Source organism: Rhizobium sp. SU303, from assembly GCF_021052345.1.
Taxonomy (GTDB): Bacteria; Pseudomonadota; Alphaproteobacteria; order Rhizobiales; family Rhizobiaceae; genus Rhizobium; species Rhizobium laguerreae.
In genome coordinates this window covers 2,683,492-3,576,991 of record NZ_CP088095.1, presented here as the reverse complement: position 1 = coordinate 3,576,991, position 893,500 = coordinate 2,683,492, and the positions used below count along the sequence as shown (strand labels likewise).

Sequence of the window (893,500 nt, the reverse complement as noted above, 5' to 3'; positions counted from 1 at the left end):
GCTCAGGGCTGCGGCCCTTCGCATCACTGCCGCCATTCCTGCGAATGGCATGGTCGCCCGTGTCGGCGGCGATGAATTCGTCATCGTGCTGGTCAATTTCACCGATCTCACTGAGCTGAAGCAGATCACCGAGGATGTCCAGCGCCGGCTGCGGAAGAAGATCCGCTTCGGCCAGGAGATGCTGCAATCCGGCGCCTCGATCGGCGTTTCCTGGAGCGGCGATCGGCGGGCGCGCAACCTGCTTGCAGAATCCGACCTGGCGCTCTACCAGGCCAAGAAGCTCGGGCGCAACCGCGTCGAATTCTTCACACGGCAATTGCAGGAGGATCTGCGCTCCAAGCGTCGCCTCGCCGAAGAGCTGAAGCTCGGACTGGAGCGCGGCGAGATCCTTCCCTATTATCAGGTGCAGCTCGACGCCCGGACGCGGGAGGTCATCGGCTTCGAGGCGCTGGCGCGCTGGAAACATCCCGAGAAGGGCGTGCTCGCCCCCGGCATATTCCTGAAGATCGCTGACGAGCACGGACTTGCGGCGGAGATCGACGCGGCGATCCTCAAAAGCGTTCTCGAAGACCGGCTGTTCTGGCTGTTGCACGGCCTTGCGGTTCCGCGCATCGCCGTCAATATCTCGGCGTCGCGCCTTGCCGATCCGGCGTTGCTCGACAAGCTGAGGAAACTCGATATCCCGCCCGGCGTGATCGTCTTCGAACTGGTCGAGACGATTTTCCTCGACGACAGCGACGAAAAACTGCTCGCTCATATCGGCGATATCAAACAGATGGGCATCGACATCGAGATCGACGACTTCGGATCGGGCCATGCCTCGCTGATCGGTCTCGTCAAGCTGCGGCCGAAGCGGCTGAAGATCGACCGGCAGCTCGTCAACGAGGTCGTCACCTCCGCCGAGCAGCGGCGCGTGGTGGGTTCGATCGTGGAAATCGCCAAGGCACTCGATGTCGAGGTGATCGCCGAGGGCATCGAGACCGAGGCGCATGCCGTCGTGCTGGCGCAGCTCGGCTGCGACGGCCTGCAGGGTTATGCGTTCGGTTATCCCGCACCGGCGGCCGAGACAGACCGTCTTTTCTCATCGATGGCGAGCCGAATCGAAAAGCAGAAGGCCGCGATGGGCAGTTGAACGGCCGGTGATCCTTCCGCGGGCGACTGTCGACGCTCCCGGTTTTTTGCCGCGTCGCGGAAGTGATTTCGGACGAATGCTTCTCTCGTCTTTCAAATTGGCAAGGCGGCATCTTTTCGGCGCGGCTTTTTATTCGCATCGGCTGGAAGATAATTGAGGCCCAAGTAATTTTCTTGAGCTTGCAACGGCATTGTTTCATGGTAATGCGGAAACGAAGCTTTCTGTATTGCATCGAAAAATGATTATACGCGTCGTCAAGTCCATGAGCGCGGCTCTCCATCGTTCGCAGGTGCAATCGGGAGCTGGGGCCTGACAATTGCTTTGCCGTTGCCGGGATGGACTTGCGGGACATTCAATCTGGGAAAGTTGCATGAATTCGGAATTTGCCGTTCGTTCGATGCGGCCCGGCGAACTGGAACTCGTGCTCGAATGGGCGCGTCAGGAAGGCTGGAACCCTGGTCTCGACGATTCGCTTGCATTCAACGAGGCTGATCCGTCGGGATTTTTCGTCGGCTCCATCGGTGAAGTCCCCGTCGGCTCGATCTCGGTCGTCAAATATGGCGATATTTTCGCCTTCCTGGGCCTCTACATCGTCCATCCCGATTTTCGTGGCAAGGGTTACGGCAAGGCGATCTGGGCGGCGGGCATTGCCAGCGCGGGAGACCGCACGATAGGTCTCGACGGCGTCGCCGCACAGCAGGACAACTACCGCAAGGCCGGCTTCGAACCCGCCTATTCCACCATTCGCTATGGCGGTGTCGCTATTTCCTTGCCTGTCTCGACGCTTGTCGCGCAACCGGTGCTGGATTCACGCCTCGAAGGCCTGCAACGATATGATTCGGCGATCTTTCCGCAGCCGCGGGATGCCTTTCTCGCTGCCTGGTGCACCGCCCGCAAGGGCCGTCGTTCGGCGGTGGTGCGCAAGAGCCACAAGATCCGCGGTTACGGCACGATCCGCCGCTGCTACGAGGGCTACAAGATCGGCCCGCTCTTTGCCAACGATGCCGACAGCGCCGCGGCGCTGCTTGCCGAATTGATCCCCGAGGCGAAAGGGGCTGCGGTCTTCATCGACATTCCCGCAGAGAACCGCGAGGCGGTCGCGCTTGCCGAAGGCATCGGCCTTCAACCGGTATTCGAGACGACACGCATGTATCGCGGACCGGCGCCGGCCATCCCGCTGAAGCACGTCTTCGGCGTGACGACGCTGGAGCTTGGTTAAAGCCTTTCCTGACCAGGAAAAGGTTTTAATCCACGGGTGAGGCGGGCACGGTCGGCGACGAAGCTTTCGGACGGCCCCTTTCGGCGATCGCGATGCCGCCCAAGGTCAGTACCAGTGCGATCACATGGAAGGACTGCAGTCTCTCGCCGATCAGGGCGACGGAAAGCAGCGTTCCGAACACCGGCACGAGATTGATGAAGAGGCCGGCGCGGTTGGCGCCGATTGCCACGACGCCCTTGATATAGAGGATCTGCGCCACCAGCGATGGGAAGATCGCCGTGTAGAGAGTGATGACCCAGCCGGCCTGGTCCGGCCACTGCGCGGCACCCCGGCCGGTTTCCCAGAGGAGCAGCGGCAGCGAGGTCAGCATGGCGCCGAGCGCCGGGACCGCCATCAGCGTGCGCCAGTCGAGTGGCGGCTTCCAGCGCAGGAAGATCGTGTAGACCGAATAGGCGGCAATGGCGATCAGCATCAGCCCGTCGCCGCGGTTGAGGCTGAGTTGCAGCAGCGTTGCGAGGTCGCCATGTGCGGCGGTCAGAGCGACGCCGATCAGCGTCATGCCGAAGCCGAGACATTGCGCCAGCGAGATGCCGGTACGGAAGAACATGAAATTCAGCAGGAAGATCAGCATCGGGATGCCGGCCTGCTCGATGGCGACGTTGATGGCCGTCGTATATTGCACGGCCGAATAAAGCATGGCGTTGAAAAGGGTGTAGCCGATGACACCGTAGAAGAGGAGCAGCGGCAGGTTCTTCCTGACTACTGGCCAGTCCTTCCGCATTTGCGGTACTGAAATCACGGCGATCATTGCGACGGCGAGGAACCAGCGCAGGAAGGTCAGCATCATCGGGCTGATATGCCCGAGCGCGAGTTTGCCGGCGACGGAGTTGCCGCCCCAGCAGAGGGTGGCGATAACGAGGCAGATATAGGCCGTGGCTTGCAAGAGCGTTCTTCCCGTCTTTCCGCGATCGCCGAGCGGCGTTTTGTGACGGGAAATAGCCTGTCGGCTGCTGATTTGTCACGTAAAAAGCCCAATCTGCTGTGACAACAGGGTCGCTTTCCAAAAAACAAAGCTTTATAGATGCGCGGGTTTGAGCAGGTGCGCGGTTCCGCGCCGGTAACAGGAAGAGTTGGATGACGAACGTAGTCGTGGTCGGTTCGCAATGGGGTGACGAAGGCAAGGGCAAGATTGTCGACTGGCTTTCGGAGCGTGCGGATATCGTTGTGCGCTATCAGGGCGGACACAATGCCGGCCATACGCTCGTCATCGACGGCACGAGCTATAAGCTCTCGCTGCTGCCGTCCGGCGTCGTGCGCCCGGGCAAGATGGCCGTCATCGGCAACGGTGTCGTCGTCGATCCGCATGCGCTAATCGCCGAGATCGGCCGGCTGGAGGCGCAAGGCGTGACGGTTACGCCTGACAATCTGCGCATTGCAGACAATGCGACGCTCATCCTGTCGCTGCACCGCGAGCTCGACGCGATGCGCGAGGATGCGGCGTCGAACAGCGGCACCAAGATCGGCACGACGCGCCGCGGCATTGGCCCGGCCTATGAAGACAAGGTCGGCCGCCGCGCCATCCGCGTCATGGATCTTGCCGATCTCGATAGTCTTTCCGGCAAGGTCGACCGTATTCTGACGCATCACAATGCGCTTCGCCGCGGTCTTGGCGTTGCCGAAGTCAGCCACCAGGCGATCATGGACGAACTGACCTCGATCGCTGATCGGGTACTGCCTTTCCGTGATACGGTCTGGCTCTTCCTCGACAAGGAGCGCCGCAAGGGTGCTCGCATCCTCTTTGAAGGCGCGCAGGGCAGCCTGCTCGATATCGATCACGGCACCTATCCCTTCGTGACCTCCTCAAACACGGTGGCCGGCCAGGCGGCAGCCGGTTCCGGCATGGGACCGGGCTCGCTCGGTTATATCCTCGGCATCACCAAGGCCTATACGACGCGCGTCGGCGAAGGCCCGTTCCCGACCGAGCTCACCGACGAAATTGGCCAGTTCCTGGGCGAGAAGGGACATGAGTTCGGTACTGTGACGGGGCGTAAGCGCCGCTGCGGCTGGTTCGACGCGGCACTCGTACGCCAGTCGGTCGCCACCAACGGCATCACGGGCATCGCGCTCACCAAGCTCGACGTGCTCGACGGTCTCGAGGAATTGAAGATCTGCGTCGGCTACATGCTCGACGGCCAACAGATTGATCATCTTCCCGCAAGCCAGGGAGCGCAAGCTAGGGTGGAACCGATCTACGTCACCCTGGAGGGATGGAAGGAATCGACCGTCGGCGCCCGCAGTTGGGCGGATCTGCCGGCACAGGCGATCAAATATGTTCGCCAGGTCGAAGAGCTGATCGGGGCACCCGTCGCGCTCTTGTCCACCAGCCCGGAGCGGGATGATACGATACTTGTGACCGATCCGTTTGAGGATTAAGCTCACGGGTCACTGTGGAGGATGGTTCGGTAGGGTACCGGACTTCTTGAGAAAGTACTGATGGCGGATTTTATTGCAGTCATTCGGCGGGCCGTTGACGGCTTGGCTGAAAATACCCCCGAGATGCGGGTGAAAGTCTACGAACGTGCCCGCGGTGCAGTGCAGCGGCAGCTCGAGAACATGAAACCGCGTCCGCCGGAAGCCATGCTGCAACGCCAGCTCGAAAAGCTCGAGGCTGCCATCCGCGAGGTGGAAGGCGAACACTCCGAGGCGATGCCGCTCGATGAGCCGGTTGCGGCCGTTACCGCTTCGGAATCCTTCGAAGAACAAGCGGTTCCCCACGAAAGCGAACCAGCGTCGGCGCCGGAGACTGCTGTCGAGGAGCCGGCCTACGAAGCCTATGCGGAACCGCAGGCGGACGAGGCCACCGGCGAGCCCGATCAGGTGGAAGTCGCCGCGCCGGAGGAGGACGAGGTCGCTGCCGAGGAGCCTCTTTCCCAGGAAACACTCGTTTCGCCGGAAACATCCATTCCCGCGGAAACCCCTGTTGCCGCCGAGACACCGGTTTCGCCGGAGACAGCCGGTCCGGCCGAGACATACTGGCATCCCTCTCAGGAGGAGGAAGCGCCGGCCGAGGAATGGCATGCCGGCGAGGCGCGCGACGTCGCTGCCGAAGACGTACCGACCGAACATGACGGTTGGGAAGCGCCAGCCTCCGAGCATCGCGACGAACAAGCCGACGAAGACCGTGTCGACGAGCAGCATCCCCTGGAAGCCGACGAGATCGCGGACGAACCTGCGGCGGTGGAAAGCGAGGAGCCGGAGGCCGAGGAGGCTTACGAGCCCGACGAGCCGTTGCAGCCGATCACCCGCGGCATAGACCACGCATCCAACCGCCTGGTGGAGCCGGTCGCCGATTTCGATCGTCCGCAGGAGTTCGTCGAGCACAGCCGCGAGGAGCCGTTGCAGGCCGAAGCTGCGGCGCATTTCGACCCCGTCTGGACCGAGCCCGTTGCCGAAACGCCGGCTCCGGCGCCCAAGGATGCGGAGACCGAATGGGCGGAAGAGGAACTCCGGCAATATTCGGAGACGGCGCCGGCGCCGATTACCGCCGATGCCTCGGCGCGCGCCTTCGAGGAGGTGATATCGAGCCTCGAAAAAGTGGCACCCGCCGCCGTCATGCCGGCCGCCAAGGAAAGTTTTTCCTGGGAGACGGCCGCCTTCGACGATCTGCCGCCGATCGAGGCCGGCAACAATAAGAAGACGCCGGTTGCCTCTCACTTCGACGATGTCGATATCTTCGCCGAAGTGCACAACGGCAAGCCGGCGCCTGCTAGCGGTGCGCCGAGCGAGGACTGGCGAGAGGCGAAGGCGCTGCGCGGCTACGACCGCCGCGGCTCTGTCGCCGCTGACGACGATGACGCCAATCCGTCGATGGATATCGATCAGATTGTTGCCTCCAAGCTGCAGGGCAAGAGCTTCCGTATGGAGCCGAAGCGCCGCCGCTTCGGCATCGGCACCGTGATCACGCTCATCTTCGCACTCATCCTGATCGGTGGCGGCGCCTATGCCGGCTGGACGAACAGGGAGGCGTTGGTGGCGATGGTCGACGGGCTCGTTAGCTCGGCACCGTCGCAGGCGACCAGGAACGAGGCGGCAACGCCGCCGGATGGCTCGGCGACGCCTGCCCAGCCGGGCGCGGTGACGCCAGCCCAGCCAACCACACCAGGAGCGCAGAATACTCCAGCGGCGCCGGCGCAGCCGAACCCGCAGGTAGCGTCGGTGAACAATGACGGCGCTGCGGCCAATTCGAAATTCACCCAGCGGCTGCTGACCGATGGAACCGAGGTTGACAGTGGCCCGGCGACTGTGCCGGGAACGCCGACCGCGGAAGGAAAGTCGGTCGCCGAACAGAATGTCGCGGCAGCCGATACGCCGCCTGCCAGCGCGCAGGGCGATGCGGCACCCGCCGACACGCGGACGCCGAACGGCCCAGCGGCATCGCCGCCGCAGACCGCGCCCGTCGGGTCGTCGCAAAAGATGTTCCTCTATGAGGAGCGCATCGGCCAGAGCTCGCCGACGGCGATCGAGGGATCGGTCGTCTGGAGCGTGCAGCACGAGGCTGGCCAGGATGGCCGGCAGGAGGCGACGGTGCAGGGCAATGTCACGGTTCCGGAGCGCAATCTTTCGGCTCTCGTCACCTTCAAGCGCAATTCCGATCCGTCGCTGCCGGCAAGCCATCTCGTCGAGATCGTCTTCTCGGTGCCGCCAAATTTCGAAGGCGGCAGCATCGACAGCGTCCAGCGCATCTCGATGAAGCGCACGGAGCAGGACCGCGGTGACGCGCTGATCGCGGTTCCGGCCAAGATCACCGACGATTTCCATATGATCGCGCTCAACGATTATCCTGATGCGCGCAAGGCCAATCTCGACCTGATGTCGACCCGCAACTGGATCGATATTCCGATCACGTACCGCAACGGCCGCCGCGCGCTGCTGACGATGGAAAAGGGCGGTACGGGAACGGACGCCTTCAATACCGCGATCAAGGAATGGACTGCGCTCGGGGATGTGTCGACGAGCCAGTGACGGTTTCCCGATCTTGGCGCGGTGCCGAGGCTGCGGACAAAGATGAATGAAAAAGAAAAGGCGGGCCGCAAGGACCCGCCTTCTTCAATTGTATCACGCGACAGGTTTATGCCGTGGCTTCGACGACCCGGACGGCCTTGGCGCGTTCCAGGGCTTCCTTGCGGACGGCGTCCTGCACCTTTTCGAAGGCGCGGACCTCGATCTGGCGAACGCGTTCGCGGCTGATGTCGAATTCAGTCGAAAGGTCTTCCAGGGTCACTGGATCCTCGGCGAGGCGGCGAGCCTCGAAGATACGGCGTTCGCGCTCGTTCAGCACGCTCATCGCTTTCGCCAGCATGCGCCGGCGGGTGTCGAGCTCATCCTGTTCGATCAGCACGTCTTCCTGGCTGTCGTGGTCATCCACCAGCCAATCCTGCCATTGGCCGCCGTCACCTTCGGCTGCCTTGATCGGCGCGTTCAGCGAGGCGTCGCCGGAGAGGCGGCGGTTCATCGAAATGACCTCCTCCTCCGAGACGTTCAGCTTGGTGGCGATCTCCGAGACGTGCTCCGGCTTCAGGTCGCCGTCATCGATTGCCTGGATGCGGCCTTTCAGCCGGCGCAGGTTGAAGAACAGGCGCTTCTGGTTGGCGGTCGTGCCCATCTTCACCAGCGACCACGAACGCAGGATATATTCCTGGATAGAGGCCTTGATCCACCACATGGCATAGGTGGCGAGGCGGAAGCCGCGCTCGGCATCGAACTTCTTGACGGCCTGCATCAGGCCGACATTGCCTTCGGAGACGACTTCGCCGATCGGCAGGCCGTAACCGCGATAACCCATCGCGATCTTCGCAACGAGGCGAAGATGGCTGGTGACGAGCTTGTGGGCGGCATCACGGTCACCATGCTCGGCATAACGCTTGGCGAGCATGTATTCCTGCTGCGGCTCCAGCATCGGGAACTTGCGGATTTCGTCGAGGTAACGATTGAGACCGGCTTCACCGGCGGTAATGGACGGCAAGGTATTTCGGGCCATAGTGCACCCTCCTAAAGTGAATTCCGGTTCCCGATGGAAACGCATCCTCGCGTTAAAAAAGGCAAACCGGGACGTGCGGCTCTACTGCGAGCCCGCACTAAGTCAATATACAGATAAGTGTGGCGAAACGGCGGTTCAAGGTGCCGCTCACGCAGGTGTGAGTTGGGCAGGCGGCATTCGGAGCCCGGCTTTATCGCCGCAGCGCTTCGACCAGTTCGACCATATCATCCGGCAGCGGCACCTCGAAATGCATGATTTCGCCGGTGCGGGGATGCTCGAACTGCAGCATGAAGGCATGCAGCGCCTGGCGGCCGAAACCGTTGACGACATTGCGGATCTCTTCGGGCAGGAGATTGGCCTTGGTCTTGAAGCCTGCGCCGTAAACCGTGTCGCCCAGCAGCGGATGGCCGATATGGGCCATGTGGACACGGATCTGGTGGGTGCGGCCGGTTTCGAGGTGGCACTCCACCAGCGAGGCGAACGCGGTGGCGTCCGGCTTCTCATGGAAGCGCTCAATCACCTGGTAATGCGTGATCGCGTCGTCGGCGTCCTGACTGTCGGGGCGTTTGACGGCGCGGCGCGTGCGGTCGCCGGTGGCGCGGCCAAGCGGCGCGTCGACCATGCCCGACAGCGTGCGGGGCCGGCCCCAGACGACTGCCTGATAGGCCCGCTCCAGCGGCATGGTGCGGCCATGGTCGGCAAATTGCAGCGACAGGTGGCGATGGGCAATGTCGTTCTTGGCGACGACCATGACGCCTGTCGTGTCCTTATCTAGACGGTGGACGATGCCGGGGCGGCGCACGCCGCCGATGCCGGAGAGCGTATCGCTGCAATGGTGGATCAGCGCGTTGACCAGCGTCCCCGTCCAGTTGCCGGCGCCGGGATGGACGACGAGACCGGAAGGCTTGGAGATGACGATGACGTCGTCGTCCTCATGGAGGATATCAAGCGGGATGTCCTCGCCCTGCGGCGTCGGGTCTTCCGGCTCGGGCAGCGTGAGTTCGAAACTGTCGCCGGTGCGCACCTTGCGCTGCGGGTCGGTGACGGGTTCGCCGCGCAGAAAAACCTGGCCGTCCTTGATCAGCGCCTTGATGCGGCTGCGCGAAAATTCCTCGCCGACCTGCGCCGTCAGCCAGGCGTCCAACCGGCCTTCGGCAGTTTCATCGGCGGTCAGGACTTTTCTATTGCCGGCTGCTTGTTTAAAGGGGTCGCTCAAGACGCTTCTTCTCCGACGTATTTTTTAGAACGGGACGCACAGATGACAGCAATCGAGCCAGACGACCAGGAAGAGAAGCCCCTTGATCCGGCGATGGAAAGTGTCCGGCGCAAGATGGTCCGCCTGCAGATCGTTTCCGGCGCCATCATGTTCGTGAGCCTTATGGCGGTCTTCGGCGCGGTTGTCTACAAGGTGATGAACAGCGAGCCCAAGGAGACGGCGTCCGCTGTTACCGCCTCCGGCGTGCCTTCGGATGCGCCGCTTGTGGCAACCGTTTCCCTGCCGCTCGGCTTCAAGGTGCAGTCCACTTCGTTTTCAGCCGGGCAGATCCTGTTCTACGGCGAAACGGTCGAGGGCAAGAACAAGGCGCTGGTCTACGATCTCAGGACCGGCCGCACCGTCGCCGACGTCACTGTTGCGGGCAATTGAGGCCGGCATGGCCGCCGTCCCGATCGACATCGACAGCGCTGACGATCCGCGCGTCGCTGAATTCCGCGAGATTCGCGAGCGCGACCTGACGGGGCGAGAGAACCGCTTCATCGCCGAAGGCACCGTCGTGCTGCGCATGCTCGCCGAGGCGCATGCGGCAGGCCGCGGCTTTTTCGCCGAGAAGATCCTGCTGCTGCGCAACCGCGTCGAGGGCGTGCTGCCCATCCTGGAGCGGTTTCCGGCCGATGTGCCGATCTATGTCGCCGGCGCGGATGTGCTCGATGGCGTCGTCGGTTTCCATCTGCATCGCGGTGTTCTCGCGCTCGGCCGGCGACAGGACCGCGGGGAGGCGGCACTTCTCGACGCACTGCCGGAACGGGCGCTGGTGCTCGTCGGCTGCGGCATTTCCAATCACGACAATGCCGGCTCGATTTTCCGCAATGCGGCCGCCTTCCGGGCGGATGCGGTGCTGCTCGACGAAACCTCCTGTGATCCACTCTACCGCAAGGCGCTGCGTGTCTCGGTCGGTTCGGTGCTGAGCGTTCCGCACCGCCGCGGCGGCAAGGCGCTCGATGTACTCGTGGCGCTTGCCGAACGGGGCTTTGCCATCTGGACCCTTTCACCGCACGGCAAGACCGATATCCGCGCCATTCCGGCCTCGACGCGCATGGCGCTCGTCGTCGGCACCGAGGGCGAGGGGTTGCCGGAGGCGCTGCTTGCGCGGTTCCAGAGCGCGCGCATTCCACAGTCGGAGGAACTCGACAGCCTCAATGCCGCGACGGCGACGGGGATCGCGCTGTTTTCCATGGCCTCGGCGATGGGCCGGGTCTAACGCATATCCCTCTCAGATCGGATTGATTTCAGGGTTCTGCGTCAATTCAAACATAATGACGCGCCGCGCGTCCTATCGGACGCTCGGGGGATCGGCGAGGATCGCGGCTGCCCTGTCGGCAAGGTTGACGCGATCGTTCGGCTTCTTTTCAGCAGCTTCGACGAGGAGCGTCCGGATCGGCGAGGAGGGACCCTCGTTCAGGGCGGTCAGCGCCACCATATTGGCGGCGATCGAGGCGATCTCCTCGCGGATCGCACCATCGCGTCCGGCTACGGCCTTTGCCTTTTGCAGGCGCTCGGCCAGGGCGGAGCTGCGTTTGCGGACATCTTCGCCCATCTCAGCCGTGACGATGGCGATGTCGAGCGTGGATGTGGTCGTGTCTTCCGTCATTTCCGCCGGCAGCTCCGCGGCCATCCCGGCAAGGCCGGCGTCGCGCAGCACCCGGTTGACCTTGCGGATCTCGGCGTTGGCGGCCTTCAACTGCTCCTTCAACCTGGCGATCTCCTGCTGGCGGCGCGCGACCAGGGTTTCCTTTTCGGTGGCGGAAGCGCTCTCGCGCGCGGCCTTATCCTCCAGGCGGATCACCATATGCTGCTGCTGCGTCAGTTTCTGTTCGGCATCCTTGGCGCGCTTCTGCAGCAGGCTGACGTCCTGGCGCAGCGTGTCGCGTTCGTCGCGCAGCGCGTTGACGCGGAATTTCAAGCTCTCCGCCTCGGTCTCGCGCGCGGCCAGGTCTATCCTCAGCCCATCGGCCTGTTCACCGAGCTTGCTCAACCGCGTCCGCATCGTCGCCAGTTCGCTCTCCTTGTTGGCAGCGGACTGCTCGGCAATATGCAGATTGGTCTTCAACTGGCTGATATAGTTCTCGTCCTTGCGCAGATGCGAGCGCTGGTCGGCCGCCTCGACATGCATCTCGCCGATCTGGGCCTGCAATTCGCCGATCTCGGCGGCAAGCCTGCCGGCATCGACGGCGAGGGCGTCGTGGCGAAGCTGGAACGACAAGGATTTCTCGCGCTCACGCAGAAGGTCCTGGGTGGTGCGGGCGTTTTCGGCGGCATAGAGCGCGCGCACCATGTCTTTCTGGGCGCGGACCTCCTGCGGGCTCAGCGGCATCGTCGCTTTCAGCCGGTTCTCGGTATACCAGACGATGCGGCGGTGAACGGCGGGCGAGACCAGAAAGACGAGGAAGGCCGCGGTCAGGAAGCCCAATCCGAACAAGAGAGCATATTCGATCACGGCGCGGCCATCGGTAAGAAGGTTGATACGAGGTCAGCCGCGATGATTAAGCACGCGTGACGCGCATGGCAAGGCCGCCGGTGGGGACGGCCGCCGATTCCAGCGGCTTTGCGGCCTCAGAAGGGGTTCCAGGTCGGCGCCTGGGTGATTTTGAGATAGCCGACATTGACGCCGAGGCGAGCACCGACGCCGGTGCGGATCGGCACGACCAGCACGTCGTTGTTCTTGAGCAGCGTCATGCCGAAGCCGGCGATCACATAGGCCGAGCCGCTGACGCCGCCGAAGCGGGCATAGATGCCGTTGACGGAGGGCAGGTCGTAGACCAGCATCATCACGCGTGAGCCCTGGCCGCCGTAATCGAGGCCGAGCGAGGGGCCCTGCCAGTAGAGATTATGTTCGCCGGCGTTCTTGGTGTTCAGCTGGCCTTCGCCATAGGTAAGGCCGGCGATGAAGGCGCCGCCGCCTTCCTGTCCGAGGATATAGCCGTTCGGCAGGCCGTATTTCTGGAAGGCACTCTCTACGACCTTGGCAAGTCCGCCGCTGGCAGAGCCGAAGAAGGAGTGGCCGGCGTCGACGATTTCCTGCATCGTGTACTGGCCGTTGTCCTGGGCGGCGGCCGGCCCGGCAGTCATCAGCGAGGAGAAGATGAGGGCCGAAAGTAACCTGCAGAAGCCGATGAATCGGTGCGGAAATCGAGGGCGCATGGTGTCATCCGTTCGTCGTTTGGCTGAGAGCGGGCAACCGCTCGCGGCGATTGGTGCATTTTGCGCCGATGATCTTAACAATCGGTTTACCAAATATGGTGTCATTATGGCACCGAGTACGATCGCAAACTTCGCGCAATTTTGATGAAGCATATTCCGGGCGCAATGAAATTGCCGCCCATCAGGAGACAATGATGTCCAAGAACCCCAATCTCACCCTGTCCGGCCCGGATCTGGCCGCGCTTCTTTGCAGCCGCGTTTGCCACGATGTCATCTCGCCGGTCGGCGCGATCAATAACGGGCTGGAGCTCCTGGATGAAGGCGGCGCCGATGCCGATGCGATGGACCTGATCCGCACCAGCGCGCTCAATGCTTCCGTCCGCCTGAAATTCGCACGTCTCGCCTTCGGCGCGTCGGGTTCCGTCGGCGCCTCGATCGACACCGGCGAGGCCGAGCGTGCTGCCAAGGATTTCGCCGTCGCCGAAAAGAAGACCGAGGTGATCTGGAACGGACCGCGCGCCATCGTCGCCAAGAACCGTGTCAAGCTGCTGCTCAACCTCTTCCTCGTTGCCTATTCCGCCATTCCGCGCGGCGGCGTGCTCGAGGTAACGCTCGAAAATCCCGAGTTCGATGCGAAGTTCAAGCTCACATCCAAAGGCAAACTGATGCGCCTGCCGCCGAAGTTCGTCGAGATATCGACCGGCACTATCGAGGAAGCGATCGATGCCCATTCGATCCAGCCCTATTACACCGTGCTTCTGGCACAGGAGTGCGGAATGACGCTTGATCACAGCGCCAGCGCCGACGAACTGGTGTTCACGGCAGTGACCGCGGCAGCCTGATTTCGGAGCGCGGACCTGCGTCGGCGCTCCGTCCGGTAACGATTCGTTAGCCTGATGGACCTATTCTCCAGGGTTGTAAGAGGCCTCTTGCTGCGACGAATGCGGGGGCAAAGGAGCGGCCATGCAAAGGTTCATGATCACCGATAATTCGGACATCGTCCGCAAGGTCGGCAAGCGCATTCTCTCCGAACTCGACTTTCTCGTCAGCGAGGCCTCCAACGCCGGCGAGGCGCTGCAGCGCTGCCAGGCGGAGCTGCCGGAATATCTGATCGTCGATTCCGGCATGGAAGGCGCCCTCGACCTCATCGCTGCCATCCGTGCCATGGAGGGCGGCAAAGAGGTCAAGATCTATTACTGCGTCGTCGAGGCGGATCTGAAGAAACTCATGGCAGGCAAACGGGCCGGTGCCACCGACTTCCTGCTGAAGCCGTTCGATCGCAAGATCCTGACCGCCGTTTTCGGAAATCGCGCGATCGCCGCCTGACGGGCAGATCTCTTTCCGCCGATATCGGCATCACTGGAGCATGATGCCGTGTGCAAGCGGTTTCGGCCGCCGCACGCTATTTCCTAGATCGAAAGAACAGAGGATTTCAGGCCGATTCGGCCTGAGGTGAGGGCGGATTCTTATTGCGCAGGCAGAAACGAAAAATCCCGCCGAAAAGGCGGGATATTCGTTTATCCGATAAGGGGATCGGAAAAAAATATCAGGCGGTTTCGGCGTATTCGGCACCATCCGGCTCGCGAAGAACGTAACCACGGCCCCAGACAGTCTCGATGTAGTTGGCGCCGCCCGCGGCGTTGGCAAGCTTCTTGCGAAGCTTGCAGATGAAGACGTCGATGATCTTCAGTTCCGGCTCGTCCATGCCGCCGTAGAGGTGGTTCAGGAACATTTCCTTGGTGAGGGTGGTGCCCTTGCGGAGCGAAAGCAGCTCCAGCATCTGATATTCCTTGCCCGTCAGGTGGACGCGCTGGCCGCCGACTTCGACAGTCTTGGCATCGAGGTTGACGATCAGCTCGCCGGTCATGATGACCGACTGGGCGTGGCCCTTGGAGCGGCGGACGATGGCGTGGATGCGTGCGACGAGCTCGTCCTTGTGGAACGGCTTGGTCATGTAGTCGTCAGCGCCGAAACCGAGGCCGCGAACCTTGTCTTCGATGCCGGCCATGCCCGACAGAATAAGGATGGGCGTCTTGACCTTGGACAGCCGGAGAGTGCGAAGCACTTCATATCCGGACATGTCGGGCAGGTTTAGATCGAGAAGGATGATATCATAATCATACAGCTTGCCCAGATCGACGCCTTCTTCACCGAGATCGGTGGTATAAACATTAAAACTCTCTGATTTCAGCATCAACTCGATGCTCTGCGCCGTCGCGCTGTCATCCTCAATTAGAAGTACCCGCATAATTATCCCCTTTACCGCCGCCGAAAGGTGGTCTGGCCCCCTACACGATACCGAACACGCTACGTGATTTGAAAGCTGCCACGAAATGGTTAACAAATTCTAATTCACTCTGGCAAGGAGTATCGAATTTATTAAACAATTTTTCCATTTCTCTGTTTTCCAATAGGAATCTCAAAAGGGCCCTCCTCAACTTTCACATTAAGAAATAGCGCTAAGTGATTCATCCGACTCGCCAATGAAAAGGTTCGAACTTCATGCTGCGAAATTTACCGACCCTTAAATCATCGGGCCTATCATTAACGATGCCCGTAAACGAAAGGTTACCAGCGGTAGGTATTTGTTAATATCGCGGGAAATTTTTTAGCAAACCGTGTCAAAGCGGCGCGCAGGGCGGTTTCAAGTTGAGCCGGGGTCTCGCATCACGGGAGTAATGCGTATGAAGTCGCGAGAAAGTCTCGTTCGCCTGAAGGAATTTCAGGTGAACGAAAAACGACGTCAGTTGCAGCAGTTGCAGATGATGATGTCCGAATTCGAACGGATGACGAAGGATCTGGAGAGCCAGATCGTCGTCGAGGAAAAGAAGTCCGGTATTTCCGACCCGAATCACTTTGCTTATCCGACCTTCGCCAAGGCCGCGCGTCAGCGGGCCGACAACCTGCAGGTTTCGATCAAGGAACTGAAGATGCAGGAAGAGACGTTGGAAATGGCGCTCGAGGAGATGCAAGCGGAATATGCAAGGGCCACAGCGCTGGAAGAGCGTGACGGCGGCGCCAGAGCAAGGGCGTAACAGAAACGGCTGGGTGCCGGCTTCGGCGCCCTGGGATCGCCACTGAGAAGCCATGTATAATGGGCGCGCTGTCCGTTATACATGGCTTTTGGTGTTTGCCTTATGGCGTCGCTCCCACCGGAAACGAGATTCGTCCCCCACAGGGACGATTTATCTTATGCATGTCCTTGTCCCAAACCCGCTGTGCGCTTTTGGGCGACATGCATTAATTCACGACATCCTTCCATTCCGGATGGCGTTGCGCCTGCGCCTTGAAGAATGGGCAGAGCGGGATGATCTTCCAGCCGCCGGTCCGGGCTGCCTCCACGGCGTGGAGCGCCAGCGCCTGGCCGACACCTTTACCGCGCAGCGAATCGGGAACGCCCGTGTGATCGATGATGACCAGCTTAGGCGATGTGCGTGAATAGGTCATCTCCGCCTCGTGCCCTTCGACCTCGGCCGCATAGCGGCCGCCGGAGACGCCTTCCTCACTTCGAATGTCCATTGTCTTTCCTCATAACCGATATTGTCGTAGCGGACCGTGACATGGCGGCGCGGTCGTGCCAAGCCGTGGAGGCAATACAGGCAGGAGACAGAGTGTTCATGCAAAATGTCGGATCGATGAGAGGTTCAGGGCAATGAGTGCGCTTTCGATGGCTCGCCCCGTGCTTCTCGTGGCTGCGCCGTTCTTCCTGGCGCTCGGCCTCGTCTTGCCGCTGGTCCGTTTCGAGACGCTGTATTTCTTCGACGAAACGCCGTCGCTCATCGAAATCATCGTCTCGCTTTGGCAAGGCGGGGACGGGCTGCTGGCGGCAATCGTCGCCCTGGTTTCGATCCTGCTCCCGTTTCTGAAGATGATCGGCATCACCGTGGAGGCGATGGGGATCACCGCAGAAGCGACGGCCGCCGGGGGTGGGGCCGGCAGCCTGTTCTATCGTCGCGTCGTACCGCATCTGTCCAAGTGGTCGATGATGGATGTGCTGCTTGTCGCGATCGTCATTGCGGCGGCGAAGACGACGGGGCTGGCGGATGCCTTCACGCAGCCCGGCCTCTGGTGCTACGCGGCCTCGTCAATGATTTCGGGCCTTCTTCATTCCCTCATGGGAGATGCGTCCGGCCCGAAATAAATGTCGTCGATGCTGGGGTGTGATCAGTGACGATATTGCTGAATGCGCGTGGTGCGCAGGCCGGCAAGACCGTGGCTGTTGATCGACGACTGCCAGGACAGGAATTCTTCGACCGTGAGCGTGTAACGCTCGCAGGCCTCTTCCAAGCTCAACAAGCCACCGCGGACAGCCGCGACAACCTCTGCCTTCCGGCGAATCACCCAGCGCCGCGTATTGGGCGGCGGAAGATCCGCGATCGTCAGGGGGCTGCCATCGGGGCCGATGACATATTTTACTCGGGGACGTATCATTTCGGTCATTGGACTCTCTACACAACGCAAGACCACGAGCCCCACTCTAGCCTGCCACATTTAAAAATTGCCTAAACCCATCGTAAGACTTTGATAACAAATTTAGACGCCCGCCCTGGCCGATGATGGGGGCGGCTGCCTGCCGCCACGTCAATTTGTAGCGCCCTGCATGGGAGCCATGCGGAATAAATATTAGCTGATTTCCCGGGACGATTTTATCAGAGCTGCAACATAAGAATGAGCGCAAGACTTCGTCTCCGTTCTTCCCGCTGTATCAGTCCAGTTCGCGTTTTTGATGCTTCGTATCCTCGGGATGCGGGCAGAAACCGTCTTTGCTGATGCCCCGGCGCGAAGTTTTCGCCGCCGGCAGCAAGGCCGAGCCGAAGCTGGCCATTCGAGGATATGAAGTTGAAAAGACGTGAACGCGCAGTCGGCGACTGCGCTGAGGATGCTGCATTTTCGCCTTCGCAGGCCGATGGCACTGGGGTTTCGGCCGACGACGGCAAGGAACGGCTCGACGCGATGGCGAAGGTTGCGGGCTTCGATTTCTATCTGGTCTCGGCTTTCCCGCGGGGCGATCGCACAGCTTTCACCGAAAACCGGTTGATCAGCAATTGGCCGCAAAGCCTTGTCGGCTTTTACGAGGCTGCCGATCTCTTCTATTGCAGCAGACTGGTGACCGCGATGAAGCGGACAATTGTGCCGATCTTCTGCGAGGAGGGGTCGTTTGCGGGCAGCGCCGCCAATCAGGAAAACCGCAAACTCAACGTGCTCTTTCAGATGCACGGGCTGAAGAATACCTTCGCCTTCACGCTGCACGACGCTGACCTGAAACAATACATCTTCGCCTTCTCAGGCGGCTGTCCTATGCCCACGCGAGAGCAGGCGATGGCGCTGCTCTACCGCTCCGTGGAGCTTCTGGACAAGGTTTCGCGTAGCAGCGGCGTGGAGGATGGTCCGTTGGAGACGCTCACCCGGCGCGAAATCGAATGCCTGCGACGCTGCCTGATTCCTTAAATCGGAATCGATTTAAGGGATTAGGCAGTAATTCAAAGTGCTACAGCGTCCTTTGCGCGTCTAAAAAGACGCGCGGCGCTGTAGTCGGCGGCCGGCAAGAGCAGCAACGAGATCGCGATCATTCTCGATCTCTCGTCGCATACGGTGGTGGGTTATCTGAAGAGCGCGATGCGCAAGCTCGATTCGGTCAGCCGCATGCAGGCGGTCGCCAGAGCATTCCGGTACCGGCTGCTCTGAGGCAGCCGGCCCTTTCTCACAAAGCTAAAGCTGGGAGGCCTGTCGCGCAAAGTGTGCATCGCTTTTTGTGCGACATGCGCAAAAACAAAGACTAAAGCGCGAGGAGCGAATCTGAAAGATCGCGACGCGCTTTAGAAGCCTTTTCCGCGGGTCAGCTCCGACACGACGGTTCCGAAAATGATGCGCATGTCCATCAAGATCGAAAAATTCCCGACGTAGTAGAGATCGCTGGCGATGCGGGCGCGCGCCTTGGCCGGACGATCGGTTGGACCGCGCAGGCCGCGCATCTGAGCAAGACCCGTCATGCCGGGGCGCATCGCATGGCGCTGATGGTATTCCGGTACGAGCTCTTCGTAGAGCACGCCGCCGGCGCGCATGCCGATTGCATGGCAACGCGGACCGACGACCGACATGTGGCCCAGCAGCACGTTCAGCAGCTGCGGCAACTCATCGACATTCGTGCGGCGCAGAATGGCGCCGACGCGAGTGACGCGCGGATCGTTCATCACCGTCTGGGCAACGCCGGAGACGTCGCAGAGGTCGGTGCGCATGGAACGGAACTTATAGACCTTGATGGCCTTGCAGTTCTTGCCCCAGCGGGTCTGCTTGAAGAGCACCGGCCCTGGGCTGTCGATCTTGATCAGCAGGGCGACGAACAGGAGGAAAGGGGCGAGGACGAGGAGGGCGCTCAACGACGATACGATGTCGAACGCCCGCTTCAGGACCAGATCCATCAACGGCGCCTGCGGCGCATCGCTATGGATAACAGGGGTCTGGATCTTCAGGCTCGGCTGCTGACGGCGGCTCGGCCGGAAGGACTCTGTCGAAATGCTGTTGTTTAATTCCGTGATGCTCAAGGATCGTACTCTGTTGTCTTCGAGGGGGCGCGGCGGCAATAGGCGATCAATGGTTAACCCTGTCACCAGGGCTGCACTTAGGTCTTGGTAACCCTACTAAAACGGAAAAATGCGACAATTGTGTAATGGTGTCCAGAGAAATATCGCATCGCAGCAAATCTTTCGCATTTGCGTTAAGTTGAGGCAAGCTCATGATATTTCGTTAATAATTGGAATTTCGTCAAGGTTTTTAGGACTTTGGCGAGGGTTCGCCGGGGCTGGCGACGCGCCGTTTCGGCACGTGACCCGGGTCTCTTGAGCGTATTTCTTAACGGAACACGAGGCGAAATTTTTCTGATGAAGATATCGATCATTCTGGAAGCCGTGTCAAAATGTGACAGAATCAAGGCGGGATTGGTGGAGGGACATCGTCTGGAAAAGATGCAGACGACGCGTTCACGGCCAGAATCAGTTGGTGAGACCCGATCGCGCGAATCACTCGACAGCTCGAAATGGACACGCTTCCAGACACGTAGGGGGAGGTTATTTGGCGGGCAAAGACAGCCCGCTCAGGGGGCGCTTGTCGGAGATCGCGGATTGTCGCGGCAGGCCTCAACGCGTGGCGGCGAGGCAGAGGATTGCGTCGCCTGTCGGTATTCAGTGATATCCGCGGGTGGTTACGCCGGTTCGAGGACGCGTTTCCTGCCACCCCAGGAGATGAAGTTCGGGTTGGCGAAGTCGAAATCGGCCGCCGTTCCTGTCTTGCCGTAGGTCAGCGGCGTTCCGTCCAGCGTCACAGTCGAACCGCCAGCGGCGCGCAGCACCGCATCGCCAGCCGCGGTGTCCCATTCCATCGTGCGGGTGAAACGCGGATAGACGTCGGCCTTGCCTTCGGCGAGCAGGCAGAACTTCAGAGAGGAACCGATATTGGTGCATTTGAAGATCGCGTGGTCGGCGAGGAAGCTCCCGGTCTCCGGGCTGTTGTGGCGAAGGCTTGCAAGCGCCAGCCTGTCGTCCGGCTGTTCGCGCACCGTGATTGCGCTCCGTGCGCCAACCGTGAAATCGTCCATGACGACGAGCCTTTCGGCGTGGCCGCGTTCTCCCGAGAAGGCAAGCCCCAGCGCCGGCGCATAGACGATGCCGGCCACCGGGGCGCCGTTCTCGATATAGGCGATGTTGACGGTGAATTCCTGTCGTCCGTCGACGAATTCACGGGTGCCGTCGAGAGGGTCGACCAGGAAGAAGCCTCGGCCGGCAATGTCGGGCACCTTGCCGGCGGCGACCGATTCTTCCGCCACGACGGGTATTTCAGGATAATCTCTGGCGAGATGAGCGAGGATAATGCGTTCGGCCTCCTCGTCGGCGACCGTGACCGGACTTGCATCCGCCTTCATGGCGACAGGGAAGCCTTCGCGCAAGACCGTGATGATGGCCTTGCCGGCTTCGAGCGCCGCCTTTTCAAATGTCCTCAGCATTGTCCTTTTGCCGTTCGCCACGCGGCGAGCACCCCGCTGTCGCTCGTCCGCAAACCATCCCTGTCACAACCAGATACGCAAGTTAATATGGTGTTCCCCGTCGTGCTCCGCATCCCTCAATACGCAGCCTGATGATGCTACCATAAGTTTTCAGCCTTGTCAGACGAAGATGCGGCATCGCTGGTGAAATGGCATTCGTCAAAGGGGCTGCCTTGGGGTCTGAATTTGCTCCATCTTCCAATTCTGTGGAATAGCTTACGCAGCAAGCAGTGCAGGAAATCGACGGCGATATCTCCGGATGGTTAACCCAGTGGCGGTTTCTGGCTAAAAATAGGCCCCGCTCTGCCGTTTTTCTGTGGATTTTGGTTCAAAATGCGCCAGTTAACCCTGTTTCCGCAAGAATCTGTCGGAGTAACCCCTTTTTGTCTTCACATTTTCGACGAAACCGCTATGCATTCGGCCTATGAGGTTCCCTGAAACGGGGAACCGAAGAACCAAAAAGAGATGCAGCATGTTTCGCTCGCATCCAGGGGAAAACGACATATGGAGTATTTCGTCCAGCAGCTCTTAAACGGGCTGACGCTCGGATCCATCTATGGCCTTGTGGCTATTGGCTATACGATGGTTTACGGCATTATCGGCATGATCAATTTCGCCCATGGCGACATCTTCATGCTCGGTGGCTTCGCCGCTCTTATCGTCTTCCTCGTCCTCACATCCATCTTCGCAGGTCTCCCGGTGGCCGTTCTGCTGCTGGTGATGCTTGTCGTTGCGATGCTGATGACGAGTTTGTGGAATTGGACGATCGAGCGCGTGGCATACCGGCCCCTGCGCGGGTCCTTCCGCCTGGCGCCGCTGATTACCGCGATCGGCATGTCGATCACGCTGTCCAACTTCATCCAGGTGACGCAGGGCCCACGCAACAAGCCGATCCCGCCGATGGTGAGCTCGGTCTACCAGTTCGGCAACATCTCGGTGTCGCTGAAGCAGATCATCATCATCGTGATCACCGCAGTGCTGCTGACGATCTTCTGGTACATCGTCAATCGTACGGCACTCGGCCGCGCCCAGCGCGCCACTGAGCAGGATCGCAAGATGGCAGCGCTGCTCGGCGTCAACGTCGATCGGACGATCTCCATCACTTTCGTTATGGGTGCGGCACTCGCAGCGGTCGCCGGCACGATGTACCTGATGTATTATGGCGTTGCCTCATTCAACGACGGCTTCACGCCCGGTGTGAAGGCCTTCACGGCAGCCGTTCTCGGCGGTATCGGTTCGTTGCCCGGCGCCGTCTTCGGCGGCCTCCTTATCGGCCTTATCGAGTCGCTGTGGTCGGCATACTTCACCATCGCCTACAAGGACGTCGCGACCTTTGCGATCCTGGCTTTCGTGTTGATCTTCAAGCCGACCGGCATCCTCGGGCGGCCGGAAGTCGAGAAGGTATAACGTCATGGCAAACATCGAAAATTCTGCAGGCAAGCCCGATGCCGGACTTGTCCGCAAAGGCCTTACCGAAGCTCTTTTCGCCGCCGTCCTGTCGTTCGGTATGTTCGTTCTCTATGTCGGCCTCAAGACCGACCAGAACATCAGCAACGAGTTGATCATTGTCCAGCGCTGGGGCCTGCTTGCGATCTTCGTCGCGGTCGCCGCCATCGGCCGCTTCGCCATGGTCGTTTTCATCAGGCCGAATATCGACCGCCGCAAGCTCAGCAAGGCGCGCGAGGGCGAGCTCGACATCTCGACAGAGAAGAGCTTCTTCCACCGGCATTTCCTGAAGATCGCGCTGATCGCGCTGCTGCTTTACCCCATGGTGATCGTGGCGATCAAAGGCCCTCAGGGCTCGCTGACATATGTCGACAATTTCGGCATTCAGATCCTGATCTATGTGATGCTCGCCTGGGGGCTGAACATCGTCGTCGGTCTCGCCGGCCTGCTCGACCTTGGCTATGTCGCCTTCTATGCCGTCGGCGCTTATTCCTACGCACTGCTTTCGAGCTATTTCGGTCTGTCCTTCTGGGTGCTGCTGCCGCTTTCCGGCATCTTCGCCGCACTCTGGGGCGTCATTCTCGGCTTTCCGGTGCTGCGCCTGCGCGGCGATTACCTTGCTATCGTGACGCTTGCCTTCGGTGAAATCATTCGTCTCGTCCTCATCAACTGGACTGAAGTGACGAAGGGCACCTTCGGTATCTCAAGTATCCCGAAGGCAACACTCTTCGGCATTCCCTTCGATGCGACGGCCGGCGGCTTTGCGAAGCTCTTTAACCTGCCGATCTCCTCGGCCTATTACAAGATCTTCCTGTTCTATTTGATCCTGGCGCTCTGCATGCTGACGGCCTATGTCACCATCCGGCTGCGGCGCATGCCGATCGGACGCGCCTGGGAAGCTTTGCGCGAAGATGAGATCGCCTGCCGTTCGCTCGGCATCAACACGGTGACGACCAAGCTCACCGCCTTTGCGACGGGCGCGATGTTTGCCGGTTTTGCCGGCTCGTTCTTCGCCGCCCGCCAGGGCTTCGTCTCGCCGGAATCCTTCGTCTTCCTGGAATCGGCCGTCATTCTCGCCATTGTTGTCCTTGGCGGCATGGGGTCGTTGACCGGCATCGCGATCGCCGCCATCGTCATGGTCGGCGGCACCGAGTTGCTGCGCGAGATGAGCTTCCTAAAACTCATCTTCGGACCAGATTTTACGCCGGAACTATACCGCATGTTGATCTTCGGCCTCGCTATGGTCGTCGTCATGCTGTTCAAGCCGCGCGGCTTCGTCGGCTCGCGTGAGCCGACAGCCTTCCTCAGAGAGCGCAAGGCGATATCCGGAAGCTTCATCAAGGAGGGCCATGGTTGATGAGCCCCGTAACGACGAATACGATGTCTGACGACACTCTTCTCAAGGTCGAACACCTGTCGATGAAGTTCGGCGGCCTGATGGCCATCAACGACTTCTCCTTCGAAGCCAAGCGTGGCGATATCACCGCGCTGATCGGGCCGAACGGCGCCGGCAAGACCACCGTCTTCAACTGCATCACCGGCTTCTACAAGCCGACGATGGGCATGATCACGTTCAACCAGAAGAGCGGCAAGCAATACCTGCTGGAGCGCCTGCCGGACTTTCGCATCACCAGGGAAGCCAAGGTCGCGCGTACCTTCCAGAACATCCGGCTGTTCTCCGGCCTGACCGTTCTCGAAAACCTGCTGGTTGCCCAGCACAACAAGCTGATGAAGGCATCGGGTTATACGATCCTCGGCCTTATCGGTGTCGGCCCCTATAGGCGGGAAGCGGCAGAGGCGATCGAGCTTGCCCGTTTCTGGCTTGAGAAGGCCGACCTGATCGACCGCGCCGACGACCCCGCCGGCGATCTGCCCTACGGCGCCCAGCGGCGTCTCGAAATCGCCCGCGCCATGTGCACCGGCCCGGAGCTGCTTTGCCTGGATGAACCGGCTGCCGGCCTCAACCCACGGGAATCGGCAACGCTCAACGCGCTGCTGAAGAGCATTCGCGCCGAAACCGGGACGTCGATCCTGCTGATCGAGCACGACATGTCTGTGGTCATGGAAATCTCCGACCACGTCGTCGTCCTCGAATATGGTCAGAAGATTTCCGATGGCACACCGGATCACGTGAAGAACGATCCGCGGGTCATCGCGGCCTATCTCGGTGTCGAGGATGAAGAAGTGGAAGAGGTGATCGCAGCCGTCGAGCAGCTCGAAGGAGGCGCAAACTGATGGGCGATGAAGTAATGACGGGTCAACCGCTCCTTCAGGTGAATGGCGTCGAAACCTATTACGGCAATATCCGGGCGCTGGCTGGGGTCGATGTCCACGTCAACAAGGGCGAGATCGTCAGCCTGATCGGCGCCAACGGCGCCGGCAAGTCGACACTGATGATGACGATCTGCGGCAGCCCGCAGGCCCGCACCGGTTCGGTGGTCTTTGAGGGCCGCGACATCACCCGCATGCCGACGCATGAAATCGCCCGTCTGCGCATTGCACAGTCGCCGGAAGGCCGCCGCATCTTCCCGCGTATGACGGTTCTGGAAAATCTTCAGATGGGCGCTGGCCTCGACAATCTGAAACACTTCGCCGAAGACGTCGAGAAGATCTTCACGCTCTTCCCGCGTCTCAAGGAACGTCACGCCCAGCGGGGTGGAACACTTTCGGGCGGCGAGCAGCAGATGCTGTCGATCGGCCGCGCGCTGATGGCGCGCCCGAAGCTGCTTCTTCTCGACGAACCCTCGCTCGGTCTTGCGCCGCTGATCGTCAAGGGCATCTTCGAGGCGATCAGGAAGCTCAACGAGGCGGAGGGGCTGACCGTTTTCCTCGTCGAGCAGAACGCGTTCGCCGCCCTCAGGCTTTCTCACCGCGCCTACGTGATGGTGAACGGCAAGGTGACGATGAGCGGTTCCGGCAAGGAGCTTCTTGCCAATCCCGAGGTCCGCGCCGCCTATCTCGAAGGCGGAAGACACTAGGTCGAAAGGAGAGTTTGACATGCAGGGACTTTTCTTCGAAGCGGATGCCGGCCCCCTTGTGGCAATCCGTGTCATCGTCTTGCTCTTAGGCTTCTGGACGGCCTGGCGCGCCGGCAAAGCGGTTGCCGAGGGCTGGAGCGATTATCCGCTGGTCATCGTCTATACATTTCTGCTCGCCTGGGCGATGCAGTTCCTGCATCATGCCCTGTTCAATGGGCCGATGCTCAACGCCTTCTACTATATTCTCGACTTCGTGACGCTGCTGGTGTTCTCGACGGCCGGCTTCCGCTACCGCCGCACCAATCAGATGGTTAACAACTATTACTGGCTGTACGAGAAAACTTCCGCGTTTTCGTGGAAGGACAAACATTGACAGTCCGTTGAAACTAGGCATGAATTGCCTTCCGAGTGGAACAGCTTTCCTGGCGCAGTCAATGGTGGGTAGTGCGCTGGGCCTTGGACCGGAACCCGCCCAAAAATTGGGAGTAATAATATGAAGAAGTCTCTTCTGTCGGCAGTGGCTCTGACGGCGATGGTCGCCTTCAGCGGCAACGCGTGGGCCGACGTTCTCATCGCTGTCGCTGGTCCGCTGACTGGCCCGAACGCCGCGTTCGGCGCTCAGCTCCAGAAGGGTGCTGAACAGGCAGCCGCCGACATCAACGCGGCTGGCGGCATCAACGGCGAGCAGATCAAGATCGAGCTCGGCGACGACGTCTCCGACCCGAAGCAGGGCATTTCGGTCGCCAACAAGTTCGCTGCTGACGGCGTCAAGTTTGTCATCGGCCACTTCAACTCGGGCGTTTCGATCCCGGCTTCGGAAGTCTATGCCGAAAACGGCATCCTCGAAATCACCCCGGCCGCGACGAACCCGACCTTCACGGAGCGGGGCCTCTGGAACACGTTCCGCACCTGCGGCCGTGACGACCAGCAGGGTGCCATCGCCGGCAAATATCTTGCCGATCACTTCAAGGACGCCAAGATCGCTGTCGTTCACGACAAGACCCCCTACGGTCAGGGCCTTGCCGACGAAACCAAGAAGGCTATGAATGCCGCTGGCGTCACGGAGGTCATATACGAAGGCATCAACGTCGGCGACAAGGACTTCTCGGCCCTCATCGCCAAGATGAAGGAAGCCGGCGTCTCGATCATCTATTGGGGTGGTCTGCACACCGAAGCCGGTCTCATCATCCGCCAGGCGGCCGACCAGGGCCTGAAGGCGACGCTGGTTTCGGGCGATGGTATCGTTTCGAACGAACTGGCCTCGATCGCTGGTGACGCCGTCGCCGGTACGCTGAACACCTTCGGCCCCGATCCGACGGCGAACCCTGCGAACAAGGAACTCGTCGAAAAGTTCAAGGCCGCTGGTTTCAATCCGGAAGCCTACACGCTCTATTCCTACGCTGCGATGCAGACGATCGCTGGGGCCGCCAAGGCTGCCGGTTCGCTGGATCCTGAGGCCGTTGCCAAGGCCATGAAGGAAAAGGGCCCGTTCCCGACCGTTCTCGGCGACATTTCGTTCGACGAAAAGGGCGACCCGAAGATTCCTGGCTACATCATGTATGAATGGAAGAAGGGTCCGGACGGCAAGTACAGCTACTTCCCGCAGAGCATGTAAGCCTCGCTTCCCTTTACGGGACATGATTATCGAAGCCCGGTTCCGACCGGGCTTCTTTCTTTTGGCGGGTGTTTCAATTCCGGCCTGGCTACCGTACCGCAATCGCTCATCGATCGATCCCACGAAGACGGCACGTTACGGCGCCCGACTTCGGCACCGGAAAACGGCACGATCCGTGTGGGGCGGGGGCTTGACGTCTACGGGGCGGAACCTGATGTACGCTGGGACGGATGGAGACCGTCATGGTGCCGCCGCATCTCGGCAGCGCCACGGAAGAGATGCGGATGGCCATGGGCATGAAGGTGGTCGAGAACGTGACGGCGTTTTTCGAGGGCAGGGATGTGCCAGATCGGGTGGCTTAGCCAGCCGCCATCACCTCTTACATCTCGTACAGCACGTGCGTGGCCTTCACGGCGGCCGAGGCGCGGTTCTCGACGCCGAGCTTCACGTAAATCTGTTCGAGGTGTTTGTTCACCGTCCGCGCCGACAGTCCCAATATTTCGCCGATGTCGCGGTTGGCCTTGCCCTTGGCGATCCAGAGCAGCACTTCGGATTCGCGCTGGGTGAGCGAGAAGCGCTGGCGCAGCACCTCGTCGTCGCTGCGCTGACTGGCGGCGGTGAGGCGGAAGAGATATTCGTCAGGGCCGATTGCGCCGAGGAAGGCGAGCTGCAACGCTGCCTGGCCGGCATGGGCGATCGAGATGATGCCGTCGCGCACCGCGGCGACGCGGTCGCGCATCCAGCCGGCGATATGGCGGACGACGATTTCCATGCCGTCGTCGCTGCCCATGGCGGCATTGACCAGCCGTGTCGCTTGCGGGGTTGACCAGTGGATGGCGCCGTCGCCCTTGACTGCCAGCAGATGGCGGCCGGCTGCGTCCAGGGCGATGCGGGCGCTCTGGGCCGAGCGAGCGTTGCGCAGATGGACGCGGATGCGGGCGCGCAGTTCATCGATGTTGATCGGTTTGCTGAGATAATCGACGCCGCCGGATTCCAGCGCGTGCACGACATGCTCGGTCTCGGTCAGGCCGGTCATGAAGACGACAGGCACCTGCGCTACCGCGGCATTCGCCTTCAGCCGGCGGCAGGTCTCGAAGCCATCCATACCCGGCATCACCGCGTCGAGCAGGATAAGATCGGGCGTGATGCGCTCAACGATACCAAGTGCCGCCGTGCCCGATGTGGCGATCAGCACGGAGAAGCCGGATTGTTCGAGCGCGTCGGTCATGAAGCCGAGGGCTTCGGCGGAGTCGTCGACGAGCAGAACGATGTCGCGGGGGAGGGCCGGCTCAGCCAATGGATTCCACCTTTTCGTCGAAGTCGTGCAGGAAGGTCATGAAGCCGGCGAGATCGAAGGCGGCGACATAGGCGCGAAGTTCCTCCGTGAATGGCTGATTTGCCTCCACCTTGGCAAGGTCCGAAAGCTTGGCTTCAATGCCTCTGATATAGCCGATCTCGCCGAGCCGCAGCAATTCCTGCACATGGGCAGCACCTGGGCTCAGCATCGGCGCTTCGATCTTGACAGCAACGGCTGGCGTGGCATCGGCATAGATCCATGTCACGCCGAGATGCAGGGCGAGCTTGTCGCGCAACTGGCGGATGTCGACCGGCTTGCCGATCGCGTCATTGTGGCTGTCGTCGCTGTCGCTGAGAACGGCCGCATCACCGATATTGGCCGACAGCATCAGCACCGGCGCCGTCTGGCCGGCCTCACGCAGACGCGAGACGAGCTGCCAGCCGTTCATGCCGGGCATCAGAATATCGACGAGGAAGAGGTCCGGCATGATGCCCTCGATCAGCGTCAGACATTCGCCGCCGCCCGCCGCCGTCAGCACGATGAAATCGAGCGGCGCCAGGATCTCGCGCATCATCTCGCGGTGGTCCTCGTTATCGTCGACGACGACGACCGTGCGGCGCGGGCCGTCATAACCGACAACGCGCTTCTCCTGTGGCGCGGCGGCCACGGCACGCATGACGGCGGACAGCATCAGCCGGACGCGGAAGGTCGAGCCTTCGTCCTTTATGCTCGAAACCGAAATCTCGCCTCCAAGCGTATTGGTCAAAAGCCGGGTGATGGTGAGGCCGAGGCCGAGCCCCGGCATCGGCCGCACGCTTTCGGCCTCACCGCGCTGGAAGGGTTCGTAGATACGGGGCAGGTCTTTCTCCGTGATGCCTCGGCCGGTATCGGCAACGGTGAAGGTCGCGACCTGGCTGCGATAGCCGACATCGAAGGTGACGCTGCCTTCGTCAGTGAACTTGATGGCATTGGAGAGCAGGTTGACCAGGATCTGGCGCAGGCGCTTTTCGTCGGTGCGGACGAATTGCGGCAAGGCCGGCGCGCGCTCATGGATGAAGGCAAGCCCCTTTGCCTGCGCCTGCGGGCGGAACATATCGACGATCTGGTCGAGAAAATCCTGGATGTTGATCTCGTTGGAATAGACCTGCAGGCGGCCGGCCTCGATCTTGGAGATATCGAGCAGGCCGTCGATCAGTCCTGAAAGGTGTTCGGCGCTGCGGCGGATGACCTTGATCGAGGATTGGCGCGGCGCCGGAATGGTCTCGTCGCGTTCGAGGATCTGGGCGTAGCCGAGCACGGCGTTCAGCGGCGTGCGTAATTCATGGCTGAGCCCGACGACATAGCGGCTTTTGGCGCGATTGGCGGCCTCGGCGGTTTCCTTGGCGTTCTGCAAGGCGGCGTCGGTCTTCTTGTGGGCGGCGATTTCCTTCAGCAGCAGCGTGTTCTGGCGTGAGGATTCCTCCTCGGCAACGACGCGGCTGTCATGGGCGAGCACATAGAACCAGCAGACGACGCCTGAGATCACCGAGAAGACGAAGAAGACGATGAGGATGGTGCGATTGACGACCTCACCCGTCTCGGGCGAGGCGGAGGCGACCTGATGGGCAATCATCGCCAGGATTGCGCCGATGGCGGTCAATGCCAGCACGACGGCGATGCCGTAGCGGCCAAGGCGCGTCGTCAGCTTCCCCAGAATGGCTTCCGGCAGCAGCGCCTTGGCGACTGTGCCGACCTGCGCGTTGAAACGGGCGGCCGGCTTGCACATGTCGTGGCAGCGGCTGTCGAGCGAGCAGCAGAGCGAGCAGATCGGCGCGGCATAGGCCGGGCACCAGGCCATGTCCTCTGGTTCGAAGGGATGCTCGCAGACCGAGCAGGTGATGTTCGTCAGGTTTTTCCAGCTCTGGCGCGGCTTGCGGGCGAGATAGAACTTGCCTTTCGTTGCCCAGGCGATGACAGGCGAGGCGACGAGCGCGATGACGAGGGTAATATAGGGAGCGAGCGAGGCGGCGATCTCACCGAAGGCGCCGAAATGGGCAATCAGCGACACCGTCGCCGACAGCGTCATGGCGCCGAGGCCGACCGGGTTGATGTCGTAGAGGTGGGCGCGCTTGAACTCGATGCCGGGAGGAGCCAGCCCCAGCGGCTTGTTGATGAAGAGATCGGCGGAGATCGTGCAGAGCCAGGCCATGGCGATGATCGAGAAGATGCCGAGCGTCTCCTCCAGCAGCCGGTAGATGCCGAGTTCCATCAAAAGCAGGGCGATTGCGACGTTGAACACCAGCCAGATGACGCGGCCGGGATGGCTGTGGGTCAGCCGCGAGAAGAAGTTCGACCAGGCGAGCGAACCGGCATAGGCGTTCATCACATTGATCTTCAGCTGCGAGACGACGACGAAGGCGGCCATCAACAGCAGCGCGCCATTATGCCAGGGGACCATGTAGCCGAAGGCGGTCAGATACATCTGCGCCGGGTCGGCGGCGCGATCGAGGGGGACGCCCGAGGTGAAGGTCAGCACGACGAGGAAGGAGCCGGCAAGCAACTTCGGCGCGCCGATGATGACCCAGCCGGGCCCGGCGAGAAAGATCGCCAGGCGGTGGCGCCACTTGCGCTGCGGGTCCGGCGGCAGGAAGCGCAGGAAGTCGGCCTGTTCGCCGATCTGCGACATCAGCGCCAGGATGACGGCGGAGGCCGCGCCGAACTCCACCAGATCGAATTCGGCGGTGGTGCCGGGCGGGCCGGAGGCATGGCGGATGCCGGCGAAGGCGCGCCAGAGATCGAATTTTTCCCAGTCCAGCAGGGCGATGAAGATGAAGGGCAGGATATTCAGCACGATCCAGAAGGGCTGGGTCATCAGCTGGAACTTGCTGATCAGCCGTACGCCATGCGTCACCAGGGGGATCACCATGACGGCGCTGATGATGTAGCCGATCCAGAGCGGGATGCCGAGGGTGAGCTCCAACGCCCCGGACATGATCGAAGCCTCGATGGCAAACAGCATGAAGGTGAAGCTCGCATAGATCAGCGAGGTGATCGTCGAGCCGATATAGCCGAAGCCCGCGCCGCGCGTCAGCAGATCAATGTCGACGCCGTGGCGGATGGCGTAGCGGCTGATCGGCAGGCCGATCGCCAGCATGGCGATCGAGGCGACGATGATGGCGTAAAAGGCGTTGGTGGTGCCGTAGGAGAGGGTGATTGCGCCGCCGATTGCCTCCAGCGCCAGGAAGGAGATTGCGCCTATCGCCGTCTGCGAGATGCGCTGCGAAGAGAAATGGCGGGCGCTCTTTGCGGTGAAGCGCAGCGCGTAATCTTCCAGCGTCTGGTTGGCGACCCAGCGATTATATTCGCGTCTCACCGGAATGATGCGTTGGCGCGCTGCCATGTCTTCCTTTCCGGCATTCCGGTTGGGTTCATCGTCTCTCCGGCAGTTTTGGCGGGATGGCTGGGAAAGGCAAGAGGCAGGCACCGACTGGTTCACAGAATGGCAATATTTTTGCAATTGATCTGTCACATGAGAGCTCTAACTCTCCCGGCGTTCGTTCAACCATTTCGGGTATCGCCATGTCTGTTTTAAGCCTTTGCCGGCTGAGCACGGCCCTCGTCTGCCTCCTTTCGATCGTGCCATCGCTTGCCAGCGCCGAGCAGTCCACGGCAGCGAAAGCGCCTTATGCGGAGGCCGGAAACACCAACAAACGCGGTGATGCCTGCTTCTCGACGGCGGACACCAACGCCGCCGTTCACCTTCTCTCCGGCTTCCTCGAAATCTGGACCCCGCGCACGCCTTTCGTCGATGCGGGTGTCGAAGCCCCGGCCAAGGACAATTGCCCGGCGGTCGCCAAGACGGATTGGGATGGTATTCCCGCCAGCAAGACCGACGGCCATATCGTCAACCAGGCCGTCCATGACGCCAACATTGCCTATGTCGTCAATGCGACGCGGGCGCGGACGGCCGACCAGGCGGTAGCCGCCTATCTCGACGATCGGCGCGGCAAGAATGCCAGCATCGTCGATGGCCTCGGTCCGCTGACGGATGCCTGGAAGGCAGGCTCGAAGCAGACCACCACGATCACCGAGGTGGCGGCCGACGCGACGACGGTCAAATATGACGACAAGGGCAACAATCGCGGCGCCGGCAGCAAGCCGGACACGGAAAACAAGACCGATGCCAACCCGGACATGGGACTTGCAATCGACTTCATCAACGCCGTAAGCGGTGACGGCTCGACGGAGCCCGCAAAACGCTATTTCAAATATGGCCGTCCCTACCGCTGGAGCCAGGACGTGTCGGTGGTGCCGACGCTGGAGCCCGCCAAGAGCGGGAAGCCGGTCGAGGACGGTGGTTTCCCCAGCGGGCATACGGCGGAAGCCTGGCGGGATGGGCTCGCCATGGCCTATCTCGTACCGCAGCGCTTCCAGGAAATGATCACACGCGCCAGCGAGCTGGGTGAAGACCGCATCCTCGCCGGCATGCATTCTCCTCTCGACGTGATGGGCGGCCGGATGCTCGGCACCGCCACGGTCGTCTACAATCTGAACAAGGCCGACAATGCGGCGCTGAAGAGCGATGCTTACGTCCAAGCGCAGGCATGGCTTGTCGCCAAATCAGGCGTTGCGGATGCGGGCGCGCTTGAGGTTGCCGCCCATGCGGAACCGCTGACTGCAGATCGTTTCGCCGATCATGACGCCAATCGCGCTTACGTGCTGCAGCGCCTGAGCTATGGCCTGCCGACGATCCATGCGACCGATCGGCCGGCGCGTGTGCCGCAGGGCGCGCCGAAGCGCTTCTCGAAACGCGTCTGCCCTATCTGGACGGCGAGCAGCGCCGCGACGTGCTGAAGACGACGGAGATCGCCTCCGGCTATCCGCTGCTCGACGACGCCGAAGGTTACGGCCGTCTCAACCTGTTTGCCGCCGCCGACGGGTACGGCGCGTTCGAACAGGACGTCACCGTGACGATGGACGCGGCAAAGGGCGGTTTCAATGCGATCGATACCTGGCGGAACGACATCACCGGCAAGGGCAGGCTGGTGAAGCGCGGCGAAGGCATCCTCGGGCTGTCGGGCGCGAACAGCTATGCCGGTGGCACCGTGCTGGAAGAGGGCGCGCTCGTGGCCGGCTCGCCGTCGGCCTTCGGTACCGGCGGGCTGACGGTCAATGGCGGTTCGCTCGTTCTGGCGGCCGACAAGCCGCTGACCGTAAGCGGCGATTATCAGCAGCTCGCCAATGCCGCGGCGAAGCCGGCGCTCGGCGCGAACGGCGGAGGCACGCTGGTGGTCGAGGGCAAGGCGGCGCTGGCCGGCGACCTTAACGTGACGGTTGTCGATGGCTATGTCCTGACGCCCGGAACCAAGATCGAAATCCTGAAGGCGAGTGCCGTGACCGGCACCTTCGGCAAGTTCACCGTCTCCGGCCACAAGGCGAGCCTCTCCTACGGCCCGACATCAGTCACCTTGACGATCGACGGATAATTCCTCCGAGAGAATCGACAGGGCATCTCCCGCGGTGGGGGATGCCACCTCTCTCCCGGCCTGCTGCCTGTTTGACCCCCGCGCCTACGTCAATCGACGTATGTGTTTTCGCGCTGCAGCACCCGATAGTTCTTTAAGCAACAGTTAATCTCCGTTTCCGGTCTGTTGCGGAACAAGAAGAGGGGAGTTCAACCAGATGAATCTCAAATCCACTATTACGGGCGCAGCGCTCGGCGCCGTCATGGCGGCGTCGGCCGCCTTCGGCGGTGCAGTTGCCGCCGATGACACGATCAAGGTCGGCATTCTGCACTCGCTCTCCGGCACCATGGCCATCTCCGAGACCACGCTCAAGGACGCCATGCTGATGCTCATCGACGAGCAGAACAAGAAGGGCGGCCTTCTCGGCAAGAAGCTTGAGGCCGTCGTCGTCGACCCGGCTTCCGACTGGCCGCTGTTTGCCGAAAAGGCACGTGAGCTGATCCAGAAGGACAAGGTTGCCGCCGTCTTCGGTTGCTGGACGTCCTCGTCGCGCAAGTCCGTTCTGCCGGTTTTCGAAGAGACCAACTCGATCCTCTTCTACCCGGTCCAGTATGAAGGCGAAGAGTCCTCGCGCAACATCTTCTACACGGGTGCTGCTCCGAACCAGCAGGCCATTCCTGCTGTCGACTACCTGATGGAAAAAGAAGGCGTCAAGCGCTTCGTTCTCGAAGGTACGGACTACGTTTATCCGCGCACGACCAACAAGATTCTCGAGGCATACCTGATTTCGAAGGGTATTCCGAAAGAAGACATCATGACTAACTACACGCCGTTCGGCTTCTCCGACTGGCAGACCGAAGTTTCCAAGATCAAGGAATTCGGTTCGACCGGCAAGAAGACCGCCGTCGTCTCTACGATCAACGGCGATGCCAACGTTCCGTTCTACAAGGAACTGGGTAACAAGGGCATCAAGGCAACCGACATCCCCGTCGTCGCCTTCTCGGTCGGCGAAGAAGAGCTTGCCGGTCTCGACACCAAGCCGCTCGTCGGCCATCTCGCTGCCTGGAACTACTTCGAATCGGTCGAAAGCTCGGCCAACAAGAAGTTCATCAAGGACTGGCACGCTTTCACCAAGAACGACAAGCGCGTGACGAACGACCCGATGGAAGCTGCTTATATCGGCTTCAACGCATGGGTTAAGGCCGTCCAGGCTGCCGGCACGACCGATACCGACAAGGTTCTCGATACCATCATCGGCGTCAGCGTTCCGAACCTCTCGGGCGGCTATGCGACCGTCATGCCGAACCACCACATCACCAAGCCGGTGCTGATCGGTGAAATCCAGGCCGACGGCCAGTTCGAAATCGTTCAGCAGACACCTGCCGTCGTCGGTGACGAATGGTCAGACTTCCTGCCTGATTCCAAGGACCTGATCTCCGATTGGCGCAAGCCGATGTCCTGCGGCAACTTCAACGTTGCTACGGGCAAGTGCGGTGGCAAGGGCTCCTGAGTACGATCTCGATCCGATGATTGCCTGAAGGATTCCGTCCGGGTTTGATCCCGGGCGGAAGCTCCGTCCCAGCGATTGCGCCGCGAGGCCAACACTATCAAGGGCGAGAAAGCCGATGTATCGCGCCATAAAGATTTTCCTCATCACGGTTTGCCTGACATTTTCGGGCTTGACATTTTCGGGCGTGATGATCTCCAGCCAAGTCCAGGCTCAGGACGACATCCACGTGCTGATGGACGCGCTCGGCGTCGGCGATTTTTCGGAACGCGAAGTGGCCATCAAGGCGCTGGTCGCTTCCAAGGATCCGCATGTCAGCCAGATCCTGCAGCAGTTGAGCGACGGCCTTCTCTACGTCAATTCCGATGGCGGCCCGGTTCTCCTCCAGGGCGGTACCGATGACGAACCGACCTATTCTGATCCGATCACCGGCGAAGCCGCTGCCGATGTCGATCCGGATTTGATGACGAAGGTCAAGATCAACAACGCGCTTCGCGGCGTCATCAGCGCCGCCACCAGCCAACTGACACTGATGAGCCCGGACCGTTCCGCGCGTCTTGCCGCGGCGCGGGGCTTGCTGAAAGATGCCGATCCCGCCAATCTCGACCTGCTGAACTCGGCGCTTGCGGCCGAAAAGGACGCTGAGATCAAGAATACGATGGAAGCGGCGCGCGCAGTGCTGCTGCTCAAGACGGATGCGAGCGTCGAAGACAAGAAGGCTGCGATCGATACGATCGCGGCGCGCGGCAATCGCGATGCGCTGACCATCCTCACGACCACACTCGAAACCGCGCCCGACGACCTGAAGCCGGCGATCCAGGCGGATATCAGCTCCATCAATCGCAGCCTGGCGCTGTGGGATATCGTCCAGAACATCTGGTACGGATTGTCTCTCGGCTCGGTACTGCTGCTTGCCGCGATCGGCCTTGCCATCACCTTCGGCGTCATGGGCGTCATCAACATGGCGCATGGCGAAATGGTGATGATCGGCGCCTACACCACCTATGTGGTGCAGGAGTACATCACCTCCGCCTTTCCTGAACTTGCCGATTATTCGCTGGCCTTTGCCGTGCCTGCGGCCTTCGTCTTTACCGGCTTCGTCGGTCTGGTGATCGAGCGCGCCGTCATCCGCTATCTCTACGGCCGGCCGCTGGAAACGCTGCTCGCCACCTGGGGCGTGTCGCTCATCCTGCAGCAGGCGGTGCGCAGCATCTTCGGCCCGACCAACCGCGAGGTCCGCAATCCGACCTGGATGTCCGGCGTCTTCGATCTCGGCGGGCTCTCCATCACCTGGAACCGACTGTGGATCATCGTCTTTTCGATGGTCGTCTTTGTGGCGCTGCTCCTGCTCCTCAAGCGGTCGGCCTTCGGCCTGCAGATGCGTGCCGTTACGCAGAACCGGCGCATGGCGTCGTCGATGGGCATCCGCACCGGCTGGGTCGATGCCTTCACCTTCGCGCTCGGCTCGGGCATTGCCGGCATTGCCGGCGTGGCGCTCAGCCAGATCGACAATGTCTCGCCGAACCTCGGTCAATCCTACATCATCGACAGCTTCATGGTCGTCGTCTTCGGCGGTGTCGGCAATCTCTGGGGTACGCTGGTCGGTGCACTCTCGCTCGGCGTCGTCAACAAGTTCCTCGAGCCCTTCGCCGGCGCCGTGCTCGGCAAGATCTTGGTGCTCGTCCTCATCATTCTCTTCATCCAGAAGCGTCCCCGCGGGCTCTTCGCACTCAAAGGAAGGGCGGTGGAAGCATGATAACGGCCTTCCTTCTCCGATCACTCGATCGCAAGATCGTCATTGCCATCGCCCTCCTGCTTCTGGTCGCCGTCCTTGTGCCGGTCCTGAACCTGATGACGGGGCCGACCAATCCGCTGCACGTGCCGACTTATATCATGTCGCTGTTCGGCAAGTATCTGACCTATGCGCTGCTGGCGCTGGCGCTCGATCTCGTCTGGGGCTTCTGCGGCATCCTCTCCCTCGGCCACGGTGCCTTCTTTGCGCTCGGCGGCTATGCGATGGGCATGTATCTGATGCGCCAGATCGGCACGCGCGGCAGCTACGGAGACCCTGTTCTGCCCGACTTCATGGTGTTCCTGAACTGGAAGGATCTGCCCTGGTTCTGGTACGGCTTCAACCATTTCTGGTTTGCGGCGCTGATGGTGCTCGTCGTGCCCGGCCTGCTCGCCTTCGTCTTCGGCTGGTTTGCTTTCCGCTCACGTGTCAACGGCGTCTATCTCTCGATCATCACCCAGGCGATGACCTACGCGCTGCTGCTGGCCTTCTTCCGCAACGACATGGGCTTCGGCGGCAATAACGGCCTTACCGATTTCAAGGACATTATCGGTTTCAACGTCCAGGCTGACGGCACGCGTGCAGTCCTCTTTGCCGCAACTGCGATCTTCCTTGCTCTATCGCTGCTGCTCGCCTCGGCGATCGTGCGCTCGAAGTTCGGCAAGGTGCTGGTCGGCGTGCGCGATGCCGAAAGTCGCACGCGCTTCCTCGGTTACCGCGTCGAGCACTTCAAGCTCTTCACCTTCGTCGTCTCGGCGATGATGGCTGGTATTGCCGGTGCGCTCTACGTGCCGCAGGTCGGCATTATCAATCCCGGCGAATTCGCGCCTGCCAATTCGATCGAAGTCGTCATCTGGACCGCGGTCGGCGGGCGGGCGACGCTGATCGGCCCGATCATCGGCGCGATCCTCGTCAACGGCGGCAAGACGATCTTCACCGGCCTCTTCCCGGAGTTCTGGCTGTTTGCGCTCGGCGGCCTCTTCGTTGCCGTCACGCTGTTCCTGCCCAAGGGTGTCGTCGGCACGATCGCCCAATATCTCGGCAAGCGGAAGGTCGTCTCAAAGGCGGCACCATCGACGGCTGAGGAAGATGGCATCGAGCCGAAAATTCAGGCAGCGGAGTGAGCGCCATGATCCCCGACGTCAAACCCACCAGCGTGCTTTATCTCAACGGCGTCTCGGTCTCCTTCGACGGCTTCAAGGCGCTGAATTCGCTGTCGATCGTCATCGAACCCGGCGAACTTCGCGCCATCATCGGCCCGAACGGCGCCGGCAAGACGACGATGATGGATATCATCACCGGCAAGACCAGGCCCGATGAGGGTGAGGTGTTCTTCAACGGCACGATCGATCTTACCAAGAAGGACGAGGCCGATATCGCGCAGCTCGGCATCGGCCGCAAGTTCCAGAAGCCGACAGTCTTCGAAAGCCATACGGTCTGGGACAATCTGGAGCTGGCGCTGAACCGCCGTCGCGGTGTGTTCTCGACGCTGTTCTACCGGCTTTCGGGCGAGGACAAGACGCGCATCGAGGAGATCCTCGAAACGGTGCGGCTGACGCATCGCCGCGACGAATTCGCCGCCAATCTCTCGCACGGGCAGAAGCAATGGCTGGAGATCGGCATGCTCTTGGCGCAGGAGCCGAAGCTCCTGCTGGTCGACGAACCGGTGGCCGGCATGACCGATGCGGAGACGGCGGAAACTGCGATCCTGCTGAAGGATATCGCCAAAACCCGGTCGGTCGTCGTCGTCGAACATGACATGGGCTTCATCCGTGACCTCGGTGTCAAGGTGACCTGCCTTGCTGAGGGATCGGTACTGGCAGAGGGATCGATCGATTTTGTGAGTTCGGATCCGAAGGTCATCGAGAACTATTTGGGGCGGTGATGGATGCAACTTACAGGCTTGAACCTGACAAAAGAACGAGCTCTAAAACGAGCGGGTTTTATTGTGGGGTTTCATCATGGCTTTTCTCGGTATTCTGGTCGTGGCGATCAGCGGCGCGGTCGTCTGGTATTGGCGTTTGAAAATGGTGCGTGAGGCGGGAAACGAGATCATCGATTCCGTCGAGCGTATGCGGGGTGCTTACAAGCGCGGAAAGTTCCGCAAGCAGGCCGAGACAGCGCCGCTGGCCTCGATCGCCGAGCCGGCGATTGCCGCGGTGGCCTTCTTTTTCTGCCTTGCCAAGGAAAAGCCGATCTATTTCGACGCTGCGAAGGATGTCGTTCGCAATCGCATGAAAGGCATCATCCGTCCGGGCGATATGCAAGAAGTGCTGGTTTTCGGCGAGTGGGCGTCTAAAAACGTCACCAGTCCCGAAGATCCGATCCGACGGTTCCGGCATCTTTGGATAGAGGCGCTGGATATGCAAGAGCGTCAGCAATTGATCGGTATTGCCGAGGAAGTGGCCGAGGTTGGTGGTGAGAGAACGAAGGAACAGGAGCACGCCCTGCAAATGCTGAGGCGCATGCTGATGAACTGATGGGGAATGGGTGAACGCATGCTGACAGTCGAAAACGCAAACCTGCATTATGGCGCCGCTCAGGCGCTGCGCGGCATCTCGATCAAAGCGGAGATGGGCAAGATCACCTGCGTGCTGGGGCGTAACGGCGTGGGGAAGAGTTCTCTTCTGCGCGCCGTTACCGGCCAGCATCCGCTGTCGGCCGGCACCGTCACCTTCAATGATACCAAGCTCAACGGCCAGCCGCCCTTTGCCCGCGCCAAGCAGGGCATCGGCTATGTGCCGCAGGGGCGCGAAATCTTCCCGCTACTGACAGTCAAGGAAAATCTCGAAACGGGCTTTGCTCCGCTTGGCCGCCGCGACCGCAACATCCCCGATGACATCTTCAGTCTCTTCCCGGTGCTGAAGTCGATGTTGTCACGTCGCGGCGGCGATCTTTCCGGCGGGCAGCAGCAGCAGCTGGCGATCGGGCGGGCCATGGTGACACGGCCCAGGATTCTCGTGCTCGACGAGCCGACCGAGGGCATTCAGCCATCGATTATCAAGGATATCGGCCGGGCGATCCGCTACCTGCGCGATTCTACAGGCATGGCGATCCTGCTCGTCGAGCAATATCTCGATTTCTGCCGCGAGCTTGCCGACTATGTCTACATCATGGACCGCGGCGAAATCGTCCATGAAGGGCTTGCCGAGACGCTGGATACGCCGGAGGCCCGCCGACACCTGACTGTCTGACCGGCAGATGCCGCATTTTGCAGCAGAGCGCGCGGCGCCTGGAAAACCGTCCGCCGCCGCTGTCGGTCTGCTCGGGACGGCATAGGAATTGCTTGCTTTCCGTTATCCGCGCGCTTGAATGAAAACCAGGGGCGCGACCGAAAGGGACGATATGACGATTGCGGCGGCAGGCACGAGACCGCAAAGAGCGGAAGGGCGCGGGCATCTGGCGGCAAAGCTGTTCGATGGCCGCACGCGCATCCGTGAACTCTATCAGGAGGGGGCAGCGAAAATCCGCCTGCCCGATACCTTCGATGCCTCGATGGAAGCCGTCATCATCAATACCGCTGGCGGGCTGACGGGCGGCGATCGGATGGATTGGAGCGTGGATGCCGGCGCCGGCACACGCATCGACGTCACCACTCAGGCTTGCGAGAAGATCTACAAGGTATCGGCCGGCATCGCCGAGGTGGCAACCAGCATCAAGGTCGGAGCCCAAGCCCGCGTCGACTGGCTGCCGCAGGAAACGATCCTCTTCGACCGGGCCGCACTTTTCCGCCGGCTGGATGTCGATCTTGACGAGAGCGCCGAATTTCTGGCAGTCGAAGCCGTGCTGCTCGGCCGCAAGGCGATGGGTGAGGCGGTGGTATCAGGGCTCTTTCGTGATCGCTGGCGCATCCGCCGCTCGGGGCAACTGATCCATGCCGAGGAACTCAGACTTTCCGAAGGTGTGGCGGCGCTGGCTGCGCGGCAGGCTGTGCTCGGCGGACAGGTGGCCTTTGCGACGCTGCTTTATGCCGGGCCGCTTTCAGAAGCCTATCTTAGCAAAGTCCGGCCGCTCGTCGAAGGATCGATGGGCGGTGCGAGCGCTTGGAGTGGCAAGCTCGTCGTTCGCCTTGCCGCAGCCGACGGCTTCTCACTCAGAAAAATCCTGATCCCCGTCATTTCCGCCTTGCGCAATGGTGCGCCTGTGCCGAAAGTCTGGAATCTATGAACGTAAGCATTCGGTCAAGCAGATGGACAAGCGATGAACCTCACTCCGAGAGAAAAAGACAAGCTGTTGATTTCGATGGCGGCGATGGTGGCGCGGCGACGGCTGGAGCGCGGCGTCAAGTTGAATTACCCCGAAGCGATCGCGCTGATCAGCGACTTCGTCGTCGAAGGCGCCCGCGATGGCCGCCCGGTTGCCGAGCTGATGGAAGCCGGCGCCCATGTGATCGACCGCTCCCAGGTGATGGAGGGCATTGCCGAGATGATCCACGACGTGCAGGTGGAGGCGACGTTCCCTGATGGCACCAAGCTCGTCACCGTGCACGAGCCGATCCGGTGAGGAGATAGGGATGCTCGAGCTAAGGCCCAATTGCGAATGCTGCGACAAGGATCTGCCGCCTGATAGCACTGAGGCACGGATCTGCACCTACGAATGCACCTTCTGCGCCGATTGCGTGGACGGCGTGTTGAAGGGTGTCTGCCCGAACTGCGGCGGCAATCTAGTCGCGAGGCCTATTCGGCCGGCGGCGATGCTTGTCAAAAATCCGGCGTCGACGAAGCGTGTGCTGAAAGCCGAGGGCTGCGCGCCCAAGGCGGCTTAAGGAGGACGAGATGATTCCAGGCGAAATCATTGCCGCAAGCGGCGACATCGAGCTGAATGCCGGCGCGCCGACGGTGACGCTGGAGGTTTCCAATACGGGCGATCGGCCGGTGCAGGTCGGCAGCCACTATCATTTCGCCGAGACCAATGCGGGACTTTCCTTCGATCGCGCGGCGGCGCATGGCAAGCGGCTCGATATCCCGGCGGGAACGGCGGTGCGCTTCGAGCCGGGGCAGACGCGCTCGGTGACGCTGATCCCGCTTTCCGGCAAGCGCGAGGTTTACGGCTTCCGGCAGCTGGTGATGGGCAAGCTTTAAGAACAATAGGCTGGAGGAATGCATGCGCTTGAATATCTGCCTCGTCGGGGCGGCGATGCTGCTGACGGCAGGTGCTGCTTCTGCTGAGGATATCGATTGCAACAGTCCCAAGACGCAATCGGACATGACGTCTTGCGAGGCGGCGCGTCATGAGGCCGCCGACAAGGCTTTGAATGCGCAATACAAGAAGACCCGCGCCGTCCTGGCAGCGATCGACAAGGACCTGGATGGCGACATGAAGGGCGCGGAGCAGGCGCTGGTCAAGGCGCAGCGCGCCTGGATCGATTATCGCGATGCCGAATGCGACGCCTTCGGCTTTCAGGCCCGCGGCGGCACGATGGAGCCGATGCTGGTTGCCGGATGCCTCGCCAACATTACGGATAAACGCACGAAAGAGCTGAAAGAGCTCGAAGATATGATGAGCAACTAGGGTGATCAGGAAAATCATGATCGTCGGCAATGGCGACGTCGGAGAGGCAGAGGCTGGTGTCATCGATGCCGCCGATTTCGTCATCCGCTTCAATGATTGCCGCTCCTATGGGGCCGGCGGCAGCCGCACGGATGCCGTCGCGGTCTGCAACACCGGCAGGCCGGCAAAGGCAATGCTCGGTTCGCGTGAGTGGCGCGCCCATCCGGGCGTGGTGTCGGCTGGCGAAATCTGGAGCGTGCGCGATCCGGAAAAATTCGCCGCGATGCGGGCGCCGCTTGCCGTCTCGCATCCGGAACTCGACGATTTCTGCGACGACTATACCGCTGAGTTCAGCGCCTTCTGCGCCGCCACCGGCAAGACGCACGTCGTCATCGGCAAGTCGATTCACGATGCCGTCGATGCAGCGATTTCGGCTTTTGATCCTCAGCCATACCTGGTGCCGAGCAGCGGCATGATCGTGATCGGCGAGGTGCTGGAGAGATATGACGAGACCGAGGTGACGCTTGCTGGCTTCGGCCATGTCGGCTGGGAATGGCATCCGTTCGCCGCCGAGCGGCAGCTGGCGGACCGGTATATCGACGAGGGACGGCTTCGGCGGCTTCGGACAGACATTGCGGCATCCCGCAAAACGCCTTACATTTTGAACAAAAGGTAAGGAGACTTGTTATGGCGACATCGGCAAAGGTCACATCGAAAAATCAGATCACGCTGCCTGCAGGGTTGCGCAAGTCGTTGGACATTCATGCCGGCGACCGGATCGATTTCGTCGCGAATTCCAACGGCGTTTTCGAGGTTCGTGTGCTGAGAGAAAGTCTTGCCGACTTGATAGGAGTTCTGAAGAGCGACGAACCGGTTTCGGGCGATGACATTGAAAAATGGATCGCCGAGGCGCGCGGTGCAATGGCGACGGGATCGTGGAATGCTGGGGATTGATACGAATATCCTGCTCAGGATCTTTCTCACCGATCTTTCCGAGGGGGACCACACGCCGGACCAGTTCGCCCTGGTTCGCGATGCCGTTGTGGGGAGCCGCGAACCATTCTTCGTCAACCATGTGGTCGTTGTCGAGACGATCTGGGTGCTTCGGCAGAAGCTGAAATACAGCAAGGAGATCATTGCCGGGGTCATGACAAGGCTGCTGCACATGTCAAATGTAATGGTCCAGGACACTGCGACCGTGGAGGCATCGTTGAGCAGCTTCATCGCATATCCGGGCGATTTTTCTGACCATCTCATCGGCGAAATCAACAAGCGAAACGGCTGCCGCACGACCCTGACTTTCGACAGGGCCGCATCGAAATCTCCCAATTTTTCGGAACTCCAGAGGTAGAACCAGAATATGCCCTACAAGATCTCGCGCGCCGCCTATGCCGGCATGTTCGGACCGACCACCGGCGACAAGGTACGCCTTGCCGATACGGAGCTTTTCATCGAGATCGAGAAGGATTTCACCACCTATGGCGAGGAGGTGAAGTTCGGCGGCGGCAAGGTGATCCGCGACGGCATGGGCCAAAGCCAGGTGACGCGGGCCGATGGCGCGGTCGATACAGTCATCACCAATGCGGTGATCGTCGATCATTCGGGCATCTACAAAGCCGATATCGGCCTCAAGGATGGGCGCATCGTCGCGATCGGCAAGGCGGGTAATCCCGACATGCAGCCGGGCATCAATATCATCGTCGGCCCGGGTACGGAGGCGATCGCCGCCGAAGGCAAGATCGTCACCGCTGGCGGCATGGACAGCCATATCCATTTCATCGCGCCGCAGCAGATCGAAGAAGCGCTGATGAGCGGCATGACTTGCATGCTCGGCGGCGGCACCGGTCCTGCACACGGCACGCTCGCCACCACCTGCACGCCCGGTCCCTGGCATCTCGCGCGCATGATCGAAGCGGCCGACGCCTTTCCGATGAACCTCGCCTTTGCCGGCAAGGGCAATGCCTCGCTGCCGGGGGCGCTGACCGAAATGGTGCTGGCCGGCGCCACTTCGCTGAAGCTGCACGAGGATTGGGGCACGACACCAGGCGCCATCGACTGCTGCCTGTCGGTTGCCGATGAATACGACGTGCAGGTGATGATCCACACCGATACACTGAACGAAAGCGGCTTCGTCGAGGATACGATCGGCGCCATCAAGGGCCGCACCATCCATGCCTTCCACACGGAAGGGGCGGGCGGCGGGCATGCGCCCGACATCATCAAGATCTGCGGCCAGCCGAATGTCATTCCGTCGTCGACCAATCCGACGCGTCCCTATACGGTCAATACCATTGCCGAGCATCTCGACATGCTGATGGTCTGCCACCATTTGTCGCCGTCGATCCCCGAAGATATCGCTTTTGCCGAAAGCCGGATCCGCAAGGAAACGATCGCCGCCGAAGACATCCTGCACGACATCGGCGCCTTCTCGATCATCTCGTCCGACAGCCAGGCCATGGGCCGCGTCGGCGAGGTGGCGATCCGCACCTGGCAGACGGCCGATAAGATGAAGCGCCAGCGCGGCCGGCTGAAGGAGGAAAAGGGCGACAACGACAATTTCCGCGTCCGCCGCTATATCGCCAAATATACAATCAACCCGGCGATCGCCCATGGTCTCAGCCGTGAAATCGGCTCGGTCGAGGTCGGCAAGCGCGCCGACCTCGTGCTGTGGAATCCTGCCTTCTTCGGCGTGAAGCCCGATATGGTGCTGCTCGGGGGCTCGATCGCGGCCGCGCCGATGGGCGATCCGAACGCCTCGATCCCGACGCCGCAACCGGTGCACTACCGGCCGATGTTTGCCTCCTATGGCAAGAGCCTCACCAATTCCTCCGTCACCTTCGTCAGCCAGGCCTCGCTCGATGCCGGCCTGAAGGGCCGGCTCGGCGTCGCCAAGGAACTGGTCGCGGTGAAGAATACGCGCGGCGGCATCTCCAAAGCATCGATGATCCACAACGACCTGACACCCGAGATCGAGGTCGATCCCGAGACCTACGAGGTCAGGGCGAACGGTGAGCTGCTGACTTGCGAGCCGGCGACGGTGCTGCCGATGGCGCAGCGCTATTTCCTGTTCTAGGCCCACGTCCGATGCGTGATGGACGGCTGCGATGAGGACAGGTATCCGCTGGTTGTTGCGGATCGTATTCCTGCTCGTGCTTTCGGCGGTCTGCGGGACCCTTATTCCCCGGCCGCTGATTGCGCCGGTCAAGGCGTCGTCTGCGGCGGTGACGCATCGGATTCTGCTGCTGTCAGGCCCGATCCATACCGATATTGCCATTCCGCTCGACGCGGAAACGCGGGCTGCCTTTTCATTCCTCGACAATACCGATTTTCCGCTCGGCCATCCGAGCGCGGAGTGGCTCATTATCGGCTGGGGCGGTCGTGCCTTCTATCTGGAAACTCCGACATGGGCGGAGCTGAAGCCGCTGCCGGTGTTGCGCGCGCTGACGATCGATCGTTCCGTGCTGCATGTGGACCTTGCCGGCCCAATCACCGAGCCGCAGCCCACCGTTACGGCATTCAATGTCAGTGAGGATCAATTGGCGCAGCTGCGCGATTTTATCTCCGAGAGCTTCGTCCGTGACGGGCGCGCGGTGGTGCCGATTCCGGGTGCGGGTTACGGCGAGATCGACCGGTTCTTCGAGGCCAGGGGATACTTCAACGCCCTCTTCGGCTGCAACACCTGGACTGCCGCTGCCCTGCGCTCGGCTGGGCTTCGAACCGGCATATGGAACCCGCTTCCACAAGCATTGCGATTGTCTGTTTCTGTCTACAATTGAAGCAGCCGTCGGGCCGGTCCGCTCTTAAAGTGAATTGTGAATAGCGCTCTCCATCTGGTTGTAAAAATCGGTGGAAAAACCGGTATTTTCTTCAGCTAAGCCATTCTGGAACAGCCGCATCTGGAAGCTCAATAAATCCCTTCTATATCAATTGTTTATCTGTCTCTCCGCACTGTTCGATTCAGGGATTGGAAAGCTGCATCCCCTGCTAGAAAAATTCTGCCCACCGAAACGTCCAAAACCGTTCGAATTTTAACGAGTCAATTAAGACACCCGCAGCAATTGGGCTCTTATCAATGCCTGGAAACGCCGAGCAGGAAGGTTGATTCTCATGAGAAACTGGATTTCGCTGCAGGCCGATTTTGGCGATCTTCAATACCGTAAGAACGTCTACGTCTTCGCCCTGAAGATGGCTTTTCTTTCGGTTATTCTCTCAGGAGTCATCATCGCATTGACGATGCCATCGCTCGATCTTCTCGGGCTTCTACCGGTGACGCTCGCCCATGCAATCGGCTTCAGCGCGATCTTTTCCTGGCTGATCGGCGGTACCGTTTCCGGCATGCTGTCGCTGTTTGCCGGCTTTGCCATGCGCGACCTCGCGCTCTCGCGGGCGGAGTTCGAAAAGCTCAGCCTCACGGATACGCTTTCCGGGCTGCTCAACCGGCGCGCTTTTACCGAGGCGCTTGAGAATGCCGATGGCAACGCGTCCCTAGTGATTTTCGACGTCGACCGTTTCAAGGCGATCAATGATCGCTTCGGCCACGGTTGCGGCGATGCCGTCATCATCGCCGTTTCGTCCATGCTCACATCCGCCTTCGATGAGATGTCCGTCGTCGCACGGCTGGGTGGGGAGGAGTTTGGTGTGATCCTATCCGGCGAGCCGCTGGAGGCACGGATGGAGCGTATTGAAGGTGTCCGGGCCCGGATCGCCGGCGGCGCCATCAAGGCCGAGGGGCACGATATCCGCATCACCGTTTCCGGCGGCATTGCCGATCTCGTCGCCGGGCGCAACAAGCAGGCGGTTTATGCCTCCGCCGACCGGGCGCTCTATCTCGCCAAGGCGCTCGGGCGCAATCGCGTCGTACATGAACGGGAAGGTCTTCATCACGCCTGGCACGGGCTCGTCGAGAACGGCGTCGACGGCGAGAACAGAGGCCCGGAGAGCGACAATGTGATGCAGGCTTACGGAATATAAAAGCCGAAGCCGGACGAAAGGCCATTGGTGCTTGCATCGGGAAGAGCTATTTTGCATGGTCGTCCTCTCAGAAAAACGGACATGTCATGCAGCGCGTCACCTCCTATCTTCCCGCCGGAACCCCTTCCTCCCACCCAATCGCCCAGGTCAAGCTGCCGCATGATCTGCGCCATCTGCGCCGCAAGCTGCTGCATCTGGAAAATGGTGAGATGGTCATGCTCGATCTCAAGGATCCGGTGCTTTTCGCCAATGGCGACCTGCTGGTGCGCGACGACGGCGAACTGATCGAGATCCTCGCCGCCGACGAGAAACTCTTCGAAATCCGCGGTCGCGACCGCACCCATCTGGTCGAGCTCGCCTGGCATCTCGGCAACCGGCATCTTGCCGCGCAGATCGAGGAAGACCGCATCGTCATCCTCCGCGATCATGTCATCCGCGCCATGCTGCAGGGCCTCGGCGCCGTCGTCCTCGAGATCGACGAGCCGTTCCAGCCGGCGCGCGGCGCCTATCATTCCCAAGGCGGGCATTCGCATGGGCATGACCACGATCACAATCATGACCACGGGCATGACCACGGGCATGATCACGGCCATGACCACGATCACGAACATGGCTACGAGCATGAGCATGAGCACCGCCACGATCGCGGTCATGATCATGACCACAAGCACGACTGAGTCTTGATGACCAGGGATCGCGAGCTGCAGGCATTGCTGCGCCTGACGGCATGGCTCTCGCCGGCCTTTCCTATCGGCAGCTTTGCCTATTCGGGCGGGCTGGAGCGGGCGGTGGCCGACGGGCTCGTTACGCATGCGACCTCGCTTGCGGCCTGGATCGGCACGCTGGTCGGGAATGGTTCGGCCTGGAACGATGCGGTGCTTCTGGCCGAAAGCCACAGGCAACAGGCAGAACCCGCACGCCTTGCCGAAGTCGCTGCACTCGCCGAGGCGCTGGCCGGATCACGCGAGCGGCATCAGGAAACGATGTTGCTCGGTGAGGCTTTCCTCGCAGCGGCGCGGGCCTGGCCCGACGGGGTGTTCGAGCGGCTACCTGACAGGGTCGCGTATCCCATTGCGGTCGGGGCGGTGACGGGCGCCCATGGCATAGGGCCCGAGAAGGCGCTCGCCGCCTTCCTGCATGCCTATGTCTCACAAGCGGTTTCATCAGGTATCCGCCTCGGTGTCGCCGGGCAACGGGATGGCCTCGCCGTTCTTGCCGGTCTGGAAGACCGTATCGCGGAGGTCGCCCGGCGGGCGGCAGCCTCGACGCTCGACGATCTGGGTTCGGCGACAGTGCAGGCCGATATTGCCAGCCTGCGCCACGAGACGCAGGCGACACGGCTGTTCCGTTCGTGATTGTCCGAAATTATCGCTGCGGCTGCGTCATTTGACGGTGGCGCGGGCGGGCGGCTTCGTTATCATCGGGGTTCGATTGGAGTAAGGCACATGAAATCAAGAAACGGACCTTTGCGTGTCGGCATCGGCGGGCCGGTCGGCTCGGGCAAGACGGCGCTGACCGAAAAGCTCTGCAAGGCGATGCGCGACGATTATTCCGTCGCCGTCGTCACCAACGACATCTACACGACCGAGGATGCCGAGGCGCTGGTGCGGATGCAGGCATTGACTTCAGACCGCATCGTCGGTGTCGAGACGGGCGGCTGCCCGCATACCGCCATCCGCGAGGATGCGACAATCAATTTGCAGGCGATCGCCGGCCTCAACCAGCGGATCCCCGATCTCGACGTCGTCTTCATCGAATCCGGCGGCGACAATCTGGCAGCGACCTTTTCGCCCGATCTTGCCGATATCACCATCTATGTCATCTCCGTCTGCCAGGGCGAGGAAATCCCGCGCAAGGGAGGGCCCGGCATCACCCGGTCGGACCTGCTCGTCATCAACAAGAAGGATCTGGCGCCCTATGTCGGCGCCGATCTCGAGGTCATGGACCGGGATGCGACGCGCATGCGTGCGAGCCGCCCCTTCGTCTTCTCCGACATGAAGCGCGGTGACGGCGTGAGCTCGATCGTCAGCTTCCTCAGGGAGCAGGGCGGGCTCTAGAGCCTTTCCGGGTTAGATTGAAACATTCTGCCGGAGCAGGTTTTCGTCAGGGCAGAGGCGATTGGCGACGGGCATACCTCTTGGTACGTCCGAGCCGATCGCCTCTGATCCTGGCGCAAAGATGCCCGGCCCTTCGGGTTGGCTGAAACGGGCCGGCTGATCGACCGGCCGGCTTGGCCGTAGAGCCGGGCTACGACACGCGCCGGCCGGTCGACCATCCGACTCCGTTTGAGCCAACAGAATGCTTCAATCTAACCCGGAAAGGCTCTAAAGCGCTGCACAGTTTTGCGCGACATGCTTAGAGCCTTCGGCATCGTGTTCTGACGGTCAGATCTGCCGCAGCACTTTGACGTCGCTGATGGCGATCGCCCGGCCGCGCACCGTGACACCTTTCATCTTTAGCGTCGAGAAGGCGCGCGAAAGCGCCTCCGGCGCGAGACCGAGCTTGCGGGCAAGCAGATTTTTCGGAAAGGGCAGCCGCAGCGAAGCGCTCGCACCGTCCTCGACGCAATGGGTCAGCAGATAGTTTGCCACGCGCTGCGGCGCGGTCTGCATGCGGTCGCTTGCCAGGCATTCCATCGTTGAGATCAGATGCAGCGACAGGCTGCGCATGATCGCCTTGCCGATCCGTGGCCGCTCGTCCAGCAACAGCCGAACCTTAGGAATGTGGAAGCGCGCCAGCACGGCATGATCCATCGCCTGCGCGCCGTAACGATAAGTTTCGTCGGTATGGATCAGGCATTCGGCGAAACTGTCGCCGGGCTCACAGATGCGGATATCGGCCTGCCTGCCGTCGCCATTGTGGCAATGGAGCCTGACATAACCGCTGAGCACGCAATAGAAATAGGCCGCCTTGCCGCCCTCCTCGAAAAGAACGTCGTGCGGCTCGCAGAGGAGAAAGGTGGCGCAAGCGCGCAGGGCTTCAGCCTCGTCGTGGCCGAGCCCGGCCATGAAGTCAGCCTTGGCGAGCACAGCGGCCTCATGGCCGTTGAATGTCAGCATTCTGTTCATCTCCCGGTCTCCTGATATGGCCGGTCTTTCCAATTCCTTATGCTGCCGGGCAAAATACGGGAGGGAGACGGCGACGGAATTGATTTTGGTCAACCGTCAGACATGAACGAAAACGAAATGGGCCGGGAGATCGCTCCCGGCCCGTTCAATTCCTCGGCTTTGCTTATTCCGCCGCGAAGGGCGGCAGGCGCAGCACGTTGGTGTCGTTGCCGTTGGCGGTCTTGCGTTTGCTTTCCGGCTTTTCGATCGCGGTCAGGCGCTCCTCCAGCGAGTCGATGTCGTCGCGGTTCTCACGGGTAACGCGGGTGAGATCCTCGCGCGACAGCGGCAGCTCCTCATTGTCCTTCCTGCCGACCAGGCGGCCGAAAGCCCAGCCGAGCAGGCGGGAGAGGTCGTCCATGATCAGGAAGAAGGAGGGCACGACGACGAGCGAGAGCACGGTCGAAACGATGATACCGCCGATCACCGCGATCGCCATCGGCGCGCGGAACGAGCCACCTTCGCCGACGCCGAGCGCAGAAGGCAGCATGCCCGCCGACATGGCGATCGAGGTCATGATGATCGGACGGGCGCGCTTGCGGCCGGCTTCGACCATGGCCTCGACGCGAGGCATGCCCTGGTGGCGCATCTCGATCGCGAAATCGACGAGCAGGATTGCGTTCTTGGTGACGACACCCATCAGCATCAGGATGCCGATCATGACAGGCATCGACAGCGGATTGTTGGTGACGAGCAGGCCGGCTGCGACGCCGCCAATGGCGAGCGGCAGCGAGAACAGGATGGTGAAGGGCTGGATCACGTCCTTGAAGAGCAGGATCAGCACCGTCAGCACCAGCAGCAGGCCCATCAGCATGGCGTTGACGAAGCTCTGCTGCATCTCCGTCTGCACCTTGGTGTCGCCGCTTTCGGCAAGGTGCACCGTGGCGGGGATGTTGGCCCCATTGACGATCTCGCGGAAGCGGGCCGAAGCCGTGTCGAGCGCCACGCCCTGCGGCAGGTCGGAGCCGATCGAGACGACGCGGTTGCGGTTGTTGCGCTTGATCGAGCTTACGCCTTCCGAATAGTCGATATTGGCGACGCTTGCGAGCGGAACGGTGCCGCCGCTGGCCGTCTGGACCTTCAGCGCCCGGATGGCCGCGAGATCGCGGCGCATGTCGAGTGAAGTCTGGACACGGATCGGGATCTGGCGATCGTCGAGCGAGATCTTGGCAAGGGCTGCATCGACATCGCCGATGGTGGCGACGCGGATCGTCTCGGAGATCTGCTGCGGCGTGATGCCGAGGCGGGCAGCCTCATCCTTGCGCGGATGAACCTGCAGTTCGGGACGGGGCAGGGCGCCGTCGGCGCTGACATTGGCAAGCAGCGGATCGGCGCGGAGCTTGGATTCCAGAATGCCGACGGCGTCGTTCAGGTCCTTCTCGTTCTTGGAGAGGAAGTTGAAGGAGAGGTCGCGTTCGCCGCGGTCGTTAAGCTTCAGGATATGGACGTCGGGAATGTCGCGCAGCTTGGCGAAGACTTCCTTTTCGATATTCCATTGCGGACGTTCGCGCCCGTGGACTTCCACCTTCGGCAGCATCGGGCCAACGACCGGGATATGGCCGAGCACGTCGTTGACCATCTTCTTGATCAGCGATTGGTCGAGCTTGTCGAGGGCGAGCGTGATGGTCGCGCGGCGCAGTTCGAGTTCGCCCTTCGGTGATGCGCCGCCGAGAACGAAGACGCTATCGACACCGTTGATGTCCTTGACCCTGTCGTAGATCGCATCCGTCGTCTGCTCGGTGTCGTCAAGCCGTGCATTGGGCGGCAGTTCGACGGAGAGAACGATGCGTGAAGCGTCTTCCGGCGGCAGGAAGCTGCCGGGAACCTGCATCAGCAACATAACAGAGCCGACCAGGAAGCCGAACGCGACAATCAGCGTCGCATAACGCGTGTACCAGCGTCCGGTCGTGCCACGTATGAGACGGGTATAGCCCTTCATCAGCAGGCCGTCATTGTCGTGATGGTCTTCCATCGCGTCTTCGGGGCGCATCAGATAGGCGGCCATCATCGGTGTGATGAGGCGCGCCACCATCAGCGAGAAGAAGACGGAGAAGGCGACGGTCAAGCCGAACTGGATGAAGTATTGGCCCGGAATGCCCGGCATGAAGGAAACCGGCACGAAGACGGCGATGATTGTGAAGGTAGTGGCGATGACGGCGAGGCCGATTTCATCAGCCGCCTCGATCGCCGCTCGATAGGGGGTCTTGCCCATCTTGATGTGGCGGGCGATGTTTTCGATTTCGACGATCGCATCGTCGACGAGGATGCCGGTCGCGAGCGTCAAAGCGAGGAAGCTGACGAGGTTCAGCGAGAAGCCCATCAAGTCCATGATCCAGAAGGTCGGGATCGCGGACAGCGGAAGGGCGATCGCGGAAATCAGCGTCGCGCGCCAGTTCCTCAGGAACAGGAAGACGACGATGACGGCGAGCAGCGCGCCTTCGAGCAGCGTATGAATGGCGGCTTCGTAGTTGCCGTAGGTGAAATAAACCGAATCGTCGATCAGTTCGATCTTCACATTCGGGTTTTCGGTCCGAACCTTGTCGAGGTTCTGCGCCACGGTTTCGGCGACACTGACCTCGCTGGCGCCCTTGGAGCGGAAGACGCCAAAGGTAACGACTGGGGTATCGTTGAAGCGCGAGAAGGATTTCGGCTCCTCATAGGTGTCCTTGATGACGCCGAGATCGGATAGTTTGACGAAGCGGCCGTTCGGCAGGCCGATCGTCGTGTTGGCGAGGTCGGCGACGTTGCGGGCGTCACCGAGAACACGGATCGCCTGTTCGCTGCCGGCCACCTGGCCGCGGCCGGAGCCGAGGTCGATGTTGGTGCCGCGCAGCTGCTCGTTCACACTTGCGGCGGTGATGCCATAGGCGTTGAGCTTGTCGGGCGTGAGTTCGATGCGCACTTCGCGCTCGGCGCCGCCGTAGCGGTCGACGCGGCCGATGCCAGCTTGGCCCTGCAGCGAACGCTTGATCGTGTCGTCAACGAACCAGGAAAGTTCCTCCAGCGACATGGCGGGCGAGGAAACGGCGAAGGTCTGGATCGCCTGGCCTTCGACATCGACCTTGGAGACAATAGGTTCTTCGACGTTTGCCGGCAGATCGCTGCGGATGCGGTCGATCGCATCCTTGGTGTCCTGCACGGCCTGTTCGGTCGGCACTTCCATGCGGAACATGACGTTGGTCTGCGAACTGCCGTCGGTCACGGTCGACTGGATTTCGTCGATGCCGGTGATCGAGGCGACTGCGTCTTCGATCTCCTTCGTCACCTGCATTTCGAGTTCGGCAGGCGAAGCGCCGCTCTGCGTCACGCTGATCGAAACCAGCGGTACGTCGATGTTGGGAAAACGGGTGATCGGCAGCGAGTTGAAGGACTGCATGCCGATGAACACCAGCAGGCAGAAGGCCAGCAGCGGTGCGATGGGGTTTCGAATGGACCAGGCTGAAAAATTCATCGGATGGTCTCTTTAGTTGGAAGCCGGGAGCTGTTCACGCACCGGAGTGATGCGGTCACCGTCGCGGACATAGGCGCCCGCCTTGGCCACGACCTCGTCGCCGGTCTTCAATCCATTGACGATCTCGACATAGGCACCGTCCTGGATGCCGGTCTCGACCTTGGCGTATTTCACCACGCCATCCTCGACCCTGCGAGCAGAGGAGCCCTCGTTGCTGGTCAGCACGGCGGTCAGGGGAAGCGAGACGCCCTCAGTCTCGCGCACGATGATCTCGGCGCTGCCATACATGCCGGAGCGCGCCTTGCTGTCGTCGTCGATGGAGATATGGACGAGACCGAGGCGGGTGACCGGATCGACGGTGGGCGAGACCAGGCGCACGGCGCCGGACAGTTTCTCGCGGCTGCCGGAGAGCGAAATCGCAGCCTTCTGACCGGCCACGACTCTCACGATATCGCTTTCGGCGATTTCGGCGACGAGTTCGATATCGCCGTTACGAATGATGGTGAAGAGCGGGTCGCCGTTGCCGGCGGCGATGGCGCCGACCTTGGCGTTCTTCGCTGAGATCGTGCCCGAGACCGGCGTCTTTACATCGGTGCGTGCCAGTTTCAGATCGGCATCGGCGATCTGGCTGTCGAAGACCTTGAGATCGGCTACGGAAACTTCGATCGCCTGTTCGGCGGAAGATACGCGGGCATTGGTTGCGGCGGCCGTCGCATCGGCCTGTTCGACCTGTGCGGTGGAGACCGTACCCTTCTTGCCCATTTCCTGGGCGCGGGCCTGCTGCTGCCTTGCCTGTTCGGCGTTGGCCTGCGCCTCGATGAGCTGAGCGCGCAACTGGGCAAGGCTTGCCTCACCCTTGGCTCTCGTCGCCAGCATCTGGCTCTTCTCCAGGATCAGCGCGTCCTCGTTCAGCGTGGCGAGCGTGCTTTCCGCCTGCACCTTGTCGCCGACATCGGCTTTCAGCGTGCGGATAGAGAGGCCTTCGACCTGCGGTTGGATATAGACTTCTTCGACGGGTTTGACCGTACCCGTGCCGATTACGCGGTCGACGAGGGTTCGGTTCGTCGCCTGGGTGACAACGATCGCCGGCAGGTTCTGCTGCGGTTTTGCGACCGGCGTCTCCTGCGAAAAAGCGGCGGATGCGGCGAGAGCCGCCGCAAAAAGGGTGGAGGCGCCTAGAATTCCAATCGGCTTGCGTGCCATGCGTCTTCGTCCAATCTTATGATAAGGTTGGCCGAACTCGAGCGTCTGCCACTCAGCGCGCGATCAGGCCACTGCCCTTCCTGCATTCTCAGAGGTATCCGCCGATCCTTTGCCGTCTTCATCCCTCGCCGGCAAATTCGGCTTGTAGGTGGTATCGATTTGCTCGATCTACAAGTCCGGCAGAAAACAATTCCCCATTAGGCGATATTAATTACCATTCCGAAGTCAATCAATCACCGCAAGGTTATGTCAACATTACGAAGATTGATCACGCTCATCCCTAAGACGTTTGACGCCCGATAAATGCGACAGTTGCAAGGCATTTTTTTCGGTTGCTGGATGCAGATGATTTAAGGCCGACTGACCGGAAATCTGAATCAGCGTCTAAATCAAATAGATAGAGAATGTCGTCCGAATACCGCGGACACTTTTTGGCATCATGCTCTAGAAAAAGACGAAACGCGCGGGAAATCTCCCGCGCGTTTCGCTTCGCAATCTCGCCGAATTATTTGGAAGCGGCGTCGGTGATGTCGTGCGTCCAGGCGCCTGACGGCTCCTTGCTGATGATCTTCTGATCGAGCAGCGCCTTTGCCGTGCGCGCATAGAGCGCCTCGTCCAGCTTGCCGGAGCTGTCGCCGACCAGCTTGGCGACTTCGCCCATCATGCGCTTCTGATGGTTGTCGTCCTGGCCGCCATTGTCCATGACGATCTCGGCGGCTTCGTCGGGATTCTCGGTGGCATATTTCCAGCCCTTCATCGAAGCGCGGACGAACTTGACCATCTTCTCCTTGAAGGCCGGGTCTTTCAGCTTGTCTTCCATCGCATAGAGGCCGTCTTCGAGAAGGTCGTTGCCCATTTCAGTGTAGTTGAAGACCGTCAGTTCTTCCGGCTTGAAGCCGGCATCGATCGCCTGCCAGTATTCGTTATAGGTCATGACGGAGATGCAGTCGGCCTGCTTCTGGACGAGCGGCTGCACATCGAAGCTCTGCTTCAGCACTGTGACGCCGTTCGGCCCGCCTTCGGTCGACAGGCCGAGCTTGTTCATCCAGGCGAAGAAGGGATACTCGTTGCCGAAGAACCAGACGCCGAGCGTGTGGCCCTTGAAGTCGGCTTCGGTCTTGACCGGGCCGTCCTTGCGGCAGACCATTTCCAGGCCCGACTTCTGATAGGGCTGGGCGATGTTGACGAGCGGGACGCCCTTTTCGCGGGCAACCAGGGCACCGCCCATCCAGTCGACGATGACATCGGCGCCGCCGCCGGCGATCACCTGCTCAGGAGCGATATCGGGACCGCCCGGCTTGATCTCGACGTCGAGGCCTTCTTCCTTGTAGAAGCCCTTGTCCTTGGCGACGTAATAACCGCCGAACTGGCTCTGCGTGACCCATTTCAGCTGCAGCACCACCTTGTCGGCGGCCATCGCATGGGCCGCTGCAAGCGACATCGCGCTCGCCATCATTGCAACCATCAACTTTCTCATTTTCTTATCCTTACCCTCTGAAGTTATGCCCGGACCCGTTTCTGGAGCCCGCGCGCGCCTAGCCACCACGGATAGACGGATGCCAGAACGTCACCGCCCGTTCGGTCAGGGCGATGATGCCATAGAAGATCGAGCCGGCCAGCGCCGCGACGGCGATTTCCGCCCAGACCATGTCGACATTCATGCGGCCGATCTCGGTGGAGATACGGAAGCCCATGCCGACGATCGGTGTCCCGAAGAATTCCGCAACGATGGCACCAATCAGCGCCAGCGTCGAGTTGATCTTCAGTGCGTTGAAAATGAAGGGCATTGCCGCCGGAAGCCTGAGTTTCAACAGCGTCTGCCAATAGCCTGAGGCATAGGTGCGCATCAGGTCGCGCTCCATGCTGCCGGAGGCGGCAAGGCCGGCGACGGTATTCACCAGCATCGGGAAGAAGGTCATGATGATGACGACGGCGGCCTTTGACGGCCAGTCGAAGCCGAACCACATGACCATGACAGGGGCGACGCCGATGATCGGCAGGGCCGAAACCATGTTGCCGATCGGCAGAAGGCCGCGGCGCAGGAAGGCGATGCGGTCGGCGAGCACCGCGACGACGAAGCCACTGAGGCAGCCGACGATATAACCGATCAGCACCGCCTTGAAGATCGTCTGCCTGACGTCCGCGCCGAGGATGGGCAGCGACGCCATGAACCGCGCGCCGATGGCGCTCGGCGGCGGCAGCAGGATGAAGGGGACGCCAGCGCCACGCGTGACCGCTTCCCAGAGAATGAGGATCCAGGCGCCGAAGATCGCCGGGATCAGGAGCTGGAGCGCCGACTTGCCGAAAGTGGTGACGGGCTGCAGTTTCGACAGTTCGGTGACGCATCGCCAGGCAAGCAGCCAGCAGGCTAAGAGCAGCAGGAAGAAAGCCCGCGTCGCCGCGCCCTCGTTGCCGGAAAGAGCCGAAAGCAGCATCCAGGCGGCGCCATGCGCGCCGATAAACAGCACGGTGGCCCGATAGGCCGGCGGCTGCGGTGCGAATGACAACAGGGCAGCCGCGATGACGATGGTGAAAATGAGGCTTGCCGTGCCGTCGGTGAGGGCGCGCGCCGCGCCCTCGGCCAGGAACGGCAGGGCCGTCAGCGCCCCGACGCAGAGGAGGAGGGCGACCACGCCCTGCCAGGAGAAGGTCAGATGTCTCATGCCGGCCTCCCGCCCATGGCGCGGTCGACGATCTTCGCTGCAACGCCGACAATCGCAACCAGGATGCCCGCCAGCAGCGATCCGGCGACGAGGGCGGCCCAGATATCGATAGTCTGGCTGTAATAGGAGCCGGCCAGCAGCTTCGAACCGATGCCGGCGACGGCACCCGTCGGCAGCTCGCCGACGATGGCGCCGACGAGGCTGGCGGCGATCGCGACCTTCATCGAGGTGAAGAGGAATGGAATCGAGGCTGGAACGCGCAGCTTCCAGAAAGTCTGCATTGGGCTGGCATAATAGGTGCGCATCAAGTCGAGATGCATGATCTCAGGCGAACGTAATCCCTTCACCATGCCGACGGCGACCGGAAAGAAGGAGAGGTAGGTGGAGATCAGCGCTTTCGAGACGAGGCGGGAGGCGTCGGAATCGAGGTTCAACAGATGCGCAATGGCATTGTCGCCGGTCAGTACGTTGTAGGAGATGATAACGATCATCGGCGCGATGGCGAGGATCGGTATGGTCTGGCTCGCCACCAGCCAGGGCATCAGCGAGCGATCCATGGCGCGGTTATGGACGATCAGCACGGCGAGAAGGATGCCGAGCAGCATGCCGAAGCCGAAGCCGAGCAGGGTGGAGGAGAGCGTTACCCAGCTGTGATAGACGAGGCTGCGATTGCTCGAAAGGCTGCGCAGAAAGGTGTTCTCGTAGACGTTCTGCGCCACCTGATGCGGCGCCGGCAGGATAGGCTTTGGCTGCGCCAGCGTCTTGCCGATGAATTCGAGGGTCGTTGGTGTGGCGCCGGCGCGGCCGTCCATGTCGCGCTGGAACGGCGCGTTCATCAGGATGGCGGCGACATACCAGATGACGACGAGGGCCAGCAGGATGGTGGTGACGGGGACGATCTTATCCTTGAAGGTGTCGGGTTTCAAAAGACGCGCCCCCATCTATTGGTATGGAGTGTGCTGGACCCAGAGTGCAATCGCCCGCTCCTCATGCGTGCCCCGTCCTCAGCCCTTCGCGGACGCGATGGGCGATTTCCAGGAACTCGGGGGTGTCGCGGATGTCGAGCGGGCGTTCGGCCGGCAGGGTCGAGTCGATCACATCGGTCACGCGGCCCGGGCGCGGAGACATCACCACGATCTTGGTCGAGAGGTAGACTGCCTCGGGGATGGAATGGGTGACGAAGCAGATCGTCTTGTTGGTGCGGGTCCAGAGTTTCAGCAGCTCTTCGTTCAGATGGTCGCGGACGATCTCGTCCAGGGCGCCGAAGGGCTCATCCATCAGTAGCAGGTCGGCGTCGAAGGCGAGCGCACGGGCGATCGAGGCGCGCTGTTGCATGCCGCCGGAAAGCTGCCAGGGGAATTTCTTCTCGAAGCCCGAAAGACTGACGAGATCGAGCGCTTCGGCGATGCGCCGCGTCCGGTCGGCGCCGGAATACCCCATGATCTCCAGCGGCAGGGCGATATTGTTTTCGATGGTGCGCCAGGGATAGAGCGCCGGCGCCTGGAAGACATAGCCGTAGGCGCGGGCCTTGCGGGCTTCCTCCGGTGTCATGCCGTTGATCGAGATCTCGCCAGACGTGCTCTTCTCGAGATCGGCGATGACACGCAGGAAAGTGGTCTTGCCGCAGCCCGACGGGCCGATGAAAGAGACGAAATCGCCCTTGCGGACATCGAGATTGACATTGCTCAGTGCTTGCACCGGGCCGTCATTCGCCTGGTAGGTGAGACAGAGATCCTTGGCGGATACGACGGAGGGTGCTTGCATCAATGCGACCAGTCTTGTTTTCGCCGCGGGAACGCGGTTTGCGTGTTATCATTACCGCCGGTTTTATCGACGACACACTCCATGGAGGATGAGGATGGACGTGACATCAAAGCCCACCTGCCACATCGTTCGCCCCAATCATGCCTATGACGGGAAGCAGGGGCTCAGCTATTTCCAAGGGGTCGCGGCCGAGACGGTCGGCGCCAAGGGCATTTGCATGCACCTCCTGACGATCCCGCCGGGCGTACGCGCCAAGGCGCATCTGCACGAGGCGCACGAGACGGCGATCTACATGCTCTCCGGCGAGGCCCACACATGGTACGGAGATCGGCTCGAGCATCACGTCATCGTCCATGCCGGCGAACTTTTCTATATCCCGGCCGGCGTGCCGCACTTGCCGGCAAACCTCAGCAGCACGCCGTGCACGGCGATCATCGCCCGCACCGATCCGAACGAGCAGGAAAGCGTCGTGCTTCTGCCGGAGTTGGACGCTTTGGTGCCGGCGTGAGGTCATTGGCATAGAGGCAGCGGTCTCCGGTTGATGGCCATATCGTCATGCGCCATCGTCATACGCCGCTTGCCGGAATGCCGCTACGCGTCACCTTGCGCGGCGCGGTGATATCCTTCCACTGGGAAAGTGCCTTGCTGACAGCCGTGACCGGCTCGCGCCTGACGAATTCGCCGTGGCCCTCGCGGGTCTTGATCGCGCCTTCCTCGATTGCCACGACGCCGCGTGTCAGCGTGTAGCGGGGCAGGCCGATCACTTCCTTGCCTTCGAAGACGTTGTAGTCGATCGCCGACTGCTGGGCCCTGGACGAGATGGTCTTGGAACGTTGCGGGTCCCAGACGACGATGTCGGCATCAGCGCCGACAAGGATCGCGCCCTTCTTCGGATAGATGTTGAGGATCTTGGCGATGTTGGTCGAGGTGACGGCGACGAACTCGTTCATCGTCAGCCGCCCGGTATTGACGCCATGGGTCCAGAGCATCGGCATACGGTCTTCGAGGCCGCCGGTGCCGTTCGGGATCTTGGTGAAATCACCGATACCAAAACGCTTCTGCGCAGTGGTGAAGGCGCAATGGTCAGTGGCGACGACCTGCAGCGAGCCGGAGGCAAGCCCCGCCCAAAGCGAGTCCTGATGCTGCTTGTTGCGGAAGGGCGGCGACATCACCCGGCGGGCGGCATGATCCCAGTCGGGGTTGGAATATTCGCTCTCGTCGAGCGTCAGGTGCTGGATCAGCGGTTCACCATAGACGCGCATGCCCTTGGCACGGGCGCGGCGGATCGCCTCGTGCGCCTGTTCGCAGGAGGTGTGGACGATATAGACCGGGCAGCCGGCCATGTCGGCGATCATGATGGCGCGATTGGTGGCCTCGCCCTCCACCTCGGCCGGGCGGGAATAGGCGTGCGCCTCGGGGCCGTTATTGCCCTCGGCCAGCAGCTTTGCCGACATCGAGGCGACGACGTCGCCGTTTTCGGCGTGCACCAGCGGCAGGGCGCCGAGTTCGGCGCAGCGCTGGAAGGAGGCGAACATTTCGTCATCGTCGACCATCAGCGCGCCTTTGTAGGCCATGAAGTGCTTGAAGGTGTTGATGCCCTTGTCACGGACGATGGTCTCCATCTCCTTGAAGACCTGCTCGCTCCACCAGGTGACCGCCATGTGGAAGGAATAATCGCAATTGGCGCGGGTCGATTTGTTGTCCCACATGGTCAGCGCCTCGAGCAGCGACTGGCCAGGGGCGGGCAGGGCGAAATCGACCACCATCGTCGTGCCGCCGGAAAGGGCGGCGCGTGTGCCGCTCTCGAAATCGTCGGAAGAATAGGTGCCCATGAAGGGCATTTCGAGGTGGGTGTGCGGATCGATACCACCAGGCATGACATAACAGCCGGTGGCATCCAGCGTCTCGTCGCCCGAGAGGTTCGGACCAATCTCGATGATCTTGCCGCCGTCGATTTTCACGTCAGTCTTATAGGTCAGGTCGGCGGTGACGATGGTGCCGTTCTTGATGACTGTGGTCATGGCTGCTGTTCCTTTTCCCTGCGATCTTATTGTCTTACGGCTCCACTGCCATCGTGGGCGTGCCGTTTCTAAAGAGCGCCGCACCCTTGGCGATAAGGCTGTAGACGGCCTCCTCACTCAACTCATTCGGCTTGTCGTGCTTCTCTTCGTAATACCAGTCGGGCTGCTCAAGGACGTCAATGCCACCCACCGACAAGGACCAAATGCCGTCGCATTCGCGAAAGTAAAAATCCTTGCCGTCGATCAGCCCGGTTGACTGTACGGGTTGGCTGTCCTTGGGACGTTCGATCAGTATGCCAGGCGTGGAAGGGCCAAGTTCGATGCGAACGACACCGGGCCCGGGCCCATAGATATAGTAGGTTTGGTGGAGCGCATCTGGGTCGCGGTCATCTGACTTGGCCAGTTGAACACCAGAAGGTTCATATCGCCAAAAGCTCGATATTTGCGGAAGCTTGATCCGCTCGCCTGCCGTGTTGATGCCAATGTAGAAGATCTGCACGCCAGGGACGTCGTCCCACGGACCTTCGTTCACTGGCGTCACATTGGCGGTGGCCCACGCGAGGTCGTCGGCAGTTCGCTGAGTTTCGAACTTAAAGATATCAGGATAATCGAGATAAGTGGTTGGCAAATCTGATGCCATCACACGACAATCTCCGCCGTTTCCACTACGGCATGGAACAGCACATCGGCTCCCGCCATCGCCCATTCCTTGGAAATCTCTTCCGCCTCGTTGTGCGAGAGCCCGCCGACGCAGGGGCACATGACCATCGTTGCCGGTGCGACCTTGGCGGCCCAGCAGGCGTCGTGGCCGGCGCCGGAGATGATGTTCATGTGGCTGTAGCCGAGCCGCTCGGCGGCTTCGCGCACCGACGTGACCAGTTTCGGATCGAAGGTGATCGGTTCGAAGTGGCCAATCGCCTCGATGGAACAGCCGACGCCGAGTGCATCGGTGATCTCAGGCGCTTTCGCCTCGATCTTTGCCCGCATGCGGTCGAGTTTCTCCTTGTCGGGCGAGCGGATGTCGACGGTGAAGACCACCTTGCCCGGCAGCACGTTGCGGGAGTTTGGCGAGAAAAATACCTGGCCGACGCCGCCGACGGCGCCCGGCTGTTCGCCCATCGCCACGTCCTGGACCATTTCCAGAATGCGGGCCATGGCGAGGCCGGCATTGACGCGCAGGTTCATCGGCGTCGATCCGGTATGGGCTTCTTTGCCAGTCAGCGTGAATTCCAGCCACCAGAGGCCCTGGCAATGGGTGACGACGCCGATCTGCTTTTCCTCGGCTTCGAGGATCGGTCCCTGCTCGATGTGATATTCGAAATAGGCGTGCATCTTGCGGGCGCCGACCTCTTCGTCGCCAACCCAGCCGATGCGCTTCAATTCGTCGCCGAAAAGATTGCCCTCGGGGTCCCTGCGGCTATAGGCAAAGTCCAGGCTGTGCACGCCGGCGAAGACGCCTGACGCCAGCATGGCAGGGGCAAAACGCGCCCCTTCCTCGTTGGTCCAGTTGGTCACGACGATCGGATGTTTGGTCTTGATGCCGAGATCGTTCATCGTGCGCACGACTTCGAGGGCTGCAAGCACGCCGAGCACGCCGTCATATTTGCCGCCGGTCGGCTGGGTGTCGAGATGCGAGCCGACATAGACGGGCAGAGCATCGGGATCGGTGCCGGGGCGGGTGGCGAACATCGTGCCCATCCGGTCGACACCCAGGGTCAAACCGGCATCGTCACACCATTTTTTGAAAAGGCTGCGGCCCTGCGCATCGGCATCCGTCAAGGTCTGGCGATTGTTGCCGCCTGCAATGCCGGGGCCGATTTTCGCCATCTCCATGAGACTGTCCCAGAGACGGTCGCCATTGACGCGCATGTTCTCGCCTGGTGCTGCCACCATTTCGTATGCCCTCACCTGTTTGCGGCAGTCATGCAAAGGGCATGCCCGCCTGTTCCCGTGGTCCTTTCCTGCGCCCCCTTATTGGTTTTGTCGAGCGCCGGAAAATCGCCAGTTGCCTTTGTTTTGCATCTGGCGGATAATTTGACCGATTGGTAAACATTACAACTTCCACCGCCGGGCTCAAGACGAAAATCACGAAAATTGCCGATAAATATACGGGCAGTTGCTCAAGGAAGCGGCGGGGACCATTCCCAGCCAAAACTTGAGCGAAGAATTTGAATTTCAAGGGGAAATAACAGCCTGTGACCATACCGAGAGCAGCGAAAACCCTGAGGCGGACGCGAATCCAGGAGGAGAAAGAAGAGCAAATCCTGGAAGCGGCCCTCGACGTGTTTTCGGCAAGCGGCTTCCGCGGCTCGACCATCGACCAGATCGCCGAAGTGGCCGGCATGTCGAAACCCAATCTGCTCTATTATTTCCGCACCAAGGAAGCCATGCACCGGGCGCTGATCGACCGAGTGCTCTACACCTGGCTGGAGCCGCTGCGGGCCTTCGACGCCGAAGGCAACCCGGAGACGGAAATCCGCAGCTACATCCGCCGCAAGCTGGAGATGGCCCGCGATTTTCCGCGCGAGAGCCGGCTTTTCGCCAACGAGGTGCTGCAGGGCGCGCCCCATATCGAAGACGAGCTGAAGGGACCGCTGAAGGAATTGGTCGACGAGAAGGCGGAGGTCATCCGCGCATGGGCGAAATCAGGCAAGATCGTCAAATGCGATCCCTATCACCTGATCTTCTCCATCTGGTCGACGACGCAGCATTACGCGGATTTCGACGTTCAGGTGCGTGCCGTGCTGGGGCAGGAACATTCGGGCGAAGGGCGCTTCGAGGATGCGGCACGGTTTCTGGAACAGCTCTTCATCGGCGGCCTGCGACCGGATCCCCTGGAGGCGTGAGGGTTTACCCTCTTCTTGGAAGCGGCACCCGGGCAAGAATATCCGTCATACCTTCCATCGTATAAGGCTTCTGTAGCACGGGCGCGTCGGAGTGGCTGTTTGCCTGGGCGATGCCCTCCCCATAGCCCGTGGCAAAAACGAAGGGCACGCCTTCGGCAGCCAGCCGGTCGGCAATTCCGAAACTCGTCTCATCGCCAAGATTGACATCGAGAAGCGCCAGATCGAAGGACTGGCCTGCCAGAATTTCCATCGCCTCAGTGACACTTGGAGCCGTAGCCACGTCGGCGCCCAGGCGGCGCAGGATGTCCTCCCCATCCATGGCGATGATCAGATTGTTTTCCACCAGCAGCACGTTCAGGCCGGAAAGCGGCCGATCGTCGGGATTGCTCTTGGGTTCGGTCGTTCTGAGCGGAGCCGGATTTGACCGTTCGCTCGTCGGGCCGACGACATGTCGCGCCGGAATGGAGAAATCCGCCTCGATCCCATCCTTGACGTAGCGGACCTCGGCCTTGCCGCCGAGGTCATAGGGGATCGAGCGGCGGATGATGGTCGAACCGAAGCCATGGCGTTTGGGTTCGACGACGGGTGGACCATCCTTTTCGCGCCAGCCAATACGCAGATTGCCCTCGTCGTCGCGATGCCAGCCGAGTTGGACGGTGCCGCTGCCGGTGCCGGAAAGGCTGCCATATTTGGCGCTGTTGGTCATCAGCTCATGGAAAACAAGGGCGGCGGTGGAAAAGGCCTGCGGTTCCAGCAGCACGTCCTCGCCGCTCATCTGGATGCGTTGCGCATTTTTCCCGAGATAGGCGGCGGTCTCTGCGAGCAGTAATTGCCGAAGCGAAGCGGGCGCCCAGTGATCGCGGGTGATCTGGTCATGGGCGCGGGCGAGCGACTGGATGCGGCCCTCGAGCTGGCGAATGTAGTCGCCAAGGCCGACCGACGTTGCCTGCGACTGCCGGATAATGCCAGTGATGAGGCTCAATATGTTGCGGACGCGGTGGTTCAGCTCGGCAATCAGCAGTTCCTGGCGCTCGTTTGCCGTCTGGCGCGCCATGCTGACCTCGTCGGTGAGGCGCAACACCACTTCGATCAGTGTGACGCGGATGGTTTCGGCGACACGGCGCTCGGCGTCCGTGAAAGGAAGGGAGCGGCCGCGCACCAGTTCCGACCAGGCTTCGAAACTCTTGCGCGGCGTCAGCCTCGGGCCGTTCGGCCCGTATTCCACCGGCTTGTGTGGGTCGCCGCCCCAGCGGACGGTGCGCACCAATTCCTGACGGAAAAGCACGACATAATCGCGCGGCGAACGCGAGATCGGGATGGCGAGCATGCCTGCCACCGCATCGTCGACCTCAAGGTCCGGATAGGTTTCTGAGAGCCTGTCCACGGCATAGATTCGGCCGGCAGCGCTACGGTTGAGGTGGCGGACGAGGGCTGCGAAACTTCTCTCATCCGGCCCGATGCCGGCGAGTGCCAGCCGGCCGTTGATCCAGACGCCGATCCCGTCAGCAGGAATGGCATCGGCGAGCGCCTCAATCAGCCAGGCCGGATCGTCGAGCAGGCTCGCATTGTCTGCCACGGAGGTGAGAAGCCGGTCGGCGATGCGGCGCGCCTTGGTCTCGTAGTCGAGAGCCAGCCGCCGTTCGCGGCTTTCAAGGCGCGACGCAAACATCTGACCGAAGAGTTCGGCAGTGGAGCGGCTTTGGGCCGAAGGCAGACGCGGGCCGTAATGATGGCAGGCAAATAGGCCCCAGAGCTTACCGTCCACGACGATCGATATGGAGAGCGAAGCGCCGACGCCCATGTTTTTCAGATATTCGATGTGGATCGGCGAAACAGAACGCAATACCGACATGGAGAGGTCGAGCGGCTGGCCGTGCTCGTCGCGTTGCGGCAGGACCGGGACCGGGACGGCGTCGACATCGGCAATGATGCGGAACAGGTTGCGCAGATAAAGCGCGCGCGCCTGCACCGGAATGTCGGAAGCCGGATAGTGCAGCCCGAGAAACGAGCCGATGCCGGCCCGGGCGGCTTCCGCCACCACTTCGCCGGAACCGCCTTCGTCGAAACGATAAACCATGACCCGATCGAAGCCAGTCAAGGCGCGCGCCTGTCTTGCACCTTCGCGGAAGAAAGCCTCCAGTGTTTCCGTGTGGTCGAGGCGGGACATCATGCTGCGCATGGAGAGCGAAGCGGCGTCGCGCCGGTCATCCTGGCAGCGCTCGCCTTCGATGATGACCTCACCTCCGTTCAGGTGCAGGGCAATGTCGAACCTGTTTTGATCGGGCATCAGGGCAATGCCGAAAATGCGCTCGACGATATCGGGACCGCGCAGCGTGGTAAGCTTGTTGCGGATGGCGTGGAGTGCTTCGGGTGTGATCAGAGAGACAACGGGACGGCCAATCGCGTCGGCCTGCGCAACACCGAGGAACTCCACCAGATTTGCGGAGGCGCGCGTGACAATCCAGTCTGAGGATATCGCCAGGAGAAAGCCGAAAGGTTGAACCGATCCAAGCTGGTGGATCGGTTCACGGTCGCAATTGGTGAGATCGACAGGTTCGTGCGTGCCGCTCATGGCACGGTTTCCAGCGTGAGATGCCCGGCTTTGAGGAAGAGATCGAAGACATCGCGGGCGGCGGCGACGGCAGCGGCGTGATCCTCCAGGTTGGTCGCGTCAAGACGACCCACGAAGAGCCGCATGGCGCCCTTCGGGCCTTGGGGGGTCAGGTAGCTGCTGGGCAAATGATCAGGCACGGCCTTGGCGAGCAGCGCGCCGCCGAGCTTGGAGCCTTCCAGGACATAGGCAGCACCCCAGACCGCTGCTTCGCAATGCAAGGCGGGTTGAGGAAGGGGCGCGGGCAATCGATCGCCGAGTTCCCTAATGTCGGCAGCGAGCAGGTGAGCGCGCCTTCGTTCCGACCAGTTGGGCAGCAGGCTAGCGATCCCGGCTTCCTCAAGCGCATGTTCGACTGATGGTACGACCCGGGCATGCGCTAGCAGGAATGCCTTGTAATCCTGGGTGCGTGAGAGATTGAAACTGCCGAAGAGAGCGTCGACCGCGGCGTGGCAATCTGCAGTTTGTGCGCTGAGGGCGCTGCGAAGTGACATGCTGACCGTGTTCCGAGTGATATGGCGGTCGTCCACAACGGACGGTGAACTATCGGATATACTGCTGCATCGGGTGATTTCCAGGGAAACGTATAGGAATTACATGGGTTTCTCGTCGCTCGCAGACGCGTGGCGAGTGCTTCAGCCCATCATTGCCGGCAGTCCTGCGGCGAGCGTATCGATCGCGAGCCGCACCTTCGGCAGCATGACCGGAGAGCGCAGCCAAACGGCATGGGCATCGAAGACATTGGCCGGTTCCTGCTTCAACACCTGAATGAGCCGGCCTGCCAGCACCTCCTCGCGGACCAGCCAGCAGGGGAGCCAGGCAAGTCCGCGCCCGGCGACGGCCGCTTCGGAAATCGAAGCGAGGTCGTCGAGCCGCAGTCGCGCCTTTGGCGCCAGCCGCCGCCGGGGATCGGCTGCAGTCGGAAAGATCCAACCCTTGTCATCATCGTCCCGCCTGTAGACGATGCCCTCATGCCGGGGAATATCGAAGACGGTCTGCGGCGAACCATGCTTTTCCAGATAGGCGGGCGATGCGCAGACGGTCATGCGCTGGCGGGCGATCGCCCGGGCCATCAGATCCGGATTGTCCTTTAGCGGCCCGTTGCGGATGACAAGATCGAAGCCGTCCTCGAGCAGGTCGACGATACGGTCGTTGAAGGAAAGGTCGAGTTCGAGGTTCGGATGTTCATCGAGCAGGCGTGCCAGGATCGGCGCGATGCAATGGCGGCCGAAAAGCACCGGCATCGAGATGCGCAGGCGGCCGCGCACATCACGCCGGCCGGATTCCAGCATGGCTTCCCCGAGGCGGATTTCCTCGACCGCCCGCAGGCAGCGCTCGTAGAAGAAGCGGCCTTCCTCGGTGAGGCTCTGCATGCGTGTCGTACGGTTGAAAAGCCGCACGCCGAGACGCTGTTCCAGACGTGCGATCGTCTTGCCGACCGCCGAACGCGTGAGGTGAAGCCGCTCGGCGGCGGCCGAAAAGCCACCTGCCTCGACGGCTTCGACAAAGATCGAGATACCCTTCAGCTGTTCCATTTGTTTCCTCTTTGGAACCATTCTGGAGAATAAATATCGCAACTGGTGCGAAATATTCAACGATATGTTTTGCGCTCCCTGCAATGGACAAGGAGCAAGACAATGCAGACAACACGGCAATGGCAGATCGACGCGGTAGGGCCGGAGCGCCAGCTGACGATCGGGGAGCGGAGGCTCGAACCGGTTTCGGGAAACAGGGTTCTGGTCCGGACGGAAGCCGTCTCGCTCAATTTCCGCGATCGGTTGCTGATGGAGAGCGGCATGGGGTTGCCGCTGCAATTTCCCTTCGTGCCAGCTTCGGACATGGCAGGGGTCGTCGAGGCAGTCGGACCCGATGTCAGCCGTTTCAAGCCTGGCGATCGGGTCATCTCGACGTTTTCGCCCGACTGGATCGACGGACGCGGGCTAGGCGATGCGCGCACGCCACCTTACAAGACGCGCGGCGGCTTCTATCCCGGCGTCCTCTCCCAATATACCGTGCTGTCGGAGGAGTGGTATTCACGCGCGCCTGACACGCTCGATGCGGCGCAGGCGAGTACCTTGCCTTGCGCCGGACTGACCGCCTGGTTCGCCCTGATCGAACGCGGCGGCCTGAAGGCTGGCGACAAGGTTCTGGTGCAGGGCACCGGCGGTGTGGCGCTCTTCGGTCTGCAGATCGCCAAGGCGCATGGTGCGGAGATCTTCATCACATCAGGCAGCGCCGAGAAGCTCGGCCGCGCCGTTGCCCTTGGCGCCGATCACGCGATCAATCGCCATGAGGGCGACTGGGTTGAGCAACTCTATCAGTTGACCGGCGGCTATGGCGCCGATCACGTGCTCGAGATCGTCGGCGGCCCGCATCTCGGCCAGGCGCTGAAGGCGGTGGCGATCAATGGCCGCATTTCCGTTATCGGCGTGTTCGAGGGGTTCGAGGTTTCCGGCCCGGCCGGCCCGTTGCTGCTCAAGGCGCCTGTTGTGCAGGGCATTGCCGTCGGCCATCGCCGTGCGCTTGAAGATCTGGTGCGGGCAATCGACCAGACCGGGCTGAAGCCTGTGATCGACAAGCGTTATGCCTTCGACGAATTCCCTGAGGCGCTCAATCACCTCTATCGCGGGCCTTTCGGCAAGGTGGTCGTCGAGTTCTGACCGTCGCGATTTTCCCTTCTCCCCGCTGCAATAATTGTAGGGGGAGACGGGAGGCCATCAGGCGGCAGTGGAAACGCCCTGTTCGAAGGCGAAGCCTTCATCGGCCCAGCCGGTCATGCCGCCGATCATCAGCTTGGCCTGGAGGCCGAGATTGGCGAGGCGGAAGGCAGCCTTGTCGGCGCCGTTGCAGTGCGGGCCGGCGCAATAGACGACGAACAGCGTATCGCTTGCCCATGTCGACATGCGATGCGCCGTCATCTTGCCGTGCGGGAGGTTGATGGCTCCGGGAATGTGGGACTCTGCGAAGAGCTGCGGCGAGCGCACGTCGAGGAGAACGAAATCGACTTTGCCGGCCGCAAAGGCTGCATGCACGTCGGAGCAATCGGTTTCGAAGGCAAGCTTGGCGGCAAAGTGAGCGACGGCAGCATCCGGAGCTGCAGCAGGTATTTGGGAAACGGCGCTTGGCATCGGTTTTTCCTTTTTCTGAAGTTGCCGCCTGGTATCGCCGATGCTAGAGCTGTGCGAAATTGGCCATCATGACTGACAGCGTAAAGATCATGCCAAACTCATCGCCACAGCAGACCAAAGGACCGCTGGTCGCCGCGCTTGCCTATGACGGGCTCTGCACCTTCGAATTCGGCATCGCCTACGAAGTCTTCGGCCTGCCACGCCCGGAAATGGGCGAAGGCTGGTATCGTTTCTCGGTCTGCGGCATCGAAACGGGTCCGCTTCGCGCTGCGGGAGGGCTGACGGTCGCAGTCGACAAGGGACTGGAAGTGCTTGACGAAGCGGACCTGATCGTCGTGCCGGGTTGGCGGTCGATCGATGCAGCCGTTCCCGAGCCGCTGGCTTCAGCGCTCAAGGCCGCGCATAAACGCGGCGCAAGGATCATGTCGCTTTGCTCGGGTGTTGCGGTTCTTGCCGGGTCGGGTCTGCTGACGAACCGCAGGGCGACGACGCATTGGCGTTATGTCGCCTCGATCGCCGCGCGTTATCCCGACATTACGCTCGATGCCGACGTTCTTTACATGGACGAGGGCAGCCTGCTGACGGCGGCGGGCAGTGCTGCCGGCATCGATCTCTGCCTGCATGTGGTGCGCGGCGATTTCGGTTCGGAAGCCGCAAACAGCGTGGCAAGACGTCTCGTCGTGCCGCCGCACCGCGAAGGCGGACAGGCGCAGTTCATTCACGCGCCGGTTCCCGAGGAACGCGAGGGCATCCGCCTCGGGCCGCTGATCGAATGGATGCGCGAAAGCCTTTGCGAGGACCAGCCAATCAGCCTTCTTGCCAAAAGAGCGGGCATGAGCATGCGCACCTTCCAACGGCGTTTCGAAGCGACGACGGGCCTCAGCGTCGGCGAATGGCTGCTGAAGGAGCGGCTGCGGCATGCCCGCGATCTGCTGGAGAAGGAACTTGCTGTTTCGCTCGACGATATCGCTGCCGCCAGCGGCTTTGGAACACTGGCGACGATGCGGCATCATTTCCGCAGGCGGCTAGGGACGAGCCCCAATGCCTATCGGAAGTCATTCGGCGGTTAGAGCATCCCATGCTTGCATTTCTTTGCCATTTCACCTAAAGGGGCGCTCTCGATGTTTCTGGAAAGGGAGCGCCACGATGACGAATATCTCAGCACGCCCCGAGAGGGTTTCGGCTTAACTCGGCCAACGGGTCGATGAATGCCGGTTGAATATCGCCGTTTTTGGCGATGAAAGACCACTCATATCCAGAGTTCATTATCATGGGCAATTCCATTGGGAGCGGAAGCTCCCCGATGACGTCGTCGGCACATCCGGCACTCATCAATCGTTTCTTTTCCGATAGCGCCTGGATCGAAGGCGCCGCTTTAGATCAGCTTGACGAAATGTCCCGCCTGCCGGGCGTTCTGGAGATCGCCGCCTTTCCGGATCTGCACCCCGGCAAATATGGTGCGACCGGCGTGGCACTGTTGTCCTCTCAGTTGCACCCGCTGCTGATCGGCAACGATATCGGCTGCGGCATGTCGCTCTTCGGCCTGGATCTTCCGTTGCGCAAACTGAAGATCGACAGGGCGGCGGAGCGGCTTCGCCGGTTTGAAGCGCAGGCGATCGGAAATGCGGCGGAACTTCTCGCGGAGGCAGGCCTGTCGACCGATCTCACACCCGGTGCTCTCGGCACGATCGGCGGCGGCAATCATTTCTGCGAGTTGCAGGCTGTGGAGGATCTCGCCGGAGGCGGATCTGCCGACGGTCTCGATGATCAGGAGCTCTATCTGCTGGTTCATTCCGGTTCGCGCTCTCTTGGCGCCACCATATTCTCGGCGATGGTGGCCGCTCATTCGGGGCTCGCAGCCGGTCTTGATCCCGGTTCGGAGGCCGGCGCCGCCTGGCTTATGCGGCACGACCAGTGCGTTGCCTGGGCATCGTTGAACCGACGACTGATCGCAGAACGGGCGGCCGCAGCGCTTCATGCCGATCTGCGTCTCATCGCCGACGTACCGCACAATCTCGTTCGCCCGTCCGATCGTGGGTTTGTGCACTACAAGGGTGCGGCAGCGGTCGTAGCCGGCGAACTTGCGCCGATTGCGGGATCTCGAGCGAGCCTCAGTTATGTGGTTCGTCCGACCGCTGGCGTTGCCCGTTCGCTGGACGGCATCTCTCACGGGGCCGGTCGCAAATATGACCGCGCCACCATGCACGGGCGTGTCGGCCGCAATCGCTCCGAACGAGAACAGCTCTTGCGCAATTCCTGGGGCGGTATCGCCATCTGCGACGATCGCTCCCTTGTCGTCGAGGAGGCGGCGTCCGCATACAAGGATGCCGGGCAGGTGGTGACCGATCTGGAAAATGAGAGCCTGGTCGTGAGGCTTGCCAGCTTTCGGCCGCTTGTCACCTTCAAGAAGGCGGTTGATGAAGCGGAGGTTGAGCAGCGCCGGCGAAAACCTGAATATCGCAGGGAAGGAGGACGTGGCCATGAGCGCTATTGATCTTCTCATTACCGCAGGCAACGGCCCGGTAGAATGCCGCATGGCGCTGTCAGCGCTTCTCCGCATCCTCGAACAGGAGGCTGTTCGGCTCCGCTGCTCTTTCGAGACCAGCCTTGGCCCGATGCCGGATCAGCACGGTGCGAAGTCAGCGATCGTCAGCCTCAATGGTTTCGAGGCGGAGCAGATTGCCAGTGATTATTGCGGCACGATCCGCTTCACCTTCCGGAGCCAGGTGCGTCCGGGTCACAAACGGCAGAACTGGTACGTCTCGGTTCAACGTATCGATACCAAACCGGAAGGCGGCGAGGTGACGATCGATCCAGCCGACCTGCGTTTCGAGACACTGAGGGCCGGCGGACCGGGCGGGCAGCATCAGAATACGACCGACAGTGCGGTTCGTGTCCTGCATCGGCCGACCGGTCTCGTCGCGACGGCGCGCGACGAGCGTTCCCAGCACCGCAACAAAGCCCTAGCGCTCCGGCGCCTTGAGGCGATGCTGCGCCATATCGAGGCGGAGAAGCAGGAGGCCGCCAAATCCGGGCGCTTCATCGCCAACCGGACCATCGAGCGCGGCAACGAGGTCAAAACCTTCAAGCTGTAGTCGGGAATAGCGTGGCCCGACCACAAACAACAACGGCGCCCTTCATGAAGGGCGCCGATTTCGCTGGTCATGACCCGCCGAGGATTGCGGCGGTGTCGCGAATTTTTATTCTGCCGCCTGGCGGGCCATCGGGTTGTTCGGGTGTGTGGTCCAGTTGGCATAGTTCGGGTCGACGACGCGGCCGGTGCGTTTGTCGAGGGTGCCGGCAGGAAGCTGCTCCATGGTGATGCAGTTCTCGACCGGGCAGACGCTGACGCAGAGATTGCAGCCGACGCATTCCTCGTCCATCACTTCGAAATGGCGAGCGCCGTCGACGAAGTTGGTGATCGCCTGATGCGAGGTGTCCTCGCAGGCGATGTAGCAGCGGCCGCATTTGATGCAGGCGTCCTGGTCGATCTTCGCCTTGGCGATGTAGTTGAGGTTCAGATATTGCCAGTCGGTGACGTTGGGCACGGCGCGGCCGGTAATGTCGTCGAGACTACGGTGGCCCTTTTCGTCCATCCAGTCGGAAAGGCCCGTGATCATCTCCTGGACGATCTTGAAGCCGTAGGTCATCGCCGCCGTGCAGACCTGGACGTTGCCGGCGCCGAGAACGAGGAATTCAGCAGCGTCCCGCCAGGTGGTGATGCCGCCGATGCCCGAGATCGGCAGACCGTAAGTTTCGGGATCACGAGCGATCTCGGCCACCATGTTGAGCGCAATCGGCTTCACCGCCGGGCCGCAATAACCGCCATGGCTACCCTTGCCGCCGACCGTCGGGTTGGGGGCGAAGTTATCGAGATCGACGGAGACGATCGAATTGATCGTGTTGATCAGCGACACGGCATCGGTACCGCCGGCCTTGGCGGCGCGGGCCGGGCGGCGGATATCGCTAATGTTGGGCGTCAGCTTGGTGATAACAGGCATGCGGGTGTACTGCTTGCACCAGCGCACCACCATCTCGATATACTCAGGCACCTGGCCGACGGCCGAGCCCATGCCGCGCTCGGACATGCCGTGCGGACAGCCGAAATTGAGCTCGATGCCGTCGGCGCCGGTCTCTTCCACCAACGGCAGGATCGCCTTCCAGGCCTCTTCCTCGCAGGGAACCATGATCGAGGCGATCAGTGCCCGGTCCGGCCAGTTCATCTTCACCTGCTTCATTTCCCGCAGGTTGGTATAGAGGTCGCGGTCGGTGATGAGCTCGATATTGTTCAGACCGAGCAGGCGGCGGTCGGCGCCCCAGATCGCGCCGTAGCGCGGGCCGTTGACGTTGACGACGGGCGGGCCTTCCTCGCCCAGCGTCTTCCAGACCACGCCGCCCCAGCCGGCCTTGAAGGCGCGCTCGACATTGTAGGCCTTGTCGGTCGGCGGCGCAGACGCCAGCCAGAACGGGTTCGGGGATTTGATGCCGACGAAATTATTACGGAGATCAGCCATTGTTCATTCTCCCCTTCAAGCGACGGCGACAGCCGGAGCGGCTGCTGCGGTGAGGGCACGATGGATGGATTCAGCCGCGTCGCGACCGTGGGCGACGGCCGAAACCGTGAGATCGTCACCGCCGAAGACGCAGTCGCCGCCTGCCCAGACGCCGTCGAGCGAGGTATGGCCTTCGCCATCGACAGCGATGCGGCCGGATTCCATGCGCAGCGAACCGAGACCAGAGGCGTCAAAGCTCTGGCCGATCGCCTTGAAGATCTGGTCGGCGGCAATCACACCGGTTTCGCCGGTGCCGACGAGGCGGCCATCGAGGATTTTGGTATATTCCACTTCGATCGCGGCGACTTTGCCGTCCTGCGACAGGATCGATTTCGGCGCCAGCCAGTGGCGGATGATGACGCCCTTGGAGCTCGCCAGATCCTGTTCGAATTCGGAGGCGTTCATGTGCTCCTTGCCACGGCGGTAACAGATCGTCACCTCCTCGGCGCCGAGCAGCTTTGCCTGCACGGCAGCGTCGATCGCCGTCATGCCGCCGCCAAGGACGACGACGCGGCGGCCGATGGCGATGTCGCTTTTGTCTTCGGCCTGACGGAGTGCGGCGATGAAATCGACGGCGTCGTCGACGCCTGCAAGGTTTTCGCCCTCGATGCGCAGCGCGTTGACGCCGGCAAGGCCGATACCGAGGAAGACGCCCTCATATTGCGCCTGCAGATCGGAAAGCGAGAAATCGCGGCCGAGACGCTGCCCATGCCGAACCTCGATGCCGCCGATCGAAAGGACGTAATCGACTTCCTTCTGGGCGAAGTCGTCGACGGTCTTGTAAGTGGCGATCCCGTATTCGTTGAGACCGCCGGATTTTTCCCTGGCATCATAGATGACGACGGAATGGCCGTTCACTGCCAGGCGATGGGCGGCGGCAAGGCCGGCCGGGCCTGCGCCGACAACGGCGATCGTCTTTCCGCTCGGTTCGGCTCTGGCGTAGAACTGCCGGCCCGCCTGCATGGCGGCATCGGTCGCATAACGCTGCAGGCGGCCGATCTCGACCGGCCGCTCTTCAGCCGTGTTGCGCACACAGGCCTGTTCACAGAGTTCTTCGGTGGGACAGACGCGGGCGCACATGCCGCCGAGGATGTTCTGGTCGAAGATCGTCTTTGCCGAGCCGATTGGATTGCCGGTCGAAATCTGGCGGATGAACAGCGGAATGTCGATCGAGGTGGGACAGGCCGTCATGCATGGCGCGTCATAACAGAAATAACAGCGGTCAGCGGCGACCAGCGCCTCATGATTATCGAGGCGCGGATGAAGATCGGAAAAATTAGCCTCATACTCGGCGGGCGAAAGCCGGCCGGGATGAATCCCGGTTTCCAGTCGTTCCATTGAAGTTCCCTCATTATTGGTAAACGGCCTGTGAGGGAAAGCGTAACTCAGGTTTAAAAATTTATCAAACGGTAAAATTTTGACGATTTTTGCGTTTAATCCCGCAAGCAATCCACTGTTTTTACTGGAAGAATTTAATCGGTCTGCATCGGTGAAACGGCTGAGCGCGCGACGAGGGAAGGGCATCCGAAAAAAGATTCAAAAAAGCTGAATTTTTTTGGATGGCAGGGAACCAAAGTTTGATGTCGCCGTTATTGCGATATCCGGATGGTGATCGCATCGACCCAACATGCGCGCCCCCAACCCACTATCCGGACGTACTCACGGTCCCCTCCCGGTGAGTGAAGACAGCCGGTGCGCCGCCCTCGCACCGGCTGTTTTTCCGTTTAAGGCTGTCTCCAGGGCTTTCACACTCGCTTGAAGATCTCGAATTCGGTTTCCGGAATGGTCAGACGGTACTCGATGCGGCCGGGAACGAGGTTCAACTCCGCCTTGCCGTTGACCGACGAAGGCACGACACGCTCCAGCACTGTGCGGCCGAAGCTGTTGTCGCTGAATTCGTGGACTTCTGCCTGATCATGCAGAACTTCCGCCCAGGCGACTTCGATCGCCTTCCGGTCGTTGATCACGGCTTCGCGGCAATTGAGCGTGATGGAGGCGGCGCCGCCTGATATCGCGCCGAAGGAGGCAGAGTTGACGATGAGTTCGTGGAGGGCAAGCCCGAGATGCACGGCGGCATTCGGCGTCAGGTGAGCGTTGATGCCATAGATCGGCATGGAGCCGGCCGTCTCCGGCCAATAGGGAGCAAACTGCTTTTCGGCGAGTTCAAAGAGATAGGCGCCGCGCCAGCTCGAATCCGTAATCAGGTCCTGCGAGTTGGAAAGCGATTGCAGCCGTCCGCGGAATTTGAGGAGGAAGCTGTCGAGAGAGAGCGTGTTGCGGGCCGTCTGGGTGGCGATGCCCTGGATTATGGCGAGAAGGTTCTTCGAACGGTGTGAGAGTTCGCGCAGCAGCGATTTCAGAACTTTTTCGCGATGCCGGCTTTCGGTGACTTCAGCCATGACGGACAGAAGTCCATGTTCGCCGCGTCCGTCGGTGCGCTGGATCTTCAGTTCATAAGTGCGCCGTTCGCCGTCGACGTCGATCTCGACCTCGGCATTGTTGGGAATGCCGGTTTCCAGCACCTTGTGCTTCAGGGCCGTCAGATATCGGCCGTGCGCATCGCCAAAGAGGACAGCATCGCTGCTGCCGGGCGCAAAGAGTGCTGCAAAATGCGGAGGCAGATTTTCGGCGTAGAAAATCGACAGTCGGGCGTCCTGGCAGAGGATCGAAATCCCGGCGCTGCCGAGCGCGCGTTCCATCATTGCGGCTTTGCCTTCGAAGGTAAAAGGCATGCCGGACAATGGTTCAGTCGTATTCACTCGGCCGCCTTTCCTTGTGACATCTTGAACGTCGCTGAAGGGAGCGCCCTTCCAGACACCGCCTGCCAACTCTAGAACAAAGCGCTGCAAAAACCGTTAAAGCCACCGGAGCGTCCCGGTAGCACCGGAACGCCTGCTTTGGCGATTTGGTTCCGAAGGCCGGAAAATTGCGTCTCAGGCGGCTACTCTGGTCGATTCATTGAAAAAAAGAGCTTGGCTGATCAATGCCTTGACCATGTCGGGATTGAACGGCTTGGTGACAAGGAAAGTCGGTTCCGGGCGCTCGCCGGTCAGAAGCCGTTCCGGGAAGGCGGTGATGAAGATCACCGGCACGCTCGACGTCTTGAGGATGTCGTTGACTGCGTCGATACCGGAGCTGCCATCGGCAAGCTGGATGTCGGCCAGCACCATGCTCGGCTTGGTCTTGTTGTAGAGCGCCACGGCCTCGGCATGCGTACGGGCAATGCCGGTGACGCGATGGCCGAGGCTCTCGACCATCTGCTCGATATCCATGGCGATCAGCGGTTCGTCCTCGATGATCATGATATCGGTTGCGACCTGACGGGAAATCTCCTGCGACGCGACGTCGAGCAGCTTCATGACATCCTGTTCTTCAGTTTCCAGGATTTCGGCGATTTCTGCGACGCGGAAATTCTCCACGGAGGCGAGCAGGAAGGCCTGCCGGGCGCGTGGGGAAACCTTGGAAAGGTTCAGCGTGGCGCGCTGCTCCCAGGCGTAGGGCGAGGTCGGCTCTGGAATCTGGACGGCGGTGGAACCAAACAGTTGCGTGAACAGTTTGTAGAGTGCGACCCGGTCATTCGCCGTATCCGGGAAAATCGACAGATCGGCGATAATGGCTTCGAGAACGGCGGCGACATAAGCGTCGCCCGAAGTCTGAGTGCCGGTAAGGGCGCGGGAATAGCGACGCAGATAAGGAAGGTGCGGCGCAATCCGAGTAGAAAGTGTCATTAATGGGCTCCTGCATACAGGCCGGCATTGGCTTCAATGAGCGGTTAACGCCGCCTTGATAAAAAAGTTCCGGAACGGCAGGAACTTTTTTCGTTGCGCCGCATTATTCCAGCCGACGAAGAAAGGGCGTAGCGTTTTGACCCATGCAACGGCAAATGCCAGCGACATCGACAAGGGAACGTTCGATGTCGATGGTTGAAATCGTGTTTGATCCCATCCACGCCCCTAGAACAGGATGATTTTAGGCCGGGTCGGCCTAAAATCTGAATCCTGTTCTAAATTAGCAAGTTAGAGCATGATGTCGTCCGAAAACCGCTCCCACTTTTCGGCATCATGCTCTGGACAGACAACCGGCGAGAAGACGAATTGATGACTACACGCAAGAAAGAAGCAGCCGATCAGCGAAAGCTGGAGTTGCGGGCCAGCGACATCCTGGACCCGAACAACCAGATCGGCGTCAGGCTGCGGTCGCTCTATGCGGCTGCACAGGATGAGGCGATTCCCGATCGTTTTCTCGACCTTCTCGAAAAGCTCGACCATGCTGAAATGATGGCTTCTGCCAAGATGGCCGAATAGGATCGTCGCATGGAAGACAAATCGCAACCCAGCTTCAAGCGGGAACTGCTGGCGGCACTCCCAAGCCTTCGCGCCTTCGCGATCTCGCTCATCGGGCGGCACGATCGTGCCGACGATCTCGTCCAGGACACCATCATGAAAGCCTGGGCCAAACAGGATCATTTCGAGATGGGCACCAATATGAAGGCCTGGCTCTTTACGATCCTGCGCAACGAACTCTACAGCCAGATGCGCAAGAGCGGTCGCGAAGTGCAGGACAGCGACGGGCTGTTCACCGAATCGATGGCGATGCACCCCTCGCAATATGGCGCGCTCGATCTGCAGGACTTCAAGAAGGCGCTCGACCAGCTGCCGCCGGATCAACGCGAGGCGATCATCCTCGTCGGCGCCTCGGGTTTTTCCTACGAGGAGGCGGCCGAAATCTGCGGATGCGCCGTGGGCACCATCAAGAGCCGCGTCAACCGGGCCCGCCAGCGGCTGCAGGAGTTGCTGCAGATCTCAGGCGAGGCTGATTTCGGCCCCGACGCCACCTCGGCGCCGCTGACATCGAAGGCTTTCGCGTTCTGACAAGAGTTATATTTGGGAGGAAAGCCGGCCGCCCCTCGGGGCGCCGGCTTTTTTGCGTTGTAAGGGTGGGAGAAGGACGGGCCCCACGGGATGGGACGGCCATTCGAGGCACTACCTCTCATCCTCATTCCTGTGCTTGTCACAGGAATGAGGGAGGGGTCGGCGTCCTACCCCAATCCTGCTGATACGCAAACCCGCTTCTCCTCGTCGTTCTCAGAACGATCAGGAGAGCCAATGCCTCTTCAATCCTCGCGCTTTGACCCTACCAGATTGGCCGCGACGATTGCTGCCAAAACACCGGCGGTCAGGAGCGGCTGGGCGCGGATAAGACCGAGCCCGACCGTTGCCAGCGATTCGAGCGCCGCACGGCGTTCGCGGGTGCGGCGTGCTTCCCGGGCGTTGATGATCGACATCGCCACCAGGGCGATGATGGCGATCAGCAGCGCGCAGGCGGCCAGGAAGAGAGCCGCGCCGACCGGGCCGTAGATGCCGGCAAGCCAGATGGCGCCGGCGGTGACGGCCAGCGCGTAGGCGGTGAGAAGGAAGAGCACGGCAAGCGCAATGAAGATGCCGTTGCGCTTGGCGCGCGCAACGGTCCGGTGCACGCTTGCGCCTGTCAACAGGCTGAGGATCGGTAAGAGCATCGCGCTTCCTCAGCGCCGGGCGAGGAAGGCGATGGCAAGGCCGAAAGCGGCCGCGGCGCCGATGGTCGCTAAGGGATGCTTGCGCACGGTCTCGCGCATTTCCGTCGCGCCGCGCTCATAGCCGTGCTGCAGTTCGCGCAGCAGATCCTCGCTACGGCCAAGCAGCTCCTCATAGCCGGCACCGGCCTGGCTGCGGATTTTCTCGCCCTGGTGGCGTGAGCTCTTGCCGACGAGGCGCGTCAGTTCCGCGAGTTCGTCGCGCAACGCTACGATCTGCTCCTCGATGCCCGATTCCAAATTGTGGAAGGTGCCGTTGCGGCGGCTGCGGCCGGACTGGAAGATAGAATAGCTCATGGCTGTCTCCATTGGCTGGGGCGCGCGCAAGCCCGCCTATTTCGCACGAGGGTCACCACCGTCCGTTGCATGAATGATATCGCCCGGCATTGACCCAGATCACTGCCGACAACGTGCCGGGCGGTCAAAAGTTCCGCTCGCGCAGTGCTCAGGGGCGGGAAATGGCGCTGTGGGCGAGCACGAAGGGCGTGCCGTCTGATGGTACCTGGTTGATGCGCAGCGCGCAGCCGAACACCGAGAGCATCGTTTCGTTCGTCAGCACTTCACCGATGCTGCCGGCGGCGGCGAGGCGGCCGGATTTCATCAGCACGATGCGATCGGCAAAGAGCGCCGTCAGGTTGAGATCGTGCATGACGGCGATGACACCGCCGCCGCGTTCGCAGAAATTGCGGGCGAGCGTCATGATGGTCAACTGGTGGCTGATGTCGAGGCTCGAGACTGGCTCGTCGAGCAGCAGCCAGCAGGGCTTGCCGTCGACGATGGGCTCGGCGATCTGGCAGAGCACGCGGGCAAGCTGCACACGCTGCTGCTCGCCGCCCGAGAGTTCCTGATAGAAACGGCCTTCGAAGCCGGTCAAGTCGACGGAGGCAAGCGCTGCCGCCGCCGTCTGCTCGGCCTTGTCGGGATGCAGGTTGAGACCTGACGTCAGCCCCATACGGACGATCTCGCGCACGGTAAAGGGAAAGGAGATGGTGCTTGCCTGCGGCAGCACGCCACGAATGGCGGCAAGCTGCCAGGGTTTCAGCCCCTTCACCTCGCCGCCCCCGATGCGCACCGAGCCGCCATAGGCAAGTTCGCCGGAGATGGCTTTCATCGTCGTCGTCTTGCCGGAGCCGTTCGGCCCGGCAATCGCCGTAAGCTCGCCGGCTCTTGCGGTGAAGGAGACGTCGCCGATGATGGTTTTGCCGGAAAGGCGCACGGAGACGCCGGAAACTTCGATCATCTCAATGTCGCTCACAGGGGGCACTCACAGGGCAAGGCGCGAACGCTGCCGCAGCAGGATCCACAGGAAGAACGGTCCGCCGACCGCCGCGGTGATGATGCCGATCGGTAGTTCGGCGGGGGCGACCAGGGTGCGCGCCAGGACATCCGCAAAGATCAGCAAAGAGCCGCCGAGAAGAGCTGCGGCCGGCAGCAGGAAACGATGGTCGGGGCCGATCGCCATGCGCAGGATATGCGGCACGACGATCCCGACGAAACCGATGCCGCCGCTGACGGCGACGGATGCGCCGGTCGCCGCAGCGACACCGACGATCGCGACATTCTTCAGCCGCTGCACCGGAACGCCCATATGAAAGGCGGCGGCCTCGCCGAGCGTGATGGCATTGAGGCCGCGAGCCATGAAGGGCAGGGCGGTGAAGGACAACAAGATGATCGGGCTGGCGGCGGCGATCTTCGTCCATGTGGCGCCGGCAAGCGAGCCCATGCTCCAGAAAGTCAGGTCGCGCAGCTGCTGGTCGTTGGCCATGTAGATCAGCAGTCCCGTGATGGCGAGGGCGAGTGCGCCAAGCGCGATGCCGGCAAGCAGCATCGTCGCGACCGAGGTCTGTCCGTGACGGGTGGCGATCCTGTAGAGCAGCAGCGTCGTGACGAGGCCGCCGCCGAAGGCTGCCGCCGGCAGAGCGTAGATACCGAGTAGCGCCTCGAGTGGAGCTGCGAGGCCGCCGCCGAGCACGATCATCGCGACCGCGCCGAGGCTTGCGCCGGAAGAGACGCCGACGAGGCCGGGATCGGCCAGCGGATTGCGGAACAGGCCCTGCATCACCGTGCCGGAAACGGCCAGCGAGGCGCCGATCAGGAAACCGAGGATCGACCTGGGCAGGCGGATATCGAAGATGATGATCCGGTCACGTGTGCTGAGCGCCGCCTCGGAGCCGGCCATGTTGCTGATAACGTCGAGGATTGAGGCATCCGAGGCGCCGGTCGTTACCGAAAACAGCATCGAAAAGACCGAGCCGGCGACAAGCAGCGCGATCGCCAGCAAGGCGAGCCGCGTCCTGTCGCCCGCCTGCCTGATTTCGCGGATGTCCGCCATCGGGAATCGTCGCCTTCGTTCCATCATGGCTTGCGGCAGGGCCATGATCAGCCCCCGTAGATCGCCGTGTTGAGCTCACGCGCGGCGGCTGCGGTGCGCGGGCCGAAGCCGAGCAGGTAGACGCCATCCATTCGGATGATCGCCTTTTTCTCGCCTGCCGGCGTCAGCGCGATCGCCGGCTGAGCCAGCAGGTTCTCGTTCTTGGTGCCGGCGCCGTCGCCGCGATTCATCATCAGGATGATGTCGGGCTTGGCTTCGATGATCGCCTCGTCCGTCAGCGGCTTGTAGCCCGGGAATGCGCCGACGGCGTTGATGGCGCCGGCGAGCTTGACGATGCCATCGGCGGCGGTGCCGGTGCCCGATGCCATGATCCGGCCGTTCTGGGCGCTGAGGATGAAGAGAACGCGCTTGCGCTCGGCCTCCGGGCGCTTTTCGGCATCGGCGATCGCCGCGTCGAGATCGGCCGCGACCTTTTCTTCGAGCGCCTTCGCCTTGTCGGGCACGCCCAGCAGCGTGCCGACACGGTCGATCTTGGCGATGATGCCGTCGCGGGTAAAGGCGCTCGGCACGGTCTCGAAGGGCACGCTGGCATTCTTCAGCACAGCCAGCGCTTCCTGCGGGCCTGAACCTTCGACTGCGATGATCGCCGTCGGGTTCATGGCGAGGATGCCTTCCGGTGAGAGCGCGCGCATGTAACCGACGTTCGGCAGCTTTAGCGCCGCCTCCGGATAGATGCTCGTCGTGTCCCGGGCGATGAGCCGGCTTTCCTCGCCGAGCGCATAGACGATCTCGGTGATGTCGCCGCCGACCGAAACAAGGCGCGACGTGTCGAGCTTCTTTTCCTCGGCGTGGGCGGCGCGGATGAAGGCGAAGCCTTGGATGGTCGGCGCCGTCGGGATCAGCGGCAGCGCCATGATGGCCGCCGTCAGGGCCAGTTCCCAAGGACGGATCCGGCGCAGATTGTTACGCATCGTCATCGTAGCGATCCTTATGCGGCCACACTTGCTGCCCGCGGCAGGTTTTCCATGATCTCGCGCCACTCGGCCCGTTCGTCGGAACCTTCCTTCCGCTTGCCGAAGAACTGGATGATCATCTCGCCTTCGGCATTGTAAGCCTCCAGCGAGGTGACGTGGCCGTCCGTGGTCGGCTTGCGTACGGCCCAGGTCTCGGCGATGTGATCCTGGCGCAGATGAAGGTGAAAGGTCGGGTCCATGATATTGATCCACGGCCCCATCGGCTGCACGTTGAAGATCGGGCCGGAATGGATCTGGACGATGCCGTTATTGGCGACGAAGCACATGATCGGCAGGCCGGATTTCACCGAGGCATGCATCATGTCTGCCGTCGCGCTGTTGTCGAGCTTCCAGGCATAGTCGTCGCCGACGGTGCGCACGGCCGCCTGGCGGCCGATCTTCAGGCGCTTCAGCATGCCGAAGAACTCATGCGTATCGGTGAGCTTGCTCCAGTTGTCGCGCAGCTCGTCGCGGTTGACGTCGGCGGTCTCATCGACGGCATTTGAGGTCTCAGCCTCGACAAAATCCTGCGACTGGTCTTCCAGCTTCAACTCGGCGACGATCGCGTGATAGGCTTCGACATTCGAGCTCGGGCGCAGGTGCACCTTGTGCACGGCGTTGCCGGCCTTGTCGAAATATTGCAGGCTGAGGCGTTCTTGATCGCCATCCTTCTTGGATACGGCGAAACCATGCTCCCAGCGGCTCGGGAAGATGCGCAGATCGATATTCTCGCCGAGAACGATCGCGGCCTGCGCGCCGCTCTTGATGTTTTCGAAGACACCGATCTTCTCGTGAACGGCACTTTCGTTGCGCGACAGCGCCATTACTTCGCCGAGGCCGGCCACGTGCTCGAGAAGCTTCAGCGCACTGCCATCGATTCGGGTCACGCTGATGCCTGTTTCGGCGGCGACGAGGGCTGCCTCGGAAATCTTCAGCTGGGCGGCGATATCACGCTCGCGCATTTTCGGATTCTCGGCGCGAAACGCACGGATTTCGGCTGGCGCCGGTCTTGTCTGTTCGGTCATGTCCTACCCTACTTATTGAGAATGAGCTTGCCCTGACGGGTGATCTTCAGGCGATAGACCAAGCCGTCATGTCTTATCATGATCTCGTTCGTGCCGCGGAAAAGGTCCGCGCTTTCGACGATCCGGTGCTGCGCCGCAGGCTCGCTCTGCAGCGGCACGTGCTTAAAGTTATCTGGCTTTTCAACCATCATTTCGGTTGGCAATTCCATGAGGCCGGTGATCAGGGGTCCCCGGTTGTGATGACAATTATCTTGACTTTCATACTCATAGTTTTTTAAAGACGCAATAGGAGACTATTGCAGTCAAGTTTTTGAGATTGCTGATAGGAGGCCGCCTGGCGGCGGTTCGCGACAATGGCGGAGAAGATGATGACGGTTAGGTTTGCGGCTGTTGCAGCTGGCATGGTGATGGCGGTTTCAAGCATATGCCAGGCGCAGGACGCGGCAACCGCCAAGCTGGATGTCGAACTCAACGCTCTGGCGCCATCGCAAAAGGGCTGCATGATGACTTTCGTCGCCGAGAACAATCTCCAGACCCCGATCAACAAGATCTCCTTCGAACTCGCCTTTTTCAACGACAAGAATGCCGTCGACCGCATCACCGTGCTCGACTTCCGCGATCTGCCGCAGGGCAAGAAGCGCGTGCGCCAGTTCGATATGCCGAATGTGAAGTGCGAGACGGTCACCCGCATCATCATCAACGATACGCCGGTCTGCGACGGTCCGGCCGCCGGCGAATGCATGAAGGGTCTCGTCACCCGCTCTCAGATTTCGGTTCCCTTCGAGGGCTAAGAATACGCCGGGGATGAATCCCGGCGGGCATGTCCAGACTGTCCGAGGCATACAAATGGCAATTTCAGCGAAGTCCAGATCGAGACAGGCGCTCATCGGGGAGCCGGACTCTGGCGGCGGTCTGAACGACAACCACATACATCCCGGCCACGAGCTTTCCGACCTGTGCAACGTGCAGCGGCAGCCGGCCGGCGAGCAGGTCATCCACTACGCACGTCTGACACAGATATCTTCCTTCCCCGATCATCCGGAAACGGCCCCGGCAACGTCCGCTAATCCGCCGCCGATGGATGCGGCAGTGGAGAAGCAGGAGGATGAAAAGGCGCCGGTACGGCGACGGCTGGCGCTGACCTGCATCTGCTCGCTGATCTTTCACGCGACACTGGCGGCTGTGCTGCTGGTTGCTTTCCCCAAGGCTTCGGAGGAGGCAATCGAAGAAGCCGGTCAGGCGATGAACGTCGTTATGTATGGCGATTCCGATATCGACCAGGCTTCGGCCGGCGAGACCGAAACGACCATCCAGCAGGAAATCATTCCCGAAGAAGTGCAGCCTGACACGATCCAGCCGACGCAAACGGCGGAAGTTCAACCGGAAACCGTGCAGCCGACCGAAGTTTCGCCCTTTGAAGCGCAGGATCCTGTTCAGCAGGCGCCGGCACCGGAAGTGACGCGCGTTTCGCCCGAAACGGCCGCGGCCGTCGAGCCGGAGATTCTGGTGTCCGAGGTGCCGGCGGAGGAGTCCGTCGCGCAGCCAATGTCGACGGTCGTTCCCGAACAGCAGCAGGTGCCGCTCGACGCAGTGCCGCCATCCGAGGTACAGCCGACTGCGGTCCAGCCGAGCGAGGTGCAACCTGCGGAAACCCCGCCGGAAGTCGCGGAGACTCCACAGGAGGTGAAGCCCGTAGAAACGGCAGAAATCCAGCCGGAACCGGAACAGCCGCCCGAGGCTGTAACGCCGACGCCAAAGCCGAAAGTGGCACAGGAGAAGCCCAAGCCGGTCGAGAAGAAGCGTCCGCCGCAGAAGACCGCTGGCTACAAGGGGGAGGGGCAGCAGACGTCAACGCGTGGCGTTGCCGAAGGCAATTCATCGGCGCAATCCGACAGCAGTTCGCAGGCCGCCAACGGCAATAACGGTGTGGGGACGGCCGCGACCGCAAACTATAAAGGCAAGATCCGTAGCCGTATTCGGCGTGCGATCAGGACGCCCCGAGGTGTCGAAGGCAGCGTTGTTGTCACCTTCTCAGTCAATGGCGGCGGCGGCCTGACCTCCGCTCGTATCTCACGTGGGTCCGGCGTTCCGGAGATTGATCAGCTTGCTCTCGATGCGGTGCGTCGTGCGGCACCTTTCAGCCCCCCGCCTGGTGGGCAGGCGATGACCATGTCAGCGCCTATCGAGGTCACGCCACGATAATATGATAAAAACAATCAACTTTATACTTTACTCTAAAAATCAAGTTTAATAAGGTCCACCCGCACACGCAGGAATCGTGTGACGATCAACGAGCGAACGGGTGGCATATGGCTCGCAAGGGCAAGAAGGGTTCGAACCGGGAGGTCCGCGACAGCGCGGGCGAGGACGCTGGTCAGGCATCCCTCGGACGGTCCAGACTGGATGGCTGCAGTTTCCTTTATGTCGGTGGTCGTGACTGCCAGGTGGCGCATCTTCGCCAGATCGCCAGCAATTTCGGCGCTGAGCTCATCCACCATGATGGCGGTCTGCGCGAAGCGGTTTCCCGCATCGATACTCTGCTTCCCTCGGTCGACTGCGTCTTCTGCCCGATCGACTGTATCAGCCACGATGCCTGCCTGCGTGTGAAGACAGGCTGCAAGAAGTTCAGCAAGACCTTCATCCCGCTTCGCAATGGCAGCAAGTCCAGCCTGGAGCGTGCGCTGCAGACGATGAACGAACGAGACAATTCCCGATGAACGACCAGCGCCCCGACGGCTTCACCATGATCGGCCTGCATAAGCTCGCCGCGCAGACAGGCGAGGGCCTCGTGCCCGAACTTTACGAACTTTTCCAGCAGCATGCCGACCGCCAGCAGATCTACCGGAATGTGACGCTGTTCCCGACCTGGGAAGCGCGCATGCCTGGGGAAGCGACAACAAGACCGCTTGGCCCAGCAGCGGCAAACGGCGATAATGTTCTCGCCTTTCCCTTGCGTTCTGCAAGGGCGGGCAAGAGGAAGGCGTAGGGAGATTCCATGTATATCGCAATGAACCGCTTCAAGGTTGCAACCGGGAGCGAAGGCGATTTCGAGACGGTCTGGCGCAACCGCGATTCCAGCCTGCCCGAGGTGCCCGGTTTCGTCGAATTCCGCCTGCTGCGCGGCAAGGCCAACGAAGAAGAGGGCTATACGCTCTATTCCTCGCACACGGTCTGGAAAAGCGAAGCGGATTTTCAGAACTGGACGAAGTCCGAGAGCTTTCGCGCGGCGCACCGCAATGCCGGCGATCACAAGGCGATCTACAAGGGGCCGCCGGTCTTCGAGGGTTTCAACGTGGTCGACGGCATTTAATTGCAGTTGATGCGGCGTGACTTAGCTCTTGGTTGAATTTTTGACTTTGTATTCGCCTTGGCCCCACGCACACCCTCATTCCTGTGCCCGTCACGGGAATCCAGCGACGGCGCGTCTGCGCCGTGAATGAACCAATGCCGAGGCGGAAGAGTCTTTTGCGCCCAAGGACTTGGGCGCACTGGATTCCTGTAACAGGCACAGGAATGAGGGAGGAGAGGGCTTGAGCGGTCAGTAAAAAGCTCTCTCAAGGCCTGACGCGCAGAACCGCGCCTGCCGCAATGGCCAGCCAGCCAAGCATCATCGCCCAGCCTCCGGTCGGCGCGGCGTAGGGGAAGAGGCCGGAGCCGGAAAAGCGCAGGGTGACGAGATCGCCCGCAAAAAGCAGCGTTCCGACAATCATCAGCAAACCGGCCAGCCAGGCGGTTCTGAGCCTGACGTTGCCGAGAGCCAATGCCAGCAGCGCAGGGGCGTGGGCAAGGCACATGGCAGATGCGGATGCCGCAAGATTGGCCTCGCCGCCGCCATGGGCAGCAAGGGCGGCAAGCGCCACGCCGGCTACGCCAAACAGGCCGGCAAAGAGATAGAGCACCGGCTCCAGACGCGCGTTCAAGCTCATGGTTGTTCCTTGTTGTCGGGAGCCTTGTTCTGCATGTGATAGGCGAGCCGTTCCACCGGCGCCCAGATGAGATCGCGCAGCGCCTGGCTTGATATCGTCTCGTCCAGGGCGCGGCGGAAGCAGAGCAGCCATTCGTCGCGCTCGACAGGGCCGATCTCGGTGACGAAATGGCGGCTGCGCAGACGCGGATGGCCGTGCTTATCGGTATAGAGCGGCGGGCCGCCGAGATAACCGGTCATATATTCGTAAAATTTCTCCTCGCTGCCCACAAGGCTCGGCGGGTGCACGGCGCGGACGTTTCTCGCCTCCGGCAAGCTGTCCATCAGTTCGTAGAAACGGTGCGTCAGCGCCCGCACGGCAGGATCGCCGCCGATCGCCTGATATAACGAGGTGACCTTCTCCGTCACGAAACCATCCCCATTGCCTCAACCATTCCCCGGCCTCTTCATGCACCGGGCGGAAAATGATCGCAACTGTCATCAAGGTGCCGCGGCATTTCGCGCATAATGCCGGGACGGTAGGGTGGTGGCCGATTCTCCTTGACAAAACCGTCCGGACGGTATCTTTTATCTCTATGTCGAACGCACATCATCGCAAGAAGCAGCCCGTGCTTGTGCGCCAGCAGTTGCTGGAGGTCGCCGCGCGCCTTGCTGCCAGCGACGGCATGGCCGCCGTCACGCTCGATGCGGTTTCCGCCGCGTCCAGCGTCAGCAAGGGCGGGCTGCTGCATCACTTCCCGACGAAAAATGCGCTGCTCGATGCCCTGTTCGAGAGCCTGCTCGAAAAATTCGACGCCGATATAGAGGAACTGATGCGCGGCGATCCGCTGCCGCAGGGCCGCTTCACCCGCGCCTATCTCAGGGCGGTATCCGGTCTCAAGGAGCGTCCCGACGATTCCAGGAATTGGACGCAGGTGACGATCGCGCTTCTTGCCGAACCCCGGCTGCGTCTTCGCTGGCGCCAATGGGTGCAGGCGCGGGCCGAAGAATATATCGGCACCGATTCCTCCCTCGACGCACAAGTCGTGCGTTTCGCCGCCGATGGACTTTGGTTCGCAGATACGTTGGAAAGCCATGATATCAACGGGGTTCTGAGGCGGGATCTCATCGATCGCCTTGTCGAACTGACCGGCAGGTAATTCGAAAAGGAATCCGCCATGAGCCAGGCCGCCGTCTACGGGCTGCTGTTTGCAGCCATCGTGCTCGAGGTCATCGGCACGACCGCGCTGCAACTGTCGCAGCAGTTCACCCGCATCGGGCCGACGGCACTCGTCGTCGCCTGTTATGCGGCCGCCTTCTATTGCCTGTCGTTGACGCTGAAAAGCATCCCCGTCGGTATCGCCTATGCGATTTGGAGCGCTTTGGGAATCGTGCTGATTTCCTCGGTCGGCCTGGTGTTCTTCAAGCAGCGCCTCGACCTACCGGCAATCGTCGGGCTCGGGCTGATCATAACAGGCGTTTTGGTCGTCAATCTATTTTCTAAATCGGTTTCGCATTGATATTGCTGCGATATTGCCAGGCAGTTTTTCCGTCTTCGGCCGGTAAATTTTCCCCTTTGTCAAAATACTGACAAAGGTCTATGTGTTCCTTGGACGTGGAGGAGACGAGGCGCAGCCAGCGCCGTTTTCCAAAGCGCTTTGAATCCTGCCTTCCCGCCTATCGATACTTCCAGGTTCTACAGGAGCACATCATGGCCATTCGCACCGTCGTCTGGGGAGAGAATATCCACGAGAATACCAATGAGATCGTCCGGGGGATCTATCCCGAAGGCATGCACACGACGATCGCCAATGCGCTGAACACCGATCCAAGTATCTCGGCGACGACAGCGACGCTGCAGGAGCCGGAACACGGCCTCAGCGAAGCCCGCCTTACAGAGACCGACGTGCTGACCTGGTGGGGCCACAAGGATCACGGCGCGGTCTCCGACGTCGTCGTCGAGCGTGTCGCCAAGCGCGTCTGGGAAGGCATGGGCCTGCTGGTGCTGCATTCCGGCCATTTCTCCAAGATCTTCAAGCGGCTGATGGGCACGCCCTGCGCGCTGAAATGGCGCGAGGCGGGTGAGCGCGAGCGTCTGTGGACGATCAACCAGCGCCATCCGATCGCTGCCGGTATCGGCGAACATTTCGAGCTTGAGAACGAGGAAATGTACGGCGAGCAGTTTTCGGTGCCGGAACCGCTCGAAACGGTGTTCATCTCCTGGTTCCAGGGCGGCGAAGTGTTCCGCTCGGGCCTGACCTGGCGCCGCGGCGCCGGCAACATCTTCTATTTCCGCCCGGGCCACGAGACCTATCCGACCTATCACGACGTCAATGTTCAGAAGGTGCTGATCAACGGCGTGAAGTGGGCCTATAACCCTGAGGGGTCGTTGACGAGTATTACCGATGCTCCAAATGTCCCGGTAGAAAAAGCACTGGAGCCGATCGTCGAACGCGGCCCGAGACTGCACCAGGCCGGCGAAGCCGGTTACCGCTGAGGAGCATCCATGCGACTACTCGTTCTTGGCACGGGGGTGATGGCGAAAAACCAACTCGCCCGCTTCCCCCTCATCGACGGCGTGACGGTGGTCGGCGCCGTCGACACCGATCCCGAGCGGCTTTCGGCCTTCGCCGACAAGTTCAACATCGAAAAGCGGTTTCTTTCGCTGGAGGAGGCGATCGCCTGGGGTGAATTCGATGCGGCGACAAATGTCACCCCCGACCGCATCCATCACCCGACGACGATGGCGCTGATTGCCGCGGGCAAACATGTCTTCTGCGAAAAGCCGCTGGCGGAGAACTATGCGAAGGCGCTGGAGATGACGGAGGCGGCCGAAAGGGCCGGCGTCATCAACATGGTCAATCTCACCTATCGCAACGTCGCGCCGCTGCAGCGCGCCCGCGAGATGGTGCTCGCCGGCGAGCTCGGCACGATCAGACACGTGGAAGCCTCCTATCTCCAGAGCTGGCTGGTGTCGCGTGCCTGGGGCGACTGGCGCACGGAATCGACCTGGCTGTGGCGGCTTTCCACCGGCCACGGTTCGAACGGCGTGCTCGGCGACGTCGGCATCCATATTCTCGATTTCGCCGCCTATGGCGCGGCGACCGACATCGACCACGTCTTCGCCCGGCTGAAGACCTTCAACAAGGCGCCGGGCGGCCAGATCGGCGAATATCTGCTCGATGCCAATGACAGCTTCACCATGTCTGTCGATTTCGCCAACGGCGCGCTCGGCGTCATCCATGCCAGCCGCTGGGCGACAGGGCATCTGAACGAGTTGAAGCTGCGCATTTATGGCGAGAGGGGCAGTCTCGAGGTCATCCATCGTCCCAGCGGTTCCGAGCTGCATGGCTGCCTCGGTGAGGATGTCGAAACCGCCACCTGGACGAAGATCGAGGTTGAACCGGTGGCGACCAACTACCAGCGTTTTGCCGAGGCCGTGGCAAGCGGCATCCAGCCAGACCCGAACTTCCGCCACGCCGCCAACCTGCAGAAGGTGCTCGACCTTGCGATGGTGACCGAGCGCGAGCGGCGCGAGCTGAAGGTTTGATCCGCCCGATCAAACAGCACGACCGCCGTCCTTTCGGGGCGGCGGTTTTCGCTAGAAGAAAGGGTCCGTGGGAGCCGTACCCTTTCTTCCTGTTTATTCAATCACCTGCACCACGCGGTGGGTGCGGGGTTCGACGATCACACGGCGATCGTTGATGACCGTGTAAGCATATTTCGGATTGTCAGGCACCGGCGTCACGACGACATCCGCCGGAAGCGGCTTGCCGACGACAATCGGTTCCTGGACGACCACAGAAGCGGTCGGGGCCGGCTGCTGCTGGACATAGGTGACGACCTCGCGCGGCGGCGGATCGATCACTGCGCCGGCGACACCGCCGGCCACGCCGCCAACGGCAGCACCCACAGGGCCGCCGACGATTGCGCCGGTGATGGCGCCGCCGGCTGCACCGGTGACGGCTCCGTCAGCGAGCGCATTGGTGGCGAGCGACGACAGCGCAAGGGCGCTGGAGACAAGTAGGATCTTGTACATTTTGCTTCTCCTTTGCTGGGTTGCGCTTGGGTAACGACCGCGCCAATCCGAGGTTCCGGCAGAAGAGAGTCACGCTTTGGAAGGCCGGTTCACATTCTGTGAGGCGGCCGAAGCAGTGGTTATTCCAGCCGGCGGCGGAAGAGCCAGGCGGCGGCGCTGAGCGTAACAGTGGCGATCAGCGCCAGCGGGATTGTCTGGTTCACCACCTCGCTCAGCGGAATATCCTTGAGAAAAACGCCTTTGACGATCACCAGGAAATAGCGCAGCGGATTGATCAGTGTCACCGGCTGCAGCCACCCCGGCATGTTCTCGATCGGCGTCGCAAAGCCTGATAGCAGCATGGCCGGCACCATGAACAGGAAGGCGCCGAGGATCGCCTGCTGCTGCGTCATCGAAAGCGCCGAGATGAACAGGCCGAGGCCGGCGACCGAACCGAGATAGAAGATTGCGCTGCCGTACAGCAGAAAGAGAGAGCCTCGCAGCGGCACATCGAAGAGGAAGACGGCGGCCAGGATATAGACGGTGATATGGAAGAGGCCGATCATCATCGGCGGGATCAGCTTGCCGATCAGGATCTCGTGAATGCGCAGCGGCGAGACCATCAGCTGGTCGAAGGTGCCGAGTTCGCGCTCGCGGGCGATCGACAGGGCCGTGACGATCAGGCCGATCAGCAGCGCGATGCTAGCGATCAGGTTCGGCACCATGAACCATTGATAGGTGAGGTTCGGGTTGAACCAGTTGCGCGGCACTGTCGAGACGATGTCGGCGCCGGCACGTTTGCCGGCCGGCGTCTCGGCGGCGAGGGCGGCGCTGATCTGCGAGAGATAGCCCGCGACGATCTGCGAGGCGTTGGAGCGGCGGCCGTCGAGCACCACCTGCAGGTCGGCCGGCGCTCCCGCCTCAATATTGCGCGAAAAGTCCGGGCCGATCTCAACGGCGGCAATGGCCGTCTGGTTGTCGATCGCCACCCGGACCTCCGCCTGGTTTCCTGCAATCTCGATTTTCCGGAAGGTCGGCGAGCCATCGATGCGCTCGATCAATTCCTGGCCCCAATGGCCGCTGTCGCGGTTGAGGATCATCACGTCGACATTGCGAACTTCGAGCGTCGCCGCATAGGAGAAGACGAGAAGCTGGACGATCGGCGGGCCGATCAGAATGGCGCGGCCCTTGGGATCGCGCAGCACGGCGAGCAGTTCCTTGACGATCAGGGCGTAGAGCCTTGTCCAACCCATCTCAGCCGATCCTCTTTCTGGTGCTGCGGGCCGCAAGCACGAACATGATGGCGCCGATCGTCAGCATTACGCCGATCGCTTGGCCGAACATCGGCCAGATGTCGCCGGCCAGAAACACCGTCTGCAGGCTGGGGATCAGGTAGCGCGCCGGCACGATGAAGGTGATCCACTGGATCACGGTCGGCATGGAATTGATCTCGAAGAGGAAACCAGACAGCAGGAAAGCAGGGAGGAAGGCCGAGATCAACGCCAGCTGCGAGGCAAGGAACTGGTTCTTCGTTGCCGTCGAGATCAACAGGCCCTGGCCAAGCGCCGGGATCAGGAAAGCGGCCGACAGCGCATAAAGAGCAGCGATGGAGCCGCGGAACGGCACGCCGAAGAGAAAGACCGCAAGCAGCACGCAGAGCGTCATCGAGGTGAGGCCGAGCAGGAAATAGGGCAGGATCTTGCCGGCGAGCAGTTCGACTGCCGTCACCGGCGTCGCCATCATCGCCTCCATCGTGCCCCGCTCCCATTCGCGGGCAACGACGAGCGAGGTCAGAAGCGTGCCGACCAGCGTCATGACGATGGCGATCGAGCCGGGCACGAGGAAATTGCGGCTGGTCAGTTCGGGATTGAACCAGAAGCGCTGTTCCACCGAAATAGCGGGACTGTGGGAGGCGACATCCGCCTGCCTCTGCCGCTCCCAGTTGGCGACAGTGCCTTGGGCATAATTCTGCACGAAATTCGCCGTGTTCGGTTCGGAGCCATCGACGATCACCTGGATATCCGGCCGGTTGCCGGCGGTGTAGCGCGTGGTGAAATCGGCGGGGATGACGACGATGCCGCGCAGCTTGCCGAGCACGAGATCTTCCTCGAACAGACGCCGGTCGCGGCTGATGGCCACATCGAAATAGCGCGAGGCCTGGAAACTGGCCGACAGATCCTGCGTCAGCGGCGTCATCTCCTCGGTCACGAGGCCGATGCGGGTGCGGGTGGTATCGAGCGAGACGCCGTAGCCGAAAAGAAAAAGCAGAATCAGCGGCAGCACGAAAGCGATGAGGATGCTACTCGGATCGCGGATCGCCTGAAAGCTTTCCTTGCGCACGAGGGCCAAGAGACGCCGCATCCGGCCGGAAGAGGTGCTCATGCTGCATCCTCCTTCTCGGATTGCTGTACCAGGGCGATGAAGGCATCCTCCATTGTCGGGTCGGGCAGCTCCTTGGTCGCGACGCGGGCCTTCAATTCATCGGGCGAGCCGAGCGCGATCGAGCGGCCGCGATAGATCAGCGAGATGCGGTCGCAATATTCGGCCTCGTCCATGAAATGAGTGGTGACGAGCACCGTGACGCCCTTTTCGACCAGGGCGTTGATATGCGTCCAGAATTCGCGCCGGGTGATCGGATCGACGCCGGAGGTCGGTTCGTCGAGGAAGAGGGCGCGCGGCTCGTGCATGACGGCGCAGGCGAGCGCCAGACGCTGCTTCAGGCCAAGCGGCAGGTCCTTGGCCGGCTGGCTGACATGGCGGCCGAAATCGAAGATGCCGGCCATCAGCTCGATGCGCTCGCGCCGGTGTCTTCCGCGAAGGCCATAGACGCCGGAGAAGAATTCGAGGTTCTGCATGACTGTCAGATCGCCGTAGAGCGAGAATTTCTGCGCCATATAGCCAAGCTGGTTGCGGGCCTCGGCGGCATCGCGGCGAAGGTCGAAACCGGCAACGCGGCCTTCTCCGCCGGTCGGCTTCAACAGGCCGCAGAGCATCTTAAAGGTGGTGGATTTGCCGGCGCCGTTCGGGCCGAGCAGGCCGAAGATTTCGCCGCGGCGGATATCGAAGCTGATATTGTCGGCAGCGGTGAAATCGCCGAAGCGCTTGGTCAGCCCCTTGGCCTCGATCACCGGCCGGTCGTCCTCGCCTTTCACCGGCTCTTGCGCCTCGGCCAGCCTCGAACGGCCGCCAGGACCACCACCCAGCATGTCGATAAAGGCATCCTCGAAGCGCGGCGGGGCAGGGGTGAGCGTTGCGCCATCGCCGGCCGAGCCGATATCCGGTTTCTTGTCCCTGGCGGCGACGAGGCGGATCGCTTCGCCCTGGATCACGCCGTCGATGACGCCATCGGCCTGCAGAAGCCCCGCAAGCACCTGCCGGCGGCGCCCTGTCATGCCCGAGACGCGGAAAACCCGGTCGTTGACGCGACCGGTCATGTCATCAGGTTTTCCCGAAAAGAGCAGCTTTCCCTGGTTCAAGAGCAGCACATGGTCGCAGGCTTCAGCCTCGTCGAGGTAGGCAGTCGACCAAAGGACGCCGATGCCTTCCTTCGTCAGGTTCTCGACCATCTTCCAGAGGTCGCGGCGCGAGATCGGGTCGACGCCGACGCCCGGCTCGTCGAGCAGCAGCAGGCGCGGCTTCTTCAGAAGCGCGCAGGCAAGGCCGAGCTTCTGCTTCATGCCGCCGGAGAGCTTTCCGGCGAGCCTGCCGGTGAAACGCTTGAGGTCGGTAAAAGTGAGCAACTCGTCGAAGGCGCTTGCGCGTTCGCTCTTCGGCAGGCCCCGCAGATCGGCATAGAGATCGAGGTTTTCCTGCACCGAAAGGTCCTCATAGAGACCGAAGCGCTGCGGCATGTAGCCGATCGCCGCCTGGATGCCGGCGGGGTTCTTACGCGTGTCGAAGCCGAGAACCTCCATCGTTCCCGTGTCGGGCAGCATCAGGCCCGTCATCAGGCGGATCAGCGTCGTTTTGCCGGCGCCGTCAGGGCCGACGAGACCGGTGATTGCGCCGCCGCCGATCATGCCGGAGACGGCGTCAAGGGCGGCTGGCGCATCGCCGAAGCGCTTGGTGACGCCGTCGATCCGGACGAGCGCCTTGTCGTCCTGGCTGGCGTCGGCGGCGGTCATTGTCCACTTGCCGTCAGCGAGGGAAAACGTATCGTGACCGGCATGCCCTGACGCAGATCCGGGCCGGGCTTATCGATGACAACACGCAGGCGATAGACGAGGTCGGTCCTCAGTTCCGGCGTTTCCACCGATTTCGGAGTAAATTCGGCGACCGGCGAGATGAAGCCGATCGTGCCTTCATAGGGTTTGTCGGGCGCCGTATCGGAGGTGACCGCAACCTTCATGCCGGGATGGATGCGGCCGAGATCGGGTTCGGCGACATAGGTGCGCACCCAGACGGGTTCTGTCAGCGATAACACGAAGACGGTGTCTGCCGGCGAGACGATCGCGCCATTCTCTCTGACGCGGGAGAGGATGACGCCGTCGTTCGGCGCGCGCAGTTCGGTATCATCAAGCGAAGTGCGGGCGGAGGCAAGCGTTGCCTGAGCCGCCTTCAACTGGGCGTCGGCGGCGGCGATATCCTCGATACGGGAGCCTTCCAGCAGCAGTTTCAACGCCTCGTTGGCAGAGTCGGAGCGTGCGGCGGCCATGGCCCTTGCAGCAGTCGCCTGATCAAGGCTGGCCTCGGAGATTGTGCCCTGCGGGCGCAACTGGCGGGCTCGGTCATAGGCGAGGTTGGCATTGCGGAGATCGGCAATACTTTCGTCATAAGCGGCGCGCGCCTGGGCGATCTCTGTCGGCCGCGGACCGGCCTTCAGCTTGTCGAGCGTTGCCTGGAGGGCTGCGACATTGGCTTCGCCCGAGCGGACCGCGAATTCATAGGGTGCTGCATCGAGATTTGCGAGAACGTCTCCGCTCTTGATGACGTCGCCTTCGTCGGCATGGAGTTCGGCGAGACGGCCGCTGACACGGAAACCGAGCGAGACCTGGCGGATATCGACATTGCCGTAAAGGACGAACTCGCGGCGGGCCTCAGGCAACCAGCCGAGCTTTTCGGGCAGGCCGTACCACCAGGCGGCGGCACCCGCCGCCACGAGAAGAAGGATGGCTATGGGAAAGATGCGTTTCATGCGGCACTTCCTTTCGATGCGCCGATGGCATCGACCAGCTCTGCGGCGAGGCCGCGCACGGTTTCCACCTGTTCCGGGCCGACGCCCTCCCACTCCATCTGGGCGAGCACGGCTGCATGGGCGACGCGAAAGACGAGGATGCTGCCGAGAAGGGTGAAGGTGCGCAGGCGCACATGTTCCGAGGCGGGATCCTCATGAAGGATGGCGCCGATCAGCCGCCGGCTCATCTCAATCATCGGCCGCATGAGGCCCTGATAGACCCGTGTGAAGGCTTCTGTCGGCTCCATCTGCTCGCGGATCAGGAAGCGCGCCCAGGATTCGGACTCCTTGCCGACGAACAGCGTCACCATGGTCTGCAAAATCTCGGTCAGGAAATGGCGAGCCTCCGCTTCACCAAGCGGTTTGCCTGCAGCATCGAGCGCCAGCAGATGCGCGCCGACGCGCGCCCTCATGTCACCGACATGCGTATTGATCTGCATCATCAGATATTCGGCGGTGGCGATGTAGAGACCTTCCTTGCTGCCGAAATAATAGGGGATTGCCTGCAGGTTGACGCCGGCCGCTTCGGTCAGCTGTCGCGTCGAGGCGCCATCGAAACCATAGCGGCCGAAGACGTCGAGAGCGGCGGTCAGCATCTTCTGGCGCGCGATCTCGGCGCGGGCAGAGGCTGGTGAAGGTTGGTTATCGCGTTCCTGAGTCATGACGGGTTTATAACGCCGATGGACAAATAAGTCAATCGATTGATATATTTCGAAAGTAGATGTTATCGACCGATGCCTTTACTGAGGCAAGGCAAGAACGTGAGATCGCTCATGGCTGGATGCGTGGCCTGATGGGGGATCGATATGTGCCGTTCAGCGTTCGACAAGGCAAAGAGACCCGTGGGAACGGGTCTCTCAGGGTTCTCGGGGTGGGAAGAGGAACCAAGCCTCGGGGTCGGCTGCTAACAGGTAGCGGTATAATATCGCTAATTTTCACGACACTAATATGTCTGGTGCCGACCGGCCGCAAAACAAAAAAGCCGCCACTTTTTCGTGATCCCTGCGGCACTGTTTTGACACAAAACTGCCTTGCTCTTTCCGTATCGCCGGTTCGATGCGTATTCAGATTTATATTATCGCGCTGCTGCTCAGCGCCATCATGTGGTCGATCTCGTTCGATGCGGCGCGAGAATCCTATCATGCCGCGCAAAGCGCGGGATTGATGCCGAACCTGCACATTAACAAGAAGCTGGATCGCATTCTATAAACTGCGATGCAGCGTCCAGGTCAGCGGTACAATTGGCCGATGTTGCGTTCTCGACATCGGGCCAGCGAATGTTTTTGCTATGCGCTCGCGAGCCTTCCGAGAGAAAGTCAAATTTCGTAAAATTTGACCGATCTGCTTAAAAGCCCTGAAAATACTGATGTGTAGAGTGGTCTCATGAAAGCGACCGAAGCGTGGACAGACGCGTCGATCGTTTGGAGCCGGGCAAACCGAACGCCCGCTGATCCGCAAACGGGGACTTCAACATGCACAGAACTCTTGCCGCCATCGCCTTGACCCTGACCATCACTGCCGCTGCCGAGCCGGCATTCGCCGTCGGCCCCGCCAGCCTTGCCCGCGACCTGATGTACACCTCCGCCATCGGCCATGCGCCCGAAGTTCCGTTGACGACTCGCGCCGGTTTCGTGCGCCCAGGCGTTCCTTTCGTCCTGCGCAGCCCGGCTGCGGTCGAGGGCGAGGGCTATCGGCTCAAGACCTATTCGCAGAGCCTGACCGTTGTCGTCGGTTACGTGTTTTCGACAGCGGTCGAGGCCGTGCAGGCGGTTACGTTTCTTCGCTGATACCTAGCCAGATCTTAGGTCGATCAGGGCCTAAGTTCATCCGCACCTAAAGCGCGTCGCATGTCGTTGTCGCAAAACCATTACGCACTTTTGCGCGACATCCGCTAGGCGTCGAGTTCGCCGCGCACATCGAGATACCAGTCGACGAAGGCCTTGACGCCGATCTCCAGGGTCGTATCCGGCTTGTAGCCCGTCAGCGCGACGAGCAGATCGGGGGCCGCGAAGGTACGCGGCACATCACCTTTCTGCATCGCCAGCATCTTGCGGATGGCAGGACGGCCGAGCGCCTTTTCCACCGTTTCGACGAAATCCATCAGGCTGACCGGCTGGCCGCCGCCAATATTGACGACGCGAAAGGGCGCCTGGCGCGAGAGCGTTTCGACAGCCGTGTTTTCGAGGCGATTTCCCTCGGACGGGACGACCGCCGATAGCCTGACAATCGCCTCAATGAGATCGTCTATATAGGTGAAGTCACGGCTCATATTGCCTTCGCCGTAGATCTCGATCGGCTGGCCTTCGAGCATGTTCTTGGTGAATTTGAACAGCGCCATGTCAGGGCGGCCCCACGGGCCATAAACGGTGAAAAAGCGAAAGGCCGTGGTCGGAATCTTGTGAAGATGGGCATAACTGTGCGCCATCAGTTCCATCGATTTCTTCGTCGCCGCATAGATGGTCAGCGGCTCGTCGGCGCGATCGGTCTCGCGAAAGGGGACGGTTGCATTGGCGCCATAGATCGATGATGTCGAGGCCAGCATCAGATGGCGGATTTCGACGCGCCGCGCGATTTCCATGATATTCCACGAGCCTTCGACGTTCGAACGAAGATAGGCCTCGGGATTTTCCAGGCTGTAGCGCACGCCGGCCTGTGCGGCGAGGTGAATCAGGATGTCGGGCTTGGCCGCCAGAACAGCCGCTTCCAGCGCTGGCCGGTCCTCGAGCATTGATATGACGGGTTTGAAGGCCGGAAACTGGGAGAGTGCCGCATGGCGCATCTCCTTGAGCTTGACGTTGTAATAGGGAGTGAGGCCATCAAAGCCTGTGACGTCATGCCCCTCTTGCAGCAGGCGCCTCGCCAGATGAAAACCGATAAAGCCGGCAGTCCCTGTAATGAAGTAGCGCATTCCCACCTTTTCTCGGCTCCCTGCCGACGGCAAAGAGCCGATTCCGTATCAAGTGACCCCACTTACAAGATAAAAAGAGGCCGAGTCGATAGGCCTTTCAACGAGAAGGCCACAGCCCCGTCTCTACCGTCGGCGGCCTGTCCGCTGCTGCCTTGCCGGATGAGGGCCAGACCATCGATATCGTCTGTCGGTCAGCCGCAACTCCCGGCCGTTATGCTGCATTGCAACATGGTGGCTTGCATGTTATGGCCGGCCGGTCGTCTGCAAGCAGGTCAGGATCGATGAGAGATATAATTTATTGGATTCTCTGCGCGTTTCTGACTGTTGCCATCGCGATCGTGTTGTTACGCTATGTCACGAACTTCTGGCTTCTGTCCTTCGTCTACAGCTTTCAACTTCACCTCGGCGTCGTGTTCGTCGCTGCCAGTCTCGTCGTTCTGGCTATCAAAAGGCAGATTTACGGCTTTATCCTTCTGCTTGCCTCGATTCTTCTCATCGCTCACGGCGTCATCATGCTGCGCGAGTTCTCGCAGGGCGACAGAGGCACCGACAGGCCGCCGCTTTTTCGTCTGATGTCGTTCAACATCGCGATCGACAACTGGAAAAACTCGACTGAAATCACCGACATGGTGATCGCGTCGAATGCCGACGTCGTCAATCTGCTCGAAGCCAAGCCGCTGACGTTTCACCTGCAGCGATTGTTCAAGGCCTATCCCTACCATATCGGCTGCGATACCGGGAAGGATACATGCGATACGCTGGTGCTGTCCAAACGCCCGTTCGTCAGCCGGCAGGTCGCGAGCATGGGCAGTCTTCGAAAAAACAGGCTTGTTATAGCAAGCGTCGATTTCGACGGCGAAACTATCAATCTGCTTTCGGCGCACCTGACCAAACCATATTTCGACGATTTCCAGATGGCTGAATTGGAAGATCTCGGCAAAGCGCTTGGCTCGATCGACGGGCCTCTGGTGCTGTCAGGTGATTTCAACTCCTCGGCGATCGCCCCGAGCATCCAAGCTTTCCTGCGCGAGCAGAAGCTGAAAACGATCACGCCAGAACCGGCAACATGGCCGATCGGCGCCGGCGCGCTCGGGATCGCCATCGACCACATATTTGTGCGCGCGCCGCTTCATCTGACATCGCTGAAACGTCTCGACGACAATCTCGGCTCGAACCATTCGGGCTTGATCGCCGACTTCGTTCTCGACAAGGACGGCGAAACTTCAACGGCAAAATGACTTTACCTGTGCAAGGAAATCCTGCCGGGGCTACAGATCAGAATCTGGTTCGGCCGCCTTTTTTGTCGATCATTTGAAACCTCTTGCCGTCGGTCTTCACGTTGACGCAATCGGTCTTCCTGCTGGGGAACAGGACGCACACCTGGCCATTGGTTATCTTGTAGCCATTCTTATTGCCGTCGCGATATTCGTAGCCGTTCTTGCTTTCTTTCAGTTCGGACGTACCGGGCAGGTGCTGGCGAATTTCCGACTCGCTTGCGGTTCGCATGCTTGCCGTTTCGGCAAACGCCATTCCCGGCACCATAATTGCAAGAAATCCGGCGAGGACGGGCAAGGTACGCATCAGGGGGATATCTCCGGTCATGTCTGTCGGTACATCTATTCTACGAGAACCCCAAGAGGAAATTCAACAGCCAGGATGGTCGCGCCGGAAAGGCCCGACCATCGCTCCGGCTGCGATTTTACGTTCTTCCAAACTCATCGACGATACGAATGATGTCGTCCTCGCCGAGGTAGGAGCCCGTCTGAACTTCGATGAGCTCGAGAAGAATCTTTCCGGGGTTGGCGAGGCGGTGGACTTCGCCCAGCGGAATGTAGACGCTTTCGTTCTCGCGCAGCATACGCACGTTCTCGCCGACCGTCACCTCAGCCGTTCCCTTGACGACGATCCAGTGTTCGGAGCGATGGTGGTGTTTTTGCAGCGAAAGCTTCTTGCCCGGCGTGACGAAGATGCGCTTCACCTGGAAGCGATCGCCGTTGAAGATGGAGGTATAGCCGCCCCACGGGCGATAGGATGTCGGATGGGTTTCGGCGAATTTCGCAGTAGTGGAGGACGAGGCCAGCATTTTAACCAATTGTCCAACATTCTGGCTGTCTTTAAGCGGCCCGACATAGACGGCGTCCTCGCTGGCGATGACGGCGACATCCTCCATACCTTGGACGGCAAGATGCACGCCATGGGTCATAACGAGCGAGTTGCGGGTATTGACGACGGTGGTGTTTGCAGCGGCGACATTGCCGTTGTTGTCGCGTGCGCCTGATTTCCAGACGGCATCCCAGCTTCCCATGTCTGACCATTTGAACGGCGAGGGGACGACGGCGGCCTTGGAGGTCTTTTCCATGATCGCGTAGTCGATGGAGATATCGGGGCTCTTGGCGAAATGGTCGGCGTCGAGGCGGGTGAAATCAAGGTCGCGGCTTGCCTTCGAAACGGCTTTGCTGGCCGCCTTCAGCACATCGGGTGCATATTCCTGCAGTTCGGCGATGAGTTCCGTCACCGGGAACATGAAGATGCCCGAGTTCCAGTAGAAGCCGCCGTCGGCGAGCATCTGCTCGGCCTTCTCGAGTGCCGGCTTTTCGATAAAGCGCTTGACCTTGTGCGCACCGTTTTTGAGCGCGTCGCCGATCTCGATATAGCCGTAGCCTGTCGCCGGCTCCGTCGGGTTGATGCCGAAAGTGACGAGGCTGCCTTCGGCGGCGGCATCGCGGGCGATGCGGATGCAATCGAAATAGCTCTCATCGGCAAGGATCTCGTGATCCGAGGCGAGCATCTGGATGATGGTGCCCTTGCCGAACAGCTCGCCAGCGAGCGTTGCAGCGGCGGCCACTGCCGCGGCAGTGTTGCGGGCGACCGGTTCGAGCAGCACGGCAGCGAGAGGGACGGCGAGCGCGCGGGCCTGCTCGGCGACCAGGAAGCGGAATTCCTCATTGGTGACGACGATAGGGGCTTCATAGAGCTCCGGATTGGAAACGCGTTCGAGGGTTTCCTGAAACAGCGTCTTGTCGCCGACGAACTGGATGAATTGTTTCGGTGCGGTGGCACGGGAAAGCGGCCAGAGCCGCGTGCCTTTGCCGCCGGCCATGATCACGGGAACGATTTTCTGCGTCATAGGCGGGTTCCTTGAAAAAAGCGTGTTCGTCGCATGTTTAGCGGGCTTCTGCCCAGTCTCGTATACGTGTTAGCCCGGCGGTCAGAAGATCCAGGGCTGCTGTCTCGCTCCTGGCTTCCACGTAACAGCGCATTTCCGGCGCATTGCCGGACGGGCGGAAATGGATGATCCTACCGTCTTCCAGTGTCACGCGAAGTCCGTCGATGTCAGACTTCGTCGCCACTTCGCCGATCGGCTGCAGGAAGGCCGAAAGATTTTCATCGGTGGCACGCAGATACTGCATCAGCGCCGCGCTTGTCTCGACCGGAAAATTCTCCAGGCGGTCGGCGGCGGCAAATGGCAGATGATAGGAGGCGGCAACGGCCGAAAGCGGCTGCTTGCGGGTGGCGGCGAGCGATAGGATCGCGAGCATCGGGATAAAACAATCGCGTGTCGGCAAGGCACGCACGTTCCGGCCGTTGATATCAAAGGCGGTTGCAGTCAGCAGCCCGCCATTGGCTTCAAAGCCCATGACATGATCCTTGCCAGCCGCCACAGCCTCTACCATGCCTGAAATGACGAAGGGTGAGCCGACGCGGGTGCGCCGGACGGCGAAAGAGCCCGCGGCCTCGATGCCCGAATTGGAGGTAACCGGTGTCACCACCGTGCCGGCACCGAGGAAATTGGCTGCCACAAGGCCGAGAAGGTCACCGCGCAACGGCGTGCCGGTTTCGTCTGCGACCAGCGGGCGGTCGCCGTCGCCATCGGTAGAGACGATCGCATCGAACTTGTGCTCGGACACCCAGCGCTTCATCAGCGTGATCGTCTCGTCGGAAACGGCTTCGGTGTCGACGGGAATGAAACTCTCGGAACGTCCGAGAGCGGTGATTTCGGCGCCGTAATGGGCGAGAACATCAACCAACAGGTCGCGGGCGACGCTGCTGTGCTGGTAGACACCGATCTTCATGCCGGACAGCGCGCCTTGCGGAAGCAGGGCTGTATTGCGTTCGAAAAAGAGCTGACGGCAGATCGCTTCATGCTCCTCTGTCTCGGCTGGCGCCTGCGTCACCGCTTCACCGGTTCGCTCGATCTCGACCGCCAATGCGGTGATAGCAGCCTCGTCCGATTTGTCGATCTCACCATCCGGGCGATAGAATTTGATGCCGTTGCGGTCCGCCGGAATATGCGAGCCCGTAACCATCAGGCAGGCGGCGTTGCTCTCGAGGCCATAGAGGGCAAGGGCGGGTGTGGGGACGGTGCCGCAGTCGAATATCCGGAAGCCGAGCGCGGCAAGCGCACCGGCACAATTCCCCGAGATTTCAGGGCTTGAATCGCGAAAATCGCGGCCGATCAGAATGACGTCGCCGGCCCGCGCCTTGCCGGTCTGCAGCAGATATTTGCCGAACGCGGTGGCGTAGAGGGCGGAGGCGCGTCCCTTGAGGTCGACTGAAAGTCCGCGAAGGCCGCTGGTGCCGAATTTCATGGGAAGACATGGCTCCGATTTCACGATCAAAGTTCTACTCAGGCCGCCTGCCGGCGTAAATACCAAAGCCATCATATAGTTAAATACGGACGACGGTGCCTCGGATAGTCTCTTGCAATCTTCTCTCACCGAATTCTGGAGGTGTAGACCCATTGCCGCGCCGGCAGGCATTGCAGCGTAGATCGATTTTGTTAGAACCGTGTGTCCGTTGTTTCGTCATATGCGAAGGATTTTCCTAGATGAGCGATACATCCGTCAGTCTCGAGGAGAGCTGGAAAGCCGCGCTGGAGGGGGAGTTTTCAAGCCCCTACATGCAACAGCTCAAATCCTTCCTCGTCGCGCAGAAGCAGGTCGGCAAGCGGATTTTCCCCAAGGGCAGCGAATATTTCCGCGCCCTCGATCTGACGCCGATCTCCAACGTCAAGGCCGTCATCCTCGGCCAGGACCCGTATCATGGACTCGGGCAAGCCCATGGACTGTGTTTCAGTGTCCGTCCGGGCGTGCGCATACCGCCCTCCCTGGTCAATATCTACAAGGAGATGGAGACGGATCTTGGCATAGCGCCGGCACGTCACGGTTTTCTCGAACATTGGGCAAAGCAGGGCGTACTCCTGCTAAACAGCGTGCTGACCGTTGAGGAAGGGCAGGCGGCTGCTCATCAGGGCAAGGGGTGGGAACGCTTCACCGACGCCGTCATCCGCAAGGTCAACGATGAATGCGAATCCGTGGTCTTCATGCTGTGGGGTTCCTATGCCCAACGCAAGGCCGCCTTTGTCGATACGACGCGGCATCTCGTGCTCCGGGCGCCGCATCCCTCGCCGCTTTCGGCCCATAACGGGTTTTTTGGCTGCGGGCATTTTTCGAAGGCGAATGCCTTCCTGCAGTCGCGCGGACGTGCGCCGATCGACTGGCAATTGCCGGCCGATCCCCATGGGGCGTAGGTGTGAACGGACTTTGGCGTTCGTTCACTAAAAGAAGACAATGCGTTTTGGTCTATGGGTCTGTTCTACGGGAGTTTCAGCGCGCATCTTAGCCTCATCGAAAGCCCGCAACGGCGGGCATGAAAGGGGTTTGACATGCTCGATCAGATCAAGGGTCTGCACCACGTCACGTCGATGGCGCAGGATGCCCGCACCAACAACCAGTTTTTCACCAGTGCGCTCGGCCTGCGACGCGTCAAGAAGACGGTGAATTTCGACGCGCCCGATGTCTATCACCTTTATTATGGTGACGAGACCGGTGCGCCCGGCAGGGTCATGACCTATTTTCCGTTCCCAAAGATGGCGCAGGGCCGTCCCGGTACCGGCGAAGTTGGCACGACGGTGTTTTCCGTTCCGCAGGGCTCGCTCGGCTTCTGGAGCGATCGCTTTGCAGCGCTTGGTGTCGGCGGCCTGAAGGCCGAGGAAAGTTTCGGCGAAAAACGGCTGAACTTCTCCGGCCCGGATGGCGATGGCTTCGCGCTCGTCGAGGTAAAGGATGACGCCCGCCAGGCCTGGACACATGGCGGCATCAGCGAAGACCATGCCATTTACGGCTTCCACTCCGTCGCCATGCGGCTGAGGGACGAAGGCGCCACGGCCGAACTCTTGAAGTTCATGGGTTACGAGGTCGCCGAGGAAAGGGACGGCGTCAAGCGGCTGATCAAGCCTTCCGGCAATGGCGCGCATCTCATCGATCTCGAGACCATGCCGAACATTGCCCGCGCCCTTCCGGGTGCCGGCTCCGTCCACCATGTCGCCTTCGCCGTCGAAAACCGCGAGAAGCAACTCGAAGTGCGCAAGGCGCTGATGGACACCGGTTATCAGGTCACGCCGGTGATCGACCGCGATTATTTCTGGGCGATCTATTTCCGCACGCCGGGCGGCGTGCTGTTCGAGGTCGCGACCAGTGAGCCCGGCTTCGACCGCGACGAGGATACGGCCCATCTTGGCGAAGCCCTGAAACTGCCGCAACAGCACGCCCATCTTCGCGCGCTGCTCGAGCAGCATCTGCAGCCGCTCGAAGTGTGAGGAGAGGCGATATGACCGAAACCGGATATGTGCACCGGCTGCATGCCGGTGCACCTGATAAACCCATCCTGCTGGTGCTGCACGGCACCGGCGGCGACGAGAACCAGTTCTTCGACTTCGGCCGGCGCCTGCTGCCTGAAGCGACGATTCTCTCGCCGCGCGGCGATGTTTCCGAACATGGCGCGGCGCGCTTCTTTCGCCGCACCGGGGAGGGGGTCTACGACATGCCCGATCTCTCACGCGCGACGGAGAAGATGGCCGCCTACATCAAGGCATTCGCTGACGAGCACCAGGCTTCCCATATTCTCGGCCTGGGTTTTTCGAACGGCGCAAATATTCTTGCCAATGTCCTGATCGAGAAGGGTATCTTCGATGCCGCGGTTCTGATGCACCCGCTCATTCCGTTTCAACCCGAAGCCCAGTCGACGCTGGCGGGAAGAAAGGTGCTGATGACGGCCGGGCAACGGGATCCTATCGCGCCCGTCTCCATGACCGAGGCGCTGTCCGAACATCTGAAAAACCGAGGGGCGGAGATCAGGGTGGTCTGGCATCCCGGCGGTCACGAGATTGCGCCGCTCGAGATCAATGCGGTCCGCGATTTTCTCGGCGGTTATTGACGGCGTGCACCATCGGTCGGCGGGAAACTGGTTTGCGGGACCGGCGAATGCCGGTCCCGCATCTTTGCTGAAACAAGGATCCTATCGTCGTGATCGATAGGACATTAGGGGCGAGGAGGATATTTGCCCCTGATTGCCTTCATGTAGAAATTTCCCGGTGATTCCGCCATCGTCAACCCGACGACGACGCCCTTGGGAACGCCTTCATATTCTCGCCTCTGACCGTTGGTCAGATAGACCCGTAGATGCCGGCTGTCTTCGTCGTAGGTGATCGCCTCGATAAGTTTCGAATCAACCGCAGTTTCCACTTTGCACCCCGCAATTTTGGATCTGAGATTCCTGATCAAGAAATGTCATTCACACTCGCAACGCACCATCATTATGCTGCGCCGCGGGGGCGTCAAGCATCATCTTCTTTAACGTTCATTTTTTCCTGATGGCTATCGTTATGGTTGATTTTTACAGCTTTTTCGAAGGTGTGACCTGTGAAAATCCGATACCAGTGGCTCCTCCATTTGGGGAATATTAGCCGATAACGTCGCGAGAAACGCAATAATCGCCGGTTTAACGCCGGATTAACCATCATATAGCAAACTATAGCGTAATATTAACCGCAGCACCCTCCCGAGTATGAATGATTACATCCGCAAGGCGGAGCGTCACCTCGCCGCCGCAACGGCCAATATCGGCGTTGCCGAGTCGCAGGCGCTGCGTGCTCAGGTGAAGATCACGCAGGAGACTCTTGCGCTTTCAATCGGGAGCTACAAGGATGGACAATCATCCTTGCTTGATGCTGGATGCGCAGCGTTCGGCCGCGACCAGTCAGGCCAACCTGGCGCAGGCGGTGCAGCGATGGCGAGGGATTATGCTCCGAATGTGGCAATTGGTTCGGGTACAACTTCGGTGGGGCCGCGATCAGGCCAAATTCTTATGAACACTGAGCCTCGTGCCGTTGCAGCGATGGATAAGAGATGGATTGTTTCCGACAATCTGCCATTCGGTCGGGGCTCATAAATGGGTTCCATGTTTAACTATCTAGCGCCGTGGCGACAACAGATACCCATACTGGCTGGCAACCGTAAAAGACGCGCTCGGCTGACGTTTGCCGAAGGCGAATTCGCTGCGGTCTACGCGATGAGTGATGTTCACGGATGTTACAAGGAGCTCGTCGAGGCACATCGCCGCATCGAGGAGGATGCCGCGCGCATTCCGGGGCCGAAACTCATCGTCATGCTCGGCGATTATGTCGATCGCGGGCCTGATTCGAGCGCGGTGCTGGAATTCTTGAGCAGGACCCCGCCGCCGGGGTTTCAACGTTTCGTCCTGTGCGGCAATCATGACGCGGAGCTGGTGAAGCTCTATCGCAAACCGGCGCGCATTCTCGAATGGCTCGGCTTTGCCGGAACGGAGACGCTGCACTCATACGGTATCGATATCGAGCATCTGCTGCAGTCGGCGGCCGGAAGCGAAACAATCGCCCGCGTCATTCGCAACATGATACCCGAACGGCATATCCGATTTCTGGAATCGCTGCCGGTCATGCTGCGGATGGGAAGGATCCTCTTTGTTCATGCGGGCATCAGGCCGGGCATCGACCTCAAAAGGCAGAAGGATAGCGACCTCATGTGGATCCGTCAGCCCTTCCTGGATGAAGGGCCGCAGCTTCCTGTCCTGGTGATTCATGGGCACACCCCGGCGCGAATCCCGACATTCGGTCCGCAACGCATCGGCATCGACACCGCAGTTTCGGCGACGGGCCGGCTGACTGTGCTGACGATAAAGGGGACGCGGGTCGGAATTCTTTAAATCGGTGAGCATGATGTCGTCCGAAACGCTTACACTTTCGGCGTCATGCCCAAAACCAAACGCCGCGGATTATGCTCCGCGGCGCCAGGACGATCAGATGTTCAGGAGGCTATCTCAGGCGCCGGTCGTTTCCTGATAAAGGTTGGTGCCGATGCCGGTATAGGTAAAGCCGTGTTTGCGGACTTCGTCGCTGCGGTAGATATTGCGCAGATCGACCAGGATCGGAGCACGCATCGACTGCTTCAGGCGACTGAAATCGAGCGCGCGGAACTGGTTCCATTCGGTGACGATGACAAGCGCATCCGCACCAGCGGCCGCTTCATAGGGACCGCTCGCATATTCGATGTTCTCGATCACTTTGCGGGCGTTTTCCATGCCCTCGGGATCGTAGCCGACCACGTGCGCGCCGTTGTCCTGCAAGGTCTGGATGACTGCGATCGCAGGGCTGTCGCGCATATCGTCGGTGTTCGGCTTGAAGGTCAGGCCGAGGATCGCGATCTTCTTGCCGCGAATGTCTCCGCCGACGGCCGAAATGACTTTGCGTCCCATCGCCCGCTTGCGGTTGTCGTTGATCGAGATCGTCGTCTCGATGAGACGCATCGGCGCGTCGTAATCCTGCGCCGTCTTGGCAAGGGCAAGCGTATCCTTGGGGAAGCACGAACCGCCGTAACCCGGGCCGGCATGCAGGAACTTGGAGCCGATACGGCCGTCGAGACCGATTCCGCGCGAGACGTCCTGGACGTTTGCGTCGACCCGTTCGCAGAGATCGGCGATCTCGTTGATGAAGGTGATCTTCATCGCGAGGAAGGCATTGGCCGCATATTTGATCAGTTCGGAGGTGCGGCGGGTGGTGAAGACCAAGGGGGCCTGGTTGAGATAGAGCGGGCGGTAGACCTCGGTCATGGTTTCGCGCGCCCGGTCGTCGTTCAGGCCGACGACGATACGGTCGGGACGCTTGAAGTCTTCGATCGCCGCACCTTCACGCAGGAATTCCGGATTGGAAACGACAGCGACATCCGCCGCGGGATTGGTTTCGCGCATGATGCGCTCGACCTCGTCTCCCGTGCCGACCGGCACCGTCGACTTGGTGACGATAACGGTGAAGCCTTCCACATAGGTGGCAATCTCGCGTGCAGCGGCGTAGACATAGGAAAGGTCTGCGTGGCCGTCGCCGCGCCTGGACGGCGTGCCGACTGCGATGAACACAACATCGGCGCTGCGGACGCTTTCGCCGACATCAGTCGAAAACGACAGCCGGCCGGTGCTGGTATTTTCGGCGACCAATTGCTCCAGACCCGGCTCGTAGATCGGAATGCGGCCTTCGCGAAGGGCTTCGATCTTACTCAGATCCTTGTCGACGCAGATGACGTCGTGGCCGAAATCCGCAAAGCAAACGCCTGAAACGAGGCCGACATAGCCTGATCCAATCATCGTGATGCGCATATTTCCCTCAAATCATTAGAGTAGAACGTCATGCTGCGTCGCAGCATGACGTTCGTCATAGTTAATCTGGACGAAAAGACAATACCGAAGATCGCCTGAAACCCACATCGAAAATCGAACTCCGGGCACCGCAGCTTGCCGCGCGCTGCCCCGTCGATAGCCAAAACATAGGTTTGTGTGGGCGATATGACAAGTCGAGCGGCTCGTCAGAGCAGGCTCGACTTCAATCCGGAAACAGGATCAATCAGTCTGTGCCGCTGCCTCGGCTGTTATAGCCGGAACCAGACGTAGGGGTCTGTTCCCGATTGAATCTTGTCCCAGCGCAGATCGGTATCGCGCCAGTTCTTGATGCTGCTTTTCCTATTGTCGAGGACGAGATCGCCCTTGTCGGTTCTGACGACGAGGACCGCATGTCCTTCACCGGAGGGCGTATATGCCGTCGCGATCCGCAAAGCGCGCGACGACCAGCCCATCGCAATCAGTCGGCTGCGTTTGGTCAAAGCGAAATCTTCGCAGTCGCCACTGCGCACATTCACCTTCCAGACGTCGCCATTCAGTTCGTTGCGGGAGTCGTTCCGGCCGATCATCGTACGATTGACGGCGGTGTTGACGTCCTTCAGTTGCAGCATTTGCTTGTCCGTCATCGCAACGACCGCCAAACCATTGTTGTCGCGGCATTCGGTCGGGTTCTGGGCGCAGAACAGCACCTGGGCGAAAGGCGGAATGATCTTGCCTTTTTCAGAGATATAACTGACCGCCGAACTACCGGTCAGGCCGCGGGCAAAACCTGCGGGACCGGCGGCAAATGCCGAGCATGCATTGCCTGCTGTAAAGGCCAGTGCCAGAAGCGTAACGACTGTTTTCTTCATCTCTTAAATCCCCGTTCAGGGCAACCGATTGAGATCAGGCTTGCCTTTTTTCTCGGTCAATGGCATGGCGATCTGATGATCTGCCAAGTATTGGGCGCAGAATATCTGTCCCGTTTCTGCTGCTTGGAAGGAGCATAGCCGGGCCTTGTCTCGATTGGCTTAAACCTTTCGCGACAATTTTAAACGATGTGGAATTCTGTTACACTTTAGCACGCAAGCGCTTGATGTTCAACTTATGTTAGTACGAGTAAATTAATCTCTTCGGTTGCAATCACTTTGGTCGCCGCCTACTCTGGTAAACGAATTCACATGTTCTCCAACCTCATCAATAAGCGGGTCTTGCGAGAGGTTTTGCTTTTTGCCTTCATCGGCCTCGTTATATTGACTCTCATACCGTTCGGGAGCGTCACGCCCTTTCCCTTCGCCTTCGCCGCGATCGGGATGTTTGCCCTCGCCATCATTTCGGGACTCCTGTTCGGAGAGCCGAGACAAAGCAGATGGGTTTTCAGTATCGCTTTGTTTCTACTCGTCGTACTGGCGGGCTGGACGTTCATCCAAACCATCGAGCTGCCCTCCAATTGGTTGGCGAATCCCGCCTGGAATGCCGCGCGTGACCTGGCAGGTGCGCAGTCCGCGGCGATCTCGGTCGAACCGGCCGATACGCTCGCGTCGATCCTCTGGGTCGCCCTGCCTTTCGTCACATTTCTGACCGGGCTGCTCTTATGCGATACCGACCAGCGCGCGCGGAAAGTGCTGACAGGGCTCGGGCTTACGGCGGGCATCATCGCTGTTTTCGGCCTGCTGCAGTTTTTGCTGTTTCCCAACATCCTGATTGTCGTGGAGAAACGCGCCTACCTCGACAGCCTGACTGCGGTCTTCGTCAACCGCAATACCGCCGCGACCTTCCTCGGGCTTGGAACGCTGCTGATGCTGACCCTGGTCAGGGATATTACCCGAGCCTATTCGAACTATCCGCCCGGCGAGCCGGGCAGAAACGCGCTTCTCTTGAGATCGTGGATCTATATCCTGCTCTTATGCGCATGCTTCACCGCACTGATGCTGAGCCGCTCGCGTGCCGGGATATTTGCCACCTTTGTTGCCGCTCTCATCTATTTTCCATGGCTTGTCATCAATTGGAACGGCTCGAGGCGTCATCTGAGACCGGCGCCAAGATGGCGTTCGTTGCTGAAGCTCCTCTCGGCGATTGGTTTCGTCGTGCTGCTGCTGACGGTGTTTGCGGGCCAGGCGATTTTGCGCGCTCAAGAGCGGCGACTCGAGGATGACGATCGGTTTTGCATTCTGCCGGGCATATGGCGTGCCATCTCGGATCATTGGTTGACGGGAACGGGGCTCGGAACCTTCCGGACCGTGTTTTCCGCCTACCGCGATCCGGCTTGCGGAATTTTCGGGGTCTTCGACCGTGCGCATAATTTCTATCTCGAAGGATTTCTGGGCCTCGGAATATTGTTCCCGATTGCGACAGTCCTTGCCCTTTCGGTGCTTGCCAGAGTGTTCCAGCACGGGCTCGTCCAACGACGGCGTCTCAGGCACTATGTTCTTCTTGGCTTGGCGGCGACCGTTTTGGTCGCCCTTCATGCGGCGGTCGATTTTTCGCTGCAGATACCGGGTTTTGCGGTGTTTTACTCCGCCTTCCTGAGTGCGGTTGTCGCGATATGCCTCGGACGTAGCAATGGAAACGCGGACATGGCATATGAGCGGCCGTTAACCACGTAAAGTTTAAATGGATGGATTTTAATAAGATTTTCGGAAAAGATCGATTGTGCAGGTGCGAACGGTTGACTCTGAAACCCAAGAAATTTTATAGCGGGTGCAGCCTTCGGATTGTTGCGACGCAAGAAAAGTCGGACCGAAGTCGTTTTTCGCTTCCTAAGGGGCTCGGCGTTGCCAGCCTGCCACAGTTAGGGGAATGTTAATCGGCTTTAAGTGTTATTGATCGGGGATTGTCTTGTATTTTGTCAGATCGCGGGGCAGTAGCTTCAGGGGCGTAAACGCAGGGTATTCTATGGGTTGTTCTCGTATCGGTAGTACACGCGTCGCCATTGTTGTAGCGCTTACGACTATATTGGCAAGCTGCACCTCGTTGCCAAGATCCGGTCCTGATCACAAAGACGTTGATCGAGATGCAGCGGTGAAAGTGACAACGAAGGAACGTCGGGTCGGTATCGACTACGCCCTGGTTGATCTCAGCAAGAACGTCCTGTCGTATTTTACCGCTCCCCAGCCGACCTCGTTCAAAGGTTTTGGTGGTGGTCGAGGCGGGGCGCCCGAAATTCCGCTCGGTTACGGCGATGTCGTTTCGGTTGCCATCTTCGAAGCTCAGTCCGGCGGTCTCTTCATTCCGTCCGATGCAGGTAGCCGACCCGGCAATTACATCTCGCTGCCAGAGCAGACCATCGATAGAAACGGAACGATCACAATTCCCTATGCGGGTCGGGTTCCGGCTGCCGGTCGCCTGAAGGAGACCGTAGAGCAGGACGTTGAGGATCGCCTGGCGAGCCGCGCGATTGAGCCGCAGGTGGTTATTACGACAACGACAAGCCGCTCCAGTCAGGTTGCTGTGCTCGGTGATGTCAACAATCCCCAGCGCGTCGAGATCAGCCCGGCCGGTGAGCGTGTTCTCGATATCATTTCCGCCGCGGGCGGTTTGACGACCAACAATATCGAAACGAATGTGACGCTGCAGCGCCGCGGCAAGACGGCAACCGTCGCCTACACTACGCTGTTGAAGAACCCGGCCGAAAATATCTATGTTGCGCCGGATGATACGATCTCGATCGATCATGAGCGCCGCACCTATCTTGCGCTCGGTGCCGCAGGCGTCAGCGGTCGGTTCGATTTCGAAGAGTCCAACCTGACCCTTGGAGAGGCAATCGCCAAGGCGGGCGGCCTACGCGACGACCGCGCCGACCCGGCTCAGGTCCTGCTCTATCGTCTTGTCCCGAAGAAAACGGTTCAAGCGATGCATGTGGACACGACGAGATTTGCTGGTGAAATGGTTCCGGTGATCATTCGTGCGAATATGCGCGACCCGGCAACCCTGTTTGCTGTTCAGCAATTCAAGATGGAAGACAAGGATATTATCTATATTTCCAATTCGGACTCTGTCGAACTGGTCAAGTTCCTTGACATCGTGAACTCGGTATCATCCACTGTTTCCGGAGTGGCCGACGATGCGAACGATACCAGTAACGCGGTACAGGATCTTGGAAATTGATTGAAATAGGCGGGCTGTCATCGATCGCGAATGATCAATGACGGCGGCCTATATAGCGGATTTGATGAAGGGCGTGGTTATGGCAAGGTCTGGTGTTTATCGTAAGCTTGCATATAGCGGAATTGTCGTCGCGATGTTTGCCGGCATGAATTCAAGCGCTTTTGCGGCAGCTTGCTTGGGTCCGGCAAATCTGACTTCCGTCGATGTCAGCGGATTTACGGCTAGCCCGGCCGTTCTGCTCGACATGTCCGATCCGTTGGTTTTGTCATCGCGTGTTCGCGCGCTGGTTGGAAGCAGCAATGATGCGCTGTCGCCAGTGATCGAGCAGGCCAAGAAGGCCAGTGCCGCACAGATGGCGGCTATCGGCTCCGGTCTCGGACGGGCCGCAAACAGCTGCCAGGTGACGGATCCGCAATTCAAACTGGCGATCGAAAAGGCTGTTGCCGAGGCGGCGAGTGCCGATCCGAACCTGGCGCCGCTGCTTGCAGCCTTTGCAAAGGTCCTTGCCGAAGGCGGGACCGCGGCGCTCGGCCCGGGTGCAAGTGCCGCCGCCGCCGCATCCGGCATCGGCAATGACGGGCAAGTTGGACAAACCGGGCCTGGAGCGGACGATGGTACGCCGTTCGACGGCGCTGCGACAACAGCGGGTACGCTGAAGGTTTCGAATGCCGGCGCAGATGATTCATCGTCGACTTCAACGACGACGATCCTCAGCACCGGAGCGGGAGGGCAGTCGTCTACCGATACGACGGAGTCGACGAGTCAGAGTGTCCCGGTCATATAATAGCTGGAATTGCCCTTAGATCTTAGCGCTTGACGCATTTGTTGGAGATCGAAATTGCTATCGCCAGATAAACTTACACCGCGTATTGACCCCTCCCGCGATACCGGAAATGATGCTGATTTCATCGATTTCGACAAGCTCATCGCAATCGCCCGCCGACAGTGGCGGATGGTTGCGGCGTGCGGTTTCGCCTTTGCCATTCTCGGCATTGTGTATGTGTTGACTTCGGTGCCTGTCTACACCGCCGACACCAGCGTGCTGATCGACCGCAGCGATAGTCAGGTGATCAATCAGCTGGCGGCTTTCGGCCAGATGGACGATGACGAAGGTACTGTCCTCAGTCAGGTCGAGCTTTTGAAGTCCGACACCATCGCCTATGCTGTTGTCGATAAACTGAAACTCGTCGACAATCCGGTGTTCACGGCACCGAAAAGCTCGCTTTTTTCTGTTTCAACGTTGAAATCCTTCGTGAATTTTCGGTCATGGTTTGCCGATGACGCAGCCGTTGCACCCGATCCGGAAAGGAAACGGCGAAGCGCTGCGGAGACCGTCGCGGGCAACATCGACGTCGAACGCGTCGGTCGCTCCTATGTTCTCGATGTCAGCTATACCGCGCAGTCGCCCGATCTGGCGCGTGATATCGCGGCTGCGATCGCCGACGTCTATCTCGTCGACAAGCTCAATTCGAAATACGAGGCGACACGCCGGGCCGGCCAGTGGCTGCAGGAGCGTATCGAAGAGCTCCGGCAGCAGGCGTTGGACACCGACCTTGCGGTTCAGAAATTCCGCGGCGAGCATGGGCTTGTCGAGGCTGGATCCGGTACGCTTATCAGCGAGCAGCAGCTTTCCGAGATCAATACCCAATTGATCAATGCGCAGGCCGAGACAGCGAAGGCCGAGGCAAGATATGCGCGCGTCAAGTCGATCATCGACGCCAAGCAGACCGATGCGATCGTCACGGATGTGCTCGATAGCTCCATTTCGAACGACCTGCGCAAGAAATATCTGGAGGCTTCCAAGCTCGAGACCGAAATCGAGGCTCGGCTCGGTCCCGATCACGTCCAGGCGGTTCGGCTTCGTGCGGAAATGGAAGAATATAAAAGGCTCATGTTCGATGAGTTGAACCGCATTGCCGAGAGCTACCAAAGCGAGCTGCAGGTCGCAAAGTCGCGGGAAAATTCTTTGCGCGACAGTGTCACGCAGGCGACGGGCGTTGCCGCAACGGCTGGCGAAACGCAGGTGCAGCTTCGCGAGCTCGAGCGTACGCGCGATACCTATAAGAATCTTTATCAGAGCTTCTTGACGCGCTACCAGGAAGCAATTCAGCAGCAGAGCTTTCCGATTACCGCTGCGCGCATCATCACGACGGCGGAGACGCCGACGAAGCCGAGCGCTCCGAAGAGAGCTCTCGTCGTTGCTTTCGCTATGTTCGTGGGATGTGCATTTGGAAGCGGTATAGCTGCCTTCCGCGAATTCCGGGATCGGTTCTTCCGCACCGGCGATGATGTTCGGGACGTGCTCGATGTCGAGTCTCTCGGTGTCATGCCGCTGATTGAAAACAACGTCGACGATCCGACGCTCGTTGATCCCAGCAATCCGCGAAGCATCGCCAGGGGTGGAAAGACGACGACCTATGTCGAGGAGCATCCGCTCTCGGCATTTGCCGAGACGCTTCGAAGCGCCAAGATTGCCATCGACCTCAGTGCTGCCGATCAGCGCTGTAAGGTCATCGGTGTCGTGTCGAGCTTGCCCGGCGAGGGGAAGTCGACGACATCCATCAATTTTGCCAAGCTCCTGGCAATGCAGGGTGCGCGTTGCCTGCTTATCGATGGCGATATGCGCAATCCCGGTGCCACCCGGGCGATCGGCCGACATGCCGAGGCCGGCTTGCTCGAGGCGATCGTCGACAGCCGTCCGCTCAAGGATCTGATCCTTCTCGATCCAAAAACAAAGCTCGCATTTTTGCCGACGGTGGCACGATATCGTGTTCCGCATTCGTCGGAGCTACTCGCGTCACGCGGCATGGATCAGCTTCTTGAAACGGCGCGTCAAAGCTTCGACTATATTATCGTCGACCTGCCGCCCTTGGCGCCGGTTGTGGATGCGCGCGCTATCAATTCGAAGCTCGATGCGGTGGTTTTCGTTATCGAGTGGGGAAAGACATCGCGCAAGGTCGTGCAGTCGACCCTGCTGTCCGAGCCGGAACTCTATGCGAAATGCGTCGGTACTATCTTGACCAAGGTCGACCCGTCGCAGATGAAACTCTACCGGACATTCGGTTCGAGCGAATATTATTATAAGCGCTATTCGCGATACTATACCGAAAGCTGATGTTCCGCAGTCAGCCCGTTTCGATTACCAGGATCGCCTTCATTATCGTCACCGTCGTCTTGGTGGTGCTGGCCGGTCGAGAGCTCTACGCTTCGATAAGAACGGCCAGCATCTCGATCGTCGCCGAAAGGATCGAGCGTGGCGAGACCGTTGCGGATGATGTCGTGACCAAATATGCGTCGCGCAGTGTCGACGTCGTTGACGGACACTATTGTCGATCCGACATCGTGGCTGCCGGTGTAACCCTCGTTCTGGCGCAACTCGATCGGCAGAATGTCAATGTCAATTACGACGGCTGGGCCGCTGCGGCCTCGAGTGCGCGCCAGTATCTGCGGCATGCGCTTTCGTGCATGCCGACGAACAGTAATTTTTGGCTTCGTCTTGCTGCGGTGCAATCGACCATTGCGGAAGAGCCGTCCTCGATCGCAGCAATGATGAAGCGTTCGGTTGCGCTTGCGCCGTACGACCAGGTGATGATCCTGACGCGATTTTATTTCTGGAACGATTTCACCGATGCAACACTCGCCGCGGCAGAGCGCGCGCTCGATAGCGATCTCATGACCATGCTGAAACGGGGCGATCGTTGCAGGGTCAATGCCACGATAAGAGAGATCAGCCCACAGCTCCGCCCGATCTTCGATCGCAGCTGGACAAACGTCGGAGCGGCCGCGACGGCGCGGTTCCGACAGCGCTGCAGCAAGTAATCATCGAGGCTGGTTCTTATAGAAAGTTCCAAGCTTTTGGCCGACAGGCTGAGCGGCTACGGCTCTTTCTCTTGGCCGAATTCAACTTGCATAAAACAACGCCCGCAGTCTGCGCTGCGGGCGTTGCTTTTTGATTGGCTATTGATGATCAGACTTCTGCGTCCGCGCCAGTGATGTTGAGTGTCAGAACGCCGGCGTCGGTGTGGCCTTCGCCGTCGGAGATCTTGTAGAACTGGATGGTCTCTGTGACCTGGTCCCCCGGAGCGATATCTGCTGTCAGATCATAGGTGAATGATCCATCCGCTTTTACATGGAACGTACCATACGTGCCGGCGACGTCGGTTGTTGCGCTCGGGTCGCCGTTTACGGTCGTGGTGCCGAATAGGCGGAGGAAGAGGTGGCCATTGTCGCCGGCAATGTCGTTGTCCAGGGCGTTGCCGCTGATGGCGTCGCCTTCGGTGAAGCTGTAGTTGTCGTCGACAGCGATCGGCTTTACCTGGCTTACGCCCTGAATATTCAAGGTGAATAGACCGACATCGGTGTGACCGGCACCATCAGAGATCTTGTACGAGACCTTCTCCTGGAGCAATTCACCATTGGTGAAGCCGACTTTGGCAGCGTCGCTCAGAACATAGGTATAGCTGCCGTCCGGCTTGACGAAGAAGGTGCCGTAATCGCCCTGGATCTCGGTGACCTGGCTGTTGCCTTGCTTGGAGCCAACGCCCTGCTGATCGAAGAAACGAAGGAACAAGTTCCCATCGGATGTATCGTTCGCCAGCAGATTTCCGGAAATAGCGTCGGTTTCCAGGAATGTTGCACTATCATCTGTTGCATGGATAGCCATTACTGTCTCTCCTCGAATTGTTTCTTTGCTAGGCCAATTCTGACCTTTAGCGAGCTGGTCGATTAAGGATATCTTAATACAGAGAGTCAAGGGTGCAATTAACAGCAAGTGAACATTTTCGAGTGTGTTGTACAATAATGACACACCCGTAACACGCATAAGGCGATGAAGCGCATGGTAATTATTGCGTTAATAATAAGTGAAAATACGAAATGGTAGATTCGGACCTCTGTTTCTTCAGAGGAGAAGAATATTTATTCAGGGGCAATTTATAAGAATACGCGGAGGTGCTTATGCGCAGATGAGATGTTGATATAATCACTACGGGCTACAGCTTGAAATCCCAATCTTGCTTCGGTTCCCGCACCGGCGTCTGCTTTTTGACGAAGTAACTGATGTCATGATTTTGTAACATTTGTTTGTCAAGTAATGTTTCTATCGAAACGCAATTGGGGTAAAATAATATGCGATGCGTGGAGAATAATCTTATTTACACTAGAGATATTGGGTAACATCGTAATAACTGTGCGACGCAATTTTTGTTGCAATGCAAAATATTTAGGAAATGAAGATGTTTTGTGGGGGGACGTAAGAATTATCGCGAGATAGAACGCATTTTAGTGTTCCATTTTAGCAGGCAGAGAGAGTTCCGCGGGTAAAAGATTTTCCAGTATCTTTGGGAGATCACGGGCGTGACCGTCTACTATGTAAATTCCGCAACAGGATCCAATCAGAACAGTGGAGTGAGCGAGCAGTCGGCTTTCGCGACACTTTCCGCTGTCGAATCCTTGAGGCTAAAGCCGGGAGACAGCGTGCTGCTTGCCGCCGGAAGCGTGTTTAACGAGCAATTCGACCTGAAATACTCCGGCACTGTCAGCTCTCCGATTACAATTGGCAGTTACGGCGTTGGCGATGCGCCGGTTATTCACAGTAGCAATGACGGCATCCACGGCTCGAAGGCTTCAAACATCATCGTGGAGAACATCAAGATTGCTGATACCGGCGGTGCGGCGATATATGCGGGAAATGTCTCCAACTGGACCGTCCGCAACGTAGAGGTCGAAAATACCGGCCTTGCCGACAAGCCCGGTTCCGTCAATTTCCAGAGCAGCCAGAACATTACCATCGAGAACAGCAAGATTTCCGGGGTAAATGGAGACGGCATCTGGATGGATAAAGTGATTGGCGTTACCATCGTTAATAATCTGGTCATCAACAGCCAGGGCGCTGCGGCAGACGCCGTTCAGTTGAACGACAGCAGCAATATCCTGATCAAGGGTAACCACCTAGAGCAGACGGAGACCAATAGCGCAAAAGGCGTCCTGGTGCTTGTTCGGGCTGTAAATGCAGCAGTCGAGGACAACACCGTGATCGGCGGCGGTTTCGGGATAGGTGCCAACGCGGGCACGAATATCGCCATCCACGACAACGACATCTCGGGATACGGCGGCTATAGTTGGTCCTACGGTATCGGCCTTGGCGATCAGGGCAATGCGACAAATTACGATATCAGTGGAAACTATATTCATGACGGCGTCTGGGGCGTGTCGATCAGCGCTGCAGGTTACCCAAGTTATGCACGCACCGATATCGATATTTATGGTAATGTCTTTGACGACCTGTCGTCCTCGGCGCTGAAGGTGGACAGGCCTGCATCAGGATCTTTCCATGAAAATATCATCGACAGCACGGTGTCGACGTTGACGATGCCCGTCGCAATTGCCCTCCAGAGCACCTTCTTGATCAACGACAATAAGACCCTGGAGCAAGCGCAGGCCGAACTCGACGCCACGAGTGGCAACACCCCGTCCAACAGTGAGACGCCTACCACGCCGGTTGTGGAGCCGCCTGTCGAACCGTCAACACCGACGCAGACAAGCACTCCGGCGCCCGCGGACGAAGTGCAGGTTCCGACCGCACCCACCGTCGCCGTTCCCAGGATTGTCGCAGCCCATGACAGCCTGAAAATCTCCACGGATACGGGCAGCGCCTATCATGGCAACCTCCTCGAAAACGATAGCGCAATCAATGGAACCGTGCTGCTTCGTCGCTTCGGTGACAGTGCCGTGGATAAGCATGGCCTGACGCTGACCGGGAAATACGGCGTCATCCATGTGGAGAGCGATGGTGATTACACCTATACGGTCGATGCGGTGAAAATCGCCGGTCTCAGCGGAAAGGTCAGCGAATCCTTCCAATATAAGATTTCTGACGGCGCTTCTCACATCGATACCGACTCGCTCGGCGTGTATATTAATGTGGACGCGTTCCATAACAGCCAAGCGTCGCACCTGCTGGTTTGAATCACGCCAAATTAGAGAGCGCCGGCCCCGTGTTCAACACTTGAAAGCTTGGTGATGGAGGGGTGTCGGCGGTCGAAGGCGCGGATAAAAAATAGTTCCGCCGTTCATAGGAAAAATGAACTATAGATTGAATTTATAGTTAACTCCCCAGTAAACGTCGCTAATATGCGCGCGATACGTTCATCCATCTGCGCCGTTGTTGGGCAATTTGCGATTTTCACTTGCTTAGGTTGGTATATTTAGCGTAGCGTCAAGTCAGAATCCCTGAAGCCACTCGTTATAAATTGGAATTTTTGGTCACTTTTTGGTTGGATTCATGTAATAGGTCGTGGGCTTGCAAGCGGGTCCGGCGCCGGTGTCGGGGGTCCAAGGCAGTCGTGTCATTGATCGGGCGTGATGGACCCCGGAGTTGGAGTGTGCGCCGGCATATTTGCTTTGTGCGATGCGGTAAGAGAGGGATTACTTCGTGTTTCAGAGTTCAGCAGCTGATGTCAGCGAGCCATCCAAAGCATTAAAGAAATGCAAGGGGGGGCTTGTTTTCATTGGAATAGCAAGCGCGCTTATCAATATCCTATACCTTACAAGTTCATTTTTTATGCTTGAGGTGTATGACCGGGTCATTCCCAGCAAAAGCATACCTTCGCTGGCTGTTCTGGCAATACTTGCGTTGATGCTTTACACGTTTCAAGGAGCGTTCGAGGTTCTACGAAGCAGGATGCTGGTGCGTGTTGCCGGAGCGCTTGACGAGATGGTGAACGGGCGCGTGTTCCGGGCGCTGATCAAGGCTCCGTTGAAGGTGAAAATCGGCGGCGACGGGCTTCAGCCGTTGCGCGACTTCGATCAGATCAGAACCTTCCTGTCCGGCCAGGGCCCGACAGCGATGTTCGATCTGCCATGGTTGCCGTTCTATATCGTGATCTGCTTCCTCTTTCATCCGGCGATCGGGTACATCGCGATCGGTGGAGCGCTGGTTCTCGCCATCCTGACGTTCATGACCAATCAGGGAACGCGTACGCTCTCAAAAAAGCAGTCTGACTCCGCTAACATGCGAAATGCCTTCGCGCAGACCTCGATCCGCAACTCCGAAGTTATTCACGCCATGGGCATGGCGGGGACGATGGCCGAAATCTGGGACCGCAAGAACAGTGAATACCGGACAATCACCCGGCAGGCATCGGATATCGGCAATGGATATGCGACCTTGTCGAAGATTTTCCGTATTGCTTTGCAATCGGGAACGCTCGCGACCGGCGCGATCCTGGTCATTCAGGGGCAGGCCTCTTCGGGCATTATCATCGCCGGCTCGATATTGACCTCTCGCGCCCTGGCGCCTGTCGAAGCGGCGATCGGGAATTGGCGTGGTTTCGTTTCTGCTCAGCAGAGCTGGGCGCGGCTTTCGAGCCTGCTAAAAACCATTCCCGAGATTCCGGCCCCCCTTGCACTCGCGGCTCCTACCAAACAAGTCACTGTCGAAGGACTGGCGAGCGGGCCACCGGCGGGTCAGCGCCTGGTCATTTCGGATGTCAGCTTCGGCTTACGGGCAGGGAGCGCGCTTGGGGTCATTGGGTACAGTGCCTCGGGTAAGTCGTCGTTGGCACGGGCGATGATGGGTATCTGGCCGACCGTCAGAGGATCTATTCGTCTGGATGGCGCAGCACTCGACCAGTGGGACGGCGACGCACTTGGCCGGCATATCGGTTATCTCCCGCAGGATGTAGAGCTTTTCTCGGGAACCGTTGCGCAGAATATCTGCCGTTTTGCGAAGGAAATGTCGCCTGAGAAGGTGGTTGCCGCGGCGAGGGCGGCGCGTGTTCACGATCTCATCCTGCGTCTGCCGAATGGTTACGAAACCGAAATCGGCGAAGGCGGTGCTGCGCTTTCGGCTGGCCAGAGACAGCGTATCGCGCTGGCAAGAGCGCTTTACGGCGAGCCATTCCTCGTCGTGCTCGACGAGCCAAACTCCAATCTCGATGAAGAAGGCGAGCGGGCGCTGAGTGCCGCGATCATGAGCGTGCGGGCGCGGGGCGGCATTGTGGTCGTCATCGCACATCGATCCGGCGTTCTGGCGGTCTGCGACTTCGTGCTGATGATGCAGGACGGCCGCATGATCGCGTTCGGTCCCAAAGAGGAAGTTCTAGCGAGAGTCAGCCGGCCGGAAGCGGCGCGCACGCCGATTGCCGAGCGCGTGGCTCAGCTTAAAGTCGTGGTCGACGGCATGAATGCGGCCGAATAGGCCAGAGGGAAGATTGTGAGTAAAGATATCAGTGAATCGAAACGCTCCCTCAATAGGCACGTTGCCGTTGTCGGTGTGCTGTCGATAGCCCTCGTTTGCGGCATTGGCGGTTGGGCGGCGACGACAGAGCTTTCGAGCGCCGTCATCGGCGAGGGCGTGATCGTCGTCGACGGCGATGTCAAGAAGGTCCAGCACCTGACAGGTGGTATCGTGTCGGAATTGCTGGTTTCCGAAAACGACCATGTGACGGCCGGGCAGGTGCTGATACGGCTCGATGGGACGACGACAAGAGCGAATCTCTCGATTGTGGAAAGCACGCTCGCTCAGCTTTATGCGCGCCGCGCCCGTCTGAAGGCGGAACGAATCGGGGCAGATTCGTTCGAGGTCGAGGAAAACATCAGGGATCTGACATCCAGCACCTCCGCAGAGAAGCTTCTCGATGGCGAGCAGAAGTTGTTCGACAGTCGCAGGACGGCGCTTATCGGAATGAAGAGCCAGTTGGCATCGCGCAAGGATCAACTGGGCGAGCAGGTAAAGGGATTGGTCGTGCAGATCAATGCCACCAACGATGCCTTGGGCTTGATCGAACAGGAGCTCGAGGGCATTGATACGCTCTACAAGAAGGGGCTCGTCACGCTTCAGCGTTTGAATACGCTCAAGCGCGCCCGCGCCGATCTCCAGGGCAACAGCGGCCAGGAAATCGCAGCTAAGGCGGAGGCCGAGGGTAAGGCAATCGAGATCGATCGCCAGTCGATCCAGCTGGATGAAGATCGCCGTTCGGAGATTGCAAAAGACCTGACCGACGTCGAGGCGCAGATCGCCGAATATGAAGAACGCCGCGGAACCGCAGTCGATCAGCTACACCGTCTCGACATTACCGCACCGTTGACTGGGCGAGTTCACGAACTTTCGGTTCACACCGTCAATGGTGTTATCGATCCCGGTCAGACGTTGATGCTCGTCGTTCCCGAAAATAACGAGCTTACGGTCCAGGCGAAAGTCGCCACCCGCGATATTGATCAGGTTCATGTCGGCCAGTCAGTCGATGTGCGTTTCAGCGCTTTCGATCAACGCACGACGCCTGATGTGGCCGGTGAGATTACCTCGATCGCGCCCGATATCGTCAAGGATGAGCGCACGGGCATCAGCTACTATCCCCTGCGCGTCAAGCCGAAAGCTGAAAGCATTGCCAAATTGAAGACGATAAAACTCTATCCCGGCATGCCGGCGGAGGTCTTCATCAAGATCGGCGATCGGACCGTGATATCCTATCTGACGAAGCCGCTGACCGATCAGATGCAGCACGTATTTCGCCAGGAGTGATTGGCGGCTGTTTCACGCCGTTAAGAGCTCCGACGTTTCAAAGCTGCCGTTGTCATCTACCAGGATGGGGATTGGACGGTTTCGCATTGCTCGAACAGGCATGCGCGGCCATTTCACGAAATTGTCTCAAGCCTGCTGCAAGGTCTCCTCATGATATGTTTGCAGTTTTGGCGAGCGGTGCCGATTGAGAGGCGACCGGTCTATGGACTGGTTCTGTTTCTGGCGTGTCTGTTGATGCTTTCGGCGGTCAGGAACGGTTATGCCGATCGTCCCGTGCCGCTGAAAATAGTGGCCTTCGGAACATCCTTGACGGCGCGAGGGGGATGGCAGCCTGCCCTTGAGACGGAGCTTGCAGCCTGCTTGCAGAAGCCGGTGAAGGTCGAGAGCGTTGCAAAAAGCGGTGAAACGTCACTGTGGGCTCTGACCCAGATCGATCGCGTCGTTGCCGAGCAGCCGGATATCATCCTGATTGAGCTCTACGCCAATGATGCGACATTGCATCGGTTCGTGTCGCTTGCGCAAAGCCGAAAGAATATTGGCGACATCCTCGATCAACTCCAGCAGCGCCTTCCGCAAGCGCGGATCATCGTCATGGCCATGAATCCGTTTTCAGGATTGCGTGGGCTGATCCGTCCCTTTGTCGACAGTTATGTCTCCGCACATGAGGCGGAGGCGCAAAAACGTGGTCTGGAGTTTGTCGACCACCGGCCCAATTGGGAGCGCCTGACGCCGGATGATCTGGCCACCGCAATTCCTGATGGCGTGCATCCTCTGCCCGACATAGCCTCTAAAATCATTGCGCCTGAGCTTGTCAAACGTATCGCCGGCAACAATTGCGGAGAATGAAATTCGCTCGTAAGCGTCAGAGGCTATGACGGCTCTCGGGGTCAGACTGCCGTAATATAGTTTTTCAGGTAGGTGACCAGTGAAGCCCGACCGGCTTCCGACGAATCTTCGTGAGATGGGCTATCCAGCTCTTCGAGCAGATAGTTCCGGAGATCGTCATCGGTGTGTGCGACATAGATGCCCGGCCGGCCCACGAGCTGGCTCACCGTGGCGAGCTGATGATCGTTTCGGTGCTCGCCGAGAGCCGCCTGTCGGGGAACGAGAATGATCGGCTTTCCAAAACGCTTGGCCGTAAGCACGGTGCCAATTCCCGCATGAGAGACGATGACACTTGCATCGCGAAAGACGTTATCAAAGTCTTTGGGCTCGATATTCTTGATCCATTTCATATTCTGTGGCGTGTAGGTGCCCTTGCCGATCTGCGCCAGAACCGGTTTCGACAGTTCGTTTGCGAAGGTGTCGACAGCCTTGACGAGGCGATCAAACGGCAGTTGCGTTCCGACGGTGACAAGGATCAAAGGACAGCTCCTGCGTAATGGGGGCCATCCGGCCTCGACAGATGTTGCCATTGCGTGAGCCAGAGCGTCGCAATATGGCCGGCCAGTTTACCCGATAGGGACAGCTTCTCGACATTGGCGACGCTATCGATCCAGATCGTCCGCTTGCCCGTCAATTTGCCGGCCAGCAGGCAAAAAAGCCCGGGTGCGGCACCGGTCGAGATGATGACGTCGGGCCTGTGCTTGATGACGATGGAGAAGGCGGTGAAAAAGCACCGGATCGACATGGTAATCGAGTCGCGGCTGCAATCGGGAAGGACTAGTCCGCCGCGAATGTCGTATTTTGCAAGCAGTCCCGGGATGGTCGTTGCAAAGACGATATCGCAGCCCTCAAATGCGCCGCGCATGGCCATCAGCTGTTCCCAGTGGCCGCCTCCTGACGAGGCAGCGAGAACCTTCAATTTTTTCTCAGTCATAAACAGGCATCTCCTATATTTGACCGATGGATAAGGGCGAAAACCGTTCTGTTCGAACAGCGATTGCGTCACGATAGTTCAGTGGAAGTGTACCATTTCTGGCCCGGTTGGTTGAAGCCATGAAGTTGATAAACCGGCAATTACGCATGATGTTTTCGTCTGAAACAGCATAACGGCCAAATCTCATCCGAGCGCGCCCGCGCAAATGATCAGTGAGCGGCATTGGGTTTGTACTCCTGATATGCATGTCCGAGAATCCCGTTAACCATGCCCGCGCCGCGCAGAACATGGGTGAGGGCACGCATGCCCCAATAGGGTGAAATCAGGATCGCCGGCAGCATGGCCAGCCCAAGCATGACTCTCGTGGCGCCATAGGCCGCTCGGTAGATCCGGCGCTTCAGGTTGCCGTGCAGGACCTCGCTGACTGCGAAGGTATTGCCGAGCCGGTATTGTCTTTGCAATACCCATTTCCAGGTCATCCGGCTGGCCGGAACGATATCATGGACAAGCGCCTTGTCAGCCCAGAAGACCTGCATGCCACGGCGGATGGCTTGGTTGAAGAAAAGGTAATCCGTGCCCCCGGTGAAGCGCATCTTCTCTTCAAAACGCAGATTCCATGAACGGATCAGGGGATAGTCGAACATGACGTTGTTCGATGCCGCATAAGAAATGCGTTGACCGTCCTTGTTCTTTTTGCGCTCGAACACCCTTGCCTTGATAAAATATTCCGGCGGGTTTTCCGGATAGACCGGTTGGACGGGGCCATAGACGCAATCGGCGCGGTTTTTCTCCCGTGTCTCCAGCATCGCATCCAGCCAGCCGTCGACGGGCCATTCGTCATCGTCGAGAAAGCAGAAGAGGTCAGTGCCTGGAGGTGCCGAGTCCAGTGCGCGATTGCGTGCAAAGGGTATGCCTTGGTTTTGTTCAATGACGTAGATCAGGTCGTAGGCACCTGTTTGGCCAAAGCTCTCTACCGTGGTCCTCGCGCTGCCGGCCGCGTCATTATCCACGATCACCATGGTGAGATGATAGGGGCGAGCCGGGTGCCTGACCTGGCGCGTCATGACGTCAAGCAGCTTGGCGATCCCGTCGAGGCGCCGATAGGTCAGCACACCGACGGCAATCTTCAGCGGTGCGGCGCCTCCTTCTGTGCCGACGGATGAATGCGGAAAAGTCTCTTGCTGATTCATGACTGTCCTCTCCGCAGCATATTTCCCAAACGCTTGCGCGCCGCCATCAAGGCCACTTCGGTCGCGGCAGCATCGCCGAACGGACCGCCGGCCACTGTGTTGCGAGCTTCGCTCGGGAGCTTCAGAAGCGATGTCGTTTCGGCAATTCCGCCGGCCACGAGGCTCTTGCCGAGTGCCTGGAGGCCGTCATAGCGGCGTGCCAGTTCCAATCCTGTCGCGATCATGATCCGCGGGCGCAGTGTTTTTGCCCTGCTTGTGCCCGTATAGCGGTTCGAGGCATGAATGCGTTGAAAGGTCAGCGGTGTTTCGACGATGGCGCCGCGACCCAGATACGCGGCTGCAAACTTGATGTAATTGTCGCTGAGGACGACGTCTGTCGCGACGGACATTGGCAGTATCTGGGACAGCAGATTGCGGCGGAAGCTCAAGCCCGATGTCGGAACCGGAAGCGAGGGAAAGCCGCCCCTGCGAAGCGTATCCCGCTTGTCGAACAGCGTCACCTGCAGCTCCGCGGGAGGCTGGTCGTCTTCATTGGTCGTCACGCGGTCGAAGCACCAGTCGATCTCGTTGCGATCGTAGATCTCGGCGATGCGCGCGAGTTTGCCGGGCAAAAACGCATCATCGGCATCGAGGAGAAAGAGGATATCGCCGCTTGCGGCCGCAAAACCCGCATTGAAGCTCGATGCCTGGCCACCATTTTCCTTCAATACGGTCAGGATCCGCTCGCCATAGGAAGCAAGAATATCTTGGGAATCATCGGTGGAGCCATCGTCGACCACGATCACTTCGAAGTCGGGATAGACCTGCGACAGAACACTGTCGATGCATGGGCGCAAATACTGGCCGTAATTGAAATTGTTGATAAGCACCGATATTTTCAATGCACGACCTCCTGCGCTAGTCGACCAGAATGATTTACCGCCGGTGCGTATCGGCGAAGTCCGGCGCGGTAGCCACGCATGTAATAGTACTTCCAGATGGCCCAGAACCGCTTCTTTGATCGGGGCAACGGATAAAGGAGGGCTGCCCGAACCGCCCAGTTGGCGCTCTCGATCCAGGTTCTTAAGGGGATTCCCCCGATCCTGACACCTTTTGGAATGTCCTCGGCGAAGAGCGCTGGCATTCCATAGCCAAGACGTTCCCCACGCTTCTGTACCCAAGCCTCTGTCACGCTAGAGGCTGGAATCCAATGATGAACAATGGCCTCGGCGCACCGATAGGTTTTCACGCCGCTTCGGGATAGGCGGCTGACGATTTCCGTATCCTCTCCCATTGCGAAAAGACCTCCTGGAAGCGGCCCGATATCTTCGCGGAATCGAATATTGCTGCCAAGCAATTCGCGACGCACGGTCGTGTTCGGACCCCAAATTTTTGTCGGGTCGCATGGGCCACTGGATTCCTGGTCGGCTATGGCGAAGGTTGATCCCATGGGAATCCAGTCCAACAGCGGATCCCCATGGGGATAATGCTCCCAATTTGGAAGAATTCGGCCGCCGATAACGCCGAAATTCGGGTTTGCCTCCGCGCATGCAGCGATCGAACTCAACCAGTTCGCATCTGCCTCGACGTCGTCGTCCGTAAAAACGATCAGCGCTCCTCGAGCGATCGCCAGAGCTGCGTTCATAGCGCCTGATTTGCCTGGGCGGGTATGATTAACAACAACAATTGGAAGCTTCTTTGCATATTGATCGAGAAGCTCCTGTGTTTCGTCTTTACTGGCGTTGTTGACGGTAATCAGTTCCCATTGTTCGACTGGAAGGTTTTGCCCCAACATCGAATCCAGCATCTGTCGAAGCCGTCTGCTGGCGCCGTTGAAGGACGAAAAGATGACACTAATTCTCGGATCCGTCATCAAACCCACTCGCCTCCTGACGTGCGAAAATCCTGCCCGCTGCCTCCGCAGTTGGAGCACTTCCTGTCGATGCCGCGGTTTAGTACTTTCGTCATTTGGCACCGACCTGAGAGTAGATCGTTTTATTCATCGTAGATCGCTGCTTGAGAAATTGCCGCAGGATCCCCTGTCTCACCGACTGCGCCCAGAGCAATTTGAAGCGAACGCCGCTTGGCGGAAATCTCTTGACGACAACGCTGGCCGGCACCATCAGAAGCCATCTCAAGGCGCTAGCGATGGGCAGACCGCCAATTTTCGTTTTGCTGTCGAAGAGGTCCGGCCGAACGATAACCAAGCCCATGCCATAACGCTCGCCGCGCCGCAAAACCCAGCCTTCGTTCACATAGCCCTTCCTGACAATGTGCCGAACCCCGGGACGTCGCGAGTGAAAAGCCTTGGCTCCATTCTTCTCCAACCTGAGAGCGAAAGCAGTATCCTCGCCCATGGGGAACTGAGCGACAGTGGCATCCGGGCCGAGGCCGTCGTGAACGATATAACCGGATCCTAAAATGGAACGACGGAAGGCCGAATTCGGCCCAGATATCAATGCCGCTGAAATCGGCCCCTCGGGTAAACCGTCATTTAGCGCATAAAGAATCCCCAGATGCCCGTATTTGATGAGCCACGATGCCGGCCTTTCCTCCCATTCGGGCGTTATTAGGCCGCCGAATATGGCAAACTGTGGCTGCTGATCCGCCAAGGTGAGAAACTGCTCGATCCAATCCGGCGCGGGAATGACGTCGTCATCGGTTAAAATGACGAGTTCGCCCTCCAGATGGCGGAAGCCCGAAGTCAATGCGTGTTGTTTGCCTTGTTTTAGCTCAAAATAAACTTCCAGTGGAAGCCGCGCCTTAAAGGAATTCAAGACTGATGCAGTGTTGTCGCTGCTGTTGTTGTCGACTGCGACGATTTTCCATTCTTCCTTCGGTAGGGTCGAAGCGCATAGTGCGTCAAGCATCGTTGGCAGGGTTTTCTCGCCGTTATAAGTTGAGAACAGTATTGTGACCTTGACTTTGCTCATTTGATGCTCCGGACCTCATTTTGGTCTGATCGCTCCCCAGTGCGGATTGGGTCACGCCTTACCGATGACTTGGCCTGCCATAGAACGCTGTCGCTGCGTGGCCGCATACTGCCATAAATTGCTGATGGGCACCGTAGATTTTAAATTACTGCCTCCTCGGCAATGAATTACTGTGTCATCGTCTGAGAAACGTATCGGCGAATTCCGGCGCGATAGCCGCGCATGTAGTAATATTTCCAGATCGCCCAGAAACGTTTCTTCGATCGCGGCAAGAGATAAAGCATTGCTGCCCGGAAGGCCCATTGTGCGCTTTCGATCCAGGTCGGAAGCGGAACTCCGCTTAACCTCACCCCTCCAGGCACCTCGTCGGGAAAGAGCGCCGGCATGCCGTAGCCAAGCCGCTCGCCTCTTTTCTGTACCCAATCCTCCGTCACGCTCGATGCCGGAATCCAATGATGGACCACGGCCTCGGCGCATCGATAGGACTTGGCGCCATTGGCGGCCAGGCGAATGATGATTTCCGCATCTTCACCCATAGCAAAAATCTTTCCGGGAAGAGGACCGATATCTTCGCGGTAGCGCACGCTTGTTCCGAGCAGCTCTCGCCGGACGATCGTATTCGGGCCCCAGACTTTCGTCGGGTCACACGGTCCGCTTTGGGTGTCATCGACTATCGCAAAGGTGGATCCCATCGGAATCCATTCGATAAACCTGTCTTTTGGTTCTTTCTCCCATTCAGGGACGATTCTGCCGCCGAAGACGCCATAACTCGGATGGGCTGCGGCGCAGTCGACGATCGCTTTCAGCCAGTTCGGTTCGGCACGAACATCGTCGTCCGTAAAGACGACGAGATCCCCCTTCACCCGATCCAGGGCCATATTCAGCGCGCCGGACTTTCCCGGCTTGCGCTGCTGCAGGATGGTGATGGGAAGCTTGTCGCTATAGGTTTCCAAAAGATCAAACGTGCCGTCATTGCTATTGTTGTCGACGGCTATCAGTTCCCACCGATCATGGGGAAGCTCCTGGCGCACCAAGGAATCCAAAGTATGGCGCAGCCGGCGGCTGGCGCCATTGTAGGATGAAAAGAGCACGCTGACCAATAGATCCGACATCAGTTAACAACCCTCTTGGTGAAGTCGAAAGAGAAGAGCTTCATATTTTGACCGCCTGTGCGATGTTCGAGTGGGATCGACGCTTACGCGGGGTTCGATCGCGTCTTACCGAAAAACTCGCGCCTGTGACCCTCGCCGAGTATCCTCAGTCTACGAAGATTGCGCAACCACCGCCGCGGTTTGGTGAGTACGCCGCGGTTCAGGAAATACTGTCGCAGCAGGCTCGGTGCCTGACTATGCGATCCGCCGTGGGCGACCCGATAGACCGCCCCGCGAAAGGGAAGCTTCGTGAGCGGCGCTCCCCGTTGCGCAAGAATATCCGCTATGCGGACATGGCTGCCCAGCATCGACTTGATCCAATCGAGCGAAGCATCCTCAAAGCGTTCCGGCAGTTCGTAGAGATCGGCACGAATGATCAATGAGGTACCGCAGAGATGGCTGAAGTCGTCATGGCCAAACAGGAAGTTGCCGCCATCGTCCCAGATATAACCATGGTCGATTGTCCATCCGTTGGCGTCCCGATTTTCGGACACGTGTTGAACGATTCGCGAACTGACGAAATCGTCGTCATCGACAATCATGAAGAAGCGACTGTCGGTGGCGTTCAACATGCCGCTCAGAACGCGACGGCCTTTGTCTGCCCGGAAGGCATCAAGGAAGTCTTCCTTGCTGCCCTTTCCAAGCTCATGCAGGTCGTTCGGCGGAAAGGTGACACGCACGGCGGAGAATTTTTCCGGCAGGTCAGGCAGATCGGCGCCTTCGTTTGCCACGATGATGCCGCGCCAGTCCCCATTGGTCTGGTTGGAAATGGAAGCCACGGTCTGTGTCAGATTTGCCTTCAGCCTGCTCCAGTCGCGGGCATTGTCCTGATGTCGGACCGGGATAATGAAGGTGACAAGTGTCATCGGATTACCTCCTGATCCTGCAAGCGCGCAGCGTCTCTGTCATCCGCGCGCTCCTTGCCCGGCCTGGTGACGCGCCCACTCGATTCCATCTTCAAGCGATGTTGCCTTGTATGAAAGGTCGGTCCCGCCGGAGAAGGCATTCATGAAGCGGCGGATCTTTCCGTAGCTGTTGTCCAATACGGCATGCGGCCGGCCAAGCAGCAGTGAGCAGATATGGACATGCAGGCGATCGGTAACGATGGCGCGAGCGCGTGAAATCTGGCTGATGCCGCGCTCGAAGCGGTTGTGCGCTGCGGCGTCCAGCTTGCGCAATGCCACTTCGCTCGGCTTCAGTGCCAGGAAAGCCGAAGCTGCCCCCAACTTCTTGGCGATATCAACCTTGCGTTTCGACTCGGTGATCCAATCTTCCACGGGAATATCGGAAGGGATCTTGCGATCGGTGCCGCCAACCCGTTCCGCATCCTCTCGCAGCATGGCGAGGACGGAAATTTGCGTTGCCCTGTCCGGCAGCGGCCCGATGGCGAAGGCCATGTCGGGGCATAGCCGGACGGTGCAGTCGAAGTGCTTCTCGGAAAATTCCTTCGATTCTTCATCGCGCACGAGCAGGACGAAATTCTTATGACGCGCGATTGCGCGTGCGGATTGCTCGATGCGCTCAGGTGAACTGTAGTGGATAGACTGCGGGAACTGGACGATCTGCCGATCCGGGAAACGCTCCATGATGGCTTCGCGGAAATCCTGATGGGAAACCCAGATGTCGCCGAAATTGCCGCCGCCATGAATGAAAATCGGACCGGTCGGCACGCGCTTTTTCAGCTCATCTGCGGAGAAGTCCGCCGTTCTCGAAACATAGTCCGGGCGTTTGCCGAAGCGATCCTTCAGATAGGCCATTTCGCCCAGCCAGATTGCGGAGTCGCCGCAATTGCGGATGTCGGGGAAATCAAGGATTGCAAGCGGTTCATCGCGTGAGACATAGTCTTTCAGGCAATCATGGATCATACCATTAAGTTTTGCGATCAGCTCCGTTCTGGATTGGCTGGTCATTCTGCCTCTCTTGTTGATGTTCGTTTTAGCTTTTAGGCCGACTTGGGTATGGCCATACGTTTGGCTTTTGACAGGAACTTGACAAAGATACGCTGAACTTCGGTTTCCGGGCCATTTGGCTTCTTCATAGCGAGCCAAAGGACAAAGCTGGAACCGACATAGAGAATACCGCCGGTGATGACCAGTATGGCCAGATGGAGAGCCAAGCCCAGCTTATCGGTCGGCATGTTCAGGACATGCGACAGTCCCCAGACGCCGGCGGCCATCAATGCGACGCTGGCAAGTGCGCGGAAGTTGGCGCCGAGTTGCTGGAAGAACGGCAGGCCGATCAATCGCTTGACGAGAAGCATATTGACCGCGGTGGAAATCAAACCCGTCAACACACGCGCATAGACGACGCCTGGAAGTCCGGCAATTATCAGGCCGACGATGATGATGGGAACGCGGACCACCAGCATCTGGGCGTCGCGGATGAACAGCAACTTGGTATGACCCTTTGCCATGCCCAACGGCTGGACGAGTGAACCGAGCGTCTGCAGAGCAAAGACCGATGCGAGCGCCTGGACGATAAAGATGGCGGGAATCCATTTCTCTCCCAAGGCGAGCCGCATCATCGGATCAGCCACGACCGCCATGCCGATTCCAGCCGGAAGCGCCACTGCAGCCAAAAGCGCCTGCGCACGCTGATAGGCTGCGATTAGCCGGACCGGGTCGTTGCGTACTCTGGAAAAGCCCGGATAAATCGTCTGGTTCAACGGTGCCGTGGCCTCACGGGTCGGCAGCGTCGAAAGGGTGTTGCCGACGGTATAGTGGCCTAGCTGCGTGGCGCCCAACATCTTGCCGATCAGCAGATACTCGATCCGCCAGTTCAGCGTGTTGACGATCTGTCCTGCCGTCAGCCAAAGCGAGAACGAAAACAATTCCCGCGCATGCCGGAAGGTTATGCGCGGCCAGAACGGCAAGACGGTATAGGAAACGATGATATTGGTAATCTGATAGGCGAGGGTGCCGAGAACAAGAGCCCAATAGCTCTGGTAGATCGCAGCGATTGCCACCGTCACGACGAAGCCGACCAGCTTTTGCGATACGTTGAGAACGAATTCCTGCCAGAAGATCAGATCACGCTGGAGCATGACGCGACGTGGATTGGCCAGGCCGCTCAGGAGCAAGCTGAAACTCAAAGCCAGCATGACGCTTGTCAGCCGGGGCTCGTTATAAAATTCGGCAATTGGAAAGGCACTGGCGGCAAACAGCAAAGCCAGGATCGCGCTTCTTGTCACGCTCAGCGTCCAAACCGCGCTGAAATGAACCTCGCTCGGGTCCTCGTGGCGGATGAGCGCCTGATTGAGCGAGAGTTCGGTGACGGAACTCAGAATGATCTGGATCGTCGTTGCAATGGCAACGAGACCGAAATCGGACGGTGCGAGGTACCAGGCGAGAACGAAGGTGCTGAGCGCCGAAAGCCCGTTGACGATGGCGCGGGACAGGCTCAGCCACATGCTGCCCTGGATCAGCCGGTCGGTAACACTGCTCATGGTCGAACGGCTCCGCACGTCATAGACATTGACCGTTGAAGCGGGCTGAGCGCCCATCCAAAGTATTTCTCTCCATTGCGGGAAGAGAGGGTGTTGATGAAGTTAGAAGGGATCATGCCTTATCGCCTCGTCACGAATCGGGTTTGCCTGGTCACAGGACGCTTGCCGTTTTCTTGGAAAAATCCTGCTTCAGCCGATCCAGTTCCAGCAGCATTCTGTTGTGCGCATTTACCATGGACTCGTCGGAACTCAGTTGTCCCGGCTTCTCTGCTACCCGCTGCAGCGTCTTGACCGTCGACCCGAAGACATAATTGCCGGTGAGCTGCCGGATGCGGCGGTGGCGGAACGTTATGTTCTTCAAAAGATAGGTGTTGTTCCGTACCAGTGATGCGCCTGCTTCGACGACGTTTGACGGGCCAATCGGGTCGAAGTCGATCTCCAGATCAAGTGCACTTGCCCAATCGTACCACTTGGCTCGGTTCCCCGGCGCGATCGGTCGAATCGCCCGCCAGGGAACGCGCAGCGCGTCTGAGATAATGCAGCCATGCATCGCCTCGGAGACCACTTTATGCGATGCGCTGATTTCAGTCAGAACCTTTTCCACCGGCCAGCGCGGATCGATATAGTGAATGCCTGCGAGTTCGCAAACCTTATCCCAACTGCCGTACATGGCGCTTTCGTAGTGCGGCATGAAGGAGACCGGGTAACGCTTTTCGATGCTTTTCGCATCCCAGCAGCTGCGCGTGAGGATGCCCGAATCGCCGATGGCGTAGCTCGGATCGATGCCGAGGACCTCGGCGGTCTTCTTTCCGCGCACGAAATAGAACGTCCAGTTGCCGTCGACTTTCGGCGGGTTGGTGTAGCCGCCGTAACCCGAGCCGAAGACGATCTTCTGCATGTTCGGGTCGAAATTGTCGTAGAGGATCGAGCCGATGCCGAGAAAGAGCTGGCTTTCGTCCTCATCGAAGAAGCCGGGCAGCAGACGCTCCCAGAGCCAATGGTTCAGTTCGTCGCCAAAATTCTCGTGTTTCCCCCGGTAGGCAAACATCTTCATCGTGCTTCTCCAGTCGGCAAGTGCGTCACGATCTGCGAGACCGTCTCGTCTTCGCGTGCCATGCGTCCGTAACGCGAAATGATCTTGATGTCGCTGCGGATTATCTTTGCCGGATTTCCCGCCACGAGCGAGCGCGGCGGCACGTTCTTGGTCACCACCGAGCCCGAGCCGATGACACATTCGTCGCCGATCTCGACGCCGGGCAGAATGATGCTGCGGGCGCCGATGAAGCAGCGCTTGCCGATCCTCGTGTGGAGGTAGAGCCCGCGTGTGAGATCGTGGGTGAGAATCGCAGCCTCAAAGGCGACGTAAGTTTCCGCGCCGATATGCAATCCCTTCGGGTTGGTCTTGTCGAAACGAACGCTCAAGGAAAAGCTTGCCGTCGGATCGATGTCCATTCCCCAGAATTTCGTATAGTAGAGCCATTTGGCCGTCACAATGCTGTTCCGCAGCGGCCGAAATACATTCAGTCCCCACTTCGGCTTTTTTCCTGTCTGCACCATCAAGTCCGACCCCGGCTGGAAAATTCGTCTAGCACGGAACTGTAATAGTCCTCGAGCATCCCCGTTTGGCGACGTAAGTCGAAACGCTCGGCCACCAGAAGCGGTGCCCGCGCGCTAAAGGCTGTCCACAGAGCCTGGTCGTTGAGCAGCCTTCCGACCGCCTCCGCCATTCCCGCGACATCCCGCTCCTCCACGAGATAACCAGTTTTCCCCTCTTCGATCGCTTCGCCCACGCCTCCCGAGCGAAATGCGACGACCGGAGTACCGACGGCTTCCGCCTCTAGATTGGCGAGGCCGAAAGCTTCGGCGTGACCATTCTCGAGGGTCACGCTTCCATGAAGATAAAGCTCCGCACTGGCGAGCAGGTCTCTAATCTCAGTCTGCGACAGGTTTTCATGGATCGTGACGCTTGGCAAGGAACGACGCGCCAGTGCTTCGATTTCCTCCTTCAACGGGCCCTGGCCAACCATGACGAATTCGACCGGGGTGCCGGCGGCGGCCACCCGTGAAAGCGCATCGATCATGAAACGATGGCCCTTGTAGTCGACGAAGCGGGCAATTGAAACCACGAGCCCTTTTTTTCGCGGACGAGGCTCCATTTTGAAGAGATCGAGATCGATGCCGATATGATGGCGATAGACGCGTTCGGCACGAAAGCCGAGCGCCAGCAGCCGGTCGCGGATGAAATCGGAAACGGCGATGTTCCAGCTGTTCCAGCCGGCCATCTCGCTCCGGCCCTTGGCGAAGAAACGCACCTGATTGAAGCCGCCCGGCTTTTTCGGATCACCGCGATAGGTGGCATCGAAGCCGTGGAACGTCGTGACCAGCGGCTTGCCGGCGGCGCGCGCCAATGGGCCGATGACATACCCGTTCTTGCCAAAATGGGCATGAACGAGATCGGCTTTTCCGATCGCGGGAAAGAGGAAGGGGAGACCGATCTGCGGGATTTTCAGAAGCAGTTCACCGGCCCGTGCAACGGGCGACCGACGGATGTCATGAACCGGAACAGTGGATTTTTTTGTATGGGCCGAAGAAATTCGCGAGCCAGCAAGAATTTCAGCTTCGAAAGAACGAAACGCTACCGCCTGGTTGAGAACAAATGCCTGGCTGGCAGGCAAAAATTTTTCCACATAAATAACGGCTTTTTTCATGAATCTGTTTGCGTCTCCGTTGTCTTGCGCATCACATCGCCTCTATTGCCCGCCGGATCCCATCAACCGCACTTCTCGGCGCATTGTTTTCGTCGTAAAGATTAACGCGCTTCGTGCAAGCCGCAGCGGGATCGGTCGCTTTCTCATCGGGCTCGCCGTATTTTTCCGACATGCCCCATACCGTCACGCCTTTCAAGTCACCATGTTCGGCGGCGACAGTGATCACCTCGCTGAAAATATCGGCGTAGGATGCCGGCGTGAAGGCTTTGTCGCGGTTCAGGAAGTGACAGGACGCATCCAATTCGGTGATGAAAACGCCGACACCCATGTCCTTCAGCGCCGCGCAGAAGCGCCCCATTCCTTCCGGATCGATCCGGTCGAGGCCGGGGCGGAAATGCGCCTGCAGGCCCACTGCATTGATCGGCGTTTTTTTGGCGACGAGATCCTCGACGATTTTCAGGATGCGCGCGCGCTTCTGTTCGAACACGTCGGATTTTTTCTCCAGATGCGTTTCGTTGAGCACCAGCGTCGCGCCGGGATTGGCCTGGTGCGCCATGTCGAAACTCATACGGATATAATCGTCGCCAAGAAGGCGTCGGAAAACACAATCCCGCAGATCCGGTGCATCATACTCCAACGGTTCGTTTACCACATCCCAAGCATCGATCGAGTTCTTATAGCGAGTGACAATCTGTTTTATATGACGGTTCATCGTCGCCTGAATGGTCTTTGCGTCGGTGATATCAGACACCCAGCCCGGGACGCGATACCAGATCAGCGTATGGCCATAAACCCTCATGTTGTTTTTGCGCGCAAATGCAACCATACGGTCGGCGCTGCCGAAGCTGAAAACACCCGGTCTCTTTTCCGTCGCACTCCACTTCAGTTCGTTTCGCGGCGTTATTGAATTGACGTTGTCGATGTAGATCTCGGCAGCGATTGGATCTTTGATGTTTTGCAAATCGATTGCCGATCCGAATCGGAACGACCTCCTGTCGGCAAGGACGCGCAGGCCTGCAGCGGCAGGCACCTGTGCCAGGGCCTGGCCCGTACGGACATACAACAAAGCGAGCGGAACCGAGGCGAGGAAACGTCTTCTATTCATTCTATCTCTCACTGTTAGCTTTTTTCATGTCCGTGGTGGAATTTGAAAGGCCGGGCCCGTCGGCACCGATCCATCACGAGATTCGCGTTCAATTCAGCAGAGTAATACAACCTCAAATATACTTTCCCGGCAGGGGATATTATTGGTGTCTGCTAGACTTTTCAGAATAACCCAAGATATAAACCGCTCGGGGAGGGCGCGCGCGATGGAAGATTGGTCCAGCTATCTGATGAGCTATTTTCATATGGCATTTCAAAATGCCGTTTTTTTTATGGCGACCATTCGAAACGGTCTCTCTGCTCTCGATGACTGGCAGTTCGCGGTCCTTATTCTCGGCATCATCGGCATCATTTCCCTCCCGTTCGCAGCGCTGGTCAGAATGTCGTGGCGGTTGCGCCGATCGGAAATCGTCATTCGCTCGCTGAACGAAGAGCTTGCGCAAGTCACGCAGGACCTCAATGTCGAGCGTGTCTGGCGTCTGGCGGGTGGGGACAGCACCGAACGGCCGAGTGCGGACAGTTTGAAAGAGCTCTACAAGATAATGGCCAGACATCACGACGATGCGCGTCACATGGCGTGATCAGTCCGTGCATGGGATGAAGCCGAGGACCTAATGCCGATGTTCCTGACTTTCAGCCGGCGCTTCGGTATGGGGAGTCTCGGAGACTGATTCCGGTTGCGCGCTGTCGATCTCGACTGCGGGGTCCGGCAACGGCAGCCATCTTCTGCCGGAAAAATAATTTCGTGTACTTTTCTGGGGTCCTGAAGTTGCATCCAGCGAGAGCGTGAAGTTGTAATTCCCGGGATTGAGCACCTCGCGGGTGAAGCCGATACTGGCTCCGAAGCCGTCTTCCTTGATGTCCTTCAGATTCTTGATCGCGTTCAGGGTCTCGTGAAAATCGAGCCATTGCGGTTGCCGCAGCATGATTTCGAAAATTCGCAGAATGGCGGGATCGAGCTGGCCATTTTCATCGGTCTCGGGATTGATGATTTTCACGCGCATATTGTTGATCGTGCCGGCGGCGTCGCCGCGAACGATGACGAAGATGGAGCTCGGGAGCTGATCCTTCTCCCGCTTGCCGCTCTGCTCGAAAAAGCATTCAAATGTATCGGCGTTGAAACTCGCCGCCGCCCAATCGCTGGTTTCGATGCCGGCATTGCGCAGCGCCGCACACATTGCGGCGCCGGATATCCGCCATGTTCGCAGGAAAGTCGAGGCGGTCCGTACCACCGGCGGTTCGATGACATGCAATGGAAGCATGAAGGTGGCCGGTGGTGTGGGGCGGGGAAGGGCTTTGGGGGAGGCGGTCTGACCTCCTGGGGAAAGAGATCGAAGCCAAAATAGTGGCTAACCGTCTTTAAGTGCTTCATGTTGTTGGAAAGCAGGACCGTTCCCATGACCAGCGAGAGGGAAATCGTCAGCAGCAACCAGAAGACCACGGGAACCCGCGGTTTCCCCACCGGCTGTTTTGCATATGCGGACGACGAATTATCGGGCAAGCTTGTCTTCTCCGGCGCGCGAGAAGGGGTTTCGATCGGGCTGTCTAAATCCAGCAGTATACATTGATCCGTTAAATATCTTTGGCTTCGTGTCGGCAATTGGGCACCTTTGTGCCTCGTCATGACGAAGGGCGCTGCGGGCTCGGCGGAGGCGCTTCAACATCATTGGCATCCGGGCCAAATTGCGCCAGCTGCAATAATCCACAGGTTGTTTTTACTCTGTGCACTGCTGAAAAAAATCCTTACGAAATATTTACTTTTAGTTGCATTCTTGCTTAAACTCTCCATTATACAGCTGGGCGTGCTGATAAACGCGGGAGACTTATTCACATGAAGGCTAAATCGCCGAATTCGATTGACGTCTATGTTGGCAACCGCGTGCGCGTTCGGCGAAAGACGCTCGGGATGACCCAGAGCGGCTTGGCCGAACTTCTGGGCATTACCTTCCAGCAGATCCAGAAATACGAAAAGGGAACGAATAGAATAGGCGCCAGCCGTCTTCAGCGCATATCCGAGATTCTTCGCGTGCCCGTCGGCTTTTTCTTCGAGAACGGCGGCTCCGGGCCGATCGACGGCGCGACGAATGAATTGAACAGCTTTTTGTCCTCGAAGGAGGGGCTGGCGCTCAACAAGGCATTCATCGCCATCGAGGATCCGAATATCAGGCAAAAGCTGGTGGCGTTGGCCAAAAGCCTGGCGGTCGCGGGATTGCCTGACAGCGACAGTGAACTGCAGGATTCGGTTGTGAACAGCTAAGGACGGATCGTGCTCTACCTGCAGACATTCGGCGATCTGCGGTTGACCGAAACGAATGGCGACCCGGTTCGCTATCCGATCAAGGGCCTGTTGATGATGGCCCATCTCTATGCCGGCGCGAGCCATGAACTCAGCCGTTATGAATTGGCTCAGTTTCTATGGAATGACGTCGAATCCGAGCTGGCGAGGCTCAATCTGCGCAAACTGCTTTCCCGCATCCGCGAGACAGACGGCGGACGCGCCGAAATTCCCTTCGATTTCACCGCCACCACGGTTCGTCTCAACACGCAGGCGGTTTCCAGCGATCTGGATATTTTTCGCGCCGGCGGTTCGCCGCTGGAGCGGCTGAACGCGATCGCCGAACTGACCCAGCGTGGGTTCATCGGAAATATCAAACCAGCGACAAAGCTGATAGACGCCTGGATCAGGGCACAACGGGACGCCCAGGCGCTGCAATTGCGGCAGGCATTGCTGGATGCGTTGCCGGATGCACAAAAGCCCGGCGCTGCGCGCTCCATTTCCGGCGCCGCCCTGCAGATCCTCGAACGGGATCCGAATGACGAGCAGGTCAGAGCCTTGCTGCACCGGCTATCCGGCGGTTCGTCCCTCAGCGAGAGATTGCCGAAGGGCGACGGCCATGCCAGGGTGCAGGTGAAGCGTTCCGAGGCCGGCGGTGAGACGACCGCCGACATCGAACGCGTATCGCAGGCGCCGCTGATCCTACCTCGGCTGGTGCTGCTTCCCCCGACATCGAAACATGCCGATGCCGGGCTTGCGCTTGCCAACGCCCTGATCGAAGACGTCACGATCGAACTCTGCGCGCTCAGAAACATTTCCATCGTAGCGCCCCATACGGCCGGCCAGATCCGCCGCGACTCCGAGAAGGCTGCCGTGGTCGCCCGTCACTCGATCGCCTATCTTCTGGATACACGGCTTTCCGAAGAGGGATTGTTCGCCCAGCTGGTTTATTTTCCCACGGACGAGATCATCTGGGCTAATCGCTTTACGATGACGCCCGATATATTGCCGCGTCAGAGACGGCTGATCGCGCAGCAGTTGACCATGTCTGTCGCCCGCGAGCTGGCTGAAAACGAGGAAGAGCGCTTACGCTTCGAAGCCAATCCTGAGGCCTATCACGCCTATCTGGTCGGCTCGAGCCTGATGAGCAAATTGACATTGCCGCATATCCGCCGGGCCCGAAAAGCTTTCAAGCAGTCGCTGTCGCATAAGGCGGATTTCTCTCCGTCATTTACCGGGCTGGCGAGGACCTTCACCAGCGAGTGGCTCGTGACGGCGCAGGGAAACAATGAGCTGCTGCATCTGGCGGAGCAGAACGCGCTTCGGGCCATCGAGCGGGATCCGGCATCGGCGGCGGGCCATCGCGAGCTTGGTGTCACCAAACTCTATCTCGGCGATGTCGATGCCAGTGTCGCCGCACTTGATCTGGCCGAACAACTCAGCCCGCATTTTGCCGATGTCATCTACAGCCATGCCGACACGCTCGTGCATGCATCCCGCCCCGGCGACGCGCTCGCCAAGATCAGAAGAGCGATTTCGCTCAATCCGATCGCGCCTGATGCCTATCTCTGGTGTGCTGCGGGAGCGAGCTTCTTCCTTGAACAGTACGAGGAGGCCATCGCCTATGTTGAGGCGATGAAAGACAAAGCGCCGGCCCATCGCATCGCCGCGGCCAGTTGCGCAATGATCGGCGATCGAAAACGGGCGCTCTTCCATCGGCAACGGGCCGAAAGTATCAACCCGGTCTTCGACGTCGAGAAGTGGCTCGCCATCGTTCCCTTCAAGGAAGATTGGCAAAAAAAGCTTTATCGTGAGGGCCTGTTGAGGGCTGGTTTTTAACAATAGCTGAGGGGCATTACATGGCGAAAGCTGTCATTATAGGTATACCGGGTGAGGCGGGTCTCTGGCTTGCCGATCTCGACGCGGGTACGGTCAAGCCTCTCAATCCGACGGGGGAATTGGCGACTGCAAACGGCCTGCGCAAGGCCGGCGGCACGTTCGTGAAGAGCGTCGACCTCGCCGTCGCGGTTTCCTCGGCGCAGGTTGCCCTTTCCGGTCACGTCGACGGCTGAGCCGGTATTCTGACACACCGGTCCATATATTCCGACAGGGTCATGTCGCCGCGGGAAACCCTTTCCCGCGTCGAACCTCTTTTGGCCGGGTTCGGCATCACCAGGGTTGCGCGACATACCGGACTGGACGATATCGGAATCCCCGTCTGGTGCGCATACGCCCCGAATTCCCGCTCGATCGTGATTGCCCAGGGAAAGGGCCTGACCGATCTCGATGCCAAAGTATCCACTGTCATGGAAGCCCTCGAACGGGCGGTCGCCGGCGAACCCTCCGTCGATCTCGTCCACGGCACCTCTTCCCGTCTGCAGGCAATGGGGCACAAGACCGACGTGCTGAATTGCCTGACCGCTAGCCACAAACCCGATCTCGGACCGGACGAGGAGACGGAATGGGTTGCCGGCGTCAATATCCTCACCGGCGAGGAGGTCTATATCCCCTTTGAAGCGGTGGTGCTCGACCGCACGCGTGACGCGCGATACTGGATGTCGTCGGATGGCCTGGCCTCGGGAAACAATGTCGAGGAGGCGATCTTGCACGGCGTCCTGGAGCGTATCGAGCGTGACGCCCATGTGTTGTGGCAGGTGGGCGCGGAAGCGGATCGTTATGCCGGCTGCACCGATCCCCGCGGCTTTGAGGACGGCGCCCTGGACGGGTTGATCGACAAGATCGAAACCTCGGGATTGGCGCTCAGGCTCTTCGATATCACCAGCGACATCGGGATCCCCTGTTTCACCGCCATGCTGGGTCCTGGGGATTCCCTCCTGGGCTCCCGGGATTTTCACGGCAATAAGGACATTCGCCTCGTCGAGGTGACCGGCGGCACCGGCGCTCATCCGTCTCCCGTGCGCGCGGCCATTCGGGCGGTGACGGAAGCCGTGCAGTCCCGGATGACCTATATCAGCGGAGCCAGGGACGATATTTCTCCCGCAACGTTCTCAAGATGGCTGCCGCCGCTGATGCGGCAGGCCTTCGATGCGGTTGCCGCACCGCCCGCCGCTGCCATCGGCCGTGACGAGGCGGCAGGGTATCACCAACAGGATCTGCCGCAGTTGCTGCAGCATGTGCTCGACGCGCTGAGAAACAGGCGGATTGCTTCGGTGATCGCCGTGCGTCTCAGCGACGACACGCTTCCGTTCAGTGTCGTCAAGATTGTCATCCCCGATCTCGAAAATCCGGAGGGGGAGCGCGCCCGGCGGTTTGGAACGAGGGCGCTTGCAAGGGCGATAGGATTTTGAAGATCATTTTCGCAGGTCCCAGTCTTCCCGATGCGGCGTCGCTTGCCGGCGAGGGGATACGCGTCTTGCCGCCTGCCACGCAAGGCGATGTCCTGGCCGCGGTGGAGCAGGGTGCCAATGTCATCGGCCTGATCGACGGCGGCTTCGAATATGCCGCACCGGTCTGGCACAAGGAAATTCTCCATGCTCTGTCGCTGGGTGTCGCGGTTCTCGGGGCGGCAAGCATGGGCGCGTTGCGCGCTGCCGAATGTCATCCGTTCGGCATGATCGGAATCGGCCGCATTTTCGAAGACTATCGCACCGACCGGCTGGTCGACGATGCCGCCGTCGCGCTCACGCACGCGCCGAGCGCGCTGGGCAGCAAGCCGCTGACGGTACCGCTCGTCAATGTCAGCGCAACGCTCGATGCGATGGAGGACCGCGGACTGCTGGAAAGTCGGTTGCGCCAACAGCTCGAAGATGCCGCAAGCGCGATATTCTTCAAGAAGCGAACGTGGCGAGCGGTCGTCGAGCAATGCGCAGGGCTGGCTGAGCCGGATCGTGCGGGCCTGCTGGCGGCACTTCTGTCGAACGCCGTCGATCAAAAACGCATCGATGCCTTGGGATTATTGAAAGCCGTGCAGGACGTCCGCGACATTCGCTCAACTGCCGATCTGCCCTGGAAACTGCACGACACCTCTTTCCCCACGCGCCCTGCATTGTGAACCGAAGCCGGTAATAGTCACCGAGGGTTGTGTCACGCTTTTTTCACGGGCTGGATCACTTCCACACGCGTATCATTTCCTCAATTCATTGGAGAACTGGGGCATGGGCGTGACATCGGTTGTCAAGATAGATGCAGACCAAGGGGCGGAAGACGGTCTGGAAGAGCTCGTCGCGTTGGCGCGGATGATCGCCTATGCGCGACAGGTCGCTCAGGATGTCAAACTGCCGTTCGCGACGAATTGCCTCGACCTTGCGCTCGAGGCAGTGAAGCAGGAAGTCGGGGAGGGCTTGACCAGGGAATTGGCCGAATTGAGCTCCCCGGTTCCGCAAGTGAGCGTAAGAAGTCATTAGTACGATTAGTACGGCACGTCCGATAGGGCGCGCCGAGAACGCTCCATCACTTCAAACCCGCGATAACCCCGAAAATCAGCTTCGATTTTCGGGGTTATGTGTGTGGTTGCGCGCAGCCGAGCAGTCGTCAATCGAACGGAGCCGTTTGTTTCAATCGCGGTGAGATAACGCGCTGAAACGCGCACGCTTGGTATGTGCCCATGCTTCGGCGTTTCGGGTCAATTGTAGGTTAGGGAAGTCCGGCTCGTTTCCGGCCGTTGGCGCTTTATTCAGAAGCTGTTCAAAATCCGCCTCACGGATGGGTTTCAAGCGAGGGGTAAGCGGCTTCGCTGACGTTGCCTCCGGGCAGGGAGGCGGCGCGATTTCGCACTCAATGTCTTCTGCACGACCAGCCGATCAACGACCGACCCTTCATCTCAATGGGTCAGGTTGCGCTTCTGGGCCAGCAACAGAATGTAATCGTCGGCAATGTCTGCGATGGCCATTGCGACTTCCGCCGGATCGCATCCCTCGACCTTCGTATTTGCAATGAACTGATAGACCGCCTTCTCGATCTGCTTCCGGCAGATCATCACGCGCTCATCGTAACCAAATTCCGGAATCTGCGATGCTATATCACTCATCAGGTCGGCTCCCTCACTACTTACAGTGACCATGACACAAATTATAAGTTGAGCAAGCAAATGCTTTATGAAGGGTTAATTCGTTTGGGAGGTGCGACCATTTCGACACAGGTCAGCCATCTTACAGGCCGCACGCGTGTTGAATCAGGACATGTCAACTGCGCCGCGAGCAATCGCTTGTGTCGTATCGGGAGGCTCGTCAAAGAGGACAGGAATGTCTTAGGTCGTTGAGTTTTGTGCCGGTATTTCAATTGCGAGTCCAGGCTCATATGCCGACTTTTGAAAAGACAGACCGAATGCTGTTGGCCGACCTGTTCGGTGCAGGTCGCAGGTAGATAAGAGATACCCTTTATTTATCAATATATTACACTTCAATCCAGCGGTCGTGTTTTGCATCGGCAACTTTTCTTCTCGCGACCGTCCCAGGATTGTTGGACCATCCGCGGTGACCAATCATCACCGATGATGCAGGCATTTGCCGGGGTCGTTGAGAGCCCGGCGGGAGAAGTAGCTTTCGGTAGATCTTCTGTTCCCAAGTCGAAGGTAATGCTGATGCTCCTTGAAAATGTATGCACAATATATGAAATCGATAACTGAGTTCATCAGGATAAAATTTATCAAAAGGTAAAATCATTAATTTCAGACAATGGTTGTATTTAAAAATCAATTGTAAGACGATTAAGTTTATACATGATGGTAATCATTTGATTTGTTGTTCTTAATTGCGGCAGTGATGCTTATGAAATTCTATCGGATGGTAGTCTCGAAGTGATGATGATCTTTCTGTCTCCGCAATTTCATTGCGGATCCGGAAGCATCACCGAGGTGAATTGAGGCGATAGTCGAAATATTGACGGAATAGAACCCGAATTTTGCTCTTCAATTGCCGATGACGGGGGATTTTCTGATCGAACCGAACTCAACAGCGATAGTATCGCCATCCGCGGTGAAATCTATTTATGCCGATGCGGCGATAACGGCTGTCGCATTTGTTGCAATCAGCCAAAAAAGCAAAGTCGAGGACCCGCCGGGGTGGGTGACGGGTCCTCTGCTAAGAATGTTTGCACGTGCATAAGGATGATTACAGTAAAACTCTGTATTGTCACAGATCATTATTGGGGTAATTGCTTTTTTTATATCTTGTTCTCTTATTTGCTCTTACTATTCTGATTAATTATCAAATTCGTAATAGAAGGTAGTGAGGTAGTCGCCACGCCGATTGAAGTGATGGGTTGTTAAACCTTTAGATTTTTGAGCAGCCGGGCGAAAAACTGCCGCCGGCGCTGGCGCCACCAACAGATGTGTAGTCGGCAAGCATCAAGCCTCCTGCGACGAGGCCGCCGCAGAGCATTCGCCGGATCGATCGATCTCCGACAAGTGCCTTAACAATGCCTTCGTCCTGAAGCGTGTCCAACCGCCAACCAATGGGACAAGTGGGTCTATCTCTTCGAATTTCCTGAAATTCTTTCCCTTTTGTTCCTTGGCTGGCCAGGCTTTGGACAATGTCCTGCGTGCGGCTCTGTCGGCTTTTGAAAGGATCAATTTGAACAGGATGCCGGAAGCAAGCATTGGGCTATGATGATAAATGTGCTTGAGCGAGGTCGCGGCGCGGCGCCAATCTTTCAATGCGGCAAATTTTGAAAATGCATAAAGATTCGCCGAGGCGCGGGCGCAATTGACGACAAAAGTTGGAAGCTGTGGATTGCGGGCGATACATTGCTCCGTCACAGCCAGAAGCGATAGCGCCATTTGCGACCTGTCGGAAGACATGGCTGCTGAATGAACACGATATCCCACTAGACCCAACGGCACCGTCTCGATCTTGAAATGCTCAGCTGTACGAAGTTCGAAGTCGAAATCCTCGCATCCTCCGATACCCTGCCTGGCATAACTTGGATCGTAGCCACCGATCTTCTCAATGACTGCGCGGCGAACCATGAAGCCGCTGCCATTGCCGACGAAGCGGAATACGAGATGACGGGTGAAAATGGTGTCCCTGGCGTTCAGTGACGAACCGGATCTCATGCAATATCCCTCGGGATCGATGAGACGGTGAAGAGCATAGACCGCGCCCCAGGTGTTCGGCAGGGGATGGAGAGCCGAAAGCATTCTTTCGATATAGGTCGGATGCCACAGATCGTCGGCATCGAGGAAGGCGATATAGTCGGATTTCGATGCTTCAATCCCAGCGTTGCGGGCCGCGGCGACGCCACGGTTTTCAGTCGAGACAATCCGGATCCTTGGATCACTTGCGGCAAAATGGCGACAGATCGAGGCTGTGTCGTCCGTCGAGCCGTCGTCGACGATGACGATCTCCAGCGCCTTGTGGGTCTGGTCGATGACGGACTGGAGCGTCTGGGCAAGGTAGTCTCTGGCGTTATAGGCGGGGATCACGACGGCCACCCAAATCCCGGACATCGTTGACATATCCATCTCCGTCACCCGAGCTTCGACGTGGGAGCGGGGGGGCGGAGATCGATCCGATTCTTCATCAGCCTGGCCACAGCGGGCCGATGGCTAACGACGATGAGCGTTCTGCCGGCGTCTTCTTTCATCGCCGAAAACACCCGCATCTCGGTTTCTTCGTCGAGCGCGCTCGTCGCTTCGTCCAACAGCAGGATCTGAGGCCGGCCGGCGAGCGCGCGCGCCAGGCCTATGCGTTGCCTTTGTCCGCCCGAAAGCCGGATCGCCTCGTCGCCCAGCCATTCATCGAAGCCATACGGCAGATCGTTGATGAACTCCGTTGCGCAGGCCACATCGGCCGCCCAGCGGATATCCTGCTCCGATATATCGCGACGAAACCGGATGTTGTCGAGGACTGTGCCCTCCATCAGTTCAACGTCCTGACCCGACACGGAGAGCAGCTCCAGCCAACTGGAACGGTCAATGGTTGCGAGGTCCCTTCCGTCAATGGTGATCACGCCTTGGCTCGGCGGGTTGAGATCGAGAATCATGTTGAGGATTGTGGTTTTGCCGGAGCCGCTCGGCCCCGTCAGAGCCGTCGTTTCGCCTGCCCTGATGGAGAAGCTGAGATCGTCAACAGCCGGGGCGTTCGACCGCTCATAGGCGAACGAGACGTTGTGGAAGACAATCGCCTCCGCCAGGCGGGTGACCGGCTCTCCTTGCGAGGTCAGTTTGATGTCATCCTTCTCCGCAAGCAGCGCCAGGACGTTTTGCAGGGACGCTTCCATCTCGTAAAGACTCAGAATCTGGGAATCGAATCCTTTGATATGCGGCTGCAGCCTGTAGAGAAGGATCGTGGCCGAGAGCGCCGCCTTGAAATCCACCGGCAGGAATTCCGAGGATAGAATGATCGTCAGGATGACACCGAACGTCAGGATTTCACTCACAAGCGAGGTCGTCGCGCCCATCCAGTCCGACCGGCGCCAAGTCTGGCCGACCTCCCTGGAAAGCGCCGCGAAGAGCTGCTGGTGGCGCTTCTCGAGGCCGAAGCTTTTGACGGCCTTGGCAGTTTGGAGCGTTGTCCAGCTCAGTTGCGTCAATGCCTCCACTGCCGCCACCGCCGAGGCTCCCACGCGCCGGTAGGCGCCGGCAAAGAAGCCTAATGCGAAATTATGGAGGACGCCGAAGATGAGCCCGAGCAAAGCGATCGGCCAGGCCATCACCACCATGCCGACGCCGAAGATCACGATCGTGCCGAAATTGACCCCCAACCGCACCAGGCTGGCATGCGCCGAGGAGACCGCATAGGATTCCGTGGCGATGACGTTGATCAGGTCGCTACGCTCATAGTCCTGAAATCGCTGGAAAGGAATGGCCAGGACCTTAGCGTAGAGGCGATCCCGCATCCTGTCGCTAATCCGATGATTGATCGCGCTCGAGATGAGCGAGTTGGCGCATCCCAGAAAAATCCGCAGGAGGATGGAGCCGATGAGAATGCCGATCAGGACAGGCTTGGAAAGGCTGAGGTCGATGTTGCCGAAAAACGCCGGGAGCCATGCAATGGCGGAGCCGGAAACCGGGCCTTGCTGCCCTAGAAGAAAGACCAGGCTGACCAGAAGGGTTATCCCGATCATTTCCGAAAGGCCGGTGAGAATTCCGAGGACGATCATCACCGTCATCTTGAACCGCAGCGCCGGCACGAGTTGCCGAAGCTCGCGGAACCGAGCTGCCACGATCAGGTTGTAGGCGGTGGCCGGCTTGGCGGATGCAGGTTTTCGAAACCTATTCATTGTCGGCCACCCGCGCAGCGATGGGGCTGGGCGCTTCCCTGGCCGGCATGCCGGCGTATCGATCGCGGAAAGCTGTTCCGGCTTGCGGGATGACCGCGGCGAAGCGGGTTTTGGGTCGGGCCGGAGGCTTGCCCAGGGCGCGCCTCGCTATGCGTATGCCGTGGCGTTTTACCTGCCGCCATCCCTGCTGCATGCCATGGATGACAAGGCGTGAGGGGTATTTGCTCACCATCATCGGCGCCAGCTTTTTGAGCTGCGCATAATCGTCGTCGAGAAACGCCTTTTTGAAATACCAGGAGGCGGTGTTGAATTCGGCGGTCCGGATATCACGCTCAAAATGTGGATAGCGGGCGATGATCGGCGCCATCACCAAGGCGTGGGACTTCAGCATCCGATAGGCATTGCTGGACATGTTGCCCTTGGTGAAACGATAGCCGGTCAGAAAATCGGGTACCAGCGCGAAGGGCAGCGTTTCGGCGAGCGCCAGATAAAGTTTCAGATCCTCACACCCCTCGGCGCCGTTGTCGCGCAGGCCGGCGTCATAGCCGCCGCAGCGAAGAATCTCCGCCCGCGGCATCAAGGGCGTGCTGCCATTGCCGATGAAATTTTCCCGCAACAGCGGTTCGAAGATGTTTCCTTGATGCAGGACCGGGCGCGAATGGCCGAAAATGATGCCGTTTTCGTCAATCGCCGCATACCAATTGTAGGCAACTCCGTTTCCGTGGGGAAATTTCAGCACCGCCTCAAGCTGGAGCTCGATCTTGCTGGGATGCCACACGTCATCGGCATCGACAGGGGCTATATAGAAGCCGCGCGCCTCTTTGATGCCGTGGTTGCGCGCCCGCGCAACCCCACCATTGTCCTGGCGGAGAACACGGACACGGCGATCGGTCAGGCTGTAGTCGCGCGCAAGATCGAAGGTGCCGTCCCGCGACCCGTCGTCGACCACCAGGATTTCGAGCTTGTCGTAAGACTGGGCAGAGACGCTTCGCAATGTTTCGACAAGCGTCTTCTCGGCATTGTAAGCCGGTATGACGATGGTGACCAAGGGGGATGCTGCGGCAATCATGGCTTTGTCATCCGATAAAGGCTCCGGGCAGGCCGATGAGTTCAGGGAAGGCTTCAAGCGGGCGATCCCCGCGCACTTCGAAGCGCGGCAGAGCGAAGAAATTATCGGAGAAGGTAGCCTTTGCCGGCCGGGTCGTGAAGCCGACGCTATAGCCGGCAAGCGCCAGAATGCCCGGGACCCTGAAGTCTGTCCCGCCATAAGGAAGTGCGATCGATTCCACCGGGGCGCCCAGCCGGCTCTGCAGCGCGTCGCGCGATAATATGGCTTCGGCCAGCAGGGCTTCGTTATCAATCGCACTGGCTGGTGTGTGGGATGCGAGGTGGGAGCCGAAGCTGATGCCCTTTTGGTGCAATTCCTGAATTTGCGACCACGACATCAGCGGTGCAGGTTCTCCATGGGCGGAATCCCAATCTGACCGACCGCCGACCTTATCGGTCACGACGAACACGTCGGCGCTGAAATCATTCTCGGCAAGGATCGGGTAGGCGTTCGTCTGGAAATCCAGATAGGCGTCGTCGAAACTCAGCATCACAGGCCGGCCCTGGATCGGCTTGCCGCTGCGCAGAAGATTTGCCAGGTTCTGCGCGGTCACGCTGTAATAGCCCTGTCGCCTCAGGAACTGCATCTGCTTGCGGAAAATCTCCGGCGGCGTGCGGAAGCGCCGGAGTGCAGCGGGGCCGTCTTCTGCGATCCTGTGATACATCAGAATGGGAACCGAGGTGGTCACCTCCGTCTTCCATGCCGCCTCGCGCGCGATGCCCGCCGGTCCGCAGATAATGTGCTTTGCCACATCCGTATCCAATGGGGCTCCGTGCGCTTCGATCCACAGGGCGGGATTGGCCACGGCACCTTTCCTGAATCGGTGGATGGCGTAAAGCTCGGTGTCGATCGTCTCTTCCAGGGCGAGGCCGGCCTGCGCGGCAAAAACCCGTTTTATCGTCTCGACACCGAAAGGATGGCCCCAATCGAAACCGGTTCGGCCGGGTTCGTCCTGGCGGATATGCGCGTGGGCAGTGATCAGGTAGCCGTCCGGCTTCACTGCTGCGGCCATCTTCCGGCAGACGGCCGCAAGCATCTCCTCATCCTTCATATAGTAGAGGACTTCGGAACAGATAACGAGATCCTGCTCGGGCGGAACATCGCTTTTGACGAAATCGAGAACACGAAGCTCGACGTTACCATGGTCGCGGCACCGCTTGATCGCCCTGTCGATCGCGCGCTGGGAAATATCGGTGGCCGTCAGCCGACCGACCCTTGGCGCCAGCTTCTCGGTAAAGATTCCTTCGGCGCAGGCGAGTTCGAGGGCCTTTTCGATCCCTTCCGGGATCAGGCTCAACGTCTGCGCATATTTGACTTGCTCGTAGACCGAGATGTAATTCCATGGATCCGGGCGTTCGAACATATGCTCCCAGTATTCCTCTTCCGATTGAGTGGAAGCAGTCTCTTTTCTTTTCTCCGACCTTGGCCCGGGAGAATTTCGAAACGGCGGTGCCAGTCGATGTTCGAAATCCCGCAGGATTTCGGAAATCCGGGCGTCATTGTCCTGTTTGTCGCCGGGCGCTGTGGCAAGGAGGGCATTGCGTCCGACACGCACCAAAAACCTTTCGAGACGCCCTCGCCGCCGGCCGCTTTTGATGATCAGTCCGCCGAAGGTCCTGTAGCCGCGCAATGCCTCCATTGTCCAGGAGCTGGCATAGGCGAGTGCGTGGGGCGTTTGCAGATGCTCGTCTGCCTGCATCTCATGCATGATCAGCCTGATCTGCGCCCGGATCGAAAGATCGCCCCAGAATGGCCCGACAAAGGAGCCGACATGTTGTCCACCGGACATGGCGTGCATGACGAGCGTGTCGGCTGGTTCGGCCTTGGGGATTCGCGAAAGCGTTTCGAGCGCGACACTGACCACCTGGACATTGCCAAGCGTGAATGACCGCAAAGGGTTTGCGGCGGATATGTGCCAAGAAACGGCGTCAATGATCTTGCGCCCAGCGCCAGGCATGGAATGATCCTGAATTAGCTGGATGAGCGAAAGGAACGTCGGTCGCCATTTATCGAGAACATCGATGAGACCGTCTGCCCGATCGATAAAGAGCCCTGTCTGCAGGCCATGGAGGATTACGCCGGCAAAAAGGTTTTCGTAGCCCGCGGCGTCCGGCATGTCAGGCAGAAGCGCTGCAAGGGCTGCAATATCCAAAGTCGGATCGAGCTTGGCGGCGACGACCCAGGCGAGCATGCGCAGTTGGCTGACGGGGGGCGTGATCCAACCTGTCTCCGGCCCCCCTGCCGACAAGCCCTGCTGCATCTGCAGCGCCTGCGCTTTCGTCGTCACGCGAACGGCGTCGCGCACCAGTTTGACCGGATCGCCGGACAGCGAACCGGCCTTCATGCGATAGAATGCGAGGCATTCGTCCACATGGCAAAATTCGGCGCCTGCAAAGGCCATGCGGAGCCAGAGATCCCATTCCTCGCCGGTCTGCAAGGTTTCATCCATGCCTTCCAAATGCTCGAAAAGGCTTTTGGGAAAGACGACCGTATGGATGGCAAGGGCGCAGAAGGAGGAGAATTCGCGCTTGGCGGCATCTCCCGTCAGGATGGGAGCCTGTTCTACCCGCAGCAGCCGGCCGCCCGGAGCAACGCGACGATAATCGCAATAGGCGAGAACGGGTGGAGATGCATCCTCTGCCACCGGCTGCATGTTTTCGATGAAGGTCGGATCCAGCCAGTCGTCGGCATCCAGCATGCAGAGCAGGGGAGCGACCGCAAGGCGTGCAGCGTGGTTTCGCGCCGCGGCGGCGCCGGCATTCGGCTGACGGGCGGGGAGAATACGGCTATCCGTTCTTGCTATGCCCTCAAGCACCTCCCAGGTGCGGTCGGTCGAACCGTCATCGACCACGACCGCCTGCCAGTTCGATCGCGTCTGCTGCTGCAGGCTGGCAAGACATTCGGCAAGCGTGTCGTCTGCATTATAGGCGGGGATGAGGAATGAAATGTCAGGCGTCGCGGCGATTACCATGCGGGCCTCTTCCATCGCCGCAGAACGTATAGCGCGCCGTTTACGCTTCCGAGCATCTCCTGCTTCAGGAAGAAGTCGTGCGATGTCGTGCCTTTGCGAAGCCGTCTTCGGAGCCTTCCCGCGTAATATTTCGGAAACGAGAGCAGGATGCGCCGCAGATTGGCGTTATTTCCTGTGTTCTGATACTGGACCAGCAGTGCTGCGACATGGCCACTCATATATTGGTAAATCTGTTTGGCGAGCCCCTTCATATCCTTGCGATGAAAGTGCCAGGCTACCGCCGTCGGCTCGTAGCGGCAGACATGGCCATGATGGAGGAGCCGGTTCCAGTATTCGGAATCGCCCGAGCATCCGGCAGCGCCCATATCCAGGCGGACATCGAACAGGCCGATCTCCTCGAAGACCTTGCGACGGAAGGCCTGACTTGCGCCGGCCCCGATCGTCCAGACCGGAGCGCCGTAACGTGTATCCCGACGATAGAAGTCCTGATTGAAATCCTGCCGCAGATAGCCCCTGCCAAAACCCCAATGCTTTTCGAAGATAAATTGTGCGGGCGTTGCAAGTTCTCCGGGAAGAACCAACCCGGTTACGCAGGCGATCTCCGGCAGGTCGAACCCCTTCATCAGGTTTTCCAGCCAGCGCTCGTGGAGGACGACGTCATCGTCCGTAAACGCGACGAATTCGGTTCTCGCCGCACGAACCGCCGCGTTGCGCGCATAATCCAGCCCGACCCGGTCTTCGCGGACATAGGTTGCGCCCGATTCCTCCACCACACGACGTGTCGCATCACCGGCGGAGGCATTATCCACCACGATGATCTCGACGGGGCCGAGCGACTGTTTGGGGATCGAGGCCAGGCACCGACGTAGCTCCTCCGGCCGGTCCTTGGTGCAAATCAGAATGCTGACGTCTCGGTTGCGCACCGGCGTTTGCGCGACATGACGCGCATGCTCGAGGGTCTCGGGCCGCACGATACGCTCGGCGAGGGCGGTAGCTGTCTCGGGCATTTCTATATAGGTCTGTCCGACGGGAAGACCATCCGACAGAAAAACCACGAGCCCATCGGTGATCGGGGGCGAAACGGCATCGAGACGAGAGGAGGCGAGATCGAGATAGTGAATCGGTACGGGAAAACTCATATCCTTCAGATCGGACGGAATTGGTTCTCGCATCATACTCTCTCAATCGCACCGTGAACATACGCCGCGCGCATCCAAGACGCGAGTCTCGAAAGCCGACATGGTTTATTCCGCGGCGTGCCTCATTTGGTCCCTGAACCAGTCGAGAGTCATCGCCACGCCCTGTTCGTAGGTGATTTTGCACGACCACTCGGGCATGACATAGTGCGCATTGGTCAAGTCCGGCCGTCTGTTCGTGGGATCCTGCGGCGGTGACGGTTCGAAGACGATCGGCACGCCGCCGACAAGTCTGGAGACATATTGCGCGACTTCGAGAACCGAAATCTCGCGATCGTTGCCGACGTTCAGAGGCCCCTTATAGTCGGTTTCATTCATCCAGAAATATCGCGCGAAACCATCGACAACGTCATCGACATAGCCCCAGCTGCGAGACTGAAGGCCGTCGCCGAACACGGTAATCGGCCGGCCCGAAAGCGCCTGGGTGATGAAGTTGGAGACTGCGCGGCCATCGTCGGACCGTGTCCGCGGGCCATAGATGTTGAAGGGGCGAACGATCTTGACGTCGAGCCCCTGGGTACGCTGCATCTCGAACAGCAGCGACTCCGTGCATCGTTTGCTCTCGTCGTAGGATGAGCGAGGTCCGGTGCAGTCGACCTGGCCCTTATAGGATTCCGGCTGCGGCGACACCAGAGGATCGCCATAGACTTCGGAAGAAGATGTGAAACCGAAACGTCCGCCCTTCTTCAGCAGATCGAGAAGCCGGAACGCTCCGAGAAGATTGGCGGAAATCGTCCTCTTCGGCTCCTTCATGTACCACGGCGGCGATGCGGGGGATGCAAGGTGATAGATTTCGTCGAATTTATCCGACGTCTGCAGCGTCTCGACGTCGGCTTTCACGAAATGGAAACGGGGGTCTCTGATGTGCGCGATATTTTCGAAAAGCCCGGTCCAGAGGTTGTCAACAACGACCAGCTTCTGAATGTCCGTCCTCAGCAAAAGTCGATCACACAAGTGGGATCCGATGAAGCCAGCCCCGCCAGAAATCAATACGCTTTTCATTGCATTGCGCCTCGTGACTTGAGAAATGTGCCTGTTTATTAGCATCGCCTGTAATGCATGGCAATTATTTAGAGGAGTTCTAAGAAATACTCACTCATTAATGTTAATCGTTAAATGTAACTACTTTAAGGTGATTGTCGCTGCCGATGCCGCGCTCGATAACGAGCGACCGCGCCGGACCGGATACTACAGATGAGCGTTGCGCGATCATCACGACCTGCCCTATCTCGACTATCCGTGCCATGAGAAGTCCGCCCATCTGCGGGTACGATCGAAGGAATCCGCATGGTTTCGAGAACCTCTCCGACGCGTTCCGGATCCAGAGCTGAGGTTGCTCATCGACAAGCATGTCGCTCGGCGGCAACGGGGATCCTTGATGTGTGCTATATTTTCGAAAGGTCCAGTGTAAACATTGTCAACAACAACCAGTTTCCGGACATCGTTTCCTAAGTAGAAGTCGGTCACAGGCGATCCAATGAAGCCGGCTCTGCCAGAAATTAATACGCTTCTCACATCAATGCGCCTCATTACTTCAAGATATATTATTGTTATTACAGCGATTGAACGTTTGGTATGGGCACGAAGTCCGGGGTTGGATCGGACTTTGGTCTGAATTTCCCGCGCGCGGAAGCGATCGTCGTCGTCTTTTCAAACGCCTGGACAACGCTTTAACACATTGGATCTACCTCATTTTTCCCGAGCATAGATTCCGATTTTCGGGCCGATGCGCGCGCATCGCCCATAAGGTGTGCCAATTGTTTAGGAGATCCTAAAAAATCTAGTCGGCCATACGCAGATACATGGAATGTCACGCCTTCGTGGTGCCGCTCGGCTGTTGCTGGTGACCGCACAGGCTTCTGGCACTGGGCGGCGACGCCTGGTTTCTCGGGACCGCCAGCCCGGTTCCACCATGGCCGTTCTGGCGCTTTTGACCGGCTTCGTGCTGCGCATCAAGCCTTGACGATGAGGTCAGCCCTCTGGGGACGACGCAAGCCGGTTGGCATCGAACTGGGCGGCGACCGGAATGATATCCTCACCTGACGTCGCGATATTGACCTCACGATGAACCGTGCGCGGGGAAATGCGAGGCGCGCTCAATTCAATTATCTCGCCAGGAGTATGCAGCGCCCATTTCATCAGCGCCGCTTCGGACGTCGATCCGAGGAAATTTGCTTCTTCCCAGGAAGCGGTCATGGGCAGGGAGGCGATCATGTTCGTGCCCTGCTTGGAGGCCTGGTGTGCAACAAGGCGGGGTTCAAAGCGGGCGTAGGCCGGCAATGCAGACGCCGGTTTATCCGGAAGGACATCAATTGGGCCGATCGACGCAGTCTCTAGTTTGTCATCCACGTCTGCGTCGTGCTCCAGGGCAGGCGGCCGCATCGCCGGTATCGGAATCGAGAGAGAGGAAAGATCCGGAGCGGACCGTTTGTCATCCCGCTGGGCGGCGCCGGTCTGCAGCGCCAGCGCATTCAATGCTCGGCTTTTCGGCGTGGGCAGAAGCGCCGTCACGAGTTTATTGTCTGCGGTATCGCCCCTCGACCTGTTCGACGCGCTCACATCTTCGTCTTCTCCAGCGGTGCTGGCGATCTGGATCGAGGTGGGGCCGCCGCGCTTCTTGTGGTTCGCAACCGCCTGATTATATCCAGGCAGAGGCCGGCCGTCGGCCGGAAGATGTATCGTCTGCCCATTCGGGAATATTCGGGCGAGCTCTTGCCGGGACATGCGGGGCCAGGCCCTGACATTACCGACGTCGAGGTGCACGAAGGGCGATCCCGAGGTCGGATAATATCCGACGCCGCCGACCTGCATCTGCATCGCCAGCGCACGCAGCGTCGAAAGCTTCACGCCGGGAACGTAGAAATCCATCGCCTTGCCCAGCATGTGCTGGCTCTTCTTGGCGACGCCCGTGCTGCGCGAACGGTTGCGGAGCATGTTGTTGGTGCTCGGGGAACGATAGGCGGAGACGATATGGATGTAGTCCTTGCCGCCGCTGCGCTTGTACACCTCCCAGACCAGGTCGAGCAGCCGGGGATCCATCCGGGTCGGCTCGTTCCTCCGCCAGTCGCGCAGAAACCGATTGATCTGGGCGAGGCCCTTTGGATCGAACTTTCCGTCCCGCTTGTAGGTGATCGTGGCCCTCTCGCCCGTATGGGTAAAGAACAGCTTCAAGGCCCGATCTTCCGCCGAGGCAAATGATGCAGAACCGACAAATGCCGGCAGCGCAAACAGAGCCGGGAGAATGGTCTGCGCTGCGAAGCGTTTTGCACGCGACAGGAGCTTGGCAATTCCGCACAAGCCTCCGCTCGATAATCCTTGCACTGGGTACTTCAACACGAACAATCCCGTCCAACACCAAACACTCGACGACGGGGCGGGAATCTCCGCATCCATCAGGCTCAATAAAGCCAGCTTATGGTCAATAAATTGCTAACAAGCGGATGCGAGCCATCCAGGCGCAGCGGCACTCGAGGGCCGGCGCTGTTTTCGTCACGTTTCGGCCGACGGCGATGCCGGCCGCTTGCGTCTGCGAATGAAGTCGCGTCGCGCTCTTCCTACGAAGACACGGCAATAAAAAGGCGGCCCGCCCTCCTACTCTCGATACCGCAAAGCGTTCAGAAGAAGCACGAACGCCGGAGAGTGCTGCCGCCGGCTAGGGTAGTACAGGTGGTATCCCGCGAAAGGCTCGCACCAGTCCTCCAACACTCGCACCAGGCGTCCGTCGTCGATGTAGGGCTTGGCATAGTCTTCGAGCATGTAGGAAAGTCCGACGCCGGCGAGCGCCGCGTTCATCCGTAGCGAGCCGCTATTGAACACGGCCTGCCCGTCGACCCGGACGTTGACGGTCTTGCCGCCCTTTTCGAACTCCCAGGCATTGATCCTCTTGAATGTCGGCATCCGGATGTTGGTGCAGTTGTGCCGTGTGAGATCTTCCGGAATCTCAGGTCGCCCGTGCTTGTCGAAATATGAAGGCGACCCGACTACCGCCATTCGCAGGTCCGGGCCGATCCTCATCGCGATCATGTCCTTCTCGACTTGCTCGCCGAGGCGAACGCCGGCGTCGAACCGCTCCGCCACCGCTCGGGGAGGACTGCTGCGTCCTCAATGTGTTCGCGCCGGATCTTGACACCAACGCCAAGCGGCCCGTGATGTTTTACATCCAAGGAGGCGGATACATCAACGGTGGGGGAGGCGGCGCCGGTCTCGACGGAAGTAATCTTGCCCGATACGGCGACGTCGTGGTGGTGACGATCAATCATCGTCTAAACGCCTTCGGTTTCACCAACCTGTCCCACCTCGACCCTGAGCACTTTGGCGATGCGGCCAATGCCGGCAACCTCGACATCGTCGCCGCTCTGGAATGGGCGCGGGACAACATCACGCAATTCGGCGGCGATCCCGGCAGCGTGACCGTTTTCGGCCAGTCCGGTGGTGGATCGAAGATCATGACCCTGTTGGCGATGCCGAAGGCACAAGGTCTGTTTCATCGGGCGATCAGCATGAGCGGCGCCGCCGGCCTGAACGTCGATCCGGCTACGGCGATGGAACCCTATGTAAACGCGTTCATCAAGGAACTGGGGGTCGATCCGAAGAACCTCGCCGCCGCCCAGCAGATCCCGATGCAAACCGTGCTCGACGCCCGTATCCGCGCCGTAGCAGCCTCGTTCGAAGGCGCCCGGCCAGTCATCGACGGCAAGCATATTGTGGCCCGTCCAATGGCCCCGGAAGGCCTGGCGATGCATGCCAAGGTTCCAATGCTGTTGGGCAGCACCAAGACCGAAGCCAGCCTGTTCTTCCAGAGCGACATGCGCAACTTCACGCTAACGGAGGAGCAGATGCGGGTGCGGTTGCGGACTACGTTCAAGATCGATGACGCTAAGGTCGACGCCATTATGGCGGCTTACCGGAAGGCGTCTCCCGATATGACGCCGTCGGACATCCTGGTGGCGGTCGCCTCCGACGTTCAATTCCGTCTTCCGCTGACCGGTGCGGCGGAAACTAAGTCAGGCGCAACAGGGCAGGCCCCGGTCTACATGTATAATTTCAACTGGACGATCCCGTGGCAGAACGGCGTGCTCGGATCGCCGCATGCAGTCGACATCCCGTTCGCCTTCGGCACCGTCAATGAGGCCGGGGAGATGATCGGTCCGGGCGACGACGCGATGGAGACCTCGATGAACCTCATGTCGGCCTTCGTAAACTTTGCAAGGACAGGAAACCCAAACAACGCTCGCATGCCGGACTGGAAGCCGTACGACACAACGACCAGAACGACGATGCTCGTCGATGCAACGTGCGAGACGGCTCTGGATTGGAGAGGCGATGCCCTCAGAGAGGTCGCGACCTTGAAGATTGATCCGTTCAATCGTGCTGCGCTTTATAGATATGAGGCCTGAACAAGGAGGCGGAGAGTGATCCCCACAATCCCCAAACGCGCCCTTCTGCAAATAATGTTTCTGAGCGCCGCCGGAGTGGTCTTTCCCAAGGTGCAGGCTCTCGCAGAACGCCAGCCTCCTCGATCGTTGGTCGCGTACTTTTCCCGAACCGGGAACACGCGTGTGATCGCCAATCAGATCCGGCGAGCCCGCAATGCGACGCTCTTCGAAATCAACCCAGCCACGCCCTATCCGGAAGACTACCAGGCGACCGTCGCGCAGGCCGCCGCAGAGACGGAATCCGCTTATCGGCCACCGCTCAAGCAAATCGTCGCCGACATTCGGTTCTATGAAGAGATCTTCCTGGGGTTTCCAATCTGGGGGATGACTGCTCCGCCGGTGATCCGCTCGTTCCTTCTGGCGCATGATCTGACGGGTAGGTCTGTCGTCCCCTTCGTCACCCACGGCGGTTACGGCCTCGGCAATAGCATGGGCGTGGTCGAAGCCCACGCGCCCGAAGCTACCGTCCGTCGTGGGTTTTCGCTCGCAGCAGACCAGGAGAAACGAACTCTGGAAACTGTTTCCGCCAGGTTGGACGCCCTGCCGCCAACAGACTGACTGCATGCCGGCGCTCCAGGCAGGTGGAAAAGCTCGCGATCATATCGATGGAGAGACAGTTTTGACAAATATAAAGCCCGCCGATTGCAAGGAGGGTGGCATCGTCATCTGCTCGCCGGACTTTCTCTGGGGCTGGCGCTGATCCTCTCGCCCTTAGAACCGGAGGCGCAGACGATGAGCACTTCTACCATTGAGCAGAAACTGCAGGCACTCGAAGACGGAGCAGCCTTGAAGACCCTCGTCGACACGTTCTCCAATCTGGCGGACACAAAGGATGTCACCGCCCAGCTCCTGTTGTTCACCGAGGATGCGACTGTTTCTAGCGTATCCAGCGGCCAACCGGGTTCATCCTTCAAGGGCCGCAAGGAGATTGGCGATGCCTTTGCTGGCTACCTCGCCAACTTCGAGACCGTCTATCACATCAACGGTCAGCAGACGGTCGAGCTGAATGGGGATACCGCGACTGGAACAGCCTATTGCCTGGTGGTCCTCATTGCGGATGAAGCCGGAAAGAAGATCAAGAACACCAGCGGCGTCACCTACCATGATGAATATGTCCGTCGCGACGGCAAATGGCTGATCGCCAAACGGACCTCCAATTTTGCCTGGCGCGATCGTCAAGAGCTGGGCCAATAGTACCGCTTCCGCGAATTCGGCGTGTCCGGGTAGCCCGCGACGCCATCCGCCGCGCTCATGCCGCCCAGCCGTCGCAGCGATACAAAGCGAGTACTTGTTGAGCGCATTCCCGAGATCGCCGCAAGGATCCCGGCATCGGTTCGCGTTATCCGAGCGACATCAGAGTTGTCGCTCACCAGCTCGACTTTGCCACCAGGTTTTACGATTTAAGCTGACAAACTCGGCGAGCCTATTTTGCTTCCAACCTCAATGCCTGGTGCCTGGTTCTCTCTGGCAACAGCGTCTAGTTTTTTCAGGAAGTCGCCGAAAACGTCTTCGGAGTCGGCGGGCAATGCGAACTCTGGTAGGCCACGCAAATGTGGTCCCAAGCGCTTCAAGGTATCGCGCTCGATGATTCCTGCTGCGGTTGTTTTATACGTTTCAGACATGATGGCACAACGACGGCGCCAGTTTTAAGTTCCGCAATATTGTATTACTATTTGATAACTCGCTTGGCGAAGCCCTCAGTGCCGGGCGGACCGTGACGTGAGACATTCAGGACGACGGTCTCTCGAGGTAGACGCCAGTCCCGAGGGCGGACGTCGTTCCCTGCCACAATCATGCCAACTAACCCTCCTCCGCCACCCCCTTGTCCTGCTCCGTCCGGAGCGCCGTCGCGGCCGCCGCTGCGCTGTCCCTGGCATCGCCGCCGACTTGAACCGAAGGCGTCGCGAAATCGATGCCGTTTGCCTTGAACGCCTCGCGGATCTTCGCGTATGCCTTGCGCCGGATATAGGTCTGCATGCCCGGCACCGTCGTCATCGCGAAGCTGAGGACGATGCCGTAGTCGCCGAACTCCTCGACGCCTTTCATCTTCAGCGGCTCGATGAACAGTGGCCCGAGTTCCGGATCGGCCTTCAGCTCCTCCCCGATCTTCTTCGCGAGCTTGCGCGCCTTCTCGATGTCCGCGTCGTAGCTCACGTTCACCCGAAACTTGTCGATCACCCAGTCGCGGCTCATGTTCTCGACGGCGCCGAGCTCGCCGAACGGAACGGTGAACACCGGGCCGCGGTGATGACGCAGCCGCACCGACCGGAGGCTGAATCCCTCGACGGTTCCCTTGTAGCTCTTCGCCTGGATGTATTCACCTACACGAAAGGCGTCATCAAGCAGGTAGAAGATTCCGCTGACGACGTCCTTCACCAGCGTCTGCGATCCGAAGCCGAGCGCGACGCCGAAAATACCGGCGCCCGCAATCAGCGGCCCGATCTGGACGCCGAGTTCCGCGAGCACGATCAGGCCGGCGACAACCGCCACTATGACGGCGAGCATGTTCCGGAAGATCGGCAGGAGCGTCCGAAGCCGGCCCTGCCGGGCCGCCTGAGATGCATCGCCTGCGACACCGGACGAAACGGTGAGCCGTCTGTCTATCCACGACCTAGCGAGATGCCACGCGAGATCGGCGAGTAGTAGAACAACCACGCTCTTCAGAAGTCCGTAGGACACCGCGGCCACGACATGATTGTTGTGGACCAGGGAGTTCGGATCAAACCGCCAGACGAGGGCTAGCCATGCAGCAGCCGCCACCACTACGACGGCACGGCTGCCACGGGCAAGCAGGACGCGCTTCATGCTGTCAGGTTCGGAAGGAAACGCTTCGGCCGCCGCCCGACCGGTGAAGCGCAGCACCGTGGGCAGGGCCATCGCGTAGACGCCCAGCCAGAACAGGCCGTGCAGACCGACGCACCAGAGCGCCCAGATGACGACGAAGGCAAGGCATAGCGATATGCGCGTGGCAAGGGTCCTCCCGGACGAGGAGACGGCGCCCTCGACGGCCAAAGCGAGGAGGGCGATCGAAAAGCAGAACGAGATCGCCTCCGTAGCCGCCGGGTCGATCGACAAGGGCGGGCCAAGACTTGCGGCGGCAACCGCGACTACGGCAACTCCCGCAAAGACCTTCGCCCGCCTGCGGACGGAAGACGCCAGCACCGCCGCATCGAGAAGCGCGGAGATCGTTCGGTAGGCGACGAGCGCCAGCAGCGACACGAGGAGGACGATGCGTGGAAGGGCGGGCCAGTCGAATGCGAAGAAGACCGCGCCCATGGCCACCGCGAAGACGCCGATCGCCAGCAGGCGTTCCTGCAGTCCTTCAGCGCGTCGTCTCGACCGCGCGAACATCCGCTCGGCGAGAAGTCCGACCGCCGTCAGCCCAAGGAAGACGACGAACACCGGCAGCTTTCCGTGGGACAGGGCGTCCGCCCTCGTGCGAGAGGCTGCCGCCATGAACTCGCCGGGAATCCTTGGAATTACCTGAACGACGCCATCAATCCGGCTCCGTGTGGCCGCCTCCCATGTCGCCAGCCCGGCGTCCACTTCCTCGACGGCTATCGACGACGGGCCGGGCGCTTTCTCCAGCCATGACCGAACCTCCGGATCCTGCAGCAGCCGCACGAGATCGTCGACCTTCTGGGGTCGTGGAGCCTCCTGAGCGTGAGCAGAGGCGGACATCGTCAGGGCCAGAAATAGCCCGATCCATTTCATACACTTGTCCCCTTCCGGCTGTTTTTCGACTGAGAAGACCGGTCTCTAGTCCGACTTCAGGTCGACGTCCAGCCGGTTGCGGCGCTCCGAGCTCGTGGAGCGCCTTGTCGAGCCCGCCGGCGCGGAGCAGGTTCCAGTCCGCGTTCAGCGTCTTCTACGAAACCCGCATCACGCCGGGCGGCTGCCACGTTCCTTTACCCGCAGGCAGGATCGAAGGCGCTTCCGTCTTCGGCCAGTACAGGCGCATCACCAGATAGATCGTGCCGTCCGGGGCCGGAAGCCAGTTGGCTTCCTTGTCCGCTCCGGGGCTGTCTTTCTGGATATAGAGGGTGAGCGAGCCGTCCGCGTTCTTCTTCATCCCCGGCAACATCGGAGAGTTGATGAGGTAGCGATTGATCGGGTTCTTGACCAGGAACTGGCTCTTGCCGTCGTACATGGTCACGGACCAGAAAGAATTCACTGGTGGCGACTGGCCGGGCGGGAAGGTCAGTACGTACTTGTGCTTGCTGCCGTCGAGCGGCTCACCGGTCGAGTCCGTCCGGGTATAAGGGTACATCGCCTCGACTGCATCGTTGGCATAGAGGCCGGCCTTGGCGGCACCAGCGCGCATCAACCAATCGCCGTCGTAGAAGGCCTCGTCGCCAAAGAACGCGCCAACGTTCCAGCCGTTGATGTTTTTGTTTCCGCTGGTCAGCCACTTGTCGACCTTGCCATCCCCCTGTTTCATCCCGATCAGCAACTCGGCCTTGTGTTCGAGCGGCAGATCGTTGAACTCGAAGGTCTTGCCAGGACCAATGCCGATCCTTGCAAGCTTCGCTCGGATCTCCTTGTCCCTTGACGTCTCCGGGACGAACTGCAGAGCCACGTCGAGATATTCGAAGAAGTTTTTCTTGATGCCGGCTGTGGTGGCGGGAAAGAACTCGATCGTCGGTGCAGCGGGCGGGGCGGGTTGCTTGAGGAAGGCTGAAAGCGGTTGCGCCTTGTAGCCGGCCTGCACTTTTTCCACGTTCGCCATATCTTCGGCGTCGATAAGCTGGGTCCGGAAGTTCGCGAATACGAACGGAGTGCTCGAGGTGAAGACCTGCTTAATGCCGTCGGGCTCCTCCCCATTCCAGTCGGGTCCGACCACGAGATAGGAGCCCGGCTCTGTTCCCGTAGCGCGCGAGCCGATATAGCCGAAATTGTAGGTGTTGCCGTCGATGAGCTGGACCGAGTAATAGCGTTCCTTCTCGACCGTCGGTACCGAGATGACCATCGGCTCAGCACGCAAGTCCAGCCAAAGGATCGAGTAGGGCGTGTCGCTGTTCGGCGTGATGATTGCCGTGTCCGCCGGGCTGGCGACCTGATGCATGTTGTTGATCTCGTTGAACGGCGCCTTGAACTGTCCGGAGTTCCTGTCCACGGCGAACTCGTTCATCACCGCATAGTTCATCACCAGCGGCAGGCCGTAGATGAAGCCTTCTTCAGCGATGTCCTTGGCCTCCAGCAGACTGGGCCATTCGGCCTTGTTCTGCGCAAGCACCGGGGTGGACTTCGCCGTTGCGGCGACGAGTGCGGCCATCGTAGCAGAGCGGAGTAGATCGCGTTTCGTAAGCATTTGAACGTCCTTTCGGTTCGCGGCGTGCGATCAGGCACGCGCAGGTGGCAGGAGAAGGGGTCATGCGGCTGCGGACATCGAGCGGTCCCAACCAAAGGCGGTGTTATGCGCCTACTTCGGAAACAGGAAGGTCAGCCCGACCCGGACGCCGAGCCCTTCGGGGCCGTCGTCAGGAGCCGCCGCCCAGTATCGAAGTCCGGCCGTCAGGCTGATCGGCTGCTCGTTCACCTTGACCAGCTTGGAGACGGTCAGATTGATCGGCACCGACCAATCGTGCGCCTTCCAGTCGTATGTGGATTCCGTGTTCAGTGCGAACGTCCAGGCAGTCGGCGTCGTGTAGGAGAGGAATGGCTGCATGTACGTGCTGCTGATGTCGTTGCGATCCTCGTTGCCGGCGAACGACCAGATGTGGTTGGCCAGTACGCCATAGGTCCAGGGGCCGTCCTGCTTCAGCGCGACGATGGTCGGCCCTGCGCCCCATTTCTCGCCGCCGAGCAGATCGTCCGTCGCGGTCGGGATCAGGAAGACAGGTCCCGCCCCCCAGATCAGGCCGCCATCGGTCGGCTTGGCAGGCGACAGGAAGAAGCTCTGAACGACGTCGCCGAGACCGAACTGCGACCCGGATTGCCCGGCGATGTCGTTCTGGTAGGTCACGGGAAGGATCGTGCGGGAGATCAGATTCCAGTCTGCGTTCAGCGAGAAGGGGATCACGGGCTGGATGTTCAGCGTCGCCTTGTCGCCATCGAGCGGACCGTAGCCATGGTCATAATTCAACTGGAAGGGAACGCTGATGAGCGAGGCGATCGGGTTCGAAAGCTTCTTGGCGAGATCGGAGCTGGAATCCTGACCATAGGCCGGCGCCCCCAAGCCGAGGGTCGCGGCGACGGCGAGCGTCAGGGACCTCTTCAGCGGCAGGGTGCGGGTCGATGCGGTCTTGGCCATTTGCTCTGTCTCCATCCGATGCCGAGGCTGGCGGCGAGCCTCGGGTCATGCGCCGGGAGAATGGCGGAACGAGCGGGAAGAAGAAACGTATGTTACTGTAGCGTACGGGCTTCACGGGCCGTATGAAGCGTCGGAGACCCGGAACTCGGCTTCGATGTCAGTCGCGCTCGGCACTGGCAGTCCAGCCCGTCGAAGCGCTGCGATCATGCGCATGCTGTCCTTCGGCGACAGGTTTCTCTTCCGGTTCTCGACCACGATGTTGGGCAGATAGTCGGGGCGCATGTTCATGAACACCTCGCCCTCGCGCTTCGCTTCCGCCAACAGCCCCGCCTCGGAGTAGATGACCGCCGCAACGCCATGGAAGAGCGGAAATTTCTGCAGGTCGGCTTTACGGATCAGCCGCACCGCCACCTCATGATCGTCGAGCATGCAGGCGATCAGCGCGCGTGTCCCGAAGTAATATCCGGCGCCGCCCGGATTGAGCTCGATCGCACGATCCAGCAGTTCCGCGCCGCGCTTCCATTGCCCCGAGAACGCGACGCGCGTTCCGAGTTCCCCGAGGAACTCCGTGTCGTTCGGGTTGGCGACGAGCGCCGCTTCGCCGACTTCGAAGGCTTCTTTCGTCTCGTTGTTGAAGAATAGAGCCGTCATGAGCGCCTGCAGGGCGCGCGTGTTGTCGGGTTCGAGCGAGACCGCCCGCCGCGCCGAACCCAGCGCTCGCTCCATCGCAGGACCCTTGTCACTCTGTGGATTGAACTCGAACCGGCCCTCGTCGAGATGGATGAACGAGAGCATCGACCAAGCGGTCGCGTAGCCTGGGAAACGCGCCACGGCGTTCTGAAGACAGTCGCGCGCGATCAGATGCGTTTCCGGGTTCAGCTCCTCGCGGTAGGCGTAGAAGCGCAGCGTGCAGTCATGGACGCCGACATCGTCCGGCGGCGGGTTGGCCGCCAACGATTTCGCGATGATGCCGTAAGGCTGGGCGATCGCCGTCGCCACCTTGCTCGCGACATCCGTCTGAATAACGAAGAGCTCGTGCGTGTCCAGGTTCTCGTCGTAGTGCTGCGACCACAGGATGGATCCTTCGGAGGTGTCGAGGAGACGCACGGTCACGCGGATCTTGTCGCCCGCGACGCGGACCCCGCCCGCGAGAAGGTAGTGCGCGCCAAGTCCCTCGCGCACCTGAGACGCCTGGACGCCTGGAGGCAGTGCCTTCGATGTCTCGCGGCCGAAGACGGTGATCTCCTTGAAGCGGGGAAGGGCGGTTAGAAGCTCCTCGGTCAGCCCGGCGGCATAGCGTGCAGCCTGGGGGCCGTCGCCAAGATCCGCGAAAGGTGCGATTACAAGGGTCGGCTCGCCCGGAACCTGCCCGGCGGAACGACCGGTGGCCGGCCCCGTCAGAACTCCCGCGTAGTAGCCAAGCGCCGCGCAGACGAATGCCACGAGCGCGGCCAGCATGGGCCAGGCGCGTCGCCGCCACGCGAAAACCCGGGGCTCGACGACCTCTTCGATCGGCGCATCCCCGGTCGCTTTTGTCGGCGCGTCATTCCACGTAAAGGTCGGCACGTAGCCGCCCTTAGGGATGTCGATGCGGATCGGATCGCGTTGGCCTGCAACGAGATAGTAGCGTTCGATGACCCGGCGAAGACGTCCGGCCTCGATGCGGACGACCGGATCCTCCTGAGAGAAGCCTGCGCTTCGGTTGAACACTTCGATGGCGATCGAATACGCCTTGAGACGCTGTGCCCGGCCTGCAAGCGTCTCCTCGGTGACATATTTCAGGAAGGCAGCGCCGCGTCCGGCGCTGGGAAACTCGCGGCTCGACAGAATCCGTTCAAGCTGCGCCCTGACCTCCTCATGGGTCGGACAGGGGCGCTCGGCCTGATCGTCAGGCAAAGGCACCGAGGTCTGCATTGCATCCTTCCCCTCGTCACACAGATGCGCGACAGTTAAAGCTTGTATTAAAATCCCCTTATGCAACCTAACCCCCGAGGAGCCCTTCGTCTACCTGAAAGAAGTTTCAAGGTGGATCGCCATGGGCCGGGCAACCGGTTGGGGACGATGACGGCGATGAACGGGCATGACGAAGAGCGTGCCAGGCGTGGCCGAACTCAAGCGGGCGCCTCCTGCTATCGTTGCTTCCGGCACGCCGGGTCGGCCGGCATCGCAGCGCAGTTCTTGACCGCGATCTTCTGCGTGTCACCGTCTTGTCCGGTCAGACCGCCGACATGATTGGCGTAGTTGCTGCGAGTATCGGCGTCGAGCACGGCGACGGGGGCGGTCAGTACGAGGCCCGCGGCGCTTCCGGCCGCCGCCGCCACATGCGTCGTCCCTGCAAGGATCGTGTCGCCGAGGCCGACCCGGCTGTCGGTCAGCGTCTGCCCTTCGGACAGCCGCGCGCCGATGAGCTGGACGACTTGCGGCGATTCCGCGAACTTGCTGTGATTGAGGTCGTCGCTGACCTTGATCTTGGTCAGATCGATCACCGAGATCTTGTAGTCGGCGAGTTCGGCCTTGTACGGCGCGGTTTCCGGATCGATCGAACCGAGCCGCGGGATGTTGCCCCAGACCCGCCGCGAGAAGGCAAGCGCCTTGTCGTCTTGCGAGACGAAGAGCGTGAACTGCGGATGAGGGTCGCCCATGTCCTCGATCTGAGACCGGAAGACGTCCACGTCGACGTCCGGAGCGGCCAGCATGACGTTCTTGAACTTCGCCGGAAGACCGTCATTGCGGATCGCCATCTGCCGGAGCGCTTCCAGCGCCAGCCAGTTGCCCATCGAGTGGGCCAGCACGTTGACTTCCTTCACGGTCCCGTCTTTGGCGAGATACTGGAACAGCGTCTCGAGCGCGTTGCGCGTATAGTTGGTGCTCTCGCGGTCATAACCGTAGGCGAGCAGGCTGCCGCGCGATGGCCAGGTCACGAGGACCGGCGTGCTGTGGACATTGGAATCGTGGACGATCTGAGCGAAGCGGTAGACGCTATCCTCGAAGCGGTTGTTGAAGCCATGGATGAAGACCAGGACGCTTTGGTCGCGGTTCCTTTTGACCGAGGCGTTCAGCCAGTCTTTCGCACCCTCGAGACTGAGCTCATCGGCCTTCAGCGTGGCGAAGTCGGTCTTCGGATTGGAAGGCAGCTTCCTTGGCCAAGCGACGTCGCCCTCCTTGCGGACCTTGGGCAGTGAAACCCTCATCTGCGCAAAGGACGGCGTCCGGGCGCGCTCGCCCGTAAACATCTCGCCCGGAACAGTCGATCGGGCGCGCGTGGTCGCGACGAGCATGTCGACGCGACTGGTACCCGGCGCGGTGTCCGCAACGGGGGACAGCACGCCCTTCGGATGTCCGCCGCAGCCAGCAAGCACGACCAGCGCGAGGCATGGAAGAAGTCGCCGGATACGACCAGCAGTCAACGAAGCAAACAAGCTCAAGTCCCCTGTTGAAATCGATTCGCCGTGCTCGATGCTCACGGCGATCATCGAGCGCTATCGTGGGCAGACGTCCCAGAAACCCGTCTTCTTGGTGCTATCGGTATAGTACCAGCACATGCCGGACTTCGGCGGCGTCCCGGCGACCGAGGCCGCCGCGGCGCCCGCGATGAAGCCGATGGCGGCTCCAGCCGCGATCGCACCCCCGGCGGGCCAATAGCGGCGAGGATTCACGACGACGACGCCGCGCCTGACGGGCGCGCGAGGGACCACGACGGCGCCGCGATTGCCAACGGCCGCACATCCTCTGGCTCCGCAGCCGACCACCGCACGGCGGGCTTCGGCCGAGGTCGGAGCGAGCATTGGTGCGGCCACCATCATCAGGATGGCCGCAGCCGTCGCGAGGTTTTGAATGTACTTGATGAGGTTCATGAGTGCGGTCCTGGTTAAGGGCATAATCGAAACTTCGCCTAGCGAATTCCTGATTGGCCGGACCATGCCTCAATCATCGCGATTCCCTTCGTATGTTACTGTACGTTACGGCCTAGCGACGACGACCGGGAAGGGCACGCCGAGACGGATCGCCTTCGAGAAGTCGGGCGACAATCCATCCGCCCGCGCCCGCACGTCGATCTTGGCAATCTCCCGCAGGCGGTCGAGCGGCATCGACGTGTCGACGGCTCCCCGGTCATAGGCGTAGTCGGGAAGATAACCGTTGACGATCAGCCGCCAGTCGAACGGCACCTTGTCTCCTGCGACCCGCATTAGCTTGGCGACGGTCGTCGTGCAGTTCGTCGTGATCGAGTTGTAGAACTGTGGGGTCCGGGCGAGCGCATTTGCCTCCGCGACGTACTCGAGCAGCAGGTTGCGCGCCTGCTCGGGACTGGCTCTCAGCCGGTAGATTTGGACGTCCTCACCACGCACGTTGGAGCGGACGCCGACGACGTCACGTTCGTCCGCCGCAACAACCACCAGCGGGTCGTTCTTGAAGAGATCGGCAAGGGGAGAAAACCCGCCCCCGACCTTGTGGCGCACCTCGATCGACCAGGCGAGCTGTTCGCCGCCTTCGAAGCCAAAGCTGAAGATGACATGCGCGATCTTCGGCCCCGCCCAGTATGACATGAACAGGTCGACCGTCCTAACCTTGCTGACATCGTAGGTTCGCGTCGTCCAGCGCTCCGTAAAGTCGGAATTGCTTCGCCACTCGAAGTCCCGGACATCGGTCAAGGTCAGCGAATTTCCCTCGACACGACCCGTGACCTGGCGGGCGACATCCGGCGCCCATGCGGCGTCGGCTTCCGGCTTGATCGAGTTCCACCACAAGAGAACCAGCGCGAAGACGGCCGCGAACGAAAGGAGGGCTCTGATGCGCTGCCGGCTGGCAAGCGCCGCCACAGTGAAGAGACCGTAGACGAGGAAGACGCCAGTGCCGATCGCCCGCCCGCCATCAGGCAGGGGTAGGCGATACCATAGGGCGAGGGAACTCCAGGCTGTCAAAGCCGCCACGATAACGGCGACCGGGAGGATGAGGACGATCGCCATCGGTCGAGGCATGTTGTTCCTTTTCTGTAGCCCCCGTGCCGCCACGACGGCGAGATCGCGACTTTATCGGGCGGCTGGGAATGGAACGACCTTGGCAAAGTCCAGCATGGTGTGGATTTCCGCGGCGAGGCCGTCCATGAGTTCCAGCGCCTCGGCATAACGTGCATCCCGCTCCGGAGCCGTAGACGACTTCCAGTCCCGCACGAGCTGGTCGGCGATGGAAAAGTCGTTGCACAGTTCCCGGAAGCTTTCACTGCGGGAGGCAAGCGCTTCGATCTCAAGCGTCTGCTCGGGAAACCTGCGCTTGGCGAACTCCGTGTCGTATTCCATTGCATCGGCTCCCGGCCAGGCGACGCGGGGGGCGCATATCGCGTCGTCGTCGTAAAGATGACACAGAACCGGGCCGGCACCATGTAGGTTACAGTAACACACCGTGAGTTTCTTGCGGTCGGCGGCGCATGTGTGGTCCATTCGGTCATCGGCCCGGTGGCGGGCCAGCCATGCGAGGACCTTACCGTGAAACCCATCCTGATCTCCGTCACAGCGCTGCTGATGTCGACCGGACTGGCGAGCGCAGCCGAGCCGATCGTCGGAAACTGGAAGACGACGCTCGGCGACACCGCCGCGATCGAGCCGTGCGGCGGCGGTTTCTGCATCACGCTGAAGAGCGGCAAGCATACCGGCGAGAAGATCGGCGCGTTCGAAGGCAGCGGCGGCAGCTATTCCGGCAAGATCACCGATCCCGACGCGAAGAAGACCTACAACGGCACCATCAGCGTTTCCGGCGACACGGTCACCCTCAAAGGCTGCGTGATGAAGGTCGTCTGCGAGTCGCAGAAATGGTCACGCCAATAGTCTGCGGGGACAATCGGATACGGTAACATACGGGTGCTTCCGGCGTGATCGGTTATCCCTTTCGCAGGGAATCATTTCCGGCGATCGCCGGAGCCATGAAAGATCGGGGCTGCTGCATGATTGAAATGAAAAGCGTCTATTGCGGGTTGGCTCTGGCCCTGGCGGCGGCACCCGCGGCCGCCGCAGACATGTCGGGACCTCGATCGGTTATCGCCGACAGCGGATGGAAGTTCCAGGTCACGATCGACGGCTGGCTGGCAGGTTTGAATGGCGACATCGGCGTGCGCGGTCTCCCGGCGGCGGCGGTCGACGTCTCGCCTCTGGACGTGCTCGAGGATCTGGACGGCGTGTTCGCAGGATCCTTTCAAGCAGCAGGCGATAGCTGGCTTCTCTATACGGATGTCATGTGGGCCAAGATTTCGACCGACGCCGACTTCGGCCCCTTCGGCGGAACGGCCGACTTCGAGCAGACGCAGATCGTGGCGACGGCCCTTGTCGGCTACGAGCTGCCGATCAACGTGGCGAACATGCAGCTCTACGCGACAGGCGGACTTCGCTACCAGCACAACAAGGTGGAACTCGGGATCGATCCCGTGTTCTTTCCGGCGATCGACCGCAGCGGTTCGCAAAGCTGGGCCGATCCCATCGTCGGGCTCACCATGCATTATGATATCACCAACAAATGGTTCGTGGACGTCATGGCCGACGTCGGCGGCTTCGGCGTCGCTTCCGACATCACGCTGCAGGGCACCGCGACGGTCGGCTACAACTGGACGGACAGCCTCGCTTCGTCTTTCGGCTACAAGGCCCTCTACACCGACTACGAGGACGGTGGCTTCCAGTACGACGCCACCCAGCACGGCGTCTTCACGCGACTGGCGGTGAAGTTCTAGGCGGAGTCCGGCTGCGGTCCGCCGCAAGCTACGGCCGTGTAACCGTAACATACTTCCTTTCGCGCCGCCGAATGCACACAGATTGGCGACCTCATGAAAAACGACCGACGGGGCGGTCGACAAGGAGAAAGCAATGAAACGCGCGACGAGACAGGTTTACGCTACTGCTGCGGTGCTACTGATGGGCTGGGGGGCCGCATACGCCGAAGCACCGAAGACGAAGATGTCCACGCCGATACCGGATTCGATCGTCACGCCGGAGAGCGTCGACACCAGGATTGGCAAGCTGAATTTTTTTGACGGCTTTCCGGACGACGCCACTTCGGAGAAGATCTATGACAATCTCGATTTCATGCGCGGCGTCGATGCTTTTCTCAATGCCATGCCCGGCGCTTCGGTCGAAGCCCTTCGGGTTGGACTGGCCGGCCAGGGCGCCGACAACAACCAAACCATTCTGATATTCGAAAATCTCATGGATTCGCATTCGCTGTTCCTGACCGGCAACACCGAAAGCATCTACAATCTCATGTGGCTCGACACTAAGGCGGGTCCGCTGGTCATCGAAACGCCGCCCAACATCCTCGGCATGATCGACAACCACTGGTTCGAATATGTCGGCGATGTCGGCAATGCCGGCCCGGACAAGGGCAAGGGTGGAAAATACCTGCTCTTGCCGCCGGGCTACGACGGCGTGGTCCCCGAGGGTTATCACGTATTGCGGTCCTCGACCTACGGGAACCTGTTCTTCTGGCGCGGCTTCCTCGAAAACGGCAGCACGACGACGGCAGTCGAAAACACCAGGAAATTCGCCAAAGTCTATCCGCTTTCGGAAGCCGGCAATCCGCCGCCGATGAAGATCGTCAACGTCTCAGGCAAGGAGTTCAACACGATCCATGCCAATAATTTCCATTTCTACGAGGAAGTGAACGACATCGTTCAGTACGAGCCAAACGAAGCCTATCATCCGGAGGTGCTGGGACAGCTCGCCGCTATCGGCATCGTAAAGGGCAAGCCCTTCGCGCCAGATGCGCGGATGAAGAAGATCCTCACCGAAGCCGTGGCCGTCGGCAATGCGACGGCGCGCACCATCACCTTCAAGACGCGAATGAAGGACGCCTATTATTATCCGAACAGTGCCTGGTTCACCGGCTTTGTCGGCGGCAGCTACGAGTTTCTGCTGCAGCCCGGCGTTCGCTATCTGGATGCCCGCGTCCTGTTCCACTACTACGCGACGGGGATCACGCCGGCGATGGCGATAAAGCGCGTTGGCATCGGTTCGCAATATGCCGGCGCCACGACCGACAAGGACGGCAAGCCGTTCGACGGCGGCAAGACCTATAAAATTCACCTGCCGCCAAACATTCCCGCAAAGGAATTCTGGTCGTTTGTGGCGTATGACAACCAGACGCGTTCGATGTTGCAGACGGATCGGCAATTCCCCAGCATCGGAAGCGACAAGAAAGACATCGTGATCAACGCGGACTCGTCGGTCGACGTCTGGTTCGGTCCGACGGCGCCGAAAGGCCATGAGGCCAACTGGGTCCAGACAGTGCCCGGCAAGGGTTGGAACGTACTTCTTCGCCTCTATGGGCCCCTTGAGCCATGGTTCGACAAGACCTGGAAGCCAGGCGAGTTCGAACCGGTCGAGTGACGCTAGAATATGCGATGAACTCCAATGCCGATCCGACTGGTACGTCGGATCGGCATCGGCCGGAAGCATGAGTGCGCCGCCGGCATCAGCCACGGCGCCTTGAGCCTTCTGGCTCATGCGCCATAGCAACGATCAGCAGGACTGGGGGAGGCGGAGCTTGACGTCAAGATCAGGGCCGTCGGCACCATGGATCTACCTGGCTCTCCTCGCAGCTCAGACCGCCGCGGCCCTGACCCTGTTCTGGATCGTGTTTCCCATCTTTCATGGCTTGGTCACCCACCTCGGGGAGCAGCAGATGCTCGCTCTCTCAGACCAGGTCGGGATTGTTGCCAGCACCGCACTGCTCCATTGCTGTTACTGGACACGGTTGAAATGGGTGCCGGTCACGTCGCCGTTTCACAGTGTCTTTGCGGCGCATCTGCTCTTCTTCGCCAGCCGGGTGAGCTTCTTCTTCGGCGGCGCGCTCTTTTCGGCCATTTTCTTCAGGCATCTGCCGGAACTCGACGCCTTTCCGCCATTCGCCCAAGCGTTCGTGAAGAGCCTGTATGTCGCGGCGACGCTGTTCGGACTCTTCTGCTACTCGCTCGAACTGGATCGCTTCGGGAAGGCGATGGAGGATCGGCCGCCAGAGCGCAGCGAGTAGCTTCCACATCCATCGCTGCGGCGACGCGTTGAACGCCGTCTCCTACGGTCCGTGTAACCGTAACATACTTCCCTTCTCACCCCCGAAAGCGCACCAGATGCGTGCGGAGAGTTTCTCCGACGATCAATCGTTCACTATGGGGGTAGCATGTCGACGAGAACCAGACTGTTAGGAGGGGCGCTGGTCGCGTTCCTGGCGCTCAGCGGTGCGGCCCGTGCCGACACCATCAGCTTCGCCGACGCGGTGAGCACGCTCGCCAACGACTGCGGATCCGACATCAAGAAGTTCTGCAAGGGCCTGAACCTCGGGAGCGGCCGCATCCAGAACTGCCTCGAATCCCATGCCGCAAAAGTCTCGCCGACTTGCACTTCGACACTGGCGAGCGTCACCGCCTCGATCGAGCAGCGCCTTGCCGCCCAATCGTCGTTCACCGCGATCTGCAAGCACTACGTCGCGCAGTTCTGCAGCGGCGTGGTGGGCGAGGGAAACATTCTTTCCTGCCTGAACAAGGCGACGCGCGTGAACGAAGGCCAGTGCGGCCAGGCCATCATCGACGCCGGCTGGCGGTGAAACGATGTTGAAGGGACACAGGATCATGAAGAGCTTTCGACTTGCAACGATATTTGCCGCCGGACTGCTGCTGGCACCCGGCCACCCGTTCGCACAAGAACTGAGCGGTTCGCAGGTGGTGCGCACGCTCGACAGATTGCAGGGCGGAGCTCCGGCCGTCGACCTCGCATTGCTTATGGAAGAAGCGGCGGCGAGTGCAGGCAAGGGCGTCGCCGCGCTTCCCGACTGGCAGAAACTTTCGAAGCTGTCGCAGCTCATCGTCGAGATCGACTTCGAGAACGACTCCATCGCCATCGAACCGAAATCCTACCGCACCGTCGGCATGATCGCCGACGCCCTGCATCATCCGAACCTGCGGCGCTACAAGTTCCTTGTCGTCGGACACACGAGCTCGACGGGCGACGCCAAGCACAATCTGGACCTCAGCCAGAAGCGGGCGAACGCAATCACGGAGGCGCTGTCGACGACCTTCGCCATCGCCCCGGATCGTCTGTTCGCGATCGGCGTCGGCGAGGAGTGGCTCGTGGATCCGTCGAACCCGCAGGCCGCCGACAATCGGCGCGTCCAGCTCGTGAACCTCGGTCTCGTGAAGTAGCAAAAAGGAGAATTCTCCATGAAACGCCATATACGGATTGGCACTCTCGCCGTAGCCTGCCTCGTGTCGTTCGCAGGAGCGGCGCAGGCCGAAGACGCGATCACGGCACCCGCCGCCAAGACCATTGGAGCGACCACGGCCACGAAGATGGTGCCGTCGCTCGCCGTCCTCAATTCCGGCGGGGCGACGCTGGTCGATGGCAAGCTGACGATGACGGGCGTCACCCCGAACTCCATCGTGTTCGCCGACCGTCCCGTACGATCGGCCGGACATGTGCTCACGACCGAGTTCATCAAGGAATGGGACGAGGGCAAGGACAGCTTCGCGGTCGACCCGCCGAACGCGACGATCTCGGTCATGAGCAGCGATGGCATCGCTGTCGAAGACGCGGTCGTGGTCCTGACCAAGCCAAAGCTGGATGGCGGCACGCTGACCTTTGACGTCCAGGTTCTCGAGGGCGAACTCGCAAAGGCCAATGGCCCGGCTTCGCTTTTCATCGACATGTTCGTGGCGCGCGCCGGAATGGGGCGCGTCGGCGTGGTTGGCGTGGGTGCGGTCGGCTTCCACGGGGGGTGGTATGCGCACCCGGCGGCCCGCTACGGCGCTGCGGTCGCGACGGGCGCGGCCATCGGTGCCGCGGCGGCCTCCGCGCCATACTACTATCACCCCCCTTGCGGCTACTATCCGTATCCGCCCTGCTACTGAAGTCGGGAGCGGCACATTGCAATGGAACAGGGGGGGAAGCAGTCGAGGCAGATGGAAGTCGGCTGCGGGCGTTCTTGCCGCCGTCCTCCTGGCGTATCTGCTCGTCTGCTACCTGGTCATGCCGGAGCTTTGGATCTTCCGCGACCGGAGCACCGTTGCCGATCTCAGCCGGATGGTCACCACGACCGACGACGACATTCCGGGCGACCCGATCAACGTCGGGGTCGTCGGCCCGAAGCAGCAGGTGATCAAGGCCTTCGCCGCCTCGGGCTGGGATCCCGCCGACAGGATAACGTTGCTCTCCTCGGTTGAAATCGGCCTGAGCGTGGCGCTTGATCGGCCGGATCTCGATGCACCCGTCAGCCCGCTGTTCTTCGACGGCCGGAAGCAGGATCTGGCTTTCGAAAAGCCTGTCGGGCGTAGCGCGGACGAGCGCCACCACATACGCCTCTGGCGCACGGCGACCGTCGGCGCCGACGGCCAGCCGCTGTGGCTGGGCTCCGCCAGCTTCGACCGCGGCGTCGGTGTCAGCCACGACACCGGGCAGATCACCCACCATATCGGCCCCGATCTCGATGCCGAGCGCGAACTGGTGATCGGCGACCTCAAGGCCGCCGGAGAGATCTCCATGACCTACGAGCGCACGGGCGTCGGTGCGACAAAAAATGGTCGCAACGGCGGCGGCGATCCGTACTTCACCGACGGTCGAATCCTTGTAGGGGTGCTGAGATCGACCGAAAAGCAATAGGATCGGCGGCAGCTGGACAAGGACGAGGGGAGCGACCGCATTGATGAGACTGCGGTCTTCGCCAAGCCACGCTGCTTCCTGCACGATGCTTTCACGAAGGGCTCGAGGAGGTCAGTTGAGCTGCTCTCGTGATGGCCGGTGGGGCACGCGGCGGCCATACTGGAAAAACTTCCTCGCCTGCACGTGAGCTTGCAGTCCGATAGAACCTGCCGACGACGCCAAGTGGGTCTACCTTGTTCGCAACAAGCGGAATGCGACCGACATCCAATCTGAGTGCGAATCGCTGAAAAGCTACCCCGATTTTGGCCTCCGTTGCCGACGGACTGCCGTTCTCCGAGGGATGAAATTTCTGATTCACGATAGCGCGAGACGGCCCGAGAAATACGCCAAGTAGATTGGAACCACTGCCGAACCCTTTCGGCTCAAAAGTGTTACCTATGTCTTAGGTACGTTCCGTTACCTATGTGTCGGGAATGGACAATGGAGAACTGGCGCACCGGACGAGATGAAACTGAGAACTGCTACATCATTGTTTTTCCGATAGAACCTTGATTGCGGCTTTCTGGGCATCTGGGACCGTTGGCCTGTTCGCTTTTTTATCGGTCGAGCGGAACCGACCTTCGGCGCGCGCGTTTGCGGGCTAGGATGACAAAGTCGGCGGACGACGAGGTTTGCCTCGGGTCGAAGTGGCAGCGCGATCCGAAATGCGACCCGCGCAGTAGTCATCGACCCGACACTCATGTCCGAGTGCTGGCGCAAAGCCATCCAAAAGAGGCATATGCATGCGTTCGTTCTCTATTTCGTCAGATGGGCAACTCGCGATAACGGCGAGCGAGACTTCCTCGAAAAATGATTTCGACTATTTGATAGGTAAGTGGAACATCAGAAATCGTACATTGAAAGAACAGCTGGCCGGCAGCGACGAATGGGAGGAATTTGACGCGACCCAGGAACTCCGCCCCGTATTGCTGGGGCTGGGCAATTTCGACATTTTCCATACGGAATTTGACGGAAAGCCATTCGAAGGCCTCACCGTGCGATTATTCGATCCGCAGACGCGTCTGTGGACGATCTACTGGGCTGACAGCAACGCAGTGAAACTCGACGGCGGAAAGGTTGGCTCGTTCGACGGCGACGAAGGTGAATTCTTTGGCCGTGAGGTTGTCGCCGGCAAAGACGTTATCGTGAAATTCCATTGGGATAAGCGCGACCCGAACGCCCCGATTTATAGCCGGGCGTTCTCCGCTGATGCAGGCCGAACCTGGGAATGGAATTGGTGCTCGAACTTTTCGCGACGGTGATCGACTAAGTTGGCTCAAACGATCTCGCCCTATTCGAGTCGGGACGATCGTATTCCATATCGCGGAGCGCATGCGGGCCTACTTGGATTTAAGACCGAGCGCTCATTGATCAGATTGGCGTCCAATTTCGGCGAATTTCCTTCGGATCGCTCCAGACAACCGACTGACCAGTTTTGGGCGAAACAGACGTTCGCAGGAATCGGAAGGCCCTTTCGCCCATACGAGTTCGAATCCTCGCCGGTGAAATGGCGCACCCGACAGGATTCGAACCTGTGACCTTTGGAATCGGAATCCAACACTCTATCCAGCTGAGCTACGGGTGCATGCCTAAGGCGGTTTGAATCGCCTGTCCGATGGGTGGTTCTTAGCCTAGCTTGCGGCTGGCTTCAATCGGGAAATTCTCAGAAATACGGGTGCTTGCGCTTTCCAGGGTGTTTTTATCCGTCAGCCTGGGACCGTTGCATAAAAACTCCGCCGGCCTTGCGGGCGGCGGAGCGTGATTGTTGCGGGCTGTCGTTTGGCGGCAGTCAGATCTGCATGGCGCCGGGGCCGGGGATGGCTTTCGGCGGCACCTTGCCGAGGATGATCATGCCGAGGACTTCGTCCTTGGTCACATCCTCGGTGCGGGCGTGGCCGACGACCTGGCCGTTCTTCATCACCGAGACGCGGTCGGCGAGGTCGAAGACGTCGTGGATGTCGTGGCTGATGAGGAAGATGCCGATGCCTTCCTTCTTCAGCTGCTTGATGAGCTCGCCCACCTGCGCCGTCTCCTGGGGGCCGAGCGCTGCCGTCGGCTCGTCCATGATCAGGATGCGGGCGTTGAAGAGGATCGCACGGGCGATCGCCACCGATTGCCGCTGGCCGCCCGAAAGCGCCTTCACCGGCTCCTTGAAGCGCTTGAAGTTGGGGTTGAGCCGCCCCATCACCTCGCGGGCCGAGGCTTCCATCGCGACGTCGTCGAGCGTGCCCCAGCGGGTCTTCAGCTCGCGGCCGAGATAGAGGTTGGCGGCGGCGTCGACATTGTCGGCGACGGCGAGCGTCTGGTAGATCGTCTCAATGCCGTATTTCTTGGCGTCGCGCGGATTGCGGATGTCGGCCGGTTCGCCGTTGATCAGGATCTCGCCGCCATCGCGCTTGTAAGCGCCGGAGAGGATTTTGATCAGCGTCGATTTGCCGGCGCCGTTGTGGCCGAGCAGGGCCACGACTTCGCCGGGGTAGAGATCCACAGAGGCATTGTCCACGGCGTGAATGCCGCCGAAGGAGATCGAGATGTTTTTCAGTTCCACGAGGGGAGTGCGTTGATCAGCCATGTCTTGGGCTCCTCTCACTTGGCACGGGCGCGGTAGACGGTGTCGAGCCAGACCGCCACGACGAGGACGGTGCCGACGACGACGCTCTGCAGCGGCGTGTCGACATGCGCGAGAACCATGCCCGATTGCAGGGACTGCATGACGAGCGCGCCGAGCATGGCGCCGGCGATGGTGCCGGTGCCGCCTGCCAGCGACGTCCCGCCGATGACGGCGGCGGCGATGGTGTAGAGCTCGTCGAGCGTACCCTGCGAGTTCGTTGCGGCGTTGAGGCGGGCGGTGGAGATCGCCGCTGCAATGGCAGCAAGAATGCCCATCAGCGCGAAGATGCGCACGGTGACCCAGCGCGTCTTGATGCCGGCGAGCTCGGCCGCCTCGGGGTTGCCGCCGATCGCGAAGACGTAGCGGCCGAAACGCAGCCTCGTCGCGATGAAGGTCATGATGATGCCGACGACGATTGCGATCAGCACCGGCACGGCGATGCCGTAGGGAATATCCAGGCCGGTTTCGGGCCAGGGAATATTGTTGGTCTCGGCATATTTCTTGGCGATGTTGATTGGCCAGTAATAGCTGTTGGCGACCCAAACGGCGCCGAGGATCAGCACGCAGCTCAAGGTGGCGAGGAAATATTCAGCCCACATCGGCCGGCGCGGAAAGCCGAAGCGGCGGCGCTGCCGGCGCGAGCCGACGATGCTGGCTACGACGAAGAGGCAGGCGGCGATGCCGACAATCCAGCTCCAGGTAGCGCCGATCGAGCCCTCGGCGCCGCCGCCCATAATGCGGAAGGTCTGGTCCATGGGGGCAACCGTCTGGCCGCTGGTGACGAGCCAGGTGGCGCCACGCCAGACGAGCAGTCCGCCGAGGGTGACGATGAAGGAGGGGACGTTGAGGAAGGCGATGATAATGCCCTGGAAGGCGCCGATCAGGCAGCCTGCCGCCACGCCGACCAGCAGCGTGATCGCCCAGGTGAAGGGACTGTCGAAGCCGATATATTCCGGCAGGATCTTGGACTGCGTCACGCCCATGATCATGCCGCAGAGGCCGAGCACGGATCCCACGGAAAGGTCGATGTTGCGGGTGACGATGATCAGCACCATGCCCGTGGTCATAATGGCGATATCGGTCGTCTGAACCGAGAGGTTCCAGAGATTGCGCGGGGTCAGGAAGAGGCCGCCGGTGATGATGTGGAAGCCGATCCAGATGATGATGAGCGCGCCGATCATGCCGAGCAGACGCGTGTCGATCTCGGTGGCGCGGAAGAAGCGGGTCACCGGACTGGCTTCCGCCGTTCGCGGCCCGCTTGATGTCGTTGATTTTACCATTTCGGCCATGGGTTTGCCGTTCCCCAACTTTTGTTTGGACGGATGCGCCGGCGTGCCAGAAACTGCGGCGTCATGCGTCTGTTCTTCAACTGGCCATCGCGGAGCTTCCGGAAACTGGGTCGCGTGGCGTCGCGACGCTTCCGGCAGGGAATGAAAACCCGCGATGGCGCGGCGAGGCGGAGAAATTTCGTCGATCGAATTCTCATCCGCATCCGGCGCCGCAACGGTGTTCCGCTGCGGCGCCGGCAATTTCAGTGCAGAGCTTGCTTACTTGCAGGCAGCGACTGTGTCGGCCTTCACGCCCTGGCAGGCTTCAGCCTTGGAGATCCAGCCGGCGTCGATGACGAGGTTCAGATTCTCCTTGGTGATTGCAAGCGGCTTCAGGAAGACTGACTGCATTTCCACGCCCTTCGGGCCGCCCTTGAAAGCCAGGGCGCCGTCGATCTTGCTCATGTCCTTGCCGCCGGCGAGGTCGAGAGCGATTTCGGCGGCGCGCTGGCCGAGTTCGCGGCTGTCCTTCCAGACAGAAACCGTCTGCGTGCCGAGCGCGATGCGGTTGAGTGCTGCCTTGTCGCCATCCTGGCCGGAAACCGGAACGGAGCCGGCGAGGCCCTGGGCGTCGAGCGCTGCGATCGCGCCGCCGGCAGTGCCGTCGTTTGAGGCGACGACGGCGTCAACCTTGTTGTTGTTGGCGGTCAGGAACTGCTCCATGTTACGCTGAGCGTTCTCCGGCAGCCAGCCGTCGGTATAGGCTTCGCCGACATTCTTGATCTTGCCGGCGTCGATCGCGGCCTTCAGCACTTCCTGCTGGCCCGAGAACAGGAAGTCGGCGTTCGGATCGGAAGACGAGCCCTTGATGAAGACGTAGTTGCCTTCCGGCTTGGCCTTGAAGACGCCTTCAGCCTGCAGGCGGCCGACTTCCTTGTTGTCGAAGGTGATGTAGAAAGCGGCCGGGTTTTCGATCAGGCGGTCGTAGCCGACGACAGGGATGCCTTCGGCGGCGGCCTTTTCGATCGCCGGGGCGATGGCGTCGGAATCCTGTGCGAGAATGATCAGCGCATTGGCGCCCTGCGAAATCAGCGATTCGACGTCGGTCAGCTGCTTGGCGGCAGAAGACTGCGCGTCAGCGGAAATATACTTGGCGCCCTTGGCTTCGAGAGCCTTCTTGATGGCGGCTTCGTCGGTCTTCCAGCGTTCTTCCTGGAAATTCGACCAGGAAACGCCGACGACGAGATCGGCGGCCATGGCGGCAGTATGCACGGAAACGAGAATGGCGGCACCCGCCATCAGTTTCAAAATAGACTTCATAATGTCCTCCCGAGTGAGTTGCGACCGGCCCAGCCCATGCTTCCTCCGGCCACCGCGATAAGCCTGTCCAGAAAGGTTCGGATTTTTTTCTCGACAGTCGAGAAATTTAGTGTCAGAGATTTTTTCAACTGTCAACACTGCACTGCCAGCTTAATTTCCTTGCGAAACACCGGCTGGAGATGCAGTGGAAAACAAAGGGAAGAGCAAGCAGGAGGAGAGGGCGGCATTCATGCTGACCAAGTCGAGCACGGAGCTGGTCCGGCAGAGAAACAGCGTGCTCGTGCTGTCCGTGCTGCGTCGCCACGGTGCGCTCGCGCATACTGAAATATCCGATTTCACCAGGCTTTCGTCGGCCACCATTTCGGCGATCACCACTGAGCTGGAAAAAGCCCAGATCATCGAAAAATCGGAACAGCAGCCGGCAAGCGGCCGCGGCCGGCCGCGTGTGCTGCTGCGCCAGCGGCGCGATTGCGGCTATCTCATCGTCGTCATCATCTCCTCGGATGCCGTGCAATATTCGCTGGTCGATTATGCCGGCAAGCTGATCGATCGCTTCAGCGAGGAGCGTTCGCATGATCCGGCAGGTGCCGTCCGCTTCGTCGCGGCGGTGCGGGCCGGGCTTTTGCGGATTCTCGATCGTTCGAAGATCAGCCAAGAAAAGGTGCTGCTGATCTCGATCAGCAGCAAGGGACTGGTTAATTCGACCGAGCCGGTTCTCGTATGGTCACCGATCTTCGGCAGCGAGCAGATCGATTTCGAATCAGCACTCCGGCCGGAATGGCAGGCCAAGGTGATCCTCGACAACGAGACGCTGCTGGTTGCAGCCGCGCTCGGCGCGCGTGAAGAGATCGTGAAGGGCGCCGATTTCCGCTCGCTCGCCGCCCTTTCGCTCGGCCACAGCGTCGGGCTCGGCATCGTCAGGCGCGGGAACCAGACAGGCCAGGAGATATCGGCACCCAATTTCGGGCACATGCTGCACATGGCCAATGGCGGGCTCTGTCGCTGCGGCACGCGTGGCTGCATCGAGGCCTATGCCGGTTTCTACGCGATCCTGCGCAGCGCCTTCGAGGTGCCGCTCGATACGATCCCGGCAAAGTTCGTGCCGGTGGCGGAACTGGACAAGATTGCCGCAAAGGCGCGCCAGGGCCAGCGGGTCCCCGCCTTCGCCTTCCGCCAGGCGGGACTGGCGCTCGGCAACGGGCTGTCGCGCATGCTGAGCCTGACGGAGCGCATGCCGATCGCCATCACCGGGCCGGGCACGCGTTATTACGACCTTCTTCAGCAAGGGATCGAAGAGGGGCTCGGGCAGTCGCATATCGTGCGCATGGAAGGCATGCCCGAGATCAGGGTAGTGGCCGACGAGCAGATCCTCGTCTTCGAAGGACATCTGAACCGGGCGCTATCCGTCATCGACGAGGATATCGTTGTCTCGGGCGTTCAGGGAATCCAGGCATCGGCGACTATTCAGGAATCGGATTGAGGGTTTCTCTCAATCAAGCATGTGGCTTTAAAGGGCGCGCCGCGACGCCCACAAAAAGATCCGCAAAACGCGAAATGGCCGGGCAGGCGCCCGGCCATCTCCTGCATGGCTTCCGGTCGGGAGAGGGCCGTCAGCCGATCTTGATGAGCTTGCCTTCCTTGACGGAGAGGACCGCGGCATCGGCGAGTGCCAGCGCTGCGAGACCATCGGCGCCTGATGGAGAGATCTTCGAACCCTTCTCGATCGCGGCGATGAAGCCGGCGATCTCGTTGGCATAGGCTTCGGTGTAGCGGGTCATGAAGAAATCGTGCAGCGGCGGGCGGGTATAGCCATCGCCGTTTGCCACCTCGATCGAAACGGGACGTTGGTTCTCGGCCGAGACGAGGCCCTTGGAACCATGCACTTCGATGCGCTGGTCATAGCCATAGGTGGCGCGGCGGGAATTGGAGATGACGGCCTGCTTGCCGGATTTCGTCTGCAGGATCACCGAGACGCTGTCATAGTCGCCGGCTGCGCCGATCGCCTTGTCGACGAGCACGGCGGCGGTCGCCAGCACCGAGACCGGCTCCTCGCCGAGCAGGAAGCGGGCCATGTCGAAATCGTGAATCGTCATGTCGCGGAAGATGCCACCCGAGCGCTTGATGTAATCCACCGGCGGGGCGCCGGGATCGCGCGAGGTGATCGTCACCATCTCGACATCGCCGATCTTGCCTTCGTCGATGACCTTGCGGACAGCCATGAAATGCGGATCGAAGCGGCGGTTGAAGCCGACCATCAGCTTGGCGCCGGTCTCTTCCACCACCTTGATGCAGGCCTTGACACGGGCGACGTCGAGATCGATCGGCTTTTCGCAGAAGATCGCCTTGCCGGCGCGGGCGAAGCGTTCGATCAGGTCAGCATGGGTATCCGTCGGCGTGCAGATGACGACGGCGTCGATGTCCTTGGCTGTCTCGATTGCCTCGATGGTGCGGACCTCGCAGCCATAGGCGGAGGCGATGGCTTCGGCTGCCTGCGGAAAGGCGTCGGCGACCGCGACGAGCTTTGCATTGGCGTCGCCGCTGACAGCCTTCGCATGAACCTTGCCGATGCGGCCGGCGCCAAGAAGACCAAATCTCACTGTCATTCCAACCTCCCTTGAATTCGGAACAAATAAACCGAATAGTCAAATTTCTGGAATTTTCATTCCACCTTCTCTGCGTCGCGTCAAGGCCTCGGATCTTTCACATTTGCAAGATTCGAACCAGAGCATTTCCGGCTCGGATTGAAGCGTTCTTCCGGAGCCGGCCTCTCGAACATTCGATACAGTTTGAGCCAACAGAATACTTTAATCTGGCCAGGAAAGGCTTTAGAGACAAGCGCGGCACAGGCCGAGGGCAGTGCGACATATCCGACCGCGGGGTAAAGATGCAGCTGATCGATCCGAACCATCCGGCATACCGGCGCCTCTGGGTGCGAGTTGCCATCGTTGCCGTCTGCTTCGGCTGGGCCGTGGTCGAGTTCGTCACCGGCGATCCGTTCTGGGGCGTGCTCGCGGGCGGGGCGGGCGCTTATTCCTTCTACATATTGTTCTGGACCTTCAAGCCGCAGCCACCGGCCACCGAGCCGGCCGCGCAGCCTGACGCCGAAGAAGAAGAAGGGCCTGCGGCGACCGCTGAAAAGCCTTCCAAGGACGGGCAGGCGGAATAATCAGGGGGCGATTCGGCGCTGCGCTTCGTCGCATTGTCGCGAAGGCAGGCAACACCGTCGGGGGTGATTGGCGCGGGCATGCTGGCCGGCGGTGCGGGTGTCTATTCCTTCTATATGCTGATCTGGGCCTTCGATCCGAAGCCGCCGGAGACGGCGGCAGTCGTCACACCCGATGACGCAGACGGGGGACGAGCCGGCAGTTAACGAAGAGAAGAAGGCCGAAGAATCGAAGCGCGCCGCGATCTTCCGATGCGCGCCACGCTTGATGTCTTTGCTTGATACGATCGCAAAACCGACGCACAGCTTCGCGTGCAGCCAGCCCGATCCCCGGCGCATTCCCGTCCTGTCAGAGTGACAGTTCCTTGGCTTGCGCGTCGATCTTTTCGCAGGCATTCCCGAATGGATCGTGCATCGGTACCAGCGGCGAGACGCCGAGCAGGAGAAGCGCTTTCAAATGTGACCAGCCACCTCCCAGCAATGGCGCAAAGGATGCCATCACGATGCGTTCCTTGCCATAGAGGCGCTCGTACTCTGGAAAATTGCAGAAGTTCTCGTGATTGCTGTTCTTCAGATGGAAGGACTCGGTCTCAGCACCTTCGGCAAGGATAACTTCGTGCGTATCGAGCATGATGGCATAGTACTCGATGGATACGTTGGCGGCGGGAGTGACCCATGCAATCGACTTGCCGTTCACGAGGTCCTTCACCTGGATCAGAATGCCATTCAGGTACAGCGCATGGCCAGGCGACAGATAGAGATCCGAATGGGGTGTTTGCCCGTCCAGTGCGTGGCGGGAAACCCGGATCGGCACGACGTCCTTGTGCCAGCGCGCGCCGCTCTTCTTGAAGCTTTGGCGGCCGACCCACTTTACCGGACGGGTGCTGCCGTCAGGAAGGGCAACGCGATCGCCGATGCGCAGATCCTCGACGGGCTTCTCACCGCAATCCGTGAGGATCGCCGTTCCCCGCAGGAAGCAATTTGGGCCGCTCCCGCTGCCGCCGCCACCTCCGCCACTACCACCACCTGAGCCACCGCTCCCGCCAGAGCCTCCGTGTCCACCGGAGCCGCCCCGTCCCCAAAGCCGCCCCAGCGCGTTGGCCGGAGAGGTGGTAATTGCTGTGGCCAAGGCGGCCACGCCGGCAAGACGAGCTCCGGCGGCTGCGGCTACACCTAGAAAATGTCTGCGCGCAGTGTTGCGTGGCAGCTTCGGATCTTCCGTAGATGACATGTCGGCGGTCTCCTGAAAATATTTGCACCGCCCTATGTTACAAGAGGTTGTACCGCATTCAATTTCGCTAAATAGCTACGGCCTACCAAAAAGGGAGTAGGCATGGTCTACGGGGGTCCCGAAATACGCTATTGCCGGTAGCAAAAAGCGGGAGATTTATCTGCTACCCGAGCGCGAAAGAATCAAACTGAGCACCATGGGCACCGGTTGAAGCGCAGGAAAAACAGCCCATATAGAGCTCGCGAATCGAGCCGGAAACGGCGGCTCTTCCAAAGCTTCGGAACGTTTGCCTGCGTTCGCGAGAAAGCTTCAGCTGTGCGGCAGGCGGCGCATCGCCTCGTCGATCAGCAGATTGGCGATCATCATGCGCCTGTTGGCATTGTCGCGGAAAAGCTCCGCGACGCCATCAGGATGATTGGCCTTGGCAAAGGCGCGCCGCTTCTCGTTCAGCGTCTGTTGGGTATCGGCGGCAGCGATCGCCAGTTCCGCAGCGATCTCTTCCGGAGCGATGCGGGCGAGATGGTCCGGCATGACGGGCTCGGGTGGAGGCGCAGCCGCCGGTTCCTCCGCGATCGCGGCGGCGGGATCGAGCTCCAGATTGTCGAAATAGGCCTGGCCGACGCGTTGCGAGGCGGCCGAGACACCTTCCATGACATCAAAGGCAAGCCCGGTCGCAAGGCCCGGCACCCGATGGGCCGCCCGCGCCTCGGCGTCTTCGGCCGTCTCGTCCTCCGCCTTCAGTCGCTCGAGGACTGATTGAAATACCGACTGCCCGAACAGCATCCCGCCTTCCTTTCGAAGCGCGCATTAAAAGAGAGCAAGATGGCGCAGGGCTTGCGGCTGTCGTCAGCCGGCCTGCTTGCGGCTCTCCTCGAGGATGATGTCGTAGAGCAGCCTTGCACTCGGCGGCAGCGCCCGTTCCCTCGCCGTGATCATGCTGTAGGGCTTGACGTTGATGTCGAAATCGATCGGCAGCATGCGCACATCAGAGGCGTTCGAGCCCTGGCTGGCAAGGAACTGGGCGACGTCGACGGCGACGGGAGCAATCGCATCGGTTTCGCAGATGATGGCGCAGGTGAGCAACAGCGAGGAGGTGTTGACGATGTTCTCCGGCAACGCCACGCCGCGCGACAGGAAGACGTCCTCGATCGTGCGGCGCAGCAGCGTGCCGGGCGGCTGGAACACCCAGTCGTAATCCCTGACGTCGGCGAGGCTGCTCGTCTTCTGCTTCATAAGCGGATGGCTGCTGCGCACGATCAGGCAGGCCCGCTCGATGCCGATCTCTGTCACCTCGAACAGGCGCGGATTGAGATCATCGGGAATGCGGCCGATGATGAAGTCATGGCGGGCGGCGAGCAGCTCGCGGGCAAGCACGTTGCTCGTCTCCACCTGGATGTTGATCTCGATGCCGGGATAGGCCTTGCGCACCTTGTTGATTGCCGGAACGACGAGGCTCATGGCCGGCGCCGTTACCGCGCCGATGAAGACCGAGCCGCCTTTGCCGCTTTTCAATTCACCGATCTCGCGACTCGCCTCGCGCAGCTCCAGGAGGATCTTCCGAGCCCTGCGGGCAAGCGCTGCGCCGAAGGTCGTCAGCACCACGCCGCGGGCCACCCGCTCATAGAGCGACGTCTTGGTAATCGATTCCATTTCGGACAACATGCGCGATGCGGCGGGCTGCGAAATGTTCAGAACGTCGGCTGCGGCGGAAATCTGTCCGCTATCTTCGATTGCGACGATCATGCGCAGGTGATTCAGCTTAAGTCCTGCACGTAAAAGGCTGTCATCGCCGAAATTATCGCTGTGGATATCGACGTGATCCATTGAAAATGGCTCGGAAACAATCGTCATGGTTGCAGCCTCCTCACTGCGCTCCATCAAAAGTAATACTTTTTAACGATATACCAAAATTGTTATGCATATTACCACTTATTCTATTTGACAGTTATAGGAATCCATACCAGTTTGCCGCCGTGTGCTGGTTGGCACTCAACACGTGTGAGATCGTGGAGGAGACCTACTTCGTTTCTCACCATCTGAAGTAACTATCCAATACGGAACCTGCCACAGTTTCGGGGCGGGCGATTTTTCGTCCGCCGTCTATTAACAAGGGAGAGAGAAATGAAATCCATTATCTCATTGATGGCTGCGGCTGCCTTCGGCGTCGCTTCGTTCGTTATGCCTGCCATGGCGCAGGACAAGGGGCTTGTCGGTATCGCAATGCCGACGAAGTCTTCGGCTCGCTGGATCGACGACGGCAACAACATCGTCAAGCAGCTCGAGGCCGCCGGCTACAAGACCGACCTGCAGTATGCTGACGACGATATTCCGAACCAGCTTTCGCAGATCGAAAACATGGTCACCAAGGGTGCCAAGGTTCTCGTCATCGCTTCGATCGACGGAACGACGCTTTCCGACGTTCTCCAGAAGGCTCATGACGCCAACATCAAGGTCATCGCCTATGACCGTCTGATCCGCGACTCGGCCAACGTCGACTACTATGCGACGTTCGACAATTTCCAGGTCGGCGTTCTGCAGGCTGGTTCCATCGTTGACGCCCTCGGCCTCAAGGATGGCAAGGGTCCGTTCAACATCGAACTGTTCGGCGGCTCGCCGGACGACAACAACGCCTTCTTCTTCTATGATGGCGCAATGTCCGTTCTGCAGCCCTACATCGACAGCGGCAAGCTCGTCGTGAAGTCCGGCCAGACCGGCATGGACAAGGTCGGCACGCTGCGTTGGGACGCTGCAACGGCCCAAGCCCGCATGGACAACCTGCTCTCGGCCCACTACACCGACGCCAAGGTCGATGCGGTCCTGTCTCCCTATGACGGTCTGTCGATCGGCATCATCTCGTCGCTGAAGGGCGTCGGCTACGGCACTCCGGACCAGCCGCTCCCGGTTGTTTCCGGTCAGGACGCCGAAGTTCCGTCGGTCAAGTCGATCATTGCTGGCGAACAGCACTCGACGGTCTTCAAGGACACCCGCGAACTCGCCAAGGTCACTGTTGCCATGGTCGATGCCGTCATGTCCGGCAAGGAGCCCGAGGTCAACGATACGAAGACCTACGATAACGGCGTCAAGATCGTTCCGTCCTATCTGCTGAAGCCGGTTGCTGTCGACAAGACCAACTACAAGCAGATCCTCGTCGACGGCGGTTACTACACCGAAGACAAGCTGAAGTAATGAGAGGGACCGGAACCCGTGCTTGCGGGTTCCGGTCTTCGATTTTATGATTGCCCGGCCGCTCGACGGCCGGAGGCGCTGGAACTTTGACTATGGACAATACCATCCTCGAAATGCGGAGCATCACCAAGACGTTCCCGGGCGTCAAGGCGCTGGAGAATGTGAACCTCAAGGTTCGCCAGGGTGAGATCCACGCGTTGGTAGGCGAAAACGGGGCCGGTAAATCGACCCTGATGAAAGTGCTATCGGGCGTCTATCCGACAGGAAGCTATGAAGGCGACATCGTCTATGAAGGCGAGACGCGCAACTTCAAGGTCCTGAAGGACTCCGAAGAAATCGGCATCGTCATCATCCACCAGGAGCTGGCGCTCGTGCCGCTGCTGTCGATCGGCGAAAACATCTTCCTCGGCAACGAGAATGCCAAGAACGGCGTCATCAGCTGGGAAGAGACTTTCAACCGCACGAAGAAGCTGCTCACCAAGGTGGGCCTACGGGAATCTCCGAACACGCTGGTCACCGATATCGGCGTCGGCAAGCAGCAGCTCGTCGAGATCGCCAAGGCACTGTCGAAGAGCGTGAAGCTGCTCATCCTCGACGAGCCTACCGCTTCGCTCAATGAGAAGGACTCGGACGCGCTGCTCAATCTGCTGATCGAGTTCCGCAATCAGGGCATCACTTCGATCATCATCTCCCACAAGCTGAACGAGATCCGTAAGGTCGCCGACCAGATCACTGTCCTGCGCGACGGCATGACCGTCAAGACGCTCGACTGTCACACGGACGAGATCAGCGAAGACATCATCATCAAGAACATGGTGGGCCGAGATCTGGCCGACCGTTATCCGCCGCGCTCCGTGCCGATCGGCGAGACGATCTTCGAAGTGAAGAACTGGAACGCCTATCACCAGCAGCACCGCGACCGCCAAGTGCTGCACGACATCAATGTCACCGTCCGCAAGGGCGAGGTCGTGGGTATTGCCGGCCTCATGGGCGCCGGCCGCACCGAATTCGCCATGAGCGTCTTCGGCAAATCCTACGGCCACAAGATCAGCGGCGAGGTCTTCGTCGATGGCAAGGCTGTCGACGTCAGCACCGTGCGCAAGGCGATCGACGCCGGTCTTGCCTATGTCACCGAGGACCGCAAGCAGCTCGGTCTCGTGCTCAACGACACTATCCTGCACAACACGACGCTTGCCAATCTCAACGGGATTTCGAGCAATAGCGTCATCGACGACATCAAGGAGATGAAGGTCGCGACCGATTACCGGTCGAAGCTGCGCATCCGCTCCTCCGGCGTCTTCCAGGAAACGGTCAATCTTTCGGGCGGCAACCAGCAGAAGGTGGTGCTGTCGAAGTGGCTGTTTTCCGATCCCGATATTTTGATCCTCGACGAGCCGACCCGCGGCATCGACGTTGGCGCAAAGTACGAAATCTATACTATCATCAACCAGCTTGCCGCCGATGGAAAGGGCGTTCTGATGATCTCGTCGGAAATGCCCGAACTGCTTGGCACATGTGACCGCATCTACGTGATGAACGAAGGACGCATCGTCGCCGAATTGCCGAAGGGAGAAGCAAGCCAGGAAACCATCATGCGCGCTATCATGCGCTCAGGGGAGAAGAGACAATGACTCCGGTCAACCCGACAACCGAGCATAGCAACGTCGTTTCCGTTGCCGATTATATACGCGGCAATATTCGTGAATACGGCATGCTCATCGCGCTTGTCGCGATCATGGTGTTCTTCCAGTTCTATACCGGCGGCATTCTCTTCAAGCCGGTCAACCTAACGAACCTTGTCCTGCAGAACTCCTTCATCGTCATCATGGCGCTCGGCATGCTGCTCGTCATCGTCGCCGGCCATATCGACCTGTCGGTCGGCTCGATCGTCGCTTTCATCGGCGCTCTCGCGGCGATCTTGACCGTGACATTGGGCATGAATTTCTGGGTTGCCGGCGTGATCTGCCTCATCGTCGGCGGCATCATCGGCGCGGCGCAGGGCTATTTCATCGCCTATCACCGCATCCCGTCATTCATCGTCACGCTTGCCGGCATGCTCGTTTTCCGCGGCCTGACGCTGACTGTGCTCGGCGGCAAGAACATCGGTCCATTTCCGAAGGAATTCCAGCTCGTTAGCACCGGCTTTATCCCTGACTTCCTGTCGTTTCTCGGCCCTTGGTCCTTCAGCGGTCCTTGGATGCAGGTCAATTCGTTCCTTTTCGACTTCACTACCATGAGCTGGGCGCCTGTTGACGTCAGCATCGTGACGGCGACATGGACGATCAATAATGTCGCTGCTCTCGTTCTTGGCATCCTCGGTGCGGCAGCACTCATCTTTGCTGCGGCCCGTCGGCGCGCGTCGAAGATTAGCCATGGCGTCGACGTCGAGCCGGCGAACTTCTTCATCGCGCAAAACGCCATCCTAGCCTTTGTCATCATATTCCTGGCTTTCCAGCTCGCGACCTACAAGGGCCTCCCGAACGTCCTGGTCGTCATGCTGATTCTCATCGGTCTTTACTCGTTCGTCACGCGGCGCACGACGATCGGTCGCCGCGTCTATGCGATGGGCGGCAATTCCAAGGCAACCAAGCTTTCGGGCATCAATACCGAGCGGCTGAGCTTCTATACCTTCGTCAACATGGGCGTGCTCGCAGGCCTTGCCGGCATGATCGTCGCGCTTCGTCTGAACTCGGCAACACCGAAGGCCGGCGTCGGTTTCGAACTCGACGTCATTGCGGCTTGCTTCATCGGCGGCGCCTCGGCGTCCGGCGGCGTCGGCAAGATCACCGGTGCGGTCATCGGCGCGTTCATTATGGGCGTCATGAATAACGGTATGTCGATCGTCGGGCTCGGCATCGACTTCCAGCAGATGGTGAAGGGCCTCGTGCTTCTCGCCGCAGTGTTCTTCGACGTTTACAACAAGAACAAGGGCTGAGCGCCTCAAGGCGCCAGTCAGGCATTCGCAGTCCTATGAATGATGGATTTCGGCTCCTGATGGAGCCGGACAGGCGGAGCTTTTTCCTGTCTTCGCCGAAACGAGAAGGATCGAAGACGTGCTTATTTCACAGATCAAGGGTGCAAACGGAGAGATCATCGTCGCCGTGCGTGAGCAGGGCGGCGCTGCAAGGTCGGTCAAGAACGCCGTCAGCGTCTATGCGTTGGCGATGAAAGCCGCAGACGGCGGCAAGTCTCTTGCCTCGATCATCGAAGCGTATGGCTACGGCGATGCCGTCGATCTTGAGAAGGCCTATGCGGAAGGCCGTTTCCTTCCGCCGATCACCCATCCAGATGCCGCGCACCTGCATCTGACCGGCACCGGCCTGACGCATTTGGGCTCGGCGGCAACGCGCGATTCCATGCACAAGAAGACCACCGAAGCCGCCGAGGAAACCCTGACGGACTCGATGAAGATGTTCAAGATGGGCCTCGAGAACGGTAAGCCGAAGGCCGGCGAAAAGGGCGTCCAGCCCGAATGGTTCTACAAGGGCAACGGCTACGGAGCCGCAGCCCCCGGCGCGCCGCTCATCTCGCCCTCCTTCGCGCTCGACGGCGGCGAGGAGCCGGAGATGGCCGGCATCTACGTGATCGCCAAGGACGGCTCGCCCTTCCGCATCGGCTTTGCGCTGTCGAACGAATTTTCCGATCACGTCACCGAACGGATCAACTATCTCTATCTCGCCCACTCGAAGCTGCGCCCGGCAAGCTTCGGTCCGGAAATCCGCGTCGGCGCGGCGCCGGACGATATTCGCGGCACCTCGCGCATCAAGCGCGGTGACAAGGTGATCTTCGAAAAACCATTCCTATCAGGTGAGGCGAACATGTCGCACACCTTCGCCAATCTGGAATATCACCATTTCAAGTATGGCATCTTCCGTGTTCCAGGCGATGTGCATGTCCATATGTTCGGCACGGCGACCCTTTCCTTTGCCGACGGCGTCAAGACCGAAGAGGGCGACGTCTTCGAGATCGAAGTCGCCGAATTCGGCCTGGCGCTCCGCAATCCGCTGAAGGTGGCCGCCGAGGAAGAGGTCGCCGTCAGGCAGCTCTGAATTCAGGATCTGGCCGCAGTCGGCGGCCGGCTCTTTGCTCGTAAACGGTAAAGGAGGCTTGTTAAGCCCATGACCATTTATCAAAATCTGATCGCCGGCGAATGGGTCGGCTCGAACGCGACGAAGAACATCAACCCGTCGGATACGAATGAGGTCGTCGGCCTCTATGCCGACGGCAGCGCAGATGACACGAGAAACGCCATTGCCGCCGCCAAGGCCGCCTTCCCGGCCTGGTCGCGCTCCGGCATCTGGGAGCGCCACGTCATCCTGAAGAAGACGGGCGACGAGATCATGGCGCGCAAGGACGAGCTCGGCGCGCTGCTTGCGCGCGAAGAAGGCAAGACGCTGCCGGAAGCGACCGGCGAGGTGATCCGCGCGTCGCAGATCTTCGAATTCTTCGCCGGTGAGGCGCTGAGGCTGGCCGGTGAGGTTCTCCCGTCGGTTCGCCCGAATATCGGCGTCGAGATCACACGCGAGGCGCTCGGCGTCATCGGCATCATCACCCCGTGGAATTTCCCGATCGCCATTCCCGCCTGGAAGATCGCGCCGGCGCTCTGCTACGGCGACACCATCGTCTTCAAGCCGGCCGAACTGGTGCCTGGCTGTTCCTGGGCGATCGTCGATATTCTCAACCGCGCCGGCCTGCCGAAGGGCGTGCTGAACCTCGTCATGGGCAAAGGCTCGGTCGTCGGCCAGGCCATGCTCGAAAGCCCCGACGTTCACGGCATCACGTTTACCGGTTCCACCGGCACCGGCAGACGCGTCGCTGCCGCCTCCATCGAGCATAACCGCAAGTTCCAGCTGGAAATGGGCGGCAAGAACCCGATGGTCGTGCTTGACGATGCCGACCTCAACGTCGCCGTCGAGGCCGCCGCCAATTCCGGCTTCTTCTCGACCGGCCAGCGCTGCACCGCCTCCTCGCGGCTGATCGTCACCGAAGGCATCCACGACAAGTTCGTCGCAGCACTCACCGACAAGCTGAAGACGCTCGTCGTCGACAACGCGCTGAAGGCCGGCACTCATATCGGCCCTGTCGTCGATGAGCGGCAGCTGAAGACCGATACCGACTATATCGAGATCGGCAAGTCGGAGGGCGCCAAACTCGCCTTCGGCGGCGAGGTGATCTCGCGCGACACGCCCGGCTTCTACCTGCAGCCGACGCTGTTTACCGAAGCGACCAACCAGATGCGCATTTCGCGCGAGGAGATCTTCGGGCCTGTGGTGTCGGTAATCCGGGCGAAGGACTACGACGAGGCGCTTGCCGTTGCCAACGACACGCCGTTCGGGCTCTCCGCCGGCATCGCCACGACCAGCCTGAAATATGCCACGCACTTCAAGCGCAATTCCGAGGCCGGCATGGTGATGGTCAACCTGCCGACGGCAGGCGTCGATTTCCACGTGCCGTTCGGCGGCCGCAAGGGCTCGTCCTACGGCCCGCGCGAGCAGGGCAAGTACGCCGCCGAATTCTACACAACCGTCAAGACCGCCTACACCCTGGCTTGAGACAAGTGCGATAACCCGGGCCGTACGGGGCGGTCCGGCGATATCCTGAAGGATAGAGACGATGAAAAAGAAAGCGGAATGGCCGCGCAGGCTGAGGTCGCAGGAATGGTACGGCGGTACGAGCCGCGACGTGATTTATCACCGCGGCTGGCTTAAGAACCAGGGTTATCCGCACGACCTGTTCGACGGCCGGCCGGTGATCGGCATCCTCAACACCTGGTCGGATATGACCCCGTGCAACGGGCATCTCAGAGAACTCGCCGAGAAGGTGAAGGCGGGCGTATGGGAGGCTGGCGGCTTCCCGCTTGAGGTGCCGGTGTTCTCGGCATCCGAAAACACGTTCCGCCCGACCGCGATGATGTACCGCAATCTTGCCGCGCTGGCGGTGGAAGAGGCGATCCGCGGCCAGCCGATGGATGGCTGCGTACTGCTGGTTGGCTGCGACAAGACCACGCCGTCGCTTATCATGGGGGCAGCTTCCTGCGACCTGCCCTCGATCGTCGTCACAGGCGGACCGATGCTGAACGGCTATTTCCGCGGTGAACGCGTCGGCTCGGGCACGCATCTGTGGAAGTTTTCCGAAATGGTGAAGGCCGGCGAGATGACGCAGGCCGAATTCCTCGAGGCAGAAGCCTCGATGAGCCGTTCGTCGGGCACCTGTAACACCATGGGCACCGCCTCCACCATGGCTTCCATGGCTGAGGCGCTCGGCATGGCGCTGTCCGGCAATGCCGCTATCCCGGGCGTCGATTCCCGCCGCAAGGTTATGGCGCAGCTTACCGGCCGGCGTATCGTGCAGATGGTCAAGGACGACCTGAAGCCTTCCGAGATCATGACGAAGCAAGCCTTCGAGAACGCCATCCGCACCAACGCGGCCATCGGCGGATCGACCAATGCCGTCATCCACCTGCTCGCCATCGCCGGCCGTGTCGGCATCGATCTTTCGCTTGATGACTGGGACCGCTGCGGCCGTGATGTCCCGACCATCGTCAACCTGATGCCGTCGGGCAAGTACCTGATGGAGGAGTTCTTCTATGCCGGCGGCCTGCCGGTGGTGCTGAAGCGCCTCGGCGAGGCGGGCCTCCTGCACAAGGATGCGCTGACGGTATCCGGCGAAACCGTCTGGGACGAGGTCAAGGACGTCGTCAACTGGAACGAGGACGTTATCCTGCCGGCCGAAAAGGCGCTGACAGCTTCGGGCGGCATCGTCGTGCTGCGCGGCAATCTCGCGCCGAAAGGCGCGGTGTTGAAGCCTTCGGCGGCTTCGCCGCATCTGCTGGTGCACCGGGGCAGGGCGGTCGTGTTCGAGGACATCGACGACTACAAGGCCAAGATCAACGACGACAGCCTCGACATCGACGAAACCTGCATCATGGTCATGAAGAACTGTGGGCCGAAGGGCTATCCCGGTATGGCCGAGGTCGGCAACATGGGGCTGCCGCCGAAGGTGCTCAAGAAGGGCATTCTCGATATGGTGCGCATTTCCGACGCCCGCATGTCCGGAACGGCCTATGGAACCGTCGTGCTGCACACCTCGCCGGAAGCGGCTGTCGGCGGGCCGCTCGCGGTCGTGAAAAACGGCGACATGATCGAATTGGACGTGCCGAACCGTCGTCTGCATCTCGACATTTCCGAGGAGGAACTGGCACGGCGGCTCGCCGAATGGCAGCCGAACCATGATTTGCCCACATCCGGCTATGCCTTCCTGCATCAGCAGCACGTCGAAGGGGCAGATACCGGCGCCGACCTCGACTTCCTCAAGGGATGTCGCGGAAATGCGGTCGGTAAGGACAGCCACTAGCGCGGCTCAATCCATAACGAGAAAAAGGCGGGGCATGACCCCGCCTTTTTCTTTGCACTTGTTGAATACGGAAATGGCTCTATATTCCGTATAGATGTACAGGAGATATAGTCATGTCCAAGATGGTCGGTGCGGCGGAGTTCAAGGCGAAATGCCTGAACCTTATCGATCAGATGGGGAAGGACGACGAATCAATCGTCATCACCAAGCGCGGCAGGCCAGTTGCCGTGCTTTCGCCGGTACATGATACCAGCGGACGCAGGAGTGTTATCGGCGCGATGAAGGGCAGCGTATTGCGTTATGACGATCCGCTGTCTCCGGCTGCTGAAGCGGAAGATTGGGACGCCGTTCGTTGATCGTCATCGACACACATATCCTCGTCTGGGCAATGCAGGACGATGCGCGCCTCGGTTCACAAGCCCGGCGCATCATCGACGAGATGACGGAGAAAAGCCAGATTCTGGTTTCGGCGATTACACCTTGGGAAATCGCGTTGCTTGTGCAGAAGGGACGCCTGGCGCTCGGCGACGATGTCGGTCGATGGATCGATAGCGCATTGTCTCTGCCCGGTATCCAGCTCGCACCGATTGAGCCTCCCATCGCAATAGACAGCGTTCGGCTGCCTGGCGAGTTTCATGCCGATCCCGCCGACCGCATCATTGCTGCCACAGCCCGCTTTCATCGCGTCCCGTTACTGACGGCCGACCAGGCGATCCTCAGTTACGGCGCGCGCGGGCACCTCCAGGTTCTTGCAGCGGGATAGGCTTTGGTTGGGGCCGAAATACACCAAGCGTCGCCGCAGACAAGCTTATGCCTGCGGCCTTAAAATTGAGTTAGTGACAAGCGGCAGTTATGGCATGCGCCGCGTGCCAGAAGCAGGCGGAATTTCGGCACCGCCGGTCTCTATATTCAAGTCCAACATGTTTGGTTCGCGCCGACCTCGCAGCTATTCTATCGGCCCCACCGCAGGGCGCGGTAAAGCTGTCTTTATGCTCCGCTCAGCTCTGACTCTGGCTCTGCATCTGTCCGCCGTCCTCGACCTTCACGGTGACCGACAGCGTTTCGCCCGGTGTGCCGATGCGCATGCCCGAAATCGGCGCGGCATCACGATAGCAGAGGCCGGAGGCGACTCTGATGTAACGGGCATCCGGGCAGATCTCATTGGCGGGATCGAAGCCGACCCAGCCGAGGCCGGGAATATGCGCCTCTGCCCAGGCATGGGTCGCCGCCTGTTCGATCTTTTCCTCCATCATCAGATAACCGGAGATGTAACGCGCCGGCACCTGCAGCGCGCGGGCTGCGGCAATGAAGATGTGCGCGTGGTCCTGGCAGACGCCGCTCCTCCTCTCCAACGCCTGTTCGGCCGTTGTCTCGGTGTTGCTGGTGCCGGGCTTATAATCGACCGTCTCGTGGATCGCCGCCATCAGCGCATGCATGCGGGCAAGCTCGTTGTCGCCGCTGACGCCCTTGATCAGTTCCTTCACCAGCTTGCCGCCCTTGGTCAGCGGCGTGTCGCGCAGGAAGAGCCAAAGCGGGCAGAAGCCGGTATGCGGACCGGTGACGCCGTTATTGTCCTCCGTCTCGACTTCGCCTTCGGCCAGGATGCGCGTTACGTCCTGCTCGCCTTCCAGCGAGACCAGATTGACATGATTGCCGTACTGGTCGTCATATTCTACTTCCGGCGTGGCACCTTCGACTTTCAGAGACCAGCCGAGCACTTTCTGAGCTGATGTCGTCGGTGGCGTCAACCGCAGCCGTTGCAGCGAGAATTGCGCCGGTTCGTCGTAGCGGTATTCGGTGAGGTGGCTGATCTTCAGTCTCATATTGTTATCCGCTTATACATAGAACCGGTAGCCGTCGGAAATTTCCGCGCCGAGCTTGTTGTTGCGCGCGACGAAATCCTCCAGGAACTCGTGCAGCCCCTGATCCATGATATCCCGGATCGCCCTTGTCTGCAGCGTGGTGCGGATTGAATCCGCGGTATCGTGGGCAGGCAGCCGCTCCTCGTAATCCTGGGCGAGATAGCCGAGATTGCTGACGATCTTCTCGTAGCAATAGGCAAGCGAGCGCGGCATCTGGACATTGAGGGTCAGGAAGTCGGCGATGTTCATCGCCCGGTATTCCCCGTCATAGGCCCAACTATAGGCGCGGTGCGCCGAGACCGAGCGCAGGATCGATTCCCACTGGACATTGTCGAGGGAGGAACCAACTGATGAAACCGAGGGCAGCAGCACGTAATATTTCACGTCGAGGATGCGGCTGGTATTGTCGGCCCGCTCGATGAAGGTACCGATGCGGGCAAAATTATAGAGCTCGTTGCGCAGTGTCGAGCCATGGAAGGCACCGCGGATGAGGCCGGCGCGGCGCTTGATGACATCGATCACCTCTGGCATTTCGGCCGCCTTGACGCGCTTTTCGAGCAGCGACTTCAAATCGATCCAGCATTCGTTGGTGGCTTCCCAGGTCTCACGCGTCAGCGCCGTGCGCACCATGCGGGCATTGTTGCGGCCGGAATCGATGCAAGACATGACGCTCGACGGATTGGTGCGATCGCGCAGGAGATAATCGATCGCGTCGGCGTTGGTCAGCTTGTTGTGGCCTTCGTCATAAGCCTCGCGCACGCCCGCGCTTTGCAGCACGCCATCCCAATTGTCATCGCCAGTGCTGCTGCGTGTCAGCGACATGCGCAGCCCGGCATCGATCAGGCGGGCTATATTTTCGGCGCGCTCGATGTAACGAAACATCCAGTAGAGGCCGTTTGCTGTTCTTCCGAGCATCAGTCCTCCAATACCCAAGTGTCTTTGGTGCCGCCGCCCTGGCTGGAATTGACCACCAGCGAGCCCTGCTTCAGCGCCACGCGGGTGAGCCCGCCCGGAATGATCTGTACCTTGTCGGATACAAGCACATAGGGGCGAAGGTCGACATGGCGCGGCGCGATGCCCTTGTTGACGAGGATCGGCACGGTGGAGAGCGACAGCGTTGGCTGGGCGATGTAATTGTTCGGCTTGGCTTTCAGCTTCTCAGCGAAATCGGCGCGCTCCTTCTTCGATGCCGTCGGGCCGACCAGCATGCCGTAGCCGCCGGAGCCGTGCACCTCCTTGACGACGAGGTCTTCCAGGTGTTCCAGCACATATTTCAGGCTGTCGGCTTCCGAGCAGCGCCAGGTCGGCACGTTTTCGAGCAGCGCCTTGCGGCCGGTATAGAATTCGACGATCTCGGGCATATAGGAATAGATCGCCTTGTCGTCGCAAATGCCGGTGCCCGGCGCATTGGCGATGGTGATGTTGCCGGAGCGGTAAACATCCATGATGCCGGGAACGCCGAGCGCGGAATCGGACCGGAAGGTCAGGGGATCGAGGAAGTCGTCGTCGACGCGGCGGTAGAGCACGTCGATCGCTTCGTAACCGCGTGTCGTCCTCATCTTCACCTTGCCGTCGATGACGCGCAGATCCGCGCCCTCGACCAGCTCGACGCCCATCATGTCGGCGAGGAACGAATGCTCGTAATAGGCGGAATTGTAGATGCCCGGCGTCAGCACGGCGACACGCGGTTTGCCCTTGCAGCCGGGAGGCGCCAGCGAGGCGAGGCTTTGACGCAGCAGATAGGGATAATCCTCGACACGCTGCACCTTGTTCTCGTGAAAGAGCTCAGGGAACATCTGCATCATGGTTTCCCGGTTTTCCAGCATGTAGCTGACGCCGGAGGGTGTGCGGGCATTATCCTCCAGCACGTAAAACTGGTCTTCGCCGGTGCGCACGATGTCGGTGCCGACGATGTGGGTATAGACGCCGCCGGGCGGCCGGAAGCCGATCATTTCGGGGATGAAGGTGACGTTGTTCTCGATCAGTTCACGCGGAACGCGGCCGGCGCGGATGATCTCCTGCTTATGGTAGATATCGTCGAGAAAGGCGTTAAGCGCGATCACCCGCTGCTCGATGCCTTGGGCGAGCTTGCGCCATTCGCGTGCGGAGATGATGCGGGGAATGATGTCGAAGGGGATGAGTTTTTCGGAACTGTCGGCATGGCCGTAGACTGCGAAGGTGATGCCGGTCTTCCGGAAGATGTTTTCCGCATCGCGGGATTTGGCAATCAGATGCGCCCGGTCTTGGCTGTTGTACCACTCGAAGTATTTGTCGTAAGGCGGGCGAGGGCTTTCGTCCCCGGTAATCATTTCATCAAATGCCAAAAGCGCGGCTCCCCTTTTTCTTCATTTGAATACAACGCAAATGGCAATGCAAGAACCATGCGCAGTTCGGGAAAAGATTTTGCGCTGCGGGAAACGGGTGAAAATCTGGGCATTTAAAGTGATGCGCTGCGGCATGGCGGATATTCATCCAAGGTGTCTGCGCAAAATCTGAGCATGTGACCGCTTTTCGTTCGGCCTACTGCATAATTTCACACTTAAATCGACTCCGCTTTAAGGGTGAAATTATGCAGCAATCAAAGTGCTACAACGTCCTTTGCGCCTCTCGAAGAGACGCGCGGCGTTGTAGGCGGTCGAATATGGTCATGCGCGGGTAACAGCTGGCGACCGCCACTGGTGACCACTGCCATCAGCGAAATTTCAGATAAGCATCAACGCTTCGCCTTTGACGGCGACGGCTGGGTGGGGCTATCAGCACGGCAACCTCTTCTCTCCCGAGCCGCTCCATGTCCCTCGATCGCCTAGCCCCCGCCGTCTTCGTCCTGCTCTGGTCCACGGGCTGGGTGGTGGCGAAATACGCCTCGCTGCATTCCGAACCCTTCACCTTTCTTTCGATACGCTACGCGCTGTCGGCGGCGGCCTTCTTGGCGCTCTGCCTTGTGGTGCAGGCGCAATGGCCGAGCCGGGGGACGGCGCTGCGCGCCGTCTATTCCGGCTTCTTCCTGCATGGTTTCTATCTCGCCGGTCTCTGGTGGGCGATCGCCAATGGCGTGCCGGCCGGCATATCGGGCATCATCGCGGCGCTGCAGCCGCTGTTGACGGCGATCGCCGCTCCCTTCCTCATCGGCGAGCGGCTGCAGCAGGCTCAGAAACTCGGCCTTGCCCTCGGCTTCATCGGCATTGCCATCGCCATTTCGCCGAAGCTGCTCGATCCGGCGACCGCCGACCTCACGCATGCCGCCCTGCCGCTGGCGATCAACCTCGTCGCCATGGCGTCCGTCACCTACGGCACGCTCTATCAGAAGAAACACCTGCAATCCGGCGACCTCAGAACCATCGCGACTTTGCAATATATCGGCGCGCTGATCCTCACCCTGCCGCTTTCGCTGATCTTCGAGCATCAGCATTTCGACGGCGCTGCGCAGGCCTATGGCGCGCTGGCCTGGTCGGTCTTCGGCCTGTCGATGGGCGGCGTCGGACTGCTGCTCTATCTGATCCGCCGGGGTCAGGTGTCACGCGCCGCCTCGCTGATGTACCTGATGCCGCCGGCGGTTGCTCTCGAAGCCTTCATCGCCTTCGGGGAACCGCTGACCCTGCCGCTGATCGTCGGCACCGTGGTCGTCGTGACAGGCGTCTATCTCACGAACCGCAAGGCGTTCAGCGAGCAAAGGCCTGCGGAGGCGTGATAATAAAAAGGCCGGAGATATCCCCGGCCTTTCTGCTTTTCAATCGTTCGGCGATCAGGCGCGTTCGCGGCGCTGGCCGCCACCGCTGCGGGAGCCGGAGCCACCGCGACGGTTGCCACTGTTGCCGTCGCGGCGCGGTTCGCCGGCCTGGGCCTGCTGCGGGCCGCGGTCCTCGCCATGCTTGCGGGCCGGGCGGCCGTGGGCATGGCGGCTGTTGCCGCGGTGATGACCGCTCGGCTCACCGTTGGCATGGGCGCCGTGATGGGCCGGACGCTGCGGCTTTGCAGAGGCGCGGAAATCGGAGGTCGAGGCCAGATCGTTGTCGGGGCCGAGATCCGGGGTCGCTTCACCGCGGCGCTGACCGCGGAAGTCCTCGTTGCGGCTGGTCGGGCGCTCCGGACGCGGACGACGCTCCTCGCCGCTGGCGCGGACTTCGCTGCCTTCACCTTCGCGGCGCGGGCGGCGTTCCTGACGGCTGCCGCGATGCTCGGAGCGGTTCTGGTCGCCACGGCCTTCGCCACGACCCTGGCCTTCGCGACCCTGGCCGCCATTGCGATTGCGGTTGTTGCCGTTGCCGTTGGCGCGACGGGGTCCGCCGCTGACGTTTGCCGGCGCTTCGCCGCTTGCGACAGTGATGTCGATGCCCATCAGGCGTTCGATATCACGCAGCAGTTTGGCTTCGTCAGGGGCGCAGAAGGCGATGGCGATACCGTCGCGACCGGCACGCGCCGTACGGCCGATGCGATGGACATAGGCGTCAGGCACTTCAGGCAGGTCGTAGTTGTAGACGTGGCTGACGGCCGGAATGTCGATGCCGCGGGCGGCGACGTCGGTGGCGATCAGCGTCTTGATGCTGCCGTCGCGGAAGGCCTTCAGCGCCCGCTCGCGCTGACCCTGGCTCTTGTTGCCGTGGATCGAGGCGACGGAATAGCCGATGTTTTCGAGATGCTTCATCAGCTTCTCGGCACCGTGCTTGGTGCGCAGGAAGACCATGGCGCGGCCATCGGGGTTTTCGGTCAGCGACTTGCGGAGCAGCTCCGTCTTGTCGTTCTTGCCGGCGACGAAATGAACGTACTGCTCGACCTTGTCGGCAGCCTTACCTGGAGGCGTGACTTCGACCTTGACGGGATCGACGAGATATTCGCCGGCGAGATCGGCAATCGCCTTCGGCATGGTGGCCGAGAAGAGCATGGTCTGGCGCTTTTTCGGCACCATCTTGGCGATCTTGCGAAGATCATGCACGAAGCCGAGGTCGAGCATCTGATCAGCTTCGTCGAGCACGAGATAGCGAACCGCAGTCAGCGTGATCGCGCGGCGATTGATGAGGTCGAGCAGGCGGCCGGGCGTGGCGACGAGAATGTCGGTGCCCTTTTCAAGCTGAAGCTGCTGCTTGTTGATCGAGACGCCGCCGACGACGACATTGATGCGCAGCGACGACTTGCGGATGAACTTCTTCAGGCTCTCGGCGATCTGGTTCACCAGTTCGCGGGTCGGCGCAAGGATCAGCGTGCGCGTCGTGCGGTTGTCGGGGCGCCGTTCGTCGGCAAGCAGCTTTTCGATCAGCGGCAGGCCGAAAGCAGCCGTCTTGCCAGTGCCGGTCTGGGCAAGGCCGATCAGGTCGCGGCCTTCAAGGAGGAGAGGAATGGCATGTTCCTGGATCGGCGTCGGCGTTTCGATGCCGAGCTGGAACAAAGTAGCGACGATCGGCTTGGAGACACCAAGCGATTCAAAATTAGTCAAGGTATAACCTTTCGGGGCGCCACAATGACTATCGCCGGAACGCACCATGCGATCCGGTTTCATTCTGGCGTCAAGAACCCCGCGTGAAGTGGGAACTTGTGAGTTGGAAAAAGCTTTCCAGCGCTTCTGGCCGCTCATGGGAGTGCGGCGCTCTATCGAAATGCGCTTTTGTCCCTTCTTCCTGCATCTGTATTTTTCAGCAGGGGCACGCTCACGCGGCGGCCGGAAGGGTGAAAGCTGACCCGCATTTGGGCTAGTTCGCGTGGAAAGTCAAGTGCGGTGCACAAGAAAGCCTCAGCCTTGGTCAGGTGAGGGCATGACGAGGACGAAGCTTTGCGATGCGGTTTCTGCGCCGTTGACGAGGATGGCGATGCGATGTTCGCCTGGATAATAGCGCCGCGTCGTGATCGGCCGCATGGCGTGGCGACGCTCAATTGTATGGCTTTGCCCCGGAGCGAGCATTATCGCCTTGCACTTGAAGACCTTGGGTGAGAGCGAACCGTCGCTCTTCACATGGTGAACGGCGTAGTCGATCATCAGCGACTGCGCTCGCTCGCCTGCATTCGTCACGCGGATTTCGAAATCCAGCCCTTCGCCGAACATCACCTCGGCGTTTACGAGCCGCAGTTCGCACTCGAGCGAATCGCTGGCGGCGAAGCCGAAATTGGCGAGCGCCTGTGCGTGGCCGTTCTTCAGCAGCGTGCGCGAGGCATGTTTCAGCACCCACCGGCGTTCGGGCGAAGCGCCTTCGATATGACTGGCGATGAAGGCGGCGACCAGATCCGGATGGTCCTTGGCGACGTCGTTCAGGCTGTTGGCCACGGAGCGGCGCACATAATCCTCCGGATCATCCATCAGCGCGGTCAGAATGGGCAGGATAGGCGCCGGATTCTTCACGAGCTGCGGCAGACGCATCGCCCAGGGCAGGCGCGGCCGCGTTCCCTCGCTCGCCAGCCGGCGCACATGCTGATCGGGATCGTCGAGCCAGCCGGAAATGATGGCCAGCGCGCGCTGCTGGTCGCGGTGGATAAAGGGACGGATGCCGTATTCGGCTGTGAAATGCGGCGTCAGCGCCTTCAGGAGATCGAGACCGAGATCAAAATGATCGGGGCCGCGTGCGGCGATGAACTGATTGACCGGCAGCAGCATCCAGCCGGAGAGCCCCGGCCTGTCGGCGGCAGGCAGGCTCGCCTTCAGAATGGCTGCGGCCTCCCGGAAATCACCGGGAAGGGTGGCAAACAGCGCGTTACGGATCAGGGCCGAGCGCTCCATCAGCTCCAGCGCTCCGAGGCCGTCGGTCGCCAGCATCACGAAGCGGTTTCTGTCGAAGATCGGCGCGTTGGCGGCAATGCGATCGGCCATATCGGCGACCAATGTTTCATGCAGCAAGTTCTTGAGCGGTTCCGGCATGCTGGTCCTTCCTCTTTATGCGACCGCCGCATGCCGGCCGCATAAAGGCAGCATGGTCTGCGAAACATCTGGCGATTTGCTATCGGAGAATAGAGTGATCGCACCCACTCGAGCAATCGTGTGCAGATAGTGGGGGTGTGCGTGTAGCGCGAGCTTTAGCGTACCGGTGCCGTCGATTTCCTTGGAATAAGGGTTGGGGCCGAGATCCGAATACGCTCGTCGGCAGGGCTGTTGTCACCGGCAAGAAGATCAAGGGCGTTTGACGCAATTTGCTCGAACGGCACCCGCAACGTCGTCAGCGGCGTGGGGAGGTGGCTGACAATCGGAATGTCGTTGTAGCCTACGATCGAGATGTCCTGCGGCACGGAAAGGCCAAGTTTCGTCAGTCCCGACAAGGCGCCTATGGCGGTATTGTCGTTGACGGCGAAAATAGCGGTTGGGCGCGGACTAAGGTGCATTAGGGTTTCGACGGCTACCGCACCGGACTCGATGCCGAATGTCGAGGGAATGATGTATGAGGGATCTGCATTCAATCCAGCTTCTTGCAAGGCGTGGCGGAAACCCTCCACGCGGCCTCGCGAACTGGAGGCATAGGATGGACCGGCAATGACACCAATCTTGCGATGGCCGAGATCGAGGAGATGGCGGGCCGCGAGGTACCCGCCGAGCCTGTCGTCGCCGACCGACGAGAGGCTGTGGCCATCCGTCCTGAGCGCCAGGACATAGGGAATACCGCGTTTTGCCAGCTCGTCCGGAAAGTCATCGTCTTCCCGCGCCGTCGAAAGAATCAGTCCATCGACACCGCGCTTCAGCAGAGACTCGGCCGCAAGCCGGTCCGCCTTTGGCTTGTCGTCGGTCGTTGCGACGATCGCGAAGCGGCCACTACGGCTGCAGGCCTTGGCCAGTGCTTCATAAAGCATGGCCATGACCGTATCTGTCAGCCTGGGTACGATCACCCCGATTGTCATTGTGTTGCCGCGCCTCAGGCTCGCTGCGGAAATGTCCCGAACGTATCCCAGCTCTTCGGCAACCTTGCGCACGCGACGCGCGGTCTCGCTGTCGGATCGCGGAAGCCTTTCGTCGAGAATGCGGGACACGGTAGACTTGGAGACACCGGCTGCGGCAGCGACGCCGTGAATAGTGACGCGGGTCTGCCCCGGAACTTCATCCGTCTTTGAATTCATTGAGCCTTGTCCATTCGAGTCGACATTAAGCCGCCGCTCTCCAGCATGCCTCAAAAAAGATATTGACTCCAGAGAATTCGAGAACGATAGTGGGAACGTTCCCGTAAACGATCCTATACCGATCACGAGCCAATCGCGATCGCACGAAGGAGGAGACCAATATGCAACCGATGGATATGCGCGGGTTGAGCCCGGCCCCCGTTACCGCTTTCACCCGCGACGGTGAAGTTGATCACAAAGCCAACGCCAAACTCGCCAAATGGCTGGTCTCGATGGAAGGCGTCAAAAGCCTCGTCATCCTCGGCCATGCCGGCGAGGGCACCTTCCTCACGGAAGAGGAGCGCCTTGCTCTCATCCGCACTTATGTCGAAGCGGTCGACGGTGCCGTTCCGATCATTGCCGGGATTACTGGTGAAGGCACGAGGGTCGCCGCTGAAGAGGCCAGGAAATGCAAGGCGGCTGGTGCCACCGGCGCGCTCGTCTATCCGAACCACGGCTGGCTGCGTTTCGGCTTTCAGAAAGGAGCGCCTCAGGATCGCTACAAGGCAATCTGGCAGGAGTCTGGCCTCCAGTGCATCCTGTTCCAGTATCCCGACGCCACCAAGGCATCATACGATCTGGATACACAGCTTGCGATTGCCACACAGGAAGGCGTCGTCGCCACCAAGAACGGCGTGCGCAATATGAAGCGCTGGTATGTCGAAATTCCGGAGCTGAAGAAAGCCAATCCAAAGCTGCAGGTTCTGAGCTGCCATGATGAATGGCTGCTGCCAACCATGTTCGATGTCGACGGTCTGCTCGTCGGTTATGGCAATATCGCGCCCGAGCTGCTGATCGACCTGATCAAAGCTGGCAAGGCGCAGGACTATCCGGAAGCGCGCAAGATCTTCGAGCGCCTTCTTCCGGTGACGCGTGCCGTCTATCATCGCGGCTCTCATATGGAAGGCACCGTGGCCCTGAAACTCGGCCTCGTGCACCGCGGTATCCTTGACCACGCTACGATCCGCGAGCCGCTGAAGAACCTTGGCGAAAAGGCCGAAGCAGAGATCTTTGCTGCCTTCGACGCCGCCGGTATTGGCCGCGTTGGCCAGATGCTGGCTGCCGAGTGACCTCTTTGACGCCCCTGCGCAGGTCGCGGGGGCGCATTTCGAAAGGAGGAGGAAACCATGGAAACCGCCGAGGCAGACTTGAACGTCTTTGAAGGCCATTGCTCCGACAGGACGAACTGACGCGCAGTAGCAATCATCAAGCAGGAGCGCCCCTGGCCGGGAGAGTGGTAGGCCACGGGGCGAGAAGGAGGAACCAATGAATGTCATGCAGCCTATGCCGGCTGAGACGGCGAATGTCGCTGATCATCAGGCCGAAATCAGCGCTCGTCTGGAGCGCCTTCCCATCACCCGCGAGGTATTCTGGGCGCGCAATATTGTCGGCGCCGCAACGTTCTTCGACGGCTACACGGTCATCGCCATCGCTTATGCCATGCCCGTCCTTGTTCGCGAGTGGGGCCTGACGCCCTCACAGACCGGCATGATCCTGTCGATGGGCTATCTGGGACAGTTGATCGGTGCGATCCTGTTTGGCTGGCTCGCCGAGAAGATCGGCCGGCTGAAAGTTCTCCTATTCACCATCCTGCTCTTCGTCAGCATGGATGTCGCATGCCTGTTTGCTGCCGGGGCCGGCATGATGATGGCCTTCCGTTTCGTCCAGGGGATCGGCACCGGCGGCGAGGTTCCGGTCGCCAGCGCCTATATCAATGAGTTGATCGGGTCGAAGGGGCGCGGCAAGTTCTTCCTCCTCTATGAGGTCATGTTCCTGCTGGGCCTCGTCGGCGCCGGGCTGATCGGCTACTTCATGGTACCGGTTTACGGCTGGAAGGCGATGTTCGTCGTCGGTCTCGTTCCCGCAATCATCATGGTTCCTCTGCGCTGGTTCCTCAAGGAATCACCGCGTTGGTTAGCTGCCAACGGCCGCTATGGCGAAGCAAACGCTATCGTCACCCGCATGGAAGAAAGTGCTCGTGCGGCCGGCAAGGAATTGCCCGAACCGAAGCTCATCCAGGCGCCGGTCCACCGCAAGTCGGACTGGCGCGAACTCTTCCAGGGCGTCTACTTGAAGAGGACGCTTTCCATCTGGGCCATGTGGTTTACCGCCTATACGGTTGCCAACGGTACGATCACCTGGCTGCCGACCCTGTATCGACAGGTCTTCAACCTGCCGCTTCAAACCAGCATCTTCTATGGTTTCCTGACGTCGGTCGGCGGCGTGATTGCTGCTGTCATCTGTGCGCTGCTCATCGACAAAGTGGGACGCAAGCGCTGGTACACGGGGGCGCTGCTTCTCGCTCCCCTGCCGCTGCTGGTTCTCGCATGGCTCGGCGCGACCTCTCCCATCCAGGTTTTGGTTCTAGCCGGCCTCGCTTATGCGATCGTCCAGACCGTCACATTCTCCCTTTACCTGTACTCTGCCGAGATCTACCCGACACGCCTCAGGGCATTGGGAACCGGAACCGGCAGCGCCTGGCTTCGCCTGGGATCATCGGCCGGCCCGATCCTCGTCGGTACGGTGATGTCTTCCATGGGCATCCAGTATGTCTTTGCGAGCTTCGCAGCCATTCTGATCGTTGGTGCAATCATCACGATGTTGTTTGCGATAGAAACCAAGGACCGCGTACTGGAGGAACTTTCTCCGTAACGGTTGAAAATACGGTCTGATCGGCTTTGATCTGGCGGATGAAAATCCGCCAGTTTCATTTGGTCGTCGCTGAGGGCACTGGGTCGGCGCCGCCGGGAGGTCAAGCGGCGCCGGATGCGGTTTCTGTTATCGCTGGCAGACTTTGACGCGATAGGGATTGCCCCAATCGTCGTGCAACCATTCGAAGTGGCAATAGTCCGGCCGGTAATAGGTCCGGTAAACGGGGTAGGGGCGGTAAGCGGGATAGGCCGGGTAGGCGGGACGGGCGGCCTCCGACAGCAGCGCGCCGCCGACGACGCCGGCAGCAAGGCCGCCCCAGAAGGCATCGCGCGGACGGGCATCGGCGGTGGTGGCGGTGGCGAGCGAGGCGCCGGCAAAGGTCAGCGCAATCAGGCCCGTCGCCATGGTCTTATGAAGAACGGACATGGTATTTTCCTTTCATGGGCATGGCTTCCATAAAGCCATGCCGCAGACTCGGCCCGGATCGCGGCGGCGCAATGGCCGCGCAAGCAGTTTCGGCATTAAATTTTCGTCATGATTTCAACGGATCCCCGATGTCGAAAGGATTTATCGCGGGCGACCTTTCAGTCTCGTGCAAGCCGGGGCTGGTAATCCCGAAATGTCTTCAGCTTGGTAAGCCGGCTCGTAAAATTCGGCTGTCGAAATTTATGGTTAAAACCTTGTTAAAAGCCTTGGCGTTATAGTTTTTGTAGTCGATATTTCATTTATTACGGGAGCGATATTTTTTGAAATCAGCCGGGGAACTTCTGGAGTTGGCTTGCCGCCGGATCGCTGATCTGGATACCCCGGCCTATGTCAAGAACAGCGAGCTGCGTTATATCGCCGTCAACGAGGCCTATGCCCGCTTTCTAGGCCGCGAGATCTCCGATTTCATCGGCAGGCGCAGCCGCGAACTCCTCGACCGTCCCGAGGAAGAGGAACGCGAGGACAAGGAACGCCGCGCGCTGGTGTTCGGCACCGAGGAAAACGCCATCTGCTTCGATGCGGCGGGCCTCAGTCATGAACGCATCCAGATCGAAAGCTTCTCACCATCGCCGGATCGGGCCTACGTGCTCGGCATGTTCGAAGTGCGCGAACCGACGCGCCAGGCGATGGGCGACCCTGGGATCGCTGGCGACCCTCGGATGACTAGCGACACCGGTGTCGCCGCCGATTTCGCCCGCGTGCGCGAGGCGCTGGAACAGCTCGACCAGCCGATCGGCATCTTTGCCGAAGATGGCCGGCCACTGGTCGTCAACGCCGCCTATCGCAACGGCGCAAAGCCTGCGGCTGTCAGCGACACGGCCTGGCACGAGAGCGTCAATGAGCTCGACCTGCTGCGGACCATCCTGGAGGACCTCCCGGTCGCAGCCTTCGTGCGCGATGACAAGCATCGCCTCGTCTACGCCAATCAATATTACGAGACCTTCAGCGGCCATAGCCGTTCCCGGGTCCTTGGGATGACCGAACACGAAATGTTCGGTCCGGACGGGGGCGAGGCGATCTACCAGGAAAACCTGCTGGCGTTGCAGGGAGGCAGGTCGAAGGAGATCGAAAGCCTGCTGCCGAGCAAGGACGGCCATATCTATTCCGTCCTCTCGCGCGTCAATCGCGTCGTGACAGCGGATGGTCGGCCCTATGTCGTCGGCTCCTTTTCGGACATCTCGCCACTCAAGGAACGAGAGAAGGCGCTGATCGAGGCGCAGAAACACAAAGAGGTGCTGCACCGGGATATCGAGAATATCCTACGCTCGTTGCCGGTCGGCGTGCTGATCCTCGATAACGACCACCGGATCCTCTACGTCAACGACGAGTTCTACGGCATCTGGGAGCTGCCACTCGACGATCCCTTCGACGGCCGGCCCTTCATCGACGTCATCCGCCGCAATTATGAGCTCGGTCGCTACGACGGCACGCAGACGCCCGAGGAGATCTACGATTTCCGCAAGCACCTGTTCGAGACCGAGGAGCCCGAGCCGATCGAGCTCGGTTGGGCGGGCGGCAAATCCGTCATCTTCGATAGCCGCCGTATCTCAAACGACCGGATCCTGCTGACCTATGCCGACATTACGGCCGTGCGTGAGCGGGAAAATGAAGTCCACGAGGCCCGTGCCGCGCTGGAACATCTCGGCGAGTTGTTGCGCGACGCGACGCATGCCATGCCGCAGGGTCTAGCCATCGTTCAGGACGGCATTATCAAGATGTCCAATGAGGCGCTTTCTGACATCCTGCAGATTCCGGCTACCTATCTCGAGCCTGGCGAGGGCTGGATTGGCATGTTCGAATTTTGCGCGGCGCGTGGCGATTTCCATGATGCGGCGGCCGAAATCCTGCAGGGCTGGCGCGACAATATCGCGGCCAGGCTGCCGATTTCCACAGTCTTCCATGTCGGCGGCGAGCGCTGGGTGAACATGGATGCGACGGTCAGCAAGGGTCAGCACTGGGTGGCGCTCTTCACCGACGTCACCGAGCTCAAGAGCCGCGAGGAGGAACTGCGCCAGCTGCTGTCGCGCGCCGAAGCCGCCGACCGCGCCAAATCCGAATTCCTCGCCAATATGAGCCATGAGATTCGCACACCGATGAACGGCGTGCTTGGGATGGCGGAACTGCTTGCCAAGACCAACCTCGATACGCGCCAGAAGACCTTCGTCGATATCATCGTCAAGTCGGGCAATGCGCTGCTGACGATCATCAACGATATCCTCGACTTCTCGAAGATCGATGCCGGGCAGATGAAGCTGCGCAAGGCCGCGTTCGATATTACCGAAGCGGTGGAGGATGTGGCGACACTCTTGTCCTCGCACGCTGCCGAGAAGAACATCGAACTCCTGGTGCGGGCCGCACCCGATCTGCCCGCCGCCGTGATCGGCGACGCCGGGCGTTTCCGCCAGATCGTCACCAATCTCGTCGGCAACGCCGTCAAGTTCACCGAGCGCGGACATGTCTTCGTCGATGTCGGCTTCCAGCCGGCTGCCGGCGGCGAGATCATGGCGTGCATCCGCATCGAGGATACCGGCATCGGCATCCCGCCGGAGAAGCTCGAATCGGTCTTTGATAAATTCTCGCAGGTGGACGCCTCGTCGACCCGGCGGCATGAGGGGACCGGCCTTGGTCTTGCGATCACCGCCGGGCTCGTCGACCTTTTCGGCGGTTATCTCAACGTCGAAAGCGAATGGGGAAAGGGTTCCGTCTTCACCATCAACCTGCCGTTTGCGGTGGCGGCTGCCCGCCTTGAGCCGAAGCCGTTGCCGATCAACGTGCAGGGTGCGCGCATCCTCGTCGTCGACGACAATGAGGTGAACCGGCGAATCCTCACCGAACAGCTGTCTCTCTGGGGCTTCGACGGCGTGGCCGCCGAAGGCGGCGGCACCGGACTTGCGATTCTGGAGGCGGCGGCCGGTCTCGGCATTACCGTCGATGCCGTCGTGCTCGACTATCACATGCCCGATATGAACGGCGCCGATGTCGCGCGTCGGCTACGAGCCGATCCCCGCTTCGTCGAACTGCCGATCATCTTCCTGACGTCGATGGATATTTCCGGCACGGAAAAGGAATTCGCGGCGCTGAATGGCCACGCGCATCTGATGAAGCCGGCGCGCGCCAACGTGCTGCGCAACACCGTCGTCGAGGTGGTGCGCGCCAGCCGCGTCAAGCAGGCATCCGAGGCCGAGATTGCCCGGCTGCAGACGGAAGTGGCCGCGCCCGCGCCTGCGCCGCAGAAGCGAGCCGCTGAATTCTTCGACGTGCTCGTTGCCGAGGACAACGAGGTCAACCAGATCGTCTTCACCCAGATCCTGCAAGGCACGGGTCTTTCCTTCCTCGTCGTCGACAATGGCGAGGAAGCAGTCGCCGCCTGGGAGCGGCATGCGCCGCGGATCATCATGATGGACGTCTCAATGCCCGTCATGAACGGCCATCAGGCGACCCGGGCGATCCGCGAACGGGAAAAGGGGCAGGGGCACCGGGTGCCGATCATCGGCGTTACCGCCCATGCGCTCGAAAGCGACCGCGAACTCTGCCTCGATGCCGGCATGGACGACTACATGTCGAAGCCGATCAGCCCCGAACTGCTCGAGGAAAAAATCCGCCAGTGGCTTGGAACAAGTGAGCAGCAGCCAGGGCGCACCAGCTACTGATCTGTACGCTGATCGGGTGACGCCTTGGCGCCGCAGAGCATTTCGCGCTTGCCGGCAAAGCCCTTGCGGCGCTCGACGGCAAAGCCTGCGGCGATGAGGTTGCGGCGCACGAAGCCAGCCGCCGCATAGGTGGCGAAGGTGCCACCGGCTGCGCTTTTCTCGCAGACGAGCCGCATCAGTTGCTCCGACCACATATCGCTGTTGCGCGACGGGGCGAAGCCGTCGAGATACCAGGCGTCGAAACCGGGCGTGGCTGCGGCCACGCCCTCCAAGGCATGGCCGCAGACCACGCTGAGCATCGTCTGGGCATCGAGATCGAGCTCAACGATGCCATCAGGCGCTTGCGGCCACGCCGCCGTCAGCGCCTCGCGTTCGGCATCGATCTCCGGCCAGTGCGACAGCGCCCGGCCGATTTCTTCGCCGCGCATCGGGTGGAGTTCGAAGGAGGTGAAATGCAGGTACTGGCCGTCTGAACGGTGGAGCTTCCATTGCCGCCAGGTTTCGGCGAAGTTCAGGCCGGTGCCGAATCCGAGTTCTCCGATCCGGAATCTCTGCCGCCCGTTCCAGCGCTCCGGCAGGCCGTTGCCGGCGAGAAAAACATGGCCGCATTCCAGCCGCCCGTCGGTCTGGCAATAAAAATGATCGCCAAAGGCTGTCGAATAGGGCATATCGCCGTCGCGCCATTCCAGCGGCTGCGGGGCGCCTGCGCCAATCTGATCGGGGGTCACGTCTGTCATGGAAAAAGCCGATAATCCTGCGCCGGTCTCACGTCAATCGTCCTCGGAATTGCTGATCGTCGGCGGCGGCATCATGGGTCTCTGGGCGGCCGTCCATGCGGATCGCCGGGGCATCCGGACTCTTATCAGTGACGCCGGCAGATTGGGCGAAGGTGCAAGCGGCGGCCTGCTCGGCGCGCTGATGCCGCATATGCCGGACCGGTGGTCGGAGAAGAAGCAGTTTCAGTTCGATGCGCTGGTCTCGCTCGAAACCGAGATCGCCGCGCTCGAAGTCGAGACCGGGCTTTCCGCCGGTTATAACAGGTCTGGACGGGTGATCCCGCTGCCGAAGCCGCATCTCAACACAATAGCGCGCGGCCATTTCGAGGACGCTGAACAGCACTGGCGGGTGGGCGAGCGCCGCTTCCACTGGCATGTGCTCGACAGGCCACCGGTCAACGGCTGGATCGAGGCGTCTGCCGGTGAGAGCGGCTTCGTGCACGATACGCTCGCCGCCCGCGTTGCGCCCCGCTTGCTGATCGCAGCGCTTATCGCCTTCCTGCGGCGGGCGAAACATGTTCGTATCCTGGAGCAAGCGACGGTTGCCGGCCTCGATCCTGATCGCGGCACGGCCGAAATCAACGGCGAAACGATCGCTTTCAGTCACTGCATCCTGGCCGCCGGCCATCAGTCCTTTCCGTTGCTGCAGGGCCTGACGCCGGGGCTGAAACAGCCGCTCGGCCAGCCGGTCAAGGGGCAGGCGGCACTATTGAAAGCCGATATCGACCCGGCCCTGCCGACGATCTTTCTCGACGGGCTCTATGTCGTCGCGCACGAGGGCGGGCACGCGGCAATCGGCAGCACCAGCGAGAACCGTTTTGACGATCCCAGCTCGACCGACGCCCAGCTCGACGCGCTGATCGAGGCGGCGCGCACCATCGTGCCAACCCTTCGTGATGCCCCCGTTGTCGAGCGCTGGGCTGGGCTTCGTCCGAAGGCGATCGACCGGGATCCGATGATCGGCCGCCATCCCGACCACCGGCGTCTGATCGCGCTCACCGGCGGCTTCAAGGTCAGCTTCGGCCTCGCCCACCGGCTGGCGGAGGCGGCGATATGTATCGCAGGCGATGAGTCTCACGGATTTTTGCTGCCGGAAAGCTTCGCAATTTCAAGCCACATCGCGGCGGCTTCACGTTAAACGTGAATTAGACGCCGCTGCGTTTCGTTATTCTGTCATGCAAATCACCTATCTGCTTGCGCATCGACAGCGCCGGATCTGAACGGCGCTCACTTCCTTGATGGAGGAAATTGCATGCGCTATGCCATTTGCTTCACGCCTCCGGCGAGCGACCCGTTGTCGCTCGTGGCCGCCAATTGGCTTGGCCGAAACGTGTTTTCGGGCGATATGATGGAGCCTCCGGCAGTTCGTGGCCTCGGTATTCACGAGATCGCCTTCCATACCGCCGTGCCGCGGCGCTACGGCTTTCACGGTGTTTTGAAGGCGCCCTTTCATCTGTCCCACGACATGCCCGAATCGCAACTCCTGCGCGATCTTATGCGTTTTTCCGGGACCTTTGTTCCCTTTCAGATTCCGCGTATCGAAGTCGCCCGGCTCGGCAATTTCTACAGCCTGCTGCCGAGCACTCCCTCCGAGCAGATCCAGTATCTCGCCTCGGCGATCGTGCAGGAATTCGATCGTTTTCGCGCACCGCTCAGCGAGGCCGAGATCGAACGCAGCGATCCGGACGGGCTGTCGGCGACGCAATTTTCCAATCTGCATCGCTGGGGCAATCCCTATGTGATGGAGGAGTTCCGCTTCCATATGCCGGTGACGGGCCCCGTCAACGCGATCGACATGCCGCGCATCGAGCCGGTGTTGCGGACGATCTTCGAGCCTGTCCTCTGCGAACCTGTCATGGTTTCCAACATTGCCCTGATGATCGAAGAGGGCACCGGCGGTCCTTTCCGCGTTCATTCGCTGCATCCGATGGGCAAGGTCAGCGCGCGCAAAATCGCTTGAAGGTGCTGATGAGCTAAAGGCTTGTGCCGTAAAGGCAAAATCCGGCGGAGCAGTTTCCGTCTCGACATTCCGGCTGCGGATGCTACCGTTCCCCGTCTTTTCAGAAGGTGATTTGATGGTATCCGAGACTTATCCGCGTAATCTCGTCGGTTACGGGCGTCTGACGCCCGATCCGAAATGGCCGGACGAGGCACGCGTCGCCGTGCAGTTCGTCATCAACTACGAGGAGGGCGGCGAAAGCTCGATCCTCGACGGCGATCCGGCTTCGGAAAACCTGTTGTCGGAAATCGTCGGTGCGGCCGCCTGGCCAGGGCAGCGCAACCTCAACATGGAATCGATCTACGAATATGGTTCGCGTGCCGGCTTCTGGCGGCTCTGGAGGATGTTCACCGATCTCAAGGTGCAGGCAACCGTCTACGGCGTGACACTGGCGATGGCCCGCAACCCCGAGGCCGTCGCTGCAATGAAGGAGGCCGGCTGGGAGATCGCCAGCCACGGTTACCGCTGGCTGGAATACAAGGATTTTCCAGAGGATCTGGAGCGCAAACATATCCTCGAAGCGGTGCGCCTGCACACCGAGCTTACCGGCGAGCGGCCCTATGGCCTCTATCAGGGCAAGCCTTCCGACAATACGCTTCGGCTGGTGCAGGAGGAGGGCGGTTTCCTCTATTCCTCCGATTCCTATGCCGATGACCTGCCCTATTGGGTGAAGGGCGTCGACGGGAAACCCTTCCTGATCATCCCCTATACGCTCGAAACCAACGACATGCGTTTTGCAACGCCGCAGGGCTTCAATGCCGGCGATCAGTTCTTCACCTATCTGAAGGACGCCTTCGACACGCTTTATGAGGAAGGCAAGGCGGGCAGCCCGAAGATGATGTCGGTCGGCTTGCATTGCCGCCTCGTCGGACGTCCCGGCCGGGCGGCAGCGCTGAAGCGCTTCATCGAATATGTGCTGAAGCATGACAAGGTCTGGATTCCGCGCCGCATCGAGATCGCCGAGCATTGGCACAAGCACCATCAGCCGGAAGCGCTCTGATGATGTCGCGCGAGGATTTCGTCTCCCGCTTCGGCGGTGTCTTTGAACATTCGCCTTTCATCGCCGAGCGCGCCTATGACACCGGCCACGTGACGGAGCCGCTGACGGCGACCGGCGTGCATGCGTCGCTAACCGCTGTCTTCCGGGCGGCAAGCCCGCAGGAGCGCCTCGGCGTGCTCAGCGCCCATCCTGACCTTGCCGGGCGCCTCGCGATAGCAGGTGAACTCACTGAAGACAGCCGGAAGGAGCAGTCCGGCGCCGGTCTCGACCGCCTGAGCCCGGCCGAACATGCCCGCTTCACCGAACTCAATTCGGCCTATGTCGAAAAATTCGGCTTTCCCTTCATCATCGCCGTCAGAGGGCTCGGCAAGGACGATATCCTGTCGGCCTTCGAAACACGGATCGGCAATGGCAGGGACGAAGAATTTGCGACCGCGACGGCGCAAGTCGAGCGGATCGCGCTGCTGCGCCTGACGACGATGCTGCCGGAGGCTGAATGAACGAGCGGCGCGCGATCGACTATCTCAATGAGATGTATGAGGCGGCATCCGAAGCGCTGTCTTTCGTCGGTGGAATGGATGGGGCGGCGTTTGCCGGGGACAAGCTCACTTTCAAGGCGGTCACCTTTTGCCACTTCACCATCGGTGCCGCGGCATCCCGTCTGCTCGTGACTCATCCGGAATTTGCGACCGAACATCCCGATCTGCCGTGGACGAAAATCTGCGGCACGGGCAACCGTATCCTCGACGGTGTCTTCGACCTCGATCCTTCCGACATCTGGGAGGCGACGTATCGCACGCTGCCGGAGCTTCTTTCCGCGATCGATGCCATCCGTCACTGGCATGCCGAAGGTGAGTGAGCGATTGCCCCCACATCTCGACATCCGTCCGCTTGCGAGATCCGCCTTTGCTCCCTTCGGCGAGGTGATCGAAGCCGACCCCGCCTCGATGCGGCTCATCAATGGCGGCACGACGGAGCGTTTCCATGCGCTCGCCGCCACCGAGGCGACGGGCGAGGGTGCGCGCGTCATCATCAACCTCTTTCGCGGCCAGCCGCGCAACTTCCCCTATGAAGTCACCATGATGGAGCGCCATCCTTTCGGCAGCCAGAGTTTCTCGCCGGTCTCGGGCCGTCCTTTTCTCGTCGTCGTCTCCGAGGACGAGAACGGCCGACCGGGCAGGCCCCAGGTGTTTCTGGCGCGCGGCGACCAGGGCGTGAACTATCGCCGCAACGTCTGGCATCATCCGCTGATGGCGCTCGGCCAAGCCTCAGATTTCCTGGTCGTCGATCGTGACGGGCCGGGCAATAATCTGGAAGAATACTTCTTCGAAACCCCTTATATCATCAAAGAGCCAGCCCCATGACCGGACTGACCACACATGTTCTCGACACCGCTCTCGGCAAGCCGGCCGAAGGCTTGAGGATCGATCTTTTCCAGCTTGACGGCGAGATCCGCAGGCATCTGAAGACGGTGGAGACCAATGCCGACGGCCGGGTTGACGGCGGCCCCATCCTCATTGGCGAAAATTTTCGGACCGGCACCTATGAACTGGTCTTCCACGCCGGCGATTATCTGAGGGCCAGCGGCACGCCGCTGCCGCATCCCGCCTTCCTCGATCTCGTGCCGATCCGCTTCGGCATTGCCGATGTCTCGGCGCATTACCATGTGCCGTTGCTGATTTCACCCTATGGCTATTCCACCTATCGAGGCAGCTAGAGATGCGTTTTGCAGCAATCGCCGACATTCACGGCAACCATCTGGCGCTTGAGGCGGTGCTCGCGGATATTCGTGCGCAGGAGATCAATGAGATCGTCAATCTCGGTGATTTCTTCAGCGGCCCGCTCGAGGCCGGCAAGACGGCAGATTTGCTGATGCCGCTTAGCCTGACGTCGGTCCGTGGCAATCACGACCGCTATCTGATCGAACAGGACCCGGCGGCAATGCATGCTTCGGATGCGGCCGCCTACGGCCAATTGTCGTCGTCTCAACTTGGTTGGATCCGAAACCTGCCGTTCGATACCATCTATCGCGAAGAGGTCTATCTCTGCCACGCGACGCCGAAGGACGACAATCTCTACTGGCTGGAATCGGTGTCGCCGGAGGGCTTCGTCTTCCTGAAGCCGATCGAAGCGATCGAGGCGCTGGCCGAAGGCATCGACCTGCCGCTGATCCTCTGCGGCCACAGCCACATCCCCCGCGCTGTGCGCCTCTCCGATGGCCGCCTGATCGTCAATCCAGGCAGCGTCGGCTGCCCGGCCTATGACGACGAGCTGCCCTATTACCACAAGGTGGAAGCCGGCCATCCGCTGGCGAGCTATGCCGTTCTGGAAAAGGCGGCGGCCGGATGGACATGGCAGTTCCGAACCGTCGCCTATGACCATATGGCGACGTCGGCACTGGCCGCCGAAAGGGGCCGTGCCGACTGGGCAGGCGCGCTGGCAGCGGGTTGGGTGAGATAGAGCATGATGCCGAAAAACGTGTGCGGTTTTCGGGCGACATCATGCTCTAACTATTTAATTTAGAACAGGATTCAGATTTTAGGCCGAACCGGCCTAAAATCATCCTGTTCTAGTCCAGACCCGCTTGTGCGGCGATCAGTCCTTCTTTGGTGCCGGCTTCGGTGCTGGAGGGATGATCGTTTGTGTCGGAGTTGCCGGCTTTGCCGGGGCTGCAGCGGGCGTTGCCGGTCTTGCCGGTTTTGCGCCATCGAGATTTCCAAGAAGGGATGAGATGGCATCGTCGCCCTCGAAGCCGGCTTCCTTCAGCAATTTGTCGAGGATCGGTTTGTTCGCCTGGTAGGAGAGGAGCTGGCCAGCCAGTCCTTCGCCGAGCCCGATGCCGTTTCCGCCGGCCGGTCCGTTTCCGCGGCCGAGCATGCCGCCGGTGTCGAATATCCTGATATCGGAGATCTTCTCGATCGGCTTGACCGCTTCGGCGAGCGCCTGCGGTATGATGCGGATCCGTTCTCGGGTGATCTCGAACTCGATGATAGCAGAGCTCAACTTGTTGCGAGCGTCGTTGAGCAATGCCTCGCTCTCGGCCGCGGCTTTGCCGGTTTCGAGAATGCCCTTGGCCTTGATGATCGCGGCATCCGCCTCGGCGGTGGCGAGCGTCTTGATGGCTTCGGCCTGGTCGCTTGCCGCCTGCTTTTCGGCTTCGGCGCCGACGGTGACGGCCGTCGCTTCCGTCTCGGCCTTCTTGCGTGCGTCGATGACGGCAATCTGCTTTTCGCGTTCGGCAATCTCGATCGCCTTGGCGGTGCCGACCTTTTCTTCTGCCGCTATCGCCAGCGCGCGGGCCGTTTCCGCAGCCGCCTTCGCTTCGGATTCTTCCCGGCTCTTGTTGGCAACGGCGATGGCGCTTTCCTGTGCCACGATCTGGAGGTCACGCTTGGCCTCGGTTTCGCGTTGCTGGACGGCGCGGGCGGCGTCGATGTTGGCGCTTTCGCGAGCCTGCTTGGCAGATGCCTCGCGTTCGGCGATCGCCTGTTCGGAAGCGATGCGGGCTTCCTCCTCGGCGCGTTTTGCGGCCTGCTCCTGCTGCGCGGTTTCAGCGCGTGTCGCCGCGGATTTGTTGGCGATGTCCCGTTCCTGGCTGAGTTCGGCTTCCCGCTTGGTCCGCTCGATGGTCAGCGATTGCTGGCGGGCCTCGAGATCTTTCTGGGCGATGGCGACTTCGGTGTCGCGGACGATCTCGTTTCGCTCTTTCTTGCGTCCCTCGGTGATGCGGGTCAATGCCGCTAGGCCCTGCGCGTCGAAGAAGTTGTTGGCGTTGAAATGCTTGATATCGGTCTGGTCGAGGCGTGTCAGCGACACGGATTCAAGTTCGAGGCCGTTCGACTGGAGATCGGCGCCGACAGCCTCCTGCACGGCCTTGACGAAATCCATGCGCTGTTCCTGCAGCGCGTCGAGGTTCATCGTGGCGGCCACCGAGCGAAGGCCGTCGACGAATTTCGCCTCGATCAGGATGCGGAGAGCCTCGGCGTCGTTGGTGCGGTTGCCGAGCGTCTGAGCTGCAAGCGCAATCGAGGAGGCATCGGGTTTCACGCGCACATAGAATTCGGCGCCGATGTCGACGCGCATGCGGTCCTTGGTGATCAGTGCATCGCCTTCGCCGCGGCGAACCTCAAGCCGCAGTGTCTTCAGGTTAACCCGGGCGGTCGAGTGGAAGATCGGCAGGACGACCGAACCGCCGTCGAGCACGACCTTCTGGCCGCCGAGACCGGTGCGCACATAGGCCTCATCGCGGCTGGAGCGCGTGTAAAGAGAGGCGAGGACAAAACCGATGCCGAAGATCAGAACAATCCCAATGCCGGCTGGTAGTATAACGTCGTACATCATTGCTGCTCCCTCAAAGATTGATTGTCCGAACCGGTGGGGTCGACCGGCGCGGGAATGGCGATAAACACATTTGCCTTGTGATCGACGAGAAGAACCGAAGCGCCGATCGCGAGCGGACCTTCGCCCTTGGCGGCTCGGGCTCGAAGCACATGCCAGTTTCCATGCTGATCCTTGACGCGGACGCGGCCCGGCAATCCCTGATCGAGCGGGCCGATCGAGACCTCGGCTGTCCGGCCGAGCAAGGCGTCGAGATCGACCGCATAGGTTTCGTCGTGCGGTACGATCCGCGCCACGGTTCTGCTCGATGCCCTGACCATGGGGATAGTTGCGAGCGCGGCAGGTATGACGGCTATCAAGCTTGGCAGCGGCGCCCAGAAGGCATTGGCGACCGCCTGCAACGCAAAGCCCGTCATCGCGAAGAAGCCGAGCGTCAGCATCATGAGGATCAGCAGCGGAACACCGCCGAGATTGAGCCAGGAAAGGTAAGCCAGGATGCCGTCATGGCCATGAACCTCCGGCTTTCCCAGAAATTCCGTCATCGAAAAACCCATGACCATCGCGAGCATCTCAATCGCGGTCAGGCCGACAAGGATCGCTGCGGCGATGGCAAAGGGCGCACATTCAGGGGAGAAAAGGAGTGCCATCGCGTTATCGGTTATCCGCCTTGAAGCGTGCGAGCCGGGCTTCGATTGCCTGTTCGCGGTGCAGTCGGTCGAGTTCGTCCAATTCGGAACTGTGGCCATGCTCGCCAGCGGGAACTCCGGTCAGCCGCGAGACGGCTGCGGCTGCGCGGGCAGCATCTGCACCCGGTGCGGGCTGGCTGTGACCGGTCGCTGCCTGTTCGGGATGCCGGGCGATGCTGCGCTTGAAATCGGCAAGGCGAGCGTCCGCCTCGCGGCGCGTGGCGAGCACGGCCTGCAAGGCTTTCTGGCCTTCGTCCACCTGTTCCCTGGCATCGGCCAGCGCCTTATCGAGCGCTGCGATCTGGGATTCGAGATCGATCTGGCGGGCAACGCCGGCCTTTGCCAGGTCATCCCGCCCGGAGGAGACAGCGAGGCGGATCTTCTGGTCGAGCGCGTTCAGGTCTTCGACAATTTCGTCCCTGCGGCTCTGGATGCGATATTCCTCGGCGCGCGCCTTGCCGAGATCGGTGCGGGCCTCATCCGCCGCCGCGTCGATCTCGCGGATCGCCTGTTCGATGACGGCGATCTTGTTGACCCCTTCCGCCTTGTCGATGGCCGCATTCGCGATGCCCGCGATCAGACGGCCCATACGTGAGAGAATGCCTTCGTTCGTCATGTTTTCCTCCATCCGAGCGGAATTCGGCGTAACGCCGATGTGAATCTCGTAACGGTCCTGGCCCGCAACGAGGTAGGCCGGAAAAATACTCTCCCATCCCCGTGAATAACCCGCGACATCGAAGGGCACGGCAACGCGTCCGTGCACCGTGGCGATCGTCAGGTCCGAGGGGCCTTTAATGGCGAAGAGCTTGTCATCGAGCGGCAGATGCGGCGGATCGGCGGTCACGCCGCGATTGGCGGCGAAATCGCGAAGGCCGAGCGTGACCAGCCTTGCCGGCAAGCCCGTCTGCTCGCGAACGGTTTCATAGGCAAGGTCATGCAGCACGACGAGATTGGCGCCCGTCCTGTCGGAGACGAGGCCGGTCAGGATTTCGATCATCCCGAGATAGGCGGCAATGGTGTCGTCCAGCGCCTGCCGGGCACTGTCGTCAGGCGCCAGCGTGTAGCGCAGCAGCGATGGATGCGGTGTCTTGCCTGTGGTAGCCATAGGCAAAACATAAAGCACCGCTTTTGTGCTTTCAAGACGCGGCGCTAAAAATACAACCTAGTCTTAACGCGCAGTTAGAAAGACCGAGGGCAGCGTCCAGTATCGAGATATTTAGAGAGCCGTTGCTGCGTCCGTCGCTGGTGGCAGGTCACTGCCGCCCGTCGATGATCGACGAATTCACGTCGTTGATGTCGCGCTTGCCGCAGAGCGCCATGGTGATGTCCATCTCCTTGCGGATGATGCCGAGCGCCAGCGATACGCCTTCCTTGCCCATGGCGCCGAGGCCGTAGAGGAAGGGGCGACCAATATAGGTGCCCTTGGCGCCGAGCGCCACGGCCTTCAGCACGTCCTGGCCGGAGCGGATGCCGCCGTCGAGATGGACCTCGATACGGTCGCTGACGGCGTCGACGATCTTCGGCAGCATGCTGATCGATGAGGGGGCGCCGTCAAGCTGACGCCCGCCATGATTGGAGACGACAATCGCGTCGGCGCCGGTGTCGGCGGCCGCCTTCGCATCCTCCGGATCGAGTATGCCCTTGATGATCAGCGGGCCGCCCCATTGTTCCTTGATCCAGGCGACATCCGCCCAGGAAAGCCGCGGATCGAACTGCTCATGTGTCCACGCGGCCAGCGAAGCGATACTGGTGACATTTTTCGCATGGCCAACGATATTGCCGAAGTTGCGCCGCTTGGTCTGCAGCATGTCCAGGCACCAGAAAGGCCGGGTCGCCATCTGCCAGACATGTTTCGGGGTGAATTTCGGCGGCGCCGACAGGCCGTTGCGCAGGTCCTTATGCCGCTGGCCGAGGATCTGCAGATCGGCAGTCAACACCAGCGCCGAACATTTGGCCGCCTTGGCGCGGTTGATGAGGTTGAGGACAAAATCCTTGTCCCTCATCACATAGAGCTGGAACCAGAAAGGGCGCGTCGTCACCGAAGCGACGTCCTCGATCGAGCAGATGCTCATCGTCGAGAGTGTGAAGGGAACGCCGAACTCCTCGGCGGCGCGTGCCGCCAGCATCTCGCCATCGGCATGCTGCATACCGGTCAGGCCGGTTGGCGCCAGCGCCACGGGCATCGACACTTTCTGGCCGATCATCGTCGTTGCCAGCGTGCGGTTGGTCATGTCGACCATCACCCGCTGGCGCAGCTTGATCTGGCTGAAATCGCTCTCGTTGGCTGCATAGGTCGATTCCGTCCACGCACCCGAATCCGCATAGTCGAAAAACATCTTCGGCACACGGCGCCGTGCCAGCTTTTTCAGGTCGGCGATGGTGAGCGGGGTGGCCATGAATTGAACCTTCACATCTGAATGCGGCCATCGGCCATAACATGAATTTCGCAGGAGCGTTACGGGAAATTGGGGCCGCGCCGGGCTGCCTTCACGGTCTGAATCCGAGAGTAACAGGGCGTGTCAGCAAAGCTGCGCCTTTAACGCAACACCGGCCACATAGGTCTCGGCGATCGCCCGGTCGTCGCCCATCGTCTGCAGCAGGAAAAGCTCCTCGGGCAACGTCTTCACGACTTCCATCTTCAGCGCCATGGCGGGTGTCGCCGTTGCATCGAGAACGACGAGATCGGCCTCGGTGCCGGGTTCCAGCGTACCGATCCGGTCTGCCAGCGATAGGGCCTCGGCATTGCCGCGCGTCATCAGGTAATAGCTTTCCAGTGGGTTCAGCCGTTCGCCGAGCAACTGCTGGATCTTGTAGGCCTCGTCCATCGTCCGCAGCATCGAATAGCTGGAGCCGCCGCCGATATCGGTCGCCACGCCGATACGGACCGGCTTTTCCCGCCGCGCCAGTGCCTTCAGCGGAAACAGGCCTGAGCCGAGGAAGAGGTTCGAGGTCGGGCAGTGGACGGCGACGGCGCCCGTCTCGCTCATGACGTCGGCCTCGCGCTCGGACAGGTGGATGGCGTGGCCGAAGAGGCTTTTCGGACCGAGCAGGCCGTAGTGGGCGTAGATGTCGGTATAGTCGAGCGCGTCGGGATAGAGCTCGCAGGTGAATTTGATCTCGTCGTGGTTTTCCGAAAGATGCGTCTGGATGTGCAGGTCGGGAAATTCACGGGCAAGGGCTGATGTCGCTTCCATCTGCGCCGGTGTCGAGGTGATGGCGAAGCGCGGGGTGATGGCGACGTGGTTGCGGCCCTTGCCGTGCCAGTCCGATATCACCTGGCGGGTCTCGTCATAGCCCATCTCGGGCGTGTCGAGCAGGCCCTGCGGGGCATTGCGGTCCATCATCACCTTGCCGCCGACCATGCGCATATTGCGCCTCATCGCCTCGGCGAAGAAGGCGTCGGCCGAGGTCTTGTGCACGGAGCAATAGGCGACCGCCGTCGTCGTGCCGTGGCGGATCAACTCGTCGTAGAAATGCGTGGCGATCCTTTCTGCATGCGCGCTTTCGACGAAACGGCATTCCTCGGGAAAGGTATAGGTATTCAGCCATTCGAGCAGGTTGGCGGCGTAGGAGGCAATCACCTGCATCTGCGGAAAATGCAGGTGCATATCGATGAAGCCCGGCATGATCAGATGCGGGCGGTGGTCGATCTCGGCCGTGTCCGCGGCTGCTTTTGCCTTGACGTCGGTATAGGGGCCGATTGCCGTGATCAGCCCATCTTCGACCAGCAGGCCGCCATCCTCTTCGTAAAGATAGCTTTGCCTGTCGGCGAGGCTTAGCGGCGCGCGATGGAAGGAAAGCAGGCGGCCGCGCAGGAGTGTCGTCGTCATTGTTTCTTGCCTTCGACTGCGCTCTCGAACCAGGCGACCAGCAGCTTGCGTTCGTCCGGCGTGATGTCGGTGATGTTGCCGGGCGGCATGGCATGGCTGCGGCCCGCCTGTATATAGATCTCGCGGGCGTGGGCGGCGATTTCCGCGTCGTTTTCGAGCATCACGCCATTGGGCGGCCGCACGATACCCTCATAGACCGGCTCGGCCGCGTGGCACATGGAACAGCGCGTCGAGACCAGTTGCTTGACGGCAGGGAAATGCGGATCGCCGGCGAATTGCTGGAAGGCGGGCGCGACCGCCGCCGCATCGGTTTCGCCCGTCAGCAGCTTCGGCACGGTCGAAAGCCACATGATCAGGATGAAGAGAATGACGGTGACGATCCAGGTCCAGGTCGGCCGGCCCTTCCTGGCATGCGTCGTGTTGAACCAGTGGCGGATGGTGACGCCCATCAGGAAGACCAGAGCCGCGATCACCCAGTTGAACTGCGTACCGAAAGACAGCGGATAATGGTTCGACAGCATGAAGAAGATGACGGGCAGTGTCAGGTAGTTGTTGTGCAGCGAACGCTGCTTGGCGACCTGCCCGTATTTGGGATCGGGAACCCGTCCGGCGATGAGGTCGGCGACGACGATCTTCTGGTTCGGAATGATGATCATGAAGACGTTGGCCGACATGATCGTCGCGGTGAAGGCGCCGAGATGAAGGAAGGCGGCGCGGCCGGTGAAAAGCTGCGTATAGCCCCAGGCCATGAAGACGAGCACGATATAGAGCACCGCCATCAGTCCCCAGGTGTTCCGCCCAAGCGGCGACTTGCAGAGCAGATCGTAGACGACCCAGCCGACGCCGAGCGATGCCAGCGAGATCAGGATCGCAGTCGGTGGGCTGATGTCGAGCACATGCCGGTCGATCAGGAAGAGATCGGCGCCGCCGTAATAGACGATGCATAGCATCAGGAAGCCGGATATCCAGGTGAAATAGCTCTCATATTTGAACCAGGTCAGGTGCTCCGGCATCTGGGCGGGCGCCACCAGATATTTCTGGATATGATAGAAGCCGCCGCCATGGACCTGCCATTCCTCGCCATAGGCGCCGGGTGGCAGATGTGGGCGTTTCACCAGTCCGAGATCGAGCGCGATGAAATAGAAGGATGATCCGATCCAGGCGATCGCGGTAATGACATGGAACCAACGCGCCGCGAAGGCGAGCCATTCCCATGCTATGGCATATTCATACATCGAGTTCCCCTATCTTCCTCCGACTCGTGACATTGCGGAAATTTTGGCGGGGAGGGAAGAGGAGATTGAAAGACTGCACATGCGCACTGATTTCTGCAACGGTGGCAAGGCCGAAGGAGCAATGGAATGATTACCGCGCTCTACAGCGATCAGTTCATCGCCGAAAACGCGCGGATGGACCGGCGGCTTGCCGCGCTCATTCTGTCGCGCGGTAACCGCATCGGCTATATCGCCTCCGGTCCGGAGCCGCAGCGGGAGTTTTTCAACGAGAAACGGCGGTATTATCGCAGCTACGGGCTTTCCCTCGATCTCTTCTTCGATCTCGACGTGCTTTCCGGTGACGAAGAGATCGGCCGGCTGTTTTCCTGTAGCGCCATTCATCTCACCGGCGGCCACACCGGCGATTTTCTGAGACGGCTGCGCCAAAGCGGAATGCTGGAGAAGCTACGCGCATGGGCGCGTGATGACGGCATCGTCGTCGGAACCAGTGCCGGGGCGATTTTGATGACGCCGACAATCGCCGTCGACGCGCTCTTTTCCGGCAGTTCCCCCGATGCGGTGCGTGATGGCGCGGCTCTCGGTCTGGTACCCTTCGAGTTCTTTCCGCATCTGAACGATGATCCCGGCTATCTCTCCGCGCTGCTTCGCTACAGCGAGACGACGGTAACCCCTATTCTCGCATGCCGGGACGGCGAAGGTCTCATCCTCGGCAAAGGGCTCGTTGAGATCTTCGGCGCTCCGCTGATGATTTCCGGCGGTTTTGCCGAAGCTTCCGATGGCGACCGCATCGCCGATCTGCTGTCGCGTGCCTAAAAGCTGCCGAGAAGGCTGTGCATTATCTCTGCCTTATGCTTGATCTGCTAATTCAGCAGACCTTGAACTGCGACGACTCGATTACAGTTATTTTGCAGGCCGCCGGAATAAAATAAGAACCGTTAGATCATCGGCGGCGCATTCATCGACGGAGAAGATGCCCATGCGCAGCATTCTGACGTGTGTGATGATTGCGTATGCGTCGTTGGCGATGGCTCACGACGCACCCTCGGGGTGGAGTTATGACCCCTATTGTTGCAACGGCAACAGTCATAATGGCGATTGCCAAATGATCCCTTCGAAAAGCGTGACGGTGACGCCAGGCGGATATCGAGTGACGCTGATGCCGGGCGACCACCGGCTGGTCACGCATGCTCATGTCTTCCTGCTGCCGATGACGAAGGCGATGCAATCCGGCGATAACGACTATCATCTCTGTCTGTTCCCGAACGAGGATACGCCGCGCTGTTTCTATGCGCCGGAAATGGGATTTTGAAGCCGAGCCAAAGGACCGGACCCGGCTCACGAACCGGGTCCGACATGTCGTTGTCCGAAAATGGCTGCACATTTTAGGTGACATGCATCAATTTCCGGCTGCCTTCATCTCTTCGAGGATCCAGTTGCGGAAGGCCTTGATCTTGGGCACGTTGCGACGGTTTTCCGGGTAGACGAGCCAGTAAGCCTTTCCGTCGCTGCGGGTCAGTTCGAAGGGTTGATAGAGCCGGCCGAGCGCTATCTCGGCCGCATAGAAGGCCGGATGAAGGATGGCGACGCCATGGCCGGCGATCGCGGCATCGGCTTCCACTGCCTGAGAGCCAAGCTGGTTGCGCGGGCGCCGATCGAGATCCGTCTCCGTGACGCCGGCAGCCTCGAACCATTGTTTCCACCAGATGTCGCCGGCGTCGAAGAGATCGAAGTTCAGGAGATCGCGCGGCTCCCTGATGCCGCCTGCCGCCTCCGCCAGTTTGGGGCTCAGCATCGGCGTGAATTCCAGGCCCATCAGCCGGTGCAGCGCCAGCCCCGGCCAGTTGCCGTCGCCCCAGCGGATGCCGACATCGATCTGCTCACGGGCGAAGTCGATGATATCCGAACTCGCCTGAAAGCGCACCGCGATGGCCGGATGTTTCAAGTGGAAGGAGCCAAGGCGCGGCGCCAGCCACTTCGAGGCGAAGGTATGGGTCGAACTGATGGCGAGCGTGCCTTCGACGCTGTCGCGCGCCGTCGCCATCGCGTCGTGCAGCACGGCGAAAGCTTCGGTTACCTTCGGCGCCAGCCGCTCGCCGGTGTCTGTCAGTGCGATCTGGCGGGGACGGCGCAGGAAGAGCGGCTCGCCAACATTCTCCTCCAGCAGCTTGATCTGGTAGCTGACGGCGGTCTGCGTCATGCCGAGCTCATCGCCCGCCTTGGTGAAACTTCCGAGCCGAGCAGCGGCCTCGAAGACGCGCAACGCATTCAGCGGGAATTGTTTCGACAGTTTCATGGATAAGTTCTCTTGATGCAGGCAGACGGTCGTTCGATTGGAATTGCAGCATTTTTTGCCGCAAACTGCAACTCATACCATCAAACCATCGAGGTGATGTCATGGATTGCTATGCTATCGAACAGAACCCACCGCAGCCGACCATCGGAATTTTCCGGCGCATCGGCGGCCGGCTGGCGCGGATCTGGCGGATGCCCAGCCTTGATCTCGATACGGCGCCCGATCGCGTCAAGCGCGATCTCGGTTTCCTCGACGGGCGCGATCCCTATTACGAAGACGAGCGCATGCGGTAGGCGACAAGCGCCGTCAGGATCTCGGCGGCGGTCATGGCGGCAATCACCTCCGGGCGCTTGTCTCTGACCGCCGCGCCGCCGATCGGCAGCGTCAGCCGCTCCATCCAGCCGCGCTCGCCGCCGCCTTCGCGGGAAAGCCAACTGGCGAAGGTGGCGCGCTTGGTCGCAGAGCCGATCATACCGGCATAGGCGAGATCCGTTCTTTCAAGCGCTTCACGGGCGATGAGGAAATCCAGCGCGTGATCGTGCGTCAGGATGACGACCGCGCCGCCAGCCGGAATATCCTTCACCAGCGCTTCGGGCATCGGCATGAGCCGCGTCTTCGTCTCGGGAGGCAGGTTGGCAAGTTCCTCCTGCCGCGTCTCGACGACCGTCACCGACAGCGGCAGCGGCGCAAGGGCCGTTGCCAGCGCCCGGCCGACATGGCCGGCGCCGAAGAGATAGACCTCCGGCAGGCGCTCGATCTCACTGGTTAGCCTGGCCTCGATTTCTTCGGCAACCGTCCGCGTCACCCGGCGAAACCGCAATTGCGTGCGTCCGCCGCAGCACTGACCGATGTCAGGCCCGAGCGGGATATCCATCTCCGGCATCCCACCGGTTCCCGTGAGCATGTCCCGCGCATTCGCGATCGCCATGAACTCGAACTGCCCGCCGCCGATCGTTCCCCACAATGCGGTTTGCGATACCAGCATGAAGGTCCCGGCCTCGCGTGGGGTCGAGCCCTGCGTGCCGGTGATATCGACGAGGATGCAGTCCGGATGGGCGGCAAGGAAGCGGCGAATGTCGGTCATCGGTGGATGGCCGATGGGTTGGTGGGTGTGTCACCCCCCTCTGTCCTGCCGGACATCTCCCCCACAAGGGGGGAGATCGGTATGAGGCAGCGGCCTCCTGGAACAGAGAAGTCGTAGCGTAGAGTCTGACTTTGGTGATGTAGCTGCAGGGTGGTAAGGCGCAGAGCATTCCGTCTTGCTGATCTCCCCCCTTGTGGGGGAGATGTCCGGCAGGACAGAGGGGGGTATCGCTCACCCCAAGCTCTCTGCCCGTCCTGCTCAGCCGACAAACCAGCCGGACGCGTTCCCATCTGCTACACCCGCTTCATCCGCTCGACCGCCATCAGCACCCGCTCCGGCGTCGCCGGGGCGTCGAGCCTCGGGCAGACTTTGTAGTTGGCGACGCTTGCCACGGCCATCGACAGCGCTTCCAGCACCGAGATCGCCAGCATCAAGGGTGGTTCGCCGACGGCCTTGGAGCGGCCGATGGTGGCCTCGGCGTTCTCGGACCATTCGGCAAGGCGCACGTTGAAGATCTTCGGGCGGTCGGAAGCGAGCGGGATCTTGTAGGTCGACGGGGCATGGGTGCGCAGCCGGGCCTTGTCGTCCCACCAGAGCTCTTCCGTCGTCAGCCAGCCCAGGCCTTGGACGAAGGCACCTTCGACCTGGCCCATATCGATCGCCGGATTCAGGGAGCGGCCGACATCGTGGAGGATGTCGGTGCGGTCGATCAGATATTCGCCCGTCAGCGTGTCGATCGAAACCTCGGTGCAGGAGGCGCCGTAGGCGAAATAATAGAAGGGCGTGCCGCGGCCGGCTTTGCGGTCCCAGTGGATCTTCGGCGTCTTGTAGAAGCCGGCCGCGGAAAGCTGGACGCGGGCGAAATAGGCCTGCTTGATGAAATCGGGGAAGGCGATCTCGAACTCGCCGACGCGCACGCGGTTCGGCAGGAAGACGACGTCGGCAGGCCCAACATCCCATTTCTCGGCTGCAAAGGCGACCAGCCGTTCCTTGATCTGGCGGGCGGCGTCATAGGCGGCCATGCCGTTCAAGTCCGAGCCGGAGGAGGCGGCAGTGGCTGAGGTGTTTGGCACCTTGGCTGTCGTCGTCGCGGTGATCTTTACCCTGTGGATATCGACCTGGAAGCTGTCGGCCAGCACCTGCGCCACCTTGGTATAGAGGCCCTGGCCCATTTCGGTGCCGCCATGGTTCAGGTGGATCGAACCGTCCTGGTAGATGTGGACGAGGGCGCCTGCTTGGTTGAAGGCGGTCATGGTGAAAGAGATGCCGAATTTCACCGGCGTCAGCGCGATGCCCTTTCTTATGTAGCGGCTGTCGCGGTTGAAGGCGATGATGGCGTTGCGCCGCGCCCGGTATTCGGCCGTTTCCTCCAGTTCCTCGACGATGCGGGCAATGATGTTGTCCTCGACCTCCTGATGGTAGGGGGTGAGCGTACGCCCGGAGCCCGGCTGACCGTAGAAATTCAGCTTGCGGACATCGAGCGGGTCCTTGCCGACGGCATAGGCAATCTCCTCGATGAAGCGTTCGGCGCCGAGCATGCCCTGCGGCCCGCCGAAACCGCGGAAGGCGGTGTTGGAGACGGTGTGGGTCTTTAGCGGCTTCGAGGTCAGATGCACATGCGGATAGAAATAGCTGGAATCGGCATGGAAGAGGGCCCGGTCGGTCACCGGCCCGGAGAGGTCGGAGGAGAAACCGCAGCGCGCCGCATAGGTGGCGTCGACCGCATGGATGCGGCCTTCGGCGTCGAAGCCGAGCTCATAATCGACGAGGAAATCATGGCGCTTGCCGGTGGCGCTCATATCCTCGTCGCGATCAGGGCGGAATTTGATTGCGCGGCCGAGCTTCTTGGCGGCGATGGCCGCAAGTGCTGCGAACTGATTGCCCTGCGTTTCCTTGCCACCGAAGCCGCCGCCCATACGGCGCACATTGACGGTCACGGCGTTCGAAGGAATATCGAGCACATGGCCGACGATATGCTGGATCTCGCTCGGATGCTGCGTCGAGGACCAGACGGTGACCTCGTCGTCTTCGCCGGGGATCGCCACAGCGATATGGCCTTCGAGGTAGAAATGTTCCTGTCCGCCGATGCGCATCTGACCTTTCAGACGCATGGCGGCATTGCTCATTTCCGTGTCCGGCTCGCCGCGCCGCAGCGTCATCGGGGTGATGACCAGCGGGCTGCCATTGGCGAGCGCGCCGTCGATATCGCTCCAATGCGGCAGGTCGCGATAGTCGATCTTCGCCAGCAGCGCGGCGCGGCGGGCGGCATCACGCGTCTCGGCGATAACGGCAAAGATCGGCTGGCCATGAAACTGAACTAAAGTTTCGGCCAGCAGCGGCTCGTCATGGCTGCCGTTGGAGCTGACGTCGTTGACGCCCGGCACGTCCTTGCCGGTGAAGACCCAGACGACGCCGGGATGCGCGGCGACCGCGGAAAGGTCCATGCCGAGGATTTCGGCATGCGCCCGGCCGGAGAGGCCGAGGGCGCCATGCAGCAGACCTGCGGGTTCGGGTATATCGTCGATATAATCAGCGGTTCCGGTGACATGCTTATGCGCTGAATCATGCCGTAGCGAGCCGTGCATCGTGCCTGCGATGATAGGCTTGCGGTCTTCGAAGGTGGATTTGTCCATTAGCGGTGTCCTCCGCGAAGGGAGCGATGGGATGCAGTTACGCCGCACGCCCTCATTCCTGTGCCTGTCACAGGAATCCAGCCACCGCGCGTCTGCACGGTGAATGACTCATATGACGCGGAGGAAAGGTCTCCCGCGCCCGAAGACTCGGGCGCACTGGATTCCTGTGACAAGCACAGGAATGAGGGAGGGGAGGAGAACGCGACTGTTCCCATCAAAGCTTGCAGTCTGGGAGCGGAGGTCGATCTCTCCATCACGCCACCTCCTCAAACCGCTTCAGCTCCGCCGGCGCTCCAACCGTTTCCAGATAGAACCGCGTCAGTAGGTTCTTCGCCGTCAGTTGTCGGTATTCCGCCGAGGCGCGCCAATCGGTCAGCGGCTGGTAGTCGGCGTCGAAGGCGGGGCGGACCGCGTCGATCGTCGCTTCCGTCCATGGTTTGCCGATCAGCGCCGCCTCCACCGTGCGGGCGCGTTTCGGCGTTGCCGCCATGCCGCCGAAGGCGATGCGGATGTCGGTAACGATTTCGGCCTCGTCGAGCGTCAGCAGGAAGGCGCCGAGCACGGCAGTGATGTCCTCGTCGCGGCGCTTGGTGATCTTGTAGGCGGCAAAGCGGCTGGCGGCTGTCGGATAGGGCACGAAGACGCTCTCGACGAATTCGCCGGGTTTTCGGTCCTGCTTGCCATAGGCGATGAAGAAATCCTCGAGCGGCATTCTACGCTGGCCTTCCACGGACCGCAGCATAAGCGTCGCGCCGAGCGCGATCAGCGGCGGCGGGCTGTCGCCGATCGGCGAGCCGTTGGCGATGTTGCCGCCGATCGTGCCCATGTTGCGCACCTGGTCGCCGCCGATGCGGTCGATTAGTCGCCCAATCGCCGGGATTTTCTTGGAGATCGCCTCGAAGGCCTTGGTATAGCTGACGCCGGCGCCGATGGTGACGCCATCCTCGCCTTTCGTGACCGACTGCAATTCGCTCAAATGACTGATGAAGACGACCGGGCTCAGCCTGCGCATCTGCTTCGTCACCCAGAGGCCGACGTCCGTCGCGCCGGCGACGATAATTGCGTCGGGTTCCTGCGAGAGGACTTCTGCCAGTGCCTGCATCGAAGCCGGCACGATCAGCCGGTTTTCGCCATTCGCGATCCTGATCGTACCACTCGCCTGCATTGCCCAAAGCCGCGCGACGATTTCAGAGCGCGTCCGTTCCAGCGGATCGAAGAGCGTGCTCGGCCGCATCAGGCTCACCTGCTCGGCAGCCTTGACGATCGGCTCATAGCCCGTGCAGCGACAGAGATTGCCCTGCAGCGCCTTTTCGATTTCCTGGCGGCTCGGCTTTTCCTTGGCGAGCCAGAGGCCGTAAAGCGACATGACGAAGCCCGGGGTACAGAAGCCGCATTGCGAGCCATGACAATCGACCAATGCCTGCTGCACCGGATGCAGCGCGCCGTCCCTGCCGGCCAGATGCTCGACCGTTACCACATGGGTGGCGTGCAGCGAGCCCATGAAACGGATGCAGGCATTGACGGATTCATAGGCGAGCTTGCCGTCCGCCAGCCGGCCAACGAGTACGGTGCAGGCGCCGCAATCACCTTCCGCGCATCCTTCCTTGGTGCCCGTCAGTCGCCGCTTCAGCCGCAGAAAATCGAGAAGCGTCTCGGTCGGACCGACATCGGTGAGCGTGATGTCCTCGCCATTCAGGATGAAGCGGATGCTGTCGTTCATGATATTCCCGGTTGTTTTTCCAAATGGTTAAGCCGCCGTCCAGCCACCGTCAATCGAGATATGCGTTCCGGTCACCTGCCGGGCCGCATCGCTGGCAAGGTAGAGTGACAGCGCGCCGATTTCCTCGGCCTTGACGAATTCATGCGTCGGCTGCGCCTTGAGGATGACTTCGCTCTTTACCTGTTCCTCGGTCATGCCGCGGGCCTTGGCGGTGTCCGGGATCTGCTTCTCGACGAGCGGCGTCAGCACGTAGCCGGGGCAGATGGCGTTCACGCTCACGCCGAACTCGGCAAGCTCGAGTGCTGCCGTCTTCGTCAGGCCTAATATACCATGTTTTGCCGCGACATAGGCGGATTTGAACGGGGAGGCGACGAGCCCGTGGGCCGAGGCGATGTTGATGATGCGGCCGTGCTTCCTAGCCTTCATCAGCGGGATCGCGGCGCGCATGGTATGAAAGGAACTCGACAGATTGATCGCGATGATCTGATCCCATTTCTCGATCGGGAAATCCTCGATCTTCTCGACGTGCTGGATGCCGGCATTGTTGACCAGGACATCGACGCCGCCGAAGGTCTTCGCTGCCGTTTCGATCAGGTCGGCGATCTCGGCCGGCTTCGTCATGTCGGCCGGATGATAGATCGCCCGGCCTTTGGACAATGATTCAAGTCGGTCAACGATCGCGTTGATTTCATCAGCCTTTCCGAAACCATTGATGACGACGTTGTCGCCCGTTTCGGCGAAGGCAGTGGCGATCGCAAGGCCGATGCCGCTGGTGGAGCCGGTGACGACGACTGTTCTGCTCATGCTGTTCTCCCTGAAATCGCGATGCTGCGTTGCAGCGTTGACTGCGAGGTTATGCCCAAAGCCGGCGGGCTGGCAATTCCGCTTTATTCGCTTTTCTCGCCCGCATCCGTGTCCTATTGATTTGCTTCGACAATTGACATGCTGAGGGAGGGTTTGCATGAGCGGTTATGTTCTGGCGATCGATCAGGGAACGACGTCGACGCGGGCGATCGTCTTCGATGGCGACATGCATGTCGCCGGCAAGGGCCAGAAGGAATTCACCCAGATCTATCCGCGCTCAGGCTGGGTCGAGCACGATCCCGAGGAGATCTGGGATTCGGTCGTCTCCACCGTCAAGGCGGCGCTTCGCGATGCCGGGATCGAGGCTAGGGATATTGCCGCACTCGGCATCACCAACCAGCGCGAAACCGTCGTCGTCTGGGAGCGCGAAACGGGCCGCCCGATCCAGAATGCCATCGTCTGGCAGGACCGGCGCACGGCAAGCTATTGCGACAATCTGAAAAGGCAGGATCTCGAGCGGCTGTTCACGAAGAAGACCGGCCTCATCCTCGATCCCTATTTTTCCGGCACCAAGCTCTCCTGGATGCTCGCCAACGTGAAGGGCGCGCGGGCGCGCGCTGCCAGGGGCGATCTTTGCTTCGGCACGATCGACACCTTCCTGATCTGGCAGCTGACGGGTGGCACGAGCTTCGTCACCGATGCCACTAACGCCTCGCGCACGCTGATGTACAACATTGCCGAAAACGCGTGGGACGAGGATCTGCTCGAAATTCTGAGGGTCCCCGCCGCCATGCTGCCGGAGGTCAAGGATTGCGCAGCCGATTTCGGCACAGTCGATCCTGATATTTTCGGTGCTGCTATCCCGATTCTCGGCGTGGCCGGCGACCAGCAGGCAGCGACCATCGGCCAGGCGTGTTTTAGGCCGGGCATGATGAAATCGACCTACGGCACCGGCTGTTTCGCGCTGCTCAATACCGGCGCCGACATGGTGCGGTCCAAAAACCGGCTGTTGACCACCATCGCCTACCGCCTGAACGGCGAGACCACCTATGCGCTGGAAGGTTCGATCTTTATCGCCGGCGCCGCGGTGCAATGGCTGCGAGACGGGCTCGGCATCATCGGCAGCGCCGCCGAGACCAATGCCCTTGCCGAAAGGGCCGATCCGACCCAGGAGGTCTATCTCGTGCCCGCCTTCACCGGCCTCGGCGCACCGCATTGGGATGCTGCGGCGCGCGGCGCGATCTTCGGGCTGACGCGCAATAGCGGGCCGGCGGAACTCTCCCGGGCGGCACTGGAAGCTGTCTGCTACCAGACCCGCGACCTGCTCGACGCCATGCAAAAGGACTGGAAGAACGGCGCCGAGGACACAGTGCTGCGCGTAGATGGCGGCATGGTCGCCTCTAACTGGACGATGCAGCGCCTTGCCGACCTGCTCGATGCCCCGGTCGACCGCCCGGTCATTCTTGAGACGACGGCGCTGGGAGCCGCCTGGCTCGCCGGCAGCCGGGCAGGGGTGTGGCCCGACCGCGACGGTTTTTCGGCGACCTGGAAACGCGATCGGCGGTTCGAGCCCGCGATGGACGAGAAGGTGCGGGCGGCAAAGCTCAAGGGTTGGAAGAATGCGGTCAAGCGGACGCTGAGCGAGGGGTAAGGGGGCGGATGGAGCCGCGATATAACTCCGCTCGTTTCTGCGAGATACTCGGCTATTTCTGCAGCCACGGCGTTGCCGTGCTCGAGAAGATCACGAATTTCGCATCAATAATTTTTTGATGCGGCCTGTCGGGTAAGCGGTTACTCCTTCGTCATTTGGAAAGAGGAGTGAGCAATGCTTTATGCAATCCTTTGTTACGCCCATGAGGAAACCGTCTTCGCCTGGACCAAGGAGGAGGAGGCTGCCGTCATGGAGAAACTCTACGCCGTGCAGGAGCCGCTTGCCGCATCCGGCAAACTCGGCCCTGTCGGCCGGCTGATGCCGACCACGGCTGCGACCACAGTGCGCAAGGGCAAGGACGAGCCCTTGGTCATCGATGGGCCTTTTGCGGAAACGAAAGAGGCGCTTCTCGGCTTCTATGTGGTCGACTTTGAAACGCTCGACGAGGCGATCGCCTTCTCGAAGCAGCTTTCATCCGTCAATCCAGGTTCCACCTCTTACGAAATTCGGCCTTTCTACGTCTTCAGGCCGGGAGATGCTTCATCATGACAGACATTGCCTGGATCGACCACGCACTTGCCTCGGCCCGGCCAAAGGCCGTCGGCGCACTGCTGCGCTATTTCCGCAATCTCGATACAGCGGAAGAGGCGTTTCAGGAGGCGTGCCTGAGGGCGATCCGGACATGGCCGGAGAAAGGGCCGCCGCGTGATCCGACAGCCTGGCTCATCTTCGTCGGCCGCAACAGCGGCATCGACGCGGTGCGCAAGCGGGCAAAGATCCAGGCTCTGCCGGATGAAGACGTCATTTCCGATACCGAGGATGCCGAAAGCGATATCGCCGAGCGGCTGGATGATTCCAATTATCGCGACGATATTCTGCGGCTGCTGTTCATCTGCTGCCATCCCGATCTGCCGGCAACCCAGCAGATCGCGCTGGCGCTGCGCATCGTCTCCGGCCTTTCAGTACCGCAGATCGCGCGTGCCTTCCTGGTTTCCGAAAGCGCCATGGAACAGCGCATCACCCGGGCCAAGGCGCGCGTCGCCAAGGCTGGCGTGCCTTTCGAAACGCCGAGCCCGCAGGAAAGAGCCGAACGGCTCTCGATCGTCAGCACGATGATTTACCTGATCTTCAACGAGGGCTACAGCCAGGCCGATCCCAGGCATGAGGCGGCTGCCTTCAGCGACGAAGCGATCCGGCTGGCGCGCTTGATGCTGCATATCTTCCCATCCGAACCGGAGCTGATGGGGCTACTTGCGCTCATGCTCCTGCAGATCTCGCGCCGGCCGGCGCGCTTCAATGCCGGAGACGAGATCGTGCTGCTCGAAGATCAGGACCGGTTGCTCTGGAACCAACCGCTCATCAATGAGGCGTTGGCGCTGCTCGACAAGGCGCTGCGCCATCGCAAGCCCGCTCCTTATCAGATTCAGGCAGCGATTGCCGCCGTTCACTCCCGCGCAAAACGCGCCGAGGATACCGATTGGGTGGAGATCGATCTGCTCTATCGCGCGCTCGAGCGTCTCCAGCCGTCGCCTGTCATAACGCTGAACCGGGCCGTCGTCGTCTCCAAGCTCCAGGGTGCGCAGGATGCGCTCGACCTCATTGATCCGCTTGGCGAAAAACTCGGCGGCTATTTCTACTATCACGGCTTACGAGGCGGACTGCTGAAGCAGCTTGGCTTGACCAGCCAGGCGCGCGAGGCCTTCGACCGCGCCATTGCACTGGCCCATTCGGCGGCTGAGGCAGCCCATATCCGCCGGCAGATCGACAAGATGCAGGAAGAAGCCACGCAGCCGGTCGCAAAATAAAATTGGAAAAGTCCGGCGCGTTGTCGGATCGACGAACTCTGACACGTCCTTGTAACAACCTGACAGGAAACAGGTTTCATTCAAATGGAGAGATGTCGAAATGACCGCCAGCACGCAACATGAACTCGTTCTCGTTCGCGAATTCGATGCCCCGCGCGAGAAGATCTATAAGGCATGGACTGATCCTGATCTGCTGAAGCAGTGGTTCGTGCCGCGTCCCTGGGGTGTGACCGAAGCAACGCTCGACGTCCGCCCCGGCGGTTCCAGCGTCGTCGTCATGCATGACCCCGAGGGCAATCAATACCCGAACCGTGGCGTCTATCTCGAAATCGTCGAGAACGAGAAGATCGTCTTCACCGATGCCTATACCAGCGCCTGGGTGCCGGCCGAGAAACCTTTCTTCACGGGCCTCATCCTGCTCGAAGATCTCGGCAACGGTCGCACGAAATATACGGCCAAGGCGCTGCACTGGCGCGCCGAGGACAAGGAAGCGCACGAGAAGATGGGCTTCCACGAAGGATGGGGTAAGGCTGCGGACCAACTGGCGGAGCTGCTGGCGAAGATGTGAGCGGCGCGGTGAGGCGGCGCGGCGAGACCGCGTCGTCCTGACGCTTCAAGCAAGGTTTGAGGCGGTTCGAAAGATGATTCCGCCGGTGCTTCGAAGTCGTTGAATTCAGATTCGAATTGGTCTTCGATCGGTCTTTCAGATCGCCAAAGACCGCTATCGAGATTCTCGAACATTCCGTTCCAGAATTTGTATTTGCGCTGCATCCCCGGCATCCTTATCTCAGCCGAGAATTCAACAGGATGCCGATGATGGAACTGGGGCTTTACACATTCGCCGACGTCAATCCCAACCCTTCCCGCAGCAAGGGCGCGGAAGCGGCCGAACGGCTGAAGCATCTTATCGAGGAAATCGAGCTTGCCGATCAGGTGGGGCTCGACGTCTTCGGGCTCGGCGAACATCATCGGCCGGACTATGCAGCGTCTGCTCCGGCGGTCGTGCTGGCGGCGGCTGCCGTCAAGACCAGGAATATCCGGCTGACCAGTGCGGTCACTGTGCTCTCCTCCGATGATCCGGTGCGTGTCTTCCAGCAGTTTTCGACGCTCGATCTGATCTCCAGCGGTAGGGCCGAAATCATGGCGGGGCGTGGCTCCTTCATCGAGTCCTTCCCGCTGTTCGGCTATAATCTCGAAGACTACGACCAGCTTTTCGAGGAGAAGCTCGATCTGCTGCTGGCGCTGCGCGACAGCGAGGTTGTGGAGTGGAAGGGCGAGCTTCGCACGCCGCTCAATGGGCGCGGCGTCTATCCCAGGCCGCTGCAGAATACGTTGCCGCTCTGGGTCGCGGTCGGCGGTACGCCGCAGTCGGTGGCGCGCGCCGGCGCGCTGGGCCTGCCGGTGGCGCTGGCGATCATCGGCGGCGAGCCTCGCCGTTTTGCGCCGCTGTTCGATCTCTACCGCGAGGCCGCGCGCCGGGCAGGGCAGGATCAGTCAAAGTTGAAGACCAGCATCAACGTCCACGGCTTCATCGCCGACACGACGGCGGCAGCCGCCGACCAATTCTACGGGCCGCAGGCGGAGGTGATGAACCGCATCGGCCGCGAGCGCGGCTGGGGGCCGACCAACCGGGCGCATTTCGACATGTCGCGCGGGCCGAACGGCGCGCTCTTCGTCGGTGATCCCGAAGTGGTCGCCGAAAAGATCATCGCCCATCATGGGCTCTTCAAGAATGACCGCTTCCTGCTGCAGATGGCCATCGGCCTGATGCCGCATGCCGAGATCATGCGCGGCATCGAGCTTTACGGCACGAAAGTCGCGCCGATCGTCAGAAAGGCGTTGACTGATAGCAGCGAAGAGGCGAAAGCCACGGCTTCGAGCGCATAACGCCGAAAATCGGAATCGATTTTGGAAACGGAGTATGCGCAGATTCGAAAGTGACAGAGCGTCCTTAGGGCTTCCTGTTGGAGGCGCGGCGCTCTAAGGCGGCCGCTGCCGCCCTGCGCAAGGCCGGAACAGACGAATGGTTATCGCAAACGACGACGAACTGACAAAGCTCAAGGAGATCGGCCGCATCTGCGCAAACGCCATTCAGGTGATGGCGGCGGCGATGGAGCCCGGCATGACGACGCTGGAGCTCGACCTGATCGGCCGCAAGGTGCTGGAGGAATCCGGCGCGCGCTCGGCGCCGGAGTTCTGCTACCAGTTTCCCGGCGCCACCTGCATCAGCATCAACGAAGAAATCGCCCACGGTATTCCCGGTCCGCGCGTCATCCGCGCCGGCGACCTGATCAATATCGACGTCTCGGCGGAAAAGGATGGCTTCTTCGCCGATACCGGCGCCTCCTTCGCGGTGCCGCCGGTCAAGCCGAAGATCGAACGGCTCTGCCGCGACGGCAAGCGGGCGCTCTGGGTCGGGCTCAACCAGGTGAAATCGGGCGAGCCGCTCGCCAAGATCGGCACCGCCGTCGGCGCCTTTGCACAGAAGAACCGCTATACGCTGGTCGCCAATCTGGCGAGCCACGGCGTCGGCCGCTCGCTGCATGAGGAGCCGGCCGAGCTCTCGACCTGGCCGGACCCTTCGGAAAAACGGATGATGACGGAAGGTCTCGTCTTCACCGTCGAGCCGTTTCTCTCGCTCGGCGCGACATGGGCCGAAGGCGGCGACGATGCCTGGACGCTCTATGCCGATCCGAAGGCGCCGACCGTGCAATACGAACACACGGTGGTCGCGACGCGCAACGGGCCGGTGATTTTGACCTTGCCGGACGAGCGGGCGTAAGGCTGGGACCGATGTTATTCCGGCTGGGTGGGAGTACCCGCCTCGCCCTTCGAGGCCCCTGCGGGGCACTCAGGGTGAGGCTCTCTTGGAGGCTTCACGCGTTGGCAGCAGAAGCCGTGCATTCTCCACACCTTTGCGGCATCCTCAAACGCACCTCACCCTGAGGTGCGAAGCCCGCAGGGCATAGCCTCGAAGGGTCCTGCCGCAACGCCGCTTCTTGCCTGCCTCCTGGCACGAACGCTCGCCCCACCATTCGACTCTCGTCCTCAGCCCCGCGTTCCCGGCCTGCCGCCCTGCAGGATTTCGGTGGCGGCGCGTTCGAGGATGCCGGCGATGCGGGCGGCTTCGGGTTTCGACCAGGGATAGCGCATCCTGAGCGCCGAGCGCAGCAGCATGCGGGCGGCGCGGATATCGCCGCCGTCTTGCATGAAGTCGCCGTCATCGCCATCGTCGGCGCCGTGACGGTCGGTTTCGAAGACACGTTTCACATGGGCCATCTTCTCGCCAATGCGTTCCAGCTTGGCGAACGTATGCAGGATCATGGCGCGATTTTCCTCGATGCGGCTGCGGCCGGCTTCGGTGATGCGATAGAGCTTCTTGGCGCCCTCGGCTTCGACCTCGGCAAGGCCGGTTTCCTCGAGATAGGTGAGCGCGGGATAGATGACGCCGGGGCTCGGTACATAGAAACCGCCGGAACGCTCCTCCAGTATCTTTATCAATTCGTAGCCGTGGCGCGGTTGCTCAGCGAGCAGCGCCAGGATGACGAGCTGCAGGTCGCCCGCCGCGAATTTGCGGCCCATGCGGAAGTCTCCGCCGAACATGCCCCCTTTAAAACCTCTCATGGTTCTTCCTTTCATCGTTAGACGTATCGTTAGCTATGTCGTAAAACATATATCGTACGATAATAGGTTTCAAGTGCGACCGAAAATTTTTGGTGTTTCGGGAAATTGATCGATCGATCAGAATTACTTGATTGTGATACCGGTGCTGCGGCGCGATAAGCGCTGCATGCTCGTGCGCACCGGTCACTCCCCGCCGAATCTTGTCTCCACCGCCGCTGCCGGCGCCATTGCCATGGCCGCCGCCATGGGCTTCGGGCGCTTCTCCTACACGCCGATCCTGCCCGGCATGATCAGCGGCGTGCCGCTTTCGGCAGCGGATGCAGGTTTTATCGCATCGGCGAATTTCGTCGGTTATCTCGTCGGCGCCGTGCTGGCCGCCTATGGCTGGGTGGCGGGGCGGGAGCGGCTGGTGGCGCTGCTGTCGCTGCTGGCAACGGCGATCCTGCTTGCCGCCATGGCCGCCACTGATTCCGTCGCGATCTTCGCGGTCATCCGCTTTCTGGCTGGTGTCGCCAGCGCTTTTGCGATGGTCTTCACCTCGTCGATCGTGCTCAGCCACGGGGCTGCCGCCGGCAACGATCATGTGCAGGCGGCGCATTTCGGCGGGCCGGGGGCGGGCATCGCGCTGTCCTCGGTCATGGTGTTTCTGATCGGTCTCGGCTTTCACGACGAGCCGGGCGGCTGGCGCGCCGACTGGATCGGCGGGGCGCTTTATTGCGCGGCAAGCCTCGTCGTCGTTTTCCTGCTGCTGCCGTCGGCGCCGGCGCAATCGGCGCAGTCAGGCAAGGAGCCGGCGCTGGTCTGGAACCGGCCGATGGTGCTGCTGACGCTGTCCTACGGGTTGTTCGGCTTCGGCTACGTCATCACCGCGACCTTCCTCGTCACCATCGCACGTCTTTCTGCAACGGGACCCTTCGTCGAATTCCTCTGCTGGTTCATTGCCGGCCTGACGGCTGCTGTGGCGCTGTTTGCCTGGAAGCCGCTGGTCAAGCCGCTCGGGCTTGGCGGCGTCTATGTCGCAGCCCTTCTGGTCGAGGCCGCCGGCGTGCTTGCGACCGTGGCGCTGCCGCCTTCCGTTGCACCGCTGATCGGCGGCGCGTTGTTCGGCGCGACGTTCCTGGCAATCACCGCCTACGGGCTGCAGATCGGCCGCAAGCTTTCGCCTGAGAGCCCGCGGCGGATCCTGGCGATGATGACGGCCGCCTTCGGTGTCGGCCAGATCGTCGGGCCTGTTGTTGCCGGCTGGATCGCCGAGCGCACGGGCAGCTTCACCATGCCCACGATGATCGCCGCCGTGGCACTTGTCGCCTGCGCAACGCTGGTGATGCCCGTGATCAAGAAAATCGCTTAACCGGTTACATCTCCGTAACAATCGGCTGAACCCATTGCTGCTTCCTTGGAACTGCCTTAGTTTCCGGCACAATCAGTGTTGACGACACGCCCGAGACTCACAGTTCAGGAAAGCAAAGCCCCCGTGTTTCATTCGTTTTTCCCCCGACCGAAGCTGTTTTTTACGTCCGCGGTCGTATGGACGCTCGCCTGCGTTTTCTTTTGGTATTTCGCGGGCATTGGCCTTTTGACCAATCTTGGCTTTCCTCCGCTGCCGGAGGATGCGCAGCCGGTCGGAGCCGCGTTCTTTGTCGCACCCGCCAATCTGTCATTTTATCTATTTTTCATACTTTGCTCCGCTTTGTTCTGCGGTGTATGGCACGTCCTCGCCCACGCGCACCCTTGGAAAATATGGTCGGTCTGGGGATCGGCGCTGATCATTTTCATTACGTATTTCGGCGTTCAGATGGATGTGGCAATTAATGTTTGGCGAGGGCCTTTCTTTGACCTTCTTCAAAATGCACTTGCCGGAAAACCGGGTATCACCAATGAGAATTTCTATTATTTGATCTTGAAGTTCTTGGAGATCGGTACGGTGGGCGTGATTGTGTCCGTGGTGTCTGCATTTCTCATCAACCACTATGTGTTGAGATGGCGCGTGGCGATGAACGATTTCTACATGTCGAAGTGGCAGAAACTTCGTCATATCGAAGGAGCGTCGCAACGTGTCCAGGAAGACACGATGCGGTTTGCAAACATCATCGAAGGCCTCGGCGTCAGCCTCATCGGCTCGGTCATGACGCTTATCGTCTTCCTGCCAATCCTGTCAGCGTTATCGGCCCATGTAACCGATCTTCCAATCCTTGGCGCGGTTCCGAATTCCCTCGTCTGGCTCGCGCTTGGTTGGTCGGTTTTAGGCACCGTTCTCCTGGCTGTTGTCGGCGTAAAACTGCCAGGATTGAATTTTCGCAACCAACGTGTTGAGGCGGCTTATCGCAAAGAACTCGTCTACGGCGAAGATCATGAAGATAGAGCCCAACCGGTAACCGTCGCCGAGTTGTTCTCGAACGTCAGGCGAAACTATTTCCGTATGTATTTTCACTATCTTTATTTCAATGTTGCACGTTATTCATACGGGCAGCTTGATGCGATATTTCTTTATTTCGTTTTGGTGCCGACTTTCGTCGCGCATAAGATCACGCTTGGGATATGGCAGCAGATTGCTACGGCTTTTGGCCAGGTCAGCAATTCGTTCCAATACCTCGTCAGTTCCTGGACGACGATCATCGAACTACTCTCCATCCACAAACGCCTCCAGGCCTTCGAAGCGGCAATCGACGACGAACCGCTGCCTGAGATCGACCAGCGCTATCTGGAGCGTGAGGCGGGTGTTGTTCACGCCGACGGCTGATGGAGCGGGGCTTGCCCAGATGGAGAAGGGCAGGTTGGGGATTTTAATGTGGTAGGTTGAAAAGGTCTCGCGTGCGGCCCCCTCATCCGCCTGCCGGCACCTTCTTCCCGCCGGGGAGAAGAGACTTGCCGCAACGTCTCGATTCCCTCTTCTCCCCAGCGGGGAGAAGGTGCCCGATAGGGCGGATGAGGGGCGACACGGCACGCCGTCTCATCCAATCGGACCTAGAAACACCTTGCAGTCTTGGTAGCCGCCGCCGTCAGAGGCCTGACGTCTGCAATTTCCCGCGTGCCTCGATCATCGGGATCGCTTCCGAATAGCCGACGCAGGCCACATCCGTTCGGTGGCAGACGTCGCTGACCAGTCGGTCGAGGGCGCGCCAGTAGGCGCCGCCGTTCATTTCGACGAAGTGGAAGCCGAGCTGCAGCGGGATGCGGGCGCCGGTATATTGCTTGTCGAAAGCCTCGTTGAAGGCGGCATAGGCGCGCTCCTCGAATTCCGCGGAATCGGCCGTATCCTCCTCACCCTTGGAATGGCGGACGAAGAGATTGTAGTCCATGCCGATGATCGGCTTGTCGTTCGGGCCTTCGGGGATCAGCGGCAGGCCGAAGCGGATGATGCCGTCTTCCTCGACAGGCATTGCCGGTCCCTTGGTGACGAGGCTCGCATCATAGGTGAAGCCCGCCTTCTTTTCGGCGGTGATCATATCGGCGCCAGCCGTCGCGGAGAGGTAGGGCGCGCGAAAGCCCTTAATGCCGTGATCGACCAGATCCTGCCAGCCGGTCGGTTCTTCGAGATCGACGCTCTTCCAGGCGTTTTTCAATGTCGCATGAAAGGTGGCGTACTCGGCCGACCAGTCGGCCTCGCTCCAGAGGCGGCCGTCGAAATGGCCGCAGGCATGGCTCGATATGTCATGTCCTTCGAGATGGGCGTGCCAGATATTGCCGAGGCGCTCGCGGATCTCGTCGTCGCTCTGGGCGAAGCCGACATTGGATTTTCCGCGTTTCTGGTGCGGCGCCTGATAGGCCTTTTTCGCCGCCTCGTTCATCAGGAAAGTGCAGGAGAGAAAATAGGTGAAGTGGGCGCCGTTTTTCGCCGCCATCTCGCGGCTCTTCAGCCACAGCGCGTTGTCGTGGGCGCCGTCGAAGGAAATGATGACGAGCTGTTTCGGCCGGTCGGCCGCCTCTGCAATTGCCGGAACGAGGAGCGAAACAGAAAGGCAGGCGGAGAAGAGGGAACGAGACATGGGCACCGCGACAATTTGTTCGCGGTTTCCCTCCGACAGAATTGCGGCGAAGCTGCGGTCGCGCTGGCATTTTTTCGCGCCAGCCGGTAAGCCATGACAAACGGCACGGAAGGGATCCGCAATGACATTGCTTATCGTCGGCATCATACTTTTCCTCGGGGTGCATCTGGTGCGGGTGCTGGTGCCGGACTTTCGCCGTTCGATGATCGCAAGCCTCGGCGAGAAGGGCTGGCGGGCGGCCTATTCGATTGCCAGCATCGCCACGCTGATCCTGTTGATCTACGGCTTCGGGCAGGCGCGGCAGGTGACCGGAACGCTTTACAATCCACCGGTCTGGATGGCGCATATAGCAATCACGCTGATGCTGATCGCTATGATCTGTCTCGTCGCCTCGCTGCTGCCGGCGGGGCATATCGCGACCAAGACCAAACATCCGATGGTGCTGTCGGTGAAGATCTGGGCACTGGCGCACCTGCTCGCCAATGGCGAGACGTCGTCGGTTCTGCTGTTTGCCGCCTTTCTCGCCTGGGGCGTTATCCTGCGCATTTCCTTGAAGCGGCGGCAGCGGGCGGGCGAGATCACGCTCCGACCGTTCGTCTCGGCCAAATACGACCTCTATGCCATCATCATCGGCATCGTCGTCTGGGCGCTGATCATCTGGAAGCTGCACGAATGGTTGATCGGCGTTTCGCCGCTCGTCATCTGACGAATCTTTCACATCCCCCTTACAACGGCTGCAAAATGGAGTAGAAGGCCCGACAATATGCGTTTTGCATGGTGTATGGGTATTCCGCGGCCGGAGACGAGAATGGCATTCAACGACGACAGCTTCATCCGTGAAGTCAATGAGGAATTGCGGTCTGACCAGATGAAGGGCGTCTGGCGCCGGTTCGGCCGCTATATCGTCGTCGTCGCCATCCTGATCGTCGTCGGTACCGCCGGCAAGGTTCTCTACGACTATTGGGACGACAACCGCTCCTCCGGCACCGGCGACCAGTTTCTGGCGGCAATGAAGCTAGCCGACGAGAACAAGAACGACGAGGCGCTGGCCGCGCTCGACAAGCTTGAGAAGGAAGGCCATGGTGCCTACCCGGTGCTGGCGCGCATGCGGGCCGCGACCGTTCAGGTGCAGAAGGGTGATACTGCCGCGGCAATCGCCGCCTTCAACGAGATCGGCAAGGACAATGCCATTCCGGCTGCCGTGCGCGATGCCGCCAAGATGCGCGCCGGCTGGCTGCTCATCGAGAATGGCACTTACGAACAGGTTTCGGCGGCGATCGAGGAAATGGCCGTTCCGGGCAACGCCTTCCGTCATTCGGCGCGCGAGGCACTCGGCCTTGCCGCTTACAAAGCCGGCAACATGGCGCAGGCGCGGCAGTGGTTCCAGTCGATCGTCGACGATACCGACAGCCCACGCAATGTTGCCAATCGCGCCCATATGATGCTTGATCTGATTACCGCATCCGGCAAGGCGCCCGCCGCTCAGGGCTGATCGCGTTAAGGACAAGATATGAGTTTCACGGTCGCGATCGTCGGTCGTCCGAATGTCGGCAAGTCGACACTTTTCAACCGGCTGGTAGGCAAGAAGCTGGCGCTTGTCGATGACACGCCGGGTGTTACCCGCGACCGCCGGCCGGGCGATGCGCGGCTGATGGGCCTGACCTTCACGATCATCGACACGGCTGGTCTGGAAGAGGCCGACGCGGAAAGCCTGCAGGGCCGGATGCGGGCGCAGACCGAAGCGGCGATCGACGAGGCGGATCTTTCGCTTTTCGTCGTCGACGCCAAGAGCGGATTGACGCCCGTCGATACCGACCTTGCCGAAATGCTGCGCCGGCGCGGCAAGCCGGTGGTGCTTGTCGCCAACAAATCCGAAGCGCGCGGCTCCGACAGCGGCTTCTATGACGCCTATACGCTCGGCCTCGGCGAGCCGACGCCGATTTCGGCAGAACACGGGCAGGGCATGCTCGACCTGCGCGATGCGATCGTCGCGGCGATCGGCGAGGACCGTGCCTATCCCGAGAAAGAGGATGTGGCGGTTACCGACGTCGACATTCCGCAATCATCAGACGAGGGCGACGAGGACGAAGAGCCGACCTATGACGAGACGAAGCCGCTCAGAGTGGCGATCGTCGGCCGGCCGAATGCCGGCAAGTCGACGCTGATCAATCGCTTCCTCGGCGAGGACCGGCTTTTGACCGGGCCGGAGGCAGGCATCACTCGCGATTCCATCTCGGTCGAATGGGATTGGCGCGGCCGCACCATCAAGATGTTCGATACGGCCGGCATGCGCCGCAAGGCGCGGGTGATCGAGAAGCTGGAGAAGCTTTCGGTCGCCGACGCATTGCGCGCCATCCGCTTCGCCGAAACCGTCGTTATCGTCTTCGATGCGACGATCCCCTTCGAGAAGCAGGACCTGCAGATCGTCGACCTGGTGTTGCGCGAGGGGCGTGCCGCCGTGCTCGCCTTCAACAAGTGGGACATGATCGAAGATCGGCAGGCGGTGCTTGCGGATCTGCGCGAAAAGACCGACCGGCTGCTGCCGCAGGCGCGGGGCATTCGTGCCGTGCCGATTTCCGGCCAGACCGGCTGGGGGCTCGACAAGCTCATGCAGTCGATCATCGATACCGACAAGGTCTGGAACAAGCGCATCTCGACGGCGCGGCTCAACCGCTGGCTGGAGACGCAGCAGATCCAGCATCCGCCACCGGCCGTTTCCGGCCGCCGCATCAAGCTGAAATATATGACGCAGGTGAAGGCCCGTCCGCCGGCTTTCATGATCTCCTGCACCCGGTCGGATGCGCTGCCGGAATCCTATACGCGCTATCTGATCAATGGCTTGCGCGCGGATTTCGACATGCCGAGCGTGCCGATCCGCATCCATTTCCGCTCGCCTGACAATCCGTTCGAAGGCAAGAAGAGGCGGACGTAGGGTTCAGGGGCTTCGTAGTGGGAACACCCCCTCTGCCCTGCCGGGCATCTCCTCCACAAGGGGGAGATCGGATGGGCGTTAAGGCTTCCCAAAACAACTACACTTGGCCATTGGAATATCGACAGAGAGGGACGAAGCGTTCGCCTCCTGCTGATCTCGGGGAGATGCCCGGCAGGGCAGAGGGGGTACCACAAGCACTCTGATACCCAGTCCGGTTAGCAGCTAAGCCACGCTTCGATTCAGCGCCTCACGCAGCGCCACGATTTCGGCCTGGAGGCGCGTGAGGTCGACTGCGTCGCGACCGCTGGCAGCGGCGATGCAACCCGGGATGCCGATCGCCTTTTCTTTCAGGCCAATGCCTTCTTCGCTCAAGCGGACGATGACGACGCGTTCGTCGTCCTTGCTGCGTTCGCGTCTGACATAACCTGCGGTTTCCAGGCGTTTGAGCAAAGGGGTCAGCGTGCTCGATTCCAGGAAGAGCTTTTCACCGAGGCCACCGACGGTCTGGCCGTCCTGCTCCCAGAGAGAAACCATCGCCAGATATTGCGGATAGGTGAGACCCAACGTATCGAGCAGCGGTTTGTAGACGCGGTTCAGTGCGTGGCTTGCCGTATAGACGGCGAAGCAGATGAAATTTTCGAGCTTCAGCTGATCCTGCATGGGGTATCTCCAGAACTGATGGAAGTTATATCGTGCAATAAATAATCGTAAGCGATTTTTATGCATGGCTGCTATGCGCAAATTTAAATTGTCCTATAAATAATCGTGCGCGATATAAAAACGATATTCAGGACGAACATCGAACCCGAGAGGACAAGACAATGTCGACCATCAAGACCGCAGTTTCCGCAGCAGCACTCCTGGCAGCTTCCTCCGTCGGCGCGCTTGCCGATTCGGTACTCGAACCGACAACGCAGAAATTCATCGACGGGCTTGCCGGCGGTAAGCCGATCTACACGCTGTCGCCGGCCGATGCCCGCAATGTTCTGGCGGGCGCGCAGAAGGGCGACGTGAAGAAGCTTGCCGCCCAGGAAGAGGACAGGGTCATCAAGGCCGGTCCGACAGGCAGCATCAAGCTGCGCATCCTCCGCCCGGAACATGCCAAGGGCACGCTGCCGGTCATTCTCTATTTCCATGGCGGCGGCTGGGTGTTGGGCGATGCCGATACACATGACCGGCTGGTGCGCGAGATCGCCAACGGCGCCGATGCCGCCGTCGTCTTCGTTGACTACGAGCGCTCGCCGGAAGCCCGCTATCCCGTTGCCATCGAGCAGGCCTATGCCGCGACCAAATATGTCGCCGAACATGCCAAGGAGTTCAAGGTCGATGCCTCCAGGCTCGCTGTCGCAGGCGACAGCGTCGGCGGCAACATGGCGGCGGTGGTAACGCTGCTTGCCAAGGAGCGTGGCGGTCCTGCCATCGACCAGCAGGTGCTGTTCTACCCCGTCACCGACGCCAATTTCAACAATGGTTCCTACAATGAGTTCGCTGATGGCCCGTGGTTGACGAAGGAAGCGATGAAGTGGTTCTGGAACGCCTATCTACCCGATGAAGCCAAGCGCAACGAGCCGACGGCCTCACCGCTGCAGGCGTCGCTGGAGCAGTTGAACGGGTTGCCGCCGGCGCTGGTCATCGTCGACGAGAACGACGTGCTGCGTGACGAAGGCGAGGCCTATGCCCGCAAGCTCAGCCAGGCCGGTGTCCGCGTCACGTCGATGCGCTACAATGGCACGATCCACGATTTCGTGCTGCTGAACGCCATTGCCGAAACGCCTGCCACGCGCAGCGCGATTGCGGTCGCCAATGACACGCTTCGCAGCGCTCTTCACAAGTAAAAACCAATCAGTCTGCGGATGGGACAGGCCCGGCGGTTTCGCCGGGCTTTCTGCTTCTTGGAAGCGACTTGGTGGCAAATTGCCAGGCTCTCTTCCATTTCGGCGTGATGACGCCGTTGGCGGCGCGAATATTGTTGATGAACTGCAGCGTCGCAGCTTCCCAGGAATATTGCATGGCGAGCTCGCGCGCCTTGTCTCGGGAGGCGGAAAGGGCGGCAAGGCATGCGGCCTGCAGATTCTGGTCGAGCGCCCCGACTTCGCTATCCTCGCCGATGATGTCGAGCGGGCCGGTGACCGGATAGGCTGCGACCGGCACGCCTGATGCCAGCGCTTCAAGGATGGTGTTGCCGAAGGTGTCGGTGAGCGAGGGAAAGACGAAGACGTCGGCCTGAGCATAGGTTTTCGCCAGATCCTCGCCGAACTGTACGCCGGTGAAGAAGACGTCCGGATATTGCTTCTCGAGTTCGGCGCGCGCCGGGCCGTCGCCGACGACGACTTTGGAACCCGGCAGGTCGAGATCCAGGAAGGCCGGCAGGTTCTTTTCCAACGCCACGCGACCGACCGTCATGAAGATCGGACGAGGGAGGCCGAAGGGCTCGTCTTCAAGCGGCATGGGGTGGAACTGCGTGGCATCAATGCCGCGGGTCCAGGGCATCAGATTCTTGATGCCGCGCGCCGATAGCTCGCGGGCAAGGCTCGGTGTCGCCACCATACAGCCGGCGCCGCCATTGTGGAACCAGCGCACGAAGGCGTAGAGCCAGCTCTGCGGGATCGGCAAGCGGGCGGAAACATACTCCGGAAAGCGGGTGTGATAGCTGGTCGAGAAGGGCATGCGCTTGCGCAGGCACCAGCGGCGGGCGGTCAGCCCCAGTGGGCCTTCGGTGGCGATATGCACGTAGGAGGGATTGTGCTTTTCGATCTCGCGGGCGATGCGGCGGTAATTGGCGATCGACAGGCGGATCTCAGGATAGGTCGGGCAGGGGATGCTGTTGAAGCGCTCCGGCGTCACCATGGAAACCTCGACGCCCATCTTCGCCAGTTCGCGGTTGGTGTTCTCGATCGAGCGCACGACGCCGTTGACCTGCGGGTGCCAGGCATCGGTGACGATCACCAGCCTCTCAGGCAGGTTCCCGGCGGCTGCGGCATTGGCCCAGCTCTCGCCGCTATAAGTGTTTGTCGGACGTTGCAGCATGTCACGATTTCCATCCGCGTCGCAGTGATATGCCAACGCTCAACCCCTCAGCGGGGTTCCGGAACGGCGATTCCCGCTTGCTTATTTTGAGGCATGACCATGATGGAAATATTACAGCCCATATTGCAAGGATTGCAGGGCTTTCGGCGGCCTGATCGCCCCGATTATGTCAGTGGCTGGCAGTTTCTCATTTGAAAGAAGAAGGTCACGGCGCCGGTCGTGGACCGGCGCCGCCTGGGAGGTCAAGCTGCAGCGGAAGCCGAGCTTGCGGTCGGAACTTCCGAGATCGTCTTCAGAACCTGCGAAGCGATCTGGTAGGGGCAGCCCTGCGAGTTCGGGCGGCGATCTTCCAGATAGCCCTTGTAGTCGTTCTTGACGAAGGAGTGCGGCACGCGGATCGAGGCACCACGGTCGGCAACGCCGTAGGAGAACTTGTTCCACGGAGCTGTCTCGTGCTTGCCGGTCAGGCGCTTGTCGTTGTCAGGACCGTAGACGTTGATGTGGTCCATCAGGTTCTTTTCGAACTGCGCCATCAGCGCTTCGAAATAGGCCTTGCCGCCGACTTCGCGCATGTACTTGGTCGAGAAGTTGCAATGCATGCCCGAGCCGTTCCAGTCGGTGTCGCCGAGCGGCTTGCAGTGATACTCGATGTCGATGCCGTACTTTTCGGTCAGGCGCTGCAGGAGGTAGCGTGCCATCCAGATCTGGTCGGCGGCCTTCTTGGAGCCCTTGCCGAAAATCTGGAATTCCCACTGGCCCTTGGCCACTTCGGCATTGATGCCTTCGTGGTTGATGCCGGCAGCGAGGCAAAGGTCGAGATGCTCTTCGACGATTTCGCGGGCAACGTCGCCGACGTTCGAATAGCCGACGCCGGTGTAGTAGGGGCCCTGCGGAGCGGGGTAGCCCTGCTCAGGGAAGCCGAGCGGACGGCCGTTCTGGTAGAAGAAATATTCCTGCTCGAAGCCGAACCAGGCATCTTCGTCGTCGAGGATGGTTGCACGAGCGTTGCTCGAATGCGGCGTGACGCCATCCGGCATCATGACTTCGCACATGACGAGAGCGCCGTTGGTGCGGGCCGGATCGGGATAAATGGCGACGGGCTTCAGCACGCAGTCAGAGCTGCGGCCCTCGGCCTGCATGGTCGACGAACCGTCGAAGCCCCACAGCGGAAGCTGTTCCAGCGTCGGGAATTCATCGAATTCCTTGATCTGCGTCTTGCCACGCAGGTTCGGTACTGGTGTGTACCCATCGAGCCAAATGTACTCGAGCTTAAATTTTGTCATCGCGACTCTCTCAATGCTACGAAGGTGAGCAAATCCGGAGGTGATCTCGGCGCGCAAGCGCATCCGACCGCCAGGGATGACGCTTTAAAAGCACGTAGCGTGCCAGTTTTGGCGCCACGCGAAAGAAAAATCGCGAATCAGCGTGTCGTCCGATTTTTTCCCTTTTGGAAAATCGGGCTGTTTTTAACGCTCACTGGCGGTATCGCCCATCAAATCGCACTTTTTTCCATGTGGAACCGGATGAAAATTGCGGCGTTAGGCTGAAATGATGAAGTGTTAAACAAATTATCGGAAGCTTTTAGCCGAGACAGCATGCCGACCGATTACAATTGCAACATTGCCCTTATTTTATGCAATTTGCATAAACTATGTGCATTATGCTATATAGATGGTCCTGAAATGTTGATGCGCCGAACTGAATGGAGGCGATCTCATGCCCACCGGTTTCCATCGTGAATCCGCAACGATCTACCAGTTTCCAGTTAAGGCGATACGAAACGCCAACCGGTTCGAACGCGCCAGGCTGATGGAGCGCGAGGCCGCAGGCGTCTGCGATGCTGCGCTCGACAGCTGCTGGTACCATGACGAGGCAGTTCGCGATTCCGATCGGCCGACGAAGTCCTGATTTCCCCTGGCAGCGGGCAACCGATGCCGAAAGCGGGGAGCGCTCGCACATGGCGTTCATACTGCGTCAGCATGTGCGGCCTAAAGGCATGTCTCGCTAAGCGAATCTGAAAGATCGCGCCGCTCTAGCCGCCATCCAATCCAAGCTTTTCCCTTGGGACCAATGCACCATGTTCGCTGACGACGCGGGCAGCGACCTTTGTTGCGAAGCGGGCGGCGGCTGGTGCATCGCCAGCTTCGAGATATCGTGCGAGAAAGGCGCCATTAAAGCTGTCGCCGGCGCTGGTCGTGTCGATCACCTTCTCCACTTTTTCAGCCGGAACGAAGGTTTGCTCGCCGGCAAAATTCAGCGTGACACCGTCAGAGCCGTTCTTGACGACGATATGAATGGCGCCGAGTGCGCGATAGCGGTGGATCGTTGCCTCGATGGAATCATCGCCGAAATGGGCCGCCTCGTCGTCGAAGCTCGGCATGACAAGCACGGAGGAGCGAGCGCCTTCGCTGATCGTCGTGTGCATGACGTCGTAGCTGGACCAGAGCCGCGGGCGGATGTTCGGATCGAAGACGACGAGCTTGCCGGCGGCCTTGGCGCGGCGGACTTCGGCAAGCAAAGTCTCGGCATCCTCATGCGGCAGGATGGCAAGGGTGATACCGGAGAAATAGACGACGTCAGCGCTCTCCACCGCCTCGCGCAGGCGGTCGGGATCGGCTGCCAGGCTGCGGGCGGCGGCGCTGTCGCGCCAGTAGCTGAAGGAGCGTTCGCCGTTCTTCAGGTTGATCATGTAGAGGCCGGGCGTCCTGCCCCTGATGCGGCGGATGAGGCTGGTGCCGATGCCCGCCTTGTCGATGAAGGCTAGCATCTCATCCGACATGGCGTCGTCACCGAGGGCGGTGAAGTAGTCGACCGACCAGTCGGCGGCAAGGCAGGCACGGGCGTACCAGGCGGTGTTGAAGGTATCGCCGGCAAAGCCCTTGCGCAGCAGACCATCGCCTGCCTGCGAGAGTTCCACCATGCATTCACCAATCGATAGAAACCGTCTGCTCACCTTGTCCTCCCGGCACTAGAGCGCCGCGCGTCCAAGGACGCGCTAAGGACGCTCTATCACTTTGAATTGGCGCCTAACCCCGAAAATCGATTCCGATTTTCGGGGTTAGGCGCTGGTCCTCATTCGCTGATACGCGGAGAGCATGAAGGTGGCAAGCGCCGATAATAAGGAAGATGGAACCCTCACTTTCATGGGCGAGATGAAGGCCGCTTGCGCGGCCCTCGTTCTGCTCATGGCCTGTCCATGTGATAACAGGCGGCCTTCTGGCCGGGGCGGACCTCCTCGGTCGGCGGCATTTCGGTGCGACAGATGTCAGTCGCCTTCCAGCAGCGCGGTGAGAAGACGCAGCCTTTCGGCGGGTTAAGCGGCGAAGGCGGGTCACCCTGCAGACGGATGCGGGTGCGCAGGCGCGCAAGCTTCGGATCCGGGATCGGCGCGGCGGAAAAGAGCGCCTGCGTATAGGGATGAGCGGGATGATCGAAGACGGTGGCACAACTGCCTGCTTCCACCACCCTGCCGAGATAGAGCACCAGCACATCGTCGGAGATCAGCCGTACGACGGAGAGGTCGTGGCTGATGAAGATCAGCGTCAGGCCGAATTCCTTGCGGAGCTTGCGCAGAAGCGTGATGACCTGGCCCTGGATTGAGACGTCGAGGGCCGAAACCGGCTCATCGCAGATGATGAGCTTCGGTTTGGTAACGACCGCGCGGGCGATGCCGATGCGTTGCGCCTGGCCGCCGGAGAATTCGTGCGGATAGCGGTTGATCATTTCCGGCACCAGGCCGACGGCGGTCATGATATCGCGGACACGCTCGGTGCGCTCGGCTCTTGATAGCTTCGGCTCGAAGACGGTGAGCGGCTCGGCGATGATGTCGCCGACTGTCATGCGCGGGTCGAGCGAGGCGATCGGATCCTGGAAGATGATCTGCATGTCGCGCCGCGCAGCGCGCATTTCCTCGTCCGACAGGTCGAGCAGGTTGCGGCCCTGCCAGAGGATACGGCCCTTCTGCGATTTCAACAGCCGCAAGATGGAGCGGCCGAGCGTGGATTTGCCGCAGCCGGATTCGCCGACAATGCCGAGCGTGCGGCCTTCGCTGAGGTCGAAGCTGACATTGTTGACGGCGGTCAGGAAGATCGGCGGCTTGAAGAGGCCTTTCGCCGGCAGTTCGAATTGAGTCGTCAGGTTCTCGACCCTTAGAAGCGATCGTTCAGCCATGGTTCAGCAGCTCCTCGCGACGCGGGAAGGGGTGGTAGCAGGCGGCGCAGTGATGCGGCGCCAGCGTTTCGAGCAATGGCGGACGGTCGATGCAATCGTCCTGGACCTGGGAACAGCGCGGCGAGAAATTGCAGCCCTTCGGCAAGTGCTGCAGGTTCGGCGGACGCCCGGGGATGACGACGAGGTCGTCGACATCCTGGTCCGGCCGCGGGATCGAGGCATGCAGTGCCGCGGTATAGGGATGGGCCGGATTGTCGAAGAGCTCATCGACCGGCGCCTCCTCGACGATGCGGCCCGCATACATGACGGCGACACGGTCGGCGAGGCCGGCGACGACGCCGAGATCGTGGGTGATCATGATCAGCGCCGTGTTCATCTCCGCCGTCAGATCATTGAAAAGATCGAGGATCTGCGCCTGGATGGTGACGTCGAGCGCGGTCGTCGGCTCGTCGGCGATCAACAGTTTCGGCCGGGTGAGCAGCGCCATGGCGATGATGATGCGCTGGCGCATGCCGCCGGAGAGCTCGTGCGGATAGAGATGAAAGCGCCGTGTCGGGTCGGGGATGCCGACGCGTTTCAGCATGTCGAGGGCAGCAGTGGATGCGGCGCGCGCCGTCAGCCTGCCGTGCACCTCGAGCTGTTCCGTCAGCTGCCGGGAAATCTTCAGCGATGGATTGAGGGCGGTCATCGGATCCTGGAAGACCATGGCCATGTCCTTGCCGCGGATCTGGTCGAGTTCGCGCGGTTTCAGCGCCAGCACGTCCTTGCCTTCGAGCAGCGCCTGTCCCGTCGTTTTGCCGTTCTTGGCGAGCAGCCCCATGATGCCGAGGAAGGTCTGGCTCTTGCCGGAACCGGATTCGCCGACGATAGCGATGCGCTCGCCTCGCTTGACCGTCAGGTTCATGTTCGAGACCGCCTTCACCTCTCCATCCGGTGTCTTGAAGGTGATCGAATAGTCTTTGAGTTCGAGAAGGGTATCTTTTTGTGTTTCCTGGGACATTCTTAGCGATCCTTCGGGTCGAACGCGTCGCGCAGGCCGTCGCCGATGAAGAGCAGGCTGAGCAACAGGGCGACGAGGAAGCTTGCCGGGAAGACCAGCAGCCACGGCATGCTTTCCATGGCATCGGTTCCCTCGGCGATCAACGTACCGAGCGAGGTCAGCGGTTCCTGCACGCCGAAGCCGAGATAGGAAAGGAAGCTTTCGGTGGCGATGATTTCAGGCACCGTCAACGCTGCGAAGATGACCACGGGTCCGACGAGGTTCGGGATGATGTGTTTGATGATGATCTTGAACGGCCGCTGCCCGGATGCGCGGGCCGCTTCGATGAATTCGCGATGCTTGATCGACAGCGTCTGGCCGCGCACGATGCGGGCCATGGTCAGCCATTCCAGCGCGCCGATGGCGGCAAAGAGCAGATAGACGTTGCGGCCGAAGATCACCATCAGCAGGATGACGAAGAGGATATAGGGAAGCGCGTACATGATATCGACGAAGCGCATCATGATCGCATCCAGCCTGCCGCCAATATAGCCCGATACCGCGCCGTAGAGCACACCGATGAAGACGGAGACGACAGTCGCCGTCAGCGCCACGGCAAGCGAGACGCGGGTGCCGTAAAGGACGCGGGCGAGGAGGTCGCGGCCGTTCGGGTCGGTGCCGAAATAGTGGCCGGTTTCGATTGAGGGCGGTATGCGGAAGGCCGCCCAATCGGGATCCTCATAGTTGAACGGAATGAACCAGGGGCCGATAAAGGCCGCGAGGATCAGCAGCGTCAGGACGACGATCGACAGGACGGCGGCCTTGTTGCGCCCGAGGCGGCGCAAGGCATCCTTGGTGAGCGAGCGGCTTTCGGGTGCAAGGCCTTCCGCCTCCAGCAATTCCTGGGCAAGCAGTTCGCGCTTTGCGGGGTTGAGGATCATCTGTTTCTCACTTTCGGATCGAGCCACGCATAAGCGATGTCGACGAGAAGGTTCAGAACGACGATCAGCACCATATAGAAGATGACCGTGCCGAGAACCATGCCGTAATCGCGGTTGAGCGCCGCGTTGATGAAGTAGCGGCCGATGCCGGGCAATCCGAAGATGCTCTCGACAACAAGCGAGCCGGTGAGAAGGTAACTAGCCGCCGGTCCGAGATAGGAGACCACAGGCATTAGTGCGGGTTTCAGCGCATGGCGCATCACGGTCAGCCGCGGGCCAATGCCCTTGGCCTTGGCGGTGCGGATGAAGTTCTGGTTCATCACCTCGATCATCGAGCCGCGGGTGATGCGCGAAATGCGCCCTGCATGCGGCAGAGCCAGAACGACGATCGGCAGGATCAGGAACTTGATCGATCCGTCACCCCAGCCGCCGACCGGAAGCCAGGCGAGATGGATGCCGAAGACGAGCTGCAGTATGGGGGCGATCAGGAAGTTCGGCAGGACGACGCCAATCAGGATGAGGGCGCCGAGAATGTAATCCGGCGTCTTGTTCTGATAGAGCGCTCCAAAACAGCCGACGGCGACGCCGACGATGATGGCGAGCAGAAAGGCTGCGGTGCCGATCGTGAAAGTGTAGGGCAGACCGATCATGATCTGCTGGGCGACGGTGAAATCTTCGCTGGCGAAGGAGGGGCCGAGATCGCCCCGGAGCAGGTCACCGACATAGATCAGGTATTGCTGGATGAGCGGCTTGTCGAGGTTGTAGTGAGCCGCAAGGTTTTTCAGGATCACCGGCGGCAATGGCCTTTCGCCATCGAAAGGGCCGCCGGGGGCAAGGCGCAAAACAAAAAAGCAGGCTGTGACGGCGATCCACAGAACGGGGATCGTCGACAGGAGGCGACGGAGTGCGTATTTGATCATGATCGTGGGCCGGTCCTTTCCGCAGTGCGCGGAAAGGACCGTTTTCCCTTACTCTTTCATCGACAGCCAGCGGGTGCGGTGGATGTCCTGGATATTGTCGACGAAGCCTTCGATCTTCGGCGAGACGACATTCTTCGAGACGTAGTAATAGATCGGCAGGGCGGCGGATTCATCGAGCGCCAGCTGCTCGGCCTTTTTGAAGATCGCGGCACGCTTGGCGAGATCCGTCTCCGCGTTGCCTTCCTTGATCATCTTGTCGTACTCGGGATTGGACCAGCGGCCGTAGTTCATCTGCACGCCTGTCACCAGGAGGTTCAGGAAGTTGTCCGGGTCGTTGTAGTCGGCGAGCCAGCCGGCGCGGCCGATTTCGACCTGGCCACGCTGCATCTGGTCGTAATGCACCTTGGTTTCGGCGTTGACAAGCTCGACATTGACGCCGAGCGGCTTCCACATGGAAGCGATCGCGACGGCGATGCGCTTATGGTTGTCGTTGGTGTTGTAGCTGAGCACGGCGTGCAGCGGCTTGTCCGGGCCGAAGCCGGCTTCGGTCAGAAGCTTCTTGGCTTCGGCGACCTTCTCGTTATAGGGCAGGTCCTTCCAGCTGACATAGGCCGGCTCGCCGTAATTTGCCGTGCCCGGCGGCACCCAGGAATAGGCCGGCAGTTCGCCGGTGCCGAGGATCTGTGGGCCGATCACTTCACGGTTGATCGCCATGGAGAGAGCCTGGCGGACGCGCTTGTCGCTGAAGGGCGGCTTCTGCGAGTTGACGACGTAATAGTAGAGGCCGGAGAAGGGGGCGACATGCGCCTGGCCCGGCAGGTTCTTCTTCATCCACTCGTACTGGTCGGTCGGGAAGTCGGTGAGGATGTCGAACTCGCCTGCGCGGTAGCGCTTCAGCGCGGCTTCCTGATCCTCGAGCACGAAGAACTTCGCGCCGTCGATCTTCAGGTCCTTGGTGTCGTACCACTGATCGTTCTTGACCGTCGTGACATGCGAGCCGGGAACCCATTCGACCGGCTTGTAGGGCCCGTTGGTGACGATGTTGCCGATCTTGACCCAATCCTGACCCTTTGCCTCGACGACATGCTTCGGCAGCGGGTAGGCGGTGTAGTGCATCAGCGCATTGATGAAATAGGGGGTGGCGTTTTCAAGCGTGATCTCGAGCGTCTTGTCGTCAATCGCCTTGACGCCGAGCTGGTTGAGATCGGTTATCTCACCCTTGTTGATCTTTTCCGCATTCTTGATGGTGAATTGCAGATAGGCATAATCGGCGGCATTCTTCGGGTCGACGAGGCGCTGGAAGGCGAAGACGAAGTCTCCTGCCGTGACCGGCTGGCCATCGGACCACTTGATGCCGTCGCGAAGCTTGAAGGTGTAGACCTTGCCATCAGGCGAAATCGTCCAGCTTTCAGCCTGGCCGGGGATCGGATTATCCTTGGCGTCCTCGGTGACGAGGCCTTCGAAAATGTCGCCGGCGATACGGTTCTCCCAGTCGCCGGAAAGCTTCTGCGGATCGAGCGACTGCGGGTCGCCACCATTGTGAATGTTGAGCGTGGCCGCATGGGCCGAAAACGCCAGCAATGTGCCAAGCATTGCAGAGGCGAGAAATTTTTTCGCGAAATGGTTCATGGTGGGTCCACCTTTCTAGGCTTTTCGCCTTTATTAGACATTTGTTCCCGGTGTTTGACCTCTTACGTGCAGGTCAGCGCGCACATTATCGCAAAGGCTTTGCGTTGCAACCCCAAATCCGGCGGGTGGGAACGGGTTGTGGACAAGCCTATATACGTCTCCCCCTTGTCATATCGCGACGACGCGTCGCGGCGTTTCGCAAAGCCTTCATAACCGCTTCACATGGTTGTCTTTTGTTTCGTCCGCTTTAGTGTGGCGAGCGCAAACGAGGCAGGAGATATAGCCGATGGCATTGCAGGCAGGCGAGAGTGCGGACTGGTGGCGTGGCGCGGTGATCTATCAGGTCTATCCGCGCTCTTTTCAGGACACCAATAGCGACGGTCTCGGCGATCTCAGGGGCATCACCCGCCGGCTGCCGCATATTGCCAGCCTCGGCGTCGACGCGATCTGGCTCTCGCCTTTCTTCAAGTCGCCGATGGCCGACATGGGCTACGACGTTTCCGATTATTGCGACGTCGATCCGATCTTCGGGACGCTCGCCGATTTCGACGAGATGATGGCCGAAGCGCACAGGCTCGGCATCAAGGTCGTCATCGACCAGGTGATCTCGCATACCTCCGACCGGCATCCCTGGTTCGTCGAGAGCCGGTCGAGCCGGACCAATCCCAAGGCGGACTGGTATGTCTGGGCCGACCCGAAGCCTGACGGTACGGCGCCGAATAACTGGCTGTCGATTTTCGGTGGCCCGGGCTGGGAGTGGGATGGCGTGCGCCGGCAATATTACCAGCACAATTTCCTGACCTCGCAGCCGGACCTCAACTTCCACAGCAAGGCGGTGCAGGATGCGGTGCTGGAGACGGTGAAGTTCTGGCTCGATCGCGGCGTCGACGGCTTCCGCCTGGACACGGTCAACTATTATTTCTGCGACAAGCTGCTCAGGAGCAATCCGCCGCACGAGCCCGACGAGGATGATGCAGGCCTCGATGCGCCCGATACCAATCCCTACGGCATGCAGAACCATCTTTATGACAAGACGCAGCCGGAAAATGTCGATTTCCTCAAACGCTTCCGGGTGCTGCTCGATCAGTACGAGGATCGCACGACTGTCGGCGAGGTCGGCGATGGAGCGCGTTCGCTGAAGACGGTTGGCGCCTATACGAGCGGCGGCGACAAGCTGCACATGTGCTACACATTCGATCTGCTCGGACCGGATTTCACCGCCGAGCATATCCGCGGCTGCGTCGAAGCTTTCCAGAAGGCGGTCACGGACGGCTGGGTCTGCTGGGCTTTTTCCAACCACGACGTCATGCGCCATGTCAGCCGGTTTGCGCTGACGGAGGAAGAGCGCCCTGTCATCGCCAAGCTGGCGATCTCCGTGCTTGCGGCGCTGCGCGGCTCGATCTGCCTCTATCAGGGCGAGGAGCTCGGTCTGCCCGAGGCGGAGCTCGCCTTCGAGGATCTGCGCGATCCCTACGGCATCCGCTTCTGGCCGGCCTTCAAGGGCCGCGACGGATGCCGCACGCCGATGCCCTGGGAAGCCGGCAAGGTGCATGCAGGCTTCACCTCGGCGGAGAAAAGCTGGCTGCCGGTGCCCTACGAGCAGGCTGCACTTTCGGTGGATACGCAGGAGACGAGCGATGGCTCGGTGCTGCATCACTACCGCAGGACGCTCGCATTCCGGAAGAGGCAGCTGGCGCTGATCGACGGCGACATGACCTTCATCGGCACCAACCAGGATCTGCTCGCCTTCACTCGCGAAAAGAACGGCGAAAAGCTGCTCTTCGTTTTCAACCTGACGCGCAAGCCGGCGGAATTTCGCCTGCCCGATGGAATGGTGCTTGGGGAAGCGGTTGAGATGCCGGGCTTCGAGGCGGCGGCTGGCGCGGGGCTCGTGAAGCTTGCGGCGCTGGATGGGTTTTGTGCGCGGGTTTGACGTTCGACTGCTGTGTCTTTGAAGGCGACCGTCGAGGTTGTCCGCCGCGGCGCCAGCCCTTTTTCAATCGCATCACCCGATCAGCGTGAACTTGTCCACGTCCACCATACCGCGGTCGGATATTTTCAGGTGCGGGATGACCGGCAGTGGCAGGAAGGCGAGTTGGAGGAAGGGTTCTTCCAGCGTGGCGCCCAGCGCCAAGGCGGCTTTGCGCAGTTGGTGGAGCGTATCGCGGACCGTCTCGTAGGGCTCGAGGCTCATCAAGCCGGCGATGGGCAGGGCGATTTCGCCGGTGACCTTGCCGTCTTCGACGACGACGAAGCCGCCCTTGATCTCGCCGAGGCGGTTTGCGGCGCGTGCCATGTCGTCCTCGCTGACACCGACCACGCAGATATTGTGGCTGTCATGGCCGACGGTCGAGGCGATCGCACCCTTCTTCAGGCCAAAACCCTGGACGAAGCCGTTGGCATGGTTGCCGTTCTTGCCGTGGCGTTCGATGACCGCGACCTTGATGATATCGCTGGCAAGATCGACCGTCGTCTCGTTGCCCCTGACGGGCAGGCGGTAGCGGCGATGCTCGGTGATGATCTTGCCCGGTATGACGCCGATGACAGGCGTTTCGCCCTCGGCGACAGGGACGCCGAAATGGGCGGCATTGACGGGCCGGGCTTTGACGCTGTCGAGGCCGATCGGGGCAACCGGTCTGCGCGAGGAAAAGAGCGCATCGGTGACGCGGCGGCCGGCCGAGAAAACCATGTCGGCGCGGCAGTTTTCCAGACTGTCGAGCACCACCAGATCGGCGCGCCAGCCCGGCGCGACCAGGCCACGGTCTTTGAGGCGGAAGGCGCGGGCGGCCGAAATCGAGGCGGCGCGGTAGATCGCCAGGGGCTCGACGCCACTTGCGATCGCCGTGCGGATCATGTGATCGAGATGACCCTGTTCGGCGATATCGAGCGGATTGCGGTCGTCGGTGCAAAGCGCGAGGAAGGGTGAAAGCCGCTCGGTGATAATGGGTATCAGCGCCGCGAGATCCTTGGAGACCGAACCCTCGCGCACGAGGATATGCATGCCCTTGCGGATCTTCTCCAAGGCTTCGCCGGCGGTCGTGCATTCGTGCTCGGTGCGGATGCCGGCCGAGAGGTAACCGTTGAGGTCGTTGCCTGAGAGCAGCGGCGCATGACCGTCGATATGGCCGCCCTGGAAGGCGTCGAGCTTGGCCATGCAGACGGGATCCTTGTGGATCACGCCGGGGAAATTCATGAATTCGGCAAGTCCGATCACCTTCGGATGGTGGCGGAAGGGCAGGAGGCACTCGATCGGCAGATCGGCACCGGAGGTTTCAAGATGCGTCGCCGGCACACAGGAGGAGAGCTGGACGCGGATGTCCATGATCGTCTCCAGCGCGGATTCGAGAAAGAACTCGATGCCGGCGGTTCCAAGCACATTGGCGATTTCGTGAGGATCGCAGATGGCGGTGGTGACGCCGTAGGGCAGAACGCAGCGGTCGAATTCATGCGGGGTCACCAGCGAAGATTCGATGTGCAGATGCGTGTCGATGAAGCCCGGAACGACGATCCTGCCCGAAATATCGATCTCGGTTTCGCCCTCATAATTGCCTGAGGTGCCGACGATGCGATCGGCGCCGATGGCAATGTCGGATCGGACGAGGTCACCGGTGACGAGGTCGAAGAAGCGGCCGCCCTTCAGCACGATATCAGCCGGCACGCGGCCGACACCCTGGTCGATCAGACGTTCGAGCTTGGTGGTCATGAATTGCTACCTCTTCGACTGTTTTCTGCAGGTGATCAAGAACGAATGCTGGAAAACATTTGGGTTGTATTTCCGGCTGCTATTGCCTCGCTGGCAGCAGTGCTAGTGAAGCGAGAATATAGATGTCCGTTTCCAACTCAAGGTCATGATATGAAAGCGATTATTTCGGCAGCTTGCGCGGCTGCCTTTTTGTTGAGCGGCTGTGTCAACAACTCAGCTGTACTCACGACCGACAAAGATGGAAAGGTCAGTCGGATCATTCTCGGAAAGTCGACTGGAAGTGTTGCTTCCGATGAAGACCTTAAGCGCGTTGTGGTCGCCAGTTTCTACGCGCGAATTTCAAACCCAAAACCCAGTTGGACTTATCGTCAACCGATGGTGCTCATTAAACATCCAACACTGGAAAGTTACCTGCCTAAGGACAATGAGAAGCCCGACTGATCGGCAACCATTCCCAAAATGCAAATCGAGCGCCGTGGGGCGCCCGATCCTCGTTTATAAAAGCTGTCGATTACTCTGCGGCGACGATCTTGCCGGCTTCCCATTTGTAGAGCGAGAAGCTCTGCGAGGTGAGATCGCCGGTCTCGCCGTAGGTGACCTTGCCGATGGCGGTGGGGATCTCTTCGCCGCCTTTCAGCGCAGTCGCGACGGCTTCCGCATCCTCGGCGCTGCCGGCCTTCTCAATGCCGGCCTTCAACACTTCGACGGCGGCATAAGCGTTTAGCGTGAAGGCTTCGGCGGGGATGTTCTTGGCGGCGAGCGCGTCGGCTGCGGCTTTGGAATCCGGGCTCTTGGTGGCGTCCGAAGCGTTGGTGAAGATCGTGCCTGCTGCCGCATCCGTGCCGATTGCCCAGAATTCGGTGTTGGAGAGTCCGTCGCCGCCGATGATCGTCGCGTTGGCGGCGAGGTCATGCAGCTGGCGGGCCAGCAGGCCGCCTTCCGGGTGGTAGCCGCCGAAATAGACCACGTCGACCTTCTCGGACTTGATGCGAGTAGTGAGCGCACTGAAATCCTTGTCACCAGGCGTGATCGCGTCGTTGATGACTTCGGTGATGCCGCCGGCGTTCAGCGTCGCCTTGAAGGCATCGGCGAGGCCCTTACCGTAGGCGCCCTTGTCGTTGACGATGGCGACGCGCTTGTCCTTGAAATTCTTCAGCACATATTTGGCGGCGACTTCGGCCTGCTGATCGTCGCGGCCGCAGGTGCGCAGCACGTTGGTCAGACCGCGCTTGGTCAAGTCGGGGGCCGTCGCGGTCGGAGTGACCATCAGCACGCCGTTTTCAGCAAGCACGTCCGAAACGGGAATGGCGACGCCCGATGTCACCGGGCCGACGACGAAGCGGATGCCGTCGCCGACGACCTTGTTGGCGGCGGAAACGCCCTGTTTCGGTTCGCCGGCATCGTCGGCCAGTTCGAGGACGACCTTCTCGCCAAGAATTCCGCCCTTCTTGTTGATCTCGTCGACGGCTGTCTGAGCGCCGTTCTTCACTTGGTCGCCGTAGGCGGCGACGGGGCCGGTCAGCGGCGCGATCAGGCCGATGGTGATATCGGCATGGGCAAGCGGGGCAAAGGCGAGCGACGCGACGAGGGTCGCCGTCAATGTTTTGAGGGTCATTGTCTGTCTCCTTGGATGGGGTCATTCGACCCGCGATGAGGTGCCGCGCCGGATTTTCCGGATCGTTCAACAGCCCCCAGGCCGTGCCAAGGACGATCGATATCGGCGCGATCGATGCGCCCTCCGGCCATATTTGGCTCGAATGGGTGCAACGGCAAGATTTTTAAGAATTTTGGTGAGATTCCGCAAGTTGATAACAAAATGAAACGAAAATCGAGCCGATCCGGCGCGAAATAATCCAAAATCGTCGATCGTGGCGCCGTCTGCAGATTTCCGGAGGGTGCTTTACCCGCGTCTGCGCGGTGCCGATGAACCTGCCGAATTTCGCGAAACTCTTCGTCTTTCTGAATAGTCGAATTCGGTTTCGAGATTAACACTTGATTCTACCAATTAGAGTAGAATCATTGTTCGTGCATATATTGCTGCGATGCAAAAGAACGGTCGATAATAAACAGAGAGATATTTCAGGAACAGAGATCTGGATGCTCAAGCGTATCGAAGCCAGACAGGTGCGCAACGGAATGTTTGTGGAGGCGATCGAGGGTGCATGGCAGGACCCTCTTCTGTCCAAGCGAAGATTTCTGCTGCGCCGTGAAGTCGATGCCCTGAAGCTTCGCAAGAGCGGCATTGAAGGTGTTATCATCAACACCAGCAGAGGCCTCGACATCGACGGTCTGCCAGGCGGCAATATCGAGATCGACACGAAGGCGGCACGCGAGACCATCCAGAAATCCGTGCAGGTCCTGGAAAGCGTTTTCGGCCGGCTCCAGCATGGCGATGGTATCAGCTTCGATCAGGTGGCGCCGGTGATTTCCTCGGTCTCCAAGTCGATGGATGACAATCCCACTGTCTTTCTGAGCGTTACGCGTCTGAAAACCAAGGACGAAGTGACGTTTCTGCATTCGCTTTCGGTGAGTGCGCTGATGATCCTTTTCGGCCGTCATCTCGGACTTGACGAGACGACCGTGCAGATGCTCGGCACGGCAGGATTGCTGCACGACGTCGGCAAGCTGGAAATTCCGCTCGAGATACTCAACAAGGAAGGGCGCCTGGACGAGAACGAGATCAAGATGATCCGCGATCATCCGGAAAAGGGGCACGCAATCCTGTCACGCCAGGAAGGCATGTCGGAGATCGTTCTCGACGTCTGCCTCAACCATCATGAGCGTATCGACGGCAAGGGCTACCCCCGCAGGCTTTCCGAAGCGCAGGTCAGCTTCCATGCGCGTCTTGCTGCGATTTGCGACGTCTATGACGCCATGACCTCCGTGCGGCCGTACAAGGCGCCATGGAGTGCGAGCCAGGCACTGAAATGGATGCTTGGCAGTGAAGGGCAATTCGATCGCCGGCTCCTGAAGAAATTCGCCCTCTGCCTTTCGGTGGCCGCCGTGACCTGAGGCCTATCGGTCTCCCCAACAAAGGGCCTGCGTGGATTTACAGCGCCGCGCGTCTATTCAGATGCGCGGCGCTGTAACGCTTTGAATTGCTGCATAATTTTGTCCTTAAATCGAATCCGATTTAAGGAATTATCCGCCGCAGGCCCTGATGCCGGAAGTCTTTAGAGCTTTCTCAAATGTTGTTCTGGAGGATCGTCCGCAGCTTGCCGAAGAGCTCGTCGATGTGGTGCTTCTCGATGATCAGCGGCGGGGAGAGCGCGATGATATCGCCGGTGGTGCGGATCAGCAGGCCGCTTTCATAGGCTTTCAGGAAAGCGGTGAAGGCGCGCTTGGTGGGCTCGCCGGCGATCGGGTCGAGCTCGATGGCGCCGATCAGGCCGGTGTTCCTGATGTCGATGACATTGGGGCAGTCCTTCAGCGAATGCAGCGCGTCGGCCCAATAGTCGGAAAGCTCGGCGGCGCGTGTCAGCAGCCCCTCTTCCTTGTAGGTGTCGAGCGTGGCGAGGGCGGCGGCGGAGGCAATCGGGTTGCCGGAATAGGTATAGCCGTGGAAGAACTCGATCATGTGCTCCGGGCCGTTCATGAAGGCATCATGAATCTCGGAGGTGACAAAGACGGCGCCCATCGGAATGACGCCGTTGGTCAGTCCCTTGGCGGCGGTGATCATGTCGGGCTTGACGTCGTAATATTGCGCGGCAAAGGGGGCGCCGAGGCGGCCGAAGCCGGTGATGACCTCGTCGAAGATCAGAAGGATGCCGTGTTTGGTGCAAATCTCGCGCAGCTTCTGCAGGTAGCCCTTCGGTGGGATCAAGACGCCGGTGGAGCCCGCCACCGGCTCGACGATGACGGCAGCGACGGTGGAGGCGTCATGCAGGGTGACGATCCGCTCGAGCTCGGTGGCGATGTCGCCGCCATGCTCGGGCTCGCCGCGGGTAAAGTTGTTCTTGCCGGGCTGGTGGGTGTGCGGCATGTGATCGACGCCGGTCAGAAGCGTGCCGAACATCTTGCGGTTGGTGACGATGCCGCCGACGGAGATGCCGCCGAAATTGACGCCGTGATAGCCACGCTCGCGGCCGATCAGGCGGAAGCGTGATCCATTGCCCTTCACGCGGTGATAGGCAAGCGCCACCTTGAGCGCCGTCTCGACGGATTCGGAACCGGAGTTGGTGTAGAGGACGTGGTTCAGGCCTTCAGGGGCAATGTCGACCAGGCGGTTCGCCAGTTCGAAGGCCTTGGGATGGCCGAGCTGGAAGGCCGGCGCGTAATCGAGTTCGCCGGCCTGCTCGCGGATCGCCTCGGTGATCTTCGGGCGGCAGTGGCCGGCATTGACGCACCAGAGGCCAGCCGTGCCGTCCAGCACCTGACGACCGTCATGGGTCGTATAGTACATGTCCTTGGCGCCGACGAACAAACGCGGCTCCTTCTTGAACTGGCGATTTGCCGTAAACGGCATCCAGAAGGCGCGAAGATCGTTCGGTGCATTGAGGCGATTGGACATGCTGTTCTCCTGGCCGCTGACGGCCCTTTCCCGGGGCTTCACGCCCATATTTTTACTGCCCGGTCAAATTATCAGGGCTTCCCAAGGCGTCAACGGGAAAAGTCCCCAGAGCCCCTCCTGACAGGAGGCTCAACTTGCTTGGTACGATCCGGAAATATCCAGGGTCAGGCACTGCAGGCCGCCCGTCATCAATCCTTCGCCTCGGCTTGTTACAAAAACCGATGGCTCGCAGGGCGCAATTGCATTTCATCAATTCACTGAAATCAAACGATATTTCGATCGGAGATACTGATGTCTGACCGCCAGAAGACAAGGGCGCGCCCCACGCGGCGCCATACATTCGCGCCAAGTTACGGCGCCATTCTCGAAGAGGGCGTTCGCCGCCGCAGCGTGCTCAATGGCTTTCTCGCAGCGATGGGCGCTGCGGCACTTTCGCCGGCGCTCGGAACCGCGCATGCCGAGGCTGCCGGCTCCAGCCTGACATTTCCGGAACTCAGGCGCGTGCGCGATACCGCCGACCACTGGCCGGAGGGCTATGAGCGCCAGATCCTGGCACGTTGGGGCGATGCACTTTTCTCCGACAGCCCGGAATTCGACATTGCAACGCTGGATGGTAAGGCGGCCGAGCGACAGTTCGGCTACAACAACGACTTCACGCAGTTTCTGCCGCTGCCCTGGGGCGAGAAGAGCTCCGACCATGGGCTGATGGTGGTCAGCCATGAATATGCAACGCCTTTCCTGATGTTTCCCGGCCTGACGGACGAAAACTATCGCGAGAAGCTGACGGATAACCAGATCCGCGCCATCATGGCCGCCCTCGGCGTCTCGATCTTCGAAGTGAAGAAGACGGACGGCAAATGGGCGATCGTCAAGGACGGCAAATACAATCGCCGCGTCCACATGAGCACCGAAATCGACATCTCCGGTCCCGCCGCCGGCGACGACCGTCTGAAGACCAAGGCCGATCCGACCGGCACCGTCGTCTTCGGCACGATCTCGAATTGCAACGGCGGCATCACGCCCTGGGGCACGATGCTTTCAGGCGAGGAAGGCGCGATGGATGTCTTCGCCGGCGACTACAAGAAATTGCCGAACCAGGAGCTGGTCGAGCGCCAGGGCTGGGACGAGGACGAGAACGATATCTACTCCATCAGCCGCGTCGAGCCGCGCTTCAAGTTCGAGGAAGAGCCGAACGAATGGATGCGCTTCGATTGGGTGGTCGAGATCGATCCGTTCGATCCTTCTGCAAAGCCGGTCAAGCGCACCTCGCTCGGCCGCATGACGCATGAGGGCGCCCAGTGTTGCGTCGCCCCTGACGGCCGCGTGGTGGTCTTCATGGGCGACGACGACGATTTCGAATATATCTACCGCTTCGTCACTCGCGATCCCTGGAACCCGAACGACCGCGCCGCCAACAGGGACCTGCTCGACCACGGCACCCTCTCGGTCGCCAAGTTCGAAAGCGACGGCACGATGCGCTGGATCCCGCTCATTGCCGGCGAGGGGCTACTGACTGCGGAAGCCGGCTTCAAGAGCCAGGCCGACGTCGTGCTGGCGACGCGCGCTGCTGCCGATCTCGTCGGCGCCACGCCGATGGACGGACCGGAAGGCTTCATCGCGCATCTCGGCACCGACAAGCTTTATGTCGCCATGACCGAGAACGAAGATCGGCTGCCCAAGGTTGAGGGCGGCGACGAGAAGGAGATGGTCAACATTGCCAATCCGCGCAGCCCCAATCCGCACGGTCACCTGCTGGAACTCGCAGCACCTGGCGGTCCCGAAAAGCCGGATTATACAGCTGAAAGCTTCAAGTGGGACGTCTTCATCCTCTGCGGCGATCCCGCCAAGCCCGAGGATCAGGCGATGTTTCATCCTGCGACGACCTCCGCCGGCTGGTTCACAGACCCCGACAATCTCGCCGTCGATCCGGCCGGACGCCTCTGGGTCACCACCGACGGCCCGCCGCCGGAAGGCATAACCGATTCCGTCTATGTGATGGATACCGAAGGCCCGGGCCGGGCACTTCCGAAGCTGTTCTATATTGCGCCCGTCGGCTCGGAAGCCTGTTCGCCGACTTTCACCCCTGACGGCAGCAGCGTCTTTCTTTCCATCCAGCATCCGGGCGAACTGCGGATGGCCGACAACGAGGATGCGACCTCGATGGAGGATGCCGGCACCGACTGGCCGGATTTCAAACCCGGCATGCCCGCCCGCCCGTCGCTGGTGATGCTGAGCCGCGTCAACAACGATGTGGTCGGCAGTTAAAGCAACTCCGGCAAAGTGCGCGGCAGTTTTACGTCTAGAATTGCACCAAAACAAAAAACCGATAGCGAGACGGGCGTTCCTGCGCGACCGGCTGTCATTCTAAAAGCACGACCGGCAAATCGCAAATTTGCCGGTCGTGCCATAAGGTTCAGGTGCTGAAATATCGTTGCCAAGCCTCCGGGAACATCCCCTTGCAGCACGACATCGGCCGACATCATGTCAGCGCTATCATCAGGCGGCGGACCTATTCCTGTTCTGCACGAGGTAGATATCTTCGAGCGTTGCCAGGATTTTCATGACCGGCTCGGAGGTGCTCGAATAGTAGATGGTTTGTGCGTCCCGGCGGGTCTTGACCAGCTTTTGAGCGCGCAGTTTCGAGAGGTGCTGAGAAAGAGCCGACTGGCTGAGCCCGACCTGCGTCGCAAGCACGCCGACGGCCACTTCGCCCTTCACGAGGCTGCACAGGATCAGCAATCTTTTCGGGTTGGCCATGGCCGATAATAAAGCTGCCGCCACATTCGTGTGATCGGCCAAATCAGAGGTTTCCATATGTTGTCTTCCTAATGCGAAACGTACATCAAGTGGGTTGACGCAGAGCGCCAGCCGGGATTTTGACTGACACCAAAAGCTATCAACTAGGCTCGAAGATTGTATATACCTAAATTTAAGGTATCGAGTATGCTACTTTAGACATGTTTGAACAAATGTGATCGGCATCCACAGCGAGGGTTTCGAACTCGTATCGCAGAAGGAAGTCGCCGGAAATCATGTCGAAACCTGAGGAATCGATACCACAAATGCGCCAAGGACTCGATTCCGGCGCCTTTAGCCTGATAGCGAGGGCTTCGGCGATATCGGGATGGCGTTCTACTAAATCTCGCACTGTCTCTGCCGCCTCGGCGGCGATCGCCTCATTCGCGGCCGACTGGATTACGAGATCATTCCCATCAAGCAGGTAGGCGCGGCCGAATCCGCCATTGAGGCTGGCCTGCTCCGGCTTGAGACGGAAGAACAGGAAATCAGGAAAGTCGATATAAAGCGCCGCCTTGCTGTGGCGATCGAGAAAACGCGTGCGGATACGCTCATGGATTGCATTGCCACGCTCGACGAGTTCTGCCAGGCATTGGGTCGTCAAACGGGGATAAGCGAGGGGGTCGCCCTTGCCGGGTTCACCGGTCAGGAGCGAAGCGCGCGGGTCCTTGGCGAGCGCTTTGGTGTGGGCCGACAGCTTCGAAACGAGGATCACGGGCGTTCCGTCGATGTCGGTAGCGACCAGCACGCGACTGGCGAAGGGAAAGCCGGTCTCGGGGTCGAGAACGGCGATCGCAGCATAGCGGGCGGAGCGCAACAACACGCGGGCGAGCTTGCGGGCATCGTCGTCGGTTTCGCGTAAGGGCGAGGGCTGATCTTTCATATCCGCTTTGTGACAAAGCGGATGGAAAACATCAAGCTTCCTCCTTGCGGCGATGGCGGGTGAGGCCGGCAACGATATCCTGAGCCGAGATGGTGCCGACGATCGCGCCGTTCTCGACGATCCCGATACTGCCCGGCTGGCGGGCAAGGGCATCGAGAATATCGATGAGCGGGGTCGCGGCGCGGGCCGTGGCGCTGACGCTCATGCCGGCGGCAGTCTGGCCGAGGCCTGGCTGCATGACGTCGGCGGCCGTCAGCATGTTGATCGGATTGAGGTTCTGCACGAAATCGGCGACATACTGGTCTGCGGGGTTCTTGACGATATCGTGCGGCGTCCCGCACTGGATGATGCGGCCGCTCTCCATGATGGCAATGCGATTGCCGATGCGGAAGGCCTCGTCGAGATCGTGGCTGACGAAGAGGATGGTCTTTTTCAGCCGCCGCTGGAATTCCAGGAGCTCATCCTGCAGGCGGGTGCGGATCAGTGGGTCGAGCGCGGAGAAAGGCTCGTCCATGAGCAGGATCGGGGCGCCGGTGGCAAAGGCGCGGGCAAGGCCGACACGCTGCTGCATGCCGCCGGAAAGCTCGTTGACCTTGCGATCGGCCCATTTCGTCAGGTTGACGAGTTCAAGCTGCTCGCCGACGCGAAGCTTGCGTTCGGCTTCCGGCATGCCGGCGAGCTCGAGACCGAAGCCGACATTGTCGGCGACGGTGCGCCAGGGCAGGAGGGCGAATTGCTGGAACACCATGGAGACGGTGTGGGAGCGCAGGTCGCGCAAGGCCTTGGCATTGCATCTATAGGGGTTGACGGGGCCGGTGGCCGCCGAGACCGCGACATCGCCACGCACCACGGGAGCGAGCCCGTTGACGGCGCGCAGCAGCGTCGACTTGCCGGAGCCGGAAAGACCCATCAGCACCAGGATCTCGCCTTCCTCGATCGTGAGCGAGGCGTTGGCCACGCCGAGCACAAGACCGGTCGCGGCGCCGATCTCGTCGCGCGTTTTGCCCTGGTCGACCATGGCAAGGGCTGCTTCCGGCCGATCGCCAAAGACGATGCTGACATTGTTAAAGCTTACCGCGGTCATGCAGCGCCTCCTTCACCCGCGGTGCGGAACATCCGGTCCAGAATGATTGCCAGGATGACGATGCAGAAGCCCGCCTCGAAGCCCTTGGCGATATTGACGGTGTTCAGCGCACGGACGACGGGCACGCCAAGCCCGGGAGCGCCGACGAGGGCGGCGATGACGACCATCGACAGCGACAACATGATGGTCTGGGTGAGACCCGCCATGATCTGCGGCGTGGCGAAGGGAAGCTCGATCTTGCGCAGCACCTGTATCGGCGTCGCGCCGAAAGCCACGGCGGCTTCGACGAGGGAGGGCGGCGTCGAGATGATGCCGAGACGCGTCAGCCGGATCGGGGCGGGGATTGCGAAGATGACGGTCGCGATCAGGCCCGGCACCATGCCGAGGCCGAACAGGATGAGCGCCGGGATCAGATAGACGAAAGTCGGTATGGTCTGCATGAGATCGAGCACCGGGCGCATGGCAGCATAGACCCAAGGGCGGCGGGCGGCGGCAATGCCGAGCGGAATACCGATCACCATACAGACGAAGGTGGCGGCGAGCACGAGAGCGAGCGTCTCCGTCGTTTCTTTCCAATAGTCCTGGTTCACGATCAGCAGCAGCCCGAGACAGGTGAAGACGGCAACCGCGATCGACCGGCGCAGCCAAAAGGCGATGCCGGTGATGGCAGCGATGACGATCAGCGGATGAGGCTTCTGCAGCACGAAGAGCAGGCCGTCTATCGCGCTCGACAGCAGGAAGGCGATCTGGTTGAAGAACCATTCGCCGTTCGAGGTCAGCCAATCCACGAAGGACTTGGCCCAGGGGCCAACGGGAATCTTAAATTCGGTGATCCAATTCAAGGGCGCGCCTATCCAAAAAACAACAATCGGACAAAAATGAAACGGGGCGGCGAGCCGCCCCGTTCATATCATTAGAGGCCGAGGCCGGTCTTGGCGGCCGCGAGGGCTTCGCCGCTGCCGTCGCGGGTCTTGACGCCCGCAAGCCAGGGTTCGAGCGCTGCGGGGTTCGCCTTCAGCCATTCGGAAGCCGCAGCTTCCGGCTCCTTGCCATCGTTAAGGATCTTGCCCATGATCTGGTTCTCCATGTCGAGGGAGAACTTCAAGTTCTTCAACATCATGCCGACATTCGGGCATTCGTCGAGATAACCGGCACGCACGTTGGTGAAGACCTTGGCACCGCCGAAGTCAGGGCCGAAGACGTTGTCGCCGCCTGTGAGGTAGGTCAGCTTGAAGTTGGTGTTCATCGGATGGGGTTCCCAGCCGAGGAAGACAACGGGCTTGCCCGCTTTGTCTGCACGAGCGACCTGGGCGAGCATGCCCTGTTCGGAGGACTCGACGACTTCCAGATCCTTCAGGCCGAACTCGTTCTTCTCGATCATGTCCATGACGAGGCGGTTGCCGTCATTGCCGGGCTCGATGCCATAGATCTTGCCGTCGAGATCGTCCTTATGGGCGGCGATGTCCTTGAAGTCCTTGATGCCGAGCTCGGCTCCCTTGGCGTTGGTGGCAAGCGTATACTTGGCGCCGACGAGGTTGGGGCCGAAGGATTCAACCGACTTGTCATCGATATAGGGCCGGACGTCCTTTTCCTGTGTCGGCATCCAGTTGCCGAGGAAGACATCGATATCCTTGTTCTTCAGCGAGGTATAGGTGACCGGCACCGAGAGAACCTTGACGTCGGTCTGATAGCCGATGCTCTTCAAGACGACGGATGCGGTGGCGGTGGTGGCGGTGATATCCGTCCAGCCGACGTCCGAGAAACGAACGGTGGAGCAGCTGTCGGGATCGGCAGCGAAGGCGGCGGTCGCAACGGAGAGGGCGGCGACGGCAGTTGCGGTAACGAGTTTGAACGTGCTTGTTGTTTTCATTTTAGACTCCCAGTCTTTAAGTTCCCAAGCCAACCATCAATAACCGAGTTTGACAAGCGACCTCAGTGCGTTTGCGCCGTATCGACCCATGCGATTGCGACGTCTGCGGACTTTTTGGCAATGCCTTGTTTTCGGGGCTTTCAGCGGTTTCGAGCCGGATTCCTGTGATTATCGCTCACTCAGGGCTTTTCTTTGCCATTCCGAGCTTTCAATAAGCCGATCAAGGAGAAATCGGATGGCAAAACTCTATTTCAACTACTCGACGATGAACGCCGGCAAGTCGACGATGCTGCTGCAGGCCTCCTATAATTACCAGGAGCGCGGCATGCGCACGGTGCAGCTGATCGCCGCCTTCGACGAGCGCGCGGGCCGAGGCGTCATCGGCTCGCGGATCGGCCTGGAGGCCAGCGCCATTCCCTTCGAGCCGCATGAGGATCTGTTCCGGTTGGTTGCGACGCTGAGCGGCGAAGGAGCACCGATTTCCTGCATCTTCGTCGACGAGGCGCATTTCATGACGCCTGTCCATGTCTGGCAGCTTGCCCGCGTCGTCGACAGGCTCGGCATCCCTGTGATGGTCTACGGGCTGAGAACCGATTTCCAGGGCAAGCTGTTTCCTGCCTCGCAGGAACTGCTGGCGATCGCCGATGAAATGCGCGAAGTGCGCACGATCTGCCATTGCGGGCGTAAGGCGACGATGGTTGTGCGGCTCGACGCGGAAGGAAAAGTATTGCACGAAGGCGCGCAGATCGATGTCGGCGGCAACGAGAAATATGTCTCGCTCTGCCGCAGGCATTGGGACGACGCGATGAACGGTGCCTGGATCGCCGAGCCGGTCTGAAGCCGGCGCCTGTTTTCTTTGGCGTTGTAAGCGGCTAGCTTGAGGTCAGGAGATTCCCTGGAGAGATCAGCTGCGCAAAATCCCGCCATTCGACAGCCAGTATGAAGCCGCAGGTAGCCTTGCCGAAAGGATTGCGGCCGAGGGAGCCTATTGCGTGGCCGCGATCGGCGCCTTCAGCGGTGACGAAACACGATCGGCCGACGAGGTCTTCCTCGAGCAGAATGCCCGCTTCCAGGCCTATATCGCCGATGCTGCGGCGCTCGACGCCCAACTGGCCGAACTGGTCTTTTGCCTCGATCGGTTGACGGCCGAGGTTTCAGCCGATCTCGACAGTTTCCGGGGGTTGACGCTGCGCGAGAAGATGGCCGGCTGGGTGTCGCGCCAACGGATGTGGCGCATGTATACCGAACGTGTGCGCGAAGCGCCCGTCATCGAGCGGCTGCTCGACCTTTTGACGAAATCGGACGCGCTCGCGGGGCTGATCGCCGGCCAGCGCGCCGCACTCACCGAACGGCACAAGGCCGCCGAACTCAGCCTTGTCGATATCGTCGAGCAGAGGCGTCGGCTGGTCGTTTCCATCGATATCGCCCGCCTTAAGATGAAGGAGCTCAATGCCAAGGCGCTGACGACGCAGGGCCGGATCGGCGTCTATGGCAACAGGGCGCATTGGGAGCAGATGGAGGCGGAGCGGCGGGCGCTGAAGGCGGAGGCCGAGCGGATTTCCGCCGGGGAGCACGAGATGCGCGACGACAGCCAGAGGCGTGAGCGCTTCATCGGCCTGTTCCAAGCCTTTGTCGATTCGCTGAACGGCCGGATCGCCGCCGGCAACGTGCTGCTGCGCAAGCTGTTGATCGACGTGGAAGAACGGCTGATCATCTACCAGGCGCAGGTCGATACCGACCGACCGGGCATGAAAGTGAGGATCAAGCCGGAACTCTTTCCGGATATCGCCGCGCCGATCAGACTGTTCGAGAAGGGCATGCTGGTCGCCCAGGATCTGGAGCGGCGCAAGAGCCGCGCCAATCTCGAATTCGCCAGAAGGTTTCCGACCTATGCCGAACCGCCGCCGGAAACATCTGGAGCGCCTCTGATCGACACGGCGCGCAGGTCCTTCCGTTTCAGCCTACCTTTCCTGCGCTCCTGACCAGCAGGGGCGCGGGCAGTATCCCTCTTGCACAATGCTTTCATTCCGAAAAATCGAGGGGGCTCGTGTTGTGCTCGGCCCATCGAGCGCATATGTGGGATGCAGCGGGGCGGCAAAGTCCCGATGTTCGCCTCGCCTGACAGGAGACGACGATGCTTGACCGGATAGCCGGTTTTTTCAGGCTGATCGGCCAAACGATCGGCCGCTGGGCCCGCCTGTTTTCCGCCTGGGCTTTTTGGCCCTTTCTTGCCGCGCACGGCTGGTATCAGCGCCGGAGCTGGATGATCCGGCTGCCGGTCATCGCTTTCGTGGCGCTGCTGGTCGTGCTCTACGGTTATTTCTTTTGGCAGACGCAGGTCTGGTCGAATTTCAACACCGCATTCGTCGACCAGTACCGGCTTTCCGAACGCAAGGTTGCCGCCGGGCAGGAAGTGCCGGTCGCCGAGGGCGCCAATACGACGGTGCCGAAGACATGTCAGCGCTCGGCGATCGTCGACGTCGCGGCCGATCTGACCGATTTCAATGTCAACCAGAACGCATGGATCTCCTCCATGCTGCTCTACAAGATGGGCTTCTTCGGCATCGACTGGGATCATACGCCCTTCCTCGACAACAAGGCCTCTTTCCAGCGCGGTATCAACCAGGCGGTCCGGCGGACTTCGGCGGAGCTTGTCGATACGCTCGGGCGTGTGCGCGGCACCTCGGGCATCAACAACGACCTGCAGAGCGCGCGCGGCAATCTGCAGTTCGACGAAAACAGCTGGTATTTCGGCCTCAACCCCTTCGGGCCAAAGACGCCGACGCCCTCCTATTACCGCTCGGCGATAGGCAGCCTGCGCAAGTTCAACACCGATCTCGCCCTCTGCAACGTCGTTTTCGACGGCCGCGCCGACAATCTGATGCAGTTCATCGACCGCATCGCCAACGATCTCGGCGGCACCTCCGACATGCTCGCCGAGCGCTCGGAAAACCACAATCGCGGCTGGTTCGATACCCGTGCCGACGACCGGTTCTGGTTCGCCTATGGCCAGCTCTATGCCTACTACGCCATCCTTGCCGCCGCGCAGGCGGATTTCTCGCAGGTGGTGCAGGAACGCAATCTCGGCGCGATCTGGGGCAGCACGACGCGGCAGTTCCAGGCCGCACTGCGCATCCAGCCTGCGATCATCTCGAACGGCCGCGAGGACGGCTGGATCATGCCGAGCCATCTCGCCACCATGGGCTTCTATATTCTCAGGGTGCGCTCGAACCTCGTCGAGATCCGCTCGGTGCTTGACCGCTAAAACGTCCGGGGGTCAGCGGGGTATCGTGTTGTCCTCGAAGCCGACGACGCGCAGTTTCTCGACGAATTCATAGGTGATGCCGACGATGCCGCCGCCGCTTTCATCGTTTCGGAAGCGGCCGACGCTACGCACCAGCTTGTAGCCGCCAAGCCGGTTGTCGACGCGATAAACGAAATGGAAGCCGACGCCGTGACGGCTCGCCTCTTCGAAGGTTTGGGCGATCAGGCTGCGGTCCTCCTCGTGGATGCGCGACATCAGCTCTGTCAGGTTGACAGGGCCGTCGCTGTAGGAGAGGCCGAAGATCGCATGGACATCCTCGCTTGCAAAGAAATGTCCTGTCTCGATGTCGATGCGCCAGAAGCCGAAAAGACGATAGGCAGCAAGCATCTGGACGACTTCCGCATCGGTGATGCCGATGTGGGCGCGGGATTGTTCTGTCTTGTCAATAACGGGCTGTTCGAAGTGAAGAGGCACGATTCCCCCAGATCACCGGACGACGTGCCGACTCTCTTCTGATGCCTCAGTTGATCAGCTTCAATCGAATTGCCTTAGCTACCAACTGGGTCCGGTTGACGCAATCGAGTTTTTTGATCGCGTTCGTCATATAGGCGTTCACAGTATGGTCCGAGAGCGTCAGGATCTGACCGATTTCGATCGAGGTCTTGCCTTGGGCAGTCCAGCGCACAACTTCTAGTTCGCGAGTCGACAGCGCGTTATGCGCGCATTCCTCGTTACGTTTGACTGCATTGTATGCATTCAGTGCATGGAGAATGATCATTGCCAGCTCGTTGATTTCGCTCTGGCCGAGTGCGGCGCGCTCGCCGCAGAACCAGAAGACCAGGCGCTGGCCGTCGGCTGCAATGGTCGGCATGGCAACGCCTGCCGGTATGGCATGGCGCAGCATCAGGGCATGCAGTTCGGCGGAGAAAGCCTGACCATTGGAGGCGTCGTTGAGGTGCCATGCCGGCGGCACGGCAGACTCCCTCAGCCTTACGCCGAAAGGGCAGTCGCGCATCATGTGGGCACGGTCGAAATCCCTGACATAGGCGGCCGGAAGCGAGCTCTCGATCAGCAGGGGTTTCAAGAGAAGGTCTTCCGGGGAGGGGGCGTGCATCAGTGTTGCATGCGACAATCCGAAGGATGTGGAGACCCTGCCAAGCGCCTGCGCAAACAGGCTGCGCGTTCGTGCGGTCGAAAGTTCTGCCGAAAGCAATGACTGTCTTTCAGAGGTAGTCATGTAAGACATTTGTACGCCCCCGGCAGCCCAATGTTAACGCTATCAAATACAGAAAATCGGCGGGATGCTAGCCCCAATTGACGTAACGCAAGCCGATTCATTCGAATTGTGAATAATTAGCCACGGTAGTGCGCGCGCCGGTTGAGTTTCGACTTGCAAAAATAGCGTTGCGGTATCTCTGAGTTCTTTCACTGCGGCATAGGGATGGTCTCGCCCAGCCGGGCAAGGAGAGAATCACTTGGGAGAGTTTTGCGGAAGAACTCGGCTCTCTCCGGCACGGGCGCAAAGGTGGTGGACCGCTCTGCCTGCAGCGCTTTGCGCTGGAGCGGGTGAACTGCGTGAACGCGGCCGCAGCGGGTCGCTGTTTCAGCCTGATTGCGGTCAGAGAGCAGCGATAAGAAGGATGGCGGCAGGCGGCGAAATCCGACTTGCTGGCAGTCAATCCAATTGCTAAGCGTATGCTCAGTACAGCTGAGGCAATTTAATCGTGCGCTTTGCAATTTCCTTTTTGGTGAAGTGTCTGTTTTCCAGATTATTACTTGTTTTTCTCCTTTTGACCTTGCCGATCGGAGCGGCAACCTCGCAGGCTGCCGGGGAGAAGAAGGCGGCACAGCCGCCGATGAGCTTCATCCTCGTGCGCAGTCTTCTCTGCCAGGAAAACTGTCCGGAATGGATATCGGCGGAGGGGCGCATAACGTCCGATACGCCCGCGCGGCTGAGAAAAATGCTCAAGAAGATCGGCGGCCGTAAATTGCCTGTCGTTTTCCGTTCTGAGGGTGGGGACGTCGATGCCGCCTACGCGATGGGCCGGATGATCCGCAAGTCCGGGCTGGAAACGGCGGTCGGCGGCACGCGGCTGAAGGGATGCCCCGTTGGGGACACGCGCTGCCAAGCCGCTATTGCAAAGGACGGTCCGTCGGGCGGCTACACTTATTCGGCTGGTGCATACTGTTTTTCCGCGTGTCCACTGGCGTTAGCGGGCGGTGTGTCGCGTGTCTCGTCGCAATGGGCCTTCATCGGCGTGCACCAGATCACGACCGTCTACAACAAGGTGCGAGTTTCCTATCGCATTGAATACAAGATCGTGAATGGCAAGAAGAAGGAAATCTCCCGCAAGGAGGTCGGACGCAAGGTGGCGGGGCAGAGCAGTTCCACCGAACTTGGAAAGAAGGCTACCGCTGCTTTGACGGCCTATTTGAAGGAAATGGGCGTCAGCGAAGAAGTGATCGGTCTGATGATGAGCGCCACGCCTGACAACATCAATATCGTACCGGCTACGGAGGCACTTCGAACAGGTCTCATCACGGACATGTTGTCCTACAATGAGTGGCCGGGCATGCCGCTCTGCGCCCCAGATGCAGCGGCCGAGGCTGTCTGTCACAGCCATCCGGTAGCCGAAGCCCCTGTGATGGCCAAGGCGCCTGTATCTCAGGCGCCCGTGCAGGATGCGGCCACAGAGACAAGCGAGAAACTACCGAAAACCCAGCCGATGGACTTCCTCCTGATGTCCAATGGCAACTGCCGGGAAGAGTGCACGCAGTGGATTTCTGCGGATGGAGACATCACGCCGGATACGCCGGCTCGGCTGAAGGCGATGTTGACGACGCTCGGCGAAAGAAAGCTGCCGATCGTCCTTCAGTCTAATGGCGGGGACATGGATGCGGCATTCGTGATGGGGCGTATGATCCGTGCTGCAGGTCTGGAGACCTCGATTGGCAGAACGCAGTTGCCGAATTGTCCAAAGCTGGATCCGCGTTGCAAAGCCAGCATCGCCAAAAGCGGACCGACCGCGGGAGAAGTCTTTGCCGGCCGTGCGTATTGCCTTTCAAGCTGTACTCTTGTCCTGATGAGCGGAACGCCGCGGATTGTCGGATATTCCTCGATCGGCCTCGTCAGGCCCACGACGGCTGAATATACGAGATTCTTCGCTTATTTCGACGAGATGGGCGTGAGCGCCGAGACATACGAGACGATGATGTTCGCGACATCAATTGAGCGAGGGACTATACTTCGTTCCCAGGCGCTCAAGTTTGGCATCGTCAATGGTATCATCCCTTATGATGAAAAGCCCGGCTTGCATGTCTGTGGGCCGGAGGCGAAGGAAAGCCTTCGATGCCCGAGAAAAGCTGAGGCAGAGACCGTTCCTGTTGCGGCTTCGGTCAATTGATCTCAGGACGCCAAAGAGCGTAGCTCGGCGTTTTTGCGCTGGGCTGCTGCTTGTTTAAGCTCCGAAGGCGCCTCGTGTTGCCCGTTTAGCGGCCGCAAGGCGTGGCGCTATTCACACCCCGCCGATATTTCGCTATCTCGATGAAGAGAAAAGCAACGACTCCGCTCCCGCGGAGCTCGGATGGGGAAACATCCATGCCATCAATCAAATCCGATATCGAAATCGCGCGCGCCGCGGCCAAGAAGCCGATCTTCGAAATCGGGGCGAAACTGGGCATTCCGGTCGAGCAGCTCGCTCCCTATGGTCACGACAAGGCGAAGGTCAGCGCCGAGTTCATCGCCGCGCAGGCGGGCAAGAAGGACGGCAAGCTGATCCTCGTCACGGCGATCAATCCCACACCGGCGGGCGAGGGCAAGACGACCACCACCGTCGGGCTCGGCGACGGGCTGAACAGGATCGGCAAGAAGGCCATTGTCTGCATCCGCGAGGCCTCGCTCGGTCCCTGCTTCGGCGTCAAGGGCGGGGCGGCCGGCGGCGGTTATGCGCAGGTCGTGCCGATGGAAGACATCAACCTGCATTTCACCGGCGATTTCCATGCGATCACATCGGCGCACAATCTGCTGGCGGCTATGGTCGACAACCACATTTACTGGGGCAACGAAGAGAATATCGACATCCGCCGCATCACCTGGCGGCGGGTCATGGACATGAACGACCGGGCGCTCAGAAGCATGGTCTCATCGCTCGGCGGCGTCGCCAACGGTTTCCCGCGCCAGGGCGGGTTCGACATCACCGTCGCCTCCGAGGTGATGGCGATCCTCTGCCTCGCCACCGACCTCAAGGATCTGGAGCAGCGCCTCGGCGACATCATCATCGGCTATCGTTTCGACAGGACACCAGTGCATGCGCGCGACCTGAAGGCCGACGGCGCCATGGCGGTGCTGTTGAAAGATGCGATGCAGCCGAACCTGGTGCAGACGCTGGAGAACAATCCGGCCTTCGTGCATGGCGGGCCTTTCGCCAATATCGCCCATGGCTGCAATTCGGTGACGGCGACGAAGACGGCGCTGAAGCTCGGCGACTATGTGGTGACGGAAGCAGGGTTCGGCGCCGATCTCGGAGCGGAAAAATTCTTCGACATCAAGTGCCGCAAGGCGGGGCTGAAGCCGGATGCGGCGGTGATCGTCGCGACCGTCCGGGCGCTGAAGATGAATGGCGGGGTGAAGAAGGAAGATCTCGGCACGGAGGATGTCGCGGCGCTGAAGAAGGGCTGTGCCAATCTTGGCCGGCACGTCGCCAATGTGCGCCGTTTCGGCGTGCCCGTCGTCGTGGCGATCAACCATTTCGTCTCGGATACCGACGCCGAGATCGCGGCAGTCAAGGAATTCGTCTCGAGGCTTGGCGCCGAGGCGATCCTCTGCCGTCACTGGGCGCTGGGTTCGGCCGGCATCGAGGAATTGGCGCACAAGGTGGTGGAACTGGCAGAATCCGGGCAGGCGAAATTCCAGCCGCTTTACGGCGACGATCTTTCGCTGTTCGAGAAGATCGAGATCGTCGCCTCGAAAATCTATCACGCCGGCGAGGTGACGGCCGACAAGGCGGTGCGCGACCAGTTACAGACATGGGAAGAGCAGGGCTACGGCAAGCTGCCGATCTGCATGGCGAAGACGCAATATTCATTCTCCACCGATCCGAACCTGCGCGGCGCGCCGGAAGGTCACATCGTCACCGTGCGAGAGGTGCGGCTTTCGGCGGGAGCGGGCTTCGTCGTCGCCATCACCGGCGAGATCATGACAATGCCCGGCCTGCCGAAATCGCCGTCGGCGGAACGGATTTTCCTGAACGACCAGGGGTATATCGAGGGATTGTTCTGATCTTCAGAGCGCTTGCCGAGGTGGGGAGTGTTTGGAGCTTAATCTAGTACGCGGAGCAAATTGGCGGCAGGTCGCAAGAGCCGTAATGAATTATCCCGTTTTGATTGTCTTACTCATGTTGACGCCAGTGACGCGAAAGCCGGTACCCTCGTAGACATGTTTTGCGCGCTTGTTATCCTCGGCAACACGCAACCTTATCTGCTCGAACCCCGTCCGCGCCAGTTCAGTTTCCAGCACATATAATGCCTGTTTGCCGAACCCTTTTCCCTGATGTGCAGCGAAGATATAGAAATCTTTGATGAATGCAGAGCGGCTTGCCAAATCCGGTCGGTACCAAAGATAACCCACGACGCTCTCAGCTTCCGGCGTTCGGTTTACGACACAGAACATGACCTCGCCGGGAGTATTGATGCCATGTGGCAGGTCGTTCGCGATTTCCTGTTTGGCCCGTGCCAAGGCCTGAGTGCCTGAAAGACCGTAGTTGGCCGAAATCTCGGTCGCATAATCAGTGATGAAATAATCGAGGTAAGCCGGATATTCGCTATCACGCATGGGTCTGAATGAGATCATCGTACTTCCTGGTTGTGAGCCTACGTCCCAGCTGCATGCTAGGTAAAAAGAGATTTCCCAATCGAGATAATTGCTAGCAGTGTCAAATCTCAGGAAGCGCGGCGGCGAGATCGGCGAGCGACGGAATCTTTTGATTCCGTTGGTCTAGACCCAAGCAATTGCCGAGCCATGTGAAGAAGGAGATCCGGAGTTTCCGAGTCATGATGGGCGCTCCGCCGGTTCTTCGCATTCAAGTCTAGTGGTTGAATGGCCTGATTCAAGCGGGAATCGCAAACCACTGAAATGATTAGTGACAGTAGCGATAGCCGCCCTTCCTCTCGATCACGTCGAGGTGGAAGTGGGTCTCGTGGGCGGCGTCGCTTTCGGGGTCGAGGACGGTGGTGAAGTAGAGGCAGCCGGCGGCGCTGACGGTGCGCTGGAAGGCGCCGGTGAGGGTCGAATCCTCGCGACGGGAACGGACGACGACATCCTCGCCCTTTTCGAAATGGAAGCTCGCAATATCGATGGCGTTGCCGCGGGCATGCTCGGAGATCTTGCCGGTTCCAGCGCCGTTGCGCAGGCGGCACATATAGGAGGTTGCCTGGTTGACGGTGGTGATGCGGCCCTGCTCCGGCAGGGCGGCGGAAGCTGCCGGGATCACGCTGTCCTTCATCCAGCGAGCAAGGGCAAGCGCTGCCGGGCAGCGGATCGTCGCCTCCGGCTTCAGTCTCATGCCTGGAAGGGCTTCGGAGACGATGATCGGCTTGTCGATGCCGCAGCCATTACCATCGTCGATGCGCGGCGCTTCTTTGAAGACGACGCCCAGGGACTGGAGTGCAGCCGTGCATTCGGCATGCTCGGCATCGCTTTCGGGTTCGATCGTCAGGTGTTGCTCTTCCAGTGTCTGTTCGCCGGGCGGCTTACCTTCTTCCGTCGGCGGCTGCGAGCTTTCAGGGCTGCCCGGCGGCCGTGGCGGACCTTGCATCGGTTCTGACGGCTCGGGCTTTGACGGTGCGGCCTGCGGCGCTGGCGGCGGGTGCGGTACCGGTGCCTGCCGATCCTTTAGATCGGGTTTCGGCTGAGGGGCCGGGACCTCTTCGGGCGCGGGCGGCTCCACCTCCGAGGACGGGGAGGTGGGGCTGGTCGCCTGTCCGGCATCTGGCCGAGGTTCGGGCACCGGGCCTCGCGGGGGCAGGCGGGCGCCGGCAAGAAAGACGGTTGCGGCGAGAAGGATCGCCAATGTCGAAAGTTTTCTCAACGCGTCCGATTCCTCATATCCGTGGCTAAAGACAACGCATGAGGGCGTTTTTCGTTGCAATTGTGCAACGTCACTGAAGTTCGCTAAAACTTGATGCATATATTCAACATAAACCGGCGACTTATGTTGACAGCGCTCCTCATGTTTTTTATGCGGCAAAAAGAAGGCGGAGTTCCACTTCGTCTTCATCCGCAAAAGCCCAGCCAGCCCCTCGAGCGTGCGAAACGCCACGACCAGCCAGCCCGGTAATCATCATGAGAGGGTAGGTTATGATCGTCCGGCATTGGCGTTCGGTTCTATTGGTCTGCACGGCAGCCACAGTTGTTCTTCCCGTTTCGCAGTCTTTCGCGCAAAGCGCTCCGGCAACAGCGCCGCAAGCCACGACGGAGGACAGCACCGTCCTGCAAAAGATCGTCGTCAAGGGCAAACGAGTGGCGCCGGGCAGCGTCGCCGACACGCCGCTTGCCACCGAGATCACCGCGAAGCAGCTCGAAGAAAAGCAGGTCACCAATTTTGACGATATCGGCCGCAGCATCGATGCAGGCGTAAATTATTCGCGTGGTGACGCAGGCTTCAACCTGCGCGGCCTTTCCGGCGCTCGCATCCTGACCACCATTGACGGCATTCCGATCCCGTATATTTCGAACAGCTCGCGCCAGGGTGCCTTTGCGCCGGCCAACGCCAACGGCGGCGGCGACACCTTCGATTTCGATTCACTGTCCTCGCTCGATATCGTGCGCGGCGCGGATTCGAGCAAGGGCGGTTCCGGCATGCTCGGCGGCGCCATTGTTCTCAATACGCTGGAGCCGGAGGATCTCATTCCTGAAGGCCGGGATTGGGGTGCGATCGTCAAGTCGACCTATGACAGCGAAGACCGCAGCATTTCCGGCTCGGCCGCCGCTGCCAAGAAGATCGGCAACACGTCGATCCTCTTTCAGGGCGGCTACCGCAAGGGCCATGAACGCGACAATATGGGCACCAACGACAGCTACGGTGCTTTTCGCACCGAGGCGAATCCGGCTGATTTCGATCAGAACAACCTGCTCTTCAAACTACGCCAGGAGCTGGAAGGCGGCCATCGCATCGGCTTGACAGCGGAACGATTCCGCCGCGATCTTAAGACCGACCTGCGCCAACTCCAGGGAGGCACCAGTCCTCGCAACTTCATGATCGACAATTATGACGGTCGCGAACTGCGTGACCGCGATCGCGTATCGCTCGATTATGATTATGAAGCGCAGTCCTCCGACGCGTTCTTCAGCAGTGCGCGTGCCACGCTCTATTGGCTGGATTTGAAGAAGGAAGCCGGCAGCAGGGGCCGTACGACCGCCAATGTGGCCTATGGACGTAACAACGAGATTGAAAACGAAACCTGGGGCTTCAGTGGCACGGCAACGAAGGATTTCGAATATTCCGGTCTCAGCCACTCCGTTCGGGTGGGCCTCGACGTTGGCGTTTCGAGCTGGAGCCAGTATAGCTGGGCACTTTGCCCGACGCCCACAACGTGCCCGGCGCTAAATAACCAGGCGGAAGTGCCCAATGTCGACAGCCAGAATCTTGGGCTTGTTGTCGAAGACAAGATCGAAATCGGCAATACCGGCTTCGCGCTGACACCCGGTTTCCGCTTTGACTGGTTCAACTACAATCCCTCGACCGGCGGGAGTTTCGCAAGCAATACCGGGCTTACCCGTTTCGGGGACCTGAACGACCGAACGGAAGCCGGCCTGTCACCGAAGATTCTTGCGACATACGACCTGACACCTGACGTGCAGCTCTACATGCAGCTGGCCGTTGGCTTCCGCGCACCCACCGTGGACGAACTCTACAGCCGCTTCTACAACCCGACGGGCCGCTACGCCCAGCTCGGCAATCCCGATCTGGAACCCGAAATCGGCCGCGGCGTCGAAATCGGCGCTAATTTTGACACGGGCGATTTTACCGGTCGGGTCGCGGCCTTCCATACCCGCTACCAGAACTTTATCGAGACAGTGGCGACGAGGGATGTGACCGGCTTCACGGAGTTCAATTACACGAACGTAGCAGCTGCAACGATCTCGGGTATCGAAGCCAGCGCAGCCAAAACGTTCAACAACGGCGTCAACCTGCACGCTTCACTTGCCTATGCTTACGGTAGGAATGAAGAAACCACACAGCGCCTGCGCTCAGTAGCGCCGTTCAAGGCAATCGTCGGCGGCGGCTGGAGCAATGAAACTTTCGGCTTCGATCTGTCTTCGACGCTTTCGGCTGGCATGCTAACCGACCATCTCGATACCGTCGGCTCGCCTCCCGACACGACCTTCGATGCGCCCGGTTATGGTATCGTCGATCTGACGGCATGGTGGACGCCGGAGCAGATGAAGGGCCTGCGTATCCAGGGGGGTGTCTACAACATCTTTGATCAGGAACATTACAACGCACTGGCCGTGCGCGAGGTCAATCTGAGCTCGGCGACGGCGTCCCAGCCGCAGGAGTGGTATTCGGAGCCGGGTCGTACGTTCAAGGTCTCGATCACCAAGACTTTCTGATCGCGATCACGCCTTCAAGGCTGGGGAGGGGCGGCTTTCGGGCCGCCCTTTTTCAATCCCGCATTCGCCTCTTGCGCAATCGCTGATCTCAGGCTAACAATTTTTCATGATCAAGTCCTTGAACATTGCTGTTTGGTGGTGGGTTCGCTAAGGCGGCCTCGACCAATCGTGTCCAAAGACGACGAGTGAGCCGCCCGAAACTTCGAGGCGGCTTTTTTTGTTTTATGGCCGCCTGTCGTCCGGGCCCCGATAACGGAGTGGAACAATGGTAACGATCCTGCGGGATGATGGTGCGGAAATCTACGAGACCAAGGGCGGCATATCCGTCACGCGGCAGCGGCGGGCGATCCCCTACGGCGATGCGGTCTCTTCCTATGTCGACAAGCTCGACGAGCGCCGCGGCGCGGTGTTTTCGTCGAACTACGAATATCCGGGCCGCTATACGCGCTGGGATACCGCTGTCGTCGATCCGCCGCTCGGCATCTCTTCCTTCGGGCGCGACGTCTGGATCGAGGCCTATAATGAACGCGGCGAGGTGATCCTCGGCTTCGTGACCGAGCGGCTGAAGACTGTGTCCGACATCGTGCTCGGCGCTTCCTCGGCCCGCCGCCTCGACCTCACCGTCAAGACGCCGGACCGGGTGTTCACCGAGGAAGAACGTTCGAAGATGCCGACGGTCTTCACCGTGCTGCGCGCCGTTACCGACCTGTTTTATTCGCAGGCGGATGCGAGCCTCGGCTTCTACGGCGCCTTCGGATACGACATCGCCTTCCAGTTCGACGCGATCGATCTGAAGCTGACACGACCCTCCGACCAGCGCGACATGGTGCTCTACCTGCCGGACGAGATCCTCGTCGTCGACAACTACGCCGCCAAGGCCTGGGTCGATCGTTACGACTTCGAAAAAGACGGCGTGACGACCGAGGGCAAGGCCCAAGATATCTCAGCGGAGCCCTTCAAACACACGGATGCCATTCCGCCGAAGAGCGATCACCGGCCGGGCGAATATGCCGAGCTCGTCACCAAGGCGAAGGAAAGTTTCCGCAAGGGCGACCTTTTCGAAGTCGTGCCCGGGCAGAAATTCATGGAGCGCTGCGACAGCAAGCCGTCCGACATTTCAAAGCGGCTGAAGGCGATCAATCCGTCGCCCTATTCCTTCTTCATCAATCTCGGCCATCAGGAATATCTGGTCGGCGCCTCGCCCGAAATGTTCGTGCGTGTTTCCGGCCGTCGCATCGAGACCTGCCCGATTTCGGGCACGATCAAGCGCGGCGACGACCCGATCGCCGACAGCGAGCAGATCCTGAAGCTCCTGAATTCCAAGAAGGACGAGTCCGAGCTCACCATGTGCTCGGATGTCGACCGCAACGACAAAAGCCGGGTCTGCGAGCCGGGTTCGGTCAAGGTGATCGGCCGCCGGCAGATCGAGATGTATTCGCGCCTTATCCACACGGTCGACCATATCGAAGGGCGGCTGCGCGACGACATGGACGCTTTCGACGGGTTCCTCAGCCACGCCTGGGCCGTCACCGTCACCGGCGCCCCGAAGCTCTGGGCGATGCGCTTCATCGAGAGCCATGAAAAGAGCCCACGCGCATGGTATGGTGGAGCGATCGGCATGGTCGGCTTCAACGGCGACATGAACACCGGCCTGACGCTGCGCACCGTGCGCATCAAGGACGGTATCGCCGAGGTGCGCGCCGGTGCGACGCTGCTCAACGATTCCATTCCTGACGAAGAAGAAGCCGAAACAGAACTGAAGGCCTCTGCCATGCTTTCCGCCATCCGAGACGCCAAGACGGGCAATTCCGGCAGGATCCAGCGCGACGTTGCGAGCGTCGGCAAGGGCGTCAGCATCCTGCTCGTCGATCACGAAGACAGCTTCGTCCACACGCTCGCCAATTACTTCCGCCAGACGGGGGCGACGGTTTCGACCGTGCGTACGCCGGTGCCGGAGGAAATCTTCGACCGGCTGAACCCGGACCTCGTCGTGCTGTCGCCCGGACCCGGAACGCCCAAGGATTTCGACTGCAAGGCGACGATCAAGAAGGCGCGGGCGCGCAACCTGCCGATCTTCGGCGTCTGCCTCGGTCTGCAGGCTCTGGCGGAAGCCTATGGCGGGGAACTGCGCCATCTGGCGCTGCCGATGCACGGCAAGCCCTCGCGCATCCGCGTGCTGGAGCCGGGCATCGTCTTCTCCGGCCTTGCCAAGGAGGTGACGGTCGGCCGCTACCACTCGATCTTCGCCGACCCCTCGACGCTGCCGCGCGAGTTCATCATCACGGCGGAAAGCGACGACGGCACAATCATGGGCATCGAACACGCCAAGGAACCGATCGCCGCGGTGCAGTTCCATCCGGAGTCGATCATGACGCTCGGCGGCGATGCCGGGATGCGGATGATCGAAAATGTCGTGGCGCATCTGGCGCGCAAGGTGAAGACGAAGGCTGCCTAAGGATTTCGCCGGTTATTTGGCCTGCCCTTTCCCCGACTGCGGGGAGGGGCAGGCCGTTTTCGAAAGGCCGGTTGACTTCTTCAGGCAAATCAGAACATTTCAGGAACGATCAATCGGGATATTCGACGTGGCCAATGCTGAAAAGTTCATCGTTCTTCCCTATCGCAAGAACCGCGGCAATCTCGTCCCCGGTGAAATGCGCCAGGCATCGAACTCCGTCAGCGCGGAGAAAATCGCCTCGGCGATGTCGGAGCGTTTCGTCGGCGTGGCGGCTTATGCCGTGATCGTCGATGAGGAAACCGGGGATATGTCCTCGCCGCGGCTGCTTGCAAAATACGGTGAGATTGCCGATCTCAACGCCGCCTGAGGCGCAGTTTTCACTATGGAGACGTCGCTCTACTTGCCGGTTAAAGCTTTCCTGGAGGCGGCGGATTATGTCGTAAAGGGTGAGGTCGGCGGGTGCGATCTCGTGGGCCTCAGCGATGCCGAGCCGCCGGTCGTGGTGGTCTGCGAACTCAAGCTCTCCTTCAACCTCGAACTGCTTCTCCAGGCGGTCGACCGCGCGGCGATGAGCGATGAGGTCTGGATCGCGGCCCGCGTCTCCGCCAAGGGTCGGGGGCGGGAGACCGACAAACGCTATCGCGATCTCTGCCGCAGGCTCGGCATCGGCATGCTCGGCGTCTCCGATGCCGGCGAGGTCAGCATCATCGTCAGTTCCGTCTCGCCGATGCCGCGAACCAATCCCAAGCGGCGCACGCGCCTCGTCAAGGAGCATCAGCGCCGCCACGGCGATCCCGCCGTCGGCGGCAGCACGCGGGCGCCAATCATGACCGCCTATCGTCAGCAGGTGCTGCTCTGCGCCGCCGCAATCGAGCGTGGGGTCGGGCGGCCGCGGGATATGAAGGCTCAGGTGCCCAATGCCGGCCGAATCCTGCTGGACAACGTCTACGGATGGTTCGAACGCAAGGAGAAGGGCGTCTACGCCCTGACGCCTGCAGGGCAGGCGGCGCTCTTGCGCTGGCCGCAGACTATTCTCTCCGAGCCTGCTCCTTGAGCCACGCGAAAGGGGAACCTCATTGCCCTTTGACAAATCCGCCGTCTTCCCCCATATCACCTTCAACTGAACCGCCTGCGCGACATTCGCGTGGGCGGTTTTGCGTTTCAACGGCTTGAATTCTGCAATTCATTCGCAACCGCAGGGGAACGATATGAGTGACAACGGCGATCTTACGGTTCGCAAGCTGGCGATGTGGGGGATTCCGCTGTCGCTCGGCGTCATGGGGCTGAAGATGGTGGCCTGGTGGGTCACCGGGTCGGTGGCGCTGCTGTCGGACGGGCTCGAATCGTCGGTCAACGTCGTTGCCGCCTTCATCGCCTTCTTCGTCATCCGCTATGCGCAGAAGCCGGCTGACCACGACCATCCCTTCGGTCATCACAAGGCGGAATACCTGTCTGCCGTCACCGAGGGCGTACTGATCGTCGTCGCTGCCCTGCTGATCGTCAACGAGGCGGTTGGCTATCTCGCCGAGCCACGCATGCTGGACGCACCTGTGCTCGGCCTTGCGATCAACTTCGCGGCCGGTGTCATCAATGCGATCTGGGCGCGGCTGCTGATCCGGGCCGGGCGAAAACACCGCTCGGCGGCGCTGACGGCGGACGGCCAGCATATCATGTCCGATGTGGTGACCTCGGTCGGCGTGCTCGTCGGCCTGCTGCTGGCGCTGGCGACCGGTTATGCGATCTTCGACCCGGTGCTTGCCATCCTCGTTGCCGTCAACATTCTCTATCAGGGCTGGAAGGTGATCTCGCAGTCGATCGGCGGGCTGATGGATCATGCGGTCGAACCGCAGGAGGAGGAAGCGATCAAACAGGCGATTGCCACCCACGCGGAGGGCTCGATCGGCGTGCATGACCTGAAAACGAGGCGGGCAGGCACCGTCACCTTCATCGATTTCCACATGGTGGTGCCTGGCGGGATGTCGGTGCGGCAGGCGCATGATATATGCGACCGCCTTGAGGATGCCATCAGGGCGGTGCACGAGGGCGCCACTATCGCAATTCATGTGGAGCCGGAGGGCGAAAAGGCTCACGGCATCCGCGTCAAAGTTGTCAAGGAGACATGATGCCGAGTACCGATGTTTCCAGCCTGTCGATGCTGGGTCAGCAGACCGAAACCGCGCAATCGCCGGAGGAGGCAATGCTTGAGAAAGTGCCGTCCAACCATGCCGACACCGATTACGTCGTGCGCTTCACCGCGCCGGAATTCACTTCGCTCTGCCCGATGACCGGGCAACCGGATTTCGCTCATATCGTCATCGACTACATTCCGGGCGAATGGCTGGTGGAATCGAAGTCGCTGAAGCTCTTCCTGCATTCCTTCCGCAATCACGGCGCTTTCCACGAGGATTGCTCGATCTACATCGCCAAGCGCATCGTCGAGTTGCTCGATCCCAGGTGGCTCAGGATCGGCGCCTACTGGTATCCGCGCGGAGGCATCCCGATCGACGTCTTCTGGCAGACGGGCAAGCCGCCGGAAGGCGTGTGGCTGCCGGAACAGGGCGTTGCCACCTACCGCGGCCGTGGGTGAGCTGCGTTCGGGCGCAGCCCGAGCAATCGATCCAGTGAATCGATTGCAGCAGCGAACGCCCTGAGCCGAAGCGAAGGGCCGGGCGACGATGCAGCAATATCAACCGCTGCCCATCTCTACCCCGCTAGATCTCACACATCCGTAACATCGTCGCCGGACGAGTCGTCGGTGGAATCGCTGCCGCCGTCGTAATCGGCCTGCTGCAGGTTGGCATCGTTATCATCGCCTGTGCTGTCGGAGGCTTGGCGGGTGTCATCGTTGCCGTAATAGTTGTTGATGACGGTTTCCTCGGTCGGTGCGCTGGCATTGCCGAGGGGATTGGCGCCGAACGGCGAACCCAAGCCGAGCGAGGACATGTGGTTGCCGAAGATGCCGCTCAGCGAATTGGCAAGCAGCATGCCGCCGGCCACGCCCGCTGCCGTGCCGAGCGCGCCGTGCAGGAAGCTGCCGCCTGCCGACGGCGCAGAGGCCTGCTGGGTCCAGGGGCCGGTCGGCTGTTGCGGCGGCTGGCGGAAATCGCGGTCGTAGCCGCGGGACTGCTGGCCCCAGGGACCTGCGTTGGAGGGGCCTGGATTGGAGGGAACTGGGGCCGGCTGCTGCGCCTGGGTATTGCCGAAAATCGAGCTCAGGAAGCCGCCGCCCTGTTCGGCTTGGCGGTGTTCGCTCTCGCCGGCTTCCAACTGCCGGACACGCTCTTCGAGATCCTTGATATGATTGGCGGCCGCCTCCAGCCCCTTTTCCTGAACGATGACGGCCTGGGCCAGATAATAGGTGGCGGAGGGCTGTTCGCGCGTCGCCTGGTCGATCAGGGCTTCGGCGTCGCGGTCGCGCGGTGTGGCCGCGGCGGTGCGTACGCGGTCGAAGAGGGCGGTCAGCAATTGGCGTTCTTCGGGTGACATGTCCTGCCTCCTAATGATCTGATGCGGTATTTGCCGCGTGAGGTTGAGGTAGGAACCGATTTAGGCTTTTCAAAGCCTTTCGCCGTTACAATTCAGTAAGGCTTGCAGAACGGCGTGCGGCTTCTTAAGGATATCTCCATCGCTTCGGTGCCTTGTGTTTTTCCCGCATTGTTTTAGGCATTGAGTCGCACTATGTGCGAGGAACCCGAATTCATCTCCAAGAGGTTCGAATGAACGACGAAGACCAGGACGACAAGACGAAGGAACTGCCGCTCGGCAAGGAAACGGAGGCGAATCTTTTCAAGTCGCGTTCGATCTTCATCTACGGACCGATCAATCAGGAATTGGCGCAGAAGGTCTGCTCGCAGCTTGTGGCGCTTGCCGCGGCCAGCGACGAGGACATCCGCATCTATGTCAATTCGCCCGGCGGCCACGTCGAATCCGGCGATTCCATTCATGACATGATCAAGTTCATCAAGCCGAAGGTCTGGATGATCGGTACCGGCTGGGTCGCATCGGCCGGCGCGCTGATCTATGTCGCCACTCCGAAGGAACGGCGCCTGTGCCTGCCGAACACGCGCTTCCTGCTGCATCAGCCCTCCGGCGGCACGCGCGGCATGGCATCCGACATCGAAATCCAGGCACGCGAGATCATCAAGATGAACGAGCGCCTGAACAGGATCATGGCGGAGGCCACTGGCCAGCCGCTCGACAAGATCGACAAGGATACGGATCGCGACTACTGGCTTTCGGCCGAGGAGGCGAAGGATTATGGCCTCGTTTCACGGATCGTCACATCGCAGGCCGATATCTAAGTTTTATCAGCCAAAGCTGCCAAGAACCCGCCCTTGCCTGCCCATCGCAGGTGAGGGCGTTCTGTTTTTGGATAGCGCTTGAACGGAGATGGGTTCCTATCGACAAGGTCTGAACGGAAAGCACTGAATCCGGACTTGCGCCCGCGGCAACCATCATGCTCCATGCGCCATTCGCGCAGCTCGAGTCCCGCCATGCTCAAAGATTTTTCCGTCCAAGCCCTGTTCATGGGGTTGCTGACCGCCTTCGTCGGTTCCGCCAGTTCCTTCGCCGTCGTGCTGCACGGGCTTGAGGCGGTTGGCGCCACGGATGCGCAGGCGGCATCCGGGCTGATGGCATTGTCGATCTCCATGGGCATCTGCGCGATCGTGCTGAGTGCCGTGACGCGATTACCGATCAGTATTGCCTGGTCGACGCCGGGCGCCGCGCTGCTGGCAAGCACCGGGGCGATCGAGGGCGGCTTCAATGCTGCGGTCGGGGCATTCCTGGTCTGTGCTGCGCTGATCATTGTCGCTGGGCTGTTCAAGCCGCTCGGCCGGGCGGTTGCCGCCATTCCCGCGCCGCTTGCCAATGCGATGCTTTCCGGCGTGCTGATCGGCCTCTGCTTCGCGCCGGTGAAGGCAATCGGCTTCAATCCGCTGTTCGGGCTGCCGATCGTTCTCGCCTGGATCGTTGTCGGCGCCTTCAAGCGGCTCTGGGCGGTGCCGGCAGCACTCGCGGCCTTCGTGCTGGTGCTTGTCTTCGGCGTCGATATTCCCGAGGGCGCATTCGCCTCGCTCGAACGATCGCTGGTGCCGACGGCCGAAGTCGTCCGGCCGGTGTTCAACCTTGCTGCTTTCATCTCGATCGCGCTGCCGCTCTTCATCGTCACCATGGCCTCGCAGAACATTCCCGGCGTCGCGGTGCTGAAGGTCAATCACTACGATCCGAAGCCCGGTCCGCTCTTTGCCGTCACCGGCTTCTTCTCGCTGCTCTCGGCGCCGTTCGGCGGCCACGCGGTCAATCTGGCGGCGATCACTGCGGCGATGTGCGCGGGCCAAGATGCCCATGCCGATCCGAAGCGTCGCTACTGGGCATCACTGATCGCCGGCGTCGGTTATATCATTCTCGGGCTGCTCGCCGGCGCGGTGACGGCCTTCGTCGCGCTCGCGCCCTCCATCCTGATCGAGGCGGTGGCGGGGCTGGCGCTGGTCGGCGCCTTCTCGTCCTCGGCAATGTCGGCTTTCCAGGCGCCGGACTCGCGCGAGGCGGCGGCAATCACCTTCCTCGTCACCGCCTCCGGCGTTTCTTTCGGCGGTATTTCCGGCGCCTTCTGGGGCCTGATCGCCGGTGGGCTGATGCTCGCGCTGTCGCGGCTGGTGAAGATTTGGAAAGACCGAGCCCAGTCGAGGTAGCGGAAGGTCGTTCTGCTCTCCAAATGCCGGATCCTGGCGCTTTCAGGCAACTCCGCCGGCAATAAGCGGGCAGCTCGTCGAATGTTGGCTACGACCAAAGGCCGGGCAAGGACTTGCCAGCGTCACCGCCCGAGGTTATAAGCGCGGTCATGAAGACCACTGGCGCCAGAATTTCTGACACGATTGCACGCGGCCGCATCGCCCTGCGTGACGTCTCGCGCGCCCTGACCTCGCTTCTTCTCCTCGGCCTTACGCGCGGTTGCCGGGTCCTTTGAGGAGCGCCCGGCGGCCGAAAGCCCGCCCGGCCATCGCTCCTCGCGACTCACTTTCAAAATTGACCTAACGACCGACAAGGTCCGCATTTGTTTATCGCCAAGGCCGACGTGATCGGCTAAGAGCGGGCAAATGCCGGGACGAGGAGACGATACGATGGACGCGAAGACGCAATCCCCCCGAGATAAGATGGCCTCCAAGAGCGAGATGAGCCCCGCAAAAGGCATGCCAGACGCCGCGGTGAAATACCGGGCCTATCCGCAGGTGAACATTCCCGACCGCACATGGCCGACGAAGACCATTACCAAAGCGCCGGTCTGGTGCTCGGTCGACCTGCGCGACGGCAACCAGGCGCTCGTCGACCCGATGGGCCACGATCGCAAGGCGCGCATGTTCCATTTGCTGATCGAGATGGGCTTCAAGGAAATCGAGATCGGTTTCCCCTCGGCTTCGCAGACCGATTTCGACTTTGCCCGCTGGTGCGTGGAGGAGGGCAATGTGCCCGACGACGTCTCCCTGCAGGTGTTGGTACAGTGCCGCCCGGAACTCATCACCCGCACCTTCGAAGCGCTGGAAGGCGCAATCCGGCCGATCGTGCATTTCTACAACTCCACCAGCGAGTTGCAGCGCCGCGTCGTCTTCGCCAAGGATGTGCAGGGCATCAAGCAGATCGCCGTCGATGCCGCCAAGATGATCACCGATATGGCCACGAAGGCTGGCGGCGGTTACCGTTTCGAATATTCCCCGGAGAGCTTTACCGGCACGGAACTCGATGTGGCGCTGGAGATCTGCAACGCCGTCATCGAGGTCGTCAAGCCGACGCCCGATAACAAGCTGATCATCAACCTGCCGTCCACCGTCGAGATGGCGACGCCGAACGTCTATGCCGACCAGATCGAATGGATGTGCCGCAACCTCGACAATCGCGAGAACCTGATCGTTTCGCTGCATCCGCATAACGATCGCGGCACCGGCATTGCTGCCGCCGAACTGGCACTGCTGGCAGGTGCCGACCGCGTCGAAGGCACGCTGTTCGGCAACGGCGAGCGTACCGGCAATGTCGACATGGTGACGATGGCGCTGAACATGTTCACGCAAGGCGTCGATCCCGAGATCGACTGCTCGAATATCGAGCGCATCAAGGAAGTGTTCGAATATTCGAACCAGATGGCGATCGGCGAACGTCATCCCTATGTCGGCGAACTGGTCTATACGGCCTTTTCCGGATCGCATCAGGACGCGATCAACAAGGGCATGAAGGCAGCACAGGTCGCTAACCATCCGGTGTGGGAGGTCCCGTACCTGCCGATCGATCCGCGCGATGTCGGTCGTTCCTATGAGGCGATCATCCGCATCAACTCTCAGTCCGGCAAAGGCGGCATCGCCTATATCCTGCAGCAGGATTACGGGCTGAACCTGCCGCGCAACCTGCAGGTGGAATTCCGCGAGGATATCCAGCGCATCACCGACGTAGAGGGCAAGGAGCTTCCGTCCCGGCGCATCTACGACCGCTTCATCGAGCGCTACGTGACGCAGCCGGAGGGCCGCCTGCGCTTCATCGACCATCACACCTATCCCGACACCGAGCACAAGGGCCAGCGGATCGTCGCAGCCGAGATTACCGACAATGGGGAGATCAAGCGCATCGAAGGGCGCGGCAACGGTCCGATCGACGGCTTCATCAATGCGCTGTCGCATTATCTCGGCATCGAGATGTCGGTCGAGGACTATTCCGAGCATTCGCTCCAGCATGGCTCGAACGCGGCGGCGATCTCCTATGTCGAGACCTCCTATCCCGGCGGCAAACTCTTCGGCGCCGGCATCAATACCAACATCGTCGCGGCATCGCTCGAAGCGATCGTCTCGGCCGCTAACCGCGTGCTCGACGTGAAGGCCGGCAAGGCCTGATTTCGGAAGGCCTCAGGCCGCCACCGCAATCTGCATAATTCCTTAAATGGGAATCGATTAAGGATAAAATTATGCAGGATTCAAAGTGTTACAGCGTCCTATGCGCGTCTGAAAAGACGCGCGGCGCTGCAGCGCGGCGCGGTAGCGATCCAATCTGACCACGTGCCGCCGTTGACTTCTCGTAACTGACAACAAAGAAACTGTCGCTCTGGACGCATTTAATCTTGAGCCAGTTCGCCGCGCTACCGGCGCTCTTCCGGGCCCGACAGCCCCTGCGGCGAGGCAGGTTTTCCGCTTATGGGGCTTATGCCGAATGTGGCCTTGGCAGCTTGCCCCGCGCGTTGGAAGAAACGAATTTCTGTGGCGATGCTTTCGCGGAACGGATCGGTTTGGTTGAAGTAGTCGCGGTCCAGACCGAGCTTTGCACCGTCTGCATCGCCCTCGTAGTAGGTGCCGAAGAAATGATCCCAGATCGGGAAATAATTGGCGAAATTCTTGTCGTGATGTTCCCGCACTCGGGAGTGATGGATGAAGTGGTCGCGTGGTGACTGGATCACGTATTTGCCAAACCAGCCATGCCAGGGAATGGCACTGTGCTTGACCAGACCAATGGCGCCAAAGGTGATGGTCACGAAGGCAAATTCGGCCGTTGGCAGGCCGACAAGCAGCGCCGGAACGACCATGATGGCCATGTTTATGGCCTTCTCCAGCGGATGCTCCCGCGACGAAGTCAGCGCGTTGAACTCTTCGGCTGCGTGGTGAAATTCGTGCAGTCGCCATAGTACGGGCAGCCGGTGCATCAACCGATGCTGCCAGTAGCTCAAGAAGTCTGTCAGCACTAGGAACAAGAGAACATGTGCCCAGCCTGGCAGCCTCGCGGCAAGGTCCAGGTGGGGGGCATCCTGAGCCGCGCGGGTGATGGCATAGGACAGACCAAATGATGCGAGCGCCGCGAATAGCGTAATCATTCCCGTCGCCTGAAGGACGAAATAGACGATGTCGGTGATTGTGGATTTGCTGCGTTCGAAGAAAACCCGACGGAACCCGGAATTGCCGAACCCCACATAGGTGAGTTCCACCGCGAAAACCGTCAGAACCAGGCCTATGGAAATGGCGAAACTGAGCGCCATTGCCCTACCATTCAGATAGTAAGTGTTATAAAAAAAGCTTCCAAGCTTGTGCAGGCAGTACTCGACTAACTCCATGCCGCTGCTCCAAAACACGAACTCGTACAGCTTAGTTCTGACGATGCGCTTTTGCCAGATTGCTCAAAGGACGATCAGGGCGTCCTTTTGATGTATTACCAGCGGTGGAAGTGCAGTCCCGGGAGGCATGCTGGAGGGTCGAGGAGTATTATGAAAAGTTGAAAGTAATGCATGGGCGGTAGGAGCCTTCGGACCTACGCGGTGCTAGGCAGACGGAGTCGCCGCTTCGATCCCACGCTCGATCTTTTTCGTCAGAACGAACAAGAAGTTTCCAAGAGCCTCTGCGAACTCCACGGATTGAGCGGCCTGCGCCGGCGCGACGTGAGGTTCGTCCGCATCAGCATGCCGGGGACGATTTGATCCAAGGCGGACCGCGTGTGCCCACTCTCCCATACCCTTTGTCAAACCGCGTCCGCCACCGCTTTGTCGATCCGAGAGTACAAGCTGCCAACCGGGTAACCGACCTCTTTCAACATTGCGTCAACAGCGCTCCCTGCCACCATTGCCGCAGCGTCAGGAGCGCTCAATGTCTGATACGCTTGTTGAAGATAGGTTCTTACGCGGTCCGGCAAGTCCTCGTGCGCAGTCTTCGGCGCTGGAAAAATCCCGGTGACATCAAATTGCTTTCCGTTCCACCGGCCAGACACCGTGCTGATGGCACCACAAGCGGTACAGCAGTAAGCGGCCCAATTTGACGTCTGGCCGCCATCATTTCTAACCGTCCCCCTGAGCTGGCCCAAACCCTAAATAGATGTGGGGAGGCCACCCCACAGTGCGGACAGCGAGGTACCCGATTCAGCTGGGCACCCATCATTGACGCATTGCTATTGTCGCGCTCAGTATGCATGCCGGGCTCCTCAGAGGACCCCCGCCGCATCTCTGCGACGGGGGTTCCTGTTACTTCTTCCGGTAGAACATGTCGTAGATCGTCAGCAAAAGGGCGAGGATACCTGCGACCCCTGAAGCGATTCCGACGGCCTGGTTGATGTCCATGGCCTATCCTTTCGAAGCGCCGAAAGGATAGTCTTGCGCGGTGTTGTCTCCATACCGCTCGGCATCATGCTCCGGCAATCAGATCGCGGTGGCGATCTCCATGGCGAGCTGGCCGAGCGTTGCTTCGGCGGAGGGGCCGGCGAGCACATAGGAGGTGCCGGCATTGTGCCAGGTCACGAGGCCGATCTCGTCCTTGATCGTTTCCTTGAAGTCGTCGGTCTCCGGCGGCTGTGCGTCCTTGCGGAAGCAAATGGAGATGATGTCGCCATCGGAATTAGAATAGACGAGCTGTCCGACAGGGCGGCTATCGCCAAGGATGACGCGTGCACCCTGGAAGGTCCAGGCTTCGGCGCTCAGATCCGGCACGCGGAAGGGCACGCCGATCGCCGTCGTCAGCCAGCTGGAGATTTCCTCGGCCTGCGAGGCGGGCACTTCGACGAGATGACGGGGCTGGCGGATCAGCAGGCGTTGATAGGCGGTGACGTCGCCCAGCCAGTCGCTGGTATTGGCCGGTGCCGCATTGGTGGTAGCCGTGCTGGCAATCTCGTCGGCATCCGGCGCGGTGCCGACGAAATAGCCGATACCGCAACCGACGACAAAGAGGATGAGCGCGGCGGCCAGTGCCTGCGGGCCGCTCGGCGCCAGTTTCACTTGCGGGCGCGTGGCGCGCTGGGCGATCGGCGTTTTCGGCGGCTGCGTGCTCTTGATCGAGCGGACGAGGGCGAGCGGTACAGGCTCCTTCAGGATATCGTCGAGGCGGCGGCGGCCGAAATCAGCCCCGTGACGCAGCTTCTCATGCAGTCGGCGTGCATTCTCGTCGCTTGCCAGACGCTGCTCCAGTTCTTGCCGCTGTTCGGGCGAGACTTCGCCGTCGAGAAGAGCGGTGAGCTGGGCTTCGAGCGGCAATTTCCTAAGATCGAGCAAATTCAGAACCTGTGGATGGGGTGGGTGCCGCCAAGCCCGGCGAAATGCAGCCTCGCGGTCGCGAGCTGCGAGACGACGTTTGCCACCGGAATACCCATGATGTCGGCCGCCTGCTGGTAGCTGTGGCCTTCGACGTCGACCAGCAGGAACATGCTGGAAACGCCATCCGGCATATCGGAAATCATGTGATGGATGGTGTCGGGATCGACCGCGGCCGAGCGATCGCGCGCGGCCTCGCGAATATCGGTGACGTTGCCGCGGACGGAAGCCTTCGGCTTGCGCTTGCGGTTGTCGTCGGTCCATTGCTGGCGGGCAAGCGTGTAGATCCAGCTTTCCAGCCGGCCTTCGCCGCTCCATTGATGACCTTTGGAGACGGCGCGCTGACAGACGGTCTGAACGAGTTCATCGGCCACGGCAACCTCGCCCGCGAGCGTGATCGCGAAGCGGCGAAGGCGGGGCAGGAGGCCGACGAGATCACGCCGGAGATCGATGGTCGTTGCGGGCTGACGCATTGTCTATCCAAGAAGCATTCACAATGGTTTCGCGGACGAAGGGTTCGCCGTCGGGCGCGAAACCGACTCTATCGACGCCGTCGATGCATGCGCTTTATGAAACAAGTCTCCTGCACTTCGCAAGCATCCGGTCGTCTTCATCCCTCTTTCCCAAGGGATTTTCGTATTGTGGCCTGCAAAGCTTGCGTCAATATGTCTTGTAGCCGTTCAAGCTTTGCAGCAGGGAGCGATAGGCCCAGGTGCCTTCGCCGCCGCGATCACGGATTTCGACAAGCTGGACGCGAGCACCCTGGATGTCTCCCTGTTCCACCAGCGCCATGCCCATATAGGAGCGGGCGAGGATATAATTCTCATCCGCCTGCAGCGCCTTGCGGTAGTAGGACATGCCGAGCTCCATGCGGCCGGCCTTGCGGTTGGCGTAGCCGAGATAGTTCAGGACGCGTGGGTCGTTCTGGTTGCGAGCGAGATTGAGCACGGTGATGGCGTTGTCATACTGGCCGGCATAGGCAAACTCGCGGGCGAACTGATAGAGATCGTCGTCGTTGAAGCTGCTCTTCTTCGGGGTGACACATTCCTTCTTGGCCTTGTCCCAGACCTTGCCGCCGGTGCAGGTCTTGGTCGTCTGGGTCTTCGGCGGCGGATTGGTGTCATCGTTGCTGTCGCCGGCCGCGAAAGCGGCCGTGGCGATGCCGAAGGCAAAGCCGGCGGCGAGCGAAAGTCTGGACAGGTGGCGGAAAGAAAAAGTCATCGGCGCGCTCCGTTCTCAGGCAATGCAGTTGCTCGGATTGTACGCTTACCACTAAAAATACCAAGAGGGTAAGCAACCTCTGCGGCAAATGTTGCGACGGTGGACTGATGTCCTCGCAGATCGATTCAAGTGCTGCACTAAAAGAGTCTGGAACTGGAGCTAAGACGCGAAAATATCGGCGCTTTCCGGCATCACCGCGTCGCCAGCCCTGTTGAGGCTGAAGCGCTCGCCGCTGAGCTCCCAGGCACCGGGAGAGCCATCGATGGAGAAGAGGTTGTAGGCGGCGGGCGGCTTGATGCTGCCCGGTCCCTGCGAGGCAGAGGCGATACCGACGACTGGCACCGGCTGCATCTGGCCGCGCAGCCAATTTAGCGTGTTCAGGTGCGTATGTCCGTGCAGCACGAGTTCGGCGCCGCCCGTCGAAATCACGGCGGCGAAGCGGCGGATGCCGATCATCCGTTTATAGAAGGCCGTGGCGCCGCGGATCGGCGGGTGATGGATCATGACGACGCGGAAGAGACCGGCTTCGCCAGCCGCACGCAGTATGTTGACAGTATCGCGGGCCTGTCGCGCGCCGAAAAAGCCAGAGGCGGCGAAGGGAGGGGTGGCGACCGCCGTCGAACAGCCGACAATCGCGATTTTGCCGCGAACGCGCAGATAAGGAAAGATATGGCGGTCGTCCTGCCATTGCGGTGGAGCGAGATCGCCGCGGACATAATCGTACCAGGCGCGCATCGACTTCTCGTAGGAGCCGGGTACATAGGCATCGTGATTGCCGGGAACGACCGACGTGTCTGCAGGATCGCCGAGCGCGCGCAGCCAGGCGGCGGCCGAGCGGATCTCGATGCCGCTCGCCAGATTGACGAGGTCCCCGGTGACGGCCAGGTGATCTGCCTGATGGGCGCGGATGTCGTCGAGCAGCAGATCCAACGTGCTGCCGAAAAGGTGCTTGCGTCGATTTCGATGCCAGTTCACAAAGCCTGTTATGCGTTTTGAAAACAGCTCTTGAATGGAAAGACTGGGCAACGGCCCGAGGTGGACGTCGGAAATATGCGCGAGCTTGAACATTCTACGAGACATAGACCAGCTTATTGACAAATCAAACACATCCGGCGCGATGAAGAGCTGAAACGGAACGATGGTGGATAAAGAGAAGCGGCCCCCTCACATCAGGCTGGCGTTGCGCCTCCTGCATGTCTATTTCTCCTTTGCCCGCGGCATGACCGTGGGTGTCAGGGCCGCCTGCTTCGATGCGGACGGTCGTATTTTCCTGGTGCGCCACAGCTATATCGGCGGCTGGCATATGCCCGGCGGCGGACTGGAGCGCAACGAGACGGCCGAAGAAGCGCTGGTCAAGGAGCTGCGCGAGGAGGGCAACCTCAGGATCATCGGCAAACCGGAGTTGGTTCAGGTCTATTTCAACACCACGACCACAAAGCGTGACCATGTCGTGTTCTACCGGGCGACAGTCGAGCAGACCGCGCCGCGGCCGCCGGACTGGGAGATCTCCGACAGCGGCTTCTTCTCCCTCGACAGCCTGCCCGAGGGCACGACCGATGCCACCCATCGCCGTCTTGCCGAGCTTCGGGGCGAGCAGGAGCCCGACCATCGCTGGTAAGTTCAGGCCCCGGCAAGCCCGCTGCATAATTTACTCTTAAATCGGAATCGATTCTAAGAGTAAATTATGCAGCAATTTAAAGTTCTACAGCGTCCTTTGCGCGTCTGAAAAGACGCGCTGCGCTGTAGCGCGGCCATGCGGGCTGTCGAGATCGAGGGTCGGGCCGACGGGGACGATGCCGGTCGGGTTGATCGTCTTGTGGCTGCGGTAATAGTGCTGCTTGATATGTGTCAGATTCACCGTCTCGGCAACGCCAGGCATCTGGTAGAGATCGCGGAGGTAGCCTGGCAGGTTGCGGTAATCCGCGATGCGGCGGATGTTGCATTTGAAGTGGCCGACATAGACGGGGTCGAAACGCACCAGCGTGGTGAACAGGCGCCAGTCGGCCTCGGTTTGCCTGCTGCCGAAGAGATAGCGGTTTTTGCCTAGACGTTCATCGAGCATCTCGAGCGTTTCGAACAGCTTGGCCACATTTTCCGCATAGGCTTCCTGGGTGGTGGCAAAGCCTGCCTTGTAGACGCCGTTGTTGACGGTGTCGTAGACGGTGGTGTTCAGCGCATCGATTTCGGCGCGAAGGTCCTCGGGATAGAAGTCGGCTGTCGAGCCGGTCAGCCCGTCGAAGGAGCCGTTGAACATGCGAATGATCTCGGCGGATTCGTTGTTGACGATCGTGCCGGTCTTCTTGTCCCAGAGCACGGGAACGGTGACGCGGCCGGAGTAGTGTGGATCGGCCCTGACATAGACCTGCCAAAGCGCGGACGCGCCGAAGAGGTGGTCGCCGGTGGCGCCGTCGCCGACCTTGAACTCCCAGCCGTTCTCGAGCATCAGTGGATCGACGACGGAAACCGAGATCAGCTCTTCGAGCTTCTTCAGCTTGCGGAAGATCAGCGTGCGGTGCGCCCAGGGGCAGGCGAGCGAGACATAGAGATGGTAACGCCCGGCCTCGGCCTTGAAGCCGCCGCTGCCGGAAGGGCCGGCCCCACCGTCCGATGTCACCCAGTTGCGGAACTGCGAGGGCTGCCGCTTGAAATGGCCCTTGCTCTCCTTCGTGTCGTACCAGGCGTCACGCCAGACGCCGTCCACCAGCATTCCCATGATCTTCATTCCCTTGATTGCGTGTTGGAGCGGAAGATATCGCAGATGGCAGGGCTTTACAGGCGGCAAAGATTGAACAGTGCGTCACATCGTTCGGGCACCGCATAATTCAAAGTGTTGCAGCGTCCTTTTTGGCTCTCGAAAAGATGCGCCGCGGTGTGGTCGTGCATTTTGCGTTGGACGACGGAAATTTTTCCTGCTATCGGCCTTTTCACGATTTTGGGACACTGCCTGATGTTCATTTCCAGAAACCCGCGACGACGCTGATGCTCCCGAACGCCCAAGGCGTGTTCGAGACCCATCAATCTGTCCATCCGGTTTCTGTCATCATGTACAAGCACGATCTCGTCTACCTCACTGAAGACGCGTCTCATGACGCCGCCATCGAACACATCAACGAAGAAGCCTTCGGTCCCGGCCGCTTCACCCGCGCTGCCGCGCGCATCCGTGAGCAGGGGCCTCATGATCTGTCGCTTTCCTTCATCTGCACCGATAATGGTGAGACGATCGCCTCCGTGCGCATGACGCCGGTGCTGGCCGGCACGGTGAAGGGACATCTGCTCGGTCCGCTCGCCGTCCGCCCCTCCCACAAGAACAAGGGCATCGGCCGGGAGTTGGTGCGGATTGCGGTGGAGGCGGCAAGACGCAAAGGCTCGGAAGCCGTCATCCTCGTCGGCGATCCACCCTATTACGGCCCGCTCGGCTTCGAGAAGGTTGCCTATAACGCGCTGTCTTTTCCAGGCCCGGTCGATCCCCATCGTGTGCTCGTCGTTCCGATCGCCGAGGGCGTGCATGAGCGGCTGAAAGGCACGATCGCCTGGCGCGAATGATCTTGCGACAGCCGCTACAGGCTTTTCCGGAGAAGCTGTGCGTGCCGCCTTCCGTGTCACCTTGCCGTCGGTATCGCGGATGAGGACCGCGAGCGGCCAACGATCCGAGGGCCGACATCGCTGGTGTTGAAGGCCGAGAGCGCATCGGTGATCACCGCAAGTTCCTCCGGCGTGGGCGAGGCGGTGAGCTCGAATTCCGGCATGAGATTAGCGCCCTTCTCGCCACCACATGGCGCCGAAGGCGAGCAGCAGGATGCCGACGCCGGCGAAACCGGCAAAGAGCGGCAGCGTGTTAATGCCCTTCAAGACCGTCTCGTTGGTCATGCGGATCATCATGCGATCGTTGTCGGAGACGCGGACCTGGCCGCGCACCGGCAGGATCGGCGGCACGGAGATCGCGCCATTTGCATTGGAGACGCGGGCAACGAGACCCTTGCTTCTGTCGGCGACCGGCTGCAGTACATCGGTCGTCGAGATCATCGCCTTGAATTCCGGTGCGTCGACGGCGCCGATATGGACAAGCGTCGACAGCCTGCCGTTGCGGATTTCGAAAAGGCCGATTTCGTCCATCCTCTTCTCGGCCTTGTAGAGCCCGGGTTCGGACTGGGTGAGCGGCAGAGTTTCGGTCTTGCCGGAGGGATAGCGCACGGTGGCATTGCCGGGATTGTCGCCGATCGTCTGGCGGGTGACTTCAAGGGTTCGGCCGGAGGCGCGCGCCGTCAGCGCTTCTTCCTCGAGCGCCGGCTCCTTCATCAGCCAATGGGCGATACGGCGATAGAGCGAAACGTTCGGACCGCCGCCTTCGAAGCCGCGCGCCCAGAGCCAGCCCTGATCGGAAAGCAGCATGGCGACGCGACCCTGACCGGCGCGGTTCAGCACCAGCAGCGGGTGGTTGTCGGCGCCGAGCATGATCGTCTCGCCCTGCGGCCGGTCGACATCGACACTACGGAACCACCGGCCCCAATGCGGCGGGTCCTCACTCGAACCGTCCAGGCCGCGCGTGACGGGATGTTTGCGGCCTTCCTCGGAGAGGCGGGGATAAAAGGCCTTCTCGATCATCTCTCCGGTGGGCGTCGCCGGCAGAACCGAGGAAAGCGGCGTCAAGGCAATGGAATCGGGGCCGGCATGCTCGGGACCGGCGGCGATCAGCAGCGCGCCGCCATTGTCGACATATTGCGCGATGTAATCGTAATAGAGCAGCGGCAGCACGCCGCGGTGCTGGTAGCGGTCGAAGATGATCAGGTCGAAATCCTTGATCTTGTCGACGAAGAGCTCGCGCGTCGGGAAGGCGATCAGCGACAGCTCGTTGATCGGCGTGCCGTCCTGTTTTTCCGGCGGACGCAAGATGGTGAAGTGGACGAGATCGACCGAGGCATCGGATTTCAGCAGGTTGCGCCAAGCGCGCTCGCCGGCATGCGGCTCGCCGGAGACGAGCAGGACGCGGAGGTTCTGGCGGATGCCGTCGATAACGTGGACGGCGCGGTTGTTGGCGGTGGTGACTTCACCTGGAAGTGCTGCGACCGAGAATTCGAGCACGTTGCTGCCGCCACCCGGCACTTTGAAGGAGAACGGCGTATCCTGCCCGGGCGTCGCCTGCAGGGTGGCGATCTCGTCACCATTCAGCTTCACCGTGACATCGGCCGTGCCGCCGGGGCTCGGGCCGTCGTCGAAGACGCGCAAGATTACCTGCTGCTCCTCGTTGACGATGCCGAAGCGCGGCCCCTTGATGACTTCGATGCGGCGATCGAATTCGTTGGCCTTGCCGGTGACGAGGCCATGGATCGGCGCGTCGAAACCAAGCGCCTGATTGGCGGCCGGAACATCATGGACTTCACCGTCGGTCAGCATGATGGCGCCGCCGATGCGGGCGGGCGGGACATCGGCGACGTTGGCCGACAGCGCGTCGAACAGGCGCGTCGACGGAACATCGGAATTGACGTCGCCTTCGACATCGACGAAGCGGGGCTCTATCTGGGGGAAACGGGCGAGCTGTCCTTTCAGGGCCGCAAGCGCCTCGTCGGTCATCTTGACGCGATCGGGCGTCTGCTGGCTCTGGCTTCGATCGACAAGAACGGGGACGATCGTCGACAGCTGATCCCGGTCTTCCTGCAGCAGCACAGGATTGGCAAGGGCGGCCAGCATGGCGAGCGCTGCCAGCGTTCTGATCCAGGCGCCGCGAATGCCGCGCAAGATCGCGAAGACGGCGATGATGGCGCTGACGGCGGCCAATGCAGCCAGAACCGACCAGGGCAGGAAGGGCGAAAAGTCGAATGTCATCTCATTGTCCTAACCGTTCGAGGAGGTCGGGAACATGGACCTGGTCGGTCTTGTAGTTGCCGGTCAGCATGTACATCATGATGTTGACGCCGGAACGGTAGGCATATTCGCGCTGCGTTTCATCCGACGGCACAGTCGGCAGTATCGGTACGCCGTTCTCGTCGATTGCCCACGCGCCGGCGAAATCATTGCCGGTGATCAGGATCGGCGACACGCCGTCGGCCGTCGCCGCCGATTTTTCGCTCGGCCCCTGACCGCCTTGCCGGGCCTCGATCCAGAGAGGGCTGCCGGCATAACGACCGGGAAAGCTCGACAGGAGATAGAAGGATTTCGTCAGCACGTGATCTGATGGTACCGGCTCAAGCGCCGGAATGTCCAGATTGGCGAGGATTGCCTGCAGCCTCTCACCGTTGGCGCTGACATTGCCGCCATTGTCCAATGCGCTGATCTGATCGCGCGTATCAAAAAGCACGGTGCCGCCATTGCGCATATAGGCATCGATACGGCTGATCGCCGCCGACGATGGCATCGGCGCGGTTGCCGAAACCGGCCAGTAGATGATCGGATAGAACGAGAGCTCGTCTTTGGTGAGGTCGATGCCGACGGGCGGTGCCGGCTCCAGCGTCGTGCGAAACGTCAGGAACTGGGTTAGTCCCTCGAGACCGCGCTCGGATATATTGTCCACATCCTGTTCGCCGGTGACGACATAGGCGAGATGGGTGTTGTCAAGCCTCTGCAGGATGAGGTCGTCGCCGGGCTTGGAGTCGTCGGCATGAAGCGTGCCGGGTTGCATTAGAAAGCCGGCGCCGGCGGCGACCGCGATCATCGCGGCGGTGCGGACAGCCGGGCGCAATCGCGAGAATGCACCATTCATGAAGAGGACGATCAGGCTGTCGGCCAAGAGCAGCAGGAAGGCCGCGAGAAAGAGCGCGGGTTTTGCCGACCAGCTTTCGCCGCCGACCAGGCCTTCGCGCACGGCATTGGTTCCTGTTGTGTCGAGTGGTTTCAGTTCGGCGTTCTCGGGCAGCACGTTCAAAGAGGTGAAACCATCCTCCGAACCGTAGAGCCCCGGAGGGTTGTCGAAATTTGCCGTCGGTTCGACTCCGGCCTGTGGAATGAGCGGCCGCGCCGATCCCGTCTCGGAGACGAGCGTGCCCTTGGCCGTCAGCATGCGGAATGGCGGCAGAGTTTCGGAGACACGCGCATTGCCGCGCGCCTCCGATGTCACGCCGCCCGAGCGCGATATCTGCAGGAGGTGACGCAGCATGTCGACGAAAGTGCCGGAGATCGGCAGATCGGACCAGGTTGCTTCCGCGGTAACGTGAAACAGGACGATCTGGCCGGAGGCGAGCTGCTTCATCGTGACGAGCGGCGTGCCGTCAGCCAAGCTTGCCCAGGTGCGTTCGGCAAGATCGGGCGTCGGTTCGGCAAGCACCTGCCGCTTGACGACGACATCGGCCGGACGCGCTATGCCGGCGAAAGGCCCGATACTCGGAAATTCGGCAAGCGACTGCGGCTCGCTCCAGGACAAGGTGCCGCCCAGCGCCCGTTCTCCCTGACGCAGGATGACAGGGATCAGCGGATCATCCGCAGGGGCTGCCGCCATGCGGGGGCCGGCAAAACGCAGGAGCATGCCGCCATTCGATATCCAGCGCGTCAAAGGCTCGTAGGTCTCCTCCGGCAGCCGGCCGATATCGGCCATGATAATGATCGAGGGATTGCTGGCGAGAAGTTTTGGTATTGCGACCGAAAGATCGGAATCGGCAGGTTGGATCAGATCCGCATAAGGTTGCAGCGCCCGCTGGATGTAATAGAGCGGCGAGAGCAGCGGCTGGAACTCGTCCCCTCCTTCACCCGACAGCAAGACGACGCGGCGGCGCTTGAATGCGTCGTCGAGAAGGTGGACGGCGCCTGCCGTCGCGCCATTATCGACGCTGACGCGCGCAAAATCGTTGCGCATCTCGAAGGGGGCGGTGATCGAACTGGTCGCAACGCTCTGGCCGGGGCGGAAATCCGCCCTGCCATTGGCGATCGAGCGACCCTGGGTATCGACGGCATTCAGCGCTACCGATGCGGCCTGCGCACTGTTGAGCCGCGTGACCTTGACGGTCATGGCATCCGCCGCATTGTTGGCCGCCGTAATCGCCACTGTCCGCGCGGCATCGCCCTCGATCAGGCGCAGATCGGCGGGTTGGAGTTCGGCGAGCCTGCGCACCGTCGCGTCGTCGGGCTTGGCGGCGGCGCCGTCGGTCAGGAAGGCGAGGGTACCGGGCTTGATGCCGTTCAGCGCGGCGCGCAGCGCCTGGAAGGCGCGTTCGCGGTCCGGCACAAGCGGTCGTGGCTCGGCGGCGCGCAGCTTGTCGCGGGCGGCAGCGGCGGTGCCGGGCACGGCGTCGTTGGTCGGATCGGCGGTGAAGGCGATCGACACTGGCGTGCCGGCGGATTCGGCATCGTCTATCAATGCGTCGGCGGTCTGGATGCGGCGCTCCCAGTCGGGTGCCGCGGCCCAGCTGTTGTCGACGAAGAGGACGAGTGGGCCACCTGATGCGAGTGAACTGGTGCGTGGATTGAAAACCGGATCGGCGATCGCAAGGATGATGGCGGCAGCGAGCAGCATGCGCAGCAGCGTCAGCCACCACGGGCTTTGCGCCGGCGTCTCCTCGCGCTTCAGCACGGAGGCTAGAATTTTCAGCGGCGGAAAGACTTCGGTCTTCGGACGTGGCGGCGTCAGCCGCAGCAGCCACCAGATGATGGGCAAGGCAAGGAGCGCGCCGAGAATGGCGGGATAGGCGAAAGCGAAGGGAAGGGCGTTCATAGCTGCCCTCCATGCGTTGCCTTGGCCGGCATGCCGGACAGATACATGTGCACCGCGACCAGCGCCTCCGACGCAAGGTGATCGGTGCGGTGGCTCGCGAAGGTCCAGCCGAGATGGCGCAGCGACTGGCCGAGGCTGTCCCTGCGGGCGAGATAGGCGGTGCGATAGGCCTCGCGGATATGTTCGGCGCGGCCGGAGATAAGCTTGGCGCCGCTCTCGGGATCGGTGAATTCGGTGCGGCCGCTATAGGGGAATATCTCCTCGGCCGGATCTGATATCTCGACCACGTGGCCGCGCAGGCCACGGCGGGCAAGCGGGCCGAGCCGTTCCATGATTGCCGGCGCATCGTCGAGGAAATCGCCGATAAGGACGAGGTCGCTCCAGCCGCGGATCATCGCCGTTTCCGGCAGGCCGCCGGTCAGCGGCGTGTGCATGAGAGCGGCTGCGAGGCGTTCGGCGGCGTTACGGGCGGAGGCGGGTTCCATGATGCCGGGGCAGCCGATGCGCTCGCCGGAGCGGGCGAGGATTTCGGCAAGCGCCAGCATGATGACCAGCGCGCGGCTTTCCTTGGAGACGCTGCCATAGCTCGACTTGTACATCATCGAGGGCGACATGTCGCACCAGAGCCAGATCGTATGCGCTGCCTCCCATTCGCGCTCGCGCACATAGGTATGATCGTCGCGGGCGGAGCGACGCCAATCGATGCGCGACAGGCTCTCGCCCTCGGCATAGGGACGGAACTGCCAGAAATTCTCGCCGATGCCGCGCTTGCGGCGGCCATGCCAGCCGGCGATCACCGTGTTGGCGATGCGCTTGGCTTCCACCAGGCAGTCCGGTACCAGGGCGGCCCGCTGCCTTGCGCGGGAAAGGGCATCGCTGCCGGGTGTCGGATTGACGATCTGTCCGATAGATGCCACGCGTCCGGCTTCCTTATCCCTTTGCCTGCTTGACCAGTCCGGCGATGACATCACGCACCGACATGCCTTCGGCGCGGGCGGCGAAAGTCAGCGCCATGCGGTGCTGAAGAATGGGTTCGGCGAGCGCGAAGATATCGTCCAGAGACGGGGCGAGACGGCCTTCGTAGAGCGCGCGGGCACGCGCGCAGAGCATCATCGCCTGGCCGGCGCGCGGGCCGGGGCCCCAGGCGACATTCTTTTCGGTCGAGGCATTGCCCTGTCCTGGGCGGGCGGAACGCACCAGCGCCAGGATGGCATCGACGACCGTGTCGCTCACCGGCATCTGGCGCACCAGGGTCTGGATCTCGAGCAGCCTCTGTGCATCGATGATGGCTTCCGGCCGGGTTTCGCCCAGGCCCGTCGTCTCAAGCAGGATCTGGCGCTCGGCGGCGAGTTCAGGGTAATTGACGTCGACCTGCAGCAGGAAGCGGTCGAGCTGGGCTTCGGGCAGGGGATAGGTGCCTTCCTGCTCGAGCGGGTTCTGGGTGGCAAGCACATGGAAGGGCGCCGGCAGGTCATAACGCTGGCCGGCGATCGTGATATGGTATTCCTGCATGGATTGCAGGAGGGCCGACTGGGTACGCGGCGAGGCACGGTTGATCTCGTCGGCCATCAGGAGCTGGGCGAAGACCGGGCCCTTGACGAAACGGAAGGAGCGGCGTCCACTGTCGTCCTGGTCCATCACCTCGGAGCCGAGAATATCCGAGGGCATCAGATCAGGCGTGAACTGGATGCGGTTGGCGGCAAGGCCGAGCACCTCGCCGAGCGTCGTCACCAGTCTGGTCTTGGCAAGGCCGGGAACGCCGACGAGCAGGGCATGGCCGCCTGACAGCACGGCGAGAATGGTGTTCTCGACGACGCTTTCCTGGCCGAAGATTACTTTCGAGACTTCACCGCGGATGGCGGCGATATCGGAGAGCGCCTTTTCGGCGGCGGCGACGATCGCCTTTTCATCGAGGCTGGCTTCGGTCTTCATCATACCCATGCGTATCTCCAACGGCTGAAATCATTCGGCAGCGAATCGGCGGACTTATACATGTGCCTCATGCCCGATAGAGTTATGGAGATGTGACGGGCTGACAAGTTCGTTGCGAATGACTATCTCGTGACTTTACTTCGTTAAGGACAAACCGGGACGGAAGAATGGCAGCCGAGGAAATCAGCGGACAGGCGGATGCGGCGGGACTTGCCGCACTGATTTCGCGCGCGTCTCAGGAAAATGCCGGAAAAAAACGAGGATTACCGCCGGTCGAGCGGTGGAATCCGCCTTTCTGCGGCGATATCGACATGGAAATCCGGGCGGACGGTACCTGGTTCTACATGGGCACGCCGATTGGCCGACCGGCGCTGGTGCGGCTGTTCTCGACGGTTTTAAGAAAAGACGACGACCAGAAGACCTATCTCGTAACTCCTGTGGAAAAGGTCGGTATTAGGGTCGTCGACGCGCCTTTCATCGCCGTGGAGGTGAGCGTGACGGAGCGGCAAGGCCAACAGGTGCTGACCTTCCGCACCAATGTCGGCGATGTCGTGGAGGCGGGAGGAGAGCATCGGCTGTGCTTTGCCATTGCAGGCGAGAATGCCGAATTGAAACCCTATCTGCATGTGCGCGGGCGGCTGGAGGCGCTGGTGTCGCGTGCGGTGATGTATGAACTGGTGGCGCTCGGCGAGACGCTCGAGGTCGAGGGACAGGCGATGTTCGCCGTCCGCTCCGCCGGAGAAGTCTTTGCGATGATGCCGGCCGATGAACTGGATGCGCTTTCCCGATGAATGATGCAATTACCCAACGTTATCCGCTGTTTTCCGCAGCCGAATTCCGCCGCCGCGCGCTCAACCAGAATGGTGGGCCGGTCGATCATGCCTGGCGCGATCACGGGGACCACATCCTCAATCCCGATATCGTCGCCGAGGTCGAGACCTTCGAGCTGCGCGACGCCGCCGTGCTCGTGCCCGTCGTCGACGACGGCGAGGAAGCGCATGTGATCTTCACCAAGCGCACGGCGACGCTGCGCAAACATTCCGGGCAGATCGCCTTTCCCGGCGGCTCGATCGATCCCGCCGATATCTCGCCCGAAATGGCGGCGATCCGAGAAACGGAAGAAGAGATCGGCCTGGCCGGTTCCTTCGTCGAAACCGTCGGGCGGCTGCCGAATTACCTTGCCTCGACGGGCTTCCGCATTACGCCGGTGCTCGGCGTCGTCTCGCCGGGCTTTGCGCTGACGCTGAACCCGACCGAGGTGGACGACGTGTTCGAGGTGCCGCTTTCCTTCCTGATGGATCCTGCCAATCACACCCGCGACAGACGTGTCATCGACGGCGTCGACCGGCATTTCTACCGCGTGCCCTTTGAAACCAGAATGATCTGGGGCATCACCGCGGGCATCGTCCGCACGCTTTACGAAAGGCTTTATGCATGACCGGCATCGCCGACCAAGCATGGTTCCGCGACCCGGCCCTCGGCCGGATCTTGGCACTTCTCAATGCCGATGGCGGGGAAGGGCGGGTGGTTGGCGGAGCGGTGCGCAACAGCCTGATGGGCCTGCCGGTCAATGATGTCGACATAGCCACGACACTCAGACCGGAGGCGGTGATGGAGCGGGCGGCGGCGGACGGCATCAAGGCAGTCCCAACCGGCCTGGAGCACGGCACGGTGACGCTCGTCATCGACGGCAAGCCCTTCGAGGTGACGACCCTTCGCACCGACGTCGAGACCGACGGACGCCATGCCAAGGTTGCCTTCAGCACCGACTGGAAGGCAGACGCCGAACGGCGGGATCTGACGATCAACGCGCTTTATGCCGATGCAAAGGGCGAGGTGGTGGATCTCGTTGGCGGGCTTGCCGACATTGAGACGCGCAACATCCGCTTCATCGGCGACGCTGCAAGGCGTATTGCCGAGGATCATTTGCGTATCCTGCGCTTCTTCCGCTTCTTTGCCTATTACGGTTCCGGGAGGCCGGATGCCGAGGGGCTGAAGGCGTGTTCCCTCGCGCGCTCGAAACTGACGACGCTTTCGGCAGAACGCGTCTGGTCTGAACTGCGAAAGCTGCTAGGTGCTGCCGATCCTGGCCGGGCGCTGCTCTGGATGCGGCAGGTGGCGGTGCTGACGGAAATCCTGCCGGAATCGGAACGATGGGGGATCGATGCGATCCCGTCGCTGATCACCACCGAAAAGGCGCTCGGCTGGACGCCCGATCCGTTGCTGCGCCTTGCGGCGATCGTGCCGCCCGATGCGGCGCGTATGGAGGCGCTTGCCGCCCGGCTCAAACTCTCGAATGCGGAAGCGGCCACTCTCAAGGCCTGGGCCATGGCAGCGCCTGTCAATGACGACATGTCGTCGGCGGCCTTCGAACGGCTGCTTTACCGCAACGGCGCTGACGGCATCACGACACGGCTGAAGCTCGCGCTTGCGGTTGCGCGCGGCAAGGCTGAAGGCGATTTCGACGAAATGGCGCGGTCGGCTCGGCTTATCAAGCTGCTGGACAGGGCAATGCACTGGAAGAAGCCACAGTTTCCGCTGAACGGCGGCGACGTGATTGCGGCAGGAATCGCGTCCGGCCCGCGCGTCGGCGAACTGCTTGCCGGCCTGGAAAACCAGTGGGTGGAGGAAAACTTCGTTGCCGACCGGGCGGCGCTGCTCGCCCGGCTGCAGGAACGCGTGCAATAATCAGGCGGCGGTCGCTTCGTCGCGAATGCGAGCCTTGATATTATCCACCATGTTCTCGCGGATCGTGGTCTCGCCGTGAGCATTTTTCAGGTGCTCGACGGCACGGCGGACCACCTCGGCGTCGCTATCTGCCCGTGTATGCCAGGCGCAGCCCGGAACGAGAGTGCCGCATTCGAAAAGTCGCATGGTCTTCTCCTCTGTTCGAAACACAACGACGATCGCGATCTTACGCGATTTATGAATGTGCGGGGGGAGGGAAGGTTCCGGCCGGCAATCGACATGCCGGCCAGTAAAGGCCGTGTCAGTCGGGCATCGCCCATGCTTTGTAGGTCTCCAAGAGGTGGCCGGGCATGTTGCTGTTGGCGGCCGCTGCTTCATTCTGCAGCTGTTCCGGCGACTTTCCGCTGGCCAGTTGCAGCTTGACCTGCTCGATGAAGCAGGACAGCGGCAGATCCGAGCCGCTCTTGGTCCGCAGTTTCTCGGCAATGCGCGTCAGAAACTCGGATGTGTCGATCGTGCGGGATGTTTCCTGGACATCCGTGGACGCTGGCGAGCCACTTTGTATCGTCATGACAATCCTCCTCCGATTGTTACGCACATACATATAAAGTTAGGACGCACTGAGTTTTCGTGAAGGTCTATCACCTCGAATTTATCGATGAGATATCACAGTTTCATGGCCAGCGGACGACGGGGGGCAACGAAGAGAGAATGGATTCGACGTTGCCGCCGGTCTTCAGGCCGAAGATCGTGCCGCGATCATACAGCAGATTAAATTCGACGTAGCGGCCTCGGCGGATCAATTGTTCGTCGCGATCGGCCTCTGTCCACAATTTATCGAAGTTGGAGCGGACGATTTTCGGATAGACCATGGCGAAAGCCCGGCCGACATCACGCGTGAAGGCGAAATCGGCGTCCCAGCCGCCAACTTCCTCGCTTGAATGCAGCCAGTCATAGAAGATGCCGCCGATGCCGCGGGCCTCGTTGCGGTGTTTCAGGAAGAAATATTCGTCGCACCACGCCTTGTACGCATCGTAATCGGCGACGGCATGATTGCGGCAGGCGATCTCCATGGCCTTGTGGAAGAGCTGACTGTCCTCGTCTTCCTGCGTGCGGCGGCGCGACAACACCGGCGTCAGGTCGGCCCCGCCGCCGAACCAGCGGCTGGTGGTGACGACCATGCGGGTATTCATGTGCACCGCCGGAACGTTGGGGTTGACAGGATGGGCAATCAGCGAGATGCCGGAGGCCCAGAAACGCGGATCATCCTTGGCGCCGGGTATCTGGGCGCGGAAATCCGAGGCGAATTCGCCGTACACGGTGGAGGTATGGACGCCGACCTTTTCGAAGACGCGGCCTTCCATCATCGACATCCGGCCACCGCCGCCGGCGCCATTTTCGCGCGACCAGTCCTTGGCGACGAAGCGGCCGGGCTCCTGATCGGAGAGCGGCCCTTCCAACTCATCCTCGATGGCCTCGAAGGAGGCGCAGATCGTATCGCGCAACCCCTCGAACCAATTGCGGGCGGCAGCCTTCTTCTGTTCGATATCGTCAGGCAAGCCGATCGGCAGTTCCGGTCTTTCCATTTACGCCTCCGACGGTCGACATCTCCTTCGGAGGCGACTCGCTCATTCTTGATTGCCCGCCATGATTAGCAGTTGGTGCTGCATCTCGCCAAGCCAAGGCAGGCACTGGGCGCTTCCAAGATTCGACTCGCAAATCGAGAATTTCGATATTACCTTTTCCGAGGAGGTAGGTGTGATGAAAAAAGTTCCAGGGCCTCCGTCTTTCGACGGCCTGAAGCGCAGGATAGCGAGACATCGGGCGGAAAATCCGCCGAGCAAGAAGGACCATTTCGTGCGTGAGACATATTGCCTCGGCCTCATGGATGCACGCGCCAAGGCGCGCGAATGGTTCGACGAATATCCGAAAGCCGCTTACTGGACCGAAGTGGAAAGCTGGCGCCAGCTCGACGGCGACCAGATCGAATTCACCATGCGCCGCCTGCCTTCGGCTGATTGACCGTCACTTCGCAGCGGTGCGCACGCGGCTTTCGATCAGCAGGCCGCTTTCATCCATGATCGGATGCGCCACGGACACGATGTGGGCGTTGAGGCGCTTCAGGTCGCGCAACATGTCGAGATGCAGCGAACTCGTCTGAAGGCTGTCGGCGCGGCCGTCACGAAGGCGTTCGAGGTGGCGCTCGGCCGATTGTTTTTCCATCCGGCGCACCTCGACTTTTACCTCCATCATCTGACGCGCGAGATTGAAATCGCGGGTGACGAAGATCGTCTGGGCGACGCGCAGATTGTCGATCGTCAGATCGAACAGCTTGCGCAGTTCCTGATGACCGTCCTCGGAAAATTTTAAACCGAGAGAGATTTTCTTCGCCACCTGCTCCGCCAGGCCCTTCTCGATGATGTCGCCCATATGTTCGAGATTGATCGCGTAATCGATGACGACGATCGAGCGGCGGGCATTCTCGTCGCTGAGACCCTCGCGGCCGAGCTTCGAGAGATAGACCTTCACCGCCTGCTGCAGCCGGTCGACGCGCTCTTCGAGGGCGGATATCTCGGCAAGCTTCGATGCGTCGTTACGCTCGAAAGCTTCGGAGACCCGGATCAGCATGCGCTCGATCAGGTCGCCGACGCCAAGCACTTCGCGGGTGGCGCTGGCAAGGGCCACGACCGGCGTCGAAAGCTCCTGCGCATCCAGATATTTCGGGGCGCTGTCGGGCTCGGCCTGATCCGGCACCAGCCTGGCCATCAGGGCGGCGAGCGGGCGGGAGAATGGCCAGGCCAGCGCCGCCAGCAGAAGGTTGAAGGCAAGATGCGCGTCGACCGGCAGCTTGGCGGGACCAAAGGGCAGCATTTGGATGAGTTCCGCGCCATATCCCGCCAGCGGCAGGGCGATGAGGCAGCCAAGCGTGCGGACGGCGAGATTGCCGAGAGTGACGCGCCGAGCCGAAACCGGGCCGGACAATGTCGCGACGACAGGCGGTATTGCGCCGCCGAGATTGGCGCCGAGCACGAGCACGATGACGAGTTCGGCGGAGACCACGCCGGCCGAGGCGAGCGACAGGATGAGCACCACCACCGCAAGGCTCGACGAGGACGCGAAGGCAAGCGCTGCCGAGACGATCATGGCCACAGGCAGGGCGCCGTCCAGCAGGCCGATGAAGGCGGCAAGGGCGGGAGAGGCGCGCATCGGTTCCGTCGCAAGGCCAAGGAGGTGCAGCGACAACAGCATCAGCCCGATGCCGATCAGCGCTGTGCCGCCGCCCTGGCTGGCGCTGGAACGGCCGCGGCAAAGCACGATCCCGGCAAGGATCAGAAGCGGAGAGAGCCATTCGATGCCCGTTGCCACGATCCAGGCGGTGATCGCGGTGCCGACATTGGCGCCGAGCAACACGATCTGCGCCATGCGCGGCTTGATCAGGTCACGCTCGACGAAGGAGGCCGTCATCAGTGCCGTTGCCGTGGAGCTCTGCAGCGCGATGGTTGCGACGAGGCCTGACAGGAAAGAACGAAGGCTGCCGCGTGTGCCGGTCGCCAGACCTGTTCTCAGGCGGGCGCCGAAGGCCCTGGACACGCCATCCTTTACCTGCGCGAGGCCGAACAGCAGCAGAGCCACGGCGCCGAACAGATTGATCATGATGATTGTAGAGTCCATTTTGTTGTTTTTATTCTTCTTTCACAGATCTGGAGGAATGCATTTTTCCTCACACGGCCATTCCAACTTGTTGGAATCATGGAAGCCAATGCTGAATTTTTGATTGCCCGGCTAATAAATATACGCCGGTTTGACAGAGAGACAACGCTATTTTGCGACATATTCTGGAGCGGATCGGCAATTCCGCGGGCCTTGCTCCGCCAGCGCCGGTGTCCGTCAGGCCCAGACGGTTTGGCGCATCGCCTCGCCGACGATCATGGCGGCCGAGACGGCGACGTTGATCGACCGCTGGCCTTCGATCATCGGGATCAGGATGCGGGCGTCGGCGCTCTCATGCACCTGGTCCGGCACGCCGGCGCTTTCTCGACCGAAGAGCAGGACATCGTCCGGGCGGAAAGCAAGATCGGTGTAGCGCTCCGCAGCCTTTGTCGAGGCGAGGATCAGGCGGCGGCCGGTGCTCAGACGCCACGCCTCGAAGCGGTCCCAGTTGACATGGCGGGTGAGGGCGGCGGCGGCGATATAGTCCATGCCGGCCCGTTTCAGGTTGCGGTCGGAGATGTCGAAGCCGGCGGGTTCGATCAGATCGACCGCGAAGCCAAGGCAGGCGGCAAGACGCAGGATGTCGCCGGTATTGCCTGCTATATCCGGCTGATAGAGTGCCAGTCTGAGTGAAGTCATGATGCGCCGTTTTCCTGCTTTCGCCGCTCAAGGCCTAATGCAACTGTGATTTCGGCGCAACAGGGCGCGTTTTTGGCACAACAGGGCTGGAAAATTCCTCGTTTTCGCGTTATCGGTGCATATCTTCAATCGCCAGCAAGGAGCGCCAGAATGAATATTTTGCTGTATGTGCGCCTCCCGGCCGTGATGCCAAGCGGTGCGATTTTCCGCCGATAGTGCGGGTTTCTTCCCTGAATTTCCTTTTTTGATCCATTGTGCGGCTGTCTCAGCCTCGCCCCTTGAACGTTCGGTTCCCATATGTGCTTGCATGGCGCTGGGATGGCGCGAAGCCGGGAGCCGGAACGCTGACGTTTCGGAGCAATTTCATGTTTGGCTGGTTCGAACAGCGACTCAATCCCTTTCCCAGCGAGGACCCTGTCGCCCCGCCGAAAGGTCTCTTTGCCTTTTGCTGGCATTACAGCAAGCCGGCTGCGCCCTGGCTCGGCCTGATGGCCGTGCTGACCGCGCTGATCGCTATCGGCGAAGTGGCGCTCTTCCAGTTCCTCGGCGACATCGTCGACTGGCTGACCAATGCCGACCGCGCCACATTCCTGGAGAGAGAAGGCCACAAGCTTTTCTGGATGGCGGCGCTGGTGCTGATCGGCCTGCCTGTGGTAGCCGGGCTCGATTCGCTCATCATGCATCAGATGATGCTCGGCAATTATCCGATGATCGCACGCTGGCAGATGCACCGCTTCCTGCTGCGCCACAGCATGTCGTTCTTTGCCAACGAGTTTGCCGGGCGTGTCGCCACCAAGGTGATGCAGACCTCGCTTGCCGTACGTGAAACGGTGATGAAGATCCTCGACGTCTTCGTCTATGTCGTCACCTACTTCCTGACGATGATCATCGTGATTGCGGCGGCGGACTGGCGGCTGATGATCCCGATCCTCGTCTGGCTCGCGGTCTATATCAGCATCGTCGCCTATTTCGTGCCGCGGCTTCGCAAGATCGCGGCGGCGCAGGCGGATGCGCGTTCGATGATGACGGGCCGCGTGGTCGACAGCTATACGAATATCGCGACGGTCAAGCTGTTTTCGCATGCGGGCCGCGAGGAGGTCTATGCCAAGGAGGGCATGGACGAGTTCCTGCAGACCGTGCACAAGCAGATGCGCAAGGTGACGCTCTTCCACATCAGCGTCTATGTGAACAACTGCGTTGCGCTCTTCGTCATCTCGGGCCTGTCGATCTGGTTCTGGCTGAACGGGGCGATCTCGGTCGGTGCCATCGCCATCGCTATCGGTCTTGCCATGCGCGTCAACGGCATGTCGCAATGGATCATGTGGGAAGTCTCGGCGCTGTTCGAGAATATCGGTACGGTCTATGACGGCATGGAGATGATGAGCAAACAGCACGACATCGTCGACAAGCCGGGCGCACCCACCCTGACGGCGAAGAAGGGCGCGATCCACTACGACCGCATCCGCTTCCACTACGGCAAGAGCAAGGGCGTCATCGACAACCTGTCGCTCGACATCAAGGCAGGCGAGAAGGTCGGTCTGGTCGGCCGTTCCGGTGCCGGCAAGACGACGCTGATGAACCTGCTGCTGCGCTTTTACGATCTGGAGACCGGCCGCATCACCATCGACGGGCAGGATATCGCCGGCGTCTCGCAGGAAAGCCTGCGTTCGCTGATCGGCGTGGTGACGCAGGACACCTCGCTGCTGCATCGCTCGATCCGCGACAACATCGCCTATGGTCGTCCCGAAGCAACGGACGACGAGGTGATCGAGGCCGCCAAACGCGCCAATGCCTGGGAGTTCATCGAAGGCCTCGTCGACATGCAGGGCCGCGCGGGGCTCGACGCGCAGGTCGGCGAACGCGGCGTCAAACTGTCAGGCGGCCAGCGGCAGCGCGTCGCGATCGCCCGCGTCTTCCTGAAGGACGCGCCGATCCTGGTGCTCGACGAGGCGACCTCGGCGCTCGATTCGGAAGTCGAGGCGGCGATCCAGGAAAACCTCTTCGCCTTGATGGAGGGCAAGACGGTGATCGCCATCGCCCACCGGCTTTCGACGCTGACGGAGATGGACCGGCTGATCGTGCTCGACAAGGGCCGGATCATCGAGGCCGGCTCGCACAGCGAACTGATCGAAGCAGGCGGTATCTATGCCGACCTCTGGAACCGCCAGTCCGGCGGCTTCCTCTCCGATCACGCCGACGAAGCGGAAGTGGCGGCGGAATAACATAAATGAGGCCCTCTCGGCGAAAGCGGAGAGGGCCTCTTGAATACTGAGGGTGGTTTCCAGCTGCTGGGGCCCGAGCGCGTTTGCGTTCTATCCGCTCAAAGGCTGTCGGCCCAATCGATCACGCGGTGATGTTCGACGACGATCATGGTGTTGGCGGCTGCGATCGCGCGCAGTGCGACGAGACGACGCTGCTCTTCCTGGTCCAGCCAGGCGGTAATGGCCTCGGCGACGATCTCGTCGCGCGGCAACCCTAGGGCGAATGCCAGGGCATCCAGCCTTTCTGCAAGCGGAAGCGGAACATGCACATCGAGCATTTTCGTTTCCATGGAAGTGGTCTCCGGTAAAGCGCGATCGTAACGTGAGATTGTGACCGGTTCGGGGGCATTCAATGGGTATGCCGCCGATGTTACCATTAATTACCAAAATATAAGGTTTCGGTCGCTTTTCATTCCCTTTGCCGGTCCGGTTATTCCGCCTATATCGCTTCTATGTTCTTAAGCCCCATCCTCCGCCGGTTCGAAACCTGGATCGATCCGTTCCGCCCACGCGCCAATCTCCAGCCGCCGCGCTCGACGCTCGGATTCATCTGGTTCTATATCGGCCAGGCGAGGACGCCGTTCATCGCCATGCTTGTTCTCGGCGGCGCGTCGGCGGCGATCGAGGCAGCGCTCTTCTGGTTCGTCGGGCGGCTCGTCGATATCCTCGGCAGCATCACGCCGGGGGCCGGCTGGAGCGGCCTTCTGGCTGCCCATGGCGGTGAGCTGTTCGGCATGCTCGCCCTCATCGGGCTCGTGCGCTTCGTCATCGCCTTCCTGATCGCGCTCGTCGACCAGCAGGTGATCACGCCGGGCTTCTACAATCTCGCGCGCTGGCAATCCTATCTCCACGTCTCCAGGCAGTCATTGTCGTTTTTCCAGAGCGATTTTTCCGGACGCATCGTCACCAAGGTCTGGTCGGCCGGGCAGGCCACCGGCGATCTCGTCACCTCGCTGATGGAAAGCGTCTGGTTCGTCGGCATCTATGCCGTAACGACGCTCGTGCTCGTCGCCCGGTTGGACTTTTCCCTTGCCGCCGTCGTGCTGTTCTGGCTTGGCGCATTCAGCCTGCTGGCGCGCCACTTTGTCCCGCGGATCCGCCATCATTCCCGCGAAACGGCGGAAGCCGGATCGATGCTAAACGGCAGGATGGTCGACTCCTACAGCAACATGCAGACGCTGAAGCTGTTTGCACGCGACGAGGAGAGCGACCGCTACATGCGGCAGGGCTTCGATATCTATCAGGATACGGTGCTGCGCTTCACGCGGTTCATCACCGGCGTCAGGGCCTCGATGGCGCTGCTTTCCGGCCTGATGATCGTGACGATGGCGGGCCTGAGCGTCGATCTCTGGCTGCGCGGCCTCATCAGCTCGGGTGCGGTGGCGTTTTCGCTGGCGCTGGTGCTCAGGCTGAATTTCCTGCTCGGACGGTTGATGACGCAATTCAACGGTATCATGCGCAACCTCGGCACCATCCAGAACGCCGCCGAGCTGATCTCCCAACCTCTGGGGCTCGTCGACCGGACCGATGCGAAGACCTTGGTGATCCGGCAGCCCGGCATCCGTTTCGACAATGTTTCCTTCCGCTACGGCAAGGGCCACCAGCCGGTCGTCGAGAATTTCTCGCTGACCATCCGCCCGGGCGAAAAGGTCGGGATCGTCGGCCGTTCGGGCGCCGGGAAATCGACGCTGATGAACCTGCTGCTGCGCCTCTACGATATTCAGGATGGCCGCATTCTCGTCGACGGTCAGGATATCGCAGCCGTGACGCAGGAATCCCTCAGGATGCAGATCGGCGTCGTCAGCCAGGACACCTCGCTGCTGCATCGTTCGGTGCGCGACAACATCCTGTTCGGACGGCCGGATGCCGGCGAGGAGGGGCTGGTCGAGGCGGCCAGGCGCGCCGAAGCCATCGAGTTCATCGAACGCCTGCAGGATCAGCAGGGCCGCAGAGGTTTCGATGCGCATGTCGGCGAACGCGGGGTCAAACTGTCCGGCGGGCAGCGGCAGCGTATCGCCATTGCCCGCGTCATGCTGAAGGACGCGCCGATCCTCGTTCTCGACGAAGCGACGTCGGCGCTCGATTCGGAAGTGGAGGAAGCGATCCAGTCCAATCTCCACCGGATCATGGAAGGCAAGACGGTGCTTGCGATCGCCCATCGGCTGTCGACGATCGCCGCGCTCGATCGGCTGATCGTCGTCGATCTCGGACGGATCATCGAGGAAGGCAGCCATGACGCACTGCTTCGCCACGGCGGGCTCTATGCCGAGCTTTGGGCGCGCCAGTCCGGCGGCTTCCTTGCTACGGATGAGGATGCAGGCTCAAGGGTCGACGACGAATTCCGCCATGAGGCCAAAATGATTTGATCCGAAGCCGTTCTCGATGCGGCGGACCGATTTAAGCCGCAGCGGCGCGCGGGTAAAGATATGATCGATCGGAATACCGAAGGCGCCGGCGCGGATCGGCCATGTCGCGGGCTCCAGCGATGCCGTGCCCAAGCCTTGAGTGCGCATGAGATACTGCATGTCGGGCGCGAGAATCGACGTATTGAAATCACCGGCCAGAACGAGCGGTCCCGAAAGGGTAGGGATGACCTCCGCGAGATCCCAGACCTCCAGGCCGTGGAACTCGTCGTAATAAGGTTTGGTCAGGTGCGCGGCGAGGAAATTGACCTTCTGGCCATCGAAATCGATCGTCGAGATCGTCAACCGGTTGCGCCAGAGCAGGCCGAGATTGCGGATGCGGGGTTCGATCAGCGGACGCTTCGACAGCACCAGCGTATCGCATTGCTCCATGCCGACGCCGCAGCCGATATAATAGGGATAAGTCTTCAACAACCGCGGCAGTTCCGACAGCAGCGGTTCGGCCTCCAGGATGTTGACGACGTCGGCGCCTGAGGCGATGACCATGTCGGCGATGTGAGGGCCGTTTGCGAAATTATCGTTCTCGATGTTGAAGGACATCAGCCTGAAGAGGGCCGGGCGGCTCTCTTCGACTGAGGGTTCGACGAATTCGCGCATCATCGCAATGCCATGGACTGCAAGGACCGCCGATACCGCGAGCGTCAGCAGGCCATACCAGTGTCGCTTGACGAGAAGGGCTGCGACCGAAGCCACCGCGCCGGCAACCGCCAGATGGACCTGGAAGCTGTAAAAAAAGGACAGCAGATAAAAATCGGTGACGTATCGCAGGGAGATGATGGCGAGAACAAGCGTCGTAAGGACGCTGAATACGCAAAAAATCGTGTCTCTCATCCGCTCCGGTCCGGCTCGCTGGCGTGGCTTGGACTGCGCCTATCACGAGGGCATTTTTGTTGCAATGCAACATAACGGCAAGCGCGTGTTTGCCTTAAAAAATTCATCCGAAATTTCCCGCGACATTGTGCCCTCATCCCCTTGCCAAGGCTGGACATAATTTGCGATCAAGCATAGAACGCGCCGGATTGCTGGGGAATCTATGGCCGAATTGTGTCTAGAGAGATTCGCCGGCAGAGGGGGCAGGGCGGAATTCCGCGAAAATTGCGCAGAGGATGTTAGCCGTGAGCGAACACGAAACGACAAGCGAGGGCACGGGCGAACCCACTCGCCGTGATTTCCTTTATCTCACCACTGGTATGGCGGGCGCCGTTGGCGCCGTCGCGGTCGCTTGGCCGTTCATCGATCAGATGCGTCCTGACGCTTCGACGCTCGCTCTCGCCTCGATCGAAGTCGACGTTGCCAGCCTGGAACCCGGCATGTCGCTGACGGTCAAATGGCGCGGCAAGCCGATCTTCATCCGCAATCGCACCCCGGAAGAAGTGACGGCCGCAGCCGATGTTCCGCTGTCGGATCTCAAGGACCCGATTGCGCGCAATGCAAACCTTCCCGCCGACGCTCAGGCAACGGGTGTTGACCGTTCGGGCGGCAAGGACAAGGAAAACTGGATCGTCATGATCGGCACCTGCACGCATCTCGGCTGCGTACCGCTCGGCCAGGCCGGCGAATACAATGGTTGGTTCTGTCCCTGCCATGGCTCGGTCTACGACACGGCCGGCCGCATTCGCAAAGGTCCTGCGTCCGAGAACCTGGCGATCCCGACCTTTTCATTTGTGTCCGATACCAAAATCAAGATCGGTTGAGGGGAGACTGATATATGAGTGGCCATTCCAGCTACGAGCCATCAACCGGCCTCGAGAAATGGGTCGATGCGCGCCTTCCGCTGCCGCGCATGGTCTATGATAGTTTCGTCGCCTATCCGGTTCCGCGTAACCTGAACTATGCCTATACTTTTGGCGCAATGCTCTCCGTCATGCTGATCCTTCAGATATTGACGGGTGTGGTTCTCGCCATGCACTATGCCGCCGAGACGACGATTGCCTTCAATTCCGTTGAAAAGATCATGCGCGACGTCAATCATGGCTGGCTGCTGCGCTATATGCATGCCAACGGCGCGTCTTTCTTCTTCGTCGCGGTCTACCTGCACATTGCCCGCGGCCTCTACTACGGCTCCTACAAGGCGCCGCGAGAAATTCTCTGGATTCTCGGTGTGGTCATTTATCTCCTGATGATGGCGACCGGTTTCATGGGTTACGTTCTGCCCTGGGGCCAGATGTCCTTCTGGGGTGCGACCGTCATCACCGGCTTCTTCTCGGCCTTTCCCCTGATTGGCGAATGGTTGCAGCAGTTCCTACTCGGCGGCTTTGCCGTCGAACAGCCGACGCTGAACCGCTTCTTCTCGCTGCATTACCTGCTGCCCTTCATGATCGCCGGCGTCGTCGTCCTGCACATCTGGGCGCTGCATGTCGTCGGCCAGACGAACCCGACGGGCGTCGAGGTCAAGACGAAGACGGACACGGTGCGCTTCACGCCCTATGCGACGATGAAGGATGCTCTCGGTGTATCGGTCTTCCTGCTGGTCTATGCCTATTTCGTCTTCTACATGCCGAACTTCCTCGGCCATGCCGACAACTACATCCCGGCCGACCCGTTGAAGACGCCGGCCCACATCGTTCCGGAATGGTACTTCCTGCCGTTCTACGCGATGCTGCGTTCGATCACCTTCAACGTCGGCCCGATCGATTCCAAGCTCGGGGGCGTGCTGGTGATGTTCGGTGCGATCATCGTGCTGTTCTTCCTGCCCTGGCTCGACACTTCCAAGGTTCGCTCCGCGGTCTATCGTCCCTGGTACAAGGTGTTCTACTGGCTGTTCGTGATCAACGCGATCATCCTCGGCTGGCTCGGATCGCAGCCGGCGGAAGGTGACTTCGTCTGGATCTCTCAGGTCTGCACGCTCCTCTACTTCGCATTCTTCCTGGTTGCCATGCCGGTGCTCGGCCTCCTCGAGACACCGCGCCGCATCCCGAACTCGATCACCGAAGCGGTGCTCGAGAAGCGCAACAAGACAGCTGCCGCCAGTGCAGCGGCCAATGCGTAAGCGCGCGACGGAAGGGAACAGAAACATGAAAACGCTTGTTGCAAGCATTCTCTCGCTCGCTGTCGTTGCCGGTCTCAGCGGCGCGGCCCTGGCCGAGGAGGCGCCCGCCAACGGTGCGGCTCCGGCCCATCACGCGGAAGGTGAGACGCCGCATTATCCGCTGAAGCATCCGAAGGAGGAGGAATGGTCTTTCGCCGGTCCGTTCGGCCATTACGACAAGGGCCAGCTCCAGCGCGGCCTCAAGGTCTACACGGAAGTCTGTGCAGCCTGTCATTCGATGAAGCTCGTGCCTTTCCGCACGCTCCACGAGCTCGGCTATTCCGAGGCGCAGGTGAAGGCCTTCGCCGCGAACTATGAGGTCCAGGATGGTCCCGACGCCAGCGGCGAGATGTTTACCCGCAAGGCGGTTCCTTCCGATTACTTCCCGTCGCCTTTCCCCAATGCTGAAGCCGCGGCTGCTTCCAACAATGGCGCGGCTCCGCCCGATTTTTCGCTGATTGCCAAGGCCCGCTCAGTCGAGCGCGGCTTTCCGCAGTTCGTTTTCGACATTTTCACGCAATATCAGGAAAGCGGCCCGGACTATATCCACGCACTGCTGACCGGCTATGAAGAGCCGCCGGCCGGTTTCCAGGTGCCGCAGGGGGGACATTATAACCCTTATTTCAATGCTGCCGCCGTCCTTGCCATGCCAAAGCCGCTCTCTGACGGCCAGGTGACCTATGACGACGGCGCGCCGGCGACGGTCGACCAGTATTCGAAGGACGTCACCGCCTTCCTGATGTGGGCAGCGGAGCCGCATCTCGAGGAGCGCAAGCGCACGGGCTTCATGGTCATGATCTTCCTGGCGATCTTCACGGTGCTGATCTACCTGACGAAGCGCTCGATCTACGCCAATAAGGAACATTGAGCGGTTCCCGCCGGATTTCGAAAGGCGGCCTACGGGCCGCCTTTTTTGTTGGTTCCGCCCCTGGCAATTGCTAGGGTGCGGCCAGTTTCATGCGTTCGCAGATATGGATTTTCCATGAACAATACGACTTCGGAGCTCGCAGCCAGCATCCGCTCCATTCCTGACTATCCCAAGCCCGGCATCATCTTCCGCGACATCACAACGTTGCTCGGCAACCCTCGGGCTTTCCGCCGGGCGGTCGACGAACTCGTGCAGCCCTATGCCGGCACGAAGATCGACAAGATCGCCGGCATGGAGGCGCGCGGCTTCATCCTCGGCGGCGCGGTGGCGCACCAGCTTTCCTCAGGCTTCGTACCGATCCGCAAGAAGGGCAAGCTGCCGCACGAGACCGTGCGCATCGCCTACAGCCTGGAATATGGCGTCGACGAGATGGAGATGCATCGCGATGCTGTCCAGCCCGGCGAGAAGGTGATCCTGGTCGACGACCTGATCGCCACCGGCGGTACCGCGGTCGGCGCGACGAAGCTATTACGCCAGATCGGTGCGGAAGTGGTCGGCGCCTGTTTCGTCATCGACCTGCCGGATCTTGGCGGCCGCAGGAAGCTGGAAGAGCTCGGCGTCGTCGTGCATACGCTGGTCGAATTCTCCGGCCACTGAGCCCTCGTCCTGCTGCTGCCTGGGGCGTCAGTCGAATTCGAGCACGCTGCTTTCGAAGCGGATAACGGCATCACCGTTTTGATTGACACCCTCGCAGAGGATGGTGTTGAGGTGCCATCCCGGCCGCGACGCGAGCGCCCGGCTGGAGAGGAAGGCGACGGAATAGGTGACGACGTCGCCGGCAAAGACCGGCCGCAGCCATTGCAGTTTCTGGAAACCCGGCGAAGGGCCGAGGTTCGGCGACGTCAGGCTGTTTTGCGCGAGTGCGACGCTCTGCCTTTTCCAAAAAGCGAGGAAGGTCCGCATCCAGGCGGCGGTGGTGTGCCAGCCCGAGGCGCAGAGATCCCCGAAAAGGGTGTCCTTGGCGGCTTCTTTGTCGACGTGGAAACGCTGCGGATCGTAGCGCGTTGCGAAACGGATGATGTTTTCCTCGGTAAAAGTGTAGTTGCCGATCTCGGCCTTCTCCCCAACCGCGTAAAGCTCGGACATCCTCATGCTGATGTCTCCGGGTTTATGCCGATATCGGCTGGCCGGGCGCGCATGCCGAACATGACCGAATTCTCCGAGACGCAGACGAGTTCGCCGCGCTGGTTTTCCACCTCGTGGCGAAACTTGACGATGCCGATGCCGGGGCGCGATCGCATCGGCCGGGCTTCAAGCACGATCGAGTGGCCGGACAGCGTGTCGCCGGCAAGCACCGGCTTTCGCCATTCCATCAGATCGACGCCGGGCGCACCTTCGCAAAGCGAGTTCAGCACGTAGCTGTCGGCCATCATGCGCATGAACATCGAAGAGGTATGCCAGCCGGAGGCGGCAAGGCCGCCGAGAATGCTGGCGCGGCCGGCAGCCTCATCGAGATGAATCGGTTGCGGGTCGAATTCGCTTGCGAACTCAATGATTTCCTCGGTGGTCACCGGCTTCGGGCCAAGCGCGAAGCGGCGGCCGGGCTGGAAATCCTCGAAGGAAAGCTTTTCTGCCGACATTCGCTCCTCCCGCCATATGCAGCGCACAATGCTTACAATAGCATCCGCGCGGGCTCAATGATTCCGGGGAGATAAACCGGCATGACTGAACTAAGGTCGATACTCGACGAGGCCGTGCGCCAGGAGCTGATTTCGCCGGAGACGGGCGGGCGTCTTCTGCCGTTCCTGACGGAGCGCGGGGTCGCCGTCATCGGGGGTGGGGTCGCTGAGGCACAGCCGGCAATGGCGGCGGAGGGGCAGGCCTGGTCGGATACCGAGACGCCACGCTTCGTGCGCGGCTTCCACGACGTGCTGATCACTATCGGCGTCGTGGTGGCGCTCGGCGGCCTCTGGGGGCTTGCCGCACTCTATGCCGTGCTGCCTGCGATCATCGTGCTTTCGGAAATCCTGGTGCGCCGCCAGCGGCTTGCCTTGCCAGCCGTCAGCCTGACGATTGCGCTGCTCTGCTGGACATTCCTGCTGATGTCCTTCTTCTTCAAGCCGGGAACATCAGCCTTCAATGATATCGGGGCGGAGGCGACGCAGTTCATCGCCGGCTTCCCGATCATTCTCGGCCTCTATTATGCCCGGTACCGCGTGCCGCTGTCGCTGGCGCTCTGCATCACCTCGGCCCTTGCGCTGGTGCTCACCCTGCTATTGCGTCTCATGCAATGGGCGAGCGGCGATCCGCAATTCTTCTCCAACCATCCCCTCCTGCTCGCGGTGGTCTTCCTCGTTTGCGCGCTCGGGCTGTTTGCAACGGCGCTGTATTTCGACCTCGGGGACCGGTTGCGCCGGACGACACGCTCCGATATCGCCTTCTGGCTTCACCTCGGCGCGGCACCGGCTCTGCTCTTCAGCGTAAGGCTGCTGATGTCGTTCGACGGCAATTTGCTCGATGTTGCCCAGGCGGTGTCGATCAAGACGCCCATAATCGTTATCAGCGTGGTGGTGTTGATGCTGATCGGCCTTGTCATCGATCGGCGCGCCTTCGTCACGTCAGGCCTGCTGTCGCTCGGTTTTGCAATCTACGGCATTTTCCGGCAGGGGAATGCGACGGTTGACACCTATATCTTCACGACGCTGATCGTCGTCGGAGCGATCGTGCTCATCATCGGAACAGGCTGGATGCCGCTGCGCCGCATCGTGCTGCGGGCGCTGCCGGCCGCCATTTCGCAAAGGCTGCCGCCGGCCGTCTTAGGGGTAACCCCGTAAATCTTACGATTTCGCCCAAACCGCTGAGCGATTTGGGCGAAATGAATTGATCGGGATAGCGGCAATTTCCGTTCAGGTGTTGAAGCGGAAATGGATGACGTCGCCGTCCTGGACGACGTATTCCTTGCCTTCGTCGCGCGCCTTGCCGGCATCCTTGGCGCCGACTTCGCCGTTGTATTTGATGTAGTCATCATAGGCGATGGTGTTGGCACGGATGAAGCCGCGCTCGAAATCCGAATGGATGACGCCGGCCGCCTGCGGCGCCTTGGTGCCGCGCTCGATCGTCCAGGCGCGCGTTTCCTTCGGGCCGACGGTAAAATAGGTGATGAGGTGGAGCAGCTTGTAGCCGGCACGGATCAGCCGGTCGAGGCCCGCCTCGTCAAGGTCGAGGGCGGCGAGGAATTCCTTGGCTTCCTCTTCGGGAAGCTGGGCAACCTCCGCTTCGATCGCCGCCGAGATGACGACGGTTTCGGCACCCTGTTCCTTCGCCATGACGGCAACGGCTTCGGTGAATTCATTGCCGGTCGAGGCATCGCCTTCGGCGACGTTGCAGACGTAGAGCACCGGATGCGAGGTCAGAAGGTTGAGGCTCTTGAGGATGACGATTTCTTCCGCATCGAGCGTCGACAGCAGCGTGCGCACCGGCTTGCCTTCGTTGAGCAGCTTCAGCGACGCTTCCATGATCGGCAGCATCGCCACCGATTCCTTGTCCTTGCCTGTGGCGCGCTTGCGCGTCTGCTCGGTGCGGCGCTCCAGGCTTTCGAGGTCGGCAAGCATCAGCTCGGTCTCGATCGTCTCGGCATCGGCGACCGGGTTGATGCGGCCCTCGACATGAGTGATGTCGCTGTCTTCGAAGCAGCGCAGCACATGGACGATGGCATCGACCTCGCGGATATTGGCGAGGAACTGGTTGCCGAGGCCTTCGCCCTTCGAGGCGCCGCGCACCAGGCCGGCGATATCGACGAAGGAGATGCGGGTCGGGATCAGTTCCTTCGACTTGGCGATGTCGGCAAGCTTGCGCATGCGCGGATCGGGAACGGCGACTTCGCCGGTGTTCGGCTCGATGGTGCAGAAGGGGTAGTTCGCCGCCTGTGCCGCCGCCGTCTTGGTGAGCGCGTTGAAGAGGGTCGATTTGCCGACATTCGGCAGCCCGACGATACCGCATTTGAAGCCCATGGCTAAAACCTGCTGTTCTTGAATTCCTTGCTGGTGCCTATGGGATAAAGGAGCAATATGGTCAAGTCTTAGAGAGCTTTTAGCGTCGCTCACTTGCCGACGGATCGGTGCTGGCCTATTCTTGAAAGCGACGGAGATTTCGACGTATTGCTGATTTCACCAGAATGCCGGCCGCTGTTCGCATAGACGCAGTTGACCTTTCGGTGACGATGCCGGCGACCAGCTCCTGCCCGTTTGAGGTCGGGAGCCGCACCGGCTAACCGTCAAAAATTCGTCATCGACAATGATTAGATGGTTTTGAAGATTTCTGACCCCATGTCATCAACGGGTGGGTTTTTCCGATGAGTGACAATGACATTGCCCTGAAACCGAAGACCAAAGTGAAGCTCAAGCTGGACAGGCCGAAGCTCTACAAGGTCATTCTCGTCAATGACGATTATACGCCGCGCGAACTGGTGATCATGATCCTGAAGGCCGTCTTCCGCATGAGCGAGGAGACCGGCTACCGGGTGATGATGACGGCGCACAAGCTCGGTTCCTGCGTGGTCGTGGTCTGCGTCAGGGACATCGCCGAGACCAAGGCCAAGGAAGGCATCGACCTTGCCAAGGGCATGGGCTTTCCACTGATGTTCACCACCGAACCGGAGGAATAGGCGCTTTCCGAGGGCCGCCCCGAATATGGAGTGAGGGCCGGCGGATCTGATAGCCGGTCTTTTCCTGCACGAAACCGCAATTCTCATAGAAGCGCAACGTTGCCGGATTCTTGGAGCCGGTAAGCAGCATCACCTTGTAGCATCCGGCGTTCCAGGCCTCGGCGACCGCGTGGCCGATGACGGTGCGGGCATAACCGCGCTTGCGATGATCGGCATGGGTGACGACGTTTTCGATGAGCGCATAGGGCGCGCCGTTCCGTGTCAGGTTCGGCACGACGACGCTTGTGACGGTGGCGACGGCGACCTCACCCGCAAAACCGATGAAGACGGTCATGCCGGGCTGGGCCAGGATGGCGGAAAAGCCTTCTTCGGCAATGGCCTCGTCAAGAACCGGATCGGTGGGGTTCAGGTGACGGTAAAGTGTCATGAGGCCGGCGAGATCGCCGCGGGCAGCCGGGCGGATGATGACGTCTTGATCCGGCATCGGTCTCAATCGCCCTTTTTGCCGAACATCTTCTTCAGCATGTCGGCCATCGGGCCGGTGGCCGGCAGCTTCGGTTGATTGTGGTTGCGGGCCTGATGGATATGCGACTGGCCGGCCGGCTTCTTCTCGGCGTCCTTCTTTTCCTTCGCCGGTTTCTCCTCCTCGGCTTTGCCGCCGAGCGCCAGCGCGATCTTGTTCATCAGCTGCGAATCCTCGTTTCGCACCAGCATATCGGCATTGTCGGCGAGCGTGTCGAGAAGCGGCTCCAGCCAAGTCTTGTCGGCCTTGGCGAAATCGCCGAGTACATGGTTCTGCACCATTTCCTTGACGCCGGGATGGCCGATGCCGAGGCGCAGCCGCCGGTATTCCCTGCCGCAATGGACGTCGAGCGACTTGATGCCGTTGTGGCCGTTGTGGCCGCCGCCGGTCTTCAGTCGTGCCTTGCCCTGGGGAAGGTCGAGCTCGTCGTAGATGGCCACGAGATCGGCCGGCTGGAGCTTGTAGAAACGCATCGCCTCGCCGACGGACTCGCCGGAAAGGTTCATGAAGGTCTGCGGCTTCATCAGCAGCACTTTCTCGCCACCGACCTCGCCCTCGGCGATCTCGGCCCTGAACTTCTTCGACCAGGGCGAAAAGCTGTGGCGCCGATGGATGGCGTCGACGGCCATGAAGCCGATATTGTGGCGGTTGCCGACGTATTTGCCGCCGGGATTGCCGAGACCCGCGATGATCAGCATGGCCTGTTTTTCCTCGCTAAAGCATGTCGCGCAAAGTGTGCAGCGGTTTTGCGACAATCACATCCGTAAAAACAAAGACCTAAACCGCGACGAGCAAATCTGAAAGATCGCGACGCGCTTTAGAACTTCCGCCGTTCACCACCGCGAAATGAAAGCAAAGTCAAGCGGAAAGGGCAGATATCTTCGGAGTCAGTCCGACAGGTTCATGCCGTATTTCAGGAAGATCTGCTTCTGGTCGCCATCGGCGATCAGCTTGTCGAGGGCAGCCTGCATCCTGGCGAGCAGATCGCCCGGAAAGTTCTTCTCGCAGGCGATGCCCATTGGCTGGGCGGAGAGCACGGTCACCAATTCCACCGGCTGGTCTGCCTTCAGCTTTTCGAAATAGAGTTCGGAGATCGGCATCATGTCGATGCGCCCGCCAAGCAGCTTGCGCAGCGTCGCGTTGAAGTCGCTGGCGACATCGAGCTTGGTGAAGCCCTTTTCCTTCAGGATCGTCTCGGTGTAATCCTCGCGCTGGGTACCGATCGTATATTTCTTCGCTTCGTCCAGATTGCCGGCGGTGACGCCCGAGCCCTTTCGCGTGATCAGGATATTGCGGTCGATGAGCAGCGGTTCGACCCATTTGAACAATGGATCGCGCGTGCTGTTGTGGGCAGTCGCGAAGACGCAGGTCATCGGCGCCGTGCGAGCAAGGCCATAGGCGCGCGCCCAGGGCATGACCTCGATCGTGTAGTCGACGCCGATCGCGGCCATCACCTTTTCGACCTGCTCGACGGTAGCGCCCTTGATCTCCTTGCCTTCGCGATAGTTGAAGGGTGCATAGTCCTCGGTCGTGAACGTCACCGTTTGCGCATGGGCGGTGCAGGGCAGCGCCAGGCATGCGAGAAGCAGGAGCTTTTTCATCCGTTCATCTCCTTGGTTCTTCGTTCACGAGGCGCGTGCGATGGCCGATTGCGAGGCCGTCAGTTCCTCGATCAGCGTGGCGGCGTGCTGCGGACGATGGAAGAGATAGCCCTGGCCATAGTCAAGCCCCATCTGATGGAGCGTGCGGCATTCCTCTTCGGTCTCGATACCCTCGGCAATGACGGTGCAGTTCATCTTGTGGGAAAGTGTGGTGATGCCTTCGATCAGCATGCGGCTCTTCTGGCGCACGTCGTCGTCGCCGTCGTTGATCGCGCGGGTGAAGGACTGGTCGATCTTGATGATGTCGACAGGGAAGCGGTTGAGGTAGCTCAGCGACGAATAGCCCGTGCCGAAATCGTCAAGCGCGATGCGGCAGCCGAAGCGACGAAGTTCCGTGACGATCAAGCGGATCTGTGGGTTGTCGTGCATCAGCACGGCTTCGGTGATCTCGACGACGATGCGCTCGGGACGGATGCCGTGGCGACCGACGATGGCGGCAAGACGGGCCGGCAGCGCCGGCTCGAACTGCAGCGGCGAGAAGTTGATGGCGAGATAGGTATCCTGCATGCCTGGTATGCGGGAAATCTTGGCGAGGTTGGCGACCGCCTTTTCCATGATGACGTTGCCGACGCGGACGATCTTTGCCGTTTCCTCGGCGACGCTGATGATCTCGGCCGGCGGTATCAAGCCCTTCTGCGGATGGTTGAGGCGCATCAGCGCCTCGAAACCGGCAATGCCGCGGCCGTTCAAGGTGACGATCGGTTGCAGGAAGGCTTCGAACCAGTTGTCGACGAGGCCGGCTTCGATATTGGCCTCGATTTCGGCCCGGCTGCGGGCACGGTCGAGCATGGCATTGTCGAAGAGCTGCGCGCCGTTCTTGCCGTCGCGTTTCTTGGCATACATCGCCATGTCGGATTTTTGCAGCAGCTCGGCCGCGGTTGCAGCATGATGCGGATAGATGGCGATGCCGACGGAAGCGCTCAGATGCATGTCGGGGGCGAATGGCGTTTCGAAGATCGAGGCGATCTGCTCGCACATCACCTTGGCGCGGGTTTCGGCGTCCTTGGCCGGCAGCAGGATGGCAAATTCGTCGCCGCCGAGACGGGCCGCCTCGTCGGAGGGGGCAAGATGGATCTTCAGGCGCTCGACGAGCTCGACCAGCGCCGTGTCACCGGCGGCATGGCCCATATTGTCGTTGATCCACTTGAAACGGTCGAGATCGACGAAGAGACAGGCGAGTTCCTGGCCGGCGGCATCGGCGGCGGCGATCTTGTTGTCGAGGACGGCTTCGAAGCCCTGGCGGTTGAGAAGCCCGGTCAGGTGATCGGTGATCGCCTGGCGGTGGTTGCGGTCCTCGGACGCCTTGAGTTCGGTCACATCGGTCATGACGGATAGCGAGAGGCGGTCCTGAGCGCCAGCTCCCGCCTCGGATTCCATGATGAGGACGTCCATGGTGCGGCCATCCAGGCAAACGAACTTGACGGTGACGGTCATGCCGCTTTCGGCTTGGCGGCGCTTGACGAATTTGTCGCGGGTCGCGGGGGTGACGAGATTGGCGAAGTTGCGGCCGATGACGGCGGCGCGGTTATAACCTGTGGCGAGCAGCCAATAATCGCTGACGGCGGTGATGCGGTCTTCCTCGTCGAGTGAGAAGAGCATGGCGGGGGTCAGATTGTAGATATCGGTGGCGCGGCGGTGGGCGAGCTTCAGCTCCTTTTCCTCGCTTTCGAGCTTGGTCTGCATCTCGTTGAAGCTATGGGCGAGCCGTCCCATCTCGTCGTTCGACTGCCAGTCGACATGATGGCGGGAGCCCAACTGGCGGGTGGCCTCGATTGCCGCCGTCAGCCGCATCAGCGGCTGGATGACGAAGAAGCGGTTGCCGATCAGCGCCGTGCCGAAAACGGTCAGCACCGCGAAGATGAAGATCGAGATGAAGACGACCTCTTCCTGCTTCAGGCCGGAAAACAGGCTGAGCGCGGGATAATAGACGCTGATGCTGCCGAGGTTCTTCGGACCGTCGACGGTGTTGTAGATGATGGCGCGTGACACCTGCACCAGCTTGCCGTCGAAGGAGCGCGGAATGGTGGACTGGCTGACGTCGAGCTGGCCCGACTGGTCACGCACTTCGACCTTGACGATGGCGCCCTGGGAAACGACCGTCGCGCTGATCTGGGTGACGCTGTCCTCATCAAGGTCCCATAGGGGTTTGGCCAGCGCCTGGGCATTGGCGACAAGAAGAACAGAGATATGGTCGCGTATTTCCTTGTCGGCCCGTTCCGAGGAAAGAAAAAGGAAGAGAACAAAGAGGGGAGCGACAAACACAAGCAGCGCTCCGCAAACTATCGCAAAAAATCTGTTCTCAACGGAATTGTTCATGGTTCCGTCTACTCCCCGGGCCGGCCGTATTTGCTGTCGCGCGTTGAGGCGGGCTTCTTCGCAGCTGACGGAGCATGCTTTCACGAATTTGTTAAATGTTGCTGAAACGGGGCGTTTCCAGGCAATGAAAAGCCCGCTTTCCAGGGGAAAGCGGGCCATATGCTTTACAAATTGGTCGAAGCGATCAGGCTTCGGCTTCGCCTTCCGCGGCGCTCTCATCAATGCCGGCAGCCGGAGCGATGATCGTCGCGATCGTGAAGTCGCGGTCGATGACCGGGGTGACACCCTTCGGCAAGGTGACTTCCGCGATATGGATGCTGTCGCCGATCTTCTTGCCGCTGAGGTCAATGTTGAAGAATTCAGGGATCGCATCGGCCGGGCAATGAACTTCGACTTCATGGCGAACGATGTTCAGAACGCCGCCGACCTTGAGGCCCGGGGATTTCTCTTCGTTGATGAAGTGAACGGGGATTTCGACGGTCACCTGGGTGTTGCCGGAGACGCGCAGGAAATCGACATGCATCGTGAAGTCACGGACCGGATCGAGCTGGTAGTCCTTCGGCAGAACCTTGTGCTTCTTGCCGTCGACGTCGATCGTCGCCACGGTAGTCATGAAACTACCGGCGTGAATGCGCTTCGTCACCTCATTGGTGTTGAGAGCGATGGCAATGGGGGCCAGCTTGTCACCATAGATGACAGCGGGAATCAAACCGTTGCGGCGAAGTTCACGGGCGGACCCCTTACCAACCCGTTCGCGCGCCTCGGCCTTGAGCTCGTAAGTTTCCTGGCTCATGGCTATTCCTTTCGAGGTTATTTGGAGAGTTCGGCGGCGGGCAAAAGCCTTGTTCCGACGAACCGGAGGCGGTATGACCCGACCTCATCCGCGTTGCCTCCAAGGGTGTCTACACGGACCGGTGGCCTATATTATAAGTCGATCGGAAACGCAAGTTGCGGATTTGGGTTGTTTTTTGCCCATATACACGCTTTCGCCAAGGTTTAACCATCGAAAACGAAGAGCCATTCGACTTCCTGCGACGGGAAGGCTGCCTGCAGGTGCAGGGCTTCCTCTTCGGTAGGCCGGGACCGCGCTCGGGCATCGAGGCGATCGTCAACGGCGAAGTGCCGGCCGTACAGCAGGAAACTTGCGCCGGTCGTGAAGAAATCCGCGGTCGCGTGACGTAGCTGAGGTTGACATCGGTGCGCTTCGCATCTTTGGATGGCCCGCATTCAAAAAAGCGGCTGAGGAGAAATCGGACTATGCGTCTCAAACTTGTCACGGCAACGAGCTTGCTGGCACTTTGCCTTGTCACCACGGCCCAGAGTGCCGAGATCAATCAGGATGGCGCCAATGCGGTCAAGGACACGCTGACGAAGCTGCTTCCCGAGGATCTGGCGAAGAGCGGTATGATCACCGTCAATCCGGCGGGGGCGCGATACGAGATCATCTACGATCTGGCGAAGCTGCTTGCCAAAGCCGATCCGGCGACATTCGCGATTAACGGGCTGACGCCGTTCTCGATGTTCGCCACGCCGCTCGACAGCGGGCTCTGGAACATCGAGGGTGACAACAACCTCAACGTTTCCGGCCATTTCAAAGGCCCCGACCAGAAGCCGACGGATTTTTCCTACTCCATCGCTTCGCTTGTCTACACCGGCGTCTTCGATCCGGCGATCAGCTATCTGCGCTCCGGCACCTTCACCGGCAAGGACATCAAGGTCACCAGCAAGTCCGACACCGAGGAAGTCCATGCCAGCATCGCCGCGATCGACCAAAAGCTGAGTTCGACGGACAGCGCAGGCGGCAACGAGCGTATCGATTTTGCGGGCAGCGGCTCGATGTCCACTTTCGTCGAACAGGTTTCCGGCCTGCAAATGCCACCCGTTGAAATCCGTGCCGACTCGATCGATTTCGAGGCCAAGGTGAACGGCCTGCCGGCCAAGCAGATCCGCGAGATCGTCCTTTTCGTTCTCGACCATCTCGAGGAGAAGGAGCTAAGCCCGGAGAACAGCGACAAGATAAAGGGAATGCTCAAGCAGGCCTTCCCGATTCTTGCCTCGTTCAGCGAGACGATCGGGGTCAACAATCTGACCATCAGCAGCCAGATGGGCAATGGAGGCGCCAAGGCATTCGACTACAATGTGGCCGTCGACGGGCCGAGTGACGCCATGCGTTTCGGCTTCGGCATGAATGCCCAGGACATCAGCCTCGACACGCCCCTGATGCCGGCAAGCTATTCGCCTTTCCTGCCGACCAGCTTCGAGTTGCAACTCGCCATGCCGAATCTGGATTTCGCAAGCTTCGGCGACGCCTTGATGGCGGTGGATTTCAGCAGCGCCGAGGCGCCTGAGACGAGTGGCGAGGAGATGGCGAAGAAGTTCTTCCGCGACGGCCGGCTCGCCGTCGAGTTTCCGAAGGTCAGTGCCAAATCGGATGTCTACGACATCGACATGACCGGCAAAATCGAGGGGCGGGTCGACACCGAGAAGGATTATTCGATGGAGGCGACGATCCTTGCCCGTGATCTCGACAAGACGATTGCCGCGGTTCAGGAGCTTGCCAAGACGGATCCCGATCTTAGCCAGGTCTCCTTCGGCATCATGATGGTAAAAGGTTTCGCCAAGACCGATGCAGATGGCCGCTCGCGCTGGGACATCAGTGTCAGCCGCGATGGTGCAGTCGTCGTCAACGGCCAGCAGATCAAGGGGCCGGATGGTCCGGATCAGGATCAGGGGCTGGAGACTGAGCAGGAACCGGATCAGGGGCAGGATACGGTACCTGCGCCACCGCAACAGCCTTAAGCATTATCACTTGGTATCCGAAATGAAAGGAAGCCGGCCTTGTGCCGGCTTTTGTGCGTTACGTCACAAGCTTCGCCGAAACCAACGATCGGGGCGGCCGCTTGCGAACGCGGCTCCGCCACAATCAACGGCCAGCAATTCATGCGGCTCGGAGGGTATGCCCAATAATAGCTTGGTCCATCTAATGCAGAAATTGAAAGAGCCGGTCGAATGCCGGCTCTCTTTAATCGAAGAGGCTGGAGACGGACTCTTCCTGAGCTGTTCGGCTGATGGCTTCGCCGATCAGAGGGGCCGTGGTCACGATGCGGATATTGTGCGCCGAGAGAACTGCCGTGGTCGGCTGGATCGAATCCGTGATGACGAGTTCGCGAAGCTTCGAGGAGGTGACGCGGGTGACTGCGCCGCCCGAGAGAACGCCGTGGGTGATATAGGCGGTGACGCTGGATGCGCCCTTGGCCAGCATCGCGTCGGCCGCGTTGCAGAGCGTGCCGCCGGAATCGACGATGTCGTCGATCAGCAGGCAGTCCTTGCCGGTGATGTCGCCGATGATGTTCATGACTTCGGATTCACCCGGCCGCTCGCGACGCTTGTCGACGATGGCCAGAAGACAGTCCAGCCGCTTGGCAAGCGCGCGGGCACGCACCACACCACCGACGTCAGGCGAGACGACCACGACGTTGCTGAGGTCATAATGGCTCTTGATGTCGCGCGTCAGCACGGGCATAGCGAAGAGATTGTCGGTCGGAATATCGAAGAAGCCCTGGATCTGCCCGGCATGGAGATCGAGCGTCATGACACGGTCGGCGCCGGCTTCGGTAATGAGGTTTGCGACCAGCTTGGCGGAGATCGGCGTGCGGCCGGAGGCGCGGCGGTCCTGGCGGGCATAGCCGAAATAGGGAAGGACGGCGGTGATGCGGCGGGCTGACGAACGACGCATGGCGTCGATCATGATCAGCAGTTCCATCAGGTGGTCGTTTGCGGGAAAAGCGGTGGGCTGTACAAGGAAAACGTCCTCGCCGCGCACATTTTCCTGGATTTCCACGAAGATTTCCTGATCGGCAAACCTTCGAACACTGGCTTTCCCCAAGGGAACATTGAGATAGTTGCAGATCGCTTCGGCGAGTTGCCGGTTCGAATTGCCCGCGAAAACCTTCATTTTGGTCCGCCTGTTACGCGCTGATAGCCGCGCTTTTTAGTCAGCTTCCCCGTGAATGCAAGGGCAAAGGCGCCACAGGCTTCCATATTTGCAAAAAGTTTGTGACTAACCGCCCTGAGCCTGCCGCCAGGAAGAGAATTCTGCGATGGTTTTCGAGGCGATCTGTTGCATCACCGAGGCCGGAACGCCCGCCCATGGATCGGCCGCGGCCGTCGGCACGCTTTCCTGTCCCTGGATGCGGTGCAGGCGGCCCCCGCCGCTGTCGAGAATGTCCCAGACATAGACCACGGTGACCTTGCCGTCGTCGCTGAAGGCGGAGAGGTAGCCCTTGAGGATGTAGTCGCTGCTCGCGTCGTTCGAACTCTTGATGGAAAGGCCGTGCGCGCGCGCTTCGGCACCGAGCTGGCGCGAGAGCGGTGTCACGGCCTGCACCGGCGCGCCGATGATCGGTAGGAAGCGCACGGTATTGCCGCGGGCGGAGGAGGAACTGGGGGGGAGGGCGGCGGTCTGCTGCGGCTGTTGCGCCTCGGCCGGCGGAGCCGGCTGTGCGGCAAGCTCACCACTGGCCGCCGGCGGGGGCAGCGATTGTCCGTCGATCGGGGCCGAGGCGGCCGGTGAGGAGCCGCTTCTCGACAGGGCGTCTGCCTGTTCCTGCATCGTCGTCGGCGCCGCGCCGGTGCCGGGTCGATAGGCCCGCTGCGACTGATCATAGGCTGGATGGTAGCCGCCCTGCTGCGAGCTTCCCGAGAAGCTCGGCTGGCGGGTGCCTGCCAAGCGCTCGGCTTCGCTCTGCGTCACCGGGCTCGACGGGGCGCCCCCGGAGGAATTGCCGATGTCGACCTGCGGCGTCAGCGCATCGGTCGTGTTGCAGGCTGTCAGCAAAGCCATGACGAACAGGAGCGTGGGCACAATCGCAGCTCGCGTCATCCCTTGGTCCGTCCTTCCCGCAATCGCAATCAGCCCCACCCGAATTTATGCGGGTGGGGACGGTCGTCTGTCAATTCCGGATTCTCACCGGTCAGAGCCCGATGAAATCGAGCGGATGGCGGGATAGCGCGCGCGGCGCATCCGCAGTCGTCAGATAGGTCTGGCCGAGCGTCATCGCCGTGCCCGTATCGGAATCGGCGATGATCATGTGCACGAAGAGCGACATGTTCGGCTCGATCGGCTGCGGATTGCCGACATGGAACATCTGATGCTCCATCCAGGAGGGCGAGAAGCGGGCGCCGAGCGAATAACCACAGGCATTCAGCCGGTGGCGGGCCAGGCCGCGCTCGTCGATGATCCTGGCATGCATGTCGAAGACATCGCCGAAGGTCTGGCCGGGCTTCAGCACGGTCTCGATCGCTTCGATTGTTTCGCGGCAGGCGTTGTATAGCTCGCGGTGGCGATGCGTCGGCTCGCCGATGACGATCGTGCGCATCATGGCGGCATGGTAATGCGCATAGGCGCCGGCCCATTCGAGCGTCAGTTGGTCGTTGGCGTCGAGCTTGCGGCGGCCGGCCTTGTAGCGGCAAAGCAGGGCGTCGGCGCCGGAGCCGATGATGAACTCGTTGGCGGGGTAGTCGCCGCCGCCGGAAAAGATCGCGCCCTGCATGGCGGCGAGGATATCGGCCTCGTCGGCGCCGGGTTTTGTCAGCCGGATCGCGGCATCGAGCGCATCGTCGGCGAGAACGGCGGCACGCTCGACATAGGCGACCTCCGTCGGGCTCTTGATCAGGCGCAGGCGGCTGACGAGGTAGGAGGCGTCGACGATCTGGCCGAAGGTGGTCAATTGCGCGTCGAGCAGCCGGGCGACGCGGCCGGTCATGCCGTGCGTATCATATTCGATGCCGATGCGGGCGCCGAGCAGGTCCATCTCGACCAGCAGGTTCTTCAGGTCGAGCGTCGGGTCGGCATTGACCCGGTCGACCCAGATATGGATGTCCTCGAGGATCGAGGTATGCCTGGCCTGGCGAAGATCGGCCGAGCGGGTGATCAGCGCCATGGTGCCGTCGCTCTTGACGACCAGCGTCTGGAAGAAGCAGTAGCCGAAGGTGTCGTAGCCCGTCAGCCAGTACATGCTTTCCTGGGCGAAGAGCAGCAAGGCGTCGAGCTTTTCTTCCTTCATCTTCTCGGTGAGGCGCGCAAGCCGGCTTGCGAATTCGGCCTTTTCGAAGTGCAGTGCCATTCTGCTCAAGTCTCCCTGATTGATATCGCGGAAATCTGGCGGCCGTAATCCGGCTCCTTGCGATGTGTCGTCCTGCGGTAGGAAAAGAAGCGCTCGTTGTCCGGATAGGTGCAGAGGCCGAGGCTTTCCGCACGCACGCCGGCTTTCGTCAACCGGTCGACGGTCAGCGCCGGCAGGTCGAACATGGCGTGGCCGGGCGTTGCGGAAGGCACGAAAAAGCGCTGGTCCTCCGGGTTTTCGGCGACGAAACGCTCGACGAACTCAGGGCCGACCTCATAGCTCGCCTGGCTGATTGAGGGGCCGAGGCAAGCGACGATGCGAGCGCGGTCCGCACCTAGTGCCTCCATGGCGGCGATGGTGTTTTCGAGCACGCCCGTCAGCGCGCCCTTCCAGCCGGCGTGGGCAGCACCGATGACGCGATTGTCCGGGTCGGCAAACAGGATGGGTCCGCAATCGGCGGCGAGCACGCCAAGCGCAATGCCAGGGGTGCGCGTTACCATCGCATCCGCATCGGGGCGGGCGCCGTCGTAATCGGCGCCGATCGTCACGACATCGGGGGAATGGACCTGATGCACGGTTGCCAGCCGCTCGACCGGCAAGCCGAACCAAGCGGCGACGCGACGGCGGTTTTCCAGGACCTTGTCGCGTTCGTCGCTGGAGCCGAGGCCGACGTTAAGGCCACGATACAGCCCCTCCGAAACGCCGCCGGCCCGAGTGAAATATCCGTGCCGGATCGTGGCGCCCGTCGCTTCGTTCAGCAGCGCGCTTTCGATCGGTGCGGGAGAGGCCGCGTCCTGCATCTGTGATTCCGGGGTTTTCGAGGGGTTTGTTATTATCCCAAGCGCATCGCATATGCGGCGCGCTTCAAGTTCTTGTTTCGGGCGGATGTTGAACCAGCCGCGTGCGCCCTGTCAATCCACCGGACGAAAGGGCATGAGATCGAGGGCGGGATAGGAGACCGCCATCACCTTGAAGAGTTCGCCCATCCGGCCTTCACCGGCGCCGGCGAGCCTTTCGACCGCCGCCTGGATGACCTGCTGGGTCTGCGGCTCGCGATCGCGGCCGAGGGCGGTTGCGCGCTCGATGATGCCGAGGCCGGTCAGGAAATCACCCTGATGCAGGGCGCCGTTCAGATGGAGGCCGGCCGCAAGCGCCGTTTCGGCGAGCTGCTGGAAGTCGACATGGCTCGTCAGATCGGCTTCGCCGGGATGGGCGAGCGGCGGGTCGAATTCATGCATGCGCACGGCCTGCAGCGTATCGCCGAAGCCGGTGACGAGATGGCCGTAGTCGATTGTAAGCGCCGTGCCGCCGAAGGCGCGCAGCCGCTCGCAGATCGCCATCATCACCGCCTGGCGGGCAGGCGAGATCTCAAAGAGGGTGCCGACCGGCACGTTCTGCACCGGTTCGGGCAGCAAGGTAGGATCGAGGCCGGCGACGCCGGCGGCGAAAGTCAGCTCGCCATCGGCGTCGATACCGACCATGCGCTCACGGAACCCCGTCGGCATGCGGACGAACTGGCGGATCGGGATGGCGTCGAAGAGTTCGTTGGCGGCAATCAGCGTGAAGCCGGGTGGCACTTCGTCGAAGCCATCGTGCCAGGTGATCTTCTCGCCGTGGGGTTCGAGCGTCTGGCTCTGGATGTCGCGCAGGCGCTCGCTGGTTTCGACGAGATGCACGGTCATGGCGTCGAAAAGCGGTGGAGCGATGCGGGAGATGACGCGCAGCATGTCTGATATCATGGTGCCGCGGCCGGGGCCGATCTCGACGAGGCGGACGTCTGTCGGTGTGCCGTGGCGCTGCCACGCATGGACGATGAACACGCCGATCATCTCGCCGAAGATCTGGCTGACCTCCGGCGCGGTGACGAAATCACCGGAACGGCCGAAGGGCTCGCGGGTGCGGTAATAGCCGTGTTCGGGGTCTGCGAGGCAGAGCGAGAAGTAATCGGTGACGCTGATCGGGCCGTTGGCCTGGATGATCGCCTTGATCTTTTCGCCTAGAGCGGTGGTCATGTCGCGCGTCCTGCCGTTTCAGAGCTGCAGCGCAGCCTGGCGGCGGGCCCGCAGCATCGCCCAGAGGCCAAGCAGGATCATCGGGGAGGAGAGCACCATGCCCATGGTCAGCCAGTTCGTGCCGAGGAGGTAACCGAGCTGGGCATCAGGCTCGCGGAAGAATTCGACGAAGATGCGCGACAAAGCATAACCGCAAACGAAGACGCCTGTAATGAAGCCGGGGCTTTTCAGCGCGCGCATGCCATAGACGAAGGCGGCCAGCACCAGGAGCAGAACGATGCCTTCGAGGCCAGCTTCGTAAAGCTGGCTCGGATGGCGGGCGAAGGGACCACCGGTCGGGAAGGCCACGGCCCAGGGCACGTCGGTCAACCGGCCCCAGAGCTCGCCATTGATGAAATTGGCGATGCGGCCGAAGAACAGACCGAAGGGAACGACGGCGGCGACGATGTCGAACAGGCTCCAGACCGGGATGGCGTTGCGGCGGGCAAAGAGGATCATGGCGATCGTCGTGCCGGTCAGGCCGCCGTGGAAGGACATGCCGCCATTCCAGATCTCGAGCGCACGGACGGGACTGCGCAGGACGGCGGGGAGATCATAGAAGAAAATATAGCCGAGACGACCGCCGAGGACGACGCCAAGCGCTGCCCAGACGATGAAATCGTCGAGCTGCGTCTTTGATATCGGCGAGACGTTGCCGGGCCAGAGACTGTCATTGGCGGCGATGCGGCGTGCATAGGCCCAGCCGAGCAGGATGCCGGCGACGTAAGCGAGACCGTACCAGTGAATCGCCAGCGGACCGATCGAAAAGGCGATCGGATCGATATCCGGGAAAGGCATGATGGCAAGGAGATCGGCTGCTGTCGGCAAGATTTTCCACCTGTTGAGTTGCGCGGAACATGCCGCTGCGATCCCGGACGGTCAAGTCCATTGTTCGTGATGGCCCATTCCCGGCCGGTTCCGGCAAGCTTATCCCGTGTAAAGCGCTTGCATCGTCGATGGCGAAGCCCTACCTCAATCCTCGAGGCCCTGAAGGGCTGAATTTCACCTCATGCGAAGGGAGAAAAACGCCATGACGACCGGAACGAACCGCATCATGGACGAATTCGCCAAGCTGATGACCGATGCGGCCGGTGCCGCCCAGGGCGTCCGCAAGGAGATCGAAACCGCCTTCAACGCCCAGGCCGAGCGTTGGCTGAACAGCATGGACATCGTCAAGCGCGAGGAGTTCGAGGCCGTGCGCGAGATGGCGATCAAGGCACGCGACGAGAACGAGGCGCTTGCCGCCCGCATCGCAGCACTCGAGGCGCAGCTTGCCGGCGAGGGCGCTTAAGTCCCGATACGACACAGATGCGGCGTTGCCTTCATGCCACACGCCGCATCTTCCGTAAAAAAACCAGGTGAGTTTTCCACCTGTGGACACTGCCAAAAAAGCCAATTCGCAGAGTCGCTTATTCTCCCTTCTGAATTGAATTTCGAAGAGCCTTTCCACAGTGGCCGGTCCTATTTTCCGTTCAGGGGGCTGGCAGGGGACCAGGGGCGCTATACACTGATTTTAAATGATGATTCGAAGCGACGTGGTAAGCTCCGGGCAGGTTATCTGCGTTAAGTCTGGCAGCGGTTCAACGATCATCCGAGTGGTGGTTCCGGTATTTTGCGTGTGTCTTTCTTGTGTTCGTACACCAAGTTAGGTCGCATTCGTTCCGGTCAAGAAGGTGCTGCATGAACCTGATGGAATTGGAAGTCGAGCGTCAGTCGAACCCGGTCGATATGATCGAGTACGTTGCCTCCAACAACGACTGGTCGTTCGAACGGTCCGGCGAGGACGAGATCGCTATGACGGTCGAGGGCCGCTGGACGGACTACCACGTCTCCTTCTCCTGGATGGAGGAATTCGAGGCGCTGCACCTTGGCTGCGCCTTCGATATCAAAGTTCCCGACATCAGGGTCAACGAGGTGGTCAAGCTGCTCTCGGCGATCAACGGGCAGGTGCTGATGGGTCATTTCGACCTCTGGCGCCAGGAAGATGTCGTCATTTTCCGCCAATCGCTGCTGCTTGCCGGCGGTGCGGAGCCTACCAATCGCCAGGTGGAGGTGCTGCTTTCCAGCGCGCTTGACACCTGCGAAGCTTACTTCCAGGCATTCCAGTTCGTCGTCTGGTCCGGCATGGAAGCGACGAAGGCGATGGAAGCCGTGCTGTTTGAAACGGTCGGCGAGGCTTGAGATGCCGACGAAGGCTTTCTCCTCGACACATCCCGTCATTCTGATCGGTGCCGGAAACATGGGCGGGGCGATGCTCTCCGGCTGGCTGAAAAGCGGCGTTCCGGGCTCGGCCGTCATCGTTGTCGATCCGGGCCCGTCGCCGGCGATGCTTTCGACGATCAACGAGGCTGGCGCGACCCATCTGACCGCGCTTCCTACGGATTTGAAGGCAAGCGTGCTGTTTCTGGCGGTCAAGCCGCAGGTGATGGAGACGGTGCTGCCGGCGGTGAAGAGTGCCGTCGGGCCGGACACGGTCGTCGTCTCGGTCGCGGCCGGCAAGACGCTCGGTTTCCTCGAGAAGCATCTCGGCAAGGCCGCCATGGTGCGGGCCATGCCGAACACGCCAGCCATGGTCGGGCGCGGCGTTACCGGTGCTTTTGCGAATTCAGGGGTCAGCGATCCGCAGCGCGAACGCGTCCATGCCCTTCTGCACGTCTCGGGGCCGGTCGAATGGGTGCCGGCGGAAGCCGATATCGATGCCGTGACGGCGCTTTCGGGCAGCGGTCCGGCTTATGTATTCTATCTCGTCGAATGTATGGCGGAGGCAGGCCGTAAACTCGGCCTGCAGGCGGACCTCGCCATGCGTCTTGCGCGGGAAACAGTCGCGGGGGCTGGTGAACTCATGCACCAGTCCCCCGACGACGCTTCGCGGCTGCGGGAGAATGTGACCTCTCCCGGCGGCACGACGGCGGCGGCGCTCGCCGTGCTGATGGCCGAAGACGGCATGCAGCCCTTGTTCGACGCAGCCCTTGCGGCGGCGCGCAAGCGGGCCGAGGAACTGGCTGGCTGACGGAGACCATATGGCGGAACAGATCACCTACGCCGATTTCGAGCGTGTCGATATCCGCGTCGGCACGATCATCGAAGCCAGTCCCTTTCCGGAGGCGCGCAAGCCGGCGTTCAAACTCCTGATCGATTTCGGTCCCGACATCGGCAATAAGAAATCCTCAGCACAGATCACCGTGCATTATACGACGGAAAGCCTGATCGGCCGGCAGGTGCTCGGCGTCGTCAATTTCCCGCCGCGCCAGATCGGGCCGTTCCGCTCGGAAGTGCTGACGCTGGGTTTCGAAGATGAGAACGGCGCGATCGTGCTTGCTGCAGTCGGACAGCCGGTGCCGAACGGCAGAAGAATGATGTGAGCGCGAGCTTACACTTAAAGCGCGTCGCGTCGAATCGGATTCATGCCACGCGCTTTAAGTCTTTGTTTTATGCAAGTCGTTATCCCAAAACCGCTGCGCACTTTTGGGCGACATGCATTAGTTGTTCCGGGCTTCGCCCGACGTGGCAGGATCGGATCCTCCACGAGGTCTGATCTCCTGCAGGAATGGATTGCTTCGCCGCTCGTCGCCGATGCGGCTGCCGGGGCCGTGGCCGCAGATGAAGCCGACGTCGTCGCCGAGCGGCAATACCTTGTCGCGGATCGAATCGAGAAGCTGCTGATGATTGCCGCCGGGCAGGTCGGTGCGGCCGATCGAGCCGTTGAAAAGCACGTCTCCGAGATGGGCAAAATTCTGCGCACGGTTGAAATAGATGACGTGGCCGGGGGCATGGCCGGGCGTGTGATAGACTTCGAATTCATGGGCGCCGAAAGAGATCTTGTCGCCATCCTTCAGCCAGCGGTCGGGCACGACGTCGCGCAATCCTGATATGCCGTATTTTTCAGCCTGCGTTTCGATCCGTTGCAGCAGCGGCAGATCGTCCTGATGCGGGCCGACCACGTCGATGCCGAGGGCCTCCTTCAATTCACTGGCGCCGCCCGCATGGTCGAGATGGCCGTGTGTCAACCAGATTTCCTTGATGGTCAGGCCGTTCTGGGCAATCGCCTGCAGGATGAGCGGCACGTCGCCGCCGGGATCGACGACGACGCCTTCCTTGGTATCGGGATCGAAGAAGATGGTGCAGTTCTGCTGGAAGGGTGTCACCGGAATGATGCCGGCCTGGAGCATGCCCATATGTGCCTCGCTTCGTGTCTCTGTTGCTTCGGGTATAGTCCGAAACCACGGCAAGGACAGCCGGAATCTTCCGCCATGGCGGCCTGCCTCACGGCAAAAAGACGGACTGAAACAAGAGTTTATGCCTCTCTTCGCCATTGTCGTAGAGCGGAAAAATCGATTTTTCTTCAATTCTTCAAGGCACTTGGATGAAATCTCCCACAAGCGGCGTTTCGCTGGGCGGAGTGCCGGGGAACATCGTGGAACCCCGCGCGTTGTCAGCCCATCGAAACCAAGGAGACGCTCATATGACCTTGAAGAGAAACATTCTGTTGGCTGGAGCCGTGCTCCTGGCGAGCGGCGGTCTTGCGCAGGCGGAGATGATGGCGACAACGGTCAATGATCTCAACGTTCGCGCCGGCCCAGGCCCGCAATATCCCTCGGTCGGCCTTGCCACCCGCGGCTCGACCGCGGTCCTCGACGGCTGCATCGAAGGCAGCCGCTGGTGCCGCGTCGACGTCAACGGCATGCGCGGCTGGGTCTATGCCGATTATCTGCAGGTCGATCATGGCGGCACCTCTGTTATCGTCGAACAGCACCGCGCCGAGATCGGCGTTCCCAGCGTGACTTACGAATCGACCGCGAGTGTCGTTCCGGCCGATCCGCAGCCGGCACCGGGCGACGAGTTGCTCGGCCCCGTCGGTGCGGTCGAGACCATCACCCCACCGGAGACAGTCCGCACCTACATCGAGACCAATCCGGGTGAGACGGTGCAGCTCGGCGGTGACGTCGTCGTCGGCGCGGAAGTGCCTGCCGATGTCACCTTCCAGTCGATCCCGGATTACGAGTATCGCTATACCAGGATCAACGACCGGCCGGTGCTGGTCGATCCCGGTACACGCTGGATCGTCTACGTCTATCAGTGACGTGATCGACAGAAACGAGGCGAGGCGGACGTCGGACCGCCTCGTTCCGGGGCGGTTCTCCCTGCCTTAATCCCGCATCGGTTGATTTTTCTTAACGCTTTCCTCCGAAATATGATAGTATACTAATATGCCGAAGGTTCGGCATGGATCGGCGGTCGGGGAGATCGCCAGAGGAGGAAATCATGGAAGCGCTACTTCCGCTCATCACCCAATTGATTGCCGGTGCAATCGGCGGCAACGCCGCGAGCGCCGCTTTGAAGCAGCAGGCGATCAATGTTGTCGCCCGTACGATCGCGGGTGCGATCGGCGGCGTTGCTGGCGGTATGCTGCTCAGCATGGTCGGTGGGGAAGCGGCTATGACCGGCCTGATCGCCGACGGCATCGGCGGCTTGATCGGCGGCGGCATTCTCTCGACGCTCGCCGGACTGGTCATGGCACGCGCGCATAGATAAAAGGCCCGACGGGTCTGTATCTACAGCGCCGCGCGTCTTTTCGAGAGCCGCAAAGGACGCTGTAGCACTTTGAACTGCTGCATCCTTAAATCGATTCCGATTTAAGGAATTATGCGATAGCCGGACCGATTGCGTGAGGTCTTATTCGGCGGCGACCACCGCCGGATAGACTTCCTTCATGTGGTCGTTCATCCGTGTTTCGAGATCGTCGACGGCGTGAAGCGATACGGGCCGATTTCGGAAACCGGGTTGATGACGTCTGGCGGGTGATACCGTTCCGAAAGCAATCCGGGGTCGGCGTGTGAATGACGCCATCCTTGATGAAGAAGATGTTGGCGCCGGTCGCCTCAGTGACCTGACCGAGATAATCGAGCATCATTGCATCGGCGTAGCCCTTGGCTTCGGCGGCGTGCTCGGAAATGGTGCTGATCGTGTAGAGACCGGCAGCCTTGGAGGCGCAGGGCGCCGTCTTCGGATCGGGACGGCGGTATTCGGCGATATCGAGGCGGATGCCCATCAGCTTTTCGGTCGGGTTGAAATAGCTGCCCCATTGCCAGATGGCGATGGTGACGTTGATGCGGTTGGCCTGCGCCCCCGTCCAGCTGATTCAAAGGAATCGAAGCCATCCCCAAACTCCTCCGGCGCTTCAAGCACCATGCCTGTTGATTGTTGTCCCCATTACGTTTTATCCACAGACGCAAGGGGAAATCGCGTATTGCGTCGGAGTGCCGGACGGGCCTTGTTTTCTGGGGAAATGCCAGGGAAATGAGAGGCCGTGCGGGGCTCCCGCAGAGTTCGCGGAAGCTAATAGCGACGCAAATTTATGTCAATAAAGCTGACGTATTTTTGCGAAAGCTTCCGGCAGCGCGCGGAAAAGAAAGGAAATGCGAGTGTCACGACAGACCGGCCCGAAAGCAGGCAAGCCAGAGCCGCTAGCCACGCCGATGGAAGATACTGATATCATCGATTTCGAGATCATCGAGCTGTTCTTCTTCGCCTATCGCGACTTCGTTTCCGATCCTGACGCTATCCTCGAAAAGAGCGGCTTCGGCCGGGCGCATCACCGCGTCGTGCATTTCGTCAACCGCAATCCCGGCATGACGGTAGCCGATCTTCTCGAAACGCTGAAGATCACCAAGCAGAGCCTTGCAAGGGTGCTGAAACAGCTGATCGACTCAGGCTATATTCGCCAGGTGGCAGGTCCTGAAGACCGGCGGCAGCGCAAGCTCTATCCGACGAAATCGGGACGAGAGCTGGCGCTTGCCCTTGCCGAGCCGCAATCGCGCCGCATTGAGCGGGCATTCGAAGGGGCTTCTGCGGAGGTGCGGGAGGGCGTAAAAGCTTTCCTCAGCGGCATGCGGGACAGACAGAAGGCGGATTGAATGGCGGTCAAGACAGATATTTCCGACGATGCGGCGCACTTGCTGGTGGTCGATGACGACTCCCGCATCCGCGCGCTGCTCAATCGCTATCTCGCCGAGAACGGCTTCCGCGTCACCGTCGCCGCCGACGGCGCCGAGGCGCAGCGCAAGCTTGCGGGTCTCGACTTCGACCTGATCATCATGGATGTGATGATGCCCGGTGAATCCGGCATCGAGGTTACCCGCGGGCTTCGCGCCATCAAGAACGTCCCGATCATCATGCTGACGGCGCTGGCAGAATCGGGCAACCGCATCGAAGGCCTCGAGGCGGGCGCCGACGACTATCTTTCCAAGCCCTTCGACCCGCGCGAACTGGTGCTGCGCATCAACAACATCCTGCGCCGCAACGCCGGCGGCGAGGGTCCGAAGATCGAACAGGTGATGTTCGGCCCCTACACCTTCTCGCTGACCCGCAAGGAGCTGAAGAAAGCCAGCGAGGTGATCCGGCTCACCGACCGCGAGCAGGAGATCATGCTGCTCTTTGCGCGGCGTGCCGGCGACACGATCCCCCGCCATGAACTGATCGGCAACGATGCCGAAGTCGGCGAGCGGACGATCGACGTGCAGATCAACCGGCTGAGGCGTAAGATCGAGGACGATCCCGCCAATCCCGTCTGGCTGCAGACCGTGCGCGGCATCGGATACAGGCTGAGCATCGACTAAACTCAAGGTTCGGGACCGGCGCTGATGGTGACGATCGACAGCTTGCGGCGGGAAGACCGCACTTCTGCGCCGGGCTGGCGCTCGATCGTCCGCTGGCTGCGCCGGCGGCTGCCGACCGGACTTTACGCGCGCTCGCTGCTGATCATCATCATTCCGATGGTGCTCCTGCAATCCGTCGTCGCCGCCGTTTTCATGGAGCGCCACTGGCAAATGGTAACGGAGCGGCTGTCGCTTGCGGTCACCCGTGACATCGCCGCGATCATCGAGATCATCGAGACCTATCCGCAGAATTCGGACTATAGCGAGATCATCCGCATCGCCCGCGACCAGCTCAGCCTGCAGATCTCGATCGAGCCGGACGGCGACCTGCCGCCGCCGCGCGTCAAGCCGTTCTTCTCGATCCTCGACGGCATCCTCAGCGACGAGATCACCGACGAGATCCATCGGCCTTTCTGGATCGACACGGTCGGCAACTCGAACCTCGTCGAGATCCGCATCAAACTCGACAACAAGATCCTGCGGGTGCTGACCAAGCGCAGCCAGACCTATGCCTCGAACACGCATATCTTCATCGTCTGGATGGTCGGCACCTCGCTCGTGCTGATCGGCATCTCGATCCTCTTCCTGCGCGGGCAGATCCGGCCGATCCTGACCTTGGCACGCGCGGCCGAAAGCTTCGGCAAGGGGCAGAAGCCCGATAATTTCTATCCGCGGGGCGCTGACGAGGTCAGGCGCGCCGGCCTTGCCTTCATTCTGATGCGCGAGCGAATCGAACGACAGATCGAGCAGCGCACCGCGATGCTCTCCGGCGTCAGTCATGATCTGCGCACCATCCTCACCCGCTTCAAGCTGCAGCTGGCGCTGGCCGGCGACAATCCCGACCTGCATGGCCTCAACGACGACGTCAACGACATGCAGACCATGCTGGAGGCCTATATGGCCTTTGCACGCGGCGAGGTCGAAGAGGATGTCGGCGAGCTGAGACTCAGTGAGATCTTCGCGAAGCTGGAATCCGATTTCGCCCTGCACGGTAAAAAATTCAGCTATTCGATCGAAGGCGATGACGATATTTCCGTCAGGCCGAACGCCTTCATGCGTCTCGTCACCAACCTTGCCTCGAATGCGCGCCGGTATGCCGATAGGCTCGACATCGAGGCCAAGCACAATGCCAAATGGCTGACCGTCATCTTCGACGATGACGGGCCAGGGATTCCCGAAAAGAACCGTGAGGACGTGTTCAAGCCGTTCTTCCGGCTGGATACGGCGCGCAATCTCGATGCATCAGGCACCGGGCTCGGCCTCGCGATCGCCCGCGACATCGCCCGCAGCCACGGCGGTAACGTCACGCTCAGTGACAGCCCGCTCGGCGGACTGAGGGCAACGATCCGCATCCCGGCTTAGCCACGGGCGGCCGTCAGCTTCACGGCTTTGCGTGCATCGAAATCGTCCAGGTGTTCGACGATCCAGCGCCAGAGCGATACGACCTGCATGAGGAGGTCGTGTCCGAGCGGCGTCAACTCATATTCGACGCGCGGCGGCACTTGGGGATAAAGCGTGCGGATGACGAGGCCATCCCTTTCGAGGGTGCGCAGCGTCTGCGTCAGCACTTTCTGGCTGATGCCCTCGACCCGCTCCAAAAGGCGCGAGAATCGCAGGGGTGCGCCGGCATCGGAGAGCACATGCAGAATGCGCAGCGGCCATTTCGCCGCCGCCCGTTCGATCAGTTCACGGGCCCGCCCATCCTGTTCGTCCGTCATGCTGTTGCAGAAATCGAACATGTCGCTGCTCACGTCAGTTACCTCAAGGTGTGTATAGATCGTCTGGGTACCTTCTTTCGATCGGATACAATAGACCATACATGAACCGGGAACCAAAGAAGGAGGGTTTCCGATGTTCAGAGTCTGGTTGATAACAGGGAGTTCGCGCGGTCTCGGCCGGGCGCTGGCGGAGGCGGTATTGGCCGCCGGCGACAATCTGGTGGCGACAGCGCGCGACCCCGGCCAGCTTGCCGATCTTTCCGAACGGTATGGCGATCAGGTGCTGACGCTGGCGCTTGACGTGACCGACGAGCCGGCGGCAGCGGCGGCAGTCAAGGCGGGTGTGAAGCGGTTCGGGCGCATTGACGTTCTTGTCAACAATGCCGGCTACGGCAATGTCGGCTCGATCGAGGATACCAGCCTTACCGATTTCCGGGCCCAGATCGAGACCAACCTCTTCGGCACGATCATCATGACCAAGGCAGTCATCGCCTTGATGCGCGGGCAGGGAGCGGGACACATCATCCAGTTCTCATCCGTCGGCGGCCGGATCGGACCTGCCGGGCGCGGCGCCTATTCGGCGGCGAAATTCGGTGTCGAGGGTTTTTCCGAGGTGCTGGCGAAGGAGGTCGCGCCATTCGGGATCAAGGTGACGGTGATCGAGCCCGGCGGCTTCAGGACCGATTTCGCCGGCTCCTCGACGGTGCTTGCCGAAGGGCGGCAGGACTATGCGGAGACGGTCGGCGCCACGGTGCGCTTCCAGCGTGAATATGATGGGCGCCAGCCTGGCGATCCTGCCAAAGCAGCTGCGGTCGTCATCCACGTCGCCGGTCTCGACGAACCGCCATTCCGGCTGCTGCTCGGCAGCGATGCGGTCCACAATGTCGAAAAGGCGGATGCGGCGCGTATCGAAGCCGATCGGATGTGGCGCACCGTCAGCGTCTCGACCGATTTTGATGCAGAGGCCGAGTCGCTGCCCTGGAAAAAGAAGGCCGGTTGACCCAGGCAAAACAAAAGCGCCGCTGAAAAGCGGCGCTTTGCATCAGGGATATTCGACGATTCAGCCGGCGGTGCAGAAGTGGCTGCGACCGTCATTGCCGATATAAGTGCCGCTGCGCGGATCGAAGGTGCGGTAGCGGTAGGAGCAGTAACGCTGCCATTGCGGCGACCAGGGCTCCACCGCCGTGCGGACCGGCTCGTAATATTGCGGCTGATCGACATAGACGCGGCGGGGCGCGCGATAGACCGGAGCGGGCTCGTAGTAATCCGGCTCGTAGGCCGGGTCGATGTAGCGGCGCTCGTCGTAAACCGGACCGTTATTGGCGTTGGCGATGGCCGAACCGACGATCAGGCCGGTGGCAAGGCCGACGGCGCCGCCAACCCAGGCATCGTTGTTGCCGTGATCACGGCGCCAGTGGCGGTCGCGGGCCGACGCTTCACCGATGGCGGAAAGCGTGAGCGCGGCAGCGGTAGCCGTCAGCAGAAGGGTCTTGGCGAGCCTGTTCATAAGTATAAATCCTAATCCCGGGAACCGAACGCCGGTCCCTTTCTCGATGGTCACAGTCGTACAGATTTTTAGCTGAACGAAGGCTGAACGACAAAACCCGGCATTGCTGCCGGGCTTCAACTCGAATTCGCCAGCCTTGTTAAGGGTTCAGCCCGCAATCTGCAGATTGACGGCCTTCGGGCCCTTGCCGCGGCGATCCGGCTCCGTGTCGAAGCTTACCTTCTGGTTTTCCGTCAGACCGGCCAGGCCGGAGGCCTGAACGGCAGAAATGTGAACGAAGATATCGGCGCCGCCCCGGTCCGGCTTGATGAAGCCGAAGCCTTTGTCGGTATTGAAGAATTTTACAGTGCCAGTCTCTGCCATGCCTCAGGTCCTTTTCTCTCTGCCCGCCATCCACACGGGCAGCATCATAGCATTGCCTCCCGGCGGGAGGTGTTGGCAGGCAATTCTTGAAATTTGAGAAAAAGGTCCCCTCTACCTCGGCCTGTTCCAGGCAGGACTTTCGCCCGCCATTTTCGGAACCGGCTGACCGGGATATTAGCGTTCCCGGCGCGCAAATACTTAAGGACTTCCCATGCTCGCAAAATGCCCGAACGCGCTGAGAGTGCTGCGTTTAAAGGATTTTGGCAAGCAAAAGTTTTTTAACGTGTCGTTCCTGGCACACCCCTGCCGATATCCAATTTGCGCAAAAACGCGAAAATTTCCTTCGCCGATAGGGAATGATTAACGTTTTATATCGTCTGCAATATAAGTTCCGAGCAGATTTTCCCAAAAATGCAACGTGAACGCGTCTCCCGCGGCAGATGAATTTTTTTTCCGACGGGTGACTCACCCATATTTGGACGCGTGTTCACGTGGCTGGCAGGCGTCGGCGGGTCAATCCCGGCACGAGTTCGACCACAAGCATAGCGATAAACATCAGCGCGCAACCTGCATAACCTGTTACCGGCATCGTTTCGCCGAGCAGTAGGGCTGCAAGCGAGGCACCGAAGAGCGCTTCGGAAGAAAGAAAGATCGCGGCCTGCGAGGGCGTCGTGTAGCGCTGGCCGATCACCTGCAGCACGAAAGCCACGCCCGAGGAGAAGATGCCGACATAAAGGATCTCCGGCGCCGCGGCCTGTATTGCCGAAAGGCTGACAGGTTCGACGGCTACGGCAACGGCCAGCGCACAGACTGCGGTGACGGCAAATTGCGTGGCGGACAGCGCGAGCGGCCTTCCGGTCTCGGAAACGGTCGTGCCGGCAAGGGTGATCTGAATCGCCCAGAAGACGGCGCAGATGACGGTCAGCAGATCGCCAGGTGTCAGCGCCGAGAGACGGCCGCCGGACAGGAGATAGATGCCGGTGACCGCCATCAGCGCCCCCGGCCAGATGATCCAATGCGGGGCACGGCGCAGGAAGAACACGGCGATAACAGGCACGAAAACGACGTAGAGGCCGGTGATGAAGCTGGAATTCGTCACCGTCGTCGTCTGTAGGCCGACCTGCTGCGTGGCTGCGCCGCCGAAAAGGGCAAGGCCGATCAGGATATAGAGCTTCGCATGGCGCGCGCTGGTCTTCTCCTTTGCCTTGCGCGCTTCAAAAAGGACGAAGGGCAGCACGGCCAGGGTGGCGACGGCAAAGCGCAGACCGATAAACCAGAAGGGGCCGATCGCCTTCATCGCCGTCGACTGCGCGACGAAGCCGCCGCCCCAGATGGCAGCTGCAAGCAATAGGAGGAGGTTCGCCTGAACGCGCGTCATGTCGTCCTCGATGGGAAGGAGATGTGCCCGAGCGGTTAGCAGTTGTGTTTGCTTTCGGCAAGGGTGAAGACTTGGTGCCGGTTGACGGAGGTGAAGACATGCGAGGCGAAGAACCAAGCCGGCCGGCGGTGCGGCGGTAGCTGAGACAGCAGGCTATTCCGGCACGCCGCTCGTCAGGAAACTCGGCCTCGCAGAGGGGCAGGCAGCCGCTCTTCTCGGCATTCCCGAATCGATCGGCGAAATCAATGGTTTCGACGGTTTTGCTTCGGTCGTCCACACGCTTCCCGAGACGCCTCAACGTGCATTCGACTATGTGCATCTGTTTACGACAGAACGTGCGGCGCTGGAGGCCATCGCGCCCGCGCTTTTTCGCGACCTGAGACCGGACGGTATGGTCTGGATCTCCTGGCCGAAGAAGAGTTCACGGGTTTCGACTGACATCACCGAGGACGTGCTGCGGGAGGTTCTGCTCCCAACTGGCCTAGTCGACGTCAAGGTCTGCGCCGTCGACGAGATCTGGTCCGGGTTGAAATTCGTCATCCGCAAGGAGCTGCGCGGCGCGTTGTGAAGTCTCAGCCGTTACGGGCTTGTGCCCTGGATATCCTGAGCAGCGCGCCGTCGTCCTCGTCCGTCACCATCAGTAGCGCGCCGTCAGGGGCGACGACGACGTCGCGGATGCGGCCGTATTCGCCCTCGAACAGGCGCTCTTCGGTGACGAAGGCGCCGCCGTCGTCGCGCTGCATGCGCGAGAGCAGTTGGAACTTCAGCGCCGCGACGAGGAAATTGCCGTCCCATTCCGGGAACATGGCGCCACGATAGACGACGAGAGCGCCTGGTGCGATCGAAGGATCCCAGTAATGAAGCGGCTGTTCCAGCCCGTCCTTGGCGGTGCCTTCGCCGATCTCGGCACCCGAATAGTCGCGGCCATAGGTGATGATCGGCCAGCCGTAATTCTTGCCGGCCTCGGGCTGGTTGATCTCGTCGCCGCCGCGCGCGCCGTGTTCGACAGTATAGAGCTTGCCATCCTTGGCGTCGAAGGTGATGCCCTGCGGATTGCGGTGGCCTTTCGACCAGATTTCCGGCAGCGCCTTGCCTCCGTCCTTGAATGGATTGCCGGCAGGGATGCTGCCGTCGGCATTGATGTGGATGATCGAGCCGGCATCGTCCTGCCAGTTCTGCGAGCGGTCGCGGTTGCCGCGATCACCGACGCTGATGAACAGCGTACCGTCTGCGGCAATCGCGATGCGCGAGCCGTACTGGATATTGCCCGAGGTGAAGCGCCGCATGCTGAAAATAGGCGTCACGGCGTCGAGTGTCTTCTCGTCCGTGGAAAGCGTGGCGCTGAAGGCTTCGGTGCCGGAGCCCCGGCTGTTGGCGATGGCGGCGGTGAAATAGAGTTTGCGAGATGTCGCAAAGTCCGGCGCGAGCGCCACGTCCATCAGGCCGCCCTGGCCACGGGAACTGACCTTGGGCACGCCCCCAATCGGCTCGGAGACCTTGCCGTCGCGGACGATGCGGATGCGGCCCGGCCGCTCGGTGACGAGATAGGCGCCATCGGGCAACACCTCGACTGCCCAGGGATGTTCGAGGCCGTCGGCGAGCTTGTCGACACGGACGGCGAGTTCCTGCGTGTTGACGGTCTCGGCCGCATCAGCGGACACCGTGCTGAACAGGACCAGCGCTGCTGCGAAATGGAAGGCGGATATTCTCTTCATGTTGCTCCCCGTCGTTTCTCTATGCGGAACGTGGAGCGGGTAGGGAAGGGCTTCAACCTCATTCGACCTGCAATAACGGCTTTGTGTTTAGCGGTTGAACCGAGCCCGTCGCCTGGTCGTCGACCAATTCCGCCTCGAGGATGTAGCGCAACGGCCCGCGTTCGGTGGCATTGAAGGGCCAGCAAGTGGTCAGCACCAGGCGGCGGCCATCGGAGGAGGGATCGATGCCGTTGGCATCCCACGGGGCGATGCGGCCCTCGCCGGCCTTGAAGGTCAATAGCTTGCCGTCGCGGCGGGTGACCTCGATCGTATCGCCGGGCCTTATATATTGTAGCCAGCGGAAATGCGTGTCGCGATGGGCGGCGATGACGGAGGTGCCTTCGTCGCCCGGCTGTGGCGTGTTGACGAGCCAGGCCGGACCGAAGGCTAGAGCCTCGCCAGAGGCGCCGGAGAGCACGATCGCCTCCTTGCCGAGGCGCGGGGCACGCACCTTGGCCTCCGTGGTGAAATCCGCCCAGGGCCAGGGTTTTGTCTCTTTCCCCTGCAGCTCCGCGGCGAAGGCACGTTTCAGCAGGATCTGGGAGAGCTCCGCTTTCGCCTTGAGCAGGAAACCGTCGCCGATCAGCGCCAAGCCATAAAAGGCAAGGCCGGCGATGGCAAAGGCGATCGCCTTTTCGATCGAGGAAAGACGCCAGAGGAAGAAACCCTTCCGCTGGCGCGGCTTCGGGATGTCGTGGGCCGTGGCGGCGGCCATGGCGAGTTCCAGATAGGTCGGAAGCGGCTCGAATTCGGCCGCTTCCCTGTTCTGGCTTGCAGAGAGCCTAGAGACCATTTCGCTTGGCTCCAATTGCGATAATGCCCTTGAGGCGTCGCCGCCAGACGGCCAAACCGCTTGCCGCCGTCAGCGCCAGGAGCAGCATGGTTAGCCCACGGATGATCTGCTCGTCGGCGCGCGTTGCCGTCTGCGGCAGGTTCACGGTCGTGCTCTTTTGCGCGATCATGGTGGCCGCCTTGGCGGTCGGGGCTGCGGCCATCATGTTTGCGATCTCAGGTGATGCGGCGAGATCCTGTGTTTCGACTGCAGCCTGCTCCGGTCCGGCGTTTCCTGCCGGCGTAGCCGAGCCATGGCGTTCTGCGCCGCCAAGAGGGGCAACGTTTTCACCGAAGACCTTATCAAAGTCCCAACCATCCGGCAGGTTGAGCGGCAGCTTGGCCGAGCCGAGCGGCTGATCGGCCGGGCGCGACGGGGTGACATCGACGGCAACCAGGCTGGTGACGCGGGAGACGAGATGGTGGGCGAGCGCCACCGTCTCAATATCCTTGTCGAGCACGGCCGGATCCTGACGCTCATAGGCACGGGCCTCGAAATCGTCGATCTTGCGGCGCGCCCAGAGCTTGGAAATGCCGCTGCCGTCGGCGGCATTGGCGATATCCATCTCGACGCGCCAGGGCTGGTCGCCTGTCTTGCCGATGATCTGCAGCTTGCCGGCGGGCTTCTCTTCAGGCAACTCCGCGGTCAGCACGACGGGTTCGCCGCTATAGAGATCCGGCATCGGGTTCGGCGTGATATTCTCTGCTTCGATGCCTTCGAAGGTGGCAGTGATATCGGTCATGGCTGGGTTCTGCAGCTTGGCGAAAAGCTCGCCCATGCGGCTTGCCACCTGGTCGGTCGAGCCGATCGCCGTGAAGGTGCCGCGGCCGATCTCGGCAGCCTTGGTCATGAAATAGGTGTTCGGCGCCGAGCCGATGCCGACGGTGAAGACGCGAGAATCGCCGCGGTTTGCGGTGATTTCCTGGAAGAGCTGCTGTTCGTTGCCGATCGCGCCATCCGTCAAGAACACGACCTGGCGCAGCGCTCCGCTTGCGACCGGTCCCTGGTTGCGCAGCGCAGCCTGCAAGGCAGGCAGCATTTCCGTGCCGCCGTCGGCGGTCAGGCCTCTGACATAGGCGATCGCCTTTTCGCGATTGTCAGGGGTGGCAGTGACGAGACCCTTGAAATAGTCAGTCATCGTATCGTCGAAACGGATGACGTTGAAGCGGTCGTCGGGGTTCAGCTTGGAGATGGCGAGCGCCAGGCTCTGCCTCGCCTGCTCGATCGACGGGCCGGACATGGAGCCGGAATTGTCGATGACGAAGATGACCTCGCGTTTTGCCGGCGGTGCTGCCGCATCCGGGGCCGTGGGTGGGGTGACGAAGGCGAGCAGATAGGTCTTACCATCAATCACTTCGCGGAAGAGGCCGGCGCTCGGCATCTTTCCGGGAGCGGCCTTCCAGGTGAGTTCGAAATCCTTATCGGCGGGAACGGTGTCCGCCTTCAGGCTGATCGTCCTCGCCTGGTCGCCATCCTGGCTGATATCGACCGCGTGGAAGGACGATTTGACATCGCCGAGCGGGAAACCAGCCCGGAGGTCGACGGTCAGCGAAACCGGGTTGATCCTGGCGTTCTCACGCGGATCGAGCACGGGGGCTTGGATCTTGTCGCGGTTTTCCACCGGGTCGCGCGGCGTGGCGAAACCGGCGCCATTGTTGAACTCGACCGTCTGGACGATCGGCGCCGGATTGTAGCGCGGAGCGACGACCATCGGGAAGCGCAGCGAGAACTCGCCGCCCGACTGGTGGATGGTCTGCTGGTATTCGATCTGGACAACGATGGTTTCGCCGGGACCGATATTGGCGACCTGGTTGGTGAAGATGTTCGGCCGCTGCTGTTCGAGCAACGCCGTCTTCTTGCCCTCGGCCTTGGCCTGCTCGTAGATCTCGCGGGCTTCCTGGCGCGGCTTGATCTGACCTTCGATGAAGCGTTCGCCGATCTGCATTTTCAGCGCGTCGACGGCGGAATTGTCCGGCAGCGGGAAGACGTAGGTGCCTTCGACCCAACCCTGGCTCGGATTCTGGAAGCGCTGCGTAACCTTCACCCTGGCGATCGGGCCGGAGACATCGATGGCGACATCGGTCTTCAGCCGCGGCGCTTCGACATAGAAGCCCGGCTCCTTCGACGGAAAGAGCAGCGAGCCGCTATTGACGTCGTTCGGCCGGACAAGCGCTGCGAGCTGAGCGGATGCCTGCGGCGTCTCGGCGGCGCGGGCGGCGGAGGCAAGCCCCAGGATCGCGGCGATGCAGGCGGCAAAGGCGGTGACGGCAACAAGGACTGAAACGGAAATTCGGCGCGCACGAATGCGCCCTATGATAAACTCATCTTCCAGAAACATTGGCATACCCTCAATAACCAATTTCGGATACTGGATGATGCGGCTTCGATCTCGGCGCGCTCGCGACCGAATTGCGGCGTGGCGCGGCATTTGTTGCGGCTTATTCGTGGCAATGGCCGAATTCGACGATGCCACTGATTTCAGGGGATAAATCCGGGTGACTTCGGAGATTGAATCAAAATCTGCGCATGGCGTTTCGACCGCGTGACGCAAGCCTCTTCGAAGGGTACTGCATGCCGGGCGGGTGGCGCGGCGAACCGATCAATAAGAATCATGCCACCATGACGCCTTTCCGCTTGAAATGCCGTCATACATTGGACATAGAGCTAACCGCAGAACTCCGGTCCCGGCTTTCTGCCCGTTTCAACCATTAGGACCGTTATCATGGCTTTCCTTGCCGATGCTCTTTCCCGTGTGAAGCCTTCAGCCACCATCGCCGTCTCCCAGAAAGCGCGCGAGCTGAAAGCAAAAGGACGTGACGTCATCGGCCTTGGCGCGGGTGAACCGGATTTCGATACGCCCGATAATATCAAGACGGCCGCCATCGACGCGATCAACCGCGGCGAGACGAAGTACACGCCGGTTTCCGGCATTCCCGAGCTGCGCAAGGCGATCGCCGCCAAGTTCAAGCGCGAGAATGGCCTCGACTATTCCTGGGAGCAGACGATCGTCGGCACCGGCGGCAAGCAGATCCTTTTCAACGCCTTCATGGCGACGCTGAACCCCGGCGACGAAGTCGTCATCCCGGCGCCTTATTGGGTTTCCTATCCTGAGATGGTGGCGCTGTGCGGCGGCACGCCGGTTTTCGTTTCGGCCACCCAGGAGCACAACTTCAAGCTCCAGGCCGCCGATCTTGAAAAGGCGATCACGCCGAAGACCAAGTGGTTCATCTTCAACTCGCCGTCCAACCCGACGGGGGCAGCCTATACGCAGGACGAACTGAAGGCGCTGACGGATGTGCTGATGAAGCATCCGCAGGTCTGGGTGCTGACCGACGACATGTACGAGCACCTGACCTATGGCGACTTCAAGTTCGTCACGCCTGTGGAAGTCGAGCCGAAGCTCTACGACCGCACGCTGACGATGAACGGCGTCTCCAAGGCCTATGCGATGACCGGCTGGCGCATCGGCTATGCGGCCGGTCCGATCCAGCTCATCAAGGCCATGGACATGATCCAGGGTCAGCAGACCTCGGGTGCGACCTCGATCGCCCAGTGGGCGGCTGTCGAAGCGCTGAACGGCACGCAGGACTTCATCCCCGCGAACAAGAAGATCTTCGAGGGCCGTCGCGATCTCGTCGTTTCCATGCTGAACCAGGCCAAGGGCATTGTCTGCCCGGTGCCGGAAGGCGCCTTCTATGTCTATCCGTCCTGCGCCGGCCTGATCGGCAAGACGGCGCCGTCGGGCAAGGTGATCGAAACGGACGAGGATTTCGTTTCCGAGCTTCTGGAAACGGAAGGTGTTGCCGTCGTTCACGGTTCGGCCTTCGGTCTCGGCCCGAACTTCCGCATCTCCTACGCGACTTCGGAAGAGCTGCTCGAGGAGGCCTGCCGCCGCATCCAGCGCTTCTGCGGCGCCTGCAAGTAAGCGGTTCTTAAAAACACCAATCGAAGGCGACGTTGACGATGTAGCTGCATGTAGCTACATTTGCCCTTCATGAAGACCGTTTCGATCCGTGATGCGAAGAACCGCCTGACCGAACTCGCTCGTGAGGTCGAGGAAGGTGAAACCATTGTCGTGACACGCAACGGCCGGCCGGTGTTCGATCTCGTGCCACATCAAAAACGCGGCGGTTTGAACCTGGAGGCCGGCGAAGCCTATCTTCGTTCCAAGGGTATCACGCGGACGGAGATGTATATCGCCGACGACTTCGACGATCCTTTGCCGGAAGATTTCCTTCTCAAGCCGCTGCCGTGATTATGCGCGTGCTGCTCGATACGCATATGGTCATCGCTATCGTCCAGCGAAAGCTGGCGGACCGTTTTCCTGATGTCCAGCGTGTGCTTTTGCACGCTGCGACCGAAGGTTTCGTCAGCGTCGCGAGCCTTTGGGAAATTGCGATCAAGACACGACTTGGCAAGTTGCAGCCGGGACTAACCCTGGACGTTATTCCAGCCTACCTGCAGGGCACCGGCCTGACGATCCTGTCCATCGATATCCCGCACGTCATCACCGCCGCCGACCCCGACCCGGAGACGCGTGATCCCTTCGATCGCCTGCTGCTTGCGCAATGCAAGGTCGAGGGGCTGCAGCTTGCGACAGTCGACCGGCTGCTCGTTGATCATCCATTGGCGCTGCGGCTCTAAGTTCGCGTTCCGATTCAACATGCTGCACATCTGAATCCGCTTTGCCTCGCAAGTCGTTGAAATCCGATTCAAAACGTGACGCAGAGCGACGGTTCGGCTGGTGATCTGCGGTTGCGGGTTGGCATCAAACCAACTAGATATCCGGCATCAGTTTAAGTCGCCGCTTCGGGAGGCCGGGATTTTGCAGCAGAGTGCCGTGATCGTCTGTTCGGATGTCAACATGCTGCCGGCCGCCTGCTGCACCCTGCTTTCCGTCAACCGCAATCTCTCAAATTCCACTGTGGAGTTCCTGCTTCTCGGCATCGACCTCAAGCCGAACGAGATCGCCGAGGTCGGAAATTTCGCACGGCTGCACGGCATGGCAATCAAGGTGCTGCCCTACAATACGCCGGATACGGCGCTGCAGGCGCGGGGCCGCTGGTCGGGCGCGACGCTGGCGCGGCTCTACATGGATCTGCACATTCCCGATCATGTCGAGCGGCTGCTCTATCTCGATGCCGATGTGCTTGCGGTTGCGCCGGTCGACGACCTCTTCGCCATGGATTTGCAGGGCAAGGCGCTTGCCGCCATAGACGATTATGTCATGGCCTTTCCCGAGAAGGCCGGCGCACGGCAGCGGAAGATCGGCATGCGCGAGGGCGGGCGCTATTTCAATGCCGGCGTGCTGCTGTTCGACTGGTCGGCCTGCCGGTCGAGGGGGCTTTTTGCCAGGACACGGGAGATTTTCGACGAGCGGTCGCATCTTTTCGAGAATAACGACCAGGATGCGCTGAACGTCACTTTCGATGGCGACTGGCTGGTGCTCGATCCGCGCTGGAACACGCAGACCGGCCTCCTGCCTTTCGTCGGCCGGCCGGCGATCATCCATTTCACCGGCCGGAAAAAACCGTGGCAGGCGACTGTGCCGTGGGTGCATCGCCGAATGGCCAAGCGTTATGCCGAGGATCTCGCCAATACGCCATGGGCCTCCTTCTGCAGGCAGCCGTCGATGACGGGCCGGATCGCGGGGTTTCTTTCGCATTTGGGAAAGCGGATCGGCGGGCTGGCGCGGCTGGCGCGGACACGCGCTTATTTCAGCAACAGCTAGTGGGACGGCAGAGCGCATCGTCCTTGGAAAGTGCATGTGAGCCGATATGGAAGCAATCCCCAGCGACACGCAGACCATGGCCGCCCCGGATAGCGGCTTCAATTTTCTAACGCCGGATGCGTGGAAGGCGCTGTTGTCGCACTATTCCCACGTCGTGCTGGTGGCAAACAGCGAAGCCGTCGACTTCAAACGGCTGCGAAGCGAATTGCCGGAGACGGCGCTCTACGTCTTCTTCAACAATGTCTATAAGGTGCTCGACGAACCCTTCGCCGGCCATGCGGTGCTGTTTGCCCGCAGCGGCGTGATGGGCGCCAATATCGTCCACCGGCGCGAGGCGGCGGATGTCCTGCGCTTCTTTGCCGGCGACGATTTTTTGGGTGTCGTCAACATTCGCGTGTCCCCAGAGGAAAACTTCAGCGAAGAGGGCCGCTTCGAAGGCGCTGAAACCCGTCACCTTGATCTGACGAAAATGCTCGTCGACCTCTATCCGGTGGGCAAGATCGCGACGAGTGGTTTTGCGGTGGCGCTGTGGCTCGCCGAGTTGCAACTGCCGGGCAAGATCCTGCTTGCCGGTTTTTCGGCGAAGAGGAGCGAGAAGTGGAAGGTCTTCGACGTGCACGACTGGACGTTCGAGCAGATCTTCCTGCGTCTCTTTGCCCGGATGGGCACGATCTCGATGATGGGCGGCGTGGATGCCAGCCCCTATGCGGCAATTGCCAGACGGTTTCCACAGGTGCCGCCGATCGAGATCGCGATGACGGCGGCCGAAGTCCTGTCGGAACGGCTCCACAACGCAAATAGCCAGATCGACAGGCTCATGTCCGTCACCAAATCCATCCGCGCCATCGAGGGTTTCTTCCGGCGCTTCAAGCCGAAAACCCGCAAGCAGCGTTTCCTCGAAAAGTCGAAGGAGTGACTGTCGAAAGCTCCGCTCAAAAGGCGGGCTGTCAAGCCGCTCTGTGAGTTGACGCTACGTGCGCGGATCACTGCTATCCGTTCCCCTGTCGGGAAGACGCAGCCTTCAAAGCCCCAGCGTCGTCAGCATGACGAAGGTGGCGAAGAGGATGAAATGCGTCATGCCCTCGATGGCGTTGGTCTCGCCGTCGTTGAGATTGATCGCCGCAGCAATCAGCGTGATCGCCACCATCACCGTCTGTACCGGGGTCATCGCCATGATGAAGGGTTGGCCGGTATAGAGCGCGATCGCCTCCATGACGGGCACCGTCAGAATGACCGTCGACAGCGAGGCGCCCATGGCGATGTTGACCGTCGCCTGCATGCGGTTCCTGAGTGCCGCCCTCAATGCGGTCAGGATCTCGGGGGCGGCCGAAATCGCTGCGACGACGACGGCGGTCACGGCGATCGGCGCGCCGCTGTCGCGCAGGCCTTCGGTCATGAAGGCCGCCATGAACTCCGCCAGCAGGCCGATGATGACGACGCCGACGAGAATGGTGGCGATCGAGATCGCCGCCGACTCGTCGGGGCCATGCGTATCCGGGCTTTCTTTCTTCCGTTCGGAGCGCGGATAGCTGTAGCTGAAGAAATAGCTGTGCTGGCCGACCTGCATGCGCAGGAAAAGGCCATAAAGCGCGATCATTGCGACGATGGTGAAGGCGGAATAATAGTGCCATTTGTCGCTGGGCACGAACTCCGGCACGATCATCGAAATGCCCATGGCGGTGAGGATCATAACGCCGTAGGTCTTGCCGGAATTGTCGTTATAGGGCTGTTCGCCGTGCTTGAGGCCGCCGAGCAGGGCGGCCAGGCCGAGAATGCCGTTGATATCGAGCATCAGGGCCGAGTAGATCGTGTCGCGCACCAGCGTCGGCGAACTCTCGCCGCCCATCATGATGGCGAGGATGATGACTTCGACGGCGACGGCCGAGAGCGTCAGGATCATCGTGCCATAGGGGTCGCCGACCTTGACGGCGAGTAGCTCGGCATGATGGGCCACGCGGATCGAGGCGAGCACGATGGTGCCGACCAGGCCAGCGGCGGCAATCAGTGCGACGCCGCGCCCCATCTCGATCACCGCATGTTCCAAGAAATAGGCGATCGCTGCAACGACAAGTGCGGCGACCAGAAACTTTTCCTCTTTAAAGCGTGACGCGATCCCCAAGCCTCAGCTCCTGTCCCGATTCATGCCTTCTATCTAAGTCGCTGATTTCGCATATCAAGAAAGCCCCGGTCGAGTGCCATTTGCAGTCTTCGACGTTTAATGGAATACTGAACGTCATCGGGGCCGGAAAGCAGATCGCGGCGTCCTCGAATTCTCGTCAAGCGGCCGCGATGATCCGGATCTTTTCCGGAAGCGTGCGAATGCGCAACAAGAAGATGAGGAGACGGATGCATGATCAAGGTGGTCTACGAAGTCGTGCCGCATGACGGCGGCTGGGCCTACAGGCTGGGAGGTGTCTATTCAGAGGCATTCCCGACCCATGCCGACGCGCTCGAAGCTGCGCGCATCGTCGCGGCCGAACAGCAGGTCGGCGGCGATTCCGCCGAGATCAGTTGGCAGGACGAGAACGGCAAGTGGCATGAAGAATATGCCGAAGGCGGCGACCGGCCGGAAACCGAGGTGGTGGACGGCCAGTGGAAGGATCGCACGGCCGAGGCCTCGCAAGGCATCGGCAGCTAACCATCTCCCGCCAATGCCCGTGCGACGATCGCATCGACGAATTCGCGCTTATGCGCAGTATAGCCGTCGCCGTCCATCCGGAATTCGGCTGCCAGCCTGCATTTGAGTGCGGCATAATCAGCCGCCGCCTGCGGATGCGCGATGAGATAATCCCGGAAAGCCAGCCTGTTTCGATGCGTGCCGTTACCTTCAGGGCAAAGGTAGACCCGTTCCGCCGGCACCAAACCTTTCGATAGAAAAGCCCAGACATCGTCGTCATAGCGATTGCCGCGCGGCTCATAGCCTTCGGCCAGAAGCACGCGTGTGGCGTCCTCGATATGCACGAGGCCGGGAAGAACGATGTCGATATCGATAAGCGGTTTGGCGATCATGCCTGGTATGGACGTGCTGCCGATGTGATCGATGGAGAGCGCCTGCGGCAGCAAAGCCAGAAGCCTGCCGCGGATGCGCTGGAAGACTTGCGGCCATTGCGGATCATAGGGCACGAGCTCAACCGGATTGTGCGTTGCCATCTCGTTCCCGCCAGGTCGAATATCGATGATAGTCCTGCAGCCCCTTGACCAGCGCGTCGAAAGTGGCGCGGCAGCGCGGCGAAGACTTCAGACTCTCATGCATCGCCACCCAGGTGCCGAGCGGTATGGCGAAGGCATCAGGCAGGACGTGCACCAGATCAGGGTCCTCGCGGGCAAGTCCGATCTGGCAGATGCCAATGCCGACGCCAGCGCGGATCGCCGAAAGCTGGGCAAGATTGCTGTCGGTCCTGTAGGAGAATTTGATGCCGGGCACCGCGTAACGTTTCATCACCATGCGGACATAGGCCGTCTGCCGGTCGAAGCCGATGAGCCGGTGGTTTACGAGGTCAGCCAGGGTTTGCGGCATGCCGTGTCGTTCGAGATAGCGGCGATGGGCATGGAAGCCGAGCGGGATATCACCGATGCGGCGCACAACGAGTGCAGCCTGCTGCGGCTCGGCCATGCGCACGGCGATATCGGCCTCGCGGTTTACCAGGTCCTCGATTGTATCGGATGCCGAGAGCTCGATCTGCAGTTCGGGATAGGTCTCCTGCAGCGGGCCGAGAATCCCGGGCAGCACTTCGACGGCGATGACCTCGCTGGCGCTGACCCTGACCGTTCCCGCCACGCGCTCGCGCTGGCCGGATGCGGTGCGTAAAAGGGCGGCGGTGGTTGCCGCCAGCGTTTCGGCGTAGGGCTTCAGCGCCAATGCGGCGTCGGTCGGCAGCAGCCCGTTCGGTGAGCGGGTGAAGAGTTCGGCGCCGATTGCCAGTTCCAGTGCGTCGACATGGCGGCCTATGGTTGGCTGGGTTAGCCCCAGTTCGCGGGCGGCCGCCGAAAGCGACCCCTGCTGAAGCACGGTAAGAAAACTGCGGTAGAAATCCCAGCTCGGCTCCATTATCATGCATTTTTGTATAACAGATGTATTTCTTTCGTCAATTTCGTTTATGCCATGCTGATGGCATGATCCTCTCATCCGATCGAAGGAGATGATTGTCATGAGCAGCGAAATGAAGATGACGGCCCTTATTCTCGGCGCGACAGGCGGTATCGGCGGCGCGGTTGCCCGCAAGCTGCTTGCGCGCGGCTGGCGCGTCCGGGCGCTGAACCGTGACGCCGCCAAGGCGTCGAGGAGCGAGCCGGCTTTCGAATGGGTGCAGGGCGATGCGATGAATGCGGGCGACGTCCTGAGGGCGGCCGAAGGGGTCGGCCTGATCGTCCATGCCGTCAATCCGCCCGGCTATCGCGACTGGGAAACGCTGGTGCTGCCGATGCTCGACAATACCATCGCCGCTGCTCGCGCTGTCGGCGTGCGCATCGTGCTGCCGGGCAACGTCTATAATTTCGGTCCCGACGCCCTGCCGGCGCCGATGGAAGAAAGCCCGCAGCATCCGGTGACTAAGAAGGGGACGATCCGGGTCGAAATGGAGAGGCGGCTGAAGGAGGCGTCACAGTCCGGCGCCGGCGTCATCATCGTCAGGGCGGGGGATTTCTTCGGCCCAGGCACGACGGCCAACAGCTGGTTTTCGTCCGGTCTCGTGACCCCGGGCAAGCCGGTCGGCACGATCAGGAACCCGGGTCGGCGCGGTGTCGGTCATCAATGGACCTAACTGCCAGACATGGCGGAAACCATCGCCCAGCTCATCGAGCGGGCCGATCGGCTGCCGTCCTTCGCCGTCTATCATATGGAGGGCTTCTGGGATGCGGACGGCATGCAGATGGCCGAAGCGTTCAAGCGCGTTGCCGGCGGTAAGGCAAAGATCGGCAACTTCCCCTGGTGGATCGTGCCGCTGGCCGCTCCTTTCGTTCCCGTGATGCGGGAGATCAAGGAGATGCGCTATCTCTGGAAGGTGCCGGTGCGGATGAGGAACGACAAGCTTACGGCCGAACTCGGCAAAGAGCCGCAGACGCCGATCGAGGAGGCGGTCAGGGCTTCGCTCGTCGCGCTCGGCTGCCTGCCCGAACCGCATCGTGACACGGCGGCTGCCTTCATCGGGCATAGGTCGCAGAACGCGGGTTAGCTCTCGAGTTCGGCCAGTGCGATCCGGGCGACCGTCAGGGCCGTTTCTGCCTGCTGAATATTCGGATCGCCGAGGAACCAAGCGGCGGAAAGACCGGAATAGGCGGCGATCCATTGCAGCAGCCGCTTCGGCTCCAGCTTCGCCTCCGCTGAGACGATGGCCAACTGGCGGCGGAAACGGGCGGGATCGGTGATGACAGGCAGTTCTTCGTTGGCGAAGATATTGGCGAAATCGAAGCCGCGCTCACCATGGAGCCGCTTCGGATCGATCGCCAGCCAGCCGCGTGCCTCGAAATCGAGGATATTGTCGTGGTGGATGTCGCCGTGGAGGATGGTGACATCACGCTGATCGGCAAGGAGAACATCGGCGATCGCAGAGCAATCGGCAAGCGTGCCGCCATGCTTGCCTGCTGCCGGCTCCAGATCGCGGAACCAGCTGGTAAGGGGGATGGGGTCGGGAAGCGGTTTTTCGCGCGGCGCATGCAGCCTTGCCGCCGTCCCGCAAAGGATGCGGCTTGCCTCGTCGTCCTCGCCGCTCATCGCCATGGCAAGCAGCGAGCGTTTTCCCGTCGCCCTTTCAAGCAGCACGGCATCACCCTCATGGGCATAGACATAGGCTGCGCCGTCGCCGTCCCACCACTGCATCAGAAGCGCGCCGTATCGTTCGTCGATATCGGCCGCCACTTTCAGCATGGCAGGCCTGTCCTGCCAGAGGACCGGCAGGAGGCGGCTGGAGTGGGTGATGATAGGCTCGCCGTCTGATATCAGCGACCAGCGATCAAGATAGGGAGCAAACATGGCGGCACCCTACAAAAACCCGTCGAAGATGGAAATCCCGCCTTTCGGCGGGATTCGCGTTGGCGTGTGAAAGGTCAGGCGACCTTTTCGAGAATGGGATAGTCGATATAGCCCTTGCCGGTGCCGCCATAGAAGGTCGACTGGTCGGGCGTGTTGAGCGGCAGGTTGTGTTCCAGGCGCTCGACGAGATCGGGATTGGCGATGAAGGGCTTGCCGAAGGCGATGAGATCGGCGCGGCCGCTTTCGATGGCGTCGATCGCCAGATCGCGATCGTAACCATTGTTGACCATCCAGTCAGCCTTGCCGCCGGCCTTTTCATAAGTCTGGCACAGCGCCTTGTAATCGAAGGAGGGATTGTCGCCCTGCTTGTAGTCGCGGTCGCCGCCGGTCTGGCCTTCGATGACATGGATATAGGCTAGCTCGTATTTGGCCAATCCTTCGACGACATGGGCGAAGGTCGCCTGCGGATTGGAATCGTAGCTTTCGCCTGATGGCGTCACCGGCGAGATGCGGATTGCGGTGCGGCCGGCGCCGATTTCCTTGACCACGGCATCGACGACTTCAAAGGTCAGACGGGTGCGGTTTTCGATCGAGCCGCCATATTGGTCGGTGCGGTCGTTGATACCGTCGCGGATGAACTGGTCGAGCAGGTAGCCGTTGGCACCGTGGATCTCGACACCGTCGAAGCCGGCGTCGATCGCCGCACGGGCGGCCTTGCGGTAATCCTCGATGATGCCGGGGATTTCGGCGGTGTCGAGCGCGCGCGGCTCAGAGGTGTCGGCAAAGCTGCCGGTGCCGTCGGCATTGACCAGATAGGTCTTGGCCTTGGCGATGCGGCTGGTCGAGGAAACCGGTTTGCCGTCGTTCGGCTGCAGCGTCGTGTGCGAGATACGGCCAACATGCCACATCTGGACGACGATTTTGCCGCCGGCTGCGTGAACGGCATCGGTGACGCGCTTCCAGCCGTCGAGAGCCTCTTTGCTGTAGAGACCAGGCACGTTGGCATAACCCTGGCCCTGGTGGGTGATCGCGGTTGCTTCGGTGATGATCAGGCCAGCGGTAGCGCGCTGACGGTAGTATTCGACGTTGAGGTCGTTGGGGATTGCGCCCGGCGAGCGGTTGCGGGTGAGCGGCGCCATGACGATGCGGTTCTTGACTGAAATGTCGCCGACTTTCGTGGGTTCGAAAAGCTTGGCCATGATAGTCCTTTCTTTTGCGGGAGGATCACTCGGCAGGGGCGAGGGCGGCCCGGCCCCTGGCGGAGAGATAGGTGAGCGCCGTCGCGCCGAGGCCGATCAGGGCCATCAAGGCCGCGGCGAGCGGAACGCGGGTGAGATCGAAGCCGGCGTCGATGACCAGGCCGCCCACCCAGGCGCCGAGCGCATTGCCGGTATTGAAGGCGCCAATGTTGATCGTCGAGACCAGGTTTGGTGCGTCCTTGCCGAAGCCGACGACGCCGACCTGAAGCGCCGGCACGGCGGCAAAGCTTGCCATTGCCCAAAGGAAGAGGGTGATTTCAGCCGGGATGAAGAAGCGGCTCGTATAGCTGAAGGCGATCGAAGTGATGGCGATCGCGGCGAAGACGCCGGCAAGCGTTGCGCCAAGCCGCCAGTCGGCAAGCTTGCCGCCGACGAGGTTGCCGATGGTCAGCCCGAGGCCGATCAGGAACAGCGTCCAGGTGACGCCTTCCGGCGACACGCCGGTGACGTCGCGCAGCAGCGGCGCGATATAGGTGAAGAGGGCGAACATCGAGGCGGCGAAGAAGACGGTGGTGGAGAGCGCAAGCCAAAGGCCGCCATTCCTGAGTGCTGCGATCTCGCGCAGGATGCTGCCGTTTTCTTGCTGCTTGTCCCTGGGCAGGATGGCGATCAGGCCGAGAATGGTGACGATACCGACAACGGTGACGACGCCGAAGGTGGCGCGCCAGCCGTAAGCCTGGCCGATCGCGGTGCCGAGCGGCACGCCGAGAACATTGGCAAGTGTCAGGCCGGTAAACATCAGCGCGACGGCGCGTGCCTTGCGGTCTTCGGCAACGAGGCCGGCGGCGACCACGGAGCCGATGCCGAAGAAGGCGCCGTGGCAAAGTGCTGTCACGACGCGAGCAATCATCAGCACCCAGTAGTCGCTCGCCAGAGCGCAAAGCAGGTTGCCGGCGATGAAGAAGGCCATCAGCGCAATCAGGGCGGTGCGGCGCTTCAGCTTCGCGGTCGAAATGGCCATCACAGGTGCGCCGATCGCGACCGCCAGGGCATAACCGGTCACCAGCCATCCGGCCTGCGGGATGCTGACCGAGAGATCGGCGGCGACCTCCGGCAACAGACCCATGATGACGAATTCGGTGGTGCCTATCGCAAACGAGCTCAAGGCAAGAACGAGGAGGGCGAGGGGCATTCTAAAGGTCCTGCGTCAGTTGCTTGAGGAATGCCGCGATGGTTTCTTCGTTGCGCTTGTAAAAGATCCACTGGCCGACGCGTTTGGTGGTGACGAGGCCGGCGCGATGCAGCGTGCCGAGGTGGGCCGAGACCGTCGACTGCGACAGGCCGCAGCGCTCGAACTGGCTGGCGCAGACGCCCATTTCGAAAGGATGCTCCTGCGAGGGGAAATGCTCCTCGGGATTTTTCAACCAATTCAGAATGTCCATCCGGGTGGGATGGGCGAGCGCCTTGATAATTTCGTCTTTGTCCATCGTCTTTCGCCGAACTATAAATCGTGTCTGGCCGATATATCGATCGTCAGACTTCGATATGCAAATCACGGAGGCGTGAGGCGATGGGTTTTATTGAATGAGCAAAATTTGGGCAAAAAAAGAGGGCCACCGGAAAACCAGGGCCCTTATAATTGTGAAGGTCAAAAAACCTCCAGAGGGGAACAGCTAATGCGGTGGTACTGGGAGAGAAACCACAAGATGCATCAGCTGAAAGGGATATGGTGCTTCCTTGAGCAGGTTTCAATGCTTTTTTGTGCATGTCTGCTATGCGCCGCACAAATTTTTTGCGGTGCGGCATTTCACTGAGGAAGAAAGGCAAAAAAAGAGGGCCACTGGAAAACCAGGGCCCTTATAAGTGTGAAGGTCAAAAACCTCCAGAGGGGAACAGCTAATGCGGTGGAACTGGGAGGAAAAGCCACCATGTGCATCAGCTATGAGCGATATGGTGGTTTAATGTGCAAACGGCAACCCTCATTTGTGCATGCCAGTCATGCGTGTTCTGCATAGTCGGCAATTTATCAATAAAACCAGGCTCAAAAGTTCCAGTTTCTGGCCTTGCTGACGATGAAATCGCGGAAGGCTTTCAGCTTGGCGGCGTTCTTAATCTCGTCGGGATAGCAGAAATAGGTGTCGAAGGAAGGGACGTCGGCATTGATTGCCAGCTGAATCAGGCCTGGGTCGCGGCCGACGATGTAATCCGGCAGGCAGGCGACGCCGATGCCGAGCAGGGCGGCGCGCTTGATCGAGGTCTGGCTGTTGATCTGCAGATGCGGAATACGCTTGTTGTCGGACGAGCGGCCGGCGACCTCAAGCCAGTTGACATCGAGCAGGTAACTCGGCGCCGGCTCGCCGAAGGTGATGATGCGGTGATTGTCGAGATCCTCGACCTTCTGCGGCTCGCCGTGGCGATTGATGTAGGACGGGGCCGCATAGACGTGCATGTGCACGGTGAAGAGTTTGCGCTGGATGAGGTCCGATTGCTGCGGCTGGCGCAGGCGGATCGCGCAGTCGGCATGACGCATGTTCACATCCACTTCCTCATTGTCGAGGATCAGCTGGATCTGCACATCGGGATAGAGCTGCAGGAATTCCTGGATCTTGTCGGTCAGCCAGCCCTGGCCGAGGCCGACCGTCGTCGTGACGCGCAGCTTGCCGGATGGCGTCTCGGTCGTCTCGGTGAGCTGCATCTTCACGGTTTCGAGCTTCAGCAGCACGTCATGGGCGGTGCGGTAAAGCAGCTCGCCCTGTTCCGTCAGAATCAGGCCGCGTGCATGGCGGTGAAACAGCTTGGTGCCGACATCCTGCTCCAGCGCGCTGACCTGGCGGCTGATGGCGGATTGGGACAGATGCAGTTTATCCGCCGCATGCGTGAACGAACCCGCCTCGGCAGCTGCGTGAAAAATACGCAGCTTGTCCCAATCCAATGGCATTCCCCCACCCCTCATGCCGATCTTACTCCGCGGCCACGGCGACGGGCATATGGCCCGTCAGATATCGCTCTGCTTCAAGTGCAGCCATGCACCCCAGCCCGGCGGCAGTGATCGCCTGGCGGAACGTATCATCCGTCACGTCGCCCGCGGCATAAACGCCGTCCAGGCTGGTCGCAGTCGAATCCGGCGCGGTCCAGAGATAACCATTGTCCTTGAGCTTCAGCTTGTCCTTGAAGAGCTCGGTTGCCGGCGCATGGCCAATAGCGACGAAGACGCCATCGATCACCATCTCCGTGATCGTGCCGGTTCTGACGTCGCGCAGGCGCGCTCCGGATACGGATTGCGGCATCGGCGGCTTGGCCGGCGTGCCGGTAATCTCAGCCACTTCGGTATTCCACAGAACCTTGATATTGTCCTTGGAGAACAGGCGTTCCTGCAGGATTTTCTCGGCGCGGAAGAAGTCGCGGCGATGCACTAATGTGACCGACTTGGCGATGTTGGAGAGATAGAGCGCCTCCTCGACGGCGCTGTTGCCGCCGCCAACCACGATCACATCCTTGTTGCGATAGAAGAAACCGTCGCAAGTGGCGCATGCCGAAACGCCGAAGCCCTGGAAATGCTGTTCGCTCTCGATGCCGAGCCACTTGGCCTTGGCGCCGGTGGCGATGATCAGCGTATCGGCGGTCCAGACCTGGCCGCTGTCGGTGCGGGCGACGAAAGGACGCTGGTTCATGTCGACTTCGGTGACGAGATCGTTGACGATCTCAGCGCCGACATGTTTTGCCTGCTGCAGCATCTGCTCCATCAGCCAGGGACCCTGGATCGGATCGGCAAAGCCCGGATAGTTCTCGACATCGGTGGTGATCATCAGCTGGCCGCCCTGTTCGAGACCGGCGATCAAAACCGGTTTCAGCATGGCGCGCGCGGCATAGACCGCGGCGGTATAGCCTGCGGGTCCGGAACCGATGATGAGCACCTTGGTATGGCGGGCGGGCATGTCATTTCCTTTCGACTGGCAGGAGGGCGGCGGCTAGATAGCGATTGCGGCCGTTTCGCGTCCCTGCGCCATTTATGAACGTCCAATGCTTTTATTCAAGGGCAGCCTTGCGTTACCAACAAGGCAAATCGCCCGGATGTGCAAGAATCCGTCATCGGCGTGAAACTTTCTTGCGTATTCCGCGGCTTTATATAGAAGCTCCCCGCGGAGAATTAAAGAAAGGCAATGATGTGGGTCGTGCGGAACTCGACGTCATCGATATAAAGATCCTCCGGGAGCTGCAGGCCGACGGCCGCATGACCAATGTGGAGCTTGCCGATCGCGTCGGCATCTCGGCGCCGCCTTGCCTGCGCCGGGTGCGCAAGCTCGAGGAAGCCGGCATCATCGAGGGCTATCACGCGATGCTGAACAGCCCGAAGCTCGGATTCGACCTCGTCGCTTTCTGCATGGTCGGCCTCAAGCATCAGTCGGAAGGCAATCTCAAAGCCTTCGCCGCCGCCACGGCCGAATGGCCGCTGGTGCGCCAGGCCTGGATGGTTTCCGGCGACAGCGATTTCCTGCTGCATTGCGTGGCGGAGAACCTCACCCGTTTCCAGGATTTCGTCATCGAGGTGCTGACGGCGAACGAACATGTCGATACCGTGCGCACCATGCTGACGATCCGGCAGGTGAAGAAGCTGGGACTGGTGGAGGTCTAACACCACCTCGGCAGAGCAAACGTTATCGCCAATTACTTGCGCGATATATAGCCGCCCCGATTGATTCCGTGGCGCTGGAGTTTGTCGTAAAACGTCTTTCTCGGAATGCCGAGCGCCTCGATGGTGCGGCGGACGTCGCCGTCATTGGCCGACAGCGCATCGCGGATGATCTCCGCCTCGTAGCGCTCCAGCCGTTCGGGAAGCGTCGCATCCATCGGCTGCGGAGGGACTGCTGCCGTTCCTCCGCCTTCCACGCCAAGTACCACGCGTTCGGCATAATGCGAGAGTTCGCGGACATTGCCCGGCCATGGGTGCGAGGCGAGATGCCGCCGCACATCCGGTGAAAGCGGCGGGGCATCGCGGCGGAAGCGCTCCGCGGCGCGAGCGGCGAAGTGGGAAAACAGCAGCGGAATATCGTCGCGGCGTTCTCTCAGCGGCGGAATGGAGATCGTCACGACATTCAGCCTGTAATAGAGATCCTCACGAAAATCGCCGCGCACCGAGGGATCCCCAAGGTCGATCTTGGCAGCCGCGACGACGCGAAGATCGACCGGACGCACCTCATTGGTGCCAAGCGGCGTGATCTCGCGCATCTCCAGCACCCTCAGCATCTTGACCTGGGTGGCGGCCGGCATGCTTTCGATCTCGTCGAGGAAAAGCGTACCGCCGCTTGCATGTTCGATGCGGCCCGTGCGGCGCTTCTGGGCGCCGGTAAAGGCGCCGGCCTCGTGGCCGAACAGTTCGCTTTCGATGACGGTTTCGGGCAGGGCGCCACAGTTCAGCGCTACAAAATTGCCTCTCCGGCGGTGGCTCCACTGATGCAGGAGCTGGGCAACCACTTCCTTGCCGCTGCCCGTTTCGCCGGCGACGAGCACGTCCACGTCGGTATCGGCGATATGGCGAAGAATGTTTCTGAGGTTTTCCATGACAGGCGTCTGGCCGATCAGCGGCAAATTCTCCTGCGCATCTTCGGCTGCTTTCCGCAGCATGCGGTTTTCCAGAACAAGCCGCCGCTTCTCGCTTGCGCGACGCACGCTCTGCACGAGCCGATCGGCTGCGAAGGGCTTGGCGATGAAATCATAGGCGCCATCCTGGATCGCCTGAACCGCCATGGGAATATCGCCGTGGCCGGTCATCAGGATCACCGGCAGGTCGACATCCATGCCCTGCAGCGTGGCGAAGAGTTGCAGTCCGTCGATTTCCGGCATGCGGATATCGGTGACGACGGGGCCGGCAAAGTCCGCCGGCAGATCCGCCAGCGCGGGTTTCGCACCGTCATAGGCGGAAACGGAAAATCCGGCGAGTTCGAGCGTCTGGGCGGTGGCGCGGCGAAGGTCCTTGTCGTCGTCGATCAGCGCAACAGGCATCAGTGTGTTCATGACCTCAAGCCCTCCTCAGCTGAACGATGAACCGGGTACCGCCGCTGTCGCTTAAAACCTCCATCCGGCCGCCATAGTCGCCGATGATATCCTTGGAGATCACCAGGCCGAGGCCGAGGCCGCTTTCCTTCGAGGTGTTGAACGGCGTGAACAAGCCCTTGCGGATTTCCGGCGGGATGCCGGGACCGTTGTCGGCGACCGTCACCGTTACCATCCCTGCATCGGTGGATGTTCTGACCTCGACGCGACCCTCTCCGGCCTTCGGCGCCACCGCCTCGAGGGCGTTTTGAAGCAGGTTGATGAGCACCTGCTCGAGACGAATCCGGTTTCCCATCACCTGCAGTTCGTCGGGCGGCAGGTCGATGTCGAGCGTATCCATGCGGCCGGCAAACCGGCTGCGCAACAGCATCACCGCGCCCTCGATGACGTCCTTCAATCCGGTTGGTTCGGCGCTGCCTCGGCCTTTGCGGGCAAAGGTCTTCAGCTCCTCGGTGATCGAACCTATGCGCTCCGTCAGCGCCGCGATGCTTTCGAGATTTTCGCCGGCAGGCGCCGTCTGGCCGCGATCGAGGAAGGTGCGGGCGTTATCCGCATAGGCACGAATGGTTGCCACCGGCTGGTTGATCTCATGGGCGACGCCGGCGGCCACCTGACCCAGGATGGCCAGCCGGTTGGCCTGCACCAGATCCTGCTGCACTGCCTGCAGCTTCTGCTCCGTGCTCTTATGGCCGATGATTTCGGCCTGCAATCGGTCCCGCGCCTGGCTGAGATCCAGTGTCCGCTCGACTACCCGCCGTTCCAGTTCCTCCCGCGCCCGCTGTTCGCTGGAGATTCGCAGGGTGATCACATGGCGACGGCGCAACAGGAAGGCTGCTCCGGCCAGCAGCGGCAGGAGTATCAGCAATGCCAGCATGCGGGCTTCACGAATCCCCGCATCGACGGATGGTCCGAGCGCCACGAGATGCTGCAAATGCCAACCGGTCGCCGGCACCGACGTTGCGACATCGAGAAACCTGGTTTTTCCCGCGTCGCCCGGCATGACGATCTCGACGACATCGAGCCCGTCACCGAGGTTTCGGACCATGTCGAGCGGCAGGGGTTGAAGCGGCGCGTCGCCGAATTGAAGGCTTTCGCGGATCGCCGTCAACCGGTCCTCGGCGATCCGGCCGATCGTCATGAACCGCCATGACGGAATACTGGTGATGAGGACAATGCCGCGCTCGTCAACGACGTAGGATGGGGTGTTTGAGGCATTCCAATCTGCCTCGACGTCGTCGAATTCAACCTTGACCACGACGACGCCCAGCAGGCCATTGCTGCCCGAAATCCGCTGAGAGATATAGAGGCCCGGTTTCTTGCTGACCGTGCCGAGCGCGAAGTGCTCGGCCTGTCCTCGTTCCACCGCACCCTGAAAATACTCCCGGAAACGATAGTCATTGCCGACGAAGCTCGTCGGTTCGCGCCAGTTGCTGGCCGAAACCGCCATGCCATCCTTGTCGATGACATAGATGACGGCAGCCTTCGTGCCCGCCGCCAAATTTTCCAGCTTCTGACTGAGCCGCTCGAAAGCGCCGGCATCGTTTCCCGCCAGTGCGGCGGCGAGTGCCGCGTCCTGCGACAGCACGAAGGGAAGCGCCCGGTATTTTTCGAGAACCGTGCGCAGCAAAGCCGCATTCAGCCTCGCATCCATGCGGGCCTGTTCCTCGAGAGCAGCCTCCGCCCGGTGCCGGCCGATCTCGCCGCTGGCCCAGAGGCTTGCGACGACAGCGAGGAGGGCGAACATGGCATAGACCCACCACATCCGGCGGATGCGGTGTTGCAGGGGCAGGGAAGGCCACAATTTCTGCGACATGGACATGGCGGATTTGTGCATTTTTCTGCACGAAACGCAAATGGATTTGTGCGGATTTCCGCATTGCTTAATGAGCTGTTAGCGGTCCCGTAAATTTTTCCTTAATAAATACAATATGTTGGTCTGTCGGCGCAAAACTGGCACGGCGATTGCGAAAGAGATGGCAACAACGGCTGAGCTGTTGGACTTGAAGCGAACGGCTCGGGAGGCCGGAGTTCGTTCCGGACGAGCCATTAGGAGGACATCATGATCGCAGCACCACTCGATGCAGTCGCAGACAGCAAGGGCAAAAAGCCCTTTTATACCCATCTTTACGTTCAGGTTCTCGTGGCCATCGCCGCGGGTATCCTTCTCGGCCATTTCTATCCCGAATTCGGCACCCAGCTGAAGCCGCTCGGCGATGCCTTCATCAAGCTCGTCAAGATGATCATCGCCCCCGTCATCTTCCTGACGGTTGCAACCGGTATTGCCGGCATGAGCGACCTGCAGAAGGTCGGCCGCGTCGCCGGCAAGGCGATGCTCTACTTCCTGACATTCTCGACATTGGCGCTCATCATTGGCCTGATCGTCGCCAATGTCGTCCAGCCCGGCGCCGGCATGAACATCGATCCTGCCTCGCTGGATCCGGCCGCCGTCGCCGGCTACGCCGCAAAGGCGCATGAGCAGAGCATCGTCGGTTTCCTGACCAACATCATCCCGACGACGATCGTCGGCGCTTTTGCCGATGGCGACATTCTGCAGGTGCTGTTCTTCTCGGTGCTCTTCGGCATCGCGCTCGCCATGGTCGGCGAAAAGAGCGAACCGGTAGTCAACTTCCTCAATGCCCTGACGGCGCCCGTGTTCAAGCTCGTCGCCATCCTCATGAAGGCTGCTCCGATCGGCGCCTTCGGCGCCATGGCGTTCACCATCGGCAAGTACGGCGTCGGATCGATCGCCAACCTCGCCATGCTGATCGGCACCTTCTACATCACCTCTCTGCTCTTCGTCCTCGTCGTTCTCGGCGCTGTCGCCCGCTACAATGGCTTCTCGATCGTGGCGCTGCTGCGCTACATCAAGGAAGAACTGCTGCTGGTCCTCGGCACCTCGTCTTCGGAGGCCGCCCTTCCGGGGCTGATGAACAAGATGGAAAAGGCCGGCTGCAAGCGCTCGGTCGTCGGCCTCGTCATCCCCACAGGCTATTCCTTCAATCTTGACGGCACCAACATCTACATGACGCTGGCTGCCTTGTTCATTGCTCAGGCAACCGGCATCCATCTCTCCTGGGGTGATCAGATCCTGCTGCTGCTGGTGGCGATGCTGAGCTCGAAGGGTGCCGCAGGCATCACCGGCGCCGGTTTCATCACGCTTGCTGCAACGCTATCCGTCGTCCCATCCGTGCCGGTCGCCGGCATGGCGCTCATCCTCGGCATCGACCGCTTCATGTCGGAATGCCGGGCGCTGACCAACCTCGTCGGCAATGCGGTCGCGACGATCGTCGTCGCACGTTGGGAAAACGAACTGGATACGGCGCAGCTCGCCGCGGCACTGGGCGGCCAGACCGGAGAGGATATTTCGGCTGCCGGGCTCCAGCCGGCCGAATAACCAGCCGCTATTCATTATCCTTAGAATACCTGCAGCGGCCCGTTATCCAACGGGCTGTTTCTCTTTTCTGCTTCAGCCGCGATTGTCGCCGAGAAGGCTGTTGTAAACGGCGCCGATCGCGCTCGCTTCCTTCTCCAGCGCAAAATTCGTCCTGACATGCCGCAGCGCATTCTCGCCATAGGCGACCGCCAGAGCGGGGTCGGCGATATAGGGCGCGATTGCCCGCGTCAGCGCCTCGCCATCGCCGGCGGCGACGACCGAGCCCGTCTCGCCCGTGACGATGAGTTCGGCATAGGCGCCGGCGTCCGATGCCACCACCGCGGTGCGCGAGGCCATCGCTTCGAGCGGCGTCAGGCCGAAACCCTCGTTGCGAGAAGGGGCGACGTAAAGCGTCAGGCGGCGATACCAGACCTTGATGTCAGGCACTTCGCCGAGGAAGAGGATACGGTCGCTGAGCCCGGCGGCCGCGACATCCGCCTTGAGTTTGTCGCCAAATGCCGTGTGTTCGGCCGTCACCCGGCCGGAGACGACCGCCGTCCACTCGGGGTGCTGCGGCAGCAGTTCGATCATCGCCTGGACGAAAAGATCAGTGCCCTTCTGATGGCGCACACGGCCGAAGCAGCCGATGAGATAGCGGCCCGGCAGGCCGGTGGCGGCGATGCCGTCCTCCGCCGTTTCCGGCGGATGGAACAGAGCAAGGTCGACGCCGTGCTGGATCACCGTGTGCGGTATCTCCAGGAACGAGCCGGATCGATCGCTGGTCGCGATGACAGCGTCCATGCGACGGATCAGCCATTTCGTATAGGCGGTGTGCCGGCGTTGCGCGGCCGAGGTGAAGAGAAGCTTCAGCGGCATGCGCAACAGATGACGCAGCAGGATGCCGACAGCCATCTCGTTGTTGCGGCGAGCGTGCCAGACACGCTGGCGCCGGCGCGCCGGTGGGCGCCAGAGGCCGAGGAGCTGCCGTCCCTTAAGTTTCGGCAGGTCCTCCGGCAGGCCGGGGCCGAGTGTCGCGATCTTGATACCGAGCCGGATCTGGCATGGGATGAGCTGAACGATAGTTGACGTGACGCCGGAGAGCCGGCGCTTGAAATTGGGCGCAATGATCTCGACGTCACGGATATCAGGCAAGGGAGGGGTCTCGCGGCTGGCGGGCGATCAGCCCCAGGAAACCTGGAGGATTTCGTAGGCCTTGGAGCCACCCGGCGCATTGACCTCGATGGAATCGCCGACTTCCTTTCCGATCAGCGCACGGGCGATCGGCGAGGAGATGGAGATGCGGCCGGCCTTGACGTCGGCTTCCTGGTCGCCGACGATCTGATAGGTCTTTTCTTCGTCGGTGTCCTCGTCGATGAGCTTCACCTTAGCGCCGAACTTGATCTTGTCGCCCGACATCTTGGTGAGGTCGATGACCTCGGCGCGCGCCGTCAAGTCTTCCAGCTCGCTGATGCGGCCTTCATTATGGCTCTGGGCTTCCTTGGCGGCGTGGTATTCGGCGTTTTCGGAAAGGTCGCCATGGGCACGGGCTTCGGCGATCGCCTCGATGATTCGGGGACGCTCTTCCTGCTGACGCCAGCGCAGTTCTTCCTGCAGCTTGACGAAACCGCCCGGTGTCATCGGTACCTTTTCAACCATTTTTCTGTCCTTCAATCCTTGTATCCGCATAATCAGCGGCGAACACAAAAGAAAACAGGTCCCGAAGGGGAGCTTCGGAACCGTGCCACAATCTTAGTCGGACGCTTATAGCAGATCGCCAAGCCCGATTTCCAGAAAATTCGCATGAAAGAAACGCGGCCTGCTCCAACATCCGGTGATGCAGCTTGAAAATGGGCGGAAATCGGATCGTTCCGATTGACTCTGCATGCCGGAACATATAGTGAACATACTAATGAAGAAGTCGCTAACAGAACGCTTGGCCATCCTTTCCGATGCCGCGAAATATGACGCTTCCTGCGCTTCCAGCGGCACGGTGAAACGTGATTCCCGGGCAAGCGGCGGGCTCGGTTCGACCGAGGGATCCGGCATCTGTCATGCCTATGCCCCGGACGGGCGGTGCATTTCGCTTTTGAAAATACTGCTGACCAATTTCTGCATCTACGACTGCGCCTATTGCGTCAATCGCTCGTCGAGCAATGTCGAACGGGCGCGCTTTACGCCCGAGGAGGTCATCTGGCTGACGCTGGAATTTTACCGCCGCAACTATATCGAAGGCCTGTTCCTTTCCTCCGGCATCATTCGTTCATCCGATTACACGATGGAAGAGATGGTCCGCATCGTCCGCGAACTGCGTGTGACCCATAATTTCCGCGGCTATATCCATCTGAAGTCGATCCCCGAGGCGTCGCCGCGTCTGATCGAGGAGGCGGGGCTTCATGCCGACAGGCTGTCGCTCAATATCGAGTTGCCGACGGATAACGGTATCACCCGTTTTGCGCCGGAAAAGAAGCCTGCCAATATCCGGCGATCGATGGGGGATCTGCGGCTGAAGATCGAGGCCGCCGGCGAACCGACGCTGCAGACGAAGAAGCGTCAGCGTTTCGTGCCTGCCGGCCAGAGCACACAGATGATCGTCGGCGCCGATGGCGCGAACGATGCGACGATCCTTGCGACCAGCGGTCGGCTTTACAGCAGCTACGGGCTGAAGCGCGTCTACTATTCCGCCTTCAGCCCGATCCCGGACTCGTCGAAAAACCTGCCGCTGATCAAGCCGCCGTTGATGCGGGAACACCGGCTCTATCAGGCCGACTGGCTCTATCGATCCTACGGTTTCGGCATCGACGAGATCACCGCAAACCAGGCGGATGGCATGCTCGATCTCACCCTCGACCCCAAGCTTGCCTGGGCGCTCGCCAACCGAGCCGAATTTCCCGTCGATATCAACAGGGCCGAGCGTGAACGGTTGCTGCGTGTGCCCGGTCTCGGCACCAAGACAGTCAAAGCGATCGTTTCGGCCCGCCGTTTTCGCCGGTTGCGGCTCGATGATCTCCAGCGGCTCGGCGTTTCGATCAAGAAGGTTCAGTCCTTCATCTCGGCGGAAGGCTGGTCGCCGCGGCGATTGATCGAGCGCCCCGACCTTCGCGCCATGTTCGAACCGCAACCCGAACAATTGTCGTTGCTGTGATGCGCCGGGTCGTGCTTTCAGGACGCGGGGAGCTTGCCGAATGGCGTGACGCCGCGCGCGCTTTCGCGGTCGCCGGCATCCTGCCGGAGGAGATCGAGTGGCGCGAAAAACGCGCTGAGCCGGGTTTTGCGTTTCAACACGACGCCATGCCGCCTCCGTCTGCCGCAGCACGCAAGCCGATGAAAGTGCCGCCCGCCTTCATCGAGCTGGCGGAGACAGTTCTCTGCCATTCCGACCCGGCGCGCTTTTCCCTGCTTTACCGTCTGCTCTGGCGGCTGCAGCTGGACCGGCAGCTGCTTGAAGTGGCCTCCGACGAGGATGTCGCCCGTGCCAGGCTGATGGCGAAAAACGTTCGACGCGACGCGCACAAGATGACGGCCTTCGTCCGCTTCAAGGAGGTTGGTGCGGTGTCGGAGGGCCGTCGAAAATTCCTCGCCTGGTTCGAGCCGGATCACCATATCGTCGGGCGCACAGCACCCTTCTTTCAACGGCGATTCACCGACATGGACTGGCTGATCGCGACGCCCAAGGGATCGGCCGCCTGGGACGGCGAGCGGCTGACGATGAGCGACGAACCGTGTGAAAAACCCAATCTCACCGATGCCACCGATGACCTCTGGCGCACCTACTACGCCAGCATTTTCAATCCGGCGCGCTTGAAGCTGAAGGCGATGCAGGCGGAGATGCCGAAAAAATATTGGAAGAACCTGCCGGAAGCCGATCTCATCCCTGGGCTGATCGCATCGGCGGAGAGCAAGGTGCGGGCCATGGCTGCACGGGAGGCGACCCAGTCGTTGCCCTTTCACGATCGCCTGCAGGAAGCCGCGCGCAGCATTCCAGCTGAACCCGAAGCGCCGGCGGGCACGCTGGAAGCACTGCGCGCGGAAGCTGCCACCTGCACCCGTTGTCCGCTTCATGCGAAGGCGACGCAAACCGTATTCGGGGAGGGGCTGCGCGATGCAGAGGTGATGTTTGTCGGCGAGCAGCCGGGCGACCAGGAGGATATATCAGGGCGCCCCTTCGTCGGTCCCGCCGGCAGGCTTCTGGACCAGGTGATCACCGAAGCGGGCATCGACCGCTCAACGCTTTACGTCACCAATGCCGTCAAGCATTTCAAATATGAGCCGCGCGGCAAGCGTCGCATCCATCAGAAGCCCAATATGGGCGAGGTGAAGCATTGCCGCTGGTGGCTCAATCTGGAGATGGCGCTGATCAAGCCGAAGCTGGTCGTTGCGATGGGGGCGACGGCGCTTTCGGCGCTGACCGATACGAAGCAGCGGCTGCAGGATGTCAGGGGGAAAGCGATCGCGATCGACGAGAAGCGAACGCTCTTCGTGACGGTGCATCCATCCTATTTGCTGCGTATTCCCGACGAGCGACTGAAAGCGGAAGAACTGGCGCGATTTCGCGAAGATATGCTGACAATTCAGCGGCTTATGCTGACGGCTGCATAAACTGATTCCGAAGCCTCGGCGATGCCCAATGGCAAGGCTAGCGCCATCGCTGATCGAGCGATGGCGCTGCCCTATCTCAGGCGAAGTAGCTCTGCAGCGGCCGCACTTCGAGATTGCCGGCCTTCAGCGCCTTGATTGCCTGGGCGGCTGCCTCGGCGCCTGCCATCGTCGTGTAGTAGGGCACCTTCTGCATCAGCGTCGCACGGCGCAGCGACTTGGAGTCCGAGATCGCCTTGTTGCCATCGGTGGTGTTGATGACGAGCTGGACCTGGCGGTTGCGGATCGCGTCCTCGATGTGCGGACGGCCTTCCAGCACCTTGTTGATCTTGGTGGCGGTGATACCGTTTTCGGCGAGGAAGCGGGCGGTGCCGCCGGTCGCCAGCACTTTGAAGCCCTGTTCGACGAGGATGCGGATCGCCGGCAGCACGCGCGGCTTGTCGGCGTCGCGCACGGAGACGAAGACGGTGCCGTCACGCGGCAACTCGACGCCGGCGCCGAGCTGCGACTTGGCGAAGGCCAGTGCAAAATCGGTATCGAGGCCGATGACTTCACCGGTCGAGCGCATTTCCGGGCCGAGCAGCGTGTCGACGCCGGGGAAACGGGCGAAGGGGAAGACGGCTTCCTTGACGGCGATGTGCTTCAGCTTGCGCGGATCGGGCTTTTCGCCGTAGGCGGCGAAGGTCGCATCGAGTTTTTCGCCGGCCATGACGCGGGCAGCGATCTTGGCGATCGGCGCGCCGATGGTCTTGGCGACGAAGGGCACGGTACGCGAGGCGCGCGGATTGACTTCGAGAACGTAGACGGTGCCGTCCTTGATGGCGAACTGGACGTTCATCAGGCCGCCGACGTTGAGGGCCTTGGCCATCGCCTTGGCCTGGCGCTCCAGCTCGTCGAGCATCTCGTTGGAGAGCGTGCGCGGCGGCAGCGAGCAGGCGCTGTCGCCGGAATGGATGCCGGCTTCCTCGATATGCTCCATGATGCCGGCGACATAGACGTCGGTGCCGTCGGAGAGGCAGTCGACATCGACTTCGATGGCGTGGCTGAGATAGCTGTCGAAGAGCAGCGGGTTCTTGCCGAGCAGAGTGTTGATCTGGCCGGTCTTGTCGTTGGGATAGCGCTGCTTGATATCCTCAGGCACCAGTTCAGGCACGGTATCGAGCAGGTAGCTCTGCAACTGGCCTTCCGAATGCAGGATCTGCATGGCGCGGCCGCCGAGCACGTAAGAGGGACGCACGACCAGCGGGAAGCCGATTTCGGTGGCGACCATGCGGGCCTGCTCGACCGAATAGGCGATGCCGTTGTTCGGCTGGTTGAGGTCGAGCTTCATCAACAGCTTCTGGAAGCGGTCGCGGTCCTCGGCAAGGTCGATCATGTCAGGCGCGGTGCCGAGGATCGGGATGCCGTTCTTTTCCAGCGCCTCGGCAAGCTTCAGCGGCGTCTGGCCGCCGAACTGGACGATCACGCCGACGACTTCGCCCTTTTCCTGTTCTGCCCGCAGGATCTCGATCACGTCCTCGGCCGTCAGCGGCTCGAAATAGAGGCGGTCCGAGGTATCGTAATCGGTCGAGACGGTTTCCGGGTTGCAGTTGATCATGATCGCTTCATAACCCGCATCCTTCAGCGCGAAGGCGGCGTGGCAGCAGCAATAGTCGAACTCGATGCCCTGGCCGATACGGTTCGGGCCACCGCCAAGGATGACGACCTTCTTACGGTCGGAGACTTCAGCCTCGGAGCGGGCGGCGCCGACGAAAGGCGTCTCATAGGTCGAATACATATAGGCGGTCGGCGAGGCGAATTCGGCCGCACAGGTGTCGATGCGCTTGAAGACGGGGCGGACGTTCAGCTTGTTACGGAATTCGGCGACTTCCTTCGGGCGTTTGCCGGTCAGCGTCGCCAGGCGCGCGTCGGAAAAACCCATGGCCTTCAACATGCGCAGGTTGGCGGCATCATCAGGCAGGCCGTGCTCGCGGATCCGGGCTTCCATCTCGACGATATTCTTGAGTTCGGCGATGAACCAGGGATCGATCTTGCAGCCTTCGTGGACTTCAGCTTCGCTCATGCCCTGGCGTAGCGCCTGGGCGACCATACGCAGGCGATCGGGCGTCGGTGTGCCGATTGCGGCGCGGATGGCGTTCTGGCTGGATTCGCCCTCTTCAAAGCCTGGGATCTCGATCTCGTCGAGGCCCGTCAGGCCGGTTTCCAAGCCACGCAGTGCCTTCTGCAGCGATTCGGCGAAGGTGCGACCGATCGCCATGACTTCACCGACCGATTTCATCGCGGTCGTCAGCACCGGCGAGGCGCCGGGGAATTTCTCGAAGGCGAAACGTGGGATCTTGGTGACGACGTAGTCGATCGACGGTTCGAAGGAGGCAGGCGTTGCGCCGCCGGTGATGTCGTTATCCAGTTCGTCGAGCGTATAGCCGATCGCAAGCTTGGCGGCGATCTTGGCAATCGGGAAGCCGGTGGCCTTGGAGGCGAGCGCCGACGAGCGCGACACGCGTGGGTTCATTTCGATGACGACGAGGCGGCCGTCTTTCGGATTGACGGCGAACTGGACGTTCGAGCCGCCGGTCTCGACCCCGATCTCGCGTAGCACCGCGATCGAGGCGTTGCGCATGATCTGGTATTCCTTGTCTGTCAGCGTCAGGGCCGGGGCGACGGTGATCGAATCGCCGGTATGGACGCCCATCGGGTCGATGTTTTCGATCGAGCAGATGATGATGCAGTTGTCCGCCTTGTCGCGGACGACCTCCATTTCATATTCCTTCCAGCCGAGCACCGATTCCTCGACCAGGACTTCGGTGGTCGGCGAGGCATCGAGGCCGCCGCCGACGATCTCGAAAAATTCCGAGCGGTTGTAGGCGATGCCGCCGCCGGTGCCGCCGAGCGTGAAGGAGGGACGGATGATGGCGGGCAGGCCGACATGGTCGATCGCCTGGGCGGCAATCGCCATGGCATGGCTCATGTAACGCTGCTTGCGGTCGCTCTCGCCGAGGTTCCACTGGTTTTCCAGCTCGTCCAGCGCCTTGTCGAGGTCGGATCCCGAGAGGCTTTCACGCAGCTTGACGCGCTCGGCCTCGTGCGTCTTGCGGTCGAGGTCCTTGATGTCGGTGGCATTCGCCAGCATCGAACGGGGGGTCTCAAGGCCGATGCGGGCCATAGCCTCGCGGAACAGCGCGCGGTCTTCGGCCATGTCGATGGCGGCGGGCTTGGCGCCGATCATCTCGACATTGTAGCGGTCGAGCACGCCCATGCGCTTCAGCGAAAGTGCGGTGTTCAGCGCCGTCTGGCCGCCCATGGTCGGCAGCAGCGCATCCGGACGCTCCTTGGCGATGATCTTGGCGACAACCTCGGGGGTAATCGGTTCGACATAGGTGGCGTCGGCAAGGCCCGGATCGGTCATGATCGTCGCCGGGTTGGAGTTGACGAGGATGACGCGGTAGCCTTCCTCCTTCAGCGCCTTGCAGGCCTGGGTGCCGGAATAGTCGAACTCGCAAGCCTGGCCGATGACGATCGGTCCCGCGCCGATGATAAGGATCGATTTGATGTCTTGGCGCTTCGGCATGAGTGCTTCCGTTTTCTGGCTGCGCAGAAAGCCGGCCAGGGTGGGAGATCACCGGGTCGGGTCGCGCATGCTGGGTCTTTTCAGGCTAGAAGCGGCTTATAGGCAAATGTATTTGCAAACGGAACCCCATAAATCGCGGAATCGACAGGAATCCAACACGGCGCGGAAGACTATTTCCCAACAGACACGACCGCCACCCGGATTTCGCCGCCGCCCTGCTTCCGGAAGAGCGAAAGCAGGAGTCCCGTCAAGCGTTTGGCGCGTCTTCTTTACGTGAAGCGGCGGCGCACTTCCTCGGCATTGCTGCGGCTGACCGGGATTGCCGTTCCGTCGCGAGTGAGGATCAGCAGCCTGCCATTCTCGCGTTTCAGGCTTTCGACATGGGAATCGGCCACCCAGTGCGAGCGATGGACGCGAAGGCCCGGCGCCGCGGCGGTTTCCTTCAGCGCATCGGCGAAACGCAAGAGCACCAGTTCGCGCCCGCGGCTGGTCACCACCTCGGTATAGTGGTCCTGGACGGAAAGGCGCAGCAGCGAGCCACGATTCTCAGGCTTCAGCCGGTCCAGGATCGAGGCTGCGGAGTTGGTTTCCGGAGGGACTGCGGCTTCGGCGATTTTCTGGCTCATCGCCATGTAGGTCAAAAGGCAGAAGAGGGCGCAGAGCGGCACCGCAAAAAGCGCGCGGTGCAGGCCGCTTTCGAGTGTGGTCGCTTCGCCGGTGAAGGCATAGTCGACGAGGCCGATGGCAAAACCGATCGGCAGGGCGGCTATGAGCGAGCCCGCCATCATGCGGGCGAACATCGAAACGATCACTCCCTGCAGCAGTCTTTCGGCCGTGACTGCGCAGAGAATGGCGATCGTCCAGGCAACGGCATGCAGGGTCAGCCAGTAGGCGAGGCGTTCGCCGAAGGCCATGCTTTCCATCGTGCCGTAGGGACCGGTGAAGGCAAAGAGCAGGACGATCGCGGCAAAGGTTCCCCAGAAGCGCCGGGAGTGGAGAAAGACCTGCAATTCGCGAAGCGTGGATTGCAAGAAGAGGTAAATCACGAAGTTTTCCTGCCGTTCGCGCGGTTCGGATTGAGGCGGATGAAGTCTTGGCGGAAACAGGGATCGAATTCAACCGGATGTCGCTCATGATCCTCGAACCGCTCCTCGGCGCCCCGCTCGCCGTTCAGATCCATGTCACTGCTGTTACGCCGGCGGCACTTCTCGGCGCCTATATCCTGCTGCGCCCCAAGGGCACGCCGCTACACCGTCTGCTCGGCAGGATCTGGATGGCGCTGATGGTTGTCACGGCGATATCGAGCTTCTTCATTCATGAACTCGATCTCTCCTACGGGTTCAGCCCGATCCATCTTCTGTCGATCGCAACGTTGTTCGGCAGCTGGAATGCGATCGCGGCGGCTCGCCGCGGCGATATCCGTCTGCATAAGCGCATCGTCGCCGGCCTTTATTTCGGCGGCATCGTGCTTGCCGGCCTGTTCACTTTCCTGCCCGGCCGGATCATGCATGCGGTCGTCTTCACCGGCGCGGAACGGCCGGCTGCCCTTGCCGCGGCGGTGATTGGCTCGATCCTGGTCGCGATCGTGCTGCGCTGCCGACGCGGGCGCCTGATTGCCCGATGAAGTCGCTGGAATTCCGGCCGCCGACGGATATATAACTCCTTGAGCGCAAGCACAGGCATTGCCGGGGAGAGCGAAGATGGAATGGAGAGGCCGGCGTCAGTCCGACAATATTGAAGATCGCCGTGGCGGTCCGACCGGCGGCGGTTTCGGCCGCGGCGGTGGCTTCAACTTTCCTTCCGGCGGCGGCGTTCGCCGCGCCGGCGGCGGCCTCAGCATCGGCACGATCATCTTCCTCGTCGTCATCTATTTCATCTTCAAGATGATGGGCATCGATCTGCTGCAGGTGCTCGATACCGGCGGCACGACGAGCGGCCCCGGCTACGAGCAGAGCCAGTCCGGCGGAACACGCACACCCGCCAACGACGAGATGACCGCATTCATGCGCACCGTTCTTGCCGAGACCGAGGATACCTGGCAGGGCATCTTCCAGGCGCAGGGCCAAAATTACGAAGAGCCGAGTCTCGTGCTGTTTTCCGGCGCGACGGCCTCGGCCTGCGGCTCCGCGTCATCGGCGACAGGTCCGTTCTACTGCCCGAGCGACCACAAGGTCTATCTCGATACAGAATTCTTCCAGGAGCTTTCCGACCGCTTCGGCGCGTCCGGCGATTTCGCCGAGGCCTATGTCGTCGCCCATGAGGTCGGCCATCACGTGCAGAACCTGCTCGGCATCCTGCCGAAGTTCAACCAGGCCCGCCAGCGCATGAGCGAGGCCGACGCCAACAAGATGTCGGTGCGCGTCGAGCTGCAGGCCGATTGCTTTGCGGGCATCTGGGGCAAATATACCCAGCAGAAGGGCCTGCTCGAGTCAGGCGATCTGGAGGAAGCGCTGAACGCAGCCCAGCAGATCGGCGACGATTCGCTGCAGAAGCGGTCACAGGGTTATGTCGTCCCGGAAAGCTTCAACCACGGTACCTCGGAGCAGCGGGTCAAATGGTTCAAGCGCGGCTTCGACAGCGGCCAGTTGTCGGCCTGCGATACGTTCTCGGGACCGGTTTGAGGAGAGATGAAGGGGCGCGGCACAAAGCACATCGCAGCCCCTTCCACTCCTTGCTTACTTCTCGCTGTCCATATGCTGCAGCATATGCTCGGGATAACGCCCACCCGCGGCCGCATCTTTCGGCACGGCGCGTTCGATGACGGCGAAATCTTCCGGAGACAGGTCGACGGCGCGTGAGCCGAGCGCTTCCGTCAGTCGGTCGCGGCGGCGAGCGCCGATGATCGGGACGATATCCTTGCCCTTGGCGGCGACCCAGGCGATGGCGATCTGGGCGACCGAGACGCTCTTTGCCTGGGCGATCTCGCGCAGCTTCTCCACCAGAGCGAGGTTCTGCTCGACATTGCCTTCCTGGAAGCGCGGGCTGTAGGCGCGGAAATCGCCGGCCGTTCCGCCCTGGCCCTTCTGCCAGTGGCCGCTGATCAGGCCGCGCGAGAGCACGCCGTAGGCGGTGATCGAAATGCCGAGTTCGCGTGTCGTCGGCAGGATCTTCTCCTCGATACCGCGCGAGATCAGCGAATATTCGATCTGCAGGTCGACGATCGGGGCGACAGCGGCGGCGCGGCGGATCGTGTCGGCGCCAACTTCCGACAGGCCGATATGCCTGACATAACCCGCCTTGACCATGTCGGCGATGGCGCCGACCGTGTCCTCGATCGGCACGTTCGGATCGAGGCGGGCGGGACGGTAGATGTCGATATAGTCGACGCCGAGGCGCTGCAGCGTATAGCTGAGGAAGTTCTTCACCGCGACCGGGCGGGCGTCGATGCCGCTCCAGCCGCCGACGGGATCGCGCAGGCCGCCGAACTTGACGCTGATGACGGCGTCCTCGCGCCTGCGGCCTTTCAACGCCTCGCCGATCAGCATTTCGTTATGGCCCATGCCGTAGAAATCGCCGGTGTCGAGCAGGTTGATGCCGGCATCGAGCGCGGCATGGATCGTCGCGATGCTTTCTGCGCGATCTGAGGGGCCGTACATGCCCGACATGCCCATGCAGCCGAGACCGATGGCCGAGACATCGGGTCCGGTCTTTCCCAAACGATAGGTCTGCATAGTTTTCTCCTATTTCTGCTCAGCGCGGTGCGATCGAGCATCCGCGCCGGGCGGCGTTGCCGGACGCCGTTTTACCGCTTTCGCATTCGGGCGATAATCGGACGACGTCGAACAGGCTGTGCGGGGAAATGCACAATGACCGGTCTTGTCTTCTGATCTGGATGCCGTCGCGGCGATTGCAAGGGGATGCATTGCCCGCGATCCGCTGGGCGGCTCTCGATCTTCTGGGAGCTGGAATGGCGGCAAGCGCCCACCGGTTGAGGCCTCTCATAAATTTCCCGTTGAACATTATCAAAAACTTTGAAATGTTCACGGATTGTTTCGGTTTCTTTTCTGAGCTATGTCACTTTCTCGGCGACGAGATCGTCTTTTCAGAACCAACCGCTGTAGAGATGCCTCATGCTTGACCCGAAATTCGTTCGCCGCGGCCTTTTCCTGGTCTTCATCATCCTTTTCCTCGACATTATCGGCATCGCCATCATCATGCCGGTGCTGCCCGCCTATCTGGAGCAGTTGACCGGCGGCAGCGTCAGCGACGCGGCGATCGACGGCGGCTGGCTGATGCTCGTCTATGCCGGCATGCAATTCCTGTTCGCGCCGCTGCTCGGAAACCTGTCCGACCGTTTCGGCCGCCGGCCGATCCTGTTGCTTTCGGTGCTGACCTTCGCGATCGACAATTTCATCTGCGGCATCGCCACCAGCTTCTGGATGCTGTTCGTCGGCCGCGTGCTTGCCGGTATCAGTGGCGGCAGTTTCGCCACCTGCTCGGCCTATATCGCCGATATCAGCACGGAGGAGAACCGGGCGAAAAATTTCGGGCTGATCGGCATCGCCTTCGGCGTCGGCTTCACCATCGGCCCCGTCGTCGGCGGTGTCCTCGGCGAATTCGGCCCGCGTGTGCCGTTCCTCGGCGCGGCTGCGCTGTCGCTTTTGAATTTCATCGCCGCCTGCTTCCTGCTGCCGGAAACGCTGGAGGCGAAGAACCGCCGCCGGTTCGAGTGGAAACGCGCCAATCCACTCGGCGCGTTGCGCCAGATGCGCCATTATCCCGGCATCGGCTGGGTCAGCCTCGTCATGTTCCTGTTCTTCCTGGCGCATGCCGTCTATCCCTCGGTCTGGGCGTTCGTCTCGACCTATCGCTATAGCTGGAGCGAGGGACAGATCGGTCTGTCGCTCGGCATTTACGGCATCGGTGCTGCGCTCGTCATGGGGCTGGTTCTGCCGCGGATCGTGCCGGTGCTCGGCGAATGGAAGACTGCGCTTCTCGGCCTCTGCTTTTCAGCTGCGGGACTGACCGGCTATGCCTTCGCCTGGGAGGGCTGGGTGGTTTACGTCGTCATCGTCGCGACGGTCATCGAAAACGTCGCCGACCCGCCGCTGCGCAGCATCGCTGCCGGCAAGGTGCCGCCTTCGGCGCAGGGCGAGCTGCAGGGCGCGCTGACCAGCCTCAGCAGCATCACCACCATTGTCGGGCCACTGATCTTCACGCAGATGTTTTCCTATTTCACGCGGCCTGAGGCGCCCGTCACTTTTGCCGGCGCGCCGTATCTCACGGCCGCCGTGCTCATCCTTCTGGCCGCCGGGGTATTCCTCACAAGGGTTCGGGTGAGGGAGCCGGCCGAGGCGCTGGAAGCCACGGGCTGATCGATCAGAAATGGTGATGCGATGATGAATTTTTCATCACCTGCCTCATTTGGGGTAGTTCTTTGCAGGGCTTTGATCTAAGCCCGGATGATATTTCGCCGCAAGCTGCGGCGACGCATATTTCAATCACAGGACTGGTGTCATGGACACGCCGATCGACGCGCGCAGGCTTGCGCCGACAACCGATAATCGTTGGGGTGCACATTTCCGTGCCACGCTGGCGCTCGGCATTCCGCTGATCGGCGCCCAGCTCGCTCAGCTCGGCATCCACACCACCGATGTGATGATCGTCGGACGTCTCGGCGCCGAGCAGCTGGCGGCGATGGTGCTGTCGGCCCAGTTCCTCTTCACGATCCTCATCTTCGGTTCGGGCTTTGCCATCGCCGTCATTCCGCTGGTAGCGCAGGCCTATGGCCGCGGCGACCTCGTCTCGGTGCGCCGGTCGCTGCGCATGGGCCTGTGGGTGGTGATCGCATACTGGGTCATCATGCAGCCGGCCTTCTTCAATGCGGAACAGATCCTGCTTTTTGCGCAGCAGAAGCCCGAGGTGGCCAAGCTCGCCCACGGCTATATCATGATCGGTCAGTTCGGCGTACTGCCGGCGCTGCTCTTCAACGTCATGCGCTCGCTTGTCAGTGCAATCGGCAAGGCAGGCGTCATCCTCAACGTCACCATCGTCACGCTGGTGATGAATGCGATCTTCGCCTATGCCCTGGTGCTAGGTCATTTCGGCTTTCCGGCAATGGGGCTCGAAGGGGCGGCGATCGTTTCGGTCGTCGTGCAGACAGCCGGCTTCCTCTTCATCCTGGCTTTCGTGCAGCGGCGGGAAGAGACGCGGCGCTACGAGATCTTCGTGCGATTCTGGAAACCCGACTGGCACGCGCTGCTGGAGGTCATCCGGCTCGGTTTCCCGATCAGCGTCACCATCCTCGCCGAGGTCAGTCTGTTCACGGTGGCCTCGCTGCTGATGGGCTATATCGGCACCATCGAGCTCGCCGCCCACGGCATAGCCCTGCAATGGGCCTCGATCGCCTTCATGATCCCACTCGGCCTCAGCCAGGCGGCAACGGTGCGCGTCGGTGTCGCGCATGGGCAGGGCGATTATCAGGGGCTGGTGCGCGCTTCGATCACCGTGCTCGTCCTCGCCTGCGCCATTTCGGCGGTGGGCAGCGTGCTTTTTGCCTCCATGCCGCAATTCCTCGGCAGCTGGTTCCTCGACGTCAACTCGCCCGAGGCGCCGGAGGTGCTTGCCTATGCCGGACCGCTGATCGTCGTTGCCGGGCTTTTCCAGCTCGTCGATGGGCTGCAGGTGATTGCCAATGGATTGCTGCGCGGCCTCAAGGACGCACGCGTGCCGATGATCATGGCGTTGATCGCCTACTGGCCGATCGGCTTCTTCCTCGCCTGGGCCTTTGCCTTGCCGCTCGGTTTCGGCGGCATCGGCATCTGGTTCGGCTTCCTCGTCGGGCTGGCGGCGGCCGCCGTCATGCTCTGCGCACGCTTCTACCTTCTCCTTCGCCGCGAAGGAGTGACGGCCGGCGCCTAGAACGGGATGATTTTAGGCCGAGTCGCTTAAAATCATCCCGTTCTAAACCAAATAGTTAGAGCATGATGTCGTCCGAAAACCGCTGACACTTTTCGGCATCATGCTCTACAGCGGTTCAGCTTTTAACGGAAGCGCAGGACCGCTCTAGCCTTTTGTTTTTACGCAATTCCGGACGGAAAACCGCTTCGCACTTTTCCTGGAATTGCTCTAGCCGGCCGTTTTACCCTCAAGCCGCGACAGGTTTGTAGCTGGCAATATCGGCACGAATGCCGAGACGCGAAAACATTTCCTGCGGATCGAAATTTGCGGCCTTATGAGCGGCCGCCACGGCTGCCCGCGCGCGCTCGACGACTTCGGTATTTTCCCATTCGGCAATCGTGACGAAATTGAATTCGCCCGGACCGGCGACCTGCTCCAGCACCCTGTGATCGATGAAACCGTCCTGCGCTTCCAACACTTTGTGGGTCATCATCACTTTGACGAGAAATTCCTCGCGTGCCGCCGCCGGCACGATGAACTTGTCTACTCGAAAGAAAGCTCCGCTCATCCAGTTTTCTCCTGCATCAGATGTCTGCAGGCAGATCTGTAATTCCTCAAGTTAAGCTGAGGTCAATATGCGGATAAAGAAAAAGGCCCGTTGAACGGGCCTTCCTCGGAAATGGGCATTTTTTGAAATCAGCGTTCGGCGAGCGCCGGTTCGCCCTTCTTCTCACGCACCATGTTGATGAAGCGACGGAAGAGATAGTGGCTGTCCTGCGGGCCAGGAGAGGCTTCCGGATGATGCTGGACCGAGAAGACCTGCTTGCCGAGGACGCGCAGGCCGCAATTGGTGCCGTCGAAGAGCGAAATATGAGTCTCTTCAACGCCATCCGGCAGCGACTTCGAGTCGACCGCGAAGCCGTGGTTCATCGAGACGATCTCGACCTTGCCGGTCGTATGGTCCTTGACGGGGTGGTTGGCGCCGTGATGGCCCTGATGCATCTTCTCGGTCTTCGCGCCAAGTGCCAAGCCCAGCATCTGGTGGCCGAGGCAGATGCCGAAGACCGGGATATCGGTCTTGATCAGTGTCTTGATCACAGGCACGGCATAGTCGCCGGTTGCCGCCGGATCGCCAGGGCCGTTCGACAGGAAGATGCCGTCCGGCTGCATGGCGAGCACGTCTTCGGCGCTCGTTGCGGCCGGCACGACGGTCACCTTGCAGTCGAGGCCGGCAAACAGGCGCAGGATGTTGCGCTTGACGCCGTAATCGAGGCAGACGACGTGGTATTTCGCGTCCGTCGCCTTGAGCTCACCGTAACCTTCATTCCAGACCCACGGCGTTTCGGTCCATTGCGAGGACTGGCCCGACGAGGCGATCTTGGCGAGGTCGAGACCTTCGAGGCCGCTCCAGGCTTTGGCTTCGGCCTTCAGCGCCTCGATGTCGAAGACGCCGTTCGGATCGTGGGCGATCACCGCGTTCGGAGCGCCGTTCTCACGGATCCAGGCGGTCAGCGCGCGCGTGTCGATACCGCAGAGACCGATGACGCCGCGGGCCTTCAGCCATTGGTCGAGGTGCTTGGCGGCGCGGTAGTTCGAGGGCTCAGTGATGTCGGCCTTGAAGATTACGCCGACGGCGCCGTGGCGGGCGGCCGGCGTCAGATCCTCGATGTCTTCATCATTGGTGCCGATATTGCCGATATGCGGGAAGGTGAAGGTGACGATCTGGCCTAGATAGGAGGGGTCCGTCAGGATCTCCTCATAGCCGGTCAGCGCTGTGTTGAAGACCACTTCGGCCGGCACCTTGCCGGTGGCGCCGATGCCCTTGCCTTCGATGACCGTGCCGTCGGCAAGAACGAGCAGGGCGGTCGGCTTTTCGATTGTCCAGGGTGCTGTCGCGGTCATCTTCATCCCGTTTCCGGCGATCGGTGCGCGCGTTGCCGCGGCTGGCCGCCTTTTGATCTCGCAGGCGTGTGGACGCGGCAATGCCTCGCGCTTCAGGCCTGATCACGAATTTTGGTGCAGGTGGCGGTAAATAGCCACGCAATCGCTTGCGGTCAATCTTTGTAGCCGAGATTGCTGCCGTTTTCCTGCGCTTTATCGCACAGACCGCGCAATTTATTTGATCCCCCGCATCAGCGTGGTTTATGAAGCGGCATCAAAACAGGAGTGAAGACCATGCTGCGCGATCAACTCGCCACCCAGCTGAAAGAGGCGATGAAGGCCAAGAATGCGGAGCGGCTTTCCACCGTCCGGCTGATTCAGGCCGCGGTCAAGGACCGCGATATCGCCAATCGCGGCACCGGCAAGGAGCAGGCGAGCGACGACGAGATCCTGCAGATTCTCGCCAAGATGGTGAAGCAGCGCGACGAATCGGCCAAGATCTACGAGGAGAATTCCCGCCCGGAGCTTGCCGCCAAGGAGCGTGCCGAAATCACCGTCATCCAGGATTTCATGCCGAAGCAGCTTTCGGACAGTGAAGTGCGCGCCAACGTCTCGGCGATCATCGCCGAGACGGGTGCCGCGGGCGCCAAGGACATGGGCAAGGTGATGGCGGCGCTGAAGGAGCGTTATGCCGGCCAGATGGATTTCGCCAAGGCGTCGGCGACCGTCAAGGAACTGTTGAACGGATAAGCCTCAGATAACCCGTCTTGCCTGCGGTTCGTCACGGACCGCAGGCCCGAGCACCGCTTCGGCGGCGGCATCGATGATGGCGAATTTCGCCGCCTGATAATTCCAATATTCGCAGATGAAGCGGCCCGACAGCCAGAAGTCGCCCTTGCGGGAGGGTTCCGTCCAGCCGATGCTCTCCATGGTCGCTGCCTGCATCAGAAGCCGCTTCAGGTGGGTATTGGAGATCATGAACTGTTCGCGGATTTCCCGGAGCGACAGAGGGCCGAGAACGACGCGGTCGGCTGTCCTTGGAAATTCGGGAAGGCGCGAGATCATATAGTCCATCACCAGCCCGCCGGAATTCGCCCAGTTGAAGAGGTTGAAGGTGGCGCCCGGGCTGCGCACCGCTTCACTCCCGATGATCGCTCTTGCGATCAGCGGCTGGATCGCTGCCATCATCGCCGAGGGGTCGGCGGTGATCTTATCGGCGCGCTCGCCGCCGTCGAGGCTGTCGAGGATCATCATATGGGCGACGAGCCATCGGGTGAAATGCTGCTCGGCGATTTCGGTGGGCTCCAGGTAGCGTGTGCGCTTGTCGGGGCCGGGAACCGGCCGCAGGAAGCGGTAGGCCAGCATTTCCTGCATGAAGGCCGCGGCTGTGTTGCGGCTGGCGATATTGTTCCTGACCGCAAAATCGATGAAGCGGCCGGAATAGAGGCCGCCGCTCCTCCCGTCGTCGGAATAACCGTAATGAAGCGCGAAGCCGGCATGGGCCATCAGCCAGCGCTGTTGCGCGGCGAAGATCGAAGCTATGCGCGGGCTCTCGCGATAGATGGCGAGCATCTGATCGGCGCAATGCAGGATGGCAGCGAGAAAGCGATCGTCAGCTGCAAGATTATCCGCGGTAAAAGCCATTTGGAGAGGTCCAGGGAATTCGGCGCATACATCTTTCATGCAAGCGCCGCCTGTCAACGGTTTTATCGATAAGCGGTTAATTTCAAAGGGAGAGTTGTCGCAGGGAGAGCCAAAAATTTAAGAAGGCAGGAGCTGGGGGCGCTCCTGCCTTCTTGCTCTTTGCTTCCACCGGCACGCAGGGCCGAAGCCCAAGCCGGAGGGTATTTGCAAAGGCACCCTTGCGAAGCGGCGCCGGGGGTAGGGATGGTGCTTCGCTCGGGGATCGCTTTGTTGAGATCGAACCTATTGCGGTGCGGCGGCTTATTCAAATTACAAAAAAATAATAATTGCCGGAACAGGCGATTTGGGAGGCGTAGAAGCGGACTCTCGGCAGGTGGTGCGGAGGATGATGAGGCGCAGTCGAAAGAGGTAGCAAATCGTTGTTCCCAAACGTTTTTCCTCGGATCTGGCAGAGGCTTCCGCTGTTGCGGAAGTCATGGATGTCGCGCAATTCCGGCTCTGCGACGACAATAATGTCGCACCCTGTCGCAGGGGGCGATAACGCGTTTTTGATTGGATAACCGGCGCCGCTGATAACGCGCGGATAGCCTGTGAATAGCGGGTTTTCATAACAAGTTTCGTGGCATGGAGCGGCAAAGCAGCTTATATGGAGGTTGGCCAAGAGGTATCGATGCGCTTTTCCAACACCTTTCTCGATGATATTCGCGACCGCGTTCCGATTTCGAACGTGATTGCGCGCCGCGTGAGCTGGGACAAACGCAAGACCAATGTGTCGCGCGGCGATTACTGGGCCTGCTGCCCGTTCCACGGCGAGAAATCGCCGAGCTTCCACTGCGAGGACCGCAAAGGCCGTTATCATTGCTTCGGCTGCGGCGTCACCGGTGACCATTTCCGCTTTCTCACCGAGCTGGAGGGCCTGAGTTTCCCCGAGGCGGTGCAGCAGATCGCCGATATGGCCGGCGTGCCGATGCCGCTTGCCGATCCTGTGATGGAGAAGCGCGAGAAGGAGCGCGGGTCGCTGATCGACGTCATGGAAATGGCGACACAGTTTTTCCAGGATCAGCTGCAGACGGCGAATGGGGCGAGGGCGCGCGCCTATCTGCGCGACCGCGGACTGACGGGGCGCACCATCGAGACCTTCCGTCTCGGCTATGCGCCCGACAGCCGCAATGCGCTGAAGGAATTCCTCGCCGGCAAGGGTGTCTCCAAGGAGCAGATCGAGGCGTGCGGTCTGGTCGTCCATGAAAACGTGCCGGTTTCCTACGATCGTTTCCGCGACCGCATCATGTTCCCGATCCTTTCGTCGCGGGAAAAGGTGATCGCCTTCGGCGGCCGCGCCATGGCGGCCGATGCGCCGGCGAAATATCTGAACTCCAACGAGACGGAGCTCTTCCACAAAGGCAATGTCCTTTACAATTTCGCCCGTGCGCGGCGGGCGATCCAGGGACCGGGCCGCGGCGATCCTCAAGATGATAATGCGACCGGCACCATCATCGCCGTCGAAGGCTATATGGACGTGATCGCGCTACATCAGGCGGGCATCGAGAATGCCGTTGCGCCGCTTGGCACGGCGCTCACCGAAAACCAGCTCGAGCTGCTCTGGAAGATGGTGCCGCAACCGGTGCTCTGCTTCGACGGCGACGGCGCCGGCATCCGCGCGGCCAATCGCGCTGCCGAACTGGCGTTGCCGCATCTGAAGCCCGGCCGTTCCGTTCGCTTCGCGCTTCTGCCCGACGGCAAGGATCCCGACGATCTCGTGCGCGATGACGGGCGGGCGCCCTTCGACAAGGTGATGAGCCAGGCAAAGCCGCTTTCCGAGATGCTGTGGAGCCGGGAGGTCAACACCGGCAAGTTCGACACGCCGGAGGCGCGCGCCGAGCTCGAGGCGCGGCTGAAGCAACTGGTCGCCGTCATCGCCGACGAGAATGTCCGCCGTCACTATCAGCAGGATATTCGCGATCGGCTGAACGCCTTCTTCCAGCCGCAGTTCCAGAATCGCAACAATGGCGATCGCCGCGGCGGCTTCAACGGCAATGGCAATTACCGGACGGGCCGCGACAATGCGGGCAAGGCCGGGCCGAAAAGCCCGAGTGTCATTTCAGAAAGGCTCGCCCGCTCGGGTCCCGTGCGCGGCCACCAGAACAATACGGCGCTGCGCGAATGCGTGCTGGCGTTGACCGTCGTCAATCACCCCTCGCTGATGATCGACGATTATGACGAGATCGCCGCGATCGAATATGACAGCCGCGAGCTGCAGCGGCTCTGGTCGGCGATGCTGGGAGCTGCGGCTTCCGTCGCCGGCCCGCATCTGACGCGCGAATATCTGACCGAAAGGCTGGAATTCGAAGGCTTCGGCCCGCTCATCAAGAGCCTCGACCAGCAGGTGCGCAATGCCCGGCTGTGGATCGCGACCGAGGAGGCGGCGATGGAGGATGCGCGTGAGGGATACCGCCAGGCACTGGCCTCCCACAAGCGGGCGAAGGCGCTGCGCCGGCAGAAGATCGAACTCGAGCGTGAGATCGCGCTGGCGACCGAAGCCGGCGACGGCGAGGCGATCGTTCAGCTGATGCGAGCGCAGCAGGAAGTGCATTTCGAAGGGGTGCGCCTTGAGAACCAGGAGGCGATCATCGATGGCTTCGGCGTGCTTTCCGGCCGTGTCAAAGGGGCGGCGAACCACTGATGTCGCTGACCGAACGAAACGAACCGGGCTTTTCCGCTTCCGGCGCGCTGTTTTCTTCCGGCCGCTCGCCGCTCGATATCCTCAAGCAGGTCTACGGCTATTCCTCCTTCCGCGGCAAGCAGCAGCAGGTGGTCGAGCATGTGGTTTCCGGCGGCGACGCGGTCGTGCTCTTTCCCACAGGCGCCGGCAAATCGCTGTGCTTCCAGATCCCGGCGCTCTGCCGCGATGGCGTCGGCATCGTCGTTTCACCGCTGATCGCGCTGATGCGCGATCAGGTGGAGGCGATGAAGCAGCTCGGCATCCGCGCCGCAGCACTCAACTCGTCGCTGTCGCGCGAGGAGTTCGTCGAGGTTCGCCGCGCGCTTTCGGCGGGCCAGCTCGACCTTCTCTACGTGACGCCCGAGCGCATTTTGACCGATGGTTTCCGCGAGCTGATCGCCAACGAGAAGATCGCGCTATTTGCGATTGACGAGGCCCATTGCGTCTCGCAGTGGGGCCATGATTTCCGGCCGGAATATCGCGAACTCGGGCGGCTCGGCGAGCAATATCCCGGTGTGCCCAGAGTGGCGCTGACGGCGACGGCCGATCCGCATACGCGCGACGACATGATCGAGCGGCTGGGTTTGGATTCTGCCGAAATCTTCACCACCAGCTTCGACCGCCCGAACATCGCCTACGAGATCGTCGAGCGTGATCAGCCACGCCAGCAGCTGCTGCGGTTCCTGTCCGGCCACAAGGGCGACAGCGGCATCGTCTATTGCCTGTCGCGCGCCAAGGTCGAGGATACGGCCGAATGGTTGAACGGGCAGGGCATTCGCGCCCGTGCCTATCATGCCGGTATGGACAGGGCGGTTCGTGACGCCAATCAGGATGCCTTCCTGAAAGAAGAGAACCTTTGCCTGGTCGCCACCGTCGCCTTCGGCATGGGCATCGACAAACCGAACGTGCGTTATGTCGCCCATCTCGACCTGCCGGGCTCGGTAGAAGCCTATTATCAGGAGACTGGGCGCGCCGGCCGTGACGGCCTGCCGTCCGAGGTCTGGATGGCCTATGGCATGGCCGACGTGATCCAGCGCGGCCGGATGATTGACGAGGGCAGTGCCGCCGCGGAGATCAAGCGGGTCGAACGCGCCAAGCTCAACGCATTGCTGGCGATCTGCGAGACCGCCTCCTGCCGCCGCCAGGCGATCCTTGCTCATTTCGGCGAGGCGCATGCCGGACAATGCGGCAATTGCGACACCTGCCTGAAGCCGGTCGAGACCTGGGAGGGCACGGAGGCGGCGATCAAGGCGCTTGCCGCCGTCTACCGCACCGGCGAGCGTTTCGGCGCTGGCCATGTCGTCGACGTGCTCCTTGGCAACGTCAACGAAAAGACCGAGCGTTTCGGCCACACCGAGATGCCGGTTTTCGGGGCCGGCAAGGATATTTCGGCACGCGTCTGGCAGTCGGTCTTGCGCCAGTTGCTTGCCATGGGGCTGATCCGTGTCGACCACGAGGCCTTCGGGGCGCTGAAGCTCGAGCCGGAGGCGCGCGCCGTCTTCAAACACGAGCGGCGAGTGTTCTTCCGCAAGGACCGGCCGGCCTCGGAACGGCGCACGAAAAAGGCAGAGCGCAGCGAACGCAAATCGGGACTATCAGGCGCCGACGGCAGTCTCTTCGAGGCACTGCGGGCCGAGCGCATGGCGATCGCGAAATCGCTCGGCGTACCGCCCTATGTCGTCTTTCCCGATACCACGCTGATAGCTTTCGCCACCGAGAAGCCGCGCAGCCGCAAGGAACTGCTCGCCATATCAGGCGTCGGGCAGGCGAAGCTGGAGCGTTACGGCGATGCCTTCCTCGAGATCATCGTTTGCGCAGGACAAGGGTTAACAGGCCCGCCTGATCCTTGAGATCGGGCGAGGGGGCATGGTAGTGCTGCCTCTACAGCGCCGCGCGTCTTTCAGACGCGCAAAGGACGCTGTAGCACTTTGAATTGCTGCATAATTTCTCCTGAAATCGATACTGATTTCAGGAATTATGCAGTAGGGAGGAGCGCCGATGGCCCAGAATATCTACGACCGACCGGAATTCTTCGCCGGATATAGCGGCATGAGGCGATCCGTGCACGGGCTCGACGGAGCATCGGAGTGGCCGGCGGTGCGCGCGTTGCTGCCCGATCTTGCCGGCAAGCGCGTCGTCGATCTCGGTTGCGGCTTCGGCTGGTTTTCGCGTTTTGCCGTGGGCCAGGGTGCTGCAAGTGTGCTTGCGCTCGACATCTCGGAAAAGATGATCGCCAGAGCGAAGGCCGATACGGCGGAAGCAGCGATCACCTACGAGATCGCCGATCTCGAGCATCTCACACTTGCTCAAGCTTCCTTCGATTTCGCCTATAGCTCGCTGGCGCTGCATTATATCGAGGATTTTGCCGGTCTCGCCGCGACGGTCTATCGCGCGCTTTTGCCGGGATCGCAATTCGTCTTCACCATCGAGCATCCGATCTTCATGGCGCCGACCAATCCCGCCTGGGCAGCCGATGCCGAGGGGCGGCGCATCTGGCCGCTCGACCGTTATTCCGTCGAAGGTCTGCGCACCACCGACTGGCTTGCCAAGGGTGTGGTCAAGCAGCACCGCAAGCTCGGCACGACGCTCAACACATTGATCGCGGCCGGCTTTACCATTCGCCATGTCGAGGAGTGGAGCCCGAACGAAGATGAGCTCCACGACAATCCAGATTGGGCGGAGGAGATGGACCGGCCGATGTTCCTGCTGATCTCGGTCCAGCGCTGAGAAGACAAGCCGGCGGCAATATGCTAACCCGGCGGGCAAAACGAAATCTCTGGGAAAGGCCGTCCATGACCTCGCAATTTCTCTCCCATCTCAGCAACGAGATCTCAGCGCTGAAGGATGCCGGCCTCTACAAATCCGAGCGCGTCATCAGCTCCAAGCAGGCGGGCGAGATCGCGATTTCCACCGGCGAGCGGGTGCTGAATTTCTGCGCCAACAACTATCTCGGCCTTGCCGACAACGAGGAACTAGCCGAGGCAGGCAAGCAGGCGCTCGATCGATACGGCTACGGCATGGCCTCGGTGCGCTTCATCTGCGGAACGCAGGAAGAGCATAAGCAGCTCGAAGCGCGCATCTCCTCCTTCCTCGGCATGGAAGACACGATCCTCTATTCCTCCTGCTTCGACGCCAATGGCGGTCTCTTCGAAACGCTGCTGTCGGAAGAGGACGCGATCATCTCGGACGCGCTGAACCACGCCTCGATCATCGACGGCGTCAGGCTTTCGAAGGCTAAGCGCTTCCGCTACGCCAACAACGATATGGCAGCACTCGAAGAGGAACTGAAAAAGGCCGAAGGCAACCGCTTCAAGCTGGTCGCCACCGACGGTGTCTTCTCGATGGACGGGATCATCGCCAATTTGGGCGGCGTCTGCGATCTCGCCGAGAAATATGGCGCGATGGTCATGGTCGATGACAGCCATGCCGTCGGCTTCGTCGGCAAGAATGGCCGCGGTTCGCCGGAATATTGCGGTGTCGAGGGCCGGATCGACATCATCACCGGCACGCTCGGCAAGGCGCTTGGCGGCGCCTCGGGTGGCTATACCTCCGCCAAGGCTGAGGTCGTCGAATGGCTGCGGCAGCGCTCGCGGCCCTATCTGTTCTCGAACACGCTGGCGCCCGTCATCGCCGCTGCCTCGCTCAAGGTGTTCGACCTCATCGAAAACGGCGATGCCTTGCGCAAGCGCCTTTCCGACAATGCCGATCTGTTCCGCGCCGAAATGACCAAGCTCGGCTTCAAGCTTGCCGGCGAAGGCCATCCGATCATTCCCGTCATGCTTGATGATGCCAAGCTCGCCCAGGATATGGCAAGCCTGATGCTGAAGAAGGGGATCTATGTGATCGGCTTCTCCTTCCCCGTCGTGCCAAAAGGCCAGGCCCGCATCCGCACGCAGATGTCGGCGGCGCATTCGCGGGCGGATGTGGAGCGGGCAATCGCGGCCTTTGCCGAGGCAGGGCGGGAATTGGGTGTGATTTGAGTTTGACGGCGTGCCGTGCCACCCCCTCATCCGCCCTATCGGGCACCTTCTCCCCGCTGGGGAGAAGAGGGAGTAGCGAAGTCGAGCACCAAGCAAGGGTTGGGACAAGTATGTCGAACATGATGAAGGCGCTGGTCAAAGCGAAACCGGAGGTTGGGCTCTGGATGGAGAATGTGCCGGTGCCCGAGGTCGGGCCGAACGATGTGCTGATCCGGGTGAAGAAATCGGCGATCTGCGGCACCGACGTCCATATCTGGAACTGGGATCAGTGGGCGCAGAAGACCATTCCGGTACCAATGGTGGTCGGCCATGAATTCTCCGGCGAAATCGCCGAGATCGGCTCGGCGGTCACCCGCTATCATATCGGCGAGCGGGTCTCCGGCGAGGGGCATATCGTCTGCGGCAAGTGCCGCAACTGCCGGGCGGGCAGGGGCCATCTCTGCCGAAATACGCTCGGCGTCGGCGTCAACCGGCCGGGTTCGTTCGGCGAGTTCGTCTGCATTCCGGAAAGCAATGTCGTGCCGATCCCGGATGATATTTCCGACGAGATCGCCGCGATCTTCGATCCGTTCGGCAATGCCGTGCACACCGCGCTTTCCTTCGATCTGGTCGGCGAGGACGTGCTCGTCACCGGGGCCGGGCCGATCGGTATCATGGGCGCGCTCGTCGCCAAGCGATCCGGCGCCCGCAAGGTCGTCATCACCGATATCAATCCGCGCCGGCTGGAGCTGGCGCGCAAGCTCGGCATCGACTACGTCGTCGACGCATCGAAGGAAAACCTCGCCGACGTGATGAAGGCGATCGGCATGACGGAGGGATTCGACGTCGGGCTGGAAATGTCGGGGGCCGCACCTGCCTTCCGCGATATGATCGACAAGATGAACAATGGCGGCAAGATCGCCATTCTCGGCATCGCGCCGGCGGGCTTCGAAATCGACTGGAACAAGGTGATCTTCAAGATGCTCAATCTCAAGGGCATCTACGGCCGCGAGATGTTCGAGACCTGGTACAAGATGATCGCCTTCGTCCAGGGCGGTCTCGATCTCGCGCCCATCATCACCCACCGGATCGGCATCGACGATTTTCGCGACGGCTTCGAGGCGATGCGGTCGGGCAATTCCGGCAAGGTCGTGATGGACTGGATGTGAGGAGACGACATGCTCTATGAAGGTAGCTGCCATTGCGGCAACGTGGCTTTCGAGGTCGAAGGCGAATTCACCGAGGCGCTCGATTGCAATTGTTCGCTTTGCCGCAGGCGCGGCGGACTTCTCGCCTTCGTGCCGCGCGAGAAGCTGGCGCTGAAAACGCCGGAGGGCAATCTCTCGACTTATACTTTCAACCGACATGTCATTCGGCATCACTTCTGCGCCCATTGCGGGATCGCGCCGTTCGGCGAGGCCGTGGGTCCGAACGGCGCGGCGATGGCTTCGATCAATCTGCGCTGCATTCCCGCGGTCGATATCGGCGCGCTGACGGTGAAGCCGTATGACGGCGCGGCGCGTTAGCCGATATCCGTCAGGCAATGGCGAATAGATCCTTCGCACAACTGCGAAAATGGCAGAAATGACTGGTACGGCGGGCAAAATATTTGCTGCCCTTGTCTTTTGTTCGCCGCATCTTAAATAAGGGTTCGCAATCGCTGCCGCGGTTCAAAGCCTGTGGATAAGGCTTTTTCCGTATTTTTGTGGGCTTTTTTTCTGGAAAAGCTTGACGAGAACAAAAAATGTGGGAATCACCGTTCGACTTGTTGAATGGTGAACTGGGTCAAGGCGGATCGCGCAACCATGGCCGGAAATCCAAGAGCAAGAAAGCTTTGCTGTCCGGTGCCGGTAATCGTGGTTAATCAGGCTTTAAATGTCATCCCGTTAGGTGGGCAAAGGTGATTCGAGGGCGGCGCGTGCGGCGCGTCAGGCCCTGAGACAGCCCGTTCACCGTAGCGAGATTGGATAGCGTCAGGAAGGCGACGATATAAATGGCAACCAAGGTCAAAGAGAACGAAGACGCGGAAGTCGAACGCGACAGCGCAAGCGACGGCCCTCTTCTCGATCTTTCCGACGACGCGGTCAAGAAGATGATCAAGGCCGCCAAGAAGCGCGGCTATGTGACCATGGACGAGCTCAACGCGGTCCTGCCGTCCGAAGAAGTGACGTCCGAGCAGATCGAAGACACGATGTCGATGCTGTCCGACATGGGCATCAATGTCATCGAAGACGAGGAAGCCGAGGAAGCCGGTGCTTCCGGCGGCAGCGATGACGACGACGCCGGCGGCGACGAGGAGAGCGAAGGCGGCGAACTCGCGCCTTCGAGCGGCACGGCGCTGGCGACCGCCAAGAAAAAAGAACCGACCGACCGTACCGACGATCCGGTTCGCATGTACCTGCGCGAGATGGGCTCGGTGGAGCTTCTTTCCCGCGAGGGCGAAATCGCGATCGCCAAGCGTATCGAGGCCGGCCGCGAGACGATGATTGCGGGTCTCTGCGAGAGCCCGCTGACCTTCCAGGCGCTGATCATCTGGCGCGACGAGCTCAACGAGGGCACGACGCTGCTGCGCGAGATCATCGATCTCGAAACCACCTATTCCGGCCCTGAAGCCAAGGCTGCGCCGCAGTTCCAGAGCCCGGAGAAGATCGAAGCCGATCGCAAGCTCGCAGAAGAGAAGGAAAAGACCCGTCGCGCCCGCTCCGGCGACGACGACATCACCGATGTCGGCGGCGAAGGCCTGCCTCCCGAAGAGGAGGAAGAGGACGAGGACGAATCCAACCTTTCGCTTGCGGCGATGGAAGCCGAGCTTCGCCCGCAGGTGATGGAGACGCTCGATACGATCGCCGAGACCTACAAGAAGCTGCGCAAGCTGCAGGACCAGCAGGTCGAGCAGCGGCTGTCGGCTTCCGGCACGCTGTCCACTGCCCAAGAGCGCCGTTACAAGGAACTCAAAGATGAGCTCATCAAAGCCGTCAAATCTCTGTCCTTGAACCAGAACCGCATCGACGCCCTCGTCGAGCAGCTCTACGACATCAACAAGCGCCTCGTTTCCAACGAGGGCCGCCTGCTGCGTCTGGCCGAATCCTACGGCGTCAAGCGCGACTCCTTCCTGGAGCAGTACCAGGGCGCCGAACTCGATCCGAACTGGATGAAGTCGATCGGCAATCTGGCCGCCCGCGGCTGGAAGGAATTCGCCAGGGGCGAAAACACGACGATCCGCGACATTCGCCAGGAAATCCAGAATCTGGCGACCGAAACCGGTATCTCGATCTCGGAATTCCGCCGCATCGTGCATATGGTGCAGAAGGGCGAGCGCGAAGCGCGCATCGCCAAGAAGGAAATGGTCGAAGCGAACCTTCGCCTGGTCATCTCCATCGCCAAGAAGTACACGAACCGCGGCCTGCAGTTCCTCGACCTCATTCAGGAAGGCAATATCGGCCTGATGAAAGCGGTCGACAAGTTCGAATACCGCCGCGGCTACAAGTTCTCGACCTATGCGACATGGTGGATTCGTCAGGCGATCACCCGTTCGATCGCCGACCAGGCCCGCACGATCCGCATTCCGGTGCACATGATCGAGACGATCAACAAGATCGTCCGCACGTCGCGCCAGATGCTGCACGAGATCGGCCGCGAGCCGACACCGGAAGAACTGGCCGAAAAGCTTGCCATGCCACTCGAAAAGGTCCGCAAGGTCCTGAAGATCGCCAAGGAGCCGATCTCGCTCGAAACCCCTGTCGGTGACGAAGAGGATTCGCATCTCGGCGATTTCATCGAGGACAAGAACGCGCTGCTGCCGATCGACGCCGCCATCCAGGCGAACCTGCGCGAGACGACCACCCGTGTTCTCGCCTCGCTGACGCCGCGCGAAGAACGTGTGCTGCGCATGCGCTTCGGCATCGGCATGAACACCGACCACACGCTTGAAGAAGTTGGCCAGCAGTTCTCGGTCACCCGTGAACGTATCCGCCAGATCGAGGCGAAGGCGCTGCGCAAGCTGAAGCATCCGAGCCGCTCCAGAAAGCTGAGAAGCTTCCTCGACAGCTAAGACTTCGGCCACGTCGTTCTGATTGGAAAAGCCGGGCTTCATGCCCGGCTTTTCCTTTTGTGATTAATACCAATGAGCCCGGCATCTTTCTTGTCCCTCCATGGTGACAAGCCTATAATCCGGCCACGGGGGAAGGCATCGATCGCAACGCGCGAGCGAGGGTCGACGTATGCCTGCGTGGACCACTCCTCCGCTAGATCCGGATAATTTCAGGCCTGACGGGCCTAAAATCTGAATCTGGATCCACATCAAAGCAATAGAGTATATGCGTTGTCCGAAAACGGCTGACACTTTTCGGCATCATGCTCTGGGAGGTGCGACATGACCACTTACATTCTTTTGATCAATTGGACGGACCAGGGCATCCGCAATGTGCGCGACTCAGCAAAACGGCTCGATGCCGCGAAGAAATTGCTCACCGGCGTCGGAGGCTCCATCAACCAATTCTACCTGACGATGGGCGGGCATGACATGGTCGCCGTCTGCGAGGCGCCCGATGACGCCGTCATGGCGCATTTTACGCTCTCATTGGCGATGGGCGGCAATGTCCGCACGGAGACGCTGAAGGCATTCCCGGAAGCCGCCTACCGGGATCTCATCGGCTCACTCGGGTAGCCGAGGGCCGAAGATCGTCGATCTTAGATGTTGCGGAGCACTCGCTGCGCTGGCAATGTCGCGGCAGGCTCCGGCCCGACTTTGGAGAAGGTCAGCGGTAACAATGTCGAGGTGAAGGGCGGTGCCTTCCACATCCAGTTTTAATGCGAGCTCGATGCCCGCTCCGGCAAGGTCCTGTCCTTTGCCTTCCTTGTCGGCGATGCCATTCCGCGAGATGAATGGCAGGAGCACAATCTGGTGGCGGACGATGGAGCGGCCGACCAATAACCCTCATCGCTGCTCGATCACGCGGTTTTTTTCTTTTGTGGCTTGATGCTGCCGGTTTTAGAGGCCACATCGCTGCTGTGACAGAAGAAGACGTAGAACCGGCGGAAGCGCAGCACGAAACGGGAAAGCAGCGGCCTGAAATCCGCTGGGGCGTCGTCGCGTCCGTTGCTGCCCATATTCCTATCGTTGCTCTTCTCATTTTCGGGCTGCCGAAGATCGAGCCGAAGCCTGCCGAAGACGAGAGCGTGAAGGTGGAACTCGTCCCGCCGCCGGAGGAGAAAAAACCGGAGCCTAAGCCCAAGCCACCGGAGCCGAAGCCGCCGGAAGAGGCCAAGAAGGAACCTCCGCCACCGCCGCCACCACCTCCGCCACCGCCTCCGCCGGCCAGCAAGACTCCCGAGCAAGCTAAGCCGAGGCCCATGCCGACTCTGAGCCCTGTCATCGAGTTTGGCGACAGGAATAGTGGCCCCAAAAAGTCGTTGGCGGGAAATTCTCCTCAGGGCGAAACCAAACCCGCAACAACTCCGCCGCAGCACGATGCCGAACCGGCGCAGATGCCGACAAAGACTGCTGCAGAAAAACCAAAAACTGAGGAGCCTCCGTCAAAACCGGTGCCGGACGACGTGAAGCTTCCTGAGGTCGCGACGACTGACGTTTCCCCAGAGCGAAATGGGCCACCGACAGACGTCTCTGGCGAAGCCAATACAAGCATCGAGGAGGCCAAGCCGCCGGAGCAGCAGACGGCTGAGAAACCGAAAGTGATAGCTAAGGACGATCTGCCCAAGGCAAAAACTCTGTTTTCACGGACGGAAGATGGCAGTTTGTTTGCGCAAACTGCGGTCAGTGGTCTTCCGCGCAAAGAGCGAGTGGCCACGCTTTGCACCACCGAGCTTCAGGGCCAACTCGTTCACGGTTCGCCGCCTTATTTCCCGTCCGCATTGCCTAGTTTTGGATTGCGAACCGGTACCATCCTTGATGTAAGAGATGCCGCCTTTGGCACATTCAAGGGCTGGTACCAGGTTCGTTTCCGTTGCGAGGTGGATGAGGAAGCGACGAAAGTCGTGTCATTTGCCCACGAAGTTGGTGGATTGATCCCCCGTAGTCAGTATGCGAAATATGAAATTCGTGACTAGCCCTAGCGATCCTGGATTGCGTCTCATTCGGGAAAAAGCCACGCGCAAGGAACCGCACCTAGCCTCTTTTCATGGCCGTGATGATTCCGGTGAAGAAGAGGACAGATGATATGTCGAACGAGATCGAGCGTTTCTTTGAGCATCAGGACGAAGCCGTCAGTGCGCTGTTCCTGGAAAACAAGGGCGACGAGCTGACCGATATTCTGGTGGCTGCTCTGGAAGAGGCTTTTGAAATACTTCTCGAAGCCGCACCCGCCGAAACCGTTCATTGAGGTCGCAGACAGCTCGCTCAGTCTGCCAATGTGTGCTGAGCGATCGCGTCGCTTGCGCTGTCCCGTCTTGTCGGGATAATGCGCCAGCATCAATGGCCTAGATATCATGTCGATTTTCCAAGAGGATCAACCGCCGCCGGCGAGCGCGCTCGATGCCCGTCTGGCCGGTTACCGGTTCGAACGCGATGCGCTCGGCCGCTCCGCCGCAAGTGTCTTCCGGCTGGAAGCTCCGGGATTGCGGACGCTTTATCTGAAGGTCGAAGAGGTCGGTCCTTTCGGCGAACTCGCTGACGAGGCCGCCAGGCTTCGCTGGGTCAAGGCTTCCGGTCTGCCCTGTCCCGATATCATTGCAGAGGACAGCGACGGTGCGCGCAACCGGTTGCTGATCAGCGCGCTGCCTGGGAGTGATCTCGCCAGTGCATCAGTGCTGACGCCGCTTGCGCGGGTTGAACTGCTGGCTGCGGCGCTTCATGACCTGCATCGCCTGCCGATCGCATCCTGCCCCTTCGATCACCGGCTGGAGACACGTATCGCGACGGCAAAAGCGCGGATGCAGGCCGGTATCGTCGACGAGACCGATTTCGATGAGACGCGGCTTGGAAAAAGTGCGGAGGCTCTGTTTGCCGAACTCGAAAGCGGGAGGCCTGGCCGCGAGGATCTCGTCGTCACCCATGGTGATGCCTGCCTGCCGAATTTCACCGCATCGGAAGAGGGATTTTCGGGCTATATCGACTGCAGCCGTCTCGGCGTCGCCGACCGCTATCAGGATATCGCGCTCGCCTGCCGCAGCATTGCCCACAATTTCGGCGAGGCGCTGGTGCAGCCCTTCCTTGATCGCTACGGCATGCCGGCCGCGGATCCGGCAAGGCTCGCCTACTACCAGTTGCTCGACGAGTTCTTCTAAGCAGCCGGTTTAGCCGCAACGATTGCGTCATCTCACGGCGGCTGGCAGAGTATCCGGCGATCGGACCTGCGGGCAGATAATGGCGAAAAACCAGTTCAGGATGTTGCGCTCGGCGCTATCAGGCGTCGAAGCGGTGGAGGCGGCAACGCATCACAGCTTTGCGCGCCATACGCATGAGCAGTTCGGCATCGGCCTGATATCCGCCGGGGCACAGTCGTCGCTCAGCGGCCGCGGCATGGTGGAGGCTGAGGCCGGCGACATCATCACGGTCAATCCGAACGAGGTGCATGACGGCGCGCCGATCGGCGAGGGCCGGTCGTGGCGCATCCTCTATTTCGATCCCGCCATCGTCACCGGTCTGTCGCGAGAGATCAGCGAAGACGGGGCAGGACGATCGGAAATTCCGCATCCCGTCATCCGCAATGCGGCGATCGCCGCCCGTTTCGAAGCGCTGTTTCGCGCGGTGACCGGCGATGGAGCGGCGGACGAGTTGCTGCATGAGGAACTGCTTCTGCAACTCGTCGCCGATGTCATGCGCGAGCGCTGCGGTGCCGAAGAGCGGCCACTGGTGCCGGCGTCGATCTGCGCGGCACGAGACCTGATCGACGACGATCCGCTTGCCGCCGTTTCGCTTGCCGATCTCTCCAGGGAAAGCGGACTCAGCCGCTTCCAGGTTCTGCGCGGTTTTGCCAAGGCGACCGGATTGACGCCGCACGCCTATCTCGTCCAAGCCCGCATTCATATCGCCCGCCGGCTGATCGCTCAGGGCATGCCGCTTGCGGAAGCGGCCTTTGCCAGCGGCTTTGCCGATCAGAGCCACATGACGCGCGTCTTCGTGCGCAAATACGGTCTGTCGCCGCGCCTCTATGCCGGCGCCTTTCTCTGAGCAGCTGCTTTGCACCTGTGCAATTTCGTTCAAGACCCTGATCCATCCCTGCTGTTTTCTCGGCGCATTCAACAGGAGACGCTGAATGTCGAGGCAGGTTCAAGGTTATGTCTATCTGGCGCTGGCGATGCTGACGGTCGGAAGCACTGTGATCGCAAGCAAGCTGATCGCGTCGGGTCTGCCGCCGTTCAGCGCCACCGCATTGCGCTTCGCCATCGCCTTTCCTGTCCTTCTCCTGCTGATGTGGGCGACCGGCGCGCGGCTGCCGAGGTTTTCCCGGCATGACCGCCTCATCCTTGTCATTCAGGCCGGGGCCGGCAGCGTCGGTTATACGACGCTGCTGATCTCCGGCCTCAGCCTGACCTCGGCGGCCGATGCCGGCGTCATCATCGGCACGCTGCCGGTGGTGTCGGCCGCAATCTCCATCCTGCTGCTGCGCGAACGGCCGCAGCGTGCGCTGCTTCTTGCCGTGGCGCTCGCAACGGCGGGCGTGCTTTCGATCGCCTTCACGCCGGATGCGGCCGGAGGGGCGCTCTCCGGCAATGCGCTGATCTTCCTGGCCGTCGTCTGCGAGGGGCTGTTCATCCTGCTGAACAAAAGGCTGAAGACGGAGATTGCGCCGCTTGCGCAGTCGACGCTGATGGCCGGCATCGGCTTTATCGTTGCCGCCATCCCGGCTATTTTCGAAGTGCCTTTCGCAGATGGTATTTCGGCAAGCGCTGTCGCCGCCGTCGTCTATTATGCGCTGGTGCCGACCGTCGGCGGATTTCTGCTGTGGTATGCGGGGGCAGAAAGGGTGAGTGGCACGGAGGCCGCGCTCTTCACCGCGCTGGCGCCGGTTTCCGCCGTCATGCTTGCCTTCATCATTCTTGGCGAGCCGGTCGGGCTCAGCCAGATCGCGGGTATCGCCTGCGTGCTTGCGGCCGTGCTCGGGCTTGCCTTTGCCGGGAGCCGTTCAGTGAAACTTGCCGGAGGGAGATAGACCATGCAGTTCAGCCATTCCGATGCCATGTGGCAGGCCTTTCCGGAGCTTCGCGCCGGCGCGCTCCATGCCAACGGCATCCATGCAGATGCCGATGTCGAGGCGGCAATCGTAAGCTTCAGCGCGATCGCCGAGGCCCGGCTGGTCAAAGCGCAGGAAGGCGAATTCCCCGAAATCCAGGCTTGGCGGCGCGGCTTTTCCCGCATGGGGCTGAAGCCGACGCAATATCGCTGCGCTTCCGAGGCGCTGCTGCGCCGCTTCCGCCAGGAACATGCGCTGCCGCGCCTGCATCCGCTCATCGATCTCTGCAATGCGATTTCGCTCGCCTTCGCCATTCCGGTCGCCGTCTTCGACGTCGAAAGGATCGATGGCGATCTCGAAGTCCGGCGAGCCAAGGGTGACGAGACCTATCTGACTTTCGCCGGCGAAATCGAGCATCCGGAGGCGAACGAAGTGATCTTCGCAGACGATGAGCACAGGGCACATGCGCGGCGCTGGACGAACCGGCAGAGCGGGCTTTCGGCGGTGCGGCAGACGACGCGCTCGGTGCTGATCGTTGTCGAGGCCCTGCACGTCTCGGCCGGCGACGACATCGCCCGCCTGGTCGAAACAGCTGCTGATGCGCTTGTACGTCACTGGCCGGTGGTGGCGAAAACGGCGATACTCAGTCCGGTATCACCGCGTTTCGAATTCTAAGGTTGACCCCAGGTGTCGTCAGATCAGTAGGTTCGAGGCCTTGGGCCGGCGGCATGTCCGCCCTATCTCCATGGGACCGATACCTTCCGGAGACGAACCCCCATGTCAGAAAAAATGTCAGACAAGTCGATCAAGATTCCGGGGCCGGATCATCCGATCACGGTCGAGCACAATCCTTCCCGCGTCGTCGTCACGCTCGGCGGCAAGACGATTGCCGATACGCGCGATGCGCTGACGCTGTGCGAGGCCTCCTATCCGCCGGTGCAGTATATTCCGCGCAGGGACGTGGACATGTCGCTGCTTCAACGCACCGACCATAGCAGCCATTGCCCCTATAAGGGCGACGCCTCCTATTACAGCATCATTCCGGGCGGGGAGCGCTCGAAGAATGCCGTCTGGACCTACGAGGCGCCGAATGCCGCGGTCAGCAGTATCAAGGATCATCTCGCCTTCTATCCCGACCGCGTCGACGGTATCGAGGAAATGGCCTCTCCGGAAGCCGGCGCCTTCTGACGCGGCACATGACATTGAAACCCTTTCCGGCGGAACATGTTGTCCGCCGGACCGTTAGGTTCATCTAGCGGGGGATATGCCGTGCCGAAATTCTACTTTCAACTTTTCGATCGTGATGGCGCCGGGACGACCGAGACGGCATATGATTTTGAATCCGTCGAAGCAGCGAAAGCGGAGGCGCGGCGCGTGTTGGCGGAGATGGCCACAGAAGGCTTGCCGGCTGCACCTTTGAATATGATGTCGGTGGAACTCTTCGATGAAAGCCGTAGGCCGCTTGCGGAAATCCGGCTCATTCTCGAAGAAATTCCGAAATAGCCGTGATCGGCTTGCCGGCTGCGATCCCTGTCGATCCAGGCCAAAGCAATCAAAAGACTATGTCAAATTTAATTGCCGGCTATGAAGGCGGGTCTTAGCGTCGCGCCAATCGACCGAGTCGGATTGATGCGTAGGAGTGACCGTCGGCAGCCCTTAAACGGCAGCCGCTATCGTAAGACGTCGAGCCATTCATTGCTGAAGACGAGGCTCGCAACCGTGACCGGATCGCCGCTTTCGTCGCGAACGGTGATGGCGATGGTCATGCGATCACCCGCCGGCAATTCGTCGCGGGCCACATCCAGAAGGATGCGGGTCAGCTCTTTCGGAATGTCTTCACGAGATTTGAGCTCGGTACCGTGCTCGTCGCGCGTGGGACCTTCGCCGTTGTGTAGATCGAAATAGTAGCGAGCCATGTTTTTTCCTGCGGGTCACAGGGAGAAATCACAGATGAAGACAATTGTTCCCGAGGCTAGGCATTGATTCTTATAGAAAATACAGGTCGCATCGAAATGGTCCGGAACTCTTGCGATATCGGCGGGCAAGACCGTGATTGAACCCCTGCTGCTGAATCTTGGCAGCCGCGATGTGCTGTCGGCCGAAGAGGAAAGCCATCTCAGAGCGATCATCGTCAAAGACAGGTATTTTGCTGCCGGGGAGGATCTCGTCTCCGAAGGGAGCCGACCGGGCTACAGCACACTGCTGCTCGATGGTTTTGCGGCGCGCTATAAGGTGATGGCCGATGGCAGCCGCCAGATCACCGCGCTGCATGTCGCCGGCGATTTCGTCGATCTGCATGCTTTCCCGATCAAAAAGATGGATCACGGCATCGTCGCGCTGTCGTCCTGTCATGTTGCGTTCGCCGATCACGCCGATCTCAAGGCGATCACCGAGCGCATGCCGCATCTGACGCGGCTGCTCTGGCTCGATACGCTGGTCGATGGCGCCATCCACCGCGAGTGGATCGTCGCCATGGGCCGGCGCTCCAAGCGCGCCCATATCGCCCATCTCGTCTGCGAACTCTTCGTGCGGCTGCAGGTGGTGAAGCGGACGCGGGGGGCAAGCTTCCAGTTTCCGTTGACGCAGATCGAGATGGCCGACGTGCTCGGCGTCTCCGTCGTCCACCTGAACAAGACTTTGCAGGCGCTGAGGCGCGAGGGCGTGTTCACCTGGGAGAACCGGACGATCACCATCGTCGACTGGGAACGCCTGCAGGAAATCGCCGAATTCGATCCTGGCTATCTCAGCATCTTCAGGGAACCACGCTAAGAACGAGGTATCACACAATCCGCTGACACCAGCTCATTGCGATTGACAATTCGACCATTCGGGCAGAACACCGCCTCGACCTTCTTAAAACTCCTATAAGGCTGGCGCGACCGTAGCCGGCCGGTGACATCGCAATGGACATATCCCAAGGACCGGGGAGCGTTCTTCGCCACCCCGGCTATCTGAACTTCGCCGCCTCCCGCGTTTTTTCCTCGCTTTCCTTCCAGTCCATTGGCATCGCCATGGGGTGGATGATCTACGACCAGACGCACAGCGCCTTTGCGCTCGGCCTCGTCGGCTTGTGCCAGTTTCTGCCGATGGCGGTGCTGACCTTCGTCGTCGGCCATGTCGCCGACCGGTTCGACCGGCGGCGCATCGGGCTCGTCTGCCAGTTGATCGAAGCGTTGACGGCGCTGGTGCTGGCGGTTGCCACCTGGCAGCAATGGCTGACACCGGCCGGCATCCTTGCCGCAGTCACCGTGCTCGGCGCCGTTGTCGCCTTCGAGCGCCCAACCATGGCGGCCCTGCTGCCGAACATCGTGCCGGCCTCGATGTTGCAGAAGGCGGTCGCAACCTCGACCTCGTTGATGCAGACGGCGATGATCATCGGCCCCTCGCTCGGCGGCCTGCTTTATGGCCTCCACCCCGTCGCGCCTTTCGCTATATCCGCGCTGCTCTTTGCCGTTGCAAGCTTCAACGTCATCTCGATCCGCATGCAATGGAGCCCTGCCAAGCGCGAGCCGGTGACGCTCGCCTCGGTCTTTGCCGGCGTCTCCTTCATCCGCAGCCGGCCGGTGATGCTCGGGACGATCTCGCTCGATCTCTTCGCGGTGCTGCTCGGCGGCGCGACGGCGCTGCTGCCGATGTTCGCCAGCGATATCCTGCATGCCGGTCCATGGGGCCTCGGTTTTCTCCGCGCGGCCCCGGCGGTCGGCGCGCTTGCCATGTCGATCATGCTCGCCCGCCGGCCACTGAGCAGCAATGTCGGGCGCAAGATGCTGGCCGCCGTCGCCGTGTTCGGCGTCGCCACCATCGTCTTCTCGCTCTCCACCAATATCGCGCTGTCCGTGCTGGCACTGTTCGTCATCGGCGCGTCCGATACGGTGAGCGTCGTCGTGCGCAGTTCGCTGGTGCAGCTTCTGACGCCGGACGAAATGCGTGGTCGTGTCAGTGCCGTCAACTCGCTGTTCATCGGCACCTCCAACCAGCTCGGCGAATTTGAATCCGGCATGATGGCGGCAGCCCTCGGGCCGGTCGCCACAGGCGTCGTCGGCGGGCTCGGCACGATCGTCGTCGTGCTCCTGTGGATGCGGCTCTTCCCCGATCTCACCAAGGTCAAGACGCTGCAGGGCTAACACATGCATGACGCGTTGAAAGCGGTGACCGCTCCCGTTAGGTTCGGCCCGAAACATCATTCGGCGGAGCCGCGCGTGACGACAAATTTTCTATCCTATGTGCTTGCGGCGGTTTTCACGTCGGTGCCGGCGGTGGCGCTGGCCGAGTGGCAGGCGGTCGAAGAGGTGCGGCCCTATTCGATATCAGGCACGTCGGGGGCCGGGCTCTATGCATCGATCGGCGAGCGTGGGCCGAAGGCGGGCGGCTTCGGCCGGGCAATCGCGCATACGACGTTCAAGCTGACCTGGACCAGGAAATACGAACCGCAGGGCAATGCCTGCGTGATCGTGACCAACCGGCCGAAGCTCATCATCACCTATACGCTGCCGAAACCATCTGCTGCGCTGCCGGCCGCCGTGAAGAGCAGCTGGGAGGCCTTCATATCAGGTGTGCAGGCGCATGAGCGGGTGCATGGCGAGACCATCAAGGAGATGGTCAAGGAGATCGAGGCGACGAGCATCGGCCTCACCGTTGCCGACGATCCCGATTGCAAGAAGATCAGAATCGAGCTGACACGCCGCCTTGGCGAGATCTCCCAAAGACAACGCCAGCGCGGCCGCGACTTCGACAAGATCGAAATGGGTGATGGCGGCAATATCCAGCAGCTCATCCTCAAGCTGGTCAATGGACCATAATAGGGCCGAAGCGGATAACGGGCGACCTTCTCAAGGCCGAGCCCAGAAGCTCGGGTGCGGCTATCAGGTTGCAGCCAAATGCATGGGTGTCACCTTTGGGAGCGGGTGCTTCGTCGCTATCAATCCTCGGTGAGTGCGTTCAGATCGCGGACAAGGGCTATCAGTTGCGGCAGCAACTCTATTCGATACCGCGGCGAGGGCAGCGAAGCGGGCCAGGCGTTTTTCGGGCCGCAATAGACGGCATGCATGCCGGCGTTGTCTGCTCCAAGAATATCGGCCTCGGGATTGTCGCCGACGAAGAGACAGTTGTCGACCGGCAGGTCGAGACGGCCAGCAGCCAGCTCGAAAATTTCCCGCGCCGGTTTGCGAAGGCCGATATCTCCTGAAATGACCACCAGGTCGAGCCCTTCGTTCAGTCCCGCCGCCGCGATTTTCGGTAGCTGAACATTGCCTTCGCCATTGCTGACGACGCCGATTAGAACGCCGTATTGCTTCAGCGCCGAAATGGTCTGTTTTGCCCCTGACATGGGAACAGCCATGCCGGGATACACTGTCTCGAAGTCGTGGAAGAGGGCTGCAGCAAGCTCGCCTGGAAGACCGAATGTCTCCGCCAAGCGCGGATAAAGATCGCGCTTTCTGACCAGCCCGGCTTTCTCCAACCGCAGGAATTCAGCAATGTAGCGCTGTTCCTCGACACCGTGCTCGCCAAGACGAAATCGCTGATACTGGAGCGGCAGGAAGGTGAGGACGGTAGCGGTCTTGTCGATGAGGGTCTCGTCAAGATCAAAAAGGACCGCTCTAATCATGGTGTCCCGCCCGATGCTCACTCGAAGGATTGCTCTGCAAAGCCGGTAAAGCGGAAAACCGGATCGGGGTCAAACCTCACGAATCGAATGGACGATCGACAGCGGCGCAAATCCGAGATGAAAAGGCGGTTGAGCGCTTCGTCCCTGGACCTGCCTGGCCGCCGTCCTATCTCCTCCGCGATAACAAGGCGCAGAGACGCAAAGGAGGAGCGAGATGTCCTATGTCGATGGTTTCGTCGTGGCGGTTCCGAAGGGGAATATCGAGGCCTACAAGGAATTCTCGACCTTCGCCGGCTCGATCTGGAAGGAATATGGCGCTCTCGAATATGTGGAATGTATCGGCGACGACGTGCCCTATGGCGAGTTGACCTCCTTTCCCCGCGCCGTGCAGGCGAAGGAGGACGAGGTGGTGGTGTTTTCCTGGATCGTCTACGGCTCGCGCCAGGAGCGCGACGATATCAATGCCAAGGTGATGGCCGATCCCAGGCTCAAGGGCGACCAGTGGCAGATGCCGTTCGACGGCAAGCGGATGATCTATGGCGGCTTCGAGACGCTGCTCAGGCTCTGATCGCCCGGGCAAGCTTGACTTTGCCCCGCGCGAGCTTGACTTGCGGCAAGCGGCGCGCCAACTCGCGAGAGATGTTATCTCGAAGCGGAGAGCGCCTTGCCCCAGACGATCCTCACCTTGTCCACACGCGGACAGGGCCTTTACGAGTTCACCCACCAAGCGGAGGCCTTCGTCAGCGCGTCGGCGCAAGAGGAGGGGCTTCTCACGGTCTTCGTGCGCCACACATCCTGCTCGCTGCTGATCCAGGAAAATGCCGATCCCGATGTGCGCACCGATCTTCTCTCCTTCTTCCGCCGCCTCGTGCCGCCGGCCTCCGATCCCGAGATGGGCTGGGTCGTGCACAGGGCCGAGGGGCCGGACGACATGCCGGCGCATATCAAGGCGGCGCTGACGCAGGTCTCGATCGGCATTCCCGTCGCCAGGGGGCGGTTGATGCTCGGCACCTGGCAGGGGCTCTATCTCTTTGAACATCGAGACCGGCCGCACCGGCGCGAAATCGTGCTGCATCTCAGCGATTGAAAGAGTTAATCGTTGTGAATGCAAACTGAATGCCCGGTTCGAACGCCATTCAGTTTGCTGGGTCTACTGTCGAGACAATCCCTGAAGGGAGAGCTTGGAATTCAATCGACGGAGACATCCCATGACGCATTTCCTGACCAAGGCTTCGCTTGCGGCTTTGCTCGCCCTCTGCACTATTCCGGCCACTGTTTCCACGGCGGCCGCCGCCGGACCGCAGACGAACTTCGTCGTCGAGGCGCAGTATCATCGCCCGATCCGCGGCTGCTCGCCGATGCACGCGGTGCGCAAGGCGCGTGATTTCGGCCTGCGGAGAGCCCATATCACCCGCATGTCGCCGCGCGTTGTCGTCGTCGCAGGACGCGACCGCCGCGGCTGGGACAGGATCACCTTCGCGAATGTCCGCGGCTGCCCGCTGATCCGGCGCTGAGGACTGCGGCCGGAGGCGCCGATGCGGCGCTTCCGGTCCGTTTTTGCCTTGACGGTGACACTTTCAGCCGTCTCTTCTCTGACCTGTATGAGTGATTCCCAAATGACGCTTCGGCGTCATGCGGAGTAATGGGAGGGCGGCTCGACCGGCCCGACTTTCAAACGAAAAGGTTTTTCGATGATGCAGTTTCTGGCAAAGGCGGGTCTTGCCGTCATGCTGACAGCCGGTACTCTTGCCGGTACGGTGGCCCCGGCCGCAGCGCAGTTGAATATCATTATTGGCGAGCCGGACCGTGGTCCGCCGCAGGATTACCGCCGTCCGCCTCCGCCGCGAGGCTACGGCCGCCCGTCGCGCGGCTGCAATCCGCAGCTTGCCGAAAACCTCGCCCGGGATTACGGCTTGCGCCGCGCCCGGGTTGTCGACATCACCCCGCGCCGCGTGATCGTCCAGGGCTGGACGCGTCGCGGTCCCGATGAAATGAGCTTCGGCAATGTGCGGGGTTGCCCCGCCCTGCGCCGCCGCTAATCAATGGAAGAAAACGCCGCCCCGTCTCCCCGATGCGGCGGCTAAGAACCGCCTTTGCCCGTCTCCCCGGATCGGCAAGGGCGGTTTTCTTTTTGAAAATCTTTTTACAGCGCCGCGCATCTGAAAAGACGCGCGGCACTTTCATTTTATTGCTCGATCGCGAAGGTCACGGTGACGCTGACATTGTAATTATTCTCGCCGCCCTGGACGGGAACGGCAGCGTCGGAGGCCTCCTTCATCATCGTGGCGCGATAGACCGGCTGCGGCATTGCGCGCGGCACATTCTCGTTGATCTCGAGAATGCGGCCGAGCTTGACGCCGGCGGCTTCACTCAGCGTCTTCGCCCTCTTGACGGCATCGGCGACGGCGGCCTTGCGTGCCTCTTCGATCGCGGCGTCCGGCTTGTCGTTGGTGAACTGGATTTCGCCGCCCTGGTTGATGCCGAGGCTGACGGACTGGTCGATCACCGCGCCGAGCTTGGCGAGATCGCGCAGCCTGACGGTGACCGAATTGATGGTCTGGTAGCCGATCAGCTGCGGCTGCTGCTGTTGGCCGTCGACCGGCTGCGGATAATTGTATTGCGGCTGGATGGAAAAGCCCGAGGTCTGGAGGTCGCGCTCGGCGATGCCGCCGCTCTTCAGCGCGGCAAGCACGTCGTTCATCGCCTTGTTATTCTCATCGAGCGCTTCGCGGGCGGTTTTCGCCTGCTTGACGACGGCGAGATTGACGACAGCCATATCGGGAGCGACGGAGGATTCGCCATCGCCGGTCACCGAAATCACCGGCTCTCGCGGCTTTGCCTCCTGCGCGAAGGCGGGCGCTGCGGCGGCAAGCGGCAGCGCCAGAAGGGCGGTCATCAGGACAGTTTTGGTATAAATCGGCGCCATGTTTTCATTCCTTGGTTGTCGTTTCCCGGAACAGCTTTCTGTCGGTTGATTGTGAAGCTATTGCGGCGGAAAAGACAGGCGCATGCGTAGCGAGAGAAAAATCTAAGGGGCGCCTGCGTTGGAGCTTGAACCCGGAGGCCGTCCGCCGACCTTAAAAGCCGAAACGGCTGGATCGGAACCGACGGCTCACTATTATCTGGCGATCATCGACGACGAGGAAGCAATGTTCGAAACGCTCGATCCCGTCCCGTCCGAGATCGCCACCGCGATTTCCAATGGCCTGAACGCCTTCAACGAGAGCGCTGAGATCAGACGCGAGGCTTTTGCCATCGTCTGGCGGGAAAACGGAAGGCTTGTCGCCGCAATAACGGCGTCCGTTTCCTTCTCGGTTCTTTTCATCGGCAATCTGTGGGTCGAAAAATCGCTGCGCCTGAGCGGCATCGGCCGGAAACTGATGGCGGCGGCGGAAGAAGAAGGACGCCGCCGCGCCGCCGTCACGGCCTGTGTCGACACACTCTCGACCCAGGCCCCGGACTTTTACCCGAGGCTCGGATATGTCGAATTCGGCAGGATCAGCGGACATGCCGGAGGCCGGCCCGTTGACCGGATCTGGTTCCGGAAGGAATTTTCCGCCGCAACTTGATCAGAAGCCGCTGGCGGCTTCCCATCAGATATCAACTGGAATGACATTGGAGGACATAATCGCGGGAGCAGACGAGTCTGTTGACTCGCCAATTGTCCTACTAGGCGCCGAAATCGTCCATGAACGATGGGTGGATGGCGGGCTTGCGCTCCTCGCGTGCGTTCCGAATACGTTGGGGAACAGCGCCGAGACCGGCGACGAAACGGGTGAGGAGATTGCGGTGGAAAAGTTTCTGTATGGCACTCATGGCAGTTCACTCATTCTTTTTTTTGTTAGCCGGCAGCATATATTTTGCCCAGGCTGCCATAACAATGGGCAATTTTGCATGACAGTTATGTGACAGTGCATGGCTTGAGGGTGGCTGGCCTAAAAGGTGATCACATTGGCGTTAGAAACGCTCGTCGAGGGCGGTCGGCTGCTATAAATCCTCGTCTGTGGTCGCCGTGGCGTGGTAGATTGCCCGCTTGGGGTAAAACCATGCCCTCCGAAGGAGAAGCTCAGATGAACCGATTTTTCGCATTTATCGCGACCGGAACGCTGATCAGCCTTGCTACGATCATTTCGGGTTGCACTTCGTCCGGAAGCGTCGACCAGACGTCGTCGATCGGCGGCGGTTATGGCGGTTATTATGAGCGTCAGCCGCTTAATCCCGCGTGTGGGGGTGGATTTAGACCTAGCGACGGGCGGTCTTGCAGTTATTAGGTGGCGCGATACTTGTCACGACCACTTTGGCGCATATGTTCTCTAATCGTATAGCTCTGCGAGTGCGTCTTTAGCGTTACAGCTATTTGTTGAGTTGGGCTGTATCCTCTGGCGTGTTGTAAGGCATGGGGTAAACGAAAATGAAGCTAACGATCGCCACCACTTTTCTAGCACTTGTCGCAACGACCGCGTTTGCGGCGGATGCCGTAGAGGACATCCCGGCCGCACCTGTTGCGGCTGCGCCGGCTTTCACCTGGTCAGGTCCTTATCTCGGTATCGATGGCGGCGCCAGCTGGCTAAACGGTGACTTCAGCGTCGGCGGGGCCAGCGATTCTCAGGATTTCAACGGCGGCGTCTTCGGTGGTTTTGTGGGTTACAATTTCCAGTTCGACAACAACTTCGTTGTCGGTATCGAGGGCAACCTCGAACACAACTGGAACGAAGAGGAAGCGCTGGGGGCGGACGTTGGGACCGATTGGGCCGGCGCTGTTCGTGGCCGTGTCGGCTACGCCTTCGACAGAGCGTTGCTTTACGGCGCAGCTGGTTGGACCGCGACGCGCGGATACGTGGACGCGCCGGGGTTTGACAAAGAAACGGAAACCTTCAACGGTTACACCGTCGGCGCTGGCGTCGACTTTGCCATCACCAACAACATCTTCGCCCGCGGCGAGTATCGGTATAATGACTTCGGCGAGAAAGACATTCTCGGCGTTGATGTCGACCTCGACCAGCACGAACTCAAGTTCGGAATCGGCGTGAAGTTCTAAGAACTGTCTGTCGGATCAGCAGGACGAAGGCCCCGCCGAAAAAGCGGGGCTTTTGCGTTTCATGACAATGCCAACAAAATCCTTCGATTAAGCCTGACTGCAAGAGTTGGTTGAAAAGCGCTCGGTCAAAGGTTTAAGCTCCAGACAACTGGGGATACACTAATGGTAACCGTGCGTCGCTCGATCTTGAGCGCCTTCTTTTCCGCTGCCCTTGCTTCCACATGCCTTGCCGATGCCCCGACGTCGTCGGGTACCGGTTTCGCAGTAACCCCGGATGGCTGGCTGCTAACAAACGCGCACGTCGCCCAGGGATGCAAGCGCATCGAAATAAAGGGCAGGGGTGACGCCGCTGATCCCCGGATTGACGCCACGAACGATCTAGCTCTGGTCAGGATCGAAGCAGCGAAGCCGTTGCAACCACTTGTCTGTCGCCATAGCAGATGTTGAACGGATGCTATCGGAGACACTTGCCGCATCATTCTGACGAACCGAGCAGCGGTTCAGAGCCGGCTTTCTAAAAATGATGCATCCTTGCTGGGAGAGAACCGCGGAAGATTTTCGGTAGAGTCTCGACGACGAGTAGCTGCATCCGTCGCTCCATCCGCGACCCCGTAGTCAACGCGTGGGCTCAAGCGGTGTTCTTCAAACTCTGGAACGTAGCGTCAAAATTGCGGATTCGCCTGCGGCTACATGGGGACAACTGCAAAAATGGTGGGCCCGGAGGGCCGGGACGAAGCCTGCAATTCAACTGTTTAGGAGCACGGTTAGCCCGTTGCCTTCGCGTTATGTTCCAACCGGGTTGGCTAACCAACCCCGGCTGTTCCTTTCCTCACTGTCCCTAGAGCCCACGCAATCCACAACCTCTGATAAATTTTGGGCTTGATGGAATCGGTTTTTACTGCGCGTCTTAGTTTCGTTGTCCATCAGAACGCAAATGGAGACGCCACGATGCCGCAGGACACAATAAACGTTGATGGCTGGCTAGAACTATTCAAGGATACCCAGTTAACGGTTTGGTTTGTAGAACAGCCGCAAGCCAAACTGCAGGGCCAATGGGTTGGTCACCATATCTACGATTCAATCGAGGCCGCTGTTAAAGCGGTGAGCGACGATGCCGGCAATCACTTCGGGTATGACATGTTCGTCCATGCGCCTGGCGGGGACAAACACGTATCGCAGAGAGAACTCGCCGCGCTGATTGGGATCTACCGGCGTGAAGAAACGAGCCGCCAGTGACCAACGTTCTGTACCACTACTGCTCCACTCATTCGTTCGAAGCGATTGTGCGTCACAGCAGCATCAGGATGTCGTCCTTGACAATGTCGAACGACACCAGGAAGGGAAGTGGTTGACCCGCGTCCTGAGTGAGCTTTGCGATCGAACGCCGGTGGTGAAGTTCCGAAAAGCTGAAGTATTCGACTATGCCGACGCGATCTTGAACAACGTTGACGGCCTTGGGTTCTGCCTCTCGGAGAGCGAGGATATGTTGAGTCAATGGCGGGGTTATGCCGATGACGGACGTGCTTTGCATCGGTTTTGATCGCGAGGTGCTTTCGGAATACGGCGGCCGGCTAGACGCTGAAGGTGTCAGAGCCTTTCAAATGTTCAAAGTCGAATATGATTTCGAACTGCAAATCGAAGCACTGAGGCCAGTCTTCAGTGAAATCGTTCCAGCTGTTGAAAACGACCGCTTAAGACCCGTATTTCAGAGCTTGATCGAAAGTGACGAGGAGTTTGCCGCACGCCGAACCGAATATCAAAAGAATCTTCCAGAGATCATGATGAAGATGATTGCGCTCGTTAGCCCCATGTATCGGATGAAAAATCCAGCGTTTAGGGAGGAAGTCGAGCATCGCTTGGTAGTGCCTGTGCTCCATGCGTCAGATAAGGACCTTGAATATCGGGCGGCGAGCGATCGTTTGGTGCCATTCAGAACGATAAATTTGGAGCGACAGAAAAAGGCAATAGTTTCTGTGACCGTTGGCCCCAAGAACATCACCACGAGCGACGTGGTGCGTGGCTTCCTACGCCACATGAACTACCCTGAAGTTGAGGTGAAGCGCTCCGAAGCTACCTATCGGTAACCCGGAACGACGTTAGCTAAAAAGCCACAATCGAGCGATCTTCCATTCTCGAACCCGATCTCCTCGAAGCTCAAATCGCGCAGGTGAAGGTGATGGCTATCACCGACCAGTCTTCGGCAGATGAAGCCCAAAGCCCTTGAAATCAAACCTGTTGAGGATCCGCAGTCCTTTCGGGACAGCTTTAGCGCATGGGCGAACCCATCAATAAAGACTTGCTTATGGGCTTATCAAACCCGGCGAGGTCGCAGAAATCTCGCACGGCTGCTTCAAACCATGCTGGGGCGGTAGGTGAGATCTTAATTTCCAGGACGAGTTCATCAAGGTCACAAGCGAAGATATTCCCCATTGGGGGCACAATTTTATAGTGATCTTCATGCGACTTCGGTTGCCACATCAATTTGGGCTGGCCATTCCATAACATCCAGACTTGTTCATCACCGATCGAGGTATCCCAATGAAGGAGACGCACTTCGCGTTCATGCGCAAAGCTCAATCGTTTAGAGATGATCGGTGTGAATGCGTTTTCGAGATCGAGCAAGTCCTTCTCATAATCGATGTAGTTGACTAAGCCGCACATGATATCGCCGCTAGCGCTCGAAAGTGCGCCGCTGATCCTGCTGAGGTTACTGACGATCGCTATTCCAAAACTGTCTTCAGCGTATAGCTTCCACATCGCCGCGGATTCATATTCCGATTGATGCCAGCAATTGATGAAATACTCTTTGGTGGACCGCAAGACGTGACGGATTAACTCGTTTTGGCCGGAAATATGTCGCTGAAGCTTACTCGCCAGAGGTTCGTTTTCATCGTGGCTATAGCGAGCGCGTTGTATCCTCTGCCGGATATCAGAAGGCAGGGTATCGATAGACCAATCACGATGAGCGAAATTGCCAGCCGGAAGCGCCCCTTCATATGGATCATCGCGGCTGAGATGATAGACGTTCGAAAAGAACAGAGCTTTGGTTGTGATAAGAGAAACAAACTTCGGAAAATTAGTGTAGCGCCATAATTTGGCATCGCGGGGTGGCTGTTTGAAGATGGGGTGTTCTGTGATCGGCATGGCATCTCAACGATTCTGACAATCAACCTTATCAAGACGCTCAAACCGAGTTCATGCAAGCGGGCTAAATTGGACGTGGTCGAGGATGCCTCCATCAATCGGCCGGCCATCCTCGAATCGGATCTCCTCAAGGTCCTTAAGCAGAGCCGCGCGCTGTGCGCGGCTCATTGCCGATCGCCCGGCATATTCGCTGCGATCAATGATGCCACCGACCTGGCCACGCTTGAGCTGCAGCACCTTGCCGATCGTTGCATAGGAATAGCCGATCAGCCAAAGAACGCAGGCCACATATTTCGCCCGGTCTTGGTGATGTCCGGACATGGCTAATGCCGCACTCCCATCTAAGGCTCGCTTCCGCTATCGATCGCATAGAGCACCTGCTCGTAGCCCGACAGAGTTCCGATGGTCAGAGATCCGCCTAAGCTGATGCCGGCGCCGATAAGGCCGGTTGCTACACTAGCGGCAGCCCCGACCGGGATGGCGAGCACCGTGCCCACAAGCCAAGGAGCTGCAACCGCCGCAACAAGGGCGACGACAAGGCCGGCGATCGCGCGCAAAGCACCCTTGCCCGGCACCTTGACGATGACAACGGAGAAACCTGGCTTCACGCGCACGCGCGCCCAATTCCGCTGTTCGATCACATGGCCGGCAATTGAGACATGCAGCCGCGGCGGCTCCAGCCCGCAGCAAGCGATAATCTCTTCAACCGACAGGCCTGCCGGCACCGCGATATGCTCGCGTTTCTGTCGCAGCGGTGAACGACGGATATAGACGTCAATCACCTCGTCCGGGAGCAGCACTTCCCCGTTGTCGATCGTGACGAGCTGGTTCACCCCGCGACCTCCTGACCATCCGGCAGGCTCATCGGCAGCGAAGGATTCGACCGGCCGGCCGAGCTTGTCCGGCCAGGTGCAGAGCCTTTCGACGGTAACGCCATGCTCGGTAATCGTGGTGAGATCACAGTGACCGCCCACGAAATGTAAGGGTGTGGACATCCCGAACATGACCGCCCTTTTTGTGCGGGCGATAGCCATGAAGCTTGCTCCGAACCGGGCGAAGAAATCGGGCTTGGCGACTTCGGAGGGCGAGATCCCATGACGCGCCAAATCTTCGTGGGTAAGGCCGATGCCGTTTTGAACGTCATTGCCCGGGTGGACGAGCTTGAAAGGAGGGCAAACACCTTCCCGATCATGGCAAAATAGCAGCCAGTGTTGCGGACCTGCGGCCTTGGAAAATCCATGGCTTGGAAACCGTCGGTCGGACGTTTCTCGCTTGACGTGGCCGATGTTCAATTTCGACCGGGGCCAGGTGGTGATCAGGACAAAGAAAGGCGACAAAGAGCTGGTCTTGCCGATCACGCCGATGCTGCTGGAGATCCTTGCGCCGCTCGATCGAACGACGGATTTCGTTCTGATGAACGCCTATGGCAATCCATACAGCGAGAAGTCCCTTACCGGCATGATGGCGCACTGGACAAAGATGGCGGGCATGGCAGCCGGATGCACTTTGCACGGGCTCCGAAAATCTCTTGGCAAGCTGCTTGCCGAGGGAGGCGCCAGCACTCGCCAGTTGATGGAAACCCTCGGACATGACGATATCGAGCGTGCGGAACTCTACAGCCGGGAGGCCTCACAGGCGATTCTGGCCAAAGACGGGATGAGCAAGGTGACACGACTTGTGCAGGGCAAAAAGAGGCGTGGCTAACCGTCCGGCTAACCCTACCGGCTAACCGCCATTTAAAGCCTTGAAAGGTAAAGAAAAATGGTGGGCCCGGAGGGACTCGAACCCCCAACCAAGCGGTTATGAGCCGCCGGCTCTAACCATTGAGCTACAGGCCCTGGCGTCGGGTGTCCGGCGCTTGGGTGCCGGGGCAATGGTTCCCGCAGCACGGTTTCCGCTCTAACGCAAATCCGGGGGAGCCACAAGCGGTGAGCGCAAGCATCTGTGGACGATGCATATTTCGTGGGCAGCCACTGGAACCTTCTCGCGCGGGCTACACTTATCCAAGTCACATTCCGCATGAAGAGGGCGATCGCAGATGGTGGCTTCGAACAGTGCCGTGGTGCTCATCGTGGAGGATGAACCGCTGATCCGGTTCAATATTCTCGATGTGCTGGAAGAGGTCGGTCATGTGGCGCTGGAAGCGGCGAATGCCGACGAAGCTCTGGTGGTGCTGAAGGGCAGGCAGGATGTCGATATCCTGTTCACCGACGTCAATATGGCCGGTTCGATGGACGGTCTCCAGCTTGCCAATCGGGTGAGGGCGATGCGACCGAATATCGGCATCATCATCACCTCGGGCATGGTGCGGCTCGATCCGATGGCGCTGCCCGCCAATACCGCCTTCCTGCCGAAGCCCTACATGCACGATACGCTGGTTTCGACGATCGATTCTCTGATGACGTAACGGCAAACCCTGATGACAGGACAGGGGCGCGCAGCCGCAAAACGGGGACTGTTTTTGCGGCTGCGCGAGAGGCGCCGGGAGACATGCTCGTCTTCAGGCGGGGCGGAGGGGAACCACACCCTCAGCTGAAGCTGCTCTTCAGCGCCTCGTTCTCGTGATGGGCCTTCTTCTCGTAGATCGTGAACAGCGCCATCGAAAGGAGATAGGAGAGGAAGGGATCCCCTATCTGCGTGGCGATGTCGCGGGATGCGAGAACATGGCGCTCGAGAGCGCCGATATCCTTCTGTATTGCGGTCTGCGTGGCGGTTTCAGCGAGGCGATTCATGCTGCCATCTCCAGGAATTGGGTCACGACCGAGCGGGCCGGCACGTGCCTGACATAAAGGGGTAGGGTGAGGCCGAGGGCGGCGCGCATCTTGCGCAGCACCCGGTCCGAGACTTCGAAGGCGCCGCAGCAGACGGGGTATTTGCCGTAGCCGTCTGCACGGCCGAGTTCTTCCACTTCGGCGCCGGCGCGCTTGTAGACGCGCTTGAGATAGGGCTCGTAGTTGGAAATCATCGTATGGATGCCGTGATCGAGCGCGCATTCGCAAAGCGCAAGCAGCATCATGGAGAAGGCGCGGCCGGCGTCGATACCGGGGAAATCCTTGGCGATCGCCTCCTCGTCGATGCACATGCGCGTGCCTTCCCAGATGCCGGGGGCAATCAGATTGGCGGCATCGGGAAACGTCTCGCGGAAGACGTCGTAGAGAAGGGTCGGTCCTGTCGTCGGCATCAGGCGCATGCCGCCATAGAGGCGGGTGCGGCTGTCGTTGCACCAGACGAGGTAAGCTGGGGCGAGCGAATCGTAGCTGTCGCGTTCGTAAGGGCCGATGACGGGAACGTCCCAGCCGAGCGTATCGGCGAAGACCTTCTTGCGCAGGCGAAACATCTGGTCGAGTACGGCAGCGTATTTCTGATACTCATGTGCCTGAATGATAACGAACATTTTGCCCTCCAGCGTTTTCAAGTTCGTGGAAAGCAGAATGGTTCAAGCGGGCCGGTTCGGAAATTCCCTCAGATGGGCCCCCTCAGATGAGGGGGGCGCATATCGCGCAAAAGTGTGCAGCGGTTTTGCGACAACGCCATGCGCTAGGGATTGATGATGCGCAATTGCACGGCCCGCGAAGCGGCGGCCGAGATCGTGGCGCAGCCGAGTTTGAAGCGGGCGGTCTTCAGATAATCGCGCGTGGTGTGCTCCGATATGCCGAGGATCACCGAAATATCCTTGTAATCCTTGCCCAGCGCCGTCCAGTGCAGACATTCGATCTCGCGCGGCGACAATGCCGGCACCGGATCGTTTTCACCATGCAGCTCGTAGACGGCCTTGCGGTGGATGAGATGGGCGATCTCGATCCATTCGTTGCGGCAGCGGCGGACGAGTTCGGCCCATTCTTCCGCCGGTATGCGGGCATTCAGCGACAAGAGCGCGCGGCGCTGCGCCTTGTCGGCAACGGGAATGGAGTAGCCGTTGCCGCCGATACCGTGCTTCTGGGCATCGACCAGCATGGCATAGGCCTCCGGCGTCGGCTCGACCTCGCTCCAATCGAAGGGCAGCTGGCGTTCGAAGCCCTGCTTGACGATCGGATCGACCTTCACATAGCTGTTCAGGAGGTAGCGGGAGACCCAGGCATCCGGGTAGGTGGTGCGCACGAAGGGCGAATCGATCTTGGCCGCGATCGTCTGGGCGAGATGGTAGGTGACGAAATCCAGGCCATATTCCGCCTGGAGAATGCGGATGGCGGCATCCACATTGGCCGCAGCCTTGATCTGTTCGAAAGCGGACTCGAACTTTTCGCTGTAGGTATTCTCAATCATTTCCACTGCCCCAATCCCCTCAATCCTACCGCGAGCGCTGTCATAAATACAAGGCATCCCCACATATGCGGGGAATGACAATCCGGGTCCCATCTGCTAGCGCCTTTCATGAGGAGACCTCATATGGACAGCAAGAGACCATTCGCGATTGCCGAATGCCAACAGGCCGCCAAGGGCCTGAAATCCAGCTGGCAGGACATGGCAGGCTCCGAAGCGCTGATTCGCGCGCTCGTTGCCGAACGCAACGGCGACACGCCGCTGGCGCTGTTCTGGACCGAGGTTCACCGGGCGCTCTGCCAGGAAACCAACGCCTTCTGATAATCGGCTTCCCCGAAGGGCTCAGGCTTTTCTCCTTGGCTAAACAGCGCACCACCCGGGCGCGGCAGCAAGGAAGTCCCGCCGCCTTTCTATATAATTATCGATGAACACGTCTTCATTCTTGTCGCGATTCGATTCTACGATGAAAGCGTCGGACGATAGCGTTTTCGGATATATGGTTAATAAACCCGCACGATTTCATCGATTTGTGCCAAAACGGGTTGACGAAGAATTTGCGGCAGGAGCAATGATGTTTGTGGAAACGGTTACACACCTGTGCCGCTACTGGCTGCAGAGTGTCTCGACTGTCATCACCGATGTAGTGGAATGGAATGACTGAAAAGCGCGTGCATCTGGTTTTCAAGACCCATCTCGATATCGGCTTTACCGACCATGCCGAGAAAGTCCGCCGGCAATATCACGAGCGCTTCATTCCGCAGGCGATCGAAACCGCCAAGCATTTTCATGCCGAAAATCCCGACGAGCCGAAATTCATCTGGACGACGGGCGCCTGGCTGATCTGGGACCATCTGAATTCGCGCTCGGCGGGAGAGGTGGCAGCGCTGGAACAGGCGATCGAGCGCGGGCTGATCCGCTGGCACGGCCTGCCGTTCACCACGCATACGGAGCTGATGTCGCCTGACCTTTTCCGGGCCGGGCTTTCCTATTCGCAGGAGCTCGACCGGCGCTTCGGCAAGACGACAATCGCGGCGAAGATGACCGATGTGCCCGGCCATACGCTCGGCATGGTGCCGCTGCTTTCCGAAGCGGGCATCCGCTTCCTGCATCTCGGCGTCAATACGGCCTCACCGCCGCCCGATGTGCCCGACATCTTCCGCTGGCGGACGCCCGGCGGCGAGGAAGTGGTCGTCATGTACCAGCGCTCCTATGGCGAGACCTGTTTCCCCGACGGTTTCGAGGACGGGCTGAGTTTTGCCCATACCAACGACAATATGGGGCCGCAGAGCGTGCCGCAGACGGCCGAGGCCTATCGCGAATTACGCGCCCGCGAGCCGGATGCGGTCATCCGCGCGGCGACGCTCGAGGATTACGGCGCCATTCTCTGGAGCGAGCGCGAGCGTTTCCCTGTCATCGAGCTGGAACTCGGCGACAGCTGGATCCATGGCAGCGGCAGCGATCCGGTGAAGACGGCGCGGTTCCTCGCGCTGCAGCGGCTCTACGACCGCTTCGCGGCGGATGGGCTCGACGCGCGGCGTCTCGCCTTCGGGCGCGGACTGGCGATGGTGGCCGAGCATACCTGCGGCGTCGATATCAAATCCTATCTGCGCGACGACAAGGCGTGGTCGCGGGCCGATTTCGAGGCCGCGCGCCGATCCGATTATCGCTTTGCCTATACCGAAGCCTCATGGGACGAGCAGCGCGCCTATCTCGACCAGGCGGTCTCGGAACTCGACGAGACGGACCGGAAGGCGGCCCAGGCCGTGCTTGCCGAATTCACTACCCCTGCCGTGATCGAGGGCGGTGGACGGGAGCTCCGTCTGCAGACCGGTGGCTGGTCGATCGCGCTCGACGGTGCGAGCGGCGATGTGGCCGAAATCACCTCGCCCTCCGGCCGGACGATCTCCGGCCGCGACGGCTCGCTGATCGCCTATCGATATGAGAGCTACGATGCCGGCGACGTTACCAGGCACATGGAAACCTACCTGACCCATCGCCAGGAATGGGCGGTGCTCGACCATGACAAGCCGGGGCTTGCCCGGTCGGGGGCAGCACTTTCTAAGGTTTTTCTGCCGAAGCTGGAAGCGACTGATGGGGCGGACATCCTTCTGTCGATGCCGGCCGAGGCCGTGCAGAAATACGGCGCGCCGCCGCATGTGATGCTGCATTTCACCGCCGAGGGCGATCGTCTCGACCTGCGTCTGACGTTGCATGACAAGCCGGCCAACCGCATGCCGGAGGCAAGCTTCCTCTCCTTCACGCCTGATGGTGCGGGGGACTGGAATTTCCGCAAGATGGGCCTCTGGCACCAATCCGGGAATATTGCGACGAGCGGCGGCGGGCAATTACAGGCGGTGACATCAGCACGCGGTGATCTTGCCGAGGGTCCGCTGACGATCGAAACCTTCGATGCGCCGCTGGTTGCGCCGCAAAGCTCAGATTTCATGACGTTTTGCAGGACGCTGCCGGACTTTGCCGCCGGCATCCGCTTCAATCTGCACAACAATAAGTGGGGAACCAATTTCCCGATGTGGTGGCAGGGAGATTTTCAGGCGCGCTTCCGGCTCAGCCTGAGCTGAGCCGGCACCAGGGAAGGGTCAGCCGACCTTTGTCGAAGGATTGACCCAGTCCTGACGTGGCGCTTCGGGCCGCTGCGGTTTCGGACGAAACTTCACCAGCACCTCGCGACCATCGACAGAGGCCTGCGTGCGCTCCAGCGCCTCGCGTTCGGCAACTGCCTGGCGCCAGTGCTCGTCGTCGCGGCCATCAGGCCGGCCCTGTTCTTCCCAGATCGCGTAAGCTCTTTTGCTGATCCATTCGTGGCGGCTGTCGCTCATCGATCCATTCCATTCAGTGTTATTCGGCAATTCTGTCCTGCAGGATCGGCGGCCGGCGCTTGGCTGCCATCAGCAGGTCGAGTTCGATCGAGGAGGGCCCGAAACGGGTGAACAGACTTTCTGCCTGCTCGCCGCGCAGGCCATATTTGGTGGCGAATTCATCAAGGCTATAGGGACGGCCGCGCAGGATCCTGCTTCGGCGCTCCGGTTCACGGATTTGCGTCATTGGTGGTAACCCCAGTGTGTTTTGCGAATCGTGAGAACAAAACAGATTACAGCCATAAAAGTTCCGTGATTTTTCAGGGTTTTTTCGCCTCGCCGTGCCATTCCGGAGCGATCTCGGGCGAGTGGCATAGATTTTTAAGGCTGGCGTGCTCGGAGAAAATTTCGTCTAAAACACGCAAGAATATCAGCGTGTTATGGAATTCGCTTCCATGGTGGCGGATAAATGGGCTTTACCCCGGCGCGTTACTCTATAGAATCAATAGTGTTATTCGGTTCGCAGGGGGCAGCAAAACGTTCCGTTCCCCGCGTTGGCGCGACCGATACCGGAGGACTTTGGCTTCAACCCATCAAGAGGAGACAGACATGATGAATGCACTGCCGCCACTTCATGACGGCCACGCGCCGTTCAACCTCCAGCAGCTGTTTCGCGAAGCGCTCTACGCCTTCGAGGAATGGGACAGCGAATTGACCGAACCGATCGTGACCCACGAAGGACGGGTCATCCCCATCAGCTTCGTTTTCGAAGCCATGCGCGAATGCACCGACATCGTGCCGATGAACATCGTCGGCGCCGTCACCGAACGGCTGACCAAGCCGTGGGAGGGCGAAGGCCCGCTCGACCAGATGACCTTCTCGACGGCGGCGCGTGTCATGCGCGTTTTGGTGCGCAAGCGCCTTCACGTCACTGGGGCTGCGGATCTCGTCGCCGTTTCGGCCCACGCGTCCGAAGACCAGGGCCGCGACTGACAAAGTGAGGATCGCGGCCATGGCTGCGATCCTTTTCCGCTTTTTGGCGGAACCTCGCTTATTCCCAGCCGTTTAATTCGGCAGGCACAGCCCGCCACTACAGCGCCCTTTTCGACAGTCGCAAAGGGCGCTGTAGCACTTCGAATTGCTGCATAATCTATCCTTAAATCGATCCCGATTTAAGAATTATGCAGTGGTGACGGGCGAGGAATGAAGCACCATGCTAAAATCTATTGTTCATGAAATCATCGGTACACCCAGGCGTGAGCCTGACCTTCCGCAATCGCTCGAGCAGTTTCGCGACAGGAAACGGGTGCTGATCATCTTTGCCGATGCGCAAGATGACCGCGCGCTGATCCAGGACGAATGGCTGCGCAAGGCGCATATGCGCTTGATCGAGGAAGACGTCGAGGTGTTCAGCATCGCCGGCGGCGGCGCGTTTGCGCTGTTCGACGATGACTGGGAACTCGATGCCGACGATATTCGCGATCGGCTGCAGGGACCGCCGTCCGGCGAGTTTGGGCTGATCCTGATCGGACGCGACGGAACCGTCAAGCTGCGCTCGAGCGAGCCGATGAGCGCCGAGGATATCTTCGCTGCCTTCGAGATGTTGCCGAAGAAGACGCCTTGGTAGCGTTTCGAGAGTTCGCTTGAAGCAGGGCGCGGTGGATCATCTGCGTCCCCGTGTCTTTTGCATGTTCAGAGTTCGAAGGCTTCCTTGAGGCCCAGGCTCTTGCGTTCGCGCAGGTCGAGGTCGGCCTCGATATGGGCGATGTGATGCAGCATCAGCTGGCAGGCGCGGTCGAGTTCGTCGGCTTCGATCGCCGAGATGATGTCACCATGTTCGGAATGGCCGCAGCTCGATGCGGTCGACTGGCCGTAGAGCGCAATCACCAGAGACGAGCGGGCGACAAGCTCTTCCATGAAGCGCTGCATGATTGAGTTCCCCGATATGGCCGCCAGCATCAAATGAAAATCGCCCGATGCCTTGATTTCGGCGCGGCGCGCCGTCTGGCCACGCTCGCTCATCAGGCGGCCTTCTTCCAGCAGAAGCTGTCGCAGATGGGTAATGTCATCAGGCGTGATCCGCGCCGCTGCCTCGCGCAAAATGCCGGGTTCAACCAGCCGGCGGGCGGAAAAGATCTGGCGAGCCTCATCAGGCGAGGGATAGGCGACGAAGGCGCCGCGGTTCTTCTCGACGCTGACAAGACCTTCATAGGACAGCGCCTGCAGGGCGGCGCGGGCAAGCGTGCGGCTAACGTTGAAGAGATTGCCGACATCGCTTTCCGAAAGCTTGGTGCCGGGCGAGAGCCTGCGCTCGACGATCGCTTCGCGAATGGCATCGCGGATCTGTTGCGCGCCTGTTTCGGCGGAGTCTTCGGCCTGCTGAGCCTTGGCGGCGGATTTCATGAAATTTATTTCCTGATGGTCGGCAAACCATACCCGGCTTCGCGGCAAAAGTTAAACAGAATTTGTGCCCGAAATGGCGGCAAGATTGTATACGATGTTTTGCACAAATTGCGCACGATAGCCTAAATCATGTGCAGATAGCGTTGCGCCTCTAATTTGCTCTCTCAATTACGATTTTGATAAAATCCTTATTTCGCAATGGCTTCCTGCAAGCAACGGAGTCTGGCACGGCAGATGCATCGTCTTTTCCGAACAGGGGAAGGCATGATGTCGAAAGCGGCAGAGATCGATATAATATCCGTTTCGAAGGTCTATGGCGCGACGACGGCGGTCCATGCGATCAGCCTGAAGATTCCGGCCGGCTCCTATTGCTGCTTCCTCGGCCCGTCGGGCTGCGGCAAGACTTCGACGCTGCGCATGATCGCCGGCCATGAGAGCATCTCGTCGGGCGATATCAGGCTCGGCAATGTCGTCGTCACCGATTTTCCGCCGGCCAGGCGCGGCACGGCGATGATGTTCCAGTCCTACGCGCTTTTCCCGCATCTCGATTTGATCGACAACGTCGCCTTCAGCCTGAAGATGAAGGGTGTCGATAAGCAAGAGCGGCAGGCCAAGGCGCTCGAGATGCTGAAGCTGATGCAGATGGAGGCCTATGCCACCAGGCGTCCGGCCCAGCTTTCCGGCGGCCAGCAACAGCGCGTGGCGCTAGCGCGCGCGTTGATCACCGATCCGGAAGCGCTGCTGCTCGACGAGCCGCTGTCGGCGCTCGATCCGTTCCTGAAGATCCGCATGCGTGCCGAACTCAAGAAACTCCAGAAGTCGCTCGGCATCACCTTCGTGCACGTCACCCACAGCCAGGAAGAGGCAATGGCGCTCGCCGACGTTATCGTCATCATGAATGACGGCCGGATCGAGCAGGCGGCAGCCCCGCGCGAGGTCTTCGAGCGGCCGGCGACGGCCTTCGTCGCGCGGTTCATGGGCGACCACAACGTGCTGTCCGGCCGGGTGACCTCGAGCGAGAACGGCGTGCTCGTCATGACCGTGCCGGAAGGCCAGAGCTTTTCCGTGCGCGGGACGGGCAGGGAAGTCGGAGAGCCCGTCGATATCGGTATCCGCACCGACCGCGTGCGCCTGCAGGTGGCGACCGAATGGACGCTCGGCTTCGACGGCATCGTCTCCAACATCGAATATCGCGGCTCTTCCGTGAAGATCACCGTTATCGGCGCCGGCAGCGACGACTTCACCGTCATTGCCGACGACGGCGAATATTTCGCCCGACCGGTCGCCGTCGGCGACACCGTCTCGCTCAGCTGGGCGCTCGAGGATGCCGTGCTTCTCGGCCGCTCTTCCGCATGAGCCATCACCATCAAGAACACTGAACCTTCCATATCCAAGAAAAGGGGAACTGACATGACGACTGAAACGACATCGACCAAGGCGGAGAAGGGGCTTTCCCGCCGCGCGCTGCTGAAGACGGGTGCTGCCGCCGTCGGCGCCATCGCCGGCTCCGGCGCCATCACCGGCTTTCCCACCATCTGGGCGCAGACGAACATCACGCTTCGCCAGTTCGGCACCGGCGTTTCGAACATCAATGCCATCGCCGAGAAGTGCAAGGCCGATCTCGGCATCACGCTGGAGATGACGGCGACCGATTCCGACGCCGCCGCCCAGCGCGCCGTCACCCAGCCCGACAGCTACGACATCGCCGACATCGAATACTGGATCGCCAAGAAGGTGTTCCCGACCGGCGTCATGCAGCCGATGGACGTCAAGAAGCTGAAATATTACGACAAGATCGTGCCGCTGTTCATCAACGGCAAGCTGAAGGCAGACAGCGTCATCGCCCAAGGCACGGCGCCGCACACGGTCGGCTTCGTCGAAGCGCAGGATTCCAAGAAGTTCGCCAAGGAGGCGACGCAGTGGATGACGATGGTTCCGACCATCTACAATGCCGACACGCTCGGTATTCGCCCCGATCTCGTGGGCCGCGACATCACCAGCTGGGCCGACATCATGGATCCGAAGTTCAAGGGCAAGACCTCGATCCTCAACATTCCGTCGATCGGCATCATGGATGCCGCGATGATCATGGAAGCCATGGGCAACATCAAATATGCCGACAAGGGCAACATGACCAAGGAAGAGATCGACAAGACGATCGAATTCCTGATCAAGGCCAAGGGCGACGGCCAGTTCCGCGCCTTCTGGAAGAGCTTCGACGAGTCGGTGAACCTGATGGCGTCGGGCGAAGTCGTCATCCAGTCCATGTGGTCGCCGGCCGTCGCCGCCGTCCGCTCCAAGGGCATCGCCTGCAAGTATCAGCCGCTCAAGGAAGGCTATCGCGCCTGGGGCGGCGGTCTCGGCCTTGCTTCGCACCTCAAGGGCGCGCAGCTCGACGCCGCCTATGAATACATCAACTGGTACACATCGGGCTGGGTCGGTGGCTATCTCAACCGCCAGGGTTACTATTCCGCCTGCATGGACACCGCCAAGAACTTTATGACGGCGGACGAGTGGGGCTACTGGATCGAGGGCAAGGCTGCAACCGGCGACATCATGTCGCCTGAGGGCAAGGTCATGGAGAAGGCCGGCGCCGTTCGCGACGGCGGCTCCTTCGAAGCCCGCATGGGTGCGGTCGCCTGCTGGAACTCGGTGATGGACGAAGACCGCTACATGGTCCGCCGCTGGAACGAGTTCATCGCGGCCTAAGGCCAAGTAGGCGTTTATCGCCTTCCCCTCAACCCTCCCCACAAGGGGGAGGGAGCCCGGCGAGGGTGCGGCAAAACTCTCCCTCCCCCTTGTGGGGAGGGTTGGGGAGGGGTCTTTGATGATCCCTCCTTTCATTACTTCGACGAACGAAAGGGTAAGGGATGGCGACCATCGCAGCGGAAACGGAGGAGGATGGCCAGGGCGCGCGCGGCGGGCGCGGACTGAGGCTTTCCCCATCTGCGATATCCTATCTCCAGGCGACGCCGCTGTTCGTCATTCTTGGCTTGTTCTTCCTGCTGCCGATCGCGATGATCGCGGTCGTCAGCTTCTGGGACTACGACTTTGCCGGTCTCTATCCCGATTTCCTGACGATGAACTACACCGACACGCTCGGTTCGTGGGTGACGTGGAAGATCTATCTCAACACGCTGAAATTCACCGCGATCGTCTGGGCGCTGACGCTCGTCATCGGTTTCTGGGTCGCCTATTTCCTGGCCTTCCACATCCGCAAGACATCGACGCAGATGATCCTCTTCCTTGTCTGCACCGTGCCGTTCATGACGTCGAACATCATCCGCATGATCTCGTGGATCCCGGTGCTCGGGCGCAACGGCCTCGTCAATTCGACGCTGATCAAGATGGGCATCATCCCGCAGCCGATCGAATGGCTGCTCTATTCCGATTTCGCCGTCGTGCTCGCCATGGTGCATCTCTATACGCTGTTCATGGTGACGCCGATCTTCAACACGCTGATGCGCATCGACCGGTCGCTGTTCGAGGCGGCGCGCGATGCCGGCGCGTCGGGCTGGCAGGTGCTGTGGAATGTCGTCATCCCGCTCGCCAAACCCGGCATGGCGATCGGCACGATCTTCGTCGTCACGCTCGTCATGGCTGACTTTTCTACGGTGCAGGTGATGTCCGGCGGCCAGAGCGCCTCGGTGGCGCTGATGATGAAGAACCAGATGTCGCTGCTGCAATATCCGGCCGCTGCCGCCAATGCCGTGGTGCTGCTCGCCGTCGTGCTGTTGATGGTCGCGGCCATCCTGCGCGTCGTCGACATCCGCAAGGAGCTTTGAGATGAGCCACGAAAAACGCGGCCTGGAATTCTACCTGCTGGCGCTCTTCTTCGTCATCTTCGTGTTGTTTCTCTACGGCCCGCTTTCGGCAATCCTGATCCTCTCCTTCCAGGGGCCGGACGGCGGCCTGACCTTCCCGATGAACGGCGTTTCCACGCACTGGTTCTTCAACCTGTTCGAGAAGCAGGCGGTCGGCGATTTCGGCGCTTCTTTCCGGCGCTCCTTCACCCTCGGGCTGATGGTGATGGCGGTGACCGTCGTCGTCTCGCTGCTCGCCGGCCTTGCCTTCCGCCGCCGTTTCCGCGGTTCGACCGCGCTGTTCTATGCCACGGTCGCAAGTCTCGTCGTGCCGTCGATCATCATCTCGCTCGGCATCGGTGTCGTCTTTCAGGAGGGAGGGCTGAAACCCGCCTGGTATTCGTCGGCCTTCGGTGCCCATCTGACCTGGACGCTGCCCTTCGGCGTGCTGATCATGTTTGCCGTCTTCAACCGTTTCTCGCCGGCCTATGAAGAGGCGGCGCGCGACCTTGGCGCCAGCTCCTGGCAGACGTTCCGCCATGTCGTGCTGCCGATGATCGCGCCGAGCCTCGTCGGCGTCGGCCTGTTCGGCTTCACGCTCTCCTATGACGAATTCGCCCGCACGCTGATGACATCAGGCACCTACAACACGTTGCCGCTCGAAATCTACGGCATGACGACCAATGTCACGACGCCGGTGCTCTATGCGCTCGGCACGGTGACGACGCTGTTTTCCTTCACCATCATTCTCGTAGCGCTCGGCATCATGACGATGCTCAGCCGGCGGCAGGCAAAGATTAACTGACATGCGCATCCTCATCGTCAATCCGAACACCACGGCCTCCATGACCGAGAAGGCCGCCACCGCCGCGCGTGCTGTGGCGGCATCCGGCACGGAGATCATCGCGGCCACTTCGCGCATGGGGCCGGTTTCCATCGAGGGACACTACGACGGGGCCTTAGCGATCCCCGGCCTGCTCGCCGAACTCAAGGAGCGGCAGACGGCGGGCTATGACGCGGCTGTTATCGCCTGTTTCGACGATACCGGGCTCGAAGCGGCGCGAACCTTTGCCGATGTGCCGATCCTCGGGCTTTGCGAATCCGCCGTGGTGACGGCGGGCTTCCTGGCGCAGCGCTTCACCGTGGTGACGACGCTGGAGCGCTCGCGGGTGCTGATCGACAATCTGGTGCGCCGCTACGGCATGGGCGACCGTGCCAAGGTGCGCGCTTCCGACATCCCGGTGCTGGAGCTGGAAGATGCAGGCTCGGGCGCGATCGGCAAGCTCAGAGCCGAGATCGAGCGGGCGCTTTTGGAAGACGGCGCCGAGGCGATCGTGCTCGGCTGTGCCGGCATGACCGATCTGGCGCGAGAACTGCAGGAAATCTACGGCGTGCCGGTCGTCGATGGCGTCGCGGCCGCCGTCAAGCAGGCCGAAACGCTGGTGTCGCTCGGACTTTCCACCAGCAAGCGCGGCTCCTACGCCTCGCCACTGCCGAAACCTTTTACCGGGGCGATGAGCGGCTTCTCGCCGATCCTGAAGGTCGGCTGAATCGATGTCCGTTTCCTTCGATTTCAAGCAGCTCAGCGAGCGTGAACGCTACAAGCTGATGATCGGCACGATCATTCCGCGGCCGATCGCGTTGGTGACGACGGTCGACGAGAACGGCCGGATCAATGCGGCGCCCTTCAGTTTCTTCAACTGCCTTTCGGCCGACCCGCCGATCCTTGCGATCGGAGTCGAGAACAATGCCGACATGTCGTTCAAGGACACCGGCCACAATATCCGCATGACCGAGGTGTTCACGGTCAATATCGTCTCCTTCGCGATCGCCGAGGCGATGCATGTCTGCGGCGCCAGATATCCGCGCGGTGTCGACGAGTTGAAGGAGGCGGGCCTCACGGCGATGCCGGGCGAGAAGGTGGCCTCGCCCTTCATCGCCGAGGCGCCGGCCGCCTTTGAATGCCGGCGGCATGTAACGCTGGAGCTCGGCCGCTCGCGGCAGATCGTCATGGGCGAGATCGTTTACGCGCATTACCGCGACGGGGTGGTCGATCCGGAGAGGCTGCATGTCGATCCGGCTGCGGTCGATGCCATTGCAAGGCTTGGCGGCGATAGCTGCGCCACCATCCGCGACCGTTTCGAGATGATGACACCGAAGCTTTGACATAGAGCATTTCCGTTTTCTTCGAGTCTCGAAAATGCGCTATCTCTTTGTCTTCGCGCAATTCCGGACGCAGAACCGCTGCGCAGTTTTGTTGGAATTGCTCCAGGGATAGCCCCAAGTTTTTGCTTTACTTTTTTGCTCCCCGCGAGAATGGTCTGCACGGATCATCGCGCAAGAGGAACGCTCATCATGACAATCGAGGACGATCTCAGCCGGATCGTGGAGCAGGAGAAAGTGCTGAGCTTCGACGCCTTCGACCTGACGACGGCATGGCAGCTCGGCAAACTCCTGCAGGAACTCGCCACCGAGCGCGGCCTCGGCATTGCGATCGACGTGACCCTGCATTCGATGCCCGTTTTCTATGCGGCACTTCCAGGTGTGACGCCTGATAACGTCAATTGGGTCCGGCGCAAGCGCAACATGGTGCTGCGTTATTTCCGCAGCAGCTATGCCTCCGGCCTGAAGCTGCAGAAGGACGGTAAGACGGTCGAGGATAACGGACTTTGCGGCGCCGACTATGCGCCGCATGGCGGCAGTTTCCCGATCAACGTCAAAGGCACCGGCTGCATCGGCGCCGTCACCGTCTCCGGCCTGCCGCAGCGCGACGACCACAATCTCGCGGTCGAGGCGCTGGCACTGATGCTGGCCAAGGATCTGGATTCGCTGCGGCTCGCCTGAGATGGCTGCAATTTCCGGCAAGCGCCGCATGGGTGATGGCTACGAGCCGCATGTCGATGATATCGATGGAAGGCTGATCTATTCGCTTCCCGTCGATTCCGGCCATGTCAGCCTGTCGTTCGAATATGAGATCGAGGCCGGCGATCTGGCTGTGCTGCTCGATGACGCCTATCGCCGGGCGGTCCTGCATTGGGTTCTTCACACCAAGCTTCAGCGCACGATCACCGGCATGGCCGTGGAGATATCGCAAGCCGATTTTCGTGCGCTCTTGTCGGAGATATTCCATTCGCCGATCGACGACGTGGAGCGGATGATCGAGGCCGTGAACCGCCAGCACAATATTCGTTTGCAATATTATATTCGTGTGGATCTGGCGCAGGAGCGCTGACGATGCTTTTCGCTCGTCATGCTCGGCCTTGTGCCGAGCATCTGCCGCGCTATCCGTAGATCCTCGGCACAAGGCTGAGAATGACGTCTCTTGCCGGTGAGGCCGTTCGCCTCAGAGCTTGCCGCCAGCCTCAGTGATGCCCTTCGTCAGGCTGCCCGTCGCCGGGAAAAGCGGGATGAGACAGGCCTGCAGCGCGTGGTAGATATCGCCCTTACCGGGGAAGAGAGAGTGAGAGGGAACGAGATCCTCCGTCAGCTCCTCATGCCAGCCGCCGTTCTTGTGGTCGATGAAGGCGCGCTCGATCACGTTCCAGATCTTGCGGTAGCTCTCTTCATGGAAATCACTCGGCAGGTGCTCGTTGAGGAAATGTGCGGCAGCCGCACCTTCGCAGGCTGGCCACCAGAGCTTGTTGCGCTTGGCGGGCTTGTCGTCCCAATCGAGCGTATAGAAGAAGCCGCCCTTGTCGTTGTCCCAGCCGAGCGCCATGGATTGCGCAAAGAGGGCCTTCGCCGCATCCGGCATCCATTCGATCCGTTTGCCGCCGAGCGCCCAGAGCTGCAGGATGAGGCGGGCCCATTCCAGCCAGTGGCCGGGCGTTGTGCCGGCCGGGCGGAACATTTCGTTCGGATGATAGTAAGTCTTGTCGAGGTTCCATTCGGCGTCGAAATGCTCGGCGACGCGCCAGTCGACCGAACCGGCCAAACGGCGGATGACGAGATCGGCGATGCTTTCGGCCTTGGTGAGGTACTGCCTGTCGCCGGTGGCTTCGAAGGCGGCCATCAGCGCTTCGGTCAGGTGCATGTTGGAGTTCTGGCCGCGATAGGCGCCGCCATCGAGCGGCTGCCAGTCGGCGGTGAATTCCTCGGCGATCGCGCCGTGCTTGGCTTCCCAGAACTTCGTGTTGAGGATCTCGGTGATATCGGCCAGCATGCCGTCGGCCAGCGGATGGCCGATCGTCTTTGCCGATGAGGCGGCGAGCAGCACGAAAGCATGGCCATAGCCCTGCTTGTTGGAATCGACAGGACCGTCATTGTTGAGCGACCAGAAATAGCCGCCATTTTTCCGGTCGCGGTGGTGGTTCCAGATATAGTCCATGCCGTGGCCGACGACATCGGCTGCACCTGGGCGGCCGAGCAGAGCACCGATCGAGAAGCAATGCACGGCGCGCGCCGCAATATGGATGCCGCGAACCTGGCTCTCGGCATCGAGAGGCCTGCCTTCGTCGTCGAGATCGTAGAAGCCGCCCTTGGGGTTGACCGAATTGTGCTGGAAGAAATCGAAGAGACCGTTCGCCTGGGTCAGCAGCCAGCTGCGGTGATAGGTGCGGGTCGTCCAGTTTCCAAGCACGGCGTTGCCTGTTGCGGGTGCCATGATGCTCCTCCGATTTCGTGCACAAAGCGTGGTAAACGCCTATATAGGCGTCGTGCGAGTCTGTCATCCGGCGAGATTTGCAAAGCACGAAATCGACAGGCATATATTGACATAAAGATATCTTTATGTGATTTGGAAGTCTGGTCTTACGACGTCAAGGAGCCCTCCCGTGTTTGACAATCTCTTTGGTCCGGAAACGGGCAAACGTGACGGCAGTGAAGTTTTCGCAGCTTTGAGACAAGCCGCGAGCGAACGCATCCTTGTTCTGGACGGCGCCATGGGCACGCAGATCCAGGGGCTTGGCTATGATGAAGACCAGTTCCGCGGGACGCGCTTCTTCGGCTGCGCCTGTCACCAGAAGGGCAATAACGACCTTCTGATCCTGACCCAGCCGGACGCGATCGAAGAGATCCATTACAGATACGCCAAGGCCGGCGCCGATATTCTAGAGACCAATACCTTCTCCTCGACCCGCATCGCGCAGGCCGATTACGAGATGGAAGGTGCGGTCTATGACCTCAACAAGGAAGGCGCCGAAATCGTGCGCCGGGCGGCACAGCGCGCCGAGCGCGAGGACGGCCGCCGCCGCTTCGTCGCCGGCGCCATCGGGCCGACCAACCGCACTGCCTCGATCTCGCCCGACGTCAACAATCCGGGTTTCCGCGCCGTCACCTTCGACGATCTGCGCACCGCTTATGGCGAGCAGATCGACGGGCTGATCGACGGTGGCGCCGACATCATCCTCATCGAGACGATCTTCGACACGCTGAACGCCAAGGCTGCGATCTTCGCCTGCGAGGAGCGCTTCGAGGCCAAGGGCGTGCGCCTGCCGGTGATGATCTCCGGCACGATCACCGATCTTTCAGGCCGCACGCTGTCCGGCCAGACGCCGTCGGCCTTCTGGAACTCGGTGCGCCATGCCAATCCCTTCACGATCGGGCTCAACTGCGCGCTCGGTGCCAATGCGATGCGCCCGCACCTGCAGGAGCTGTCGGGTGTTGCCGACACCTTCATCTGCGCCTATCCGAATGCCGGCCTGCCGAACGAGTTCGGCCAGTATGACGAAACGCCGGAGCTGATGGCGGCGCAGATCGACGGCTTCGCCCGCGAGGGCCTCGTCAATATCGTCGGCGGCTGCTGCGGGTCGACGCCCGAGCATATCAAGGCGATCGCCGAGACCGTTGCCAAGTACAAGCCACGGCCGATTCCCGAGCATCGCCCCTTCATGTCGCTGTCGGGTCTCGAACCCTTCGAACTGACCAAGGACATTCCCTTCGTCAATGTCGGCGAGCGCACCAACGTCACCGGCTCGGCCCGCTTCCGCAAACTGATCACCAACGCCGATTTCACCGCAGCGCTCGATGTCGCCCGCGACCAGGTCGAGAACGGCGCGCAGGTGATTGACATCAACATGGACGAAGGCCTGATCGATTCCGAAAAGGCGATGGTCGAGTTCCTCAACCTCATCGCCGCCGAGCCTGACATCGCCCGCGTGCCTGTCATGATCGACTCGTCGAAGTTCTCGATCATCGAATCCGGCCTGAAGCGCGTCCAGGGCAAGCCGATCGTCAACTCGATCTCGCTGAAGGAAGGCGAGGAGAATTTCCTCGCCCAGGCGCGGCTGCTGCACAATTATGGTGCCGCCGTCGTCGTCATGGCCTTCGACGAGACGGGGCAGGCGGACAGCTACGAGCGCAAGGTGGATATCTGCACTCGTGCCTACAAGCTGCTGACCGAGAAGATCGGCTACCCGCCCGAGGATATCATCTTCGACCCGAACATCTTCGCGGTCGCGACCGGCATCGAAGAGCACAATAATTACGGCGTCGATTTCATCGAGGCGACGCGGACGATCCGCGAGCGCATGCCGCTGGTGCATATTTCGGGCGGTGTGTCGAACCTGTCCTTCTCGTTCCGCGGCAATGAGCCGGTGCGCGAGGCGATGCATGCCGTGTTCCTCTATCACGCCATCCAGGCGGGCATGGACATGGGCATCGTCAATGCCGGCCAGCTTGCCGTCTACGACAATATCGATCCCGAGCTGCGCGAGGCCTGCGAGGACGTGGTGCTGAACCGTCGTCCTGATGGTACCGAGCGGCTGCTCGAAGTGGCGGAGAAATTCCGTGGCGGCGCGGCACGCGAAGGCCGCGTCCAGGATCTTTCCTGGCGCGAATGGAGCGTCGAGAAGCGTCTCGAGCATGCGCTGGTCAACGGCATCACCGAATATATCGAGACCGATACCGAGGAGGCGCGCCTGCAGGCCGCCCGGCCACTGCACGTCATCGAAGGGCCGCTGATGGCCGGCATGAACGTCGTCGGTGACCTCTTCGGCTCGGGCAAGATGTTCCTGCCGCAGGTGGTCAAGTCGGCACGCGTGATGAAGCAGGCGGTTGCCGTGCTGCTGCCCTACATGGAAGAGGAAAAGCGCCTCAACGGCGGCGACCAGCGCCGGTCGGCAGGCAAGATTCTGATGGCGACGGTCAAGGGCGACGTGCACGATATCGGCAAGAACATCGTCGGCGTCGTGCTTGCCTGCAACAATTACGAGATCGTCGACCTCGGCGTCATGGTGCCGGCGACGAAGATTCTCGAGACGGCCATTGCCGAGAAGGTCGACGTCATCGGCCTCTCCGGCCTGATCACGCCGTCGCTCGACGAGATGGTGCATGTTGCTGCCGAGATGGAGCGGCAGGGCTTCGAGATCCCGCTATTGATCGGCGGGGCGACGACCAGCCGCGTGCATACGGCCGTGAAGATCCATCCCGGCTACAACAAGGGGCAGACGGTTTACGTGACCGATGCGAGCCGCGCCGTCGGCGTTGTCTCGGCTCTGCTGTCGCCGGATAGCCGCCAGGGCTATGTCGACGATATCCGCGCCGAATATGCCAAGGTGGCGGCTGCCCATGCGCGTAGCGAGGCAGAGAAGGTGCGGCTGCCGTTGCCGCGAGCCCGCGAGAATGCCCACAAGGTCGACTGGTCTGCCTACCAGCCGAAGAAGCCGCAATTCTTCGGCACGCGGGTGTTCGAGGATTACGATCTGGCCGAGCTTGCCAAATATATCGACTGGACGCCGTTCTTCCAGACCTGGGAATTGCGCGGCCGTTATCCTGCCATTCTCGAAGACGAGAAGCAGGGCGAGGCGGCGCGCGCGCTCTGGGCCGATGCGCAGGCGATGCTGAAGAAGATCATCGACGAGAAGTGGTTCCGCCCGCGCGCCGTCATCGGCTTCTGGCCGGCCGGCGCGGTCGGCGACGATATCCGGCTGTTCACGGACGAGGGCCGCAGCCAAGAACTGGCTACTTTCTACACGTTGCGTCAGCAGCTTTCGAAGCGGGACGGGCGGCCGAACGTGGCACTTTCCGATTTCGTGGCGCCGGTTTCAAGCGGCGTTGAGGATTATGTCGGCGGCTTCGTGGTGACGGCCGGCATCGAGGAAATCGCCATCGCCGAGCGTTTCGAGCGGGCGAACGACGATTATTCCTCAATCCTCGTCAAGGCGCTGGCCGACCGCTTCGCCGAAGCTTTTGCCGAGCGTATGCATGAGCGGGTGCGCCGCGAATACTGGGGCTATGCCAAGGACGAGACGCTCAGCAAAGAGGACCTCATCACCGAAGCCTATGCCGGCATTCGCCCGGCGCCCGGTTATCCCGCCCAGCCCGACCACACCGAAAAGGCAACACTCTTCAAGCTGCTCGATGCTGAAAAAGCGGCCGGCGTGAAGCTGACGGAGAGCTATGCGATGTGGCCCGGTTCCTCGGTCTCGGGCCTCTATATCGGCCACCCCGACTCCTATTATTTCGGTGTCGCCAAGGTGGAGCGCGATCAGGTGGAAGACTATGCGGCCCGCAAGGGCATGCAGGTTTCCGAGGTCGAGCGCTGGCTCGGACCGGTGTTGAACTATGTGCCGCGCAAGGCCGAAACCGAGATAGAGGATGCGGCGTAACCAGCCGTTTGGCGTCGTCCGCTGATAAAGTGATTCAAGAAACGAGGAAGCCGGAAAGTGATTCACTTTCCGGCTTCATGTTTTTGAAAATAAATGTGAAAATCATATCGCTGAACTTAACCTGGAGCAGGTCGCACAAAGTGTGCTGCGGTTTTGCGGTAACGACATGCATAAAAACAAAGACCTAAAGCGCGAGGAGCGAATACGAAGGGTGCGGCACGCTTTAGCGGCGAACGGGATCACTTTTCCTGGCTTTGGCGAGATCAAGAAACCTCGCCTTGATCGTTGCAAAAAGTCCAGGCGGAATGAAGCCATAAGCGAGTATTCCTCCGCTGCCGGGCACTGGCGAAAGTCCGCCATTCGGCCATTCATCGATATTGTATTCCGAGATGATAACCCAACTCGGCTCATCATCCAGACCGATTGCCTGCTTCACCTTCGGCGGGATTTCGATTCCGACCGTTTCGCCTGAAGGCGGGGTGTGCGTGATCGGCAACAGAACGACGTAGCGGGCATTGGCGAGGCTATCGCTTGCCGCGACGAGACAGGCTGGTCTGTCCTTGCCCTGGTCGCGACCCGCCAATGCTTCGCGCGACCAGAGGTAATCGTAGCGCACGACCAAGCCCGACCTCGGTTCGGGAAGCGACGCCATGCGATGTTATTTCAGCAATTCATCGAGAGGAGCGTGGACAGGATCCATCTCTGCGCGCTCAATGGCATCGATGACGACAGAAAGGGCATCGGCGGTTTTGTGCGTCCGTTGCGCGGCGGCCTTCAGCCAATCATAGTGTTCCGCGGACATGAGGATGAATTCACGACGGCCATGCCGGGTGATCTCGACAGGTTCACGTTGCGCCTGATGCTGGAATTCGCCGAATTTACGCTGAAATTCCAGAGCCGTGGTCTGAGCCATCTTACCCGTTCCAACTTACGATATCCGAATTATACGTATAATTCGGATAAATTCAAGCCTCTCACGTCACCGCGATCGTCAGCTCCGCGACAAAGTCATAGGCATCGCCGCGATAGAGCGAGCGGGTGAATTCGACGGCGCGGCCGGAGCCGAGATAGGAGATACGCTCGATCGACAGGCCGGCCGCACCGACGGAGACGCCGAGAAGCTGGGCGTCGGCTTCCTTCATATTGGTCGCGGAGATGCGCTGCACGGCGCGCACCGGGCGGACCTGAAGGCGTTCGAGTTCGGCATAGAGCGAATTGGTGACGGCCGAGGGATCGGGCAGGAATTCGCCGGAGACACTGGCATTCTCGATCGCCAGCGGCTGGTCGTCGGCGATGCGCAGGCGGGAAAGGCGCGAAACCTTGACGTCGGTACCGAGGCCAAGGATCATCATCTCGTCGGGCGAGGGGGTGTGGACGCCTTTGTGCAGCCATTCGGAGCGGGAGGACATGCCGCGGCGCGCCATGTCTTCGGTGAAGGAAGTGAGCTGCGACAGGCGCTGCTCAACCTTGGAGACCGGCTTGGCGACGAAGGTGCCTGAACCGTGACGGCGCACCAGCAGGCCATCGGCGACGAGTTCGTCGATCGCCTTGCGCACGGTGACTCGACTGACGGCGGCGAATTCGGCGATGTCGCGTTCGGGGGGCAACGCATCGCCGTGACCAAGCGTGCCGGCGCGCACGGCTCCTTCGAGCGTGCGGCGCAGCTTGACGTAGAGCGGACCTGTGCCGGCTGCCTGCAGGCGCTCCAGGGAAAGGAGGGTAGCGAGGTCGTCGGTCATGCCGCACCTCTCTGCCTGTCGTTTAAGAGCTTGACCGCAAGTTCCACCGCGCCTTGCAGGGCATCGCCTTTCGGTCTGGCAAGCAGCGACCGGTAGCGTTCGGAAAGCCACGGCTCGTAGGCTTCGGCAAGACCGCCGAGCAGGCAGATCGATGGGCATTCGGGCCAGAGCAGTGCTTCGAGACTTTCGCCGATCGCCGTTGCCGCATCCGTGACGATGCCGGCCGCGACGGCATCGTCCTTGGCGGCATGTTGGAAGACAACAGGCGCGTAACGGGCAAAATCCTTCGGCCTTGCCGAATGGGCGAATTCGACGATGCGCTCGGGATCGTTGCCGTATTCTGTCATGACCGCGTCGGTGATCGGCGAGGCCGGGTGCACCCCGTCATGGGCAAGCAGTGATCGTTCCAGGAGGTCGCGGCCGAGGCGGGCACCGCTTGCCTGGTCGCCGACAACGAAACCCCAGCCGCCGATGCCGTTCAGCCGGCCGTCCTTGCGGGCATTATAGACCGAGCCTGTTCCGAAGGCGCCAACGATGCCGTCGGCATCTCCGAGCGCGCCCTGCAGGGCGATCAGCGCATCCGTGACGACGCGGCCCTCGGCAAAGGGCAGGGCCTTTTCGATCCGCCTGCCGTAATCGCCGACATTGGCGCCTGCGACGCCGACGACGGCTGCGACGGAGGGAAGGGTTTCAGCGGCAAGCCCAGCATCGCTTAGCGCCTGCCGGGCGGATTCGACGATGTTGAGAAGAGAGTTTTCCAGATCCGACAGGATGTTGGCAGGGCCTGATTTGCCGCGGCCGATGACATTGCCGTTCCTGTCCGCGACTGCGGCCCGGCAGCTCGTTCCGCCGCCGTCTATGCCGATTGCAAGCTCCGTCATCGGGCCTCCGAATATGCCGTTCCCTATGTTTTTTAATACAATACCAAAAAAATACCATTTACCAAGTGGGAATGACACAGAAAATCAATCTTTTTATCATATTGATTTTGCTTGATTAAATTTTTTAATGAGTTTTATCGGGCCGAAAAGTTAAATTCGGCTGGACAATTGGTATTTTTTTGGCATTAATTCGGCAAAAGGGAACAGCACTTCGAAGCCCACGAAAACCGGCAGTTAAACCAAGCCGGAACCGCTTCGAGGATGATCGAGATGACAACCCGCCGGCCCGTCAAGCTGGTGGTGAAGGTCAGGCATCCATCGGCTTTCCCCATCATTTCGCCACCTGGTGCAGTCGCCGGGAAGGCGCGCAGTTCGGCCGCAGGCGTCCGCCTTCGTGTCCGTTGAGCTTTCGGGACCGGCATTGCTGGCGGTCCTCCAAGGGGCATTGGGTGTTACCTCAAACACGCCAATTGCTTGTTTCAGATCGAAGACAGCGCCTAGCGGCGCTTTAAAACAGGAGAGGGAAATGAAAAACACTGCTCTGAAAAGCTTGCTGCTTGCCTCCAGTCTGCTGACTTCAGCGGGCCTCGTCCATGCCGCCGACGTCACGCTGACGGTGGAAAGCTGGCGTAACGACGATCTGCAGATCTGGCAGGAAAAGATCATCCCGGCCTTCGAAGCCAAGAACCCGGGCATCAAGATCGTCTTCTCGCCGACCGCGCCGACCGAATACAACGCCTCGCTGAACGCCAAGCTTGATGCCGGCTCCGCAGGCGATATCATCACCTGCCGTCCGTTCGATGCCTCGCTCGAACTCTTCAACAAGAAGCAGCTCGCCGACATCACCAGCCTGCCTGGCATGGAGAACTTCTCGCCGGTCGCCAAGGCCGCCTGGAGCACCGACGACGGCAAGTCCACCTTCTGCGTGCCTATGGCTTCGGTCATTCACGGCTTCATCTACAACAAGGATGCCTTCGACAAGCTCGGCATCTCCGTGCCGAAGACGCAGGACGAGTTCTACGCAGCGCTCGACAAGATCAAGGCCGACGGCACCTACATTCCGCTCGCCATGGGCACGAAGGACCTCTGGGAAGCCGCTACCATGGGCTATCAGAACATCGGCCCGAACTACTGGAAGGGTGAGGACGGCCGCGCCGCTCTGATCGCCGGCAAGCAGAAGCTGACCGATGCCGAATGGGTCAAGCCCTATGAAGAGCTTGCCAAGTGGAAGCCCTATCTCGGCGACGGCTTCGAGGCCCAGACCTACTCCGACAGCCAGAACCTGTTCACGCTCGGCCGCGCGGCGATCTATCCTGCCGGTTCGTGGGAAATCGCGCTGTTCAACAGCCAGGCCCAGTTCAAGATGGGCGCCTTCCCGCCGCCGGTTCCGAAGGCAGGCGACACGGGCTACATCTCCGACCATCCGGATATCGGTGTTGCCCTGAACGCAAAGAGCACCCATGCCGAGGAAGCCAAGAAGTTCCTCAGCTGGGTCGCTTCGCCGGAGTTCGCTGATATCTACGCCAACTCGTTGCCGGGCTTCTTCAGCCTGAACTCCACCCCGGTCAAGATGTCCGATCCGCTCGCTCAGGAATTCGTTTCCTGGCGCGGCCCGTACAAGTCGACGGTGCGCTCGACCTACCAGATCCTGTCGCGTGGCACGCCGAACCTCGAAAACGAGACCTGGGTCGAATCGGCCAACGTGATCAACGGCACGGATACGCCTGCGGTTGCCGCCAAGAAGCTGCAGGACGGCCTCGACAGCTGGTACAAGCCGGCCAAGTGATAGCGTGTGGAGGGGCGGCGTTTGCCGCCCCTCATCCGGCCTGCCGGCCATCTTCTCCCACTCAGAGGAGAAGGAGACTCGCAGCGACCTCCCAGCCCGACTTGGCATCAAAGCAGGGCACGTTCCTTCTCCCGGCAGCCGGAGAGACGGTCAGGGGTGAGGCGCAATGTTTCCATCTGCGCTGCACCTTGCGGCCAGTCGACAAGAACAGGCAAAAGCCATGAGCGAAACCGACAACACGGTCGATATCGTCCCGATCAGGCGCCCGGTGCGCTGGCATATCTTCGTCTTCATGCTGCCAGCCCTGATCGTCTATTCTGCCGTCATGGTGCTGCCGCTCATCGAAACGCTCAGGCTTTCGCTCTACAATACGGTCGACGGGCAGCCGGCCTTCGTCGGACTGGCGAATTTCAAGGTGCTGTTCGGCGATGCGCGCTGGGCGCGCGATTTCTGGAATGCGCTGGTCAACAACCTGATCTTCTTTGCCATCCACATGTGCGTGCAGAACCCGATCGGTGTGGCGCTTGCCGCCCTGCTTTCGGTGCCGAAGCTCCGCGGCGTCGCCTTCTACCGCACGGCGATGTTCCTGCCGACGCTACTCTCCTTCGTCATCGTCGGCTTCATCTGGAAGCTCATCCTTTCGCCGATCTGGGGCGTGGCGCCCTGGATGCTCGATCTCATCGGCTTGAAATTCCTGTTCGCGCCCTGGCTCGGCAAGGCCGGTTCGGCGCTGATCGCGGTGTCGCTGATCTCGAATTGGCAATATATCGGCATTCCGATGATGCTGATCTATGCCGCACTGCTCAGCATCCCCGAAGAGGTGATCGAGGCGGCCGAATGCGACGGCATTACCGGTTGGGCTCAGTTCTGGAAAATCAAGCTGCCGCTCATTCTGCCGGCGATCGGCATCATCTCGATCCTGACCTTCGTCGGCAATTTCAACGCCTTCGACCTGATCTATACTGTGCAGGGGGCGCTGGCCGGGCCTGACATGTCGACCGACATTCTCGGCACGCTGCTCTACCGCACCTTCTTCGGTTTCCAGCTTCAGCTCGGCGACCGCTCGATGGGCGCGACGATTGCCACGGTGATGTTCCTCATCATCCTCGCCGGCGTCTCGCTTTATCTCTTCGTCATCCAGCGGCGCATGCGTCGCTACCAGTTCTGAGGAGCGCGCATGTCCAAGGCACGCACATCTCCCATCCGCACCGGCCTCGTACATCTGGCGCTGAGCGCCTATACGCTGGTCGCGTTGTTTCCGGTGTTCCTGACCATCGTCAACTCGTTCAAGGATCGTGCTTCGATCTTCCGCGAGCCGCTGATGATCCCGACGCCGTCGACCTTCAGTCTGGTCGGCTATCAGACGGTGCTCGGGCAGGGCGATTTCGCCACCTATTTCCAGAACAGCTTTATCGTCACGATCGTCTCGATCCTGCTGGTGTTGCTCTTCGGCGCCATGGCGGCCTTTGCGCTTTCCGAATACCGTTTCCGCGGCAATATGCTGCTCGGGCTCTACATGGCGATCGGCATCATGATCCCGATCCGTCTCGGCACGGTGGCGATCCTGCAGGGCATGGTGGCGGCCGGCCTCGTCAATACGCTGACGGCGCTGATCCTGGTCTATACCGCGCAGGGCATACCGCTGGCGATCTTCATCCTGTCGGAATTCTTGCGCACGGTTTCGGACGATCTGAAGAATGCCGGCCGCATCGACGGGCTTTCCGAATATGCGATCTTCTTTCGCCTGGTGCTGCCGCTGGTGCGCCCGGCCATGGCGACGGTCGCGGTGTTCACCATAATCCCGATCTGGAACGATCTCTGGTTCCCGCTGATCCTGGCGCCCTCCGAGGCGACCAAGACGGTGACGCTCGGCTCGCAGATCTTCATCGGCCAGTTCGTCACCAACTGGAATGCGGTGCTGGCGGCGCTGTCGCTGGCGATCCTGCCGATCCTCGTCCTCTATGTCATCTTCTCGCGGCAGCTGATCCGCGGCATCACGTCAGGAGCCGTCAAGTGACCGAAAAACCGATCCGCGTGCTCGTTGCCGGCCTCGGCAATATGGGCCGCAGCCATGCGCTCGCCTATCATAACAATCCAGGCTTCGAGATCGTCGGTCTCGTCAACCGCTCGACGCCGCAATTGGAGCCTGAGCTGCAGGACTATACGATCCATCCCGACTTCACGACGGCGCTGGCCAAGCTGAAGCCGGACCTCTGCTCGATCAACACCTATTCCGACAGCCATGCCGATTATGCGGTCGCCGCCTTCGAGGCGGGCTGTGATGTCTTCGTGGAAAAGCCGCTGGCGACCACCGTCGCCGACGCCGAGCGCGTCGTCGCGGCAGCCAGGAAGGCGGGGCGCAAGCTGGTGATCGGTTATATCCTTCGCCATCATCCTTCCTGGATGAAGCTGATCGAGGAGGCGCGCAAGCTCGGCCCGCCTTACGTCTTCCGCATGAACCTCAACCAGCAGTCCAGCGGCCCGACCTGGGCGACGCACAAGTCGCTGATGCGCACGACCTCGCCGATCGTCGATTGCGGCGTGCATTATGTCGACGTCATGTGCCAGATCACCGATGCGAGGGCCGTCGAGGTACGCGGCATGGGACTGCGCATGTCCCACGAGATCGCTGCCGACATGTATAATTACGGTCACCTGCAGGTGCTGTTCGAGGACGGTTCCGTCGGCTGGTACGAGGCCGGCTGGGGCCCGATGATCTCGGAAACAGCCTTCTTCGTGAAAGATGTGATGTCGCCGAAGGGGGCGGTGTCGATCGTCATGGATCCGAACGCGAGGTCCGACGATATCGACACGCACACCAAGACCTCGGTGATCCGTCTGCACACGGCCGAGACCGGCCCGGACGGCAAGTTCATCCGGCCCGACCAGGACATGACGATGGAAGGAGAGCCCGGTCATCAGGAACTCTGCAACCTGGAACAGGCCTTCATGCTGAGGGCGATCCGCGAGGATCTGGACCTCGACCGCCATATGGCGGATGCGGTGGCGTCGCTGCGCATCTGCCTTGCCGCCGACGAGAGCGTGCGCACCGGCCAGCCGGTCAGATTATAAGGAAAGACCCGTGGGATCGCTTCAACTCAAATCCATCCGCAAGACCTATGGCACGCATGAGGTGCTGAAAGGCATCGACCTTGAGGTCAAGGACGGCGAATTCGTCATCTTCGTCGGGCCGTCGGGCTGCGGGAAATCGACGCTGCTGCGCAGCATCGCCGGCCTCGAAGACGTCACGTCAGGCGCCGTCGTCATCAATGGCCGCGATGAGACCCTGACGCCGCCGGCCAAGCGCGGCATCGCCATGGTGTTTCAGTCCTACGCGCTCTATCCGCATCTGACGGTCAAGGACAATATGGGACTTGGTCTCAAGCAGGCCGGCACCGCCAAGGATGAGATCGATAGGCGTGTCGGCAAGGCATCCGGCATGCTCTCGTTGCAACCCTATCTGGCGCGCCGGCCGGCCGAGCTCTCCGGCGGCCAGCGCCAGCGCGTCGCCATCGGCCGCGCCATCGTGCGCGAACCGGAACTCTTCCTGTTCGACGAGCCGCTGTCGAACCTCGATGCGGCGCTGCGCGTCCAGACCCGCCTCGAAATCGCCCGGCTGCACCGCAGCCTGAAGGCAACGATGATCTATGTCACCCATGACCAGGTCGAGGCGATGACGCTTGCCGACAAGATCGTGGTGCTGAATGCCGGCGCGATCGAGCAGATCGGTTCGCCGATGGAACTCTACAAACGACCGGCCAATGTCTTCGTCGCCGGCTTCATAGGCTCGCCGCAGATGAATTTCATTGCGGCAGAGAAGGTCGGCGACCACAGCGCCAAGACGATCGGCGTGCGTCCCGAACACCTGACGCTGTCGCGCGACCAGGGGACCTGGGCTGCGAAGGTCGTGCATGTCGAGCATCTCGGCGCCGACACGATCATCTATCTGGAATCCGACCAGTGCGGCCTGCTGACCGCACGTCTGTTTGGCGAGCATCAGTACGAGCCGGACGAGATCGTCTATGCAACGCCGGACCAGGCCCACGTCCATCGTTTCGACGTCGACGACCAGGCGATCCGCTGAGCGCGTGACAGAACGGAAAAGCCCCGCCAGCCAACCCGACGGGGTATTCGTTTACAGTCGGCGTGCGCGGGTTTGATCAGTCGAGCACCGGCCGCATGAAGCTGCGTTCATAGCTGACGATACTGCGGTTGCGTTTGTCGAGTTCGAAAGCCGCCTGACATTCCGGATCGCTTGCCATGCGTGTGCGATAGTCCTCGTAGGCGGCAAGGCTCGGGAAGGAAAACAGCGCAACGGCAATATTGTTGGCGCCTTCGGATGGCAGGAAATAACCGTGATGGGTGCCGCCCATCCTGTTGACGATCGGAATCCAGAGCCGGGCATATTGCTCGAATTCGGCAAGCTTGTACGGATCGATCACATAGCGCAGGTGGCAGGTAATCATTGAAATATCCCATTTCTTAAAGTGCCAGGCAGAGGGCTACCGGGCTCATTTGGTTTGCTCAACTTCTGGCACCGGCCTCGGAGAGTTCAAGTGCCTTATGGTGATGGCTGCATCACGATTGCTGACAGGTCGGACAACCTGAAATGAAAAAGGCGCCGTTTCGCGGCGCCCTTTGCCTCAGCAGTATTGGCGAAATCAGTCGCGGATGATCAGCAGGTCGGCTGCCATGAAGCGCAGGGTTACGGTTTCGCCGGCCTGCGGCGGGGTGATGCCGGGGCTGTTGAACATGTCGAAGGAGATGACGTTGCCCCCAACATTCATGCGGGTGCGAATGACCGACCCCAGGAAGTGGGCCGAAACGACCTGGCCGGTCAGCGCCGTGTCGCTCTTGACGCTGTTGGAGAGCGAGCCGGCTTCCGGACGCAGGGCCAGCGAGATGGTTTCGCCAGTCTTGTGAGCGGCCACCGACTGCTTCAGCGTGATGCCCTGATCACCGATCTGGATGCGGTTGGTGTCGGGATCGACGACCTTGGCTTCGATGAGGTTCAGCGTGCCGACGAAGGAGGCGACGAAGCGCGTCGCCGGCGTGTTGTAGATCTCGAAGGGCGAACCGATCTGGTCAGCCTTGCCGGCATTCATGACGACGATGCGGTCGGAGATCGACAGGGCTTCTTCCTGATCATGGGTGACGAAGACCGTGGTGATGCCGAGCTGCTGCTGGATCTGGCGAATTTCCTCGCGCAGCGACACACGGATCTTGGCGTCGAGCGCGGAGAGCGGCTCGTCAAGCAACAGCACCTGCGGCTTGACGGCAAGCGCGCGGGCAAGGGCGACACGCTGCTGCTGGCCGCCCGATAGTTGATAGGGGAAGCGGTCGGCCAGATGATCGAGTTTGATCAGGCCGAGCATTTCCTTGACGCGGGCGTCGATCTCAGGCTTCGGGGCGCCGGCGACCTTGAGGCCGAAGGCGACATTGTCGTGCACGGTCATGTTGGGGAACAATGCATAAGCCTGGAAGACCATGCCGATGTTGCGCTGGTTCGGCTTCAGCGAGCTCTGATCCTTGCCATTGATGGTCAGCGTGCCGCCGGTCGGCGTTTCGAAGCCGGCGATCATGCGCAGGACGGTCGTCTTACCGCAGCCTGACGGGCCGAGAAAAGAGACGAACTCACCCTTTTCGATCGTCATGTTGAAGTTCTTGACGACCTGCACCGGGCCGAAGGATTTCTGAATGTTGGTCAGTGTGAGAAAGGACATGAACCAGTTACCTTAAGCCTTTGCCGGGCGGGCTTTGCCGACGCGGGAAACGAGGTTGAGCAGGCCCATGCTGAGCCAGGTGATCGAGAAGGCGATGACGGCGAGCGCCGAAGGCTCATAGGCCTTGTTGGCACCGACGAGCTGCAGGTAGGGACCGAAGGCCGGACGGTTGAGCAGTGCGGCGAAGGTGAATTCACCCATGACGATCGCGAGCGTGATAAAGGCGCCTGAGAGCACGCCGCTCATGACGTTGGGGAAAATGCACTTGAACATGATGGTCGTCCAGCTGGCGCCAAGACTTTCGGCTGCCTCCGTCAGGGTGCGGACGTCGATGGCGCGCATGGCGGTATCGACGGCGCGGTACATGTAGGGCAGGGACAGGGTGATATAGGAGAAGACCAGCAGGATGTTGGTGCCAGTCGTTGAACCCGTCAGCGGCAGGTAGGACGACGAATTGTACATCCTGAGGTAACCGAAGACGATGACGATCGCCGGAATGACAAGCGGCAGCAGCGTGATGAATTCGACGACGGGGCGCATCTGCGGCAGGCGCAGCCGCACCCAATAGGCCGTTGGCACGACGAGCAGCATGCCGAAGACGATGGTCAGCAGCGCCATCAGCATGGAATAGCCGAAGGTCTCGCGGAACTGAATGTCCGAGAAGACCGATTGATAGGCGTCGAGGCTGTATTCGCCGCGGCGCATGCGCAGCGAAAACTCGATTGTGCCGATCAGCGGGATGATGAAGTAGGACGCGCCGAGAATGATGGCGATCCAGGCTCCGAGACGTTGAGCTTTCATTTCTGCCACCGTTCGGCGCGCATGCGCAGCAGGAGGTAAAGGACGTTGGAGACGCCGGTGATGACGATCATGCCGAGCGCGATGGCGTAACCGAGGTTGGCATTATGCAGAACATCGCCGCGGATCTGCGCATAAAGCAGGATCGGCACGATGTTCAGCGAGCTGCCGGTCAGCGCAAAGGCTGTGGCGATGGCGCCGAAGGCATTGGCGAAGAGCAGCAGCGTCGTGCCGAGCAGGCTTGGCCAGAGGATCGGCAGCGCGACCATCGTCCAGTACTGACGGTTGGTGGCCCCGAGAATCTGCGATGCTTCGCGCCATTCCTTCTTCATGCCGTCGAGAGCCGGCGTCAGGATCAGCACCATCAGCGGAATCTGGAAATACATGTAGGTGATGGTGAGGCCGAAGAAGGACAGCAGGTTGAAGCCGGTGCCGTAGAGATTGAAGCCGAACCATTCGCGCAGGAAGATCGTCACAAGGCCGGTGCGGCCGAGCGTTGCGAGGAAGGCGAAGGCGAGCGGCACGCCGGCGAAATTCGAGGCGACGCCGGAGAAGGTCAGCAGTGTCGAGCGCACGGAGGCGGGCAGGCCGCCGAGCACGACCGCCCAGGCAAGGAAAAACCCGATCAACGCGCCGCCGAGGGCGGAGGCGACCGAGACGCGGATACTGATCCAGTAAGCGCTCATGATTGATGGCGTAAAAAGATCGCCGATATTCTTCAGCGTGAAATCGCCCTCGGGCGTCAGGAACGCGCCCACCACGAGATAAAGCGTGGGGATGATCAGGAATAGCAGGGAGAAAATAATGAAGGGTGCGATGCCCAGCCAGTCGATCACGCGGTCTTTGTTGATCAAGGGGGCACTGCTCGCCATCGGCGTTGAAACGGTGCTCATGGAAAAGCTCATCCTGGGGCGTCGGAGTGAGAAGACCTCCCCGCCTTGCGGCGGGGAGGCAGGATCAAACTTTACTGAACGTTGGCGCCGACGACGGAATCCCAGTTCTTGGTGATGGTTTCCTTGCCGGCGGCCTGCTCTTCCAGCGTCGGGAAGACAGCCTTTTCATAGGCTGCTGCCGGCGGCAGCTTGTCGAGCAGTTCCTTCGGGATCTTGTTGTTCTTGGCAAGATCGTTGAAGCGGATCGGGTGGCAATAGCCCTTCAGCCAGCCGAGCTGACCTTCGTCGGAATAGAGATATTCCATCCAGAGCTTGGCAGCGTTCGGGTGCGGAGCGAAGGCGGAAATCGCCTGAACGTAGACGCCGGCTACGACGCCGGTCTTCGGAACGACGACCTCGAACGGAGGATTGCCCTTCAGGCCTTCTCCCCACGAGAGGGCGTTGTAGTCCCACGCGATGACGATTGGCGTGGAGCCCTGCGCGAAGGGAGCAGCCTTGCCGACGACCGGCACGAAATTGCCGCTCTTGTTCAGTTCGGCGAAGAACTTCAGGCCCTCTTCGCCTGCCTTGGCAGCGTCGCCGCCGGATGCGGAAAGACCAGCGGCATAGACGCCCTGGACAGCCTGGTTGGCGCTGCGCGGATCGCCTGCGAGGGCGACGCTGTTTGCATAGTCGCTCTTCTTCAGGTCGGCCCAGTCAGTCGGCGATTCCTTGACGAGATCCTTGTTCACCAGGAGCGCGAGAACGCCGTAATAGTCGCCGTACCAGTAGCCTTCAGCATCCTTGGCGCTGTCAGGAATGGAATCCCAGGTGGAGACCTTATAAGGCTGGATCAGGCCGTCTTTCTTGGCAGACGGGCCGAAAGAGAGGCCGACGTCGATGACGTCAGGAGCCTGCGGGCCGGTGTTGCCCTTGTTGGCCTTGATGGCTTCGATTTCGTCGCCCGAACTTGCATCCGGGTTCAGTTCGTTGACCTCGAGGCCGTACTTGGCCTTGAAGCCGGCAATGACCTCGCCATAGCCGCACCAGCTGTGCGGCAGAGCGATCGTCGTCAGGCTTCCTTCTTTTTTGGCGGCGGCGATAAGTTCAGCGCTCGGCTCGGCGGAGGCAATCGCGGTCGAGGCCACGATCATCGCAGTAGAAAGCGACAGAAGTTGAGAAATGTTAGAGATCACTGTTGTTCTCCTTCGGGTTTTCAGTGTCTGGCGATGCTGTTAATGAGATTACATGAAGCTTGTGTGACAGTTCGGTGACGTTAATTCTGCTGTGAATAGCAGGGGTTGCGACAAATGCTTTATTTGCGACAACGCCGTCTGTTTCCGCGAAAAATCCGTCATTGTTTTTCTTCTGTTTTAGTCTTGTCCTCCTAACCCGGTTTGCGGAAAAGCCTGGTCTGCTCGAACAGGCCTTCCAGTGTCTTCATGCGCTCCTTCGTCTCGTCCCAGGTCGAATTCTGCACGGCCTCGATCAGCGCTTCGACGATGAAAAGGGTGACGACGCAGGAATCCCAGGCCGACGGCGCCTCGATCCGGACGCGGAAGGCATGCTTGGCGAGCTTGGCCGCGGGCGAACCCCACTGGTCGGTGAAGACGATGATTTCGGCGCCGCGCTTGCGGGCGGCGGTCGCAAGGCTCACCATCTCCTGCTCATAGCGGCGGATGTCGAAGATGATCAGGATGTCGCCGGCATTCATGTTGAGGACATATTGCGGCCAGCTGCTGGAATTCGACGATAGCAGCGTCGTTGCCGGCCGGATCACCTGCATATGCGTGAAAAAATATTCGGCAAGCGCGCCGGTGATGCGGCCGCCAACGAAATAAAGGCCGCGCTTGCGGTCGGAGAGCAACGCGGCGACGCTGTCGAACGTCGCGGTGTCGAGATCGGTCAGCGTCTGGCGCAGATTGCCCATGATGGCATCGGCGAAACGGTTGAGAATATGGGTGCCTGGTGCGTTCTGCGCCCAGCGGTCGTGCTTGGCGATCGGGTTCGAGATCGTCGCTTCGACTTCCTGATGCAGATGCGCCTGAAAGTCCGGATAGCCCTTGAAGCCAAGCTTCTGCACCATGCGCACGACGGTCGGCGTCGAGACGCCGGCATTCTCGGCAATCGTGGTGATGCTGCCGAGGCCGGAAACCGGATAATTGTCGAGAAGGCTTTCGGCCAACTGCTTCTCGGCACGCGTCAACACCCCCAAATGCGAGTGTATGACGTCCGAAACCGTCTTCGACGCAACTGTCACGTAACTATGCTCCCCGGGATGGTCTGGCGCCACTTTCCCACTCAAAGTTAACAACGCTGTCACAATCCATGTCAACCAGTGTCATGAAAAGAAATTTTCAGCCCATGCTTGACACTGACCGAAACCTGAAGAATTCTTTTCTTCATCAAGAATTTGTTAAGGGATAGGAGTGGCGCCTTTGGTGCTGGCCCGGCCGAAAATCCTCAGCGAAGCGGACGGCGACTGCGTCGGGATCGAGCGCATCCAGGGCCGGAGCCCGGTACTTCTTATCTGTGAGCACGCTTCGAATGCGCTTCCAGCCGTTTTCGGCGATCTCGGCCTGCCCAGCGAAGCGCTCTCCAGTCACATCGCCTGGGACCCGGGCGCGCTGGCGGTCGCCCGCATCCTATCGGAAGTGCTTGACGCGACGCTCGCTTACCAGCGGTTCTCGCGGCTTATCTATGACTGCAACCGGCCGCCCAGTTCACCCGGCGCCATGCCGGAGACCAGCGAAATCTACGACATTCCCGGCAATAAGAATTTGAGCCCCGAAGAACGGCTTGCGCGCACCGATGCGCTCTATGTGCCTTTCCACGACGCCATTCGCGGGCTGATCCGCGATCGCCGGGCGAAAGGGCAGGACAGCATCATCGTGACGATGCACAGCTTCACGCCGGTCTATCATGGCCGCGAACGCGCGGTCGAGCTCGGCATATTGCACGATGAGGATAGCCGGCTCGCCGACCTGATGCTGAGGGCAGCGGCAGAGGCGCCGCTTTACAGGACGGAACGCAACGAGCCCTACGGACCCGAGGACGGCGTGACCCACACGCTGATCCTGCACGGGCTTTCGAACGGCTTGCGCAATGTGATGATCGAGGTCCGCAACGACCTCATCGCAGACGATAGCGGCCAAGGGGTCATGGCTGACTATCTAAAAGGGCTGCTCCAGCAAAGCTTGGACGCCTGATAAAAAGAAGACCCGAGGGAGCAGTTTATCTGCGGACGTCCGCATGGCGAAAATGCCACGGACAATTGGCACTGAATCGGCCCGCAATCCCGCGGCCGGTCGTGAACAGGGGGAAGTCATGTCGGACTATACCGAACTGGACAAGAAGCAGGATGTGCACATCCTGCATTCCATGGGCTATGCCCAGGAACTCGAACGGCGCATGAGTTCATTTTCGAATTTCGCCGTCTCATTTTCCATCATCTGCATTCTCTCCGGCGGCATCAATTCGCTGGCCCAGGCGACCTCCGGTGCCGGCGGTGCCGCAATCGGCATCGGTTGGCCGCTCGGCTGCTTCATCTCGCTCGTCTTCGCCGTCGCCATGGCGCAGATCAGCTCGGCCTATCCGACGGCCGGCGGTCTCTATCACTGGGGTTCGATCCTCGGCAACCGTTTCACCGGCTGGCTGACCGCCTGGTTCAACCTGCTCGGTCTCGTCACCGTGCTTGGCGCCATCAATGTCGGTACCTACTATTTCTTCATGGGTTCGTTCGGCACGACCTATCTCGGGCTGACCGACTCGACGACGGTGCGCATCATCTTCCTCGTGATCATCACCGGCGCGCAAGCGCTCGTGAACCACATGGGCATCGGCCTGACCGCGAAGCTGACCGATTTCTCGGGGTATCTGATCTTCGCGACATCGATCGCGCTAGCGCTCGTCTGCCTCGCCGCGGCGCCCTCCTACGAGTTCGGCCGCCTCTTCACCTTTGCCAATTATTCCGGCGAAGTCGGCGGCAATGTCTGGCCGACCACCTCAAGCGCCTGGGTCTTCCTTCTCGGCCTGCTGCTGCCGATCTATACCATCACCGGCTATGACGCCTCGGCGCATACGTCGGAAGAGACAGTCAAGGCTGCCGAATCTGTTCCGCGCGGCATGGTCGCGTCGGTGCTCTGGTCGGCGCTTTTCGGCTACATCATGCTGTGCGCCTTCGTTCTCATGCTGCCGAACATGGACGATGCCGCAAAGCAGGGCTGGAACGTGTTCTTCTGGGCGATGGACAGCCAAGTGAACCCGATCGTCAAGGACATTCTCTATTTTGCCATCCTGGTCAGCCAGTGGCTGTGCGGCCTTGCGACCGTCACCTCGGTCTCGCGCATGATCTTTGCCTTCTCGCGTGACGGCGGTCTGCCGGCATCGAAGGCGCTGTCGAAGGTCAGCCCGCAGTATCGCACGCCGGTGGCCGCGATCTGGACCGGCTCGATCCTGTCGGTTCTGTTCGTCTGGGGCTCTTCGCTCGCTACGATCGGTGACACGCCGGTCTATACGATCGTCGTGTCGTGCACGGTCATCTTCCTGTTCTTCTCCTTCGCGATCCCGATCACCCTCGGTCTCTTTGCCTGGGGCACGTCGAAGTGGGACAAGATGGGTCCGTGGAACCTCGGCGAAGGCGCCTTCAAGCTCTTTGCTGTGCTGACTGTCATCGCGATGATCCTGATCTTCATCCTCGGCATCCAGCCGCCGAATGAATGGGCGCTCTACATCACCGTCGGTTTCCTGGTGCTGACGGCAATCGTCTGGTTCGGCTTCGAAAGCCGCCGCTTCAAGGGGCCGCCGATCGGTGCCGAAGTGGCAAAGCGCCAGGCCGAGATCGCGGCCGCCGAAGCCGCCGTCGGCGAAAGCGGCGAAAACTAAGCATCGAGCTTCCCTCTCAAATGGCGGGGCCGCATCCTGCGGCCCCATCACCGGTTCAACGAAAAGGCATCAGGCCGCAAAGTCCGGCCGAGCGCATGCGATTTCGTTGCCCCGTTTTTCAATCCTAATTCAGGCGGATCAATCATGAGCAGCAGCTACACAATCGAAGATCTCAGGAAGGATGTTGCCGAAGGGCGCATCGATACGGTTCTGGCTTGCCAGGTGGATATGCAGGGCCGGCTGATGGGCAAGCGTTTCCAGGCGGAATACTTCGTCGAGAGCGCCTGGAAGGAAACGCACAGCTGCAACTATCTGATTGCTACCGATATGGAGATGGAGACCGTCTCCGGCTACAAGGCGACAAGTTGGGAGAAGGGCTACGGCGACTATACGATGAAGCCGGATCTTGCGACGCTGCGCCGTATTCCTTGGCTCGAAGGCACCGCGCTGGTGCTCTGCGATATGCTTGACCATCATACGCACGAGGAGGTCGCCCACTCGCCGCGCGCGATCCTGAAGAAGCAGGTCAAGCGCCTCGAGGATATGGGCATGAAGGCCTACATGGCCTCCGAGCTCGAATTCTTCCTGTTCGACCAGACCTACGAGGCGGCGCAGGCTTCCGGCTACCGCAACCTCAAGCTCGCCAGCGCCTATAACGAGGACTACCACATCTTCCAGACCACCAAGGAAGAAGAGGTGATGCGGGCGATCCGCACCGGGCTGCAGGGCGCCGGCATTCCGGTCGAGAACTCCAAGGGCGAGGCTTCGGCCGGCCAGGAGGAGATCAACGTGCGCTACGCCGATGCGCTCGCCATGGCCGACCGGCACGCGATCATCAAGAACGGCTGCAAGGAGATCGCCTGGTCGAAGGGCAAAGCCATCACCTTCCTGGCCAAGTGGAATTACAATGCCGCCGGCAGTTCCTCGCATATTCATCAGTCGCTCTGGAGCCTGGAGGAAAAGCCGCTATTCTTCGACCATACCGGCAAATACGGCATGTCGCCGCTGATGCACAATTACGTCGCCGGGCTTCTCGCCCATGCGAGCGAGATCACCTATTTCCTGGCGCCCTACATCAATTCCTACAAGCGTTTCATGGCCGGCACATTCGCGCCGACCAAGGCGATCTGGAGCAAGGACAACCGCACCGCCGGCTACCGGCTCTGCGGCGAGGAGACCAAGGGAATTCGTATCGAGTGCCGCGTCGGCGGCTCCGATCTCAATCCCTATCTCGCCTTCGCCGCGCTGCTCGCCGCCGGCATTGACGGGATCGAAAACAAGCTTGAGCTCGAAGCGCCCTTCGTCGGCGACGCCTATGGCGGCAAGGGCGTTCGCGAGATCCCGCGCACGCTACGCGCGGCGGCGACTGAAATGACGGAATCGGCGATGCTGCGCAAAGCCTTTGGCGACGACGTGATCGACCATTACACCCGCGCTGCCGAATGGGAGCAGGAAGAATACGACCGCCGCATCACCGATTGGGAAGTGGCGCGCGGTTTCGAAAGAGCTTAATAGGCATTTGCGGGCTGCTTGCCCCTCACCCTAACCCTCTCCCCGTAAAAACGGGGAGAGGGTACGTGGCAAACGCAGCGTCGATGTTGGGGAAAGCCGGTGCGGCATATCCCCTTCGCCCCGTTTATGGGGAGAAGGTGCCGGCAGGCGGATGAGGGGCCACGGCCTCACTCAAATTTTGAAGAATACGAGGACAGGAACAGATCATGGCAATGATCCAATGTATTTCACCGGTTGACGGGTCGGTCTATGCCGAGCGCGCAGCCCTTTCTCTCGATGCCGCCAAGGATGTGGTGGCGCGCGCTCGCAAGGCGCAGAAAGCCTGGGCGAAACGGCCGCTCGAAGAGCGTGTGCAACTGGTGCTGAAGGGTGCTGCGCGGCTGAACGAGATGTCCGATGTCGTCGTGCCGGAGCTTGCCTGGCAGATGGGCCGGCCGGTCAAGTATGGCGGCGAATACAAGGGCTTCAACGAGCGTTCCAACTATGTCGCCTCGATCGCGGCGGATGCGATGGCGCCTGTTGTCGTCGAGGAGAGCGATCGTTTCGAGCGGCGCATCGAGCGCGAAGCGCATGGCGTCGTCTTCGTCGTCGCACCATGGAACTATCCCTACATGACGGCGATCAACACGATCGCGCCGGCGCTGATGGCCGGCAATACGGTGGTGCTGAAACATGCCTCGCAGACGCTGCTGGTCGGTGAGCGGCTGGTGCAGGCCTTCACCGAGGCCGGCGTTCCCGAAGATGTGTTCCAGAACGTCTTCCTCGATCACGAAACGACGTCGGCGCTGATTGCCGCCGGCAGCTTCAATTTCGTCAACTTCACCGGATCGGTCGAAGGCGGGCGGTCGATGGAGCGGGCCGCCGCCGGCACATTCACCGGCCTTGGCCTCGAACTCGGCGGCAAGGATCCGGGTTATGTCATGGAGGACGCCGATCTCGAGGCGGCCGTCGACACGCTGATGGACGGCGCGACCTACAATTCCGGCCAGTGCTGCTGCGGCATCGAGCGCATCTACGTGCATGAATCGCTCTATGACGCCTTCGTCGAGAAGTCGGTTGCCTGGGTGTCGAACTACAAGCTCGGTAATCCGCTCGATCCCGATACGTCACTCGGGCCGATGGCGCATAAGCGCTTCGCCAAGGTGGTGCGCGAGCAGATCGCCGATGCGGTTTCGAAGGGCGCCAAAGCGCTTGTCGATCCCAAGCTTTTCCCCCAGGATGACGGCGGCGCCTATCTCGCACCTGAGATTCTCGTCGATGTCGACCACTCGATGGCCTTCATGCGCGAGGAGACTTTCGGTCCGGCAGTCGGCATCATGAAGGTGAAGAGCGACGAGGAGGCACTCGCCTTGATGAACGACAGCCAGTACGGGCTGACGGCCTCGCTCTGGACCAGGGATGCCGAGCGAGCAGGGCGGCTCGGCCGCGAGATCGAAACCGGCACCGTTTTCATGAACCGTGCAGACTATCTCGACCCGGCGCTGTGCTGGACCGGCGTCAAGGAGACCGGCCGCGGCGGCTCGTTGTCGATCATCGGCTTCCACAATCTGACGCGTCCGAAATCCTTCCATCTGAAGAAAGTCACAGCATGAGCAGCAACATCACCGCAAACTGGAGCTATCCGACATCGGTTAAGCTCGGCCGGGGCCGCATCGCGGAACTGGCCGACGCCTGCAAGAGCCTCGGCATCAAGAAGCCGCTGCTCGTCACCGACCGCGGCCTTGCCTCGATGGCAATCACCAAGACGGCGCTCGATATTCTCGAAGATGCCGGTCTCGGCCGGGCGATCTTTGCCGATGTCGACCCGAACCCGAACGAGAAGAACCTTGAAGCCGGCGTTAGGGCTTTCAAGGACGGCGGTCATGACGGCGTCGTCGCCTTCGGCGGTGGCTCCGGCCTCGATCTCGGCAAGTGCGTCGCCTTCATGGCCGGCCAGGCGCGGCCGGTCTGGGACTTCGAAGATATCGGCGACTGGTGGACGCGTGCGAGCCTCGAGGGCATCGCCCCGATCGTCGCGGTGCCGACAACGGCAGGCACCGGTTCGGAAGTCGGGCGCGCCAGCGTCATCACCAATTCCGAAACTCATGTGAAGAAGATCATCTTCCATCCGAAGTTCCTGCCTGGCGTCGTCATCTCCGATCCGGAACTGACGGTCGGTATGCCGAAGATCATCACGGCCGGCACCGGCATGGATGCCTTCGCCCATTGCCTGGAGGCCTATTCCTCGCCCTTCTATCACCCGATGTCAGCCGGCATCGCGCTCGAAGGCATGCGGCTCGTCAAGGAATTCCTGCCGCGCGCCTATAGAGAAGGCACGGATCTGGAAGCCCGCGCCAACATGATGGCCGCCGCCGCCATGGGGGCGGTCGCCTTCCAGAAGGGGCTCGGCGCCATTCACGCGCTGTCGCACCCGATCGGCGCCGTCTACAACACCCATCACGGCATGACCAACGCGGTGGTGATGCCGGCGGTGCTGCGCTTCAACCGCAAGGCGATCGAGGAGAAGATCGGCCGTGCCGCGGCCTATCTCGGCATTTCGGGCGGTTTCGACGGGTTTTACGATTATGTGCTGAAGCTCCGCTCCGAACTGGGCGTGCCGGAGACGCTGTCGGCGATGGGAATCGCTGACGACCGCATCGACGAATTGTCGGCCATGGCGATCGAAGATCCGAGTGCTGGCGGCAACCCGGTTGCAATGACACTCGAAAATACCAAGGCCCTTTTCAGGGATTGTTTCTGACAACATAAGAGCGGACCTACAGACTGGCCTGGAAAACCTTGGTTTTCCAGGCTTTTTTCGTTTCGGTGGCATCCCTATTTTTAGGGATGTGAAAAATACCGGCTGCAATTTCGCCGCGCGTGTTTCGAATTTGTTAACCATGATTAGAAAGGATGCATTAACCGCACGATGCTCCGACGGTGCGTAAAAGAGCGATTCCAGCTCGCACCATCCCTTCTGAGGACCGAACATGCCTGTCATCACATTCGCAAATACCAAGGGCGGCGCCGGCAAAACGACCGCTGTTCTGCTGCTCGCGACCGAGCTTGCCCGCAAAGGTTATCGCGTCACCATTCTCGACGCCGATCCGCAGCACTGGATTTCACGCTGGCACGAAATATCAGGTCATGTGCCCAATGTTTCGGTGATCGATTTCGTGACGACTGCGTCGCTGCCGCTGCATATCAGCGAGAACAAGCACAATACCGACTATTTCATCGTCGACCTGCCGGGTGCGCGCAATCCGCTGCTCGCCACCGCCGTCGGGCTTTCCGACCATGTGTTGATCCCGATCCAGGGCTGTGCGATGGATGCGCGCGGCGGCGCGCAGGTGCTCGAACTGCTGCAGTATCTGGATGAGAAGGCGGGCATCAAGATCGGCCATTCGGTGGTGCTCACCCGCGTCAACTCGATGGTGACGACGCGGGCGCTGCAAGTCGTCAAGTCGCTGCTCAGCGAGCGGCATGTGCCGGTGCTCGATACCGCTATCATCGAACGCTCCGCCTTCCGCGACATCTTCGACTGTGGCGGCACGCTGCACACCATCGATCCTACACGCGTCAGCAATCTCGACAAGGCCCGGGAAAACGCTGCCTGTTTTGCCGAAGAAATAATGCGCAAGCTGCCGGCGAGGCTGACGGCATCCGCCCGCATGGCGACGGCAGCCTGACAGTTTCCGCATCCTCGAACGAAGTGCGTCCGGTTCGCTCCGCGACGCATTTCGTTTTTAGGCGCTTGCCGTGCGGCTGCCATCATTGAGAGAATGAGCCAGAAGATCGGAAAGACGCCTTTTGACTTCGGCCAATTCGTCCGACATGCGATTGCGTTGTCGCGGCAGGCCTATATCGACCACCTCTAGAATGCGTCCCGGCCAGGGGCGCATCACGACGACGCGATCCGCCAAAAAGGCTGCCTCTTCGATATCGTGCGTGACGAGCAGCATCGTCGTGGCATTCACGCGCCATAGATCAATCAGATGATCCTGGAGTTCGACACGCGTCATCGCATCGAGTGCGGAGAAGGGCTCGTCCAATAGGAGAACCGCCGGCTTCGTCACGAGTGCTCGCGCCAAGGCCACGCGTTGCGCCTGCCCGCCGGACAGCTCCTTTATCCAGCGCTTCTCGTACCCGCGAAGGCCAATCTTCTCCAGGGCCGCCGATACCTGCTCATCCCGTTCGCTGCTTGCCAGATGGCGCAGGCCGAAACCGATATTGTCCGCGACTGTCAGCCATGGAAAGAGCCGGGGCTCCTGGAAGACGATATTCACGAGCGAGTCCGGCTCTGTCAGCAGCCGTCCCTCCAGGCTGATTTCGCCTTGTGTAGGGGCTTCGAGGCCCGACAACAGTCTCAGAAGGGTGCTCTTGCCGCAACCCGATCCCCCGATGACCGCGACCAACTCTCCCTTGCCGATACTGAGGCAGAAGTCTTGCAGAGCATGTGTTGCGTTGGGATAGATCTTGGATAGGGAGTGGATGTCAAGCATGTCAGATCCCGCTCGCATGGGTGTCGCGCCAGCGCAGGAACGGCGCGCTCGCAATCAGAAGCAGGCTATCGGTCGCCTTGCCGACAACGGCAAAGATCAAAATTGCCGCCAGGATCTGATCCGGCTTTCCGAGTTGCTGACCATCCACCAGAAGATATCCCAGGCCTTCGGATGCGCCCATGAATTCGGCCGCAACGACGAACATCCAACCGAGGCCCAGCCCTGCGCGCAGGGCAAGGATAAAGTCCGGAAGGACCGCCGGCAGCAGGATCAGACGAATGAGCTCGAAGCCCGAAAGCCGAAAGACGCGACCGACCTCTACGATGCGCCTGTCGACGCCGACGACGGCGCCATAGACTCCTAGATAGACCGGGAAGAAGACGCCAACGGCAATCAGGGCGACTTTGGAGGCTTCGAAAATACCGAACCACAGGATGAACAGCGGCACCCAGGCAATGGAGGGAATGGCTCTCAGAGCCTGCAGGGTCGGATCCAGCAGACGTGCAAGCGGTTTGGAGTACCCGGTCAGCGCCCCAAGAGCGGTCCCCGCCAGGGACCCGAAGGCGAAGCCGATCGCCACTCTGCGCAGCGTCGCGCCGACATGCGTTGCCAGATCGCCGGAGGCGGCCAGCGCATAGACCGTATAGAGAATTTTCGAGGGCGGGGGCATCAAACGACCTCCGACTATTCCCGCGCGAACGAGGATTTCCCAGGCGGCAAACAACGCAACCGGAAACACGATTCCGACAATCGGGCGATCGAAAGACGAAACCCGGCGCTGCCGGGTCTCCCTTCCTGTTTCCGCATTGTGCCATGACAGCGCGATGTGCACCAATGACATGGGAACGCTCTTTCTATCTTCACTGGCCGAGAGCGGCCGAGGCGTAGCTGGGATCGACCAGCGCCGATACGGTCTTGACGACATCGACATCCGTCTTGATGACTTCGGCCTTTTGCAAAGCGAGACCCGCTGCTTCGATCGTCTCGCGCTGTGCATTGCCGATCACGGAATAGGTGAGGTTCGTGCGCTCCAGCTGGCGCTCTATCACCGTGTCGGGCAGCTTGGTGGCTGCAACGAGGGCGGCTTTGAGATTGGTCGGATCTTTCAGAGCTTCAATGCGCGCCTTCTCGTAGGAAGCAAGCACGCGTTTGACGAGATCAGGATGCGCGCTAGCAAACTCTTCGCGCACGTTAAGCACGCCCCAGCTGTTGTTTTCCGGCTTGCGATAGAACAGCACATCGCCATCTTCAATCTCGGCGGAGGCCATGATCGGATCGAGGCCGGCCCAAGCGTCGACGTCGCCCCGCTTCAGCGCAAGGCGGCCGTCCGCGTGCTGTAACAGAACAAGCGAAACGTCCTTTTCAGTCAGACCTGCATCGGCGAGGGCGCGCACCAGGAAAATGTGCGGGTCGGTGCCGCCCGTCACGGCGATGGATTTGCCCTTGAGGTCTTGGACCTTGGCGATGCCGGTATCCTTGCGTGTTACGAGCGCAGTCCATTCCGGACGCGAATACACATAGATGGATTTGATCGGGTTGCCGTTGACGCGGCCGATCAAAGCAGCCGCACCCGCCGTCGAGCCAAAATCGAGGGAGCCGGCATTCAGGAATTCCAGGGCTTTGTTGGAGCCTGCGGACTGGACCCAGGTTATCTTGATCCCATCCTTTTCAAATTCCTTTTCCAGGATGCCTTCATCCTTCAGAATGAGGCTGACCGGGTTGTAGGTTGCCCAGTCCACGCGAATTTCCGAGACATCAGCAGCCTGCGCCGTGCCGGCTGCAACCAAACCCGCCAAAACGCTTAAAGCCAATCGAACAAGCGATTTCATACGACCTCCAAATGTTAGGAAGTGAAATCTACAGATTTAATAGCTTTTGGCGTGCTTTCGAGTTCCAAACTTTGGTACGGAAGAGCAATTTTGAACTGCCATCGCGGGCTGCGCTAGATTGTTGTGTCAAAGTGCGGGGCAGCACGATCCCGCTGCGTGTTGGTCAGGCCCGCCGCGTGACACTGTTGTCTGTTCGCATTGCGGTCATTCCGCCTGAAGACGCGAGGGTATGTTCAGTCGACGAATTCGACCGTCACTCCCGGCTTGACCATCTTGGCAAGCTCGGTGGCATCCCAGTTGGTCAGCCGGATGCAGCCGTGGCTCTGAGTGCGGCCGATCTTCGAGGGCTCGGGCGTGCCATGGATGCCGTAGGTCGGCCTGGAAAGCGCCATCCAGACGGTGCCGACGGGACCGTTCGGGCCGGGCGGAATGTTGAGGATCTTGTCATTGGCGCCCTGCTGGAAATTGATCTTCGGATTGTAGGTGTAGCCGGGATTGAAGGCGACGCGCTCGACGTTGACCGTGCCTGACGGAGAGGGGGTATCGGTGGAGCCGATCGACGCCGGATAGGCAGCGAGGAGATTGCCGGCGCCGTCATAAGCGAAGACCTGCTTGCGGCCCTTGTCGGCGATGATACGGGCGACCGCGCCGCTCTTCGGCTCGCCCGGATTGACGACCTTGATGACGGTGCCGGGAACGGTGAAGTCAGCGCCGGGGTTCATCTCCTTGAGGAAAGCCTCATCCATATGGAAACGCTCGGCGAGCATCTCGGTGGTCGAGGTGTAAGCCAGCGACGGCAGCAGCGCCTTATGCGAATAGTCTTCCGGAATCGCGGCGACGAAGGGGCCGGCCGCATCGGCAGGCGTGATTGTATAGCTGACGACGGGCAGCCCGCCGGTCATGCGCAGCTCTTCCAGAATGGCGTCTGTGTTGTTCGGGTCGAGCTTCGAGCCGGTCATCTGATCGTAGGCTAAGATCGCCTTGGTGACGTTCGAACCCATATGGCCGTCGATGACGCCGGGGGAGGCGCCGGCGCGGTCGAGGAAGACCTGCAAAGCGACGATCTCCGGCTTCGATTTGTTGTTCAGCGTGATGACAGGTTCATCGGGTGCGGCCTTCGGCTGATCGGCGGGCGGGATCTGCTGGTCGGGATCGATCGAGGCATAATCGTCGCCGGGCTGCGGATTGCCGATGCTGTTATCCTCGGGATAGGGCTGGTCACCGAGCGGCTGGCGCTCGATCGCGGCATCTCGCGGTATGCCGCCGGTGACAGCGCCGCGCTCGGAATAACGCGTATCGCCATAGGGATTGTTGTCGGAATAATAGGGGTCGTTGCCGTACTGGTCGTTATAGACCTCGCGCGGGCCGGGCCGCGGAGGATAGTAGCCGCGGGCGCGCATCTCGGTGGCGACGACGTTGCCATAGTCGTCGATCAAGACGCGATTGCCGCTACGGTCGCGGGCGTAGATATAGCCGGCTGGAACATAGTCGAGGATTTCACCGCTCGGCGTCACAAGCACGATATCGCTCTGGCGGCGATCGCGGAACTGCTGCGCGCTTGCCTGCGGCGCTGTAGCCGCAAGAGCAGCCAGGACGGCCGCGAGACAAAATGCCGACTTCAAAAAGCGATCCACGTATCATACCTCGATCAGTGACTGGCAGACACACACCTGCGAATTTTGACGCTAGTGTGGAATTTATGAAAGCGTGCTGAACAAAATATGAAAATCACTAAGATTTCCTTTTACTCATAAACGTTTGCGTCCTTGTGTCAGTTCCGCAAACTTCACGGTTGCTGCAAAAACGCAAGATGCGGGCGACGTCGATTGACGAATGGCCGCGCGAAACCTAACGCTAGCGCATCATGCTTTCCAAAAAGCGAAATCGATTTACGGAAAGCATGATGCGCGGATTCAAAGTGTTAGAGCGTCGCTTGTGGCGTCCGGAAGGACGCACGGCGCTAAAGAGCCGATAATCCCTGAGGAGACCGTGATGATCGAATTTGCCGCCGCAAGCGGGCCGCGCCTGATGCTGGACGAAACATCGGTGCTGGATATCGGCGGATGCATCGTCGAAGGCGTCGACATCGCGCCGAAACGCGCCATTCCCGATGACGGCGACCTGCGAATCGATCACTCGCTCGAGGGCTTCCTGTTCACCTGCGGGCCGGACCATATCCGCCACCGCCAGCCGATCCCCGGCCGGGACGACGGCAAGGTCTATCCGCTGCACGGATCGGCCTCCGGTCATGCGGCAAAGGTGCTGTGGACGAAGTTCGAGAACCGCAATGCCGAATGCCGTGCCGATATCGACATTGTGACCGTCGAGGGACTGCCGCAGCGCATCGAGCGGCTGTGGCGGATCGATGGGGCGACCGGCGAGGTGCGGCTCGAGGACCGGGTCGTCAATACGAGCGATCGGACGGTGCCGACCTTCCTGATGTACCACATGAACACCGGCGGCAAATGGCTGGACGAGGGCACGCGGCTCGAAGGCCGGATGCTGGAAAATGGCGGCTTCCCCTGGACGTTCGGCGAGGAGCCGGGCGGCATCTTCTGCGTCGCGGCGCCGGCGACGGAGGAGGGGTTCGCGGAGGTCCGCCTCGGACCGATCGCCGCAATCGGCGGCAGGACGCTGCGGGTGCGTTTCCGCGCCGACACACTGCCCCATCTGCAGGTCTGGCGGAACCAGAAGGCGCCGGCCCATATCATCGGTATCGAGCCGGTTTCGCATCGGTGGATATCGCGCGACGAGCTTGAGGCAACTGGTGAGTTCAACATGCTGGCGCCCGGCGAGAGCCGCAGCTATGCGCTGACCTTTACCTTCCTGTGAGCGAAGTGTTGTTGACGCTGGCAGACCTCCGTCGTAGACCTTCAGCCCACGATTTTTGAGGAGACAAGACGATGGATATTCGCCAGATCGACGATGAATATTCGGTTTCGGGCCAAATCACGCTCGAGGAGCTCGACGAGATCAAGGCGCTGGGGTTCAAATCGATCGTCTGCCACCGCCCCGACCATGAAAGTCCCGACCAGACGTCGTTCTCCGTTATCGAGGCGCGCGCCAAGGAGCTCGGCCTGAATATCGCCCATGTGCCTGTCGGGCCGATGGGCGTGACCGAGGAAGCCGTGCAGGGCATGGTCGACGCGCTCGACGAATTCCCGCGGCCGATGCTCGGCTATTGCCGTTCCGGCGCACGCTCGACGGCGATCTACCAAAAGACCCACCATATCCGCAATTGAGCGCCCGCTCCGGGCGCCATTTCCGGCGTTGAACCTCAGCGCCACCACCTTCCATTCACTCAGGAGACTATGATGAGCATCAAGCGTATCGACGTCGGCTCGCGCATGAGCGGCGCCGTCATTCACGGCAATACAGTCTATCTCGCAGGCCAGGTCGGCGAGGGCGAAAGCGTCACCGATCAGTGCAAGTCCTCGCTTGCCGAAGTCGACCGCCTGCTGGCTGCGTCAGGCAGCAGCAAGTCGAAGATCCTGCAGACGATCATCTACCTCGCCGACATCGCCGATTTCGCCGAGATGAACGCCGTCTGGGAAGGCTGGATCGATCCGGCTAATCCGCCGGCTCGCGCCACCAGCGAAGCCAAGCTCGCAGCTCCGAAATACAAGGTCGAGTTCATCGTCACGGCTGCGATCTGATTTGGGGACACGGATGTCGACGAGGCGCCTGCTGATGTTTTGTTTTGCCGGTAGCCTTGCGGCTTCCGTGGCTTCCGCGGAAGAACTTCCGCCAATCCCCAAAGGTCAGGGGCTTGGCGTGGCCTCAGTGAGCATGGTCATCGCATTGACTTGCGACATCCATTATAAGCGTCCACAGGTCGTCAGTGACGCGAAAGCTCTTTTTCTGAAGTTTGCCCGAAAGGAACTCAAAGACCCGGAATCTGCCACAGAACGGGCCTTTAGTACTGCTCGCCGGGGTGTCACGCGGCAGTCAACCAAACAATATACCAAAGCAAGCTGCGATCAGCTGGGCAGAATGCTGAGGCGCGAACTCGCCCGCTGAGGTTCACGCTGCCTCAAATGCTGCTTTTCAATCAGGATTTCTCGCGGATTTGCGTCAGTGTCCGTGCGGGCGTGATTGCTTCGGGATCGAGCTTGATTTCGATAATCGCCGGCTTGCCGCTTTCGCGCGCTCGCTCGAACGCCAGGGCGAAATCCTCGGTCTTTTCCACTGTCTCGCCGTGGCCGCCATAGGCGCGGGCAAGGGCTGCGAAGTCGGGATTGGTCAGATCGGTGCTGCTGACGCGGCCGGGATACTCGCGCTCCTGATGCATGCGGATCGTGCCGTAGATGCCATTGTTGACGACGACTGCGATGATCGGCAGGCCGTAGCGGATGGCGGTGGCGAATTCCTGGCCGTGCATCAGGAAGCAGCCGTCGCCGGCAAAGCAGATGACCTCGCGCTCGGGAAAGAGCCGCTTGGCGGCGACGGCGGCCGGCAGGCCGTAACCCATCGAGCCGGAGGTGGGGGCGGCTTGGGTGTTGAAGCGGCGAAAACGATGGAAGCGGTGCACCCAGGTGGCGTAGTTGCCCGCGCCATTGGTGAAGATCGCGTCCTGCCCGGTATTGGCCTCCAGCCATTCCATGATCGGCCCCATATGGACGGCGCCCGGTCCGCTCGAGGGCGGCTTCGACCAGGCGAGATAGGCCTGGTGCAGGCGCGCGGTGCGCTCGGTCCAGTGTGGTTCGGCCGGCGCTTCCAGATCGGCGAGTGCCGCGACGAAATCGGCAGGTGCCGCGCAGATGGCAAGATCCGGACGATAGATGCGGCCAAGCTCGGAAGCGTCGGGATAGATATGCACCAGCGATTGCTGGGGGTAGGGGACATCGATCAGCGTATAGGACGAGGACGGCATTTCCGACATGCGGCTGCCGAGCAGGATCAGCAGGTCGCTCTCCTTGATCTCCTTTGCCAGCGCCGGATTGATGCCGATGCCGACATCGCCGGCGTAGCAGGGATGGAGATGATCGAACAACATCTGCCGGCGGAAGGAGCAGCCGACGGGCAGTTGGAAACGCTCGGCGAAACTTTGAAAATCGGCGACGGCATCGGCGTCCCAGCGCGTGCCGCCAAGGATCACCATCGGCCGCTCGGCCTTCAGCAAGCGGAGATAGAAATCGTCGATCTGGCGGCGGCCGGGATGGGCCTCGACGTTGGCATAGTGCCTGGCGCGGGGTGCCTCGACCTCATCGCGCAGCATGTCCTCCGGCAGCGTCAGCACGACAGGGCCGGGCCGGCCGGAGGTTGCGACCGCAAAGGCGCGGGTGACGAACTCGGGAATACGGGCGGCATCGTCGATCTCGCCCACCCATTTGGCGAATTCGGTGAAGGCGCGGCGGAACTCGACCTCCTGGAAGGCCTCGCGCTCACGCGCTTCCCGCTGTACCTGGCCGATGAACAGGATCATCGGGATCGAGTCCTGCTTGGCGATATGCAGGCCGGCGGAGGCGTTGGTGGCCCCGGGGCCACGGGTCACCATGCAGATACCAGGTTCGCCGGTCAGCCGGCCCCAGCAATCCGCCATCATCGCCGCTCCGCCCTCCTGGCGGCAGACGAGGACGTCGATATCGCTGTCGCGCAACGCGTCGAGCACGGCGAGGAAGCTCTCGCCGGGCACACAGGAGAGCCGCTTGACGCCATTCGCCTTCAGCGCCTCGACGATCAGTTCCCCGCCCGTCTTCTTCATGACAATGCCTTCTTCATGACGATGCCTTCCTCTCGCGCTCGGCGAGTTCCGCCAGAATTTCTGCCTGGTGTTCGCCGAGACGCGGGCTCGGCGTGATATAACGCAGCGGCGTCTCCGACAGCACCACAGGCGTCCTGACACCGGGGATCACGGTGCCGGCTGAATCCGCAAGGTCGATACGCAGGCCGCGAGCCTGTACCTGCGGATGGGCGAACATTTCCTCGATCGTGTTGATTGCGCCTGATGGAACCGCATTGTCTTCACAGGCCTTCAGCAGATCCGCCTTCTGCCATTTCAGCGTTTCGGTGGAGACGAGGCGGCGCACTTCGCCGCGATTGCCGACGCGGGCCTTGTTGGTGGCGAAACGCTCGTCGCCGGCGATGGCCTCCAGGCCGAGGATGGTGCAGAGGCGACGGAACTGGCCGTCGTTTCCGACCGCGAGAATGAGGTAACCATCCGCCGTCGGCACGACCTCATAGGGCGAGATATTGGGATGGGCATTGCCGAGGCGGGTCGGCGCCTCGCCGGAGACAAGGTAATTCATGTTCTGATTGGCGAGCACGGCCGATTGCACGTCGAGCAGAGCCATGTCGACTAACTGGCCTTCACCGGTCTTCAGGGCATGGATCAGAGCGGCTTCGATCGCCGAGACTGCATAGATGCCGGTGAAGATATCGGCGATGGCGACACCTGCCTTCATCGGCTGGCCGTCCGGCTCCCCGGTAATCGACATGAAGCCGGACATGCCCTGGACGATGTAATCGTAGCCGGCGAGGCTGGCATAAGGGCCGTTCTGGCCGAAGCCGGTGATCGAGCAATAGACGAGCTTCGGGTTGACCTTGCGCAGGCTGTCATAATCGAGCCCGTATTTGACGAGGCCGCCGAGCTTGAAATTCTCGATGACCACATCGGCGGTGGAGACGAGGCGCCGGACGAGATCCTGACCTTCGGCGCTCTTCAGGTCGGCTGTGACGGAGCGCTTGCCGCGATTGGCGGCGTGGTAATAGGCAGCTGAGAGATTCTCGCCGTCGGCGCCCTCGACGAATGGTGGTCCCCATTGGCGCGTATCGTCGCCGCCGTCGGGATTTTCGACCTTGATAACGTCGGCACCGAGATCGGCAAGCATCTGTCCCGCCCAAGGGCCGGCGAGCACACGGGCAAGCTCGATCACCCGGATGCCTGCCAGCGGCGGTTTTTTCGTCACGGTCTCGGTCATGTTCCTCCGGGCTCTCATTCTTGGATCTAGGGCGCCAGCGTCGCCTCTGATGTACCGGATACCGGTTTCGATGCAAAGCGGCGCTCGCGCCAGACAATGTAGAAGCCCGACGCCATGATAATCATGATGCCGAGCCATTTGATCGCATCCGGAAAGTCGCCAAAGACCAGCCAGGCGAAGATCGTCGCCGAGACGATCTCGAAATATTGCAGCGGTGCGAGCGTCGAGGCTGGTGCTGCGCGATAGGCATAGACGCCGAGGATGCCCGATATCGCGGCCATGGCGCCAACGCCGGCGACATAGAACCAGGCGCGGCCATCCGGCATGACCGGGTCGAAGAGATCGGAGCCGGTTCCCTGGCCCAGGAAAAGCAGGATGGCGCAGAAGAGCAGGCCCCAGATGCTCATCTGCAACTGCATCGCCCAAGGGTCTTCCCTGTGCGAGAGGACGCGGGTCATCAGCACGAAGATGGCGATGCAGAGCGCGCTGACGACAGGCAGAAGCGCGATGTAGCCGACTTCTTCGAAACTCGGCTGAATGATCAGCATCGCCCCGAAGAAGCCGACGCCGCAGGCGCTATAGCGCCGCCAGCCGATCGTCTCCTTCAGGAAAATGCTGCCGAGGATCGTCAGAATGATGGGCTCGACAAAGAAGATCGCAATCGCGTCGGCGACCGCCATGTATTTCAGCGTGGTGACGAAGGAGATCATCGAGACGGTGATGATCGCGCCGCGGATGGCATGGAACAGGTTCTGGCGCCAGGAAAAATCGGCGAAGCTGCGCCGCCATATCACAATCGGCAGCATGCAGACCGCCTGCACGGCGAAGCGGCCGGCAGTGATCTCCGCAGACGGGACGGTGACGATGGCAAGCTTGGCGAAAATATCGATGAGCGGCGAGAACATCACCGAAATAAACATCAGCACAAGCCCCATCGTCACGTCGGAGGCGGACGAAACGGGGCGGGCGGAGGTGCTGTTCATGATGAAATCCCTGTACTCAGGATATTGGTCACTCAGGATATTGGTCACTCAGGATATTGGTCACTCAGGATATTGGTCGCTCAGGATTTTGCGGCGGCCCCGTCGCACCAATCGGCGAAGGCTGTGATCGCCGCATCCGCGCCAAGCTCATTCAGTGTTTCGTGCCGCATGTCCTGATATATCTCAGTGCTGATACGGGAGAAGCCTTGACCTTTCAAATGGTTTGACAGCCAGAGCACGGCTTTTCCACGCTCGGTCGCCGGGTCTTCTCCGCCGCCGACGAGATGGATCGGCATGTCCCGCGGCAGCCGGTCGAGGTGGATTTTCTGTAGCGCGCGGAAGGTCAGTTCGAAGAGATCGAGCCATAGAGAGACCGAGGCGTCGAAGCCGCAGAGCGGATCGGCGGCATATTTGTCGACTTCATCAGGAACACGCGACAGCCAGTCGAACTCGGTGCGGCGGCTAGGAATGGATTTGCCCCAAGCGCCGAAGGTGAGCTTCGGCAGCAAACCGCTTGGCACGTCGGAGCCCTTCAGCATGCGCTCGGCAAGCAGGACCGCCTGGGCGGCGCGGCCGGCAAGGCCGACGGCGAAATTCGAATTCCAGACGGCGACGGCATCGAAGTCCGCCGGAGCCGTGACGGCAGCGTTGAGCGCGATGAGGCCGCCCATCGAATGGCCGAAAAGGATCACTGGCAGACCGGGATGGCGGGAGGCCGCATGGCTGCGCATGGCGATGACGTCGCCGATCACCCTTTCGATACCACCGCGCCGGGCGAAGCGGCCGACCGGTGCATCGGGTGCTGTCGTCTCGCCGTGGCCGCGGTGATCATGGGCGTAGACGTGATAGCCGCGCGCCGCCATCGTCTCGGCAAAGACGCCGTATCGTTTCGAATGTTCGGCCAAGCCATGCGATATCAACAGGATGCCGCGTGGAGGGGTGATGGCCTCAGCATGGTGATAGGCCAGCGACGCCCCTGGCACGGCGAGCCTTTGCGTTTCAGAAAACATGTGGGTCCTCCCGGCGACAACAGACCAGATCGCCGGGTAATTGCAACATCGGCATTTGATTATCTGATAACAATTTGCGCCCTTGTTGCGATTCAGGGTTGCGGCCTTTTGATTTTGGTGCTTATTTGTTCCTGTATTGTTCTTTTTTGGGGGTTGAAATGAGCAGCATGCAGTTGCGTACCTTGACGTTCGCCGTGTCGATGATTGTTGCCGGTGCCGCCGTGGCGCAGGAGGCTGGCGGACGTACCCGCTTCATTCTAGCGGCGAGCTGGCAGCCGGCCTTTTGCCAGACGAACCAGAAGAAGGCCGAGTGTGCGAGCCAGACCGGCGAGCGCCCCGACGCGACGAACTTTTCGTTGCACGGACTTTGGCCGATGCGGCAGGATTACTGCGGCGTAAGCGCCGAGCAGAAGGCCGCCGACAAGGATGGCGACTGGAACAAGCTGCCGGAGGTCACGCTTGCGGCCGAGACGAAGACGGCGCTCGCAAAGGCGATGCCCGGCACGCAATCCGGCCTGGAACGGCATGAATGGGTGAAGCATGGCACCTGCACGAAGATGAGCGCCGACGACTATTTCGGCGTCGGCATGCATCTCGTGGGCGCACTCAACGCGTCGGCCGTGCGCGATCTCTTCGCTGCCAATATCGGCAAGCCGGTCAAGGCCGACGCGATCAAGGCGGCTTTCGACAAGAGCTTCGGGCCGGGTGCCGGCGACCGCGTCAAGATGAGCTGCCGGCGGGCCGGCAATGTCAGGATGATCAGCGAACTGACGATCGGGCTTTCGGAAGCCGCCGGGGCGGCATCGGCGAAAAGTGCCGGCCTTGCCGATCTGATCCAGGGTGCTGGAAAAACGTCGTTCGGTTGTGACGAGGGCGTCGTCGACGCTGCGGGCTTTTGACCGGAAATCCTGAGTAAACCGGGTTTCGGCGTTGCCCGCAGGCGCTGTTTCGCCTACATAGCGGCACAATCGAAGTTTCCCGCCCGGAGCAGCGCAGCATGGCACGTCAGTTCATCTATCATATGTCCGGCCTCAACAAGGCCTATGGCAACAAGAAGATCCTGGAGAATATCCACCTTTCGTTCTACCCGGATGCCAAGATCGGTATCCTTGGTCCGAACGGCGCGGGTAAATCCACCGTGCTGCGCATCATCGCAGGTCAGGACAAGGAGTACACCGGCGAAGCTTGGCTCGCCGAAGGTGCGACGGTCGGCTATCTGGAGCAGGAGCCGCATCTCGATCCCAACAAGACGGTGTTCGAGAATGTCATGGAAGGCGTTGCCTCGAAGACGGCTGTCCTCGACCGCTACAATGAATTGATGATGAACTATTCCGACGAGACGGCGGAAGAGGGCGCCAAGCTTCAGGACGTCATCGACAGCCAGAACCTCTGGGATCTGGAAAGCCAGGTCGAGATGGCGATGGAAGCCTTGCGCTGCCCGCCGCGCGACGCCGAAGTCACCAGCCTTTCCGGTGGTGAGCGCCGCCGTGTCGCGCTCTGCCGCCTGCTGCTTTCGCAGCCGGATCTGCTGCTGCTCGACGAACCGACCAACCATCTGGACGCCGAAACCATTGCCTGGCTCGAAAAGCATCTGCGCGACTATCCGGGCGCCGTGATGATGATTACCCACGATCGCTACTTCCTGGACAACGTCACCGGATGGATCCTCGAACTGGACCGCGGCCGTGGCATTCCTTACGAAGGGAACTATTCGGCCTACCTGCAGGCGAAAGCCAAGCGCATGCTGCAGGAAAGCCGCGAAGACGCATCGCGCCAGAAGGCGATCAGCCGCGAACAGGAGTGGATCGCTTCCAGCCCGAAGGCCCGTCAGGCCAAATCCAAGGCGCGTATCAAGTCCTACGAGCAGCTGGTGGATGCCGCCGAAAAGCAGCGTCCCGGCGACGCGCAGATCATCATCCCGGTCAGCGAGCGCCTCGGTCAGGTGGTCATCGAGATGGACGGCATCACCAAGGGCTTCGAGGGCCGCACGCTGATCAACGACCTGTCGATCAAGCTGCCGCCGGGCGGCATCGTCGGCATCATCGGCCCGAACGGCGCCGGCAAGACGACGCTATTCAGGATGATCACCGGCCAGGAAACGCCGGATAGCGGGTCGATCCGCATCGGCGAGACTGTGCATCTCGGTTATGTCGACCAGAGCCGTGACACCCTTGCGGCTGACAAGACGGTCTGGGAGGAAATCTCCGGCGGCGCCGAAATCATCAAGCTCGGCAAGTTCGACATGAACTCCCGTGCCTATTGCGGCGCCTTCAACTTCAAGGGCGGCGACCAGCAGCAGAAGGTCGGCAATCTCTCCGGTGGTCAGCGCAACCGTGTTCACCTTGCCAAGATGCTGAAGGCCGGCGGCAACGTTCTGCTGCTCGACGAACCGACCAACGACCTCGATACGGAAACGCTGGGTGCCTTGGAAAACGCGCTGGAAAACTTCGCCGGCTGCGCCATCATCATCAGCCACGATCGCATGTTCCTCGACCGTCTGGCGACGCATATCCTCGCTTTCGAAGGCGACGGCCACGTCGAATGGTTTGAAGGCAACTTCGAGGATTATGAACAGGACAAGGTTCGCCGTCTCGGCCCCGACGCCCTCAACCCGGGCAGCCAGGCTCACAAGCGCCTGACACGCTGATTTCACTCATTTTTGCTTGCGGAAGCCCCGGTTCGGCCGGGGCTTTTTCATGTCGCGCCTTGTCGCAATCTGAGCAGCCAATTTCGCGGAGAGTGCGAATTGCCGCTTGCCACCGCTTTTCAATTCACATAAAGATATCTTTATATCTTGATTGGATCGAAGATGAGCGAACCCTTGAAGCTTGGACTGGATGCGCTGGTGGACGTCTTGAAGGCGGCCGGCGAGCCCACGCGCCTGCGTCTTCTGGCGCTTCTTGACGGCGGCGACCTGACGGTGACCGATCTTACCGAAATCCTCGGCCAATCCCAACCGCGCATCTCCCGCCACCTGAAGCTGCTTGGCGAGGCCGAACTGATCGAACGCTACCAGGAAGGGGCCTGGGCCTATTTCCGCCTCAAGCAGGACGGCAAGGCGGCCCTGCTGGTGCGGGCGCTGCTGAAGCATGTCTCCGAGAACGATCCGACCATCCTTCGCGACGGCGAGCGGCTTTCGCAGGTCAAGCGCCAGCGCGCCGAGCGGGCGCAGGCCTATTTCAGCCGCAATGCGGCTGAATGGGACGAGCTTCGCCGCCTGCATGCCGCCGACGAGGAAGTCGACGCCGCCGTCATCCGGCTGCTCGGCAACCAGCCGATCGATTCGCTGCTCGACCTCGGTACCGGCACCGGCCGCATCCTCGAACTCTTGTCCGGGCTCTACCGCCGCGCGACCGGCGTCGATGCCAGCCGCGACATGCTGAGCGTGGCCCGCGCCAATCTCGACAAGTCCCGCATCACCAAGGCCACCGTGCGCCACGCCGATATCCTGAACCTGCCTTTCGAGGGGCAGGATTTCGATCTGGTGACGATCCATCAGGTGCTGCATTTCTTCGATCAGCCAGAGATTGCGATCGCGGAAGCGGCGCGCATGCTCCGGCCGGGCGGCCGGCTCGTGGTCATCGACCTTGCGCCGCACACGCTCGAATATCTCCGCGACGAGCATGCACATGTCCGCCTCGGCTTTTCGCACCAGGCGATGTCCGATTGGTTGCGCAAGGCCGGGCTCGACGTCGAGCAGGTCGTCGATCTTCATCCGGGTCAGCAAAGCGGGCAGGGATTGACGGTCACCGTCTGGCTCGCGCGCGATCCGAGGCGCCTCATGGCTTCGCAGACAAGCGAAGGCGCCGAACCTACATTTGCCGGGAGGGTATGACATGGCTTTGAAAAACGAAGCACGCGGCCGCAACGACATTAGAGTCTCTTTCGAATTCTTCCCGCCTAAATCGGAGGAAATGGAAGGCCAGCTTTGGCACGCCGTTAGCCAGTTGCAGGACTGGGATCCGGATTTCGTTTCGGTGACCTATGGCGCCGGCGGCACCACCAAGGCGCCGACACTCTCCACCGTCACCCGCTTCCTTTCGCAGACGCCGCTTGCCACCGCTTCGCATCTCACTTGCGTTGGCGCGACGAAGGAGGAGACCCATCAGGTGGTCGACACCTTCCGCAAGGCCGGGGTGACGCATTTCGTTGCGCTGCGCGGCGATGCGCCCGGCGGCGCGGGCGCGCCCTACCAGCCACATCCCGGCGGTTATGCCAATGCTGCGGAGCTGGTGGCCGGCCTGAAGGAAATTGGCGATTTCGAGATTTCGGTTTCCGCCTATCCGGAAAAACACCCGGAAAGCCGTGATACGGCGGCCGATATAGACATGCTGAAGCGCAAGGCCGACAATGGCGCCGACCGGGCACTGACGCAGTTCTTCTTCGACAACGACAATTTCGAGCGCTACCTGGAGCGGGTGCGCGGCGCCGGCATCTCGATCCCCGTCGTGCCCGGTATCATGCCGATCCAGAACCTGACGCAGCTCAAGCGCTTCGCTGGAGCCTGCGGCACCATCATCCCCGCCTTCCTCGACGAGCGCTTTGCGGGCTTCGACGACAAGCCCGAGGAGCGGGCGAAGGTCGCAGCCGAAGTCGCCGCTGAACAGATCGAAGATCTCGTCCGGCGCGGCATCCATGATTTCCATCTCTATACGATGAACCGTGCTCCGCTGGTTTCCGCCGTGCTCGACAATCTCGGCTTCTCCCGCCGGCAAACAAAAAATGCTGGCGCAGCCGCCTGATCTTTGCGCGTCTGAAAGACGCGCGGCGCTGTAAAAGTGAAAAGCGCATGTCGGGCGGGACATGCGCTTTTTCGTTGGCGGATTGATCAGTTGTTCGGGAGTTTAGGCACTATCAGTCATTACACTTTCGTCGGCCAGCTCAGATGAAGAGCATGGACAAGACGAAAGCAAACGCTGCACTGACCAACAGAACATTCAAGGATTGCGTGAGTCCCATGTCTGTCTCCTCGCGTTAACCGGCCAATAATATGTCTGAAATATGTCGGTTGGGAAGCAGATCTTATGCTGCGCTGCAGAAGGGTTCAGTGGATAAGTCGAATAGCGTTTCGGCAAACATTTGAAATTATTTGTTAATTTGCAACAAATTTTTGTTCACAGATTTTAACATGCCGTTAAATCGGGCGATTGCGCATTTACCTATGCGCCCAAAACATGGCGGGATCGCAACCGGTTGAAAACATGTGGAATTCGCAACCGGTTTCAGGCGGCCTTGGCCAGCAGGCGATAGGCGCGGCCGTCGAGAATGACCAGGCCGAAACCGATTAGCGCCATGCCGGCGAACTCGCCAAGCGCCAGCCTTTCGCCAAGGAAGAGCACGCCGAGAAGGATAGCGCTCGGCGGCACCAGCAGGGTGACGAGCGAGGTATTGGTGGCGCCGGCCGCGGCCATGATCCGGAAATAGAGGATGTAGCCGAAGGCGGTCGACAGTAGCGCCAGTGCCAGAATGGCGAGCAAGGCATCGAGCGGCGGTGCTGCAAGCGCCCAGGGACGGTCGGCTAGCAGCGACAGCGGCAGCGCAATCAGCGAAGAGGCGGTCAACTGGCCGGCTGCGGTAACAGGGGCGGGAACATTCTTGAAGCGTTTTCCGTAAGTGGCGGCGAAACCATAGGAGATTGCGGCAAGCACGGGAAGAAGCAGCGCCCAGAGCGGGGCCTGGCCACCGGCCGAAATGCCGGGGCCGATCAGCACGATCGTTCCGGCCAGGCCGACGAGGCAGCCGGCGATCTTTGCCGGCGACAGCTTCTCGTCTGAGGTGAAGTAATTGGCGATCAGCACGGTCCAGATCGGCGTTGTCGCATTCAGGATCGCCGCCAGACCGGCGCCGATGCGGGTCTGGCCGAAGAAGATCAGCGCATGCGGCAGGGCATTGTTGATGAGGCCGAGGATCAGGAACTCACGCCAGCGGGCCTTGAGGATCGCATAGAAGTCGAAACGGCCGGCGATATAGATATGCAGCGCCAGCGCCGCGAGCAGCAGCCTGAAGAAAACGAGGGTCAGCGGCGGCACGTGGTGGACGGCAATACGGGCAAAGAAGAAGGAGCCGCCCCAGATCAGGCCGAGCAGGACCAGCAGAGCCCAGGTCCAGGCATTCATTCTGCTGTCCATGCCGATTCCTCCACCGCAAGCCGTTTTGCCGAAAACGGTTTTCGGTTTCATGCTTTAGCGCAGGTGGCGGATCGCGCCACCCGTTTCTTGCGAAGCGGGCGGCGGTAAAATGTCAGTGGGGATTAGAGGGCGTTGAGAAGGGCAGGCGTCGCCCAGCCGTCGGCCGGCATGCCGAGGCGCTTCTGTTCCTTCTGGATCGCGACTCGCGTGCCGGAGCCGAGGATGCCGTCGATCTCGCCGACATCATGGCCGAGCGACTGCAGCTTGGTCTGCAGCGCCTTCATCTGGTCGCTGGCAAGCCCCTGTTCCGGCACGCCCTTGAGGTACGGCTCGGCGCCCGAAAGGCGCGTTCCGAAATAGGCGGCCGAGGTCGTGTAGATGAACGACTTGTTCCATTCGAGATAGATCTTGAAATTGGGATAGGCGATGAAAGCCGGTCCCATGCGGCCCTGCGGCAGCACGAGGTCGCCTTCGAGATCGCCGAAAGCTGTATTGCCGTCGCGCGGCTTGACGCCGAGTGCGAACCATTCGGCGGCCTTCATCGTGCCGCCAAGACCGGATTTCTCGAAGGGCAGGTTATTGGGCAGGGTCACTTCCTGCAGCCAGGGCTGGCCGCGCTCGAAGCCGAGATGCTGGATGAATTTCGCTGCCGTCAGGATGGCGTCCGGGCTGCTCTGTTTCAGGCGGACATGGCCGTCACCGTCGCCATCCATGCCATAGGCAATGATGTCGCGCGGCAGCATCTGCACCTGGCCGATCTCGCCGGCCCAGGCGCCGGTATTGGTGGCGGGGTCGAGGTCGCCATGCTGGACCATCTCGATAAGGGCGATCAGCTGCGGACGGAAGAGTTCCGGGCGGCGGCAATCATGCGACAGCGTCACCAGGGCGTTGCGGGTGTTGAAATCGCCCTGGACGGCGCCGAAATCGGTTTCCATCGCCCAGAAGGCGGTGATGACGCCCGGGGGGACGCCGAACTCCTGCTCGGCGCGGGCAAAGACGTCGGCATATTGCTTCATCTTCTGCCGGCCGATGTCGAGGCGGGCCTGGCTGACGGTGCGCTGGGAGAATTCGAGGAAGGTTTGCTTGAAGACGCCTTGGGCGCGATCCCGGCTCAGGACCTTGGGGTCGATGTCGGCGCCGGCGAAGGCCTCGTCGGCGGCTGCCGCACTGGCGCCGGCTGCGACAGCATCTTTCTTCACGCCTTCGAGGAAGGCGGACAGATCGCCGCCGCAGGGCGCTGCCGGGACTGCGCCCGGCGCCTGCTGGGCGACCGCGCCGCCTGCGAGGGCGAGGGCAAACAGAAGGGCGAGTGCAGAGCGGCTTGCGAGCGAGCGGTGCATGGATGCGGTCCTTATATCAATCAGATTGCCGTCGCTTTCACAGACGAATGTGACGGAAGCAAGAAACATCGCAAGACGTTACTAAGAATTTCTATCCTTGGAAACGGCCGCTACCCAATTGTTCCAGTTCTTTGCGCTGCCGGCAAAGACGTTGATATCGGTCGGCCCACTGATACCGGGAATAACGCCGGTTGAGGTGTATTGCCAGAAGGCCCAGCGGCGGTCGGAGTAGGTCACCTCGGGGTGTTTTGCCACCGAACGGACCCAGAAATGATAATCCTGGAAGTAGCCGGCGAGATTTTCGCGGTGGAAATCGACCGAGGTGTAGATGATCGGGCGCTTGCCGTAATAGGCCTCCAGCCGATCCATGAAACGCTGCATTTCGGCGCGCACCGTTTCAGCGTCGGGACGGTAGCGGCAGGTCTTCGATTCGGCGTTCCATTCGACGTCGAGCACCGGTGGCAGGCGCATGGCCTGCTTCGGCACGTTGCGGATGAACCAGTCGGCCTGCTGATCGGCGGAGGAGCAGAAATAGTAGAAATGATAGGGAGCGTGCGGGATGCCGGCGGCGCCAGCCTCTCGCCAGTATTCGTCGAAGCGCGAATCGACCCTGTCCTTGCCTTCGGTGGCCTTGATGAAGGCGAAGGCGACGCCGGAATTCTTCACCGTGCCCCAGTCGATATCGCCCTGCCATTTGGAAATATCGATGCCGTGCACCGGATTCTGTTGCGGATGCTTCGCTCCGAAATTCTGGGGATCGGTGTCCTTGAAGCGCGTTTTCGGCTTGATCGAGGCCGTTTCGAGGTAGTCATAACCGGAGGAACTGCAGCCGGCCAAAAGGACGGCCAAGGGCAAAACGCAAAACAAAAGCCGGCGCATGGGCGTCCCGTCGTAGCTCGAATGATCTCTTTGCCCCACAACCTGACCTTCGAAAAAGACGAGTCAGCAGAGGATAACCCTCTTTTCACCATATCAACGTAAAAAATCGGTTAGTTTCAAGCGAATTATGAGCGCTTGCTGATAATAGCTGCCCGCCAGGCATAACCGCCGCCGACGGTATCGAACAACAATGTCGCGTTGTTTTCATGGGCTTGCGCTTCCAGGACCTCACGCAGATCGGGGCGCGGGGTGACGTGGAATTTCGCAAGCCAGGACTGCAGCATGCGCCGGAACCAGCCCGGCAAGCCTTCCTGCTGGCCGAAATCGACGATGTGTAGCTGGCCGCCGGGATTGAGGGCGGCGATCGATGCATCGACGGCGCGCTCCCAGTCCGGGATCATCGACAGGGCATAGGAAATCAGGATGCGATCGAAGCCGCTGACGCCGAATTCACGCGGTGTGAACGCCGTGGCGTCGGCGACGCGGAATTCCGGGATCGTCGCCTTGGTGGCAAAGGTCTTGTGCGCCGAAATCAGCATCTCCTGGGAAATGTCGAGGCCGAACAGCTTGGCGGTCGGGAAATGTCTGTGGGCGAAAGCCATGTTGCGCCCCGTGCCGCAGCCGACTTCAAGCAGCGTGCCGCCTTCGGGCACGTCGAGATTGAGGATCGTGCTGTCGCGGCCGAGAAGATAATATTTGCGGGTCAGGTCGTAGATATGGCGCTGGTAGCGGTACATGCCATCCATGAGGCTGGCATGTTCATCGCTCTGTCCTGCCGTCTCGGTGCCGACCTTGCTCACGCCTTCTTCCCGTAAATGTGGAAGCCGCCGTAGATTGCCGAGCGATCGAGCGCAGTCAGTTCACGCGACTTCTCTTCGAAGTAATCCCATTGGTCGCGGATCGCCGGAGCCAGGCGGCCTTCGATGATGCTTTTTTCGGCGGCGGTGCGGAAGATCACGCGGGCGCCTTCGCGCGCCGTGCGGGTGATTTCCGTCCAGACGTCGTTCAACTGCTCGTCCGTCATCCAGTCCTGTGCGTCGAGCAGGATGTAGCGGTCGCGTGAGGCGGCCGGCTCGCGGGCCAGAAGCTCGGTGAAGCTTGCGTGGTGAACGTTGACGCGATCGACATTGGCGCGGATTACTTGATAGTGCTCCGACTTCAGATAGGTCGGCAGCGGGCCTTCCTCTTCGGTGCCGTAGCGGCGGCCGAAGGCCTGCCAGGCAAAATAGTTGTCGCTCATCGGGAAATGACAAGCGAGCTTTTCCAAGCGGTGCTTCAGCACTGGCGCGATCGAATGATCGGCGGCAAGGCTTGCAAGTTCGTCATATTGCTGCGGCGGAATGCCGAGGCCGAAGAGCGAGCTCTTGCGGCCGGTGATCCAGCGCACGACCGGCTTTTCGAAGAGCGGCGCGATCTGCTCGTCGAAGAACTGGCGCTGCTCGCGGATCGAGCGGGTCTTGGTCATCTCGCGCAGCTTGACGCCATGCAGGCGGGCAAGAAGGTGGGCGGCGCCGATGAAGCGACCGAGCAGACCCGTTTCGTAAATGTTGCGGTCGAAGACTGTGACGCGGCGACGGCCGAACTTACGGCCGTTCCAGTAGCTGCGGGTCGCCTCATCGAGACGGGCGGCGAGATGCTGGTCGTAGGCGCGGCTGTTCGACTTCTCGTTCGGCATTGCCAGGAAGCGGACGAGATCGGCATGGCCGGGAAGGTGCTTGAAGGCGGCAAGCTTCAGGCGGTTCAGCGCGATGTGGTGCGGGTTGAGATCGACGACGTCGATCGAGGCCGGCGCTTTGGAGAGATAGGCGAGCATGTTGCAGCCGCCGGAGCCGATGGTAACGATGCGATGGTTTGGCTTGAGCTCCATCGCCTGCATGTCGAGATCCGGATCCTCCCAGATCTGCGGATAGACGAGGCCGGAGAAGAGAAGGCCGAAGAGACGCTCGGAAAAGCCATCCTTCGAAAAAGCCTTATGGCGGAGAAGGGCGTCTTTGAGTTTCCGGTTCTTGCGGAAGCCGGCATCCGGTGCAAATTCTGACATGAGTCTGTCACCTTTTTAGCGTTCAGGGCGTGTAGCGCGCCACTGCTACAGTTTGATGACGTGGGCTGTGGGCGCGCGCCGTTCGAAAACATCAAGCTCCTCGGAAAGTGATCGAGGCGACGGATCTTCTTCGCGCCGCCCCCTTTCCGGCAGACGGAATTCCTGCTTCTCTCCGGGCATTCGGAGGAATGCCATGCGATTTGTCCTGCGTGTCTTGAAGACGCTTGCTCTCCTTCTCGTTCTCTTCGTCGTTGCCGGCGCCGCCTGGTTGTTCGTCAGGCCGCCGGAGCTCCTGCGTGTCGGGGACGGCTATGCCGCCAAGATTGTCTGTTCCAACGTCTTCATCGCCGGGCGCAACGCCGAGGACGTGCTGGAGGACGATGTGCAGGCGCCGGGAAATCCGCTGCTGCGGCTTGTGCGCGTCAGTGTCGACCGTGACAATGGCCGAGTGACGGCTCGCTTCATGGGGCTGTTTGCATCGAGTTATGCGCTCTATCGCGGCGGGCTCGGCTGCACGAGTGTGCCGGATGGCGATTTCGAGGCGGCGGCGAATGCCGTGCCTTTCGACGCGCCGGCCAAGATGGAAACGAACCCTGCGTTATGGCCGCAGGGCGAGGGCGTCGGCGATCCCGACACGAAGGTTGCCGCTGTGCTGGCCGATGCCGGGCTTGCCGGCCCGGCCATGCGGGCGGTCGTGGTGGTGCGGGATGGTCGCATCGTCGCGGAAGCCTATGCCCCCGGATTCTCGGCGAAGACGCCGCTGATCGGCTGGTCGATGACGAAGACTGTGAATGCGGCGATCCTCGGTCGCCTGATGCTCGACGGCAAGATCTCCTTCGACGACGATCATCTGCTGGCGCAGTGGAAGCACGATGCGCGCGCCAAAATAAAGGTTTCCGACCTGCTTGGCATGGAAAGCGGCCTTGCCTTCAACGAGAATTATGGCGATGTCGCCGACGTAACGCGCATGCTCTATCTCGATCCCGACATGGTATCGCTGCCAGCCAATGCGCCGATGGAGGCAGCACCCGGCCAGCGCTTCCGCTATTCGAGCGGCACGGCCGTGCTGCTCTCGCGCATCTGGATGGACAGGGTCGGCAATGCTCAGGCGGCTTTTTCTTATCCGCACGAGGCGTTGTTTGCCCCGCTCGGCATGACGAGCGCCGTGTTCGAACTCGATGCGCGCGGCACGTTCGCCGGAAGCTCCTATCTTTATGCGACTGCACATGACTGGGCGCGCTTCGGGCAGTTTCTGCTGCAGGATGGCGTGTGGAACGGCCAGCGCCTATTGCCGGAGGGTTTTGTCGGCGCCATGCGCACCCCGACGGCTGCTTCGAACGGCCGGTACACTCAGGGCCAGGCCTGGCTCGCCCCCGGCGGCGGCTCGAGCGCCGCGTTTGGGCTGCCGGAGGATACGTTCTGGCTGACGGGGCATGACGGGCAGAGCATGGCGATCGTGCCGTCCGCCAATCTGGTCGTCGTCCGGCTCGGACTGACGCCGAGTTGGTTCGGCTACCAGCCGCGGACGATGCTGAAGGCGATCCTGGCGGCCCTGCCGCAATCGGGGGCGCCGGAACAGCAGGCCGGATCGCAACGGCAAGCCCAGCCGCAGCCATAGGCTTCGAGCGCCGCTCCAGTCATCTCTTTTCAGTAATTGCCGGGTTTCAGTAGTTACCGTGGGCGATGTCGGTCATGCCCTTGCGCTTGGCGTCGTAATAATAGCCGCGGGCGTAGAGGCGAACGGCATCGTCTTCCTTGCTGTCGGAGACGAGCCAAGCGCCGCGCAGATATTTCGCGGCATATTTGATGTTGGTTTCGGCATCGAAGAGGCCGCCCGGGGCACCGTCATAGCCCATCGACTTGGCGGTGTTGTACTTGATCTGCATGAGGCCGAAATAACCGCGCTTGTTGTAAGCCTTCGCATTGTAGCGGCTCTCGCGGTGGACGACGCGATGGAGCAGCGTCTCGGGAATTTCGTAGATTTTCGAATATTTCTGAATGAGCTTGGTGACAAAGCTCTTCTCGACCGTTGGCGCATCGTCTTTGTCGTCGTCGCTGAACATCGGGGGGGCGGTCGGCGGATCGATCGGCCCGGATTCGTCGAAACCGTAATCCATGCTGGCACGCGGCGTGGTGTCGACTGCGGCAAGTGCTGCAAGCGCGCTGTTTTGCGGTGTCGCGGCAAAGGCAAGCTGCGTCGTCGGCTGTGCCGGCGTTCCCGGACGCGGCGTCGGTACCACGGACTGAATCGCCGTCATCTCGGGCGTCAGCGGGATCTGCGCATAGGCTGCCGGCTGCATGCCTGCCTGTATGGTAAGATCGCCAGGCTGAGAGGTCGTCACGACCGGCATCGCCGTTGCGGTCAGGGAGGGGGATGTCTGTGGAATGGTGGCGCCTGCAACCGACTGACCGGCTGTGCCTTCGGCTGTCGGGATCGCGGCGAGTGTTGCATCTTCGCCGGGTTTCGGCATCGGCACGACGGTCTGGGCGGCTGTCAGTTCGGCCTGGGACGTGTATTCGACGCTCGTACATCCCGTCATCACGCCGCAGAGTATCGTCGAGACGATAAGACTGCGTTTCAGGCCGGATAATCCGATCGCTACCATTCCGCCACTTTCGTGAAATCGCGCCGCCCCGGCAGCGTATAAAAGTTACCAAAAGCCTTAAGCCTTGGTGACCCCATTAACCTATTCGTGACATTCCGGCAACCACGGAATATTTCGGAATATTTCTACGCTGCAATACGGCGATACCCGGCCGTTACGGCGCCTGCAGCGATCAGCAGAGTGCCTCCGGTTCGGTTTACGGCGCGCTGGATGCTCGCCTTGCGAATCAGGCCGCGCGCGCTATGGGCGAGAAAGGCATAGGTGGAAGCGTTGAGGATTGCGAGCACGAGGAAGGTGGCTTCCATGATCGCCATCTGCCCGAGGAAGGGCAGGGCCGGATTGAGGAACTGCGGCACGAAGGCGACGAAGAAGATGATGCTCTTCGGATTGAGGGCGGTGACGACATAGGCGTGGAGGAAAATCTTGAGCGACTTCTCCTCCGGCAGGTTGTCGTTGTCGGCAATCGGTTCGCCGATGATGGGAGCCCGCCAGAGCTTGATTCCCAGCCAGATCAGGTAGGCGCCGCCGATCCACTTCAAGACGGTGAAGAGGGTCGCGGAGGCGGCCAGGACGGCGCCGAGACCGAAGAGAGAGGCCGTCATCGCTGTGAAGTCACCAAGCGCCACGCCGCCCACCGTCGCGAACGCCGTCCGGCGCCCATGACCGAGCGCATAGGAAACGACGAGCAGTATCGTCGGCCCCGGTATGGCCAGCATGATGGCGGATGCGGCCGCAAAAGCGAGCCAAGCTTCAAGTGACATGGTGTCTCCTCCTATTCCTCAGGAACAAGCAAAGACATCATATTAACCATCCGTCAATCACGCTTCTTTGTATTTCTGGCCTATATTGTCCATGACTTCGGCAAACCATGCCGTCGAAAGGTCAAAAGCCTTGCCGCCCTTGATGCGCGGGAATTCTATAGTGCGCAATTTACCGTTCTGGCCTTCATCATGGCCGGTGACGCCGGAGACTTTATTGAGCGCGCTTTCGACGGCGAGATCGACCATGCTCTGGATCAGTCTGAGGTCATCGCCGTTGGCCGGCGCCGAGCGGGCGAAATAACCTGATTTCTGCACCAGGGAACGCTCGGCGTCGAGCAGATTGGCGAACTGCTTCTGGAACCAGGCGCCGACATTGATCGTGTCGATTTTCACATGGCCGAAAGCATCGCGCTTGACGGTCTCGCCGGCGGCTTCGCGCTCGGCGACGATGGCGTCGAGGCAGGCGCCTTCCGAGACGAAGACTGTGGCGTGGCCGTTGCGGTCCATGCTTTCCTTCAGCCGGGCGGCCTCGGCGTCGAGGTCGAAGGCCATCTCAGGCAGGTAGACGGCGTCGATACTCTTCAGGTGCGCGTCCATCATCAGGCCGTCGACATACTGGTTGCGGCTGGTGCGCTGCAGATAGGCGCGGGCGGTGGCGGCCGTCAGCCAACCGCAATGGCGGCCCATGACTTCATGGATGACGAGGGTGCGGGGGGCGGCGGTCTGCTCGTTGCCGACATTGTCGAAGAAATGCGCGCCGACTTCGGCGGCCGTCCAGGCGCCGAGCGACTGGCGGATCGGCACGACGTCGTTGTCGACAGTCTTCGGCAGGCCGACGACGGTGAGATCGTAGCCGTTGGCGGCGAGGTAGGCGGCAAGGTCGGCGGCCGTGGTGTTGGTGTCGTCGCCGCCGATCGTGTGGAGAATGGTGATGCCGTCATTGGCGAGGCGTTCGGCGGCGACCCGCAGCGGATTCTCGCCTTCCTTGACCAGGCCGCGCTTGACGCAGTCGGCGGCATTGGTGAGCTTGACGCGGCTGTTGCCGATCGGCGAGCCACCGTAGCGGTGCAGCAGCGGCGCCTTTTCGCGCATCGCGCGGCTGATCTCGATGCTGTCGCCGAGGAGCACACCCTGGTAGCCCGACTTGTAAGCGACGATTTCGAGTTCGGGCGCGACGTCGCTATAGCGTTCGATAAGGCCGCCGACGGCGGACGAAAGACAGGGCGCCAGGCCTCCGGCGGTCAGCATTGCGACTTTCTGTTTGGCCATGATTCCTCCTAGGTGTTTCGGTGCGGCAGCGTTAGCTAGCGCATGGATGCGGCAGGGGAAGGGCCCTGTAAAGTAAAGAATTTACGAAAAATGCGCGTTTCTGCCGTGTTAGACCGCAAAGGCGAGGCGAAGTGCTGATATAATCGTTTCAACCCGGTCTGCTTGTCGAGAACTGCCCGTGGAAATTTCCGCCGCGCGTTCCGGAATCCACGTGCCCGGGCAATGCCGGCGACCGCCGTCCATGCCCTCACGCGAGATGAAAGCGGGCGTGATGAATCGTTTGTTGCGGTGCGACAATTACCAAATCGTGAAAACTGTGTTCGGCCCTACGACGAATAGTCGCCTTGCAAAGGCTGCGATTCTTTGGTCAAGCTGTTTCTCTATAAGTTGACAAGTGTGTGAGATTTTCGATGTCCTTCTGGGAAAAACTGTTGAATGCCATTGGCAATACTGCAGGCAATGCGCTGTCTGCGGTGGTCGAGGCTATCCGCACGGTTTTTGAAGGCGATCCCGAGACCCGGCGTAAGGTGGCTTTCTCGGTGGCGATCATCGCGCTGTCGGCCAAGATGGCCAAGGCTGACGGCATCGTCAGCGAGAAGGAGGTCGAAGCCTTTCGCGAAATCTTCGAGTTTCCGCAGGATCAGGCGAAGAATGTCGCCAGGCTCTACAATCTCGCGCGCCAGGACGTCGCCGGCTACGAAGCCTATGCCGAACGGCTCTCGACGCTCTGCGTAACCTGTGCGGCCAATTGCCCGGTGCTGGAAGACGTGCTCGACGGCCTCTTCCACATCGCCAAGGCCGACGGGCTGATCCATGAGAAGGAACTGAATTTCCTGCGCCATATCGGCGAGATCTTCCAGATGAGCGAGATCCGCTTCGAGCAGATCGCCGCCCGCCACGTCTCGTCCGGCGGCGATCCCTACAAGGTTCTCGGCGTCTCGCCTTCCGATGATTTCCCGACCATCCGCCGCCGTTACCACGGCCTCGTCAGCGAACATCATCCCGACCGGCTGATTTCGCGCGGCGTGCCGAAGGAATTCCATGTGATCGCCAATGAGCGCATGGCGGCGCTGAACGCGGCCTATGAGGCGATCGAGAAGGAACGCCGCGCCGCATGACCTCTTTCGAGGCCGACTGCAGAAGCGCCCGCGTGCAGCCTTCGCCGAACCATGGCGAACGGGCGGACGGGCGCCGTCCCGATATGATCCTGCTGCACTATACCGGCATGCCGACGGCAGATGGTGCGCTCGACTGGCTCTGTCGCGCCGAAAGCCAGGTTTCCAGCCATTATTTCGTGCATGAGAATGGCGAGGTCGTGCAGCTCGTGCCGGAAATGCGGCGTGCCTGGCATGCGGGAAAAAGCAGCTGGCACGGCGAGACCGATATCAATTCGCTGTCGATCGGCATCGAGATCGCCAATGCCGGCCATCCGGGCGGGCTTCCTGATTATCCGAAAGAACAGATCGCCGCGGTGATCGAATTGTGTCGCGACTGTGTCAAACGTTGGTCGATCACACCTGAACGGGTCCTCGGGCATTCCGATGTCGCTCCGATCCGCAAGGTCGATCCGGGCGAGAAATTCCCCTGGGCCGCGCTCCACCAAGCGGGCATTGGGCACTGGGTCGAGCCGGCAACGATCACCGGTGGGCGCTTCTTCCAACGCGGCGATACCGGTCAACCTGTGGAAGCGCTGCAGTCGATGCTGTCTCTCTATGGTTACAGCGCTGAAATTACGGGTGAATTCTCGGAAAAAACGGCGGGCGACGTCGAAGCTTTCCAGCGCCATTTTCGGCCCGAACGGGTGGATGGTATCGCCGATTTCTCGACGATCGACACGTTGCACCGGCTGCTGTCGGCGCTGCCGCGTTATTCCTGATTCCTCGGCAATTACTGAAACGCCGAATTTCGCACTGCAGCGCGAAATTCCGCCTGCCACATCATTTCCCTATTATCTCCTCATTGCGATGGTCTAAGAACGTCCGCCAAGCGGTGCTCGGGGTTGTTTTCGAGTTAAACCACGGGCGTTATGTGAAACGATAAGAATTACCGTGAATCCCGATCGATCCTTGATCTGGTATTCATTATGACGGCGAGGCGCGCAGTCCGGAAATTCTTTGGGTCGGAGTGTTCAAGACTACATGAGAAAACTGATTGTTGTTGCTGCAACATGCGTTGGCATGGTGCTGGCGGGAAATAGCTTTGCCTTTGCGAATGATTGGGGCGTGCGAGCCGATGCGCCGGTGAAGAAAGTCGAGCGTCCTTCGAAGAAGACAGAGCGTCCGTTGAAGAAAGCGGACCGTTCGGTCAAGCCGGTGAAGCGTCCGCTCAAGACGGCGGAACGCCCGCTGAAGACGGTCGAGCGCCAGAGCGGTTATCCCGTCGCCGATGTTTCCGGCAATTCCTATTCCGCACTGATCAGCAAATATGCGAGCCAATATGATGTACCGGTTGCGCTTGCGACCGCGGTCATCCGCATCGAAAGCAATTTCAATCCGAATGCGCGCGGCAGCCACGGTGAAATCGGCCTGATGCAGATAAAGCCTGCAACCGCCCGCATGATGGGCTATTCCGGCAGCGCCAAGGGCCTGTTCGATCCGGAAACCAACATCAAGTACGGCATGAAATATCTGGCTGCCGCCCATGATCTCGGTGGTGGCGAGACCTGTAACACAATCCTCAAATACAATGCCGGCCATGGCGCCACGCGCATGAACCCGGTGTCCAAGTCCTATTGCGGCAAGGTTCTGGCAATGCTCTGAGCCTGAAGCGCTTATCCCTGACAAGGGTTGGATGATTCAAGACGATTGCCATGGTATCGCTGGAATTTAGCGAGGTGCGATATGGCAGTCGATTTCAGGTTTATCGTTATCGGCCGCGGCATGATGGGTGCCGCGGCCGCAAAATATCTAGCACGCCAGACGGATGGCGTCGCCGTCATCGGCCCGGACGAGCCTGATGATCGCAAGGCGCATCAGGGCGTCTTCGCCAGTCATTACGACGAGGGGCGTATCACTCGTACCATCGATCCCGACCGCAATTGGGCGCTGCTCGCCAACCGTTCGATCAGCCGTTATGGCGAGATCGCCCGCGACAGCGGCATCGATTTCTATCGCGAGGTCGGCTGCGTCGTCGTCGCGCCGACCGGGGGCGATTATCTCGAGAAAACCCGACAGGCCGCCATTTCGCTCGGCGTCGAGACCAGCCTGCTCGACGAGCAGGGGCTGAAAGCCGCCTTTCCCTTCTTCGCCTTTCCCGATGGGGGCGCGGGCGTCTTCGAGGCGAGGGGGGCCGGCCACATCAGTCCGCGCAAGCTTGTGAAAGCCCAATCGTTGCTGGCGGAAAAGGCTGGTGCGGCCGTCATCCGCGATCATGTCGTTTCGATCCGCAGCGAAGGTGGGTCGGCTGTCGTCGAGACATCAGGTGGCCTGACCCATCGTGCTGAAAAGGTGCTGCTGGCAGCTGGCGGATTTTCCATTGCGGAGAATCTGTTGCCGCAACCTGTTGCTATGACGGTTTATGCCCGGACCGTGACGCTTTTCGAGGTAAGCGAGGCCGACGCGGCGCGCCTGGCCACGATGCCGTCGCTCATTCTCCGGGCGCCCGGCATCGATATCTATCTGCTGCCGCCGATCCGGTATCCCGACGGCAAATTCTACCTGAAGATCGGCGGCGATCCTGACGATCTGGCGCTCAGCGACGATACGGAAATGCGCGCCTGGTTCAAGACCGAGGGGCGCGATACGGTGCACGCGCATCTCAAACGCATCGTGGACGGTCTCGTGCCCGATATGGTGCCGCTTTCAATTTCGACGGCCGCCTGCGTCGTGTCGCATACGGAAAGCGGCTATCCGATGATTGGCTATAGCTCATCGCCCGAGATCGCGGTGCTGACGGGCTGCGCCGGCACCTCGGCCAAGAGCTCGGACGAAATCGGTCGGCTTGGGGCCGAGCTGCTTTTGTCAGGCGGAATCAGCGAACAGGGCTATTCCACGGATTTCACACCACAATTTCGGTAAGTAAATTTTGATTTCGATAGCAATTGCGATCTCTCTCGTTTATGGGAGCCCTGCCAGTTGGCTGGGCAGCCGCGCTTTACCAATGCCGAAAGGCGGTAGGGTGAGGAAAGTCCGGGCTCCACGGAAACACGGTGCCGGATAACGTCCGGCGAGGGCGACCTCAGGGAAAGTGCCACAGAAAGCAAACCGCCTGTCATGACAGGTAAGGGTGAAAGGGTGGGGTAAGAGCCCACCGCATCTCCGGCAACGGAAATGGCACGGTAAACCCCACCGGGAGCAAGACCGAATAGGGATGACGCGGTAGGCCGAAAGGCCTTCCGGCTGGTTTCCAGGCCAGTCATCCGGGTGGGTTGCGTGAGGCAGCGTGCGAACGCTGTCCCAGAGGAATGGCTGCCACGTTCCGGTTCACGCCGGAGCCATACAGAACCCGGCTTACAGGCCAACTGGCGATTATCATCTTGACCGCGCGGCAGCTGGATTTTCAGCGTAAGTCGCTGAAACCGGCTGTTTTCAAGCAGATGTTTATGCATCCATTGGATGGATTTTTCCTGTAGGGATACCAATGCGTGTCAATTGTAAGATGACGCCGCTAACCCTTTGTTAAACTTAACGGCTTATAAATTTTTGATCATGCGTCTATTGCAAAATGGGCGTATCCCATTGACGCCCATATGGTCCCATGCTATCCCAAATGCGCACTGCACCAGGGCAATTATCTGCCCATTTATCGCAAAGCAAAGGCGTCTTCCTCTCCGGAAGCGTCGGAGGGGTTTTCGCTCATCCGGCTTGCGAAGCTGTGCCTGATATTGGGAGTTTCGGGCGTCTTTTGGTCGTCCGGATCCCTGCGGGAACGGATGTTTCGTGTCATGAGCCGCTTCCTTTCGAACGCGACCAACAGGATCGACGCCAAGGGCAGGGTTTCCGTGCCGTCGGCTTTCCGTTCCGTGCTGGCGCAGCGCAATGTCCAGGAGCTCTACTGCTTCCAGGACTTTGTGTTTCCGGCGATCAGTATCGGCGGTCCGGATCTTCTCGAAAGATTCGAACGGCAGATTGCTGCGGAGGATCCGTTTTCGCCGGATGCGAACGAGATGTCGCTTCTTATTCATGGAGGCGGGGTCTTCATGAAGCTCGACGCCGAGGGGCGGCTGATGGTCACGGATTTCATTCGTGGCTTTACCGGCATCTCGGACGAAGTGACCTTCGTCGGTCGGGCGGATCATTTTCAGCTCTGGCAGCCGCAGGCTTTTGTGGCCGCGCAGGCGCAGGCACGGGGGGAGCGCAAGCTGGCGGGCAAGCGTTCCTGAAAGAACGAGGGAACGGAATGGTGGCGAATCCTGGCGGAGGTTCAACTGATGCCGGTGGCGGACCGGTTCGTCACATTCCTGTTCTTCTCGCTGAAGTCCTTGCTGCATTGGCGCCCGCGCCCGGCAAACTCATCCTCGACGGTACGTTCGGTGCCGGCGGTTATAGTTCAGCCATTCTTGCTGCCGGCGCCGAGGTGATCGCGCTCGATCGCGATCCGACGGCGATTGCGGCCGGCCAAGCGATGGTTGCCGCCTATGGCGGTCGTCTCAGGCTCGTTCATTCGCAATTCTCGCATCTTGCCGATCATGCGCCGCAAGGCGGGCTCGACGGCGTCGTGCTCGATATCGGCGTCTCCTCCATGCAGATCGACGAGGCCGAACGTGGCTTCTCCTTCCAGAAGAACGGGCCGCTCGATATGCGCATGTCGGCCGAAGGCGTTTCGGCCGCCGATGTCGTCAACCGCGCCAAAGTCGCCGATCTCATCCGCATCTTCCATTTTCTCGGCGAGGAAAGCCAGGCGCCGCGCATCGCCCATGCGATCGAGAAGCGACGCGAGGAAAAACCGTTCGAAACGACACGCGATCTCGCCGGTCTCATCGAACTCGTCACGCCGCGCAAGATGAAGGACAAGATCCATCCTGCAACGCGCGTCTTCCAGGCCTTGCGCATCTTCGTCAACAACGAGCTCGGCGAACTGGCGCAGGCGCTGTTTGCGGCGGAAACGGTACTGAAGCCCGGCGGGCGGCTTGTCGTCGTCACCTTTCATTCGCTCGAAGACCGCATCGTCAAGAAGTTCTTCTCCGATCGCGCCGGCAAGGCTTCGGGTTCGCGGCATCTGCCGGTCGCGCATGAGCGGGCGGCAACCTTTGCGGCGATCGGCAAGCCAATGGTTTCTGCAAGCGAGGCGGAGGCGGAGATCAATCCGCGCGCCCGCTCCGCGAAGCTGCGCGCCGGTCTGAGGACGGACGCCGCCGCCGAAGCCGCGGATATGTCGCTCTTCGGGTTTCCCAATCTTGCCAGTCTCGGAAAGCTTGGAGGTTGATATGCTGAAAACGTTCGATCTCGTGCTCATCGGCGTCATGACGGCCACCGCCACCGTGACCTACACGATCAAGCACCGCGCCGAATTGAAGGTCGAGGAGGTTCATCGCCTCGAAGCAGAGATCAAGCTTGAGAAGGACACGATTGACCTTCTCAAGGCCGACTGGGCGCTGCAATCGCAGCCGAACCGGCTGGAGCGTCTGGTCAAGGCCTATAATGAAGAATTGAAGCTGCAGCCGACGGAATCGACGGCGCTCGTGCATGCCAAGGAATTGCCGATGCTGAAATCTGAGGTTCCCGTGCCTGACGTGACGGAGGCTAAGGTCAGCGCCAAGGGCGCGACCGTGGCCAGCGCCAAGAGCGCGACCGAGGCCAGCGCCAAGAGCGCGACCGTGGCCACCGCCAAAGGCGCGCCAGGCACCAAGGGCGCGCAAGCCACCGCCAAGGCGCAGCCCATTCCGATGCCTGCGCCGCGCGGCGAGGCTGAGGATGCAGACCAGATCGAAACCGGATCGGTGGAGGAATAATGTCGTTCCTTTCCCGCATCATGGTTCTGAAGAGCCAAGCGCATTTCTCCGCCGGCGTCTATAACCGGTTTGGCGGTCCATCCCCCGCCGGCCTGGCGATCGAGGGATCGCGCAAGAAGAAATCAGGGCAGGCAAAAAGCCGGGTCGGCCTGCTGATCCTTGGCTTCATGGGCGTCTACGCCGTCATCGGCGGCCGTCTCGTCGAATATGCGATGAAGGACCAGGAGGTCGTCTCCAGCATCCTGCCGCCCGACCGGCTGATGGCATCGCGCCCCGACATTCTCGACCGCAACGGCGAGGTGCTGGCCACCGACATCCGCACCGTCTCGCTGTTTGCCGAACCGAACAAGATCGTCGATGCCGACGAGGCGGTCGAGAAGCTTGCAACGGTGCTGCCCGAACTCGACGTCAGAGACACTTATAAGAAGCTCTCGGTCAAGACCTCGCATTTCGCCTGGCTGCGCCGGCAACTGACGCCGAAGCAGCAGAGCCAGATCCTGGCGCTCGGCATTCCCGGCATCGGCTTCCGGCCAGAGAAGCGCCGCTTCTATCCGGGCGGGGCGACCGCCGCGCATATCCTCGGTTACGTCAACATCGACAACCGCGGTGTCGCCGGCATGGAGAAATTTATCGACGACCAGGGGCTTGCCGATCTCGCTTCCGTCGGCATGACCAGCGACCAGCCGCTCGAGCCGGTACGACTGTCGATCGACCTGCGCGTGCAGAACATTGTCCGGGACGCGGTCGTCAACGCCGTCAACAACTTCCAGGCCAAAGGCGCCGGTGCCGCGGTCATCGACGTGCATACGGGAGAAGTGCTGGCGATGGCATCGGCGCCGGATTTCGATCCGAACGATCCGCAGGAAGGCGCCAAGGAGGGTTGGCTCAACCGGATGACCAACGGCACCTTCGAAATGGGTTCGACCTTCAAGACCTTTTCGCTGGCCATGGCGCTCGACAGCGGCAAGGTGAAGATGACCGACAGTTTCGATGCCAGCAAATCGATCTATATCGGCGGCTTCACCATCCACGATTTTCACGGGCAGCGCCGCTGGCTGACCGTGCCTGAGATTTTCCAGTATTCTTCGAATATCGGTACGGCGCGCGTCATCGATATGGTCGGCATCGATGCGCAGAAGGACTATCTCACCAAGTTCGGCCTCTTGACGAAGATGCAGACCGAGTTGCCTGAAGTGAAGATGCCGAGCCAGCCGCGCGTCTGGAAGAAGATCAATTCGATCACGATTTCCTTCGGCCATGGCGTCTCGACGACGGCGCTGCAGACAGGAGTGGCTGCCGCCGCTCTCGTCAACGGCGGCAAACTGATCGAGCCGACATTCCTGCCGCGTACACGCGAACAGGCCGATGAGATCGCCACGCAGGTGATCAAGAAGACCACCAGCGACGAGATCCGCTATCTCCTCGACTTCAACGGCTACAAGGGATCCGGGCGTGTCGCCCGCGTCCCGGGCTTTTCCGTCGGCAGTAAGACCGGTACGGCGGACAAGGTGGTGAACGGCCGTTATTCGTCAACCCTGAATTTCAATTCCTTCATCGCCGCATTCCCCATGAACGATCCCAAATATGCCGTGATCACTTTCTGCGACGAGCCGAAGACCGGCGAGAAAGCCTATGGCGGAACGATCTCCGCCGGTACCGCCGGCCCGATCGCCCGCGAGATCATCAGGCGTGCGGCCCCTATTCTCGGCATCGAACCGAAATTCGGGGAGGGCGGATCGGCCTTGCTGGTGTCTTATTGAGTGTGAATGAATATCGACGCCGATTCGCGAGGGGTGAACCGGCTTCAAGAGAGAAAAGTGCATTCGATGAAATTGCGAGACCTGGCCGGAGATCAGTTTCCGGAACTTGAAGCACAGCTCGAAGGCCCGGCAGGCCTGCTTGATATTTCAGGCCTGTCTTCGGATAGCCGCAAGGTGGCGCCGGGCAATGTCTTCGTCGCGGTCGCCGGCACCAGGGCGGACGGCGCGGGCTTCATCGTGGATGCCGCCGGCCGCGGTGCTGCCGTCGCGATCGCCTCCCAAGCCGTCGATGCTTCGATCCCCGTGCTTGCGGTCAAGGAGCCGCGCCGTTTCCTTTCCATCGCCGCCGCACGTTTCCACGACAGGCAGCCCGACACCATGGTCGCCGTCACCGGCACCGCGGGCAAAACCTCCGTCGCTTCTTTCACCCGGCAGATCTGGGCGCATGCCGGCCATGCGGCCGCGATGATCGGCACGACCGGCGTCGTCTCGCCGACGCGAAACGAATATGGCTCGTTGACGACGCCCGATCCGGTGTCGCTGCATCAGCTGCTGGCGGAACTTGCCGGAGAAGGCGTGACACATGCCGCCATGGAGGCGTCGAGCCACGGTCTCGACCAGTGCCGGCTTGATGGGGTCAGGCTTGCCGCCGCCGCCTTCACCAATCTCGGCCGCGACCACATGGATTATCATCCGACCGTCGAGGCCTACATGGCCGCCAAGATGCGGCTTTTCGATACGCTGCTGCCGAAGGGATCGCCGGCGGTGATTTTTGCCGACGATCCGTGGTCGGCGCAGGCGATCAAGGCCGCGACCCATGCCGGTCACGACATTCGTACCGTCGGGCGAAAGGGCGATTACCTCTCGTTGAAGCGCGTCGAGCACTTCCGCCACAAGCAGATGGCCGAGATCCATATCGGCGGCGAGATCTTCGAGGTGGACATTCCGCTGGCCGGCGATTTTCAGGTGGCCAACGCTTTGGTTGCTGCAGGGCTTGCCATGTCGACCGGCGTTGAGGCGAAGGTTGCTATGGCCGCGCTCGAGAAGCTCGTCGGCGCGTCCGGCCGTCTCGAACTCGTCGGCCATACGAAAGACGGCGCGCTCGCCTATGTCGACTACGCCCACAAGCCGGATGCGCTGGAAAACGTGCTGGGCTCGGTCAGACCCTTCACCACCGGCCGTGTCATTGTCGTTTTCGGCTGCGGCGGCGACCGTGACCGCGGCAAACGGCCGATCATGGGCGAAATCGCCTGTCGTCTTGCCGACGTCGTTATCGTCACCGACGATAACCCGCGTTCTGAGGAACCGGCCTCGATCCGCGCGGAGATCATGGCGGCAGCAAACTGCGCGGCGGAAATCGCCGATCGCGCCATGGCGATCCGCGAGGCTGTCGACATGCTGAGATCCGGCGATACGCTGATCGTCGCCGGCAAGGGGCACGAGGAAGGGCAGACGGTCGGCGGCGTCACCCTACCGTTCTCCGATCATGCGGAGGTGCGCAAGGCCTTGGAGGAGTTGAAATCTTGAGCTGGCTCTGGACGACGGAAGACATGATCGCAGCGATGGCGGGGCGCCCTTTCGGCACGCTGCCCGAAGGCATCACCGGCATTTCCATCGACAGCCGCTCGATTACTCCAGGCGCAGCCTTCTTTGCGATCAAGGGCGACCGCGTCGACGGCCACGACTACGCCTCGATGGCGATGGCGAACGGCGCCTCCCTTCTCGTCGTCAGCGAGGCGAGACTTCCGGCCATGGGTCGCCTGACGGTGCCGATGATCGTCGTGGAAGACGTGCTCGCGGCACTTGGCCGGCTCGGCCTTGCCTCGCGTGAGCGCTCGCAGGCCCAGATCATCGCAGTGACAGGATCGGTCGGCAAGACGACCACCAAGGAAATGCTGCGGCATGTGCTGGCGCCCTCCGGCAAGGTGCACGCCTCCGTCGCCTCCTTCAACAATCATTGGGGTGTGCCGCTGACGCTGGCGCGCATGCCTGAGGATACGGATTATGGCGTCTTCGAAGTCGGGATGAACCATCCCGGCGAGATCCGGCCGCTGGTGGCGATGATCCGTCCCGATGTCGCCATCATCACGACGATCGCGCCGGCGCATCTCGGCAATTTCAAGAACATCAAGGAAATCGCCGCTGCCAAGGCCGAGATCTTCGAGGGGCTCGAACCCCGCGGCCATGTCGTGCTCAACCGCGACAACGACCAGTTCAATTTTCTCGACCGCACGGCGCAGTCGCTCGGCATCGAGCATATCCATTCCTTCGGCCAGCATGCCAAGGCCGAATTCCGGCTCGCGGAATTCAACGGTTCTGACGAGAATTCGACGCTGTGGCTGACGATCGGCGGCGAGACGCTGGAGGTCGCGCTCGGCGCTCCAGGCCGCCATATCGCCGAGAATGCGCTCGCAGCGCTGGGCGTCGTCAAGATCGTTGGCGCCGATATGCAGAAGGCGATCGAAGCGCTTGCGACGCTGAAGCCGGAAAAGGGCAGGGGCAAGCGCCACCGGCTTGTCATCGGCGGCGGCAGCTTCACGCTGATCGACGAGAGCTACAATGCCAATCCGGCCTCGATGCGCGCGGCGATCGCGCTGCTGGCGGCCTCCGAGCCGACCGGCCGCGGACGCCGTATCGCCGTGCTCGGCGACATGCTTGAGATGGGCGAGTATGCGCAAAAGGTCCATACCGACCTTGCCGTGCCGCTGCTTGCGGCCGGCATCGAGCATGTCTGGCTCGCCGGAGGCGAGATGGCTGCGCTCAAGGAATCGCTGCCGGAAAGCGTCCATGTCGAATATCGCGAGAACACGGACGAATTGACGGATTATGTATTGAACTCGGTCGCGCCAGGCGACGTGTTGATGGTGAAATCGTCTCTGGGCATCGGTTTCGGCAAGATCGTCGCCGCGCTCCTTGACAAGTTCCCGCCATTTGCCGACACGCAACGCGAATTTTGATCGGGTAAACAAGGGGCCCTGAATGCTGATCTGGCTTGTCGAACTGTCGGAATATTTCAAATTTCTGAATCTGTTCAGATATATTACCTTCCGCACGGGGGCTGCTCTCTTCACCTCAGCGCTGATCGTCTTCCTGTTCGGGCCGACGATCATCAATTCGCTGCGCATCCGGCAGGGCAAGGGCCAGCCGATCCGCGCCGATGGGCCGCAGACACATTTCAAGAAGGCCGGCACTCCGACCATGGGCGGGCTGATGATCCTCGCCGGCATCGTCGGCGCGTCGCTGCTCTGGGCCGATCTTTCCAACGTCTATGTGGTCGCCACGTTGCTGGTGACGCTGGGCTTCGGCGCGATCGGCTTCTACGATGATTATCTCAAGGTCACGAAGCAGAGCCATATGGGCTTTTCCGGCAAGGCACGTCTTGGCATCGAATTCGTCATCGCCGGGATCGCCGTCTATTTCATGATGCGCACCGCCCTTGCCTCGGGGATTGCGGGTTCGACCTTCGGCTCCTCGATCGCCTTTCCCTTCTTCAAAGACTTCATGATCAATATCGGCATCATGTTCGTCGTCTTCGGCGGCTTCGTGATCGTTGGCGCCGGCAATGCCGTCAATCTGACTGACGGTCTCGACGGGCTTGCCATCGTGCCGGTGATGATCGCCGCCGCCTCCTTCGGCGTCATCGCCTATCTCGCCGGCAATGTGGTGTTTGCCAATTACCTGCAGATCAATTTCGTGCCCGGTACCGGCGAGCTCGCCGTCGTGCTCGGCGCCGTCATCGGCGCTGGCCTCGGCTTCCTCTGGTTCAATGCACCGCCGGCTGCCATCTTCATGGGCGACACGGGGTCGCTGGCACTCGGCGGCACGATCGGCACCGTCGCTGTCGCCACCAAGCACGAGATCGTCATGGCGATCATCGGCGGCCTCTTCGTCATCGAGACGCTGTCGGTTATCATCCAGGTCGGCTTCTTCAAGATGACCGGCCGGCGTGTCTTCCTGATGGCGCCGATCCATCATCACTTCGAGAAGAAGGGCTGGACCGAGAGCCAGGTGGTGATCCGCTTCTGGATCGTCGCCGTCGGCCTTGCCATGCTCGGCCTTTCGACGCTGAAGCTCCGGTGAGGCGGCGATGATCCCGGTCACGACACTCAAGGACAGGAAGGTCGCGCTCTTCGGGCTCGGCGGCTCCGGCTTCGCTACCGCCCGGGCGCTGATATCAGGCGGTGCCGATGTGACCGCCTGGGACGACAACCCCGACAGTGTCACCAAGGCCGCTGCCGAAGGCATCAGGACGGAAGACCTGCACAACATCGACTGGAGCCAGCAGGCGCTGTTCGTGCTGTCGCCCGGCGTGCCGCTCACCCATCCGAAGCCGCACTGGACCGTCGATCTGGCGCGGGCCGCCGGCGTCGATATCGTTGGCGACGTCGAACTCTTCGTGCGCGAGCGCCGCGCCCACGCGCCGGATTGCCCCTTCATCGCCATAACCGGGACCAACGGCAAGTCGACCACGACGGCGCTGATCGCCCATATCCTGAAATCATCAGGCTACGACACGCAGCTCGGCGGCAATATCGGCACGGCCGTGCTGACGCTCGATCCGCCGAAGGCCGAGCGTTATTATGTCGTCGAATGCTCCTCCTACCAGATCGATCTGGCGCCGACGCTGGACCCGTCTGCCGGCATCCTGCTCAACCTGACGCCCGATCATCTCGACCGTCACGGCACCATGCAGCATTATGCCGATATCAAGGAAAGGCTGGTCGCCGGCAGCGATGTCGCGATCGTCGGCGTCGACGACAGCCTTTCGGCACTGATTGCCGATCGTGTCGAGCGGGCAGGCGTCAAGGTGGTCCGTATTTCGCGCCGCAACGTGCTGGCCGATGGCATCTATGCCGAAGGCACCAAACTCATCCAGGCCGCCGGCGGCGCCATGCTGCCTTTCGCCGATCTCGACGGCATCCAGACGCTGCGCGGCAGCCATAATGCGCAGAATGCTGCAGCCTCCGTCGCCGCCTGCCTCGCCGTCGGGATTTCCGCCGACGACATCCGCACCGGTCTTGCCTCGTTTCCCGGATTGAAGCACCGCATGCAGCCGGTCGGGCAGCGTGGCCGCGTCGTTTTCGTCAACGATTCCAAGGCGACCAATGCCGATGCCGCGGCACCGGCTCTTTCGAGCTATGATCGCATCTATTGGATCGCCGGCGGCTTGCCGAAGGCTGGCGGGATCACGACGCTTGCTCCCTATTTTCCGCGCATCGCCAAGGCCTATCTGATCGGTGAGGCGGCGGCGGAATTCGCCGCGACGCTCGGCGAGGCCGTGCCTTACGAGATCTCGGGCACGCTGGAGCGCGCCGTCGCGCATGCGGCCGCCGATGCCGAACGCGACGAGAGCGCTGCTTCGGCCGTGATGTTATCCCCGGCTTGCGCAAGCTTCGACCAGTATAAGAACTTCGAAGTCAGGGGCGAAGCCTTCGTCGGCCACGTGGCAGCGCTTGACGGGATTACGATGCTGATCGGTCCGGCAACAGGAGAGAAATGACATGGTAAGCCGCGCGGAACGTGGGCCTCTGGCCGATTGGTTCTGGACCATCGACCGCTTCTTCCTGGCGATGTTCATCTTCCTGATGGGCATCGGCTTCATGCTGTCGTTTGCGGCATCGCCTGCGGTTGCCGAGCGCATCGGGCTCGAGCCCTTCCATTTCGTCAAGCGCCATGCGGCCTTCATGATCCCCTCGATCGCTGTCATGCTCGGGCTGTCGTTCCTGACGCCGCGCCAGGTGCGGCGCACTGCGATCCTGATCCTTATCGTCTCAGTCGCGATGATGGTGCTGGTGCTGTTCGTCGGGCAGGAGGTCAAGGGTGGCAGACGCTGGATCTGGATCGCCGGCCTTTCCGTCCAGCCGTCGGAATTCATGAAGCCTGCCTTCGTCGTGGTTTGTGCCTGGCTTTTCGCCGAACATGCGCGCCAGCCGGAGATTCCCGGCAATCTCTTTGCCATCATTCTGTTCGGCATCGTCGCGGCCCTTCTCGTCGCGCAGCCGGACCTCGGCCAGACCATCCTGACCACGGCCGTCTGGGGCGGGATGTTCTTCATGGCCGGCATGCCATGGATCTGGATCGTGCTGCTCGGTATCGGCGGCGCCGGCGGCCTGCTCAGCGCCTATTACGTCTTTCCGCACGTCGCCGGCCGAATAGACAAATTCATGACAGGCGAGGGTGATACTTTCCAGATCGATACCGCGCGCGAGGCAATCATCCGCGGCAGCTGGTTCGGCCAGGGACCGGGCGAAGGCATCGTCAAGCGCATCATCCCGGATGCGCATACCGACTTCATCTTCTCGGTCGCGGCCGAGGAATTCGGCATCGTGTTCTGCATGGCGCTCGTCGCGCTGTTTACAGTGCTGGTGCTGCGCGGCCTCTCGCATGCCTATCGCGAGCGCAACGACTTCAACCGCTTCGCCGTCGCCGGCCTGGTGCTGCAGTTGGGCATCCAGTCGATCATCAATATCGGCGTCAATCTCGAACTGCTGCCGGCAAAGGGTATGACGCTGCCGCTGATTTCCTATGGCGGCTCGTCTATGGTGGCGATCTGCGTCACCGCCGGCTTCATTCTGGCGCTGACGCGCCATCGACCGGAAAAACGCGCACAGGACCGGAGCCTCTTTCGCGTCCCGCACGGTTTGCCGGCGGAGTAGAAGACCATGAGCAATGGCATCGTGCTGCTTGCCGCCGGGGGGACCGGCGGCCATGTGTTCCCGGCGGAGGCGCTGGCCTTCAAGCTGAAGGAGCGCGGCTATTCGGTGCATCTCGTCACGGATAGCCGGGCGGAGCGTTATGCCGGCAAGTTCCCGGCCGAGGAAATCCATGTCGTGCCGTCGGCGACGATCGGCTCGAAGAACCCGCTCGCCGTCGCCCGCTCGCTATGGACGCTCTGGAGCGGCATGCGGGCGGCAAAGAAGCTGATCCAGCGGCTGCAGCCGGTCGTCGTCGTCGGTTTCGGCGGTTATCCCACCGTGCCGCCGCTGCTTGCCGCCACCCGGCTCGGCGTGCCCTCGATGATCCACGAGCAGAATGCGGTGATGGGGCGCGCCAACAAGGCCTTGGCAACCCGCGTGCAGGCCATTGCCGGCGGTTTCCTGCCGGAGGGGAGCGGTGCCTTTCCGGACAAGACGGTGACGACAGGCAATCCAGTCCGACCGGCGATCATCGCCGCAGCCGAGGTGCCTTACACGCCGTCGCATGCGGGCGACGCTTTCAATCTCGTCGTCTTCGGCGGCAGCCAGGGTGCGCAATATTTCTCTAAGACGCTGCCGACGGCGATCAGTCTGCTCGACGATGCGCTTCGCGTGCGTCTGCGCATCACTCAGCAGGTGCGTCCCGAGGACATGGAGATGGTCAGCGGCTGCGTCGCCAAGCTGGAGATGGATGCCGATATCGCCCCCTTCTTCACCGACATGGCCGAGAGGCTGGCGAGGGCGCATCTCGTCATCTGCCGTTCGGGCGCCTCGACGGTTTCGGAAATCTCCGTCATCGGCAGGCCTGCCATCCTTGTGCCTTACCCGCACGCTCTCGATCACGACCAGGCGGCGAATGCGGCGGCACTCGCTGCGGCCGGTGGGGCGAAGGTAATCGCCCAGTCGGAGCTTTCGCCGGAGAAGATCGCGGCGATCCTGACGGCTGTCATGAACGATCCGGAAAAGCTTGCGCATATGGCGGCGGCGGCGAAACTCGCCGGGAAACCCGACGCTGCGAACTTGCTTGCCGACATGGTTGAGGCTATTGCCGCCAGACGGACAATAGCGGAATTCAAGAGGACACGCGCATGAAACTGCCGAAGACGATCGGTCTCGTCCATTTCATCGGCATCGGCGGCATCGGCATGAGCGGCATTGCCGAGGTGCTGCACAATCTCGGCCACAAGGTGCAGGGATCTGACCAGGCCGACAGCGCCAACGTCCAGCGCCTGCGCGAAAAGGGCATCGAGGTTTTCGTCGGTCACCGGGCCGAAAACCTGGGTGAGGCCGAAGTCGTCGTCGTCTCGACGGCGATCAAGAAGAGCAATCCGGAGCTCATCGCCGCGCGCGAAAAGTTGCTGCCGGTGGTGCGCCGCGCCGAAATGCTGGCCGAGCTGATGCGTTTCCGCAATGCGATCGCCATCGGCGGCACGCATGGCAAGACGACGACCACCTCGCTGGTCGCCACACTGCTCGAAGCCGGTGGGCTCGACCCGACCGTCATCAACGGCGGGATCATCAACGCCTACGGCACCAATGCCCGCATGGGCGAGGGCGAGTGGATGGTGGTCGAGGCCGACGAATCGGACGGCACCTTCCTGAAGCTTCCGGCCGACGTCGCGGTCATCACCAATATCGACCCGGAACATCTTGACCATTACGGCAATTTCGACGCCGTGCGCGCCGCCTTCCGGCAGTTCGTCGAGAACGTGCCGTTCTACGGCTTCGGCGTCATGTGTCTCGACCATCCCGAGGTGCAGTCGCTGGTCGGCCGCATCGAGGATCGCAAGATCATCACCTATGGCGAGAACCCGCAGGCCGACGTGCGCTTCAAGAATGTGCGCATCGACGGCACGCGCTCGATCTTCGACGTCGAAATCCGCCGCCGCCGCACCGGCCAGGTAATCGAGCTCAAGGGGCTGGTCATGCCGATGCCGGGACGGCATAATATTTCCAACGCGACGGCGGCGATTGCCGTTGCCAACCGGCTCGGCATATCGAGCGCCGATATCGCCAAGGGGCTTGCCTCCTTCGGTGGCGTCAAGCGCCGTTTCACACTGACCGGCGAGTGGAACGACGTGCAGATCTTCGACGATTACGGCCACCATCCCGTCGAGATCAAGGCGGTGCTGCGCGCCGCTCGAGAATCCTGCAAGGGGCGTGTCATCGCCGTCCACCAGCCGCATCGCTTTAGCCGTCTTGCGAGCCTGTTCGAGGAATTCGCCGCCTGCTTCAACGATGCCGACAGCATCTTCCTGGCACCCGTCTATGCGGCGGGGGAGGATCCGATCGAGGGTATCGATTCCGTGTCGCTGGTCTCGCGCATAAAATCCGGCGGCCATCGCGACGCCCGCTTTCTAACTTCGGCGGAGCTTCTGCCGCAGATGGTCGCGGAGGTTGCAAAGCCTGGCGATTTCGTGGTTCTGTTGGGGGCTGGGAGCATTACATCCTGGGCAGCGGCACTGCCCAAGCAACTGGAAGGCCTATCGGGAAAGTCCGTATGAAACAGGTGAATGGGGAAAAGCTTCTCGCGTCTCTCGGAGACGGTGTAAAGGATATCCGCGGTCGTATCACGCCGGATGCCCCGATGGACCGTGTCACCTGGTTCAGGGCCGGTGGCCTGGCCGAGCTGATGTTCCAGCCGCATGATATCGACGATCTCGTCGCCTTCCTGAAGATATTGCCGGAAGAGGTGCCGCTGACGGTGGTCGGCGTCGGCTCCAACATCCTGGTGCGCGACGGCGGCATTCCCGGCGTCGTGCTGCGCCTGTCGGCCAAGGGGTTCGGCTTCGTCGAGCTTGCCGGCGAAAACCGGATTCTCGCCGGCGCCATCTGCCCTGATAAACATGTGGCGGCGATGGCGATGGACAACGGCATCGGCGGCTTCCATTTCTTCTACGGAATTCCGGGCGGCATCGGTGGCGCGGCGCGCATGAATGCCGGGGCCAACGGTGTGGAGACGCGGGAGCGGCTGATCGAAGTCAATGCGGTCGATCGCAAGGGCAACAAGCATGTGCTCTCCAATGCCGAGATGGGCTATTCCTATCGGTATTCGGCAGCGCCCGCCGATCTGATCTTCACCTCCGTGCTGTTCGAGGGCTATCCGGAAGACCGCGCCCAGATCCGCGCCGAGATGGACGCCGTGCGCAATCACCGCGAGACGGTGCAGCCGGTGCGCGAAAAGACCGGCGGCTCGACCTTCAAGAACCCGGCCGGTCATTCGGCCTGGAAACTGGTCGACGAGGCAGGCTGCCGCGGTCTCGTCATCGGCGGAGCACAGATGTCGTCGCTGCACTGCAACTTCATGATCAACATGGGGCAGGCGACCGGCTACGATCTCGAATATCTCGGCGAACAGGTGCGCCGCGAGGTCTTCGAAAAAAACGGCATCAAGCTCGAATGGGAAATCAAACGCCTCGGCGTCTTCATGCCCGGCCGTGAAGTGCGTCCGTTCCACGGTGTGACGAGCGAATAATGGTTTACGTCACCGCAAGCTTCAGGCCTTCGCGCGGCGTGACGAGGGGCGACCAGCCGAGCACGTCGCGGGCACGGGATATATCGACCTGCAGGGAACCACAAAGACGCTGGTAGACGGCGCTCTTTCCCGTGATTCTCGCGCCCATCTGCAACAGGGCGGGGGGGAAGGGGAGCAGCATCGGTTTGACACCCAGCCCTGCGGCAATCCCTTCGATAAGCCCGGGAGTTGAAAGGTCTTCTCCATCGCCTGCGAGAAAGGTCTCGCCGGCAGCACCCGGATGCTTCATCCCAGTGATGATCAGATCGACGAGATTTGGAAGCGCGACCAGTGTCCGGCGGTTCTTCAGCGACGCGAAGGGGAGCGGTATCTTCTTGCGGACAAGTCCGACGAGCAGGGCGAAGTTGCCCCGCGCGCCGGGTCCATAAACGAGCGGCGGGCGAATGACCACGACTTCCATGCCTGTTCGGGCGGCGATTTCATGCAGCCCGATTTCAGTTTCCAGCTTCGAAATGCCATAGGGATCGATCGGCATTGGCGTATCGTCGTGCCGGAAGGGCCGATCGTTCTCCTCGCCATTGACCTTGATGCTGCTGATGAAGACGAACCTTTTTACGCCCGCGCGGGCGGCCTGCTCGGCGAGGTTCAACGTGGCGGCGGTGTTGATCCGACGAAAATCCGCGAGCGGATCGGCTGCGCGGTCGTTCATGATGTGAACACGAGCGGCGAGATGGACGATGACATCAATACCCTCGAGAACCGCTGTCCAGTCGCTTTCGCTGGATATTTCGGCGGGGAAATGCCGCACAGATGTCGGGAAGCTGGCGGCTGCAGACCGCGTCGTTACCGCAAGCTCGCATATCCGCTCTCCATGCAGTCTCTCGACGAGAGGCCTCCCGACAAAGCCGGCCGCGCCGGTAATGAGGCATCGCATGATCTGTTCCCCGTTTTACCATGAGTGTTCCGGTTAACCGGAAGTGCTCACGGCATCAATAAAAAAGCCGCGACGTTAGCCGTCGCGGCCTGTTATTCACTTGCTGCTCGAGGTTCAGACTTCCTCGCGGCCCGACAGCCGGATGCAAACCAGCGAGATCACGGCGGAGGCGGCGAGATAGTAGCCGACATAGTCGAGGCTGTAATGGGTGGCGAGCCAGGTGGCGATATAAGGGGCGAGCGAGGCGCCGAAGATGCCGCCGAGGTTGAAGGTCATCGAGGCGCCGGTATAGCGCACCATGGTCGGGAAGGGCGCGGCAAGGGCAGCGCCGATCGGACCATAGGTGAAGCCCATCAAGGCGAGGCCGATGATCGAGCACAGGAAAGCGCCTGTGAGACCGCTGGTCAACAGCGTCGCGTAGAAGAAGCCGAAGATGGCGATGGCAATCGTCGTCAGCGTCAGGATGGTGCGGCGCGAATAGAGATCGGAGAGCCAGCCGGAGAGCGGGATCGTCAGGCCGAAGAAGACGACGCCGACAAGCTGGACGACCAGAAACTGCTCGCGGGAATAGCCGAGCCCGCCTTTCTCCAAGGGTGTCGTGCCCCAGGAGAGCGTGAAGACCGTCATCAGGTAGAACAGCACGAAGGTCGCCACGGCGATGAAGGTGCCGAGAATCAGGCTGCGCAGATGACCGCGGAAGACCACCTCGATCGGCACGGCGACGCGCTCGTGCTTTTCGACGGCTTTGCGGAATTCCGGCGTCTCGGCGATCTTCAGGCGGACATAGAGGCCGACGGCGACAAGGGCGAGGCTGGCGATGAAGGGAATGCGCCATCCGTAGTCGAGGAAGTCCTCGTTGCTCATCGTTTCCGTCAGGATGAGGAAGAAGCCGGAGGAGAGGATGAAGCCGATCGGCGCGCCGAGCTGCGGGAACATGGCGTACCAGCTGCGCTTGCCGGGAGGAGCGTTTTCGGTGGCAAGCAGAACGGCGCCGCCCCATTCGCCGCCGAGGCCGAGGCCCTGGCCGAAGCGGCAAAGCGCCAGCAACAAGGGTGCTGCGATGCCGATCGCATCATAGCCGGGCAGCATGCCGATCAGGACGGTCGAAAGCCCCATCGTCATCAGTGCGGCGACGAGCGTCGCTTTGCGGCCGATGCGATCGCCGAAATGGCCAAAAATCACGGCGCCGATGGGGCGGGCGAAGAAGGCGATCGAGAAGGTGACGAGCGACTGCAGCGTTGCGGCGTTCGAATCACTTGCCGGGAAAAAGAGATGCGGGAAGACGAGGACGGCTGCCGTCGCGTAGACGTAGAAGTCGAAGAATTCGATGGTGGTGCCGACAAGACTGGCGATGAGAACGCGAGCCGGGGAATTGACTTGCGCACTGTTCGAGGCAGGAGTCGGCGATGCGGAGATCGCGTCTATCATTTTCATTCCAATCAGTATTTTTATGAAGCGCCTTGGGAGGCGGGCGGGTCTTAACCCAATTTCAGGTCAGAGAAAACGTCTCCTCGCGTCGCACTCGAACCCGTTTCTCGATCCTTGCGTGAAGCTTGCCACGGCAATGTCCGCCAGCTTGACCGGAATCAAATTGTAGCGGATTTGTTTAAACTCTTGGTTGAGGTTTAGGAGGCGCGCATGCAAAAGAGTCTAGTTGCCGAGTTTCTCGGCACGTTCTGGCTGGTCTTCGGCGGATGCGGCAGTGCCGTGCTGGCCGCGGCCTACCCCGAGCTGGGCATTGGTTTCGCCGGCGTGGCCTTTGCGTTCGGCCTGACCGTGCTCACAATGGCCTATGCCGTGGGCGGTATTTCGGGCGGTCATTTCAATCCCGCCGTCTCCCTCGGCCTTACGGTTGCCGGACGGTTTCCGGCGGCGCGCCTCGTTCCCTATATTGTCGCGCAGGTTGTCGGCGCCATCGCCGCGGCGGCGCTGCTCTATCTCATCGCCAGCGGCAAGGCGGGTTTCGAACTCGGCGGCTTTGCCGCCAACGGATATGCCGATCATTCTCCGGGCGGTTATTCACTGCTCTCGGCGCTGCTGATCGAAGTGCTGCTGACCATGTTCTTCCTGATCATCATCTTGGGGTCGACCAGCAGTCGGGTGCCCGCCGGCTTCGCGCCGCTGGCGATCGGCCTCGGGCTGACGCTGATCCATCTCGTTTCTATCCCTGTGACGAATACCTCGGTCAATCCGGCGCGTTCCACCGGCCAGGCGCTTTTCGTCGGCGGCTGGGCGCTGCAGCAGCTCTGGCTGTTCTGGATTGCGCCGCTTGCGGGTGGCGCGCTCGGCGGGCTCGTGTGGAAGTTCCTAGACGACGCCGACTGACTGCAAGAAGCTAATCTATCCCATTGAACCCGCGCGGTTTTTCCGTGCGGGTTTTCCTGTTTTCACGGATCGGCGGCATCTTCGATCCGGCAATCCCGAAGAAGAGAAGGTTAAAAAATCAAAGGTGCGGCGATACGAAGTTAACGAAAGTAAACACTTCATTAACCATAATGATGCTCTAATGCACCCAGGTCGGACAAAGGCCCGAAACGACGCAGACAGCTTCGCGCAAGCGTCGATTTCGAGAATGGAAGTTATTTTTTTGGGGGTGTTGATGAGTCGCAAGCATGTCGCTGTCCTGATGGGCGGATTTTCCTCGGAAAGGCCTGTCAGCCTTTCCTCGGGAAAGGCTTGCGCAGAAGCCCTCGAGGCGGAGGGCTTCGACGTGACGCGCATCGATGTGGCGCGCGACGTTTCCGAGAAACTCGCCGCGCTGAAGCCCGATGTCGTCTTCAATGCGCTTCACGGCCCGTTCGGCGAGGACGGCACCATTCAGGGCATCCTCGAATATCTCGAAATCCCCTATACGCATTCGGGCGTGCTTGCCTCGGCGCTGGCGATGGACAAGGACAAGGCGAAGCGTGTCGCTGCCGCCGCCGGCATTGCTGTTGCCGAATCGCAGGTAGTCAACCGTTTCGCCTTTCCCTCGACGCATCCGATGAAGCCGCCTTATGTGGTGAAGCCTGTCCGCGAGGGGTCGAGCTTCGGCGTCGTCATCGTCACGGAAGATCAGGCGCATCCGCCACAGATCGTCAGCTCGCCTGAATGGCGTTACGGGGAAGAGGTGATCGTCGAGCGCTATGTTTACGGTCGCGAACTCACCTGCGGCGTCATGGGTGAAACTCCCCTCGGTGTCACGGAAGTGGTACCGCAGGGACACAATTTTTATGATTACGACTCCAAGTACGCGGCAGGCGGTTCAAAACACGTCATCCCCGCGAAAATTTCACCGAATATTTACCAAAAAATACAAACATTGTCCCTAAGGGCGCATCAGACAATCGGTTGTCGCGGCGTCAGTCGGTCCGACTTTCGTTACGACGATCGTTTCTCCGAAGACGGCGAAATTATCTGGCTGGAGGTCAATACCCAGCCAGGCATGACTCCAACCTCGCTCGTGCCCGAAATGGCCGGTCATGCCGGCTATTCATTTGGTCAGTTTCTCCGGTGGATGGTGGAGGACGCGTCTTGTTTGCGTTGACAGTCAAGAGGATTGGGCGCCCCAGCCATCATGCCGTGCTTCCGATCATGGAAGCCGAAGAGCGGTTCGTGCTGCCACGTCCGCTGCGCCGGGTCACGCGCTTCCTGATCAGCCTCTGCAGCGGCCGCATCTACATTCCTGTTCATACGGGCACGGTCTCGGCGCTCGCTTTCTTCGGCGCGACGGGGCTTTACGGCATGTCGCTCGGCGGCCACACGGAAGCCGTGGCGCAGGCGACGACGACGGCCGCGGGTTTTGCGATCGAGGACGTGAAGGTCTCCGGAAATTCGGAGACCTCCGAAATCGAGATCCTGCAACTGATCGGCCTTGACGGCACGACCTCGCTGGTCGCCCTCGACGTCGATGCCGCCCGCAGGAAGATCGCGCATCTTCCCTGGGTCGAAAATGTCGAGGTCCGCAAGATTTATCCGAAGACGATCGAGGTGAAGCTCAAGGAGCGCCAGGCCTATGCGATCTGGCAGCACGGGCAGGAGCTTTCCCTGATCGAGAAGAACGGCAGCGTCATTGCGCCGCTACGCGACAACAAGTTTTCGGCGCTGCCGCTCGTCGTCGGCCGCGATGCCGAAACGGCGGCGGCTTCGCTCGACGAAGCCTTCTCGAAGTGGCCCGACGTGAAGGCCCGCGTGAAGGCCTATGTCTGGATATCCGGCCGTCGCTGGGACCTGCACATGGACAACGGCGTCGTCGTCAAGCTGCCGGAAGACGGTATCGACCAGGCACTGGCGACACTTTCGAAGTTCGACAAGGAGCATCAGCTCCTGGAGCGGGACATTGCCGCAGTCGATCTCAGGCTGGCCGACAGAACCGCGATCCAGCTGACGCCGGAGGCGGCGATCCGCAGGCAGACGGCAGTGACGGAGCGTACGAAAGAATTGAAGAAGGCGGGGCAGAATATATGAGCTTGTTCGGTTCATCCCATTTCGGATTGCCGCGCCTGAAGCCGCTTTCGTCGAAGCGGTCACATGTCGTTTCGGTGCTCGACATCGGTTCGACCAAGGTTGTCTGCATGATCGGCCGCCTGACGCCGCGCGAGGAAAGCCAGATCCTGCCGGGCCGCACGCACAATATCGAGATCATCGGCATCGGCCACCAGCGTTCCCGTGGCATCAAGACCGGCGTCATCGCCGATCTCGACGCGCTGGAAGGCGTCATCCGTCTCGCCGTCGACGCGGCCGAGCGCATGGCGGGGCTGACCGTCGAAAGCCTGATCGTCAACCTGACGGCCGGCCGTCTCGGCAGCGATATCTACACTGCGACAATCGATCTTGGCGGCCAGGAAGTCGAGCTCAACGATCTGAAGAAGGTGCTGTCGGCCGCCTGCCAGCAGTCGCTGCGCCAGGACCGTTCGGTGCTGCATTCGCTGGCGACCGGCTTCTCGCTCGACGGCGAGCGCGGCATCCGCGATCCGTTGGCGATGTATGGCGATGCACTCGGCGTCGACATGCATGTGGTGACGGCGGAGCGCTCGGCGCTGAAGAACCTCGAGCTTAGCGTCAACCGCGCGCATCTCTCGGTGGAGGGCATCGTTGCGACGCCCTATGCATCGGGCCTTGCGGCTCTCGTCGACGACGAGGTCGAGCTCGGCTGCGCGGCGATCGACATGGGCGGCGGCACGACGACGATCTCGGTCTTTGCCGAGGGTAAGCTCGTTCACACGGATGCCGTCGGCCTCGGCGGCCATCACGTCACCACCGACCTGGCGCGCGGCCTTTCGACCCGCATCGAGGATGCGGAGCGGCTGAAGGTCGTGCATGCCTCGGCCCTTTCGAACTCCTCCGACGAGCGCGAGCTGATCTCGATCCCGCCGATCGGCGAGGACGATCGCGACCAGCCGTCGCAGGTGCCGCGGGCACTCGTCTCGCGCATCGTGTCGGCCCGCATCGAGGAGACGATGGAACTGATCCGCGACCGTATCCAGCGCTCCGGTTTCAGCCCGATCGTCGGTAAGCGCGTTGTGCTGACCGGCGGGGCGAGCCAGCTGACCGGCCTTGCCGACGTGGCGCGGCGCATCCTTGCCCGCAACGTCCGCATCGGCCGCCCGATGGGCGTCTCGGGGCTGCCGACGGCGGCCAAGGGCCCGGCCTTTTCGACGGCCGTCGGCCTGATGATCTATCCGCAGGTCGCGGACATGGAGACACATGCGTCACAGAGCGGTCTGCTCATGTCGCTTGGGGGAAATAACAGCCGCATAGCCCGCATGGGCCAGTGGCTGAAGGAAAGCTTCTGAAATTGCGTAATTGGCCGGCGTGGCGATGCGGCCAGAGAGAGAAGGAACAGGTACCATGACCATCAAGCTGCAAAAGCCTGACATCACAGAGCTGAAGCCGCGCATCACCGTGTTCGGCGTTGGCGGCGGTGGCGGCAATGCCGTCAACAACATGATTACCGCCGGCCTCCAGGGCGTCGACTTCGTCGTCGCCAACACGGATGCGCAGGCGCTGACGATGACGAAGGCCGAGCGCATCATTCAGCTCGGCGTCAACGTCACCGAAGGCCTCGGTGCCGGCTCGCAGCCGGAAGTCGGCCGCGCGGCCGCCGAGGAGTGCATCGACGAGATCGTCGATCACCTGAACGGCACGCATATGTGTTTCGTCACGGCCGGCATGGGCGGCGGCACCGGCACAGGTGCTGCCCCGGTTGTCGCACAGGCGGCCCGCAACAAGGGCATCCTGACGGTCGGCGTCGTCACCAAGCCGTTCCATTTCGAAGGCGGGCGCCGCATGCGCCTGGCCGAGATGGGCATCCAGGAACTGCAGAAGTCTGTCGATACGCTGATCGTCATTCCGAATCAGAACCTCTTCCGCATTGCCAACGACAAGACGACCTTCGCCGATGCCTTCGCCATGGCTGACCAGGTTCTCTATTCGGGCGTTGCCTGCATTACCGACCTGATGGTCAAGGAAGGCCTCATCAACCTCGACTTCGCCGACGTCCGCTCGGTGATGCGCGAGATGGGCCGCGCGATGATGGGCACCGGCGAAGCTTCCGGCTCCGGCCGCGCGCTGCAGGCCGCAGAGGCTGCGATCGCCAACCCGCTGCTCGACGAAACCTCGATGAAGGGCGCCCAGGGCCTGCTGATCTCCATCACCGGCGGTCGCGACCTCACCCTCTTCGAAGTCGACGAAGCCGCGACCCGCATCCGCGAGGAAGTCGATCCTGACGCCAACATCATCCTCGGCGCCACCTTCGACGAATCGCTCGAAGGCATCATCCGCGTCTCGGTCGTCGCAACCGGCATCGACCGGGCGATGAACGAAGCCGCCGAGCGCAACTTCCAGCCGGCAGCAAGGCCCGCTATCCGTCCCTCCGCGGCTGTTGCTCCGGCAGCGGCCGCAGTTCAGCCTGCCCCCGTGATGCAGGCACCGAAGGCCATGGATCCGATCGCGCAGACCATCCGCGAAGCCGAGATGGAACGCGAGCTCGAAATTCCGGCCCCGCGTGCTGTCCCACCGCTGCAGCAGCCGGCGGCACAGCAGGAAACCTTCCGTCCGCAGAGCAAGATCTTCGCGCCTGCACCGGAAGCTCCGGTTATGCGTCCTGCACCGGTTCAGCAGCAGGCTCCGGCGCCCGCCATCAGCCAGCCCGTCATCAGCCAGCCGGTGCAACAGCAGCCCGTCCGGCAGGTGCCGATCATCCGTCAGGCGCCAGAACCGATGCGCATGCCGAAGGTCGAGGATTTCCCGCCCGTCGTTCAGGCCGAACTCGATCACCGTGCGCAGCCGGCTTCCGCGCATGCGGCGGAAGAGCGTGGTCCGATGGGCCTGCTTAAGCGAATCACCAATTCGCTTGGCCGCCGCGACGACGACGCCGTTGCCGCCGATATGACCGCAGCACCGCCGGCCGCTTCGCAGCAGCGCCGTCCGCTGTCGCCGGAGGCAAGCCTCTACGCACCGCGTCGCGGCAATCTCGACGACCAGGGCCGCGCGGTTCCGCAGGCCCGGATGATGCAGGAAGACGACCAGCTGGAAATCCCGGCATTCCTGCGTCGCCAGTCGAACTGAGGCCGTGTTTCGGCACCTCTCATGCCCGGGATCAAGGTCCCGGGCATTGCTGTTTTTCAGCCTGCGATTCGCGAGCAATTTCAATCGCGTGACTTCGTAACAAAGCGAAAGAAACAGTGATTTGGATTGGAGCGTCGGCGCACGTAAGTATGGTGCAACGAAACTGCCCCAGGAGACCTTTCTACAGGCTCCGGCTGCAGAATAAACGATGACCGCGCCGATCGGACAGACCGCCGGTGCGGAAGAATAAAGGCAGAATTTATGGCAATTGGCTTGCTGGGTTTTCAAACGACGGTATCGCGTCCCGTAACGCTTTCGGGCATCGGGGTCCATTCGGGCGCCGACGTTTCGATCACCCTGAACCCGGCCGAATCGGGCACCGGCGTCGTATTCCAGCGCCTGCATGACAATGGCGACATCACCGAACTCAAGGCCGTTTCCTCGCAGGTCGGCAATACCGACCTCTGCACCGTACTCGGCTTCTCGCCTGCCCATTCGGTCGCGACGATCGAGCATGTCATGGCCGCCGTCTATGCGCTCGGCCTCGACAATGTGGTGATCGAGGTGCAGGGCTCCGAAATGCCGATCATGGACGGCAGCTCGCTGCCCTTCGTCGAGGCGATCGAGCAGGTCGGTCTCGTCTCGCTCGGCGTCAAGCGCCGCTATATCCGTATCACCAAGCCGGTGCGAATCGAGCATGGCGGCTCCTGGAGCGAATTCCGCCCCTATGACGGCACGCGCTTCGAAGTCGAGATCGATTTCGACTGCCCGCTGATCGGCCGGCAGAAGTGGGCCGGCGACATGACCGCCGCCGTCTTCAAGGCCGAGCTTTCCCGCGCCCGCACCTTCGGCTTCATGCGCGATGTCGAGCGTCTCTGGGCGTCGGGCCACGCGCTCGGCTCCTCACTCGAAAACTCCGTCGTCATCTCGGACGACAACACCGTCATCAACGTCGAAGGACTGCGTTACGCCAAGGACGAATTCGTCCGCCACAAGACGCTCGATGCCGTCGGTGATCTGTCGCTTGCCGGCGCCCAGTTCATCGGCTGCTACCGTTCCTATCGCGGCGGTCACAAGATGAATGCCAATGCGCTGAAGGCGCTGCTCGCCGATCCCTCCGCCTACGAGGTTGTGGAGACGTCGACGCCGCGCCAGCGCGTCGCTGCCCGCGAACTGATCGCCGTCAGCGCTTCGGAATTCGCTCCCTGGTCGGCATGACCTCCAGCATATTCTCAAGACCAGGCCGCCTCTTTCCCGGAGGCGGTTTTTTTATGTCCGACCGCGTCTGCGGCGATATGCCGATGCTTGGCCGCCACAGGTCGGGAAGAAGTTGAAAAGCCGGTCATTTCTGCGGCTGCTGCCACAAAAATGCGTTAATGCCTTATCATTGCGTTGCTCTTGATGCACATTTGTGGCTAGAAACGCCAGCGAGGCGTGGCTGCCGTGGAGAGAGCGGCAGCAGTGGGGTTCTTTCGAATGGGTTATGCAGGATCTGAAGGTATGATGAAGACAGCGCGTGCTTTGTTCGCATCGCTTCTGGTGCTCAGCGCAGGCGCCTTGATCTCCGGTTGCCAGTCGGACCCCGATATCGACATCACCAAGCTCGGCCTCGAAACCGATCCGCCCGACGTGCTCTACACGCAAGGCCTTGCCAATATGAAGGCCGGCAACATGGCGGAAGCGGGGCGCAAGTTCGACGCGATCGACCGCGAGAACCCGTTCTCCGAATGGGCGCGCAAGGCGCTTGTGATGAGCACCTTCGTCAAATACCGCCAAGGCCGCCTGGACGATGCGCTTGCTTCCGGCAACCGCTACATGTCGCAATATCCGAAATCCCAGGATGCCGCCTATGTGCAGTATCTCATCGGTCTCACCTATTCCAAGCAGATCGTCGACGTGACGCAGGACCAGCGTGCCTCGGCCAAGACGATCGAGGCGATGCAGGCCGTCATCGACAACTATCCGAACTCCGAATATGTCGACGACGCACAGGCCAAGATCCGCTTTGCGCGCGACCAGCTCGCCGGCAAGGAAATGCAGATCGGCCGCTATTACATGGAGCGGAAGGAATATCTCGCCGCGATCTCGCGCTTCCGCATCGTCGTCGAGAAATATCCGAATACGAACCAGATCGAAGAGGCCTTAGCGCGTCTCGTCGAAGCTTATTACGCGATGGGCATCGTCGACGAGGCGCAGACAGCCGCTGCCGTTCTCGGTCACAATTATCCTGACAGCCAGTGGTATGCTGATTCCTACAAGCTGCTGCAGAGCGGCGGTGCCGAGCCGCGTGAAAACAAGGGCTCGTGGATCGCCGCAGCGGGCAAGAAACTTCTTCTCGGTTCCTGAGGCCAATGCTGATCCAGCTTTCGATCCGCGATATCGTCCTGATCGAGCGGCTGGATCTTGCCTTCGAGACCGGCCTCTCCGTGCTGACGGGCGAGACCGGGGCGGGCAAATCCATCCTGCTCGACAGCCTGTCGCTGGCGCTCGGCGGGCGCGGCGACGGCGGCCTGGTGCGCCATGGCGAGGACAAGGGCCAGGTGACGGCGGTGTTCGACGTCGGCATGGAACACGGCGCCCGCACCCTCCTGCGCGAAAACGGCATCGACGACGAGGGCGACCTGATCTTCCGCCGCCAGCAATCGGCGGATGGGCGCACCAAGGCCTATGTCAACGACCAGCCGGTCAGCGTGCAGCTGATGCGCCAGGCCGGTCAGATGCTGGTCGAAATCCACGGACAGCACGACGATCGCGCCCTTGTCGACACCAATGCCCACCGCACGCTGCTCGATGCCTTCGCCGGCCTCACCGACGAGGTTTCGGAGGTCTCCCGGCTCTATCGCCTGTGGCGCGACAGCGAGCGGACGCTGAAGAAGCACCGCGAGAAGGTGGAAAGCGCGGCGCGCGAAGCCGATTACCTGCGCTCTTCCGTCGAGGAGCTCGAGAAGCTCTCGCCGCAGGATGGCGAGGAGGAAGAGCTCGCCGATCGCCGCCAGAAGATGATGAAAGCCGAGCGAATCGCCGGCGATATCGCCGAGGCGTCCGAATTCCTGAACGGCAATGCCTCGCCGGTGCCCCATATCGCCTCGCTGGTTCGCCGGCTGGAGCGCAAGAGCCATGAGGCCCCAGGACTGCTCGAAGACACCGTGACGCTGCTCGACGCCGCGCTGGACCAGCTTTCCAACGCGCAGATGGAAGTCGAGGCGGCACTGCGCAAGACCGAATACGATCCAAGGGAGCTGGAGCGAGTGGAAGAGCGGCTTTTCGCGCTCAGGGCCGCCTCGCGTAAATATTCGGTGCCCGTCACCGAGCTGCCGGCGCTTGCTGTGCGCATGATCGCCGATCTTGCCGATCTCGACGCGGGCGAGGAGCGGCTTGCGCGGCTCGAAGCCGAGGTTGGCCTGGCTCGGGAAAATTACGATGCGGCGGCGCGCTCGCTGTCCGACAAGCGCCATCATGCCGGCACCGCACTGGCTGGGGCCGTCATGGCCGAGCTGCCGGCGCTGAAGCTCGAACGCGCCCGTTTCATGGTCGAGATCACCACGGATGCGGGCGAGGCGCTGGCCGAAGGCATCGACGTCGTCGAGTTCCATGTCCAGACCAATCCCGGCACGCGGCCGGGCTCGATCATGAAGGTCGCCTCGGGCGGCGAACTCTCGCGTTTCCTGCTGGCGCTGAAAGTGGCGCTCGCCGATCGAGGCTCGGCCCCGACGCTCGTCTTCGACGAAATCGATACCGGCGTCGGCGGCGCGGTGGCCGATGCGATCGGCCAGCGGCTGAAGCGGCTGTCGGAGCGGGTGCAGGTGCTGTCGGTCACGCATGCGCCGCAGGTCGCGGCGCGGGCGGCGACGCATCTCTTGATTTCCAAGGGACCGTCGGCCGACGGTTCGGAAAAGATCGCCACCCGCGTCGCGACGATGGCGCAGAAGGACCGCACCGAGGAGATCGCCCGTATGCTAGCCGGGGCTTCGGTCACCGAAGAGGCGAGGGCGGCGGCGAAGCGGCTGCTGGCCGGCAACGGCTGATTTTTCTTCCGATGCTCTTCCCGCCCGGGCCGGCGGGATGACAATCATCCTGCGGCGCGATATGGGCTCAAACTTCCCGATCGGCGACGAGCTCATGCCATGAGGCTTTTCCATTTCAGCGACGATGCCGGTATTGCGGCGTTCGAGCCACGCCCGGTTCGCGTCCCGTCTGCCCGTGCGCCCGGCCGAGAATGGCTGAACGGTCCACTCGTCTGGGCAATCGATGCCGATCATGATTTCATGTATCTCTTTCCGCGCGATTGCCCCCGCATCCTGCTCTGGGCGACAGCCGATACGTCGGAGGCCGAACGGCGGCGCTGGCTCGGCGACTGGCGGGCCGTCGCTTATGTCGAGCGCCATTGGCTGGAAAGGCTCGAAGCGGAGACGATCCACCGTTACGAGATGCCGGCCGAGAGCTTCGAGGATCTGGATGATGCGGGCATGTGGGTGGCCCGCAGACGCGTCATTCCCCTGGAGAGGACCGCCATTTCGCGGCTCGACCAGGAGTTTTCGCCGCGCAGGGTAGAGCTTCGGGTGGTCGATAGCCTGCGGCCGTTGAAGGGCCTCGGGAACACCAGCCTGCATGTCAGCGGCATCCGGCTGCGCAACGCCAGGGATTGGGAATAGGCCGGGTAGACCAATCTTCCCGATGCAGGATATCCAGCCTCTCTTTTCATCCGGCAATTTTGCTCTAAAAACAATCCAGATTTTCTGGCCAGATTCTCTGGAGTGATGTTCCATGTCCACCGAAGGTTTCACCGTCGACACGTTGACGATCGAAGAGGCCGCCGCCGAGCTCGAGCGGCTGGCAAAGGAGATTGCGCACCACGATGCGCTCTACCACGGTAAGGACCGGCCGGAGATTTCGGATGCCGATTACGACGCACTGAAGCGCCGCAACGATGCGCTGGAAGTGCGGTTTCCCGAGTTGATCCGCGAGGACAGCCCATCGCGGCATGTCGGTGCGGCGCCCTCCGTCACTTTTTCGCCCGTCGTTCATGCGCGGCCGATGCTGTCGCTCGACAACACCTTCTCGCAGGAGGATGTGCAGGATTTCGTCGCGGGCGTCTATCGCTTCCTCGGCCGGCTGCCGGATCAATCGATCGCCTTTACTGCAGAGCCGAAGATCGACGGCCTGTCGATGTCTATCCGTTACGAGAACGGCAGGCTGGTGACGGCAGCGACGCGCGGCGACGGCACGACGGGGGAGAATGTCACCGCCAATATCCGCACCATCGCCGAGATCCCCAACGAGCTGCCGAAAGGTGTTCCCGCTGTCGTCGAGATTCGCGGCGAGGTCTACATGGCCAAGAGCGACTTCCTGGCGCTGAACCGGCAGATGGAGGCGGAGGGCAAGCAGACCTATGTCAATCCGCGCAATACCGCCGCCGGGTCGCTGCGCCAGCTCGACGCCAAGGTGACGGCGAGCCGCAAGCTGAAGTTCTTCGCTTACGCCTGGGGTGAGATGTCGGAGATGCCTGAAGATACGCAATTTGGGATGGTGCAGACCTTCAAGGACTGGGGTTTTCCCATCAATCCGCTGATGAAACGGCTGAACTCGGTCGCCGACATCCTGTCGCATTATGACGAGATCGGCCTCGATCGCCCGGATCTCGATTACGACATCGACGGCGTCGTCTACAAGGTCGACAGCCTCGAGCTGCAGGCCCGCCTCGGCTTCCGCTCGCGCTCGCCGCGCTGGGCGACGGCGCACAAGTTTCCTGCCGAGCAGGCTTTCACGATCGTCGAGAATATCGACATTCAGGTCGGCCGCACCGGCGCCCTGACACCCGTCGCGCGATTGACGCCGATCACCGTCGGTGGCGTGGTCGTCACCAATGCGACGCTGCACAACGCGGATTACATCAGGGGCATCGGCAATAGTGGCGAGCGCATCCGCGACGACGAGCACGATATTCGCATCGGCGATACCGTCATCGTGCAGCGCGCAGGTGATGTGATCCCGCAGGTGCTCGACGTCGTCATGGAGAAGCGGCCGGCCGAGGCCAGGCCCTATGAATTTCCGAAGACCTGCCCGGTCTGCGGTTCGCATGCCGTGCGTGAAAGACATGAGAAGACCGGCAAGCTCGATTCGGTCACCCGCTGCACCGGCGGCTTCATTTGCAGGGCGCAGGCGACAGAGCATCTGAAGCACTTCGTTTCGCGAAACGCCTTCGATATCGAAGGGCTCGGTTCGAAGCAGATCGATTTCTTCTTCGAAAACGAGGACGCGTCGCTGCAGATCCGCACCGCGCCCGATATCTTCACGCTGGAGAAGCGTCAGCAGCAATCGCTGACCAAGCTGGAGAATATCGACGGCTTCGGCAAGGTCAGCGTCGGCAAGCTCTATGCGGCGATCACCGAACGGCGCAGCATTGCGCTCCACCGCTTCATCTACGCGCTCGGCATCCGTCATGTCGGCGAGACCACGGCGAAGCTCTTGGCGCGCTCCTACGGCACCTACGCGGCCTTTGAAACCGCAATGCGCGAGGCCGAGGCGCTTTCCGGCGACGCCTGGAACGATCTCAACGCCATCGAGGGTATCGGCGAGGTCGTGGCGCGGGCTATCGTCGAATTCTACAAGGAGCCGCGCAATGTCGAGGTGATCACCCGGCTGCTTGAGGAAGTGACGCCCGAGGAGGCCGAACAACCGAAGACGGCAGGCAGCCCGGTCGCCGGCAAGACTGTGGTTTTCACCGGCTCGCTGGAAAAGTTTACCCGCGACGAGGCAAAGGCGAGGGCGGAAAGTCTTGGCGCCAAGGTGGCGGGATCGGTCTCGAAGAAGACCGACATCGTCGTCGCTGGCCCCGGCGCCGGCTCCAAACTCGACAAGGCGCGCGAACTCGGCGTGCAGACGATGGACGAGGACGAATGGCTGGCCCTGATCAGCGGGTGAGGCCGCTGATTGACGTGTTCCCAATTTGGGAATAGATTGACCCATGCAGATCATTGCGAAATCGACGCTTCGAGCATTCTGGGAGCGCCACCCACAGGCAAGGACCTCGCTTAGCGTCTGGTATTCGACCGTCAGCAGGGCGGAATGGACCGGTCCGTCGGATATCAAGACGATGTTCGGAGCAAATGTGGATTTCGTAGGCGACAACAGGATTATTTTCGATATCGGCGGCAACAAATATCGGCTGATCGTGCATGTCGCCTATCGATACCGGCGGGTCCTCATCAAGTTTGTCGGTACACATGCGGAATATGACAGGATCGATCCGGAGACAGTGGGATGAACAATATCAGACCAATCAAGACGGCCGCGGACCTTGAATGGGCAATCGGCGAGATCACGCCTTATTTCGACAATCCGCCGGAGCAAGGAACGGCGGAGGCCGATCGTTTCGATGTGCTTGCGGATTTGATCGAGGCCTATGAGAACCGGCATTTTACGGCGGAGGAACTGACGCCGATCGATTTTCTCAGTGGTTTCATGGAGATGACAGGCCGCAAACAGAGCGACCTTGCCGAAGTGCTAGGCTCTCGTTCGCGTGCTTCGGAAATTCTCAATCGCAAACGTGCGCTGACCGTCGAAATGATCTTCAAGCTGCAGGAAGCCTGGGGTGTTCCGCCAGAGTGCCTTGTGAGACCCTATACGCTCGCCGTCGCCTGACTGTGGCTCGGGAGGCTGGCGGCGAGCCGCCAGCCTCCCGCTCGCTCATAGCCTGAGCCGCGCCATCGTATAGGCGTCGACATACTCGCCTGATCGAAAGCCGAAGGCCTTCAGCAGGCCTTCCTGCTCGAAGCCGAATTTCCGGTAGAGGCCGATGGCGACATCGTTATCGGTGTAGACAGTCAGTTCCAGCCGTTTGATATCGAGCCAGTCGTCGGCAGCATCGACCATCGCCCCGAGCAGGATCCGTCCGAAGCCGCGGCCGGTGAAATCGTCATGCACGCCCATGCCGATGCTGGCGACGTGCTGCCTACGGCCGGAGAGGCGGTTAAGGCCGCCATTGCCGACGATCCTGCCATCCAGGGTGACGACGAGGTTGAGCGCGCCTGGCGACGGATTCTCCATATACTTGCGAACCTCCTCGACCCGCTGGTAGGGCGGCCGCAAGGTGCCGGCCCGGTAGCCGGGCAGATTTATGAGATCGGTGATCTCCTCCGCATCGGACAGGCGAACGGCGCGCACGAGAACGCCATCCGGCAGGCGCGCTCGGCCACGAGGTTCATTCTCTTCGTTTTCAGACATTCATGCTCTCCGTTTGTTTCAGGAGGAGAGCCGGCTTTACGAAAACCCTGCTCGCCTCGGCAGGGTTTTCGGGATGATCGGATCGCTGCTAACGCGCCATCGCTCCCGCATACCCTGCAAGGGTCGTGGTGTGATGGATAAGCGCTGCCATGGTTACGGAACCGATCATGGCAGCAAGTTTCGATATGGGGGTTAAAAAGTCAACCGGGCATCGTGTCGAATTTGCGCGGCCGGAAGCGGGGCGGTATTCCTGTTCCCGACGAAACGATTCGGACTGCGGCATTGAAAACCATCGCGATTGACTTCGAGACGGCGAACGAACAGCGCGGCAGCGCCTGTTCTGTCGGCCTTGCCTGGATCGAGGACGGCAGGGTGACGCGCGTCGAGGAGCGGCTGATCCGGCCGCGGGACATGCGTTTTTCCGGGATGAACATTGCCATCCACGGCATCCGGCCGGAGCATGTCGAGGACGCGCCCGAGTTTCCCGAGGTAATGGATGAGTTCGAGGAGGATTTTCGGGGCGCGACGATGATCGCGCACAATGCCGCCTTCGATTTCAGCGTCTGGCGGGCAAGCCTCGATCTCTACCGGCAGTCCTATCCGGAGCTTACCTATCTCTGCAGCCTGAAGATGGCGCAACGGATCTGGCCGCATTTCCTCTCGCACCGGCTGAACCTGATCGCCGAGCATCTCGGCCTGCGTTTCGTGCACCACAACGCCGCCGAAGATGCCGCCGTCTGCGCAGCGGCCGCAATCGAGATGGCTAGGGCCGTCAAGGCCCATGCCGTCCACGCCATACCGGCATTGATCGGCATGAGACCCGGCCGGCTGACGGCGCGGGCCTACGAGCCCTGCACCTGCCGAAAAGGCTGATCCCTTTCTGCAAACGTCGTTTTCTTGCAAAGCATGGGTGCATGCTTATCTAGAATGCGGATTATTCAGGGAGCCGCCATGTCCAGACTGCGCAATCTTCTCCTCGCCGCCTTCTCTTTTGCCGCCGTTTCCGCAGGTGCTGCCTCGGCCCAAGTCGTCGGCAAGGTCGGGGTCGACTGGATCGGCAACGACATCATCGTCGAGGCGGTCTCCGACCCCGAGGTCAAGGGCGTGACCTGCCACGTCACCTATTTCGACCGCAGCCTGATCGACCGGTTCAAGAACGGCAATTGGTTCGAGGATCCGTCCAACAATTCCATTGCCTGCCGGCAGACGGGGCCGATCGAGATCGGCAATGTCGACCTGTCCAAGGATGGCAGCGAGGTGTTCCGGCAAGGCATGTCGCTGATATGGAAGACGTTGGTCGTCAACCGTATCTACGACAAGACCAACGACACGCTGATCTATCTCGCCCATTCGCGCGAACTGACCGACGGTTCGGCGAAGATGTCGATCTCGACCATTCCGCTCTATGGGCAGAGCGTCGTCTGGAAGAATGGGAAGCCATGAAGGCCGGGATTCCGGGATCTCTCGCTATCGAGATTAAAGACCCCGCCCCAAACCCCTCCCCACAAGGGGGAGGGGCTTAACTTACCGCACCAGCTTTCCTAATTTTCGATGTTTCGGTAGGAGCGGGGCGGGGCCTCGGGTTAGTCCCTCCCCCTTGTGGGGAGGGGTTGGGAGGGTTTTACCCCAAGTCCGAAATCATGCCCGTTTTGCTCGCCACACCAAACAAAAAGGCCCGGACGAGCCGGGCCTTCGAATTCCAGATATGAGTATTCCTCAGGCCGCCTGTGTCAGCTCGTCGGCAATGACCGTGTCGAGGTTCAAGAAGCAGACCATGGTCTTTTCGAGCGCGACGATGCCGCGGCAGAAGGCGCGCTGGGCCTCCGGGATGATTTCCGGCGGCGGCTGCAGGTCTTCGCCCTTGATGGTCATCATGTCGGAAACCTGCTCGACCAGCAGGCCGACCAGCTTGCCGGCGATGTCGGTGACGATGATCGCCGAGCGCTCGGAGGGCTCGGTCATCTTCATCCCGAGGCGGCAGGCCATGTCGATAACGGGGATCACGGCGCCGCGCAGGTTGATGAGACCCAAGACGTAGGGCGGGGTGTGCGGCATCGGCGTCACCGGCGCCCAGCCGCGGATTTCGCGGATGGCCATGATGTCGATGCAGAATTCCTGATCGCCCAGATGGAACGAAACGATTTCGAGATAAGCGCCCGACTGCTTGATGGCGTTATTATTGTTCATGGTCAGAATTCTTCCCAGTTGTCCCCAGCGGGAGAGGCGATGTAGAACCGCTGTTAAATATAGATGTGTCGGCTTAAGTCTTTCCTAACGATATGTATTTTCGGATTGGCCGTCGCTCTAGAGGTAAGCTTTTCAAACACATGCATTTTTGATCCGTGCAGATTCGTGAGGGCGGATTTCGTTGCCGTGGCAGTTTCTACCGGTGAGACAATTCAACACGGGTTCGAAAACATATTCTTGAATTGCGCGCCTCCGCTCGAGGCTATAATCACGCCAGCAGGGGCGGGCCGCGCGTCTCCGCCCGGATCGAGGATCATGCCAATGAAGACATTCCGCATCGCCGTCTGGGTCGGTGTCCTGATACTTGCCGGGTTTCTCGGAGCGGTCACGCTCAACCTGACGAAGTCGAAGGATGTGGTGGCGGAACCTCCCTTCGGCGTACCCTTCACCCTGGTCTCCCAGAACGGACAGCCGATCACCGAGGAGGCGCTGCGCGGCAAGCCGACGGCGCTGTTCTTCGGCTTCACCCATTGCCCGGAAGTCTGCCCGACGACGCTTTTCGAGCTGAACGGCTGGATGGAGAAGGTCGATCCGAAGGGCGATAAGCTGCAGGCCTATTTCGTGACCGTCGATCCGGAGCGCGACACGCCCGAGATCATGAACGAATACGTCTCCAATGTTTCCAAGCGCATCACCGGCATTTCAGGCGCGCCTGACAAGATCGCCGAGGTGGTCAAGGGGTTCCGCGTCTACGCCAAGAAAGTGCCGGTCGACGAGAAGGATCCGAATGGCGACTATACGATGGATCACACCGCCTCGGTCTTCCTGCTCGATTCGGCCGGGCGGTTTTCTGGAACGATCGCCTATGGCGAAAACCCAGACACGGCGGTAAAGAAGCTGGAGAATCTCGTCAGCAAGGGGTGACAGCTTCAGCGTGATGGGGCGTTGGCTCGATCGGCGGCGGGCAACGGAAACGGGAAAGACCGCCTATCGTGAGTGAAATCCGCCTTTACGTGACGACGACCGAAGCCAAGGCCGAAGAGATCCTCGACCTTCTGAGCGCGGTCTTCGGTGAAGAAGACTTTGCCATCGGCACCACCGAGATCGATGAGAAGAAGGATATCTGGGAAGCCTCGATCTACATGATGGCCGAGGACGAGGCCGAGGTGCAATCCCGCGTCGAGGACGCATTGAAGGCCTCTTTCCCCGATGTCCGGCTGGAGCGGGAAGTCATCCCGGAGATCGACTGGGTGGTGAAATCGCTGGAGGGGCTGAACCCTGTCCGGGCAGGGCGTTTCCTGGTGCATGGTTCGCATGACCGCGATAAAGTCCGTTTCGGCGACATCGCCATCGAGATCGATGCCGGCCAGGCCTTCGGCACCGGCCATCACGGCACGACGGCCGGCTGCCTCGAAGTGATCGATAGCGTGGTGCGCTCGCGCCCGGTCCGCAACGCGCTCGATCTCGGCACCGGCAGCGGCGTGCTGGCGATTGCGGTGCGCAAGCTCAGGAACATACCGGTGCTGGCGACCGACATCGATCCGATCGCGACGAGGGTGGCGGCCGAGAACGTGCGCCGCAACGGCATCGCCTCGGGCATCGTCACCAGGACCGCGCCGGGCTTTCATTCGACGGCCTTTTCCGAGCACGGTCCCTTCGATCTCATCATCGCCAACATTCTCGCCCGGCCGCTGATCCGCATGGCGCCGAAGCTTGCGACGCATCTTGCGCCTGGCGGATCGGTCATTCTCTCCGGCATCCTTGCCGGGCAACGCTGGAAGGTGATTGCCGCCTATAGTGGCGCGAGGCTTCGCCATGTCAGAACCATCTGGCGCAACGGCTGGGTGACTATTCATCTCGATCGGCCGTGAGGGCGAGAGTTGGGGAGGCGAATGCGGTGTACTCTTCTCCCCAGCGGGAAGAAGTGCCGGAGCGATAGCGAGGCGATGAGGGGGTGAGCGGCGAAGCCGCGAATACGCTGAGCACAGCGAAGGGCAATGAATGGCGTGCTGTGTAGGCCCCATCATCCGACCCTTCGGGCCACCTTCTCCCCGAGGGGAGAAGAGGGAGCAAGCTGCGACCGGATCATTCCACAGGATAGCGTACCTCCCAAGCCTTGTTGAAGATAAGAAAAAGGCGGTGCCGATGGCACCGCCTTCGACCGGTCTATCCGGTCAATGCCCGCGAGCTCAAGGGGAGGAGCGCTCAAGCGGGCTCTACTGCATTCCAATAGGCCGGTCCGGGAGGGAGGAGACGGACTGGCTTTCAGGCTTAGAACGCGTAGCTGGGGGCGCCCTTGTGGCGCGTGGCGCGCTGGCCGGCGCCGAGCAGCTTGAGGCTGTCCTCGTTCTGCGGACGGCGGGCGCCGATCACGTGACGCACGGTCTGGCGTTCGCCAGCCTGCACCGGGCTGCTATATGCGAAGCGCGAGAGAGAGGCGGTCATTTCAAGAATTCCTTTATTTACCGGTTCATCGCGAACCGTTCGATGACGCCTATATAGCTATTCTGAAATGCGGAGGCAGAGGGTTTTGCTCATGGGAGCCATGCGGCCAATGCATAAAGCGTGCCAAATTAACTTTTGGCGTCACAGTTCCGTCAAAATGTTGAGCGGTCCCAGGGGTTTCGACTCGTATTGTCGCTTTTTCTCCCCATCGATTGAAATTTCGCTAACATGGCCGGCATCCCATTAACCGGATTCGTCTCAATCATTCGGGTTTCCAGCATGTTCCAGTCTTTCGAGGTTACCTCCACGCCGCAATTCGGCAGGGATCGTGTATCAGCGCTGCGCGCTAGTTTCGATTCGCTCGGCATCGACGCCTTCCTCGTGCCGCGCGCCGATGAATTCAACGGCGAATATGTCCCCGCATGTTCGGAGCGCTTGGCGTGGCTGACGGGCTTTACCGGCTCGGCCGGCATTGCGCTGATCCTGCGCACGCAGGCGATCGTCTTCGTCGACGGACGTTATGTGACGCAGCTTGCCGAACAGGTCGACGGTTCGGTCTTTTCGGGTGGCGATCTCGTCAACGAGCCGCCGCATGTCTGGCTTGCCGCAAACGGAGCCAAGGGCCTGCGGCTCGGCATCGACCCCTGGCTGCATGCCGGGGCCGAGGTGCGCCGTCTGGAAAGGGCGCTGTCGGAGATCGGCGGCACGCTGGTCTTCCTGCCGCACAATCCGCTCGACAGGCTTTGGGCTGACCGGCCGGCCGAGCCACTCGGCGCGGTCAGCGTCCAGAACGTCGCGCAGGCCGGCGTGCTGGCGAGAGAGAAGATCGCGGCGATCGCCGCCGATCTTTCGAATAAGAACCTTGCGGCGGTGTTGATCGCCGATCCCTCTTCGATCGCCTGGACCTTCAATATCCGCGGCGCCGATGTGCCGCACACGCCGCATCCGCTGGCACGCGCCATCATCCATGCCGACGGCGGGGCCGAGATCTTCCTCGACAAGCGCAAGACCGGCATCGAGCCGGAGGCCTATCTCGCGCAGATCTGCACGCAGCTGCCGCCATCGGCGCTGGAAGAAAAGCTCGCCACCGTTTCCAGGGATGGCGGCCGCGTGCTGATAGACCCTGACATCGCCGCCTATGCGCTGGCCGAGATCATCCGCAAGGCGGGCGGCGAAGTGGTGGAGGGCGCCGATCCCGCCAAGCTGCCGCGCGCAGTGAAGAACGACGTCGAAATCAACGGCTCGGCGGCCGCGCATCTGCAGGACGGGGCGGCGATGGTGGAATTCCTTTATTGGCTGTCGCAGACGAAACCCGGCACGGTGAGCGAGATCGCTGCTGCCGAGCATCTCGAAGCGGCGCGCGCCCGCGTCGGCCAGAGCATGCAAAACCCGCTGAAGGACATTTCCTTCGATACGATTTCAGGCGCCGGCGAACATGCGGCGATCATGCATTACCGCGTGACGACCGAGACGAACCGGATGATCCAAGCCGGCGAACTCTTCCTGATCGATTCCGGCGCGCAATATATCAACGGGACGACCGACATCACCCGCACCGTTGGCATCGGCACTGTTTCGGAAGAGCATCGGCGCTTCTTCACACTGGTGCTGAAGGGGATGATCGGGATCAGCACGGCGCGTTTCCCGAAGGGCACGCGCGGCTGCGATCTCGATCCGCTGGCGCGCATCGCGCTGTGGCGGGCCGGCGCCGATTTTGCTCACGGCACAGGCCACGGCGTCGGCTCCTACCTCTCGGTGCATGAGGGGCCGCAGCGCATCTCCAGGCTTTCGACGCAGGAACTGCTACCGGGCATGATCCTTTCGAACGAGCCTGGCTATTACCGGCCCGGCAGCTTCGGCATCCGCATCGAGAACCTGATCTATGTGCGCGGCGCCGAAGAGATCGAGGGCGGCGATGCGCCGATGCTCGGATTCGAGACGCTGACCTTCTGCCCGATCGACCGCAGTCTCGTCATTCCCGAGCTTCTGACCCATGACGAGCTGCACTGGTTCAACGACTATCATCGCCGCACATGTGAGGCGCTGATGCCGCTCATCCACGATCACGATGTCAGGGCGTGGCTCGAAAACGCGACGCTGCCGCTGGAATATTGAGAAAGCGGCGTTACAGCCTTGGCCACGCGTAACACCTTGAATTTCTGCGCCGGCTTTCGGGCCGGTGCTCAGGCGCCGATCGAGTGGCGCCAGGTCATCACGACGATCCAGGCGGCGACCAGCATCCATGTATGGCTGAAGCGCAGGCCGATGAAGAGGGCGACGATCAGCGCCAACTTCGATTCCCAGCCACCGATGAAGAAAGCGGGCGCGACCAGCGTCGTCAACACGGCGGCCGGCACGGCATTCAGCGCCGCCTCCATGCGCGGGGGAATGCTCTTCATTCGGGTGATGAGGATATAGCCGCCGATGCGGGTGGCGAAGGTGGCGGCTGCTGCGGCGAGGATGACGAGCGCCATGTGAAGATCGAATTCCATGGCTCAGACCTCGTGCACTTCGGATTGAATGGCGTCGGCTTCCAGATCCTGCGCTTGCGGCGGCAGCGGCAACAGGGCGGCGAGCACGATGCCAACGGCGGCACCGAGGCTGACATGCCAGGGCGAGCCGACATAGCGGTAGGCGAGCACGGAAGCCACTGCGCTGACGAGCGCCACGGGCAGGAAATTGTCTCGCTTGCGGAAGCCGAGGACGATGCCGAGGAAATAAGCCGGTAGCAGGATGTCGAGGCCGATGGCCTTGGGATCGCCGATGAAGCCGCCGAGCATGCCGCCGGCGATGCTGATCAGCACCCAGGGAATGTAGATGATGATGGCGAAGCCGAAATACCAGGCGAAGGTCAGTTGCCGGCCGGCCTCGGCGCGCTTGACGGCCTCGGCGAATTGCGGATCGACAAGCAGGAAAAAGGTGAAGAATTTCTGCACCGGCGTGAAATGGCCGATGTAACGCGCCAGCGCCGCCGAATAGAGCACGTGGCGGAAATTGACGGCGAGGATCGACAGCACGATCAGCCAGGCGTGGACATTATGACCGAAGAGTTCGATGCCGACCATCTGGCTGGCGCCGGCGTAGACGGTGGCACTCATGAAGGCGGCTTCGGAGAGCGACATGCCGTTTTCGATCGCAAGCGCTCCGAAGAGAGCGCCAAAGGGTGCCGATGCCAGCGCAACGGCGGAGCCGCCCCGCAAACCTTCAACAAAGTCGGCGCGATTCATGTGATCTTTCCTTTTGGAATTCAGGTTTCCCCTTATGGTCTACGGCCTGCGACGGCAATTGAATTTCATTGATTGACCAATCGATTTCGCTGAACCATCAAAGTCCCGATCGCATTCGGCAAAGAGGCAACCATGAAGAAGATCGAATTTTCGAAGGAAGAAAAGGCTGAGATCGTTTCGCGCATCCGCGCTTATTTCGATCGGGAGCTGGATCCCATCGGCGCTTTGCCGGCTGAATTCCTGCTTGACTTCTTCGTCGAGGAGATCGGCCCGTACGTCTACAATCGAGGGCTGAGAGATGCCCAAGCCGCCCTGTTGAAGCGAATGGAAGACATGGCCGAAGATATCCATCTGCTTGAGAGGGAGGAAAAAATTTTAGCGCCTTAGAATCAAACCAGAGCCTTCACTTAACGCCAAATTATTTCTGCGCCGATATGGTCGTGACGCTTTCGTTCACCGGGTTGCGTGTTTTTTGGCCGTGATTGTTTCTGCTATCGATGAACCTCGATCCGCCAAGCTCGGCAAGGCGTTGATGTTTACGGTCTGGCTTACGCTGGCATCTGCGCTTTGCTGGTCCGAAACGGTCTGGCGTGACGAGGTTCGTGCATTGTCACTCGCCCTCCAGGGGGATAATTTCATCGATATGCTTCGCCAGATGCATGGCGAGGGTCATCCTGCTCTTTGGTATATTCTACTGCGCGCCGCCTATGTCGTGGTCGGCTCACCTGTCGTCCTGAAGGTCGTCGCCCTGACGATTGCGGCGGCGGCGGTCTATCTGCTCATTTTCAGGCTGAAATTGCCGCTTTCCAGCATGCTGCTGTCGCTGTTCAGCAGCTTTTCGATTTTCGACTACGCCGCGATGTCGCGAAATTACGGCATCAGCATGCTGGTGATTTTTCTTATCGTCCTGAATTGGGAGAAAGGAACACGCAACGGGTTATTGCTCGGCCTGTTGTTTGCCTTGCTGGCAAATACCAACGTCCATTCGGTCGTGCTCGTCGGCGGCTTCCTCGCCTATTGGTTTTTCGATCTGCTTCTGGCGCGACCACGGCGTCCTTTGACGGGATATCGGCCCTTTGCGACAGCTGCCGCCATTGCCGCGGTTGGAATTATTCTATGTTTCGTAACGGTCTATCCAACCTTCAATGATACGGGACAGAACGATCTCAGCGGCAAGAATTTCGCTTTGCTTGCCCTCGGTGCGCTTGCCGTGCCCAGTTCTCATTTTATGGAATTCTATCCCAACCGCGTCCTTGAATTGGTCGTGGCATATCCGTTGGCCTCCCATATTTTCGTAGCGTTGATGTCCGTGCTCATCTACGCCAGCCTGTTGGCGCTGGCGAACCGGCGGCCGGCGATGATCGCAGCCGGACTGGTTCTGTTAGGGCTTTCGCTGCTTTTTACGCTTGTCTATCCGGGCGGATACAGACATCAGGCGCTCTGGCTGGTTTTCATGATCGCGATCGTCGCCTTGACCAGACATACTCAGCACGAGGGGGCGGGCGCTGCCGGCATCGAGGCTGCTGGCGGCATCGTAAGGTTCGGGCGCCTGTGCTTCCTGATATTGCTGGCGCTACAGGTCGTGTCCGGTATCGAAAAGGTCAATCGGGCCTTCATAGCCGAAATACCCCTGAGCCGAAGCAAGGATTTCGGTGCGTTCATGCAATCGCGCCCTGATCTGAAGGACGCGGTCATCATGGCGGATCCCGACTATCTCGTGGAAGCCTTGCCCTATTACGTCTCCAATCGTACCTATCTCCTGCGGGAGGAGCGGTTCGGCGCCATCGTGCGATATACCCGGAACGCGAGGCTTTCGCTCAGCCTTGCTGATATTCTGCAAACGGCACGTCGATTGCAGCAGAGTGAGCATGTGCCCGTTGTCATTCTTCTTTCGCAACGGCTTGATCAGATTGCTGCGCCCGTCTCCCTGCGTGAAAGCTACGTTTGGCGGTTGTCTCTGACGCCGGAAGACATTTCTGCTTTCCAGAGCGCGACAAGCCTTATCAAGCGCTTCGGCCCGGTTGCCGGAAGCGATGAGACGTTCGACGCCTACGTATTGAAATAAGACGCCGGTCAGCAGCTTATCCGCGCAACACCTCCACGCTGTCGCGGCGGGCATCCTCGATGAAGCGCTGGTCCCTGAAGAACGCGCCGGCGCGTCTCAGCCCTCGCGCTTCATCCGTTCTCTGCGTGCGATTTCGGCTTGCGAAGGCTCGGGCATTCCGAAGCTGCCGGTTTCGACCGCGCCGGCGCGCTCGTAGACGCTCATGATGACGCCGGTCGTCGATACCGAGTTGGCCGTGAGCTTCAGTGCCTCCGGCCTGGCGCCCTTGCCGAACAAGCGCTTCCCGGGGCCAAGGATGAGCGGGAAGGTCAGGAGCCGGAGTTCATCGATCAGGTCGTGCGCCAGCAGGGTTTGCAGCAGGCCGCTGCTGCCCTGCGTCAGGAGGTCGGGACCGTCCTGCTGCTTCAGCCGGGCGATTTCGGCGGCGGCATCGCCGCGCAGCGCAACGGAATTTTCCCAGGTGAGCGGCTCGGCGGAAGTGGTCGCGACATATTTGGTCGCGGCATTGAAGGCTTTTCCGATGGGATCGTCTTTGCCGACGAAGGGCCAGTGCGCCGCAAAGATCTCGTAGGTCTTGCGGCCGAGCACCAGCGCGAAGGGGTCGGTAAAAATCCCGTCCATGAAACCGCCCATCGACTCGTCCCAGTAATTGACGGTCCAGCCGCCAAGGGTGAAGCCGCCGGTCGGATCCTCCTGCGGCGCGCCCGGCGCTTGCATGACGCCATCCAAGCTCACGAAGGCTGCGGTAACAAGCTTTCTCATCTCTCAACTCCCATGATTGGTGTGTTCAGAGCCAAGGACGAATGGACCTGTGCCGATCCGACATCCGCCACATTGCCTTTTGTCGCTGATCTCAATCAGCCGGCCACGACCTTGGCGCTGTCGATGATCGCGATGCCATGCGCCCGCATTTCCTCTATGGCGGCGGCGGCGCCTTGGGGCGTGATGCCGCGGCTTGCGTCCTCGATGAAGCGCACGCGGACACCGGGCATCATTTCCAGTGCGTCGAGCGCGGAGAACTTGACGCAATAGTCGGTCGCCAGCCCGCAGACGTCGAGGTCGGTGACGCCCTGATCCTCGAGGAAATCGGAAAGGCCGGTCGAGGCATCGCGGTCATTGTCGCGGAAGGCCGAATAACTATCGATATCAGGATCCTCGCCCTTCTGCTGGATCAGGTCGATCTCTTCGGATTTGAGCTCGGGGTGCAGTTCGGCATCGAGCGTACCCTGAATGCAGTGATCGGGCCACATCATCTGCGGCTTGCCCGACAGTTCGCCCATCTCGAAGGGGGCGGCACCGGGATGGGCGGAGGCGAAGCTGCCGTGGCCCGGCGGATGCCAGTCCTGCGAGGCGACGATCAGATCGTATTTGCCGCTGTCGATCAGTCTGTTTGCGACGGGAACAACCTTGTCGCCCTCCGGCACCGGTAGATTGCCGCCCGGACAGAAGCCGTTTTGAATGTCGACGAGCAGCAGCGCTTTCATCAAGGCCAATCCCTTCGCTTTATTGCAGTGTAAGACGCCAAGCACACTGAATGGATCAACTAGTGGATTTCCAGGCGCGGACGCGCAAGTGTTAATTCTGGCACTAGCGGTAGTAAGTCGCCAAAACAGAGCGCTCTAATACGATCATTGCGAGAGTTGACGGGGCGATCGGTGTCTGAGCGCGACTAAATCCATGCCGATGTTGACCCGAAATTGCCGTAACGCAGTGCGGACGAGCTATGGGCGGAGTGCCCGGGTTTGCGTGGCTGCGACATTTCATCTGCTTTCTGCGAGAGGTGACGTCAGGCCGACCTTGCTCCGGGTCATGAATTCTGCCTTTCTTACCCTTGGAAGCAAGCCGGAAGCGAAACCATGTCAGAGCCGGATCCCGACGAAAAGATCGATGCGACGTTTCGCAACGGCTCGCTGACGGCGGCCGGGATCATCCTTGGCTTCTCGCTCAATTTCATCAGTGTCTGGGTTTCCAATCCCAATGACTGGAGCCGCATCGATATCCTGCCGATGCTGTTCCTGACCGTGGGCATCGCCGTCCAGGTGAAGGTCTTTGCCGATCTGCTGGCGCGGGACTCCCTGTTTGCCGCCAACTATGACCGATCTCGCCGGCTCTTTCTGATCGGGTTGGGAATCGTCGCCGCGGGAATGGGTATTGCGCTCGTCAACGATATTCTCGGGCTCGGAAGGATGCGGATGCTCGGGTGAGCGTTTTCGCGTCGTCCTGACGCGAGGTCACACGCGCTCGACAAATCCGTCCAGCACCCGTTTCTGTCCCGCCCGGTCGAACTCGATCGTCAGCTTGTTGCCTTCGATGCCGGTGATGTTGCCGTTGCCGAATTTCAGGTGGAACACGCGATCGCCGAGGGTGAATCTCGACGGTTCCGACGAGGTCGATTTCGCCACCAGTTCGCCTTCGATCGTGCGCCCCTTCGGGCCGCTTTCGCCATAGCCGATGCGTTCGACGGCGTGGCCGGAGCGGGTGCCCCAATTGTCGCGTGTGGCGTCGGTCTTGTTGGCCTGGGCGCGTTTCCAGCCGGGAGTGGAATAGGAGTTGGCGAAGGGTTCGGCCTTGTCGAAGCGGGACTGGCCGTAGCCGCCGCGGCCATACCCGCCGTAGCTCTGCTCCATTTCGGCGACCTCGACATGGGTTTCCGGCAGTTCGTCGAGGAAACGTGAGGGCAGGGTCGATTGCCAGAGGCCATGGATGCGGCGGTTGGAGACGAACCAGATGTGGCAGCGGTGCTTGGCGCGGGTGATGCCGACATAGGCGAGGCGGCGTTCCTCCTCCAGGCCGGCGCGGCCGCTCTCATCCAGCGAGCGCTGGTGCGGGAAGAGGCCTTCCTCCCAGCCTGGCAGGAAGACGGTGTCGAATTCCAGGCCCTTGGCCGAGTGCAGCGTCATGATCGAGACGGCGTCGAGGTTCTCGTTGGTCTCGGCATCCATCACCAGGGAGACGTGTTCGAGGAAGCCGCGCATCGACTCGAAGCTTTCCATCGAGCGGATCAGTTCCTTGAGGTTTTCGAGGCGGCCGGGGGCTTCAGCGCTCTTGTCGTTCTTCCACATGTCGGTATAGCCGGACTCTTCGAGGATCTGCTCGGCAAGTTCGGTATGCGGCGTGTTTTCAAGCAGTTCCTGCCATCGGCGGAAAGATTGAATCACGTCGAAGAGGGCTTTTCGCGCCTTCGGCTTCAGCTCGTCCGTCTCGATGATGTCGACTGCTGCCGCAAGCATCGGGATATCCCGGGCACGGGCATAGTCGTGCAGCGCCCGCACCGTCGTGTCGCCGAGGCCGCGCTTCGGGGTGTTGATGATGCGTTCGAAAGCGAGGTCGTCAGAGGCTTGAGCAACCAGGCGGAAATAGGCCATGGCATCGCGGATTTCGAGGCGCTCATAGAAGCGCGGGCCGCCGATGACGCGATAGTTGAGGCCGAGGGTGACGAAGCGGTCTTCGAATTCGCGCATCTGGAAGGAGGCGCGCACGAGGATCGCCATGTCGTTCAAGAGATGCTTGCCGCGCTGGAGCTGCTCGATCTCCTCGCCGATGGCGCGGGCTTCCTCCTCCGAATCCCAGGAGGCATGGACCTGCACCTTGACGTCGTCCGGATCGGAGCGGTCGGTGAACAGCGTCTTGCCGAGGCGGCCCTCATTATGGGCGATCAGATGGGCGGCGGCCCCGAGGATATGTTCGGTCGAGCGGTAGTTGCGCTCGAGCTTGATCACCTTGGCGCCGGGGAAATCCTTTTCGAAGCGCAGGATATTGTCGACCTCCGCGCCGCGCCAGCCATAGATCGACTGATCGTCGTCGCCGACGCAGCAGACGTTCTGCGGCTCGCCCTTGGGGCGCTGGGCGAGAAGCCTGAGCCACATGTACTGGGCCGTGTTAGTATCCTGATACTCGTCGACGAGGATATAGCGGAAGCGGCCGTGATATTCCTTCAAGAGATCCGGGTTCTTGCGGAAGATCGCGATCGGATGCATCAGCAGGTCGCCGAAGTCGCAGGCGTTCAGCGTCGTCAAGCGCGCCTGATAGGCAAAATAGAGATCGCGGCCGCGGCCATTGGCAAAGGCGCGGGCGTCGCCTTCGGGGATATCGGCGGGGCCGAGGCCTTTGTTCTTCCAGGTGTCGATCATGCCGGCGAACTGCTTGGCCGGCCAGCGTTTATCGTCGAGGCCTTCGGCCTGGATGATCTGCTTGATCAGGCGGACGACGTCGTCAGTATCGAGAATGGTGAAATCGGAGCGCAGGCCGACAAGCTCGCCGTGGCGGCGCAGAAGTTTGACGCCGATCGAATGGAAGGTGCCGAGCCAGGGCATGCCTTCGACGGCGCCACCGACCAGCAACGCGATACGCTCCTTCATCTCGCGGGCCGCCTTGTTGGTGAAGGTGACGGCGAGGATCTGCGAGGGGAAGGCGCGGCCGGTATTGAGGATATGGGCGATGCGGGTCGTCAGTACACGGGTCTTGCCGGTGCCGGCGCCGGCGAGCACGAGGACCGGGCCTTCCAACGTTTCGACGGCTTCGGTCTGCTCGGGGTTCAGCCCGGCGAGATAATCCGGCCGCTTGCCGCCGTCGCGAGCCGCCATGGCGCGGGCGGCGATACCGCCACCGGCGGCGGACGCCCTTTCGGCGGGCGTGGCAGGCGGCTGCGGCTTGCGCGCCATCTCGCCCGGCTCTTCGTCGAAGAAGGGCATATCGTCGAAACTATTGCTCATGGCGCGTAATGTAGTGATTCGGGAAGGAAAGACCAGAAAAGATGTTCTGCTTTCATTCCCGAGCCGGCGCTATTCCAAGCGGTATGTTGCGGGCGGCAATGCCGCGGCCGAGCCCGGCTGTGGTCGCCATGCGGGCGGGCGGAGCTAAAATTTCGATCGCGGCGTGTCGGAACTGGTGCCGGTGGGGCGTCCTTGGGTCATCGGACAGCAGTCCGGATCAACACCCATCAACAAGGAGGCCGTTTCATGCCGAAGGTCGTTTCAAATCTCTGGTTCGCCGAGGAAGCGCGCGAAGCCGTCGAATTCTACGTGTCTGTTATCCCGGACTCCAGGATCGGCCGCACCACCATATTGCCGGCGGAAACGCCGAGCGGGCCTCCCGGCAGCGTCGAGCTGATCGAGTTCACGCTCGCCGACCAGGCCTTCCTGGCCATGAAGGCCGGCCCGCTCGATAGTTTCAACCATTCCTTCTCGATTGCGATTCTCGTGGAAAACCAAGCCGAGATCGATCGGATATGGGAGGCATTCCTCGCCAATGGCGGCACGCCGGAGGCGTGCGGCTGGCTGAAGGACCACTGGGGCCTTTCCTGGCAGATCGTGCCGCGCGTGCTTTCCGAGATGATCGCCGACAGCGATCGCGAGCGGGCCAAGCGCGTAACCGAAGTGATGCTCGGCATGGTCAAAATCGATGTCGCTGCGCTCCAGGATGCGTTCAACGGCTGAGAGGCCTGCGGAGACATGATAGCAATATCCGGCGCATGATCGTCATGCGCCCATTTCTCTAAGAATATCCCAAATTTTCGAGCGTCATATGGTCCGTCGCACATCGATATTCACCGATCGAAGCGGGCTCGCCGCCTGCCGATCGCTGATTTTCGAGATCGAATCACGGGCGACATTGCACACCTTTTTCATCTTTCTGTCACGTCGTGAAATGTGCTGATACCGCGATGGCGTTTTTCTCAACTATACTGACCGACAGTTTCGTACAGTAATTAAAGAACCGGTGGATGCACAATTTCGTGCATTGCTAGAAACAGCCGGTGAGCGTGGAATAACCGACGAAACTATTGATTCTCAGGAACGTCATGGCCATCTCGATGGTTATAAGGACACCTGAAGCCTGTGGCATTAACCTTGAATGGAGGGCCCATGCTGAGCGAATCCGTATTTGATGCGTTCACCCGCAGTTATGATGCGCGTCGCGAGACCGATATGTCGATCTCGGAGTATCTCGATCTTTGCAAAAAGGAACCGCTTGCCTATGCCAATGCGACCGAGCGCCTGCTCGCCGCGATAGGCGAGCCGCAGATGGTCGACACCGCCAGGGACACCCGCCTCGGCCGGATCTTCATGAACCGGACCATTCGGATCTATCCGGCCTTTGCCGGCTTCCACGGCATGGAAGAGACAATCGAACGCATCGTTTCCTTCTTCCGGCACGCGGCGCAGGGGCTCGAGGAGCGCAAGCAGATCCTCTATCTGCTCGGCCCGGTCGGCGGCGGCAAGTCATCGCTGGCGGAGCGGCTGAAGCTGCTGATGGAGGTTCATCCGATCTACGTGCTGAAGGCCGGTGACGAGGTCAGCCCCGTTTTCGAAAGTCCGCTCAACCTCTTCGACCCGGACACAATGGGATCGCTCCTGCAGGAGCAATACGGCATTCCCCTGCGGCGCCTGAGCGGACTGATGAGCCCGTGGTGCCTAAAGCGGCTCGACGACTTCGGAGGCGATATTTCCCGCTTCCGCGTCGTCAGAGTACAGCCTTCGCGGTTGCGCCAGATCGCCATCGCCAAGACCGAGCCTGGAGATGAGAACAATCAGGATATCTCGTCGCTGGTCGGCAAGGTCGACATCCGAAAGCTGGAGACCTATTCCCAGAACGATCCCGATGCCTACAGCTATTCGGGCGGCCTCAACCGCGCCAATCAGGGCGTGCTCGAATTCGTCGAAATGTTCAAGGCGCCGATCAAGATGCTGCATCCGCTGCTGACGGCGACGCAGGAGGGGAACTATATCGGCTCCGAGAATATTGGCGCCATACCCTTCTCCGGCATCGTCCTTGCGCATTCGAACGAGGCGGAATGGCAGACCTTCAAGGCCAACAAGAACAACGAAGCGTTCATCGACCGTATTTGCGTGATCAAGGTGCCCTACTGCCTGCGCGTGACGGAGGAGCAGAAGATTTACGAGAAGCTGATCGAGGGATCGGAACTCGCCGATGCGCCATGCGCCCCGGCAACGCTCGAAATGCTGGCCCGCTTCTCCGTGCTTTCACGCCTGCGCAAGCATGAGAATTCGACATACTTCTCGAAGATGCGCACCTATGACGGTGAAAGCCTGAAGGAGACGGATCCGCGGGCCCGCAGTGTCCAGGAATATCGGGACGCTGCCGGCATCGACGAGGGCATGGACGGCATATCGACCCGCTTCGCCTTCAAGGTGCTCGCCTCCACTTTCAATCACGACACCACGGATATCGGCGCCGATCCCGTTCATCTGATGTATGTGCTGGAGCAGTCGATCCGCCGCGAGCAGTTTTCCGACGATGTCGAGAAGCGATATCTGGAATTCATCAAGGCCGATCTTGCGCCGCGTTACGCAGAGTTCATTGGCAATGAGATTCAGAAGGCCTATCTTGAGTCCTATGCGGATTACGGACAGAATCTGTTCGACCGCTACGTGGACTATGCCGATGCCTGGATCGAAGACGTGGACTTCAAGGATCCCGATACCGGCCAGCTTCTCGACCGCGAGCTCCTCAACCAGGAACTGACGAAAATCGAAAAGCCGGCGGGGATCGCCAATCCGAAGGATTTCCGCAACGAAATCGTCAAGTTCTGCTTGAGATCGCGGGCAGCCAACGGCGGAAAGAATCCGTCGTGGACGAGCTACGAGAAAATCCGGGAAGTCATCGAAAAGCGAATGTTCTCGCAGGTCGAAGATCTTTTGCCGGTCATTTCCTTCGGATCGAAGAAGGATTCCGAAACGGAAAAGAAGCACAGCGAATTCGTCTCGCGCATGGCCGCGCGGGGTTACACGGAGAGGCAGGTTCGGCGCCTCGTCGAATGGTACATGCGCGTCAAACAGGCAAGTTAATGTGGAGCCAATATGCACATTGTCGACCGTCGGCTAAATCCGCGCGGTAAAAGTCTGGAAAATCGGCAACGGTTTCTTCGGCGCATGAAAGGCGCCGTGCAGCAGGCGGTAAAGCGTTCTCTGCAAAACCGGAACATTCGCGATGTGCTCGACGGCGGGGAAATCAGCCTGCCGATCGATGGAATGGCCGAGCCGAACTTGAGAAAGGGCGACGGCGGCATCCGCGACCATATCCTGCCTGGAAACAGGGCCTTCGTCGAAGGCGACATTCTTCCGCGCCCGCCGGGGAGCAGGGGCGGAAAACCCAAGGATGCGGGTGAGGGCGACGGCGAGGACGGCTTCCGCTTCGTGCTGACGCGCGAGGAATTCCTCGATGTGTTCCTGGACGATCTGGAACTGCCCGACCTTGCCAAGCGGCGCCTGGCCGAAACCGAGGAGGAAACTCCGTTCCGTGCCGGTTATTCCGTGTCGGGATCGCCGTCCAACATTGCCGTCGGTCGCACGACCAGGCTCGCGATGATGCGCCGTGTCGCGCTTCACCGTCCGCGCCGCGAAGAAATCGAAGCCCTGCAGCGGCAGATCGAGGAATGCGAGGACGACGAGAGCCGGCTGGCGCTTGAGGCAAAACTCAAATCCTTGACGGAAAAAAGCCGGCGCATTCCCTACATCGATCCGCTCGACGTGCGGTATCGCCGCTTCGAAAACGAGCCGAAGCCTGTGGCGAAGGCGGTGATGTTCTGCTTGATGGACGTCTCCGGTTCCATGTCGGAACACATGAAGGATCTGGCGAAGCGGTTCTATCTGCTGCTCTACCTTTTCCTGTCGAAGCGCTACAAGAAAGTGGAGATCGTCTTCATCCGCCATACCGACAAGGCCGAGGAAGTCGACGAGGAAACCTTCTTCTATGGCCCGGCAACGGGCGGCACGCTGGTTTCCAGTGCGCTAGCGGCAATGCGGGCGATCATCGCGGCGCGTTTCGATCCGGCGGAATGGAATATCTATGGCGCCCAGGCTTCGGACGGCGACAACGCTCATTCGGACGGGAACCTGAGCGGACAGCTGCTGCGCGAGATTTTGCCGCTGTGCCAGTATTTCGCCTATATCGAAGTCGGCGAAGAAGGCGGTGACTCCTCGGTATCCCGCTCGCCGCTTTGGATGCTCTATGACGGGATCCGTTCTGAACTGCAGCCGCTTTCGATGCGCAAGGTCTGCCGGCGAAACGAAATATTCCCTGTTTTCCACGATCTCTTCCAGAAACGTGACGCACAGTCGAAGGTGACGCCATGACCATGACGATGAGGCCACCAGAGCGGCTATTGTTCGAGGGGGCCGACTGGGACTTTTCAACGCTCCAGCGCATTCACGACGCCTGCGAGGAGATCGCGCTCGGCGAACTCGGCCTCGACGTTTATCCGAACCAGATCGAAGTCATCACCTCGGAACAGATGCTCGATGCCTATTCCTCGACCGGCATGCCGCTCTTCTACCGCCATTGGTCCTTCGGCAAACACTTTGCGCATCACGAAACCTTCTACCGTCGCGGGATGCGCGACCTCGCCTATGAGATCGTCATCAACAGCTCTCCCTGCATTTCCTACCTGATGGAGGAAAACACGGCGACGATGCAGACGCTCGTCACCGCGCATGCGGCCTTCGGCCACAACCACTTCTTCAAGAACAACTATCTCTTCAAGCTCTGGACCGATGCGGAGGGCATCCTCGATTACCTCGATTTCGCTAAGGGTTATATCACCCGCTGCGAGGAACGTTACGGCGAGGCGGTCGTCGAGCGCACGCTCGACGCAGCCCATGCGCTGATGTCGCACGGGGTGCATCGATACGCGGGCAAGACCACGATTGACCTTCGCCAGGAGGAGAAGCGGCAGCAGGAGCGCCGCGCCCACGAGGAGCAGATATTTAACGACCTGTGGCGTACGGTTCCCGTCGGCAAGACGCGGAAGGCGGGCGACAGCGGCCTGGAAAAGCGCCGCGCCGCCCTCGGGCTCCCTCAGGACAACATCCTATACTTTCTGGAAAAGTCGGCGCCACGGCTGCAGCCGTGGCAGCGCGAGATCCTTCGCATTGTCCGCCATGTCGCGCAATATTTTCATCCCCAGCGGCAGACCAAGGTGATGAACGAGGGAACCGCCACCTTCGTCCACTATCAGATCATGAACCGGCTTCACGAGCGGGGGCAGATCAGTGACGGAAACTTCCTCGAATTCCTGAAGTCGCACGCCAACGTCGTATTCCAGCCGAGCTATGACGACCGGCGGTTCTCGGGCTTCAATCCCTATGCGCTTGGCTTTGCGATGATGCAGGACATCGAGAGGATCGTTACGATGCCGACGGAAGAGGACCGTGCATGGTTTCCCGATATCGCCGGACGAGGCGATGCGATGGTCGTCCTGCGCGACATCTGGGCCAATTACCGGGACGAAAGCTTCATCAGCCAGTTCCTGAGCCCGAACCTGATCCGGCAGTTGCGGCTGTTCCATCTCTACGACGATCCGGAGCAGACCGAGGGGGTACTGGTTTCGGCGATCCATAATGAGCGCGGATACCTGCGCATCCGCCGCCAGCTCTCCCGCGAATACGATATCGGCTGGACCGATCCGGCAATCGATATCGTCGATGTCGACCTCGCCGGTGACCGCCGCCTGTTGCTGCAGCACATCGTCATGAATGGCTGCTATCTTCAGGAAAATGACACGAAACTCGTCCTGCAGCATCTCGCCGATCTCTGGGGCTATGACGTGTTGCTTCAGGAAATCGACAGTTCCAGCACGGTGGCGAGAGAACACACGGCGAGCCCGCGCAAGATCGTTCAATAATCAGCCGTTGTGATGGCGGGCGATGATGAGCAATTGTCGGTGGCAACAAGCACAAAGTCTTAGTAGTTTGCCGCCGTTGCAATCGCCCACTTGATCTCGACCAGTTTCAGCCTTTGCAGCGATCTTTCCCGGGGCGGATAGCGCGGAGACGAGAGACAATGAGTGAAACGCGGCGCAAGCTGACGACGATCTTCTGTGCTGACGTGCAGGACTATACGCGGCTGATGGGGGCCGACGAGGAGGGGACGCTTGCGAGCCTGAAGCGCTGCCGGGAGTCGATGGGGCGCCTGATCGAAAGCCATGGCGGCCGCGTCGTCAATACCTGGGGCGACGGGCTGATCGCCGATTTCCCGAGCGTGGTCGAGGCGGTGCGTGCGGCCGTCGACACCCAGAACGAACTCGCGGGTTTCAACGCCCGCCGCCCGGCCGACGGTCGCATGCTCTTCCGCATCGGCATCAATCTCGGCGACGTAATCGTCGAGGGCGACGACATCTATGGCGACGGCGTCAATATTGCGGCGCGGCTGCAGACGTCGGCTGCGGCCGGCGGCATCGTGATATCGAGCACCGTCTACGACCAGGTCCGCAACAAGGTGGCTGTCGGTTTCGAGTTTCTCGGACCGCTGATGGTAAAGAACGTCGATGAAGGCGTGCCGAGCTACGCGGTAAAGATCGGCGATACCAGGGACGAGACGCCCTCTGCAGAACGATCCGGCTCCGCGCGGCCGCAGCCGGCGCCGGTTATGGCGGCCGCTAAGGCCGAGACAACCCCAGCACCGGGCGGACGCAGGCTGTATGGCGTGCTCGGCGTCATCGCCGGCGCCCTGATCGGTATCAATCTGCTGTCGTGGCAGGGCGTCTTCTGGGCGCGTTTTCCGGTGCTCGCGCTTGCCGTCGTCGCGGCGCTCGCCTGGAACCGCGACCAGACCCGGTTCAATCGCAAGATCACCTTGCTGGCGATCCTGGCGCTCGGCCTTGCCGGCATCAACCTCTTCACCTGGACGGGGCAGTTCTGGGCGATTTGGCCGATACTGGGCATTGCGGCCGTGATGGGCCTGCGGTGGTCGATGCGCCGATAGGCATCCAACCCGCATCCTCAGGGATTTTGTACGGTATCTTGCCCGACAATTGGCGGGATCAAAGACACGGGCGAGTGTTCATTCAAGCAAAAGTGAGCGGCCGGGTTATTTCCATTCTTTGCTGATATTACAAATCGGTAATGCCGGCTGCTTATGCTTGCCGGTAAGCTGTAAACGCGCGATATTGTCGCATCAGACGGGAATCTCGATCCCGCAGCGCCTCTTTCGACCGACCCTGGTCCAACCTCGAGTCCCTCCGGAGACGTGAATGGCCTTCTGGAAGCAGTTTGTACTTTCGCTCATCGTCATTATTGCCGGCTTTGCCGCGTGGGTTTTCTTCGTGCCCGGCGCTGGCGATACGATGCGCGATGCAGGTATTCCAGACAGCATCGTTTCCAAGATCGCGCCGAAGGCCGAGGAGACGGCCGATGCCGACGCTCCGGCCCGGGCGCAAGGGCAGCAGGGTGGTGAGGGGCAGGGAGAGGGGAACCGCCGCAATGGCGGCGGGCGCAACAACACCATTCTCGTCGCGACGCAGGCGGTCGTCCAGGGCATCGTCAACGACCGGCTGAACGCCATCGGCACGGGTGATGCGATCCGTTCGGTCGCGGTCACGCCGCAGGCATCGGGCACGATCCGCGAAATCCTCATCAAGTCGGGCGACAGGGTGAAGGCCGGCCAGGTGCTCGCCAAGCTCGACAGCGAGGAGCAGGTGATCGCCCGCGGCCAGGCTGATGTGGCGGTCAAGGCCGCCGTCGAGAAGTCCAATCTCTATCACAACATCAAGTCCAGCGTGTCGCGCATGGACGTGTTCGATTCGGAGATCGCCGAGCAGGGCGCGCGGCTGCAGCTGCAGGCCGCCGAGCTCAATCTCGCCCGACGCAACATCACCGCGCCGATCGACGGCATCGTCGGCATCGTGCCGGTCAATATCGGCGACAACGTCACGACGAGCATCCCGATCGTCACGCTCGACGACCGTTCGGAAATCCTAGTCGACTTTTGGGTACCTGAGAGGTTCGCCAATACGGTTGAGGTCGGCCAGCCTGTCGAGGCGATGTCGGTCGCAAGGCCCGGGCAGGTGTTCTCTGGGGTGATTGAGGCGGTCGACAATCGCATTGATGCGGCGAGCCGTACGTTGCGCCTGCGCGCCAAGATTGACAACTCATCGGACGAGCTGCGTGCGGGCATGTCCTTCAGCGTCAGCATGAAATTCCCCGGAGACAAATATCCGGCGGTCGATCCGCAGTCCGTACAGTGGGATTCGCAAGGGTCCTTCGTCTGGCAGGTTACGAACGACAAGTCGCATAAGGTGCGGGTGAGCGTCGTGCAGCGCAATCCCGACTTCATTCTCGTCAAGGCCGACCTGAAGGACGGCGACAAGATCGTGACGCAGGGCCTGCAGCGCGTGCGTGAGGGTGGGGCGGTGCGCGTGAGCGCCGATGTCGCCGCGACTGCGGAGGTCGCCACGCAATGAACGTGACCGAGATTCATCAGGATAGGGCGTCGGGCAAGCAGAGCTTCACTGCACTTTTCGTTCGCCGGCCGATCCTGGCGCTGGTGTTTAACACGCTGATGGTCGTTGCCGGTCTTGCCGCCTATGTCGGCGTCGAGGTGCGCGAACTGCCCGATGTCGACCGTCCCGTCGTCACCGTGCGCACCACCTTCGACGGCGCATCGCCGCAGACGATCGACCAGGAACTGACCAAGGTGATCGAGGGGGCGGTCGCGCGCGTCAGCGGCCTGAAATCGATTTCGTCGACCTCGTCCTTCGGTCAGAGCCGGGTGACGCTGGAATTCTCGGATGCGATCGATCTCTCGGTCGCCGCCAACGACGTGCGCGACGCGATCGGCCGCATCACCCAGAACCTGCCCGACGAAGCGGATGCGCCGCAGATCGTCAAGGCGGATTCGGATTCCTCGGCGATCATGCGCCTTGCCGTCACCTCCACCAATCTCAACATGGACGATCTGACCCAGCTTGTCGAAAACGAGGTGATCGATCGTCTCGCCTCCGTCGACGGGGTTGCCGACGTCGAGGAATATGGCGACCAGGAGAAGGTCTTCCGCGTCGATGTCGACCAGGGGGCTCTTGCCAGCCGGGGGCTGACCATCAGTGACCTGACGAAGGCACTCGACAATGCCGCACTCGACGTGCCGGCCGGCTCGCTGAAGAGCAATACGCAGGATATCGTGGTGCGTGCGACTGCCAACCTGCAGACCCCGGCCGATTTTTCCAACGTCATCCTGCAGGACCGCGTCCGGCTTGGTGACGTCGCGACGGTGATGCTTGGACCACGCGACGGCGAAACGGCGCTGCGCTCCAACGGCAAGCCGGGCATCGGCCTCGGCATCATCCGCCAGGCGCAGTCGAATACGCTGAACATATCGACCGGCATCAAGGCGGCCGTCGACCAATTGTCGAAGACGCTGCCCGAGGGCACGACGATCGCCATCACCAGCGACGACGCCGTCTTCATCCAGGGTGCGATCCACGAAGTGGTGCTGGCGCTGGTGCTCGCCGCCGTCATCGTCACCGCCGTCATCTACCTCTTCCTGCGCGACTGGCGGGCGACACTGATCCCGGCGGTCAGCATGCCGGTGGCGCTGATCGGCACGCTGGCGGCGATCTACATGGTCGGCTTCTCGATCAACATCCTGACGCTGCTCGCGATCGTGCTGGCGACCGGCCTCGTCGTCGACGATGCGATCGTGGTGCTCGAAAATATCGTACGCCGGCGCTCCGAAGGCATGGGGCCGCGCGCTGCCGCCGTGATCGGAACGCGCGAGGTGTTCTTCGCCGTCATCGCCACGACGGCGACGCTGGCGGCGGTGTTCATTCCGCTCTCATTCTTGCCGGGACAGGTCGGTGGCCTCTTCCGCGAATTCGGCTTCGTGCTCGCCTTCTCGGTCGGTCTATCGTCGATCGTGGCGCTGACGCTGTGTCCGATGCTCGCCTCGCGCATGCTGACCAAGCCGATGCTCGAAGATCACGGCATGCTCGGCCGCTTCGGCGGGGCGCTCGCCGATCTCTACAAATGGGCGCTGCACGGCTGTCTCAACGCGCCCTTCGTCGTCATCCTGTTCTCGGTGATCTTTGCCGGCGCGGCGCTCGTCGCTTTCTCGACGGTGAAGAGCGAGCTGACGCCAGAAGAGGACCGGTCGCTGGTAATGATGCGGCTGACGACGCCGCAGGGATCGAGCCTCGAATATACCCGCGACAAGATGCAACTCGTCGAGGAATATCTGCAGCCGCTGGTCGACAGCGGCGACATCCGCAATATCTTCTCGATCTCCGGCCAGGGCGGTTCGCTGAACAGCGGCTTCATGGTGCTGACGCTCGCCCCCTGGGGAGAGCGTGACAGGACGCAGACGGAGATCGTCGGCGATATCAACCAGGCAGCCTCCAGGGTGCCGGCCCTGCGCGGCAATGCTATTTCCTCGAACAGCCTTCGCATCCGCGGCGCCGGCAGTGGTCTGCAGATGGCGCTGATCGGCAATGATCACGTGGCGCTGACGGCGGCGGCCGCCAAGCTGGTTCAGTCGCTCGAGGCCACCGGCCAGTATGATACGCCGCGCCTGACCAACGAGCCCAGCCAGGCGCAGGTATCGGTGGCGATTGATCGCGAGCGCGCCTCGGATCTCGGCATCGACATAACCGGGCTTTCGACGGCAATCCAATCGCTGCTCGAAGGGCGCTCGGTGGTCGACGTCTTCGTCGACGGCGAATCCTATCCCGTGCTTTTGACCTCGACGACGCGGCCGATCGACGATCCGACCGATCTTGAGAACGTGTTTCTGAAGACCGGCGACGGCAAGATCGTACCGATGTCGGTCATCGCCACGATGAAGGAAGGTTCGGTCGCGCCGCAGCTCAACCGCGAGCAGCAGCTCGCCTCCGTCGCGATCACTGCCGGCCTCAGGAACGGCATGTCGCTCGGCGATGCCGTCAGCCAAGTGACTGCGCTCGCCGAGCCGCTGCTGCCGCCAGGCTCCCGCCTGCTGCCACTGGCCGAGGCGGCGACGCTCGAAGAGAATTCGAGCGGCATGGCGCTGACCTTCGGCTTCGCCATCGTCATCATCTTCCTGGTGCTGGCCGCGCAGTTCGAAAGCGTGCTGTCCTCGCTGATCATCATGTCGACGGTGCCGCTTGGTCTTGCCTGCGCCGTCTTCGCACTTGTTATCACCGGCTCCAGCCTCAACATCTACAGCCAGATCGGCCTGGTGCTGCTCGTCGGCGTCATGGCGAAGAACGGTATCCTGATCGTCGAATTCGCCAATCAGCTGCGTGACCGGGGCGAGGATGTGCGGTCCTCGATCGAGAAGGCCTGCGCGCTGCGCCTTCGTCCCGTGATGATGACGATGATCGCCACCATCCTCGGCGGCGTGCCGCTGGTCTTTGCCCATGGCGCTGGCGCCGAAGCACGCGTTGCGCTCGGCTGGGTGATCGTCGGCGGTCTCGGTTTCGCGACGCTGGTGACGCTGTTCATCACGCCGGTCGCCTATCTGCTGCTTGCCCGCTTCGCCAAGCCGCACGCCCACGAGGAAGCGCGCCTGCACGAAGAGATGTCGGTCGCCACACGGCCGCGCGCCGCACCCGACGACGAGCAGCTGCAGGCTGCCGAATAAGGTTTTTTCCGATTACGAAACGCCGCCGGTCAACCTCGTCCGGCTGCGTTTCTTATGGTGTCTGAAACCTTGCCAAATTAGCTAAATTACTTCTGAAGTTTAGTCGTTTGTTAAGCATAAACGGCAATGATTGTGACCAGTAACCGACCGGTCTTCTTCGTTTCTTGAAGGCTGCGATGCGCTGGAGTTTCAGCGACCCCGGACATGAATGTCCGTGCGGCACGGTTCATTTTTAGTTCAGTTTGCGTCTGTTGTGTTTTGGAGTTTAGTACCGTGAGTATTTATCAGCGCGTCTCCGTGGATGCGGCGCTTTATGTGCTGCGCGATATCAATCGGAATATGACGGTCACGCAAAACCACATCACGACGGGTATGCGTGTCGAAAAAGCCAGCGACAACGCCGTCTACTGGTCGATCGCCACCACCGCGCGGACCGACAATAAAGCGGTTTCGGCGATCCAGGATGCGCTTGGCATGGCCGCAGCGACGATGGGAACGGCCTATACCGGCGTTCAGAGCGTCATCGACGTCGTCTCCGAAATCAAGGCAAAGCTGGTTGCCGCAACCGAAGACGGCATCGACAAGAACAAGGTCAACGAAGAGATCAAACAGCTGCAGGAGCAACTGCGCAGCGTTTCGGAATCGGCTACCTTCAACAGCGACAACTGGGTGGTCCTCACCAACGATGCGACGCCGACGCAGCCGCGCCAGATTCCGGCCTCGTTCATCCGCAACGCCGACGGCACGATCTCGATCGGCATGCTGAGCTACCATATCGACAATACGCCCGTCGGAGCGACGACCTCCAAGGACGCGCGCTACCTGATCGACGACCGTGCCACCGGTTCCGGCGAATATGGGGTGCTGACATCGGCCTATTTCGCCACCGAACTCGGTGCTGCTCAAAATTACGTGCTGATGACGAGCAAGAACGGCACCACCACCGGGCAGGTGGTGATCTCGGTGACATCAAGCACGACACAGGGCCAGATCGGCCAGATGATCAGCGTCGTAGATGCCGCGCTGACGCAGCTGACGACGGTCGGTTCGGCCTTCGGCGCGCTGGAAAAGCGCATCAACTTGCAGAACGACTTCGCCACGAAACTGCACGACAACATCACCGCCGGCATCGGCCGGCTTGTCGATGCCGACATGGAGGAGGAGTCGAGCAGGCTGCGGGCGCTGCAGACACAGCAGCAGCTCGGCCTGCAGTCGCTGAACATCGCCAACGCCACTTACGACACCATGCGGCGGCTCTTCCAGAACTTCTAAAGGTACGATCCTCCGGCCAACCGCCCTCGTGGTTTGATACGGCCCTTCGTTCGTCACTGCAATCGATTCACTGGATCGATTGCTCCGCTCCTCACCCGCATCATAAGGGCTGATCGCTGTGCCTTGCCGCCGCGCAGGGGCGGCCGTCCGCTAAAACTGGTGATATCAGCGCATTCCCGCAACATGGCTGTGTTTCGGCGCCCGAATTTGCCCTATCAGGAGAACATCTTCATTTTCTTGCCGCAATCCTTGCCATTTGCTCGCATCAGTCGAACGGAGACCGTCCTGTCCATGATCAAAAAATTCATACTTCTCGCTATTGCCGCAAGCTATCTCAGCGCCTGCACGACGACCGATCCCTATACCGGTGAACAGAAGGTTTCCAATACGGCCGGCGGCGCGGCGCTTGGCGCGCTCGGCGGCGCTCTCGTCGGCGTGGCTGTCGGCGGCGGCGGCCACGGCAAGCGCAATGCGGCGTTGATCGGCGCAGGCGTCGGCGCTCTCGCTGGCGGCGCGATCGGCAATTACATGGACCAGCAGGAATCCGAGCTTCGCGCCCAGCTCGAAGGCACCGGCATTTCGGTGACCCGCAACGGCGACAACATCATCCTCAACATGCCCTCGAACATCACCTTCGACGTCGACCAGGACGCAGTGAAGCCGGGCTTCTATCCGACGCTGAATTCGGTGGCGATCGTACTGCGCAAGTTCAACCGCACGCTGATCGACGTCAACGGCCATACGGATTCGACCGGCAGCCTGCAGCACAATCAGGACCTGTCGCAGCGCCGCGCACTTTCGGTTGCCGATTATCTCGGCGGCCAGGGCATCGACCAGCGCCGCGTCTCCGCCGTCGGCTTCGGCCCGTCGCAGCCCGTTGCCTCCAACGCGAGCGAGGCCGGCCGCGCGCAGAACCGCCGCGTCGAGATCCAGATCGCGCCGATCACGCAGGGCTGAACCGAATTTACTGCCTTTGAAACGGCCGGGCTAAGCCCGGCCGTTTCTGTTAGTGCTGCATCGTTGCGCCCTTGGTGATCTTGTCGACGATCTTCTTTTCGGCGCGCAGCGCGATGCCGACCACCTTGGCGTCTTCGGGCGCAAATTCTGCGAAGACGGCGCGGTTCGCCGCGTCGTGGCCGGTCGCAAACATCTCCTCGATGAACAGCGAGCTGGTGATATCGCGCTCCAGCGCGCGGCGGTGGACGGCTGATATGGTCGCCTCGTCGGCGGAGAGCACGATGATCGGCTGGATCGATAGGGGATTGTAGAGATTGCCAGCGCGGTCCCTGTAGGCTTCACCGATGATCTCGGGATGCCGGCCGGCGATGCCCGTCATCAGGAAGGCGGTGACGTTCAGCTTCTGCCAGCCGGCAAGATTGTTTCGCAGGACGACGGCAATTTTGGTATCAAACATCGGACGGTCTTTCACCTATCTACGGATTTATGGAGTATCGGGCGCGTTGAACCAGGACTTACATCCGCAGGTCTTCGAAGGTCTTGAACGTTTGTGCGCCGGACCATCCGGCAACGCCATCCTGGCTGCGCCGGCCTTTCCCGGCATCGAGCGCATCGAGGCGCAGTTCGCAGGCAATGCTTTCGAGCCGCATCGGCACGACACCTATGCACTCGGCGTGACTCTGAAGGGGGTTCAAACCTTCCGCTATCGCGGCGAGCGGCGCTTCAGCCTGCCGGGGCAGGTGATCGTGCTGCACCCCGACGAAGAGCATGACGGCGGGGCGGGGACGGAGGATGGGCTGCAATACCGCATGCTTTATCTGGAACCATCGCTGCTTCTTGAATGCTTGAAGGCGGATGGCGTCGGCCTGCCTTTTGTCGATGAACCCGTTATCGGCGATCCGGCGCTAGCAGGCGTGCTGCTGGCAGCACTTAGCGAACTCGACCGCGAACTGGATGAGCTTTTCGTCGACGATTTCGTATCGTGGGTGACAGGCGGGCTGTCACGGCATGCGCGCATGCCGCGCCGGCCGCTCGGCCTCGTCGCCTGGCGGCAGGCGCGGGCGGCACGGGATTATCTCGAGGCGCATGCGACCCGGGCAGTGAATTCCGGCGAGCTTGAGGCGGTGACGGGTCTCGATCGTTTCGCGCTGGCGCGGCATTTCCGGGCGGCCTTCGCCACCAGCCCGCATCGCTACCTCCTGATGCGACGGCTGCAGCGGGCCCGGGCGATGATCGGCGGGGGCGAGGGGATTTCCGATGTGGCGGCGGCGACCGGCTTTGCCGACCAGAGCCATCTCAACCGCCATTTCAAGAAGGCCTACGGCGTGACGCCCGGCCAATGGGCTGCACTCGCGCGCAAGCCCAAGCAGGGCACTAGACGGGATTTTCCACAAGGCCGGAACGGCGGGCAATGAAGCGGGCAAGCATCGGGCCGATCATCAGGATCACCAGGAAGCGGCCGGTCTGCATCGCCATCACGAAGGGCACGTCGACATCGCTGGAGGCGGCGATGATGGCGACGGAATCGGCGCCGCCAGGGCTGGTGGCGAGATAGGCGGTCAGCGGATCGATGCCGGCGAAGACGTGAAGTGCTACCGCCATGCAACCGCAGAGTGCCATCAGCAGCACGATGCAGGCCGACACCCTCGGCAGGGCGCGCGCCACGTGCTTGAGGATCGAGCGGGTGAACCGCAGGCCGATGCTCCAGCCGACCAGCGCATAGGCGAGGGCGAGCAGCCACATCGGTAATTCAATTTTCAGGAGGCCCACGCCCTGCAGCAAGGCGCCGAGGAAGAGCGGCACGATGATCGTGCCGCCCTGGAGGCGCAGGCGCCGGACGCCATAAGCACAAAAGGCGGCAAAAGCCATCGTCGCTGCAAAGGCCGGCCAGTCGATCTCGGGAAAGAGGACGAGCGGCGGCGGCTCGGCGCCGTCGGCTGCCACCCACAGGCGCGAGATCACAGAGGCCCCGACGGCGACGAAGACGACGCGCAGATACTGCATGAAGGCGACGAGACGGGCATCGGCGCCATAGGCTTCCGACATGATGACCATGGCGGAGGCGCCGCCCGGCGAGGAACCCCAGACCGCGGTCGTCCCCGGCAGCACCTGCCAGCGCGTCAAAAGCCAGCCGAGGCCGGTGGCGATGGCGATGACCGAGAAGATGAACAGCAGAAAGAGTGGTGCGTCCTTCGCCATGGTGCCGAGAATGTCCGGAGTGATGGTGCGCGCCATCATCAGGCCGACGAGGACCTGGCCGAACTGCAGCGGCCAGAAGGGCACGCGAAGCTTTCCCTTGCCGACGGTCAACGCCAGTGCGATTGCCGCGACCATCGGTCCGATCAGCAGCGAGGCCGGCAGAGCGAAGAGTTCGAGGAAGACGACGAGAGCGGTCGAAAGTGCCAGGAGCAGCGCCCATTTCGGCAGGCCGACATCCCGCATTAGGCGGCTCGCGTCGCTGAATGACATGATCCCCGTATCTTTCCTAGAACAGGATGATTTTAGGCCGGGTCGGCCAAAATCTGAATCCTGCTCTACATTAAATAGTTAGAGCACGACCGGCGCGAGAGCCCTTAAAGGCTGAAGATGGGAAGAGGCTCCGGCATGACGAAGAAAGGCCGGCTACAAGAGCCGGCTGGCGCGGGTCCGGTATAGGCGGGCGCGAGGCGGGCGGTCAATTGCGAAATCTGGCTTCTAGGCCCCGGAATGCGAAACTGAATCATGCGACCGCTTCAAGTCGTTGTTTTTATGCATGTCAGCTTTCCAAGCCGCTGAACGGTTTCGGGCTGGGTGCCTCAGAAACGTACATGGCCGACGAGAAAGTCGAGCAGTGCGCGTACGCGCGGCGGCAGCGGGCCGCCCTGGCCCATATAGACGGCGTAGAACTCCTCGAGATCGCCGGGATTGGCCTCTTCGAGTACCGGCACCAGGCGCCCGGCATCGATATCGCCGCGCACGGTGAAGGCGGCGAGCCGGGCAAGGCCGACGCCTGACAAAGCGAGGTGACGCATGGCTTCGCCGTCTCCCACCTGCAGGCCCGGGGTGATCGGGATCATCACCGTTTCGCCACCTTCGCGCAGCGGCCAGCCCTCGATGGCGCGGGCGTAGGAAAAGCCGATGCGGCAATGGTGGCGGAGATCGGCGATCGTGCGTGGTTTGCCATGACGCGAGAGATAGTCCGGCGATGCGACAATGATCTTGCCGGTGACGCCAAGCTTGCGGGCGATCAGGCTGGAATTCTTCAAGGGGCCGGCGCGGATTGCGACATCGGCGCGCTCCTCCATCAGGTCGACTATCCTGTCGGTATGGGAAATATCCAGCGTCACGGCCGGATGAAGCGCCATGAAGGCCGGCACGAGCGGCGCCAGCACATGGTTGCCGAAAGAGCCGCTGGTGTTGATGCGGATGCGGCCTGAGGCCTGTTCACCTGTCGATGCTTGACGTTCGGCCTCGGCAATATCGGCAAGGATGGTAATGCAGCGCTCATAGAAGGCACAGCCTTCCGGCGTCAATTGCAGCCTGCGGGTGGAGCGGTTGACGAGGCGGGCGCCGAGGCGTGTCTCCAGCCGGGCGACGAGTTTGCTGACAGCCGACGGCGTCATGCGCCGTGCCGTGGCGGCCGCGGAAAAACCGCCGCGCTCGACGACGCTGACGAAGACTTCCATTTCGCCGGAGCGATTGATGTCTTGACGGCTCATGATGAATTCAAGTCACAGATGATTTGCTTGTAGGCAATCTATATCATCGGGTGATTGAGGTCTATCTCATAGGAAATACAGGAGACAGATCCATGGACTACAGAAATCTCGGCGCTTCCGGCCTCAGAGTGCCGGTCTTGAGCTTCGGTGCGGGCACATTCGGCGGCAGCGGGCCGCTGTTCGGCGCCTGGGGCAATACCGATGCCGAGGAAGCGCGGCGGCTCGTCGACATTTGCCTGGAAGCCGGCGTCAATCTCTTCGACACGGCCGACGTCTATTCGGCTGGCGCGTCCGAGGAGGTGCTCGGCCAGGCGATCCGTGGCCGGCGCGACGCTGTGCTGATCTCAACGAAGACGGCGCTGCCGATGGGCGAGGGGCCGCAGGACTGGGGAACGTCGCGGGCGCGATTGATCCGCGCGACCGAGGATGCGCTGCGCCGGCTCGGGACCGACTATATCGACCTGCTGCAGCTTCACGCCTTCGATGCCTCAACGCCGGTCGAGGAGGTGCTGTCGACGCTCGATGGGCTCGTTGCAGCAGGCAAGATCCGCTATGTCGGCGTTTCCAATTTTGCCGGCTGGGAACTGATGAAGTCGCTTGCCGCCGCAGAGCGTCACGGCCATCCGCGTTATGTCGCCCATCAGGTCTATTATTCGCTGGCAGGGCGCGATTACGAATGGGAGCTGATGCCGCTTGGCGCCGACCAGGGTGTGGGAGCTCTCGTCTGGAGCCCGCTTGCCTGGGGACGGCTGACCGGCAAGATCCGCCGTGGCCAGCCGCTGCCCAAGGCTAGCCGGCTGCATGAGACGGCACAATACGGCCCGCCCGTCGACGACGAGAAGCTGTTCGACATCGTTGAGGTCCTGGACGCCATCGCGGGCGAGACCGGCCGGACGGTGCCGCAGATCGCCATCAACTGGCTGCTTAACCGGCCGACGGTATCGAGCGTCATCATCGGCGCCCGCAACGAGGAGCAGCTCAGGCAGAATCTCGGCGCGGTCGGCTGGAGCCTGTCGAAGGAGCAGATCGAAAGGCTCGACGCCATCAGCGCGGTGACAGCGCCCTATCCCTATTTCCCCTATCGGCGGCAGGAGGGTTTTGCCCGGCTCAATCCACCGATCGTATGAGGCGCCGGGGACAGCGGATTTGTCTATAGCGGACGGCCTATAACAAAGTGGGAGTGAAATCTTCTGCCAATCTTAACTGGACAGCCGCTTTGACTTGCCGCATACCCAGCCTGCTGCATAATTCCTTAAATCGGAATCGATTTAAGGATGAAATTATGCAGCAATTTTAGAGTTCTACAGCGTCCTTTGCTCGTCTGAAAAGACGCGCGGCGCTGTAGCCTGCGGAACACGATGTGGTTTCTGCGGAATGGCAGGGAGATCAACGGGATGGCGCTGAAGGACGCGAAGGCGGGCACACGCAACGAGGCGGGAATTGCCGCGGTGCTAGGCATTCTCAAGCAGAGCTTCGGCGAGCGTTTCCAGACCGGCCAGTCCTTCCGCGAACAGCATGCGCATACGACCACCTATATCCCGCCGCAACTGCCCGACGGCGTGCTTTTCGCCGAGAGCGCCGACGATGTGAAGGCGGCGGTCAGAGCCTGTGCGACCCACAAGGTGCCGGTGATCGGTTTCGGCGTCGGCACCTCGCTGGAGGGTCAGGTCAATGCCGCCAATGGCGGTATTTCGATCGATTTCAGCCGCATGAACCGGGTGATCGAGGTCAATCCCGAAGATCTCGACTGCACCGTCGAACCGGGTGTGACACGCGAGGCGCTGAACATCCACCTGCGCGATACCGGCCTGTTCTTCCCGATCGATCCCGGCGCCAACGCCTCGATCGGTGGCATGGCCTCGACGCGGGCCTCCGGCACCAATGCCGTGCGCTATGGAACGATGAAGGACAATGTCCTTGCCGTAACCGCCGTCACTGCCAATGGCGAGGAGATCCGCACGGCCCGGCGCGCCCGCAAATCTTCGGCGGGCTACGATCTGACGCGGCTCTTCGTCGGCGCCGAGGGCACGCTTGGCATCCTGACCTCGGTGACGCTGCGTCTGCAGGCGATCCCTCAGAAGATTGCCGGAGGGGCCTGCGCCTTTCCGAGCATCAAGGCCGCCTGCGATGCCGTCATCATGACGATCCAGATGGGCATTCCGGTGGCGCGTATCGAGTTGCTCGACACGGTACAGATGCGGGCCTGCAACGCCTATTCCAAGCTTTCCTATGCCGAAAGCCCGACGCTGTTCCTCGAATTCCACGGCACCGACGAGACGGTGCCGCTGCAATCGGCAGCCTTTGCCGAGATCGCGGCGGAATGCGGCGGCGGCGAATTCCTATGGACCGCCAATGCCGAGGAGCGGACGAAGCTCTGGAAAGCGCGCCACGACGCCTATTGGGCTGCAAGGGCGCTGGCGCCCGGGCTTGCCGCACTTTCGACCGATGTTTGTGTTCCGATATCGAGGCTTGCCGATTGTGTTTCCGAAACGCAGGCGGATATCGAGGAGCATGGGCTGCTGGGGCCGATCGTCGGCCATGCCGGCGACGGGAACTTCCATGTGCTGCTGTTGTTTGATGACAAGAGCACCGAAGGCGTCGCCGTGGCCGAGAGCTTCGTGCAGCGACTCAACCAGCGGGCGCTCGAAATGGACGGGACTTGCACCGGTGAACACGGGATCGGGCAAGGCAAGATGGCGTTTCTGGAACAGGAGCTCGGCGGCGCGGTGGATCTGATGCGACAGGTGAAACAGGCGCTCGATCCGGACGATATCTTCAATCCCGGCAAGATTTTCCACCATGGCTGAAAACGGAACATTCTCATGAAGTTGGGCCTTGCCCCCTGCATGAATAGCGCTAGAACAAGATGATGTTGGGGCCGGCTCGCCCTGAAATCTGAATCCTGTTCTCAAATAAAGAGTTAGAGCATGATGTCGTCCGAAAACCGCTCACACTTTGCGGCATCATGCTCTGGTGTCGGCAACAGAATCCCGAATGGAGACGCTTTGCATTGGTAGGCCGGTTCCTCGTCTTTCTGGGGGGAGTGATCGTCGTAGTGCTGTTCGTGGCGCTGCTTGCGCCGCTGTTCATCGACTGGACGGATTTCCGCAAGAATTTCGAGGATCAGGCAAGCCGCATCATCGGCAAGAAGGTCACCGTCTACGGCACGGTGGATGCACGCCTGCTGCCGTTCCCGTCGGTGACGCTGCATGACGTGCGCGTCGGCCAGGAAGCGGACGGCACGCCGATCGTCAAGGTCGAGCAGTTCTCCATGGATGCGGAGCTTGCACCTTTCCTGTCGGGCGAAGCGCTGATCTTCGACATGCGCGTCGTCAATCCGAAGGTGCGCTTGAGATTGCTCAAGGACGGCACGCTCGACTGGATGCGCGGCAGCCGCGCGGAAATACCGGCAAGGACGGTCGTTCTCGAAAACGTGCATGTCAGCGGCGGCGAGGTCGAGTTCATCGACGATCAGTCGGGTCGCTCGCGTCGCATCACCGGCCTCAACGCGGAAATGTCGGCAAAGTCGCTGGCTGGTCCGTGGCGCATCGAGGGCGACGCAGCGCTCGACGGCGAGCACGGCGGCTTCTCGATCTCGAGCAGTCAGCCGGACGAGAAGGGCGTGCTGCGCATGCGCACGAGGCTTTCGCCGGACAAACACCCTGTCAGCGTCGATCTCGATGGCGAGCTGAAGCTCGTCGATAGCAAGCCGAACTATCAGGGCCAGCTTTCGGCTGCGATCGAAATCCGCAACAGCGCCAAGCCCGCCAACAAGAAAGAGCAGCCGCCGCGCGTCAAGGGCCGCTTCGAGCTCACCAATGAACGCATCCGCATTCCCGAATACCGGATGGAGATCGGCCCGACGGACGATCCCTATGTCATAACCGGCGAGGCGACGCTCGATACCGGCAATGCGCCGGAATTCCTGCTGACCGCCGTCGGGCAGCAGATCGACGTCAACCGCATCGGCAATCAGGGGTCAGCCGGCAAGACGACGCGGGATCCAGCTGTTTCGGCGCGCCAGCGGCTGAATTCGCTGATCGATATCGTCGCGCAGGTGCCGATCCCGCAGGTGCCGGGCAAGGCGAGCGTCAAGCTGCCGGCGATCGTCGCCGGCGATACGACGCTGCGCGACGTGCAGCTGGAGCTCGAACCGGCCGGCACCGGCTGGATGATCGACAGCGCCACCGGCACGCTGCCGGGGCGCACGCAGGTGGAAGGCAAGGGCAAGCTCCTGCTTCAGGGCGAACCTTCGTTCAACGGCCAGATCGTGGTGGCCTCCAGCCAGCCGACGGGGCTTGCCTCCTGGCTTGCCGGCTCGGTCGATCCGGCCATCCGGCAATTGCGGCAGGCGGGCTTTTCCGCCAATGTCAGCCTGACGCATGAATTGCAGCGTTTTGAAAACCTTGAGATTGCCATCGGACCGGCGACGCTGAAGGGTCGGCTGGAGCGCCAGGCGATCTCCGGCCAGCCGCCGACACTGTCGGTGGCGCTAAATGGCGATACGCTCGATCTCGACGCGCTGCAGGCGCTGAGCGGGCTGATGACCGGCCAGGATGCCGGCGATAACGTGCTCGACCACAAGATCGCCGCCCAGCTCAAGGCCGACAAGTTCACCGCCTTCGGTGTCGACGCCGAGAATGTCGAGACCACCTTTACGATCGCCGATGGGGCACTCGCCATCGACCGGCTGTCGATCAAGAATATCGCCGGCGCCGAGCTGACGGCAACGGGCAGGGCAGAAGGTTCGCTGCTCGATTACAAGGGTGCGGGCGAGATCACCTTCAAATCGGCCGATCCCGGCGGCTTTTTCACCATGTTGCGCGAGCACCTGCCACATCACCCGGTGCTCGACCGGCTGGTGCGCAATGCCGGCTGGTACGGCAATACGGCATTGCGCGGCGCACTGACGCTCGGCGGCGACGAGGGCGACGCATTGACGGTGACGCTTGCCGGTGTGGCGAACGGCAGCCGCGTCAATCTCGATTACCGCATGTCCGACCTCCTAGCGCTGACCGGCAACGGCACGACGAGCCTCGAGGCGACGCTCGAAAACGCCGTGCCATCAGTCCTGTTCGGCCAGGCCGGGCTCGACCCGCTGCCGGTCGATGTCGGCGCCAATGGCCGACTGACGCTGAAGGTGAAGGCATCGGGCAACGATCCCGCCGATGCGGCGCTGACCTTTGCGACCGACCGGACCTCGTTCATGGCCAACGGCAAGGTCGACGTCCGGCCGGAGACCTTCATGAACGGCCAGATCGCGCTTTCGCTCGACAGCGCCGATATCGACCCCTATCTCATCATGAACGGCATCGCCCTGCCGCAGACCGGAACCGGGCTGCCGTTCGGCCTGCAGGTCAATGCCGCCGTCGACGGCGACAAGATCGTCTTTTCCGATCTCAAGGGGCATGCGGCCGACAACGAATTTTCCGGTGCGCTGACCTTCGACCGGAAGGCTGCGAGGACGACCGCGAGCGGCGGGCTGACACTCTCCAAGGCCGATGCCGGCTGGCTCGGCGAGGCGGTGTTCGGCCAGATCGTCGATCCCGCCAACGGTCAGCTGACGACGGCGCCGCTGGGGCTGCCCATCTTCAAGGATCTCGACGTTAACGTGAAGCTGGCGGCCAAGGAGTTCTGGCCCGGCCTGCCGGAAACGGCGGTGTCGGACTTCACCAGCAATGTTGCCTACAAGGGCGACGAGCTGCAGCTCAACGACATGGCCGGGAACTGGGACGGCGGAAAGCTCTCCGGCAATCTGCTGTTCACCAATGCCAGCGGCACAGGTTTCCTGCAGACGAAGCTTGCGCTTGCCGATTCCGATCTTTCCGGCGTCGTCTGGCTGCGCGACGGCGCGCCGATCGCCAACGGCAAGTTCGGATTGTCGCTGTCGATGGAGGCCTCGGGCAAGACGATCGGCGAGATCGCCAGCTCGCTCAATGGTTCAGGCGAACTGAGGCTCGGCGATACCAGCATACGCGGGTTGAACCTTGCCATCTTGCCGCCGCTGCTTGCCGCGACCGATACGATGCAGGAGCAGATCAATGCCGGCAAGGTGCATCCGATCATCGAGACGCTGCTCAGCAACGGCGAGGCGAAGCTGCCGCCGCTCGCCATCCCCTTCAACATCGCCGACGGGACGCTGAGGGTGCAGAATGTCACCGTCGCCAACGATCTCGCCCGCATCACCGCCGATGCGCAGATCGCGCTGCCGGAAGAGCGGATCAGCGCGACACTGGGTGTCGGGTTCAATCCTGGCACGGAAGCGCTTTCCGGCGCCGAGCCGGCGCTTCGGCTGAATTTTTCCGGCATGCTGCCGTCGCCCGGCAAGACGATGGATGTGACCGATATCACCAGCTATCTGTCGCTGCGCGCCTTCGAACGCGAGCGCCGGCGTGTCGAGCGGCTGCAGGCAGTCGTGCTCGAAAAACAGCGGCTGCGCCGCGAGGTGGCGCTTTACCGGTTCAACGACGCCGAGCGCATCAAGGCGGCCGAGATCGAGCGGCAACGGCAGGCAGAGGAAGAGCGGCTGCGCGCGCTGGCGCAGAAAGCCGCCGCTGAGAAAGCTGCTGCCGAGGCGGAGGCCGCACGCGCGGCGGAAGCCAAAGCAAAGGCGGATGCCGATGCGCAGGCGAGGGCGGCGGCCGAGGCGGAAGCTGCACGGCGCAGCGGGCAAGCGCAGCCCGGTCCGCTCAATTTCGATCAGTTGCCGGGCATTCAGGCGCAGTGAAAGCGCATAGAATTTGATTCATGCAAGACGCTTCAGGCCTTTGTTTTCATTGATGTCATCCCAAATCGCTACGCGATTTTGAGCAACATGCATCAAGCCTGGTGGCTGGCGGCGGCCTTCAGCCAGGAAAGCACATGCAAGCGCAGCGCCGAGGACAGGTTGCTGTCCGGTGGGCGGTGGTCGTCGATTTCGGAGATCAGGGCGGCGAGCGGCATCGAACGGGCGGAGGCGATCGTCTTCAGTTCGGCCCAGAACTCATCTTCCAGCGAGAAACTGGTGCGATGGCCGTGCAATGTCGCCGAATGCTTACGAATCATGGGGCCTTCACATCCCAGATAGAGCACAGCGCGTCCGAGACGACGCGCTCGCGCTCAGGACTCTCCATCAAATTAAGGGTGGGTTGGCAGATCGATTCAAGGAAAGTGCGCAAGTGGCTGATCGCAGAATCCATTCCGGCTTTCACGCGTTGCGTGAAACCGTCACGCGCCGTCGTCATCCGTCTCGATCCGGCCGTCGCGATGGGCTTTGTCGGCCTTGTCGTTCAGGCTGCGGGTCAGCTGTTTCTCGGCCTTGGTGCGGCCGAAGGTGACGCGGTTCTGTTCGGCCTGTTTCTCCTTTTCGGAGCGAGCCTGCTTCTTGCGGAACTGGCGCAGATTGACGATTTCGGCGCTCATGCGGTTGCCTGGACCCTCACGAAAAAGGGAGGCTTGGCCTCCCTTCAAATCACTGCTTCTTGCGGAAGGAGTCGAGCGAGACGACGGAGCCCGGTTTCTTCTCCTCGCCGTCGGCGGGTTTTGCGCCTGCGGCGTCATCGGGCTTTCCGGCCGCGTCCACCGGATAGGCGGTGATTTCGCCGGACGGCAATTCCTCGCCATCGGCGAGCGGCACGTCGAATTCGAGCTCGAAGTTGACGGAGGGATCATAGAAGCCGCGGATCGCATTGAATGGAATGACCAGCTTTTCCGGAACATCCGAGAAGGAAAGACCGATCTCGAAATGCGTCTCGGTGATCTTCATGTCCCAGAACTGGTGCTGGATGACGATGGTCATCTGCTCGGGGTATTTCGACTTCAGGTGTTGGGAGATGCGCACGCCGGTGGCGCCCGTAAGGAAGGTGATGAAGAAGTGATGATCACCGGGCAGACGGCCCGTCGCTGCGACTTCCGCCAAAACCTTGCGGATGACGCCGCGAAGTGCATCCTGTGCCAGAATGTCGTAGCGGATATGATCCTGCCCCATGCTTTTCCTGTCTTTCGTCGGTTCGGAAGTCTTTTCACAAGGTTATATGCCACGTCCGGGCGCCTTGGGAAAGACCGGAGCCGAGTCACGTTTTTAAGCAGCATACATGATTTCGGCGGCAGGGAGAAGGTGAAGGCTTCTGTTGCCAGGTGCCTTCGGACCCCGCCTAGAGGTGCGAACCACTAGGACTTTGATTGAAGTGTCACACCGCGATTAAGCAGCGAGACGAGCTTCCGCATAGTTGTCGTTTGCAACTACAATTTTAGCCCGATAACGGCGGTACAATGCCGAGCAAAAAGACGATCTTTACACCCTTGTCGATCCTGTTTCGCCCCCATCAAAAGCCGGCCTCTAAGGCCGCCGGTTTTTGGTGGAGGCGCCGGGTACCGCCCCCGGGTCCAATAGGTTTATTACACCGCTCATTTATCGCCATAGCCGACCCGAAAGCCGGCAAGGCTGATATAGTGGTTTCCTCAGCCCAAGGAAAGGGCAAACGTCATAAAAGCGTTATGCGACCCATCAGAAACATTGGGAAAATGCGCGCCGGTGATTGGTTTCCCGGTTCCGAAGGCTTAAATTGGCCGAAACGGAATCAGCGCGACATGAAGCAATATCTCGATCTCTTGAATCATGTGATGGAAAAGGGCTCCGACCGGGGCGACCGCACCGGCACCGGCACGCGCTCGGTCTTCGGCTACCAGATGCGCTTCGACCTCGAAGAAGGCTTTCCCGTCCTTACCACGAAGAAGCTGCATCTGCGCTCGATCATCCACGAGCTTCTCTGGTTCCTGAAGGGCGAGACGAACATCCGCTATCTCAAGGAGAACGGCGTTTCGATCTGGGACGAATGGGCCGATGAAAACGGCAATCTCGGGCCGGTCTACGGCGCCCAATGGCGCTCCTGGCCAGCGCCCGACGGCGGCCATATCGACCAGATCGCCAATCTGGTCAAAGGCATCGTCAACAACCCGAATTCGCGCCGCCACATCGTCTCGGCCTGGAATCCGGCCGAAGTGGACGAAATGGCGCTGCCGCCCTGCCATTGCCTCTTCCAGTTCTATGTGGCTGATGGCAAGCTTTCCTGCCAGCTCTACCAGCGCTCGGCCGATATCTTCCTTGGCGTGCCGTTCAATATCGCCTCCTATGCGCTGCTGACGATGATGGTGGCTCAGGTGACCGGGCTAAAACCCGGCGATTTCGTCCACACGCTCGGCGACGCCCATCTCTATCACAACCATTTCGACCAGGCGAAGCTGCAGCTGGCGCGCCGGCCGAAGCCGCTGCCCTTCATGCGCATCAATCCTGATGTGAGGGACATTTTCGGCTTCACCTTCGACGATTTCGAGCTGATCGGCTACGAGGCCGATGCCAGCATCAAGGCGCCGATCGCCGTCTGATCCGGGATATTTCATGGCCGACATTCGCAGGACCATTATCGCCGCGGTTGCCCGCAACGGCATTATCGGCCGCGACGGCGATATGCCGTGGCGGCTTTCGAGCGATCTGAAGCGCTTCAAGGCGCTGACATTGGGAAAGCCTGTCGTGATGGGCCGCAAGACTTACGATTCGATCGGCAAGCCACTGCCGGGACGGCCGAACGTCGTCATTTCGCGGCAAGCGGCGATAGACCATCCCGATGTCTCCATGGCCCATTCGCTGTCTGAGGCGATGACGGTGGCCGACAGGCTGGCGCTCGAAACCGGCGTCGACGAGATCTGCATTATCGGCGGCGGGCAGGTCTACGCGCAGGCGATCGGTCTTGCCGACCGGATGTGCATCACGCATGTCGAGGCCGATCTCGACGGAGACGCGTCGTTTCCCGCGATCGATCCCGACATCTGGCAGGCGGGGGAGGTGATCGCGGTTCCGGCCGGCGAAAAGGACAGTTATCCCACACGTTTCATCGTCTACGAACGCCGTTACGCCTGAAAATGAACTATTTTCCAATTAAATTGACCAAGTTTCTCACGCTGCGTTGAAAGCCGATGCGCTGATACCTATAACGGTCACCAACGCGTCCGCCGGCCAGCCCCCACGGTTTCGGATGCGTGGAGACTTAACGAACAACGAGGTTTTGATGCCCTGGAGCAATCAGAATGGCGGCGGCGGCCCTTGGGGCGGCGGCGGCGGTAATAATCAGGGACCATGGGGACAGGGGCCGAACCGGCCGCGCGGTGGCGGCGGCAAGGGCGGACCGCCTGATCTGGAAGATATCATCCGGCGCGGCCAGGACCAGCTGCGCAACATCATTCCCGGCGGCTTCAACGGCGGCGTGGCAGTGATCGTTGTGGCGATCGTCGCGGTCTTCTGGCTGATCCAGTGCATTTATGTCGTGCAGCCGGACGAACGCGGCGTCGAGCTGCGGTTCGGCACGCCGAAGGACGAGATTTCCATGCCGGGCCTGCATTTCCACTTTTGGCCGATGGAAACAGTGGAGACGGTCAAGGTGACCGTACAGCAGCTGAACATCGGGGCGACTTCGGCATCGTCTTCGAACGGCCTGATGCTGTCCAGCGACAAAAGCGTGATCAACGTGCAGTTCGCGGTCTTTTACACCGTCAGCGATCCCAAAGCCTATCTCTTCAACGTCGAAAATCCGGCGGAGACGCTGCAGCAGGTATCCGACAGTGCCATGCGTGAGATCGTCGGCCGACGTCCGGCGCAGGACGCCTTCCGCAGCAATCGTCAGCCGATCGAAGTGGACGTGCTTAACATCCTGCAGGACACGATGAACCGCTATGGCGCGGGCGTGACCGTGACCGGCGTGACGATCCAGAATGTGGCGCCGCCGCGGGAAGTCGCCGATGCTTTCGAAGAAGTGCAGCGTGCCGGCCGTGACCGCGACAGCACGATCGAAGAGGCCAATCGCTACACGAACCAGAAGCTCGGCCAGGCGCGAGGCGATGCGGCCAGAATCCGTGAAGATGCCGCCGCCTACAAGGACCGTGTCGTGAAGGAGGCGGAAGGTGAAGCGCAGCGGTTCACGGCGATCAACGACGAATATTCCAAGGCGCCCGACGTGACCCGCAAGCGGTTGTATCTCGAAACGATGGAGCAGGTGCTGAAGAATTCCCGGAAGGTCATTATCGACGAGAAGCAGGGCGTCCTGCCCTATCTGCCGCTCAATGAGCTCGGCAAGCCGGCGCAGCAGGGAGGTTGAGTCATGACATCGAACAGACTTCCCATCATTCTCATCATCCTCGCCATCGTGCTGGTCGGGCTTTATTCGTCCATCTTCGTGGTAAATGCACGCGAGCAGGCCATCGTCGTCCGTTTCGGCCAGATCCAGTCGGTCAAGACCGAGCCTGGCATTTATTTCAAGCTGCCCTTCGGCTTCATGGATGCCGACCGCGTTCAGCTGGTCGAAAAGCAGGCGCTGAGGCTCGATCTCGACAATATTCGCGTTCAGGTCCAGGATGGCCAGACCTTCGACGTCGATGCCTTCGTGATCTATAACATCTCGGATGTTCGCCGCTTCCGCGAAACGGTCTCGGGCGATCGCGAAGCCGCGGAAGCGCGGTTGAGAGCGCAGCTCGATTCATCGCTTCGTCGTGTCTACGGTCTGCGTGACTACAATGCCGCTCTCTCGGAAGAGCGTGTCGCGATGATGCTGGAGATTCGCGACGACCTGCGCACGGATGCCGAAAATCTCGGCCTGCATATAGACGACGTTCGCATCCGCCGCACCGACCTTTCGCCGGAGGTTGCACCCAACACCTATAACGCCATGCGTTCGGAACGCCTTGCCGAGGCCGAGCGCATCCGTGCCGAGGGCAATGAGGAAGGCCAGCGGCGGCGCGCCATCGCCGACCGTCAGGTTGTCGAGTTCACCGCGGGCGCCCAGCGCGATGCGGAAATCCTTCGAGGCCAGGGCGATGCGGAACGAAATCGCGTCTTTGCCGAAGTCTTCAGCAAGGATCCAGCCTTCTTCGAGTTCTATCGCTCGATGGCGGCCTATTCCTCCGCTCTCTCGTCGCAGGACACGACGCTGGTGCTGTCGCCGAATTCGGAATTCTTCCGCTATTTCGACAATGCCGCCGGCACCCTGCAGCCGACAAATCCGGCCGCGCCAGTTCCGGCAGTTCCGGGCGCAACTACTCCCGCAGCACCGGTCCCGGCGAACTGACAGCCAGCGAAACGACCACCGACAATTTCGGAAGGGCCGGCCCGAGCGCCGGCCCTTTTTTCGTGGAATGATTGAGACGATCCGGCTTTTGCGAGGCCACGTCACATTGCACGGGGATTTCGCGAAAAGGTGATTTCACCCTCCATCATTCCGCCTTATGCTGATGCTCAATGTGCGCATGCACCCTTATGAGGAAGCTTGATGGCCCCCACGATTCGCTCGCCCTTCAGACGAACGCTAGCGCTTATGGCCAGCGCCGCAATCCTGGCGCAAGCCGGCGTGAGCGGGATTGCCTATGCGCAAACCGCGCCTGAGACGACCGCACCCGGGGTTATTGCACCCGCTCCAGCTACTCCGGAAACGACTGCTCCCGCTCCTACGCCTCCCGCAGCCGTCGCACCGCAGCAGACCGCTCCGATCCAGGCCGCCGTGCCCAACACCGGCCCGGCTTCCGTCGCCGATCTCGCCGAGGGGCTGCTCGACGCCGTGGTCAACATCTCGACCTCGCAGAAGGTGAAGGACGATGAGGGCGCGGGTCCGGCGCCGCGCGCCCCCGACGGCTCGCCTTTCCAGGAATTCTTCAACGACTTCTTCAACAAGCAGCAGGGCAACAAGGGCGGCAACCACAATGTCAGCTCGCTTGGCTCCGGCTTCGTCATCGATCCGACCGGCTATATCGTCACCAACAACCACGTGATCGAGGGCGCCGACGATATCGAGATCAATTTCGCCAATGGTTCGAAGCTCAAGGCGAAGCTGATCGGCACCGATACGAAGACCGATCTTTCGGTGCTGAAGGTCGAGCCGAAGACGCCGCTGAAATCCGTGAAATTCGGCGATTCCAGCACGATGCGCATCGGTGATTGGGTAATGGCGATCGGCAATCCGTTCGGCTTCGGCGGTTCGGTGACGGTGGGCATCATTTCCGGGCGTGGCCGCAACATCAATGCCGGCCCCTACGACAATTTCATCCAGACGGATGCGGCGATCAACAAGGGCAATTCCGGTGGCCCGCTCTTCAACATGAAGGGTGAGGTGATCGGCATCAACACGGCGATCATTTCGCCGAGCGGCGGCTCGATCGGTATCGGCTTCTCGGTGCCGTCGGAGCTTGCTTCCGGCGTCGTTGATCAGCTGCGCGAATATGGCGAGACGCGGCGCGGCTGGCTCGGCGTGCGCATTCAGCCGGTGACCGACGATATCGCCGACAGCCTCGGGCTCGACAACGCAAAGGGCGCGCTGGTCGCCGGCGTCATCAAGGGCGGCCCCGTCGACGACGGCTCGATCAAGGCGGGCGACGTCATTTTGAAATTCGACGGCAAGACCGTCAGCGAGATGCGCGACCTGCCGCGCGTCGTGGCGGAAAGCACGGTCGGCAAGGAAGTCGACGTCGTGGTGCTGCGCGACGGCAAGGAGCAGACCGTCAAGGTGAAGCTCGGCCGGCTCGAGGACAGCGACCAGGCAGCTGCATCCGACGACGCGGCGCCCGATGGTTCGCAGGATGACGGCGTCATCACCCCGGATCCCGGTGAGAACAACGACATGGACCAGCCTGACACCGGCGATCAAGTCCAGCCCGTACCCAGCACGCCCGACCAGCATAAGGGCCAGGTGTCGCCGGACGCGGCCACGCCGAAGAACGTGCTCGGGCTGTCGCTGTCGCTGTTGAGCGCTGAGACGCGCAAGGCCTTCGGCATCGCCGAGAGCGTCGATGGTGTCGTCGTGACGGAAGTGACACCCGGCTCCGCCTCGGCTGAAAAGGGGCTGAAGCCCGGCGACGTCATCGTCGAGGTGGCGCAGGAGTTCATGAAGTCGCCGGATGCGGTCGCCGCCAAGGTGCAGGCGCTGAAACAGGAAGGCCGCCGCAATGCCCAGCTGATGATCGCAGGGGCGAATGGCGATCTGCGGTTCGTGGCGGTGCCGATGGAATAGGCCGCCGGGCAGAGGCTGGTAAAGTGACGAGCGACGGCGCATGGGTCAGTCGCGGCTTGCTCCCTCTTCTCCCCAGCGGGGAGAAGGTGGCCCGAAGGGTCGGATGAGGGGGCCGCCCGGCACGCCTTTCATTGCTGCTCTATTGCCCTTCGCTTGCGCTCAGCGCATTCGCGGCTTTGCCGCTCACCCCCTCAACCGCCTGCCGGCACCGACCGGGGTCGAGCCGCGGGTCTCGACCCGTCCTTCGGACCCCCGCTGGGGAGAAGAGACATGTAGCAGCGCCGTGCCGTCTCTCCTCGTTTGCCTATATGTCTCCTTCTGGCGCGATATCGCCTTCAAGAGGTCACGAAATCCGTCTTGCGGTAACCCTGGATATAAAGCAGGGCGGTCAGGTCGCCGTGGTTGATTTGAATCCGCGCTTGAGCAGCGACGGTGGGCTTGGCGTGGAGGGCGACGCCGGAGCCGGCTAGCTGCAGCATGCCAAGATCGTTGGCGCCGTCGCCGACGGCGATCGCTTCTTCCGGCGAAATGCTGAGGCTTGCCGCAATCTCGTTTAGCGCATCGACTTTCGCCTGCTTGCCGAGGATCGGTTCGGCGACGAAACCCGAGAGAATGCCTCCGTCTTCGAGCAGCATGTTGGCACGGTTCTCGTCGAAGCCGAGGGTGGCGGCGATGCGGCTGGTGAAAACCGTGAAACCGCCGGAGACAAGCGCGGTGTAATGGCCTTTCGACTTCATGGTGGCGATCAGTTCCAGGCCGCCCGGGGTGAGCGTGATGCGCTTGGCGATGACCTCGTCGACGACCGATATCGGCAGCCCCTTCAGCAGGGCGACACGCTCACGCAGGGCGGGCTCGAAAGCGATCTCGCCGTTCATGGCGCGAGCAGTGATGGTGGCCACCTTCTCCTTCAGGCCGACTTCAGCGGCGAGTTCATCGATGCATTCCTGGGCGATCATCGTCGAATCCATATCGGCGATCAGCAGCTTCTTGCGGCGGGTCTCCTGCTCCTGGATAACGAGGTCGATGGGCGCGCTTGATATGACGGCAAGGATATTGGCCTCGGCCGCTTGCCTATCGGTGCCGTCGCGCAGCGCGATGTCGCAGGCAACGCCATCGGCCAGCCAGTAGAGACCGGAAGCGTTCACGGCCTCGGCCGCCCGTTCGGCGATTTCCGGGGTCAGCACGGGATTTGACGGATTGGCAACAAGCGTGGCAACGAGGGCCATGATGGAAAACCTTCTGAGCACAGTGAACGCGATCCTGATAACCGGGCCGACCGCCAGCGGCAAGTCCGCGCTCGCCGTCGAATTGGCCAAACGCCATGACGGCGCGGTTGTCAACGCCGACAGCATGCAGGTCTATGACACGCTGCGGGTGCTGACGGCACGACCGTCGAAGGAGGAGATGCAGGGCGTGCCGCATCATCTCTACGGTCATGTGCCGGCGGCTGCGGCCTATTCGACCGGCGCCTGGCTGCGGGATGTCTCGGGACTATTACCGGGGCTCAGGGACGCAGGACGGCTGCCGGTCTTCGTCGGCGGCACGGGACTTTATTTCAAGGCGCTGACCGGCGGTCTCTCCGATATGCCCGAGATACCGGAGGTGTTGCGGGAGAAACTCAGGACGCGGCTGCTGGAGGAGGGACCGGACGGGCTCTATATCGAACTCGCCGAGGCCGACCCCGCCATGGCGGCAAGCCTGAACCGCCAGGACGGACAGCGTATCGTCCGGGCGCTGGAGGTGGTAAAGGCGACGGGGCGGTCGATCGCCGATTTCCAGGGCCGGTCGGGACCGATGGTCATCGACGCCGCCCAGGCCCGCAAGATCGTCGTGCTGCCGGACAGAGCAGTGCTGCACCAGCGCATCAACGGGCGTTTCGAAAAGATGCTGCAGCAAGGCGCGGAAGACGAGGTGAGGGCGCTGCTTGCGCTCGACCTGCCGGCCGAGGCACCTGTGATGAAGGCAATCGGCGTGTCGCAGATTACGGCGATGGTCAGGGGCGAGATGACGCGCGACGAGGTGCTGGAGAAGGGTGCTGCGGCGACGCGGCAATATGCCAAGCGGCAAATGACATGGTTCCGCAACCAGATGGACGACAGCTGGGAACGGCTGACGGTTTAGGCTTCAGCTTGTTGCGGGCCTCCCGCTTGAGACATCTGCTGGCTCAGCAGTTTGACGAGTTCACCGACCGCCGCCTGCAGCTGGTCCGGCAGAAATCCGCCGAAGCCCAGCATCAGGCCGGCGCGGGCCGGCTGGGCGGCATACATCGGGGAGATCGCACGCACGGCGAGGCCGGCCGACAGGGCACGGGCGGCGAGCTGTACGTCGTCGACCTCTTCGGGCAGCCATAGAAGAATATGCATGCCCTGGTCGCTCTCCTGGACGCGGCATCCCACTGGCAAGGCCCGTTCGAGCGCCGAGAGCAGAACAGCGCGGCGTTCGGCATAGAGGCCGCGGATGCGCCGGATATGCGCTTCGAAATAACCTTCCCGCATATAGGCCGCCAGAACGTGCTGTTCGGCGATCGGCGAATGCCGGTCGAGAATGGCGCGGGCGCCGGCAAAGGCTTCTGCGAGCGGAGGAGGGGCGATGACGTAGCCGAGGCGCAGGGAAGGAAAGAGCACCTTGCTGAACGTGCCGAGATAGATGACACGTGACGGCCGCAACCCCTGCATTGAGGGAAACGGGTGCCCGGCATAACGCAGCTCGCTGTCGTAATCGTCCTCGACGATCCAGGCGCGATTTTGGTCGGCCCAGGCGATCAAGGAATTGCGCCGGGCCATGCTGAGCGGCATCCCGATCGGATATTGGTGCGAAGGGGTGACGAATGCGGCGCGCGCCTGCGGACATAGCTCGAGGCCGCGTTCCACGTTCATTCCCTGTGCATCGACCGGCAGGCGGTGCGTCCGGACGCCGAGATCGTCGAGCACCGCCGTCAGGCCTGGATAGGCCGGGTCCTCAGCCCATACCGGATCGTCACGCGAGAGAAGCACTCGGCCCGCCATATAGAGGCCTTGCTGGGTGCCTGATGTGACGATGACCTGTTCCGGCTCGCAATGGACGGCCCGCGCGCGGCGGACATGGCCGGCAATGGCAAGCCTGAGTTCGAGCAAGCCCATGGGGTCGTGGTAACCCGAAGGTGCTGCCTGTCGCGACGCGCGCACGCGGTTGCCGAGACGGCGCCAGTTGTCGTCGGGCGCAATGCCACAAGCCGGGACGGCGATGGCGAAGGGAACGGGCGGGTGCGGGGTGAGCGCCCGGGCGATGGCAATCAGCCGGGCAGCCTGGGAAGGCAGATCGGTACCATCCGCGGTAGTTGCCGCTGCCGGCGCAGGCGGGGGCGCGGGCGTGGTGTCCATCAGATCGGCGGCAACACGGGTTCCTGCTCCGACCCGCGCTTCGAGATAGCCTTCGGCGGTCAACTGATCGAACACCTCGACGACAGTGCCGCGTGCGATCTTCAGCGAAGCCGCAAGGCTACGCGTAGAAGGAAGGCGTTCCCCCGACCTCAGCTCACCGCGGGCGATTGCGTTCCGCAGGGACTGCGCAAGCTGGCGACCGACACTGGCCGTTCGATTGATCGCGTTGAGCGATGGGATTTCGATGGTGCTGCGCCGTTTGGACATCGCGAAATGGTCCATAGAGATTGTTCGAAAATGGCGCTTCATGGTGAACCAATTTTCGAGGAAAAGGAAGTGGATCGGCGGCTCCTTAATGACGCATTCTCGTCTTGGGGGTCGTCGCGGCGCGCACGGGCGCAAACTTCTGGAAGCAGGTAAATGCAGGATCTTCTCGTCGTCTACACCGCCTATGCAATCGCTGCAGGCAGTCCCGGACCAAGCAATATGGCGATCATGAACGTGGCGATGCGGCAGGGGCGACGACCGGCGCTCGCCCTTGCCGCTGGGGTCATAACGATGTCGACATGTTGGGGGCTGATCGCGGTCACCGGCATCTCGACAATCCTGGTCCGCTATGCCCATGCGCTGCTATTGCTCAAGATCGCAGGCGGGCTGTACCTTCTCTGGCTCGCCTGGAGGGCGGCCCGCTCGGCCGCCGCCCCGGACAGGCCGGCAACCGAGGCCGTGCGGCCTGCCGCGCAACTCGGCGTGCTCTATCGTCGCGGCGTTCTGATGCATCTCGGCAATCCGAAGTCGGTTCTGGCCTGGGTGGCGATCATGTCGCTCGGCCTCAAGCCGGGCGCTTCGCCGCAGATGGCCGTCACCGCCTTCGGCGGCTGCGTGCTCTTGGGGATCTCGATATTTGCCGGCTATGCCGTGCTCTTCTCCACGGCACCGATGGCGCGCGGCTACGCCCGTGCGCGGCGGTGGATCGAGGGCAGTCTTGCCGTCTTCTTCGCGGGCGCCGGATCGCGCCTTCTGTTCTCACATTGACCGGATTTTCAGGATCGCATCATGTCTATCGCTTCTCCATTTCATGGTCTTTCGGCCTTTCCGCCCACGCCCGCCGATAGGGATGGCCGGGTCGACACGGAAGCCCTCGGCCGCCTGCTGGAACGCCTGTGTGATGCAGACGTGGCTTCGATAGGCCTTCTCGGCAGCACCGGGATCTATGCCTTTCTCACACGCGAGGAGCGACGGCGAGCCGTCGAGGCTGCGGTCGAGTGCGTTCGTGGTCGTATTCCCCTCGTCGTCGGTGTCGGTGCTCTGAGGACAGACCATGCCGGGAGCATGGCGAGGGATGCCGAGGCCGCCGGTGCAGACGCTCTTTTGCTTGCGCCGGTGTCCTACACGCCGTTGACCCAGGACGAAGCCTACGAGCATTTCCTGGCGGTCGCCGAGGCGGCGAAGCTGCCGCTTTGTATCTACAACAATCCCGGCACGACCCACTTCACCTTCAGCCCGGATCTTCTGCAGCGCCTATCCGATATCGAGACGATCAGGGCCGTGAAGATGCCTCTGCCTGTTGACGGTGATTTCGCAGGCGAGCTGGCGGCATTGCGAGAGAAGACCAACCTCGCAGTCGGCTACAGCGGCGACTGGGGTGCAGCCGAAGCGATGCTTTCAGGTGCCGACGCCTGGTATAGCGTCATCGGCGGCTTGCTTCCGAACGTCGCCCTTGCCCTGAGCAAGGCGGCGATTGCAGGCGAGGGCGGCGAGGCGCATCGGCTCGATGGTCTCCTCCAGCCGCTCTGGAAAACGTTCAAAGAGTTCGGAAGCCTTCGCGTGGTCTATACGCTGCTCGACCTTCTCTCACTCGCCAGGGCAGAGCTCCCACGCCCTCTCTTGCCGCTCCGGCCGATGGATCGGCAGCGTGTGCTCGAGGCCGTCGAGCCTCTGATCGCCCTGGAGAGCGAGCTGAAGCCTCAATCCTTGTTGTAGAGGCTGCTCAGCGGTTTCTTGAGGATGCTTTCACGCAGCGACGTGCCGGGTTCGCGGCGGGAGACCGCGGGCTGGTCCGCCGGCGGTATCGGCCGGGGAAAGACCGGCTCGTCGCGGCGCATCTCGCGGCGGAGCGCGTCCAGCCGGGGATCGATCGCCGGCGGCGCGGCCGGGTCCAGCCGCGGCGTCTGCGGCAGCAGTTCGCGGCGGTAGGATTCAAGCGGCGCGGAGGCGGGCGGCGCGGCGGAAGAGGCGGGCGGCGTGTATGGCTTCGTGTCAAGATCCTCGTCGACTGCGTCTGTCTCGTCGAAACCTGCCACGGACGCGGCATAATTCTGCTGGAAATTCGAAATGTCGGGTCCGACGGTCACCGCCCGCATGCGGGTGACGATCTTGCGCAAATCGACCGTATCCGGATCTTCCTCGCTCTGCTTGCTGTTGGCGCTGCTCGCCTTCGGCAGGAGGTTTTCGTCGACGCGGGAAAAACGCATACGCATCGGCACGCTGATCGCCTCGCCAAAGGCGATTGCCTCGCCGTTGCCGATCGAGGAGATGAAGCTGGTCGTCGAGATCGACGAGTTCGGGATGGCCGAGCGAATGATTTCCTGGTCGCGGTCGTTGGCGAGGCGCATGGCAAAGAGCGTCGAGCACTGCGACAGGATCGTCTGGTCGAGCTCGCCCGGCCGCTGGGTGATGATGCCGAGCGAGACGCCGTATTTGCGGCCTTCCTTGGCGATGCGGGCGATCGCTTGGCGCGTCGGCACGAAGCCGAGGCTCGGATCGGAGGGGATATAGCGGTGGGCTTCCTCGCAGACGACGAGCATGTGGATGGCGCCGTCGCTCCACAGCGCCACCTCGAAGGCCATGCGGCAGAGTACGGAGGCGACCGAATTGACGACCTCCGAGGGGATGCCGGCAAGCTGGAAGGTGCAGATCGGCCGGTTCTCGCCGGGGATGCGGAAGATCTGCGCGATGGTTTCGGTGATCGTGTCGCTGATCGTGTTGTTGGAGAACATGAAGTGATAGCGCGGATCGTTGATCGCAGCGATGAGGCGCATCTTCAGCGACCGCAGGAAGGGCTTTTCCGAGCGGCCTTCCAGGCGGCCGATGCGCTCGTCGATCAGCGCCAGCAGATCGGCCATGCGGTAGGGAACCGGCGTATCGGCGGTGATCGAGCTCTTTTCCGTCGTGCGGCGGACCAGCGAATTGTCGCTGCCGCGGAAGGCGCGCTTGGCTTCCGGCAGGATATCGCGCAGCATGTCGAGCTCTTCGGGCACCGGCGGGCGGCCGCGAAAGACGACTTCGGCGAATTCCTCCAGTCGCATCAGCCAGAAGGGCAGATCAAGCGTATCAGTATCGATGGTGACGGCGTGCTGAGGAAAGGCGGCGGCGAATTCGTTATGCGGATCGAGGATCAGTACACGCAGCTTCGGGTCCGCCGCGATCGCCTTGTGCAGGAGCAGCGACACGGCCGTCGACTTGCCGACACCGGTGGAGCCGACGACGGCGAAATGCTTGGAGAGCATCGAGGGGATGTGGATCGCCGCGTCGATGCTTTCGTCCTGCGTCAGCTTGCCGATGACGGCGGTCGTACCTTCGCCGGCATCGTAGATGCGCATCAGGTCGGCCGATCGGATGCGGTGCGCGATGGCGCCGAGATAGGGATAACGCGAGATGCCGGTCGAGAATTCCTCGCGCCCGTCCTCGTCGACACGGACTTCGCCGAGCAGCTCGGTCTCGATCTTGAAAATATTGTCTTCGCCTTCGCCCCAGGCATGGCTGCCGGTGTTCATCTGATAGACGAGGGCAACGACGCGGTTGCGGCCGACGCTGATCGAAATCAACCGCCCCACGGACCAGAGTTCGGTCAGATCGGTGCCACCCTGTTCGGCGACGGCGGCAATCGTCGCCCGCGAACCGCTGCATGCAACGACGCGGCCGAGAAAGCGATTCCCGGGCGTATGGCCATCGCGGCGATCATGCTCGCCTGCCTTGCCAGACATGCGCAAGTCGTTGTTGAGCAAAGTGCTACTCCCTGCGGTAGCGTAGAAGAATAAAGTCGATCCTTTAACAAATCCTTCATCCTATCGATTTTCGGGGATGCAGGCGTGGGGCAGTTTTTTATTGCGGCATGCGTTGACGCTGCGAAATTTTCTGTCTATCACTTCCGACCATGAAAATCGCAACGGCTCTTATCGTGGTGGGAAAGCGCATGGGCAGGATGGTGTAACCATCCGGCGATAGCCACCCATGCGCTAGATGACAGGCTCCTCAGGGGCCTTTTTTTATGCCCGAAATTCGGGCTTCCGGCCAAAAACGCAATCCCAGCATCAAACGGAACAGACAGATGAGCACGGACAATCAGGCGGCAGGCAATCGGATGACGGGAGCGGAGATCGTTCTCAAGGCGCTGAAGGACAACGGCGTCGAACATATTTTCGGCTATCCCGGCGGCGCCGTCCTGCCGATCTATGACGAGATCTTCCAGCAGGAGGATGTGAAGCACATCCTCGTCCGCCACGAGCAGGGGGCAGGCCATGCGGCCGAAGGTTACGCCCGCTCCACCGGCAAGGTCGGCGTCATGCTGGTGACCTCCGGTCCGGGCGCCACCAATGCCGTCACGCCGCTGCAGGATGCGCTGATGGATTCGATCCCGCTCGTCTGCCTGACCGGACAGGTTCCGACCCCACTGATCGGCTCCGACGCCTTCCAGGAATGCGATACGGTCGGCATCACCCGGCCCTGCACCAAGCACAACTGGCTGGTCAAGGATGTCAACCAGCTTGCCGCCGTCATTCACGAGGCCTTCCGGATCGCCCAGTCCGGTCGTCCGGGCCCTGTCGTCGTCGATATTCCGAAGGACGTGCAGTTTGCGACCGGCACCTACACGCCGCCCGCCGATTACGCGATCCAGAAGAGCTACCAGCCGAAGATCCAGGGCGACCTCAACCAGATCCATGCCGCGATCGAACTGATGGCGAATGCGCGCCGTCCGATCATCTATTCCGGCGGCGGCGTCATCAATTCCGGCCCCGAGGCTTCCAAGCTGCTGCGCGAGCTGGTCGAGCTCACCGATTTCCCGATCACCTCGACGCTGATGGGCCTCGGCGCCTATCCTGCTTCAGGCAAGAACTGGCTGAAGATGCTCGGCATGCACGGCTCGTACGAGGCCAACATGGCGATGCACGACTGCGATGTCATGGTCTGCATCGGCGCCCGCTTCGACGATCGCATTACTGGCCGTCTCAATGCCTTTTCGCCGAACTCGAAGAAGATCCATATCGATATCGATCCATCCTCGATCAACAAGAACGTCCGTGTCGATATCGGCATCCGCGGCGATGTCGGCCATGTCCTCGAAGACATGGTCCGCCTGTGGCGGGCGCTGCCGAAGAAGCCGGAAAAGGGCCGCCTGGACGACTGGTGGAGCGATATCGCCCGCTGGCGGGCACGCAACTCCTTCGCCTATACGAAGAGCAATGACGTCATCATGCCGCAATATGCGCTGGAGCGGCTCTTCGCCCACACCAAGGACCGCGATACCTACATCACCACCGAGGTCGGCCAGCACCAGATGTGGGCGGCACAGTTCTTCGGTTTCGAGCAGCCAAACCGCTGGATGACCTCGGGCGGTCTCGGCACGATGGGCTACGGCCTGCCTGCCGCGCTCGGCGTGCAGATCGCCCATCCCGACAGCCTCGTCATCGACATTGCCGGCGACGCTTCGATCCAGATGTGTATCCAGGAAATGTCGGCGGCGATCCAGCACGATGCGCCAATCAAGATCTTCATCATGAACAACCAGTATATGGGCATGGTGCGCCAGTGGCAGCAGCTGCTGCACGGCAACCGCCTATCGAATTCCTATACGGAGGCGATGCCCGATTTCGTCAAGCTGGCGGAAGCCTATGGCGCCGTCGGCCTGCGCTGCGAAAAGCCGGATGCGCTTGATGACACCATTCTGGAGATGATCGAGGTCAGAAAGCCTGTCATCTTCGATTGCCGCGTCGCCAATCTCGCCAATTGCTTCCCGATGATCCCCTCGGGCAAGGCCCATAACGAAATGCTGTTGCCGGACGAAGCCACCGACGAAGCGGTCGCCAATGCGATCGACGCCAAGGGCCGAGCGCTCGTCTGATCAGGGAAGGAACCAAGAACATGAACGCACACCTACAGCCCACGGGCTCCGCCTATTTCATCTCGCCGGAAACGGCGGCGGTCGAAAGCCACACGCTTTCGGTTCTCGTCGACAACGAACCGGGCGTTCTTGCCCGGGTCATCGGCCTGTTTTCCGGCCGCGGCTACAATATCGAGAGCCTGACGGTCTCCGAGACCGAGCATCAGGCGCATCTTTCCCGCATCACCGTCGTCACACGCGGGACGCCGCAGGTGCTGGAGCAGATCAAGGCGCAACTGGAACGCATCGTGCCGGTGCACCGCGTCGTCGATCTGACGGTGCGCGCCCGCGAGCTTGGCCAGGATCGGCCGATCGAGCGCGAAGTGGCGCTGGTCAAGGTGATCGGCGAGGGCGAGATGCGCGCCGAGACCCTACGCCTTGCCGATGCCTTCCATGCCAAGGTGGTGGATGCGACGGTCGGCCACTTCATTCTGGAGATCACCGGCAAATCATCGAAGATTGATCAGTTCGTGGCGATCATGAAGCCGCTCGGCCTCATTGAGGTGTGCCGTACCGGCATTGCGGCGATGAATCGCGGCGTGCAGGGCATGTAAATATTACAGCCCGGGCATGTAAGATCACAGCCCGGGCATCTAAGCCGGATGCTGCAATAATTGGGAAAACCGCTGGAGATCAGAGCATTTCCAGCGGCTTTTTCTTTGTGGGCGGCGGAAAGGCGGCATCGAGGGCATCCCAGTCGTCGTCGGTGATATCAAGCGAGACGCAGTCGCGGTTTTCGGCTGCGCGCTCGGCATTCGAGGTCTTCGGGATGACGATGACGCCGTCGCGTTCCAGCAGGAAAGCGAGCGCCAGCTGGGCGGGCGTTGCCTGATAGGCCTTGGCGATGCGGATCAGTTCGGGATGGTGCAGGATATTTCCCTGCTCGATCGGCGAATAGGCCATGACGGGAATGCCGTGGCTCTGGCACCAGGGCAGCAGATCGAACTCGATGCCGCGGCGGGAAAGGTTATAGAGCACCTGGTTGGCGGCGACATTGGCGCCGTCGGGCACTCCGAGCAGTTCTTCCATGTCGTCGGTGTCGAAGTTGGAGACGCCCCAGGCGCCGATCTTGCCGGATGCCTTCAGCATTTCGAAGGCGGCGACGGTCTCTGCGAGCGGATGGTCTCCGCGCCAGTGCAGCAGATAGAGATCGATGCGATCGGTGCCCAGCCGTTCGAGACTGCGCTCGCAGGCCTCGATCGTGCCTGTCAGGCTGGCATTCCAGGGATAGACCTTGCTGACGATGAAGACCTCGTCGCGCCGGCCCCTGATCGCCTGGCCGACGATCTCTTCGGCGCCGCCGTCGCCGTACATTTCGGCGGTGTCGATCAGCGTCATGCCGAGATCGATGCCGGCCCTCAGGCTTTCGATCTCCGCTTTGGCATGGCCGGCATCCTCGCCCATCGCCCAGGTTCCCTGGCCGAGCGCCGGCACTTCTACGCCGTTCGGGAAGGTGATTGTCGGAATCCGGTTGTCTTGCATGATCTTTTCCATTTTGCAGGAGATTGCGGCGAATTCTTATCTTTCAAGTAATCCTGTCACCATGACAATGATGTAATGGTATCGGCCACTTAGGACAGTTATGCTGACCTAATGAACAGGCCGCAGAAAGCTGGCTTCGGGAGGTCGCATGCCGCTGGATACATTTCTCGCCCTCGTTCTCTTCGCCTTCACGACCTCGATCACGCCGGGCCCGAACAATATGATGCTCTTCGCATCGGGCGTGAATTTCGGCTTCCGCAGGACGATCCCGCATATGTTCGGCATCGGTGTCGGTTTCTTCTCGCTGCTGATCGGCGTCGGCCTTGGGCTCGGCGCGCTGCTGCACACGGTGCCCGTGGTCTATACGGCGCTAAAATTTGCGGGCGGAGCCTATCTCCTCTGGATCGCCTGGAAGATCGCCTCGTCGCGCTCGCTCAGCGAAGGCAGGAGCGGCGTCGAGCCGATGTCCTTCTTCGCGGCGGCCGCCTTCCAGTGGGTCAACCCGAAAGCCTGGGTGATGGCGGTCACCGCGATGGCGACCTACACCAATCCGCAACTCTACCTGGTGAGCGTGCTGATCGTCGGTCTCGCTTTTGCGGCAGTCAATGTGCCCAGCGTCTCGACATGGGCAGGCTTCGGCTCGGCGCTGAGGGAATGGCTTTCCGATCCGGTGCGGCTGAAATGGTTCAATATCAGCATGGCGGTGCTGTTGGTGCTAAGCCTCTGGCCGATGCTAAAATAGAGTGATTGCCGGCTTCATGAGCATCAGCCAGAAAATGCCGATGACGGCGAAGAAGGCCGGAAAACCGCAGGCAAACCAGATGCGGTAAAGGCTGAAATAGGCCGGCGGCAGGGCCTTTCCCGCTGTGGCTGCGGCACGGGCGAGATCGCGCAGCCGGATCTGGATCCAGACGACCGGCAGCCAAAACAGGCCAGTCACGACATAAAGCAGCAGCGACAGCGCAATCCATCCCTCCGACAGGTCCCAGCCGATCGATCGGGCCAGCAGATAGCCGGTCACCGGCTGGAGAATAGCTGCGGTGGCGGTAAAGAGGGTGTCGGCGATGACAACCGTGCTGGCGACATGGGCGATCAAACGGGGATCGCGTGTCCGGTGCGCCATCACCATGAAGAAGGCGATGCCGGCGCCGGTGCCGAAGAGCACGGTCGCGCCGATGACATGGGCAAGCAGCAGCCATTCCTCAAGCATCAGCGTTCATCCAGCGTGGAAAGCGCGGTGAGCGTCAGCAGGATCGATGGCAGCACCTTGACGAGGGGACCGAGCGGATCGAGCCAGAGTGCGGGTTCGAGCAGGCTGGCGCCGGCAAGATAGGCGAACGACACGACCAGCATGCCGAGAAGGGCGCGTTTTGCCAGTGGGCGAAGGAGGACGGCGGCGCCGAGAGCGATGTCGATCAGGCAAGTTGCAAGCGTCAGCGCCGTTGCTGCGGCCTCAGGCATGAACGGCAGGAAGTGAGCGGACGTCTTCTCCAGCGTCAGCAGCGGGATCAAACCTGAGAGCAGCCAGAAAGCGGATAGGCCCGATATGACGAGCGGCTTCAGAAGATAGAGCCTGGCAAACCAGAGATCCTGTACGCCGGACGGATTGGCCGAGAGCGTCGCTGCCGCGGGTGTCGTGGCAAGACCGCTCTCCGCTTTCAAGCTCCGCACACCTTCCGACATGATGGTCATCGCCGTGGAGCGCAGCGGCGAACGCCAGCCGAGCAGTCCTGATAGATCGGCCAGCCACGTGACCGGGCTGGCAAGCCAGCGAGGGAGAGCGAGCACGCGGGCTGGCGGCAGGCCGAGCCACTGGCGGTGAAGGCGGACGAGATCGGCGAGCGTCAGAACTTCGTCGGCGGCAAGATCGATATCGCCGGAGATGTCGCCGGAGACTGCCCGCGACACGGCTTCTGCCACATCGTCCACTGAAAGTGTTTCGACCGGACTTTCGGCATGGACCAGTGGCAGCACGCAGGGAAAGGCGGCAAGCGCCCGCAGCAGCGCCGAGCCGCCATGGGCATTGCGGCCGAGAACGAGGGCAGGGCGCAGGATGAGGTAAGGCAGGCCGCTTGCCGCCAGCGCCTCGTCGGCCCGCCGCTTGGTAGCGAGGAAGGGAAGATCGCCAGCGGCTCTCGCCGTCCTTGCCGATATCTGCACGATCAGCGGGCGCGACGAGCGTTTTGCGGCGGAATAGAGCGCCAGCATCGCCTCTGCCTGGGTGGCCGACAGATCATCCGAGAGGCCGTCCTGCAGGGCGCCGGCGCAATTGACGACAACATGCTGATCCTTAAGGATCTCGTCCCAATCCACCGGTTTCGTCATGCATGAAAGATCTGCGCGCCGCCAGTCGATCGCCTGCTGTTTCAGGCGCGCACGCGCGGGATTGCGGCCGAGGCCGGTCACGACGTGGCCGTCGGCGACGAACCGGGCCGCGACGACGGATCCTATAAAGCCGGTTGCGCCGAGAATCAGAATGTTCATGGCAGGAGATTAGCGGAAAAGCGCATGAGACATAGAAGGGCTTGGCGGGCCTGCGGCATATGTTAGAAATAGCGGGCAGTTTCGGGAGGGCTTCGCCTTGCACGACCATGACGACGACCATGCTCACGGACATCAGCACGCCCACGGGCATGATCACGACAACCATTATTCCGACATGCAGGCGCGCGTGAAGGCGCTGGAAACGCTCCTGACGGAGAAGGGGCTGATCGATCCGGCGGCGATTGATGCCATCGTCGAGACCTACGAGACAAAGGTAGGGCCGAGGAACGGCGCGCATGTCGTGGCAAAAGCCTGGAGCGATCCTGATTTCACCGACTGGCTGAAGCGCGATGCGACGGCGGCCATTGCCAGCCTCGGCTATACCGGCCGGCAGGGCGAGCACATGCGCGCCGTCTTCAATACGGCCGAGACCCATAATCTCGTCGTCTGCACGCTCTGCTCCTGTTATCCCTGGTCGGTGCTCGGCCTGCCGCCGGTCTGGTACAAGGCGCCGGCCTATCGTTCGCGCGCCGTCATCGATCCGCGCGGCGTGCTGGCCGAATTCGGGCTGACGCTGCCTGAGGACAAGAAAATACGCGTCTGGGATTCGACGGCGGAACTGCGTTACATCGTCATTCCCGAGCGGCCCGAAGAGACCGACGGAATGGACGAACAGACGCTCGCCGGCCTCGTCAGCCGCGATGCGATGATCGGGACGGCCGTTGCCCGCAGGCCGGAGGGCGCCACATGAACGGGCCGCACGATCTCGGCGGGCAGATGGGCTTCGGTCCCGTCGCGCCCGAAAAGGACGAGCCCTATTTCCATGCCGAATGGGAAAAGCGGGCGCTCGGCATCACGCTTTCCTGCGGCGCTTTCGGCGCATGGACGATCGATGAAAGCCGGCATGCGCGCGAGAATATTCCGCCGGCCGATTACCTCGCCGCCAGCTATTACGAGATCTGGATCCGCGGCATCGACAAGTTGCTCGAACGGCATGGTTTTGCGACGCGTGCGGAATTGCTCTCCGGCCAAGCGCAGCAGGCAGGAGCCGTTCCGAAGCGGGTGCTGAAGGCGGACATGGTGCCCGGCGTTCTGGCGAAGGGCGGGCCTTGCGATCGTCCTATTAAGACCGCGCCGCGCTTCTTGGCCGGCGAAGCGGTGAGGACAAAGAATTTCAACCCGGCGACGCATACGCGCCTGCCGCGTTATGCGCGAGCCAAGACCGGTGTGGTCGAGACGGTGCAAGGTGCCTTCGTCTTTCCCGACGACAACGCGCATGGCAAGGGTGAAAACCCGCAATGGCTCTATACGGTCGTTTTCGGCGGCGCGGAGATCTGGGGCGAGGATGCCGATCCGACGCTGACCGTGTCGATCGATGCCTGGGAGAGCTATCTTGAGCCGGCATGAAATATCGCCGCTGACGCAATCGTCCGGGCTGCCGAGATCGCCGGAAGGCGAGCCGGTCTTTCCCGAGCCATGGGCGGCTGAGGCTTTTGCCATGACGGTGCATCTTCACGCACAAGGCCTGTTCAGCTGGAGCGAATGGGCTGAAACCCTTTCCGCCCAATTGCACAAGCCTGGCCGGGCCGAAGATGGCAGCGACTATTTCGACTGCTGGGTGGCGGCACTCTCCGACCTGATCGTCGACAACGGCATCGCCGATGCGGAAACGATCCTGGCACTGCAGCAGAGCTGGCAGCGGGCGGCGGAGGCGACGCCGCATGGACGGCCGATCGAGCTCGGCAACGATCCCTCACGCTGATCCTTAGAGCGGTTCAGCTGTTCACGGAAGCGCAGAACCACTCTAAGTCTTTGTTTTTACGTAATTCCGGACGGAAAACCGCTTCGCACTTTTCCTGGAATTACTCTAGGACGGGAATTGCTTGTAGCACTCCTCGGCTACCTGACGCAGCGTCTCGCGGGAGATTTCGCCGGTCACGGCATAACCGAGTTCGCCGTCGATCCAGTAAAAGGTTTCAAGATTACCCGATGAGGCGAAGCGGAAGCTCGTCGTACGGTTTTCCGTGTTGCGGCCGACCATGACGGTCAGGCGCTCGCCGGCCTGGTTTTCATACATGAACATGGCGCCCGGCCTGCCGTCGACCGGCAGCAGGCGGCCGCCCACAAGCTTGAAGCCGAGCGGCTGCAGGTTGGGGATCTTGAGGCTCTGGATTGCCAGCCGCTTGCCGAGCCAGGTGGCGAGGTGGACCTCCTCGTTTGCGAAGACCTCGACAGGATGGCGAACCTCGGCGGCATAGACCGTGAAGGCGGTTTGGGCCTGTTCTGGCAGGGTTTCGGAGCCGGCAAGCTGCAGTTCCGGCTTTTCCAGAAGTGCGGGGCCATAATGGCCGCTGATGGCGCCGAGCGTGAAGACGAGGAGGGCTGATGCGGCGATCGCCCAGCGTTTCGCTCTCGATGAAACCGCGCGCGGGGGGACGACGAGCAGAGGATCGGTGTCCTTCGCCTTCTCATAACCGGCAAACAGCGATCGGATGCCTGAATTCTGTGCCTGCCATTCAGCGACCATCGCCGCCTCGTGAGGGTTGTCGACCAGGAAGGCCTCGATGCGGACACGCACCGTTTCCGGCAGCTGGCCGTCGGCATAAGCGTGGAGGTCGGCTTCGGTGACGCTCGGATTGGTCTCGTTCATTTCGGTCTCCGAAGCGTAATGATGTTGTCGGCCTTCAACCGCTCGGCGACGCGCCGGCGGGCGCGCGACAGGCGGGACATGACGGTGCCGATCGGGATATCGAGCGCGGCTGCGACCTCGCCATAGGTGTATCCTTCGATGACGACCAGCATCAGCACGGCGCGGTGTTCCTCCGAAAGGCTGTTCAGCGCATCGTCCAGCCGGGCGCGCTCCAGCGGATCGGCCGGCGGTTCGGGCGCGGCCAGATTGTCTGCGGCATCGAGCTCGACAAGGCCGTCGCGCGTCTTGCCGCGCCGGCCGTTGCGGTAGAGATTGGTCATGATGGTCAGGACCCAGCCGCGCAGGTTGAGGCCGCGCCATTGGCCGCGGCGCGTGAGAACCTTTTCGACGCAATCCTGGAGCAGGTCCTCGCCATCGGCATCCGAGCGCGTCAGGCTGCGCGAATAGCGCCTGAGCGAGGGCAGGAGGGCCAGGATCTGGCCCTCGAAGGTTTCGGGTGCGGGTATCTTCACGCCGGCTCTCTTGGCATCAGGGTCCGACTGTCAAGGTTTGGCGAGATCCCAGTTGCCGCCGACGCCATCGCCGGTGATGTCGCCCGTCTTCTTGTCCTTGACCCAATAATAGAGCGGCATGCCGTCCTTGGCCCATTGCTTCGTGCCATCCTTACGGTCGATGATCGAATATGCACCATCAGCCTTGGCATCGGAAGCCGCCATCAGCGGCGGCCAGTTCTTGGCGCAATCATCGTAGCAGTTGGAAACGCCTTTCACGTCCTTCTTGAAAGTGTAGAGCGTCATGCCGTTTTCGCCGGCAAGCACCTTGCCCTTGGCGGATTCCACGGTCGTGACAGGAGCGGCGGCGAAAGCAGCGGTCGCGGCAAGGGCGGCGGCGGCCGCCACGACGGACAGGAATTTCACGGATTTCATGATGTCTCTCCTCAGGTTGGGCACGCAATCTTGCGCTACCTGAGATGAGACACGAGGCGCGGTGGTTTTATTCCAGAGGCAGTAAAAGTTTTCATGGCGCGCGAGAAGGGCCGAAGCCCGTTTCGCCTGCGCATGGCGTGTCGGGCGCCTTACCGGTTATGCTCCGGTGGCGGTCGCCGCCGCCATGTCGACCCAGACCGCTTCAAATATATGGCCATCGGGATCTTCGAAGGCACGGTTGTAGAGCCAACCCATGTCCGTCGGCGCGCGCGGATCGGCTTTGCCCCCGGCGGCTGCGGCTGCCTCAACGATAGCGTCCACCTCTTCACGGCTGTCCATCGTCAGCGCGATCAGCATTTCGCTCGTCTTCTGCGCTTCGGCAACGGGTTTGGGCGTGAAGGTCGCGAAGAAATCGCGCGTCAGCAGATGGAAGAAGATGGCGTCGGACCAGACCATGTTCGACGCCTGATGGTCGCTGAACTGTTCGTTCTTGCTGCAGCCGATCGCTTCGTAGAAGCGGGTCGCAGCAGCAAGGTCTTTTACCGGCAGGTTCACGAATATCATCTTGGGCATTGCAGTTCTCTCCTCTTCTTTTGTCTTTCGCGCTTTGTTTTCCAGGCGGCGGCTCGGCTCACACCAACTCCTGCACGATCGTGTCGCTGGCATGAATGCAGACGATTTCGAGTCGTCCGGTGCCGACATTCTCGAAGCGGTGGGCAACGTTGGCGGCCACGACGACGATATCGCCGGGAAAGGCGCGGGTCTTGGCGTCGCCCACCGTGAATTCGGCTTCGCCTTTCCTGACTGCCCACGTTTCGGAGTAGGGGTGGACATGCAGGTCAGGCCCTTGGCCAGGCTCATTGTCGACCAGGAAAAGCGATATCTCGCCGCCATAGTCGCGGCCTTCGAAGCGGACCGTGCGGCTCTGATCGGGTCGCGGTTCCTGGTGGCGAAGAATCCTGAACATCACGTGCCTCCTGCTGGTGCTGTCTATAAACATAAAACTATCTTCGCGAGAAGATATATTCCCGAAACTATCTTCCTGTCAAGATATCTTCCGTGACTCGGATAGAAGGTGTATGTCTCGCTTGTGGTGATATGAGGCAGATAATGATGAATGGAACTAAAGGGGACGGTGACCGCCTCGGGGACGAGGACCGCCCCGGGGAGGACCACGTCGACCGGCTGCGCCGGCAATGGGCGCTGGAACTGCCCGACCTCGACACCGAGCCGATGGCGATCCTGGGGCGGGCTTTCCGGCTGTCGAACCTAGTGCGTCCCAGCATCGAGGCGACGTTTGCCGATTTTGGCCTCGACCGCGGCGAATTCGACGTGATCGCAACGCTTCGCCGTTCCGGACCGCCTTACCTGATGACCCCGACGGAGATGTATTCGGCGCTGATGATCTCCTCGGGAGGCCTGACTCACAGGCTCGACCGGCTGGAGAAGGCGGGACTGATCCGCCGGGAGAAATCGCCGCGGGACGGGCGCAGCGTGCTGGTGGCATTGACCGAGGTGGGTGCGGCACTCGCCGAAAAGGCCTTCCGCACTGACATGGCGAGCGAAGCTTCTTTTCTGCAGGTTCTTGACGGAAAGGAGCGCGAGACGCTTGCGGCGCTGCTGCGCAAGCTGATCGCCGGAATTGAAAATGAGCAGGCGCGGGGAGAGGACGAGAACGAGGGCTGAAGGGAAATCGGAGCCGGCATCGCCGTTCAGGCAGCAACACGCTGCTTTTGCAGCTCATTTACATGGTGGCTGCTTTCGGATATTATATGTCCTTAATCCCATTGGCAGAACCAGCCATCACAAGAGTTGCCGAATGATCCTGAAAAGCCAAGTCGAGTGGGCGCTTCACTGCTGCGCCATTCTCGCGGGCCTGCCAGAGGGCAGGTATCTTTCCACCAAGGCGCTCGCCGAGCTTCATGGTCTGCCGAAGGAATATCTCTCCAAAGCACTGCAGAGCCTTTCGCAGGCATCGCTGGTCGAGACCACGCTCGGTCCGAGCGGCGGCTACAGGCTTGCTAAGACCCCCTCGGATATCAACTTTCTCGAGATCGTCGAGGCGGTCGAGGGGAAGGCGCGCAGCTTCACCTGCACGAACATCCGGGAGAACAATCCCTGCCGGCCGGCCGATTATTGCGACAGCAAGCCCTGCGCGGTGGCGCGCATCATGTGGGAGGCCGACGAGGCCTGGCGGGATACGCTGAGGCGCGTCCGGCTTTCCGATCTGGTCGGCACCTTGTCCGAGGAAGTGCCGGCCGACATTTGGCGGAGCACCTTCGAATGGGTGCTCAAGCGGGCCGGCTGAGCGAGGGGTGCCGATCTCTATGCCTTGAAAATGGTCCTGATGGTTTTCAGGATTGCATGGGCGCTGCGGGCATGTTCCGGGGGCAAGGAGGCGCCGTTGCGGAAACGCTCGGCGCGGCTGGCGAGGTGGTCGGCGATTTCTTCCGCCAGCGCCGGGCGTTCGCTTAGCAGAGGCGCGAAGGCCTCCTGGTCGATCTCATAGGCGGTCACGGGGGTTAGAGCCTCCAGGGTGCAGACTTCCTGCATGCCGGCGAGCAGTCCGGTCTCGCCAAAAAAAGTCGCCCGGCGCGAGCCGTCCGCGTTCCTCGCCTGCGTTCCGCGCCGCGATGATGCCGGCGCGGACCATCATCAGTGAGGGCAGCATTTCGCCCTCCCGCACGATGACGTCACCCTTCCGGAACTGTTGGACAGCCGTGGTCTCGGCGAGTTTTGCCTTTTCATCTGACGTCAGTGTCACAAAGACCGGAATGGCCTCGATCAGTTCGCGTGGTGTCACGCGGGGCGGATGCGCGCCCTCTTCCGTCGGCAGGCCGGTCGTCACGATCGCGGCGCTGGCCGGAGCGGCGAGCAGCAGGCCGGCGGATTTGCAATGGCGGTAAACGAGATCGAGCACCTCGCTTCGCGCAGTGGCGCGCTGGTTCGGGCTCGTCACCCTGAAATAGAGATCGATTTCCAGCGCTGCGGCATCAAGTCCCTTGAGCGCGACCACCGGCGGCGGCTCGCGCAAGATCGAATTGCAGCTTGCCAACGCCGCTTCCATAACGCGCTGGATCGCTTCGGGCATGCGCGTCGGTGCAACGCGGATGGTGAGAGTCAACAGATGGGTTTCGTCCGGCCGGCTGATGTTGGTCAGTCCGAGCTTTGCCATGAAGCTGTTGGGGAGAACGACAACATTGTTGGCGCTGGTCAGGATGTGTGTGGCGCGCCAGTTGCTTTCGACGACGCGCCCCTCGGTGCCGTCGCTCAAAAGAATCCAGTCGCCGATGACATAGGGCCGGCCGAGGGTCAGCGCGATCCCCGAGAAGACGTCGGCAAGCGTATTCTGGAGCGCCAGGCCAAGGATGATGGCGACGACGCCTGAGGTGGCGACGAGGGTTCCGATCGGCACGCCGAAGACGAAGGCCAGGATTGAGAGCGCCATGCCGATATAGACGACGCCGACGACGAGATCCTGCAGCAGGCGCGCCTCGCGCGGGTTTCCCTCTAGCACAAGATAGAGCCGGATGAAGCCGATCACCGCCCAAGCCAGGTGAACCCACCAGAGCGATTTCGCCAGGATGACGAGCAGGGCCTGCGGATCCAGGGAGTCGTATCCCTGAAATCGGTGAGGGTCGATGCCGCTGCCGATAAGGATCAGCGTCATCACGGCAAAGAACAGGATCTGCACCACCAGCCGCGTCGTCGGCCGCTGGCTGGAGAGAAAGTACCAGACGACGATGCCGGCGAAGCCGACTGTTATCAGGGATATCAGAGGTTTGCCGAAAAGAGCGTCGTCAATCATCTCTCGGTCTCCGGGCCGCAGGCCGCATATGATTCAGCATCGTGGCCGCCCGCGCAAGCATCAGGCCTGCGCGGGCCGATACGAGGGTTGAAAGTGTTACAGCGTCCTTTGCGCGTCTGAAAGACGCGCGGCGCTGTAATGCGGATCGTCACTTCTTGAGCGGATAGGTCAGCTCTTTCTGGTTGGTGTCGACGACGAAGACGGCGAGCAGGCGGGCGGGCTTGATCTCGCTGTCGTTGGCGCTGACGCCATGACGGTCGCCCGGCATTTCGGAGAAGCTCTCTCCGGCATGATAGACCTTGACCGGGCCGTCATTGACCTGGCTGCGGATCGCTCCTTCAAGTACGGTGGCGTAGATGAAGGCGGTGTCGGGATGGGTGTGGCCTTCGGAGAAGCCGCCCGGGCCGTATTCGACCAGCACGCCCTTGATGCTCTTACCCGGCACGTTCGGAAGCTCGTGCTCATAGACGAGTGTCACCTTGGCAGACTCGCTGCTGTCATGGGCGCTAACGCCGGTGGCAGCCGGAAAGGCGAGGGCGGCGGCGAGGAAAAATGTTCTGATCATCGGAATCTCCGTGGTTGCTGGATCGGGGGAAGACGCGCCCGAGCGGTCGCGTCTTGAGGGCACGTCAATCATGTCGGCTGGGCGGACTTTGCGAACCACTGCTCGAAGGTGATCGAACCAAGCCGCGGATTGTCGTCGGAAACGAGCGACTGGTCGTTCAGTCTTGCGCCGAAATATCTCGCCTCGACATCAGCCTCGGTGGTGCGTGGGTCTTTCATGGCCTTCAGATAGCGAGCGACGAGCTCGCTGAGACGCGCCCGTTCCGGACCAGCGATCTCGAGCGTCGCGTTGGCGGGAGCAGAGAGGGCCACGTCCGCCATGGCGTCCGCCACGTCGTCGGAAGCAATCGGCTGCACATAGGCCGGCGACAGGTGGACCGTCTGGCCGACCGTTCCCGATTGGGCGATGCCACTGAGGAATTCCATGAACTGCGTCGAATGGACGATGGTGTAGGGAATTCCCGATGCCTTGATCAGTTTTTCCTGGGCAAGCTTGCCGCGGAAATAGCCGCTTTCCTGCAGACGCTCGGTGCCGACGACGGAGAGGGCGATATGGTGCTTGACGCCGGCGAGTTTTTCGGCGGCGAGAAGATTGCGGCCTGAGGTCTCGAAAAATTCGAGCACGGCCTTATCCTCGAAGGACGGCGAGTTGGCGAGGTCTAGCACGACTTCGGCGCCCGAGAGCGCCTCCGCCAGTCCTTCTCCGGTGATCGTGTTGACGCCTGAGTTCGGCGAGGCGGCAATCACGTCATGGCCGCGTTTGCGCAGGCGTTCGACAGTCTTTGAACCGATGAGGCCGGTTCCGCCGATGACAACGATTTTCATAATGGATCTCCGTTCGCTGCCGTGGTGCGGCAGCGTCAAAGGTGAATCTTCTCAATGAATTGCGCGGTTTAGTTCAGGCCAGCCTTATCGAGGCCGTAGGCCTTGTCGGCCGTGCCGGGCACGGTCTTGAAGCCGACATTGACGCGGTTCCAGGCGTTGATCGCCATGACGACGAAAGTCAGATCCGAGATTTCCTTCTCGGAAAGCTGGCCGCGAACTCGTTCGTAAATCTCGTCTGGAATACCTCCCTCGGGAAGCTTGGTCAGCGCTTCGGTCCAGGCAAGGGCTGCACGCTCGCGGGGAACGAACAGATTCGATTCCCGCCAGATGGCGACGTGGTAGAGCCGCAGTTCCGTCTCGCCGTGGATCTTGGCCTGCTTCACATGCATGTCGAGGCAAAAGCCGCATCCATTGATCTGCGAGGCGCGGATCTCGACGAGGGCCTGCAGCTTCTCGTCGATCACGCTGCTCTTCAGCGTCATGCTGAATTCCATGAATTTCTTGAAAAGCTCGTGGGACTGTTGGGCGTAGTTCAGTCGCTGGGTCATGGGTCTCTCCTTTAATTAAGGATATTAAATATCCTTATGGATAAAAGATATCCTTAATTGCTGGACTGTAAAGCCATTCTCGTTTAGTCTGGCTGCATAAAGCCTATGCGCAAAAGTATGAGGGGCAGGGGATGGATATCGTTTCGGCATTGCGGACCTTTCAGCGCGTCGTGGAGACGGGTTCGTTTTCGGCGGCGGCGCACGATCTCGACGTGACGCAGCCGGCGGTCTCGCGACAGGTCGCAGCCCTCGAGGGCCATTTCAACACCCGCCTCCTGCATCGCACGACGAGCGGCCTGTCGCTGACGGCAGAGGGGGAGCGGATGCTGCCGATGGCGCTGCGGATTCTCGAAGCGGTTGAGGAGCTTGGCGATGCGGCCGGATCGGACGGCGCCATGGCCTCGGGAAAGGTCAGGCTCAGCGTTCCAGCACCACTCGGCCTCTATCTCAGCGAGCGGCTCGGCGGTCTTCTCGCCGCCCATCCGAAGCTCTCGGTCGAACTCATCTTCAGGGAGCAGGGCTCTGATATGATCGAGGAGCGCCTGGATCTCGAAGTGCGCTTGGGCCAGGTCGCCGACAGCAGCCTCGTCTGCCGGCGGATCGGCTGGACGACGGCCTTCCTCGTCGCCTCGCCCGCCTATCTCGCGCGCAGGGCGGCTCCCCGCGCACCGAAGGAGATCAAGGACCATGAATGCCTGTGTTACAACAGGGCAGGCGAGGCCAATAGCTGGTCCTTCTCGAACGGTTCGGAAGACATATCGGTCCGGATCTCACCGCGGCTGACTGCCTGCAATGCCGTCGCCATTCATCGGGCAGCCCTTGCTGGAGCGGGTCTTGCGGTGCTTTCGCACATCATCGCGATGCCCGATATCGCCGCTGGCCGGCTGGTGCCCGTGATGAAGGATTTCCAGCCGAGCCGGCTGCCGGTTACCGTCGTCTATCCCTCGCGGCGCAACATGCCGCTGCGCGTCAAGACGGTTCTGGATTTTCTCACCGAGGCTATGGGCCAGGACCCGTCGATGTGCGCCAGCGGCGCGGACCGGCAGTGGAACTGATGATCGTCCCGCCCGGCGATTTGCGGTTTTCCGCCTTGCCTAAAGCCCGCGAATCCTGCCAAGTCCTGCGATCATGCAATTTGCGCCGCAACAAGATGAAGCCCTGAAGGCTGTTTCGAAATGGCTGAAGGAAGGGCGCTCGCCGCTCTTTCGCCTGTTCGGCTATGCCGGAACGGGAAAGACGACGCTTGCCAAGCATTTTGCCGAAAATGTCGATGGCGACGTGTTGTTTGCCGCCTTCACCGGCAAGGCGGCGCAGGTGCTGCGCTCGCGCGGCGCCTCCAACGCTCGGACGATCCATTCGCTGATCTACAGGCCGCGCGGCGAGGAGGCGGTGGAAGACGAGGAAACAGGCAAGACCTCGATCGCGCCGATGTTTTCGATCAACCGGCAAAGCCCGGTCGCGAAGGCAGCGCTGATCATCGTCGACGAATGCTCGATGGTGGACGAGGCGCTCGGCAAGGATCTGATGAGCTTCGGCACGCCGATCTTGGTGCTCGGCGATCCCGGCCAGTTGCCGCCGGTTACAGGCGGCGGCTACTTCACCAATCAGGATCCGGACTACCTGCTCACCGATATCCACCGGCAGGCGCGCGACAATCCGATCATCAAGCTCGCCATGCAGGTGCGCGAAGGCAATGAGGTGATGTACGGCGATTACGGCACTGCCAAGGTGATCTCGAAAAACGAGGTGACGCAGCAGCTGGTGCTCGATGCCGATCAAGTGCTCGTCGGCACCAATCGCACGCGCAGGCGCTACAATCAGCGCCTGCGCGAGTTGAAAGGCTTCAATGCCGATTATCCGCAGACCGGCGACAAGCTCGTCTGCCTGAGGAACGATCCGGCAAAGGGCCTGCTCAACGGTTCGCTCTGGCAGGTGATGACCTCATCCAAGGAAACGACGAAGCCCGGCATCAATCTGCTCGTCCGGCCAGAGGATGACGACATGGACCGGGGCGCGGCCAAGATCAAGCTTCTGAAGCAGGCCTTCGAGGATGTCGAGGGCGAGATTCCCTGGAACACCCGCAAACGCTACGACGAGTTCGACTACGGCTATGCGCTGACCGTTCACAAGGCGCAGGGTTCGCAATGGAACGACGTCGTCCTCTTCGACGAGAGTTGGGCGTTTCGCGATACCAGGGAACGCTGGCTCTATACCGCGATCACGCGCGCGGCGGAGACGCTGACGATCGTCCGCTAATCCTGGTCGTACTCGCGATCAGGTGGCATTCCCGGAGTCAGGGCTGGCGAGGAAGAAACGGTGGCGGCCGTGTCTTAGGCGGATGGTACTAAGCCTGCACGATGCCGAGCAGAACTGCCTTGGCGATGGCCTGGAAGCGGTTGTTGGCGCGGAATTTCAGGATGATTCCGGCTTCCAGGTCACGGGTTTCGTCATGCTTCAGGTCGAGTGCCCGGGCGATTCGCTGGGTGGAATAACCCTCTGCCATCAGTTCCAGGCAACGCCGCTCCTGCGGGGTCAGGCTTGCACTGTCCTGATTGTCGTTTAACGGCGGCTCCTCGATACTGCCGTCGTAGTCCAGGAGGTCGCCGACCTGCTGAAGCTGGCGGTGCAGCGTCGACATCTCCGCCGTCAGTTCGCGCTTGCGCACCTGCAGGGCCTCGCGGAACATCGCCTCGGCCGTTTCCTGCGAATCGGCGTTGCGGAGTTCGTCCATCAATTCCTGGATGACGGCGATCGGCATGCCGGTCTCACGGCAAACGGTAATGACGGCCATGCGCAACACGTCGTCCTGGCCGTAGACCCGCATCAGGCCCATGCGGTTGGCCGAGATTAATCCCTTTTCTTCGTAGAAATGCAGTGTCCTGTGCGTAACCCCGAATGCATTGGCCATATCGGCGATGGGCACGGGACCATCAGGTAGATCCGGCGGTAGCGCGGCTGAAGGCAGGAACCGATATTTCGATCGGGCCTCCGAAGCGATACCGGCGGTGGCAAACAGGCGTTTGGAACCGTCTGGCATGAACCCTCCTGGGGCATGTTGTTGCACCTCATGCGGTTTTGCCAGTTGCTTCCCATGCGCGGCGAGTGGGGTTTCCTCTAGGCGTTCTTCTCATTGGGAAAGAAGCAGTACGCGGCGTACTCTACGCGATACGATGTCCACGTTATGCGTGAACGATCTTTTTTATAAGTGCTAAAAATAATCTCTTTTAAATGGGATAGCAACTTTACCGGCATATTTTGCCGGGTTCTTGGGTGTCTTGCACAAAAACATGTGCTGCACTGCGGGATCTCGCGGTCCTCTTCAAAGATGACGGGAATTACTATCTGCGGTACGCGTGCGGCAAATGCTCAGGGTAATTTCGGCGCTCATCAGCGATTGGCATCGCACCCATTTGTGAATCTCGTTGGCCATCGCCGAGCACTTGGCTTAAAAGCAGGCCTCCCATTTCCGTGACCGATGGATCTCGCCATGCCCGCCAAGCTCTCCGTGAACCTCAACGCCGTCGCCATGCTGCGCAACCGGCGCGACCTGCCCTGGCCGAGCGTCGAAGCGCTCGGGCGTATCGCGCTGAAATCCGGTGCGAGCGGGCTGACGGTGCATCCGCGCCCCGACCAGCGGCACATACGCTTTTCCGACCTGCCTGTGATCCGCAACCTGATCGACGACGAATTCCCCAAGGCCGAGTTCAATATCGAGGGCTATCCCACAGAGGAATTCTTCGAACTGTGCGCCGGGGCGGTACCCGAGCAGGTGACGCTGGTGCCTGACGATCCCGCCCAGGCGACCTCCGATCACGGCTGGGATTTCCGCAAGCACCAGGCGTTCTTGACCGATTCCGTCGCGCGGCTGAAGACGATGGGATGCCGGGTGTCGCTCTTTGCCGACGGCGATGGCGATGTAGAAGCGGTTGAGACCGCTAAGGCGGTCGGCGCCGATCGGATCGAGCTCTATACCGGTCCCTATGGCGGCTGCTTCGACGCGCCGGAGCGGGCGACCGCGAACCTCGAAGCGCTCGGGCGGACGGCGGATGCGGCCCTGGCAATCGGCCTCGCCGTCAATGCCGGCCATGACTTGACGGTCGAAAACCTGCCTGATCTGGTGAAGCGCATTCCCGCTCTTGCCGAGGTTTCGATCGGCCATGGGCTGACCGCCGACGCGCTGGAATACGGCATGGCGGAAACGGTGCGGCGCTTTTGCCGGGCTTGCGGTCAGGCGGTTTGAAGAAGGTCGTTTCCTTCTTGCGTATTGGCGGCGACTAACTTGCCCAGCAAGGTCTCCCGTGCAGCGAATGAGGGCGCAGGATTCCTGTGCTTGTGACATCCGACCCGCAGATCGGCCATATTTCCAACACACGAGCATCTCCTAGTTCTTTCAACCGGGGGGCGCTAGGATGAGAGTTGTTACGCGTCAATTTATGTTTGTCGCGGCGGCATGGGCGTGTTTGCTCTGCTCCGTTGAGACCGGCGTCGCCGATCCCCGGCCGGAAAGATGGGTGGAAAGGTGCGGCGGCGTCTACGCTCTTTGCGGCTATATCGACAGAGCGACGTTAGAACCGCGCATCGATCGCAAGTTCGAAGTTGCGCTTCCTTTCTCGGAGGGGCTGGCCGCCGTGCGCTCCGAGGGGAAATTCGGCTATATCAATTCGAGTGGCGATATGGTGATCGCGCCTATGTTCGATCTTGCCCGCGCATTTCGCAAAGGCCATGCCGAGGTGGTGGCCGGTGACAAGGCAGGAATCATCGACAGGACGGGAAAGCTTGTACTGCCGCCGAATTACGCGCGTGCCATCCCATTCGCGGCCGACGCGGCACTCGTTCGTCCCGGCAAAGCGATCGTGCCGGAATCTTTTGGCTTCCCGCGTTTCATGATCGGGGAACTGCTCTTCGAGAGGGACGATCCACGCTATCTGCTCGTCGATCTGATCTCGGGAAAGATCCTGAAGGACGAGCTGGCCATTAAAGAATTCGACTTCGGTACTTTCGTCTGGGCCGCTCAACCGGGAGATAAACGATACGGATTGCTTGCTCCCGACGGAACCTGGAAGATCGAGCCTCGCTTCGAAACAGTCGGTAAACTCCATGGAAGAAGAGCAATTGTTTGTTATGGCCGGTCGGCCGGACACAAAGATCAGTCCATCCAACGTGACCGGGCCGACACCACCCAATGCGGCGTGATCGACCGGGACGGTCAAACTATTCTCGCCCCACAGCCGTTTAGGATTCATGGGTATCGAAACGGTTTTTACCGTGTGACCGAAGACCAGAAAGCCGGCCTCCTTGACGAGGCGGGACGGTTGCTTGGCGGGCGTTTGTTTGACGATGCGAGATTGCCCGATTATTCCGGTGAGGTGGCCAAGATATTGGTCGACGGCCAGTGGATCGGGCTCAACCGTGCCGGGGATCTGGTGCCCAACCCGGAAGACGGGAAGACGCTGGTGGCATGTCCTTCGGGTATCAAATTCATGCATAGCGGCAGCCGCGTTCAGGTCGTCGGAGCGGACGAAAAGCCGACGGTTTCGTATCTCTTTGACGACACGTACATGACTTGCAAATTTCCCATGTCGGTTCGGTACAATGGAAAATGGGGGTTTCTGAACAAGGACGGCAAACTGCTTGTCGATCCGCCGTCATTTCAGGACCAATATGGTTTCAGCGGTGGCTATGCCGGCGTCAAGGTTGACGGCAAGTGGGGAATACTGGACAGCAGCGGTGTACTGGCCCTCGCTCCCCAGTTCGATGAGATGCAGCCCGATTCCGGCGCCTATGCGGTATCGAAGGATGCGCGGAAGTTTTGGATCGACGCATCAGGACGTGAAGTCGCCGAGCCGCGCCGCCTGGAGGATCGGCAATCAAAGTTGCGTTGCGAACCAGACGGCGGGCAGCGCGTCTCCAGGAATTCGAACGGAACCTTGCTTTGGGGCATTGCGGACGCCGCCGGGAACATTGTCGTCGAGCCGAAATATCGGGCCATCATCTGTTTCCGAGATGGTCTAGCATGGGTTCCGTTTGACGAACGACGAGAATGGTGTGCAATCGATCGGAATGAGCGGAAACGCGAGAACGGCGCGTGCGTCAAGAACTGGGCTGACAGCAATGTCGCAGACGCACGAGCTGAGACAATGTCTGACGATCCCTATGAAAGCGGTGTTCTCTGGATGCGGGCCGAGCTTGAATACGGGCTCGACCTTAGGGAAAAGCCGCCTCGCTTCGTCTCCCAATTCTGAGGACCGGCCGCGGAGCGTCTGTGCCGAGAATTACTCTTCTGGACCAAGGCCAGAATATACTGCGTCCCTGTCCTCGGGTTAGACCCAAGGACAGGGATTAAACGATCGTTGCCTCAGGCGGTGAGCGCTGCCTTGTGCTCCACGAAGAAATCCCTCAGCGGCTGCGGCTGTTTGCCGGTCAGCTTGGTGAAGTCTTCGGTGACGATGTCGAACTTGCCCGCGCGAGTGTTGGCGTCGGCAGAAACTAGCATGTCGGCGACGAAACCGGGAAGGCCGGCGCCGCGCATGCCCTGGCCGAGTTGTTCGTCGGTGACGTCGATCACTTCGAGCGGCTTGCCGGCGACGTCGGAAACGATGGCGGCAATCTGCCGGCTGTTCAGCGACTGGGTGCCGGTCACCGTATAGGTGGCGCTCTCGGATGTGCCGGAGGCAAGAGCTGCGGCGATCGCCAGGGCGCAGTCGTCACGCGAGATGGTCGAGATCTTGCCGCCGCCCGTGGCGCTGTACCATTTGCCGCCCTGCAGATTGTGCGGCATGCCGTGCAGATAGTTGTCGTGATACCAGGCATCGCGGATGATCGTATGGGCGATGCCGCTTGCTTTGATGGCGTTTTCGCTGCCGAGATGATCGGGCGCGAAGGTGACGAGCGAATTGTCCGGCGCCGGCATCGAGGTGTAGGCGATATGCTTGACGCCTGATTTGACTGCCGCCGCGACGGCCGCCTGGTGCTGGGCGAGGCGCTTGCCGGGAGTATCCAGTGCGTCGGTGCTGATGATCAGGAGCCGGTCGACACCGGCGAAAGCCTTCTCCAGACCTGCGGCGTCATCGAAATCGGCCTTGCGGGTGGCGACGCCCTTCTTTTCGAGGTCGGCCAGCTTTTCCGGGCTGCGGGTTGCCGCGACGATGTTGCCGGGGGCGACCTTGTAGGTCTCGATGAGGTGATGGATGACACGCTGGCCGAGCTGCCCGGCAGCGCCGGTGACCAGGATGGTTTCGCTCATACGTCGTTTCCTTCTGTGTTGTGCTGGCTGTGTTGTGCCAGTGGTCTCAAAAAGAGAGTAACACTAGAATAGGAATTGACTTGGCGGTGTAAAGGAGGCAGTTTTTCGGCTCTACGTTACCAAAAGGGAACCAGCAGATGAGTACCGCGGTCGTCAATCTGAAGAACCGGATGCCGGGGGCGCGGCGCGAGATCGATCTCGCCGGCCTGGATTTCGGCAATTGCCCGGTCAGGGACATGATGCAGCAGATCGGCGGCAAATGGTCGACGCTGCTACTCGAGGTGCTGGCGGATCGGCCTTATCGGTTTGGCGAGCTGCGGCGGATGATCCCCGATATTTCGCAGCGCATGCTGACGCAGACACTGCGCGACCTACAGAGGGATGGTTATATCGACCGCGAGGTTTTCCCGACCAAGCCGCCGAGTGTGGAATATTCGATGACCGAACTTGGACGTTCGCTCTACCAGCCGCTGTCGCAGCTTCTGAACTGGGCGGAAGCGAACCATAATGCCGTTCGCGCCGCCCGTTCGCGATTTGATTCCGCCGATAGTTAGGCTTCCTTGCCGCGTCCTTCCGTCAGGAACAGCAGGAAGGCCAGCGCCGGGAAGCAGAAGCCGATCCAGGCCGTCATCGTCCAGCCGCCGGTCGCATAGGCCCAGCCGCCGACGGCCGAGCCAAGTGCGCCACCGGCAAAGAAGGTGGCCATGAAGAGGCCGTTGAGCCGGCTGCGATGTTCCGGGTTCAAGCCATAGATGGCGCGCTGGCCGCAGACGAGATTGGTCGTCACCCCGAAATCGAGCATGATCGCGGCTACCGTCAGCAGGATCATGGCGGCGAGCGAGCCATCGCTTGCGAAATGGCTGATCAGGAAGGACGCCATGCCGAGCAGCATGGCGATTGTCGAGGCGATCTTGGTCATGCCGCGATCGGCAAGCCGGCCGGCAATCGGCGAGGCGACGGCGCCGGCGGCGCCGGCGAGCGCAAAGAGCGCGATGCCGTTCTGTGTCAGGCCGAAGGCGGGACTTGCGAGCAGCAGCGGCGTTGTCGTCCAGAACAGGCTGAAGGCGCCGAACATGCCGGCCTGATAGAGTGCCCGGCGCTGCAGCACGCGCGAGGTCAGTGCCAGGTGGCCCATGGAGGCGAGCAATTCGCCGTAGCGTAGCCTGGTCGTCGGCCGGCGGACCGGCAGGTTGGCGCGGAGCACGACGGCGAGCACGAGCATGAGCGCTGCAGTAACGAAGTAGACCACATGCCAGGAAGAGGCTTCGGCGACGAAGCTTGCGAAGGGGCGGGCGAGCATGATGCCGCAGAGCAGGCCGCTCATGACGTTGCCGACGACCTGGCCGCGCGTGGCATCAGGCGCCATGTTGGCGGCAAAGGGAACCAGGACCTGAACTGCGACTGATGAAAGGCCGATAGAAAGCGAGGCGACGAGGAAGGCCGTGGGTGTCGAGGACAGCGCCGCGCCGATCAGCGCAACGGCAGAGACGGCGATCAGCATCAACACCAGACGGCGGTTTTCAGTGAGGTCGCCGAGCGGCACGATCAGCAGCAGGCCGAGGCCGTAGCCGATCTGCGTCAGCGTGACGATCAGGCCGGTGGCGGCAGGCGTGAAACCGAGATCGGCGCTGATCGGGCCGGCGAGCGGCTGGCCGTAATAGAGATTGGCGGCCACCAGCCCGCAGGCGGCGGCGAAAAGGAAGGTGAGCCAGGGGGATAGCGCCCGGGGAATGGCCTCATCCGGCGTGGTGGCTGAAATGCTCATCGGAAACTCCGGTATTCAAAGATTGGAAGGACTGAATGCAAAAATGCTGGCTGCGGCCACCCGATCCTTGACCGAATGCCGGTATTTCTCTCGTCCACGGTGCGGACTTTTCAGGTCACGAGCTTCATCGCGGCCTCGGCCGCGGACAGCATCTCTTCCCTGCTGCGTCCTGTTTTGCCGATGACGCGCAGGCCCTTGGTAAAGCAGAGGAAGGCGAGGGCGGCAGCAGCCGGTTCTACCGTCTTCGGAATGGTGCCGTCTGCCTGGCCGATGCGGATGAGATCGGCCATCAGCTTTTCGTCCGCGGCAAAGGCCGTCACGACGTGGGCAGCGGCTTCCTCGTCAAGCAGGGCGAAGTCGTTGGCGCCGCCAACGACGAGACAGCCTTTGCGGCCGGCTTCGCCATAGGAGAGCTCGGTATAATACATCACCATCTGGAAGACCTTCTCGCGACCCGTCTCTGCAGACGCGATCATCGCTTCCAGGCGCCGTCGGCCGAGTTTTCGATAATGGGCAAAAGCAGCGAGAAAGATGCCGCGCTTGTCCTTGAATGCCTTGTAGATGCTCCCCGAAGCAAGGCCCATTGCTTCGGTCAATTCGCTGATGGCGGCGGCGTGGTAGCCGCGTTCGGAAAAGACCCGTAGGGCCGAATCCAATGCGGCGTCCATGTCGAACTCGCGCGGCCGACCACGGCTGCGGGTTTTTTCATCTGATACGAGGCTGTCAACGGTCATGACCGCCTAATTAGGGAATGATCGTTTCCAAATCAAGCGGAATTTTGGCGATGCAGCAAATTCAAAGATCGAGCACCCAGTTCTGGCCGTTCGCCTCGGGGCCGAACATGCGATGTCTCTCCTCGGAGACAAGGCGGAAGCCCGCCTTGACGTAGATGGCGCGGGCGGTCTCCAGCATGTCGTTGGTCCAGAGCGAGAGCTCGCGGTAGCCCTTCTCCCTGGAGAAGCGGATGCATTCGTCAACCAGCAATTTGCCGAGCCCGAGGCCGCGGGCTGATTTGTCGACATAGAGCAGGCGGAGCTTGGCGATGCCGTCGCCGCCATTGGTGACCAGGACGGAGCCGACATTGACGCTGCGGCGTTCGGCGATCCAGCAATATTCCTTGGCCGGATCGAAATTGGCGAGAAATTTTCCGGCGACCTCGGCGACCAGCGCCTCGAAGCGCAGATCCCAGCCATATTCTTCTGCGTAGAAGCGGCCCTGGCTCTGAACGATCCAGCCGATATCGCCGGCGCGGTGGGCGCGGATAATGGCCGGCGCGGACTTTGCCGCCGGGTCGAGCAGGGCGCGGATCGTATGCATCGCGGAGACCGCTGCCTCCGGTTCGCCGTTTGCGAGATTGTCGAAACGGGCGGCGATCTGCGCATTGGCGCGCCGGCACAGTTCCTCGAATTGCCCTCGTCCCCGCTCGGTGACAGCGATGACCTGGCTGCGCAGGTCGGTCGGGTCCGGACTGGTCTCGATCAGCCCCTCGGCGCGGAAACGTTTGAGGATACGGCTGAGATAGGCGGGGTCGAGATGCAGGTCGCGGGCCAACGCCACGGCGCTGACGCCGTCATGCGAGGCGATCTCGAAGAGGATGCGGGCATCGGTCAGGGTGAAGGGGGTGTCGAGATAGGCCGTGTTCAAGAGGCCGAGGAAGTTCGTATAGAAGCGGTTGAAATCGCGGGCGGCTTCGATAAGGGCGATATCGGACATGACAAAAAACTCCAAATGGAGATTTTTGCGAGGCGAAGTCGGCCAACTCCTCGGCGTCATGCTCGGGCTTGTCCCGAGCATCTGCCTTCGGACGATACGTGGCAGATCCTCGGCACGTGGCCGAGGATGACGCCGAGGAGAAAGCGAGGTGTCAGCAAACCGGCAAAAATCTCCAAACAGAGACTTTTGTCGTGCATTTAGTTGACTGGGTCAACTAAATTGTCGGTGCGACTTCAGGCTGCTTCTTCTTCCGCCGCTTCGTCTGCGCCGAGCGCGAAATCGACCGCCGCTCGGGCATGGATCGCGGTGGTGTCGAAGCCTGGCAGCGGCAAGTGGTCGGGATCGAGGATCAGGCAGATCTCGGTGCAGCCGAGGATGATGCTGTCGGCGCCGTTCTCGACGGCGCGGGTAATCACCGCCATGAGCTTGTCGCGCGAGCTGTCGAGCACCTTGCCGGCGCAGAGTTCGTTGAAGATGATGTTGTGCACGGTGGTGCGGTCGCCAGCATCAGGCACCATGATGTCGAGGCCAAGGCTCTTCATGCGGTCGCTGTAGAAGCCGTGCTCCATCGTGTAGCGAGTGGCGAGCAGCAGTGGGCGCTTGCGGCCGGCCGCATGCAACGATTTCGCGGTCTCGTCGATGATGTGGATCAGTGGCACGGAGATCTTCTCCGCGACCTTGTCGGCGATCAGATGCATGGTGTTGGTGCAGATCAGGATGCAGCCGGCGCCGGCGATCTGCAGGCGCAGAGCCACGTCGGCGAGGCGACGCGCTGCCATATCCCAGTCGCCGGCCTTCTGAAGCGCGACGATCTCCTCGAAATTGACAGAATGCAGGATGAGTTCGGCCGAGGCGAGGCCACCCTTGCGGTCACGCACCATCTCGTTGACGACACGGTAATAGACTGCCGAACTTTCGAAACTCATGCCGCCGATAAGGCCGATCGTTTCCATCTCTTCATGCTCTCCATGCTTCTGAACTTTCGAAAATGATGCCGCAATCCCGACGCGACGTGTTTGCTTTGTTTGTCTCTTGCGTCATATATGTGATAGGATTTTGCGTCATTTGATGAAATCCTGCAAAAAAGACGCAAGAGGTATATGTTCGACACATGCTCGATGATCGCGACAGACGCATTCTGGACATGCTGCAAAAGGATGCGGGCATATCCGTGACCGATCTTGCCGAGCGCGTGGCACTTTCGATATCGGCCTGCTCGCGGCGCATCCAACGGCTGGAGGAGAGTGGCCATATCGCCCGGCGCATCGTCGTGCTCGACCGGGACAAGATGGGCGTGCCGACGACGGTCTTCGCGCTGGTCAAGACGGCGCACCATTCCGACGAATGGACGGAGACCTTCCGCCGGATCATCAGCGACATTCCCGAGATCGTCGAAGCGCACCGCCTGACAGGCAATCACGACTATATCCTGAAGATCGTGCTGCCGCGCGTCGAGCATTACGATGTGATCTACAAACAGATCGTACGCAAGATCGAGCTTTTCGACGTCTCGGCCTCGATCTCGATGGAGCTTCTGAAGGGCGGTACGGCGATCCCCGTAGGATATGCCGATTGAGTGAGTTCCACCGACCGGGATGCAGGGGAGCTATGCCGAAACGGCAGTTGCAACCATCGCGGCGAAGGCCACATTGGCTTTGAGCGAAATGGCGCAAAAGGGGTAGGTCATGAGCGATCATCATGTCGTCGTTGTCGGCGGCGGTTTCGGAGGGCTGCAACTCGTCAACGGCTTGAAGGGCGCCGGTGTCAGAATCACGCTGGTCGACCGGCGCAACCATCATCTCTTCCAGCCGCTGCTCTATCAGGTGGCGACCACTATTCTCTCCACCTCGGAGATCGCCTGGCCGATCCGCCGCCTTTATGCCGACCGGCCTGACGTGACGGTGCTGCTCGCCGAGGTCACCGGCGTCGACAGCGGCGCAAAGACTGTTTCCTTACGCAACGGCATGACTCTTGGTTACGATACGCTGGTGCTGGCGACCGGGGCGACGCATGCCTATTTCGGCCACGACGAATGGGAGCCGGTGGCGCCCGGCCTGAAGACACTTGAGGATGCGACAACGATCCGCCGGCGCGTGCTGCTTGCCTTCGAGAAGGCAGAGATGGAGAGCGATCCTGCCGTGCGCGATGCGCTGTTGACCTTCACCATCGTTGGGGCCGGGCCGACCGGTGTCGAGCTGGCCGGCATCATCGCCGAACTCGCGCATTTCACGCTGCCCAAGGAATTCCGCAACATCGACACGCGCAAGACCCGCGTCGTTCTGGTCGAGGCCGGCCCGCGGGTGCTGCCGACCTTCGCCGAGGAGCTTTCGGCCTATGCTCAGAAGGCGCTGGAGAAACTCGGGGTCGAGGTCCATCTCGGCAAGCCGGTGACCGAATGCAACGCCGACGGCGTGAAGATCGGCGAGACCTTTGTTGCCAGCCGGACGATCGTCTGGGCAGCCGGGGTCACCGCCTCGCCTGCGGCGCAATGGCTCGGCGTGCCGGCCGACCGGGCAGGGCGCGTCGTGGTCGAGAAGGATCTGAGCGCGCCCGGTCTGCCCGACGTCTTCGTCGTCGGCGATACCGCCTCTGTCATGCGCGAAGACGGCAAGCCGGTGCCGGGCATTGCGCCCGCCGCCAAGCAGCAGGGCGGTTACGTCGCCAAAGTGATCCGCGCCCGCATATTCGGCAAACCGGCGCCGGCGCCTTTCCGCTACTGGCATCAGGGCAGCCTCGCCACGATCGGCAAGAGTGCCGCGATCATCGATTTCGGCCGGATCAAGCTGAAGGGCTGGATCGCCTGGTGGATCTGGGGTCTTGCCCATATCTACTTCCTGATCGGCACCCGCTCGCGCTTCGCCGTCGCCTGGAGCTGGCTGTGGATCTATCTGAGCGGCCAGCACAGCGCCCGGCTGATTACCCAGCGCGAGACGATGCGGGAGGAGTAGGTCCCTTCTTCGAGTCAAGTCAGAGGACCGAAATGAACGCAAGCGCATACTGTGTAACCCCCCTCTGGCCTGCCGGCCATCTCCCCCACAGGTGGGGAGATCGGCTAGGCGCAATGGTTTCCCCAAATAATCAGCGTCCAGCGCAGCGAAACGATAGACGGGCAAGAAGCGTGGGCTATTTGTAATCTCCCCACCTGTGGGGGAGATGCCCGGCAGGGCAGAGGGGGCGGCCACGGCACGCCGGTCCATGAAACCAGCCACGAGCGCGCCCACGCGTGAACGTGATACGCCCAAACTTGACATATCTCCGCACACGCCCTTAGCATTCCGCCCGCGTCTCCCCACCACCGGGAGTTACGCATTCAACAGTCGCCATCAGCAGGTAGAGGTTCCAATGCGCCGATTCACTTCTCACGAAAATCACATTCGAAATTCTGAGAAGTTGGTGGTTCATGCGCACTTTGAATTTGGGCATCCTCGCCCATGTGGACGCAGGCAAGACTAGCCTTACCGAAAGACTGCTTTTTGATGCCGGCGTTATCGACAAGCTCGGCAGCGTCGATACCGGCAATACACAGACGGACACTCTCGAGCTCGAACGGCAACGCGGCATCACGATCAGAGCCGCGGTGGTGTCGTTCACGATCGGCGACAGGATCGTCAATCTGATCGACACGCCCGGTCACCCGGATTTCATCGCCGAGGTCGAGCGGGTGCTCGGATTGCTGGATGCCGCGGTCGTCGTCGTTTCGGCGGTTGAAGGCGTGCAGGCGCAGACGCGGGTGCTGGTGCGGGCGCTGCGACGACTTGGCGTTCCCTTCGTCTTCTTCGTCAACAAGGTCGACCGCCTCGGCGCGCAATATGAGGACGTGCTGAAGGCTCTTGCCAGCCAATTGCTCGTTCGCCCCATCGCCATGTCTTCCGTGATCGATGCTGGCAGCGGGCTTGCCAGGGTGGAGGCTTTGGCTCACGGATGCGAACCGCTTTTCACGCCGCTCTGCGAAGCACTCGCGGAGAATGACGAGGCGCTGCTGGACGATTACGTCTTGGCGCCCGATCGCCTGACGGCGGATAGGCTTGGACGCTGCCTGATCGATCAGGTCGCGAGCGGTCTGGTGCATCCTGTCTTCGCAGGTGTGGCAACGACCGGCGTCGGCGTGCCGGCCCTAACATCCGCCATTGCGACGATATTGCCCGGCCGGCGCCTCGATCCGGACGGGCCGATTGCCGGAACAATCTTCAAGATCGAACGCGGCTGGGGCGGTGAAAAGCTGGCCTATATGTATCTGACGTCAGGCACGGTCCGGCTCCGTCAATATCTGGATTTGCCCAAAGGCCTGGATAGGGTGACCGCGATCGAGGTTTTCGAGGCCGGCCGGGTTCATGGCGCCGCAAGCTTCCGCGCCGGGCAGATCGCGCGCATCAGCGGCCTTGCCGGCGCCCGGATCGGCGATGCGGTGGGCGGCGATCCGCTCTCCGACGGACGGGCTTACTTCGCGCCGCCGACGCTGGAAACCCGGGTTTTTGGCCAGCGGCCTTCCGAGAAGGCGGCGTTGTGGCTTGCGCTGAACCAGATGGCCGAACAGGATCCGCTGATCAATCTGCGCCGGAACGAGGAAACGGACGAGGTCTTCGTATCGCTCTATGGCGAGGTGCAGAAGGAGGTTATCCAGTCGACCCTGCTGACGGATTTCGGCCTCGACGCCAGCTTCGAGGAAAGTACGATCATCCTGGTCGAGAGGCCTGTAGGAATTGGGACCGGCTTACAGATCCTCTTCAAGGAACCCAATCCCTTCCTGGCGACGGTAGGCCTGCGGGTCGAGCCGCGGCCTGCCGGCGCGGGCAACAGCTTCGCGCTGGAAGTGGATGTCGGCCAGATGCCTGCCAGCTTTTACAGGGCGGTCGAAGAAACCGTGTTCGAAACGCTAAAGCAGGGCGTTTTCGGCTGGCAGGTCATCGATTGCCACGTGGCGATGACGGCAGCCCGGCACAGTTCGCCGGCAAGCACCGCCGCCGATTTCCGGCAGCTCACGCCTTGGGTGCTGGCAGATGCACTGTCAGCCGCGCAAACCGTCCTATGCGAGCCGATCGACCGCTTTCATCTAGAAGCGCCCGCGGAGAGCTTGAGCGGCTTGCTGACCCTGCTTGCGAAATCTGCTGCGACGATGACGGATTCCGTGATTGTCGACGGCATGGCCCGACTGGAAGGCACTATGGCGTCCGCGATGATCCAGAGCGTCCAGCAGCAATTGCCGGGCCTGACAAGCGGGGCGGGGACGATGGAAACCGGCTTCGATCACTACGCCCCGATGGCTGGCCCGCCGCGCGTTCGAAGGCGTTCAGGACCTGATCCGTTCAACCGCGTCGAATATCTGCTGAGCCTGCACCGACATCTCGAAGGCATGTCCTGAGATTCCTCAGTGCATACTTCGTCGTGGGCGCGAAGGCTGACAGAAGGGGCGGCCCCCAAAGGAGCCGCCTCTCATTTTCTCAAGCTGCCAGCGAGGCGATGTCGATGACGAAGCGGTAGCGGACGTCGCTCTTGATGACACGCTCATAGGCTTCGTTGATGTTCTGGATGTTGATCTTCTCGATCTCCGAGACGATGTTGTGCTTGCCGCAGAAGTCGAGCATTTCCTGGGTTTCCTTGATCGAGCCGATCATGGAACCGGCGAGGCTCTTACGCCCGCCGATGACCGAGAAGGCATGAACCGGAACCGGGTGCTCGGGAACACCGACCAGAACCATCGTGCCATCGGGCTTCAACAGGCTGAGATAGGCGTTCCAGTCGATTACCGTGCCAACCGTGTTGATGATCAGGTCAAAGGTGCCGGCGAGCTTGGTGAAGGTCTCGGCGTCGCTCGTTGCGTAATAGTCCTTGGCGCCGAGCTTCAGGCCGTCTTCCTTCTTCGATAGCGACTGCGAGAGCACGGTGATGTCGGCGCCCATGGCTGCACCGATCTTCACGCCCATATGGCCGAGGCCGCCCATGCCGACGATCGCGACCTTCTTGCCGGCGCCGGCCTTCCAGTGGGCGAGCGGGGAATAGAGCGTGATGCCGGCGCAAAGCAGGGGAGCGCCTGCATCGAGGGGGATATTGTCCGGGAAGCGCAGGACATAGCCTTCCTTGACGACGATGGAGTCGGAGTAGCCGCCAAAGGTCGGGGTGGTGCCGTCTGCCTCGACGTCGTTGTAGGTCTGGACGAGACCTGGCATGAAGTGCTCGTAATCCAGGTCGCGCGTGGCGCAGCCGACGCAGGAGTTGACGAAGCAGCCGACGCCGACGCGGTCGCCGACCTTGAACTGGGTGACCTTAGAGCCGACGGCGGAAACGACGCCGGCAACCTCATGGCCCGGCACCATCGGATATCTGGAATTACCCCATTCGTTGCGGGCCTGGTGGATGTCGGAATGGCAGACGCCGCAATATTGAACCGCGATGACGACGTCGTCATCGTTCGGCTCGCGGCGCTCGAAGGTGAAGGGGGTCAATGGTTGCGACGCGTCGGTCGCGGCATAGCCTTTTGCGATAGCCATCTGAAGCTTCCTTTGGGGTTGGGAGGGAGGATCGAAGATGGCGGAGCTTGCACCGGATCCCGGTCCGACCGTTAGAGCGATCCTCCAAGCTTTATGCACAATCCTGCAAAAATGACGGCGCCGGCCGTTTGCGAAACGCTGAAGGCACCTTAGATAAAAGGCGTTCCGCTGGCGTCAGACCGAAAGAGTTGCGCATGACATTGCCTTTCAGCCCTTATCAGGAGATCGCCGATATTGCGATGCGCTTCACGCCCGACGACGGCGAGTTTACGACCGCGATCGGCAATCTCTTCCTCAGCCGCCGCTCCAATCCCAGCAATCCGTTGCACAGCAGCTACCGGCCCTGTCTCGCGCTGGTGCTGCAGGGGGCAAAGAGCCTGCGCCTCGGTGACGAACACATCAGCTACGCGATGGGAGACTATCTTCTGACTTCGCTCGACCTGCCGGTCGCCTGGCGCGTCACGGAGGCAAGCCCGGAGGTTCCGCATCTCTGTCTGGCGCTGGCAATCGACTCGGAGAAGCTGCTGGAACTGCTGAGCCGCATCGATATTCCGCGCCCGGCCGCCCATACCGACGGGCAGCGCGGGATGGTGGTGAACGTCGCCTCGCCGGAGCTGCTGGATGCTGCCGTGCGACTGCTGCGCTTGCTTGATCGTCCAAACGACATTGCGGCGATGGCGCCGCTGATCGAGCAGGAAATCCTCTATCGGGTGCTGACCGGGCCGGCCGGCGCGCGGCTGATTAACATTGCCACTGCAGACAGCCACAGCAACAGGATCGCGCGCGCCGTCGCATGGCTGAAGGAGAATTTCGCGCGACCACTGCGCATCGAGGACCTTGCCGACCGCGTCAGCATGAGCGTGTCGTCCTTCCATCATCACTTCAAGTCGGTAACGGCGATGACACCGGTGCAGTATCAGAAGCAGCTTCGCCTGCACGAGGCGCGCCGTCTGATGCTTGTGGAGCGCCTCGATGCGGGCACGGCCGGCCATCGCGTCGGCTATCAGAGCCCGTCGCAGTTCAGCCGCGAGTACAGCCGCCTCTACGGCGCTTCACCGGCCCGCGATGTCGACGGCGCCCGCGATGCCATGGCGGCGGAATAGACGTGCCAAGCGCGGTGCGATCGTTAAAGGATTGTTTGACGTTTCCGGCTAGTCTTGCGGCAGATATCAAGCAGGCCCAGATGTCCGCATGACGCAAGCACCGTTTCTCTCCATCGTCGCTCCTTGTCACAACGAGGAAGAGGGCTTGCGCGAATTCTGCCGCCGCGCCGCCGCTGCCGCGTATAGTGTTGCCGGCGATGGCTTCGAGCTCATTCTCGTCGATGACGGCTCGTCCGACCGCACGTGGGAGATCATCTCCGATCTGGCGGCCGATGTTCCGCAGCTACTCGGCGTTCGTCTTCTGCGCAATCACGGCCACCAGCTGGCATCTACGGCGGGTCTTGCCGCGTCGCGGGGAGAGCGCGTGCTTTTGATCGACGCCGATCTTCAGGATCCGCCCGAGCTGCTTTTGATGATGATGCCAATCATGGAGCGCGGCGCCGATGTCGTGTATGGCCAGCGTACGCGCCGCCAGGGCGAAACCTGGTTCAAGCTCGCCTCCGCTTCACTTTTCTATCGCGCCCTGTCCAAACTCGCTTCCGTGACCATCCCGCGCGACACCGGAGATTTCCGACTGATGCGCCGGCGCGTCGTCGATATCCTGCTGGCGATGCCGGAGCGCGATCGCTTCATCCGCGGCATGGTCAGCTGGATCGGCGGCAGGCAGGTGGCGCTGCCTTACGAGCGCGACGCCCGTTTTGCCGGCACGACGAAATATCCGCTGCGCAAGATGATCAATTTTGCGCTGGATGCGATCACCAGCTTTTCAACGACGCCGCTGCGTATAGCCACATGGCTTGGCATGATGAGCGCCGGTGTCGCGATCGCGTTGCTCGTCTATACCTTCGTTCGCTGGCTGCAGGGCGAGACGGTCACCGGTTGGTCGTCGATTATGGCCGCGGTCAGCGCCTTCAGCGCCATCCAGCTGATCTGCATCGGCATCATCGGCGAGTATCTCGGCCGTCTGGTACAGGAGAGCAAGAGGCGACCGATATTCATGATCGAGACGATCGTGCGCGGCAGCGAACACGCCGAGCTGTCGACCGCTTTTTCGGAGATGAGCGCCAGCGATAAACGCGCCGCGCTGGATGCGGCCTTTGCATCCGAAGAGCCGCCGCGCTCGCACAAGAACAGCCGGATCGGATAATGGACCGGATGGCCGCGCCTGCTGTGGCCACAGCCGGGCCCGAGGAATCGATCGCCAGGCAGGATTCCACCGTTGCGATCGTCGCATTCGTCGGACTTGTGGCGGCTCTGGTCCTCCTGTTTCCCTTTCCGCCGGTTCTCGATTATGCCAATCACTACGCCCGTATCTGGCTCCTTTCGGGCGGGATCGGCGAGCAGCCGTTTCCTGAGATCTATGCCGTCGATTGGAACCGCACCTTCACCAATGTCGGGATCGATGTTCTAGCCACCTGGCTGGGGCCGCTTGTCGGCGCAGACAGGCTGGCGCGGGCTTTGCTTTTCCTGGCGATCGTGCTGCCGCCGCTAGGGGGAATCGGCCTGCACCGCGCGCTTTTCGGCGGCCGGCACCATTGGCAGACCGCCATGCTGTCGCTCGGCTGGTGCGCCACCATGATCGGCGGCTTCATCAACTTCCAGATCGGCCTCGGCATGGCCTTGTTCTTCGCCTGCGTCGATCTGCGGCTGCAGCGCAGAAATCCCGCCCTGGTTTTTGCCTGGCGGCTTGCCGCCGCGCTGCTGCTGACGGTGATGCATCTCTTCGCGCTTGGCTTTTATATGGCGATCGTCTGCGGCCTCGAATTTTCCTGGCGCATCGATATAGTGCGATCGAAGGCGGCTCTGATGAGGCTCGCCGGCCGTTTGGCGCTGGCGCTCGGCGCCTGCGTCCTGCCGCCGCTCGCGCTCTATCTCCATACGGCGGCTTTGCCCAATGCCGGCGGCAACGGTCTTGGCCTTGCCTGGAACGACGGTATCGTCCTGATCGTCCTTAATCTGTTCTCCGCCATCACGACCTATGTCCCGGTGGTGGATGTCGTGCTGGTTCTGCCGCTGATCCTCATCTGCACGCGTGCCGTCCGCGCGGGCGATATTCGCCTGCATGCTGGGCTTGCCGTTGCCGCCTGCGGCCTGCTGCTGCTCTCCTGTGTTTCGCCTCGCCACATGCTCGGCACCGGATGGATCAGTTGGCGCTTTCCGATCATGACGGCGCTCGTCGCCATGGCGATGGTGTGCCCCTTCGCCAATCTGACGCGCCGGCAGGCGATGCTGCTGGCGCTCATCATCAATCTCGCGGTCTTCGGCCGCACCGGCTGGGTCGGCTGGAACTGGTGGCTGGCACAGAAGGATGTTGCCGCCGTCGAGACTGTGCTTAAAAAGGTGCCGGCCGGCGCAGCCGTGCTGCCTCTGGGCCATGAACCTGAGACAGTGAGCGGTCTTGCTCACTCCAACCGGCATTTTGCCTGGGGGTTGGATACTTTCCGGCACCTGCCGACACTCGCCGTGCCCTTGTCGCATGCTTTCGTGCCGACGCTCTTCACGGCAAAAGGCAAGCAGCCGTTATCCGTTCTGTCGTCATGGTCTGAGATCGCGGTTCCCGAGGGCAATCTGCTGTCGACCGGCGTGCTTTCATGCCCGGCAATGATGCAGGAATATAGAAACTTTACGCCTTATCTGTCGGATTGGCGTAGGCGTTTCGATTTCGTCCTCGTCGCCAATGCCGATATCCCCGACCGCTATGTCGGCACCTTGATGCCGGCGGGCCTGATGCTGGTCGAAGATGCGGGTTTCGCGAAGCTATACGCGATCGAGAAGACGATGCCGGCGGAGCCTCTGTCGATCCCCGCGGGTTGCATGAGGGCGTCATAGACTGCGGCTCTTCGCGGATCAGCCGGGAAATTTCAGCGCCTTGTCGGCACGGCACTTGGCAAGCGGAAGCTGAAATCCTCAGCACTCTTGTAGACGTCGCTGTCGGACTGCGCGAGAGCGCTTGAGCCGCCAAGGAGGATTGCTCCGAGCAGGAGAAGAGCTGCTGAAAGGCGTGACATCGGAGCCTCCGGGCAAGTGGTATAGCGCGACATTATGCGATCACCGAGGATTCGCGCCTATCCAATTCTGGTGTTTCATCGCGGTTTCCCGTATTAAAAAAATCTATCCAGGCTTCTTGACGACCTGATCGGTTTATCGCATAAACCTCACGAACCGTACCGTACGGTACGTATATGGGAGCCATGACCGTGTCCGTCGATACCGCAGAGCCGAGCGAATTTTCGCCGCGCCAGAACGCCGTTCTGGAGCAGGCGCTGCAGTTGCTTGTCGATGGCGGCGAGAAGGCGCTGACGACCTCGGGTGTGGCGCGAGCCGCCAATTGCTCGAAGGAAAGCCTCTACAAGTGGTTCGGCGATCGCGACGGGCTGCTGTCGGCGATGATCGCCTATCAGGCCAGCAAGGTGCGCACCTTCGAGCGCAACGGCGAGCGGCTGACGGCGGCGAGCCTGCACGACCATGTCGTCATTTTTGCGCGTGACCTGCTGGAGGTGCTTGCCGGCGACGTCTCGCTGGCGCTCAACCGGCTGGCGATCGGGCAGTCGAACCGCGACGGCTCGAAACTCGGCAAACTGCTGCTCGAGCGCGGCCGTCGCCAGATCGACCGGCGCGCCATGGCGCTGATCGATGCCGGCAAAAGGGCAGGGCTCCTGCGTTTTGCCGATGCCGACGAGGCTTATCACACGCTTTACGGCCTTGTTGTCTCCGACCTGCATGTGCGCATGCTGCTCGGCGAACCAGGCCTCAAGGATACCGCACGCCAGGCGGAGAGGGCGGTCACCGCCTTCCTCAGGCTTTATGGCACGGACAAGGTTCTGGCGGAGATGCCGGTTCTCGGCTGATTCCGCTTTAATGACAGTCAACAAGACAAGCAAAGGGAAGGAACTTCAAATGCGCGTCTACTACGATCGTGATGCCGATCTCAACCTCATCAAGGCCAAGAAGGTCGCCGTCATCGGCTATGGTTCGCAGGGCCGTGCCCATGCGCTGAACCTCAAGGACAGCGGCGCCCAGAACGTCGTCATCGCACTCAAGGCCGGTTCGCCGACCGTCAAGAAGGCCGAAGCCGATGGCTTCAAGGTCATGACGGTTGCCGAAGCTGCCGCCTGGGCCGACCTGATGATGATGGCGACCCCGGACGAACTGCAGGCCGACATCTACAAGGCCGACATCGCCGGCAACATCCGCGATGGCGCAGCCATCGCCTTCGCTCACGGCCTCAACGTTCACTTCGGCCTCATCGAGCCGAAGGCTTCGGTCGACGTCGTCATGATCGCACCGAAGGGCCCGGGCCACACGGTTCGCGGCGAATACCAGAAGGGCGGCGGCGTTCCCTGCCTCGTTGCCGTTCACCAGAACGCTTCCGGCAATGCGCTTGAACTCGCTCTCTCCTACGCCTGCGGCGTCGGCGGCGGCCGTTCGGGCATCATCGAAACCAACTTCCGCGAAGAGTGCGAAACCGACCTCTTCGGCGAACAGGTCGTTCTCTGCGGCGGTCTCGTCGAACTCATCCGCGCCGGTTTCGAAACGCTCACCGAAGCCGGTTACGCGCCTGAGATGGCCTATTTCGAGTGCCTGCACGAAGTGAAGCTCATCGTCGACCTGATCTATGAAGGCGGCATCGCCAACATGAACTACTCAATCTCCAACACGGCCGAGTGGGGCGAATATGTCTCCGGTCCGCGCATCATCACTGCCGAGACCAAGGCCGAAATGAAGCGCGTCCTCAAGGACATCCAGACCGGCAAGTTCACGTCCGATTGGATGCAGGAATACCGCGCCGGCGGCTCGCGCTTCAAGGGCATCCGCCGCCTGAACGACAGCCATCCGATCGAAGAAGTCGGCGCCAAGCTGCGCGGCATGATGCCCTGGATCGGCAAGAACAAACTGGTCGACAAGTCGGTCAACTAAGCGATTTTCCGCGCCGCATCGAACCTGGTTCATGCGGCGCGCTTTGCGAGGCGGCTAGGCTTGATGCCTCTCTGCGACACGAGAGGCCTCCCTGGGCATGGCCAAGCATCTGGTGGACCTGAGGGGTCGCAGACCCGGCATAGGGACCGGTCAAGGCGCGCTCGAAAGCCTCATTCGTGTCGGAGAGCTCATCGAGCGATCCATTGTCTCATCTTCATGACGCAGGAATCATAGGGCGGAGGCAACGTGCCGACTACGGCAATGTCTGGTCTTGGCCTTCATTGAGCCGTGTCGCTGCTGCCTGAGAGAGGGAACAGCATCCCCAAGACGTTTCTGTCGCAAAACCGTAATATCGCGCCTTTAGGTTTAGAATGGATCTAAAACAAGACAATTTGACACCAGTTTTAAACCGTGGAGGTATTGGATGAACGAGCATCTTTCCCAGAGGATTTTCCCGACGACTCAGCTCGAAGACGCGGATGGTGACGGCCACAACACCAGCGCCAATCCGACGATGGGTGAAATCATCGGCAAGCGTTTTTCACGCCGCAATTTTCTGCAGGGCTCACTTGCCGTTTCCGCCATTGCAGCCACGGTAAGCCCGATCGCGCTGATGAGCGCGGACGAGGCGCGCGCTGCAGACAATAAAGGCTCTGCCTTCAACTTCTCCGAAGTGGAGGCCGGCGTCGATGACAAGCATCATATCGCTGAAGGTTATGATGCCGATATTCTGCTGCGCTGGGGCGATGCGGTGCTGCCGGGTGCCCCGCAATTCGATCCGGCGAAGCAGACGGCCGATGCACAGAGCAAGCAGTTCGGCTACAACAACGATTATGTCGGCTTCATTCCGCTCGAAGGATCCAGCGAGCACGGCCTGCTCGTCGTCAATCATGAATACACGAACCCGCACCTGATGTTCCCCGGCCTCGTCCAGGTGGTCGACGGCAAGATCAAGCAGGGCGCGCTCAGCAAGGAACAGGTGGATGTCGAGATGGCGGCCCATGGCGGCACCATCGTCGAGATCCGCAAGACGGGTGGCAAGTGGCAGGTCGTCACCGACGGCAAGTACAATCGCCGCATCACCGCCAACACACCTATGGAAATCACCGGCCCCGCCGCCGGAAACGACCGCTTGAAGACCAGTGCCGACGCGACCGGCACCCGCGCCATCGGCACGATCAACAACTGCGCCGGCGGCGTCACGCCCTGGGGCACCTACATCATGGCGGAAGAGAATTTTCACGGCTATTTCTCCGGTGCGCTGCCGGAAGGTCATAAGGAAGCCCCGAACTATAAGCGTTACGGCGTTCCGGAAGGCGCCTACGAGTGGGCCAATTTCTACGACCGCTTCGATCTTTCCAAAGAGCCGAACGAGCCGAACCGTTTCGGCTGGATCGTCGAAGTCGACGTCATGGACCCGGCGTCGGTGCCGAAGAAGCGAACCGCGCTCGGCCGCACCAAACACGAGGGCGCCGAGTCGATCGTCGCCAAGAACGGCAAAGTCGTCTTCTATCTCGGCGACGACGAGCGCTTCGACTATGTCTACAAGTTCGTGACATCAGCAGCGTTCAGCCTGAATGATCGCGCCGCCAATATGAACCTGCTCGACAGCGGCACGCTCCATGTCGCCAAGTTCAATGAGGACGGCACCATGCAGTGGCTGCCGCTGGTCTTTGGCCAAGGCCCGCTGACGGCAGAAAACGGCTTCACCAGCCAGGCCGATGTGCTGATCGAATGTCGTCGCGCCGGTGACGCGCTCGGCGCCACCAAGATGGACCGCCCGGAAGACGTCCAGCCGAACAGCGTCAACGGCAAGGTCTATGTCATGCTGACCAACAACACCCGCCGCAAGGCCGACCAGGTGGATGCCGCAAATCCGCGCGCGGAAAACGCCTTCGGCCACATCATCGAGATCTCTGAAAACGACGGCGATTTCACTGCCACATCGGGCAAGTGGGAAGTGCTCCTGAAGTGCGGCGATCCCTCGGTTGCGGCCGTCGGTGCGACCTTTTCAACCGAGACGACCAAGAACGGCTGGTTCGGCATGCCCGACAACTGCGCCGTCGATGCTGCCGGCCGCCTCTGGGTTTCGACCGACGGCAACAACAACAAGGCCACCGGCCGCACCGACGGTCTGTGGGCCGTCGATACGGAAGGGGCGGCGCGCGCCACCTCGAAACTGTTCTTCCGCGTGCCGGTCGGCGCCGAAATGTGCGGCCCGCTCTTCACACCGGATGACGAAACCGCCTTCGTCGCTGTGCAGCATCCTGGCGATGGCGGCGAGGACTGGCCAGGCCATGGCCGCCCGTCCTATTACGAGGATCTTTCGACCCGCTGGCCGGACTTCAAGCCCGACATGCCAGTGCGGCCTGCGGTCGTCGCCATCACCAAGGTTGGCGGCGGCAAGATTGCGGTCTGACGACAGGAACGCGGAGGCTGCCACCTCGCTGTAAATGCCCCTCTGGCGGCCGGGGATGAGCCCATCTTCCGGCCGCCTGTCGCCGCACCCGTATGTGCGTTATGCAGCTCTCATTTTGAGCACGGGCGTGGCCGTCGTATCGGTGGGGAAACTTAAGGCCATCCCGACGCATTGAGAAGTAGCCTGCTATGGATGCAGGGTTTCTTGAAGCACGGTTTGGATTCCAGATAGCAGCCGCAAAATTGATGGGCAAAAGCGAGGCATAGACCGATCTCCGTCAACTGCAGAGAAATCCGCCTCTGCGAATAAGATCATGATCTCAACCGGGAATGGACGCTCAACCCGGAAAGCAGTCAGCCTCTACCGATGCGCCATCACCGTGATCCACCGCGTCGGCTTACCGTCATAACCGCCGCCGTCGTTTTCCTCGATGGCGATGTCACGCCAGCCGCCTTTTGCCAGAAGCGCCGACAGTCCGCCGGCGGAGGGATAGTTGTAATAACGCCCGAAGCCGTCATAGCCTTCCGCTTCCCCGGCCTTGAAGCTTGCGTGAAGGAGGCCGCCGGGCCTCAGGGCGCGGCGGACACGGGCGAAGACGTTGGGCAGTTCAAGCCTGGGAACATGGAGAAGGCTCGCATGCGCCCAGACGCCGTCGAAGGCGCTGTCGGCGTCGAGCTCCTGGAACAGCATGACCCTGACCGGCCTGCCGATCAACGCCTCCGCTTGTCTTGCAAGCTCGGTCGAGCCATCCGTCGGCGTCACGTCGAAACCCTGCGACAGCATGTAGGCGCTGTCCTGCCCACCGCCGCAGCCGAGTTCGAGGATTGCCGCACCCGGCGCAAGCCCGGCGAGGAAGGCATCGAGCTGCTTCGGCAAGCTGCGCACCCGCTTGGCGTATGTCTCGGCATTTTCCTCATAGAAGGCGGAGGTGCGGTCAAGAGGCATGCTGTTCGGCCGATCGCGGGCGTCGATTGGATTGGAGATGTCTTTCAGGAAGCCGGTCGGCGTCGATGATGTCAATGACGACAATCCCTTCCGACGTCACCCGGTAGAAGGCGACGTGGCGCATGTGGAGGAGGCGGCGAAGGCCCGCGCCGAGTTCGTCGCACTCTTCTCCCATGGAGGGAGCATGCGAAAGAAGCACGAAAATCCTGTCCCAGTCGAGAAGATAGGCGTCTGCCTGCGCCTCGCCGAAATTGAGGCAAGCATATTCGTCGATGCCTGATAGCACGGAGTACGCGGTTTGGGTCAGCCTATAGGTGGTTGTCACGCAGCTTTGCCTTCGTTTCCGACAGGATGTCGGGAATGCGTCGCTCGCTCGGGCCGCTTTCCTCAGCCTGTCTCAGAATGTTGCGCAGTTCTTCGTCGTCAAGCTTATGATGGAGCTGATCCTTCAGAACAAGCTCCGCCAGGAATGCGTCGGCACTGCTGTATCTACCGCTTGCGACACGGTTTTCGACGTATTCCGCCAGATTATCCGGAAGCGAGATCGTCATTTTCGCCATTGGATTCGGTGCCGCCTGCACATGCCGGTTATCAGCCATTCCAGATGCCAGATTATCATTTCCCAGTTTGTGATAGAAGCGTTGTGCGGCGCCGTCGAGGGCTTGGGTCACATGCGGATCAGTCTTTTTTATCGATATAGATGACGCGTTCGAGATCCTTGAAATGGGCGTCGCAGGTCAGGATATCGGCATCGTGGCACTCCGCGGTCGCATAAATGATCGCATCGGCGGTGGCGAGTTTATGGGCTGCCGATATTTCGGCAGCACGGCGGGCAAGCGTCGTGTCGAGAGAAACAACCATGCATGTCGCGGTATAGGCGATGAAGCTGTCGACGGCTTCCTCGTCCTTTTCTCGTGCCAGCCATTTGGAAAGCTCGAGCTGCACGATCGTCGGAACGATGCATTGATCGCGTTCCGGGATTTCGGCCTGCAGCCGGGTTCCGGCAGCACTTTTCGTCAGCCATTCTATCCATGCGGAACTGTCGATCACGCGCATCAGAAACGGTCGTTCCGGTCGCGGTAATTTTTCTTGTCTGCGCCTTCGGCAATGCCGCGAAGATCGGCAAGCGTCGGGACCGGCATCAGCAATACGCCTTTGCCTTTGGGTATGAACACGAATTCCTGTCCCGCTGACCAGTGCTGTTGTTCGCGCACTTCCTTGGGAATGGAGATCTGGAATTTTGTAGAGAGGGTTGCAGTTGCCATTCTTACCTTTCCTCTATCGATTAGTGGATAGTAAGAATTCGCTGGGCGTCGGTCAATGGCGAGCCGTTTTTGGCATTGGTGCTATTTCGGTCGCCAAATGGGAAGTTGACGACGGTTTTTCCCCGCTGACTCGGCCAAAAAACCGGGCGGCGCCCGGTTTCGAAAGAGATCCGCGGATTGCTTAATGGCTGTCGGCTCGAAGAACATCATAGAGTATCGTGCAGATCGAAACGAACTTGGACGCGGGCGGAATAGATCGCGCCAGCCCGGCGGCTTTGCGGGCGAGGCGCAGGGCGGCGCCCACCAAGTCGGTGTTGACGCCGCCGTTGCGTGACGCGTCCGCAGTTCAAGCCGGGATAAGGCGCGTCCAGCCGCGCTCATCGTTGGTTACGCCCTTCTGCAGACTGACGAGTTGCTGGCGCAGTTCGCTGGTCAACTTGCCGGTCTGTCCGTCTCCGACCAGAAACTCGCCGCCGGCATGTCGAACCAGGCCGATGCCCGCCAGGACCGCGGCAGTGCCGCAAGCGAAGGCTTCGACGAGCTTGCCGCTGGTTGCGTCCTGCCGCCACTCTTCGAAGGAGTACGGACGCTGCTCGACGCGCAAGCCCTTTTCTTCGGCGAGTACGATCACGGAGGCCCGGGTGATGCCCGGCAGGATCGTGCCGCCAAGGGGCGGGGTCACCATCGATCCATCGTTCATCACGAAGAAGACGTTCATGCCGCCGAGTTCTTCGACCCAGCGATGCTCTGCGGCGTCCAGGAAGACGACCTGATCGCAATCCTTCTTCGCTGCTTCGGCTTGCGCCACGAGGCTGGCTGCGTAGTTTCCGCCGCATTTTGCAGCACCAGTGCCGCCGGCGGCAGCACGGGTGTATTCGGTCTCGACCCATAGGGAGACCGCCTTCGCTCCGCCTTTGAAGTAGGCGCCGACCGGAGAGGCGATGATGCAGAAGACATACTCCTGAGCCGGACGAACGCCGAGAAACGCCTCGTTGGCGAACATGAAGGGGCGAAGGTAAAGACTGGCGTCGCCAGATGGAATCCAGGCCTTGTCAACGCGGACCAGTTCTTCGACCGCCTTCAAGAAGAGTTCTTCGGGCACAGGAGGCATCGCCATGCGGGTCGCCGACTGCGCGAAGCGGCGGGCGTTCTCTTCGGGCCGAAAGAGCAGAATCCGGCCATCGTCTGCCTTGTAGGCTTTCATGCCTTCGAAAATTTCCTGAGCGTAGTGCAGCACGGCGCTCGCAGGATCGAGCTCCAGAGGACGCCTCGGCGTAACCTTCGCATCATGCCAGCCCTTGTCGGCAGTCCATCGTACCAGGACCATATGATCCGTGAAGACCTTACCGAAGCCGGGCGTCTCCAATGCCTGGATGCGGTCGGCATCGGAGACGGGAGACTTGTGGAGTTCGATTTTGATTTCAGGAGAGGTCGTCGTCGCGGTCATTGCTGGCACCTTGATAGTACATTGAATAGTGGCGGCGACACTACTGCCGCCGGGCTGGTCTTGGAAAGGTCTGAATCGGCCGGTTTCGGCTTTGATCAGCGGAATAATCGCTTAATGGGGCTGACGTCGAGCAGCAAATTCCGGATCGAGCGCCTTCCATATTGGCTGGCGTCTACACTTGTCACCATGACAAGAAAATAGGTCAGTATTATTGACTTAATTTCCGCCACATGGTTTGTCGGCGATATAGAAAATATGAGGAAACCCCATGCTGAACTGGGACACCATGTTTGCGTCACGCTCGTCGCGCATGCGCGCATCAGAGATCCGCGAGCTCTTGAAGCTTCTCGACCGGCCCGATATCATCTCCTTCGCTGGCGGCATTCCGGATCCGGCGCTCTTTCCCGATCAGGAATTCAAGCAGGCCTATGCCGATATCTTCGACGGCGCCGCCGTCAACGCGGCGCTGCAATATTCGGTCAGTGAAGGCTACAAGCCGCTGCGCGAATGGCTGGTCGGGCAGATGGCGGGTCTCGGCATTCCTTGCGAACTCGACAATGTCTTCATTGTGTCCGGTTCGCAGCAGGGCCTCGATTATCTCGGCAAACTCTTCCTGTCGCCTGATGACACCGCGCTGGTGACGTGGCCGACCTATCTCGGCGCGCTGCAGGCCTTCAATGCCTATGAACCGGCCTATGACCAGCTGACACCGAACGGCAACCGGACGCCCGAGTCCTACCGCGCGGCCGCTTCCGCTGCCGGCGGCAAGGTGAAGTTCGCCTATCTTTCCACCGACTTCTCCAATCCGACCGGCGAAACCGTCGATCTTGACGGCCGCAAGAAGGTCCTGGCACTGGCAGAAGAGCTCGACATCGCCGTCATCGAGGATGCGGCCTACCAGTCGCTGCGTTACGACGGCGATCCGATCCCGCCGATCCTGGCGCTTGAAATCGCCGAGAAGGGCCATATCAACGATACGCGCACGATCTATTGCGGCAGCTTCTCGAAGACGCTGGCGCCCGGCCTTCGCGTCGGTTTCATCGTCGCCAATGCGCCCGTCATCCGCAAGCTGGTGCTGATGAAGCAGGCGGCCGACCTGCATTCTTCGACGATCAACCAGATGGCGATATCAGATGTCGCCGAGCGCGGCTTCGACGCGCAGGTCGCCAAGATCAAGGCCGCCTACAGCCAACGTCGCGACTGCATGCTGGCCGCCCTCGACAAATACATGCCTGAAGGCACCAGCTGGACGAAGCCGGAGGGCGGTATGTTCATCTGGATCACGCTGCCGGAGGGCATGGACGGCGCCAAGCTGCTGGCGAAATCGCTTGAGACCGCCAAGGTCGCCTTCGTGCCCGGCAAGGCGTTCTTCGCCGACGGTTCGGGCGCCAACACCTTCCGCCTCAGCTTCTCCTGCGCCAACGAGCAGATGATCGAGGATGGCATCGGCCGCCTGAGCGCGCTGATCTCGGCCGAGATCGGTAGCTGAGCGTGAGAGGTTGAGGAGAGGGCGTGCCGTGCGGCCCCCTCATCCGCCCTACGGGCACCTTCTCCCCGCTGGGGAGAAGAGGAAGCAAGCCGTAAGCTCTCGCTTCCATAACGAACGCTTTCGAGGAGGCGAGGAGTCGCCACGAATCTCTTCTCCCCAGCGGGGAGAAGGTGGCGGCAGCCGGTTGAGGGGGTGAGCGGCAGAGCCGCGAATGCACGGAGCGCAAGCGAAGGGCAGCATGTGGCATATGCCATGCAGCTCCATAGACTCCCCGTTTTGCAAAACAGCAGGCAGGGCGTCAATCAGAAGATCGTCGTCCAGCCTTCGTTCGCGGTCTCGCTCTTGCCGTAACCGACCCGATCGGCAACGGCGCCGTCGGCATTGCGCAGGATGATGTCGCCGCCCCGGTTGGCAAGCTGCGGGCCGCCGGTTGCGGCATCGAGCGCTATGGTGCGCAGCTCGCCTGCGTTAAGCGATCCCGACAGCGTCTGGGTCCTGCCGTTTTCGTCCTCCAGCTTCCAGCCTTCGAGCGATGCCTCCATATCGGAGCGGTTGATGATCGTCACCGTTTCGGCCTCGGTGCCGCCTTCGCCGTTGACCGGGTTGATCAGCGCGGCGACGATGCGCAGCGACGAGGCGACGATCGGCTGCGGCCGGCGCGTGCCTTCGCCGCGGCCCTGGCCGCCACGGCTGTCGGAAACCGGATGGCCGGTCGCCGCATCGGTATTCCAGTTCTGCGACTGAAAGCAGAGGAAGATCGCCGCCCATTCGTCGGTATCGTTGAAATGGACGAGCAGCGCGCCGTCCTGGTTCGGCCCGTTGGTGGCCTTGAAGCTGCCGCCATCGCCCTGGTTCATGTGGATGTCGTGAATGCCGTTGCCCGGCTCGAAATCGAAATATTGGTCGGGCTTGTTGTGCTCGGGCCCCCAGGCCTCGCCGAAGGCATAGAAATGGATGTCGGGATCGGCAATGCCTTCCTCGACGATCGGCTCGATGAATTCCCTGAGATCGTTCTTCGGGCCGGAGAGCTGGAAGGGCGCGACATTCATGTCCTCGCGCTCGATCAGCCCGCCGCGGACGTAGTCGATCGCAAGCTCCGGACGGTCCTTGCGGATGTCGGTCAGGCCCATCGGCAGGGCTTCGAGCGCGTCCGTCAGTGCCGGATGCTTGAAATCGACGATGTTGGCATAGAGCAGGTCGTGGGGCGACATCTTAGAGCGGACATTCAGAGCGATCCGGTAGCTGACGCCGTCCGCCTCGATGCGGATCTCGATATGGGGATCGTTGTCGTCATCAAGGGCGAGTGCGCTCGCCGTACCCTTCAGGACCTTGTAATTCTTCAGCATAGAGAACCTCGCAGGGGTGGCGGGATCTTACGCTAACACGGCGAAAGTGCATCTTTTGTGACGGCTAAAGTATGACGCGATCTTTCAGATTCGCCTGCCACACTTTAGGTCTTTGATTTGAGCATGTCGTGGTCGCAAAACCGCTGCACACTTTCGCGCGACGTGCTTTGTCTTCCGCTGTGCAATGCTTGATCCGCTATCGGCTATTGCTCCAGATGCGGTCCGAAAAGTTCGAGATCGGCTTCACCAAGCCTGTCGCTCACCGTGTTCAGCTGGTGCCAGTAGGGATAGATCACCGGCGGCAGGCTGATCGCGTCGAGGCGCTTGCGCTCCTCGTCCGTGAGTTTCAGCTCGGCGGCGGCGATGTTGTCGCGGAACTGGGCTTCGGTGCGGCCGCCGATGATGACCGAGGTGACCGCCTTGCGGCCGATCAGCCAGGCGAGCGCAACTTGAGCGGCGGAAACGCCGCGTTCCTCACCGATCGCGACCAGCGTCTCGACGATATTCCAGAGGCGGTTCTCGTCGCGAATCGGCGGTTCGGTCCAGCCGGCGAACTGGCGCGTACCTTCGGGCGCTGCCTGGTTGCGGCGATGTTTGCCGGACAGCAGGCCGCCGGCCAGCGGGCTCCAGACCAGCACGCCGAGACCCTGGTCGATCGAGATTGGCAGCAGCTCGTATTCGGCGTCGCGGGCTTCCAGCGTATAGTGGATCTGCTGGCTGACGAAGCGCTGGTACCTGTGCTCGTTGGCGATGCCGAGCGCCTTCATGATGTGCCAGCCGGAATAATTCGAGCAGCCGACATAACGCACCTTGCCCTGCCTGATCAGGGTATCGAGAGCTTCCATCGTCTCTTCGAGCGGCGTCTGACCATCCCATTCATGCACTTGGTAAAGGTCGATGACATCGGTCTTCAGGCGCTTGAGGCTCGCCTCGCATTCGCGGATCAGGTGGTAGCGCGACAGACCCTGGTCGTTCGGGCCGTCGCCCATACTGAAGCGGGCCTTGGTGGCGAGCAACACGCCTTGCGGCCGCTTACCGGAGAGCACGTCACCGATGATGTTTTCGCATTCGCCTGATGAATAGGCGTTGGCGGTGTCGATCAGGTTGATGCCGGCATCGATGCACATATCGATCATCTTTTTCGCCTCGGAGATGCCGAGATCGCCGACCATCTTCGCCCAACCGACGCCGCCGAAGGTCATCGTGCCCATGGTCAATGTCGAAATCTTCAGGCCGGAACGGCCGAGCAGACGATATTCCATTGAAACTCCTCCTTTAAACGAGACTGACGTACCTCAACGCTCAGAGATGGCAATGGCGGCGTGTTCACGGCAGCGTGAGACTTAGGCAAGATTCTGACGCCGGCATCTTCCGGCCATGCGGCGGCTATGGCCGATCACGAGCCGGGCGGCAGATCGTACAATATGTCATCGGCTTGTCGACGGAAATCGTCTTGGCACAGTCGACGCGCTGGAGGCCGCATCAGCTCTCGTGCTTGTCCTTCTTGTGAATATTGTCGCGAAGCGAAGCAATCGTGTCCCGAATCTTACTGACAGTCTCGGCGTCGAGACCAACGGCCTTGCCGATGCAGTCGAACACATGGGTGGCACGGCTCTTGAGAGCCAGTCCCTTCTCCGTCAGGCGCAAGAGCACCTGGCGCTCATCGGCGGGATTGCGGTTACGGGTGACGAGGCCGACATTTTCCAGCCGCTTCAGCAGCGGGGTGAGGGTGCTGGAGTCGAGAAAAAGCGTCTCGCCGAGATCCTTCACCGTGCGGTCGTCGCGCGCCCACAAGGCGGTCATGACCAGGAATTGCGGATAGGTGAGTTCCAGCTCGTCGAGCAGGGGACGGTAAAGCTGGTTAAAGGCGTGGCTTGCCGAATAGATCGAGAAGCACAGCATTTCATCGATCTTGGGCACGTCGGCGAGATCATTCGATGTGGTGTCTGTCATCATGCTCTCCTCTGGCTTCAATATAATTTGTGCGCGATCTGTTTGCAAGCTATTGACGCGCCGGAAGAGAGGAACTAGATAAATCGTGCACAAATAAATCGCTTACAAATTAAATGATGAACTTAAGAGCCGGAAAGCACGTCAACTCCGCTTCGGCTCTTGTGATATCCAACCGAAGAAAGGAATGACCAATGTTCAAGTTTGCTGCTGCCGTCGCCCTGGCCGGCGCTCTTCTTTCCGGTGCTGCCGTTGCCCAGCCGGCCAAGCCGACCGTTGTCCTCGTCCATGGCGCCTTTGCCGATTCATCCAGTTGGAACGGCGTCGTTGAAATCCTGCGCAAGGATGGCTTCCCTGTCGTGGCAGCGGCCAATCCGCTGCGTGGCGTTTCTAACGACGTTGCCTATGTCTCCGACGTGGTTGGCAGCATCGCCGGCCCTGTAGTTCTTGTCGGTCACTCTTATGGCGGCCAGGTCATTTCGACCGCGGCCAACGGCCACGACAATGTCAGGTCGCTGGTCTATGTCGCGGCCTTCGCGCCGGATGCCGGAGAATCGGTCGCAGATCTCGCCGGCAAGTTTCCGGGCGGTACGCTGAGCGGAGCGCTGGCGACCCCGGTAAAGCTCAGCACCGGCGGTGTCGATCTCTATATCGACCAGGCCAAGTTCCATGATCAGTTCGCCAGCGACGTGCCGGCCGAGCAGGCGGCCCTGATGGCGGCTGCCCAACGCCCGGTCACCGAGGCCGCCCTGACCGAAAAATCCGGCGAGCCCGCCTGGAAGAAGCTGCCGTCGTGGTTTGTCTACGGCACCGGCGACAAGAACATCCCCGCTGCAGCCCTTGGTTTCATGGCCGAGCGGGCAAGCTCGAAGAGGACCGTCGTGGTCGATGGCGCCTCCCACGTCGTGATGGTGTCGCATCCCGAGAAGGTGGCGGAACTGATCGAAGAGGCTGCAAAGTAGTATTCGATCCGAGGGCCACGGCGCGCGAGCGCCGTGGCCCTCGGATGTTGTGAGCCTGATCATTCGGCTTGAGAATGCCGCCGTCGTTAAAGCCGGGCTCAGCCCGTTCCATTCGATGCCGACACAGCAGCCCTGGAGAGGTCACGACCGGTCGGTGGCAAAGTAGTGGCGCAGGGCGTGGACCAACCGCCGCGCCCTGTCACATCTCTGTCAACGACCCCTAATAAGGGAGGGACATCGAAATCGAGGATCCTTCCCATGAAAACGATCGTTTCTGCCGCAGCCCTTGTCACCGCGAGCCTCTTTGCCATTCCGGCTTCGGCCGCAAACCTCGTTCTCTACACCAGCCAGCCGAACGAAGACGCGCAGGCGACGGTCGATGGCTTCATGGCCGCCAATCCCGATATCAAGGTCGACTGGGTACGCGACGGCACGCCGAAGATCATGGCGAAACTCCAGGCCGAGATCCAGGCCGGCAATCCGGTTGCCGACATTCTCCTCATCGCCGATGTGGTGACGCTGGAGCGCCTCAAGGAAGACGGCAAGCTCTTGGCCTATAAGTCGCCGGAAGCCGCAGGGTACGATGCCGCCCTTTATGACGCCGACGGCTATTACTACTCGACCAAGCTGATCACCACCGGCATCATTTACAACACCTCGGCCGCCATGAAGCCTGCGAGCTGGAAGGACCTGACCAAGCCGGAAGCCAAGGGCCTCGTCACCATGCCGAGCCCGCTTGCCTCGGGTGCGGCCCTCATCCACGCCCAGACGCTCGCCGCCGTTCCCGGCCTCGGCTGGGATTTCTACAAGTCGCTTGCGGAAAACGGCGCGATTGCAGCCGGTGGCAACGGCGCCGTGCTGAAGTCGGTCGCCTCGGGCGAAAAGGCCTATGGCATGGTCGTTGACTACATGCCGATCCGCGAGAAGGCCAAGGGGGCGCCTGTCGAGTTCGTCTTCCCGAGCGAAGGCGTTTCGGCCGTCACCGAGCCGGTCGGCATCCTTGCCAGCACCAAAAATGCCGATGCCGCCAAGAAATTCGTCGATTACGTGCTCTCCGAAAAGGGCCAGGAGGGTTTCCTGAAGCTCGGCTACATCCCGGCCCGCAACGGCATGAAGCTGCCGGACGGCTTCCCGGCACGCGACACCATCAAGGTCCTGCCGATCAAGGCCGCAGAGGCGCTGAAGAATACCGACCAGGATCTGAAGACCTTCTCGGGCATCTACGGCTCGAACTGATCGTTTCATGCGCGGATACATCAAAACCGGAAACAGCCAGCCCGCCTGGCTGTTTCCTTTTATCGTCGTGGTCGTCCTGTTCCTCAGCGTGCTGCCGCTCGCTCGTCTCGCCATGGTCGGGATCGCAGCCTTCGCCAGCGGCGGCGTGATTGATGTTCTGAGCGAAGCCTCGCTCTGGTCGGCGACCTATTACACCATCGTCACCGCCATTTTGGGCACAATCATCTCGCTCGTCATCGGCTGCCTCTTTGCCTTCCTGCTGACGCTGACCGATATCCGCGCCAAGGGGCTGCTCAGCTTCTTCTTCGTGCTGCCGATGATGATCCCGCCGCAGGTAACGGCGCTCGCCTGGGTGCAGATGTCAGGCCCCTCCAGCCCGCTGCTGAAGGCGCTGCATATCGCCCCGCCACTCGGCTCGCCGCAGCCGCTCTATTCGGTGAGCGGCATTGCGCTGCTCTATGGCGTGCAGCATGCGCCGCTGGTCTATCTGGCGCTTCGGGCCGGGCTGATGACGCTGCCGCGCGACGGCGTCGAGGCCGCACGGCTTTCCGGCGCTTCCAACCTACGGGTGTTCCGCGATATCATCCTGCCGCTGTCGCTGCCCGGCATCATTGCGGGTGCGGCGATCTCCTTCGTCTCTTGCACCGGCAATTTCGGCATTCCGGCCATTCTCGGCATTCCGGCCTCGATCTTCACGCTGCCGACGTTGATCTTCACCAAGTTCTCCGCCTTCACCAGCCGCACCTTCGGTGATGTCGCCGTGCTCTCGGCGATCATCGCCATCATCTCGGTCGTCGGGCTGATAATCCAGGACCGGGCGTTGCGCGGCCGCGACTACCGCGTCATCGGGCTATCTGGGGCGAGTGCGGCCTTCGAGCTCGGCGCCTGGCGCCTTGCTTTCACACCGCTCGTCTGGGCGATCCTGTTCTTCATGCTGGCAGCACCCTTCTTCGCGCTTGTCGCCGGCGCGCTGGTGCCGGCCTATGGCGTGCCGCTCACTTTCAAGACGATGTCGCTGCATGCCTTTGAGGAGATCCTGTTCCGGCAGGCGGTGACGCGCACCGCCTTTATCAATTCGCTGTCGCTCGCCGGCGCGACCGCGCTTTGTCTCCTCGTGGTGACGGTGCTCGCAGCCTACACGCTGACGCGGCGCAGGGATGCGGCTTCCCGCATCGTTTCCAGTCTGATCGAGATACCCTATTCGCTGCCCGGCATCGTCATCGCGGTGTGCTTCATCCTGGTGTTCGCAGCACCGATCCCGATCCTGCACGTCTCGCTCTACGGCACGATCTGGATCATCCTGATCGCCTATTTCTCCTCCTTCTTCGCCGTCAGCCTGAAGCCCGTGGTCAGCGCCTTTCATCAACTCGATCCGGCGCTGGAAGAGGCGGCGCGGCTTTCCGGCGCCGGCTTCTTCCGCAGGCTTGCCGATATCATCGTGCCGCTGATTGCGCCGGCCGCCGGCGCCTCCGTTATTCTTGTCTTTCTGATTGCCTGCAACGAGCTGACGATCTCGGCGCTGCTCTGGTCTGCCGGCACACAGACGCTCGGCGTCGCCATCTACAATCTCGACGACAGCGGCAGTTCCGATCTTGCCTCGGCGCTTTCGGTGCTCGTCGTGCTCATGGTCGTCGTCATGATGCTGCTGCTCGAACTTCTGGCGAAACGCCTGCCGAAAGGGGTGGTCCCATGGCGAAGCTGATTCTCAACCGGGTCGCCAAGGATTTCGGCACCGGTCGCGCAGCCGTCAGCGATTTCTCGCTCGATGTGCGTAAGGGTGGCTTCCTGGCGCTGCTCGGGCCTTCCGGCTGCGGCAAGACGACGGTGCTGCGCATGATCGCCGGTTTCGAGACGCCCACCGACGGCTCGATCCGTCTCGGCGAGCGGCTGCTTGCCGACGCCGCGCAGTCGCTGCCGCCGGAAAAGCGCAATATGGCGATGGTCTTCCAATCCTACGCGCTCTGGCCGCATATGAGCGTCGCCGACAATGTCGGTTATCCCCTCAAGGTGCGCGGCATATCAGGCGAAGCCTACCGGGCGAAGGTGCGCGATGCGCTCGGCACCGTCAGGCTCGCCGACTACGCCGAACGGCATCCGGCCGATCTTTCCGGCGGCCAGCGACAGCGCGTGGCGCTTGCCCGCTGCCTGGTGACATCGCCGGACGTCGTGCTGCTTGACGAGCCGCTTGCCAATCTCGACCGGCACCTGAAACAGGAGATGGAGGAGACTTTTCGCGAGTTCCACCAGCGCTCGGGCGCGACGATGATCTACGTCACCCACGACCAGAGCGAGGCGATGGCACTCGCGACCGACATCGCCGTCATGTCGGAAGGGCGGCTGCTGCAGGTGGCGGCGCCCGCCGAGATCTACGCGCGGCCTGAAGGGCGCACCGTCGGCGGCCTGATCGGGCGCGGCGCGATCCTGACACTGCCGGTAATGGGCAGCGAACGCCAGCTGGAATGGGATGAACTGCAGGATGCGCTCCAGGCCGCCAAGACCGATGGCGCCGATATCCTCGTGCGGCCGGAGGATGTGATCATCGGCGGCGAGGGGGCTCCGGCAATCGTCGAATCCGTGCTGTTCGAGGGCGAGCGCTACGCCGTGAAACTGATCCTCGGCAATGGCCAGACGCTACGCGCATACAGCCGCGTGGTCGTCGTGCCGGGCGAGGCGGTGCGCGTCATCATCCGCACCGGCTGGCGGCTTTGATGGACTAGGATTTGAGTTTTGACGATTCCGAGTTGAAAGCCTTACGAACCTTCAAGAAGAAGCAGTCCTTCTTCAGTCCATCTGTCACCTTGAATATCCGATTTAACGAAGCCGTAGGAGGCAAGGACTTCGATCGCTAGCTCGCCGGCGTGCATCGCCTTGTGGTCTAGAAAACCATTGCCCCGGCTGAGGTATTGCTCGCACATCCACGCCAACGCTTCCAGGATCTCTTTCTCTTTGGCGGTCATGATTTTTGCGACTCCAAACATCTGGAAATTCATAAACAATATAGAAGACATTACATAACTGTTCTAACCGCTGCTATCCAGATGCTTGCGGGAGATTGTCAGCCCTTGAATTCACAGCTCGCTGCGTCCGGGCTGCAAGCGGGCGGTTATTCGCAACTTTCTTGGTCCTGCCACCTTTTCCTGTGGCGATTGCCGGATAAGGTACTGCCCGCAACCGGACTCCTGCCATGTCGCTTCGCCTCGCCACCTTCAACGTCGAAAATCTCCTGACCCGTTTCGATTTCACCGGCTTCCGCAACCAGCTGCGCCAGGACCGGGTCATCAAGCTTTTCCAGGTGTCGAGCGAGGGTGTGTACCAGCAGCTCGAGCAGGCGCGGGTGATCGCTGCGACCGACGACACGCGGCAGATGTCGGCCCTTGCGATCGCCGATGCTGACGCCGATATCCTGTGCCTGCAGGAAATCGACAATATGGCTGCCCTGCAGGCCTTCGAATACGGCTATCTCTTCCGCATGGTCGGCAACGGCTATCGCCAGAAATTCCTGGTCGAGGGCAATGACAGCCGCGGCATCGATGTCGCCGTCCTGATGCGCGAGGAAACGCGCGACGGCCAGAAGATCAAGCTCAGGGACATCAGAAGCCATGCGATGACGACCTATCGCGATCTCGATCTCTTCAATGTGGAGCTGACGCTCACCAACCGCATCGACGACAAGATCTTCAAGCGCGACTGCCTGGAGCTTGACCTTCTGATCGGCGGCCGGCCGTTTTCGCTCTACGTCGTGCATTTCAAGTCGATGGGCAATCCGCGCGACGGGCTGGACGGGCGGCAATCGACGATGCCGATCCGCCGCGCCGAGGCGCGCGCCGTGCGCCGCATCATCGAGGATCGCTTCGGTGCAGAACAAGCCGGCACGAACAGCTTCGCCATCTGCGGAGACATGAACGATTATCAGGAGCGTGTCGATGTCATCGGCCGCCGTGGCACCGGCTATCGCTTCGAACATCAGAACGAGACCGAAAGCGCGCTCGACGTTTTCAGTAGCGACGGCTTTGCCGAAAATGTCGTGCGCCGCCGCGAACCCCTCGACCGCTGGACGCTCTATCACGCGCGCGGGCCACAGGAGCAGTGGCTTTGCCAACTCGACTATCTCTGGCTTTCGCCAGCACTTGCCGCCCATAATGCCGGCCGCCTGCCCGAAATCATCCGCAGCGGCCAGCCCTACCGCACCATCTTCCCGCCGGGGCAGGAAGTGGAGCGTTATCCGCGCACCGGCTGGGACAGGCCGAAGGCGTCCGATCACTGCCCCGTCGTCATGACATTGGATCTCCCATGAATGCAAATTTGAACGCGAATTTCACCAACATCAATTTTTCCGATGATTTCGCCGGCTGGCCGCCGGAGGCGACGGTCTTCCCGATTGCCGGCGTGGATCTGCGCATTCTGCCCGGTCCCCATCCCTTCGTCGCCGCCGAAGAGGCGGCGATCCGGGAGAACTGGGGCAGGGAGACTGCTGCCAATCCGGCGCTGTTCGACGGCCGCATGGTGTTCCAGCGGTTCGTATCGCTCGGTGAAGACGGGATTGCCGGCGAGGGCCACGTCATTCCCTTTTCCGCTTTCATGTGGTGGCGCCGGCAGCCGCAGCGCCAGGGCGGCATTCACATCTTCGCCTATCCGGTGCTCGAGACCTCCGACGGCGCACTGGTGGCGATCCGCATGGGCGCCCATACCGCCAATCCCGGCCAGGTCTATTTCGCCGCCGGCTCGCTGGAGCCGGAGGATGTCGTCGACGGTCGTTGCGACATCGAAGCCAATATGCGCCGCGAAGTCCATGAGGAGACCGGGCTCGATCTTGCCGAATCCGTCGCGGGTGAGGGGCTGTTCGCCACTCATAACAAGCGCACGGTGACGCTGCTGCGGTTATTCCGCTTCGATATGACGGCCGATGAGATGATCGAGCGGATCGAGCGGCATATGCTCGTCGCCGAGGATCAGGAGATCGCGGGCGCGGTGGCGATCCGCTCGGCCGATCCCTCCGCCCATGCCTATAACATCGCCATGTTGCCTGTGATCGACTGGTATTTCGGTAAGGCCGAACGGAGTTGATGTATGCCGCCCAAAGCCATGCAGCGTTTCGGGATAACGACACGCACCACGTAACGATCGAAAGCGCGTCGTGTGAATCCGGTTGACGCGACGCGTTTTAGCGCCTTGCACTCGCTCGCGTGGTCGGGCAGGTTGGCGGCGCGATGACGATTCAAGGAGGCCGATGTGGCGCGAAGCTACAGCGTCTATGACGTGTTCACCGATCGAAAGCTTGCGGGCAATCCGCTGGCGGTGATCTTCGACGGAGACAATCTCAGCGACGAGGCGATGCAGGCGATCACCCGGGAGCTCAATCTCTCCGAGACGGTCTTCGTGCAGCCTTCGACCAATCCCGCCTATGCGGCGAAGCTCAGGATCTTCACGCCGGGGCGCGAATTGCCCTTTGCCGGCCATCCGACAGTCGGCACGGCGGTGGCGCTGGCCGAACGGGCGCATGGTGCTGCTACGCGCGATCTCGTCTCGGTGCTCGAGGAAAATGTCGGGCCGGTGCGCTGTGCCGTGCGGCTGAGAGAGGGCGAGGCGAGCTTTGCCGAATTCGACCTGCCGCGCAAATCGCAGCCGGCCATCATGCCGCTCGACAAACTCGGCATCGCCGACGCGCTGTCGCTGAAGGTGACCGAAATCGGCTTCGAAAATCATGTGCCCTCCGTCTGGAGTGCCGGCGTTCCCTTCCTGCTCATTCCGGTGCACGATGTCGGAGCCACGCAGCGGGTGGAATTCGATCCGCAGCTCTGGGAAAAAATCGTGCCCTTCGTCGATGGCGCGCTTGCCTCGGCCTATGTCTATTGCCGCGGCGGCGTCAACCACGTGGCAAAGTTCCATGCGCGGATGTTCGCAAGCGGCATGGGCATCGTCGAAGACCCGGCTACCGGTTCGGCGGCGGCCGCACTCTCCGGTGCGATCCACCATTTCGACCGGCTGACGGACGGGCATCACCCGATCATGATCGAGCAGGGCGTCGAGATGGGCCGGCCGTCCTTCATCCACCTGCACATCGATGTCGATGGCGGGACAATCTCCAACGCGCGGATCGGCGGCCAGGCAGTGCGGCTGGCCAGCGGCACGCTCGACCTTTGATTTGATTAAAGCGCGTCGCGTCAATCCGGAATCATGCGACGCGCTTTAAGTCTTTGTTTTATGCAAGTCGTTATCCCAAAACCGCTGCGCACTTTTGGGCGACATGCATTAGAGCGCCGCGCGTCCAAGGACGCGCTAAGCGAGGCTCTATCACTTTGAATCTGCGTATATCCCTTCCGAAGATCGATTCCGATTTTCGGGGTTATGCGCTGCGTTTCAGCCAAACCGAAAAATCTTCGCGGTTAACCAAAGAAATTTCGGCTATGAGCTGGACAAGGCTGCCGATCCTGTTTATACGCCCCGTCACACCGCGCAGCCAAGCGCGAACGGGTGATTAGCTCAGTTGGTAGAGCAGCTGACTCTTAATCAGCGGGTCGTAGGTTCGAGCCCTACATCACCCACCAAATTTCTTGAAAAGATTGATATATTCGAATTCAGGCCGGATTTTCCGGCCTGCCGGAAACTGTTCTCGAAGCGAGCGGCATGGATCGCGCTGTCCGTAGGACTGGCCGCGTCAGTCCGTGCGCCCTATCTCCCTCTCGCGTATCGGGAGGGTCTATGAGAAGCGTTATTTTTGCCGTCGCATTGTCTCTGCCGTTGCCTGCCTTTGCAGCAGGCGTCATGAACGTCAAAGCGAGCGAGCATAGCTGCAGCGAGCTTACGCAGATCATCCGCCAGAACAAAAAGGTCTTTGTCCGCGTCGGTTTCGGCGGCCGCAGTTTCCGTTATCCGCCCGCCCAATGCAGCATGGGCGATAAGCGCACCACGACCAGTTTGCGCGACGCAGGTGGAAAACAGTGCATCCTTGATTATTCCTGCGTCTTCGACCCCGCGTCGCCCTATAACTTTCCCTAGCGTATCAGCCCGAAAAAATCGGAATCGATTTTCGGAAAGCACGATGCGAGGATCGAAAGAGTTAGACCGTCCTTTGTGTGTCACTCAATCGCCGCCGCTCAGTTTCATGCCGGCGAGCCAGAGTGCTGCGACGATGAAAAACGACAGTGCCGTCATCACTGCTATGGGCGGTGCGTATTCCTGGAAGAAATGCGAGGCGTTTAGTCTAAGGACGTAAATAGTCGCAACCGCAATCTTTGTGACGATCAAGAGCGCCAAGGTCGCGTTTTTGGCGTAACGCCTGGTTTTCGGCCAATCGAAGCTTCCGGCGGGGACGCATCGACCTTCTGTGCCGGAATGGCCCTTGTCCACTCCGGCTCTGTGCTCAGCCGTATAGTTCGGATGGTTCCCGCACTGGCGGCACGCGGTGCGATGACCTACCTTCGCTCTCTCACATGCAGGAGTTTCCATGAAACGCGTTGTTCTGGCCGTCGCACTGTTGTTTCCGTCCGTCGCTCTTGCCGCCGAGGCGGTGGAGGTCAATGCTAGGGATCACAATTGCGAAGAGCTTGCGCAGATCATCCGCAAGGACAAGGCGGTTTTTGTGCGCATGGGCTTTGGCGGTCGCAGCTTCCGTTATCCGCCGGCCAGGTGCAATCTCGGCGACAAATACGACACCGCAAGGGTGAGGGATGCCAATGGCAAGCTTTGCCTCCTCGACTACGAGTGCGTGTACGATCCGCAGTCCTTCTATAACAGGATTCCCAAATAATATCCCGATCCAGGCGTTGCCAGTAGACTGTCGCCATGGATGACAAGGTCAAGAAAAAAGGCCGGGCGAAACTCGCGCCGACCTTCCTCGATCAGTCTCGATAACGGCTGCCAGTACCTCCGTGGTCAGCCGTCAGAGACAGATTTAATATCCCTTAAATAGGGTTTGCTTAAAAAGCTTCAAGAGCTAGCAGCCGAGAGGAAGCCGGCACTGGGCCGGCTTCTTCTGACCGGGCAGCGATTACTGCTGTGCAGGGGCAGCCGGCGGAGTGGCCGGTGCTGGTGCTGGTGCCGGTGCAGGCGTTGCGCTGTTGTCGGTCGGAGCGATCGGCTTGGCCGGCGCCGGCTCTGATTGGGTCGTGGAGGCTGTCGTGTCCGGGGATGTGCCGGGGGTGCTCCACTGCGAATAGGCGAATGCAGCGACAGCGATCACGGCCAATGCAGCGACCCAGACAACCCAGGTATTACTGCTGCGCGCGCTCGGCGTGGTGCGCAGATCCAGATTTGGGTTCAGCGGGCGGTTCGGGTCGTTGGCATTATTGGGGTCGTACGTCATGGTACTTTCTCCTCTTTCGGTGACAGAAGAATGCCGAAGTGGGCATTTTGTTCCGTTCTGGGCCGAAGCGCTTGTGCTGATTGGGTTTTCAAACTCATTATTCTCGCTTTACTGGCGCTCCGAGCATTCGCGGGCTTTGCCGTTCACTCCTCATCTGCTTGCGGTCGACCGGCAGAGACCCGGTGGTCGAGCTGCCGGTCGATCGTATGCGGTGGTGGATGGCGGGCCGCCGGTGCGGACAGCAAGCCGCGATGGCGCAATGCGCTTGACACCACCGGGTCTGTTTGCGAAAGATTTCTGCATGGGGTCGCGATCACCCCACGAGGCGTCATGCTGAAGAATCGCGTCCAGTAAAACCGATCAACGGAGGGACGCGTCATGCCGTCATTTCTCGAAATTTCTCCCGACAAGCTCAACCGCCTCATTGGAACCCCCGGTGCGCCTTGCATTATCGACGTTCGCACCGAGGAGGACTTCGCGCTCGATCCGCGCCTGGTGCCTAGCTCGATCCGGCGGGGCCATGCCGAGATCGGATCCTGGGCGGGCAGCGTCGATGCCGATTCCGTCGTCGTGGTCTGCCAGAAGGGCAGCAAACTCAGCCATGGCGTCGCCGCCCACCTGCGCCATGCCGGGATCGACGCCGAGAGCCTCGAAGGCGGCTTCGAAGCCTGGATTGCCGGCGGACTGGCGGTGCCTGACGCCAAGCTGCCACGCCGCGACGCCGAGGGGCGCACCGTCTGGGTGACGCGGGCGCGGCCGAAGATCGACCGCATCGCCTGTCCCTGGCTGATCCGGCGCTTCGTCGATCCGAGCGCCGTATTCCTGTTCGTGCCGGCGCCTGAGGTTTTAGCCGTCAGCGAGCGCTTCGGGGCGGTGCCCTTCGATATCGATGACGTGTTCTGGAGCCATCGCGGCGAACTCTGCACCTTTGATGTCATGGTCGAGGAGTTCGGGCTGGCATCGGAGCCGCTCCTGCGCCTGGCGCGGATCGTCAGGGCAGCGGATACCGCAAGGCTCGACCTCGCGCCCGAGGCGGCGGGCCTGCTGGCCGCCTCGCTCGGCCTCTCCAGGATGTATTCCGACGATCTGGAACAGCTCGAGGCCGGGATGCTTCTCTACGACGCCTTCTTCCGCTGGTGCCGCGATGCGACCGAGGAAACCCACAACTGGCCGGCGCCGAAGAAGAGAGCATGAGATGGTCGAGATGACGGATAATGCGCCCAGTGGCAAAATGGCGGAGGAAGACGCGGGAGAGGGGCATCATCACGGCGTCTCGTTTGGCGATGCTTTCAGGGTGTGGCTGCGCGTCGCCGCCCTGAGTTTCGGCGGCCCCGCCGGCCAGATTGCCCTCATGCACCGGATCATCGTCGACGAGAAGCGATGGATCGGTGAGCACCGTTTTCTGCATGCGCTGAACTATTGCATGCTGCTTCCCGGACCCGAGGCGCAGCAGCTCGCCATCTATATCGGCTGGCTGATGCATCGGACAGTGGGCGGTCTCGTCGCCGGCCTGCTGTTCGTACTGCCTGGGTTCCTGTCGATCCTCTGTCTCAGTTATATCTACGCGGCTTACGGCAACGTCGGCATTGTCGCCGGCCTGTTCTTCGGGTTGAAGGCGGCGGTGCTTGCCGTCGTCGTGCAGGCCGTCATCCGTATCGGTGGCCGTGCGCTCAAGAATCGCGTCATGGTCGGAATCGCGGCCGCGGCCTTCATCGCCATCTTCTTTCTCCATGTGCAGTTCCCGCTGATCGTGCTCGCGGCCGGCATTGCCGGCTTCCTCGGCGGCAGGTTCGGGCTTGCCGCCTTTCAGACGGGCGGCGGCCACAAGGCCGGAAGCGGCCCGGTGCTGTCGGATGCCGAGTCGGCGCTCGGCGAAGGCATACCGGCGCATGCGCGCCCGAATCTCGCCTGGTCGCTGCGCATCTCGGCCGTGCTGCTTGCCCTCTGGCTCGCTCCGCTCGCGGCGCTCTACGCAACCTTCGGTGCTGACAACGTCTTTACCGAAATCGGCCTTTTCTTCAGCAAAATGGCGGTCGTCACCTTCGGCGGGGCCTATGCCGTGCTTGCCTATGTCGCACAGGAGGCCGTGCAGCATTTCGGCTGGCTGAAACCCGGCGAGATGCTGGATGGTCTCGGCATGGCCGAGACGACGCCGGGGCCGCTGATCATGGTCGTCCAGTTCGTCGGCTTCATGGGTGCCTACCGGGACCCGGGAGCGCTGGACCCGATGCTTGCTGCAACGCTTGCGGCAATACTGACGAGCTGGGTCACCTTCGTTCCCTGTTTCCTCTGGATCTTCCTCGGCGCGCCGTTCATCGAAAAACTGCGCGGCAACATTGCGCTCGCCGGCGCGATGTCGGCCATAACAGCGGCTGTAGTCGGGGTCATCCTCAACCTCGCTATCTGGTTTGCCCTGCACACGCTGTTTGCCGAGGTTGCGACCGTCCAGCTTGGCGGCTTGCGGCTCGATATTCCCGTGCTGCAATCGGCCGTGCCGGCGGCAATGGCGCTGTCTGCCGCCGCGGCGATAGCGATCTTCCGCTTCAAGACTTCCGTCATCGCGACGCTGCTAGCCTGCGCAGCCGCGGGAATGCTCTGGACGCTGTGGCGGTGAACTAGAGCCTTTCCTTGGCTCTAGGCCTCCGCCCCATCCGCGGGAATGCGCGTCGCGAGCATCTTGTCGATACGCATGCCGTCCATGTCGAGCACTTCGAAGCGCCAGTTGTCGAAGACGAAGGTTTCGCCGGCTTCGGGGATGTGCTGGAGTTGATGCAGCGCGAAGCCTGCCAGCGTATGGAAATCGGCATCCGGACGATCGCGCAGGCCGAGCCGTTCGAAGGCGTCGAAGGCCGGCATCATCGCATCGATCAAGAGCGACCCGTCTTCCCTGACGACGATATCGGGCTCTTCGTTGGATCCCGGCAGGTCGCCGGCGATGGCTTCGAGCAGGTCGGTCTGGGTGACGATGCCTTCGAGGCTGCCATATTCATCGATGACGATGGCGAGGCGAACGGGTGAGGCCTTGAAACTGTCGAGTACGCGGACGACCGAGGCGCCTTCATGCAGCACCAGCGGCTGTTTGATCACCTCCATCGGCCGGACCTTGCCGCCGTCGAGAACCTGGTCGAGAAGATCCTTCTTCAACACCATGCCGATTGGCTCGTCGATCGAGCCCCGGGCGACCAGCAATTGTTCGTGGCTGCATTCGCGGATGGTCTTCAGGATTTCAGCCTCGCTGTCGTCGGCGTCGAACCACTCGATATCGAGACGCGGCGTCATGATGTCGGAAATCGGCCTTTCGCCGATGTTGAAAACCCGCTCGACGAGCTGCTGCTGCACCTGGTTGAGAAGGCCGGCCTCCTGGCTCTCGGCAACCAGCAGCTTGAGCTCCTGCGGCGAATGGAACGACGATTCTCCGGTTCCGGCGCGAAGACCTACACCCCGCAGCACCATGTTGCCCATGCCGTTCAGGACAAAGATCGCCGGCTTGAACAGCACCAGGAACAGACCGAGTGGACGCACCACGGCAAGCGAAGTGGCCTCGCTGCGCTGAAGCGCCAGGCTCTTCGGCGCGAGCTCGCCGAGCACGATATGAAGTGCTGTGATAATGACGAAGGCGATGACGACGGCAACAGTATGCGCGCCCGCCGTCGCCCATTGCCCAGGCAGCCATGATAACAGCGGCTCGATCAGGTGGGCAAGCGCCGGTTCTCCAACCCAGCCGAGGGCGAGCGACGAGATGGTGATGCCGAGCTGGGTGGCTGCAAGGTTGGAGTCGAGATTGTCGACGGCGCGCTGAAGTGCCGATGCGTTCATGCGGCCTGCCGCAGCGAGTTCGGCGACGCGGCTACGCCTGACCGACACCAGGGCGAATTCGGCGGCAACGAAGAAGCCATTGGCGGCGACAAGAAGAAACACGGCTAGTATCCCAACATAGTCGGAGAGCCCGCCGGCGGAATCGGACATGTTTTCCCTGCCTTCGAATTGATTGGAATCCGAAACTACACACTCGCACACCGGTGGCAAGGCGTTCCGGCTAGTCCTGGGGCGAGAGATGCCGAAGCCGGGGCTGCCGTAATCGGAAATACTGCGTCGGTTTGCGATGCTGGCCGCAAAATGCGTGGCAAACCGCATGACCGGGATCATGCGTGCGGTTCACCGATGCGAAGCGTAAAACGCGTGGTGAACCGCATGACCGACGTCGCCCCATTCACCTCTTGGGCGCTTCGAAGAGTTCGATCGGGTTTCCGGCCGGATCATCGAGCAGGATCTGCTTGCCGCCGATGCCCTGCACGATCTCGTTGCGGAAGCGCGCACCGGCTTGGCGCAGTGCGGTGACTTTCGCCTCTAGGTCTCCGACCTCGATCTGGATGCGATTCCATCCGCCAGGCTCCGGTTTTCGCCCGTCGGGCATTGCTTGAGATGCTCCGCCCGGTCCCGTCATGCCGCTGACGAACAGACGAAAACCGTCCCTGGTCAGGATGGCGAAACTCGGTGCGGGACGAAGCGCGACGGAGAAGCCGAGATGTCTCGTGTAGAATTCCACCGCGGCGTCGACGTCGTCGACGATGTAGCGCATGCTGATACCGGGCATGTTTTCCTCCATTGTGGTCTTCGTTGTCTTGATCTGATCGTCCCCTCACCGGATATGCAGAATTCTCCTGTGCCCAGGATACGTCGCTTCGAAACTCGATTATGCGCCCGTTTCAAGTTTTTTTATGCATCTCGTTATGCCAAATCGCTGAGCACCTGCCGCCGCCAGCAGCAGGACATCGCTCCGCGACGGTGCCTTCCAGGCGATGAGCACCGGGGGCGTCGCCCAGCCTCATCCTCAGATGCTCCGCAAATATCTTTTCTTCGGTCATGCCTCGAGGTGCTGCCAAGGGACGAAACTGGCCGTCCGCGCCGATGCCTCGCCGATGGCGGCAGAATATTCGGCACAGTGTGTAAGTCTAATCTAAAATATAAGATTCTGCCTGTAGCTACCGGATTTCATTACAAAAGTTTAATTTTTATTTCAGTTTCGGTTCATCTTTTCGGCCCTAGTTTGGTCACGTGCCCAACACGAGGAACACCACATGAAAAAGATTCTTGCAGCTCTTCTTTCCGCCTCCTTCCTTCTTTCCCCGATGGTTGTTTCCCAGGCCAGCGCCGACGATCATCGCCGTCCGCCTGTCGTCGTGCAGAAGAATGTGGTGGTCAAGAAGACGGTCGTCCGGTCGCACTGGAAGAGGGGATACCGCGTCAATGCCAGCGAGCGTCGCCGGTTCTCCGATGTCAACGACTACCGCCGCTACCGGCTGGCGCCTCCGCCCCGCGGCTATCGCTGGGTCAGGGCAGATAACGAATACCTGCTGATCGGCGTCACCAGCGGCGTCATCTCCAGCATTATTGCCGGCCGCTGATCGGTCGATAAGTCAAGAAGGGGCGGCTTCGACCGCCTTTTTGACTCCGGGGCGGCAAGCGCCTCCGTCTCGGATAAGATCGTCGCTTTCTGTCCTCGCTCATTCCTGTGCTCGTCACAGCAATCCAGCCACGGCGCGTCTGCGCCGTGAATGTTTCCTCTGAACGAAGTGGTCTCCCGCGCCCAAGGACTTGGGCGCACTGGATTCCTGTGACGAGCACAGGAATGAGGGAGGGTGAGGGGACGTTCACGCCAGACTCGCGGCGTCGGTTATGATCACTTAGTCCTGCCGACGCAAAGCTATCACCCGTTCAGCAATGATGCCGAGAAAGCCTCTTGGTCTTCCGACTTCAGCGTCGGTATCCTCCTCATGCGCAAGCGGATGAAGCCCTTCGATCGGCGGCAGCGGCTCGCATTCGGTACAGACGCAAAGATGGCGTTTGATTGCCTTCGCCTTCATGCCGCCTGCCTGTTCCAGCTGGCGAAAGGATCGGGCAGGTCGCGCCAGCGCTCGGGCGCGAAGGCGTCTGCCCTGATAAGACAGGCGTCGAGTTCCTTCCTGATCCAGGCTTCGTCCATCGGATCGGCACCGATGAAGACGATTTCCTGGCGGCGGTCGCCCCAGACGGGGTCGAGATAAGGGCCGATGGCGCGCATGAAGGCCGGTTCCTGAGGCCATTGTTCGCGGGGTACGGCCGCCCACCAGAGACCCATCTTGCCGGTGCGCACGATCGCGCCCGCCTGGCTGATCTCGCCGACATGGTGCGGGCGCGTCGCCAGCCAGAAGAAGCCCTTGGCGCGCACCACGCCTGGCCATGTCCGATCGAGGAAGGCCTGCAGCTTTGCCGGATGGAAGGGCCGCTTCTCGCGATAGACGAAGGAGCGAATGCCATATTCCTCGGTCTCCGGCACGTGATCGCGGAAACCGTGCAGTTCCTTATACCAGAGCGGATGGGTCTCGGCCTTGTCGATATCGAAGCGGCCGGTGCCGAGCACGTCTTTCAAGGCGACTTTGCCGAAATCCGCCTCGATCAGCTTCGCATCCGGGTTGAGGCCGGTGATGATCTTGCGCGCGGCGTCGCTCTCTTCCTTGGTTGCCGTGCCGATCTTGTTCAGCACCACGACGTCGGCGAATTCGATCTGTTCGACCAGCAGGTCGACGATGGTTCTGTTGTCGCCGTCGCCGGCCGTTTCTCCCCGGTCGGCGAGGAAATCGGCCGAGGCATAATCGGCAAGAAGATTGGCGGCGTCGACGACGGTTACCATGGTGTCGAGCCTTGCGACGTCGGAAAGGCTTTGGCCATTCTCGTCGCGAAATTCGAAGGTGGTGGCGACGGGCAGGGGCTCGGCGATGCCGGTCGATTCGATCAAGAGGTAGTCGAAGCGGCCCTGATCGGCGAGCTGGCGCACCTCCTTCAGCAGATCGTCGCGCAACGTGCAGCAGATGCAGCCATTGGTCATCTCGACGAGTTGTTCCTCGGTGCGGGAGAGATTGGCGCCGCCGTCGCGCACCAGGGCGGCATCGATATTCACCTCGCTCATGTCGTTGACGATAACCGCGACGCGTAAGCCTTCGCGATTGCTCAGCACGTGGTTGAGCAGCGTCGTCTTGCCTGCGCCGAGGAAGCCTGAAAGCACAGTAACGGGAAGTCTGTTGTTCATGGAAACCTCATCAGAGTCTTAATGTTATATCATTACATTTGAGGAGCCAAAAAAAGGCGGAACGGGGTTGTCCGCCTTTTCCGCCTCAGCTCTCCGTGGAGCGTCGCGTGTCCGGCAGGACGCGCGGAGCAGCGCATGAGAGTCATGCGCCGGAGAGGCAGTCCTTCATGCTGTTGGCGATGCCGCGCATGAGGTTGAAGTAGAGATCGGGACCGGCCTTCAGTGTTGCCGCTTCGGGATCGAGCACCCCTGACTTGGCGCGCGTGCCTTCGATGACGACATTGACGAGGCGCGGCTCGAATTGCGGTTCGGCAAAGACGCAGGTGGCGCCGAGTTCGCCGACCTTGCGGTGGATTTCCGAAACACGCTCAGCACCGGGAATGGTTTCCGGGCTGACTGTGATCGAGCCGGAGACGCGGATGCCGTAGCGGTGCTCGAAATACTGGTAGGCGTCGTGGAAGACGATCAAGGGCTTGTCCTTGACGGGCGCGACCAGGCCCTTGATCTCGGTATCGAGCGCATCCAGCCTGTCGTCCAGCGCCTTGGCGTTGCCCTGATAGGTCAGAGCATTGGCGGGATCGGCGGCGACCAGTGTCGTGGTGATCATGGCCGCCATGGCCTTGGCATTCATCGGGTCGAGCCACAGATGTGTGTCGAAGGCGCCGTGGTCGTGGTCATGGTCGTCGTCGTGGTCACTGGCGTGCCCGGGATCAGCATCATGTGCGGCGTCAGCCTTATCATGCTCGTGACCGGAAGCACTTTCGTGCTCCGGGGCGTCATCATGCGGCTCGAAGGCGCCGCCTTCGCGGAAGGGCAGCTTGACGAGACCAGGCGCGTCGTCGAGGGCCGCGATGTTGGCATCCCGGCCCAACGCCTGCAGCGGCTTTTCGAGGAAGGCCTCGAGGCCGGGGCCGACCCAGAAGATCACCTTGGCGTCCTGCAGGGCGCGGGCATTCGATGGCTTTAGAGTGTAGGTATGCGGGGAGGCGGCGCCATCGACGATCAATTCGGGTTCGCCGACACCCTGCATGATTGCCGAAACCAGCGAATGGATCGGCTTGATGGAGGTGACGACCACAGGCGCGTCGGCTGCCTGGATAGCGCCGGCAAAGAACAAAGCGGGGATCGCCAGAGTCGGGATTGCCAAGGTGGCGGGAATTCTAAGGGCCAACGTTTTGAGGGCAGGCCCCAAGGCGCGTTTCATCGGCATGCTCCACTTGATTTGCATATGTTATGTTATTACATCAATTGCGTTATGCTATAACGTGTGCAATAGCAGGACGCAACAGCACTTTCGGAAAATTTGATGCTTTCTCCCGCAAAGATCCCCGCTGGTATCAGAGCCGAGCCGCTGGTTTCGCTTGAAAATGTCGGCGTTCTGCGCAATGGCCGCTGGCTGGTGCGCGGCGTTGATTTTTCCGTTTCGCGCGGCGAGATCGTCACGCTGATCGGGCCGAACGGCTCGGGCAAATCGACCAGCGCCAAGGCGGCGATCGGTGTGTTGAAGCCTGATGAGGGCAGGGTGGAGCGCAAGGCCGGTCTCAAGGTCGGCTATGTCCCGCAGAAGCTGTCGATCGACTGGACGCTGCCGCTTTCGGTGCGCCGGCTGATGACGCTGACCGGACCGCTGCCGGAGCGCGATATGCTCTCGGCGCTCGAATCCGCCGGCATCGCCCATATGCTCGACGCCGAGGTCCAGCACCTTTCCGGCGGCGAGTTCCAGCGGGCGCTGATGGCCCGGGCGATAGCCCGCAAGCCCGATCTGCTGGTGCTCGACGAGCCGGTGCAGGGGGTCGATTTCTCCGGCGAGATCGCCCTCTACGATCTGATCAAGTCGATCCGCAATGCGACGGGCTGCGGCATCCTGCTGATTTCGCACGATCTCCACGTCGTCATGGCCGAGACCGACACGGTCATCTGCCTCAATGGCCATGTCTGCTGCCGCGGCACGCCAGAGTCGGTCAGCCGCAGCCCGGAATATGTGCAGCTGTTCGGCAGCCGGGCGGCGCAGACGCTTGCCGTCTATAGCCATCACCACGATCATACGCACTTGCCGGACGGCCGGGTGCAACATGCCGATGGCACGGTCACTGATCATTGTCACCCCGACGATGGCCATCACGCGCATGAGCATGGGCATGATGGTCATGAACATGGTCACGATCATCCTGACCATGCCCATTCGCACGCGCATGAAGCGGGAGGGCGCCATGCTTGACGATTTCTTCGTGCGCGCCATCCTTGCCGGCGTCGGCTTGGCGCTGACGACGGGGCCGCTCGGCTGCTTCATCATCTGGCGGCGCATGGCTTATTTCGGCGATACGATTGCCCATTCAGCGCTGCTCGGCGTCGCACTGTCACTGCTTTTCGAACTCAACCTGACGCTGGCTGTCTTTGCCGTCGCCGCCCTCGTGTCGGTGCTGCTGCTCTTCCTGCAGAAGCGCCAGGCGCTGTCGGCCGATGCGCTGCTCGGCATCCTCTCGCATGCGACCCTTGCGATCGGCCTCGTCATGGTCGCCTTCATGAGCTGGGTGCGGATCGATCTCATCGCCTTCCTGTTCGGCGATATCCTCGCCGTTTCCACCACCGATATCGCGCTGATCTGGGGCGGCGGGCTGTTCGTGCTCGTGGCAATGGCCTGGCTCTGGCGGCCACTCTTGGCTGCGACCGTCAATGCCGAGCTCGCCGAGGCCGAGGGGCTGAAGCCCGAGCGGGCGCGGCTGTTCTTTATGCTGCTGATGGCCGTCGTCATCGCCATCGCCATGAAGATCGTCGGCATCATGCTGATCACCTCGCTGCTGATTATACCGGCGGCCGCGGCGCGGCGCTTCTCGCCGACGCCGGAAATCATGGCGGTGCTCGCCTCGCTGATCGGGGCTATCGCCGTCGTCGGCGGGCTGTTCGGCTCGCTCACCTACGACACGCCCTCCGGCCCCTCGATCGTGGTCGCGGCACTGATCCTCTTCATTCTCAGCCTGCTTCCCGTCAGGCGCCGCGCGGTCATGCAAGGACAAGGCTCATGACGACACCGCAATTGACCAAGAACCAGTCGCTTGTTTTCGACGTGCTCGAAAAGGCCGAAGGGCCGCTCAGCGCCTATACCATCCTCGACAAGCTGCGGGACCACGGTTTTCGCGCGCCGCTGCAGGTCTACCGGGCGCTGGAGAAGCTGCTCGAATATGGCGTGGTTCACCGGCTCGAAAGCATCAACTCTTTCGTCGCCTGCGCCCATCCGGGCGACGACTGCCACAGCCACGGCATCGTCGCCTTCGCCATCTGCGAAAGCTGCGGCCAGGTGACGGAGTTCCACGACCACGAGGTCGACCACCGGCTGATGGAATGGGTGCGCGGGCAGAAGTTCAAGCCTGAAAAGACGACGATCGAGATCCGCGGTTTGTGCGAGGCCTGCGCGGCGTGAGCTTCGATCGCCTCGCAGGCTATTGGGATGGCAGAGCCCGCCGGGTCCCGACGGTATTAGACGCGATCACAAAGCGATCGGATTAGTCTGGTTTAGATTCAGAGCCGCCCTTGCCGGGACCGTCATTGCCGCCCTTGCCGGGCGTGCAGGCGAGTTCTCTTGAACTGAAAGTCTCGAGGCGGCATGCTCGCCGCTGGCAAGTGCAAATCCCGGCGCTATCTCTGCCGCAGAACTAAAGCCAGGGGCGATCGCGTGACGAAGACCGAACTCGCGGCGATATACCGCGGCTACATCGCCTGCTTAAACAGGCAGGACTGGCCCGATCTCGGGCAGTTCGTCGGCGACGATGCGGTTCATAACGGCCGGCGGCTCGGGCTGCCGGGTTACGTCGCCATGCTCGAGCGGGACTTCGATGAGATTCCCGATCTTAATTTCACGGTGCTGATGCTGCTTTGCGATCCGCCATACATCGCCTGCCGGCTCGGCTTCGATTGCAGGCCGAAGGCAAAATTCCTCGGCCTCGATGTGAACGGCGGGCGCCTTTCCTTCACTGAGAACGTCATCTACGAATTTCGCGGCGGCAAGATCGTTGAGGTCTGGTCGGTCATCGATAAGGCGGCGATCGAAGCCCAGCTCGCGGGCTCGAATTGATCGCGCGGACGGTTTCCAGTCTGCGTGTCGATCAGATGATGGCGACGCGCTCGCCGAAGGGCGTATCGTCGTCGAAATTCCGGGTGCCGATCCGATCGCTTTCGCCTGACAAGACCGGCTGTTCCGCCTGGTCGCCGGCCTCTTCCCCGTCGTCCGATGCCGCATGCCCGTGCCGCTTTTGCGGATGCTCCTCGTTTTCGACAATCAGATCCGCGTGCGGGATGAGACCACTTGCGGCCTCCTTCTCCACGGCCTTCTTCGTTGCCAGCTGGTCAGCGGTGATCTGCGACTGGCGGGCGGCGACCCAGGCATTGTCGGGTTCTGAGCCGATCGAGGTGCTGGTGCCGACCTTGGTGGGTTCGGACGGAGCGGTGGCGGAGATGGGGTTGATCGCGTCGACCATGATGCTCTCCTGCTGGAACAGGACTATTTTAGGTCCGGTCGGCCTAAAACCTGAATCCTGTTCTAAATTAAAGAGTTAGAGCATGATGTCATCCGAAAACCGCTTACGCTTTTCGGCATCATGCTCATGGCGAACCGGCGAACCAGCCGCCCGCTTCCCGGATGAAAACGGCGCGGTCTTCGGGCCGATCAGGGAGACATATCGAGCCCGCGCCGAAAAACACAAGGGGACATTGACGTGACTGCCACTTCGGACAATGACGAAATCGGTAGCAGGTTGCGCGAAATTCGACGAAGAATTGTGTGCACAAGGGGGTGCTCGGCGCGTGGTTAATGTAAGAATCGGAAACACTTTGTGACTAAGTGTCTCCAAAAGCTGCGTTTTTTGACTTGCTGCGCGCGAAGACATGACGGATATTGTTTAAACGTTGAGGAAGCCGTCATGATTAGAATGATTGAAAACCCTGCCGAACTGGCTGGCGAAGATATCACCGGCAAATATATTCTCCGGAGGCTGAACTATCACTGGTTCGCCTACGGCAAGGCGGCTATCGTGACCGCCTGCAAGGGAACGATCCTGCAGCTTGAGCGGGAAGAGACGGTCTATTCCGAGCGTTGGGGACGTCGCGCCTATACGGGCGCCGGCAGGCGTTATCCCGGCGGCATCTGTCCGATTTCTGCGGTCGCCTGCGTTTGCGATACGCCTGATGACGTCAATGCCGTCATTCAGCTGGATGTCGAAGCGCAGGACGAATTCTATCAGCTGATCGCCAAGGCCGAGGCCAGGGTTCAGGCTCTTGCCTCATCCTCACGAAACAGCCAGTTTCTCGAAGCCGCCGAGTAAGGCGATTTTTTCAATGAAATCCGCCATGCGCAGCATCCTTCTGCGCGTCTAAGAGGACGCTCGGCGCTGTAATGGAACGGAGAGCGATCATGACGCAGCGGGACACTCGGCCCGGTCACTCATTCGCCGCGGTGCCGTCGCTCGGATCGTTCGCCATCACCATTGCCGTGATGTTTGTAGCGCTGTTCTGGCCGGCCGGCACGCTCGACTGGCCGCGCGGCTGGATTTTTCTCGGCCTGTTCCTTGTGCTGACTGCTGTCGCAATCATCTGGATCTGGCGGACGAATCCGGAGCTGTTTGCGGCGCGCAGCCGATACCAGAAGGGTACAAAATCCTGGGACGCCGTGGTGGCGACGCTGACGATCATTCTCTTTGCTGCCATTCTTCCGGTCGGCGCATTCGATGACGGACGTTTCCACTGGGCGCCGCAGCCCGATTGGGTCGTCTTGATCGGCTATCTCCTGATGACATCAGGTTATCTCGGCCTGACCTGGGCGCAATCGGTCAACCGGCATTTCGAGCCGACGGTGCGCATTCAGACCAACCGCGACCACAAGGTGATCGACACCGGACCCTACGCCGTAATCCGCCATCCCGGATACGCAACCGCCATCGTGCTCAGCGCCGGCATGGCGCTGTCGCTTGGATCGCTCTACGCGCTGATCCCCGCCGGCCTGCTCGTCGTCGTCCTCTTCGGCCGCACGCTCGGCGAGGAGGCCGAACTGCGCAAGGGCCTCGAAGGCTATGCGGAGTACATGGAGCATGTGCGGTGGCGCTGGATTCCGGGCGTGTGGTGAGCGGAGAGGGTGCTTCGCCACCCGCCGCCGAGTTACCCAATCACCCGATCTGCCTGAGATCCCTGGCGAAGCGTTGCCAGTTGGCGACGTAGTTTTCTGCCGAGCGACGGATGGCTTCGATTGCCGCCTCGTCGAGTACGCGCACTGCGCGGGCCGGTGCTCCGACGATCAGGGAGTTGTCGGGGAATTCTTTGCCCTCCGTCACCAGCGCATTGGCGCCGACGAGGCAGTTGTTGCCGATCTTCGCACCATTCAGGATGGTGGCGCCCATGCCGATCAGCGTGTTATCGCCGATGGTGCAGCCGTGAAGGATGGCGTGATGGCCGATGGTGCAGCCGTTTCCGATCGTCAGCGGGAAGCCGATGTCCGTATGGGCCATCACGCCTTCCTGGATATTGGTGCCTTCGCCGACGGTGATCGGCTCGTTGTCGCCGCGCAGCACGGCGCCGAACCAGATGCCGACATTCTCGCCGAGTTCGATCTGGCCGATGATGTTGGCATCCGGTGCGATCCAATAGAGGCCGGCGGCGGGCAGTTTCGGCGTCGATCCGCCAAGCGCGTAGACAGGCATGGCTTCCTCCTCAGACGACCTCGACCGATAGGGTGGCGACGCCGTCTATGCCGCAATTGATGCGATCGCCCCTGGCCACGGCGCCGACGCCGGCGGGCGTGCCGGTCATGATGATATCGCCGGGTGCGAGAGTGAAGAGCTTCGACAACTCGACGATGATCTCCGGCACCTTCCAGATCATCTGGTTGAGATCGCCGTCCTGCGCGCGCTTGCCGTTCTGTTCCAGCCAGATCTTTGCCTGCGCGGGGTGACCGAGGCGGCTGGCCGGAACGATTGGGGAGATAGGGGCGGAATGTTCGAAGGCCTTGCCGATCTCCCAGGGACGACCAAGCTTCTTTGCCTCGCCCTGGAGGTCGCGGCGGGTGAAGTCGATGCCGACGGCATAGCCATAGACGCAGTCGAGGGCGTCCGCAGCCTCGATGTTTGCGCCGCCTGATTTCAGCGCCAGCACGCATTCCACCTCGTAATGCACGTCGTTCGACAGTGACGGATAGGGAAAGGCCATGCCCGCCGGCAGCAGGTTGTCGGCATTCTTCTGGAAGAAGAAGGGCGGCTCGCGGCTGGGATCATGCCCCATCTCGATCGCATGGTCGGTATAGTTGCGCCCGACGCAATAGACGCGGCGCACCGGAAAACGCTCGGCGCTGCTTTCGACTGGCAACAACACCGGTTGCGGAAGCGGGATGACGGTGGCGGGATCGGACATTGGCGGGCTCTTCCTGTTTCGAGTCTTGCTTTGCGGTCATCTTAGACGGAAATCGGTGCGCCGGGGAAGCGTCCTTGGCCGGCGCCTGGAGCATTGACGCTATCACTATCCAGCGGTATCGTTACCGCCATGAACAGGACTTTTGCAGTTTCGACGACGTCTACGACCACCGCGCCGCGGCGGGTGTTAGACGCGTGAACTGAATTCCGTTCATTGCTGCTGAACCAACCCGCCGGAAACGAGCGGGTTTTTTGTTCCCGCTCGTCTCCCGTATTCGAGGACGAGATCGTGGACGATATCCAGAAACATGTTCTTGCGGAGCGGGCGCTGGCCGTCGCCCGCCACTGCATCGCCAGCCGCTATCCCAGGGCCGCATTCGCCTATGTCGCCGGCTCCATCATGCGCGGCGAAGGCACCACCTTTTCGGATATCGATCTGGTCGTGGTGTTCCCGTCGCTCCAAAGAGCCTGGCGGGAGTCGTTCAGCGCGGATGGGTTTCCGGTCGAAGCCTTTGTCCACGATCCGCAGACGCTGGCGCATTACCTCCATCAGGACGTAGACAGCGGCTATCCCATCATGGCCAACATGGTGGCGACGGGCTGTATAGTGGGATCGGATATCGACAGCGCGCACGTCATCCAGGCAAAGGCGGAAAGTATGCTGGCGGCAGGACCGAAACCTCTTGCCGGGGCAGACTACGACATGCTGCGCTACCAAGTCACCGATTTGGCCGATGACCTGCGCGGCGCCCGCCCGCCCGAAGAGGTCGCTGCCATCGCCGCACTTCTCTACCAGAAGCTCGCCAACCTGATTCTGCTCGGACGCGGCGCATGGACCGGCCGCGGAAAATGGGCGCCGCGCCTCATGAAGAAGCTCGATGCGCAACTGGCAGCCGAATTCGCCGCGGCGTTCAAAGTGGCGGCAGCGGGCGACGGCGCCCGGTTTCTGGCTTTGGCCGATCGGGAGCTTGCCTTGCATGGCGGCCGTTATTTTGAGGGGTTCAGACAGGATGCGCCGCTGGAAGCGCGCCGCCCGGGAAGTATCGATTTGCGTTGACTGCGTTCTCCTCGGTTATTCCTCGCCGGACTCGACCAGCGCCTCGCGGACGATCACGTAATAGCCGGCAAGCTCGGGCATATCGGCGGCCAACCTGTCGAAGGCGGGATCGGATGGCGCAAGGGTGCCGGCGTATTTCGCCGCGATGAAGGCCTGGTGGGCGGCGAGGGCTTCGGCTTCGGCCTTGTGCACGACGGTATAGACCGGCGAAGGCACGGTGCGACCTTTGACGATGATGCGATCGAGCTCAACGACCGTGTAGGTGCCGGCGACCAGCCTTGCGGTCTCCTCGCCGAGCAGCAGGGCCACGCCATAATTCTTCGAGGCGCCTTCGAGGCGGGAGGCGAGGTTGACGCTGTCGCCGAGGCAGGAATAATCGAAGCGGCGGGTCGAGCCCATATTGCCGACGATGCATTCGCCGGTGTTGATGCCGACGCCCATCTTCAAGACGTGGGGCTTGCCGCCGCGTGCTGCGGCTTCCCGTTCCAGCTCACGGTTGAGGTTCGAAATCGCGGCCTGCATGGAGAGCGAGGCTTTGACTGCGTGGAGCGCATGCTCGGGATCGTCGAGCGGGGCGTTCCAGAAGGCCATGATGCAATCGCCCATATATTTGTCGATCGTCCCGCCATGATCCATCACCACGTCGGAAAGCGGCGTCAGCAGCCGGTTGATCAGGCCGGTCAGCTGCTCCGGATCATCCTTCAAGGTCTCGGCGATGGTGGTGAACCCACGCACATCGGAAAACAACACCGACAGCGTGCGCCGCTCGCCGCCGAGCTTCAGCTGTGAGGGATCCTGCGACAGGCGCCGGACGAGATCGGGCGAGATATATTGTGCGAAGGCGCGGATGATCTGGCGCTTGTTGCGGCGCTCTTCAGCGTAGTCGAAGGCGGCTTGGCCGAAGACGACCGAGATACAGGCGACCGTCGGCCCGAGCGGCGAAACGAAGATATGGGCAAGCCGGATCCCGGCAAAACTGATGGCCGCGAAGGCGAGCAGTGCCGCCGCGCTGGTCATGATCGTCAGCCATCCCGTCGAGCGCCAGACGGTGGCGGCGGCAAGCAGGACCGATATGAGGATACAGGCGGCCACCACCGGCAGGCGGGCTTCCTCGATCGACAGGCCGCGGCGGATATTGTCGTAGATCGTCGCTTGGATTTCGACGCCCGAGGTCAACGTGCCGGTGTGGACGGTATAGGGCGTGGCAAAGGCATCGACACCGCCCTTATCGATCACCGGCGCGTTCTGCAGGCTGAGGCCGACGAGCACGACGCGACCCTTGAAATAATCCGGCGGCAGAAGATGTGCGGGATCGAGCGCCTGGTAATAGGAGACCGTGGGATAGGAGCGGGCCGGGCCGAAGGATTGGATAAGCTGGCCCGCCGGTAGGGTTGCCGAAATCGTTCCAGAAGCTTTCGCCAGCGTCGCCGCAAACCCGTCCTCATAGGCCGGAATCCGCCGGAAAGTGCCATCGCCGCTAAGATCGACGGAGGCAATACCGGTCTTCGCTCCCGCTTCGGTCAGTTGTTGCAGCGGGGTGACGCGGATGAGTTGCGTGGCTTGCGGCGTCTCGATCAACGTCTCGTCGCCGGCAAGGACGACATCCGGGCCGACGGCGTTAGTGATCGCGTTGTCGTTCTCCGGGGTCGAGGGTTCGGCCAGGATGATGTCGAGGCCGATGACGCTGGCGCCGGCGGCGCGCAGCTGGGTAACGAGTTGGGCGTGAAGGCTGCGCGGCCAGGGCCATTGCGCGTTGATATCGGCAAGCGAGGGTTCGTCGATCGCGACGATGACGGGTCCGCCGGGAGGCGGACGGGGATCGTCGACGGTCGAGAGATAGTCGAAGCTTCTGAGCTCCAGCAGTGACCAGGCGGGCAGGCGCGACAGCAGCGAGATGGCGATCAGCGTCGTCAGCGATAGCACCAGCAGCCTGAGATGGCGGCTCCTGATCTGCCTGGCCTGACGAGGTTTGTCCCGCATCCGCATCAGAAGCGGACTTTGAGCGTGCCCTTAAAGGCGCGGCCCCAGCCGGGCACACCGGGGGTGATCTCGAAGTCTTCGTCGAGCAGGTTATAGGCGGCTGCCTCCAGCTCGATGCGCTTGTCGAACGGTTCCCAGACCAGGTGGGCGTCGAGGCTCCAGTAATCGTCGAGCTTGGTGCCAAACCGATCGCCGTCGCGCTCGCCGATATAGTTGGCGGCGACCGTCGCCTTGACCTTGGCTTCGTTGACCCAGGTCAGCGCAATCTGTCCGGAATTCTGCGGTATGAAGGGAAGAGGGCCTCCATAGATCGGCTCGAGCGGATCCCTGTTTTCTGAATCCATATAGGCATAGGTAGCCGAAAGGCCGAAGCCATGGCCGAGCACGACGTTGGCAGTGACGGCAGCGCGATCGATCCTGCCGCGCGAGATCGGCAGGCTCGTATCCGACGGAAGGGAGATCATCGGAAAATCGATCGAGAAATCATGCAGCTCCTGGTGCTGATACTCGACCGAGGTGAAGAATCGATCAGTCCATTCGGCATCCCACTGCAGGGCGACCGTATCCGTGTAGCCCTGCGGATTGGCGGAAAACTGGTTAGCCTGAAGCCCGAGGACGCCGATGGGGGCAAGGGTCGGAATACCAATATCAAAGCTCTGACGCATGAAGGCAGCACGCAGCCAGTGGTTTTGAACCGGCGCCCAGGCGAGGCCGAAGCGCGGCTCCAGCCGGGTGATATCGATGCCGTCGCCCTCCAGGCGGGTTGCGAACACAGCGTATTCGCCCTCGAGATCCGGCGTGATCTCATGCAGCACATCGACATAGGCGCGGCCGATATCGATAGTGTTCTCTGTGCGATCGGTAGGAGCTGTCAAGCCTAGGAGGGTCGTATCGACGGTGCTGCTGGCATCCAACCAGCCGCCTTCGAGGCCGTAGCGAAATGTCAAAGGCCCGGCACCTATGGAATGGCTCAAAGCGCCGATATAGGTTTGGGATTCGGTCTTCTGAGTGACGTTGGTAAAGGGAATGATGAAGGGAACCCCTCTGCCGATAAACACTGGGTCCAGGTCGACATCAAGCACGCTGTTCGTATTCGATTTGCTTCCCGAATAAAGCAGTGCTCCATTCAACACGTTTTCATACGCAAACGTGTGGCTCCAGCCGATGCCGGCATATGTGCTTTCTCGGACAGTCTTCTCTGTCGTGTAGAGAGGCAGCGGGATAGGGACACGGAACAGGAGTTCCATGAACCCGGTGTTCGACGACAAGGCGCTCAGCGCTCCATCATTCTTGCCATGGTTGACGAAGGCTACCACGCGATCATCAGGCGTGACCGTTGCCGTCAGATAACCGTTGGCGCTCAGCAGCTTGTTATCCGTCTGGACACCGCCGAAATCCTGGTAGTCGCGGTCGAGCGCCAGCTCTTCCCAGGTCAAGTTGCCATAGAAGCTGATCGGGATCGTCGCGTTCGAATAACCTTGGATATCGGCCTCGCCGATGCGTCTCGTATGGCCGTCAACACTGTTGATGCCGCCGCCGAGCGAACCTTCGATGAAGGGCACATCGAACAGCGTTGCCGAGCGCGAGCGGCCGGAAAGCATGTGCGGCGAAAGCAGCAGGCCCTGGATGAAGGATGAGTAGCTCGACGCGTTGCCGCGGTTCTGGATGATATTGTCGTCGCTGAAGCTGGTCGCGTTGACGAAAGGAAAGATGCTGCCTTTGATCGATTGATCGATATAACCCGTGCCGTTGAAGGGATCAAAGACGGCATCGCCGTAGTAGCGGCCCCAGGCATCCAACCCTTGCAGGCGGAAGGCGTCATTCAGTGTCGAACCGGCGCTCGCATTGGCGCCGAGGCCGCTGTAATCGCCGCCGCGGGCGCGCGAGCGGCGCAGGAATTCCTGCGCGTTTCGGATCGCGCCGTCGGCGTCGTAGTCGTCGATATCGACGGCGGTGCGGAAGGCCGAGATAACCGGGTCGTTCTTGTCGAGCCGGTCGGCATTGTCGAGCGCCTGCTGGGAAGGAATGCGGTCGCCTTTTTCGTAATGGGCGGCGGCGAGCATCAGCTGTGATTGCGAATGCGCCGGGTTGGCGGTGCTGGCGGCGAGCAAATCTTGCAGCGCCTTGTCGCGCTCGCCAGTTTGCAGGTAGTATCGGCCACGGGCGAGCAGGGCTATATCGAAGGATGGATCGAGCGCAATTGCCGTGTCGATCTCGTGCTTGGCTTCCTTCATGCGCCCCTGATCGAGATAAAGGATCGAGAGATTCGCGCGCAGCAACGGGTCCTGCGGATCGAGCTCGATCGCCTTCTTGAAGGCCTGTTCCGCTTCGCCATTGGCATCGCGCGAACTCTGCAGCAGGCCGAGAGAATTCAGCGTGCCTGATGCGCCGGGGGCAAGCGCGATGGCGCGGTTCAGGTCCGCAAGCGCGCCGTCGATATCGCTTTCATAAATTGCCTTGTAGCCTGCACGGGCGGAGAGCGCCATCGGATGATCTGGGTCGAGCGACAGCGAGCGTTCTATCGCTTCCTTCATCTGCTCACGGTCGTCGGTGAGCTGCGCCAGCTGGGCGCGGACCGCCGGCAGGGTCGGATCATCGGGATAGCGCTGCTCCGCTTTCCTGATGATATCGATCGCAGCGCGCGGATTCTCAAGGAAGCCAGCGGTATATGCCTGCATGATCGCGCCGTAGGGGCCGGCGGTGTTGGCCGGCGGCGGTTCGGCATGGGCGGGGTCGGCCAGCGAACGGGCGAAATAGCCGCCATATTGGGCCATGTTGCGGCGTGTCGGGTCGAGATTCGGCAGGGCCTTCTGAAAGAGCTTGGCGGCATCGCCATAACGCTTTTCCGAGCCGGCGATGGTGGCGTCGATCAGGTCGACGCGCGCCTGCTGGGCTGTCGTCAGTTTGCGGCCGCGGATATTCTGCAGCGTTGCGGCTGCAACCTGGCGTCCGTCGAAGGCGCTCTGCACTTCGGCAAGTTCCAGCCAGTCTTCGGTTGTGCGGCGCTCCGGCGGCAGCCCTAACAGGCGGCGGCGTTCGGTCGCCATGCGGTCGGCCCGCAGCGGCGAAGTCGGCATCAGGTCGAAGCCGTCGCGCAGGTCCAGATAGAAGAGCATCTGTTCGCGGTCATCGGGATTGACGCTGATGATCTTGCTCGGCGCCTGGCCGATGGTGGCGACCGCTCCTTCGCCCTCGTTCACCTCGACGCTGCCCTGCGGATTGCTGAGCGCCACGCGGCCTTCGAGCACAATCATCGAAGTTTTGTTGCCCTCGACCGTCATGGTCCAGTCGGTGCCGCGGATGGCGGCTGCGGCCGCCGGCGTTTCAACCGTCAGGCCCTGGCCGCCGCGCTCGGCGCGCGCCCAGATGGTGCCGGATTGGAGATTGAGCACGGTATCGCCGCCGGCCGCCATCTTCTTCACCTGCAGCGAGGAATTGCGGCCGAGGCGGACCTGAGTGTGGTCGGAAAAGACGATGGCGAGTTGGCCATTGGCATTGGTGCGCAGCACGTCGCCGGTCAGGAGATCCTGATTGATGTCGACGACGCGCCAGTTCGACACGTCGATGAAGCGGACTTCCTCGCCGATCTTGCGTGCGATCACAGAGCCGGCGACCGGCGTAGCGCGCGGCACGGGATCGGCCATCGCCGGCAGCCCGAAACCGGGCACGGCAAACGCCAGCGCCATCCCGACGCGACAGATGTTACTGGAATAACCCCGCATGTCCTCGACCCCATACCCCACTCTCCCTTTGTCCGTGCAGAGTGGAAAAGTCAAGCATGTTGCACACGTGTTCTTGCTTTCGTCGTCAAGTGTAATATCAGGGAAACACTTGATGGCGGAGTATTCACGTGAGCGAATTTGAAAGTGCACCTGAGGTTATGCTGAGCAAGCCATCGAGCGGCGACGTCAGCACTGAGTATTTCGATCATATCAAGAAAATCAACGACATATTTTATGATCAGATCAAGATATCCGACCAAAAGGCTGCCTATATTTTTACTTTCATGCTCGCCTTTCTGGTGAGCTCCAGCGAGGTGAGGGCCGTTTTCAGCCTGACGCGTTACACCGGCGGCACGCCGGGCAGCATGCTGTTCTCAGGCCTGCTTGCGGCAGCCTCGGTCTTCTCGATCCTGTCGGCAATTCTTGTTGTGCTGCCGCGGCGTCTCGGCACCTCCACCTCGCTATTCTGGGGCGCCTGGCCTGATCATCGCGATATGTTCTTCGAGGCCGCGCTTCGCCGTGACGAGCGCTACCTCTTCGACCAGTATCTCGAAAACGCCAACATTCTATCGGCTATTGCCCGCAACAAATACCGCTGCGTCACCTTCGCGTTTCGTGGGCTGATGGTAAGCGTGATCGCCTATGTGCTGCTGTTGATTGCCGTGTGAGGGAGTAAGCGGCGAAGCCAGCGAATGCGCTGAGCGCAGGCGGCCAAAAATGCAGGGCGCGCCGAGGCGCGCCCCCCTGTTCAATCTTCGATTTCGAGAACGAGCTCGAGCTCGATCGGCACGCCTAACGGCAGGCTGGACACGCCGAGGACGATTCGGCCGGAGAGTTTGTCTTCGCCGAAGACCTGGAGCAGCATTTCGGATGCCCCGTCGGCGACCTTTGGGTGGTCGCGAAAATCGCCTTCGGTGGCGATGTAGACGCCGAGCTTGACGACCTTCGCCACCCTGTCCAGCGAACCGAGATATTCCCTGGCGGCCGCAAGGGCGCTAAGGGTCGCTGTCTCGGCGGCCTTTCTGCCGTCTTCGGCCGTGAGCGCGCCGCCGACGCGGCCGATATGGCGAGGCTTGCGGTCGACGACCGGCAGCATACCGCTGAAGAAGACCAGCTTGCCGGTTCTGACCGCCTCGACATACGCGCCCAAGGGTGTCGGCGGCGGGGGAAGCGTGATGCCGAGTTCCTGCAGCCGCCGTTCCGCGCCGGCTGCCTCAGCTTTCGCATGGTCTACCATTTGCCCAGATGTGCGCCGCCGTCGACGTGCAGCACCTCCCCGGTGACACGCGGAGCTTCGGTGAGGAAGACGACCGCATCGGCAATCTCCTCGACATTGGAAATGCCTGCCATCGGCGACAGAGTGCTCAGGAAGTCCTTCGGGTTGTCTTTGTGCAACGGCGTGTCCACCACACCGGGAGCGACGATATTGAAGCGAATTTTCTCGTTCGCATATTCCATCGCCAGGTTCTTGGAGATGGCGTTGATACCGCCCTTTGTCATCATCGAGACTGAGGCGGAGAAGCCGGCGATCGGATGATCGGTCAATGGCGTGGTGATACTGACGACGCTACCGCCCGTTTTCTGCGCGAGCATCTGCCTGACGACCTGTTGGGTCAGGTGGATGAAGCCTTCGAGATTGGTCGAGGACAATTTCTGGAAGTCGGCCATCGTAAACTCGACGAACGGCTTGGCTAGAAAAATGCCGGCATTGTTGACGAGTGCGTCGATCGAGCCGAAGCGGTCGATTGCTGTCCTTGCCACCCGCGCTGCGGTTTCGGCATCGCCGATGTCGCCATCGACGAGCGCCAGCCTGTCCGAGGCTTGGAAAGCCTCCGAGGCGCTGACCTGGCGCGAGGTAGCGACGACATTGTAGCCGCGCTGGATGAAGGCGTTGACGAGGCCGGCTCCGATACCCTGGGAGGCGCCCGTGACGATGACTGTTTTTCTCGTAGTCATGCTGATCTCCATAATCTGGTTCGGGCAACGCGGGCCTTGCGGTTGCAAAGGCGGGGTCGCTCGAGATGGGGCTGCTGCGAATGCGCCTCCATCGGTTGTGGTTGTTTTCGCAAGGTGAATATGGCGAAAACTCCATTACCTGATTAGATGGAAATATCTGGATTCTCTTTTGCATCCATGCAAAAATCGGCGCATGGCCGATCTGAACGACATCGCCGTTTTCGTGAAGGTGGCGCAGTATGGCAGCTTCAGCCGTGCTGCCCATTCCCTCGGCATGCCGGTATCGACCGTCAGCCGGAAGGTGACGTCGCTGGAGGAGCAACTCGGCGTGACGCTCATGCAGCGGACGACCCGCAAGCTGAGCCTGACCGCGCAGGGCCAGGCCTATTTCAACAAGTGCAGCGAACCGCTCGCCCATCTCCTCGATGCCGAGCAGGCGCTCACCGAGACACAGAAAAAACCGGAAGGTTTGCTGAAGATCTCGGTGCCTGTGATCTTCGGACAGGAGGTCTTCTACGAATTCATCTCATCCTTCCTGAAGACCTATCCCAATATCCAGATCGACCTCTTCATCACCAACCTGTTTCTCGATCTGATCGCCGAGAATGTCGATCTCGGCATCCGCTTCGGCGAACTTAAGGATTCCTCCATCGTGGCGCAGCGGCTCGGCAAGAGCGTGCGCTATCTGGTCGCCGCACCGGACTATCTGAAGGGCAGGGTGCTTCCCTTGAAGCCCGAAGACTTGAAGGACCATCAGTGCGTGCTCTTGAACGGCCGCAACGGCGAGGCGGAATGGCATCTCGTGAGCCGTCGCAAATCGGTTCGCCTGCATGTGTCGGGGCCGGTATCGAGCCGGGATTTCGATGCGGTGAGCGCCTTCACCTACCGCGGACACGGCATCGGCCTGCTGCCTTCGACCTATTGCGACGAACAGATCAGAAGAGGCGAACTCGTCCGCCTGCTGCCGGACTGGTCGTCCGAGGAAATTTTCGTGCACGCCGTCTATCCCACGCGCCGCTTCCTGCCCGCCCGATTGCAGGTCTTTCTCGAGGCGTTGAAAGCATGGAAGACCCCCTTGTGGCTTCCCTTGCATTGAAGGCTTCCGATTCCATCACCGAAAATTGAAGCCGTGCGCGTGGGCGAGCGTCCTCCCCCGGCCAAGCTGTGTTAGAGTTCGCTGGCTTGGATGGCGCAGGGATTGGATTGCCAATGCTGACGACACTTGCGGTGCTTATGGGTCTTTCCGGCCTCGTCCCCATCGCGCAGGCGGGGGGAAGCGAGGTCGATGTGACCCTCGTGCTTGCCGTCGACACCTCGCGGTCGATGGACTTCGAGGAGATCGGCATCCAGCGCGAGGGTTATGTCGAAGCGCTCAAGCACAAGGAATTCATCGACGCGGTGAAGGGCGGGCTGACCGGCCGCATCGCCATCAGCTATTTCGAATGGGCAGGTTATGTCGTCCAGGATTCCGTCATCGACTGGCAGGTGATCGAGACGGAAGAGGATGCGATTGCTTTTGCCGATAAACTCGAAGCCCGGCCGATTGCCACGCAGCGGCGCACATCGATCTCCACCGCGATCGCCCAGGGCGCCAGCATGATCGTTTCCAGTCCCTTTCAGTCCAGGCGGCAGGTGATCGATGTCTCCGGCGATGGGCCGAACAATTCCGGCGATCCCGTCACCCCCGCCCGCGACAAGGCGGTAGAAGCCGGCATGATCATCAATGGCCTCGCCATCATGCTGCGGCCATCCGATGCGCCCAACGGGCTCGATAAATATTATGCGGATTGCGTGATCGGCGGTCCCGGCGCCTTCGTGCTGCCGGTCCGCAAAATCGAGGATTTCGCCGTTGCCGTGCGCCGCAAGCTGGTGCTGGAGATCAGCGGCATTTCCCCGCCGGCGACCGTGCAGAAAACAGCCGGCGCCGAGGCGGGTGCCGACTGCCTGATCGGTGAGAAGCAATGGCGGGACATCTTCGACCGTTGATGCCAGAACAGGTGATTTTAGGCCGGCTCGGCCTAAAAATCTCAATCCTGTTCTGAATTACATAGTTAGAGCATGATGTCGTCCGAAAACCGCGCACACTTTTCGGCATCATGCTCTACCGGATCAGCGCGCCGAAATTATATCAGTCAGTATCTGGTAAGCGGCGGAGACGCGGTCCTCGTTGGGATAGTTTTTGTTGGCCAGAATGACGATACCAACGCGCTCTTTCGGGACGAACGCGACATATGCGCCGAAACCATTCGTTGAGCCGGTTTTATTGATCCAGACATCGTCGCGCGGTTTCATTGCCGGCATCAGTTGCTTGACGGGAATGGTCTTGAGCATCGCGCTGGAATTGTTGTCCATCAACGTCGTCAATGTCGCAGGATAGGAATACTGTTCCCAAATAAGGTCCTGGGTCATCGCACCGACATCGAAGTATCCCGTGTGCGTATTCTTGATCGCCTGCTGGAGCTTATCGTCCAGTTCGACCAGTCCCATATTCGCGTCGATGAACCGGATCATGTCGCCTGCTGTGGATTTCACTCCATAGGCCTCGGACGAAAGAGTAGCGGTTGTCATCCGAGCCGGCTCACCGCTTCGCTTGTAGCCTTGGGCATAGTCGGCCATTTTCGATTTCGGCACATTGATATACGTGCTCGTCAACCCGAGAGAAGGAAACAATTGCTCTTCCATAAGAGCTGCGAAGTCGTTGCCCATGCTTTTTGCCGTTATATATCCGAGCGCGCCAATGCTTGGATTGGCGTATGTTCGGTGCGTTCCGGCGGCATATGATGGTTTCCAGCTTGCGAGATACTCCATCAGTTGCTTTTCGGTTTTGACTTCATCGGGAACTTGCAGCGGAAATCCACCAGCCGTATGGGTGCCCAAATCCATCAGGACGACATCGCCGAAGGGCCTTCCCTTCATCGACGGAAGATATTTGCTTGCCTTGTCCGACAGCGAAAGTCGGCCGGTCACGTCTGCGTAGGAGGTGAGGGTGACTGTAAAGGTTTTGCTGATCGATCCCAGTTCGAACATGGTCGCCGAGGTGACGGGCCTGCCCGTGTCCTTCGACTCGACGCCGTAGTTGAAGATGTGGTTCTGTCCGTCAGCGGTGATGGCAACGGCCATGCCCGGAATGCCGTATTTATCCATGATTGGTTTTATCGCGGCGTCCGAGATGGCTTTCAGTTTCAGCTCGTCAGCCGCAAAGCCACTTGTGGAAATGCATGTCGAGACCAATGCGGCCGATAGAATTCCTATCCAATCACGCGTCATTTCTTCATCCTCTAAAAGCAGCTTCATCAGCGCAAAGGCGCATGAAGACGGCATTTAATGGCACTGTTTTGCGGCAGCAAACGATGATATCTCGGAGGAGATCCAAGAAAATCTAGGGCTAAGATGGTTCGGCAATTCCTCCCCTTGAATGGCTTGAGGGCCTTCGAAGCATCGGCAAGACATCTCAGCTTCACCCGGGCTGCGATCGAGCTTTGCGTTACCCAGGCGGCTGTCAGCCAGCAGGTCAAAAGCCTGGAGAAGCGATTGGGGGCTGCGCTTTTTCAGCGTCTCCCAAGAGGTTTGAAAATTACTGCAGAAGGCGAAGCTCTTTTGCCGACCTTGACCAATTCCTTCGATCAAATGGCGATCACGCTGGACCGGATCGAAGCCGGGCAGGTTCGGGAATTGCTGTTCCTGGGCGTGGTGGGGACGTTTGCTGTCGGCTGGTTGTTGCCAAGGCTTTCGTATTTTCAACAGCAGCACCCGTTCATCGATGTACGCGTTTCGACAAACAATAATCGCGTCGATATGGCGGCCGAGGGACTGGACTTTGCCATTCGCTTCGGCAGCGGCTCCTGGCACGGCACAGAGGCGCTACGTCTGTTCGACGCTCCGCTCTCTCCTCTGTGCACACCCAAATTGGCCGAGCGTTTAAGGTCGCCTGCAGATCTGGTCGAGGCGACGCTTTTGCGGAGCTATCGAGCGGATGAGTGGAGCACCTGGTTTGCCGCAGCGAACGTTCCGCCGGCGGCGCAGATAAACGCCGGTATCGTCTTCGACTCTTCCCTCGCCATGATGGAGGCCGCCTTGCAAGGACTGGGGATCGCTCTGGCGCCGCCGTCGATGTTTTCCAGACATCTATCCTCGGGGGCTATAAAACAGCCTTTTCCTGCGACCATATCGTTGGGGAGCTACTGGCTAACCCGACTGCAATCGAGACCGCCAACAGCGGCCATGCTCGCATTTTCCGATTGGATAACGTCGCAGATTCCTCCCGCATCTCAATGACGGCTTCCGGCGAGCCGCAGGCCGAGATCCCCCCGACGCTCAAGGACTCGGGCGTCAGGGTTCCTGCCCTTTAGCCCGTTGGGTAAGGGAACTCCTCCGTCATGCTCCACCGCCGCCGCTTTGCTTACGCCACACAGATGCCCGGCACGGCGACCTTCTGGAAGAGATGCGGTGAGGCGACCGCCGAGGACGGATAGGCCGAGAGCTTCGCCCGAAACTCCGGATGCGAGAATGCCGCCCGGAAGTCGGCGGTCGATTCCCAGACGGCATAATTGAGATAAGCAGGGCTTTCGCCGATGGCGCGATGCATCTGGGTTGAAATGAAGCCAGGCTGCCGTTTCATGAAGGCCGCATCGGCCTGCCAGGCATCAAGGAAGGCCTGCTCGTCGGCCTTGTCGAGCGTGAAGAGGTTGATAAGGACGATGGCGGAGGCATCGATTACGATTTGACGATCGATCGGAAAGGCAGGGTCCATCGGGCGCATAAGCGACATGGTCGACTCCATCTGATTTGGTTACATGATGTCAATCTGGTGATACGGATACATATTCAATTTGACATTATGATGTCAATATAGATACATGGTGACAAATGCACGAACCCCAACGGACCCCGGCCGGAACAGCTTTGACCGACCTCATTCTGGATCTCTTTCGGCTCAATAACCGGATGATCAACGCGGGAGACAAGCTCGTCGACGGGCTCGGTCTGACGAGCGCCCGCTGGCATGTCCTCGGCACCGTCATCACAGCAGGCCGGCCACAACCGGTCGCATGGCTGGCGCGCGACATGGGGGCCAACCGCCAGAACGTCCAGCGCATCGTCAACGATCTGGAGAAGGAAGGGCTTCTGGCGTTCCAGCCCAACCCGCACCACCGACGGGCACAGCTCGTCGTGCTGACGGACAGGGGAAAGCAGGCATATGAAACCGCCATGCGCCTGCAGGCCCCCTGGGTCGACATGCTCGCGGAAGGGCTTCAGGTCGAGGATCTCAAAACCACGCGTGCCGTCATGAGGGCGCTGCGCAGCAAACTGGAAGGAAATGGAGATGTTGAAGAGCAGGCCTGATCGATATGGCGCAATAGCGGTCTCGATCCACTGGCTGAGTGCGGTTCTGATCCTGGCGCTGCTCGGCTCCGGCTTCCGGGCTGCCAATGCCATGGATGCCGCGACCAAGGTCGGGCTGCTGCGCTTCCACATTCCGGTGGCGATCGTCATCCTGCTTCTGACTGCTCTTCGCATTGTCTGGTGGTGGCGTTTCGATCGCAAGCCTGCGCCGGTGCCGGCATCGCCTCGCTGGCAGGAGCGGCTGGCGGGCTTTGTTCACGTCGCCTTCTACATCTTCATTCTCGGCATGGTCGCCAGCGGCATCGGAATGATGATCCTCAGCGGTGCTGCTTCCGCCGTCTTCGGGGCAGCCGGCGCCACGCTGCCTGATTTCACCGCCTATCCGCCGCGTGGCCCGCATGGGTTCGGCGCCTTCCTGCTTGTCGGCCTGCTGGTTTTCCATGCCGGCGCCGCGCTCTATCACCAGTTTGTCCGCGGCGATCACCTGTTGCGGCGGATGTGGTATGGCGGCTGAGATCCCGCCGCGGTCGATGTCTAATGGCTCGATGTCTAATGTTTGGCTTCGCGAAGATCTGTCGGGGGGACGCGTTCGGGCCTGCCCCAGGAGACACAAATCGCCAAACCGGCAAGAAGCCGGCCAGTGCCACGCCCAATTCGACGATCAACGGTCACCGGGATCGGCTCGACGCGTGACCGCTGTGTGCCTAGAAGGCGCGATGAAGCGCCGCGCTGTTGCCCGCCGAGACGCTTCTCAAATGATGTCACCGTCTGCGTGATGCCGCCGCCCTTGCCTATAAGGGCAGCTGCTTGCCGGCCTGTTCGCTGACCATGTATTCGGCGTACCAGTCCGGCCAGTTCTCGTCGTGTTTGCCGCCGTTTCGCTTCTCGTGTTCGCCGTGCGCGGTCGCCGCACGGCGCATGGCTGACGCGAGATCGGTCGAGGTGGTGAATGTCGTCCCGTCGGCGTCGATGCGTCCCGGCAGGCGCGTGGTGACTTCCTGGAACAGCCAGCCGTTGCCATCGGGATCCTTGAAGGAGGCAAAGGAGCGATAGCTGCGGTGATCGGGATCGCGGCCGGCAATGCGGAGCCGCCCGAACAGGTATGGTTCGTCCTTGCCGGCATAGACGCCGGCTGCATCATGGAAGACTTCGCTGACTTCGATGCCGCGGGCGATCAGATCGCGGCGGGCAGCCTCGATGTCGGAGACGACGAGGTAGAGGCCCTGGGCGGAGCCGGGGGCGGCAGCCGTGACGTTCTTGCCGAAGATGATCGCGCAGCCGGAGCCCGGCGGCGTAAACTGGATCACCCGAAAATCGGCATCATTGGCGAAGTCGGCGTCGAGCCGCCAGCCCAGGCCGTCGTAAAAACGTTTGGCGCGGTCGACGTCGGAAACGGGGATGACGACCACCTCGAGCTTGGTGTCGACGGGCTGTGTTCTCGGGGTCTCAATGGGGGTTTCACTGCGCATGGCATTGCTCATCTTCAGCTCCTTGGCGTTTTGGATGCGTTAAGAATGGCGATACATGTCGCCGGCCAGTGGACCACAGCGCGGTGAGGCCGTCGAATCAATTATTCTGTCTGATTTGGCCGGTAGTGGCGGATTCCGCTGCGACGCAAGGCGCGTCGCTCTCGATCCGCGCGGGTTGCTAAAAGTCAGCTCGATCCGATGAGGCGGCGGGGCCTGTTCCCCGCCACCTGCGGGAAGTTCCTACGCGGCGAGAGCAGCGCGGGTTTTGCCGATCGTCAGAGCCGCCTTTGCTGCTTCGCGGCCTTTCTCGACGAAATGTGCGCGGTAGATCTGCTTGTGGTGCTCGGTTTCCTGATATTGATGCGGCGTCAGCGAAACCGACAGCACCGGCACACCGGTATCCATGCCGGCGCGCATCAGCCCATCGACGACGGCCTGGGCGACGAATTCGTGGCGGTAGATTCCACCGTCGACGACGAAGGCGGCGGCAATGACAGCGGCATAGCGTCCGCTTGCCGCAAGATCGCGCGACAGCAGCGGCATCTCGAATGCGCCGGGAACATCGAACACGTCGATCTGCTCTGGCGGAATAAGCTGATGGAAGCCGTCAAGGGCGCGGTCGACGATGTCGGCGTGCCAGCTGGCTTTGACGAAGGCGTAGCGGGTGGGTGTCACGGTAATCTCCTTTGGCGAACAGACACATCACCCAAGGCGATCACGAACGTCCCCGACAGCCGCAAGGGCGGCAGGAACGCACGTTCTCTTTCATCCGGACTATGACCGTCGGCTCAGGCATCTCACCTGATCTGCTGACCCTTCCGGAGAAGGCGCTCGCGGGCTCGCAATCTAAATTGCATACCGCCGGTAGGGACTTGCACCCCGCCCTGAGAACGGCGCGAACAATAGGGGGAAGGTGACGGGCTGGCAATAGGTCGAAATGCATTCGCGGCCGGAGCTAGATCAGGGCTCCCTAAGCGGCGATTCCGTTCGTTCGTCGATGGCGACGGGCAATCCCTCTTGCGGAGGAGGGGCTTGCGCCTACATGCTCTCGGTGAGGACATGCACGTCAGAAGCACGACAAGACAGGACGCGCTGTCTCCGCCCGGGCGGGGCCGTGACAACCATGGGAGAGAGTTATGCCAGAATCTTTCGTCGTTCACCGCGAGGCGCATATCGCCGCACCGCCGGCCGCGGTGTTCGCGTTGATGACCGACCCGGAAAAGATCCTGCGCTGGATGGGAACGGAGGCGCAGGTCGAGCCGCAGCCCGGCGGGCTCTATCTCGTCAACGTTACCGGCGCCCGCTTCGCGCGCGGCTCGTTTCGTGAGGTGGTGCCGGTTCATCGCCTTGCCTACAGCTTCGGCTGGGACGGCAGCGAGGTGGTGCCGCCGGGGTCGAGCCTGGTCGAGATCGATCTAATCGAACAGGGAGGCGGAACGCTGCTGCGGCTCACCCATAGCGGCCTGCCGAGCGCCGAGCAATGCGCCGGCCATGCGGAGGGCTGGGCACATTATCTCGGACGGCTGACCGAGGTCGCCGCTGGGGGTGATCCGGGTCCCGATCCTTTTTACGGCAGGACATGAACAATTTTTGGCGGCGGCCGCGCGGCTCAGAAGCCCTTGCCGTTGCGACAACAGCGGTCGGCGAGCGCTCAGACCGGCCGTGCGGAAGCGCTTCTTTTTCTCCCTCAAACATGAACGCACAGTTCATCTCCAGTTCAATTTGGCGGTCATAAGGTGTGGACGGCTGGATTGAAATGGAGTTCTCGATGAAGGCACTTTCTATCGCGGCTGCCTTGCTCGCTGGCAGCCTCTCGTTCGGCACAGCGCAGGCGATGCCGATGGGGACAATCAATGTTCAGAGCAATATCACAACGGTCGACTACGCCTGCGGTCGCGGCTGGCATTTGACGCGCTGGGGCGAATGCCGGCGAAACTGGCGCCGCCCGCCGCCGGTCGCTTTCTACGGTGGTCCGCCCCGCTGGGGCTGGGAGCGGCGTCACCGGGATTGGGATGGCCCGCGCTGGCGCCATGAGCGGCGTTGGGATCGCGACCGTCGTTGGCGGGATGACTAAGGGTCTTGCTTAGATGGAGATGGTCGAGGGCCGGAGCGATTTTCGCCCGGCCTTTTCTAATGAAACAGCTTCGCCGACGCTGACAGCCAGCGTTCTCCCGATTTGCCCGAGAGGGTCAGATCCTGCCGACGAGCCAGTGCTTGTCGTCGATCAGCTCCTCGAGTTCGACGGGATCCTTGACGCCGAATTCGAACCATTCGACGAGTTCCTTCGCCTTGCGGCTGCTCTCCTCTGCCGTCAGCTCGACCTGATATCTTTCGCACCATCGCCGAAGGATCGACGTCAGCAGCGTCATGTCATTCCCATCCAGCGGATCTTTCGGCCAGAATATCGTGCCCATCGTACCCCTCAATCACACGATGACGAACGGCCCTATAATGGAATCAAAGTCGCGCAAGTTTAAAGTGTTTATTTTTTGTTTTCCACCGCGCCGAATGGTTTTCGACAGGCGATGCGGACGTCCCTTTTTCGAACCCGGGGATGACCGCAAGCGGTCACTCCGGGGATGTCCTTGCGGCCGCCCCGGGGAGCGTGCGATGTTAAGCCATGGATTTGCCGTCTCCCCTTGCCTGGCTGGTTGACGAGGCCGGAGCCTCGCATGGTCCCGAACGGTTTCTGGCCGAGCTCGGGCGCCGGCTGCTGGCCGACGGACTGCCGCTTTCCGGCGGCACGCTGACGCTTTCGGTGCCGCATCCGATCATTGCGCGGCGCACCTGGTTGTGGCGGGCCGAGACCGGTGCTGTCATCGAGGCGCTGGCCTTTGCCGCGGCTCCGCAGAGCGAGGCCGGGCGCGACTGGCTGACCGGGCTCGGGCCGGTATGGGAGGAGCGAATAGGGCCTTCGCAGGATAGTCCCATGCTCGGCTGGGCGGGTATCGACAACCGGGCAGGGGCGGGCGCATTCGCTCCGGCCGACGCCGACCGGCTGCGCGAGGTTGCGCGTTTTGCCGCCGCACCACTCGCAGCGCTCGCGGCGCGGGAGGCGCAGGCAGCTCTGCTCGAAGCCTATCTCGGCCGGCGTAGTGCCGCCCGGGTGCAGGCCGGCGAGCTTGCCCGCGGCACCGGCGAGACCATCCGTGCCGCTCTTCTCTGCGCCGATCTGCGCGATTTCACCGCGCTTTCGGAGGTGACCGAGCCGCACGCAATGATCGCCACATTGGGCGCTTGGTTCGATCGTGTGGCAGGCGCCGTGCACGCCTTCGGCGGCGAGGTGCTGAAATTCATGGGCGACGGTGTGCTGGCGATCTTTCCGGTCACGGCTGCGTCGGTCGAGGCAGACGCTGGCCGAGGGGATCGCGAGGCCTGCGAGGCCGCCCTTCGCGCGGTTGCCGCGAGCCGTGCCGGCATGGCCCATCTCGACCAGGTGCGCCAAGCGCAGGGGCTGGCGCCGCTGCCCTTCGGCGCAGCATTGCATTTCGGCGAAATCCTGTGGGGAAATATTGGTGCTGCCGACCGGCTGGATTTCACCGCCATCGGCCCTGCGGTCAATCTGGTCAGCCGGCTGGAAGGGCTCTGCAAGCCGCTCCGCCGAAGCGTGCTGATCTCGGGCGCGGTGGCAGCGAATACGGCGACGGCGCTGACGCCGCTCGGAGAGCATATCTTGCGCGGCATTGCCGACCCTTGTGCGGTGTTCACGCTGCCGGCGGATTGAGCCGTCAACAGGACACTGCCCGATGGAGTCGGATATGCGACGGTTTCTCCCAGTTGCGATTTTGTCCACCCGGGAAATCGCACCGCAAAATCATGATTGTGAAACTCCGCTTTTTTAACTAAAGCCTGTCCGCACATCGCACGGGAGGTTTCATACATGGCTCGATACACACGCACATTCTTTTCTGCCCTGGGGCTGTCTGCAATGCTGATGGCGGGGGGCGCTCAGGCCGAGGACGGCAAGAAGGTATCTATCGTGGACGACCGCGGCGTCACCGTAGAAGTCCCGGCGCAGCCGAAGCGCATTGCCTCGATTTCCTATTTCGCCGATGACGTTGCCCTGGCGCTCGGCATCAAGCCGGTCGCCAGCACCTATATGACGGCAGGCCGCGAGCCTGCCTTCCTGCTTGGCCTGACCTCCGGGATGAAGCAGATCGGCCAGCGCGCCAAACCCAATCTGGAACTTCTTTCCGAAGCCAAGCCGGACCTGATCATCGCGATCCGCCGCTATACCGTCGGCAACGCGGCGCAGCTGCAGAACATCGCGCCCTATGTCGCTTACAATATGGAACTGCTCGAAGAGAGCTACAGCGAAACCGCCGCGCTTTCGATGCTGCTCGGCAAGCCCGAACGCGGCGAGCAGCTGAATGCCGATTTCCGCAAACATCTTGCAGAGTACGCAGCCAAGGCGCCGAAGGATGTTCATCCCCGCTTCCTGATCATGTGGGGCGGCGCAACACCTTTCGCCTTCCACACGGAAAATACCTCGGCTTCGATCGTCGCCGCAATCGGCGGTGACAATATTCCGGGGCCGAAGAGCCCAGGTGGTGAATTCGGCATCGATCTCAGCCTCGAAACCATGCTGGAGAAGGACCCCGAGGTCATCTTCATCTATGATTCCGGCCCGGATCGCCCGCATGAGAGCAATCCGATCTGGTCGCAGCTGTCGGCGGTCAAGAACAACCGGGTCTTCTATGTCGGCGACCAGTGGGTCGAGACCAATGGCCCGATCGCCCGCGAAATCGTCCTGCGCGAGGCCGCACATTATCTCTATCCCGATACGTTCCCGGCCATTGATGTCAAAGCGGAGGCCGCCAAGCTGATCCCCGCCGAACTGCAGAACTAAGCTCAGGAAAAAGACCTGCGATGAGCCCCCGGCAATCATTCCTGGCCATAGGGCTCATCGTCGTTGCATCCATGCTGGCGGTGATGCTCGGGTTGCTGGTCGGCGCAAAGCCGATTTCGATCGAGACGGCGTTCCGCATGCTCCTCGCACCCGATGGGAAGATCGAATCCATCCTGGTCTGGACGCTGCGTTTGCCGCGCAGCCTGACGGCCGTTGCCGGCGGGGCGGGGCTTGCCGTTTCCGGCTACGTGCTGCAGACGCTGACGCGCAATCCTCTGGCTGATCCCGGCATCACCGGCGTGACATCGGGGGCGGTCGCGCCTATCGTCTGCTGTTTCGTGTTCGTCCCCTGGCTCTCGCCCGCCTATTATCCCTTCATCGGCCTTGCCGGCGGGCTCGCGGCTGCCTCGGTGACATTCTGGGTGTCGCGCGGCGGGCAGGGGCGGCCATTGCAGCTTGCGCTCGGCGGCGTCAGCATCTCCCTCTTTCTCGGCGCGATCACCACCTATGTGCTCTTACTGACCGGCCCCCAATCGGCATCGCTGCTCTTTTGGCTGGCCGGCGGCTTCCAGGGGCGCACCTGGTCACATCTCGCATACATGCTGCCCTGGACAATCACCGGTGTCGTCGGGGCGCTCGCTTTCCGGCGCGTGATCGGCATGTTCATGCTGAGCGATCATGCGGCGGCCGGCATGGGGCTTCAGCTCGGCCTGTGGAAGCCGCTGATCCTCATTCTCGCCGTCATCCCGGTGGCAGGTGTCGCACCGGTCGCCGGGCCGGTCGCCTTCGTCGGCCTTGCCGCTCCCCATATTGCCCGGTTGCTCAAACCGCAGGGCACGGGATGGGAGATCGGGTTATCCGCCGCCCTCGGCGCGCTGATCGTCACGATCGCCGACGTTATCGCCCGCAGCGTCGCCATTCCGCGCGAGCTGCCGGTCGGCATCATCACCGCGCTGCTCGGCGGTCCCGTCTTCATTTACCTCATCCAGCGCGGGCAGCTCAACCTTGCAGGTGAGACGCGATGACCGCTTCGGTTTCGACAACGGTTGGCTTCTCGGCCGCGTGGATGGTTGCCGCGCTCGCCGCATTGGCGGTCTTGTCGCTTGCCGCCGCGATCTTCCTCGGCGTCGCCGATATTCCGATGGCGGATGTTGCAGCCGTGCTGACCGGCGGCGGATCCTCCGAAGCGCGTTCGATCATTCTCGATATCCGGCTTCCGCGCATCGTCACCGGCATTCTGGCTGGCATCCATTTTTCGCTGGCGGGATATCTGTTACAGACCATCACCCGCAATCCGCTTGCCGACCCGTCGCTGATGGGTGTGTCGCAAGGGGCGACGCTCTCCGTCACGATCTTCCTGCTGTTCACCGTCTATATCTTCCAGCCCGGCTCGAACACGCTTGCCGAGCTGCCGGTCGCCTGGCTGCCCGCTGCCGGGCTCGCCGGCGGCATGCTCTCCGGCGGCGTCATCTATCTGCTTGCCTTTCGGCTCGGCTTGAGTGCGCTGCGCATCACGCTCTGCGGCGTGGCGATCGGCGCGGTGCTGCATGCACTGGCGATCGGCCTCATCGCCGGATGGGGATCGGCCCGCATCGAGATCATTCTCGAATGGCTTTCGGGCAGCCTTTACGCTCGCAGCTGGGATCACGCGCTCTTTCTGCTGCCGTTCACGATCGCCGGATTGGCAACGTTGCCGGTCATTTACCGGCCGCTGATGCTGCTGCAGTTCGATGCGCCTGTTGCCCGGTCCTTCGGACTTGCCTATCGGCGGCAGTTCACGCTCGTGCTGATCGTGTCTTGCGCACTTGCGGCGAGCGCCGTCGGCGCGGTCGGTCCGGTCGTCTTCGTCGGACTCATCGTGCCGCATCTCGCCCGCTTTTTGGCGGGGAGGAATTTCATCCTGTCGCTTGCCCTGACGATCGTGCTCGGCGCCATCATCGTCACGCTCGGCGATCTCGCAGGCCGGCTGCTGGGACAGGCGGAGGAAATCCCGATCGGGGTGGTGACGGCTGTTTTCGGCGTGCCGCTTCTGCTCGCGCTGCTGCGCAAAACCATGTGAGGCCGAGAATGCCATTATCCTGCTCTGACCTGTCGGTGATGTACGGCCAGCGAAAGGCTCTCACCAGCTTCAGCCTTTCGCTTGAAAAGGGCGAGATACGGGCGCTGATCGGACCGAACGGCTCGGGCAAGAGCACGGCGCTGCATGCGCTGGCAGGCCTGATCAAGCCGGCGGAGGGCAAAGCGTCGCTGGACGGCGTTGCCGTCACTTCGATGTCGCGGCGGATGCTGGCGAGGAGGTTGGCATTCCTGCCGCAACAGCCGGCCGCACCGGACGAGATGACCGTCGCCGAGCTCGTCCGGCAGGGCCGCTATCCGCATGTCGGTCTGTTCCGCTCCTATGACGGCGGCGACGAGAAGGCGATCGAATGGGCGCTCGAAAGCACCGGACTTACAGGACTTGCCGATCGCAGCCTTCGGGAACTGTCCGGGGGCGAGCGGCAAAGGGCGTGGATATCAGCCGCCCTTGCGCAGGAAGCGGAGATCCTGTTGCTCGATGAGCCGACGTCCTTCCTCGATATCGGCTATCAGGTCGAAGTGCTTGACCTGGTGCATCGTCTGAGCCGGGAAAAGGGCGTCACCGTCGTCATGGCGATCCACGACATCAACCAGGCAATCGCCGTCAGTGACCGCATCTCGCTGCTCGAAAAGGGACAGCTCAGATTTGACGGCGCACCGCACGAGCTGGCCGAATGCGACCTGATCCAGCAAATCTTCCGCGTCAGGGGCCGCTTCGTCCAGGTCGCTCCGGACAGCCCGCCGCATTTCGACGTCGAGCTCATGAGGCTTCAACGATCCGAAACTGGGATTAGCGCTTCACCAGTCTGAAGACGATTTTAGTCTGGGTATAGTAGGTCAGCGCATCGGCGAAGTCCGGCGTCCAGCCGTCCGCGACGAAGGGAATGAAGCCGTCATATTCGAGCTTGCGGGCGGAGACGTCGAAGGCCGCCTTTTCGAAGGCGCGGCCATAATCAGTGATCGATCGATCCTGAACGACAGTATTCGTACGGTTGGCGACGAGCTCGCGCCATTTCGGCCAGAGCGGGTTGTCGGTATGGCATCCCGTCACCGCATAATAGACGCCGCCTGGCTTCAGCGCCCGCCAGATATCGGCGGCGTGGGAGTCGATATCGGGAACGAGGTAGATGACCTCGTGGCTGATGGCCAGATCGAATTCCTCAGCCCAGCCTTCCAGCTGGCCGCCGACCTGGTGCTGGATCGGCAGGTTGCCTTTCAGCGTCTCTGCCTTGGCGATCGAGGTTTCGGCGATGTCGATGCCGAGCGCCTTGCGGAATGGGCGCATCGCATAGAGATGTCGCAGCAGGCCGCCCTGATTGCAGCCGAAATCAAGCACGCTCTTGTCGGTCAGGTCTCGCTCGACGATGAGGTCGATCAGGTGGCGCCAGATTGGCGCATGCCCATCGGCCATCCTGTCTTCGGCATCGGGATCGATATACCACGTGCCGATGTTTTTCTGCGCTTCCTCAGCCATCCTCTTGCCCCTCGCATCATGCCGATCACGGTGACGGTCTTAAAATGCGTAGTCATGCTTGGCTAGATCAGAAGCCGGTTTTCGAGCGCCTTCCACAGCCGTCAAATTTTTTGCAAAGAAAATTTTGCAAAGATATGTTTGCGATTATATGCTTCGCGCATGAAACATCCGCACACCAAACCTGCCGCAGATGCCGCCGCTGCCCGCACCGTTAGCCGGGTCGTGCCCGAGCCGACCGCGCTGAAGGCGCTGGCGCATCCTGTCCGGCTGCGCATGCTCGGCATGCTCAGGGTCGATGGGCCTGCCACGGCGACGCAGCTTGCCGCGCGGCTCGGCCTGAACAGCGGCGCGACGAGCTATCATCTGCGCCAGCTTGCCCAGTACGGCTTCATCGAGGAGGCGCCGCATGCCTCGCGGCGCGACCGCTGGTGGCGCGCCAGCCATGAGCTGACCTCGGTGCCGCCAAGTGAGGCCGAAGGGGAGGCGCTCGATCTCGACATCGCCTTCAACCAGGCCGCACTCTCGCTGCAGGTCGGCCAGATGCAGCAGGCGCTGGAGGAATATGCCGAGCTGCCGGCTGAGTGGCGCAAGGCGACGGCTGCCGACGACATCATCATCCCGATGACGGCGGCACAGGCCGAGGCCCTGACGAACCGGCTGCGCGACATCATCCTGGAGGCGATGCGGGCGGCCCCACCGCTCGGGGAGGCGGCGTCGCAGGAATCCGGCATGGTTCCCTTCTATGTCATGTTGCACGCCTTTCCCTATCCGGGCCGCGTTCCGCATCGCGAAGGGGAGGATAAGCCGTGAGACGGGGCGGGCCGTTCCTGGCGCTCGCGGCTGCAGAGACATTCTCGCTCTCCGGCACGCGGCTTTCGACCATCGCAATTCCCTGGCTGGTGCTAAGCACGACGGGCAGCCCGGTGCTGACAGGCCTGACGGCAATGATGGAGATGCTGCCCTATGTCATCGCCAAGGCGCTCGGCGGACCGCTGATCGACCGCGCCGGCGCCAAGAGCATCGCCATCTTCTGCGACACCGCTTCGGTGCTCGTGGTCGCTCTGGTGCCGCTTCTCGATCTCTTCGGCGTGCTCGGCATGCCGGTGCTGCTGCCGCTCGTCTTTGCCATGGGCGTGCTGCGCGGCCCCTCCGATGCGGCCAAGCAGGCGATGGTTCCCGATATCGCCGCACTCGCCAATGTACCGCTCGAACGAGTGACCGGCGTTGCGAGCGCCATCGAGCGGCTGGCCTCGACGGCGGGTGCGGCCGGCGCCGGCGCATTGATCGGGCTGATCGGCCCCGGCCAGGCGCTTATCGTCAATGCCGCCACCTTCGCCGCCGCCGCGCTGATCGTTGCCGCGGGCATACCCGGGACGCGACGCACGCCCGCGCCCGAAACTCGACCGGTCGAGCGGGCTTCCTATATCGAGGATCTGCGCGAAGGCTGGCGCTTTCTGAGCGGCGATGCCGTGCTCGTCAGCATCGTCGCCATGGTGGCGGTTACCAATCTCTTCGACCAGGCCTATCATGCCGTGCTGCTGCCGGTCTGGACACGGGATGCCGGTCATGGCCCGGAGTTGCTCGGTGCGATGTTCGCCGCCTTCGCCGGCGCCTCGATCGCAGGCGCGGCGATTGCCGCGGCGATCGGCGAGCGCATGCCGCGACTGATGGTCTATACGGTGGCCTTCCTCCTGACCGGTTTTCCGCGCTTTCTCGTTCCGGCGCTGGACGCGCCCATCGGCCTCGTCTTTGCGACGCTCGCCATAGCAGGATTCGCGTCGGGCTTCCTCAACCCGATCCTGTCGGCGGTCATCTTCGAGCGCATCCCCAAGCCGCTGACTGGTCGCGTCACCGCATTGAACACCGCCCTCTGCTTCGCCCTCATCCCTTTCGGCGGCCTCGCCGGCGGCGCGCTGATCAGCACGCTCGGCCTTGCCGCGGCGCTGTTCCTGATGGGGATTGCCTATCTCGCGGCAACGCTTGCGCCGCTGGCGCTGAAGAGCTTTCGCGGGTTTGACAGGGCCTCGCCTGAAGTTGGCTGAAACGGGCCGGCTGATCGACCGGCCGGCTTGGCCGTAGAGCCGGCTACGACACGCGCCGGCCGGTCGACCATCCGACTCCGTCTTGAGCCAACAGAATGCTTCAATCTAATCCGGAAAGGCTCTAGCCGCGCCCAAGCTCCTCGACGATCAGATCGATGAAGCGGCGGACACGCGGTTCCAGCAGGCGCTTGTCGGGATAGAGCGTCACGATCTTTGCGTCGTCGGTTTCGAAGTCGGCCAGGATCTGCCGGAGGCGGCCGGCGGCGAGATCGTCGGTGACGAGAAAATCGGGAAGCAGTGCGATGCCCAGCCCCGCCAAGGCGGCGTCGCGGATCGCCTCTCCGCTGTCGAGCCTCAGTCGGCTGCGGCCCTGCGCCTTGATCCAGGAGCCGCCTTCCCCGCGAAAGCGCCAGCCCTGCCTTTGATTGCGGCCGGCGGAGATCAGGCAGTCGTGGACCGCGAGATCGTCGACATCGCGCGGCTCGCCGCGCTCGGCAAGGTAGGATGGGGAGGCGCAGAGTCGCGCCTTATAGGTGGCGATCACCCGTGAGACCAGGCGGGTGTCCGTCGCCGTCGCGCCGATCCGGATCGCCAGATCGAAGCCTTCCTCGACAATGTCGGCCAGGCGATCGGTGAAGCTCACTTCGACCTGGATGTCGGGCCAGGCCCGAAGATATTTTTCAAGCAAAGGCAGTACGACGAGCCGCCCGAAAGCATCGTCAACGGTAAGCCGGAGAACGCCTCGCGGCGTGCTGTCCTGCCCCGCAACGCTTGCTTCCGCCTCGTCGACCGATACAAGGATCCGCAGCCCGCGCTCGTAAAACATCCGGCCTTCTTCGGTCAGGCTCAACGTCCTCGTCGTGCGGTTGAGCAGGCGCACGCCGAGCCGGTCTTCCAGACGGATGACAGCCTTGCCTGCCGCCGAACGCGACAGGCCCACGGCCTGGCCGCCGGCGATAAAGCTTCCGGCATCGACGACGGCCATGAAGATCAGAATATCGTTCAGGTTCGTACGCGGCATCAGGCAACTCGCGCGGTTCGGCTACAGCCATAAGTCGGTCAGTCATGGGATCGATTCAAGGTTCCGACCATCAACGTCCAACGCGGCAGTAAGGTCCGACCGCTTCGCTTCTGTGTCGACGTCCCTTCGTCAAACAAGCTCCTATAGCAGCCATCGCACCGGATCGCCGGTCAACAAGGGTGGCCGGGGGCACGACAAACAGGAAGGAAACGAACATGGCCGCCAATGCCGGCTGACGCGGCCGGCGTCGACGTCAGACAATCGGGGTTCTGCCGAAAGGGCCCTGGAAAGCCGGACTACAGCATATCGCCGAGACTCCAATGGTTGTTCCATCGGACGTCGATCTCGTCGTCGACATTCTGATATCTTATATCGGTGGAGAGGCGCAGCCGCCGGCTGCGGTCCTGGTTGATGGTCGAGGCGTGGATCATGTAGGGCGAGTGGAGCACCACGTCGCCGGCCTCATAATCGGCGGCGAGCCAGCGGGTGTCGAAGCGCTCCGCCATATCGGGCAGATCCTTCGAGATCCAGCCGCCTTCCGCCATATGGCGGTTATAGGCGCTGACCCGCTCTTCGGCAGAAAGATCGCCGCTTGCGGCCTGGAACTCGGCCTCCATCCTGACGCCCAGCGCGTGCGAGCCTTCGAGATAGACCAGGCCGCCCATCTCGGTGGGGATGTCGCCGATCGGAATCCAGGCCGTCACCAGGCGGCTGGTGCCGCCGCGGAGATAGACGAGATCGTAGTGGGCGGGTGTGGCCGTCGGCGTTCCCGGCTGGACGAAACGCATGATCTTGCGCTTGTGGAGATAGGAAATACCCTGCAGGAAATCGTCCATGAAGCGGGCGAGTGGCGGTTGCGCGCAGAAGCCTTCATAGGCGGCGGAGCGGACGAGCGACATCAGGCGCCTGTCCGCCAGGCTTTTGTCGAAGCCACCGGCAGACGCCAGGCCCAGCGAAAAATCGCTTTCGGGCTCGACCAGCCCGGTTTCGGCGAGGCGTTCGAAAACCCAGCGGCGAAAATCGATCACATCGGCCCGCGGCAGAAGGCCTTTCAGCCAGACATAACCATCGTCCTGGTAGCGGCGGCGGATGGCGTCGATGCCGATGCCAGGATCGGTCGGCGCGAGCCAACCGATCCGCTCCGCGGGCAAGGTTCTGCCATTTGCGGCAAGAGGCAAATCCATCTTGCGGGCTTGTCTGACCTCCGCAGCAATTGACATTTCACTCCTCCGTCGCTTGAGTTGGCTTGTCATCAATTACCTGATCCGCCATACAAACGGACATAGAGGAAAATCATAGCTGGACTTTTCGCTCACCATGAGAGATGCCGAGGCCATCTATAGAACGCCGCTCGGCGCGGCCGGCGGACTGGCAGTCACCGGCAGCGGCAGGCAGCATGCCCGCCGTGCGGTGACGGACCGGAAACTACCGAGTTTCGCCGTCGTGCTGGTGGAGCGGGGGCAAGGCTGGCTGGAAACTGCCGCCACCGGCCGCATGAGCCTGACCGGACCTGCACTGTTCTGGCTGTTTCCCAACCGCGTGCATTCCTATGCCCCCGACGGAGACGGCTGGGACGAGCGCTGGGCGCTTTTCGAAGGGTCGTTCACGCGCGACTTCGTGAGGCTGAGGATCATCGGGGAGCGACATCCCGTCGTGGCCCTGCATCATCTCGACGAGATGGTGCGGCTCTTCGGCAAGCTTCATGCCGATCTGCTTGACGATACCAACCTCGGGCAGGCGTCGGCGGCATTGATGCTGCATCGCATCGTCGTATCCGCCGCCAGACAGGCAAGCGGCGCGGCCGATCGACGCCAGGAAAGGCGAGATATGGCCGACATCGTGGAAACGCTACGGCGGCGAGCGACGCAACCGTTGGACCTCGCAGCCTTTGCCGCCGAGCACGGCATGTCTCCGGCCACGCTGCGCAGGCGGTTCACGCTCGAGACCGGACTGCCTCCCAAGGCATTTCAGCTTCGGGCGCGCATGGACCACGCCAAACAACTATTGGCAACCACCGACGAAAAGATCGAAACGGTGGCCGCCATGATCGGCCTGGATGACCCGTTTTATTTTTCGCGGGTCTTTCATGATCGCGAGGGCTGCAGCCCTCGCGAATTCCGTGCGAGATATCCGCGGGTTTGAGAGCCCGGCAGCGGCAGCCGTATCCCGTTTTCACGAAGTCATGTATGATGACGGGCGTTGGAGACGACCTTTCATGGCGTTGGCAAAATTTTCGCCGAACCACCAATTACGGCGTGTTATCGGCTGGAAGGTTTCGTTGTCCGATTGGGGAACGTCCGGCTTCGCTCGTTCGCGAACGTTCCGGATCGGAGGGGGAAATGACGTCCAGCGCATTGAACGCCGACCTTGCGTCGTCGAGACCATCCATCATCCATGCGGCGGTTCAATTGGGCCTCGTCGCGCTTCTGGTCTATGTCTGCGCCAGGATCATGTTGCCCTTCCTGGGCACTCTGCTTTGGTCTGTGATCCTGGCGGTCATGCTTAATCCCTTGCATCTGCGCCTGTCCGATCGGATCGGCAATCGGTGGTCGGCATTTCTCATCGGGATGGTCGGCGTTACCGTGGTGCTGGTGCCCATGTTCCTCGTCGTCACATCGCTTGGGTCTTCCACTTACTGGCTTGTTTCCGGCTTGCAGAATCACAGCCTGACGATCCCGCCGCCGCCAACGTGGCTTGCCGACCTGCCGGTGATCGGAGCGAAGCTCTCGGAGGGCTGGTCGCTCACTGTCGCCAATCTGCCGTTGGCGCTCAGTCAATACGGCCAGATGCTGAGCAAGCCTGCTGCGTGGCTTGCATCTTTCGCCGGCGGCCTGGCCACTGGTGGCTTGTCCTTCGTTCTTTCCATCGCGATCGCCGCCGTGCTTGTCGCTTATGCCAAGGGTGCTGCGGCATTTGCCCTCCGTCTGCTGGAGCTCATTACCAACAGCAAGGCGCGGGGTGCCCGGCTCGTCCATCTGACCGCCGCTACCATCCGGGGCGTGGCGGTTGGCGTGGTCGGCGTGGCGGTGATCCAGTCGATGCTCGTCGGCATTGGCTTCTTCGCTGTCGGCCTTCCGGCTGCCGGTGCTCTGACGCTCGTCACGTTTCTCTTGGCGGTCGTGCAGATACCGCCGCTGCTGTTGACGCTGCCCGTCATGGCCTATGTTTTTGCCACGGAAGCAACGACACCGGCAATCATCTTCGCCATATGGTCTTTGGTCGCCGGGCTGAGCGACAATTTGCTCAAACCCTTGATGCTCGGCCGTGGATCGGACGTGCCCATGCCGGTGATCTTGGTGGGTGTCATCGGAGGGATGATAGCCGACGGCCTTCTCGGTATATTTGTCGGCCCCGTGCTGCTGGCCGTTGGCTTCGTGTTGCTGATGGAATGGTTGCATCAGCGCCCGATCGAGGACACCCCCGAGATCGAAGGTCCGGCCCCATGATTACAGTCATTGGTCTCGGCCTGCTTGCGATGTCGATGTGCCTCGCACTGCAGGCGCTGGCTTCAGTGTTGGCCGCGCGTTATTTTGCTCACGCGCGAACACAACCCCTGGGCCGAAAGCCTCGGCGGACGATCTTCCTGCAATTCTCGGTCCTGATGATCGTGCTCATGCTGGGCAATATTTTCCAGGTCGCTTTCTGGGCGCTGTTATATCGCGCGCTCGGCGCCTTCGAGGATTTCGAAACGGCTATGTATTTTTCCGGCGTCACCTTCACGTCACTTGGTTATGGCGACGTCGTGCTTGATGGCCGTATCCGGCTGCTTGCGCCGCTGCAGGCAGCCAATGGGCTGATGATGTTCGGGATTACGACAGCGCTCTTCTTCTCGGCCATCCAGCAGGCCATGGGGAAATTGGCCGCGGCAAATCAAACCGCACATGAGCCGTAGTGGAGCCGGCGAAGACAGCTCACCGGGAACGAACATCAACGCCAACCCATCGCAGGCGCGACATGGGTCAGGATCGCTTCGATGACGTGGGCGTTGTAATCGACGCCGAGCTGGTTGGGGACGGTGAGCAACAGGGTATCCGCCTCGGCGATTGCCTCATCCTCGGCGAGCTGCTTGATCAGGGCATCCGGCTCGGCGGCATAGCTGCGGCCAAAGATTGCCCGGGTCTTCTCGTCGATGAAGCCGATCTTGTCCTCACCGTCGTTGCCGTAGCCGAAATAGGCGCGGTCGCGGTCGTCGACCAGCGCGAAGATGCTGCGGCTGACCGAGATGCGCGGCTGGCGCGTGTGGCCGGCTTCTTTCCACGCCTCGCGGTATGCGCGGATCTGATCGGCCTGCTGGACGTGGAAGGGCTCTCCCGTCTCATCATCCTTCAGCGTCGAGCTCTGCAGGTTCATGCCGAGCTTGGCTGCCCAGACGGCGGTGGCATTCGAGCTCGCGCCCCACCATATCCGCTCGGGCAGGCCCTCGGAATGCGGCTCGAGGCGCAGGAGACCGGGCGGATTGGGAAACATCGGCCGCGGGTTCGGCTTGGCAAACCCTTCGCCGCGCAGCACCTCGAGGAAGACTTCGGCGTGGTGGCGGGCCATGTCGGCCTCGCTCTGGCCTTCGGGCGGGGCATAGCCGAAATGGCGCCAGCCATCGATCACCTGTTCGGGCGAGCCGCGGCTGATGCCGAGCTGCAGCCGGCCGCCGGCGATGAGGTCGGCCGCACCGGCATCCTCGGCCATATAAAGTGGGTTCTCGTAGCGCATGTCGATGACTGCGGTGCCGATCTCAATCCGGTTGGTTCTAGCACCGACGGCTGATAGCAGCGGGAAGGGTGAGGCCAGCTGTCGGGCGAAATGATGCACGCGAAAATAGGCCCCGTCAGCGCCGAGCTCCTCGGCCGCCACCGCAAGCTCGATCGACTGCAGCAGCGCATCGCCGGCTGAGCGCGTCTGCGATTGGGGTGAGGGCGTCCAGTGCCCGAACGAGAGGAAACCGATCTTCTTCATGCCGATGCCGCACCTTGATCTGTTGTATCTGGGGTCGATCGGTCATGGCACAGTTTCGGTCTGGAAGACAATCGGAACCGGATGGCTGCGGCGTATCACTTATCCGGCATTTGGCGTGCTATCCGCCGCTATAACCGACAGCATTCGCGCGACACCTTCGCACCTTCGAAACTCGGCGATCGTATCGCGACCTTCGACGCGGAACTCTCCGAGTTGCTACGCGCTTATTCGAATGATGATCGGTTGAGCTTTGTCGTACGCACCAGGATTGTCTGGGGCGAAATCAAGCTGATCTGAGAAGAGACGATGTTTGGTGGAGACAAAGGCGCGGCAGGAGCCGCGCAGACCACCTCTCCGCCATTCCTGTGACAAGCACAGGAATAAGGGTGGGTGGTGTTCGCGCTAGATTGTTTGCCGACGGCGGTATGGCGCGCGAACGCGTCATGGACCGACCGACGATAGTCCCATCTCAAGATCACGCGCCGCCAACATTCTCCATCTGCTGCCGCACGCCGTTGAAGACCTGCGCCGGCACGCGCAGCCCGGCATCGTCCTGGTAGAGGGCCTGCAGCTCGCCGAAGCGTTGGTCTACGTCGACCGTCAGCGCGGCGAGACGATCGAAGCGCGCCAAGTCATCAGGAGATATTTCTTCCTTGGGCTGCGGCATCGCTCCCCAATTGTCCCAGGGAAGCATCTCCATGTTATTGAGGGCGGCGAAGTCGCGCACGAGGTTCATGGCAATGAACCAGAAACCAGACTCGTCGAAGATGCCGAATTTGCCGGGGTCGGCGGCGTCGGCGCGGCAGCGCTGCCAGGTTTCGCCGGCGCTGAGGAATTTGCCCGGTTGCTGGTCGAGGGGATCGAAATCGAGTTTCAGGGCAGCGCGCTGGAGGTCGTCGATCTGGAAATCCGCTGAGACCCAGCGCTCTCCGTCCCAATATTCGGCGATCCAGTGATCGATGCCCTTACCTGCCTCAAAATACATGCCGAAGCCGCAGCGGGCGCGTGCCGGGACGCCCTGAGCCTTGAGTGCCGCGCAGGCGAGAACGGTGAAATGGCGGCACACGCCGATGCTGCGCTTCTCCGGTGGGCGCGGGATGTCGAGTGGGGCGGGATCGATCGCCATGATCGTATCGAGTATCTCTCGTGCCGGCCGCGTGTGTGACTGCGCCCTTCGCGCCGGGGTGAGCGGCTGATTGTAGCGCGGAGCCCAGGCTTCATGCAGCAGCGTGCCGTGCACGGCGGCGGCAACGGCGCCGACGCCCTTGAGCGCGGCAAGGGCGGGGGCATGCGGCCCGGCCGATGTCATCTGGCCGGGGCGCGTGTAGAAATCGACAGGGCTCTCATATCCGCTCATGCCGGGCATTATGATAAAACCGGCGTGGCAGGGCAAGGTCCCGCGGGCCATGCGTGAGGCCCGCGAGCGGATCACGGCAGGTCCTTATCGCGCAGCATCAAGCGAAAGGAGAGGGATAGCCATAAGCGGCTGAGCAGGAGTCAGTTTCTGACTCGGCAGAGCCGTCTAAAGCGCCTGAAATCAATAATAGGCCGACTTGAACGGAGTGATTGCGGCGCCCATGGCCGAGGCGTCGCTTGATATTTCGGAGATGATCAGCTTTGGGCGGAAGCGCGGCACGCCGTAGCGCGGCCGGTCGAAATTCTCGGTCCGGTCGATCAGCATCTGCGCCAGAGCGGCGGGAACCTGGCCGCCGAAGACGATCGCCTGCGGATCGAAAATGGCCCAGATCGCATTGATCAGGCGGTTGTAGGCGGGCGTGACTTCGTCCACCCATTCGGCGACACCCGGCCATTTCGGATCGAAATATTTGCGCATATAGGTAATCGAGGGAACGTCGACGCCATTGCGGTTGAGCTTTTCGATCAGCCATTGCAAGGCCGGCCGGCGTTTGGTTTCCTCGGCGTCGTACATGCCAGAGAATTCGCCGGCATTGCCGAGGCCGCCCAGCAACAATTCGCCGTCGCTGATCAGGCCGCCGCCAAATCCGTAGTTGAAGCTCAGATAGGCAAAATGCTTGATGTAACGGCCGACGCCGAACATGGATTCGGCGATCGCGCCCGTCTTGCCGCCGTTGCGCACCCATACCGGCTTGTTGAAGAGTTCCGTCAGCAGCGGGCCGAGTTCGATCAGCGACCACTCGTGCAGCGGCAGCGAGGCATTGTAGCGGGTGCCGCTGATGTGAAAGCCGGCGATGGCAAAGCCGATGCCGAAGAAGGTTTCTTCCGAAAGATTGTTCTGCCTCTGGTGTTCGATCAGCTGGTCGCGAACGAGATCGAGCGCCTGAGCCATGGTGCGTTCGCGCAAGGCGACGCTGCTTTCGGCCAGCACGTTGCCGGCGAGGTCCATCAGGCAGATGCCGATCACGTCGGTGTTGACCGAGATGCCGCAGGTATAGGCGTAGCTGCCGGCGAGCCGGAGCGTCGGGCTCGGCTGACCGCGGCCGGCGCCGGGCTTCGGCGAGCCGAAGGAAACGATGCCGCGTTCCTCCAGCTGATCGATGATGCGGTAGACGGATTGCTGGGTAAGATCGGTGTGGGCGGTGACTTCCGATCGGGAAAGGCCGGGATGACGCCAGATCAGCTTTAGCAGGTCGCGTTCGTTCGGCGAGACGACGCCGCCGCCTTCGCGCAGAAAGCGCGTCGCGATCAGTGTCTCAGGAAAGTAGGCCATATCAACACTTCCCCCGTTAAAAATTACTACGGAGGTGTAGTAATAATTTTTGGTGCTTTCTGTTGTCTGTTGCGTCCCCCCTTTATCAGCAGCCTCTCTTCCCATCAAGTGTCACATCTTCGTCACTAAATTGTTACACGTTATGTGTAATAAATGCGCCGTCACAGAGCCGGGCTCGAACCCGGCTATCAAAACAGGCGAGGGCAATGATGAGGATTTCCATCCTGGCGGCTGCTGCCGCGCTGATGGCGGGCGCGTGTTCTGCGCAGGCCGCCAATATCGAATTCTGGTATGGCAATACGGGCGTCGTCGAAAAGGCGATCCAGGACCAGTGCGCCGCTTTCAATGCCGCGCAATCGGCGCATCACATCACCTGCGTCGGCCAGGGCAGCTACGAAGTGTCGATGCAGAAGGCGATTGCCGCCTTCCGCGCCAACAAGCATCCCGTCCTCATCCAGTTCTTCGACGCCGGCACGCTCGACCTGATGCTGTCGGATGCCGTCGTTCCGGTCCAGGACGTGCTGCCCGACGTCAAGTGGGACAATTATATCGCCGGCGCCCGGGCCTATTACGAAACCTCCGGCGGCAAGCTTTTCGCCCAGCCCTACAATTCCTCGACGCTGCTGTTGTACACCAACAAGACCGAGCTGGAGAAAGCCGGCATCACCAAGACGCCCGAGACCTGGGAAGAGATCACCGACGCCGCCCGCAAGCTGAAGGCTTCAGGCCATGAATGCCCTTACGTCACCAATGGCGAACCTTGGTCGATGTTCGAGCAGTTCTCCGCCCGCCACGGCCTGCCGATCGCTTCCGAGCACAATGGCTATGACGGTCTCGACGCCGAATATGTCTTCAACACCACCTTCGTCGCCAAGCATCTGCAGAACCTCATCGAATGGCGCAAGGAAGGCCTCGTCAAGCTGGCGAGCGACACCAAGGCCGGCAATTACACCGCCGCTTTCAACACCGGCGAATGCGCCATGATCGAGAACTCCTCGGGCTCCTATGCCGCCTCGGCCAAGGCCTTCGAAGGCAAGTATGAGATCACCGTCGGCATGGCGCCGATGTACAAGGGTTACGAGCGCCACAACACCTTCGTCGGCGGCGCCTCGATCTACATCATGAAGGGCCGCGACAAGGCTGAAGTCGAAGGCGCCAAGACCTTCCTCGATTTCCTTCGCCATCCCGAACAGCAGATGTTCATGACCGCGGCCACCGGCTACGTGCCCGTCACCAACGACGTGATGGATGCGATCGTGAAAAGTGGCGAGGCGAACGCGCCGAAATATGCGACGGCCGCCGTTGGTATCGAATCGATGAACCAGCCGCGCACGCCCGATACCCGCGGCATTCGCCTCGGCTTCTATGTGCAGTTCCGCCAGGTGTTCATGGAAGAGACCCAGAAGGCCTTTGCCGGCCAGGAAACCATGCAGGTGGCGCTCGACAATTCCAAGAAACGCGGCGACGAGCTGCTGCGCCGCTTCGAGCAGACCTACAAGGGCGTGAAGCTGCCCTGATCCAACCGTCCGGCACGGAGCGCGTCCCGCGCGCCGTGCCGGTCTTCCAATGCAGGGCTTCTTCATGACTTCGGAATCTTCGCTTTTCAGCCACCGCTGGCTGCCGCTTCTCCTGGTGGCGCCGCTCATGCTGCTGAACGTGCTCTTCTTCTATGTACCGATCTTCCAGGCGTTCTACTGGTCGTTCTTCCTCGAGCGCCCCTTCGGCGGCGGCTCAATGTTCGTCGGCTGGGATAATTTCGCTCGCGTGCTTGCCGATCCCGAGTTCTGGGAAGGCTGCTGGCGCACCATCGTCTTCATGGTCACCGCTTCCTCGCTTGCGGTGGTGATCCCGCTGATCCTTGCGGTCGCGGCCGACCGGAAGATCCGCCTGTCGCTGCCGGCGCGCAACGTGCTGGTCTGGCCCAAGGGCGTTGCCGGCGCATCGGTCGGTGTCGTCTTCGCCTTCATCTTCAATCCTTTCGTCGGCATCCTGGCGCCACTCAACTCGGCCTTTCCCGGCATCTGGGCGCCCGGCATCAACGGCACGGATGCCTTCATCACGCTGATTGCCGCGCATGTCTGGAGCGGCATCCCCTTCAATTTCGTCATCCTGCTCGCCGGCCTGCAGTCGATCCCGAAGACCATGCAGCAGGCAGCGGCGATGGACGGGGCAGGGCCGTGGCGTCGCATCTTCGACGTGCAGCTGCCGCTGATTGCACCGCAGCTCTTCCTGACGCTGGTGCTGGAGTTCACCGAAAGCATAACCTCGGCCTTCGCGCTGATCGATACGATCACCCATGGCGGCCCCGGCGGCGCCACCACGCTGCTGGTCTACAAGATCTACACCGACGGTTTCAGTGGCTACGACCTTTCCGGCGCCTCGACCCAGACGGCGATCCTGATGGTCTTCGTCGTCCTCCTCACCGGCGCCCAGTTCCTCTTCCTCGGCCGGCGCATCAACTACGAGCGGTGACCCATGATTGAAAACGCACGTTCCCTCAACATCGCAGCCAGCCTCGTCCTCATCGTTGGCATCGTCTATATCCTCGGGCCGCTCTACCTGACGCTTGCCACAGCCTCGCAATCCTACGAGTTCATGCTGCGCAACGGGCTCGCCTGGTATCCCGGTGACCAGTTTTTCACCAATGCGGCGCACATCTTCACCGAGACGCACATCCCGATCCAGATGCTCAACAGTCTGGTGGTTGCCTTTGGCGATGCATTCGCGACCTGTGTGCTATCGCTTCTGTCGGCCTACGCCATCGTCTATTTTCGTGTTCGCTGGGCGGGCGTGGCTTTTGCACTGATCCTGGCGACCATCATGCTGCCGATCGAGATCCGCGTCATCACCACCTATCAGGTGGCGTCGAACGTGTTTTCGCCGGTCAATGCGCTGCTCGATGTCACCGGTCTGAACGATCTGATCGCCCAGTATTTCGGCGCGCCGGTCAAGCTCGAATGGAGCGTGCTGAACACGCATTTCGGTCTGATCGCGCCGCTTGTCGCGCATGGCACCGGCACCTTTCTGTTCCGCCAGTTCTTCCTCACCTTGCCGAAGGATCTCTTCAAGGCGGCGCGCATGGACGGGGCAGGGCCGATCCGTTTTCTGTTCGACATCCTGCTGCCGCTGTCGCGCACCAGCTTCGCCGCGCTGTTCGTGCTGACCTTCCTCAGCGGCTGGACGCAATATCTCTGGCCGCTCGTCGCCGCCTCGACGCCGGACATGCAGACCGCCGTTGTCGGGCTGGCGCGGCTTGTGCCGGATTCGGATGGAGAGATCCCCGATTTCCCGATGATCATGGCCGGCGCCATCATCGTATCCATCATTCCGCTCGTGATGATTGCGCTGCTGCAGCGTTACCTCGTCCAGGGCCTGGTTCTGACGGAGAAATAGCCATGAACGCTATCGACATAGCCATCCGCGCCGCTGCGGCCAACATCACGCTCTCAGGCGTCAGCAAGGCCTATGACGCCGAGACCGTCGTCATTCCGCCGATGGATGTCGAGCTCAGGGCCGGCGAATTCACCGTCGTGCTCGGTCCGTCGGGCTGCGGCAAATCCACGCTTTTGCAGATGATCGCCGGCCTCGAGCGGGTGAGCGGCGGCAAGATCGTCATCGGTGCCCGTGAGGTGCAGGATCTGGAGCCGAAACATCGCGGCTGCGCCATGGTGTTCCAGAACTACGCGCTCTATCCGCATATGAGCGTCTTCGACAACATCGCCTACAGCCTCAAGGTATCAGGTATGCAGAAGGCCGAGCGCATCGAGCGGGTCGGGACGGTGGCGAAGATGCTCGGCCTTTCCGACTATCTCGGCCGCAAGCCTGGACAGCTTTCCGGCGGCCAGCGCCAGCGCGTGGCGATCGGCCGGGCCATCGTGCGCGAGCCGGGCGTATTGTTGTTCGACGAGCCGCTCTCCAACCTCGATGCGCAGCTCCGCCACGACATGCGCGTCGAACTGGCCGACCTGCACCGGCGCATCGGCGCCACCACCGTCTTCGTCACCCATGACCAGGTGGAGGCGATGACGCTTGCCGACCGCATCCTCATTCTCAACAAGGGCCGGATCGAACAATTCGATACGCCGAAGGCGATCTATCACCATCCGGCCTCGGTCTTCGTCGCCAAATTCATCGGCGCACCGCCGATGAACATCCTGCCGGTCACCGGCGACGGCTCGGTGCTCCGGCTCGCCGACGGGCAGGTGGTGGCGGAAGCGCCGCTCACCGGCGCCTATCAGCTCGGCATCCGGCCGGAAGATATCCTTGTCGGGAGCAAGCCAGACAGCAAGGCAGGAGAGCATGTCGTCACATCAGCTTTGCGTTTTCGCGAGGACCTTGGCTCACATTCGATCCTGGCGGCCGAACTCGGCGGGTCGGTCGTGAGGATCGCTACACCCTTCGGCGTCGAGATATCGGACCGCAGCCAACTCTTTCTCAATCTCCCGGCTTCCCGCCTGCATCTCTTCGACGCAGCGAGCGGCAGGGCCATACCCGGCGCCCTCAGCGCAAACTAAAGGAAGTCCCATGAAATACATCGACCACATTGCCGACCCGTCGCGTTCCTGCGCCATCGTTGCCCATCGCGGCGCCTGGCATCAGGCTCCGGAGAACAGCCTTGCCGCCATCGAGAACGCGATTGCCGCCGGCTACGACATCGTCGAGGTAGATATCCGCCAGAGCGCCGACGGCCACTTGTTCATCCTGCATGATGACACGCTCGAACGTATGGCCGGCATCGACCGCGCCCCCGAGGAGATGACGATTGCCGAGATCACCAGCCTGCGGCTCCGCATGGCCGGTGGCGGGTCGGACAAGGAAATGACGGCGCATACCATCCCGACCCTCGACCAGGTGCTCGACACCATCCGGGGGCGCATCTTCGTCGATCTCGATCTCAAGGACCCCGAGATGATGGATATCGTCGCTGCCAAGGTCAAGGAGATGGGCGTGGCCGATCAGGTCGATCTCAAGGCCGATGCCGGCACCAGGGAGCAGCGGGCATGGATCGCCGGGAAGACCGGCATCGACGGCGTCCCGTTCATGGGCAAGGCGTTCTTCAGAAAGGAAAACGCAGACGAGACCGCCGAGGGCATCATCTCGGTCAGCCCGTTCATGTGCGAAGCCAAGTTCGACCAGCTGGAGACGCTCGCCGGTCAGCACGATCGTCTGAAGGAGGCCGGGATTTCGCTCTGGGTCAACACGCTCGATCCGGTCTCCTGCTGCGGTTTCACCGACAGTGCCGCCCTCAGGGATCCCGATGCGATCTGGGGACGGATGATCGACGCCGGCGTCAGCGTCATCCAGACCGACGAACCGGCGGCGCTGCAGGCCTATCTCAAGGCGCGCCGCGCATGAGGGAAGTGTCGGACGACATATTCTCCGCCGTGATGGAGGATATGCGCCGGGCGGCGGAGGCGGAAATCCTGCCACGCTTTCTCGGCGTCACCGCCGAGGGTATTCGCACCAAGACCGCGCCCGACGATCTGGTGACCGATGCCGATATCGGCGCCGAGCGGCAGCTGAACGAAGCGCTGTCGGCGCACTTTCCCGAGGCGCTGCTGGTCGGAGAGGAGGCGGTCTCCGCCGATCCTTCGATTCTGACGCGGCTTGGCGAGGCCGATCTCGCCGTCATTATCGATCCTGTCGACGGCACCTGGAATTTCGCCCACGGCCTGCCGCTGTTCGGCATGATCGTGGCGATCGTCTCGGGCGGCGAGACGGTGGCCGGGCTGATCCACTATCCTGTGACCGGCGATTTCCTCGCCGCCCGGCCGGGGCGAGGGGCGTGGCATATTGCCCGTGATGGCACCAGGACCCGGCTCAGCGTCGCGCCGCCAGGGCCGATCGGGGAAATGCACGGCTTCGTGCCGCTGCATATGTTCCCCGCCGAGGAGCAGCCGGTCTACGCTCGGAGCCTGCTGCACTTTGCCCGCACCAGCACATGGCGCTGCTCGGCCTATGAATACCGGGCGGTGGCAACAGGCGCTATGAGCTTTTCGCTCAACGCCGAGCTCAAGCCCTGGGACCACGCCGCCGGCGTGCTGATCCATCACGAAGCCGGCGGCTATGGGGCATTGCTCAGCGGCGAAACCTATCGTCCTGCGATGACCAAGGGCCGGCTGCTGCTGGCCCCGGATGCGGAGAGTTGGGAAGCGATCCGGCGGGGTTTTGCCGAGGGGAGATAGCGGTTGTGGTTCGGCAGGACGCTCTGGCGCGCCGCGGCTTGCGACGCGCCATTCCGGCCATGCAGTTTCCAGCATTCGGCGTGCTGTTCCTAGTGTGCCGACGCGATCTCAGGCGAAAGCGCCATCCCAATCTCCGTCATTCCTGTGCTTGTCACAGGAATCCAGCCACGCGTGTCCACGCCGTGAGGGACTCTCATATGACGAAGCCCTTCTCCCGCGCTCAAGGACTTGAGCGCACTGGATTCCTGTGACGAGCACAGGAATGACGGAGGAGAGGTCCTCGATGGCCGATGCGGCGATCAATATGTGAACTCAAGCCAAAGGCGAGGCAATTGCCGTAAGTGCAGGGAAATGAGTCGGATTTTCTGTCGGCAGTATTGAGATCCGCCGCGGCGATCCGGACTTCACCTGGCCCCCGACTGGCGTTAAAAATGAAGCATGCGCTACACGTTCGCCATAGGTGATATCCACGGCTGTATCGATCCGCTGAACAGGATGATCGATCGGATCGAGGCTTATGCGTCCGAAGGGACGGTCGTCTTCCTTGGCGACTATATTGATCGCGGGCCTGACAGCAAAAGTGTCCTCGACCGGGTCATTGCCGGTCCATCTGAGCCGTGGAGATGGATCTGCCTGAAAGGCAATCATGAGGATATGATGGTCGCTGCCTATGCCGACAGTCAGAGCAGAGCCGTGTGGCTCGGCAACGGCGGGCTGGAGACCGAAATATCCTATGGCGGCAGGGTTTTGCCGCAGCATCTGCAATGGGCGGCCGATCGTCCGCTCATGCATGTCGATCGGCATCGTATCTTCGTCCACGCCGGCGTCGATCCGAAATTTTCGCTGGACCGGCAGAGCCAGGACGATCTTCTATGGATGCGGTTCCTGGCCGGTCAGCCAGGCGAATATTGGAGCAAGCACCTGGTCCACGGCCATACGCCGTCGCTGTCTAACCCGGTGACGACAGGAAACCGCACCAACATCGATAGCGGCTGCGTCTTCGGCGGCAAGCTTTCCTGCGGGGTGTTCGATGACGAGATTGCCGGCGGACCGATCGATTTTATCGCGGTGAGGGCGTGAACTTGGGCGTGTCGGCAAGGAGATAATGCCGGAGACGGCTGAGCGGCAGTGCTGCTTAGCGGGAAGCTATCGCCCCGCCATGACTCGTCAGCAGAAAGTTTGGCGAGAATGCCATCCCAATCTCCGTCATTCCTGTGCCTGTCAAAGGAATCCAGCCACGGCGCGTCGGCGCCGTGAATGACTCTTAGAAGGAAGTCGTTCTTCCGCGCCCAAGGACTTGGGCGCACTGGATTCCTGTGACGAGCACAGGAATGACGGAGGAGAGATGTGGCGGCGCTTGGTACCATCCCGCCCACTCAGGCCCGCCACCCGGCTGCAAGCCGCAGCCAGGGCGCCAGGTGGAAGCCGCTCATCAGCAGGTACATCGGCACCATTCCGCCGATCGCGAAGGTATCCGACGTCGTCGTGCAGATCATGTCGGCGCTGCCGGTGGTGGCCGTCAGCAGCGCCATGACCGCGAATGTCGGGGCGGCGGCGAGCGACAGCCAGTTGGCGCTGTGGGCGGCGATCCGGCCGCCCGGGCTTGCCATGCCACTGCTTGGCTTGGCAGTTGATGCGTCTGCTGAGGCGGCCAGCGAGAGCCATTCGGCGGCGTTAAGAGCGACGTTGCCATCGGCTCGCTCTGGAGAGTGGGCGGAAAGCAGCATTGGCGTCACTCCTTGCCGTACCGGTCGTGGTGGCGCCACCAGATGCCGGTTTCGTTGCGACCCTTGGGGGCGCAGTCGAGCCATTGGTACGTGCCCCAGAGCCCGTCCAGCCCGCGCGCATAGCTGGAATAGCTGTGGTAGACGGCGCCGTCGATGAGCTCGAAGGCGCTGACACCCGGCCGGTCGCGGGTATAGGTGGGAACGTCGGTGCCGGTCATGGCGGCGATCTGAGTGATCGGGGCCTCGCTGTCGCGCGGCCGCCATTCCTGGACAGTTCTGCCTGGCAGCGGTAGCGGTTCGGGGGCGGGCGGTTCACGGCGGTAGTTATAGTCTACCTCGCCCTGGTGCTGCTGCTCGGCAGAGAACCAGACGCTGAAATCGCCGTTGAAGTCGCTGCCGAAGGAGGAGGCCCAGGGAAAGCTCCAGTCCATCCGCTGCTTGAACGCTTCGAGCTTTGCGAGCGGCGCCCGCGAGACCGCCCAAAAAGCGACATCGTGGTTTTCGAGATGGACGAAGACGCCGTTGAAACCATCGGCGATCGAGGAGCAGGACGGGCATCCCGCGGTATAATCCGGCCCGAACATGAAGTGATAGACGAGAAGCTGCGAGCGACCGCCGAAGAGGTCTTTCAGCGAGACGTTGCCCCCGTCGGTGTCGAAGCGATATTGCTTGTCGATCCTCACTCGCGGCAATTGCTGGCGCTTCATCGCCAGCGAGTCGCTCTGCCGGGTGAGTTCCTTCTCCTCATCGAGCAGATCGAGCCTTGCTGCCAGCCACTGCTGCCGTGTTGCGTTCAGCTGTGCCGTCATGGGTCTTCTCCTTTGCCTGTCTCTCGTCGTAGCATCCGGCGCAGGCTTGCTTGCCGGTCGACGATAAATCTAAGGCCGGGTGGGGAAATGGTGGGAGTGACAAGTGTGACGGGATTTGAATGGACTCGCTGATCACGGCAGCGGCGCGGGCGCTGGCAGTGGGAGATGCGCTCGGCGCGCTGAAGCGGGTGGCGCTGCGCGACGATGCGCCGGCGCTGGCGTTGCGCGGCATTGCGATGGCGCAGCTCGGCGATCTCGTCCGTGCCAAGGCGCTGTTGAAGAGTGCGGCGCGTGCTTTCGGCCCGCGGGAGGCGGTGGCGCGAGCCCGCTGCGTGGTCGCCGAGGCCGAGATCGCGCTCGTCTCGCGCGATCTCACCTGGCCGCCCAAAGCGCTGGAGGCGGCACGCAAGGTGCTCGAAGCGCATGGCGACAGGGTCAACGCTGCCCATGCCAGAAATGTCGAGCTTCGCCGGCTGGTGCTGATCGGCCGGCTCGACGAGGCCGAGCGGGCGCTCGAAACACTCGACCCGACGCCGCTGCCGCCGGCGGCAAGGGCTGCCCATGAGTTGGTGGTCGCGGGCATCGCGATCAGACGCCTGCAGACGAAAGCGGCGCGTGCGGCGCTTGACCGGGCGAGGCAGGCGGCGCGCGAAGCCGGTATGCCCGTATTGACGGCGGAGGTGGAAAATGCCGCCGACGTGCTCAGCGCGCCGGTGGCACGGCTGATCTCGCACTGGCGGGAAAGCCCGCTGCTGCTCGAAGAGGTGGAAGAGTTGCTAGGCTCGGGTGCGCTCGTCGTCGATGCCTGCCGCCATGTCGTGCGCGACGATCAGCTTTCCGTGTCGCTGGCAACGCGGCCGGTGCTCTTCGCGCTCGCCCGCGCGCTCGCCGAAGCCTGGCCGGGGGATATGGCCAGGGGCACGCTTGTCGCACGCGCCTTCCGCGGTAAACATGCCGATGAATCGCATCGCGCCCGGCTGCGCGTCGAGATCGGCCGGTTGCGCGCCGAGCTGCGGGCGCTCGCGGAGGTCTCGGCAACGAAACGCGGTTTTGCGCTATCGCCGCGGCGCGCCGGCGAGACCGTCGTGCTGGCGCCGCTGGTCGAAGGCCAGCATGGGGCGGTGCTTGCCTTTCTCGCCGATGGCGAGGCGTGGTCGAGCTCGGCGCTGGCGATCGCGCTCGGCGCCAGCCCGCGCACCGTGCAGCGGGCGCTGGATTCGCTTGCCGGGGAGAGCAAGGTGCAATCCTTCGGGCGCGGGCGGGCGCGGCGCTGGATGAGCCCGCCGCTGCCTGGTTTCCCGACGATCTTGTTACTCCCGGGACCTTTGCCAAACGACTAGTATCGCCTGACTGATGAAGATGGCCCTACGGGCGAACAGGATGGAAGAGATGAAGAAATCGACAGCGACGATCATCCGCGAATACGGACCTTTCCCAGGCGCGAAACACATCAATGGCGTCACCTTCGATGGTGAGCACGTCTGGTTCGCCTCGGGTGACAGGCTGAATGCGCTCGATCCCGCAAGTGGCGAGGTGGTGCGCTCGATCGAGGTCGCGTCCCATGCCGGTACGGCTTTCGACGGCACGTTTCTCTATCAGATTGCCGAGGATGTCATTCACAAGATCGACCCGAAGACCGGACGTATCCTTTCCACCATCCCGGCGCCTGGCAACGGCGGCGATTCCGGCCTTGCCTGGGCCGAAGGCTCGCTCTGGGTCGGCCAGCACCGGGGGCGCCGGATCCATCAGATCGACCCGGAGACGGGCAAGATCCTCCGCACCATCGAATCCAACCGCGTCGTGACAGGCGTCACCTGGGTCGACGGCCAGCTCTGGCACGGCACCTGGGAGGGCGATGACAGCGACGTCAGACGCATCGACCCCGAAACCGGCGAGGTGCTGGAGCGGCTGGAAATGCCCGAGGGCACCGGCGTCTCCGGCCTCGAATCCGACGGCGCCGACTGCTTCTTTTGCGGTGGCGGCGCCAGCGGCAAGGTCCGCGCGATCAGCCGGCCGGCGCAGGCCAAGGAGGGGAAGGGGAAGTAGCCGATGCGACGCCGAAGAGGCCGATGCAGCATATAGTTCCCAGCGACAGTCAGGTCGCCAGCAACTCGGAAGTCGACATCAATGATGAGGTTGTCGGAATTATAGCCGAGTGAGCGATTGATTTCGTTACGTGACGATCTACTTTTGCGGCAGTGTCGATCGAGGGCTGTACGCAAAGCCGGTGCGACCGTGGGGGAGAGACTTTGAAACATCTGCGCACGACGCTCGGCCCTAAGAGCAAATCCGAACTTGGGATGATCCTCCCGCACGAGCACGTCTTCGTCGACCTCAGGACGCCCGACCAGCCCGGTTATGCCGAAGCTGAGATCGAAGACGTCGTTCGGCTGATGGCCCCCGAGATCGAGCGGATCAAGAAGCTCGGGGTGACGGCACTGGTCGAATGCTCGACGGGCGGCGTCGGACGCCGTGCGGATATCGATCTTGCCGTGTCACTTGCGACGGATTTTCCGATCGTCGTGCCCACCGGCAATTACCGCGAGCCCTGGATTCCCGAATGGGTCCGCCATGCTTCCGAGAAGGAGCTGGAGGCGTGGATGCTTCGCGAGCTGACGGAGCAGATCGACGAGACCGGGTTCCAGGCAGGCTGGATCAAGCTCAGCGCCGGCGATGACGGCATGACGGCGCTCGAGACGAAAATTCTGCGGGCCGCCGCGCGCGCGGCGGCGCAGACGGACGCCGTCATCGGCAGTCATACGATCAGGGGACGGGTCGTCATGGACCAACTCGATGTCATCGAGGCGGAGGGCTACAGGGCCGACAGGTTCATCTCGATCCATACGCAGGAAGAAAAGGACTTCGCCTATAACGTTGCTGTCGCCGAGCGAGGCGCCTGGATCGAATATGACCATGTCGGCCGGGGCGAGGACAACGAGGTGGCAGAGCTGGTGATCAAGGCGCTGGAAGCGGGCTGCGGCGATCGCCTGTTATTGAGTCATGACCGCGGCTGGTTCGATCCGGCGCTGCCGATGGGCGGAACACCCAAGCCTTACACCCATCTTTCCACGGTCTTGCTGCCAGAGCTGAAACGGCGGGGCATCGACGACGGGACCCTGATGCGCCTGACCCACGACAATCCGTTCGAGGCTTTCGCCCGATAGGGGGAGTGGCCAGGCACGGCCCATTATTTCAATCCCCAATGGCTTGTCTCTGTTGCTAGACGCACATCGCTCTTACGACATGTTCGTCGATGGCGGAAATGATCTTTTCCCAATCTCCGGGGTGAAGTTCGTGGCCGCCACCTTCGATCTTCACGAACTTCGCATCTGTCACAGTCCGCGCGAGTGTCTCTCCGTGCGTCGGCGGAAAGACCGGATCGGCGGTGCCGTGAAGGACGAGAAGCGGCACCTTCATCTCGTCGAGCCGGCCTCGCCATGTCTCGCCGATCTCAAAGAGGACGCTGTGGTTGGTGGCACTCAGATAGCCTCCGGAGCGGTCGAAGTCGCGTTCGAGGAAGGCTCGAGTTCCGGCTTCGTCGAATGGACGCGCCGTTCCGGCGGTCAGGCGCGCATCCTCGACCAGGTACGCGACCGCGTCCGCCCGGTCCGACCAGTCCACCTCCACGGCCATGTGTTCCAGCCAGGCCTCGCCGCTCGGAGGGAAATGGGATGTATCCACACCGACCGGCGAGGTACTGATCGCCGTTAGGGAAAGCACGCGTTCCGGGCTCTTCAGTGCGGCCGCCTGCCCGACCATGCCGCCGAGGGAAAAGCCGACGATATGAGCGTTCGGAGTTCCGTAGCCGTCAAGCAGGCGGAACACGTCATCGACGGCGTCCTCGAAGGTGTAGCCGGGCCGACCAGGCGGATATTTGGTCGAAAGGCCGGAATCGCGCTGGTCATAACGGATCACGAAGCGACCACGTTCGGCGAGCCGACGGCAGAATTCCTCCGGCCACCACAGCATCGATGCCATTCCGCCCATGATCAGAAGTAGGGGCGGCTGGTTCGGATTGCCGAAGCTCTGCGTCGCGAGCTCGACCCCGTCAGTGCGGATCATCAGCCCACTCATGCGAGGCCCTCGCGGTGCAGCGCGGCTTGCACCGCCGGTCGTTGTTCAATCCGTGCGATGTATTCGCCTAACGGCTCGGGCAGAGCGAATCCGAGTTGAGTTGCGCCCCACGCGAGTTGGAAAAGATAGGCATCGGCGACCGTGAAGGTCTCTCCGAACAGATAACCCCGCTCAAGTCGGCCGGCGACGAAGCCGAACCAGTGCACTATTTGCTGGCCCGTCGGCTCCCTGACTTCCTCCGGAAGCGATAGGTAGGTGGGAAAGCGCTTGTGAATCTCGGTCGCGATAAAGCTCAGCATCTCGAGCAGGCGGACGCGGCCCAGATGACCCTGCGGTGCAAGCTCCGGTGCGCGGTCGGCGATCCAAGCCAGGATGGCAACATTTTCGGTCAGCACCTCACCATCGTCGAACATAAGGGCGGGCACATAGCCCGCCGGATTGATGTCCATGTATCGGCCGCCCCCTTCAATCTGCTTCGTCTCTAGGTCGACCTTGACCAGGTCGAATTGAATTCCAGCCTCCAGCATGGCGATGTGGTCCGCCAAGCTGGAGAATCCGGGCGCAGAGTAAAGTTTCATCCAACCGTTCCTTCCTTCGTTTCGTATGTCCATTGTCCAAGAAGAGGTGGGCAGCGTCGGGCGGTTACCCGATCGCCCACGCATAAATGTTCCCTTCATGTCCGGATACTGTGGCTAAGGTGGGGGGTGCCGCATCGGGCATATTCAGTAGGACTGGTTTGAAATGCATGTCTGGGGGCATAGAAATTCAGTCGACCGACCGAGCGCAGCCTAGTCTGCGGCGCTCTGCATCAACCCCACCTCTGCCTTTGGAAGGTCGGCCTGCTGGTGTTTACAAACCGTCGGGATCGGGCAACCTGCTGCCGGTTGTACACATGGGATGATTATGGCTTCATCTCTGCAATCTCGAATTCCAAGTATCGGAGCATTTTGTGTCGACTTTCCCTAAAAGGGCGCGGTTTTCGGGCAGAGCCGCAGAACTCAATTCCATGGAAACTGCTTTCCGAGATGTCTCTGGCGGTCGGCAATGTTGCATTCTTCTCGGGGCAGAAGCAGGTGGCGGAAAAAGCCGGCTGGTCGACGAGTTCGCCGACCGACTCTCAGGCCGTGCCTTGATCCTAAAAGGTGGGTGCATTGAGCAGCAGGAATCGGCCCTACCTTACGCGCCTATTACAGCTCTGCTGCATGAATTGGTTCGTCTGCGCGGCCAGTCGGCAGTCGGATCGCTTGTCAGCGGCGAGGGTACTCGAGAACTGGCGTGGCTTCTTCCCGAACTCGGCGAGACCTCCGAGCGATTTGATGCGGGCATCGCAAGGTCGCGGCTGTTCGAGACACTTCGAAAACTGTTCGAGGAACTGGCGCGCGAGATGCCGCTCGTCCTGGTCATCGAGGACATTCACTGGGCCGATCAGGGAACCTGCGATTTGCTTCGCTTTCTTTCGACGCGGCTGAAGAAAATTCGGCTCATGCTGATCGTCACCTATCGACCCGAGGAGGCGAACGGCCCCAACGCATTGCGGACAACCATCGTGGACCTCTCTCTTTCCGAGGGTTCTGAAGTGCTGAAACTTCCTCGCCTCACCCGCGCGGAGATCGCCGTGCAGCTCCAGGGCCTGCTCGGGTCGCCGCCAACGCCTGCTATGATTAACAGCGTGTATTTGCGGGGCTGCGGAATCCCGCTGTTCACCGAGGCACTTATCGATGCGGGCGGAAGCTTGCGCACAGATGTTCCAGGCTCGCTCAACGATTACCTGCTGAGAGGCGTGAGAGACCTGCCGGCATCCACGGGTGAGTTGTTGAAAGTGATGGCGCTCGGCGGACCGCATATAACCCATTCGCTACTTCGCAACGTGGCGAACAAACCTGACCTCGAACTCGCGCAATTGTTGCGCCCCGCGATTTCGGCGGGGGTCGTCGCGGCCGACCGTGATGGATATGCGTTCCGCCACGCGCTCATCCAGGACGCAGTGCGGGGCGACCTGATCGCCGGCGAAAAGGTGGCCATCCATCGCTTTTATGCCGATGTTCTCGAACGCGGACCGGTTCCAAGCTACCGGATTTGGCATTCCGTAGCGCTCGCGCGTCATCTGCACGGCGCCGGCCAAGCGGAACGTTGCCTAAAATGGGCCTGGCATGCTGCGGCGGAAGCCGCTGCCACTTTCGCCTATGTAGACCAGATGGAGATGCTGAAGCTCATGTTAGCGGCGTGGCCCGAGGTCGAAGGTGCGACTGGGTTGATCGGCGTCGACCATTGCAAGGTGTTGGAACTCGCTGCTGACGCCGCCTGCTGGGCAGCGGAGGCGGAGCAGGGGCTCGCCTTTGTCGAACGCGCACTCGCCGAACTGGATGCCGACGGCGATGGCGAGCAATTGGCGGCGCTTCTTCTGCAGCGCGCGGTAATGCGTCAGCACGCGCTTCTCCCAGGCGAGATCGCAGACCTTGAGCGCGCGCTCGATCACGCGGTCCGTCCCACAAGGTTGCGCGCTGATGCCTTAGGGCAGTTTTCCCGTGCGCTGATTTTACGGGGAGAGTTCGATCGCGCCAGATGCTTGGGCGAGGAACTGAGGGATTTGGCGGAGAGGCTCGACGATGAGGAATACCGTATCGAGGCACTGATCATTGCGGCGTCGCTGGACAGGGCGCCGAACGTGTCTCGCATCGATGCCCATCGGACCGTCGCAATGCGGGCGGAGCAGGTATCCATAGGCCGAGTCGAGATTCTTGCGGGCGCAGCACTGCTGCAGGCCCTGCTCGACGCAGGAGAATATGGTCAGGTCATTGAGATCGGACCGGCAATTTTTGCGCGGACGGTCGAGCTCGGGCAGGCACGGTATATAGGAGCACTGGTTGGTTCGCCCCTTTGCCGCGCCTTCTTGGTCTTGGGCCGTGTCTCCGAAGCCACTGAGACATGCGAACGGATGGCGGCACTGGATCCGCTGCCATTGGGGCTTGTTCACGTCTTCGAATGCCAAGCGGAGATCGCCTTGGCATTAGGGGATGCGGATCGAATTGCTGCAGCGGCAAGATCGTTGCGCGCTCTCCCGCCAGGCCCCCAAGTTGCCAGCCGTATGGCAGCCAACCTTCTGAAATTTGACATTGAAAGCTCGGCTTTATCAGGTGACGTGGATCAGTCGGCGCTCTTGGTGAGATCTGCTCTGGCGCATCTGGAGAAGCGAGGGAGCGCCTCCTGGCCGCTCCTGGCTTCCGCCATCCGCGTTGCCGTCGATACGAACCAGAGAGACGTTGCTCTGGAACTGGCCGAGCTTGCCGCTCAGACCCCATGCCGAAATATGGTAGAGCAGACCGAGAGGCTGGCGATTTTGGCTGAGATGTCGCGCGCCACGGTTTCTGATCTCGATGGATGGGCTGCGGTTGCCCAAAGCTGGGCTGGATTGAACCAGCCCTTTCGGCAGGCGTACGCCCTTATGCAAGCAGGTGCCGCCGCAGTGAACGCCGGCAAGCGGGCGAGTGGAGCGCGCCATTTCAGGCACGGTGCGAAGATTGCTCATTCGATCGGCGCCTGCCTTTTGGCCAACCAGATTGAAGCCCTCGCTGCAAAAGCGCGTATTAATTTACGAGATGAAGAGGATGAGGGGGCGCCGAAGGCGCCCCTCGGCCTGACAGATCGAGAATTCGAGGTCCTCCGGCTAGTCGCGGCTGGCCATAGCAATCGGGAGATCGCGAAGAATCTATTCATTTGCTCGAAAACGGCGAGCGTTCATGTGTCTAACATTTTGAGCAAGCTTTCCGTCTCCAGCCGGGGCGCCGCCGCAGCCGTCGCACACCGGCTCAGGATCATTGATCTGGGTTAGAGTTTGTTGGTTCGGATGCACAGTGCGTATACGGATTGGACAAGGAAATTCGGCTGGACCGCAGTGGTCAAGCAAGATTGCGTCCTCAGCCGTCGGCTCCGGAGGGCGACGGCCGCTTCGGCTCTGTCGATTCGATCGGTGGCCGCACGCCGACATTTGGTGCGCCACTGCCAGCCTCCCGCGTCGATTCTGCTTATTGTTTGCCGACCGGAGGGCCTCGGAAGTGCTCTATCGGCTTGCTGGAGCTTTTTCAGAAATCGACGGCGATACCAGGATCTATGAGAAGCCGCGCTCATCGAACAAAAGCGCCATGCTGGTCGCATCGATGAACCGGCCATCGATGCACGCCGCACGCCGGACGATGCCTTCACGCGCAAATCCCACCTTTTCGTAGAGAGCGATAGCACGGGCGTTGTCTTCGTAAACATCGAGTTCGACCCTTACGAAACCGGTTTCCTGCGCCGCTTTCAATGTGGTCTGGACGAGCCTTCGTCCGAGACCCCTGCCGCGATAGGCGGGAAGGACCCCCATTCCTAGCCTTCCGCGATGGGCGTGCGACGGGAAGAAATGCCGGCTGATGTCGCACCAACCGACGACCTCGCCTTCAGCGGTGGCAACGAATTGCGGATTGCCCTTCGCAATCATGCCCATCACGAACTCACGAGTCTGGGGCAGGGGCGATGCTTCCAGCATGGACAGGTATTTTTTCTCCCGCGCGACGACGTCCAGCGTACGATGAAAGCTGTCGATATGGACGGCAGCGATCGGCTCGATCCTGATGCCTAACGTATCCGGCGATGCCGCTGCATCCATGTGCTTCTCCTTCAACGATTGCGGAATGCCTATCGGAGACCTGCCGCAGACCCGCACGGGAGCGCATAATTCACGGTCCGTCAACCTTTGCGTGTCAATTTCTCGACAGCGGGCGCCATCAAAAGGTTGCAGGTATTGAAGGTCGGGCTCACATCCCACATTACATTCGTCTTGGTGACGCTCACGTGCGCCGCGGCTGTGTTGCTGTGCGGATTTGCGTGGCTCGCCGCGGTGAAGGTCGACGATCTCTCGTTGCGCCGACAGGCCGACTTCGTCGGCCAAGGATTGGAAGAGCAGATCGCGGCACTTCCCCGGGAGCAGGAAAGCGTCACCAAATGGGACGATGCCTTCCTTTATGCCAAGCAGCGGAACCATGAATGGCTGCTCGACAATGTCGGCCAATGGACGAGCCGGTATTTCGGGCACGACAGGACCTATATCTTCGACGATACCAATCGCCTGATGTTTGCTTTCCGCGACGGCGCGGATGCCGTGCCGCCGCGGCTCGGTGACGACGATGGCCGAGAAGTGACCGCTCTCGCCGGAGAGATGCGCGCCGTTCTTGTCGAGCCGGCTGCAAAACCCGGCGCCGAAGCGCTCGGGCAACTGGCCGCGGTTCGGACGATCATGATCGGCAACCGGCCGGCAATTGCCAGCGCGCGTCCTATTCTGCCGAGCTCGACCCGGATGCAGATCGAGGCGGGCCAGGAGTTCATCGCCATTTCTGTCAAGTTCATCGATGGAAAAGCTGCAGAAAGCATCGCCCATTACGCGCGGCTCGAAGGATTGCATTTCGCGCCCTCGAAAGGGGAGGACGAGCGGGCGCAAGTGCCAGTGCCGTCCCATGACGGCGGCACGATCGGCTATCTCGTGTGGCCGCCTATCCTGCCCGGATTCATGCTGCTTCAGCAGATTGCGCCGGCGGGACTTGGCTGCCTTGCGCTGCTGATTGCCGTCGTCTTCTGGCTCGGACGAGGTCTGCATGCCACCTCGGTGACCCTGCTGGACAGCCAGGCGCAGCTCACCCACCACCGGAACCACCTGGAAGAGATGGTGGCCGATCGAACGGCCGAGATCGAAAGGCAGAGAGAGGAGCTGGATCGCCTGCTGGTGCACGAACGCCAGGTGAATGCGCTCCAGCGCCAGTTCGTCGCCATGGCTTCGCACGAGTTTCGCACGCCGCTCGCCATCATCGACGCCGCTGCCCAGCGGCTCTGCCGCTCGACGACCAACGTCAGCGGCGATTACGTTCACGAAAAAGCCGGCGTGATCCGAAGCGCGGTCGTGCGCATGGTCGATCTGATGGAGAGCATTCTCGCCAGCGGCCGGCTCGAAACCGGACAGATCACACTGAAGCGCAGCGAAGGCGATCTGAAAGCCCTGCTTGTCGCCTGCTGCGACAGACAGCGCCATCTCAGCCGCTCGCATGTGTTCCATCTCGATCTCGAGCCGATACCGGATGTATTGACGTTCGACCGCAGCGCGATGGAGCAGGTCTTCACCAACCTGATTTCGAACGCCGTCAAATATTCGCCCAACGCGCCTGACATTCATGTTCGCGCCCAGGCCGATGAGAAGACGGTGGAGATCGCCATCTCCGACAGCGGCATCGGCATGGATGCGGACGATCTGCCGAAGCTGTTCCAGCCCTATTATCGCGCCCGCAGCGCGACGGGTATTGCCGGAACGGGCATCGGCCTCAACGTCGTCAAACAGGTCGTCGAGTTGCATGGCGGCACCGTCGAGGTGACGAGCGAACTCGGCAAAGGCACAACATTCACCATTCTTCTGCCAATAGAGTTTCTATTGTCGGATCAACAAGTCGCAGCTTAAGGAAGAGCTCATGGTTACCGTCCTGTGCATAGAAGACGAAGTCGAGATCCGGAACCTGCTCGTCGAAGAGTTGAGCGAAGCCGGCTACAAGACGCTCGAGGCTTCCAACGGCGCCGAGGGGCTGGAAATGATCCTGTCGAAGTGGCCCGATATCGTCATCAGCGACATTTCGATGCCTGTGATGGACGGGCACCAGCTTCTGGCCGAAATTCAGATCAATCACCCGGAGCTCTCCAATATTCCCTTCATCCTGCTGACGGCGCTGACCGACCGGGAAAATACGCTGGCCGGCCTTCGCGGCGGAGCGGCGGACTATCTGACGAAGCCGCTCGACTTCGATCTGTTGCTAGCCAAGCTCGAAGGCTGCGTGACCCGTCTTGCCAATGACAAAGCGGTCCACCGGTCGTTCTGATGGTTACCGGGTAAGGGCTTGGAAGAAAGCACATCCCCTCCGTTTCCGCAAAAGACGCTTTCAGGAAGGGAGAGGCGCTGCCATATAACTCTTCTCCGTGTTGGGGAGAAGTGGTAGCAGGCGCTCGATCCCGGACTGCCACCTTCCATCATCCTCTTCCTGTCAGGATGTCGCCGACCGCTTCGAAGACGCGCGGGTCGAGCGTTTGAGACACGTTGAAGCGCATGAAATTCGTTGCCGATTGCGACAGGCTGAATGCGTTTCCGGGAGCCAGAACGATTCTCTTTTCGAGTGCGGCCCGCGCCACATCAGCCGCATCGATGCCATCGGGCAGCCGGCACCAGAGGAACATCCCGGCCTGGGGCTCCAGCCAGGGCGTTATGCCGAGATTCTTCAGCTTGGCCGAGACCTCGCTCATCGCCCGGGAGAGCCGGTGTCTCAGCGTCTCCATGTGTTTGCGATAGCTGCCGTCGCTCAAGACGTTCAGCACCAGTTCCGCCGTCAGCCGGCCGCCGCCGAAGGAGGTGGCGATCTTCAGGTCTGTCAGGCCGTCGATCCATTCCGGTTTCGCCACGACGAAGCCGCAGCGGGCCGAAGCCGACAGGGTCTTCGAGAAGCTGCCGATGTGAATGACCCGCTCGAGCCCGTCGAAGGCGGCAAGGCGGGGTGCCGGCGTGTGCTCGAAATCGGCGAAGATATCGTCCTCGATAATGGCCAGGTCGAACTGGTCGGCGAGTTTTAGAACCCGGTGAGCCGTAACGGGAGACAAGGTTGCGCCGGTCGGATTGTGGATGGCGGAGTTGGTGATGTAGAGCCGTGGACGCTCATCGGCGACGACTTGCGCAAACAGCTCGATATCGGGACCGGACGCGGTGTAGGGCACGCCGACGATCTTTGCCCGATGGGCGCGCAGCAGCGCATGGAAATTGAAATAGCAGGGATCGTCGACCAGCACCGTGTCGCCGGGTTCCAGCAGGAAACGGCAGAGCAGATCGATGGCCTGCGTGCCGGAATCGGCCAGCATGATTTGACCTGGGGAGGCTTCGATCCCCCGTTCCCCCATGCGCCGCGAAATCAGCTGGCGCAGTTGCGGCAAGCCGAGCGGTGAGCCGTAGTCGGCGAGCGCCGGCCCGTCGGCGCGGGCAAGCGTTCTGAGCCCGCGGCGCATTCCGTCCCCCGGCAGCCAGGAGGGCGGTAGCCAGCCGCAGCCGGGTTTCAGGTCGGCTTCGCCGGCCTCCAGCGATTGCCGCGATATCCAGAACGGATCGACCGCGCGGTCGAGCTTCGGGCCAGTCTCGGCAAGCGCAAAGGGCGCTGCCTGGTTGGCGACGTAGAATCCCGAGCCCGGTCTTGCCAGGATCGCGCCTTCGGCGACCAACCGCTCATAAGCGTCGACGACGGTCGAAGTCGACAGCTTCAACGTCGCAGCCAGTCCCCGGACGGAAGGCAGTCTTGCGCCCGGCGTTAGGCTGCGCCCGGCGATGCGCTGCCTGATTGTTGCAACGACCATCTCCACGCGTGTGCGTCCTTCGTTCATCCGTATTGCTTTCTGAACCATTACAGTTTCGCGAAATTGTATCAGACTGTGACTGTCATAACCATCCGTGTTGGCCGATAAGAGTCAGAGAATGAAGGAGTGCAGCTCATCATGGACCGCATGGCCTCGGGATGGATCAATGGTTTTATCGGGGTAGTGATCTTCAGCGGATCGCTGCCGGCGACGCGCGTGGCGGTGATGCAGTTCGATCCGGTTTTCCTCACCGTGGCGCGCGCGGCGATCGCCGGCTTCCTCGCCCTCGGCCTGCTGATTGCTTTCAGAGAGAAGCGGCCGAGCCGAGGTGATATTCTCTCCCTGGCCGTCGTGGCGCTGGGTGTCGTGGTCGGCTTTCCCCTGCTGACGGCCCTGGCGCTGCAGCACGTCACGTCAGCCCATTCGATCGTCTTCATCGGCCTGCTGCCGCTCGCAACGGCGATCTTCGGCGTGATCCGCGGTGGAGAACGGCCGAAGCCGGCATTCTGGGCCTTTTCCGTTCTCGGCAGCGCGCTGGTGGCGGGATTCGCATTGACGCAAGGCCTGACGGCCTCGCCGGTCGGCGATCTGCTGATGCTGGCGGCGGTCATCGTTTGCGGCCTCGGCTATGCAGAAGGCGGCAGGCTTTCGCGCACGCTCGGCGGGTGGCAGGTGATTTCCTGGGCGCTGGTGCTGTCGCTGCCGGTGACGGTCGCGGTCGCGCTTTTCCATCGGCCGGCAACCTTCACCGGCATCGAAACGCCGGCGCTGCTCGGCCTTGCCTATGTCTCGCTGTTTTCCATGCTGATCGGCTTCGTCTTCTGGTATCGCGGCCTGTCGCAGGGCGGCATCGCCGCGGTCGGCCAACTGCAGCTGCTCCAGCCGTTCTTCGGCCTGGCGCTCGCCGCGACCCTCCTGCACGAGCCCGTGACCTGGGCCATGCTCGCAGTCACGGTTGCCGTCATCCTGTGTGTCGCCGGCGCCCGCAGGTTTGCGCGGTAGGGGAGGATCGGGACGTTCTCTCTGTCCTCAGCTTCGGTCGAAGACCTCGGGCTGCAATTTTCCGATCTTCATCAGATGTTGCAGCGTGTATGATATCGACAGAGCGTCGTCGAGAGCGTCATGCCCACGCAATGGAGGATGTTCGACCTCGTAATAGTCGGCCAGTTTGTTGCTGGGTGTCTTTGCCAAATCCTCGATCGGCATGCCCGCAGCGACGAGAAGCTTGACGGCGTTGTCGAAGCGGCGGGCCGGGATGGAAGGCTGAATACCGGCGACATAGCAGCTGATGGCCAACATGTTCAGCTCGTCCTTGCCCCACGACCAAAACCGGGCGCCGCCCGAGAAGCTGTCGATGCCGGAAAGGGCATCCTCCAACGCTACGCCATGGGCGTCGATATCCTCTTCTGTGATGCCGGTCAGATTGGTGAAATAAGGATCGAGCGGATACCTCTTACCGAAGCGATCGATGGGCCGGACGTAGGATTTATACGTATCGAGGGTCGGAAACTCGCTTTCCAGGCCGAGCTTGACGGCTCCGATCTGCGCAATGACGGGATCGGGATCGTGGGCCGCGCACCAAAATCTGCGTTGCGAGCCTTCCAGGCAAAGAAATTCACAGTCGAATATGATGGCGGTCTTCATCGTCGACGCTCCTCTGACAAATTATCCGGATTAGTTTAAGGACGAATCCAACGCATGGAGTGCATCCAGATGCAAGCGCCCGGCGTCTCTTTGGAGGCCTATGGCCGCAGGCCAAGCGTGCCGCCTGCAGGTGCTGCCTCGACAATTTCGCTCCCCCGTTTTGGTCGACCGTGGCAAACTGCGATGGCGGTGATCGCGGCATTTCTCGCGAGATCACCATGCAATCTTGCTGAAATCAGAAATTGAGGCACCGCAATGACCGAAATCGGTCGGATCCTTGGTTCGGGTAAAGAGGCCGAAGTCTTCGAATATGGCGCCCTGGCGCTGAAGCTGTACAGGCGCGCCGCCTCCAAGGCGTCGTCATTCAGGGAAGCCGCGAACCTGTCGATTCTTGAGAGCCTCGCGCTGCCGGCGCCAAAGGTCCACGCGGTCGGCGAATTCGATGGGCGCTGGGGCGTGTTGATGGATCGCGCGCCCAGCTCCTGTTTTGCCGACCAATTCGTCTCGACGGCAGGAAGAGCGCCGCTTGAAGACATGGCGCAACTGCATCGAAGACTTCACGAAAAACCCGGCGAAGGGTTGCCGTCTCTCATGGCCAGGCTTTCCGCCAGGATCCGGCGAGCCGAGGGGCTGGATGCTGCGTCCAGAAAGCGGCTCCTGTCGAAACTCGATTCTCTTCCGGATGGCGACAGGGTGTGTCACGGCGATTTTCACCCATGGAATATCCACGGGTCGGGGCAGGGGTTCATGATCGTCGACTGGCTCGACGCCTGCTGCGGCAATCCTTTGGCCGATGTCTGCCGAACATACGTGTTGTTGCACCATGCGATGCCGGACCGGGCAATGGGCTATGTCGAAGCTTACGCCTCGGTCACCGGATCGGAGGTCAGCGCCATTCTGGCCTGGCTTCCCGCGATTGCCGCCGCCCGGCTGACGGAAGGCGTTGCAAACGAAAATGACCAGCTGTTGCGTTTGGCTGGCCTGAGCCCATAACCGTCGAAGCTCCACGCAAGCGTTGGTCTCCGCCTTGCGCGAAGCCGCCATTTCGGCCGGCTATCGGCCTGGCTGATCTATTCGCTGCTTCCTCTGTTCTTTGCTTCCCGCACCAGGTCCGGCATTCCATCGTGCGGACCGAGGGCGTGAGTGGGATGGTCATCCCACCAATCATTATGCAGCGGTCTGCGGTGAGGGTGGAGCGGGTAGAAAATGCGGTTCTCGGCCTTGTGGCGCTCGCCGACGACGAGGAGATGCACTTCGGCTTGCGTGTTGTTGAGGAAACTATGGGCGATCCCGGTGCCGGCAGGAAATCCGACGGCGTCGCCGGGCTTCAGCCGATAGAGATGGCCATCGAGCCAGACGTCGGGCGCGCCTTCGATGACATAGACGAATTCTTCCTCGGCGCTCTCGGCATGCGGAAAAGATGTGCGCCGGCCAGGCGGCAAGCGCTCGTGATGAATGCCCAATTTCGTCAGGCCGAAATAGCGTCCGAAAGGCGCACCGATGCTCATCAACTCGTCGTCATCGTCATAATGCGAGTCGTCAGGCCGTTCGATCTCGCTCCAATGGACGACAAAGGCCGGCCGCTCCGACGTTGCCATGATAATCCTCCTGATGTGAGAGGTTCAGATGATTGAGAACACGGACATGCTGCCGTGAATAGAAGGCGACCGCAAGGGCGAAACGGCAGCCCGCACGCAAGCGGCGTGGCTGTCTGTCGCCATCCGGCTCGGGGGCGCCCTTCGCGCTAACCCTCTCTCCGTGAACGGGACGAAGGGCGGCGTCGGCAAAGCGAATTCTTATCAATGGCAGCCAAAACCCACGTTTCCTCCATTCCTGCGAGAGCACAGGAATGGGAAGAAATGTGGTGCCAGCCTGATCACTGGTGATACGAACGGCTCACTTGGCGGGCATGACGAGCGGCGCCCCTTTGCGGACGATGTAGGTTGCCAATTCCGACGCCTTGCCGCTGCCGACATTCTTCGCAGAGTGAGCGACGCCGGTGGGAATGAACAAGGATTGGCCGGCTTTAAGGGTAATCGGCTGCCTGCCCTCGAGTTGGTATTCCAGGGTTCCTTCGATGACGAAGGCGATCTCCTCGCCGGGATGCGAATGATTGGGGGCGAGAACGCCGGGCGCGAAATCGACGCGCACCTGAACGACCTCGTGGCCGGGCACATCGATATCGTTCTTGATGAGATCGGTGCGCTGTAGCGGCTGTTCCGCTTGTGCTGTCACTGCGCCGCCGAGAACAAGGGCGAGCGCGATAGCCTGGATCATTTTCATGTCGTCATCCTTCCTGAATTGACCATTTCCGACCGGTTGGCCGCATCGGGATTTAAGTCGATGATTGAACCAGGGATGTGTCTGCGGACCCCTATTTTTGTAAGCCAGTGTATCCTGCGGGGGCGGCAGGGCTGCGTGGGGTTGGATGGCTGGGAACAGCTACTCTTTGTGATATTGCGATGAGTTCTTTTGCCAAGCGATACAGACATTCCGTCGCGTCGCCCTTGCCAACCTGCCGTTATTTGGAGAAATAGCACTGCATCGACATGAGGAGACGGTATGGAAATCGTCCTGGTCACTGGGCCGGCCGGCGTCGGAAAATCCACTCTGTGCTGGGAGATGAGCGCTCAGCTTGCCGCTGAAGGCGTGGCGCATGCGGTTATTGAAACGGACGAACTCGATCGCGTGTTCCCGCGCCCTAGCCCGGAGGATCTTGAGAGACACCGGCCTGGAACGCTCGACGTCAGCAGCATCAACCTGGCGGCGATCTGGTCGACATACCGGGCCTTGGGGCACTCGCGCCTGATCATGTCAGGCGTCATGATGCACCTCGCTTTCGACCGGCGGTGGATTATGGCCGCAATACCTGATGCAGAGATCACCGTGGTTCGCCTGGCCGCCACGGAGCCGACGATCCTGGCGCGCCTCGCCCAGCGCGAGGTTGGCTCCGGTGCCGAAGAGCAGGCAGAGCGCTCGCTTCGACAAGCCCGGCGCATGGCGAGTGAAGATGCCACGGGCATGATCGTCGTGCACACGGACGGCAAGACACCCGAGACGCTGTCGAAGGCAGTTTTGCGGGAGGTGGGCTGGCTGAGGAACGGTTGAGGCCCTGGGCGGTAGCCTTCCGTAGGCGATGGCGAATTTGGCTGGAACGTGACCTCCTAGCGTGCCACTTTGGCGAGCGGCACGGCGGGCCTAAAAGAGATGTCTACCCATGATTGACCTGACTTGATGAGGAGCGTGGGGCGACGCCATTGCATGAATCACGCCGCCGACGACGAACCGGAGACCCTGACACCCGCCAGGCCGGCTATATTCGTCACCCCACCAGACGATTCAAAGTCGAATATCTTCTGCGTCACCAGCGCGGCGGCACCTCGGGCCCAGGAATTGTCCTCCCAGTCAGGCAAGAGGGGCGGGGCGGTTCGGAAGGTCCGGGCAGCGAGAGCTTCGCGCAGTGGCGTCAGGAAAGGGTCGCCGAGGGAGACGGCTTCGCCGCCGGCGACGATGACTTCGGGATCGGTAATGTTGACGAGATTGGCAAGGGCGGTGCCGATGCCGCGGCCGGAATCGGCGACGAGGGCGAGAGCCGCGGCATCACCTGATGCGAGCGCAGCCGTCAGTTCCGGCAGTCCCAGTTGCTCGCGGCCAGTCGCTTCCCGCCAGCGTCTCAGCATCGAGGCTTCGGAGTGATGGGCCATCAGGCAGCCGCGCTTGCCGCATTCGCAGAGCCGGCCGTTCTCTTCGTAGAGAGTGTGGCCGAATTTGCCGGCAGCACCATTGGCGCCGCGGTAGAGCTTGCCGTCGACGACAAGCGCGCAGCTGATGCCGACGCCGACGGCCAGAACGGCCATGTTGCGATGCTGGCGGCCGAGCCCGAAGAGCTGCTGGGCAATGGCATAGGCGTTGGTGTCGTCTTCCAGCCAGACCGGCACATGGACGCGGCTGGCGACCAGTGAGGCGAGGGGGACATTGTCCCATTTGAATCGGTAGCTGCGCACGCAGGCCGCCTGTTCGTGGTTGATGACGCCGGGCATGGAGATGCCGATGCCGGCGAGCTTGGCGTCGGGCCGGCCGGCGAGCTTCACCAGTTCAGGAACGGTGCTCGCCAGCAAGTCGGCGACCTTATCCGGGTCGTGGCCGTCGAGACCTACCCGCATGGCGGCGACGGGGTTGGTGGCAAGGTCGGTTGCCACGCACTCCACCGAATCGACCATGAGTTTGAAGCCGATGGCAAGCGCGTGCTCGTAGTTGATATCCACCGGGATCGGGCGACGGCCGGTGAGGCCGGGCACGGTCTTCCCTTCGATGACGATGCCTTCTTCCAAAAGGTCGGCGACGACGAAGGTGACGGCGGCCGGGCTCAAGCCGATGACGGTGGCGATATCGGCGCGGCTCCTCGGCCCCTCGCGCCGGAGGAGATTGAGGATGAGACGTCGGTTCATGGCTCTCGCCGTGGTCTGGTCGCCTTTCAGCTTCACGATTGAGTTCCTTAATTTTGTAAATTAATTATTGCAGGCTGGTTCGATCTATGCATAAGTTTGGCCGCCGATCAACTGAGCTAGGCGGATTATATGCCGGGATCGCGGGTGGATCGCAGCGTTGAATACCTGATCGAGCGCTTCGTGGAGGAGGTGCCGAGAAGGTGGTGTTTGATCGATCAACTGGGAGGAATTCAATGGCATTTTCGAAGCAATTTCCGTCGACGACCCGCAGAAGCTTCCTGAAAGGCGCGGGCATGGTTTCCGCCGCAGCGGTCAGCTGCAGCTTTCCCATCCCTGCGATCGCGCAGACCCAAGAGGTCACGATGATCTCGGCCGAAAACAATGGCGCTGCGCTCGAAGCGCTGAAGGCGATCGCCGCGAGCTTCAGCAAGGAAGCCGGCGTCAACGTCGTCATCAACAATATGGACCACGAGGCCCACAAGACGGCCATTCGCAACTATCTCGTCGCCGGCGCGCCTGACATTTGCTCCTGGTTTTCGGGCAACCGCATGCGCGCCTTCGTCAAGCGCGGCCTGTTCGACGACATCTCCGACCTTTTCGAGAAGGAGAAGTACAAGGACGTGCTGGGTGCCACGGCCGGCGCCGTCACCGACGGGGGCAAGCAATATGGCCTTCCCACCGGCGGCACGCTCTGGGGCATGTTCTACCGCAAGGATGTGTTCGAGCAGCATGGCCTGACCGTGCCGAAGACAGCCGAAGAGTTCATGGCCTATGGCGACAAGTGCAAGGCCGCGGGCATCACGCCGGTGGCGATCGGCACCAAGGAATTGTGGCCGGCGGCCGGCTGGTTCGACCAGATGAACCTGCGCGTCAACGGCCTCGACAAGCATATGGCGCTGATGAACGGCGAGATGAGCTATCTCGATCCCGCGTTGACGCCGGTTTTCGACCAGTGGGAGGCTATGATTTCGAAGGGGTTCTTCACGGAGAACCATACGTCCTTCGGCTGGCAGGAGGCCGCGGCGCTGCTGGCGCAGAAGAAGGCCGGCATGATGAACCTCGGTGCTTTCCTGCGCTCGGCTTTCACCGCCGAAGATCTGCCGCAGCTCTCCTATGCGACCTTCCCGGTGCTCGACGCCAAGGTCGGCCACTTCGAGGAATTCTCGGTCAATTCGATCCATATTCCCGCCAAGGCCAAGAACAAGCAGGGCGCACGCGAATTCCTCGCCTATTTCTACAAGCCGGAGAATCTGGCGGCCTATCTGGAGCCGGCCGGCAACGTGCCACCACGCAACGATCTGCCGCCGAGCAAGGATCCGCTCGTCAATGTCGCCGTCGAGACGATGAAGACGGTGCAGGGCACGTCGCAATATTACGATCGTGACAGCGACCCCGACATGGCGCAGGCAGGTCTCGTCGGCTTCCAGGAGTTCATGGCCAAGCCCGACCGGCGCAAGGCCATCCTGACGCGCCTCGAAGGCACGCGCAAGCGGATTTACAAGATCTGACCTGGACGTCTCAGCCCAGTTTGTTGGTAGGCTGCGCCCTTCACTCGACGTCATCCTCGGCCTTGTGCCGAGGATCTGCTGCGCATCGACGTGGGTAGATGCTCGGGACAAGCCCGAGCATGACGAAAGAGAGGTTGGAGGGCTTTGCCCGCAGCCTACTCTTCGCCTGGGTGGCAAGGCGCCGTACTATAATATGAGGCTCCTGATATGTTGATGTTATGGCGCCGCCAGCGTTGGTGGCTTACCCCGACTTTGCTCATCGCGCCCGCGATCGTGCTGTTCTTCACGGTCATCCTGCTGTCGGCCGTCAGGAGTCTCTGGATCAGCCTGCACGACTGGGATGGCTTCGGCCCGATGGTCTGGATCGGCTTCGGCAATTACGTCGAGCTTTACAACGATCCGCAATTCTACGTGTCGCTGAAGAACAACCTGATCTGGCTGGCGATGTTCATGGCGGCACCACCTCTCGGGCTCGCCATCGCGCTGCTGGTCAACCAGAAAATCCGCGGCATGCGCTTCCTGAAGTCGCTGTTCTTCATTCCGCTGGTTCTTGCCTCGGTGACGGTCGGCGTCGTCTTCACCTGGGTCTATACGCCGGAGTTCGGGTTGCTCGCGCTGATCTTCAGGGCGTTCGGGGCGACGGCGCCGGCGGTTCTCTCCGACGAGCATTTCGTCACTTTCGCCATCGTGATTGCCGCGCTCTGGCCGCAGATCACCTTCTGCATGGTGCTCTATCTCGCCGGCCTCAACAATTTGAGCGAAGAGCTGATCGGGGCAGGGCGCGTCGACGGGGCGAGGGGCTGGAATATGTTGTGGCACATCGTGCTGCCGCAGCTGACCCAGGTCACTTTCATCGCCATTGCCGTCACCGTCGTCGGGGCGCTCAGGTCCTTCGACATGGTGTCGGTGATGACGAACGGCGGTCCTTTCGGTTCGTCCTCGGTTCTCGCCTACCAGATGTTCGAACAGTCGATCTTCTCCTACCGCTTCGGTTACGGCGCGGCGATCGCCTCGGTGCTGTTCGTGATCATGGCCGTCTTCATCGTCTGGTACCTCAGCCGCATCATCCATACCGAAGAAAGGGGAGGCTGATGTATCCTCGTCCCATTCCCGATGCCGCCATCTGGCAGCGCCGCCTCTACGTGCTCGCTGTCGTCATCGTCCTGCTGCTCTGGCTCTGCCCACTGTTTGCGATCATCCTCACCTCGTTCCGCTCGACCGAGGATGTGATGGGCGGCAATCTGTGGGGATGGCCGACCGGCATCGGCGTCATCGATAATTATACTGATGTCTTTACACAGACACCGATGGCCCGCTATTTCCTCAACAGCCTGACGATCACCATTCCCTCGGTGATCGGCGTGCTGGTGCTGAGCACGCTCGCCGGCTATGTGCTGTCGCGCTATCGCTTTCCCGGCAACATGCTGATCTTCGCGCTGTTCGTCGGCGGCAATTTCCTGCCGCACCAGATCATGATGATCCCGGTGCGCGATCTGATGGTCCGGCTCGACCTGATCGATACGACGGCGGCGCTGATCATCTTTCATGTGGCCTTCCAGACCGGCTTTGCGACGTTGTTCATGCGCAATTTCATCGCGGCATTGCCCGATGAACTGTTCCAGGCGGCGCGCGCCGAGGGGGCGTCTCCCTTCCAGACGCTATGGCATGTGGCGATCCCGCTGGTGCGGCCGGCGCTGGCCGCACTCGCCATCCTGATCTTCACCTTCATCTGGAACGATTATTTCTGGGCCGTGGTGCTGACCGTCAGCGACTCCGTCAAACCTGTGACTGCCGGCCTTGCCAATCTTCGCGGCGAGTGGGTCTCGGCCTGGAACCTGATTTCCGCCGGCACCATCGTCGTCGCCGTACCGCCCGTCGTCATGTTCTTCCTGATGCAGCGGCACTTCATCGCCGGTCTGACGATGGGCGCGGTGAAGGGATGAGCGATCTCGACAACGAGCCCTTGGAAGTTCCGATTTCAACAGCAGAGAGCCAGGACGCATGACCAGTCTCGAACTCCGACAGATCAACAAGAATTACGGCGCCTATCATGCGCTGCGCGGCATCGATCTTTCCGTAGCGCAAGGCGAGTTCATCGTCATGGTCGGCCCCTCCGGCTGCGGCAAATCCACGCTTTTGAAGACGATCGCCGGCCTGGAGGAGATCTCCTCCGGCCAGATCCTGATCAACGGCCGCGACGTCAGCAAACAGGAGCCAGGGGATCGCGGCATTGCTATGGTTTTCCAGTCCTATGCGCTCTATCCGCATATGACAGTGGCGGAGAACATGGGCTTCGGCTTGCGCATGGCCAAGCGCCCGAAGGCCGAGATCGAGGCGGCGGTGGCGCGCGCAGCCAAGATCCTGAGGATCACCGATCAGCTGGGGAAACGGCCGAAGCAGCTCTCCGGCGGGCAGCGGCAGCGCGTGGCGATCGGCCGGGCGATCACCCGTTCGCCCGACGTCTTCCTCTTCGACGAGCCGTTGTCGAACCTCGATGCGGCACTCAGAACCCAGATGCGCGTCGAACTCAGCAGCCTGCATGCCGAACTCGGCGCCACCATGGTCTATGTCACCCACGACCAGGTGGAGGCCATGACCATGGCAAGCCGCATCGTCGTCTTGAACCAGGGGGTGATCGAGCAGGTCGGCTCGCCGCTCGAACTCTACCGCAACCCAGACAATCTCTTCGTCGCAGGCTTTCTCGGTGCCCCGCGGATGAACTTCCTCGGCGTTACCCTCGACGAAGTGTCCGGCCGCAATGTCACGGTCTCCGCACCAGGCCTCGTGCCGGTGACGGTGGAACTGGCGGAGGCGACGGTGCTGGCGAAGGGCACCAGCCTGACGCTCGGTGTGAGGCCGGAAAACATATCGATGGTCGCCGACGGGGCGCAGGGCGGAGCGATCAACGGTCAGGTCCGGCTGGTCGAGCATCTCGGCCGCGAAACCATTCTCTATGTCGATGCCGGCAATCTCAGGACCATCGCCTCGGAAAGCGGCACCGGCAACATCACGGTGCAGCTGAGCTACGTCGCGCCTTTTGCCGCCGACCAGAGCGTGGCGCTGAAGCTCGACGCCAACGAACTTTATCTCTTCTCACCCGATGGCGGACGCACGATCAGCGCCCGCAAGACGACCCTCGACAGATAATCACAGGAAACATCACCGTGTCCGACAAGACTCTCTCCGTATGGAACCCCGTCAAGACCGACCGCTTCCTCGTCGGCGCCCCGCATTATCCCGAGCACGTCGATGAAAGCTACTGGGAGCGCGACGCCGAGCGCATGGCGAAAGCCGGCTTCAACGTGGTCAGAATGGCCGAATTCGCCTGGCATATTCTAGAGCCGAGGCTCGGCACCTTCGATTTCGACCTGTTCGACCGTGCCATCGCCATGCTCGGGCGCTACGGCATCGACACGATCATGTGCACGCCGACGGCAACGCCGCCGCGCTGGCTGACCGTGGCGCATCCAGAGATCTTAAGGGTCGACGGCAAGGGCCGGCCGATGAGCCATGGTTCGCGCCAGCATTGCGACACGGCAAGCCCGGTCTTTCGCGAACACAGCCGGCGCATCACCAGAGCGATGGCCGAGCATTATCGCGACAATCCTTTTGTCGTCGGCTGGCAGACCGACAACGAGTTGAACACCAGCATGCCGGAGAGCTTTTCGACGGCAACGCTCACCGAATTCCAGGCCTTCCTCGCGAGCAAATACGGCGAGATCGGCAAGCTCAACACGGCGTGGGGCGGCGATTTCTGGGCGACGGCTTATGACAGCTTCGACCAGGTGGTGCTGCCGATCGAATTCGGCCCGACCTTCCCGAGCCCCGGCCATCTGCAGGATTATCACCGCTTCCTCGCCTTCTCGACGGCGCGTTTCCAGCACGACCAGGTCGAGATCCTGCGCGCCGTCAAACCCTCCTGGTTCGTTTTCCACAATCTGGGTGGCCTCAGGGATATCGACTTTCGCGGCCAGTTCACCACCGATCTCGATTTCGTCGGCTACGACATCTATCCGATGCTCTATGACGAGTTCCAGCGGCTCGGAAACCACGCCAAGGTCCAGGCGCTGCACCTCGATATCTGTCGCGGCTTCTCCGGCAACTACATCGTACCTGAGCAGCAGTCGGGCTTCGGCAGCCAGCCGGGCTTCTGCACGCTGACGCCGGAGCCGGGGGAGCTGCGCCGCATGGCGCTTTCTTCGGTTGCCCATGGCGCCGACGGCCTGATGTTCTTCCGCTGGCGGCCCGCCCATTTCGGCGCCGAGATCTACTGGATGGGCATCATCGATCATGACGATATTGGCCGCCACCGCTATGAGGAGGCCAAGCGCTTCGCGACCGAAATGACGGCGCTGAAGGACAAGATTCTCGGCACCTATGTGCGCATGGATGTCGGCATCGCCGGCTCCGATTTCGACAATCAGGAAGCGCACAAGACCTATCCGATCGGCCTGCCGAGCCCGCAGGACGATGCGATCCTGCTGCACCAGTATTGCTACGACCGCGGCATTGCCTGCGGTTTCATTCATCCTGAGGACGATCTTTCCAAGCTGAAGCTGCTCTATGTGCCCCATTGGGTGATGTGGAAGGACGAATGGACCGAGAGGCTGAAATCCTTCGCCGAGCAGGGCGGCACCGTCGTCATCGGCGCGCGCACCGGCACGCGCAACGAAGACAACCACGTCATCCGCGAGACCGCGCCCGGCACCTCGCTGTCGCAGCTCACAGGCGTGCGTGTCGAGGATTTCGGCCGTCTCGCCGCCCCCGGCGCCAACGGGCTTTTTGATGTGATGGAACGTTCGGGCGGGCTTGTCATTCCGCCGAACAAGCCGGCCGAATCGCACCGGCGCGAACGCCGCTTCAAGATCGGCAACCGCGAACTGGCTGCCGGCTATTTCTATGAAAACCTGGCAATCGCAAGCGATGTCGAAGTGGTTGCGGCCTGGTCCAACCGCTATGCCGAGGGCCAGCCGATGGCGACGTCGCGCAAGCTCGGCAAGGGGCAGGTGGTCTATGTCGGCACCTATCTCACCCCGGATCTGACGGCAGCTCTTGCCGAGCGGCTGTTTGCACCCGTCGGCATCGAGCCGCTGCTCGGCGACCTTCCTGAGGGCGTCGAGGTGACCATGCGGATGAATGACGACCGCCGGCTGTTGTTCATCCAGAACTACACCGACCAGCCGGCCGCCATCGGCGGCGTTCCCGCTGGCCGCGATCTCCTCGATGACGAAAAGCCCGTTGCCGGCAGGCTCGATCTCGAAGGCTACGGCTGCGCGATCATCGAGCTCGCGGGGTGAGTTGCACTCGCCAGGCGAAAGCGTGGCGAGGGCTGCTGCTGCATTCTCCGTCGTCCTCGGCCTTGAGCCGAGGATCCATATCACGGGCGCCGACGGGTGCCATTGTCGATGCTCCGGTCGGTCCCCGGAGGGACTCATTCATAGCGCAGAGGCGCCGATCACGTCCTTTCAGGTCGAGAAGCGAGTCAGGCGTAGGTCATGACCGTTCAATTAAGCCGGCATCCGGGACAGCTTCCAATCGTAGGACCGCAAGAAGCTCACCAGCTCTCGCATGGCGGCACTGGAGTGTCTTTTGCTCGGGTAATAGAGATACCAGCTTGGCAAAAGAGGACTCCAATCCTTCAGAACCTCCGTCAACCGGCCGTTCGTCAGGTCGGGTGTGGCGTAGTCCTCGAAGACATGGGCCAATCCGCATCCGGCGACAGCGGACTGCAATTCGTTGTGTGCCGAACTCACCGTCAATCGTCCCTCCGGCAAGACTTCGAGAGCGTCTCCGCCCTTTTCAAATTTCCAGGATACCAGCGTGCCGCCGGGAAATCGTCGTCGAATGCAGTTGTGGCCGGCGAGATCATTGGGGGTCAGAGGCAGGCCATGCTTTGCAATATAATCCGGCGACGCCACGATCGCGTATCGAAGCGATGGTCCCAGCGGTACTGCGATCATATCTTGTGCCAGTTGTTTTCCGAACCGAACGCCCGCGTCAAAGCCTTGCTCGACGATGTCGATGACGGCTGCGTCGCTGATGAGCTCGACCTTGATGTCCGGGTATGTGTCCATAAAGGCGAACATTGCCGGACAGAGCAGGTGATCGATTGCGGGGCCTGGCGCATTGATACGAAGGGTGCCGGACGGGTTTTCCTTTAACTGGTTAAGGTCATCGACTGCGAGACGGATGTCCGTCAAAGCTGGACCGAGGCGCAGCAGGAGACGTTGTCCCGCCTCCGTCGGCGAAACGCTTCTTGTTGTCCTGTTGAGCAGGCGGATGCCGAGCGCCTCTTCCAAAGCGTTGATTGTCTGGCTGAGTGCCGATGATGAAACGCCTCGCTCCAGGGCAGCGGCCCTGAATCCGCCGCACCTGACGATCGCCGCAAAAACATCCAGGCTATCCAAACGAAGCTGATCCATTGCGAAGTTTACCTTATCAAGCTGCGTAGATTTGCTCGTCTTATCAGCGCAGTGATTTGAGGTCATCTAAATACCTCAACCGCACATGCGGATTGTCGACTGAAAGGAAAAGCAATGGATCGACTCACATTGAACCGGCGAACGGTCATGGTTTCAGCGGTTGCTGGAACGGCCGCTCTGCTGCTCGGAGGTTCAGCCAGATCAGGCAATGCGCAGGTGCAGAGCCCGGACGCCCGTAATGTTGGATATTATCGATTTCGGGTCGGGCAGATCAAAGCGACAGTTTTGAGCGATGGCGTGATCGGCGGCCCACCGACGGTCTATGCCAACGATGCTCCAGAGGCCGAGCTGCAGGAGGTCCTTCGTCGCGCTTTCCTTCCTACCGATCACATGACCCTTCAACTCAACACGCTGCTGCTGGAGGTCGGCGACAGGCGGATATTGCTTGAGGCGGGAGCCGGGGCCACGATGGGACCGAATGCGGGGCGTGTGTTCGACAATCTCGCCGCCATCGGTCTCGATGCAGGCGATATCGACACGATCGTGGTGTCCCACACGCATCCTGATCACGTCGGCAATCTCAGCACTTCCGAAGGCAAAAAAGCGTTTCCCAATGCCACCGTCTACGCACCCCGGGCAGACTGGGATTTTTTTGTGCGCAACAATCCCGATCTCTCCTACATGCCGGTACCAAGGGACTTTCGTGATCGGTTTGCAGCAGCGATCAAACGGAGTGTCGAGCCGATCGCAAAGGACATCGAGCTCTACGAAGCAGGTGCGGAAATCGTGCCGGGCCTCACCACGATCGCTGCGCCTGGACATACGCCTGGCATGGCAACATTCCTGGTCCACTCAGGAAACCACCAACTGCTCCTCACTGCGGACCTTGCCTATCACCCGGTCGTCAACATCGACCATCCATGGCGACCCGGACCTGACCGAGACAAGGATACCGCGCTCGCGTCGCGCCGCCGCATATTCGATATGGCCGCGACCGATAAGCTCCTTGTTCTCGGGTTTCATTACCCTTTCCCGGGGCTCGGACGAATGCTCAAGACCGACATGGGTTACGCCTGGGTCCCGGCGGGCTGGCAGTTCTAATCAGATATCGACCTGGAGGTGTTCTCATGACCCGAACGACAATCGGTCGGCGGCGCTTTTTGGGTGCGATGGGGCTGACTGCCGTCAAAACTAGGCCATTCGTATCGCAAGGCAGTTCACTCCCCTAGATTTCGCTGGAAGAACGCGACCACTTCAGCATTGAACTCCCTGTGGAAAGCGGCACGGTCGAAGCCCGGAGCATCGATACACACTTCCGAAGACAGTTGGGTTTTAGGGCACATCGTCAAAAATGACAGATGGACGGCGTTGGGGACGATTCGGAAGTCAGGCTTTTCCGGCAATACACGCGCAAGTGTCGCCACATTTTCCGGCGATGCGCCGCCACCCCCTCCCAGCTCCGATCCCCATAGCTGAAGCGGAATCGTGACGTCCCTCACGCTATCTCTAGTCTGAAAGACGATGCTGAGGGGGTCTGCGACCACCATCGCCCTGATGCGGGAATCATGCGTTAGCGTCTGGGGCAACGGAGGCTGTTGCGGAGGGCGGGTTTGATTGGCCTGCGGGCAGCCGACTGCTTTCGGGTCGGCGCAACGCGGCGGCAACTTGCTGAAATCTGGACTGGCCCCAGCAAGAACAAGACCAGTATAGCCGCCCTGAGAGAAGCCATAGAAGCCGATCCTTTGCGGGTCGATCTTGGCGGAATCCGGGAAGTCGGTGAGTATGAAATCAATGGTTCGTTTGATATCGACGGGTCGTCCGATCAGGGCGCTCAAGCCATTCCCGCGGCTCATATCGGCGTGGTTTGCGTATGGATGATTGATAGCGACCACGACAAAGCCGGAATCGGCCAGGGCCTCGGCCGTGTCATGATGGCCAAGATACCAGCCGCCATAGCCGTGCGAGATGATCACGAGCGGCAACCTTTCTCCAGCAATCGGGCAATCCGGAACCGCTGGAATCGTGAGCGCTCTGATCTGCATTTCTTCAGGCGCTTTGATGCAAGGCGACCACATCACCGCGTCGATTGCCGGACCATCCCGCCCGCCCGGGATGTGAAGGTATTTCAGGCCTGCCGCCTGCGCAGTCGACATAGTGAGACAAAAAGCGGCCGCGAGGGCCAAGCATATGCGTGTCATGGTGATTGCTCCGATCCGAGAGAATTATGCGGCGGCCCGGCCTTTCACCGCGCGGCTCGTGTCGAGAACGAGAAATTCGGCGACGTTGGTTTTCGCTACTACCTTGCAATAACAGGTAGCGTGTTATAAACAGCCTGTAAATACTGGAAATGACATGGTTGACTCAATCCAAATCCAACTGAGAAAAGGCGCGCTCGATCTGTGCGTCCTCGCCGTGCTGTCACGGGGTGAGAGCTATGGTTATGAAATCGCCAGCACCTTGGTCGCGGCTGTCGGTATGGGTGAAGGGACTATCTATCCCCTGATGCGCCGCATGCAGAATGATGGCCTTGTGGCCACCCGACTTGTCGAATCCAGCAGCGGGCCGCCCCGTAAATACTATCGGCTCACGCCGCTCGGTGAGACCGCTTTCGAGGCGCATCGCAGCGACTGGCGCTCCTTTACGGCGGCCGTCGATAAACTTCTTGAGGATTTATCATGACCAGGGATGCCTTTCTGAACACGCTGCGGCTTGGGCTTCGCGGTCTTCCACGCGAAGAGATCGAAGAAATCATGTCCGACTATTCGGCCCATTTTGCCGAATCCGAGAGCCGGGGACGCAGCGAGGCGGAGGTGGTCTCGGCACTCGGTGAGCCTGCCAGGATCGCGCGGGAACTGCTGGCCGACATCGGACTGAGGCGTTTCGAAAAGCATTGGAGCCTCTCGAACCTTATCGCTGCGGCGATGGCACTGGCCGGACTGGCTATTGTCGATCTCCTTCTCCTGCTGCCGTTGTTCTTACTGGCAATTCTACTGGCGGTGGGGTTTGTTGCTGGACTGTTGGCGATTGCAGCAGCCGGATTGAATGTCATTGTCACGGCTTTGCTTAACCCAGGTGACGCGTTGATGGCTCTGCTGGCCCGCCTTTGTATCGGCGCTGGACTTGTGAGCGGCTTCCTCGGAGGCGGCGCTTTGCTTCTAATGGGGCTGGGGGTCGGTATCCGCGTACTCGGCCAGTATGCGCGATTGCATTTCCGTCTGGTCCGGCCGGATCGGCTCGGCAACTGAGAATTTCAACCAAAGTTATCGAAGGGACGAGACATGACCCGCACACTGGCATTCATCGCGGCAGGTGGACTGATCGGTGCTGCCGCCTTTCTGACGCTCGGAACCGTTCTTTCCGGATCTGGCTGGGCCAGCGCAGCATATTTATGGAACGGGGGATCGACGTGCGAGACTGCGAGCGGCACGCAGCAGCAAATTACGCTGCCTTTTATTGCGGGCGACAGGCTGGTGATCGACTTGCCCGGCTCCATACACTACCGGCCGGGGGAAAAGGCAGAGGTTGTCGTCAGCGGAGACTCAGCGCTGCTCAGTCACCTGCGCATCGAATCCGGCCGACTGGGCCTGGATTGCGCGCCTGGCTGGTCTGCGTCGCAGCTCGATGTCAAGCTATCGGGGCCAGCCATCACCAGATGGGATTTGCTCGGCAATAGCGACCTGACTCTGTCGCAGATCAACCAGCCGGAGCTTCAGGTGAACATCAAGGGCAGCGGAAATTCCTCCGCGACCGGAATTGCAGACGCAGTTAATCTCAGCATTTCCGGCTCTGGCGAAGCCCGGTTTGAAGGCCTGACTGCGCAGTCGGCGACGGTGAAAATCCGTGGGAGCGGCGATGCAAAGGTGACCGCAAAGGTAGATGCGGATGTTTCGATTTCCGGGAGCGGCAATGTCGAGTTGTCGGGGCATCCGGCGATGCGGCGTGCAGAGATCAAGGGTAATGGCCGCATCGTGCAGATACCGTGAACAAGGACGTCATCCGGCTCGACGCGTCAATGTCAGCAAATGGCGCCTAGTTGCCATGCCTAGCAAGGCTGCTGGTCCTCCACACCGAATTCAGGATTCTTTGTTCAGGTGCAAGTGGCACACCGCTTACAAGTTCAACCAGGACCGCGTCCAGTCGACAAGCGTGCCGATGGTTCCAAAGAACAGCGACCTATAGCGGGGCCCCTAATCGGGCCTCGCTCGCTGCGCAGCGGTTTGCGTTGGAAAATATGCAAAAAAAAGCATTTCCGTACTCAAACAAAACGGAAATGCTCTCTTAATTTAGTGCGGAGCTATACTGATCAGCTCCACACTGCTCGCACCTGAATTCGTGGCTATTCGTCTGATGTCGCCGGCGCGGCGTTCTCCAGCGAGGTGCGAATTTGATCGATCTTCCCGTTTGCGTCGCCAACCCCGAGAATGGTTTTGGCCTGGCTCAGAACCGCGGGACTGACTTGACCGGTTTTCGTTGCGGAAGCCAATGCGTCCTCCAGCGCCTCATCCCCCAACAGAGGGTCATCGGCCGCAGGCTCGATTCCGTTGTCGAGCTCATACTGGGCATAAGCCATGGCATAGGCGGCGATGGCGGTCATGCGCGGGTCCGACGTATGCATCAACGCCTTGTAGTTTCGCTTCAAGGAGTTCAGGCCCGCAAGTTGCGCCGACAGGTTCTTTTCTTTGGTGCTGACTTTTTTCTCGTCCGCCTTGTCGGACTTGGACTTGCTTACCGCCTCAGTGGACTTGCCTTTCGCGCCTTGCGATTTGCCATGGGTTGAACCGCTACCTTGGCTGCTGCTGCCATGGTTGCCGCTGTTTCCACTGCCGCCGTGACCGCCGCCATTGCCCCCACCGTTGCCGCCACCGTTTCCACCGCTCTTTGCTTGTGCGGTCATGTCCATTCCGGCAATCGTTGCCGGGCTTGCTGCAAGAGCCAGCGAAAGCGCGGCCAAGGACGCTAGGGTTGCTATCCGCATTGTTTTCCTCCAAGTCGGGTCAAGCGCGGTGCAGATGCACGGCTTGAACAGATACGAGAGGTTAGACGGTGATCGCGCGTTGCACATCGGACCGAGGTCCGATGTCGGCCCCGGCAATGGTCTTAGACGGCTTCGTATACTTAACGATTCCTGGTCGGGACGGGAAGCCGGGAGACCGAGGAGCCGAGGCGTAACTTCGAGATTTCGGATGTTTAATTTGCTCCCGGGACCGGGCAGTCCAGGTCCCCGTCATTGCACTTCAGGTAAACCTTGAGCGCTTCCGTGCGGCTTTGAGTCAGGCCGTCGTGGCACGAACTGTTGACGAACGGATAGGCGGTGCCACCCTGGACGGTCGAGCTTTGGAAATTGCACTCGGCATCACGGAATGCAATCCATGCCTTCTGGGTCGCTACGAGAAGCTTGGTGGTGTCGGCATCATCCTTCAGCCGACCTTCGATCTCCTTGTAGACCTTGTTCATCTCCGCATCCGACTTCTTCAGGGATTCAGCAGCGCAGATGTTCATGTCTGACTGATTTGTCTTATCGCCGCAGTTATCATCTGCAAATGCGAACGTTGACGTCGTCAGGACCAAAGTGACGGACAGCAACAAAGCTCTCATAATGGACCTCTTTCCGATTGAATGGATATCCAAACACCGCATGCCCCGTTGCCGGTATTAACCCCATTTCTGCTCCCTGCCATCAAGCCGACGTCATCTCACCATTCATTTTCCATGGGTTGGTGACGGTTTCATTACCTTGGGTACGCCTTGCTGAGCGAGCACGATACATTCCAGGCTGGCAGTCCATTTTCGGTAAGCTATCTCGGCCATACCTTGGCATAACTGGAAACAGCTCGCCGATCCGGGAGCCGCGGGCCTGTTATCGAAAACATGTCGACTTGATGCAGGACGCCTCGCTGGGTTTTGCGAGAGCGTCAAATGGCATTCAATAGAGAGTCACGCCAGGCGCAAATCGACAAGCGGGTGTAACTTCTTGAGATTCGGCAGCGATTTCGCTTGCCAAGGATATTGGCTGGTGCCTTTGACGACGAGCAGGAGGTCGCCCATCTTTCTGGCTTCAATCGTCAGCTTGGCCAGGAGATTTATGCCAGAGGAGTTGAGGAACTCGAGACCCGTCAGGTTGAATGTCACCTGTTTGTGCCCCTCATGGAGCAATCCTGATATCAACGAGTAAATGGGCGCATAGGCGTCCGGTCCCGCCAGCCGGAATACGCCATCGAAATAGACCTCGTTTTTCTCAGCCCATACGCGGAAGTTTTCGTCGCTGATTTCCATTCTTCGCTCACAGATTGGAGGAGGGCGGCATCGCCACGGCTGCAGTCGTCGTCAGTATGATACGCTGGTTATCGTTCCCTTCGAATGCCCATGCCATTTTTGCATCGTAATCGCTCAGAAGGGTCAGCAATCCCAAGCCCGAACCGCTTTCTGCCGATATGGCATTGGTTTCGATTTGCTCAAGAAGAAGTTCCCCGGGGTCCCTCGATTGAAGGCGATGCAGCAGTTGCTGAAAGCGAGAAGATGTCACGCCATCGATCGTGTTCTTCACCCTTATTAAAAAAGTACCGTCGAATATGCCGGCTTCAATGAGGATCTCCCCAGGCTGTCGAAACTTGACGGCATTTTCGATCAGCTCATTGCTGAGATATCCGATGTCATGATGCGCCTGCACATAGTCTTTTCTCGAACGTGAATACCGCAGAGCCATGACTTCCGCTATAAAATCGGAAGTCATTCCTGAGTGCTTCCATCCAAGCTGAAGCGGTCCGTCGCTTAACGTGAGACGCGTGCTTGAATCCAAGCTTATGCCCGCCAGAGATTCGATACCATATACCGTTGGCGTCATGTCTCACCTATGTCGCACTGCGAGAAGCGTGATGTCGTCGTAAATCTTCTGCGATCCGATGAAGAGCATTAATGTCGCTACAATTCCGGAGACGACTTTCTCAGCGCTCTGGTCCTTCAAGCGCAGTGCTTCGCGGCACAGACGTTCGATGCCAAAGAGTTCTCCAGCGTCGTTTTCGGCTTCTGTTACGCCGTCCGTATGCAGGAGTATGAGGTCGCCCGTCTCGAAGGTTATTTCCCGGGTTTTAATGAAGGCAGAAATATCGGCTTCCAGCCCGATCGGTATACCCAGATCCAGGGTGTCTATGCGCTCGACCTCGCCGTTCGCCCGCACGACGACAACTTCCTCGTGTTGTCCCGACAGGATCATCTCTTTGCCGTCGTAGTCAAGAAACGCCAGAGTGAGATGCTTATCGATTTTGGTCCTCACTATATTTTTAAACAGGGCGCTGTTCAGGTCTGTGAGAAATTTGACTGCGTCGGTATTTCCTGCTTCCTGCAGGGCGCGGGCGACGGACTGAACCATCAACATCAGCACGCCGCTTTCGAGCCCGTGTCCGGTGACGTCGCCGATGCCAATCTTCAACCGATTTCCGCTCTTCAATACGTCGTAATAGTCGCCGCCGACTTCTTCTGCAGGTCTCATATAGGCCGCGATCTCAAGGGCCTGAAATTCCTCAAGCTCCTGGTGCAGCGGAAGAACCATGAGCTGGATCCTCTCGGCGACGGCGAGTTCCGTTCCGAGACGTCGATTTTCTCGCTGGAGCTGTGCGTTCAGGGTCGAAATCTCTTCCTTTGCATCTTCGATTTGAGCTGTTCGCTCTTCGACAAGCTGCTCGAGATTTTCCGTGTGATAGCTGATCTGTTCGGCCATCCGATTGAATGCTTCACCAGCCTCGCCGACCTCATCTTTGCTTGTTATGGCCACCCTGACCGAATAATCTTTCGCCTGAATCCGTTTGGCGGCATCTGCAAGTGCACTGATTCCGCTCGTTATTCGTTTCGAAGCCGCAATTACTGCTATAGCCACAACAAGCAGTGACATTAGGATCGCCAGGATTTGGTAGAGCACAATCCGGTTGGTAGCTTCCGAAATTTTGGCTTGGGCCGCATAGAGGGAGGCCTGGATTTCTCGTTCAGGCACAACCACCCCCAGCAACATCGCCTCTTGCCGAGCCGGGCCACTGACCCAGAGATTGGTCGCCGGCAGTTTCTTGACGATAGCGATATAGGGGACCTCGTTGCCGTCCTGCTGCAACAGCAGGTGCTGAATGCCCTGTTCTCGGTCAAGAGCCAGTTTGGCGATGGCAGGCTGGGAGCTTCCCTTCAGGGAGCGCTCCAGGCCGGTCAAGGCGCCGGCTCCGCTCGCATCGCTCGCAGAACGCAGACCGAGGGTTTTTTCTCCTGTGCTGTTGATCGCCACAACGTTTCCGTCGGACATTGCGAGAAATCCAAAGCCGGACTGGGCCACTTTCACATTCTCAACAATCTGCGCGAGCTGGTCGAGTGTGATGTCCGCGCCAGCCGTCCCGGCGACATCCTGCCGGTCGGCTGTCCACAATGGATGAAAGAAACTGACGATCAGCTTTCCGGTAATGGCATCGGTATATGGAGCGGTCTGCGTGATATCGTCGGCGACCGGCCGCGTTTTCGCGTCCTTGGCCCAGCTCTGCCAGGACTCGTAAAGCCCGGGGAAAAAGAAGTCCCAGAAATCGGCTTCGTTGTGCCCCGAATAAAGGCGATCGAAGGTCTGAGCCTGGTCGGTGTAGGGCGCCGTCCTGAAGATTGGCCGTTCTTTCGGTCCGATGTAGTACATCTGCAGCTTGGAAGCGCCGTGCTGCAGCAGGCTCGGCGCAACGATGTCGAGAACCGCGCTCGTCTCTAGATCGCGCTGGATGTCGGGTTTCGGCCGATGGTCAGGTCCGAGCAAGTAACCCCAGACGCTCACAACCGAAGCGGAGCCGGGCAGGTTCTGAGACCATTTTCCCTTCTCGTCGTAAACAAGGCTGACGCTGCCAGGCGATGTGCGCGCGATCGCCGCGCCGACATCGGAATTACGCTCGGGATCGTCGATTTGCGCCTGGAGCACACCTGCCAAGGTGCCGACGTCGCTATGAACCTGCCGCAGGAGCAAACTCACCTGGGCTGCGGTGGAATCGGCATATGTGCGGATGTATTCCTGGCTTGCTGCTTCCAGACCCTGTCCGACTTCGAGGGTGGCGTCGCGCGACAGCCTCTGAACATTCCAAAGTGCTAGTCCGCCGCTGACCAGCAGATCAAAGAGGACAGCTCCACCGACAACCAAGATGAACTTTGCCCGAAATGAACCTAGTCTTGCCGGTCTTTTCGATGAGCTTCTGTCCATCACAGTGGCTTTCGGCCGGAAGCTGCCCAGATCGGCCAGCCTGCATAACCCTTGGGGTGAAGAGCAGCAAAGACATGATCTTTGAATCCCTGCCGGAACCTGCGAATGAAATCCGATGAGTCACCCCGCCGAACGGCCATCTCACCCGCGTAGACATTTTCCCAAGCTTCGATGATGTCTGCGAAGTCTTGGGGATCCCCGTCAAGGTTCGTGACCACAAAGCAATCGACCTTGATGCTATCGAAACCCGCGTCGGTGAGGAGATGGCGGCTTTTCGGCCCCATCTCGACATCCATGTCGAAGTGCTTGAACAGTTTGGCGACTTCCTCGTAAGTCCATTTTATGGATTCAGCATGTGGCTCGCCCAGACAATGCGAATTTTTTTCGTTCGTGATGTAGACGCGGCCGCCAGGTTTACAGATGCGGTAAAGCTCCCTGAGCAGCATCTCGGGACGGTTGAAAATCTGCAGTGAATGTCGGCAGGTGACAAAGTCGAATTGATTGTCTCGCAGCAGCATTTGCGACGCGTCACCATACGTGTACTCGATTCCCTGCAGATCGAAATCGGCAGCGACCCTGCGAGCATATTCGAGGCTGCGCACGGAATGATCCAGCGCAACAAGGCGTGCCGGTTTAAATTCCCGTTGAACCAGGGCGGCGAAATCACCAATTCCGCAACAGATATCTGCGATGACAAGACCGCTGCGCAGGCCGTGGCGAGGCAACAGTTCGCGTTCGTGCCTCCATGTCATTTTCGTCTGGGTACGCAGAATGGGAATGAAAGTCTCATCCTCGACAAAGCTCTGGCCCGGATAAAATGCCGAATCGTAGACTTCAACCGACAGGCTTGGTTGTGATGCCGCCAGCGTTTGGAATAACGACGTCGACCATGCCACCACGCTCGACGTAATGATGACGATCTTCCGTTCCGGTCTGATCCGGCAACTTGCCGCGAGTATATCGGCCAGGGCCGCGAAGGCAGTCATGTTGATGTGCGTCAGACGTTTGACATTGACGTAAACGACCCCGCTATATTTTTCCAAACTTTGCTGCACCAGCTTGAGGGTATCGGCAATTTCAGCGGCGCTTTCAGGCCGCATCTTGCCAGACAGCAACAGCTCCTGATTTGTCGGATCAAAATGAACAGTGAAGGGTAGGGGAAGCAGGCTCATTGGAAGTCCTCGGTCGAGGGGAAATCCGCAATGATTTGAATCCCTTGTCTGCCGTCTTTCTCAATTCGGATCGTGGCGCGGAATATTGCTGCCAAATCACTAAGTAAAACCGTCCCGTCGGATTTCATCACCACGTACCCAGAGCCGGCGCGGCGGACAGGCTGGTGTTCGCTTGCTCTCGCACTCGTGTGCTCTCGGCTAGATGCTTCCTCGCACGGAAACGTAATTCTCAGCCGATTGAATGTCGCATTCCGGTAGAGACTGAAACTGATCCTTCCCAGCTCGCTCGTCGAACGGAAAGCAAGTTCGATGAGCTCGTTCGTCGCGACGGAAAGAAAATTGGAATATCGAGCGGGATCGCTGTGTCCTTGGCCGAGAATGTCTGAGAGATATTCCGTAATCTTGTCGCAAAACTGCCATCGGGACTTGAACATCGCAACGTTCAGTTCCAGCGATACCATCGGCGCAAATGCATGGTCATCGAAGCTAGCTGCTTCCTGTTCCAATACACCCTCCCTTCTTTTACCTGGGGCGTCAGGTTGATGCTGCGATCTCTAAAGGCACGGCGAAAATCGGTTGTTCACTGTGGTAGCGCGGGGCTTACGGATGCTTCCGCCCGGGTGATGAACTCGCCAAGCGCCTGGACCGGAAGCGGCCTGCTAATCAAATAGCCTTGAAGTCTGTCGCAGCCCACACTGCGCAACCATTCCGCCTGACCCGGCGTCTCAACCCCTTCGGCTGTCACCTGCATGTCGAGGTCATGTGCGAGGTTAACGATGCAGCGGACGATTGCCTGGCCTTTCAGATCGCTTTCGAGGTCGGTGATAAAGTATTTGTCGATTTTGATCGTGTCGAAAGGGAATGTCTTCAGATAGCTGAGCGAAGAATATTCGGTCCCGAAATCATCAAGCGAGATTCGTATCCCTAGCACGTTGAGAGTATTCAGGGTGTCGATATTGTTGACGGTCCGCTCAAGCAGCACGCTTTCGGTTATCTCAAGCTCCAGACGGTCTGGCGGCAACCCGATCAAGTCTAGCGTTTGGGATACCCGATCAGTGAGGCCGCTTGTCAAGAATTCAGCCGCGGACAAATTGACCGCGACGATGTAGTTCTGCGGCCATTTCATTGCCTCGCGACACGCCTGCTCCAAAACCCATGCACCTATTTCCGGCATCATTCCATCGGCCTCGGCCATCGGAATAAATGCCGTTGGCGGGATTTTTCCAAGGAGGGGATGGTGCCATCTCAGCAATGCTTCGAAGCCGACAATGCTGCCGCCCTCGGCGATGGGTTGGTACTCAATAGAGAATTGTTCTTGGACCAGGGCCATGCGAAGGCTGCGGCGCAGCAGTTCGCGTTGTTCCAGCAACTCAAGCATTGAGGGATCAAACGGTCTTGCGCGACCGCGCCCGTCCTTTTTCGCGGCGTAGAGTGCGACGTCGGACGCCTTCATCAGCTGCTCCGGAGTTGTACCGTCCGGTGGAGCAGCAGATATGCCGATGCTGGCACCGACAAATAGTGCGATGCCATCTATCGTGAAGGGCTTTTTGAATGCATCAACCAAAGCTTCCGCTAGCCGATGCCCTTTGGCGGGATGTCCCGGGCCCCTTGATATGACGGTGAATTCGTCACCCGCCAGTCGATAGGCTCTGTCGTCCCTGGTAAGGCACTCTTGAATGCGGCTTGCAGCGAGCTGAAGAAGCTTGTCGCCGGCCGGATGCCCAAGCGTGTCGTTAACGGGTTTGAAATCGTCAAGATCGAGTTGCATCAGGGACAGAGTTTCGTTCGAGCCTGCGGCCTCCCGTAACAACACAGCGAGGTCCTCGCTGAACTGGCGTCGGTTCGGCAATCCAGTGAGCGGATCGTGGGTGGCCAGATGCAGAAGGGTTGCGCGCTCATCGTCGGCAGATTCCTCGGACCGAACCACTGCAAACAGATCTCCGATCCGATAGATCGTCAGTCCGTGCGACGCTGGCGTGCCAAGATCCCCCGATATTTGCAAGGGTTGGGCACTGTCACCCAATGAACGGAGGGCGAGTGTAATCGCCGATTTGTCCAGTTCTGGAAAATGCTCCCAAAACGACGCAGCTGGTTTGACAGAAGCAGGCAGCTCATTGCCGAGCAAATTCTCGACGGGATTGAAGTCGCGGTCAAAGAACAAAAGCCGGTCGATCGAGCTCGAAGCTTTTGCCTCTGTTTGTCCGAGCGCCGAGGGGGCCGCATGAATTTTCTGCATGTCCGAGGCCCTCCCTAGTCTCATGTCATAACCAGATATCGTAGCAAATCAGCTCCAACACAACTTGTGCACGCCAAGATTTACATTAGGCATTTCTGATTAACAATCCCCAACTCGCGCTCGGATGGGCTTATGCAACGTCTTTATTGCCGCGACCCATTTGCATCCATCGTCTCGGCGGCGACCCTTCGACGAACTGCGGGCAGGGGATCTCACGCGCCCGACCCGCACTCAGTCATGAACCAGTCGATAAAGCGGCGGACTGGCTTTTTCGCCCAGCTGTTCGATATGACGTAATAGCCCTGGTTCTCTGCCGTCGCGATGTCGGAAAGCACCAACAGATCGCCGCGTTCGATCTCGCAGCGGAACACCTCGACGGGGCAGAGCGCCACGCCGTGGCCGGCGATCACGGCCGTCGCCAGCATATTGAAATCCTGGAATATGGGGCCTCGAAGCGGCTCCGGCGCTTTCTCGCCGGCCTTGCGGAACCATTCCTTCCAGCCGTCGACGGATTCGTCGTGCAGCAGGTCGGCGCCGGTGAGCGAGACGTCGTCGATCGTCCAGTTGCGTTTGGCAAGGTAATGGCGGCTGGCGACAGGCTGGTTGCGGCGGGAGAAGAGCAGGCGGCTTTCCCTGCTGCCGCTCAGATCCTCGCCCATGGTGATCAGCACGTCCAGGCTCTCGTCGTCGAAGCGTTCTTCGGCGCGGGCATAGACGATCCTGACGTCGAGATCGGGGGCGCTGTCCTGGAAGGAGGGCAGGGCCGGGACGAGCCAGCGAGATGCGATCGAGGGAATGCAGCCGACGGTGATGGCCCGCATGTTGTGATCGCGCCGCATGTTGCCGGTCGCATGCGCGATCGCCGCCAGCGATCCTGATACGGCGCGGTAATATTCGCCGCCGGCTGCGGTCAGCGCAACGCCTCGGCCTGATTTCTGTAACAGCTTGCGGCCGAGCCAGGTCTCCAGATGCTTGATCTGATGGCTGATCGCCGCATGGGTAACGTGCAGTTCGTCACCCGCTTTCGAAAGGCTCATCAGGCGGGCCGTGGCTTCGAAGGCGCGCAGGGCGTTTAACGGCGGCAACTGCATGTGTGAAATTTCCTAACAGATGGCGCAGGAATCATCATTTGAAAATGCCAGTGATTTCAATAGCTAATTGTTGCGGGCGATGAAAATGAATCATCGCTGCATCTTCAATAATTTGTCAGGGGAATCGGCGATGTTCGTCAGAAATCTGAAAGAGGTGGAGCTCACCGAGCGTTTTGTCGATTGGGGCAACGGCACGAGCCACCGCTTGCTGACCAAAGACGACGGCATGGGCTTTACGGTGTGCCATACCGTCGTTCGCGCCAACAGCGAGGCCTTGCTTCAATACCGCAATCACCTGGAGGCATGCTATTGCATCAAGGGCGAGGGCGAAGTGGAGGATATGGACGGCAATGTCTTTCCGATTCGCGCCGGCGATATCTACGTGCTCGACAAGCACGACCGGCATTATCTGCGCGGCGGCAAGGATCAGGATCTCATTCTCGTCAGCATCTTCAACCCGCCGCTGGCGGGCACCGAACGGCACGACCTGAACAATAAGAGCGGATCGCAATACTGAAGCAGAGCATGATGCCGAAAAGTGTGAGCGGTTTTCGGACGACATCCTGCTCTAGCCGATCTCTTCGTCGACTGCCGAGATGGACAGCAGAGCCCGGCAAATGGCGGGCACTGCTGCCTATTCGTAGCGACTTACTGCGCCCGCGCAGCCTATTGCTGCGGCTGCTGTTGTTGGCCCGGCGGCGGCGTGCCGATCTTTTCCAGTACCTTCTTGGCCAGAGCCGGGTCGCTCTGTGCGGCCGTCAGGATCGACGAATATTCCTCGACGGAGATGTCGGGAGAAGCTTGGACGGTGTCGACCATCTGCTTCTTGGCCTCCTCCTGCAGCTGTTGCTTGGCAGCCTCGTCCTTCGTCGCGCCGATCTTGGCCGAATATTCCTGTCTCACCTTGTCGACCTGCAGATAGGCAACGGCGAAGGCTTCGATTTTCTGATCGCTGACGGCTGCCGTCGCACCGTTGCCGGGCTGTGCCTGCATCGGCGGCTGTGCCTGTGCCGGCGGCGACGCTTGTGCCGGCTGCTGTTGCGCCTGGGCCATGTCGACAGCGGATGCCGGGCTGAAAGCAAGCAGACTGAAGACTGCCGCGCTCAATGTTGCGACAGATGTGTAGCGAGTGATCATATTCATTCCTCTTCAAGTGCATGATTTGATCGGCAGCAAGACCGCCTCGGTCGATCGCTCAGCCCTCAAAGGCCGGGCGAGGTCGCGACGATGGAACCTTTAAGAGGGCACGATGCGGCGGTAACGGGGCGATTTGCTGACGATTGAGCGGCGGCTTTGTGACCGCCGGCCTGTTGGCACGTGCGGAAAATTGCAGTCACCGCCGCTGTGACGCCCGGGCGCTCGGCGTCGTTCATCGCTTATCTGGATGCAGAAATGCCGCCAGGAACGTGGCGACGGCCGCCTCGGCGTGGCGGTGAATCTCCTGCTTCGTCGGAATGGCCGCATCGCCCAGCATCATCACCCGGTTGACGGGATCGGCCATCACCAGCCAGTTGAACTGTGATGCGGCAACCGTTGCATCGGAGAACTGCAGCAGCTTCTTGCCGGCCAATTGTTCGAAAGCGCTGCCCATGACCTCGAGTGCCCGTGCAGGGCCGCGCGCGTAAAGCAGCTTGGCGAGTTCCGGGAAGCGTTGCGCCTCCGCAATCACGAGCCGGCGCAATTGCATCAGCCCGGGCGTCAGGACGATGGTGAGTTGGCGGACGGCATAGTCAAGGAGATAGGCTTCCAGCTGAGCGCGGTTCTCCATCTGGGGGAGGCCGGTGTGAACGGCGGTATCTGCCTCTCCCATCATCTGGGTGAGCACCGCAACGAACAGCGCCTCCTTGCTGGAGAAGTGCTTGTAGACCGTCTGCTTGGACACGCCGGACCGGCTGGCGATTTCGTCCATGCTGGCTCCGGCATAACCGGTGCTGAGAAAGACTTCGGCCGCGGCACCGACGATCGCCGCTTGTTTGCGCTCCGAACGCGTGCCGGCCCACCCATGGGCCAGGTCAGCTTCCATACCCGGTATCAACATTCTCGATCTCCGCTCCAGCCCTACTTGACACGATCAAACTGAACCGTCTAGTTCTTATAACGGAACCAAACGGTCTAGTTTGATTTTGCTGCTATCCAATGATCCTCAACAGCGAGCGATGTCATGAACAACAAGACAACCCATCTGACGTGTGCCTGCGGAACCTTTCACCTCGAAGTGCGCGGCGCCCCGATCATCAGCGCGGAATGTCACTGCAAGAGCTGCAGTGACGCGGCCGGAAGGCTGGAGATGCTTTCCGTGCCGGAGGCGATCCGGACGATCCATGGCGGTACGCGCTACGTGCTTTATCGCAAGGATCGGGTCAGCCTTTTGGCCGGAACCGAAAATCTGCGGGAATTCCGCCTCGGCCCCAACGCGTCAACGCGACGTATTCTGGCGTCCTGCTGCAACACGCCCATTTTTCTGGAGTTCAAGGGCGGTCATTGGCTTAGCCTCTACGGCAATCTCTGGAAGCAGGACGAGCTTCCACCTCTCCAATTGCGCACGATGACCCAGAATGTGCCCTTTCGCGCGAGTGTGCCTGATGATGTTCCTTCCGGCGCGCTGGCGACGACCGGCTTCTATGGCAGACTTCTCACCGCGTGGATTGCGATGGGCTTCAAAGCCCCCGACATCGCAATCAAAGGAGCTATCGATGCCTGACGACGAAAAAATCCTCATTGAAAGCATAACCTCACCGCACCACACTGAGCGGGTCAACAAGGCCAAATACATGGCAATGCGCCATGCTCTGCTGGCCGCATTGCCTGAGCAGGCACCCGGACTGACCGTAGCAGAGGCAAACATCGGCATCCTGCCGCACCTCTCCGAGGTTGAATTCCCGGGCGGCGCGAAGGCCGGATGGTGGTTGAAGGCTGTTCAATTGGATCTGGAAGCCAAGGGGATCATCCAGCGCGGGCCGGGGAAGCCGGTCAGGCTTTTCAAATGCCCTTGAGACGTCTGTCGGCTCAGCCGAGGGAACGGATGTCGCGGGCGACCTCCGTTTGTCTGGTTCGGCTTCGGCGAAAGCAATTCCAGCAAACACCGCGCGGGAGAGCTTGTTTCGCAGCGCAGCCGCTCTATCTCCCTTCCCGTTTCAGCATGAGATCTGCAGGCAGTATTTCACCGTAAATCCGGGTGCCGACGGCGTTGTCCGCCGGCCGGCTGGAAGGAGCTGAGCAATGAAAATTCTCATGGTTCTCACATCGCATGATCAACTGGGAAACACCGGCAGGAAGACGGGCTTCTGGCTCGAGGAGCTCGCCGCCCCTTACTTTGTTTTCCGTGGCGCCGGGGTCGAGGTCACGCTCGCTTCGCCGAAGGGCGGCCAGCCTCCGCTCGATCCGAAGAGCAACGAGCCAGCATTCCAGACGGAAGACACGCGACGGTTCGAGCGAGACCAGGCGGCAACGGCTGCACTCGCCAACACCCTGAGGCTGTCCGAAATCAAGCAGGCGGACTATGACAGCGTGTTCTTCCCCGGTGGGCACGGCCCACTCTGGGACCTGACGAACGACCGCAATGCGCTGTCGCTCATCGAGGATATGCTCGCGGCGGGAAAACCTGTGGCACTCGTCTGCCACGCACCGGGAATCCTGACGAATGTGAAGGCGCCGGATGGAAAGCCTATAGCCAAGGGCCGGGCAGTCACGGGGTTCACCGATTCCGAAGAAGAGGCCATGCACCTGGTCGAAGTCGTTCCCTACCTGCTCGAGGACGTGCTGAAAGAGCAGGGCGCAAAGTTTTCGAAGACGGCGGATTGGGGCGTGCATGTCGTCCAGGATGGCCTGCTGATCACCGGCCAAAACCCCGCCTCATCAAGGCAGGGCGCCCGAACGCTGCTTGATGCCTTGAGAAAGCAGGCCGCGGCTTAAGCGCTTCAGCCCCTGGGAACGATTGCTCCCGGGGAGGTCGAGATTTCCTCATTCGGCTTGTGCCAACCCCGGCCGCAGGCGCGTCTCGACGACGTCTGCGCACGACGGCGAGGCAGAGCCATCGCAAACGTTCGAACACGGGATGTGAGGCACGTGACATGACCAGGAAATATACGGGGCAATGCGCCTGCGGCGCAGTGAGATTTGCCTTCGATACCGACCCGAACTTTGTCGCCAACTGCCATTGCCTGGACTGCAAGAGGGCGACGGGCGGCGAGGCCGCCACGTTCTTCGCCGTACCCAGGATGATTTCACCGTGATCAGCGGCAGCCCGAAGGCGTTTCATTACATCGCCGATTCAGGCAAGGGGCTCGACCGCAACTTTTGCCCCGATTGCGGCGCCCGATTGTTCAGCAGCAACCTCGAGAGCTTCCCCGGCCTCGTCTTCGTGACGCTCGGCAGCCTGGACCGGCCCGAACTGATCAAGCCGGGGGTCGAAATGTTCGCCAGGCGGCGGCTCGCCTGGGCAAGGCCGCTCGATCTTCCGCAGTTCGATGGCATGCCTGGTTGAGCCGCGATGCCCTAAAGCGTCGCAATCTTTCAGATTTTCTCCTTGCGCTTTAGGTCTTTGTTTCCACGCATATCGTTATCGCAACCGCTGCAGACTTTTGCGCGACATGCTTTAAGCAATTTTTCTTGAAGAAAAGTTCGATCCGGTGTCGGATCGGCCAAGCCTTACCCGTCCTAGGTTCGTCCATTCCGTCCATTCAAAAGGATCACGACCATGCCGAGTACAATACGCCTGCACCGCGTTCTGGCGACCAGCCCAGAGAAAGTCTATCGCGCATTCCTGGAGGCGGACGCGCTTGCCAAGTGGCTTCCGCCGAACGGCTTCCTCTGCACCGTGCATCATTCGGAGCCGGTTGTCGGCGGCACCTTCAGAATGTCCTTCCGCAACTTTACGACGGGCAATAGCCACGCCTTCGGCGGCGAATATCTCGAGCTCGTCCCCGGCGAACGCCTGCGCTACACCGACAAATTCGAGGACCCCAACCTGCCCGGCGAAATGGAAGTCACGGTGACGCTGAAGAAGGTTTCGGTTGGCACCGAGGTGGATATCGTGCAGGCAGGCGTGCCTGACGTCATTCCGCCCGAGGCTTGCTATCTCGGCTGGCAGGAGTCACTGCGAAACCTCGCCAGGGTCGTCGAACCCGACATCCAGGAATAGCGCAGGACCGCGCCGGCCGGACGGCAATCGTCCGGCATCGGCGACATCAATCAATCCTCATGCCGCGTTTGGCCAGGGCGTTGCGGGCGGCCGCAGCGCCCCAGTCGTCGGAAAGATCCTGCCCTTCGATTTCGGTTTCCGCGATCGGCGTTGCCCGGATCAGCGGCACGGAGCCGAAAGGCAGGCCGTCGATGCGCTCGGGGTCGCGGCTCAGCATGATGCGGGTCATTGGGCGGTAATCCTCCGTCAGCCGGCAGAACAGGATGGCGCCGTGCTTTTCGACATCGCGGGCGACACGATAACCGTCTGCCACGAGGTCGCCGATGTTGATCAACAGGTTCGCCCAGTTTTCGATCCCGGCCGCCTCCAGTGTCGTGGCGTCGAATTCCATGAAAAGCTCGCATTCGACGCCGTTCTCCGGCTCGGATATGCCGGCCCAGGGGGTCGACAGCCCGTCGGTGGCAAGTGTCAGCCTTCCCGGCGCATGGATGGCGAGGATGCGGCGATGCGGGCCGAACCATTTTGTTTGGGCGTGAATATTGGCCGTTCCGCGCTCGACGGCAAAGTCCTCCTGCAGCGTGCCCCGGTTCTGCCAGAAGGCGCGCCGCGCAGCGGCAGCGGTCTCGTAGATCGGGTCGTCGGGGCCGCGCGGCACGATCGTTTGGTCATAACTGGTTTCGAGCGTGATCTTCGCCTGCATGAAGGGAAATTTCGGCTTCTTCCAGCGGATCACCACCTTGTTGAAGCGTGGCTCCCCTGAGGCATCGAGCTTTTCGACGACATTCGCGATGATGTCGAGCGGATGCCTGGAATCCTCCGGGACATGCTTTCCCTCGGCATCGAGGTAGCCGCCCGTCCGGGAGGCGTGCCCCGCCTGCATCGTGGTGGCAGTCCAATCGCCGCTGACCGCGCCTGCCGGCGCCTTGCCGAGAGCCGGGGCAAGTTCCCGGATCGCATCGTCAATCGAATAGGATGTCACGTCGCCCCTCCGCCTTCGCCCAAAGATCGTATCCCGCGGCCGCTCGGCCGCGAGCAGAAGCTAGAGCGGAGGCGTCGCCGATCAATAGCGGCTGGATCGATCGGCGCGGGCAAGGGTGGTGACAGCACTTTACTCGGATTGCTCTATGCGCCGCAGAGCTTTCCGAATGCGCTCATGGCGGCGGTGGCGCGCGCGCGGATATTCTCGTCCGACGGTTCGGGCAGCGTGCGGTTCACCCGCCTGATCTGCAGATCGCCGATCAGCAGGCTCAGGAACCATTCGGCCGCCACACCTGCCGAAGGCGCCGCCAGCGCTGCCGTTTCAAGGCCGCGGCCGATCAGCTTCTCCATCAGCGGAAAGACGCTATCGCGGCCGGCGGCGGCGATCGTCGCTCCCAGTTCGCCGCTTTCGTCGGCGGCGGCGGCCCGGTTCAGGGAGATTGCCTTGTCGCCAAGCAGCATCGAAAGCAGGATCGGCGCGACGCGCCCGAGGGTTTCCAGGGGATCCACATCGTCCGCTATCGCCGTATTGAACGCCGCTTTTGTCGCTCTGGCATTGCTTTCGACCATCGTCTTGAAGAGGCCATTCTTGTCGCCGTACCAGCGATAGAGTGTTTCATTGGAGGCTTTCGCCGCCTTGGCGATATCGAGCATCGATGTGCTGCGATAGCCTCTTTCCTTCAGAAGCTCGTAGGCCGCCGTCTCGATCTCGGCTTGACGCCTGGTTTTCGTGTCTTCCCGCATTCCGGCCACTCGCATCGTCTTGACGATAACCGTACAATCTTATACGTCTATGTAAAGGCGTACAAGAAAATACGGTTTTGGAGAAAGTCGATGCGCAGCACGGTTCTGGGACTGTCGGTAACATCGGTCGTCTTCTCAGGCGCGATCTTCGGCTTCTTCTATGCCTGGGTCTGTTCGACGATGTGGGGACTTGATCGGGCCGATCCGCGGGTGGCGATCGCGGCCATGCAGGCGATGAATGCGTCGGTCCGCAACGCGGTGTTTTTCCCGGCCTTCTTCCTGACGCCCGTCGTTCTCGGGCTGACTGTCGCAGCCGCGCATTTCAGCGGCCGCGGAGCGGCGGCTTTCTGGTTCGGAGCGGCGGCGGCCGTCTATCTGGTTTTCGGGCTGATGCTCACACTTACGGTGAACGTGCCGATGAACGAGGCGCTCGCCGCGAGTGCCGTCCCTGACGACGTCGCGGCGGCACGGGATATCTGGCTGGACTACTCGCAGCGATGGCAGGTCTGGAACCAGGTGAGGGCGCTGGCTTCCGGAATAGCCCTGGTTTTTGCAGCTCTGGGGGTGGCAAGGCTATGACGGCTTTGCCCCCGATCTCGCCGGTGACGACCTTGAACCGCCATGCCATCCGGTACGCTATCTTTTGGCGCTAACAGCGGCGGAAACAACTCAGTTGCTTCCGTCATTCGGCCGCGCTTTGGCGCTGTCGTTGGTGGTCGACGAGGCGGTTTTTCCGTCCGGTTGCTGCCCGAAATAGGTGCCGCCGAGATGGCCGCCGGCGCTGGTGTTCTTGACCTGCTGTTCAGCGCGTTTCTGAAGTTGACGAACGTTGGTCTTGCTCATTTTCGGCTCCATGTTTGAGGTGGACCTCTGGTCAACCGATGGCGGACGACACTGTTCCATATTTTCTGCAGGAACCCATCACCTCGCGGTCGGTTTATCCGCCATGAGATTCCTCGCCGTCATCATAACGGGCCTGGCACTCGCAGCACCCGCGGCGCACGCCTTCACGCTCTTGAACAAGATCGGGATGGCGAAGGCTGACTATTTCGTTGCGCAGCAGGCTTACACCGGATGGTGGATCGTTGGTCTCCTCTTGCCGCTGGCGCTTCTGGCGAATATCGGCAATGCCGTGGCCCTCAGAGCCGACGGAACCGCCATGATGCTGTCGGTCGCGGCAGCGGCGCTGATCGCGCTCAACCTCGTCATCTTCATGGTCTTCACCCAGCCGGCGAACGCGGCGACGGAGAACTGGACCGTGCAGCCGGAAAATTGGGAAAGCCTTCGCGCCCAATGGGAATATTCGCACGCGGTCAATGCCGCAGTCACCTTGCTTGTTGCCGCGGGAACAGTTGATGATCTTTTCGGTTTTCCTTGTTCCAACCAAGGAGGAACAACGATGGGCATGACGACACCGAAAGACGGCGCCCCCGGCACGACCGACCAGTCACCCCGCTGGGAAGGCCCGAAGGGAAATAAGCCTCGTGGCTACATGAAGGCCAAGGACGATCCGGATCGCGACCGCGACGCGCATGGCGAAAACAATCGCGACCCCGAGACCAGAGATCTCGGTGACGCGCTGAAGCAGAAGGGCGATTGACATGGCCAACCCCGAGAAAGACGCGGCCGGCCAGTTCGCCAAGTCACGGGCCGACCGGAAGAGCAGCGGCGTCGCCAGCGCCAAGCCGACCGTCATCACCGGCTCCGAGGATGCGACGGTGAACAAGAACCCGCCCGGCAAGAAGAAGCCTCAGAAGGATTGGGACATCAATTATGATCCCGCCGATAGGAACGAGAGCCGCTCGCGCTAGGAAGCCGGGTCGTTATAATACCATTGCTTCAGAAATGTCTGTTGCGCGGGTGGACGTCCACTCAAAGGGCCTTTCAAAGGACCCTGAGGCGGCCAGCAATCGAGGCCGATGCTACCCGCCGAAATAGGCGGGATGATCGATATCGGCGAGGAGGTCCGATTGCTGCGGCTGCCAGCTTAGTAGCGTGCGGGTATGCTCGCTCGAGGTTGGGATATCGAAGCCGGCGAACATGGCGAACCAGCCGAAATGCTCGGCCGCTTCTTCCCGAGAGAGCGAGACGGCGGGCACATCGAGCCGCCGGCCGATGACCTCGGCAATCTGCCTGAAGGCAACTCCCTCTTCCGCGACGGCCAGGAACGGGCCGCCGACGGCGCCGCGCTCCAGCGCCAGGCGATAGACGCGGGCGGCATCGAGCCGGTGCACGGCCGGCCAGCGGTTCTGCCCTTCGCCGATATAGGCGGAGACGCCCTTGCGCCGGGCCAGATCGATCAGGATGGGCATGAAGCCGTGATCTCCATGGCCATGCACCGAGGGCGGGAGGCGGACGGTGGAGGCGCGCACGCCACGAGCGACAAGCGATACCGCGGTGATTTCGGAGGCGCGAGGATAGGTCTCCGACGTCGGCATGGGCGGGTCCTTTTCGGTGCCGATGCGGCCGGGCGCATGGCCGAGGCCGGCCGTGACCAGCAGGGGACGTCCGGTGCCCCGGAGGGCTTCGCCGAGCGCCTCGATGGCGCGCCGGTCGAGGGCGCAGTTTTCGGCGAATTTCGAGAAATCATGGTTGAAAGCTGTGTGAATCACGCCGTCGGTCTCGGCCGCGCCGCGCTTCAGGCTTTCGAGATCATCGAGCGTGCCGTGATGGACTTCGGCGCCGGCAGCCGCCAGTTGATCCGCTCCCTTGTCAGAGCGGGTGAGGCCCAACACCTTGTGCCCGGCAGCGATCAGTTCGTCGACGACGGCCGAGCCGACCCAGCCGGTGGCTCCAGTAACGAATACGCGCATGTGATATCTCCAGTTTTTGCAGGAGACACATATCGGCCCTGCCTATATCATGGTAAAGTAGTGACATTATCATGGTATAAACGCTAACAGGATGAGTGAATTCGTCACCTTGGACAACCCGCTTGGCACCTATTTGAAGGACCGTCGCGTGCGGCTCGATCCCGCCGCCTTCGGCTTTGCGGGGGAGAGACGGCGCACGCCCGGGCTGCGCCGCGAGGAGGTGGCTAGCCGCGCCAATATCAGCCCGACCTGGTACACCTGGCTGGAGCAGGGGCGCGGCGGAGCGCCGTCTGCCGACGTGCTCGACCGGATCTCTCGCGCGCTGATGCTGACGGATGTCGAGCGCGAGCATCTCTTCCTCATCGGCCTCGGCCGGCCGCCCGAGGTGCGCTACCACAGGCAAGAGGGCGTGACGCCGAGGTTGCAGGGCGTGCTCGATGCGCTGGACCCGAGCCCCGCGCTGATCCGCACCGCGATCTGGGACGTCGTCGCCTGGAACCGGGCGGCAACCGTGCTTCTGACCGACTACGGCGCGCTGCCGCCGGAAGAGCGTAACGTGTTGCGCTTCATCTTCCTCGATCCCCGCGTGCGCGCTGCCCAATACGACTGGGAAAGCGTCGCCCGCTTCGTCGTCGCTGCCTTCCGCGTGGACGCGGCTCGCGCCGGGGCCGCAGTTGAGGTCGAGCCCCTCGTCGACGAACTCTGCCGCAAGAGCCCCGAATTCCTGGCGATGTGGCGCGACAACGACGTGCGCACCCACGGTGAAGGCGCCAAGCACATCAAACACCCGGTGCTTGGACTGCTCTCCTTCGAATATTCGGCCTTCCAGGTGGATGGCCGGCCGGACCTCAGCATGGTGGTCTATAATCCGGCGACGGCGGCGGATGCGGGGAAGATCAGGAGTTTGCTGGGCTGATATGTGTCACCATCATACGCACGCTTTGAGTAAGTACAGTTGGAGCCTTGCCATGCCGAGAGTAGCCATTGAAGGCAATGAGCGTATGAGCCTGGGGATTGCCGCCTCAGCGAAAGCCAAGCTGGTGCGGGCAGCAGCACTTAGCAATACGGATCTCACCAATTCGTGACGCAATCCGCATGCGTGAGGCGGATGCTGTTATCGCCGAAGCGGAGGTCATCAAAGCATCGGAACGCGACTACGGGCGCATTCTCGGACTCTTGGAAAGTTCGCCTCTGCCGAACGAAAAGCTGCTGGCGGCTGCCGGAGCCTTGCCGTGAGGGTTTGGCATAAAAAGCCGCTCGGCAAACATCACGATCGCAAATCCTTCGATCTCGCGACAATGGCGGCTGCATCAAAAGCGCTTGGCGGTCATTCTTGGTATGCAGTGGCGCGCTGATTGCGCCCCCTATTTGACGACCTTCACTTCGGCCACGCCCTCTTCGATGCGGCCATGATCCTCGGGAGTCCTGATAATGAACTTGTCACTGCCGACGTAGCCTGGCTGCGATGTGTAATAGACAGCAACGCCATCCGCTTTGACTTTGTCGCATTTCATCTTCTTGCCGCCTGAATCAGCGGTAACCGGCTGGTGGACAATCTCGATGCGCCCATGCTTGGGCTGCTCCACGATATCTACACGAGGATAGTCAATAAACTTGCAGTCGCCATTGAGGTGGACGTTCTGCAGCACCGACGTCCTTTCGCCGCTGCGTGCTGTCATCCGGTGAGAATCATGTCTGATATTTGACGTCGTCGTGCAGTTCGAAAGAGAAATTGTCGCGACTGCCAATATCGAATATGTAAAAATGCTTTTCACTGTAAACCCTCAACTTTTGCTTGAACAAACATTGAATTTTTCGGGAAGTCAAGCATAGTACCAACTCTGGATTGAACCTTGTTTCGCTTCCAGGAATTATTGAGGTGCAGTCTGTGAAAAGACCGCGGCTGCGCTGCAAGCGGTCGACGATCGCAATTTAGGGGCCGAAGGACGGCCAAGAATGGGCGCTGAAGCTCGTGTGAAAAGCGGCGTGCCCGGCGGCTGAATGTTGGACCGCCGGGCCGGGGCCTGCTACTTGACGACATTCACATTCATGATGGTCTCGTCGACCCTCCCATTTCCGGAGGGAGATCTGACAACGATCTTGTCGCTGCCGATGTAGCCTGGTTCCGAAATATAGTAGCCAACCTCGCCTTGCACCTTGACCGTTCGGCATTTCGCAAGCTCTCCCTTTTCGTAGGGAAAGACCGGCTCGCGGACGAGCTGGAAACGCCCGTGCTTGGGTTGTTCGATGACGTGAGTAGGCAGATAACCGACAAAGCTGCAGTCTTTGTTGACATGCCAGGTCTGGCCCAACTTCGTCTTCTCACCGCTGAGCACCGTTTTGGATACGGACTTCTGCCGGAAGCTGTCGGAGGTTGTGGTGCAGCCACAAAGTGCAATCATTGCCGCTGCAATCAAATAAGAAAAAATACTTTTCACTGTAAACCCTCAATTTTTGCTTGAACAAACATTTAATTTTTGGGGGAGTCAAGCAGAGTGCAGCCTTCGGATTGAGCCTTGTTCCTTTTCCAGCAATTATTGAGGTGCAGACTGTGAAAAGACGCATCGCGACGATCGCGGCTGCTTTGCAAACGGTCGGCGGTCGCAATTTCTGTCGATTACATAGCGTTCGTCATCGCCCCAATCCCGACAAATCTCCAGTGATTGCTGTGCATCAACGCGCGCAAGATTTGAGCCGCGCGGATGGAGGATTTCAATGAATTCATATCGTGCCGCGGCTTTGGTCGCCGCTTCGGTTTTGATGGTGCTGTCTGGGTCGGAGGTATCCGCCTGGGCGAAGCCTCCAAGCATGACAAAGCTGTGAAATCCTAAAATACTACCCATGCTAGAAAATTCATTGACCGTCCCGATTTCAGCTGCTTTCCTCCCGATAGACCAAGGCGAATGGATCTTGAAGGAGATATCCATGACAGTGCTTGCAAAACCTGTGGCAGTCGATGATGTCAGGAGCGCTTCCGAGAATGACGTGATTTCAGGCAATCTGCTGGATAATGATCTGGCCGGGGGCTCCGGCAATATGTTTCTCAACTTCTTCGACGGCGAGCGGGCGCTTGCCAAGACGGCCGGGCAGATCACCGATATCGAGGGTGAATACGGCACGTTCCACGTCAAGGCCGACGGCTCTTATACCTATACACTGAACGAGGCCGTTAAGGCGGGCTTCGTTGACGGGATGACGCTGACGGAGACGATCGGCTACAAGATCTCCGACGGCTCCGGCAACACCGATGTCGGCCACTTCAAGCTCGACATTCACGGGGTCACGAGCCCGCCGGTCGCGGTCGACGACGCCTTCTCCTTCCACGAAGGAAGCGAGATGGCCCGCAACGTACTTGCCAATGATCACCCGGGAGAGGCGGGCACGCTCTTCCTGCGTTCGGTCGAGGGCACCAGCATTCCTGCCGGGCAAGGGCAGACGACCGACGTGGCGGGCGAATTCGGCACCTTCCATTTCGCAGGCGATGGAAGCTTCACCTACGATCTCAATCCGGCCGTCAAGGCGGGCCTCGATGATGGCGAGCATGTCACGGAGAAACTCCAATATTACAAGGTCTCTGACGGCGCCGGTCACGCGGATGCCGGCGTGATCACCCTGACCGTCGACGGCGTGACGGACGGGAAGTCGTTGAACACCAATCATGTCGAGGCCCAGGCGGATGTGGTGCGCCCCTTCCTGGACCATTACGAACTCCAGGGGGTCGCGGTCGATCCGCTAACGGGCAAGTATTACGTCAGCTCCGGCCATGGTTTCCCAGATGATTCCATGGTGAGCATTTACGACAACGCCGCGGCATTCGAAGCCGACCATGCCAGCGGCGCCATCTCTCTCGGCGACTATGACAAGGGCGAATATGACATCGGCGGAACCTATTTTTCGGTCCGCGGCGGCGAGATCATCGGCCGAACCAACGAGGCGAGAGGCGAGGAGGACCCTTTCCCCGATCAGACCTATCTCGCAAAGTGGGATGCCGCCGATGGATCGTCCGATCAGCAGGGCGACCCGATCCCCGGCCTCATCGGCGAGAATGGGGCGGGTACGTTCGACTGGGGTGGATTCACGGCCGTCAATACGATGCAGGATTCGACCGGTATCTACGTCGTCGGCCGCATCGATGATTCCACCTGGCAGGTCTCCAAAATCGATCCCGACACGCTGAACCCGACCGAGTCGAAGACCTTCGCCGCCGGCTCGCTCGGTTACGGCTTCGCCGTCGACGGCACGTTCTTCTTCGGCGATTCCTCCAGCAGCGAGCATATCGGCACGGCCTTCGACTTCAAAACCGGGGTCAAGACAACGGTCGACGTCAACATCGCCATACCGGGAGACGACTTGATCACCAACGTGGTCTATGACTCAGCGGCGGATAATCTCTACCTCACCAACACCGGGACCGATGAAATCGCCGTGGTGCACAATATCTCGGACGTCCTGTTCGTCTAGCTAGCGCATCGGCCCGAAAATCGGAACCGATTTTCGGAAAGCACGATGCGAGGATTGAAAGTGTTAGAGCGTCCTTTGTGCATCCGAAAGGACGCACGACGCTCTATTGGGCCTTACCGCTCTGACTACGCCGCCCCGCCCGTTCTCTTCGCGGCGGGGCGTTTAACGGCGGCGTGAGGCGCGGATGCGGGCAGCGGGCTGCCTTCCGGGCCGGTCGCTACCGCTGAGACGCGGGACTTGCCGTCGAGGCTGCGGTCGAGATCGCCCCGACGTATGCAGTCTTGCCGTTCCGGACAAGGCCGCTCTCCAGCCAGTACGAGCCGTCTCCGGCTGTCCCGGCAGCAAGAGCGGCGGGCCGTGCGGAACATGGATGGCGGCCGACGCCTTCAGCCGGTCGCCTGGACCGGTTTCGGCCGATGATCTGGAACCATGATCCGGCCGTACTGTTTAACTGGAAGGCGCGGAAGCGCCTATAACGGGGATGCCGATTGCCGGCCAACCCGGTAATGACGATCGGCCTTTCGGTTCGCCTTGGAGGAACACGACATGCAAACGACCCGATCGAAAGAACTGGCGGAGGAATACCTGCGGCTTGGCGGCAAGCGGCTGGCCAAGATCGATGACAATATCGTTAAAATCCGCCACTGGGAGGATGACACGCCGGAGGCCGAGGCCTTCTGGCAGAAGCACATTGAGCCGCTGGATGACAAGCGCCGCGTAGAGGTTGTAACGCACCTTCCCACGATCAACGACAGGTGATCGCGAATCAACGACCGGTGATCGCGGCGATTTCCCGGAGCGCATGACAGCGCCGCGCGTCCTAAAAGACGCGGCATGCTGCCGTGCTCGGATATGTCGCGCCGCTGCGCTTACTGCAGCGTGCGCGTCTGAACCTGCTCGGCGGCGTGAGGCGCGGATGCGGGCAGCGGGCTGCCTTCAAGGCCGGTTGCCACGACCGAGACGCGGAACTTGCCGTCGAGGCTGCGGTCGAAGATCGCGCCGACGACGATATCGGCGTCTTCCTGCACTTCGTCACGAATGCGGCTTGCCGCCTCGTCCACTTCGAACAGCGTCATATCCGAACCGCCGGAGATCGAGATCAGTACACCCCTGGCGCCGCGCATCGAGATATCGTCGAGAAGCGGGTTGGCAATCGCCGCTTCCGCCGCCTTCATCGCGCGGCTTTCACCGGAGGCTTCGCCAGTGCCCATCATGGCGCGGCCCATGCCTGCCATGACCGACTTCACGTCGGCGAAATCGAGGTTGATCAGGCCTTCCTTGACGATCAGGTCGGTAATGCAGCCGACGCCCGCATAGAGCACGCGGTCGGCCGTCATGAAGGCATCGGCGAACGTCGTTTTTGCATCAGCAATGCGGAAGAGGTTCTGATTGGGAATGACGATGACCGTATCGGCCGCCTGGCGAAGCGCCTCGATGCCGATTTCCGCCATCCGCATCCGGCGGTTGCCTTCGAAGGTAAAGGGCTTGGTGACGACGCCGACCGTCAGGATGCCGGCGGCACGCGCAGCGCGGGCGATGACAGGTGCAGCACCCGTGCCCGTTCCGCCGCCCATGCCGGCGGTGACGAAGCACATGTGCGAGCCGGCCAGGTGATCCATGATCTCATCGAGCGACTCTTCGGCCGCCGCATGGCCGACCTCAGGCAGCGAACCGGCGCCGAGACCCTCCGTCACATTCGCGCCAAGCTGGATGCGGCGCGTCGCCTTGGAGGTGGCCAGCACCTGAGCATCCGTGTTTGCGGCGACGAATTCGACGCCCGCCAGCTTTTCCGCGATCATATTGTTGATCGCATTGCCACCACCGCCACCGACGCCAATGACTGTAATATGCGGCCGTAGTCCCGAAATGCCGCTCTTGGCGTCCGTCATCGCGCTCTCCTTTGATGCTTCGTTCATGCCCACCCTCGTTTGCGGACGGCGAATCGTGCGTAAGGATACGCGAGCAACAAGGCAGAGGCGAGGCGAAAGACGTCTCGGCGAGAGCGGTTATCAGGAAGGGGGCTTGGTGCGGCATTCAGGGAGGGAGCATTAAGCCGGGAGCTGAGAATTACGCTTCAGGGTCACCGTAAACTCTGTTGCGACGCCGATCGAGCGCGATGAGCAACCAAAAAGTCAGCAGAGCGTAAAAGAGGACCATGCGATAGATCGACTTCCCTCAGTTTGCCGGCAGCCGTCGCTCTTGACTCAGCGGATCCTCGGCCTTGAGCCGAGGATCCGCTGCACCGGCTGCAGATACTCGGGACAAGCCCGAGCATGACGAAAAAGGAGTTCGCTAGGGAAACGCGTCAATGACGTTTTGATACACAATATAGAAGTGTTCGCCAACTTTGCTGACGTTGAAGGGCCAGTCCGAACCAGGATAGAGATTGACGCATTCTTTCTTTTCCGAGCACAATTTTTGGGTTCGCTGTTGCCAGGCGGCGGATTGCTCGCCGCTGGGCAAGGCAATCTCATCACTCTCATCATACACAAGCGTCGTGGATGTTATCGCCTTGAACATACTGTCCAATGCAAATGTCCTGAACCGCGGCTCACCGCTCGCCACACCGGTTCGTTCGATCTCTGCCAGATACGCTTGCTTGTTCAAAGCAAATCGAACGCTGTCGGGCGTTATGCCGGTAGCAGCAACGATGTAAATAATGACTAGCCACGGAAGGGGCGTGATCAAGAGCGACACCACACGCCACCAGCGCCGCCGCGCCAAGTTGATGCAGATGGAACCGGCGATCGCGATCACGGTCAGCGCGAGAGTGATAAGGCCGATGATCCACCAGTCCCATTTGGGGGCCAGCCACCATAGCCAATTTTGCGCCAGGTACGGCAAATACCAGATTGCATATGTCCACGTAAACTTGTCATCATGTTTTTCCGACTCTGCCACGTTTAGCTACCGGTCATTTATTGATTCCCTGATCAACAATAACACGCAGGAGAGATGGCGATTTGAAGAAGAGGGCGTGGCACTGATGACCTATCTGAAACACGACCAGTTGATCGCGGTCGCGATGCTGGTCACAACGACATATCTGCGTAAGGGCCGAAGCCGCTGAATGCGAGCAGGAAACCTTCGAAGAGGCGGGATATGTCGTCTGTACTGTGGACGCTGACAAAGCCGACCCCTTTGCGGAACGTTGGCCACATGAAGTTCTGGATGTCGCGGATCGGGTTATCGGCTTACAGCCTTCTTACATGCCCCACGAACTTCCAGCATTACTGGCGGATATAGCTGAAGCGGCCCCGGTCCTCCGAAGCACGATCGCTTGGCGCCGCCTCCACAGGCTTGTCACGGGTTGAGCTCATCTGAACGAATGATGCCATTGGTTAGCTTGTCGTCATCACGCAGGACCAGCCCCACCACCACAGGCAAACACAGCACACACCGCAAGCCCGCCGCCCCATTCGCCTCCAGCACCAGCGACCCGCCATACAATCCCGCCAGTTCGCTCACGATACTCAGCCCAAACCCATTGCCCGGCACATGTTCGTCCTCCCGCACACCCGGCAGCAGCACAGCAGCGAGGCGGTCCGGTGGTATCCCAAGCCCATCGTCTTCGATCACGATGCGGGCGGTTGGGCCGTCGCGGTGGGCGCGGACGGTAACGTGTGAGGCGGCCCATTTGAAGGCGTTGTCGATCAGGTTTCCGAGCATTTCCTCGACATCGCTTTCGTCGCAGGCGACGCGCAGGCCCTTTGATATATCGGTGTGGAAGGCGATGCTGCGCTCGGCATGGATTTGGCCGATCGCCCGGTGGAGATCGGCGACCGATGCCGCCAGGTCGGTGCTGGCGACATTGTCTGATGAGGCCATCACGCGGCGGGCGGCGGCGAGGTGGTGTTTGATCCGGTTGTCGATGCGGGCGGCGAGGCTGCGCAATGCGCCCTGCGCATCGTTTTTCTCGTCGAGCGCCAGCAGCAGGCTCGCCACCGGCGTCTTGAGGCCATGGGCGAGATTGGCGAACTGCATGCGGGTTGCGGCAAGCCTCTCTTCATTGGCCGCCAGAAGTGCATTGGTCTTCGCCGAGAGCGGCGCAAGTTCCTTGGTCGCCTCATCGGGCAGGCGGGCGCGTTCTCCCCGGTTGATGGCATCGATATTGGCCGCCATGGATTTCAGCGGCCTGAGACCAAAGCGGATCTGCCAGAGCGTGCCCGCCATCAGCACGAGCCCTAATAGCAGCATGCAGGGCACCAGCCAGAAGAGCGCGCGGAGCGTCGGGCCGACGAGGGCGATCATCGGCGCCGTCGCGGTGATCGTCAGCGTCATGCCGTCAATGCTGCGCACTGCCTGGCGCAGGTAGAGCGGCCCTCTTCCTCGATCACCGCCCCTGCCTGATGTCGGCATGCCCATCAGCACATGGCGCAGGTCCTGCCGTGGCGGCGGTGCGTCTATCGTGCCGTTCATCAGGGAGCGGGAGGTCAGGCGTTGCTGCCCATCGTCGATCTGCCAGTACCAGCCGGAGGAGGGGCGATCGAAGGGCGGCGCGTCGAGCGGCGCGGACAAGGTGATCCTGCCTTGTGCGTCGCGCGTCACCGCGGCGGCCAGGGCGCCGATCTGGATGTCCAACCGCTGGTCGACCTGCTCGCGCACGACAGTCTTCAGCGCCAGCCACAGCACGATGGCGGCGACAACGAGGGCGAGTGTCACGAAGATGCCGGAGAACATCAGCAGTCGGCCGGCGATCGACTTCGGCTTGAGGGAGGGGGCCTTCATGGCGCCACTGCCGCCGTCAGCATATAGCCGCGGCCGCGCACCGTCTCGATACGGCCACGCATCGTCTCGATGCGTTCACCCCCGAGCTTCTTGCGCAGGCGAGCGATGATGACTTCGATGGAATTGGAGTCGACTTCGGCATCGCCGTCATAGACGCGCTCGGTGAGTTCGCGCCGGTCGACGATCATCTCCTTGCGCAGCATCAGGCAGGAGAGCACCCGCCACTCCAGCGCCGTCAGCTTCAGCGGCAGGCCGTCGAGCTCGAAGGTGCCGAGCTGGGCGTCGAAGACCAACGCGCCGCAGACGAGCCGCGAGGCGGCGTGACCGGATGCCCGGCGCACCAAAGCGCGCAGGCGCAGCACCAGTTCTTCCACCTTGAAGGGTTTGGCAAGGAAATCGTCGGCGCCGGCCTTGAAGCTCGAGACCTTGTCCGGCCAGCCATCGCGCGCCGTCAGCACCAGAACCGGCAGGTTGCGGTCGCCCTCGCGCCAGCCCTTCAGCACGCCGACGCCATCGATCTTCGGCAGGCCGAGGTCGAGGATCGCGACATCGAAGAGTTCGGTCAGGCCCGCATGGAGAGCATCCTCGCCGTTGCGCGCGATATCGACGACGAAATTTTCCGATCGCAGCACGGCGGCGATCCGGCCGCTCAGATCTTCGTCATCTTCGACGAGCAGTACGCGCATGGGGCAGGGCTTTCATCGCAGGGCGTCTCAGGGGACGGGCCAAAACTATCGGGCCGAGCTTAACTCAATCTGAACGGAGAGGTTCAGGCAGGCGAGGGGGTGTGGCGGCTAGATTGCGGCCATTACTGAAGCAAGGAGAAGATATATGCCGAACGAAGACCAGAACAACGCGCATCCCGAAGGTGCTGCCACGCCCGTGCCGCCAGAACACCGCCGGCGCCGGCTGGCGATCCCGGTGATCGCTGCCGCCGTGGCGCTTGTTATCGGGGCTGCCGGGGGCGCGAGCGCCGTGAAGATGATGCGTCCCATGCCCGAAATGGCGCCGCTGATGCCGGTGGCGATTTCGGCCATGCCGGCCACCAGCCTCGTCACCATCAAGGGCAAGGTTGCCGAGATCTACGGCAACAAATTCGTGCTGCAGGACGAGAGCGGCAGGGCGCTTGTTGAAACCGGCCGAGCCGGCGAGGGTGGGGATCTTGTCGCGAAGGATGAAGCCGTCACCGTGCAGGGACGCTTCGACGATGGCTTCGTGCATGCGAGCTACCTTGTTCGTCAGGATGGGCGAACCGAAGCGCTTCGTCCGCCGAAAGGTCCTCCGCACAGACGATTTGCCGATTTCGATCACAGGCCGTGACGGGCGTGAACTAAAGCCGCGCTGCGGTGTTTACAGACACGCCTCCTAACTCCGAAAGGAACGCTTCCATGCAACGACTTCTCCTATCAGGCCTTGCCCTTGCGGCACTGGCCGGCACCGCCTTCGCCCAACAGCCGCCCGCTCCGCCATCCGCCGGGACTCCACCGGCAGCGGCGGAAGCCGGCTCGCCACCTCCGCCGCCGTCTCCGTCCACTCCTGATGACGATGAGCAGATGACGGACCGGCCGGATGCGCGGCCGGGAGATCGCCCTGATTACCGCTGGCATGGTCGGAGAGGCGACATGGGCTTCCGCGGCGACAGGGGCTTCCGTCGGCATCGCCCGCTCCCTCCGCCGCACTCCAAGGCAGCCCATTTCCGGATCGAGGATGGGAACACCCAGATCGACCTGAAATGCGCCGAGGACGAGCCGATGAAGGTCTGCGCCGATCTGCTGCTCCAGGTGATGGACCGCCTGCAGGGGCAGGATTGATCATCCGCGCCTGAGGCGGGTGCCACACGATCATGCAACCACCCACGTTTTCTCGCGGGTGGTTTTGCGGGTTTCTCGGGGCCGTGACACCGCCGTCGAAGTCAATCGCCGCCCGTAGACCTCAAGGAATGATGCTGCCGCTCGAATTGGTCGATCCCTCACCATGGGACTTTACGGTCGGCGACTGAGGGACGTCGGTCACGGCGTGACGCGGGCTGCCGATGTTTCCGAGTAGCGGTCGCCGTGGACCTCGATGCCTGAGAAGACCGCGTCGATCTCGGCCAGTTCTTCCGATGTGAAGGCGATGTCGGCGGCGGCGATGTTTTCTTCCAGCCGGTGCAGCTTGGTGGTGCCGGGAATGGGAACGATCCAGGGCTTGCGGGCCATGAGCCAGGCGATGGCGATCTGGGCCGCGGTCGCGTTCCTGCGAGCGGCGATCGCATCGATCGCATCGACCACCGGCTGGTTTGCCTTGCGGTTTTCGGCCGAAAGGCGCGGATTGGTCTTGCGGTGGTCGTTGCCGCCTTCGAAACTGGTGTTCTCGTCCATCTTGCCGGTGAGGAAGCCGCGGCCGAGCGGGCTATACGGCACAAAACCGATACCGAGCTCTTCGACGACGGGCAGGATTTCCCGTTCCGGGTTGCGCCACCACAGCGAATATTCGCTTTGCAACACGGTGACCGGCTGGACCGCATGGGCGCGGCGGATGGCTTCGACACCCGCTTCGGAGAGGCCGAGATGCAGCACTTTGCCGGCGTCGATCAGATCCTTCACCGTGCCTGCCACCTCTTCGATCGGTACGGCAGGGTCAACCCGATGCTGGTAGAAGATATCGATGCGATCGGTGCGAAGCCGCTTGAGGGCTTCTTCGACGACCACACGGATGCGTTCGGGCCGACTATCCAGGCCGACTTCCGGCCGGCCATCCTTGAAGCCGAATTTCGTCGCGATCACTACCTCATCACGGATGGGAGCCAGCGCCTCGCCGACGAGATCCTCGTTGGTAAAAGGCCCGTAGGCTTCGGCAGTGTCGAAGAAGGTGACACCCCGGTCGTGGGCCGCCCGCAGGAGCGCGACGGCATCACCACGCTCCATCGCCGGCCCGCGATGGTAGTTTAGCCCCATGCAGCCGAAGCCGATCGCCGATACGTCAGGGCCTCTTTGGCCGAGCTTGCGTTTGATCATTTGAAGTCCTCCTTCCCAAGTTTGATCCCAAGATAGGGCAAAGTCCGGCGGCGATTAGCCGGGGATATCGGCATGAACTTATGAGGTCCGTTCATGAATTTCCCGGCTCGCTCGGAGAGGTCGAACCGGGATCGGGTAAGAGGATCCCGGCAGTGTCTGCCGCTTGTGCCAGAAGCTGAGGGGCTTGCGTTACGAAGCCAGGCGAAACGTGCCGCTGCGCATAGCCTCGATCACCGTGCGCAACGTGTCTTCCCTGTCGTGCCCCTCCGTGGAGACGACATGTTGCTCGAACGGGCCAAGTGACGAGAATTGCTGATGGAGCTCCGCAATAGGGTCGGGATCGGTCAGCGTGTCGCCGCCACGCTCGCGGCAGCGCCGGATGGCGACATCGAGCGGCGGGCGCAGAACCACGTAGTGGAGCGGTGCCGCGATTTTCCGGAACGGTTCCAGGAACCACGGCCCGACGATGCCGTCGACGACGACGAAGTAGCCGCCGCCGGCATAGCCTGTCGCCGCCTTCGTCAACACGTCGACGACAACGATATTCTGTTCATGCGCTTCGGGCAGATAGGGTGGGATCACGCCGTTCTTGATGAAGTGCCAGAAGTCGTCGCAATGAAGATGGACCTTCGGCGAGCCGGGCTCGCGGGCGAGCGCCTCGGCCGTCGTGGTTTTTCCGGAGCCCGGCGGCCCAGTGAGAATGAGAACTTCGCCCGTGTGATCCATCGCGCGGCATTTTCGCACGAAGCGGCATCGTTTCGCAATTAGCCGATAGGGGGTCGGTAATAGCCCGGCATGATCCCTTTCGTTCTGAAGAAGCCGCCGAAGCGGCAGCTACTCTGGCAGTCCCGCCATCCTGAGAGCCTCGATATATCGATTGCGATCGTCCGGTCGCCGGAATGGTGGCAGCACGGCGGCGAGATTGGAAAGTCGGAGCGCGGGATCCATCAGGCACAGGCGAGCGATCGTTTCGCGGGCTTGGGCAAGCCGCTCGGCCATGGCGAAGCTCGCTGCCATCACGCGCATCGCGCTCGGGTAGTTCGGCTGGTGCCGTAGCGATTTTCCCGCCCAGGCGGCAGCATCGTCATAGTGGCCGGCGCAAAAATGCGCGAGACCGATGTTGAACTGCCAGGCAAACAGGCGCGGATCCAAAGGGCTGAGACGCATGGCAAGTGTAGCGTGTTCAACGGCCTTATCAGGTTCGCCCAAGCAGGCCTTCACCCAGCTGCTGACGCCGAGCGCAGCCGCCAGATTCGGGTTGAGGAAGAGTGCGCGATCAATGCAGGCCGCACTGTCATCGAGGTCGCCGCCGACATAACCGATAACATATCCGCCGTAGGTGAGCGCAACCGCATCGTCCCAGCCGAGTTCGACCGCTCTCCGGGCCAGCCGGGTCGCTTCGGCCGTCTCGTCTGCGGGATTGAGCATCCAGCCATTGCTCTTTCGTGTGGCGTAGCAGCGTGCCGCCCGGGCATGGGCTATGGCGAATTCCGGGTCACGCTCGATCGCCTCCCTGAAAAGCCGCAGGGCCTCGTCGATGACTGATCGGTTGGTGACCGTCCGGTCGAAGGCCGCCAGGCCGCGGAGATAATAGTCGTAAGCGTCGAGGCTCTCGGTCGGCTTGCGTTTGGCACGCTCGATCTCGGCTTCCTCCACTTTCGGCGTTATGGCGCCGACGATGCTCGAGGCGACCTGATCCTGAAGATCGAAGACATTCGCCAGGGTTCCGTCAAAACGATCGGCCCAGAGGTGCGCACCCGTCGACGTGTCGATGAGCTGGCCGGCAATACGCAGGCGGTCACCCGTGCGGCGCACGCTTCCTTCGACCACATAGCGGACGTCCAGCTCGCGCCCGACCTGCTTTATATCGACCGCCTGACCTTTGTAGGTGAAGCTCGAATTCCGGGCGATGACGTAGAGATGGCGGAATTGAGCAAGCGCGATGGTGATGTCCTCGACGATGCCGTCGGCAAAATATTCCTGCTCCGCGTCGCCGCTCAAATTCTGAAATGGCAGGACCGCAACCGATGGCCGATCGTGTTGTTTCGTCGGGGCTGGGAAGACCTGCGACTGCGAGGCGACGTCGAGGCCGGGCGCCGTCCGCCGATGCTCCGGTCCCTGCCGCGATTGCAGCGAAGCGGCCAGGGAGGAGGTCTCTGCCTCGGGTTCTGCCTGAAGATGCTTCTTCAAGAGTGCCCGGCAGGCTTCGTATTGGCGCAAGGCCGCGTTCTCGTGACCCCTGAGAGCGTGGATCCGCATCAACGCCCGATGGGCGGCCTCCACGGTCGGGTCCACAGCGAGCAGCCTTTCGGCCAGTCCTTCGCAGGCCGATTCTTCCGCGGTGCCTGGCTCGGAAAGCGCTTGGCTCAGCCGCTCCACCAGTTGCAGCGCCTTGCGTTGATATGTGCTCCGATACGGGCCGAACCACTCGTCCAATTCGTCCGGAATGGCCTCGCCTGCCAGCACCTCGCCACGGTAGAGATCGGCGGCAAGGGCGAGATCGGCCGTCCGGCCGGCCTCCAGTTTACGGTCGAAGATCGAAATGTCGGTTTCATCAGGACCTGTTATCAGCGCGACGGTCTCCTGATCCCCGTCGATGTAGACGGCGGCATCCCCGCCAGCCGGAAACGATCGTCTGATATCGACCAGCGCCTGGCGCAGGCTGTTGCGGGCCTGCTCATTGCTTCGTCCTGGCCAGAAAGCTTCGGAAAGCAGTTCCCTGCGATGGCCGCGGCGGCCACCGAGCACGAGGGCAGCAAAGAGAAGCGACGTCTTGCGTGTGGTGAAGCGAACCTGCCGATGCTCCGGCGAAGTCACTTCGAGGCCACCCATCAACCTGATGCGCACAGATTGTCCCCCAGATTTCGACTGCCGCCGCAGAATAGCATCTCGGCAAAGACATTTAACACCGATTTAGCGGCGGCTTGTCGAAGTTTTCCTGGCCGTTCACGCTGAACCGAACAGCCGGAATACGCCCGCGTGTCAGGCTCCCACTTGCAAATCTCACAAATGGGAGACTGAAAATGGCTCACACGGAAACTCACATCGGCATCAGTGCGCCGAAAGGACAGTTGTTCGGGTTCAGGCCGAACAGCGTGGCAATCATCGTCGCTGCCCTGAGGAAGTGGCAGCGGAGCGTCGCAAGACGGAAGGCATTGGCAGATCTGACGCCCGACCAGTTGAGGGACATCGGTTATCCCCGGGATGACATCGGCCATCCCCAAGTCAATCGACCTGTGCTCGAAATCAAAGCAGGGCTGATGACGAAGTTGATGTCGATGCGATAGTCGGAATGTTCGACTGCGCGGACGTGTCGGCTGATGTCGAGCGGCCGGAAAGAGCTCACGGCGGCCGGCATTCGCAGTATATCCGGGGATTCGTCTGTTTTTCCGCTGCCGGGATTCGACTATAATGGGACGCTGGAACGATAGCGAGGGCACGGCATGATCGATCATATCACCATCGCAGTGGGTGACCTGCAGAAGAGCAAGCAGTTCTATGAACGCGCTTTCGAACCCCTCGGTTATCGCCTCTCCTTCGGGAAGGAGGGCGTGTTCTGGGCCTTCGATGTCGGCGGCAGCCTGTTCGAGATCCAGCACACCGACGACAAGCCGCCTCTGACGCGTTTGCACGTTGCCTTCCGGGTTCGGAGCAGGGCGGAGGTCGAGGCGTTTTATCGGGCCGCGCTCGAAGCAGGCGCCCGGGACAATGGCGCGCCCGGCCCGCGGCCGGAATATGAAGAGAACTATTATGCCTGCTTCGTTCTCGACCCCGACGGATATAATATCGAAGCGATGCTCAATGAGCCGGTGCCGCAAGGGTGAGCGCAGGGCTCCGCCCAAAGAATGCAATCGAGGGGGAGGTGGATATGTCGAGTTTCAGGAATGCCGTCGTCTCTTTGCCCGGCAAAGAGCGCGTGGCGAAGACGCCCTTCGGCGCGAGGATTGTCATCCATGCCACGGCCGCCGAGACCGGCGGCGCGTTCGGGATGTGGGAAACCTTCACGCCGCCGGGTCATGGTCCGGCCCCGCACACGCACACCCGGGAGACGGAAGTCTTTCGGGTCATTCGCGGTCTCTATCGATTCCAATGCGGCGACGAGGCGTTCGACGCGCCTGTAGGAACCGTTGTCGTTCTGCCGCCACATGTACCGCACGGTTGGCGAAACATAGGCGACGAACCCGGCCAGATGTTCGGCACGGTCACGCCAGGCGGCTGCGAGCAATTGTTCATCGATATCGAGGCTTTTGGTGCCGATACGCCTGAGAAAATCGCGGTGATCGAAGCGCGACTGGGGATCATTAACGACATCACGCTGGCCCTGGGATTGACAGGCCCGCAACCGCGCTGACCGATCATCACGATGTCAATCGGGTCTGTCTATTGTCGGCGCGATCGCTTTCGCGGCACGGCACTCTCTCAAGAGTCCTGTCGCTTGGAAATATCCGTATGTCCTAACCGCGCTGCGTCCATGTCACCGACGCGCGCATATGGTCTTGAGGAGGCACATTTGATGCTTACGATTGGCTCGATTGTCTGGGGTGTAAGGGATGTTGCGCGCGCCATCGAGTTCTGGTGCGCGGCCTTGAATTATAAACCTTTGCGAGAGCCGTCGGAAGATTGGGCCATTCTTGTCCCGGTCACGGGCGAAGGACAGCAGATGGCGATCACGATCGTTTCATCCGACCCCACCACCCACTAGCGCCATCATCTCGATCTCTATGCATCCGATCAGCAAGCCGAGGTCGAGCGGCTGTTGTCTCTTGGAGCGCAGCGTGTGGATTGGCGCTATCCCGAAGGCGCGGACTATATCGTTCTGGCTGATCCGGACGGCAACACGTTCTGCGTCGTTCAGAAGGAGATGGAACAAACCGGCGTCGCCAATCCATCCACTTGATCCTTCCAACCTGCTCGCAGTCGGAGACCGCCTCGTCCTTCGAGGCCCTATGGGCGCCTCAGGATGAGGCTCTCTTGGGCGCCGAAGGTGCGGGAAAAGGCGCGCGGCGCTGGAGGACGTAATGCCGAAGCGATTTTCAGGAGGAACAGCCCGTCAATGATTGGCGGGGCTTTTTGCTGTCTGGCGGCAGGCGAGTTCAGATGACCTGGCCGCCGGAGACTTCGATGCGCTGGGCAGTGATCCAGCGGTTGTCGTCGCCGAGCAGGCTTGCGATCATCGGGCCGATATCGTCGGGCACGCCGACGCGGCCAAGCGCGATCATGCCGGCGAACTGGCTGTTGAGGTCGGGCATGTCGCGGACGGCGCCGCCGAGGAAATCGGTTTCGATGGCGCCGGGCGCGACGGTGTTGACCGTAATGCCGCGGCTGCCGAGTTCCTTGGCGAGGTAGACGGTGAGGATCTCGATTGCGCCCTTGGCGGCCGAATAGGCGGAGAAGCCGGGATAGGAAACGCGGGTGAGGCCGGAGGAAAAGTTGACGATGCGGCCGCCATCGGCAAGCAGCGGCAGCAGCGCCTGGGTGAGGAAGAACACGCCCTTGACATGGACGTCGAACAGCGCGTCGAACTGCGCCTCGGTGGTCTCGGCAAACATCGCCATTTCGCCGTGGCCGGCATTGTTGACGAGGTGGTCGAAGCTGTCGCGCCGGAACTTGTCGCGGAGCGCCTTACGGACCTGATCGGCGAAGGCGGGGAAGGTTGCGACATTGCCGACATCGAGCGGCAGGGCGACAGCCTTGCGGCCCATAGCTTCGATTTCGCCGACCACGGCTTCGGCCTCGGCCTTGCGGCTGCGGTAGGTCAGGATGACATCGCCGCCATGGCGGGCGATGCTGACAGCCGTGTTGCGGCCGAGGCCGCGGCTGGCGCCGGTGACGATTGCAATCTTGCTCATTTCGAAACTCCTTCGTGGTGTGTTGATGCGACGATCGGAAAAAGCGGGCGAGGCCCGTTGCCCGAAGCGCCTGACATTTTGCCTATTCCGCCGAATCCGGTGCCGGCATGGGAGATTTCAGTCATCGAAGACCTCCTTGCGTTCGGCGATCCGCTGCGATCAGGCGTCTCGTCTCTCTGACGGCGTGACTATCCCAGAGGGAAGGCGGGCGGTGTTGCCGGAATCGCTAGGGATATTGCCTAAACCTCCAATTTCGGCTTAGGGTAGCTCGACTGCAGGAGAGGCCAGGGCATGACAGAGACGCTATTGGAAGCCGTTCGCCGCTACACCGAGACCCATGCCGATCTCTCCGGCCTGGTGCGCACGCCGATTCCAGGCCTTGCCACCATCCGCGCGACGATGCCGAGCGATATGCAATATGCGATCTCCAAGCCGCTGGTGGCGCTTGTCGTGCAGGGCGCCAAGCGCGTGACGATGGGCGATGACGTGTTCGATTTCAGCGCTGGGGACTCGCTGCTGATCACGGCCGATGTGCCGACGGTGAGCGAGATCACCGCGGCAAGCGTCGGCCGGCCCTATTACTCGCTGGTGCTAGACCTCGACCCGGCGCTGATCGCCGAGCTCAGCGTCGAGATGAAGCTCGCGCGGGTGGCCGATGGCGCGCCGGTGCGCGTCGAGCCGACCGATGCGGAGGTGGCGGATGCGGCGCTGCGGCTGATGCGCCTGCTCGACCGCCCGGCCTCGGTGCCGGTGCTGCAGGCGCAGCTGGTGCGCGAGATGCATTACTGGCTGCTTGCCGGCCGCCATGGCTCGGCGATCCGCCGGCTCGGTTGGCCGGATGGCCATGTGCGGCGCGTGGCGCGGGCGGTGGCAGTGCTGCGCGCCGAGTTCGCCGAGACCGTGCCGGTGGAGAGGCTGGCTGCGGTGGCAGGCATGAGCCCATCCTCTTTCCACCAGCATTTTCGCGCCGTCACTTCGCTCTCACCCTTGCAATTCCAGAAGCAGCTGCGGCTGATCGAGGCGCGGCGGCTGATGCTTTCCGAAGGTGTCCCGGCCAGCCACGCCGCCTTTGCCGTCGGCTATGAGAGCGTGCCGCAGTTCACCCGGGAATACGGCCGCATGTTCGGCCTGTCGCCGGTCAGGGACATGAAGGCGGCGCGCGACCGGGGGCCGGTGGCGGCTTAGAGCGGCATCCACCAACAGCCCTCATCCTGAGGCGTGTAGCCCGTAGGGCGGAGCTTCGAAGGGCACGCCGCAACGCTGCTCCCTGCATCCATCTGGCGCCGGCGCACCCGCCTCGTCCTTCGAGGCGCTGCCGCTCATCGGTCCGGTACACCCTCAATCCCGCGCCGTCGGATATTCGATTGCACTCGTGGCGTATTGGCGATGACATGCCAGGCTATCTGGCGAGCGCCAGTATCAATGTGTGCGTCTCAATCATCGGAATGTGCATTGCGGCTGTAGCCCAAACGGCAACCGAGAACATTACCGCCGCAATCCTGATTCCGACTGGCCTCATTATTTTCTCCGGTCGATCCGATATCGCGAGATTTCGGTATATTCAGACGTGCAGCGACACGATCCCTTCGGGGCACCTCAGGATGAGCCTCTCTTGGACGCCGTCGCCCGCCAGGCCGCCGGTGGGGTGGCGAAGGCGCGGGAGAAGGCGCGGTTGAAGGCGGCTTCGGTGGCATAGCCGGCGTCATAGGCGATCGCCGCGATCGGCTGACCCGATGTGGCGAGCGCGACGCTTGCGAGATAGAGCCGCCAGTCGCGGATATAGCGGATCGGCGATGTCGAGAGCATCGTCTGAAAGCGATCAGCGAGGGCGCTTCGCGACATTCCCGATGCCGCAGCCAATTGCTCCAGCGACCAGTCACGTTTGGGATCGTCGTGAATGAGGGAGAGGCAGCGCGACAGCGCCGGGTCGGCAAGCGCTGCCAGCCAGCCGACCGAGCTTGGCTCGGCCATCATGATCTGGTGGCGCAGGATCTCGATGAAGATGATTTCCGTCAGCCGCGGCAGCATCGAGACGCCACCGGCACGCGGCCGGTCGACCTCCTCGACCATCTGGCGGATGGTGGTGCGCAGCCAGTCGCCGTCATTGGCGGCCCGCGTTCTGACATGGATCAGTCTGGGCAGGGCCCGCCGAAGCGGCGCAAAGCTCAGCCCATCCCACTGCAGATAGCCGCAGAGCAGCCGCACGCCTTGTGTCTCGTCGCCGTAGCGCAGCACGGGAATCTCACGCCATGGCTTCTGTGGCAGGTCGCGGGTCGGGAGCACCAGCTTGCCGTCTCTTCCCGCGCCGAGCTGATGTCCGGTGCCGAAGGGAAAGACCAGCACGTCGCCGGCCTCGAGATCGGTCTCTTCGTCTTCCACTTTCAGCCAGCAGCGGCCGGCCACAACGATGTGAAACGGCATCGTGCCCGATGCCTTTGCCGAAAGATTTGCAAGCGACGGCGCGGCATCGGTCTGCCAGTCGCCCGTCGGCATGAAGCAGAATTGCAGCGATCCCGAAAGGCGGATCGTCGAAAGCAGCGCCGACAGCACGTCGTCGCGCGCGACACCCGCAGCGTCTGGATTTTCGGACAAGGCTTCACGCATTCCGGCCAAATACGCGCGCCGCGCGCCCTCCTATCATCAGTGCGTTCAAACCCACTGAAGGAGAATACTATGCAAACGGCAACCGACAAACTGGTCGTGCTCGTCACCAAGGGCATCGAATCCGAATTGTCCTCCGTCGCCTTCACCATCGCCAATGGCGGCATCACCGCCGGGCTGAAAGTCTCGGTTTTCCTTACCAGCACCGGGATCGACCTGGTGCGCAAGGGTGGCCAGCAGATGACGCATGTGCCGCCGCTCGATCCGCTCGCGAGCCTGATCGAGAATTTCCAGCAGCGCGGCGGCACGATCTGGGCCTGCCCGCCCTGTGTCACCTCGCGCGGTTACACGCAGGAGGACATGCTCGACGGCGTCGTCATCGTCGGCGCCAGCGCCATGCATGCTGAGATCAAGGAAGGTGCGGCGACGCTGTCGTTTTAATCACGCACGCGCCGGGCGGAAGCTATTCTTGCGCTCGGAGATATACTTGTGAGAGTGTAACCTAATACATGCGATGCTGCATGATACGGGCGCGCAGGGGCTTCGATGACATCCGTGAGGGTCAATGAACTGATATCGGTGGCGGGCCAGCCCAATGCCGCGGACTTTGCCGATTTCGCGGCGCGCGGCTTTGCCGGCGTCATCAATGCCCGGCCGGATGGCGAGGAGCCGGATCAGCCCGGCAATGCTGCGGAAAAGGCGGCGGCCGCCGCCGCCGGGCTTTCCTACGGCTTCGTGCCGGTGAAGGGGTCCGAGGTCACCGAGGCCGATATCCGCGCCTTCCAGGCAGCGATGACGCAAGCGAAGGGGCCGGTCGTTGCCCATTGCAAGAGTGGCACTCGGGCGCTGACGCTTTATGCGCTGGGCGAGGTACTCGACGGGCGGATGCAGCCCGGCGACGTCGGGGCTTTCGGTCAAAGCCTCGGCTTCGATCTTGCTGGCGCGCGACATTTTCTGGAGAAACGGGCGAGGCAGGCACCTCATGTGACGGCCTTCTTCGAGCCCCGCACCTGCAGTGTGCAATATGTCGTTTCCGACCCGGAGACGAAACGCTGTGCCATCATCGACCCGGTGCTCGATTTCGACGAGATGTCGGGGGCGACGGGGACGGTCAATGCCGATGCCATCCTTGCTCACATCGAAAGCGAAGGGCTGACGGTCGAGTGGATCCTCGACACCCATCCGCATGCCGATCATTTCTCCGCCGCGCATTATCTGCATGAGAGGACCGGCGCGCCGACCGCAATCGGCAGTCATGTCACCGACGTCCAAAAGCTCTGGAAGGAGATCTATAACTGGCCGGCGCTTGAAACCGACGGCTCGCAATGGGACCGGCTTTTTGCCGATGGCGACACCTTCGAGATCGGTGCGCTTAAAGCCCGCGTGATGTTTTCGCCGGGCCATACGCTTGCCTCGATTACCTATCTGATCGGCGACGCCGCCTTCGTGCACGATACGGTGTTCACGCCGGATTCGGGCACGGCGCGCACGGATTTCCCGGGCGGCAGCGCTAAGGCTCTCTGGCACTCGATCCAAGCGATCCTGTCGCTGCCCGAGGAAACTCGTCTGTTTTCCGGCCACGACTACCAGCCCGGCGGCCGCCACCCGCGCTGGGAAAGTACGGTCGCCGCCCAGAAACGCGCCAACCCGCATATATCAGGCATCGACGAGGCAGGCTTCGTGGCGCTGCGGCAGGCGCGCGACCGCACGCTGCCGAAGCCGAAGCTTATGCTGCACGCGCTGCAGGTGAATATCCGCGGCGGGCGGCTGCCCGAGCCGGAGGGAAATGGCAGGCGGTATTTGAAGATTCCGCTGGATGCGTTGTAGGGCGGCCGGTGCTGGCAACCGCCGCATCGTTCAAAGCGCGTTTTCTATATCGGTCCTAACGAAGTCGTCCCCCACGAATAGCAGCCGGCATCCATGTTCCCTAGCTACCTCATAGGCGAAGCAGTCGCCGAAGTTCAGGCTGGCGGGATGGGCGCCTTTGCCCCAGGTGCGGTAGGCTTCGGCGATGCGGCGGGCGGAGGCAGGGGTGATGGCGACGATTTCGAAGCCGAGGCCGTCGATCAGTTGTTCCATCTCATCGCCGACGTTGCGACGGGCCGAGACGATCAAGGCTTCGGCGACCGTGCCGGCGGAGATCAGGAGATCATCCTCGGCTTCGAGGACGGCAATCAGGGCATCGGCTTGTGGTTCGCCAAGGACGATCGCCATCAGGGCGGAGGTGTCGACGGCGATCATTCGGGCAGGCCGTCATCGCTATAGAGGAAATCCTGGCTGCGTGCGGCCGGCGGCCCATCTGCGGCTTTGGCAATGGCGGAGGCCCGCACCGCTTCCATGAGCGTCCGGCGGGATTTCCGATCGGGCGCTGCCCTCATCGGAACCAGTTTCACGGCGGCATGACCGTGCCGGGTGAGAATGACCTCGTCCCCGGCTTCGGCACGCCGGACCAGTTCGGTCAATTGCCCCTTGGCATCCGTCACAGACACTCGCATCGTTCGCACTCCCCAGGACCAGTGCAACCCAGTTTCTTCTGGAAAATTAGACCATTCGCTGGACCATATCAACGGATAATTTTCGCAAGTCCCGCTGGCGCGGGGACAGTTCGCGCACCGAACTGCGGCATGAAGCCATGCAAGCGTCGTCAGCATGGTGGGTTCGATCGGCTTCGTCGGCCTCGTCCATCCCCCATGCCGCCCGCTTCCTCGTCGGACCGGCGCATAGGCGGCTGCTGCCGGCAACGGCGCTCGGCGGCGCGATCTACATGGTCGGCGCCGATATCATTTCGCGCATCATCATCCCGCAGCAGATCCTGCCGATCGGGGTCGTCACCGCGCTCTTCGGCGCACCGGCCTTCGCCGTCATCCTCTATCGTGTGCGGGGGAAGGCATGAGCATCAGCATCGACGAGGTGAGCTTTGCCGCCGGTAATATCGCTATCGTCAACGGCGTCAGCCTGACGGTGGCAAAGGGCAAGGTGCTCGGTCTGCTCGGGCCGAACGGTTCCGGCAAATCGAGCCTTCTCAGATTGATCTGTCGGCTGCGCAGGGTTCGCAGCGGCATCATCCGGCTGGGTGAGGACGACATTTCCTCGCTACCGCGCGCAGCCCTTGCGCGTCGCGTCGCCTTCGTCGAGCAGCAGTCGACGACCGATACGCAATTGACCGTGCGCGAAGTGGTGCGGCTCGGCCGCACGCCGCATCGCGGGCTGTTGTCGTCCTGGGGTGCCGGAGACGACGCCGCCGTCGACGAGGCCCTGTCGCGGGTGGGCATGCAGGAGAGGGCGGGCCAACTCTGGCAGATGCTGTCGGGCGGCGAGCGTCAGCGCGTCCATATTGCCAGATCGCTGGCGCAGGCGCCGAGCGAACTGCTACTCGACGAGCCGACCAACCATCTCGATATCCAGCATCAGCTCGACATTCTCTCGCTGATCTCGAAGCTCGGCATCACCTGCATCGTCGCGCTGCACGATCTTAATCTGGCGGCGATGTTCTGCGACAGGCTGGCGGTGCTTCAGAAAGGCGAGATCGTTGCCTCCGGTGCGCCCGAGGTTGTGCTGACCGAGGATACGGCCGGGTCTTCGGCGTTCGCGCCCATGTCCAGAAATCGGCGTGCACGGCCGGCATCATATCCAATACGTCATGGATTGATGGATGCCCGGGAATTTCGATCTCATGGAGGAGATCGGCGATTATTGGTCGAGACGGCCGGAGACCTTCGACCTCGCTTTTCGGCCATAGGATCGCCAGGGGTCACGAGGCCGGCGCTGTCTTGGACCCCTTTCTCTTCATGCATGCCGTCCTGCCAAAACCGCTGGGCATTTTCCGGCGACATGCATGATCTAAAGCGGCGGAAACCGCATTGCCTCTCGCAGCAGCTCGATGGCCTCTGAGACCGAAGGCCCTCTGATCGGCGGCGGCTCTGCGCGTTCGCAGAACTCGCGCCAGACAAACAGCGTCAGTTCTGCGCCATCCGTTGCAGTTTCCCCCGGTCCTTCTGCAAAATTCTCGAGCAGGCGATATCGAGCGTCCTTCCAGAACAACTCCTCCACCCAGTCATATATCGGGATCACATGGAAGTGGATCGGATAACTGGGCATGTGCCCGTACCGGCCGATATAGACGCGCTGAGCATTCAATTGCCGTTTCAGCGTGCTCTGAGCCCTTGCAAGCAACGGGCCGAATTCGGCCAAAGCGTCTTCGGGCAGATCCGACAGATCGTTGGTGTCGGTCTTGGAACTGATCATGAGGTAACCGGGAAGGGCGGAGTTCATGCGGTGGTTCACAAGCCATCCGGCCGTCTCGACAACGTGAAAGTGCTGAGGGATCTCCACGGACTGCCTCTTATCCTGATGCACCCTTCAGGGGCTTCGATGAATTCAACTAGAGACCGGTATCTTGGCGTGGTGCGAAAGGACGCTGTAACACATTGGATTGCTGCATCATTTTATTCTTAAATCCTCTCCGATTTAAGGTATGGGTTGAGATAGCAGCCGGCAACGGTTATTTGGTGCCGACCTGCAAGCGGACTCTCCGCGAACGACAAGGCGCATAGCTCCCATGATCCCCGATTTCCTCGTCACCCATTCCGGTGGCTTTCATGCCGATGAATTGCTGTCGAGCGTCATCCTGACCCGGCTTTTCCCGCAGGCGCGTATCGTTCGCAGCCGGGCGCCGGAGTGGATCACGCCGGGCGAAGACCGGATCATCTACGATGTCGGCGGAGCTTATGACCCCGCTGCCGGGATATTCGATCACCACCAGCGCGGCGCGCCGTTGCGCGACGATGGCCAGCCCTACAGCTCGTTCGGGCTGATCTGGAAGCATTACGGCCGTGACTATCTCGCAGCCTCCGACCTTCCCGAAGCGCATGTCGAGGCGATGCATGGCTCTTTCGACGCCGGCTTCGTGCTGCCGATCGATCTGACTGATAATGGCGCGCTCAGCCCATCCGGGCCGCTGGCCGGGCTGACGCTGCCGGTGCTGCTGGAAACCCTGAAACCGGTTTTCGACGAAGCGGACCCTGAGGCCGACGATCGTGCCTTCCACGCGGCCCTTGCCATTGCCCGCAGTTTCGTCGAGGCCAGGATCGCCCAGAGTGCCGCAAAATTGCGGGCCGAAGCGATCGTGCATCGGGCAATCGAGGCCGCGGGGCAGGGGCGTGTTCTGGAATTGCCGAGGGGCATGCCCTTCCGTCCCGCCATCGTCAAGGCGGGTGCCGATCACCTGCTGTTCGTCGTTCACCCGCGTGAAAAGGATTGGTGCGTGACCGGCATTCGCCGCGCCGAGGAAGGGTTCGAGCTCAGGGCCGACCTGCCGGCGGCCTGGGCCGGGCTCACCAATGGTGCACTGGAGGCGGTGTGCGGCATAGAGGGTGCAAGCTTCTGCCACAACGGCCGCTTCATCGCCGCCGCCAGGACCCGCGAGGCTGCTCTCGCCATGGCCGAGCTGGCGGTAAAGGAGGCGCTTTCGATCGGGGCGCAGCCAAATGGCGGCAGCTGAGGTCGCATGGTCATCAGTCCGATATTGAATAATATTCCCCCACCTTCGCCGTCTGCGCAAATCTGCGGGCGTCCTACGGTGCGAGATCGACATGGTGGACGCCGTGCGGCAGCGGCACGCGGCCGAGCCGCTTAAGCGCCGGCCGGTCGCCTTTTGCGACGCGGAAGACTTCGAGCCCCGGGCCGGCCTCGGGCCCGGCCCCGTCATGGCCCTGGAACACGGTGGCGAGGAAGTGGTCTCCTGTCCGATCGAAGGCGCCGCCTTCCGGCAGGGAACCCTCGAAGGGATAGTCGGCGAGCCTGGCGATGGCGCCGGTTGCCGGATCAAAACTCAGAAGCGTGACGCTGGCGTCGCGGTGGAAGCGGGCAGAGCCCGGCGGGAAGGCTGTGCCGCGCATATTGACGGTGGCGACGAGCTGGCCGTCCGGACTGATGGCGATGCCCTCGGAGGAGAGGCCGGTCTCGGCACCGCCGAGGAGATCGTGGCGAGCCGATTGTGGCGATGTAGCGGGATCGGCGAGCCTGATGACGCTGATCGTCGATGGTGTCTGCGGAATACGGCCCTCCAGGTTCTTGGCGGTGAAGTTCCGGCCCCAGTTGGCGGTGAGATAATGGCGCCCGTCGGGTGTGAAACGGCCGACGAAGGGATCGGCGCCAACCTCCACGACATTGCCCCATGGGCGCAGAATGGGCGCGTCGTTGGCTCCGGTGACCTCGAAGAAGGCGACCCGGTTTTGCGTGTTGATATTGACTGCCAGGAAGCGGCCTGAGGGATGCCAGTGGACGTTGGTCGAGGTCACGCCGCCGCGCGGGGCCGGCTCGGATCCTCTCACCCCGAGGTCGGCGAGGTCGAACCGGGCGAGGCGGCTGAAGCGGCCATCGCGATAGGCGACGATCTGGACGAAGCTCGCCTCCGGCGTGTTGGAAACGACGGCGACGCTCTCTCCATCCGGGCTGAGGGACAAGGCCTCGGGGAAGGCTTCGATCTCCACCGTGTCGGAGAGGCGGAGTGCCGCGTCATCCGAAAGGTCGACTGCGAAGAGCCGCCGGCCCGGCGGCAGGTCGCTGATTCTGTTGCCGCCCTTTGGACGTTCGCCCAGCCTTTCAGTGACGAAGGCGGTTTGCCCGTCTTCGCTGAGGGCTAGGATTTCAGGCGCCGAGGTCACCGAATTGGAGACCGGTATCGAACCGGTGACGATCTTCTCCCCGACTGGTGACATGATCGTCAGCAGATCGCGATAGCCGGCATTTCGCGGCGCAAGCTCGGCGGTGCCGTAAGTCCGGGCGAGAAAATCACCGTCGGAGATGACGGCGATCCGGCTCGCAGAGATGCGGCGGAGAATCTCGGGCGCTGCTTGCGCGCCCTCGGCAGCCTGCATGCTCTGGGGCGCGGCGAGGCTGAAGGCGATGGCGAGCGTCGCGGCGGTGAGGATTGATCCGTTCATGATCCTGCTCCCTTGTTGGCGGTCCTTTGAAAATGCCGCTGATGTTGATAATTTTCCAATCGTAATCCTATCGCCTGTGATAGGCATTTCGCATCAGGAGGCTGTCCTGGACATCCGCACGCTTGCCTGTTTCGTGGCCGTTGCCGAAGACCTGCATTTCCGCCGCGCGGCGGAACGGATGAACCTGACCCAGCCGGCGCTCAGCCAACGGATCCGGGTGCTGGAAGGCGAGGTCGGGACCGATCTCTTCGAGCGCGACCGCCGCGGCGTGGCGCTGACGCCGGCGGGCGCGGCCTTCCTCGGCCCGGCCCGCGAGGCGGTGCGGCATGCCGGGCTGGCGAAGGCCGAAGCCCTGCGGGCGGTGCGCGGCGAGGTCGGGCGCCTGCGGCTCGGCTTCACGCCGATCGCCTTTTACGGCGTCCTGCCGGAGGCGGTGCAGGCGTTTCGTGCCCGCTACGCGCAGGTCGAGGTCGATCTCATCGAGATGAGTTCGCCTTTGCTGGAAGCCGCCCTTGCATCGGGCGACATCGACCTCGGCGTGCTGCATCCACCGCTTTCGCGGGATCTGATCATCCACTCCCTGCCGGACGAGCCGTTCGTGCTGGCGCTTCCGGCGACGCACCGGCTGGCGGAGCAGCCGGTCATCCGCGTCGCCGATCTTGCCGGCGAGCCCTTGTTGCTTGCGCCGCGGGCGATCGGTCCCAGCATATACGACCGGGTGATAGCCCTTTTCAGGGGCGAGGGCATCAGCCCCCGGATCGTCCAGGAGGTGACGCCGATGACGACGCTGGTTGGCCTCGTGGCGGCCGGAACAGGTCTCGGCTTCGTCACTTCGGGCATCGCGAAAGCCGTCCGGCCGGGCGTCGCCTACCGCCCCGTCCTGCCGCCGCCGCCATCCCTGCCGATTGCCGCCGCATGGCGCCCACCGGCATTGTCGGCGAGCGGCGAACGCTTCCTGGAGATTGTGAGAGGGTTAGTTGGGCAGGGCGATTTGCCGGAGCGGAAGTCATGAAAGGCGGGGCGCGCGGCAGCGAAGATCCATGCCGCAATTGCGGAACCGATTGACTTGCACCCGCGAAGGACTAAGCTTTATGCCATGGCAACCACCACCCACACGCGAGAGATAGCGGAGGGTGTGAGTGGCTGGCGACCTTGAGGAGGATGAGGTTTGCCGTGGATTACCGTGTTGTTCTGCTGATCGCCACATCCGTCATTGCTCTTTGTCCTGGTAACGCCGGGGCGCAGGAGGGCGATGCGACGGCGGGTGCGGCCGTTTTCAAAAAATGCGCGACCTGTCATGTCGCCGATTCCGATACGAACAAGGTCGGCCCGTCGTTGAATGGGCTGTTCGGCCGGAAGGCCGGAACGCATCCCGATTACGCCTATTCGGCCGGAATGAAGGCGGCCGGCGAGGGCGGTCTCGTCTGGGACGAGACGGCGCTGCGCGACTATCTGCACAATCCGAAGGGGAAGGTGAAGGGTACGAAGATGGCCTTCGTCGGGGTGAAGGACGACCAGGAAATCACCAATCTCATCGCCTATCTCAAGCAATATTCCAAGTGATGGGCAATATTCCCAATGACGGGCAATACTCCAAATGGCGGCTCGCGCCTGGGGGGTGCATGCCTAAATTGCCGTAATTGCCGATATTTTCTATCTGTGCGATAATAAACACGGACTTTTTGCGGAATGCGGTTTCACGGGTCGACCTGCTCGAGGAGGAGCGGACATGGCTGTCGTGCTGATCCTCGTCCTGATTGTCGTCGGCTCCGTGCTGTTCCATGTGCTGAGCCCGTGGTGGTGGACGCCGATCGCGTCCAACTGGACCTATATCGACACCACCCTCGTCATCACCTTCTGGATCACCGGCATCGTCTTCGTGGCGGTGGTTTCGTTCATGGCCTATTGCGTCTTCCGCTTCCGGCACAAGCCCGGCAACCGGGCACATTACGAGCCCGAGAACCGCAGGCTGGAATTGCTGCTGGGAGGGGGAACGGCGGTCGGCGTCGCGGCGATGCTGGCGCCCGGCCTGATCGTGTGGAACCAGTTCATCACGGTGCCTGCCGATGCCGCATCGGTCGAGGTCGTCAGCCAGCAGTGGCTGTGGAGTTTCCGGCTGCCGGGAGCCGACGGAAAGCTCGGCCGCGCTGAGACCGGCGACGTCACCCCCGAAAACCCGCTCGGCCTTGATAAAAACGACGCGAGCGGCCTTGACGACGTCATCATCGAGGGCGGCGAGCTACATCTACCGATCGGCAAGCCGGTGCACATATTGCTGCGCTCGGTCGATGTGCTCCATGATTTCTACGTGCCGGAATTCCGCGCCAAGATGGACATGATACCCGGCATGATCACCTATTTCTGGTTCACGCCGACGCGGACAGGGACCTTCGACATCCTCTGCGCCGAACTCTGTGGCGTCGGCCATGGGCAAATGCGCGGCACCGTCGTGGTCGAAGCCGATGCCGACTACCAGACCTGGCTCGGACAGCAGCAGACATTCACCCAGCTTACGGCGTCATCGGGAGAGATGCCGCCGGCAAACTGAACCCCGCAGCGGTCGCAGATCGCTAGGAGACGAAGGGGAAGAGATCATGGTTGAGATTCCATCCGACAGCGCAGGCGCTATCCCCACTGCCGAAGTCGAGGATGTCGAGCTCTATCATCCGAAAAGCTGGTGGACAAAATATGTGTTCAGCCAGGATGCCAAGATCATCGCCGTCCAATATTCGCTGACGGCGATCGCAATCGGCCTGGTGGCGCTAGTGCTCTCCTGGCTGATGCGGATTCAACTCGCCTTTCCCGGCTATTTCACCTTCATCGATGCCGATCATTATTATCAGTTCATCACCATGCACGGCATGATCATGGTGATCTATCTGCTGACCGCGCTGTTCCTCGGCGGTTTCGGCAATTACCTCATTCCGCTGATGGTCGGCGCGCGCGATATGGTGTTTCCCTACGCCAACATGCTGAGCTATTGGATTTATCTGCTCGCAGTGCTGATCCTCGCCGCGGGCTTTTTCGCCCCCGGCGGTCCGACGGGGGCCGGCTGGACGCTCTATCCGCCACAGGCCGTTCTCTCCGGCACGCCTGGCGGCAAGGACTGGGGTATCCTGCTGATGCTCTCCTCGCTGATCGTCTTCATCATCGGCTTCACCATGGGCGGGCTGAACTATGTGGTGACCGTACTGCAGGGGCGCGCTCGCGGCATGACATTGATGCGCATGCCGCTGACGGTCTGGGGCATCTTCACCGCGACCGTGATGGCGCTGCTCGCCTTTCCCGCCCTCTTCGTCGCCTGCGTCATGATGATGTTCGATCGCCTGCTCGGCACGAGCTTCTTCATGCCTGCCATCGTCGAAATGGGCACGCAGCTGCAGCATGGCGGCGGCAGCCCGATCCTGTTCCAGCACCTCTTCTGGTTCTTCGGGCATCCGGAGGTCTATATCGTCGCATTGCCGGCCTTCGGCATCGTTTCGGACCTGATCAGCACGCATGCGCGCAAGAACATCTTCGGCTACCGCATGATGGTCTGGGCGATCGTCATCATTGGCGCGCTCAGCTTCGTCGTCTGGGCGCACCACATGTATGTCAGCGGCATGAACCCGGCCTTCGGCTTCTTCTTCGCCACGACGACGCTGATCATCGCCGTCCCGACGGCGATCAAGGTCTATAATTGGGTGCTGACGCTGTGGCGCGGCGACATCCACCTGACCCTGCCGATGCTCTTTGCGCTCGCCTTCATCGTCACCTTCGTCAATGGCGGCCTGACCGGCCTCTTCCTTGGCAACGTCGTCGTCGACGTGCCGCTGTCGGACACGATGTTCGTCGTCGCGCATTTCCACATGGTCATGGGTGTGGCGCCGATCCTCGTCATTTTCGGGGCGATCTATCATTGGTATCCGAAGGTGACGGGACGCATGCTGAACGACGTGCTCGGCCATATCCACTTCTGGATCACCTTCCTCGGCACCTATGCGATCTTCTTTCCGATGCACTATCTCGGCCTGCTCGGCGTGCCGCGCCGCTATTTCGAGATGGGAGAGACGGCCTTCGTTCCGCCTTCGGCCGATACGCTGAATATCTTCATCACCGTCATGGCGCTGATCGTCGGGGCCGGACAGATGGTCTTCCTGTTCAATCTGGTCTGGAGCCTTTTCCGGGGCAGGGAGTCCGGCGGCAATCCGTGGCGGGCAACGACGCTCGAATGGCAGACGCCGCAGACGCCGCCCGCCCATGGAAACTGGGGAAAGGATCTGCCGGTCGTCTACCGCTGGGCCTATGACTACAGCGTGCCGGGGGCGGCCGAGGATTTCATTCCGCAGACGGTGCCGTCAGGCGGCGGCGTCACACGAGAGGTCCACGCATGAACGTCATGCTGATCTTCCTTGCCGCAGTCGCCGCCATTATCTTCTGGTGGCTTTCCGGGCAGCGGTTGACCTCGAAGCCCTGGCTCGAAACCGGGTCGGTGCAACTGCCGGGTCATGACGGTGCCGAGCGGCAAAGGCTGCCGGCGCCGGCGGTGAAAATCGGGCTCTTCGTGTTTCTCGGTGTCGTCGGTGCCGTCTTCAGCCTTGCTGTCAGCGCCTATTTCATGCGCATGGCGTCGACCGACTGGTGGGCGACGCCTGTTCCCCGGCTGCTCTGGGTGAACACTGCGGCACTGGCCTTAAGCAGCGCTGCCCTGCAATGGGCGAAAAGAGAAGCAGGGCATGGCCGCATGGAGGTGCTGCGACCGGCGCTTGCTGCAGGACTTGCGCTTGCCATCTTCTTTCTCATCGGGCAGATCCAGGCATGGCGGGAGCTGACGGCGGCCGGCTACGTGCTGGCCGACAACCCTTCCAACAGCTTCTTCTACTTGCTGACCGGCCTGCACGGCCTGCATATCCTCGGCGGGCTTGCCGTGCTCGCGCATACGACAGTCAGGGCATTTTCAACCGACGTTGCGCCGGAGAGGCTGCGCCTCAGCGTCGATCTTTCCGCTATCTATTCGCATTTCATGCTCGCCGTCTGGATCTTGCTCTTCGCGCTCTTTGCCGGCTGGGCGAATGATTTCGTCGATCTCTGCCGCACACTGCTCAGTTAGGAGATTTGCAGATGGCACAGACTATCGATACACACGGCGAGCCCGACCTCCGGCCAGCCGGTCTGCGCGGTGTCGCCGCCGATTTCAGCTCGGATCAGCGCGCCTTCAAGACCGCCTCCTGGGGCAAGGCGATGATGTGGATCTTTCTCTTGAGCGACACCTTCGTGTTCGGCTGTTTCCTGATCGCCTATATGACCGCCCGCATGTCGACGCCGGTCGCCTGGCCTAACCCGAGCGAGGTCTTCGCGCTGCATATCGGCGGCCAGAACGTTCCGCTGATCCTGATCGCGATTATGACTTTCGTGCTGATCTCGAGCAGCGGCACCATGGCGATGGCGGTCAATTTCGGCTATCGCCGCGACCGCCGCATGACGGCGATGCTGATGCTGCTGACGGCCGTTCTCGGGGCATGCTTCGTCGGCATGCAAGCCTTCGAATGGACGAAGCTGATCACCGAAGGCGTGCGACCCTGGGAGAACCCGTGGGGGGCGGCACAGTTCGGATCGACCTTCTTCATGATCACCGGCTTTCACGGCACCCACGTCACGATCGGCGTCATCTTCCTGCTGATCGTCGCCCACAAGGTCTGGCGCGGCGATTTCGATGTGGAACGGCGCGGCTTCTTCACCAGCCGGAAAGGCCGCTACGAGGCCGTCGAGATCATGGGCCTCTACTGGCACTTCGTCGATCTGGTCTGGGTCTTCATCTTCGCGTTCTTTTACCTGTGGTGAGGTCGTCATGAGCGAGACAACAGCGCATGCACACATCGGGGGACAGCAGCCCCAAACCGGACAGCAGCACCCGATTCGGCTCTATCTCTTCGTCTGGGGCCTGCTCTTCGTGCTCAGCGCCCTTTCCTACATGGTCGATTATCTCGGCATCCAGGGCTATCTCAGGTGGACGCTGATCCTGGTGTTCATGATGCTGAAGGCTGGGCTGATCGTCGCCGTCTTCATGCACATGGCCTGGGAACGGCTGGCGCTCGTCTACGCCATCCTGCTGCCGCCGCTGCTGGTGCTGGTTTTCGTGGCGCTGATGGTATCGGAAGCAGACTACACGATCTTCACCCGGCTGGCATTCTTCGGTGCGACGCCCTAGGGTCTGTTGGACAGGATAGACAGATCGGAGCGGACTTCGGCGATGACCAAGGAAATCCGACTTTTTGGCGCTATTGCGGTCCGACCCGCCGTCCTTGCTCTCATATCCCAGTTCGAAACGGACACAGAATTCACAGTTACGGTCAAGTGGGAGCTCAATCCTGTCGTCAAGAAACAGATTGAAGCTGGGGAGCCTTTTGACCTCGTCATCACCAATCCTAACCTGGTTGAGGATCTGGCCGCCTTGGGAAAAGTCAAGGCGGGGAGCGAGGTCGCGTTTGGCCGGATAGCAATGGGAGTGGCGGCCAAGGCAGGCGGTCGGCCGCTCGACATCGGGTCGGTGGAAGCATTCAAACATGCGTTGAAGAGCGCCAGATCGATCGCCTACGCCAGTGAAGGAAGCAGCGGCGGCTACTTCTCCGGTTTGCTGGAACGCTTGGGAATAGCCGATGAGGTGAAGCCAAAGCTGGTGGCCATATCAGGAGGGCAGACTGCGCCGGCCGTCGGCCGTGGGGAGGCCGAGTTGGGTGTCGTTCCCGTGACCTCGATTCTCGCCGCCGCTCCCGAGGTCATGCTTGTCGGTCGGTTTCCGGCAGAACTGCAAAGTTACATCGACTTCGCCATTGGCATCAGCGCCGCGTCAACGGACGCAGAAGCTGCCAGGCAGCTGTCGGAATTTCTGACGTCGACAGCCGTTGATGACATCCTGGCGGCAAAGGGTGTCGAGCGTTGCTGAAGGCGTGCTTGGCTGACGACGAGAACGCCAACCCAACCTCCCTCATTCCTGTGCTTGTCACAGGAATCCAGTGCGCCCGAGTCCTTGGGCGCGGGAGAACGACCTCGTCGTATGAGAGTCATTCACGGCGCGGACGCGCCGTGGCTGGATTCCTGTGACGAGCACAGGAATGAGGGAGGAGAAGTAGGCACCGTCACCATAGGGGCGTTGGAGAATGCCGCGCTCGGGCGCTGGAGGATGCCGGGCTTTTGCTTCCGTCCGTAGGGCAGCAATCGGCGATCTCCGTTGCCGTGCATCTTCGATCAACCTGTCGAAGATGGGTCGTTCCCCTTCTTTTCCCAGGATCGCAGCGCACGCCAGAGCACGGTGTTGTCTGCATAACCCAGCACACGCGCAATCTCGGACATCGGTGCGGCATGTCGGTCGCCGAGATAGTGGGTGGCGAGTGTCTGGCGGTGCTGGCGAACGAGATCGCGAAGCGACACGCCTTCCTCCGACAGCCGGCGCTGCAGGCTTCGCGGCGACATCTTCAGTTCGGCGGCAAGCGTTGCAACCGTCACCGGTTTGCGGCCGAGATAGATGCTGATCAGAGCCTGGACCTTTTCCGTGACGATATCGCCGGCCGCTCGCTCGTTGACCAGATCGCCGATATGCCGCTCCAGGATTTCGATCAGGCTTTTGTCTTCCGCACGGTGCACACGGTAAGCCTCCGCCTTGTTCATGACGATCCGGTTGCCAGATTGGCCGAACAGGATCGGCGCGCCACAGATGCGTTCAAGCACGCCGGCGTCGCGCGGGGCGTGATGCTCGAGCTGAATTTCGATCGGCCGCCAGCCACGGCGGAAGCACGAACGGACGAGCTGACAGGAGGCGGCGATCGTGAATTCGCTGTCCTGCCGGCGCGGCCACATGCTGGGATCGACGATCCGGTAGCTCCAGACAAAATCGCCATTCTCCTCGAACACGCCGGAACTGGTCGCGCCCTGGACCGCGTTGACATATTTCGACAGCCGCTCGAAAGCGCTGCGAATGGTCGGCGAGAGCGCGAAGAGCATGCCGATGGGGCCGATATCGGCGGGCTTGAAGCCGGTGCCCATGCGGGCTCCCAGTGCCGGTTCACCTGTTATCGTCGCGGCCTCCTCGAACAGCGCGACATAACGCGCCATGGGCAGGACAGCGTAGGGATCTTCCAATTGCGAGCGCAGAATGCCGTGCGAAGCGAGAAGAAGGTCGGTCTTCCCGGATCTTTTATCGATTTGTTGCACCAGCGGGATCAAGACGGAGGCTCGAATTGAAGCAACTGCGGGCATGCGGCTGATCAAATGCGATGCAACTGCCATTTTCAGCGTCTCCAGTGACCTTCGTGGCGCGAGTTATCGATTCATTGGCATAAACTGCAATTTCGGGGCCAGATCGCCGCGCTTACCTTCTTGGCAACAAACAAGCAAAGAGGGGTTCTCCATGACACTGGAAGCAAGCATGCCCGCACCATCATCGCCGGAGCGTCGTCTGGCCAAGGACTCGGTGGGCCTCGCCCACATCGTGTTCTTCGTCGTTGCCGCGGCCGCGCCGCTCACGGCTGTCGTCGGCGCTTCGCCGGCCGCCTTTGCCTTTGGCAATGGCGCAGGCGTTCCCGGCGCTTTCGTGCTTGCCGGCCTGCTCTACCTTCTCTTCTCGGTCGGCTTCACCGCCATGAGCCGGCATGTGGGCGGGGCAGGGGCGTTCTACACCTATATCACACACGGCATCGGCAAGCCGGCTGGCGTGGGTGGCGCCTTCATGGCGCTGGTCACCTACAGCGCGGTTCAGATCGCCATCTATGGCCTGTTCGGTTTCTTCATGGCCAACGCCATAGCGCCGCTCGGGCTGGTCCTGCCCTGGTGGGCTTGGGCCTTCGCAGCACTCGTCGTCGTGCTGGTCTGCGGTCAGCGCAACATCGCCTTCTCGGGCGCGATCCTGGGCGTCTGCATGATTGCCGAAATCGCCATATTGCTGGTGCTGGATCTTGCCATCGTCTTTTCAGGCGGCGGACCGGAAGGCATCAGCTTCTCCTCCTTCGCGCCATCGTCGGTCTTTGCGCCCGGTCTTGGTGTGGCGCTGGTCTTCGTCATCGGTTCCTTCATCGGCTTCGAAGCTACGGCCATTTTCGGCGAGGAAGCCGAAGATCCGGAAAAGACCATCCCCCGCGCCACCTATGTTGCCGTACTGCTCATCACCCTCTTCTATGCCTTCTCCACCTGGGCAATCGTGCAATTCTACGGTCCGGGCAAGGTGCAGGCTGCTGCGGCTGCCAGCCTCGACAGCTTCTACTTCACCGCCGCCAATTCCGTGCTTGGTGCATGGTCGAGCCAGGCGATGAACGTGCTGCTGATCACCAGCCTGTTTGCCTGCATCCTGTCCTTCCACAATACGCTCAACCGCTACTTCTTCGCCCTTGGCCGTGAAGGCCTGGCAGCCCAGGTGCTCGGCAAGGTTCACGCCAAGCATGGCTCACCCTATGCTGCCGGTCTGCTGCAAAGCCTGATCGCGGCCGTCGTCCTTGGCCTGTTCGTGATCTTCGGCGCCGATCCTTACACCGTCGTGTTCTCGTGGATGGCCGCGCTGGCGGGTATCGGTATCCTGCTGGTCCAGGTGCTTGTCTCCGTCGCGATCATCATGTTCTTCCGCAAGACGCCGAACAGCTACAGCGCCTGGACCACGATGACCGCTCCGACGCTGGCGCTCCTCGGTCTCATGGGTTCGCTCGTGCTGGTCAGTTCCAATCTTTCACTCCTTTCCGGCAGCGAAAGCCTGATCGTCAAGGCTTTCCCCTATGCCATGGTGCTGGTGGGCATTCTTGGCGCGCTGTTTGCGATCCGGATCAAGAGATCCAAGCCCGCTCTCTATGCCTCCCTTGGAAAGGTCTTCGAATGAGTGCCGTTGCCGAACTTGCACCCGTCGATCGCCTTCTGGTGCTCGCGGTCGCGATCCTGACCTGCGCAACATTGCTGGTTGCCGTCGAGGCACACGCCTTCTGCTCGGTGTTCTGCATTCATGCGGACCAGATGATGATCGATACGCAGATCTGCTCCGGTCGATCCTGATCACCGCAACTTGCGACGCGCCATGGTGCGTCGTCTCCCCCCGAAACCAAGAGGCTTGAAACCAAGAGGTATTTCAATGGACGCCGTTGTCGCAGTCACCCATCCGCTCGATCCCCTGAGCCTCGACGAGATCGCTTCTGCCGTTGCCATACTCAAGGATACGCAGACACTCGCACCCACCTTCCGCTTTCCGATAACCCGGCTGGAGGAGCCGACCAAGGCGGATCTTGCCGTCTATCGCCTGGGCGACCGGCTGCCGCGCCTCGCCTTCATCCTGGCAATCGACATCAGCAATGGCGAAACCTTCGAGGGCGTCGTCAACCTGACTGCCGGCACGGTGTCCTCCTATATCCGGCTGCCTCTCGATGAACTGCCCTACGGTCAGCCGCCGATCATGCTGTGCGAATTCGAAACCGTTGAAGGCACCGTCAAATCCGATCCGCGCTGGATCGCTGCCGTCAAGAAGCGCGGCATTACCGACGAGGATATTCCGCTCATCCAGATCGATCCTTTTTCCTCGGGCTATTTTGGCCGCGAATTCGAGAAGGGAAAACGCATCGTCCGCGCCGTATCCTATTGGCGCGAGGATGTCCGTGACAACGGCTATGCGCATCCGATCGAGGGCGTGGTGGCGGTGGTCGATCTGATCACCAACCGAGTGGTCGATCTCGTCGACGATGAAAAAATCATTCCGGTCCCGAGGAAGAAGCGCAATTATGGCCGCGAAACCTTCCCCGAACCGCGGCCCGATCTCACGCCGCTGCATATCGTTCAGCCGCAAGGGCCGAGCTTTACGGTCGACGGCTGGAAAGTCGAATGGCAGAACTGGAGTTTCCGTGTCGGTTTCACCCCGCGCGAAGGCCTCGTTCTGCATGAACTCGGCATCAAGGATCAGGGCAGGCTGCGGCCCGTCGTCTTTCGCGCCAGTGTCACCGAAATGGTCGTGCCCTATGCCGATCCGACCGCGAACCACTATTGGAAGAGCGCCTTCGATGCTGGTGAATATGGCCTCGGACGCCTGGCCAATTGCCTCGAACTCGGCTGCGACTGCCTCGGCCATATTCACTATTTCGACGTGCCGGCGGCGGATGATCTCGGCCAGACTTTCATCATGAAGAACGCCATCTGCATGCATGAGGAGGATTACGGCATCCTCTGGAAGCATTACGAATTCCGCAACGGTATTTTCGAAGTGCGCCGTTCGCGCCGCCTCGTCATCTCCTTCTTCGCAACCGTCGGCAACTACGATTACGGCTTCTACTGGTATCTCTACCAGGACGGCACGATCCAACTCGAAGCCAAACTCACCGGCATCATCCAGACGGCGGCGGTCGCGACCGGCGAAACCTATCCATGGGGCGGCATGGTCGATGACAATCTCGGCGGTCCGACCCACCAGCATTTCTTCAATGCGCGCCTGCACATGGATGTCGACGGCGGCGACAATACTGTGACCGAGCATGAGTTCGTGCCGCGTCCCTGGGGTGAAGATAATCCTTATGGCAATGTCTTCGATACCAGGAGCCGTGTGCTGAAGCGCGAACTTGATTCCCCGGCACTCGCCAATGGCGAGACCGGCCGTTACTGGAAAGTCTCCAACCCCAACATCCAGAACAGCGTCGGCAAGGCGCCGGGCTACAAGATTGTCGTCATGCCGTCGCCGGTCATGCTTGCCCAGCCGGATTCGACCGTTGCCCAGCGCGGCGGCTTCGCCAAGAAACACATCTGGGTCACGGCCTTCGATGCCAGGGAAAAATATGCGAGCGGCGATTATCCGAACGTGCATGCCGGCGGCGACGGCCTGCCGGGTTATGTCAAGCAGAACCGCGAAATCGAGAATGCCGATGTCGTGCTTTGGCATTCCTTCGGCCATACCCATGTCTGCAAGCCCGAGGATTTTCCGATCATGCCGGTGGAATATGCCGGCTTCACGCTGAAACCGAACGGCTTCTTCGCATCCAACATCGCCATGGACCTGCCGCCGGAAGAAAACAGCCAGAGCGTCGACAATCGCCTGCAACGTTCGGCCGATGACACCGGAAACGGTTCCTGCTGCCACACATAGCTGTAATGCTACGGCTGTTCCTTTTTAAATAGCTTTTTGGTAGTCCGACGGATTGTAAGAAAGGCAGGGAACAGAATGCAGTGGCTTCTCCAGCAGTTCGAAGATACCAGCAAGCTGGCCGAGGCGCTCGACCAGCTTGGAATCTCCTACACATGGCACAAGGTCGTACCGTTCGTCGGCGAGCTCATTCCCGAGCCGGTCGTTGCGGATCCGGGTTCAGTGGTCATGTTCGGTTCCTACACGCTGTGGAGGAACGCCGAGGCGAACGGTTACCGGCCGGGTGTCTTCAAGCTGCGTCCTTTCGTTCACGAGCAGGTGTGGCATCCTTACCTCCTCAATGGCGCCGATGCGCTGTTCCTGACACTCCGGGATGTCCCCCAGCGTGTGGCGGATGACGGCAGGGACTGGTTCCTGCGCCCGGTCGACGACAGCAAGGAGGAGCCCGGCAACGTCAAATCGACCGGCGAGATCATCCGCATGGCAGAGAGGGTGCTGGCGCTCGACGAAGATGAAATCCCGAACGGATCGCTTCGTCACGACACGCTGCTGATGCTGACCGAGCCTGTTCGCATCCTTAGCGAATGGCGTCTCTGGGTCGTCGACGGCCGGATCGTCACCTATTCGCTCTACAAGGCCGGATCGCGTGTCGTCCACCGCCACGAGATCGATGACGATGCGCTGCACTTCGGGCAGCGCATGGTCGACATCAATCCTGGCTACTCCCAAGCTTATGTCATCGATATCTGTCGGACCGAAGAGGGACTGAAGCTGCTCGAGACGAACTGTCTCAACGCCGCCGGGTTCTACGCCGCAGATCTCGTGAAGCTGGCGGCGGCGATCGACGCCCTAGCCCGCGACTGACGTCTTCCTGGCGACGCGAGGGCGCTGTAGAGTGGCCCAGTGTGTCCGTCCATCCCACCCGGAGGCCCCTTATGGCTGAGATCCTGTTGTTCCATCACGCGCAGGGGCTGACCCCGGGTGTGCGCTCGTTTGCCGACGATATCAGGGCGGCCGGTCACATCGTGCACACGCCCGATCTGTTTGACGGGCGCACCTTCCCAAGCATCGAAGCGGGGATCGCCTATATCGGCGAGATCGGATTCGACGCCATGCGGGAGCGCGGCGTGCGCCTCGCCGACGACTTGCCTGCCGGGCTCGTCTATGCCGGGTTCTCCTTCGGTGTGCTGCCGGCGCAGAAGCTGGCGCAGACACGGCCCGGCGCCCGCGGGGCTCTGCTCTTCTACTCCTGCCTGCCGATCAGCGGCGAGTGGGCCTTCGGACCCTGGCCGGAGGGCGTCGCGGTGCAGATCCACGGCATGGACAACGATCCGATTTTTGTCGGCGAGGGCGACATCGACGCCGCCCGCGAGATCGTGGAGAAGGTCGAGGACGCGGAGCTTTTCCTGTACCCAGGCGATCAGCACTACTTCGCTGACAGCTCGCTGCCGTCTTATGATGCGGATGCGACCGCGCTGCTCACCCTCCGCGTGCTCGAATTCCTGAATCGCGTCTGATCCAGACATTCCATGGGAGATCCGTTTTGGCTCCGGTATAGCCGTCCTGAGATAGATGCCGTTCATCCTGCAGCGCGGCTTCGGCGCGGAGCGGATTATTCCGACACCACGCAGAAATTGTTGCCTTCGGGATCATTCAAGACCGTGTAGCCATCCGCTTCCCGGACGAAGCTCGCTCCGAGGGATAAAAGCCGTTCTACCTCCCTGGCCCGATCGGGGGTGGCAATATCGAGATGCAGTCGGTTGCGGGCGGGACGTTCCCCCTGGCGAAGTTGGAAGCAAAGGCGAGTTCCGGGACCTTCGACCATCACGCTCGGATCAGTCTCGGGTGTCAATCCGAGAGCAGCGAGGCGGGCCCGTTCTTCGTCGTCATATGGCATCACGTCGTAGCCATCGAGCGCCTCCGCCCAGAACCGGGCGACACGCGAGGGAATGTCGCAATCGATGACGATTTCTTTCAGCCTTGCCATGGAATCCTTCAAGAATTATTGGGCCGGCGACGGCAAACGCGTTCGACGAGCGCGCCACCGACGGCCGGCAGCAATGCGAAAAGCATGAGCTGCGGTGTCTCCGTCAGCGCCAACAGGCCAGACATGAGGAAGGCGACCAATAAACCTGCCAGCACCCCGGCTGCATAGGGAAGATAATCCTTCAAGAAAGCCTCCGTCTTGTGCCGATCTCGAACAGAAGGGGCATTATTGGCATGAGATAGAGACCTTTGAGGTATCGGCAATGGCTGGTTGCGGCCGAATCTCACGTCGTCCGATCGGTTTTATGCGAAATGCCACCACGTTGGTTTACGCGACAGGTCGACCCAAACGACGTGAGCCGGTGCACGTGTTTTGCAGGAGACGACCGATTTCTTTCGCGCTATGAAGACTGACCGCATATCCCCGCTACATCCGACACCGAGGTCCTTCACATGGCTTTGAAAATCCTTTTCGTTGGCGGTACCGGCCAGATTTCATATCCATGCGTCGAGCGCGCCGTGGTTCAGGGCCACGATGTCAGCGTCTATAACCGCAGTTTGAGAGGCGACCCATTGCCTGCGGGGGTTACCTCGATCGTCGGCGATCTCGCGGCGCCCGCCTATGCGGACTTGGCCAAGGCCAATTATGACGTCGTGTGCCAGTTCATTGCCTTTACGCCCGATCAAGTCGCGCGTGACATCGATGTGTTTGCCGGGCACTGCGGCCAGTACATCTTCATCTCTTCGGCTTCGGTCTATGAAAAGCCGCCGCGCCATTATGTGATTACCGAGCAGACACCGGCGATCAACCCCTACTGGCGCTATAGCCAGGACAAGATTGCCTGCGAGACGCTGCTCAAGAGTTCCGAGAATCTCGCCTGGACCATCGTCCGCCCCAGTCACACCGTTCGCACCGGCTTGCCGATCATGATGGGCGACAGCGATGTCATGGCGAGACGCATGCTGGACGGCGAGCCCACCATCGTAGCCGGCGATGGCCATACGCCCTGGACACTGACCCGCTCGGTTGATTTCGCGGTGCCTTTTGTCGGGCTTTTCGGCAAGCCGGCGGCGTTGAACGAGATCTTCCACATCACCTCCGATCGCGCCCACATCTGGAACGATATTCAAAAGACGATCGCCAGATTGCTTGATGTGGAGGCCAGGATCGTACACGTGCCGACGGACACCCTGGTCCGGTACAATCCGGAGTGGGTTGGCCCGTTGCGGGGCGACAAGGCATGGTCGGCGATCTTTGACAATTCAAAGGTCAAAAGCGTGGCGGGCGAATTCACCTGCGCCGAGAGCCTTGATGAAATTCTGGCGGAGCCGATCATGCATCTCAAGCAGCGCCTGGCCAAGAACCGTCCGCCAAGGGGCGATCTCGATGCTTTGGTCGATCGGATCTGCGCTGCGCAAAGCGCTCTTGGCTAGAGCCTTTCCGGGCTAGATTGGAGCATTCTGTTGGCTCAAACGGAGTCGGATGGTCGACCGGCCGGCGCGCGTCGTAGCCCAGCTCTACGGCCAAGCCGGTCGGTCGATCAGCCGGCCCGTTTCAGCCAACCTTCCCGCAGATTTGCCTAGCAAATCTGCAAGACTTGGAATCGCCGGACGCACCTATTGCTTTGCCACGGCGAAGCAGTGCGGCCGGTGGGCCGGGCATCTTTGCGCCAGGATCAGAGGCGATCGGCTCGGACGTACCAAGAGGTATGCCCTTCGCCAATCGCCTCTGCCCTGACAAAAACCTGCTCCAGCAGAATGCTGCAATCTAACCCGGAAAGGCTCTGGGCAGGTCCTCATAGAGCAACTTTCCGAAAGACACGGCGCAGGCGGTCGTGCCCGCGCTGATCACCCGGACTTGCGATGTCGCCGATCTCGACAGCCTGTCGGATTGGTTGGAAAACAACCATACCGACCTTAACGGCGGATTGAGACCGGTGGCCGGCGACGCAAAGGGTCGGACGGGGTATCACGGCATGCCGCTCACAAAAAATCCCAGCCTAAAACGCGTCCTAAAACATGATGGAGGTCGCGCCGGCTGAGGATCTCGGCAATGATGGCCATCCATTCGCCACTCCGATCCTGTCAGGCCATGCTGTTCATTCCGCTTCCTTTCGTCGTTGCCCTGCTGCTGCTCATCCTCTTCGTCACCGTCCTCAGGCGCGACGAGGAGGCGCAGCCCAATCTGCCGTTTCTGGCACTGATCCTGCTCGCCGTGCTGCAATCCGTCCTCTCCGGCCTGCGCTGGGGCTACGGGGTGCAGGCGGTGGGCGTGATCATGCCTGTCACCGCGGCGATGGTGCCGCCGCTTGCCTATGCCGGGGTTTCCAGGTTGGTGAGGACGAGCCGGCGGCCGTTGCCGACGCGCATTGCACTGCATGCGGTGCCCGCCGCGGTCATCCTGCTTTTGATGGTGTTCCGGCGGGAGGCGATCGATCTCGCGCTGGTGCTTGTTTTCGTCGGTTATGCCCTGGCGATCCTGCTTCTGATGCGGCCGGGCGCGGATGCGCTTCGGCTTGCGCCCTTCGAGGGAGCGGTGCCGGCCTATCGGGCCATCATCTTTGCGGCGGCGGCGCTGTGCCTGTCGGCCTCGGTCGATATTTTCGTCTTTCTCGATTTCACATGGGCGCATGGCGAGCATGCGCTGACGCTGATCAGCGTCAGCAATCTCGCGGTTCTCGTCATCCTCGGCATTGCGGCAGCCGCCGCCAGCCGAAGCCGGGCGCCGGCCGAGACGGTGGAGGCGGTGCTGAAGTCCGAAACGACCGAAGACAAGGAGACGATCGCCACGGTCGATGCGCTGATGGAGGCAAAGAGGCTCTATCGCGACGCCAATCTCAATCTCGACCGGCTGGCCCGCAAGGCCGGCATTCCCGCCCGCCAGATCTCGGCGGCGATCAACCGGGCGATGGACAAGAACGTCTCGCAATATGTCAACGACTACAGGATCGGCGAGGCCTGCCGGCTGCTTGCCGCGAGCGAGAAATCGGTGACCGAGGTGATGTTCGAGGTCGGCTTCCAGACCAAGTCCAACTTCAACCGCGAATTCCGCCGCGTCACGGATATGACGCCGCTTGCCTGGCGTGAGAGGAAGGGCGGATCCGGCGTCTCTTCGGCTTCGTCCTGAAGTGACGCCTGTCCTCTCCCCAGCCTCATCCTGAGCGCCCCGTAGGGACCTCGAAGGACGGGGCTGGCAACCGGCGCTTCATCCAGCCAGTCTGTACCCAGGCAATCACGCGCCCTCGTGGTTCGAGACGGCCCTTTGGGCCTCCCTTCCATGAGGGCTGACCCCGGGTGCCTTGCCGCGCCACGTACACAATCGCGATCGAGGACTGTCAGAAACGCGTTCGAGGTCGCGGTTTTGCTGCCGTTGGTCATTCTGGCGGCATGAACACGACATCAGAACATGATCGAGACCTTGCAGCCAAGCTGAGATCACTTTCGATCGAGCCTGCGCCCTTCAAGACAGAGCCGCCGGAGCCCCGTGTCCGGCGGCGTGTGATCCCCGGAGCAATGCTGGCCCTTGTCGCGACGGCATTGCTGGCTGTGGCGTTTGTCCATCGGCCCGATACGCTGGAGCGCATGCTTGCGGGTCTCATAAGCAAGGACGAGGTCGCAATATCCGTCGATGGAACAGACGTGTCCGCCGCCGGTCCGATTCGGCCTCTGCCTTCCAATACCCCGGCGAACAGAGCATTGCCGTCCCGGGAAGTCACCGGCTCCGGCTACGTCGTGGCCCCCGATATCGCCACCATCTTCTCCAAATATGAGGGCCGGATCGTCGCCGTCGAAGTCGAGGCGGGCGACAGGATCGTAGCGGGCCAGATGCTGGTGCTACTCGATGATGCCGGTGCCCGCTTTGCGCTTCAAGGCGCCGAGATCGCCCGGCAATCGGCGGAGCTGGCGCTGACGGCGAAGACTATTGAATTGGCGCAGGCGCGGTCTTCCCTCACGCGCACCGAGCGGCTGGCCGGGCGCGATGCGATGTCGGCGCAGACGCTGGAGGAGGCGAAGACGGCGTTCGACACTGCCGAGAATGCCGCCCTGCAGGCACGGCAGGACGTGGCCAAGGCGGATCTCGATATCGACAGGGCGCGCGAGCAGGTGGAAGCGCTGACCGTCCGGGCGCCGATATCAGGCACCGTCACGCGGCTTACCGCCCATGTCGGCGACACCGTGCTGTCGCGCGAGGACAGCGTGCGAGAAAATGAAAGCCTGCTTGCGATTGCCGACATGGCGAACATGGTTATCGATGCCGATGTGGCCGAGGCGAATATCGCCTTGATGCGGCCAGGCTTGCGTGGCGAGGCGGTGCTCGACGGCTTTCCCGACCGGCCTTTTGCGGTCGAGGTATCGAAGATCGCGCCGATGATTTCGCGGGAGAAGGGGACGGTGACGCTTCGCCTGTCACTTTCCTCACCGCCGTCAGACATGCGCCCCGCCATGGCCGCGCGCATCCGCCTTCTGGTGGGTGAGGCCGGGGATAGCACAGACCATCAGCAAGGAGCAGAGCGATGACCGACACTCAAGAACCCTATATCGCGCTTCGCGGCGTCAGGAAGGCATTCAGGATCGGCGTGGAGACGATCCCGATCTTTTCGGGGCTCGACCTTTCCATAGCACGCGGCGATTTCGTCGCCGTCATGGGGCCGTCGGGTTCGGGGAAATCGACGCTGCTCAACATGCTCGGCGGGATCGACAGCCCCGACGGAGGGGAGATCAGGATCGGCCGCAGCCATCTCGAGCAGATGGGCGAAGGCGCCAGAGCCGCCTGGCGGGCACACAGCATGGGCATCGTTTTCCAGTTCTACAATTTGCTGCCGATGCTGAATGCGGGCGAGAATATCGAGCTGCCGCTGCTGTTGAAGCCGCTCAAGCGCAAGGAGCGGCGGGCGCGCGTCGAGACCGTGATGGATCTGGTCGGGCTCTCCGGGCGGCAGCGGCAGTTTCCATCCAGCATGTCCGGCGGGCAGCAGCAGCGGGTCGGCATTGCGCGCGCCATCGTCAGCGATCCCGATTTGCTTCTCTGCGACGAGCCGACCGGCGATCTAGACCGGAAATCGGCGAACGATATCCTTGATATGCTTGGCTTTCTTAATCGAGAGCTTCAGAAGACCATCATCATGGTCACGCATGATCCGGAGGCGGCCTCTTTTGCCCGGCGCACGCTGCATCTCAACAAGGGCGAATTCATCAGCCAAGAGAGGCAGGGCCAATGACCTTCTTCCAGCTGATGCGCCGCAATGCCTGGCGCAAGCCGCTCCGGGCCACGCTTCTGATGTTCTCGGTCGGCGTCGCCTTCCTGATCTACGGGCTGACGGCGAGTTTCCTCAGCGGCTCGCAAGGGGCGGCCGGGGCAAGCGATACGCTGCTCGGCGTCTTCAACAAATCAGGCCGCGCGCAGCCGCTGCCGCTCGCCTATCTCAACAGGATCGCGGCGGACAGTGATGTCGCGGCCGTGGCCTATATGACCCGCATGCGGGGCTTCGTCGATGTCGAGAAAAATGTCGTGATGACGAGCGCGGTCGATCCGCAGGCGATCGCCGCTGCCAATGGCGACGAGCTCGGGCTCACGCCTCAGCTGATATCAGCACTGGAGGAGGGTCGCGACCGGGTGCTGGTCGGCCTGGCGCTCGCCGAGGCGCAGGGCTGGTCCGTCGGCCAGCGCATCGGCGTCACCAGCCAGCTGACGAGGGAAGACGGCAGCCGCGACTGGAGCTTCGAAATCGCCGGCATCTTCGAGGGCGCCGACGCCAGCACCGACACCTATTTCATGCTCGCCCGCTACGACGCGATCAACGCGGCGCGGGCGCGGGCCAAGGATACCGTTGATGGCTTCGTGGTGCGCCCGCGCGAGGGCGTATCATCCGGCGTGCTGGCCGCAAAGATCGATGCGCTGTTTGCCAACTCGGCGGCACCGACAAGGACGCAGTCGGAAAAGCAGTTCCTCGAGGCTTTCCTCCGGCAGTACGCCGATGTCGGGCTGATCGTCAGCCTCGTCGTCGGCGCTGCCTTCGTGACGATCCTGATGATCGTGGTCAACACCATGCTCTTTGCCGTGAGGGAACGCAGCTTCGAAATCGGCGTGATGAAGGTGCTCGGTTTTTCCAGCGGGCGGATCATGGCGCTGATCCTCGGTGAGACGCTGTTCGTCTTCGCCGCCGGCGGCGCGGGCGGGCTGGTGCTTGCCAAGCTCGCGACGCTGTTTGCCGGGCCGGAATTCGGCCTCGCCTTCACCTCGTCCGCGCTGGCGAAATCCGTCGCCATCATCGCCGCGCTCAGTCTCGCGACCGGGCTGCTGCCTGCCATCAACGCCATGCGCCTGCCCATCGTCAACGCCTTCAGATCGAGATAGTCCAATGTCGTCAGCGCTCAAGCAGATCTTTCTCATGATCAGAGTCAATCTCGGCAGCCTGCCGCGGCGGCTCGCGATCTCGCTGTCGATGGTGCTGTCGGTCGCGCTCGTGGTGGCGGTGCTTGCGGGTTTCCTCGCCATGGCCAGGGGCTTCGAGGCAGCCCTTCAAGGCGCTGGTTCGCCTGAGATCGCCGTCATCCTCGGCGGCGGCACCAACCAGGAGACCGGCTCGGATGTGCCGGCCGAGGCGATCCGCAGCCTTGCCGCCGCAACCGGCGGGATCGGCGTGGCGCGGAATGCCGCGGGCGGCCTGGCGCTGTCGCGCGAAATCGTCGTTCCCGTCGATGTCATCAGGGCAAGCGACGGTGCGGACCAGACGCTGTCGCTGCGGGGCATGGACCCGGCCGGGCCCGGCCTGCGCGACCGCGCCTCGCTGTCTAAGGGCCGGCTGTTTTCGCCGGGCGCCCGCGAGATCGTCGTCGGAGGGCGCATCGCCGACGAATTCTCCGGCTTCGCTGTCGGCGACAGGGTGCGGCTCGGCGCGGTCGACTGGATGGTCGTCGGGCATTTCACGTCAAGCGGCAGCGCCTTCGAATCCGAGGTCTGGGCGGATCTGGAGGCGGTGCAATCGGCCTTCGACCGGCAGGGGCAGGTGCAGAGCCTGCGCGTGCGGCTTGCGGGGACGGGCGATCACGCGGGGGCGCTGGCGGCGCTGCGCGAGCATCTTTCCGCACTTCCCGGCGCGCCGCTCACCGCCCTCTCCGAGACCGATCTCTATGCCGCGCAATCTGAGCGTACCGCGAGCCTCATCCGCCTGTTCGGCTGGCCGCTGGCGCTCTTGATGGCGGTCGGGGCAACCGCCGGCGCTTTGAATACGATGATGAGCTCGGTCTCCGACCGCGCGATAGAGATCGCCACGCTCCGCCTGCTCGGCTTCGGCCGCCTGCCGGCCTTCACTGCCACCTGGGTCGAGGCCGTGGCTCTCTCGATCACCGGCGCCGCCCTCGGCATCCTCGCCTCATGGCTCGCCTTCAACGGCTGGCAGGCCAGCACGATGGGCGCCAACAATACCAAGATGGCCTTCCAGCTCGACGTCACCGCCGACGTCGCGCTCACCGCCAGCCTGCTGGGACTTGCCATCGGCATAATCGGCGGCGCGTTGCCGGCACTTGCGGCGACACGGCTGCCGCTGACCTCGGCTTTGCGGGCGAGAGGGTAGGGGCTGGCTGTCTAAATCTTCCGGGCGGGTCACATCATCACGGCGACCGTCCTGATCGGCCCGAAGGAGACATCCGCAACGGGCGGAGCGCCGCCGCCTCATCTGTTCAGCCCATGGAAACTGTGGCATAACTAAGCCATGGCAATGAATGTCTTGGCGGTCCATCGCGGCACGGTCGGGACGGAACAGGCGGCAGGCAATTCGCTTGCCGCCGCCTATTCCGTGGGCGTTCTCTGCTGGCTGCTGTCGGCCGGCGTCTATATCGCGGCAAAATGGGTTTCTACCGAGATGCCGCCCTGGGCGCTCTGCTTCTGGCGCGTGCTGATCGCCTTCGCGATCCTGATGCCGATCGTGCGCCGGCATTTTGGCGACATGGTCGCGCTGATGTGGGCTCGCCCGCTCGAACTGCTTCTCATTGGCGGTGTGGGACTGGCGATCTGCCAGGGCATGATTTTTGTCGGCCTCGAACATGCCGATGCCACCACTGCCGGCATCATCATCGCCCTGATCCCGATCATCACCATGATCCTTGCCCGTTTGATGCTGGCCGAGCCGATGGGACGCTGGCAGGTGATCGGATCGATCCTGGCCTTTCTCGGGATCGTGGTCATCATCATCAAGGGCAGTCCGGCCGCGCTGATGCGGCTCGACTTCAACCCGGGTGAACTGTGGATCGTCGCCGGCGCGTTCTGTTTCAGTCTTTATACCGTCCTGCTCCGCCGCGCGAAATTCGACATGAATCGCCTTGCGCTCCTGGTGCTGCTGCTCGGTGCGGCGGTGCTGACGGCGCTGCCCTTCTACCTTTTCGAGCTATTCTCAGACGAGCGCTCGACGCTCAACGGCAGCGGGCTCATCGCGCTCGCCTATGTCGCGATCCCCGGCGGGGCGGTCATGTACTACCTCTTCAATCGCAGCATCGAGGCGCTGGGCGCGGCTCGGGCTGGCGTCCTCCTCTACATTCAGACCATCTTCATCGCCGTGCTCGCCTATCTGATCCTTGGCGAGCAGTTGCAACGCTATCACCTCGAAGGCGCGGCACTCATCATCGCCGGCTTGCTTCTCATCATCCTGCTGAAGCCGAAGATCAAGGCCGAAGCGGCTACTGCATAATTCCTTAAATCGGGATCGATTTAAGGATAAAATTATGCAGCAATTCAAAGTGCTACAGCGTCCTTTGCGCGTCTGAAAAGACGCGCGGCGCTGTAGGGCCTGAGGTCTCCCCATCGCTGCGACATGGTTGCCGCTGACCTCGGCCTTGAGGGCGAGGGGGGTAGGGTTTCACCTTGGAGTGCGCCTTTCGCTTACGCTCAAGGCGTTCGTCGCGGGCGCTCCTCACCCCCTGAGCGCAAGCGAAGCGAAGGCAAGAATCACATGGCGCATAGACGGAAGGCGACGTGTGCCTCGCGCAAACACGCCGCGATTTATTCACCTCGAAGTCGCCGATTTCTCGGCCCAAGTTGTAACTTTTATCACACCAGGCAATTGCCTGTGGAATGAGGCGCGCGAGCCCGCCCATTGCCGCATTGACAACATCTTATCGCCTTCTTGCCGTGGCCGGTTTGCCCCCGCCGCATCCGATTGGCCGATCCTGGACGATCCCGCGGCGACATAACGATCCGACGAATAGGGCAACATGGCGATATGACAGTCTACTATGTGAACTCAGCGAGTGGCTCCGACCGCAACAGCGGAACGGGCCAGAATTCGGCTTTTGCGACTTTGTCCAAAGTGGAATCCTTGAAGCTGAAACCCGGCGACAGCGTGCTTCTTGCCAAGGGGAGCGTGTTCAACGAGCAGTTCGATATCAAATATTCCGGCAGCGAGAGCGCGCCGATCAAGATCGGTAGTTACGGGACGGGTGCGGCACCCGTCATCCACAGCAGCGGCGACGGCATCCACAGTCTCTATGCCTCCAACATCGTCATCGAGAACCTGAAAATATCGAATATCGGCGGTTCGGGCATCTATGGCGGCAGTGTCACCAACTGGACGGTCCGCGACGTCGAGATCGCCAAGACGGGATTGTCGGAAAACGCAGGCGCCGTCACCTTCCGGAGCAGCAAGAACGTCACGGTCGAAGATAGCAAGATATCGGGCGTTAAAGGCGACGGCTTCTGGATCGAGAAGGTCGACGGCGTCAAGCTTCTCAACAACACCGTCACCAGCGCGAACGGCTCGACGGCCGATGCCGTGCAAGTGAATGACAGCAGCAATATTCTGATCAAGGGCAATCATCTCGACCAGACCGACGCCAGCACTCCGAAGGGGGTGATAGCACTGGTGCGGGCAACGAATGCAGTGGTCGAGGATAATGTGCTCACCGGCGGCGGCTTCGGCATCAGCGCGCCCGCTGGCAAGAACGTCGCCATCCGCGACAACGACATATCCGGATATCACGGTTACAGCTGGTCCTTCGCCGTCGGTCTCGGCGATCAGGGCAATGCGCGGGACTATGATATTTCAGGCAACCATATTCATGACGGCGCATGGGGCGTTGCCGTCAGTGGTCCCAGCGGCGCCAGCTATACCCGCACGAATATCAAGGTCCACGACAACGTCTTCGACGACCTCTCGCAGGCGGCGCTGAAGGTCGACAGGCCGGCATCCGGCTCCTTCTGCAACAATACGATCGAGACCGGCACCAAGGCCACCAGCATATCGCCGGCCATTGCCGACGCGCATACCTTCACGGTCAAAGGCAACCATACGGTCGCCAATGTCGAGACGGCGCTGGCAAGCCCGGTTGCGAAGATCGCGGCAGTCACGGAGGCCTCCGCGGATCCGGCGGTTGTCGCCGTCCATGACAATTTGAAAATCTTCACCGATACGGGCGACGCCCATCGCGGCAATCTCCTCGAAAACGACAGCTCGGATAACGACACCCTGGCGCTTCGGCGCTTCGGGGACGAAACCGTCGGCAAGCACGGCCTGACGCTGACCGGGGAATATGGTGAGATCCATGTGGACCGGGAAGGCAACTATGCCTACACGCTCGATGAAACGAAGCTCCCTGACCATAGCGGACATGTGAGCGAGTCGTTCAGCTACGGGATCAACGATGGAAGCTCGCATCATAGCGACGCGGATACGCTGACCGTCTTCATCCATCTGGATGGCTTGCTGAGCTGAGGTGAGGGTGCCGGGAGCGGCGCTATGCCGGGAGGCGTTCCTTCCGGGGAGGCGTGGCTCCCCCGGGGAAGCGTTGCTCTCGCCATCAAATGGCTTCCGCAGTGTCCCTCATCCGGCTGCCGCCGGGTGAGGGTAAGGGGCTGCAATACGGCCTCAACCTTTCCTGCTTGCGACTGACCTGAAACAGGACATCTCATCTCTGCGACCATCGTCGCCGAGGTGTACGATTATCGTTCATTCACCTTTCGATCGTTATTTAGTAGATTGTTTTCGTATAAGTTGTCATTTCCAGGATACGCCTCCGCCAGGCGTTCTCGGGACCAAGGCAGGCCCACAGGGTCTGCCAACCGTCGTGAGGGCAATATCGAAGGCCTTTTGACATGGCCTTTAGCCCCGACCGCATCCGATCCACGCGTCGCAGCCGATTCAGACGGCTGCGCGGGCAATTCGAGAACAAGGCGATATGGCAATCTATTATGTGAATCCAGCGATAGGCTCCAACAGCAACAATGGAACGAGCGAGGACACGCCGTTTTCATCGTTCTGGGCGGTGGAAAACTTGAAGCTGCAGCCGGGCGACAGCGTGCTGCTCGCCGCCGGAAGCGTATTCAACGACCAGCTCGACCTTAAATACTCCGGCAGCGTTGCGGCTCCGATTACGATCGGCAGTTATGGTGTCGGCGATGCGCCGGTCATCCATAGCCCCAATGACGGCATCCACAGCCTCTATGCATCGAACATCGTCATCGAGAACATCAAGATCTCGGACACCGGCGGGGCAGCCATTTATGGCGGATATGTTTCGAACTGGACGGTCCGCAACGTCGAGGTCGATCACACCGGACTGGCGGGCAAATCAGGTTCCATCACCTTCCGGACCGGCTCGAACATCACCATCGAAAACAGCACGATCAACGACGTGAACGGCGACGGCGTCTGGATCGAAAAAGTCAACGGCGTCAATTTTCTCAACAACACCGTCACGAACGCCCACGGCACGGCGGCGGATGCCGTCCAGATCAACGACAGCAGCAATATCGTGATCAGCGGCAATTATCTCGACCAGACGGGGGCAGCTACGCCGAAGGGTGTCATCGCGCTCGTTCGGACCGTGAATGCCTTGGTCGAGGACAACGCGATCATCGGCGGTGGCTTCGGGATCGGCGCCCAAGCCGGCACCAACATCGCTATTCACGACAACGATATTTCAGGTTATGGCGGCTACAGTTGGTCCTATGCCATCGGTCTCGGCGACCAGGGCAATACGCGGGACTACGACATTTCAGGCAATTACATCCACGATGGTGTATGGGGCGTGGTGGTCAGCGCCTCCGGCACGACCAGTTATGTTCGCGAGGGCATCGAGATCCACAGCAACGTCTTTGACGATCTGTCGCAGGCAGCGCTGAAGGTCGACAGGCCGGCATCCGGCTCCTTCCACGACAATGTCATCGCCAGCGATGTCAGGCCATACAGCATCTCTCCCACTATCATCGCCGCGAACACCTTTCCCGTCAGCAACAACACGACGCTCGATGAGGCCCAGGCGTCGATGCTGGCGAGCAGCGATAGTCTCGCGGTCGGCGATACGACGCACACGGACACGGCGCCTGCGCTTGTCGCAACCCATGACAGCCTGAAAATCGTCTCCGATCTGGATGGCGCCCATTACGGCAATCTCCTCGAAAACGACAGCTCGGCCAATGGAAACCTGCTGCTTCGCCGTTTCGAGGGCGAATTCGTCGACAAGGACGGCGTAACGCTGACCGGCCGATACGGTACAATCCATGTCGACAGTGACGGCGATTACACCTATACGGCCGACGCGGCAAAGCTCGCCGGGCTCAGCGGAGATGTCAGCGACACCTTCCATTACAAGATCTCCGACGGGACTTCGCTTCATTTCGACACGGATACGCTGAGCGTCTCCATCCATGTGGATGACCTGCTGAGCTGATGGGGATGCCGGCGGCAAATGGCGTTGCATTATCGCGGCGGCGGTCCGCCCAGTACTTGCGAAGTCTCATTGATCGCCGAGCAGGATCCTGATGACATCGACTTCGATTTCCGCGCAGATGATCTCGTATTCGGTGATGATTGCGGGAGCGGCCGATCTATCCCGGCGCATGCGATCGAGGACGGCGCAGGCTTCGCCGTAGGCGCCGCATAATTCATAAAAATGGGGCTGGCTCGCCGCAACTGCTCTGATCGTTGCCCGCGTCGCAGGCAGCCTCATCATCAGCCTGGCCAGCCCCTGTTCCGCGGCTTGCCGGGTGAGGTGGGCTACGCCTTCTTTCCTGACCATGCCGTCATTCCTCGCTGCCTGTGTTTTCCTATTCAGGGGGTACGCAAGACTCATCCCCCGAGTAGTACGCAGGAATGCTGCATCTGGTTTCATGCCGGATGAAGGATTAGTGGTGCCCTGCCGCAAACAGCCGGTGCTACCAGCGCAGGAGGCGGGGGCCGAGCAGTGCGCCGATTGCGCCGGTCAGCAGGATGCCGAGCGAATACCAGAGGGTGACGAAGGGCAGGCCGTTTTCCGTGCAGAACCAGGAATAGACCCAGGCGCCGGATGCGCCGGCGGCAATGCCGGCAATGAAGCCTGTGATGCCGAGGTTCCTCGGGGCGCCGCCACGGAGAGCCCAGGTATTTGCGATCAGGATCGGCATGGCAAAGGCAAAGATCAGCAGCGGGCAATGCAGGGCGGAGGAACCGAGCACCAGCACGGGATAGCTTGCAGCCGGCGACAAAGCGAGCTGGATGACCGCCATGACGGCGAGGGCGAGTATGATGGCCGCGGCAATCCCGAAAAAGCGGCCCTCCGAGCCATCCGGCCGGGACAGGCGGTAAACGGCTGCGAAGGCGGCGATTGCAAGCAAGGCATTGTAGGCGGACTTGATCCAGAAGGCCGGCAGCATCAGCGCCTGCGTCATATCGGTACGAAGGCCGAGGACGATAAGCATCAGCAGCAGCGAGACTGCTAAGGCCGGCAGGACGGCGAGTGCGAAGCGGCGTTCGAGCGCATGTCTCGGCACCGGCTTCAGATCCCGAACAAGGCTGTCGATCAGGTCCTCAGTCTCTCTCACATTCCACCTCGCAATCTTGCCGCCAGCGCCTTGATGCCCCTGTGAACGCCGACCTTGACCGCCGATTCCGACTGTCCGGTGCGGCTTGCCGTGTCGGCTACCGACTGCCCCTCGAGCTTGACCTGACGGATCAGCTCCTGCTGGTGCTGTGGCAGGCCGTTCAACAGCCGTTCGACATCCATGCGCGCTGCAATCGCATCCTCCCTGAAATCGTCTTCGATCTCCTCGTCCAGTTCTATTTCCGCCTTGTACCGGCCGCCATGCTTTCGGTGGTGGTCGATCAGCTTGTAGCGGGCAATCGAGAAGAACCACGCGGTGAACGGCCGCTCCCTGTCATAGGTCGCCCGGCGCGAATGCAGCGCCAGCAACGTCTCCTGCACGAGATCTTCCGTATCGGATTTCGCGGTCGTGCCGATCCGCCCGCCGTAATAACCGACGAGCAGGGTTCGCAACGTCACGAGCAGACGCCGATAGGCTGCCTCGTCCCCGTCGAGGGAAAGAAGCATCAGCATCTTCAGTGCTTGTTCCGAATGGGCGCTCGTCATGTCGTCTGCAATATCATTCGGGTGGATGACGCTTTGGTTACAGGCGGGTTCAAAAATCTTCCGGCGGCAATTCGAAGTGTACAGCGTCCTTTGCGCGTCTCCAAAAGACGCAAAGGGCGCTGTAGCGCTATCACATAAGCGTGAGGCTGTAACCGCCTTCGCAAGGGGATCGAATTCAGGACCGCGAGCCGTCGGCGGGTGCCGGCGGACATGTCAATCGATCCGAGAAGATCCTCATGACCAAGATCCTTTCCAGCCTTGCCGCCTGCACATTCGTCATCGGCCTGTCGCTTGCCGGCGCCGCCAGCGCTCAAAGCGATGCCATGAAGAAAGACAGCATGAAGACCGACACGATGTCGAAGGACGCCATGTCCAAGGACGCAATGGCGACCGGCAGCACCAAGGCCGACTGCATGCACAATGCCGGCATGGAAAAGGACACGATGAAGAAGGACACGATGATGAAGGCCTGCGACGCGATGCAGTAAGTTTAGCCGCGGCCGCTGAAACTTTATCGTCGGCGGCCGCGTCCTTTCTCGCGAGGACCTTTTATGTCGATCCGGAGGAACTACAATGGTTACGACCGATGCCGGCATGGCGAGCGAACGCACGCTCTTCTACCGCCATGGGCTGCTGGTGCGCCTCTCGCACTGGGTGAACGTGCTGTGCATGACGGTGCTGTTGTATAGCGGCCTGCAGATATTCAACGCCCATCCGGCGCTTTATTGGGGCCAGTATGGCGCCGATGACGATCCGTCCTTCATTTCCATGGAGGCGGAACAGGAAGGCGATGTGCTGAAGGGCGTGACGCACTTGGGCGGATTGAGCTTCGACACGACGGGCGTTCTCGGGGTTTCGAATGTCGATGGCGAGGCAGCTGTGCGCGGTTTTCCGAACTGGCTGACCTTGCCGACCTACCAGGATCTGGCATCGGGCCGGCGCTGGCATTTCTTCTTTGCCTGGCTGTTCGTCATCAACGGCTTCATCTATCTCGCCTATGGTTTTGTCAGCAGGCATTTCCGCCGCGATCTGCTGCCGGCGGCCGAAGAGCTGAAGCCTTCGCATCTCGGCCACGAGATCGTCAGTCACGCCCGGCTGCGCTTTCCCAAAGGGGCCGAGGCACGCCACTACAACACGCTGCAGAAACTCGCCTATGTCGCCGTGATCTTCGTGCTGCTGCCGCTGATGATCGGAACGGGGCTTACCATGTCGCCGGGCTTCAATGCGGTCGCGCCCTGGCTACTCGATCTGTTCGGCGGCCGGCAATCGGCCCGCACGCTGCATTTCCTGACCGCCTTCTCGCTCGTCGCCTTCGTCGCCGTGCATGTGGCGATGGTGCTGGTCTCGGGTGTGTTCAACAATCTGCGTTCGATGGTCACAGGCTATTACGACATCGGGCAGGGAGGAAAGTCATGAGCCGCATCATCACCAGGCGTCGCTTCCTGATCGGCGCGACCATGACGGCATCGGCGCTGGGGCTCGCCGGCTGCGATGCCCTCGTCGAAAACGATCGGACGAAATCGGTGTTGAAGATCGCCGAAGGCTTCAGCATGAAGACGCAACGCTTCCTGCTCGGTGACGACGCGCTCGCCCGGGAGTTCACCGAAGCTGATATCTCGCCGACCTTCCGCGCCAACGGCACGAGCATGCCTGATAATGCCCGCTATATCGACTGGATGAACCAGCGGTTTTCGGGCTGGAAACTCGAAGTCGGCGGGCTGGTCGACAAGCCGATGCAATTGTCGCTGGCGGAGCTGAAAGCGCTGCCGGCCCGCACGCAGATCACAAGGCATGACTGCGTCGAGGGCTGGAGCGCGATCGGCAAATGGACAGGCGTGCCGCTCGGTGCGCTGCTTCAGACGGCCGGTCTGAAACCCGAAGCCCGCTACATCGTGTTCCACTGCGCCGACGAATATGAAAAGACGCTCGACGGCAGCGGCTGGTATTACGAAAGCATCGATCTCGTCGATGCGTTCCACCCCCAGACGATCCTTGCCCACAGCATGAACGGCCGCGATCTCGAAGTTGCCCATGGCGCGCCTCTGAGGCTCCGGGTCGAGCGGCAGCTCGGCTACAAGCAGGCAAAATACCTGACCGGCATCGAAGCCGTCGCCGATCTCGGCCAGCTCTACGGCGGCAATGGCGGCTTCTGGGAGGATCGCGGTTATGAATGGTATGCGGGCATATAGTCCCCCGACCGACATGCCGACCTTGACGCTTTCCTCGTGTCGGGTTCCACGGCCGGAGATGTCGTCGTGATCGAGGGTGCGCAACCCCGCCGCTGCCGCGCTCAGGCAGAGAGGCCGATGGTGATGGTGGCGGACAGCACGCCGCTATCGAGCTTTTCGAAATCGAACATGTGGTCGGCCGCATCCTCCGGGATGAGGCCGTCCTCGTCGTTGCGCGTATCGCGGGCAGGGCGCCCGAGATAGTCGGGATGCTCACTATAGATGATATCGCTCAGCACATCATCGAAATAGATCTGGCTGATGAGAAGCTCCTTGCCCTCGACGAGGATGCGGCAGTGAACATGCGGCGTACGGCCCTTGTACCATCCGGGATAGGCCGTCAAAAAACTTGCCTGCCCCTTGGCATCTGTCAGCTGGCGGCCGCGGAAGGCGAGCCCGCTGATCGCTTCGGCATCGCCGAAGGTGCACATCTCAGCAGCCTCGCGGCCGGAATAGATGCCGCGGTGATCGGTATGCCAGATTTCGATATCGGCATTTTCGACCGGCCGGCAATCTGCCGCGTGGACGATGCGAACGGCCAACCGCAAAGGTAGCCCGGCCTTTCCTTCCGAAACGTCCTGACGGGCCGGGACATTGTTGACATGGCAAGGGCCAAGGGTCTGGGCGACGGTCACGACGCAATTCGGACTGCCGCGGAAGAGCGGCTCGGGCAGCTTTTCCAGGGGCACCGCCTTTGTGCCGCCGGTCAGGAAATCCGTTCCCTTCCAGTCGAAAGTTTTGGCCGCAACAACGACATGCCGCCGCGGCCAGACCGCCACCGCAGCCACGGATGATGCGACAATGGCCGCACCTCCAAGCACAAGTGTCCGCCTCTTCATCTGTCTTACTTTGCCTCAAGACGCAGGATTTAAGGAGGATGCGCAGAAAATTCCAATTAAATCCACGCAATGATCGACGGCAACGAGATCATCTGCATCTAATGCCGTCGAGACGGTAGGTGGGTCCCGAACGGCCACTCCTGTTTGCAGCCGGATTGACGGGAAAGCGTATTCTGCCGATGTTAGCAAATGGACGGTTGCTCCGAAGCACCCATTGGGTTCCGGTCGCGTAAAAGATGCTGTAAGGCATTGAATTAACTGACAGTTCTATCTTGCATCGATTCCGCTTTGAGCTATGCAGTAGGCATCAAAATTCATTTCCGAGTCAGGGCAGAGGCATATGGAACCAACCCACTTATTCGAGCTCGTCATCGCGATGTTTCTTGCGATCATCGCGCTGCACTATGCGGCCCACAGGCTCGGACTGCCGCCGTCCGTCGCGCTGCTGACCGGTGGCGCCTTGCTGGCGTTCGTGCCGGGGTTGCCGGCGATATCGGTCGATCCGGAACTGGTGCTGGTCATCTTCCTGCCGCCGCTCCTGATGGACGGTGCCTGGGCCATCGCGCTGGCGCGGTTGCGGCGCCATATGATCGGCATTGCCTCGCTGGCCGTTGGCGCTGTGTTGTTCACCTGCGCGGTGGTGGCCGTCGTGGCCCATCTTATCTTTCCATCGCTTCCCTGGGCCGCCTGCGCGGCCCTTGGCGCGATCGTTGCACCGCCGGACGCGGTCTCGGCGCGCGCCGTGCTCGAGCGAGTCAGGCTGCCGCGGCGGCTGCAGATTCTTTTGGAAGGCGAGAGCCTGCTCAACGATGCGAGCGGCCTGGTTCTCTTCCGTTTTGCCGTTGCCGCTGCCGCAACAGGAGCCTTCAGCGCGGGGGAGGCGATCGGCAGCTTCTTCGTGCTGGCGCTCGGCGGCGCCGTCGTCGGCGTCGTTGTGGGAACGGCATGGGTCAAACTCGTCCGGCGTCTCGGTGACGAATATCTGATCATCGCAGTCACGGTGCTGCTCGGCTGGATTTCCTATCTGCTCGGAGAGCTGCTGCATGTTTCCGGCGTCATCGCCACCGTCACCACCGGCCTGATCGCTTCCTGGCACCAGCACACCGTATTTTCGGCCGCAACGCGCATGCGCGGCACGTCGTTCTGGACGGTGATGATCTTCCTTATGGAAGCTTCGGTTTTCACCTTGATCGGCCTCTCGCTGCGGGATGTCGTCGAACGCGGCGGCGGCTTGACCACGGTGATCGCGACGATGGGACTGCCGATGCTGGCGATCCTCGTCACGCTCGTGGTGGCGCGTTTTGCCTGGGTCTTCGCCTCCGATCTCGTCATCAGGTTCTGTGCAGGCCTGGGGGTGACGCGAACTCGGCCGCTCGGCGTCGGCGGCGCGACGGTTCTCAGCTGGGCAGGCGTGCGCGGCGTGATCACGCTCGCCCTAGCGCTCAGCCTGCCCGAGGGGTTCCCGGGCCGTGACTTCATCCTCGCCACATCCTTCGCCGTCATTCTCGGTACCGTGCTCGTGCAGGGCACGACATTGGGGCGGGTGATTGCCTGGGCGCGGCTGGTGGAGACGGAGACGGAAAGAGCGCGCCTGACCATGAGCCAGGCCGAAGTCGCCATGGTGCAGGCGCAGCTCGAGACCGTCCAAAGCCTGGCATACGACGCGGAAGGAAAGCTTATCCACCCGCAATTGCTGGACCGATACCAGCGCAGGGCGACAGTGATCGTCGACTATGCCGAGAGAACGGAGCATTACAAACCGGTGCTCCATGCTCACTTCGACGTCGTTCTCGAAGCGGTTGCCACGGGACGCCGGGAGCTCATTCGCCTCCATCGCGCCGGCGACATCGACGACGAAACGTTGGACGAGCTTGAACGCGATCTCGATCTCGAGGAGTTGAGCGCGATCTCTGCCAAGGCGTAAGGTTCAGCGCCTTACGCCCTTCGATATGATCGTCAACGCATTGCGATAGGCTGATGCAAGCAGCGAGCGGCTTGGAAGCCGTGCTCTTAAATGGCGATCTGTTCGCCGAGCTCGACGACGCGGTTGGACGGCAGGTTGAAGTAATCGGAGGGATCGATCGCCAAGCCCTCCAGCCCCATGAATATACGCTCCTGCCAGGCGGGCAAGCCGGTGTTCGGCGTCCTGACGAGGTTCCGGCGGCCGAGATAGAAGGAGGTCCTCATGATCTCGAACTTGAAGCCGCTTTCCCGGCAGAGAGCCAGAGCCCTGGTGACGTCGGGGTCGTCCATGAAGCCGAAGGTGATGTCGAGGCGCACGAAACGCGGCGAGAGCTGGCTGATCTTGATGCGGCGGCTGTCGGGAACATAAGGTTCGTCCTCGGTCCAGACGGTCAGGATGACGTTTTGTTCGTGGAGCACGTGATTGTGCTTGAGATTGTGGAGCAGGACGTTCGGCGTGCGATCCGGGACACTGGTCAGGAAGACGGCCGTTCCCGGAACGGTGACCGGGGAATGCTCCGACTTTCGCTCGATCGACCTGATGAAGGAATCGAGCGGGATCTCGTTGTTGGCCCGCAATCTCTTCAGATAGGCCTGGCCTCGGGTCCATGTCCACATCATGATCATGATCGCCAGCGCAAGGGCGACCGGAACCCAGCCGCCATCGTGGATCTTCAAGAGGTTGGCCGCCAGGAACAGAACTTCGATGATGAAGAGCGGCAGCAGCAGGACGGCGGCGAGCACGAGGGAGTAGCCCCAGACGGCTCGGAGAAACTGGAAGACCAGCATGGTCGAGATGACCATGGTTCCGGTCACCGAGATGCCGTAGGCCGTCGCCAGCGACTCGGAGTCGCCGAAGGAAAAGATCAGCATCAAGACGCCGACCAGCAGGAGAAGATTGACGGCCGGCACGTAGATCTGGCCGGTGTTGGTCTCCGACGTGAACTTGATCCTGAGCCTCGGCAGGAAGCCGAGGTGAACCGCCGAGCGGGCCAGCGAAAATGCGCCTGTGATCACCGCCTGGCTGGCGATGATCGTTGCCATCGTCGCCAGAATAACCACCGGCAGCAAGGCCCAGTCGGGATACATCAGAAAGAACGGATTGGTGGCGGCTTCCGGATGGGCGAGAACGAGCGCGCCTTGGCCGAGATAGTTCAGAAGTAGGGCAGGAAAAACGAGCACGAACCATGCCATCTGGATCGGGCGGCGCCCGAAATGCCCGAGATCGGCATAGAGCGCTTCGGCGCCCGTCACGGTCAGAAAAACGGCGCCGAGCACAATGAGGCCGACGCTGCCGGCATGGGTGAGGAACAGGAACGCATTGATTGGATTAAGCGCCTCCAGAATCCTCCAATCGTCGCCGATATGGATCAGGCCGCCTGCCGCCATCGCCAGAAACCACAACACCGTTATTGGCCCGAAAAAGATGGAGACGGCGGCGGTTCCCTTCGACTGGACAGCAAAGAGAACGATCATGATCGCAGCTGATGCCAGCGGAACGTATTCGGCAAAGGCCGGCGTGACCAGTTTCAGGCCTTCCAGCGCCGACATGACCGACAAGGCAGGCGTGATCATCGCATCGCCGATGAAGAGAGCCGCTCCGATCAGGCCGGCGAAGAAGAGCACCGGTACGTTTCGTCCCATCTTCTTCATCAGGAGGGCGAGAAGCGAAAGCGTGCCGCCTTCGCCGTCATTGTCCGCCCTGAGAAGGAAGAGCACATATTTGAAAGTCACGATGATCGTCAGCGTCCAGACCATCAGCGAAATGAGACCGATGACCTCGGCTTCGTGTACGCCATCGGCGGCAAAGGGCCTCAGCGCCTCGCGAAGGGCATAGAGCGGGCTGGTGCCGATATCGCCATAGACGACGCCGACCGCGCCGATGACCAGTCCGACGAAGCCCTTTCGGCCAGCACCTTCACCCGTATTGTCTGCATGTGTTGACGTCATGGTTCCCCGCTCATGCCACTTGGCCATGGACACAAACATATGCCGCATTGCAGAACGGCAAGTAAATTGATGCGGGTGTGAATTTTTTGTGGGGGCGAAGGCGATGCGGGCGTGGCGAGGGTGGCGTTGCGATCAGTTCAAACGTCGTCGGTTCGTATCCCCTTGCGATTGCGCTGTCGCATGGTAATAAACATGCATGACCCGCGCCCGGACCTTTTCGAGCTTTTATTACACGCTGCTCCCATAGAGAGCGGCGCAAGGTCATATTCCTGACACTCGAGACGCCGCATGGTCGGCGGCACGTGTGTCAACAGAAGGTCTCCGGCCTCATCGGCCCAAATGGAGACCCTCGTGAAACTATCCTCTCAGCCTACCGGACCTAGTCGGACTTTCTTCGCACTTTGAGCGAGCGCGGCTTCCTGCATCAATGCACCGACTTAGGAGCACTCGACAGCTGGCTTTGTTCAGGAGCAGGCACCGCCTATAACGGATTTGATCTCACCGCCGACAGCCTGCATGTCGGGCATCTCATTCCGATCATGATGCTGCGGTGGTTCCAGAAGACGGGTAACAAACCCATTGCGTTGCTCGGCGGCGCGACAAGCCGCCTGGGCGATCCGAGCTTCCGCGACACGTCGCGTCCTTTTCTCAGTCAAGAGCAGATCATGAAGAACCTGATCGGCATCCGACGGGTCTTCGAGCGCTTCCTCGCTTTTGGAGGCGGCCCGACCGATGCCGTCATGGTCAATAACGCCGACTGGTTGGACGGGCTCAACTATCTCGATTTCCTGCGCGATATTGGGCCGCATTTTTCAGTCAACCGGATGCTCACATCGGAGAGCGTGCGCCAACGGTTGGAACGAGAACAATCGCTGTCACTGCTGGAATTCAACTACATGGTCATGCAAGCCTATGACTTCCATGTGCTTGCAGAAAGCCGCGGCTGCCTGCTTCAACTGGGTGGCTCCGACCAGTGGGGCAATATCGTCAGCGGCGTTGAATTTGGACGGCGGATCGGTGGACGCGGCCTCTTTGGATTGACTGCCCCGCTGCTGACGACGTCTTCGGGCGCGAAGATGGGCAAGAGCGTTTCGGGGGCGGTCTGGCTGAACGCCGACCGGTTGTCGCCCTATGAGTTCTGGCAATTCTGGAGAAACACCGGGGATGCCGATGTGGGGCGTTTTCTCAGGCTGTTCACCGAGTTGCCCTTAAGTGAAATCGCACGCCTTGACGTGCTTCGGGATTCGGAGATCAACGAAGCAAAAAAGATTCTTGCCGACCAGATCACCAGCCTGTGCCATGGGGCAGATGCCGCGGCGCAAGCTTCCGAAACCTCCCGGCGCGCCTTCGAAGCAGGCGAAGTGCCGGCGGGTCTCCCGACGGTCATTCTCCCGGATAGCCTTCGCGGTGATTTTCCGTTGGTCGACGCCATGGTCGTTGCCGGGCTCGCCAAGTCGAAAAGCGAAGCGCGTCGATTGATCGTCGGCGGCGGTGTGCGAGTGAACGGTGGCAGCGTAAAAGACGAGACAATGCGGCTTGGCGACTCCGACGTCCAGGACGGGGTGATCCTGCTCTCGGTCGGCAAGAAGCGACAGGTCCTCCTTCAGCCGGTTTAGCGTGGTCTGTTCAATTCGAGGAGCGGGCAAAATCGAACCACCTTTGTCGCGCTCCCTGCGGGTGTTGTTGACAAGGTGGCCCTTCGGTCCGACGTGTTTTGCGGCCTTCAATTGGAGCGGCTGCTCGGCATTGACTTGTGAAATCAGCGGCGGCTGCATCATGCTGACAGGGGATGTCAGCAGCAGTGATCGATAATCCTGAGATTGCGGGCTTCTCAAGCCAGTCGCCATTTCGTCGGAATGTCCGGTTATGCCGCCGGATACCCCGCGCCATCGGAGCAGTGTCCCCGAGATGAAGCCACACCACCGGATTTTCTTCATTCAGTTTGCCGTGGCCCTTTCCTTAGGTGCGTTTGTTTCGCGGCTGCCCGACCTTCAGGTCAAGTTTAGCCTGACGGAAGGCGAGCTTGGCCTTCTGCTCGCCGTCCTGTCCTCCGGGGTTCTCTGCGGGTTGACGTTCTCGGTGGGGTTCATCGAGAGGCTCGGTGCGCGCACCACCGCCTTCGTCACCGTCTTCGGTGCGTCGCTGTTTTTCGCGTTGATCCCCTGGATGCCTTCAGCTCTCCTGGCGGTGCCACTGTTCTTCATTGCCGGCGTTTTCACCGGCGCATTCGAGATCAACGCCAATATCGAAACCGATCGCCATGAGGCGCTGCTTGGGTACCGCATCATGAGCCGGGCTCACGGCATGTGGAGCCTCGGCTTCTGCATCACCGCCCTTGTTGCCGCCGGCATGCGTCAGGCTGCCGTCTCCATCGAACTGCATACCTTCATCGTCCTGGTGACGGTCTTGATTGCCGGGTCGATCGTTTTCTCTGGGATCGAGAATGCGCCCCGACGGCAGGACGCTCACCCCGGAGATACGCCGATCATCGCTTTTCCCACGATCGGACTACTCCCCCTTTGCCTTCTCGCCGCAGCTCCGCTTCTTGCCGAAGGCGCAAGCGTCGATTGGTCGGCGATCTATATGCGCGACGTATTCGCGGTCGAACCCTTCATCGGCGGGCTCAGCGTGACCATTTTTTCCTCGTTCATCGCCATCGGGCGGCTCGGCATGGACCCTGTCATCGACCGCTTCAATCCGCGCCCGGTCGCAATCACTCTCCTTGGGATCGCTGCCATCGGTGTTGTCATGGTTGCGACGGCGACACACCCTGCTATCGCGCTCGCAGGCTTTGGCCTGACAGGTATCGGCTGCTCTTCAGTCTATCCGCTTGCCATCTCGGCTGCGGCCCGACGCACGGATCGACCCTCACCCGTCAACGTTGCAGCGCTCGGGCAGACGACGTTCCTTGTGTTTTTCGCCGGGCCGCCACTGCTCGGTTTCGTTGCCGAACACTTCGGTATCCGCTTTTCGTACTGGGCGGTCGTCCCTGTTCTCGCCGCAGCGCTGCTGGTCACCAGGGCACTTGCCGCTGATCCTGCCCCGGTCACAGGCCAACCCGAACCGGCGCAACCACACGGTTGACACGCCACGCCGGCCACCTTTGTCGTAAGCTCGTTCACGTCCTCAACCGGAGGGGCAACCTCCGGCTTTCGCTGGTGAATCGGGCGAGCGCAATGTATTTCCCATGGCGCCGAAGTATTATGAGCGGCCATCGGAAATATAGCTCGTATAGGTGAGGAGCTAATTCCGCATACTGTCGTCAACTCTTGGCGAATGGTTTTGCTGCTCAAGCATTGCGGCCACAGTCCATCTCGTCTGAGTGGACCTGGTTGGGATCGCGAAACTCCAGCCTTTCGGCCTAGCAAAACATATGTTTTACGGGGTTTGTGATGGCCGTGTCCGGCCGCAAATGAAGGCTCGCCGGCGTCGTTCTGCGCCTCGCTTCGGACAAATTTCCGCCGCTAAAATGCCAGTATTAGTTGTTTCTAAATCACGCCATAATTCGCATCTACGTTGCCGCGCCTGTTTTATTCTTCGCCACATTTCGGAATTTCAACATTATACAAACAATGGTGGGTAACTATGAAGGTTATTCTCGTCATCGTCCTCACGGCGCTCGCCGTGCCCTGTGAGGCGGACATGCTCGGCACGGCGTCCAAGTACAAGAGCATGCACGAACGCTCCATCTCCTTCCTCAGCATCAATCCGCGCAGGGTATCGTGGTGCGGGGCGTTCCTTGCCTTTGTCGCCAAACGGTCTTCGCGGCAACCGCCGCCAAACCCCAACATGGCGGCGTCCTGGAGGAAGTTCGGCAAGCCGGTCGGTGTCCGCTCCGCCAGGCGAGGGGATGTCGTGGTGATCCGCACCGGCCGGCGCTTTCATGTGAGCCTGTTCGATCACATCGATCAGCGCCGGCAGTACGTCTACCTGTTCGGCGGCAACCAATCCAACCGGGTCCAGCTGTCGCGCTATCGCGCCAGTTCGGTGGTCGCCGTGCGACGATGATGTTGGGGTGAGAACTCACCCACCTTCCAAACCTCGGCAGGCGGCGGGAAAACAGGCCTTACGCCTTGCGCGCCCTGATGTGGAGGAAGATCGGCGCGATGCGGGTATCGGCGACTATTGGCTCGGCAAGCGCCACCTCGATTGACGCCATGGGCTCGCCGAAAGCTTCGATCGTCAGCCCCGCTTCGACGATCATCGACACCCAGGTCGACAGCGTCCGGTGAAAACGCGGGACGGCAAACGGCGTCAGCGTCACCCGTTCTTCCTCTGGGATGGAGGAAAAAATCCAGCGATCGATCCGGCCGTCGCTCTCATCGAAATAATCGGCGATCTCCACTGCGACGGGCTTGCCGGCCTCGTCACGGATATTGCGGCGCGTCGGCGGCACAAAGCAGGGATGCAGGATCGAAAACTGCAGGAAGCCGCCCGGCTTCAGGACGCGGTGGATGCCCTTCAGCACCTGGCGCTGATCGGCCATGTCCATCATCGACATGAAGGCGGTGACGAAATCGAAGCTCGCTTCGGGGAAATCGATGCCCTGGCCGTCGCCGAGCACGTAGTCGATGCCGAGGGGCGCTTGCGTCTCGGTCTCGCGGGCATAACGAATGAAGGTCGGGGCGATGTCGAGACCGATCATGCGGGCGCCGAGGCGGGCGACGGCGCGGGTGTTGGAACCTTCGCCGCAGCCGAGATCGAGCCCGGCAAGGCCTGTCACCGGCGGCAGCATCTCAAGAAAGGCCGGCGTGTTCAGCGCGTCGCGATATTTGTCGTAGCCCGCGCGGCTATAGATCGTCCAGGTCTCGGCATTGCTCTCCCAATGGGCGGCGACATCATTGGCGTTCATGGCTCTCCTCCTTGTGCGATCGGAACGGGCGGGGAGCTATAAGCGCAGCGGATTACAATGGGAAGACAGGCAGTCTACTGCAAGTGGTTCACGCCCATGGATCATGACCAAGTTCGCGTGCACTATCATGCGATCGAGAGGATAGGGGGCTGCTGTGTCCGACGAAGTGATCATCCGCGAACTGGTTGGCCTCGATGAGATGATGACGATTTTCCCGCTGTACAGCCAGGTTAGTCGCCTGAGCGAGGCCGTGGTTTTCCAACGACTCTCAGCCATGTTCGCACAGAGCAACTACCGCTGCATAGCAGCATATATCGACGAACGGATGGTGGGTGCGTCGGGTTTCTGGACGGGCACTCAGTTGTGGTGCGGCAAGTATATCGAGGCGGACAATGTGGTGGTAGACAACGCCGTGCGCAGTCAGGGCATCGGCGGCAAGATGATGGCGTGGATCGAGGCGGAGGCGGAGCGGATTGAATGCGCGGTGGTCCGTATTGCCATGGTTCTGGGAAGGGAGCGTACGCACCAGTTCTACGCGAGAAACGGCTACTTCGACGACGGCCTGCTAATGGTGAAAGCCCTAAGTCGCGGTGCGGCCGAGTTTCCGGAATATGTCTCTCAACAAGTTTGACCGGTCCCGCAGCTTGGCCGCAAGTGCCACCACTGGCGCAAGCGGGACGGACGGAAGAATTTGCCCGCCTTGCGCGGGCGTCGTTTTGCGGTCGCGTGACCGGGCTCAGAGATGCCGGGGTACCTTGACCTTCAGTAGTTGCACGAGCGTAGGGTCCATGAAATCGTAATCGTCAGGAATATCCAGGCATATCAGCCGCTTGCCTTTGAGAGCTGACCGGTACTTGCCCTGGATTTTCGCACGGTGAGCCTTCTCCATGACGAAGACGATATCGGCCCATTCGATCAGCTCGTTCGACAGTGGGTTTTCGGCATCGTTGTTGGTGCCGGCCGAGGAGACCTCGATCTCCGGCCAGCCTGCGAAGACCTGTTCGGCCGTCGGGCTGCGAAGTTTGTTCTGACTGCAGACGAACAGGACGTTTTTCACGTTTCGATCTCTCTTGGAGTGAGCGGGGCCCGCGATAGCACAATTCCGTGCACGAGCGAACCAAGGGGCAATCGACGGAATACGGGCGGGCCTGCGTCCGTTGAGGTCGGCGGAAGAATTGCCTTCGCTGTCGCGCGTTGCGTCAGCCGCCGCTCACACTCTTGAACGCGGCGATGATGCTTTGTGCCGCCAGTTGCGCCTCATCTGACGTGGTCTGGAAATTGGTGACGGAGAGGCGCAGCACGTCACGGCCGCGCCATTTGGCGCCGCCGGCGAAGATCATGCCGTCCGCCTGGATCTTTTCGATCGTCTTTCGCGTCAACGCGTCGCCTTCTTCGGAGGGCAGGTCCGTTCCGAAGCGAATGACGAGCTGGTTCAGCACGACGTCGTTCAGTATGCCGATGCCCGGTTGCCGCGACAGAAGATCGGCGATCAGCCGCGCTGAGGTGCAGCACTGATCGATCAAGGCGGTGATGCCGTCGCGGCCGAGATGTTTCAGCATCGCCCAGGTGGCAAAGCCGCGCGCCCTCCTCGAAAGCTCGGGCACGTAATGGGAGGGATCGCGTTCGCCTTCGCCGGCGAGCGGCAGATAGCTCGCGGCGATCGTCATGGCGCGGCGATGGGCGAGCTCGTCGCGGACGATCGCATAGCCGCAATCATAGGGCGTCTGCAGCCACTTGTGGCCGTCGGTCGCCCAGCTGTCGGCCGCTTCGATGCCGCGGCTGAGGTGGCTGGTCTTCGCTGACGCCTGCGCCCAGAGGCCAAAGGCGCCATCGACATGCACCCAGGCGCCTTTCGCCTTCAACAGCGGGATGACGGCGGCGAAATCGTCGAAGGCGCCAGTATTGATCTGCCCCGCCTGTAGAACGGCGATGACGGGTCCAGAGACAGTATCGAGCGTGCCCGCCAGCGCGGCCGGGTCTATCCGTCCCATCGCGTCAGTGGGCAGGCGCAGCACGCGATCATGGCCTAGGCCGAGGAATTGCAGCGCGGAGAAGACGGTCGTGTGGGCGTCGTCGCCGATCAGCACGGTAATCTCAGGCGCTCCGAACAGGCCCTTTGCATCGGCATCCCAGCCCACCTGGCGCAGCACCTCGCCGCGGGCGGCGGCAAGGCAGGTAAAGTTCGCCACCGTCGCGCCGGTGACGAAGCCGACCGAGCTTTCGGCCGGCAGCTCCAGGAGATCGAGAAGCCATCTCGCCGCGACGGTCTCGACGGCGGCCGCGGCTGGGGCAACGGCATGGTTTCCGGCATTCTGGCCCCAGGCGCTGGTGAGGAAATCGGCCGCGACGCCGACCGGATGGGAGCCGCCGATGACCCAGCCGAAAAAGCGCGGTCCAGTGGTTGCATGCAGCCCGGTTCAGCGCCGTCCGAGAGACGCCTGATGACATCAAGCATATCGGAACCTGCCGCCGGCAGCGGCTCTTCGAAACAGGCAAGCGAGGCTGCGTAGTCGTGGGTGGGCATATGGCGGGCGGGCGCTGCCTGCCGGAACGCGGCCGCAAGGCGGGCGGCTTCCTGAAACAGAGATGCAATTGCCGTCATGCGGGTCCCCCTGCCGCCACCGATCCTGGGGGGCCTCACCCTCGAAAGCAGGCTGCCGGCACACCCAAACTAGCCCATATCGCCGAGGCTGTCTTCGCCTGGCAGATCTCGGATCTGGGTTCCAGGGCCTTCCTTGGGCTTGCCGAGACCTCAAGATAAATTGAGCATCGGGGAGGCGCTTCCTAAATATCTACAATAACTACCTTATCCCGTTCTGTGCGTTTTTGAAACTTCGCGGCTCTTATTGAAAATGATTGCCTTCGTTGCAAGTATCGTTCAATAATGCGGAAATATCATTTGCACCATTGTCAAGTTGGTGCTGCCAATCAGCGAGGGATATGCACTGAAATATTTCCTTCTCTACGCGCTGACATGCACGTTGGTCGGGATAGCTCTTCTCTTCATCATCCGTGAAGTTGTACCGTTCGCGATCGACAAGCCAACCGGTCAATCGGTGGCCGACTCAACTGATGAGCCAGTTGCCGGGCCAACCGAGCAATCAGCGGCCCGACCAACCGGTGAGCCGGTGCCCAGGCAAACGACCGATCAATCCGCCGTCCAGCCAGCCGATCCCCTGGTCGTCCGATCCACCGGCCAGCCAGTCGACGGGCCAGCCCGTGAACCGGTGGTCGGGCCAACTGGCGAACCGGCAGCGAGGCCGACCGATCAATCGGTGGTCGGTCCGAGCGGCGAACCGGTCGTCCGGAAGGGGGGCCGGCTGGGGAGTCCGGCGCAGTGACCGGCGCCTGAGACGGGGGATTTCCGTTCGATCTCGTCACTTCGAGCATATGCTGAACTGCGAAGCTTCCTGACGCCGGTTGCATCGGCTGAGGCCATCTGTATTGACAGTACCTCTCATCTCACAGGAGGTCCCGATGGATGGAAGTGGCACGACGATCAGGCATGTCAGGGCAGACGAAGTGGAGGCTTTCCGGCGCATCCGTCTGGAAGCGCTTCGTACCGAACCGTCCCTCTTTGCAAGCCGCTACGAGGACTGGGAGGCTCTTTCTCTCGAGGAGTGGCGCAATCGCCTGAATGAGCCGGTTTTCATCGCTTTTCAGGGTGACGAACCCGTCGGCATAACCGGCCTAGTTCGGCAGCGGTCGAGCAAGATGGCCCATCGCGCGACGATCATCATGGTTTACGTGAGAAGGAGCCTGCGCGGAACGGGCCTTGCCGGCAAGCTGCTCAGCGCGGTGGCCGATCACGCGCGCGATATCGGCATCCTGCAGCTGGAACTCTTCGTCAGCGCGGAGAACCCGGCGGCAATACGCTTCTATCAGCGGGAAGGCTTCTCCGAGATCGGCAGGATTCCCGGCGGGGTTCTGGAGGAGGGCAGGGAGATCGACGACGTCATGATGGCTCGCCGTTTGGTCGGTTAGGTCTCACGCGGATGGCTCAACGCATATCGGCTTGCGCGACCTATTGACCTCAAGCGGGGTTGGGGTTGCAGCATGCCGGCATCGGCTGGAGGTTTGGTGGTGACGAAAACTCTGAAAGACGAGGATCTGGTCGGCAGCGCGCTGATGATGATCGCGATCGATGCTCTCGAGACCGCTTTTCTCGCGAGAGCCGACAATCGGTTGATCTCTCCGCCCCGGCACCATGTCTCTTTTCCCGATCGCGGCGATCTCGTCTTCACCGTCGGCGGCATCCTCGGCGAGAAACCGCTCGCGGGCTTCCGAGTCTATGAAACATTCGACGGGGCGGAGCATTCGCAGATCGTCGCGGTGTGGTCGGCCGACGACGCGAAGCTCAAGGGCATTATTCTCGGAGATCGTCTCGGCAACCTCAGAACCGGTGCGATCGGAGGGCTCGCCATCCGGCATCTCAGCGCGCCTGACGCCAGCATCGTCGGGATCCTCGGCAGCGGAGCGCAAGCGCGAACCCAGCTTGCCGCGGCCGCCGCCGTTCGAAAGCTGGACCGCGCCCGCGTCTATAGCCGAAACGAGAAAAATCGCGGCGCCTTTGCAGACGAGATGCAGCACACCTTGGGTATAGAAGTGGAGCCTGCCGGCAGCGCCTCTGAAGCCGTCGATGACGCCGACATCGTCATCTGCGCGACGACGAGCCGAACGCCCGTCATTCATGCCAGGGATTTGAAGCCCGGTGTGCACGTCAACACCGTCGGCCCGAAAACGCATGAGGGATACGAACTCGGCCTGGATCTTGCCGATGTCGCCGCCGTGATCGCGACGGATTCACCCGAACAGACGCGCGCCTATGCTTCGCCCTTTTTCCTGACCGGCTCCGGCAATGAACACCGCATGGCCGACCTTGCCGATATCATGGCCGGGAAGGCGGCCGGGCGAGAATTGCCTGGCGATACGACGCTGTTTTGCTCCGTCGGATTGGCTGGAACCGAGGTCGTCGTCGCCTCGGCAATCCTCGATATGCTGTGAGCCTGTTTCCCTTATTCACGGCAGGCCCAGCACATCGCCCATAGCGTATTCGCCGGGTGCGCGCCCTGCGATCCAGCGGGCGGCGGCAAGCGCGCCGCGGGCGAACATGCCGCGGTCGAGAGCCGAATGCGAGAGCGTCACGACTTCCTCGGCGGCGGCAAACAGGACGCTGTGTTCTCCAACGATCCCGCCGGCGCGCAACACGGCAAAGCCGATTTCGCCGGTTGGGCGCTCACCGGTGATGCCGTCACGCCCGCGCCGCTCGACGGATGCGAGGGAAACCCCGCGGCCCTCGGCCGCCGCTTCGCCGAGCATCAGCGCCGTACCGGACGGTGCGTCGATCTTCCTGTTGTGATGGGCTTCGAGGATTTCAATATCCCAGCCATTCGCGGGAAGGGCGCGCGCGGCCTGAGCGACCAGGCCGACCAGCATGTTGACGCCGATGGAGAAATTGCCGGAGCGCAGGATCGGAATCGCGCGGGCGGCCTTTTCGATCCGTTCGAGCTCATCCGGCTCGAAACCCGTCGCTCCGATCACCAGGGCCGGTCCGCCGGCCGACGCGCACAAACCGGCAAGTTCGGCGGCAGCACGTCCCGTCGTGAAATCTAGGATCACGTCGGCCGCTCCGATCGCGGCCGAACGGTCGATCAGCCCGGCGCCTGCGGAGCCCTCACGGCCGATGCCGCCGACGAACGCGAAATCCGGATCGGCCGCCAGCAGTGGCAGGATGGCGCGCCCCATGCGGCCGTTCGCGCCGGCGACGGCTATTTTGATTGGTGAGGTCACGGACTTTCCTTGGCTCGCGATATTTCCACGGACGGCTGTTTGCATCGGCATTACGTCGGCGAACGGGATCTGCAACTACCGCACTTGCGCTCCCGGGGCAAAGCAGCGATCTCCTCTGGTCGTCTGCCGCTTACCAGTTGCCGGGGTCAGCGGTGTGATCGATGCTGGCGAATTCATCGGCCTTTTGCCGGTCCAGCTTCACCTCCGTGGCAGCCTTCGTCTCGTCGACGACCGAGTAGCGGTCGGGGATCGGTCCCCTTGATAGTTCCTGATACAGGAGCAAGGCGGCCTCCTCGGCGGTGTCGGCCTCGATCTCCCGAGTGATTGATACGGTGAACTTGTGCATGGCTTCGGCCCTCTCGGTCGGTGCGCCGGCGTGTACGTGGCGTGCGCAGTCTGACACGAGTTTTGTGTCGATGACACTAAAACTGCTTGCTTAGAATTAGATTCATGCGACGGCTTCAGGTCTTTGTTTTTATGAATGTCGTGGTGCCAAGCCGCCGCACCGTTTTGCGCGAACTCAGCCGAGGAGATAGATCATGCGCCTCAATCAAGTAACCGTTACGATGCCTGACCTCGATGCGGGCTGGAACTTCTACTGCGCTCTCGGTCTCAAGCCCGTCGTCGACGCTCGTCCTCGCTATGCGCGCTTCGTCTGCCCGGAAGGGGACAGCACCTTCTCCCTGCATCAGGGCGACGAAGGCGGCGGTGGCGGCACCACGGTGTATTTCGAGTGCGAGAAGCTGGACGAGACGGTCGGCAGTCTCAGCGAGGCCGGTCTTCGTTTCGTCAGCGGACCGGAGGACAAGAGTTGGCTCTGGCGCGAGGCGGAGCTTTTCGACCCCGGCGGCAACCGCATCATCCTTTATTTCGCCGGATCAAACCGCATCGATCCGCCGTGGCGCGTGGATAAGGTGGGCCGCCCGAAGTAGGGCGCCTCGGCGCCTGCCGATCCCGGCCATTCCCCGAATTGACGAATCGCGGTCGCCTCGGCATCTTTGTGTCGGCGTGGCCTAACGCCGAACCTCCCAGGACCTTCCCCAGCAGGGTCTTCAAGCGGAGGCAAAGGGACTTTCGTCTCGGGTCGTGATCCTTGGTCCTGATGTTTCGGGCCTGTTGCTGGGGAACGATGTCCGGAACGTGAGAGGCCCTGATATGACTGAGAATGGAAATTTCAAGCGGCGGGTGCGTGCACGCGCCGCCAAGACGGGTGAATCCTACACCGCCGCCCGCATGCATGTTCTTCCCAGGTCGGCGAACGATGCACAGCCTGAGGTGAGACGCTTGCGTCTGGCCGTGGCCCAGACCACCTATGCAGACGATCCCCGCGATGCCGACAAGCTTCGCCAGAGCGGACAGGAGATGCGCCTGTTGATGCGGCAGGCGCGCGAGGCAGGGGCGCGGCTCATCCACTTTCCCGAAGGAACGACATCATCGCCGAACAAGCGGATCATGTCGGAAATCGGCCCGAGAGAGATCGGGCCGTCCGATTGGCGGCGGTTCGAATGGGCCGTGTTGCGTGAGGAGCTGGATGCAACGCGCAAGCTAGCGTGCGAACTCGGGCTCTGGACGGTCATCGGCTCGGTGCATCCGCTGACGGCACCGCACCGGCCGCACAACAGCCTTTATGTCGTCTCCGATCGCGGCGAACTGGTGACGCGCTACGACGAGCGTCTGCTGTCGAACACAAAGATCTCCTTCATGTACACGCCTGGTTCGATCCCCGTGACCTTCGAGGTCGACGGCATCCGTTTCGGCTGTGCGCTCGGCATGGAGTGCAACTTTCCTCAAATTTTCACCGAATACGAGCGGCTCGATGTCCACTGCGTGCTGTTTTCGTCCACTGGGGGGACGTCGGCCAATGATACCTCCTTCGCCGCCGAGGTGCAGGGGTATGCGGCGAGCAACAGGTACTGGGTGAGTTTCTCCATACTTGCACATCCCGGTTTAGCCGATCCCGTGTCTTCCGGGATCGTCGCTCCCGGTGGCCGGTGGGCAGCGCAATGCCCTGCGGATGGAACGGCCGCGATATCGCTCGCCGATATCGACGACAATCACGGCGATATTGCCCGGCCGTGGCGGCGCAAAGCACTGAGCGGCCTTTACGAGCCGCACCGCGTGGCCGGCGATCCGCGCAGCGACGGGCGGGATATGTTTTAGAGCCGCGTCGCGTCGGCTGCATTCCGGCAAAGTGAATGCAGCCGATGCTATATGCACGGTTCCGCAAATCTCCTCATACCCGCTTGTCCCGAAGTCATTGAACCCGGACGATGGCAACACCGCAGGGACCTCGACCATTTAGCAACGCTGTACAGTCGTCCGCGTGAAATCACTCGGACTGGGCTGGAGAAAGACGATTTGCCTCTTATTTCAGTGGGCAATGCGAAACGAAGAGCGAAAGGATCACGCAATGGCAAAGAACACGATCTGCGTATGGTACGACAAAGACGCTGAGGCTGCTGCCCGCTTCTATGCCGCGACTTTTCCCGACAGCGCCGTGGGTGCCGTCATTCGGGCACCGGGAGATTATCCTGACGGTAAGCAAGGAGACGTACTGGTCGTTGAATTCACAGTTGCGGGTATTCCTTGCATCGGCCTGAACGGCGGTCCTGCGTTCAAACACAACGAGGCCTTCTCCTTTCAGATTGCAACGGACACTCAGGAAGAAACCGATCGCTATTGGAATGCCATCGTCGGCAATGGCGGCCAGGAAAGCGAGTGCGGCTGGTGCAAAGACAAGTGGGGCGTGTCCTGGCAGATTACGCCGCGCGTCCTCTCCGAAGCGCTCTCGGCAGGCGGTGGCCAGGCAAAGCGTGCTTTTGACGCGATGATGACCATGAGGAAGATCGACATTGCGACGATCGAGGCGGCGCGGCGCGGCTGAGGCAGCTTCGCGCAGAACGACCTTTTACCAGGGGCTCGCATCTGGCCCGATCCGGTCCGTGTCGCTCCTCGCAGTCGGCTCAGAACCAGAGATCGCGCACGCAACGCCCCGCGGATGGAAGGTCTTCAAACGTGTCCAGGCCGTCGAAATGATCGATAGGCAGATCCTGAACGAGATCCGGGCGGCGCAAGCCGCATGTTGACGGCCATGCGCCGACGGCTGTCCTTTCGAAGCCGAAGGCCGCGCCAGCTCAAGACACAGGCGCAGGATGGGCAGAACAATATTTCGAGAGACGGCTCGTCCCTGTCGGCGCGGGTGTAGGAGGCGGTCTCACCGGTGAGAGCGATGCGCTCTCCTTCGTAGTCATAAGCCCACAGCGTGCCGTAGCGTCGGCAGAGTGTGCAGTTGCAGGCGGTGATCGAGCCGGGTTCACCTTCAAGTCTCCAGCTCGCCTTGCCGCAATGACATGAGCCCGTCAGCATGAGCGTCGCTTCTATCCTGTTCCCCGTTCAAGTCCGGCATCCTGCCTCAGTCGCGCGATGACCGCAAATGGGGCTTCCGCTATCAGCGCAGTGTATCGGCTGCGCGAGTGCCCGCGTTTCGCAGGGCCCGAAGACCTTCGCCGCGAGCGCGGGTTTTATCTATCGCGTTATCCACGGATGCCTGCAGGAGCCTTACCAGCCAGGCCACGCCTTCGTCACGCATTGCCGCCTTCGGCGCCGTCGCGTTCATGGCGAAGCGTCCGAGTGGCAGGGGAGGATTGACGCTGACAACGCCGAACCGCGCGGCATGCATCTCGACGAAGCGGCGCGGCAAGGCCGAGATAAAGTCGGTTTCCGCAAGCACGGCGAGCGCGAACATGAAGTTCGGGACCGTCAGCGCCACTCGCCTGGAGCATCCATGGCTGGCCAACATATTGTCGACAAAGCCATGAGTATCGCCCAGATGCGAGACCACCAGGTGCTGCGCGGCGCAGTAGTTGGCCAGTGTCGGATCTGTCAGCAAAGGATGGCCCTGACGGGCTGCGATGACAAAATCCTCTTCGTAGAGCAGCAGGCTTGCAAAGCGGACTGGAAACTCGGCCTGGGGAATGATGGCGATGTCCATGTCACGGGCTTCCAACGTGGCTAACGCATCACGCCAAGCCAGATCAGGCGATGGCTCGCCCTGTCTCGGCAGCAATTGCCGGATGCTGATTGCGATGGCGGGAGCGGACTTAGCCAACAGGCCGAGCAACGGCGGCAGAAATACAGACGAAACGCCATCGGGCGCGCCGATCGTAAATCGCCGCTGAGAGTGCGCTGGATCGAATGGCTCCGCTGTCGCCACCACGCTGCGAACGCGCGCCAATATATCGGCGATGGGTGCTGCAAGTTCCTCGGCCCGGTCTGTCGGAACGACGCCCTTCGGTGTTTTGAGAAATAGCGGGTCACCCAGCAGCATGCGCAGCCGGCCAAGGCCGTGACTGATCGCCGAAGGCGAGAGGTTCAACCGCTGCCCCGAACGCCCGACATGGCGCTCCTCCATGACAGTCTCGAACAGCACGAGCAGGTTGAGGTCGATTCTGGATAGATCAATTTGGTTCAGCATATCGCTGAAATCATATCATTGGATTCATTATCCTGAAAGTGGGAGATCACAACCATTCCGGTATGGCCGGTCACCAATAGGAAGATCCGATGACCCTTTTCAAAAGCAAAACGGCGCGCGGCGACAAGTCCGTGCAACAGGTCGCAACCCTATCCCGGCGAGCCGCCCTGGCAATGGCGGTCGCCGCAACAGGGCGCGTCGCGCAGGCCGCTCCGGGATCAGATGCGGCATTGCTCGCCATCATCCGCCGCACAGAACAACAGGCGGCGGCTTTCATGGCCGGCGACATGACACGGTGGGCGAGCCTCATCCGCCTCGATGACGACTTCACCCTGATGCAGCCTTTCGGTGGTTCCGCCAGCCATGGCTTCGACGACAGTCCCGAGCATCTGGCCGAGCTCGCTCGGTTCTTCCGCAATGGCGGCGGAACCCTGGAGGTGGAAAAGTCCTACGTCAGTGGTGACCTGATCGTACTGGTGATGATCGAGCGCCAGCATGGTGAGGTAGGCAGCCTGCCGGACCAGAACTGGTCGTTGCGCGTCACTCAGGTCTATCGCCGGCATGGATCGGAGTGGCTGCTCGCCCACCGTCATGCCGACCCACTGGTTGGGAAGATCTCGCTGGAACAGGCCGCAGCCCTGGCCCGGGGCGAATGATGTCCGTCCGGATTTGAAAACGATCGCCTTGCCGTGGACCCCGGCTCTCGCGGCAACGCCCCTTCCATAGATTTTCTGAAATTTATAATTGAGATTGCAGTCTGGAGATGGTTTTCTGCGACCTTGCGTAGCTGAGTCCACGCCTTCTCCCGATTTTAATCCGAGTGGCCCATGTCGATTTCAGATGCGATCTATCGTCCTTTCGAAAACCTGATCCGGCCGCTCGATATCCCCTACCGGCCACTACCGTCGAAGGGGCCGGTGGCGGTACTCCTGCATTTCATCTCGATGTTTCGGGGTGTGCTGATTGCGCTGGCATTTTGCTCCATGGCGTTCGAGGCGATCAACCTGACCATCGTCTGGGGACTTTCGGTCATCGTCGACGGCGTTACGCAACAGGGCGCTCCGCCTTCCTACAGAGCGAATGGCCGTTGCTGACCATTCTCGGCTTCCTGATTTTTCCGGTCATGCCGATCGTTTCATTCGTGCGCAATACTCTCACGTCGCATACACTCGGCATCGGCATGCCGGCCGCCATCCAGTGGCAGGGTCACAAGGCGGTGGAGCGGCAGGATCTCGCCTTCTTCCATGATCTCTATGCCGGGCAAGTCGCTTCGCGCCTGTCGCAGGTGGCCTCCGCTGTGCAGCAGCAGATCATTGCCGCCTTCCAGTCCATCCCGCGCTTCCTGATGCAGTTGGTGGGCTCCGTGATCCTGCTCAGCGCGCTGGCCTGGCAACTCGCCTTGCCCGTCGTTGTCTGGATCGCGCTCACGTGGCATTCACCGTCAGGATCGTTCCCACCTTTGTCGAGCGTTCTCGCCGAACGGCCAAGCAACGCAGCCTGGTGGCCGGCGCCATCACCGATCTCTACACCAACATGCAGATGGTTAAGCAGTTTGCGGCCGAAGATAGCGAAGCAGGTGCTATCCGCCGCACCATCCAGAAGGCCGTGCAGACACAGCAGGGTGAACAGCGCATCTATCGCAGCTCGGAACTGACCGTTGTCGTCCTCAACACGCTGCTGTGGCTGAGCATGTTGTCGATCGGATTTTCCGGCCTCGTCAACGGATTTCTCTCCATCGGCGAGTTCGTCGGCGCCGTCTACATCCTCAACCGGCTGTCGACGCAGATCTTCACTTTCCTGCAGATGGGCCGGCAGATCTTCCAGGCAGTCGGCACCATCAAGGACGCCATGCCCGTCATGACGACGCCGCCCACCATCACCGACCGGCCGGATGCGGCAGACCTCGCTGTCAGCAGCGGCGAGATTCGTTTCGACCATGTCCGCTTCGCCTACAAGTCCGGCAAGCCTGTCATCGATGATCTGTCGCTGACGGTCCTGCCCGGCGAGAAGGTCGGCTTGGTCGGCCTCTCCGGCGCCGGCAAGACCACGCTCGCCAACCTGCTTCTGCGCTTCTATGACATCAAGGACGGCGCGATCTTCATCGACGGGCAGGATATCCGCGCCGTCACCCAGGCGAGCCTTCGCCGCTCCATCGGGGTCATCGCGCAGGACGTCGCGCTGCTGCACCGTTCTGTCGGCGACAATATCCGTTACGGCCGGCCGGAGGCGACGAAGGACGAGATCGAAGCGGTGGCGAAGATGGCAAGCGCCGATGTCTTCATCGCCGATCTTTCCGACGACGAAGGCCGCAGGGGCTATGACGCCTTCGTCGGCGACCGCGGCATCAAACTGTCAGGCGGCCAGCGCCAACGCGTGGCCATCGCCCGCGTTCTCCTGAAGGATGCGCCGATCCTGGTGCTCGACGAGGCGACCTCCGCCCTCGACAGCGAATCCGAAGCCGCAATCCAGGAAAGGCTGAACCTGGTCATGGAGGGAAAGACGGTGATCGCCATCGCCCACCGGCTGTCGACCATCGCCAGGATGGACCGGATCGTCGTGCTTGACCACGGGCGCATCGTGGAGGAGGGCAGGCCGGACGAACTGGTCGAACGCGACGGCCTGTTTGCGCGCCTGTGGAAACGCCAGACCGGCGGCTTCATTCCTGAAGACATCGATGAGCCCTCGCCGCCCTCGCCAGAGGGCTGACCGCGGTGCTGAATAAGTGCCTGTCACGTCGGCAAACCACGACACCTTATCCGCGGTCGCACCCCTTGACGTTGGCGGCGGCAATCCTGCCTATTGCTGGCAAGGGAACCGGGGCAGGGGCAATGATCAACTCGTCGAGCAGGTTGGGCAGGCGCGATTCCGATGTCACCGTCCGCCGCATTTTGAAGGTCAACCATGCGGGCGAGTTCGGTGCTATCAGGATCTATGGCGCTCAGATCCTGGTGGCTCGGCGGCTGTTTCCCGACATCGTGCCGGCGCTTGAAGAGATGCGTCGGGACGAGATCGACCATTGCCGCCTGTTTCGCGAGGCGATGCCTGCAAGGAGCGCCAAGCCGTGTCGTGTCATGGCATTCTGGAGCCTCGGCGGTTCTGTGCTCGGCTTCCTGACGGCGCTTGCCGGGCGCAACATGATCTGGATTTGCACCGAGGCAGTCGAAAGCACGGTCCATCGCCATCTCGAAGACCAGTTGGTTTTCCTTGCAAAGCGCGATCCCGAGCTTCACGCCCTCATCGCGTCGATCCAGGAACAGGAACTGGCGCATCTCAGGACGGCCGAAAGCAGCCAGAAAGGGCGGGGCCTCAGCCACGCCCTGCTCCTGCCCGTCGTCGGCGCCCTGACCGACCTGATGATCTGGCTCTCGACCTGGGGAGACTCGAGCTGGATGCGCGCCGAAATGGCGCGTGCGGGGAGGGGCTAGTCTTGCCGCGCAAACGGTAACTTGCTGCTGTCGGGCCTTTGGCCAAATGCGAGTGCGCTATTCGACGAGCCCGAAGATAGGGCCGTAGCCGCCGTGCCAAGACCGGTCGTTGCGGCCCATTTCGGGATTGTAAAGTCCGACACCCCGTCCGCCATCGAGAAACAAGGCATCCGGGCATTTCAGATGGTCGCGGAAGAGCCTTGCGAAATCGTGGAAATTCACCCCGTCTTCGCTGATCGCGAAACGAACCGCGCCACGCTCGCAGACGCCGACACCGTTGCGGCGGGTTCGGTCTGTCGAGCCGACGATGAAGATCGGGTTCAGCTTGTTGGCGATGACAAGCATCGGGCCGGATTGCGTGGCGAACCGCACCTTGGGCCAACGCTTCAGAAATTTATCGGTCGGAAGTATCCCGGCACCTGCCTCACCCAGAAAGAACACGCCGTTCGGCTTCTTATAGAAATTCGGCACCTGACCGGCTGAGCTTTCGGCCTTTGTCGTATTGGCGGGCTGAAATTCCCTGGCGTTTTCGACATAAAGTCCCATCGGCGAAAAATCGGCCCGGTACATCCCGGCGTTGACGGCGAAAGCCAGTGTTCGCCCCTCGGCGCGAACGGCTTCGGCAAGGCTTGAAAAAGTGCGATAGGGTGCGTCATCGGCGTTCTTCCAGAACAATCGGAGGTCGGCTTTGCCCGGCTCCAGCGTGCAGACGACGTATTTCGCTTCTTCGAAGCTTTCTTGCTCGCATGGTTGCGCATGCGCCTGATGCACGGATACTATCGTTGCCGCCAGCATGATGGCCCCGGCGAGCGTGCCACGTTTGAGATAGGTCATCGGTGTCACGTCCTCGAGCTGCTTACCATGTGCCTGACAAAGCCGTGCACGCGAGCAGCACCCCGGTCAAGATATTCGCCAGGAACAGGCGATAGTTCACCTCCGGGCGGGCAAGATCGATCCGCTGGGTCTGCCAGGCGAGATGGATGGCGATCACCAGCATTCCGATCGCATAAGGCGGCGACATTTCCAATAGCCAGCCCCCGAGTGACCACGCGCCGACCGCCAGAGCATAGAACAGGCCGATCAAGGCCTTGCCGTGCCGGCCGAACAGGATTGCCGTCGATTTCAGGCCAAGGCGGGCGTCGTCCTTCAGATCGACATAGGCGTAGATCGTATCATAGCCGATCTGCCAGGCGACGGACCCCGCCCACATCAGCACGGCGCCAGCCGGGATATGTCCTGTAGCCTCGGCCCATGCCATCAGCATCCCCCAGTTGAACGCCGCGCCCAGGACGGCCTGGGGCCAGTGGGTGAAGCGCTTGCAGAGCGGATAGACGAAGACGAGCGGCAGGACACATATCGCGATGAGGCGCGTGTAGGGCGTCAGGAAAAACAGAAGCGACGCCGCCAGTGCGAGTTCAACGGTCAGGAAGATAAAGGCCTGTCGCGTGACGATCTCTCCGCTTGCCAAAGGCCGAAAGCGGGTCCGCTCGACATGGCCGTCAAACTTCCGATCGGCGATGTCGTTGACCGTAGAACCGGCACTTCTCATCAGCAGAGCGCCGAGAGAGAAGATCGCCAATTGCCTGAGATCCGGGAGACCGTGCGATGCCTGGATAAGGGCCGCCCAGCACGGGAAGAGCGTCAGCCATATTCCGACCGGGCGATCCAGCCGCGCCAACCGGGTATAAGGCCGCCATCCGGCCGGCAAGCGGCGATCCACCCAGTCGCCACGGTGGATGTCGCTGAGATCAGGGCGGCTTAGAGTCGTCATGATGTGATCCAAATTTCCTGTCGCAAATAGCCATGAAGCCTCAAGTTTTTGTCGCCATCGGCGCTGCTCAGAATAGGAATTTTTGCAGACACGGCAATCACCTTGCGCTGCGATTGGTCGCTGACCTCCGCAGCTAGTTGTTCTTGTTGTGTTCACATGTTTGCGATATGAATTCTTTCGATCTTGGAGCAGCGAAAGGGAAGATCATGAGCGTCTACGCGACCGTCGGTGCAGTCGATTCCATCAAATCGAATGGTTTTTATGATGCGACTTTGGCAACGATCGGTTGGAGCAAGCATCGGGAATTTCCCGGATGGAGCGCCTATTCCGAAGGCGGGAAGGGTGACGGTTTCGTTCTATGGGTTTGCAAGCCGATCAACGGCGAACCGGCGAGCGCCGGAAATGGCTCGATGGTTGGTTTCATGGCCGAGTCCCATGCCGAGGTGGACGCTTTTTACGATGCGGCCATGACAAACGGCGGAACGGACGAGGGCGCGCCTGGTCTACGTGCGCATTACGGGCCGAACTGGTATTCCGCTTACGTGCGCGACCCCACCGGAAACAAGATTGCTGTCGTCTACGACGGCTGAGGCCAGCTCGATTGCCGCAATTCGACGTCTCGGGGACTACCAGGCGGTACGGGCGGTGCCGAGCGCGGTCGTATGAGAGGATGAGACCTGGGCGACGTGCGCCTTGAGCGACACGACGCAGTTTCCCGGAACGCTGAGATTGTGCGACGTCAAGTGTTTCAGCAATGTCTCGGCGTCGCGCTTTTCGGTTAGCGGAAATGTCACAGTCATGCGAGTTCTCCAACGAATAAACTGAGCATCCGCACAAATTAATGTCTAAATTCTTTTGCGCTGCAACAAGAAAATTTTAACGATAAAATTAAAATCGATTAGCTTTCGGAGTGGCCATTTTAAAAATCGTTTGAAATTGGATTCGGGGCTCCTCCGTGGAAGCGTTGAGTGCTTCGGCCAGCCGCGAGGGATGATGCCATCAATGTGTGCATTGACCCATCCGGCCATTGATCCTCGCAGCTTATGGGATCCGAACCAGCCTGTGTCGTCCGGTTCCGGCAGGTCGAAGTGCGGAGGGGAAGGTGTTTGGAGCGTCGTGAGCGTTAGGTGCGCTGGTTGACGTAGATCGGGCGGTCATCTGCCGTTGCGGGCGGCCAAGCTCCTGAGCCGTAGTCCGTTGAGCCTATCGCCCGCCGGCGGAACTCCGGCACCTTTCGGCCGGAGAGCTCGAAGAGCTGGCCAGGCTGCTTGCCAAGACCGAAGGCGGGCACTGACGGGCGAGGGATCGTATCGTCGTCGCGGAGGCTATATCATTCCTGGTTTCTCCGTGGCGCAGAGATGGTCTAACTTTTGTTTTTGCGCGATTGCGGGCGCGCTGTGTCAGACAATTCCGTATTTCTTCAGGAGCGCCTGCTCATCACCGGAAACCCAACCAAATATCTTCGGCTCTCCATTCAGTTTCTGAACGAGATAATGGACATCGAAATCTATCGAGATATCCGGCGCGTCCTGTCGAGAGTAGATCGCCGTCCAGGCAAGGTGAGCCACGCAATGACACTCATCGATCGGGGAGAGCCTGAGATCGCGCATCCGCATTTCTTTCGTACCTGTGGACCGATAGCGCTCAAAGCCCTGCTCCATGATCCGTCCGAGCTGGTCGTCGTTTTTTCCCGCCATGACCCCGGCGGGCGAGGCCGCTATGAACGCGGAAGCGTAGAACGACGCGCTCGCATCCAAGTCCACATCGCCATCCAGCGCGCGATTGAAGAACTGCTGATATCGCGCGAACAGGTCCCTGACCGCAGTCTCCATCGATCACCCTCAATTCCAATCGGGCATCCCGGGTAGCAGTATGCTTGTGCGTGGCGCAATTGCCAATGCCAGCCAAGAGTTCAATGGGACTAAAGCGCGCCGCGCTTTAGTCCTTATGTGATGGGCGACATGCACTAACCGGCGTAGGCCGCCTCAAGATCGGCGATGATGATCTTCCGCATTTTGTACATGGCCTGGACCGTCCGCTCCGCCTTCTTGCGGTCGGGATCGCCGATCAGTCGGAGGGTGATCTCGGGGCAGACCTGCCAATTGACGCCGAATTTGTCCCGCAGCCAGCCGCAGGCCCGCTCCGAGCCGCCGGCCGATGTCAGCGCTTCCCAGTAATAGTCGGTCTCGGCCTGATCCCTGGTTTCGACGAAGAACGAGACGGCATCGTTGAAGCCGTCGCCAGGCCCCGCATTGAATGTCCTGAGCCTGAGGTCTTCGAGCGCGAAATCATAGGTGGCGATTGGCAAGGTGCGGTTCGTTCCGGAGACCCAGTCCGGCACCTCCGTGGAGCCGAGTTTCTTCGCGTTTCTGAAGACGGAGAGATAAAAATCGCGGGCTTCTTCAGCCTGGGTGTTGAACCAGAGGAAAGGGAAAATCGTTGCCATGGTCGTTTGCTCCGCAACATCGGATATAGGTGATAGGAAATCACAGATCGTCTCGTTAGCGCCGATGCTGTCTCATAAAGGAGACGTGGCGCCTATCCCGAACATATGAAGCGTATGGGCTCGACGACAAACCAAATTTCGGCAATGATTTGTGATCAAAACTCACAAATGAGCCGACCTATGCCAAGACGATTGCCGCCGCTGAACGCCCTGCCGAGCTTTGAGGCGGCCGCGCGCCATCTGAGCTTTTCCCGAGCCGCCGACGAACTGAACGTGACGCATGGCGCGATCAGCAGGGCGATCAAGCACCTCGAGGAGCAGCTCGACGTGCAGCTGTTCGAGAGGGGAACGCGGTCGGTCCGTCTGACAGCTATTGGCGAGCCTTATGCGCAGTCGGTGCGCGAAGCGCTCGATCTGCTGGCGGCGGCAACGAAATCGGCATCGGCCCGCCATTCGGACAAGACGCTCAACGTCAGCACGTCAGACGGATTTGCCGGCCGGTGGCTGGTGCCGCGGCTCTATCGTTTCCATCAGGCGAACCGCGACATCGATGTACGGATATCGACGACCGGCCGGCTGACGACCTTCCTCGCCGACGGCATCGACATCGCAATCCGCTACGGCGGAGGTGAATATCCTGGGCTCACATCGGAGTTTCTGACCGGCGAAGAGGTCTTTCCCGTCTGCAGCCCCCGGCTTCTGGAAGGGATGCGTCCCCTGCGCGAGCCCGGCGATCTGAAGCATCACACGCTCATTCACGACGGGTTCCCCATCGACTGGGCGACCTGGCTGCGCAGTGCCGATGTCAGGGATGTCGATCCGAAGAGCGGCCTGACATTCGACTCTGCAAGTTTCGCCGTCGAATCCGCCGTACAGGGCGAGGGCGTGGTTTTGGGGCGCACGATGCTCGTCGCCGCCGACCTTGCCGCGGGCCGGCTGGTCAGGCCTTTCAGACAGGCGCTCACATCCGCGTCGCAGTACTTCGTGGTCTATCCGCCGCGCGCAATTCACCAACGCAAGGTGAAGGCATTTCGTGATTGGCTCGTTGCCGAAATCAGTCATTCTTGAGATCTCGGGTGCCACAGCGCCTCGGCCGAATGGAGTCCGCGATGAAAAGGGTAAAGCTTGACCAGTGGTTTGGCCGCGAAGCGTTTGGCGATGATCCTGCCAATTATCACAGCGCGCGGCCGCCTTATCCGCAGGCGACCTGGGCGGCCCTGCGCGAGCGCGCCGGTCTTAGGGCCGGCATCGACATATTGGAGATCGGCGCCGGTTCGGGGCTGGCGACGGTGGCGCTGCTCGGTCACCGGCCGCGCAGCCTCGTTGCCGTCGAGCCCGATGGCCGGCTTGCGGATTACCTTCGCACCTCGCTCGACGATCCCTGTCTCGATATCGTGGAGGCTCCTTTCGAGACCGCCGATCTCAAGCCGGCCTGCTTCGATCTGGTCGCTGCCGCGACGATGTTTCACTGGCTTGATCCGACAGCTTCGCTGAAGAAGATCCATGGTCTGCTTCGGCCGGATGGAGCCGTCGCCCTGTGGTGGAACGTCTTCGGCGATGCAGGCCGGCCGGATGCCTTCCATGACGAAACGGTGCATCTGTTCGCGAGTCATCCATCGAGCCTGTCGAGCGGCGATGCGGAGCGATTGCCTCACGGGCTGGACACTGGCGCCCGTGTCGCGGAACTGGCCGCCACCGGCTTCATTGCCGACGAGCCGCAATTTCTCTCGTGGACGCTGACGCTCGATCCGGCAGCCGTCCGCAGGCTGTATGCAACCTATTCCAACGTCGCAGCGCTGCCACCGGCCGAGCGCGGCGCGTTGCTCGATGCTCTGGAAGACATTGCCGCATCACGTTTTGGCGGACACGTCGAACGCAACATGACGACGGCGATCTATACGGCGCGCCGCCGTTCGTGACAGTCGAGGCGAGAGGGGCGGGAGAGAGGATCACTCGACCTGGATATGAATATGGTCGTCGTGGGCGGCGCGGCAACCTTGAAAGCGGATATGGCTATCGGCGATGCCGAGCGCGTTCTTCAGATGCGGCTCGATGAAGATCTTCTGCAGGCCGAAGCGCGTCACACCTTCGCTCGTCAACCAGCCGATCGCGGCCGATGTGCGCTGCTCCTCGATCCGATAGGCCGGAAACAGAGGCTGCAGCGCATCGAAGTCCCAGCGGGTGGTAAGCCAGTCATTGCGCCCTTCGCATGGCCGTTCGTCGCCGGGGGCGGGTTGCTCGAAGGCGAAATAGCCGATCGGGGAGCGGGTGGCGCCATTCAGGAAGGCACCGTCCACATCCTTGTAATAATAGGCGAAGTCGAGCTTTTTCCCGTCGGCATGCGACAGATGCGGCAGCAGCGGAAAGCCGTTCATGAAGGGGAAATTCGCATCCAGCGCGACCGTGACGGTTCCGGGGAATTCCCTGTCCATGTGGGCGGTAAGCGCCTTTGCCAGATCGTGCACTTCTGGGGTGACGTAGTTGCGGTTCAGCAGGCAATAGATTGGGGAGCGGACCACGAGCCGGTCCGCGGCGTCGGCGATGCAGGAGAGGGGAACCCGCCCGAAGATCGGCGCGGCGAGGCTCGCGGCAAAGGTGGCGCCGGCATAGCAAAGCAGGAAGATCGCCAGCTTTGTCAGAAACCGCCGCAAGCCCCAGGCGCGTGAGGCGGCCAGCGCCACCAGATAGGCGATGCCGCCGATCTGCGTCAGCAGCGTCAGGATGAGAACGATCAGGGCGTGAAGGGCAAAACGGAACACGGGAAGGCCTTGCGGACGTTGTCGTTCCCATAGGCGAGGCGATGCTGCTACGCAAGGCGGATGGCGGGGAAGTGCGCGGCTCATTTATGCCCTTCCATTTGAGTGCTCCGAATTGACAGGATGAATTATCTGACTAAAGTCAGATAACATGACCTACGATCCTGTCGCTCGTGTCCGTCGTTTCAACCGTGCCGTCACCTCCGAAGTCGGCGCTCTCGATACGTCTTTCCTCGGACGCGGCCGTCCGCTGGGCGCAGCCCGTGTCCTCAATTCGATCGGCCGGGGGCAATCGGATGTTGCGGTGATCCGCGATTATCTCGGTCTTGACTCGGGGCTGATGAGCCGTCTGCTGCGCAGTCTGGAAGAGGAGGGTCTCATCGAGACGGTGCCGAACCCTCAGGACGCGCGTCGCCGCGTTGCCAGGCTGACCGAAACCGGCCGTTGCGAGTTTCAGGCTTATGAAGCGCTTTCCAATGCGCAGGCGAAGTCGTTTCTGGCGCGCCATCGCCACCCGGACGAACTGCTGCGCGCAATGGATATCGTCGCTTCCTCGCTGAGACGTGAGCAGATCGTGCTCGAGGAGAAAGATCCTCGGCACGAGGACGCCAGCTATTGTCTGAACGAATATTACGGCGAACTCGCACGCCGCTTCGAGAAGGGGTTCGATGTATCGCTTTCTCGCGATCCCGACGCCAAGGATATGATCCGTCCGCGCGGTGCGTTCCTGGTGGCCATGTCGGATGGCCTGCCGATCGGCTGTGTCGGGCTGAAGGGCAATAGCGGCGAGGTTGCGGAGATCAAAAGGCTCTGGGTCGCCCCGTCCGCGCGTGGCCTTGGGCTCGCAACGCGCCTTATGACGGCCGTCGAGAACATCGCCCGCGAGTTATCCATCAAGCTCCTGCGCCTGGATACGAATAGCGCTCTGCCCGAGGCAACACAGCTTTATCGCGGAACCGGCTGGAGTGAGATCGAGCGTTTCAATGACGATCCATACCCGGACACGTTCTTTGAGAAGCGGCTTTAAGTGACGCTCGCTTTGAGCTGCTCACCTCTCCTCCCTCATTCCAGTGCTCGTCACAGGAATCCTGTACGCCCAAGTCCTTGGGCGCGCGCGAGTTCGTTGCTTGGATGGGAGTCATTCACGGCGCAGACGCGCCGTGGCTGGGATTCCTGTGACAGGCACAGGAATGAAGGAGGTGAGGCGCTGCTGCCCGGCCCTTCGCAGGGCTCCGGGCGTTCGGCCCTGCGATCGATTCGCTGGATCGATCGCTCCTGCTTTGCAGGACCGGGCCTCACCCCCTGCCGGTCAGGCGGCGAAGCGCTCCGTTATCGGGCGGCGGCGCAGGTTCGGCTGCGTTACCGCAGGCGGATTATAGGCCGCCTCCAGCGGGCCGGTGTCGGTGCCGGGCGGGACGATCGCGTCGATCCGGTCGAGGATTTCGTCCGTCAAGCTCACCCCGGCGCCGGCAAGCAGATCGTCGAAGTGCTCCATCGTGCGCGGGCCGATGATCGCCGAGGTGACGGCGGGATGGGCGATGGTGAAGGCCATCGCCATGTGCGCCAGTGAAAGCCCTGCCTGGTCGGCGAGCGGGATGAGCCGTTCGACCGCGTCCAGCCGGCGCTCATCGTTCATCTGCCTGGGGAAGCGTTTGGCGCGGGCGCTGTCGGGTTGCGGCGCGCCCTTGCGGTATTTGCCGGTGAGCATGCCCATCGCCAGCGGGCTCCACACCATCGCGCCCATTCCGTAACGCTCGCAGGCGGGCAGAACCTCGCGTTCGATACCGCGGTTGAGGATCGAATAGGGCGGCTGCTCGGCGCGGAAACGTGCCAGCCCGCGGCGCTCGGAAACCCATTGCGCCTCGATAATTTCCGAGACGGGGAAGGTCGACGATCCCACGGCACGCACCTTGCCCGCCTGTATCAGGTCGGTGAGGGCCGATAGTGTCTCCTCGATATCGGTATCGGGTGCCGGCCGGTGGATCAGGTAGAGATCGATATGGTCGGTCTGCAGGCGACGCAGCGAATCCTCGACTGCGCGGATCAGCCAGCGGCGCGAATTGCCCTGTCGATTCGGGTCGTCGCCCATCGGCAGATGTGCCTTGGTGGCGAGCACAACGTCGTCGCGCCGGCCCTTGAGCGCCTTGCCGACGATCTCCTCGGATTCGCCGCGGCTGTAGATATCGGCGGTGTCGATGAAGTTGATGCCGGCATCGAGCGCCTTGTGGATGATCCGGATCGAATCCTCGTGGTCGGGATTGCCGGCGGCGCCAAACATCATCGCGCCGAGGCAGTAGGGGCTGACCTTAATGCCGGTTCTACCAAGCGTGCGGTATTGCATAGTCTGTTCCTTTTATTAGGGAGGCGGACTTCGTGCGCATCGATGTGGCCAACACCGTCGCGCCGTGTTAACTTGCATAAACGGAACCGTATTCCGTTTATATACGGAACAATGTTCCGTTTTGCAAGCGGATGAAAGATGAACGACGAGAGCAAAGAGCACGAGGACGGCCTAAAGCCCGGGGAAAGCGCGGACAGGCGCGTGCGTGCCGACGCCAAGCGCAATCTCGACGGGCTGCTTCAGGCGGCATTGACCGTGTTTGCGACCTCCGGCGTCGATGCCCCGGTGCGTGAGATCGCGGAGAAGGCCGGCGTCGGCATCGGCACCGTCTATCGGCATTTTCCCGAGCGTTCCGACCTCGTCGTCGCCGTCTTCCGCCGCGAAATCGATGCCTGCGCCGACGCTGCACCGATCCTTGCCGCCGAACATGCGCCGGGCGAGGCGCTGGCCAGATGGATGCAGCGTTTCGTGGATTTCATCGCGGCCAAGCGCGGGCTTGCGGCGGCCCTGCACTCCGGCAACCCGGCCTTCGATGCCTTGCCCGCCTACTTCCAGCAGCGGCTGCAGCCGGCCCTTCGCTCGCTTCTCGACGCCGCCGCTGCCGTTGGCGAGGTCCGCACCGATATCGCCGCCGAGGATCTTTTGAATGCGGCCGCAAGCCTCAGCATGCACGCCTACGCGCAAGGGTCCGAGCATGCCCGGCGCATGGTGTCCCTGCTGGTCGACGGGCTGCGCTACGGCGCTGTACAGCGGTGAAGCTCCGACAATGAAACGGGCCGTTGCCCGGCCGGCACGCGCACGGCCGGGCAACGGCTTGGCGTCATCAGGTCCGCATCGACAGCTCGATATCCTCTTCGAATGAGGGCGGGTTGGGTCCCCACCAGCCCTTCCAGGCATCATCCCGCCAATCACCGCGGATAGGCCCGAACATGTTGCGTCCGAGAATGAAGGCGCTGAAATTGGCCATGCCGCGGGCCGCATAACCCTCGTCGATGCCTTCAGAACCGCCGTCCTTTCCGATCATCGCGCGGAAGGTGCGGGTACGGAAAAACCATTCGAACATCTCCGTTCCCCGCTTGCCCAGCGGATCGGTCGTGCTTTGCTCCGGCCCGGCGCCGAAACCATCCACGGAAAGCGAAAATGCTGCGAGACGCACCTTCGACGTGCTGCTCTCCTCCACCTGATTGCATACCGAAACTAGTTGCGTTGTCGCATAAGTGATCCTATATTGCAACCAGTTTTAAGGAGAGAATTCGTGGATATTGAACTGCGGTCGGGCTGCCCGATCAACCTGACGATGGAAGTGCTGGGCGATCGGTGGAGTCTCATCATCATCAGGGACATCATGTTCGGCAACCGCCGCCATTTCCGCGATCTTCTGACCCATTCGGAGGAGGGCATTGCCTCCAACATTCTGGCTGCCAGGCTGAAGCGTCTGCTTTCGCTCGGATTCATCAGCAAGCGGGACGACCCGAGCCACAGCCAGAAAGCGATCTACAGCCTGGCGGAGCCGGCGATCCAGCTCGTGCCGGTCTTTGCCATGATCGGCGCCTGGGGACGGCGGCATCTGCCTGTGAGCGAGGAGCTGAGCATCCGTGCGCAGCTTCTCGAAGAAGGCGGGCCGCCGCTGTGGGACGAATTTATGGAGGATCTCCGGCAGATCCACATCGTCGACCCGATCGGCGGCGCCAACGGTACATGCACTTCGCCGGTGCTCGCGAAGCTAACTGCGGCATTCCTCGAGGTCCGCGCGAGATCGTTGTCGCAGGCATCCTGATATCGCGGGATGTCGGTCGGCTCGATCAGCCGCCGGCACCCTGGTACTTGCTGGTGGCATATCGCCAGTAGGCGATTGATATCAACACCCAGATCGGGCCGGCTGCGAGAGCCACCGGCCCGGCCCAATCCCCGAGGATTGGGATGGGCTTGCCGAGCAGGGCGCCGACGGGGACCGAGCTGGTGAGGGCGAGCGGGACCGCGCTGATGAGGATCGCCTGGATGCCGCCGGGGAAAATGTTGAGCGGGTAGCGCGTCAATTCCCAAAAGCCGAAGAAGATCGAGAACAGGTGGTTGGAGCGCACCCAGATCAGCGCCGTGGCGCCGATCATGGTGATGAGTGCCGCGGTCAGCAGCGTCGCGCTGAGGAGCGCGGCAATAAGGAACGATGCCGACCAGACCGACCAGGCGAAGTCGACGGACTGGACGGCCCAGCCCATCAGCGGCACCGCCAGGATGACGTGGCCGGCATAGCCGATATTGAGGCCGGAAAAAACCAGATAGGCCCAGGGGCTGAAAGGCTTGACCAACAGCGTGTCGAAAGTGCCGAGCCGCACCAGTTCTTCGAGGTCGCGCAATTGCACGAAGCTCATCGCGGCGCCGAGCGAGTAAGCCAGCAGCTGGAAGCTGAACAGCAGCGCCAGTTCCGGCCAGGTCCAGCCGCCAAGCGTATCGAAGCGGGCGAGCAGGATGCCGATGGTGGCGAAGACGCTGCCATAGGAAAGGATCTGCGCAAGACGGTCGAGCCAGAAAGCGCCGCGATATTCCATCTGGGAGCGGACATGCATCCGCACCAGCAGCGGCAGGACGCGAAGGTGATGAATAAGCACGATCAACCTCCCTGCACGGTGATGCGGGTGGAGGCGCAGCGCCACAGCCAGAGGACGCCGGCGAGGAACAGCGCGGCCCAGGCAAGGCCCAGGCCGAGATGCAGCCAGACATCGGCCGCGGACAGCCTGCCGAGATAGACGGCATTCGGATAATAGACCACCCAGGCAAAGGGCAGGTGGCGGGCAATCGTGGCCAGCGGTTCGGGGAAGAACCAGAACGGTATCAGCAGGCCCGAGAACAATTGCAGCAGGGCGCCCAGGATCCAGTCCAGCGAGAAGCTCGTCATCAGCCAGAAGGCGATGAGGCCGAAGAGCGCCGACATCAGGAACAGCAGCGTAAAGGACAGCGCCCAGAAGGCGATGAACATCAAGCCATCGAACAGGGTCGTCGGCGGCAGCATGCCGTAAAACAACGCGGTAAAGGCGATGGTCGGAATGACCTGGGTCATCAGGCGATAGCCGAAGCCGCCGCATTCGTTGGCGAAAAGATAGAGCGGATAGGACAAGGGCTTGAGCAGCCAAACCGCGATATCGCCCGTCTTCAGCGACCGGCCGATTTCGCCGATGATCCTTTCAGGGCGGGTTGCGCCCATCACGGCGCCGCCGAGCAGGGCATAGGTCACCATCTGCTGCAGGGACACGCCATCGACCACGATGCCGCCGATGCCGGCATAGGCCGCCTGCCAGATGGCGACACGCGCAAAGACCTGCACGAGTTTGCCGAAGATATTGGCCCATACTTCGTTGCGGTAGGCGAGCTGCGAATGGAAGGAGCTGCGCGCGAAGGCGAAATAGGCGCTCATGATGCCAGAGCCTTGGCATTGCGCCGCTGGTAGAAGGTGCGGATGACCTCTTCGATGTCGGGCTCGTGCAGCGCCACATCCTTGAGGCCGCGCCCGCTACCGACCTCCGACAGGATTGCGACCAGCGAGATGTCTTCACGCTCGATGAGATAGTTCTTGCGCAAGCCTTCGTCGCTGGCGAGTGCCGCGGTGCGCAACGGCAGCGGTCCAGGGTCGCTGGCAAATTCAAGTGTCAGCCGCCGGGCCGAACCCAATGCCGCGCGCAGGCTCTTCAACTCGCCGTCGAAGATCAGCCTGCTATGATCGACCATGATCAGCCGCGGGCAGATGGTCTCGATGTCCTGCAGGTCATGGGTGGTGAGGATGATGGTGACGCCGCGCTCACGGTTGATCTCGGCGAGAAAACGCCGCACGGCGTCCTTGGCGACCACATCAAGCCCGATGGTCGGTTCGTCCAGAAAGAGGATCTTGGGGTCGTGCAGCAGCGACATCACGATCTCGGCGCGCATGCGCTGACCGAGGCTGAGCTGGCGGACCGCGCGGTCGAGAAAGGGCGTCAAATCAAGCAACTCGCTGAAGCGTCGGAGATTATCCGCATAGCGGGCGGTGGGAATGTCGTAGATGCGCTGATGCAGGGTAAAACTGTCGACCAGCGGCAGGTCCCACCATAGCTGGCTGCGCTGGCCGAAAACGACGCCGATCTCGCGGGCATTGTCCATCCGCCGCAGGTGTGGTGTCCGGCCGAGTACCGAGAGCGTGCCGTCGCTCGGCACCAGGATGCCGGTCATCATCTTGATCATCGTCGATTTGCCGGCGCCATTCGGGCCGAGATAGCCAACGGCTTCGCCCGCCGCGATGTCGAAACCGATGTCGGAAACGGCCAGAACTTCCGTATATTCGTTGGTCACCAACGTCTTCAAGGCGCCCAGCAAGCCCGGAAATCTCTTGTGCTGCCGGAAGCGTTTGCTGACGCCCCGCGCCTCGATCAAAGCCGACATGTGTATTTCCTTAAGGGGTAATTCCAGCCGATTCGGCAGCAGCGTCCAGGCTAACGCGAGGCTCGACCAGTTCAAGTAAAAGTCGCTTTTTAGGGCGCTACTCAATCGCGCCTAGCCTTTTGCATTGACAGCGACGGTCGCACCGTTCTTGCGACCGGTTCGCGGGCGATATTTTCCTCAGGCTTCCTTTGATGAAGCTGGAGCCGGCCGAGGTGTTCAACACCATTGAGCCAGCGGAGAACCGTTCCAAGGTGCAGGCCTATCTTCAGGCCTTCTTGGCCTATTGCACGGCAGACAGTAAGACCGCCTGAGGTTCGCTCGCTACATCATCGGACGTCCATCAGCAGGCCGTTCTCGAATGCCGTCTTTTCGTGAAGCGTGTGCAGAATGACGAGCGGGGCTGTGAGCAGCGCGGCCAGGATGAAGGCGGAGAGGAAGTGTCTCGTCAGGAGACGAAGGATAGGTCGGATCATCTTGATCTCCAGCTGCCGCGGATATTCTCTGTGCTGGACCTCAACAATTGCGGCAGCATGACCGGTTGCCTTTGAAGCTCCGCAATGCTGCCGCAACCCTTGTGGCGGACAGAGGGGAGAGCGAGACAATGGGCGGGCGATGCGAATACTGCTGATAGAAGATGAGAGGGAGCTGGCTGAGGCGCTATCGGCCGCACTCGGCAAACATGGGATCGTCGCGGACCATACGATCCATCTGGCCGATGCGGTCGAACTGACGCGGCAGAACCTCTATGATGCAATCCTGCTCGATCGGCGCCTGCCCGACGGAGAGGGCCTGAGCTTCATTCCGGAGCTCAGGCGGACGGGGAAAGATACGCCGATCATCGTGATGACGGCGCTGAACGAACCGAAGGAGCGGATCGAGGGCCTCGACCTCGGGGCCGACGACTATCTCGGAAAGCCGTTCCTGGTCGAGGAGCTGATGGCGCGGCTCAGGGCCGTGCTGCGGCGATCGCCTGAACTGGCCGAACTCAAGATCACGGCCGGGCGGATGGTGATCGACCCGCTGCATCTCAGCGTCACCGTCGATGCCGTGCCGCTCGATCTGCCCCGGCGCGAACTTCTGGTGCTGGCGGCACTCGCAAGGCGCAAAGAGAAGACCGTGCTGCGCTCGACACTGGAGGCGGCGGTTTATAATTACGAAGAGGAAATCCAGTCGAATGCGCTCGACGCGCATATTTCGCGGCTGCGCAAGCGGCTGATCGATGCCGGCGCCGGCGTCGCGATCCATAATATCCGCGGCGTCGGTTATCTCATGAAGGAGGAGTGATGCGCGAGGCGACCAAGTCGAACCTTTCACTCTGGTGGACGCTCAGCTGGCAGCTCAGTATCGTTTTCGTGGCTGTTGTTGCGACAGTGATCATCGGGCTTTGCATTTACGCCACCAGCATCCTCTCGCCCAATGAAGGAATGCAGGTTCAGCTGACTGCAGCCCTCGAGGAAGCTCTTACGCGTGACTCGCAGGGCAGGATCGCCATAGCGGATAGCCCGCGTCTGAGGTCGTTCAAGGCTGAGAACAACAGGCTCTGGTTTTTCGTCGCAACACCCAGTGGAGAAACGGCCTCCTACGGCGTAATACCGGCGCCCTATGCGGACCTAGCCCAGTACGTCTACCTCATCAAAGACGCCGACATACGAGGGGCGTCTGGTACGACCGAGGTCGCCTCTATCGACCGTGTCGACACGGCAGAAGGCGAGTACAGAGTGATGTACGGCGGAAACGCCAGCAGAAGCTCCGCATTTCTGGCAATACTCGGCAAAACCTACCTCATTTACACACCACTTTTGGCCATCGCTTTGCCTGGGGTTTTTCTAACGATCCCCCGCGTCGTAGCGCGCGCTTTGGCCGGCGTGACGGATATAGCGAGCAAGGCATCGGAAATCGAACCCCGCCGGCAAGGAGCCCGATTGCCGGTGGATGGTATTCCCACGGAAATCGCACCATTGGTGATTGCTTTTAACGGAACGCTTGAGCGGCTTGAGAACGAGTTTAAGAAACGCCAGCGCTTCCTGCTCGACGCGGCGCATGAGCTTCGGACCCCGATCGCTATCATGCAGACGCGGATCGACGGAATGCCCGACGGGCGCGAGCGGCAGCGGCTGCTCGACGACGTGGCGCGGCTCGCGCAAGCGGCCGAGCAACTGCTCGATTTCGAGCGCAACGATCAGGCGGCCGATCTCGACGAAACGGTCGATCTCGTCGAGATCGCCCGAATGACGGTTGCCGATCTGGCGCCGCTGGCGATTGCCGCCGGTTACCAGATTTCCTTTCAAAGCGACGTGGAAGGCCTGAAACGCCGTGGCAGCCCTTCCGCCCTGCCGCGGGCGGTGAGCAACCTCGTGCGCAACGCCATCGACCATGGCGGCAACGGCGGCATGATCACGGTTTCTGTGTCGGGTTCGCCTTTCGGCGGCGGCCGTATCAGTGTCGCCGACGAAGGGCCGGGCATTCCGGCCGAGCATCGGGAGCTGGTGTTCGAGCCGTTCTACCGCGTCACCCCGAAGAGCAAGGGTGCCGGTCTCGGCCTCAGCCTCGTTAAGCAGATCGCCGCAAACCACGGCGGTGAGGTCGGCATCGAAAGCGCTGCGACCGGGACGCGGGTGACGATCGACCTCGGATAAGCCGGCCTGCTCCGGCGGCATTCGTTCACGGAAACGATGTAATGTTGCGGCAATTGTCGACCGCCACTTTCGCCCGAGTTCATCGGCGACGGAGGCCAGGCAGCGTGCGCAGCAATCCATTCCCATTTTCCTCCCCCGTGGCGTCGAGAAGTTTGTGCCTCGCTCTGCCGGTGGCGCTCGTCATGGCCGCGGCCGGGTGCAGCTCGGTGCCGCTAAAGGAGGCCGGTACGCTCTCCTCCTACGGCAATCTCGGTGCGCCGAAGGGCAAGCTGTCGAAATCGCGCGTCTATGTCGATGGGACGCGCCTTAGTCCGGCAAAGACGGTGAGCATCGTGCCGACGACCTTCGCCTTCAGCGCCGCGACCCGCGTCAAATCGGACGCCGACCGCGTGATGGTGGCGAACGCTCTGGACCGGGCGCTCTGCATTTCGCTCAGCGACAAATACCAACTGGTCTCTGCCGGCCAGCCGGCGGACCTGACAATCCGCTCCGTCGTCACCGACATTGTGCCGACCAACAAGACGATGGCGGGTGTTTCGACCGTCGTGACCGTCGGCACCGGTTTCGTGCTGCCGGTCGGCGTGCCGCGGCTGCCGACTGGCCTCGGCGGATTGGCGGTCGAGGCGGAGGCCGTCGATAGTGGTGGCGTGCAGCGGGCGGCGATCGTCTGGTCGCGCGGCGCAAACTCGTTGCAGAATAACCCCCGCGTGTCTGAAGTCGGCGATGCCTATAGCCTGGCTTCGAAATTCAGCGGCGAGTTTTCCCGCATGCTGATCAAAGGTAAGGAGCCGAAGGGATTGGATATCTCGCCGCCCTCAGGGCAGCAGATGAAATCCTGGCTCGGTGGCAAACCGAAATACGCCGCCTGCGACGCCTTCGGCCGGCCGCCCGGACTGATAGGCGCCGTGGCCGCCAAATACGGCGCGCCGCCGCAATGGACCGAGAAGAAGCCAAAACCGGCCGCGATCTATTGAGAGACGATGCGCGACGACGGCCGCGGCCGTCGTACGACCAGCGCTCAGCCTCGCCCCAGGCTGACGGGACGGACGGAGCAAAAGCGGGTAAGGCTTGTGCTCCGTCCGTCTGAAAGTCCGTCGCGAACATAGTCTTCGTTGCCCGGGAGAGCTTGCAGATCCGGCGGCAGCAGGACGACGCGGCCAGCGGGCTTAGCTGTTTCTCCGGATGTCATCGCTGACGCGGCTGGAGCCGGACAACACGGCTGAGCGAAGCGGGCGAGATTGTTTTGGGACATATCCAGCATCAAAAAGCCCCGCATCTTCATGCGAGGCTCGCTCTGATCTATGGGCCGGACTAGCGGCACTGGCGGCGCGGGCCGTAGTTCGGCTGATAGGTATTGTCATAGGCGCGATATGACCGATAGCGGCTATAGCAGTATTCGGCATGTGAACTATACGCTCGGGGGCGCGGCTGCGAAGCGATGATGCCACCGATGAGGGCGCCGGCTGCCAAGCCGCCGATGATGGCCCCGTTATTGTCATATCGGTTGTCATATCGGCGATACCGGCGATCGTAGCGGCGATCCCAGCCATCGCGATCGTCACGGTCGTAGCGGCGCTCGCGGTAGCTGTAGCGGTCACGATCGTTGTCGCGATCGCGATCGCGGTACCGGGCGCGGTCATTGTCGCGATCGCGGTTGCGGTCGGATCTGCGGGTATCGCGATCGCCCGAGCAGACGATGGAGTATGGGTTGCAGGCGACAGTCATGATCCGGGCATCGATACTTTGAGGCGCCGGCTGCGCCGATTGCGCCTGGCTCGGCACGAAGACCGGGCCCGCCGAAGCCGGCATTCCGGAGAAGGCCGTCGCTATCGACAGCGCAATGACGGCAAATCTGTTCATTTCACTCACCTTGGGTAAACGGATGTATCGAGGGGATAACGCAGCGGAAGGGATTGAGTTTCATTTTGGGATGGGGCGGGGTGATGTATGTGCGTATCTTCCAAAATATTGTGCTTTCATACATATAGAGCTGGTTGGGAGGGGGCAAGGCGATTTGCTGGACGTCGTGACAGTCTACGGTGTCTCTGAGATGCCGCGCATGGGGCTTTCGGCTATCAAAAAGCCCCGCATCTTCTTGCGAGGCTTGTTGCTAAATGGTGGACCAGCTAGCGGCACTGGCGGCGTGGGCCGTAATTCGGCTGGTAGGTATTGTCGGAGGCGCGGTAGGACCGATATCGGCTGTAGCAATAGTCCGCATGCGAACTATAGGCACGTGCGCGCGGCTGCGAAGCGAGGATGCCGCCGATGATGGCGCCGGCCGCCAGACCGCCGATGATGGCGCCGGTATTGTCGTGGCGGCGATACCGGCGATCGTAGCGACGATCCCAGCCATAGCGGTCGTCTCGGTAGTAGTCTCGGTCACGGTAGTAGTCCCGGTTGCGATAGTGATGGCGGTTGCGATACCACCTGCGATTGTTGCTGAACTGACCCGGGCAGTTCGTGAAGTTATTGCAACCAACGGTCATAATCCGGGCATCGGTGCTTTGAGGCACCGGTTGCGCCGATTGCACCGGGCTCGGCACGAAAGCCGGGCCTGCCGAGGCCGGCATTCCGGAGAAGGCCGTCGCTATCGACAGGGCAATGATGGCGAATCTGTTCATTTCACTCACCTTGGGTAAACGGATCTATCGACGGGATAACGCAGGGGAAGGGGAATGGTTCATTTTGGGAAATTCACCAACAAGTTCGAATTGAAAGTAGATAGTCAATTAGATCTTTATGGATGGGCTGCTTCAATGACCGAGATGTAACAGCACTTCTATGCATGTCGGAAGGTTCACCATGCGGCTCTCCAGAATTCTCGGCGTTCTCTGTCTCTCGACGAGCTTGGCAATTGCACCTCTCAATATCACCATCACCGACCTATCGCCTGCTTTCGCCAAGGGCGGCAACGGCGGCGGCAATGGTGGCGGCAACGGCGGCGGTGGCGGCGGCGGCGGTGGCGGCGGTGGCGGCGGTGGCGGTGGCCACGGCGGCGGAAGCAGCGGCGGTTATGGAGGCAGCAGCAGCAATAGCGGCGGCGGAAAGGCCAGCGCCAGCTCGAGGGGGAAGACAGAAAATGGCCGGACCGGAAGCACGGGCAGGGCCGCCAAGACGAAATCGGCCAAGCAGACTGTCAGTACGAAAAGCACCTCCAAAAAGACGACCATCGCCAAAGCGCCTGCGACAAAACCTGCAAAAAAGCCAGCAGCAGAGCTTGCCGGTCTCAATTCGCTGAAGCGCAACTTCCATGCTCTCATGAAAACGGCCGATCCTCGGATGGCCGCGATTGCCGCATTCAGCACGGCGTACGCTCAATATGAACTCACCAACGGAGTGGCGCCACCCGCCGACGATCCGGTATTGGGCGATGCCGCGCTGACTGCGGCGCTGGCCGCCGCAACCAAGACAGGCATGGTCACGCCGGAGGCTTTGGGCTGGGCACAGGAGACGCTCGGTGTCGGAACATCTATCGGGACGATCGACCAGATGAGAGACGCCTTAGCCGCAGCCGCCCCGACAGCGGAAACCCCGGCAGCAGAGACCGAGACAGCGACCGGCGAGACGGCCGACGGGAGCCCGACGACAGACCCGGTCGCGGCTGAAGAAACCTCTGAGACTGGAATGGAAGGCACAGCGGACACCACTGAAGCCGCCCAAAATGTTGACGAAACCGAGACCTCTGCCACAAGCACCGAGACGACAACGAACCCGTAATCCTCCTTGAGGAACCTTCGTGATTTGCCGAATTCATTGCCCCTTCGACGACGGGGCAATGCTGCTTGTCGTTGGCGACATGGCGCTGGATCAGGCCACTGCGCGACATGCTTTAGGTCGTCTCGCGGGCGCTCCAGAGCAGCCTGAGGCCGAGCGCCCCGAGGAAGAGGCCGGTGATGCGGTCGATCCAGCTCTTCATGCCGATATAGAATGTCCGGATGCGACCCGACCCAAACAATATCGCGACGATCGAATACCAGGAGAATTCGTTGAGGAAGACGATGGCAAACAGCGCGATCGTCATCCAGAGTGGGGCTTCGGCCGGCAGCATCGAAACGAAGATCGAGCCGAAGAACACGGCAACCTTCGGGTTGGAGAGCTGCGTCAGCAGTCCCTTGAGGAACGGATTGACGGCGCCATCTCGATCTTCGATGACAAGCGGCTCGCTCGCGTGGCGGAAGATCTGAAAGGCGACCCAGAGAATGAAGAGGGCGCCGGCCACCTTCATGACGAAAAACAGAGTGGGCAGCGCGTGGAACAGCATGTTCAGCCCCAGAAGGGCGGCTAACGCCCAGAGGAGTGAGCCGGAGCCGAGGCCGAGCGCCACCTTGACGCCATCCGAACGCGAGCGCGCGGCTGCGGTCTGGGCGGTGATCAGGAAGCTCGGCCCGGGCGATATCACGGCGACCAGCTGGACGAGGCCGATGGTAAAAAGGCTGAAGAGATTGGCGGTGAGGGAATGCATGGCGGGTTCCTTTGCTGGCGGGCATTGGGGCATCAAGCTGGGCGATTACACTGTCGCGGGCGGGCGCGACACGGCCCAGGTGGGGTGGCGCCGAAGGGATGATCGAGGAAGAAGTACCAGGTGCCGTCTTCGCCTTTGCGGTGAACCTCCATGCCGTGATGATGGACCTCGACCGGCCTGCCATCCTGGTCCTGCCCCGCGATCAGCCATTGCGAGCGTGTCATGGCGAAATCGCCCGAGATGGTCGTGTGGTGGGTGACGACGTCCATATGCGGTCTCAGGCCGATATAGGCGGCCATGGTCGCGCGGATGGCATCGGCGCCGCGGGCGATGGTAGTGCCACCATGCACCTCGTCGACCTGCACGATCGAGGCATCGGGGTGATAAAGGGCGGCTGCGGCTTCAACATCCAGAGCGTTGAAAGCCCGGGCGAGCCAGAGGTTGCTGAGTTCGGGACTGGGAGAACCCATGGAATATCTCCTTTCCTGCTTTCGCTGAAAAGGGCTAACCGCAATGCGTCGCATCGGCAATCTGTGAGTTTGCAGTTTCGGGATGCGCCTACGCACAGGCGAGCACCTCGCCCGAGCCGGATCTTCCCCCAGCGCCGGCCGACCGGTTATAGATGAGGGATGGCGCAAAATCATCGACATCTGGACTGGAACGACCTGCGCTGCGTTCTGGCGGTCGCCGAACATGGCGGGCTTGCGGCAGCGGCACGCGCGCTCGGCGTCAACCACACCACCGTGCTGCGGCGGGTAAACGCCTTCGAAGAAGCGCAGGGTCTGCGGCTTTTCGAGCGGCTGCCCACGGGATGGTGGCGAGGAACTGCTCGCCTCCGTGCGGCAGATATCATCGCTTGTTACCGATCTCGAGCGGCGGCTGACCGGCAGGGACCTCAGGCTGGAGGGCGTGCTGCGCGTCGCAACGACCGATACGCTGGCCTCCAGTATCCTGCCGCAGCATCTGGCGGCGTTTCACGTCCGCTATCCCGATATCGTCGTGGAACTGGCGGTCGGGAACCTGCCCGTGGATCTCGTGCGCCATGATGTGGATGCTGCGATACGGCCGATGGCCGGACCATCCGAGACGCTGATCGGCCGGCGCGTCTCCGCGGTGGCCCCCGCAATCTATGCCGCGCAGGGCGCCGAGACGAGGCCGTGGCTCGTGCCCGACGACACGCTTGCCGGCACCGTTGCCGGCCGCTGGGTGCGCGCGCATGTCGACCCAAGCGAAATCGCCGCGCGCGCAGATAGCCTGCTTACCCTGCGTGACCTCGCGATTGCCGGCGCTGGACGCACGATCCTGCCGTGCTATCTCGGCGATGTGGTGCCGGAGAGGCTTGTGCGGCTGGGGGAACCGTTGCCGGATGCTGTGTCCGAACTGTGGCTGCTGATGCATGCTGATCTCAGCCGGACGGCACGGGTGCGGGCTTTCAATACGTTCATGGCGGGTGCCTTGGCGGGAGAACGGGATTTGCTCGAGGGGCGTCGGGATCGGTCTTCTCGCAGCAGGTAGCGTTAACACAACAGACATCTCAGGGTGGTAATTCCTTCCAAACAGAGCTTGCTACCGGTGGCGGTCGGTACCACCGGGGCGCGTCTTGCCGGGGACTGGAAGAATGCTGAATTGGCGCGTGCGGCGGACGGCCCTGATCCTTGGGTTGGGCCTGATTTTGTCGATAAGCATCTACGATAGGACATCGCGTGACAGCGGGCGGGTCGTCAACAACATCATCCTTACATCCGACCCGGACAGCAACCAGCAGATCCATGCCGGTGCGGGCGATGATGTGGTGTATGGCCGAGGCGGACAGGATGAAATCCGCGGTGAGGAAGGGGACGACACGCTCTACGGCAACGAGGATGACGATCTTCTGACCGGCGGCACCGGCAACGACGCCTACGGCTATGCCCGCGGCGACGGCAACGACACCATTGTGGAAACGATCGAGGATAGCGGCAATGCCGATACGCTGATCTTTTCCGATATCGGCCCCGGCGATATCGGCCTTCGCCAGGAGGGCGACGATCTCATCATTGCGATCAGGATGAGTGCGGCAGATGCCGCCAAGAACGTATCAATTCTCGAGGAAGCGAGGCTTGCGGCAAAGAGCGACGGCAGGCTCGCCTGGGCGCTTGAAAGGACTGCAGGACGTATGGCCGCGGGCGGGTCGATCATCATCGAGTCGGGACGATCAGGCGGCGAGAAGGGGATCGAAAGCATCAGGTTCAGCGACGGGACAATCTGGTCGAAGCAGGACATCGCCGCGCATATCAGCGTGGTTCAGCCCGAGGGTATTGCCGGCACGTCCGGCGAGGAAACCGTGGAAGGCACGAGGGGCGACGATCTGATCATCGGGCTTGAAGGAAACGACACGCTTTCCGGATCCTTTGGCGACGACACCTATGTCTATACCAGCGGCCATGGCTCCGACGTCATCGATGACATCGTCAACATGTCGAACGAGATCGACACGCTTCGCCTGACCGATCTCACCGCTTCCGACGTGATGTTGCTGCGGGATGCGGCAAAGCTGATGGTGATCGTCAAGCCGACGGGCGACGTGATCACCGTCGAGAAGCAGTTCTTGGCCGAGGGCTATTGGGGCATTGAAAAGATCGAATTTTCCGATGGAATGTCCTGGGACAGGGACAAGATTCTTATGCGCTAGGTGCCGAACTGGAATGACTGCGCCGACCATCGTCGTGTGTTCATGCAGCGGCGGCGCAAGTTTCTGCGCCCTGGGTCTCCATGTGCGTGTCGATGCCGGTCAATGGCGGGAGGAGTCGGTCCGCCCTTCCTTGTGCTAACGTGAGGCGCGCTATCAGGCTCGCCCTCCGCCGGCCAGCAGCCGAAGCTGGTTCTCGTCATGCACACCCTGGCGGTAAAGCTCGATGATGAGGGCGCCCAGACGGTCGGCCTCCTTGCCTGCTCTGTCGATCTTTAGCCCGCTACAGAGGGATTCGTGGACACGCCTGCACACGTCCAGATCTTCCGAGGCGAGCGGTTCGTCACGCGTGCTGAACAGCTTGTCTGACATCGCAATCTGCCCTTTTTGGATGCCGCGAATCGCTTTCGTGAAAAAAAGATAATTTCGCGATCTTTGCTCTGCAAGATGGGCGAAGGTCCGAAATTCAAAAAACAATTTTGGCCGCGCGGGAAGATGCGGGCGAGGGCGGCGGCACGAGATGAGACCGATCAAGGCGTCGGCTGGACGGATGGTGCGAGCGTGAGATCTACTTGGTTGCGGGATCCTGGCCGCTTTGTTGCGCCAGGCGCAGCTCTTTCAGCCGCTTGGTTTTTTCGCGGCGGGCCCGCTGCTCCGCCTCGATGGTTTCCTTGGCGGCTCGCTCGGTGTTTTCGAAACGATCCTGCCGGTAAGCCTTTGATGAGGGTTCACGTTCTCTTTTCATGGCCGCTAAACGCAAATCGGCGAAAACGGTTTCATGGGAAAATGCTTAACCCACGTCAATCGATCGACCTGGCGCGCGGCGTCTGTGTATCGGACCGCAAGCCATAGCGGCAACCGGGCGCCTGGTCGGCGCCCGGCAACATCACGGATCAGCCTTTGATGAAGGCGAGGATGTCGGGGTTTATGATGTCTGCATGGGTGGTGCACATGCCGTGCGGGAATTTCTCGTAGACCTTCAGCGTGGCGTTCTGCAGGAGCTTGGACGAGAGCAGGGCGGAGTCGGCGATCGGCACGATCTGGTCGTCGTCGCCGTGCATGACGAAGGTCGGCACGGTGATGATCTTCAGGTCTTCGGTGAAGTCGGTTTCCGAGAAGGCCTTGATGCCGTCGTAATGGGCCTTGGCGCCGCCGATCATGCCCTGGCGCCACCAATTGTTGATGATCGGCTCCGACACGTTCGCGCCGGGGCGGTTGAAGCTGTAGAACGGGCCGGCCGGCAGATCGCGATAGAATTGCGAGCGGTTGGCGGCGAGCTGCTTGCGCAGGCCATCGAAGACTTCGATCGGCAGGCCACCGGGATTGGCTTCGGTCTTCACCATGATCGGCGGCACGGCGCCGATGATGACGAGTTTGGCGACGCGGCCCTGCGGCTGGCCATGGCGGGCGACATAATGGGTCGCTTCGCCGCCGCCGGTGGAGTGGCCGACGTGGACGGTGTTCCTGAGATCGAGATGCTCGACGACGGCTGCGGCATCGGCGGCGTAATGGTCCATATCATGACCGTCGCCCACCTGGGTGGAGCGGCCGTGGCCGCGCCGATCATGGGCGACGACGCGGTAACCCTTCTCAAGGAAGTACAGCATCTGGGCGTCCCAGTCGTCGGAGCATAGCGGCCAGCCGTGATGGAACATGATCGGCTGGGCGCTCTTCGGCCCCCAATCCTTGTAGAAGATTTCGACGCCGTCCTTGGTGGTAACCGTGCTCATCTTTTGGCTCCGTTGGCTGGGGTTGGTTGGATTGATGCGGTCAGAAGTTTGCGCCGTTGCCTGCAGAATTGGCAAGGCCACGAGCGCCGTTGGGCCGGAGGCTAGGGGCAAGAAGGTCGCGCCTGATCAACCCGAATATGTTGATGTGCTTATTGAGTGCCTCTTTCTATTCTATTGATATGACAGAAGTTTGTATGTCTCCATGAGATGGGTGTAGCACCCGCCCATTTCGCATGGCGCGAGGGCCGGGTGATCCTCGCCTGGCTGCTTCGCGCTGCGAACATTCCTTTATCCAAGGTACTGATTTAACGGCGAACGTCTGTATTGAGCCATTTTTTTACTATTCGTTCAATATATCCGTCCGGGTAGTTCAATATATCTGTCCGGGGTAGGTGTATTCCCGTTCTGCCGCCGCGTGCATGCCGCTGCCGGCGCTCACTTGAACACGGTTCATCGCCCAACCATCTAATCCTCATACAACAGCGCCATGGCGGACCGTCGCAACCGCGACGGCTTCGCCGGCGGCGGGACGGCCGTTACTGCCGCCTGAGGATCAAATAATGGGTTACATGGATAAGGACATAGCGCCTCAGAATGATGAGGCGCTGATCGATGCCTATTCGCAATCGATCGCAGCAGCAGTCGATACGGTCGGGCCGGCAGTGAGCCGGATCGAGAGGGTGGGTGGCCGGCAGGGGCATGGTTCCGGCTTCGCCGTCTCGCCTGATGGCCTGATCATCACCAACAACCACGTCGTTGACGATGCCAAGGTCGTCCGCATCACCACGCCTGACGGCTTCGTTACCGAGGGCCGGGTGTTGGGTCGCGATGTCGATACCGACATCGCCCTTATTCGCGCCAATACAAGCACCGGCGCCTGGGCGAAACTCGGAGATTCCCAGCGCCTGCGCAGGGGCCATATCGCGATCGCGATCGGAAACCCGCTCGGCTTCGAATGGACTGTTACCGCCGGCATCGTCTCGGCGCTCGGCCGGTCGATGCGGGCGGCCAGCGGCCGGCCGATGGAAGATGTCATCCAGACCGATGCGGCGCTCAATCCCGGCAACTCGGGCGGGCCACTGGTGTCTTCGGGCGGGGAGGTTATCGGCGTCAACACCGCCGTCATCCAGGGCGCGCAGAGCATCGCCTTTGCCGTGGCGTCGAATACGGCCAATTTCGTGGTTTCAGAGATTCTCCGCTATGGCCAGGTCAGACGCGCCTTCATCGGCATAGCAGGCGACACGATCGTGCTGCCGCGCCGGGTGGCTCTTGCGGCGGGCACGGTGCAGACGACTTCCGTGCGCATCCGCCGCGTCGAAGCCGATGGGCCGGCGGCAAAGGGAGGGCTGCAGGAGGGCGATTATATTCTCGCCATCGACGGCAGCCCGGTTGGCGGCGTCGATGATATCGTCCGATTGATGGATGGCAGCAGGATCGGCAGGGATACGGAAATCCTGGTGTTCTCGGTGGCGGGCCGGATCGAGAAGAAGATCTTGCTGCCGATGGCGCGGTCGTGACGCTACACTTCGGCGCCATGACAAAGACATCACCTTACGTCAGGCGCTGACCGCTTCCTGCTCCGTCCCCGAAAAATCCACCGCCGCAAAAGCTGCGGCCAGTACCTCCGGCCCGGCGCCGCTTTTCGCCGCGTCGGTCGAGAGGATCTGGCGGTAGCGCCTGGCGCCGGGCAGGCCGGTGAAGAGGCCGACCATGTGGCGGGCCACGTGCTGCAGCCGGCCGCCGCTGGCGATGTGGCGTTCGGCATAGGTCATCATCCGGTCACGCAACGCCTCCCAGTCCGGTGCGCTCGCCGGCGCGCCGAAGAAGCGCTGGTCGATGTCGGCTAGGATCGCCGCATTCTGATAGGCGGCGCGGCCGAGCATGACGCCGTCGACATGGTCGAGGTGGGCTGCGGCTTCGTCGAGCGTGCGGATGCCGCCGTTGATGCCGATGAAGACGTCGGGCCAGCGCTGCTTCATCCGATAGACGATCTCATAGTCGAGCGGCGGGATCTCGCGATTTTCCTTGGGGCTCAGGCCCTTCAGCCAGGCCTTGCGCGCATGGATCCAGATTGCGTCGGCGCCGGCATCGAGAACGCGGCTGATCAGCTCGGGCAGCGCCTGTTCCGGCTCCTGCTCGTCGACGCCGATCCGGCATTTCACCGTCACCGGCACGGTTGCAACCCTTTTTATCGCCGCGATGCATTCGGCCACCGTCTCCGGCGTCAGCATCAGGCAAGCGCCGAAGGTGCCGGACTGCACGCGATCGGAGGGGCAGCCGACATTGAGGTTGATCTCGTCATAGAGGTAGGGTTCGGCGATTTTCACCGCCTCGGCAAGCTTTGCCGGGTCCGATCCGCCGAGCTGCAGCGCCAGCGGGTGCTCGGCGGCGTCATGACCGAGCAGCCGGTCACGCGGGCCGTGGATGATCGCATCGGCCACCACCATCTCGGTATAGAGCAGCGCCTCGCGGCTGATCTGCCGGTGGAAATAGCGGCAATGCCGATCCGTCCAGTCGATCATAGGTGCAACGGCGAAGACAGGAGCCTTGAAATACACCTGTTTCGGCTGATCTGCTGGTTTTGTGGTTGCAGGCACTTGTCTTGTTTTCTCTCGTTTTATCGCTTTAACGACCGTTTTTGAGATGCTAGTGCTACGATGTAGCATTTGGCAAAGGTCGTGTAGCACTCAAATGGGCACCATATCAGAGCGAACGCGCAAGAATGGTTCGAAAGCATTTACCGCACAGATCCGACTAAAGCAAAAAGGCGAGGTCGTGCACACTGAGGCCCAAACATTCGACCGCAAGACGGTCGCGAAAGCATGGCTCAAAAAGCGGGAGACAGAGCTTGCCGAGCCGGGCGCGCTGGAAAGGCTGAAGGCATTGGACCCCATACTGGCCGATGTGATCGACGAATATATCAGCACGTCGCTGAAGGCGATGGGCAAGACGAAAGCCCAATGCTTGCGGCTAGTCAAGAAACATCCGATCGCTGCGAAGCGCAGCAGCACGATCGCCAGTCCCGACATCAGCGGCTTCGCCAAGGATATGAAGGACGGTTGGCTTCCCGAAGGCGAGGAGGATGTTTTCGAGGCCGACAAGAAGATCCTGGTGCGCCAGCCGCAAACAGTCGGCAACTATATGTCGCACCTCGGCTCGGTCTTTGCCGTCGCTCGGCCGATGTGGGGATATCCGCTCGACAAGCAGGCGTTTGAGGATGCCGTCACAGTGACGAGCCGGCTCGGCATCGTCAGCCGAAGCAATGAGCGCGATCGGCGCCCGACGATCGGCGAACTGGAACGGCTGCTGGAGTTTTTTCCGATCGCAATAGACGCACGCCGCAATCGTCTCCCATGGAAAAGATCATTCTCTTCGCAATCTTCTCGACGCGTCGCCAGGAGGAGATCACGGTCGTTCGCTGGGATGACTACGAGCCGGAGCACGATCGCTATCTCGTTCGGGATATGAAACATCCGGGCCAGAAAATCGGGAACGACGTGTGGTGTACGCTCCTGCCGGAAGCGCGGGCGATCATTGAGGCTATGCCGAAGACGACCGCCGAGATCTTTCCCTATAACGCCGGCACAATCTCGAGGAACTTCACAGACGCCTGCAAACTGCTCGGGATTGAGGACCTGCATTTTCATGATCTGAGGCACGACGGAATTTCGCGGCTCTTCGAGATGGGGTGGGATATTCCTCGCGTGGCCACGGTGTCGGCGCATCGCTCGTGGAACAGCCTCAAACGTTATACCCACATTCGGCAGACAGGGGACAAGTATGCCGGTTGGAAGTGGTCGCCAAGTGTCTGGGCTAGTTAGGGTTAGACCTTCCTCTTGGGGCATCTATCTAGCAGCTCTGTGTATTTCGGGTAGGGCGGCCGATCTTTGTTGGAGTCGTATCCCTTATTGCCTCGGTTTTCACGGGAACATCAAATCGCGCATCCGCTCAGTACGGTCCTGCGCGTGGTCGGCTCTGCCATATCAGTGTCGCTCTGAACCTATCGATAGCACTTTCATTTTCCATCAGTTCCTCGGTGAAGCAGTTATTGAACACATTGCCTCCTGCTTCCTGAATGCCAGATTGCTTAACTAAGTTGCAGTTGTAAAATTCACATCCTGTGAAAGTATTGCTAGACCAATCGCGAAATGAAAAGTCGCAGTTGTAGAAGGAGCAATCGACAAATTCATTATCGTCCAGTCGCCACGCAATTTTTGGCGCATAAGGAGAGATCGAAGTTTCATACATCGCAGTATTATTGAAAACGCTATTGTCTATAATTGTGCTGTTTTTTCCAAACTGGATCGACGATTGGCTCACACTTGATCTAACTATAGTAACACCTAAAACATCTGAAAAGAATCCGCAGCTGTCAATTTCAGAGTTAGATATAAGTAACTTATCTAACTTTCCTCCGGTGACTGCGGAGTCGTTAACGATTGAGTTTTTGTAAGCAATTCTCTCTAGTAAACTGTTGCGGTAATTTAAATATTCAATTTTGCACTGAAATTCTGCTTGAGTCTGTGAGCACTGATGAAAAGTTATATTCTTAAACGACATTTCGAAAAAGTTGATATTCGGTAGGTGAATGCCATCAAACTGATAGCCAGGAATATCCTCATTATTGTGCGAATACCTGTTCATAACATTGAGGGTTTCTTCGATGTCCGAGTTATTTTTTCTCGTGGGCATCTCAGTAAGCGCGGTAACCGCTGGAGGTGCATTGTTCTGTAAATATGCGCAGAGTGTAAGGTAGATTGGCTGCGAGTCTCGCGAGCTGTCTTGAGCGATCCTCTCCAGAGCATAAATGGCGCCCAATCGAACCTCATAATTAATGTCCGTAACTTCGTAGCTTTCGTATTGGCCGAGCGGTTCGCCGTCCGGTGAGGTAGCGGGAATGGGCTTTCCCTGGCGGTCGCGCATGACCTTCTGCGACCCTTCTTCCAATTGATAGTTTTGATGGAATTCTCGACGTTTTACGGTTTTCTCCGCGCCGAGCTGTTCAACGGCTTTTGTGAAGAGGTCGGTGTAATGGCTTTCCCTACTTATTTCCGTTTGCTTAGCCGCGATCAGTGTTCGCCATATTAGAAATGGCACGCCTATCAATGCAGCGACGGCCAAGAGGATATTTCGAAGATCCTCAGGTGTGCCAGATGAAACGACGATCGCGGTGCGATAGATCAGAATCGGCCACGCAAACAGCGCGCCAACAATCGTTGCGAGAAGCGCTATGAAAATCAGGCAAGTGAAGACGTCTGAGGCTACTTGCAAGCCGGGCGTAAACTCCCAAGTGCTTGGTGGCCATTTAAAGGGACGCTGCCACTTCTTGCGCACTTTGTTCGGCATCTGAATCTTCTTTTCGAGAACGCGTCGATCGCGTCGAGGTATAGCTGGAAACTGATTCGCACGCTGCCGATAATCCAGGGAAGTGGGCGATGCGACTGCGTTTTTAACGGTGCAACTGCCGGAATTCCTTCAGCGCCGCTTCCCTTCGCTGATCGAGATACTCGGCCAGGTCCTGCAAATAGATGCCCTTCTGGCATTTCTGCGACGTCTCCGCCCGGACAACAGGGATTGCAATTTCGCCAGTGCCGACCTTTCGCAGGAATTTGTCCGGCGTCAGATGGTTGAAGTAGTCGCGGCACACGTCCTCGACCGGGATGACGGCCTTACCGCCATATTGGGCGAAGAGCAGGAACGATGTGGAGAATTGGGTTTCGTTCGTGGCGGTCACATTGTTCTCCTGTGACGATCCGGAGTGGTGGCGCATCATTGGCCGAGAGCCCCCGAGGCTTCGATTTCTGCCCATGGCTGAAGCTTCACGAACTCAGGATCGACCGCCTTGTACAGTTGGTGATACGCCCCTTCGATATCCTCACCGATCAACGCATCGCGGATGGCGATGATCGAATGCATGGAGATCGCCACATTTGCCTGAGGGGCGGGCTTGCAGATCTCGTTTGCCGTTCTTAGATCAGGGTCGCAAACGGGGGTGGCCGAGTGGTTGAAGGCACCAGATTGATAATCTGACCCACCTAACGGTGGCGCGGGTTCGAATCCCGCTCCCCCCGCCACCTGTCTCAATTCACTAGCCTTTCGGTGCAAAGTGCATTCGATGCAGTCGACAAGGTCTCTATAGGAACGCCAGTCGGGGAAGCTTGTCGCCGAGATCGAGTATCGGGCCTGGACGCACGACGGCAAGCTCCGGCATGCATCCTACAAGGGGCTGCGGGAGGAGGCAGATATAGCTGAAGTGCCATCGCTTGTAACGCGAGCTTAACTTCTCGTAAGGGTAGAGATAGAATGCATCGCGGGAACATCTGATTCGAGGCTAAGTATTTGCTCGCTAACTTTGAGGAGATTTTGATTGCAATTCCAGATGCAGGCTCACGCTCTCATCTGTCGGAAGCGGTTAGATGTTACGAAAGCGGCGCACTTAGGGCTTCGATAGTATCGGCGTATGTGGCGCTTTGCTTTGATCTTGTTGCCAAACTTAGGAACATGGCCGAACTAGGAGATGGAAAGGCCAGGCAAGAGTATAGCAAGATCGAAAACTTCAATGATCAAGTTAGGGCGGGTAATCAGGAAGTCATAAAGAATATTCTGGAATTCGAGCGAGGCCTTCTGGAGCTCTTTCATCGGGATTTCGAGTTTCTTGACAACCACGAATACACAGAGCTTGTACGGCTGAGAGACGATCGAAACAGATGCGCTCATCCAACATTCCTGGACACAGGAAGTGCGTACATCCCATCCGCCGAGCTCGCACGCTTGCATATTCGGAATGTAGGTATATTTGTCCTCGCTCAGCCGCCGAAGCATGGAAAAGCCGCGATCGCGAGCTTGAAGAGCCTGATCCGATCGGAGTTTTTTCCCAACGACGAGCTACTCGCTATTGAGCGCCTCAAAGGGTCGGAAATAGCGAATGCAAGGACGCCATTGATCAATGGAATGATCGACGAGATCACGTTCGGGTGGCCGGATCCAAGCCATGAATTTCACCACAAGATCTCGGCGGTCAACGCGCTGATTGCGATCACTGAAATCCACCGCGCACAGGCCCTCACGCGTATCAGAAGTAACATCCTGAAGCTTTTGAAGCGAACCGACCCGGACTCCGTCCATCTCGGGGCTTATCTTGCGCTCCGTTTCCCTGAAATCGGCAGCTCGATCGACAAGGTATCGCTAGCGACGTTGGCTACCTGGCTAACGCATCTAGATGACGAGTACACCTCGAATCTTGTATCGCTGGCGCTTCTTAACCCATTGCTACGCGATCAAGCAGCAGCGAAAGCGGCGACGTTGAATGCAAATCACATGGTGCGGCAGACGACGCCTCCTCCTGCGGAAATTCTTGCGCGAGCGGTAGCGCTCTATTGCCAATGTTCCAACTGGACGGAGGCGAACTCCGTGGCTCGACTTTGCGCTATCCCCCTTTCTGTTTGGATGTCAAAGGCGCAAATCGACGAAATATTCCGCGCGGCTATGAGTGGTGGTTCGGATTTGCGCGGTAGCCATGAGTTTCCCAATTTTATCCGAGCGCTTTACACAAGCAGCGCGATCGACAACGGCGAGCTAGAAGAGCTAGTTACCAAGTACGGTCTTTCGGAGTTTAGGAACATCGCACTTTCGTCGCTAGCACCTCTCTTTGCGGAGCCCCCTTCCTTCTAAATGCCGGTCTTCGAGTGGACTCTCCGGCTTGGCGCCACAAGGGAACGCATCAAAAACAGCGCTTGGGACTCGGCGGGCTCTCTGCCCCAATCGCTCCCAATTTGCGATTTCTGTCCATCCTGCAGGGTTGACCAGCCCGAAGGAGCAGGTGGAACAAGCAGTTCCATCAACTTTGCCGTCTTCGTCCAACGTACGCACCGGCAGATAGGTGTTCTTCTCCATCCCGTCGACGTATCTGATCGTGTCATCGCGCATCTTGCCGAGTTCGCCTGACAGATCCCGAAGGGCTTCTTCCATATCATCGTCTAAGGCAACCGACCCCGCCACCAGACTTCGCCGAGATCGAGGCGGTGACCCACCGACGTGCCCCGCAAGGCGGACCGTCAGATCAGAATACGTTCGAGTCCAAGCTTACGTTCATTGCGGTGATCGTAGAGCTGGGTCGTGCGGGTCGTAGCAGCGTTTGCTGCCTTCTCCAGCGTCCCGCCAGGCCTGCCTCGGACAGCATAGTCATCAGGGGCAGAAAAATAATTTTCAGGAGGTGAGGGGACAAATTGACTCGTATTGCCTCCTCACAGCTGGACAAGCGATGACAGGCGCAAGCTTCATATCTTGCTTGCTAGATCGTCGACACTGACTAGGTGCGCCCGACGTCGGGCAATCGCTGCTGTTAGCGGGCCCACAAGCTTGGCATTGTGGGCGTCAACCTGAGCATTGGCGAATCCAACATATTCGCGCAGAACTTCCTCCTGGCGGTCGATCTCCCGCTTAAGCGTCTCGGCATCCTTCCATACCGATCATAACGACGCCGAGATCGCAAAAAGTCTGTTGGCTGACGCGCACGTTCAGCCGCTGAATGTCGATTTTGCCAACCAAGAAACGTTGGGAAAAACGATCTGGCAAAAGACGACGAGATTTGTCGTGGTGGCTATCAGTATATTCCGATAAGACCACCCGCGTAATTGCATTTCGGTGTGATATTCGGGAATTCCGCACCACTGGCATTGCCGCTTTGATCCGGCTTGGTCGCGATGCGGATGCTAAAACTTGGGGACGTGCATGCTGTACTCAGGATAGCATCCCATCCTTTGTTCTTTGAGCAATGGTCATAAGTAGAAGTGCAATTTTTACATACGGTTGGTATCGCGAACCATTTCCCAAAATTGCCGTTTCGGTCAGTAGTTGATGCAAGTACAAAGCACTCATTTGACATATTGACGAGGCCAAGCAGCCAGTCACGACCAACCACTGGATCGTCAGGAACAGGTTGAAGCCTGTCGTCGATGTCGACTTCTGCAATCTGATACGTCTTGGTTTCCGCGATGGTTTCGAACACTTCGTATTGCATCTTGCAACGTCTCCAAATGCCTGTGGCGCTCTTTGCGTATTCCTAAAAAAATCGTCAAGTAATGTGCAATCTACTGCGATTCTAGATTGCATAAATCAGCACTTCGATCAATATGTTTGCATAGGTAAATTAATATCTTGGGTGTTAGCTAATAGCGGAGGGGCGATTATGGATAGGGAAATCGATGTTGTCGTGAACAACAGAAATGACGACAGAGAATCCGCTAAAGACAGAATTAATTGTGGTTTCATACTGACGACAATCAATGGAGACAAAATTGGTCCGTTCAATGCGCAAAAAGATGCGAAAGCGCATAGTATTTCAAAGTCTCGTATAAAAATACCCGACAAGAAATACAATTGCGTAGAATTTTTTTGGCATAATGCTGGTGAAAAGGTTGGATACTTTCAATCTTTTCCTAAAGATTCAAAATATGATGGCTTAACTTGGACTGCTATATACATAGATTTTTCCTCATTAAAATTGGGAAAAACTATATACGAACAGGTAAGTGGCGGCTTGGCAAATTCGAGCGCCTCTGTCGAAATTTGATGTTGGATGAGATTGGGGGCGGCTAATGAAAGTTACCACAGTCTGTATTACGCTATGTCTTTTGAGTGGCGCTGGAAGCTCATTCGCGGCTGACTCCGTTGAGCAAAGAGAGTTTCGGCTTGCTGTAGAGAAACAACGTGCGACCTATCTGGCGCTACCTGCAGAGTGGCGAGTCGCTGAAAGAAACCAACTGGTTGTGCAAAGAACATACGCTAGGGCTTCAGCAGCGGTATCAACTTGCAGGAGGAAAATCTGGAGCAGTTTGTTCAAAGATGTTTTTTCCTCGCTCGAAGGAAAAAGGTCCGAACTTGATCAATCTCTCAAGGACGCGGAGAAAGTCAGACGAAACGCTCAAAACGTGCTGTCAGTTCAAGATGTTGCACGGAAACGTGTTGAAGCGAAATACGCTGGAAAAGAGCGCGGATTTGATTATTGGTCTGATTTTTCGGAGGTGACATCCACCGTGATGACCGAATATTACCAGCCAATGAAGGAAGTGCTGTTCGCTTATGGTGAATACCAAAAGGGTTTTACTACTTTGTCTAGAGATATGACCCGTGCCGCTAACGAATGTAACTCAGGTAACCCTAAAAAGGCAGTCGAAAAATTGATTGCTGGCATTGATATATTCGGTAAAATATCCAAACTGATTGTAAGTCGGCTACTGCCATTTTTGGCCTAAGAGTCGGATTCGAAAAGCGTTCAATCGACATCCATACCTTGCTAGCGTCGGGTGATGAGACGAATGTGGGCGATCATCATCCACGCTTCGGCTGATGCTATGGCGCGTTCGACGTGCCAATCTGCGGCATCTGCCAAGCGAGGCGAAGGTCTGGTCGACCACCCATCGACGCGGCAGAACCTCGAAGGCTTTCGCCTTGACTGAGCGCTTGATGATCTCGACCGTTTAGCGCCCGATCGTCTTCACTCGCCGCTTCAACTTGTCGCCCGCACAGCCACCATCGGCGAAGACATGCAGCAACCATGGCCACCTTGGCGGATGGATTTCAGGAGATCGGGAGCACCGTCGCGATCCGGGATGTCGACGCTGTGCACCATGAGACCGACCATCAGGCCGAGCGTATCGACGATGATGACGCTTGCGGCCTTTAGTCTTCTTGCCCGGATCATAGCCCCGGCTGCCGCCGCTTTCCGTGGTTTTGACACTCTGGCTATCGATCATACCGGCCCTCGGGCTTGCCTCCTTGCCCTCCAACTCGCGCGTTTCTATCACGAGACGATGTTGATACGTGTCCAAAGTCCCAACGCCCTCCTTTCATAGCAATAGCGCTGGACGGTCGAGCAGTGTGGAAAATCCTTCGGCAGCATCCGCCATTGGCAACCAGTTGTGGCGATATAAAGCAGGGCATTCACCACCTCTCGCAAATCCGTGGTCCGTGGACGCCGCAAGCGCGGCATTGGCAGAAAAGACTGAACCAGACCCCATTCCCAATCTGTCATATCGCTTGCTATTGTGAGATCGGTAATACACCGAGGGGTTCGCCGTCTGGTTTCCAAATCACCGCCGGTGGGGTGCCAGGAGTCTGAAGCGCTACAAAAATGCTACAAACGCGCAATTTGCCTCTGATTTATATCAATAAAATACGGCTATCCGTCCAGTCGATCATCGGGGCGACCGCAAAAATCGGCCTCTACTGCGTCATCGACGTACCATTGTTCCTTGTTACCGGGCGCTGCAGTGCGGTGCCCCGTCGCCGCGAGGGTGGGTGGGCATCCATAAAGGGCGCATATAACACTTGCCAATGCGATGACAAATGACCGCAGATCACCACAAACAGAAACGGCGCCCCTTGCGGAGCGCCGTTCATGCCGCGTGAGCGGAAGTCTGACTTACGAAGCCGAGATGTTGACAGCCTTCGGGCCCTTGCCCATGCGGTCCGGCTCGGTGTCGAAGGTAACCTGCTGGCCTTCGCGCAGCGACTGGATGCCAGAAGCCTGCAGCGCAGAGATATGGACGAAAACGTCCTTTGCGCCGCCGTCCGGCGTGATGAAACCAAAACCCTTGTCCTGGTTGAAGAATTTTACGGTGCCCTTGGTGGCCATTGGGATCGTCCTTTTCCCTTAGTCTGTGTAGTATCCGCGCCCCCGAGAGGAAGCGGACGGCTTTAGCTTTCGCCCCGATCGATTGGGACGAAGGGTCAGTCGGAGAAGTCACGTACGGGGAAAGAACGTCTACGTAGGCGGGTAGTCCCGCGCCGCCTTCCAAACGGAAGGGATTACCACATCAGTCCAGTCACCGGCATGCAAATGCCCGAGTAAGTCAATTCGTGCCAGCATTTCGGGCAAAAAGCAAGCGGGATTATTGTGGCACGCCCGCATCGATGTCGGGAAATGCCGAAGATTCAGATACTTGACGGTGGGTTAACGGATTCTTGCACGCCTGTGCCATATCGGGATTCCGTGCCGAAACGGGATGAGCGGCAGATTCGATAGCCGGGCAGGTATTTGTTCGGGGGCGGTCGGGGCGGCGGGCACGCCGATCAGTCTCTTAGTGAGGGTGAGGAGTGGAGCAATCGATCCAGAGAATTGATTGGCCGTGACAAACGCAGGGTCGCCTCGAACCACGAGGGCGGTGGCTGGGCCGCCTACTTATTGCACATCCCCCAGCAATCCGCTCAGGCTCCATGGATTATCACCCTTCTGGTTCGCAATGTCGTCGACCTTCCAGCCGCCGTGTTCGCGCACCAGGGTATAGAAGAGCGTCACTTCTTCGCCATTTTCGAACTGCACCTCCACCTCGGCCTTGTCATCCAGCAGGATTGGTTGGCCGATCCTGACGTCGCTCGCCGCGCCGTCCTGGCCTGCGATGACGGGATCGAAATCGATCGCGCCGACATCACCTTCCGGCGTGTTGTCGAGATCGGTCCGGAGGAGTTCGTTCAAGTGGTCGGAGAAGAAGGTCGAATAGGGCGAGGGCGCCTCGGCGTCGCTGTTGTCGGTGTCGTAGCTATAGAGTGCCTTGAGCAGCGCCTTCGGCGTCTTGTAGGTCTGTGCCGATGCGGGCAAGGCTGCAACCGCCGACACGGCGAGGGCGAGGATGAATGTGGGCAGGCGCATGCGGGCTCTCCTCGGATAAGCGGTGAATTATAGCGGAAGCAGGCGCTGAGGTGGAGCGGCATTTTTGGAAGAGTGATCAGGTTTGGCTCGGTCGCTATCGGCCGTGTTCCGATGACAGGGCTCGGCACTTGCTTGTGACAGGCACCCGGGCGAGACTTCCAGATCAAGCTGGGGAGGGCGAGATGAAATGCATCGTCGGATTCTTTATGACCAAGCCTGGAAAGCGCCATGCCTATCTGGCCGCGGCGCAGAACCATCTCGAACAAAGCCGGCTCGACCCGGATTGTCTCTATATCGAGCTGGTGCCGATGCCCGAGCATCCCGACAAGATCCTGCTGGCCGAGGCCTTCACCAGCGAGGAAGCACATCGCCGGCACGAGGATACGGACCACATGCGCGAGCTATGGGCCGTCGGCCCGACGCTGCTGTCGCATGTCGTCATCGACAATGTGATTTCCGCTGAGGTGGAGCATATCGACGAGCGGTTTGACTGATGGGTGCCTGATTTCGCGCGGCCACCCATCGGTGGGGCTTGCACCACTGCAAGTCCCACCTCGGTGCCCGGCAATTCTGTCGCGGCTAGATCAATGCCTCATGCGACAGCGCAAACGACGGCTCGAAGACGTCCTTCACAGCCAGCGTGAAATCGTGGCTGGTGACGTTTCCGGCCGCGTCGTAGGCTTCGGCGGTAAAGGTCAGGCTGTGGGTGCTTTCGAAGTCGATCGCCGCCTTCGTCTGGATCTTGTTGCCGACGAGCTTGAAGACACCGTCCGCATCATCGGTCAGCCGCCATTTCACCGTGTCGCCTTCCGGATCCTTTGCCGTGAGCAGGCCGACGGAGGTGCCGATCGCGACATTCTCGGAGATCGAGCTGCGCGAGAAGGCGAGATTGGTCGGCGCCTTGTTGACGGGGGCCTCGTTGACGTCGAGCACGTTGATCGTGATGTCCTTTTCGACCGTGACCTTGCCATCCGAAACAGCAACCTTGATCGTGTGCGACTTGTCCGTCTCGTAGTCCAGAGCCTTCGAGGTGACGATACGGTTGCCATTGATCCGGAAGTGGTCGTTGGCTCCTTCGATCAGCGTATAGGTGAGCGCGTCGCCATCGGCGTCCTTGGCGCTGAGCAGGCCGACCGTGGTCCAGATCGGTGTGCTCTCCAACAGGGAAGTTTTCGAGAGCTGTATATTGGTGGGCGCGCTATTGCTGCCGTCGGGCGTGAACTTTCCCTTGGCGAAATCGTAGACGCCGTCGGCAAAACGGGCGAATTCAACATCGGTCAGCGTATCCTTGCCCTCCAGGGCGCTCGTCAGGATGTGGCTGCCATTGTTCAACGCGAAGGAGTATTTGGCGAAATTCCCTGAGAAGACTGCCGTATCGATTCCCGCACCGCCCAACAGCACGTCGTTGCCGGCGCCGCCTTCGAATCTGTCATTGCCGCCGGTTCCGAAGAAATAGTCGTCGCCGCCGCCGGTCTTGACGTCGATGCCGAAGGCGGTGCCGAAGATGTCGACGTGGCGGTTTGCCAGTTCGTCGGAGAGGTCGGCATGGGCGCTGTCCGTTAAAGTCAGTGCGAGGACATCGTTCTCATAGCCCGGCATTTCGTATTTGACGATCTTGTCGAAGCTTTCGAACTGGGCGGCCGAAGCAAGAACCTCGGCTCCCGCCGTTTCAAGAATTTCGACGTTCTTGATCGTCAGGCCGGCAAGCCCGATGAATTCCATGCTGGGGCCCAAGGTCGGCTCAATGACGCGTAGCGTATCCGTGCCGGCGCCGCCGTCGATCACTCCGGAAATCGCGGAAGAGTGTGTCCGCAAGGTGATGGCATCGTTGCCTTCGCCGGCGTCGATATCGAAGGTCTCGGGAGTGGTGGAAACATTGTCGCCGTCGAAGATTGCGTCGTTGCCCGCACCGCCGGTCAGCTTGTCATTGCCGCCATTGCCAGAGATTGTGTCGTTGCCGGTGCCGCCGTCCAAAATGTCATTGCCAGCGGCACCGTGTAGATAGTCGTTGCCGCCGCCGGTCTTGACGTCAATACTGGAGTCCGTGCCGCCGATGGTGACCGAATTGTTTGCCAGTTCGTCGGAAAGATCGAGATGGCTGCCGTCCGTCAATCTCAAGGAGATGGGAAACTGATCGGTCGGACCGGTCGAGCTGATGATCTTGTCGAAGCTTTCGAACTGAGCGGACGATCCTTTGGTCTCGATCGCCGACGCGCTGAGGATTTCAAAGTTCTTGATCGTCAGGCCCGTCATATCATTGGCTTTTAGCGTGTCGATGCCGGAGCCGCCGTCGACTGTTCCGGACATCTGATGACCGAAGAGGCCCTTGACCAGGGTCACGCCGTCGTCGCCAGTGCCAGCATCGATATTGAAGACCTCAGCGACGTTAGCAAAACTATCGCCATCGCTGATCGAGTCGTTACCCGCACCGCCCCTGATGACGTCATTGCCGAGACGGCCGGAGAGCCCGTCATTCCCGTCTCCGCCATCTAAAGTGTCATTGCCAGCGGTACCGCCCAAGAGGTCGTCGCCGCTACCCGTCGTCACGTCCATGCTGGAGCCGCTGCCGACGATTTGGACCTTACGGCTTCCCAACTCGTCGGAAAGATCGAGATGGGCGCCGTCCGTCACTTGCATAAGGATGATATTGGCCGGATTGTCCGTGTTTGTGATCTTGTCGAAGCTTTCGAACTGCGCCGCCGAGCCAATCGCCCATGTCCCCGTATCAAGGATTTCGAAGTTCTTGATCGTCAGGCCCGTCAGAAGACCGGCCTGCAGTTTGTCAGTGCCGGCACCGCCATCGACCGTTCCGGAATCGGCGATGCTGTCATAGTTCTGCAAGATCACGGTGTCATTGCCATCGCCGGCATCAATGTCGAAGGCTTCGGAGCCAATGCCACTGAAAAATTGGCCATCCATAATCTTGTCGTTGCCGGCGCCGCACCTGATGACGTCGTTTCCGTAGCCGCCATCGATGGTGTCGTTGCCAGCTCCGCCGGTCAACCGGTCATTTCCTGCATTGCCGTCGATGACGTCGTCACCGGCGCCTCCATCCAGGATGTCATTCCCGCTGAGCCCGGTGAGGTGGTCCCGGGTGCCGCCGGTGGTGACGTCGATACTGGTGGTGTCCTTGTCAGGAGAGATGTAGACCACGCTGGGCCCGATCTCCTGCGAGAGATCGACATGGGCGCCGTCCGTCAACCGCAAGGTGACCGTTGGAGTGAAGCCGGGACCGAGGTTGGGGGTGATAATCTTCTCGAAGCTTTCGAACTGCGCGGACGATCCGGTAACTTCCAATCCTTGCGTGTCAAGGATTTCGAAGCTTTTGAGCGTCAGGCCGGTCAAATTGGTGGCTTGCAGCGTGTCGACACCGGGACCGCCATCTACTTTGCCCGAGGGTGTACTGCCGACCTCCTGTAACAACGACACGGTGTCCTTGCCCTCACCTGCATCGATATTGAAGACTCCGGTCGTAGAACCTTCATCGACAATCCAATCGTCACCTGCGCCACCCTTGATGACGTCATTGCCGGCCTCGCCGAAGATCTTGTCATTGCCGTCGCCGCCATTCAGCACGTCGTCGCCGGCTCCGCCGTGGATCAGATCGTCGCCAACGCCGCCACTCAGCGTGTCTGCACCATCACCACCCGAGATGGTGTCATTGCCTGCGCCCGTCGTGATCGTGTTGTCACCGCTCGAGCCTGTCACGTTCGCGGAGACCGAGCCCAGTTCGTCGGCCAGATCTGCCACGCCGGAATCGGAGACGACCAGAGTGACGGCGGCGAGGGGAGTAGCTTCGGAGTGGCGGATAACGTCGTATGCTTCGAACTCAACGCCGGTCCTGGTAAGCGTCGTGCCGTTCGTGTCCAGAATATTCAAGGCCATGTTAAACTTTCCAGAAGATACGTTGGATTCTGCAAGAACGGATTGTGTTTTTTCTGCCGTTCCGGGTGGAGAAGGTTCGTGTCGGAGGCTGCAGCCACCTTCTTTGGAAAGTGGCGACCGCACGTTGGAACTCAGGGTAATGGCAGCGCCGTGCTCGTTTAAGCGGGCACGCGGGCGCATTCTGCGCTTGTCGCGGGACGCATTTCTGCGTCCCGCGACGGTCGTTGCTAGATGAGCGCGTCGTGCAGCAGGCTCGAAACCGACAGCTCGAAGACGTCCTTCACGGCGAGCGTGAAATCGTGGCTGGTGACGTTTCCAGCCGCGTCGTAGGCTTCTGCAGTGAAGGTCAGGCTGTGGGTGCTTTCGTAGTCGATTGCGGCCTTTGTCTGGATCTTGTTGCCGACGAGTTTGAAGATGCCGTCGGCATCGTCCGTCAGCCGCCATTTTACCGTGCCGCCTTCCGGATCGCGCGCCGAGAGAAGGCCGACCGAGGTGCCGATCGCGATATTCTCGGAGACCGAGCTGCGCGAGAAGGCGAGATTGGTCGGCGCCTTGTTGACTGGGGCTTCGTTGACGTCGAGGACATTGATCGTGATGTCCTTTTCGACCGTGACCGTGCCATCGGACACAGCCACCTTGATTGTGTGCGACTTGTCCGTCTCGTAGTCCAGCGCCTTCGAGGTGACGATGCGGTCGCCCTTTATCCGGAAGTGATCGTTCGCCCCGTCGATCAGCGTATAGGTGAGCGCGTCGCCATCGGCGTCCTTGGCGCTGAGCACGCCGACCGTGGTCCAGATCGGCGTGTCCTCGGAGAGGGCGGTTTTCGAGAGCTGGATGTTGGTCGGCGCGTTATTGGTGCTCGTGAAGGTTCCCGTGGCAAATTCATAGACGCCGTCGGCAAAACGGGCGAATTCGACGTCGGTCAGGATATCCTCACCGTCCTGCCCGCTCAGGCTGCTCACGATGTGGGATTCGATGTCGTAGCGGTAGCCGAGCATATAGTCGGCGAACTTAGCGGAGAAGACCGCGGTGTCGGTGCCGGCGCCGCCGTCAATGATGTCGTACCCGCCGCCGCCCTCGAGAATGTCGTTGCCGTCGGTGCCCGTAAACTCGTCGTCGCCACTGCCGGCCTTGACGTCAATGCTTGAGCCATAGCCGGTGATAAAAGCTCCGTGGTCTCCCAACTCATCGGAAAGATCGAGGTGGGCGCTGTCCGTTATTGCCAGTGAGGGGCGAGAAACAACGTCGAACGGATTGATCGACCCGACAATGCTATCAAAGCTTTCGAACTGCGCGCTCGAACCGGCAACCTGAAATCTTGCAGTGTCAAGGACTTCGAAGTTCTCGATCGTCAGGCCTCTCAGATCGGGGGCTTGCAACGTATCAAATCCGTCACCGCCATTGATTGTTCCGGAAATCAACGGAGCGAATGGCTGCACGATGACGACATCGCTGCCGTCGCCGGCGTCGATGTTCAAGACTTCCGGGACGAGCCCGAGATCCGGAGAGAAGTTGCCAACATCACCGTCGGTGATCGTATCGTTGCCGGCGCCGCCTTTAATGACATCATTCCCGCCGTCGCCGAAGATCTGGTCATTGCCGGCGCTGCCATGCAGCGTGTCATTGCCAGATCCTCCATGGAGATGATCGTTTCCGGCGCCGCCGTTCAGCGTGTCCGCGCCGTCACCGCCGGAGATCGTGTCGTTGCCTGCGCCCGTCGTGAGCGTATCGTCGCCGCTGGAGCCCGTCACATTTGCGGAGCCCGAGCCCAGTTCGTCGGAAAGGTCTACCGTTCCGGAATCCGAGATGACCAGGGTGGCCGCGACGAGGGGATTGAGCTCGGAGTGGCGAATGACGTCGTAAGCTTCGAACTCCGCGCCGGTCTTGGTGATCGTGGCGCCGTTCGTCTCCAAGATATTCAAAGGGTTACCTGGATCGGTACTGTCGCCGGTGAAAGTTCCGGTGGCGAAATCGTAAACACCATCGGCAAAGCGCGCGAATTCGACGCCCGTCAGCGTATCCGTACCTTCTAGCGCGCTCGTGACGACATCCCTGCCATTTTCCAATGCAAGGGAATAGTCGGAAAAATTACCGGCGAAAACAGCCGTGTCGGTGCCGTCGCCACCATCGAGCTCGTCGTCGCCATCGCCGCCGGTCAATTTGTCATTGCCGCCGCTGCCGTCGAAAATGTCGTTGCCGCCGCTGCCGTCGAAAATGTCGTTGACGTCGCTGCCCGCAAATACGTCGTCGCCGTCGCCGGTCTTGACGTCAACGCCGGAGGGATTGTTCCAGCCCGAGACATGAGCTCGGCGGTCCGCCAGCTCGTCGGAAAGGTCGAGGTGGGCGCTGTCCGTTACCTCCAAAGAGGCGAAGGAATTGAGGATCGGATCTGTCGACCCGAGGATCTTATCAAAGCTTTCGAACTGCGCGCTCGAACCCTTAACCGTGTATGGCCAGGTTTGAAGGACCTCGATGTTCTTGATCGTTAGACCGTCGAGCGAATAGGCCTGCAGCGAATCGATCCCGGCGCCGCCATCGATTGTTCCTGATTTCTGTAGTCCGAAATTCTCCAAAACTATGGAGTCGTCACCGTTGCCGGCGTCAATGTCCAAAAAGTCCGGCTGCGAGCCGCTGTCAGGTATTGGCCAAGCACTGTTACTATCGTATATGTAATCGTCGCCGTCACCGCCGATCAACTTATCATTGCTGCCACTGCCGAAAATTGAATCGTTGCCGGCGCCGCCACTCAACGTGTCTATGCCGTGGTTATCCGAGATGGTGTCGTTGCCCGCGCCCGCCGTGATCGTGTTGTCGTAGTAAGAGCCAAACACGTTCGCTGAGGCGGAGCCCAGTTCATCGGCCAGATCCGCCACGCCGGCATCGGAAACAACAAGAGTGACCGGTGCGGAAGGGTTGGCGGCGGAGTCGCGGATAACATCGTATGCTTCGAACTCAGCGCCGGTCTTGGTAACTGTGGCGCCGTTCGTGTCCAGAATATTCAAGGCCATATATTTCTTTTCCCCAAAAGATGCTTTGTACTCGGCAATATGAGACATCCGCGAAAGAACTGTTTTATTGCTCGGCGGACGACAACCCCTCGGGGATCTATGCCAATCCCCGATTAAGTTTTCAATGCAAAATTGTGTCTTTTCATTGCTTTTTTAATGAAAAACTAAGGATGAAATACTGGGAAAACGAATTTTAATTTCAGAACTCAAAGTCATGCTTTGGTTTCATAAATAGTGTTATCTTTCAATGTCGGGCGAGATTCTCTCGCGAAAATTGTGTTTTCAGCGGTTCATCGGTAGTGCTGCGCCGCGCGACCATTCGCGTCACTATCGCCGGTTGCTGTTGGCTTCGACTTGTTCAGACTTCCCGCGCGGGAGAACTACACGAGCTTGATGAGTCCTGCCTTCGTCGGCCTGAATCCACAGGCGCGGTAGAAGCGGGTCAGGTGCGGTTCGAAATCGACATGCAGCCACTCGGCGCCCCGCTCCCGCGCAACCCGCGTCGCTTCCCTGATCAGCCGCGTCGCGATCCCCTGCCGCCGCATGTCAGGATGAACCGAGGTATCGAGGATGAAGGCATGGATGCCGCCATCCCAGGCGACGTTGACGAAGCCGATGAGCTGGTTGTCGTGGTAGGCGCCGACATGGGTGAGGCTGCGGGAGAGGATTGAGGTGAAATCGCGCGGGGCAGGGGTGCCCCAGGCGGCGGACCAGAGGGTGTCGAGTTCGGCGGCGGAGGGGAAAGGATCGATGCGAATTTCTGGCATTGGGAATTCCGTTCTGTGGACACGCAGCAAGCCAGAGAGGCTGATCCATAAAATCGCCCATGGTGTCTCCAAAGCGATTCCCTAGACACGCACCCATGGTGTTGGCATCCGAGATTCCTCAACCGCACTGATTGCGAAGGCGCGGCTGACCCAGCGATACACAAACTATCTTAAACCAGGCCGCCTGGTTGGCCGGTTTGTCGTTATCGCCCCGGCCGCCCAGTCTTCCCCTTCGTCCGCCCCTTGCGCTTCTGCTCGCCCGGATCCTCATAGCTCCCCACGCCCGTCTTCCCGCGCACGACCGGCCGCAGGTCGTCGCGCTCCGGCTGCCCTTCGAGCAGCGGTGAAAATCGCTTCGTGCCCTTCTGCCCTGCGCTTGCGCTTCGGGCGTTCGTTGCTGCAATCGATTCACTGGATCGATTGCTACGCTTCGCGTACCGCGCCTCACCATCCGGCTTTTCCGGCAGTGCGCCGGTGACCGGCTTTTCGGTTCGGCCGACCGTCATTTCGTCGAGGTCATTTTTGCGGAAGAGGGTCTTCTTGGCGGGGTCGGCGATGTCGCGGCCCATCTCATCCAGCGCCGGCTTGCGGAAGAGAGGGGTGGTGGTGTCGGTGCCTGGGCCCATGTCGTCGAGGCTGGGTCTTGAGAAGTAGGAGGGCGTGGCCCCCTCATCCGCCCTGCCTGGCACCTTCTCGCCGGCTGGGAGAAGGGACTCGCGGGTCGCTTTGGCATTCCGTCTGACGCCTTCCATTGCCTTTGACTCTTCTCTAGCCATGGGATCGTCCATAATCGCCAGCTCGGCAGCCTTGAGGCGTTTGATTTCGTCGCGGAGGCGGGCGGCTTTTTCGAAGTCGAGGTCGGCGGCGGCATCGCGCATGCTCTTTTCGAGCGCGTTGAGATGGGTCTGCAGGTTGTTGCCGACGAGGTTGCCGCCATCGGCGAAGCCTTTGCCCGAGACGCCCGAGATATCGGCGCGGACGTGGTCGCGTTCGTAGACGGAGTCGAGGATGTCGGAGATCCTGGCCTTGACCGATTCAGGGGTGATGCCGTGTTCGGCGTTGTAGGCCATCTGCTTTTCGCGGCGGCGGCCGGTTTCCTCCATCGCCCGCTTCATCGAGCCGGTGACCTGGTCGGCATAGAGGATGACCTTGCCGTCGACGTTACGCGCGGCGCGGCCGATCGTCTGGATCAGCGATGTTTCCGAGCGCAGGAAGCCTTCCTTGTCGGCGTCGAGGATGGCGACGAAGCCGCATTCGGGAATGTCCAAGCCTTCGCGCAGAAGGTTGATGCCGACGAGCACGTCGAAGGCGCCGAGGCGGAGATCGCGGAGGATCTCGATACGCTCCAGCGTGTCGATGTCGGAGTGCATGTAGCGCACGCGCACGCCCTGCTCATGCAGATATTCGGTCAGGTCCTCGGCCATGCGCTTGGTCAGCACGGTGCAGAGGGTGCGGTAGCCCTTGGCTGCGGTCTCGCGGATTTCGCCGAGCACGTCGTCGACCTGGGTGCGGGCCGACCGGACCTCGACCGGCGGGTCGATCAGGCCGGTCGGGCGGATCACCTGTTCGGCGAAGACGCCGCCCGATTGTTCCATCTCCCAGCCGCCGGGCGTGGCCGAAACGGCGATGGTGTCGGGGCGCATGGCGTCCCATTCCTCGAAGCGCAGCGGCCGGTTGTCCATGCAGGAGGGCAGGCGGAAGCCGTATTCGGCCAGCGTCGCCTTGCGGCGGAAGTCGCCCCGGTACATGCCGCCGATCTGCGGCACGGTGACATGGCTTTCGTCGATGAAGACGAGGGCATTGTCGGGGATATATTCGAACAGCGTCGGCGGCGGATCGCCGGGGTCGCGGCCGGTGAGGTAACGTGAATAGTTCTCGATGCCCTGGCAGGAGCCGGTGGCTTCGAGCATTTCGATATCGTAGCGGGTGCGCTGCTCCAGGCGCTGGGCCTCCAGCAGGCGGCCGGCCTTTTCCAGCTCGGCGAGGCGAAGCCTGAGTTCCTCCTTGATCGACTTGATGGCGCCGTTCAGCGTCGGGCGCGGGGTGACATAGTGCGAATTGGCGTAGATCTTCACCGATTTCAGGTCGCCGACCTTCTGGCCGGTCAGCGGATCGAACTCGGTGATGGCGTCGATCTCATCGCCGAACATCGAGATTCGCCAGGCGGCATCCTCCAAGTGGGCGGGGAAAAGTTCGATCGTGTCGCCGCGCACCCGGAAGGAACCACGGGTGAAATCCATGTCGCGGCGCTTGTATTGCTGGGCGACGAGGTCGGCCAGCAGCTGGCGCTGGTCCAGCCGGTCGCCGACAGACATCTGGAAGGTCATCGCCGTATAGGTCTCGACCGAGCCGATACCGTAGATGCAGGAGACCGAGGCGACGATGATGCAGTCGTCGCGTTCGAGAAGCGAGCGCGTCGCCGAGTGGCGCATGCGGTCGATCTGCTCGTTGATCGAGGATTCCTTCTCGATATAGGTGTCGGAGCGCGGCACATAGGCTTCCGGCTGGTAATAATCGTAGTAGGAAACGAAATATTCCACCGCATTGTCTGGGAAGAAATTCTTGAATTCGGAATAGAGCTGGGCGGCCAGCGTCTTGTTCGGCGCCAGGATGACGGCCGGGCGCTGCGTCGCCTCGATTACCTTGGCCATCGTGAAGGTCTTGCCGGAGCCGGTGACGCCGAGCAGCACCTGGCTGCGGTCGCCATTCTCCAGCCC

General features: G+C 60.9%; 865 protein-coding genes, 3 tRNA genes, 2 other RNA genes, 25 pseudogenes and 1 riboswitch (2 of these 896 running past the window's edge). Of the genes and pseudogenes, 489 read left to right on the top strand and 406 right to left on the bottom strand.

The features are described 5' to 3' along the window. On the top strand, positions 1-1,132 hold the 3' portion of the coding sequence (locus tag RlegSU303_RS17885; RefSeq protein WP_231283239.1) for a putative bifunctional diguanylate cyclase/phosphodiesterase. The gene continues 686 nt to the left of window position 1, outside the view; only the last 1,132 of its 1,818 coding nucleotides appear in the window; its start codon lies off the left edge, out of view; its stop codon occupies positions 1,130-1,132. Between the two features lie 370 nt (positions 1,133-1,502). Continuing rightward, positions 1,503-2,351 carry a GNAT family N-acetyltransferase gene (locus tag RlegSU303_RS17880; RefSeq protein WP_094087555.1) on the top strand — a complete coding sequence of 283 codons (849 nt, stop codon included), beginning with the start codon at positions 1,503-1,505 and terminating at the stop codon, positions 2,349-2,351. A gap of 25 nt (positions 2,352-2,376) precedes the next feature. On the opposite strand, the gene RlegSU303_RS17875 is transcribed toward RlegSU303_RS17880, so the two are convergent. After that, a complete protein-coding gene (locus RlegSU303_RS17875) occupies positions 2,377-3,294 on the bottom strand; it encodes a DMT family transporter (RefSeq protein ID WP_131719186.1) in 918 nt (305 codons plus the stop codon). A 191-nt stretch (positions 3,295-3,485) separates the two neighbouring features. On the opposite strand from RlegSU303_RS17875, the gene RlegSU303_RS17870 reads away from it, so the two are divergent. Both RlegSU303_RS17870 and RlegSU303_RS17865 read left to right on the top strand, forming a co-directional pair. Continuing rightward, positions 3,486-4,784: an adenylosuccinate synthase gene (locus tag RlegSU303_RS17870; RefSeq protein ID WP_025395709.1), complete on the top strand. Its 1,299-nt coding sequence runs from the start codon at positions 3,486-3,488 to the stop codon at positions 4,782-4,784. 60 nt (positions 4,785-4,844) lie between these two features. Continuing rightward, positions 4,845-7,373 (top strand): hypothetical protein, encoded by a 2,529-nt coding sequence (locus RlegSU303_RS17865; RefSeq protein WP_131644923.1) that lies wholly within the window; start codon positions 4,845-4,847, stop codon positions 7,371-7,373. A gap of 106 nt (positions 7,374-7,479) precedes the next feature. Here the strand turns inward: RlegSU303_RS17865 and rpoH are convergent, their stop codons facing one another. Further along, complete coding sequence (rpoH, locus tag RlegSU303_RS17860) at positions 7,480-8,388, bottom strand: RNA polymerase sigma factor RpoH (protein ID WP_003542378.1); 909 nt, start codon at positions 8,386-8,388, stop codon at positions 7,480-7,482. A gap of 190 nt (positions 8,389-8,578) precedes the next feature. Further along, on the bottom strand, positions 8,579-9,604 hold the full coding sequence (locus RlegSU303_RS17855; protein WP_131719185.1) for an RluA family pseudouridine synthase: 1,026 nt from the start codon (positions 9,602-9,604) through the stop codon (positions 8,579-8,581). 42 nt (positions 9,605-9,646) lie between these two features. On the opposite strand from RlegSU303_RS17855, the gene RlegSU303_RS17850 reads away from it, so the two are divergent. Together RlegSU303_RS17850 and RlegSU303_RS17845 are read left to right on the top strand one after the other, a co-directional pair. Next, a complete protein-coding gene (locus RlegSU303_RS17850) occupies positions 9,647-10,033 on the top strand; it encodes a hypothetical protein (protein WP_131619549.1) in 387 nt (128 codons plus the stop codon). Between the two features lie 7 nt (positions 10,034-10,040). Beyond that, a complete protein-coding gene (locus tag RlegSU303_RS17845; RefSeq protein ID WP_131619550.1) occupies positions 10,041-10,865 on the top strand; it encodes a TrmH family RNA methyltransferase in 825 nt (274 codons plus the stop codon). 72 nt (positions 10,866-10,937) lie between these two features. On the opposite strand, the gene RlegSU303_RS17840 is transcribed toward RlegSU303_RS17845, so the two are convergent. Both RlegSU303_RS17840 and RlegSU303_RS17835 read right to left on the bottom strand, forming a co-directional pair. Next, a complete protein-coding gene (locus RlegSU303_RS17840) occupies positions 10,938-12,101 on the bottom strand; it encodes a hypothetical protein (protein WP_131619551.1) in 1,164 nt (387 codons plus the stop codon). Between the two features lie 116 nt (positions 12,102-12,217). Then, complete coding sequence (locus tag RlegSU303_RS17835) at positions 12,218-12,805, bottom strand: DUF1134 domain-containing protein (protein ID WP_017961761.1); 588 nt, start codon at positions 12,803-12,805, stop codon at positions 12,218-12,220. Positions 12,806-12,999: 194 nt separating this feature from the next. Here RlegSU303_RS17835 and chpT point away from each other — a divergent pair, with 194 nt between their 5' ends. Together chpT and RlegSU303_RS17825 are read left to right on the top strand one after the other, a co-directional pair. Next, positions 13,000-13,647 carry a histidine phosphotransferase ChpT gene (gene chpT, locus RlegSU303_RS17830; protein WP_026158831.1) on the top strand — a complete coding sequence of 216 codons (648 nt, stop codon included), beginning with the start codon at positions 13,000-13,002 and terminating at the stop codon, positions 13,645-13,647. Between the two features lie 121 nt (positions 13,648-13,768). Further along, positions 13,769-14,131: a response regulator gene (locus RlegSU303_RS17825; RefSeq protein ID WP_003542364.1), complete on the top strand. Its 363-nt coding sequence runs from the start codon at positions 13,769-13,771 to the stop codon at positions 14,129-14,131. Between the two features lie 220 nt (positions 14,132-14,351). Here the strand turns inward: RlegSU303_RS17825 and ctrA are convergent, their stop codons facing one another. Then, the gene (gene ctrA / locus RlegSU303_RS17820; protein ID WP_003542362.1) at positions 14,352-15,053 is read right to left on the bottom strand and encodes a response regulator transcription factor CtrA; all 702 of its coding nucleotides are present in this window, start codon (positions 15,051-15,053) and stop codon (positions 14,352-14,354) included. A gap of 436 nt (positions 15,054-15,489) precedes the next feature. Between ctrA and RlegSU303_RS17815 the strand changes: the two genes are divergently transcribed. After that, on the top strand, positions 15,490-15,840 hold the full coding sequence (locus RlegSU303_RS17815) for a hypothetical protein (RefSeq protein ID WP_003542353.1): 351 nt from the start codon (positions 15,490-15,492) through the stop codon (positions 15,838-15,840). Positions 15,841-16,045: 205 nt separating this feature from the next. Here RlegSU303_RS17815 and RlegSU303_RS17810 read toward each other — a convergent pair whose 3' ends face one another. Continuing rightward, positions 16,046-16,324: a GNAT family N-acetyltransferase gene (locus RlegSU303_RS17810; RefSeq protein WP_017961759.1), complete on the bottom strand. Its 279-nt coding sequence runs from the start codon at positions 16,322-16,324 to the stop codon at positions 16,046-16,048. Positions 16,325-16,379: 55 nt separating this feature from the next. Between RlegSU303_RS17810 and RlegSU303_RS17805 the strand changes: the two genes are divergently transcribed. Beyond that, positions 16,380-16,946, top strand: coding sequence for a paraquat-inducible protein A (locus RlegSU303_RS17805; RefSeq protein WP_017961758.1), 567 nt, complete (start codon positions 16,380-16,382; stop codon positions 16,944-16,946). Between the two features lie 23 nt (positions 16,947-16,969). On the opposite strand, the gene sciP is transcribed toward RlegSU303_RS17805, so the two are convergent. Further along, complete coding sequence (gene sciP, locus RlegSU303_RS17800; protein WP_007533628.1) at positions 16,970-17,245, bottom strand: CtrA inhibitor SciP; 276 nt, start codon at positions 17,243-17,245, stop codon at positions 16,970-16,972. A gap of 399 nt (positions 17,246-17,644) precedes the next feature. Between sciP and RlegSU303_RS17795 the strand changes: the two are divergent. Next, positions 17,645-18,490, top strand: a pseudogene (locus RlegSU303_RS17795) (LuxR C-terminal-related transcriptional regulator). A 131-nt stretch (positions 18,491-18,621) separates the two neighbouring features. On the opposite strand, the gene RlegSU303_RS17790 reads toward RlegSU303_RS17795, so the two are convergent. Together RlegSU303_RS17790 and cysQ are read right to left on the bottom strand one after the other, a co-directional pair. After that, on the bottom strand, positions 18,622-19,347 hold the full coding sequence (locus RlegSU303_RS17790) for a sugar transferase (protein ID WP_065281033.1): 726 nt from the start codon (positions 19,345-19,347) through the stop codon (positions 18,622-18,624). A 656-nt stretch (positions 19,348-20,003) separates the two neighbouring features. Then, the gene (cysQ, locus tag RlegSU303_RS17785) at positions 20,004-20,801 is read right to left on the bottom strand and encodes a 3'(2'),5'-bisphosphate nucleotidase CysQ (protein WP_017961757.1); all 798 of its coding nucleotides are present in this window, start codon (positions 20,799-20,801) and stop codon (positions 20,004-20,006) included. A gap of 543 nt (positions 20,802-21,344) precedes the next feature. Between cysQ and RlegSU303_RS17780 the strand changes: the two genes are divergently transcribed. The 7 genes and pseudogenes from RlegSU303_RS17780 to RlegSU303_RS17750 form a co-directional block, all read left to right on the top strand. After that, on the top strand, positions 21,345-22,247 hold the full coding sequence (locus RlegSU303_RS17780; protein ID WP_131719183.1) for a branched-chain amino acid ABC transporter permease: 903 nt from the start codon (positions 21,345-21,347) through the stop codon (positions 22,245-22,247). Positions 22,248-22,251: 4 nt separating this feature from the next. After that, positions 22,252-23,643, top strand: a complete 1,392-nt coding sequence (gene livM, locus RlegSU303_RS17775; RefSeq protein ID WP_131707808.1) for a high-affinity branched-chain amino acid ABC transporter permease LivM — start codon at positions 22,252-22,254, stop codon at positions 23,641-23,643. Then, complete coding sequence (locus RlegSU303_RS17770; protein WP_003542337.1) at positions 23,643-24,521, top strand: ABC transporter ATP-binding protein; 879 nt, start codon at positions 23,643-23,645, stop codon at positions 24,519-24,521. The genes livM and RlegSU303_RS17770 overlap by 1 nt, the downstream gene beginning before the upstream one ends. After that, positions 24,521-25,264, top strand: coding sequence for an ABC transporter ATP-binding protein (locus RlegSU303_RS17765; protein WP_003542336.1), 744 nt, complete (start codon positions 24,521-24,523; stop codon positions 25,262-25,264). Before RlegSU303_RS17770 ends, RlegSU303_RS17765 begins: the two co-directional genes overlap by 1 nt. A 19-nt stretch (positions 25,265-25,283) precedes the next feature. Then, entirely contained in the window at positions 25,284-25,637 is a 354-nt protein-coding gene (locus RlegSU303_RS17760) for a DUF6867 family protein (RefSeq protein ID WP_017961754.1), read from the top strand. Between the two features lie 120 nt (positions 25,638-25,757). Next, entirely contained in the window at positions 25,758-26,879 is a 1,122-nt protein-coding gene (locus RlegSU303_RS17755; protein WP_131619555.1) for a branched-chain amino acid ABC transporter substrate-binding protein, read from the top strand. A 150-nt stretch (positions 26,880-27,029) separates the two neighbouring features. Beyond that, positions 27,030-27,241: pseudogene (locus RlegSU303_RS17750) on the top strand (D-glycerate dehydrogenase); the annotation flags it as partial. Between the two features lie 17 nt (positions 27,242-27,258). Here RlegSU303_RS17750 and RlegSU303_RS17745 read toward each other — a convergent pair. Together RlegSU303_RS17745 and RlegSU303_RS17740 are read right to left on the bottom strand one after the other, a co-directional pair. Continuing rightward, positions 27,259-28,176: a response regulator transcription factor gene (locus RlegSU303_RS17745; RefSeq protein ID WP_017961753.1), complete on the bottom strand. Its 918-nt coding sequence runs from the start codon at positions 28,174-28,176 to the stop codon at positions 27,259-27,261. Beyond that, on the bottom strand, positions 28,169-31,555 hold the full coding sequence (locus RlegSU303_RS17740) for a hybrid sensor histidine kinase/response regulator (protein WP_131707807.1): 3,387 nt from the start codon (positions 31,553-31,555) through the stop codon (positions 28,169-28,171). The genes RlegSU303_RS17745 and RlegSU303_RS17740 overlap by 8 nt, the downstream gene beginning before the upstream one ends. Positions 31,556-31,734: 179 nt before the next feature. Here RlegSU303_RS17740 and RlegSU303_RS17735 point away from each other — a divergent pair. The 21 genes and pseudogenes from RlegSU303_RS17735 (at position 31,735) to ureG (ending at position 49,437) form a co-directional block, all read left to right on the top strand. After that, positions 31,735-33,641: pseudogene (locus tag RlegSU303_RS17735) on the top strand (phosphatase PAP2 family protein). Between the two features lie 196 nt (positions 33,642-33,837). Next, positions 33,838-35,130, top strand: coding sequence for an urea ABC transporter substrate-binding protein (urtA, locus tag RlegSU303_RS17730; RefSeq protein ID WP_131719182.1), 1,293 nt, complete (start codon positions 33,838-33,840; stop codon positions 35,128-35,130). Between the two features lie 115 nt (positions 35,131-35,245). Then, on the top strand, positions 35,246-36,883 hold the full coding sequence (urtB, locus tag RlegSU303_RS17725; protein WP_131719181.1) for an urea ABC transporter permease subunit UrtB: 1,638 nt from the start codon (positions 35,246-35,248) through the stop codon (positions 36,881-36,883). Next, complete coding sequence (urtC, locus tag RlegSU303_RS17720) at positions 36,880-38,043, top strand: urea ABC transporter permease subunit UrtC (protein WP_131719180.1); 1,164 nt, start codon at positions 36,880-36,882, stop codon at positions 38,041-38,043. The genes urtB and urtC overlap by 4 nt, the downstream gene beginning before the upstream one ends. A 5-nt stretch (positions 38,044-38,048) precedes the next feature. Then, positions 38,049-38,804 carry an urea ABC transporter ATP-binding protein UrtD gene (gene urtD, locus RlegSU303_RS17715; protein ID WP_020486145.1) on the top strand — a complete coding sequence of 252 codons (756 nt, stop codon included), beginning with the start codon at positions 38,049-38,051 and terminating at the stop codon, positions 38,802-38,804. Between the two features lie 100 nt (positions 38,805-38,904). After that, positions 38,905-39,399, top strand: a complete 495-nt coding sequence (locus RlegSU303_RS17710; RefSeq protein ID WP_231283238.1) for a hypothetical protein — start codon at positions 38,905-38,907, stop codon at positions 39,397-39,399. A gap of 18 nt (positions 39,400-39,417) precedes the next feature. After that, complete coding sequence (gene urtE, locus RlegSU303_RS17705) at positions 39,418-40,113, top strand: urea ABC transporter ATP-binding subunit UrtE (RefSeq protein ID WP_131719178.1); 696 nt, start codon at positions 39,418-39,420, stop codon at positions 40,111-40,113. A gap of 151 nt (positions 40,114-40,264) precedes the next feature. Then, on the top strand, positions 40,265-41,086 hold the full coding sequence (locus RlegSU303_RS17700; RefSeq protein ID WP_131719254.1) for an urease accessory protein UreD: 822 nt from the start codon (positions 40,265-40,267) through the stop codon (positions 41,084-41,086). Between the two features lie 33 nt (positions 41,087-41,119). Further along, positions 41,120-41,422: an urease subunit gamma gene (locus tag RlegSU303_RS17695; RefSeq protein ID WP_131719177.1), complete on the top strand. Its 303-nt coding sequence runs from the start codon at positions 41,120-41,122 to the stop codon at positions 41,420-41,422. 10 nt (positions 41,423-41,432) lie between these two features. Beyond that, positions 41,433-41,684, top strand: coding sequence for a DUF1272 domain-containing protein (locus RlegSU303_RS17690; RefSeq protein ID WP_077979102.1), 252 nt, complete (start codon positions 41,433-41,435; stop codon positions 41,682-41,684). A gap of 10 nt (positions 41,685-41,694) precedes the next feature. Further along, a complete protein-coding gene (locus RlegSU303_RS17685; protein ID WP_003542314.1) occupies positions 41,695-42,000 on the top strand; it encodes an urease subunit beta in 306 nt (101 codons plus the stop codon). A gap of 22 nt (positions 42,001-42,022) precedes the next feature. Beyond that, the gene (locus RlegSU303_RS17680; protein WP_131639738.1) at positions 42,023-42,430 is read left to right on the top strand and encodes a lysozyme inhibitor LprI family protein; all 408 of its coding nucleotides are present in this window, start codon (positions 42,023-42,025) and stop codon (positions 42,428-42,430) included. Positions 42,431-42,446: 16 nt separating this feature from the next. Continuing rightward, positions 42,447-43,085, top strand: coding sequence for a Urease operon accessory protein (locus RlegSU303_RS17675; RefSeq protein ID WP_131719253.1), 639 nt, complete (start codon positions 42,447-42,449; stop codon positions 43,083-43,085). Between the two features lie 11 nt (positions 43,086-43,096). Continuing rightward, positions 43,097-43,363 (top strand): AbrB/MazE/SpoVT family DNA-binding domain-containing protein, encoded by a 267-nt coding sequence (locus tag RlegSU303_RS17670; RefSeq protein WP_017961742.1) that lies wholly within the window; start codon positions 43,097-43,099, stop codon positions 43,361-43,363. Then, positions 43,350-43,760 carry a PIN domain-containing protein gene (locus RlegSU303_RS17665; RefSeq protein ID WP_165507520.1) on the top strand — a complete coding sequence of 137 codons (411 nt, stop codon included), beginning with the start codon at positions 43,350-43,352 and terminating at the stop codon, positions 43,758-43,760. Before RlegSU303_RS17670 ends, RlegSU303_RS17665 begins: the two co-directional genes overlap by 14 nt. Before the next feature lie 9 nt (positions 43,761-43,769). Continuing rightward, positions 43,770-45,482, top strand: a complete 1,713-nt coding sequence (ureC, locus tag RlegSU303_RS17660; RefSeq protein WP_131719175.1) for an urease subunit alpha — start codon at positions 43,770-43,772, stop codon at positions 45,480-45,482. 31 nt (positions 45,483-45,513) lie between these two features. Beyond that, on the top strand, positions 45,514-46,185 hold the full coding sequence (locus tag RlegSU303_RS17655; RefSeq protein WP_017961739.1) for a TIGR02117 family protein: 672 nt from the start codon (positions 45,514-45,516) through the stop codon (positions 46,183-46,185). Between the two features lie 331 nt (positions 46,186-46,516). Then, complete coding sequence (locus RlegSU303_RS17650; protein WP_094087567.1) at positions 46,517-47,380, top strand: GGDEF domain-containing protein; 864 nt, start codon at positions 46,517-46,519, stop codon at positions 47,378-47,380. Between the two features lie 86 nt (positions 47,381-47,466). Beyond that, a complete protein-coding gene (gene ureE / locus RlegSU303_RS17645) occupies positions 47,467-48,057 on the top strand; it encodes an urease accessory protein UreE (RefSeq protein ID WP_072637421.1) in 591 nt (196 codons plus the stop codon). 6 nt (positions 48,058-48,063) lie between these two features. Next, positions 48,064-48,735, top strand: a complete 672-nt coding sequence (locus RlegSU303_RS17640; RefSeq protein ID WP_131719174.1) for an urease accessory protein UreF — start codon at positions 48,064-48,066, stop codon at positions 48,733-48,735. A gap of 90 nt (positions 48,736-48,825) precedes the next feature. After that, a complete protein-coding gene (ureG, locus tag RlegSU303_RS17635) occupies positions 48,826-49,437 on the top strand; it encodes an urease accessory protein UreG (protein WP_003542294.1) in 612 nt (203 codons plus the stop codon). Positions 49,438-49,764: 327 nt separating this feature from the next. Here the strand turns inward: ureG and RlegSU303_RS17630 are convergent, their stop codons facing one another. From RlegSU303_RS17630 to RlegSU303_RS17600, 7 genes are all read right to left on the bottom strand, one after another. Next, complete coding sequence (locus tag RlegSU303_RS17630) at positions 49,765-50,448, bottom strand: Crp/Fnr family transcriptional regulator (RefSeq protein ID WP_131719173.1); 684 nt, start codon at positions 50,446-50,448, stop codon at positions 49,765-49,767. A gap of 163 nt (positions 50,449-50,611) precedes the next feature. Continuing rightward, entirely contained in the window at positions 50,612-53,938 is a 3,327-nt protein-coding gene (locus RlegSU303_RS17625; protein ID WP_131644908.1) for an efflux RND transporter permease subunit, read from the bottom strand. 12 nt (positions 53,939-53,950) lie between these two features. After that, positions 53,951-55,141, bottom strand: coding sequence for an efflux RND transporter periplasmic adaptor subunit (locus RlegSU303_RS17620; protein ID WP_131719172.1), 1,191 nt, complete (start codon positions 55,139-55,141; stop codon positions 53,951-53,953). Positions 55,142-55,646: 505 nt separating this feature from the next. Next, entirely contained in the window at positions 55,647-56,618 is a 972-nt protein-coding gene (locus tag RlegSU303_RS17615) for an ABC transporter substrate-binding protein (protein WP_017961732.1), read from the bottom strand. Between the two features lie 58 nt (positions 56,619-56,676). Further along, positions 56,677-57,804 (bottom strand): ABC transporter permease, encoded by a 1,128-nt coding sequence (locus tag RlegSU303_RS17610; protein ID WP_131619563.1) that lies wholly within the window; start codon positions 57,802-57,804, stop codon positions 56,677-56,679. Beyond that, on the bottom strand, positions 57,801-58,730 hold the full coding sequence (locus RlegSU303_RS17605) for an ABC transporter permease (protein WP_062943510.1): 930 nt from the start codon (positions 58,728-58,730) through the stop codon (positions 57,801-57,803). The genes RlegSU303_RS17610 and RlegSU303_RS17605 overlap by 4 nt, the downstream gene beginning before the upstream one ends. Before the next feature lie 61 nt (positions 58,731-58,791). Then, on the bottom strand, positions 58,792-59,568 hold the full coding sequence (locus RlegSU303_RS17600) for an ABC transporter ATP-binding protein (protein WP_131619564.1): 777 nt from the start codon (positions 59,566-59,568) through the stop codon (positions 58,792-58,794). Between the two features lie 94 nt (positions 59,569-59,662). Between RlegSU303_RS17600 and RlegSU303_RS17595 the strand changes: the two genes are divergently transcribed. Continuing rightward, positions 59,663-60,076: a cupin domain-containing protein gene (locus tag RlegSU303_RS17595; RefSeq protein ID WP_003542280.1), complete on the top strand. Its 414-nt coding sequence runs from the start codon at positions 59,663-59,665 to the stop codon at positions 60,074-60,076. A gap of 58 nt (positions 60,077-60,134) precedes the next feature. Here the strand turns inward: RlegSU303_RS17595 and hydA are convergent, their stop codons facing one another. From hydA to RlegSU303_RS17575, 4 genes are read right to left on the bottom strand one after another with little or no spacing between them, the layout of a single operon-like run. Further along, positions 60,135-61,589, bottom strand: coding sequence for a dihydropyrimidinase (gene hydA, locus RlegSU303_RS17590; protein ID WP_131719171.1), 1,455 nt, complete (start codon positions 61,587-61,589; stop codon positions 60,135-60,137). Positions 61,590-61,623: 34 nt separating this feature from the next. Further along, positions 61,624-62,229, bottom strand: coding sequence for a hypothetical protein (locus tag RlegSU303_RS17585; RefSeq protein ID WP_131719170.1), 606 nt, complete (start codon positions 62,227-62,229; stop codon positions 61,624-61,626). Further along, a complete protein-coding gene (locus RlegSU303_RS17580) occupies positions 62,229-63,482 on the bottom strand; it encodes a Zn-dependent hydrolase (RefSeq protein ID WP_131719169.1) in 1,254 nt (417 codons plus the stop codon). The genes RlegSU303_RS17585 and RlegSU303_RS17580 overlap by 1 nt, the downstream gene beginning before the upstream one ends. A 28-nt stretch (positions 63,483-63,510) precedes the next feature. Next, positions 63,511-63,768, bottom strand: coding sequence for a hypothetical protein (locus RlegSU303_RS17575; RefSeq protein WP_131719168.1), 258 nt, complete (start codon positions 63,766-63,768; stop codon positions 63,511-63,513). 16 nt (positions 63,769-63,784) lie between these two features. Between RlegSU303_RS17575 and RlegSU303_RS17570 the strand changes: the two genes are divergently transcribed. Further along, positions 63,785-64,435: a TetR family transcriptional regulator C-terminal domain-containing protein gene (locus RlegSU303_RS17570; protein ID WP_131719167.1), complete on the top strand. Its 651-nt coding sequence runs from the start codon at positions 63,785-63,787 to the stop codon at positions 64,433-64,435. Between the two features lie 4 nt (positions 64,436-64,439). Here RlegSU303_RS17570 and RlegSU303_RS17565 read toward each other — a convergent pair whose 3' ends face one another. The 3 genes from RlegSU303_RS17565 to RlegSU303_RS17555 form a co-directional block, all read right to left on the bottom strand. Continuing rightward, positions 64,440-67,007 carry an HWE histidine kinase domain-containing protein gene (locus tag RlegSU303_RS17565; protein WP_131719166.1) on the bottom strand — a complete coding sequence of 856 codons (2,568 nt, stop codon included), beginning with the start codon at positions 67,005-67,007 and terminating at the stop codon, positions 64,440-64,442. Further along, the gene (locus RlegSU303_RS17560; RefSeq protein ID WP_131719165.1) at positions 67,004-67,540 is read right to left on the bottom strand and encodes a biliverdin-producing heme oxygenase; all 537 of its coding nucleotides are present in this window, start codon (positions 67,538-67,540) and stop codon (positions 67,004-67,006) included. Before RlegSU303_RS17560 ends, RlegSU303_RS17565 begins: the two co-directional genes overlap by 4 nt. Before the next feature lie 141 nt (positions 67,541-67,681). Beyond that, entirely contained in the window at positions 67,682-68,581 is a 900-nt protein-coding gene (locus tag RlegSU303_RS17555; protein WP_131719164.1) for a LysR family transcriptional regulator, read from the bottom strand. A gap of 102 nt (positions 68,582-68,683) precedes the next feature. Between RlegSU303_RS17555 and RlegSU303_RS17550 the strand changes: the two genes are divergently transcribed. Next, the gene (locus RlegSU303_RS17550; RefSeq protein WP_131719163.1) at positions 68,684-69,706 is read left to right on the top strand and encodes a zinc-dependent alcohol dehydrogenase family protein; all 1,023 of its coding nucleotides are present in this window, start codon (positions 68,684-68,686) and stop codon (positions 69,704-69,706) included. A 57-nt stretch (positions 69,707-69,763) separates the two neighbouring features. On the opposite strand, the gene RlegSU303_RS17545 is transcribed toward RlegSU303_RS17550, so the two are convergent. Beyond that, positions 69,764-70,174 (bottom strand): rhodanese-like domain-containing protein, encoded by a 411-nt coding sequence (locus tag RlegSU303_RS17545; RefSeq protein WP_131619572.1) that lies wholly within the window; start codon positions 70,172-70,174, stop codon positions 69,764-69,766. 68 nt (positions 70,175-70,242) lie between these two features. On the opposite strand from RlegSU303_RS17545, the gene ftrA reads away from it, so the two are divergent. The 3 genes from ftrA to prfH all read left to right on the top strand — a co-directional run bounded on the left by ftrA (position 70,243) and on the right by prfH (position 73,269). Then, on the top strand, positions 70,243-71,244 hold the full coding sequence (gene ftrA / locus RlegSU303_RS17540; protein WP_131707797.1) for a transcriptional regulator FtrA: 1,002 nt from the start codon (positions 70,243-70,245) through the stop codon (positions 71,242-71,244). A 233-nt stretch (positions 71,245-71,477) separates the two neighbouring features. Further along, the gene (locus RlegSU303_RS17535; protein WP_231283236.1) at positions 71,478-72,668 is read left to right on the top strand and encodes an RNA ligase RtcB family protein; all 1,191 of its coding nucleotides are present in this window, start codon (positions 71,478-71,480) and stop codon (positions 72,666-72,668) included. Then, the gene (gene prfH, locus RlegSU303_RS17530; RefSeq protein WP_131719161.1) at positions 72,655-73,269 is read left to right on the top strand and encodes a peptide chain release factor H; all 615 of its coding nucleotides are present in this window, start codon (positions 72,655-72,657) and stop codon (positions 73,267-73,269) included. The genes RlegSU303_RS17535 and prfH overlap by 14 nt, the downstream gene beginning before the upstream one ends. A gap of 105 nt (positions 73,270-73,374) precedes the next feature. Here the strand turns inward: prfH and preA are convergent, their stop codons facing one another. The 5 genes from preA to RlegSU303_RS17505 all read right to left on the bottom strand — a co-directional run bounded on the left by preA (position 73,375) and on the right by RlegSU303_RS17505 (position 78,629). Continuing rightward, positions 73,375-74,688 carry an NAD-dependent dihydropyrimidine dehydrogenase subunit PreA gene (preA, locus tag RlegSU303_RS17525; protein WP_003542260.1) on the bottom strand — a complete coding sequence of 438 codons (1,314 nt, stop codon included), beginning with the start codon at positions 74,686-74,688 and terminating at the stop codon, positions 73,375-73,377. A gap of 15 nt (positions 74,689-74,703) precedes the next feature. Beyond that, a complete protein-coding gene (locus tag RlegSU303_RS17520) occupies positions 74,704-76,065 on the bottom strand; it encodes an NAD(P)-dependent oxidoreductase (RefSeq protein ID WP_131719160.1) in 1,362 nt (453 codons plus the stop codon). Positions 76,066-76,472: 407 nt separating this feature from the next. Continuing rightward, positions 76,473-77,468: a sensor histidine kinase gene (locus RlegSU303_RS17515; RefSeq protein ID WP_205913517.1), complete on the bottom strand. Its 996-nt coding sequence runs from the start codon at positions 77,466-77,468 to the stop codon at positions 76,473-76,475. A 192-nt stretch (positions 77,469-77,660) separates the two neighbouring features. Next, a complete protein-coding gene (locus tag RlegSU303_RS17510; RefSeq protein ID WP_017961711.1) occupies positions 77,661-78,455 on the bottom strand; it encodes a response regulator in 795 nt (264 codons plus the stop codon). A gap of 33 nt (positions 78,456-78,488) precedes the next feature. Beyond that, positions 78,489-78,629, bottom strand: a complete 141-nt coding sequence (locus tag RlegSU303_RS17505) for a hypothetical protein (RefSeq protein WP_157626490.1) — start codon at positions 78,627-78,629, stop codon at positions 78,489-78,491. 195 nt (positions 78,630-78,824) lie between these two features. Between RlegSU303_RS17505 and RlegSU303_RS17500 the strand changes: the two genes are divergently transcribed. Continuing rightward, positions 78,825-79,031: a NepR family anti-sigma factor gene (locus RlegSU303_RS17500; RefSeq protein ID WP_024319398.1), complete on the top strand. Its 207-nt coding sequence runs from the start codon at positions 78,825-78,827 to the stop codon at positions 79,029-79,031. A gap of 9 nt (positions 79,032-79,040) precedes the next feature. After that, on the top strand, positions 79,041-79,598 hold the full coding sequence (locus tag RlegSU303_RS17495) for an RNA polymerase sigma factor (RefSeq protein ID WP_003542247.1): 558 nt from the start codon (positions 79,041-79,043) through the stop codon (positions 79,596-79,598). Positions 79,599-79,840: 242 nt separating this feature from the next. Here RlegSU303_RS17495 and RlegSU303_RS17490 read toward each other — a convergent pair whose 3' ends face one another. The 7 genes from RlegSU303_RS17490 to hemP all read right to left on the bottom strand — a co-directional run bounded on the left by RlegSU303_RS17490 (position 79,841) and on the right by hemP (position 84,860). Further along, complete coding sequence (locus RlegSU303_RS17490; protein ID WP_027663891.1) at positions 79,841-80,242, bottom strand: hypothetical protein; 402 nt, start codon at positions 80,240-80,242, stop codon at positions 79,841-79,843. Positions 80,243-80,251: 9 nt separating this feature from the next. After that, entirely contained in the window at positions 80,252-80,596 is a 345-nt protein-coding gene (locus RlegSU303_RS17485; protein WP_017961708.1) for a DUF883 family protein, read from the bottom strand. A 148-nt stretch (positions 80,597-80,744) separates the two neighbouring features. Then, a complete protein-coding gene (locus RlegSU303_RS17480) occupies positions 80,745-81,539 on the bottom strand; it encodes a heme ABC transporter ATP-binding protein (RefSeq protein ID WP_131719252.1) in 795 nt (264 codons plus the stop codon). 24 nt (positions 81,540-81,563) lie between these two features. Continuing rightward, on the bottom strand, positions 81,564-82,676 hold the full coding sequence (locus RlegSU303_RS17475) for a FecCD family ABC transporter permease (RefSeq protein ID WP_131719158.1): 1,113 nt from the start codon (positions 82,674-82,676) through the stop codon (positions 81,564-81,566). Between the two features lie 2 nt (positions 82,677-82,678). Then, complete coding sequence (locus RlegSU303_RS17470; protein ID WP_017961705.1) at positions 82,679-83,608, bottom strand: heme/hemin ABC transporter substrate-binding protein; 930 nt, start codon at positions 83,606-83,608, stop codon at positions 82,679-82,681. A gap of 11 nt (positions 83,609-83,619) precedes the next feature. After that, positions 83,620-84,669, bottom strand: a complete 1,050-nt coding sequence (locus tag RlegSU303_RS17465) for a hemin-degrading factor (protein ID WP_131719157.1) — start codon at positions 84,667-84,669, stop codon at positions 83,620-83,622. 8 nt (positions 84,670-84,677) lie between these two features. Further along, entirely contained in the window at positions 84,678-84,860 is a 183-nt protein-coding gene (hemP, locus tag RlegSU303_RS17460; RefSeq protein WP_012758649.1) for a hemin uptake protein HemP, read from the bottom strand. Positions 84,861-85,037: 177 nt separating this feature from the next. Here hemP and RlegSU303_RS17455 point away from each other — a divergent pair, with 177 nt between their 5' ends. From RlegSU303_RS17455 to RlegSU303_RS17435, 5 genes are all read left to right on the top strand, one after another. Further along, positions 85,038-85,460, top strand: a complete 423-nt coding sequence (locus RlegSU303_RS17455) for a hypothetical protein (protein WP_032990562.1) — start codon at positions 85,038-85,040, stop codon at positions 85,458-85,460. A gap of 55 nt (positions 85,461-85,515) precedes the next feature. Continuing rightward, positions 85,516-86,871, top strand: coding sequence for an energy transducer TonB family protein (locus RlegSU303_RS17450; protein ID WP_131719156.1), 1,356 nt, complete (start codon positions 85,516-85,518; stop codon positions 86,869-86,871). A 107-nt stretch (positions 86,872-86,978) separates the two neighbouring features. Then, complete coding sequence (locus tag RlegSU303_RS17445; protein ID WP_094087580.1) at positions 86,979-87,386, top strand: DUF2325 domain-containing protein; 408 nt, start codon at positions 86,979-86,981, stop codon at positions 87,384-87,386. Next, complete coding sequence (locus RlegSU303_RS17440) at positions 87,383-87,655, top strand: hypothetical protein (protein WP_094087581.1); 273 nt, start codon at positions 87,383-87,385, stop codon at positions 87,653-87,655. Before RlegSU303_RS17445 ends, RlegSU303_RS17440 begins: the two co-directional genes overlap by 4 nt. Positions 87,656-87,664: 9 nt before the next feature. Further along, on the top strand, positions 87,665-87,979 hold the full coding sequence (locus tag RlegSU303_RS17435; protein ID WP_027663899.1) for an antibiotic biosynthesis monooxygenase family protein: 315 nt from the start codon (positions 87,665-87,667) through the stop codon (positions 87,977-87,979). A gap of 244 nt (positions 87,980-88,223) precedes the next feature. On the opposite strand, the gene RlegSU303_RS17430 is transcribed toward RlegSU303_RS17435, so the two are convergent. Together RlegSU303_RS17430 and RlegSU303_RS17425 are read right to left on the bottom strand one after the other, a co-directional pair. Then, a complete protein-coding gene (locus RlegSU303_RS17430) occupies positions 88,224-88,595 on the bottom strand; it encodes a DUF423 domain-containing protein (protein WP_094087582.1) in 372 nt (123 codons plus the stop codon). Continuing rightward, positions 88,592-89,002 (bottom strand): group II truncated hemoglobin, encoded by a 411-nt coding sequence (locus tag RlegSU303_RS17425; RefSeq protein ID WP_094087583.1) that lies wholly within the window; start codon positions 89,000-89,002, stop codon positions 88,592-88,594. Before RlegSU303_RS17425 ends, RlegSU303_RS17430 begins: the two co-directional genes overlap by 4 nt. A gap of 167 nt (positions 89,003-89,169) precedes the next feature. Here RlegSU303_RS17425 and RlegSU303_RS17420 point away from each other — a divergent pair, with 167 nt between their 5' ends. The 4 genes from RlegSU303_RS17420 to RlegSU303_RS17405 all read left to right on the top strand — a co-directional run bounded on the left by RlegSU303_RS17420 (position 89,170) and on the right by RlegSU303_RS17405 (position 92,123). Next, entirely contained in the window at positions 89,170-89,733 is a 564-nt protein-coding gene (locus RlegSU303_RS17420; RefSeq protein ID WP_026158825.1) for a TetR/AcrR family transcriptional regulator, read from the top strand. 18 nt (positions 89,734-89,751) lie between these two features. Beyond that, complete coding sequence (locus RlegSU303_RS17415) at positions 89,752-90,093, top strand: SMR family transporter (protein ID WP_017961694.1); 342 nt, start codon at positions 89,752-89,754, stop codon at positions 90,091-90,093. 191 nt (positions 90,094-90,284) lie between these two features. Further along, positions 90,285-91,070: a ThuA domain-containing protein gene (locus tag RlegSU303_RS17410; protein WP_094087584.1), complete on the top strand. Its 786-nt coding sequence runs from the start codon at positions 90,285-90,287 to the stop codon at positions 91,068-91,070. A 9-nt stretch (positions 91,071-91,079) separates the two neighbouring features. Then, a complete protein-coding gene (locus RlegSU303_RS17405) occupies positions 91,080-92,123 on the top strand; it encodes a Gfo/Idh/MocA family protein (protein ID WP_094087585.1) in 1,044 nt (347 codons plus the stop codon). Positions 92,124-92,216: 93 nt separating this feature from the next. On the opposite strand, the gene RlegSU303_RS17400 is transcribed toward RlegSU303_RS17405, so the two are convergent. The 6 genes from RlegSU303_RS17400 to RlegSU303_RS17375 all read right to left on the bottom strand — a co-directional run bounded on the left by RlegSU303_RS17400 (position 92,217) and on the right by RlegSU303_RS17375 (position 98,426). Continuing rightward, positions 92,217-92,612 (bottom strand): DUF1236 domain-containing protein, encoded by a 396-nt coding sequence (locus tag RlegSU303_RS17400; protein WP_017961691.1) that lies wholly within the window; start codon positions 92,610-92,612, stop codon positions 92,217-92,219. 119 nt (positions 92,613-92,731) lie between these two features. Next, positions 92,732-93,844 (bottom strand): ABC transporter permease, encoded by a 1,113-nt coding sequence (locus RlegSU303_RS17395; protein WP_017961690.1) that lies wholly within the window; start codon positions 93,842-93,844, stop codon positions 92,732-92,734. A gap of 1 nt (position 93,845) precedes the next feature. Continuing rightward, positions 93,846-94,973: an ABC transporter permease gene (locus tag RlegSU303_RS17390; protein ID WP_017961689.1), complete on the bottom strand. Its 1,128-nt coding sequence runs from the start codon at positions 94,971-94,973 to the stop codon at positions 93,846-93,848. Beyond that, positions 94,970-96,715, bottom strand: a complete 1,746-nt coding sequence (locus tag RlegSU303_RS17385) for an ATP-binding cassette domain-containing protein (protein ID WP_017961688.1) — start codon at positions 96,713-96,715, stop codon at positions 94,970-94,972. The genes RlegSU303_RS17390 and RlegSU303_RS17385 overlap by 4 nt, the downstream gene beginning before the upstream one ends. Beyond that, a complete protein-coding gene (hlyD, locus tag RlegSU303_RS17380; protein ID WP_017961687.1) occupies positions 96,712-97,725 on the bottom strand; it encodes a secretion protein HlyD in 1,014 nt (337 codons plus the stop codon). Before hlyD ends, RlegSU303_RS17385 begins: the two co-directional genes overlap by 4 nt. Beyond that, entirely contained in the window at positions 97,722-98,426 is a 705-nt protein-coding gene (locus tag RlegSU303_RS17375) for a CerR family C-terminal domain-containing protein (RefSeq protein WP_131619582.1), read from the bottom strand. Before RlegSU303_RS17375 ends, hlyD begins: the two co-directional genes overlap by 4 nt. 810 nt (positions 98,427-99,236) lie before the next feature. On the opposite strand from RlegSU303_RS17375, the gene RlegSU303_RS17370 reads away from it, so the two are divergent. Then, on the top strand, positions 99,237-99,551 hold the full coding sequence (locus RlegSU303_RS17370; RefSeq protein WP_131619583.1) for a hypothetical protein: 315 nt from the start codon (positions 99,237-99,239) through the stop codon (positions 99,549-99,551). Between the two features lie 104 nt (positions 99,552-99,655). Here the strand turns inward: RlegSU303_RS17370 and RlegSU303_RS17365 are convergent, their stop codons facing one another. Next, a complete protein-coding gene (locus RlegSU303_RS17365; RefSeq protein ID WP_131619584.1) occupies positions 99,656-100,672 on the bottom strand; it encodes an NAD-dependent epimerase/dehydratase family protein in 1,017 nt (338 codons plus the stop codon). Positions 100,673-100,953: 281 nt separating this feature from the next. Here RlegSU303_RS17365 and RlegSU303_RS17360 point away from each other — a divergent pair, with 281 nt between their 5' ends. Continuing rightward, a complete protein-coding gene (locus RlegSU303_RS17360) occupies positions 100,954-101,910 on the top strand; it encodes an endonuclease/exonuclease/phosphatase family protein (protein WP_131619585.1) in 957 nt (318 codons plus the stop codon). Between the two features lie 37 nt (positions 101,911-101,947). On the opposite strand, the gene RlegSU303_RS17355 is transcribed toward RlegSU303_RS17360, so the two are convergent. The 3 genes from RlegSU303_RS17355 to RlegSU303_RS17345 all read right to left on the bottom strand — a co-directional run bounded on the left by RlegSU303_RS17355 (position 101,948) and on the right by RlegSU303_RS17345 (position 105,261). After that, positions 101,948-102,253, bottom strand: coding sequence for a hypothetical protein (locus RlegSU303_RS17355; protein WP_131719155.1), 306 nt, complete (start codon positions 102,251-102,253; stop codon positions 101,948-101,950). A 118-nt stretch (positions 102,254-102,371) separates the two neighbouring features. Next, complete coding sequence (locus tag RlegSU303_RS17350) at positions 102,372-103,799, bottom strand: mannose-1-phosphate guanylyltransferase/mannose-6-phosphate isomerase (protein ID WP_017961681.1); 1,428 nt, start codon at positions 103,797-103,799, stop codon at positions 102,372-102,374. Between the two features lie 37 nt (positions 103,800-103,836). Then, positions 103,837-105,261 carry a phosphomannomutase gene (locus RlegSU303_RS17345; RefSeq protein WP_131719154.1) on the bottom strand — a complete coding sequence of 475 codons (1,425 nt, stop codon included), beginning with the start codon at positions 105,259-105,261 and terminating at the stop codon, positions 103,837-103,839. A gap of 239 nt (positions 105,262-105,500) precedes the next feature. Here RlegSU303_RS17345 and ung point away from each other — a divergent pair, with 239 nt between their 5' ends. The 3 genes from ung to RlegSU303_RS17330 all read left to right on the top strand — a co-directional run bounded on the left by ung (position 105,501) and on the right by RlegSU303_RS17330 (position 107,887). Beyond that, the gene (ung, locus tag RlegSU303_RS17340; protein WP_020051285.1) at positions 105,501-106,202 is read left to right on the top strand and encodes a uracil-DNA glycosylase; all 702 of its coding nucleotides are present in this window, start codon (positions 105,501-105,503) and stop codon (positions 106,200-106,202) included. Between the two features lie 135 nt (positions 106,203-106,337). Further along, positions 106,338-107,270, top strand: coding sequence for a VOC family protein (locus RlegSU303_RS17335; RefSeq protein ID WP_131644887.1), 933 nt, complete (start codon positions 106,338-106,340; stop codon positions 107,268-107,270). Positions 107,271-107,281: 11 nt separating this feature from the next. Continuing rightward, positions 107,282-107,887 (top strand): alpha/beta hydrolase, encoded by a 606-nt coding sequence (locus tag RlegSU303_RS17330; RefSeq protein ID WP_017961677.1) that lies wholly within the window; start codon positions 107,282-107,284, stop codon positions 107,885-107,887. A gap of 104 nt (positions 107,888-107,991) precedes the next feature. Here the strand turns inward: RlegSU303_RS17330 and RlegSU303_RS17325 are convergent, their stop codons facing one another. Beyond that, positions 107,992-108,234, bottom strand: coding sequence for a KTSC domain-containing protein (locus tag RlegSU303_RS17325; RefSeq protein ID WP_003542164.1), 243 nt, complete (start codon positions 108,232-108,234; stop codon positions 107,992-107,994). A gap of 283 nt (positions 108,235-108,517) precedes the next feature. Between RlegSU303_RS17325 and RlegSU303_RS17320 the strand changes: the two genes are divergently transcribed. Both RlegSU303_RS17320 and RlegSU303_RS17315 read left to right on the top strand, forming a co-directional pair. Then, positions 108,518-108,901: a TolC family protein gene (locus tag RlegSU303_RS17320; RefSeq protein ID WP_432431805.1), complete on the top strand. Its 384-nt coding sequence runs from the start codon at positions 108,518-108,520 to the stop codon at positions 108,899-108,901. Next, a complete protein-coding gene (locus tag RlegSU303_RS17315; RefSeq protein WP_131629774.1) occupies positions 108,902-109,693 on the top strand; it encodes a metallophosphoesterase in 792 nt (263 codons plus the stop codon). A 114-nt stretch (positions 109,694-109,807) separates the two neighbouring features. Here RlegSU303_RS17315 and RlegSU303_RS17310 read toward each other — a convergent pair whose 3' ends face one another. Further along, positions 109,808-111,136 (bottom strand): UDP-glucose dehydrogenase family protein, encoded by a 1,329-nt coding sequence (locus tag RlegSU303_RS17310; protein ID WP_131629773.1) that lies wholly within the window; start codon positions 111,134-111,136, stop codon positions 109,808-109,810. 269 nt (positions 111,137-111,405) lie between these two features. After that, complete coding sequence (locus tag RlegSU303_RS17305; RefSeq protein WP_131629772.1) at positions 111,406-112,005, bottom strand: transglutaminase-like cysteine peptidase; 600 nt, start codon at positions 112,003-112,005, stop codon at positions 111,406-111,408. Positions 112,006-112,314: 309 nt separating this feature from the next. On the opposite strand from RlegSU303_RS17305, the gene RlegSU303_RS17300 reads away from it, so the two are divergent. The 5 genes from RlegSU303_RS17300 (at position 112,315) to RlegSU303_RS17280 (ending at position 119,059) form a co-directional block, all read left to right on the top strand. Beyond that, the gene (locus tag RlegSU303_RS17300) at positions 112,315-113,739 is read left to right on the top strand and encodes an O-antigen ligase family protein (RefSeq protein ID WP_131719153.1); all 1,425 of its coding nucleotides are present in this window, start codon (positions 112,315-112,317) and stop codon (positions 113,737-113,739) included. A 289-nt stretch (positions 113,740-114,028) separates the two neighbouring features. Continuing rightward, positions 114,029-115,240 (top strand): polysaccharide biosynthesis/export family protein, encoded by a 1,212-nt coding sequence (locus tag RlegSU303_RS17295; protein WP_051077396.1) that lies wholly within the window; start codon positions 114,029-114,031, stop codon positions 115,238-115,240. Between the two features lie 79 nt (positions 115,241-115,319). Beyond that, a complete protein-coding gene (locus RlegSU303_RS17290) occupies positions 115,320-116,024 on the top strand; it encodes a hypothetical protein (protein ID WP_043294748.1) in 705 nt (234 codons plus the stop codon). A 54-nt stretch (positions 116,025-116,078) separates the two neighbouring features. Further along, on the top strand, positions 116,079-118,355 hold the full coding sequence (locus RlegSU303_RS17285; protein ID WP_025395618.1) for a polysaccharide biosynthesis tyrosine autokinase: 2,277 nt from the start codon (positions 116,079-116,081) through the stop codon (positions 118,353-118,355). After that, the gene (locus RlegSU303_RS17280) at positions 118,355-119,059 is read left to right on the top strand and encodes a hypothetical protein (protein WP_131719152.1); all 705 of its coding nucleotides are present in this window, start codon (positions 118,355-118,357) and stop codon (positions 119,057-119,059) included. Before RlegSU303_RS17285 ends, RlegSU303_RS17280 begins: the two co-directional genes overlap by 1 nt. A gap of 148 nt (positions 119,060-119,207) precedes the next feature. On the opposite strand, the gene RlegSU303_RS17275 is transcribed toward RlegSU303_RS17280, so the two are convergent. Then, positions 119,208-119,903: an Ig-like domain-containing protein gene (locus tag RlegSU303_RS17275; protein WP_025395616.1), complete on the bottom strand. Its 696-nt coding sequence runs from the start codon at positions 119,901-119,903 to the stop codon at positions 119,208-119,210. 692 nt (positions 119,904-120,595) lie between these two features. Here RlegSU303_RS17275 and RlegSU303_RS17270 point away from each other — a divergent pair. From RlegSU303_RS17270 to RlegSU303_RS17255, 4 genes are all read left to right on the top strand, one after another. Then, positions 120,596-122,206 (top strand): right-handed parallel beta-helix repeat-containing protein, encoded by a 1,611-nt coding sequence (locus RlegSU303_RS17270; RefSeq protein WP_131629769.1) that lies wholly within the window; start codon positions 120,596-120,598, stop codon positions 122,204-122,206. A gap of 466 nt (positions 122,207-122,672) precedes the next feature. Continuing rightward, complete coding sequence (locus RlegSU303_RS17265) at positions 122,673-124,439, top strand: type I secretion system permease/ATPase (protein WP_065280971.1); 1,767 nt, start codon at positions 122,673-122,675, stop codon at positions 124,437-124,439. Positions 124,440-124,454: 15 nt separating this feature from the next. Further along, positions 124,455-125,762: an HlyD family type I secretion periplasmic adaptor subunit gene (locus tag RlegSU303_RS17260; RefSeq protein ID WP_131629768.1), complete on the top strand. Its 1,308-nt coding sequence runs from the start codon at positions 124,455-124,457 to the stop codon at positions 125,760-125,762. A gap of 150 nt (positions 125,763-125,912) precedes the next feature. Beyond that, positions 125,913-126,608, top strand: coding sequence for an SGNH/GDSL hydrolase family protein (locus tag RlegSU303_RS17255; protein ID WP_131629767.1), 696 nt, complete (start codon positions 125,913-125,915; stop codon positions 126,606-126,608). Between the two features lie 41 nt (positions 126,609-126,649). Here RlegSU303_RS17255 and RlegSU303_RS17250 read toward each other — a convergent pair whose 3' ends face one another. The 14 genes from RlegSU303_RS17250 to RlegSU303_RS17185 form a co-directional block, all read right to left on the bottom strand. Further along, positions 126,650-127,126 (bottom strand): glycosyltransferase, encoded by a 477-nt coding sequence (locus RlegSU303_RS17250; RefSeq protein ID WP_017961662.1) that lies wholly within the window; start codon positions 127,124-127,126, stop codon positions 126,650-126,652. After that, a complete protein-coding gene (locus RlegSU303_RS17245) occupies positions 127,123-127,581 on the bottom strand; it encodes a glucuronosyltransferase (protein ID WP_011653119.1) in 459 nt (152 codons plus the stop codon). Before RlegSU303_RS17245 ends, RlegSU303_RS17250 begins: the two co-directional genes overlap by 4 nt. Before the next feature lie 209 nt (positions 127,582-127,790). After that, entirely contained in the window at positions 127,791-128,771 is a 981-nt protein-coding gene (locus RlegSU303_RS17240) for a glycosyltransferase family A protein (RefSeq protein ID WP_131629766.1), read from the bottom strand. Then, positions 128,768-129,652 carry a glycosyltransferase family 2 protein gene (locus RlegSU303_RS17235; RefSeq protein WP_231283232.1) on the bottom strand — a complete coding sequence of 295 codons (885 nt, stop codon included), beginning with the start codon at positions 129,650-129,652 and terminating at the stop codon, positions 128,768-128,770. The genes RlegSU303_RS17240 and RlegSU303_RS17235 overlap by 4 nt, the downstream gene beginning before the upstream one ends. Further along, on the bottom strand, positions 129,649-130,623 hold the full coding sequence (locus RlegSU303_RS17230) for a glycosyltransferase (protein ID WP_094087592.1): 975 nt from the start codon (positions 130,621-130,623) through the stop codon (positions 129,649-129,651). The genes RlegSU303_RS17235 and RlegSU303_RS17230 overlap by 4 nt, the downstream gene beginning before the upstream one ends. A 91-nt stretch (positions 130,624-130,714) precedes the next feature. After that, a complete protein-coding gene (locus RlegSU303_RS17225) occupies positions 130,715-131,683 on the bottom strand; it encodes a glycosyltransferase (protein WP_017961658.1) in 969 nt (322 codons plus the stop codon). 167 nt (positions 131,684-131,850) lie between these two features. Next, entirely contained in the window at positions 131,851-132,795 is a 945-nt protein-coding gene (locus RlegSU303_RS17220; protein WP_017961657.1) for a glycosyltransferase, read from the bottom strand. A gap of 83 nt (positions 132,796-132,878) precedes the next feature. Continuing rightward, positions 132,879-133,700, bottom strand: coding sequence for a hypothetical protein (locus RlegSU303_RS17215; protein WP_017961656.1), 822 nt, complete (start codon positions 133,698-133,700; stop codon positions 132,879-132,881). 39 nt (positions 133,701-133,739) lie between these two features. After that, positions 133,740-134,744: a polysaccharide pyruvyl transferase family protein gene (locus RlegSU303_RS17210; RefSeq protein WP_003561855.1), complete on the bottom strand. Its 1,005-nt coding sequence runs from the start codon at positions 134,742-134,744 to the stop codon at positions 133,740-133,742. Positions 134,745-134,776: 32 nt separating this feature from the next. Continuing rightward, the gene (locus RlegSU303_RS17205) at positions 134,777-136,279 is read right to left on the bottom strand and encodes a lipopolysaccharide biosynthesis protein (protein WP_026158820.1); all 1,503 of its coding nucleotides are present in this window, start codon (positions 136,277-136,279) and stop codon (positions 134,777-134,779) included. Between the two features lie 151 nt (positions 136,280-136,430). Next, positions 136,431-137,333, bottom strand: a complete 903-nt coding sequence (gene pssM / locus RlegSU303_RS17200; RefSeq protein WP_011653111.1) for an exopolysaccharide glucosyl ketal-pyruvate-transferase — start codon at positions 137,331-137,333, stop codon at positions 136,431-136,433. After that, the gene (locus RlegSU303_RS17195; protein WP_003542119.1) at positions 137,330-137,836 is read right to left on the bottom strand and encodes an acyltransferase; all 507 of its coding nucleotides are present in this window, start codon (positions 137,834-137,836) and stop codon (positions 137,330-137,332) included. Before RlegSU303_RS17195 ends, pssM begins: the two co-directional genes overlap by 4 nt. Then, positions 137,836-138,987, bottom strand: coding sequence for a glycosyltransferase (locus RlegSU303_RS17190; RefSeq protein ID WP_131719151.1), 1,152 nt, complete (start codon positions 138,985-138,987; stop codon positions 137,836-137,838). The genes RlegSU303_RS17195 and RlegSU303_RS17190 overlap by 1 nt, the downstream gene beginning before the upstream one ends. A gap of 31 nt (positions 138,988-139,018) precedes the next feature. Continuing rightward, positions 139,019-140,092 carry an endo-1,4-beta-xylanase gene (locus RlegSU303_RS17185; protein WP_026158819.1) on the bottom strand — a complete coding sequence of 358 codons (1,074 nt, stop codon included), beginning with the start codon at positions 140,090-140,092 and terminating at the stop codon, positions 139,019-139,021. Positions 140,093-140,297: 205 nt separating this feature from the next. Between RlegSU303_RS17185 and RlegSU303_RS17180 the strand changes: the two genes are divergently transcribed. Further along, positions 140,298-140,672 (top strand): hypothetical protein, encoded by a 375-nt coding sequence (locus tag RlegSU303_RS17180; protein WP_043294569.1) that lies wholly within the window; start codon positions 140,298-140,300, stop codon positions 140,670-140,672. 30 nt (positions 140,673-140,702) lie between these two features. Here the strand turns inward: RlegSU303_RS17180 and RlegSU303_RS17175 are convergent. After that, positions 140,703-141,532 (bottom strand): annotated as a pseudogene (locus tag RlegSU303_RS17175) (DUF6030 family protein). On the opposite strand from RlegSU303_RS17175, the gene RlegSU303_RS17170 reads away from it, so the two are divergent. The 7 genes from RlegSU303_RS17170 to RlegSU303_RS17140 all read left to right on the top strand — a co-directional run bounded on the left by RlegSU303_RS17170 (position 141,489) and on the right by RlegSU303_RS17140 (position 146,730). Next, entirely contained in the window at positions 141,489-141,659 is a 171-nt protein-coding gene (locus RlegSU303_RS17170) for a hypothetical protein (RefSeq protein ID WP_231283855.1), read from the top strand. The pseudogene RlegSU303_RS17175 and the gene RlegSU303_RS17170 overlap by 44 nt on opposite strands. Positions 141,660-141,922: 263 nt before the next feature. After that, complete coding sequence (locus tag RlegSU303_RS17165) at positions 141,923-142,348, top strand: helix-turn-helix domain-containing protein (RefSeq protein WP_072637488.1); 426 nt, start codon at positions 141,923-141,925, stop codon at positions 142,346-142,348. 9 nt (positions 142,349-142,357) lie between these two features. Then, complete coding sequence (locus tag RlegSU303_RS17160) at positions 142,358-144,205, top strand: peptide antibiotic resistance protein (protein WP_131719256.1); 1,848 nt, start codon at positions 142,358-142,360, stop codon at positions 144,203-144,205. A 20-nt stretch (positions 144,206-144,225) separates the two neighbouring features. Next, positions 144,226-144,438, top strand: coding sequence for a hypothetical protein (locus RlegSU303_RS17155; RefSeq protein WP_077979023.1), 213 nt, complete (start codon positions 144,226-144,228; stop codon positions 144,436-144,438). 42 nt (positions 144,439-144,480) lie between these two features. Continuing rightward, positions 144,481-145,674 carry a YcaO-like family protein gene (locus RlegSU303_RS17150; protein WP_131719257.1) on the top strand — a complete coding sequence of 398 codons (1,194 nt, stop codon included), beginning with the start codon at positions 144,481-144,483 and terminating at the stop codon, positions 145,672-145,674. Next, a complete protein-coding gene (locus RlegSU303_RS17145; protein WP_094088812.1) occupies positions 145,671-146,378 on the top strand; it encodes a TfuA-like protein in 708 nt (235 codons plus the stop codon). Before RlegSU303_RS17150 ends, RlegSU303_RS17145 begins: the two co-directional genes overlap by 4 nt. 103 nt (positions 146,379-146,481) lie before the next feature. Further along, positions 146,482-146,730, top strand: coding sequence for a hypothetical protein (locus tag RlegSU303_RS17140; protein WP_003542090.1), 249 nt, complete (start codon positions 146,482-146,484; stop codon positions 146,728-146,730). Positions 146,731-147,146: 416 nt separating this feature from the next. Here RlegSU303_RS17140 and RlegSU303_RS17135 read toward each other — a convergent pair whose 3' ends face one another. The 8 genes and pseudogenes from RlegSU303_RS17135 to RlegSU303_RS34390 all read right to left on the bottom strand — a co-directional run. Next, positions 147,147-147,353, bottom strand: coding sequence for a hypothetical protein (locus RlegSU303_RS17135; protein ID WP_003542083.1), 207 nt, complete (start codon positions 147,351-147,353; stop codon positions 147,147-147,149). A 1,317-nt stretch (positions 147,354-148,670) separates the two neighbouring features. Further along, positions 148,671-149,795, bottom strand: a complete 1,125-nt coding sequence (locus RlegSU303_RS17130) for a glycosyltransferase family 2 protein (protein WP_017961645.1) — start codon at positions 149,793-149,795, stop codon at positions 148,671-148,673. Continuing rightward, positions 149,792-151,546, bottom strand: coding sequence for an ABC transporter ATP-binding protein (locus tag RlegSU303_RS17125; RefSeq protein WP_131719258.1), 1,755 nt, complete (start codon positions 151,544-151,546; stop codon positions 149,792-149,794). Before RlegSU303_RS17125 ends, RlegSU303_RS17130 begins: the two co-directional genes overlap by 4 nt. Beyond that, positions 151,539-152,615 carry a glycosyltransferase family 2 protein gene (locus RlegSU303_RS17120; RefSeq protein WP_131719259.1) on the bottom strand — a complete coding sequence of 359 codons (1,077 nt, stop codon included), beginning with the start codon at positions 152,613-152,615 and terminating at the stop codon, positions 151,539-151,541. The genes RlegSU303_RS17125 and RlegSU303_RS17120 overlap by 8 nt, the downstream gene beginning before the upstream one ends. Positions 152,616-152,622: 7 nt before the next feature. After that, positions 152,623-155,625 carry a trifunctional glycosyltransferase/class I SAM-dependent methyltransferase/polysaccharide deacetylase gene (locus tag RlegSU303_RS17115; protein WP_131719260.1) on the bottom strand — a complete coding sequence of 1,001 codons (3,003 nt, stop codon included), beginning with the start codon at positions 155,623-155,625 and terminating at the stop codon, positions 152,623-152,625. Further along, positions 155,619-156,800, bottom strand: a complete 1,182-nt coding sequence (locus RlegSU303_RS17110; RefSeq protein ID WP_131719261.1) for a glycosyltransferase family 2 protein — start codon at positions 156,798-156,800, stop codon at positions 155,619-155,621. The genes RlegSU303_RS17115 and RlegSU303_RS17110 overlap by 7 nt, the downstream gene beginning before the upstream one ends. Positions 156,801-156,869: 69 nt before the next feature. Next, positions 156,870-157,823: an NAD-dependent epimerase/dehydratase family protein gene (locus RlegSU303_RS17105; RefSeq protein ID WP_131719262.1), complete on the bottom strand. Its 954-nt coding sequence runs from the start codon at positions 157,821-157,823 to the stop codon at positions 156,870-156,872. Between the two features lie 363 nt (positions 157,824-158,186). Further along, positions 158,187-158,336 (bottom strand): annotated as a pseudogene (locus RlegSU303_RS34390) (NAD-dependent epimerase/dehydratase family protein); the annotation flags it as partial. A 292-nt stretch (positions 158,337-158,628) separates the two neighbouring features. On the opposite strand from RlegSU303_RS34390, the gene RlegSU303_RS17100 reads away from it, so the two are divergent. After that, complete coding sequence (locus RlegSU303_RS17100) at positions 158,629-158,784, top strand: hypothetical protein (protein ID WP_165505280.1); 156 nt, start codon at positions 158,629-158,631, stop codon at positions 158,782-158,784. 8 nt (positions 158,785-158,792) lie between these two features. Here RlegSU303_RS17100 and RlegSU303_RS17095 read toward each other — a convergent pair whose 3' ends face one another. Continuing rightward, complete coding sequence (locus tag RlegSU303_RS17095) at positions 158,793-160,214, bottom strand: DUF882 domain-containing protein (protein ID WP_131719314.1); 1,422 nt, start codon at positions 160,212-160,214, stop codon at positions 158,793-158,795. A 198-nt stretch (positions 160,215-160,412) separates the two neighbouring features. Beyond that, positions 160,413-160,898 (bottom strand): annotated as a pseudogene (locus RlegSU303_RS17090) (LysR substrate-binding domain-containing protein); the annotation flags it as partial. On the opposite strand from RlegSU303_RS17090, the gene RlegSU303_RS17085 reads away from it, so the two are divergent. From RlegSU303_RS17085 to RlegSU303_RS17075, 3 genes are all read left to right on the top strand, one after another. Continuing rightward, complete coding sequence (locus RlegSU303_RS17085; RefSeq protein WP_231283231.1) at positions 160,787-162,217, top strand: carboxylesterase/lipase family protein; 1,431 nt, start codon at positions 160,787-160,789, stop codon at positions 162,215-162,217. The pseudogene RlegSU303_RS17090 and the gene RlegSU303_RS17085 overlap by 112 nt on opposite strands. Positions 162,218-162,232: 15 nt before the next feature. Next, positions 162,233-162,814 carry a flavodoxin gene (locus RlegSU303_RS17080; RefSeq protein WP_231283229.1) on the top strand — a complete coding sequence of 194 codons (582 nt, stop codon included), beginning with the start codon at positions 162,233-162,235 and terminating at the stop codon, positions 162,812-162,814. Between the two features lie 84 nt (positions 162,815-162,898). After that, positions 162,899-163,450 (top strand): nuclear transport factor 2 family protein, encoded by a 552-nt coding sequence (locus RlegSU303_RS17075; RefSeq protein WP_231283228.1) that lies wholly within the window; start codon positions 162,899-162,901, stop codon positions 163,448-163,450. A 606-nt stretch (positions 163,451-164,056) separates the two neighbouring features. On the opposite strand, the gene RlegSU303_RS17070 is transcribed toward RlegSU303_RS17075, so the two are convergent. From RlegSU303_RS17070 to RlegSU303_RS17035, 8 genes are all read right to left on the bottom strand, one after another. Next, positions 164,057-165,970, bottom strand: coding sequence for a mechanosensitive ion channel family protein (locus tag RlegSU303_RS17070; RefSeq protein WP_131719263.1), 1,914 nt, complete (start codon positions 165,968-165,970; stop codon positions 164,057-164,059). Positions 165,971-166,124: 154 nt separating this feature from the next. Further along, on the bottom strand, positions 166,125-167,567 hold the full coding sequence (locus RlegSU303_RS17065) for a DUF1254 domain-containing protein (protein ID WP_168276624.1): 1,443 nt from the start codon (positions 167,565-167,567) through the stop codon (positions 166,125-166,127). Positions 167,568-167,678: 111 nt separating this feature from the next. After that, positions 167,679-168,509: a hypothetical protein gene (locus RlegSU303_RS17060; protein ID WP_017961630.1), complete on the bottom strand. Its 831-nt coding sequence runs from the start codon at positions 168,507-168,509 to the stop codon at positions 167,679-167,681. A gap of 111 nt (positions 168,510-168,620) precedes the next feature. After that, positions 168,621-170,423 carry an adenylate cyclase gene (locus tag RlegSU303_RS17055; protein ID WP_131719265.1) on the bottom strand — a complete coding sequence of 601 codons (1,803 nt, stop codon included), beginning with the start codon at positions 170,421-170,423 and terminating at the stop codon, positions 168,621-168,623. Between the two features lie 215 nt (positions 170,424-170,638). Continuing rightward, positions 170,639-171,916 carry an alpha/beta hydrolase gene (locus tag RlegSU303_RS17050; protein ID WP_051077435.1) on the bottom strand — a complete coding sequence of 426 codons (1,278 nt, stop codon included), beginning with the start codon at positions 171,914-171,916 and terminating at the stop codon, positions 170,639-170,641. Between the two features lie 72 nt (positions 171,917-171,988). Beyond that, positions 171,989-172,363: a hypothetical protein gene (locus RlegSU303_RS17045; protein ID WP_017961627.1), complete on the bottom strand. Its 375-nt coding sequence runs from the start codon at positions 172,361-172,363 to the stop codon at positions 171,989-171,991. A gap of 105 nt (positions 172,364-172,468) precedes the next feature. After that, positions 172,469-173,485 (bottom strand): Lnb N-terminal periplasmic domain-containing protein, encoded by a 1,017-nt coding sequence (locus tag RlegSU303_RS17040; RefSeq protein ID WP_131619601.1) that lies wholly within the window; start codon positions 173,483-173,485, stop codon positions 172,469-172,471. Positions 173,486-173,536: 51 nt separating this feature from the next. Then, positions 173,537-173,803: a hypothetical protein gene (locus tag RlegSU303_RS17035; RefSeq protein WP_026158814.1), complete on the bottom strand. Its 267-nt coding sequence runs from the start codon at positions 173,801-173,803 to the stop codon at positions 173,537-173,539. 222 nt (positions 173,804-174,025) lie between these two features. On the opposite strand from RlegSU303_RS17035, the gene RlegSU303_RS17030 reads away from it, so the two are divergent. From RlegSU303_RS17030 to RlegSU303_RS16990, 9 genes are all read left to right on the top strand, one after another. Further along, positions 174,026-174,328 (top strand): DUF2147 domain-containing protein, encoded by a 303-nt coding sequence (locus RlegSU303_RS17030; protein ID WP_051077434.1) that lies wholly within the window; start codon positions 174,026-174,028, stop codon positions 174,326-174,328. Positions 174,329-174,444: 116 nt separating this feature from the next. Next, positions 174,445-175,221: a hypothetical protein gene (locus RlegSU303_RS17025; RefSeq protein WP_026158813.1), complete on the top strand. Its 777-nt coding sequence runs from the start codon at positions 174,445-174,447 to the stop codon at positions 175,219-175,221. A 133-nt stretch (positions 175,222-175,354) separates the two neighbouring features. Continuing rightward, complete coding sequence (locus tag RlegSU303_RS17020) at positions 175,355-176,872, top strand: DUF1254 domain-containing protein (protein ID WP_017961622.1); 1,518 nt, start codon at positions 175,355-175,357, stop codon at positions 176,870-176,872. Positions 176,873-177,029: 157 nt separating this feature from the next. Further along, the gene (locus RlegSU303_RS17015; protein WP_017961621.1) at positions 177,030-177,515 is read left to right on the top strand and encodes a hypothetical protein; all 486 of its coding nucleotides are present in this window, start codon (positions 177,030-177,032) and stop codon (positions 177,513-177,515) included. 147 nt (positions 177,516-177,662) lie between these two features. Then, a complete protein-coding gene (locus RlegSU303_RS17010; RefSeq protein ID WP_017961620.1) occupies positions 177,663-178,085 on the top strand; it encodes a cysteine rich repeat-containing protein in 423 nt (140 codons plus the stop codon). Between the two features lie 25 nt (positions 178,086-178,110). After that, on the top strand, positions 178,111-178,680 hold the full coding sequence (locus tag RlegSU303_RS17005; protein WP_017961619.1) for an OmpA family protein: 570 nt from the start codon (positions 178,111-178,113) through the stop codon (positions 178,678-178,680). A gap of 18 nt (positions 178,681-178,698) precedes the next feature. Continuing rightward, positions 178,699-179,385 (top strand): hypothetical protein, encoded by a 687-nt coding sequence (locus RlegSU303_RS17000; protein WP_017961618.1) that lies wholly within the window; start codon positions 178,699-178,701, stop codon positions 179,383-179,385. A gap of 16 nt (positions 179,386-179,401) precedes the next feature. After that, a complete protein-coding gene (locus tag RlegSU303_RS16995) occupies positions 179,402-180,133 on the top strand; it encodes an LssY C-terminal domain-containing protein (protein WP_017961617.1) in 732 nt (243 codons plus the stop codon). A gap of 782 nt (positions 180,134-180,915) precedes the next feature. Next, a complete protein-coding gene (locus tag RlegSU303_RS16990; protein WP_231283226.1) occupies positions 180,916-181,434 on the top strand; it encodes a hypothetical protein in 519 nt (172 codons plus the stop codon). Between the two features lie 246 nt (positions 181,435-181,680). On the opposite strand, the gene RlegSU303_RS16985 is transcribed toward RlegSU303_RS16990, so the two are convergent. The 4 genes from RlegSU303_RS16985 to xylF form a co-directional block, all read right to left on the bottom strand. Further along, a tRNA-Arg gene (locus tag RlegSU303_RS16985) sits at positions 181,681-181,757 on the bottom strand. Positions 181,758-181,961: 204 nt separating this feature from the next. Further along, positions 181,962-182,744, bottom strand: coding sequence for an ATP-binding cassette domain-containing protein (locus RlegSU303_RS16980; protein WP_003542059.1), 783 nt, complete (start codon positions 182,742-182,744; stop codon positions 181,962-181,964). Positions 182,745-182,758: 14 nt separating this feature from the next. Further along, positions 182,759-184,072: a sugar ABC transporter permease gene (locus RlegSU303_RS16975; RefSeq protein WP_131629754.1), complete on the bottom strand. Its 1,314-nt coding sequence runs from the start codon at positions 184,070-184,072 to the stop codon at positions 182,759-182,761. Positions 184,073-184,330: 258 nt separating this feature from the next. Next, entirely contained in the window at positions 184,331-185,371 is a 1,041-nt protein-coding gene (gene xylF, locus RlegSU303_RS16970) for a D-xylose ABC transporter substrate-binding protein (RefSeq protein WP_131619602.1), read from the bottom strand. 229 nt (positions 185,372-185,600) lie between these two features. Here xylF and RlegSU303_RS16965 point away from each other — a divergent pair, with 229 nt between their 5' ends. Continuing rightward, positions 185,601-186,851, top strand: a complete 1,251-nt coding sequence (locus tag RlegSU303_RS16965) for an ROK family transcriptional regulator (RefSeq protein ID WP_131629801.1) — start codon at positions 185,601-185,603, stop codon at positions 186,849-186,851. A 130-nt stretch (positions 186,852-186,981) separates the two neighbouring features. On the opposite strand, the gene iolG is transcribed toward RlegSU303_RS16965, so the two are convergent. Beyond that, positions 186,982-187,974 (bottom strand): inositol 2-dehydrogenase, encoded by a 993-nt coding sequence (iolG, locus tag RlegSU303_RS16960; RefSeq protein ID WP_131629752.1) that lies wholly within the window; start codon positions 187,972-187,974, stop codon positions 186,982-186,984. A 281-nt stretch (positions 187,975-188,255) separates the two neighbouring features. Between iolG and RlegSU303_RS16955 the strand changes: the two genes are divergently transcribed. Both RlegSU303_RS16955 and RlegSU303_RS34240 read left to right on the top strand, forming a co-directional pair. Then, positions 188,256-188,537 (top strand): hypothetical protein, encoded by a 282-nt coding sequence (locus RlegSU303_RS16955; RefSeq protein WP_003542043.1) that lies wholly within the window; start codon positions 188,256-188,258, stop codon positions 188,535-188,537. 78 nt (positions 188,538-188,615) lie between these two features. Further along, a complete protein-coding gene (locus RlegSU303_RS34240) occupies positions 188,616-188,741 on the top strand; it encodes a hypothetical protein (RefSeq protein ID WP_017961610.1) in 126 nt (41 codons plus the stop codon). 142 nt (positions 188,742-188,883) lie between these two features. Here RlegSU303_RS34240 and RlegSU303_RS16950 read toward each other — a convergent pair whose 3' ends face one another. The 3 genes from RlegSU303_RS16950 to RlegSU303_RS16940 all read right to left on the bottom strand — a co-directional run bounded on the left by RlegSU303_RS16950 (position 188,884) and on the right by RlegSU303_RS16940 (position 191,616). Beyond that, positions 188,884-189,765, bottom strand: coding sequence for a Hint domain-containing protein (locus tag RlegSU303_RS16950; protein WP_131719266.1), 882 nt, complete (start codon positions 189,763-189,765; stop codon positions 188,884-188,886). Between the two features lie 309 nt (positions 189,766-190,074). Continuing rightward, positions 190,075-190,548, bottom strand: coding sequence for a hypothetical protein (locus tag RlegSU303_RS16945; RefSeq protein WP_017961608.1), 474 nt, complete (start codon positions 190,546-190,548; stop codon positions 190,075-190,077). 63 nt (positions 190,549-190,611) lie between these two features. Continuing rightward, positions 190,612-191,616 (bottom strand): LysR family transcriptional regulator, encoded by a 1,005-nt coding sequence (locus RlegSU303_RS16940; protein WP_017961607.1) that lies wholly within the window; start codon positions 191,614-191,616, stop codon positions 190,612-190,614. A 270-nt stretch (positions 191,617-191,886) separates the two neighbouring features. On the opposite strand from RlegSU303_RS16940, the gene chvE reads away from it, so the two are divergent. The 8 genes from chvE to RlegSU303_RS16900 all read left to right on the top strand — a co-directional run bounded on the left by chvE (position 191,887) and on the right by RlegSU303_RS16900 (position 201,067). Continuing rightward, entirely contained in the window at positions 191,887-192,951 is a 1,065-nt protein-coding gene (gene chvE / locus RlegSU303_RS16935) for a multiple monosaccharide ABC transporter substrate-binding protein (RefSeq protein ID WP_017961606.1), read from the top strand. Between the two features lie 92 nt (positions 192,952-193,043). Continuing rightward, positions 193,044-194,582 (top strand): multiple monosaccharide ABC transporter ATP-binding protein, encoded by a 1,539-nt coding sequence (gene mmsA / locus RlegSU303_RS16930; RefSeq protein ID WP_017961605.1) that lies wholly within the window; start codon positions 193,044-193,046, stop codon positions 194,580-194,582. Further along, positions 194,579-195,886 carry a multiple monosaccharide ABC transporter permease gene (gene mmsB, locus RlegSU303_RS16925; protein WP_017961604.1) on the top strand — a complete coding sequence of 436 codons (1,308 nt, stop codon included), beginning with the start codon at positions 194,579-194,581 and terminating at the stop codon, positions 195,884-195,886. The genes mmsA and mmsB overlap by 4 nt, the downstream gene beginning before the upstream one ends. Positions 195,887-196,004: 118 nt before the next feature. Continuing rightward, the gene (araD1, locus tag RlegSU303_RS16920; RefSeq protein ID WP_017961603.1) at positions 196,005-197,000 is read left to right on the top strand and encodes an AraD1 family protein; all 996 of its coding nucleotides are present in this window, start codon (positions 196,005-196,007) and stop codon (positions 196,998-197,000) included. Positions 197,001-197,069: 69 nt separating this feature from the next. Then, positions 197,070-198,503, top strand: coding sequence for an aldehyde dehydrogenase family protein (locus RlegSU303_RS16915; RefSeq protein WP_131619606.1), 1,434 nt, complete (start codon positions 197,070-197,072; stop codon positions 198,501-198,503). 61 nt (positions 198,504-198,564) lie between these two features. Next, positions 198,565-200,304 carry an L-arabinonate dehydratase gene (araD, locus tag RlegSU303_RS16910; protein ID WP_017961601.1) on the top strand — a complete coding sequence of 580 codons (1,740 nt, stop codon included), beginning with the start codon at positions 198,565-198,567 and terminating at the stop codon, positions 200,302-200,304. A gap of 113 nt (positions 200,305-200,417) precedes the next feature. Next, positions 200,418-200,660 carry a type II toxin-antitoxin system Phd/YefM family antitoxin gene (locus RlegSU303_RS16905; protein ID WP_065280922.1) on the top strand — a complete coding sequence of 81 codons (243 nt, stop codon included), beginning with the start codon at positions 200,418-200,420 and terminating at the stop codon, positions 200,658-200,660. Next, positions 200,657-201,067, top strand: coding sequence for a type II toxin-antitoxin system VapC family toxin (locus RlegSU303_RS16900; RefSeq protein ID WP_017961599.1), 411 nt, complete (start codon positions 200,657-200,659; stop codon positions 201,065-201,067). Before RlegSU303_RS16905 ends, RlegSU303_RS16900 begins: the two co-directional genes overlap by 4 nt. Before the next feature lie 235 nt (positions 201,068-201,302). On the opposite strand, the gene RlegSU303_RS16895 is transcribed toward RlegSU303_RS16900, so the two are convergent. From RlegSU303_RS16895 to RlegSU303_RS16885, 3 genes are read right to left on the bottom strand one after another with little or no spacing between them, the layout of a single operon-like run. After that, the gene (locus RlegSU303_RS16895) at positions 201,303-202,127 is read right to left on the bottom strand and encodes a transglutaminase family protein (protein ID WP_017961598.1); all 825 of its coding nucleotides are present in this window, start codon (positions 202,125-202,127) and stop codon (positions 201,303-201,305) included. Between the two features lie 12 nt (positions 202,128-202,139). Beyond that, positions 202,140-203,081, bottom strand: a complete 942-nt coding sequence (locus RlegSU303_RS16890; RefSeq protein ID WP_131619608.1) for an alpha-E domain-containing protein — start codon at positions 203,079-203,081, stop codon at positions 202,140-202,142. Beyond that, positions 203,081-204,490 carry a circularly permuted type 2 ATP-grasp protein gene (locus RlegSU303_RS16885; RefSeq protein ID WP_131719267.1) on the bottom strand — a complete coding sequence of 470 codons (1,410 nt, stop codon included), beginning with the start codon at positions 204,488-204,490 and terminating at the stop codon, positions 203,081-203,083. Before RlegSU303_RS16885 ends, RlegSU303_RS16890 begins: the two co-directional genes overlap by 1 nt. 464 nt (positions 204,491-204,954) lie before the next feature. Here RlegSU303_RS16885 and RlegSU303_RS16880 point away from each other — a divergent pair, with 464 nt between their 5' ends. Further along, positions 204,955-205,854, top strand: coding sequence for a DMT family transporter (locus RlegSU303_RS16880; RefSeq protein ID WP_131719268.1), 900 nt, complete (start codon positions 204,955-204,957; stop codon positions 205,852-205,854). A 54-nt stretch (positions 205,855-205,908) separates the two neighbouring features. Here RlegSU303_RS16880 and RlegSU303_RS16875 read toward each other — a convergent pair whose 3' ends face one another. The 3 genes from RlegSU303_RS16875 to RlegSU303_RS16865 form a co-directional block, all read right to left on the bottom strand. Next, entirely contained in the window at positions 205,909-207,642 is a 1,734-nt protein-coding gene (locus RlegSU303_RS16875) for a DEAD/DEAH box helicase (RefSeq protein WP_017961594.1), read from the bottom strand. Between the two features lie 246 nt (positions 207,643-207,888). After that, complete coding sequence (locus tag RlegSU303_RS16870; protein WP_131719269.1) at positions 207,889-209,004, bottom strand: DNA alkylation repair protein; 1,116 nt, start codon at positions 209,002-209,004, stop codon at positions 207,889-207,891. Positions 209,005-209,159: 155 nt separating this feature from the next. Continuing rightward, positions 209,160-210,188 carry a LacI family DNA-binding transcriptional regulator gene (locus tag RlegSU303_RS16865; protein ID WP_131719316.1) on the bottom strand — a complete coding sequence of 343 codons (1,029 nt, stop codon included), beginning with the start codon at positions 210,186-210,188 and terminating at the stop codon, positions 209,160-209,162. A gap of 161 nt (positions 210,189-210,349) precedes the next feature. Here RlegSU303_RS16865 and RlegSU303_RS16860 point away from each other — a divergent pair, with 161 nt between their 5' ends. Continuing rightward, positions 210,350-211,297 carry a dihydrodipicolinate synthase family protein gene (locus tag RlegSU303_RS16860; protein WP_165505288.1) on the top strand — a complete coding sequence of 316 codons (948 nt, stop codon included), beginning with the start codon at positions 210,350-210,352 and terminating at the stop codon, positions 211,295-211,297. Positions 211,298-211,493: 196 nt separating this feature from the next. Then, on the top strand, positions 211,494-212,879 hold the full coding sequence (locus RlegSU303_RS16855; RefSeq protein ID WP_077978989.1) for an MFS transporter: 1,386 nt from the start codon (positions 211,494-211,496) through the stop codon (positions 212,877-212,879). Positions 212,880-213,005: 126 nt separating this feature from the next. Here RlegSU303_RS16855 and RlegSU303_RS16850 read toward each other — a convergent pair whose 3' ends face one another. After that, on the bottom strand, positions 213,006-213,305 hold the full coding sequence (locus RlegSU303_RS16850) for a hypothetical protein (RefSeq protein ID WP_027664025.1): 300 nt from the start codon (positions 213,303-213,305) through the stop codon (positions 213,006-213,008). 320 nt (positions 213,306-213,625) lie between these two features. Between RlegSU303_RS16850 and RlegSU303_RS16845 the strand changes: the two genes are divergently transcribed. Next, entirely contained in the window at positions 213,626-217,015 is a 3,390-nt protein-coding gene (locus tag RlegSU303_RS16845; protein WP_231283225.1) for a PAS domain-containing hybrid sensor histidine kinase/response regulator, read from the top strand. On the opposite strand, the gene mnmD is transcribed toward RlegSU303_RS16845, so the two are convergent. Then, positions 217,009-217,752 (bottom strand): tRNA (5-methylaminomethyl-2-thiouridine)(34)-methyltransferase MnmD, encoded by a 744-nt coding sequence (gene mnmD, locus RlegSU303_RS16840; protein ID WP_131619613.1) that lies wholly within the window; start codon positions 217,750-217,752, stop codon positions 217,009-217,011. The two genes, RlegSU303_RS16845 and mnmD, sit on opposite strands and share 7 nt — an antisense overlap. Between mnmD and RlegSU303_RS16835 the strand changes: the two genes are divergently transcribed. The 8 genes from RlegSU303_RS16835 to RlegSU303_RS16800 all read left to right on the top strand — a co-directional run bounded on the left by RlegSU303_RS16835 (position 217,751) and on the right by RlegSU303_RS16800 (position 223,250). Further along, the gene (locus tag RlegSU303_RS16835) at positions 217,751-218,929 is read left to right on the top strand and encodes an NAD(P)/FAD-dependent oxidoreductase (protein WP_131629734.1); all 1,179 of its coding nucleotides are present in this window, start codon (positions 217,751-217,753) and stop codon (positions 218,927-218,929) included. The two genes, mnmD and RlegSU303_RS16835, sit on opposite strands and share 2 nt — an antisense overlap. A 114-nt stretch (positions 218,930-219,043) precedes the next feature. Next, on the top strand, positions 219,044-219,751 hold the full coding sequence (locus RlegSU303_RS16830) for a DUF1045 domain-containing protein (protein WP_017961585.1): 708 nt from the start codon (positions 219,044-219,046) through the stop codon (positions 219,749-219,751). Positions 219,752-219,866: 115 nt separating this feature from the next. Continuing rightward, the gene (gene puuE / locus RlegSU303_RS16825; RefSeq protein WP_017961584.1) at positions 219,867-220,790 is read left to right on the top strand and encodes an allantoinase PuuE; all 924 of its coding nucleotides are present in this window, start codon (positions 219,867-219,869) and stop codon (positions 220,788-220,790) included. Then, on the top strand, positions 220,790-221,290 hold the full coding sequence (gene uraD / locus RlegSU303_RS16820) for a 2-oxo-4-hydroxy-4-carboxy-5-ureidoimidazoline decarboxylase (protein ID WP_094088788.1): 501 nt from the start codon (positions 220,790-220,792) through the stop codon (positions 221,288-221,290). The genes puuE and uraD overlap by 1 nt, the downstream gene beginning before the upstream one ends. After that, positions 221,287-221,649 (top strand): HepT-like ribonuclease domain-containing protein, encoded by a 363-nt coding sequence (locus tag RlegSU303_RS16815; RefSeq protein WP_003541963.1) that lies wholly within the window; start codon positions 221,287-221,289, stop codon positions 221,647-221,649. The genes uraD and RlegSU303_RS16815 overlap by 4 nt, the downstream gene beginning before the upstream one ends. Next, a complete protein-coding gene (locus RlegSU303_RS16810) occupies positions 221,633-222,154 on the top strand; it encodes an ureidoglycolate lyase (RefSeq protein ID WP_017961582.1) in 522 nt (173 codons plus the stop codon). The genes RlegSU303_RS16815 and RlegSU303_RS16810 overlap by 17 nt, the downstream gene beginning before the upstream one ends. Continuing rightward, a complete protein-coding gene (gene uraH, locus RlegSU303_RS16805; protein ID WP_017961581.1) occupies positions 222,151-222,507 on the top strand; it encodes a hydroxyisourate hydrolase in 357 nt (118 codons plus the stop codon). The genes RlegSU303_RS16810 and uraH overlap by 4 nt, the downstream gene beginning before the upstream one ends. A gap of 2 nt (positions 222,508-222,509) precedes the next feature. Beyond that, positions 222,510-223,250 (top strand): metallophosphoesterase family protein, encoded by a 741-nt coding sequence (locus tag RlegSU303_RS16800; RefSeq protein ID WP_131629733.1) that lies wholly within the window; start codon positions 222,510-222,512, stop codon positions 223,248-223,250. A gap of 135 nt (positions 223,251-223,385) precedes the next feature. Here RlegSU303_RS16800 and RlegSU303_RS16795 read toward each other — a convergent pair whose 3' ends face one another. From RlegSU303_RS16795 to RlegSU303_RS16770, 6 genes are all read right to left on the bottom strand, one after another. After that, positions 223,386-225,131, bottom strand: a complete 1,746-nt coding sequence (locus tag RlegSU303_RS16795; protein ID WP_017961579.1) for a flotillin family protein — start codon at positions 225,129-225,131, stop codon at positions 223,386-223,388. Continuing rightward, on the bottom strand, positions 225,128-225,775 hold the full coding sequence (locus RlegSU303_RS16790; RefSeq protein WP_017961578.1) for an OB-fold-containig protein: 648 nt from the start codon (positions 225,773-225,775) through the stop codon (positions 225,128-225,130). The genes RlegSU303_RS16795 and RlegSU303_RS16790 overlap by 4 nt, the downstream gene beginning before the upstream one ends. Positions 225,776-225,779: 4 nt before the next feature. Next, a complete protein-coding gene (locus tag RlegSU303_RS16785; protein WP_131645143.1) occupies positions 225,780-226,937 on the bottom strand; it encodes a PspA/IM30 family protein in 1,158 nt (385 codons plus the stop codon). 130 nt (positions 226,938-227,067) lie between these two features. Then, a complete protein-coding gene (locus RlegSU303_RS16780; RefSeq protein ID WP_017961576.1) occupies positions 227,068-228,210 on the bottom strand; it encodes an alpha-hydroxy acid oxidase in 1,143 nt (380 codons plus the stop codon). A gap of 123 nt (positions 228,211-228,333) precedes the next feature. Continuing rightward, positions 228,334-229,644 carry a guanine deaminase gene (gene guaD, locus RlegSU303_RS16775; protein ID WP_131619616.1) on the bottom strand — a complete coding sequence of 437 codons (1,311 nt, stop codon included), beginning with the start codon at positions 229,642-229,644 and terminating at the stop codon, positions 228,334-228,336. Next, on the bottom strand, positions 229,641-230,879 hold the full coding sequence (locus tag RlegSU303_RS16770; protein ID WP_017961574.1) for a urate hydroxylase PuuD: 1,239 nt from the start codon (positions 230,877-230,879) through the stop codon (positions 229,641-229,643). Before RlegSU303_RS16770 ends, guaD begins: the two co-directional genes overlap by 4 nt. A gap of 126 nt (positions 230,880-231,005) precedes the next feature. Between RlegSU303_RS16770 and RlegSU303_RS16765 the strand changes: the two genes are divergently transcribed. Next, entirely contained in the window at positions 231,006-231,692 is a 687-nt protein-coding gene (locus RlegSU303_RS16765; protein ID WP_131619617.1) for a Type 1 glutamine amidotransferase-like domain-containing protein, read from the top strand. A gap of 163 nt (positions 231,693-231,855) precedes the next feature. Continuing rightward, positions 231,856-232,188 (top strand): hypothetical protein, encoded by a 333-nt coding sequence (locus tag RlegSU303_RS16760; RefSeq protein ID WP_026158809.1) that lies wholly within the window; start codon positions 231,856-231,858, stop codon positions 232,186-232,188. Between the two features lie 87 nt (positions 232,189-232,275). On the opposite strand, the gene RlegSU303_RS16755 is transcribed toward RlegSU303_RS16760, so the two are convergent. Next, positions 232,276-233,172: a LysR substrate-binding domain-containing protein gene (locus RlegSU303_RS16755; protein WP_017961571.1), complete on the bottom strand. Its 897-nt coding sequence runs from the start codon at positions 233,170-233,172 to the stop codon at positions 232,276-232,278. A gap of 101 nt (positions 233,173-233,273) precedes the next feature. On the opposite strand from RlegSU303_RS16755, the gene RlegSU303_RS16750 reads away from it, so the two are divergent. Beyond that, positions 233,274-233,465, top strand: a complete 192-nt coding sequence (locus tag RlegSU303_RS16750; RefSeq protein WP_017961570.1) for a hypothetical protein — start codon at positions 233,274-233,276, stop codon at positions 233,463-233,465. Here RlegSU303_RS16750 and xdhC read toward each other — a convergent pair. The 4 genes from xdhC to RlegSU303_RS16730 form a co-directional block, all read right to left on the bottom strand. Further along, positions 233,441-234,256, bottom strand: a complete 816-nt coding sequence (gene xdhC / locus RlegSU303_RS16745) for a xanthine dehydrogenase accessory protein XdhC (RefSeq protein WP_094088783.1) — start codon at positions 234,254-234,256, stop codon at positions 233,441-233,443. The genes RlegSU303_RS16750 and xdhC overlap by 25 nt on opposite strands. A 293-nt stretch (positions 234,257-234,549) precedes the next feature. Further along, positions 234,550-236,889 (bottom strand): xanthine dehydrogenase molybdopterin binding subunit, encoded by a 2,340-nt coding sequence (xdhB, locus tag RlegSU303_RS16740; RefSeq protein WP_131619619.1) that lies wholly within the window; start codon positions 236,887-236,889, stop codon positions 234,550-234,552. Positions 236,890-237,142: 253 nt separating this feature from the next. Beyond that, complete coding sequence (gene xdhA / locus RlegSU303_RS16735; protein WP_131719272.1) at positions 237,143-238,609, bottom strand: xanthine dehydrogenase small subunit; 1,467 nt, start codon at positions 238,607-238,609, stop codon at positions 237,143-237,145. Positions 238,610-238,636: 27 nt separating this feature from the next. After that, positions 238,637-239,413 (bottom strand): 3-hydroxybutyrate dehydrogenase, encoded by a 777-nt coding sequence (locus tag RlegSU303_RS16730; protein WP_131629726.1) that lies wholly within the window; start codon positions 239,411-239,413, stop codon positions 238,637-238,639. A 157-nt stretch (positions 239,414-239,570) separates the two neighbouring features. Between RlegSU303_RS16730 and glpK the strand changes: the two genes are divergently transcribed. From glpK to map, 6 genes are all read left to right on the top strand, one after another. Beyond that, positions 239,571-241,064 (top strand): glycerol kinase GlpK, encoded by a 1,494-nt coding sequence (glpK, locus tag RlegSU303_RS16725; RefSeq protein WP_131719273.1) that lies wholly within the window; start codon positions 239,571-239,573, stop codon positions 241,062-241,064. Positions 241,065-241,238: 174 nt separating this feature from the next. Then, complete coding sequence (locus RlegSU303_RS16720; RefSeq protein ID WP_003561490.1) at positions 241,239-241,613, top strand: YciI family protein; 375 nt, start codon at positions 241,239-241,241, stop codon at positions 241,611-241,613. Further along, positions 241,610-242,869: an RNA polymerase sigma factor gene (locus RlegSU303_RS16715; RefSeq protein ID WP_131645147.1), complete on the top strand. Its 1,260-nt coding sequence runs from the start codon at positions 241,610-241,612 to the stop codon at positions 242,867-242,869. Before RlegSU303_RS16720 ends, RlegSU303_RS16715 begins: the two co-directional genes overlap by 4 nt. Positions 242,870-242,969: 100 nt before the next feature. Beyond that, positions 242,970-243,437: an SRPBCC family protein gene (locus RlegSU303_RS16710; RefSeq protein WP_131619625.1), complete on the top strand. Its 468-nt coding sequence runs from the start codon at positions 242,970-242,972 to the stop codon at positions 243,435-243,437. Positions 243,438-243,685: 248 nt separating this feature from the next. Next, entirely contained in the window at positions 243,686-244,756 is a 1,071-nt protein-coding gene (locus RlegSU303_RS16705; protein WP_131629721.1) for an LLM class flavin-dependent oxidoreductase, read from the top strand. A 136-nt stretch (positions 244,757-244,892) separates the two neighbouring features. Continuing rightward, complete coding sequence (gene map, locus RlegSU303_RS16700) at positions 244,893-245,651, top strand: type I methionyl aminopeptidase (protein WP_131719275.1); 759 nt, start codon at positions 244,893-244,895, stop codon at positions 245,649-245,651. A 266-nt stretch (positions 245,652-245,917) separates the two neighbouring features. Here map and RlegSU303_RS16695 read toward each other — a convergent pair whose 3' ends face one another. Next, on the bottom strand, positions 245,918-246,493 hold the full coding sequence (locus RlegSU303_RS16695; RefSeq protein WP_131629718.1) for a PadR family transcriptional regulator: 576 nt from the start codon (positions 246,491-246,493) through the stop codon (positions 245,918-245,920). A gap of 166 nt (positions 246,494-246,659) precedes the next feature. Between RlegSU303_RS16695 and RlegSU303_RS16690 the strand changes: the two genes are divergently transcribed. Continuing rightward, entirely contained in the window at positions 246,660-247,844 is a 1,185-nt protein-coding gene (locus tag RlegSU303_RS16690; protein WP_131719276.1) for a YbfB/YjiJ family MFS transporter, read from the top strand. A gap of 123 nt (positions 247,845-247,967) precedes the next feature. Next, a complete protein-coding gene (gene sbmA / locus RlegSU303_RS16685) occupies positions 247,968-249,233 on the top strand; it encodes a peptide antibiotic transporter SbmA (RefSeq protein ID WP_131629716.1) in 1,266 nt (421 codons plus the stop codon). 259 nt (positions 249,234-249,492) lie between these two features. Here sbmA and RlegSU303_RS16680 read toward each other — a convergent pair whose 3' ends face one another. Next, positions 249,493-250,479, bottom strand: coding sequence for a polysaccharide deacetylase (locus tag RlegSU303_RS16680; RefSeq protein ID WP_131719277.1), 987 nt, complete (start codon positions 250,477-250,479; stop codon positions 249,493-249,495). 121 nt (positions 250,480-250,600) lie between these two features. Here RlegSU303_RS16680 and RlegSU303_RS16675 point away from each other — a divergent pair, with 121 nt between their 5' ends. The 3 genes from RlegSU303_RS16675 to der all read left to right on the top strand — a co-directional run bounded on the left by RlegSU303_RS16675 (position 250,601) and on the right by der (position 253,411). Then, a complete protein-coding gene (locus RlegSU303_RS16675) occupies positions 250,601-251,185 on the top strand; it encodes an NnrU family protein (protein ID WP_017961554.1) in 585 nt (194 codons plus the stop codon). Between the two features lie 102 nt (positions 251,186-251,287). Beyond that, complete coding sequence (locus RlegSU303_RS16670) at positions 251,288-251,971, top strand: tetratricopeptide repeat protein (protein WP_131619631.1); 684 nt, start codon at positions 251,288-251,290, stop codon at positions 251,969-251,971. Between the two features lie 18 nt (positions 251,972-251,989). Next, a complete protein-coding gene (gene der, locus RlegSU303_RS16665; protein WP_131619632.1) occupies positions 251,990-253,411 on the top strand; it encodes a ribosome biogenesis GTPase Der in 1,422 nt (473 codons plus the stop codon). A 222-nt stretch (positions 253,412-253,633) separates the two neighbouring features. Here the strand turns inward: der and RlegSU303_RS16660 are convergent, their stop codons facing one another. Further along, entirely contained in the window at positions 253,634-254,071 is a 438-nt protein-coding gene (locus RlegSU303_RS16660; protein WP_131719279.1) for a MarR family winged helix-turn-helix transcriptional regulator, read from the bottom strand. A gap of 161 nt (positions 254,072-254,232) precedes the next feature. On the opposite strand from RlegSU303_RS16660, the gene RlegSU303_RS16655 reads away from it, so the two are divergent. Next, a complete protein-coding gene (locus RlegSU303_RS16655) occupies positions 254,233-255,246 on the top strand; it encodes an alpha/beta hydrolase (protein ID WP_131629712.1) in 1,014 nt (337 codons plus the stop codon). 7 nt (positions 255,247-255,253) lie between these two features. Here RlegSU303_RS16655 and RlegSU303_RS16650 read toward each other — a convergent pair whose 3' ends face one another. Beyond that, positions 255,254-256,438, bottom strand: a complete 1,185-nt coding sequence (locus RlegSU303_RS16650) for a glycosyltransferase family 4 protein (protein ID WP_131619635.1) — start codon at positions 256,436-256,438, stop codon at positions 255,254-255,256. A gap of 242 nt (positions 256,439-256,680) precedes the next feature. Beyond that, complete coding sequence (locus tag RlegSU303_RS16645; RefSeq protein ID WP_077978955.1) at positions 256,681-257,721, bottom strand: glutamine synthetase beta-grasp domain-containing protein; 1,041 nt, start codon at positions 257,719-257,721, stop codon at positions 256,681-256,683. Positions 257,722-257,745: 24 nt separating this feature from the next. Between RlegSU303_RS16645 and RlegSU303_RS16640 the strand changes: the two genes are divergently transcribed. Next, positions 257,746-257,985 carry a hypothetical protein gene (locus tag RlegSU303_RS16640; RefSeq protein WP_131629710.1) on the top strand — a complete coding sequence of 80 codons (240 nt, stop codon included), beginning with the start codon at positions 257,746-257,748 and terminating at the stop codon, positions 257,983-257,985. 169 nt (positions 257,986-258,154) lie between these two features. Then, complete coding sequence (gene gstI / locus RlegSU303_RS16635; RefSeq protein WP_131719280.1) at positions 258,155-258,346, top strand: glutamine synthetase translation inhibitor GstI; 192 nt, start codon at positions 258,155-258,157, stop codon at positions 258,344-258,346. Positions 258,347-258,470: 124 nt separating this feature from the next. Here the strand turns inward: gstI and RlegSU303_RS16630 are convergent, their stop codons facing one another. The 6 genes from RlegSU303_RS16630 to RlegSU303_RS16605 form a co-directional block, all read right to left on the bottom strand. After that, entirely contained in the window at positions 258,471-259,391 is a 921-nt protein-coding gene (locus RlegSU303_RS16630; RefSeq protein ID WP_077978953.1) for a sugar kinase, read from the bottom strand. Positions 259,392-259,621: 230 nt separating this feature from the next. Continuing rightward, positions 259,622-260,608 carry an ABC transporter ATP-binding protein gene (locus tag RlegSU303_RS16625; RefSeq protein ID WP_017961545.1) on the bottom strand — a complete coding sequence of 329 codons (987 nt, stop codon included), beginning with the start codon at positions 260,606-260,608 and terminating at the stop codon, positions 259,622-259,624. After that, on the bottom strand, positions 260,601-261,608 hold the full coding sequence (locus RlegSU303_RS16620; protein ID WP_131719281.1) for an ABC transporter ATP-binding protein: 1,008 nt from the start codon (positions 261,606-261,608) through the stop codon (positions 260,601-260,603). Before RlegSU303_RS16620 ends, RlegSU303_RS16625 begins: the two co-directional genes overlap by 8 nt. Before the next feature lie 2 nt (positions 261,609-261,610). Continuing rightward, complete coding sequence (locus RlegSU303_RS16615; protein WP_131719282.1) at positions 261,611-262,528, bottom strand: ABC transporter permease; 918 nt, start codon at positions 262,526-262,528, stop codon at positions 261,611-261,613. Beyond that, complete coding sequence (locus RlegSU303_RS16610; protein ID WP_017961542.1) at positions 262,525-263,448, bottom strand: ABC transporter permease subunit; 924 nt, start codon at positions 263,446-263,448, stop codon at positions 262,525-262,527. Before RlegSU303_RS16610 ends, RlegSU303_RS16615 begins: the two co-directional genes overlap by 4 nt. Positions 263,449-263,496: 48 nt before the next feature. Next, positions 263,497-265,077 (bottom strand): peptide ABC transporter substrate-binding protein, encoded by a 1,581-nt coding sequence (locus RlegSU303_RS16605; RefSeq protein WP_017961541.1) that lies wholly within the window; start codon positions 265,075-265,077, stop codon positions 263,497-263,499. A gap of 286 nt (positions 265,078-265,363) precedes the next feature. Here RlegSU303_RS16605 and bglA point away from each other — a divergent pair, with 286 nt between their 5' ends. Then, positions 265,364-267,010, top strand: a complete 1,647-nt coding sequence (gene bglA / locus RlegSU303_RS16600; protein ID WP_131719283.1) for a beta-galactosidase BglA — start codon at positions 265,364-265,366, stop codon at positions 267,008-267,010. 72 nt (positions 267,011-267,082) lie between these two features. On the opposite strand, the gene ade is transcribed toward bglA, so the two are convergent. Next, complete coding sequence (ade, locus tag RlegSU303_RS16595) at positions 267,083-268,780, bottom strand: adenine deaminase (protein ID WP_131719284.1); 1,698 nt, start codon at positions 268,778-268,780, stop codon at positions 267,083-267,085. Positions 268,781-268,825: 45 nt separating this feature from the next. Between ade and RlegSU303_RS16590 the strand changes: the two genes are divergently transcribed. Then, positions 268,826-269,221: a hypothetical protein gene (locus RlegSU303_RS16590; RefSeq protein ID WP_131619639.1), complete on the top strand. Its 396-nt coding sequence runs from the start codon at positions 268,826-268,828 to the stop codon at positions 269,219-269,221. A gap of 70 nt (positions 269,222-269,291) precedes the next feature. Here the strand turns inward: RlegSU303_RS16590 and RlegSU303_RS16585 are convergent, their stop codons facing one another. Next, complete coding sequence (locus tag RlegSU303_RS16585) at positions 269,292-270,395, bottom strand: branched-chain amino acid ABC transporter substrate-binding protein (RefSeq protein WP_131719285.1); 1,104 nt, start codon at positions 270,393-270,395, stop codon at positions 269,292-269,294. Next, a complete protein-coding gene (locus RlegSU303_RS16580) occupies positions 270,392-270,772 on the bottom strand; it encodes a hypothetical protein (RefSeq protein WP_165507526.1) in 381 nt (126 codons plus the stop codon). Before RlegSU303_RS16580 ends, RlegSU303_RS16585 begins: the two co-directional genes overlap by 4 nt. Positions 270,773-270,877: 105 nt before the next feature. Between RlegSU303_RS16580 and RlegSU303_RS16575 the strand changes: the two genes are divergently transcribed. Next, positions 270,878-271,792: an HD-GYP domain-containing protein gene (locus tag RlegSU303_RS16575; protein WP_131719286.1), complete on the top strand. Its 915-nt coding sequence runs from the start codon at positions 270,878-270,880 to the stop codon at positions 271,790-271,792. A gap of 172 nt (positions 271,793-271,964) precedes the next feature. Here RlegSU303_RS16575 and RlegSU303_RS16570 read toward each other — a convergent pair whose 3' ends face one another. Next, positions 271,965-273,290 carry an aspartate aminotransferase family protein gene (locus tag RlegSU303_RS16570; RefSeq protein ID WP_018243099.1) on the bottom strand — a complete coding sequence of 442 codons (1,326 nt, stop codon included), beginning with the start codon at positions 273,288-273,290 and terminating at the stop codon, positions 271,965-271,967. A gap of 291 nt (positions 273,291-273,581) precedes the next feature. Here RlegSU303_RS16570 and RlegSU303_RS16565 point away from each other — a divergent pair, with 291 nt between their 5' ends. After that, the gene (locus RlegSU303_RS16565; RefSeq protein WP_131719287.1) at positions 273,582-275,555 is read left to right on the top strand and encodes a PhoX family protein; all 1,974 of its coding nucleotides are present in this window, start codon (positions 273,582-273,584) and stop codon (positions 275,553-275,555) included. Between the two features lie 231 nt (positions 275,556-275,786). Here the strand turns inward: RlegSU303_RS16565 and RlegSU303_RS16560 are convergent, their stop codons facing one another. From RlegSU303_RS16560 to RlegSU303_RS16540, 5 genes are all read right to left on the bottom strand, one after another. Next, positions 275,787-276,104, bottom strand: a complete 318-nt coding sequence (locus RlegSU303_RS16560; protein ID WP_003561417.1) for an ArsR/SmtB family transcription factor — start codon at positions 276,102-276,104, stop codon at positions 275,787-275,789. Positions 276,105-276,219: 115 nt separating this feature from the next. Beyond that, positions 276,220-276,969 (bottom strand): HugZ family pyridoxamine 5'-phosphate oxidase, encoded by a 750-nt coding sequence (locus tag RlegSU303_RS16555; RefSeq protein ID WP_131719288.1) that lies wholly within the window; start codon positions 276,967-276,969, stop codon positions 276,220-276,222. Positions 276,970-277,000: 31 nt separating this feature from the next. Then, positions 277,001-278,053, bottom strand: coding sequence for a choline ABC transporter ATP-binding protein (choV, locus tag RlegSU303_RS16550; RefSeq protein WP_094088776.1), 1,053 nt, complete (start codon positions 278,051-278,053; stop codon positions 277,001-277,003). Beyond that, positions 278,050-278,895, bottom strand: a complete 846-nt coding sequence (gene choW, locus RlegSU303_RS16545; protein WP_131629702.1) for a choline ABC transporter permease subunit — start codon at positions 278,893-278,895, stop codon at positions 278,050-278,052. The genes choV and choW overlap by 4 nt, the downstream gene beginning before the upstream one ends. A gap of 71 nt (positions 278,896-278,966) precedes the next feature. Continuing rightward, positions 278,967-279,923 (bottom strand): choline ABC transporter substrate-binding protein, encoded by a 957-nt coding sequence (locus RlegSU303_RS16540; protein ID WP_131619643.1) that lies wholly within the window; start codon positions 279,921-279,923, stop codon positions 278,967-278,969. Between the two features lie 235 nt (positions 279,924-280,158). On the opposite strand from RlegSU303_RS16540, the gene RlegSU303_RS16535 reads away from it, so the two are divergent. The 3 genes from RlegSU303_RS16535 (at position 280,159) to RlegSU303_RS16525 (ending at position 283,188) form a co-directional block, all read left to right on the top strand. After that, the gene (locus tag RlegSU303_RS16535; protein WP_065280862.1) at positions 280,159-280,761 is read left to right on the top strand and encodes a thymidine kinase; all 603 of its coding nucleotides are present in this window, start codon (positions 280,159-280,161) and stop codon (positions 280,759-280,761) included. 70 nt (positions 280,762-280,831) lie between these two features. Beyond that, positions 280,832-281,905: a hypothetical protein gene (locus RlegSU303_RS16530; RefSeq protein ID WP_131645158.1), complete on the top strand. Its 1,074-nt coding sequence runs from the start codon at positions 280,832-280,834 to the stop codon at positions 281,903-281,905. Between the two features lie 152 nt (positions 281,906-282,057). Beyond that, positions 282,058-283,188: a DUF2333 family protein gene (locus RlegSU303_RS16525; RefSeq protein ID WP_131619645.1), complete on the top strand. Its 1,131-nt coding sequence runs from the start codon at positions 282,058-282,060 to the stop codon at positions 283,186-283,188. A gap of 12 nt (positions 283,189-283,200) precedes the next feature. Here the strand turns inward: RlegSU303_RS16525 and RlegSU303_RS16520 are convergent, their stop codons facing one another. Beyond that, on the bottom strand, positions 283,201-283,662 hold the full coding sequence (locus RlegSU303_RS16520; RefSeq protein ID WP_017961526.1) for a PAS domain-containing protein: 462 nt from the start codon (positions 283,660-283,662) through the stop codon (positions 283,201-283,203). A 46-nt stretch (positions 283,663-283,708) separates the two neighbouring features. Next, complete coding sequence (locus tag RlegSU303_RS16515; protein WP_131619647.1) at positions 283,709-284,434, bottom strand: helix-turn-helix transcriptional regulator; 726 nt, start codon at positions 284,432-284,434, stop codon at positions 283,709-283,711. A 478-nt stretch (positions 284,435-284,912) separates the two neighbouring features. On the opposite strand from RlegSU303_RS16515, the gene RlegSU303_RS16510 reads away from it, so the two are divergent. Both RlegSU303_RS16510 and RlegSU303_RS16505 read left to right on the top strand, forming a co-directional pair. Further along, positions 284,913-286,592: a COG3904 family protein gene (locus tag RlegSU303_RS16510; RefSeq protein ID WP_131629700.1), complete on the top strand. Its 1,680-nt coding sequence runs from the start codon at positions 284,913-284,915 to the stop codon at positions 286,590-286,592. Between the two features lie 194 nt (positions 286,593-286,786). After that, complete coding sequence (locus RlegSU303_RS16505) at positions 286,787-288,466, top strand: formate--tetrahydrofolate ligase (RefSeq protein WP_131619649.1); 1,680 nt, start codon at positions 286,787-286,789, stop codon at positions 288,464-288,466. A 90-nt stretch (positions 288,467-288,556) separates the two neighbouring features. Here the strand turns inward: RlegSU303_RS16505 and RlegSU303_RS16500 are convergent, their stop codons facing one another. Continuing rightward, positions 288,557-289,036, bottom strand: a complete 480-nt coding sequence (locus RlegSU303_RS16500) for a GNAT family N-acetyltransferase (RefSeq protein WP_165504550.1) — start codon at positions 289,034-289,036, stop codon at positions 288,557-288,559. Between the two features lie 286 nt (positions 289,037-289,322). Continuing rightward, positions 289,323-290,333, bottom strand: coding sequence for an extensin-like domain-containing protein (locus RlegSU303_RS16495; RefSeq protein ID WP_165507527.1), 1,011 nt, complete (start codon positions 290,331-290,333; stop codon positions 289,323-289,325). Between the two features lie 209 nt (positions 290,334-290,542). Here RlegSU303_RS16495 and RlegSU303_RS16490 point away from each other — a divergent pair, with 209 nt between their 5' ends. The 6 genes from RlegSU303_RS16490 (at position 290,543) to queF (ending at position 297,840) form a co-directional block, all read left to right on the top strand. Next, a complete protein-coding gene (locus tag RlegSU303_RS16490; protein ID WP_131719289.1) occupies positions 290,543-292,798 on the top strand; it encodes a TonB-dependent hemoglobin/transferrin/lactoferrin family receptor in 2,256 nt (751 codons plus the stop codon). Between the two features lie 265 nt (positions 292,799-293,063). Further along, positions 293,064-295,253, top strand: coding sequence for an anthranilate synthase (locus RlegSU303_RS16485; RefSeq protein ID WP_131619652.1), 2,190 nt, complete (start codon positions 293,064-293,066; stop codon positions 295,251-295,253). A 127-nt stretch (positions 295,254-295,380) separates the two neighbouring features. Then, a complete protein-coding gene (locus RlegSU303_RS16480; protein ID WP_017961519.1) occupies positions 295,381-295,620 on the top strand; it encodes a hypothetical protein in 240 nt (79 codons plus the stop codon). Positions 295,621-295,635: 15 nt separating this feature from the next. Then, positions 295,636-296,307 carry a DUF2161 domain-containing phosphodiesterase gene (locus RlegSU303_RS16475; RefSeq protein WP_131719290.1) on the top strand — a complete coding sequence of 224 codons (672 nt, stop codon included), beginning with the start codon at positions 295,636-295,638 and terminating at the stop codon, positions 296,305-296,307. A 154-nt stretch (positions 296,308-296,461) separates the two neighbouring features. Beyond that, on the top strand, positions 296,462-297,376 hold the full coding sequence (gene emfA, locus RlegSU303_RS16470) for a CDF family cation efflux transporter EmfA (protein ID WP_131719291.1): 915 nt from the start codon (positions 296,462-296,464) through the stop codon (positions 297,374-297,376). After that, the gene (gene queF, locus RlegSU303_RS16465) at positions 297,376-297,840 is read left to right on the top strand and encodes a preQ(1) synthase (protein ID WP_131719292.1); all 465 of its coding nucleotides are present in this window, start codon (positions 297,376-297,378) and stop codon (positions 297,838-297,840) included. Before emfA ends, queF begins: the two co-directional genes overlap by 1 nt. Before the next feature lie 131 nt (positions 297,841-297,971). Here queF and RlegSU303_RS16460 read toward each other — a convergent pair whose 3' ends face one another. After that, the gene (locus RlegSU303_RS16460; RefSeq protein WP_131719293.1) at positions 297,972-298,739 is read right to left on the bottom strand and encodes a DUF2076 domain-containing protein; all 768 of its coding nucleotides are present in this window, start codon (positions 298,737-298,739) and stop codon (positions 297,972-297,974) included. A 230-nt stretch (positions 298,740-298,969) separates the two neighbouring features. Between RlegSU303_RS16460 and RlegSU303_RS16455 the strand changes: the two genes are divergently transcribed. The 3 genes from RlegSU303_RS16455 to leuA all read left to right on the top strand — a co-directional run bounded on the left by RlegSU303_RS16455 (position 298,970) and on the right by leuA (position 303,127). Further along, positions 298,970-299,554, top strand: a complete 585-nt coding sequence (locus RlegSU303_RS16455; RefSeq protein ID WP_017961514.1) for an ATP-dependent Clp protease proteolytic subunit — start codon at positions 298,970-298,972, stop codon at positions 299,552-299,554. A 162-nt stretch (positions 299,555-299,716) separates the two neighbouring features. Further along, positions 299,717-300,946, top strand: a complete 1,230-nt coding sequence (locus RlegSU303_RS16450) for a benzoate/H(+) symporter BenE family transporter (protein WP_131719294.1) — start codon at positions 299,717-299,719, stop codon at positions 300,944-300,946. A 429-nt stretch (positions 300,947-301,375) separates the two neighbouring features. Continuing rightward, complete coding sequence (gene leuA / locus RlegSU303_RS16445) at positions 301,376-303,127, top strand: 2-isopropylmalate synthase (RefSeq protein ID WP_131719295.1); 1,752 nt, start codon at positions 301,376-301,378, stop codon at positions 303,125-303,127. 242 nt (positions 303,128-303,369) lie between these two features. Here the strand turns inward: leuA and RlegSU303_RS16435 are convergent, their stop codons facing one another. The 5 genes from RlegSU303_RS16435 to RlegSU303_RS16415 form a co-directional block, all read right to left on the bottom strand. Beyond that, positions 303,370-304,332, bottom strand: a complete 963-nt coding sequence (locus RlegSU303_RS16435; protein ID WP_131719296.1) for a sterol desaturase family protein — start codon at positions 304,330-304,332, stop codon at positions 303,370-303,372. Between the two features lie 1,071 nt (positions 304,333-305,403). Continuing rightward, positions 305,404-306,249: an anti-sigma factor family protein gene (locus RlegSU303_RS16430; protein ID WP_027664094.1), complete on the bottom strand. Its 846-nt coding sequence runs from the start codon at positions 306,247-306,249 to the stop codon at positions 305,404-305,406. A gap of 2 nt (positions 306,250-306,251) precedes the next feature. Continuing rightward, positions 306,252-306,761 (bottom strand): RNA polymerase sigma factor, encoded by a 510-nt coding sequence (locus RlegSU303_RS16425; protein ID WP_094088766.1) that lies wholly within the window; start codon positions 306,759-306,761, stop codon positions 306,252-306,254. A gap of 187 nt (positions 306,762-306,948) precedes the next feature. Next, the gene (locus RlegSU303_RS16420; RefSeq protein ID WP_094088765.1) at positions 306,949-307,509 is read right to left on the bottom strand and encodes a tetratricopeptide repeat protein; all 561 of its coding nucleotides are present in this window, start codon (positions 307,507-307,509) and stop codon (positions 306,949-306,951) included. Positions 307,510-307,668: 159 nt separating this feature from the next. Then, a complete protein-coding gene (locus RlegSU303_RS16415) occupies positions 307,669-308,577 on the bottom strand; it encodes a metallophosphoesterase family protein (protein WP_094088764.1) in 909 nt (302 codons plus the stop codon). Positions 308,578-308,647: 70 nt separating this feature from the next. On the opposite strand from RlegSU303_RS16415, the gene RlegSU303_RS16410 reads away from it, so the two are divergent. Then, positions 308,648-309,127, top strand: coding sequence for an NUDIX domain-containing protein (locus tag RlegSU303_RS16410; protein WP_017961501.1), 480 nt, complete (start codon positions 308,648-308,650; stop codon positions 309,125-309,127). A gap of 84 nt (positions 309,128-309,211) precedes the next feature. On the opposite strand, the gene RlegSU303_RS16405 is transcribed toward RlegSU303_RS16410, so the two are convergent. Further along, positions 309,212-310,222: a glutathione S-transferase family protein gene (locus RlegSU303_RS16405; protein WP_131719297.1), complete on the bottom strand. Its 1,011-nt coding sequence runs from the start codon at positions 310,220-310,222 to the stop codon at positions 309,212-309,214. 266 nt (positions 310,223-310,488) lie between these two features. Here RlegSU303_RS16405 and RlegSU303_RS16400 point away from each other — a divergent pair, with 266 nt between their 5' ends. Continuing rightward, positions 310,489-311,052, top strand: coding sequence for a GNAT family N-acetyltransferase (locus tag RlegSU303_RS16400; protein WP_080635880.1), 564 nt, complete (start codon positions 310,489-310,491; stop codon positions 311,050-311,052). A 54-nt stretch (positions 311,053-311,106) separates the two neighbouring features. On the opposite strand, the pseudogene RlegSU303_RS16395 reads toward RlegSU303_RS16400, so the two are convergent. The 5 genes and pseudogenes from RlegSU303_RS16395 to RlegSU303_RS16375 form a co-directional block, all read right to left on the bottom strand. Beyond that, positions 311,107-311,255 (bottom strand): annotated as a pseudogene (locus RlegSU303_RS16395) (GNAT family N-acetyltransferase); the annotation flags it as partial. A gap of 4 nt (positions 311,256-311,259) precedes the next feature. Further along, positions 311,260-313,329, bottom strand: coding sequence for a membrane protein (locus RlegSU303_RS16390; protein WP_017961498.1), 2,070 nt, complete (start codon positions 313,327-313,329; stop codon positions 311,260-311,262). Position 313,330: 1 nt separating this feature from the next. Then, a complete protein-coding gene (locus RlegSU303_RS16385; protein WP_017961497.1) occupies positions 313,331-316,144 on the bottom strand; it encodes a DUF4159 domain-containing protein in 2,814 nt (937 codons plus the stop codon). Continuing rightward, complete coding sequence (locus RlegSU303_RS16380; protein WP_017961496.1) at positions 316,141-317,061, bottom strand: DUF58 domain-containing protein; 921 nt, start codon at positions 317,059-317,061, stop codon at positions 316,141-316,143. The genes RlegSU303_RS16385 and RlegSU303_RS16380 overlap by 4 nt, the downstream gene beginning before the upstream one ends. Positions 317,062-317,074: 13 nt before the next feature. Next, the gene (locus RlegSU303_RS16375) at positions 317,075-318,085 is read right to left on the bottom strand and encodes an AAA family ATPase (RefSeq protein ID WP_131719298.1); all 1,011 of its coding nucleotides are present in this window, start codon (positions 318,083-318,085) and stop codon (positions 317,075-317,077) included. A 158-nt stretch (positions 318,086-318,243) separates the two neighbouring features. On the opposite strand from RlegSU303_RS16375, the gene RlegSU303_RS16370 reads away from it, so the two are divergent. The 3 genes from RlegSU303_RS16370 to RlegSU303_RS16360 are packed head-to-tail and all read left to right on the top strand — an operon-like array spanning position 318,244 to position 320,764. Then, positions 318,244-318,867 (top strand): DUF1285 domain-containing protein, encoded by a 624-nt coding sequence (locus tag RlegSU303_RS16370; RefSeq protein WP_131619660.1) that lies wholly within the window; start codon positions 318,244-318,246, stop codon positions 318,865-318,867. Beyond that, a complete protein-coding gene (locus tag RlegSU303_RS16365) occupies positions 318,864-319,514 on the top strand; it encodes a CoA pyrophosphatase (protein WP_131719299.1) in 651 nt (216 codons plus the stop codon). The genes RlegSU303_RS16370 and RlegSU303_RS16365 overlap by 4 nt, the downstream gene beginning before the upstream one ends. After that, complete coding sequence (locus RlegSU303_RS16360) at positions 319,511-320,764, top strand: CCA tRNA nucleotidyltransferase (protein ID WP_131719300.1); 1,254 nt, start codon at positions 319,511-319,513, stop codon at positions 320,762-320,764. Before RlegSU303_RS16365 ends, RlegSU303_RS16360 begins: the two co-directional genes overlap by 4 nt. On the opposite strand, the gene RlegSU303_RS16355 is transcribed toward RlegSU303_RS16360, so the two are convergent. From RlegSU303_RS16355 to hemF, 3 genes are all read right to left on the bottom strand, one after another. Further along, a complete protein-coding gene (locus RlegSU303_RS16355) occupies positions 320,765-320,950 on the bottom strand; it encodes a DUF1059 domain-containing protein (protein WP_017961491.1) in 186 nt (61 codons plus the stop codon). 115 nt (positions 320,951-321,065) lie between these two features. Next, positions 321,066-321,335 carry a hypothetical protein gene (locus RlegSU303_RS16350; RefSeq protein WP_026158795.1) on the bottom strand — a complete coding sequence of 90 codons (270 nt, stop codon included), beginning with the start codon at positions 321,333-321,335 and terminating at the stop codon, positions 321,066-321,068. A gap of 103 nt (positions 321,336-321,438) precedes the next feature. Next, a complete protein-coding gene (gene hemF, locus RlegSU303_RS16345) occupies positions 321,439-322,350 on the bottom strand; it encodes an oxygen-dependent coproporphyrinogen oxidase (protein ID WP_027664105.1) in 912 nt (303 codons plus the stop codon). Between the two features lie 175 nt (positions 322,351-322,525). On the opposite strand from hemF, the gene RlegSU303_RS16340 reads away from it, so the two are divergent. Then, positions 322,526-322,786 (top strand): hypothetical protein, encoded by a 261-nt coding sequence (locus RlegSU303_RS16340; RefSeq protein WP_003541775.1) that lies wholly within the window; start codon positions 322,526-322,528, stop codon positions 322,784-322,786. Positions 322,787-322,789: 3 nt separating this feature from the next. Here RlegSU303_RS16340 and RlegSU303_RS16335 read toward each other — a convergent pair whose 3' ends face one another. Together RlegSU303_RS16335 and RlegSU303_RS16330 are read right to left on the bottom strand one after the other, a co-directional pair. Continuing rightward, positions 322,790-324,436 carry a Na/Pi cotransporter family protein gene (locus tag RlegSU303_RS16335; protein WP_131629692.1) on the bottom strand — a complete coding sequence of 549 codons (1,647 nt, stop codon included), beginning with the start codon at positions 324,434-324,436 and terminating at the stop codon, positions 322,790-322,792. A gap of 216 nt (positions 324,437-324,652) precedes the next feature. After that, positions 324,653-325,114 (bottom strand): tRNA (cytidine(34)-2'-O)-methyltransferase, encoded by a 462-nt coding sequence (locus RlegSU303_RS16330; RefSeq protein ID WP_231283223.1) that lies wholly within the window; start codon positions 325,112-325,114, stop codon positions 324,653-324,655. Positions 325,115-325,479: 365 nt separating this feature from the next. Between RlegSU303_RS16330 and RlegSU303_RS16325 the strand changes: the two genes are divergently transcribed. Further along, on the top strand, positions 325,480-327,336 hold the full coding sequence (locus tag RlegSU303_RS16325; protein WP_017961486.1) for an ABC transporter ATP-binding protein: 1,857 nt from the start codon (positions 325,480-325,482) through the stop codon (positions 327,334-327,336). Between the two features lie 98 nt (positions 327,337-327,434). On the opposite strand, the gene RlegSU303_RS16320 is transcribed toward RlegSU303_RS16325, so the two are convergent. After that, positions 327,435-327,665, bottom strand: a complete 231-nt coding sequence (locus RlegSU303_RS16320) for a CopG family ribbon-helix-helix protein (RefSeq protein ID WP_094088758.1) — start codon at positions 327,663-327,665, stop codon at positions 327,435-327,437. Between the two features lie 162 nt (positions 327,666-327,827). Here RlegSU303_RS16320 and RlegSU303_RS16315 point away from each other — a divergent pair, with 162 nt between their 5' ends. Further along, positions 327,828-329,741: an ABC transporter ATP-binding protein gene (locus tag RlegSU303_RS16315; RefSeq protein ID WP_094088757.1), complete on the top strand. Its 1,914-nt coding sequence runs from the start codon at positions 327,828-327,830 to the stop codon at positions 329,739-329,741. Here RlegSU303_RS16315 and RlegSU303_RS16310 read toward each other — a convergent pair. Continuing rightward, complete coding sequence (locus RlegSU303_RS16310) at positions 329,697-330,629, bottom strand: endonuclease/exonuclease/phosphatase family protein (RefSeq protein WP_094088756.1); 933 nt, start codon at positions 330,627-330,629, stop codon at positions 329,697-329,699. The two genes, RlegSU303_RS16315 and RlegSU303_RS16310, sit on opposite strands and share 45 nt — an antisense overlap. Positions 330,630-330,913: 284 nt before the next feature. Here RlegSU303_RS16310 and petA point away from each other — a divergent pair, with 284 nt between their 5' ends. From petA to RlegSU303_RS16290, 4 genes are all read left to right on the top strand, one after another. Continuing rightward, the gene (gene petA, locus RlegSU303_RS16305; protein WP_026158794.1) at positions 330,914-331,492 is read left to right on the top strand and encodes a ubiquinol-cytochrome c reductase iron-sulfur subunit; all 579 of its coding nucleotides are present in this window, start codon (positions 330,914-330,916) and stop codon (positions 331,490-331,492) included. Between the two features lie 14 nt (positions 331,493-331,506). Then, positions 331,507-332,787, top strand: coding sequence for a cytochrome b (locus tag RlegSU303_RS16300; protein ID WP_017961481.1), 1,281 nt, complete (start codon positions 331,507-331,509; stop codon positions 332,785-332,787). 25 nt (positions 332,788-332,812) lie between these two features. Further along, positions 332,813-333,694, top strand: a complete 882-nt coding sequence (locus RlegSU303_RS16295; RefSeq protein ID WP_017961480.1) for a cytochrome c1 — start codon at positions 332,813-332,815, stop codon at positions 333,692-333,694. A gap of 114 nt (positions 333,695-333,808) precedes the next feature. Then, positions 333,809-334,351, top strand: coding sequence for an adenine phosphoribosyltransferase (locus RlegSU303_RS16290; protein WP_003541749.1), 543 nt, complete (start codon positions 333,809-333,811; stop codon positions 334,349-334,351). Positions 334,352-334,378: 27 nt separating this feature from the next. Here the strand turns inward: RlegSU303_RS16290 and RlegSU303_RS16285 are convergent, their stop codons facing one another. Both RlegSU303_RS16285 and RlegSU303_RS16280 read right to left on the bottom strand, forming a co-directional pair. Beyond that, the gene (locus RlegSU303_RS16285; protein WP_131719301.1) at positions 334,379-334,846 is read right to left on the bottom strand and encodes a MaoC family dehydratase; all 468 of its coding nucleotides are present in this window, start codon (positions 334,844-334,846) and stop codon (positions 334,379-334,381) included. After that, positions 334,843-335,334 carry a MaoC family dehydratase gene (locus RlegSU303_RS16280; protein WP_017961478.1) on the bottom strand — a complete coding sequence of 164 codons (492 nt, stop codon included), beginning with the start codon at positions 335,332-335,334 and terminating at the stop codon, positions 334,843-334,845. The genes RlegSU303_RS16285 and RlegSU303_RS16280 overlap by 4 nt, the downstream gene beginning before the upstream one ends. 81 nt (positions 335,335-335,415) lie before the next feature. Here RlegSU303_RS16280 and RlegSU303_RS16275 point away from each other — a divergent pair, with 81 nt between their 5' ends. Beyond that, a complete protein-coding gene (locus RlegSU303_RS16275; protein ID WP_094088755.1) occupies positions 335,416-336,528 on the top strand; it encodes a hypothetical protein in 1,113 nt (370 codons plus the stop codon). A gap of 72 nt (positions 336,529-336,600) precedes the next feature. Here RlegSU303_RS16275 and ychF read toward each other — a convergent pair whose 3' ends face one another. Next, on the bottom strand, positions 336,601-337,704 hold the full coding sequence (gene ychF / locus RlegSU303_RS16270) for a redox-regulated ATPase YchF (RefSeq protein ID WP_094088754.1): 1,104 nt from the start codon (positions 337,702-337,704) through the stop codon (positions 336,601-336,603). 341 nt (positions 337,705-338,045) lie between these two features. On the opposite strand from ychF, the gene clpS reads away from it, so the two are divergent. Further along, positions 338,046-338,357: an ATP-dependent Clp protease adapter ClpS gene (clpS, locus tag RlegSU303_RS16265; protein ID WP_017961476.1), complete on the top strand. Its 312-nt coding sequence runs from the start codon at positions 338,046-338,048 to the stop codon at positions 338,355-338,357. Here the strand turns inward: clpS and RlegSU303_RS16260 are convergent. The 5 genes from RlegSU303_RS16260 to RlegSU303_RS16240 form a co-directional block, all read right to left on the bottom strand. Beyond that, positions 338,335-338,841 (bottom strand): GNAT family N-acetyltransferase, encoded by a 507-nt coding sequence (locus RlegSU303_RS16260; protein ID WP_376774810.1) that lies wholly within the window; start codon positions 338,839-338,841, stop codon positions 338,335-338,337. The genes clpS and RlegSU303_RS16260 overlap by 23 nt on opposite strands. A gap of 5 nt (positions 338,842-338,846) precedes the next feature. Further along, entirely contained in the window at positions 338,847-339,578 is a 732-nt protein-coding gene (pth, locus tag RlegSU303_RS16255) for an aminoacyl-tRNA hydrolase (protein WP_017961475.1), read from the bottom strand. 189 nt (positions 339,579-339,767) lie between these two features. Then, positions 339,768-340,481 (bottom strand): substrate-binding periplasmic protein, encoded by a 714-nt coding sequence (locus RlegSU303_RS16250; RefSeq protein WP_017961474.1) that lies wholly within the window; start codon positions 340,479-340,481, stop codon positions 339,768-339,770. Between the two features lie 24 nt (positions 340,482-340,505). Further along, the gene (locus RlegSU303_RS16245) at positions 340,506-342,857 is read right to left on the bottom strand and encodes an EAL domain-containing protein (RefSeq protein WP_131624613.1); all 2,352 of its coding nucleotides are present in this window, start codon (positions 342,855-342,857) and stop codon (positions 340,506-340,508) included. A gap of 184 nt (positions 342,858-343,041) precedes the next feature. After that, complete coding sequence (locus RlegSU303_RS16240; protein ID WP_017961472.1) at positions 343,042-343,650, bottom strand: 50S ribosomal protein L25/general stress protein Ctc; 609 nt, start codon at positions 343,648-343,650, stop codon at positions 343,042-343,044. Between the two features lie 464 nt (positions 343,651-344,114). Between RlegSU303_RS16240 and RlegSU303_RS16235 the strand changes: the two genes are divergently transcribed. After that, on the top strand, positions 344,115-345,656 hold the full coding sequence (locus tag RlegSU303_RS16235; RefSeq protein ID WP_026158793.1) for a hypothetical protein: 1,542 nt from the start codon (positions 344,115-344,117) through the stop codon (positions 345,654-345,656). 223 nt (positions 345,657-345,879) lie between these two features. On the opposite strand, the gene RlegSU303_RS16230 is transcribed toward RlegSU303_RS16235, so the two are convergent. The 6 genes from RlegSU303_RS16230 to lgt all read right to left on the bottom strand — a co-directional run bounded on the left by RlegSU303_RS16230 (position 345,880) and on the right by lgt (position 351,861). Continuing rightward, entirely contained in the window at positions 345,880-346,812 is a 933-nt protein-coding gene (locus RlegSU303_RS16230) for a ribose-phosphate pyrophosphokinase (protein WP_011652946.1), read from the bottom strand. Between the two features lie 105 nt (positions 346,813-346,917). Continuing rightward, positions 346,918-347,739: a hypothetical protein gene (locus tag RlegSU303_RS16225; RefSeq protein WP_017961469.1), complete on the bottom strand. Its 822-nt coding sequence runs from the start codon at positions 347,737-347,739 to the stop codon at positions 346,918-346,920. A gap of 91 nt (positions 347,740-347,830) precedes the next feature. After that, positions 347,831-348,982 (bottom strand): M24 family metallopeptidase, encoded by a 1,152-nt coding sequence (locus RlegSU303_RS16220; RefSeq protein WP_017961468.1) that lies wholly within the window; start codon positions 348,980-348,982, stop codon positions 347,831-347,833. A 5-nt stretch (positions 348,983-348,987) separates the two neighbouring features. Further along, positions 348,988-349,782 (bottom strand): peptidoglycan editing factor PgeF, encoded by a 795-nt coding sequence (gene pgeF / locus RlegSU303_RS16215; protein WP_094088750.1) that lies wholly within the window; start codon positions 349,780-349,782, stop codon positions 348,988-348,990. 111 nt (positions 349,783-349,893) lie between these two features. Beyond that, positions 349,894-350,994 (bottom strand): class I SAM-dependent methyltransferase, encoded by a 1,101-nt coding sequence (locus RlegSU303_RS16210; RefSeq protein WP_094088749.1) that lies wholly within the window; start codon positions 350,992-350,994, stop codon positions 349,894-349,896. Positions 350,995-351,012: 18 nt separating this feature from the next. Beyond that, positions 351,013-351,861, bottom strand: coding sequence for a prolipoprotein diacylglyceryl transferase (gene lgt / locus RlegSU303_RS16205; protein ID WP_131624017.1), 849 nt, complete (start codon positions 351,859-351,861; stop codon positions 351,013-351,015). A gap of 202 nt (positions 351,862-352,063) precedes the next feature. Here lgt and RlegSU303_RS16200 point away from each other — a divergent pair, with 202 nt between their 5' ends. The 4 genes from RlegSU303_RS16200 to RlegSU303_RS16185 all read left to right on the top strand — a co-directional run bounded on the left by RlegSU303_RS16200 (position 352,064) and on the right by RlegSU303_RS16185 (position 354,395). Continuing rightward, the gene (locus tag RlegSU303_RS16200) at positions 352,064-352,324 is read left to right on the top strand and encodes an accessory factor UbiK family protein (protein ID WP_131624015.1); all 261 of its coding nucleotides are present in this window, start codon (positions 352,064-352,066) and stop codon (positions 352,322-352,324) included. A 389-nt stretch (positions 352,325-352,713) separates the two neighbouring features. Beyond that, positions 352,714-353,214 carry a YbjN domain-containing protein gene (locus tag RlegSU303_RS16195; RefSeq protein ID WP_003541709.1) on the top strand — a complete coding sequence of 167 codons (501 nt, stop codon included), beginning with the start codon at positions 352,714-352,716 and terminating at the stop codon, positions 353,212-353,214. A gap of 1 nt (position 353,215) precedes the next feature. Beyond that, complete coding sequence (gene proC / locus RlegSU303_RS16190; protein WP_131624013.1) at positions 353,216-354,043, top strand: pyrroline-5-carboxylate reductase; 828 nt, start codon at positions 353,216-353,218, stop codon at positions 354,041-354,043. A gap of 10 nt (positions 354,044-354,053) precedes the next feature. Further along, positions 354,054-354,395, top strand: a complete 342-nt coding sequence (locus RlegSU303_RS16185; protein ID WP_131624011.1) for a tRNA-binding protein — start codon at positions 354,054-354,056, stop codon at positions 354,393-354,395. A 117-nt stretch (positions 354,396-354,512) separates the two neighbouring features. Here the strand turns inward: RlegSU303_RS16185 and RlegSU303_RS16180 are convergent, their stop codons facing one another. Beyond that, positions 354,513-355,208, bottom strand: coding sequence for an MBL fold metallo-hydrolase (locus tag RlegSU303_RS16180; protein ID WP_131624009.1), 696 nt, complete (start codon positions 355,206-355,208; stop codon positions 354,513-354,515). A gap of 287 nt (positions 355,209-355,495) precedes the next feature. Between RlegSU303_RS16180 and RlegSU303_RS16175 the strand changes: the two genes are divergently transcribed. Together RlegSU303_RS16175 and RlegSU303_RS16170 are read left to right on the top strand one after the other, a co-directional pair. After that, positions 355,496-356,113, top strand: coding sequence for a DUF1236 domain-containing protein (locus RlegSU303_RS16175; RefSeq protein ID WP_231283221.1), 618 nt, complete (start codon positions 355,496-355,498; stop codon positions 356,111-356,113). Between the two features lie 182 nt (positions 356,114-356,295). After that, the gene (locus RlegSU303_RS16170) at positions 356,296-356,565 is read left to right on the top strand and encodes a hypothetical protein (protein ID WP_003541697.1); all 270 of its coding nucleotides are present in this window, start codon (positions 356,296-356,298) and stop codon (positions 356,563-356,565) included. Positions 356,566-356,706: 141 nt separating this feature from the next. Here the strand turns inward: RlegSU303_RS16170 and RlegSU303_RS16165 are convergent. Then, positions 356,707-357,172, bottom strand: a pseudogene (locus RlegSU303_RS16165) (aminotransferase class IV); the annotation flags it as partial. Positions 357,173-357,455: 283 nt separating this feature from the next. On the opposite strand from RlegSU303_RS16165, the gene RlegSU303_RS16160 reads away from it, so the two are divergent. The 3 genes from RlegSU303_RS16160 to RlegSU303_RS16150 are packed head-to-tail and all read left to right on the top strand — an operon-like array spanning position 357,456 to position 360,050. After that, entirely contained in the window at positions 357,456-357,947 is a 492-nt protein-coding gene (locus RlegSU303_RS16160; protein ID WP_017989072.1) for a MarR family winged helix-turn-helix transcriptional regulator, read from the top strand. After that, positions 357,948-358,649: a response regulator gene (locus tag RlegSU303_RS16155; protein WP_131719302.1), complete on the top strand. Its 702-nt coding sequence runs from the start codon at positions 357,948-357,950 to the stop codon at positions 358,647-358,649. 24 nt (positions 358,650-358,673) lie between these two features. Next, positions 358,674-360,050: an ATP-binding protein gene (locus tag RlegSU303_RS16150; RefSeq protein WP_011652932.1), complete on the top strand. Its 1,377-nt coding sequence runs from the start codon at positions 358,674-358,676 to the stop codon at positions 360,048-360,050. On the opposite strand, the gene RlegSU303_RS16145 is transcribed toward RlegSU303_RS16150, so the two are convergent. After that, positions 360,047-360,505 carry a winged helix-turn-helix transcriptional regulator gene (locus RlegSU303_RS16145; RefSeq protein ID WP_080658215.1) on the bottom strand — a complete coding sequence of 153 codons (459 nt, stop codon included), beginning with the start codon at positions 360,503-360,505 and terminating at the stop codon, positions 360,047-360,049. The genes RlegSU303_RS16150 and RlegSU303_RS16145 overlap by 4 nt on opposite strands. A 34-nt stretch (positions 360,506-360,539) precedes the next feature. Between RlegSU303_RS16145 and RlegSU303_RS16140 the strand changes: the two genes are divergently transcribed. Then, on the top strand, positions 360,540-361,406 hold the full coding sequence (locus tag RlegSU303_RS16140; protein ID WP_131624005.1) for an oxidoreductase: 867 nt from the start codon (positions 360,540-360,542) through the stop codon (positions 361,404-361,406). Between the two features lie 60 nt (positions 361,407-361,466). On the opposite strand, the gene RlegSU303_RS16135 is transcribed toward RlegSU303_RS16140, so the two are convergent. The 3 genes from RlegSU303_RS16135 to RlegSU303_RS16125 form a co-directional block, all read right to left on the bottom strand. Then, entirely contained in the window at positions 361,467-361,913 is a 447-nt protein-coding gene (locus tag RlegSU303_RS16135) for a BA14K family protein (protein ID WP_131624003.1), read from the bottom strand. Positions 361,914-362,060: 147 nt separating this feature from the next. Next, a complete protein-coding gene (locus tag RlegSU303_RS16130) occupies positions 362,061-362,276 on the bottom strand; it encodes a cold-shock protein (RefSeq protein ID WP_003561293.1) in 216 nt (71 codons plus the stop codon). Positions 362,277-362,763: 487 nt separating this feature from the next. Next, a complete protein-coding gene (locus RlegSU303_RS16125; RefSeq protein WP_029873306.1) occupies positions 362,764-363,654 on the bottom strand; it encodes a DMT family transporter in 891 nt (296 codons plus the stop codon). A gap of 103 nt (positions 363,655-363,757) precedes the next feature. Here RlegSU303_RS16125 and RlegSU303_RS16120 point away from each other — a divergent pair. Beyond that, positions 363,758-364,222 (top strand): annotated as a pseudogene (locus tag RlegSU303_RS16120) (DUF3052 domain-containing protein); the annotation flags it as partial. Positions 364,223-364,226: 4 nt separating this feature from the next. Here the strand turns inward: RlegSU303_RS16120 and RlegSU303_RS16115 are convergent. The 3 genes from RlegSU303_RS16115 to RlegSU303_RS16105 are packed head-to-tail and all read right to left on the bottom strand — an operon-like array spanning position 364,227 to position 368,578. Beyond that, on the bottom strand, positions 364,227-365,369 hold the full coding sequence (locus RlegSU303_RS16115; protein ID WP_029873308.1) for a PQQ-dependent sugar dehydrogenase: 1,143 nt from the start codon (positions 365,367-365,369) through the stop codon (positions 364,227-364,229). 58 nt (positions 365,370-365,427) lie between these two features. Then, on the bottom strand, positions 365,428-366,201 hold the full coding sequence (locus RlegSU303_RS16110; RefSeq protein ID WP_131719303.1) for a class GN sortase: 774 nt from the start codon (positions 366,199-366,201) through the stop codon (positions 365,428-365,430). Beyond that, positions 366,191-368,578: a marine proteobacterial sortase target protein gene (locus RlegSU303_RS16105; protein ID WP_131709459.1), complete on the bottom strand. Its 2,388-nt coding sequence runs from the start codon at positions 368,576-368,578 to the stop codon at positions 366,191-366,193. Before RlegSU303_RS16105 ends, RlegSU303_RS16110 begins: the two co-directional genes overlap by 11 nt. Positions 368,579-368,962: 384 nt before the next feature. On the opposite strand from RlegSU303_RS16105, the gene RlegSU303_RS16100 reads away from it, so the two are divergent. The 5 genes from RlegSU303_RS16100 (at position 368,963) to RlegSU303_RS16080 (ending at position 372,887) form a co-directional block, all read left to right on the top strand. Continuing rightward, on the top strand, positions 368,963-370,165 hold the full coding sequence (locus RlegSU303_RS16100; RefSeq protein ID WP_018495440.1) for a pyridoxal phosphate-dependent aminotransferase: 1,203 nt from the start codon (positions 368,963-368,965) through the stop codon (positions 370,163-370,165). Between the two features lie 69 nt (positions 370,166-370,234). Continuing rightward, entirely contained in the window at positions 370,235-370,495 is a 261-nt protein-coding gene (locus tag RlegSU303_RS16095; protein ID WP_011652922.1) for a type II toxin-antitoxin system Phd/YefM family antitoxin, read from the top strand. A 2-nt stretch (positions 370,496-370,497) separates the two neighbouring features. Beyond that, on the top strand, positions 370,498-370,884 hold the full coding sequence (locus tag RlegSU303_RS16090; RefSeq protein WP_131719318.1) for a type II toxin-antitoxin system VapC family toxin: 387 nt from the start codon (positions 370,498-370,500) through the stop codon (positions 370,882-370,884). Between the two features lie 181 nt (positions 370,885-371,065). After that, complete coding sequence (locus tag RlegSU303_RS16085; protein ID WP_206121172.1) at positions 371,066-371,971, top strand: glycosyltransferase family 8 protein; 906 nt, start codon at positions 371,066-371,068, stop codon at positions 371,969-371,971. A 46-nt stretch (positions 371,972-372,017) separates the two neighbouring features. Next, positions 372,018-372,887: a hypothetical protein gene (locus RlegSU303_RS16080; protein ID WP_029873313.1), complete on the top strand. Its 870-nt coding sequence runs from the start codon at positions 372,018-372,020 to the stop codon at positions 372,885-372,887. A gap of 105 nt (positions 372,888-372,992) precedes the next feature. Here RlegSU303_RS16080 and RlegSU303_RS16075 read toward each other — a convergent pair whose 3' ends face one another. Next, positions 372,993-374,090, bottom strand: a complete 1,098-nt coding sequence (locus RlegSU303_RS16075; protein WP_164070334.1) for a calcium:proton antiporter — start codon at positions 374,088-374,090, stop codon at positions 372,993-372,995. A gap of 231 nt (positions 374,091-374,321) precedes the next feature. Between RlegSU303_RS16075 and RlegSU303_RS16070 the strand changes: the two genes are divergently transcribed. Next, positions 374,322-374,609, top strand: a complete 288-nt coding sequence (locus RlegSU303_RS16070; protein ID WP_029873315.1) for a DUF2188 domain-containing protein — start codon at positions 374,322-374,324, stop codon at positions 374,607-374,609. On the opposite strand, the gene RlegSU303_RS16065 is transcribed toward RlegSU303_RS16070, so the two are convergent. Both RlegSU303_RS16065 and RlegSU303_RS16060 read right to left on the bottom strand, forming a co-directional pair. Beyond that, positions 374,606-375,121 carry a GrpB family protein gene (locus RlegSU303_RS16065; RefSeq protein WP_222282835.1) on the bottom strand — a complete coding sequence of 172 codons (516 nt, stop codon included), beginning with the start codon at positions 375,119-375,121 and terminating at the stop codon, positions 374,606-374,608. The two genes, RlegSU303_RS16070 and RlegSU303_RS16065, sit on opposite strands and share 4 nt — an antisense overlap. Further along, on the bottom strand, positions 375,099-376,025 hold the full coding sequence (locus RlegSU303_RS16060) for a LysR family transcriptional regulator (protein WP_231283220.1): 927 nt from the start codon (positions 376,023-376,025) through the stop codon (positions 375,099-375,101). The genes RlegSU303_RS16065 and RlegSU303_RS16060 overlap by 23 nt, the downstream gene beginning before the upstream one ends. A 94-nt stretch (positions 376,026-376,119) precedes the next feature. On the opposite strand from RlegSU303_RS16060, the pseudogene RlegSU303_RS16055 reads away from it, so the two are divergent. Then, a pseudogene (locus tag RlegSU303_RS16055) lies at positions 376,120-377,142 on the top strand (NAD(P)H-binding protein). Here RlegSU303_RS16055 and RlegSU303_RS16050 read toward each other — a convergent pair. From RlegSU303_RS16050 to trxB, 6 genes are all read right to left on the bottom strand, one after another. Beyond that, positions 377,139-377,939 (bottom strand): aminoglycoside phosphotransferase family protein, encoded by an 801-nt coding sequence (locus RlegSU303_RS16050; RefSeq protein ID WP_168279786.1) that lies wholly within the window; start codon positions 377,937-377,939, stop codon positions 377,139-377,141. The pseudogene RlegSU303_RS16055 and the gene RlegSU303_RS16050 sit on opposite strands and share 4 nt — an antisense overlap. A 74-nt stretch (positions 377,940-378,013) precedes the next feature. After that, on the bottom strand, positions 378,014-379,138 hold the full coding sequence (locus tag RlegSU303_RS16045) for an alkene reductase (protein WP_131630490.1): 1,125 nt from the start codon (positions 379,136-379,138) through the stop codon (positions 378,014-378,016). Positions 379,139-379,163: 25 nt separating this feature from the next. After that, on the bottom strand, positions 379,164-380,330 hold the full coding sequence (locus tag RlegSU303_RS16040) for an MFS transporter (protein ID WP_131630489.1): 1,167 nt from the start codon (positions 380,328-380,330) through the stop codon (positions 379,164-379,166). 1 nt (position 380,331) lies between these two features. Continuing rightward, positions 380,332-380,625 carry an ArsR/SmtB family transcription factor gene (locus RlegSU303_RS16035; RefSeq protein WP_011652911.1) on the bottom strand — a complete coding sequence of 98 codons (294 nt, stop codon included), beginning with the start codon at positions 380,623-380,625 and terminating at the stop codon, positions 380,332-380,334. Positions 380,626-381,179: 554 nt separating this feature from the next. Beyond that, positions 381,180-382,076, bottom strand: a complete 897-nt coding sequence (locus RlegSU303_RS16030) for a LysR family transcriptional regulator VtlR (RefSeq protein ID WP_018446649.1) — start codon at positions 382,074-382,076, stop codon at positions 381,180-381,182. Between the two features lie 22 nt (positions 382,077-382,098). After that, on the bottom strand, positions 382,099-383,073 hold the full coding sequence (gene trxB, locus RlegSU303_RS16025) for a thioredoxin-disulfide reductase (RefSeq protein WP_065280788.1): 975 nt from the start codon (positions 383,071-383,073) through the stop codon (positions 382,099-382,101). A 230-nt stretch (positions 383,074-383,303) separates the two neighbouring features. Between trxB and RlegSU303_RS16020 the strand changes: the two genes are divergently transcribed. Then, positions 383,304-383,771: an Lrp/AsnC family transcriptional regulator gene (locus tag RlegSU303_RS16020; protein ID WP_003541645.1), complete on the top strand. Its 468-nt coding sequence runs from the start codon at positions 383,304-383,306 to the stop codon at positions 383,769-383,771. Between the two features lie 32 nt (positions 383,772-383,803). Here RlegSU303_RS16020 and RlegSU303_RS16015 read toward each other — a convergent pair whose 3' ends face one another. Together RlegSU303_RS16015 and RlegSU303_RS16010 are read right to left on the bottom strand one after the other, a co-directional pair. Continuing rightward, positions 383,804-385,150, bottom strand: a complete 1,347-nt coding sequence (locus tag RlegSU303_RS16015; RefSeq protein ID WP_131623985.1) for a sigma-54-dependent transcriptional regulator — start codon at positions 385,148-385,150, stop codon at positions 383,804-383,806. 4 nt (positions 385,151-385,154) lie between these two features. Further along, the gene (locus RlegSU303_RS16010; RefSeq protein WP_131630486.1) at positions 385,155-387,023 is read right to left on the bottom strand and encodes an ATP-binding protein; all 1,869 of its coding nucleotides are present in this window, start codon (positions 387,021-387,023) and stop codon (positions 385,155-385,157) included. 225 nt (positions 387,024-387,248) lie between these two features. On the opposite strand from RlegSU303_RS16010, the gene RlegSU303_RS16005 reads away from it, so the two are divergent. Further along, complete coding sequence (locus tag RlegSU303_RS16005) at positions 387,249-388,583, top strand: dicarboxylate/amino acid:cation symporter (protein WP_131623981.1); 1,335 nt, start codon at positions 387,249-387,251, stop codon at positions 388,581-388,583. 72 nt (positions 388,584-388,655) lie between these two features. Here the strand turns inward: RlegSU303_RS16005 and RlegSU303_RS16000 are convergent, their stop codons facing one another. Together RlegSU303_RS16000 and greA are read right to left on the bottom strand one after the other, a co-directional pair. After that, positions 388,656-389,714 (bottom strand): glycosyltransferase family 4 protein, encoded by a 1,059-nt coding sequence (locus RlegSU303_RS16000; RefSeq protein WP_131630485.1) that lies wholly within the window; start codon positions 389,712-389,714, stop codon positions 388,656-388,658. A 27-nt stretch (positions 389,715-389,741) separates the two neighbouring features. Continuing rightward, entirely contained in the window at positions 389,742-390,218 is a 477-nt protein-coding gene (gene greA, locus RlegSU303_RS15995; protein WP_012758398.1) for a transcription elongation factor GreA, read from the bottom strand. Between the two features lie 253 nt (positions 390,219-390,471). Between greA and RlegSU303_RS15990 the strand changes: the two genes are divergently transcribed. Beyond that, positions 390,472-391,704 (top strand): putative DNA modification/repair radical SAM protein, encoded by a 1,233-nt coding sequence (locus RlegSU303_RS15990; RefSeq protein WP_131630506.1) that lies wholly within the window; start codon positions 390,472-390,474, stop codon positions 391,702-391,704. After that, on the top strand, positions 391,704-393,158 hold the full coding sequence (locus tag RlegSU303_RS15985) for a UdgX family uracil-DNA binding protein (protein WP_231283218.1): 1,455 nt from the start codon (positions 391,704-391,706) through the stop codon (positions 393,156-393,158). Before RlegSU303_RS15990 ends, RlegSU303_RS15985 begins: the two co-directional genes overlap by 1 nt. Positions 393,159-393,234: 76 nt before the next feature. On the opposite strand, the gene carB is transcribed toward RlegSU303_RS15985, so the two are convergent. Both carB and RlegSU303_RS15975 read right to left on the bottom strand, forming a co-directional pair. Beyond that, a complete protein-coding gene (gene carB, locus RlegSU303_RS15980; RefSeq protein WP_017961425.1) occupies positions 393,235-396,723 on the bottom strand; it encodes a carbamoyl-phosphate synthase large subunit in 3,489 nt (1,162 codons plus the stop codon). Positions 396,724-396,992: 269 nt separating this feature from the next. Continuing rightward, complete coding sequence (locus tag RlegSU303_RS15975) at positions 396,993-397,769, bottom strand: LytTR family DNA-binding domain-containing protein (protein ID WP_017961424.1); 777 nt, start codon at positions 397,767-397,769, stop codon at positions 396,993-396,995. Positions 397,770-397,816: 47 nt separating this feature from the next. Between RlegSU303_RS15975 and RlegSU303_RS15970 the strand changes: the two genes are divergently transcribed. Both RlegSU303_RS15970 and ypfJ read left to right on the top strand, forming a co-directional pair. Further along, positions 397,817-398,347 (top strand): DUF2306 domain-containing protein, encoded by a 531-nt coding sequence (locus RlegSU303_RS15970; protein WP_017961423.1) that lies wholly within the window; start codon positions 397,817-397,819, stop codon positions 398,345-398,347. A gap of 76 nt (positions 398,348-398,423) precedes the next feature. Beyond that, positions 398,424-399,344 (top strand): KPN_02809 family neutral zinc metallopeptidase, encoded by a 921-nt coding sequence (gene ypfJ / locus RlegSU303_RS15965; protein WP_017961422.1) that lies wholly within the window; start codon positions 398,424-398,426, stop codon positions 399,342-399,344. A 54-nt stretch (positions 399,345-399,398) separates the two neighbouring features. On the opposite strand, the gene RlegSU303_RS15960 is transcribed toward ypfJ, so the two are convergent. After that, complete coding sequence (locus RlegSU303_RS15960; RefSeq protein WP_017961421.1) at positions 399,399-400,394, bottom strand: aldo/keto reductase; 996 nt, start codon at positions 400,392-400,394, stop codon at positions 399,399-399,401. A 399-nt stretch (positions 400,395-400,793) separates the two neighbouring features. On the opposite strand from RlegSU303_RS15960, the gene RlegSU303_RS15955 reads away from it, so the two are divergent. Together RlegSU303_RS15955 and RlegSU303_RS15950 are read left to right on the top strand one after the other, a co-directional pair. Further along, the gene (locus RlegSU303_RS15955; RefSeq protein ID WP_131719309.1) at positions 400,794-402,038 is read left to right on the top strand and encodes a TCR/Tet family MFS transporter; all 1,245 of its coding nucleotides are present in this window, start codon (positions 400,794-400,796) and stop codon (positions 402,036-402,038) included. Positions 402,039-402,180: 142 nt separating this feature from the next. Beyond that, positions 402,181-403,584, top strand: coding sequence for an MATE family efflux transporter (locus RlegSU303_RS15950; protein WP_072637714.1), 1,404 nt, complete (start codon positions 402,181-402,183; stop codon positions 403,582-403,584). Between the two features lie 226 nt (positions 403,585-403,810). Here RlegSU303_RS15950 and RlegSU303_RS15945 read toward each other — a convergent pair whose 3' ends face one another. Both RlegSU303_RS15945 and carA read right to left on the bottom strand, forming a co-directional pair. Then, complete coding sequence (locus tag RlegSU303_RS15945) at positions 403,811-404,131, bottom strand: antibiotic biosynthesis monooxygenase family protein (protein ID WP_065280776.1); 321 nt, start codon at positions 404,129-404,131, stop codon at positions 403,811-403,813. A 128-nt stretch (positions 404,132-404,259) separates the two neighbouring features. Further along, entirely contained in the window at positions 404,260-405,465 is a 1,206-nt protein-coding gene (gene carA, locus RlegSU303_RS15940; RefSeq protein WP_131719319.1) for a glutamine-hydrolyzing carbamoyl-phosphate synthase small subunit, read from the bottom strand. 273 nt (positions 405,466-405,738) lie between these two features. On the opposite strand from carA, the gene RlegSU303_RS15935 reads away from it, so the two are divergent. Then, a complete protein-coding gene (locus RlegSU303_RS15935) occupies positions 405,739-406,194 on the top strand; it encodes a GatB/YqeY domain-containing protein (protein WP_028758328.1) in 456 nt (151 codons plus the stop codon). 3 nt (positions 406,195-406,197) lie between these two features. Here RlegSU303_RS15935 and RlegSU303_RS15930 read toward each other — a convergent pair whose 3' ends face one another. Continuing rightward, entirely contained in the window at positions 406,198-407,088 is an 891-nt protein-coding gene (locus RlegSU303_RS15930; protein ID WP_131719310.1) for a hypothetical protein, read from the bottom strand. Between the two features lie 670 nt (positions 407,089-407,758). Here RlegSU303_RS15930 and dnaG point away from each other — a divergent pair. From dnaG to RlegSU303_RS15845, 17 genes and pseudogenes are all read left to right on the top strand, one after another. Further along, entirely contained in the window at positions 407,759-409,768 is a 2,010-nt protein-coding gene (gene dnaG / locus RlegSU303_RS15925; protein ID WP_131719311.1) for a DNA primase, read from the top strand. After that, positions 409,768-411,657 carry a DNA helicase RecQ gene (recQ, locus tag RlegSU303_RS15920; protein WP_131719312.1) on the top strand — a complete coding sequence of 630 codons (1,890 nt, stop codon included), beginning with the start codon at positions 409,768-409,770 and terminating at the stop codon, positions 411,655-411,657. Before dnaG ends, recQ begins: the two co-directional genes overlap by 1 nt. 148 nt (positions 411,658-411,805) lie before the next feature. Further along, on the top strand, positions 411,806-412,534 hold the full coding sequence (locus tag RlegSU303_RS15915) for a class I SAM-dependent methyltransferase (RefSeq protein WP_131630478.1): 729 nt from the start codon (positions 411,806-411,808) through the stop codon (positions 412,532-412,534). 65 nt (positions 412,535-412,599) lie between these two features. After that, entirely contained in the window at positions 412,600-413,787 is a 1,188-nt protein-coding gene (locus RlegSU303_RS15910) for a glycine C-acetyltransferase (RefSeq protein ID WP_131630477.1), read from the top strand. 110 nt (positions 413,788-413,897) lie between these two features. Next, a complete protein-coding gene (tdh, locus tag RlegSU303_RS15905) occupies positions 413,898-414,935 on the top strand; it encodes an L-threonine 3-dehydrogenase (protein WP_131719313.1) in 1,038 nt (345 codons plus the stop codon). Positions 414,936-414,944: 9 nt separating this feature from the next. Next, a complete protein-coding gene (locus tag RlegSU303_RS15900; protein ID WP_094088730.1) occupies positions 414,945-415,292 on the top strand; it encodes a GFA family protein in 348 nt (115 codons plus the stop codon). A gap of 467 nt (positions 415,293-415,759) precedes the next feature. Next, complete coding sequence (gene rpoD, locus RlegSU303_RS15895) at positions 415,760-417,817, top strand: RNA polymerase sigma factor RpoD (protein WP_017961411.1); 2,058 nt, start codon at positions 415,760-415,762, stop codon at positions 417,815-417,817. 321 nt (positions 417,818-418,138) lie between these two features. After that, the gene (locus RlegSU303_RS15890) at positions 418,139-418,432 is read left to right on the top strand and encodes a GYD domain-containing protein (RefSeq protein ID WP_017961410.1); all 294 of its coding nucleotides are present in this window, start codon (positions 418,139-418,141) and stop codon (positions 418,430-418,432) included. A gap of 84 nt (positions 418,433-418,516) precedes the next feature. After that, positions 418,517-418,699 (top strand): annotated as a pseudogene (locus RlegSU303_RS15885) (DUF930 domain-containing protein); the annotation flags it as partial. Positions 418,700-418,734: 35 nt separating this feature from the next. Next, a complete protein-coding gene (locus RlegSU303_RS15880; protein WP_017961408.1) occupies positions 418,735-419,832 on the top strand; it encodes a DUF930 domain-containing protein in 1,098 nt (365 codons plus the stop codon). Between the two features lie 110 nt (positions 419,833-419,942). Beyond that, the gene (locus RlegSU303_RS15875) at positions 419,943-420,104 is read left to right on the top strand and encodes a hypothetical protein (RefSeq protein WP_164986508.1); all 162 of its coding nucleotides are present in this window, start codon (positions 419,943-419,945) and stop codon (positions 420,102-420,104) included. A 106-nt stretch (positions 420,105-420,210) separates the two neighbouring features. After that, positions 420,211-421,008 (top strand): APH(3')-II family aminoglycoside O-phosphotransferase, encoded by a 798-nt coding sequence (locus RlegSU303_RS15870; protein WP_017961406.1) that lies wholly within the window; start codon positions 420,211-420,213, stop codon positions 421,006-421,008. Between the two features lie 79 nt (positions 421,009-421,087). Beyond that, the gene (locus RlegSU303_RS15865; protein ID WP_131720184.1) at positions 421,088-421,894 is read left to right on the top strand and encodes an AraC family transcriptional regulator; all 807 of its coding nucleotides are present in this window, start codon (positions 421,088-421,090) and stop codon (positions 421,892-421,894) included. An 85-nt stretch (positions 421,895-421,979) separates the two neighbouring features. Then, entirely contained in the window at positions 421,980-422,876 is an 897-nt protein-coding gene (locus RlegSU303_RS15860; RefSeq protein ID WP_017961404.1) for a DMT family transporter, read from the top strand. Positions 422,877-422,879: 3 nt separating this feature from the next. Then, positions 422,880-423,572: a B3/B4 domain-containing protein gene (locus RlegSU303_RS15855; RefSeq protein WP_131720185.1), complete on the top strand. Its 693-nt coding sequence runs from the start codon at positions 422,880-422,882 to the stop codon at positions 423,570-423,572. Between the two features lie 114 nt (positions 423,573-423,686). After that, positions 423,687-424,085: a DUF427 domain-containing protein gene (locus RlegSU303_RS15850; RefSeq protein WP_011652877.1), complete on the top strand. Its 399-nt coding sequence runs from the start codon at positions 423,687-423,689 to the stop codon at positions 424,083-424,085. An 81-nt stretch (positions 424,086-424,166) separates the two neighbouring features. Next, entirely contained in the window at positions 424,167-424,400 is a 234-nt protein-coding gene (locus RlegSU303_RS15845; RefSeq protein ID WP_131720226.1) for a DUF6894 family protein, read from the top strand. A gap of 167 nt (positions 424,401-424,567) precedes the next feature. Here RlegSU303_RS15845 and RlegSU303_RS15840 read toward each other — a convergent pair whose 3' ends face one another. Then, positions 424,568-424,813 (bottom strand): DUF6894 family protein, encoded by a 246-nt coding sequence (locus tag RlegSU303_RS15840; RefSeq protein ID WP_131720186.1) that lies wholly within the window; start codon positions 424,811-424,813, stop codon positions 424,568-424,570. 133 nt (positions 424,814-424,946) lie between these two features. Between RlegSU303_RS15840 and RlegSU303_RS15835 the strand changes: the two genes are divergently transcribed. From RlegSU303_RS15835 to RlegSU303_RS15825, 3 genes are all read left to right on the top strand, one after another. Beyond that, on the top strand, positions 424,947-425,666 hold the full coding sequence (locus tag RlegSU303_RS15835; RefSeq protein ID WP_062945243.1) for a Crp/Fnr family transcriptional regulator: 720 nt from the start codon (positions 424,947-424,949) through the stop codon (positions 425,664-425,666). A gap of 134 nt (positions 425,667-425,800) precedes the next feature. Beyond that, the gene (locus RlegSU303_RS15830; protein ID WP_131720187.1) at positions 425,801-427,021 is read left to right on the top strand and encodes an MFS transporter; all 1,221 of its coding nucleotides are present in this window, start codon (positions 425,801-425,803) and stop codon (positions 427,019-427,021) included. A 3-nt stretch (positions 427,022-427,024) separates the two neighbouring features. Further along, a complete protein-coding gene (locus RlegSU303_RS15825) occupies positions 427,025-427,696 on the top strand; it encodes a DUF922 domain-containing Zn-dependent protease (protein WP_205928089.1) in 672 nt (223 codons plus the stop codon). A 119-nt stretch (positions 427,697-427,815) separates the two neighbouring features. Here the strand turns inward: RlegSU303_RS15825 and RlegSU303_RS15820 are convergent, their stop codons facing one another. Beyond that, positions 427,816-428,502 (bottom strand): HAD family hydrolase, encoded by a 687-nt coding sequence (locus RlegSU303_RS15820; protein ID WP_131720189.1) that lies wholly within the window; start codon positions 428,500-428,502, stop codon positions 427,816-427,818. Between the two features lie 214 nt (positions 428,503-428,716). Here RlegSU303_RS15820 and RlegSU303_RS15815 point away from each other — a divergent pair, with 214 nt between their 5' ends. The 4 genes from RlegSU303_RS15815 (at position 428,717) to RlegSU303_RS15800 (ending at position 430,541) form a co-directional block, all read left to right on the top strand. Beyond that, positions 428,717-429,070 carry a DUF1428 domain-containing protein gene (locus RlegSU303_RS15815; protein WP_131720190.1) on the top strand — a complete coding sequence of 118 codons (354 nt, stop codon included), beginning with the start codon at positions 428,717-428,719 and terminating at the stop codon, positions 429,068-429,070. 96 nt (positions 429,071-429,166) lie between these two features. Continuing rightward, positions 429,167-429,589: a secondary thiamine-phosphate synthase enzyme YjbQ gene (locus RlegSU303_RS15810; protein WP_131720191.1), complete on the top strand. Its 423-nt coding sequence runs from the start codon at positions 429,167-429,169 to the stop codon at positions 429,587-429,589. 121 nt (positions 429,590-429,710) lie between these two features. Beyond that, positions 429,711-430,016 (top strand): hypothetical protein, encoded by a 306-nt coding sequence (locus RlegSU303_RS15805; RefSeq protein WP_003541573.1) that lies wholly within the window; start codon positions 429,711-429,713, stop codon positions 430,014-430,016. Positions 430,017-430,193: 177 nt separating this feature from the next. Continuing rightward, positions 430,194-430,541 (top strand): hypothetical protein, encoded by a 348-nt coding sequence (locus tag RlegSU303_RS15800; protein ID WP_131720192.1) that lies wholly within the window; start codon positions 430,194-430,196, stop codon positions 430,539-430,541. Between the two features lie 146 nt (positions 430,542-430,687). Here RlegSU303_RS15800 and RlegSU303_RS15795 read toward each other — a convergent pair whose 3' ends face one another. After that, positions 430,688-431,428, bottom strand: coding sequence for an SIMPL domain-containing protein (locus RlegSU303_RS15795; protein ID WP_131720193.1), 741 nt, complete (start codon positions 431,426-431,428; stop codon positions 430,688-430,690). A gap of 196 nt (positions 431,429-431,624) precedes the next feature. Here RlegSU303_RS15795 and RlegSU303_RS15790 point away from each other — a divergent pair, with 196 nt between their 5' ends. Beyond that, a complete protein-coding gene (locus tag RlegSU303_RS15790; RefSeq protein WP_131720227.1) occupies positions 431,625-432,071 on the top strand; it encodes a GNAT family N-acetyltransferase in 447 nt (148 codons plus the stop codon). Positions 432,072-432,171: 100 nt separating this feature from the next. On the opposite strand, the gene RlegSU303_RS15785 is transcribed toward RlegSU303_RS15790, so the two are convergent. Continuing rightward, the gene (locus RlegSU303_RS15785) at positions 432,172-432,318 is read right to left on the bottom strand and encodes a hypothetical protein (protein ID WP_165507546.1); all 147 of its coding nucleotides are present in this window, start codon (positions 432,316-432,318) and stop codon (positions 432,172-432,174) included. Positions 432,319-432,572: 254 nt separating this feature from the next. Between RlegSU303_RS15785 and RlegSU303_RS15780 the strand changes: the two genes are divergently transcribed. The 4 genes from RlegSU303_RS15780 (at position 432,573) to RlegSU303_RS15770 (ending at position 434,776) form a co-directional block, all read left to right on the top strand. Beyond that, entirely contained in the window at positions 432,573-432,773 is a 201-nt protein-coding gene (locus tag RlegSU303_RS15780; protein WP_131720194.1) for a hypothetical protein, read from the top strand. Between the two features lie 140 nt (positions 432,774-432,913). Next, entirely contained in the window at positions 432,914-433,540 is a 627-nt protein-coding gene (locus tag RlegSU303_RS15775; RefSeq protein ID WP_131720195.1) for an outer membrane protein, read from the top strand. Positions 433,541-433,702: 162 nt separating this feature from the next. Next, entirely contained in the window at positions 433,703-433,987 is a 285-nt protein-coding gene (locus RlegSU303_RS34380; protein WP_331275220.1) for a trypsin-like peptidase domain-containing protein, read from the top strand. A gap of 501 nt (positions 433,988-434,488) precedes the next feature. Next, positions 434,489-434,776 carry a hypothetical protein gene (locus tag RlegSU303_RS15770; protein ID WP_131720196.1) on the top strand — a complete coding sequence of 96 codons (288 nt, stop codon included), beginning with the start codon at positions 434,489-434,491 and terminating at the stop codon, positions 434,774-434,776. Between the two features lie 52 nt (positions 434,777-434,828). Here the strand turns inward: RlegSU303_RS15770 and RlegSU303_RS15765 are convergent, their stop codons facing one another. Beyond that, the gene (locus RlegSU303_RS15765; RefSeq protein WP_131720197.1) at positions 434,829-435,071 is read right to left on the bottom strand and encodes a hypothetical protein; all 243 of its coding nucleotides are present in this window, start codon (positions 435,069-435,071) and stop codon (positions 434,829-434,831) included. On the opposite strand from RlegSU303_RS15765, the gene RlegSU303_RS15760 reads away from it, so the two are divergent. Further along, a complete protein-coding gene (locus RlegSU303_RS15760) occupies positions 435,052-435,624 on the top strand; it encodes a hypothetical protein (RefSeq protein WP_131720198.1) in 573 nt (190 codons plus the stop codon). The two genes, RlegSU303_RS15765 and RlegSU303_RS15760, sit on opposite strands and share 20 nt — an antisense overlap. A gap of 181 nt (positions 435,625-435,805) precedes the next feature. Here RlegSU303_RS15760 and RlegSU303_RS15755 read toward each other — a convergent pair whose 3' ends face one another. From RlegSU303_RS15755 to RlegSU303_RS15745, 3 genes are read right to left on the bottom strand one after another with little or no spacing between them, the layout of a single operon-like run. Then, positions 435,806-436,684 carry a DUF2971 domain-containing protein gene (locus RlegSU303_RS15755; RefSeq protein WP_131720199.1) on the bottom strand — a complete coding sequence of 293 codons (879 nt, stop codon included), beginning with the start codon at positions 436,682-436,684 and terminating at the stop codon, positions 435,806-435,808. 51 nt (positions 436,685-436,735) lie between these two features. After that, the gene (locus RlegSU303_RS15750; protein ID WP_131720200.1) at positions 436,736-437,005 is read right to left on the bottom strand and encodes a hypothetical protein; all 270 of its coding nucleotides are present in this window, start codon (positions 437,003-437,005) and stop codon (positions 436,736-436,738) included. A 20-nt stretch (positions 437,006-437,025) separates the two neighbouring features. After that, positions 437,026-438,042, bottom strand: coding sequence for a hypothetical protein (locus RlegSU303_RS15745; RefSeq protein WP_231283212.1), 1,017 nt, complete (start codon positions 438,040-438,042; stop codon positions 437,026-437,028). On the opposite strand from RlegSU303_RS15745, the gene RlegSU303_RS15740 reads away from it, so the two are divergent. Further along, positions 437,969-438,388, top strand: a complete 420-nt coding sequence (locus RlegSU303_RS15740) for a tyrosine-type recombinase/integrase (RefSeq protein ID WP_131720201.1) — start codon at positions 437,969-437,971, stop codon at positions 438,386-438,388. The genes RlegSU303_RS15745 and RlegSU303_RS15740 overlap by 74 nt on opposite strands. Before the next feature lie 58 nt (positions 438,389-438,446). Here the strand turns inward: RlegSU303_RS15740 and RlegSU303_RS15735 are convergent. Next, positions 438,447-438,522: transfer RNA gene (locus tag RlegSU303_RS15735), tRNA-Ile, on the bottom strand. Between the two features lie 200 nt (positions 438,523-438,722). Between RlegSU303_RS15735 and RlegSU303_RS15730 the strand changes: the two genes are divergently transcribed. Then, positions 438,723-439,091 (top strand): response regulator, encoded by a 369-nt coding sequence (locus RlegSU303_RS15730; RefSeq protein WP_017961379.1) that lies wholly within the window; start codon positions 438,723-438,725, stop codon positions 439,089-439,091. 121 nt (positions 439,092-439,212) lie between these two features. Here RlegSU303_RS15730 and RlegSU303_RS15725 read toward each other — a convergent pair whose 3' ends face one another. The 3 genes from RlegSU303_RS15725 to RlegSU303_RS15715 all read right to left on the bottom strand — a co-directional run bounded on the left by RlegSU303_RS15725 (position 439,213) and on the right by RlegSU303_RS15715 (position 440,947). Next, a complete protein-coding gene (locus RlegSU303_RS15725; protein ID WP_003541563.1) occupies positions 439,213-439,416 on the bottom strand; it encodes a hypothetical protein in 204 nt (67 codons plus the stop codon). Beyond that, on the bottom strand, positions 439,413-440,078 hold the full coding sequence (locus RlegSU303_RS15720) for an acyl-homoserine-lactone synthase (RefSeq protein WP_017961377.1): 666 nt from the start codon (positions 440,076-440,078) through the stop codon (positions 439,413-439,415). Before RlegSU303_RS15720 ends, RlegSU303_RS15725 begins: the two co-directional genes overlap by 4 nt. Before the next feature lie 143 nt (positions 440,079-440,221). After that, on the bottom strand, positions 440,222-440,947 hold the full coding sequence (locus tag RlegSU303_RS15715; protein WP_017961376.1) for a LuxR family transcriptional regulator: 726 nt from the start codon (positions 440,945-440,947) through the stop codon (positions 440,222-440,224). Between the two features lie 123 nt (positions 440,948-441,070). Between RlegSU303_RS15715 and RlegSU303_RS15710 the strand changes: the two genes are divergently transcribed. After that, positions 441,071-441,265: a hypothetical protein gene (locus tag RlegSU303_RS15710; RefSeq protein ID WP_017961375.1), complete on the top strand. Its 195-nt coding sequence runs from the start codon at positions 441,071-441,073 to the stop codon at positions 441,263-441,265. A 332-nt stretch (positions 441,266-441,597) separates the two neighbouring features. Then, the gene (locus tag RlegSU303_RS15705; RefSeq protein WP_131720202.1) at positions 441,598-443,523 is read left to right on the top strand and encodes a DUF5054 domain-containing protein; all 1,926 of its coding nucleotides are present in this window, start codon (positions 441,598-441,600) and stop codon (positions 443,521-443,523) included. An 18-nt stretch (positions 443,524-443,541) separates the two neighbouring features. Here the strand turns inward: RlegSU303_RS15705 and RlegSU303_RS15700 are convergent, their stop codons facing one another. Beyond that, the gene (locus RlegSU303_RS15700) at positions 443,542-443,781 is read right to left on the bottom strand and encodes a DUF2934 domain-containing protein (RefSeq protein ID WP_094088723.1); all 240 of its coding nucleotides are present in this window, start codon (positions 443,779-443,781) and stop codon (positions 443,542-443,544) included. 19 nt (positions 443,782-443,800) lie between these two features. Then, positions 443,801-444,007, bottom strand: coding sequence for a hypothetical protein (locus RlegSU303_RS15695; RefSeq protein ID WP_094088722.1), 207 nt, complete (start codon positions 444,005-444,007; stop codon positions 443,801-443,803). Between the two features lie 362 nt (positions 444,008-444,369). On the opposite strand from RlegSU303_RS15695, the gene RlegSU303_RS15690 reads away from it, so the two are divergent. Beyond that, positions 444,370-444,753: a hypothetical protein gene (locus RlegSU303_RS15690; protein WP_025395374.1), complete on the top strand. Its 384-nt coding sequence runs from the start codon at positions 444,370-444,372 to the stop codon at positions 444,751-444,753. Positions 444,754-444,973: 220 nt separating this feature from the next. Continuing rightward, positions 444,974-445,387: a DUF4174 domain-containing protein gene (locus tag RlegSU303_RS15685; protein WP_065280733.1), complete on the top strand. Its 414-nt coding sequence runs from the start codon at positions 444,974-444,976 to the stop codon at positions 445,385-445,387. Positions 445,388-445,452: 65 nt separating this feature from the next. On the opposite strand, the gene RlegSU303_RS15680 is transcribed toward RlegSU303_RS15685, so the two are convergent. Continuing rightward, positions 445,453-446,163: a GntR family transcriptional regulator gene (locus RlegSU303_RS15680; RefSeq protein WP_094088720.1), complete on the bottom strand. Its 711-nt coding sequence runs from the start codon at positions 446,161-446,163 to the stop codon at positions 445,453-445,455. A 267-nt stretch (positions 446,164-446,430) separates the two neighbouring features. Between RlegSU303_RS15680 and RlegSU303_RS15675 the strand changes: the two genes are divergently transcribed. The 8 genes from RlegSU303_RS15675 to RlegSU303_RS15640 all read left to right on the top strand — a co-directional run bounded on the left by RlegSU303_RS15675 (position 446,431) and on the right by RlegSU303_RS15640 (position 453,198). Next, a complete protein-coding gene (locus RlegSU303_RS15675; RefSeq protein WP_131720203.1) occupies positions 446,431-447,519 on the top strand; it encodes an ABC transporter ATP-binding protein in 1,089 nt (362 codons plus the stop codon). A 54-nt stretch (positions 447,520-447,573) separates the two neighbouring features. Beyond that, the gene (locus RlegSU303_RS15670; protein ID WP_017961367.1) at positions 447,574-448,872 is read left to right on the top strand and encodes an ABC transporter substrate-binding protein; all 1,299 of its coding nucleotides are present in this window, start codon (positions 447,574-447,576) and stop codon (positions 448,870-448,872) included. Between the two features lie 161 nt (positions 448,873-449,033). Then, complete coding sequence (locus RlegSU303_RS15665; protein WP_017961366.1) at positions 449,034-449,948, top strand: ABC transporter permease; 915 nt, start codon at positions 449,034-449,036, stop codon at positions 449,946-449,948. Between the two features lies 1 nt (position 449,949). Further along, positions 449,950-450,771 (top strand): ABC transporter permease, encoded by an 822-nt coding sequence (locus tag RlegSU303_RS15660; RefSeq protein ID WP_017961365.1) that lies wholly within the window; start codon positions 449,950-449,952, stop codon positions 450,769-450,771. 1 nt (position 450,772) lies between these two features. After that, a complete protein-coding gene (locus RlegSU303_RS15655) occupies positions 450,773-451,516 on the top strand; it encodes an aspartate/glutamate racemase family protein (RefSeq protein ID WP_017961364.1) in 744 nt (247 codons plus the stop codon). Positions 451,517-451,520: 4 nt separating this feature from the next. Next, the gene (locus tag RlegSU303_RS15650; RefSeq protein ID WP_094088716.1) at positions 451,521-452,132 is read left to right on the top strand and encodes a flavin reductase family protein; all 612 of its coding nucleotides are present in this window, start codon (positions 451,521-451,523) and stop codon (positions 452,130-452,132) included. A gap of 189 nt (positions 452,133-452,321) precedes the next feature. Further along, the gene (locus RlegSU303_RS15645; RefSeq protein ID WP_131720204.1) at positions 452,322-452,810 is read left to right on the top strand and encodes a heme-degrading domain-containing protein; all 489 of its coding nucleotides are present in this window, start codon (positions 452,322-452,324) and stop codon (positions 452,808-452,810) included. 1 nt (position 452,811) lies between these two features. Further along, entirely contained in the window at positions 452,812-453,198 is a 387-nt protein-coding gene (locus RlegSU303_RS15640; protein WP_131720205.1) for a hypothetical protein, read from the top strand. A gap of 111 nt (positions 453,199-453,309) precedes the next feature. On the opposite strand, the gene RlegSU303_RS15635 is transcribed toward RlegSU303_RS15640, so the two are convergent. Further along, complete coding sequence (locus RlegSU303_RS15635) at positions 453,310-454,569, bottom strand: AGE family epimerase/isomerase (protein ID WP_131709949.1); 1,260 nt, start codon at positions 454,567-454,569, stop codon at positions 453,310-453,312. 169 nt (positions 454,570-454,738) lie between these two features. Between RlegSU303_RS15635 and metH the strand changes: the two genes are divergently transcribed. Next, positions 454,739-458,512, top strand: a complete 3,774-nt coding sequence (gene metH / locus RlegSU303_RS15630) for a methionine synthase (protein WP_131720206.1) — start codon at positions 454,739-454,741, stop codon at positions 458,510-458,512. Between the two features lie 223 nt (positions 458,513-458,735). On the opposite strand, the gene RlegSU303_RS15625 is transcribed toward metH, so the two are convergent. The 4 genes from RlegSU303_RS15625 to RlegSU303_RS15610 all read right to left on the bottom strand — a co-directional run bounded on the left by RlegSU303_RS15625 (position 458,736) and on the right by RlegSU303_RS15610 (position 461,132). Then, positions 458,736-459,164: a hypothetical protein gene (locus RlegSU303_RS15625; protein ID WP_231283210.1), complete on the bottom strand. Its 429-nt coding sequence runs from the start codon at positions 459,162-459,164 to the stop codon at positions 458,736-458,738. 6 nt (positions 459,165-459,170) lie between these two features. Further along, a complete protein-coding gene (locus tag RlegSU303_RS15620; protein WP_017961356.1) occupies positions 459,171-459,425 on the bottom strand; it encodes a type II toxin-antitoxin system prevent-host-death family antitoxin in 255 nt (84 codons plus the stop codon). A gap of 61 nt (positions 459,426-459,486) precedes the next feature. Beyond that, positions 459,487-460,251, bottom strand: coding sequence for a GntR family transcriptional regulator (locus RlegSU303_RS15615; RefSeq protein ID WP_027664205.1), 765 nt, complete (start codon positions 460,249-460,251; stop codon positions 459,487-459,489). Next, positions 460,248-461,132 (bottom strand): N-acetylglucosamine kinase, encoded by an 885-nt coding sequence (locus tag RlegSU303_RS15610; protein WP_017961354.1) that lies wholly within the window; start codon positions 461,130-461,132, stop codon positions 460,248-460,250. The genes RlegSU303_RS15615 and RlegSU303_RS15610 overlap by 4 nt, the downstream gene beginning before the upstream one ends. Positions 461,133-461,658: 526 nt before the next feature. Between RlegSU303_RS15610 and RlegSU303_RS15605 the strand changes: the two genes are divergently transcribed. The 5 genes from RlegSU303_RS15605 (at position 461,659) to RlegSU303_RS15585 (ending at position 467,002) form a co-directional block, all read left to right on the top strand. Beyond that, complete coding sequence (locus RlegSU303_RS15605; RefSeq protein WP_017961352.1) at positions 461,659-462,918, top strand: ABC transporter substrate-binding protein; 1,260 nt, start codon at positions 461,659-461,661, stop codon at positions 462,916-462,918. Positions 462,919-463,138: 220 nt separating this feature from the next. Beyond that, on the top strand, positions 463,139-464,086 hold the full coding sequence (locus RlegSU303_RS15600) for a carbohydrate ABC transporter permease (RefSeq protein WP_017961351.1): 948 nt from the start codon (positions 463,139-463,141) through the stop codon (positions 464,084-464,086). A 9-nt stretch (positions 464,087-464,095) separates the two neighbouring features. Further along, entirely contained in the window at positions 464,096-464,935 is an 840-nt protein-coding gene (locus RlegSU303_RS15595; protein WP_131720207.1) for a carbohydrate ABC transporter permease, read from the top strand. 41 nt (positions 464,936-464,976) lie between these two features. Next, entirely contained in the window at positions 464,977-465,990 is a 1,014-nt protein-coding gene (locus RlegSU303_RS15590; RefSeq protein WP_445944754.1) for a Gfo/Idh/MocA family protein, read from the top strand. Positions 465,991-466,000: 10 nt separating this feature from the next. Next, positions 466,001-467,002 (top strand): ABC transporter ATP-binding protein, encoded by a 1,002-nt coding sequence (locus tag RlegSU303_RS15585; protein WP_094088706.1) that lies wholly within the window; start codon positions 466,001-466,003, stop codon positions 467,000-467,002. A 76-nt stretch (positions 467,003-467,078) separates the two neighbouring features. On the opposite strand, the gene RlegSU303_RS15580 is transcribed toward RlegSU303_RS15585, so the two are convergent. The 6 genes from RlegSU303_RS15580 to RlegSU303_RS15555 form a co-directional block, all read right to left on the bottom strand. After that, positions 467,079-467,384 carry an NIPSNAP family protein gene (locus tag RlegSU303_RS15580; protein WP_131628529.1) on the bottom strand — a complete coding sequence of 102 codons (306 nt, stop codon included), beginning with the start codon at positions 467,382-467,384 and terminating at the stop codon, positions 467,079-467,081. A 195-nt stretch (positions 467,385-467,579) separates the two neighbouring features. Then, positions 467,580-468,641 (bottom strand): ABC transporter ATP-binding protein, encoded by a 1,062-nt coding sequence (locus tag RlegSU303_RS15575; RefSeq protein WP_131720209.1) that lies wholly within the window; start codon positions 468,639-468,641, stop codon positions 467,580-467,582. A gap of 12 nt (positions 468,642-468,653) precedes the next feature. Continuing rightward, positions 468,654-469,442, bottom strand: a complete 789-nt coding sequence (locus RlegSU303_RS15570) for an ABC transporter permease (RefSeq protein WP_027664213.1) — start codon at positions 469,440-469,442, stop codon at positions 468,654-468,656. Next, positions 469,439-470,332, bottom strand: a complete 894-nt coding sequence (locus RlegSU303_RS15565) for an ABC transporter permease (RefSeq protein WP_064652265.1) — start codon at positions 470,330-470,332, stop codon at positions 469,439-469,441. The genes RlegSU303_RS15570 and RlegSU303_RS15565 overlap by 4 nt, the downstream gene beginning before the upstream one ends. Before the next feature lie 71 nt (positions 470,333-470,403). Further along, positions 470,404-471,507: an ABC transporter substrate-binding protein gene (locus tag RlegSU303_RS15560; protein ID WP_131720210.1), complete on the bottom strand. Its 1,104-nt coding sequence runs from the start codon at positions 471,505-471,507 to the stop codon at positions 470,404-470,406. Between the two features lie 191 nt (positions 471,508-471,698). Next, positions 471,699-472,571, bottom strand: a complete 873-nt coding sequence (locus RlegSU303_RS15555; protein ID WP_131720211.1) for a MurR/RpiR family transcriptional regulator — start codon at positions 472,569-472,571, stop codon at positions 471,699-471,701. 178 nt (positions 472,572-472,749) lie between these two features. Here RlegSU303_RS15555 and RlegSU303_RS15550 point away from each other — a divergent pair, with 178 nt between their 5' ends. The 6 genes from RlegSU303_RS15550 to RlegSU303_RS15525 all read left to right on the top strand — a co-directional run bounded on the left by RlegSU303_RS15550 (position 472,750) and on the right by RlegSU303_RS15525 (position 480,375). Then, positions 472,750-473,520: an N-formylglutamate amidohydrolase gene (locus tag RlegSU303_RS15550; protein ID WP_131720228.1), complete on the top strand. Its 771-nt coding sequence runs from the start codon at positions 472,750-472,752 to the stop codon at positions 473,518-473,520. Between the two features lie 118 nt (positions 473,521-473,638). After that, the gene (locus RlegSU303_RS15545; RefSeq protein WP_205928090.1) at positions 473,639-475,195 is read left to right on the top strand and encodes an amino acid permease; all 1,557 of its coding nucleotides are present in this window, start codon (positions 473,639-473,641) and stop codon (positions 475,193-475,195) included. Between the two features lie 144 nt (positions 475,196-475,339). Then, entirely contained in the window at positions 475,340-476,707 is a 1,368-nt protein-coding gene (locus tag RlegSU303_RS15540) for a glutamine synthetase family protein (RefSeq protein ID WP_131628525.1), read from the top strand. 206 nt (positions 476,708-476,913) lie between these two features. Next, positions 476,914-478,299 (top strand): aldehyde dehydrogenase family protein, encoded by a 1,386-nt coding sequence (locus RlegSU303_RS15535; RefSeq protein ID WP_131645634.1) that lies wholly within the window; start codon positions 476,914-476,916, stop codon positions 478,297-478,299. After that, the gene (locus RlegSU303_RS15530) at positions 478,296-479,447 is read left to right on the top strand and encodes an iron-containing alcohol dehydrogenase (RefSeq protein WP_131628523.1); all 1,152 of its coding nucleotides are present in this window, start codon (positions 478,296-478,298) and stop codon (positions 479,445-479,447) included. Before RlegSU303_RS15535 ends, RlegSU303_RS15530 begins: the two co-directional genes overlap by 4 nt. 229 nt (positions 479,448-479,676) lie before the next feature. Next, complete coding sequence (locus RlegSU303_RS15525) at positions 479,677-480,375, top strand: ParA family protein (protein ID WP_131720213.1); 699 nt, start codon at positions 479,677-479,679, stop codon at positions 480,373-480,375. 57 nt (positions 480,376-480,432) lie between these two features. On the opposite strand, the gene RlegSU303_RS15520 is transcribed toward RlegSU303_RS15525, so the two are convergent. The 4 genes from RlegSU303_RS15520 to RlegSU303_RS15505 all read right to left on the bottom strand — a co-directional run bounded on the left by RlegSU303_RS15520 (position 480,433) and on the right by RlegSU303_RS15505 (position 484,651). Beyond that, entirely contained in the window at positions 480,433-481,188 is a 756-nt protein-coding gene (locus RlegSU303_RS15520) for an ABC transporter ATP-binding protein (protein WP_131720214.1), read from the bottom strand. A 1-nt stretch (position 481,189) separates the two neighbouring features. Further along, positions 481,190-482,029, bottom strand: coding sequence for an ABC transporter permease (locus tag RlegSU303_RS15515; RefSeq protein ID WP_131720215.1), 840 nt, complete (start codon positions 482,027-482,029; stop codon positions 481,190-481,192). Between the two features lie 19 nt (positions 482,030-482,048). Continuing rightward, positions 482,049-483,017 carry an aliphatic sulfonate ABC transporter substrate-binding protein gene (locus RlegSU303_RS15510; protein WP_131720216.1) on the bottom strand — a complete coding sequence of 323 codons (969 nt, stop codon included), beginning with the start codon at positions 483,015-483,017 and terminating at the stop codon, positions 482,049-482,051. Between the two features lie 233 nt (positions 483,018-483,250). Then, positions 483,251-484,651, bottom strand: coding sequence for a L,D-transpeptidase family protein (locus RlegSU303_RS15505; RefSeq protein WP_131720217.1), 1,401 nt, complete (start codon positions 484,649-484,651; stop codon positions 483,251-483,253). Positions 484,652-485,009: 358 nt separating this feature from the next. Here RlegSU303_RS15505 and RlegSU303_RS15500 point away from each other — a divergent pair, with 358 nt between their 5' ends. From RlegSU303_RS15500 to RlegSU303_RS15485, 4 genes are all read left to right on the top strand, one after another. Next, complete coding sequence (locus RlegSU303_RS15500) at positions 485,010-485,849, top strand: aldose 1-epimerase family protein (protein ID WP_131720218.1); 840 nt, start codon at positions 485,010-485,012, stop codon at positions 485,847-485,849. A 71-nt stretch (positions 485,850-485,920) separates the two neighbouring features. After that, positions 485,921-486,259 carry a TIGR01244 family sulfur transferase gene (locus RlegSU303_RS15495; protein WP_003541467.1) on the top strand — a complete coding sequence of 113 codons (339 nt, stop codon included), beginning with the start codon at positions 485,921-485,923 and terminating at the stop codon, positions 486,257-486,259. A 72-nt stretch (positions 486,260-486,331) separates the two neighbouring features. Next, on the top strand, positions 486,332-486,673 hold the full coding sequence (locus RlegSU303_RS15490; RefSeq protein ID WP_017994739.1) for a RidA family protein: 342 nt from the start codon (positions 486,332-486,334) through the stop codon (positions 486,671-486,673). Positions 486,674-486,686: 13 nt separating this feature from the next. Continuing rightward, a complete protein-coding gene (locus RlegSU303_RS15485; RefSeq protein ID WP_029873391.1) occupies positions 486,687-487,037 on the top strand; it encodes a hypothetical protein in 351 nt (116 codons plus the stop codon). Between the two features lie 31 nt (positions 487,038-487,068). Here RlegSU303_RS15485 and RlegSU303_RS15480 read toward each other — a convergent pair whose 3' ends face one another. The 4 genes from RlegSU303_RS15480 to RlegSU303_RS15465 form a co-directional block, all read right to left on the bottom strand. Then, positions 487,069-488,721, bottom strand: coding sequence for a thiamine pyrophosphate-binding protein (locus RlegSU303_RS15480; RefSeq protein WP_029873392.1), 1,653 nt, complete (start codon positions 488,719-488,721; stop codon positions 487,069-487,071). Between the two features lie 13 nt (positions 488,722-488,734). Then, positions 488,735-489,937: a CaiB/BaiF CoA transferase family protein gene (locus RlegSU303_RS15475; RefSeq protein WP_131720219.1), complete on the bottom strand. Its 1,203-nt coding sequence runs from the start codon at positions 489,935-489,937 to the stop codon at positions 488,735-488,737. 26 nt (positions 489,938-489,963) lie between these two features. Next, the gene (locus RlegSU303_RS15470; RefSeq protein ID WP_131623794.1) at positions 489,964-490,920 is read right to left on the bottom strand and encodes a DMT family transporter; all 957 of its coding nucleotides are present in this window, start codon (positions 490,918-490,920) and stop codon (positions 489,964-489,966) included. An 80-nt stretch (positions 490,921-491,000) separates the two neighbouring features. Then, positions 491,001-491,930, bottom strand: coding sequence for an alpha/beta fold hydrolase (locus RlegSU303_RS15465; RefSeq protein ID WP_017961329.1), 930 nt, complete (start codon positions 491,928-491,930; stop codon positions 491,001-491,003). A gap of 158 nt (positions 491,931-492,088) precedes the next feature. Between RlegSU303_RS15465 and RlegSU303_RS15460 the strand changes: the two genes are divergently transcribed. The 4 genes from RlegSU303_RS15460 to metF all read left to right on the top strand — a co-directional run bounded on the left by RlegSU303_RS15460 (position 492,089) and on the right by metF (position 496,672). Beyond that, on the top strand, positions 492,089-492,829 hold the full coding sequence (locus RlegSU303_RS15460) for a ribonuclease T2 family protein (RefSeq protein WP_017961328.1): 741 nt from the start codon (positions 492,089-492,091) through the stop codon (positions 492,827-492,829). Between the two features lie 98 nt (positions 492,830-492,927). Beyond that, positions 492,928-494,577, top strand: coding sequence for an energy-dependent translational throttle protein EttA (ettA, locus tag RlegSU303_RS15455; RefSeq protein ID WP_017961327.1), 1,650 nt, complete (start codon positions 492,928-492,930; stop codon positions 494,575-494,577). Between the two features lie 162 nt (positions 494,578-494,739). Next, positions 494,740-495,765: an ArsR/SmtB family transcription factor gene (locus RlegSU303_RS15450; RefSeq protein ID WP_017961326.1), complete on the top strand. Its 1,026-nt coding sequence runs from the start codon at positions 494,740-494,742 to the stop codon at positions 495,763-495,765. A gap of 1 nt (position 495,766) precedes the next feature. Then, positions 495,767-496,672 (top strand): methylenetetrahydrofolate reductase [NAD(P)H], encoded by a 906-nt coding sequence (gene metF, locus RlegSU303_RS15445; protein ID WP_017961325.1) that lies wholly within the window; start codon positions 495,767-495,769, stop codon positions 496,670-496,672. Between the two features lie 480 nt (positions 496,673-497,152). On the opposite strand, the gene RlegSU303_RS15440 is transcribed toward metF, so the two are convergent. The 5 genes from RlegSU303_RS15440 to RlegSU303_RS15420 form a co-directional block, all read right to left on the bottom strand. Continuing rightward, a complete protein-coding gene (locus RlegSU303_RS15440) occupies positions 497,153-498,058 on the bottom strand; it encodes a DMT family transporter (protein WP_131623798.1) in 906 nt (301 codons plus the stop codon). A gap of 122 nt (positions 498,059-498,180) precedes the next feature. Further along, positions 498,181-499,398, bottom strand: a complete 1,218-nt coding sequence (locus RlegSU303_RS15435) for a lytic murein transglycosylase (RefSeq protein ID WP_131623800.1) — start codon at positions 499,396-499,398, stop codon at positions 498,181-498,183. A gap of 81 nt (positions 499,399-499,479) precedes the next feature. After that, on the bottom strand, positions 499,480-500,277 hold the full coding sequence (locus RlegSU303_RS15430; RefSeq protein ID WP_131623802.1) for a glycoside hydrolase family 25 protein: 798 nt from the start codon (positions 500,275-500,277) through the stop codon (positions 499,480-499,482). A gap of 125 nt (positions 500,278-500,402) precedes the next feature. Then, positions 500,403-501,077, bottom strand: coding sequence for a class I SAM-dependent methyltransferase (locus RlegSU303_RS15425; protein ID WP_131623804.1), 675 nt, complete (start codon positions 501,075-501,077; stop codon positions 500,403-500,405). Further along, positions 501,074-502,318, bottom strand: a complete 1,245-nt coding sequence (locus RlegSU303_RS15420) for a DUF3419 family protein (RefSeq protein ID WP_017961320.1) — start codon at positions 502,316-502,318, stop codon at positions 501,074-501,076. The genes RlegSU303_RS15425 and RlegSU303_RS15420 overlap by 4 nt, the downstream gene beginning before the upstream one ends. A 193-nt stretch (positions 502,319-502,511) precedes the next feature. Between RlegSU303_RS15420 and RlegSU303_RS15415 the strand changes: the two genes are divergently transcribed. Beyond that, the gene (locus tag RlegSU303_RS15415) at positions 502,512-503,936 is read left to right on the top strand and encodes a serine hydrolase domain-containing protein (protein WP_131623806.1); all 1,425 of its coding nucleotides are present in this window, start codon (positions 502,512-502,514) and stop codon (positions 503,934-503,936) included. A gap of 46 nt (positions 503,937-503,982) precedes the next feature. Here the strand turns inward: RlegSU303_RS15415 and RlegSU303_RS15410 are convergent, their stop codons facing one another. The 3 genes from RlegSU303_RS15410 to RlegSU303_RS15400 form a co-directional block, all read right to left on the bottom strand. After that, positions 503,983-504,924: a lytic transglycosylase domain-containing protein gene (locus tag RlegSU303_RS15410; RefSeq protein ID WP_131720220.1), complete on the bottom strand. Its 942-nt coding sequence runs from the start codon at positions 504,922-504,924 to the stop codon at positions 503,983-503,985. A 125-nt stretch (positions 504,925-505,049) separates the two neighbouring features. After that, the gene (locus RlegSU303_RS15405) at positions 505,050-505,685 is read right to left on the bottom strand and encodes a LysE family translocator (RefSeq protein ID WP_017961316.1); all 636 of its coding nucleotides are present in this window, start codon (positions 505,683-505,685) and stop codon (positions 505,050-505,052) included. A gap of 57 nt (positions 505,686-505,742) precedes the next feature. Beyond that, a complete protein-coding gene (locus RlegSU303_RS15400; protein WP_020050848.1) occupies positions 505,743-506,954 on the bottom strand; it encodes a pyrophosphate--fructose-6-phosphate 1-phosphotransferase in 1,212 nt (403 codons plus the stop codon). 410 nt (positions 506,955-507,364) lie between these two features. On the opposite strand from RlegSU303_RS15400, the gene RlegSU303_RS15395 reads away from it, so the two are divergent. The 17 genes from RlegSU303_RS15395 to murB all read left to right on the top strand — a co-directional run bounded on the left by RlegSU303_RS15395 (position 507,365) and on the right by murB (position 525,773). Next, entirely contained in the window at positions 507,365-508,072 is a 708-nt protein-coding gene (locus RlegSU303_RS15395) for a J domain-containing protein (RefSeq protein ID WP_017961314.1), read from the top strand. Further along, positions 508,069-508,830 (top strand): N-acetylmuramoyl-L-alanine amidase, encoded by a 762-nt coding sequence (locus tag RlegSU303_RS15390; RefSeq protein ID WP_131720221.1) that lies wholly within the window; start codon positions 508,069-508,071, stop codon positions 508,828-508,830. Before RlegSU303_RS15395 ends, RlegSU303_RS15390 begins: the two co-directional genes overlap by 4 nt. 262 nt (positions 508,831-509,092) lie before the next feature. Continuing rightward, entirely contained in the window at positions 509,093-509,713 is a 621-nt protein-coding gene (locus tag RlegSU303_RS15385; RefSeq protein WP_131628512.1) for a lytic transglycosylase domain-containing protein, read from the top strand. A gap of 81 nt (positions 509,714-509,794) precedes the next feature. After that, positions 509,795-510,970, top strand: coding sequence for an NAD(P)/FAD-dependent oxidoreductase (locus tag RlegSU303_RS15380; RefSeq protein ID WP_131628511.1), 1,176 nt, complete (start codon positions 509,795-509,797; stop codon positions 510,968-510,970). A gap of 53 nt (positions 510,971-511,023) precedes the next feature. Then, positions 511,024-511,421, top strand: an RNA gene (gene rnpB / locus RlegSU303_RS15375) — RNase P RNA component class A. 415 nt (positions 511,422-511,836) lie between these two features. After that, the gene (gene mraZ / locus RlegSU303_RS15370; RefSeq protein WP_025395324.1) at positions 511,837-512,274 is read left to right on the top strand and encodes a division/cell wall cluster transcriptional repressor MraZ; all 438 of its coding nucleotides are present in this window, start codon (positions 511,837-511,839) and stop codon (positions 512,272-512,274) included. A gap of 17 nt (positions 512,275-512,291) precedes the next feature. Further along, positions 512,292-513,317 carry a 16S rRNA (cytosine(1402)-N(4))-methyltransferase RsmH gene (gene rsmH / locus RlegSU303_RS15365; RefSeq protein ID WP_131628510.1) on the top strand — a complete coding sequence of 342 codons (1,026 nt, stop codon included), beginning with the start codon at positions 512,292-512,294 and terminating at the stop codon, positions 513,315-513,317. Between the two features lies 1 nt (position 513,318). Further along, a complete protein-coding gene (gene ftsL, locus RlegSU303_RS15360) occupies positions 513,319-513,843 on the top strand; it encodes a cell division protein FtsL (protein ID WP_131720222.1) in 525 nt (174 codons plus the stop codon). Then, complete coding sequence (locus RlegSU303_RS15355) at positions 513,843-515,603, top strand: peptidoglycan D,D-transpeptidase FtsI family protein (protein ID WP_072637785.1); 1,761 nt, start codon at positions 513,843-513,845, stop codon at positions 515,601-515,603. Before ftsL ends, RlegSU303_RS15355 begins: the two co-directional genes overlap by 1 nt. A gap of 6 nt (positions 515,604-515,609) precedes the next feature. After that, entirely contained in the window at positions 515,610-517,130 is a 1,521-nt protein-coding gene (locus RlegSU303_RS15350; protein WP_131720223.1) for a UDP-N-acetylmuramoyl-L-alanyl-D-glutamate--2,6-diaminopimelate ligase, read from the top strand. Then, positions 517,127-518,560 carry a UDP-N-acetylmuramoylalanyl-D-glutamyl-2,6-diaminopimelate--D-alanyl-D-alanine ligase gene (locus tag RlegSU303_RS15345; protein WP_131720224.1) on the top strand — a complete coding sequence of 478 codons (1,434 nt, stop codon included), beginning with the start codon at positions 517,127-517,129 and terminating at the stop codon, positions 518,558-518,560. Before RlegSU303_RS15350 ends, RlegSU303_RS15345 begins: the two co-directional genes overlap by 4 nt. Before the next feature lie 22 nt (positions 518,561-518,582). Next, positions 518,583-519,683: a phospho-N-acetylmuramoyl-pentapeptide-transferase gene (mraY, locus tag RlegSU303_RS15340; RefSeq protein WP_003541415.1), complete on the top strand. Its 1,101-nt coding sequence runs from the start codon at positions 518,583-518,585 to the stop codon at positions 519,681-519,683. Positions 519,684-519,690: 7 nt separating this feature from the next. Next, positions 519,691-521,103 (top strand): UDP-N-acetylmuramoyl-L-alanine--D-glutamate ligase, encoded by a 1,413-nt coding sequence (murD, locus tag RlegSU303_RS15335; RefSeq protein WP_131628506.1) that lies wholly within the window; start codon positions 519,691-519,693, stop codon positions 521,101-521,103. A 1-nt stretch (position 521,104) separates the two neighbouring features. After that, positions 521,105-522,259 carry a putative lipid II flippase FtsW gene (gene ftsW, locus RlegSU303_RS15330; RefSeq protein WP_017961302.1) on the top strand — a complete coding sequence of 385 codons (1,155 nt, stop codon included), beginning with the start codon at positions 521,105-521,107 and terminating at the stop codon, positions 522,257-522,259. 6 nt (positions 522,260-522,265) lie between these two features. Further along, positions 522,266-523,390, top strand: a complete 1,125-nt coding sequence (gene murG / locus RlegSU303_RS15325; RefSeq protein ID WP_017961301.1) for an undecaprenyldiphospho-muramoylpentapeptide beta-N-acetylglucosaminyltransferase — start codon at positions 522,266-522,268, stop codon at positions 523,388-523,390. Then, on the top strand, positions 523,387-524,802 hold the full coding sequence (gene murC, locus RlegSU303_RS15320; RefSeq protein WP_017961300.1) for a UDP-N-acetylmuramate--L-alanine ligase: 1,416 nt from the start codon (positions 523,387-523,389) through the stop codon (positions 524,800-524,802). The genes murG and murC overlap by 4 nt, the downstream gene beginning before the upstream one ends. Further along, positions 524,799-525,773 (top strand): UDP-N-acetylmuramate dehydrogenase, encoded by a 975-nt coding sequence (gene murB, locus RlegSU303_RS15315; RefSeq protein ID WP_131720225.1) that lies wholly within the window; start codon positions 524,799-524,801, stop codon positions 525,771-525,773. Before murC ends, murB begins: the two co-directional genes overlap by 4 nt. A gap of 4 nt (positions 525,774-525,777) precedes the next feature. On the opposite strand, the gene RlegSU303_RS15310 is transcribed toward murB, so the two are convergent. Beyond that, entirely contained in the window at positions 525,778-526,707 is a 930-nt protein-coding gene (locus RlegSU303_RS15310; RefSeq protein ID WP_151518206.1) for a UDP-glucose 4-epimerase family protein, read from the bottom strand. A gap of 114 nt (positions 526,708-526,821) precedes the next feature. Then, the gene (locus RlegSU303_RS15305; RefSeq protein WP_131710114.1) at positions 526,822-528,135 is read right to left on the bottom strand and encodes an MFS transporter; all 1,314 of its coding nucleotides are present in this window, start codon (positions 528,133-528,135) and stop codon (positions 526,822-526,824) included. Positions 528,136-528,345: 210 nt separating this feature from the next. On the opposite strand from RlegSU303_RS15305, the gene aqpZ reads away from it, so the two are divergent. The 12 genes from aqpZ (at position 528,346) to RlegSU303_RS15245 (ending at position 541,896) form a co-directional block, all read left to right on the top strand. Beyond that, positions 528,346-529,032 (top strand): aquaporin Z, encoded by a 687-nt coding sequence (gene aqpZ / locus RlegSU303_RS15300; RefSeq protein WP_131720672.1) that lies wholly within the window; start codon positions 528,346-528,348, stop codon positions 529,030-529,032. Between the two features lie 274 nt (positions 529,033-529,306). Beyond that, complete coding sequence (locus RlegSU303_RS15295) at positions 529,307-530,233, top strand: D-alanine--D-alanine ligase (RefSeq protein ID WP_131710112.1); 927 nt, start codon at positions 529,307-529,309, stop codon at positions 530,231-530,233. Then, positions 530,221-531,153 (top strand): cell division protein FtsQ/DivIB, encoded by a 933-nt coding sequence (locus RlegSU303_RS15290; protein WP_131710111.1) that lies wholly within the window; start codon positions 530,221-530,223, stop codon positions 531,151-531,153. Before RlegSU303_RS15295 ends, RlegSU303_RS15290 begins: the two co-directional genes overlap by 13 nt. Continuing rightward, positions 531,150-532,481: a cell division protein FtsA gene (gene ftsA, locus RlegSU303_RS15285; protein WP_003561012.1), complete on the top strand. Its 1,332-nt coding sequence runs from the start codon at positions 531,150-531,152 to the stop codon at positions 532,479-532,481. Before RlegSU303_RS15290 ends, ftsA begins: the two co-directional genes overlap by 4 nt. A gap of 55 nt (positions 532,482-532,536) precedes the next feature. Further along, complete coding sequence (gene ftsZ / locus RlegSU303_RS15280; protein WP_231283209.1) at positions 532,537-534,255, top strand: cell division protein FtsZ; 1,719 nt, start codon at positions 532,537-532,539, stop codon at positions 534,253-534,255. A gap of 261 nt (positions 534,256-534,516) precedes the next feature. Next, a complete protein-coding gene (lpxC, locus tag RlegSU303_RS15275; RefSeq protein WP_020050823.1) occupies positions 534,517-535,473 on the top strand; it encodes a UDP-3-O-acyl-N-acetylglucosamine deacetylase in 957 nt (318 codons plus the stop codon). A 258-nt stretch (positions 535,474-535,731) separates the two neighbouring features. After that, positions 535,732-536,601, top strand: coding sequence for an outer membrane protein assembly factor BamD (locus RlegSU303_RS15270; protein ID WP_017961290.1), 870 nt, complete (start codon positions 535,732-535,734; stop codon positions 536,599-536,601). A 5-nt stretch (positions 536,602-536,606) separates the two neighbouring features. Beyond that, on the top strand, positions 536,607-538,280 hold the full coding sequence (gene recN, locus RlegSU303_RS15265) for a DNA repair protein RecN (protein WP_017961289.1): 1,674 nt from the start codon (positions 536,607-536,609) through the stop codon (positions 538,278-538,280). A 99-nt stretch (positions 538,281-538,379) separates the two neighbouring features. Next, the gene (locus RlegSU303_RS15260) at positions 538,380-538,907 is read left to right on the top strand and encodes a DUF6886 family protein (protein WP_131645308.1); all 528 of its coding nucleotides are present in this window, start codon (positions 538,380-538,382) and stop codon (positions 538,905-538,907) included. A 112-nt stretch (positions 538,908-539,019) separates the two neighbouring features. Further along, positions 539,020-541,176: an NAD-dependent DNA ligase LigA gene (ligA, locus tag RlegSU303_RS15255; RefSeq protein WP_131720671.1), complete on the top strand. Its 2,157-nt coding sequence runs from the start codon at positions 539,020-539,022 to the stop codon at positions 541,174-541,176. A 43-nt stretch (positions 541,177-541,219) separates the two neighbouring features. Continuing rightward, positions 541,220-541,519 carry a type II toxin-antitoxin system HigB family toxin gene (locus RlegSU303_RS15250; RefSeq protein WP_027664269.1) on the top strand — a complete coding sequence of 100 codons (300 nt, stop codon included), beginning with the start codon at positions 541,220-541,222 and terminating at the stop codon, positions 541,517-541,519. Continuing rightward, complete coding sequence (locus RlegSU303_RS15245; RefSeq protein WP_065280673.1) at positions 541,516-541,896, top strand: helix-turn-helix domain-containing protein; 381 nt, start codon at positions 541,516-541,518, stop codon at positions 541,894-541,896. The genes RlegSU303_RS15250 and RlegSU303_RS15245 overlap by 4 nt, the downstream gene beginning before the upstream one ends. A gap of 45 nt (positions 541,897-541,941) precedes the next feature. Here the strand turns inward: RlegSU303_RS15245 and RlegSU303_RS15240 are convergent, their stop codons facing one another. Then, on the bottom strand, positions 541,942-542,478 hold the full coding sequence (locus RlegSU303_RS15240; protein ID WP_017961284.1) for a GNAT family N-acetyltransferase: 537 nt from the start codon (positions 542,476-542,478) through the stop codon (positions 541,942-541,944). A gap of 282 nt (positions 542,479-542,760) precedes the next feature. Here RlegSU303_RS15240 and RlegSU303_RS15235 point away from each other — a divergent pair, with 282 nt between their 5' ends. Beyond that, the gene (locus RlegSU303_RS15235) at positions 542,761-543,351 is read left to right on the top strand and encodes a 3'-5' exonuclease (protein ID WP_077978781.1); all 591 of its coding nucleotides are present in this window, start codon (positions 542,761-542,763) and stop codon (positions 543,349-543,351) included. Positions 543,352-543,429: 78 nt separating this feature from the next. Then, complete coding sequence (locus RlegSU303_RS15230) at positions 543,430-543,921, top strand: CreA family protein (RefSeq protein ID WP_131710108.1); 492 nt, start codon at positions 543,430-543,432, stop codon at positions 543,919-543,921. Positions 543,922-544,194: 273 nt separating this feature from the next. Here the strand turns inward: RlegSU303_RS15230 and RlegSU303_RS15225 are convergent, their stop codons facing one another. Continuing rightward, positions 544,195-544,665: a chemotaxis protein CheW gene (locus RlegSU303_RS15225; protein WP_131620252.1), complete on the bottom strand. Its 471-nt coding sequence runs from the start codon at positions 544,663-544,665 to the stop codon at positions 544,195-544,197. A 321-nt stretch (positions 544,666-544,986) separates the two neighbouring features. Here RlegSU303_RS15225 and RlegSU303_RS15220 point away from each other — a divergent pair, with 321 nt between their 5' ends. Together RlegSU303_RS15220 and RlegSU303_RS15215 are read left to right on the top strand one after the other, a co-directional pair. Continuing rightward, the gene (locus RlegSU303_RS15220; RefSeq protein WP_077978779.1) at positions 544,987-545,589 is read left to right on the top strand and encodes an SCO family protein; all 603 of its coding nucleotides are present in this window, start codon (positions 544,987-544,989) and stop codon (positions 545,587-545,589) included. A 68-nt stretch (positions 545,590-545,657) separates the two neighbouring features. Next, complete coding sequence (locus RlegSU303_RS15215; RefSeq protein ID WP_131710107.1) at positions 545,658-546,536, top strand: 50S ribosomal protein L11 methyltransferase; 879 nt, start codon at positions 545,658-545,660, stop codon at positions 546,534-546,536. A 400-nt stretch (positions 546,537-546,936) separates the two neighbouring features. Here the strand turns inward: RlegSU303_RS15215 and RlegSU303_RS15210 are convergent, their stop codons facing one another. Beyond that, a complete protein-coding gene (locus RlegSU303_RS15210; protein WP_003541368.1) occupies positions 546,937-547,110 on the bottom strand; it encodes a hypothetical protein in 174 nt (57 codons plus the stop codon). A 279-nt stretch (positions 547,111-547,389) separates the two neighbouring features. Here RlegSU303_RS15210 and RlegSU303_RS15205 point away from each other — a divergent pair, with 279 nt between their 5' ends. Continuing rightward, the gene (locus RlegSU303_RS15205) at positions 547,390-549,225 is read left to right on the top strand and encodes an aminopeptidase P family protein (RefSeq protein WP_131710106.1); all 1,836 of its coding nucleotides are present in this window, start codon (positions 547,390-547,392) and stop codon (positions 549,223-549,225) included. A 68-nt stretch (positions 549,226-549,293) separates the two neighbouring features. Here RlegSU303_RS15205 and RlegSU303_RS15200 read toward each other — a convergent pair whose 3' ends face one another. Together RlegSU303_RS15200 and RlegSU303_RS15195 are read right to left on the bottom strand one after the other, a co-directional pair. Continuing rightward, entirely contained in the window at positions 549,294-549,602 is a 309-nt protein-coding gene (locus RlegSU303_RS15200) for an AzlD family protein (protein WP_017961278.1), read from the bottom strand. 3 nt (positions 549,603-549,605) lie between these two features. After that, positions 549,606-550,337 carry an AzlC family ABC transporter permease gene (locus tag RlegSU303_RS15195; RefSeq protein ID WP_017961277.1) on the bottom strand — a complete coding sequence of 244 codons (732 nt, stop codon included), beginning with the start codon at positions 550,335-550,337 and terminating at the stop codon, positions 549,606-549,608. Positions 550,338-550,469: 132 nt separating this feature from the next. On the opposite strand from RlegSU303_RS15195, the gene RlegSU303_RS15190 reads away from it, so the two are divergent. After that, entirely contained in the window at positions 550,470-550,724 is a 255-nt protein-coding gene (locus RlegSU303_RS15190; protein WP_017961276.1) for a DUF2164 domain-containing protein, read from the top strand. 85 nt (positions 550,725-550,809) lie between these two features. After that, the gene (locus RlegSU303_RS15185; protein ID WP_131719145.1) at positions 550,810-552,402 is read left to right on the top strand and encodes a hypothetical protein; all 1,593 of its coding nucleotides are present in this window, start codon (positions 550,810-550,812) and stop codon (positions 552,400-552,402) included. Between the two features lie 96 nt (positions 552,403-552,498). Here RlegSU303_RS15185 and RlegSU303_RS15180 read toward each other — a convergent pair whose 3' ends face one another. After that, a complete protein-coding gene (locus RlegSU303_RS15180; RefSeq protein WP_017961274.1) occupies positions 552,499-553,164 on the bottom strand; it encodes a dihydrofolate reductase family protein in 666 nt (221 codons plus the stop codon). A 95-nt stretch (positions 553,165-553,259) separates the two neighbouring features. Further along, entirely contained in the window at positions 553,260-553,886 is a 627-nt protein-coding gene (gene pncA / locus RlegSU303_RS15175) for a bifunctional nicotinamidase/pyrazinamidase (protein ID WP_026158767.1), read from the bottom strand. Positions 553,887-554,258: 372 nt separating this feature from the next. Here pncA and RlegSU303_RS15170 point away from each other — a divergent pair, with 372 nt between their 5' ends. Then, positions 554,259-554,606 carry a hypothetical protein gene (locus RlegSU303_RS15170; RefSeq protein WP_017961272.1) on the top strand — a complete coding sequence of 116 codons (348 nt, stop codon included), beginning with the start codon at positions 554,259-554,261 and terminating at the stop codon, positions 554,604-554,606. A gap of 27 nt (positions 554,607-554,633) precedes the next feature. On the opposite strand, the gene RlegSU303_RS15165 is transcribed toward RlegSU303_RS15170, so the two are convergent. After that, complete coding sequence (locus tag RlegSU303_RS15165) at positions 554,634-557,114, bottom strand: ATP-dependent helicase (protein ID WP_131719144.1); 2,481 nt, start codon at positions 557,112-557,114, stop codon at positions 554,634-554,636. Between the two features lie 246 nt (positions 557,115-557,360). Here RlegSU303_RS15165 and RlegSU303_RS15160 point away from each other — a divergent pair, with 246 nt between their 5' ends. The 9 genes from RlegSU303_RS15160 (at position 557,361) to RlegSU303_RS15120 (ending at position 570,981) form a co-directional block, all read left to right on the top strand. Next, positions 557,361-557,837: a VOC family protein gene (locus tag RlegSU303_RS15160; protein ID WP_131719143.1), complete on the top strand. Its 477-nt coding sequence runs from the start codon at positions 557,361-557,363 to the stop codon at positions 557,835-557,837. A 429-nt stretch (positions 557,838-558,266) separates the two neighbouring features. Further along, on the top strand, positions 558,267-560,210 hold the full coding sequence (locus RlegSU303_RS15155; protein WP_017961269.1) for a PrkA family serine protein kinase: 1,944 nt from the start codon (positions 558,267-558,269) through the stop codon (positions 560,208-560,210). A 12-nt stretch (positions 560,211-560,222) separates the two neighbouring features. Continuing rightward, complete coding sequence (locus tag RlegSU303_RS15150; RefSeq protein WP_017961268.1) at positions 560,223-561,497, top strand: YeaH/YhbH family protein; 1,275 nt, start codon at positions 560,223-560,225, stop codon at positions 561,495-561,497. Continuing rightward, positions 561,494-563,044, top strand: a complete 1,551-nt coding sequence (locus RlegSU303_RS15145; protein ID WP_131719142.1) for a SpoVR family protein — start codon at positions 561,494-561,496, stop codon at positions 563,042-563,044. The genes RlegSU303_RS15150 and RlegSU303_RS15145 overlap by 4 nt, the downstream gene beginning before the upstream one ends. Positions 563,045-563,202: 158 nt before the next feature. Then, positions 563,203-564,123 carry an adenylate/guanylate cyclase domain-containing protein gene (locus RlegSU303_RS15140; protein ID WP_131719141.1) on the top strand — a complete coding sequence of 307 codons (921 nt, stop codon included), beginning with the start codon at positions 563,203-563,205 and terminating at the stop codon, positions 564,121-564,123. Between the two features lie 268 nt (positions 564,124-564,391). Then, positions 564,392-565,600 (top strand): efflux RND transporter periplasmic adaptor subunit, encoded by a 1,209-nt coding sequence (locus RlegSU303_RS15135; RefSeq protein ID WP_131719140.1) that lies wholly within the window; start codon positions 564,392-564,394, stop codon positions 565,598-565,600. Further along, complete coding sequence (locus RlegSU303_RS15130) at positions 565,597-568,752, top strand: efflux RND transporter permease subunit (protein ID WP_131719139.1); 3,156 nt, start codon at positions 565,597-565,599, stop codon at positions 568,750-568,752. The genes RlegSU303_RS15135 and RlegSU303_RS15130 overlap by 4 nt, the downstream gene beginning before the upstream one ends. A gap of 273 nt (positions 568,753-569,025) precedes the next feature. Further along, positions 569,026-570,024, top strand: a complete 999-nt coding sequence (locus tag RlegSU303_RS15125; RefSeq protein ID WP_131719138.1) for a flagellin N-terminal helical domain-containing protein — start codon at positions 569,026-569,028, stop codon at positions 570,022-570,024. Positions 570,025-570,315: 291 nt separating this feature from the next. Continuing rightward, positions 570,316-570,981 (top strand): OmpA family lipoprotein, encoded by a 666-nt coding sequence (locus tag RlegSU303_RS15120; RefSeq protein ID WP_003541337.1) that lies wholly within the window; start codon positions 570,316-570,318, stop codon positions 570,979-570,981. A gap of 49 nt (positions 570,982-571,030) precedes the next feature. Here the strand turns inward: RlegSU303_RS15120 and RlegSU303_RS15115 are convergent, their stop codons facing one another. Further along, positions 571,031-571,438, bottom strand: a complete 408-nt coding sequence (locus tag RlegSU303_RS15115) for a DUF2000 family protein (RefSeq protein ID WP_003560946.1) — start codon at positions 571,436-571,438, stop codon at positions 571,031-571,033. 46 nt (positions 571,439-571,484) lie between these two features. Between RlegSU303_RS15115 and RlegSU303_RS15110 the strand changes: the two genes are divergently transcribed. Further along, the gene (locus RlegSU303_RS15110; protein ID WP_131710102.1) at positions 571,485-572,396 is read left to right on the top strand and encodes an AraC family transcriptional regulator; all 912 of its coding nucleotides are present in this window, start codon (positions 571,485-571,487) and stop codon (positions 572,394-572,396) included. On the opposite strand, the gene RlegSU303_RS15105 is transcribed toward RlegSU303_RS15110, so the two are convergent. After that, positions 572,356-573,450: an AbrB family transcriptional regulator gene (locus tag RlegSU303_RS15105; RefSeq protein ID WP_131710101.1), complete on the bottom strand. Its 1,095-nt coding sequence runs from the start codon at positions 573,448-573,450 to the stop codon at positions 572,356-572,358. The genes RlegSU303_RS15110 and RlegSU303_RS15105 overlap by 41 nt on opposite strands. Before the next feature lie 326 nt (positions 573,451-573,776). Beyond that, positions 573,777-574,679 (bottom strand): LysR family transcriptional regulator, encoded by a 903-nt coding sequence (locus RlegSU303_RS15100; protein ID WP_131719137.1) that lies wholly within the window; start codon positions 574,677-574,679, stop codon positions 573,777-573,779. A 92-nt stretch (positions 574,680-574,771) separates the two neighbouring features. Here RlegSU303_RS15100 and RlegSU303_RS15095 point away from each other — a divergent pair, with 92 nt between their 5' ends. The 3 genes from RlegSU303_RS15095 to RlegSU303_RS15085 all read left to right on the top strand — a co-directional run bounded on the left by RlegSU303_RS15095 (position 574,772) and on the right by RlegSU303_RS15085 (position 581,406). Continuing rightward, entirely contained in the window at positions 574,772-575,806 is a 1,035-nt protein-coding gene (locus tag RlegSU303_RS15095) for an aldo/keto reductase (protein WP_131719136.1), read from the top strand. 267 nt (positions 575,807-576,073) lie between these two features. Continuing rightward, positions 576,074-577,486: an FAD-binding oxidoreductase gene (locus RlegSU303_RS15090; RefSeq protein WP_131710098.1), complete on the top strand. Its 1,413-nt coding sequence runs from the start codon at positions 576,074-576,076 to the stop codon at positions 577,484-577,486. A gap of 203 nt (positions 577,487-577,689) precedes the next feature. Next, entirely contained in the window at positions 577,690-581,406 is a 3,717-nt protein-coding gene (locus tag RlegSU303_RS15085; RefSeq protein ID WP_168279553.1) for an AsmA family protein, read from the top strand. A 92-nt stretch (positions 581,407-581,498) separates the two neighbouring features. Here RlegSU303_RS15085 and RlegSU303_RS15080 read toward each other — a convergent pair whose 3' ends face one another. From RlegSU303_RS15080 to ssrA, 4 genes are all read right to left on the bottom strand, one after another. After that, on the bottom strand, positions 581,499-581,723 hold the full coding sequence (locus tag RlegSU303_RS15080) for a ribbon-helix-helix domain-containing protein (RefSeq protein WP_017961255.1): 225 nt from the start codon (positions 581,721-581,723) through the stop codon (positions 581,499-581,501). A gap of 162 nt (positions 581,724-581,885) precedes the next feature. After that, entirely contained in the window at positions 581,886-582,080 is a 195-nt protein-coding gene (locus tag RlegSU303_RS15075) for a DUF4169 family protein (protein WP_072637834.1), read from the bottom strand. A gap of 49 nt (positions 582,081-582,129) precedes the next feature. Further along, positions 582,130-582,645: an SspB family protein gene (locus RlegSU303_RS15070; protein ID WP_003541317.1), complete on the bottom strand. Its 516-nt coding sequence runs from the start codon at positions 582,643-582,645 to the stop codon at positions 582,130-582,132. A 128-nt stretch (positions 582,646-582,773) separates the two neighbouring features. Further along, positions 582,774-583,136: a transfer-messenger RNA gene (gene ssrA / locus RlegSU303_RS15065) on the bottom strand. Between the two features lie 111 nt (positions 583,137-583,247). Between ssrA and RlegSU303_RS15060 the strand changes: the two genes are divergently transcribed. The 5 genes from RlegSU303_RS15060 (at position 583,248) to RlegSU303_RS15040 (ending at position 588,703) form a co-directional block, all read left to right on the top strand. Further along, positions 583,248-584,042 (top strand): thymidylate synthase, encoded by a 795-nt coding sequence (locus RlegSU303_RS15060; protein WP_131620269.1) that lies wholly within the window; start codon positions 583,248-583,250, stop codon positions 584,040-584,042. Between the two features lie 13 nt (positions 584,043-584,055). After that, positions 584,056-584,574, top strand: coding sequence for a dihydrofolate reductase (locus RlegSU303_RS15055; protein WP_072637847.1), 519 nt, complete (start codon positions 584,056-584,058; stop codon positions 584,572-584,574). A 148-nt stretch (positions 584,575-584,722) separates the two neighbouring features. Next, entirely contained in the window at positions 584,723-585,805 is a 1,083-nt protein-coding gene (hflK, locus tag RlegSU303_RS15050; protein ID WP_017961250.1) for an FtsH protease activity modulator HflK, read from the top strand. 3 nt (positions 585,806-585,808) lie between these two features. Continuing rightward, entirely contained in the window at positions 585,809-586,771 is a 963-nt protein-coding gene (gene hflC / locus RlegSU303_RS15045) for a protease modulator HflC (RefSeq protein WP_017961249.1), read from the top strand. Positions 586,772-586,972: 201 nt separating this feature from the next. Further along, positions 586,973-588,703: a Do family serine endopeptidase gene (locus tag RlegSU303_RS15040; RefSeq protein WP_017961248.1), complete on the top strand. Its 1,731-nt coding sequence runs from the start codon at positions 586,973-586,975 to the stop codon at positions 588,701-588,703. Between the two features lie 335 nt (positions 588,704-589,038). On the opposite strand, the gene serB is transcribed toward RlegSU303_RS15040, so the two are convergent. Further along, positions 589,039-589,929, bottom strand: a complete 891-nt coding sequence (gene serB / locus RlegSU303_RS15035) for a phosphoserine phosphatase SerB (protein ID WP_131719134.1) — start codon at positions 589,927-589,929, stop codon at positions 589,039-589,041. On the opposite strand from serB, the gene miaA reads away from it, so the two are divergent. Further along, entirely contained in the window at positions 589,928-590,824 is an 897-nt protein-coding gene (gene miaA / locus RlegSU303_RS15030; RefSeq protein ID WP_131719133.1) for a tRNA (adenosine(37)-N6)-dimethylallyltransferase MiaA, read from the top strand. The genes serB and miaA overlap by 2 nt on opposite strands. Here the strand turns inward: miaA and pdxR are convergent. Beyond that, the gene (gene pdxR, locus RlegSU303_RS15025; RefSeq protein ID WP_179040008.1) at positions 590,821-592,329 is read right to left on the bottom strand and encodes a MocR-like pyridoxine biosynthesis transcription factor PdxR; all 1,509 of its coding nucleotides are present in this window, start codon (positions 592,327-592,329) and stop codon (positions 590,821-590,823) included. The two genes, miaA and pdxR, sit on opposite strands and share 4 nt — an antisense overlap. Before the next feature lie 153 nt (positions 592,330-592,482). Here pdxR and RlegSU303_RS15020 point away from each other — a divergent pair, with 153 nt between their 5' ends. After that, complete coding sequence (locus RlegSU303_RS15020; RefSeq protein WP_131719132.1) at positions 592,483-593,097, top strand: LysE family translocator; 615 nt, start codon at positions 592,483-592,485, stop codon at positions 593,095-593,097. Positions 593,098-593,118: 21 nt separating this feature from the next. After that, complete coding sequence (locus RlegSU303_RS15015) at positions 593,119-594,045, top strand: dihydrodipicolinate synthase family protein (protein ID WP_131644818.1); 927 nt, start codon at positions 593,119-593,121, stop codon at positions 594,043-594,045. Here the strand turns inward: RlegSU303_RS15015 and RlegSU303_RS15010 are convergent. Then, positions 594,030-596,069 carry an ATP-binding protein gene (locus tag RlegSU303_RS15010; RefSeq protein ID WP_131620277.1) on the bottom strand — a complete coding sequence of 680 codons (2,040 nt, stop codon included), beginning with the start codon at positions 596,067-596,069 and terminating at the stop codon, positions 594,030-594,032. The two genes, RlegSU303_RS15015 and RlegSU303_RS15010, sit on opposite strands and share 16 nt — an antisense overlap. 323 nt (positions 596,070-596,392) lie before the next feature. On the opposite strand from RlegSU303_RS15010, the gene RlegSU303_RS15005 reads away from it, so the two are divergent. Continuing rightward, on the top strand, positions 596,393-598,183 hold the full coding sequence (locus tag RlegSU303_RS15005; protein WP_131620278.1) for an acetolactate synthase 3 large subunit: 1,791 nt from the start codon (positions 596,393-596,395) through the stop codon (positions 598,181-598,183). Between the two features lie 20 nt (positions 598,184-598,203). Further along, positions 598,204-598,776, top strand: a complete 573-nt coding sequence (gene ilvN, locus RlegSU303_RS15000; protein WP_003560902.1) for an acetolactate synthase small subunit — start codon at positions 598,204-598,206, stop codon at positions 598,774-598,776. Between the two features lie 79 nt (positions 598,777-598,855). Here the strand turns inward: ilvN and RlegSU303_RS14995 are convergent, their stop codons facing one another. Continuing rightward, on the bottom strand, positions 598,856-599,704 hold the full coding sequence (locus RlegSU303_RS14995; RefSeq protein ID WP_131719131.1) for an aldo/keto reductase: 849 nt from the start codon (positions 599,702-599,704) through the stop codon (positions 598,856-598,858). Between the two features lie 148 nt (positions 599,705-599,852). Here RlegSU303_RS14995 and RlegSU303_RS14990 point away from each other — a divergent pair, with 148 nt between their 5' ends. Beyond that, positions 599,853-600,446: a LysE family translocator gene (locus RlegSU303_RS14990; protein ID WP_027668578.1), complete on the top strand. Its 594-nt coding sequence runs from the start codon at positions 599,853-599,855 to the stop codon at positions 600,444-600,446. On the opposite strand, the gene RlegSU303_RS14985 is transcribed toward RlegSU303_RS14990, so the two are convergent. Both RlegSU303_RS14985 and RlegSU303_RS14980 read right to left on the bottom strand, forming a co-directional pair. Further along, positions 600,438-600,914 (bottom strand): DUF2269 family protein, encoded by a 477-nt coding sequence (locus tag RlegSU303_RS14985; protein ID WP_131620280.1) that lies wholly within the window; start codon positions 600,912-600,914, stop codon positions 600,438-600,440. The two genes, RlegSU303_RS14990 and RlegSU303_RS14985, sit on opposite strands and share 9 nt — an antisense overlap. Continuing rightward, positions 600,914-602,188, bottom strand: coding sequence for an SDR family oxidoreductase (locus RlegSU303_RS14980; protein WP_131620281.1), 1,275 nt, complete (start codon positions 602,186-602,188; stop codon positions 600,914-600,916). Before RlegSU303_RS14980 ends, RlegSU303_RS14985 begins: the two co-directional genes overlap by 1 nt. Before the next feature lie 97 nt (positions 602,189-602,285). Between RlegSU303_RS14980 and nthA the strand changes: the two genes are divergently transcribed. The 3 genes from nthA to RlegSU303_RS14965 are packed head-to-tail and all read left to right on the top strand — an operon-like array spanning position 602,286 to position 603,950. Continuing rightward, on the top strand, positions 602,286-602,939 hold the full coding sequence (gene nthA, locus RlegSU303_RS14975) for a nitrile hydratase subunit alpha (RefSeq protein WP_131719130.1): 654 nt from the start codon (positions 602,286-602,288) through the stop codon (positions 602,937-602,939). Beyond that, positions 602,936-603,595 (top strand): nitrile hydratase subunit beta, encoded by a 660-nt coding sequence (nthB, locus tag RlegSU303_RS14970; protein ID WP_131620283.1) that lies wholly within the window; start codon positions 602,936-602,938, stop codon positions 603,593-603,595. Before nthA ends, nthB begins: the two co-directional genes overlap by 4 nt. Beyond that, positions 603,582-603,950, top strand: coding sequence for a nitrile hydratase accessory protein (locus tag RlegSU303_RS14965; RefSeq protein WP_131620284.1), 369 nt, complete (start codon positions 603,582-603,584; stop codon positions 603,948-603,950). Before nthB ends, RlegSU303_RS14965 begins: the two co-directional genes overlap by 14 nt. A 105-nt stretch (positions 603,951-604,055) precedes the next feature. Here RlegSU303_RS14965 and RlegSU303_RS14960 read toward each other — a convergent pair whose 3' ends face one another. The 5 genes from RlegSU303_RS14960 to RlegSU303_RS14940 all read right to left on the bottom strand — a co-directional run bounded on the left by RlegSU303_RS14960 (position 604,056) and on the right by RlegSU303_RS14940 (position 606,731). Then, the gene (locus RlegSU303_RS14960) at positions 604,056-604,838 is read right to left on the bottom strand and encodes an anti-sigma factor family protein (RefSeq protein WP_131620285.1); all 783 of its coding nucleotides are present in this window, start codon (positions 604,836-604,838) and stop codon (positions 604,056-604,058) included. Beyond that, positions 604,835-605,350 (bottom strand): RNA polymerase sigma factor, encoded by a 516-nt coding sequence (locus RlegSU303_RS14955; protein WP_131620286.1) that lies wholly within the window; start codon positions 605,348-605,350, stop codon positions 604,835-604,837. Before RlegSU303_RS14955 ends, RlegSU303_RS14960 begins: the two co-directional genes overlap by 4 nt. A 30-nt stretch (positions 605,351-605,380) precedes the next feature. Further along, entirely contained in the window at positions 605,381-605,764 is a 384-nt protein-coding gene (locus tag RlegSU303_RS14950; RefSeq protein ID WP_131719129.1) for a COG4315 family predicted lipoprotein, read from the bottom strand. Between the two features lie 156 nt (positions 605,765-605,920). After that, positions 605,921-606,337 (bottom strand): VOC family protein, encoded by a 417-nt coding sequence (locus tag RlegSU303_RS14945; protein ID WP_131620287.1) that lies wholly within the window; start codon positions 606,335-606,337, stop codon positions 605,921-605,923. A gap of 58 nt (positions 606,338-606,395) precedes the next feature. Then, positions 606,396-606,731 (bottom strand): cupin domain-containing protein, encoded by a 336-nt coding sequence (locus tag RlegSU303_RS14940; RefSeq protein ID WP_131719128.1) that lies wholly within the window; start codon positions 606,729-606,731, stop codon positions 606,396-606,398. A gap of 143 nt (positions 606,732-606,874) precedes the next feature. Here RlegSU303_RS14940 and RlegSU303_RS14935 point away from each other — a divergent pair, with 143 nt between their 5' ends. Next, a complete protein-coding gene (locus tag RlegSU303_RS14935) occupies positions 606,875-607,450 on the top strand; it encodes a MarR family winged helix-turn-helix transcriptional regulator (RefSeq protein WP_131644814.1) in 576 nt (191 codons plus the stop codon). Positions 607,451-607,583: 133 nt separating this feature from the next. After that, positions 607,584-608,072 (top strand): RrF2 family transcriptional regulator, encoded by a 489-nt coding sequence (locus tag RlegSU303_RS14930; RefSeq protein ID WP_017961224.1) that lies wholly within the window; start codon positions 607,584-607,586, stop codon positions 608,070-608,072. A gap of 17 nt (positions 608,073-608,089) precedes the next feature. Here RlegSU303_RS14930 and RlegSU303_RS14925 read toward each other — a convergent pair. The 4 genes and pseudogenes from RlegSU303_RS14925 to RlegSU303_RS14910 form a co-directional block, all read right to left on the bottom strand. After that, a pseudogene (locus RlegSU303_RS14925) lies at positions 608,090-609,572 on the bottom strand (cyclic nucleotide-binding domain-containing protein). Between the two features lie 148 nt (positions 609,573-609,720). After that, positions 609,721-610,137 (bottom strand): cupin domain-containing protein, encoded by a 417-nt coding sequence (locus RlegSU303_RS14920; RefSeq protein ID WP_131620291.1) that lies wholly within the window; start codon positions 610,135-610,137, stop codon positions 609,721-609,723. 68 nt (positions 610,138-610,205) lie between these two features. Then, complete coding sequence (locus RlegSU303_RS14915) at positions 610,206-610,961, bottom strand: SDR family oxidoreductase (protein WP_017961221.1); 756 nt, start codon at positions 610,959-610,961, stop codon at positions 610,206-610,208. Between the two features lie 68 nt (positions 610,962-611,029). After that, the gene (locus RlegSU303_RS14910) at positions 611,030-611,509 is read right to left on the bottom strand and encodes a carboxymuconolactone decarboxylase family protein (RefSeq protein ID WP_131620292.1); all 480 of its coding nucleotides are present in this window, start codon (positions 611,507-611,509) and stop codon (positions 611,030-611,032) included. A gap of 131 nt (positions 611,510-611,640) precedes the next feature. Here RlegSU303_RS14910 and RlegSU303_RS14905 point away from each other — a divergent pair, with 131 nt between their 5' ends. After that, a complete protein-coding gene (locus tag RlegSU303_RS14905; protein WP_131719127.1) occupies positions 611,641-612,564 on the top strand; it encodes a LysR family transcriptional regulator in 924 nt (307 codons plus the stop codon). 73 nt (positions 612,565-612,637) lie between these two features. Further along, complete coding sequence (locus RlegSU303_RS14900) at positions 612,638-613,765, top strand: ATP-dependent DNA helicase (protein WP_003541249.1); 1,128 nt, start codon at positions 612,638-612,640, stop codon at positions 613,763-613,765. 88 nt (positions 613,766-613,853) lie between these two features. On the opposite strand, the gene RlegSU303_RS14895 is transcribed toward RlegSU303_RS14900, so the two are convergent. Beyond that, complete coding sequence (locus tag RlegSU303_RS14895; RefSeq protein ID WP_065280625.1) at positions 613,854-614,546, bottom strand: MerR family transcriptional regulator; 693 nt, start codon at positions 614,544-614,546, stop codon at positions 613,854-613,856. A 450-nt stretch (positions 614,547-614,996) separates the two neighbouring features. Between RlegSU303_RS14895 and RlegSU303_RS14890 the strand changes: the two genes are divergently transcribed. Together RlegSU303_RS14890 and RlegSU303_RS14885 are read left to right on the top strand one after the other, a co-directional pair. Further along, positions 614,997-615,749 (top strand): pyridoxine 5'-phosphate synthase, encoded by a 753-nt coding sequence (locus tag RlegSU303_RS14890; RefSeq protein WP_131628462.1) that lies wholly within the window; start codon positions 614,997-614,999, stop codon positions 615,747-615,749. 169 nt (positions 615,750-615,918) lie between these two features. After that, a complete protein-coding gene (locus RlegSU303_RS14885) occupies positions 615,919-617,751 on the top strand; it encodes a WG repeat-containing protein (protein WP_231283207.1) in 1,833 nt (610 codons plus the stop codon). Between the two features lie 113 nt (positions 617,752-617,864). On the opposite strand, the gene RlegSU303_RS14880 is transcribed toward RlegSU303_RS14885, so the two are convergent. Then, positions 617,865-618,752 (bottom strand): SDR family oxidoreductase, encoded by an 888-nt coding sequence (locus RlegSU303_RS14880; RefSeq protein WP_131628461.1) that lies wholly within the window; start codon positions 618,750-618,752, stop codon positions 617,865-617,867. Between the two features lie 137 nt (positions 618,753-618,889). On the opposite strand from RlegSU303_RS14880, the gene RlegSU303_RS14875 reads away from it, so the two are divergent. Next, entirely contained in the window at positions 618,890-619,306 is a 417-nt protein-coding gene (locus RlegSU303_RS14875; RefSeq protein WP_131628460.1) for a winged helix-turn-helix transcriptional regulator, read from the top strand. On the opposite strand, the gene RlegSU303_RS14870 is transcribed toward RlegSU303_RS14875, so the two are convergent. From RlegSU303_RS14870 to RlegSU303_RS14855, 4 genes are all read right to left on the bottom strand, one after another. Then, complete coding sequence (locus RlegSU303_RS14870; protein ID WP_131719126.1) at positions 619,303-620,517, bottom strand: MFS transporter; 1,215 nt, start codon at positions 620,515-620,517, stop codon at positions 619,303-619,305. The two genes, RlegSU303_RS14875 and RlegSU303_RS14870, sit on opposite strands and share 4 nt — an antisense overlap. Before the next feature lie 110 nt (positions 620,518-620,627). Further along, entirely contained in the window at positions 620,628-621,251 is a 624-nt protein-coding gene (locus RlegSU303_RS14865; RefSeq protein ID WP_131719125.1) for a TetR/AcrR family transcriptional regulator, read from the bottom strand. 61 nt (positions 621,252-621,312) lie between these two features. Continuing rightward, the gene (locus RlegSU303_RS14860; RefSeq protein ID WP_131719124.1) at positions 621,313-622,230 is read right to left on the bottom strand and encodes a bifunctional helix-turn-helix transcriptional regulator/GNAT family N-acetyltransferase; all 918 of its coding nucleotides are present in this window, start codon (positions 622,228-622,230) and stop codon (positions 621,313-621,315) included. A 233-nt stretch (positions 622,231-622,463) separates the two neighbouring features. Next, positions 622,464-623,183 (bottom strand): aspartate/glutamate racemase family protein, encoded by a 720-nt coding sequence (locus RlegSU303_RS14855; protein WP_131719123.1) that lies wholly within the window; start codon positions 623,181-623,183, stop codon positions 622,464-622,466. A gap of 158 nt (positions 623,184-623,341) precedes the next feature. Here RlegSU303_RS14855 and RlegSU303_RS14850 point away from each other — a divergent pair, with 158 nt between their 5' ends. From RlegSU303_RS14850 to RlegSU303_RS14840, 3 genes are all read left to right on the top strand, one after another. Next, positions 623,342-623,806: an Lrp/AsnC family transcriptional regulator gene (locus tag RlegSU303_RS14850; RefSeq protein ID WP_017961209.1), complete on the top strand. Its 465-nt coding sequence runs from the start codon at positions 623,342-623,344 to the stop codon at positions 623,804-623,806. A 109-nt stretch (positions 623,807-623,915) separates the two neighbouring features. Then, on the top strand, positions 623,916-625,178 hold the full coding sequence (locus RlegSU303_RS14845; RefSeq protein WP_017961208.1) for an NAD(P)/FAD-dependent oxidoreductase: 1,263 nt from the start codon (positions 623,916-623,918) through the stop codon (positions 625,176-625,178). Positions 625,179-625,630: 452 nt separating this feature from the next. Next, positions 625,631-627,589, top strand: a complete 1,959-nt coding sequence (locus RlegSU303_RS14840) for an elongation factor G (RefSeq protein WP_131628456.1) — start codon at positions 625,631-625,633, stop codon at positions 627,587-627,589. Between the two features lie 79 nt (positions 627,590-627,668). On the opposite strand, the gene RlegSU303_RS14835 is transcribed toward RlegSU303_RS14840, so the two are convergent. Then, positions 627,669-628,715 (bottom strand): NAD(P)-dependent alcohol dehydrogenase, encoded by a 1,047-nt coding sequence (locus RlegSU303_RS14835; RefSeq protein WP_065280614.1) that lies wholly within the window; start codon positions 628,713-628,715, stop codon positions 627,669-627,671. Between the two features lie 194 nt (positions 628,716-628,909). Here RlegSU303_RS14835 and RlegSU303_RS14830 point away from each other — a divergent pair, with 194 nt between their 5' ends. The 3 genes from RlegSU303_RS14830 to RlegSU303_RS14820 all read left to right on the top strand — a co-directional run bounded on the left by RlegSU303_RS14830 (position 628,910) and on the right by RlegSU303_RS14820 (position 632,647). Then, entirely contained in the window at positions 628,910-629,818 is a 909-nt protein-coding gene (locus RlegSU303_RS14830; RefSeq protein ID WP_017961205.1) for an AraC family transcriptional regulator, read from the top strand. Positions 629,819-629,906: 88 nt separating this feature from the next. Continuing rightward, positions 629,907-630,965, top strand: a complete 1,059-nt coding sequence (locus RlegSU303_RS14825) for a glycosyltransferase family 2 protein (RefSeq protein WP_017961204.1) — start codon at positions 629,907-629,909, stop codon at positions 630,963-630,965. Further along, on the top strand, positions 630,965-632,647 hold the full coding sequence (locus tag RlegSU303_RS14820) for a hypothetical protein (protein WP_131719122.1): 1,683 nt from the start codon (positions 630,965-630,967) through the stop codon (positions 632,645-632,647). Before RlegSU303_RS14825 ends, RlegSU303_RS14820 begins: the two co-directional genes overlap by 1 nt. Positions 632,648-632,679: 32 nt before the next feature. Here RlegSU303_RS14820 and RlegSU303_RS14815 read toward each other — a convergent pair whose 3' ends face one another. Continuing rightward, positions 632,680-632,826 carry a hypothetical protein gene (locus RlegSU303_RS14815; protein WP_165504152.1) on the bottom strand — a complete coding sequence of 49 codons (147 nt, stop codon included), beginning with the start codon at positions 632,824-632,826 and terminating at the stop codon, positions 632,680-632,682. Between the two features lie 174 nt (positions 632,827-633,000). On the opposite strand from RlegSU303_RS14815, the gene RlegSU303_RS14810 reads away from it, so the two are divergent. The 3 genes from RlegSU303_RS14810 to RlegSU303_RS14800 all read left to right on the top strand — a co-directional run bounded on the left by RlegSU303_RS14810 (position 633,001) and on the right by RlegSU303_RS14800 (position 637,154). Then, on the top strand, positions 633,001-633,666 hold the full coding sequence (locus RlegSU303_RS14810; RefSeq protein WP_017961202.1) for a TetR/AcrR family transcriptional regulator: 666 nt from the start codon (positions 633,001-633,003) through the stop codon (positions 633,664-633,666). Between the two features lie 49 nt (positions 633,667-633,715). Beyond that, the gene (gene ilvC / locus RlegSU303_RS14805; protein ID WP_003560822.1) at positions 633,716-634,735 is read left to right on the top strand and encodes a ketol-acid reductoisomerase; all 1,020 of its coding nucleotides are present in this window, start codon (positions 633,716-633,718) and stop codon (positions 634,733-634,735) included. Between the two features lie 424 nt (positions 634,736-635,159). After that, positions 635,160-637,154, top strand: coding sequence for a PhoX family protein (locus tag RlegSU303_RS14800; RefSeq protein ID WP_131628453.1), 1,995 nt, complete (start codon positions 635,160-635,162; stop codon positions 637,152-637,154). Positions 637,155-637,514: 360 nt separating this feature from the next. Here RlegSU303_RS14800 and RlegSU303_RS14795 read toward each other — a convergent pair whose 3' ends face one another. From RlegSU303_RS14795 to RlegSU303_RS14770, 6 genes are all read right to left on the bottom strand, one after another. After that, positions 637,515-638,099 carry a class I SAM-dependent methyltransferase gene (locus tag RlegSU303_RS14795; protein ID WP_131719121.1) on the bottom strand — a complete coding sequence of 195 codons (585 nt, stop codon included), beginning with the start codon at positions 638,097-638,099 and terminating at the stop codon, positions 637,515-637,517. Next, a complete protein-coding gene (locus RlegSU303_RS14790; protein ID WP_017961198.1) occupies positions 638,089-638,424 on the bottom strand; it encodes a type II toxin-antitoxin system RelE/ParE family toxin in 336 nt (111 codons plus the stop codon). The genes RlegSU303_RS14795 and RlegSU303_RS14790 overlap by 11 nt, the downstream gene beginning before the upstream one ends. Beyond that, entirely contained in the window at positions 638,408-638,659 is a 252-nt protein-coding gene (locus tag RlegSU303_RS14785; RefSeq protein ID WP_026158760.1) for a ribbon-helix-helix domain-containing protein, read from the bottom strand. The genes RlegSU303_RS14790 and RlegSU303_RS14785 overlap by 17 nt, the downstream gene beginning before the upstream one ends. 118 nt (positions 638,660-638,777) lie before the next feature. Beyond that, positions 638,778-639,155 (bottom strand): type II toxin-antitoxin system VapC family toxin, encoded by a 378-nt coding sequence (locus tag RlegSU303_RS14780; RefSeq protein ID WP_020050731.1) that lies wholly within the window; start codon positions 639,153-639,155, stop codon positions 638,778-638,780. Continuing rightward, positions 639,155-639,364, bottom strand: coding sequence for an AbrB/MazE/SpoVT family DNA-binding domain-containing protein (locus RlegSU303_RS14775; protein ID WP_017961195.1), 210 nt, complete (start codon positions 639,362-639,364; stop codon positions 639,155-639,157). Before RlegSU303_RS14775 ends, RlegSU303_RS14780 begins: the two co-directional genes overlap by 1 nt. Positions 639,365-639,710: 346 nt before the next feature. Further along, the gene (locus RlegSU303_RS14770) at positions 639,711-640,811 is read right to left on the bottom strand and encodes a branched-chain amino acid aminotransferase (protein ID WP_026158759.1); all 1,101 of its coding nucleotides are present in this window, start codon (positions 640,809-640,811) and stop codon (positions 639,711-639,713) included. Positions 640,812-641,079: 268 nt separating this feature from the next. Here RlegSU303_RS14770 and RlegSU303_RS14765 point away from each other — a divergent pair, with 268 nt between their 5' ends. After that, positions 641,080-642,300: an aminotransferase-like domain-containing protein gene (locus RlegSU303_RS14765; protein ID WP_131628450.1), complete on the top strand. Its 1,221-nt coding sequence runs from the start codon at positions 641,080-641,082 to the stop codon at positions 642,298-642,300. Positions 642,301-642,602: 302 nt separating this feature from the next. Here RlegSU303_RS14765 and RlegSU303_RS14760 read toward each other — a convergent pair whose 3' ends face one another. From RlegSU303_RS14760 to RlegSU303_RS14750, 3 genes are all read right to left on the bottom strand, one after another. Then, positions 642,603-643,646, bottom strand: a complete 1,044-nt coding sequence (locus RlegSU303_RS14760) for a DUF2278 family protein (RefSeq protein WP_131628449.1) — start codon at positions 643,644-643,646, stop codon at positions 642,603-642,605. A gap of 203 nt (positions 643,647-643,849) precedes the next feature. After that, positions 643,850-644,908 (bottom strand): aldo/keto reductase, encoded by a 1,059-nt coding sequence (locus tag RlegSU303_RS14755; RefSeq protein WP_131628448.1) that lies wholly within the window; start codon positions 644,906-644,908, stop codon positions 643,850-643,852. Between the two features lie 220 nt (positions 644,909-645,128). Beyond that, on the bottom strand, positions 645,129-645,599 hold the full coding sequence (locus tag RlegSU303_RS14750; RefSeq protein WP_027668959.1) for a MarR family winged helix-turn-helix transcriptional regulator: 471 nt from the start codon (positions 645,597-645,599) through the stop codon (positions 645,129-645,131). Between the two features lie 191 nt (positions 645,600-645,790). Here RlegSU303_RS14750 and RlegSU303_RS14745 point away from each other — a divergent pair, with 191 nt between their 5' ends. The 4 genes from RlegSU303_RS14745 to RlegSU303_RS14730 all read left to right on the top strand — a co-directional run bounded on the left by RlegSU303_RS14745 (position 645,791) and on the right by RlegSU303_RS14730 (position 650,503). Further along, complete coding sequence (locus RlegSU303_RS14745) at positions 645,791-646,558, top strand: alpha/beta fold hydrolase (protein WP_131719120.1); 768 nt, start codon at positions 645,791-645,793, stop codon at positions 646,556-646,558. 258 nt (positions 646,559-646,816) lie between these two features. Further along, positions 646,817-647,794 (top strand): ABC transporter substrate-binding protein, encoded by a 978-nt coding sequence (locus RlegSU303_RS14740; RefSeq protein ID WP_131719119.1) that lies wholly within the window; start codon positions 646,817-646,819, stop codon positions 647,792-647,794. A 7-nt stretch (positions 647,795-647,801) separates the two neighbouring features. Further along, positions 647,802-649,496 carry an ABC transporter permease gene (locus tag RlegSU303_RS14735; RefSeq protein WP_131719118.1) on the top strand — a complete coding sequence of 565 codons (1,695 nt, stop codon included), beginning with the start codon at positions 647,802-647,804 and terminating at the stop codon, positions 649,494-649,496. After that, on the top strand, positions 649,484-650,503 hold the full coding sequence (locus RlegSU303_RS14730) for an ABC transporter ATP-binding protein (RefSeq protein WP_131719117.1): 1,020 nt from the start codon (positions 649,484-649,486) through the stop codon (positions 650,501-650,503). The genes RlegSU303_RS14735 and RlegSU303_RS14730 overlap by 13 nt, the downstream gene beginning before the upstream one ends. A 41-nt stretch (positions 650,504-650,544) precedes the next feature. Here the strand turns inward: RlegSU303_RS14730 and RlegSU303_RS14725 are convergent, their stop codons facing one another. Continuing rightward, a complete protein-coding gene (locus RlegSU303_RS14725) occupies positions 650,545-650,751 on the bottom strand; it encodes a hypothetical protein (protein WP_026158758.1) in 207 nt (68 codons plus the stop codon). A gap of 227 nt (positions 650,752-650,978) precedes the next feature. Between RlegSU303_RS14725 and RlegSU303_RS14720 the strand changes: the two genes are divergently transcribed. The 5 genes from RlegSU303_RS14720 to RlegSU303_RS14700 all read left to right on the top strand — a co-directional run bounded on the left by RlegSU303_RS14720 (position 650,979) and on the right by RlegSU303_RS14700 (position 654,790). Then, the gene (locus RlegSU303_RS14720) at positions 650,979-652,088 is read left to right on the top strand and encodes an endonuclease/exonuclease/phosphatase family protein (RefSeq protein WP_131719116.1); all 1,110 of its coding nucleotides are present in this window, start codon (positions 650,979-650,981) and stop codon (positions 652,086-652,088) included. Beyond that, entirely contained in the window at positions 652,085-652,858 is a 774-nt protein-coding gene (locus RlegSU303_RS14715; protein ID WP_065280594.1) for an NUDIX hydrolase, read from the top strand. The genes RlegSU303_RS14720 and RlegSU303_RS14715 overlap by 4 nt, the downstream gene beginning before the upstream one ends. Positions 652,859-653,023: 165 nt before the next feature. Next, positions 653,024-653,935: a PhzF family phenazine biosynthesis protein gene (locus tag RlegSU303_RS14710; RefSeq protein ID WP_131628441.1), complete on the top strand. Its 912-nt coding sequence runs from the start codon at positions 653,024-653,026 to the stop codon at positions 653,933-653,935. Between the two features lie 328 nt (positions 653,936-654,263). Then, a tRNA-Lys gene (locus RlegSU303_RS14705) sits at positions 654,264-654,339 on the top strand. 154 nt (positions 654,340-654,493) lie between these two features. After that, positions 654,494-654,790: a hypothetical protein gene (locus RlegSU303_RS14700; protein WP_017961167.1), complete on the top strand. Its 297-nt coding sequence runs from the start codon at positions 654,494-654,496 to the stop codon at positions 654,788-654,790. Between the two features lie 84 nt (positions 654,791-654,874). On the opposite strand, the gene RlegSU303_RS14695 is transcribed toward RlegSU303_RS14700, so the two are convergent. After that, positions 654,875-655,141, bottom strand: coding sequence for a hypothetical protein (locus RlegSU303_RS14695; RefSeq protein ID WP_017961166.1), 267 nt, complete (start codon positions 655,139-655,141; stop codon positions 654,875-654,877). A 97-nt stretch (positions 655,142-655,238) separates the two neighbouring features. Between RlegSU303_RS14695 and RlegSU303_RS14690 the strand changes: the two genes are divergently transcribed. After that, positions 655,239-655,541, top strand: coding sequence for a hypothetical protein (locus tag RlegSU303_RS14690; protein WP_131719115.1), 303 nt, complete (start codon positions 655,239-655,241; stop codon positions 655,539-655,541). A gap of 240 nt (positions 655,542-655,781) precedes the next feature. On the opposite strand, the gene RlegSU303_RS14685 is transcribed toward RlegSU303_RS14690, so the two are convergent. After that, positions 655,782-656,096: a hypothetical protein gene (locus tag RlegSU303_RS14685; protein ID WP_017961164.1), complete on the bottom strand. Its 315-nt coding sequence runs from the start codon at positions 656,094-656,096 to the stop codon at positions 655,782-655,784. 378 nt (positions 656,097-656,474) lie between these two features. Here RlegSU303_RS14685 and RlegSU303_RS14680 point away from each other — a divergent pair, with 378 nt between their 5' ends. After that, a complete protein-coding gene (locus RlegSU303_RS14680) occupies positions 656,475-657,290 on the top strand; it encodes a chromate resistance protein ChrB domain-containing protein (RefSeq protein ID WP_072637889.1) in 816 nt (271 codons plus the stop codon). Between the two features lies 1 nt (position 657,291). Beyond that, positions 657,292-658,710, top strand: a complete 1,419-nt coding sequence (chrA, locus tag RlegSU303_RS14675; RefSeq protein WP_131628438.1) for a chromate efflux transporter — start codon at positions 657,292-657,294, stop codon at positions 658,708-658,710. Between the two features lie 20 nt (positions 658,711-658,730). Here the strand turns inward: chrA and RlegSU303_RS14670 are convergent, their stop codons facing one another. Then, a complete protein-coding gene (locus RlegSU303_RS14670; protein ID WP_131628437.1) occupies positions 658,731-660,062 on the bottom strand; it encodes a hemolysin family protein in 1,332 nt (443 codons plus the stop codon). A gap of 244 nt (positions 660,063-660,306) precedes the next feature. Continuing rightward, a complete protein-coding gene (locus RlegSU303_RS14665; RefSeq protein ID WP_012758163.1) occupies positions 660,307-660,690 on the bottom strand; it encodes a VOC family protein in 384 nt (127 codons plus the stop codon). 484 nt (positions 660,691-661,174) lie between these two features. Here RlegSU303_RS14665 and RlegSU303_RS14660 point away from each other — a divergent pair, with 484 nt between their 5' ends. Beyond that, on the top strand, positions 661,175-661,501 hold the full coding sequence (locus RlegSU303_RS14660) for an RcnB family protein (protein ID WP_131628435.1): 327 nt from the start codon (positions 661,175-661,177) through the stop codon (positions 661,499-661,501). A gap of 279 nt (positions 661,502-661,780) precedes the next feature. Here the strand turns inward: RlegSU303_RS14660 and RlegSU303_RS14655 are convergent, their stop codons facing one another. The 3 genes from RlegSU303_RS14655 to RlegSU303_RS14645 all read right to left on the bottom strand — a co-directional run bounded on the left by RlegSU303_RS14655 (position 661,781) and on the right by RlegSU303_RS14645 (position 664,366). Then, a complete protein-coding gene (locus RlegSU303_RS14655; RefSeq protein ID WP_017961158.1) occupies positions 661,781-661,960 on the bottom strand; it encodes a hypothetical protein in 180 nt (59 codons plus the stop codon). Continuing rightward, the gene (zigA, locus tag RlegSU303_RS14650) at positions 661,957-663,162 is read right to left on the bottom strand and encodes a zinc metallochaperone GTPase ZigA (protein ID WP_131628434.1); all 1,206 of its coding nucleotides are present in this window, start codon (positions 663,160-663,162) and stop codon (positions 661,957-661,959) included. The genes RlegSU303_RS14655 and zigA overlap by 4 nt, the downstream gene beginning before the upstream one ends. A 142-nt stretch (positions 663,163-663,304) precedes the next feature. Further along, positions 663,305-664,366 (bottom strand): zinc ABC transporter substrate-binding protein, encoded by a 1,062-nt coding sequence (locus tag RlegSU303_RS14645; protein ID WP_131719114.1) that lies wholly within the window; start codon positions 664,364-664,366, stop codon positions 663,305-663,307. A 102-nt stretch (positions 664,367-664,468) separates the two neighbouring features. On the opposite strand from RlegSU303_RS14645, the gene RlegSU303_RS14640 reads away from it, so the two are divergent. The 4 genes from RlegSU303_RS14640 (at position 664,469) to RlegSU303_RS14625 (ending at position 667,231) form a co-directional block, all read left to right on the top strand. Then, on the top strand, positions 664,469-665,380 hold the full coding sequence (locus RlegSU303_RS14640; RefSeq protein ID WP_017961155.1) for an ATP-binding cassette domain-containing protein: 912 nt from the start codon (positions 664,469-664,471) through the stop codon (positions 665,378-665,380). Beyond that, positions 665,373-666,185: a zinc ABC transporter permease subunit ZnuB gene (gene znuB, locus RlegSU303_RS14635; protein ID WP_131628601.1), complete on the top strand. Its 813-nt coding sequence runs from the start codon at positions 665,373-665,375 to the stop codon at positions 666,183-666,185. The genes RlegSU303_RS14640 and znuB overlap by 8 nt, the downstream gene beginning before the upstream one ends. Beyond that, a complete protein-coding gene (locus RlegSU303_RS14630; RefSeq protein ID WP_011652680.1) occupies positions 666,182-666,580 on the top strand; it encodes a Fur family transcriptional regulator in 399 nt (132 codons plus the stop codon). The genes znuB and RlegSU303_RS14630 overlap by 4 nt, the downstream gene beginning before the upstream one ends. 252 nt (positions 666,581-666,832) lie before the next feature. Beyond that, a complete protein-coding gene (locus tag RlegSU303_RS14625; RefSeq protein ID WP_131628432.1) occupies positions 666,833-667,231 on the top strand; it encodes an ester cyclase in 399 nt (132 codons plus the stop codon). Between the two features lie 31 nt (positions 667,232-667,262). On the opposite strand, the gene RlegSU303_RS14620 is transcribed toward RlegSU303_RS14625, so the two are convergent. Further along, the gene (locus RlegSU303_RS14620; protein WP_017961152.1) at positions 667,263-667,634 is read right to left on the bottom strand and encodes a hypothetical protein; all 372 of its coding nucleotides are present in this window, start codon (positions 667,632-667,634) and stop codon (positions 667,263-667,265) included. Between the two features lie 441 nt (positions 667,635-668,075). Here RlegSU303_RS14620 and RlegSU303_RS14615 point away from each other — a divergent pair, with 441 nt between their 5' ends. Both RlegSU303_RS14615 and RlegSU303_RS14610 read left to right on the top strand, forming a co-directional pair. After that, positions 668,076-668,477, top strand: a complete 402-nt coding sequence (locus tag RlegSU303_RS14615; RefSeq protein WP_032992104.1) for a hypothetical protein — start codon at positions 668,076-668,078, stop codon at positions 668,475-668,477. Between the two features lie 89 nt (positions 668,478-668,566). After that, entirely contained in the window at positions 668,567-669,274 is a 708-nt protein-coding gene (locus RlegSU303_RS14610; RefSeq protein WP_205928057.1) for a methyltransferase family protein, read from the top strand. A gap of 40 nt (positions 669,275-669,314) precedes the next feature. Here the strand turns inward: RlegSU303_RS14610 and RlegSU303_RS14605 are convergent, their stop codons facing one another. Both RlegSU303_RS14605 and RlegSU303_RS14600 read right to left on the bottom strand, forming a co-directional pair. Continuing rightward, positions 669,315-669,845, bottom strand: a complete 531-nt coding sequence (locus RlegSU303_RS14605) for a gamma carbonic anhydrase family protein (RefSeq protein ID WP_131628429.1) — start codon at positions 669,843-669,845, stop codon at positions 669,315-669,317. Positions 669,846-669,855: 10 nt separating this feature from the next. After that, positions 669,856-670,551, bottom strand: coding sequence for a fumarylacetoacetate hydrolase family protein (locus tag RlegSU303_RS14600; protein WP_131628428.1), 696 nt, complete (start codon positions 670,549-670,551; stop codon positions 669,856-669,858). A 288-nt stretch (positions 670,552-670,839) separates the two neighbouring features. Between RlegSU303_RS14600 and RlegSU303_RS14595 the strand changes: the two genes are divergently transcribed. Further along, complete coding sequence (locus RlegSU303_RS14595; RefSeq protein ID WP_131628427.1) at positions 670,840-671,607, top strand: nucleotidyltransferase domain-containing protein; 768 nt, start codon at positions 670,840-670,842, stop codon at positions 671,605-671,607. A gap of 15 nt (positions 671,608-671,622) precedes the next feature. Here the strand turns inward: RlegSU303_RS14595 and RlegSU303_RS14590 are convergent, their stop codons facing one another. Beyond that, positions 671,623-673,593, bottom strand: a complete 1,971-nt coding sequence (locus tag RlegSU303_RS14590; protein WP_131719113.1) for a CHASE2 domain-containing protein — start codon at positions 673,591-673,593, stop codon at positions 671,623-671,625. Continuing rightward, entirely contained in the window at positions 673,593-677,309 is a 3,717-nt protein-coding gene (locus RlegSU303_RS14585; RefSeq protein WP_131719112.1) for a FecR domain-containing protein, read from the bottom strand. Before RlegSU303_RS14585 ends, RlegSU303_RS14590 begins: the two co-directional genes overlap by 1 nt. A gap of 128 nt (positions 677,310-677,437) precedes the next feature. Here RlegSU303_RS14585 and RlegSU303_RS14580 point away from each other — a divergent pair, with 128 nt between their 5' ends. Next, positions 677,438-677,977 (top strand): Pycsar system effector family protein, encoded by a 540-nt coding sequence (locus RlegSU303_RS14580; protein ID WP_003541124.1) that lies wholly within the window; start codon positions 677,438-677,440, stop codon positions 677,975-677,977. An 80-nt stretch (positions 677,978-678,057) separates the two neighbouring features. On the opposite strand, the gene RlegSU303_RS14575 is transcribed toward RlegSU303_RS14580, so the two are convergent. Then, entirely contained in the window at positions 678,058-678,546 is a 489-nt protein-coding gene (locus tag RlegSU303_RS14575; protein ID WP_131719111.1) for a RidA family protein, read from the bottom strand. Then, positions 678,540-679,265 carry an SDR family NAD(P)-dependent oxidoreductase gene (locus RlegSU303_RS14570; RefSeq protein ID WP_003541120.1) on the bottom strand — a complete coding sequence of 242 codons (726 nt, stop codon included), beginning with the start codon at positions 679,263-679,265 and terminating at the stop codon, positions 678,540-678,542. The genes RlegSU303_RS14575 and RlegSU303_RS14570 overlap by 7 nt, the downstream gene beginning before the upstream one ends. 193 nt (positions 679,266-679,458) lie before the next feature. Between RlegSU303_RS14570 and RlegSU303_RS14565 the strand changes: the two genes are divergently transcribed. Together RlegSU303_RS14565 and RlegSU303_RS14560 are read left to right on the top strand one after the other, a co-directional pair. Beyond that, the gene (locus RlegSU303_RS14565) at positions 679,459-680,361 is read left to right on the top strand and encodes a LysR family transcriptional regulator (RefSeq protein ID WP_131719110.1); all 903 of its coding nucleotides are present in this window, start codon (positions 679,459-679,461) and stop codon (positions 680,359-680,361) included. Positions 680,362-680,474: 113 nt separating this feature from the next. Next, complete coding sequence (locus RlegSU303_RS14560) at positions 680,475-681,251, top strand: DUF1194 domain-containing protein (protein WP_131628422.1); 777 nt, start codon at positions 680,475-680,477, stop codon at positions 681,249-681,251. 123 nt (positions 681,252-681,374) lie between these two features. Here the strand turns inward: RlegSU303_RS14560 and ampC are convergent, their stop codons facing one another. Continuing rightward, positions 681,375-682,532, bottom strand: coding sequence for a class C beta-lactamase (ampC, locus tag RlegSU303_RS14555; RefSeq protein WP_131719109.1), 1,158 nt, complete (start codon positions 682,530-682,532; stop codon positions 681,375-681,377). 123 nt (positions 682,533-682,655) lie between these two features. On the opposite strand from ampC, the gene RlegSU303_RS14550 reads away from it, so the two are divergent. Then, a complete protein-coding gene (locus RlegSU303_RS14550; protein ID WP_131719108.1) occupies positions 682,656-683,540 on the top strand; it encodes a LysR family transcriptional regulator in 885 nt (294 codons plus the stop codon). Positions 683,541-683,664: 124 nt separating this feature from the next. Here RlegSU303_RS14550 and RlegSU303_RS14545 read toward each other — a convergent pair whose 3' ends face one another. Next, complete coding sequence (locus RlegSU303_RS14545; protein ID WP_184500608.1) at positions 683,665-684,033, bottom strand: antibiotic biosynthesis monooxygenase family protein; 369 nt, start codon at positions 684,031-684,033, stop codon at positions 683,665-683,667. Between the two features lie 98 nt (positions 684,034-684,131). On the opposite strand from RlegSU303_RS14545, the gene RlegSU303_RS14540 reads away from it, so the two are divergent. Beyond that, positions 684,132-684,608 (top strand): MarR family winged helix-turn-helix transcriptional regulator, encoded by a 477-nt coding sequence (locus RlegSU303_RS14540; protein WP_131719107.1) that lies wholly within the window; start codon positions 684,132-684,134, stop codon positions 684,606-684,608. Beyond that, positions 684,589-685,122, top strand: a complete 534-nt coding sequence (locus RlegSU303_RS14535; protein ID WP_131719106.1) for a cytochrome b — start codon at positions 684,589-684,591, stop codon at positions 685,120-685,122. The genes RlegSU303_RS14540 and RlegSU303_RS14535 overlap by 20 nt, the downstream gene beginning before the upstream one ends. 277 nt (positions 685,123-685,399) lie before the next feature. Here RlegSU303_RS14535 and RlegSU303_RS14530 read toward each other — a convergent pair whose 3' ends face one another. Together RlegSU303_RS14530 and RlegSU303_RS14525 are read right to left on the bottom strand one after the other, a co-directional pair. Then, on the bottom strand, positions 685,400-686,089 hold the full coding sequence (locus RlegSU303_RS14530) for a VOC family protein (protein WP_027683877.1): 690 nt from the start codon (positions 686,087-686,089) through the stop codon (positions 685,400-685,402). 228 nt (positions 686,090-686,317) lie between these two features. Beyond that, positions 686,318-686,752 carry a 6,7-dimethyl-8-ribityllumazine synthase gene (locus tag RlegSU303_RS14525; protein WP_131719105.1) on the bottom strand — a complete coding sequence of 145 codons (435 nt, stop codon included), beginning with the start codon at positions 686,750-686,752 and terminating at the stop codon, positions 686,318-686,320. Between the two features lie 78 nt (positions 686,753-686,830). Further along, positions 686,831-686,973: riboswitch (FMN riboswitch) on the bottom strand. A 240-nt stretch (positions 686,974-687,213) separates the two neighbouring features. Here RlegSU303_RS14525 and RlegSU303_RS14520 point away from each other — a divergent pair. After that, positions 687,214-687,660 (top strand): SRPBCC family protein, encoded by a 447-nt coding sequence (locus RlegSU303_RS14520; protein ID WP_131719104.1) that lies wholly within the window; start codon positions 687,214-687,216, stop codon positions 687,658-687,660. A 185-nt stretch (positions 687,661-687,845) separates the two neighbouring features. Beyond that, positions 687,846-688,151 carry a GCG_CRPN prefix-to-repeats domain-containing protein gene (locus RlegSU303_RS14515; protein ID WP_064651638.1) on the top strand — a complete coding sequence of 102 codons (306 nt, stop codon included), beginning with the start codon at positions 687,846-687,848 and terminating at the stop codon, positions 688,149-688,151. 115 nt (positions 688,152-688,266) lie between these two features. On the opposite strand, the gene RlegSU303_RS14510 is transcribed toward RlegSU303_RS14515, so the two are convergent. Then, positions 688,267-688,491, bottom strand: coding sequence for a hypothetical protein (locus RlegSU303_RS14510; protein ID WP_064651636.1), 225 nt, complete (start codon positions 688,489-688,491; stop codon positions 688,267-688,269). Positions 688,492-688,697: 206 nt separating this feature from the next. Between RlegSU303_RS14510 and RlegSU303_RS14505 the strand changes: the two genes are divergently transcribed. The 5 genes from RlegSU303_RS14505 (at position 688,698) to RlegSU303_RS14485 (ending at position 693,812) form a co-directional block, all read left to right on the top strand. Continuing rightward, entirely contained in the window at positions 688,698-689,801 is a 1,104-nt protein-coding gene (locus tag RlegSU303_RS14505) for an adenylate/guanylate cyclase domain-containing protein (RefSeq protein ID WP_131719103.1), read from the top strand. Positions 689,802-689,957: 156 nt separating this feature from the next. Beyond that, on the top strand, positions 689,958-690,926 hold the full coding sequence (locus RlegSU303_RS14500) for an ABC transporter substrate-binding protein (RefSeq protein ID WP_017961128.1): 969 nt from the start codon (positions 689,958-689,960) through the stop codon (positions 690,924-690,926). A 20-nt stretch (positions 690,927-690,946) separates the two neighbouring features. Continuing rightward, positions 690,947-691,951, top strand: coding sequence for a FecCD family ABC transporter permease (locus RlegSU303_RS14495; RefSeq protein ID WP_017961127.1), 1,005 nt, complete (start codon positions 690,947-690,949; stop codon positions 691,949-691,951). Then, entirely contained in the window at positions 691,948-692,985 is a 1,038-nt protein-coding gene (locus tag RlegSU303_RS14490; protein ID WP_131719102.1) for a FecCD family ABC transporter permease, read from the top strand. Before RlegSU303_RS14495 ends, RlegSU303_RS14490 begins: the two co-directional genes overlap by 4 nt. An 8-nt stretch (positions 692,986-692,993) precedes the next feature. Beyond that, positions 692,994-693,812 carry an ABC transporter ATP-binding protein gene (locus tag RlegSU303_RS14485; protein ID WP_131719101.1) on the top strand — a complete coding sequence of 273 codons (819 nt, stop codon included), beginning with the start codon at positions 692,994-692,996 and terminating at the stop codon, positions 693,810-693,812. Here the strand turns inward: RlegSU303_RS14485 and RlegSU303_RS14480 are convergent. Further along, entirely contained in the window at positions 693,793-694,476 is a 684-nt protein-coding gene (locus RlegSU303_RS14480; protein ID WP_017961124.1) for a class I SAM-dependent methyltransferase, read from the bottom strand. The two genes, RlegSU303_RS14485 and RlegSU303_RS14480, sit on opposite strands and share 20 nt — an antisense overlap. A 159-nt stretch (positions 694,477-694,635) precedes the next feature. Between RlegSU303_RS14480 and RlegSU303_RS14475 the strand changes: the two genes are divergently transcribed. Together RlegSU303_RS14475 and RlegSU303_RS14470 are read left to right on the top strand one after the other, a co-directional pair. Further along, entirely contained in the window at positions 694,636-695,286 is a 651-nt protein-coding gene (locus RlegSU303_RS14475; protein ID WP_017961123.1) for a winged helix-turn-helix domain-containing protein, read from the top strand. Continuing rightward, on the top strand, positions 695,283-696,518 hold the full coding sequence (locus tag RlegSU303_RS14470) for an MFS transporter (protein WP_017961122.1): 1,236 nt from the start codon (positions 695,283-695,285) through the stop codon (positions 696,516-696,518). The genes RlegSU303_RS14475 and RlegSU303_RS14470 overlap by 4 nt, the downstream gene beginning before the upstream one ends. Before the next feature lie 121 nt (positions 696,519-696,639). Here the strand turns inward: RlegSU303_RS14470 and RlegSU303_RS14465 are convergent, their stop codons facing one another. Beyond that, positions 696,640-697,539: a LysR family transcriptional regulator gene (locus tag RlegSU303_RS14465; RefSeq protein WP_017961121.1), complete on the bottom strand. Its 900-nt coding sequence runs from the start codon at positions 697,537-697,539 to the stop codon at positions 696,640-696,642. Positions 697,540-697,835: 296 nt separating this feature from the next. Beyond that, positions 697,836-698,759, bottom strand: a complete 924-nt coding sequence (locus tag RlegSU303_RS14460; RefSeq protein ID WP_017961120.1) for a phytanoyl-CoA dioxygenase family protein — start codon at positions 698,757-698,759, stop codon at positions 697,836-697,838. Positions 698,760-698,856: 97 nt separating this feature from the next. Between RlegSU303_RS14460 and RlegSU303_RS14455 the strand changes: the two genes are divergently transcribed. The 3 genes from RlegSU303_RS14455 (at position 698,857) to RlegSU303_RS14445 (ending at position 701,431) form a co-directional block, all read left to right on the top strand. Then, positions 698,857-699,681, top strand: coding sequence for a helix-turn-helix transcriptional regulator (locus RlegSU303_RS14455; protein WP_131710143.1), 825 nt, complete (start codon positions 698,857-698,859; stop codon positions 699,679-699,681). A 197-nt stretch (positions 699,682-699,878) separates the two neighbouring features. Continuing rightward, positions 699,879-700,985, top strand: a complete 1,107-nt coding sequence (locus tag RlegSU303_RS14450) for an AI-2E family transporter (RefSeq protein ID WP_168279582.1) — start codon at positions 699,879-699,881, stop codon at positions 700,983-700,985. Continuing rightward, positions 700,982-701,431: a potassium channel family protein gene (locus RlegSU303_RS14445; RefSeq protein ID WP_017961117.1), complete on the top strand. Its 450-nt coding sequence runs from the start codon at positions 700,982-700,984 to the stop codon at positions 701,429-701,431. The genes RlegSU303_RS14450 and RlegSU303_RS14445 overlap by 4 nt, the downstream gene beginning before the upstream one ends. A 35-nt stretch (positions 701,432-701,466) precedes the next feature. On the opposite strand, the gene RlegSU303_RS14440 is transcribed toward RlegSU303_RS14445, so the two are convergent. Continuing rightward, complete coding sequence (locus tag RlegSU303_RS14440; RefSeq protein ID WP_231283201.1) at positions 701,467-702,489, bottom strand: LLM class flavin-dependent oxidoreductase; 1,023 nt, start codon at positions 702,487-702,489, stop codon at positions 701,467-701,469. A gap of 81 nt (positions 702,490-702,570) precedes the next feature. On the opposite strand from RlegSU303_RS14440, the gene RlegSU303_RS14435 reads away from it, so the two are divergent. Beyond that, complete coding sequence (locus RlegSU303_RS14435; protein WP_231283200.1) at positions 702,571-702,786, top strand: hypothetical protein; 216 nt, start codon at positions 702,571-702,573, stop codon at positions 702,784-702,786. A 178-nt stretch (positions 702,787-702,964) separates the two neighbouring features. Here RlegSU303_RS14435 and RlegSU303_RS14430 read toward each other — a convergent pair whose 3' ends face one another. Both RlegSU303_RS14430 and RlegSU303_RS14425 read right to left on the bottom strand, forming a co-directional pair. After that, the gene (locus RlegSU303_RS14430; RefSeq protein WP_131719099.1) at positions 702,965-703,846 is read right to left on the bottom strand and encodes a transglutaminase-like domain-containing protein; all 882 of its coding nucleotides are present in this window, start codon (positions 703,844-703,846) and stop codon (positions 702,965-702,967) included. Between the two features lie 180 nt (positions 703,847-704,026). Next, positions 704,027-705,178: an ROK family transcriptional regulator gene (locus tag RlegSU303_RS14425; protein WP_131719098.1), complete on the bottom strand. Its 1,152-nt coding sequence runs from the start codon at positions 705,176-705,178 to the stop codon at positions 704,027-704,029. A gap of 209 nt (positions 705,179-705,387) precedes the next feature. Here RlegSU303_RS14425 and RlegSU303_RS14420 point away from each other — a divergent pair, with 209 nt between their 5' ends. The 7 genes from RlegSU303_RS14420 (at position 705,388) to RlegSU303_RS14390 (ending at position 712,443) form a co-directional block, all read left to right on the top strand. Continuing rightward, positions 705,388-706,695, top strand: coding sequence for an extracellular solute-binding protein (locus RlegSU303_RS14420; protein WP_131719149.1), 1,308 nt, complete (start codon positions 705,388-705,390; stop codon positions 706,693-706,695). Positions 706,696-706,759: 64 nt separating this feature from the next. Continuing rightward, positions 706,760-707,650 (top strand): carbohydrate ABC transporter permease, encoded by an 891-nt coding sequence (locus tag RlegSU303_RS14415; protein ID WP_131719097.1) that lies wholly within the window; start codon positions 706,760-706,762, stop codon positions 707,648-707,650. A 3-nt stretch (positions 707,651-707,653) separates the two neighbouring features. Further along, complete coding sequence (locus RlegSU303_RS14410) at positions 707,654-708,571, top strand: ABC transporter permease subunit (RefSeq protein ID WP_131719096.1); 918 nt, start codon at positions 707,654-707,656, stop codon at positions 708,569-708,571. Positions 708,572-708,573: 2 nt separating this feature from the next. After that, on the top strand, positions 708,574-709,692 hold the full coding sequence (locus tag RlegSU303_RS14405) for an ABC transporter ATP-binding protein (protein ID WP_131719095.1): 1,119 nt from the start codon (positions 708,574-708,576) through the stop codon (positions 709,690-709,692). Positions 709,693-709,702: 10 nt separating this feature from the next. Then, positions 709,703-710,533, top strand: a complete 831-nt coding sequence (locus tag RlegSU303_RS14400; RefSeq protein WP_131719094.1) for a glycerophosphodiester phosphodiesterase family protein — start codon at positions 709,703-709,705, stop codon at positions 710,531-710,533. After that, positions 710,530-711,363: an inositol monophosphatase family protein gene (locus tag RlegSU303_RS14395; RefSeq protein ID WP_131719093.1), complete on the top strand. Its 834-nt coding sequence runs from the start codon at positions 710,530-710,532 to the stop codon at positions 711,361-711,363. Before RlegSU303_RS14400 ends, RlegSU303_RS14395 begins: the two co-directional genes overlap by 4 nt. 438 nt (positions 711,364-711,801) lie before the next feature. After that, positions 711,802-712,443 carry a metallophosphoesterase family protein gene (locus RlegSU303_RS14390; protein ID WP_131719092.1) on the top strand — a complete coding sequence of 214 codons (642 nt, stop codon included), beginning with the start codon at positions 711,802-711,804 and terminating at the stop codon, positions 712,441-712,443. A gap of 296 nt (positions 712,444-712,739) precedes the next feature. Here the strand turns inward: RlegSU303_RS14390 and RlegSU303_RS14385 are convergent, their stop codons facing one another. Both RlegSU303_RS14385 and RlegSU303_RS14380 read right to left on the bottom strand, forming a co-directional pair. Continuing rightward, a complete protein-coding gene (locus tag RlegSU303_RS14385) occupies positions 712,740-713,090 on the bottom strand; it encodes a hypothetical protein (protein WP_017961104.1) in 351 nt (116 codons plus the stop codon). A gap of 5 nt (positions 713,091-713,095) precedes the next feature. After that, entirely contained in the window at positions 713,096-713,899 is an 804-nt protein-coding gene (locus RlegSU303_RS14380) for a DUF899 domain-containing protein (RefSeq protein WP_131719091.1), read from the bottom strand. A 119-nt stretch (positions 713,900-714,018) separates the two neighbouring features. On the opposite strand from RlegSU303_RS14380, the gene RlegSU303_RS14375 reads away from it, so the two are divergent. The 3 genes from RlegSU303_RS14375 (at position 714,019) to RlegSU303_RS14365 (ending at position 717,063) form a co-directional block, all read left to right on the top strand. After that, positions 714,019-715,239: a hypothetical protein gene (locus RlegSU303_RS14375; protein WP_017961102.1), complete on the top strand. Its 1,221-nt coding sequence runs from the start codon at positions 714,019-714,021 to the stop codon at positions 715,237-715,239. 49 nt (positions 715,240-715,288) lie between these two features. Continuing rightward, on the top strand, positions 715,289-715,945 hold the full coding sequence (locus tag RlegSU303_RS14370; protein ID WP_026158748.1) for a Vgb family protein: 657 nt from the start codon (positions 715,289-715,291) through the stop codon (positions 715,943-715,945). A gap of 203 nt (positions 715,946-716,148) precedes the next feature. Then, on the top strand, positions 716,149-717,063 hold the full coding sequence (locus RlegSU303_RS14365) for a phosphotriesterase family protein (protein ID WP_017961099.1): 915 nt from the start codon (positions 716,149-716,151) through the stop codon (positions 717,061-717,063). Positions 717,064-717,118: 55 nt separating this feature from the next. On the opposite strand, the gene RlegSU303_RS14360 is transcribed toward RlegSU303_RS14365, so the two are convergent. Both RlegSU303_RS14360 and RlegSU303_RS14355 read right to left on the bottom strand, forming a co-directional pair. Beyond that, positions 717,119-717,973 (bottom strand): alpha/beta fold hydrolase, encoded by an 855-nt coding sequence (locus tag RlegSU303_RS14360; protein ID WP_017961098.1) that lies wholly within the window; start codon positions 717,971-717,973, stop codon positions 717,119-717,121. After that, positions 717,970-718,551 (bottom strand): glutathione S-transferase N-terminal domain-containing protein, encoded by a 582-nt coding sequence (locus RlegSU303_RS14355; RefSeq protein ID WP_017961097.1) that lies wholly within the window; start codon positions 718,549-718,551, stop codon positions 717,970-717,972. The genes RlegSU303_RS14360 and RlegSU303_RS14355 overlap by 4 nt, the downstream gene beginning before the upstream one ends. Before the next feature lie 428 nt (positions 718,552-718,979). Between RlegSU303_RS14355 and RlegSU303_RS14350 the strand changes: the two genes are divergently transcribed. Then, complete coding sequence (locus RlegSU303_RS14350; RefSeq protein ID WP_445944747.1) at positions 718,980-721,802, top strand: helix-turn-helix transcriptional regulator; 2,823 nt, start codon at positions 718,980-718,982, stop codon at positions 721,800-721,802. A gap of 276 nt (positions 721,803-722,078) precedes the next feature. On the opposite strand, the gene RlegSU303_RS14345 is transcribed toward RlegSU303_RS14350, so the two are convergent. Continuing rightward, complete coding sequence (locus RlegSU303_RS14345; protein ID WP_017961095.1) at positions 722,079-722,615, bottom strand: GNAT family N-acetyltransferase; 537 nt, start codon at positions 722,613-722,615, stop codon at positions 722,079-722,081. Positions 722,616-722,702: 87 nt separating this feature from the next. Between RlegSU303_RS14345 and RlegSU303_RS14340 the strand changes: the two genes are divergently transcribed. Together RlegSU303_RS14340 and RlegSU303_RS14335 are read left to right on the top strand one after the other, a co-directional pair. Then, positions 722,703-724,448 carry a sensor histidine kinase gene (locus RlegSU303_RS14340; RefSeq protein ID WP_131620355.1) on the top strand — a complete coding sequence of 582 codons (1,746 nt, stop codon included), beginning with the start codon at positions 722,703-722,705 and terminating at the stop codon, positions 724,446-724,448. A gap of 10 nt (positions 724,449-724,458) precedes the next feature. Continuing rightward, the gene (locus RlegSU303_RS14335; RefSeq protein ID WP_003560657.1) at positions 724,459-724,860 is read left to right on the top strand and encodes a response regulator; all 402 of its coding nucleotides are present in this window, start codon (positions 724,459-724,461) and stop codon (positions 724,858-724,860) included. A 148-nt stretch (positions 724,861-725,008) separates the two neighbouring features. Here RlegSU303_RS14335 and RlegSU303_RS14330 read toward each other — a convergent pair whose 3' ends face one another. After that, complete coding sequence (locus RlegSU303_RS14330) at positions 725,009-726,418, bottom strand: aminotransferase-like domain-containing protein (RefSeq protein ID WP_131719089.1); 1,410 nt, start codon at positions 726,416-726,418, stop codon at positions 725,009-725,011. Positions 726,419-726,508: 90 nt separating this feature from the next. Between RlegSU303_RS14330 and RlegSU303_RS14325 the strand changes: the two genes are divergently transcribed. Further along, positions 726,509-727,372 carry a DMT family transporter gene (locus RlegSU303_RS14325; protein WP_131719148.1) on the top strand — a complete coding sequence of 288 codons (864 nt, stop codon included), beginning with the start codon at positions 726,509-726,511 and terminating at the stop codon, positions 727,370-727,372. Between the two features lie 27 nt (positions 727,373-727,399). On the opposite strand, the gene RlegSU303_RS14320 is transcribed toward RlegSU303_RS14325, so the two are convergent. Continuing rightward, on the bottom strand, positions 727,400-728,014 hold the full coding sequence (locus RlegSU303_RS14320) for a 3'-5' exonuclease (RefSeq protein ID WP_131719088.1): 615 nt from the start codon (positions 728,012-728,014) through the stop codon (positions 727,400-727,402). Between the two features lie 255 nt (positions 728,015-728,269). Between RlegSU303_RS14320 and RlegSU303_RS14315 the strand changes: the two genes are divergently transcribed. Further along, positions 728,270-729,007 (top strand): phosphotransferase family protein, encoded by a 738-nt coding sequence (locus RlegSU303_RS14315; protein WP_017961090.1) that lies wholly within the window; start codon positions 728,270-728,272, stop codon positions 729,005-729,007. Positions 729,008-729,084: 77 nt separating this feature from the next. Here RlegSU303_RS14315 and RlegSU303_RS14310 read toward each other — a convergent pair whose 3' ends face one another. Continuing rightward, entirely contained in the window at positions 729,085-729,612 is a 528-nt protein-coding gene (locus RlegSU303_RS14310; protein WP_017961089.1) for a cupin domain-containing protein, read from the bottom strand. A 298-nt stretch (positions 729,613-729,910) separates the two neighbouring features. Continuing rightward, positions 729,911-730,297, bottom strand: a complete 387-nt coding sequence (locus RlegSU303_RS14305) for a cupin domain-containing protein (protein WP_017961088.1) — start codon at positions 730,295-730,297, stop codon at positions 729,911-729,913. Positions 730,298-730,576: 279 nt separating this feature from the next. Here RlegSU303_RS14305 and RlegSU303_RS14300 point away from each other — a divergent pair, with 279 nt between their 5' ends. Beyond that, the gene (locus RlegSU303_RS14300; RefSeq protein ID WP_131620358.1) at positions 730,577-731,122 is read left to right on the top strand and encodes an AAA family ATPase; all 546 of its coding nucleotides are present in this window, start codon (positions 730,577-730,579) and stop codon (positions 731,120-731,122) included. 158 nt (positions 731,123-731,280) lie between these two features. Here RlegSU303_RS14300 and RlegSU303_RS14295 read toward each other — a convergent pair whose 3' ends face one another. Then, positions 731,281-732,498 carry an ROK family protein gene (locus RlegSU303_RS14295; protein ID WP_131620359.1) on the bottom strand — a complete coding sequence of 406 codons (1,218 nt, stop codon included), beginning with the start codon at positions 732,496-732,498 and terminating at the stop codon, positions 731,281-731,283. A 197-nt stretch (positions 732,499-732,695) separates the two neighbouring features. Between RlegSU303_RS14295 and RlegSU303_RS14290 the strand changes: the two genes are divergently transcribed. The 5 genes from RlegSU303_RS14290 (at position 732,696) to RlegSU303_RS14270 (ending at position 739,267) form a co-directional block, all read left to right on the top strand. Then, entirely contained in the window at positions 732,696-733,970 is a 1,275-nt protein-coding gene (locus tag RlegSU303_RS14290) for an ABC transporter substrate-binding protein (RefSeq protein WP_131620360.1), read from the top strand. A gap of 207 nt (positions 733,971-734,177) precedes the next feature. Beyond that, positions 734,178-735,062 (top strand): carbohydrate ABC transporter permease, encoded by an 885-nt coding sequence (locus RlegSU303_RS14285; protein WP_017961085.1) that lies wholly within the window; start codon positions 734,178-734,180, stop codon positions 735,060-735,062. Then, complete coding sequence (locus RlegSU303_RS14280) at positions 735,062-735,913, top strand: carbohydrate ABC transporter permease (RefSeq protein WP_017961084.1); 852 nt, start codon at positions 735,062-735,064, stop codon at positions 735,911-735,913. Before RlegSU303_RS14285 ends, RlegSU303_RS14280 begins: the two co-directional genes overlap by 1 nt. 58 nt (positions 735,914-735,971) lie before the next feature. Further along, entirely contained in the window at positions 735,972-737,117 is a 1,146-nt protein-coding gene (locus RlegSU303_RS14275) for an ABC transporter ATP-binding protein (protein WP_131644767.1), read from the top strand. A 17-nt stretch (positions 737,118-737,134) separates the two neighbouring features. After that, the gene (locus RlegSU303_RS14270) at positions 737,135-739,267 is read left to right on the top strand and encodes a beta-galactosidase (RefSeq protein ID WP_131644766.1); all 2,133 of its coding nucleotides are present in this window, start codon (positions 737,135-737,137) and stop codon (positions 739,265-739,267) included. A gap of 210 nt (positions 739,268-739,477) precedes the next feature. Here the strand turns inward: RlegSU303_RS14270 and RlegSU303_RS14265 are convergent, their stop codons facing one another. Continuing rightward, on the bottom strand, positions 739,478-740,458 hold the full coding sequence (locus RlegSU303_RS14265; RefSeq protein ID WP_131719087.1) for a LysR family transcriptional regulator: 981 nt from the start codon (positions 740,456-740,458) through the stop codon (positions 739,478-739,480). Between the two features lie 48 nt (positions 740,459-740,506). On the opposite strand from RlegSU303_RS14265, the gene RlegSU303_RS14260 reads away from it, so the two are divergent. Continuing rightward, the gene (locus tag RlegSU303_RS14260) at positions 740,507-741,493 is read left to right on the top strand and encodes an MBL fold metallo-hydrolase (protein ID WP_131644764.1); all 987 of its coding nucleotides are present in this window, start codon (positions 740,507-740,509) and stop codon (positions 741,491-741,493) included. Between the two features lie 116 nt (positions 741,494-741,609). Here RlegSU303_RS14260 and RlegSU303_RS14255 read toward each other — a convergent pair whose 3' ends face one another. Further along, positions 741,610-742,590: an alpha/beta hydrolase family protein gene (locus tag RlegSU303_RS14255; protein ID WP_131719086.1), complete on the bottom strand. Its 981-nt coding sequence runs from the start codon at positions 742,588-742,590 to the stop codon at positions 741,610-741,612. A gap of 154 nt (positions 742,591-742,744) precedes the next feature. Here RlegSU303_RS14255 and RlegSU303_RS14250 point away from each other — a divergent pair, with 154 nt between their 5' ends. From RlegSU303_RS14250 to RlegSU303_RS14240, 3 genes are read left to right on the top strand one after another with little or no spacing between them, the layout of a single operon-like run. Next, entirely contained in the window at positions 742,745-743,071 is a 327-nt protein-coding gene (locus tag RlegSU303_RS14250) for a PadR family transcriptional regulator (RefSeq protein ID WP_017961078.1), read from the top strand. Then, positions 743,068-743,637 (top strand): DUF1700 domain-containing protein, encoded by a 570-nt coding sequence (locus RlegSU303_RS14245; RefSeq protein WP_131644763.1) that lies wholly within the window; start codon positions 743,068-743,070, stop codon positions 743,635-743,637. Before RlegSU303_RS14250 ends, RlegSU303_RS14245 begins: the two co-directional genes overlap by 4 nt. Before the next feature lie 33 nt (positions 743,638-743,670). After that, positions 743,671-744,375 (top strand): GIN domain-containing protein, encoded by a 705-nt coding sequence (locus RlegSU303_RS14240; protein WP_131644762.1) that lies wholly within the window; start codon positions 743,671-743,673, stop codon positions 744,373-744,375. Positions 744,376-744,728: 353 nt separating this feature from the next. On the opposite strand, the gene RlegSU303_RS14235 is transcribed toward RlegSU303_RS14240, so the two are convergent. The 9 genes from RlegSU303_RS14235 to RlegSU303_RS14195 all read right to left on the bottom strand — a co-directional run bounded on the left by RlegSU303_RS14235 (position 744,729) and on the right by RlegSU303_RS14195 (position 754,096). After that, complete coding sequence (locus RlegSU303_RS14235) at positions 744,729-745,367, bottom strand: hypothetical protein (protein WP_131719085.1); 639 nt, start codon at positions 745,365-745,367, stop codon at positions 744,729-744,731. Positions 745,368-745,579: 212 nt separating this feature from the next. Continuing rightward, positions 745,580-745,987, bottom strand: coding sequence for a lysozyme inhibitor LprI family protein (locus RlegSU303_RS14230; RefSeq protein ID WP_072637953.1), 408 nt, complete (start codon positions 745,985-745,987; stop codon positions 745,580-745,582). Between the two features lie 339 nt (positions 745,988-746,326). Further along, positions 746,327-746,665, bottom strand: a complete 339-nt coding sequence (locus RlegSU303_RS14225) for a slr1659 superfamily regulator (protein ID WP_017961073.1) — start codon at positions 746,663-746,665, stop codon at positions 746,327-746,329. Between the two features lie 7 nt (positions 746,666-746,672). Beyond that, positions 746,673-747,233, bottom strand: a complete 561-nt coding sequence (locus RlegSU303_RS14220; RefSeq protein WP_017961072.1) for a slr1658 superfamily regulator — start codon at positions 747,231-747,233, stop codon at positions 746,673-746,675. A gap of 3 nt (positions 747,234-747,236) precedes the next feature. Next, on the bottom strand, positions 747,237-749,597 hold the full coding sequence (locus RlegSU303_RS14215; RefSeq protein WP_032992153.1) for a SpoIIE family protein phosphatase: 2,361 nt from the start codon (positions 749,595-749,597) through the stop codon (positions 747,237-747,239). After that, on the bottom strand, positions 749,597-750,769 hold the full coding sequence (locus tag RlegSU303_RS14210; protein WP_017961070.1) for a class I SAM-dependent methyltransferase: 1,173 nt from the start codon (positions 750,767-750,769) through the stop codon (positions 749,597-749,599). The genes RlegSU303_RS14215 and RlegSU303_RS14210 overlap by 1 nt, the downstream gene beginning before the upstream one ends. Then, positions 750,766-751,275 carry a hypothetical protein gene (locus RlegSU303_RS14205; RefSeq protein WP_027668883.1) on the bottom strand — a complete coding sequence of 170 codons (510 nt, stop codon included), beginning with the start codon at positions 751,273-751,275 and terminating at the stop codon, positions 750,766-750,768. Before RlegSU303_RS14205 ends, RlegSU303_RS14210 begins: the two co-directional genes overlap by 4 nt. Before the next feature lie 74 nt (positions 751,276-751,349). Then, positions 751,350-753,005 carry a putative bifunctional diguanylate cyclase/phosphodiesterase gene (locus RlegSU303_RS14200; RefSeq protein WP_131719084.1) on the bottom strand — a complete coding sequence of 552 codons (1,656 nt, stop codon included), beginning with the start codon at positions 753,003-753,005 and terminating at the stop codon, positions 751,350-751,352. A gap of 212 nt (positions 753,006-753,217) precedes the next feature. Further along, positions 753,218-754,096, bottom strand: a complete 879-nt coding sequence (locus RlegSU303_RS14195) for a LysR substrate-binding domain-containing protein (RefSeq protein WP_131719083.1) — start codon at positions 754,094-754,096, stop codon at positions 753,218-753,220. A gap of 130 nt (positions 754,097-754,226) precedes the next feature. Between RlegSU303_RS14195 and RlegSU303_RS14190 the strand changes: the two genes are divergently transcribed. Next, positions 754,227-754,613 (top strand): ectoine synthase, encoded by a 387-nt coding sequence (locus RlegSU303_RS14190; RefSeq protein WP_131719082.1) that lies wholly within the window; start codon positions 754,227-754,229, stop codon positions 754,611-754,613. A 149-nt stretch (positions 754,614-754,762) separates the two neighbouring features. Here RlegSU303_RS14190 and RlegSU303_RS14185 read toward each other — a convergent pair whose 3' ends face one another. Together RlegSU303_RS14185 and RlegSU303_RS14180 are read right to left on the bottom strand one after the other, a co-directional pair. Then, complete coding sequence (locus tag RlegSU303_RS14185; RefSeq protein ID WP_131719081.1) at positions 754,763-755,239, bottom strand: DUF4168 domain-containing protein; 477 nt, start codon at positions 755,237-755,239, stop codon at positions 754,763-754,765. A 226-nt stretch (positions 755,240-755,465) separates the two neighbouring features. Further along, positions 755,466-756,134 carry a TetR/AcrR family transcriptional regulator gene (locus RlegSU303_RS14180; protein WP_131719080.1) on the bottom strand — a complete coding sequence of 223 codons (669 nt, stop codon included), beginning with the start codon at positions 756,132-756,134 and terminating at the stop codon, positions 755,466-755,468. Positions 756,135-756,257: 123 nt separating this feature from the next. Between RlegSU303_RS14180 and RlegSU303_RS14175 the strand changes: the two genes are divergently transcribed. From RlegSU303_RS14175 to RlegSU303_RS14155, 5 genes and pseudogenes are all read left to right on the top strand, one after another. Further along, positions 756,258-756,797 carry a GFA family protein gene (locus RlegSU303_RS14175; RefSeq protein ID WP_131719079.1) on the top strand — a complete coding sequence of 180 codons (540 nt, stop codon included), beginning with the start codon at positions 756,258-756,260 and terminating at the stop codon, positions 756,795-756,797. After that, positions 756,790-757,089 carry a DUF6958 family protein gene (locus tag RlegSU303_RS14170; protein ID WP_131719078.1) on the top strand — a complete coding sequence of 100 codons (300 nt, stop codon included), beginning with the start codon at positions 756,790-756,792 and terminating at the stop codon, positions 757,087-757,089. The genes RlegSU303_RS14175 and RlegSU303_RS14170 overlap by 8 nt, the downstream gene beginning before the upstream one ends. 226 nt (positions 757,090-757,315) lie before the next feature. Next, entirely contained in the window at positions 757,316-758,008 is a 693-nt protein-coding gene (locus tag RlegSU303_RS14165; protein WP_131719077.1) for a type 1 glutamine amidotransferase domain-containing protein, read from the top strand. A 158-nt stretch (positions 758,009-758,166) separates the two neighbouring features. After that, positions 758,167-758,579: pseudogene (locus tag RlegSU303_RS14160) on the top strand (GFA family protein). 213 nt (positions 758,580-758,792) lie between these two features. Further along, the gene (locus tag RlegSU303_RS14155; protein WP_025395108.1) at positions 758,793-759,236 is read left to right on the top strand and encodes an SRPBCC family protein; all 444 of its coding nucleotides are present in this window, start codon (positions 758,793-758,795) and stop codon (positions 759,234-759,236) included. 46 nt (positions 759,237-759,282) lie between these two features. Here RlegSU303_RS14155 and RlegSU303_RS14150 read toward each other — a convergent pair whose 3' ends face one another. Then, complete coding sequence (locus RlegSU303_RS14150) at positions 759,283-760,215, bottom strand: hypothetical protein (RefSeq protein WP_131719076.1); 933 nt, start codon at positions 760,213-760,215, stop codon at positions 759,283-759,285. Between the two features lie 143 nt (positions 760,216-760,358). Continuing rightward, on the bottom strand, positions 760,359-760,958 hold the full coding sequence (locus RlegSU303_RS14145) for a TetR/AcrR family transcriptional regulator (protein ID WP_131719075.1): 600 nt from the start codon (positions 760,956-760,958) through the stop codon (positions 760,359-760,361). Positions 760,959-761,048: 90 nt separating this feature from the next. Between RlegSU303_RS14145 and RlegSU303_RS14140 the strand changes: the two genes are divergently transcribed. Then, positions 761,049-761,537 carry an anthrone oxygenase family protein gene (locus tag RlegSU303_RS14140; RefSeq protein WP_131719074.1) on the top strand — a complete coding sequence of 163 codons (489 nt, stop codon included), beginning with the start codon at positions 761,049-761,051 and terminating at the stop codon, positions 761,535-761,537. 90 nt (positions 761,538-761,627) lie between these two features. Here RlegSU303_RS14140 and RlegSU303_RS14135 read toward each other — a convergent pair whose 3' ends face one another. Then, positions 761,628-761,801, bottom strand: a complete 174-nt coding sequence (locus RlegSU303_RS14135; RefSeq protein ID WP_165507519.1) for a hypothetical protein — start codon at positions 761,799-761,801, stop codon at positions 761,628-761,630. Positions 761,802-762,357: 556 nt separating this feature from the next. Here RlegSU303_RS14135 and RlegSU303_RS14130 point away from each other — a divergent pair. Then, positions 762,358-762,558, top strand: a complete 201-nt coding sequence (locus RlegSU303_RS14130; protein ID WP_017961057.1) for a hypothetical protein — start codon at positions 762,358-762,360, stop codon at positions 762,556-762,558. 1 nt (position 762,559) lies between these two features. Next, positions 762,560-762,769, top strand: a complete 210-nt coding sequence (locus tag RlegSU303_RS14125) for a hypothetical protein (RefSeq protein WP_072637971.1) — start codon at positions 762,560-762,562, stop codon at positions 762,767-762,769. 111 nt (positions 762,770-762,880) lie between these two features. Here RlegSU303_RS14125 and RlegSU303_RS14120 read toward each other — a convergent pair whose 3' ends face one another. Further along, the gene (locus RlegSU303_RS14120; protein WP_131719073.1) at positions 762,881-763,771 is read right to left on the bottom strand and encodes an SDR family oxidoreductase; all 891 of its coding nucleotides are present in this window, start codon (positions 763,769-763,771) and stop codon (positions 762,881-762,883) included. 91 nt (positions 763,772-763,862) lie between these two features. Here RlegSU303_RS14120 and RlegSU303_RS14115 point away from each other — a divergent pair, with 91 nt between their 5' ends. Together RlegSU303_RS14115 and RlegSU303_RS34375 are read left to right on the top strand one after the other, a co-directional pair. Next, positions 763,863-764,687 (top strand): helix-turn-helix transcriptional regulator, encoded by an 825-nt coding sequence (locus RlegSU303_RS14115; protein WP_131719072.1) that lies wholly within the window; start codon positions 763,863-763,865, stop codon positions 764,685-764,687. A gap of 179 nt (positions 764,688-764,866) precedes the next feature. Beyond that, positions 764,867-765,007: a type II toxin -antitoxin system TacA 1-like antitoxin gene (locus RlegSU303_RS34375; protein WP_315857869.1), complete on the top strand. Its 141-nt coding sequence runs from the start codon at positions 764,867-764,869 to the stop codon at positions 765,005-765,007. Between the two features lie 128 nt (positions 765,008-765,135). Here the strand turns inward: RlegSU303_RS34375 and RlegSU303_RS14105 are convergent, their stop codons facing one another. From RlegSU303_RS14105 to RlegSU303_RS14095, 3 genes are all read right to left on the bottom strand, one after another. Further along, positions 765,136-765,450 (bottom strand): hypothetical protein, encoded by a 315-nt coding sequence (locus tag RlegSU303_RS14105; RefSeq protein ID WP_131719071.1) that lies wholly within the window; start codon positions 765,448-765,450, stop codon positions 765,136-765,138. Positions 765,451-765,798: 348 nt separating this feature from the next. Beyond that, positions 765,799-766,209 (bottom strand): hypothetical protein, encoded by a 411-nt coding sequence (locus RlegSU303_RS14100; RefSeq protein WP_131719070.1) that lies wholly within the window; start codon positions 766,207-766,209, stop codon positions 765,799-765,801. A 96-nt stretch (positions 766,210-766,305) separates the two neighbouring features. Further along, the gene (locus RlegSU303_RS14095) at positions 766,306-766,698 is read right to left on the bottom strand and encodes a hypothetical protein (RefSeq protein WP_131719069.1); all 393 of its coding nucleotides are present in this window, start codon (positions 766,696-766,698) and stop codon (positions 766,306-766,308) included. On the opposite strand from RlegSU303_RS14095, the gene RlegSU303_RS14090 reads away from it, so the two are divergent. Together RlegSU303_RS14090 and RlegSU303_RS14085 are read left to right on the top strand one after the other, a co-directional pair. Next, a complete protein-coding gene (locus tag RlegSU303_RS14090) occupies positions 766,697-768,232 on the top strand; it encodes an Ig-like domain-containing protein (RefSeq protein WP_131719068.1) in 1,536 nt (511 codons plus the stop codon). The two genes, RlegSU303_RS14095 and RlegSU303_RS14090, sit on opposite strands and share 2 nt — an antisense overlap. 546 nt (positions 768,233-768,778) lie before the next feature. Further along, positions 768,779-768,991 carry a hypothetical protein gene (locus RlegSU303_RS14085; protein WP_017961052.1) on the top strand — a complete coding sequence of 71 codons (213 nt, stop codon included), beginning with the start codon at positions 768,779-768,781 and terminating at the stop codon, positions 768,989-768,991. A gap of 110 nt (positions 768,992-769,101) precedes the next feature. On the opposite strand, the gene ftsZ (RlegSU303_RS14080) is transcribed toward RlegSU303_RS14085, so the two are convergent. The 4 genes from ftsZ (RlegSU303_RS14080) to RlegSU303_RS14065 all read right to left on the bottom strand — a co-directional run bounded on the left by ftsZ (RlegSU303_RS14080) (position 769,102) and on the right by RlegSU303_RS14065 (position 773,646). Then, a complete protein-coding gene (ftsZ, locus tag RlegSU303_RS14080) occupies positions 769,102-770,121 on the bottom strand; it encodes a cell division protein FtsZ (protein WP_131719147.1) in 1,020 nt (339 codons plus the stop codon). Positions 770,122-770,524: 403 nt separating this feature from the next. Further along, positions 770,525-771,133, bottom strand: a complete 609-nt coding sequence (locus tag RlegSU303_RS14075) for a hypothetical protein (RefSeq protein WP_131719066.1) — start codon at positions 771,131-771,133, stop codon at positions 770,525-770,527. 402 nt (positions 771,134-771,535) lie between these two features. Continuing rightward, positions 771,536-772,960: a sensor histidine kinase gene (locus tag RlegSU303_RS14070; RefSeq protein WP_131719065.1), complete on the bottom strand. Its 1,425-nt coding sequence runs from the start codon at positions 772,958-772,960 to the stop codon at positions 771,536-771,538. Then, positions 772,957-773,646, bottom strand: coding sequence for a response regulator transcription factor (locus tag RlegSU303_RS14065; protein ID WP_131719064.1), 690 nt, complete (start codon positions 773,644-773,646; stop codon positions 772,957-772,959). Before RlegSU303_RS14065 ends, RlegSU303_RS14070 begins: the two co-directional genes overlap by 4 nt. A gap of 145 nt (positions 773,647-773,791) precedes the next feature. Between RlegSU303_RS14065 and RlegSU303_RS14060 the strand changes: the two genes are divergently transcribed. Continuing rightward, on the top strand, positions 773,792-774,280 hold the full coding sequence (locus RlegSU303_RS14060; RefSeq protein WP_131719063.1) for a hypothetical protein: 489 nt from the start codon (positions 773,792-773,794) through the stop codon (positions 774,278-774,280). 68 nt (positions 774,281-774,348) lie between these two features. Beyond that, positions 774,349-774,771 carry a hypothetical protein gene (locus RlegSU303_RS14055; protein WP_131719062.1) on the top strand — a complete coding sequence of 141 codons (423 nt, stop codon included), beginning with the start codon at positions 774,349-774,351 and terminating at the stop codon, positions 774,769-774,771. A 198-nt stretch (positions 774,772-774,969) separates the two neighbouring features. Here the strand turns inward: RlegSU303_RS14055 and RlegSU303_RS14050 are convergent, their stop codons facing one another. From RlegSU303_RS14050 to RlegSU303_RS14040, 3 genes are all read right to left on the bottom strand, one after another. Continuing rightward, positions 774,970-775,956, bottom strand: coding sequence for an aldo/keto reductase (locus RlegSU303_RS14050; protein ID WP_131719061.1), 987 nt, complete (start codon positions 775,954-775,956; stop codon positions 774,970-774,972). A gap of 189 nt (positions 775,957-776,145) precedes the next feature. Beyond that, the gene (locus RlegSU303_RS14045; protein ID WP_131719060.1) at positions 776,146-776,682 is read right to left on the bottom strand and encodes an ATP-binding protein; all 537 of its coding nucleotides are present in this window, start codon (positions 776,680-776,682) and stop codon (positions 776,146-776,148) included. 108 nt (positions 776,683-776,790) lie between these two features. Next, positions 776,791-778,803 (bottom strand): BTAD domain-containing putative transcriptional regulator, encoded by a 2,013-nt coding sequence (locus tag RlegSU303_RS14040; RefSeq protein WP_131719059.1) that lies wholly within the window; start codon positions 778,801-778,803, stop codon positions 776,791-776,793. Positions 778,804-778,979: 176 nt separating this feature from the next. Here RlegSU303_RS14040 and RlegSU303_RS34370 point away from each other — a divergent pair, with 176 nt between their 5' ends. The 5 genes from RlegSU303_RS34370 to RlegSU303_RS14010 all read left to right on the top strand — a co-directional run bounded on the left by RlegSU303_RS34370 (position 778,980) and on the right by RlegSU303_RS14010 (position 780,853). Further along, the gene (locus RlegSU303_RS34370; protein WP_131719058.1) at positions 778,980-779,243 is read left to right on the top strand and encodes a DUF1127 domain-containing protein; all 264 of its coding nucleotides are present in this window, start codon (positions 778,980-778,982) and stop codon (positions 779,241-779,243) included. A gap of 156 nt (positions 779,244-779,399) precedes the next feature. Then, complete coding sequence (locus tag RlegSU303_RS14025) at positions 779,400-779,780, top strand: VOC family protein (protein ID WP_131719057.1); 381 nt, start codon at positions 779,400-779,402, stop codon at positions 779,778-779,780. A gap of 44 nt (positions 779,781-779,824) precedes the next feature. Next, positions 779,825-780,307, top strand: coding sequence for a cupin domain-containing protein (locus RlegSU303_RS14020; protein WP_205928056.1), 483 nt, complete (start codon positions 779,825-779,827; stop codon positions 780,305-780,307). A gap of 162 nt (positions 780,308-780,469) precedes the next feature. Further along, entirely contained in the window at positions 780,470-780,658 is a 189-nt protein-coding gene (locus tag RlegSU303_RS14015) for a VOC family protein (RefSeq protein WP_231283196.1), read from the top strand. Positions 780,659-780,712: 54 nt separating this feature from the next. Next, the gene (locus RlegSU303_RS14010; RefSeq protein ID WP_231283195.1) at positions 780,713-780,853 is read left to right on the top strand and encodes a VOC family protein; all 141 of its coding nucleotides are present in this window, start codon (positions 780,713-780,715) and stop codon (positions 780,851-780,853) included. Positions 780,854-781,049: 196 nt separating this feature from the next. On the opposite strand, the gene RlegSU303_RS14005 is transcribed toward RlegSU303_RS14010, so the two are convergent. After that, a complete protein-coding gene (locus RlegSU303_RS14005) occupies positions 781,050-781,805 on the bottom strand; it encodes an SDR family NAD(P)-dependent oxidoreductase (protein WP_131719055.1) in 756 nt (251 codons plus the stop codon). 291 nt (positions 781,806-782,096) lie between these two features. Here RlegSU303_RS14005 and RlegSU303_RS14000 point away from each other — a divergent pair, with 291 nt between their 5' ends. Beyond that, the gene (locus RlegSU303_RS14000) at positions 782,097-782,990 is read left to right on the top strand and encodes an AraC family transcriptional regulator (RefSeq protein WP_131719054.1); all 894 of its coding nucleotides are present in this window, start codon (positions 782,097-782,099) and stop codon (positions 782,988-782,990) included. Positions 782,991-783,401: 411 nt separating this feature from the next. Here the strand turns inward: RlegSU303_RS14000 and RlegSU303_RS13995 are convergent, their stop codons facing one another. Further along, positions 783,402-784,409: an AraC family transcriptional regulator gene (locus RlegSU303_RS13995; protein WP_017961037.1), complete on the bottom strand. Its 1,008-nt coding sequence runs from the start codon at positions 784,407-784,409 to the stop codon at positions 783,402-783,404. Positions 784,410-784,478: 69 nt separating this feature from the next. Here RlegSU303_RS13995 and RlegSU303_RS13990 point away from each other — a divergent pair, with 69 nt between their 5' ends. Then, on the top strand, positions 784,479-784,847 hold the full coding sequence (locus RlegSU303_RS13990; RefSeq protein ID WP_094085636.1) for a DsrE family protein: 369 nt from the start codon (positions 784,479-784,481) through the stop codon (positions 784,845-784,847). Positions 784,848-784,952: 105 nt separating this feature from the next. Beyond that, complete coding sequence (gene blh / locus RlegSU303_RS13985; protein ID WP_131719053.1) at positions 784,953-786,233, top strand: bifunctional sulfur transferase/dioxygenase Blh; 1,281 nt, start codon at positions 784,953-784,955, stop codon at positions 786,231-786,233. A gap of 30 nt (positions 786,234-786,263) precedes the next feature. Here blh and RlegSU303_RS13980 read toward each other — a convergent pair whose 3' ends face one another. Together RlegSU303_RS13980 and RlegSU303_RS13975 are read right to left on the bottom strand one after the other, a co-directional pair. Then, positions 786,264-786,647: a type II toxin-antitoxin system VapC family toxin gene (locus tag RlegSU303_RS13980; protein WP_017961034.1), complete on the bottom strand. Its 384-nt coding sequence runs from the start codon at positions 786,645-786,647 to the stop codon at positions 786,264-786,266. After that, positions 786,644-786,901, bottom strand: coding sequence for a type II toxin-antitoxin system Phd/YefM family antitoxin (locus tag RlegSU303_RS13975; RefSeq protein WP_017961033.1), 258 nt, complete (start codon positions 786,899-786,901; stop codon positions 786,644-786,646). Before RlegSU303_RS13975 ends, RlegSU303_RS13980 begins: the two co-directional genes overlap by 4 nt. Positions 786,902-787,040: 139 nt before the next feature. Between RlegSU303_RS13975 and RlegSU303_RS13970 the strand changes: the two are divergent. Together RlegSU303_RS13970 and RlegSU303_RS13965 are read left to right on the top strand one after the other, a co-directional pair. Then, positions 787,041-787,299: pseudogene (locus RlegSU303_RS13970) on the top strand (iron chelate uptake ABC transporter family permease subunit); the annotation flags it as partial. After that, positions 787,296-788,055, top strand: a pseudogene (locus tag RlegSU303_RS13965) (ABC transporter ATP-binding protein). The pseudogenes RlegSU303_RS13970 and RlegSU303_RS13965, both read left to right, overlap by 4 nt. Positions 788,056-788,246: 191 nt before the next feature. Here the strand turns inward: RlegSU303_RS13965 and RlegSU303_RS13960 are convergent. Continuing rightward, on the bottom strand, positions 788,247-788,738 hold the full coding sequence (locus RlegSU303_RS13960) for an HIT family protein (protein ID WP_077978599.1): 492 nt from the start codon (positions 788,736-788,738) through the stop codon (positions 788,247-788,249). Between the two features lie 226 nt (positions 788,739-788,964). On the opposite strand from RlegSU303_RS13960, the gene RlegSU303_RS13955 reads away from it, so the two are divergent. Next, the gene (locus RlegSU303_RS13955; protein ID WP_017961029.1) at positions 788,965-789,906 is read left to right on the top strand and encodes an MYG1 family protein; all 942 of its coding nucleotides are present in this window, start codon (positions 788,965-788,967) and stop codon (positions 789,904-789,906) included. A 73-nt stretch (positions 789,907-789,979) separates the two neighbouring features. Here RlegSU303_RS13955 and RlegSU303_RS13950 read toward each other — a convergent pair whose 3' ends face one another. Next, the gene (locus tag RlegSU303_RS13950; protein ID WP_017961028.1) at positions 789,980-791,350 is read right to left on the bottom strand and encodes a lactonase family protein; all 1,371 of its coding nucleotides are present in this window, start codon (positions 791,348-791,350) and stop codon (positions 789,980-789,982) included. 76 nt (positions 791,351-791,426) lie between these two features. On the opposite strand from RlegSU303_RS13950, the gene RlegSU303_RS13945 reads away from it, so the two are divergent. The 8 genes from RlegSU303_RS13945 (at position 791,427) to RlegSU303_RS13910 (ending at position 798,272) form a co-directional block, all read left to right on the top strand. Further along, positions 791,427-792,362: a LysR family transcriptional regulator gene (locus tag RlegSU303_RS13945; RefSeq protein ID WP_231283194.1), complete on the top strand. Its 936-nt coding sequence runs from the start codon at positions 791,427-791,429 to the stop codon at positions 792,360-792,362. 161 nt (positions 792,363-792,523) lie between these two features. Beyond that, entirely contained in the window at positions 792,524-792,913 is a 390-nt protein-coding gene (locus RlegSU303_RS13940; protein ID WP_026158740.1) for a c-type cytochrome, read from the top strand. A 166-nt stretch (positions 792,914-793,079) separates the two neighbouring features. Further along, positions 793,080-793,898: a cytochrome c oxidase subunit II gene (locus tag RlegSU303_RS13935; protein ID WP_017961025.1), complete on the top strand. Its 819-nt coding sequence runs from the start codon at positions 793,080-793,082 to the stop codon at positions 793,896-793,898. A 46-nt stretch (positions 793,899-793,944) separates the two neighbouring features. Next, on the top strand, positions 793,945-795,723 hold the full coding sequence (gene ctaD, locus RlegSU303_RS13930; RefSeq protein ID WP_017961024.1) for a cytochrome c oxidase subunit I: 1,779 nt from the start codon (positions 793,945-793,947) through the stop codon (positions 795,721-795,723). Beyond that, positions 795,720-796,439, top strand: coding sequence for a cytochrome c oxidase subunit 3 (locus RlegSU303_RS13925; protein WP_017961023.1), 720 nt, complete (start codon positions 795,720-795,722; stop codon positions 796,437-796,439). Before ctaD ends, RlegSU303_RS13925 begins: the two co-directional genes overlap by 4 nt. 11 nt (positions 796,440-796,450) lie before the next feature. Beyond that, a complete protein-coding gene (locus RlegSU303_RS13920; protein ID WP_017961022.1) occupies positions 796,451-797,170 on the top strand; it encodes a heme-copper oxidase subunit III family protein in 720 nt (239 codons plus the stop codon). A gap of 7 nt (positions 797,171-797,177) precedes the next feature. Further along, on the top strand, positions 797,178-797,537 hold the full coding sequence (locus RlegSU303_RS13915; protein WP_017961021.1) for a cytochrome C oxidase subunit IV family protein: 360 nt from the start codon (positions 797,178-797,180) through the stop codon (positions 797,535-797,537). Between the two features lie 42 nt (positions 797,538-797,579). Further along, positions 797,580-798,272, top strand: coding sequence for a molybdate ABC transporter substrate-binding protein (locus tag RlegSU303_RS13910; RefSeq protein WP_026158739.1), 693 nt, complete (start codon positions 797,580-797,582; stop codon positions 798,270-798,272). 302 nt (positions 798,273-798,574) lie between these two features. On the opposite strand, the gene RlegSU303_RS13905 is transcribed toward RlegSU303_RS13910, so the two are convergent. After that, entirely contained in the window at positions 798,575-799,612 is a 1,038-nt protein-coding gene (locus tag RlegSU303_RS13905; protein ID WP_131628364.1) for an AraC family transcriptional regulator, read from the bottom strand. A 121-nt stretch (positions 799,613-799,733) separates the two neighbouring features. Between RlegSU303_RS13905 and RlegSU303_RS13900 the strand changes: the two genes are divergently transcribed. From RlegSU303_RS13900 to RlegSU303_RS13880, 5 genes are all read left to right on the top strand, one after another. Then, entirely contained in the window at positions 799,734-801,185 is a 1,452-nt protein-coding gene (locus RlegSU303_RS13900) for an APC family permease (protein WP_131645581.1), read from the top strand. Further along, the gene (locus RlegSU303_RS13895) at positions 801,182-801,355 is read left to right on the top strand and encodes a hypothetical protein (protein ID WP_165504126.1); all 174 of its coding nucleotides are present in this window, start codon (positions 801,182-801,184) and stop codon (positions 801,353-801,355) included. The genes RlegSU303_RS13900 and RlegSU303_RS13895 overlap by 4 nt, the downstream gene beginning before the upstream one ends. A 76-nt stretch (positions 801,356-801,431) precedes the next feature. Beyond that, positions 801,432-803,420, top strand: coding sequence for a primary-amine oxidase (locus RlegSU303_RS13890; protein ID WP_131628362.1), 1,989 nt, complete (start codon positions 801,432-801,434; stop codon positions 803,418-803,420). Positions 803,421-803,495: 75 nt separating this feature from the next. Beyond that, positions 803,496-804,281, top strand: a complete 786-nt coding sequence (locus tag RlegSU303_RS13885) for an ATP-grasp domain-containing protein (RefSeq protein WP_027668987.1) — start codon at positions 803,496-803,498, stop codon at positions 804,279-804,281. Between the two features lie 71 nt (positions 804,282-804,352). Further along, positions 804,353-804,934 (top strand): dienelactone hydrolase family protein, encoded by a 582-nt coding sequence (locus RlegSU303_RS13880; RefSeq protein ID WP_017961015.1) that lies wholly within the window; start codon positions 804,353-804,355, stop codon positions 804,932-804,934. 95 nt (positions 804,935-805,029) lie between these two features. On the opposite strand, the gene RlegSU303_RS13875 is transcribed toward RlegSU303_RS13880, so the two are convergent. Both RlegSU303_RS13875 and RlegSU303_RS13870 read right to left on the bottom strand, forming a co-directional pair. Next, positions 805,030-805,404, bottom strand: a complete 375-nt coding sequence (locus RlegSU303_RS13875) for a VOC family protein (protein WP_017961014.1) — start codon at positions 805,402-805,404, stop codon at positions 805,030-805,032. A gap of 8 nt (positions 805,405-805,412) precedes the next feature. Beyond that, entirely contained in the window at positions 805,413-805,589 is a 177-nt protein-coding gene (locus RlegSU303_RS13870; RefSeq protein ID WP_017961013.1) for a hypothetical protein, read from the bottom strand. Positions 805,590-805,856: 267 nt separating this feature from the next. Between RlegSU303_RS13870 and RlegSU303_RS13865 the strand changes: the two genes are divergently transcribed. The 9 genes from RlegSU303_RS13865 (at position 805,857) to RlegSU303_RS13825 (ending at position 818,063) form a co-directional block, all read left to right on the top strand. After that, entirely contained in the window at positions 805,857-806,837 is a 981-nt protein-coding gene (locus RlegSU303_RS13865) for an SDR family oxidoreductase (protein ID WP_131719052.1), read from the top strand. A gap of 619 nt (positions 806,838-807,456) precedes the next feature. Continuing rightward, positions 807,457-808,530, top strand: a complete 1,074-nt coding sequence (locus RlegSU303_RS13860) for a helix-turn-helix domain-containing protein (RefSeq protein WP_131719051.1) — start codon at positions 807,457-807,459, stop codon at positions 808,528-808,530. 167 nt (positions 808,531-808,697) lie between these two features. Continuing rightward, positions 808,698-809,921: an efflux RND transporter periplasmic adaptor subunit gene (locus tag RlegSU303_RS13855; protein WP_131719050.1), complete on the top strand. Its 1,224-nt coding sequence runs from the start codon at positions 808,698-808,700 to the stop codon at positions 809,919-809,921. Next, positions 809,918-810,622 carry an ABC transporter ATP-binding protein gene (locus RlegSU303_RS13850; RefSeq protein ID WP_131628357.1) on the top strand — a complete coding sequence of 235 codons (705 nt, stop codon included), beginning with the start codon at positions 809,918-809,920 and terminating at the stop codon, positions 810,620-810,622. The genes RlegSU303_RS13855 and RlegSU303_RS13850 overlap by 4 nt, the downstream gene beginning before the upstream one ends. Continuing rightward, entirely contained in the window at positions 810,619-811,758 is a 1,140-nt protein-coding gene (locus tag RlegSU303_RS13845) for an ABC transporter permease (protein WP_131628356.1), read from the top strand. Before RlegSU303_RS13850 ends, RlegSU303_RS13845 begins: the two co-directional genes overlap by 4 nt. Before the next feature lie 4 nt (positions 811,759-811,762). Then, positions 811,763-812,977 (top strand): ABC transporter permease, encoded by a 1,215-nt coding sequence (locus RlegSU303_RS13840; protein ID WP_131719049.1) that lies wholly within the window; start codon positions 811,763-811,765, stop codon positions 812,975-812,977. A 138-nt stretch (positions 812,978-813,115) separates the two neighbouring features. Further along, positions 813,116-814,087, top strand: a complete 972-nt coding sequence (locus tag RlegSU303_RS13835; RefSeq protein WP_131719048.1) for a DMT family transporter — start codon at positions 813,116-813,118, stop codon at positions 814,085-814,087. 531 nt (positions 814,088-814,618) lie between these two features. Beyond that, positions 814,619-816,106, top strand: a complete 1,488-nt coding sequence (locus RlegSU303_RS13830; RefSeq protein WP_131719047.1) for a right-handed parallel beta-helix repeat-containing protein — start codon at positions 814,619-814,621, stop codon at positions 816,104-816,106. Between the two features lie 463 nt (positions 816,107-816,569). Next, entirely contained in the window at positions 816,570-818,063 is a 1,494-nt protein-coding gene (locus tag RlegSU303_RS13825; RefSeq protein ID WP_017961004.1) for a right-handed parallel beta-helix repeat-containing protein, read from the top strand. A 66-nt stretch (positions 818,064-818,129) separates the two neighbouring features. Here RlegSU303_RS13825 and RlegSU303_RS13820 read toward each other — a convergent pair whose 3' ends face one another. The 3 genes from RlegSU303_RS13820 to RlegSU303_RS13810 all read right to left on the bottom strand — a co-directional run bounded on the left by RlegSU303_RS13820 (position 818,130) and on the right by RlegSU303_RS13810 (position 819,737). Beyond that, positions 818,130-818,411, bottom strand: coding sequence for a nodulation protein (locus tag RlegSU303_RS13820; protein WP_131628354.1), 282 nt, complete (start codon positions 818,409-818,411; stop codon positions 818,130-818,132). 136 nt (positions 818,412-818,547) lie between these two features. After that, the gene (locus RlegSU303_RS13815) at positions 818,548-819,192 is read right to left on the bottom strand and encodes an NrsF family protein (RefSeq protein WP_131719046.1); all 645 of its coding nucleotides are present in this window, start codon (positions 819,190-819,192) and stop codon (positions 818,548-818,550) included. Next, entirely contained in the window at positions 819,189-819,737 is a 549-nt protein-coding gene (locus RlegSU303_RS13810; RefSeq protein WP_017961002.1) for a sigma-70 family RNA polymerase sigma factor, read from the bottom strand. Before RlegSU303_RS13810 ends, RlegSU303_RS13815 begins: the two co-directional genes overlap by 4 nt. Positions 819,738-819,973: 236 nt before the next feature. Here RlegSU303_RS13810 and RlegSU303_RS13805 point away from each other — a divergent pair, with 236 nt between their 5' ends. From RlegSU303_RS13805 to RlegSU303_RS13795, 3 genes are all read left to right on the top strand, one after another. Next, positions 819,974-820,225, top strand: a complete 252-nt coding sequence (locus tag RlegSU303_RS13805; protein WP_017961001.1) for a pentapeptide MXKDX repeat protein — start codon at positions 819,974-819,976, stop codon at positions 820,223-820,225. Between the two features lie 85 nt (positions 820,226-820,310). After that, entirely contained in the window at positions 820,311-821,153 is an 843-nt protein-coding gene (locus RlegSU303_RS13800) for a cytochrome b/b6 domain-containing protein (RefSeq protein WP_017961000.1), read from the top strand. Beyond that, on the top strand, positions 821,150-821,926 hold the full coding sequence (locus RlegSU303_RS13795; protein WP_017960999.1) for a molybdopterin-binding protein: 777 nt from the start codon (positions 821,150-821,152) through the stop codon (positions 821,924-821,926). The genes RlegSU303_RS13800 and RlegSU303_RS13795 overlap by 4 nt, the downstream gene beginning before the upstream one ends. Before the next feature lie 101 nt (positions 821,927-822,027). Here RlegSU303_RS13795 and RlegSU303_RS13790 read toward each other — a convergent pair whose 3' ends face one another. Then, complete coding sequence (locus tag RlegSU303_RS13790) at positions 822,028-822,804, bottom strand: dioxygenase family protein (RefSeq protein ID WP_094085640.1); 777 nt, start codon at positions 822,802-822,804, stop codon at positions 822,028-822,030. Between the two features lie 340 nt (positions 822,805-823,144). Here RlegSU303_RS13790 and RlegSU303_RS13785 point away from each other — a divergent pair, with 340 nt between their 5' ends. Next, the gene (locus RlegSU303_RS13785) at positions 823,145-824,728 is read left to right on the top strand and encodes a Na+/H+ antiporter (protein ID WP_017960997.1); all 1,584 of its coding nucleotides are present in this window, start codon (positions 823,145-823,147) and stop codon (positions 824,726-824,728) included. Positions 824,729-824,814: 86 nt separating this feature from the next. Here RlegSU303_RS13785 and RlegSU303_RS13780 read toward each other — a convergent pair whose 3' ends face one another. Next, positions 824,815-826,716: a potassium transporter Kup gene (locus tag RlegSU303_RS13780; protein WP_017960996.1), complete on the bottom strand. Its 1,902-nt coding sequence runs from the start codon at positions 826,714-826,716 to the stop codon at positions 824,815-824,817. Between the two features lie 351 nt (positions 826,717-827,067). On the opposite strand from RlegSU303_RS13780, the pseudogene tyrS reads away from it, so the two are divergent. From tyrS to RlegSU303_RS13765, 3 genes and pseudogenes are all read left to right on the top strand, one after another. Beyond that, positions 827,068-828,332, top strand: a pseudogene (gene tyrS, locus RlegSU303_RS13775) (tyrosine--tRNA ligase). 292 nt (positions 828,333-828,624) lie between these two features. After that, positions 828,625-829,800 carry an MFS transporter gene (locus RlegSU303_RS13770; RefSeq protein WP_131719045.1) on the top strand — a complete coding sequence of 392 codons (1,176 nt, stop codon included), beginning with the start codon at positions 828,625-828,627 and terminating at the stop codon, positions 829,798-829,800. Between the two features lie 501 nt (positions 829,801-830,301). After that, positions 830,302-830,724, top strand: a complete 423-nt coding sequence (locus RlegSU303_RS13765; RefSeq protein WP_012758016.1) for a TIGR02594 family protein — start codon at positions 830,302-830,304, stop codon at positions 830,722-830,724. Between the two features lie 58 nt (positions 830,725-830,782). Here the strand turns inward: RlegSU303_RS13765 and RlegSU303_RS13760 are convergent, their stop codons facing one another. Then, a complete protein-coding gene (locus RlegSU303_RS13760) occupies positions 830,783-831,568 on the bottom strand; it encodes a class I SAM-dependent methyltransferase (RefSeq protein WP_131719044.1) in 786 nt (261 codons plus the stop codon). Positions 831,569-831,722: 154 nt separating this feature from the next. On the opposite strand from RlegSU303_RS13760, the gene RlegSU303_RS13755 reads away from it, so the two are divergent. Further along, positions 831,723-832,199, top strand: coding sequence for a GNAT family N-acetyltransferase (locus RlegSU303_RS13755; protein WP_131719043.1), 477 nt, complete (start codon positions 831,723-831,725; stop codon positions 832,197-832,199). 105 nt (positions 832,200-832,304) lie between these two features. Here RlegSU303_RS13755 and RlegSU303_RS13750 read toward each other — a convergent pair whose 3' ends face one another. Further along, positions 832,305-832,625 (bottom strand): low molecular weight protein tyrosine phosphatase family protein, encoded by a 321-nt coding sequence (locus tag RlegSU303_RS13750; RefSeq protein WP_131642711.1) that lies wholly within the window; start codon positions 832,623-832,625, stop codon positions 832,305-832,307. A gap of 142 nt (positions 832,626-832,767) precedes the next feature. Then, positions 832,768-834,170 (bottom strand): annotated as a pseudogene (locus RlegSU303_RS13745) (pyridoxal phosphate-dependent decarboxylase family protein). A 313-nt stretch (positions 834,171-834,483) separates the two neighbouring features. Here RlegSU303_RS13745 and RlegSU303_RS13740 point away from each other — a divergent pair. The 3 genes from RlegSU303_RS13740 to RlegSU303_RS13730 all read left to right on the top strand — a co-directional run bounded on the left by RlegSU303_RS13740 (position 834,484) and on the right by RlegSU303_RS13730 (position 836,572). Further along, entirely contained in the window at positions 834,484-834,909 is a 426-nt protein-coding gene (locus tag RlegSU303_RS13740; protein WP_131719042.1) for a hypothetical protein, read from the top strand. Between the two features lie 136 nt (positions 834,910-835,045). Further along, on the top strand, positions 835,046-835,552 hold the full coding sequence (locus RlegSU303_RS13735) for a GNAT family N-acetyltransferase (protein WP_017960990.1): 507 nt from the start codon (positions 835,046-835,048) through the stop codon (positions 835,550-835,552). Between the two features lie 99 nt (positions 835,553-835,651). After that, positions 835,652-836,572, top strand: a complete 921-nt coding sequence (locus tag RlegSU303_RS13730) for an ornithine cyclodeaminase family protein (RefSeq protein ID WP_131719146.1) — start codon at positions 835,652-835,654, stop codon at positions 836,570-836,572. Between the two features lie 15 nt (positions 836,573-836,587). Here RlegSU303_RS13730 and dapB read toward each other — a convergent pair whose 3' ends face one another. Further along, positions 836,588-837,358, bottom strand: a complete 771-nt coding sequence (gene dapB / locus RlegSU303_RS13725; protein ID WP_131719041.1) for a 4-hydroxy-tetrahydrodipicolinate reductase — start codon at positions 837,356-837,358, stop codon at positions 836,588-836,590. A 130-nt stretch (positions 837,359-837,488) separates the two neighbouring features. Then, the gene (locus RlegSU303_RS13720) at positions 837,489-837,704 is read right to left on the bottom strand and encodes a hypothetical protein (RefSeq protein WP_065280454.1); all 216 of its coding nucleotides are present in this window, start codon (positions 837,702-837,704) and stop codon (positions 837,489-837,491) included. A 193-nt stretch (positions 837,705-837,897) separates the two neighbouring features. On the opposite strand from RlegSU303_RS13720, the gene RlegSU303_RS13715 reads away from it, so the two are divergent. The 3 genes from RlegSU303_RS13715 to RlegSU303_RS13705 all read left to right on the top strand — a co-directional run bounded on the left by RlegSU303_RS13715 (position 837,898) and on the right by RlegSU303_RS13705 (position 840,242). Next, entirely contained in the window at positions 837,898-838,290 is a 393-nt protein-coding gene (locus tag RlegSU303_RS13715) for a VOC family protein (RefSeq protein ID WP_131719040.1), read from the top strand. Positions 838,291-838,513: 223 nt separating this feature from the next. Beyond that, positions 838,514-839,518: a carbon-nitrogen hydrolase family protein gene (locus RlegSU303_RS13710; RefSeq protein WP_131719039.1), complete on the top strand. Its 1,005-nt coding sequence runs from the start codon at positions 838,514-838,516 to the stop codon at positions 839,516-839,518. 250 nt (positions 839,519-839,768) lie between these two features. Next, a complete protein-coding gene (locus RlegSU303_RS13705) occupies positions 839,769-840,242 on the top strand; it encodes a VOC family protein (RefSeq protein ID WP_131642706.1) in 474 nt (157 codons plus the stop codon). Positions 840,243-840,321: 79 nt separating this feature from the next. Here the strand turns inward: RlegSU303_RS13705 and RlegSU303_RS13700 are convergent. Both RlegSU303_RS13700 and RlegSU303_RS13695 read right to left on the bottom strand, forming a co-directional pair. Beyond that, positions 840,322-840,724, bottom strand: a pseudogene (locus tag RlegSU303_RS13700) (GFA family protein). Between the two features lie 82 nt (positions 840,725-840,806). Next, positions 840,807-841,832, bottom strand: coding sequence for a LysR family transcriptional regulator (locus tag RlegSU303_RS13695; protein WP_094085646.1), 1,026 nt, complete (start codon positions 841,830-841,832; stop codon positions 840,807-840,809). An 89-nt stretch (positions 841,833-841,921) separates the two neighbouring features. Here RlegSU303_RS13695 and RlegSU303_RS13690 point away from each other — a divergent pair, with 89 nt between their 5' ends. The 3 genes and pseudogenes from RlegSU303_RS13690 (at position 841,922) to RlegSU303_RS13680 (ending at position 845,257) form a co-directional block, all read left to right on the top strand. Next, complete coding sequence (locus RlegSU303_RS13690) at positions 841,922-842,488, top strand: YybH family protein (protein WP_017960983.1); 567 nt, start codon at positions 841,922-841,924, stop codon at positions 842,486-842,488. A 171-nt stretch (positions 842,489-842,659) separates the two neighbouring features. Further along, a pseudogene (locus RlegSU303_RS13685) lies at positions 842,660-844,538 on the top strand (ABC transporter ATP-binding protein). Positions 844,539-844,660: 122 nt separating this feature from the next. Then, positions 844,661-845,257 (top strand): demethoxyubiquinone hydroxylase family protein, encoded by a 597-nt coding sequence (locus tag RlegSU303_RS13680; RefSeq protein WP_017960981.1) that lies wholly within the window; start codon positions 844,661-844,663, stop codon positions 845,255-845,257. 57 nt (positions 845,258-845,314) lie between these two features. Here RlegSU303_RS13680 and RlegSU303_RS13675 read toward each other — a convergent pair whose 3' ends face one another. Both RlegSU303_RS13675 and ubiA read right to left on the bottom strand, forming a co-directional pair. Continuing rightward, positions 845,315-846,091, bottom strand: a complete 777-nt coding sequence (locus tag RlegSU303_RS13675) for a phosphodiester glycosidase family protein (protein ID WP_131719038.1) — start codon at positions 846,089-846,091, stop codon at positions 845,315-845,317. 22 nt (positions 846,092-846,113) lie between these two features. Further along, positions 846,114-847,028 carry a 4-hydroxybenzoate octaprenyltransferase gene (gene ubiA, locus RlegSU303_RS13670; protein WP_131719037.1) on the bottom strand — a complete coding sequence of 305 codons (915 nt, stop codon included), beginning with the start codon at positions 847,026-847,028 and terminating at the stop codon, positions 846,114-846,116. 206 nt (positions 847,029-847,234) lie between these two features. Between ubiA and RlegSU303_RS13665 the strand changes: the two genes are divergently transcribed. Continuing rightward, a complete protein-coding gene (locus RlegSU303_RS13665) occupies positions 847,235-847,618 on the top strand; it encodes a VOC family protein (RefSeq protein ID WP_131719036.1) in 384 nt (127 codons plus the stop codon). A gap of 36 nt (positions 847,619-847,654) precedes the next feature. Here the strand turns inward: RlegSU303_RS13665 and RlegSU303_RS13660 are convergent, their stop codons facing one another. The 3 genes from RlegSU303_RS13660 to RlegSU303_RS13650 form a co-directional block, all read right to left on the bottom strand. After that, positions 847,655-847,828: a hypothetical protein gene (locus RlegSU303_RS13660; RefSeq protein WP_003540843.1), complete on the bottom strand. Its 174-nt coding sequence runs from the start codon at positions 847,826-847,828 to the stop codon at positions 847,655-847,657. Positions 847,829-848,428: 600 nt separating this feature from the next. Beyond that, positions 848,429-848,860: a nuclear transport factor 2 family protein gene (locus RlegSU303_RS13655; RefSeq protein WP_131719035.1), complete on the bottom strand. Its 432-nt coding sequence runs from the start codon at positions 848,858-848,860 to the stop codon at positions 848,429-848,431. A 134-nt stretch (positions 848,861-848,994) separates the two neighbouring features. Further along, positions 848,995-849,474 (bottom strand): VOC family protein, encoded by a 480-nt coding sequence (locus tag RlegSU303_RS13650; protein WP_131719034.1) that lies wholly within the window; start codon positions 849,472-849,474, stop codon positions 848,995-848,997. Positions 849,475-849,654: 180 nt separating this feature from the next. On the opposite strand from RlegSU303_RS13650, the gene RlegSU303_RS13645 reads away from it, so the two are divergent. Both RlegSU303_RS13645 and RlegSU303_RS13640 read left to right on the top strand, forming a co-directional pair. Beyond that, on the top strand, positions 849,655-850,542 hold the full coding sequence (locus RlegSU303_RS13645; RefSeq protein ID WP_017960977.1) for a transcriptional regulator GcvA: 888 nt from the start codon (positions 849,655-849,657) through the stop codon (positions 850,540-850,542). Between the two features lie 29 nt (positions 850,543-850,571). After that, positions 850,572-851,393: a class I SAM-dependent methyltransferase gene (locus RlegSU303_RS13640; RefSeq protein ID WP_131628595.1), complete on the top strand. Its 822-nt coding sequence runs from the start codon at positions 850,572-850,574 to the stop codon at positions 851,391-851,393. Positions 851,394-851,423: 30 nt separating this feature from the next. On the opposite strand, the gene RlegSU303_RS13635 is transcribed toward RlegSU303_RS13640, so the two are convergent. Further along, positions 851,424-852,317 (bottom strand): hypothetical protein, encoded by an 894-nt coding sequence (locus RlegSU303_RS13635; protein WP_231283192.1) that lies wholly within the window; start codon positions 852,315-852,317, stop codon positions 851,424-851,426. A 64-nt stretch (positions 852,318-852,381) separates the two neighbouring features. On the opposite strand from RlegSU303_RS13635, the gene RlegSU303_RS13630 reads away from it, so the two are divergent. After that, a complete protein-coding gene (locus RlegSU303_RS13630) occupies positions 852,382-853,257 on the top strand; it encodes a bifunctional helix-turn-helix transcriptional regulator/GNAT family N-acetyltransferase (RefSeq protein WP_131719032.1) in 876 nt (291 codons plus the stop codon). A 282-nt stretch (positions 853,258-853,539) separates the two neighbouring features. On the opposite strand, the gene RlegSU303_RS13625 is transcribed toward RlegSU303_RS13630, so the two are convergent. Then, positions 853,540-854,571, bottom strand: a complete 1,032-nt coding sequence (locus RlegSU303_RS13625) for an aldo/keto reductase (protein WP_131719031.1) — start codon at positions 854,569-854,571, stop codon at positions 853,540-853,542. Positions 854,572-854,709: 138 nt separating this feature from the next. Between RlegSU303_RS13625 and RlegSU303_RS13620 the strand changes: the two genes are divergently transcribed. After that, positions 854,710-855,327: a TetR/AcrR family transcriptional regulator gene (locus RlegSU303_RS13620; RefSeq protein ID WP_131719030.1), complete on the top strand. Its 618-nt coding sequence runs from the start codon at positions 854,710-854,712 to the stop codon at positions 855,325-855,327. A 106-nt stretch (positions 855,328-855,433) separates the two neighbouring features. Here RlegSU303_RS13620 and RlegSU303_RS13615 read toward each other — a convergent pair. Then, positions 855,434-855,751: pseudogene (locus RlegSU303_RS13615) on the bottom strand (dihydrofolate reductase family protein); the annotation flags it as partial. A gap of 75 nt (positions 855,752-855,826) precedes the next feature. Here RlegSU303_RS13615 and RlegSU303_RS13610 point away from each other — a divergent pair. Then, positions 855,827-856,348: a winged helix-turn-helix transcriptional regulator gene (locus RlegSU303_RS13610; protein WP_025395039.1), complete on the top strand. Its 522-nt coding sequence runs from the start codon at positions 855,827-855,829 to the stop codon at positions 856,346-856,348. A 25-nt stretch (positions 856,349-856,373) separates the two neighbouring features. Here the strand turns inward: RlegSU303_RS13610 and RlegSU303_RS13605 are convergent, their stop codons facing one another. The 3 genes from RlegSU303_RS13605 to RlegSU303_RS13595 are packed head-to-tail and all read right to left on the bottom strand — an operon-like array spanning position 856,374 to position 858,978. After that, positions 856,374-857,177: an ABC transporter permease gene (locus tag RlegSU303_RS13605; protein WP_131719029.1), complete on the bottom strand. Its 804-nt coding sequence runs from the start codon at positions 857,175-857,177 to the stop codon at positions 856,374-856,376. Between the two features lie 2 nt (positions 857,178-857,179). Beyond that, positions 857,180-857,980: an ABC transporter permease gene (locus tag RlegSU303_RS13600; protein ID WP_131719028.1), complete on the bottom strand. Its 801-nt coding sequence runs from the start codon at positions 857,978-857,980 to the stop codon at positions 857,180-857,182. Then, positions 857,977-858,978: an ABC transporter ATP-binding protein gene (locus tag RlegSU303_RS13595; RefSeq protein WP_131719027.1), complete on the bottom strand. Its 1,002-nt coding sequence runs from the start codon at positions 858,976-858,978 to the stop codon at positions 857,977-857,979. The genes RlegSU303_RS13600 and RlegSU303_RS13595 overlap by 4 nt, the downstream gene beginning before the upstream one ends. A gap of 152 nt (positions 858,979-859,130) precedes the next feature. Here RlegSU303_RS13595 and RlegSU303_RS13590 point away from each other — a divergent pair. Continuing rightward, positions 859,131-859,289 (top strand): annotated as a pseudogene (locus tag RlegSU303_RS13590) (NAD(P)H-dependent oxidoreductase); the annotation flags it as partial. 15 nt (positions 859,290-859,304) lie between these two features. On the opposite strand, the gene RlegSU303_RS13585 reads toward RlegSU303_RS13590, so the two are convergent. Beyond that, complete coding sequence (locus RlegSU303_RS13585; RefSeq protein ID WP_165504125.1) at positions 859,305-859,451, bottom strand: hypothetical protein; 147 nt, start codon at positions 859,449-859,451, stop codon at positions 859,305-859,307. Between the two features lie 139 nt (positions 859,452-859,590). On the opposite strand from RlegSU303_RS13585, the gene RlegSU303_RS13580 reads away from it, so the two are divergent. From RlegSU303_RS13580 to RlegSU303_RS13570, 3 genes are read left to right on the top strand one after another with little or no spacing between them, the layout of a single operon-like run. Then, positions 859,591-860,262, top strand: coding sequence for a response regulator transcription factor (locus RlegSU303_RS13580; protein ID WP_094087605.1), 672 nt, complete (start codon positions 859,591-859,593; stop codon positions 860,260-860,262). After that, positions 860,262-861,614, top strand: coding sequence for a sensor histidine kinase (locus RlegSU303_RS13575; protein WP_131719026.1), 1,353 nt, complete (start codon positions 860,262-860,264; stop codon positions 861,612-861,614). Before RlegSU303_RS13580 ends, RlegSU303_RS13575 begins: the two co-directional genes overlap by 1 nt. A gap of 41 nt (positions 861,615-861,655) precedes the next feature. Beyond that, the gene (locus tag RlegSU303_RS13570) at positions 861,656-862,588 is read left to right on the top strand and encodes a DUF3313 domain-containing protein (RefSeq protein WP_231283191.1); all 933 of its coding nucleotides are present in this window, start codon (positions 861,656-861,658) and stop codon (positions 862,586-862,588) included. Positions 862,589-862,925: 337 nt separating this feature from the next. Here RlegSU303_RS13570 and RlegSU303_RS13565 read toward each other — a convergent pair whose 3' ends face one another. Continuing rightward, the gene (locus RlegSU303_RS13565; RefSeq protein ID WP_131719024.1) at positions 862,926-863,474 is read right to left on the bottom strand and encodes a BA14K family protein; all 549 of its coding nucleotides are present in this window, start codon (positions 863,472-863,474) and stop codon (positions 862,926-862,928) included. A 266-nt stretch (positions 863,475-863,740) separates the two neighbouring features. Beyond that, positions 863,741-864,235 (bottom strand): BA14K family protein, encoded by a 495-nt coding sequence (locus RlegSU303_RS13560; protein WP_017960961.1) that lies wholly within the window; start codon positions 864,233-864,235, stop codon positions 863,741-863,743. A 181-nt stretch (positions 864,236-864,416) separates the two neighbouring features. Here RlegSU303_RS13560 and RlegSU303_RS13555 point away from each other — a divergent pair, with 181 nt between their 5' ends. Continuing rightward, on the top strand, positions 864,417-865,331 hold the full coding sequence (locus RlegSU303_RS13555) for a hypothetical protein (RefSeq protein WP_231283190.1): 915 nt from the start codon (positions 864,417-864,419) through the stop codon (positions 865,329-865,331). A gap of 112 nt (positions 865,332-865,443) precedes the next feature. Here RlegSU303_RS13555 and RlegSU303_RS13550 read toward each other — a convergent pair whose 3' ends face one another. Then, the gene (locus tag RlegSU303_RS13550) at positions 865,444-866,076 is read right to left on the bottom strand and encodes a LysE family translocator (protein ID WP_020050489.1); all 633 of its coding nucleotides are present in this window, start codon (positions 866,074-866,076) and stop codon (positions 865,444-865,446) included. 32 nt (positions 866,077-866,108) lie between these two features. After that, the gene (locus RlegSU303_RS13545; protein WP_165507545.1) at positions 866,109-866,546 is read right to left on the bottom strand and encodes a YybH family protein; all 438 of its coding nucleotides are present in this window, start codon (positions 866,544-866,546) and stop codon (positions 866,109-866,111) included. 159 nt (positions 866,547-866,705) lie between these two features. Here RlegSU303_RS13545 and RlegSU303_RS34555 point away from each other — a divergent pair. The 3 genes and pseudogenes from RlegSU303_RS34555 to RlegSU303_RS13535 form a co-directional block, all read left to right on the top strand. Continuing rightward, positions 866,706-866,828, top strand: a pseudogene (locus RlegSU303_RS34555) (LysR family transcriptional regulator); the annotation flags it as partial. Between the two features lie 85 nt (positions 866,829-866,913). Beyond that, positions 866,914-867,591 (top strand): LysR family transcriptional regulator, encoded by a 678-nt coding sequence (locus RlegSU303_RS13540; protein ID WP_231283188.1) that lies wholly within the window; start codon positions 866,914-866,916, stop codon positions 867,589-867,591. Between the two features lie 103 nt (positions 867,592-867,694). After that, positions 867,695-868,747: a calcium-binding protein gene (locus tag RlegSU303_RS13535; RefSeq protein ID WP_131720172.1), complete on the top strand. Its 1,053-nt coding sequence runs from the start codon at positions 867,695-867,697 to the stop codon at positions 868,745-868,747. Between the two features lie 153 nt (positions 868,748-868,900). On the opposite strand, the gene RlegSU303_RS13530 is transcribed toward RlegSU303_RS13535, so the two are convergent. The 3 genes from RlegSU303_RS13530 to RlegSU303_RS13520 all read right to left on the bottom strand — a co-directional run bounded on the left by RlegSU303_RS13530 (position 868,901) and on the right by RlegSU303_RS13520 (position 870,474). Beyond that, the gene (locus tag RlegSU303_RS13530) at positions 868,901-869,116 is read right to left on the bottom strand and encodes a hypothetical protein (protein WP_131720181.1); all 216 of its coding nucleotides are present in this window, start codon (positions 869,114-869,116) and stop codon (positions 868,901-868,903) included. A gap of 196 nt (positions 869,117-869,312) precedes the next feature. Next, the gene (locus RlegSU303_RS13525; protein WP_020050484.1) at positions 869,313-869,504 is read right to left on the bottom strand and encodes a hypothetical protein; all 192 of its coding nucleotides are present in this window, start codon (positions 869,502-869,504) and stop codon (positions 869,313-869,315) included. A gap of 133 nt (positions 869,505-869,637) precedes the next feature. Then, positions 869,638-870,474 (bottom strand): alpha/beta fold hydrolase, encoded by an 837-nt coding sequence (locus tag RlegSU303_RS13520; RefSeq protein WP_131645390.1) that lies wholly within the window; start codon positions 870,472-870,474, stop codon positions 869,638-869,640. A gap of 560 nt (positions 870,475-871,034) precedes the next feature. Here RlegSU303_RS13520 and RlegSU303_RS13515 point away from each other — a divergent pair. Then, the gene (locus tag RlegSU303_RS13515) at positions 871,035-871,991 is read left to right on the top strand and encodes a S1C family serine protease (RefSeq protein ID WP_131645389.1); all 957 of its coding nucleotides are present in this window, start codon (positions 871,035-871,037) and stop codon (positions 871,989-871,991) included. Between the two features lie 39 nt (positions 871,992-872,030). Here RlegSU303_RS13515 and dusA read toward each other — a convergent pair whose 3' ends face one another. Next, entirely contained in the window at positions 872,031-872,996 is a 966-nt protein-coding gene (gene dusA / locus RlegSU303_RS13510; RefSeq protein ID WP_445944753.1) for a tRNA dihydrouridine(20/20a) synthase DusA, read from the bottom strand. 169 nt (positions 872,997-873,165) lie between these two features. Here dusA and RlegSU303_RS13505 point away from each other — a divergent pair. Further along, positions 873,166-874,295, top strand: a pseudogene (locus RlegSU303_RS13505) (tyrosine-type recombinase/integrase). Between the two features lie 127 nt (positions 874,296-874,422). Here the strand turns inward: RlegSU303_RS13505 and RlegSU303_RS13500 are convergent. From RlegSU303_RS13500 to RlegSU303_RS13490, 3 genes are all read right to left on the bottom strand, one after another. Continuing rightward, positions 874,423-875,820 (bottom strand): right-handed parallel beta-helix repeat-containing protein, encoded by a 1,398-nt coding sequence (locus RlegSU303_RS13500; protein ID WP_131720171.1) that lies wholly within the window; start codon positions 875,818-875,820, stop codon positions 874,423-874,425. Positions 875,821-875,923: 103 nt separating this feature from the next. Then, the gene (locus tag RlegSU303_RS13495; protein ID WP_131720179.1) at positions 875,924-876,244 is read right to left on the bottom strand and encodes a pyocin activator PrtN family protein; all 321 of its coding nucleotides are present in this window, start codon (positions 876,242-876,244) and stop codon (positions 875,924-875,926) included. After that, positions 876,244-876,390, bottom strand: a complete 147-nt coding sequence (locus tag RlegSU303_RS13490) for a hypothetical protein (RefSeq protein ID WP_165507542.1) — start codon at positions 876,388-876,390, stop codon at positions 876,244-876,246. The genes RlegSU303_RS13495 and RlegSU303_RS13490 overlap by 1 nt, the downstream gene beginning before the upstream one ends. A gap of 238 nt (positions 876,391-876,628) precedes the next feature. Here RlegSU303_RS13490 and RlegSU303_RS13485 point away from each other — a divergent pair. Next, positions 876,629-876,754, top strand: a pseudogene (locus tag RlegSU303_RS13485) (ATP dependent DNA ligase); the annotation flags it as partial. Positions 876,755-876,813: 59 nt separating this feature from the next. Beyond that, positions 876,814-878,145, top strand: coding sequence for a hypothetical protein (locus RlegSU303_RS13480; protein WP_131720170.1), 1,332 nt, complete (start codon positions 876,814-876,816; stop codon positions 878,143-878,145). Between the two features lie 931 nt (positions 878,146-879,076). Here the strand turns inward: RlegSU303_RS13480 and RlegSU303_RS13470 are convergent. Continuing rightward, positions 879,077-879,493, bottom strand: a complete 417-nt coding sequence (locus RlegSU303_RS13470; protein ID WP_131720169.1) for a hypothetical protein — start codon at positions 879,491-879,493, stop codon at positions 879,077-879,079. 168 nt (positions 879,494-879,661) lie between these two features. Between RlegSU303_RS13470 and RlegSU303_RS13465 the strand changes: the two genes are divergently transcribed. Further along, complete coding sequence (locus RlegSU303_RS13465; RefSeq protein WP_131720168.1) at positions 879,662-880,045, top strand: hypothetical protein; 384 nt, start codon at positions 879,662-879,664, stop codon at positions 880,043-880,045. Between the two features lie 25 nt (positions 880,046-880,070). Then, a complete protein-coding gene (locus RlegSU303_RS13460; RefSeq protein WP_131720167.1) occupies positions 880,071-880,727 on the top strand; it encodes a hypothetical protein in 657 nt (218 codons plus the stop codon). Here the strand turns inward: RlegSU303_RS13460 and RlegSU303_RS13455 are convergent. The 3 genes and pseudogenes from RlegSU303_RS13455 to RlegSU303_RS13445 all read right to left on the bottom strand — a co-directional run bounded on the left by RlegSU303_RS13455 (position 880,707) and on the right by RlegSU303_RS13445 (position 883,123). Next, positions 880,707-881,506 (bottom strand): annotated as a pseudogene (locus RlegSU303_RS13455) (IS5 family transposase). The gene RlegSU303_RS13460 and the pseudogene RlegSU303_RS13455 sit on opposite strands and share 21 nt — an antisense overlap. Positions 881,507-881,896: 390 nt before the next feature. Further along, positions 881,897-882,109, bottom strand: coding sequence for a cold-shock protein (locus tag RlegSU303_RS13450; RefSeq protein ID WP_003540801.1), 213 nt, complete (start codon positions 882,107-882,109; stop codon positions 881,897-881,899). Between the two features lie 546 nt (positions 882,110-882,655). Continuing rightward, positions 882,656-883,123 (bottom strand): DUF3828 domain-containing protein, encoded by a 468-nt coding sequence (locus RlegSU303_RS13445; protein WP_131645387.1) that lies wholly within the window; start codon positions 883,121-883,123, stop codon positions 882,656-882,658. Positions 883,124-883,305: 182 nt separating this feature from the next. Between RlegSU303_RS13445 and RlegSU303_RS13440 the strand changes: the two genes are divergently transcribed. Then, on the top strand, positions 883,306-883,617 hold the full coding sequence (locus tag RlegSU303_RS13440; protein WP_025395023.1) for a putative quinol monooxygenase: 312 nt from the start codon (positions 883,306-883,308) through the stop codon (positions 883,615-883,617). 85 nt (positions 883,618-883,702) lie between these two features. On the opposite strand, the gene RlegSU303_RS13435 is transcribed toward RlegSU303_RS13440, so the two are convergent. From RlegSU303_RS13435 to uvrB, 4 genes are all read right to left on the bottom strand, one after another. Next, positions 883,703-887,008 (bottom strand): cadherin domain-containing protein, encoded by a 3,306-nt coding sequence (locus RlegSU303_RS13435; RefSeq protein ID WP_269207222.1) that lies wholly within the window; start codon positions 887,006-887,008, stop codon positions 883,703-883,705. A gap of 227 nt (positions 887,009-887,235) precedes the next feature. Beyond that, positions 887,236-890,016, bottom strand: a complete 2,781-nt coding sequence (locus tag RlegSU303_RS13430; protein ID WP_131720165.1) for a metal-binding protein — start codon at positions 890,014-890,016, stop codon at positions 887,236-887,238. A gap of 380 nt (positions 890,017-890,396) precedes the next feature. Further along, complete coding sequence (locus RlegSU303_RS13425; protein WP_064652913.1) at positions 890,397-890,783, bottom strand: GNAT family N-acetyltransferase; 387 nt, start codon at positions 890,781-890,783, stop codon at positions 890,397-890,399. A gap of 203 nt (positions 890,784-890,986) precedes the next feature. Beyond that, a protein-coding gene (uvrB, locus tag RlegSU303_RS13420) for an excinuclease ABC subunit UvrB (RefSeq protein WP_131720164.1) crosses the window boundary here: on the bottom strand, positions 890,987-893,500 show its 3' portion. 558 nt of this gene lie beyond the right edge of the window; 2,514 of the gene's 3,072 nt are visible here — the last part of the coding sequence; its start codon lies off the right edge, out of view; the stop codon is at positions 890,987-890,989.

Bases quoted from the DNA above. Each gene is read 5' to 3' on its own strand.
- RlegSU303_RS15115 (WP_003560946.1), bottom strand. From the start codon at position 571,438: ATGTTTGATACCAAAATTGCCGTCGTCCTGCGAAACAATCTTGCCGGC.
- RlegSU303_RS15655 (WP_017961364.1), top strand. From the start codon at position 450,773: ATGCGCATCCTCATCGTCAATCCGAACACCACGGCCTCCATGACCGAG.
- RlegSU303_RS14220 (WP_017961072.1), bottom strand. From the start codon at position 747,233: ATGACGCCAACGGTATATGGTATCGAATCTCTGGCGGGCATAAGCTTG.
- murC (WP_017961300.1), top strand. From the start codon at position 523,387: ATGAAACTGCCGAAGACGATCGGTCTCGTCCATTTCATCGGCATCGGC.
- ychF (WP_094088754.1), bottom strand. From the start codon at position 337,704: ATGGGCTTCAAATGCGGTATCGTCGGGCTGCCGAATGTCGGCAAATCG.
- RlegSU303_RS16040 (WP_131630489.1), bottom strand. From the start codon at position 380,330: ATGCCCCTCGCCCTCCTCGTTCTTGCCTTGAGCTCGTTTGCGATAGGC.
- RlegSU303_RS14460 (WP_017961120.1), bottom strand. From the start codon at position 698,759: ATGTCAATTGCTGCGGAGGTCAGACAAGCCCGCAAGATGGATTTGCCT.
- RlegSU303_RS16135 (WP_131624003.1), bottom strand. From the start codon at position 361,913: ATGAACAGGCTCGCCAAGACCCTTCTGCTGACGGCTACCGCTGCCGCG.
- RlegSU303_RS14835 (WP_065280614.1), bottom strand. From the start codon at position 628,715: ATGGCTATCGCAAAAGGCTATGCCGCGACCGACGCGTCGCAACCATTG.
- RlegSU303_RS15250 (WP_027664269.1), top strand. From the start codon at position 541,220: ATGCAGATCATTGCGAAATCGACGCTTCGAGCATTCTGGGAGCGCCAC.
- RlegSU303_RS17230 (WP_094087592.1), bottom strand. From the start codon at position 130,623: ATGACGGATCCGAGAATTAGTGTCATCTTTTCGTCCTTCAACGGCGCC.
- RlegSU303_RS14105 (WP_131719071.1), bottom strand. From the start codon at position 765,450: ATGACAGCACGCAGCGGCGAAAGGACGTCGGTGCTGCAGAACGTCCAC.
- RlegSU303_RS16340 (WP_003541775.1), top strand. From the start codon at position 322,526: ATGAAAAAAGTTCCAGGGCCTCCGTCTTTCGACGGCCTGAAGCGCAGG.
- RlegSU303_RS15220 (WP_077978779.1), top strand. From the start codon at position 544,987: ATGAAGACATTCCGCATCGCCGTCTGGGTCGGTGTCCTGATACTTGCC.
- RlegSU303_RS16670 (WP_131619631.1), top strand. From the start codon at position 251,288: ATGGCATTCAACGACGACAGCTTCATCCGTGAAGTCAATGAGGAATTG.
- RlegSU303_RS13735 (WP_017960990.1), top strand. From the start codon at position 835,046: ATGGATGGAAGTGGCACGACGATCAGGCATGTCAGGGCAGACGAAGTG.
- greA (WP_012758398.1), bottom strand. From the start codon at position 390,218: ATGGTTGAAAAGGTACCGATGACACCGGGCGGTTTCGTCAAGCTGCAG.
- murG (WP_017961301.1), top strand. From the start codon at position 522,266: ATGAGCAATGGCATCGTGCTGCTTGCCGCCGGGGGGACCGGCGGCCAT.
- RlegSU303_RS16555 (WP_131719288.1), bottom strand. From the start codon at position 276,969: ATGAAAGATCAGCCCTCGCCCTTACGCGAAACCGACGACGATGCCCGC.
- RlegSU303_RS15710 (WP_017961375.1), top strand. From the start codon at position 441,071: ATGGACAGCAAGAGACCATTCGCGATTGCCGAATGCCAACAGGCCGCC.
- RlegSU303_RS16680 (WP_131719277.1), bottom strand. From the start codon at position 250,479: ATGTCTCGTTCCCTCTTCTCCGCCTGCCTTTCTGTTTCGCTCCTCGTT.
- RlegSU303_RS15480 (WP_029873392.1), bottom strand. From the start codon at position 488,721: ATGAAGAAGACGGGCGGGGAACTGATCGTCGAGGCGCTGAAGGCGAAT.
- RlegSU303_RS15765 (WP_131720197.1), bottom strand. From the start codon at position 435,071: ATGCAAAGCACGTCCGTCATCGGCATAACCCCGCCATTGACTCAACAT.
- RlegSU303_RS14530 (WP_027683877.1), bottom strand. From the start codon at position 686,089: ATGAGCAATGCCATGCGCAGTGAAACCCCCATTGAGACCCCGAGAACA.
- RlegSU303_RS14945 (WP_131620287.1), bottom strand. From the start codon at position 606,337: ATGCCCAAGATGATATTCGTGAACCTGCCGGTAAAAGACCTTGCTGCT.
- RlegSU303_RS17760 (WP_017961754.1), top strand. From the start codon at position 25,284: ATGCAGGGACTTTTCTTCGAAGCGGATGCCGGCCCCCTTGTGGCAATC.
- RlegSU303_RS14760 (WP_131628449.1), bottom strand. From the start codon at position 643,646: ATGCTGAAGAATTACAAGGTCCTGAAGGGTACGGCGAGCGCACTCGCC.
- RlegSU303_RS17000 (WP_017961618.1), top strand. From the start codon at position 178,699: ATGAAACGCCATATACGGATTGGCACTCTCGCCGTAGCCTGCCTCGTG.
- RlegSU303_RS17435 (WP_027663899.1), top strand. From the start codon at position 87,665: ATGTATATCGCAATGAACCGCTTCAAGGTTGCAACCGGGAGCGAAGGC.
- RlegSU303_RS14405 (WP_131719095.1), top strand. From the start codon at position 708,574: ATGAACGCTATCGACATAGCCATCCGCGCCGCTGCGGCCAACATCACG.
- RlegSU303_RS15525 (WP_131720213.1), top strand. From the start codon at position 479,677: ATGCCTGTCATCACATTCGCAAATACCAAGGGCGGCGCCGGCAAAACG.
- RlegSU303_RS17215 (WP_017961656.1), bottom strand. From the start codon at position 133,700: ATGACACTTGTCACCTTCATTATCCCGGTCCGACATCAGGACAATGCC.
- mmsA (WP_017961605.1), top strand. From the start codon at position 193,044: ATGGACAATACCATCCTCGAAATGCGGAGCATCACCAAGACGTTCCCG.
- RlegSU303_RS14990 (WP_027668578.1), top strand. From the start codon at position 599,853: ATGCCGCTGGATACATTTCTCGCCCTCGTTCTCTTCGCCTTCACGACC.
- RlegSU303_RS16290 (WP_003541749.1), top strand. From the start codon at position 333,809: ATGAACAATACGACTTCGGAGCTCGCAGCCAGCATCCGCTCCATTCCT.
- RlegSU303_RS14115 (WP_131719072.1), top strand. From the start codon at position 763,863: ATGAGTGAATTCGTCACCTTGGACAACCCGCTTGGCACCTATTTGAAG.
- RlegSU303_RS16460 (WP_131719293.1), bottom strand. From the start codon at position 298,739: ATGTCACCCGAAGAACGCCAATTGCTGACCGCCCTCTTCGACCGCGTA.
- RlegSU303_RS14570 (WP_003541120.1), bottom strand. From the start codon at position 679,265: ATGACTACGAGAAAAACAGTCATCGTCACGGGCGCCTCCCAGGGTATC.
- RlegSU303_RS14050 (WP_131719061.1), bottom strand. From the start codon at position 775,956: ATGATCAAACGCAAGCTCGGCCAAAGAGGCCCTGACGTATCGGCGATC.
- RlegSU303_RS15490 (WP_017994739.1), top strand. From the start codon at position 486,332: ATGAGCATCAAGCGTATCGACGTCGGCTCGCGCATGAGCGGCGCCGTC.
- ampC (WP_131719109.1), bottom strand. From the start codon at position 682,532: ATGACGCGTGATTGGATAGGAATTCTATCGGCCGCATTGGTCTCGACA.
- gstI (WP_131719280.1), top strand. From the start codon at position 258,155: ATGCCCACCGGTTTCCATCGTGAATCCGCAACGATCTACCAGTTTCCA.
- ftsZ (WP_131719147.1), bottom strand. From the start codon at position 770,121: ATGACGGACGCCAAGAGCGGCATTTCGGGACTACGGCCGCATATTACA.
- RlegSU303_RS16450 (WP_131719294.1), top strand. From the start codon at position 299,717: ATGCGCCATTCGCGCAGCTCGAGTCCCGCCATGCTCAAAGATTTTTCC.
- RlegSU303_RS13430 (WP_131720165.1), bottom strand. From the start codon at position 890,016: ATGGCCTTGAATATTCTGGACACGAACGGCGCCACAGTTACCAAGACC.
- RlegSU303_RS14895 (WP_065280625.1), bottom strand. From the start codon at position 614,546: ATGCCAGACGGTTCCAAACGCCTGTTTGCCACCGCCGGTATCGCTTCG.
- RlegSU303_RS15100 (WP_131719137.1), bottom strand. From the start codon at position 574,679: ATGAGCCGTCAAGACATCAATCGCTCCGGCGAAATGGAAGTCTTCGTC.
- RlegSU303_RS15675 (WP_131720203.1), top strand. From the start codon at position 446,431: ATGTCGAAAGCGGCAGAGATCGATATAATATCCGTTTCGAAGGTCTAT.
- RlegSU303_RS15665 (WP_017961366.1), top strand. From the start codon at position 449,034: ATGGCGACCATCGCAGCGGAAACGGAGGAGGATGGCCAGGGCGCGCGC.
- RlegSU303_RS17740 (WP_131707807.1), bottom strand. From the start codon at position 31,555: ATGGCAGCGCGCCAACGCATCATTCCGGTGAGACGCGAATATAATCGC.
- RlegSU303_RS15815 (WP_131720190.1), top strand. From the start codon at position 428,717: ATGTCCTATGTCGATGGTTTCGTCGTGGCGGTTCCGAAGGGGAATATC.
- RlegSU303_RS13810 (WP_017961002.1), bottom strand. From the start codon at position 819,737: ATGACGAGCGCCCATTCGGAACAAGCACTGAAGATGCTGATGCTTCTT.
- RlegSU303_RS16975 (WP_131629754.1), bottom strand. From the start codon at position 184,072: ATGGCCGAAATGGTAAAATCAACGACATCAAGCGGGCCGCGAACGGCG.
- RlegSU303_RS14915 (WP_017961221.1), bottom strand. From the start codon at position 610,961: ATGAAAATCGTTGTCATCGGCGGAACCGGCCTCATCGGTTCAAAGACT.
- RlegSU303_RS17120 (WP_131719259.1), bottom strand. From the start codon at position 152,615: ATGATTGCCGCAGCATCCCCCTTGGTCACCATCGTCATACCGGCTTAC.
- RlegSU303_RS16980 (WP_003542059.1), bottom strand. From the start codon at position 182,744: ATGGCTGATCAACGCACTCCCCTCGTGGAACTGAAAAACATCTCGATC.
- RlegSU303_RS17550 (WP_131719163.1), top strand. From the start codon at position 68,684: ATGCAGACAACACGGCAATGGCAGATCGACGCGGTAGGGCCGGAGCGC.
- RlegSU303_RS16770 (WP_017961574.1), bottom strand. From the start codon at position 230,879: ATGTATGAATATGCCATAGCATGGGAATGGCTCGCCTTCGCGGCGCGT.
- prfH (WP_131719161.1), top strand. From the start codon at position 72,655: ATGAGCGCTATTGATCTTCTCATTACCGCAGGCAACGGCCCGGTAGAA.
- RlegSU303_RS14170 (WP_131719078.1), top strand. From the start codon at position 756,790: ATGCCTGACGACGAAAAAATCCTCATTGAAAGCATAACCTCACCGCAC.
- RlegSU303_RS14720 (WP_131719116.1), top strand. From the start codon at position 650,979: ATGTCGCTTCGCCTCGCCACCTTCAACGTCGAAAATCTCCTGACCCGT.
- RlegSU303_RS14200 (WP_131719084.1), bottom strand. From the start codon at position 753,005: ATGCAGAAAATTCATGCGGCCCCCTCGGCGCTCGGACAAACAGAGGCA.
- RlegSU303_RS15570 (WP_027664213.1), bottom strand. From the start codon at position 469,442: ATGAAAGCTCAACGTCTCGGAGCCTGGATCGCCATCATTCTCGGCGCG.
- RlegSU303_RS16705 (WP_131629721.1), top strand. From the start codon at position 243,686: ATGGAACTGGGGCTTTACACATTCGCCGACGTCAATCCCAACCCTTCC.
- RlegSU303_RS16355 (WP_017961491.1), bottom strand. From the start codon at position 320,950: ATGCGACTTTTCGAATGCGGCACTCTCGTTCCGGGCTGCGCCTGGCAT.
- RlegSU303_RS14855 (WP_131719123.1), bottom strand. From the start codon at position 623,183: ATGGAAACGATCGGCCTTATCGGCGGCATGAGTTTCGAAAGTTCGGCA.
- RlegSU303_RS15755 (WP_131720199.1), bottom strand. From the start codon at position 436,684: ATGCCGATCACAGAACACCCCATCTTCAAACAGCCACCCCGCGATGCC.
- ubiA (WP_131719037.1), bottom strand. From the start codon at position 847,028: ATGACGACTCTAAGCCGCCCTGATCTCAGCGACATCCACCGTGGCGAC.
- RlegSU303_RS16565 (WP_131719287.1), top strand. From the start codon at position 273,582: ATGTCTGACCGCCAGAAGACAAGGGCGCGCCCCACGCGGCGCCATACA.
- RlegSU303_RS14850 (WP_017961209.1), top strand. From the start codon at position 623,342: ATGCTCGATGATCGCGACAGACGCATTCTGGACATGCTGCAAAAGGAT.
- RlegSU303_RS15915 (WP_131630478.1), top strand. From the start codon at position 411,806: ATGGCCCAGAATATCTACGACCGACCGGAATTCTTCGCCGGATATAGC.
- RlegSU303_RS17005 (WP_017961619.1), top strand. From the start codon at position 178,111: ATGAAGAGCTTTCGACTTGCAACGATATTTGCCGCCGGACTGCTGCTG.
- RlegSU303_RS14320 (WP_131719088.1), bottom strand. From the start codon at position 728,014: ATGAAGACCGCCATCATATTCGACTGTGAATTTCTTTGCCTGGAAGGC.
- RlegSU303_RS13570 (WP_231283191.1), top strand. From the start codon at position 861,656: ATGTTGCGGCAATTGTCGACCGCCACTTTCGCCCGAGTTCATCGGCGA.
- RlegSU303_RS14645 (WP_131719114.1), bottom strand. From the start codon at position 664,366: ATGAAACGCGCCTTGGGGCCTGCCCTCAAAACGTTGGCCCTTAGAATT.
- RlegSU303_RS17150 (WP_131719257.1), top strand. From the start codon at position 144,481: ATGTCGCCGCGGGAAACCCTTTCCCGCGTCGAACCTCTTTTGGCCGGG.
- RlegSU303_RS34370 (WP_131719058.1), top strand. From the start codon at position 778,980: ATGGCTCACACGGAAACTCACATCGGCATCAGTGCGCCGAAAGGACAG.
- RlegSU303_RS17600 (WP_131619564.1), bottom strand. From the start codon at position 59,568: ATGCAAGCACCCTCCGTCGTATCCGCCAAGGATCTCTGTCTCACCTAC.
- rpoD (WP_017961411.1), top strand. From the start codon at position 415,760: ATGGCAACCAAGGTCAAAGAGAACGAAGACGCGGAAGTCGAACGCGAC.
- RlegSU303_RS16365 (WP_131719299.1), top strand. From the start codon at position 318,864: ATGAATGATGCAATTACCCAACGTTATCCGCTGTTTTCCGCAGCCGAA.
- RlegSU303_RS17185 (WP_026158819.1), bottom strand. From the start codon at position 140,092: ATGAATAGAAGACGTTTCCTCGCCTCGGTTCCGCTCGCTTTGTTGTAT.
- RlegSU303_RS13470 (WP_131720169.1), bottom strand. From the start codon at position 879,493: ATGCAATACGAAGTGTTCGAAACCATCGCGGAAACCAAGACGTATCAG.
- RlegSU303_RS14425 (WP_131719098.1), bottom strand. From the start codon at position 705,178: ATGGCCTACTTTCCTGAGACACTGATCGCGACGCGCTTTCTGCGCGAA.
- RlegSU303_RS14395 (WP_131719093.1), top strand. From the start codon at position 710,530: ATGAGGGAAGTGTCGGACGACATATTCTCCGCCGTGATGGAGGATATG.
- RlegSU303_RS15500 (WP_131720218.1), top strand. From the start codon at position 485,010: ATGATCGAATTTGCCGCCGCAAGCGGGCCGCGCCTGATGCTGGACGAA.
- RlegSU303_RS15515 (WP_131720215.1), bottom strand. From the start codon at position 482,029: ATGTCATTGGTGCACATCGCGCTGTCATGGCACAATGCGGAAACAGGA.
- RlegSU303_RS17780 (WP_131719183.1), top strand. From the start codon at position 21,345: ATGGAGTATTTCGTCCAGCAGCTCTTAAACGGGCTGACGCTCGGATCC.
- RlegSU303_RS14055 (WP_131719062.1), top strand. From the start codon at position 774,349: ATGCAACGACTTCTCCTATCAGGCCTTGCCCTTGCGGCACTGGCCGGC.
- RlegSU303_RS15635 (WP_131709949.1), bottom strand. From the start codon at position 454,569: ATGGCACCCGCAACAGGCAACGCCGTGCTTGGAAACTGGACGACCCGC.
- RlegSU303_RS17595 (WP_003542280.1), top strand. From the start codon at position 59,663: ATGGACGTGACATCAAAGCCCACCTGCCACATCGTTCGCCCCAATCAT.
- RlegSU303_RS17480 (WP_131719252.1), bottom strand. From the start codon at position 81,539: ATGATCGAAGTTTCCGGCGTCTCCGTGCGCCTTTCCGGCAAAACCATC.
- RlegSU303_RS15520 (WP_131720214.1), bottom strand. From the start codon at position 481,188: ATGCTTGACATCCACTCCCTATCCAAGATCTATCCCAACGCAACACAT.
- RlegSU303_RS15820 (WP_131720189.1), bottom strand. From the start codon at position 428,502: ATGATTAGAGCGGTCCTTTTTGATCTTGACGAGACCCTCATCGACAAG.
- RlegSU303_RS16835 (WP_131629734.1), top strand. From the start codon at position 217,751: ATGGAAAAAGCCGATAATCCTGCGCCGGTCTCACGTCAATCGTCCTCG.
- RlegSU303_RS17155 (WP_077979023.1), top strand. From the start codon at position 144,226: ATGGCGAAAGCTGTCATTATAGGTATACCGGGTGAGGCGGGTCTCTGG.
- RlegSU303_RS17770 (WP_003542337.1), top strand. From the start codon at position 23,643: ATGAGCCCCGTAACGACGAATACGATGTCTGACGACACTCTTCTCAAG.
- RlegSU303_RS17170 (WP_231283855.1), top strand. From the start codon at position 141,489: ATGACCAGCGAGAGGGAAATCGTCAGCAGCAACCAGAAGACCACGGGA.
- RlegSU303_RS15890 (WP_017961410.1), top strand. From the start codon at position 418,139: ATGACCACTTACATTCTTTTGATCAATTGGACGGACCAGGGCATCCGC.
- RlegSU303_RS17555 (WP_131719164.1), bottom strand. From the start codon at position 68,581: ATGGAACAGCTGAAGGGTATCTCGATCTTTGTCGAAGCCGTCGAGGCA.
- RlegSU303_RS15485 (WP_029873391.1), top strand. From the start codon at position 486,687: ATGTCGACGAGGCGCCTGCTGATGTTTTGTTTTGCCGGTAGCCTTGCG.
- RlegSU303_RS14755 (WP_131628448.1), bottom strand. From the start codon at position 644,908: ATGGAATATCGTCTGCTCGGCCGTTCCGGCCTGAAGATTTCGACATTG.
- RlegSU303_RS13825 (WP_017961004.1), top strand. From the start codon at position 816,570: ATGGCAATCTATTATGTGAATCCAGCGATAGGCTCCAACAGCAACAAT.
- RlegSU303_RS16490 (WP_131719289.1), top strand. From the start codon at position 290,543: ATGATCGTCCGGCATTGGCGTTCGGTTCTATTGGTCTGCACGGCAGCC.
- RlegSU303_RS16240 (WP_017961472.1), bottom strand. From the start codon at position 343,650: ATGAGCCAGGAAACTTACGAGCTCAAGGCCGAGGCGCGCGAACGGGTT.
- RlegSU303_RS15605 (WP_017961352.1), top strand. From the start codon at position 461,659: ATGAAAAACACTGCTCTGAAAAGCTTGCTGCTTGCCTCCAGTCTGCTG.
- ligA (WP_131720671.1), top strand. From the start codon at position 539,020: ATGTCCACCGAAGGTTTCACCGTCGACACGTTGACGATCGAAGAGGCC.
- RlegSU303_RS14960 (WP_131620285.1), bottom strand. From the start codon at position 604,838: ATGAACGAGACCAATCCGAGCGTCACCGAAGCCGACCTCCACGCTTAT.
- RlegSU303_RS16220 (WP_017961468.1), bottom strand. From the start codon at position 348,982: ATGGCACTGCACTTCGAAAAGGCCGAATTCGCAAGCCGGCTTGCGCGC.
- RlegSU303_RS16485 (WP_131619652.1), top strand. From the start codon at position 293,064: ATGGTAACGATCCTGCGGGATGATGGTGCGGAAATCTACGAGACCAAG.
- RlegSU303_RS16195 (WP_003541709.1), top strand. From the start codon at position 352,714: ATGAACCTGATGGAATTGGAAGTCGAGCGTCAGTCGAACCCGGTCGAT.
- RlegSU303_RS14465 (WP_017961121.1), bottom strand. From the start codon at position 697,539: ATGCCGCGTACGAACCTGAACGATATTCTGATCTTCATGGCCGTCGTC.
- RlegSU303_RS15040 (WP_017961248.1), top strand. From the start codon at position 586,973: ATGGCCCCCACGATTCGCTCGCCCTTCAGACGAACGCTAGCGCTTATG.
- hflK (WP_017961250.1), top strand. From the start codon at position 584,723: ATGCCCTGGAGCAATCAGAATGGCGGCGGCGGCCCTTGGGGCGGCGGC.
- RlegSU303_RS16225 (WP_017961469.1), bottom strand. From the start codon at position 347,739: ATGACGCGAGCTGCGATTGTGCCCACGCTCCTGTTCGTCATGGCTTTG.
- RlegSU303_RS13425 (WP_064652913.1), bottom strand. From the start codon at position 890,783: ATGCCAGAAATTCGCATCGATCCTTTCCCCTCCGCCGCCGAACTCGAC.
- RlegSU303_RS17755 (WP_131619555.1), top strand. From the start codon at position 25,758: ATGAAGAAGTCTCTTCTGTCGGCAGTGGCTCTGACGGCGATGGTCGCC.
- RlegSU303_RS16455 (WP_017961514.1), top strand. From the start codon at position 298,970: ATGAACGACGAAGACCAGGACGACAAGACGAAGGAACTGCCGCTCGGC.
- hflC (WP_017961249.1), top strand. From the start codon at position 585,809: ATGACATCGAACAGACTTCCCATCATTCTCATCATCCTCGCCATCGTG.
- RlegSU303_RS16110 (WP_131719303.1), bottom strand. From the start codon at position 366,201: ATGGTCTCTAGGCTCTCTGCAAGCCAGAACAGGGAAGCGGCCGAATTC.
- araD (WP_017961601.1), top strand. From the start codon at position 198,565: ATGAAAAAGAAAGCGGAATGGCCGCGCAGGCTGAGGTCGCAGGAATGG.
- RlegSU303_RS14640 (WP_017961155.1), top strand. From the start codon at position 664,469: ATGCTTTCTCCCGCAAAGATCCCCGCTGGTATCAGAGCCGAGCCGCTG.
- RlegSU303_RS14800 (WP_131628453.1), top strand. From the start codon at position 635,160: ATGAACGAGCATCTTTCCCAGAGGATTTTCCCGACGACTCAGCTCGAA.
- RlegSU303_RS14685 (WP_017961164.1), bottom strand. From the start codon at position 656,096: ATGACGTACGACCCCAATAATGCCAACGACCCGAACCGCCCGCTGAAC.
- RlegSU303_RS14235 (WP_131719085.1), bottom strand. From the start codon at position 745,367: ATGCGGATAGCAACCCTAGCGTCCTTGGCCGCGCTTTCGCTGGCTCTT.
- RlegSU303_RS15460 (WP_017961328.1), top strand. From the start codon at position 492,089: ATGAGCAGCATGCAGTTGCGTACCTTGACGTTCGCCGTGTCGATGATT.
- RlegSU303_RS17025 (WP_026158813.1), top strand. From the start codon at position 174,445: ATGATTGAAATGAAAAGCGTCTATTGCGGGTTGGCTCTGGCCCTGGCG.
- RlegSU303_RS14665 (WP_012758163.1), bottom strand. From the start codon at position 660,690: ATGCCCGGTATCAGCATGCGCTACATCGTCGACGACGTCGACGCCGCG.
- RlegSU303_RS16525 (WP_131619645.1), top strand. From the start codon at position 282,058: ATGCTTGACCGGATAGCCGGTTTTTTCAGGCTGATCGGCCAAACGATC.
- RlegSU303_RS15935 (WP_028758328.1), top strand. From the start codon at position 405,739: ATGCTGCGCGATCAACTCGCCACCCAGCTGAAAGAGGCGATGAAGGCC.
- RlegSU303_RS15400 (WP_020050848.1), bottom strand. From the start codon at position 506,954: ATGGCCAAACAGAAAGTCGCAATGCTGACCGCCGGAGGCCTGGCGCCC.
- RlegSU303_RS13900 (WP_131645581.1), top strand. From the start codon at position 799,734: ATGACACTGGAAGCAAGCATGCCCGCACCATCATCGCCGGAGCGTCGT.
- RlegSU303_RS17105 (WP_131719262.1), bottom strand. From the start codon at position 157,823: ATGAAAAGCGTATTGATTTCTGGCGGGGCTGGCTTCATCGGATCCCAC.
- RlegSU303_RS13555 (WP_231283190.1), top strand. From the start codon at position 864,417: ATGCGGCTCTCCAGAATTCTCGGCGTTCTCTGTCTCTCGACGAGCTTG.
- RlegSU303_RS17580 (WP_131719169.1), bottom strand. From the start codon at position 63,482: ATGGTGGCAGCACCAGGCGAGAACATGCGCGTCAATGGCGACCGTCTC.
- RlegSU303_RS13580 (WP_094087605.1), top strand. From the start codon at position 859,591: ATGCGAATACTGCTGATAGAAGATGAGAGGGAGCTGGCTGAGGCGCTA.
- RlegSU303_RS15600 (WP_017961351.1), top strand. From the start codon at position 463,139: ATGAGCGAAACCGACAACACGGTCGATATCGTCCCGATCAGGCGCCCG.
- RlegSU303_RS16535 (WP_065280862.1), top strand. From the start codon at position 280,159: ATGGCAAAACTCTATTTCAACTACTCGACGATGAACGCCGGCAAGTCG.
- RlegSU303_RS17810 (WP_017961759.1), bottom strand. From the start codon at position 16,324: ATGGACATTCGAAGTGAGGAAGGCGTCTCCGGCGGCCGCTATGCGGCC.
- xdhC (WP_094088783.1), bottom strand. From the start codon at position 234,256: ATGACCGACATTCGCCGCTTCCTTGCCGCCCATCCGGACTGCATCCTC.
- RlegSU303_RS15910 (WP_131630477.1), top strand. From the start codon at position 412,600: ATGACCTCGCAATTTCTCTCCCATCTCAGCAACGAGATCTCAGCGCTG.
- glpK (WP_131719273.1), top strand. From the start codon at position 239,571: ATGAGCGGTTATGTTCTGGCGATCGATCAGGGAACGACGTCGACGCGG.
- RlegSU303_RS17610 (WP_131619563.1), bottom strand. From the start codon at position 57,804: ATGAGACATCTGACCTTCTCCTGGCAGGGCGTGGTCGCCCTCCTCCTC.
- blh (WP_131719053.1), top strand. From the start codon at position 784,953: ATGACATCCGTGAGGGTCAATGAACTGATATCGGTGGCGGGCCAGCCC.
- RlegSU303_RS15865 (WP_131720184.1), top strand. From the start codon at position 421,088: ATGGCGAAAAACCAGTTCAGGATGTTGCGCTCGGCGCTATCAGGCGTC.
- RlegSU303_RS14980 (WP_131620281.1), bottom strand. From the start codon at position 602,188: ATGAACATTCTGATTCTCGGCGCAACCGGCTTTATAGGATCCGTCGTC.
- RlegSU303_RS14090 (WP_131719068.1), top strand. From the start codon at position 766,697: ATGACAGTGCTTGCAAAACCTGTGGCAGTCGATGATGTCAGGAGCGCT.
- bglA (WP_131719283.1), top strand. From the start codon at position 265,364: ATGGCATTGCAGGCAGGCGAGAGTGCGGACTGGTGGCGTGGCGCGGTG.
- RlegSU303_RS14370 (WP_026158748.1), top strand. From the start codon at position 715,289: ATGAAGAAATCGACAGCGACGATCATCCGCGAATACGGACCTTTCCCA.
- RlegSU303_RS14865 (WP_131719125.1), bottom strand. From the start codon at position 621,251: ATGACCGTTGACAGCCTCGTATCAGATGAAAAAACCCGCAGCCGTGGT.
- RlegSU303_RS14015 (WP_231283196.1), top strand. From the start codon at position 780,470: ATGCTTACGATTGGCTCGATTGTCTGGGGTGTAAGGGATGTTGCGCGC.
- uraH (WP_017961581.1), top strand. From the start codon at position 222,151: ATGACCGGACTGACCACACATGTTCTCGACACCGCTCTCGGCAAGCCG.
- mnmD (WP_131619613.1), bottom strand. From the start codon at position 217,752: ATGACAGACGTGACCCCCGATCAGATTGGCGCAGGCGCCCCGCAGCCG.
- RlegSU303_RS14610 (WP_205928057.1), top strand. From the start codon at position 668,567: ATGACGCAGCGGGACACTCGGCCCGGTCACTCATTCGCCGCGGTGCCG.
- RlegSU303_RS14815 (WP_165504152.1), bottom strand. From the start codon at position 632,826: ATGTCACGCCTTTCAGCAGCTCTTCTCCTGCTCGGAGCAATCCTCCTT.
- RlegSU303_RS16200 (WP_131624015.1), top strand. From the start codon at position 352,064: ATGACGACCGGAACGAACCGCATCATGGACGAATTCGCCAAGCTGATG.
- RlegSU303_RS17275 (WP_025395616.1), bottom strand. From the start codon at position 119,903: ATGGCTATCCATGCAACAGATGATAGTGCAACATTCCTGGAAACCGAC.
- RlegSU303_RS17100 (WP_165505280.1), top strand. From the start codon at position 158,629: ATGTCACGCCTTCGTGGTGCCGCTCGGCTGTTGCTGGTGACCGCACAG.
- RlegSU303_RS14950 (WP_131719129.1), bottom strand. From the start codon at position 605,764: ATGAAATCCGTGAAATTCCTGTCCGTCGTGGCGGCCGCCGCCGCCCTT.
- RlegSU303_RS16400 (WP_080635880.1), top strand. From the start codon at position 310,489: ATGCTCCCGAACGCCCAAGGCGTGTTCGAGACCCATCAATCTGTCCAT.
- RlegSU303_RS15410 (WP_131720220.1), bottom strand. From the start codon at position 504,924: ATGGTAGCGATCGGATTATCCGGCCTGAAACGCAGTCTTATCGTCTCG.
- RlegSU303_RS14545 (WP_184500608.1), bottom strand. From the start codon at position 684,033: ATGTCGCTTATGCGCCCGATGGACCCTGCCTTTCCGATCGATCGTCAA.
- iolG (WP_131629752.1), bottom strand. From the start codon at position 187,974: ATGACAGTGAGATTTGGTCTTCTTGGCGCCGGCCGCATCGGCAAGGTT.
- RlegSU303_RS16370 (WP_131619660.1), top strand. From the start codon at position 318,244: ATGGCAGCCGAGGAAATCAGCGGACAGGCGGATGCGGCGGGACTTGCC.
- RlegSU303_RS15475 (WP_131720219.1), bottom strand. From the start codon at position 489,937: ATGACCGAGACCGTGACGAAAAAACCGCCGCTGGCAGGCATCCGGGTG.
- RlegSU303_RS13620 (WP_131719030.1), top strand. From the start codon at position 854,710: ATGAACGACGAGAGCAAAGAGCACGAGGACGGCCTAAAGCCCGGGGAA.
- RlegSU303_RS13895 (WP_165504126.1), top strand. From the start codon at position 801,182: ATGAGTGCCGTTGCCGAACTTGCACCCGTCGATCGCCTTCTGGTGCTC.
- RlegSU303_RS17535 (WP_231283236.1), top strand. From the start codon at position 71,478: ATGACGTCGTCGGCACATCCGGCACTCATCAATCGTTTCTTTTCCGAT.
- RlegSU303_RS15850 (WP_011652877.1), top strand. From the start codon at position 423,687: ATGTCAGACAAGTCGATCAAGATTCCGGGGCCGGATCATCCGATCACG.
- RlegSU303_RS15740 (WP_131720201.1), top strand. From the start codon at position 437,969: ATGTTCAATTTCGACCGGGGCCAGGTGGTGATCAGGACAAAGAAAGGC.
- RlegSU303_RS15465 (WP_017961329.1), bottom strand. From the start codon at position 491,930: ATGTTTTCTGAAACGCAAAGGCTCGCCGTGCCAGGGGCGTCGCTGGCC.
- RlegSU303_RS14730 (WP_131719117.1), top strand. From the start codon at position 649,484: ATGGCGAAGCTGATTCTCAACCGGGTCGCCAAGGATTTCGGCACCGGT.
- RlegSU303_RS14185 (WP_131719081.1), bottom strand. From the start codon at position 755,239: ATGAATATGATCACTCGCTACACATCTGTCGCAACATTGAGCGCGGCA.
- RlegSU303_RS13575 (WP_131719026.1), top strand. From the start codon at position 860,262: ATGCGCGAGGCGACCAAGTCGAACCTTTCACTCTGGTGGACGCTCAGC.
- RlegSU303_RS16815 (WP_003541963.1), top strand. From the start codon at position 221,287: ATGAACGAGCGGCGCGCGATCGACTATCTCAATGAGATGTATGAGGCG.
- RlegSU303_RS13890 (WP_131628362.1), top strand. From the start codon at position 801,432: ATGGACGCCGTTGTCGCAGTCACCCATCCGCTCGATCCCCTGAGCCTC.
- RlegSU303_RS16035 (WP_011652911.1), bottom strand. From the start codon at position 380,625: ATGGACAAAGACGAAATTATCAAGGCGCTCGCCCATCCCACCCGGATG.
- RlegSU303_RS15540 (WP_131628525.1), top strand. From the start codon at position 475,340: ATGAGCAGCAGCTACACAATCGAAGATCTCAGGAAGGATGTTGCCGAA.
- RlegSU303_RS17320 (WP_432431805.1), top strand. From the start codon at position 108,518: ATGAATGATTACATCCGCAAGGCGGAGCGTCACCTCGCCGCCGCAACG.
- RlegSU303_RS14025 (WP_131719057.1), top strand. From the start codon at position 779,400: ATGATCGATCATATCACCATCGCAGTGGGTGACCTGCAGAAGAGCAAG.
- RlegSU303_RS15580 (WP_131628529.1), bottom strand. From the start codon at position 467,384: ATGATTACCTGCCACCTGCGCTATGTGATCGATCCGTACAAGCTTGCC.
- RlegSU303_RS16990 (WP_231283226.1), top strand. From the start codon at position 180,916: ATGCGTTCGTTCTCTATTTCGTCAGATGGGCAACTCGCGATAACGGCG.
- RlegSU303_RS16185 (WP_131624011.1), top strand. From the start codon at position 354,054: ATGGCGGAACAGATCACCTACGCCGATTTCGAGCGTGTCGATATCCGC.
- RlegSU303_RS13720 (WP_065280454.1), bottom strand. From the start codon at position 837,704: ATGCACAAGTTCACCGTATCAATCACTCGGGAGATCGAGGCCGACACC.
- RlegSU303_RS14380 (WP_131719091.1), bottom strand. From the start codon at position 713,899: ATGACGGCACAGCTGAACGCAACACGGCAGCAGTGGCTGGCAGCAAGG.
- RlegSU303_RS16285 (WP_131719301.1), bottom strand. From the start codon at position 334,846: ATGAGGATGTCCGAGCTTTACGCGGTTGGGGAGAAGGCCGAGATCGGC.
- RlegSU303_RS13565 (WP_131719024.1), bottom strand. From the start codon at position 863,474: ATGAACAGATTTGCCGTCATTGCGCTGTCGATAGCGACGGCCTTCTCC.
- RlegSU303_RS16070 (WP_029873315.1), top strand. From the start codon at position 374,322: ATGATCAAGGTGGTCTACGAAGTCGTGCCGCATGACGGCGGCTGGGCC.
- RlegSU303_RS17210 (WP_003561855.1), bottom strand. From the start codon at position 134,744: ATGACCAGCCAATCCAGAACGGAGCTGATCGCAAAACTTAATGGTATG.
- RlegSU303_RS14860 (WP_131719124.1), bottom strand. From the start codon at position 622,230: ATGTCCGATATCGCCCTTATCGAAGCCGCCCGCGATTTCAACCGCTTC.
- RlegSU303_RS16625 (WP_017961545.1), bottom strand. From the start codon at position 260,608: ATGGCTGAACGATCGCTTCTAAGGGTCGAGAACCTGACGACTCAATTC.
- RlegSU303_RS14565 (WP_131719110.1), top strand. From the start codon at position 679,459: ATGGCCGATCTGAACGACATCGCCGTTTTCGTGAAGGTGGCGCAGTAT.
- RlegSU303_RS15350 (WP_131720223.1), top strand. From the start codon at position 515,610: ATGAATATCGACGCCGATTCGCGAGGGGTGAACCGGCTTCAAGAGAGA.
- murB (WP_131720225.1), top strand. From the start codon at position 524,799: ATGAAACAGGTGAATGGGGAAAAGCTTCTCGCGTCTCTCGGAGACGGT.
- RlegSU303_RS16755 (WP_017961571.1), bottom strand. From the start codon at position 233,172: ATGAAACTGTCGAAACAATTCCCGCTGAATGCGTTGCGCGTCTTCGAG.
- RlegSU303_RS14750 (WP_027668959.1), bottom strand. From the start codon at position 645,599: ATGACAGACACCACATCGAATGATCTCGCCGACGTGCCCAAGATCGAT.
- znuB (WP_131628601.1), top strand. From the start codon at position 665,373: ATGCTTGACGATTTCTTCGTGCGCGCCATCCTTGCCGGCGTCGGCTTG.
- RlegSU303_RS16505 (WP_131619649.1), top strand. From the start codon at position 286,787: ATGCCATCAATCAAATCCGATATCGAAATCGCGCGCGCCGCGGCCAAG.
- RlegSU303_RS15380 (WP_131628511.1), top strand. From the start codon at position 509,795: ATGGCAGTCGATTTCAGGTTTATCGTTATCGGCCGCGGCATGATGGGT.
- RlegSU303_RS16620 (WP_131719281.1), bottom strand. From the start codon at position 261,608: ATGTCCCAGGAAACACAAAAAGATACCCTTCTCGAACTCAAAGACTAT.
- RlegSU303_RS16390 (WP_017961498.1), bottom strand. From the start codon at position 313,329: ATGACATTCGACTTTTCGCCCTTCCTGCCCTGGTCGGTTCTGGCTGCA.
- RlegSU303_RS14005 (WP_131719055.1), bottom strand. From the start codon at position 781,805: ATGAGCAAGATTGCAATCGTCACCGGCGCCAGCCGCGGCCTCGGCCGC.
- RlegSU303_RS14830 (WP_017961205.1), top strand. From the start codon at position 628,910: ATGACATTGCCTTTCAGCCCTTATCAGGAGATCGCCGATATTGCGATG.
- RlegSU303_RS16375 (WP_131719298.1), bottom strand. From the start codon at position 318,085: ATGGGTATGATGAAGACCGAAGCCAGCCTCGATGAAAAGGCGATCGTC.
- RlegSU303_RS14455 (WP_131710143.1), top strand. From the start codon at position 698,857: ATGAGAGATGCCGAGGCCATCTATAGAACGCCGCTCGGCGCGGCCGGC.
- RlegSU303_RS17165 (WP_072637488.1), top strand. From the start codon at position 141,923: ATGAAGGCTAAATCGCCGAATTCGATTGACGTCTATGTTGGCAACCGC.
- rpoH (WP_003542378.1), bottom strand. From the start codon at position 8,388: ATGGCCCGAAATACCTTGCCGTCCATTACCGCCGGTGAAGCCGGTCTC.
- RlegSU303_RS16760 (WP_026158809.1), top strand. From the start codon at position 231,856: ATGCGCAGCATTCTGACGTGTGTGATGATTGCGTATGCGTCGTTGGCG.
- zigA (WP_131628434.1), bottom strand. From the start codon at position 663,162: ATGAACAACAGACTTCCCGTTACTGTGCTTTCAGGCTTCCTCGGCGCA.
- RlegSU303_RS14155 (WP_025395108.1), top strand. From the start codon at position 758,793: ATGCCGAGTACAATACGCCTGCACCGCGTTCTGGCGACCAGCCCAGAG.
- RlegSU303_RS13550 (WP_020050489.1), bottom strand. From the start codon at position 866,076: ATGCATTCCCTCACCGCCAATCTCTTCAGCCTTTTTACCATCGGCCTC.
- RlegSU303_RS14225 (WP_017961073.1), bottom strand. From the start codon at position 746,665: ATGGAAATCAGCGACGAAAACTTCCGCGTATGGGCTGAGAAAAACGAG.
- RlegSU303_RS16080 (WP_029873313.1), top strand. From the start codon at position 372,018: ATGGAAGCAATCCCCAGCGACACGCAGACCATGGCCGCCCCGGATAGC.
- RlegSU303_RS17110 (WP_131719261.1), bottom strand. From the start codon at position 156,800: ATGATGCGAGAACCAATTCCGTCCGATCTGAAGGATATGAGTTTTCCC.
- RlegSU303_RS16795 (WP_017961579.1), bottom strand. From the start codon at position 225,131: ATGATGTACGACGTTATACTACCAGCCGGCATTGGGATTGTTCTGATC.
- RlegSU303_RS14140 (WP_131719074.1), top strand. From the start codon at position 761,049: ATGCGCAGCACGGTTCTGGGACTGTCGGTAACATCGGTCGTCTTCTCA.
- RlegSU303_RS16895 (WP_017961598.1), bottom strand. From the start codon at position 202,127: ATGAGACTGAAGATCAGCCACCTCACCGAATACCGCTACGACGAACCG.
- RlegSU303_RS17135 (WP_003542083.1), bottom strand. From the start codon at position 147,353: ATGAGTGATATAGCATCGCAGATTCCGGAATTTGGTTACGATGAGCGC.
- RlegSU303_RS14475 (WP_017961123.1), top strand. From the start codon at position 694,636: ATGAAACATCCGCACACCAAACCTGCCGCAGATGCCGCCGCTGCCCGC.
- RlegSU303_RS14775 (WP_017961195.1), bottom strand. From the start codon at position 639,364: ATGGCAACTGCAACCCTCTCTACAAAATTCCAGATCTCCATTCCCAAG.
- RlegSU303_RS17675 (WP_131719253.1), top strand. From the start codon at position 42,447: ATGATCGTCGGCAATGGCGACGTCGGAGAGGCAGAGGCTGGTGTCATC.
- RlegSU303_RS13660 (WP_003540843.1), bottom strand. From the start codon at position 847,828: ATGACTGTGACATTTCCGCTAACCGAAAAGCGCGACGCCGAGACATTG.
- RlegSU303_RS16045 (WP_131630490.1), bottom strand. From the start codon at position 379,138: ATGGCCAAGCTTTTCGAACCCACGAAAGTCGGCGACATTTCAGTCAAG.
- RlegSU303_RS15390 (WP_131720221.1), top strand. From the start codon at position 508,069: ATGACCTCTTTCGAGGCCGACTGCAGAAGCGCCCGCGTGCAGCCTTCG.
- RlegSU303_RS14355 (WP_017961097.1), bottom strand. From the start codon at position 718,551: ATGAAACTTTACTCTGCGCCCGGATTCTCCAGCTTGGCGGACCACATC.
- RlegSU303_RS13880 (WP_017961015.1), top strand. From the start codon at position 804,353: ATGGCTGAGATCCTGTTGTTCCATCACGCGCAGGGGCTGACCCCGGGT.
- RlegSU303_RS14520 (WP_131719104.1), top strand. From the start codon at position 687,214: ATGCCAGAATCTTTCGTCGTTCACCGCGAGGCGCATATCGCCGCACCG.
- RlegSU303_RS14145 (WP_131719075.1), bottom strand. From the start codon at position 760,958: ATGCGGGAAGACACGAAAACCAGGCGTCAAGCCGAGATCGAGACGGCG.
- RlegSU303_RS17345 (WP_131719154.1), bottom strand. From the start codon at position 105,261: ATGAAATTCGGCACCAGCGGCCTTCGCGGACTTTCAGTCGACCTCAAG.
- RlegSU303_RS15695 (WP_094088722.1), bottom strand. From the start codon at position 444,007: ATGACGCAAATCCGTGAACCGGAGCGCCGAAGCAGGATCCTGCGCGGC.
- RlegSU303_RS15135 (WP_131719140.1), top strand. From the start codon at position 564,392: ATGGCCTTCTGGAAGCAGTTTGTACTTTCGCTCATCGTCATTATTGCC.
- RlegSU303_RS14500 (WP_017961128.1), top strand. From the start codon at position 689,958: ATGGCTCGATACACACGCACATTCTTTTCTGCCCTGGGGCTGTCTGCA.
- serB (WP_131719134.1), bottom strand. From the start codon at position 589,929: ATGGCCCTCGTTGCCACGCTTGTTGCCAATCCGTCAAATCCCGTGCTG.
- RlegSU303_RS13830 (WP_131719047.1), top strand. From the start codon at position 814,619: ATGACAGTCTACTATGTGAACTCAGCGAGTGGCTCCGACCGCAACAGC.
- RlegSU303_RS14620 (WP_017961152.1), bottom strand. From the start codon at position 667,634: ATGGTCGACGCGATCAACCCCATCTCCGCCACCGCTCCGTCCGAACCC.
- RlegSU303_RS14505 (WP_131719103.1), top strand. From the start codon at position 688,698: ATGGATTTGCCGTCTCCCCTTGCCTGGCTGGTTGACGAGGCCGGAGCC.
- RlegSU303_RS17305 (WP_131629772.1), bottom strand. From the start codon at position 112,005: ATGAAGAAAACAGTCGTTACGCTTCTGGCACTGGCCTTTACAGCAGGC.
- RlegSU303_RS13640 (WP_131628595.1), top strand. From the start codon at position 850,572: ATGGAGTCCGCGATGAAAAGGGTAAAGCTTGACCAGTGGTTTGGCCGC.
- RlegSU303_RS14190 (WP_131719082.1), top strand. From the start codon at position 754,227: ATGTTCGTCAGAAATCTGAAAGAGGTGGAGCTCACCGAGCGTTTTGTC.
- RlegSU303_RS16005 (WP_131623981.1), top strand. From the start codon at position 387,249: ATGATCGCAGCACCACTCGATGCAGTCGCAGACAGCAAGGGCAAAAAG.
- trxB (WP_065280788.1), bottom strand. From the start codon at position 383,073: ATGCCCGCCCGCCATACCAAGGTGCTCATCATCGGTTCCGGACCCGCA.
- RlegSU303_RS17190 (WP_131719151.1), bottom strand. From the start codon at position 138,987: ATGAAAAAAGCCGTTATTTATGTGGAAAAATTTTTGCCTGCCAGCCAG.
- RlegSU303_RS13780 (WP_017960996.1), bottom strand. From the start codon at position 826,716: ATGACGTCAACACATGCAGACAATACGGGTGAAGGTGCTGGCCGAAAG.
- RlegSU303_RS14910 (WP_131620292.1), bottom strand. From the start codon at position 611,509: ATGACCCAGCGACTGAACTACGCCCAACAGTCCCACGAGCTTTTCAAG.
- RlegSU303_RS16095 (WP_011652922.1), top strand. From the start codon at position 370,235: ATGAAGACCGTTTCGATCCGTGATGCGAAGAACCGCCTGACCGAACTC.
- RlegSU303_RS14690 (WP_131719115.1), top strand. From the start codon at position 655,239: ATGAAACGCGTTGTTCTGGCCGTCGCACTGTTGTTTCCGTCCGTCGCT.
- RlegSU303_RS16295 (WP_017961480.1), top strand. From the start codon at position 332,813: ATGAAAACGCTTGTTGCAAGCATTCTCTCGCTCGCTGTCGTTGCCGGT.
- RlegSU303_RS16850 (WP_027664025.1), bottom strand. From the start codon at position 213,305: ATGTCCGTTCTTCATAAGACCATGGCGACGGGCCTGATTGCGCTGACC.
- RlegSU303_RS13490 (WP_165507542.1), bottom strand. From the start codon at position 876,390: ATGCATTCGATCATCGCCATCCGCGATGCGTTGATCGGTGAGGATATC.
- RlegSU303_RS17095 (WP_131719314.1), bottom strand. From the start codon at position 160,214: ATGGATGCGGAGATTCCCGCCCCGTCGTCGAGTGTTTGGTGTTGGACG.
- urtB (WP_131719181.1), top strand. From the start codon at position 35,246: ATGTATCGCGCCATAAAGATTTTCCTCATCACGGTTTGCCTGACATTT.
- recQ (WP_131719312.1), top strand. From the start codon at position 409,768: ATGTCGCTGACCGAACGAAACGAACCGGGCTTTTCCGCTTCCGGCGCG.
- RlegSU303_RS17060 (WP_017961630.1), bottom strand. From the start codon at position 168,509: ATGGCCAAGACCGCATCGACCCGCACCCTGCCGCTGAAGAGGTCCCTG.
- RlegSU303_RS13840 (WP_131719049.1), top strand. From the start codon at position 811,763: ATGTCGTCAGCGCTCAAGCAGATCTTTCTCATGATCAGAGTCAATCTC.
- RlegSU303_RS13545 (WP_165507545.1), bottom strand. From the start codon at position 866,546: ATGGGTTCTCCCAGTCCCGAACTCAGCAACCTCTGGCTCGCCCGGGCT.
- ypfJ (WP_017961422.1), top strand. From the start codon at position 398,424: ATGGAATGGAGAGGCCGGCGTCAGTCCGACAATATTGAAGATCGCCGT.
- RlegSU303_RS15005 (WP_131620278.1), top strand. From the start codon at position 596,393: ATGAGCACGGACAATCAGGCGGCAGGCAATCGGATGACGGGAGCGGAG.
- RlegSU303_RS14245 (WP_131644763.1), top strand. From the start codon at position 743,068: ATGACCAGGGATGCCTTTCTGAACACGCTGCGGCTTGGGCTTCGCGGT.
- RlegSU303_RS13520 (WP_131645390.1), bottom strand. From the start codon at position 870,474: ATGAGCACGGTTACCACCAAGGACGGCGTCGAAATCTTCTACAAGGAT.
- RlegSU303_RS14435 (WP_231283200.1), top strand. From the start codon at position 702,571: ATGGCTGCGGCGTATCACTTATCCGGCATTTGGCGTGCTATCCGCCGC.
- nthB (WP_131620283.1), top strand. From the start codon at position 602,936: ATGAACGGGCCGCACGATCTCGGCGGGCAGATGGGCTTCGGTCCCGTC.
- RlegSU303_RS16750 (WP_017961570.1), top strand. From the start codon at position 233,274: ATGGATTGCTATGCTATCGAACAGAACCCACCGCAGCCGACCATCGGA.
- RlegSU303_RS15470 (WP_131623794.1), bottom strand. From the start codon at position 490,920: ATGAACAGCACCTCCGCCCGCCCCGTTTCGTCCGCCTCCGACGTGACG.
- RlegSU303_RS16515 (WP_131619647.1), bottom strand. From the start codon at position 284,434: ATGTCTTACATGACTACCTCTGAAAGACAGTCATTGCTTTCGGCAGAA.
- RlegSU303_RS16575 (WP_131719286.1), top strand. From the start codon at position 270,878: ATGCTCAAGCGTATCGAAGCCAGACAGGTGCGCAACGGAATGTTTGTG.
- urtC (WP_131719180.1), top strand. From the start codon at position 36,880: ATGATAACGGCCTTCCTTCTCCGATCACTCGATCGCAAGATCGTCATT.
- RlegSU303_RS16905 (WP_065280922.1), top strand. From the start codon at position 200,418: ATGTCCAAGATGGTCGGTGCGGCGGAGTTCAAGGCGAAATGCCTGAAC.
- RlegSU303_RS15680 (WP_094088720.1), bottom strand. From the start codon at position 446,163: ATGAAATCCGCCGCCAAGGCTCAGCAGGCCGAAGACTCCGCCGAAACA.
- RlegSU303_RS14585 (WP_131719112.1), bottom strand. From the start codon at position 677,309: ATGCGGGGTTATTCCAGTAACATCTGTCGCGTCGGGATGGCGCTGGCG.
- RlegSU303_RS13630 (WP_131719032.1), top strand. From the start codon at position 852,382: ATGACCTACGATCCTGTCGCTCGTGTCCGTCGTTTCAACCGTGCCGTC.
- RlegSU303_RS17390 (WP_017961689.1), bottom strand. From the start codon at position 94,973: ATGAGCACCTCTTCCGGCCGGATGCGGCGTCTCTTGGCCCTCGTGCGC.
- RlegSU303_RS16170 (WP_003541697.1), top strand. From the start codon at position 356,296: ATGGAAGCGCTACTTCCGCTCATCACCCAATTGATTGCCGGTGCAATC.
- RlegSU303_RS16010 (WP_131630486.1), bottom strand. From the start codon at position 387,023: ATGCACAAATCCGCCATGTCCATGTCGCAGAAATTGTGGCCTTCCCTG.
- RlegSU303_RS14740 (WP_131719119.1), top strand. From the start codon at position 646,817: ATGAAAACGATCGTTTCTGCCGCAGCCCTTGTCACCGCGAGCCTCTTT.
- RlegSU303_RS15130 (WP_131719139.1), top strand. From the start codon at position 565,597: ATGAACGTGACCGAGATTCATCAGGATAGGGCGTCGGGCAAGCAGAGC.
- RlegSU303_RS13600 (WP_131719028.1), bottom strand. From the start codon at position 857,980: ATGAGCGCCTATTTCGCCTTCGCGCGCAGCTCCTTCCATTCGCAGCTC.
- RlegSU303_RS13925 (WP_017961023.1), top strand. From the start codon at position 795,720: ATGAACGTCATGCTGATCTTCCTTGCCGCAGTCGCCGCCATTATCTTC.
- RlegSU303_RS16015 (WP_131623985.1), bottom strand. From the start codon at position 385,150: ATGAACACACTGATGCCTGTTGCGCTGATCGACGACGACAAGGACCTT.
- RlegSU303_RS16955 (WP_003542043.1), top strand. From the start codon at position 188,256: ATGCAGCTGATCGATCCGAACCATCCGGCATACCGGCGCCTCTGGGTG.
- RlegSU303_RS14240 (WP_131644762.1), top strand. From the start codon at position 743,671: ATGACCCGCACACTGGCATTCATCGCGGCAGGTGGACTGATCGGTGCT.
- RlegSU303_RS15625 (WP_231283210.1), bottom strand. From the start codon at position 459,164: ATGGCGTCGCTTCCCGAACCGAGGTCGGGCTTGGTCGTGCGCTACGAT.
- RlegSU303_RS17415 (WP_017961694.1), top strand. From the start codon at position 89,752: ATGAGCCAGGCCGCCGTCTACGGGCTGCTGTTTGCAGCCATCGTGCTC.
- RlegSU303_RS17520 (WP_131719160.1), bottom strand. From the start codon at position 76,065: ATGGAACGACTGGAAACCGGGATTCATCCCGGCCGGCTTTCGCCCGCC.
- RlegSU303_RS13500 (WP_131720171.1), bottom strand. From the start codon at position 875,820: ATGCCGAACAAAGTGCGCAAGAAGTGGCAGCGTCCCTTTAAATGGCCA.
- RlegSU303_RS14360 (WP_017961098.1), bottom strand. From the start codon at position 717,973: ATGAGTGGGCTGATGATCCGCACTGACGGGGTCGAGCTCGCGACGCAG.
- RlegSU303_RS17020 (WP_017961622.1), top strand. From the start codon at position 175,355: ATGAAACGCGCGACGAGACAGGTTTACGCTACTGCTGCGGTGCTACTG.
- RlegSU303_RS16435 (WP_131719296.1), bottom strand. From the start codon at position 304,332: ATGGAGTTAGTCGAGTACTGCCTGCACAAGCTTGGAAGCTTTTTTTAT.
- RlegSU303_RS13705 (WP_131642706.1), top strand. From the start codon at position 839,769: ATGGCAAAGAACACGATCTGCGTATGGTACGACAAAGACGCTGAGGCT.
- RlegSU303_RS14195 (WP_131719083.1), bottom strand. From the start codon at position 754,096: ATGCAGTTGCCGCCGTTAAACGCCCTGCGCGCCTTCGAAGCCACGGCC.
- RlegSU303_RS13675 (WP_131719038.1), bottom strand. From the start codon at position 846,091: ATGACCTATCTCAAACGTGGCACGCTCGCCGGGGCCATCATGCTGGCG.
- RlegSU303_RS14780 (WP_020050731.1), bottom strand. From the start codon at position 639,155: ATGCGCGTGATCGACAGTTCCGCATGGATAGAATGGCTGACGAAAAGT.
- RlegSU303_RS15055 (WP_072637847.1), top strand. From the start codon at position 584,056: ATGGCCGACATTCGCAGGACCATTATCGCCGCGGTTGCCCGCAACGGC.
- RlegSU303_RS17845 (WP_131619550.1), top strand. From the start codon at position 10,041: ATGGCCGCCGTCCCGATCGACATCGACAGCGCTGACGATCCGCGCGTC.
- RlegSU303_RS17245 (WP_011653119.1), bottom strand. From the start codon at position 127,581: ATGACTGAGAAAAAATTGAAGGTTCTCGCTGCCTCGTCAGGAGGCGGC.
- RlegSU303_RS14510 (WP_064651636.1), bottom strand. From the start codon at position 688,491: ATGGGCACGATATTCTGGCCGAAAGATCCGCTGGATGGGAATGACATG.
- chpT (WP_026158831.1), top strand. From the start codon at position 13,000: ATGTCCAAGAACCCCAATCTCACCCTGTCCGGCCCGGATCTGGCCGCG.
- RlegSU303_RS16780 (WP_017961576.1), bottom strand. From the start codon at position 228,210: ATGGCCACCCCGCTCACCATCGCCGACCTGAAAAAGCTGGCACGGCGC.
- RlegSU303_RS13865 (WP_131719052.1), top strand. From the start codon at position 805,857: ATGGCTTTGAAAATCCTTTTCGTTGGCGGTACCGGCCAGATTTCATAT.
- tdh (WP_131719313.1), top strand. From the start codon at position 413,898: ATGTCGAACATGATGAAGGCGCTGGTCAAAGCGAAACCGGAGGTTGGG.
- RlegSU303_RS13680 (WP_017960981.1), top strand. From the start codon at position 844,661: ATGATCAACTCGTCGAGCAGGTTGGGCAGGCGCGATTCCGATGTCACC.
- RlegSU303_RS15900 (WP_094088730.1), top strand. From the start codon at position 414,945: ATGCTCTATGAAGGTAGCTGCCATTGCGGCAACGTGGCTTTCGAGGTC.
- RlegSU303_RS14995 (WP_131719131.1), bottom strand. From the start codon at position 599,704: ATGCAAGACAACCGGATTCCGACAATCACCTTCCCGAACGGCGTAGAA.
- RlegSU303_RS17700 (WP_131719254.1), top strand. From the start codon at position 40,265: ATGACGATTGCGGCGGCAGGCACGAGACCGCAAAGAGCGGAAGGGCGC.
- RlegSU303_RS16115 (WP_029873308.1), bottom strand. From the start codon at position 365,369: ATGAAGAGAATATCCGCCTTCCATTTCGCAGCAGCGCTGGTCCTGTTC.
- RlegSU303_RS15700 (WP_094088723.1), bottom strand. From the start codon at position 443,781: ATGAGCGACAGCCGCCACGAATGGATCAGCAAAAGAGCTTACGCGATC.
- RlegSU303_RS16710 (WP_131619625.1), top strand. From the start codon at position 242,970: ATGACCGCCAGCACGCAACATGAACTCGTTCTCGTTCGCGAATTCGAT.
- RlegSU303_RS15685 (WP_065280733.1), top strand. From the start codon at position 444,974: ATGCTAAAATCTATTGTTCATGAAATCATCGGTACACCCAGGCGTGAG.
- RlegSU303_RS14020 (WP_205928056.1), top strand. From the start codon at position 779,825: ATGTCGAGTTTCAGGAATGCCGTCGTCTCTTTGCCCGGCAAAGAGCGC.
- RlegSU303_RS15985 (WP_231283218.1), top strand. From the start codon at position 391,704: ATGCGCCGGGTCGTGCTTTCAGGACGCGGGGAGCTTGCCGAATGGCGT.
- RlegSU303_RS17035 (WP_026158814.1), bottom strand. From the start codon at position 173,803: ATGGAATACGACACGGAGTTCGCCAAGCGCAGGTTTCCCGAGCAGACG.
- RlegSU303_RS15530 (WP_131628523.1), top strand. From the start codon at position 478,296: ATGAGCAGCAACATCACCGCAAACTGGAGCTATCCGACATCGGTTAAG.
- RlegSU303_RS17180 (WP_043294569.1), top strand. From the start codon at position 140,298: ATGGAAGATTGGTCCAGCTATCTGATGAGCTATTTTCATATGGCATTT.
- RlegSU303_RS16335 (WP_131629692.1), bottom strand. From the start codon at position 324,436: ATGGACTCTACAATCATCATGATCAATCTGTTCGGCGCCGTGGCTCTG.
- RlegSU303_RS15260 (WP_131645308.1), top strand. From the start codon at position 538,380: ATGAGGCTTTTCCATTTCAGCGACGATGCCGGTATTGCGGCGTTCGAG.
- ctaD (WP_017961024.1), top strand. From the start codon at position 793,945: ATGGTTGAGATTCCATCCGACAGCGCAGGCGCTATCCCCACTGCCGAA.
- RlegSU303_RS14845 (WP_017961208.1), top strand. From the start codon at position 623,916: ATGAGCGATCATCATGTCGTCGTTGTCGGCGGCGGTTTCGGAGGGCTG.
- RlegSU303_RS13875 (WP_017961014.1), bottom strand. From the start codon at position 805,404: ATGGCAAGGCTGAAAGAAATCGTCATCGATTGCGACATTCCCTCGCGT.
- proC (WP_131624013.1), top strand. From the start codon at position 353,216: ATGCCGACGAAGGCTTTCTCCTCGACACATCCCGTCATTCTGATCGGT.
- RlegSU303_RS14590 (WP_131719113.1), bottom strand. From the start codon at position 673,593: ATGCGGATGCGGGACAAACCTCGTCAGGCCAGGCAGATCAGGAGCCGC.
- RlegSU303_RS14310 (WP_017961089.1), bottom strand. From the start codon at position 729,612: ATGGCAACGTCGGAGCGGCCGGCCTTTGTCGTCCATTGGAGCGAGATC.
- RlegSU303_RS14605 (WP_131628429.1), bottom strand. From the start codon at position 669,845: ATGCCTGTCTACGCGCTTGGCGGATCGACGCCGAAACTGCCCGCCGCC.
- RlegSU303_RS13860 (WP_131719051.1), top strand. From the start codon at position 807,457: ATGATGGCCATCCATTCGCCACTCCGATCCTGTCAGGCCATGCTGTTC.
- RlegSU303_RS34380 (WP_331275220.1), top strand. From the start codon at position 433,703: ATGGTAACCGTGCGTCGCTCGATCTTGAGCGCCTTCTTTTCCGCTGCC.
- RlegSU303_RS14715 (WP_065280594.1), top strand. From the start codon at position 652,085: ATGAATGCAAATTTGAACGCGAATTTCACCAACATCAATTTTTCCGAT.
- RlegSU303_RS17125 (WP_131719258.1), bottom strand. From the start codon at position 151,546: ATGAATAGGTTTCGAAAACCTGCATCCGCCAAGCCGGCCACCGCCTAC.
- RlegSU303_RS13645 (WP_017960977.1), top strand. From the start codon at position 849,655: ATGCCAAGACGATTGCCGCCGCTGAACGCCCTGCCGAGCTTTGAGGCG.
- RlegSU303_RS15595 (WP_131720207.1), top strand. From the start codon at position 464,096: ATGTCCAAGGCACGCACATCTCCCATCCGCACCGGCCTCGTACATCTG.
- RlegSU303_RS14430 (WP_131719099.1), bottom strand. From the start codon at position 703,846: ATGAGCGGATATGAGAGCCCTGTCGATTTCTACACGCGCCCCGGCCAG.
- ftsZ (WP_231283209.1), top strand. From the start codon at position 532,537: ATGACCATCAAGCTGCAAAAGCCTGACATCACAGAGCTGAAGCCGCGC.
- RlegSU303_RS13625 (WP_131719031.1), bottom strand. From the start codon at position 854,571: ATGCAATACCGCACGCTTGGTAGAACCGGCATTAAGGTCAGCCCCTAC.
- ilvN (WP_003560902.1), top strand. From the start codon at position 598,204: ATGAACGCACACCTACAGCCCACGGGCTCCGCCTATTTCATCTCGCCG.
- RlegSU303_RS16275 (WP_094088755.1), top strand. From the start codon at position 335,416: ATGACTGAACTAAGGTCGATACTCGACGAGGCCGTGCGCCAGGAGCTG.
- RlegSU303_RS17510 (WP_017961711.1), bottom strand. From the start codon at position 78,455: ATGACACTTTCTACTCGGATTGCGCCGCACCTTCCTTATCTGCGTCGC.
- RlegSU303_RS14840 (WP_131628456.1), top strand. From the start codon at position 625,631: ATGCGCACTTTGAATTTGGGCATCCTCGCCCATGTGGACGCAGGCAAG.
- RlegSU303_RS17630 (WP_131719173.1), bottom strand. From the start codon at position 50,448: ATGAACAGAATGCTGACATTCAACGGCCATGAGGCCGCTGTGCTCGCC.
- RlegSU303_RS15780 (WP_131720194.1), top strand. From the start codon at position 432,573: ATGAACCGATTTTTCGCATTTATCGCGACCGGAACGCTGATCAGCCTT.
- RlegSU303_RS15645 (WP_131720204.1), top strand. From the start codon at position 452,322: ATGACAATCGAGGACGATCTCAGCCGGATCGTGGAGCAGGAGAAAGTG.
- RlegSU303_RS14770 (WP_026158759.1), bottom strand. From the start codon at position 640,811: ATGACCGCGACGACGACCTCTCCTGAAATCAAAATCGAACTCCACAAG.
- RlegSU303_RS17395 (WP_017961690.1), bottom strand. From the start codon at position 93,844: ATGGGTTGGACAAGGCTCTACGCCCTGATCGTCAAGGAACTGCTCGCC.
- RlegSU303_RS14000 (WP_131719054.1), top strand. From the start codon at position 782,097: ATGACAGAGACGCTATTGGAAGCCGTTCGCCGCTACACCGAGACCCAT.
- RlegSU303_RS15750 (WP_131720200.1), bottom strand. From the start codon at position 437,005: ATGTCCGGACATCACCAAGACCGGGCGAAATATGTGGCCTGCGTTCTT.
- RlegSU303_RS14255 (WP_131719086.1), bottom strand. From the start codon at position 742,590: ATGACACGCATATGCTTGGCCCTCGCGGCCGCTTTTTGTCTCACTATG.
- RlegSU303_RS17870 (WP_025395709.1), top strand. From the start codon at position 3,486: ATGACGAACGTAGTCGTGGTCGGTTCGCAATGGGGTGACGAAGGCAAG.
- RlegSU303_RS17140 (WP_003542090.1), top strand. From the start codon at position 146,482: ATGGGCGTGACATCGGTTGTCAAGATAGATGCAGACCAAGGGGCGGAA.
- pdxR (WP_179040008.1), bottom strand. From the start codon at position 592,329: ATGTCCAAACGGCGCAGCACCATCGAAATCCCATCGCTCAACGCGATC.
- RlegSU303_RS15945 (WP_065280776.1), bottom strand. From the start codon at position 404,131: ATGAGCGGAGCTTTCTTTCGAGTAGACAAGTTCATCGTGCCGGCGGCG.
- puuE (WP_017961584.1), top strand. From the start codon at position 219,867: ATGGTATCCGAGACTTATCCGCGTAATCTCGTCGGTTACGGGCGTCTG.
- pncA (WP_026158767.1), bottom strand. From the start codon at position 553,886: ATGAAAGCGCTGCTGCTCGTCGACATTCAAAACGGCTTCTGTCCGGGC.
- RlegSU303_RS14550 (WP_131719108.1), top strand. From the start codon at position 682,656: ATGGTTCGGCAATTCCTCCCCTTGAATGGCTTGAGGGCCTTCGAAGCA.
- RlegSU303_RS14825 (WP_017961204.1), top strand. From the start codon at position 629,907: ATGACGCAAGCACCGTTTCTCTCCATCGTCGCTCCTTGTCACAACGAG.
- RlegSU303_RS16065 (WP_222282835.1), bottom strand. From the start codon at position 375,121: ATGGCAACGCACAATCCGGTTGAGCTCGTGCCCTATGATCCGCAATGG.
- RlegSU303_RS16940 (WP_017961607.1), bottom strand. From the start codon at position 191,616: ATGACGATTGTTTCCGAGCCATTTTCAATGGATCACGTCGATATCCAC.
- RlegSU303_RS15860 (WP_017961404.1), top strand. From the start codon at position 421,980: ATGTCGAGGCAGGTTCAAGGTTATGTCTATCTGGCGCTGGCGATGCTG.
- RlegSU303_RS14345 (WP_017961095.1), bottom strand. From the start codon at position 722,615: ATGGATGCAGCGGCATCGCCGGATACGTTAGGCATCAGGATCGAGCCG.
- RlegSU303_RS14095 (WP_131719069.1), bottom strand. From the start codon at position 766,698: ATGGATATCTCCTTCAAGATCCATTCGCCTTGGTCTATCGGGAGGAAA.
- dusA (WP_445944753.1), bottom strand. From the start codon at position 872,996: ATGATCGACTGGACGGATCGGCATTGCCGCTATTTCCACCGGCAGATC.
- RlegSU303_RS14660 (WP_131628435.1), top strand. From the start codon at position 661,175: ATGAAAAAGATTCTTGCAGCTCTTCTTTCCGCCTCCTTCCTTCTTTCC.
- RlegSU303_RS13760 (WP_131719044.1), bottom strand. From the start codon at position 831,568: ATGAACGCCAATGATGTCGCCGCCCATTGGGAGAGCAATGCCGAGACC.
- RlegSU303_RS15430 (WP_131623802.1), bottom strand. From the start codon at position 500,277: ATGCGCCGGCTTTTGTTTTGCGTTTTGCCCTTGGCCGTCCTTTTGGCC.
- RlegSU303_RS16130 (WP_003561293.1), bottom strand. From the start codon at position 362,276: ATGGCAGAGACTGGCACTGTAAAATTCTTCAATACCGACAAAGGCTTC.
- RlegSU303_RS13695 (WP_094085646.1), bottom strand. From the start codon at position 841,832: ATGCTGAACCAAATTGATCTATCCAGAATCGACCTCAACCTGCTCGTG.
- RlegSU303_RS17500 (WP_024319398.1), top strand. From the start codon at position 78,825: ATGACTACACGCAAGAAAGAAGCAGCCGATCAGCGAAAGCTGGAGTTG.
- urtA (WP_131719182.1), top strand. From the start codon at position 33,838: ATGAATCTCAAATCCACTATTACGGGCGCAGCGCTCGGCGCCGTCATG.
- RlegSU303_RS16385 (WP_017961497.1), bottom strand. From the start codon at position 316,144: ATGAACGCCCTTCCCTTCGCTTTCGCCTATCCCGCCATTCTCGGCGCG.
- metF (WP_017961325.1), top strand. From the start codon at position 495,767: ATGGCTTTGAAAAACGAAGCACGCGGCCGCAACGACATTAGAGTCTCT.
- RlegSU303_RS14900 (WP_003541249.1), top strand. From the start codon at position 612,638: ATGCAATTTGCGCCGCAACAAGATGAAGCCCTGAAGGCTGTTTCGAAA.
- RlegSU303_RS17085 (WP_231283231.1), top strand. From the start codon at position 160,787: ATGAAGGCGACCCGACTACCGCCATTCGCAGGTCCGGGCCGATCCTCA.
- RlegSU303_RS16585 (WP_131719285.1), bottom strand. From the start codon at position 270,395: ATGACCCTCAAAACATTGACGGCGACCCTCGTCGCGTCGCTCGCCTTT.
- RlegSU303_RS16150 (WP_011652932.1), top strand. From the start codon at position 358,674: ATGGTGACGATCGACAGCTTGCGGCGGGAAGACCGCACTTCTGCGCCG.
- RlegSU303_RS17360 (WP_131619585.1), top strand. From the start codon at position 100,954: ATGAGAGATATAATTTATTGGATTCTCTGCGCGTTTCTGACTGTTGCC.
- RlegSU303_RS13665 (WP_131719036.1), top strand. From the start codon at position 847,235: ATGAGCGTCTACGCGACCGTCGGTGCAGTCGATTCCATCAAATCGAAT.
- cysQ (WP_017961757.1), bottom strand. From the start codon at position 20,801: ATGCTGAGGACATTTGAAAAGGCGGCGCTCGAAGCCGGCAAGGCCATC.
- RlegSU303_RS15105 (WP_131710101.1), bottom strand. From the start codon at position 573,450: ATGTCATTCAGCGACGCGAGCCGCCTAATGCGGGATGTCGGCCTGCCG.
- RlegSU303_RS14985 (WP_131620280.1), bottom strand. From the start codon at position 600,914: ATGCTTGAGGAATGGCTGCTGCTTGCCCATGTCATCGGCGCGACCGTG.
- xdhB (WP_131619619.1), bottom strand. From the start codon at position 236,889: ATGGACAAATCCACCTTCGAAGACCGCAAGCCTATCATCGCAGGCACG.
- RlegSU303_RS15950 (WP_072637714.1), top strand. From the start codon at position 402,181: ATGGACACGCCGATCGACGCGCGCAGGCTTGCGCCGACAACCGATAAT.
- ftsL (WP_131720222.1), top strand. From the start codon at position 513,319: ATGCTGAAAACGTTCGATCTCGTGCTCATCGGCGTCATGACGGCCACC.
- RlegSU303_RS17410 (WP_094087584.1), top strand. From the start codon at position 90,285: ATGGCCATTCGCACCGTCGTCTGGGGAGAGAATATCCACGAGAATACC.
- RlegSU303_RS17545 (WP_131619572.1), bottom strand. From the start codon at position 70,174: ATGCCAAGCGCCGTTTCCCAAATACCTGCTGCAGCTCCGGATGCTGCC.
- RlegSU303_RS14670 (WP_131628437.1), bottom strand. From the start codon at position 660,062: ATGTCCGATTCCGCCGGCGGGCTCTCCGACTATGTTGGGATACTAGCC.
- RlegSU303_RS15205 (WP_131710106.1), top strand. From the start codon at position 547,390: ATGTTCCAGTCTTTCGAGGTTACCTCCACGCCGCAATTCGGCAGGGAT.
- RlegSU303_RS15870 (WP_017961406.1), top strand. From the start codon at position 420,211: ATGTCGATTTTCCAAGAGGATCAACCGCCGCCGGCGAGCGCGCTCGAT.
- RlegSU303_RS14070 (WP_131719065.1), bottom strand. From the start codon at position 772,960: ATGAAGGCCCCCTCCCTCAAGCCGAAGTCGATCGCCGGCCGACTGCTG.
- RlegSU303_RS17825 (WP_003542364.1), top strand. From the start codon at position 13,769: ATGCAAAGGTTCATGATCACCGATAATTCGGACATCGTCCGCAAGGTC.
- RlegSU303_RS16175 (WP_231283221.1), top strand. From the start codon at position 355,496: ATGACCTTGAAGAGAAACATTCTGTTGGCTGGAGCCGTGCTCCTGGCG.
- RlegSU303_RS16945 (WP_017961608.1), bottom strand. From the start codon at position 190,548: ATGCTGTTCGGGCAGTCGGTATTTCAATCAGTCCTCGAGCGACTGAAG.
- RlegSU303_RS15090 (WP_131710098.1), top strand. From the start codon at position 576,074: ATGGCGCTGAAGGACGCGAAGGCGGGCACACGCAACGAGGCGGGAATT.
- RlegSU303_RS16420 (WP_094088765.1), bottom strand. From the start codon at position 307,509: ATGACTTTTTCTTTCCGCCACCTGTCCAGACTTTCGCTCGCCGCCGGC.
- RlegSU303_RS13655 (WP_131719035.1), bottom strand. From the start codon at position 848,860: ATGGAGACTGCGGTCAGGGACCTGTTCGCGCGATATCAGCAGTTCTTC.
- RlegSU303_RS16660 (WP_131719279.1), bottom strand. From the start codon at position 254,071: ATGCAGGATCAGCTGAAGCTCGAAAATTTCATCTGCTTCGCCGTCTAT.
- RlegSU303_RS14655 (WP_017961158.1), bottom strand. From the start codon at position 661,960: ATGAAGGCGAAGGCAATCAAACGCCATCTTTGCGTCTGTACCGAATGC.
- pssM (WP_011653111.1), bottom strand. From the start codon at position 137,333: ATGAAGATGTTTGCCTACCGGGGGAAACACGAGAATTTTGGCGACGAA.
- choV (WP_094088776.1), bottom strand. From the start codon at position 278,053: ATGACCGCGGTAAGCTTTAACAATGTCAGCATCGTCTTTGGCGATCGG.
- RlegSU303_RS13835 (WP_131719048.1), top strand. From the start codon at position 813,116: ATGGCAATGAATGTCTTGGCGGTCCATCGCGGCACGGTCGGGACGGAA.
- ureE (WP_072637421.1), top strand. From the start codon at position 47,467: ATGCAGCGCGTCACCTCCTATCTTCCCGCCGGAACCCCTTCCTCCCAC.
- RlegSU303_RS15795 (WP_131720193.1), bottom strand. From the start codon at position 431,428: ATGGCGCCGATTTATACCAAAACTGTCCTGATGACCGCCCTTCTGGCG.
- RlegSU303_RS15020 (WP_131719132.1), top strand. From the start codon at position 592,483: ATGCAGGATCTTCTCGTCGTCTACACCGCCTATGCAATCGCTGCAGGC.
- RlegSU303_RS14385 (WP_017961104.1), bottom strand. From the start codon at position 713,090: ATGCTGCTTTCCGCCCACTCTCCAGAGCGAGCCGATGGCAACGTCGCT.
- RlegSU303_RS13785 (WP_017960997.1), top strand. From the start codon at position 823,145: ATGGAACCAACCCACTTATTCGAGCTCGTCATCGCGATGTTTCTTGCG.
- RlegSU303_RS17625 (WP_131644908.1), bottom strand. From the start codon at position 53,938: ATGAATTTTTCAGCCTGGTCCATTCGAAACCCCATCGCACCGCTGCTG.
- RlegSU303_RS16235 (WP_026158793.1), top strand. From the start codon at position 344,115: ATGCGTCTCAAACTTGTCACGGCAACGAGCTTGCTGGCACTTTGCCTT.
- RlegSU303_RS14285 (WP_017961085.1), top strand. From the start codon at position 734,178: ATGTTGATGTTATGGCGCCGCCAGCGTTGGTGGCTTACCCCGACTTTG.
- RlegSU303_RS16860 (WP_165505288.1), top strand. From the start codon at position 210,350: ATGCAACCGATGGATATGCGCGGGTTGAGCCCGGCCCCCGTTACCGCT.
- RlegSU303_RS15405 (WP_017961316.1), bottom strand. From the start codon at position 505,685: ATGTCACTTGAAGCTTGGCTCGCTTTTGCGGCCGCATCCGCCATCATG.
- RlegSU303_RS16965 (WP_131629801.1), top strand. From the start codon at position 185,601: ATGCTGACCAAGTCGAGCACGGAGCTGGTCCGGCAGAGAAACAGCGTG.
- RlegSU303_RS15590 (WP_445944754.1), top strand. From the start codon at position 464,977: ATGGGCCGCAGCCATGCGCTCGCCTATCATAACAATCCAGGCTTCGAG.
- RlegSU303_RS17430 (WP_094087582.1), bottom strand. From the start codon at position 88,595: ATGAGCTTGAACGCGCGTCTGGAGCCGGTGCTCTATCTCTTTGCCGGC.
- RlegSU303_RS17485 (WP_017961708.1), bottom strand. From the start codon at position 80,596: ATGAGCTATTCTATCTTCCAGTCCGGCCGCAGCCGCCGCAACGGCACC.
- RlegSU303_RS14440 (WP_231283201.1), bottom strand. From the start codon at position 702,489: ATGAAGAAGATCGGTTTCCTCTCGTTCGGGCACTGGACGCCCTCACCC.
- livM (WP_131707808.1), top strand. From the start codon at position 22,252: ATGGCAAACATCGAAAATTCTGCAGGCAAGCCCGATGCCGGACTTGTC.
- RlegSU303_RS13905 (WP_131628364.1), bottom strand. From the start codon at position 799,612: ATGGCAGTTGCATCGCATTTGATCAGCCGCATGCCCGCAGTTGCTTCA.
- RlegSU303_RS16475 (WP_131719290.1), top strand. From the start codon at position 295,636: ATGGAGACGTCGCTCTACTTGCCGGTTAAAGCTTTCCTGGAGGCGGCG.
- RlegSU303_RS13560 (WP_017960961.1), bottom strand. From the start codon at position 864,235: ATGAACAGATTCGCCATCATTGCCCTGTCGATAGCGACGGCCTTCTCC.
- urtE (WP_131719178.1), top strand. From the start codon at position 39,418: ATGCTGACAGTCGAAAACGCAAACCTGCATTATGGCGCCGCTCAGGCG.
- RlegSU303_RS16310 (WP_094088756.1), bottom strand. From the start codon at position 330,629: ATGAGAGACACGATTTTTTGCGTATTCAGCGTCCTTACGACGCTTGTT.
- RlegSU303_RS16890 (WP_131619608.1), bottom strand. From the start codon at position 203,081: ATGCTCGGAAGAACAGCAAACGGCCTCTACTGGATGTTTCGTTACATC.
- RlegSU303_RS15240 (WP_017961284.1), bottom strand. From the start codon at position 542,478: ATGTCTGAAAACGAAGAGAATGAACCTCGTGGCCGAGCGCGCCTGCCG.
- hydA (WP_131719171.1), bottom strand. From the start codon at position 61,589: ATGACCACAGTCATCAAGAACGGCACCATCGTCACCGCCGACCTGACC.
- RlegSU303_RS17385 (WP_017961688.1), bottom strand. From the start codon at position 96,715: ATGACCGCCGCCGACGCCAGCCAGGACGACAAGGCGCTCGTCCGGATC.
- RlegSU303_RS13915 (WP_017961021.1), top strand. From the start codon at position 797,178: ATGAGCGAGACAACAGCGCATGCACACATCGGGGGACAGCAGCCCCAA.
- RlegSU303_RS15800 (WP_131720192.1), top strand. From the start codon at position 430,194: ATGATGCAGTTTCTGGCAAAGGCGGGTCTTGCCGTCATGCTGACAGCC.
- RlegSU303_RS15420 (WP_017961320.1), bottom strand. From the start codon at position 502,318: ATGTCAGAATTTGCACCGGATGCCGGCTTCCGCAAGAACCGGAAACTC.
- RlegSU303_RS17565 (WP_131719166.1), bottom strand. From the start codon at position 67,007: ATGAGCGGCACGCACGAACCTGTCGATCTCACCAATTGCGACCGTGAA.
- RlegSU303_RS15170 (WP_017961272.1), top strand. From the start codon at position 554,259: ATGTCAGAGCCGGATCCCGACGAAAAGATCGATGCGACGTTTCGCAAC.
- RlegSU303_RS14315 (WP_017961090.1), top strand. From the start codon at position 728,270: ATGACCGAAATCGGTCGGATCCTTGGTTCGGGTAAAGAGGCCGAAGTC.
- RlegSU303_RS14125 (WP_072637971.1), top strand. From the start codon at position 762,560: ATGGCCAACCCCGAGAAAGACGCGGCCGGCCAGTTCGCCAAGTCACGG.
- RlegSU303_RS15730 (WP_017961379.1), top strand. From the start codon at position 438,723: ATGGTGGCTTCGAACAGTGCCGTGGTGCTCATCGTGGAGGATGAACCG.
- RlegSU303_RS14350 (WP_445944747.1), top strand. From the start codon at position 718,980: ATGGAAACTGCTTTCCGAGATGTCTCTGGCGGTCGGCAATGTTGCATT.
- mraZ (WP_025395324.1), top strand. From the start codon at position 511,837: ATGAGCCGCTTCCTTTCGAACGCGACCAACAGGATCGACGCCAAGGGC.
- RlegSU303_RS16250 (WP_017961474.1), bottom strand. From the start codon at position 340,481: ATGAAAAAGCTCCTGCTTCTCGCATGCCTGGCGCTGCCCTGCACCGCC.
- RlegSU303_RS17370 (WP_131619583.1), top strand. From the start codon at position 99,237: ATGCACAGAACTCTTGCCGCCATCGCCTTGACCCTGACCATCACTGCC.
- RlegSU303_RS15295 (WP_131710112.1), top strand. From the start codon at position 529,307: ATGAGTCGCAAGCATGTCGCTGTCCTGATGGGCGGATTTTCCTCGGAA.
- hlyD (WP_017961687.1), bottom strand. From the start codon at position 97,725: ATGAAACGCATCTTTCCCATAGCCATCCTTCTTCTCGTGGCGGCGGGT.
- RlegSU303_RS14230 (WP_072637953.1), bottom strand. From the start codon at position 745,987: ATGAGAGCTTTGTTGCTGTCCGTCACTTTGGTCCTGACGACGTCAACG.
- RlegSU303_RS15650 (WP_094088716.1), top strand. From the start codon at position 451,521: ATGTCCGTTTCCTTCGATTTCAAGCAGCTCAGCGAGCGTGAACGCTAC.
- RlegSU303_RS15615 (WP_027664205.1), bottom strand. From the start codon at position 460,251: ATGACCGACGACCTCGCTACCCTCCTTTCCCTGGAGCGCCTGCAGGCA.
- RlegSU303_RS13440 (WP_025395023.1), top strand. From the start codon at position 883,306: ATGAAATGCATCGTCGGATTCTTTATGACCAAGCCTGGAAAGCGCCAT.
- RlegSU303_RS15720 (WP_017961377.1), bottom strand. From the start codon at position 440,078: ATGTTCGTTATCATTCAGGCACATGAGTATCAGAAATACGCTGCCGTA.
- RlegSU303_RS17850 (WP_131619549.1), top strand. From the start codon at position 9,647: ATGACAGCAATCGAGCCAGACGACCAGGAAGAGAAGCCCCTTGATCCG.
- RlegSU303_RS15180 (WP_017961274.1), bottom strand. From the start codon at position 553,164: ATGAGAAAGCTTGTTACCGCAGCCTTCGTGAGCTTGGATGGCGTCATG.
- RlegSU303_RS14305 (WP_017961088.1), bottom strand. From the start codon at position 730,297: ATGAAAATGATCCAGGCTATCGCGCTCGCCCTTGTTCTCGGCGGCGCA.
- RlegSU303_RS15165 (WP_131719144.1), bottom strand. From the start codon at position 557,114: ATGAGCAATAGTTTCGACGATATGCCCTTCTTCGACGAAGAGCCGGGC.
- RlegSU303_RS16615 (WP_131719282.1), bottom strand. From the start codon at position 262,528: ATGATCCTCAACCCCGCAAAGCGCGAACTGCTTGCCCAGGAATTGCTG.
- chvE (WP_017961606.1), top strand. From the start codon at position 191,887: ATGAAATCCATTATCTCATTGATGGCTGCGGCTGCCTTCGGCGTCGCT.
- RlegSU303_RS17280 (WP_131719152.1), top strand. From the start codon at position 118,355: ATGTTCCGCAGTCAGCCCGTTTCGATTACCAGGATCGCCTTCATTATC.
- RlegSU303_RS14175 (WP_131719079.1), top strand. From the start codon at position 756,258: ATGAACAACAAGACAACCCATCTGACGTGTGCCTGCGGAACCTTTCAC.
- uraD (WP_094088788.1), top strand. From the start codon at position 220,790: ATGATGTCGCGCGAGGATTTCGTCTCCCGCTTCGGCGGTGTCTTTGAA.
- RlegSU303_RS14400 (WP_131719094.1), top strand. From the start codon at position 709,703: ATGAAATACATCGACCACATTGCCGACCCGTCGCGTTCCTGCGCCATC.
- RlegSU303_RS15830 (WP_131720187.1), top strand. From the start codon at position 425,801: ATGGACATATCCCAAGGACCGGGGAGCGTTCTTCGCCACCCCGGCTAT.
- RlegSU303_RS16300 (WP_017961481.1), top strand. From the start codon at position 331,507: ATGAGTGGCCATTCCAGCTACGAGCCATCAACCGGCCTCGAGAAATGG.
- RlegSU303_RS14135 (WP_165507519.1), bottom strand. From the start codon at position 761,801: ATGAGCAAGACCAACGTTCGTCAACTTCAGAAACGCGCTGAACAGCAG.
- RlegSU303_RS14600 (WP_131628428.1), bottom strand. From the start codon at position 670,551: ATGTCCGATCCCGCCACCGTCATCCCGCTTCCGCAACCGGTGTTGTTG.
- RlegSU303_RS14575 (WP_131719111.1), bottom strand. From the start codon at position 678,546: ATGGTAGACCATGCGAAAGCTGAGGCAGCCGGCGCGGAACGGCGGCTG.
- RlegSU303_RS13635 (WP_231283192.1), bottom strand. From the start codon at position 852,317: ATGAGCCGCGCACTTCCCCGCCATCCGCCTTGCGTAGCAGCATCGCCT.
- RlegSU303_RS13535 (WP_131720172.1), top strand. From the start codon at position 867,695: ATGCTGAATTGGCGCGTGCGGCGGACGGCCCTGATCCTTGGGTTGGGC.
- RlegSU303_RS14490 (WP_131719102.1), top strand. From the start codon at position 691,948: ATGACCGCTTCGGTTTCGACAACGGTTGGCTTCTCGGCCGCGTGGATG.
- RlegSU303_RS16360 (WP_131719300.1), top strand. From the start codon at position 319,511: ATGACCGGCATCGCCGACCAAGCATGGTTCCGCGACCCGGCCCTCGGC.
- RlegSU303_RS15535 (WP_131645634.1), top strand. From the start codon at position 476,914: ATGGCAATGATCCAATGTATTTCACCGGTTGACGGGTCGGTCTATGCC.
- carB (WP_017961425.1), bottom strand. From the start codon at position 396,723: ATGCCGAAGCGCCAAGACATCAAATCGATCCTTATCATCGGCGCGGGA.
- RlegSU303_RS14940 (WP_131719128.1), bottom strand. From the start codon at position 606,731: ATGTTCAGGATTCTTCGCCACCAGGAACCGCGACCCGATCAGAGCCGC.
- RlegSU303_RS16425 (WP_094088766.1), bottom strand. From the start codon at position 306,761: ATGCGTCAGCCCGCAACGACCATCGATCTCCGGCGTGATCTCGTCGGC.
- RlegSU303_RS13445 (WP_131645387.1), bottom strand. From the start codon at position 883,123: ATGCGCCTGCCCACATTCATCCTCGCCCTCGCCGTGTCGGCGGTTGCA.
- RlegSU303_RS14930 (WP_017961224.1), top strand. From the start codon at position 607,584: ATGATCCTGAAAAGCCAAGTCGAGTGGGCGCTTCACTGCTGCGCCATT.
- RlegSU303_RS16060 (WP_231283220.1), bottom strand. From the start codon at position 376,025: ATGATAATGGAGCCGAGCTGGGATTTCTACCGCAGTTTTCTTACCGTG.
- RlegSU303_RS14795 (WP_131719121.1), bottom strand. From the start codon at position 638,099: ATGCCTCTTGACCGCACCTCCGCCTTCTATGAGGAAAATGCCGAGACA.
- RlegSU303_RS15305 (WP_131710114.1), bottom strand. From the start codon at position 528,135: ATGATAGACGCGATCTCCGCATCGCCGACTCCTGCCTCGAACAGTGCG.
- RlegSU303_RS15705 (WP_131720202.1), top strand. From the start codon at position 441,598: ATGACTGAAAAGCGCGTGCATCTGGTTTTCAAGACCCATCTCGATATC.
- ung (WP_020051285.1), top strand. From the start codon at position 105,501: ATGAGCGATACATCCGTCAGTCTCGAGGAGAGCTGGAAAGCCGCGCTG.
- RlegSU303_RS17835 (WP_017961761.1), bottom strand. From the start codon at position 12,805: ATGCGCCCTCGATTTCCGCACCGATTCATCGGCTTCTGCAGGTTACTT.
- RlegSU303_RS17375 (WP_131619582.1), bottom strand. From the start codon at position 98,426: ATGACTCAGGAACGCGATAACCAACCTTCACCAGCCTCTGCCCGCGCC.
- RlegSU303_RS15825 (WP_205928089.1), top strand. From the start codon at position 427,025: ATGCATGACGCGTTGAAAGCGGTGACCGCTCCCGTTAGGTTCGGCCCG.
- xdhA (WP_131719272.1), bottom strand. From the start codon at position 238,609: ATGAACGACAGCATCCGCTTCATCCTGAATGGCGAGGACATCACGCTC.
- ettA (WP_017961327.1), top strand. From the start codon at position 492,928: ATGGCACGTCAGTTCATCTATCATATGTCCGGCCTCAACAAGGCCTAT.
- RlegSU303_RS14680 (WP_072637889.1), top strand. From the start codon at position 656,475: ATGCCGTCATTTCTCGAAATTTCTCCCGACAAGCTCAACCGCCTCATT.
- RlegSU303_RS14180 (WP_131719080.1), bottom strand. From the start codon at position 756,134: ATGTTGATACCGGGTATGGAAGCTGACCTGGCCCATGGGTGGGCCGGC.
- RlegSU303_RS17815 (WP_003542353.1), top strand. From the start codon at position 15,490: ATGAAGTCGCGAGAAAGTCTCGTTCGCCTGAAGGAATTTCAGGTGAAC.
- RlegSU303_RS14415 (WP_131719097.1), top strand. From the start codon at position 706,760: ATGACTTCGGAATCTTCGCTTTTCAGCCACCGCTGGCTGCCGCTTCTC.
- RlegSU303_RS16500 (WP_165504550.1), bottom strand. From the start codon at position 289,036: ATGATCTCATTCAGACCCATGCGTGATAGCGAATATCCGGCTTACCTC.
- RlegSU303_RS16870 (WP_131719269.1), bottom strand. From the start codon at position 209,004: ATGCCGGAACCGCTCAAGAACTTGCTGCATGAAACATTGGTCGCCGAT.
- ctrA (WP_003542362.1), bottom strand. From the start codon at position 15,053: ATGCGGGTACTTCTAATTGAGGATGACAGCGCGACGGCGCAGAGCATC.
- RlegSU303_RS14870 (WP_131719126.1), bottom strand. From the start codon at position 620,517: ATGAGCATTTCAGCCACCACGCCGGATGAGGCCATTCCCCGGGCGCTA.
- RlegSU303_RS16415 (WP_094088764.1), bottom strand. From the start codon at position 308,577: ATGTTCAAGCTCGCGCATATTTCCGACGTCCACCTCGGGCCGTTGCCC.
- RlegSU303_RS15200 (WP_017961278.1), bottom strand. From the start codon at position 549,602: ATGGAATTCGATCTTCACATGGCGCTCGTCATCCTCGCCGCAGCAGCC.
- RlegSU303_RS13765 (WP_012758016.1), top strand. From the start codon at position 830,302: ATGAAGGTTATTCTCGTCATCGTCCTCACGGCGCTCGCCGTGCCCTGT.
- RlegSU303_RS16875 (WP_017961594.1), bottom strand. From the start codon at position 207,642: ATGGTGCGTTCCGGCGATAGTCATTGTGGCGCCCCGAAAGGTTATACC.
- RlegSU303_RS15080 (WP_017961255.1), bottom strand. From the start codon at position 581,723: ATGATTCGTAAGCATTCGGCGACATTGCACGGCCATCGCACCAGTTTC.
- RlegSU303_RS17640 (WP_131719174.1), top strand. From the start codon at position 48,064: ATGACCAGGGATCGCGAGCTGCAGGCATTGCTGCGCCTGACGGCATGG.
- RlegSU303_RS14260 (WP_131644764.1), top strand. From the start codon at position 740,507: ATGGATCGACTCACATTGAACCGGCGAACGGTCATGGTTTCAGCGGTT.
- RlegSU303_RS13595 (WP_131719027.1), bottom strand. From the start codon at position 858,978: ATGTCGGCTTTGATCGAGGCGCGGGGCGTCAGCAAACGCTTCCGGCAG.
- RlegSU303_RS16610 (WP_017961542.1), bottom strand. From the start codon at position 263,448: ATGATCAAATACGCACTCCGTCGCCTCCTGTCGACGATCCCCGTTCTG.
- RlegSU303_RS15670 (WP_017961367.1), top strand. From the start codon at position 447,574: ATGACGACTGAAACGACATCGACCAAGGCGGAGAAGGGGCTTTCCCGC.
- RlegSU303_RS16690 (WP_131719276.1), top strand. From the start codon at position 246,660: ATGCTCGTGCGCACCGGTCACTCCCCGCCGAATCTTGTCTCCACCGCC.
- RlegSU303_RS15015 (WP_131644818.1), top strand. From the start codon at position 593,119: ATGTCTATCGCTTCTCCATTTCATGGTCTTTCGGCCTTTCCGCCCACG.
- RlegSU303_RS17420 (WP_026158825.1), top strand. From the start codon at position 89,170: ATGTCGAACGCACATCATCGCAAGAAGCAGCCCGTGCTTGTGCGCCAG.
- RlegSU303_RS14615 (WP_032992104.1), top strand. From the start codon at position 668,076: ATGATTAGAATGATTGAAAACCCTGCCGAACTGGCTGGCGAAGATATC.
- RlegSU303_RS15640 (WP_131720205.1), top strand. From the start codon at position 452,812: ATGGCTGCAATTTCCGGCAAGCGCCGCATGGGTGATGGCTACGAGCCG.
- pgeF (WP_094088750.1), bottom strand. From the start codon at position 349,782: ATGCAGGACGCGGCCTCTCCCGCACCGATCGAAAGCGCGCTGCTGAAC.
- RlegSU303_RS17440 (WP_094087581.1), top strand. From the start codon at position 87,383: ATGAACGACCAGCGCCCCGACGGCTTCACCATGATCGGCCTGCATAAG.
- RlegSU303_RS17585 (WP_131719170.1), bottom strand. From the start codon at position 62,229: ATGGCATCAGATTTGCCAACCACTTATCTCGATTATCCTGATATCTTT.
- RlegSU303_RS16650 (WP_131619635.1), bottom strand. From the start codon at position 256,438: ATGCTGCAACGTCCGACAAACACTTATAGCGGCGAGAGCTGGGCCAAT.
- RlegSU303_RS17470 (WP_017961705.1), bottom strand. From the start codon at position 83,608: ATGACGATGCGTAACAATCTGCGCCGGATCCGTCCTTGGGAACTGGCC.
- RlegSU303_RS14060 (WP_131719063.1), top strand. From the start codon at position 773,792: ATGCCGAACGAAGACCAGAACAACGCGCATCCCGAAGGTGCTGCCACG.
- RlegSU303_RS15210 (WP_003541368.1), bottom strand. From the start codon at position 547,110: ATGACCGCCTCTCTCTCGCGCTTCGCATATAGCAGCCCGGTGCAGGCT.
- RlegSU303_RS14410 (WP_131719096.1), top strand. From the start codon at position 707,654: ATGATTGAAAACGCACGTTCCCTCAACATCGCAGCCAGCCTCGTCCTC.
- RlegSU303_RS17620 (WP_131719172.1), bottom strand. From the start codon at position 55,141: ATGGCACGCAAGCCGATTGGAATTCTAGGCGCCTCCACCCTTTTTGCG.
- RlegSU303_RS17455 (WP_032990562.1), top strand. From the start codon at position 85,038: ATGACGGTTAGGTTTGCGGCTGTTGCAGCTGGCATGGTGATGGCGGTT.
- RlegSU303_RS17220 (WP_017961657.1), bottom strand. From the start codon at position 132,795: ATGTCGGATCTATTGGTCAGCGTGCTCTTTTCATCCTACAATGGCGCC.
- RlegSU303_RS15930 (WP_131719310.1), bottom strand. From the start codon at position 407,088: ATGGCTTTTACCGCGGATAATCTTGCAGCTGACGATCGCTTTCTCGCT.
- RlegSU303_RS14280 (WP_017961084.1), top strand. From the start codon at position 735,062: ATGTATCCTCGTCCCATTCCCGATGCCGCCATCTGGCAGCGCCGCCTC.
- RlegSU303_RS16090 (WP_131719318.1), top strand. From the start codon at position 370,498: ATGCGCGTGCTGCTCGATACGCATATGGTCATCGCTATCGTCCAGCGA.
- RlegSU303_RS15785 (WP_165507546.1), bottom strand. From the start codon at position 432,318: ATGAGTGCCATACAGAAACTTTTCCACCGCAATCTCCTCACCCGTTTC.
- RlegSU303_RS13465 (WP_131720168.1), top strand. From the start codon at position 879,662: ATGGATAGGGAAATCGATGTTGTCGTGAACAACAGAAATGACGACAGA.
- RlegSU303_RS14335 (WP_003560657.1), top strand. From the start codon at position 724,459: ATGGTTACCGTCCTGTGCATAGAAGACGAAGTCGAGATCCGGAACCTG.
- queF (WP_131719292.1), top strand. From the start codon at position 297,376: ATGCCGAGTACCGATGTTTCCAGCCTGTCGATGCTGGGTCAGCAGACC.
- guaD (WP_131619616.1), bottom strand. From the start codon at position 229,644: ATGACGACGACACTCCTGCGCGGCCGCCTGCTTTCCTTCCATCGCGCG.
- RlegSU303_RS16050 (WP_168279786.1), bottom strand. From the start codon at position 377,939: ATGTTTGCTCCCTATCTTGATCGCTGGTCGCTGATATCAGACGGCGAG.
- RlegSU303_RS15610 (WP_017961354.1), bottom strand. From the start codon at position 461,132: ATGACGGAGCTTGCAATCGGCATAGACGGCGGCGGAACGAGCTGCCGG.
- RlegSU303_RS17240 (WP_131629766.1), bottom strand. From the start codon at position 128,771: ATGAATCAGCAAGAGACTTTTCCGCATTCATCCGTCGGCACAGAAGGA.
- RlegSU303_RS14250 (WP_017961078.1), top strand. From the start codon at position 742,745: ATGGTTGACTCAATCCAAATCCAACTGAGAAAAGGCGCGCTCGATCTG.
- RlegSU303_RS14875 (WP_131628460.1), top strand. From the start codon at position 618,890: ATGAGTACCGCGGTCGTCAATCTGAAGAACCGGATGCCGGGGGCGCGG.
- RlegSU303_RS13585 (WP_165504125.1), bottom strand. From the start codon at position 859,451: ATGATCCGACCTATCCTTCGTCTCCTGACGAGACACTTCCTCTCCGCC.
- RlegSU303_RS15955 (WP_131719309.1), top strand. From the start codon at position 400,794: ATGCTTGACCCGAAATTCGTTCGCCGCGGCCTTTTCCTGGTCTTCATC.
- RlegSU303_RS15960 (WP_017961421.1), bottom strand. From the start codon at position 400,394: ATGCAGACCTATCGTTTGGGAAAGACCGGACCCGATGTCTCGGCCATC.
- RlegSU303_RS15545 (WP_205928090.1), top strand. From the start codon at position 473,639: ATGTCGGACTATACCGAACTGGACAAGAAGCAGGATGTGCACATCCTG.
- RlegSU303_RS14885 (WP_231283207.1), top strand. From the start codon at position 615,919: ATGAGAGTTGTTACGCGTCAATTTATGTTTGTCGCGGCGGCATGGGCG.
- RlegSU303_RS14890 (WP_131628462.1), top strand. From the start codon at position 614,997: ATGCCCGCCAAGCTCTCCGTGAACCTCAACGCCGTCGCCATGCTGCGC.
- RlegSU303_RS13495 (WP_131720179.1), bottom strand. From the start codon at position 876,244: ATGCGCCACCACTCCGGATCGTCACAGGAGAACAATGTGACCGCCACG.
- RlegSU303_RS14215 (WP_032992153.1), bottom strand. From the start codon at position 749,597: ATGGACAGAAGCTCATCGAAAAGACCGGCAAGACTAGGTTCATTTCGG.
- RlegSU303_RS15190 (WP_017961276.1), top strand. From the start codon at position 550,470: ATGAAGAAGATCGAATTTTCGAAGGAAGAAAAGGCTGAGATCGTTTCG.
- RlegSU303_RS17205 (WP_026158820.1), bottom strand. From the start codon at position 136,279: ATGAGCAGTGTTACCGACCGGCTGATCCAGGGCAGCATGTGGCTGAGC.
- RlegSU303_RS14065 (WP_131719064.1), bottom strand. From the start codon at position 773,646: ATGCGCGTACTGCTCGTCGAAGATGACGAAGATCTGAGCGGCCGGATC.
- RlegSU303_RS13955 (WP_017961029.1), top strand. From the start codon at position 788,965: ATGATCCCCGATTTCCTCGTCACCCATTCCGGTGGCTTTCATGCCGAT.
- RlegSU303_RS15565 (WP_064652265.1), bottom strand. From the start codon at position 470,332: ATGAGCACCGTTTCAACGCCGATGGCGAGCAGTGCCCCCTTGATCAAC.
- RlegSU303_RS17115 (WP_131719260.1), bottom strand. From the start codon at position 155,625: ATGGTAATCGCCGCGACGCCTGACATTTCATTCCTCATCCCCGCCTAT.
- RlegSU303_RS17355 (WP_131719155.1), bottom strand. From the start codon at position 102,253: ATGCGTACCTTGCCCGTCCTCGCCGGATTTCTTGCAATTATGGTGCCG.
- RlegSU303_RS13920 (WP_017961022.1), top strand. From the start codon at position 796,451: ATGGCACAGACTATCGATACACACGGCGAGCCCGACCTCCGGCCAGCC.
- RlegSU303_RS13820 (WP_131628354.1), bottom strand. From the start codon at position 818,411: ATGGTCAGGAAAGAAGGCGTAGCCCACCTCACCCGGCAAGCCGCGGAA.
- RlegSU303_RS15155 (WP_017961269.1), top strand. From the start codon at position 558,267: ATGCTGAGCGAATCCGTATTTGATGCGTTCACCCGCAGTTATGATGCG.
- RlegSU303_RS17290 (WP_043294748.1), top strand. From the start codon at position 115,320: ATGGCAAGGTCTGGTGTTTATCGTAAGCTTGCATATAGCGGAATTGTC.
- lpxC (WP_020050823.1), top strand. From the start codon at position 534,517: ATGGCAATTGGCTTGCTGGGTTTTCAAACGACGGTATCGCGTCCCGTA.
- mmsB (WP_017961604.1), top strand. From the start codon at position 194,579: ATGACTCCGGTCAACCCGACAACCGAGCATAGCAACGTCGTTTCCGTT.
- RlegSU303_RS16720 (WP_003561490.1), top strand. From the start codon at position 241,239: ATGCTTTATGCAATCCTTTGTTACGCCCATGAGGAAACCGTCTTCGCC.
- RlegSU303_RS34375 (WP_315857869.1), top strand. From the start codon at position 764,867: ATGCGTGAGGCGGATGCTGTTATCGCCGAAGCGGAGGTCATCAAAGCA.
- RlegSU303_RS15775 (WP_131720195.1), top strand. From the start codon at position 432,914: ATGAAGCTAACGATCGCCACCACTTTTCTAGCACTTGTCGCAACGACC.
- RlegSU303_RS13885 (WP_027668987.1), top strand. From the start codon at position 803,496: ATGCAGTGGCTTCTCCAGCAGTTCGAAGATACCAGCAAGCTGGCCGAG.
- RlegSU303_RS16260 (WP_376774810.1), bottom strand. From the start codon at position 338,841: ATGCCGGATCAAGACGTCATCATCCGCCCGGCTGCCCGCGGCGATCTC.
- RlegSU303_RS17865 (WP_131644923.1), top strand. From the start codon at position 4,845: ATGGCGGATTTTATTGCAGTCATTCGGCGGGCCGTTGACGGCTTGGCT.
- RlegSU303_RS16605 (WP_017961541.1), bottom strand. From the start codon at position 265,077: ATGAACCATTTCGCGAAAAAATTTCTCGCCTCTGCAATGCTTGGCACA.
- RlegSU303_RS14290 (WP_131620360.1), top strand. From the start codon at position 732,696: ATGGCATTTTCGAAGCAATTTCCGTCGACGACCCGCAGAAGCTTCCTG.
- RlegSU303_RS17070 (WP_131719263.1), bottom strand. From the start codon at position 165,970: ATGAAATGGATCGGGCTATTTCTGGCCCTGACGATGTCCGCCTCTGCT.
- RlegSU303_RS16950 (WP_131719266.1), bottom strand. From the start codon at position 189,765: ATGTCATCTACGGAAGATCCGAAGCTGCCACGCAACACTGCGCGCAGA.
- RlegSU303_RS17055 (WP_131719265.1), bottom strand. From the start codon at position 170,423: ATGCAGACCTCGGTGCCTTTGCCTGACGATCAGGCCGAGCGCCCCTGT.
- RlegSU303_RS15140 (WP_131719141.1), top strand. From the start codon at position 563,203: ATGAGTGAAACGCGGCGCAAGCTGACGACGATCTTCTGTGCTGACGTG.
- RlegSU303_RS16330 (WP_231283223.1), bottom strand. From the start codon at position 325,114: ATGACTTCACTCAGACTGGCACTCTATCAGCCGGATATAGCAGGCAAT.
- RlegSU303_RS17665 (WP_165507520.1), top strand. From the start codon at position 43,350: ATGCTGGGGATTGATACGAATATCCTGCTCAGGATCTTTCTCACCGAT.
- RlegSU303_RS13845 (WP_131628356.1), top strand. From the start codon at position 810,619: ATGACCTTCTTCCAGCTGATGCGCCGCAATGCCTGGCGCAAGCCGCTC.
- RlegSU303_RS34240 (WP_017961610.1), top strand. From the start codon at position 188,616: ATGCTGGCCGGCGGTGCGGGTGTCTATTCCTTCTATATGCTGATCTGG.
- RlegSU303_RS16210 (WP_094088749.1), bottom strand. From the start codon at position 350,994: ATGACCACCGCTCTAGGCGAAAAGATCAAGGCGATCATCCAGGCCAAC.
- RlegSU303_RS15990 (WP_131630506.1), top strand. From the start codon at position 390,472: ATGAAGAAGTCGCTAACAGAACGCTTGGCCATCCTTTCCGATGCCGCG.
- RlegSU303_RS14375 (WP_017961102.1), top strand. From the start codon at position 714,019: ATGGACTCGCTGATCACGGCAGCGGCGCGGGCGCTGGCAGTGGGAGAT.
- RlegSU303_RS15145 (WP_131719142.1), top strand. From the start codon at position 561,494: ATGACCATGACGATGAGGCCACCAGAGCGGCTATTGTTCGAGGGGGCC.
- ureC (WP_131719175.1), top strand. From the start codon at position 43,770: ATGCCCTACAAGATCTCGCGCGCCGCCTATGCCGGCATGTTCGGACCG.
- RlegSU303_RS16570 (WP_018243099.1), bottom strand. From the start codon at position 273,290: ATGTCCAATCGCCTCAATGCACCGAACGATCTTCGCGCCTTCTGGATG.
- RlegSU303_RS13790 (WP_094085640.1), bottom strand. From the start codon at position 822,804: ATGAAGAGGCGGACACTTGTGCTTGGAGGTGCGGCCATTGTCGCATCA.
- RlegSU303_RS15715 (WP_017961376.1), bottom strand. From the start codon at position 440,947: ATGATTGAGAATACCTACAGCGAAAAGTTCGAGTCCGCTTTCGAACAG.
- RlegSU303_RS17350 (WP_017961681.1), bottom strand. From the start codon at position 103,799: ATGACGCAGAAAATCGTTCCCGTGATCATGGCCGGCGGCAAAGGCACG.
- ilvC (WP_003560822.1), top strand. From the start codon at position 633,716: ATGCGCGTCTACTACGATCGTGATGCCGATCTCAACCTCATCAAGGCC.
- RlegSU303_RS15385 (WP_131628512.1), top strand. From the start codon at position 509,093: ATGAGAAAACTGATTGTTGTTGCTGCAACATGCGTTGGCATGGTGCTG.
- RlegSU303_RS16540 (WP_131619643.1), bottom strand. From the start codon at position 279,923: ATGAAAACAACAAGCACGTTCAAACTCGTTACCGCAACTGCCGTCGCC.
- RlegSU303_RS17490 (WP_027663891.1), bottom strand. From the start codon at position 80,242: ATGCTCTTACCGATCCTCAGCCTGTTGACAGGCGCAAGCGTGCACCGG.
- RlegSU303_RS15805 (WP_003541573.1), top strand. From the start codon at position 429,711: ATGACGCATTTCCTGACCAAGGCTTCGCTTGCGGCTTTGCTCGCCCTC.
- RlegSU303_RS16830 (WP_017961585.1), top strand. From the start codon at position 219,044: ATGCGCTATGCCATTTGCTTCACGCCTCCGGCGAGCGACCCGTTGTCG.
- RlegSU303_RS17400 (WP_017961691.1), bottom strand. From the start codon at position 92,612: ATGTACAAGATCCTACTTGTCTCCAGCGCCCTTGCGCTGTCGTCGCTC.
- RlegSU303_RS16125 (WP_029873306.1), bottom strand. From the start codon at position 363,654: ATGACGCGCGTTCAGGCGAACCTCCTCCTATTGCTTGCAGCTGCCATC.
- RlegSU303_RS13530 (WP_131720181.1), bottom strand. From the start codon at position 869,116: ATGTCAGACAAGCTGTTCAGCACGCGTGACGAACCGCTCGCCTCGGAA.
- RlegSU303_RS14820 (WP_131719122.1), top strand. From the start codon at position 630,965: ATGGACCGGATGGCCGCGCCTGCTGTGGCCACAGCCGGGCCCGAGGAA.
- RlegSU303_RS14560 (WP_131628422.1), top strand. From the start codon at position 680,475: ATGCTGACGACACTTGCGGTGCTTATGGGTCTTTCCGGCCTCGTCCCC.
- RlegSU303_RS16695 (WP_131629718.1), bottom strand. From the start codon at position 246,493: ATGAGAGGTTTTAAAGGGGGCATGTTCGGCGGAGACTTCCGCATGGGC.
- murD (WP_131628506.1), top strand. From the start codon at position 519,691: ATGATCCCGGTCACGACACTCAAGGACAGGAAGGTCGCGCTCTTCGGG.
- RlegSU303_RS16915 (WP_131619606.1), top strand. From the start codon at position 197,070: ATGACCATTTATCAAAATCTGATCGCCGGCGAATGGGTCGGCTCGAAC.
- RlegSU303_RS14935 (WP_131644814.1), top strand. From the start codon at position 606,875: ATGATGAATGGAACTAAAGGGGACGGTGACCGCCTCGGGGACGAGGAC.
- RlegSU303_RS13975 (WP_017961033.1), bottom strand. From the start codon at position 786,901: ATGCGAGTGTCTGTGACGGATGCCAAGGGGCAATTGACCGAACTGGTC.
- urtD (WP_020486145.1), top strand. From the start codon at position 38,049: ATGATCCCCGACGTCAAACCCACCAGCGTGCTTTATCTCAACGGCGTC.
- RlegSU303_RS14275 (WP_131644767.1), top strand. From the start codon at position 735,972: ATGACCAGTCTCGAACTCCGACAGATCAACAAGAATTACGGCGCCTAT.
- RlegSU303_RS15195 (WP_017961277.1), bottom strand. From the start codon at position 550,337: ATGAATCGCGCCGACTTTGTTGAAGGTTTGCGGGGCGGCTCCGCCGTT.
- RlegSU303_RS15620 (WP_017961356.1), bottom strand. From the start codon at position 459,425: ATGGCTCAGACCACGGCTCTGGAATTTCAGCGTAAATTCGGCGAATTC.
- RlegSU303_RS14735 (WP_131719118.1), top strand. From the start codon at position 647,802: ATGCGCGGATACATCAAAACCGGAAACAGCCAGCCCGCCTGGCTGTTT.
- ftsA (WP_003561012.1), top strand. From the start codon at position 531,150: ATGAGCTTGTTCGGTTCATCCCATTTCGGATTGCCGCGCCTGAAGCCG.
- RlegSU303_RS14420 (WP_131719149.1), top strand. From the start codon at position 705,388: ATGAGGATTTCCATCCTGGCGGCTGCTGCCGCGCTGATGGCGGGCGCG.
- RlegSU303_RS17695 (WP_131719177.1), top strand. From the start codon at position 41,120: ATGAACCTCACTCCGAGAGAAAAAGACAAGCTGTTGATTTCGATGGCG.
- RlegSU303_RS17335 (WP_131644887.1), top strand. From the start codon at position 106,338: ATGCTCGATCAGATCAAGGGTCTGCACCACGTCACGTCGATGGCGCAG.
- RlegSU303_RS14210 (WP_017961070.1), bottom strand. From the start codon at position 750,769: ATGAGCCTGCTTCCCCTACCCTTCACTGTTCATTTTGATCCGACAAAT.
- RlegSU303_RS15060 (WP_131620269.1), top strand. From the start codon at position 583,248: ATGAAGCAATATCTCGATCTCTTGAATCATGTGATGGAAAAGGGCTCC.
- RlegSU303_RS13450 (WP_003540801.1), bottom strand. From the start codon at position 882,109: ATGGCCACCAAGGGCACCGTAAAATTCTTCAACCAGGACAAGGGTTTT.
- RlegSU303_RS17225 (WP_017961658.1), bottom strand. From the start codon at position 131,683: ATGAGCAAAGTCAAGGTCACAATACTGTTCTCAACTTATAACGGCGAG.
- RlegSU303_RS14330 (WP_131719089.1), bottom strand. From the start codon at position 726,418: ATGGTTCAGAAAGCAATACGGATGAACGAAGGACGCACACGCGTGGAG.
- RlegSU303_RS16140 (WP_131624005.1), top strand. From the start codon at position 360,540: ATGTTCAGAGTCTGGTTGATAACAGGGAGTTCGCGCGGTCTCGGCCGG.
- mraY (WP_003541415.1), top strand. From the start codon at position 518,583: ATGCTGATCTGGCTTGTCGAACTGTCGGAATATTTCAAATTTCTGAAT.
- RlegSU303_RS17685 (WP_003542314.1), top strand. From the start codon at position 41,695: ATGATTCCAGGCGAAATCATTGCCGCAAGCGGCGACATCGAGCTGAAT.
- RlegSU303_RS14325 (WP_131719148.1), top strand. From the start codon at position 726,509: ATGGACCGCATGGCCTCGGGATGGATCAATGGTTTTATCGGGGTAGTG.
- RlegSU303_RS15160 (WP_131719143.1), top strand. From the start codon at position 557,361: ATGCCGAAGGTCGTTTCAAATCTCTGGTTCGCCGAGGAAGCGCGCGAA.
- RlegSU303_RS14535 (WP_131719106.1), top strand. From the start codon at position 684,589: ATGTTGAAGAGCAGGCCTGATCGATATGGCGCAATAGCGGTCTCGATC.
- miaA (WP_131719133.1), top strand. From the start codon at position 589,928: ATGATGGAAAACCTTCTGAGCACAGTGAACGCGATCCTGATAACCGGG.
- RlegSU303_RS17655 (WP_017961739.1), top strand. From the start codon at position 45,514: ATGAGGACAGGTATCCGCTGGTTGTTGCGGATCGTATTCCTGCTCGTG.
- RlegSU303_RS17030 (WP_051077434.1), top strand. From the start codon at position 174,026: ATGTCGACCGGACTGGCGAGCGCAGCCGAGCCGATCGTCGGAAACTGG.
- RlegSU303_RS16655 (WP_131629712.1), top strand. From the start codon at position 254,233: ATGTCGACCATCAAGACCGCAGTTTCCGCAGCAGCACTCCTGGCAGCT.
- RlegSU303_RS15660 (WP_017961365.1), top strand. From the start codon at position 449,950: ATGAGCCACGAAAAACGCGGCCTGGAATTCTACCTGCTGGCGCTCTTC.
- RlegSU303_RS17450 (WP_131719156.1), top strand. From the start codon at position 85,516: ATGGCAATTTCAGCGAAGTCCAGATCGAGACAGGCGCTCATCGGGGAG.
- ftsW (WP_017961302.1), top strand. From the start codon at position 521,105: ATGGTAAGCCGCGCGGAACGTGGGCCTCTGGCCGATTGGTTCTGGACC.
- RlegSU303_RS15855 (WP_131720185.1), top strand. From the start codon at position 422,880: ATGCAGTTCAGCCATTCCGATGCCATGTGGCAGGCCTTTCCGGAGCTT.
- RlegSU303_RS16715 (WP_131645147.1), top strand. From the start codon at position 241,610: ATGACAGACATTGCCTGGATCGACCACGCACTTGCCTCGGCCCGGCCA.
- RlegSU303_RS14165 (WP_131719077.1), top strand. From the start codon at position 757,316: ATGAAAATTCTCATGGTTCTCACATCGCATGATCAACTGGGAAACACC.
- RlegSU303_RS17560 (WP_131719165.1), bottom strand. From the start codon at position 67,540: ATGTCACTTCGCAGCGCCCTCAGCGCACAAACTGCAGATTGCCACGCC.
- ftrA (WP_131707797.1), top strand. From the start codon at position 70,243: ATGACTGACAGCGTAAAGATCATGCCAAACTCATCGCCACAGCAGACC.
- RlegSU303_RS15310 (WP_151518206.1), bottom strand. From the start codon at position 526,707: ATGCGATGCCTCATTACCGGCGCGGCCGGCTTTGTCGGGAGGCCTCTC.
- RlegSU303_RS17615 (WP_017961732.1), bottom strand. From the start codon at position 56,618: ATGAGAAAGTTGATGGTTGCAATGATGGCGAGCGCGATGTCGCTTGCA.
- RlegSU303_RS17690 (WP_077979102.1), top strand. From the start codon at position 41,433: ATGCTCGAGCTAAGGCCCAATTGCGAATGCTGCGACAAGGATCTGCCG.
- RlegSU303_RS16730 (WP_131629726.1), bottom strand. From the start codon at position 239,413: ATGAGCAGAACAGTCGTCGTCACCGGCTCCACCAGCGGCATCGGCCTT.
- RlegSU303_RS17295 (WP_051077396.1), top strand. From the start codon at position 114,029: ATGGGTTGTTCTCGTATCGGTAGTACACGCGTCGCCATTGTTGTAGCG.
- RlegSU303_RS15150 (WP_017961268.1), top strand. From the start codon at position 560,223: ATGCACATTGTCGACCGTCGGCTAAATCCGCGCGGTAAAAGTCTGGAA.
- RlegSU303_RS16155 (WP_131719302.1), top strand. From the start codon at position 357,948: ATGGCGGTCAAGACAGATATTTCCGACGATGCGGCGCACTTGCTGGTG.
- RlegSU303_RS17195 (WP_003542119.1), bottom strand. From the start codon at position 137,836: ATGGTGCAGACAGGAAAAAAGCCGAAGTGGGGACTGAATGTATTTCGG.
- map (WP_131719275.1), top strand. From the start codon at position 244,893: ATGGTTATCGCAAACGACGACGAACTGACAAAGCTCAAGGAGATCGGC.
- RlegSU303_RS14630 (WP_011652680.1), top strand. From the start codon at position 666,182: ATGACGACACCGCAATTGACCAAGAACCAGTCGCTTGTTTTCGACGTG.
- RlegSU303_RS17315 (WP_131629774.1), top strand. From the start codon at position 108,902: ATGGGTTCCATGTTTAACTATCTAGCGCCGTGGCGACAACAGATACCC.
- RlegSU303_RS14725 (WP_026158758.1), bottom strand. From the start codon at position 650,751: ATGACCGCCAAAGAGAAAGAGATCCTGGAAGCGTTGGCGTGGATGTGC.
- RlegSU303_RS14700 (WP_017961167.1), top strand. From the start codon at position 654,494: ATGAGAAGCGTTATTTTTGCCGTCGCATTGTCTCTGCCGTTGCCTGCC.
- RlegSU303_RS15440 (WP_131623798.1), bottom strand. From the start codon at position 498,058: ATGGACAGCAGAATGAATGCCTGGACCTGGGCTCTGCTGGTCCTGCTC.
- chrA (WP_131628438.1), top strand. From the start codon at position 657,292: ATGGTCGAGATGACGGATAATGCGCCCAGTGGCAAAATGGCGGAGGAA.
- RlegSU303_RS17880 (WP_094087555.1), top strand. From the start codon at position 1,503: ATGAATTCGGAATTTGCCGTTCGTTCGATGCGGCCCGGCGAACTGGAA.
- RlegSU303_RS15095 (WP_131719136.1), top strand. From the start codon at position 574,772: ATGGACTACAGAAATCTCGGCGCTTCCGGCCTCAGAGTGCCGGTCTTG.
- preA (WP_003542260.1), bottom strand. From the start codon at position 74,688: ATGGCTGATCTCCGTAATAATTTCGTCGGCATCAAATCCCCGAACCCG.
- RlegSU303_RS17065 (WP_168276624.1), bottom strand. From the start codon at position 167,567: ATGCTTACGAAACGCGATCTACTCCGCTCTGCTACGATGGCCGCACTC.
- RlegSU303_RS17045 (WP_017961627.1), bottom strand. From the start codon at position 172,363: ATGAACCTCATCAAGTACATTCAAAACCTCGCGACGGCTGCGGCCATC.
- RlegSU303_RS16030 (WP_018446649.1), bottom strand. From the start codon at position 382,076: ATGCCATTGGATTGGGACAAGCTGCGTATTTTTCACGCAGCTGCCGAG.
- RlegSU303_RS17405 (WP_094087585.1), top strand. From the start codon at position 91,080: ATGCGACTACTCGTTCTTGGCACGGGGGTGATGGCGAAAAACCAACTC.
- RlegSU303_RS15760 (WP_131720198.1), top strand. From the start codon at position 435,052: ATGACGGACGTGCTTTGCATCGGTTTTGATCGCGAGGTGCTTTCGGAA.
- RlegSU303_RS13990 (WP_094085636.1), top strand. From the start codon at position 784,479: ATGCAAACGGCAACCGACAAACTGGTCGTGCTCGTCACCAAGGGCATC.
- RlegSU303_RS15415 (WP_131623806.1), top strand. From the start codon at position 502,512: ATGCGATTTGTCCTGCGTGTCTTGAAGACGCTTGCTCTCCTTCTCGTT.
- RlegSU303_RS16350 (WP_026158795.1), bottom strand. From the start codon at position 321,335: ATGACGATACAAAGTGGCTCGCCAGCGTCCACGGATGTCCAGGAAACA.
- aqpZ (WP_131720672.1), top strand. From the start codon at position 528,346: ATGCAAAAGAGTCTAGTTGCCGAGTTTCTCGGCACGTTCTGGCTGGTC.
- RlegSU303_RS17765 (WP_003542336.1), top strand. From the start codon at position 24,521: ATGGGCGATGAAGTAATGACGGGTCAACCGCTCCTTCAGGTGAATGGC.
- RlegSU303_RS15075 (WP_072637834.1), bottom strand. From the start codon at position 582,080: ATGAGCGCCGAAATCGTCAATCTGCGCCAGTTCCGCAAGAAGCAGGCT.
- RlegSU303_RS14765 (WP_131628450.1), top strand. From the start codon at position 641,080: ATGCTGAACTGGGACACCATGTTTGCGTCACGCTCGTCGCGCATGCGC.
- RlegSU303_RS13935 (WP_017961025.1), top strand. From the start codon at position 793,080: ATGGCTGTCGTGCTGATCCTCGTCCTGATTGTCGTCGGCTCCGTGCTG.
- RlegSU303_RS16590 (WP_131619639.1), top strand. From the start codon at position 268,826: ATGCTGGAAAACATTTGGGTTGTATTTCCGGCTGCTATTGCCTCGCTG.
- RlegSU303_RS15435 (WP_131623800.1), bottom strand. From the start codon at position 499,398: ATGCACCGCTCGCTCGCAAGCCGCTCTGCACTCGCCCTTCTGTTTGCC.
- recN (WP_017961289.1), top strand. From the start codon at position 536,607: ATGCTGATCCAGCTTTCGATCCGCGATATCGTCCTGATCGAGCGGCTG.
- RlegSU303_RS16245 (WP_131624613.1), bottom strand. From the start codon at position 342,857: ATGAACAATTCCGTTGAGAACAGATTTTTTGCGATAGTTTGCGGAGCG.
- RlegSU303_RS13995 (WP_017961037.1), bottom strand. From the start codon at position 784,409: ATGCGTGAAGCCTTGTCCGAAAATCCAGACGCTGCGGGTGTCGCGCGC.
- RlegSU303_RS16410 (WP_017961501.1), top strand. From the start codon at position 308,648: ATGGTGGATAAAGAGAAGCGGCCCCCTCACATCAGGCTGGCGTTGCGC.
- RlegSU303_RS15510 (WP_131720216.1), bottom strand. From the start codon at position 483,017: ATGAAATCGCTTGTTCGATTGGCTTTAAGCGTTTTGGCGGGTTTGGTT.
- RlegSU303_RS16645 (WP_077978955.1), bottom strand. From the start codon at position 257,721: ATGACAAAATTTAAGCTCGAGTACATTTGGCTCGATGGGTACACACCA.
- RlegSU303_RS16180 (WP_131624009.1), bottom strand. From the start codon at position 355,208: ATGGGCATGCTCCAGGCCGGCATCATTCCGGTGACACCCTTCCAGCAG.
- RlegSU303_RS13770 (WP_131719045.1), top strand. From the start codon at position 828,625: ATGAAGCCACACCACCGGATTTTCTTCATTCAGTTTGCCGTGGCCCTT.
- RlegSU303_RS16230 (WP_011652946.1), bottom strand. From the start codon at position 346,812: ATGAAGGTTTTCGCGGGCAATTCGAACCGGCAACTCGCCGAAGCGATC.
- RlegSU303_RS16855 (WP_077978989.1), top strand. From the start codon at position 211,494: ATGAATGTCATGCAGCCTATGCCGGCTGAGACGGCGAATGTCGCTGAT.
- RlegSU303_RS17330 (WP_017961677.1), top strand. From the start codon at position 107,282: ATGACCGAAACCGGATATGTGCACCGGCTGCATGCCGGTGCACCTGAT.
- RlegSU303_RS15840 (WP_131720186.1), bottom strand. From the start codon at position 424,813: ATGGCTCGCTACTATTTCGATCTACACAACGGCGAAGGTCCCACGCGC.
- emfA (WP_131719291.1), top strand. From the start codon at position 296,462: ATGAGTGACAACGGCGATCTTACGGTTCGCAAGCTGGCGATGTGGGGG.
- RlegSU303_RS15575 (WP_131720209.1), bottom strand. From the start codon at position 468,641: ATGTCCTTTCTCACACTGACCAACATTCAGAAATCCTTCGGCCCGGTG.
- RlegSU303_RS17300 (WP_131719153.1), top strand. From the start codon at position 112,315: ATGTTCTCCAACCTCATCAATAAGCGGGTCTTGCGAGAGGTTTTGCTT.
- RlegSU303_RS13795 (WP_017960999.1), top strand. From the start codon at position 821,150: ATGAGCCGCATCATCACCAGGCGTCGCTTCCTGATCGGCGCGACCATG.
- RlegSU303_RS15120 (WP_003541337.1), top strand. From the start codon at position 570,316: ATGATCAAAAAATTCATACTTCTCGCTATTGCCGCAAGCTATCTCAGC.
- ade (WP_131719284.1), bottom strand. From the start codon at position 268,780: ATGACCACCAAGCTCGAACGTCTGATCGACCAGGGTGTCGGCCGCGTG.
- RlegSU303_RS13435 (WP_269207222.1), bottom strand. From the start codon at position 887,008: ATGGCCTTGAATATTCTGGACACGAACGGCACGACGCTTACCAGGACC.
- RlegSU303_RS13515 (WP_131645389.1), top strand. From the start codon at position 871,035: ATGGGTTACATGGATAAGGACATAGCGCCTCAGAATGATGAGGCGCTG.
- RlegSU303_RS15225 (WP_131620252.1), bottom strand. From the start codon at position 544,665: ATGAACAATAATAACGCCATCAAGCAGTCGGGCGCTTATCTCGAAATC.
- leuA (WP_131719295.1), top strand. From the start codon at position 301,376: ATGGACGCGAAGACGCAATCCCCCCGAGATAAGATGGCCTCCAAGAGC.
- RlegSU303_RS17445 (WP_094087580.1), top strand. From the start codon at position 86,979: ATGGCTCGCAAGGGCAAGAAGGGTTCGAACCGGGAGGTCCGCGACAGC.
- RlegSU303_RS14045 (WP_131719060.1), bottom strand. From the start codon at position 776,682: ATGGATCACACGGGCGAAGTTCTCATTCTCACTGGGCCGCCGGGCTCC.
- der (WP_131619632.1), top strand. From the start codon at position 251,990: ATGAGTTTCACGGTCGCGATCGTCGGTCGTCCGAATGTCGGCAAGTCG.
- RlegSU303_RS15875 (WP_164986508.1), top strand. From the start codon at position 419,943: ATGTCGAACGAGATCGAGCGTTTCTTTGAGCATCAGGACGAAGCCGTC.
- RlegSU303_RS14905 (WP_131719127.1), top strand. From the start codon at position 611,641: ATGGATATCGTTTCGGCATTGCGGACCTTTCAGCGCGTCGTGGAGACG.
- RlegSU303_RS17650 (WP_094087567.1), top strand. From the start codon at position 46,517: ATGAGAAACTGGATTTCGCTGCAGGCCGATTTTGGCGATCTTCAATAC.
- RlegSU303_RS13980 (WP_017961034.1), bottom strand. From the start codon at position 786,647: ATGATCGCCGTCGACACCTCCGCCCTGATGGCGATCGTCCTTGGCGAA.
- RlegSU303_RS13710 (WP_131719039.1), top strand. From the start codon at position 838,514: ATGACTGAGAATGGAAATTTCAAGCGGCGGGTGCGTGCACGCGCCGCC.
- RlegSU303_RS13800 (WP_017961000.1), top strand. From the start codon at position 820,311: ATGGTTACGACCGATGCCGGCATGGCGAGCGAACGCACGCTCTTCTAC.
- RlegSU303_RS16325 (WP_017961486.1), top strand. From the start codon at position 325,480: ATGTTTGGCTGGTTCGAACAGCGACTCAATCCCTTTCCCAGCGAGGAC.
- xylF (WP_131619602.1), bottom strand. From the start codon at position 185,371: ATGAAGTCTATTTTGAAACTGATGGCGGGTGCCGCCATTCTCGTTTCC.
- RlegSU303_RS16880 (WP_131719268.1), top strand. From the start codon at position 204,955: ATGTCCCTCGATCGCCTAGCCCCCGCCGTCTTCGTCCTGCTCTGGTCC.
- RlegSU303_RS13650 (WP_131719034.1), bottom strand. From the start codon at position 849,474: ATGGCAACGATTTTCCCTTTCCTCTGGTTCAACACCCAGGCTGAAGAA.
- ureG (WP_003542294.1), top strand. From the start codon at position 48,826: ATGAAATCAAGAAACGGACCTTTGCGTGTCGGCATCGGCGGGCCGGTC.
- RlegSU303_RS15690 (WP_025395374.1), top strand. From the start codon at position 444,370: ATGATGAATGCACTGCCGCCACTTCATGACGGCCACGCGCCGTTCAAC.
- RlegSU303_RS17010 (WP_017961620.1), top strand. From the start codon at position 177,663: ATGTCGACGAGAACCAGACTGTTAGGAGGGGCGCTGGTCGCGTTCCTG.
- RlegSU303_RS16405 (WP_131719297.1), bottom strand. From the start codon at position 310,222: ATGGGAATGCTGGTGGACGGCGTCTGGCGTGACGCCTGGTACGACACG.
- RlegSU303_RS13460 (WP_131720167.1), top strand. From the start codon at position 880,071: ATGAAAGTTACCACAGTCTGTATTACGCTATGTCTTTTGAGTGGCGCT.
- RlegSU303_RS14300 (WP_131620358.1), top strand. From the start codon at position 730,577: ATGGAAATCGTCCTGGTCACTGGGCCGGCCGGCGTCGGAAAATCCACT.
- RlegSU303_RS13910 (WP_026158739.1), top strand. From the start codon at position 797,580: ATGACCAAGGAAATCCGACTTTTTGGCGCTATTGCGGTCCGACCCGCC.
- RlegSU303_RS13950 (WP_017961028.1), bottom strand. From the start codon at position 791,350: ATGAACGGATCAATCCTCACCGCCGCGACGCTCGCCATCGCCTTCAGC.
- RlegSU303_RS17495 (WP_003542247.1), top strand. From the start codon at position 79,041: ATGGAAGACAAATCGCAACCCAGCTTCAAGCGGGAACTGCTGGCGGCA.
- RlegSU303_RS16280 (WP_017961478.1), bottom strand. From the start codon at position 335,334: ATGTCGGCAGAAAAGCTTTCCTTCGAGGATTTCCAGCCCGGCCGCCGC.
- RlegSU303_RS13715 (WP_131719040.1), top strand. From the start codon at position 837,898: ATGCGCCTCAATCAAGTAACCGTTACGATGCCTGACCTCGATGCGGGC.
- RlegSU303_RS14445 (WP_017961117.1), top strand. From the start codon at position 700,982: ATGATTACAGTCATTGGTCTCGGCCTGCTTGCGATGTCGATGTGCCTC.
- RlegSU303_RS14450 (WP_168279582.1), top strand. From the start codon at position 699,879: ATGACGTCCAGCGCATTGAACGCCGACCTTGCGTCGTCGAGACCATCC.
- pth (WP_017961475.1), bottom strand. From the start codon at position 339,578: ATGCTGATCATCGCGGGTCTCGGCAATCCCGGCGGCAAATACGTCGGC.
- RlegSU303_RS14085 (WP_017961052.1), top strand. From the start codon at position 768,779: ATGCAAACGACCCGATCGAAAGAACTGGCGGAGGAATACCTGCGGCTT.
- RlegSU303_RS17310 (WP_131629773.1), bottom strand. From the start codon at position 111,136: ATGCGCATCACGATGATTGGATCAGGCTATGTCGGCCTCGTTTCAGGC.
- RlegSU303_RS16105 (WP_131709459.1), bottom strand. From the start codon at position 368,578: ATGTTTCTGGAAGATGAGTTTATCATAGGGCGCATTCGTGCGCGCCGA.
- RlegSU303_RS13850 (WP_131628357.1), top strand. From the start codon at position 809,918: ATGACCGACACTCAAGAACCCTATATCGCGCTTCGCGGCGTCAGGAAG.
- clpS (WP_017961476.1), top strand. From the start codon at position 338,046: ATGAGTGACAATGACATTGCCCTGAAACCGAAGACCAAAGTGAAGCTC.
- RlegSU303_RS13690 (WP_017960983.1), top strand. From the start codon at position 841,922: ATGACCCTTTTCAAAAGCAAAACGGCGCGCGGCGACAAGTCCGTGCAA.
- RlegSU303_RS13805 (WP_017961001.1), top strand. From the start codon at position 819,974: ATGACCAAGATCCTTTCCAGCCTTGCCGCCTGCACATTCGTCATCGGC.
- RlegSU303_RS14785 (WP_026158760.1), bottom strand. From the start codon at position 638,659: ATGGCGAAAATGACGATCTCGCTTCCGGATAATCTGGCGGAATACGTC.
- RlegSU303_RS14920 (WP_131620291.1), bottom strand. From the start codon at position 610,137: ATGATCAGAACATTTTTCCTCGCCGCCGCCCTCGCCTTTCCGGCTGCC.
- RlegSU303_RS15770 (WP_131720196.1), top strand. From the start codon at position 434,489: ATGCCGCAGGACACAATAAACGTTGATGGCTGGCTAGAACTATTCAAG.
- RlegSU303_RS15355 (WP_072637785.1), top strand. From the start codon at position 513,843: ATGTCGTTCCTTTCCCGCATCATGGTTCTGAAGAGCCAAGCGCATTTC.
- RlegSU303_RS14515 (WP_064651638.1), top strand. From the start codon at position 687,846: ATGAAGGCACTTTCTATCGCGGCTGCCTTGCTCGCTGGCAGCCTCTCG.
- RlegSU303_RS14265 (WP_131719087.1), bottom strand. From the start codon at position 740,458: ATGACCTCAAATCACTGCGCTGATAAGACGAGCAAATCTACGCAGCTT.
- RlegSU303_RS16145 (WP_080658215.1), bottom strand. From the start codon at position 360,505: ATGGTCTATTGTATCCGATCGAAAGAAGGTACCCAGACGATCTATACA.
- RlegSU303_RS15495 (WP_003541467.1), top strand. From the start codon at position 485,921: ATGGATATTCGCCAGATCGACGATGAATATTCGGTTTCGGGCCAAATC.
- RlegSU303_RS17670 (WP_017961742.1), top strand. From the start codon at position 43,097: ATGGCGACATCGGCAAAGGTCACATCGAAAAATCAGATCACGCTGCCT.
- RlegSU303_RS16810 (WP_017961582.1), top strand. From the start codon at position 221,633: ATGCCGAAGGTGAGTGAGCGATTGCCCCCACATCTCGACATCCGTCCG.
- RlegSU303_RS17365 (WP_131619584.1), bottom strand. From the start codon at position 100,672: ATGCGCTACTTCATTACAGGGACTGCCGGCTTTATCGGTTTTCATCTG.
- RlegSU303_RS14540 (WP_131719107.1), top strand. From the start codon at position 684,132: ATGCACGAACCCCAACGGACCCCGGCCGGAACAGCTTTGACCGACCTC.
- RlegSU303_RS15450 (WP_017961326.1), top strand. From the start codon at position 494,740: ATGAGCGAACCCTTGAAGCTTGGACTGGATGCGCTGGTGGACGTCTTG.
- RlegSU303_RS14745 (WP_131719120.1), top strand. From the start codon at position 645,791: ATGTTCAAGTTTGCTGCTGCCGTCGCCCTGGCCGGCGCTCTTCTTTCC.
- RlegSU303_RS14390 (WP_131719092.1), top strand. From the start codon at position 711,802: ATGCGCTACACGTTCGCCATAGGTGATATCCACGGCTGTATCGATCCG.
- RlegSU303_RS15270 (WP_017961290.1), top strand. From the start codon at position 535,732: ATGGGTTATGCAGGATCTGAAGGTATGATGAAGACAGCGCGTGCTTTG.
- hemF (WP_027664105.1), bottom strand. From the start codon at position 322,350: ATGGAAAGACCGGAACTGCCGATCGGCTTGCCTGACGATATCGAACAG.
- RlegSU303_RS16865 (WP_131719316.1), bottom strand. From the start codon at position 210,188: ATGAATTCAAAGACGGATGAAGTTCCGGGGCAGACCCGCGTCACTATT.
- RlegSU303_RS14130 (WP_017961057.1), top strand. From the start codon at position 762,358: ATGGGCATGACGACACCGAAAGACGGCGCCCCCGGCACGACCGACCAG.
- RlegSU303_RS16100 (WP_018495440.1), top strand. From the start codon at position 368,963: ATGGCTTTCCTTGCCGATGCTCTTTCCCGTGTGAAGCCTTCAGCCACC.
- carA (WP_131719319.1), bottom strand. From the start codon at position 405,465: ATGACCGCGACAGCACCCTGGACAATCGAAAAGCCGACCGCCCTGCTC.
- RlegSU303_RS16800 (WP_131629733.1), top strand. From the start codon at position 222,510: ATGCGTTTTGCAGCAATCGCCGACATTCACGGCAACCATCTGGCGCTT.
- RlegSU303_RS15070 (WP_003541317.1), bottom strand. From the start codon at position 582,645: ATGGGGCAGGATCATATCCGCTACGACATTCTGGCACAGGATGCACTT.
- RlegSU303_RS15725 (WP_003541563.1), bottom strand. From the start codon at position 439,416: ATGAATCGCCTCGCTGAAACCGCCACGCAGACCGCAATACAGAAGGAT.
- RlegSU303_RS16675 (WP_017961554.1), top strand. From the start codon at position 250,601: ATGACATTGCTTATCGTCGGCATCATACTTTTCCTCGGGGTGCATCTG.
- dnaG (WP_131719311.1), top strand. From the start codon at position 407,759: ATGCGCTTTTCCAACACCTTTCTCGATGATATTCGCGACCGCGTTCCG.
- RlegSU303_RS17255 (WP_131629767.1), top strand. From the start codon at position 125,913: ATGATATGTTTGCAGTTTTGGCGAGCGGTGCCGATTGAGAGGCGACCG.
- RlegSU303_RS16790 (WP_017961578.1), bottom strand. From the start codon at position 225,775: ATGGCACTCCTTTTCTCCCCTGAATGTGCGCCCTTTGCCATCGCCGCA.
- RlegSU303_RS16315 (WP_094088757.1), top strand. From the start codon at position 327,828: ATGTTCTTAAGCCCCATCCTCCGCCGGTTCGAAACCTGGATCGATCCG.
- RlegSU303_RS17465 (WP_131719157.1), bottom strand. From the start codon at position 84,669: ATGACCGAACAGACAAGACCGGCGCCAGCCGAAATCCGTGCGTTTCGC.
- RlegSU303_RS15230 (WP_131710108.1), top strand. From the start codon at position 543,430: ATGTCCAGACTGCGCAATCTTCTCCTCGCCGCCTTCTCTTTTGCCGCC.
- RlegSU303_RS15395 (WP_017961314.1), top strand. From the start codon at position 507,365: ATGTCCTTCTGGGAAAAACTGTTGAATGCCATTGGCAATACTGCAGGC.
- RlegSU303_RS14810 (WP_017961202.1), top strand. From the start codon at position 633,001: ATGGGAGCCATGACCGTGTCCGTCGATACCGCAGAGCCGAGCGAATTT.
- RlegSU303_RS14120 (WP_131719073.1), bottom strand. From the start codon at position 763,771: ATGCGCGTATTCGTTACTGGAGCCACCGGCTGGGTCGGCTCGGCCGTC.
- RlegSU303_RS17475 (WP_131719158.1), bottom strand. From the start codon at position 82,676: ATGGCCCTGCCGCAAGCCATGATGGAACGAAGGCGACGATTCCCGATG.
- RlegSU303_RS14485 (WP_131719101.1), top strand. From the start codon at position 692,994: ATGCCATTATCCTGCTCTGACCTGTCGGTGATGTACGGCCAGCGAAAG.
- RlegSU303_RS16320 (WP_094088758.1), bottom strand. From the start codon at position 327,665: ATGGAAACGAAAATGCTCGATGTGCATGTTCCGCTTCCGCTTGCAGAA.
- RlegSU303_RS14480 (WP_017961124.1), bottom strand. From the start codon at position 694,476: ATGGCTGAGGAAGCGCAGAAAAACATCGGCACGTGGTATATCGATCCC.
- hemP (WP_012758649.1), bottom strand. From the start codon at position 84,860: ATGATGGTTGAAAAGCCAGATAACTTTAAGCACGTGCCGCTGCAGAGC.
- RlegSU303_RS14880 (WP_131628461.1), bottom strand. From the start codon at position 618,752: ATGAGCGAAACCATCCTGGTCACCGGCGCTGCCGGGCAGCTCGGCCAG.
- RlegSU303_RS17680 (WP_131639738.1), top strand. From the start codon at position 42,023: ATGCGCTTGAATATCTGCCTCGTCGGGGCGGCGATGCTGCTGACGGCA.
- RlegSU303_RS15245 (WP_065280673.1), top strand. From the start codon at position 541,516: ATGAACAATATCAGACCAATCAAGACGGCCGCGGACCTTGAATGGGCA.
- RlegSU303_RS16560 (WP_003561417.1), bottom strand. From the start codon at position 276,104: ATGGAAACCTCTGATTTGGCCGATCACACGAATGTGGCGGCAGCTTTA.
- RlegSU303_RS17040 (WP_131619601.1), bottom strand. From the start codon at position 173,485: ATGCCTCGACCGATGGCGATCGTCCTCATCCTCCCGGTCGCCGTTATC.
- RlegSU303_RS16765 (WP_131619617.1), top strand. From the start codon at position 231,006: ATGATTACCGCGCTCTACAGCGATCAGTTCATCGCCGAAAACGCGCGG.
- rsmH (WP_131628510.1), top strand. From the start codon at position 512,292: ATGGTGGCGAATCCTGGCGGAGGTTCAACTGATGCCGGTGGCGGACCG.
- RlegSU303_RS14495 (WP_017961127.1), top strand. From the start codon at position 690,947: ATGAGCCCCCGGCAATCATTCCTGGCCATAGGGCTCATCGTCGTTGCA.
- sciP (WP_007533628.1), bottom strand. From the start codon at position 17,245: ATGACCGAAATGATACGTCCCCGAGTAAAATATGTCATCGGCCCCGAT.